This is a genomic window from Yoonia litorea, from assembly GCF_900114675.1.
GTDB classification, from domain to species: Bacteria; Pseudomonadota; Alphaproteobacteria; order Rhodobacterales; family Rhodobacteraceae; genus Yoonia; species Yoonia litorea.
On record NZ_FOZM01000001.1, the window covers coordinates 447227 to 1347594 of the forward strand.

At 57.7% G+C, this 900368-nt stretch carries 914 protein-coding genes, 13 tRNA genes, 2 other RNA genes, 1 pseudogene and 1 riboswitch (2 of these 931 running past the window's edge); of the genes and pseudogenes, 508 read left to right on the top strand and 422 right to left on the bottom strand.

What is annotated here, in order from left to right:
* The 4 genes from BM316_RS02380 to BM316_RS02395 form a co-directional block, all read right to left on the bottom strand.
* Positions 1 to 141: the 5' portion of a DUF2237 family protein gene (locus BM316_RS02380; RefSeq protein ID WP_090203510.1), read on the bottom strand. 240 nt of this gene lie to the left of the window's left edge; the window shows 141 of its 381 coding nt (coding positions 1–141); the start codon lies at positions 139 to 141; its stop codon lies off the left edge, out of view.
* A 40-nt stretch (positions 142 to 181) separates the two neighbouring features.
* Positions 182 to 1222 carry a DUF2332 domain-containing protein gene (locus tag BM316_RS02385; protein ID WP_090203512.1) on the bottom strand — a complete coding sequence of 347 codons (1041 nt, stop codon included), beginning with the start codon at positions 1220 to 1222 and terminating at the stop codon, positions 182 to 184.
* Entirely contained in the window at positions 1219 to 1902 is a 684-nt protein-coding gene (pth, locus tag BM316_RS02390) for an aminoacyl-tRNA hydrolase (RefSeq protein ID WP_090203515.1), read from the bottom strand. Before pth ends, BM316_RS02385 begins: the two co-directional genes overlap by 4 nt.
* Positions 1903 to 2062: 160 nt before the next feature.
* A complete protein-coding gene (locus BM316_RS02395; protein ID WP_090203518.1) occupies positions 2063 to 2710 on the bottom strand; it encodes a 50S ribosomal protein L25/general stress protein Ctc in 648 nt (215 codons plus the stop codon).
* Positions 2711 to 2866: 156 nt separating this feature from the next.
* Between BM316_RS02395 and BM316_RS02400 the strand changes: the two genes are divergently transcribed.
* Entirely contained in the window at positions 2867 to 4000 is a 1134-nt protein-coding gene (locus BM316_RS02400; RefSeq protein ID WP_090207397.1) for an MFS transporter, read from the top strand.
* Positions 4001 to 4060: 60 nt separating this feature from the next.
* Here BM316_RS02400 and BM316_RS02405 read toward each other — a convergent pair whose 3' ends face one another.
* The 4 genes from BM316_RS02405 to trpA all read right to left on the bottom strand — a co-directional run bounded on the left by BM316_RS02405 (position 4061) and on the right by trpA (position 6780).
* Complete coding sequence (locus BM316_RS02405; RefSeq protein WP_090203521.1) at positions 4061 to 4279, bottom strand: hypothetical protein; 219 nt, start codon at positions 4277 to 4279, stop codon at positions 4061 to 4063.
* A 144-nt stretch (positions 4280 to 4423) separates the two neighbouring features.
* Positions 4424 to 4642, bottom strand: coding sequence for a hypothetical protein (locus tag BM316_RS02410; protein WP_090203523.1), 219 nt, complete (start codon positions 4640 to 4642; stop codon positions 4424 to 4426).
* 26 nt (positions 4643 to 4668) lie between these two features.
* On the bottom strand, positions 4669 to 5832 hold the full coding sequence (locus tag BM316_RS02415; RefSeq protein ID WP_090203525.1) for an alpha-hydroxy acid oxidase: 1164 nt from the start codon (positions 5830 to 5832) through the stop codon (positions 4669 to 4671).
* 156 nt (positions 5833 to 5988) lie between these two features.
* Positions 5989 to 6780, bottom strand: coding sequence for a tryptophan synthase subunit alpha (gene trpA / locus BM316_RS02420; RefSeq protein ID WP_090207401.1), 792 nt, complete (start codon positions 6778 to 6780; stop codon positions 5989 to 5991).
* 147 nt (positions 6781 to 6927) lie between these two features.
* Between trpA and ychF the strand changes: the two genes are divergently transcribed.
* Entirely contained in the window at positions 6928 to 8025 is a 1098-nt protein-coding gene (ychF, locus tag BM316_RS02425) for a redox-regulated ATPase YchF (protein ID WP_090203528.1), read from the top strand.
* Between the two features lie 4 nt (positions 8026 to 8029).
* Here ychF and BM316_RS02430 read toward each other — a convergent pair whose 3' ends face one another.
* From BM316_RS02430 to BM316_RS02450, 5 genes and pseudogenes are all read right to left on the bottom strand, one after another.
* Entirely contained in the window at positions 8030 to 8878 is an 849-nt protein-coding gene (locus BM316_RS02430; protein ID WP_090203530.1) for an EamA family transporter, read from the bottom strand.
* Positions 8879 to 8966: 88 nt separating this feature from the next.
* Positions 8967 to 9779, bottom strand: a pseudogene (locus tag BM316_RS02435) (TIGR03915 family putative DNA repair protein); the annotation flags it as partial.
* A 2-nt stretch (positions 9780 to 9781) separates the two neighbouring features.
* Positions 9782 to 11017, bottom strand: coding sequence for a putative DNA modification/repair radical SAM protein (locus tag BM316_RS02440; RefSeq protein WP_090203536.1), 1236 nt, complete (start codon positions 11015 to 11017; stop codon positions 9782 to 9784).
* A 50-nt stretch (positions 11018 to 11067) separates the two neighbouring features.
* Positions 11068 to 11982, bottom strand: a complete 915-nt coding sequence (locus BM316_RS02445; protein WP_090203538.1) for a glycosyltransferase family 92 protein — start codon at positions 11980 to 11982, stop codon at positions 11068 to 11070.
* Positions 11979 to 13130, bottom strand: a complete 1152-nt coding sequence (locus tag BM316_RS02450; RefSeq protein ID WP_090203541.1) for a capsular polysaccharide export protein, LipB/KpsS family — start codon at positions 13128 to 13130, stop codon at positions 11979 to 11981. Before BM316_RS02450 ends, BM316_RS02445 begins: the two co-directional genes overlap by 4 nt.
* Positions 13131 to 13323: 193 nt before the next feature.
* Between BM316_RS02450 and BM316_RS02455 the strand changes: the two genes are divergently transcribed.
* Complete coding sequence (locus BM316_RS02455; protein ID WP_090203543.1) at positions 13324 to 14007, top strand: tyrosine-protein phosphatase; 684 nt, start codon at positions 13324 to 13326, stop codon at positions 14005 to 14007.
* Here the strand turns inward: BM316_RS02455 and BM316_RS02460 are convergent.
* Entirely contained in the window at positions 14004 to 14603 is a 600-nt protein-coding gene (locus BM316_RS02460) for a YdeI/OmpD-associated family protein (protein ID WP_090203545.1), read from the bottom strand. The two genes, BM316_RS02455 and BM316_RS02460, sit on opposite strands and share 4 nt — an antisense overlap.
* 3 nt (positions 14604 to 14606) lie before the next feature.
* Positions 14607 to 16319: a methionine--tRNA ligase gene (gene metG, locus BM316_RS02465; RefSeq protein ID WP_090203548.1), complete on the bottom strand. Its 1713-nt coding sequence runs from the start codon at positions 16317 to 16319 to the stop codon at positions 14607 to 14609.
* 139 nt (positions 16320 to 16458) lie between these two features.
* Between metG and BM316_RS02470 the strand changes: the two genes are divergently transcribed.
* The gene (locus BM316_RS02470; protein WP_090203550.1) at positions 16459 to 16923 is read left to right on the top strand and encodes a hypothetical protein; all 465 of its coding nucleotides are present in this window, start codon (positions 16459 to 16461) and stop codon (positions 16921 to 16923) included.
* Here the strand turns inward: BM316_RS02470 and BM316_RS02475 are convergent, their stop codons facing one another.
* Complete coding sequence (locus BM316_RS02475; protein WP_090203553.1) at positions 16924 to 18156, bottom strand: MFS transporter; 1233 nt, start codon at positions 18154 to 18156, stop codon at positions 16924 to 16926.
* Positions 18157 to 18290: 134 nt separating this feature from the next.
* Here BM316_RS02475 and BM316_RS02480 point away from each other — a divergent pair, with 134 nt between their 5' ends.
* Positions 18291 to 19334: an aldo/keto reductase gene (locus tag BM316_RS02480; protein ID WP_090203557.1), complete on the top strand. Its 1044-nt coding sequence runs from the start codon at positions 18291 to 18293 to the stop codon at positions 19332 to 19334.
* A gap of 47 nt (positions 19335 to 19381) precedes the next feature.
* Here BM316_RS02480 and BM316_RS02485 read toward each other — a convergent pair whose 3' ends face one another.
* Positions 19382 to 19843 (bottom strand): GNAT family N-acetyltransferase, encoded by a 462-nt coding sequence (locus BM316_RS02485; protein ID WP_090203560.1) that lies wholly within the window; start codon positions 19841 to 19843, stop codon positions 19382 to 19384.
* Positions 19844 to 20093: 250 nt separating this feature from the next.
* Here BM316_RS02485 and bcoG point away from each other — a divergent pair, with 250 nt between their 5' ends.
* From bcoG to BM316_RS02505, 4 genes are read left to right on the top strand one after another with little or no spacing between them, the layout of a single operon-like run.
* Positions 20094 to 21008, top strand: coding sequence for a 3-dehydrocarnitine:acetyl-CoA trimethylamine transferase BcoG (gene bcoG, locus BM316_RS02490; RefSeq protein WP_090203563.1), 915 nt, complete (start codon positions 20094 to 20096; stop codon positions 21006 to 21008).
* Positions 21005 to 21526 carry a lipocalin family protein gene (locus tag BM316_RS02495; RefSeq protein ID WP_090203566.1) on the top strand — a complete coding sequence of 174 codons (522 nt, stop codon included), beginning with the start codon at positions 21005 to 21007 and terminating at the stop codon, positions 21524 to 21526. The genes bcoG and BM316_RS02495 overlap by 4 nt, the downstream gene beginning before the upstream one ends.
* 56 nt (positions 21527 to 21582) lie before the next feature.
* Positions 21583 to 21789, top strand: a complete 207-nt coding sequence (locus BM316_RS02500; protein WP_090203568.1) for a hypothetical protein — start codon at positions 21583 to 21585, stop codon at positions 21787 to 21789.
* Between the two features lie 2 nt (positions 21790 to 21791).
* The gene (locus BM316_RS02505) at positions 21792 to 23252 is read left to right on the top strand and encodes a carnitine 3-dehydrogenase (RefSeq protein ID WP_090203571.1); all 1461 of its coding nucleotides are present in this window, start codon (positions 21792 to 21794) and stop codon (positions 23250 to 23252) included.
* Here the strand turns inward: BM316_RS02505 and BM316_RS02510 are convergent.
* On the bottom strand, positions 23249 to 24109 hold the full coding sequence (locus tag BM316_RS02510; RefSeq protein ID WP_090203574.1) for a helix-turn-helix domain-containing protein: 861 nt from the start codon (positions 24107 to 24109) through the stop codon (positions 23249 to 23251). The genes BM316_RS02505 and BM316_RS02510 overlap by 4 nt on opposite strands.
* Before the next feature lie 82 nt (positions 24110 to 24191).
* Here BM316_RS02510 and BM316_RS02515 point away from each other — a divergent pair, with 82 nt between their 5' ends.
* Positions 24192 to 25079 (top strand): fatty acid desaturase, encoded by an 888-nt coding sequence (locus tag BM316_RS02515; RefSeq protein ID WP_090203576.1) that lies wholly within the window; start codon positions 24192 to 24194, stop codon positions 25077 to 25079.
* A gap of 23 nt (positions 25080 to 25102) precedes the next feature.
* Positions 25103 to 26005 (top strand): DMT family transporter, encoded by a 903-nt coding sequence (locus BM316_RS02520; protein ID WP_090203579.1) that lies wholly within the window; start codon positions 25103 to 25105, stop codon positions 26003 to 26005.
* On the opposite strand, the gene BM316_RS02525 is transcribed toward BM316_RS02520, so the two are convergent.
* Positions 26002 to 26679, bottom strand: coding sequence for an NUDIX hydrolase (locus BM316_RS02525; protein WP_090203582.1), 678 nt, complete (start codon positions 26677 to 26679; stop codon positions 26002 to 26004). The two genes, BM316_RS02520 and BM316_RS02525, sit on opposite strands and share 4 nt — an antisense overlap.
* A gap of 10 nt (positions 26680 to 26689) precedes the next feature.
* Positions 26690 to 27082, bottom strand: a complete 393-nt coding sequence (locus BM316_RS02530; RefSeq protein WP_090207404.1) for a DUF983 domain-containing protein — start codon at positions 27080 to 27082, stop codon at positions 26690 to 26692.
* A 187-nt stretch (positions 27083 to 27269) separates the two neighbouring features.
* On the opposite strand from BM316_RS02530, the gene BM316_RS02535 reads away from it, so the two are divergent.
* The 4 genes from BM316_RS02535 (at position 27270) to BM316_RS02550 (ending at position 29235) form a co-directional block, all read left to right on the top strand.
* Positions 27270 to 27734 (top strand): EF-hand domain-containing protein, encoded by a 465-nt coding sequence (locus BM316_RS02535; protein ID WP_090203584.1) that lies wholly within the window; start codon positions 27270 to 27272, stop codon positions 27732 to 27734.
* An 83-nt stretch (positions 27735 to 27817) separates the two neighbouring features.
* Positions 27818 to 28402 (top strand): RNA polymerase sigma factor, encoded by a 585-nt coding sequence (locus BM316_RS02540; RefSeq protein WP_090207406.1) that lies wholly within the window; start codon positions 27818 to 27820, stop codon positions 28400 to 28402.
* Positions 28386 to 28751, top strand: a complete 366-nt coding sequence (locus tag BM316_RS02545; protein WP_242649715.1) for a hypothetical protein — start codon at positions 28386 to 28388, stop codon at positions 28749 to 28751. The genes BM316_RS02540 and BM316_RS02545 overlap by 17 nt, the downstream gene beginning before the upstream one ends.
* Positions 28744 to 29235 (top strand): periplasmic heavy metal sensor, encoded by a 492-nt coding sequence (locus tag BM316_RS02550; RefSeq protein ID WP_090203590.1) that lies wholly within the window; start codon positions 28744 to 28746, stop codon positions 29233 to 29235. Before BM316_RS02545 ends, BM316_RS02550 begins: the two co-directional genes overlap by 8 nt.
* On the opposite strand, the gene BM316_RS02555 is transcribed toward BM316_RS02550, so the two are convergent.
* Positions 29224 to 30612, bottom strand: a complete 1389-nt coding sequence (locus tag BM316_RS02555; protein ID WP_090207409.1) for a diguanylate cyclase — start codon at positions 30610 to 30612, stop codon at positions 29224 to 29226. The two genes, BM316_RS02550 and BM316_RS02555, sit on opposite strands and share 12 nt — an antisense overlap.
* 99 nt (positions 30613 to 30711) lie before the next feature.
* Here BM316_RS02555 and BM316_RS02560 point away from each other — a divergent pair, with 99 nt between their 5' ends.
* Positions 30712 to 30990, top strand: coding sequence for a DUF3572 domain-containing protein (locus BM316_RS02560; RefSeq protein WP_090203592.1), 279 nt, complete (start codon positions 30712 to 30714; stop codon positions 30988 to 30990).
* On the opposite strand, the gene BM316_RS02565 is transcribed toward BM316_RS02560, so the two are convergent.
* Positions 30987 to 34172, bottom strand: coding sequence for a reductive dehalogenase (locus tag BM316_RS02565; protein ID WP_090203595.1), 3186 nt, complete (start codon positions 34170 to 34172; stop codon positions 30987 to 30989). The genes BM316_RS02560 and BM316_RS02565 overlap by 4 nt on opposite strands.
* Positions 34173 to 34230: 58 nt before the next feature.
* Here BM316_RS02565 and BM316_RS02570 point away from each other — a divergent pair, with 58 nt between their 5' ends.
* Together BM316_RS02570 and BM316_RS02575 are read left to right on the top strand one after the other, a co-directional pair.
* Complete coding sequence (locus BM316_RS02570; RefSeq protein ID WP_090203597.1) at positions 34231 to 34935, top strand: HAD family hydrolase; 705 nt, start codon at positions 34231 to 34233, stop codon at positions 34933 to 34935.
* Positions 34936 to 35020: 85 nt separating this feature from the next.
* Positions 35021 to 36583 carry a trimethylamine methyltransferase family protein gene (locus tag BM316_RS02575; protein ID WP_207493653.1) on the top strand — a complete coding sequence of 521 codons (1563 nt, stop codon included), beginning with the start codon at positions 35021 to 35023 and terminating at the stop codon, positions 36581 to 36583.
* A gap of 3 nt (positions 36584 to 36586) precedes the next feature.
* Here the strand turns inward: BM316_RS02575 and BM316_RS02580 are convergent, their stop codons facing one another.
* Positions 36587 to 37642, bottom strand: a complete 1056-nt coding sequence (locus BM316_RS02580; protein ID WP_090203603.1) for a zinc ABC transporter substrate-binding protein — start codon at positions 37640 to 37642, stop codon at positions 36587 to 36589.
* Positions 37643 to 37711: 69 nt separating this feature from the next.
* Here BM316_RS02580 and BM316_RS02585 point away from each other — a divergent pair, with 69 nt between their 5' ends.
* From BM316_RS02585 to BM316_RS02600, 4 genes are all read left to right on the top strand, one after another.
* Positions 37712 to 38191 (top strand): Fur family transcriptional regulator, encoded by a 480-nt coding sequence (locus tag BM316_RS02585; protein WP_090203606.1) that lies wholly within the window; start codon positions 37712 to 37714, stop codon positions 38189 to 38191.
* Positions 38188 to 38934 carry an ATP-binding cassette domain-containing protein gene (locus BM316_RS02590; protein WP_090203610.1) on the top strand — a complete coding sequence of 249 codons (747 nt, stop codon included), beginning with the start codon at positions 38188 to 38190 and terminating at the stop codon, positions 38932 to 38934. Before BM316_RS02585 ends, BM316_RS02590 begins: the two co-directional genes overlap by 4 nt.
* Complete coding sequence (locus tag BM316_RS02595; RefSeq protein ID WP_090203612.1) at positions 38934 to 39731, top strand: metal ABC transporter permease; 798 nt, start codon at positions 38934 to 38936, stop codon at positions 39729 to 39731. The genes BM316_RS02590 and BM316_RS02595 overlap by 1 nt, the downstream gene beginning before the upstream one ends.
* Positions 39732 to 39819: 88 nt before the next feature.
* Positions 39820 to 40293 (top strand): CAP domain-containing protein, encoded by a 474-nt coding sequence (locus BM316_RS02600; protein ID WP_090203615.1) that lies wholly within the window; start codon positions 39820 to 39822, stop codon positions 40291 to 40293.
* 6 nt (positions 40294 to 40299) lie between these two features.
* Here the strand turns inward: BM316_RS02600 and dtd are convergent, their stop codons facing one another.
* From dtd to BM316_RS02650, 10 genes are all read right to left on the bottom strand, one after another.
* Positions 40300 to 40737 (bottom strand): D-aminoacyl-tRNA deacylase, encoded by a 438-nt coding sequence (gene dtd, locus BM316_RS02605; RefSeq protein ID WP_090203618.1) that lies wholly within the window; start codon positions 40735 to 40737, stop codon positions 40300 to 40302.
* Entirely contained in the window at positions 40734 to 41648 is a 915-nt protein-coding gene (locus BM316_RS02610) for a carbohydrate kinase family protein (protein WP_090203621.1), read from the bottom strand. Before BM316_RS02610 ends, dtd begins: the two co-directional genes overlap by 4 nt.
* A gap of 18 nt (positions 41649 to 41666) precedes the next feature.
* Entirely contained in the window at positions 41667 to 42770 is a 1104-nt protein-coding gene (locus BM316_RS02615; protein ID WP_090203623.1) for a TFIIB-type zinc finger domain-containing protein, read from the bottom strand.
* 2 nt (positions 42771 to 42772) lie between these two features.
* Positions 42773 to 43195 (bottom strand): hypothetical protein, encoded by a 423-nt coding sequence (locus tag BM316_RS02620; protein WP_090203626.1) that lies wholly within the window; start codon positions 43193 to 43195, stop codon positions 42773 to 42775.
* Positions 43196 to 43226: 31 nt separating this feature from the next.
* Entirely contained in the window at positions 43227 to 44336 is a 1110-nt protein-coding gene (locus tag BM316_RS02625) for an SPFH domain-containing protein (protein WP_090203628.1), read from the bottom strand.
* A 53-nt stretch (positions 44337 to 44389) separates the two neighbouring features.
* Positions 44390 to 45307 carry a DUF2927 domain-containing protein gene (locus tag BM316_RS02630; RefSeq protein WP_090207412.1) on the bottom strand — a complete coding sequence of 306 codons (918 nt, stop codon included), beginning with the start codon at positions 45305 to 45307 and terminating at the stop codon, positions 44390 to 44392.
* Between the two features lie 43 nt (positions 45308 to 45350).
* Positions 45351 to 46541 (bottom strand): toxic anion resistance protein, encoded by a 1191-nt coding sequence (locus tag BM316_RS02635; protein WP_090203631.1) that lies wholly within the window; start codon positions 46539 to 46541, stop codon positions 45351 to 45353.
* Positions 46542 to 46543: 2 nt separating this feature from the next.
* Positions 46544 to 47437 (bottom strand): 5-bromo-4-chloroindolyl phosphate hydrolysis family protein, encoded by an 894-nt coding sequence (locus tag BM316_RS02640; protein WP_090203634.1) that lies wholly within the window; start codon positions 47435 to 47437, stop codon positions 46544 to 46546.
* The gene (locus BM316_RS02645) at positions 47437 to 47640 is read right to left on the bottom strand and encodes a hypothetical protein (protein ID WP_090203637.1); all 204 of its coding nucleotides are present in this window, start codon (positions 47638 to 47640) and stop codon (positions 47437 to 47439) included. The genes BM316_RS02640 and BM316_RS02645 overlap by 1 nt, the downstream gene beginning before the upstream one ends.
* 175 nt (positions 47641 to 47815) lie before the next feature.
* On the bottom strand, positions 47816 to 48616 hold the full coding sequence (locus tag BM316_RS02650) for a pseudouridine synthase (protein WP_090203640.1): 801 nt from the start codon (positions 48614 to 48616) through the stop codon (positions 47816 to 47818).
* Between the two features lie 75 nt (positions 48617 to 48691).
* On the opposite strand from BM316_RS02650, the gene BM316_RS02655 reads away from it, so the two are divergent.
* On the top strand, positions 48692 to 49138 hold the full coding sequence (locus tag BM316_RS02655) for a nucleoside deaminase (RefSeq protein WP_090203642.1): 447 nt from the start codon (positions 48692 to 48694) through the stop codon (positions 49136 to 49138).
* 12 nt (positions 49139 to 49150) lie between these two features.
* Here BM316_RS02655 and BM316_RS02660 read toward each other — a convergent pair whose 3' ends face one another.
* A complete protein-coding gene (locus BM316_RS02660; RefSeq protein WP_090203644.1) occupies positions 49151 to 49843 on the bottom strand; it encodes a metal-dependent hydrolase in 693 nt (230 codons plus the stop codon).
* A gap of 52 nt (positions 49844 to 49895) precedes the next feature.
* Between BM316_RS02660 and BM316_RS02665 the strand changes: the two genes are divergently transcribed.
* The 7 genes from BM316_RS02665 to rpmG all read left to right on the top strand — a co-directional run bounded on the left by BM316_RS02665 (position 49896) and on the right by rpmG (position 54555).
* On the top strand, positions 49896 to 50549 hold the full coding sequence (locus BM316_RS02665) for a ceramidase domain-containing protein (protein ID WP_090203646.1): 654 nt from the start codon (positions 49896 to 49898) through the stop codon (positions 50547 to 50549).
* Between the two features lie 32 nt (positions 50550 to 50581).
* Positions 50582 to 50869, top strand: a complete 288-nt coding sequence (gene gatC, locus BM316_RS02670) for an Asp-tRNA(Asn)/Glu-tRNA(Gln) amidotransferase subunit GatC (RefSeq protein ID WP_090203649.1) — start codon at positions 50582 to 50584, stop codon at positions 50867 to 50869.
* A complete protein-coding gene (gene gatA, locus BM316_RS02675; RefSeq protein WP_090203652.1) occupies positions 50869 to 52356 on the top strand; it encodes an Asp-tRNA(Asn)/Glu-tRNA(Gln) amidotransferase subunit GatA in 1488 nt (495 codons plus the stop codon). The genes gatC and gatA overlap by 1 nt, the downstream gene beginning before the upstream one ends.
* A gap of 39 nt (positions 52357 to 52395) precedes the next feature.
* Positions 52396 to 53175, top strand: coding sequence for a hypothetical protein (locus BM316_RS02680; protein WP_090203654.1), 780 nt, complete (start codon positions 52396 to 52398; stop codon positions 53173 to 53175).
* On the top strand, positions 53136 to 53861 hold the full coding sequence (locus BM316_RS02685) for an N-acetylmuramoyl-L-alanine amidase (RefSeq protein WP_511256464.1): 726 nt from the start codon (positions 53136 to 53138) through the stop codon (positions 53859 to 53861). Before BM316_RS02680 ends, BM316_RS02685 begins: the two co-directional genes overlap by 40 nt.
* A 12-nt stretch (positions 53862 to 53873) precedes the next feature.
* Positions 53874 to 54270: RNase P RNA component class A (rnpB, locus tag BM316_RS02690), an RNA gene on the top strand.
* Between the two features lie 117 nt (positions 54271 to 54387).
* A complete protein-coding gene (rpmG, locus tag BM316_RS02695) occupies positions 54388 to 54555 on the top strand; it encodes a 50S ribosomal protein L33 (protein WP_045995705.1) in 168 nt (55 codons plus the stop codon).
* 133 nt (positions 54556 to 54688) lie between these two features.
* Here the strand turns inward: rpmG and BM316_RS02700 are convergent, their stop codons facing one another.
* The 3 genes from BM316_RS02700 to BM316_RS02710 form a co-directional block, all read right to left on the bottom strand.
* Positions 54689 to 55078 (bottom strand): MAPEG family protein, encoded by a 390-nt coding sequence (locus tag BM316_RS02700; protein ID WP_090203660.1) that lies wholly within the window; start codon positions 55076 to 55078, stop codon positions 54689 to 54691.
* A 77-nt stretch (positions 55079 to 55155) separates the two neighbouring features.
* Positions 55156 to 55893: a Bax inhibitor-1/YccA family protein gene (locus BM316_RS02705; RefSeq protein WP_090207414.1), complete on the bottom strand. Its 738-nt coding sequence runs from the start codon at positions 55891 to 55893 to the stop codon at positions 55156 to 55158.
* 150 nt (positions 55894 to 56043) lie between these two features.
* Positions 56044 to 56265, bottom strand: a complete 222-nt coding sequence (locus BM316_RS02710; RefSeq protein ID WP_090203663.1) for a DUF1127 domain-containing protein — start codon at positions 56263 to 56265, stop codon at positions 56044 to 56046.
* A 116-nt stretch (positions 56266 to 56381) separates the two neighbouring features.
* Between BM316_RS02710 and BM316_RS02715 the strand changes: the two genes are divergently transcribed.
* Positions 56382 to 57260 (top strand): LysR family transcriptional regulator, encoded by an 879-nt coding sequence (locus BM316_RS02715; protein WP_090207416.1) that lies wholly within the window; start codon positions 56382 to 56384, stop codon positions 57258 to 57260.
* On the opposite strand, the gene BM316_RS02720 is transcribed toward BM316_RS02715, so the two are convergent.
* Positions 57250 to 58209, bottom strand: a complete 960-nt coding sequence (locus BM316_RS02720; protein ID WP_090203666.1) for an NADPH:quinone oxidoreductase family protein — start codon at positions 58207 to 58209, stop codon at positions 57250 to 57252. The genes BM316_RS02715 and BM316_RS02720 overlap by 11 nt on opposite strands.
* 265 nt (positions 58210 to 58474) lie before the next feature.
* Here BM316_RS02720 and BM316_RS02725 point away from each other — a divergent pair, with 265 nt between their 5' ends.
* The 4 genes from BM316_RS02725 to BM316_RS02740 all read left to right on the top strand — a co-directional run bounded on the left by BM316_RS02725 (position 58475) and on the right by BM316_RS02740 (position 61639).
* Positions 58475 to 58846 (top strand): helix-turn-helix domain-containing protein, encoded by a 372-nt coding sequence (locus BM316_RS02725; RefSeq protein WP_090203669.1) that lies wholly within the window; start codon positions 58475 to 58477, stop codon positions 58844 to 58846.
* A gap of 84 nt (positions 58847 to 58930) precedes the next feature.
* Positions 58931 to 59740 carry a histidinol-phosphatase gene (gene hisN, locus BM316_RS02730; protein WP_090203670.1) on the top strand — a complete coding sequence of 270 codons (810 nt, stop codon included), beginning with the start codon at positions 58931 to 58933 and terminating at the stop codon, positions 59738 to 59740.
* A complete protein-coding gene (locus tag BM316_RS02735) occupies positions 59733 to 61073 on the top strand; it encodes an 8-oxoguanine deaminase (protein WP_090203673.1) in 1341 nt (446 codons plus the stop codon). The genes hisN and BM316_RS02735 overlap by 8 nt, the downstream gene beginning before the upstream one ends.
* Before the next feature lie 80 nt (positions 61074 to 61153).
* A complete protein-coding gene (locus BM316_RS02740) occupies positions 61154 to 61639 on the top strand; it encodes a CAP domain-containing protein (RefSeq protein ID WP_165606528.1) in 486 nt (161 codons plus the stop codon).
* Here the strand turns inward: BM316_RS02740 and guaD are convergent.
* Positions 61628 to 62923: a guanine deaminase gene (gene guaD, locus BM316_RS02745; RefSeq protein WP_090203678.1), complete on the bottom strand. Its 1296-nt coding sequence runs from the start codon at positions 62921 to 62923 to the stop codon at positions 61628 to 61630. The two genes, BM316_RS02740 and guaD, sit on opposite strands and share 12 nt — an antisense overlap.
* A gap of 101 nt (positions 62924 to 63024) precedes the next feature.
* Here guaD and mgtE point away from each other — a divergent pair, with 101 nt between their 5' ends.
* Together mgtE and BM316_RS02755 are read left to right on the top strand one after the other, a co-directional pair.
* Positions 63025 to 64398 carry a magnesium transporter gene (gene mgtE / locus BM316_RS02750; protein ID WP_090203681.1) on the top strand — a complete coding sequence of 458 codons (1374 nt, stop codon included), beginning with the start codon at positions 63025 to 63027 and terminating at the stop codon, positions 64396 to 64398.
* Positions 64395 to 64937: a 5-formyltetrahydrofolate cyclo-ligase gene (locus BM316_RS02755; RefSeq protein ID WP_090203684.1), complete on the top strand. Its 543-nt coding sequence runs from the start codon at positions 64395 to 64397 to the stop codon at positions 64935 to 64937. The genes mgtE and BM316_RS02755 overlap by 4 nt, the downstream gene beginning before the upstream one ends.
* A 61-nt stretch (positions 64938 to 64998) precedes the next feature.
* On the opposite strand, the gene BM316_RS02760 is transcribed toward BM316_RS02755, so the two are convergent.
* The 4 genes from BM316_RS02760 to BM316_RS02775 all read right to left on the bottom strand — a co-directional run bounded on the left by BM316_RS02760 (position 64999) and on the right by BM316_RS02775 (position 69333).
* Positions 64999 to 65751 carry a YebC/PmpR family DNA-binding transcriptional regulator gene (locus tag BM316_RS02760; protein ID WP_090203686.1) on the bottom strand — a complete coding sequence of 251 codons (753 nt, stop codon included), beginning with the start codon at positions 65749 to 65751 and terminating at the stop codon, positions 64999 to 65001.
* Between the two features lie 74 nt (positions 65752 to 65825).
* A complete protein-coding gene (locus BM316_RS02765; protein WP_090203689.1) occupies positions 65826 to 67607 on the bottom strand; it encodes an SLC13 family permease in 1782 nt (593 codons plus the stop codon).
* A gap of 5 nt (positions 67608 to 67612) precedes the next feature.
* A complete protein-coding gene (locus BM316_RS02770) occupies positions 67613 to 68521 on the bottom strand; it encodes a DMT family transporter (protein ID WP_090203692.1) in 909 nt (302 codons plus the stop codon).
* A complete protein-coding gene (locus BM316_RS02775; protein ID WP_090203695.1) occupies positions 68518 to 69333 on the bottom strand; it encodes a TIGR00282 family metallophosphoesterase in 816 nt (271 codons plus the stop codon). The genes BM316_RS02770 and BM316_RS02775 overlap by 4 nt, the downstream gene beginning before the upstream one ends.
* Positions 69334 to 69414: 81 nt before the next feature.
* On the opposite strand from BM316_RS02775, the gene BM316_RS02780 reads away from it, so the two are divergent.
* A complete protein-coding gene (locus tag BM316_RS02780) occupies positions 69415 to 70317 on the top strand; it encodes a DMT family transporter (protein WP_090203698.1) in 903 nt (300 codons plus the stop codon).
* 38 nt (positions 70318 to 70355) lie between these two features.
* On the opposite strand, the gene choV is transcribed toward BM316_RS02780, so the two are convergent.
* From choV to choX, 3 genes are read right to left on the bottom strand one after another with little or no spacing between them, the layout of a single operon-like run.
* Positions 70356 to 71372: a choline ABC transporter ATP-binding protein gene (gene choV, locus BM316_RS02785; RefSeq protein WP_090203701.1), complete on the bottom strand. Its 1017-nt coding sequence runs from the start codon at positions 71370 to 71372 to the stop codon at positions 70356 to 70358.
* Entirely contained in the window at positions 71369 to 72202 is an 834-nt protein-coding gene (gene choW, locus BM316_RS02790; protein WP_090203704.1) for a choline ABC transporter permease subunit, read from the bottom strand. Before choW ends, choV begins: the two co-directional genes overlap by 4 nt.
* A gap of 60 nt (positions 72203 to 72262) precedes the next feature.
* The gene (gene choX, locus BM316_RS02795) at positions 72263 to 73192 is read right to left on the bottom strand and encodes a choline ABC transporter substrate-binding protein (RefSeq protein ID WP_090203706.1); all 930 of its coding nucleotides are present in this window, start codon (positions 73190 to 73192) and stop codon (positions 72263 to 72265) included.
* A gap of 82 nt (positions 73193 to 73274) precedes the next feature.
* Here choX and betI point away from each other — a divergent pair, with 82 nt between their 5' ends.
* The 5 genes from betI to BM316_RS02820 all read left to right on the top strand — a co-directional run bounded on the left by betI (position 73275) and on the right by BM316_RS02820 (position 78851).
* A complete protein-coding gene (gene betI, locus BM316_RS02800; RefSeq protein WP_090203708.1) occupies positions 73275 to 73859 on the top strand; it encodes a choline-binding transcriptional repressor BetI in 585 nt (194 codons plus the stop codon).
* Entirely contained in the window at positions 73856 to 75364 is a 1509-nt protein-coding gene (betC, locus tag BM316_RS02805) for a choline-sulfatase (protein WP_090203711.1), read from the top strand. Before betI ends, betC begins: the two co-directional genes overlap by 4 nt.
* Positions 75365 to 75410: 46 nt before the next feature.
* Positions 75411 to 76862 (top strand): betaine-aldehyde dehydrogenase, encoded by a 1452-nt coding sequence (gene betB, locus BM316_RS02810; protein WP_090203713.1) that lies wholly within the window; start codon positions 75411 to 75413, stop codon positions 76860 to 76862.
* The gene (betA, locus tag BM316_RS02815) at positions 76862 to 78520 is read left to right on the top strand and encodes a choline dehydrogenase (protein WP_090203717.1); all 1659 of its coding nucleotides are present in this window, start codon (positions 76862 to 76864) and stop codon (positions 78518 to 78520) included. The genes betB and betA overlap by 1 nt, the downstream gene beginning before the upstream one ends.
* 91 nt (positions 78521 to 78611) lie before the next feature.
* On the top strand, positions 78612 to 78851 hold the full coding sequence (locus tag BM316_RS02820) for an HP1242/YdcH family protein (protein WP_090203720.1): 240 nt from the start codon (positions 78612 to 78614) through the stop codon (positions 78849 to 78851).
* Here BM316_RS02820 and BM316_RS02825 read toward each other — a convergent pair.
* The 3 genes from BM316_RS02825 to BM316_RS02835 are packed head-to-tail and all read right to left on the bottom strand — an operon-like array spanning position 78848 to position 82020.
* Positions 78848 to 79303: an SRPBCC family protein gene (locus tag BM316_RS02825; RefSeq protein WP_090203723.1), complete on the bottom strand. Its 456-nt coding sequence runs from the start codon at positions 79301 to 79303 to the stop codon at positions 78848 to 78850. The two genes, BM316_RS02820 and BM316_RS02825, sit on opposite strands and share 4 nt — an antisense overlap.
* Positions 79304 to 79354: 51 nt before the next feature.
* Positions 79355 to 80755: a helix-turn-helix domain-containing protein gene (locus BM316_RS02830; RefSeq protein ID WP_090203726.1), complete on the bottom strand. Its 1401-nt coding sequence runs from the start codon at positions 80753 to 80755 to the stop codon at positions 79355 to 79357.
* Positions 80756 to 80808: 53 nt separating this feature from the next.
* Positions 80809 to 82020, bottom strand: coding sequence for a multidrug effflux MFS transporter (locus BM316_RS02835; RefSeq protein WP_090203729.1), 1212 nt, complete (start codon positions 82018 to 82020; stop codon positions 80809 to 80811).
* Positions 82021 to 82207: 187 nt separating this feature from the next.
* On the opposite strand from BM316_RS02835, the gene BM316_RS02840 reads away from it, so the two are divergent.
* The 5 genes from BM316_RS02840 (at position 82208) to BM316_RS02860 (ending at position 87186) form a co-directional block, all read left to right on the top strand.
* On the top strand, positions 82208 to 83737 hold the full coding sequence (locus BM316_RS02840; protein WP_090203732.1) for an acyl-CoA carboxylase subunit beta: 1530 nt from the start codon (positions 82208 to 82210) through the stop codon (positions 83735 to 83737).
* Between the two features lie 30 nt (positions 83738 to 83767).
* The gene (locus BM316_RS02845) at positions 83768 to 84115 is read left to right on the top strand and encodes a hypothetical protein (RefSeq protein WP_207493655.1); all 348 of its coding nucleotides are present in this window, start codon (positions 83768 to 83770) and stop codon (positions 84113 to 84115) included.
* Between the two features lie 337 nt (positions 84116 to 84452).
* Entirely contained in the window at positions 84453 to 84659 is a 207-nt protein-coding gene (locus BM316_RS02850) for a hypothetical protein (RefSeq protein WP_090203736.1), read from the top strand.
* A 99-nt stretch (positions 84660 to 84758) separates the two neighbouring features.
* Positions 84759 to 86804 (top strand): acetyl-CoA carboxylase biotin carboxylase subunit, encoded by a 2046-nt coding sequence (locus tag BM316_RS02855; RefSeq protein ID WP_090203739.1) that lies wholly within the window; start codon positions 84759 to 84761, stop codon positions 86802 to 86804.
* Entirely contained in the window at positions 86779 to 87186 is a 408-nt protein-coding gene (locus tag BM316_RS02860; protein WP_131802534.1) for a hypothetical protein, read from the top strand. The genes BM316_RS02855 and BM316_RS02860 overlap by 26 nt, the downstream gene beginning before the upstream one ends.
* A 3-nt stretch (positions 87187 to 87189) precedes the next feature.
* Here BM316_RS02860 and BM316_RS02865 read toward each other — a convergent pair whose 3' ends face one another.
* Positions 87190 to 87699: a DUF4174 domain-containing protein gene (locus tag BM316_RS02865; protein ID WP_165606529.1), complete on the bottom strand. Its 510-nt coding sequence runs from the start codon at positions 87697 to 87699 to the stop codon at positions 87190 to 87192.
* 89 nt (positions 87700 to 87788) lie between these two features.
* Here BM316_RS02865 and scpA point away from each other — a divergent pair, with 89 nt between their 5' ends.
* The 6 genes from scpA to BM316_RS02895 all read left to right on the top strand — a co-directional run bounded on the left by scpA (position 87789) and on the right by BM316_RS02895 (position 93213).
* Positions 87789 to 89915, top strand: a complete 2127-nt coding sequence (gene scpA / locus BM316_RS02870; RefSeq protein WP_090203745.1) for a methylmalonyl-CoA mutase — start codon at positions 87789 to 87791, stop codon at positions 89913 to 89915.
* A 116-nt stretch (positions 89916 to 90031) separates the two neighbouring features.
* The gene (locus BM316_RS02875) at positions 90032 to 90640 is read left to right on the top strand and encodes a VOC family protein (RefSeq protein WP_090203748.1); all 609 of its coding nucleotides are present in this window, start codon (positions 90032 to 90034) and stop codon (positions 90638 to 90640) included.
* A complete protein-coding gene (locus tag BM316_RS02880; RefSeq protein WP_090203750.1) occupies positions 90637 to 91107 on the top strand; it encodes a GNAT family N-acetyltransferase in 471 nt (156 codons plus the stop codon). Before BM316_RS02875 ends, BM316_RS02880 begins: the two co-directional genes overlap by 4 nt.
* 12 nt (positions 91108 to 91119) lie before the next feature.
* Positions 91120 to 91803: a molecular chaperone DjiA gene (locus BM316_RS02885; protein WP_090203753.1), complete on the top strand. Its 684-nt coding sequence runs from the start codon at positions 91120 to 91122 to the stop codon at positions 91801 to 91803.
* Entirely contained in the window at positions 91800 to 92804 is a 1005-nt protein-coding gene (locus tag BM316_RS02890) for an endonuclease/exonuclease/phosphatase family protein (protein ID WP_090203756.1), read from the top strand. Before BM316_RS02885 ends, BM316_RS02890 begins: the two co-directional genes overlap by 4 nt.
* Positions 92805 to 92835: 31 nt before the next feature.
* Positions 92836 to 93213 (top strand): AAA+ family ATPase, encoded by a 378-nt coding sequence (locus BM316_RS02895; protein WP_090207421.1) that lies wholly within the window; start codon positions 92836 to 92838, stop codon positions 93211 to 93213.
* 6 nt (positions 93214 to 93219) lie between these two features.
* Here the strand turns inward: BM316_RS02895 and BM316_RS02900 are convergent, their stop codons facing one another.
* The 4 genes from BM316_RS02900 to BM316_RS02915 are packed head-to-tail and all read right to left on the bottom strand — an operon-like array spanning position 93220 to position 98789.
* The gene (locus BM316_RS02900; RefSeq protein ID WP_090203759.1) at positions 93220 to 94767 is read right to left on the bottom strand and encodes a Ppx/GppA family phosphatase; all 1548 of its coding nucleotides are present in this window, start codon (positions 94765 to 94767) and stop codon (positions 93220 to 93222) included.
* 40 nt (positions 94768 to 94807) lie between these two features.
* Entirely contained in the window at positions 94808 to 96976 is a 2169-nt protein-coding gene (locus BM316_RS02905; protein ID WP_090203761.1) for an RNA degradosome polyphosphate kinase, read from the bottom strand.
* Between the two features lie 50 nt (positions 96977 to 97026).
* Positions 97027 to 97686 (bottom strand): P-loop NTPase family protein, encoded by a 660-nt coding sequence (locus tag BM316_RS02910; protein WP_090203764.1) that lies wholly within the window; start codon positions 97684 to 97686, stop codon positions 97027 to 97029.
* A complete protein-coding gene (locus BM316_RS02915) occupies positions 97686 to 98789 on the bottom strand; it encodes an AI-2E family transporter (RefSeq protein ID WP_090203767.1) in 1104 nt (367 codons plus the stop codon). The genes BM316_RS02910 and BM316_RS02915 overlap by 1 nt, the downstream gene beginning before the upstream one ends.
* Positions 98790 to 98962: 173 nt before the next feature.
* Here BM316_RS02915 and proS point away from each other — a divergent pair, with 173 nt between their 5' ends.
* The 4 genes from proS to BM316_RS02935 all read left to right on the top strand — a co-directional run bounded on the left by proS (position 98963) and on the right by BM316_RS02935 (position 103348).
* Positions 98963 to 100303: a proline--tRNA ligase gene (proS, locus tag BM316_RS02920; protein WP_090207422.1), complete on the top strand. Its 1341-nt coding sequence runs from the start codon at positions 98963 to 98965 to the stop codon at positions 100301 to 100303.
* 132 nt (positions 100304 to 100435) lie between these two features.
* Complete coding sequence (locus BM316_RS02925; protein ID WP_090203769.1) at positions 100436 to 101701, top strand: ABC transporter permease; 1266 nt, start codon at positions 100436 to 100438, stop codon at positions 101699 to 101701.
* Entirely contained in the window at positions 101694 to 102377 is a 684-nt protein-coding gene (locus BM316_RS02930; RefSeq protein ID WP_090203772.1) for an ABC transporter ATP-binding protein, read from the top strand. Before BM316_RS02925 ends, BM316_RS02930 begins: the two co-directional genes overlap by 8 nt.
* A complete protein-coding gene (locus tag BM316_RS02935; RefSeq protein WP_090203775.1) occupies positions 102374 to 103348 on the top strand; it encodes an Ldh family oxidoreductase in 975 nt (324 codons plus the stop codon). Before BM316_RS02930 ends, BM316_RS02935 begins: the two co-directional genes overlap by 4 nt.
* On the opposite strand, the gene BM316_RS02940 is transcribed toward BM316_RS02935, so the two are convergent.
* The gene (locus BM316_RS02940; protein ID WP_375342235.1) at positions 103332 to 103745 is read right to left on the bottom strand and encodes a DMT family transporter; all 414 of its coding nucleotides are present in this window, start codon (positions 103743 to 103745) and stop codon (positions 103332 to 103334) included. The genes BM316_RS02935 and BM316_RS02940 overlap by 17 nt on opposite strands.
* Before the next feature lie 119 nt (positions 103746 to 103864).
* Here BM316_RS02940 and BM316_RS02945 point away from each other — a divergent pair, with 119 nt between their 5' ends.
* The 3 genes from BM316_RS02945 to BM316_RS02955 all read left to right on the top strand — a co-directional run bounded on the left by BM316_RS02945 (position 103865) and on the right by BM316_RS02955 (position 105448).
* Complete coding sequence (locus BM316_RS02945; protein ID WP_090203779.1) at positions 103865 to 104248, top strand: c-type cytochrome; 384 nt, start codon at positions 103865 to 103867, stop codon at positions 104246 to 104248.
* Between the two features lie 96 nt (positions 104249 to 104344).
* Positions 104345 to 104983 (top strand): DUF3047 domain-containing protein, encoded by a 639-nt coding sequence (locus BM316_RS02950; protein ID WP_090203782.1) that lies wholly within the window; start codon positions 104345 to 104347, stop codon positions 104981 to 104983.
* A 69-nt stretch (positions 104984 to 105052) separates the two neighbouring features.
* The gene (locus BM316_RS02955; protein WP_090203784.1) at positions 105053 to 105448 is read left to right on the top strand and encodes a c-type cytochrome; all 396 of its coding nucleotides are present in this window, start codon (positions 105053 to 105055) and stop codon (positions 105446 to 105448) included.
* Here BM316_RS02955 and BM316_RS02960 read toward each other — a convergent pair.
* From BM316_RS02960 to parE, 3 genes are all read right to left on the bottom strand, one after another.
* The gene (locus BM316_RS02960) at positions 105413 to 106135 is read right to left on the bottom strand and encodes a DUF1194 domain-containing protein (protein ID WP_090203787.1); all 723 of its coding nucleotides are present in this window, start codon (positions 106133 to 106135) and stop codon (positions 105413 to 105415) included. The genes BM316_RS02955 and BM316_RS02960 overlap by 36 nt on opposite strands.
* 574 nt (positions 106136 to 106709) lie before the next feature.
* Entirely contained in the window at positions 106710 to 107645 is a 936-nt protein-coding gene (locus BM316_RS02965; RefSeq protein ID WP_090203790.1) for a COG2958 family protein, read from the bottom strand.
* A 27-nt stretch (positions 107646 to 107672) separates the two neighbouring features.
* Positions 107673 to 109631 carry a DNA topoisomerase IV subunit B gene (gene parE / locus BM316_RS02970; protein ID WP_090203793.1) on the bottom strand — a complete coding sequence of 653 codons (1959 nt, stop codon included), beginning with the start codon at positions 109629 to 109631 and terminating at the stop codon, positions 107673 to 107675.
* Between the two features lie 126 nt (positions 109632 to 109757).
* On the opposite strand from parE, the gene BM316_RS02975 reads away from it, so the two are divergent.
* Together BM316_RS02975 and BM316_RS02980 are read left to right on the top strand one after the other, a co-directional pair.
* Positions 109758 to 110636 carry an NAD-dependent epimerase/dehydratase family protein gene (locus tag BM316_RS02975; protein WP_090203796.1) on the top strand — a complete coding sequence of 293 codons (879 nt, stop codon included), beginning with the start codon at positions 109758 to 109760 and terminating at the stop codon, positions 110634 to 110636.
* A gap of 130 nt (positions 110637 to 110766) precedes the next feature.
* Entirely contained in the window at positions 110767 to 111324 is a 558-nt protein-coding gene (locus BM316_RS02980) for a DUF4166 domain-containing protein (protein ID WP_131802535.1), read from the top strand.
* Here BM316_RS02980 and BM316_RS02985 read toward each other — a convergent pair.
* Entirely contained in the window at positions 111307 to 111954 is a 648-nt protein-coding gene (locus tag BM316_RS02985) for a TIGR02453 family protein (RefSeq protein ID WP_165606530.1), read from the bottom strand. The genes BM316_RS02980 and BM316_RS02985 overlap by 18 nt on opposite strands.
* Before the next feature lie 89 nt (positions 111955 to 112043).
* On the opposite strand from BM316_RS02985, the gene BM316_RS02990 reads away from it, so the two are divergent.
* The 3 genes from BM316_RS02990 to BM316_RS03000 are packed head-to-tail and all read left to right on the top strand — an operon-like array spanning position 112044 to position 114972.
* Complete coding sequence (locus tag BM316_RS02990; protein ID WP_090203806.1) at positions 112044 to 112688, top strand: DUF1007 family protein; 645 nt, start codon at positions 112044 to 112046, stop codon at positions 112686 to 112688.
* Positions 112673 to 113557: a nickel/cobalt transporter gene (locus BM316_RS02995; protein WP_090203808.1), complete on the top strand. Its 885-nt coding sequence runs from the start codon at positions 112673 to 112675 to the stop codon at positions 113555 to 113557. The genes BM316_RS02990 and BM316_RS02995 overlap by 16 nt, the downstream gene beginning before the upstream one ends.
* 41 nt (positions 113558 to 113598) lie before the next feature.
* Positions 113599 to 114972: an MATE family efflux transporter gene (locus BM316_RS03000; protein ID WP_090203811.1), complete on the top strand. Its 1374-nt coding sequence runs from the start codon at positions 113599 to 113601 to the stop codon at positions 114970 to 114972.
* Here BM316_RS03000 and BM316_RS03005 read toward each other — a convergent pair.
* The 4 genes from BM316_RS03005 to lgt all read right to left on the bottom strand — a co-directional run bounded on the left by BM316_RS03005 (position 114961) and on the right by lgt (position 119014).
* Entirely contained in the window at positions 114961 to 115578 is a 618-nt protein-coding gene (locus tag BM316_RS03005; protein WP_242649721.1) for a Hint domain-containing protein, read from the bottom strand. The genes BM316_RS03000 and BM316_RS03005 overlap by 12 nt on opposite strands.
* A 750-nt stretch (positions 115579 to 116328) precedes the next feature.
* Positions 116329 to 117084 carry a peptidoglycan editing factor PgeF gene (gene pgeF / locus BM316_RS03010; protein WP_090203815.1) on the bottom strand — a complete coding sequence of 252 codons (756 nt, stop codon included), beginning with the start codon at positions 117082 to 117084 and terminating at the stop codon, positions 116329 to 116331.
* On the bottom strand, positions 117081 to 118139 hold the full coding sequence (locus BM316_RS03015; protein WP_090203818.1) for a class I SAM-dependent methyltransferase: 1059 nt from the start codon (positions 118137 to 118139) through the stop codon (positions 117081 to 117083). The genes pgeF and BM316_RS03015 overlap by 4 nt, the downstream gene beginning before the upstream one ends.
* Positions 118136 to 119014: a prolipoprotein diacylglyceryl transferase gene (lgt, locus tag BM316_RS03020; RefSeq protein WP_090203820.1), complete on the bottom strand. Its 879-nt coding sequence runs from the start codon at positions 119012 to 119014 to the stop codon at positions 118136 to 118138. The genes BM316_RS03015 and lgt overlap by 4 nt, the downstream gene beginning before the upstream one ends.
* Positions 119015 to 119120: 106 nt before the next feature.
* Between lgt and BM316_RS03025 the strand changes: the two genes are divergently transcribed.
* Complete coding sequence (locus tag BM316_RS03025; protein ID WP_090203823.1) at positions 119121 to 119360, top strand: accessory factor UbiK family protein; 240 nt, start codon at positions 119121 to 119123, stop codon at positions 119358 to 119360.
* Between the two features lie 131 nt (positions 119361 to 119491).
* Positions 119492 to 120532 (top strand): sensor histidine kinase, encoded by a 1041-nt coding sequence (locus tag BM316_RS03030; protein WP_090203826.1) that lies wholly within the window; start codon positions 119492 to 119494, stop codon positions 120530 to 120532.
* A 39-nt stretch (positions 120533 to 120571) separates the two neighbouring features.
* Here the strand turns inward: BM316_RS03030 and BM316_RS03035 are convergent, their stop codons facing one another.
* Positions 120572 to 121603, bottom strand: coding sequence for a M42 family metallopeptidase (locus BM316_RS03035; RefSeq protein WP_090203829.1), 1032 nt, complete (start codon positions 121601 to 121603; stop codon positions 120572 to 120574).
* Between the two features lie 234 nt (positions 121604 to 121837).
* Between BM316_RS03035 and BM316_RS03040 the strand changes: the two genes are divergently transcribed.
* From BM316_RS03040 to BM316_RS03060, 5 genes are all read left to right on the top strand, one after another.
* A complete protein-coding gene (locus BM316_RS03040; protein ID WP_090203831.1) occupies positions 121838 to 122341 on the top strand; it encodes a type III secretion system chaperone family protein in 504 nt (167 codons plus the stop codon).
* A 79-nt stretch (positions 122342 to 122420) separates the two neighbouring features.
* Complete coding sequence (proC, locus tag BM316_RS03045) at positions 122421 to 123236, top strand: pyrroline-5-carboxylate reductase (protein WP_090203834.1); 816 nt, start codon at positions 122421 to 122423, stop codon at positions 123234 to 123236.
* A complete protein-coding gene (locus tag BM316_RS03050; protein WP_090203837.1) occupies positions 123229 to 123567 on the top strand; it encodes a tRNA-binding protein in 339 nt (112 codons plus the stop codon). Before proC ends, BM316_RS03050 begins: the two co-directional genes overlap by 8 nt.
* Positions 123564 to 124511, top strand: a complete 948-nt coding sequence (locus BM316_RS03055) for a 2-hydroxyacid dehydrogenase (protein WP_090203841.1) — start codon at positions 123564 to 123566, stop codon at positions 124509 to 124511. Before BM316_RS03050 ends, BM316_RS03055 begins: the two co-directional genes overlap by 4 nt.
* Before the next feature lie 95 nt (positions 124512 to 124606).
* Positions 124607 to 125086 carry a copper chaperone PCu(A)C gene (locus BM316_RS03060; protein WP_090207424.1) on the top strand — a complete coding sequence of 160 codons (480 nt, stop codon included), beginning with the start codon at positions 124607 to 124609 and terminating at the stop codon, positions 125084 to 125086.
* A 44-nt stretch (positions 125087 to 125130) separates the two neighbouring features.
* Here BM316_RS03060 and BM316_RS03065 read toward each other — a convergent pair whose 3' ends face one another.
* Both BM316_RS03065 and BM316_RS03070 read right to left on the bottom strand, forming a co-directional pair.
* Entirely contained in the window at positions 125131 to 125529 is a 399-nt protein-coding gene (locus BM316_RS03065) for a hypothetical protein (protein WP_090203843.1), read from the bottom strand.
* A complete protein-coding gene (locus tag BM316_RS03070; protein ID WP_090207427.1) occupies positions 125526 to 126728 on the bottom strand; it encodes a pyridoxal phosphate-dependent aminotransferase in 1203 nt (400 codons plus the stop codon). The genes BM316_RS03065 and BM316_RS03070 overlap by 4 nt, the downstream gene beginning before the upstream one ends.
* A gap of 80 nt (positions 126729 to 126808) precedes the next feature.
* Here BM316_RS03070 and BM316_RS03075 point away from each other — a divergent pair, with 80 nt between their 5' ends.
* From BM316_RS03075 to BM316_RS03085, 3 genes are all read left to right on the top strand, one after another.
* Positions 126809 to 127198, top strand: coding sequence for a helix-turn-helix domain-containing protein (locus BM316_RS03075; protein ID WP_090203845.1), 390 nt, complete (start codon positions 126809 to 126811; stop codon positions 127196 to 127198).
* Positions 127198 to 127482 (top strand): succinate dehydrogenase assembly factor 2, encoded by a 285-nt coding sequence (locus BM316_RS03080; protein ID WP_090203848.1) that lies wholly within the window; start codon positions 127198 to 127200, stop codon positions 127480 to 127482. Before BM316_RS03075 ends, BM316_RS03080 begins: the two co-directional genes overlap by 1 nt.
* Before the next feature lie 92 nt (positions 127483 to 127574).
* Entirely contained in the window at positions 127575 to 128072 is a 498-nt protein-coding gene (locus tag BM316_RS03085; protein WP_090207429.1) for a MarR family winged helix-turn-helix transcriptional regulator, read from the top strand.
* Positions 128073 to 128286: 214 nt separating this feature from the next.
* Here BM316_RS03085 and BM316_RS03090 read toward each other — a convergent pair whose 3' ends face one another.
* The 8 genes from BM316_RS03090 to BM316_RS03125 form a co-directional block, all read right to left on the bottom strand.
* Positions 128287 to 129018, bottom strand: coding sequence for a DUF1194 domain-containing protein (locus tag BM316_RS03090; protein WP_242649725.1), 732 nt, complete (start codon positions 129016 to 129018; stop codon positions 128287 to 128289).
* The gene (locus BM316_RS03095) at positions 129015 to 129680 is read right to left on the bottom strand and encodes a DUF1194 domain-containing protein (RefSeq protein WP_242649727.1); all 666 of its coding nucleotides are present in this window, start codon (positions 129678 to 129680) and stop codon (positions 129015 to 129017) included. Before BM316_RS03095 ends, BM316_RS03090 begins: the two co-directional genes overlap by 4 nt.
* Positions 129681 to 129694: 14 nt before the next feature.
* A complete protein-coding gene (locus BM316_RS03100; RefSeq protein WP_090203852.1) occupies positions 129695 to 130123 on the bottom strand; it encodes a VOC family protein in 429 nt (142 codons plus the stop codon).
* A gap of 155 nt (positions 130124 to 130278) precedes the next feature.
* Positions 130279 to 130353: transfer RNA gene (locus BM316_RS03105), tRNA-Glu, on the bottom strand.
* Between the two features lie 74 nt (positions 130354 to 130427).
* Positions 130428 to 132191 (bottom strand): single-stranded-DNA-specific exonuclease RecJ, encoded by a 1764-nt coding sequence (gene recJ, locus BM316_RS03110; RefSeq protein ID WP_090203855.1) that lies wholly within the window; start codon positions 132189 to 132191, stop codon positions 130428 to 130430.
* A 76-nt stretch (positions 132192 to 132267) separates the two neighbouring features.
* Positions 132268 to 133233 (bottom strand): class II fructose-bisphosphatase, encoded by a 966-nt coding sequence (gene glpX, locus BM316_RS03115; protein ID WP_090203857.1) that lies wholly within the window; start codon positions 133231 to 133233, stop codon positions 132268 to 132270.
* Between the two features lie 66 nt (positions 133234 to 133299).
* Positions 133300 to 134586, bottom strand: coding sequence for a homoserine dehydrogenase (locus BM316_RS03120; RefSeq protein WP_090203860.1), 1287 nt, complete (start codon positions 134584 to 134586; stop codon positions 133300 to 133302).
* Between the two features lie 55 nt (positions 134587 to 134641).
* The gene (locus BM316_RS03125) at positions 134642 to 134869 is read right to left on the bottom strand and encodes a hypothetical protein (RefSeq protein WP_090207435.1); all 228 of its coding nucleotides are present in this window, start codon (positions 134867 to 134869) and stop codon (positions 134642 to 134644) included.
* Between the two features lie 83 nt (positions 134870 to 134952).
* On the opposite strand from BM316_RS03125, the gene BM316_RS03130 reads away from it, so the two are divergent.
* The 15 genes from BM316_RS03130 to ribD all read left to right on the top strand — a co-directional run bounded on the left by BM316_RS03130 (position 134953) and on the right by ribD (position 151041).
* Positions 134953 to 135540, top strand: coding sequence for a TetR/AcrR family transcriptional regulator (locus tag BM316_RS03130; protein ID WP_090203862.1), 588 nt, complete (start codon positions 134953 to 134955; stop codon positions 135538 to 135540).
* A 48-nt stretch (positions 135541 to 135588) separates the two neighbouring features.
* The gene (locus BM316_RS03135; RefSeq protein ID WP_090203866.1) at positions 135589 to 136074 is read left to right on the top strand and encodes a hypothetical protein; all 486 of its coding nucleotides are present in this window, start codon (positions 135589 to 135591) and stop codon (positions 136072 to 136074) included.
* Between the two features lie 747 nt (positions 136075 to 136821).
* Entirely contained in the window at positions 136822 to 137229 is a 408-nt protein-coding gene (locus BM316_RS03140; RefSeq protein ID WP_090203869.1) for a TadE/TadG family type IV pilus assembly protein, read from the top strand.
* A gap of 71 nt (positions 137230 to 137300) precedes the next feature.
* Positions 137301 to 138872, top strand: a complete 1572-nt coding sequence (locus tag BM316_RS03145) for a Tad domain-containing protein (RefSeq protein ID WP_207493610.1) — start codon at positions 137301 to 137303, stop codon at positions 138870 to 138872.
* Positions 138873 to 139021: 149 nt separating this feature from the next.
* Positions 139022 to 140275: a sarcosine oxidase subunit beta family protein gene (locus BM316_RS03150; protein ID WP_090203875.1), complete on the top strand. Its 1254-nt coding sequence runs from the start codon at positions 139022 to 139024 to the stop codon at positions 140273 to 140275.
* 48 nt (positions 140276 to 140323) lie between these two features.
* Positions 140324 to 140587, top strand: coding sequence for a sarcosine oxidase subunit delta (locus tag BM316_RS03155; RefSeq protein WP_090203878.1), 264 nt, complete (start codon positions 140324 to 140326; stop codon positions 140585 to 140587).
* Positions 140584 to 143490 (top strand): sarcosine oxidase subunit alpha family protein, encoded by a 2907-nt coding sequence (locus tag BM316_RS03160; protein WP_090203881.1) that lies wholly within the window; start codon positions 140584 to 140586, stop codon positions 143488 to 143490. The genes BM316_RS03155 and BM316_RS03160 overlap by 4 nt, the downstream gene beginning before the upstream one ends.
* A complete protein-coding gene (locus BM316_RS03165; protein ID WP_090203884.1) occupies positions 143483 to 144004 on the top strand; it encodes a sarcosine oxidase subunit gamma in 522 nt (173 codons plus the stop codon). The genes BM316_RS03160 and BM316_RS03165 overlap by 8 nt, the downstream gene beginning before the upstream one ends.
* Before the next feature lie 36 nt (positions 144005 to 144040).
* A complete protein-coding gene (gene dnaG / locus BM316_RS03170) occupies positions 144041 to 146005 on the top strand; it encodes a DNA primase (protein ID WP_090203885.1) in 1965 nt (654 codons plus the stop codon).
* Between the two features lie 130 nt (positions 146006 to 146135).
* Positions 146136 to 148118, top strand: a complete 1983-nt coding sequence (rpoD, locus tag BM316_RS03175; protein ID WP_090203888.1) for an RNA polymerase sigma factor RpoD — start codon at positions 146136 to 146138, stop codon at positions 148116 to 148118.
* A gap of 8 nt (positions 148119 to 148126) precedes the next feature.
* Entirely contained in the window at positions 148127 to 148387 is a 261-nt protein-coding gene (locus BM316_RS03180; RefSeq protein ID WP_090203891.1) for an HlyU family transcriptional regulator, read from the top strand.
* A 112-nt stretch (positions 148388 to 148499) separates the two neighbouring features.
* Positions 148500 to 148766: a hypothetical protein gene (locus BM316_RS03185; protein WP_090203894.1), complete on the top strand. Its 267-nt coding sequence runs from the start codon at positions 148500 to 148502 to the stop codon at positions 148764 to 148766.
* Positions 148767 to 148807: 41 nt separating this feature from the next.
* Positions 148808 to 149221: a secondary thiamine-phosphate synthase enzyme YjbQ gene (locus BM316_RS03190; RefSeq protein ID WP_090203896.1), complete on the top strand. Its 414-nt coding sequence runs from the start codon at positions 148808 to 148810 to the stop codon at positions 149219 to 149221.
* Between the two features lie 252 nt (positions 149222 to 149473).
* Positions 149474 to 149947, top strand: a complete 474-nt coding sequence (gene nrdR / locus BM316_RS03195; protein ID WP_090203898.1) for a transcriptional regulator NrdR — start codon at positions 149474 to 149476, stop codon at positions 149945 to 149947.
* Between the two features lie 23 nt (positions 149948 to 149970).
* Entirely contained in the window at positions 149971 to 151041 is a 1071-nt protein-coding gene (ribD, locus tag BM316_RS03200) for a bifunctional diaminohydroxyphosphoribosylaminopyrimidine deaminase/5-amino-6-(5-phosphoribosylamino)uracil reductase RibD (protein ID WP_090207441.1), read from the top strand.
* Here ribD and BM316_RS03205 read toward each other — a convergent pair.
* Both BM316_RS03205 and BM316_RS03210 read right to left on the bottom strand, forming a co-directional pair.
* Positions 151027 to 153006: a capsule polysaccharide biogenesis protein gene (locus tag BM316_RS03205; protein ID WP_090203901.1), complete on the bottom strand. Its 1980-nt coding sequence runs from the start codon at positions 153004 to 153006 to the stop codon at positions 151027 to 151029. The genes ribD and BM316_RS03205 overlap by 15 nt on opposite strands.
* Positions 153007 to 153015: 9 nt before the next feature.
* A complete protein-coding gene (locus tag BM316_RS03210) occupies positions 153016 to 154359 on the bottom strand; it encodes a capsule polysaccharide biogenesis protein (RefSeq protein ID WP_446001688.1) in 1344 nt (447 codons plus the stop codon).
* 83 nt (positions 154360 to 154442) lie between these two features.
* On the opposite strand from BM316_RS03210, the gene BM316_RS03215 reads away from it, so the two are divergent.
* The 6 genes from BM316_RS03215 (at position 154443) to BM316_RS03240 (ending at position 158209) form a co-directional block, all read left to right on the top strand.
* On the top strand, positions 154443 to 155039 hold the full coding sequence (locus tag BM316_RS03215) for a riboflavin synthase (RefSeq protein WP_090203906.1): 597 nt from the start codon (positions 154443 to 154445) through the stop codon (positions 155037 to 155039).
* Positions 155039 to 155611, top strand: a complete 573-nt coding sequence (locus BM316_RS03220) for a hypothetical protein (RefSeq protein ID WP_090203909.1) — start codon at positions 155039 to 155041, stop codon at positions 155609 to 155611. Before BM316_RS03215 ends, BM316_RS03220 begins: the two co-directional genes overlap by 1 nt.
* A gap of 79 nt (positions 155612 to 155690) precedes the next feature.
* On the top strand, positions 155691 to 156821 hold the full coding sequence (gene ribB / locus BM316_RS03225) for a 3,4-dihydroxy-2-butanone-4-phosphate synthase (protein ID WP_090203913.1): 1131 nt from the start codon (positions 155691 to 155693) through the stop codon (positions 156819 to 156821).
* On the top strand, positions 156821 to 157360 hold the full coding sequence (locus BM316_RS03230) for a 6,7-dimethyl-8-ribityllumazine synthase (protein ID WP_090203916.1): 540 nt from the start codon (positions 156821 to 156823) through the stop codon (positions 157358 to 157360). Before ribB ends, BM316_RS03230 begins: the two co-directional genes overlap by 1 nt.
* Positions 157357 to 157824, top strand: coding sequence for a transcription antitermination factor NusB (nusB, locus tag BM316_RS03235; protein ID WP_090203919.1), 468 nt, complete (start codon positions 157357 to 157359; stop codon positions 157822 to 157824). The genes BM316_RS03230 and nusB overlap by 4 nt, the downstream gene beginning before the upstream one ends.
* 46 nt (positions 157825 to 157870) lie before the next feature.
* Positions 157871 to 158209 carry a hypothetical protein gene (locus tag BM316_RS03240; protein WP_090203921.1) on the top strand — a complete coding sequence of 113 codons (339 nt, stop codon included), beginning with the start codon at positions 157871 to 157873 and terminating at the stop codon, positions 158207 to 158209.
* 228 nt (positions 158210 to 158437) lie between these two features.
* Here BM316_RS03240 and BM316_RS16645 read toward each other — a convergent pair whose 3' ends face one another.
* Positions 158438 to 158584 (bottom strand): hypothetical protein, encoded by a 147-nt coding sequence (locus BM316_RS16645; protein WP_165606531.1) that lies wholly within the window; start codon positions 158582 to 158584, stop codon positions 158438 to 158440.
* Between the two features lie 316 nt (positions 158585 to 158900).
* Between BM316_RS16645 and BM316_RS03245 the strand changes: the two genes are divergently transcribed.
* A complete protein-coding gene (locus BM316_RS03245) occupies positions 158901 to 159359 on the top strand; it encodes an MmcB family DNA repair protein (protein ID WP_207493612.1) in 459 nt (152 codons plus the stop codon).
* Here the strand turns inward: BM316_RS03245 and BM316_RS03250 are convergent.
* The gene (locus tag BM316_RS03250; protein WP_090203927.1) at positions 159346 to 159537 is read right to left on the bottom strand and encodes a DUF6324 family protein; all 192 of its coding nucleotides are present in this window, start codon (positions 159535 to 159537) and stop codon (positions 159346 to 159348) included. The two genes, BM316_RS03245 and BM316_RS03250, sit on opposite strands and share 14 nt — an antisense overlap.
* Before the next feature lie 63 nt (positions 159538 to 159600).
* Here BM316_RS03250 and BM316_RS03255 point away from each other — a divergent pair, with 63 nt between their 5' ends.
* The 6 genes from BM316_RS03255 (at position 159601) to BM316_RS03280 (ending at position 163776) form a co-directional block, all read left to right on the top strand.
* Positions 159601 to 160095, top strand: coding sequence for a GNAT family N-acetyltransferase (locus tag BM316_RS03255; protein ID WP_311135655.1), 495 nt, complete (start codon positions 159601 to 159603; stop codon positions 160093 to 160095).
* Between the two features lie 43 nt (positions 160096 to 160138).
* Positions 160139 to 160215 (top strand) — tRNA-His (locus tag BM316_RS03260).
* 61 nt (positions 160216 to 160276) lie between these two features.
* On the top strand, positions 160277 to 161323 hold the full coding sequence (locus BM316_RS03265; protein WP_242649729.1) for an RluA family pseudouridine synthase: 1047 nt from the start codon (positions 160277 to 160279) through the stop codon (positions 161321 to 161323).
* Between the two features lie 158 nt (positions 161324 to 161481).
* Positions 161482 to 162378 carry an RNA polymerase sigma factor RpoH gene (gene rpoH / locus BM316_RS03270; RefSeq protein ID WP_090203933.1) on the top strand — a complete coding sequence of 299 codons (897 nt, stop codon included), beginning with the start codon at positions 161482 to 161484 and terminating at the stop codon, positions 162376 to 162378.
* A gap of 123 nt (positions 162379 to 162501) precedes the next feature.
* Positions 162502 to 163485 carry a Gfo/Idh/MocA family protein gene (locus BM316_RS03275; RefSeq protein WP_090207447.1) on the top strand — a complete coding sequence of 328 codons (984 nt, stop codon included), beginning with the start codon at positions 162502 to 162504 and terminating at the stop codon, positions 163483 to 163485.
* A gap of 9 nt (positions 163486 to 163494) precedes the next feature.
* Positions 163495 to 163776, top strand: a complete 282-nt coding sequence (locus BM316_RS03280; protein ID WP_090203936.1) for a DUF4389 domain-containing protein — start codon at positions 163495 to 163497, stop codon at positions 163774 to 163776.
* 116 nt (positions 163777 to 163892) lie between these two features.
* Here the strand turns inward: BM316_RS03280 and BM316_RS03285 are convergent, their stop codons facing one another.
* The 4 genes from BM316_RS03285 to BM316_RS03300 all read right to left on the bottom strand — a co-directional run bounded on the left by BM316_RS03285 (position 163893) and on the right by BM316_RS03300 (position 169207).
* Positions 163893 to 164549, bottom strand: a complete 657-nt coding sequence (locus BM316_RS03285) for a transglycosylase domain-containing protein (protein WP_090203939.1) — start codon at positions 164547 to 164549, stop codon at positions 163893 to 163895.
* 177 nt (positions 164550 to 164726) lie between these two features.
* Entirely contained in the window at positions 164727 to 166544 is a 1818-nt protein-coding gene (locus BM316_RS03290; RefSeq protein ID WP_090207450.1) for a M3 family oligoendopeptidase, read from the bottom strand.
* Between the two features lie 63 nt (positions 166545 to 166607).
* Entirely contained in the window at positions 166608 to 168197 is a 1590-nt protein-coding gene (locus tag BM316_RS03295; protein ID WP_090203942.1) for an ATP-dependent DNA ligase, read from the bottom strand.
* Positions 168194 to 169207 (bottom strand): ligase-associated DNA damage response exonuclease, encoded by a 1014-nt coding sequence (locus BM316_RS03300; RefSeq protein WP_090203945.1) that lies wholly within the window; start codon positions 169205 to 169207, stop codon positions 168194 to 168196. Before BM316_RS03300 ends, BM316_RS03295 begins: the two co-directional genes overlap by 4 nt.
* Before the next feature lie 75 nt (positions 169208 to 169282).
* Here BM316_RS03300 and BM316_RS03305 point away from each other — a divergent pair, with 75 nt between their 5' ends.
* Positions 169283 to 170497 (top strand): threonine ammonia-lyase, encoded by a 1215-nt coding sequence (locus BM316_RS03305; protein WP_090203947.1) that lies wholly within the window; start codon positions 169283 to 169285, stop codon positions 170495 to 170497.
* Here BM316_RS03305 and BM316_RS03310 read toward each other — a convergent pair.
* Both BM316_RS03310 and BM316_RS03315 read right to left on the bottom strand, forming a co-directional pair.
* Positions 170494 to 171429: an alpha/beta hydrolase gene (locus BM316_RS03310; protein ID WP_090203950.1), complete on the bottom strand. Its 936-nt coding sequence runs from the start codon at positions 171427 to 171429 to the stop codon at positions 170494 to 170496. The genes BM316_RS03305 and BM316_RS03310 overlap by 4 nt on opposite strands.
* Positions 171430 to 171434: 5 nt before the next feature.
* Positions 171435 to 171722, bottom strand: a complete 288-nt coding sequence (locus tag BM316_RS03315; protein ID WP_090203953.1) for an SCP2 sterol-binding domain-containing protein — start codon at positions 171720 to 171722, stop codon at positions 171435 to 171437.
* Between the two features lie 74 nt (positions 171723 to 171796).
* Here BM316_RS03315 and BM316_RS03320 point away from each other — a divergent pair, with 74 nt between their 5' ends.
* The 5 genes from BM316_RS03320 (at position 171797) to BM316_RS03340 (ending at position 176710) form a co-directional block, all read left to right on the top strand.
* On the top strand, positions 171797 to 172357 hold the full coding sequence (locus BM316_RS03320) for a tetratricopeptide repeat protein (RefSeq protein WP_090203955.1): 561 nt from the start codon (positions 171797 to 171799) through the stop codon (positions 172355 to 172357).
* Between the two features lie 31 nt (positions 172358 to 172388).
* Entirely contained in the window at positions 172389 to 175232 is a 2844-nt protein-coding gene (locus BM316_RS03325; protein ID WP_090203957.1) for a helicase-related protein, read from the top strand.
* Positions 175229 to 175615, top strand: a complete 387-nt coding sequence (locus tag BM316_RS03330; protein WP_090203960.1) for an Hsp15 family ribosome-associated heat shock protein — start codon at positions 175229 to 175231, stop codon at positions 175613 to 175615. The genes BM316_RS03325 and BM316_RS03330 overlap by 4 nt, the downstream gene beginning before the upstream one ends.
* A 47-nt stretch (positions 175616 to 175662) precedes the next feature.
* Positions 175663 to 175998, top strand: coding sequence for a ferredoxin FdxA (gene fdxA, locus BM316_RS03335; protein WP_090203963.1), 336 nt, complete (start codon positions 175663 to 175665; stop codon positions 175996 to 175998).
* Between the two features lie 205 nt (positions 175999 to 176203).
* Entirely contained in the window at positions 176204 to 176710 is a 507-nt protein-coding gene (locus BM316_RS03340) for a CarD family transcriptional regulator (protein WP_090207453.1), read from the top strand.
* Between the two features lie 95 nt (positions 176711 to 176805).
* Here BM316_RS03340 and purD read toward each other — a convergent pair whose 3' ends face one another.
* Positions 176806 to 178068 carry a phosphoribosylamine--glycine ligase gene (purD, locus tag BM316_RS03345; RefSeq protein WP_090203966.1) on the bottom strand — a complete coding sequence of 421 codons (1263 nt, stop codon included), beginning with the start codon at positions 178066 to 178068 and terminating at the stop codon, positions 176806 to 176808.
* A gap of 134 nt (positions 178069 to 178202) precedes the next feature.
* On the opposite strand from purD, the gene BM316_RS03350 reads away from it, so the two are divergent.
* Together BM316_RS03350 and xseA are read left to right on the top strand one after the other, a co-directional pair.
* Positions 178203 to 178802 carry a hypothetical protein gene (locus tag BM316_RS03350; RefSeq protein WP_131802536.1) on the top strand — a complete coding sequence of 200 codons (600 nt, stop codon included), beginning with the start codon at positions 178203 to 178205 and terminating at the stop codon, positions 178800 to 178802.
* 2 nt (positions 178803 to 178804) lie between these two features.
* A complete protein-coding gene (gene xseA / locus BM316_RS03355; RefSeq protein ID WP_090203971.1) occupies positions 178805 to 180304 on the top strand; it encodes an exodeoxyribonuclease VII large subunit in 1500 nt (499 codons plus the stop codon).
* Here the strand turns inward: xseA and BM316_RS03360 are convergent.
* Together BM316_RS03360 and BM316_RS03365 are read right to left on the bottom strand one after the other, a co-directional pair.
* Complete coding sequence (locus BM316_RS03360; protein WP_090203974.1) at positions 180301 to 180687, bottom strand: hypothetical protein; 387 nt, start codon at positions 180685 to 180687, stop codon at positions 180301 to 180303. The genes xseA and BM316_RS03360 overlap by 4 nt on opposite strands.
* The gene (locus BM316_RS03365; RefSeq protein ID WP_207493614.1) at positions 180680 to 181696 is read right to left on the bottom strand and encodes an alkane 1-monooxygenase; all 1017 of its coding nucleotides are present in this window, start codon (positions 181694 to 181696) and stop codon (positions 180680 to 180682) included. Before BM316_RS03365 ends, BM316_RS03360 begins: the two co-directional genes overlap by 8 nt.
* A 143-nt stretch (positions 181697 to 181839) precedes the next feature.
* On the opposite strand from BM316_RS03365, the gene BM316_RS03370 reads away from it, so the two are divergent.
* The 5 genes from BM316_RS03370 to BM316_RS03390 all read left to right on the top strand — a co-directional run bounded on the left by BM316_RS03370 (position 181840) and on the right by BM316_RS03390 (position 187116).
* Positions 181840 to 183525, top strand: a complete 1686-nt coding sequence (locus BM316_RS03370; RefSeq protein ID WP_090207458.1) for an NAD(P)H-dependent oxidoreductase subunit E — start codon at positions 181840 to 181842, stop codon at positions 183523 to 183525.
* On the top strand, positions 183522 to 184172 hold the full coding sequence (locus BM316_RS03375; RefSeq protein WP_090203976.1) for a lysoplasmalogenase family protein: 651 nt from the start codon (positions 183522 to 183524) through the stop codon (positions 184170 to 184172). The genes BM316_RS03370 and BM316_RS03375 overlap by 4 nt, the downstream gene beginning before the upstream one ends.
* Before the next feature lie 63 nt (positions 184173 to 184235).
* Positions 184236 to 185567 carry a signal recognition particle-docking protein FtsY gene (gene ftsY / locus BM316_RS03380; protein WP_090203979.1) on the top strand — a complete coding sequence of 444 codons (1332 nt, stop codon included), beginning with the start codon at positions 184236 to 184238 and terminating at the stop codon, positions 185565 to 185567.
* A gap of 21 nt (positions 185568 to 185588) precedes the next feature.
* The gene (locus BM316_RS03385) at positions 185589 to 186491 is read left to right on the top strand and encodes an EamA family transporter (RefSeq protein ID WP_090203982.1); all 903 of its coding nucleotides are present in this window, start codon (positions 185589 to 185591) and stop codon (positions 186489 to 186491) included.
* A 13-nt stretch (positions 186492 to 186504) separates the two neighbouring features.
* Entirely contained in the window at positions 186505 to 187116 is a 612-nt protein-coding gene (locus BM316_RS03390) for an inner membrane-spanning protein YciB (RefSeq protein WP_090203985.1), read from the top strand.
* Here BM316_RS03390 and BM316_RS03395 read toward each other — a convergent pair.
* Both BM316_RS03395 and BM316_RS03400 read right to left on the bottom strand, forming a co-directional pair.
* The gene (locus BM316_RS03395) at positions 187113 to 187382 is read right to left on the bottom strand and encodes a hypothetical protein (RefSeq protein ID WP_131802537.1); all 270 of its coding nucleotides are present in this window, start codon (positions 187380 to 187382) and stop codon (positions 187113 to 187115) included. The two genes, BM316_RS03390 and BM316_RS03395, sit on opposite strands and share 4 nt — an antisense overlap.
* A 124-nt stretch (positions 187383 to 187506) precedes the next feature.
* Entirely contained in the window at positions 187507 to 188208 is a 702-nt protein-coding gene (locus BM316_RS03400; protein ID WP_090203991.1) for a glutathione S-transferase N-terminal domain-containing protein, read from the bottom strand.
* A gap of 85 nt (positions 188209 to 188293) precedes the next feature.
* Positions 188294 to 188371: riboswitch (SAM riboswitch) on the top strand.
* Positions 188372 to 188433: 62 nt separating this feature from the next.
* On the opposite strand from BM316_RS03400, the gene metZ reads away from it, so the two are divergent.
* From metZ to BM316_RS03415, 3 genes are all read left to right on the top strand, one after another.
* The gene (gene metZ / locus BM316_RS03405; protein WP_090203994.1) at positions 188434 to 189609 is read left to right on the top strand and encodes an O-succinylhomoserine sulfhydrylase; all 1176 of its coding nucleotides are present in this window, start codon (positions 188434 to 188436) and stop codon (positions 189607 to 189609) included.
* A 188-nt stretch (positions 189610 to 189797) separates the two neighbouring features.
* Entirely contained in the window at positions 189798 to 190901 is a 1104-nt protein-coding gene (gene folE2, locus BM316_RS03410; RefSeq protein WP_207493657.1) for a GTP cyclohydrolase FolE2, read from the top strand.
* Between the two features lie 3 nt (positions 190902 to 190904).
* Positions 190905 to 192389 carry a fused MFS/spermidine synthase gene (locus BM316_RS03415; protein ID WP_242649731.1) on the top strand — a complete coding sequence of 495 codons (1485 nt, stop codon included), beginning with the start codon at positions 190905 to 190907 and terminating at the stop codon, positions 192387 to 192389.
* A 12-nt stretch (positions 192390 to 192401) separates the two neighbouring features.
* Here BM316_RS03415 and BM316_RS03420 read toward each other — a convergent pair whose 3' ends face one another.
* Both BM316_RS03420 and BM316_RS03425 read right to left on the bottom strand, forming a co-directional pair.
* On the bottom strand, positions 192402 to 192851 hold the full coding sequence (locus BM316_RS03420; RefSeq protein ID WP_090203997.1) for an SRPBCC domain-containing protein: 450 nt from the start codon (positions 192849 to 192851) through the stop codon (positions 192402 to 192404).
* Entirely contained in the window at positions 192848 to 193165 is a 318-nt protein-coding gene (locus BM316_RS03425; RefSeq protein ID WP_110577545.1) for an ArsR/SmtB family transcription factor, read from the bottom strand. The genes BM316_RS03420 and BM316_RS03425 overlap by 4 nt, the downstream gene beginning before the upstream one ends.
* A 133-nt stretch (positions 193166 to 193298) precedes the next feature.
* Here BM316_RS03425 and BM316_RS03430 point away from each other — a divergent pair, with 133 nt between their 5' ends.
* The 6 genes from BM316_RS03430 (at position 193299) to BM316_RS03455 (ending at position 197121) form a co-directional block, all read left to right on the top strand.
* Positions 193299 to 193919 (top strand): ATP-dependent Clp protease proteolytic subunit, encoded by a 621-nt coding sequence (locus BM316_RS03430; RefSeq protein ID WP_090204000.1) that lies wholly within the window; start codon positions 193299 to 193301, stop codon positions 193917 to 193919.
* Between the two features lie 209 nt (positions 193920 to 194128).
* Complete coding sequence (clpX, locus tag BM316_RS03435; RefSeq protein ID WP_090207466.1) at positions 194129 to 195394, top strand: ATP-dependent Clp protease ATP-binding subunit ClpX; 1266 nt, start codon at positions 194129 to 194131, stop codon at positions 195392 to 195394.
* A gap of 2 nt (positions 195395 to 195396) precedes the next feature.
* A complete protein-coding gene (locus tag BM316_RS03440) occupies positions 195397 to 195765 on the top strand; it encodes a glyoxalase superfamily protein (RefSeq protein WP_090204002.1) in 369 nt (122 codons plus the stop codon).
* Entirely contained in the window at positions 195762 to 196145 is a 384-nt protein-coding gene (locus BM316_RS03445; RefSeq protein ID WP_090204004.1) for a RidA family protein, read from the top strand. The genes BM316_RS03440 and BM316_RS03445 overlap by 4 nt, the downstream gene beginning before the upstream one ends.
* Positions 196146 to 196205: 60 nt before the next feature.
* A complete protein-coding gene (locus BM316_RS03450) occupies positions 196206 to 196589 on the top strand; it encodes an NADH:ubiquinone oxidoreductase subunit NDUFA12 (protein ID WP_090204007.1) in 384 nt (127 codons plus the stop codon).
* Positions 196590 to 196599: 10 nt separating this feature from the next.
* A complete protein-coding gene (locus BM316_RS03455; RefSeq protein WP_311135656.1) occupies positions 196600 to 197121 on the top strand; it encodes a DUF2155 domain-containing protein in 522 nt (173 codons plus the stop codon).
* Here BM316_RS03455 and aat read toward each other — a convergent pair.
* From aat to BM316_RS03500, 9 genes are all read right to left on the bottom strand, one after another.
* On the bottom strand, positions 197076 to 197732 hold the full coding sequence (aat, locus tag BM316_RS03460; protein ID WP_090207468.1) for a leucyl/phenylalanyl-tRNA--protein transferase: 657 nt from the start codon (positions 197730 to 197732) through the stop codon (positions 197076 to 197078). The two genes, BM316_RS03455 and aat, sit on opposite strands and share 46 nt — an antisense overlap.
* 125 nt (positions 197733 to 197857) lie before the next feature.
* Positions 197858 to 199204, bottom strand: coding sequence for an acetyl-CoA carboxylase biotin carboxylase subunit (gene accC / locus BM316_RS03465; RefSeq protein WP_090204009.1), 1347 nt, complete (start codon positions 199202 to 199204; stop codon positions 197858 to 197860).
* Positions 199205 to 199214: 10 nt separating this feature from the next.
* Positions 199215 to 199718 carry an acetyl-CoA carboxylase biotin carboxyl carrier protein gene (gene accB / locus BM316_RS03470; protein ID WP_090207474.1) on the bottom strand — a complete coding sequence of 168 codons (504 nt, stop codon included), beginning with the start codon at positions 199716 to 199718 and terminating at the stop codon, positions 199215 to 199217.
* Positions 199719 to 199841: 123 nt separating this feature from the next.
* Complete coding sequence (locus tag BM316_RS03475; RefSeq protein ID WP_090204012.1) at positions 199842 to 200171, bottom strand: hypothetical protein; 330 nt, start codon at positions 200169 to 200171, stop codon at positions 199842 to 199844.
* A 113-nt stretch (positions 200172 to 200284) separates the two neighbouring features.
* Positions 200285 to 201034 (bottom strand): ABC transporter ATP-binding protein, encoded by a 750-nt coding sequence (locus BM316_RS03480; protein ID WP_090204015.1) that lies wholly within the window; start codon positions 201032 to 201034, stop codon positions 200285 to 200287.
* 11 nt (positions 201035 to 201045) lie between these two features.
* Positions 201046 to 201804 (bottom strand): ABC transporter ATP-binding protein, encoded by a 759-nt coding sequence (locus tag BM316_RS03485; RefSeq protein ID WP_090204018.1) that lies wholly within the window; start codon positions 201802 to 201804, stop codon positions 201046 to 201048.
* A gap of 12 nt (positions 201805 to 201816) precedes the next feature.
* Positions 201817 to 203019: a branched-chain amino acid ABC transporter permease gene (locus BM316_RS03490; protein WP_090204021.1), complete on the bottom strand. Its 1203-nt coding sequence runs from the start codon at positions 203017 to 203019 to the stop codon at positions 201817 to 201819.
* Positions 203020 to 203022: 3 nt separating this feature from the next.
* Complete coding sequence (locus BM316_RS03495; protein WP_090204024.1) at positions 203023 to 204054, bottom strand: branched-chain amino acid ABC transporter permease; 1032 nt, start codon at positions 204052 to 204054, stop codon at positions 203023 to 203025.
* Positions 204055 to 204177: 123 nt separating this feature from the next.
* Positions 204178 to 205524: a substrate-binding protein gene (locus tag BM316_RS03500; protein ID WP_090204027.1), complete on the bottom strand. Its 1347-nt coding sequence runs from the start codon at positions 205522 to 205524 to the stop codon at positions 204178 to 204180.
* 218 nt (positions 205525 to 205742) lie between these two features.
* On the opposite strand from BM316_RS03500, the gene BM316_RS03505 reads away from it, so the two are divergent.
* The 5 genes from BM316_RS03505 to BM316_RS03525 all read left to right on the top strand — a co-directional run bounded on the left by BM316_RS03505 (position 205743) and on the right by BM316_RS03525 (position 211530).
* Positions 205743 to 207026 carry a helix-turn-helix transcriptional regulator gene (locus tag BM316_RS03505; RefSeq protein ID WP_090207477.1) on the top strand — a complete coding sequence of 428 codons (1284 nt, stop codon included), beginning with the start codon at positions 205743 to 205745 and terminating at the stop codon, positions 207024 to 207026.
* 92 nt (positions 207027 to 207118) lie between these two features.
* Positions 207119 to 207487, top strand: a complete 369-nt coding sequence (locus BM316_RS03510; protein ID WP_090204029.1) for a response regulator transcription factor — start codon at positions 207119 to 207121, stop codon at positions 207485 to 207487.
* Positions 207484 to 207759, top strand: a complete 276-nt coding sequence (locus BM316_RS03515) for a hypothetical protein (protein ID WP_090204032.1) — start codon at positions 207484 to 207486, stop codon at positions 207757 to 207759. The genes BM316_RS03510 and BM316_RS03515 overlap by 4 nt, the downstream gene beginning before the upstream one ends.
* Complete coding sequence (locus BM316_RS03520; protein WP_090204034.1) at positions 207756 to 210452, top strand: ATP-binding protein; 2697 nt, start codon at positions 207756 to 207758, stop codon at positions 210450 to 210452. The genes BM316_RS03515 and BM316_RS03520 overlap by 4 nt, the downstream gene beginning before the upstream one ends.
* Positions 210453 to 210540: 88 nt before the next feature.
* Positions 210541 to 211530: a FliM/FliN family flagellar motor switch protein gene (locus BM316_RS03525; protein WP_165606532.1), complete on the top strand. Its 990-nt coding sequence runs from the start codon at positions 210541 to 210543 to the stop codon at positions 211528 to 211530.
* Here the strand turns inward: BM316_RS03525 and BM316_RS03530 are convergent.
* The 4 genes from BM316_RS03530 to BM316_RS03545 are packed head-to-tail and all read right to left on the bottom strand — an operon-like array spanning position 211527 to position 213710.
* The gene (locus tag BM316_RS03530; protein WP_090204040.1) at positions 211527 to 211952 is read right to left on the bottom strand and encodes a protein tyrosine phosphatase family protein; all 426 of its coding nucleotides are present in this window, start codon (positions 211950 to 211952) and stop codon (positions 211527 to 211529) included. The genes BM316_RS03525 and BM316_RS03530 overlap by 4 nt on opposite strands.
* A 3-nt stretch (positions 211953 to 211955) precedes the next feature.
* Positions 211956 to 212393 (bottom strand): DUF6691 family protein, encoded by a 438-nt coding sequence (locus BM316_RS03535; protein WP_090204043.1) that lies wholly within the window; start codon positions 212391 to 212393, stop codon positions 211956 to 211958.
* Positions 212393 to 212818: a YeeE/YedE family protein gene (locus BM316_RS03540; protein WP_090204046.1), complete on the bottom strand. Its 426-nt coding sequence runs from the start codon at positions 212816 to 212818 to the stop codon at positions 212393 to 212395. Before BM316_RS03540 ends, BM316_RS03535 begins: the two co-directional genes overlap by 1 nt.
* 28 nt (positions 212819 to 212846) lie before the next feature.
* A complete protein-coding gene (locus tag BM316_RS03545) occupies positions 212847 to 213710 on the bottom strand; it encodes an MBL fold metallo-hydrolase (RefSeq protein ID WP_090204049.1) in 864 nt (287 codons plus the stop codon).
* Between the two features lie 80 nt (positions 213711 to 213790).
* Here BM316_RS03545 and BM316_RS03550 point away from each other — a divergent pair, with 80 nt between their 5' ends.
* A complete protein-coding gene (locus tag BM316_RS03550; protein WP_242649734.1) occupies positions 213791 to 214105 on the top strand; it encodes an ArsR/SmtB family transcription factor in 315 nt (104 codons plus the stop codon).
* Here the strand turns inward: BM316_RS03550 and BM316_RS03555 are convergent.
* The gene (locus BM316_RS03555; RefSeq protein WP_090204054.1) at positions 214081 to 215310 is read right to left on the bottom strand and encodes an acyl-CoA dehydrogenase family protein; all 1230 of its coding nucleotides are present in this window, start codon (positions 215308 to 215310) and stop codon (positions 214081 to 214083) included. The genes BM316_RS03550 and BM316_RS03555 overlap by 25 nt on opposite strands.
* A 96-nt stretch (positions 215311 to 215406) precedes the next feature.
* On the opposite strand from BM316_RS03555, the gene BM316_RS03560 reads away from it, so the two are divergent.
* Entirely contained in the window at positions 215407 to 216450 is a 1044-nt protein-coding gene (locus BM316_RS03560; protein WP_090204057.1) for a phosphotransferase family protein, read from the top strand.
* Positions 216451 to 216452: 2 nt separating this feature from the next.
* On the opposite strand, the gene BM316_RS03565 is transcribed toward BM316_RS03560, so the two are convergent.
* A complete protein-coding gene (locus BM316_RS03565) occupies positions 216453 to 216668 on the bottom strand; it encodes a hypothetical protein (protein WP_090204060.1) in 216 nt (71 codons plus the stop codon).
* A 109-nt stretch (positions 216669 to 216777) separates the two neighbouring features.
* Between BM316_RS03565 and BM316_RS03570 the strand changes: the two genes are divergently transcribed.
* A complete protein-coding gene (locus tag BM316_RS03570) occupies positions 216778 to 217035 on the top strand; it encodes a DUF2312 domain-containing protein (RefSeq protein WP_090204064.1) in 258 nt (85 codons plus the stop codon).
* 3 nt (positions 217036 to 217038) lie between these two features.
* Here BM316_RS03570 and BM316_RS03575 read toward each other — a convergent pair whose 3' ends face one another.
* Positions 217039 to 217920 (bottom strand): hypothetical protein, encoded by an 882-nt coding sequence (locus tag BM316_RS03575; RefSeq protein ID WP_090204067.1) that lies wholly within the window; start codon positions 217918 to 217920, stop codon positions 217039 to 217041.
* Between the two features lie 202 nt (positions 217921 to 218122).
* Here BM316_RS03575 and BM316_RS03580 point away from each other — a divergent pair.
* From BM316_RS03580 to BM316_RS03630, 12 genes are all read left to right on the top strand, one after another.
* A tRNA-Thr gene (locus tag BM316_RS03580) sits at positions 218123 to 218198 on the top strand.
* Positions 218199 to 218328: 130 nt separating this feature from the next.
* A complete protein-coding gene (locus BM316_RS03585) occupies positions 218329 to 220788 on the top strand; it encodes a GcvT family protein (protein WP_090204069.1) in 2460 nt (819 codons plus the stop codon).
* Positions 220789 to 220866: 78 nt separating this feature from the next.
* Positions 220867 to 221742, top strand: coding sequence for a LysR family transcriptional regulator (locus BM316_RS03590; RefSeq protein WP_090204072.1), 876 nt, complete (start codon positions 220867 to 220869; stop codon positions 221740 to 221742).
* Between the two features lie 86 nt (positions 221743 to 221828).
* Positions 221829 to 223280, top strand: a complete 1452-nt coding sequence (locus tag BM316_RS03595) for an aldehyde dehydrogenase family protein (RefSeq protein ID WP_090204074.1) — start codon at positions 221829 to 221831, stop codon at positions 223278 to 223280.
* A 2-nt stretch (positions 223281 to 223282) separates the two neighbouring features.
* A complete protein-coding gene (locus BM316_RS03600; protein ID WP_090204077.1) occupies positions 223283 to 224263 on the top strand; it encodes a membrane dipeptidase in 981 nt (326 codons plus the stop codon).
* A 367-nt stretch (positions 224264 to 224630) separates the two neighbouring features.
* On the top strand, positions 224631 to 226358 hold the full coding sequence (locus BM316_RS03605; RefSeq protein ID WP_090204078.1) for a bifunctional helix-turn-helix transcriptional regulator/alpha/beta hydrolase: 1728 nt from the start codon (positions 224631 to 224633) through the stop codon (positions 226356 to 226358).
* Positions 226359 to 226456: 98 nt separating this feature from the next.
* Positions 226457 to 227872 carry an alpha/beta fold hydrolase gene (locus BM316_RS03610; RefSeq protein ID WP_090204081.1) on the top strand — a complete coding sequence of 472 codons (1416 nt, stop codon included), beginning with the start codon at positions 226457 to 226459 and terminating at the stop codon, positions 227870 to 227872.
* 164 nt (positions 227873 to 228036) lie between these two features.
* Positions 228037 to 228213, top strand: coding sequence for a hypothetical protein (locus BM316_RS16650; RefSeq protein WP_165606533.1), 177 nt, complete (start codon positions 228037 to 228039; stop codon positions 228211 to 228213).
* Between the two features lie 187 nt (positions 228214 to 228400).
* Complete coding sequence (locus BM316_RS03615) at positions 228401 to 228598, top strand: CsbD family protein (protein WP_090204083.1); 198 nt, start codon at positions 228401 to 228403, stop codon at positions 228596 to 228598.
* 91 nt (positions 228599 to 228689) lie between these two features.
* Positions 228690 to 229301, top strand: a complete 612-nt coding sequence (locus BM316_RS03620) for a hypothetical protein (protein WP_131802538.1) — start codon at positions 228690 to 228692, stop codon at positions 229299 to 229301.
* 117 nt (positions 229302 to 229418) lie between these two features.
* On the top strand, positions 229419 to 229580 hold the full coding sequence (locus BM316_RS03625; RefSeq protein ID WP_090204087.1) for a DUF1328 domain-containing protein: 162 nt from the start codon (positions 229419 to 229421) through the stop codon (positions 229578 to 229580).
* A 27-nt stretch (positions 229581 to 229607) separates the two neighbouring features.
* Complete coding sequence (locus BM316_RS03630; RefSeq protein WP_090207480.1) at positions 229608 to 230105, top strand: Dps family protein; 498 nt, start codon at positions 229608 to 229610, stop codon at positions 230103 to 230105.
* 45 nt (positions 230106 to 230150) lie between these two features.
* Here the strand turns inward: BM316_RS03630 and BM316_RS03635 are convergent, their stop codons facing one another.
* Both BM316_RS03635 and BM316_RS03640 read right to left on the bottom strand, forming a co-directional pair.
* Complete coding sequence (locus tag BM316_RS03635) at positions 230151 to 230768, bottom strand: exopolysaccharide biosynthesis protein (protein WP_090204090.1); 618 nt, start codon at positions 230766 to 230768, stop codon at positions 230151 to 230153.
* A gap of 19 nt (positions 230769 to 230787) precedes the next feature.
* A complete protein-coding gene (locus BM316_RS03640; RefSeq protein ID WP_090204092.1) occupies positions 230788 to 231597 on the bottom strand; it encodes a response regulator in 810 nt (269 codons plus the stop codon).
* Positions 231598 to 231696: 99 nt separating this feature from the next.
* On the opposite strand from BM316_RS03640, the gene BM316_RS16655 reads away from it, so the two are divergent.
* The 4 genes from BM316_RS16655 (at position 231697) to BM316_RS16660 (ending at position 234372) form a co-directional block, all read left to right on the top strand.
* On the top strand, positions 231697 to 231861 hold the full coding sequence (locus BM316_RS16655) for a NepR family anti-sigma factor (RefSeq protein WP_165606534.1): 165 nt from the start codon (positions 231697 to 231699) through the stop codon (positions 231859 to 231861).
* Positions 231858 to 232412, top strand: a complete 555-nt coding sequence (locus tag BM316_RS03645; RefSeq protein WP_090204093.1) for an RNA polymerase sigma factor — start codon at positions 231858 to 231860, stop codon at positions 232410 to 232412. The genes BM316_RS16655 and BM316_RS03645 overlap by 4 nt, the downstream gene beginning before the upstream one ends.
* A complete protein-coding gene (locus BM316_RS03650; RefSeq protein ID WP_090204096.1) occupies positions 232412 to 234112 on the top strand; it encodes a sensor histidine kinase in 1701 nt (566 codons plus the stop codon). The genes BM316_RS03645 and BM316_RS03650 overlap by 1 nt, the downstream gene beginning before the upstream one ends.
* A gap of 83 nt (positions 234113 to 234195) precedes the next feature.
* Positions 234196 to 234372 carry a hypothetical protein gene (locus BM316_RS16660; protein ID WP_165606535.1) on the top strand — a complete coding sequence of 59 codons (177 nt, stop codon included), beginning with the start codon at positions 234196 to 234198 and terminating at the stop codon, positions 234370 to 234372.
* A 33-nt stretch (positions 234373 to 234405) separates the two neighbouring features.
* Here the strand turns inward: BM316_RS16660 and BM316_RS03655 are convergent, their stop codons facing one another.
* The 3 genes from BM316_RS03655 to BM316_RS03665 form a co-directional block, all read right to left on the bottom strand.
* Entirely contained in the window at positions 234406 to 234768 is a 363-nt protein-coding gene (locus tag BM316_RS03655) for a YidH family protein (RefSeq protein ID WP_090204098.1), read from the bottom strand.
* 68 nt (positions 234769 to 234836) lie between these two features.
* Positions 234837 to 235019: a PLDc N-terminal domain-containing protein gene (locus BM316_RS03660; RefSeq protein ID WP_090204102.1), complete on the bottom strand. Its 183-nt coding sequence runs from the start codon at positions 235017 to 235019 to the stop codon at positions 234837 to 234839.
* A gap of 67 nt (positions 235020 to 235086) precedes the next feature.
* Positions 235087 to 235902, bottom strand: coding sequence for a formate/nitrite transporter family protein (locus BM316_RS03665; protein WP_090204105.1), 816 nt, complete (start codon positions 235900 to 235902; stop codon positions 235087 to 235089).
* 97 nt (positions 235903 to 235999) lie between these two features.
* Between BM316_RS03665 and BM316_RS03670 the strand changes: the two genes are divergently transcribed.
* The gene (locus BM316_RS03670; protein WP_090204108.1) at positions 236000 to 237277 is read left to right on the top strand and encodes a DUF2254 domain-containing protein; all 1278 of its coding nucleotides are present in this window, start codon (positions 236000 to 236002) and stop codon (positions 237275 to 237277) included.
* Positions 237278 to 237370: 93 nt separating this feature from the next.
* Positions 237371 to 238738 (top strand): MATE family efflux transporter, encoded by a 1368-nt coding sequence (locus BM316_RS03675; RefSeq protein ID WP_242649736.1) that lies wholly within the window; start codon positions 237371 to 237373, stop codon positions 238736 to 238738.
* 3 nt (positions 238739 to 238741) lie between these two features.
* Here the strand turns inward: BM316_RS03675 and BM316_RS03680 are convergent, their stop codons facing one another.
* The 4 genes from BM316_RS03680 to BM316_RS03695 all read right to left on the bottom strand — a co-directional run bounded on the left by BM316_RS03680 (position 238742) and on the right by BM316_RS03695 (position 246494).
* A complete protein-coding gene (locus tag BM316_RS03680; RefSeq protein WP_090204111.1) occupies positions 238742 to 240247 on the bottom strand; it encodes an HlyD family type I secretion periplasmic adaptor subunit in 1506 nt (501 codons plus the stop codon).
* Positions 240248 to 240251: 4 nt separating this feature from the next.
* Positions 240252 to 241958 (bottom strand): type I secretion system permease/ATPase, encoded by a 1707-nt coding sequence (locus BM316_RS03685; RefSeq protein ID WP_090204114.1) that lies wholly within the window; start codon positions 241956 to 241958, stop codon positions 240252 to 240254.
* Positions 241959 to 242014: 56 nt separating this feature from the next.
* On the bottom strand, positions 242015 to 242755 hold the full coding sequence (locus BM316_RS03690; protein WP_090204117.1) for a SapC family protein: 741 nt from the start codon (positions 242753 to 242755) through the stop codon (positions 242015 to 242017).
* Positions 242756 to 242822: 67 nt separating this feature from the next.
* Positions 242823 to 246494, bottom strand: a complete 3672-nt coding sequence (locus tag BM316_RS03695) for an MSCRAMM family protein (protein ID WP_090204120.1) — start codon at positions 246492 to 246494, stop codon at positions 242823 to 242825.
* Between the two features lie 565 nt (positions 246495 to 247059).
* Here BM316_RS03695 and BM316_RS03700 point away from each other — a divergent pair.
* From BM316_RS03700 to BM316_RS03725, 6 genes are all read left to right on the top strand, one after another.
* The gene (locus BM316_RS03700; protein WP_090204123.1) at positions 247060 to 249168 is read left to right on the top strand and encodes a YjbH domain-containing protein; all 2109 of its coding nucleotides are present in this window, start codon (positions 247060 to 247062) and stop codon (positions 249166 to 249168) included.
* Positions 249165 to 249821, top strand: a complete 657-nt coding sequence (locus BM316_RS03705; RefSeq protein WP_090204126.1) for a YjbF family lipoprotein — start codon at positions 249165 to 249167, stop codon at positions 249819 to 249821. The genes BM316_RS03700 and BM316_RS03705 overlap by 4 nt, the downstream gene beginning before the upstream one ends.
* A 121-nt stretch (positions 249822 to 249942) precedes the next feature.
* Positions 249943 to 250164 (top strand): hypothetical protein, encoded by a 222-nt coding sequence (locus tag BM316_RS03710; RefSeq protein WP_242649739.1) that lies wholly within the window; start codon positions 249943 to 249945, stop codon positions 250162 to 250164.
* A 156-nt stretch (positions 250165 to 250320) separates the two neighbouring features.
* Positions 250321 to 251400, top strand: coding sequence for a polysaccharide biosynthesis/export family protein (locus tag BM316_RS03715; protein ID WP_090204132.1), 1080 nt, complete (start codon positions 250321 to 250323; stop codon positions 251398 to 251400).
* Between the two features lie 5 nt (positions 251401 to 251405).
* A complete protein-coding gene (locus BM316_RS03720) occupies positions 251406 to 251840 on the top strand; it encodes a low molecular weight protein-tyrosine-phosphatase (protein ID WP_090204135.1) in 435 nt (144 codons plus the stop codon).
* A gap of 9 nt (positions 251841 to 251849) precedes the next feature.
* Positions 251850 to 254030 (top strand): polysaccharide biosynthesis tyrosine autokinase, encoded by a 2181-nt coding sequence (locus tag BM316_RS03725; protein ID WP_090204137.1) that lies wholly within the window; start codon positions 251850 to 251852, stop codon positions 254028 to 254030.
* A gap of 12 nt (positions 254031 to 254042) precedes the next feature.
* Here the strand turns inward: BM316_RS03725 and BM316_RS03730 are convergent, their stop codons facing one another.
* On the bottom strand, positions 254043 to 254930 hold the full coding sequence (locus tag BM316_RS03730) for a UTP--glucose-1-phosphate uridylyltransferase (RefSeq protein ID WP_090204140.1): 888 nt from the start codon (positions 254928 to 254930) through the stop codon (positions 254043 to 254045).
* A gap of 320 nt (positions 254931 to 255250) precedes the next feature.
* Here BM316_RS03730 and BM316_RS03735 point away from each other — a divergent pair, with 320 nt between their 5' ends.
* The 3 genes from BM316_RS03735 to ggpS are packed head-to-tail and all read left to right on the top strand — an operon-like array spanning position 255251 to position 258665.
* Positions 255251 to 256393, top strand: coding sequence for an NAD(P)H-dependent glycerol-3-phosphate dehydrogenase (locus tag BM316_RS03735; RefSeq protein ID WP_090204143.1), 1143 nt, complete (start codon positions 255251 to 255253; stop codon positions 256391 to 256393).
* The gene (locus BM316_RS03740) at positions 256390 to 257166 is read left to right on the top strand and encodes an HAD-IIB family hydrolase (RefSeq protein WP_090204146.1); all 777 of its coding nucleotides are present in this window, start codon (positions 256390 to 256392) and stop codon (positions 257164 to 257166) included. Before BM316_RS03735 ends, BM316_RS03740 begins: the two co-directional genes overlap by 4 nt.
* Positions 257167 to 257177: 11 nt before the next feature.
* Complete coding sequence (gene ggpS, locus BM316_RS03745) at positions 257178 to 258665, top strand: glucosylglycerol-phosphate synthase (RefSeq protein ID WP_090204149.1); 1488 nt, start codon at positions 257178 to 257180, stop codon at positions 258663 to 258665.
* A 58-nt stretch (positions 258666 to 258723) separates the two neighbouring features.
* On the opposite strand, the gene BM316_RS03750 is transcribed toward ggpS, so the two are convergent.
* The 4 genes from BM316_RS03750 to BM316_RS03765 all read right to left on the bottom strand — a co-directional run bounded on the left by BM316_RS03750 (position 258724) and on the right by BM316_RS03765 (position 262976).
* On the bottom strand, positions 258724 to 259716 hold the full coding sequence (locus BM316_RS03750; RefSeq protein WP_090204151.1) for a nuclear transport factor 2 family protein: 993 nt from the start codon (positions 259714 to 259716) through the stop codon (positions 258724 to 258726).
* 39 nt (positions 259717 to 259755) lie between these two features.
* Entirely contained in the window at positions 259756 to 260637 is an 882-nt protein-coding gene (locus BM316_RS03755) for a carbohydrate ABC transporter permease (RefSeq protein ID WP_090204154.1), read from the bottom strand.
* A 12-nt stretch (positions 260638 to 260649) separates the two neighbouring features.
* Positions 260650 to 261678, bottom strand: coding sequence for a carbohydrate ABC transporter permease (locus BM316_RS03760; RefSeq protein WP_090204157.1), 1029 nt, complete (start codon positions 261676 to 261678; stop codon positions 260650 to 260652).
* A 65-nt stretch (positions 261679 to 261743) separates the two neighbouring features.
* Positions 261744 to 262976, bottom strand: a complete 1233-nt coding sequence (locus BM316_RS03765; RefSeq protein ID WP_090204159.1) for an ABC transporter substrate-binding protein — start codon at positions 262974 to 262976, stop codon at positions 261744 to 261746.
* Positions 262977 to 263253: 277 nt separating this feature from the next.
* Between BM316_RS03765 and BM316_RS03770 the strand changes: the two genes are divergently transcribed.
* From BM316_RS03770 to BM316_RS03815, 10 genes are all read left to right on the top strand, one after another.
* Complete coding sequence (locus BM316_RS03770; protein WP_090204162.1) at positions 263254 to 264306, top strand: ABC transporter ATP-binding protein; 1053 nt, start codon at positions 263254 to 263256, stop codon at positions 264304 to 264306.
* 117 nt (positions 264307 to 264423) lie between these two features.
* A complete protein-coding gene (hisD, locus tag BM316_RS03775) occupies positions 264424 to 265752 on the top strand; it encodes a histidinol dehydrogenase (RefSeq protein WP_090204166.1) in 1329 nt (442 codons plus the stop codon).
* A gap of 5 nt (positions 265753 to 265757) precedes the next feature.
* Complete coding sequence (locus BM316_RS03780; protein WP_090204168.1) at positions 265758 to 266798, top strand: ester cyclase; 1041 nt, start codon at positions 265758 to 265760, stop codon at positions 266796 to 266798.
* 88 nt (positions 266799 to 266886) lie between these two features.
* Positions 266887 to 267651 (top strand): SDR family NAD(P)-dependent oxidoreductase, encoded by a 765-nt coding sequence (locus BM316_RS03785; RefSeq protein ID WP_090204171.1) that lies wholly within the window; start codon positions 266887 to 266889, stop codon positions 267649 to 267651.
* Positions 267648 to 268667 (top strand): LacI family DNA-binding transcriptional regulator, encoded by a 1020-nt coding sequence (locus BM316_RS03790; RefSeq protein WP_090204173.1) that lies wholly within the window; start codon positions 267648 to 267650, stop codon positions 268665 to 268667. Before BM316_RS03785 ends, BM316_RS03790 begins: the two co-directional genes overlap by 4 nt.
* Positions 268664 to 269647, top strand: a complete 984-nt coding sequence (locus BM316_RS03795) for a nuclear transport factor 2 family protein (protein WP_090207485.1) — start codon at positions 268664 to 268666, stop codon at positions 269645 to 269647. The genes BM316_RS03790 and BM316_RS03795 overlap by 4 nt, the downstream gene beginning before the upstream one ends.
* A gap of 31 nt (positions 269648 to 269678) precedes the next feature.
* A complete protein-coding gene (locus BM316_RS03800) occupies positions 269679 to 270215 on the top strand; it encodes a DUF6653 family protein (RefSeq protein WP_090204176.1) in 537 nt (178 codons plus the stop codon).
* Positions 270212 to 271195, top strand: coding sequence for a cupin domain-containing protein (locus BM316_RS03805; RefSeq protein ID WP_090204179.1), 984 nt, complete (start codon positions 270212 to 270214; stop codon positions 271193 to 271195). The genes BM316_RS03800 and BM316_RS03805 overlap by 4 nt, the downstream gene beginning before the upstream one ends.
* A 78-nt stretch (positions 271196 to 271273) precedes the next feature.
* Entirely contained in the window at positions 271274 to 272398 is a 1125-nt protein-coding gene (locus tag BM316_RS03810) for a cobalamin-independent methionine synthase II family protein (RefSeq protein ID WP_090204181.1), read from the top strand.
* A 29-nt stretch (positions 272399 to 272427) separates the two neighbouring features.
* Entirely contained in the window at positions 272428 to 273102 is a 675-nt protein-coding gene (locus BM316_RS03815; protein ID WP_090207488.1) for an alpha/beta fold hydrolase, read from the top strand.
* A 46-nt stretch (positions 273103 to 273148) separates the two neighbouring features.
* Here BM316_RS03815 and BM316_RS03820 read toward each other — a convergent pair whose 3' ends face one another.
* The gene (locus BM316_RS03820) at positions 273149 to 274384 is read right to left on the bottom strand and encodes a urate hydroxylase PuuD (RefSeq protein ID WP_090204184.1); all 1236 of its coding nucleotides are present in this window, start codon (positions 274382 to 274384) and stop codon (positions 273149 to 273151) included.
* 101 nt (positions 274385 to 274485) lie between these two features.
* Between BM316_RS03820 and BM316_RS03825 the strand changes: the two genes are divergently transcribed.
* Complete coding sequence (locus tag BM316_RS03825) at positions 274486 to 275406, top strand: LysR family transcriptional regulator (RefSeq protein ID WP_090204186.1); 921 nt, start codon at positions 274486 to 274488, stop codon at positions 275404 to 275406.
* Here BM316_RS03825 and uraH read toward each other — a convergent pair.
* Positions 275403 to 275756 carry a hydroxyisourate hydrolase gene (gene uraH / locus BM316_RS03830; protein ID WP_090204189.1) on the bottom strand — a complete coding sequence of 118 codons (354 nt, stop codon included), beginning with the start codon at positions 275754 to 275756 and terminating at the stop codon, positions 275403 to 275405. The genes BM316_RS03825 and uraH overlap by 4 nt on opposite strands.
* Positions 275757 to 275910: 154 nt before the next feature.
* On the opposite strand from uraH, the gene puuE reads away from it, so the two are divergent.
* From puuE to BM316_RS03845, 3 genes are read left to right on the top strand one after another with little or no spacing between them, the layout of a single operon-like run.
* The gene (gene puuE / locus BM316_RS03835; protein ID WP_090207491.1) at positions 275911 to 277335 is read left to right on the top strand and encodes an allantoinase PuuE; all 1425 of its coding nucleotides are present in this window, start codon (positions 275911 to 275913) and stop codon (positions 277333 to 277335) included.
* Entirely contained in the window at positions 277335 to 277820 is a 486-nt protein-coding gene (locus BM316_RS03840; RefSeq protein WP_090204191.1) for an ureidoglycolate lyase, read from the top strand. Before puuE ends, BM316_RS03840 begins: the two co-directional genes overlap by 1 nt.
* A 59-nt stretch (positions 277821 to 277879) precedes the next feature.
* Entirely contained in the window at positions 277880 to 279316 is a 1437-nt protein-coding gene (locus tag BM316_RS03845) for a uracil-xanthine permease family protein (protein WP_090204194.1), read from the top strand.
* A gap of 113 nt (positions 279317 to 279429) precedes the next feature.
* On the opposite strand, the gene BM316_RS03850 is transcribed toward BM316_RS03845, so the two are convergent.
* The 3 genes from BM316_RS03850 to BM316_RS03860 form a co-directional block, all read right to left on the bottom strand.
* Positions 279430 to 280269, bottom strand: coding sequence for a bifunctional allantoicase/(S)-ureidoglycine aminohydrolase (locus tag BM316_RS03850; RefSeq protein WP_090204197.1), 840 nt, complete (start codon positions 280267 to 280269; stop codon positions 279430 to 279432).
* A gap of 308 nt (positions 280270 to 280577) precedes the next feature.
* Complete coding sequence (locus tag BM316_RS03855; RefSeq protein WP_090204198.1) at positions 280578 to 280865, bottom strand: DUF1330 domain-containing protein; 288 nt, start codon at positions 280863 to 280865, stop codon at positions 280578 to 280580.
* 79 nt (positions 280866 to 280944) lie between these two features.
* Positions 280945 to 281547, bottom strand: coding sequence for a TetR family transcriptional regulator C-terminal domain-containing protein (locus BM316_RS03860; RefSeq protein WP_090207494.1), 603 nt, complete (start codon positions 281545 to 281547; stop codon positions 280945 to 280947).
* A gap of 163 nt (positions 281548 to 281710) precedes the next feature.
* On the opposite strand from BM316_RS03860, the gene BM316_RS03865 reads away from it, so the two are divergent.
* The 7 genes from BM316_RS03865 (at position 281711) to BM316_RS03895 (ending at position 288561) form a co-directional block, all read left to right on the top strand.
* The gene (locus tag BM316_RS03865) at positions 281711 to 282961 is read left to right on the top strand and encodes a Zn-dependent hydrolase (protein WP_090204201.1); all 1251 of its coding nucleotides are present in this window, start codon (positions 281711 to 281713) and stop codon (positions 282959 to 282961) included.
* Between the two features lie 129 nt (positions 282962 to 283090).
* Positions 283091 to 283375: a GIY-YIG nuclease family protein gene (locus BM316_RS03870; protein ID WP_090204204.1), complete on the top strand. Its 285-nt coding sequence runs from the start codon at positions 283091 to 283093 to the stop codon at positions 283373 to 283375.
* 56 nt (positions 283376 to 283431) lie between these two features.
* A complete protein-coding gene (hydA, locus tag BM316_RS03875) occupies positions 283432 to 284886 on the top strand; it encodes a dihydropyrimidinase (protein ID WP_090204206.1) in 1455 nt (484 codons plus the stop codon).
* 43 nt (positions 284887 to 284929) lie between these two features.
* Complete coding sequence (locus tag BM316_RS03880) at positions 284930 to 285709, top strand: ABC transporter ATP-binding protein (RefSeq protein ID WP_090204209.1); 780 nt, start codon at positions 284930 to 284932, stop codon at positions 285707 to 285709.
* 45 nt (positions 285710 to 285754) lie between these two features.
* A complete protein-coding gene (locus tag BM316_RS03885) occupies positions 285755 to 286678 on the top strand; it encodes an ABC transporter permease (RefSeq protein ID WP_090204211.1) in 924 nt (307 codons plus the stop codon).
* On the top strand, positions 286675 to 287517 hold the full coding sequence (locus BM316_RS03890) for an ABC transporter permease (protein ID WP_090204214.1): 843 nt from the start codon (positions 286675 to 286677) through the stop codon (positions 287515 to 287517). Before BM316_RS03885 ends, BM316_RS03890 begins: the two co-directional genes overlap by 4 nt.
* A gap of 45 nt (positions 287518 to 287562) precedes the next feature.
* Positions 287563 to 288561, top strand: a complete 999-nt coding sequence (locus BM316_RS03895; protein ID WP_090204216.1) for an ABC transporter substrate-binding protein — start codon at positions 287563 to 287565, stop codon at positions 288559 to 288561.
* A gap of 78 nt (positions 288562 to 288639) precedes the next feature.
* Here the strand turns inward: BM316_RS03895 and BM316_RS03900 are convergent, their stop codons facing one another.
* Both BM316_RS03900 and BM316_RS03905 read right to left on the bottom strand, forming a co-directional pair.
* On the bottom strand, positions 288640 to 289737 hold the full coding sequence (locus BM316_RS03900; protein ID WP_090204218.1) for a tRNA-dihydrouridine synthase: 1098 nt from the start codon (positions 289735 to 289737) through the stop codon (positions 288640 to 288642).
* Between the two features lie 341 nt (positions 289738 to 290078).
* Positions 290079 to 290906: a LysR family transcriptional regulator gene (locus BM316_RS03905; protein WP_207493616.1), complete on the bottom strand. Its 828-nt coding sequence runs from the start codon at positions 290904 to 290906 to the stop codon at positions 290079 to 290081.
* A gap of 177 nt (positions 290907 to 291083) precedes the next feature.
* On the opposite strand from BM316_RS03905, the gene BM316_RS03910 reads away from it, so the two are divergent.
* The 3 genes from BM316_RS03910 (at position 291084) to BM316_RS03920 (ending at position 294321) form a co-directional block, all read left to right on the top strand.
* Positions 291084 to 292139, top strand: a complete 1056-nt coding sequence (locus BM316_RS03910; protein WP_207493618.1) for an aldo/keto reductase — start codon at positions 291084 to 291086, stop codon at positions 292137 to 292139.
* 173 nt (positions 292140 to 292312) lie between these two features.
* Positions 292313 to 292975: a potassium channel family protein gene (locus tag BM316_RS03915; protein WP_090204223.1), complete on the top strand. Its 663-nt coding sequence runs from the start codon at positions 292313 to 292315 to the stop codon at positions 292973 to 292975.
* 8 nt (positions 292976 to 292983) lie between these two features.
* The gene (locus tag BM316_RS03920) at positions 292984 to 294321 is read left to right on the top strand and encodes a TrkH family potassium uptake protein (RefSeq protein WP_090204226.1); all 1338 of its coding nucleotides are present in this window, start codon (positions 292984 to 292986) and stop codon (positions 294319 to 294321) included.
* Between the two features lie 252 nt (positions 294322 to 294573).
* On the opposite strand, the gene BM316_RS03925 is transcribed toward BM316_RS03920, so the two are convergent.
* Complete coding sequence (locus BM316_RS03925; protein WP_131802539.1) at positions 294574 to 295764, bottom strand: helix-turn-helix domain-containing protein; 1191 nt, start codon at positions 295762 to 295764, stop codon at positions 294574 to 294576.
* An 89-nt stretch (positions 295765 to 295853) separates the two neighbouring features.
* Between BM316_RS03925 and BM316_RS03930 the strand changes: the two genes are divergently transcribed.
* The 11 genes from BM316_RS03930 to cysG all read left to right on the top strand — a co-directional run bounded on the left by BM316_RS03930 (position 295854) and on the right by cysG (position 310719).
* Positions 295854 to 296540 carry a DUF2306 domain-containing protein gene (locus BM316_RS03930; RefSeq protein WP_090204231.1) on the top strand — a complete coding sequence of 229 codons (687 nt, stop codon included), beginning with the start codon at positions 295854 to 295856 and terminating at the stop codon, positions 296538 to 296540.
* 227 nt (positions 296541 to 296767) lie between these two features.
* On the top strand, positions 296768 to 297352 hold the full coding sequence (locus tag BM316_RS03935; protein WP_090204233.1) for an ANTAR domain-containing response regulator: 585 nt from the start codon (positions 296768 to 296770) through the stop codon (positions 297350 to 297352).
* The gene (locus BM316_RS03940; protein ID WP_090204236.1) at positions 297349 to 298518 is read left to right on the top strand and encodes an ABC transporter substrate-binding protein; all 1170 of its coding nucleotides are present in this window, start codon (positions 297349 to 297351) and stop codon (positions 298516 to 298518) included. The genes BM316_RS03935 and BM316_RS03940 overlap by 4 nt, the downstream gene beginning before the upstream one ends.
* Before the next feature lie 264 nt (positions 298519 to 298782).
* Positions 298783 to 300150, top strand: a complete 1368-nt coding sequence (locus BM316_RS03945; RefSeq protein ID WP_090207499.1) for a CmpA/NrtA family ABC transporter substrate-binding protein — start codon at positions 298783 to 298785, stop codon at positions 300148 to 300150.
* Between the two features lie 67 nt (positions 300151 to 300217).
* Entirely contained in the window at positions 300218 to 301294 is a 1077-nt protein-coding gene (locus BM316_RS03950) for an ABC transporter permease (RefSeq protein WP_090204237.1), read from the top strand.
* 5 nt (positions 301295 to 301299) lie between these two features.
* Positions 301300 to 302982: an ABC transporter ATP-binding protein gene (locus BM316_RS03955; RefSeq protein ID WP_090204240.1), complete on the top strand. Its 1683-nt coding sequence runs from the start codon at positions 301300 to 301302 to the stop codon at positions 302980 to 302982.
* A 5-nt stretch (positions 302983 to 302987) separates the two neighbouring features.
* Positions 302988 to 305420, top strand: coding sequence for a nitrite reductase large subunit NirB (gene nirB / locus BM316_RS03960; RefSeq protein ID WP_090204242.1), 2433 nt, complete (start codon positions 302988 to 302990; stop codon positions 305418 to 305420).
* Positions 305417 to 305746: a nitrite reductase small subunit NirD gene (gene nirD / locus BM316_RS03965; protein WP_090204245.1), complete on the top strand. Its 330-nt coding sequence runs from the start codon at positions 305417 to 305419 to the stop codon at positions 305744 to 305746. Before nirB ends, nirD begins: the two co-directional genes overlap by 4 nt.
* Positions 305746 to 308376 carry a nitrate reductase gene (locus BM316_RS03970; RefSeq protein ID WP_090204247.1) on the top strand — a complete coding sequence of 877 codons (2631 nt, stop codon included), beginning with the start codon at positions 305746 to 305748 and terminating at the stop codon, positions 308374 to 308376. Before nirD ends, BM316_RS03970 begins: the two co-directional genes overlap by 1 nt.
* Entirely contained in the window at positions 308373 to 309308 is a 936-nt protein-coding gene (locus BM316_RS03975) for a glycosyl transferase family protein (protein ID WP_090204250.1), read from the top strand. Before BM316_RS03970 ends, BM316_RS03975 begins: the two co-directional genes overlap by 4 nt.
* Before the next feature lie 10 nt (positions 309309 to 309318).
* Positions 309319 to 310719 (top strand): siroheme synthase CysG, encoded by a 1401-nt coding sequence (gene cysG, locus BM316_RS03980; RefSeq protein WP_165606537.1) that lies wholly within the window; start codon positions 309319 to 309321, stop codon positions 310717 to 310719.
* A gap of 211 nt (positions 310720 to 310930) precedes the next feature.
* On the opposite strand, the gene BM316_RS03985 is transcribed toward cysG, so the two are convergent.
* Positions 310931 to 311020 (bottom strand) — tRNA-Ser (locus BM316_RS03985).
* 233 nt (positions 311021 to 311253) lie between these two features.
* Here BM316_RS03985 and BM316_RS03990 point away from each other — a divergent pair.
* The 13 genes from BM316_RS03990 to BM316_RS04050 all read left to right on the top strand — a co-directional run bounded on the left by BM316_RS03990 (position 311254) and on the right by BM316_RS04050 (position 323741).
* Positions 311254 to 312270 carry an SPOR domain-containing protein gene (locus tag BM316_RS03990; RefSeq protein WP_090204256.1) on the top strand — a complete coding sequence of 339 codons (1017 nt, stop codon included), beginning with the start codon at positions 311254 to 311256 and terminating at the stop codon, positions 312268 to 312270.
* A 20-nt stretch (positions 312271 to 312290) separates the two neighbouring features.
* A complete protein-coding gene (locus BM316_RS03995) occupies positions 312291 to 313478 on the top strand; it encodes a D-alanyl-D-alanine carboxypeptidase family protein (RefSeq protein WP_090204259.1) in 1188 nt (395 codons plus the stop codon).
* The gene (gene tmk, locus BM316_RS04000) at positions 313475 to 314083 is read left to right on the top strand and encodes a dTMP kinase (RefSeq protein WP_090204261.1); all 609 of its coding nucleotides are present in this window, start codon (positions 313475 to 313477) and stop codon (positions 314081 to 314083) included. The genes BM316_RS03995 and tmk overlap by 4 nt, the downstream gene beginning before the upstream one ends.
* A complete protein-coding gene (locus BM316_RS04005) occupies positions 314080 to 315186 on the top strand; it encodes a DNA polymerase III subunit delta' (RefSeq protein WP_090204264.1) in 1107 nt (368 codons plus the stop codon). The genes tmk and BM316_RS04005 overlap by 4 nt, the downstream gene beginning before the upstream one ends.
* A gap of 10 nt (positions 315187 to 315196) precedes the next feature.
* On the top strand, positions 315197 to 315985 hold the full coding sequence (locus tag BM316_RS04010) for a TatD family hydrolase (RefSeq protein ID WP_090207502.1): 789 nt from the start codon (positions 315197 to 315199) through the stop codon (positions 315983 to 315985).
* Positions 315982 to 316785: an MBL fold metallo-hydrolase gene (locus BM316_RS04015; RefSeq protein WP_090204266.1), complete on the top strand. Its 804-nt coding sequence runs from the start codon at positions 315982 to 315984 to the stop codon at positions 316783 to 316785. The genes BM316_RS04010 and BM316_RS04015 overlap by 4 nt, the downstream gene beginning before the upstream one ends.
* A 69-nt stretch (positions 316786 to 316854) precedes the next feature.
* Entirely contained in the window at positions 316855 to 317784 is a 930-nt protein-coding gene (locus BM316_RS04020) for an AEC family transporter (RefSeq protein ID WP_090204268.1), read from the top strand.
* A gap of 203 nt (positions 317785 to 317987) precedes the next feature.
* Positions 317988 to 318872, top strand: a complete 885-nt coding sequence (locus BM316_RS04025) for a metal ABC transporter substrate-binding protein (protein WP_090207505.1) — start codon at positions 317988 to 317990, stop codon at positions 318870 to 318872.
* Positions 318869 to 319753: a manganese/iron ABC transporter ATP-binding protein gene (locus BM316_RS04030; protein WP_090204270.1), complete on the top strand. Its 885-nt coding sequence runs from the start codon at positions 318869 to 318871 to the stop codon at positions 319751 to 319753. Before BM316_RS04025 ends, BM316_RS04030 begins: the two co-directional genes overlap by 4 nt.
* 2 nt (positions 319754 to 319755) lie before the next feature.
* Complete coding sequence (locus tag BM316_RS04035; RefSeq protein WP_090204273.1) at positions 319756 to 320607, top strand: metal ABC transporter permease; 852 nt, start codon at positions 319756 to 319758, stop codon at positions 320605 to 320607.
* Positions 320604 to 321428, top strand: coding sequence for a metal ABC transporter permease (locus BM316_RS04040; protein ID WP_090204276.1), 825 nt, complete (start codon positions 320604 to 320606; stop codon positions 321426 to 321428). The genes BM316_RS04035 and BM316_RS04040 overlap by 4 nt, the downstream gene beginning before the upstream one ends.
* 74 nt (positions 321429 to 321502) lie before the next feature.
* Positions 321503 to 322555 (top strand): sugar phosphate isomerase/epimerase family protein, encoded by a 1053-nt coding sequence (locus BM316_RS04045; RefSeq protein ID WP_090204278.1) that lies wholly within the window; start codon positions 321503 to 321505, stop codon positions 322553 to 322555.
* A gap of 52 nt (positions 322556 to 322607) precedes the next feature.
* The gene (locus BM316_RS04050; protein ID WP_090204282.1) at positions 322608 to 323741 is read left to right on the top strand and encodes a Gfo/Idh/MocA family protein; all 1134 of its coding nucleotides are present in this window, start codon (positions 322608 to 322610) and stop codon (positions 323739 to 323741) included.
* Here BM316_RS04050 and BM316_RS04055 read toward each other — a convergent pair.
* From BM316_RS04055 to BM316_RS04070, 4 genes are read right to left on the bottom strand one after another with little or no spacing between them, the layout of a single operon-like run.
* Positions 323738 to 324295 carry a PqiC family protein gene (locus BM316_RS04055; RefSeq protein ID WP_090204285.1) on the bottom strand — a complete coding sequence of 186 codons (558 nt, stop codon included), beginning with the start codon at positions 324293 to 324295 and terminating at the stop codon, positions 323738 to 323740. The genes BM316_RS04050 and BM316_RS04055 overlap by 4 nt on opposite strands.
* 1 nt (position 324296) lies before the next feature.
* The gene (locus BM316_RS04060) at positions 324297 to 326390 is read right to left on the bottom strand and encodes a PqiB family protein (RefSeq protein ID WP_090204287.1); all 2094 of its coding nucleotides are present in this window, start codon (positions 326388 to 326390) and stop codon (positions 324297 to 324299) included.
* Positions 326387 to 326989, bottom strand: coding sequence for a paraquat-inducible protein A (locus BM316_RS04065; RefSeq protein ID WP_090204290.1), 603 nt, complete (start codon positions 326987 to 326989; stop codon positions 326387 to 326389). Before BM316_RS04065 ends, BM316_RS04060 begins: the two co-directional genes overlap by 4 nt.
* The gene (locus tag BM316_RS04070; RefSeq protein ID WP_090204293.1) at positions 326989 to 327618 is read right to left on the bottom strand and encodes a paraquat-inducible protein A; all 630 of its coding nucleotides are present in this window, start codon (positions 327616 to 327618) and stop codon (positions 326989 to 326991) included. Before BM316_RS04070 ends, BM316_RS04065 begins: the two co-directional genes overlap by 1 nt.
* 116 nt (positions 327619 to 327734) lie before the next feature.
* Here BM316_RS04070 and BM316_RS04075 point away from each other — a divergent pair, with 116 nt between their 5' ends.
* The 4 genes from BM316_RS04075 (at position 327735) to BM316_RS04090 (ending at position 331370) form a co-directional block, all read left to right on the top strand.
* Entirely contained in the window at positions 327735 to 328421 is a 687-nt protein-coding gene (locus BM316_RS04075) for a fumarylacetoacetate hydrolase family protein (protein ID WP_090204297.1), read from the top strand.
* 41 nt (positions 328422 to 328462) lie between these two features.
* Positions 328463 to 329494 (top strand): TRAP transporter substrate-binding protein, encoded by a 1032-nt coding sequence (locus tag BM316_RS04080; RefSeq protein ID WP_090204299.1) that lies wholly within the window; start codon positions 328463 to 328465, stop codon positions 329492 to 329494.
* A gap of 65 nt (positions 329495 to 329559) precedes the next feature.
* Complete coding sequence (locus tag BM316_RS04085; RefSeq protein WP_242649740.1) at positions 329560 to 330063, top strand: TRAP transporter small permease; 504 nt, start codon at positions 329560 to 329562, stop codon at positions 330061 to 330063.
* Positions 330060 to 331370, top strand: a complete 1311-nt coding sequence (locus BM316_RS04090; RefSeq protein WP_090204305.1) for a TRAP transporter large permease — start codon at positions 330060 to 330062, stop codon at positions 331368 to 331370. The genes BM316_RS04085 and BM316_RS04090 overlap by 4 nt, the downstream gene beginning before the upstream one ends.
* Positions 331371 to 331434: 64 nt before the next feature.
* Here the strand turns inward: BM316_RS04090 and BM316_RS04095 are convergent, their stop codons facing one another.
* Positions 331435 to 332076 carry a nucleoside/nucleotide kinase family protein gene (locus tag BM316_RS04095; protein WP_090204308.1) on the bottom strand — a complete coding sequence of 214 codons (642 nt, stop codon included), beginning with the start codon at positions 332074 to 332076 and terminating at the stop codon, positions 331435 to 331437.
* 152 nt (positions 332077 to 332228) lie between these two features.
* On the opposite strand from BM316_RS04095, the gene BM316_RS04100 reads away from it, so the two are divergent.
* The gene (locus tag BM316_RS04100; protein ID WP_090204310.1) at positions 332229 to 333083 is read left to right on the top strand and encodes a YihY/virulence factor BrkB family protein; all 855 of its coding nucleotides are present in this window, start codon (positions 332229 to 332231) and stop codon (positions 333081 to 333083) included.
* On the opposite strand, the gene kynU is transcribed toward BM316_RS04100, so the two are convergent.
* Together kynU and BM316_RS04110 are read right to left on the bottom strand one after the other, a co-directional pair.
* Positions 333080 to 334273 carry a kynureninase gene (kynU, locus tag BM316_RS04105; protein ID WP_090204313.1) on the bottom strand — a complete coding sequence of 398 codons (1194 nt, stop codon included), beginning with the start codon at positions 334271 to 334273 and terminating at the stop codon, positions 333080 to 333082. The two genes, BM316_RS04100 and kynU, sit on opposite strands and share 4 nt — an antisense overlap.
* Positions 334273 to 335031: an SDR family NAD(P)-dependent oxidoreductase gene (locus BM316_RS04110; RefSeq protein WP_090204317.1), complete on the bottom strand. Its 759-nt coding sequence runs from the start codon at positions 335029 to 335031 to the stop codon at positions 334273 to 334275. Before BM316_RS04110 ends, kynU begins: the two co-directional genes overlap by 1 nt.
* 78 nt (positions 335032 to 335109) lie before the next feature.
* Between BM316_RS04110 and BM316_RS04115 the strand changes: the two genes are divergently transcribed.
* The 5 genes from BM316_RS04115 (at position 335110) to BM316_RS04135 (ending at position 339801) form a co-directional block, all read left to right on the top strand.
* On the top strand, positions 335110 to 335559 hold the full coding sequence (locus tag BM316_RS04115) for a methyltransferase family protein (RefSeq protein ID WP_090207508.1): 450 nt from the start codon (positions 335110 to 335112) through the stop codon (positions 335557 to 335559).
* 124 nt (positions 335560 to 335683) lie between these two features.
* Positions 335684 to 337264, top strand: a complete 1581-nt coding sequence (locus tag BM316_RS04120; protein ID WP_090204321.1) for a Re/Si-specific NAD(P)(+) transhydrogenase subunit alpha — start codon at positions 335684 to 335686, stop codon at positions 337262 to 337264.
* A gap of 13 nt (positions 337265 to 337277) precedes the next feature.
* Entirely contained in the window at positions 337278 to 338795 is a 1518-nt protein-coding gene (locus BM316_RS04125) for an NAD(P)(+) transhydrogenase (Re/Si-specific) subunit beta (protein WP_090204323.1), read from the top strand.
* 115 nt (positions 338796 to 338910) lie between these two features.
* Positions 338911 to 339276 (top strand): hypothetical protein, encoded by a 366-nt coding sequence (locus BM316_RS04130; protein WP_242649741.1) that lies wholly within the window; start codon positions 338911 to 338913, stop codon positions 339274 to 339276.
* 54 nt (positions 339277 to 339330) lie between these two features.
* Positions 339331 to 339801: a Dps family protein gene (locus tag BM316_RS04135; protein WP_090207513.1), complete on the top strand. Its 471-nt coding sequence runs from the start codon at positions 339331 to 339333 to the stop codon at positions 339799 to 339801.
* 1 nt (position 339802) lies between these two features.
* Here BM316_RS04135 and BM316_RS04140 read toward each other — a convergent pair whose 3' ends face one another.
* From BM316_RS04140 to BM316_RS04165, 6 genes are all read right to left on the bottom strand, one after another.
* Positions 339803 to 340054 (bottom strand): DUF1289 domain-containing protein, encoded by a 252-nt coding sequence (locus BM316_RS04140; RefSeq protein WP_090204327.1) that lies wholly within the window; start codon positions 340052 to 340054, stop codon positions 339803 to 339805.
* 96 nt (positions 340055 to 340150) lie between these two features.
* Positions 340151 to 341131 (bottom strand): ABC transporter permease, encoded by a 981-nt coding sequence (locus BM316_RS04145; protein WP_090204329.1) that lies wholly within the window; start codon positions 341129 to 341131, stop codon positions 340151 to 340153.
* On the bottom strand, positions 341124 to 342131 hold the full coding sequence (locus BM316_RS04150) for an ABC transporter permease (RefSeq protein ID WP_090204331.1): 1008 nt from the start codon (positions 342129 to 342131) through the stop codon (positions 341124 to 341126). The genes BM316_RS04145 and BM316_RS04150 overlap by 8 nt, the downstream gene beginning before the upstream one ends.
* A 75-nt stretch (positions 342132 to 342206) precedes the next feature.
* Positions 342207 to 343931: a peptide ABC transporter substrate-binding protein gene (locus tag BM316_RS04155; RefSeq protein WP_090204333.1), complete on the bottom strand. Its 1725-nt coding sequence runs from the start codon at positions 343929 to 343931 to the stop codon at positions 342207 to 342209.
* Positions 343928 to 344986, bottom strand: coding sequence for an ABC transporter ATP-binding protein (locus BM316_RS04160; protein ID WP_090204336.1), 1059 nt, complete (start codon positions 344984 to 344986; stop codon positions 343928 to 343930). The genes BM316_RS04155 and BM316_RS04160 overlap by 4 nt, the downstream gene beginning before the upstream one ends.
* Positions 344979 to 345983, bottom strand: coding sequence for an ABC transporter ATP-binding protein (locus tag BM316_RS04165; RefSeq protein WP_090204339.1), 1005 nt, complete (start codon positions 345981 to 345983; stop codon positions 344979 to 344981). Before BM316_RS04165 ends, BM316_RS04160 begins: the two co-directional genes overlap by 8 nt.
* A gap of 213 nt (positions 345984 to 346196) precedes the next feature.
* Between BM316_RS04165 and argE the strand changes: the two genes are divergently transcribed.
* Together argE and BM316_RS04175 are read left to right on the top strand one after the other, a co-directional pair.
* Entirely contained in the window at positions 346197 to 347357 is a 1161-nt protein-coding gene (gene argE / locus BM316_RS04170) for an acetylornithine deacetylase (RefSeq protein ID WP_090204342.1), read from the top strand.
* Positions 347358 to 347390: 33 nt separating this feature from the next.
* A complete protein-coding gene (locus tag BM316_RS04175) occupies positions 347391 to 348554 on the top strand; it encodes a M20 aminoacylase family protein (protein WP_090204345.1) in 1164 nt (387 codons plus the stop codon).
* A 16-nt stretch (positions 348555 to 348570) separates the two neighbouring features.
* On the opposite strand, the gene moaA is transcribed toward BM316_RS04175, so the two are convergent.
* Positions 348571 to 349575 carry a GTP 3',8-cyclase MoaA gene (gene moaA / locus BM316_RS04180; protein WP_090204348.1) on the bottom strand — a complete coding sequence of 335 codons (1005 nt, stop codon included), beginning with the start codon at positions 349573 to 349575 and terminating at the stop codon, positions 348571 to 348573.
* Positions 349576 to 349660: 85 nt separating this feature from the next.
* Here moaA and BM316_RS04185 point away from each other — a divergent pair, with 85 nt between their 5' ends.
* Positions 349661 to 350134 carry a D-galactarate dehydratase gene (locus BM316_RS04185; protein ID WP_090204350.1) on the top strand — a complete coding sequence of 158 codons (474 nt, stop codon included), beginning with the start codon at positions 349661 to 349663 and terminating at the stop codon, positions 350132 to 350134.
* Positions 350135 to 350144: 10 nt separating this feature from the next.
* Here BM316_RS04185 and BM316_RS04190 read toward each other — a convergent pair whose 3' ends face one another.
* From BM316_RS04190 to glmU, 3 genes are read right to left on the bottom strand one after another with little or no spacing between them, the layout of a single operon-like run.
* Positions 350145 to 350828, bottom strand: a complete 684-nt coding sequence (locus BM316_RS04190) for a DNA alkylation repair protein (RefSeq protein ID WP_090204353.1) — start codon at positions 350826 to 350828, stop codon at positions 350145 to 350147.
* Positions 350825 to 352648 (bottom strand): glutamine--fructose-6-phosphate transaminase (isomerizing), encoded by a 1824-nt coding sequence (gene glmS / locus BM316_RS04195; RefSeq protein ID WP_090204356.1) that lies wholly within the window; start codon positions 352646 to 352648, stop codon positions 350825 to 350827. Before glmS ends, BM316_RS04190 begins: the two co-directional genes overlap by 4 nt.
* A 3-nt stretch (positions 352649 to 352651) precedes the next feature.
* Positions 352652 to 353995 carry a bifunctional UDP-N-acetylglucosamine diphosphorylase/glucosamine-1-phosphate N-acetyltransferase GlmU gene (gene glmU, locus BM316_RS04200; RefSeq protein ID WP_090204359.1) on the bottom strand — a complete coding sequence of 448 codons (1344 nt, stop codon included), beginning with the start codon at positions 353993 to 353995 and terminating at the stop codon, positions 352652 to 352654.
* A 125-nt stretch (positions 353996 to 354120) separates the two neighbouring features.
* Between glmU and BM316_RS04205 the strand changes: the two genes are divergently transcribed.
* From BM316_RS04205 to BM316_RS04400, 40 genes are all read left to right on the top strand, one after another.
* Positions 354121 to 354786, top strand: a complete 666-nt coding sequence (locus BM316_RS04205) for an HAD hydrolase-like protein (RefSeq protein ID WP_090204362.1) — start codon at positions 354121 to 354123, stop codon at positions 354784 to 354786.
* A 44-nt stretch (positions 354787 to 354830) separates the two neighbouring features.
* Entirely contained in the window at positions 354831 to 356036 is a 1206-nt protein-coding gene (locus tag BM316_RS04210; protein ID WP_090204365.1) for a DegT/DnrJ/EryC1/StrS family aminotransferase, read from the top strand.
* A gap of 84 nt (positions 356037 to 356120) precedes the next feature.
* Positions 356121 to 357284 carry an isovaleryl-CoA dehydrogenase gene (locus BM316_RS04215; protein ID WP_090204367.1) on the top strand — a complete coding sequence of 388 codons (1164 nt, stop codon included), beginning with the start codon at positions 356121 to 356123 and terminating at the stop codon, positions 357282 to 357284.
* Positions 357281 to 357766 (top strand): lysozyme inhibitor LprI family protein, encoded by a 486-nt coding sequence (locus BM316_RS04220; protein WP_090204370.1) that lies wholly within the window; start codon positions 357281 to 357283, stop codon positions 357764 to 357766. Before BM316_RS04215 ends, BM316_RS04220 begins: the two co-directional genes overlap by 4 nt.
* Before the next feature lie 11 nt (positions 357767 to 357777).
* Positions 357778 to 358326: a hypothetical protein gene (locus tag BM316_RS04225; RefSeq protein WP_090204373.1), complete on the top strand. Its 549-nt coding sequence runs from the start codon at positions 357778 to 357780 to the stop codon at positions 358324 to 358326.
* A complete protein-coding gene (locus BM316_RS04230) occupies positions 358326 to 358616 on the top strand; it encodes a hypothetical protein (RefSeq protein WP_242649742.1) in 291 nt (96 codons plus the stop codon). Before BM316_RS04225 ends, BM316_RS04230 begins: the two co-directional genes overlap by 1 nt.
* Positions 358613 to 360175, top strand: a complete 1563-nt coding sequence (locus tag BM316_RS04235; protein WP_090204379.1) for a carboxyl transferase domain-containing protein — start codon at positions 358613 to 358615, stop codon at positions 360173 to 360175. The genes BM316_RS04230 and BM316_RS04235 overlap by 4 nt, the downstream gene beginning before the upstream one ends.
* A gap of 87 nt (positions 360176 to 360262) precedes the next feature.
* Positions 360263 to 362173: an acetyl-CoA carboxylase biotin carboxylase subunit gene (locus BM316_RS04240; RefSeq protein WP_090204382.1), complete on the top strand. Its 1911-nt coding sequence runs from the start codon at positions 360263 to 360265 to the stop codon at positions 362171 to 362173.
* Positions 362170 to 363039: a hydroxymethylglutaryl-CoA lyase gene (locus BM316_RS04245; protein ID WP_090204384.1), complete on the top strand. Its 870-nt coding sequence runs from the start codon at positions 362170 to 362172 to the stop codon at positions 363037 to 363039. Before BM316_RS04240 ends, BM316_RS04245 begins: the two co-directional genes overlap by 4 nt.
* Positions 363036 to 363821, top strand: coding sequence for a crotonase/enoyl-CoA hydratase family protein (locus BM316_RS04250; RefSeq protein WP_090204386.1), 786 nt, complete (start codon positions 363036 to 363038; stop codon positions 363819 to 363821). The genes BM316_RS04245 and BM316_RS04250 overlap by 4 nt, the downstream gene beginning before the upstream one ends.
* Before the next feature lie 64 nt (positions 363822 to 363885).
* A complete protein-coding gene (locus BM316_RS04255) occupies positions 363886 to 364803 on the top strand; it encodes a hypothetical protein (protein ID WP_090207516.1) in 918 nt (305 codons plus the stop codon).
* Positions 364804 to 365174: 371 nt separating this feature from the next.
* Positions 365175 to 365540 (top strand): NADH-quinone oxidoreductase subunit A, encoded by a 366-nt coding sequence (locus BM316_RS04260; protein ID WP_090204388.1) that lies wholly within the window; start codon positions 365175 to 365177, stop codon positions 365538 to 365540.
* Positions 365531 to 366061 carry a NuoB/complex I 20 kDa subunit family protein gene (locus BM316_RS04265; protein ID WP_207493619.1) on the top strand — a complete coding sequence of 177 codons (531 nt, stop codon included), beginning with the start codon at positions 365531 to 365533 and terminating at the stop codon, positions 366059 to 366061. The genes BM316_RS04260 and BM316_RS04265 overlap by 10 nt, the downstream gene beginning before the upstream one ends.
* A gap of 18 nt (positions 366062 to 366079) precedes the next feature.
* Positions 366080 to 366691, top strand: coding sequence for an NADH-quinone oxidoreductase subunit C (locus BM316_RS04270; protein ID WP_090204390.1), 612 nt, complete (start codon positions 366080 to 366082; stop codon positions 366689 to 366691).
* Positions 366691 to 367584, top strand: coding sequence for a sulfotransferase (locus BM316_RS04275; protein ID WP_090204393.1), 894 nt, complete (start codon positions 366691 to 366693; stop codon positions 367582 to 367584). The genes BM316_RS04270 and BM316_RS04275 overlap by 1 nt, the downstream gene beginning before the upstream one ends.
* Before the next feature lie 3 nt (positions 367585 to 367587).
* A complete protein-coding gene (locus BM316_RS04280; protein ID WP_090204396.1) occupies positions 367588 to 368826 on the top strand; it encodes an NADH-quinone oxidoreductase subunit D in 1239 nt (412 codons plus the stop codon).
* Positions 368823 to 369020: a hypothetical protein gene (locus BM316_RS04285; RefSeq protein ID WP_090204399.1), complete on the top strand. Its 198-nt coding sequence runs from the start codon at positions 368823 to 368825 to the stop codon at positions 369018 to 369020. The genes BM316_RS04280 and BM316_RS04285 overlap by 4 nt, the downstream gene beginning before the upstream one ends.
* A 44-nt stretch (positions 369021 to 369064) precedes the next feature.
* On the top strand, positions 369065 to 369400 hold the full coding sequence (locus BM316_RS04290; protein ID WP_090204402.1) for a hypothetical protein: 336 nt from the start codon (positions 369065 to 369067) through the stop codon (positions 369398 to 369400).
* A gap of 117 nt (positions 369401 to 369517) precedes the next feature.
* Positions 369518 to 370609 (top strand): NADH-quinone oxidoreductase subunit E, encoded by a 1092-nt coding sequence (locus BM316_RS04295; RefSeq protein ID WP_090204405.1) that lies wholly within the window; start codon positions 369518 to 369520, stop codon positions 370607 to 370609.
* Between the two features lie 191 nt (positions 370610 to 370800).
* Positions 370801 to 371412, top strand: coding sequence for a helix-hairpin-helix domain-containing protein (locus tag BM316_RS04300; protein ID WP_090204408.1), 612 nt, complete (start codon positions 370801 to 370803; stop codon positions 371410 to 371412).
* 15 nt (positions 371413 to 371427) lie between these two features.
* On the top strand, positions 371428 to 371652 hold the full coding sequence (locus BM316_RS04305) for a DUF5337 domain-containing protein (RefSeq protein ID WP_090204413.1): 225 nt from the start codon (positions 371428 to 371430) through the stop codon (positions 371650 to 371652).
* A 35-nt stretch (positions 371653 to 371687) separates the two neighbouring features.
* Positions 371688 to 372974 (top strand): NADH-quinone oxidoreductase subunit NuoF, encoded by a 1287-nt coding sequence (gene nuoF, locus BM316_RS04310; protein ID WP_090204416.1) that lies wholly within the window; start codon positions 371688 to 371690, stop codon positions 372972 to 372974.
* Positions 372971 to 373375 (top strand): hypothetical protein, encoded by a 405-nt coding sequence (locus BM316_RS04315; RefSeq protein ID WP_090204419.1) that lies wholly within the window; start codon positions 372971 to 372973, stop codon positions 373373 to 373375. Before nuoF ends, BM316_RS04315 begins: the two co-directional genes overlap by 4 nt.
* 131 nt (positions 373376 to 373506) lie before the next feature.
* Positions 373507 to 373956, top strand: a complete 450-nt coding sequence (locus tag BM316_RS04320) for a DUF3291 domain-containing protein (RefSeq protein ID WP_090204421.1) — start codon at positions 373507 to 373509, stop codon at positions 373954 to 373956.
* Positions 373956 to 374420: a DUF3291 domain-containing protein gene (locus BM316_RS04325; protein WP_090204423.1), complete on the top strand. Its 465-nt coding sequence runs from the start codon at positions 373956 to 373958 to the stop codon at positions 374418 to 374420. The genes BM316_RS04320 and BM316_RS04325 overlap by 1 nt, the downstream gene beginning before the upstream one ends.
* A 103-nt stretch (positions 374421 to 374523) precedes the next feature.
* Positions 374524 to 374928, top strand: a complete 405-nt coding sequence (locus tag BM316_RS04330; RefSeq protein WP_090204427.1) for a DUF5333 domain-containing protein — start codon at positions 374524 to 374526, stop codon at positions 374926 to 374928.
* 139 nt (positions 374929 to 375067) lie between these two features.
* On the top strand, positions 375068 to 377083 hold the full coding sequence (nuoG, locus tag BM316_RS04335) for an NADH-quinone oxidoreductase subunit NuoG (RefSeq protein ID WP_090204430.1): 2016 nt from the start codon (positions 375068 to 375070) through the stop codon (positions 377081 to 377083).
* A gap of 12 nt (positions 377084 to 377095) precedes the next feature.
* Positions 377096 to 378136 (top strand): NADH-quinone oxidoreductase subunit NuoH, encoded by a 1041-nt coding sequence (nuoH, locus tag BM316_RS04340; RefSeq protein WP_090204432.1) that lies wholly within the window; start codon positions 377096 to 377098, stop codon positions 378134 to 378136.
* A gap of 3 nt (positions 378137 to 378139) precedes the next feature.
* Positions 378140 to 378634: an NADH-quinone oxidoreductase subunit NuoI gene (nuoI, locus tag BM316_RS04345; RefSeq protein WP_090204434.1), complete on the top strand. Its 495-nt coding sequence runs from the start codon at positions 378140 to 378142 to the stop codon at positions 378632 to 378634.
* Entirely contained in the window at positions 378631 to 379029 is a 399-nt protein-coding gene (locus tag BM316_RS04350; RefSeq protein ID WP_090204437.1) for a carboxymuconolactone decarboxylase family protein, read from the top strand. Before nuoI ends, BM316_RS04350 begins: the two co-directional genes overlap by 4 nt.
* Positions 379026 to 379631 carry an NADH-quinone oxidoreductase subunit J gene (locus BM316_RS04355; protein ID WP_090204440.1) on the top strand — a complete coding sequence of 202 codons (606 nt, stop codon included), beginning with the start codon at positions 379026 to 379028 and terminating at the stop codon, positions 379629 to 379631. The genes BM316_RS04350 and BM316_RS04355 overlap by 4 nt, the downstream gene beginning before the upstream one ends.
* A gap of 6 nt (positions 379632 to 379637) precedes the next feature.
* Positions 379638 to 380108: a hypothetical protein gene (locus BM316_RS04360; RefSeq protein ID WP_090204442.1), complete on the top strand. Its 471-nt coding sequence runs from the start codon at positions 379638 to 379640 to the stop codon at positions 380106 to 380108.
* 50 nt (positions 380109 to 380158) lie between these two features.
* Positions 380159 to 380464 carry an NADH-quinone oxidoreductase subunit NuoK gene (gene nuoK, locus BM316_RS04365; RefSeq protein WP_008235370.1) on the top strand — a complete coding sequence of 102 codons (306 nt, stop codon included), beginning with the start codon at positions 380159 to 380161 and terminating at the stop codon, positions 380462 to 380464.
* A 4-nt stretch (positions 380465 to 380468) separates the two neighbouring features.
* Positions 380469 to 382607, top strand: a complete 2139-nt coding sequence (gene nuoL / locus BM316_RS04370; RefSeq protein WP_090204445.1) for an NADH-quinone oxidoreductase subunit L — start codon at positions 380469 to 380471, stop codon at positions 382605 to 382607.
* Positions 382607 to 384148: an NADH-quinone oxidoreductase subunit M gene (locus tag BM316_RS04375; RefSeq protein WP_090204448.1), complete on the top strand. Its 1542-nt coding sequence runs from the start codon at positions 382607 to 382609 to the stop codon at positions 384146 to 384148. The genes nuoL and BM316_RS04375 overlap by 1 nt, the downstream gene beginning before the upstream one ends.
* A gap of 12 nt (positions 384149 to 384160) precedes the next feature.
* Positions 384161 to 385597: an NADH-quinone oxidoreductase subunit NuoN gene (nuoN, locus tag BM316_RS04380; RefSeq protein ID WP_207493620.1), complete on the top strand. Its 1437-nt coding sequence runs from the start codon at positions 384161 to 384163 to the stop codon at positions 385595 to 385597.
* Positions 385587 to 386357 carry a biotin--[acetyl-CoA-carboxylase] ligase gene (locus BM316_RS04385; protein WP_242649744.1) on the top strand — a complete coding sequence of 257 codons (771 nt, stop codon included), beginning with the start codon at positions 385587 to 385589 and terminating at the stop codon, positions 386355 to 386357. The genes nuoN and BM316_RS04385 overlap by 11 nt, the downstream gene beginning before the upstream one ends.
* 14 nt (positions 386358 to 386371) lie before the next feature.
* On the top strand, positions 386372 to 387145 hold the full coding sequence (locus BM316_RS04390) for a type III pantothenate kinase (RefSeq protein ID WP_090204453.1): 774 nt from the start codon (positions 386372 to 386374) through the stop codon (positions 387143 to 387145).
* The gene (locus BM316_RS04395) at positions 387142 to 388806 is read left to right on the top strand and encodes a ribonuclease J (RefSeq protein WP_090204456.1); all 1665 of its coding nucleotides are present in this window, start codon (positions 387142 to 387144) and stop codon (positions 388804 to 388806) included. Before BM316_RS04390 ends, BM316_RS04395 begins: the two co-directional genes overlap by 4 nt.
* An 87-nt stretch (positions 388807 to 388893) precedes the next feature.
* The gene (locus BM316_RS04400; protein ID WP_090204459.1) at positions 388894 to 389250 is read left to right on the top strand and encodes a hypothetical protein; all 357 of its coding nucleotides are present in this window, start codon (positions 388894 to 388896) and stop codon (positions 389248 to 389250) included.
* A gap of 42 nt (positions 389251 to 389292) precedes the next feature.
* Here the strand turns inward: BM316_RS04400 and BM316_RS04405 are convergent, their stop codons facing one another.
* The 3 genes from BM316_RS04405 to BM316_RS04415 form a co-directional block, all read right to left on the bottom strand.
* Entirely contained in the window at positions 389293 to 390750 is a 1458-nt protein-coding gene (locus BM316_RS04405) for a DEAD/DEAH box helicase (RefSeq protein WP_090204460.1), read from the bottom strand.
* A gap of 117 nt (positions 390751 to 390867) precedes the next feature.
* Positions 390868 to 391614 carry a hypothetical protein gene (locus BM316_RS04410; protein WP_090207523.1) on the bottom strand — a complete coding sequence of 249 codons (747 nt, stop codon included), beginning with the start codon at positions 391612 to 391614 and terminating at the stop codon, positions 390868 to 390870.
* Positions 391615 to 391742: 128 nt separating this feature from the next.
* Positions 391743 to 393338 (bottom strand): peptide chain release factor 3, encoded by a 1596-nt coding sequence (locus tag BM316_RS04415; protein ID WP_090207526.1) that lies wholly within the window; start codon positions 393336 to 393338, stop codon positions 391743 to 391745.
* Positions 393339 to 393425: 87 nt separating this feature from the next.
* Between BM316_RS04415 and BM316_RS04420 the strand changes: the two genes are divergently transcribed.
* On the top strand, positions 393426 to 394058 hold the full coding sequence (locus BM316_RS04420; protein WP_090204463.1) for a hypothetical protein: 633 nt from the start codon (positions 393426 to 393428) through the stop codon (positions 394056 to 394058).
* Here BM316_RS04420 and BM316_RS04425 read toward each other — a convergent pair.
* Positions 394055 to 395011 carry a Hint domain-containing protein gene (locus tag BM316_RS04425; protein ID WP_090204465.1) on the bottom strand — a complete coding sequence of 319 codons (957 nt, stop codon included), beginning with the start codon at positions 395009 to 395011 and terminating at the stop codon, positions 394055 to 394057. The two genes, BM316_RS04420 and BM316_RS04425, sit on opposite strands and share 4 nt — an antisense overlap.
* Positions 395012 to 395124: 113 nt before the next feature.
* Here BM316_RS04425 and BM316_RS04430 point away from each other — a divergent pair, with 113 nt between their 5' ends.
* From BM316_RS04430 to BM316_RS04440, 3 genes are all read left to right on the top strand, one after another.
* Entirely contained in the window at positions 395125 to 395904 is a 780-nt protein-coding gene (locus tag BM316_RS04430) for an SDR family oxidoreductase (RefSeq protein WP_090204468.1), read from the top strand.
* Entirely contained in the window at positions 395904 to 397022 is a 1119-nt protein-coding gene (locus tag BM316_RS04435; RefSeq protein ID WP_090204471.1) for a YhaZ family DNA alkylation repair protein, read from the top strand. Before BM316_RS04430 ends, BM316_RS04435 begins: the two co-directional genes overlap by 1 nt.
* A gap of 72 nt (positions 397023 to 397094) precedes the next feature.
* Positions 397095 to 398177 (top strand): ABC transporter ATP-binding protein, encoded by a 1083-nt coding sequence (locus BM316_RS04440; RefSeq protein WP_090204474.1) that lies wholly within the window; start codon positions 397095 to 397097, stop codon positions 398175 to 398177.
* On the opposite strand, the gene BM316_RS04445 is transcribed toward BM316_RS04440, so the two are convergent.
* From BM316_RS04445 to ccmI, 4 genes are all read right to left on the bottom strand, one after another.
* Positions 398174 to 398734, bottom strand: coding sequence for a PAS domain-containing protein (locus BM316_RS04445; RefSeq protein ID WP_090204477.1), 561 nt, complete (start codon positions 398732 to 398734; stop codon positions 398174 to 398176). The genes BM316_RS04440 and BM316_RS04445 overlap by 4 nt on opposite strands.
* Positions 398735 to 398806: 72 nt before the next feature.
* Complete coding sequence (locus BM316_RS04450) at positions 398807 to 399049, bottom strand: DUF1289 domain-containing protein (protein WP_090204479.1); 243 nt, start codon at positions 399047 to 399049, stop codon at positions 398807 to 398809.
* On the bottom strand, positions 399046 to 399522 hold the full coding sequence (gene ruvX / locus BM316_RS04455) for a Holliday junction resolvase RuvX (RefSeq protein WP_090204482.1): 477 nt from the start codon (positions 399520 to 399522) through the stop codon (positions 399046 to 399048). The genes BM316_RS04450 and ruvX overlap by 4 nt, the downstream gene beginning before the upstream one ends.
* Positions 399519 to 400748 carry a c-type cytochrome biogenesis protein CcmI gene (gene ccmI, locus BM316_RS04460; RefSeq protein ID WP_242649746.1) on the bottom strand — a complete coding sequence of 410 codons (1230 nt, stop codon included), beginning with the start codon at positions 400746 to 400748 and terminating at the stop codon, positions 399519 to 399521. Before ccmI ends, ruvX begins: the two co-directional genes overlap by 4 nt.
* A 172-nt stretch (positions 400749 to 400920) precedes the next feature.
* On the opposite strand from ccmI, the gene BM316_RS04465 reads away from it, so the two are divergent.
* The 7 genes from BM316_RS04465 (at position 400921) to BM316_RS04495 (ending at position 408697) form a co-directional block, all read left to right on the top strand.
* Positions 400921 to 402165 carry a sarcosine oxidase subunit beta family protein gene (locus BM316_RS04465; RefSeq protein WP_090204485.1) on the top strand — a complete coding sequence of 415 codons (1245 nt, stop codon included), beginning with the start codon at positions 400921 to 400923 and terminating at the stop codon, positions 402163 to 402165.
* A gap of 115 nt (positions 402166 to 402280) precedes the next feature.
* Entirely contained in the window at positions 402281 to 402610 is a 330-nt protein-coding gene (locus tag BM316_RS04470) for a sarcosine oxidase subunit delta (protein WP_090204488.1), read from the top strand.
* Positions 402607 to 405621, top strand: coding sequence for a sarcosine oxidase subunit alpha family protein (locus tag BM316_RS04475; protein ID WP_090204491.1), 3015 nt, complete (start codon positions 402607 to 402609; stop codon positions 405619 to 405621). The genes BM316_RS04470 and BM316_RS04475 overlap by 4 nt, the downstream gene beginning before the upstream one ends.
* A complete protein-coding gene (locus BM316_RS04480) occupies positions 405614 to 406180 on the top strand; it encodes a sarcosine oxidase subunit gamma (RefSeq protein WP_090204494.1) in 567 nt (188 codons plus the stop codon). The genes BM316_RS04475 and BM316_RS04480 overlap by 8 nt, the downstream gene beginning before the upstream one ends.
* A gap of 149 nt (positions 406181 to 406329) precedes the next feature.
* Positions 406330 to 406926 carry a hypothetical protein gene (locus BM316_RS04485; protein WP_090204496.1) on the top strand — a complete coding sequence of 199 codons (597 nt, stop codon included), beginning with the start codon at positions 406330 to 406332 and terminating at the stop codon, positions 406924 to 406926.
* Positions 406927 to 407048: 122 nt separating this feature from the next.
* Positions 407049 to 407648, top strand: coding sequence for a superoxide dismutase (locus BM316_RS04490; RefSeq protein ID WP_090204499.1), 600 nt, complete (start codon positions 407049 to 407051; stop codon positions 407646 to 407648).
* A gap of 71 nt (positions 407649 to 407719) precedes the next feature.
* Positions 407720 to 408697 carry a threonine ammonia-lyase gene (locus BM316_RS04495; RefSeq protein ID WP_090204502.1) on the top strand — a complete coding sequence of 326 codons (978 nt, stop codon included), beginning with the start codon at positions 407720 to 407722 and terminating at the stop codon, positions 408695 to 408697.
* On the opposite strand, the gene BM316_RS04500 is transcribed toward BM316_RS04495, so the two are convergent.
* Complete coding sequence (locus BM316_RS04500; RefSeq protein ID WP_242649747.1) at positions 408680 to 409276, bottom strand: LOG family protein; 597 nt, start codon at positions 409274 to 409276, stop codon at positions 408680 to 408682. The two genes, BM316_RS04495 and BM316_RS04500, sit on opposite strands and share 18 nt — an antisense overlap.
* Before the next feature lie 76 nt (positions 409277 to 409352).
* On the opposite strand from BM316_RS04500, the gene BM316_RS04505 reads away from it, so the two are divergent.
* Positions 409353 to 410657: a LysM peptidoglycan-binding domain-containing protein gene (locus BM316_RS04505; protein WP_090204504.1), complete on the top strand. Its 1305-nt coding sequence runs from the start codon at positions 409353 to 409355 to the stop codon at positions 410655 to 410657.
* 66 nt (positions 410658 to 410723) lie between these two features.
* Complete coding sequence (locus tag BM316_RS04510) at positions 410724 to 412547, top strand: ABCB family ABC transporter ATP-binding protein/permease (protein WP_090204507.1); 1824 nt, start codon at positions 410724 to 410726, stop codon at positions 412545 to 412547.
* Here BM316_RS04510 and BM316_RS04515 read toward each other — a convergent pair.
* The 3 genes from BM316_RS04515 to BM316_RS04525 all read right to left on the bottom strand — a co-directional run bounded on the left by BM316_RS04515 (position 412544) and on the right by BM316_RS04525 (position 418061).
* Complete coding sequence (locus BM316_RS04515) at positions 412544 to 413068, bottom strand: DUF421 domain-containing protein (protein ID WP_090204509.1); 525 nt, start codon at positions 413066 to 413068, stop codon at positions 412544 to 412546. The two genes, BM316_RS04510 and BM316_RS04515, sit on opposite strands and share 4 nt — an antisense overlap.
* Before the next feature lie 83 nt (positions 413069 to 413151).
* Entirely contained in the window at positions 413152 to 416832 is a 3681-nt protein-coding gene (locus BM316_RS04520) for an efflux RND transporter permease subunit (RefSeq protein ID WP_090204512.1), read from the bottom strand.
* The gene (locus BM316_RS04525) at positions 416829 to 418061 is read right to left on the bottom strand and encodes an efflux RND transporter periplasmic adaptor subunit (RefSeq protein WP_090207532.1); all 1233 of its coding nucleotides are present in this window, start codon (positions 418059 to 418061) and stop codon (positions 416829 to 416831) included. Before BM316_RS04525 ends, BM316_RS04520 begins: the two co-directional genes overlap by 4 nt.
* Positions 418062 to 418318: 257 nt before the next feature.
* On the opposite strand from BM316_RS04525, the gene BM316_RS04530 reads away from it, so the two are divergent.
* The 3 genes from BM316_RS04530 to der are packed head-to-tail and all read left to right on the top strand — an operon-like array spanning position 418319 to position 421800.
* Complete coding sequence (locus BM316_RS04530) at positions 418319 to 418975, top strand: tetratricopeptide repeat protein (RefSeq protein ID WP_090204514.1); 657 nt, start codon at positions 418319 to 418321, stop codon at positions 418973 to 418975.
* A 20-nt stretch (positions 418976 to 418995) separates the two neighbouring features.
* Complete coding sequence (locus BM316_RS04535) at positions 418996 to 420294, top strand: PQQ-like beta-propeller repeat protein (RefSeq protein WP_242649748.1); 1299 nt, start codon at positions 418996 to 418998, stop codon at positions 420292 to 420294.
* A 48-nt stretch (positions 420295 to 420342) separates the two neighbouring features.
* On the top strand, positions 420343 to 421800 hold the full coding sequence (der, locus tag BM316_RS04540) for a ribosome biogenesis GTPase Der (protein WP_090204517.1): 1458 nt from the start codon (positions 420343 to 420345) through the stop codon (positions 421798 to 421800).
* Here the strand turns inward: der and BM316_RS04545 are convergent.
* Positions 421775 to 422494, bottom strand: coding sequence for a TspO-related membrane protein (locus BM316_RS04545; protein WP_090204519.1), 720 nt, complete (start codon positions 422492 to 422494; stop codon positions 421775 to 421777). The two genes, der and BM316_RS04545, sit on opposite strands and share 26 nt — an antisense overlap.
* A gap of 97 nt (positions 422495 to 422591) precedes the next feature.
* Entirely contained in the window at positions 422592 to 423884 is a 1293-nt protein-coding gene (gene serS, locus BM316_RS04550; RefSeq protein WP_090204522.1) for a serine--tRNA ligase, read from the bottom strand.
* A 248-nt stretch (positions 423885 to 424132) separates the two neighbouring features.
* On the opposite strand from serS, the gene yajC reads away from it, so the two are divergent.
* Genes yajC through BM316_RS04595 form a run of 9 tightly spaced genes read left to right on the top strand, consistent with a single transcriptional unit; the run spans position 424133 to position 430138 of the window.
* Positions 424133 to 424414, top strand: coding sequence for a preprotein translocase subunit YajC (yajC, locus tag BM316_RS04555; RefSeq protein WP_090204524.1), 282 nt, complete (start codon positions 424133 to 424135; stop codon positions 424412 to 424414).
* A 24-nt stretch (positions 424415 to 424438) separates the two neighbouring features.
* Complete coding sequence (secD, locus tag BM316_RS04560; RefSeq protein WP_090204526.1) at positions 424439 to 426100, top strand: protein translocase subunit SecD; 1662 nt, start codon at positions 424439 to 424441, stop codon at positions 426098 to 426100.
* A 1-nt stretch (position 426101) separates the two neighbouring features.
* Entirely contained in the window at positions 426102 to 427070 is a 969-nt protein-coding gene (secF, locus tag BM316_RS04565) for a protein translocase subunit SecF (RefSeq protein ID WP_090204529.1), read from the top strand.
* Positions 427071 to 427080: 10 nt separating this feature from the next.
* Positions 427081 to 427434: an Mth938-like domain-containing protein gene (locus BM316_RS04570; protein WP_090204531.1), complete on the top strand. Its 354-nt coding sequence runs from the start codon at positions 427081 to 427083 to the stop codon at positions 427432 to 427434.
* Positions 427434 to 428048 (top strand): heme ABC exporter ATP-binding protein CcmA, encoded by a 615-nt coding sequence (gene ccmA, locus BM316_RS04575; RefSeq protein ID WP_090204534.1) that lies wholly within the window; start codon positions 427434 to 427436, stop codon positions 428046 to 428048. Before BM316_RS04570 ends, ccmA begins: the two co-directional genes overlap by 1 nt.
* The gene (gene ccmB / locus BM316_RS04580) at positions 428045 to 428701 is read left to right on the top strand and encodes a heme exporter protein CcmB (RefSeq protein ID WP_090204537.1); all 657 of its coding nucleotides are present in this window, start codon (positions 428045 to 428047) and stop codon (positions 428699 to 428701) included. The genes ccmA and ccmB overlap by 4 nt, the downstream gene beginning before the upstream one ends.
* 43 nt (positions 428702 to 428744) lie before the next feature.
* Entirely contained in the window at positions 428745 to 429473 is a 729-nt protein-coding gene (locus BM316_RS04585) for a heme ABC transporter permease (protein WP_165606538.1), read from the top strand.
* Positions 429466 to 429609 carry a heme exporter protein CcmD gene (gene ccmD, locus BM316_RS04590; protein ID WP_090204540.1) on the top strand — a complete coding sequence of 48 codons (144 nt, stop codon included), beginning with the start codon at positions 429466 to 429468 and terminating at the stop codon, positions 429607 to 429609. The genes BM316_RS04585 and ccmD overlap by 8 nt, the downstream gene beginning before the upstream one ends.
* A complete protein-coding gene (locus tag BM316_RS04595) occupies positions 429602 to 430138 on the top strand; it encodes a DsbE family thiol:disulfide interchange protein (RefSeq protein WP_090204542.1) in 537 nt (178 codons plus the stop codon). Before ccmD ends, BM316_RS04595 begins: the two co-directional genes overlap by 8 nt.
* A gap of 120 nt (positions 430139 to 430258) precedes the next feature.
* On the opposite strand, the gene acnA is transcribed toward BM316_RS04595, so the two are convergent.
* Positions 430259 to 433009, bottom strand: a complete 2751-nt coding sequence (gene acnA, locus BM316_RS04600) for an aconitate hydratase AcnA (RefSeq protein WP_090204545.1) — start codon at positions 433007 to 433009, stop codon at positions 430259 to 430261.
* A 201-nt stretch (positions 433010 to 433210) separates the two neighbouring features.
* On the opposite strand from acnA, the gene BM316_RS04610 reads away from it, so the two are divergent.
* The gene (locus BM316_RS04610; RefSeq protein WP_242649749.1) at positions 433211 to 433930 is read left to right on the top strand and encodes a DUF1223 domain-containing protein; all 720 of its coding nucleotides are present in this window, start codon (positions 433211 to 433213) and stop codon (positions 433928 to 433930) included.
* Here BM316_RS04610 and BM316_RS04615 read toward each other — a convergent pair.
* From BM316_RS04615 to BM316_RS04640, 6 genes are all read right to left on the bottom strand, one after another.
* On the bottom strand, positions 433927 to 434811 hold the full coding sequence (locus BM316_RS04615; RefSeq protein ID WP_242649750.1) for a lysophospholipid acyltransferase family protein: 885 nt from the start codon (positions 434809 to 434811) through the stop codon (positions 433927 to 433929). The genes BM316_RS04610 and BM316_RS04615 overlap by 4 nt on opposite strands.
* 5 nt (positions 434812 to 434816) lie before the next feature.
* Positions 434817 to 435452, bottom strand: coding sequence for a nitrile hydratase subunit alpha (nthA, locus tag BM316_RS04620; protein WP_090204551.1), 636 nt, complete (start codon positions 435450 to 435452; stop codon positions 434817 to 434819).
* Positions 435442 to 435744 (bottom strand): SH3-like domain-containing protein, encoded by a 303-nt coding sequence (locus BM316_RS16825; protein ID WP_090204554.1) that lies wholly within the window; start codon positions 435742 to 435744, stop codon positions 435442 to 435444. The genes nthA and BM316_RS16825 overlap by 11 nt, the downstream gene beginning before the upstream one ends.
* Positions 435722 to 436027, bottom strand: coding sequence for an SH3-like domain-containing protein (locus BM316_RS16830; RefSeq protein ID WP_090207545.1), 306 nt, complete (start codon positions 436025 to 436027; stop codon positions 435722 to 435724). The genes BM316_RS16825 and BM316_RS16830 overlap by 23 nt, the downstream gene beginning before the upstream one ends.
* Before the next feature lie 127 nt (positions 436028 to 436154).
* Positions 436155 to 437189, bottom strand: a complete 1035-nt coding sequence (locus tag BM316_RS04635) for a FliG C-terminal domain-containing protein (RefSeq protein WP_090204558.1) — start codon at positions 437187 to 437189, stop codon at positions 436155 to 436157.
* Between the two features lie 47 nt (positions 437190 to 437236).
* On the bottom strand, positions 437237 to 437725 hold the full coding sequence (locus BM316_RS04640) for an autoinducer binding domain-containing protein (protein ID WP_090204560.1): 489 nt from the start codon (positions 437723 to 437725) through the stop codon (positions 437237 to 437239).
* A gap of 141 nt (positions 437726 to 437866) precedes the next feature.
* Between BM316_RS04640 and BM316_RS04645 the strand changes: the two genes are divergently transcribed.
* Together BM316_RS04645 and BM316_RS04650 are read left to right on the top strand one after the other, a co-directional pair.
* The gene (locus BM316_RS04645) at positions 437867 to 438475 is read left to right on the top strand and encodes a helix-turn-helix transcriptional regulator (protein ID WP_090204563.1); all 609 of its coding nucleotides are present in this window, start codon (positions 437867 to 437869) and stop codon (positions 438473 to 438475) included.
* A gap of 123 nt (positions 438476 to 438598) precedes the next feature.
* Positions 438599 to 439255: an acyl-homoserine-lactone synthase gene (locus BM316_RS04650; protein ID WP_090204565.1), complete on the top strand. Its 657-nt coding sequence runs from the start codon at positions 438599 to 438601 to the stop codon at positions 439253 to 439255.
* A 57-nt stretch (positions 439256 to 439312) separates the two neighbouring features.
* On the opposite strand, the gene purB is transcribed toward BM316_RS04650, so the two are convergent.
* Positions 439313 to 440623 (bottom strand): adenylosuccinate lyase, encoded by a 1311-nt coding sequence (purB, locus tag BM316_RS04655; RefSeq protein ID WP_090204568.1) that lies wholly within the window; start codon positions 440621 to 440623, stop codon positions 439313 to 439315.
* A gap of 85 nt (positions 440624 to 440708) precedes the next feature.
* Here purB and BM316_RS04660 point away from each other — a divergent pair, with 85 nt between their 5' ends.
* The 3 genes from BM316_RS04660 (at position 440709) to BM316_RS04670 (ending at position 442129) form a co-directional block, all read left to right on the top strand.
* Positions 440709 to 441038 (top strand): hypothetical protein, encoded by a 330-nt coding sequence (locus tag BM316_RS04660; RefSeq protein ID WP_242649753.1) that lies wholly within the window; start codon positions 440709 to 440711, stop codon positions 441036 to 441038.
* The gene (locus BM316_RS04665; protein ID WP_090204570.1) at positions 441035 to 441451 is read left to right on the top strand and encodes a DUF6314 family protein; all 417 of its coding nucleotides are present in this window, start codon (positions 441035 to 441037) and stop codon (positions 441449 to 441451) included. The genes BM316_RS04660 and BM316_RS04665 overlap by 4 nt, the downstream gene beginning before the upstream one ends.
* Before the next feature lie 78 nt (positions 441452 to 441529).
* A complete protein-coding gene (locus BM316_RS04670) occupies positions 441530 to 442129 on the top strand; it encodes a biotin transporter BioY (RefSeq protein ID WP_090204573.1) in 600 nt (199 codons plus the stop codon).
* A 60-nt stretch (positions 442130 to 442189) separates the two neighbouring features.
* On the opposite strand, the gene BM316_RS04675 is transcribed toward BM316_RS04670, so the two are convergent.
* The 7 genes from BM316_RS04675 to BM316_RS04710 form a co-directional block, all read right to left on the bottom strand.
* On the bottom strand, positions 442190 to 442357 hold the full coding sequence (locus tag BM316_RS04675; protein ID WP_090204575.1) for a DUF1328 domain-containing protein: 168 nt from the start codon (positions 442355 to 442357) through the stop codon (positions 442190 to 442192).
* A gap of 77 nt (positions 442358 to 442434) precedes the next feature.
* Positions 442435 to 443649: a bifunctional alpha/beta hydrolase/OsmC family protein gene (locus BM316_RS04680; protein WP_090207551.1), complete on the bottom strand. Its 1215-nt coding sequence runs from the start codon at positions 443647 to 443649 to the stop codon at positions 442435 to 442437.
* A 193-nt stretch (positions 443650 to 443842) separates the two neighbouring features.
* A complete protein-coding gene (gene dddP / locus BM316_RS04685) occupies positions 443843 to 445183 on the bottom strand; it encodes a dimethylsulfonioproprionate lyase DddP (protein WP_090204578.1) in 1341 nt (446 codons plus the stop codon).
* A gap of 181 nt (positions 445184 to 445364) precedes the next feature.
* On the bottom strand, positions 445365 to 446039 hold the full coding sequence (locus BM316_RS04695) for a sulfotransferase family protein (RefSeq protein WP_090204583.1): 675 nt from the start codon (positions 446037 to 446039) through the stop codon (positions 445365 to 445367).
* A 189-nt stretch (positions 446040 to 446228) separates the two neighbouring features.
* The gene (locus tag BM316_RS04700) at positions 446229 to 446915 is read right to left on the bottom strand and encodes a sulfotransferase family 2 domain-containing protein (RefSeq protein ID WP_090204585.1); all 687 of its coding nucleotides are present in this window, start codon (positions 446913 to 446915) and stop codon (positions 446229 to 446231) included.
* A gap of 223 nt (positions 446916 to 447138) precedes the next feature.
* On the bottom strand, positions 447139 to 448545 hold the full coding sequence (gene glnA / locus BM316_RS04705; protein WP_090204588.1) for a type I glutamate--ammonia ligase: 1407 nt from the start codon (positions 448543 to 448545) through the stop codon (positions 447139 to 447141).
* 78 nt (positions 448546 to 448623) lie between these two features.
* Positions 448624 to 448962 (bottom strand): P-II family nitrogen regulator, encoded by a 339-nt coding sequence (locus BM316_RS04710; protein WP_090204591.1) that lies wholly within the window; start codon positions 448960 to 448962, stop codon positions 448624 to 448626.
* A 173-nt stretch (positions 448963 to 449135) separates the two neighbouring features.
* Here BM316_RS04710 and BM316_RS04715 point away from each other — a divergent pair, with 173 nt between their 5' ends.
* The 4 genes from BM316_RS04715 to BM316_RS04730 all read left to right on the top strand — a co-directional run bounded on the left by BM316_RS04715 (position 449136) and on the right by BM316_RS04730 (position 452873).
* Positions 449136 to 450698, top strand: a complete 1563-nt coding sequence (locus BM316_RS04715) for an NAD(P)H-hydrate dehydratase (RefSeq protein WP_090207554.1) — start codon at positions 449136 to 449138, stop codon at positions 450696 to 450698.
* Between the two features lie 88 nt (positions 450699 to 450786).
* Positions 450787 to 450871 (top strand) — tRNA-Leu (locus BM316_RS04720).
* Between the two features lie 22 nt (positions 450872 to 450893).
* Complete coding sequence (tig, locus tag BM316_RS04725) at positions 450894 to 452225, top strand: trigger factor (protein ID WP_090204594.1); 1332 nt, start codon at positions 450894 to 450896, stop codon at positions 452223 to 452225.
* A gap of 168 nt (positions 452226 to 452393) precedes the next feature.
* Positions 452394 to 452873 carry a hypothetical protein gene (locus BM316_RS04730; protein ID WP_165606539.1) on the top strand — a complete coding sequence of 160 codons (480 nt, stop codon included), beginning with the start codon at positions 452394 to 452396 and terminating at the stop codon, positions 452871 to 452873.
* Positions 452874 to 453050: 177 nt separating this feature from the next.
* On the opposite strand, the gene BM316_RS04735 is transcribed toward BM316_RS04730, so the two are convergent.
* From BM316_RS04735 to rpsF, 4 genes are all read right to left on the bottom strand, one after another.
* Complete coding sequence (locus BM316_RS04735) at positions 453051 to 453629, bottom strand: hypothetical protein (RefSeq protein ID WP_090204597.1); 579 nt, start codon at positions 453627 to 453629, stop codon at positions 453051 to 453053.
* Between the two features lie 122 nt (positions 453630 to 453751).
* On the bottom strand, positions 453752 to 454381 hold the full coding sequence (gene rplI, locus BM316_RS04740) for a 50S ribosomal protein L9 (protein ID WP_090204600.1): 630 nt from the start codon (positions 454379 to 454381) through the stop codon (positions 453752 to 453754).
* Between the two features lie 12 nt (positions 454382 to 454393).
* Positions 454394 to 454621, bottom strand: a complete 228-nt coding sequence (gene rpsR / locus BM316_RS04745) for a 30S ribosomal protein S18 (RefSeq protein WP_090204603.1) — start codon at positions 454619 to 454621, stop codon at positions 454394 to 454396.
* A gap of 27 nt (positions 454622 to 454648) precedes the next feature.
* On the bottom strand, positions 454649 to 455002 hold the full coding sequence (gene rpsF / locus BM316_RS04750) for a 30S ribosomal protein S6 (RefSeq protein ID WP_090204606.1): 354 nt from the start codon (positions 455000 to 455002) through the stop codon (positions 454649 to 454651).
* A gap of 260 nt (positions 455003 to 455262) precedes the next feature.
* Here rpsF and BM316_RS04755 point away from each other — a divergent pair, with 260 nt between their 5' ends.
* The 3 genes from BM316_RS04755 (at position 455263) to BM316_RS04765 (ending at position 457417) form a co-directional block, all read left to right on the top strand.
* On the top strand, positions 455263 to 455892 hold the full coding sequence (locus tag BM316_RS04755) for a hypothetical protein (protein WP_131802540.1): 630 nt from the start codon (positions 455263 to 455265) through the stop codon (positions 455890 to 455892).
* Between the two features lie 237 nt (positions 455893 to 456129).
* Positions 456130 to 456774 carry a hypothetical protein gene (locus tag BM316_RS04760; protein ID WP_131802541.1) on the top strand — a complete coding sequence of 215 codons (645 nt, stop codon included), beginning with the start codon at positions 456130 to 456132 and terminating at the stop codon, positions 456772 to 456774.
* Between the two features lie 64 nt (positions 456775 to 456838).
* The gene (locus BM316_RS04765; protein WP_090204613.1) at positions 456839 to 457417 is read left to right on the top strand and encodes a YceI family protein; all 579 of its coding nucleotides are present in this window, start codon (positions 456839 to 456841) and stop codon (positions 457415 to 457417) included.
* 77 nt (positions 457418 to 457494) lie between these two features.
* On the opposite strand, the gene BM316_RS04770 is transcribed toward BM316_RS04765, so the two are convergent.
* A complete protein-coding gene (locus tag BM316_RS04770) occupies positions 457495 to 458667 on the bottom strand; it encodes a cytochrome b/b6 domain-containing protein (protein ID WP_090204616.1) in 1173 nt (390 codons plus the stop codon).
* Positions 458668 to 458846: 179 nt separating this feature from the next.
* Here BM316_RS04770 and fabD point away from each other — a divergent pair, with 179 nt between their 5' ends.
* The 3 genes from fabD (at position 458847) to BM316_RS04785 (ending at position 460948) form a co-directional block, all read left to right on the top strand.
* The gene (gene fabD, locus BM316_RS04775; RefSeq protein ID WP_090204619.1) at positions 458847 to 459782 is read left to right on the top strand and encodes an ACP S-malonyltransferase; all 936 of its coding nucleotides are present in this window, start codon (positions 458847 to 458849) and stop codon (positions 459780 to 459782) included.
* A gap of 18 nt (positions 459783 to 459800) precedes the next feature.
* Positions 459801 to 460538 carry a 3-oxoacyl-[acyl-carrier-protein] reductase gene (fabG, locus tag BM316_RS04780; protein WP_090204621.1) on the top strand — a complete coding sequence of 246 codons (738 nt, stop codon included), beginning with the start codon at positions 459801 to 459803 and terminating at the stop codon, positions 460536 to 460538.
* A gap of 176 nt (positions 460539 to 460714) precedes the next feature.
* Positions 460715 to 460948: an acyl carrier protein gene (locus tag BM316_RS04785; protein ID WP_090204624.1), complete on the top strand. Its 234-nt coding sequence runs from the start codon at positions 460715 to 460717 to the stop codon at positions 460946 to 460948.
* A gap of 38 nt (positions 460949 to 460986) precedes the next feature.
* Here the strand turns inward: BM316_RS04785 and BM316_RS04790 are convergent, their stop codons facing one another.
* Entirely contained in the window at positions 460987 to 461937 is a 951-nt protein-coding gene (locus BM316_RS04790) for a PilZ domain-containing protein (protein ID WP_090204626.1), read from the bottom strand.
* 130 nt (positions 461938 to 462067) lie between these two features.
* Between BM316_RS04790 and fabF the strand changes: the two genes are divergently transcribed.
* From fabF to cysE, 21 genes are all read left to right on the top strand, one after another.
* A complete protein-coding gene (gene fabF / locus BM316_RS04795) occupies positions 462068 to 463327 on the top strand; it encodes a beta-ketoacyl-ACP synthase II (RefSeq protein WP_090204629.1) in 1260 nt (419 codons plus the stop codon).
* Positions 463327 to 464484, top strand: coding sequence for an endolytic transglycosylase MltG (gene mltG / locus BM316_RS04800; protein ID WP_090204632.1), 1158 nt, complete (start codon positions 463327 to 463329; stop codon positions 464482 to 464484). The genes fabF and mltG overlap by 1 nt, the downstream gene beginning before the upstream one ends.
* 152 nt (positions 464485 to 464636) lie before the next feature.
* On the top strand, positions 464637 to 465017 hold the full coding sequence (locus tag BM316_RS16800; RefSeq protein WP_242649754.1) for a hypothetical protein: 381 nt from the start codon (positions 464637 to 464639) through the stop codon (positions 465015 to 465017).
* A complete protein-coding gene (locus BM316_RS04805; RefSeq protein WP_242649757.1) occupies positions 464962 to 466248 on the top strand; it encodes a DNA-packaging protein in 1287 nt (428 codons plus the stop codon). Before BM316_RS16800 ends, BM316_RS04805 begins: the two co-directional genes overlap by 56 nt.
* Before the next feature lie 112 nt (positions 466249 to 466360).
* Positions 466361 to 467542: a phage portal protein gene (locus tag BM316_RS04810; RefSeq protein ID WP_090204638.1), complete on the top strand. Its 1182-nt coding sequence runs from the start codon at positions 466361 to 466363 to the stop codon at positions 467540 to 467542.
* A complete protein-coding gene (locus BM316_RS04815; protein WP_090204641.1) occupies positions 467532 to 467741 on the top strand; it encodes a hypothetical protein in 210 nt (69 codons plus the stop codon). Before BM316_RS04810 ends, BM316_RS04815 begins: the two co-directional genes overlap by 11 nt.
* The gene (locus tag BM316_RS04820) at positions 467738 to 468274 is read left to right on the top strand and encodes an HK97 family phage prohead protease (protein WP_090204642.1); all 537 of its coding nucleotides are present in this window, start codon (positions 467738 to 467740) and stop codon (positions 468272 to 468274) included. Before BM316_RS04815 ends, BM316_RS04820 begins: the two co-directional genes overlap by 4 nt.
* An 18-nt stretch (positions 468275 to 468292) precedes the next feature.
* A complete protein-coding gene (locus tag BM316_RS04825; RefSeq protein ID WP_090204645.1) occupies positions 468293 to 469474 on the top strand; it encodes a phage major capsid protein in 1182 nt (393 codons plus the stop codon).
* A 156-nt stretch (positions 469475 to 469630) separates the two neighbouring features.
* Positions 469631 to 470230, top strand: a complete 600-nt coding sequence (locus tag BM316_RS04830) for a head-tail connector protein (RefSeq protein WP_090204647.1) — start codon at positions 469631 to 469633, stop codon at positions 470228 to 470230.
* On the top strand, positions 470223 to 470561 hold the full coding sequence (locus BM316_RS04835; protein WP_090204648.1) for a head-tail adaptor protein: 339 nt from the start codon (positions 470223 to 470225) through the stop codon (positions 470559 to 470561). The genes BM316_RS04830 and BM316_RS04835 overlap by 8 nt, the downstream gene beginning before the upstream one ends.
* A complete protein-coding gene (locus BM316_RS04840) occupies positions 470558 to 470971 on the top strand; it encodes a DUF3168 domain-containing protein (RefSeq protein ID WP_090204651.1) in 414 nt (137 codons plus the stop codon). Before BM316_RS04835 ends, BM316_RS04840 begins: the two co-directional genes overlap by 4 nt.
* A 29-nt stretch (positions 470972 to 471000) precedes the next feature.
* Positions 471001 to 471417 carry a phage major tail protein, TP901-1 family gene (locus BM316_RS04845; protein ID WP_090204654.1) on the top strand — a complete coding sequence of 139 codons (417 nt, stop codon included), beginning with the start codon at positions 471001 to 471003 and terminating at the stop codon, positions 471415 to 471417.
* Positions 471417 to 471734 carry a gene transfer agent family protein gene (locus BM316_RS04850; RefSeq protein ID WP_090204656.1) on the top strand — a complete coding sequence of 106 codons (318 nt, stop codon included), beginning with the start codon at positions 471417 to 471419 and terminating at the stop codon, positions 471732 to 471734. Before BM316_RS04845 ends, BM316_RS04850 begins: the two co-directional genes overlap by 1 nt.
* Before the next feature lie 2 nt (positions 471735 to 471736).
* On the top strand, positions 471737 to 471931 hold the full coding sequence (locus BM316_RS04855; protein ID WP_090204659.1) for a rcc01693 family protein: 195 nt from the start codon (positions 471737 to 471739) through the stop codon (positions 471929 to 471931).
* Positions 471924 to 472583 carry an RcGTA-type gene transfer agent tail tape measure protein gene (locus BM316_RS04860; protein ID WP_090204662.1) on the top strand — a complete coding sequence of 220 codons (660 nt, stop codon included), beginning with the start codon at positions 471924 to 471926 and terminating at the stop codon, positions 472581 to 472583. The genes BM316_RS04855 and BM316_RS04860 overlap by 8 nt, the downstream gene beginning before the upstream one ends.
* An 8-nt stretch (positions 472584 to 472591) precedes the next feature.
* Entirely contained in the window at positions 472592 to 473224 is a 633-nt protein-coding gene (locus BM316_RS04865) for a DUF2460 domain-containing protein (protein WP_090204665.1), read from the top strand.
* Positions 473221 to 474102, top strand: a complete 882-nt coding sequence (locus tag BM316_RS04870) for a phage/gene transfer agent baseplate hub protein (RefSeq protein ID WP_090204668.1) — start codon at positions 473221 to 473223, stop codon at positions 474100 to 474102. The genes BM316_RS04865 and BM316_RS04870 overlap by 4 nt, the downstream gene beginning before the upstream one ends.
* Positions 474099 to 474530: a C40 family peptidase gene (locus BM316_RS04875; protein WP_090204671.1), complete on the top strand. Its 432-nt coding sequence runs from the start codon at positions 474099 to 474101 to the stop codon at positions 474528 to 474530. The genes BM316_RS04870 and BM316_RS04875 overlap by 4 nt, the downstream gene beginning before the upstream one ends.
* 3 nt (positions 474531 to 474533) lie before the next feature.
* Positions 474534 to 478382: a baseplate multidomain protein megatron gene (locus BM316_RS04880; protein WP_090204674.1), complete on the top strand. Its 3849-nt coding sequence runs from the start codon at positions 474534 to 474536 to the stop codon at positions 478380 to 478382.
* The gene (locus BM316_RS04885; RefSeq protein ID WP_090204677.1) at positions 478379 to 478678 is read left to right on the top strand and encodes a DUF7742 family protein; all 300 of its coding nucleotides are present in this window, start codon (positions 478379 to 478381) and stop codon (positions 478676 to 478678) included. Before BM316_RS04880 ends, BM316_RS04885 begins: the two co-directional genes overlap by 4 nt.
* 78 nt (positions 478679 to 478756) lie before the next feature.
* Positions 478757 to 479566 (top strand): serine O-acetyltransferase, encoded by an 810-nt coding sequence (cysE, locus tag BM316_RS04890; RefSeq protein WP_090204680.1) that lies wholly within the window; start codon positions 478757 to 478759, stop codon positions 479564 to 479566.
* Between the two features lie 173 nt (positions 479567 to 479739).
* Here cysE and BM316_RS04895 read toward each other — a convergent pair whose 3' ends face one another.
* The 4 genes from BM316_RS04895 to BM316_RS04910 all read right to left on the bottom strand — a co-directional run bounded on the left by BM316_RS04895 (position 479740) and on the right by BM316_RS04910 (position 483924).
* A complete protein-coding gene (locus tag BM316_RS04895) occupies positions 479740 to 481080 on the bottom strand; it encodes a pyruvate dehydrogenase complex dihydrolipoamide acetyltransferase (RefSeq protein WP_090204682.1) in 1341 nt (446 codons plus the stop codon).
* Positions 481081 to 481092: 12 nt separating this feature from the next.
* On the bottom strand, positions 481093 to 482469 hold the full coding sequence (locus BM316_RS04900; protein ID WP_090204685.1) for a pyruvate dehydrogenase complex E1 component subunit beta: 1377 nt from the start codon (positions 482467 to 482469) through the stop codon (positions 481093 to 481095).
* A 4-nt stretch (positions 482470 to 482473) separates the two neighbouring features.
* Positions 482474 to 483484, bottom strand: a complete 1011-nt coding sequence (gene pdhA / locus BM316_RS04905; RefSeq protein ID WP_090204688.1) for a pyruvate dehydrogenase (acetyl-transferring) E1 component subunit alpha — start codon at positions 483482 to 483484, stop codon at positions 482474 to 482476.
* Between the two features lie 140 nt (positions 483485 to 483624).
* Positions 483625 to 483924 (bottom strand): FtsB family cell division protein, encoded by a 300-nt coding sequence (locus BM316_RS04910; protein WP_207493621.1) that lies wholly within the window; start codon positions 483922 to 483924, stop codon positions 483625 to 483627.
* A 226-nt stretch (positions 483925 to 484150) separates the two neighbouring features.
* Here BM316_RS04910 and BM316_RS04915 point away from each other — a divergent pair, with 226 nt between their 5' ends.
* Positions 484151 to 484684, top strand: coding sequence for a GNAT family N-acetyltransferase (locus BM316_RS04915; RefSeq protein WP_090204691.1), 534 nt, complete (start codon positions 484151 to 484153; stop codon positions 484682 to 484684).
* A 4-nt stretch (positions 484685 to 484688) separates the two neighbouring features.
* Here the strand turns inward: BM316_RS04915 and BM316_RS04920 are convergent, their stop codons facing one another.
* Together BM316_RS04920 and BM316_RS04925 are read right to left on the bottom strand one after the other, a co-directional pair.
* The gene (locus BM316_RS04920) at positions 484689 to 485618 is read right to left on the bottom strand and encodes a class I fructose-bisphosphate aldolase (RefSeq protein WP_090204694.1); all 930 of its coding nucleotides are present in this window, start codon (positions 485616 to 485618) and stop codon (positions 484689 to 484691) included.
* Between the two features lie 204 nt (positions 485619 to 485822).
* The gene (locus tag BM316_RS04925; protein ID WP_090204697.1) at positions 485823 to 487001 is read right to left on the bottom strand and encodes a phosphoglycerate kinase; all 1179 of its coding nucleotides are present in this window, start codon (positions 486999 to 487001) and stop codon (positions 485823 to 485825) included.
* A gap of 131 nt (positions 487002 to 487132) precedes the next feature.
* Here BM316_RS04925 and BM316_RS04930 point away from each other — a divergent pair, with 131 nt between their 5' ends.
* The 4 genes from BM316_RS04930 to BM316_RS04945 all read left to right on the top strand — a co-directional run bounded on the left by BM316_RS04930 (position 487133) and on the right by BM316_RS04945 (position 490246).
* Positions 487133 to 487639 carry a peptidylprolyl isomerase gene (locus BM316_RS04930; protein WP_090204700.1) on the top strand — a complete coding sequence of 169 codons (507 nt, stop codon included), beginning with the start codon at positions 487133 to 487135 and terminating at the stop codon, positions 487637 to 487639.
* Positions 487632 to 488177 (top strand): peptidylprolyl isomerase, encoded by a 546-nt coding sequence (locus BM316_RS04935; RefSeq protein WP_090204703.1) that lies wholly within the window; start codon positions 487632 to 487634, stop codon positions 488175 to 488177. Before BM316_RS04930 ends, BM316_RS04935 begins: the two co-directional genes overlap by 8 nt.
* Before the next feature lie 93 nt (positions 488178 to 488270).
* The gene (locus BM316_RS04940; protein ID WP_090204705.1) at positions 488271 to 489236 is read left to right on the top strand and encodes a DUF3179 domain-containing protein; all 966 of its coding nucleotides are present in this window, start codon (positions 488271 to 488273) and stop codon (positions 489234 to 489236) included.
* A gap of 107 nt (positions 489237 to 489343) precedes the next feature.
* On the top strand, positions 489344 to 490246 hold the full coding sequence (locus BM316_RS04945) for a DMT family transporter (protein ID WP_090207563.1): 903 nt from the start codon (positions 489344 to 489346) through the stop codon (positions 490244 to 490246).
* On the opposite strand, the gene BM316_RS04950 is transcribed toward BM316_RS04945, so the two are convergent.
* From BM316_RS04950 to BM316_RS04965, 4 genes are read right to left on the bottom strand one after another with little or no spacing between them, the layout of a single operon-like run.
* Positions 490221 to 491630 (bottom strand): protein adenylyltransferase SelO, encoded by a 1410-nt coding sequence (locus BM316_RS04950; protein ID WP_090204708.1) that lies wholly within the window; start codon positions 491628 to 491630, stop codon positions 490221 to 490223. The two genes, BM316_RS04945 and BM316_RS04950, sit on opposite strands and share 26 nt — an antisense overlap.
* Entirely contained in the window at positions 491630 to 492571 is a 942-nt protein-coding gene (locus tag BM316_RS04955; protein WP_090204710.1) for a nucleoside hydrolase, read from the bottom strand. Before BM316_RS04955 ends, BM316_RS04950 begins: the two co-directional genes overlap by 1 nt.
* 58 nt (positions 492572 to 492629) lie before the next feature.
* A complete protein-coding gene (locus BM316_RS04960; RefSeq protein ID WP_090204713.1) occupies positions 492630 to 492839 on the bottom strand; it encodes a hypothetical protein in 210 nt (69 codons plus the stop codon).
* The gene (locus tag BM316_RS04965) at positions 492839 to 493990 is read right to left on the bottom strand and encodes an aromatic ring-hydroxylating oxygenase subunit alpha (RefSeq protein ID WP_090204716.1); all 1152 of its coding nucleotides are present in this window, start codon (positions 493988 to 493990) and stop codon (positions 492839 to 492841) included. Before BM316_RS04965 ends, BM316_RS04960 begins: the two co-directional genes overlap by 1 nt.
* Before the next feature lie 303 nt (positions 493991 to 494293).
* Between BM316_RS04965 and BM316_RS04970 the strand changes: the two genes are divergently transcribed.
* Complete coding sequence (locus tag BM316_RS04970) at positions 494294 to 494527, top strand: EF-hand domain-containing protein (RefSeq protein ID WP_090204719.1); 234 nt, start codon at positions 494294 to 494296, stop codon at positions 494525 to 494527.
* A gap of 40 nt (positions 494528 to 494567) precedes the next feature.
* Here BM316_RS04970 and ilvN read toward each other — a convergent pair whose 3' ends face one another.
* The 3 genes from ilvN to yghU all read right to left on the bottom strand — a co-directional run bounded on the left by ilvN (position 494568) and on the right by yghU (position 498077).
* Positions 494568 to 495134, bottom strand: coding sequence for an acetolactate synthase small subunit (gene ilvN / locus BM316_RS04975; protein ID WP_090204722.1), 567 nt, complete (start codon positions 495132 to 495134; stop codon positions 494568 to 494570).
* A 47-nt stretch (positions 495135 to 495181) separates the two neighbouring features.
* The gene (locus BM316_RS04980; protein ID WP_090204724.1) at positions 495182 to 496936 is read right to left on the bottom strand and encodes an acetolactate synthase 3 large subunit; all 1755 of its coding nucleotides are present in this window, start codon (positions 496934 to 496936) and stop codon (positions 495182 to 495184) included.
* 277 nt (positions 496937 to 497213) lie between these two features.
* Positions 497214 to 498077, bottom strand: a complete 864-nt coding sequence (gene yghU / locus BM316_RS04985) for a glutathione-dependent disulfide-bond oxidoreductase (protein WP_090204727.1) — start codon at positions 498075 to 498077, stop codon at positions 497214 to 497216.
* A gap of 596 nt (positions 498078 to 498673) precedes the next feature.
* Here yghU and BM316_RS04990 point away from each other — a divergent pair.
* From BM316_RS04990 to BM316_RS05005, 4 genes are all read left to right on the top strand, one after another.
* On the top strand, positions 498674 to 499699 hold the full coding sequence (locus tag BM316_RS04990) for a LysM peptidoglycan-binding domain-containing protein (RefSeq protein ID WP_242649759.1): 1026 nt from the start codon (positions 498674 to 498676) through the stop codon (positions 499697 to 499699).
* 316 nt (positions 499700 to 500015) lie between these two features.
* Positions 500016 to 501101 (top strand): TRAP transporter substrate-binding protein, encoded by a 1086-nt coding sequence (locus BM316_RS04995; protein ID WP_090204733.1) that lies wholly within the window; start codon positions 500016 to 500018, stop codon positions 501099 to 501101.
* Positions 501102 to 501208: 107 nt separating this feature from the next.
* Positions 501209 to 502153, top strand: coding sequence for a TRAP transporter small permease subunit (locus tag BM316_RS05000; RefSeq protein WP_090204736.1), 945 nt, complete (start codon positions 501209 to 501211; stop codon positions 502151 to 502153).
* A gap of 15 nt (positions 502154 to 502168) precedes the next feature.
* Entirely contained in the window at positions 502169 to 504523 is a 2355-nt protein-coding gene (locus BM316_RS05005) for a TRAP transporter large permease (protein ID WP_090204739.1), read from the top strand.
* A gap of 67 nt (positions 504524 to 504590) precedes the next feature.
* Here BM316_RS05005 and BM316_RS05010 read toward each other — a convergent pair whose 3' ends face one another.
* From BM316_RS05010 to BM316_RS05025, 4 genes are all read right to left on the bottom strand, one after another.
* Positions 504591 to 505397 carry an arginyltransferase gene (locus BM316_RS05010; RefSeq protein WP_090204742.1) on the bottom strand — a complete coding sequence of 269 codons (807 nt, stop codon included), beginning with the start codon at positions 505395 to 505397 and terminating at the stop codon, positions 504591 to 504593.
* A gap of 99 nt (positions 505398 to 505496) precedes the next feature.
* Positions 505497 to 505931, bottom strand: a complete 435-nt coding sequence (locus BM316_RS05015) for an RDD family protein (RefSeq protein WP_090204745.1) — start codon at positions 505929 to 505931, stop codon at positions 505497 to 505499.
* Between the two features lie 78 nt (positions 505932 to 506009).
* Positions 506010 to 506444, bottom strand: a complete 435-nt coding sequence (locus BM316_RS05020; protein ID WP_090204748.1) for a DUF2852 domain-containing protein — start codon at positions 506442 to 506444, stop codon at positions 506010 to 506012.
* A 114-nt stretch (positions 506445 to 506558) separates the two neighbouring features.
* Positions 506559 to 507029 (bottom strand): YbaK/EbsC family protein, encoded by a 471-nt coding sequence (locus BM316_RS05025; protein WP_090204751.1) that lies wholly within the window; start codon positions 507027 to 507029, stop codon positions 506559 to 506561.
* A gap of 69 nt (positions 507030 to 507098) precedes the next feature.
* Between BM316_RS05025 and glnE the strand changes: the two genes are divergently transcribed.
* Positions 507099 to 509861 (top strand): bifunctional [glutamate--ammonia ligase]-adenylyl-L-tyrosine phosphorylase/[glutamate--ammonia-ligase] adenylyltransferase, encoded by a 2763-nt coding sequence (gene glnE / locus BM316_RS05030; protein ID WP_090204754.1) that lies wholly within the window; start codon positions 507099 to 507101, stop codon positions 509859 to 509861.
* A gap of 372 nt (positions 509862 to 510233) precedes the next feature.
* Here the strand turns inward: glnE and BM316_RS05040 are convergent, their stop codons facing one another.
* From BM316_RS05040 to edd, 3 genes are all read right to left on the bottom strand, one after another.
* On the bottom strand, positions 510234 to 512435 hold the full coding sequence (locus tag BM316_RS05040) for a methyl-accepting chemotaxis protein (RefSeq protein ID WP_131802542.1): 2202 nt from the start codon (positions 512433 to 512435) through the stop codon (positions 510234 to 510236).
* Positions 512436 to 512505: 70 nt separating this feature from the next.
* Positions 512506 to 513147: a bifunctional 4-hydroxy-2-oxoglutarate aldolase/2-dehydro-3-deoxy-phosphogluconate aldolase gene (gene eda / locus BM316_RS05045; RefSeq protein ID WP_090204763.1), complete on the bottom strand. Its 642-nt coding sequence runs from the start codon at positions 513145 to 513147 to the stop codon at positions 512506 to 512508.
* A 78-nt stretch (positions 513148 to 513225) separates the two neighbouring features.
* Positions 513226 to 515031, bottom strand: a complete 1806-nt coding sequence (gene edd, locus BM316_RS05050) for a phosphogluconate dehydratase (protein ID WP_090204766.1) — start codon at positions 515029 to 515031, stop codon at positions 513226 to 513228.
* Between the two features lie 168 nt (positions 515032 to 515199).
* Between edd and BM316_RS05055 the strand changes: the two genes are divergently transcribed.
* The 3 genes from BM316_RS05055 to BM316_RS05065 are packed head-to-tail and all read left to right on the top strand — an operon-like array spanning position 515200 to position 517553.
* The gene (locus tag BM316_RS05055) at positions 515200 to 515757 is read left to right on the top strand and encodes a DUF6778 family protein (RefSeq protein WP_242649760.1); all 558 of its coding nucleotides are present in this window, start codon (positions 515200 to 515202) and stop codon (positions 515755 to 515757) included.
* Positions 515758 to 515802: 45 nt separating this feature from the next.
* Positions 515803 to 517008 (top strand): RSP_2647 family RNA methyltransferase, encoded by a 1206-nt coding sequence (locus BM316_RS05060; RefSeq protein WP_090204768.1) that lies wholly within the window; start codon positions 515803 to 515805, stop codon positions 517006 to 517008.
* Positions 517005 to 517553 (top strand): RSP_2648 family PIN domain-containing protein, encoded by a 549-nt coding sequence (locus BM316_RS05065; protein WP_090204771.1) that lies wholly within the window; start codon positions 517005 to 517007, stop codon positions 517551 to 517553. The genes BM316_RS05060 and BM316_RS05065 overlap by 4 nt, the downstream gene beginning before the upstream one ends.
* A 41-nt stretch (positions 517554 to 517594) precedes the next feature.
* Here the strand turns inward: BM316_RS05065 and BM316_RS05070 are convergent, their stop codons facing one another.
* The 9 genes from BM316_RS05070 to BM316_RS05110 all read right to left on the bottom strand — a co-directional run bounded on the left by BM316_RS05070 (position 517595) and on the right by BM316_RS05110 (position 523797).
* Positions 517595 to 518284 carry a M48 family metallopeptidase gene (locus tag BM316_RS05070; protein ID WP_090204774.1) on the bottom strand — a complete coding sequence of 230 codons (690 nt, stop codon included), beginning with the start codon at positions 518282 to 518284 and terminating at the stop codon, positions 517595 to 517597.
* A 143-nt stretch (positions 518285 to 518427) separates the two neighbouring features.
* Positions 518428 to 518655, bottom strand: a complete 228-nt coding sequence (locus BM316_RS05075; protein WP_090204777.1) for an MOSC domain-containing protein — start codon at positions 518653 to 518655, stop codon at positions 518428 to 518430.
* Positions 518652 to 519284, bottom strand: a complete 633-nt coding sequence (locus BM316_RS05080; protein ID WP_090204780.1) for a DedA family protein — start codon at positions 519282 to 519284, stop codon at positions 518652 to 518654. The genes BM316_RS05075 and BM316_RS05080 overlap by 4 nt, the downstream gene beginning before the upstream one ends.
* Positions 519281 to 519634, bottom strand: a complete 354-nt coding sequence (locus BM316_RS05085) for a hypothetical protein (RefSeq protein ID WP_242649762.1) — start codon at positions 519632 to 519634, stop codon at positions 519281 to 519283. The genes BM316_RS05080 and BM316_RS05085 overlap by 4 nt, the downstream gene beginning before the upstream one ends.
* A 59-nt stretch (positions 519635 to 519693) precedes the next feature.
* Positions 519694 to 520881: a vWA domain-containing protein gene (locus BM316_RS05090; protein ID WP_090204783.1), complete on the bottom strand. Its 1188-nt coding sequence runs from the start codon at positions 520879 to 520881 to the stop codon at positions 519694 to 519696.
* 3 nt (positions 520882 to 520884) lie between these two features.
* On the bottom strand, positions 520885 to 521055 hold the full coding sequence (locus BM316_RS16665) for a hypothetical protein (protein ID WP_090204786.1): 171 nt from the start codon (positions 521053 to 521055) through the stop codon (positions 520885 to 520887).
* A 13-nt stretch (positions 521056 to 521068) separates the two neighbouring features.
* Entirely contained in the window at positions 521069 to 522343 is a 1275-nt protein-coding gene (locus BM316_RS05100; RefSeq protein WP_311135657.1) for a DUF2927 domain-containing protein, read from the bottom strand.
* A gap of 80 nt (positions 522344 to 522423) precedes the next feature.
* Complete coding sequence (locus tag BM316_RS05105) at positions 522424 to 522879, bottom strand: GNAT family N-acetyltransferase (RefSeq protein ID WP_090204792.1); 456 nt, start codon at positions 522877 to 522879, stop codon at positions 522424 to 522426.
* A 78-nt stretch (positions 522880 to 522957) separates the two neighbouring features.
* Complete coding sequence (locus BM316_RS05110) at positions 522958 to 523797, bottom strand: AAA family ATPase (RefSeq protein WP_090207570.1); 840 nt, start codon at positions 523795 to 523797, stop codon at positions 522958 to 522960.
* Positions 523798 to 523974: 177 nt separating this feature from the next.
* On the opposite strand from BM316_RS05110, the gene dksA reads away from it, so the two are divergent.
* The 3 genes from dksA to BM316_RS05125 are packed head-to-tail and all read left to right on the top strand — an operon-like array spanning position 523975 to position 526209.
* A complete protein-coding gene (gene dksA / locus BM316_RS05115) occupies positions 523975 to 524397 on the top strand; it encodes an RNA polymerase-binding protein DksA (RefSeq protein WP_090204795.1) in 423 nt (140 codons plus the stop codon).
* Between the two features lies 1 nt (position 524398).
* Positions 524399 to 525547: an FAD-dependent monooxygenase gene (locus tag BM316_RS05120; protein WP_090204798.1), complete on the top strand. Its 1149-nt coding sequence runs from the start codon at positions 524399 to 524401 to the stop codon at positions 525545 to 525547.
* 29 nt (positions 525548 to 525576) lie between these two features.
* Positions 525577 to 526209, top strand: coding sequence for a hypothetical protein (locus tag BM316_RS05125; protein WP_090204801.1), 633 nt, complete (start codon positions 525577 to 525579; stop codon positions 526207 to 526209).
* A gap of 1 nt (position 526210) precedes the next feature.
* Here BM316_RS05125 and BM316_RS05130 read toward each other — a convergent pair whose 3' ends face one another.
* The 4 genes from BM316_RS05130 to BM316_RS05145 all read right to left on the bottom strand — a co-directional run bounded on the left by BM316_RS05130 (position 526211) and on the right by BM316_RS05145 (position 528194).
* Entirely contained in the window at positions 526211 to 526537 is a 327-nt protein-coding gene (locus BM316_RS05130) for a hypothetical protein (protein ID WP_090204804.1), read from the bottom strand.
* Positions 526538 to 526593: 56 nt separating this feature from the next.
* Entirely contained in the window at positions 526594 to 527394 is an 801-nt protein-coding gene (gene xth / locus BM316_RS05135) for an exodeoxyribonuclease III (RefSeq protein ID WP_090207572.1), read from the bottom strand.
* 61 nt (positions 527395 to 527455) lie between these two features.
* Entirely contained in the window at positions 527456 to 527842 is a 387-nt protein-coding gene (locus BM316_RS05140; RefSeq protein ID WP_090204807.1) for a DUF1801 domain-containing protein, read from the bottom strand.
* 25 nt (positions 527843 to 527867) lie between these two features.
* Positions 527868 to 528194 carry a HesB/IscA family protein gene (locus tag BM316_RS05145; RefSeq protein ID WP_090204809.1) on the bottom strand — a complete coding sequence of 109 codons (327 nt, stop codon included), beginning with the start codon at positions 528192 to 528194 and terminating at the stop codon, positions 527868 to 527870.
* A gap of 72 nt (positions 528195 to 528266) precedes the next feature.
* Between BM316_RS05145 and BM316_RS05150 the strand changes: the two genes are divergently transcribed.
* The 7 genes from BM316_RS05150 to BM316_RS05180 all read left to right on the top strand — a co-directional run bounded on the left by BM316_RS05150 (position 528267) and on the right by BM316_RS05180 (position 534916).
* Positions 528267 to 529439, top strand: coding sequence for a deoxyguanosinetriphosphate triphosphohydrolase (locus BM316_RS05150; protein WP_090204812.1), 1173 nt, complete (start codon positions 528267 to 528269; stop codon positions 529437 to 529439).
* A gap of 83 nt (positions 529440 to 529522) precedes the next feature.
* Positions 529523 to 531262: an arginine--tRNA ligase gene (argS, locus tag BM316_RS05155; protein WP_090204814.1), complete on the top strand. Its 1740-nt coding sequence runs from the start codon at positions 529523 to 529525 to the stop codon at positions 531260 to 531262.
* 77 nt (positions 531263 to 531339) lie between these two features.
* Entirely contained in the window at positions 531340 to 532236 is an 897-nt protein-coding gene (locus BM316_RS05160) for an SPOR domain-containing protein (RefSeq protein ID WP_090204817.1), read from the top strand.
* Positions 532237 to 533226 (top strand): glycoside hydrolase family 3 N-terminal domain-containing protein, encoded by a 990-nt coding sequence (locus BM316_RS05165; RefSeq protein ID WP_090204819.1) that lies wholly within the window; start codon positions 532237 to 532239, stop codon positions 533224 to 533226.
* A 6-nt stretch (positions 533227 to 533232) separates the two neighbouring features.
* A complete protein-coding gene (locus tag BM316_RS05170) occupies positions 533233 to 534027 on the top strand; it encodes a segregation and condensation protein A (RefSeq protein WP_090204822.1) in 795 nt (264 codons plus the stop codon).
* Positions 534020 to 534673: an SMC-Scp complex subunit ScpB gene (scpB, locus tag BM316_RS05175; protein WP_090204824.1), complete on the top strand. Its 654-nt coding sequence runs from the start codon at positions 534020 to 534022 to the stop codon at positions 534671 to 534673. Before BM316_RS05170 ends, scpB begins: the two co-directional genes overlap by 8 nt.
* A gap of 42 nt (positions 534674 to 534715) precedes the next feature.
* The gene (locus BM316_RS05180; RefSeq protein WP_090204828.1) at positions 534716 to 534916 is read left to right on the top strand and encodes a hypothetical protein; all 201 of its coding nucleotides are present in this window, start codon (positions 534716 to 534718) and stop codon (positions 534914 to 534916) included.
* Here BM316_RS05180 and BM316_RS05185 read toward each other — a convergent pair.
* From BM316_RS05185 to BM316_RS05220, 8 genes are all read right to left on the bottom strand, one after another.
* Positions 534913 to 535995, bottom strand: a complete 1083-nt coding sequence (locus tag BM316_RS05185) for a 2'-deoxycytidine 5'-triphosphate deaminase (protein ID WP_090204831.1) — start codon at positions 535993 to 535995, stop codon at positions 534913 to 534915. The two genes, BM316_RS05180 and BM316_RS05185, sit on opposite strands and share 4 nt — an antisense overlap.
* A 59-nt stretch (positions 535996 to 536054) precedes the next feature.
* Positions 536055 to 536131 (bottom strand) — tRNA-Pro (locus BM316_RS05190).
* A 57-nt stretch (positions 536132 to 536188) separates the two neighbouring features.
* A complete protein-coding gene (locus tag BM316_RS05195; protein WP_090204834.1) occupies positions 536189 to 536791 on the bottom strand; it encodes a MerR family transcriptional regulator in 603 nt (200 codons plus the stop codon).
* 3 nt (positions 536792 to 536794) lie between these two features.
* Complete coding sequence (gene ihfA, locus BM316_RS05200; RefSeq protein ID WP_090204837.1) at positions 536795 to 537097, bottom strand: integration host factor subunit alpha; 303 nt, start codon at positions 537095 to 537097, stop codon at positions 536795 to 536797.
* Positions 537098 to 537198: 101 nt separating this feature from the next.
* A complete protein-coding gene (locus BM316_RS05205) occupies positions 537199 to 538170 on the bottom strand; it encodes a beta-ketoacyl-ACP synthase III (RefSeq protein WP_090204840.1) in 972 nt (323 codons plus the stop codon).
* Between the two features lies 1 nt (position 538171).
* Positions 538172 to 539296 (bottom strand): phosphate acyltransferase PlsX, encoded by a 1125-nt coding sequence (plsX, locus tag BM316_RS05210; RefSeq protein WP_090204843.1) that lies wholly within the window; start codon positions 539294 to 539296, stop codon positions 538172 to 538174.
* Positions 539297 to 539317: 21 nt separating this feature from the next.
* Positions 539318 to 539524 (bottom strand): 50S ribosomal protein L32, encoded by a 207-nt coding sequence (gene rpmF, locus BM316_RS05215; RefSeq protein WP_090204846.1) that lies wholly within the window; start codon positions 539522 to 539524, stop codon positions 539318 to 539320.
* Between the two features lie 163 nt (positions 539525 to 539687).
* Positions 539688 to 540233 (bottom strand): YceD family protein, encoded by a 546-nt coding sequence (locus BM316_RS05220; protein WP_242649763.1) that lies wholly within the window; start codon positions 540231 to 540233, stop codon positions 539688 to 539690.
* Between the two features lie 84 nt (positions 540234 to 540317).
* Between BM316_RS05220 and BM316_RS05225 the strand changes: the two genes are divergently transcribed.
* Positions 540318 to 540794: an outer membrane protein assembly factor BamE gene (locus BM316_RS05225; protein WP_242649765.1), complete on the top strand. Its 477-nt coding sequence runs from the start codon at positions 540318 to 540320 to the stop codon at positions 540792 to 540794.
* 110 nt (positions 540795 to 540904) lie between these two features.
* On the top strand, positions 540905 to 541705 hold the full coding sequence (locus BM316_RS05230) for a glutathione S-transferase family protein (protein WP_090204849.1): 801 nt from the start codon (positions 540905 to 540907) through the stop codon (positions 541703 to 541705).
* Between the two features lie 47 nt (positions 541706 to 541752).
* Here the strand turns inward: BM316_RS05230 and msrB are convergent, their stop codons facing one another.
* Positions 541753 to 542145, bottom strand: coding sequence for a peptide-methionine (R)-S-oxide reductase MsrB (gene msrB, locus BM316_RS05235; RefSeq protein ID WP_090204851.1), 393 nt, complete (start codon positions 542143 to 542145; stop codon positions 541753 to 541755).
* A gap of 72 nt (positions 542146 to 542217) precedes the next feature.
* Here msrB and BM316_RS05240 point away from each other — a divergent pair, with 72 nt between their 5' ends.
* A complete protein-coding gene (locus tag BM316_RS05240) occupies positions 542218 to 542946 on the top strand; it encodes a GNAT family N-acetyltransferase (RefSeq protein ID WP_090204853.1) in 729 nt (242 codons plus the stop codon).
* Positions 542947 to 542955: 9 nt separating this feature from the next.
* Positions 542956 to 544770 (top strand): ABC-F family ATP-binding cassette domain-containing protein, encoded by a 1815-nt coding sequence (locus BM316_RS05245; protein ID WP_090204856.1) that lies wholly within the window; start codon positions 542956 to 542958, stop codon positions 544768 to 544770.
* Here the strand turns inward: BM316_RS05245 and BM316_RS05250 are convergent.
* Together BM316_RS05250 and mazG are read right to left on the bottom strand one after the other, a co-directional pair.
* On the bottom strand, positions 544767 to 545483 hold the full coding sequence (locus BM316_RS05250; RefSeq protein WP_090204859.1) for an SDR family NAD(P)-dependent oxidoreductase: 717 nt from the start codon (positions 545481 to 545483) through the stop codon (positions 544767 to 544769). The two genes, BM316_RS05245 and BM316_RS05250, sit on opposite strands and share 4 nt — an antisense overlap.
* A 1-nt stretch (position 545484) precedes the next feature.
* Positions 545485 to 546306: a nucleoside triphosphate pyrophosphohydrolase gene (mazG, locus tag BM316_RS05255; RefSeq protein ID WP_090204863.1), complete on the bottom strand. Its 822-nt coding sequence runs from the start codon at positions 546304 to 546306 to the stop codon at positions 545485 to 545487.
* A gap of 64 nt (positions 546307 to 546370) precedes the next feature.
* On the opposite strand from mazG, the gene BM316_RS05260 reads away from it, so the two are divergent.
* The 7 genes from BM316_RS05260 to BM316_RS05290 all read left to right on the top strand — a co-directional run bounded on the left by BM316_RS05260 (position 546371) and on the right by BM316_RS05290 (position 552733).
* A complete protein-coding gene (locus BM316_RS05260) occupies positions 546371 to 547531 on the top strand; it encodes a M20 aminoacylase family protein (protein WP_090204865.1) in 1161 nt (386 codons plus the stop codon).
* 77 nt (positions 547532 to 547608) lie between these two features.
* Positions 547609 to 548577, top strand: a complete 969-nt coding sequence (speB, locus tag BM316_RS05265; protein ID WP_090204867.1) for an agmatinase — start codon at positions 547609 to 547611, stop codon at positions 548575 to 548577.
* Positions 548577 to 549518 (top strand): agmatinase, encoded by a 942-nt coding sequence (gene speB, locus BM316_RS05270; RefSeq protein ID WP_090204870.1) that lies wholly within the window; start codon positions 548577 to 548579, stop codon positions 549516 to 549518. Before speB (BM316_RS05265) ends, speB (BM316_RS05270) begins: the two co-directional genes overlap by 1 nt.
* Positions 549519 to 549611: 93 nt before the next feature.
* Positions 549612 to 550043, top strand: coding sequence for a DUF1499 domain-containing protein (locus BM316_RS05275; RefSeq protein WP_165606541.1), 432 nt, complete (start codon positions 549612 to 549614; stop codon positions 550041 to 550043).
* 18 nt (positions 550044 to 550061) lie between these two features.
* Positions 550062 to 551117: a peptide chain release factor 1 gene (gene prfA / locus BM316_RS05280; protein WP_090204873.1), complete on the top strand. Its 1056-nt coding sequence runs from the start codon at positions 550062 to 550064 to the stop codon at positions 551115 to 551117.
* Positions 551118 to 551172: 55 nt separating this feature from the next.
* Positions 551173 to 551988, top strand: a complete 816-nt coding sequence (prmC, locus tag BM316_RS05285) for a peptide chain release factor N(5)-glutamine methyltransferase (protein ID WP_242649827.1) — start codon at positions 551173 to 551175, stop codon at positions 551986 to 551988.
* A 226-nt stretch (positions 551989 to 552214) separates the two neighbouring features.
* On the top strand, positions 552215 to 552733 hold the full coding sequence (locus BM316_RS05290; RefSeq protein WP_090204879.1) for a DUF4167 domain-containing protein: 519 nt from the start codon (positions 552215 to 552217) through the stop codon (positions 552731 to 552733).
* A 133-nt stretch (positions 552734 to 552866) separates the two neighbouring features.
* Here the strand turns inward: BM316_RS05290 and rsmA are convergent, their stop codons facing one another.
* The 6 genes from rsmA to lptF are packed head-to-tail and all read right to left on the bottom strand — an operon-like array spanning position 552867 to position 560214.
* Positions 552867 to 553712 carry a 16S rRNA (adenine(1518)-N(6)/adenine(1519)-N(6))-dimethyltransferase RsmA gene (gene rsmA / locus BM316_RS05295; RefSeq protein WP_090204881.1) on the bottom strand — a complete coding sequence of 282 codons (846 nt, stop codon included), beginning with the start codon at positions 553710 to 553712 and terminating at the stop codon, positions 552867 to 552869.
* Complete coding sequence (pdxA, locus tag BM316_RS05300; RefSeq protein WP_090204883.1) at positions 553709 to 554677, bottom strand: 4-hydroxythreonine-4-phosphate dehydrogenase PdxA; 969 nt, start codon at positions 554675 to 554677, stop codon at positions 553709 to 553711. The genes rsmA and pdxA overlap by 4 nt, the downstream gene beginning before the upstream one ends.
* Complete coding sequence (locus BM316_RS05305; protein ID WP_242649767.1) at positions 554677 to 555918, bottom strand: peptidylprolyl isomerase; 1242 nt, start codon at positions 555916 to 555918, stop codon at positions 554677 to 554679. The genes pdxA and BM316_RS05305 overlap by 1 nt, the downstream gene beginning before the upstream one ends.
* Entirely contained in the window at positions 555915 to 558014 is a 2100-nt protein-coding gene (locus BM316_RS05310) for an LPS-assembly protein LptD (protein ID WP_090204886.1), read from the bottom strand. The genes BM316_RS05305 and BM316_RS05310 overlap by 4 nt, the downstream gene beginning before the upstream one ends.
* Positions 558014 to 559108, bottom strand: a complete 1095-nt coding sequence (gene lptG / locus BM316_RS05315) for an LPS export ABC transporter permease LptG (protein WP_090204889.1) — start codon at positions 559106 to 559108, stop codon at positions 558014 to 558016. The genes BM316_RS05310 and lptG overlap by 1 nt, the downstream gene beginning before the upstream one ends.
* A complete protein-coding gene (lptF, locus tag BM316_RS05320; protein ID WP_090204892.1) occupies positions 559105 to 560214 on the bottom strand; it encodes an LPS export ABC transporter permease LptF in 1110 nt (369 codons plus the stop codon). Before lptF ends, lptG begins: the two co-directional genes overlap by 4 nt.
* A gap of 162 nt (positions 560215 to 560376) precedes the next feature.
* Between lptF and BM316_RS05325 the strand changes: the two genes are divergently transcribed.
* Both BM316_RS05325 and BM316_RS05330 read left to right on the top strand, forming a co-directional pair.
* Entirely contained in the window at positions 560377 to 561843 is a 1467-nt protein-coding gene (locus tag BM316_RS05325) for a leucyl aminopeptidase (RefSeq protein WP_090204894.1), read from the top strand.
* 67 nt (positions 561844 to 561910) lie between these two features.
* Positions 561911 to 562378, top strand: a complete 468-nt coding sequence (locus BM316_RS05330) for a DNA polymerase III subunit chi (protein ID WP_090204897.1) — start codon at positions 561911 to 561913, stop codon at positions 562376 to 562378.
* Here BM316_RS05330 and BM316_RS05335 read toward each other — a convergent pair.
* The 4 genes from BM316_RS05335 to BM316_RS05350 form a co-directional block, all read right to left on the bottom strand.
* A complete protein-coding gene (locus BM316_RS05335) occupies positions 562364 to 562459 on the bottom strand; it encodes a DNA polymerase III subunit chi (protein ID WP_090204900.1) in 96 nt (31 codons plus the stop codon). The genes BM316_RS05330 and BM316_RS05335 overlap by 15 nt on opposite strands.
* Positions 562456 to 563034 carry a retropepsin-like aspartic protease family protein gene (locus BM316_RS05340; RefSeq protein ID WP_090204902.1) on the bottom strand — a complete coding sequence of 193 codons (579 nt, stop codon included), beginning with the start codon at positions 563032 to 563034 and terminating at the stop codon, positions 562456 to 562458. Before BM316_RS05340 ends, BM316_RS05335 begins: the two co-directional genes overlap by 4 nt.
* 16 nt (positions 563035 to 563050) lie before the next feature.
* Positions 563051 to 563680 carry a MarC family protein gene (locus BM316_RS05345; RefSeq protein WP_090204905.1) on the bottom strand — a complete coding sequence of 210 codons (630 nt, stop codon included), beginning with the start codon at positions 563678 to 563680 and terminating at the stop codon, positions 563051 to 563053.
* A 78-nt stretch (positions 563681 to 563758) separates the two neighbouring features.
* Positions 563759 to 565612, bottom strand: coding sequence for an ABC-F family ATP-binding cassette domain-containing protein (locus BM316_RS05350; protein ID WP_090204908.1), 1854 nt, complete (start codon positions 565610 to 565612; stop codon positions 563759 to 563761).
* Between the two features lie 81 nt (positions 565613 to 565693).
* Here BM316_RS05350 and BM316_RS05355 point away from each other — a divergent pair, with 81 nt between their 5' ends.
* Positions 565694 to 566581, top strand: a complete 888-nt coding sequence (locus BM316_RS05355) for a DMT family transporter (RefSeq protein WP_090204911.1) — start codon at positions 565694 to 565696, stop codon at positions 566579 to 566581.
* Here BM316_RS05355 and BM316_RS05360 read toward each other — a convergent pair.
* Complete coding sequence (locus tag BM316_RS05360) at positions 566578 to 567888, bottom strand: MFS transporter (protein ID WP_090204914.1); 1311 nt, start codon at positions 567886 to 567888, stop codon at positions 566578 to 566580. The two genes, BM316_RS05355 and BM316_RS05360, sit on opposite strands and share 4 nt — an antisense overlap.
* 122 nt (positions 567889 to 568010) lie before the next feature.
* On the opposite strand from BM316_RS05360, the gene ndk reads away from it, so the two are divergent.
* Entirely contained in the window at positions 568011 to 568433 is a 423-nt protein-coding gene (gene ndk, locus BM316_RS05365; protein ID WP_090204917.1) for a nucleoside-diphosphate kinase, read from the top strand.
* 60 nt (positions 568434 to 568493) lie between these two features.
* Here ndk and BM316_RS05370 read toward each other — a convergent pair whose 3' ends face one another.
* The 5 genes from BM316_RS05370 to BM316_RS05390 all read right to left on the bottom strand — a co-directional run bounded on the left by BM316_RS05370 (position 568494) and on the right by BM316_RS05390 (position 573057).
* Positions 568494 to 568823, bottom strand: coding sequence for a TfoX/Sxy family protein (locus tag BM316_RS05370; RefSeq protein ID WP_090204919.1), 330 nt, complete (start codon positions 568821 to 568823; stop codon positions 568494 to 568496).
* A 374-nt stretch (positions 568824 to 569197) separates the two neighbouring features.
* Positions 569198 to 571228, bottom strand: coding sequence for a DEAD/DEAH box helicase (locus BM316_RS05375; protein ID WP_090207588.1), 2031 nt, complete (start codon positions 571226 to 571228; stop codon positions 569198 to 569200).
* A 234-nt stretch (positions 571229 to 571462) separates the two neighbouring features.
* The gene (locus tag BM316_RS05380) at positions 571463 to 572056 is read right to left on the bottom strand and encodes an HD domain-containing protein (RefSeq protein ID WP_090204922.1); all 594 of its coding nucleotides are present in this window, start codon (positions 572054 to 572056) and stop codon (positions 571463 to 571465) included.
* Positions 572053 to 572400: a hypothetical protein gene (locus BM316_RS16855; protein ID WP_311135658.1), complete on the bottom strand. Its 348-nt coding sequence runs from the start codon at positions 572398 to 572400 to the stop codon at positions 572053 to 572055. Before BM316_RS16855 ends, BM316_RS05380 begins: the two co-directional genes overlap by 4 nt.
* A 3-nt stretch (positions 572401 to 572403) precedes the next feature.
* A complete protein-coding gene (locus tag BM316_RS05390; RefSeq protein ID WP_090204924.1) occupies positions 572404 to 573057 on the bottom strand; it encodes an alpha/beta hydrolase in 654 nt (217 codons plus the stop codon).
* Positions 573058 to 573221: 164 nt separating this feature from the next.
* Between BM316_RS05390 and iscR the strand changes: the two genes are divergently transcribed.
* The 10 genes from iscR (at position 573222) to BM316_RS05440 (ending at position 581514) form a co-directional block, all read left to right on the top strand.
* Positions 573222 to 573680, top strand: coding sequence for a Fe-S cluster assembly transcriptional regulator IscR (gene iscR / locus BM316_RS05395; protein WP_090204927.1), 459 nt, complete (start codon positions 573222 to 573224; stop codon positions 573678 to 573680).
* Positions 573681 to 573733: 53 nt separating this feature from the next.
* On the top strand, positions 573734 to 574768 hold the full coding sequence (locus BM316_RS05400; RefSeq protein ID WP_207493622.1) for a cysteine desulfurase family protein: 1035 nt from the start codon (positions 573734 to 573736) through the stop codon (positions 574766 to 574768).
* Between the two features lie 11 nt (positions 574769 to 574779).
* Entirely contained in the window at positions 574780 to 576303 is a 1524-nt protein-coding gene (sufB, locus tag BM316_RS05405) for a Fe-S cluster assembly protein SufB (RefSeq protein ID WP_090204930.1), read from the top strand.
* A gap of 114 nt (positions 576304 to 576417) precedes the next feature.
* On the top strand, positions 576418 to 576936 hold the full coding sequence (locus BM316_RS05410; protein WP_090204933.1) for a hypothetical protein: 519 nt from the start codon (positions 576418 to 576420) through the stop codon (positions 576934 to 576936).
* A gap of 90 nt (positions 576937 to 577026) precedes the next feature.
* The gene (gene sufC, locus BM316_RS05415; protein WP_090204936.1) at positions 577027 to 577782 is read left to right on the top strand and encodes a Fe-S cluster assembly ATPase SufC; all 756 of its coding nucleotides are present in this window, start codon (positions 577027 to 577029) and stop codon (positions 577780 to 577782) included.
* Positions 577782 to 579068, top strand: coding sequence for a Fe-S cluster assembly protein SufD (gene sufD, locus BM316_RS05420; RefSeq protein ID WP_090204938.1), 1287 nt, complete (start codon positions 577782 to 577784; stop codon positions 579066 to 579068). The genes sufC and sufD overlap by 1 nt, the downstream gene beginning before the upstream one ends.
* Complete coding sequence (locus BM316_RS05425) at positions 579068 to 579571, top strand: Yip1 family protein (RefSeq protein ID WP_090204942.1); 504 nt, start codon at positions 579068 to 579070, stop codon at positions 579569 to 579571. The genes sufD and BM316_RS05425 overlap by 1 nt, the downstream gene beginning before the upstream one ends.
* Positions 579568 to 580161, top strand: coding sequence for a YIP1 family protein (locus BM316_RS05430; protein WP_090204945.1), 594 nt, complete (start codon positions 579568 to 579570; stop codon positions 580159 to 580161). Before BM316_RS05425 ends, BM316_RS05430 begins: the two co-directional genes overlap by 4 nt.
* Positions 580161 to 581384, top strand: coding sequence for a cysteine desulfurase (locus BM316_RS05435; protein ID WP_090204948.1), 1224 nt, complete (start codon positions 580161 to 580163; stop codon positions 581382 to 581384). Before BM316_RS05430 ends, BM316_RS05435 begins: the two co-directional genes overlap by 1 nt.
* Before the next feature lie 53 nt (positions 581385 to 581437).
* Positions 581438 to 581514, top strand: a tRNA-Arg gene (locus tag BM316_RS05440).
* A 2-nt stretch (positions 581515 to 581516) separates the two neighbouring features.
* On the opposite strand, the gene BM316_RS05445 is transcribed toward BM316_RS05440, so the two are convergent.
* From BM316_RS05445 to mbhE, 11 genes are read right to left on the bottom strand one after another with little or no spacing between them, the layout of a single operon-like run.
* Positions 581517 to 582434 carry a dihydrodipicolinate synthase family protein gene (locus tag BM316_RS05445; protein WP_090204950.1) on the bottom strand — a complete coding sequence of 306 codons (918 nt, stop codon included), beginning with the start codon at positions 582432 to 582434 and terminating at the stop codon, positions 581517 to 581519.
* Positions 582427 to 583107: an aspartate/glutamate racemase family protein gene (locus tag BM316_RS05450; RefSeq protein ID WP_090204953.1), complete on the bottom strand. Its 681-nt coding sequence runs from the start codon at positions 583105 to 583107 to the stop codon at positions 582427 to 582429. Before BM316_RS05450 ends, BM316_RS05445 begins: the two co-directional genes overlap by 8 nt.
* The gene (locus BM316_RS05455; protein ID WP_090204956.1) at positions 583104 to 583493 is read right to left on the bottom strand and encodes a VOC family protein; all 390 of its coding nucleotides are present in this window, start codon (positions 583491 to 583493) and stop codon (positions 583104 to 583106) included. The genes BM316_RS05450 and BM316_RS05455 overlap by 4 nt, the downstream gene beginning before the upstream one ends.
* A 2-nt stretch (positions 583494 to 583495) precedes the next feature.
* A complete protein-coding gene (gene hydA / locus BM316_RS05460; RefSeq protein ID WP_242649768.1) occupies positions 583496 to 584938 on the bottom strand; it encodes a dihydropyrimidinase in 1443 nt (480 codons plus the stop codon).
* A 20-nt stretch (positions 584939 to 584958) separates the two neighbouring features.
* Positions 584959 to 585267 (bottom strand): monovalent cation/H(+) antiporter subunit G, encoded by a 309-nt coding sequence (gene mnhG, locus BM316_RS05465; RefSeq protein ID WP_090204959.1) that lies wholly within the window; start codon positions 585265 to 585267, stop codon positions 584959 to 584961.
* Positions 585260 to 585562, bottom strand: a complete 303-nt coding sequence (locus BM316_RS05470) for an MrpF/PhaF family protein (RefSeq protein WP_090204962.1) — start codon at positions 585560 to 585562, stop codon at positions 585260 to 585262. Before BM316_RS05470 ends, mnhG begins: the two co-directional genes overlap by 8 nt.
* Positions 585562 to 586038 (bottom strand): Na+/H+ antiporter subunit E, encoded by a 477-nt coding sequence (locus BM316_RS05475; protein ID WP_090204966.1) that lies wholly within the window; start codon positions 586036 to 586038, stop codon positions 585562 to 585564. Before BM316_RS05475 ends, BM316_RS05470 begins: the two co-directional genes overlap by 1 nt.
* Positions 586035 to 587528, bottom strand: a complete 1494-nt coding sequence (locus tag BM316_RS05480) for a Na+/H+ antiporter subunit D (RefSeq protein ID WP_090204969.1) — start codon at positions 587526 to 587528, stop codon at positions 586035 to 586037. The genes BM316_RS05475 and BM316_RS05480 overlap by 4 nt, the downstream gene beginning before the upstream one ends.
* A complete protein-coding gene (locus BM316_RS05485; protein WP_090204972.1) occupies positions 587528 to 587887 on the bottom strand; it encodes a Na+/H+ antiporter subunit C in 360 nt (119 codons plus the stop codon). Before BM316_RS05485 ends, BM316_RS05480 begins: the two co-directional genes overlap by 1 nt.
* Positions 587887 to 588306: a Na+/H+ antiporter subunit B gene (locus tag BM316_RS05490; protein WP_090204975.1), complete on the bottom strand. Its 420-nt coding sequence runs from the start codon at positions 588304 to 588306 to the stop codon at positions 587887 to 587889. Before BM316_RS05490 ends, BM316_RS05485 begins: the two co-directional genes overlap by 1 nt.
* Positions 588303 to 590570 (bottom strand): hydrogen gas-evolving membrane-bound hydrogenase subunit E, encoded by a 2268-nt coding sequence (mbhE, locus tag BM316_RS05495; protein WP_242649770.1) that lies wholly within the window; start codon positions 590568 to 590570, stop codon positions 588303 to 588305. The genes BM316_RS05490 and mbhE overlap by 4 nt, the downstream gene beginning before the upstream one ends.
* 239 nt (positions 590571 to 590809) lie before the next feature.
* Here mbhE and BM316_RS05505 point away from each other — a divergent pair, with 239 nt between their 5' ends.
* Positions 590810 to 591748 carry a hydrogen peroxide-inducible genes activator gene (locus BM316_RS05505; protein ID WP_090204981.1) on the top strand — a complete coding sequence of 313 codons (939 nt, stop codon included), beginning with the start codon at positions 590810 to 590812 and terminating at the stop codon, positions 591746 to 591748.
* A gap of 37 nt (positions 591749 to 591785) precedes the next feature.
* Here BM316_RS05505 and mepK read toward each other — a convergent pair whose 3' ends face one another.
* The gene (mepK, locus tag BM316_RS05510; protein WP_090204984.1) at positions 591786 to 592355 is read right to left on the bottom strand and encodes a peptidoglycan L,D-endopeptidase MepK; all 570 of its coding nucleotides are present in this window, start codon (positions 592353 to 592355) and stop codon (positions 591786 to 591788) included.
* 338 nt (positions 592356 to 592693) lie between these two features.
* On the opposite strand from mepK, the gene BM316_RS05515 reads away from it, so the two are divergent.
* From BM316_RS05515 to BM316_RS05530, 4 genes are all read left to right on the top strand, one after another.
* Positions 592694 to 594304, top strand: a complete 1611-nt coding sequence (locus tag BM316_RS05515; RefSeq protein ID WP_090207601.1) for a L,D-transpeptidase family protein — start codon at positions 592694 to 592696, stop codon at positions 594302 to 594304.
* 30 nt (positions 594305 to 594334) lie between these two features.
* Positions 594335 to 595396, top strand: coding sequence for a UDP-3-O-(3-hydroxymyristoyl)glucosamine N-acyltransferase (locus BM316_RS05520; RefSeq protein ID WP_090204986.1), 1062 nt, complete (start codon positions 594335 to 594337; stop codon positions 595394 to 595396).
* A gap of 64 nt (positions 595397 to 595460) precedes the next feature.
* Positions 595461 to 595721: an acyl carrier protein gene (locus BM316_RS05525; RefSeq protein WP_090204989.1), complete on the top strand. Its 261-nt coding sequence runs from the start codon at positions 595461 to 595463 to the stop codon at positions 595719 to 595721.
* Positions 595721 to 596932: a beta-ketoacyl-[acyl-carrier-protein] synthase family protein gene (locus BM316_RS05530; RefSeq protein ID WP_090204991.1), complete on the top strand. Its 1212-nt coding sequence runs from the start codon at positions 595721 to 595723 to the stop codon at positions 596930 to 596932. Before BM316_RS05525 ends, BM316_RS05530 begins: the two co-directional genes overlap by 1 nt.
* 9 nt (positions 596933 to 596941) lie before the next feature.
* Here BM316_RS05530 and BM316_RS05535 read toward each other — a convergent pair whose 3' ends face one another.
* The gene (locus tag BM316_RS05535; RefSeq protein WP_090207604.1) at positions 596942 to 597526 is read right to left on the bottom strand and encodes an invasion associated locus B family protein; all 585 of its coding nucleotides are present in this window, start codon (positions 597524 to 597526) and stop codon (positions 596942 to 596944) included.
* A gap of 407 nt (positions 597527 to 597933) precedes the next feature.
* Here BM316_RS05535 and BM316_RS05540 point away from each other — a divergent pair, with 407 nt between their 5' ends.
* Entirely contained in the window at positions 597934 to 599469 is a 1536-nt protein-coding gene (locus BM316_RS05540; RefSeq protein WP_090204994.1) for a helicase HerA-like domain-containing protein, read from the top strand.
* Positions 599470 to 599587: 118 nt separating this feature from the next.
* Here BM316_RS05540 and BM316_RS05545 read toward each other — a convergent pair whose 3' ends face one another.
* From BM316_RS05545 to BM316_RS16670, 4 genes are read right to left on the bottom strand one after another with little or no spacing between them, the layout of a single operon-like run.
* Positions 599588 to 600886, bottom strand: a complete 1299-nt coding sequence (locus BM316_RS05545; RefSeq protein WP_090204997.1) for an HlyC/CorC family transporter — start codon at positions 600884 to 600886, stop codon at positions 599588 to 599590.
* Between the two features lie 51 nt (positions 600887 to 600937).
* Positions 600938 to 601858, bottom strand: coding sequence for a site-specific tyrosine recombinase XerD (locus tag BM316_RS05550; RefSeq protein WP_242649772.1), 921 nt, complete (start codon positions 601856 to 601858; stop codon positions 600938 to 600940).
* Between the two features lie 14 nt (positions 601859 to 601872).
* Positions 601873 to 603366, bottom strand: a complete 1494-nt coding sequence (locus BM316_RS05555) for a hypothetical protein (RefSeq protein WP_242649774.1) — start codon at positions 603364 to 603366, stop codon at positions 601873 to 601875.
* Between the two features lie 25 nt (positions 603367 to 603391).
* Complete coding sequence (locus BM316_RS16670) at positions 603392 to 603544, bottom strand: hypothetical protein (protein WP_090205003.1); 153 nt, start codon at positions 603542 to 603544, stop codon at positions 603392 to 603394.
* Between the two features lie 118 nt (positions 603545 to 603662).
* Here BM316_RS16670 and BM316_RS05565 point away from each other — a divergent pair, with 118 nt between their 5' ends.
* The gene (locus BM316_RS05565; RefSeq protein WP_242649775.1) at positions 603663 to 604253 is read left to right on the top strand and encodes a shikimate kinase; all 591 of its coding nucleotides are present in this window, start codon (positions 603663 to 603665) and stop codon (positions 604251 to 604253) included.
* Positions 604254 to 605363 (top strand): 3-dehydroquinate synthase, encoded by a 1110-nt coding sequence (gene aroB / locus BM316_RS05570; RefSeq protein ID WP_090205006.1) that lies wholly within the window; start codon positions 604254 to 604256, stop codon positions 605361 to 605363.
* 45 nt (positions 605364 to 605408) lie between these two features.
* Here aroB and BM316_RS05575 read toward each other — a convergent pair whose 3' ends face one another.
* The 10 genes from BM316_RS05575 to miaA all read right to left on the bottom strand — a co-directional run bounded on the left by BM316_RS05575 (position 605409) and on the right by miaA (position 616044).
* Complete coding sequence (locus BM316_RS05575; protein WP_090205009.1) at positions 605409 to 605861, bottom strand: GNAT family N-acetyltransferase; 453 nt, start codon at positions 605859 to 605861, stop codon at positions 605409 to 605411.
* Positions 605836 to 606156: a hypothetical protein gene (locus tag BM316_RS05580; RefSeq protein WP_090205012.1), complete on the bottom strand. Its 321-nt coding sequence runs from the start codon at positions 606154 to 606156 to the stop codon at positions 605836 to 605838. The genes BM316_RS05575 and BM316_RS05580 overlap by 26 nt, the downstream gene beginning before the upstream one ends.
* Positions 606157 to 606159: 3 nt before the next feature.
* The gene (gene ssb / locus BM316_RS05585) at positions 606160 to 606666 is read right to left on the bottom strand and encodes a single-stranded DNA-binding protein (RefSeq protein WP_090205016.1); all 507 of its coding nucleotides are present in this window, start codon (positions 606664 to 606666) and stop codon (positions 606160 to 606162) included.
* Between the two features lie 100 nt (positions 606667 to 606766).
* Positions 606767 to 607594 (bottom strand): DUF1206 domain-containing protein, encoded by an 828-nt coding sequence (locus BM316_RS05590; RefSeq protein WP_090205020.1) that lies wholly within the window; start codon positions 607592 to 607594, stop codon positions 606767 to 606769.
* Positions 607595 to 607647: 53 nt separating this feature from the next.
* Positions 607648 to 609720 (bottom strand): dipeptide ABC transporter ATP-binding protein, encoded by a 2073-nt coding sequence (locus BM316_RS05595; RefSeq protein ID WP_090205025.1) that lies wholly within the window; start codon positions 609718 to 609720, stop codon positions 607648 to 607650.
* Between the two features lie 3 nt (positions 609721 to 609723).
* A complete protein-coding gene (locus tag BM316_RS05600) occupies positions 609724 to 611169 on the bottom strand; it encodes an ABC transporter permease (RefSeq protein WP_090205029.1) in 1446 nt (481 codons plus the stop codon).
* A gap of 13 nt (positions 611170 to 611182) precedes the next feature.
* Positions 611183 to 612229: an ABC transporter permease gene (locus BM316_RS05605; RefSeq protein ID WP_090205032.1), complete on the bottom strand. Its 1047-nt coding sequence runs from the start codon at positions 612227 to 612229 to the stop codon at positions 611183 to 611185.
* Between the two features lie 125 nt (positions 612230 to 612354).
* The gene (locus BM316_RS05610) at positions 612355 to 614010 is read right to left on the bottom strand and encodes an ABC transporter substrate-binding protein (protein WP_090205035.1); all 1656 of its coding nucleotides are present in this window, start codon (positions 614008 to 614010) and stop codon (positions 612355 to 612357) included.
* Between the two features lie 242 nt (positions 614011 to 614252).
* Positions 614253 to 615020, bottom strand: a complete 768-nt coding sequence (locus tag BM316_RS05615; RefSeq protein ID WP_242649776.1) for a helix-turn-helix domain-containing protein — start codon at positions 615018 to 615020, stop codon at positions 614253 to 614255.
* Between the two features lie 100 nt (positions 615021 to 615120).
* Entirely contained in the window at positions 615121 to 616044 is a 924-nt protein-coding gene (gene miaA, locus BM316_RS05620; RefSeq protein WP_090205040.1) for a tRNA (adenosine(37)-N6)-dimethylallyltransferase MiaA, read from the bottom strand.
* 162 nt (positions 616045 to 616206) lie between these two features.
* On the opposite strand from miaA, the gene pyrH reads away from it, so the two are divergent.
* The 12 genes from pyrH (at position 616207) to lpxB (ending at position 627992) form a co-directional block, all read left to right on the top strand.
* The gene (gene pyrH, locus BM316_RS05625; RefSeq protein WP_090205043.1) at positions 616207 to 616932 is read left to right on the top strand and encodes a UMP kinase; all 726 of its coding nucleotides are present in this window, start codon (positions 616207 to 616209) and stop codon (positions 616930 to 616932) included.
* Between the two features lie 167 nt (positions 616933 to 617099).
* Complete coding sequence (gene frr / locus BM316_RS05630; protein ID WP_090205046.1) at positions 617100 to 617663, top strand: ribosome recycling factor; 564 nt, start codon at positions 617100 to 617102, stop codon at positions 617661 to 617663.
* Between the two features lie 28 nt (positions 617664 to 617691).
* Positions 617692 to 618417 (top strand): polyprenyl diphosphate synthase, encoded by a 726-nt coding sequence (gene uppS, locus BM316_RS05635; protein WP_090205050.1) that lies wholly within the window; start codon positions 617692 to 617694, stop codon positions 618415 to 618417.
* Between the two features lie 2 nt (positions 618418 to 618419).
* Positions 618420 to 619223 carry a phosphatidate cytidylyltransferase gene (locus BM316_RS05640; RefSeq protein WP_090205053.1) on the top strand — a complete coding sequence of 268 codons (804 nt, stop codon included), beginning with the start codon at positions 618420 to 618422 and terminating at the stop codon, positions 619221 to 619223.
* Positions 619220 to 620389, top strand: a complete 1170-nt coding sequence (dxr, locus tag BM316_RS05645) for a 1-deoxy-D-xylulose-5-phosphate reductoisomerase (protein ID WP_090205055.1) — start codon at positions 619220 to 619222, stop codon at positions 620387 to 620389. The genes BM316_RS05640 and dxr overlap by 4 nt, the downstream gene beginning before the upstream one ends.
* Positions 620390 to 620393: 4 nt before the next feature.
* On the top strand, positions 620394 to 621728 hold the full coding sequence (rseP, locus tag BM316_RS05650) for an RIP metalloprotease RseP (protein ID WP_090205058.1): 1335 nt from the start codon (positions 620394 to 620396) through the stop codon (positions 621726 to 621728).
* Positions 621729 to 621818: 90 nt separating this feature from the next.
* Positions 621819 to 624125: an outer membrane protein assembly factor BamA gene (gene bamA / locus BM316_RS05655; protein ID WP_090205061.1), complete on the top strand. Its 2307-nt coding sequence runs from the start codon at positions 621819 to 621821 to the stop codon at positions 624123 to 624125.
* Positions 624125 to 624652 carry an OmpH/Skp family outer membrane protein gene (locus BM316_RS05660; RefSeq protein WP_090205064.1) on the top strand — a complete coding sequence of 176 codons (528 nt, stop codon included), beginning with the start codon at positions 624125 to 624127 and terminating at the stop codon, positions 624650 to 624652. Before bamA ends, BM316_RS05660 begins: the two co-directional genes overlap by 1 nt.
* A gap of 82 nt (positions 624653 to 624734) precedes the next feature.
* Complete coding sequence (gene fabZ, locus BM316_RS05665) at positions 624735 to 625199, top strand: 3-hydroxyacyl-ACP dehydratase FabZ (RefSeq protein WP_090205067.1); 465 nt, start codon at positions 624735 to 624737, stop codon at positions 625197 to 625199.
* Positions 625196 to 625978, top strand: a complete 783-nt coding sequence (gene lpxA / locus BM316_RS05670; RefSeq protein ID WP_090205070.1) for an acyl-ACP--UDP-N-acetylglucosamine O-acyltransferase — start codon at positions 625196 to 625198, stop codon at positions 625976 to 625978. The genes fabZ and lpxA overlap by 4 nt, the downstream gene beginning before the upstream one ends.
* The gene (locus tag BM316_RS05675) at positions 625978 to 626859 is read left to right on the top strand and encodes an LpxI family protein (RefSeq protein ID WP_090205073.1); all 882 of its coding nucleotides are present in this window, start codon (positions 625978 to 625980) and stop codon (positions 626857 to 626859) included. The genes lpxA and BM316_RS05675 overlap by 1 nt, the downstream gene beginning before the upstream one ends.
* Entirely contained in the window at positions 626856 to 627992 is a 1137-nt protein-coding gene (gene lpxB / locus BM316_RS05680; protein WP_090205076.1) for a lipid-A-disaccharide synthase, read from the top strand. The genes BM316_RS05675 and lpxB overlap by 4 nt, the downstream gene beginning before the upstream one ends.
* Here lpxB and BM316_RS05685 read toward each other — a convergent pair.
* From BM316_RS05685 to BM316_RS05695, 3 genes are all read right to left on the bottom strand, one after another.
* On the bottom strand, positions 627933 to 628856 hold the full coding sequence (locus tag BM316_RS05685; protein WP_090205079.1) for a DMT family transporter: 924 nt from the start codon (positions 628854 to 628856) through the stop codon (positions 627933 to 627935). The genes lpxB and BM316_RS05685 overlap by 60 nt on opposite strands.
* A 112-nt stretch (positions 628857 to 628968) precedes the next feature.
* A complete protein-coding gene (locus tag BM316_RS05690; RefSeq protein ID WP_090205082.1) occupies positions 628969 to 630063 on the bottom strand; it encodes an outer membrane protein transport protein in 1095 nt (364 codons plus the stop codon).
* Positions 630064 to 630210: 147 nt separating this feature from the next.
* Positions 630211 to 631077: a DMT family transporter gene (locus tag BM316_RS05695; RefSeq protein WP_090207611.1), complete on the bottom strand. Its 867-nt coding sequence runs from the start codon at positions 631075 to 631077 to the stop codon at positions 630211 to 630213.
* A 71-nt stretch (positions 631078 to 631148) separates the two neighbouring features.
* On the opposite strand from BM316_RS05695, the gene BM316_RS05700 reads away from it, so the two are divergent.
* Positions 631149 to 631763: a hypothetical protein gene (locus BM316_RS05700; protein ID WP_090205085.1), complete on the top strand. Its 615-nt coding sequence runs from the start codon at positions 631149 to 631151 to the stop codon at positions 631761 to 631763.
* A gap of 4 nt (positions 631764 to 631767) precedes the next feature.
* On the opposite strand, the gene guaA is transcribed toward BM316_RS05700, so the two are convergent.
* Positions 631768 to 633327 (bottom strand): glutamine-hydrolyzing GMP synthase, encoded by a 1560-nt coding sequence (gene guaA / locus BM316_RS05705; RefSeq protein ID WP_090205087.1) that lies wholly within the window; start codon positions 633325 to 633327, stop codon positions 631768 to 631770.
* Between the two features lie 80 nt (positions 633328 to 633407).
* Complete coding sequence (locus BM316_RS05710; protein ID WP_090205089.1) at positions 633408 to 634067, bottom strand: outer membrane protein; 660 nt, start codon at positions 634065 to 634067, stop codon at positions 633408 to 633410.
* A 185-nt stretch (positions 634068 to 634252) separates the two neighbouring features.
* On the opposite strand from BM316_RS05710, the gene BM316_RS05715 reads away from it, so the two are divergent.
* Complete coding sequence (locus BM316_RS05715; RefSeq protein WP_090205091.1) at positions 634253 to 635803, top strand: trimethylamine methyltransferase family protein; 1551 nt, start codon at positions 634253 to 634255, stop codon at positions 635801 to 635803.
* Here BM316_RS05715 and BM316_RS05720 read toward each other — a convergent pair.
* Entirely contained in the window at positions 635800 to 636093 is a 294-nt protein-coding gene (locus BM316_RS05720) for a DUF6477 family protein (protein WP_090205094.1), read from the bottom strand. The genes BM316_RS05715 and BM316_RS05720 overlap by 4 nt on opposite strands.
* A 238-nt stretch (positions 636094 to 636331) precedes the next feature.
* On the opposite strand from BM316_RS05720, the gene BM316_RS05725 reads away from it, so the two are divergent.
* Positions 636332 to 637399, top strand: a complete 1068-nt coding sequence (locus BM316_RS05725; protein ID WP_090205097.1) for a DUF6456 domain-containing protein — start codon at positions 636332 to 636334, stop codon at positions 637397 to 637399.
* A gap of 106 nt (positions 637400 to 637505) precedes the next feature.
* Entirely contained in the window at positions 637506 to 638465 is a 960-nt protein-coding gene (gene lipA, locus BM316_RS05730) for a lipoyl synthase (protein ID WP_090205100.1), read from the top strand.
* Here the strand turns inward: lipA and BM316_RS05735 are convergent.
* The 3 genes from BM316_RS05735 to hpt form a co-directional block, all read right to left on the bottom strand.
* Positions 638462 to 639337: a c-type cytochrome gene (locus BM316_RS05735; protein WP_090205103.1), complete on the bottom strand. Its 876-nt coding sequence runs from the start codon at positions 639335 to 639337 to the stop codon at positions 638462 to 638464. The genes lipA and BM316_RS05735 overlap by 4 nt on opposite strands.
* A gap of 23 nt (positions 639338 to 639360) precedes the next feature.
* Positions 639361 to 639837 (bottom strand): c-type cytochrome, encoded by a 477-nt coding sequence (locus tag BM316_RS05740; RefSeq protein ID WP_090205106.1) that lies wholly within the window; start codon positions 639835 to 639837, stop codon positions 639361 to 639363.
* A 249-nt stretch (positions 639838 to 640086) separates the two neighbouring features.
* Entirely contained in the window at positions 640087 to 640638 is a 552-nt protein-coding gene (hpt, locus tag BM316_RS05745) for a hypoxanthine phosphoribosyltransferase (protein WP_090207614.1), read from the bottom strand.
* A 77-nt stretch (positions 640639 to 640715) separates the two neighbouring features.
* Here hpt and BM316_RS05750 point away from each other — a divergent pair, with 77 nt between their 5' ends.
* Positions 640716 to 641159 carry a type II toxin-antitoxin system RatA family toxin gene (locus tag BM316_RS05750; RefSeq protein ID WP_090205109.1) on the top strand — a complete coding sequence of 148 codons (444 nt, stop codon included), beginning with the start codon at positions 640716 to 640718 and terminating at the stop codon, positions 641157 to 641159.
* Between the two features lie 96 nt (positions 641160 to 641255).
* On the opposite strand, the gene BM316_RS05755 is transcribed toward BM316_RS05750, so the two are convergent.
* The 4 genes from BM316_RS05755 to BM316_RS05770 form a co-directional block, all read right to left on the bottom strand.
* A complete protein-coding gene (locus BM316_RS05755) occupies positions 641256 to 642437 on the bottom strand; it encodes an ammonium transporter (protein ID WP_090205111.1) in 1182 nt (393 codons plus the stop codon).
* 147 nt (positions 642438 to 642584) lie between these two features.
* Entirely contained in the window at positions 642585 to 643067 is a 483-nt protein-coding gene (locus BM316_RS05760) for a CinA family protein (protein WP_090205114.1), read from the bottom strand.
* Positions 643067 to 643567 (bottom strand): phosphatidylglycerophosphatase A family protein, encoded by a 501-nt coding sequence (locus BM316_RS05765; protein WP_090205117.1) that lies wholly within the window; start codon positions 643565 to 643567, stop codon positions 643067 to 643069. Before BM316_RS05765 ends, BM316_RS05760 begins: the two co-directional genes overlap by 1 nt.
* Complete coding sequence (locus BM316_RS05770; RefSeq protein WP_090205120.1) at positions 643564 to 644697, bottom strand: bifunctional 2-C-methyl-D-erythritol 4-phosphate cytidylyltransferase/2-C-methyl-D-erythritol 2,4-cyclodiphosphate synthase; 1134 nt, start codon at positions 644695 to 644697, stop codon at positions 643564 to 643566. Before BM316_RS05770 ends, BM316_RS05765 begins: the two co-directional genes overlap by 4 nt.
* Before the next feature lie 183 nt (positions 644698 to 644880).
* Between BM316_RS05770 and dusB the strand changes: the two genes are divergently transcribed.
* The 10 genes from dusB to BM316_RS05820 all read left to right on the top strand — a co-directional run bounded on the left by dusB (position 644881) and on the right by BM316_RS05820 (position 657356).
* Entirely contained in the window at positions 644881 to 645882 is a 1002-nt protein-coding gene (gene dusB, locus BM316_RS05775) for a tRNA dihydrouridine synthase DusB (RefSeq protein ID WP_090205123.1), read from the top strand.
* Positions 645879 to 646955: a two-component system sensor histidine kinase NtrB gene (locus BM316_RS05780; protein WP_090205126.1), complete on the top strand. Its 1077-nt coding sequence runs from the start codon at positions 645879 to 645881 to the stop codon at positions 646953 to 646955. Before dusB ends, BM316_RS05780 begins: the two co-directional genes overlap by 4 nt.
* Positions 646955 to 648328 carry a response regulator gene (locus tag BM316_RS05785; protein ID WP_165606542.1) on the top strand — a complete coding sequence of 458 codons (1374 nt, stop codon included), beginning with the start codon at positions 646955 to 646957 and terminating at the stop codon, positions 648326 to 648328. Before BM316_RS05780 ends, BM316_RS05785 begins: the two co-directional genes overlap by 1 nt.
* 101 nt (positions 648329 to 648429) lie before the next feature.
* Positions 648430 to 650679 carry a sensor histidine kinase NtrY-like gene (locus BM316_RS05790; protein ID WP_090207617.1) on the top strand — a complete coding sequence of 750 codons (2250 nt, stop codon included), beginning with the start codon at positions 648430 to 648432 and terminating at the stop codon, positions 650677 to 650679.
* Positions 650680 to 650687: 8 nt separating this feature from the next.
* Positions 650688 to 652091 carry a nitrogen assimilation response regulator NtrX gene (gene ntrX, locus BM316_RS05795; protein WP_090207620.1) on the top strand — a complete coding sequence of 468 codons (1404 nt, stop codon included), beginning with the start codon at positions 650688 to 650690 and terminating at the stop codon, positions 652089 to 652091.
* Positions 652088 to 653464, top strand: coding sequence for a Trk system potassium transporter TrkA (trkA, locus tag BM316_RS05800; protein WP_090205130.1), 1377 nt, complete (start codon positions 652088 to 652090; stop codon positions 653462 to 653464). Before ntrX ends, trkA begins: the two co-directional genes overlap by 4 nt.
* Positions 653464 to 654984 (top strand): TrkH family potassium uptake protein, encoded by a 1521-nt coding sequence (locus BM316_RS05805; protein WP_090205132.1) that lies wholly within the window; start codon positions 653464 to 653466, stop codon positions 654982 to 654984. The genes trkA and BM316_RS05805 overlap by 1 nt, the downstream gene beginning before the upstream one ends.
* A 117-nt stretch (positions 654985 to 655101) precedes the next feature.
* Entirely contained in the window at positions 655102 to 655335 is a 234-nt protein-coding gene (gene hfq / locus BM316_RS05810; protein WP_007204924.1) for an RNA chaperone Hfq, read from the top strand.
* Between the two features lie 2 nt (positions 655336 to 655337).
* The gene (gene hflX, locus BM316_RS05815) at positions 655338 to 656615 is read left to right on the top strand and encodes a GTPase HflX (RefSeq protein WP_090205135.1); all 1278 of its coding nucleotides are present in this window, start codon (positions 655338 to 655340) and stop codon (positions 656613 to 656615) included.
* Positions 656616 to 656702: 87 nt separating this feature from the next.
* Positions 656703 to 657356 (top strand): lysophospholipid acyltransferase family protein, encoded by a 654-nt coding sequence (locus BM316_RS05820; RefSeq protein ID WP_207493623.1) that lies wholly within the window; start codon positions 656703 to 656705, stop codon positions 657354 to 657356.
* On the opposite strand, the gene BM316_RS05825 is transcribed toward BM316_RS05820, so the two are convergent.
* The 10 genes from BM316_RS05825 to BM316_RS05865 all read right to left on the bottom strand — a co-directional run bounded on the left by BM316_RS05825 (position 657347) and on the right by BM316_RS05865 (position 667284).
* Complete coding sequence (locus BM316_RS05825; protein WP_090205141.1) at positions 657347 to 659812, bottom strand: penicillin acylase family protein; 2466 nt, start codon at positions 659810 to 659812, stop codon at positions 657347 to 657349. The two genes, BM316_RS05820 and BM316_RS05825, sit on opposite strands and share 10 nt — an antisense overlap.
* A gap of 8 nt (positions 659813 to 659820) precedes the next feature.
* Entirely contained in the window at positions 659821 to 661122 is a 1302-nt protein-coding gene (locus tag BM316_RS05830; RefSeq protein ID WP_090205143.1) for a branched-chain amino acid ABC transporter permease, read from the bottom strand.
* Positions 661119 to 662129, bottom strand: coding sequence for a branched-chain amino acid ABC transporter permease (locus BM316_RS05835; protein ID WP_090205145.1), 1011 nt, complete (start codon positions 662127 to 662129; stop codon positions 661119 to 661121). Before BM316_RS05835 ends, BM316_RS05830 begins: the two co-directional genes overlap by 4 nt.
* A 37-nt stretch (positions 662130 to 662166) precedes the next feature.
* Complete coding sequence (locus BM316_RS05840; protein WP_090205148.1) at positions 662167 to 662505, bottom strand: hypothetical protein; 339 nt, start codon at positions 662503 to 662505, stop codon at positions 662167 to 662169.
* A 2-nt stretch (positions 662506 to 662507) separates the two neighbouring features.
* The gene (locus BM316_RS05845) at positions 662508 to 663221 is read right to left on the bottom strand and encodes an ABC transporter ATP-binding protein (RefSeq protein ID WP_090205151.1); all 714 of its coding nucleotides are present in this window, start codon (positions 663219 to 663221) and stop codon (positions 662508 to 662510) included.
* Positions 663218 to 663376, bottom strand: coding sequence for a hypothetical protein (locus tag BM316_RS16675; protein ID WP_165606543.1), 159 nt, complete (start codon positions 663374 to 663376; stop codon positions 663218 to 663220). The genes BM316_RS05845 and BM316_RS16675 overlap by 4 nt, the downstream gene beginning before the upstream one ends.
* Positions 663377 to 663425: 49 nt before the next feature.
* Entirely contained in the window at positions 663426 to 664022 is a 597-nt protein-coding gene (locus BM316_RS05850) for a hypothetical protein (protein WP_090205154.1), read from the bottom strand.
* Positions 664022 to 664801 carry an ABC transporter ATP-binding protein gene (locus tag BM316_RS05855; protein WP_090205157.1) on the bottom strand — a complete coding sequence of 260 codons (780 nt, stop codon included), beginning with the start codon at positions 664799 to 664801 and terminating at the stop codon, positions 664022 to 664024. Before BM316_RS05855 ends, BM316_RS05850 begins: the two co-directional genes overlap by 1 nt.
* An 88-nt stretch (positions 664802 to 664889) precedes the next feature.
* Positions 664890 to 666083, bottom strand: a complete 1194-nt coding sequence (locus BM316_RS05860) for an ABC transporter substrate-binding protein (protein WP_090205160.1) — start codon at positions 666081 to 666083, stop codon at positions 664890 to 664892.
* A gap of 199 nt (positions 666084 to 666282) precedes the next feature.
* A complete protein-coding gene (locus BM316_RS05865) occupies positions 666283 to 667284 on the bottom strand; it encodes a GlxA family transcriptional regulator (RefSeq protein ID WP_090205163.1) in 1002 nt (333 codons plus the stop codon).
* A gap of 189 nt (positions 667285 to 667473) precedes the next feature.
* Here BM316_RS05865 and BM316_RS05870 point away from each other — a divergent pair, with 189 nt between their 5' ends.
* Positions 667474 to 668844 carry a class II 3-deoxy-7-phosphoheptulonate synthase gene (locus BM316_RS05870; RefSeq protein WP_090205165.1) on the top strand — a complete coding sequence of 457 codons (1371 nt, stop codon included), beginning with the start codon at positions 667474 to 667476 and terminating at the stop codon, positions 668842 to 668844.
* On the opposite strand, the gene BM316_RS05875 is transcribed toward BM316_RS05870, so the two are convergent.
* A complete protein-coding gene (locus BM316_RS05875) occupies positions 668845 to 669495 on the bottom strand; it encodes a PAS domain-containing protein (protein ID WP_090205168.1) in 651 nt (216 codons plus the stop codon).
* Between the two features lie 185 nt (positions 669496 to 669680).
* Between BM316_RS05875 and BM316_RS05880 the strand changes: the two genes are divergently transcribed.
* Genes BM316_RS05880 through BM316_RS05890 form a run of 3 tightly spaced genes read left to right on the top strand, consistent with a single transcriptional unit; the run spans position 669681 to position 671733 of the window.
* Positions 669681 to 670571, top strand: a complete 891-nt coding sequence (locus BM316_RS05880) for a YicC/YloC family endoribonuclease (RefSeq protein ID WP_090207622.1) — start codon at positions 669681 to 669683, stop codon at positions 670569 to 670571.
* 5 nt (positions 670572 to 670576) lie between these two features.
* Complete coding sequence (gene gmk / locus BM316_RS05885) at positions 670577 to 671215, top strand: guanylate kinase (RefSeq protein WP_090205171.1); 639 nt, start codon at positions 670577 to 670579, stop codon at positions 671213 to 671215.
* Positions 671212 to 671733: a gamma carbonic anhydrase family protein gene (locus tag BM316_RS05890; RefSeq protein WP_090205173.1), complete on the top strand. Its 522-nt coding sequence runs from the start codon at positions 671212 to 671214 to the stop codon at positions 671731 to 671733. Before gmk ends, BM316_RS05890 begins: the two co-directional genes overlap by 4 nt.
* On the opposite strand, the gene BM316_RS05895 is transcribed toward BM316_RS05890, so the two are convergent.
* Entirely contained in the window at positions 671726 to 672094 is a 369-nt protein-coding gene (locus BM316_RS05895; RefSeq protein ID WP_090205176.1) for a hypothetical protein, read from the bottom strand. The two genes, BM316_RS05890 and BM316_RS05895, sit on opposite strands and share 8 nt — an antisense overlap.
* A 153-nt stretch (positions 672095 to 672247) precedes the next feature.
* On the opposite strand from BM316_RS05895, the gene BM316_RS05900 reads away from it, so the two are divergent.
* The 7 genes from BM316_RS05900 (at position 672248) to phoB (ending at position 679549) form a co-directional block, all read left to right on the top strand.
* Positions 672248 to 673276, top strand: coding sequence for an ATP-binding protein (locus tag BM316_RS05900; RefSeq protein ID WP_090205179.1), 1029 nt, complete (start codon positions 672248 to 672250; stop codon positions 673274 to 673276).
* 113 nt (positions 673277 to 673389) lie between these two features.
* Entirely contained in the window at positions 673390 to 674418 is a 1029-nt protein-coding gene (locus BM316_RS05905) for a substrate-binding domain-containing protein (protein WP_090205181.1), read from the top strand.
* Between the two features lie 99 nt (positions 674419 to 674517).
* Positions 674518 to 675999, top strand: coding sequence for a phosphate ABC transporter permease subunit PstC (gene pstC, locus BM316_RS05910; protein ID WP_090205184.1), 1482 nt, complete (start codon positions 674518 to 674520; stop codon positions 675997 to 675999).
* Positions 675996 to 677327: a phosphate ABC transporter permease PstA gene (gene pstA / locus BM316_RS05915; RefSeq protein WP_090205187.1), complete on the top strand. Its 1332-nt coding sequence runs from the start codon at positions 675996 to 675998 to the stop codon at positions 677325 to 677327. Before pstC ends, pstA begins: the two co-directional genes overlap by 4 nt.
* Before the next feature lie 11 nt (positions 677328 to 677338).
* Entirely contained in the window at positions 677339 to 678139 is an 801-nt protein-coding gene (gene pstB, locus BM316_RS05920; RefSeq protein WP_090205190.1) for a phosphate ABC transporter ATP-binding protein PstB, read from the top strand.
* A gap of 12 nt (positions 678140 to 678151) precedes the next feature.
* Complete coding sequence (phoU, locus tag BM316_RS05925; protein WP_090205193.1) at positions 678152 to 678859, top strand: phosphate signaling complex protein PhoU; 708 nt, start codon at positions 678152 to 678154, stop codon at positions 678857 to 678859.
* Positions 678860 to 678862: 3 nt separating this feature from the next.
* On the top strand, positions 678863 to 679549 hold the full coding sequence (gene phoB / locus BM316_RS05930; protein ID WP_090205196.1) for a phosphate regulon transcriptional regulator PhoB: 687 nt from the start codon (positions 678863 to 678865) through the stop codon (positions 679547 to 679549).
* 4 nt (positions 679550 to 679553) lie between these two features.
* Here phoB and gnd read toward each other — a convergent pair whose 3' ends face one another.
* From gnd to BM316_RS05960, 6 genes are all read right to left on the bottom strand, one after another.
* A complete protein-coding gene (gene gnd / locus BM316_RS05935; protein WP_090205199.1) occupies positions 679554 to 680957 on the bottom strand; it encodes an NADP-dependent phosphogluconate dehydrogenase in 1404 nt (467 codons plus the stop codon).
* Positions 680958 to 681055: 98 nt separating this feature from the next.
* Entirely contained in the window at positions 681056 to 682030 is a 975-nt protein-coding gene (locus tag BM316_RS05940; protein ID WP_090205202.1) for a calcium/sodium antiporter, read from the bottom strand.
* 257 nt (positions 682031 to 682287) lie between these two features.
* Positions 682288 to 684510: a TRAP transporter permease gene (locus tag BM316_RS05945; RefSeq protein WP_090205204.1), complete on the bottom strand. Its 2223-nt coding sequence runs from the start codon at positions 684508 to 684510 to the stop codon at positions 682288 to 682290.
* A gap of 125 nt (positions 684511 to 684635) precedes the next feature.
* A complete protein-coding gene (locus BM316_RS05950; protein WP_090205206.1) occupies positions 684636 to 685622 on the bottom strand; it encodes a TAXI family TRAP transporter solute-binding subunit in 987 nt (328 codons plus the stop codon).
* 221 nt (positions 685623 to 685843) lie between these two features.
* Entirely contained in the window at positions 685844 to 687181 is a 1338-nt protein-coding gene (locus BM316_RS05955; RefSeq protein ID WP_090205209.1) for a sigma-54-dependent transcriptional regulator, read from the bottom strand.
* Entirely contained in the window at positions 687178 to 689007 is a 1830-nt protein-coding gene (locus BM316_RS05960) for a sensor histidine kinase (RefSeq protein ID WP_242649778.1), read from the bottom strand. The genes BM316_RS05955 and BM316_RS05960 overlap by 4 nt, the downstream gene beginning before the upstream one ends.
* Before the next feature lie 208 nt (positions 689008 to 689215).
* Between BM316_RS05960 and BM316_RS05965 the strand changes: the two genes are divergently transcribed.
* From BM316_RS05965 to BM316_RS05975, 3 genes are all read left to right on the top strand, one after another.
* Positions 689216 to 690301: a glycosyltransferase family 2 protein gene (locus BM316_RS05965; protein ID WP_090205214.1), complete on the top strand. Its 1086-nt coding sequence runs from the start codon at positions 689216 to 689218 to the stop codon at positions 690299 to 690301.
* A gap of 63 nt (positions 690302 to 690364) precedes the next feature.
* A complete protein-coding gene (aroQ, locus tag BM316_RS05970; protein ID WP_090205217.1) occupies positions 690365 to 690811 on the top strand; it encodes a type II 3-dehydroquinate dehydratase in 447 nt (148 codons plus the stop codon).
* A gap of 26 nt (positions 690812 to 690837) precedes the next feature.
* A complete protein-coding gene (locus BM316_RS05975) occupies positions 690838 to 691569 on the top strand; it encodes an autoinducer binding domain-containing protein (RefSeq protein ID WP_090207624.1) in 732 nt (243 codons plus the stop codon).
* 382 nt (positions 691570 to 691951) lie between these two features.
* Here BM316_RS05975 and tsf read toward each other — a convergent pair whose 3' ends face one another.
* The 3 genes from tsf to BM316_RS05995 all read right to left on the bottom strand — a co-directional run bounded on the left by tsf (position 691952) and on the right by BM316_RS05995 (position 695156).
* Positions 691952 to 692824 carry a translation elongation factor Ts gene (gene tsf / locus BM316_RS05985; RefSeq protein WP_090205223.1) on the bottom strand — a complete coding sequence of 291 codons (873 nt, stop codon included), beginning with the start codon at positions 692822 to 692824 and terminating at the stop codon, positions 691952 to 691954.
* Positions 692825 to 692898: 74 nt separating this feature from the next.
* On the bottom strand, positions 692899 to 693666 hold the full coding sequence (gene rpsB / locus BM316_RS05990; RefSeq protein ID WP_090207627.1) for a 30S ribosomal protein S2: 768 nt from the start codon (positions 693664 to 693666) through the stop codon (positions 692899 to 692901).
* A gap of 194 nt (positions 693667 to 693860) precedes the next feature.
* On the bottom strand, positions 693861 to 695156 hold the full coding sequence (locus BM316_RS05995; RefSeq protein ID WP_090205226.1) for a HupE/UreJ family protein: 1296 nt from the start codon (positions 695154 to 695156) through the stop codon (positions 693861 to 693863).
* A gap of 43 nt (positions 695157 to 695199) precedes the next feature.
* On the opposite strand from BM316_RS05995, the gene BM316_RS06000 reads away from it, so the two are divergent.
* The 5 genes from BM316_RS06000 (at position 695200) to BM316_RS06020 (ending at position 699252) form a co-directional block, all read left to right on the top strand.
* Positions 695200 to 696000 carry a DUF4198 domain-containing protein gene (locus BM316_RS06000; RefSeq protein WP_090207630.1) on the top strand — a complete coding sequence of 267 codons (801 nt, stop codon included), beginning with the start codon at positions 695200 to 695202 and terminating at the stop codon, positions 695998 to 696000.
* Between the two features lie 39 nt (positions 696001 to 696039).
* Positions 696040 to 696933 carry a PfkB family carbohydrate kinase gene (locus tag BM316_RS06005; protein WP_090205228.1) on the top strand — a complete coding sequence of 298 codons (894 nt, stop codon included), beginning with the start codon at positions 696040 to 696042 and terminating at the stop codon, positions 696931 to 696933.
* Positions 696930 to 697838 (top strand): pseudouridine-5'-phosphate glycosidase, encoded by a 909-nt coding sequence (locus tag BM316_RS06010; RefSeq protein ID WP_090205231.1) that lies wholly within the window; start codon positions 696930 to 696932, stop codon positions 697836 to 697838. The genes BM316_RS06005 and BM316_RS06010 overlap by 4 nt, the downstream gene beginning before the upstream one ends.
* A 76-nt stretch (positions 697839 to 697914) precedes the next feature.
* Positions 697915 to 698646, top strand: coding sequence for a DUF502 domain-containing protein (locus tag BM316_RS06015; RefSeq protein ID WP_090205234.1), 732 nt, complete (start codon positions 697915 to 697917; stop codon positions 698644 to 698646).
* A 3-nt stretch (positions 698647 to 698649) separates the two neighbouring features.
* The gene (locus BM316_RS06020; protein WP_090205237.1) at positions 698650 to 699252 is read left to right on the top strand and encodes a LysE/ArgO family amino acid transporter; all 603 of its coding nucleotides are present in this window, start codon (positions 698650 to 698652) and stop codon (positions 699250 to 699252) included.
* On the opposite strand, the gene BM316_RS06025 is transcribed toward BM316_RS06020, so the two are convergent.
* Complete coding sequence (locus BM316_RS06025; protein WP_090205239.1) at positions 699245 to 700279, bottom strand: patatin-like phospholipase family protein; 1035 nt, start codon at positions 700277 to 700279, stop codon at positions 699245 to 699247. The genes BM316_RS06020 and BM316_RS06025 overlap by 8 nt on opposite strands.
* Before the next feature lie 4 nt (positions 700280 to 700283).
* Complete coding sequence (locus BM316_RS06030; protein ID WP_090205242.1) at positions 700284 to 701057, bottom strand: 3-hydroxybutyrate dehydrogenase; 774 nt, start codon at positions 701055 to 701057, stop codon at positions 700284 to 700286.
* 373 nt (positions 701058 to 701430) lie between these two features.
* Here BM316_RS06030 and BM316_RS06035 point away from each other — a divergent pair, with 373 nt between their 5' ends.
* The 3 genes from BM316_RS06035 to BM316_RS06045 all read left to right on the top strand — a co-directional run bounded on the left by BM316_RS06035 (position 701431) and on the right by BM316_RS06045 (position 704339).
* Positions 701431 to 703146, top strand: coding sequence for an extracellular solute-binding protein (locus tag BM316_RS06035; protein WP_375342237.1), 1716 nt, complete (start codon positions 701431 to 701433; stop codon positions 703144 to 703146).
* Positions 703147 to 703213: 67 nt separating this feature from the next.
* Complete coding sequence (locus tag BM316_RS06040) at positions 703214 to 703705, top strand: arsenate reductase ArsC (protein WP_090205248.1); 492 nt, start codon at positions 703214 to 703216, stop codon at positions 703703 to 703705.
* Positions 703680 to 704339, top strand: coding sequence for an aquaporin (locus BM316_RS06045; protein WP_090205251.1), 660 nt, complete (start codon positions 703680 to 703682; stop codon positions 704337 to 704339). Before BM316_RS06040 ends, BM316_RS06045 begins: the two co-directional genes overlap by 26 nt.
* A 19-nt stretch (positions 704340 to 704358) precedes the next feature.
* Here BM316_RS06045 and BM316_RS06050 read toward each other — a convergent pair whose 3' ends face one another.
* Entirely contained in the window at positions 704359 to 704982 is a 624-nt protein-coding gene (locus BM316_RS06050; protein ID WP_090205254.1) for a helix-turn-helix domain-containing protein, read from the bottom strand.
* 64 nt (positions 704983 to 705046) lie between these two features.
* Here BM316_RS06050 and BM316_RS06055 point away from each other — a divergent pair, with 64 nt between their 5' ends.
* The 3 genes from BM316_RS06055 to BM316_RS06065 are packed head-to-tail and all read left to right on the top strand — an operon-like array spanning position 705047 to position 708388.
* The gene (locus BM316_RS06055; protein WP_090205257.1) at positions 705047 to 706549 is read left to right on the top strand and encodes a class I adenylate-forming enzyme family protein; all 1503 of its coding nucleotides are present in this window, start codon (positions 705047 to 705049) and stop codon (positions 706547 to 706549) included.
* Positions 706536 to 707180, top strand: a complete 645-nt coding sequence (locus BM316_RS06060; RefSeq protein WP_090205259.1) for a DsbA family oxidoreductase — start codon at positions 706536 to 706538, stop codon at positions 707178 to 707180. Before BM316_RS06055 ends, BM316_RS06060 begins: the two co-directional genes overlap by 14 nt.
* 47 nt (positions 707181 to 707227) lie before the next feature.
* Positions 707228 to 708388 carry a multidrug effflux MFS transporter gene (locus BM316_RS06065; protein WP_242649839.1) on the top strand — a complete coding sequence of 387 codons (1161 nt, stop codon included), beginning with the start codon at positions 707228 to 707230 and terminating at the stop codon, positions 708386 to 708388.
* Between the two features lie 47 nt (positions 708389 to 708435).
* Here BM316_RS06065 and mfd read toward each other — a convergent pair whose 3' ends face one another.
* Positions 708436 to 711882, bottom strand: coding sequence for a transcription-repair coupling factor (mfd, locus tag BM316_RS06070; RefSeq protein ID WP_090205265.1), 3447 nt, complete (start codon positions 711880 to 711882; stop codon positions 708436 to 708438).
* Between the two features lie 38 nt (positions 711883 to 711920).
* Positions 711921 to 712445, bottom strand: a complete 525-nt coding sequence (locus BM316_RS06075) for a hypothetical protein (RefSeq protein WP_090205268.1) — start codon at positions 712443 to 712445, stop codon at positions 711921 to 711923.
* A 124-nt stretch (positions 712446 to 712569) separates the two neighbouring features.
* Between BM316_RS06075 and hemB the strand changes: the two genes are divergently transcribed.
* Together hemB and BM316_RS06085 are read left to right on the top strand one after the other, a co-directional pair.
* On the top strand, positions 712570 to 713568 hold the full coding sequence (hemB, locus tag BM316_RS06080; protein ID WP_090205271.1) for a porphobilinogen synthase: 999 nt from the start codon (positions 712570 to 712572) through the stop codon (positions 713566 to 713568).
* Between the two features lie 175 nt (positions 713569 to 713743).
* Positions 713744 to 714298, top strand: coding sequence for a lipid-binding SYLF domain-containing protein (locus BM316_RS06085; RefSeq protein ID WP_090205274.1), 555 nt, complete (start codon positions 713744 to 713746; stop codon positions 714296 to 714298).
* A 33-nt stretch (positions 714299 to 714331) separates the two neighbouring features.
* Here BM316_RS06085 and BM316_RS06090 read toward each other — a convergent pair whose 3' ends face one another.
* Positions 714332 to 716743 carry a GcvT family protein gene (locus BM316_RS06090; RefSeq protein WP_090207632.1) on the bottom strand — a complete coding sequence of 804 codons (2412 nt, stop codon included), beginning with the start codon at positions 716741 to 716743 and terminating at the stop codon, positions 714332 to 714334.
* A gap of 150 nt (positions 716744 to 716893) precedes the next feature.
* Here BM316_RS06090 and BM316_RS06095 point away from each other — a divergent pair, with 150 nt between their 5' ends.
* Positions 716894 to 719302 (top strand): GcvT family protein, encoded by a 2409-nt coding sequence (locus tag BM316_RS06095; protein WP_090205277.1) that lies wholly within the window; start codon positions 716894 to 716896, stop codon positions 719300 to 719302.
* Positions 719299 to 719889 carry a nucleotidyltransferase family protein gene (locus BM316_RS06100; protein ID WP_090205280.1) on the top strand — a complete coding sequence of 197 codons (591 nt, stop codon included), beginning with the start codon at positions 719299 to 719301 and terminating at the stop codon, positions 719887 to 719889. Before BM316_RS06095 ends, BM316_RS06100 begins: the two co-directional genes overlap by 4 nt.
* On the opposite strand, the gene BM316_RS06105 is transcribed toward BM316_RS06100, so the two are convergent.
* The 3 genes from BM316_RS06105 to ypfJ form a co-directional block, all read right to left on the bottom strand.
* Complete coding sequence (locus BM316_RS06105; protein WP_090205283.1) at positions 719879 to 720667, bottom strand: Hint domain-containing protein; 789 nt, start codon at positions 720665 to 720667, stop codon at positions 719879 to 719881. The genes BM316_RS06100 and BM316_RS06105 overlap by 11 nt on opposite strands.
* A 275-nt stretch (positions 720668 to 720942) precedes the next feature.
* Positions 720943 to 721028, bottom strand: a tRNA-Leu gene (locus BM316_RS06110).
* 47 nt (positions 721029 to 721075) lie between these two features.
* Positions 721076 to 721924: a KPN_02809 family neutral zinc metallopeptidase gene (gene ypfJ / locus BM316_RS06115; RefSeq protein WP_090205286.1), complete on the bottom strand. Its 849-nt coding sequence runs from the start codon at positions 721922 to 721924 to the stop codon at positions 721076 to 721078.
* A gap of 105 nt (positions 721925 to 722029) precedes the next feature.
* Between ypfJ and BM316_RS06120 the strand changes: the two genes are divergently transcribed.
* Entirely contained in the window at positions 722030 to 722608 is a 579-nt protein-coding gene (locus BM316_RS06120) for a YqaA family protein (RefSeq protein WP_090205289.1), read from the top strand.
* Complete coding sequence (locus BM316_RS06125) at positions 722605 to 723066, top strand: disulfide bond formation protein B (RefSeq protein ID WP_090205291.1); 462 nt, start codon at positions 722605 to 722607, stop codon at positions 723064 to 723066. Before BM316_RS06120 ends, BM316_RS06125 begins: the two co-directional genes overlap by 4 nt.
* Here BM316_RS06125 and BM316_RS06130 read toward each other — a convergent pair.
* A complete protein-coding gene (locus BM316_RS06130; RefSeq protein ID WP_090205294.1) occupies positions 723052 to 723471 on the bottom strand; it encodes an Lrp/AsnC family transcriptional regulator in 420 nt (139 codons plus the stop codon). The genes BM316_RS06125 and BM316_RS06130 overlap by 15 nt on opposite strands.
* 86 nt (positions 723472 to 723557) lie before the next feature.
* Here BM316_RS06130 and rocF point away from each other — a divergent pair, with 86 nt between their 5' ends.
* Together rocF and ocd are read left to right on the top strand one after the other, a co-directional pair.
* Positions 723558 to 724487: an arginase gene (rocF, locus tag BM316_RS06135; RefSeq protein WP_090205297.1), complete on the top strand. Its 930-nt coding sequence runs from the start codon at positions 723558 to 723560 to the stop codon at positions 724485 to 724487.
* The gene (gene ocd, locus BM316_RS06140) at positions 724487 to 725530 is read left to right on the top strand and encodes an ornithine cyclodeaminase (protein ID WP_090205299.1); all 1044 of its coding nucleotides are present in this window, start codon (positions 724487 to 724489) and stop codon (positions 725528 to 725530) included. Before rocF ends, ocd begins: the two co-directional genes overlap by 1 nt.
* Before the next feature lie 3 nt (positions 725531 to 725533).
* Here the strand turns inward: ocd and BM316_RS06145 are convergent, their stop codons facing one another.
* Positions 725534 to 725800: an usg protein gene (locus BM316_RS06145; protein ID WP_090205301.1), complete on the bottom strand. Its 267-nt coding sequence runs from the start codon at positions 725798 to 725800 to the stop codon at positions 725534 to 725536.
* A 194-nt stretch (positions 725801 to 725994) separates the two neighbouring features.
* Here BM316_RS06145 and gyrA point away from each other — a divergent pair, with 194 nt between their 5' ends.
* The 4 genes from gyrA (at position 725995) to gluQRS (ending at position 731607) form a co-directional block, all read left to right on the top strand.
* The gene (gene gyrA, locus BM316_RS06150) at positions 725995 to 728733 is read left to right on the top strand and encodes a DNA gyrase subunit A (RefSeq protein WP_090205303.1); all 2739 of its coding nucleotides are present in this window, start codon (positions 725995 to 725997) and stop codon (positions 728731 to 728733) included.
* 61 nt (positions 728734 to 728794) lie between these two features.
* Positions 728795 to 730150: a methylenetetrahydrofolate--tRNA-(uracil(54)-C(5))-methyltransferase (FADH(2)-oxidizing) TrmFO gene (gene trmFO / locus BM316_RS06155; protein WP_090205306.1), complete on the top strand. Its 1356-nt coding sequence runs from the start codon at positions 728795 to 728797 to the stop codon at positions 730148 to 730150.
* 21 nt (positions 730151 to 730171) lie between these two features.
* The gene (locus BM316_RS06160) at positions 730172 to 730786 is read left to right on the top strand and encodes a class I SAM-dependent DNA methyltransferase (RefSeq protein WP_090205309.1); all 615 of its coding nucleotides are present in this window, start codon (positions 730172 to 730174) and stop codon (positions 730784 to 730786) included.
* Positions 730783 to 731607, top strand: coding sequence for a tRNA glutamyl-Q(34) synthetase GluQRS (gluQRS, locus tag BM316_RS06165; RefSeq protein ID WP_090205311.1), 825 nt, complete (start codon positions 730783 to 730785; stop codon positions 731605 to 731607). The genes BM316_RS06160 and gluQRS overlap by 4 nt, the downstream gene beginning before the upstream one ends.
* Here the strand turns inward: gluQRS and hisI are convergent.
* Positions 731600 to 731959 (bottom strand): phosphoribosyl-AMP cyclohydrolase, encoded by a 360-nt coding sequence (hisI, locus tag BM316_RS06170; protein ID WP_090205314.1) that lies wholly within the window; start codon positions 731957 to 731959, stop codon positions 731600 to 731602. The two genes, gluQRS and hisI, sit on opposite strands and share 8 nt — an antisense overlap.
* 66 nt (positions 731960 to 732025) lie before the next feature.
* Here hisI and BM316_RS06175 point away from each other — a divergent pair, with 66 nt between their 5' ends.
* A complete protein-coding gene (locus BM316_RS06175) occupies positions 732026 to 732472 on the top strand; it encodes an iron-sulfur cluster assembly scaffold protein (RefSeq protein WP_090205317.1) in 447 nt (148 codons plus the stop codon).
* A 173-nt stretch (positions 732473 to 732645) separates the two neighbouring features.
* Here BM316_RS06175 and BM316_RS16835 read toward each other — a convergent pair whose 3' ends face one another.
* The 5 genes from BM316_RS16835 to sciP form a co-directional block, all read right to left on the bottom strand.
* Positions 732646 to 732768, bottom strand: a complete 123-nt coding sequence (locus tag BM316_RS16835) for a hypothetical protein (RefSeq protein WP_278246873.1) — start codon at positions 732766 to 732768, stop codon at positions 732646 to 732648.
* A 103-nt stretch (positions 732769 to 732871) separates the two neighbouring features.
* Positions 732872 to 734962, bottom strand: coding sequence for an ATP-dependent DNA helicase RecG (gene recG, locus BM316_RS06185; RefSeq protein ID WP_090205322.1), 2091 nt, complete (start codon positions 734960 to 734962; stop codon positions 732872 to 732874).
* Positions 734959 to 737100, bottom strand: a complete 2142-nt coding sequence (ligA, locus tag BM316_RS06190; RefSeq protein ID WP_090205324.1) for an NAD-dependent DNA ligase LigA — start codon at positions 737098 to 737100, stop codon at positions 734959 to 734961. The genes recG and ligA overlap by 4 nt, the downstream gene beginning before the upstream one ends.
* A 123-nt stretch (positions 737101 to 737223) precedes the next feature.
* Positions 737224 to 737937, bottom strand: coding sequence for a response regulator transcription factor CtrA (gene ctrA, locus BM316_RS06195; protein WP_090205327.1), 714 nt, complete (start codon positions 737935 to 737937; stop codon positions 737224 to 737226).
* A 92-nt stretch (positions 737938 to 738029) separates the two neighbouring features.
* Positions 738030 to 738308 (bottom strand): CtrA inhibitor SciP, encoded by a 279-nt coding sequence (sciP, locus tag BM316_RS06200; RefSeq protein WP_090205329.1) that lies wholly within the window; start codon positions 738306 to 738308, stop codon positions 738030 to 738032.
* Positions 738309 to 738433: 125 nt separating this feature from the next.
* Here sciP and mnmA point away from each other — a divergent pair, with 125 nt between their 5' ends.
* The 9 genes from mnmA (at position 738434) to BM316_RS06245 (ending at position 745981) form a co-directional block, all read left to right on the top strand.
* The gene (gene mnmA / locus BM316_RS06205; RefSeq protein ID WP_090205332.1) at positions 738434 to 739573 is read left to right on the top strand and encodes a tRNA 2-thiouridine(34) synthase MnmA; all 1140 of its coding nucleotides are present in this window, start codon (positions 738434 to 738436) and stop codon (positions 739571 to 739573) included.
* A 146-nt stretch (positions 739574 to 739719) separates the two neighbouring features.
* Positions 739720 to 740178, top strand: coding sequence for a YHS domain-containing (seleno)protein (locus BM316_RS06210; protein ID WP_090205335.1), 459 nt, complete (start codon positions 739720 to 739722; stop codon positions 740176 to 740178).
* Positions 740179 to 740241: 63 nt separating this feature from the next.
* Positions 740242 to 740922 carry a DUF4336 domain-containing protein gene (locus BM316_RS06215; RefSeq protein ID WP_090205337.1) on the top strand — a complete coding sequence of 227 codons (681 nt, stop codon included), beginning with the start codon at positions 740242 to 740244 and terminating at the stop codon, positions 740920 to 740922.
* Positions 740923 to 740979: 57 nt separating this feature from the next.
* Positions 740980 to 741843 carry an ATPase gene (locus tag BM316_RS06220; protein WP_090205340.1) on the top strand — a complete coding sequence of 288 codons (864 nt, stop codon included), beginning with the start codon at positions 740980 to 740982 and terminating at the stop codon, positions 741841 to 741843.
* Between the two features lie 36 nt (positions 741844 to 741879).
* On the top strand, positions 741880 to 742797 hold the full coding sequence (metA, locus tag BM316_RS06225; protein ID WP_090205342.1) for a homoserine O-acetyltransferase MetA: 918 nt from the start codon (positions 741880 to 741882) through the stop codon (positions 742795 to 742797).
* Positions 742787 to 743779 carry an alpha/beta fold hydrolase gene (locus BM316_RS06230; protein WP_090205345.1) on the top strand — a complete coding sequence of 331 codons (993 nt, stop codon included), beginning with the start codon at positions 742787 to 742789 and terminating at the stop codon, positions 743777 to 743779. Before metA ends, BM316_RS06230 begins: the two co-directional genes overlap by 11 nt.
* Positions 743780 to 743980: 201 nt before the next feature.
* Complete coding sequence (gene ppk2 / locus BM316_RS06235) at positions 743981 to 744850, top strand: polyphosphate kinase 2 (protein WP_090205348.1); 870 nt, start codon at positions 743981 to 743983, stop codon at positions 744848 to 744850.
* Entirely contained in the window at positions 744843 to 745460 is a 618-nt protein-coding gene (locus BM316_RS06240) for a TetR/AcrR family transcriptional regulator (RefSeq protein WP_090205351.1), read from the top strand. Before ppk2 ends, BM316_RS06240 begins: the two co-directional genes overlap by 8 nt.
* Before the next feature lie 5 nt (positions 745461 to 745465).
* The gene (locus tag BM316_RS06245; RefSeq protein WP_090205353.1) at positions 745466 to 745981 is read left to right on the top strand and encodes an acyloxyacyl hydrolase; all 516 of its coding nucleotides are present in this window, start codon (positions 745466 to 745468) and stop codon (positions 745979 to 745981) included.
* Between the two features lie 53 nt (positions 745982 to 746034).
* On the opposite strand, the gene rpsI is transcribed toward BM316_RS06245, so the two are convergent.
* The 3 genes from rpsI to BM316_RS06260 all read right to left on the bottom strand — a co-directional run bounded on the left by rpsI (position 746035) and on the right by BM316_RS06260 (position 747627).
* Entirely contained in the window at positions 746035 to 746526 is a 492-nt protein-coding gene (gene rpsI / locus BM316_RS06250) for a 30S ribosomal protein S9 (RefSeq protein ID WP_090205356.1), read from the bottom strand.
* On the bottom strand, positions 746526 to 747023 hold the full coding sequence (rplM, locus tag BM316_RS06255; protein ID WP_090205359.1) for a 50S ribosomal protein L13: 498 nt from the start codon (positions 747021 to 747023) through the stop codon (positions 746526 to 746528). The genes rpsI and rplM overlap by 1 nt, the downstream gene beginning before the upstream one ends.
* A gap of 178 nt (positions 747024 to 747201) precedes the next feature.
* The gene (locus tag BM316_RS06260; RefSeq protein ID WP_090205361.1) at positions 747202 to 747627 is read right to left on the bottom strand and encodes a PaaI family thioesterase; all 426 of its coding nucleotides are present in this window, start codon (positions 747625 to 747627) and stop codon (positions 747202 to 747204) included.
* Here BM316_RS06260 and BM316_RS06265 point away from each other — a divergent pair.
* On the top strand, positions 747626 to 748471 hold the full coding sequence (locus BM316_RS06265) for an enoyl-CoA hydratase (protein ID WP_090205364.1): 846 nt from the start codon (positions 747626 to 747628) through the stop codon (positions 748469 to 748471). The two genes, BM316_RS06260 and BM316_RS06265, sit on opposite strands and share 2 nt — an antisense overlap.
* Positions 748472 to 748519: 48 nt before the next feature.
* Here the strand turns inward: BM316_RS06265 and BM316_RS06270 are convergent, their stop codons facing one another.
* The 3 genes from BM316_RS06270 to BM316_RS06280 form a co-directional block, all read right to left on the bottom strand.
* Positions 748520 to 749989, bottom strand: a complete 1470-nt coding sequence (locus BM316_RS06270) for a carboxypeptidase M32 (RefSeq protein ID WP_090205368.1) — start codon at positions 749987 to 749989, stop codon at positions 748520 to 748522.
* 2 nt (positions 749990 to 749991) lie between these two features.
* Positions 749992 to 751125, bottom strand: a complete 1134-nt coding sequence (gene ctaA, locus BM316_RS06275; RefSeq protein WP_090205371.1) for a heme A synthase — start codon at positions 751123 to 751125, stop codon at positions 749992 to 749994.
* 83 nt (positions 751126 to 751208) lie between these two features.
* The gene (locus tag BM316_RS06280; protein WP_090205373.1) at positions 751209 to 751949 is read right to left on the bottom strand and encodes an RNA methyltransferase; all 741 of its coding nucleotides are present in this window, start codon (positions 751947 to 751949) and stop codon (positions 751209 to 751211) included.
* Positions 751950 to 752087: 138 nt separating this feature from the next.
* On the opposite strand from BM316_RS06280, the gene BM316_RS06285 reads away from it, so the two are divergent.
* Positions 752088 to 752714, top strand: a complete 627-nt coding sequence (locus BM316_RS06285) for a thiamine phosphate synthase (RefSeq protein WP_090205376.1) — start codon at positions 752088 to 752090, stop codon at positions 752712 to 752714.
* Here the strand turns inward: BM316_RS06285 and olsA are convergent.
* From olsA to BM316_RS06300, 3 genes are all read right to left on the bottom strand, one after another.
* Positions 752691 to 753521, bottom strand: coding sequence for a lyso-ornithine lipid O-acyltransferase (olsA, locus tag BM316_RS06290; RefSeq protein WP_090205379.1), 831 nt, complete (start codon positions 753519 to 753521; stop codon positions 752691 to 752693). The genes BM316_RS06285 and olsA overlap by 24 nt on opposite strands.
* The gene (olsB, locus tag BM316_RS06295) at positions 753518 to 754309 is read right to left on the bottom strand and encodes an L-ornithine N(alpha)-acyltransferase (protein WP_242649783.1); all 792 of its coding nucleotides are present in this window, start codon (positions 754307 to 754309) and stop codon (positions 753518 to 753520) included. Before olsB ends, olsA begins: the two co-directional genes overlap by 4 nt.
* 96 nt (positions 754310 to 754405) lie before the next feature.
* Positions 754406 to 754585: a DUF3553 domain-containing protein gene (locus BM316_RS06300; protein WP_090205381.1), complete on the bottom strand. Its 180-nt coding sequence runs from the start codon at positions 754583 to 754585 to the stop codon at positions 754406 to 754408.
* 29 nt (positions 754586 to 754614) lie between these two features.
* On the opposite strand from BM316_RS06300, the gene BM316_RS06305 reads away from it, so the two are divergent.
* A complete protein-coding gene (locus BM316_RS06305) occupies positions 754615 to 755205 on the top strand; it encodes a histidine phosphotransferase family protein (protein WP_090205384.1) in 591 nt (196 codons plus the stop codon).
* Here the strand turns inward: BM316_RS06305 and BM316_RS06310 are convergent.
* The 8 genes from BM316_RS06310 to BM316_RS06345 all read right to left on the bottom strand — a co-directional run bounded on the left by BM316_RS06310 (position 755202) and on the right by BM316_RS06345 (position 761309).
* Positions 755202 to 756467, bottom strand: coding sequence for a glutamate-5-semialdehyde dehydrogenase (locus BM316_RS06310; protein WP_090207638.1), 1266 nt, complete (start codon positions 756465 to 756467; stop codon positions 755202 to 755204). The genes BM316_RS06305 and BM316_RS06310 overlap by 4 nt on opposite strands.
* Before the next feature lie 14 nt (positions 756468 to 756481).
* Positions 756482 to 757588, bottom strand: coding sequence for a glutamate 5-kinase (gene proB / locus BM316_RS06315; RefSeq protein WP_090205387.1), 1107 nt, complete (start codon positions 757586 to 757588; stop codon positions 756482 to 756484).
* Positions 757576 to 758625: a GTPase ObgE gene (gene obgE / locus BM316_RS06320; protein WP_090205390.1), complete on the bottom strand. Its 1050-nt coding sequence runs from the start codon at positions 758623 to 758625 to the stop codon at positions 757576 to 757578. Before obgE ends, proB begins: the two co-directional genes overlap by 13 nt.
* 39 nt (positions 758626 to 758664) lie before the next feature.
* Complete coding sequence (locus BM316_RS06325) at positions 758665 to 759165, bottom strand: GNAT family N-acetyltransferase (RefSeq protein ID WP_090205393.1); 501 nt, start codon at positions 759163 to 759165, stop codon at positions 758665 to 758667.
* On the bottom strand, positions 759158 to 759700 hold the full coding sequence (locus BM316_RS06330) for a GNAT family N-acetyltransferase (protein WP_090205396.1): 543 nt from the start codon (positions 759698 to 759700) through the stop codon (positions 759158 to 759160). The genes BM316_RS06325 and BM316_RS06330 overlap by 8 nt, the downstream gene beginning before the upstream one ends.
* The gene (locus BM316_RS06335; RefSeq protein WP_090205399.1) at positions 759670 to 760212 is read right to left on the bottom strand and encodes a GNAT family N-acetyltransferase; all 543 of its coding nucleotides are present in this window, start codon (positions 760210 to 760212) and stop codon (positions 759670 to 759672) included. Before BM316_RS06335 ends, BM316_RS06330 begins: the two co-directional genes overlap by 31 nt.
* A 122-nt stretch (positions 760213 to 760334) precedes the next feature.
* Positions 760335 to 760604, bottom strand: a complete 270-nt coding sequence (gene rpmA / locus BM316_RS06340; RefSeq protein ID WP_090205401.1) for a 50S ribosomal protein L27 — start codon at positions 760602 to 760604, stop codon at positions 760335 to 760337.
* Between the two features lie 12 nt (positions 760605 to 760616).
* Positions 760617 to 761309: a 50S ribosomal protein L21 gene (locus tag BM316_RS06345; protein ID WP_090205404.1), complete on the bottom strand. Its 693-nt coding sequence runs from the start codon at positions 761307 to 761309 to the stop codon at positions 760617 to 760619.
* 176 nt (positions 761310 to 761485) lie between these two features.
* Here BM316_RS06345 and BM316_RS06350 point away from each other — a divergent pair, with 176 nt between their 5' ends.
* The gene (locus BM316_RS06350; RefSeq protein WP_090205407.1) at positions 761486 to 761827 is read left to right on the top strand and encodes a hypothetical protein; all 342 of its coding nucleotides are present in this window, start codon (positions 761486 to 761488) and stop codon (positions 761825 to 761827) included.
* Here the strand turns inward: BM316_RS06350 and BM316_RS06355 are convergent.
* Together BM316_RS06355 and BM316_RS06360 are read right to left on the bottom strand one after the other, a co-directional pair.
* Complete coding sequence (locus BM316_RS06355) at positions 761824 to 762228, bottom strand: hypothetical protein (RefSeq protein ID WP_090205410.1); 405 nt, start codon at positions 762226 to 762228, stop codon at positions 761824 to 761826. The genes BM316_RS06350 and BM316_RS06355 overlap by 4 nt on opposite strands.
* A 46-nt stretch (positions 762229 to 762274) precedes the next feature.
* Positions 762275 to 763108, bottom strand: coding sequence for a DUF2059 domain-containing protein (locus BM316_RS06360; protein WP_090205413.1), 834 nt, complete (start codon positions 763106 to 763108; stop codon positions 762275 to 762277).
* Positions 763109 to 763249: 141 nt separating this feature from the next.
* On the opposite strand from BM316_RS06360, the gene BM316_RS06365 reads away from it, so the two are divergent.
* Positions 763250 to 763339, top strand: a tRNA-Ser gene (locus BM316_RS06365).
* Between the two features lie 58 nt (positions 763340 to 763397).
* Here BM316_RS06365 and gdhA read toward each other — a convergent pair.
* From gdhA to BM316_RS06395, 6 genes are all read right to left on the bottom strand, one after another.
* Positions 763398 to 764747, bottom strand: a complete 1350-nt coding sequence (gdhA, locus tag BM316_RS06370) for an NADP-specific glutamate dehydrogenase (RefSeq protein WP_090205416.1) — start codon at positions 764745 to 764747, stop codon at positions 763398 to 763400.
* Positions 764744 to 765229 (bottom strand): pyridoxamine 5'-phosphate oxidase family protein, encoded by a 486-nt coding sequence (locus BM316_RS06375; protein WP_090207640.1) that lies wholly within the window; start codon positions 765227 to 765229, stop codon positions 764744 to 764746. Before BM316_RS06375 ends, gdhA begins: the two co-directional genes overlap by 4 nt.
* A 68-nt stretch (positions 765230 to 765297) precedes the next feature.
* Positions 765298 to 766947, bottom strand: coding sequence for an acetolactate synthase large subunit (locus BM316_RS06380; RefSeq protein ID WP_090205421.1), 1650 nt, complete (start codon positions 766945 to 766947; stop codon positions 765298 to 765300).
* 166 nt (positions 766948 to 767113) lie between these two features.
* Positions 767114 to 768142, bottom strand: coding sequence for an ABC transporter substrate-binding protein (locus BM316_RS06385; RefSeq protein WP_090205425.1), 1029 nt, complete (start codon positions 768140 to 768142; stop codon positions 767114 to 767116).
* Positions 768112 to 769452, bottom strand: coding sequence for a sensor histidine kinase (locus tag BM316_RS06390; RefSeq protein ID WP_242649784.1), 1341 nt, complete (start codon positions 769450 to 769452; stop codon positions 768112 to 768114). The genes BM316_RS06385 and BM316_RS06390 overlap by 31 nt, the downstream gene beginning before the upstream one ends.
* A gap of 26 nt (positions 769453 to 769478) precedes the next feature.
* Positions 769479 to 770141, bottom strand: a complete 663-nt coding sequence (locus BM316_RS06395; RefSeq protein ID WP_090205430.1) for a response regulator transcription factor — start codon at positions 770139 to 770141, stop codon at positions 769479 to 769481.
* Positions 770142 to 770275: 134 nt separating this feature from the next.
* On the opposite strand from BM316_RS06395, the gene BM316_RS06400 reads away from it, so the two are divergent.
* From BM316_RS06400 to BM316_RS06430, 7 genes are all read left to right on the top strand, one after another.
* A complete protein-coding gene (locus BM316_RS06400; protein WP_090205433.1) occupies positions 770276 to 771262 on the top strand; it encodes a Bug family tripartite tricarboxylate transporter substrate binding protein in 987 nt (328 codons plus the stop codon).
* Between the two features lie 75 nt (positions 771263 to 771337).
* A complete protein-coding gene (locus BM316_RS06405) occupies positions 771338 to 771835 on the top strand; it encodes a tripartite tricarboxylate transporter TctB family protein (protein ID WP_090205435.1) in 498 nt (165 codons plus the stop codon).
* Between the two features lie 3 nt (positions 771836 to 771838).
* On the top strand, positions 771839 to 773362 hold the full coding sequence (locus BM316_RS06410; RefSeq protein WP_090205437.1) for a tripartite tricarboxylate transporter permease: 1524 nt from the start codon (positions 771839 to 771841) through the stop codon (positions 773360 to 773362).
* Positions 773352 to 774560, top strand: coding sequence for a CaiB/BaiF CoA transferase family protein (locus BM316_RS06415; protein WP_090207643.1), 1209 nt, complete (start codon positions 773352 to 773354; stop codon positions 774558 to 774560). Before BM316_RS06410 ends, BM316_RS06415 begins: the two co-directional genes overlap by 11 nt.
* Positions 774557 to 775348 carry a citryl-CoA lyase gene (locus BM316_RS06420; protein ID WP_090205439.1) on the top strand — a complete coding sequence of 264 codons (792 nt, stop codon included), beginning with the start codon at positions 774557 to 774559 and terminating at the stop codon, positions 775346 to 775348. The genes BM316_RS06415 and BM316_RS06420 overlap by 4 nt, the downstream gene beginning before the upstream one ends.
* A gap of 257 nt (positions 775349 to 775605) precedes the next feature.
* Positions 775606 to 778020, top strand: a complete 2415-nt coding sequence (locus BM316_RS06425; protein ID WP_090205441.1) for a GcvT family protein — start codon at positions 775606 to 775608, stop codon at positions 778018 to 778020.
* Positions 778017 to 779558 (top strand): trimethylamine methyltransferase family protein, encoded by a 1542-nt coding sequence (locus BM316_RS06430; RefSeq protein WP_090205443.1) that lies wholly within the window; start codon positions 778017 to 778019, stop codon positions 779556 to 779558. Before BM316_RS06425 ends, BM316_RS06430 begins: the two co-directional genes overlap by 4 nt.
* Positions 779559 to 779601: 43 nt before the next feature.
* Here the strand turns inward: BM316_RS06430 and BM316_RS06435 are convergent, their stop codons facing one another.
* The 5 genes from BM316_RS06435 to BM316_RS06455 all read right to left on the bottom strand — a co-directional run bounded on the left by BM316_RS06435 (position 779602) and on the right by BM316_RS06455 (position 784946).
* Complete coding sequence (locus BM316_RS06435; protein ID WP_090205446.1) at positions 779602 to 780333, bottom strand: proteasome-type protease; 732 nt, start codon at positions 780331 to 780333, stop codon at positions 779602 to 779604.
* Positions 780334 to 780365: 32 nt separating this feature from the next.
* Positions 780366 to 781163 (bottom strand): transglutaminase family protein, encoded by a 798-nt coding sequence (locus tag BM316_RS06440; protein WP_090205449.1) that lies wholly within the window; start codon positions 781161 to 781163, stop codon positions 780366 to 780368.
* The gene (locus tag BM316_RS06445; protein WP_090205452.1) at positions 781164 to 782105 is read right to left on the bottom strand and encodes an alpha-E domain-containing protein; all 942 of its coding nucleotides are present in this window, start codon (positions 782103 to 782105) and stop codon (positions 781164 to 781166) included.
* A gap of 1 nt (position 782106) precedes the next feature.
* Positions 782107 to 783519 (bottom strand): circularly permuted type 2 ATP-grasp protein, encoded by a 1413-nt coding sequence (locus BM316_RS06450; RefSeq protein ID WP_375342230.1) that lies wholly within the window; start codon positions 783517 to 783519, stop codon positions 782107 to 782109.
* A gap of 110 nt (positions 783520 to 783629) precedes the next feature.
* A complete protein-coding gene (locus BM316_RS06455) occupies positions 783630 to 784946 on the bottom strand; it encodes an ATP-binding protein (protein ID WP_090205458.1) in 1317 nt (438 codons plus the stop codon).
* 44 nt (positions 784947 to 784990) lie between these two features.
* Between BM316_RS06455 and BM316_RS06460 the strand changes: the two genes are divergently transcribed.
* Positions 784991 to 785887 carry an MBL fold metallo-hydrolase gene (locus tag BM316_RS06460; RefSeq protein WP_090205462.1) on the top strand — a complete coding sequence of 299 codons (897 nt, stop codon included), beginning with the start codon at positions 784991 to 784993 and terminating at the stop codon, positions 785885 to 785887.
* Positions 785888 to 785978: 91 nt separating this feature from the next.
* Positions 785979 to 786053 (top strand) — tRNA-Asn (locus BM316_RS06465).
* A 105-nt stretch (positions 786054 to 786158) separates the two neighbouring features.
* Here the strand turns inward: BM316_RS06465 and BM316_RS06470 are convergent.
* The 3 genes from BM316_RS06470 to BM316_RS06480 form a co-directional block, all read right to left on the bottom strand.
* Positions 786159 to 788441, bottom strand: coding sequence for a methyl-accepting chemotaxis protein (locus BM316_RS06470; protein ID WP_165606544.1), 2283 nt, complete (start codon positions 788439 to 788441; stop codon positions 786159 to 786161).
* 192 nt (positions 788442 to 788633) lie between these two features.
* Positions 788634 to 791192, bottom strand: coding sequence for a hybrid sensor histidine kinase/response regulator (locus BM316_RS06475; RefSeq protein ID WP_090205467.1), 2559 nt, complete (start codon positions 791190 to 791192; stop codon positions 788634 to 788636).
* Complete coding sequence (locus BM316_RS06480; RefSeq protein WP_242649785.1) at positions 791193 to 791705, bottom strand: putative pterin-binding protein; 513 nt, start codon at positions 791703 to 791705, stop codon at positions 791193 to 791195. It lies immediately after the preceding gene.
* A 239-nt stretch (positions 791706 to 791944) separates the two neighbouring features.
* Between BM316_RS06480 and BM316_RS06485 the strand changes: the two genes are divergently transcribed.
* A complete protein-coding gene (locus BM316_RS06485; RefSeq protein WP_090207648.1) occupies positions 791945 to 792547 on the top strand; it encodes a response regulator in 603 nt (200 codons plus the stop codon).
* A 43-nt stretch (positions 792548 to 792590) separates the two neighbouring features.
* Positions 792591 to 793961, top strand: a complete 1371-nt coding sequence (locus BM316_RS06490) for a phosphohexomutase domain-containing protein (RefSeq protein WP_090205470.1) — start codon at positions 792591 to 792593, stop codon at positions 793959 to 793961.
* A 29-nt stretch (positions 793962 to 793990) separates the two neighbouring features.
* Here the strand turns inward: BM316_RS06490 and BM316_RS06495 are convergent.
* The 16 genes from BM316_RS06495 to BM316_RS06570 all read right to left on the bottom strand — a co-directional run bounded on the left by BM316_RS06495 (position 793991) and on the right by BM316_RS06570 (position 810942).
* A tRNA-Ser gene (locus BM316_RS06495) sits at positions 793991 to 794080 on the bottom strand.
* A gap of 103 nt (positions 794081 to 794183) precedes the next feature.
* On the bottom strand, positions 794184 to 794834 hold the full coding sequence (locus BM316_RS06500; RefSeq protein ID WP_090205473.1) for a M35 family metalloendopeptidase: 651 nt from the start codon (positions 794832 to 794834) through the stop codon (positions 794184 to 794186).
* Between the two features lie 2 nt (positions 794835 to 794836).
* On the bottom strand, positions 794837 to 795553 hold the full coding sequence (locus tag BM316_RS06505) for an alanyl-tRNA editing protein (RefSeq protein WP_090205476.1): 717 nt from the start codon (positions 795551 to 795553) through the stop codon (positions 794837 to 794839).
* Between the two features lie 5 nt (positions 795554 to 795558).
* Entirely contained in the window at positions 795559 to 797937 is a 2379-nt protein-coding gene (locus BM316_RS06510) for a DUF3772 domain-containing protein (protein ID WP_090205479.1), read from the bottom strand.
* On the bottom strand, positions 797934 to 798962 hold the full coding sequence (locus BM316_RS06515) for a cysteine synthase A (RefSeq protein WP_090205481.1): 1029 nt from the start codon (positions 798960 to 798962) through the stop codon (positions 797934 to 797936). The genes BM316_RS06510 and BM316_RS06515 overlap by 4 nt, the downstream gene beginning before the upstream one ends.
* Positions 798963 to 799035: 73 nt before the next feature.
* Positions 799036 to 800157 (bottom strand): NUDIX domain-containing protein, encoded by a 1122-nt coding sequence (locus BM316_RS06520; RefSeq protein ID WP_090205483.1) that lies wholly within the window; start codon positions 800155 to 800157, stop codon positions 799036 to 799038.
* Between the two features lie 3 nt (positions 800158 to 800160).
* Entirely contained in the window at positions 800161 to 800601 is a 441-nt protein-coding gene (locus BM316_RS06525; RefSeq protein WP_090205486.1) for a TrgA family protein, read from the bottom strand.
* A 41-nt stretch (positions 800602 to 800642) separates the two neighbouring features.
* Positions 800643 to 801851 carry an SAM-dependent methyltransferase gene (locus BM316_RS06530; RefSeq protein WP_090205489.1) on the bottom strand — a complete coding sequence of 403 codons (1209 nt, stop codon included), beginning with the start codon at positions 801849 to 801851 and terminating at the stop codon, positions 800643 to 800645.
* 124 nt (positions 801852 to 801975) lie between these two features.
* Positions 801976 to 803394: a cryptochrome/photolyase family protein gene (locus tag BM316_RS06535; RefSeq protein ID WP_090205492.1), complete on the bottom strand. Its 1419-nt coding sequence runs from the start codon at positions 803392 to 803394 to the stop codon at positions 801976 to 801978.
* Between the two features lie 18 nt (positions 803395 to 803412).
* Positions 803413 to 804630, bottom strand: a complete 1218-nt coding sequence (locus BM316_RS06540; RefSeq protein ID WP_090205495.1) for an aminotransferase class V-fold PLP-dependent enzyme — start codon at positions 804628 to 804630, stop codon at positions 803413 to 803415.
* A 69-nt stretch (positions 804631 to 804699) separates the two neighbouring features.
* Positions 804700 to 806550, bottom strand: a complete 1851-nt coding sequence (locus BM316_RS06545; protein WP_090205498.1) for a BCCT family transporter — start codon at positions 806548 to 806550, stop codon at positions 804700 to 804702.
* A 203-nt stretch (positions 806551 to 806753) separates the two neighbouring features.
* Positions 806754 to 807737: an acryloyl-CoA reductase gene (gene acuI / locus BM316_RS06550; protein WP_090205501.1), complete on the bottom strand. Its 984-nt coding sequence runs from the start codon at positions 807735 to 807737 to the stop codon at positions 806754 to 806756.
* A 65-nt stretch (positions 807738 to 807802) separates the two neighbouring features.
* On the bottom strand, positions 807803 to 808903 hold the full coding sequence (locus BM316_RS06555; RefSeq protein ID WP_090205503.1) for a dimethylsulfoniopropionate demethylase: 1101 nt from the start codon (positions 808901 to 808903) through the stop codon (positions 807803 to 807805).
* A 5-nt stretch (positions 808904 to 808908) separates the two neighbouring features.
* A complete protein-coding gene (locus BM316_RS06560) occupies positions 808909 to 809409 on the bottom strand; it encodes a DinB family protein (protein ID WP_090205506.1) in 501 nt (166 codons plus the stop codon).
* The gene (locus BM316_RS06565; RefSeq protein WP_090205509.1) at positions 809406 to 810116 is read right to left on the bottom strand and encodes a DUF1326 domain-containing protein; all 711 of its coding nucleotides are present in this window, start codon (positions 810114 to 810116) and stop codon (positions 809406 to 809408) included. The genes BM316_RS06560 and BM316_RS06565 overlap by 4 nt, the downstream gene beginning before the upstream one ends.
* Positions 810117 to 810129: 13 nt before the next feature.
* Positions 810130 to 810942 (bottom strand): DUF2182 domain-containing protein, encoded by an 813-nt coding sequence (locus BM316_RS06570; RefSeq protein ID WP_207493625.1) that lies wholly within the window; start codon positions 810940 to 810942, stop codon positions 810130 to 810132.
* A gap of 31 nt (positions 810943 to 810973) precedes the next feature.
* On the opposite strand from BM316_RS06570, the gene BM316_RS06575 reads away from it, so the two are divergent.
* From BM316_RS06575 to BM316_RS06595, 5 genes are all read left to right on the top strand, one after another.
* A complete protein-coding gene (locus BM316_RS06575) occupies positions 810974 to 811711 on the top strand; it encodes a FadR/GntR family transcriptional regulator (RefSeq protein ID WP_090205516.1) in 738 nt (245 codons plus the stop codon).
* A gap of 85 nt (positions 811712 to 811796) precedes the next feature.
* On the top strand, positions 811797 to 812399 hold the full coding sequence (locus BM316_RS06580; protein WP_090205519.1) for an SCO family protein: 603 nt from the start codon (positions 811797 to 811799) through the stop codon (positions 812397 to 812399).
* Positions 812400 to 812462: 63 nt separating this feature from the next.
* A complete protein-coding gene (gene hemN / locus BM316_RS06585) occupies positions 812463 to 813812 on the top strand; it encodes an oxygen-independent coproporphyrinogen III oxidase (protein WP_090207651.1) in 1350 nt (449 codons plus the stop codon).
* Between the two features lie 64 nt (positions 813813 to 813876).
* Positions 813877 to 814224 (top strand): DUF4345 family protein, encoded by a 348-nt coding sequence (locus BM316_RS06590; RefSeq protein ID WP_090205521.1) that lies wholly within the window; start codon positions 813877 to 813879, stop codon positions 814222 to 814224.
* Between the two features lie 170 nt (positions 814225 to 814394).
* A complete protein-coding gene (locus BM316_RS06595; RefSeq protein WP_131802545.1) occupies positions 814395 to 814832 on the top strand; it encodes a COG4315 family predicted lipoprotein in 438 nt (145 codons plus the stop codon).
* 30 nt (positions 814833 to 814862) lie between these two features.
* On the opposite strand, the gene BM316_RS06600 is transcribed toward BM316_RS06595, so the two are convergent.
* Together BM316_RS06600 and BM316_RS06605 are read right to left on the bottom strand one after the other, a co-directional pair.
* Positions 814863 to 815228 (bottom strand): hypothetical protein, encoded by a 366-nt coding sequence (locus BM316_RS06600; RefSeq protein ID WP_090205527.1) that lies wholly within the window; start codon positions 815226 to 815228, stop codon positions 814863 to 814865.
* A gap of 17 nt (positions 815229 to 815245) precedes the next feature.
* Positions 815246 to 815884, bottom strand: coding sequence for an SOS response-associated peptidase (locus BM316_RS06605; RefSeq protein ID WP_090205530.1), 639 nt, complete (start codon positions 815882 to 815884; stop codon positions 815246 to 815248).
* An 87-nt stretch (positions 815885 to 815971) separates the two neighbouring features.
* On the opposite strand from BM316_RS06605, the gene ssrA reads away from it, so the two are divergent.
* From ssrA to BM316_RS06640, 7 genes are all read left to right on the top strand, one after another.
* Positions 815972 to 816319: a transfer-messenger RNA gene (ssrA, locus tag BM316_RS06610) on the top strand.
* Between the two features lie 71 nt (positions 816320 to 816390).
* Positions 816391 to 817047, top strand: a complete 657-nt coding sequence (locus BM316_RS06615) for a DUF1194 domain-containing protein (protein WP_090207654.1) — start codon at positions 816391 to 816393, stop codon at positions 817045 to 817047.
* Complete coding sequence (chrA, locus tag BM316_RS06620) at positions 817040 to 818299, top strand: chromate efflux transporter (protein ID WP_090205533.1); 1260 nt, start codon at positions 817040 to 817042, stop codon at positions 818297 to 818299. Before BM316_RS06615 ends, chrA begins: the two co-directional genes overlap by 8 nt.
* A 77-nt stretch (positions 818300 to 818376) precedes the next feature.
* Entirely contained in the window at positions 818377 to 818859 is a 483-nt protein-coding gene (locus tag BM316_RS06625; RefSeq protein ID WP_207493627.1) for an SspB family protein, read from the top strand.
* A 111-nt stretch (positions 818860 to 818970) separates the two neighbouring features.
* On the top strand, positions 818971 to 820362 hold the full coding sequence (gene fumC, locus BM316_RS06630; protein WP_090205536.1) for a class II fumarate hydratase: 1392 nt from the start codon (positions 818971 to 818973) through the stop codon (positions 820360 to 820362).
* Complete coding sequence (locus BM316_RS06635) at positions 820359 to 820535, top strand: DUF4169 family protein (protein ID WP_090205538.1); 177 nt, start codon at positions 820359 to 820361, stop codon at positions 820533 to 820535. The genes fumC and BM316_RS06635 overlap by 4 nt, the downstream gene beginning before the upstream one ends.
* Complete coding sequence (locus BM316_RS06640; protein WP_090205541.1) at positions 820532 to 820753, top strand: ribbon-helix-helix domain-containing protein; 222 nt, start codon at positions 820532 to 820534, stop codon at positions 820751 to 820753. Before BM316_RS06635 ends, BM316_RS06640 begins: the two co-directional genes overlap by 4 nt.
* Here the strand turns inward: BM316_RS06640 and BM316_RS06645 are convergent.
* The 4 genes from BM316_RS06645 to BM316_RS06660 form a co-directional block, all read right to left on the bottom strand.
* Positions 820750 to 820944, bottom strand: coding sequence for a hypothetical protein (locus BM316_RS06645; RefSeq protein ID WP_165606545.1), 195 nt, complete (start codon positions 820942 to 820944; stop codon positions 820750 to 820752). The two genes, BM316_RS06640 and BM316_RS06645, sit on opposite strands and share 4 nt — an antisense overlap.
* Positions 820945 to 821211: 267 nt before the next feature.
* Positions 821212 to 822597, bottom strand: a complete 1386-nt coding sequence (locus BM316_RS06650) for a cytochrome P450 (RefSeq protein WP_090205546.1) — start codon at positions 822595 to 822597, stop codon at positions 821212 to 821214.
* Entirely contained in the window at positions 822594 to 823841 is a 1248-nt protein-coding gene (locus tag BM316_RS06655; protein WP_090205548.1) for a hypothetical protein, read from the bottom strand. The genes BM316_RS06650 and BM316_RS06655 overlap by 4 nt, the downstream gene beginning before the upstream one ends.
* 55 nt (positions 823842 to 823896) lie before the next feature.
* Positions 823897 to 824652 carry a cytochrome c biogenesis CcdA family protein gene (locus tag BM316_RS06660; protein WP_090205551.1) on the bottom strand — a complete coding sequence of 252 codons (756 nt, stop codon included), beginning with the start codon at positions 824650 to 824652 and terminating at the stop codon, positions 823897 to 823899.
* Between the two features lie 105 nt (positions 824653 to 824757).
* Here BM316_RS06660 and BM316_RS06665 point away from each other — a divergent pair, with 105 nt between their 5' ends.
* Positions 824758 to 824985 carry a sulfurtransferase TusA family protein gene (locus BM316_RS06665; RefSeq protein ID WP_090205554.1) on the top strand — a complete coding sequence of 76 codons (228 nt, stop codon included), beginning with the start codon at positions 824758 to 824760 and terminating at the stop codon, positions 824983 to 824985.
* Here the strand turns inward: BM316_RS06665 and denD are convergent.
* From denD to purC, 7 genes are all read right to left on the bottom strand, one after another.
* Positions 824964 to 825947: a D-erythronate dehydrogenase gene (denD, locus tag BM316_RS06670; RefSeq protein ID WP_207493629.1), complete on the bottom strand. Its 984-nt coding sequence runs from the start codon at positions 825945 to 825947 to the stop codon at positions 824964 to 824966. The two genes, BM316_RS06665 and denD, sit on opposite strands and share 22 nt — an antisense overlap.
* Positions 825926 to 828652 (bottom strand): Rne/Rng family ribonuclease, encoded by a 2727-nt coding sequence (locus BM316_RS06675; protein ID WP_090205559.1) that lies wholly within the window; start codon positions 828650 to 828652, stop codon positions 825926 to 825928. The genes denD and BM316_RS06675 overlap by 22 nt, the downstream gene beginning before the upstream one ends.
* A gap of 385 nt (positions 828653 to 829037) precedes the next feature.
* Positions 829038 to 830369, bottom strand: coding sequence for a sigma-54-dependent transcriptional regulator (locus BM316_RS06680; protein ID WP_090205562.1), 1332 nt, complete (start codon positions 830367 to 830369; stop codon positions 829038 to 829040).
* Positions 830370 to 830380: 11 nt separating this feature from the next.
* Positions 830381 to 832135, bottom strand: coding sequence for a sensor histidine kinase (locus tag BM316_RS06685; protein WP_090205564.1), 1755 nt, complete (start codon positions 832133 to 832135; stop codon positions 830381 to 830383).
* 44 nt (positions 832136 to 832179) lie between these two features.
* Positions 832180 to 832848 (bottom strand): phosphoribosylformylglycinamidine synthase subunit PurQ, encoded by a 669-nt coding sequence (purQ, locus tag BM316_RS06690; RefSeq protein WP_090205567.1) that lies wholly within the window; start codon positions 832846 to 832848, stop codon positions 832180 to 832182.
* The gene (gene purS, locus BM316_RS06695; RefSeq protein ID WP_090205570.1) at positions 832848 to 833078 is read right to left on the bottom strand and encodes a phosphoribosylformylglycinamidine synthase subunit PurS; all 231 of its coding nucleotides are present in this window, start codon (positions 833076 to 833078) and stop codon (positions 832848 to 832850) included. The genes purQ and purS overlap by 1 nt, the downstream gene beginning before the upstream one ends.
* 24 nt (positions 833079 to 833102) lie before the next feature.
* Complete coding sequence (purC, locus tag BM316_RS06700; RefSeq protein ID WP_090205573.1) at positions 833103 to 833867, bottom strand: phosphoribosylaminoimidazolesuccinocarboxamide synthase; 765 nt, start codon at positions 833865 to 833867, stop codon at positions 833103 to 833105.
* Between the two features lie 136 nt (positions 833868 to 834003).
* Here purC and BM316_RS06705 point away from each other — a divergent pair, with 136 nt between their 5' ends.
* Together BM316_RS06705 and bmt are read left to right on the top strand one after the other, a co-directional pair.
* A complete protein-coding gene (locus BM316_RS06705; protein WP_090205576.1) occupies positions 834004 to 834318 on the top strand; it encodes a DUF1476 domain-containing protein in 315 nt (104 codons plus the stop codon).
* A gap of 147 nt (positions 834319 to 834465) precedes the next feature.
* The gene (gene bmt / locus BM316_RS06710) at positions 834466 to 835482 is read left to right on the top strand and encodes a betaine--homocysteine S-methyltransferase (RefSeq protein ID WP_090207660.1); all 1017 of its coding nucleotides are present in this window, start codon (positions 834466 to 834468) and stop codon (positions 835480 to 835482) included.
* Positions 835483 to 835607: 125 nt separating this feature from the next.
* Here the strand turns inward: bmt and BM316_RS06715 are convergent, their stop codons facing one another.
* Positions 835608 to 836690: a PA0069 family radical SAM protein gene (locus BM316_RS06715; RefSeq protein ID WP_090205579.1), complete on the bottom strand. Its 1083-nt coding sequence runs from the start codon at positions 836688 to 836690 to the stop codon at positions 835608 to 835610.
* 137 nt (positions 836691 to 836827) lie between these two features.
* Between BM316_RS06715 and BM316_RS06720 the strand changes: the two genes are divergently transcribed.
* From BM316_RS06720 to BM316_RS06730, 3 genes are read left to right on the top strand one after another with little or no spacing between them, the layout of a single operon-like run.
* The gene (locus BM316_RS06720; protein ID WP_090205582.1) at positions 836828 to 837535 is read left to right on the top strand and encodes a cobalamin B12-binding domain-containing protein; all 708 of its coding nucleotides are present in this window, start codon (positions 836828 to 836830) and stop codon (positions 837533 to 837535) included.
* 50 nt (positions 837536 to 837585) lie between these two features.
* Positions 837586 to 837786 (top strand): hypothetical protein, encoded by a 201-nt coding sequence (locus BM316_RS06725; protein WP_090205584.1) that lies wholly within the window; start codon positions 837586 to 837588, stop codon positions 837784 to 837786.
* Positions 837770 to 838405: a DUF1638 domain-containing protein gene (locus BM316_RS06730; protein WP_090205587.1), complete on the top strand. Its 636-nt coding sequence runs from the start codon at positions 837770 to 837772 to the stop codon at positions 838403 to 838405. The genes BM316_RS06725 and BM316_RS06730 overlap by 17 nt, the downstream gene beginning before the upstream one ends.
* Here BM316_RS06730 and BM316_RS06735 read toward each other — a convergent pair.
* The 4 genes from BM316_RS06735 to purM form a co-directional block, all read right to left on the bottom strand.
* On the bottom strand, positions 838402 to 838812 hold the full coding sequence (locus tag BM316_RS06735) for a SufE family protein (protein ID WP_090205590.1): 411 nt from the start codon (positions 838810 to 838812) through the stop codon (positions 838402 to 838404). The genes BM316_RS06730 and BM316_RS06735 overlap by 4 nt on opposite strands.
* A gap of 58 nt (positions 838813 to 838870) precedes the next feature.
* A complete protein-coding gene (rnd, locus tag BM316_RS06740; RefSeq protein WP_090205592.1) occupies positions 838871 to 840028 on the bottom strand; it encodes a ribonuclease D in 1158 nt (385 codons plus the stop codon).
* 81 nt (positions 840029 to 840109) lie between these two features.
* On the bottom strand, positions 840110 to 840700 hold the full coding sequence (purN, locus tag BM316_RS06745; protein ID WP_090205595.1) for a phosphoribosylglycinamide formyltransferase: 591 nt from the start codon (positions 840698 to 840700) through the stop codon (positions 840110 to 840112).
* A complete protein-coding gene (gene purM, locus BM316_RS06750) occupies positions 840697 to 841737 on the bottom strand; it encodes a phosphoribosylformylglycinamidine cyclo-ligase (RefSeq protein ID WP_090205598.1) in 1041 nt (346 codons plus the stop codon). Before purM ends, purN begins: the two co-directional genes overlap by 4 nt.
* 280 nt (positions 841738 to 842017) lie before the next feature.
* Here purM and BM316_RS06755 point away from each other — a divergent pair.
* A tRNA-Ile gene (locus BM316_RS06755) sits at positions 842018 to 842094 on the top strand.
* Positions 842095 to 842194: 100 nt separating this feature from the next.
* Positions 842195 to 843403, top strand: a complete 1209-nt coding sequence (locus tag BM316_RS06760) for an NADP-dependent isocitrate dehydrogenase (RefSeq protein ID WP_090205600.1) — start codon at positions 842195 to 842197, stop codon at positions 843401 to 843403.
* Between the two features lie 41 nt (positions 843404 to 843444).
* Here BM316_RS06760 and BM316_RS06765 read toward each other — a convergent pair whose 3' ends face one another.
* Positions 843445 to 844395 carry a transferrin-binding protein-like solute binding protein gene (locus BM316_RS06765; RefSeq protein ID WP_090205603.1) on the bottom strand — a complete coding sequence of 317 codons (951 nt, stop codon included), beginning with the start codon at positions 844393 to 844395 and terminating at the stop codon, positions 843445 to 843447.
* Positions 844396 to 844601: 206 nt separating this feature from the next.
* On the opposite strand from BM316_RS06765, the gene typA reads away from it, so the two are divergent.
* The gene (gene typA / locus BM316_RS06770; protein ID WP_090205606.1) at positions 844602 to 846419 is read left to right on the top strand and encodes a translational GTPase TypA; all 1818 of its coding nucleotides are present in this window, start codon (positions 844602 to 844604) and stop codon (positions 846417 to 846419) included.
* Positions 846420 to 846451: 32 nt separating this feature from the next.
* Here the strand turns inward: typA and BM316_RS06775 are convergent, their stop codons facing one another.
* The 4 genes from BM316_RS06775 to recA form a co-directional block, all read right to left on the bottom strand.
* Positions 846452 to 847459 carry a hypothetical protein gene (locus BM316_RS06775; protein WP_090205609.1) on the bottom strand — a complete coding sequence of 336 codons (1008 nt, stop codon included), beginning with the start codon at positions 847457 to 847459 and terminating at the stop codon, positions 846452 to 846454.
* Between the two features lie 22 nt (positions 847460 to 847481).
* Entirely contained in the window at positions 847482 to 847769 is a 288-nt protein-coding gene (locus BM316_RS06780; protein WP_090205611.1) for a DUF1330 domain-containing protein, read from the bottom strand.
* The gene (alaS, locus tag BM316_RS06785) at positions 847766 to 850420 is read right to left on the bottom strand and encodes an alanine--tRNA ligase (RefSeq protein WP_090205614.1); all 2655 of its coding nucleotides are present in this window, start codon (positions 850418 to 850420) and stop codon (positions 847766 to 847768) included. The genes BM316_RS06780 and alaS overlap by 4 nt, the downstream gene beginning before the upstream one ends.
* Before the next feature lie 246 nt (positions 850421 to 850666).
* A complete protein-coding gene (recA, locus tag BM316_RS06790) occupies positions 850667 to 851749 on the bottom strand; it encodes a recombinase RecA (protein WP_090205617.1) in 1083 nt (360 codons plus the stop codon).
* A 193-nt stretch (positions 851750 to 851942) separates the two neighbouring features.
* Here recA and BM316_RS06795 point away from each other — a divergent pair, with 193 nt between their 5' ends.
* Positions 851943 to 852539 (top strand): sulfotransferase family protein, encoded by a 597-nt coding sequence (locus tag BM316_RS06795; RefSeq protein WP_090205620.1) that lies wholly within the window; start codon positions 851943 to 851945, stop codon positions 852537 to 852539.
* A 12-nt stretch (positions 852540 to 852551) separates the two neighbouring features.
* Here BM316_RS06795 and glpK read toward each other — a convergent pair whose 3' ends face one another.
* Both glpK and glpD read right to left on the bottom strand, forming a co-directional pair.
* A complete protein-coding gene (gene glpK / locus BM316_RS06800; RefSeq protein ID WP_090205622.1) occupies positions 852552 to 854036 on the bottom strand; it encodes a glycerol kinase GlpK in 1485 nt (494 codons plus the stop codon).
* A 45-nt stretch (positions 854037 to 854081) separates the two neighbouring features.
* Entirely contained in the window at positions 854082 to 855623 is a 1542-nt protein-coding gene (gene glpD, locus BM316_RS06805) for a glycerol-3-phosphate dehydrogenase (protein WP_090205625.1), read from the bottom strand.
* A 174-nt stretch (positions 855624 to 855797) separates the two neighbouring features.
* Here glpD and BM316_RS06810 point away from each other — a divergent pair, with 174 nt between their 5' ends.
* Positions 855798 to 856556: a DeoR/GlpR family DNA-binding transcription regulator gene (locus BM316_RS06810; RefSeq protein WP_090205628.1), complete on the top strand. Its 759-nt coding sequence runs from the start codon at positions 855798 to 855800 to the stop codon at positions 856554 to 856556.
* A gap of 5 nt (positions 856557 to 856561) precedes the next feature.
* Here BM316_RS06810 and BM316_RS06815 read toward each other — a convergent pair whose 3' ends face one another.
* On the bottom strand, positions 856562 to 857296 hold the full coding sequence (locus BM316_RS06815) for an RlmE family RNA methyltransferase (protein ID WP_090205631.1): 735 nt from the start codon (positions 857294 to 857296) through the stop codon (positions 856562 to 856564).
* A 15-nt stretch (positions 857297 to 857311) separates the two neighbouring features.
* The gene (locus BM316_RS06820; RefSeq protein WP_090205634.1) at positions 857312 to 858424 is read right to left on the bottom strand and encodes a Ppx/GppA phosphatase family protein; all 1113 of its coding nucleotides are present in this window, start codon (positions 858422 to 858424) and stop codon (positions 857312 to 857314) included.
* A 249-nt stretch (positions 858425 to 858673) separates the two neighbouring features.
* On the opposite strand from BM316_RS06820, the gene BM316_RS06825 reads away from it, so the two are divergent.
* From BM316_RS06825 to BM316_RS06835, 3 genes are read left to right on the top strand one after another with little or no spacing between them, the layout of a single operon-like run.
* Positions 858674 to 858970 (top strand): virulence factor, encoded by a 297-nt coding sequence (locus BM316_RS06825; RefSeq protein ID WP_090205637.1) that lies wholly within the window; start codon positions 858674 to 858676, stop codon positions 858968 to 858970.
* Between the two features lie 41 nt (positions 858971 to 859011).
* Complete coding sequence (locus tag BM316_RS06830; RefSeq protein WP_090207663.1) at positions 859012 to 859941, top strand: methylenetetrahydrofolate reductase; 930 nt, start codon at positions 859012 to 859014, stop codon at positions 859939 to 859941.
* Between the two features lie 11 nt (positions 859942 to 859952).
* The gene (locus tag BM316_RS06835) at positions 859953 to 861020 is read left to right on the top strand and encodes a methyltetrahydrofolate cobalamin methyltransferase (protein ID WP_090205640.1); all 1068 of its coding nucleotides are present in this window, start codon (positions 859953 to 859955) and stop codon (positions 861018 to 861020) included.
* A gap of 86 nt (positions 861021 to 861106) precedes the next feature.
* Here BM316_RS06835 and BM316_RS06840 read toward each other — a convergent pair whose 3' ends face one another.
* From BM316_RS06840 to BM316_RS06860, 5 genes are all read right to left on the bottom strand, one after another.
* Positions 861107 to 862198 carry an ABC transporter ATP-binding protein gene (locus BM316_RS06840; protein WP_090205643.1) on the bottom strand — a complete coding sequence of 364 codons (1092 nt, stop codon included), beginning with the start codon at positions 862196 to 862198 and terminating at the stop codon, positions 861107 to 861109.
* A gap of 18 nt (positions 862199 to 862216) precedes the next feature.
* The gene (locus BM316_RS06845; protein ID WP_090207666.1) at positions 862217 to 863833 is read right to left on the bottom strand and encodes an alpha-amylase family glycosyl hydrolase; all 1617 of its coding nucleotides are present in this window, start codon (positions 863831 to 863833) and stop codon (positions 862217 to 862219) included.
* An 89-nt stretch (positions 863834 to 863922) separates the two neighbouring features.
* Positions 863923 to 865080, bottom strand: coding sequence for a carbohydrate ABC transporter permease (locus BM316_RS06850; RefSeq protein WP_090205645.1), 1158 nt, complete (start codon positions 865078 to 865080; stop codon positions 863923 to 863925).
* Complete coding sequence (locus tag BM316_RS06855; RefSeq protein WP_090205646.1) at positions 865080 to 866087, bottom strand: carbohydrate ABC transporter permease; 1008 nt, start codon at positions 866085 to 866087, stop codon at positions 865080 to 865082. The genes BM316_RS06850 and BM316_RS06855 overlap by 1 nt, the downstream gene beginning before the upstream one ends.
* A 110-nt stretch (positions 866088 to 866197) precedes the next feature.
* Positions 866198 to 867556 carry an ABC transporter substrate-binding protein gene (locus tag BM316_RS06860; protein WP_090207668.1) on the bottom strand — a complete coding sequence of 453 codons (1359 nt, stop codon included), beginning with the start codon at positions 867554 to 867556 and terminating at the stop codon, positions 866198 to 866200.
* Positions 867557 to 867827: 271 nt separating this feature from the next.
* Here BM316_RS06860 and BM316_RS06865 point away from each other — a divergent pair, with 271 nt between their 5' ends.
* Genes BM316_RS06865 through BM316_RS06875 form a run of 3 tightly spaced genes read left to right on the top strand, consistent with a single transcriptional unit; the run spans position 867828 to position 871171 of the window.
* Positions 867828 to 868859 (top strand): substrate-binding domain-containing protein, encoded by a 1032-nt coding sequence (locus tag BM316_RS06865; RefSeq protein ID WP_090205649.1) that lies wholly within the window; start codon positions 867828 to 867830, stop codon positions 868857 to 868859.
* A 2-nt stretch (positions 868860 to 868861) separates the two neighbouring features.
* A complete protein-coding gene (locus tag BM316_RS06870) occupies positions 868862 to 870184 on the top strand; it encodes a GH1 family beta-glucosidase (RefSeq protein ID WP_090205650.1) in 1323 nt (440 codons plus the stop codon).
* A 9-nt stretch (positions 870185 to 870193) separates the two neighbouring features.
* On the top strand, positions 870194 to 871171 hold the full coding sequence (locus tag BM316_RS06875) for a glucokinase (RefSeq protein ID WP_090205653.1): 978 nt from the start codon (positions 870194 to 870196) through the stop codon (positions 871169 to 871171).
* A 103-nt stretch (positions 871172 to 871274) separates the two neighbouring features.
* On the opposite strand, the gene BM316_RS06880 is transcribed toward BM316_RS06875, so the two are convergent.
* From BM316_RS06880 to BM316_RS06900, 5 genes are all read right to left on the bottom strand, one after another.
* Positions 871275 to 873443 carry an ATP-binding response regulator gene (locus BM316_RS06880; RefSeq protein ID WP_375342231.1) on the bottom strand — a complete coding sequence of 723 codons (2169 nt, stop codon included), beginning with the start codon at positions 873441 to 873443 and terminating at the stop codon, positions 871275 to 871277.
* 228 nt (positions 873444 to 873671) lie between these two features.
* The gene (locus BM316_RS06885) at positions 873672 to 874823 is read right to left on the bottom strand and encodes an RsmB/NOP family class I SAM-dependent RNA methyltransferase (protein WP_090205656.1); all 1152 of its coding nucleotides are present in this window, start codon (positions 874821 to 874823) and stop codon (positions 873672 to 873674) included.
* A gap of 4 nt (positions 874824 to 874827) precedes the next feature.
* Positions 874828 to 876276 carry an IMP dehydrogenase gene (guaB, locus tag BM316_RS06890; RefSeq protein ID WP_090205659.1) on the bottom strand — a complete coding sequence of 483 codons (1449 nt, stop codon included), beginning with the start codon at positions 876274 to 876276 and terminating at the stop codon, positions 874828 to 874830.
* An 88-nt stretch (positions 876277 to 876364) separates the two neighbouring features.
* Positions 876365 to 877657: a glycosyltransferase gene (locus BM316_RS06895; RefSeq protein WP_090205663.1), complete on the bottom strand. Its 1293-nt coding sequence runs from the start codon at positions 877655 to 877657 to the stop codon at positions 876365 to 876367.
* A complete protein-coding gene (locus BM316_RS06900; protein ID WP_165606546.1) occupies positions 877654 to 878268 on the bottom strand; it encodes a TetR/AcrR family transcriptional regulator in 615 nt (204 codons plus the stop codon). The genes BM316_RS06895 and BM316_RS06900 overlap by 4 nt, the downstream gene beginning before the upstream one ends.
* A gap of 164 nt (positions 878269 to 878432) precedes the next feature.
* Between BM316_RS06900 and BM316_RS06905 the strand changes: the two genes are divergently transcribed.
* The 3 genes from BM316_RS06905 (at position 878433) to BM316_RS06915 (ending at position 880997) form a co-directional block, all read left to right on the top strand.
* The gene (locus BM316_RS06905; protein WP_090205668.1) at positions 878433 to 880469 is read left to right on the top strand and encodes an ASKHA domain-containing protein; all 2037 of its coding nucleotides are present in this window, start codon (positions 878433 to 878435) and stop codon (positions 880467 to 880469) included.
* Positions 880470 to 880550: 81 nt separating this feature from the next.
* Positions 880551 to 880624: transfer RNA gene (locus BM316_RS06910), tRNA-Gly, on the top strand.
* Between the two features lie 22 nt (positions 880625 to 880646).
* A complete protein-coding gene (locus BM316_RS06915) occupies positions 880647 to 880997 on the top strand; it encodes a RidA family protein (RefSeq protein WP_090205670.1) in 351 nt (116 codons plus the stop codon).
* Between the two features lie 2 nt (positions 880998 to 880999).
* Here the strand turns inward: BM316_RS06915 and BM316_RS06920 are convergent, their stop codons facing one another.
* The 9 genes from BM316_RS06920 to BM316_RS06960 all read right to left on the bottom strand — a co-directional run bounded on the left by BM316_RS06920 (position 881000) and on the right by BM316_RS06960 (position 889266).
* A complete protein-coding gene (locus BM316_RS06920; protein WP_090205672.1) occupies positions 881000 to 881470 on the bottom strand; it encodes a prepilin peptidase in 471 nt (156 codons plus the stop codon).
* Positions 881471 to 881514: 44 nt separating this feature from the next.
* A complete protein-coding gene (pgi, locus tag BM316_RS06925) occupies positions 881515 to 883113 on the bottom strand; it encodes a glucose-6-phosphate isomerase (RefSeq protein ID WP_090205675.1) in 1599 nt (532 codons plus the stop codon).
* A 2-nt stretch (positions 883114 to 883115) separates the two neighbouring features.
* Positions 883116 to 883787, bottom strand: a complete 672-nt coding sequence (gene pgl, locus BM316_RS06930) for a 6-phosphogluconolactonase (protein ID WP_090205679.1) — start codon at positions 883785 to 883787, stop codon at positions 883116 to 883118.
* Between the two features lie 75 nt (positions 883788 to 883862).
* Positions 883863 to 885317, bottom strand: a complete 1455-nt coding sequence (gene zwf / locus BM316_RS06935) for a glucose-6-phosphate dehydrogenase (RefSeq protein ID WP_090205682.1) — start codon at positions 885315 to 885317, stop codon at positions 883863 to 883865.
* A 76-nt stretch (positions 885318 to 885393) separates the two neighbouring features.
* Positions 885394 to 885981 carry an HNH endonuclease gene (locus tag BM316_RS06940; protein WP_090205685.1) on the bottom strand — a complete coding sequence of 196 codons (588 nt, stop codon included), beginning with the start codon at positions 885979 to 885981 and terminating at the stop codon, positions 885394 to 885396.
* A gap of 225 nt (positions 885982 to 886206) precedes the next feature.
* Positions 886207 to 886875: an alpha/beta hydrolase gene (locus BM316_RS06945; RefSeq protein ID WP_090205688.1), complete on the bottom strand. Its 669-nt coding sequence runs from the start codon at positions 886873 to 886875 to the stop codon at positions 886207 to 886209.
* A complete protein-coding gene (locus BM316_RS06950; RefSeq protein WP_090205691.1) occupies positions 886872 to 887495 on the bottom strand; it encodes a DNA-3-methyladenine glycosylase family protein in 624 nt (207 codons plus the stop codon). Before BM316_RS06950 ends, BM316_RS06945 begins: the two co-directional genes overlap by 4 nt.
* Before the next feature lie 2 nt (positions 887496 to 887497).
* Positions 887498 to 888220 (bottom strand): cobalt-precorrin-6A reductase, encoded by a 723-nt coding sequence (locus tag BM316_RS06955; RefSeq protein ID WP_090205693.1) that lies wholly within the window; start codon positions 888218 to 888220, stop codon positions 887498 to 887500.
* The gene (locus BM316_RS06960) at positions 888217 to 889266 is read right to left on the bottom strand and encodes a cobalt-precorrin-5B (C(1))-methyltransferase (RefSeq protein WP_090207673.1); all 1050 of its coding nucleotides are present in this window, start codon (positions 889264 to 889266) and stop codon (positions 888217 to 888219) included. Before BM316_RS06960 ends, BM316_RS06955 begins: the two co-directional genes overlap by 4 nt.
* A gap of 97 nt (positions 889267 to 889363) precedes the next feature.
* Here BM316_RS06960 and cobA point away from each other — a divergent pair, with 97 nt between their 5' ends.
* From cobA to BM316_RS06975, 3 genes are all read left to right on the top strand, one after another.
* Positions 889364 to 890215 carry a uroporphyrinogen-III C-methyltransferase gene (gene cobA / locus BM316_RS06965; RefSeq protein ID WP_090205696.1) on the top strand — a complete coding sequence of 284 codons (852 nt, stop codon included), beginning with the start codon at positions 889364 to 889366 and terminating at the stop codon, positions 890213 to 890215.
* Between the two features lie 72 nt (positions 890216 to 890287).
* The gene (locus BM316_RS06970; protein WP_090205699.1) at positions 890288 to 891535 is read left to right on the top strand and encodes a cobyrinic acid a,c-diamide synthase CobB; all 1248 of its coding nucleotides are present in this window, start codon (positions 890288 to 890290) and stop codon (positions 891533 to 891535) included.
* A gap of 41 nt (positions 891536 to 891576) precedes the next feature.
* Positions 891577 to 892794: an MFS transporter gene (locus tag BM316_RS06975; protein ID WP_090205702.1), complete on the top strand. Its 1218-nt coding sequence runs from the start codon at positions 891577 to 891579 to the stop codon at positions 892792 to 892794.
* On the opposite strand, the gene BM316_RS06980 is transcribed toward BM316_RS06975, so the two are convergent.
* From BM316_RS06980 to BM316_RS16680, 5 genes are all read right to left on the bottom strand, one after another.
* Positions 892791 to 893558 carry a squalene/phytoene synthase family protein gene (locus BM316_RS06980; protein ID WP_090205704.1) on the bottom strand — a complete coding sequence of 256 codons (768 nt, stop codon included), beginning with the start codon at positions 893556 to 893558 and terminating at the stop codon, positions 892791 to 892793. The genes BM316_RS06975 and BM316_RS06980 overlap by 4 nt on opposite strands.
* Positions 893555 to 895180 carry a citramalate synthase gene (gene cimA, locus BM316_RS06985; RefSeq protein WP_090205707.1) on the bottom strand — a complete coding sequence of 542 codons (1626 nt, stop codon included), beginning with the start codon at positions 895178 to 895180 and terminating at the stop codon, positions 893555 to 893557. Before cimA ends, BM316_RS06980 begins: the two co-directional genes overlap by 4 nt.
* A complete protein-coding gene (gene cysS / locus BM316_RS06990) occupies positions 895180 to 896613 on the bottom strand; it encodes a cysteine--tRNA ligase (RefSeq protein WP_090205710.1) in 1434 nt (477 codons plus the stop codon). Before cysS ends, cimA begins: the two co-directional genes overlap by 1 nt.
* A gap of 456 nt (positions 896614 to 897069) precedes the next feature.
* Positions 897070 to 897459 carry a VOC family protein gene (locus BM316_RS06995; protein WP_090205713.1) on the bottom strand — a complete coding sequence of 130 codons (390 nt, stop codon included), beginning with the start codon at positions 897457 to 897459 and terminating at the stop codon, positions 897070 to 897072.
* A gap of 2 nt (positions 897460 to 897461) precedes the next feature.
* On the bottom strand, positions 897462 to 897638 hold the full coding sequence (locus tag BM316_RS16680; protein ID WP_165606547.1) for a hypothetical protein: 177 nt from the start codon (positions 897636 to 897638) through the stop codon (positions 897462 to 897464).
* Between the two features lie 76 nt (positions 897639 to 897714).
* On the opposite strand from BM316_RS16680, the gene soxR reads away from it, so the two are divergent.
* Positions 897715 to 898158, top strand: coding sequence for a redox-sensitive transcriptional activator SoxR (soxR, locus tag BM316_RS07005; RefSeq protein WP_090205718.1), 444 nt, complete (start codon positions 897715 to 897717; stop codon positions 898156 to 898158).
* Positions 898159 to 898191: 33 nt separating this feature from the next.
* The gene (locus tag BM316_RS07010) at positions 898192 to 899361 is read left to right on the top strand and encodes a pyridoxal phosphate-dependent aminotransferase (protein ID WP_090205721.1); all 1170 of its coding nucleotides are present in this window, start codon (positions 898192 to 898194) and stop codon (positions 899359 to 899361) included.
* A 95-nt stretch (positions 899362 to 899456) separates the two neighbouring features.
* Here BM316_RS07010 and BM316_RS07015 read toward each other — a convergent pair whose 3' ends face one another.
* Entirely contained in the window at positions 899457 to 900074 is a 618-nt protein-coding gene (locus BM316_RS07015) for an outer membrane protein (protein WP_090205724.1), read from the bottom strand.
* Between the two features lie 167 nt (positions 900075 to 900241).
* Positions 900242 to 900368 carry the 3' end of an anhydro-N-acetylmuramic acid kinase gene (locus tag BM316_RS07020; RefSeq protein WP_090205727.1) on the bottom strand. 1022 nt of this gene lie beyond the right edge of the window, so only the last 127 of its 1149 coding nucleotides appear in the window; its start codon lies off the right edge, out of view; it ends in the stop codon at positions 900242 to 900244.

The following is a 900368-nucleotide window of genomic DNA, read 5'->3' on the forward strand; positions in this document are numbered from 1 at the left end:
CATGACAGCACAGACGGTGTGGCTGCCGTGGTCAGCAGCGCAGGTATCGCAGGCGCCGTTTCGGAAAAACCCCGTCATCGGCGCCGTTGAACATGTCGCGAGCGGGCCACCGAGGACGTTGAATGACGGGTCTTTTTCCATGTTGGCGCTCCTCTCAGATCTCAGATTAGACCTAAGGCGATCAGACGGCTTGACCACCAGTCCAGTTGACCCAGCGCCCATGAAAGTCGGCACGGCCGAAATCGAGAGTAAGATTGCCCGGCCAAACCCGCAGCGTAAGAGCAGCACCTTTACCGCTTCCGTCATTTTCCATGCCGAACCAAGCCAGTGGGCTGCGGTCTGTAGCGTGCTCTCCTGCGGCTTCGATCATCTTCCTGCCGCGCTCTTGCGCGGCTCTGGGGAAATACTGCCAGGCGACAGTGCTGTAGATGAGGTGCGTTTCACCATCTTGATGGTCAAGCCGCCCTTCCAACCAGTCAATCGCATCCCCCTTGGTCACAGGCGTTTTTGCAGCGGCGATCGCTGCGCGGGTCAACGCCAATCGGTGCGGCTGGTCCGGCCACAGGTAGGCCTGCAGGCGCAAGGCATCGTCGGGATCCGCAGGGTTCAACGGGTTGAGGTCAACACCACCGCGACGCGTGATCTGCGGTGTTGATTGTGGGGGCAAGGGGCCGTCCCACTCCGGGGTGAGTGTCAGGACAGGCCCAGCAGGTCCGTAGAGCTCTCCCTCCAGCGCAAGCGCGTAGCTGTGCCAGTGCAGGTTCAGACCGCCGCTTGCCCCCAGTTCCGAGGTTCTGATGGGCAGACCGAAGCGTTCAGTCAGGACGTGACCAATCGGGATCAGCGTGACAGAGCGACGTACCTCATTTGTTTGAGGCACGCTGTCGAGCCACAGGTTCAGGTGGTTCACCTCGGTTGTCATGACGTCGCAGATAGCGGCCCAGAGTTCATCATCGTTCGCCCGTTCAGGCGGATAAACTGTTGCAAGCTGCGCGTGGCCTGTCAGGTGCAGCGCATGAAGCGCGCCTGCCAGCCGCAGCGGGACCGATTGCGCGGCCGGCCCAATTTCACCTTCCCAAGCGAAAATGCGGTCACGGATCGGACCTTCGGGCCACGTTCGCGTTGCACAAAGGCGCATCAACTGCCCCATGAAGGGAGAGTCGAGGTTTTCACAGGCCCGCGCCTGAACATGGAAGGCTTCGGCAACTTTTGAGGGGATCACTTGAACTTATCCACCAGCTTCTGTAGCGGCGATCTGTTGTCGGCCGATGGTGGCGTTTCTTTTTTCGATTTCGGCGCTGACTGCTTGGTTGTAGCTGACTTTGATGAGCGTGGCGGGTTGGTGCGCAGTGAGATGGCGTTCTGGAACTTGCCGCCGTCACCGTCTACGAGGTGTGCAACACCGTCCCCAATCCCTCGCAGGAGATCATCCAGCCATTCGGCATCTGCCTTGGGAAAGTCGCGCAGCACATATCCGGGAACGGCATCCTTGTGCCCCGGATGCCCGACGCCAAGTCTGACGCGGTCATATTCGGGGCCAATATGCGCATGAATCGAGCGCAGTCCGTTATGGCCCGCGTGACCACCACCGGTTTTCAGCCTGACTTTCCCCGGTGCGAGGTCAATCTCGTCATGAAAGACAATCACGTCCGCAGGTTCGAGCTTGAGATACCGCATCGCTTCGCCAACGGACTGCCCGGACAGGTTCATAAATGTTTCAGGCTTCAGCAGGGCAACTTTGCTTGTCCCCAGTCGGCCTTCGCTGATTTGCCCTTGGAACTTTGACTTCCAGCCAGAAAACCCGTGATCCGACGCGATCTGGTCCATCGCCATAAAGCCGATGTTGTGACGGTTGCGCGCGTATTTTGCGCCAGGATTGCCGAGGCCTACGAGAAGTTTCATGCTGCTAGTCTTACCCGCACAGACTGGCAGGTGCCAGTAACTACGAACGCCATATAGGTTTTGGGGCGTCCAAAGGCTTCGCTGCCACCGTCGATGTCATGCAAAGTAAAAAGGGCGCCCCAGCGGGGACGCCCTTCATCGTTCAGCGGTGTCGCTGAGCTTATTCTTCTGTCGCTTCTTCTGCGGCCTCTTCGCCGGAGTCTTCGCTTTCGTCGCCATCATCATCGTCGGCCAGAACCGAACGAGGTGCGGAGATGTTGGCGATGACGAAGTCGCGGTCGATTGTTGGCTTTGCGCCTTCTGGCAGTGTCACGCTGCTGATGGAGATCGTGTCACCCATCTCTGCGTTTGCCAGATCGACGACGATGCTTTCAGGGATTTCGCCTGCGAGAACTTCAAGCTCGACTTCAGGGCGTACCACGGCGAGAACGCCGCCTTTCTTGACGCCAGGTGCTGTATCTGCGTTGAGGAACTCAACAGGGATAAACAGCTTCACGCGGCTTGTACGCTTCAGGCGCATCAGGTCGATATGGACCGGCAGGTCCTTGACCACGTCACGCTGAACGCCACGGCAGATCACGCGCACATCGTCCTGACCTTCAATCTTGAGATTGAAAAGTGTGGACATGAAGCGGCCTTTGCGCAGCATGGTCAGCAGGTAGTTGAATGGGATGCTGATGGATTGGGGCTCTGCGCCACCACCATAAACAATGCCAGGTACGTCGCCATCACGGCGAGCTTGGCGGGCGGCCCCCTTGCCTGTCCCCGCGCGTACCTTGGCGTTCAGATCAGGGATCTTTCCAGCCATAGTATCTTTCCTTCGATGTAGGGGCCCGCCTCCAAGGGTGTCCGAGCCCGATGAAGCCTGCCCAATAGACGGATTGTGACGGATTGAAAAGAGGTTTTATCCCAGATTTCACTTTGGGAGTTGCTTTGGAAAATTTTGCGTTTCAACGATGCGCCTATGTCTGTTGTGAATGCGCTCAAGCTCTCTTATCGCCCCGCCGCCGCCTTTGTGATTATTGGCCTGTTTTGGGGTTGTTTCGCCGCCTATGTCCCCGTCATCAAGGCGCAGCTCGGGGCGTCAGATGCCTTGTTTGGAACGTTGTTGCTGGGATCGGCCCTAGGGCTTGTTTCAGCCATGTGGCTTGCGCCGCGCGCAGACCGCATTCTGGGTTCGCGCGCCATGCAGGTCGGCGCGTTTGTTCTTGCCTTTGCGTGGCTTTGGCCGGGACAAATGACAGCGCCGCTTCTGTTTGCTGCGGCAATGGGCTTTGTCGGGCTGGCCTCAGGTTTGCTTGACGTTGTGATGAACGCGCGGGTGAGCGAGCTTGAGGCCCGCCACGCAAAACCATTGATGAATGCAAATCACGCGATGTTTTCTGTGGCTTATGCGGTTGGGGCATTGGTGGTCGGCGTCACCCGAGAAGCAGGGATACCGCCAGCGCCTGTCTTTGCTGGCTTTGGTCTCGTGACTTTGGCTCTCTTGCCGCTCTTGCGTGTAGACGTGACTGTCGTTGAGGCAGAGGAAGGCTATTCCGGTGGCTACCCGTCGGGGATCATTCTTCTGTGCGGTGCGATTGTGCTGGTTGCCTTTATGTCAGAGGCGACGGTCGAGGCGTGGTCGGCCTTGCACATCGAGCGGACGTTGGGCGGCGGGGCCGCAGAAGGCGCACTGGGTCCTGCGATGCTGGGGCTTACGATGGCGATTGGACGCTTTTCAGGGCAAGCCGTGGCGGAGCGCTTCAAAGAGGTGAATGTGGTCCTGATCGCGGCGCTGCTGTCCGCTGTGGGTGCAGTCATCGCAGCCTTGGCGCCGTCCCCGGCTGTGGCTTACCTGGGATTCGGGATCCTTGGTTTGGGTGTTTCAGTGATCGGACCGATTGGGATTGCTTTAGCTGGCAAGCTGGTGGCCCCTCATTTGCGCACCGAAGCGATCAGCAAAGCTGCGGTGATCGGCTTTTCCGGATTCTTCCTCGCGCCGGTCGCAATGGGTGTCCTGTCTGAGGCCTTTGGACTCAGGGTCGCATTTCTGGGGGTCGCTGCTTTGTTGCTCAGCGCTGTCCCGCTTGCTTTGACTGTCAAACGGCGGCACTGAACGAAAAAGGGTGGCTGCTTTCGCAACCACCCCTCGAAACCTGCAACGCAAGTAACGTGTTTATTCGTCGTCCTCTTCGACAGATGCAGCCAGGAGCAGAGCTGCCAGGATGCCAACAACAACCAGAGTTGGGCTCAGGGAAGAACCGGCTGGCTCCATCATTGGCTCTTCGATAACAACTGGGGCTTCCATGACTTCTTCAGCCATGCCGCCAGCGAATGCAGTTGTCGAAAGAGCTGCGATTGAAGCTGCAGCTACGAGTGTTTTTGTGATGCGCATTTTATGCTCCTCATTGAACTTTTTTGGCCGCGCATCACCTCAAGATGTGCACGGAACATATTCGCAGATATCGCATTTTTCCGCTGCGTCAATCGGTTGCAGTCAAAACAGCATGTTTTTTGGTGACGATGTGGCCGAATTATCCTATCGGCGCTCCGATTCTTCTTTCTGCTCGACAGCGGCCCAGACGAGAAGCAAAGCCAGCACTGTGATCAGGATGTCCGGCGTTCCCAGCGATGAGGTGGGGCTGGCAAGAACGACATCTTCGGCGGCGGGCGGGGTCAGGTCCTCTGACAGAGCCGGGCCAGCGGTGCCAACAATCGTCGCCGCCAAAAGCAGTCCTTTGAAGGGATGTGCGAACATGACAGCTCCTTTTCTGGCCCGAAATGCTATGCCCAGCGGCCTTCAAAATCTTCAGGCACCATGAGGATGTCGCGATCAACGTTGTTGATGTCCCGGCGACCGCAGAGCGCCATCGTCGTGTCCAGTTCCTTATGGATAATCTCTAGCGCCTTGGTCACGCCCTTTTGCCCCATAGCACCCAACCCGTTGACGTAGGCCCGCCCGATGTAGGTGCCCTTGGCGCCCATGGCGATGGCCTTGAGCACGTCCTGGCCTGACCGGATGCCGCTATCAAGGTGCACTTCGACCTTGTCGCCAACGGCTTCCATGATGGCGGGCAGTGCGCGGATGGAGGAGACGGTGCCGTCGAGTTGGCGACCGCCGTGGTTTGAGACGACGATGGCGTCGGCGCCGAGTTCGGCTGCTTTGCGCGCGTCGTCGGCATCCATGATGCCTTTGAGGATTACCGGACCGCCCCACATCTTCATCAACTCTGCGACCCTTTCCCAATCAAGAGCGTGGTCGAAAGCCTCCGCTGTCCAGGACGCCAGAGAGGCGGGATTGGAGACGCCTTTTGCGTGTCCGACGATATTGCCAAAGAACCGCCGTTTGGTCTGAAGCATCTCGATCCCCCATGGCCATTTGGTGGCCAGATCAGCCATGCTGGCGAGGGTGAATTTCGGTGGCGCTGATAACCCGTTCTTGAGGTCCTTGTGCCGCTGTCCCATGATTTGCAGATCGAGCGTAATCACAACCGCTGAGCATCCAGCGGCTCTGGCACGGTCGAAAAGCCGTTTCATAAAATCATCGTCTTTGAGTGTATATACCTGAAACCAAAAGGGTTTTTCTGTTTTCGCGGCCACATCCTCGATTGAGCAGATCGACATCGTCGAAAGGCAGAACGGCACCCCGAACTTCTCGGCGGCCCGAGCGGCTTTGATTTCGCCATCAGCACTTTGCATCCCTGTCAGGCCTACGGGGGCAAGGGCGACGGGCATGGAGACCTCTTGCCCGATCATCGTAGTCGCGGTTGTGCGGTTGGTCATATCGACCGCCACACGCTGCCTGAATTTTATCTTGTCAAAGTCGGATGTGTTTTCGCGGAAGGTCTGTTCTGTCCAGCTGCCGCTTTCGGCGTAGTCATAGAACATCTTGGGTGTGCGGCGTTTGTGCATCCGCTTCAGATCTTCAATTGTGGTAATGGCAGCCATGACGGAAATCCTCGAATTGGTAATTATTTGTTACCGATTACGGGAAATTTAGCAAGCGCGTAGAATGCATGGCTGGTGCACAGGCTGTGCAGACCACGTACACAGGCTGTACACAACCTGTACACAGGCTGTGCATACAGTTTCGTAAAGAATGGGTTAACCCCGGTGTGCGCCGTCGGCCAGCGATTTGACAAAGGCGAGGACATCCGCCGTGCTTTCGCCAGCGCCAATCTTCTCAACGATGGCGGAGCCGACCACTGCACCGTCGGCGATGCTTGCGATGGCTTCGGCTGCGTCAGGTGTCTTGATCCCGAAACCGACGATGACAGGCAGGTCGGTCTGTGACTTGATCCGTGCAACCTCCGGCGCGACCTCGGCGGTCTGGGCCTCGGCTGTGCCGGTGATGCCAGTGACGGACACGTAGTAGACGAAACCGGATGTGTTCTGGAGCACTTTCGGCAGGCGTTTGTCATCCGTTGTCGGTGTTGCCAGACGGATGAAGTTGATCCCCTTTGCCTGAGCCGGGATGCAAAGCTCTTCATCCTCTTCAGGTGGCAGATCAACAACGATCAGCCCGTCAATGCCAGCGGCCACTGCATCATCAAGAAATGCGTCCACACCGCGTGAATAGATGGGGTTGTAGTAGCCCATCATCACAATCGGTGTCGTGTCATCCTCTTTGCGCAGTTCACGTGCATAGGCGAGGGTCTTTTCCAGATCCTGACCGGCCTCAAGCGCGCGCTGGCCTGCCAGCTGGATCGTGGTGCCGTCGGCCATCGGATCGGTGAACGGCATTCCGAGTTCGATGATATCGACGCCAGCCGCAGGCAGGCCTTTGACGATCTCCAGACCTTTGGCGTAATCGGGATCGCCTGCCATGACATAAGCAACAAAGGCTTTCTTCCCCTCGGCCTGTAAGGCGGCGAATTTCGCGTCGATTCTGCTCATGGTCGTCCCCGTCATTCAAACTTGGGATGGTTTGCTTGATGGGGCGGGGAAAATCAATGGTGTCTCACTGCTTTTCCCCACACCTGCCGCCTTGCGGGGCGGGCCATCTGCGCCTAGAAGCGCGGCAAGCTGCAAAGGAGTGCTGTCATGGGTTTCAAAATGGGCATCGTGGGTCTGCCGAACGTGGGCAAATCGACCCTGTTCAACGCATTGACCAAGACTGCGGCTGCGCAGGCGGCAAACTTCCCGTTCTGCACCATTGAGCCTAACGTGGGCGAGGTGGCGGTCCCTGATGCACGTCTCGATAAGCTGGCGGCGATTGCGCAATCCAAGCAGATCATTCCGACGCGGATGACCTTTGTGGACATCGCCGGTCTGGTGAAGGGCGCCAGCAAGGGCGAAGGTCTTGGGAACCAGTTTCTGGCCAACATCCGCGAGTGCGACGCGATTGCCCATGTGCTGCGTTGCTTTGAAGATGACGACATCACCCATGTCGATGGCCGCGTTGATCCGGTCGCTGATGCCGAGGTGATCGAAACCGAGCTGATGCTTGCAGACCTCGAAAGCATCGAAAAGCGGATGCAGAACCTGACCCGCAAGATCAAGGGTGGCGACAAGGACGCCGTGCAACAGATGCGTCTGCTCGAAATGGCGCAGGCCGCCATTGAAGACGGCAAGCCTGCCCGCGTGGTTGAGGTTGATGCCGAGGACGCGAAAGCGTGGAAAATGCTGCAACTGCTGACCACAAAGCCTGTGCTTTACGTCTGCAACGTCGAAGAAGAAAGCGCGGGCAGTGGCAACAGCCAATCAGCCCGTGTGGCCGAGATGGCCGCAGCGCAAGGCAACAGCCATGTTGTGATCTCTGCCCGTATTGAAGAAGAGATCAGCCAGCTTGAGGCGGATGAAGCCGAGATGTTCCTTGGCGAAATGGGTCTTGAGGAACCCGGCCTCGACCGTTTGATCCGTGCGGGCTACGCGCTTTTGCATTTGCAGACCTACTTTACCGTTGGTCCCAAAGAGGCCCGTGCCTGGACCATCAAGGAAGGCACCTCAGCCCCGCAAGCGGCAGGTGTCATTCACGGCGATTTTGAAAAGGGATTTATCCGCGCCGAGACGATTGCCTATGGCGACTTTGTTGCCTTGGGCGGTGAACAGCCTGCAAAAGAGGCAGGCAAGATGCGCGCAGAGGGCAAAGGCTACATCGTCAAGGATGGCGATGTGATGCATTTCCTGTTCAACACCTGATCCCTCAGGGGCGCGAAAGCCGCAAAAGCGCGGCCCCGATCAGGACGGTCATGGTCGAGACGACCTTCATCAGGTCGAGCCGTTCCTTGAGGAAGAAAACACCGATCAGAAGCGCGAAGATGATGCTGGTTTCGCGCAAGGCGGTGACAAGCGCGATGGGGGCTTGCGTGAACGCCCATGTGACGATGGCATAAGCCGCAAAGGACGCGCCGCCACCGATCCAGAAAAGCTTCTGCCCTTTGGTCCATAGCGATGTGTAGGTTTTCGGCGCACGCACCGCGACAATGGCGCCAAGTGCAATGGCGTTGAGCGCTGCCAGCCAGCCGAAATAGCCCAGCGCTGTGCCTGCGGCCCTTGCGCCAAGCCCGTCGACAATCGAGTAGGCCGCGATAAAGCATCCTGTCGCGAGTGCAAATCCAGCGGCCCGTCCATTGCGCAACCCGTCGCTGCGCCGCACCAGTGCCAGGCTCACAATGCCGCATCCGATGATCAGAACGGCCAGAAGTTCCGCGCCTTGCAGCGACACCCCCAGCACGGTGACCGAAATGGCGGCGACGATCAGTGGCGCTGACCCGCGTGCGATGGGATAGACCTGCGTCAGGTCACCGGCGCTATAGGCGTAAAGCAGGAAGAACTGGTAACCCAGGTGCAAAAGGACCCCGACCACCAGATAGGGGTAGGATGCAGGGTCCGGCATCGGTGAGACGACAATCGCGACAAGCGCAAACGGCACATGGCCAAGGATGACCGCCGTCAGCGACATCAGCTTGTCCGCGCCGCCTTTGACAAGTGCGTTCCATGCTGCGTGAAGGAAAGCCGCGCCAATCACGGCAAGAAAGACCAGCGTTGTCATGGCCGCGCTCCTGAGTTTGCTATGGGCGTAAGGTGGCGCGCGCTGCAGGTTCGCGCAAGCGCTATTCTTTGGCGGGTGGTTTGCGGTCAAGCTGGCGTTTGATCGCGGCGGCGCGTTGCGGCGGGAGGGTCGGCGCGGTGTCGCGCATTTCCTGCACCTTTGCTTCCGCCCCTGCAATGAGATCCGCGATATGCTGTGCCTCCGGCAGGTTCTTCCAGTATTTTTTGGGCATCTCGGACGTCATCGCCTGCACCTTGAGCCGTGCGGGATTGAAGATGTTGCAAAAATAGGTGCCCCAAAGATCCTCGGTCGCGTCGTCAGGTAGATCGGGCTTGGGCTGGCCAGGGTGGAAGCTGAGGTTGCCGTCCACGAATTGCGCGGTGACATCGGGTGTCGCGATCATCCAGTCCATGTCGGCAAAGCGGCGGGCAAAGAACGGGGCGGTGGGCTCGACCGTGTGGTGGGTCGGCTCGAACCATGCGGCAAAGCTGCGCCGCTCACCGCCCTGACGCAGATCGCGGAACCGAACAAAGGCCTTCATCTTGTGCTTGCAGCGATGCACGGCCTTTTCCATCTGGCGCAGCTTGGCAAGATCGCGGTCGGCGCGGTCCTGCATCAGCCCCGGCTGGTGCCGCAACCGCCAGAGCAGGGTGTAAAGTCGCGCAAAGCGTTGCGGGTCATTGTGCCAGACCACCGTATTCGCCAATTCGACAAAGCTTTGCGGCACTTTGATCCGACGCGTGACAGGGGGGAGCGGGGTCTGTGTCGCAAAGAGCCCTGAGGCTGTGCCGTCATCATCCCACAGGATGTCCTCCGGCGGTACGGCGGCACCGAGCAAACGTTTGGCCGCATCGCGCCACGCGACATCAGCACCGATACGGGGCAGGGGAACGGTATACATCGTCAAAAAAGGCTCAGTTGTTCAGGGGGCGGGGCAAAGCGGGCGCGCAGATCGGCGCTGTCGGTCAGCTCGCCCGGCGACCAGTCTTTGGCGGTGATAAAGGCTCGCGCCTTTTTGAGCGATGCGCCAAGCCTTTGCAGGTCCTCATACCGGAGCGTCCGGTGCCGCCGTGTTGACAGGATACGGCCCACACTGCGTGTCCCGAACCCCGGCACGCGCAGCAGCATCTCGCGGCTGGCGCGGTTCACATCCACCGGAAAAAGATGCCTGTTCTGCAAGGCCCAGGCGAGTTTGGGATCAACTTCCAGATCGAGATTGCCGTCCGGCCGCGCCGAGGTAATTTCATCAACGTCGAACCCGTAAAACCTGAGCAGCCAGTCGGCCTGATAAAGCCGATGTTCCCTGACAAGCGGTGGCTTGATCAAAGGCAGTTTGGCCGTTGCATCGGGGATCGGCGAAAATGCCGAATAATAGACCCGCTTGAGCTTGTAATCGCCATAGAGCCGCGTGGATTGCCCCAAAATGGTGGCATCGGTTGCGGCATCCGCGCCAACGATCATCTGGGTGGATTGGCCTGCAGGCGCGAACCTTTTGCCGCGCTTGCCGGTGTAGGAGCGTTCCTTGGCGACATCCTTGCGGGATTTCACATCGCCCATCGCCTTGCGGATTGTCTCGGGGTTCTTTTCCGGCGCGTAGGCTTTGACACTGTTGTCGGTTGGCAGCTCCACATTGATCGAGAGGCGATCGGCATAAAGCCCCGCCTGTTCGATCAGTTCGGGCGCGGCATCGGGGATCGTCTTGAGGTGGATATACCCGCGAAAATGCTCGTCCTCGCGGAGCCGTTTTGCGATCTGGACGATCATCTCCATCGTGTAATCAGGGCTGCGGATGATGCCTGACGACAGGAACAGACCTTCGATGTAGTTGCGCCTGTAGAATTCGATGGTGAGCTGGACGACCTCATCAACGGTGAACCGCGCCCGCGTTACGTTCGACGAGACGCGATTTATGCAGTAGGCGCAATCGTAGATGCAGAAATTCGTCATCAGAATTTTCAGCAGGCTGATGCAGCGCCCGTCAGGGGCATAGGCATGGCAGATGCCTGACCCTTCGGTCGAGCCTAATCCCTTGCCATCGCGGCTGTCGCGCCGCGTTGTGCCGCTTGAGGCACAGGAGGCATCATATCGCGCCGCGTCCGAGAGAATCGCGAGTTTATTCTGGAGTGAGAGACTTGCCATATGTTCATGTTATGTTCTCATTTTCCGCGAGGCAAGTGGGCGAGGTGAGACTATTTGACCGCGCGCAGGTCCGCGCTGTCCATGATCCCATGTCTTGCAAGGAATTGGCGTGCAGCGGTGTCCTTGATGGCATTACTTTCGATGAGTTTTGCCTTTTTCAGGATCGCCTCTTTGCGCTGCTCCCTTTTGGCGCCTGACACGGCGGGTCCGCTGAACTTCTGTTCCATCTCGGCAACCGACATCAGGTAGTAGTGATTGAGTTGCAGCCTGTCACGCGTAGCGAAGCGTGCATCGCGCGCTTTGTTGCGGCTCATCATGCCAGCCGTATTGACCGTGCTGTCCTGATGCCTGCGCGTTTCAAATCTGTGTGGATTGACCATGGTGACTTCACAGGGATCAACAATGCATTTGAAATTAAGCAGCGGTCGGGTGGTGTCTTTCGCGCGTTCCTCAAATGCAAAGGGTGCGGCGTCCTTTGGCGGGCTTTGATGGCCGTTGTGACCGAACATTGTCCAGGGCAGGGAGATGTTAGGGTGGTCCAGACCGTCAAGCGCATCCTGGATCGTGAGCGCATCTGTCGGGACGAGGTATTCATCTGTGTCGATAAAGGCCATGCGTGCAAACCCCGCGCCGCAGGTGCAGATCGCATGCGCATAGGCGAGCGATTGTTGATGAAACCGCATCTGACTTTTCGTCTCTGCTGCGTCAAGAACCCAAGGCACGACAACTGTCCTGATCATGGAGAATGATCTGGCGATCTCTACCGTGTCGTCGGTTGAACCATTGTCGTAAAGGATGAGGTGCCGCAAACCTGCCACGGCATGAAACGCCAGCCAGTCTCGCAAGCGTGCGCCCTCGTTGCGTGCGATCAGAACAATCGCGAAATCGGCTTGGTCCTTCCGAGGCTCTGGAGGGGTCACAGTGATGCGTGTGGCAAGGTCCGGGACGCGGCGAAACAGTTTCATGACGACGCGCTCTGTTGAAGTGGCCGTCCCCAAGCCATCGGGTCATCCGGTTCGCTGATCCGGTGACGGATGCTCGCGTTCCGGATGGTATCCTGATCCGATGATGTGTCGGGGTAATAAACCTCGGACAGAAACAGCATCACCGCGTCGCGGACCTCAGGGTCGTAGTGCCATTGGTCTGCGGCACTCAGAACCTCTGACAGGGTTTCTTTTGTGGCCCTTTGTGCCATGCCGTCGATGGCCCAAAAGCACTGGCCGCACGCCACGACGGGTTTGTCAAAGAACATCGATTCCAGTCCGACCGAGGAATTGATCGTCATCACGCCGCGGCTTGCGGCGACTTGCGCGAATGTATCTGTGGCATTGTCGAGGTGGATCGGGCCGCTGGCGTCTTGCAGCAAGGCGCGTGCGATCGGTGGTGTGCTGGGGTGCTCTTTGAGGCGCAGGTGCCAGCCAGTGGGCAGGGATTTGGCTGCGTCCTTGAGCGCCAGGACGAAGCTGTCTACCGTTTTGAAATCACCGCCAAAGAGGCGCAGTTGGCTGTCACCGGGGACTTGCAGCGGGATAAAGACAAATGGATCGGTCAGAGGTGGCAGGCCGTCGCCTGCCTCCGGCGGTGTCTCTGGCGGACGCTGCTTTACGTGCTTTTTGAGGTTGCGCCATGCGGCAGCGTCGTGTCCGGCGGCCTTGGCCCACGCCAGATATGGCGCGGGGTCACGCGGGAGAGCATTGGCGAAATTCACCCCGTGCGGATCGACAGTGACACGTCCGGGGAAGGGGCCGAGTTCAAAGAAAAGCGTGCGCACCCCGGCGTCCTTTGCGGCATCCATAAAAACCCGTCGCGATCCGTTGAGGCCGTTCCAGCCGACTGCGACAGCTTTCTTGTTGCTTTCGAAGAGTGCGCGACTGCCGTTGTATTGCAGCTTCAGCGTGCGGAGCCAAAGCGCGCGCTTCCAGCCTTTTGGTGGCACGTGTTTGCTTGCAAGAAGGGCCGTTTCGGCGCGTTTTGCCGTTTCGGGGAAGTTGCGCAGACGTACCGGTGGCAGACGCCGCCACGTCAATGTGCCAAGTGGTGACAACAGGGTCGTGATCTTGGCACGTTTGTCTTTGCGCGGATCAAGACAGATGAATTTGAAAGTCTCGTCCATGTCGCCCCGGATCGTCCTGCTGTTCGTGCAAGCGTAGTTTCGTGGCGTGCCAGTAGCAAGGTGGCGCGCCGCTGTTGCGGCCCTGTGACCTGCGTGCACCAGCGATGCAAAGCCTTGAAATATGGCCGCGCTTGCGACACATGACCCCTCAGCAATGAGATAAGGCCTGATCGTGCGCAAGTTTTTGCAGAAGATGGAACAGAAGGAACGCGACCTGCGGCTGTCGTTCGGGCAGGATATCACTGATCCTGTGGAGCGCCGGAAATCGGCAAGGCATGTGTTCTGGCTCGATCATGGTGTGCTGCGCAAGCTATGGAACAACTTTGCCGAAGTGGCCCCGGGGGTCTATCGGTCCAATCATCCTGATCACAAACGCTTTGCCCGCTACAAAGCGATGGGCATCAAGACGATCCTCAACTTGCGCGGCGTGCAGAAGCAGCCGCATTACCTTTTCACCGAAGAGAGCTGCAGGCTTTTGGGCCTTGATCTGGTGACGGTGAAATTTTCGGCGCGTCAGGCCCCGCATCGCGAGCGGTTGCTTGAGCTTTTCGAGGTCTTTGAAACCATTGAAAAGCCGTTTCTGATCCACTGCAAGTCAGGGGCAGACCGGACCGGGTTGGTTGCGGCCCTTTATCTGCTGGTTGTCGAAGGGGCGCCGCTGGAGGTCGCGATGCGCCAACTTTCGTTCCGGTATCTGCATATCCGGCGGACAGCGACAGGCATTCTTGACCATTTCTTTGAGGTGTACGCCTTGCGCAACGCCAAAGAGCCGATCGGGATCGTTGACTGGATCAAAACCGAATACGACCGCGATGCGCTCACAGAAAGTTTTGCAGCCAAGCAGGCCGGGCTGAAATGGTGGCAGGGCTGGCGCTAGGCCTTTGGCGACCACTGGAACGGGCGCCGGTTGGCGGCGCTGTCCTCGACGATCTGGGTGATCTTCTTGGCGCGCGTGGCCGGGCGCTTGGCATTGAGGAGTATTTCCAGTGCACCGCGTTTGACTGAGCGTGGAAAGGCGTGCCAGTTCTGCTCGGAGCCTGTCACCGCATCAAAGGCGACTTGCAGATCAGGCGGGATCACGAGGTTTTCGACGTCATCCAGTGCTGTCCAGCTTCCGTCCTTCTGGCTGCGGGCGATGACCGCCTCACCAGCGGGTGTCATCAAGCCGTCCTTGATCAGCCTTGCGACTTTTTCCTTGTTCACGCGGCTCCAGTTTGAGCCTGGTTTGCGCGGGCTGATGTAGAGCATGGTGCGTTCTTCATCCAGACCACGCACGAGGCTATCGACCCAACCGTATGACAGGCAGGCATCGACGATCTCGCCAGTCGAGATGTATTTGTCCGGCACCGCTTTCTTGTAGGTCACGGCCCAGATGCCAGCCTCTTGACTGTGGTTGGCTGCAAGCCAGTCGCGCAAGTCTGACAGGGCCTCGAATGTGACCAGAGACGCATCTGTCAGTGGCCGCTTTGCCATGGCCTAGTCCCGCTTGCCTGCAAAGCGTTCTGCCCATTCTGCGCGCTCCTCATCCGTGATCTTGCGGAAGAGGTTTTCCGGCACGGTAAAGGCATGGCCCGCGGGCAGGGTTTCCAGTGCGGCAGCGACATCTGTGGGCCAGCTGTCGTCGTCTGTCTGCATGGCTGCGATCATCGTTTTGGATGCATCTGGGATGAAAGCGGCAGAGAGGACCGCGTAGATGCGGATCAGGTTCAGGGCCAGACGCACCTGCATCGCTGCCGTCTCAGGATCGGTCTTGAAGGTGGTCCAAGGCGCGTTGGCTTGCAGGTATTCGTTGCCCAAAACCCAGATCGCGCGCAATTCGGCAGCCGCCTTGCGGACCTCGATCTTGTCCATGAAGCCTTCGTAAGCGCGGATGCGGGTGGTCAGGTCAGAAATCAGCTGTTCTTCGTCAGGGCCGTAGCTGCCGCCTTCGGGCACGGCTTCGCTGAATTTGGAGCGGCAGAATTTCGTGATCCGGCTGACAAAGTTACCGAGCACGTCGGCAAGGTCTTTGTTCACGTCGGTCTGGAAGTTATCCCATGTGAATTCCGCATCAGAGCTTTCGGGCGCATGGGACAGCAGCCACCAGCGCCAGTAATCGGCAGGCAGGATTTCAAGCGCCTGATCCATGAACACGCCGCGCCCGCGCGATGTGCTGAATTGCCCGCCATCGTAATTGAGGTAGTTGAACGACTTGATGTAATCGACCAGCTTCCACGGTTCCTGAGACCCGAGGATCGTGGCGGGGAAGCTGAGCGTGTGGAAAGGCACGTTATCCTTGCCCATGAACTGGGTATAGGTCACGTCGTCAGCACCTTTGTCGGTGCGCCACCAGCGTTCCCAATCGGTGCCTTTGCCAGCGTCTTGCCACTCCTGTGCACAGGCAATGTATTCGATGGGCGCGTCAAACCAGACGTAGAAAACCTTGCCTTCCATGCCGGGCCAATCTTCGTCACCTTTTTTGACAGGGATGCCCCAGTCTAGGTCGCGGGTGATGCCGCGATCCTGCAGCCCATCGCCGTCGTTGAGCCATTTTTTGGCAATGGATGTGGTCAGGACCGGCCAGTCCTTCTTGCTGTCGATCCATGCAGCCAGATCATCCTTTAGCGTGGATTGGCGCAGATAGAGGTGCTTGGTCTCGCGCACCTCCAGCTCGGTCGAGCCGGAGATCGTCGAATACGGGTTGATCAGGTCGGTCGGATCAAGCTGCTTGGTGCAGTTGTCGCATTGGTCGCCACGTGCGCTCTCGAAGCCGCAGTTGGGGCAAGTGCCTTCGATATAGCGGTCTGGCAGGAAGCGGCCATCGGCGACGGAATAGACCTGTTCCTCGGTCACTTCGCGGATCAGGCCCATGTCGGCCAGACGGCCTGCAAAGGCTTGGGTCAGCTTGTGGTTTTGCGGGCTGGACGATCTGCCGAAGTGATCAAAGGACAGACGGAAGCCATCGGCAATGTCAGACTGCACCGCGTGCATCTCGGCGCAGTATTCCGCAACGGGCTTGCCTGCCTTGGTCGCGGCGAGCTCAGCAGGGGTGCCGTGTTCGTCGGTGGCGCAAAGAAAGAGAACCTCGTGCCCGCGCTGGCGCAGGTAACGGGCATAAAGGTCGGCTGGCAGCTGGCTGCCGACGAGGTTGCCGAGGTGCTTGATCCCGTTGATGTAAGGAATCGCGGAAGTGATCAGGTGACGGGCCATGGACATGTCCTTGCAGGTTTGCCCCGCGTTCTAGCCGGGTCGCGTGACAGATGCCAGAGAATGCTTGCCACTGGCTTTTGCAGGTGTGCAGCGCTAGATTGAAAGCAAGGGGCCGGTTCACCCCCAAGGAGATGCTGATATGAAACGTCTGATCCCAATCGTGCTGGCTGCGTGTCTTGGCTCTGCGGCCACGGCGCAGGACCTCTATGTCGGTGGCGCGGTGGATTACCTCTTGCCGCATGATGGGGATACCCAGTTTGCCGGCACAGCCTTGGCCGGGATGGGCTTTGATGCGGGGCGGTTCGGTGTGGGTGCCGAGGGCGAATACGGGCTGCATCTGGGGGGCGACGCTGAATATGACATGGCCCGTGTCAGGGCGTGGGTCAGCTATGACTGGGGCCATTATACCGTGCGGGCCGGTGGTGGCATCACCGAATATTACTTTGATGACACCAACTATGGCGGGTTTCACGCCATGCTCGGCGCGGAGCGTGCGCTCAATGAGAGCCTGAGCCTGCGCGGTGAATTCATCAGAGACTTTGTCGATGACGCTTTTGATGCGGGCATTACGGCAACGCGCGTTGGCGTTGTCTTCAACTTCTGATCACGGCGCGCCCTTGTCGCGACTTTTGCCGAGCAATCTGCCAATCAGGAAGCTGGTGCGGGGCGCATAGACGTAGCGTGTGCGGTCCTCCGGTGCTGTCCGGACGCGCATGCGCAGCGCGGCAAAGACGATCAGCAGGATGTGTCCCAGCGAGATGAAGTAAAAGAGCGCTGCGGGTCCGAAGGCCTCGATCAGCGATGATGTGGTGAGCGGTGCGGCGATGGCGCCCACCGCATAGACAAACATCAGTGCAGCCGAAAGCTCGACCCGTTCATCGGAGGTGGCAAAGTCGTGTGCGTGCGCGGTGGCGACCGAATAGATCGGGAAGGTGGTCAGCCCGAAAAAGAAGGAGGCCGCAAAAACCGATGTGGCGCCGAGGCCAGCGGTGGCGACGGTTGCAGCACAAGCAACGACGGCGGCGACAGAAAGCCAGACCATCACCCAGCGCCGGTCGTATTTGTCGGCAAGCCAGCCGACAGGGTATTGCGCGATGGCCCCGCCAGCCACGAAAGCCGCAAGAAAAGACCCGATCTGGTTGGCAGACAGGCCCACCTCTTGCCCGTAAATCGGGCCGACCATGCGGAAGGATGCGCTGGAAAGTGCCGCGACAAGCACGGCCGCTACGGCCATGGGCGAACACCGCCAGGCCAGTTTCGGGCGCAGCCGCGTTGTTTTGGGTGTTTCTGGTTGCGGCAGTTTGGTCAATGTCAGAGGCAGCAGCGATGCACAGCACAGGATCGTCAGAAGATTGTAGGCAATATAGGTTTCGAGGTTTGCCAGCGCGCCGATCATGAACTGCGCGACGAAAGACGCGCCGATATCAACAATCCGGTAGCTGCCCATTGCGCGGCCACGCGTTTCGTTGGTGACTTTCGCCTGCAACCACGCCTCGATCACGGTGTAGCAGCCGGCGATGCAGATCCCCGATGCCACCCTGAAAAGAGCCCATGCAAGCGGATCAATGATCACAACATGCGCGGCAAGCCCGATTGCCCCCATGGCCGTAAAGGCGGCAAAAGCCCGGCTGTGGCCCACATCACCCATTAGCCGTGGTGCCCACCAGCACCCGATAAAGAACCCGACAAAATGCGCCGATCCCAGAAAGCCGACTTCGGATTGGGAAAACCCGCGGTCGAGCCCTGTCAGCGCATCAAGCGGGCCAACACCACCAGACGAAAGCTGGAGCAGCGTCACTGACATGAACAGGGCCGCAAATGAAATCATCATGCGCATAGGTTCGACCTATGCGCCTGTTGTGGCTGTGAAACTAGTGCCTTTTCGACAAAGTGGCGTCGCCTTTCGCCTCTTGCCCTTGGCGGTCACCGCATTAGGCTCTGTCCGGACTTGAAATCGGAAAGTGAAAACGGATGCAGAAACTCCCCCTTGGTCGCTCGGACATCATGGTGAGCGAATGGTGCCTTGGCACGATGACCTTTGGTAACCAGACACCTGAAGATGACGCGCACCGCCAGATTGATATGGCGCTGGATGCGGGGATCAATTTTCTCGATAGCGCAGAGATGTATCCGGTGAACCCGGTTCGCACCGAAACGGTTGGCGGCTCGGAAGAGATTATCGGCAACTGGATCGCAAAGAGCGGTCGGCGGGACGAGATCGTCGTTGCCACCAAAGTTTCGGGCGATAATCCCGGTTGGGTCCGCGATGGTCGTGGTTATGACGGCGATGTCATTCGTGAGGCCGTCGATGGGTCATTGAAACGTCTGCAGACCGATGTGATCGACCTTTACCAGATGCATTGGCCGATGCGCGGATCGTATATGTTCCGTCAGAACTGGACCTATGACCCCTCTGGCCAGAACAGGGCCGAGACCATGGATCATATGATGGATGTCCTTGAGGCCTTGGGCGAGGCTGTGAAGGCAGGCAAGATCCGTGCAATCGGCATGTCGAACGAAAGTGCCTGGGGCATGACCAAATGGATTGACCAGGCCGAGAAAGCAGGCCTGCCGCGTATGGCGAGTGTCCAGAATGAATACTCGCTGCTTTGCCGCCTCTATGACACCGACATGGCTGAAATGGCAGTCAACGAAGATGTGACGCTGTTGTCGTTCTCGCCATTGGCTTGCGGCGTGCTGACGGGCAAATACCAGAATGGACAAGTGCCTGACGGTAGCCGGATGGCGATCAACGGCAATCTGGGTGGCCGTGTGACCGATCGGCTCTGGCCGGCAGCGCAGGCATATCTTGATCTGGCGAAGAAGCGCGGCATTGACCCTGTCGCGATGGCAATGGCGTGGCAGCGGACACGTCCGTTCCCTGTGTCTGCAATCTTTGGTGCGACAACTGCTGCCCAGTTAGAGCACATTCTGGCCGGCAAGGACGTTGTGCTGAACGATGAAGTCATCTCGGAAATTGACGAGGTGCATAAAGCCCATCCGATGCCTTACTGATCGCGCGCCCGGCGTGGCCGCCGGGCAACGCGATTAAGGCACAATTCTTAGACTTCGGCCGCGATCCAGAAGCGCGGTCCAATATCAGTCAGCTCTTCGAGACCCATGGCGCGGTAGGCAGCCTGTGCGGAGGCATTGCGCGGGTCGGTGCCGATGGAGATGCCTTTCGCACCTGATGCGATAGCGTAGTCGCGGGCTGCCATGATCAGCGCCTTGCCGATCCCGCGATTGCGGCGGTTCTCGGCGATATAGAGATGCTGAATATCGAGCCGCGGCTTGCCACTGTGAATGACCGTCCAGCGCATGATGCCCGCGTAGCCGACCACTTCCTGCCCTGCGCGCGCGACAAAGGCTTTCCCTTGCGCCTGATCGCCGAAGAAAATCTGCTGCAACTGCTCCAGCGTGACTGCAGCCTCATCGCCGTGAAAGGCAGAGAGGTCGCGGATCAGGGCAAGGATGCGTGTCAGGTCGCGCGGGCTGGCAGGGGTGATGGTGATGTTCTCGGTCATGTTTGTCCCTCTTCTCGCCCGCGAAGGGACACCAACTCACCTGACCCTTGCGGGCAGCTGGTCGTTGATTTGTCAAAAGATATGCGCCAGCCGCCGTTATCTGCGGCTGGTAAAGTAGGCACCGAAATTTGCGATACGTCTTTGCATGTCGGGCAGATGACAGCGCAGGTCGGCCTGTGTCAAGAAAACTCGCTTGTGAGGGGGCAGAAATTCAGCAAGGTTGCGACGCGTAATTGATCGGGAGGATGCCATGCCGCTGCAAATGAACCGCGAGGTTTTCATCACCTGTGCTGTCACCGGATCTGGGTCGACACAAGACCGCAGCCCGCATGTGCCGCGTTCGCCAAAGCAGATTGCCGACAGTGCCATTGAAGCGGCCAAGGCAGGGGCCGCCGTGGTGCATTGCCATGTGCGCGAACCCGAGACTGGCACTCCCAGCCGTGATCTGGCGCTCTATCGTGAAGTCACGGACCGCATTCGCGATGCAGAGGTCGATGTTGTTCTGAACCTGACCGCCGGCATGGGCGGTGATATGGTTTTTGGTGGCGTCGAAGCCCCTTTGCCGACCGTTGCTGGGACCGACATGGTTGGCGCGACAGAACGCGTCGCTCATGTGGCCGAATGCCTGCCGGAAATCTGCACGCTCGACTGTGGCACGATGAATTTCGCCGAAGCCGATTACGTCATGACCAACACACCGGGCATGTTGCAGGCAATGGGACGGATGATGACCGATCTTGGTGTGAAGCCCGAGATCGAGGCCTTTGACACCGGCCATCTGTGGTACGCCAAGCAGTTGGTCAAGGACGGATTTCTGGATAGTCCTGCGTTGGTGCAGCTTTGCATGGGTGTGCCATGGGGTGCGCCTGATGACCTCAACACCTTCATGGCGATGGTGAACAATGTGCCGGATGACTGGACCTTCTCTGCCTTCGGGCTGGGGCGCAGCCAGATGCCTTATGTGGCAGCCTCGGTGCTGGCGGGTGGCAATGTGCGTGTCGGGCTTGAGGACAACCTGATGCTCGACAAGGGTGTCTTGGCGACGAATGCGCAACTGGTTGAACGCGCGGCTGGCATCATTGAAAACCTTGGCGCGCGCGTGATTGGTCCTGAGGAAGTGCGCGCCAAGCTTGGCCTTTCCAAACGTGCGCCGGTCGCAAAATGAGGGCGCTTGTTCTCGCCGCGTTTGTGTTTGTCACGGGTTGTGGTTTCTTCACGGTTTACCGCGATACGGACGTGCCAATCTCGTCAAAGGCGGTGTTCGATGTCGAGCAATACATGGGGCTTTGGTATGAAGTTGCGCGCTTTCCTGTGCCTTTCCAGCGCGGGTGTGTCGGCGTGACGGCTGAATATGCCCTCCGCGACGACGGGACTGTTTCGGTCCTCAACATCTGCCGTGATCCAGACGGCAATGAAAGCGCGCGGATATCCGGCACGGCAGAGGTCGTCGGGCCGGGGCGTTTGAAAGTACGGTTCGGGTCGGTTCCCTTTGTCGCTGGGGACTACTGGGTGCTTTGGACCGATGAGGATTATCAGACTGCCGTTGTCGGGTCGCCAAACGGGCGCTCCGGTTGGATCCTTAACCGGACACCGCAAATCCGTGCAGACCGCCTGCAGGCTGCGCGTGATATTCTGACCTTCAACGGCTATGACGTCAGCCAGCTCAAGGAGACAGCTCAGTGAGAAAGTTCATCTTTGGAAGTGTACTCGCGCTTGCCGCTTGTGAAGGAACAGGCGCCATGGCACCGACCGGTGCGCCTAACGGCGGTATGCAGGAATTTCTGGTGATCGGCGGGCGGATGACGTTCGAGCAATGTCGCGCGCGCGGTGGATTGATCATCCGCGACAGCAACACCAACATGATTGCTTGTGATCCATCTGTCAGGGGCGAGCCGGCACCGGTGGATGAATTCGACAATCCTGCCAACCTGAACGCCGGGGCCTAGGGATGACCGCGCGTCGGGCAGCCATCGTCGGCGGTGGCGTCATCGGTGGCGGCTGGGCCGCCCGTTTCTTGCTGATGGGCTGGGACGTTCGTATCTTTGATCCCGATCCTGAGGCCGCGCGCAAAATCGGCGAGGTTCTGGCCAATGCGCGCCGTTCGCTTCCCGGTTTGTCTGATGTCGCACTGCCACCTGAAGGTGCGCTGACATTTCACGAAACCATGTCCGAGGCTGTGGAAGGGGCTGAGTGGATACAGGAAAGCGTGCCTGAGCGCCTAGAGCTGAAACGCAAGGTCTATCAGACCTTGCAGGAACATTGCGACGCTGACGCCATCATCGGGTCATCCACAAGCGGTTTCAAACCGTCAGAACTCCAGGGGTGTGCCACGCGGCCGGGCCAGATCGTCGTGACCCATCCGTTCAATCCGGTTTACCTGCTCCCGCTGGTCGAGCTTGTGACGACAGACAAGAACGCTGGCGAGACTGTCGCGCGCGCCAAAGACATCCTGACCGGGATCGGGATGCATCCGCTGCACTTGCGGGCTGAAATTGATGCACATATCGCCGACCGCTTCCTTGAGGCTGTGTGGCGCGAGGCGCTCTGGCTGATCAAGGATGGCATCGCCACCACTGAGGAAATTGATGACGCGATCCGCTATGGCTTTGGTCTGCGCTGGGCGCAAATGGGGCTGTTCGAAACGTATCGCATCGCCGGTGGCGAAGCTGGCATGCGCCATTTCATCGAACAGTTCGGGCCCTGCCTGTCATGGCCGTGGACAAAGCTGATGGATGTACCGGAACTGACGGATGCGTTGATCGACCAGATTGCAGATCAATCCGACGCACAGTCAGGGCAGTTCTCGATCCGCGAGTTGGAACGCACCCGCGACAATAATCTTGTGACGATCCTGCGGGGCCTCAAGGCTCAGGATTGGGGTGCGGGCAAGTTGCTCAACGCGCAGGACCGGCGCGTGGCCGGAGTGCCGACACTGCCGGATGACATCAGCCAGCCAATTGTGACGGTCGAACGGGCCGTGCCACTCGACTGGACCGATTACAACGGACACATGAACGAAGCGCGCTATCTGCAGGTTTTTGGCGACGCAACTGACCGCATGATGATTTTGGTGGGCTGCGATGCCGATTACATCTCCACGGGAGGCAGTTACTTCACCGCCGAGACGCATATCCGTCATCTCGATGAGGTCCACGCCGGTGCCGTAATCCGTGTGGAAACGCAGGTTCTTTTGGGCGAAGGCAAGAAGATGCATCTCTTTCACCGGATGTTCGAAGGCGACCGTGAACTGGCAACCGGGGAGCATATGCTGATCCATGTCAGTCTTGAGACGCGTCGTGCCAGCGAACCTGCCCCGCATCTTGCAGAAACGCTTGATCGCGTTGCCGCTGCACACGTTGCGCTGCCACGCCCCGAAGGCGCTGGCAAGGCGGTCGGCGTAAAGGGTTAATTGATCTTGGAGATCAGGCCGTCGAGATAGGTCGACAGATCGCGCCTGCTAATGCTGGCGTCGCGCACCAACTGGTCAAAGTGAACGGTCAGCGCGGTGACGCGTTCGGTGTCTCTGAATACCAGATAGTTGCGCCCGATGTATATCGCGGCAAGCAGCGGGCCAAAGACCGTGATCGGCGCCGAAAAGAGCTTGCGGGGATCATAAAGGTGTAAGCGCAGCGTCGGGTAAAGCTGCGCATGTAGGTCGCGCAGGTGCGCAAGTTCCCTGCGCCGCAGTGCAGGCGCAATGCCGGCGTAGAATCCGCTGCCATTTGCGAAACTTTCCACCTCGCTCATCGGCAGGGCGATTTCGTAGTCCGAGCGGGCACTTCGCATCCAGTTCAGACGGTCTTGCGCCGCGCCGATGGCCTGATCAATTGTCCGGCCCAAGGATGGCGCATATTCCCAGCGCAGCATTGCTTCGGTCTTGAGCATGTCAGGAAGCCCTGCTGGAACATGGCGGATCTTGTATCCGGCTGCCTCTTGGTGCCAGGCGAAGATCTGGTCATCCACCATCGAGCGCGGGGCTTCTGTCATGGCAACAGCAGTGGCAAGCAACGCCGTCGCACTTTCAGGCCGGTCGGAAAGGCCAAGCAACCAGTCAGTGCTGACCCCAAGCACTGACGCGCATTCCGCAACAAGTTGCCCGTTCGGCAAGCGCGCGCCTTGGTCTTTCAAAAGCTGTGACAGTGTCGATCTGTCGACGCCCGTGGCTCTGGCAAGCGCGCTTTGGTTGACTTGCATTTCTTCCATGGCCTGCCGCAGCCGGTCACGAAACACAGTCGCGCGATCTCTTTTGTCTATTTTTATCACCATTGCCGACAAAATACACATTTGCCGGGTTTTGTGAACTACTCTCCAAATGGATCGTTCTTCCAAGCGCGGATAAATTCACCGCATGGAACAAAAGCAATCGACAAACCGCGGCGGAGTTGAGTGGCCGACCCTTGTTTTGATTACGGTTTGTTATGTCGCATGGGGCGCTGTGTTGTGGGTGCTTCCACTCACCATGGGCGTTGTTTTTGGCGGTGTCGTGATCGCGTTGCATGCTTCGTTGCAGCATGAGGTGATACACGGCCACCCCTTTCGGCGTCAGTGGCTGAATGATCTTTTGATCTGGCCGCCGCTGACGTTGATCGTTCCATATTCGAGATTCAAAGTCACACATCTTGCCCATCACCATGACGAGGTGCTGACCGACCCTTACGATGACCCGGAGAGCAATTTTCTGGATGAGGGCGTTTGGGAAAAGCTGCCTGTTTTGGTGCAAGGCATCTTACGTTTCAACAATACTGTCGCCGGACGCCTGACCATCGGACCATTGATCGGAACAATTTCCTTTCTTCTGTGCGAGTGGCGCTCGCGTGACAGGCAGGTCTTGCAGGACTGGGCGTGGCATCTGCCAGCTGTTGGCGGGGTGCTTTGGCTGGTGTCGGTTTCGCCGATGCCGATCTGGGCCTATTGCGCCTCAGCTTATCTGGCGATGTCGATCCTGAAACTGCGCACCTATCTGGAACATCAGGCCAGTGATCGTGCAAGCGGGCGGAGCGTGATTGTCGAACGTGGCGGTATCTTCGGGTTCTTGTTTCTGAACAATAATTTGCACGTGGTGCACCATATGCACCCAAAGGTCGCGTGGTATGATCTGCCCCGGCTGTACCGGTCGCGCAAAGACCACTACCTGCGCCGGAATGGCGGTTACTTTTACGCCTCATATGGTGATGTGTTCCGGCGCTACTTCTTGCGGGCAAAAGACCCTGTGGCCCATCCCCTCTGGCGGAGATGACAGAGTAAGGGCATAGGTGCCTGATGGAACTCTGGATCCCGATCACGATTGGCGCGGCGGTCGCCCAGACCTTTCGCTTTATGTTGCAGAAACGTCTGACGGGCATGGCGCTCTCGACGGCTGGTGCGACATTTGCGCGATTTATCTATTCTGCCCCGCTCGTGGCGGTCATCGCGGTGCTTTATGCGCTGATGTCGCGCCAGGGCGCGCCGAATGTGCCTGCTGCCTTCTGGCCTTACGCATTGGCTGGCGGGATGTCACAGATCCTTGCCACGATGTGCGTGGTCGCACTTTTCAGGCACCGTAACTTTGCCGTCGGTATCACCTTCAAGAAGACCGAAGTCCTGCTGAGTGCTTTGTTCGGGTTCATCATTCTAGGCGACGTCTTTACGACGTGGACCATCGTCGCGATGTGCATCGGCCTTGCCGGTGTGCTGCTGCTGTCTGATCCCCCCGATGGTGTCGGCCCCTGGCGCAAGCGAATTTTCAATCGCGCCACAGCATTGGGATTGGGAGCGGGTATTCTCTTTGGCATCTCAGGAAACGGTTATCGCGGCGCATCGTTGTCTTTGGCTGAGGGTGATGTTTTCTATCGCGCTATCGTCACTTTGGCGTTGGTGACAGCTTTTCAAACTATCACCATGGCGCTTTGGCTGATCTGGCGGGAGCGGGGCGAGATTACAAAAGTCCTGCGCGCGTGGCGTGTGGCTGCGCTTGTCGGTGTCACAAGTATGATCGGGTCAATCTGCTGGTTTACGGCGTTCACGTTGCAAAACGCAGCTTATGTCAACGCTGTCGGGCAGATTGAGCTTTTGTTTTCGGTCATCATCGGAGCCACGGTCTTCGGCGAGCGGATCACCGCAAGGGAATGGCAGGGTCTGGTGTTGCTGACGGGCAGCATCATCATGTTGGTTCTTTTGCTCTAAAGCGGAGACCGCCCGCCCAGCCGACTGACCAGATGTGCTTCGTCGTCGTTGCGAAAGAATGGGACAGTCACCAATTCATCGCCTGCGGTAATGTGGCGTGTGAGTTCGGCGAGGACGACCTGTGTGATGAATGGCAAGTCGAAACGCCGCGCTTCCGACAGGAGCACCCATTGCAAGTGGGCCAGTTCGTCTTCGGCATTCGCGAAGTCGTCAGGGTCCGTCGTAAGCGATGCCGCATCGCACAGAAAAAAACGTGCATCGAAACGGCGGGGCCGGCCTTGCGGTGTGACTGCACGGAAAAAGAACCTCAGCGCGCTGCCGTCAGGCACATGCCCTGATGCGGCAAAGCCGCGCCACCCTTGCGGAGCATCGGCCCAATGCCCCTTCTGGCCGATGATCTGTCCCGTTTCTTCCCAAAGCTCGCGTATTGCGGCCGCAGCCAACGCGGCGGGAGAAACGGTGCTTTCACTCTCAAGTCTCGTGTGGTCGCGCGGGTCAAGTGCGGTCAGCGGCACGGCGGCATCGTTGGGGTCAACAGCGCCACCGGGAAAGACAAACTTGCCGGGCATGAAGGCCGCCGATTTGCCCCTTTGGCCCATCAAGACCGCAGGGGTGGTTTCGCGATTCCGCAAAACAATGATTGTGGCGGCGTCGCGAACGGCAGTTTTGTCCATCTTGTCCCTGTTACTGGTCAGGACGGCCAAACCCGTGCATCCGACGCGCCCATTGAATGCCGACCACCATGCCTTTCATCCGTGGCAAAAGATAGAGTGAGAGGGCAATCGCGCCAACCGACAGGACTGTTGCCATGGTCATGGGTTCGGGGCGGAACTGGACCCACATGATGTGGATGACGAAGCCGAGGATATGGCCGACAAGCAGGATGGTCAGATAGGCAGGACCATCGTCGGCGCGATGATGGAAAAGCTCTTCATCACAGTGCGGGCAGGTATCGGCGACCTTGAGGTAACTGGCAAACATATGGCCTTCACCGCAATTGGGGCATTGCCGCTTCAGCCCGCGCAGGGCAGCGGCACCTGTTGGTCTTTCGAATTCTGCGGTCTCTGCATTTGTCATACTGAACTCCATCACCTTGCTGGACACATGGTGCATCCGGACGGTTTTGGAAAGGGGGTGGGCGGATTTGGCGCTGATTGACGACCGCCGCAAAAATTCTGCCCTGCATGCGACGGAAATCCGGGGTGCCACCGTTTGAGAGATATCAGGCAAGCAAAATGCCTGCTCTTGAAAGAAAGGTTACCCGATGAGGAAAGAGATTTCATTGACCGCCCTGTTGCTGGCGATGGTCGTGGCGGCAGGGGCCGCGCAGGCGCAGGGCCATGGCAATCGCCCAAGTTTTGATGCGCTCGATCTGAACAGTGACGGCACGCTGTCTCGCGCGGAGTTACAAGCGCAAGCGGGCCTCCGGTTTGAAACCGCGGATGCAAATGGCGACGGGGCACTCTCGGAAGATGAGTTGATCGCCGCGGCCTCGTCCCGTGCGCAAGATCGCATTGAACGCATGATGGAGCGGTTTGACACCAATGGCGATGGCCTGTTGCAGCAGGCCGAGCTACCGCGTCCCGGTGAAGGCAGAACCGCACGTATGTTTGAACGGGTGGATGCCAACAGAGACGGTCTGATCTCTGAAGACGAGTTTGAGGCGGCAAAAGCACGGATGCAGGACCGGAGAGACGGGCGTGGACTTCCTTTGCGGGATCGCGGTTAATGATTGGGGCCGGGGCCGTGCTGCCCCGGCTTTCACCCCCACGCCAGACGGCAAAAGGGCTGCATTTGTCACACGATCCGCCAATGAACGCAGACGATCAAGACAGCGATGGGCAGATGCTTCTGGCCTTTGCGGCAGGGGACACCTCAGCCGCGCGGGCGCTGACCGCGCGCCTATTGCCGCGTGTGTTGGGGCAGGCCACACGGATGCTGGGAAACGCATCCGAAGCAGAAGATGTCGCACAAGAGGCAATGTTGCGGCTTTGGAAGATCGCTGCCGAATGGCGCGAGGGCGAGGCGCAGGTGTCTACCTGGCTCTATCGGGTTGTCGCCAATCTTTGTACCGACAGTTTGCGGCGGCGGCGCCGGTCAGTGGCGCTTGATCAGGTTGCAGAACCGGCGGACCCGCATGGCGCGTCCGACCGTCGTTTGCAGGAGGTCCAGCGAGTTCAGGCCCTGTCTGATGGGTTGGCGCAGTTGCCTGAACGACAGGCTCAGGCTGTTGCGTTGCGCCACCTTGAAGGCCTCTCGAACCCCGAAATTTCACAGATCATGGACATCAGCGTGCGGTCCGTGGAAAGTCTCACAGCACGCGGAAAACGCGCTCTTGGTGAAATCCTGAGAGGGCGCAAGGAAGAGTTGGGATATCACGATGAAACGCCCGAATGACGACATGCTCGACGCCCTTTTCAGCGAGGCCCGACAACAGTCCCCCGATGTGCCGAATGACCTGATGGCACGGGTGTTGGCCGATGCACATCATGTTCAGACCAAAACGTCTGTTGTGGACAAGTGGCCGCAGAGACCGCAAAGGCTCCGCGACCAGCTCTATGACATGCTTGGGGGCTGGGTCGGTCTTGGCGGTCTGACTGTTGCAACGATCGCGGGGCTTTGGATCGGCGTCGCACCTCCTGCGGGGGTCGAAGATCTTGCTGTCGGGATGCTGGGCGAGGAAGTCAGCCTGTCCATCCTCCCTTCCGGTTTCGGGTTTGAGGCGGAGGTCTTGTTCGATGGATGATCAGAAAGCCGAAGGCCGTCAGCCACGCCGCTTGTGGCGCGTTTTGCTGGTCGTCTCACTCGCCCTCAATCTGGTGGTTGTCGGCATCATCGCAGGGGCGCTCTTCTCGGGTCGTTTCCATGACCGTCCGCCGCGCAGCTTTGATCTTGGTTTGGGGCCAATCGCGCGGGCCCTCACCGTTCAGGAGAGGCGCGATATCGGACGGAGTTTGCGTGAAATGAGGCCGCTCCGCGACCTGAACCGACAGGATCTGGCGGAGGATTTGGCCGCAGTCCTCCTGGCAGAGCCATTTGCGCCAGAGGCGCTGCGCCTGCTTCTTGCTGAACAATCTGATCAGGTTGCGCAGGTGCAAGTACGTGCGCGCGATGCTTTTATCGATGCCATCGTTGCAATGTCACCGGAGCGACGTGCCGCCTTTGCCGATGATCTATCGCGACAAATTCGCGAGGGCCGCCCAAGGCATGCAGTCCCATCAGGCGGCTGATGGGGCCATTGCGATGCGGTTTCTGCCGGCATTCTTGGCGCAATACAGGGCGGTGTCAGCACTTTTGCACAAGGCTCCCAGTCGGGGCTGCGCCACTGTTTGCGCGTCGCTCAGCGCGACACCAACCGAGGCCGAGATCGACACGAACTGATCTTCGCCGATCTGGAACGGGGTGTCACCGACGAGTTGGCGCAGGCGGTCTGCTGCGAGGCGTGCCTGTCTTTGCGACGTGCGGGGCATTGCGACGATGAATTCTTCGCCGCCCAAGCGGCCGACAAGGTCAATTGCCCGTAGATTTTCGCGAAGGCGTGCAGCGACGTCGCGCAGCACACTGTCACCAGCATCATGGCCATAGCGATCATTGATCGCTTTGAAGTGATCAATGTCCAGCATCATGACCGCGAAGTGCCGCCCGCTTGTCAATGCATCTTCGGCCAGCCTTGTCAGATGTGGCATGATGTACCGCCTGTTAAAAAGCCCCGTCAGCGGATCTGTCATCGCGGCATCGAGTCCGGCTCGGATACGCTGTCGTAACCGGTCGTGATGCCTTTTGCGTTCTGTAAGAAGGGTCATGCGGAGCTCAAGCTCCGCGCTCGCATACTGATCTATGACAACATCATCAGCGCCCAGATCAAAAAGAATTGCTGCGTCTTCTTTCTGGTTCTGATCGAGCAACACCATCGTGGCGGATAGCCGCGTGGCCTTCCTGGCGCGCAGATCGGCGAGCAGTTGTCGCGGGTCAATCGTTTGTTGCGTGCCCGCCCTGGCGTCTACGATCACAAGGTCGGGGTGTGGACCGTTTTGGCTGAGCGACAGCAGTTTCTTCGCCGAAATTGGCCGCAAGCGCAGACGTGCGCCCTGGCAGGCCTCCAGAAACGAGGCCGGAATCTGCGGGTCATCTTTTGATGCGAACACAACAGTGCTCAGGCGGTCGAAGGGACGCAAGACATCATCAAAACCAAACGCGCGGTCAGTGCTGTCGCGCATCTGAAGTTCCTGTGTCACGCTCTTGAGCCGCAACAGGCTGCGGATGCGGGCAAGCAGGAGAGCGTCATCGACCGGATGGGGAAAGACATCGTCGGCACCACCGTCCAAGGCAGCAAACCGCGCCTGCGCCGTATCGCTGACACCGTAGGCCACGACAACGATGCCGTCACGGCCCGCTGCGGCACGCAGTCGTTTAACATCATCGGCGAAGCTGTCGCCTAAAGCCTGAGGGCTGATCAATACCAGATCGGGTCTGACACGCTTGATCGCAGAGCTTGCGTCACTGATGCTGGCTGAGGCCGCCACGCGAAACTGCGCGGCCTTCATTTTCACCCGCATGAGGATGCGTTGTGTCGCCACGCTGTCGACGATCAGTATCTGCGCTGACATTGATTGCATCCCTTCTGGAGCCGCGTATTCTTCTCATCCGAATGTCACCGGTATTGGTTAAGAAATTCTTGCCTGCCGCATGTAAGGGGAGAGGCATCCATGCCGCCTGAACAAGCTGAGGTCATCGCGATACAGGCATTGGGCTGGTTGGCCGGGAATGACGAGCTTTGCCCTGTTTTCCTCGGCTCAACGGGCGGAACGGTCGAAGAATTGCGAAACCGCGCGACCGATCCGGCCTTTCTCGCATCCGTGCTTGAGTTTATCACGATGGACGACGCATGGGTCGTTGCTTTCTGTGATACAGTCGGACTTGCCTACGATTTGCCGCTACGCGCACGCTATGCCTTGCCAGGCGCGGAGCAGGTGAACTGGACCTAGAGATCGATTTTCACAACCCCGCCTGCGTCAGTCGCGCGACTCTGGCACAGGATCATTTCAGTTTGCCGCTGCGCCTTGGACAGAACGAAGTCGCGATGCTCGACCTTGCCTGACAGCACGCCACACTTGCAGACACCGCAAAGCCCGTCGCTGCATTTTACGTCCACATGGACGCCCGCGGCGATTAACGCATCAGAGGCAGACTGATCGGCAGGCACAGCGATCTGTCGCCCGTCGCGGAGTTCCAACGTAAAGGCGTGGTTTTCGTAGTCGGGCTGTTCGGGGACAGCGAAATATTCAAGGTGCCGTGCTTCCTCTGGAAAGCCGTTTAACTCTGCCGCCGTCATCACAGCGGCCATATAGGTATCGGGGCCGCAGGTGTAGATATGCGCGCCCTCGGTGTATCCGGTAAAAGTCGCAAGGTCGGCTCGGGTGCCTTCGTCAGAGATGTGCAGATGGACACGTTCAGCCCAAGGCATGGCGGCCAGATCATCAAGAAACCCCGCCTCGGCCCGCGTGCGCATGCTGTAGTGCAGGGCAAAGTCCGCACCGATGGCATGTAGACGGTGTGCCATAGCGATCATGGGTGTGATACCGATACCGCCCCCGAAAAGCAGTGTCTTTGTTGCGTCCTCGACCAGTGGGAAATGGTTGATCGGTTTCGAGATAAAGACCCGCCGCCCTTCGCTGAAGATCCGGTGCATCAGTTTGGACCCGCCGCGCCCCGCATCTTCGCGCAAAACGGCAATCTGGTATTTGCTCCGGTCCGCCGGGTCGCCAGAGAGGGAGTATTGCCGAAAGAACTCAGGTGTTACGACCACGTCGATATGTGCGCCTGCGGTCGCAGGAGGCAGGTCGCTGCCGTCGGGCAGCGCGAATTCGTATTTCGTCACCCCGTCGCTCATCTTTTCGGCTTTGGTGATGACCGCTGCGAGCATCGGTGCCTCGCCCTGATCGGCGGCATAGATATGCTCTGGCGGCTGACCTTGGGCGCGGCGCTTGCGGTGTTCCTCGGCGCTGATCATTCCCTCATAGGCCGCGATCCCCGCCTCGCGATCCATCGGCGCAGGCCAAGGGTAGGGCGGAGGTGCAAGTGGTGCGGGATAGACGGCGAGTGTCTGGTCTTCGAAGCGTAGATCGAGGTCAGTTTGCAGTTCACGTGCGTTCACCGGATGGCGGGACGGGCGGTAGGCACCATCGTCCTCCATCTCCAGATCCCACCACCATTTCTTGACCGGATTAATGCCGCCGTTGCCGAGTGCGTCATCAAGTTTCGCAAGCGCCTTGGCGGCCTGCGGGACGGTCATGGCGAGCTTGCGGAATGGCGCTTCGGCAAAGAGCCCCTCAAGGTTCCAGGGGCAGGTCTTCATACAACGCCCGCACATTGCGCCGTTCTTCTGGCTGACGCGGTAGGTGGTGCATTTCTGGCTATCTGACTTCCAGATTTCGTAGCCGTTGAACATCAGCTTGGGACCAGCGGTGATTGCCCCCGAAGGGCATTCTCGGGCGCATTTGTTGCAGGCGTCGCAGAATTTTTGCAGACCAAAGTCGATCGGCTTGTCATGCGTCATCGGCATGTTCGTGGTGACAACACCGGATTTCAGGCGGGGGCCGAGGAAGGGGTTAAGGATGACCTCACCGATCCGGCTCACCTCACCAATTCCCGAGAGCAGCAAAAGCGGCGGATGCAGCACCTCTTCATCCATCGCCGAATGCACGCGTGCCTCATAGCCGAGGTTGCGCAGGTGTTGGGCCAAAACGCCACCCAAGAGCGAGAACCGCAGATAGGCCCGCATGGATTGCGCGCAGGCGATCCAATCATCGCCCGAGGCGCCCTCCATCGTCTCATGGCCCTGATCGACGATCATCGAGATTGCATGGTCGTGGTATGGCGTGATCGGGTCGCCCTTGGCGTCGTGGCTGTAGTAGGCAAAGTCGGGGCAGGCGCTCAGGCCGACGGCATCCACACCAAGGAAGTAGAGAGCCGCCTTGATGTTGGCGGCATTGGTCTCTGGCGTTGTCTCGGCAGGGGTGCCTTTGGGTGCACCGTCCTGTAGCAGGACAAAAGCCCCCATCGTGGTGCGAAACGCAAAGGCCGAGGCGGACTTACGCACGAAGTTTCCGTTCTTGGTCGCGTCCTGTACGGTCTTGCCAAGATCTCCGAAAAGCCCGCGCGCAAACATATTCGCGCGTTTTGGAACGCGGGCCACATTGGCGCGGTCGATATAGGTGGTGGTGTCATCGACTCGCTTGAGCGTCTCGAAGGGATGCGGGCCAAGGTGGTAATCGCGACGCGCGAAAGGATCGCGGGTGCGCGCTGATTTTGCGTAGGTGCCGAGGCCCGTCTGATAGCTCATCGGTGGCCGCTGCCCCGGCACCAACGGGTCATCTGCGGTCATTTCCAAAGTCGTTGTGACAGCCGCCAGTCCATAGCGGTTACCCGTAAACGGGTTCAGCAGTTTGCCATCCTCAAGCGCAACCAACCCCGCCTGCGCGGCGAGCGCGCCCAGATGCACGTCGGAAGCTGCCATCGAATGAGCCCGCGCGTCATAGCCGAGCGTGCGTATGTAGCTGGCCAGCACCACAGCGGTTTCCATTCCGCGCAGGCAGGCACGGTGTGGGAGGGCGTCCTTGATCCAGTCGCTCCCGACCTCATCATCACGCGGTTCGCGAGGGTGGTCGTAAAGAAAGACAAGCGCGTGTCTGTGATGGCGGCAATCCTGTGGCGGCATCGCCATGCTTTCGCGCAGGTTGGCAAGGATCACGTCGATCCCTGCTGCAAGGGTCGAGGGCTGCATTGTGCGCAACTTTTCGGCCAGTCGGTCCACATCGGGATTAGTAAGCGGTTCGGCTAACCATCCGGCCTCCGGTATCTGGCAGACCCCCACCATGGCCGCATCACAATAGTAGCCGAAGGCCTTGAGATGATTGGCTCTTTCAGTCAGGTCATTCGGGATCTCAGCGACCTCGCGCTTGACCAGTCCGTCGCGCGTAGCATCAAGCATCGCCTGATATTCCTGCATTGCGCCCACGATACTTTGCGGATCATCGGAGCGGCGAAAGCTCAGGCCCGCCATTGGCGGCAAGTCGGTCAAATCGACGTGGGGCTGCCGCTGCAGTGCCTCCAGCGGGAAGGGGCCAAGGTGCATCGGGCGGGACTTGTAGGAGCGCAACTTTAACATCGGTTGACACCGTCCGCGCGTCGGGGTCCGGTGTCAATGCAAAGGCAGAGGGCAGCACATGATCAAGGGCATAATCTTCGACAAGGACGGCACGCTCTTCGACTTCAACGCGACATGGGGCACGTGGGCGCGCGGGATGCTGGAGGCCGAGACAGGTGGCGACCCGGTTCTCTTTGCGCGGTTGGCCGAGGCGCTGGGCTATGACACGAATGCCAACCGGTTTGCGGCGGGCAGCGTGGTGATTGCATCGACCGTGGGTGAGGTCGCTGATGTCATTCAACGTGTTCTTGGTCTGACTGATCGCTCGGCTCTGCTGGACCGGATGAACAGCGCCGCCTCTGAAGTCCAGCAGGTTGAGGCGGTGCCATTGCGCCCCTATTACGAAGACCTCCGCTCCGCAGGCTTCAAGCTTGGGATTGCCACTAACGATGCCGAAGCCCCGGCGCGGCGACATCTGGAACGGGCGGGCGTTGCTGAGCTTTTCGACTTTATCGCGGGATATGACAGCGGATTTGGTGCCAAACCTGAACCGGGTCAGCTGATCGGATTTTCCGAAATCGTGGCGCTGGACCCCGCAGAGTGCCTCATGGTTGGCGACAGCACCCACGACCTGCACGCCGGTCGCGCAGCGGGGATGCGCACTGTTGGTGTGCTGACAGGCCCAGCGCCACGCGAAGAACTTGCCCCCCATGCAGATGCTGTGCTGGCCCACATCGGGGAAATCCCTGACTGGTTGGCAGAAGAAAATCTGACCCCGCTCTAAAATCGACAGCTTATGTCGGTTTTCCGTCATCCGCCGGTCATGACCTCTGCAACTGTGATGAGTGAGACTGTCGAAAGGCTTCATGATGACGGATGCAGGCATAAAAACACGCAGACGTGGCGGCGGACGGGCGGGGGCCGCGAACCGGCGCGGCACGGCGACAATCGAACAGATGCCATGGCGTATCCCCGTCAACACCGATCGCCCGACCGAACCCTTGAACGAAGAAGGCGTGGCGGCGATCCATGATGGCGCCATGCGTATCCTTGAAGACATCGGGATCGAATTCCTGAACGAAGAGGCGCTGGAGCTTTTCAAAGAGGCTGGTTGCACCGTCAACGGCACCAATGTCCGTATGGGGCGCGACTGGGTGATGGAGATGCTTGGCCACGCGCCTGCGCAATTTGATATCACCCCGCGGAATCCCGACCGCAAAATCACGATTGGCGGCAATCATATCCTGTTCGGCAATGTCTCTTCCCCGCCGAATTACTTCGATCTGGAGATCGGCAAGAAGGTTTCCGGAAGCCGCGAGCAATGCGCAAACCTGCTGCGATTGACACAGTATTTCAACTGTATCCACTTTGCTGGTGGCTATCCGGTGGAACCGGTGGACGTCCACGCCTCGGTCCGGCACCTCGATGTTGTTTACGACAAAATGACCCTGACCGACAAAGTTGCCCATGCTTACTCTCTTGGCAAAGAGCGGGTCGAAGATGTGATGGAGATGGTCAAGATCGCTGGTGGTCTTAGCGAAGAGGAATTCTCCGCCGAGCCGCATATGTACACCAACATCAACTCCACCTCGCCACTCAAGCACGACATTCCCATGATTGACGGGTGCTTGCGCTGTGTGCGGCGCGGGCAGGCGGTGATCGTGACGCCATTTACTTTGGCAGGCGCAATGGCGCCCGTGACCATGGCAGGAGCCGTCACGCTTTCGATTGCCGAGGCGCTGAGTGCAATTGCACTGTTCCAGTACGTCCGCCCTGGCTCACCTTGCGTCATAGGGACCTTCACCAGCAACGTCGATATGAAGTCTGGCGCCCCCGCCTTTGGCACGCCGGAATACATGCGCGCGACACAGATCACTGGGCAGATGGCGCGTTTCTATGGCTTGCCCATGCGCGCCTCTGGCGTTTGTGCGGCGAACGTGCCTGACGGGCAGGCGATGTGGGAAACGTCGAACTCGCTTTGGTCAGCGGTACAGTCAGGGACGAATGTCGTCTATCACGCGGCTGGCTGGCTTGAGGGCGGGCTGATCGCAAGCCCCGAGAAATTCATCATGGATTGCGAGGTTATCCAGATGATCCAGCGCTATATGGAGCCGTCTGTCATCGACACCTCACCCGATGCCATTGCCGTTGATGCTATTGAGGAAGTCGGGCCGAATGGGCATTTCTTCGGCATCCAGCATACGCAGGACCGCTACGAAGAGGCGTTCTATCAGCCTTTCGTTTCCGATTGGCGCAACTTCGAGGCTTGGGAGGCTGCAGGGTCGGTCTGGACCGCCGAGCGGGCGCACCGTATCTTCAAAGAGATTATCTCAAATTTCGAAGCCCCGCCGATGGACGAGGACATCCGCGAGGAACTCGAAGCCTTCGTCGCGCGCCGCAAGGAAGAGGGCGGCGCACCGACTGATTTCTAGAGGTTACTTATCACCGCTAAGGCATGTGACGAACTGGTTTGCCAAGCGCATCATCATGTCACTGTATAGATCGGGACCCGCGTCGAGCCCGACGCCGACGGCGTCAATCTGAGCGGTACGGACCTCGGTCCCTTCGATGATCAGATTGGCCCAACGGTCACCGATTTCAGCATCGCTAAAGACGCAGACGACGTTGCTTTCGGATAGCTCTTCGCGGATTTCAGCGATCTGCGCAGGCCCTGGTGTGCGGGCGTCGCTCCCACTGATAGAGGCCTGAGCGGTCAGACCGTAGCGCACCTCGAAATACTGATAGCCGTCGTGCGGCAGGACGTAGGCGCGGTCAGACAGGCCTTCCATGCTTGCCGCGATCTCTGCATCCAAGGCAGCGAGGCCGGCGACAGCCGCCTTTGCGTTTTCTGCGTATGTTGCGGCGTTTTCAGGGTCGGCTGCGCTCAGCTCTGCTGCAATTGCGGCAAGCCAAATCTGTGCAACCTGTGGATCGGTCCATGCGTGCGGATCGAAATCACCGTGATCATGGGCGTGGCCATGTCCGTGATCATGCTTGTCGTCATCATGCCCATGGTCATCATGTGCGTGGTCGTCGTGCCCGTGGTCATTGTGCCCGTGATCATGGTTGTGACCATCATCATTTTGGTGCGCGTCATGATCGTGATCGTGGTCATCATGGCCGTGGTCGCCATGCCCATGCCCATGGTCTCCCGCCTCGCGAATATCGAGCTGTGTCCAGCCTTCAGTCTCAAGCAGGCTGATATGCGCTGCACTGCCAGCCAATGTCTCCAGCGGTTCAGCGAGCCAAGGTGTCAGTCCCTCGCCAACCCAGAATACAATATCCGCGTCACCGAGCGCTTGCGCATCACTGGGGCGCAGCGCGAAATCGTGAGGGTCGGCACCCGGCGGCAGCAGCACATCCGGTGTCCCCAGATCGCCCATGACTTGTGCTGTCAGACTGTGGATCGGGGCGATATCCGTCATGACGCGTGGCACGTCGGCAAGCGCGGGGAGTGGAAGAAGGCAAACAGGCAGGGCAAAACGAATCATCTGGCAGTCCTTGTTCTTGAAAATCGCGGATGCTATAAAGTGTATGTTATAACATCACAAGGGCAAGGGATGCCTCACGATACACTTGGTTTCGCAAGCCATGATCATGGGTCTTGCGTGAGGGCGGCTTTGGCTGAGGCCGAGGCTGCCAGTGCTGCGCGCAAGGTGCAGCTCACCCCTGTGCGCAGGCGCGTGCTCGAGATCCTGCTGGAAAGCCATGCGGCGATGGGCGCTTATGATGTGCTGGCACGTTTGGATGCCGAAGGGTTGGGATCAAAGCCACCCGTAGCCTATCGTGCGCTTTCGTTCCTTGTGGAACAGGGGTTTGTGCATCGGATCGAAAAGCTGAACGCGTTTGTCGCCTGTGCACGTCCGGGGTCGGAACACGATCCGGCGTTCATGATATGCCGTGCCTGCGGGAAGGTGGCCGAGGCGCAGGTCAGTGCAGCACTTGCACAGCCTGCCGCTGCCAGTGGATTCGTCGTCGAACGGACAGTCGTTGAAGCGGAGGGCCTGTGCCCCGCATGCCAACCGGAGGCCCGCACATGAGCCTGATTGATGCGCGCAATATCACCTTCGGTCATGGGGCTGCGCCAGTTTTGCAGAATGTCAGCCTTTCCCTGGAGCAGGGTGAAATCGTCACGATCGTTGGCCCGAACGGCTCTGGCAAGTCGACACTCTTGCGGGTGCTCATCGGTGCGCTGAAGGCACAAAAGGGTACGGTTCGCCAAAAGGCGGGGTTGAAAATCGGTTACGTTCCACAAAGGCTGCATATCGACCCGACTTTGCCGATTACAGTCAGGCGTTTTCTCAATCTTCCACTTGCTGTCAGCAAGACTGATGCCGATCAGGCGTTGATCACAGCAGGCGTGGCAGGCGTCGCAGAAAGACAGATGTCGGCGCTCTCGGGTGGGCAGTTCCAGCGGGTGCTGCTGGCGCGGGCAATCCTGTCGCGACCAGATATTTTGATGCTTGATGAGGCGACGCAAGGTCTCGACCAACCGGGATCTGCTTCTTTCTATCGTCAAATTGATGCGGTTCGTCGTGATCTTGGGTGTGCCGTTCTTATGGTCAGCCACGAATTGCATGTCGTGATGAGTGCCTCTGACCGGGTGATTTGTCTGAATGGCCACATTTGTTGTGAAGGCACACCGGAGGTGGTCTCTGCCGCGCCGGCATATCGCGAGTTGTTCGGCACAGGGACCGGTGGTGCGCTGGCCCTTTACAGACACGACCACGATCACGGGCATGACCATGATCACGATCACCACCACCATGAGGCAGCCGAATAATGCTGGATGATTTTCTGGTTCGTGCGGCGCTCGCAGGCGTCGGCACGGCGTTAGCCGCAGGTCTTCTGGGGTGCTTCGTTGTCTGGCGGCGTATGGCCTATTTCGGAGATGCCACAGCCCATGCAGCGGTTCTGGGCGTCGCGCTGGCGTTGCTATTCGGGTCTTCGATCACGCTGGGCGTGGCTGTTGTCGCATTCGCTATGGGCATCCTGATCCACGGGTTGAGCGGTCAGGGGGCTGCGGTTGATACGATGCTTGGGGTGCTCTCGCACGGGGCGCTGGCACTTGGTTTGGTCGCTGTCACACTGATCCCCGGCCAGCGCGTCGATCTCGACGCCTATCTTTTTGGCGATGTGCTTGCGGTGAACCGGATGGACCTTGCCGTCATCTGGGGCGGTGGTGCCATTGTCATCGCAACCCTGTGGTGGCACTGGTCCGCGCTTTTGACTGCCACCTTGAGCCCTGACCTCGCCCATGCAGCCGGTATCAATCCCAGACGAGAGCAGTTGGTCCTGACACTCCTGCTGGCCGCTGTTGTTGCGGTTGCCATCAAAGTTGTTGGTGCTTTGCTGATCACCGCCTTGTTGATCATTCCCGCCGCATCTGCCCGCAATTTTGCCTCGACGCCGGAGCGGATGGCGTTCCTGTCGATGGCGATTGGTGCGCTGTCGGCGGTTGCAGGATTGCGTTTGGCTGTGATTTTGGACGTTGCGGTCGGCCCTGCCATCATTTGCGTGGCAGCAGGGATTTTCGCTTTCAGCCTGATCGGCAAGAATTTGAGACGTCTCAGCAGCTAAATGCCCAGCTGTGGTCCCATCGGTGCCACAGCCTTGCCCCGATGTTTGGTCAAGCTCTGGAAGCAACGAAGCCTAGCCGGGGGACCACATGAAAGTTTTGCTGTCTGCTTTTGTCTTGCTTCTCGGCCTGTCGGCAGGAACGTCTGCCATGGCAAATTGCGCAACTCCGACAAACATCAACGCGATGGCAACAGAGATTGCCGCAGGTCTGAACGCCAGCCGTCGTGCCAATGGCGAAGCACCGTTGACGTTCAGCCGGGTCCTTAGCCGTGCCGCGATGCGCCACGCATGTGACATGGTGAACCATGGGTTTTTCGACCATCGCGGCAGTGACGGCAGCGACTCCAGCGCGCGGGTCAGAACGGTCGGCTACAAGGCGTGCATTGTCGCCGAAAACATCGCGTGGGGCTATCCACGGCCGGAGCAAATTATTGACGGGTGGATGAACTCACCGGGACACCGCCGTAACATGCTGCATCCACGGATTGAGGAATTCGGCGTCGGCATCAGTCAGGGACCGCGCGGACCATACTGGGTGCTTGTCGTCGGGAAAGAGTGCTGACGGGTCTTAGACGTCCATCCAGATCGTCACTGGCCCGTCATTTACGAGACTGACGGACATGTCTGCTCCGAACTCTCCGGTTGCTGTGGTGATGCCCAACGCCCCCAAATCCGAAACAAAGCTTTCGTAGAGCGCCTTGCCCTCATCAGGTTTTGCTGCAGCTGAAAATCCTGGCCGGTTCCCGCGCGAGGTATCAGCGGCAAGTGTGAACTGACTGACGATCAGGGCTTGACCGCCGACGTCGAGGAGCGAGCGGTTCATTTTCCCATCTGCATCTTTGAATATGCGTAGCTTGCTGATCTTGGCAGCAAGGGCCGCGCCCTTGGCGTCGTCATCTCCTTCCATGGCGCAAATCAGGATCAACATGCCGTGGTCGATCTCTCCGATGATTGCGCCATCGACAGCGACCGATGCGCCGGAGACCCGCTGGATGAGCGCTCTCATAACTCGTGTGCCCAAGGCGGGTTTGCACCTGCGCGGCTGACGGTGATGGCAGCGGTCTTGGCGCCCATGGAAAGGGCGGCGTGGATGGTCTCTTCATCGAGGGAAGCAACCGTGTCTTTGCTCAACGCACCAGCGCTATGCAGGCTGGCCAGCAATCCGGCATTGAAAGTATCGCCAGCACCCACCGTATCGACGACCTCTGCCTTCTCGGCAGCAACGAAGACCTCATGCTGAGAAGAGTAACCCGTGACACCCTTCGACCCTTCGGTGATGCAAAGCAATTTGACGCCGTTTGCAACCACCCGGCGCGCGGCTGTTTCGGTGTCGTCATCAGGATAGAACCACGCAAGGTCTTCGTCCGACATCTTCACAATCTCAGCATACCCCATCATGCGCGTGATCCTCTCCCGATAGGCGTCAGCGTTCTTGATGAAGCTAGGACGCACATTCGGGTCCATCATCACCACGGCGGTCGTGGCCGCTTTCGCGGCAAGTGCCTCATAAGCGTCCGCGCAAGGTTCGACCGCCAATGAGATGCCACCCACAAAGACCGCACCTGCGGTCACGTGTGGTAGATCGGAAACAGTGATCATGCGACCGGCGGTGTTCTCATCGTAAAAGGCGTACGAGGCGTGACCGTCGGTCAGTGTCACAAATGCCAGTGTCGTCGGGCGGTCAGAGACCGCGGCGGGGCTGCTATCGACGTTGGACGCCGCCAACTGATCCCGCAACACGTCGCCAAAAAGATCAGACGAGAGGCCGGAGAAGAACTGCACTGGCGTCCCAAGCCGGCCAAGTGCCACAGCCGTATTGAACACAGCACCCCCCGCGTGGGGCGCAAAGGCATCCTCGCCTGCCTTAGTCTGTCGGGGGAGCATATCGATCAGGGCTTCGCCAGCACATAGGATCATCACGACACCTTTCGCATGTTACTGGGTGTTAGCGATAACAAATCCTACGCCAAGTGCAACGATAAGTCCGGCAATAACCGCAAAGGCGATCTTCCAGGCAGAGTAGGGGCGTTCGCCTTGTACCCGACCGGTGCGGCCGTTGACGACAAAGCGGTAGGTCTGTCCGCGATACTTGTAGGCGGCCAGCCAGACCGGCAGCAGGATGTGTTTGAATGTGACGTCACTGACCTGTGTTTCGACCCGACTGATCCGTTGGTCATCGCCGCCGATGTCATACTTTACATCACGGCGGATCATCCGGTCCATGAAGGCGCGCGCTTCGGTAAATCCGTCAACCAGTTCAACCTGATACCCCTCGGCGCGGAAACCGGCGAGATAGGCCGGCTTATAGGGTTCCAGTGCAGAGAGGTCCCACGGCTCCAGCGCATCGGTATATTTCTTCGGGAGGGATTTTGACGCGAGAACGAGAACATCGTCAAAAAAGCGCGCAACACGACCCGAGACGTTCCGCCAGCGTGTCTTTCGCACCCGCACGGTTTGCCGTTTACCATCACGTATCACGGTGCGGTTTTCGTAATAGTGGGTGCCGCGTTGGCCTGTGTACTGGCTGCGGGTATCGGCATCAAACGTCCAGTAGGGGACATAAATGCCATTCATCTCGCGGCCCTTACGGGCGTATTCCGTCAAACCATTCGGGGCAAACCACAACGAGCCGAGCCAATCGGTCATGGCGTCTCGTGCCGCGGATTCGTCCAACTCGAACGGCAAAAGCCCGCGTGGTTTGATATGCCTGTGCGCGCCGGTATTGGTCACGACAGGCGTTGCACAAAACGGGCATTCGGCGGCGTGAACATCCGGGTCAAATTCAGTTTGCGCGCCGCAGTTCGGGCAATTGTTGACCCGTGTTTCTTCGATATCTTCAGATGAGAGCTGATTGCTGACAGCCTGCTGGAAATCCAACTCGCGGATGCTGCCCTGCCACGGGCCGCTCTGCGCGATAGGCTCAGTGTTTCCGCAATGGTCACAAATCAGTCGCTCGTCGCCGGGATCAAACCTCAAATCTGATCCGCAGTTATCGCAGGGAAAGCGGTGGTCTTCGGGTGTTATGGCGGTGTCACTCATGTCTAGAGGATCTTATGCATAAAACGTGGCATCATCACGCGTAATGCGCCATCAAAGAGCACGTTGTGGCGCCAGAAATGGAACAGCCCGTGCAGTGCGCCCAACGCGAGCAAAACCAACAGTGCGGTCCAGCCGGTATCATGCGGCAGGACGCCCATCAACGCCAATGCGTTCAAAGCAACCGTAATCCCGAGGACAGCATACATGCCGCGGTGTGCCCACGGGTACACCGCCCTCAGGGTGCCTTGTAACTTTGGTCCCGGCTTGCACATCATCCCTTTGATGGCTGCCATCGCAATCCAGACACTGCCGCCGATCACGAATGCCCATCGGAGAACGGGGGCTGACGTGCCGCCTTTCACCATCATCAGGATGAGCATCAAAATTGACCAGTGCAAAAGAATTGTGAGACGTCGTTGGGTCATAAGAGGTGAACTGGCGCGCGAGATCCCAGGATCAAGCCGGTGGCGGAGGCGGCGGCATGACCGTGAAGAGCTGCGCCAACTCCATCACATCTTCTGCCTTCATCCAGCCGTCCTGACCTTGGGTCCAGACCATGCTTTCGCGGGTCAGTGCACCTTCTGTCACCATACGCCCCAAGGCCGCCTTTGAATAAGGGCCCGTCACATTCCCATCCTTCGCAATATGCCAGACGTGCTCGACCGGTGGTGGAGGCGGGGGCGGGGCAGCATGTGCAGGCGCAGTGCCCCACGGCCCCTGGTTCATCATCTGGCCAGCCATCGCCATGCCCATCCCTGCGCCAAGGCCCGCGGCCATGCCGCCCCCTGCAGGGTTGTCCGCGGCTTTCGTCATCGCTTCTGCTGCGGAATATTGCGTGAACTTACCCAGATCGCCTGCAAGACCCATCGAAGTCCGTTTGTCCAACGCCTCTTCGACTGCTCGAGGAAGGCTTATGTTCTCAATATAGAGCTCAGGGATCGTCAGGCCGTATTGCTTCATCGTTGGATCAATGGCGCTGGCGATCAGCTTGCCGAGGTCTGCCGTATTCGCAGCCATATCGAGAACAGGAATGCCAGAAGCGGCGATGACGCGGCTGAATTCCTGCACGATGATGTTGCGGATCTGGTAGCTGACCTCGTCCATCGTGAATTCGCCGTCTGTGCCGACGATCTCGCGCATGAAAACGGCGGCATCAGCCACCTTCACTGTATAGGTGCCGAATGCGCGCAGGCGTGTCGGTCCAAATTCGGGATCGCGCACCATAATCGGGTTTTTCGTTCCCCACTTGAGGTTTGAAAAGCGCGTTGTGTTGACGAAGTAGATTTCCGATTTGAACGGGCTGCGGAAGCCGTGATCCCAGTGCTGCAAGGTTGTCATGATCGGCATGTTATTTGTCTCAAGCATATAGAGACCCGGGGTAAATACATCCGCCAACTGACCCTCATGCACGAAGACGGCCGCCTGACCTTCGCGGACCGTCAGCTTGGCGCCGTATTTGATCTCGTGCCCCTGCCGCTCAAATCGCCAGACCATCGTGTCCCGCGTGTCATCGGTCCAATGGATGACGTCGATAAATTGACCGCTTAAAAAATCGAAAATGCCCATTCGCTGTGGCCTCCGTTGGTAAATATGCGCGAGGTATCGTGTCTCATCAGGTGCTAACTTGCGCCTCCTGCCAGGTATTCACGTGCGAGTTGCCGCGCAATTGGCGCAGCCGTCGCAGCACTCATACCGGTTTGCAGACGCGCATCGTAAAGCATCCTGAGCAGAAGCTCGTCGTGTGTGGTGAGCCGCGCAAATTCCTCATCATCGTTAAAGATGGAGGGGCGCGCGGCGGGGCTGTCGTTGGCAAGTCCCATACCTTGTGCCAATTCTTCGTGAATACAGGCGGTCCGCATCAGGCTGGGATGTTCGGCCCTGATCAGCGCCACAGCCTTGGAATAGCGCGACTGGCCTGCAACGAATGTGCCGATCACAACACAAAGCTGCTCGCGCGGCAGATTCTCAAAGGTGCGTACTGTCGCCTCGGATATGCTGGGGATCAGGCGTCTGAGTTGCGCGCCATAGCCACGTCTTTCCTCTTCGTGCAGGAAGAGAACGCGGAAGTTGGGATTTGTATCGGTCAGGCTGATCGGGACACCGGTCAATCGCGACAGACGAGAGGCATAGTTTGCAACGCTGCTCAAGTCGCGGGCCCGCTGTTCTTCTGTCACGAGATCGCCGAATTCGACCGACATACGAATGGGCCCATCCCAGCGGCGCAGATTGGAGATCGTGGTCTGCGGTCGCTGAAAGTCGCTGTCGTCGCGGTATTCATTGAACAGCGCGATCCGGACGAAGTTTCGGGCCAGTTGGGTGTCCGTGAAAGGCGTGTCTGGCCCCCCGCCATCACCACGCAAGAGGCCTTGCGCCAGAAGATCCTGCTGCAAGCGTTCGTAGTACGCCGCAAGTGCAAGACTTTCGGCGCTGGGCGTTGTCACAACAGGCGGCTCAGCGGGTGGTTGCGGTGCGGCAACGGGTGTCTCAGATGTCTGATTTTGCAAAATGGCGTCGCACCCCATCAGCCCCGCCGTCATGGCGAGGCTCCCGATGATGGTTATGATGCGGCGCGCGCGCAATCTAGCGACCGGTTGACGTGCCGACGGTATCGCCCAAGCCGGTCTTGCGTGCTTTGGCAGAGGCAAGCGTTTCTTTGAGCTCGGCTTCCATCTTTTGCAGCTCGATTTCCGCTTCCGCACGCTTGCGCTTGCCTTCGTCGGCGATCTCAAGGCTTTCGTTGATCGTTGCGATCAGGTTGGCATTTGCCTCTTTCACCGCATTGATATCGAAGACACCGCGTTCCATTTCTTCGCGGATCGTCTTGTTCGCCTGACGCAAGTTTTCAGCATTCGCCTTGAGCAGTTCATTGGTCAGATCGTTTGCATCCCTGACAGCTTCGGCCGCCTCAGAGGAACGCTGGATCGTGACGGCTTGCGCCAATTGGGTTTCCCAAAGCGGCACGGTATTTACGAGGGTTGAGTTAATCTTGGTCACCAGCGACTTGTCGTTTTCCTGAACGAGTCGGATGGACGGTAGAGACTGCATCGTCACCTGCCGGGTCAGTTTGAGGTCATGGACCCGTCGCTCAAGATCATCGCGGGCTGCGCGAAGGTCACGCAGTTCCTGTGCTTTCATCACGGCCTGTTCCTCAGGAGCCGCCTGCACCTCCGCCTCTTTGGCTGGGATTGTGGTGGCATCGAGGTCTGCAATCTTGGCCTCTCCGGCTGCGATGTAGAGGCCCAACTCGTCATAGAAGGCGAGGGTTTTATCATAAAGCATGTCGAGGCTCTCGATATCCTTCAGCAGCACATGCTCGTGGCGCAAAAGATCATCAGTGATCTTGTCGATCTGTCCTTGGACTTCTTCGAAGCGGGCAACGAATTTGGCCATCGGTGCTGCACGCCCCAGCAGCCGTTCCCACCAGCTTTGCTTGCGCCGTACATCCAACTCAGAGATCGAAAACCCGCGGATCGTCGAGACGATATTGCGCAGAGAGTCACCTGCCGGTCCGACATCCTTGTTGCGCACACCTGCCAGCATGGATTGGCTGATTTGCTGCAACTCGGCTTGGGCCGATGAGCCAAATGATACGATCGAATTGGTATCGGCCATGTCAATTTCGGCCATGCGTTTCTCGATCTCGGCGGTGGTTGGCGGATCTGCCTGTTCGATTGTGATCAACTCACCTTTTGGCTCAGGCAAAACAACAGCGGTGACCTTCTCGACTTCGGCAAGAGTGGCCTCAGCCTGCTGGCGGACAGTCTCTGACATCTTTATTTTTCCTCTCTGTTGGACAGGTGCACACCCTCGCGTTTCAGGCGGTCACGTAAAACGTTGATTTCAATATCCATGTCGCTGCGATCATCGAGCATCATCCTCTCGGTGCGGGCAGCAAAGTTCTTTTCCAGATCGTCCAGAAGCGCCTCATAAGCGGCGCGCGCCTCTGCGTCCTTGTTGCGCCGGTATAGATCGACAAATTTGACTGTCGCGTCACGCGCACCCATGAGGTAAACGCCCAGATACTTGCGTGCCCCGGTCAGGTCGCGTGGGTCTTCCTCGACAGTGCGGATCATACGGCGGGCGATGGCCTGAAAGCTATCGACGCGGGCGTTAAGGCGCCTGTCGCCCAAAGTCTCGACCTGTCGTGACATTGCGCCAAGATGCGCTTCGGCTTCGTCGACAACGCGTGCAACACGGTCCTGCTGAAACGTGTCAACGCCTTCCATACGCTTGTTGGTCAGGGGGTCGATACCGAAAGTGACGACATGCAGTGCGAGCGCGGCAATGCCATAAAGGGCCGACCCCACAATCCCGCTATCGCCAGCGTAAGCTGCGATTGAAACGCCGATCCCGGTGAGGGCCGAGGCCAACATCTTGCGCGGCACGGCCGGGCGGCGCGCCACTTTGCGCTCGTTGTAGGCCGCTTCGGCTTCCAAGCCCTCTTGCAAGAGCCAGGCCGCGAGTGTCAGAACCGCACCGCCAACCAGCGCTGTCACCAGCGTGACAGGACCGCCGCCAAGTGACGTGACCACCAAAATCAGTCCAGGCAGGTAGAGCGGACGGGCCCGTGCACCGGCAGGTTTTCCGCGCGATTTGCGCGGCGCTTTTGGCTGCGGCGCATGCGCTGCGTTGTCGGGGCTATATTTTCCACCATATCGCTGAGCCATCAAGCAGCACCCAGCAGGCCTGATGTGACACCAAAGAGCAGGATCAGAAGGAGGATATAGGTTATCCGGCTAAATCGCGGCGATATCATGCGGTTTTCACTCCCTTGACCTGTTTGCGCCATCTCGCGTTCGCTTCGCAGTATTGCAGCCACCGTAAATGTGACGATGGCAACGAATGCTGCAAAAAGAACCAAGCGGATCATTCGGTCTTCCCAAATCCTCGTTCACTCTCAGATAAGCAGTCCGCCTCCATTTTCGAGAGACTGGACAAGCCGACTGACTGATTTTTGGGTGCAGCACACCTTTTTTGACCACCAAAACAGAACCAAGCCTGCCCCCGATCAATAGAATGCACGCAAGATCAGCCTGAACAAGGGGTCAATCTGCGCGACGTTTCCCCCTTGCGCCTTTGTTGGCGGGTTTGCGCTTGCGCTGCGGGGTGGGTTTGTCGGTGAGGCCAAGTTGATCCCTGACAACGCGGCCGCGCAATTCCTCGACCTGGCCAGCCTTGAGGTCACCAAGCTGGAAAGGGCCGTAGCTGACGCGGATCAGCCTGTTCACAGTCACGCCGATGGCTTGCATCGCGCGGCGGATTTCACGGTTCTTGCCTTCGCGCAAAGCTACTGTCAGCCAAGCGTTCGCGCCTTGTTGGCGGTCGAATGTGACTGTCATGGGTTGATATTTGATGCCTTCGACTTCGATCCCATTACGGAGAACATCGAGTTTTTCTTCGCTGACAGCCCCGTTGATCCGCACCCTATAACGGCGCAGCCAGCCGGTGCTTGGTAGTTCCAGCTTGCGCTTGATCTCACCGTCATTGGTCAAGAGCAGCAAACCCTCTGAATTCAGGTCGAGACGACCCACCGACATGACGCGGGGCATATCCTCAGGCAGGCTGGCAAAGACGGTGTCGCGGTCCTTCTCGTCCCGCTCTGTCGTCACAAGACCAGCAGGCTTGTGGTAAAGCCAAAGGCGCGGTGGATCAGGTTCACCTACTTGTTTGCCGTCCACGACGATTTTGTCGGCACTGGTGACATTCAATGCGGGCGAGGTGATAACCTTGCCATTGACGGAAACTCGGCCCGCCTCAATCATCCGCTCGGCTTCGCGACGGCTGGCGACGCCTGCGCGCGAGAGAACTTTGGCGATGCGGTCGCCGGTAGGGGTGTCATTGCTCATGTCTCACCCATAAGCAGGGGCGCGGTTCCTTGCAACGGCCTTGCGATGTGACGCGCGGGCGGGCATGAGAAAGCCATGGAATTTCGTAGCTATATGCATATCGCCATGGACGAGGCACACGCCGCCGCAGCGCGCGGCGAAGTGCCCGTGGGTGCAGTCATTGTCGGACCTGAGGGTGTCATCGCACAGGCAGGCAACCGCACGCGTGAGTTCAATGACCCGACGGCTCATGCCGAAATTCTGGCAATCCGGTCCGCCTGTGCGGCGTTAGATCAAGAGAGGCTTACGGGATGCGATCTCTATGTCACGCTTGAGCCGTGTCCGATGTGTGCAGCGGCGATCAGCAATGCCAGGATTGCGCGGCTCTATTATGGGGCGGCCGACCCGAAATCAGGCGGCGTCGCACAAGGGCCGAGGGTCTTCAACCATCCCCAATGCCACCATGCGCCAGAGGTCTATGACGGTCTTGATGCGGCAGCGTCAGAGGCGTTGCTGAAAGATTTCTTTGCACAAAAGCGGTGAAGCGGCCCGTTTTCAGATGGTAATTGTCTCCATCACGTCGGGCACCTTTACATCTACATCTGGCAAAGCATCGACTAACGGTTGGGCCGATTGTGCCAGGACCGGGAATGTCCTGTAGTGGCACGGGATCACGGTTTTGAAGTCGAAGTAGCGTTTTGCTGCATAGGCAGCGCCTTCCATGCCCATCGTAAAATGACCGCCGCAACACAGGATGCCAATATCGGGATTATAGAAGTCTCCCATCCAGTCCATATCGGCCATGATGTCTGTGTCACCCGTGAAATAGATCCGGTGCCCTTCGCCCGTGACCATGAAACCCGCTTCTGAGCCTGCCGCCTTGATCGTGCCATTGCCGTCAAGACTGGACGAATGGGAGGCATTGACCATCGACACTGACGCATTGCCGGTGGCGACGGTGCCGCCCTTACCGAAGCCAATGCATTCGATGCCGGACATGCCGCCCCAAATCTCGGCCAGTTCAAAGATGCAGAGAATCGGAATCCCCTGGTTTTTTGCAATCGTCAGCGCATCAGCTGCATGATCACCATGACCATGGGAAATCAGAAGATGGGTTGCGCCTTCCAGAACCTTGTCCCGCATGGTTTCGGGAAACGAAGGGTTACCCGACATCCAAGGATCAATGAGCAAAACAACATCCTCAATCTCGATCCGAAACCCTGAATGACCTAACCAAGTGATTTTCATAGCGTCCTCCCTCATTTCATGGTGAGGATAAGCCAGAACCACGGGGGCGCAAATGAATTGGTTTGAGCAAGTAGATCTTTATTGCGAGCGGACGGACTTTACTTATTGGTCTGAGCCTTTGAACGCGACGACCAATCTGGCCTTTATCATTGCAGCTATAATCTTCTGGCGGCGCAGCGCGGGATTGCCGATGGCGCGGGCATTGTCTGGCATTCTTTTCGTCATCGGTGTGGGCAGTTTCCTGTTTCACACCCATGCGACGAACTGGGCGATGATGGCGGATGTGCTCCCGATTGGCATTTTCATCCTGACTTATCTTTTTGTCGTAAACCGTGACATGGTGCCGATGGGCGGATGGCTGGCTGTTTTTGCGACAGCATTGTTCATCCCGTACGCGGCAATCGTGGTGCCAGTGCTGAACCGCATCCCGTTCATTGCGATATCGAACTTCTATTGGACCGTGCCGATCCTGCTGGTGCTCTACGCCGCCTTCTTGCGCAAACGACCCGGAATCGCGCAGGGCTTCCTGTTTGGTGCGGGGTTGCTCAGCCTCTCGATCGTGATCCGTTCTCTTGATCAAATTCTGTGCGACGTCTTCCCAATCGGCACACATTTTATGTGGCATGTCCTCAATGGGATCATGTTGGGTTGGATGATCCATGTTTACATCCGCCATATGCTTGCGACTGGTGCCGCAGGGCGCTAAACGCGTTGCGGAGTTTTACCGGAGAGACACCCATGTCGATCGACACAGAAACCGCCCGCCGGGTGGCCAAACTGGCCCGCATCAAGGTGGAAGACGACGCATTGCCTGCATTGGCATCCGAATTCAACGCGATCCTCGGCTTTATCGAGCAACTGAGCGAGGTCGATGTTGAAGGCGTGGAGCCGATGACGTCTGTCACCCCGCAGCGCCTTAAGCGCCGCGAGGACGTGGTCACAGATGGCAGCCAGCAAGAGGCCGTCCTCAAGAATGCTCCCGACGCCCGCGAGGGCTTTTTTGCAGTGCCGAAGGTGGTTGAATAATGTCTGATCTGACCAAACTGACCATCGCACAGGCCCGCGACGCCATGCGCAAAGGTGAGACCACCAGCGCCGAGATCACTTCCGCCTGTCTCTCCGCAATTGAGGGTGCCGACGCGCTGGGCGCTTTCGTGCACAACACGCCCGACATTGCGACCAAACAGGCAAAGGCCTCTGATGCGCGCATTAAGGCAGGCGACGCGCCCGCGATGTGCGGTATCCCGCTTGGGATCAAGGATTTGTTCTGCACCAAGGGTGTGCCATCTCAGGCCGCCAGCGGTATTCTGGATGGCTTCAAGCCGGAATACGAATCCACCGTGACCAGCCAGCTTTTCGATGCCGGAGCGGTCATGCTGGGCAAGCTCAACATGGACGAGTTCGCCATGGGATCGTCCAACGAAACTTCTGTCTACGGCAACGCAGTCAACCCGTGGCGGCGTGGCAACGATGACACCGCGCTGACACCCGGTGGTTCCTCTGGTGGTTCTGCCTCCGCGGTTGCGGCCGATCTCTGCCTTGCCGCGACAGGCACCGACACCGGCGGTTCAATTCGTCAGCCTGCGGCGTTCGTCGGTATCACGGGTCTGAAGCCGACCTATGGGCGTGTGTCCCGTTGGGGCATCGTGGCCTTTGCCTCGTCGCTTGATCAGGCCGGTCCAATGACCAAAGACGTGCGCGATGCCGCGATCATGTTGCAGGCGATGTGCGGCCACGATCCTAAAGACAGCACCAGCGCCGATTTGCCTGTACCCGATTTCGAAGCTGCTTTGACGGGCGATATCAAGGGCAAGACCATCGGTATTCCGAAAGAGTACCGCATGGACGGGATGCCTGAAGAGATTGAAAAGCTCTGGGCGGACGGCACAACCATGCTGAAGGATGCAGGTGCCAAGATCGTTGACATCAGCCTGCCGCACACGAAGTACGCGCTGCCAGCTTACTACGTGATTGCGCCGGCTGAAGCCTCATCCAACCTTGCCCGCTATGATGGTGTGCGCTTTGGACACCGTGCACAGCTGGCTCAGGGCGACGGCATCACCGAGATGTATGAAAAAACCCGCGCCGAAGGGTTCGGAGCAGAGGTCCAGCGCCGCGTGATGGTTGGGACCTATGTTCTGTCTGCGGGTTTCTACGATGCGTATTACAACCGCGCCCGCAAGGTGCGTGCCTTGATCAAACGTGACTTTGATGAGGTCTTTGCCGACGGGGTGGATGCGATCCTGACGCCCGCAACGCCATCGGCCGCCTTCGGGTTGGGTGAGATGGCCGATGCCGATCCGATCCAGATGTATCTCAATGATGTGTTCACGGTCACTGTGAACCTCGCCGGATTGCCGGGAATTTCGGTCCCGGCAGGTCTGGATAAACAAGGCTTGCCACTTGGTTTGCAGTTGATTGGCCGACCATGGGAAGAAGCGGACTTGCTGAATACAGCCTATGCTCTTGAGCAGGCCGCGGGCTTTGTAGCCAAGCCCAGCAAGTGGTGGTAATCTACGCCAAAATCTGAGGCGGTATCGTTGGTGCAAAAAATGAAACGCAGTTCCATCCTGGCCATTGCTATTCTCGGCGCGACTGCGTGCGCGCAGACGGTCGTTCCTCCAAACGAACGGGGGATCGGTTTTGACGATCCCACAGAGCGCGCCATCCGCGAAGCACAGCTTTCGTCGCCTCCGGGAACTTTTATTCCGCAAGCACAGGTCAACTCCATTCCCGGCAGTGGTCCGATTGTGATTGCGCAGTCACCGCAACAGCAGGCTGTCACGAGCGGGGAGCTTGCCGCAGCGGGCATCGGTCAGACAAGCGTTGCGCCTGCTGCCCCGATCGTCTCTGGCGCCCAGAATGTCGGATCTGACCCGCTACGCAGTCAGGGGCTAAACGCCAGCCCAAGCAACCCTGCGCCTCAACTCGCCGGGTCCAGTGGGCTGTCTGATGAACAGAGCTTTGAGGCAGTCTCAGAGCGGGAAACGATTGAAAGCGATGCAGAGCGCCGCGCGGCCCAAGCTGCTTTGCGCGAACAGGTAGCGCCAACGGCAGTCCCTGACCGACCATCAAACGTCGGGCCGAACATTGTCGAATACGCTCTCAACGCGCCAAATGCGAAAGGCCAAGAGTGGTATAGCCGGTCGTTGTTATCGAGCGACTCGCGCTTCCAGCGCAACTGCGCAGAATATCCAACCGACGACGAGGCACAGCGCGATTTCCTCGCGCGGGGCGGTCCGGAGCGTGACCGCCGCGGTCTTGACCCGGATGGTGATGGGTTCGCCTGTGGTTGGGATCCCGCACCCTTTATCGCAGCCTTCCGCAACTGAGACTGATCACGCACCCCTCGCCCAACTGTGGGCCAAGACGCGGCGGAGCCACGCCGGATCTTTTGGTGATCCACTACACGGCGATGCAATCAGCTGAGGCGGCAGCAAAAACGCTTTGTAACCCGGAAAACGAAGTCTCGGCGCATTATTTGATTTCGGAGGGCGGTGACGTGCTGTCACTGGTGCCGGAAGAACAACGCGCGTGGCACGCTGGTGCCGGAGCGTGGGGCCAAGTCACTGACGTCAACAGCCGCTCCATTGGGATCGAGTTGGCTAATTCGGGTTTTGCGCCTTTCACTGCTGCACAGATGGATTCATTAACCGAGCTGTTGAGCGATATTCGCAGCCGCTGGCAGATCCCGCCTGAACGCGTGATCGGGCATTCAGATATGGCACCAGGGCGGAAGATCGACCCGGGGGTGCGCTTTGACTGGCGCAGGCTGGCACTGGAAGGCCATGCGGTTTGGCCAGATAGCCGCGATGAAGCGGAGATATCCGACAATGATTTTGGCGCGTTGATGCGGCGCTTTGGCTATACGGCGACGGATGACCCTGAACTTCTTCTGAAGACACTTCGCCTGCGTTTCCGTCCGCGCCACGAGGGGCCACGTGATGCAACTGATGTGGCAATCATCACCGACCTTGCCAGACGCTTCCCCGTTGACGACAGCGCGCCGAGCGCCTAACTGCGGTCTCGCGCGGATGGCTGGATGGCCGCGGGCCTTGAGGTTCGAGGAAAGTCCGGACTCCGAAAAGCACGGTGCCGGGTAACGCCCGGCGGGGGTAACCCTAGGGATAGCGCCACAGAGAACAGACTACCTGTCCTGCGGGACAGGAAAAGGTGAAACGGTGGGGTAAGAGCCCACCGCGCGGGTGGCAACACCAGCGGCATGGCAAGCCCCACCGGGAGCAATGCCAAATAGGGACCACGCGTGGTGGTGATCCTGCTCGCAGGATATCAGCCACGGGCAGGCTTGAGGCTCATGTGGTTCGGGTTGGCAGCTAGAGGGCGTCTGGCAACAGACGCTCCAGATGAATGGTCATCCATCCGCCTTTGGCGGAGGACAGAATCCGGCTTATAGGCCGTCCGCGCATATTCGGCCTATTTGACGTGCGTTTGCGGTTGACTCGCAGGATGCCAAGGGTAAAAGGCAGCTTCAATCGAGATTCATGCGTCGTGCCGAAGTGGCCCGCAATCAGGAGAGATGAGACATGGCGAAGCCAACCACCATCAAGATCCGCCTGAACTCCACTGCGGGGACCGGGCATTTCTATGTGACAAAGAAGAACGCGCGTACAATGACCGAGAAAATGGTCATCAAGAAGTACGATCCCGTTGCGCGCAAGCACGTCGACTATAAAGAAGGCAAGATCAAGTAAGCGATCTGCCGTACTGGACAGTGAGAAGGCCGCACCTGAGTGCGGCCTTTTTCTTTGGCGCAAGAGAGAAGGGGCGCTGCCCCTCGCGGCCCATGGCCGCTCACCCCGGAGTATTTGGGCAAAGTGATAGGTGTCAGCTGAGCAGTGCAATCAGCAAAGACAGGATGAGCAAGACCTGCGCTGCGAAGGTCAGCCACATACCGTAGAAGCGCAGCTTCCAGTGCATGCCGTGAATGCCGAAGTAGGTGGCATGCATAGTCCGCCCAGCGATCAGCGCTGCTGCTGACAGCCACAACAACGCGGGTGGCGCGCCCTGAACTTCTGCGAGCCCCATGAGGATGAGCGCGATAGGCAACTGTTCTGTAGCGTTGGCGTGACCCCTGATCGCTTTTGCGAGGACCCGGTCCCCGTTATCGCCAAGCACAACCCCGTCCTTGCGCCTGAGCCTGATCACCTGCACCGTCAGGACCGTGATCAGAGCGGCCGCAAAGATGGCAGAGAGGGATGTGATTGGCAGTGACATTGGGACCTGTAGCCTTTGCGCAAAAGAAAAGGGGCTGATGTTTCCATCAGCCCCAAATCGTTCAGGTTCTTCAAGCGTTATTCGCGATTGCCGAACAGTTGCAGCAGGAAGATGAACATGTTGATGAAGTTCAGATACAGGTTCAACGCTCCCATGATTGCCGATTTCGCCAACCATTCCTGATCGCCGTGCTGTGCGTGTGCGACATACTCAGACTTGATCCGCTGCGTGTCATATGCGGTGAGGCCCGCAAAGATCAGCACACCAAGGACGGAGATTGCGAACATGATCGCTGGCGACTGCAGGAAGATGTTTACAATCATCGCAACGACCAGACCAATCACACCCATTACAAGGAATGTACCCCAGCCGGACAGGTCCTTCTTTGTGGTGTAACCGTAGAGGCTAAGACCAGCGAAGGCGATCGATGTGATCAAGAAGACGTTTGCAATCGACAGGCCGGTGAAGGCCACGAAGATCCACGACAACGACAGACCCATAACGGCAGCAAACACGTAAAAGAACGTCTGCGCTGCGGCCGCGGAGAAGCGGTTGATCATGGCACCGAAGCCAAAAACCATGGCCAACGGTGCAAACATCACAATCCAGCCGAGAATGTTTGGCTGCAGTGTCACAGGATCACGGAAGATGCCAAGCAGGGCTGGCGATGTACCAATCGCCCATGCAACAGCAAATGTGATCAGCATACCTACGGACATTGTTCCGTAGACTTTGTTCATGTGGGCGCGGAGCCCTTCGTCGATAGCGGCCGTGCGGACCCCGCCGACCGTTTTGACTGTCTCATATTGAGCCATAATGTCCTCCAAAATAAACAGCGGCGCCGCTTCCGGCATCCTTGGGAAGGATATTGGCAGCGACGTCCAGTTTTTCAAGGCTCTCATGTGCTCATTCGGTTAATTCTGATCGTTTTGGGCGGGAATGTCGCACTCCGCCTGTTTTTCGATCTAACCACGCCAGTAAGCAGGCACATCCCAAGGTGCGCGGGCTGCTTCTTTTGCGGCCTCGACCCGTGTCTTGCCGATGTCTTCAAGCAGATGATCGGGCAGTTCATCGAGAGCGCGGCGCTGTCTTGCCAACGCAAACATCTTGATGATTGCGCCAGGCAGCAAACGGGAGATGCCGCTCGCGGTTGATTTCTGGGTGGCGTGGTAAACTGAGATGCTCATCTGATATCTCCATTCGTGATCAATGCGGCAGTTCGTATTTCGATGCTTGATACATATGCAGGATGATGCCATAAGAAAAACGAATATGTTTGAAAGCAAGCATCAAGGAATTTGATATGCCGCGGAACCTCGATTTGACTGCACTCAGGTCATTTGTTGCCGTCGCCGAAAGTGGCGGTGTCACCAGAGCCGCTGGTGTTCTGAACCTCACGCAGTCGGCGGTGTCCATGCAGCTGAAACGACTTGAGGAGTCGCTTGACCAGAAGTTGCTGGACCGCACAGCACGATCTATTTCGGTCACTCCGGCGGGCGAGCAGCTTTTGGGTTATGCGCGCCGGTTGTTGGCCATCAATGATGAGGTCTACTCGCGGCTTACCGCCACCGAATACGAAGGTGAGCTTCGTTTGGGCGTGCCGCATGACGTGATCTATCCGGCGATCCCGAACGTGTTGAAGCGATTTGCCGCAGAATTTCCACGCATGAATGTGAGGCTGATCTCCGCACCAACGCGCAAGCTGCTTGATATGTTTTCGCGCGGAGAGGTGGACCTTATTGTGACGACAGAGGAAGCCTGCGGGCCTGGCGGAAAAGTGATGGTTGAACTGCCTCTGCTGTGGGCGGGCGCCAAGAACGGCACCGCATGGCGAAAGTCCCCCTTGCCAGTTGCCTTCTGCAGCAATTGTATCTTTCGCAGCGGTGTGTTGCGTGCGCTCAATGCAAACGGCAACGAGTGGTACATGGCCGTTGAGTCAGAGATGGATAATGCGGTCGAGGCTGCCGTCAGCGCCGATCTGGCAGTGCATGTCGCGCTCAAAGGCAGCTTGCCAACTCATACCGAGGTGATTGATCATGGTGGCATACTACCGCCGCTTAAGACGCAGAACATCAATCTTTACGTTCAGGAACCTGATGACCACCCAAGCGAGGTCATGGCCGATATTCTGGCACACGCCTACGCGACACCTTCGCTGAAGCCGCAGCTCGTTAAGGCGTGACGACCACCTTACCTGTCGATTTCCGCGTTCGAAGCAAGTCTAGCGCTTCGGCAGCATCCGTGAGCAGCAGTGTGTGACTGACGTGCGGTTTGAGTTTCCCTAAAGCGTGCCATTCCATGAGTTCTGCCAGGCTGTCGCTCAGCGCCTCTGCGTTGAATTTCAGATACCCGCCCCAATAGAAGCCGATGACGGTGATATTCTTGACCAGAAGAATGTTCGCCGGAATCTGCGGCACGTCACCGCTGGCAAAGCCAATGACGATCACGCGCGCTTCTCTGTTGCAGGCGCCCAGTGCCGCTTTGAACGCGTCACCCCCCACCGGATCGTAGACAACATCTGCGCCCCCGAGCGCCTTCACCGCGGCCTTGATATCGTCGGTGTCGCTGTCAATCAGATGATCAGCACCGGCTGCTTTGGCGACCTCGAGTTTGTCGGCGCCGCGCGCCACAGCGATCACCCGCGCGCCCAACGCCTTGCCCACCTCGATAGCTGTCAGGCCGACACCGCCGGCTGCACCGAGCACAAGCAGCGTCTCGCCTTCTTGCAACCTGGCGCGTCTGGTCAGCACAAGATGTGAGGTCCCGTAGGCGACCATGAAAGCCGCGGCAGATGTGTCGTCCATCGTGTCAGGAACCGGTCGGCATAGGGCTGCGGGAAAACACCCTTTTTCCGCGAGTCCGCCTTGACCGCCAAAGACGGCGACGCGCGTCCCGATTGCAGGCTCAGTGACGCCTTCACCCAACGCAGCCACCGTGCCGCAAACCTCCATGCCGAGCGTGAATGGCGGCTCAGGGGTGTCTTGGTAACGGCCGGTCGACATAAGCAAATCGGCGAAATTCAGGCCGCACGCGCTGATATCGAGCAGGACCTCGCCGGGTTTCGGCTCTGGATCGGGCAGCTCGACAACTTCAGGTGGAGCATCAAACGAAGTAACCTGAAAAGCGCGCATTCTGTTTTTCCTCATCATTGTTAGGGCTTCATTACGCTTATCGACTTAGACACGGTGGAAGTAAAATGGAGATTTTTCGGCGAAAACCTGCTAGGTTTAAGCAATAGCCTGTCTTTAAGGGTAGGAACCCACATGCAACCGTTGCGTGTTTGTTGGGGTCGGTTCATGCAAGACGGGCGAACAGTATGATGTTCAGGGGCAGTGTGTTGGTCTCTGGTGCCGGACGTACCGGTGAAGTCATGATCGTGAAGAGTAAGGAAGTGAAATGAAACACCCAGTAGACGTCCATGTCGGTAAGCGTATTCGCCATCGGCGCTGGATGAACGGAACGACCCAGCAACAACTTGCTGAGGCGGTTGGAATCAAATTCCAGCAAATTCAGAAATACGAAACCGGCATGAACCGGGTCAGCGCATCGCGCCTTTGGGATATCGCGAATGTCCTGAATGTTGATGTGGCCTTCTTTTTCGAAGGATTGAGCGAGGATCAGAAATCGGCTGGCAAGCCGAATGACCTGCCCGGTGATATTCTGACAGACAAGGAAGCGCTTGAGCTGTTGCGGTCCTATTACGCAATTCCGGAAAATCAGCGGCGCCGCCTGTTCGACCTGGCAAGGGTCCTGAGCGAGGCTGCCTGACGCCCGTCTGGCGACTGTGCTTGACCTTCCCGTGAGAGAAACGCTACCGGCTTTGGTGAGTGCGACACGGGAAGGGACACCAATATGACGCTGGAAAAGTCACTCCAGGATGAGCTTTTAGGCGTTGCCAATGCGTTGGCAGATGCTGCGCGCGAGGTGACCCTTCGACATTTCCGGCAGCCCAGCTTGCGTGCTGAAGACAAAAGTGGCGACCATTTCGATCCCGTGACAATCGCTGATCGTGACGCCGAGGCCGCGATGCGCGAGATTTTGTCCGCTCAAAGACCACAGGACGGCATACTGGGCGAGGAACACGGTGTCACTGAAGGCACGACAGGGCTCACATGGGTGCTGGACCCGATTGACGGGACACGCGGATTCATCAGCGGCACACCGACGTGGGGCGTCCTGATTGCCGTCGGCGATGCATCCGGGCCAGTGCTTGGCATCATTGATCAACCCTATATTGGCGAACGGTTTACCGGAGGGTTTGGCAAGGCGCGTGTCCGCGGCCCGCAGGGTGAGACTGCGCTTCAGACCCGTCCGCCTCGCGCCTTGAACGAAGCGACCGTGTTCACCACGTTTCCAGAGGTAGGCGAACCGGCTGAGCGCCGCGCATTCGAGAGCGTCGCGGGAAGGGCGCGGCTGACACGCTACGGGATGGATTGCTACGCCTATGCCCTTTTGGCCGCAGGGCAGATTGATCTGGTCATCGAGGCGGGGCTGAATGCTTACGATATTCAAGCCCCCATAGCCGTTATTGAGGCGGCGGGCGGCATGGTGACAGACTGGGAAGGCGGACCGGCCCACGCCGGTGGCCGTGCGCTTGCCGCTGCCAACCCCGAAATTCACACAGAGGCGATGTCACAACTGAAGGCAAGTCTTCGTGCCTGATTTATTGATCAAGGACGCACAGATCATCCTGACGATGGATGATCAAAGGCGGGAACTTCAAAATCAGGACGTGCTGATCAGCAAGGGCGTGATTGTCGACGTCGGGCCGGGACTTGAAACGGTCGGGGCCACGATCTTCGATGCCAGGGGCAAGCTTCTTACGCCGGGCCTCGTGAATACACACCATCACCTCTATCAAACACTGACCAGAGCTGTGCCAGGCGCGCAGGATGCGCTACTTTTCGGATGGCTGAAGACGCTTTATCCGATTTGGGCAAGGTTCGGTCCAGAGGAGATGTATATCTCGGCACAAATCGGTCTGGCGGAACTAGCGCTTTCGGGCTGTACGCTGACTTCTGATCATCTCTATCTCTACCCGAACGGTGCGCGTCTTGATGATACCATCGCCGCCGCAAATGATGTGGGTTTGCGCTTTCATGCGACAAGAGGCGCGATGAGCATCGGCGAAAGCGCCGGTGGATTGCCGCCGGACACGCTTGTCGAAAACGAAGCCGCCATTCTGGAGGACTGCATCAGGGTCATCGATGCGTTTCACGATCCCGCACCGGGCGCCATGGTGCGTGTCGGCGTTGCGCCTTGCAGCCCGTTTTCGGTGAGCCGTGACCTGATGCGTGACGCGGCAATTCTCGCCCGCGACAAGGGGGTGATGATGCATACGCATCTGGCGGAGAATGACGAAGATGTCGCCTACTCGCTTGCCACCTTTGGATCTAGGCCGGGGCAATATGCCGAAGATCTCGGGTGGACGGGCGATGACGTTTGGCATGCGCATTGCGTCAAACTCGATGGCCGCGAGATTGATCTGTTTGCACGCACAAAGACAGGCGTGGCGCATTGCCCCTGTTCGAACTGCAGATTGGGGTCAGGCATTGCACCTGTCAGGGCGATGAGAGACGCAGGCGTCCCAGTCAGCCTCGGAGTGGACGGTTCAGCAAGCAACGACATCGGCAATATCGCACTTGAAGCGCGACAGGCCATGCTGTTGCAGCGGGTGCAAAGCGGCGCTGACGCGATGTCGACGCGCGAGGCGCTTGAGATTGCCACCCGTGGAGGTGCGGCCGTTTTGGGCCGAACAGACTGTGGTCAGATTGCACCTGGCAAACGGGCTGATATCGCCGTTTGGGATCTGGACACGGTAGAGATGGCTGGTTCGTGGGACCCGGCAGCGTTTCTTCTTGCCGGCGGGTCGCGCGTGAATGCTCTTTTCGTTGAGGGCCGCCAGATCGTCTCTGAAGGGGAGGTCGTCTCGTTCGACTTGCCAAGTGCAATCACGCGACAGAACACTCTCGCGCAAATACTTGCTGACGGATAAACGGACGCTTTTCGTGCAGACAAACTGCGGCCACAAAGGTGGTGTGTCTTCGACGAAAAGCAGCCCAGCAGGAACCCGCAGTGAAGGTCATCTCAATTCTCGCCCTTTTCTTGGCATTGACGGCCTGTGTTGCTGCGGTGCCAATCTCGCCTTCGCGGGAAATTGGCCACGTTTCGCAAGCACCAGTCCGCGCCACTGATGACTTCACACGTGCGCTGAACGCTTTCAGAGCGGAAGCCGGACTTGGTTCTGTCCGACAAAGTGCGGTTTTGACAAGGTCGGCACAGGCTCACGCTGATGATATGCGCGCGCGCGGCTATTTTTCCCATCGTTCGCCAAACGGTCCGAATGGTGCAACGATGATGGCACGAATGGCCGCGTCAGGCTGTGACCTGCGGTTTGCGGCCGAAAACATCGCAATGGGTCAGAGATCCGAGGCTGAGGTTCTTGCAGATTGGGCTGCATCGCCGGGCCATCGCCGGAATATGCTTTCAGCAAGAATGACAGATTATGGCCTCGGGCGTGCAGGTGACATTTGGGTGCTCAATCTCGCGTCAGGCTGCTGACGCCCTTTCGCCAGCAATCCACACATCTTTGATTGCGCGGTCATCACCCATCATGATGGTCGGAAAGAGCGCATCCCAGATGTCATCGGCGCGCGCAGTGCGCTGCGCGATTGCATCTGTCGAGGCCAGATCCAAAACCGTGATATCCGCCATCGCGCCAGTGCCAAGGTGCCCGATCTGGCCGGACATATGCAGTGCCTCCGCCGAACCCTCCGTCGCGAGCCACATCAGTTGTGACGGATGTAATGCCGTGCCGCGCAACTGCCCGATCTCATAGGCTGTCGCCATTGTCCGTAACATCGAAAAAGAACTGCCGCCGCCAGTATCCGTGGCGAGACCAATACGCAGCCCCCGCTTTGCAAGACCGTTCGCGTCAAAAAGCCCTGACCCGATAAAGAGGTTCGACGTCGGGCAATGGACGACAGCGGCCCCAACCTCTGACAGACGGTCCACCTCGCGCGGCTCCAGATGGATCGCATGGCCGTAAAGGCCGTTTGGCCCCAGCAGACCGAACGCCTCATAGGTATCAAGATAGTCCCGTGCATCCGGAAAGAGGTCTTGCACCCAGGCGATTTCAGGATGCTGTTCGGAAAGATGTGTCTGCATCAGGCAGTCAGGGTGCTCTGACCAAAGCGCGCCCAGAGCCGCAAGTTGATCTGGCGTCGATGTTGGCGAGAACCTTGGTGTGATCGCGTAGTGTGCGCGCCCCTTGCCGTGCCATTCTGACAAAAGCCTTTTGCTATCGTCATAAGCGGATTGGGCCGAGTCACGCAGATTTTCGGGCGCATTGCGGTCCATGCAGGTTTTTCCGGCGACAACGGCCATCTTGCGTTCTGCTGCGGCGCTGAAGAAGGCCGAGACGCTTTCGGGATGGATTGTGCAAAAACTGGTGAGCGTCGTCGTGCCATGTGCAATCGCAAGATCGCATGTTCTGCGCGCAATCGTATCGGCGTAGGCTCGGTCGCCGAACCGCGCCTCCTCAGGGAAGGTGTAGGTATTCAACCAATCGATCAGTTGTTTGCCCCAACTCGCGATCATGCCAGTCTGCGGATAATGCATATGCGCATCCACAAACCCGGCTGTAATGAGGGCATCTCCATAATCCACCACCATCGCATCGGGATGGGCTGATTGCAGCTTTGCGGCACCGTCGACTGCTACGACACGTGACCCTTCAATCAAGACACCTCCGGCGCTGTCAAAGCGCACGCAGTCCTCCCAAGGTTGGCGGAGCGGATTGGCAGAAAAAGAGAGCGTCTGGCCCAAAAGCAGTCGTTTTGTCATGCGCGCAACATATGTCTGCCTCAGGCGCGCGTAAATCGCCGAAATCGCCGTTGTGCGACTGCGCGTTTGGATTAAGGTGCGGGCAAGCAGGGACAGAGAGCATGGCCGAAGAAGAATTGATCCCCGAAGATGAGGCATTCGGTATCACCGAACGCTTGCGTGCCGATGTGCTTGAGGCTGTCGAGGCAGAGGACGGGCCGGGCGTCGCGGGCCTGCTGGATCCATTGCACGCGGCAGACGTTGCACACCTGCTAGAACAAATCGACGCGAGACAGCGGCGCGAGCTTCTGACCGTCTGGCCGGGCGGACTTGAAGGCGAAGTGCTGTCTGAACTCGACGAGTCTTTGCGCGAAGAGGTGATCGAGCAACTCGCGCCTGCTGAGTTGGCAGATGCGGTGCGTGAGCTCGAAAGCGACGATGTCGTCGATCTCGTCGAATACCTTGATGAAGAACAGCAAGAGGCAGTGCTGGACGCGCTGGATGCCGGTGACCGCGTCTTGGTCGAACAGGCGCTCACATACCCCGAAGAGTCAGCCGGCCGCCATATGCAGTCAGAGCTGGTGCGTGCGCCTGAGGATTGGACGGTCGGTGATGCGATCGACTACTTGCGCTCTGACGTGATCCTCCCAGATCAGTTTTACCATATCATTCTTGTGGACCCGCGACTGAAGGCAACCGGTTACGTGACACTTGGCCGGATTCTCAGTCATCCACGCGCGACGCCGCTCAAAAGACTGACCGAAGACAGCTTCCGCACGTTCCATGTTGAGCAAGATGTCGAAGAGGTGGCGCAGGCCATTAACCACTATCACATGATCACGGCACCAGTGGTTGATGACGACGACCGGATCGTCGGTGTGATCACTATCGATGACGCCATGATGTTTCTCGAAGAGGAAGCCGAGGAAGATATCCTGCGATTGGCCGGTGTCGGTGAGGGGAGCCTTTCTGACCGCGTGATTGATACGACCAAACAGCGGTTTCCGTGGCTTGCGGTCAATCTGGTCACTGCCATTCTGGCTTCACTCGTCATTGCGCTGTTTGAAGAAACCATTGCCGGGCTTGTCGCGCTCGCCGTTTTGATGCCGATCGTCGCGTCCATGGGCGGGAATGCCGGGACGCAGTCACTGACAGTGGCTGTGCGTGCGTTGGCAACGCGCGACTTGACCACGGCAAACGTCTGGCGCGTGATCCGGCGCGAAGTTCTCGTGGGGTTGATCAACGGTGCGATCTTCGCCGTGGTGATGGGCGTGGTCGGCGTCGTGTGGTTCGGATCACCTATGCTCGGCGTCGTTATTGCTGTGGCAATGGTGATCAACCTCGTTGTCGCCGGGCTCGCAGGCACGGTCATCCCTGTCATTCTTGAGCGGCTTGGCGTCGACCCGGCCTTGGCTTCGGGCGCGTTTGTGACGACCGTGACGGACGTTGTCGGCTTTTTCGCTTTCCTCGGTCTTGCCGCAGTGTGGCTCTTGTGATCGACAAGTCATCCGCACGCACGGCGGCTTTTGTGCGGCGAAAGGCGGCCCATCGTCCCGGGGCTGCCTGTGCTGGTTACCTCAGCGAGGTGCTAGCTGGCTATCGCGGCGTGCCTTTGGCTGGCTATATGCCCATGCGAACCGAAATTGATCCCTTGCCAGCCATGCAAGAGGCTGCTGTACATGGACCAGTCGGCGTGCCCGTGATTATCGGCGCGGCGCAGCCGCTCAAATTTCGGATATGGGAACCGGATAGCGCGCTGGTCGAAGGAGAGTTCGGCGCGAAAATACCACAAACCGGTGACTGGATGACGCCGCAGATCCTTATCGTACCACTCGTGGCGTTTACGCGTGATGGCGGGCGGCTTGGTTACGGCGGCGGGTTCTATGACCGCACGCTTGAAGGGTTGCGGTCAAAGCAAGCGACGATGGCGATCGGTTTCGCCTATGCAGCGCAGGAAGACGCTGATCTCCCCCTTGAGGCCACTGACCAGCCGCTTGATTTGATCGTGACAGATCAGGGCATCATCACACCCTGATCCCCCGCGTTGTTTGGGATGAATTTCTGAAGTCGGCCGTAACGCGGCGAAAGCAGCGTGCTTAACCCTCGTCGGCGAAGGCTGCCATTACGTCGTCGGATGCTTCAAAGTTGGCCGTGACGCGCTGAACATCGTCGTCCTCTTCAAGCGTATCGAGGAGCTTCATCAGCTTTGTCAGCCCTTCAAGATCGACCTCGGTCGTCATGTTGGGTTTCCAGATCAGCTTTGTTGACTCGCTCTCGCCCAGATCTGCTTCCAGCGCGTTTGCGACGTCATTGAGGTCCGTGTCAGCGCAAATGATGACATGGTTGTCTTCATCGGACTGCACATCTTCCGCACCGGCTTCAATGGCCGCCATCATTACGGTATCCGCATCACCGACAGAGGCGGGATAGACAACTTCACCCTTGCGATCGAACATGAAGCCGACAGAGCCGGTCTCACCAAGGTTACCACCATTCTTCGAGAACGTTGATCGCACCGTCGACGCTGTGCGGTTGCGGTTATCGGTCATGGCTTCGACGATGACGGCGACACCACCGGGGCCGTAGCCCTCATAACGGATTTCGTCGTAGTTCTCAGCGTCGCCGCCTTGTGACTTCTTGATCGCCCGCTCGATCACGTCCTTCGGAACAGAGTTTGATTTGGCTTCCTTTACGGCAAGTCGCAGGCGCGGGTTCTTTTCAGGGTCGGGATCGCCCATCTTCGCGGCGACGGTGATTTCCTTGGCAAGCTTGGAAAAAAGCTTTGAACGCAGTTTATCCTGACGTCCCTTGCGGTGCTGGATGTTTGCCCATTTTGAATGGCCGGCCATGAAGAAACCTCATCTGATAATCGCGGAAAATCTGCGTCTCTATATGGCATCCCGTCGGGGACCCGCAACCCCGCCTAGAGCGGCCAGATAAAGGGGATGACGAAAGACACAATCGGGGCGAGCGACAGATTCAGCGGAATGCCGAATTTCAGGAAGTCAGCAAATTTGTAGCCTCCGGGGCCATAGACCAGTGTATTGGTTTGATAGCCGATTGGCGTGGCAAAACTTGCGCTTGCCGCAATCATGACCGCAACCACCAATGGCCGCGGATCGACACCCAAGGCACTGGCCAAGCCGATGGCAATGGGTGTCATGACGACAGCTACAGCGTTGTTCGAGACAAGCTCAGTCAGGATGCTTGAGAGCAGATAGACACAGAGCACAACGAAGAAGGGCGGCAGCACCATCATCACAGGCGAGAGCGTATCGGCAATCATCCCCACCGCTCCTGATGACTGCAACGCAGAACCGACGCCAAGCATGGCAAAGATCAGGGCCAGAAGACGGCCATCAATGAATGAAAACGCCTCGTCCGCATCAATGCAGCGGAACAGCAGCACCAAGGTGACGCCCAGAATAGCGAGCATCAGGATCGGCGCGACCCCCAATGCCGCCAATGTCACGACACCTAGCAACACGGCAACGGCCACGGGCGCGCGATTGCGGCGATAGGCGCGCTGCGAGGCTTCAGAGACATCACCAAGGTTCATGTCCTCAGCCAATCGCTGAATGTCTTCGGGTGCACCTTCCAAAAGGATCGTGTCTCCGACCCGGATGACGATCTCATCAATCTGGTTGCTGATGTTTGCATCACGCCGGTGAACGGCAAGCGGATAAACCGAATAGCGCCGCCGCAGGCGCATTGCACCCATTCTGCGACCGACCATCTTGCAGTTCGGGGTGATCAACACCTCAACAGTTTTGGTTTCGACCGCCGAGAGCTGATCAACACGTCTGAGTTCCTTGTTGCGTTGCAATGACAGCAATTCGGTCATTTCCGTCCGCAAGACGACACGATCGCCGACTTGCAGGGTCACATCCTTGAGGTTGCGACGGAGCGACTGGTCACCTCTGACAACGTCGATCAACCGAACACCGTCGCGCTTGAACAACTGCACATCGGTGACTTCGCGCCCGATCAGATTGCTGTCCGGCGGGATGATCGCTTCAGAGAAGAACTTCTTCTTGGAGCGGTCGGACAGCATTGTGGCCATGCTTTGCCGATCAGGCAGAAGGCGGGGTGCCATGAAATAGAGGTATGTGAATGTCCATGCGACGACGACCAGACCCACCGGCAGGATTTCCAGAATACCAAAAGGGCGTAGCCCCGAGGCGCGCGCGACACCGTCTACCAGCAGGTTTGTCGAAGTGCCGAGCAGGGTCATCGTGCCACCGACAATCGCAGCGTAGCTCAGAGGGATCAGCAGCTTTGAGGCCGATGTGCCAAGCGTCCTCGCGAGTTGGACAAAGACCGGGATCATGACGACCACGAGCGGTGTGTTGTTCATGATCGCACTGGCAAAGGCCACAAAGACCAATCCCCCGGCGATCGCGCGCGCTGGACTGATGCGTGCTTGACGCTCAGCAATCTCTGTCATTGCGCTAAGAGCTCCGGTCCGCACGAGTGCGCCGACGATCACAAACATGGCGGCGATGGTCCACGGCGCAGGATTTGACAGGACAGCCACAGCATCTTCGTAAGGCAAAACGCCGGTCGCCAGCAGCAAAGACATGCCACCCATGGCGATGACTTCTGTTGGGTAGCTTTCGCGCAAGAACATCGCAAACATACCGAGCACGACAACCATCGTCAGGATGGCGCCTTGCATTTGTGTCAGTGGAAAGAGCTGATCCATAGGTATTAAGTGTCCAAAACCGCTTGCTGCTCGGAAACTCTAGGCCGGACTTGCGAGATGCCAACCAACATTAATGCCAAAGCCGCCCAAACCCAAATGCTATAGCTTTCACTCAGAAGAATGATGGCCCACATCACACCTGATCCGGTCACGACATAGCTGACCTGTCCTGCAAAGACGGCTCCGGCACGTCCGATCAGCCAGACATACCCCGCATAGACAACGACATGGACGAATGAGCCCAGCACCAAGGTAAAGTCTGCCAAAATGAAAGGGGCTTGCGGCACGAAAAACTGGCCCGAGATCAGGGCAAGCGGCAGAGCGATCACGGCGCCCAAGGCCGAGGCGCCAAACAAGACTTGTATCGGGTCAAGACCCGCAGTGCCCCAGCGTGCGACAATATTGCCTTCAAGCGCATAACAAAACGGGGCCACAAGCGCCAAAGGCAGGAACGCGACCATCGCGCGTTCTGGCAAGCTGGCTTCTGGCAGGGCGATCAGGCCGACCCCGACCAACCCAAGCATCAGTCCGGCTAACCTGCGCCAGGAAAAATGGTCATTGCCGAGGGCGACGGCCATCGGGAATGCCATCAACGGGATGGTCGCAATGACGATCGACATCACACCAGAAGGCAGATGAAAGGCGGCGCGATAGCTTGAAGAGTTCGGAATGATCGTGCCGATCAATGCAATCACAAGCCAGACCAACAGCGTCATCGGGGTGAATGGTAGGCGTTTCAATCGGTGCCATTGAAAAACCCCGAGAATAATTGCGCCGATGAGGAGTTGCCAGAAGACAAGCCCCAGTGGCTGATAGCCAGCGCTGACGGTGATCTTGACCAAAGGCTGCGTCAACCCCCAACCACATCCCAAAAGCAGCAGAACCGCCGTCAACCGCATGCGGGATTCGCTCATGCGGGACCGGCCTGTTGCAAGCGTCCGCCTTGACGCACCATCTCGACCCTTGTGGCCTTGCCCGTCAGGTTATCCGTTTCCACATAGAGACCGGAAAGGGTGGCATCCTCCATCGCAGGTGTGAACCGTGACTTGGGCATTCCCGTTATGAACCGGCGAAGCGGTTCGGTTTTTTCCATCCCGATGACCGAGTTATAATCGCCGCACATGCCCGCGTCGGTGAGATAGGCAGTGCCGCCTGACAGGATCATCGCGTCAGAGGTTGGCACATGGGTATGGGTGCCCACGACAATACTTGCGCGGCCATCGCAGAAGTGCCCGGTCGCCATTTTTTCGGACGTCGCTTCGCAGTGGACATCAATCAGACTTGCTGCGACCTGACCGCCCATGGGGTATTGCCGCAACACCGCATCAAGTGCCGAGAACGGGTCATCAAAAGGGCGCTTCATGAAAACCTGCCCAAGAACCTGCGCCACAAGCACCTTGCGGCCGTTCGGGGCATTGTAGACCCGCGCCCCTACACCCGGCGCGGCCTTGGAGTAATTCATCGGGCGGATAATACGCTGTTCTTTTTCGATAAAGGCCAGCATGTCCTTTTGATCGAACGCATGGTCGCCCAAGGTAACCACGTCCGCACCTGCGTCGAGGAGTATCTTCGCATGCGCCTCTGAAAGGCCCATGCCGCCGGTTGCGTTTTCACCGTTCACGACAACGAAATCGAGTTTCCACGCATCGCGCAGGCGGGGCAGGTGGCTGGTGACAGCAGCGCGCCCCGCGCGGCCCATAACATCGCCAAGAAAGAGTATCTTCATGTGTCCTGTGTTACGGCCTCACGCGCGCGGCATCCAGCGATTTATGTTGCACCACCCACACCACGGTGCGACCCATAGCGCATGGAAACACAAAACCAGTCCAGACCTGTCCTCGGCGTCTTTTGGATGGTCGTTACGGGCTTGATGTTTGTCGGTGTGACAGCCGTGGTCAAACATGTAGGCAGCGACGTGCCCGCCGCTCAGGCCGCTTTTCTGCGCTACGTGTTGGGGCTGGTGTTTCTGCTGCCAATGATCAGGCCGATTCTGGCCGCACATCTGACCAGTCGGCAAAAGAAACTTTTCTGGGCGCGGGGCGCGATGCACACGCTTGCAGTGATCCTGTGGTTCTTTGCAATGGCACGCATCCCGATCGCGGAAGTAACGGCGATGAACTACCTCTCACCGGTCTATGTTTCGCTTGGCGCGGCACTGTTTCTGGGCGAGAGGCTGCCCCCACGCAGGCTTGCCGCAGTGATCATCGCGCTGATTGGTGCTGTGATTATCTTGCGTCCCGGTATGAAGGCTGTCGAGATCGGCCATATCGCGATGTTGGGCACGGCTATCTTTTTCGCGGCAGGCTATTTGATCGCCAAGCAACTGTCCGGCGAAGTCTCTGCGCCTGTGGTTGTTGGCATGTTGTCGATCACAGTCACAGTCGGCCTCGCACCCTTTGCGATTGCTGTGTGGGTGACGCCAACGCTGGAACAGCTGGCATGGCTTTTCCTTGTCGCGTGTTTCGCCACGGCGGGGCACTACACGATGACACTGGCCTTTGCTGCCGCGCCGCTGACAGTCACGCAACCGGTGACGTTCTTGCAACTCGTCTGGGCCGTCACACTGGGTGCGGTGGTCTTTGGCGAAGCAGTCGATGGCTGGGTCATTCTTGGCGGGGCCGTGATCATGGCCTCGGTCAGCTTTATCACATGGCGCGAGGCCGTAGCCCGACGCAAACTGACACCCGCTACGAACGCAACCAAAGTCTGAATTTGCCCGACTTTGCCTATGTGATGGGGCTGCGAGACCTAATCTGTCGGCGCAGGCGCGAGGCGGGCCAGAACCGAGGCTTGCGTAATATGCCCGATAGGGTGAGCGTTTTCGGTCACTTGCAACGTGCCACCCTTCAGAATCTGGATAATCTCTTGAACGGGCGTTTCGGCATCAACTGCAAGACCGTCAGCGCTTCCGGCGACCATCACATCACGGGCAGTCAGCACGCCGAGCGGATTCATATGCGCAACAAAGTCGGCCACATACTCATTCGCCGGATTGGTGAAGATATCGCGCGGCGTGCCACATTGCACGATGCGCCCACCTTCCATAATGGCGATGCGGTTCCCGATCTTGAAGGCTTCGTCCAGATCGTGGCTCACGAAGATAATTGTGCGCCCGCGCTGGCTTTGCAGCTCCAGCAGTTCATCCTGCAACCGCGTGCGGATCAGCGGATCGAGAGCAGAAAACGGTTCGTCCATCAGTAGGATCGGCGCATCGGTCGCAAAGGCACGGGCAAGGCCCACGCGCTGCTGCATCCCTCCTGACAATTCGCCCACAAGCGCATCGGCGCGGTCGGCGAGGCCCACCATCTCAAGCTCCTGATCGACGCGTTTCAGCCGTGCGGATTTTTCCATTCCGGCCAGTTCAAGGCCAAGCCCGACGTTGTCGCGGACCGAACGCCATGGCAGCAAGCCGAATTGTTGGAACACCATCGACACGCATTCGCGCCGGACCCGCCTCAGGTCGGCAGACGAGCAATTCACCACATCGCAGGACCAGTCCCCATCGTTGATCCTGACTGCCCCGCGGATCACGGGGTTCAACCCGTTGACCGACCGCAGCAGCGTCGATTTGCCAGAACCCGACAGGCCCATCAGCACGAGGATCTCGCCCGCCTCAACATTGAGTGAGCAGTTATGCACCCCCAAAATCTGGTTCGTGCGCTCGCGGATTTCGGGCCGTTCCAGCCCTTCGTCCATCAGGGGCAGGGCGGTGGCAGGTTTGTCTCCGAAAACGATGGAGACGTTATCAAACTCAACAGCATTCATTTCTGTTTCACCCGCAGCATCCGGTCCAGCATGATCGCGACCACCACAATCACAAAGCCGCTTTCAAAGCCGAGTGATGTATTTACCGTGTTCAGTGCGCGCACGACGGGCACGCCAAGTCCGCTTGCGCCGACCAAGGCCGCAATCACAACCATCGAGAGCGACAGCATGATGGTCTGGTTCAGGCCGGTCATGATCTGTGGCAGGGCGGATGGTAGCTCAACCTTGAAAAGGACCTGCCGCTTTGTCGCGCCAAACGCCTCTGCCGCTTCCAGAAGTGCCGTTGGCGTCGATGATATGCCTAGATGGGTCAATCTGATAGGCGCAGGCACAACGAAGATAACCGTCGCGATCAGCCCCGGCACCATGCCGATGCCGAAAAACACGATTGCCGGAATCAGATAAACGAAAGTTGGCAGTGTCTGCATCAGGTCGAGCACAGGCGCCATCGCCTGGTAAAGACGCGGCCGGTGCGCTGCGGCGATCCCGATGGGCACACCTATTCCCATGCAGACGACACAGGCCGACAGGACGAGCGTCAGCGACTCAAGCGTTTCTTCCCAGTAGTCCTGATTAAGAATGAAGAGAAATCCGAGCACGACGAAAAGCGGGGTTTTCCAATTGCGCTGTAATACCCATGTGAGGGTGGCAAAGGCAGCAATCACGATCAAAGGGTGCGGGGTCTCAAGCACCCACAAGATGCCGTCAATCAGCGCCTCCATGACCTCAGAGAGCCAGTCAAAGAAGAAACCAAGACTGTCATTGAGCCAGTCAAAGATCGTTTCGGCCCAATCCCCGATCGGTATCTTGTTTTCTGTCAACCAGTCCATGCCGCTCCCCTTTACGCATGAAAAAAGGCGAGGTCACCTGACCTCGCCTTCATTTCAGTTTTACATGTCCAAGGACGCTTTGACGGCCGCAACGGCATCACCGCCGTCTTTGGTCGTAACGCCATCAAGCCACGCCATATAGGCATCGGGGTTTGCCGAGAGCCATGCTGTTGCCGCATCCGCAGGGTCTTCGCCATCGTTGAGGATCGCGCCCATGATCTCGTTCTCCATGGCAAGCGAGAATTCAAGGTTGTTGAGAAGCGCGCCGACATTGGGGCAGCTTTCAGCAAAACCGGCTGTCGTATTGGTAAAGACCGTCGCGCCGCCAAGGTTTGGTCCGAACCAGTCGTCGCCGCCTTCAAGGTAGGTCATGTCAAAGTTGGCGTTCATCGGGTGCGGTTCCCAGCCAAGGAAGATGATCGGCTCATCGCGGCCTGTGGCACGGTCCACCTGCGCGAGCATACCCTGCTCAGAGCTTTCGACGACTTCGAAGTCCGCGCTGCCAAGTCCAAAGGCGTCTGCGGCGATCATATCCATAATCAGGCGGTTTCCGTCGTTGCCGGGCTCAATGCCGTAGATTTTGGCGTCAAGCTCATCGGCATTGGCGGCCAGATCGTCGAAGTTATCAATGCCCAGCGCCGCGCCTGCGGCGTTTGTGGCCAGCGTGTATTTCGCACCTTCAAGGTTGGCGCGCACGGTATCGACGGTGCCGGCCTCGCGGTAGGGCGCGATGTCAGCTTCCATCGTTGGCATCCAGTTGCCCAAGAAGACGTCAACGTCGCCTTCTGCAAGCGAGATATAGGTCACAGGAACCGAAAGGACCTTGATGTCAGTTTCATAGCCCAATGCTTCAAGCACGACGGTGGTTGCTGCCGTGGTCGCCGTAATGTCGGTCCAGCCGACGTCAGAGAATGTGATGGTTTCGCAGTCTGCAAATACAGGCGCTGCGGCGACGATCGCCATTGCCGATAAAGATGACTTCAGTTTCATTCGGGGTCTCCCTGGTTTTTCTTGATTGACGAGTCAATAAAGAACAATTTTAATGGCCTGCGTCAACTGATAAGGAAAACAGATGCCCAAGCTTGGCATGGAACCTATCCGCCGCGCGGCCCTCGTGAAAGCAACGATTGATGAAATCGGGGCGGTTGGCAACTTGGATGTGACGGTCAGCAATATCGCAAAGCGCGCCGGCATGTCCTCGGCGTTGGCGCATCACTACTTTGGCGGCAAGGATCAGATCTTTCTGGCGGCGATGCGCCATACGCTGGGCATCTATGCAAGCGAAGTCCGAACAGCACTTGAGCAATCCAGCGGCCACCGCGCACGGCTTGAGGCCATCATCCATGCAAGCTTTGGCTCGACGAACTTTCAACCGGCTGTCATCGCGGCATGGCTGAATTTCTATGTGCTGGCCCAGACCTCGCCTGAGGCGCACAGGCTTTTGCGGATCTACCAGCGCCGCCTGCGCAGCAACCTGATGCATGATCTTCGCCCTTTGATTGGGACAGCGGCAAAGGGTGCCGCGGAGCGCCTCGCAGGCCTGATCGACGGGCTTTATCTGCGGCAAGGTCTTGCGCGCAATGCACCTGATGACACCGATGCCGCAGCTCAGGTGCTGGCGCTGTTGCGGATGGAACTGGAAGGACGCCCCCAATGAGCAAACCGAATATCCTGATCATCATGGTCGACCAGTTGAACGGCACCTTCTTCCCGGACGGCCCTGCCGATTGGTTGCACGCGCCATACCTCAAGAAACTGGCGGCGCGGTCAACCCGCTTCCAGAACTGCTACACTGCGTCTCCTCTTTGCGCACCGGGCCGGGCGTCATTTATGTCGGGCCTTCTGCCATCGCGCACGGGTGTTTATGACAATGCGGCCGAATTTTCCTCCACCATCCCGACCTACGCGCACCACCTGCGGCGCGCGGGTTATCAGACCTGCTTGTCCGGCAAGATGCATTTCGTCGGTCCCGACCAGATGCACGGCTTTGAAGAACGTTTGACCACCGATATTTACCCCGCCGATTTCGGCTGGACGCCTGACTACCGCAAACCGGGCGAGCGGATTGACTGGTGGTATCACAACATGGGGTCGGTCACCGGCGCTGGCGTGGCCGAAATCACCAACCAGATGGAATACGACGACGAGGTGGCCTACAACGCGACCCGCAAACTCTATGACCTCGCACGCGGCCACGATGATCGCCCGTGGTGCCTGACTGTCAGTTTCACGCACCCGCACGACCCCTACGTTGCACGCAAGAAATACTGGGATCTTTACGAAAACTGCGACCATCTGATGCCAGAGGTCGGCCCGATTCCCTATGAGGAGCAGGACGCGCATTCGCAGCGCATCCTCGATGCCAACGACCGCGACAACTTCACGATCACAGACGACCACATCAAACGCGCCCGCCGCGCGTATTTCGCGAATATCTCCTATCTGGATGACAAGGTGGGCGAACTCCTCCAAACACTGGAGGACACGCGACAAGAGGCGACCATCCTCTTTGTCTCTGACCACGGCGACATGCTGGGCGAACGCGGCCTGTGGTTTAAAATGTCCTTCTTTGAGGGCTCCGCCCGCGTGCCTTTGATGATTGCCAGCCCCGATATGGCACCGGGCCTCAATGAAACCCCCGTCAGCAACATCGACGTAACACCCACCCTCTGTGATCTGGCCGGCATCGACATGTCCGAGGTTGAACCCTGGACGACTGGCGAAAGCCTTGTGCCCTTGGGGCAGGGCGGCAGCCGCGACACGCCGGTGGCGATGGAATACGCCGCCGAAGGCTCTTACGCACCGCTGGTCTGCCTGCGCTACGGGAAATGGAAATACACCAGATGCGCTCTGGACCCCGAACAACTGTTCGATCTTGAGGCCGACCCGCTTGAACTCAACAATGTCGCCGACGACCCAGCACACCAAGGCACGCTTACTCAGCTCCGCGCCAAATCCGAGGCGCGCTGGGATCTCGCCCAATTCGACGCAGCCGTGCGCCAGTCACAGGCTTGCCGCTGGGTGGTCTACGAGGCTTTGCGCAACGGGGCCTACTACCCGTGGGACTACCAGCCGCTGCAGAAGGCGTCCGAACGCTACATGCGCAACCACATGGACCTGAACATCCTCGAAGAAAGCCAGCGCTACCCGCGCGGCGAATAACCCTCATCATTTTGCCAGAAATACTCCCGCCGGAGGCATCCAGACTATGAAAACACAGCCCACCGCCAGCCATTTCATTGATGGCCAATACGTCGAAGACACATCGGGCGAAGAAATCCCCGTCATCTACCCTGCCACCGGCGAGGTGATCGCGACGGTCTATTCCGCGACGCCCGCAATCGTCGAACAGGCGCTTGCTGCTGCCCATGCCGCCGAAAAGGAATGGGCTGCCATGACGGGCACCGAGCGGGGCCGCATCCTGCGCCGTGCCGCCCAGATCATGCGTGAACGCAATCATGACCTGTCGGTGCTGGAAACTTACGACACCGGTAAACCCTATCAGGAAACGTCCGTGGTCGATGCAACCTCGGGGGCCGACAGTCTTGAATACTTCGGCGGGCTTGCCGCCGCGATTACAGGCGAGCATATCCAGCTGGGCGAGGACTTTGTCTACACCCGCCGCGAGCCGCTGGGCCTATGCGTCGGCATTGGCGCTTGGAACTACCCTACGCAAATCGCCTGCTGGAAAGGTGCGCCCGCGCTGGCTTGCGGCAACACGATGGTCTTCAAGCCTTCGGAAACCACACCGCTCTGCGCCCTGAAAGTCGCCGAGATCCTGCACGAGGCGGGCGCCCCGGCGGGCGTCTACAACGTCATCCAAGGCTACGGTCCCGTGGGTGCCTCTCTGATTACCGACAGCCGCGTCGACAAGGTCTCGCTCACCGGATCGGTGCCAACGGGCAAAAAGGTCTATGCGGCCGCCGCCGAAGGCATCCGCCATGTGACAATGGAGCTTGGGGGCAAATCCCCGCTGGTGATCTTCGACGATGCAGATATCGAAAACGCAGTCTCCGGCGCGATCCTCGGAAACTTCTACTCCTCCGGTCAGGTCTGCTCGAACGGCACGCGGGTCTTTGTGCAAAAGGGCATCAAGGAGGCTTTTCTCACCCGCCTCGCCGAACGTCTGCAGGGCGTCAAACTGGGCGATCCGCAAGACCCTGAGGTCAACTTCGGTCCGATGGTCTCGGAAAAGCAGCTCGGCATCGTGGAGGGCTACATCGCCAAAGGCATCGCAGAAGGTGCGCGCCTTGTCTGTGGCGGCAAACGTCCCGACATGGCGGGCTTCTTCCTAGAGCCGACCGTCTTTGCCGATGTGACCGACGATATGACCATCGCGCGTGAGGAAATCTTCGGCCCTGTCATGTCCGTCCTCGATTTCGACACCGAGGAAGAGGCGCTCGCCCGCGCCAATGACACCGAATTCGGCCTCTCGGCTGGCGTCTTTACCCGTGATCTCTCCCGCGCGCACCGCATGGCGGCAGGGTTCGAGGCAGGCACCTGCTATATCAACACCTACAATGACGCACCCGTCGAGGCCCCGTTCGGCGGCTCCAAACAGTCCGGCGTTGGCCGCGAGAACTCCAAAGCGGCGATCGAGCATTACAGCCAGATCAAAGGCGTCTACGTCCGCACTGGCGATCTGGAGGCGCCCTTCTGATGCAGGCCGATTATGTCATCGTGGGGGCAGGCTCGGCAGGCTGCGCCATCGCCTACCGTCTGGCCGAAGCGGGCAAGCAGGTGCTGGTCATTGAATACGGCGGCACCGACGTCGGACCCCTGATCCAGATGCCTGCCGCGCTGTCCTATCCGATGAACATGAAGCAGTACGACTGGGGTATGAAGTCGGAACCAGAGCCGCATCTGGGTGGTCGCCAGTTGGTCACGCCGCGCGGCAAGGTTATCGGCGGGTCGTCGTCAATCAACGGGATGATCTATGTGCGCGGTCATGCCTGCGATTTTGATCATTGGGCCGAAAGCGGGGCACATGGTTGGTCCTACGCCGATGTGCTGCCCTACTTCAAACGGATGGAGCATTGGCACGATAGCGGCCACGGCGGCGATCCGGAATGGCGCGGCAAGGACGGCCCGCTGCACGTCACACGCGGCCCCCGCAAGAACCCGCTGACCCGCGCCTTTGTCGAGGCAGGGCGGCAGGCAGGCTATCAGGTGACCGAGGACTACAATGGTGAAAAGCAGGAAGGCTTCGGCCCCTTCGATGCGACGATCTACAAAGGCTATCGCTGGTCTGCGGCCACCGCCTATCTGCGGCCTGCGCTGAAGCGGCCCAACTGTACCATCACGCGGGCGCTGGCCCGCCGCATCATCATCGAGGATGGTCGCGCCACAGGTGTCGAGGTCAGCCGCGGCAGCAAGATCGAGGTCGTCAAGGCCAACAAAGAGGTGATCATCGCCGCCTCATCGCTTAATTCGCCGAAACTGCTGATGCTATCCGGCATCGGGCCAGCCAAACACCTTGCCGAACACGGGGTCGAGGTTGTCGCCGACCGCCCGGGTGTCGGCCGGAACCTTCAGGACCACCTTGAGCTTTACATACAGCAGGCCGCAACCAAGCCTGTGACGCTCTTCCAATACTGGAACCTGCGTGGCAAGGCGCGGATCGGCGCGGAATGGCTGCTCTGGAAAACCGGTCTGGGCAGTTCCAACCAGTTCGAAAGCTGCGGCTTCATCCGCTCCAAGGCGGGGGTGAAGTATCCCGATATCCAGTTCCACTTCCTGCCCATCGCGGTCAGCTACGACGGCAAGGTTGCGCCCGACGGGCACGGTTTTCAGGCCCATGTCGGCCCGATGCGGTCGAAATCACGCGGGCAGGTTACGCTGCGCTCTGCCGACCCGACCGATCATCCGAAGATCGAATTCAATTACATGTCCCACCCCGAAGATTGGGAAGACTTCCGCACCTGCATCCGCCTGACCCGCGAAATCTTCGCGCAACCCGCCTTCGACGAATTCCGCGGTCGCGAAATTCAGCCGGGCGACGCGGCGCAGACAGACGACGAGCTTGACGCCTTCATCCGCGAACACGCCGAAAGCGCCTATCACCCCTGCGGCACCTGCAAGATGGGCGACCGGGATGACCCGATGGCCGTGGTCGATCCCGAATGCCGCGTCATCGGTGTCGAGGGGCTGCGCGTCGCCGATAGTTCGATCTTCCCGCGTGTGACCAATGGCAACACCAACGGACCGTCCCTCATGGTGGGCGAGAAGGCTGCAGATCACATCCTGCAAAGGAACCCGCTCCCTCCAGCCAATGACCAACCATGGATACATCCCGCGTGGGAAACTGAGCAGCGCTAGAAATTGCCACCCGCAATTTGATCCGCGTCAAAGCCTGCCGCCGACCGAGCGACTAGACTGGGCCTATCTAGAACAGGAAGGAACGCGAAGAATGTCCCACACCCCCCACGAACTGATCGAGGAATTTCCGGACATGGTCGATGCAATGCATGCGCTCAAGGAAAACGACGCGCATTTTGCACGGCTTTACGATGAGTATCATGTGATCAATCGCGCCATTCACCGCGCTGAAACGGATGTGGAGCCGACGGACGATCTGCATATGACAGAGATGCGCAAGCAGCGCATGCACCTGAAAGATCAGATCAGCGCCGCGTTGAACGCCACCTAGCTTTCGGGTGTGTTGCCCTCAACCCGGTTCTGGAAACGCTCGAAGAATTCGTCCGCCATCTTGCGGGCGAATCCGCCGATGATCCTGTTGCCAAGCTGCGCCAGCTTGCCGCCGACTTTGGCGTCAACCTGATAGGACAGCTCTGTCCCCTCTTCGACAGGGGTCAGCACGACATCGGCCCCGCCTTTGGCAAAGCCCGCCACACCGCCTTTGCCCTCACCGGTGATCGTGTAGCTTTTGCCGGGTACGATGTTTTCGAGTTGCACTTCACCTTTGAAAGTTGCTTTCACGGGGCCAACCTTCTGCTTGACGACGGCTGCAAATCCATCTTCTGGCGAACCCGTGAGTTCCTCACAGCCTGGGATGCAGACCTTGAGCGTTTCGGGGTCATTAAGGTGGGACCAGACGGTATCGACGTCTGCTGCGATTGTGCGTGTTCCGCTAAGTTCCATGATTGGTCGTCCTCCCCGCGCTGTCCCATCAGAGGACCCCGATTTGGCAATCTAGTCAAGCTGATAGGGCAATAGGCCGCGTGTATCAGGGTCAACGCGCAATTGCCGCTCAAGCGGGGGAACCGACCTTTGGTGGCAATTTCGCCGCTCGCAAATCCGGCAGGAAATTCCGATCGGGGCATAGGCCTCTGCTGAATGGATATCCATGTGGTCGGCATAGACCAGCGCGCCTGCGTGTCTTACCTCGCAGCCAAGCCCGATCGCATAGCGCCGCGTTGGCGTATGATAGGCACCACCTGACTTGCTGACGTCTCGTGCGAGGCAGAAATACCTTGCCCCGTCAGGCGTCTCGGCGAGCTGCCGCAAGAACTGTCCTGGCAATTCGAACGCCTGATGGACATTCCAGAGAGGGCAGGCACCGCCATATCGGGCGAATTGGAGTGTCGTTGCTGAGTGGCGTTTTGTGATCGTTCCCGCCTGATCGACACGCACAAAGAAGAAGGGAATGCCTTTCTCACCCGGGCGCTGCATGGTCGAAAGCCGATGGGCCACCTGTTCAAGAGAGGCACCGAATTGGCGGGACAAGACTTCGAGATCGTGCCGACAGTCCTGAGCCGCCTTCAGAAAGGCCTGATAGGGCATCAAGGCTGCCCCGGCAAAGTAGTTTGCCAGACCCACCTTGGCGATTGCGCGGGCTTCATCCGACTGGAAGCGGGCCAGATCGAGTGTCGCTTCCAGAAGCTGGTCCTGAATGATCAGTGCGACCTGCAAAAGTGTCTGGAAGGTCTGGGTCGCTTCGGTTGCGTGCTGGGAAATCGTCAGGGTTTTTTGTGCCGCATCGTAATGCCTGATGGCGTCGCCTTCGGCAAAGACGACCTTTACCCCGTCACCCGCGAGGGTCTGCCTTGCGTGTTCCATGATCGGCATGCCTGGCATACAGCGCTGGGCAAAACGTTCGGCGCTTCGGTCAACGGCGTCGATGTAGTTGTCGCAGTAGTGAAAGAAGTCGCGCACCTCCTCCCACGGGCTTGGCTGCAACCGCGCATCCTCGCGTCCAAGCGCTTCGTCAAGTGAGGCAAGCCTTTCATGGGTCTGCCGGTAACCGGCATGAAGATCGAGGAACGCCCGCGCCAGTGAGGGTGCATTGGCTGCGGCCAGTCGCAAATCGGCAAGAGCAGGAGCAGGGCCTGTGAAAATGGGGTCGGCAAGCGCCTCGCGCATATCACTGACGAGCCGAGCTTCGTCGCCGGTCTGCAACTCTGTCACGTCAAAACCGAATTCCTGCGCAAGCCCGAGAACGACCGCCGTTGAAACCGGGCGGTTGTTGTTTTCCATCTGATTGAGATAGGGCAGCGATATGCCGAGCTTATCAGCGAATGCTTTCTGTGTCAGTGAAAGCCGCCCGCGCAGTTCGCGCAGCTTGGCTCCGGCGTAAAGTTTTTGTACCGCCATGACGCGCCTTTGCAGTTTTGCAGTGCATCATTAGCCCTTGCAAATAACGCAGGTCAAGTGAGCCGTTTTTCCCGCCAGATCACAAACAGCACTGAAAGCAACGACAGGATGGATGTTGCAAACATGATGATCTGCAGTGGCAGTGTCCCAGTCTCAACAGTGAGAACCGCGCCAGCCAGCTGAGAGAGCGCTGCGCCACCGCCGATCATGATTGCACCACCAAGTCCGCTGGCTGTGCCAGCAAGATGAGGGCGCACAGAAATGGATCCGGCCATGACGTTCGGCAAAACAATTCCGTTGCCGGTGCCGAGGAACACGCAAAAGCCGAAAAACGCGAGAGGATGGCTCACACCCGAAAGCGTCAGCAGGAGCGAACTGCCCATCCCGAAAATCAGGACAAGACTGCCGACAATCGCCATGCGGTTGATCCCGTAGCGCACCGAAAACCGCCCCGAGAGGAAGTTTCCGAATGCATACCCGATAGCTGGTGTACCAAGGGCAATACCGCTCCAAAGGGGGCTTAAGCCAAAAATAGAATCCGCAACAAACGATGTGCCGCCCAACAAAGCGAAAAACCCACCAGAGGCGAAAGCCGAACACAGGACGTAGCCCCAGAACCGCGGAGAGCTCAGCAACTCAGGGTAGGTTTTAAACTGATCGCGGAAACTCGTCCCTTCGCCCTGAACGGTCTCGCCCAAATCAACAAACACCAGAGAGAGAGTCGCGAGGCCAGCCATTGCGAGGAATAGAAATGTCGCCTGCCAGCCAAATGCCTGCTCCAACCCGCCGCCGATCATCGGGCCAACCATCGGGACAATGGCCATGCCCATCGTGACATAGCCGATCATTGAGGCGGCTTCATCCTGTGGGACGATGTCGCGCACGATTGCGCGCCCCAGCGCCATGGAGGTGGCAACGGCTGCCTGTAGTATCCTGAAGAAAAGGAAAACCTCGATGGTCGTGGCAAGCATCGCGCCAAGCGTGGCCACCACGAAGATGGCGATAGACCCCAGAACCATAACCCTTCGCCCGTAGCGGTCGGAGATTGGTCCGATGAACACCTGAAGAATGGCAGTCGCTGCCAGATAGCCTGACAGCGCGATTTGCATAATCGCATAGTCCGTCTGGAAATAGTCTGTCATAGCCGTCAGCGACGGCAGGAAAATAGACATGCTCAGCGCAGACAACCCTGTGATCAACACAAGTGTCAGAATGTGCGGAGGTGTGGTGCGGTCCAGAAAGCGGACCATTGGGCGCGTAGTCATGGACCAGATTTAGTTTGAATTCCGCAGGCTGTCTATCGTGCTTGCGCGCACATTTGCCTCTCTCATTTGCAAGTTTGCAAATACTGCAGCCAGCAAATCCAATAGTTTGCAAATTTACGACTTCATCCTTTTGTTATGCCTCTCATCCGCGTAGGTGAAAGATAGCAAAGAACGAAGGTGTGATCTCATGGATGTATTGCAGGAACTTGAGGCGCGGCGCGAAGCGGCCCGTCTGGGTGGCGGGGAAAAGCGGATCGCAGCCCAGCACAGCAAAGGAAAGCTGACAGCGCGGGAGCGGATCGAGCTTTTGCTTGATGACGGCAGCTTCGAAGAATTCGACATGTTCGTCGCACACCGCAGCCATGATTTCGGTATGGAAAAGCACCGCCCCGCCGGTGACGGCGTCGTCACGGGATGGGGAACCATCAACGGCCGTCTGGTCTATGTGTTCTCACAGGATTTTACCGTCATGGGGGGTTCGGTGTCTGAAACCCATGGTCAGAAAATCTGCAAGATCATGGATATGGCTGTCCAGAACGGGGCACCGATTATCGGGATCAACGACTCAGGTGGTGCGCGGATTCAAGAAGGCGTGGCCAGCCTTGCGGCATACGGCGAGGTCTTCCAGCGCAATATCACCGCATCAGGTGTTGTCCCGCAGATCAGCCTGATCATGGGCCCGTGCGCGGGCGGTGCGGTTTATTCGCCTGCGATGACTGACTTTATCTTTATGGTCAAAGACAGCTCTTACATGTTCGTCACCGGTCCTGACGTGGTGAAGACGGTCACCAACGAACAGGTGACAGCAGAAGAACTGGGTGGTGCCTCGACCCACACCAAGAAATCATCTGTCGCAGACGCCGCCTTTGAAAATGATGTGGAGGCACTGGCTGAGGTTCGTCGCCTGATCGACTTCCTGCCGCTGAACAACCAGCAGAAGCCGCCCGTGCGCCCGTTCTTTGATGACGTGAACCGTGTGGAAGACAGTCTCGACACGCTCGTGCCGGACAATCCGAACACGCCATACGACATGAAAGAGCTGATCACCAAGATCGCGGACGAGGGTGACTTCTACGAAATTCAGGAGGAATTCGCCAAGAATATCCTCACAGGCTTTATCCGTCTGGAAGGGCAGACGGTTGGTGTCGTGGCCAACCAGCCGATGGTGCTGGCGGGCTGTCTCGACATCGACAGCTCACGCAAAGCGGCACGGTTCGTCCGTTTCTGCGATGCCTTCGAAATTCCGATCCTCTCGCTTGTGGATGTTCCGGGCTTCCTGCCGGGAACCAGCCAGGAATACGGTGGCGTCATCAAGCATGGTGCCAAGCTGCTTTATGCCTATGGCGAGGCGACGGTGCCAAAGGTCACTGTGATTACCCGCAAGGCCTATGGTGGTGCTTATGTGGTGATGGCCTCAAAGCACCTGCAGGGTGATTTCAACTATGCGTGGCCAACGTCCGAGATTGCGGTGATGGGTGCGAAAGGCGCAACCGAGATCATCCATCGCGCCGATCTTGGCGATCCAGACAAGATCGCAAGACATACAAAGGACTACGAGGACCGCTTCGCCAATCCGTTTGTCGCCGCTGAGAAGGGCGTCATTGATGAAGTGATTATGCCGCATTCAACACGCAAGCGCGTTTGCCGGGCCTTTGCATCGTTGCGCACCAAAAAGGTGCATGTGCCTTGGAAGAAGCACGACAACATCCCGCTTTAAGGACCGCCTGATATGGCAAACCTGCCTTACATGGAAAAGCATCGCGGCTTCCCAGGTCGGTTGCCCGGCACGGACTTCCAGTTCGTGCTGCGGCGCGCCAACAAGGATGGCGCGACAAAACTGACGGAGCGTGTGCGCTATCCTGACAGGCGGCCAGCAGATAAGCGGGCGGATGCTGGCTTTATGTTGGCGTTGTGGCAGCACTTCGGAGACGAACCATTCGTGCGCGGCAATCTTGACGCAGGCCGGTTGAGCTGGCTGTTCGGGCGTGAGGTCGTGCCCGCCGAAGACCCGTTTGATCCTGAAAGCTATGAGGCAATGCTGCAGATCGACGTTGACGTCGCATCGCGGAATTTTCCCGAGGTTTTCGAGCAATGATTGCAGTCGCGAACCATGGTCAGAACGCGTCTGCGGTTCAGCGGGATACCGCTTACGTTTATTTTGCGTTCAAAAAACTGTTGGCAAGTCATCAATATTACGCCAAGATGAATATCAAGGCAGATCGATCCAGCAAGCGATCAGCCCCAGACACTCTAAATCGTTACCCTTCCCTTGATCGGTCTGCTTGCTCACCAAGCAGACCGACCGCTCATTTGCGCGTAAATTCGCGCGTCGGTCTTCTTGCTATTGGATATCATCCCGAACGCGTTAGTGTTCTGCGCACAGGCAGCGCATTTGGGCGTGTGCCTTACGATACAACAATGGGCAGAGAAATATGCAGAAAACATCACTCATCATTGCGACAGTTGCCATCTTCGGTCTGGCCGGGTGCCTCGACAATGACACCGAACGCGCTGTCGCAGGCGCCGGTGCGGGCCTCGTCGCATCAGAGCTTCTGGGCACTGACCAGACTGGCTCCATGCTCGCCGGTGCTGCCGCAGGCGTCTTCTGTGACGACGCTGGCGTCCGCGCTTGCCAATAAACTAAGAAATCTCGCGCCTCGTCAGGGGCGCACAACATCTCGAAACCGTCGCCGGAGCTTTGCTTCGGGGGCGGTTTTTTGTTTTGGGGACGAAAGACCATGTTCAAGAAAATCCTGATCGCCAACCGTGGTGAAATTGCCTGCCGCGTCATTAAGACAGCGCGCAAGATGGGCATCCAGACGGTCGCGATCTATTCAGATGCCGACCGCAATGCGCTGCACGTGAAGATGGCCGATGAAGCCGTGCACATTGGCCCGTCCCCAGCAAACCAGTCCTATATCGTGATCGACAAGGTCATGCAGGCCATCAAGGACACCGGTGCGGAGGCTGTTCACCCCGGCTACGGCTTCCTGTCCGAGAACCCAAAATTTGCCGATGCGCTTGAGGCTGCTGGCGTAGCCTTCATCGGGCCACCAAAGGGTGCGATCGAGGCGATGGGCGACAAGATCACGTCCAAGAAAATCGCGCAGGACGCCAACGTGTCGACCGTCCCGGGCTACATGGGTCTGATCGAGGATGCCGATGAAGCTGTGAAAATCTCCAACGAGATCGGCTATCCGGTGATGATCAAGGCCTCTGCCGGTGGTGGCGGCAAAGGTATGCGGATTGCATGGAATGATGATGAGGCGCGCGAGGGCTTCCAGTCGTCCAAGAACGAGGCGGCCAATAGCTTTGGTGATGACCGTATCTTTATCGAGAAGTTCGTCACACAGCCGCGTCACATCGAAATTCAGGTGCTTTGCGACAGCCACGGCAATGCGGTTTACCTGCATGAACGTGAATGCTCGATCCAGCGCCGCAACCAGAAAGTCATTGAAGAGGCGCCGAGCCCCTTCCTCGACGAGGCCACACGTAAGGCGATGGGGGAACAGTCTTGCGCCTTGGCACAGGCCGTAGGCTACACCAGCGCCGGTACGGTCGAATTCATCGTCGATGGCGAGCGGAATTTCTACTTCCTTGAGATGAACACCCGTCTGCAGGTGGAACACCCTGTGACCGAACTGATCACGGGTGTCGATCTGGTCGAACAGATGATCCGCGTTGCGGCGGGGGAGAAGCTGCCGTTCGCGCAGTCTGACCTCAAGATCAACGGTTGGGCCATGGAAAGCCGCCTTTACGCCGAAGACCCATACCGCAACTTCCTGCCGTCAATCGGCCGTCTCACCCGCTATCGTCCGCCTGTCGAGATTGCTGCCGGGCCGCTGGCTGAGACCGGAAAGTGGCATGAAGCAGATGCGCCTGTCGGCCAGAACGCGGTGCGCAATGACACCGGCGTCTATGAGGGCGGCGAGATCAGCATGTATTACGACCCGATGATCGCCAAGCTTTGTACCTGGGCGCCTGACCGCGCCGCAGCCATTGAAGAAATGCGCTTGGCGCTTGACGGGTTCGAGTTGGAAGGCATCGGGCACAACCTGCCATTCCTGGCAGCCGTTTACGACCATGAGAAGTTCATCAATGGTGATATGACGACCGCCTTCATCGAAGAGGAATATCCCGAAGGTTTCGAAGGGGTCACGCTTGATGCAGCGGAGTGTGAACGGGTGGCGGCTGCTGCTGCGGCCATGCACCGCGTCGCCGAAATCCGCCGCACCCGGGTCTCGGGCCGCATGGACAACCACGAACGTCATGTCGGTGAAGATTGGGTGGTCACACTTCAAGGCGACAGTCACGATATCAAGATCAAGGCGGACCATAACGGGGCCGACGTCCATGTCGGTGATCGTGCACTGCGCGTTGAGGGTGATTGGGCGCCGGGCCAACCGCTTGCACGCATGACTGTGGATGGCTCGCCTTTGGTGATGAAGATCGGTAAGATCTCTGGCGGTTTCCGTGTGCGCTACCGTGGTGCAGACGTGAAGGTGCATGTGCGCACCCCGCGTCAAGCTGAACTGGCCGCTCTTATGCCGGAGAAACTGCCGCCTGATACCTCCAAGCAACTTCTTTGCCCGATGCCGGGTCTGATCGTGAAGATCGACGTGGCCGAAGGGGACGAAGTGCAGGAAGGTCAGGCGCTCTGCACCGTGGAAGCCATGAAAATGGAGAATATCCTGCGCGCTGAACGCAAGGGTGTCGTGAAAAAGATCAATGCAGGTCCCGGCGACAGCCTGGCGGTCGATGATGTTATCATGGAGTTCGAATAACTTGCGGGATTGGCTGACATATACCGGTGCATTCGTTTGTGGCCTGATCGTCGCTTATGCAGCTTACATAACAGCGTTCCAGTTCGTGATGTCGCGCGATTTGGCACTTTCGATGACCGGTTTTGTCGGCCTTGTGATCCTTCTGCCGATGCTTTTGGGCGCCTTTGTCTTCGGGGTGATCTATCCCCGTTTTTCAGGGGTGCAATTCACCGGTGGGGACTGGCTGAACGGTTTTGCTTTTACCTTCGCCATTACGATCATGTGCACGGGGTTGATCCTATCACGCGCAATGGCCCAACTACCCGCCACGCTGCTTCTTGTGGCGCTTCTGTTTATCGGAGCGCGTGTTTTGATAGCGCGCAAACGAGCATCCAATGAATAGGCGCTACGGTTGCACCATACGGCGGTCTGCGATTTCCTGCTGGCGTAACGGCATCTTGTCGATGGAGCGCGACAACTCGCGTACGCTCCAAGGTGAAGGCTTGCGCAACGCAACCCGTCCGTCCTTGGCCACAAGTGCCATCATGTATCCACGCGGGCGCAATTGTGTCCGCAAAGCAGAGGCGGCCGATGGGTCGGTGTCTGTGATCAGGATCACGTCGCGTTCGCCCAACTGGTCGATGTCTGCCATGAGCAGGTCCATCTGCTGGCGAAATCGTGGATCGTTTGGCGTGTCAGCAAAGACCACAAGTGGGCGCAGCACCCATTCCAACTCGACCGGATCGATTTCGGCCGCATCAAAAATAGTCGTCGGTGCGGCCTGCCAGCGTTCGAGCACGCTGAGCGTTTCGCCTTCGGCGACTTCGGTCGTGCCAAGGTGCTCCTCGGCTGAAAGGGGCGCGGCCCCGAATGCAAGAACGGCTGCGAACAGCCCGGAAATCATCAACGTCTTCATACCTGACGATATAGAGCCGCCCCGCACGAATGCTAAGGGGCAGTGCCATATCGTTGATAACTTTTTCATGTATCCCACCGGAGGTGCCAATGTCTGACAAGAAAACCTGGGAAGAGATTGCCAAGAAAGAACTGCGTGGCAAGCCGCTTGAGGCGCTGACATGGGATACGCTTGAGGGCATTCCGGTCCAGCCGCTTTATACCGCTGATGACACCGACGGGCTGCCGCATCTTGGTGGTATTCCGGGTGAGGCTCCTTACACGCGCGGTGTGAAGGCCACGATGTATGCGGGCCGTCCCTGGACAATCCGCCAGTATGCAGGGTTTTCGACAGCCGAAGAGTCCAACGCGTTTTATCGCAAGGCGCTTGCCGCAGGTCAGCAGGGCGTCTCGGTCGCTTTCGATCTGGCAACCCACCGCGGCTATGACAGTGATCACCCGCGCGTTGAAGGCGATGTGGGCAAGGCCGGTGTCGCGATTGACAGTGTCGAGGATATGAAAATTCTCTTTGACGGAATCCCGCTCGACAAAGTTTCGGTATCGATGACGATGAACGGGGCGGTTATTCCGATTCTCGCCAATTTCATTGTCGCGGGCGAGGAACAGGGTCACGACAAATCGGTCCTCTCAGGCACGATCCAGAACGACATCCTTAAAGAATTCATGGTGCGTAACACTTACGTCTATCCACCAGAACCTTCGATGCGGATCATTGCGGATATCATTGAATACACCAGCAACGAGATGCCGAAATTCAACTCGATCTCGATCTCCGGCTACCATATGCAAGAGGCTGGTGCGAACCTCGTACAAGAGCTGGCCTACACGTTGGCAGATGGCCGCGAATATGTCCGCACCGCGATCGCCCGTGGCATGGATGTCGACAAGTTCGCCGGACGGCTGAGTTTCTTTTTCGCCATCGGCATGAACTTCTTCATGGAAGCCGCCAAGCTGCGCGCCGCGCGCCTCTTGTGGTCGCGCATCATGGCGGAATTCGAGCCCAAGAACCCGAAATCTTCAATGCTGCGCACCCATTGTCAGACGTCTGGCGTGTCTTTGCAGGAACAGGACCCTTACAACAACGTCATCCGCACTGCCTATGAGGCGATGAGCGCAGTGCTTGGTGGCACGCAGTCGCTGCACACCAACGCGCTGGACGAAGCGATTGCGCTGCCGACCGAATTCAGCGCTCGTATCGCCCGCAACACGCAGTTGATCCTGCAAGAGGAAACGGGTGTCACCAATGTGGTCGATCCGCTGGCAGGGTCCTACTACGTCGAGAAGCTGACCCATGATCTGGCCGAGGCCGCATGGAAGCTGATTGAGGAAGTCGAGGAGATGGGTGGCATGACCAAGGCCGTCGCCTCTGGCATGCCAAAGCTCCGGATCGAGGAAACAGCCGCCCGTCGTCAGGCCGATATCGATCGTGGCACCGAAGTCATCGTCGGTGTGAACAAGTATCGCAAAGACAAGGAAGACCCGATCGATATCCTTGATATCGACAACGCGAAAGTGCGTGAGGCGCAGGTTGCCCGCATCGAACGCACGAAGGCTGAGCGTGACGAAGACGCATGTCAGGCCTCCCTCGCAGAACTCACCCGCCGCGCCAATGAAGGCGGCAATCTTTTGGAAGCCGCAGTCGAGGCGTCTCGCGCCCGTGCCACAGTCGGAGAGATCAGCATGGCCATGGAAAAATCATTCGGACGGCATCGCGCCGAAGTGAAAACTCTGGCAGGCGTCTATGGTGCGGCCTATGAGGGTGACGAGGGCTTCGCAGCCATCCAGCAATCGGTCGAGAAATTTGCCGAGGATGAAGGTCGCCGTCCGCGCATGCTGGTTGTGAAGATGGGGCAGGACGGCCACGACCGTGGTGCCAAGGTGATTGCGACCGCCTTTGCCGACATCGGGTTTGATGTCGATGTGGGGCCGCTGTTTCAGACACCAGACGAGGCCGCGCAGGATGCCATCGACAACGATGTGCATGTGATCGGGATTTCCTCTCAGGCTGCAGGGCACAAGACACTGGCGCCTAAACTGGTGCAGGCGCTGAAGGATGCCGGTGCAGAAGATATCATCGTGATCTGCGGTGGTGTCATTCCGCAGCAGGATTACCAATTCCTTTATGACAATGGGGTCAAGGCAATCTTTGGGCCGGGGACGAATATTCCCAAGGCCGCCGAAGATATCCTTGGACTCATCCGCGAGGCGCGCAGCTAAGCTGCCCCTTGTGATTGGCCGCGCCCACCGGGGAGGGTTGGGCGCGGCCATGGAATTGCGGTTGGTGCGATCTGATGTTTATTTGCGCGAAACCGTGCCAATGATTGGATCCCGTGATGCTGAAACTTGACCACGTCGCCATTGCCTGCACTGACCTTTCAGAAGGCACGGCTTGGGTCGAGGAACGCCTGAACGTAAAGCTGCAACCGGGCGGTCAGCATGCCCGCTACGGCACGCACAACACGTTGCTGGGATTGGCTGATGGTCTCTACCTTGAAGTGATTGCCATCGATCCGGAGGCGACACCGGAGGCGGGTCACTCATGGTTCGGCCTTGATCACTTCAGCGGGCCGCCGCGACTCGCAAACTGGATATGTCAGACGGACGATCTTGAAAGTGCTGTCGCCAAGGCGCCGCCTGAGGCGGGGTCCCCGCGTGCACTGACCCGTGGTGATCTGGAGTGGCAAATCACCGTACCTGATGATGGGGCGTTGCCCTTTCAGGGCGCGTTTCCGACGCTGATTGCTTGGGGGCAAGGTGTTGTGCACCCCTCTGACCAGTTGAGCGACAGCGGTTGCCGATTGGTCAGCCTCTCGGTGAAGCACCCTGAAATGGGGCGGCTGTCAGAAATGATGGATCTGGCTGATGAGCGGGTCACTCTGGAAGAAGGTGCGTTCGGGATGCGTGCCACGTTTGTTACACCGTCAGGACTGCGCACGCTATGACGATCCGATCCGCAACCCCCGAGGATGCAGCACAGATTGCCGACATCTGGAACGACGCGATCCGCAACACGACCATCACGTTCAATCCGGTCGAAAAATCAGTCAGCGAGGTGGCCGATCTCTGTGCAAAGCATTGTCTGGTCTGGAACGACGGGGGCAGGGTCCTCGGCTTTGCCCGTTTCTTTCAATTCCGTGGAGGAGAGGGCTATCGCCACACTGGTGAACACACGATTTTGCTGCACCCGGACGGGCGGGGCAGGGGCGGCGGGCGCGCATTGATGGGGGCCACTTGCGATGCGGCAAAGGCGGCGGGGTATCATTCGCTTTTTGCCGGATGCAGCGTCGAAAACCGCGGTGCAGTGGCCTTTCACGCCGCCTGCGGGTTCCGCACGGTTGCAACCTTGCCGGAAGTGGGGTTCAAATTCGGGCGTTGGATTGATCTGGTTTTGATGCAGAAAATGCTCTGAAGGGGCTGATTTATGTCGATTTGGTCGCGCATTGCAGAGGCAATTTCCGCCCTTGCGAGTGGCGAAAGCCTCTCGGAGGTGTTTGAGAGGCTACGTGGTGATCCCGACCGCTCGGTCGGCTTCACGATTGCCGTCATCGCGCTTGGGGCCAAGATGGCCAAAGCGGACGGCCGTGTGACCAAAGATGAGGTGGTGGCCTTTCGCGAGGTCTTCCTAATCCCGCCTGAAGAAGAGGCCAACGCCGCGCGGGTCTTCAACCTCGCACGGCAGGACGTTGCGGGTTTCGACATCTACGCCCGCAGGATCAAGGCGATGTATGGTGCAGATGACCGGCCACTTTGCGACCTGCTAGAAGGCCTTTTCCATATTGCACTTGCCGACGGGGTTTATCACCCGAAAGAGGATGACTTTCTTCACGAAGTGGCGCGGATTTTCGGCTTTGATGAACGTCGGTTTCGCAAGACACGCGCGTTGTTTGTGCAAGAGGCCGATCGCGACCCCTACGACGTTCTGGGCGTCGAACCTGATGCCCCGATGGATCAGGTCCGGCGCGCTTGGCGCCAGCTTGTGCGCGAAACCCATCCAGATCAGATGATGGCACGTGGTGTTCCCGAAGAGGCAGTGAAACTTGCGGAACGGCGCATGGTCGCCATCAACCGCGCCTGGGAGGAAATCCAGAGCGGTCGCGGCGCGTGAGGATCGCGACCTACAACGTCGAATGGTTCAACACGCTTTTTGACGATTCAGGCGCGCTGGTTTTTGACGACACATGGTCGTCCCGCTGGAATGTGACGAAGGCCATGCAGATCGAAGCGTTGGGTCTTGTTTTTGCCGCGATGAATGCTGACGCTGTGATGGTGATCGAGGCCCCCGATACCAGTCCCACGCGCAATGCCCGAACCGCGCTGACGAATTTCGCGGAAGCCTTTGATCTGCGAACAAAAGCGATCCTGACCGGCTTCGCCAACGACACGCAGCAGGAAATCGCGCTGATGTATGACCCCTTCGTCATGGAGGCCCGGCATGATCCGCAGGCGACAGCGGATGTTCCGCGCTTCGATCACGCATTCCCGATGGACGTGGATATAGACGCCAAACCCGAAGAGATCGTCTGGTCGAAACCCCCGCTTGAGGTCGCTGTCACGACGCCAGATGGCGCGCTGCGCCTGATCGGGGTTCATGCGAAATCCAAAGCACCACATGGGGCGGCAAATGCGAAAGAGGCGACACGCATTTCTATCGAAAACCGACGCAAGCAATTGGCCCAGTGCGTCTGGCTGCGCCGGCGCGTCAGCCAGCATCTTGATGATGGTGACGACCTGATTGTTCTGGGCGATTTCAACGATGGGCCCGGGCTTGATGAATACGAAAAGCTGTTTGGCCGGTCAGGGGTCGAAATTGTCTTGGGCGAAGGCGCGCAAAAGCGCCTTTATGATCCCCATGCTGATCTTGCTTTGAGCCGCCGATTGGGACCCACGCCGACGACGGCACGGTTCAAGCGCAAAGGATCGCCCTTTCTTGAGGTGCTGCTGGACTACATCATGGTGTCCCCAGGTCTGCGGGCGAAGGCCCCAGAATGGCATATCTGGCATCCCTACAACCACCCTGACTGCTACAATGCCCCGGACCTTCAAAAGGCGCTTCTGACCGCTTCTGACCACTTCCCGGTCATTCTCGATATTGACCTTGCGAATTGAAATGGGCGTGGGTGCTCCCTATCTGAAGGGCATGAAACAGATCGCAATCATACCACTGGTTATCGCTCTCACGGGTCAGCCTGCGCTGGCGCAGGAGCAAGACACAACCGACACCGAAGAAGGCTTCAGCCTGATGGAAGAGGGTGCGCGGCTTTTCATGCGGGGCATCATGTCCGAGATGGAACCGGCCCTTGATGAGATGCGCCAGAGCCTTGATGAGTTGGGTCCGGCATTTGCCGAATTCGCGCAAGCAGTCGGTCCCGCCTTTGCTGAGTTGCTTGATACGGTTGACGACATTCGCAACTACGACGCGCCTGAGATTTTGCCCAACGGCGATATCATCATCCGCAGATCGCCAGATGCCCCAATCTGGGAACCTGATCCGGACACCGGCGACGTCGAGCTCTAGCCTGCGCTAGTCCTTGAAATGGACGGTCCCGCTTGCATTCAGCGCAGTCGTCAGGGCCGCGAAGCGCGATTCTGCCACCTCACCGAAAAGCGGTCTGGCGTTCTTGCTCAGACGCAGGATCAATTCGCCTGACTTTGGCTTCCACTTGAGCGTTCCGGGGGTCTCTTCGGCAGTGAGCCAAAGCATCGCACCGAGGCGCATGGCTTTGCCGAGAACTTCGGCCTCTTTGATCTGCGCTTCGCTCAGCATGGCAAAGAGTGGGTCAAAGCGCGAGTTGCTGGTTTTGTTGGTGTAGCGGTTCATCAGCGCAAGACCCAGCATGACGCGTTCGGAGTGTTTAAGACCGCCGAGGTTTGCGCGTGTCGCGTTGTCAAATGTGACCTCTGCCCGGTAGTCGGGATGCGCCCGCCAACTGACGTCGTGCAGCAGGCAGGCCGCTTTGATGATCCGTTTCTTTTGCCAATTCGCGCGCGGGAAAAGTGGTTTGACGAAATCATACAGGATACGTCCGAACCCCGGCATCCGCGCATCTTTACTTTCGGCAAAGCGGCACGCTTCGACCAGCGGGTCGCGCTCACGCAATTCCCGTGGCATCTGCTCATACAGCATCCCTTCGCGAATACCGTAGGACGAGACGGCGACATCCTTGGGTTTGAAGGCCCGCATCAGTTCCTTGAGGACAATGGCCGCGTAAGGCACAAGCGACATCCGGCTGTCAGAGATGTTGCACCGCCCTCGCAGTTCTTGCAGATCGGACTTTCGGATGTATTCGGCCGTCTTGGTGATCTGGCGCGCGGTCATCCGGTACTCATGCAGAACGGTCAGCGGATAGCCACGCCGCTCCATGTCGACGCGTGCAATGGCGCGCCATGACCCGCCGACCAGAAACAGCCGCATGCCGGTTTCATTACCCATATCGTTGTGCAGCTCTGCCATGACCTCGCGGACATGCGCTTTGATGGCTTTGCGCCCACCTTTGATTTCGCGCAGCTTGAGCGGACCAAGCGCCGACGTAACGCGTTGGCCCACGCGGCCTTCGGCAAGGTCGGCCAACTCCATAGATGAACCGCCGATATCGCAGATCAGCCCGTAGCTCCCGGGCCAACCCAGCAGTACGCCTTGTGCGGAAAGTCGCGCCTCTTCCTTGCCGTCAATCACCCACAGCTTGATGCCGGTTTCGCGCAGAACTTCTTCTCGGAACTCCTGACCGTCGCTTGCCTCGCGCACTGCTGCGGTCGCCACGGCAGTCAGCGGGCTGATCCCCATGCCGTCGGCAAGTGCTGCGAAACGACGGATCGCTGAGAGCGCACGCACGCGCCCTTCGGGGTTGAGGTGTCCGGTTTGCGAAAGCCCCGCACCCAAGGCGCACATGATCTTTTCGTTGTAGAAATAAGCGGGCGACCGTGCGGCCCCGTCAAACACCACGAGACGCACGGAGTTCGAACCAACGTCAATGACTCCGACCCGGCTGAGCGCTTGGGCGGCGGCATCCTCAAACAGCGGGCGTCCAAACGGCCCCCAGTCAATGTTCTCCGCCACTTCCGTGTCTGCCATTCCTGTCCTCAAGGCCGTCGTGTTGCGTCAGTTGTATGTGTCAATCGTCGGTATGGGTCAACCGTGGCACATCGCCAGCACCTGCCGACCCGCGACCCGAGAGCGAGGGGTTTTCCATAAAGAACCGGTGACAGTTGAAGGCGAATGTGCCTTCTTCATAGGTGGCCCTGTCATAGCTGCCGTCTGCGTTCATCACCCAGCTTTGCGCAATATCGGCCATATTGGCAGCCATGATCTGGCTCACGATCTGTGCTTTCACGGTGTTGTTCTTGATTTCGACCAGAGTTTCGACGCGTCGGTTCAGGTTCCGCCCCATCCAGTCGGCGGAGCTGATAAAGACCTTGGCCTTTTTCGAGGGCAGCTCTTTGCCATCCGCAAAGCAGACGATCCGCGAATGTTCGAGAAAGCGGCCGACAACCGATTTGACACGGATGTTTTCCGACAGCCCCTTGACCCCCGGGCGCAAGCCGCAGATGCCACGCACGACCAGACTGATCTGCACGCCCGCCTGACTGGCCGCATAAAGTGCGTCGATCACGTCGCTTTCGATCAGCGAATTCATCTTGGCCCAGATCATCGCCGGTTTGCCCGCGCGGGCGTTCTCGGCCTCACTGGCGATGCGGTCCAGCAACGTGCGCTTGAGGGAGATTGGTGAAATGGACAGGTTCTCAAGTCCTTCTGGTTGCGCGTAACCCGACAGATAGTTGAAGACCTTCGTGGCATCGCGCCCCAGAGCGGCATCGCAGGTGAAAAGGCTCAGGTCGGTGTAGATGCGCGCCGTGATCGGATGGTAGTTACCGGTGCCAAAATGCGTATAAGTGACCAGCTTGTCCCCCTCGCGCCGGACCACTGTGCTGATCTTGGCGTGGGTCTTATATTGCAGAAATCCGTAGACCACATGTGCTCCTGCCCGTTCGAGCCTGCGCGACTGGCGGATGTTCGCGGCCTCATCGAAACGGGCTTTCAGTTCTACGAGCGCGGTAACGGATTTCCCATCTTCGGCAGCTTCGCACAGCGCCTCGACGATCGGCGAATTCTTTGAGGTGCGGTAAAGCGTTTGCTTGATCGCCACGACATCGGGATCGCGGGCGGCCTGTTTCAAAAAGCGCACCACCATGTCGAAGGTCTCGTACGGGTGATGCAGCAGCATGTCTTTCTGGCGGATCGCTGCGAACATATCGCCGTCGTGGTCCTGAACGCGCTCTGGTACGCGGGGTGCGAATGGCGGCCAAAGCAGGTCTGGCCGTTCATCAAGGACCAGTTCTCCCAAATCAGCGATCCCGATCAGGCCGTTGACCTCGACCACTGTGTCCTCTTTGACGTGGAGTTCATCCATGATGAGATCTTTGAGCGCTGCCGGGGCACCTGCTGAAATCTTGAGCCTGACAACCTCGCCACGCTTGCGGCGCTTTAGCGCCGTTTCGAATTCGCGCACGAGGTCCTCGGCTTCATCCTCGACTTCGAGGTCGCTGTCTCGCAGCACCTTGAAAGCGCAGTGACCCTTGACCTTGTAGCCGGGGAACAACCGGCTGATCTGGATCAGCAACAGTTCCTCGAGTGGGAGAAAACGATGACCGCTTTTTGCAGGAAGGGCGACGAACCGGGCAATCTGCGCAGGCACCGGCAGCAGAGAGCGCAGCTGGCGCTTGTCGGTTGGCCGTTCGAGTTGCAACGCCAGCGCGAAGCCCTCGTTTGGCAGGAACGGGAAGGGATGCGCAGGGTCAATCGCAAGTGGTGATAGAACGGGGAATACATGTTCCAGGAAAACATCTTCGAGAAAGGCAACGTCATCCGCGTTCAGATCGTCTTGGGTCAGGATATGGATGTCCTGATCAGCCATGGCGCATTGCAGATCGGTGAAGACCTCTTGCTGGCGCGCCATAAGGCGCCTTGCATCCTGATCGATCACGACAAGCTGTTCTGCCGGGGTGCGGCCATCCAGACCCGGTGTGGTGTTGCCCTCATTGGTCAACTCACGCAAACCAGCCACCCGAACGGTGTAGAATTCATCAAGGTTGGTCGCCGAGATCGACAAAAATCTCAGCCGCTCCAGCAATGGCACGCGCGGGTTTTCAGCCTCTTCCAGAACGCGCCAGTTGAACGACAGCCAGCTAAGCTCGCGATTCACAAAGCGGTCCGGCGTCTCGATATCAATGTCGAGCGCCGTCGGCGCGGGGTAGGCCCCTTCAAGAAAATTTGCGTCTGTCATAAGGTCTTATCCGCCACTTCGGTTGCGGTAGCAGCCCAAGTATTGCGGTGTCAGGCTTGCTTGTCCAGCAACTCCGCTGCAAGGGTCTTGTTGATCTTCCGCCCTTGGGCAAGGGCTGCGCGATCAAGCTCTGCGACGATGTGGGCCGCTGCTGCATGGGAACGCTCAAGCCGTGTTGCCAGATACCGCACAAGATCGGGCTTTGGACTGATCTGACGGTCAGCAAAAAGCTTCATGATCAGCGCTGACAAGAGCGCGTCGTCGGGATTATCGATCTCGATCACTGTGGTTGCCTGCATCCGGCTTGCAAGGTCAGGCAGCGCAATTGGCCAGCGTGACGGGGGCCGGTCGGAGGTCAGCAACAAAAGGCCGCCAGTGGCCCGTAGGTTGTTGTGCAGGTGGAAAAGTGTTTCTTCACGATCACTTGGCAGGCTTTCTGCATCTTCCACAACAACAGCCGCAGCTTCGGTCTGGTGTCCGACAGGCAGCGTTTCGGCGCTGAAAAGCTCCGCATTTCGGGCATTTCGGAAAATCCCGGCAAGGTGGCTTTTGCCTGCACCGGTCGGTCCTGTCAGAACGAGTTTGCGGTCAGGCCAGCTTTCTGGCGCGCTGATCATCGCAAAGGCCTTTGCATTGGCCTCTGATACGAAAAAGTCATCTGGCCCGCGGGCGACGCCGCTGGGCCATTCAAAGGCAAGCTGATCGGCCATCAATCGCCCTCGCTCGTCCCGCGATAAAGCAAGCTGCGCTTGTATTGATCAACGCCCCAGCGCGCCACGACGCCGATCATCGCAGCGATGGGCACGGCGACCAGCATTCCCACGAAACCGAAGAGAGACCCAAAGACAGACAGCGCAAAGAGCAGCCAGACGGGGTGCAGGCCAACAGAGCTTCCGACCAGCTTAGGTGTCAGGATGTTGCCTTCCATGAATTGTCCAAAGGCGAAAATCCCGGCCACGATGCCAATCCTGATCCAGTCGGTTCCTTGCGTCGTGAAATCGCCAGTCACGATTTCGACCGATCCCCAGAATTGGAAGAGAGCCAGACCAATTGCCAGCGCGCCACCAACCAAAGCACCGACATAGGGAATAAACGTGATCAGTCCGGCGATAAACCCGACGATCAGGCCGAAATTCAATCCCGCCAGCATCAGCGCGACGGCGTAATAGGTTCCGAGAATAAGGCAGACGGTACCTTGCCCGCGGATGAATGACGCCAGCGTCTTGTCGATATCGCGAGCCAGCATGCGCACTGTTTCGACATGGTCGCGCGGCAGAAGGCTATCGACTTTGGCAGTCATGTTGTCCCAGTCGAGCAGCATGTAGAACGCCACAACAGGCACCACAACCATCAGGATAATGATGTTGAGCAGCCCCAGTGCCGAGCTGAGGATACCGTTCACCAATTCGCCGCCCTTGGCTTGGATGGTCTCGCCAATCGCGGAAAGCTGCTGACTGATCGTGCTGTCCGCATCCATAAGCTGCGGGAAGCGCTCCAGGAGGCCACTTCGCAGCCGGTCAAACAACTCCGGCGCGGTGTTGATCAGCGATGAGGTCTGTTGGATCAGCGTCGGGATCACAAGCAGGAACAACAGTACAAAGATCAGGATTGTCGCGAGTGTGATCACCGCGACAGAGGCTGTTCTGCTTAACCCTGCACGTTCCAGCCGGTCTGCAATCGGATCAAGGCAGTAGGCAATCGCACCACCCAGCACAAATGGCAGGATCACGTCGCCCAAGAACCACAGCACGATCAGAAAGACCGCAGTCGCGATCCCCCAATACTTGAGCTGGTCTTTGATTGGCAGCGCCATCGGCAAACTCCATCTGCTTTGGCAATTAGATGCGACAAGCCTTGCCGTGGTGCAAGGGCAGAGCGGCAATTATCTCCCGATCCGGCTGCCGTAAAGAACGTCTGCGCTTGCGGGTCGTTGAAGGGAAGATTACACCCGAACGCGAATAATCCATGTCCAAAAAGGCCTTCCCGATGCGTCTTAGCCGCTATTTCCTTCCGGTCCTGAAAGAAACGCCACGCGAGGCGCAGATTGTGAGCCATCGCTACATGCTGCAGGCCGGCATGATCAAACAGGCCAGCGCAGGTATCTATTCCTGGCTACCGCTTGGCTTCAAAGTGCTGCGCAAGATCGAAGATATCGTCCATGAGGAACAGGCACGTGCCGGGCACATTGCCATCCAGATGCCAACGATACAGTCCGCAGACCTCTGGCGCGAGAGCGGCCGCTATGACGCCTACGGCGAGGAAATGCTGCGGATCAAGGATCGCGGCGGGCGTGACATGCTGTTCACACCGACCGCCGAGGAACTGGTCACGGATATCTTCCGCGCCCATGTGACCAGCTACAAGGACCTGCCGCTGACGCTTTACCAAATCCAGTGGAAGTTCCGCGACGAGGTGCGTCCTCGTTTTGGCGTCATGCGTGGCCGCGAATTCTACATGAAAGACGGCTACAACTTTGACCTGACCAAAGAAGACGCGCTGCACGCCTATAACCGCCACCTGGTGACATATCTGCGCACCTATGAGCGTATGGGCCTGCAGGCTATCCCGATGCGCGCCGATTCAGGTCCAATCGGTGGCGATGATACACATGAGTTTCTTGTTCTGGCCGATACCGGTGAATCCGAGGTCTTCTACGACAGCGAGATCACCGATCTGACCTTCGGCAACCGCGAGATCGACTTTGATGATCCGGCGGCCTGTCAGGCCGTGCTTGAGGAATTCACCTCACGCTATGCCCGTACGGATGAAACCCATGACGAGGCACTTTTCGATCAGATCCCCGAGGAACGCCGCCGCAGCGCGCGCGGCATCGAGGTCGGTCAGATTTTCTACTTCGGTACAAAGTATTCTGACGCCTTGGGCGCGACAGTCGATGACGGCAAAGGCAACAAGGTGCCAGTGCACATGGGGTCCCACGGGATCGGTGTTTCCCGTCTGGTGGGCGCAATCATCGAAGCCAGCCATGACGAGAAGGGCATCATCTGGCCAGAAGGTGTCACCCCGTTCCATTGCGGGATCGTCAACCTCAAGACGGGCGATGCAGAAGCTGACGCGGCTTGCGAGGCGCTTTACGCCTCACTGACGGCGCTGGGTCTGGAGCCGCTTTATGATGACCGCGAAGAGCGCGCAGGCGCAAAGTTCGGCACTATGGATATGATCGGCCTGCCATGGCGGATCACGGTTGGACCGCGCGGCCTCAAGAACGGTGTGGTCGAAGTCACCAGCCGCCGCACTGGCGAGAGCGAAGAAATGCCGCCAGAGCAGGCTGTGGCCAAGATCGCCGCCATCTACGAAGGGATCGCCTGAGAAGGCACCCCGGCACCTGTCGCGAGGGCAGGTGCCTCCGGCGGGAGTATTTGAGGCAAAATGATGGGGGGCGTTCCTTGACCATTGGTCTTGCGCACTCCACCTTGCGGCAGAGCAGCAAGAGACGACCTTATGGCCGACGTCAGACAGACCAAACCCTTTGCAGCCTTCGAATGGATGATCGCATGGCGCTATATTCGCGCCAAGCGGGCAGAAGGCGGTGTCAGCGTGATGACATGGATCAGTCTGGTCGGTGTCACACTCGCTGTTTTTGCACTGATTGCGACGCTTGCCGTGCGGTCGGGTTTCAGGGCTGAATTCATCGACACCATTGCCGGGGCCAACGCGCATGTCAGTGTTGTGATGCCGCGTGGCGTGATCGAGGACTTTGAAGGGACAGCAGAACGCATTGCCGCTATCGACGGGGTGCAATCGGTTGCGCCCCTCATTCGCGCGCAGGCGATGGCGTCGGGGAACGGCCGGATCGGTTTGGCGGATATCTACGGGATACGTCTTGACGACCTTAAGACGTCCGAGGCGATTGTCGATAGCGAGCGCACGGTCGGCAATATCGACGATCTACCCGGTGGTATTGCGATCGGGTCGGCTCTGGCCTCCAATCTGGGGTTGACGATCGGCGACCGGATCGAACTGACGACACGCTCGGGCGCATCGACGCCGATGGGGCAGGCCACCCGCCGCAATGCCTATGAGGTGGTCTATATCTTTTCGACGGGGCGTTTCCAGATTGACGAGGTGCGGGTCTATCTTCCTTTTGATGAAGCGCAACTGATCCTGAACCGTGATGGTGTTGCCGATGAGCTTGCCATCATTCTGGACGATCTGAACCAGTCAGAGGTTTTGAAGCAAGATATCGCGAATGCCGCAGGCCCCGGCATGTGGGCCTATAGCTGGCAGGACCGCGTGGGGCGGTTTCTGCGCGCACTGACGATCGAGGACAATGTGATGTTCATCATCCTGTCGATCCTCGTGCTTGTGGCCTCCATGAATATCATCAGCGGTTTGATCATGCTGGTCAAAAACAAGGGCCGTGACGTGGGCATCCTGCGCACGATGGGCCTGACCGAAGGCTCGATCCTGCGCATTTTCTTCATTTGTGGTGCCGGGATCGGCACGATTGGCACCGCTGTTGGTGTCGTGTTGGGATGCCTTTTTGCGATCTACATCGACACGATTTTCAGCTTCGTGAATTATGTGGCTGGCGGCGGTGTCTGGGACCCGTCGATCAGGGGGCTTTACGAAATTCCGGCTGAGTTGCGTCTGATAGACGTGATAAAGGCAGTTTCTTTGTCGCTGGGTCTGTCATGGATCATCACGATTTTTCCGGCCCGCCGTGCGGCACGTATGAACCCGGTGGAGGCGCTGCGCTATGAGTAAGCCGACGCTGTCACTGCGGGACCTTCACAAGGGCTATAACCTTGGCAAACCCAATGAGGTGCGCGTGCTGCAAGGTGCAAGCCTTGACGTCGCCCCGGGTGAGGTGGTGGCCCTTGTGGCGCCCTCGGGCGCGGGTAAATCCACGTTGCTCCATATCGCAGGGCTACTTGATACGCCTGATCAGGGCGAGGTCGTGATTGCGGGCGAGGCCATGAATGGCCTGTCGGATCGGCGGCGCACCGGTGTCCGGCGCGGGACGGTAGGTTTCATTTATCAGTTCCACCATCTGCTGCCGGAGTTCACGGCGCTTGAAAACATCATGCTGCCCCAGCTGGCCAACGGCGTGGCCCGTGCGCGGACCGAAGCGCAGGCAATGGCGCTATTGTCCCGCGTCGGTGTGGCAGAGCGTGCAACCCATCGCCCTGCGGCGCTATCGGGGGGCGAGCAGCAGCGCGTCGCGTTTTGCCGCGCGCTGGCCAATGCCCCTTCGCTTTTGCTGGCAGATGAGCCGACCGGCAATCTTGACCCTGAAACCTCTGAGCGTGTCTTTGGCGCGTTGATGGACCTCGTGCGTGACACCGGCCTTGCGGCTGTGATTGCGACACATAATCTTGAACTTGCAGCCAAGATGGACCGTCAGGTCCGTCTATCTGGCGGCGTATTGGAGCCTGCATGAAAATCACCGTCACCGAGATCAAAGAAAAATCGCGCAGCGCCCTGATCGCCCATGGTGCGGGCGAGATGCAGGCAGAAGCCGTGGCCAAGGCGGTTGCGCGCGCCGAAGCCTTGGGCAACGTCATTTGCGGGCTTTACTACCTTGAAAGCTACTGCACGCAGCTGCAATCGGGCCGCGTCAATGGCACGGTGATGCCAGAGGTCACGCGCCCCCGCCCTTCGGCCGTTTTGGCGGATGCAAAGCTCGGGTTTGCGCAACCCGCCTTTGCCGCCGGTCTGCCAGAGGCGGTGACGGCAGCGCTGGAAAATGGCGTTGCAACGCTGGCTGTGGCCCATGCCCATACCTGCACCTCGCTGGGGTATTTCACCGAACAGATTGCCGCGGCAGGGTTGATCGGGATCGGCTTTACCAATGCCTCACCGATTGTGGCGCCACCGGGCGGTAACAAGGCGGTGATCGGGACCAATCCGATTGCCATGACCGTACCGGGTGATGATGGCCCTGCGATGCATTTCGACTTTTCCACCTCTGCCGTGGCGCTGGGCAAGATCACCATGGCCAAGGCAGCAGGTGAGCCGATCCCGCTGGGCTGGGCAGTCGATGCTGACGGGCAACCGACGACTGATCCCGAGGCAGCGCTCAAAGGGGCGCTGGTCAGTGCGGGCGGCTATAAAGGTTGGGGTTTCGGCCTGATGGCCGAGATGCTGGCGGCGGGGATGACAGGCTCGGTCAACTCGCTTGATGTGTCGGGGCTGAAGGTCGCGGAAGGCAAGCCGCATGATCTGGGCCAGTTCTATATCCTGATGGACCCCGGCACCTACCACGACGGCTTTGCTGACCGCTTTGCCCGCGTAGCCGAAGCCGTTGCCGCGCAGGACGGTGCGCGGATTCCTGGTGCGGACCGGCGGGAAATGGATGAAGTCGAAGTGCCCGATGCGCTTTGGTCGTTGGTGCTCAAGCTTTCTGGGTAACAAACACGCCAAGTGCCATCAGCGCGATACCAGCCGCGCGGGTGCTGCTCAGGGTGGCTTGTTGCGCACCAAAGAGACCGAAGTGATCAATAGCTGCAGCAGAGATCAGCTGACCCAGCAGAACAAAAAACACCGCGTTGCCAACACCCATCGTTGGCGCGATCCATGTGATCGACAACACGTAAAAGGCCACAAGTGTTCCGGCCAGAAACAGGTGCTTGGGGGCTGATGCGAGCTTTGTGACCGCTTGCGGATGCGTGACAAGAGCGACCGCCGCTGCGCAGATAAATGCCACCACGAAAAGGACGGCCGCTGCAACAGCAGGCGATCCGATGAAGCGCCCCAGTGCAGCATTCAAGGCAGCAAGGACCGGAATGCCAATGCCGGCGGCAAGCATGATGATGATATGATGTGCCAATTTCGATGCGCCCTGTTGCTGATTGCTGACTTAGATCAAGACAGATGGGCAGGCATTTTGCTAGGCTCGATTCAAACACAAGAACAGGGAGCAGGGACATGCGTTTTCACTTTGCGATACTGCCGCTGGCATTGGCGGCCTGCGTTGATGAACCAATTGATGGGCGCACGGCCTATCTGGAAAATTGTGCGTCATGCCACGGTGCGGATGCCAAAGGGGATGGGCCTTTGGCGCGCGACCTGACCACCACCCCGCCAGACCTGACAACCATTGCCGCACGCAATGGTGGAGTTTTCCCGACCGATCAGGTGATGAGCACCATCGACGGGCTTGATCGTGGGGCGCACTTCAGCACGGCCATGCCAGAGTTCGGTGCAGGTGACATGGGGGCCACCGTGATCATCGAGGAAGACGGGCTTGGGACACCTGTGCCGATGCAGCTGCTTATGCTGACCGAGTATCTTGAGAGCATTCAGGAGTAACCCTTTCTGACATTCGCGTGAAAACGGCGCCTGAAGGCTGCGGGCGGCGCTGGTGTTGCTGTATCCATGTGCAAAATGACCCACAGGAGACATCCCATGCGCCTGACTGTTGCTGCCTTGTTGACCGCCCTTGCCCTGCCTGCTGCTGCCAATCAGGTCAGCTTTGCCAACGGGTGGCAGGAGCAGCGGTTGTCGCTTTTCAGCTCTAACGATTACAGTTTCGGCCAAAGCCTCGGACTTGTCTCCGAAGGGGCAGTCTCGATTGCGTGGACACGGGTGGGACGCGACAAATGGGGCACCTCTGGTGCGTCCTGGACCTGGAGCGTGGATCAGTCGGTGCCGCCGACAGACCTGAGCCTGAAGGGCGGAGATGATCGTAATATCTCCCTCTATTTTGTCTTTGTCCCCGAGGCGATGGCCCCCTCTTTGGAAGGGGCGAATATCCGCGCGCTTTTGGGCAATGAGGATGTGCGCATCATGCAGTATGCTTACGGCGGCAATCATGCGCGCGGTCAGGTTATTCGCTCGCCCTATGGCCCGCCGGGGCAGGGCGTGACAATCGCGCTGCGGCAGGCGGGGACCGGATCTTTCAATGAAAACGTGGACTTGGCCGCAGACTACGCCCGCGCCTTTGGTGGTGAGAAGGGGGCCCTGGTCGGGCTCGCTGTGTCTGGTGACAGCGATGATACGGGCAGCGTGATCCGTGCTGCCTTGGGCAACCTGACCTTGCGCTGATTGATGTGCATCAAGGCGGAGGTGCGCTGCCTGCGGTAGGCTTTCTCTATCAAGCATGGAGGTGGGCTGATGCGGACAATACCGTTTCTTTTGTCGATGATGCTGGCAGTGCCTGCGGTGGCGCAGGACACCCAGCAGGGCGAGGCGCTTTTCGGGTTTTACTGCGCGACCTGTCATGGTCGCAGTGCCGAAGGGAACGGGCCGATGTCGCCATCGCTTGTGGTGGCGCCTGCGGACCTGACGCGGCTTGCGGCCAGAAACGATGGCATCTTCCCGACGACCCGTGTGATCATGCGGATCGATGGCCGCGATCCTCTGGTCAGCCACGGCAGCATGATGCCGGTCTATGGCGACTTTTTTGAAGGAAATGAAGCTGTTACGAAGTCAGAGACAGGCCAGCCCGTGTTGACCTCGCAACCTATTGTCGACCTACTGGCCTATCTGGAGACCCTCCAGCAGGAGTGAGGCGTAATCCGTCTGCGGCACGGTGCCCGCAATCTCAAGGATCAACTTGCGGCGCACGGCATCCGTAAACTCTGATCCTTCGCCAGCGGGCATCACAAAGGCCATCGGCCCGCCGATGATATTGTCCTGATAAAGCTGCGGCAGGTCCATCGCCGCGGCGCGCCCGTCGCGTAGGATCGGCAGGGCGTTGATCGTGATATTATTAGCCACCACCTGATCGCGGGCGACGGTGATGGGAGGCCCGTAGCTGTTGCCAAGTGTGTCGCCGGAAAAGTCGATCACGCGGCGGAAGCCTCTGATATTGTTGGCTTCTATTGCCTCCATCCCGAAGAGAAGGGCGCTGCCAATCGCATTACGCCCGAAGGCCTGACGGGGCGGACCGATGAGCGCTTGGGCAAACCGCGTGGCGCTTTCCATATCGGCGATGACGGTCCACGGGACGACCGTGGCCTGATTCTGCGCCCATTCGACGTAAGTCACCGCGATGGAGCCATAGAGCGTGTTTTCTATAGCCGCGACCACTGCCGGATCGGTGATGGCGATGGCGTAGGACTGGCGCTGGAACAAGAGTTCGTCCTGATCGATGGAGCCTGAGGCATCGGCCAGCAGGACGAGTTCGAGGTCGGTCTCGATCTCTTGCGCGAGGGCCGGTGTGGCGAGGGTGAGGGCAAGGATGAGGTGGCGCATGGCGATCAGTTAGCACGAAAATGCGTCCCGAAAAGGCGCTGTGATTTGCGTACACCGGCTGTGCACAGGCTGTACACCGACTGTACACAGGCTGTGCATACAGACTGTCTTGCGGCACTTGCGGATGGGTGAGATGCCTCCGGCGGGAGTATTTTTTGGCAAAATGATGTGTTTGGGTCGGTAAGCGGCGTCCCGGAAACGATCCGGGGGACCGTTTCAGCCGCGCACGGGCGGAGTCTCGGGGAGGCGTCCCGGAAACGATCCGGGGGATCGCTTCAGCCGCGAACGGGCGGAGCCGCGGGGAGGTGGCGGCATGTCGGGGTGAACCCCGACCTACGGGAAATGACCCGGCCTATGTGCCGTAGGCCGGGGTTCACCCCGGCGACCTGGGAGAGGTGACAATGATCATCCGTTTCGCCCGGCTTCGTCACGGAGGGCGCTTCTGTGACGTGTCAATCGGTGGTGAGGACTAGGCGTTGGGCGGTGATTTGGCGTTGAGAGAGTGTAAACGACCCACTAGGTCGAGCGCTTCCCCTTTGGCTGAGGACATGTGAGCATCAAAACTCGTTACATGCTAATTCCACATGGAGGTAAGGCGGTCGCCGGTTTGGTAGAATTGTCTGACGAGTTTTACGTAGTCTTTAAAGTCAGGATTTTGCTGTGTTATTCGGTTGACTGTACCCCAATCAATTTCTGCCCGTTCCCGTGCCGGGATAAGTATCTCGCTGGAGGATTTGTCCTGAGGATCAAACTTGATTACGCCGATACCATGGAGGCCTGACAATAGCCTCAGCTCTCCAAGTGTTTCACTCCCCTGAAACTCAACGGCGACAAGATAGCCAAAGTTGGCCCATGAAGAATTGCTCACAGCTTGAAAAAAGGACTCTCGCAAGTTTGTTCCGTTGACCTTCAGCTTCAGTTCAAAAGACCAAAGCTTTGTCTTCTTGTCAGAATAGGCTTTTGCGGCTTCAATTACTTCGTGATCCCAAAACTCGCTGAGGTCTTCCATCCCGACGATATCCGGGAACAGCCAACGATTGCCTTGAACGCCTCTATTATTTGATGATCTCCGCTCGTCAATTCGTTTGCTAACAATCTTTAGTTCGTCTTTGAGGTAGTCTTTGAAGACGGGATAAAGGTCATGTTCCGAAAGATATTGCGTCGGCGCGTCGACGCTGTCGCCTGGTGGCAAAAGGGTAATTCCAATAAGTTCGTCTTCCTCTGTCTTGTCAGAGTAAAAGAAGCGTCTGGGCCTACCTTCAGTTGTCCTAATGCCGTGCCGTTGTTCCAAACTTGTTCGCTGGGCACCAATCTCAGAAATGATTTGTTGGAGCATCGCTTCATAGGTGTCCAAGGGCAGTTTGCGTGCATTGCTATTGAGCCTCTTTTGCTCGACCGCCTCTGGGTAAGTTTCCATGATCCAGATCGCGATTTCTCTGGCGGTAAATCGAGCTTCGGGGTTTAGCTTCAGAAACTTTGGAACGAATTTTGTGATGCTAAATTTGGTCATCGCATTCTGCTTTCAAAATTCGCCCCCTCAAACATCCAACTCCTCCACGAACCGCGCGTTCTCCTGAATATACTGGAACCGCAGTTCGGGCTTTTTGCCCATCAGACGCTCGACCAGATCGGCGGTGTCTCCGGGCTCGTCGTCATGCACGGTCACGCGGATGAGTTTCCGCGTCTTGGGGTCCATCGTGGTTTCTTTGAGGTCTTTGGCGTCCATCTCACCCAGGCCTTTGAAGCGTTGCACGTCGATCTTGCCTTTGCCGCCCAAGCCTTTGGCGAGCATCGCCTCTTTTTCGGCATCGTCGGCCACGTAGACGCGCCGCGCGCCTTGCGTCAGCCGGTAGAGCGGCGGGCAGGCGAGGTAGAGGTGGCCGTTGTCAATGAGCGGCCGCATCTGCGTGAAGAAGAAGGTCATCAGGAGTGATGCGATATGTGCGCCGTCCACATCGGCGTCTGTCATGATGATGATCTTGTCATAGCGCAGATCGTCGATGTTGAACTTGGTGCCCATGCCGACGCCGAGCGCTTCGCAAAGGTCGTTGATCTCGGCATTCGAAGTAAGTTTGTTGCTGGCCGCGCCAAGCACGTTCAGGATCTTGCCCTTGAGCGGCAGGAGCGCCTGATAGGTCCGGTCCCGTGCGCCTTTGCCAGAGCCACCAGCCGAGTCGCCCTCGACGATGAAAAGCTCGGTCCCTGCGCGGTCTTTGCTGGTGCAGTCGGTCAGCTTGCCGGGCAGGCGGAGTTTCTTGGTGGCGGATTTGCGGGCGGTTTCTTTTTCTTGGCGGCGCCGCATCCGCTCCTCGGCCCGCAGGACGAGAAAGTCGAGGATCGCGCCTGCGGATTTCGTGTCTGCCGCGAGCCAGTTGTCGAAATGGTCGCGCACCGCGCCTTCGGTCATTTTGGCGGCAGCCTCCGTCGAGAGGCGGTCCTTGGTCTGGCCCACGAAAGCCGGATCGCGGATGAAGCAGGACACCAGCGCGCACCCGCCCGAGATCAGGTCGTCGCGGGTGATCTGGCTGGCCTTCTTGTTGCCTGCGAGCTCGCCATAGGCCTTGATGCCTTTCAGGATCGCGGACCAGAAACCGGTGACGTGGGTGCCGCCTTCGGGGGTTGGCACGGTGTTACAGTAGGACTGGATGAAGCCGTCGCGGGCCGGGGTCCAGTTGATGGCCCATTCGACCTTGCCGGGTTCGCCGAATTTTTCCTGAAAATCGACGGTGCCTGCAAAGGGTTTATCGGCGTAGGTGCTGGCGGTGCCGAGCGTTTCTTTCAGGTAATCCGAGAGGCCGCCAGGGAAGTGGAATGTGGCCTCAAGCGGGGTTTCCTTGTCGTCGATCTCGGACTTCCAGCGGATCTCGACGCCCGAAAAGAGATAGGCCTTGGAGCGGATCGATTTGAAGAGCCGCGCAGGTTTGAACCGGTGACTGCCGAAGATCTCGGGGTCCGCGTGGAAGGTGACGGTGGTGCCGCGCCGGTTGGGGGCGCTGCCTACCTTTTCAACAGGCCCCAAAGGTACGCCGCGCGAGAACCGCTGTTCGAAGATTTCCTTGTTGCGCGCGACTTGCACGACCATGCTGTCGGAAAGCGCGTTGACCACCGATGCGCCCACCCCGTGCAAACCGCCTGAGGTCTGATAGGCCTTGCCACTGAATTTGCCCCCTGCGTGAAGGGTGCAGAGGATCACTTCAAGCGCGGATTTATCGGGGAACTTGGGGTGCGGATCGACAGGGATGCCGCGTCCGTTGTCGCGGATGGTGATGGAATAATCGGCGTGCAGTTCAACTTCGATCCGGTTGGCGAACCCTGCGACGGCCTCGTCCATGGAGTTGTCAAGCACCTCGGCCACCATGTGATGCAACGCGCGTTCGTCCGTGCCGCCGATATACATGCCGGGGCGTTTACGGACGGGTTCCAGCCCTTCGAGGACTTCGATGCTGGAGGCATCATAATCGCTAGAGGTCGCCCCTGAGAGAAGGTCGTTGGCCATGATTACCGCTCTTGTTCTTTTGATTTGCGGTCATAATGGCAGGGGCGCGGGCAGGGGGCAATCGGGGAATGCTTGCGGGCGGGGCGATGCAAGCTAGTCTGTGCAGCAAATAAGGGAGGGTAACTGATGCGCATTTTCTTCACAGGTGGCAGCGGTAAGGCTGGCAAACATGCAATTCAACATCTGCAGGCTCAAGGTCATCAGGTGACGAATGCCGATCTGGTACCATCAGGGCTCGATATTCCGGAACTGCTGGTTGACCTGACCGATGCAGGGCAGGTGATCGGGGCCATGTCACAGCTTTCCGATTGGCCCGACCTGGATACAGGTGTGCCAAAGTATGATGCGGTCGTGCATTTCGCGGCAGTGGCGCGCATCCTGATCGGGACCGACGGTGAGTGCTTTCGCCAGAACACAATCTCGACCTACAACGTGATGGAAGCGGCTGTGAAACTGGGTATTCCCAAGGTCATCTTTGCATCATCGGAAACCACCTACGGCATTTGCTTTGCCCATGGCGAAGTCAAACCGCAGTATGTGCCGATCGACGAAGATCACCCGACGATCCCGGAGGACAGCTATGCCATGTCGAAGGTCTGCAATGAAGCAACCGCGCGGTCATTTCAGGCGCGCACCGGCATGGATATCTATGGATTGCGGATCAACAACGTTTTCGAACCTGGGGACTATCCTGCGCTGTTTCCTGATTTTCTGGCCGATCCCGCCAGCCGCCGTCGCAACTTTTTTGCCTATATCGATGCGCGCGATCTGGGGCATATGGTCGATTGCTGCCTCAAGACTGACGGGTTGGGATATGAGGTCTTCAATGTCTCCAACGACGATATGTCTGTCGATATTTCCAGCGATGAGGTCATTGCGCGGTTCTATGAGGGTGTCGAGGTGCGGCGCGACATGAAACCTGATGAGACGTTTTATGCCAATGACAAGGCCAAACGCCTTGTCGGGTTCCGGCCCAAGCACAGTTGGCGCGACGCAATGGGCTAGCCTGCGAGACTTGCCTGAAATTCACGCGGGGGATGGGCCCATCGCATTTGTGACCTTGGGAAAGGGAGCACTGGCCATGGTGGGCAGTGTCGGGGCTTGATCCACGCCTTTGCGATCTATCTGTCCTGACGTGACTGACGTAATGCACTCCGACCTCTTTCCCCGATACCTCGGCGATGAGTTTCGCGCCTTGCCGGATGCCGTGCAGGCCGGTCATCGCGTGGGCGATGGCTTGTTGCTTGAAGGGGAAGGCAAGGTCACGCGTGGTTCCTCCCTTTGGGCGCGGCTGATTGCTGGCCTTTTCCGGTTTCCGCCCGCAACCGAGCGCACGCCGGTTTCTGTCAGGATGGTGCCGCGGCACGGTGGTGAGCTGTGGGAGCGGCAATTTGGAAAGCAGGTTTTCCGGTCCTACCTCAAAGTGGTCGATGGCCGGATGACCGAACGGTTCGGGCCGCTGACATTTACCCTTGGTCTGCATGTGGCAGAAGAACGATTGCATTTTCCTGTGCGCAGCGGTCGCAGCGGTCCGGTGCCTTTGCCGCGTTGGCTGCTGCCGATCAGCAACGCATCCGAATATCAAAAGGACGGGAAGTTTCATTTCGATGTGGCTTTGCACGCCCCGATCACCGGTGCGCTGATGGTCCATTACCAAGGGTGGCTTGAGCCGCGCTCAGGCTTCGGCAATTGAGATCAAAAGCGCGTTGAAGGGCCAGAGCGCTGTGAAGTGATCCATCAGGTCTGGCGCAAGCGTCGTGGTGGTGCCGATGTCCTTGCTGGCGACCGCGCTTTTCATCCGCAACAGGTCTGCGGCCTTGTGGTCTTGGGGGTAGGGTGACGGGACACGTTTGAGGTCGGGTTCGCGCAACGCAAAACCCTGATCCGTGATCCGGTCAATGATGCCTGTGATCCTGTCGGTATCGAGATCAACCATCTGTCGCCAGTTGGCCAGAACCTGTTTGTCAAACCCCATGATGCCGGCACCGGCCGTGACATAATCGCGCCCGATGCCAAAGAAAAAGACCGGGTCTTGCGGCGCATCAGAGATCACTTGCCACATCATGTGCAGATGCGTGTGATAGGGGGTCTTGTCTTTTGAAAAGCGCACGTCGCGGTGCGGTCTGAAAAGCTTTGGCTTGATCTCTGTCTGACACAGGTCAGCCAATCGGGGCGACAGATCTGCAAGCAGGGTTTCTGCAGGGGATTTGAGCGCCGCGTCGTAGTGCGCCTTGTTTTCGAGCCACCAGTCGCGCGTGTTGTTTTGCGCAAGCCTGTCCAGAAACGCGCGGGCATCTGAGATCAATGTGGTCTTGTCTGACATGGCGCACCTCATGCTTGCTTGTGGCAGGATACAGCGCACGGCTGCTCTGTCCATTGCCCCTGCTGGGCCAGATCACTAGATAGAGCGCCATGCGCAACCTGATTGCTTTTTTGACCTGCCTCGCTGTTCCCACAATGGGTGGCGCCCATCCGCATGTCTTTGTGAAGGCAGGCGTGAGTGTGGTGTTTGATAGGCAGGGCGATGTCGCGATCCATCTCGATTGGGAATATGACGAGTTCTTTTCACTGCTTGTCACCTCTGATCTGGGTCTGGATATGGACGGCGATCTGGTGCTGACTGATGATGAGCAGCGCCGCCTTGAGGAAGAGATTGCCGCTTGGCCGCCGGATTTTGCAGGCGACCTCGAAGTCATGCAGGCCGGTGAAGTGCTGCCACTCGGCGAGAAGTATGCCCATACGATGGTCTACGAAGAGGGCATCTTCATCGAGCGTCATGCCCGCCCTGTCGCGGCTGACCTGTCAGATGCGCCGTTGCGTATCCGCGTCTATGATCCCGCGTTCTACACCGCCTACGATCTGACCGGACCCGTCACCGTTACGGGACGTGACGATTGCACCGTCGAGATTTTCCGGGCGGATCTGGATGCGGCCTATGCATTGGCTGAAAGCCTTATGGATGGCGTGAGTTTCGAGGATCAGGGTCCTGACGATTACTTTCCCGAAATCGGGGACGCCTTCGCCGACACAATCGAGGTCACATGCGCCGCCCTTTGATCGTTATCCTGGGTTTGGGCGTGGTTGCCGTCTGGCTTTGGGGCTTTGGCGGGGCTGAGCAGATCGCGCGCATGGCGGCGACAGCACAGCGCGATGTGCAAAACGCGATGGCCGGTGCCTTGCGGGCGCTGCGCGCTGGTGAGACAGGGGCGCTCCTGTCCTTGTGGGGGCTGTGCTTTGCCTATGGTTTTGTACATGCCGCAGGCCCCGGTCACGGCAAGCTGGTCATCGGTGGCTATGGTGCAGGCACGCGCGTCGGAGCTGGCCGCTTGGCGGGGCTGGCTGTGATCTCGTCACTGGCGCAAGCGGCAAGCGCTGTGCTGCTGGTCTATGCGGCCGTCCTTGTTCTTGGCTGGGGGCGTGAGCAAATGACTGGCGTTGCCGACGATATTCTTGCTCCGTTGAGCTATGCGATGATCGCCGGTGTCGGCCTTTGGCTTGTCATCCGTGGCATCAGGAGCCTGCGGCCTGTCCATGATCATGCGCACACCGGCGATGGTGCGGTTTGCAGCACCTGTGGTCATGCCCATGGTCCCACCGCTGAACAGGCCGCTGCTGTGCATTCGTGGCGCGATGCGGTCATCCTGATCGGAAGCATCGCAATGCGGCCCTGCACGGGTGCGCTTTTCCTGCTTATCCTGACGTGGCGCTTCGGCATTGACTGGGTCGGCATCGTTGGTGCTTTCGTGATGGGCATTGGCACAGCCGCCATCACCGTCATGGTCGCTTTTGCCGCCGTGGGCTTTCGCGAGAGCGCCTTGCAGCTTGTCAGCAATGCCGCTTTCGGGCGGACATTGGGCTGGGTGCAGGTCATCGCGGGTGGCTTTGTGGCCACCCTCTCGTTGCAATTCGTCATAAGTAGCCTCTGAACTGGCTAGACCTGCCTAAATTTCAGGCATAAGCGGGTCTGATGACGAAAGAGACCCTGACTTATTCCCAACATGCCCGCGCGATCTGGAAGCTGGGCCTGCCTTTGATCCTGAGCAATGTGGCGCAGTTCGCGATCCACATGACCGATACCATTATGCTCGGGTGGTACGATGTGACCGCGCTGGCCGCTGTGACCATCGCCTCGACCATGTTCTTTGTCGTCTTCATCGTTGGCGCGGGCTTTAGTCAGGCTGTGACACCGCTGGTGGCTGAGGCAGCCGAGGAAAGTGACGAGACCCGCGCGAGACGGATCGGGCGGATGGGGATGTGGTTGTCGATCATCTATGCGCTGGCCGTCACCATCCCGTTCTTCTGGGCCGAGGATATTCTGGTCGCTATCGGTCAGGATCCTGTCGTCGCGGCAGAGGGCCATATCTACCTGCAGATCGTGATCTGGCAGATGGTCCCCGCTTTGCTCGTCTGGACGCTGAAGGCGTTTTTGGCAGCGCTTGAGCATACAGCCATCATTCTGTGGTCCACGGCGGGAACAGCCGTGTTGAACGCGTTTATCAATTATCTGCTGATTTTCGGAAACTGGGGCTTTCCTGAACTGGGCATCACCGGCGCTGCCATTGCTTCGCTCAGCGTCAATATCGCGACGTTTCTGATCCTCGTGGTCTATATCAACCGCAAGCTGCCGCAGTTCGAGTTGTTCCGTAACTTCTGGCGTAGCGATTCCGAAATCATGAAGCGGGTGTTCAAACTTGGCTGGCCCATCGGTCTGACATCGCTGGCCGAAGGCGGTCTGTTCAGCGCATCGGCGGTCATGATGGGGTGGATTGGAGCGTTGGAGCTTGCTGCTCATGGTATCGCAATCCAGTTGGCTGGTCTGACCTTCATGGTCCATATCGGGTTCAGCCAAGCTGCCACTGTGCGCGCCGGTCGTGCGTTGGGACGCCGGGATGAGGCACTGTTGCGCCGTGGCGGGATCACGGCCATCGGGATGTCGGCGGGCTATGCCCTGGTGACATCGGCGATTTTCCTGATGTTCCCTGCGTTTTTAGTGGGGCTTTTTGTCGATCCCAGCGACCCTGCAAGAGAGACGCTCATTGCTGTCGGTGCGTCGCTCATCATGGTGGCGGCGCTGTTCCAGCTTGTTGACGGGTTGCAGGTTCTGGCACTTGGTTTGCTGCGGGGGGTGCAGGACACCACCGTTCCGATGGTGATGGCAACGGTCAGCTATTGGGTCATCGGCTTGCCGACGAGCTATTTGCTGGCCTTTCCGATGGGGTTCGGGGCCACGGGATTGTGGTTCGGGCTGGTGATCGGGCTTGGCCTTGCGGCGGCATCCCTGCTGTGGCGTTTTTGGGGGCGATCCGTGAGGATCACCCCGACGCCGGCTTTAGCCGAGTAGATCGAGATCGCGGAGCCGCAGGCGCGGCACATGCAACATGCCGAAATCTTCAAACGATGTCTTGTGCGGGAACAACGCAAGGAAGGACCGCAACGAGTCGCCACGCAGGCCAAGGTTGAAGGCGCTGCCGGGATGCAGTGTTTCAACTGGCACGCCGTTGACCTCAAGGCTGCGCTGTCCATGAAAGCCGAACTGGAAGAGCGTCATGTTTGTGGCAGGACGCAGCGCGATCATCGTGTCGCCGTCGATAAAATCCGAAGCCGGAATAAAGGCAGCGTCGCTTCCGCTGACCCTGCGGATCCCTGCCGCGCGGTGCAGGATGCGTGCGCCATAGCCCAGCACAAGATCGGGTGAGGGGCGATTGTAGCCGAGCGCATCAGCGGTGATCCGTGTCAGCTCTGCGCTTGGTGCATTGGCAGCAATATCCTGCGGATTGATCGTGATCCCGCCGCGCCATTGCACAACTTCGAAGTTGCCGTCGCTCATCCGAAGCCTGTCGCCCGGATAGACGTCTTCGACGGACACAAGTCCATGCTCGCTTTGCACCAAGGACCCTTGTTTGATGACGCTGAACACCTGCTCAAATGCGGGGTGTGCGGCAGCCATCAGGCTTTGCTCACAGACGTGACCCGCGCGATCGAGATAAAGGATATCGAACTTGCGCTTGTCGAGCTTGTTTTGAGGTGTCTCGTTTTGTTGAGGGCGCGGTGAAGGGGGGCGCGCGGGTTTAAGATAGGAGTCAGAAAAAATTGAATTTCGTGAAGTTTCCATGCGAATGCCTATTTGCAGCTTCACATCATCGGTTGTCCCACCAACAACTTCAGAAGAAGTGACTGTTACTCATTACCGAACAAATGTCCGTTGCACCGAATGTGCCACTCTTGGCGAAACCCCGAACAAAAATTGGGGCACCGGTCAAAAGTGTCGTCTTGCTCTCTAGGCGACCTGTGCCTGCTTTGGCTTCAGGCGACGAATTCGGCTTGGATCCACAGGTTTTGCAACGCGGCGCGCGGTCATTTCCTTGCGAGCGTTCCCACGGGTCCACGGCAATTGAGTGTCATAGGTCGCAACGGCGGCTTCCAGTGATTTTTGCCAGCGGCTTTTCATCTTGATACCTCTTTATTTTTTAAGAGTGCCTCCTGCTTTTTGCGGAGACATTGCAGAAGACTATCGAAGACCAAACTGGCGAATTTTTGGCATTGGCGCGAAAATTTGCTTATGACCGAAAGTATAGCTGCCAATAGCCGTAAGGTTTTATTTTTTATAGAAAATTTTTTGGGGTCAGGTGCCATTCCATGAACATCTGTTCATGAAACTTTGGCGTCGGCTGCCTTAGTCTGTTCATCTAAGTCCGGCTTACAGACAGATTGCCGCGATGAGCCTGCCGTAATCGGCTTCTTGTTGGTGCACAGACCGCCTGTAACTGAAGAATCGGTCCGGCGCATTGTAGGTGCAGTGGCGCGTCCAATCTGCCTGACCGACGCCAATTGCCTTCAGCCTGTCGATACCGAAGGCAGGCAGATCAAACTGGAACCTGTCGCCGTGGCCTTGCAAAAAGAAACGCGCGTATCGCGGGTCTTCCGACAAGAAGCGGTCGCGGAATTCCGGTCCGACTTCGTAGTTGGCCTGACTGATCGTGGGGCCGATCACGGCGGTGATGTCCTTGCGGTTGGCCCCAAGGTTTTCCATCTGCGTCACCGTGGCATCAAGCACACCGTCAAGCGCGCCCTTCCATCCGGCATGGGCCGCGCCAATCACGCCTGCGGTTTTGTCTGCAAAAAGCACCGGCTGGCAGTCCGCTGTCAGAATGCCCAGGGCCAGCCCCTTGGTTGCTGTCGCCATCCCGTCCACCTGTGGCGGAGGGCTGACCGGCGCATCCAGCGTCACCGCCTTGGCGGAATGCACCTGATGCACCCCGGCGAGTTGGTCCAAAGCGACACCCATTTCAGTGGCAACGCGGCGGCGATTGATTGTCACAACGTCATGTTGGTCTGAACTGCCGTAGCCGCAATTCAACCCTGCAAACACACCCGAAGATGCCCCGCCGGCACGCCCGAAAAAGCCGTGCTTGATACCATCGAGATGCGGGCTTGTGATAATGTCGAGTGTCATTGGGACAATCCGGGAGGTGGGTTCGCTGACTTGTGGTAGAGACCGATCACCTTAAAAAGCCTGCCCATTTCGTCAGGGTGGGTCAAGCGCCGGTGTGCTGCGATATGTGACTTCAGCGCTTCGCCACCGAGGCCCCTTGCCAGATTTTGTGCCCGCTGCGTGATACCGAGCCGTTCAAGAAACATGCCTTGCGGCGTGACGCGCGAGAATTTTGCCGGAGCGGCGTGTCTCGCGATTTCGGCAAAATCGACATGGGCGGTCAGGTCCGCCTCGCCAGGGGCGGCAAGCGGGTCGCAGCTTTCATGGTCCTTCAGCGCCTGCAACGTATCGCCCAATGACGACCAGTCGCCGTAATCAATGATGAGTGCTGCGCCCCCGTTTGCGTCAATCAGGCGGCCGATCTCGGCGATGATCGGGCCAAGCCCGGAACATATTTCGACAAGGTCGCCGTCTTTGGTGTCCTCGAGACGGTGTTCCAATAGGGCGATTGGAGCCGCGGCAGACAGGCCAAGGACCAGTGCGTTGTCGTCTACACCAACAACACGTTCGCGCCATCCCTGGCCGTCCCGTGTGAACTGGCGGATCGGCAGCGCATCGAAGAATTCGTTCGCGACCAGAAACAAGGGCAGGTCCGGCAGGGATCCGATATCGCTGTGCCATTGCGCATCAGGGACGGCTTGGGCCTGAAGCTCGCGCAGGTGGGCCGATGCTTCGATGAAATGCACTTCCACGGCGGCGTGAAAGCCCGGAACAGCCTTCGTCGCCCGCAGCATGTCTGCCATCAGTGTCCCGCGACCGGGGCCAAGCTCTGCCAGTGCGAAAGGCGCGGGGCTGCCTTGGTGGATCCAAGCTTGAGCAAGGCAGAGGCCCAAAAGCTCGCCGAACATCTGGCTGATTTCTGGCGCGGTGATGAAGTCCCCTTTGCGGCCGAAGGGATCGCGTGTCGCGTAATAGCCCAGTGTCGGGTGCATCAGGCACTCAGCCATATAGTCGGCAACGGTGATCGGGCCGTGATTGGCAATTCTCGCTTTGAGAATGTCGGCGAGGTCGCTCATCGCTTTCGCGCGACCAACACAACAGCCAGCCCGACCAGGATCATCGGCAAGGTCAGAGTCTGCCCCATCGTCAGGCCGATGCCGTTGATGTGGTAGGCAAGTCCCAAGGGATTGCCTTCGGTTACAAATTGCGCGTCCGGTTGGCGCACGAATTCCACCAGAAACCGCGACAGACCGTAGCCGAGAAAGAAAACACCTGAGAGCAGCCAAGACTTTTTCAGAGCGCCGAAGCGGAATGCCAGCAGGATCAGGATCGTGCCAAGCAGCAATCCTTCGAGGCCTGCCTCGTAAAGCTGGGATGGATGACGCACGCAGGGTTCGCCCACTGTGGCGCAGGATTGTGCTGCGGCACCGGGGAATATGACGCCCCAAGGAAGGTCGGTCGGGCGGCCCCAAAGCTCGGCATTGATGAAGTTTGCAATCCGGACCAGCAGGATTGCCGGTGTAGCAGAGACGGCGGTGATGTCGGCAAGCGGTGCCAGTGCCACCTTATGGCGGTAGCTGAACAGAAGCACCGCCAGAACGACGCCCAGAAATCCGCCGTGGAACGACAGACCGCCTTCCCAAATCTTGAGGATATCAATGGGGTCGGCCAGAAACTCCGCGGGCTTGTAGAAGAAAACATACCCCAACCGTCCACCGGCGATCACACCGATCACGATATAGGTCAGCAGATCCTCAAGCTTGTCGGCGCCCATAGGCGGGCCGTTTTTCCACAGATGGGGCCGTTTCAGGGCCATCTTGATGATTTGCCACCCAAGCGCGATGCCCACGATATAGGCCATCGCATACCAGCGCAGAGCAAGCTCCATGCCAAAGAGGGTGACCGAAAAGATAATCGGCGAAATGTCAGGGAAAGGGATTGCAGCCAACATGATCTCTGATTGTCCTTGCCATGCGGCAAAGTCAACAGGCGTCGCTCAGTGCTTGAGAAGCGGGCCCGCAACGCCCATATAGTGATCAAGCAGATTGGAGTGACCCATGCAGACCAACAACAAAATTCTCGACGACCTGAGCCAGCTGATGACCAACGCGATGGGCGTCGCACAGGGCGCGAAAGACGAAGCGCAGACCGCTATGAAGTCGATGATCGACCGTTGGTTGGCCGAGAATGACTTTGTGACCCGCGAGGAATTCGACGCCGTGCGCGCAATGGCGCAAAAGGCGCGGGAAGAAAACGAAGCGTTGAAAGCCCGGATCGAGGCGCTGGAAGCGAAGTAAGGCCGCGGACACCTCATCTTCTCACCAGAGATGAAACACCGACCACTGCGCCAAGCGGCGCAGTTGGTTCTTGCCTTTGCGTCAAACCGTTTATCTTAGGTAAAGATAAGTTGGTTTCGTGGGGCGGTGTATTGAAACACGAGGGGCAAATTCAGGAACAGGACTGGCGTGAGGCGGCGACCATTCATGGCGATGCTGCCAGGTTCATCTGGTATATCGACACCGACACCTGTGAGATTGACGAAACGCTGCGCGAAATGACTGGCCTGAGCCATGCAGTTGGTCGCGTGTCCTCACAAGTATTTCTTGGCCAGATCAGTGAAGGCGACCTGTCGTTTGTGACACTTGCCGTCAAAGAGACTGTCGAAACCGGTCAGCCCTACCGAGCTGAGTTCCGTTTCGTGAGGCCGGATGGCGAAGTGATCTGGCTTGCGGGCCACGGTGAATTGACGGAAACGGAAAACGGCGAACGTGTGATCGTGGGGATTAACTACGACATCACGCAACTGCGCAAGGAACAGGAACGCGCCAATCTCGTCTCTTACGAGATGAACCACCGCATCAAGAACATCTTTACCATCGTATCCAGCCTGTTTCGGGCCAGTGCCCGCAAGACCGAGACGAAAGAGGAATTGGTTGATGCGTTTGAAAAGCGCCTGAATGCGTTGACCGCGTTGAATTCCGTCGTCATGGCAAACGGTAATATGGCGGCGTCGCTGACACGGGTTGTTGAAACCGTGCTTGCCCCATTCAACGAGGGGCGTATTCGCTACGCGATAGACGATCTGCAACTGAACAATACCACAGCGCAGACGATTGCCCTTGTGCTGAACGAGCTTGCCACCAATGCGATCAAATACGGTGGGCTGTCCCCGCAAGGCGGTGGCGTGGACCTGCGCGTGACAACCACGGATGAAACCTTCAGGCTCCAGTGGACCGAGGATGCCGGACGCAGGATTGAGCCGCCTGCAAAGGCAAATGGTTTTGGGATGTCAGTGCTGACCGGGATGACAGCTTCGACCTTTGCCGGAAAGCCCGAGATCGTCTGGCATGACACCGGTTTCGCGTTTTCGTGCACATGGCCCATTGCGAATGTCCGCGACGAGAGCACCATCGCCGGATATTTCGCGGATGCGGCGATTGCAGACCAAGGCGCTGCCGCGCCGCGATAGCCAGTTTGCCGCTGCGGCGCGATCGGGTGGCGCGCGGCGTTATTGCTCGCTGAGATAGGCCACAAGGATATCCAACGCTGCCTGAAGATCGCTTTTTTCGATCATTTCTGTGACGGTGTGGATGTATCGTGTCCCGACAGTAATGCCGACGGCACGCGCGCCTGCGGCCGCTTGTTGTGCGGCGGCACCGTCTTGCCCGCCAGCGGCAAGCATCGTGCGCTGGTAGGGAATGCCCTTCTTGATCGCGAGGTCTTCGATTTCACGCACAAGCGCCTTGTCAGCAATGAAAGAGCTGTCGCGGACATGCAGCCCGAACCCTCCGCCCTGTTGGGTTGTGGCATCCTTTTCGGGGATGCCGGGTGTGTCACAGGACAAGGTCACATCAATACCCAGGCCAATGTCAGGTTTGGTCCGGTAGGCTGATGTGCGTGCACCGCGCAAACCGACCTCTTCTTGAGTGGTGAAGGCAACATGGATCTCCGCACCACGGCCCTTGTCGCCAAGCGCGCGGATTGCCTCAATGCCAAGCCAGCAGGCGATGCGGTTATCGAGGGCCTTGGAGACAAACTTGTCTCCGATTTCGATGAAAGGCTCGTCCATCACAACGTAGTCGCCGACCTTCACTATATCGCGCGCCTTTTCGCCCATCCCCAGATCAACGAAGAACTCGCCCACTGCGGGAACCTTCTTGCGGTCTTCCGGCCCGGAGATATGGATGGGTTTACCGCCGGGATTCATCACACCTTTGAAATCGCCGTCGTCGGTGCACACAAGGACACGGCGCGAAAACAGGTTGCGCGGATCAAAGCCACCGACCGGCTGCAGGTAGAGAAAGCCCTTCTTGTCGATGTGGCTGACCAGAAAACCGATTTCGTCCATGTGGCAGAGCAGCATGATCCGTGTCGGATCAGCGCCCTTTGCGTCGCGGCGACACAAAAGGGAGCCCATCGGGTCGGTCTCGACCGAATCGAAAAGGTCGGAAACCTCGTTTTCGATGAGCGCGCGGACACGCTCTTCATGGCCTGGAACCCCTGGCATTTCACAAAGGCGCTTGAGTAGATCGATGTTCATTTGAGGCTCCGTTTTCTCAATGTAGATTGGGCTGGAGTGACACCATATGCAATGGTTATCCCCAACAAATAGTAGACCGCACTACTTTATCCCCAAGAAATTGCTTTACACATCGCCCCCCGACGGTCCACGATATTTGGTAGGGATATAAGGTAAAAATACCTCCCATTGAGCAGGCACCTAGCGCTTGGGCACTGCCATGCCCCTTGCGCCAAACAGAGTGAGGCCGAGCATATGGCATTATCCGAGCATTACCTCGAAGCGGACGATCTGCATCCGATTGATCTTGTGGAACACATCGCCGAACACCACGCTTGGGAGTTCGATCGCATCCACGATGATCAGATCGCGATGGCGGTCGAAGGGCAGTGGCGCACCTACTCAATCACGCTTGCGTGGTCGGCTTATGACGAAACGCTGCGCTTGATCTGCACCTATGACATGGAGCCACCGGCTGACCGTATGCCGGCCCTTTACGAAACGCTGAACACGATCAACGACAGATGCTGGGCTGGTGCCTTCACATGGTGGGAAGAGCAAAAGCTGATGGTCTATCGCTATGGGTTGATGCTCGCGGGTGATCAGGTGGCAGGTCCCGACCAGATCGACACGATGATCAATGCCGCGGTGGCCGCTTGTGAGCAATATTATCCTGCGATCCAATTGGTGACATGGGCCGACCGGACCGCACAAGAGGCGGTCGAGGTGGCAATCGGCGGGGCTTACGGCCGCGCTTGACACTTAAGAGTGTAAGGTGGGTTTTCACCCGCCGTGCACTGGCGTAACCTCTGCTTGGGTAGGTAAGAGGTTGCTTTCCATGAATATGAATGATGTCGCCGCACGCGGTCTGGTGATGCTGGGCTGCGGCAAGATGGGGTCGGCGATGCTGAGCGGCTGGTTGCGGTCCGGCCTGCCACCCAGCTCCGTATATGTCATTGATCCCTATCCCTCTGATTGGCTGAAAACGCAGGGCGTGCATATTGGCGCTGATCTGCCTGAGCACCCCGCAGTGGCTGTGATCGCCGTCAAGCCGCAGATGATGGCAGAGGCACTGCCGGATGTAGATGCGCTGGGCGACGGAGAAACGCTGGTCATTTCTGTGGCTGCAGGAACACCGATTGCGACGTTTGAAAACGTCTTGGGGTCTAAAACGCCGATCGTGCGGGCGATGCCGAACACGCCAGCCGCGATCGGTCGCGGGATCACCGCGCTTGTCGGCAATGGCAATGTCTCAGCCGGTGCGATGGACATGGCAGAGGCATTGCTTTTGTCGATCGGGCAATGTGTGCGTCTGGAAAGCGAAGACCAGATGGACGCGGTGACTGCCGTTTCAGGATCCGGCCCGGCTTACGTTTTTCATCTGATCGAGACATTGGCCGCAGCAGGTGAAGCAGAAGGTCTGCCGCCCGCACTCGCCATGGATCTGGCAAAGGCGACCGTGGGCGGCGCAGGTGAACTGGCCGAGACTGCGGACGATGATCCAACACAGTTGCGCATCAACGTCACATCACCCAACGGCACGACACAGGCGGCGCTGGACGTCCTCATGGACACCGAAACGGGGTTTCCGCGTTTGTTGCAACGCGCCGTCGCGGCCGCTGCTGCCCGCTCAAGGGAGTTGGCCAATGGCTGAGATTTCAATCGATGATTTCCTGAAGGTCGATATCCGCGTCGGCACTGTGCTGCGCGCAGAACCTTATCCAGAGGCCCGCAAACCGGCCATCAAACTCTGGATCGATTTTGGTGAAGAAATCGGGGAGCGAAAGACATCCGCCCAGATCACCGTGCACTATGCGCCCGAGGCGCTTGTTGGCCGTCAGGTCATGGCAGTGGTGAACTTCCCGCCGCGCCAGATCGGAAAGTTCATGTCTGAGGTCCTTGTCTTAGGCTTTTCAGATGCTGACGGCGCCATTGTTTTGGCATCACCGGACCACGCGGTTCCCAACGGAGGACGTATGCATTGAAAAAGCTGTTGATCACGCGCCTGCTGCCAGAGGCAAATCTCGCGGCGGCCAGAGCCCGCTTTGACGTTACCGTGCGCGACAGGGCGGATGGTCTGACCACTGCCGAAGCAGCGGAGGCGTTGCAGACCTATGATGCCATCCTGCCGACTTTGGGCGACCAGTTCTCGGAAGAGGCCTTCGTGGGTGATCTGCGCTGTGGTGTGCTGGCCAACTTCGGCGTCGGGTACAACCACATTGATACAAAAGCAGCCGCGCGTTGCGGTGTCCTTGTCTCGAACACGCCCGATGTCGTGACGGATGCAACGGCGGATATTGGTTTGACGCTCATTCTTGCGACTTGCAGGCGCGCCGGTGAGGGCGAACGCCTTGTCCGTGCCGACCGGTGGACCGGGTGGGGGCCGACGCAGATGCTTGGAACACATGTCACCGGCAAGACCGTTGGCATCGTCGGAATGGGCCGGATCGGGCAGGCAGTGGCGCGGCGCTGCCATTACGGCTTTGAAATGCCTGTTCTCTATTACAATCGTTCGCCCAAATCGGTCGACTTCCCGGCTGAACAGATAGACGACCTGCATGAGTTGATGGGGGCCGCAGATATTATTGTGGTCACCGTTCCAGGTGGTGGTGCCAACACCCATCTGATTGACGCAGCCGCATTGGCAGCGATGAAGCCGACGGGGATATTCGTCAATATCGCGCGCGGTGATGTGGTGGATGAACCTGCCTTGATCCTTGCCTTGCAGACAGGTGTCATTGCCGGTGCCGGTCTGGATGTGTTCGAACATGAGCCCCATGTGCCAGATGATTTTCGTGCGCTTGAAAACGTTGTTCTGCTGCCTCACCTTGGAACAGCGGCGCTCGAAGTGCGCGAGGCAATGGGCCAAATGGCCATCGACAACATCATCGCATGGGACGAAGGGCGGCCGCTGCCGCAGGGCGTATGACACACTGACGCAGCGCGACCTCTGGTGGTGAAAGCGCGCTCGTATTATATCCGGCGATGACAGGGCCCTCGCGTGCCGATCATTTGGATAAGACGATGCAACTGAAAACTTTTCTGGCCTCACTTTCTTTGGTTTTTGCGGCAAGCACGAGCGCTGCCCACGACTACGTAATTGGCGATTTGACCATCGCGCACCCTTACGTCTTTGAAACGACCGCAACCGCCCGCGCTGGCGGCGGCTATCTGGCCATCACCAATACGGGCGAGAGCGAAGATCGCCTGGTTGCTGTGGAAGCCGATTTTCCGCGTGTGATGCTGCATACGACGGAAACGGATGATGGCGTGGCAAGGATGGTACACCTTGAGGATGGCATCACGATTGGCGCAGGCGAGACTGTCACGCTGATGCCCGGTGAGATGCATGTGATGTTTATGGGGTTATCGGCGCCGTTCGTGCTGGATAGCGAAGTACCTGCCGTACTGGTTTTTGAAAATGCCGGCCGTGTCGATGTGACTTTCAAGGTTGAGGCGCGCGATGGTGGGCAGATGCACGATCACCATCACGCCGACGACTGATCCTCTTGAACTAAGCGCGCGTTCAGAGGACGAAGGCCCTCGGCTCAGCTTCTGCTGATCCGATCTGCTTTCTTGCGGAGCAGCACCGTGCGCAAATCATGCATGGCTTGCACAAGATCGTCAGTCACGCTGTCCAGTTGGCTGTCACTGGCCTTTGTCTGTGCCCATTGGGTCGCAAGGTTCAACTGGTCCACAAGCCGGGCGGCATCATCGCTTTCACGCTTTTGCAAAAGCGCAAGCCTGTCGTTGATCCAGCGTTGAATTTCCGTTTCTTCGGCAGGTGTGAGTTCATGGTCTCCATGCGCGCGGTAGTCACCGCGATTGGTATTGATCACAGCAATCTGGTCATAGGAAATGCGCAGGTCGCGGTTGTCTCCATCCAGCCTGAAGACCACCGCGCCGTTTTCACGAATGCGAAAGTAAAGTTCCGGCTCAGTGCTCATTTCAGTGCATTGCAGAAATCAATGATGCGCTGGCACGCCTCTTTGAGGGCCTCGTCAGAGGTGGCGTAGCTGACGCGGAAGTTTGGCGACAAGCCGAAGGCCGCGCCGAACACGACCGCAACGCCTTTTTCCTCCAGAAGCGCAGTCGCGAAAGCCTCGTCGTTCTCAATAAGGGCACCTCCGGCAGAGGTCTTGCCGATGCATTCGGCAATTGAGGGATAGACGTAGAACGCCCCTTCGGGCTTGGGGCAAACAATGCCAGGTGCCTGGTTGAGCATTTCGACGACCAAATCGCGCCGGCGCGTGAAGATTTCATTGTTGGGTGCAAGGAAGTCCTGTGTGCCATTCAGTGCCTCGACGGCGGCCCATTGGCTGACAGAACAGGGGTTTGAGGTTGATTGGGACTGCACTTTGCGCATGGCTTTGATCAACGCCTCTGGCCCTGCGGCGTAACCAATCCGCCAGCCCGTCATCGCATAGGCTTTCGAGACGCCGTTGACCGTTAAGGTGCGGTCATAAAGTTGTGGTTCGACTTGAGCGGGCGTGCAGAATGCAAAGTCGTCATAGGCCAAGTGCTCATACATATCATCGGTCATCACCCAGACATGCGGGTGGCGCAGCAAGACATCCGTCAGCGCCTTCAGTTCATCCCATGAATAGCCCGCACCTGTCGGATTGGAGGGGGAGTTGAACAAGAACCACTTGGTCTTTGGTGTGATCGCCGCCTCAAGTTGTTCGGCCGTGATTTTGAAATTCGCTTCGAGCGTGGCTTCTACGGTGACAGGGGTGCCGCCTGCCAGCAAAACCATGTCGGGGTAGCTGACCCAGTAGGGGGCAGGGATGATCACTTCATCGCTGGCGTTCAGCGTTGCCATAAAGGCATTGTAAAGAACCTGCTTGCCACCTGTGCCGACGCTGACCTGCGCCGGGGAATAGGTCAGCCCGTTATCGCGCGCGAACTTGGCACAGATCGCCTGCTTTAGTTCGGGGATACCGTCAACGGCGGTATATTTTGTTTTGCCTGCGTTGATTGCGGCAATTGCGGCGTCCTTGATGTTTTGGGGCGTGTCAAAGTCAGGCTCACCAGCGCCAAGCCCGATCACGTCTCGGCCTGCGGCCTTCAGCTCGGCAGCCTTGGTTGTCACGGCAATCGTGGGGGACGGTTTAACGCGGTCGAGTGTCGCAGAGAGAAAGGTCATCAGTTCATCCGGTGGTATCACAGCACTGTCTGTGACATAGAGCGCATGGACGTCTGATAGCAAGCCGCAAGGAGGCCGCGATGACCGACGATCAAGGATGGTTTAGCGAGGAAACCGCAACATTTGGCGACCGTCTGGCGGGAGCGCGTGAAGCGGCCGGGATGGATCAGGCTGCATTGGCTGCCAAGCTCGGCGTGCGGCGCAATGTGATCTCAAGCTGGGAGAACGACCTCAAGGAGCCTCGGGCAAATCGTTTGCAGATGCTGTCCGGCATCCTGGGTGTTTCAATCACCTGGTTGCTGACGGGCGATGGAGAAGGTCCGGCCGCGCCTGAGGATGAGGGTTACCTCGACGGTGATGTCGCTGATCTATTGGCCGAGTTGCGCGGGTTGCGCAGTGAGGTAAAGCTGACGTCCGAGAAAATGGCACGGGTTGAAAAACGCCTTCGGAAGGTATTGAAAGAGGCCTGATGGCTGAGACAAGAGAAACGATGATCAAACGACTGCGGATGCGGTCAATGCGGCGCGGCATCAAGGAGATGGATCTGATCCTTTCTGCCTATGCCGACACCCATCTTGACGATTTCTCTGACAATGCACTTGCGCTCTATGATCGCCTGCTGAACGAAAACGATCACGATCTTTATGGTTGGATTGGCGGGCAATTTGCTGTGCCTGAAGAATATCTGGACATGATCACGCATATTGCTGCCGGTGCCCATGGCGTAAGCAAACCCCAGACGTCAGCAGATTAAGCGGCGGCTTAACCAATTCTTCGCGCTTTGGGTCTAGTTCTGCGTTCCATGCAGAAATGGACACTCACATGACGATGCAGCGAAACGTCCCCATGGCGCAAACCGACAGTGCTGATGCCGCGCGCAGTGCGGCCTTCATGGACAGCTATCTTGACGCGCTCAATCTTGTCGAAAGGCTGCACCGGCTTTTGCTTGATGTGATCAAGGATGAATTTGAAAGGCTGGGATTGCTGGAACTCAATCCTGTCCAGGCGCTGTTGTTGTTTAACGTCGGGGACAATGAGGTCACGGCAGGCGAGTTGAAATCGCGTGGTTACTATCAAGGGTCAAATGTCTCTTACAACCTCAAGAAACTGGTTGAAGCAGGGTACATGCATCACGAACGCAGCATGGTTGATCGTAGATCTGTCAGGGTGCGGCTGACTGAAAAAGGGCGCGGGGTCCACATGGTCGTCTCGCGCTTGTTCCGCAAACATGCGGAAGGTCTGATCGCGCGGGACATTCTTGATCTTGATGGTGTTGAGGAAATTGCGACGGCTTTACGGCGTGTCGAACGGTATTGGACGGAACAAATTCGCTACATCTACTAAAGCGCTTTAAATGGCCTTCTTTTTGACGATATTTGGGTGTTTCCTATAGGAGAGTTTGGTTGTGTGAGTAACGATTGGTAACGGTTTCAGGCGGGTCGGTATGCTGGATATCGACCCGCTCTTCAATCAGTTGCCACTGGCCCATGACATTTGCGAAATAGGCCAATTTACGTCGCGAAGTGCCTTCACCCAAATTGCAATCGGTTCAGATGTGTCATTCAAGGACGTCGCGAGGCTTGTCCGTAATTAGCTGTCCGATCGCCAGACTCGAAAGCTCTCTGAGCAATTTGCGCTCCATTGCCGCGGCATAATCCTCGTACCCAAGCGCAACTTCCACAAAGGCTCCGGGCCCGCGAATGACATTGACGCGGTAGTAGGACGAGAGTTGTTTGATATCGCTAAATCGCTCGTCGTCACCGCGAAGATCACCCGCACCAATCACCAGCCCGTTTACTGTGACGCCAGAGGGGCGCTGGTCCTCAGTGATGTTCTGCGGCAAGGGTCCAGTGTTCGTTTCGCCGTCGCCGGACAAATCCAGCGTGCGCTTCCAGCAGTCGCTTTGAGTGGAAAGATAAGCGAACCCTTGAAGAATGGCTGAACCGATGGCGGTCGTTGGTGCCGCCGGCGTGCGGTCATGGTTGGCGAGGGTGGACGTCACTGAGGCAAGATCGGCAGGCGTGCGGATCGCCGTCCAAGGCACGATCTCGGTCTGATTGACCGGGCCGCTCCATTCAAAGACATGGATTCGGATCGGTGCGCCGGGTTGCAGAAAGAAAATCTCCTGAACCGCATCGGCATTCAGCGCGGCGGCGACGCCATCCAGCTGCAGCCTGTATTCAGCCGCGTCGACTGAACGCGATACATCGAGACCAAGTGATAAAGCCTGACGGCACACTGCCTGCGCCATTCCGGGAAGCAGCAACAACGTCACGAGCAGCCGGATCACCCGCGATCCGCCGTTATTTGGTCGGCACGCCCCAAAACCTGAGACGTCAGCTCGCGGACCAGTTTACGGCGCATCGCCGCCTCAAAATCGGAGAACCCCATCGCAGTTTCAACAAAGGACCCGGGGCCCCGGATCACGCTGTCAGTGAAATACTGCGTGGTATTGCCGTCCTCTGTTTCAACAGCCAAAGCATTCACGATGACGCTGTCGAATGCCATCGTGGCATAGGCCGTCTGTGGGCTGAACCCCTGATTATTGGCGCCATCCCCAACGATATCAATGGTTTGGAAGATGCAGTCTGGTGCCTCCTCCATTCGCTGCGCCGCATAGGCCAGCGCGAAACCCAAGGCGGTCTGTTGGGCGACCGCTCCGCGCGTGGATCGCTCGATCTCTGCGGCCACCGCGTCGAGCGTTGCAAGGTCGGTGATCAGCGTCCATGCGCTGAGGTCACGCTGCTGGTCGCGGTCGCTCCATTCGTAAACCAGCAACGCCACAGGATCAGGCGAGACGAGGAAGGCTTGCCTGACTTCATCGGCGCGCAGGGCATTTGCGAGGCCTTGACGTTGCAAGCGATCCTCATCGGCGTCGACCGATACCGACGTATCCAGTCCGATGGCAAGCGCGAGCCGGCATGCCTCAGCCGGTTGCGCGAATGCAGCCAATAGGGCCGCCAGTCTTACCAATGGCCTGTGTTCTCCATACTTGCCCAAGGTTCTTGCGGTGGCAGATCATCGCCGGCCTGTAACAACTCAATCGAGATGTTGTCGGGCGATCGCACGAAGGCCATGTGACCGTCGCGCGGTGGACGGTTGATCGTCACACCATTGTCCATCAGGTGCTGGCATACGGCATAGATGTCGTCGACACGATAGGCCAGATGCCCGAAGTGACGGCTGTCAGACGGCAGTTCGTCGTCACCATCCCAGTTATAGGTCAATTCGATGGGTGCTTCTTCCTGATCGGGAGGGGCCATAAAAACAAGCGTGAACCGGCCACCTTCGTTTTCAAAGCGCCGGGTTTCTTGCAGACCAAGCAACGCGTAAAAAGCGATGGATTTTTCGAGATCTTTGACACGGACCATCGTGTGCAGATAGCGAAGCGACATAAGTGAACCTCATTTTACATAAGTGGTTATGTCAGAGGTAGCAGGTCACGCAGAATCGTAAAGGTGGCTGCCTGCATCAACACAAATGAGAAGGCGCGCCGCAGACGCACGCAACTGCAGTGCTGCATAGATCAGAGAGATACGCGGAAGACCAATGGCAGTCCCTAGGGGAATCGAACCCCTCTTTCCAGGTTGAAAACCTGGCGTCCTAACCGATAGACGAAGGGACCGCTGTTGGTGCGCCGCTTTTAGGGAAACTGCGCGAGGCACGCAAGAGCCTTTTTGCGGTTTTTCGACGAAATTCTCAGTGGGCTTCGGCGGCATCCTCGAGCCGCAATTGAACTGACTGTCGTCCTTGCCAGGTGTTGATTTCGAGGCGGCCAGCCAAGTGAAAACGGGCACCATTGTGATTGCACAACCTTGCCCCCATCGGGCCGTCCATTGCGCCGAAAGCGATGGCGTCAATGCGCGATCCCAGACCGTCGCCAAAGCTGATTTTAAGGTGATTTGCGCCGACTTGTTTTGCGAAATGGATCTGGCAATCGGGGAATGCGAAGCGTGGGGCAGGGGCGCCGGCGCCGAATGGACCGGCGGTTTCCAAGGCCGCAACCAGGTCTGTCGTGGCCGCCTGTGGCATGAGCAACCCACTGACACGCAGATCGGCCGGTCCAAGCGCACCAGCACCTTGCTTTGCCAAAAGCTCACCAAGACGATCCATGGCCGCGTCTAGTTTTTCGCGCTCCACCGTCAGTCCCGCCGCCATCTTGTGGCCGCCGCCTTTGATCAACAGTCCTTCCTGTCCGAGCCGCTGAATGGAAGCTCCAAGATCAATCCCGCTGACGGATCTGCCGGACCCTTTGCCTTCATCGCCTTCAAGTCCGATCACAACCGCCGGTCGGTTTGTCGCCTCTTTCAAGCGAGCAGCGACAATCCCCACCACACCGGGGTGCCAGCCTTCGCCGGCGGCCCAGACAAGTGGGCCATCGAGCCCCCTTTCGGTTGCTTGCAGCAAAGCGGCGTCGCGGACGGCGTTCTCGACTTCGCGCCGTTCGGTATTCAACGCGTCAAGTCGCGCGGCGAGGCCGTCGGCTTCTTGTGCATTGTCGGTTGAGAGCAGCCTTGCACCGATATCGGCCTTCCCGATGCGTCCTCCGGCGTTGACTCGTGGCCCCAGAAGGTAGCCCAGATGGTAGCTTGTCGGGCTTTCATGCAGCCCTGCAACATCACAAAGGGCTGTCAGCCCGACGCGTTGCCGCCGTGCCATGACCGCCAGACCCTGACGCACAAAGGCGCGATTGATTCCAGTAAGCGGCGCAACATCAGCCACCGTTGCCAAGGCCACCAGATCGAGCATCGCCATGAGGTCAGGTCCAGTCTTGCCCTTTTCCCGCAAGAGGCGGTTTGCCTCGACAAGCATCAGAAAAACGACGGCTGCGGCACAGAGGTGGGAAAGCGTGCCGGACTCGTCCTGTCTGTTGGGGTTCACGACCGCGAGCGCCTCAGGCAATGTCTCGCCGCCAAGGTGATGGTCAAGGACGACCACATCTGCGCCAACCGCCGCCTTGATCGGTCCATGCGAAAGCGTGCCGCAATCAACGCAGATGATCAGATCGTGTTCTGCGGCCAAGCTCCGCATCGCCTTATCATTCGGGCCATACCCCTCGTCAATTCTGTCTGGCACGTAGAGGGTTGCGTCCTGACCCATCTGCCGCAGCCAGGTCAAAAGCAATGCAGCACTGCTGCCACCATCGACGTCATAGTCCGCAAAGACCGCAATCCGCTGGCGTTTCTCAACAGCCGCAAGAAACCTCTCGCTGGCAGCGTTCATGTCTTTCAGGCCGCGCGGATCTGGCAAAAGATCCTTGAGTTTGGGTGCAAGGAAACTGTCGACATCAGCGGCTTCGACGCCGCGCGAGGCCAGCACACGGCACAGCGCCGCTGGCAAGGATTTTTGCTGGGCCAAGGCCTCTGCAGCACGGTCCTGCGCGGCAGATGGTCCGATCCAGCGCCGACCTGTCAGCGAGGTTTCAACATTCAGGAATGCGGGGATTTCGGCAGCGTGATCCATCGCCCGCAAACTAGACGGTCAATCGTCAGAGCGCCACTTCATTTGACGCAAAAACACGTCTCGAAGGTGTCGCTGATCAGCTGACAGGATTGCGGTAAATCATGCGGCGCACTGAACCTGTTTTGGAGCGCATCAAAATGGTTTCAGCGGTGACAAAACCGACCTCGCGCTTGATGCCGGGGACAAGCGAACCATCGGTCACGCCGGTTGCGGCAAAGATCACATCGCCGGTCACCATGTCATCACGCGTGTAGACCCGATCAAAATTGGTGATCCCTGCCTTGCGTGCGCGATCGCGTTCGTCATCGTTACGGAATGTGAGGCGTCCGAAGATCTGTCCGCCCATGCATTTCAACGCTGCCGCCGCCAAAACGCCTTCAGGCGCGCCACCAGACCCCATGTACATATCAATACCGGTTTTTCCCCGCTCGGCGGTATGCATGACACCGGCAACGTCACCATCAGTGATCAGGCGGATCGCGGCACCGGTGCTGCGGATTTCGGCAATCATCTCTTCGTGGCGTGGGCGCTCAAGCACACAGACTGTGATATCATTGGTCGAGCACCCTTTTGCCGCAGCAAGGGCCGAGACCCGTTCGGACGGCGACATATCAAGTGTGACGACCCCTTGGCGGAAGCCCGGGCCGACCGCCAGCTTGTCCATATAGACGTCGGGTGCGTGCAGCATCGAGCCTCTTGGCCCCATCGCAATTACCGCCAAGGCGTTTGGCATATCCTTGGCCGTCAGCGTGGTGCCTTCCAAAGGATCGAGCGCAATATCAACGCCGGGGCCTGTGCCGGTGCCGACTTCCTCACCGATATAAAGCATCGGCGCTTCGTCGCGTTCGCCTTCACCAATGACGACAACGCCAGCGATATCCAGTTTGTTCAACTGCGTGCGCATCGCATCAACCGCAGCCTGATCTGCCGCTTTTTCGTCTCCGCGGCCAATCAGTGACGCACAGGCGATTGCGGCGGCTTCCGACACGCGAGCGAGACCGAGGGAAAGATTGCGGTCGTTGAAATCAGGTGTCTTTGGCATTGCCGGCTCCTTTAATGGTTATGCACCCTAAATCGCCTCTGACCTGCCGCGGCAAGACTGTTTGCGCTAAACAGCCTCGATCCTGATGGCGACAGGTGTTCCCGTGACGACGCCCGTGCTCTCAAAGCGGCTCAACGCTTCGTCCAATGCGGTACGGGTCGTTTTATGTGTGACGATCAGGACGGGCGCGTTGGTGTCTTCATGTCCGTATTGGCGCATGCGATCAATCGAGATGCCAGCCTCGCCCAATGCAGCGGCAACTTTGGCCAGCGCTCCCGGTTTGTCGACCAGTTGCATACGCAGGTAATAAGGCGCCGGGACGGCTGCACGTGCGGCGCGTGCATTCCGCAGCGTCTTGGCCGGTTGGCCAAATGTCGAAATGCGGACGCCTCGCGCGATATCCATCACATCGCCCATCACCGCGCTTGCGGTCGGACCTTCACCGGCACCGGGGCCACGCAAGACCACTTGCGTGACGGCATCGCCCTCAAGGACCACCATGTTTGTCCCACCCTGAAGTTGACCGAGAGGCGAGCGATCCGGGACAAGACAAGGCGACATGCGTTGTTCAAGGCCGCGTCCCGTCATTTGCGCAACACCAAGCAACTTGATCTTGTAGTCCATGTCAGCGGCCTGACGGATATCCTCGATCGTGATTGAGCCGATACCTTCAAGTTCGACCGCATCAAAATCAACCTGTGTGCCAAAAGCGATCGACGACAATAGCGCCAGCTTGTGACCGGCATCAATGCCGCCGACGTCAAGCTCGGGATCGGCTTCAAGATAGCCCAGGGCGTTGGCTTCGTCGAACACCTCCTGATAGCTGAGGCCTGCATCCTCCATCCGTGTCAGGATGTAGTTGCAGCTGCCATTCATCACGCCCATCACGCGTGTGATTTCATTCGCGGCAAGCCCTTCGGTCAACGCCTTGACCACAGGGATGCCGCCAGCGACGGCTGCCTCAAAGCGGATCACATGTCCTTTTTCTTCGGCCGCTTCCGCAAGGGCCTGGCCGTGTATGGCCAGAAGCGCCTTATTGGCGCTGACCACGTCTTTGCCGGCCGAGATCGCGGCTTCCGTTGCGTCCTTTGCAGGTCCTTCGTGCCCGCCCATGACCTCGACAAAGACGTCGATATCATCGCGCTTTGCCAAAGCGACAGGATCATCTTCCCATGCGTAGGCAGACAGGTCGATACCGCGGTCCTTCTCCTTGGAGCGGGCAGATACCGCGACTATTTCAATGGGACGGCCTGCGCGCGATTCCAAAAGCGCGCCGTTCTTCTGGATGATCCGGACAATGCCAACACCAACTGTGCCAAGCCCTGCAATTCCAAGCCGCAAAGGAGAAGTCATGTCGCTTTATCCATCCAAGAAAACTGTCGTCTGCGGGTCTAGCCAATTGCTGCGGTTACTGCAACGCGGCGATGTCGATCTGCCGAATGCGTGCAGCGCGCGCCTGCAATGCCGCAACACGCGCCTGCAGCGCGTCAGTTTCGTCCGGTGCGGCGATGCTCAGATCGGGCAGCGGTGTAAGCGTAGGGTAGGGGGCATCACGCGCCTCAGGACTGATCGTGCCCGCAAGTTCGGGAAACGGCGTGCAGGCCGTGAGCAAAGCAATGACGAGAATAGGTCGCATGTTGCCTTCATAGACAGGTCTGCTGCCAAGGAAAATGGCGATCAGTGCTTCCCAAATGAACAAGCGTTCAGTTAAATACGCGCATGGCGCGAAAACAGGGCTCTCATTCAGATATCACCGGCCCAAAAGTGCAGGCTGCAGCAGTGCGGCTGATTGCGCAGCACGGGTATGCAGCCGTTTCGATGCGCCAGATCGCAGCAGAGGTCGGTGTGCAGGCGGGTGCGCTCTATAACTACACACCTGATAAGCAGAGCCTGTTGTTTGATCTGATGCGCGATCATCTGGTCTCTTTGCTGTCCGCCTGGCAGTCAGAGCAGAAGCCTAGCGATGCAATTGCGCGGCTGGAGCATTTCACGCGTTTCCATATCCGCTTCCATCTTTCGCGGGCCGATCAGGTTTTTGTCGCCTACATGGAGTTGCGCAACCTTACCGCCGAAAACTTCTCCATTATCGAAGACCTTAGACGTGATTACGAAGATGCATTGGAAGCGATCCTGCGGGCAGGGATCACCGAGGGCGTTTTTGCCACGCAGGACACACGTGTCGCGACACGCGCGCTGATCGCGATGCTGACGGGGCTGAGCAACTGGTACCGAACAGACGGTGCACTTGAGACCGAGCGGATTGAAGCAATCTACCTTGATCTGGTGCGCAAAGCTGTCTCTGGCTAGGCATTTCCAATTTGCTGCGCTATTGGACCGCAACGCAGGGGATTGGCCATGTTTCAACCAGATAAAGACGGCATTTACGCAAGGGTGCAGGCATCTGCCGGCCGCCGTCTTTTTGCCTATGGCGTTCTTTTTAGTCTGGGTGCGCTTGTCATCTACACAACGCTTTCGCAGCCGCCAGCAATGCATTGGATGATATTCATGCTTGTCTTCGGAGTCGCCATGCTGTGGTTGGCCGAAAGGCTGCGACGCGCAACCCAGCTTGAGATCGTTTTGACGGAAGACAAAGTGACAGATAGTTCTGGTGCGCTCTTGGCGCATCTGGATGAAATTGTCAGTGTTTCGCGCGGCGCATTCGCATTGAAACCTTCAAACGGTTTCACGCTCGTCATGCGCTCTCGCGGGCCGCGCGCGTGGGTGCCCGGTCTTTGGTGGCGCATGGGGCGACGGGTCGGCGTTGGTGGTGTGACGTCAGCGGGTCAGTCGAAGTTCATGGCCGAGCAGATTGCCCTTCGGATCAAGCAGCGCGACGGTTGAGAGCAATTTAAGATACACTTGCTTAAGGGTCATCGCGTTTCTGTTTCGCCGTTCAGCGATCCCCGCTTAGAGCTGAAAACGCGAGTTGGACATCATTTGAATGATCTGCCCAGCCCGAAGAATTGGTTGGAGCAAGCGGCGTTTTAAGTGTGAAGAATGTGACCAAAAAGCGGGGTCTCGTGACGTCTATTTTAGATGTTGCGACGCCCTGTTTTTCCCTTTGGAAGATGAACAAATGTCGCTGCAAACTGTTTCTTTTGCGCGGACATTCGAATGAATTGAGTATAATTTAACAATAAAAGTAAACAATTAGGTTGGAGCCTGCTTGCTTGGGTGAACGGTAAGTGAGCGATCTGTTTAATTTGAAACCTCGCCGCTGAGCGCTGCTGTCCGCTCAATTTCACGAGTAGCGATCCAACATAGATTACGTTTTGACAAGATCAGCTTTCGACACTCGTCCGCAGGACCTGAGGTCGGTGCCTGGACCTGTCATGCTCTAAACGACCCAGTCAACGAGCGATTCGTTGAGGATTGGGAGACCATCGGGTGAGAGGGCTAAATAAGGCAAAATTGAGAAATATTCATATACTGTTAATATAAAGTTTAGAACAGATTTATCTTGCGACAATTATTCGCTCATTTTGTCAAATAACGCAGGAACGTGATGCCTTTGGCCCTCTATCTGCCTTAAAGTAACTTTATTGAAACCAAATGACGATTTTTGGAAAACGACGGGATTAGTCCGGAATGATGGTGAAAAGCATGATGCGCTTCGCGCGTGACGAGCGTGGTTCAGCGACGATTGAATCGCTGCTGTGGTTTCCATTATTTGTTTATCTGTTGGTGCTGATTACAGACGTGTCGTTCATTTTCTACGGCAAGGCTCAGGCGCTGCGGATCATCCAAGACGGCAATCGTGCGTACTCAATCCGCTATCCGGGTGTCACAAGTGAAGCACAGGCAGAAGCCATTATTAGAGCTAATCTTTTGCCATACGATCCCGACCCCGAAGTCGACACGACCTATTTTCCTGCGACGGGTTTGATTGAGACGACGGTGAGGCTCAATGCCGAAGAGCTTATGGCAATCGGCACTGTTCCATTTTTTGGTGACTTTGAATTTGAATTGGTCGCACAGCACTTCCAGGAGCAATAGATATGTCTGCAAAGAGTGTTTCTTCAAAAAGAGATTTCGCCAAACGGTTCGCGAAGGATCAAGATGGCAGCATGACGGTCTGGGGGCTGTTTGTCTGGTTTTGCTGCGGCATTCTTGGCGCACTTGCCCTTGATGTCACCTATCTGATCTCCGGGCGAACGCAGTTGCAGGTTGCCGCGGATCAGGTTGCGCATGCTGCAATCTATCAGCGCAATCTCGTCAACGAAGAAGGTGGCATTAAGATCGAACAAGTGAACGCGGTCAAAACGGTCGCGGCCGATCTGGTGCGTGAAACACTCCCGCAAGGGCGCTACGGTATCGTGCTTGAAGAGGCAGATATCAATTTTGGTACTTACGACACCGCGACCCAGACGTTCACGGTAAACGAACTGTCGAGCGATGCTGTCAGGGCAAGAACCTACTTTACGCGTTCGAACGGAAATGCCGCGATCAGCTTCCTGTTCCGATTGGTCGGGCGGGATGACTTTGACGTTGTCGCCGAAACTGTCTTCATCGCCTACGGCAAAAACTGCATTACCGAGGGTTATGTGGCGGAAGGTGTCGTCGATATTCAGTCGAACAATGGTTTTGGTGCTGATTTTTGCATCCACTCAAATGAATTCGTGTCCATCAACCAAAACAACTCTTTTGCGACAGATGATGAAGAGACGGGTGAAGGCGGCAGCATCGTCTCCATGCCTGATATCAGTAAGCTGGATATTCCCGGTGGCGTTGAATACGACGAAAACAACGAAATTATTCCCGATAATTTCAAACTGAACGATGGTCTGCTGGAGGCGCTCGCCCAATACACAATCGATTTGCAGCCGATGATGAACATGATGGACAACATCGTCTATAAGTATGAGAACCCACAGGCGTGGGCGGATGCTGTTGCGAATAACGATTACAGTGCCTTCCCTGTACCAATCTCTGCACCGATTACGCCGGATTGGCCAAGTTTTATTGATGTTGCTCAATATGCTGATGCGACCACACCACTTTCGCTGAATGCGACAGATATCTCTGGCAAAGGAAACACAACGTCGTTTACAACCGAAGAGTTAATGGCCGTTGGTGCAGATGTGGTTCCGGTCCTGAATGACGACGGATCAGCAGCAACCGATGAGAACGGTGATCCGATCTTTGACGTGCTCTCCGACGGGACGAACCGGACCTATTATATCGATTGTGTGAAGGGCGGTAACGAAAACCGCTCTGCCGGCGTGACAATCGATGCGAGCACCACGCCGCTGAAAGATATGATTATCATTTCACCTTGTGAGATCAGTTTTGCACAAGGCAGTGTTATCCAGAATTCCCGGATCGTTTCGACATCGACGTCTCCCGATGCGATCACAGGCGCACAAGGTGTCGTTTTGGGCGATCTCGACAATGTCTGCGACTCTGGCAGCCAGTTTATTTCAATGGGCGGTATTCAGTTTCCCTCCGAACTTACCTTGGCCGGCTCTCAGATGCTTGCAAAAGGTGATGTTAAGTTTGCTGCAGGTATCAACGGAATGATCGGTGGCTCAGTCATCGCCGGCGGCAGCATCGACGGAACGTCGAACGGAGACATGGAGGTGTGCGGTTCTGGTCTGCTTGACAATATCACCAAACGCTTCTTCCGCATGGCGCTGTAGTCGGAAATCCATTCAGGTGGAAAAGGCCGCGCATTTGCGCGGCCTTTTCCATTTGCGGCGTCGAGTTTGCGACAAGCCGTGTCGAAAAGAGGACATGCAATCCCCCACCTACATTGCTAGGCTCACGTCGGGCAGGCGAGGGATGCAGCATGGGCTACTCCGGATTTCGGGTCATCAAAGAGGGCCTCTTTGGTCAAAAGGGCTGGAAGCCCGTCTGGCGTGATCCTGAGCCCAAGCCCGAATATGATGCCGTGATCATTGGCGGTGGTGGCCACGGGCTTTCGACCGCCTATTACCTCGCTAAAGAACACGGCATGACGAATATCGCTGTGCTCGAGAAGGGCTATATTGGCGGCGGCAACGTCGGGCGGAATACCACGATTGTACGGGCCAACTACTTCCTGCCAGGCAACTCCGAATTCTATTCCCATTCATTAAAGCTTTGGGAAACGATGGAGCAGGACCTCAACTACAACGTCATGCATTCGCAACGCGGCCTGATTAACCTGTTTCATTCGGATGGCCAGCGCGATGCTTTTGCGCGCCGTGGCAACGCGATGATCAATCAGGGCGATGATGCGGTGCTGCTGGACCGCGAGGGCGTGCGGGAGTATCTGCCCTACCTAGATTTCGATAATGTGCGCTTTCCAATCTACGGCGGATTACTGCATCCGCGCGGTGGCACGGCGCGCCATGATGCGGTGGCCTGGGGCTATGCCCGCGGCGCCGATCAGCGCGGCGTGGATATCATCCAGAATTGTGAAGTGACCGGCATCGACATCGAGGGCGGCAAGGTCAAAGGCGTGCAGACCACGCGCGGCGTCATCCGCGCCAAGAAGGTCGGGATCGTCGTGGCTGGCCGTTCGGGGCAAGTCGCAGCCATGGCGGGCATGCGCCTGCCGATTGAAAGCCACGTGTTGCAGGCCTTTGTGACTGAGGGGCTCAAGCCCGTGATTGACCATGTGGTCAGCTTCGGCATGGGCCACTTCTATATCAGCCAATCGGACAAGGGCGGTTTGGTCTTTGGCGGCGACATTGATTTCTACAGCTCATATGCTGCGCGGGGGAACCTGCCGATGAAAGAGCACGTAATGGATGCAGCCATGACCCTGATGCCGATGATCGGCAAGGCCAAGGTGCTGCGCTCTTGGGGCGGGATCATGGATATGACGCCCGATGGCTCGCCCATCATCGACAAGACGGATACCGAAGGTCTCTTTATCGATTGCGGCTGGTGCTATGGCGGCTTCAAGGCAGTGCCCGGATCGGGTTTCAGCTTTGCCCATTTGATGGCGACGGGAAACCACCACGAACCGGCAGCGAAGTTCCGGCTGGACCGCTTCCGCACGGGCGTGGGCCTGATGGATGAAGAGGGTACGGGGTCGCAGCATAACCTGCACTGAAGGCGTCCGACGGAATTTGAGTATTTTTAGCAAAATGATGAGACAGCGATGCGCATAGACTGCCCCAACTGCGGCGAGAGGGACCGGCGCGAGTTCTATTATCAGGGCGACGCGGTCGTGCTGAATCGTCCTTCCGAGGATGCGGGCGCGCAGGCGTGGGATGACTACCTGCACAACCGTGCCAATCCCGCAGGCGAGACGCGCGATCTGTGGTTCCATGAGGGCGGTTGCCGCGCGTGGCTGGTGGTGGAACGCAATACGATGACCCATGCGGTGCATGCAGCGACATTGGCCGAAAAGGTGAAGCGATGAGGCTCGCGACACCGGAAAAGACAGTCACATTTACATTCGACGGCCAGCGCATCAAAGGCGTGCCCGGAGAGCCGGTGTCAGCCGCCTTGCTGGCCGCTGGCATCAAGCTGGTGGCGCGGTCCTTCAAGTACCACCGCCCGCGCGGGATCATGTCGGCAGGCTCCGAAGAGCAGAACGCATTGGTGACCGTGGGCCGCGGGACCGCGCAGGAGCCGAACGTCCGTGCGACGACGCTGGAAGTGTCAGAAGGGCTGGAGGTGTTCAGCCAGAACGCATGGCCCTCGCTCAAGCATGATGTGATGGCCGTGAATGATCTTGTGTCACCGTTTCTGGCGGCGGGCTTCTATTACAAGACCTTCATGTGGCCGCGCAGTTTTTGGGAAAAGCTTTATGAGCCGATCATCCGCCGCGCGGCAGGCCTTGGTGCGCTGTCGGGTGAGAGTAATCAGGATACCTACGAAAAGGCCTTTGCGTTCTGTGATGTGCTGGTGATCGGCGCGGGGCCTGCGGGCCTCATGGCGGCTTTGACTGCTGGGCGTGCCGGTGCAGATGTGGTTCTGGCGGATGAAGATACCGCCATGGGTGGCCGACTTTTGCGCGAGCGCGAGGATGTGGATGGCAAGCCTGCGGCGGACTGGGTGGTAGAGGCGCTAGCCGAGCTTGAAGCGATGCCCAACGTCCGTTTGATGACCCGCACCACAGTGACGGGGGCTTATGATCAGGGCACTTATGGCGCTTTGGGACGGATCGCGGGGGGGCGTGCAGCGGGCAAACCACTTGAGTGTTTCTGGCGGATCGTCGCCAAACGCGCGGTGCTTTGCGCCGGTGCGCTCGAACGCCCGATTGCCTTTCCGAACAATGACCGCCCCGGTGTCATGCTGGCCTCTGGTGTGCGGGCCTACGTGAACCGCTGGGGCGTCGCGCCCGGCAAGGCAGTGGCGGTTTTCGGCAATAATGACGATGCGCACCGGACCGCGCGAGACTTGGCGGCGGCGGGTGTGAAGGTTGCGGCGGTGATCGACAGCCGTGATGACGCGAAGGTCGAAGGGGATTTTCCTCTCTATACCGGCGCTGAGGTGATTGCGACCAAGGGTCGTCATGCGCTTGAGAGCATCACGATAAAGACAGGCAATGGCACGCGGGTCATCCGCTGTGATTGTCTTGCCGTCTCGGGCGGGTGGAACCCGACTGTGCATCTGACCTGCCATATGAACGGACGTCCGACGTGGGACGTGGGGATCGCCTCTTTTGTGCCGACGCCGGAGAGTATCCCCGGAATGGTCACGGCGGGGGCCTGCAATGGTGCCTTCAGCACGGCGGCCTGCCTGAATGAAGGAGCAGAGGTCGCGGCAGGTGTTGTGGCTGATCTGGGCCTTGCGGCTGAGATCAAGACGCCCTCCGCTGACGATGCGGCCTATGCGATCCAGCCGCTGTGGGCGGTCGAGGGCAAGGGCCGCAAGTGGATCGACTTCCAGAACGATGTCCATGTGAAGGACGTGCGGCTGGCAGCGCAGGAAAACTTCCGCTCGGTCGAGCATATGAAGCGCTACACCACCCAAGGCATGGCCCCCGATCAGGGGAAATCGTCGAACGTCGTGGCGCTTGCGGTGCTGGCTGATGCGACGGGGCGCGGTATTCCGGAAACCGGTACGACGACATTCCGCCCGCCTTATGTCCCTGTCTCGATTGCGGTGATGGGGGCAGGCAGTCAGGGCAAGGGCTTTGCGCCTGAGCGCTTCACCACCTCGCACAGCGCCAGCGTCGATCGTGGCGCGCCGATGATCGAAGCAGGGCTTTGGTATCGCCCTAGCTATTTCCCGAAGGAGGGCGAGAGCCATTGGCGCCAGTCCTGCGACCGTGAAGTCGGCTATGTGCGTGAGGCGGTCGGCATCTGCGATGTCTCGACGCTCGGCAAGATTGACATTCAGGGGCCGGATGCGGCGGCATTGCTGGATTTTGTCTACACCAATGGTTTCTCGACCCTGAAGGTCGGGCGCGTCCGCTACGGGCTGATGCTGCGCGAAGACGGGCATGTTATGGATGACGGCACGACCGCGCGGCTAGGCGAGACGCATTTCGTGATGACGACGACGACTGCTGCGGCGGGTCTGGTGATGCGCCACCTTGAGTATGTGCTGCAGGCGATCCGGCCCGATCTGGACGCACAGGTGATCTCGGTGACGGAGCAATGGGCGCAGTTCGCAGTGGCGGGGCCAAAGTCACGTGAGTTGCTGAATACGGTGCTGGACCAGCCGATCACCGACGAAGACTGGCCCTTCATGGCCTGCGGCGCGGTCAGCGTTGGCGGTGTTGCAGGTCGTCTCTTCCGTATCTCGTTCTCTGGCGAGCATGCCTATGAGGTCGCGGTGCCCTCGCGCTATGGCGAGAGCCTGTTCCGGCAATTGGTAGCACAGGCCGAGGTGATGGGCGGCGGACCTTACGGGATGGAGGCGCTGAACGTCTTGCGGATCGAGAAGGGCTTTATCACCCATGCGGAGATCCACGGGCGCACGACGGCCTTTGATATCGGCATGGAACGCATGGTCAGCGCCAAGAAGGACTGTATCGGCAAGGCGGCTGCGGCGCGACCGGGGTTGCTTGGCGAGAGCCGCCAGCAGCTGGTCGGGCTGAAGTCGAAAGGGGTGGATCATGCCCTGAGTGCGGGTGCGCATCTCTTTGACAAAGGAGCCAGCCATTCACGGGTGAATAGCAAAGGCTATGTCACCTCGGTTTGCTATTCACCGACGATTGGCACGCATCTGGGTCTTGGTTTTCTGGAAAACGGCCGCGCGCGGCATGGGGAGGTGATCGTGTTGCGCGACCACCTGCGCAACATCACCGAAGAGGTCGAGGTCTGCGATCCCGTCTTCTTTGATCAGGACGGAGGGCGCGCCCGTGGCTAGTCTGATTGCATTGACGCCCTGCGCGGGGCTTTTGCCGCTGACCATCGGCGCGATCACGGTGACCGAAGTAGTGCCGCAGGCGCTGACCTCGGTGGCGCCGTTCAAGGGACACAAGAAGGCGGTTTCCGAGGCGTTGAAGGCGAAGGTCGGCGCTGGATTGCCTGCCCTGAACCGCCGCAGCGGGGCGGTGACGTGGTTCGGCCATGGTGTCTGGATGGTGGCGGGGGCCGTCTCTGTCGAAGGTGCTGCCGTGACCGATCAATCGGATGCCTGGGCTGTGGTCGAGATCAAAGGGGCAGGGGTCGAGGATGTGCTGGCGCGGCTTGTGCCGGTTGATCTGCGTGCTTCGGTTTTCAAGAAAGGCCATGTCGCCAAGACGATGTTGGCGCATCTGTCCGTTACTGTTGTGCGCACCGGTGCGGACAGTTTTGAGATCACGACGATGCGGTCTATGTCGAAGACACTTTTGCATGATCTCGAAGTTGCGATGCGCGGGGTTGCCGCGCGCGGGTAGCTTCCCATTGCTGCGTGAATAGCGGATACTCACGCCATGAGCCTGCCACCCGGATTCTTGGATGAACTGCGCAATCGGCTGTCCCTTGGACAGGTCGTCGGGCGCAAGGTCATGTGGGATCAGCGCAAGTCCAATCAGGGCAAGGGTGATCTCTGGGCGCCATGCCCGTTCCATCAGGAAAAGACCGCCAGTTTCCACGTCGATGACCGCAAGGGTTTCTACTATTGCTTTGGCTGCCACGCCAAAGGCGATGCGATTTCCTTTGTCCGCGAGACCGAGAATGTGGACTTTATGGAGGCCGTGAAAATCCTCGCCGCCGAGGCAGGGATGCCCGTGCCCGAGCGTGATCCGCAGGCGCAGGAAAAGGCAGACCGCCGCACCCAATTGGTCGAGGTGATGGAGCAGGCGGTGAAATGGCATCGGATGCAGTTGCAAACGGCAGCGGCAGGCGAGGCGCGGGATTATCTGGCACGGCGTGGGTTGTCGCCTGAAGCGCAGGACCGCTGGGAGATTGGTTTTGCGCCAGCAAATGGCGGAGTCTTTGCGCATCTCACTGGCAAGGGTGTCGAGGCCCAACAGGTCATCGACGCAGGGCTGGCCGCTGAAAGCGACCGGGGCGGCGCGCCATATGACCGTTTCCGGGGCCGTATCATGTTCCCGATCCGCGATGCGCGGGGTCGTGCCATCGGCTTTGGCGGGCGCGCGATGGACCCCAATCATCCGGCGAAGTACTACAACTCTCCCGAAACAGCGCTGTTCGATAAAGGCCGCAGCCTTTTCAACCACGGCCCCGCGCGCGAGGTGGCAGGCAAGGGCAAGCCGCTGATTGTGGCCGAAGGCTATATGGACGTCATCGCCCTCTCCGAGGCGGGGTTCGGGGCGACGGTCGCGCCACTGGGAACTGCAATTACCGAAGATCAGCTGCGCTTGCTGTGGCGCATGGCGGATGAGCCGATCATTGCGCTTGACGGGGACACGGCGGGCCTGCGTGCCGCGATGCGGGTGATAGATATCGCGCTGCCGCTGCTGGAGGCGGGCAAGTCGCTTCGCTTTGCCCTGATGCCGGAGGGCCTTGACCCTGACGATCTGATCAAGGCGCAGGGCGCGGGGGCGATGCAAAAGCTGATCGATGCGGCCATCCCGATGGTGCAGCTGCTCTGGCAGCGCGAGATCGAGGGCAAGGTCTTTGACAGCCCCGAGCGCAAAGCGGCATTGGACAAAGCACTTCGTGAAAAGATTAGGCTGATCGCCGATCCGTCGATCCGCAGTCACTACGGTCAGGCGATCAAGGACCTGCGCTGGGCGCTCTTTTCCGCATCGGGCGCACCGAAATCATCCAACAAGCGGCCACGGCAGTGGTCGGCGGCCCGCGACCCTTGGAAGCGCGAGATCAGCCCGGTTGCGGCAGCGCGTGCCTCAGCTTTGGCGGCTGCTGCTGCCGATGAAGATCATTTACGCGAAGCCGTGATCCTGGCGGGGTTGATCGTTGCTCCTGCGCTGTCCGTCGAGTTCGAAGATGAACTTGAGCGGATGGAGTGCCGTGATCCCCTGCATCGGGATTTGCAGGCGTCCATCCTGCGTCATATCGGAGCGGAAGAGTTGCGCCATATCGTCGCTTCGGAATGTGGGGAGGCTGCCCTTGAAAAGCTCTTGTCGCAAAACCATGTTGCGATCAGCCCTGTTATGCGGCGTGTAGACGACGAAGAGGTCGCGCGGCTTTGTCTGGCGGAAGAATTTGCCAAGCTTACGGCGCGGCGCGGTCATCGCCGGGAAATCGAAGATGCCGTCGAAGACTTAAGTGGCGTTGCAGATGAAGGGCTTACATGGCGATTGGCACAAGCAAGCGCCGCATTGAATAACGCAGGACGCGGCAAGGATGAGGACAAGGTTGACTATGCCATCGGCAAAAATGGCGCACGTATGAAGAAAGACGAACAGTCTGCTTTTGATCAGCTTTTAGACAAAATCGATTTTGCCAAGGGCGCGAAACGTCCTAACTGACAAACAATGCAACACATCTGAAAAGCAGGGGCGACCTGCTTGCGAATCAGCAGAATGCGCGGTTGATTCGTTTTGAACCGAATCACCCGAATCACTTCGGGTAAGGGACCGCTTTGAAAGGGCGCTTTGCATGGCAGCGAAAGACACGGACGATCGCAAGGACAACGACCAGGACGGTGATATCAGCTTTGATATGAGTCAAGCGGCCGTCAAGAAGATGATCGCCGATGCCCGTGAACGTGGCTACATCACTTACGACCAACTCAACTCTGTCCTTCCACCTGATCAGGTTTCCTCTGATCAGATCGAAGACGTGATGTCGATGCTCTCGGAAATGGGCATCCAGGTCACTGAGGAAGAAGAAAGCGAAGAGACCGAGGAAACACAGGCCAACACCGCTGTTGCGACCGTCGGTGGTTCGCGTGACGTGGCCATCGGTTCTGCCGAAACAGAAAAGCTTGACCGCACCGATGATCCGGTGCGGATGTATCTGCGCGAGATGGGGTCCGTTGAGCTTCTCTCTCGTGAGGGTGAAATCGCGATTGCGAAACGGATCGAAGCCGGACGCAACACTATGATCCTCGGGCTTTGTGAAAGCCCGCTGACCTTTCAGGCGATCACCATCTGGCGTGATGAACTTCTGAACGAAGACATTCTGCTGCGTGACGTCATTGATCTGGAAACCACTTTTGGCAACCAGATGGGCGAAGACGGAGACGAGGAAAGCGTTGTTCCGGCCGCCGGCGCGGCTCCAGCCGAAAAGAAAGAAGCGACACAAGAACTCGACGCTGATGGCAATCCGATTGCCAAGGACGACGATGATGACGAAGACGATGCGGCGAACATGTCGCTCGCTGCGATGGAAAACGCTCTCAAGCCACGTGTGCTCGAAACGCTTGAGCTGATCGCAAGGGATTTCGCCCTTCTGTCCGAGATGCAGGACGCGCGTATGTCCGCGACTCTGAACGAGGACTCTTCGTTCTCCGATAAGGACGAAACAAAGTACCAGAAGCTGCGTTCGGAAATTGTTGAACTTGTGAACTCGCTTCACCTGCACAACAACCGTATCGAGGCGTTGATCGACCAGCTTTACGGGATTAACCGGCGCATCATGTCGATCGACAGCTCCATGGTGAAGCTGGCAGATCAGGCGCGTATCAACCGTCGGGAATTCATCGACGCCTACCGTGGCCGCGAGTTGGACCCGAACTGGCTTGATGAAATGTCAGAAAAGTCCGGTCGCGGCTGGCAGATGCTTATCGAACGCTCCACCGCCAAAATCGAGGATTTGCGGGCCGATATGGCGCAGGTCGGTCAGTATGTTGGCGTTGATATCACCGAATTCCGTCGCATCGTGCAGCAGGTCCAGAAGGGCGAGAAAGAAGCACGTCAGGCCAAGAAGGAAATGGTCGAAGCGAACCTGCGCCTCGTGATTTCGATTGCCAAGAAATATACCAATCGCGGTCTGCAGTTCCTTGACCTTATTCAGGAAGGCAACATCGGCCTGATGAAGGCTGTCGACAAGTTTGAATATCGCCGCGGCTACAAATTCTCGACCTATGCGACATGGTGGATCCGTCAGGCCATCACGCGTTCGATTGCGGATCAGGCTCGCACGATCCGTATTCCGGTCCATATGATCGAAACGATCAACAAGTTGGTGCGCACAGGCCGCCAGATGTTGCATGAAATTGGCCGCGAACCGACGCCAGAGGAATTGGCAGAAAAGCTGCAGATGCCTTTGGAGAAAGTGCGCAAGGTGATGAAGATCGCCAAAGAGCCTATCTCACTGGAAACGCCGATCGGCGACGAGGAAGACAGCCAGCTTGGCGATTTCATCGAGGACAAGAACGCAATTCTGCCGCTGGATTCTGCGATTCAGGAAAACCTGAAGGAAACCACGACGCGCGTGCTTGCATCGCTGACACCTCGCGAGGAGCGTGTTCTACGGATGCGCTTTGGCATCGGCATGAATACCGATCACACACTCGAAGAGGTGGGCCAGCAGTTCAGCGTGACCCGCGAACGTATCCGCCAGATCGAAGCCAAGGCGCTTCGTAAGCTCAAGCACCCAAGCCGGAGCCGCAAGCTGCGCTCCTTCCTTGATCAATAGGAGCAGGCATGGCGTGGCTCAGCAAACTCTTTGGTGGGAAAGAGGCCGCGTCTACTGCGGCCTCTGAAACCTACAAGGACTTCACAATCGCGCCTCAACCGCAGAAGGATTCGAGCGGTTGGCGGATTGCCGCTTTGATCGAAAAGGACGGGAAGACGCATTCTTTGATCCGGGCGGACGTGCTGAACGATCAGGATGCCGCAATCGCGGCGTCCGTGAGCAAAGCCAAGCAGGTCATTGACGAACAAGGCGACCGTATCTTCGACTAGCTTTCCCTGCGCGCCGGTTGCTTCTGTGCATTTTTCCATGACAGGGGCTGCGCGGACGTCAGCTTGAAAATGTGAGTTTGCGAGATAGATCATGTCGGGAAAGGAAGTCCCGATGTCATTTACAAAGTCCGCTGTTCTCACTGTTTCACTTACGTTTGCAGCCGCGACGGTCGCTAGCGCCTACAGCACCGAGCCGCAGCCAGGACGCCACTTTGTCGAGGTGATTACGCCAAAATCTGTACTGCCTGTGAGCGGATCTGACGCATGTGAAATGGCGATTGCCGAAGACCTCGTGGCACTCGTCGGGCCGGAAATGATCATTCAAGAAAGGGCGCAAGGGCCGCGATTGGAACCAGTCGCGTGTCTGTCTGAAGAGTAGCAGGACTTGCTCTTGCCCTGGCGTTTCGCGACGATGCTGCCATGCAAACGCAATTTGACATACGCACCAATGGTCCGGGTCTTTATGAGTTCACCGGTGAAGTCGGTCATTGGGTCAAGGGCAGCGGACTTCTGACGCTGTTCATTCAGCACACATCCGCAAGTCTCGTCATTCAGGAAAACGCCGATCCTGAAGTTCAGACCGATCTGCAAAACTTTTTCGCGCGCCTTGTGCCACCTTCGAACGATCCGCGCATGGCATATCTGACCCACACCTACGAAGGCCCGGATGATATGCCGGCGCATATCAAGGCAGCGCTTCTGCCGACGCATCTCAGCATTCCCGTCATCAATGGTAAAATGGCACTGGGCACATGGCAGGGCATTTATGTTTTTGAGCATCGCGATAGGCCCCATCACCGACGCGTGGTCGCGCATCTTCAGCCCCAATCTTAGGCGACTTGATCGGACGTCAGGAAAGCGCAACGCACCTGATGCAGACGCTTTGCCTCTTGGTCTGGCGTTCGAACACTCCGGACAAAGTTGGAATCTGATACAAGAGTGAGTCTTCTGCGCCACGATCCATGTCGGCCGACACCTGACCCGATTTGCACACTACCCAAACCTGATTGCCCTACATATAGTGGCTGTGGATAAGTCGGGTGGAGCAGGCAGCTTTGTCCGCAACAGGAAGTGTGAGGACCTGCCATGCGTTGCCCGTTTTGTGGAAATGTTGACACGCAAGTGAAAGACAGCCGCCCCGCCGAGGATCATGTGGCGATCCGTCGTCGCCGGTTTTGCCCGGCCTGTGGCGGGCGCTTTACAACATATGAACGGGTCCAGTTGCGTGACCTTGTCGTGATCAAGTCAAACGGTCGCCGTGAAGACTTCGACCGGCCGAAGCTCGAACGCTCAATTCGGATCGCCCTGCAAAAGCGCCCCGTCGAACCAGAGCGCATTGATCAGATGATCAGCGGCATTGTGCGTCGCCTGGAAAGCCTCGGTGACACAGATATTCCGTCAGGGACAATTGGCGAAATTGTGATGGAAAGTCTCGCGCGGATCGACACCGTGGCCTACGTCCGGTTTGCCAGCGTCTACAAGAATTTTCAGGCTGCTGACGATTTCGACAAGTTTGTCAGCGAGTTGCGTCCGCATGCGACGGGCGACGGGGAAGAGTGACCGCACAAACTGATGCGCGTTTCATGGCGCTGGCCTTGTCGCTGGGGCGACGAGGCTGGGGTCGTGTTTGGCCCAATCCCGCAGTCGGCTGTGTTATTGTCAAAGACGGCAAGATCATCGGACGTGGATGGACGGCCGATGGCGGCAGACCCCATGCAGAAACGCGCGCACTGGCGCAAGCGGGGGCTGCTGCGGAGGGTGCGACGGCCTATGTGACGCTAGAGCCATGCGCGCATCATGGGCAAACGCCGCCCTGCGCTCAAAGCCTGATTGATGCAAAAATCGCCCGTGTCGTGGTCGCGCTTAGTGATCCTGATCCGCGCGTGGACGGTGGTGGACTGAGGATGCTGCAGGACGCCGGTATTGATGTGACAGTCGGGGTTTGCGCTGATGCCGCCGCGCGCGATCATGCGGGGTTCTTGTTGCGGGTGCGAGAAGGCCGTCCATTCGTGACTTTAAAGCTTGCCGGTACTTTAGACGGGCGCATTGCTACCGCGACCGGTGAGAGCAAGTGGATCACGGGGAAAGCCGCTCGTCGTGCTGTCCACGCCATGCGCGCGCGACATGACGCCGTGATGGTTGGCGCGGGGACCGTCAGAGCTGATGATCCATCGTTGACGGTGCGCGACATGGGTATCACGCGTCAGCCGGTCCGTGTTGTCCTGTCGCGATCCATGAAAATCCCCGTGGGCAGCCAATTGGCGCGGACTGCAGCCAAGGTGCCAGTCTGGCTATGCCATGGGGCTGGCGCGAATGTTGCGTCATGGGTTGAAAACGGTGCGGTAAGCCTGCCTTGCGAAACTGTTTCCGGTCAGGTTGCACCGCTGTCTGCGCTAAAGATGCTTGCGGAGCGCGGGATCACCCGTGTCTTTTGCGAAGGCGGCGGGATGTTGGCGGCATCGCTACTTAATGCCGATCTGGTCGACGAGCTTGTGGTCTTTTCTGCCGGTGCCACGATCGGCGCAGAGGGCACTCCTATGCTTGCCGCCATGGGTGTGGACGGTTTGGCGCATGCGCCCCGGTTTACCTTGTCTTCGGTCGCAACGGTCGGCGGTGACATCTGTCACACATGGCGGCGCCTACCTGCGCCATAAAAAGGCATAGCTTGCGAATGCACCCTGTAATTTGGCCAGCGCGCGGTTTGCCGCTCCAGGCGGCGGAATGTCGTCATTTTCCAATCGATCCACGATGACTTCGGGCGGACAGGGCAAACGTGTCACAGGATCGAAGTACCGCGGGTAGGCGATGAGCGCGCCATGCACCAGTGCTGTCAGATCCAGCCGCGCTGTGCGTCTTGTGATCGGCATTGCGCGGTCATCGGTCAGGCCCCACCCCGCGTAGAAGGGCATCCCGAGGCAGGTGACTGGCGTGTCTCGTAAGAGGGCCTCAAACCCCAGCAGTGATGTAATCGTCCAGACTTCGTCAACGGCTTCAATAGCGGCGACCGAATGGACATTTTCCAAGACAACGTCCGCGATATGATCGGCATCGTCAACTTTACCCGGCCTTAACCCTGCCTCCACATCGGGATGCGGTTTGTAGATGATCTTTGCAGCAGGATTGGCCTTCCGCACGGCAGCGAGCAAATCCTTGTTTGTCTTGATATCGGTTGCGCCCAATCGGATTGAGGCGTCGTCCTCGACCTGTCCGGGGACCAGAATGCGGCGACCTTCTGGCAGATCGGGGACGACCGTCTGACCGTGATTATACTTGCTGAGGCCCGCGTCGGTGATCCGCGCGATCAGGGCGGCAGCGCGCCGCCGTTCGGCATCACTCAGACCATCGCTTTCGTTCAAGATAACTTCCAAGCGGCTCGGTCTGGTCGCGTCGTAGTATATTCCCAAGTCGTCGATCACGAGGCTGAGCGGTGCGATCAGATCCGCGCCAAGCCCGCGTGATCGCAAAAACCCATCTTCCACCAAGCAGGCTCCGTCGCCTCCTTTGGCGGCCCAGCGCATAACCCGTCTGTTGGTTTGACCTCGTGGTTTTCCGAACTTCAGTGGCTGCACACTGCCGAAAACCTGCTGCAAGGGTTTGCGCTTCCACAAGCGCATGTCCTCGGCCTGCCAGCCCTTGTGATCGTCGCGCCACGTTCTGGTGAGCGCGGCAAGTGTGGCAAGCGCTTCTTCGAAACTGCAAAGGCGGTCGTGATAGGGATCATACCATTTGGGATAGAGGATCATTGCCCCCGCAAAGAGTTGCGCGCGCGTCAGATTGCGCTGCCGCCTTTGCAGTGGCTTGCGGTCATCCGTGAGCCCCCAACCCACGTAAAACGGCTGCCCCAACACGACCGGCTTGTGTCCGGCGAGGATTGCCTCGAATCCCAGTTGCGAGCTCACCGTATAGACGGCGACGGCGCCCTCAAAAAGCGCCCAAGGTGATATGGGTGCGTCAACAATCGTGACACGCTCGTTTTCATCGTCCTTGTCGAAATAACCTTCTCGGTGGCCGGCTGATGTTTCGGGATGGGTCTTGATGATGATCCGGGCGCCAGGGTGCTCGGTGAGAGCGAAAAACAGCATCTCGCGAAAGGAATTGCTGTCACAACCGCTGGCTTTGATGGATGCATCCTTCCGCGTTTGGTCAATGACCAACACATACCCCGGTTTGGTCGCGGAAAGCGTTGGGTCGTGAAGGTTGTACTTCGAGAGCTGATGCTTGCGCATCAAATCAATCCCTGTTCGCGCACGGTCGAGAAGCGCTGTGTCATCAAGCGGGGTCTCCGCAAGGACCATCTCGAGGTCAGATCGCGTTTCGGGGTCGAAGTGCACGCCGTTGCGATCAATATTCAGGCCAATGGGCGGATCGCCATCACGGCCAAGTCCGACAGAGCGAAGGAAACTGTCTTCCACCCTGACGACGGAATTGCCTTTGCGCGCAGCGATGGTTTCGCCGCGGGGCGCTGTTGGACTGTGGCCCCAGACCCCAACCAGATCATCGCCATCGGGTGCGCCCAGCTTGATGTCATAGCCCGCGAGATCAAGGATACGCCTGACCCTGCCTTGCGTGAGAAAGCCACCATTATAGACATAAAGATTTTTGCGCGTGCCTTGCGTCATCGCCGCAGGTTAGTCGAGGCTTCCGCGACCGACAACGCGCATTGCAGGTGGTTTCTGTCGCGTAGGCACCAAGGCGTCATAGGGCGAGGCCTCTTGCAGCATCATGTCGACGACCATCCGGAGCAACTGGCGTCTGCCGGAGCTGGAATAGAAACCACCCGGCACTTGGCTCGTTTCGAGCAGAAACTGACGGTAGTCGCGATAAGCCGCCGCATCAGGGCGTTTGGGGTTGGCAAAGAATGCGGCAAGGGGCTGGTCCGAGATAAACTCTGGCTTGTTGTAAACGGCTGTTCCGAAGGCTTTCAGCGGTATGCCCCGCCAGAGGGCCTGTTGCCCAGCGGTGGAGTTCACCGTGACCGCCGACCGCGCCTCTGTCAGCACCTGTGCAAGTTTTCCGCCGCGCAGGTAGTGGACGCGGTTGCGGATACCATGCTTTTGGGCTTCTTGTTCGATCAGCCTGCGCAATGGCGCCCTGCCGTTTTCCAGCGGATGTGCCTTGAAGACAAGATGATGATGCGATGGTGCGCCATCAGCAAATCCGGCGACGACAAGCGAAATAAACTCCTGCATTGTCGCAAATGGCGAATGCGCCTGAAAGCTTGCGTCATGTTCAAGCTGTAGCAGGGCGATGTGGTAGGGATAGCCGCCTGCCTTGATGCGCCGCGTCCGCCATCTCCTTTCAAGCGCTAGAAATGGCATAAGCAGTAGCCGCTTGGTATAGAGTGCTGCTTCCTGCCGGACAGGAAGCGCGCGGTGCGTCTTGAACGAAGGATACCGATGGTTCCAGAACATGACGAACCAGTGATAGGCCGCGCCGTAGAAGATATGCTGTCGCATATCTCCCCATTGCGCAGGCGGGGTCGGCATGTCGATATCGGAACGGGCCAGCCTGTCGCGCATTTCGCCCACATCAATACGCATCAAAGCCGAATGGCCGTTTGATCCGTCACGCTCGTATGTGACCCAATAGGGCCTCATATATCCTTCCTCGAAAACGTGGATGCAGATGCCCATCGTTCTGGCAAGCTTTATAGCTTCCGCGTGAACGGGTCGCGTGTCTCCGTAAAGCACAATGTCGGTAATATGCTTTTCTTGAAGAAGTGCCTTGCATGTCTGGGGCCACTTACGAAGGTCATCCTGAAAAGCAAGATAACCTGGCGCACGTCCCCAAAAGGCTCGGTCCCCTGCATTGAAGCCGACACGCCAAACGTCCGCGCCAGTTTCACGGAGCATTCCAGCCAATTTGCGGAAAAACGGACCGTGCGGACCCTGAAGGAACAGGAACCGACGGCCAGAGTGGCCTTTCTGAAATCTGGTGACAGCAGAAGCCATAGCGATATCTCCTGACCGCATTTCTGACAGAAGGCAAGCTGTCTGGCTTGTCGTGGCAATGGGGAAGGTCTAGGTCTGTGGCGACACTATGAGGATCAGAAATCATGTTTACGGGCATCGTCACAGATATCGGTACAGTGCTTGAGCTTGAACAGCGCGGCGACCTGCGCGCGCGGATCGGGACCGGGTATGATGTCGATGGCATCGACATCGGTGCGTCCATTGCCTGCAACGGCGTGTGCCTGACGGTGGTTGCGCTAGGCCAAGACCCGCAAAATTGGTTTGATGTAGAGATCTCAGCAGAGAGCGTGGGGCTGACCAACATTGGTGATTGGAAAGTGGGCAGCCGTTTGAACCTTGAGCGTGCGCTGAAGGTTGGCGATGAACTCGGTGGTCACATCGTTTCGGGCCATGTTGATGGCGTCGCCGAAGTTGTCGCTATGGCAGACGAAGGTGATAGCACGCGCGTCACATTCCGTGCCCCCGACGCGCTGGCGCGATTTATCGCGCCCAAAGGATCGGTTGCTCTCAACGGCACATCGCTGACCGTGAATGAGGTTGACGGAACAGACTTCGGCATCAACTTTATTCCTCACACCAAGGTAGCAACGACTTGGGGAGATGTGAGTGTTGGCGACCGCATCAATTTGGAAATCGACACCATGGCGCGATATGTGGCCCGGCTGCGGGAATACGGATAATGGCTGGCATCGGACACAACTCCGGTCGAGTAGATGAACCCGGTAAGGCTTGGCGCAGCTTTGTCTGGAAGAAGGCCCGGAAGGATCTGGTAGGGGTGCTGCCGGTCGAAATCATCCGTCGCCGTGTGCGCCGCGCCGAAGAACTGGGTTTACCCTACAAGACCTATGCCGGGATCAGGGCGCATACAGGACATGACCTGATCGGCTTCCTGTTTTCAAACAATGCCCTTCGCATACTGCGCACGGGTGATGACCTGCCGCTGCAGCAGAAGGAAAAGCTGCGGCAAGTGACCGGTGCGCTGCGTCACGCCATTGTCCACAGACCCGTTTCTGTCGAGCGTGTTGCTGCGATGGAAGATTTTGATCGCGCATTTGCTGCACCTGCGTTCACCGATAGCTGGTCAGAGATGCGCACCAAGATCAAAGCAATCGCGACGACTGACGGCCAACCGGCAGATCGTTGGCTGATGATCGGCGACACTGCGTTCGAGCGGGAATGGGCCGAAGCGGGCCGCATGGCAGGCTACCTGACGGCTGATGACTTCTTCGGGGCGGGTCGCGCCGCCACCTGACGTCACAGGGACGTATCCAACCTTTCCAAAGGCCGTTTGCTCGGCTATCTGCGGGTCAGGATCGACTGCGGGAAAACAGATGAATACGAATTTCGAACAGCCAGGACCGGTAGAGCGTGATTGGTCTGATGCAATCAGTACCACAGAAGAAATCATCGAAGACGCTCGTAACGGCAGGATGTTCATCCTGGTCGACCACGAGGACCGCGAAAACGAGGGCGATCTGGTCATCCCGGCCCAGATGGCGACGCCGGATGCGATCAACTTCATGGCAACGCACGGTCGCGGATTGATTTGTCTGACTCTGCCGGGCGAGCGGATCGACGCCTTGGGACTGCCTTTGATGGCGTCTCATAACTCTTCTCGCCATGAAACCGCGTTTACGGTCAGCATCGAGGCGCGTGAGGGTGTGAGCACAGGTATCTCGGCCCACGACCGTGCCCGCACTGTCGCCACGGCGATTGATGCCGGCAAGGGTGCTGCCGATATCGCGACGCCAGGCCATGTCTTTCCACTGCGCGCCCGCGATGGCGGGGTGCTGGTCAGGGCAGGCCATACAGAAGCGGCGGTCGATATCTCGCGGCTTGCCGGTCTGAACCCTTCGGGCGTGATTTGCGAGATTATGAAGGAAGATGGTGAAATGGCGCGCCTTCCCGATCTGGTGGCCTTCGCGCAGTTGCATGGGCTGAAGATCGGCACGATCAGTGATCTCATTGCTTACCGCCGCCGCCACGACAATCTGGTGCGTGTCCGTGAAACCAGCACGATCCAGTCCGAATTCGGCGGTGAATGGGAACTGCGCATCTACACCGACGAAACCCAAGGTGCCGAGCACATCGCTTTGGTGAAAGGCGACATCACCACACCTGAACCTGTGTTGGTGCGTATGCATGCTCTTGATCCGATGCTTGACGTGGTTGGCGTCGGGCCAAAGGGCCGCCGTAATGAATTTGGTGACGCGATGAAGCTGATCGCTGACGAAGGACGCGGCGCGTTGGTGCTTTTGCGTGATGTGCACATGAAATTGCACGCAGACGAGGAAGCCTCGCCGCAGACACTCCGCCAGTATGGGCTGGGTGCGCAGATCCTGTCCTCTCTTGGTTTGCACGAAATCGAACTTCTCACCAATTCGCCGCAGCCGAAGGTCGTCGGTTTGGATGCCTACGGCTTGGAAATTGTCGGTACACGCAAAATTTCGGAGATTGGATAATGGCCGGAGCATCGCACTACATCATCCCGCTGCCGGAATTTGATCAGCCCGTAAAGATCCTGATCGTGGCCTCACCTTATTACAAGGATATCTCGGATCATCAGGTGGCGGGTGCCAAAGCCGAAATCGAAAAGGCAGGTGCAACATGGGAGATCGTCGAGGTGCCTGGTGCACTGGAGATTCCCACAGCGATCGGCATTGCAGAGCGGATGAGCAATTTTGACGGTTACGTTGCGCTGGGCTGCGTGATCCGTGGCGAGACGACGCATTATGACACTGTCTGCAATGACAGCAGCCGCGCGATCCAGCTTTTGGGACTTCAGGGGCTTTGCATCGGCAACGGCATCCTGACGGTCGAGACATACGAACAGGCCGCTGTCCGGGCTGATCCGGATCAGATGAACAAAGGTGGCGGCGCCGCAGCAGCGGCCTTGCACCTGATTGCGCTCGCCCGTAAGTGGGGCAAGGCCGAAAAGGGCGTCGGATTTACCCGCGATATCCTGATGGCCGGAAGCAGCGACAACGCGGACAAGGCATGACCCTCTCGAACAATCAGAAACGCAAAATGAAATCCGCCGCCCGCCTCTATGCGGTTCAGGCGCTTTTCCAGATGGAGGCCTCTGGCCAGACAGCAGATGCTGTGATGCGCGAGTTCGAGGATCACCGGTTTGGTGCGACCTATGACGAAGGCGAGATGGCGGAGGGAGATGTCGATCTTTTCCGTGGCCTGATGGACAAAGCAGTCGATGAGCAAGCCAAGATCGACCAGATGACAGACCGTGCTTTGGTGGCGAAGTGGCCCATCGCGCGGATCGACCCAACTTGGCGCGCACTTTTCCGCGCCGCAGGTGGTGAGCTGATCCTGAGAGATGCACCACCGAAGGTCGTTATCAGTGAATTTGTGGCGATTGCCGAAGCCTTTTCTTCTGACGGGAAAGAGCCGAAGTTCGTCAACGCTGTGTTGGACCATATGGCGCGCGAGGCACGGCCGGACGCTTTCTAGACGGAGGAAAGCTTGCCCTTTCGGGACGGTGGATTAGCTTTAGCCTATGTCAGACAATCGCAAACACCAGCCAGAACCGCGCCTCATGCGCCTCTATTTAAGGCACTGCGCGGTCGGGTTTGGCCTGTCGGCTGTCTTTGTCGCGTTGCTGCTTTACTATGACATTGCTGGACTCGGACATCTCATAGCAGGATCAGATGTTGGTCCGATGGCACTCTTCCTGTTGTGGTTTTTCAATGGCACGGTCTTCGGAAGCGTGCAATTTGCGATCGTGGTGATGTCGCAGGCAGAGCCTGATGACAGGCATGACAATGACCATAAGGGCGGCGGCACCGGCGCACCGGTCTTCGTTCCAGCGCGTCAGCAGAAGCGCTCTAAGTTTTAGTTATCATTTCGGATGTGACGGGAACCACGGCGACCGTAGAGGTAACTTATCCCGAGGACCTGTGATTACAGGTGGGCGCCGGGTAAACGAACCAGGGTCCGCACAGAGCCAGCTCCCTCGGATTTGCTTAAGGCCACTGGACATGTACCTATAGTATACGAGAAGCGCAGAACCCGTCGGACAGACAGGTAGGCCTCAAAGTCAGTCAGGACAAGGTAGAAGGGGCGATTATTCTTCGATTTCGCCGCGAAGGAGCCAGCCTTGGCGACCGACCATTGATGCGGGTGCGTAACCCAGAAGAACGCGCTCAGCAAAACCGACAAACAGCAGAGCCATTGTCACTTCGAAAAACGAAATACTGGTCAAGACGGACATCGGAACTTCCTTTCTAGCGGTTCTCTAAAGACTAAACGCGAAAGCAGACGAAAAGTTGTCGCTTGGGTGACGATTGCGCCTCTTGATGCGATTTGCTGGACCGGATTGCGTCACATTGATGGTGCAATTCGATGAACGGTTTCTTTTGAAAGGTGTGTAAGTCGTTGTTTGTAAATGTATTTATCAGATAACTACATTCATAAAACCAATGTGAACCGCTTGTTGCGATAAATTAGAACAAGCAAAGCGCGCTATGTGCTGTCCTGATTCTCATATGTGCCTTGTCAAATGTTCACGTAATGTTCAGTATGGTGTTATGAACGATACCGCTCTTCAGTCGTCTTTGTTGCCAGGTCAGCAATTGGCCCGCGGGGTCAGCCGTGCATTGCGAAGCCATGATTTCGTCGCCGTCGAAGAATTGGTGCCGACATCAGGCTTGCGGGTGGATGTCATGGGGCTGGGGCCGAAGGGTGAAATCTGGATCATCGAATGCAAGTCGAGCCGTGCCGATTTTGCGTCAGACAAAAAGTGGCAGGGCTATCTTGAATGGTGTGACCGGTTTTTTTGGGCTGTCGATTCTGACTTTCCGACTGAACTTCTGCCTTCAGAAACCGGTTTGATGATTGCCGACCCCTATGACGCCGAGATCATCCGGATGGGAGCCGAAAGCCGTCTGACTGCGCCACGCAGAAAAGTGATGGTTCAGAAATTTGCGCGTCATGCCGCCATTCGGGCACAGGCCGCAAGGGATCCCGGATTTATCAGCGCTTTTTGACAGCGCGGGCAGCCATAGCAGCCGCTTTGATTTCTTCGGCGATTTCGTCAGCTTCGTCGGGATCAAAATCCATTGGGACTTCCAGCCCATCGGCCTCAACAAAAAGCCGCACCATGCCGACATCTGTCGGGCCGATCTGCAGGTTGGCCTCAATGTCGCGTTCGCTGTTGATACCCATGCGTTCCTCTTGGTTTGATCTATGTGTCCTAGCAAAGCGTTGGCTTGATTGACAAGGCCGCGCGTGAGACGCTTTCGTATGGAAATTGGGATCAGGGACTTCAATGCCGGCGACGCGGACTGGCTGATTGCTGAACACGCAACGCATTACCGTGATGCTGAGGGTTTCGACGAGACCTTTGGACCGCTTGTTGCAGAGATCATCGGAGCATTCCTTGAGGACCACGATGCGTCATGCGAAAGGGGATGGATCGCGCATGATGGTGACAAGAGGCTAGGCTCGATCTTCTGCGTCGCTTCCGACGGCGGCATGGCGAAGCTACGTTTGTTCTATGTGGACAAAGAGGCGCGCGGGACCGGCGTTGCACAGGCGTTGCTGGATCGCTGTCTCACTTTCGCGCGGCAATCTGGCTATAGTGGGCTTACGCTTTGGACTCATGAAAGCCACCGTGCAGCGGGTGCGATTTACAAGCGCAACGGTTTCGCGCGTGTAGATGCGAAAGAGGTGCATTCTTTCGGTGTTGATCTTGTTGAAGAGACCTGGCGGATTCATTTCTGAAAGGCTTGCAATCGCAAAACAGAGAAGCTAAATCCGCCCCTGTGCCGCCTTAGCTCAGTTGGTTAGAGCGCTTGATTGTGGATCAAGAGGTCCCTGGTTCGAGACCAGGAGGTGGTACCACTTCCCCTCTTTATGTGCATTTGGCCTGTGCTGGAGCGTCCGGCGGGATTAGTTTGGGAAGATGGCGAGCGAAGTGAACATGATGTCCTTGGTTGAATTCACGATTGGCGCGGCACCGCCGCCGCGTTTGGACAAGGCGCTTGCGCGTGATGTACCGGATGAGGCGAATTTGAGCCGTTCCCGGCTGGGAAAACTTATCGCCGACGGGGCTGTCGCGGTCGATGGGGTCATGGTCGACAATCCGCGTTTTCGGGTCAGCGAAGGGGCTGAGATCGCAATTTCCGTACCGGAGTCGGTTGAAAGCCACATCGGGCCTGAGGCCATTCCTTTGGACATCGTATTCGAGGATGACGAACTTGTCGTCATCAACAAGCCGGCGGGCATGGTCGTGCATCCCGCACCGGGAAGTCCTAGTGGCACATTGGTAAATGCGCTCATCCACCATTGCGGTGACAGCCTTTCAGGTGTCGGAGGGCAGAAACGGCCCGGGATTGTGCATCGCATTGATAAGGAAACAAGCGGCCTTTTGGTTGTCGCCAAGACGGACCGGGCGCATCACGGCCTTGCCGAACAATTTGAAAAACACACGGTCGAACGGCACTATATGGCGGCTTGCTACGGCGTCCCCGACCAGAACGATCCACGCTTGCGCGGGATCAAGGGGGTCTCATTCGAGCCGGGCAATATCCTCAAGGTGCAAACACTTCTTGGCCGCCACAAAACCGATCGCCAAAAGCAAGCGGTGTCCTTCGCGTCAGGGCGCCACGCCGTAACGCGTGTCCGCGTGGTTGAGCCGTTTGGCACACCACCGGCGGCGGCGCTGGTTGATTGCTGGCTTGAGACGGGACGCACCCATCAGATCAGGGTGCATCTGGCCCATTGTGGGCACGCACTGATCGGTGATCCTGTCTACGGGGGCAAGCGGAAGCTTTCTCCCAAAGCGCTCGCAGCACAGGGCGTTGAAGCAGCACAGCAGTTTTCCCGCCAAGCACTGCATGCGGCGACACTAGGGTTTGTCCATCCGGTCACGGCAGATGTTTTGCGTTTTGAGGCTGATCTGCCGTCCGACATGCGGGAACTTTGCGCCAACCTTCGGCGTTCTGTCTGAAACATTGCATCCCATGTGCGTGAATGCACGGACTTGACCCTGTTCAATGGTTAGGCGTGTGCTCATATTGATGAAAGCAAATCGCGCATAGGCACTTGAATGCCGGGATGCGCGCAACCATATTGATGTTAAGCCTTGTTACATGGGGGGCATTGACAGTGAGCAACTACAAAAATTTACCAGCACCATCGCCTGAAGGTGGGCTGAACCGATATATGCAGGAAATCCGCAAGTTCCCGATGCTGGAACCTGAGGAAGAGTATATGTTGGCAAAGCGTTGGGTGGACCACGAGGACACCGAAGCGGCCCATAAGATGGTGACATCACACCTCCGCCTCGCGGCAAAGATTGCGATGGGCTATCGCGGCTACGGCTTGCCACAGGCCGAAGTGATCTCCGAAGCGAACGTTGGCCTTATGCAGGCGGTCAAACGGTTTGACCCTGAAAAGGGCTTCCGTCTCGCGACCTACGCGATGTGGTGGATCCGTGCCTCGATCCAGGAGTACATCCTGCGGTCCTGGTCCTTGGTGAAACTCGGCACGACCTCGGCCCAGAAGAAACTCTTCTTCAATCTGCGCAAAGCCAAAAACCGGATTGGCGCACTGGAGGACGGTGACTTGCGGCCTGAGAATGTGCAGCGCATCGCAAATGACCTTGGCGTAACCGAAGACGAGGTGATTTCGATGAACCGCCGCTTGTCAGGCGGTGATGCGTCACTCAACGCGACCATCAGCCAAGACGGTGAAGGTGCCGCGCAATGGCAGGACTGGCTTGAGGACGAAAGCGCCGATACGGCTGGAGATTACGAAGCGCATGACGAATTGGACGCCCGGCGTGAGCTATTGGCACAAGCCATGGAAGTGTTGAATGATCGCGAGAAGGACATTCTAGTCCAGCGCCGACTGTCGGAAGAGACAGCCACTTTGGAGGATTTGAGCGGCCAATATGACGTCAGCCGCGAACGGATCCGCCAAATTGAGGTGCGTGCATTCGAAAAGTTGCAGTCCAAGATGCAAGAACTTGCCCGCCAGAAAGGTATGCTGGCAGAGGCATAATGGTCCTCAAGGCAGTCACGAGTATCGCCCCGCTGGTTTCCAGCGGGGTTTTTTCGTGTCGCATCGAAAGCTTTGTTTCATCCGCCTTTTGTTGGCGCTAACACTGACAAAAAGGAGATTGAGATGAAGCCATTGCGTTGGGGCATTCTTGGGGCGTCGAATTTTGCTCGAAAGCATATGGCACCGGCAATTCACGCGGCCTCAGGTGCTGAGCTTGTTGCAATCGCAACGGCGAGCCCTGCGTCAGAAGGGAAGCTTGCGCCGTTTCAATCCCTAGCGCCTCAGATCGCAGTGTTTGAGAGCTATGAGAAACTGCTCGCAGCAGATGACATTGATGCAGTCTATATCCCGCTGCCCAATCATCTGCATGTCACATGGGTTCAACAGGCACTTTCGGCAGGCAAACACGCGTTATGCGAAAAACCGATCGCCTTGGACGCCGCGCAAATAGATGACCTGATTGCGGCACGCGATACAGCAGGGCGACTGGCGGCAGAGGCGTTTATGATCGTCCACCACCCGCAATTCATTCGCGCGCGCGCCTTGGTCCAGTCTGGGGCGATTGGAAAGCTCAGACACGTTGAATCGGCCTTTACCTATTTCAACGATGACGCAGCGAATATCCGCAACCGACCCGAGGCCGGTGGCGGGGGATTGCGGGATATTGGTGTCTACACCATGGGTGCCGCACGCTTTGTCACGGATGCCGAACCGCACATCATTACCAGTGCTAATCTTGAGTATGATAACGGCGTGGATGTCTTTGCCGAATTTGGCGCGCGGTTTGCCGATTTCGACTTTCACAGCGTGATTTCGATGCGAATGTTCCCGCGTCAGGGGATCACGTTCCACGGCGACAAGGGCGTGCTGACGTTGTCATGTCCGTTCAATGCAAATGTTTTTGATGTGGCCAAGCTGACATTGGAAACCGAAGGTCAGCGCGTCACCACTGAGCGGTGGCCTGCGGCAAATCATTATGTCCTGCAGGTAGAAAATTTCGTCCGGTCAGTGCAGGATGGTGTGGATTACCCTTGCCCGCTTGAATTCTCGCGCGGGACGCAGCACATGATGGATATGGTCTTCGCCAAGGGCGGCGCGACAGGATAGGAGAATACGATGTCCCATGACCCTGAAACCTCCGATGCCGAAAGCGATTTCGATAACATCTGGCTGAGGTTGATCAACGTCGTCATCATTGCCGTCTTGATGAGCTTTGCCAGCACTATTCTTGGCTTCCTGACTGTCGCACAGTTCCTGATCATGCTGTTCAACAAACGCCAGCCGAATGAGCAACTGGCAGAGATCGGCACGACGATGGGTGTCTGGATGGCCAAAGCCGCGCGGTATCAGACGGGTGCGAGTGAGGTGAAGCCCTGGCCGTGGACCGAGTTGGATTGAGGTTTGCAGGATAGGTCCGCTTTGCGGGACGGAGCGGACATTCGACGGCCCACGGCCAATGTCCGCTGTGCGCAATTGAAGTTCATGACAGGAGACTCGGTTTGGCGAACCAAAAGCTAAGTGCAGCCGTCGAGCCAAACGTCACTTTGGCTTTCTGGTGAGCAATCACCGGATGCTAGTCTGGCGATCCGCCAAGCCCGGTCGTCCAGGTCTGTATCGCTTTCAAGAAGCCGGAACCGGCCTGGAGCGATTAGCACAGCCAATAGACGATGATACTCATGATCGGTGAGTTCCGAGGGTGCTCGACCATAGATGTTCTCACTTGCAGTGAAGAAACCCGTCATCCATCCTTCAGGACCGCGCCCCATCTCAACGGTATCGAGCCAAAGCGCGAGTATCTGATTTTTGGTGAGTCTGCGTTCAAGACCAATCGCGAAACCTGTCTGCCGTATCTTCCCGACTCCAGGGCGAAACTCTTCAAAACCTAGCCTCTTGGCTAGGGATTGAGAGATCGTGGTGAGACCACCTCCGGCTGTGGAGAGATCAACGCCAGCATGGTCAAGGAAACCTGGGTCTTGAACCAAGATAAGCTGCCGAAGTTGTTCGATGCCCAGATCATTTGGTCCACGACCATCGGCGATCAGAGCGTCCGCACGGGTTGCGAAAGCATCTGCCTGACGAACGGCGTCCCGATATCCAATGGCTCCGTAGCCAATCGCTCCAGCAAAAACGAGGAACAAAAAACCAACTGCTATAAAACTGATCCGTCTCATGCTTCACTCAAACATCAAAGTATCCTGTCGCCTGAGGGTACTGACTTCGCAGGCAAGCTGAAATGCCAAATCCCCGCGAAGCGGCCCTTCGTGCATTGTGCAGCATCCGTCACTATGGGCTCAGAGCGGTCGTTGGACCGCCCCTTTAAACCCAGTTCACACATCACCCCGCCCGAGTCACCCCTCCATCGCCTCCAACTCGTCGATGAAGCCTTCAATCATCGACAGCCCCTTGTCCCAGAACGCGGGGTCCGAGGCGTCCAGCCCGAAGGGTGCCAGCAATTCCTTGTGGTGCTTCGACCCGCCGGCGCGCAACATATCGAAATATTTCTTGCGGAAGTCGGGGTCGCCTTCCTCATAGACGGCATAAAGCGCATTCACGAGGCCGTCGCCGAAGGCATAGGCATAGACGTAGAAGGGCGAATGGACGAAGTGGGGGATGTAGGACCAGAAGGTCTCGTACCCTTCGGCAAACTCGAACACCGGCCCGAGGCTTTCGGCCTGCACCGACATCCAGAGCGCGTTAATATCGTCTGGCGTCAACTCCCCTTCGGCGCGGGCGGCGTGCAGTTTGCATTCAAAATCGTAGAAGGCGATCTGACGGACGACCGTGTTGATCATGTCCTCGACTTTATTGGCCAGCAGAACCTTACGCTCTTCCTGGCTCTTGGCACCTTCCAGCATCTTGCGGAAGGTCAGCATCTCGCCAAAGACCGAGGCTGTTTCCGCCAGCGTCAGCGGGGTGGAGGACAAGAGCTCGCCCTGTTCGGCGGCCAGCACCTGATGCACGCCGTGGCCCAACTCATGCGCCAGCGTCATGACATCGCGGGGTTTGCCAAGATAGTTGAGCATCACATAAGGGTGCACCGACGTAACGGTCGGATGCGCAAAGGCGCCGGGGGCCTTGCCGGGCTTGACGGGGGCATCAATCCAGCCGTCGGTGAAGAACGGCTTAGCAATCTCTGCCATTTTGGGATCAAACCCAGCGTAGGCGTCCATGACGGTGTTCGTGGCCTCTTCCCAATCAACGATGCGGTCGCTTTCCATAGGCAACGGCGCGTTACGATCCCAGACCTGCATCTTGTCCAGTGCCAGCCATTTAGCCTTCAGCGCGTAATAGCGGTGCGACAGGCGCGGATAGGCGGCGACGACGGCATTGCGCAGCGCCTCGACCACTTCGGCCTCGACATGGTTTGACAGGTGACGCCCCGTCTGCGGCGTCGGCATGTTGCGCCAACGGTCCTCAATGGCCTTTTCCTTGGCTAGCGTGTTGTGGACACGGCTGAACAGCTTGATGTTTTCCTTAAACACCTTGGCGAGCGCGTGGTTCGCTGCTTCACGCTTGGCGCGGTCCTGTTCGGTCAGCAGGTTCAGCGTGGCTTCAAGACTTAGTGTCTCGCCGTTTACCTCGAATTCCAGTGCGGCCATGGTTTCGTCAAACAAACGGTTCCATGCGGCTGCGCCGACAGCGGACTGGTCGTGCAGAAACTTCTCCAATTCGTCCGACAACTGGTGCGGCTTCATCGCACGCATACGGTCAAACACGGGCTTGTAGCGGGCGAGGTCGGCATTTGCGTCCAAGAGACCCGCAAGGTGATCATCCTCCAGCCGGTTGAATTCCAGCCCGTAGAAGACCAGCGGCGTTGTGAAATCAGTGATCTTGTCCTGACAATCAGCCATGAATTTGGCACGGTCGCTGTCAGTGGTGATTTGATAGTAGCGCAAGCCAGCATAGGACATGATGCGACCGGCGATGATGTCGATTTCCTCATAGCGCTGGACAGCATTCAGCAACCCTTCAGCATCCAGGTCGGCCAGCTTGCCTTCATAGTCGGCAGCGAAGGAGGCACATTCCTTTTCCAGCCACACCATATCGCGTTTGAGTTCATCACTGTCAGGGGATGGATAAAGGTCTGTCAGGTCCCATTCAGGCAGATCGCCAAGGTTCTTGCCGCCAGAGGCATTGGCATCGAAAACAGGGGTCGGGAACTTCATGGGATCGCCTTTCATCATTGCTTGCAGAATAGATAGGCACAGGCCGCAGGAGTGGAAACCCCATCAGCCGTAAGTCGCCAACATCTCTTTCAGATCGTCCAGCGTATTCGCTTCATCCACCGGTTTGTCGCGCCGCCACCGCAGCATGCGCGGAAAGCGCAGGGCGACACCAGATTTGTGCCGAGGGCTTTCCTGAATGCCCTCGAAGGCGATCTCAAAGACATGGGTGGGCGGAACCTGCCGCACGGGGCCAAAGCGTTGCAGCGTGTTCTTGCGCACCCATGCAGTGATTTCGCGGAATTCGGCGTCGGTCAGGCCGGAATAGGCTTTGGTGAAGGGGACCAGCTCGTTTCCGTCGCGCACCGCAAAGGTATAGTCGGTAAAGAGGTTCGCGCGCCGTCCGTGACCGGCCTGTGCGTAGATCATCACCGCGTCGATGGTCAGCGGGTCGATCTTCCACTTCCACCAGTCGCCACGCTTTCGACCTGAAAGATAGGGGCTATCACAGCGTTTCAGCATCAGCCCTTCCGCACCTAAGTCACGGGACTGATCGCGGGCTGCGCTCAGCTCGTTCCACGTCGTAAAATCAACTGATTTAGACAGGCGCATCGGTGCTTCACTGGGAATATCTTTTATAAGCAATGACAATTGGTTGCGGCGCGCAGTGAATGTCTTACTTCGGATGTCGTTTCCGCCATGCTCAAGCAGGTCATAGGCCATCAGAACAACGGGCGCTTCGGTCAGTAGTTTCTTGGGGACCGTCTTGCGCCCGATGCGCTTTTGCAGGGCGTTGAAAGGCAATGGACGTTCATCGGAAAAGGCCAGCACTTCGCCATCAATCACAGTTCCATCGGGTAGGTAATCGCGAAGTTGCGCGAGTTCGGGGAAACGATCGGTCATCAGGTCTTCGCCGCGCGACCAGAGGTAATGTTCGCCTCCACGCACAATGAGCTGGCCCCGGATGCCATCCCATTTGCGTTCGGCGTTCCATTCCGCCGGGCTGCCCAGATCGTCGAAACTATCCAGTTGGTAGGCCAGATAGAAAGGATACGGTCTGGACAAATCCGCTGTCGGATCATCTGCCTCAATCAGCGTTTCCCAAGTCACCGTGTCAGGAGTCCAGTTGCCCATCAACTTGTGTGTGAGTTCCGCTTCTGGCTGTCCTGTGGCTTGTGACAGCGCACGCGTGATCAGTTTCGCGCTGACCCCGATACGAAAGCCGCCCGTCAGGAGTTTGGTGAAAAGAAAGCGTTCCGCCTGCGGCAAGCGCGACCATGCGTCAAGAATACCGGCCTTCCTGTCATCATCCTCCAGCGTCGAGAGATGCCGGACATAGGCAATCCATTCAGCAAGGGGCTTATCTTCGTCTCCCGCGCTTGGTGGCAAGACCAAGGCGATAGTCTCCGCCAGATCGCCGACCACATTGTAGGAGTCTTCAAAAAGCCAATCGGGCAGGCCAGCAACCTCGGCTGCCCATTCGCGCAGCCGCGTCGCCGTAGTCGTGCGCTTGGGTCGTCGTCCTGTAAAAAGCGCGATGGTCCAGAGTTTGTCTGCATCGCTGGCGGTCTGAAAGTAATCCACAAGAGCAGCGGTTTTGACGCTGGTCTTCGTGCTTTCGTCAACGCGGGTGACGAGGGTTGCAAAGTCCTTCATCCTTCGCCCTCGTCGTCTTTGTCAAAGCCTTCGCCCTGATAGTCGGTGCTGACAACATGAGCGTCATAGCCTTGATCAGTCAGCCAGCGGCGAAAGCTCGAGGTGTAGCCGTGCGTGACGAAGAGCTTATCGGCACCAGTCGCCTTGATCGCAGAATTGAGCCCGTCCCAATCGGCATGATCGGAAACGATGAAGCCTCGATCCGCCGCCCGCCTGCGGCGCACGCCGCGCAGCGCCATCCAACCAGAGGCAAAGGCCGTCGATGATGGCCCGAACCGGCGTGTCCATGAGGTGCCAAGCGCGCTCGGCGTTGCCAAAACAAGGGCGCCAGGATGAGTCTTATGCGTCGTGTCTGGTGTCACCCGGGTTGTGTCAGGCAGTGGGATACCCTGTCCGCGCAGGACGTCGTTGGTGTTTTCAATCGCACCATGTGTCAGGATCGGGCCAATTGATACGTCCACGGTGGTCAGTAGCCGCTGCGCTTTGCCCAGGGCATAGGCCCCGAGGATCGATGTTCGCCCGGCGGCAGCATTCGCTGCCCACCAATCGTTGATCTGGCGTGTCAGCACGTCTTCTGGTGTCCACTTGAACACCGGAAGACCAAATGTGCATTCGCTGATAAATGCATGGCAAGTGACCGGTTCAAAAGGTTCGGACATCCCGTCAGCCACGGTTTTGTAATCGCCCGAGACGACCCAGACCTGACCCCCGACCGCGACCCTGATCTGTGCAGAGCCGGGCACATGCCCTGCAGGATGGAATGAGACCTGTGCATCTCCGATCTCGATCTGTTGGCCGTAAGAAGCGGTTTGTAAGGTTATCTCGCCCAACCGGTGCCGCATCACCGGCGCGGTGCCCTCGGTCGCCAGATAGCGGCCCATGCCAGAGCGGGCGTGGTCACTGTGGCCATGCGTAATAAGCGCGCGGTCCACAGGCTGCCAAGGATCGATATAGAAATCTCCTGCCGCGCAATAGATCCCGCGATCCGTAAAAGTCAGAACGTCTGCCATAGGCTGACTATAGGGCGGTGGCGCTGCCCGCCAATGCCGCTTAGGTTGGCTTCGAGTACCAGAAAGGCCTCCGCGATGGCGCTGACCCCCGAACTGATCAATGAAACCTATGCGGCCATTGCTCCCGCCACGATGCGCACGCCGACGGTGCATGCCGCACGCTTGTCACTGCGCCTTGGATTTGACCTGTTCCTGAAGTTGGAAAACCTTCAGCATACCAACGCCTTCAAGGCGCGCGGCGCGCTCGCCAAACTACTGACCCTTTCTGAGAGAGAGCGTGCGTCAGGTGTCATCGCCTGTAGTGCCGGAAATCACGCACAGGGACTTGCCTATCATGCGCAACGGCTTGGCATACCTGCTGTCATCGTCATGCCGGAAGGGACACCGTTTAACAAAGTAAAGAAAACCAAAGACTTTGGGGCCGAGGTTGTTCTTCATGGCGCGGGATTTGATGAGAGCGTGCAATACACGCTGGACCTTGCTGCCGAACGGGGCATGACCTTTGTCCACCCGTTTGATGATCCTGTGGTTGCTGCAGGACAGGGGACGGTGGCGCTGGAAATGCTGGAGCAGGAACCGGACCTTGACGTCATCGTCGTGCCAATCGGAGGCGGGGGGCTGATTGCAGGGATGGCCGTTGTGGCCAAATCGGTGAAACCATCAGTTCAAGTGATTGGCGCGCAAGCTGCAAATTTTGATGCGGTGAAAGCACGCTTTGATGGTCACCCAACCAATTTTGGCGGTGCCACTTTGGCCGAAGGCATTGCTGTGAAGGAGCCGTCGGCTGCAAATCTGGACATCATCGGCAAATTCGTCGACCGCGTAGAGACCGCAACTGAAGCGGAAATTGAAAACGCCATTTTTGACCTTCTTTCGCAGGAGAAAATCGTTGCAGAAGGCGCACCTGGTGCCGGCCTCGCTGTGATCGAAAAACTGGCACCTGAACTGCAAGGCAAAAAAGTTGGGCTTGTTGTCTGTGGCGGCAACATCGATTCCCGACTGCTCTCGACCCTGATATTGCGCGGGCTAGTGCGTGACGGGCGAATTACGCGCCTCACGTTTGAGATCAGCGACACGCCAGGGCAACTTGCCAAAATATCTCACATTATCGGCGCAGCAGGTGCGAACGTGGTCGAGGTCATCCACCAAAGGATGATGCAGAGCGTCTCTCTGAAGCAGGCGGAGTTGGAAATCGTGATCGAAGCGCGCGACCAACAACATGTTGCCGACGTTTTGGGACAGCTGCGAGAGGCCGGGTTCCGCGTCAAGTCTGACAGCGAAATCGCTTAGGCGTTCGCCTCAAAGTGTGCGACTGTCTCGGCCATGATCATGTCGCGCAGCTCTGGTTTGTCCATGAGCATTTCATGCAAACCACCCTCGATCACACGTAGCTTTCCATCCTTCCAGCCAGCCATCCGATTTTTGATCCGGTCAGAGCTGACGATCAGTTCGCCTGTTCCCAGATAGGTCAGAGAGGGCACAGGGGGTGAGGGCAGGCGGCTCAGTCGCCGCATCTCAATCAAAGACAGGTTCACCCACCGCAGCGACGGGCCGCCGAGACCAAGATCAGGGTGCGCAATCAGTTGCTTTTTGAAAAGCTCCCACATCTGGGGATCATTGGTCAGCGTGTTGTTTTCGAACTCTTCGCGGAGCACGTAGCTTTCGGTGGACTGCCCCGGTGTCAGCTTTTCGTCAAAGCCCAGTTTCATGGCGAGACTCGACATGACCCATGCCGAGGGCCGGATCAGAGGTGCCATGGCGACACCCCACATCGGGGCTGAGAACATGACGGCCTTCACATCAAGGCCCTCGCGCAAGGCGCGCAATCCGATGCAGCCCCCCATGGAGTGGGCGATAAGAAAATACGGACGTGGCAGTCCAAGCGCCTCAGCATGGCGGATCGTGGCCCTGACGTCGTGTTGGTAGTCGGTGAACTTGCCGACATGGCCAATCATCCGATCATCAAGCAGCCGGTCCGCGATCCCCTGACCGCGCCAATCCACCGCGAGACTGGCGTATCCTGCGGCCTGCAACGTTTTGGCTGTCACACCGTATTTTTCGACAAACTCGGTGCGACCGGGAAAGATCAGGACAGTGCCTTTTGCATTTGAAAGGGGCCAATGGCCCACACGTATGCGCACGCCATCGTCAGTGGTCAGCCAATGGGCCGCCCCCCCATCGGGTCCGGCCGCAATTTCATCAAAGAGGGGGGCGGTTTCCATGACGATTAGGAGAGAACGCCGGACAGGCGCATCGCAGCACCCATGTCGCCATCAACGGCAAGCTTGCCGGTCATGAAAGCTGTGGTCGGGTTCATTTCGCCATCAAGAATGGCTTTGAAGGTTTCTGTCGAGGCTGTCAGCGTCACGTCAGCATCCTCATCACCTGCGTGGGCTCCATTCCCGTCGATGATGATGCTTCCCTCATCTTCGATGACGAATTTGGCAGTGCCATCAAAACCACCGTCCATCTTTGCGTTCAGGGCGTCTACGGCCTGGGCGACTACATCACTCATCTTGAATTCCTTTTGCTCATTGTTGTGAACACGCGCCTCTGGTGCAGGACGCGTGATGCGCTACATCGTCCCTTATGGGTATGCACATTGATCGCTTCAAATGTGTCGTTGCGGCACTTTTCCTGTCTTCAGGCATTTCTTTGCCTGCTTTGGCGCAGGAAACCGATTTGGATGAACTTCATCAACAGCTTTCCGAAGCGGACGCTGTTGAGGCAGAGCGACTGGCAGGCCAGATCATCAGTACCTGGGAACGCAGCGGATCACCTGCGATGGATTTGCTCTTGAGGCGCGGAAAAGAGGCGCTTGAGCAAGGTCAGCCGGACATCGCTGTCGAACACTTTTCCGCGTTGGTCGATCACGCCCCCTATTTCACCGAAGGCTATTTCGGTCGTGCATCCTCCTATTATCTGCTCGGCATGACCGGCCCGGCACTGGAAGATATCCAAACGGTGCTGCGACTGAACCCGCTGCATTTTGAGGCGATGACAGGGCTTGCCATTGTGCTTGAGGAACTTGGACGTTCACAAGATGCCCTTGAACTCTACCGGATGATCCTTGATATCCACCCGCACTCCGCACCGGCGCTTGAAGCGACGTCGCGGTTGGAATTGGAATTGGAAGGGCAGGCGCTCTAGGCGGCTGCACTCGCTGGCACGGATTGAAAAGATGGCATCGCGCATCACGGCCGTGCTTGGGCCCACGAACACCGGCAAAACGCACTATGCAATCCAGCGGATGCTGGCTTATCGCACCGGGATCATCGGCCTTCCGCTGAGACTGCTTGCAAGAGAGGTCTATGACCGCATCGTGGCTGAGCGCGGTCCGAGTGTTGTCGCGCTGATCACAGGTGAGGAGCGGATCGTCCCGTCACGTGCAGCTTATTGGGTCTGCACAGTCGAGGCCATGCCCGAAGGCATGGGAGCCGATTTTCTTGCGATAGATGAAATACAGCTTTGTGCCGATCCCGAGCGGGGCCATGTCTTTACGGACCGTCTGCTCCATGCGCGCGGTCTTCACGAAACCCTCTTCCTGGGTGCCGAGACGATGCGAGGTGCTATTGCTGCAATGGTACCTCAGGCGCAATTCATGCGGCGCGACCGTATGTCTGAATTATCCTACACAGGTTCGAAAAAGATAAGCCGGATGCCGTCTCGCTCCGCAATTGTCGGGTTTTCGGTTGAAAATGTATATGCGATTGCCGAGCTCTTGCGCCGGACAAAAGGTGGTGCTGCCGTGGTCATGGGCGCGCTTTCGCCGCGCACGCGCAATGCGCAGGTTGAAATGTATCAAAACGGCGATGTGGACTATCTCGTTGCGACGGACGCGATTGGCATGGGGCTCAACCTTGATATCAACCACGTTGCGTTCTCATCGCTGACGAAATTCGATGGGCGCCGGATGCGGCATCTCCAGCCTGAGGAATTGGGGCAGATTGCAGGCCGCGCCGGACGATATAAAGACAACGGAACATTCGGCGTCACTGGCGAAGCCCCACCGCTTGATGATGCATTGGCAGAAGCGATCTGTGAGCATCGCTTCCGGCCGGTGAAGAAACTGCAGTGGCGTAATAGCGATCTGCGTTTTTCTTCGGTGAAGCGACTGATAGCGAGCCTTGAAGAAAAAACAGAAGATCAATGGCTCACCAGAGTGCGAGAGAGCGATGATCTTGCTGCACTCAAGGCTCTTGCAGCCGATACCGAGGTCGCCGCACGCGCCACCGACGGGCCATCAATCAAACTGCTTTGGGACGTCTGTCGGATACCAGATTTCAGAGGCATCAGCCGCGGTGAGCACGCTGGTTTGTTGACACATATCTATAACGACCTGCACCAGCTGGGCCATGTTTCGTCCAATTGGTTCGGGCTGCAAGTCAGGCGGATTGATCGCACCGATGGTGACATCGACACCCTCTCAAAGCGTCTGGCCTACATCCGTACGTGGACCTACGTCGCCCAGCGTAAGGGGTGGTTGGTTGACGAATCTCGTTGGCGCGATGAAACCCGCGCGGTAGAAGATCGTTTATCTGATGCACTACACGGTGCATTAACGCAAAGATTTGTGGACCGGCGGACCAGTATCCTGCTCCGGCGGCTCAAACAGAAGGAGAGCCTTTTGGCCGACGTAAATGACAAGGGTGAAGTAACCGTCGAAGGTGAATTCGTTGGACGGTTGGAGGGGTTCCGCTTCCGGATGGACAAAGCTGGCAGCCCGGATGAGGCAAAGACCCTGCGACAGGCGTCGGTGAAAGCATTGGCCCCGCAGTTCAATTTGCTCGCTGACCGTTTCTACAATGCGCCCGATCCCGAAATCGACTTCACCGAACAGGGTGGTCTGATGTGGGGTGATGCGGCTGTCGGCAAATTGGTCGCCGGAAGCGACCCTTACAAGCCTGGCATAGAAGTGTTCGTCGATGATGAGGCAGGCGAAGACGTTGCCGCCAAGGTGCAAAGACGCCTCCAACACTTCATTGATCGCAAGATCGCGGCTGGATTCGAGCCGTTGATGTCGCTCAAGAACGACGAAACACTGACCGGCGCGGCGAAGGGCTTTGCTTTTCGCATGGCTGAAGGTTTCGGAGTTATTCCGCGCGGCGAAGTAGCGGAAGAGGTCAAAGCCCTTGATCAGGACGCGCGCGGGGCGCTGCGCAAGCATGGTGTGCGTTTTGGCCAATTCACGATCTTCATGCCACCACTGCTGAAGCCTGCGCCAACCCGTCTGCGTCTTGTTTTGTGGTCATTGTCTAAAGGTCTGTCCGAATTCCCCGAAAGCCCACCACCGGGGTTGGTGACCGTGCCGGCTGCGAAGGATGCGGTCATGGGCTACTATGCGATGGCAGGCTACCGTGCCGCCGGTGAACGCGCTATCCGCATCGACATGTTGGAAAGGCTTGCCGACATGCTGCGTGATCAGGACAGCCGTGGCGGGTTCGAAGCCTCCGCCGATATGCTGTCCATTACGGGTATGACGTTGGAACAATTTGCCGATCTGATGGAGGGTCTTGGCTACAAGGCGGAAAGGAGCGAGCGCGAAAAGGTGAAATCTGTCACCCAAGTCGTGCCCGGCGCTGCCAGCCGCACAGATGATACTCCCGTCATGGATCATGATGCCGCCGCTGCTGGTGCGATTGTCGCCACAGACGAGACACCATCTGCTGATATCGTGGATGATGGGGTAGCTCCTGTCGCCGAAACAGAAGTGCTCACGGAAGAGCCAGGTGGAATTCCTGACGAGCTTGAAGACAAAGACGTCACTGCTGAGCCTGCTGATGCCGCCGTTTCTGAAACTGAAATGGAGGTTTTTTATACCTTCACTTGGGGCGGACGCGGACAGAAGCAGAACCGTCCCCAAGGGGGCAAGCCTGCACGCGGTAAGGGCAAGCCCAAGGGCAAAGGGCGGTCCCAAGGCGATCGTAGCAAGCCGCAGAGCTTCTCGGCCAAACCAAAGCGCGAAAAGGCAATTGATCCGGATAATCCTTTCGCTGCGGCGCTGGCCGGGTTCAAAAAGGATTGACCGAAGCTCGTCCGACAATCCGTCTGGACAAATGGCTGTGGCAGGCGCGCTTCTTCAAGTCGCGCAGCCTTGCCGCTGGGGTTGTGACCGCCGGCAAAGTGCGTGTCGACAGCCAACCTGTGAGCAAGCCTTCAAGGACAGTAGGGCCGGGCGACGTTCTGACCTTCATTCAAGCAGAGCGCACGCGGGTGGTGCGTATCCTCGCTTGTGGTGAGCGTAGAGGCCCTGCGCCCGAGGCGCAGGCGCTCTACGAAGATATGTCGCCGGAAGTTGTCAAACGTCCTTACAACCCTGGCGGTGACCGTAAGGGTCGGCCAACTAAGAAGGACAGGCGTGATATCATGGCACACCGGGTGCAAGATGCACCATTCGACCTTGAATGACGCGGTCTCCTGATCTAGCTAGGCGCTGCTAGAGAACGGATGACCCCATGACTTACATCGTCAATGACAATTGTATCGCCTGCAAATACACCGACTGCGTTGAGGTTTGCCCAGTAGATTGCTTCTACGAAGGGGAGAACATGCTGGTGATTCATCCTGACGAATGCATCGATTGTGGTGTCTGCGAACCAGAATGCCCCGCAGACGCGATCCGACCCGATACTGAACCAGACATGGAAAAGTGGGTCGAGTTCAATCGCAAGTACTCTGAGATGTGGCCGGTCATCATCACTAAGAAAGACCCTCTGCCGAATGCTGACGAAATGGACGGCAAAGAAGGTAAGATGGAGCTCTTTTCCGAAGCCCCAGGTGAGGGTGGCTGATTCGGGCTTCGGCTGCTGCTAAGCCCTTTTGCAGAATAGGTTTTTTGATGCTGCGTTGCGGCGCTTCCTTGGGGCGTGATTTTGTGGTATACTCTGGGACAATGCTGCGAACACTTTAATCGATCAAAGCACTGAATTCCCCGACGGTGGCACTGCCTCCGCCGGTTTTTTGTTGTCCCTGAGGGGGCGCCGCGAAAGGATGATTATGAGCAAGAAGAAATACGCTTTCAGCCCGAATGACTTCGTCGTTTATCCCGCCCATGGTGTCGGCAAAATTGTTTCTATCGAAACGCAAGAAGTCGCCGGTTTTGAACTGGAGCTTTTCGTGATTGCCTTCGAGAAAGACAAGATGACGCTGCGGGTGCCGACCGACAAAGCCACTGATGTTGGTATGCGTGCTTTGGCAACACCTGATATCGTCAGCCACGCTATGAAGACACTGCGTGGCAAGGCGAAGGTCAAAAAGGCGATGTGGTCGCGTCGCGCTCAAGAATACGAGCAGAAGATCAACTCCGGCGATTTGATTGCGATTGCCGAGGTTGTCCGCGACCTGCACCGTCTCGATGATCAACGCGAACAGAGCTATTCCGAGCGTCAGCTTTATGAAGCAGCATTGGAACGGCTGACCCGTGAGATTGCGGCAGTTGCTGGCAATGATGAAAACGCAGCAGCAGCAGAAATCGACTCGGTGTTGATGAGCCGCGCTGCCTGATTGACTGCGTCAAAACGCGTTAACGGAAAGCCGCACCAAATGGTGCGGCTTTTGCTTTTGGTCGGTTTCAGAAGTGAAGGGGTGCGCGCAAGCGGCTAAAGCGCCCGCCAGCCGATGTCGGAACGATAAAAGCCCTCGGGCCAATCGACTGTCTGTGCCATCGCGTAAGCCTTTTCGTGCGCTTCGGCCAAACTCGTTCCGCGTCCCGTAACATTCAGCACCCGCCCGCCCGACGCTGTAATCGCATCGCCTGATTTCGCAGTTCCGGCATGAAAAACCATGTGGAAGCTGTCTTCAGGCAAGCTGTCGAGACCTTTGATTACAGTCCCTTTTTCATAGCTGCCCGGATATCCTTTGGCGGCCATGACAACTGTAAGTGCATGATCGTCGGCCCAGTTGACCTGCACTTCATTTAGCCGACCCTCGGCACATGCTTGTAGCAGATCCAGCACCTGCCCACCCAGTCGCATCATCAAGCACTGACATTCCGGATCGCCAAAGCGGACGTTGTATTCGACAAGCCGTGGTTGGCCATTCTTGATCATCAACCCGCAAAAGAGCACGCCTTGAAACGGGGTTCCTCGTTTCCGCATCTCATCCATCGTCGGATGAATGATTTCGTCGAGCGCCTTGTGTGTCACGTCTTCCGTCATCACAGGCGCAGGAGAGTATGCGCCCATGCCGCCTGTATTTGGGCCCGTATCCCCATCAAATGCGCGTTTGTGATCCTGTGCGGTGCCAACCGGCAGAACCGTTTCGCCGTCGCAAAGCACGAAGAAGGATGCCTCTTCTCCGTCCATGAATTCTTCGATGACGACTTCCGCGCCAGCGTCACCAAAGCTGCCGTCGAACATGTCATCAATGGCAGCAAGCGCCTCGTCTTCGGTCATTGCAACGATCACACCTTTGCCTGCTGCAAGCCCGTCAGCTTTGACAACGATCGGTGCGCCTTGCGCCTTGATATAGTCTTTGGCGGCACTGGCGTCGGTAAAGTGCGCGTAGGCCGCAGTCGGTGCGTTGGCAGCATCACAAATGGATTTGGTGAATGACTTTGACGCCTCAAGTCGTGCAGCGGCGGCACTGGGTCCGAACACTGATAATCCTGCGTCTCTCAGACGGTCGGCGACCCCTGCGGCAAGGGGAGCTTCTGGACCGACAATAACGAAATCAATCGCGTTTTCTTCGGCAAAGCTTGCGACGGCATCTCCGTCCAAAATGTTCACGTCAGCACAGTCCGCGATATCCGCGATACCGGCATTACCGGGCGCGACGATCAAACGGTCGCATTTCGGGTTCTGCTTCACTGCCCATGCAAGGCTATGTTCGCGTCCGCCGCTGCCCAAAATCAGGATATTCATAGCTGCCCCCGGTCGTTTGCTTTGTCGCGGTTCTAAGCGGCGATCCTGTGGACCACAAGGCGCTATGGGCTTGGCGCAGTCCTGCCCATGCAGTAGGCTCGGATTGAGGATGAGAACAGTCAAAGAGTAAGGCGATGAAGCCGACGAAATCCGACCGACGGCTGTGGCACAGGCTGGAGGGGTACAGCTTTCATGAAAGACCATTGACCCGATCTTTGGTTGACCGCCTCGTCGAAGAGACCGGGCATTCTGTCGATGTTTGCTATACTTTGGTCGAAGAATATCGCCGCTATATGTATCTTGCAGGCAGTTCATCTGAGCCGCTGTCACCCTCTCCAATTGTCGATCTGGTGTGGCGTATGCATGCCGAAGACAAGAAGGCGTATTACGACGATTTTTGCCCCAGAATCCTGGGCAGAACCCTGTATCGCCCAGAAGGTGAGGCAGCTCCTTTGCCGCTTCAGGATGATCCTGACTATGTGCGGACACTTGAATACTACGCGCAGGAATTCGGGCGACCACAGGTGCAGTATTGGCCTGACCCAGATTATACGCTTGAGCGATTGTCTCACTTTGTCTTCTGGATGATCGCCTTCGCAGCCTTTGTACTTGCGGCGGTATTCAGTTCGTTAATCTTTGCCGCCTTTGGGTTTGCAGTGGTGCTTTCTATCTTGTTCTTGCGGTGGAAGCTCTCTTCGTTGCCACTCAGCAACCAGTCATTCGAAGGAAAGTAAGCTTGGACCTTTTTGATGATCCCGCGGCGGACAACACGCCTGAATTCTCGGTCTCTGAGATTTCTGGTGCCGTCAAAAAGGCCATAGAGGGTGGTTTTGGTCATGTCCGTGTGAGGGGCGAGGTGGGGCGTGTGTCTTTGCCCCGCTCTGGTCATGTCTATCTGGACCTCAAGGACGATCGGTCGGTCTTGGCCGGGGTGATCTGGAAGGGCCGCGCACAGGCGTTGGCGCACCCTCCCGAAGAAGGGATGGAGGTGATCGCTACAGGCAAGCTGACCACCTTCCCCGGGCAGTCGAAGTACCAGATGGTGATCGAGGATATCGCGCCGGCGGGTGCCGGTGCCCTGATGGCGATGCTGGAAAAGCGCAAGGCGCAGCTTGCCGCTGAAGGTTTGTTTGCCGCAGAACGCAAAAAACCGTTGCCGTTCCTGCCGGAGATCATTGGCGTCGTGACGTCACCATCCGGTGCGGTCATCCGAGATATTTTGCACCGCTTGCGCGACCGCTTTCCGCGAAAGGTCTTGGTCTGGCCGGTTGCAGTGCAAGGCGCGAAGTGTGCGCCTGAGGTAGCAGCCGCGATCGAGGGCTTCAATCGCCTCACACCTGGTGGGGCACTGCCACGCCCCGATTTGCTGATCGTGGCACGCGGCGGCGGATCATTGGAGGATCTGTGGGGGTTCAACGAAGAAATAGTGGCACGTGCGGCCGCCGCATCGGATATCCCGCTGATCTCGGCGGTGGGCCACGAGACTGACACGACACTCATTGATTTTGTTTCAGATGTTCGTGCCCCGACACCCACGGCGGCAGCCGAACTCGCAGTGCCGGTCAGAATGGAACTTTTGGCATGGACGGATCAGCAAGGTGCCCGATTAAGCCGCGCACTGACAGCAGGGATCACGCAACGCCAGCAGCGGTTACGGGATCTGGGGCGGGCCTTGCCGCAGGTTGAAAGCCTTGTCGAAGGACCACGCCAGCGTCTCGATTATCTGGCTGAACGCCTGCCTGCCGCCTTGCGGAGCGCCGCAGCCAAGAAGCGTTTGCAGATGTCGGAGGCGGCTTTGCGGCCCGCGATCTTGACGCGGCGGCTGGCCGAAGACCGGCGCAGGCTGGATGCTCTTTCGCAACGACTCGTTCCGGCGCTGGAGCGACGCACAACAGATGCCCGTCGAAATCTCACTCAATCTGCGCGAGGATTACGGACGGAGACGCTGGCGACGCGTCTCGAGCGTCAGTCTGAACGAATGAATGTCGTATTGCAGCGGCTTTCTGATCGCGCGAGCCGTCAGCAAAGCGAACGTCGCGCGCGGCTGGATGCGCTTGAACGTCTGCGTGAGACTTTGGGCTACGTCGAAACTCTTAAGCGCGGTTATGCGGTTGTCCGCGGCGATGGTGCCGTGGTGACGGGCAAGGCAGAGGCGGCGCAAGCAAAGTCACTGGAGATTGAGTTTGCCGATGGCCGGTTGGCGCTTGACCGGGACCCTCAGGGCAAATTGTTCTAAGACGAAAGATCGTTGCAGATCAGCGGATCGTCCCGTTCGGGCAACTCGTAAATGACAGTTGTATTCGGACGCGTCGTGAATTCACCACGCATTCCATGAGGCGTGTCGAAGATCGCCCAGCATTTGTGCTCGGGGTCGCCATCGTACCGAAAACAGATATCGCCTTTGCTTTCAAACCAGACGCCGTAGGCGCACTGGCCGTTGAATGTAGACCATATCACACGGCGGCCCGGCAGGTAGCGCTCGACACCGAAGAGTTCGATGAAGTCGGTGCGAAAGGTAATCGTCCAGTCCGTGACGTATTTTTCAAACTCTTGGGCGCTCATGCGGTCGTCAGCGGCGACAGGACCGGCAAGTGTCAATAGTATCAGAAGCTTACGCATCTCTCCACCTTGCAACACGTGGGTCCATGATTCTGCGCCAGAGCGGTGGCACCAGCGCGATACTTGCCATCAGGGGGAGTGGACGTGGCAACATCGGTGCGTCTACGGGGATGCTGAGTTCTGGGTAGGGCCGGGCAGGGTGCGCGTGGTGGTCCGAGTGGCGTGTCGCGTTGAGCATCAGCGCGGACGAGAACCAATGCGGGCTGTTCCAGCTATGGCGGGCTGAGACTGGCTCGGGTTTGCCGTTCGCGTCCGTCTTGCGGGTCAGCCCGTAGTGCTGGACATAATCGGACATCAGCAGTTGCGACTGTGCATAGGCACAAAGTCCGACGTAGGCGATCAGTGCCTCTATGCCGCCGAGTGCCAGCGCGGCTGCCATGCAAACCACAGCGCCACCGACATAGAGGACATAGGGATTGCGCCAAACTGGGCGGCCGATACGGGCCAGCCGTGCTTTCTCGGCCCGATAGCCTTCGCGGAATGATCCGGTCCATGCCCTGATGATATACCGGTAAAGACTTTCCCCTTTGCGGGAGGTGTTGGGATCGTGCTTGGTGCCAACGTAACGGTGATGGACCAGCACATGTGCAGAGGTGTGATGCCCGAACAACATTGTGGTGTAGGCAAGCATGCCGAGCCGGTGCAGCGTCCTGCTGCCCCGATGGATCAGTTCGTGCGCGTTGGCGTTGCTGACTTGCCCCAGCCAAAGACCTGTCGCAAAGAAAAGTCCCGCTTTTGCCAGCGGGCCCAGGTGATCGCCGGTCAGCGCCCACACCGAAAGTGGAATGATAGCAAATTGGGCCAGTGCAATCACGACAGACAAGATGTCGTCACCATCGCTTTCGCCCGCGGCGCTTTCATGCGTGATCAGCCGATCCAGCAAACTGGTCATTGCCGTCAGATAAACGACCGCAGCCACGACCCATCCGCCACCCCACACTGCGCCGGCCGCGATCATGATCGCAGGAGCCAGTGTTGCAGCGCTGAAAAGCAGGATCGGTTTCTTCATGTTTCGGATAGTTACCACGCGTTTCCGCGAAGTAGAGTACAAATCGCAGTGATGCGCGTATTGGTCACTTTTGGTGTCGCTTTTGCGTGGTTTGGACAGACGTCGCGCAGTATTTTGGCGGCAATCAGGGCGAGGGATCAGCAATGGCATTGGACAACCGAGAGGGCGTTTGGAAATCCGGAAAGGGTAAGGGGCGCCATCGTCCCAAAGGCCGCCAGTTGGACGATCAGGCGTGGTCCGACGTGCAAGCGCTTTTGGCGGACCAACCGCGGCGTCGCGATCTTTTGATCGAGTTTTTGCATCTGATTCAGGATGCTTACGGCCATCTCTCTGCCCCACATCTCCGCGCATTGGCCGAAGAAATGCGCCTGTCTCAGGCCGAGGTCTATGAGGTTGCAACTTTCTATACCCATTTTGATGTGGTGAAAGAGGACGAAACCCCACCGCCTGCGCTGACAATCCGCGTCTGCGATTCGCTTTCCTGTGAATTGGCGGGGGCGCAGCAATTGAAAGCCGCACTTGAGGATGGTCTGGACCCAACGCAGGTTCGCGTGCTGCGTGCGCCGTGTATGGGGCGTTGCGATACGGCCCCCGTGCTGGAACTGGGGCACAACCACATTGACCATGCGACCGTCGAGAAGGTCGAGGCGGCGATTGCGGCGGGCGATACACACGCCCACCTGCCTGACTACCAAACCTATGACGCCTACATGGCTGATGGTGGTTATGTGCAGCTAGAAGCACTGCGCGATGGCGGCGATTGGGAGGCTGTGCAGGACAAGGTGCTGGCCTCAGGTCTGCGTGGGCTTGGTGGGGCCGGTTTCCCCTCGGGTAAGAAATGGGGTTTTGTGCGCGGCAACCCCGGCCCGCGCTATCTGGCCGTGAACGGGGACGAGGGCGAGCCGGGGACGTTCAAGGATCGTTTCTACCTCGAACGCACGCCGCATCTGTTCCTTGAGGGCATGTTGATTGCCGCATGGGCTGTCGAGGCAGAGACCTGCTATATCTACATGCGCGACGAATATCCGGCTGTGCTTGAGATTTTACGTCGTGAAATCAAAGCTTTGGAACAGGCCGGCGTGGTTGCGGAAGGCTACATCGACCTGCGACGAGGGGCAGGAGCCTACATTTGCGGCGAAGAATCTGCGATGATCGAAAGCATTGAGGGCAAGCGCGGCATGCCGCGTCATCGTCCGCCATTTGTGGCGCAAGTGGGGATCTTTGACCGCCCGACACTGGTGCATAATGTCGAGACGTTGCTCTGGGTCGCCCGCGTTGTCCGCGAAGGGCCGGAGGTTCTGAACGCGACCGAGAAGAACGGGCGCAAAGGGTTGCGGTCTTACTCAGTGTCAGGACGCGTCGCCAAACCGGGGGTTTATTTGCTGCCAGCGGGCTCCACGATCATAGACATCATCGACGCAGCGGGCGGAATGGCTGAAGGGCATGCCTTCAAGGCCTATCAGCCGGGTGGGCCGTCTTCGGGGTTACTGCCTGCCACGATCAATGATGTGCCGCTTGATTTTGACACACTGCAACCGCTGGGGACGTTCATTGGCTCTGCGGCTGTTGTCGTACTGTCCGATCAGGACAGTGCGCGCGGTGCGGCGCTCAATATGCTGCGCTTCTTTGAAGACGAAAGCTGCGGTCAATGTACCCCCTGCCGTGTCGGCTGCCAGAAGGCGGTCAAGCTGATGCAGGCGGATGCCTGGGATCAGGGGCTGCTCACCGAGCTTTGCACGGCGATGGCGGATGCCTCGATCTGCGGTCTGGGGCAGGCGGCACCGAACCCGATCAAGCTGGTGATGCAGCACTTTAAGGACGAAATTTGAACGTCATTATAACGGTTTGGGCGCTGATCGGCGGGTCGGCGCTACTGTCGGTGTGGTTCCTTCTGCGCTACTGCTGGCAGGGACCGAGCCTTGCCAAGACGGTGATCAAGACAGGATCAGTCGCGGGGCTGGCACTGGCGGCGCTACTTTTGGGCGGCGTCTCGTGGTTGTTTGCGGCGCTGGCGCTGGCGGCGCTGGGCGACTTCTTTCTGTCGCGCGCGGGCGACAGGGCGTTTTTGGCGGGGCTTGTGTCTTTTGCGCTGGCCCATCTGGCCTATGTCGCGTTGATGCTGGAAACGGGGGCGTCGATGGATGTGAACCTGTTCACCGTGCTGGTGGCGCTTGTTTCGGTCGCGATGGTCTTTGTCCTTTTCCCCCGCGCGGGCGCGTTGCGCTGGCCAGTGGCGGGCTATGTGGCCATCATTGCGGCCATGGGAATGATCGCGGTCAGCCTGCCGATGAGTTTTGTTGTCGCGATGTTTGCGGCCGCTTTGTTCATGGCCTCGGACATCGTTCTCGGACTGGAGCGGTTTGTCTGGCCACCCGCGCACCGCATGGCCCGGGTCGCCCCATTCTTTGTCTGGACCACCTACTGGGGCGCGCAACTGCTCTTTCTCTTCGCATTTGCGATTGAACGATCCCTCTGACCCTTTGCATCTGGCGGTCTTCGGGCTTAGGTGAGGGACAAGACCAGTTGAAAGGCCCGCGCGATGTCGTTTTTCAAGAAAATGAAAGACCGGATGTTCAAATCCTCGTCCAAGATAGACGAAGGATTGGACGCGATCGTGCAGGATGGTGGCGAGGAGGAAGAACTGCGCGAGGAAGAGCTTGCGCAGGCAGTCGCGCCGGTTGAGACCACTTCAGAGCCAGAGCCAGAGCCAGAGCCAGAGCCAGAGCCAGAGCCAGAGCCAGAGCCAGAGCCAGAGCCAGAGCCAGAGCCAGAGCCAGAGCCAGAGCCAACACCCGCTCCGCAGGAAGTGCCCGAACCTGCGCCTGTCGAGGTTCCTCAGCGTGTACCTCAGGAGGTGCCAGAGCCTGCGCCGGTCGAGGTGCCCGACGCTTCGCCAGTCGAGGAGCCTCCGCAGACGCCGGTCACCATGAATGTCGATCTGACCGCTCCGCTGACGGAAGAAACGCCAGCTGCCGAACCTCAGAAGAAGGGTATTTTGGGTCGCCTTTTCGGGGGTGGCGAGGCAAAGACCGTTGTCCGCCGCACGCTGGACGACGACATGCTGGAGCAGTTGGAAGAGCTACTGATCACTGCGGACATGGGCGTGGATACCGCCCTGCGCGTGACGGCGAACATGGCCGAGGGCAACTTTGGCAAGAAGCTGTCAGTGGCCGAGATCAAGGGGCTGATGGCCAAAGAAGTCTCTCGCATCATGGACCCTGTCGCCCGCCCTATGCCGCTTTACGCCAAGCGCCCGCAGGTGGTGCTGGTGGTGGGCGTGAACGGCTCGGGCAAGACGACGACCATCGGCAAGCTGGCAAGCCAGTTCAAAGCGGCGGGCAAATCGGTGGTGATTGCCGCCGGTGACACCTTCCGCGCGGCAGCCGTCGAACAATTGCAGGTCTGGGGAGATCGTGCAGGCGTGCCGGTGCTGACCGCGCCCGAAGGGTCGGACCCCGCGAGCCTTGCCTTTGACGCGATGACCAAGGCGCAAGCCGATGGGGCAGACCTGCTGATGATCGACACCGCAGGGCGGTTGCAGAACCGCGCTGATCTCATGGAGGAACTGGCCAAGATCGTCCGCGTGATCCGCAAGAAAGATCCGGACGCGCCACATAATACCCTGTTGGTTCTGGATGCGACGACGGGGCAGAATGCGGTCAGTCAGGTCAAAGAATTCCAGAAGCTTGCTGATGTCTCGGGCCTTGTGATGACCAAGCTTGATGGTACGGCCAAGGGCGGTGTCCTGGTGGCACTGGCCGACAAATTTGGCCTGCCTATCCACGCGATTGGCGTAGGCGAGCAGATTGACGATCTGGCCCCCTTCGATCCGGAAGAATTTGCCACTGCCCTCGTTGGTCTGGACCGGTAGGGCGCACCATGGCGGTCAGTTGTGGGTGAATGGCTTGTTTCGATTGCCGGCACCCCGCAGGGGGCGCAACTGGCGACTATCCTTGCACTGGTCTCGGCCTTGGCCCATGCGATTTTCGGCGCGCTTCAGAAGGGCCGTTATGACCCCTGGCTGACGCGCGGTGCGATTGACGGCTGGCTTGCGGTCTTGTCTGCCCCGATTGCACTGTTCGTCGTGCCGTGGCCTGATTTGGGCATGGCCTTGCTGCTCGTTGGCGCAATCGCTGTCCATTTTGCCTATAAAGTGACAATGGCACTGGCCTATGAGCGCGCGGCCTATACGGTGGTCTACCCTGTTGTGCGGGGAACGGGTCCACTCGTGACGGTGATCGCAGCGTCAGCTTTCTTCGGCGAGCATTTCACTGGGGTGCAGTGGATCGGGGTGGCGTGCCTTTCGGGGGGTATCCTGCTGCTTGCGGTGCGCAATATCAGTGAAGAGACGCTGGACCCACGCACCCTGAAGCTGGGGCTGATGTGGGCGGCGGTCGGCGGGCTACTGGTGGCGCTTTACACCACCTACGACGCCTATGCGATCCGGCAGTCGCCAGACCCGTTTACGTTTTTGGCGTGGTTTTTCTTTGTGACGGCAATTGATTTCACAGTTTTGGGAGTCGTGCGCTATCGCCGAATGGGGCAAGATCTGGAGCTTGGTCCGTTAATCAGAAAGGGGTTTATTGGCGCGCTGATCGCATGGGTCAGCTTTGGCGGTGTCCTGCTAGCCACCCGCCTCGACAGCGTCGGTGAGGCGGCTGTCTTGCGTGAAACCTCTGTCGTTTTTGCCGCCCTCATTGGATGGTTTATCTTAGGTGAAAAAGTTGGGCCGCGCCGACTGTTTCTGATGTGTCTGGTTGCGCTTGGCGCTGTGATCGTTGAAATGGGCGGGTAAGAGGAAGGCAGACATGGCAGACAAAACGGTCAATCCGGTACTGAAGCAAGTTCTTGAACTTGGGCCAACGCTGGCGTTTTTCCTTATTTATCTGCGCATCCGTGACGAAACTTATGTTTGGGGCGGGACGGAATATACAGGGTTTATCGTATCTGCCCTGATCTTTGTGCCAATCCTGTTGATCGCGATGGGCATCCTCTGGATGCTGACCGGCAAATTGAGCCGAATGCAGGTCTTCACAGCGTTTATGGTGATATTCTTCGGCGGTCTGACAGCCTGGTTCAACGATGAGCGGTTTTTCAAGATGAAGACCTCGATCGTCTATGGTGCAATGGGTGGGTTGCTCGCAATCGGCTTGCTGCGCGGTCAAAGCTATCTTCAGTATGTCATGGAAGAGTTTCTCCCGATGGAACGCGAAGGCTGGATGATCTTCACCAGACGCCTTTGCGCCATGTTCTTTGCGCTGGCGATCGCGAACGAGATCATCTGGCGCACGCAATCAACCGACCTTTGGGTCAAACTTGAGACCTTTGCCTTCCCGGCCGTCCTATTTGTCTTTCTTTGGGTCCAGATTATCGGTTTGCAAAAGTATCTGATTGACGATCCTGAGGCAGACAAAGGCTAGTGCATTTCAGGATAGGGGTGACCAAAACCTGCAGTTTCCTTGTTTTGCGGCCCGCAGTGACCTTGCCTCAATAGGGTCAGTATTCTTTCCGATAGAGCGGGTCTGAACGCGATCCCGATTTCACCTGAGGATGCCCACAGCGCAACGGCATCGACCGGATTTGACAGCACATCAAGCTGGAGTTTGTCGCCACGTTTAACATGGTCCAGTCCGCGAAGTCTGGCACCCGAGCGTGACACATTGACGACCGTTGCGCGTTTTCGCATGCCGCCTGCTTGCACAGGTATCTGGCTGTCAGTTGGATATCGAAACTGGCGATAGTGCATGGCGAACCTTTGCGTAACGGTGCGCCAGACAGACAATCACAAAGAGCCTAAGAATCGGTTAGCGTTATTTGCGAAACAGCTTGTCCTGGGCCGCCTTGTCTTTTCGAAAGTCGCCGCGCTTCTCTGCATGGACCGCACGCCCACGCTTCACGGCAGGTCGCGACCACATCAACTCCAGCCACCGCGCAAGATGTGGCTTATCATCGAGCGTTTGCTGTTGGCCCTCCCAAAGTGATGCCCAGCCCCAGCAGGCGATATCGGCGATCGAGAAGAAATCACCGGCAAGGTAAGCGTGCTGGGCCAACCGACGATCCATGACACCATAAAGCCGTGCTGTTTCGTTCCTGTAACGGTCCTTTGCGTAGGGCAAGTCGTTTGGGGGATCCATGGATGGCGCATATTTCAGAAAGTGGTGTGCTTGCCCCGCCATCGGTCCCAATCCACCCATTTGCCACATCAGCCACTCCTCGACCGCGATCCTTTCCCGCTCGTTTGAGCCATAGAGCTTGCCGGTTTTCCGTGCGAGGTATTGCAGAATGGCACCTGATTCAAAAACTGAGACAGGTTCCCCGTCCGGGCCGTCGTGATCGACGATCGCTGGCATCCGGTTGTTTGGTGAAATCGCCAGAAACTCCGGCTTAAACTGGTCGCCGGCACCGATATTCACCAGATGAACCTCGTAAGGCAGTGCGAGCTCTTCCAAGGCGATTGACGCTTTCCAACCGTTTGGGGTGGGCCAAAAATACAGGTCAATTGGTTTTGTCATCGCTTATCCTCCGCTTCTGCGCCTGACCTTCGCATCTTTTTGATCCTTGGCAAGCCAGCTTGACGAAACCGTGACGGCGGCGTATGCGGTTTGGCGTGGCGATTTGTTACCGGATTGCGGGCCACGTTAAAAATGCCGCTAAAGAGGGTTCAAGGCGATACGACCTCGATACCTTTGGCCGGTGTCGGGGTTTTTTTGTGCGCCAAGATGGCGTGAGGACTGAACATGAAGACGTGGAAGAAACGCACCAAAGCCGTACACGCAGGCATCCGCCGCAGCCAATACAATGAGGTGAGCGAGGCGATCTATCTCACTCAGGGCTTTGTGTACGACACGGCCGAGGACGCCGAAGCGCGGTTCATCAAATCTGGTGAAGATGAATTCATCTATGCCCGTTACGGAAACCCCACCATCGCGATGTTCGAGGACCGGATCGCTGCCCTAGAGGGTGCCGAAGATGGTTTCGCAACTGCTTCTGGTATGGCGGCCGTGAATGGTGCGCTGACGTCCATGCTGAAAGCGGGGGATCATGTTGTGTCGGCCCGCGCGCTCTTCGGGTCCTGTCTTTATATTCTGGAAGAGGTGCTGACGCGCTACGGCGTCGAGGTGACATTTGTCGACGGCACTGATCTGGCCGCGTGGGAGGCCGCAATCCGGCCTGATACCAAAGTTGTCTTTTTCGAAAGCATCTCGAACCCGACGCTTGAGGTTATCGACATCAAGGAAGTCTCGGAACTGGCCCATGCGGTTGGGGCGACGGTTGTCGTAGATAATGTCTTTGCGACACCTGTTTTCTCGGATGCACTGGCGCAGGGCGCAGATGTGGTTGTCTATTCAGCGACCAAGCACATCGACGGTCAGGGGCGCGCATTAGGTGGGGTGATCCTCGGCACGCGCGAATTTATCCGCGGGACAGTTGAGCCTTACATGAAGCATACTGGCGGTTCGATGTCACCGTTCACGGCTTGGATGATGCTGAAGGGACTGGAGACAATCGATTTGCGTGTCCGCGCGCAAGCCACCTCGGCGCAGGTGATCGCAGAAGGGTTGGAAGCTGATGAAACGCTGAAAAACGTGATCTATCCTGGCCTCGTCTCGCATCCGCAAAATGCGCTGGTGCAAGTTCAAATGGGGAAAGGGGGCACAGTTCTGGCCATTGATGCTGGCACGCAAGCGAAAGCATTCAAGTTGCTGAATGCCCTCGAAATCTGGACAATCTCAAATAATCTGGGCGACGCAAAATCGATCGCAACCCACCCTGCGACAACCACGCATCAACGCTTGTCTGACGAGACAAAGGCGACGCTCGGCATCACACCCGGATTGATCCGGTTGAGCGTCGGACTCGAGGACAGCGGCGATCTGCTGGAGGACCTCCGCACGGCGATTGCGTCTCTCTGAAGTCGCTTCCAAAGGGTGACGCAGGCTTCAAAAGCTGTTTAGCTGCGGGCGGCGCTGACGGATGGGAGGCCGCCTGCATGACTGATCCAAGGTCCGACCTAAAGCGTATCTATCAGGAAATCGTTGGAAAATCCGATGACGACCCCCATGTGATGGGGGTGCCTGATGGGAAAAAGGGGGGCGCTGCCTTGAATATCCACTCACCGGACATGAATCGTGAACCGACCCGTGCAGAAGCAGAAGCCGCGCTGGCCTTGCTGCGGCGTTGGGCACATGACGTCACCCCGGAAGAAGTCGCGACGCTTGATCCTCTCGTCTCCCGTTTGATCCCTGGGCAGGAAATTTCAAATTACCCCGCACTTGCCCGTGCTTACCCCGAGGATTTCGAGGTCGACGAGATTTACAAGGCCTCGATGCCCGATCTGCAGAACGGTCCGTCAAGCCTGATCCGTGGTGCGCAACAGCAAATCCAGCATGTCGGCATTTCAAACTTCCGTCTGCCGATCCGGTTTCACACGCGCGACAACGGCGATCTGACGCTTGAGACATCTGTCACTGGCACGGTCTCTCTTGAAGCAGAAAAAAAGGGCATCAACATGTCCCGCATCATGCGGACATTCTACAAACATGCTGAAGAGACTTTCAGTTTCGACGTCATCGAACGCGCGCTTGATGCCTATAAATCTGACCTCGAAAGCTTTGACGCACGCATTCAAATGCGCTTCAGCTTTCCGATGAAAGTTGAAAGCCTCCGGTCCGGTCTCTCAGGCTACCAATACTATGACATTGCGCTCGAATTGGTCGAGCGGGATGGGGTTCGCAAAAAGATCATCCATCTGGACTATGTCTATTCTTCAACGTGCCCGTGCTCGCTTGAATTGTCTGAACATGCCCGCCAATTCCGCGGTCAGTTGGCGACTCCGCATTCGCAGCGCTCCGTCGCGCGCATTTCGGTCTTGTTGGAAGATGGTGCAGACCTGCTCTGGTTTGAGGATTTGATCGACCGTGCGCGTGCTGCCGTTCCGACCGAAACGCAAGTGATGGTCAAACGCGAGGACGAACAGGCCTTTGCAGAGCTGAACGCCGCCAACCCGATCTTTGTCGAGGATGCGGCGCGTCTCTTCACAGAACAGTTGCAGCTGGACGAGCGGATTTCAGACTTCCGTGTGATCGCAAGCCATCAGGAAAGCCTGCACAGCCACGATGCGGTTTCGGTCCTGACCGAAGGCGAGACCTTTGCGTCCGAGAGCCTTGATCCGCGCCTGTTCCAGTCGCTCTTCCACGTGGGATAAGACATGCAAAAGCAGGTTGACGCGATGCCGCGCGGCCTGCGCTTTTCTGAGATCATCGTTCTGATCCTCGTGCTGTCAGCCGTCGGGCTAACCTACGAGATTGCTGCAGGCCGCGTGCTTGCGCCTTTTTTTGGCACCTCGCTCCTGACATGGACAACCGTCATTGCCGTGGTGCTTGCCGGATTCTCACTGGGCAGTGCGCTTGGCGGGCTGATTGCGGAAAAGCCTTATGCCGCCGCTCGCCGCGACGTCCGCAATGCGCTGATTGCATCAGCCGTTCTGATGACGGTGTCGCCGACCTTTCTGGGCGTTTTGGATGCCATTGGCCTGCGCGGCACAGGCGGTATGGTGGTGAGCGTCATTCTGGTCTTTTTCCCCGCTTCGGTCTGTATCACCCTGCCATCGCCATTTCTGGCAAAGCTCGCAGTGGAGGCACGACCGGGGCGTGAGGGATCGTCGCTCGGTCTTGTCCTTGCTGCAGGGTCGGTGGGTGCGATCTTCGGGGCCGTGCTGGCCGGATTTCTGCTGCTCCCCCTGATCGGGTCGACGGCGACATTTGCCGCATGTGGGTTGATTGCCCTCCTGTGCCTCTTGTTCCTGCGGCGTGGCGGCAATGAAGGTGACGCGCCGGAGACATCCGAAACTGTGATCAGCCTTGCAGCCGTCGGTCTGGTGGGGGTTGCCGGGTTCGCCGGGACGCCTGTGTGTCAATACGAGTCTGGCCTGTCCTGCCTGCATGTCGTCACCCGCGACGGTGCGGTGAGGCTGTATTCGGACGGGACAACACAGGCGGCCGAGGACGTCATACCAGATCCCGAAAGCCCGCTTGCCTTGTCATACACGCAGTGGATCTGGGACAGGTTGGACGCCGATCTCGGGGCCTCACCTGCGGTCTTGTTTGTCGGCGGTGGCGGGTACAGCCTGCCCACGCAACTTGTTGAGGCGCGCCCCGGTGCATCGGCTGTGGCGGTCGAAATCGACCCGCTGGTCACGCAGGTTGTGCGCGATAACCTGCCGCGCGCCTCCGCGACTTTGATGGAGGCGGTGTTTGAGACTGGCCTGGACCAAGACAATGGGCGCCTGAACGTCGTGCATGCTGATGGACGGGTCTACCTCAACGAAACCGACAAGCGCTTTGATGCAGCGGTGATGGACGCGTTTTCGTCAGGCTCTGTGCCCGCCCACCTTGCGACGCTCGAGACATATGAGCGGTTGCGCGAGATTGTTGCGGGGCCTGTCTATGTCAATCTGATTGACCGTCCCGACGGGTCGTTGGTGCGCGGCGTGCATGCGATCCTGACGTCGGTCTATCCGCATGTCATCGCGATCGAAGGACCGACCGGACGGAGCGGTCGGGCTAACGTGGTTCTTGCTGCATCGCCTGTGCCCTTCGTGGAAATGGACAAGCTGCCGGAAGGATATGGCACCACGACTGTGTCTGCCGCGCGCGCTTTTACCGATGACCGCGGGTGGGTCGGTCACCGCTAGCAGGAAACGGCGTCATGCCATTTCGGGGACCTTCGCCGCCGATGCGTAACAGCCGAGCACCAGATCCCAACCGTGCAGATAGCTTGTGCTGACCGCATCTGCGGTTGGCCCCAGTATCTCGAAACCGCCGTGAGTCAGATCGCAACGTGTTCCGGCCTCAGTCTGCGTGAATGTGACCTCGACCACCGTGGCTTCGCTTTCGTTTCGGCCAGGATACCATGAAAATGCCAGATATCTTCCGTGGTCGTACGCGATCAACTTGCCCCAAATGGCCATCTCGCCGTCTTCACCAGTTTCTGTGATTGGCTCGCCCTTATGTTTGGGAAAAGTCAGTTTCGATTTCGGCCCTTTGACGGAATGCGAAGACTTGGGCCACCAAGTGTCCATGTCTCTTGTAAAAAGCTCAAACGCTTCTGGCGCCGAGAGTGGTACGGTCAGTGATTTCTTGATGGGATCGTTCATTTAGATCCTCCTTTCGCTTTTTCGCGTGCCGCGCGCTCAAACGCCCCAAGAGCATCGTCCCAGAGCGTATCGAGGTAACGGCGAAGCTGATCTACGCCTTCTGGCGCAATGAAATAGAGACGACGGTTGCCTTGTGGTGTGACATTCAGCAGTCCGGCATCGGACAGCACGCGCAGGTGTTGGCTGACAGCGGGTCGACTGACTGCCATATCGGCGGCAATAGCCGAAACGGGCAGGGGGCCGCCGCGTAGGCGGTTGATGATTTCGCGCCGTGTCGGGTCGGCCAATGCCGTGATTGCATCTTCGTAATCCATGACTTACCGTAAGTCATCACTTACGATTCGTCAAAGGTTTCGTTGGTGCCCTTGAAGCCCCTGACGGCAAACCCTAAGACTCTGTCAGGATAAATGAAATAGGACGGTTCCGTCCGAAGCAGAGGCAGACAATATGCAAGATCCCGTCGAGACCTACATGAACCTTGTCCCAATGGTCGTTGAACAGACCGCACGGGGTGAACGCGCCTACGATATTTTCTCACGCCTCCTGAAAGAGCGGATCATTTTCGTGAATGGTCCTGTGCATGACGGGATGAGCCAGTTGATTGTGGCACAGCTGTTGCATCTGGAATCGGAGAATCCGAAGAAAGAGATCAGTATGTATATCAACAGCCCCGGTGGTGTCGTGACCTCCGGTCTGTCGATCTATGACACAATGCAATACATTCGCCCCAAGGTCAGCACGCTGGTGATCGGTCAGGCGGCCTCCATGGGTTCGCTCTTGCTGACAGCTGGCCATGAAGGAATGCGCTTCTCTCTGCCAAACAGCCGCGTGATGGTGCATCAGCCTTCTGGTGGTTATCAGGGGCAGGCAACGGACATCATGATCCATGCTGCCGAAACGCAGAAGCTCAAGACACGGTTGAACGAAATCTACGTCAAGCACACCGGCAACAGCCTCAAGAAGGTTGAGGCGGCTTTGGAGCGGGACAACTTCATGTCTCCTGAAGAGGCCAAGGAATGGGGTCTGATTGACGAGATCGTGGAAAACCGGACGAAAGCCGAAGATTGATCCTGCGACATAGTTTCTTGTTGAGCAAAGGCGGCCTTAATGCCGCCTTTGTCTTTTGATAGGTATCACGCGAAAACGGGCGTGCCTGATGGCCCTGTTTTTCGTGATGAACACAAGGTCATTTTGACATTGTGGACATTGGCGGGCTGTCCTACTGTTGGGATAGTCGAAAAGAGATGTTGATTGGACGCACGTCCGAGAGGTTTGAGATGGCGAATTCTGGCAGCGGCGACGGGAAAAATACCCTCTATTGCAGTTTCTGCGGTAAGAGCCAGCATGAGGTGCGTAAGCTGATTGCAGGGCCAACCGTATTCATTTGTGATGAGTGCGTCGAACTCTGCATGGACATTATCCGGGAAGAAACAAAAACCGCTGGCCTGAAAGCTGGCGATGGTGTTCCGACTCCGACAGAGATTTGCCAGGTGCTTGATGACTATGTGATCGGGCAGATGCATGCCAAACGAGTTCTCTCAGTGGCGGTGCACAACCATTACAAACGCCTCAACCATGCCGAAAAGTCCGATATCGAACTTGCGAAATCGAACATTATGCTGATCGGCCCGACCGGCTGCGGCAAGACTTTGCTGGCGCAAACGCTCGCACGGATTCTGGACGTCCCATTTACGATGGCGGATGCAACGACGCTGACAGAAGCGGGATATGTGGGGGAGGATGTCGAGAATATCATCCTCAAGCTGCTTCAGGCATCAGAGTATAATGTTGAGCGTGCGCAGCGCGGCATCGTCTATATCGACGAGGTCGACAAGATTACGCGCAAGTCAGACAATCCCTCCATCACCCGCGATGTCTCTGGCGAAGGTGTTCAGCAGGCATTGCTGAAAATCATGGAAGGCACTGTGGCGTCAGTTCCACCGCAGGGGGGGCGCAAGCACCCGCAGCAGGAATTCCTGCAAGTGGATACGACAAACATCCTCTTCATTTGCGGCGGTGCCTTCGCTGGTCTGGACAAGATCATCGCCCAGCGTGGCAAGGGTTCGGCCATGGGCTTTGGCGCTGACGTGCGCGAAGATGATGACCGTGGAATTGGTGAAATCTTCAAGGATCTTGAGCCTGAAGACCTGCTGAAGTTCGGCCTGATCCCAGAATTCGTCGGCCGTCTGCCAGTTATCGCGACACTGACAGATCTGGACGAAGATGCGCTCATCACCATCCTGACGCAGCCAAAGAACGCATTGGTCAAGCAATACCAACGCCTTTTCGAGCTTGAAAACACCAAGTTGACGTTCACCGAAGATGCGCTTGGCGCGATTGCGAAACGCGCGATCGAGCGCAAGACGGGCGCACGTGGTCTGCGGTCGATCATGGAAGATATCTTGCTGGATACGATGTTCGACCTGCCTGGTATGGATACTGTGACAGAGGTGGTTGTGAATGAAGAGGCGGTGACGTCTGACGTTGCGCCGCTGATGATCCACGACGAAGGCAAGAAGAAAGAGCCTGCAACCGCGAGCTAGTGATGAATTTGGGTCCCGCGACACCGATTTTTCGTATCTTTGACGAAGAACGGGCGCGGGATTTCTACATCCGCTGGCTGGGCTTCGATCTGCAATTCGAACATCGTTTTGGTCCAGACATGCCTCTCTATCTGGGGCTGGAACGCGACGATTTTGTGCTGCATCTGTCGGAGCATTATGGCGACACGACACCAGGCACGCGTGTCCGGGTGCGGTGTGAAGACCTTGCTGCGCTTCATGCGGCGCTTGCCGCACGCCCGCAAAAGAACCTGCGCCTTGGATCACCACAAGAGCAGCCTTGGGGTGATCTGCAGCTGACCGTGCTGGACCCCTTCGGTAACCGGCTCACGTTTTATCAGGAGGCCATATGACCGTCCGCCATATCTCCACTGGATCGCCATTCGAGGATCAAATCGGCTACAGTCGCGCTGTGGTCGCAGACGGTTGGGTCTTCGTCGCAGGCACCACAGGCTACGACTACACCACCATGACAATGCCTGAGACGATTGAAGAGCAGTGCCGCAATACGCTTGCAACAATCGGCAAGGCTTTAGAGGATGCCGGCAGCCATCTCGACCACGTGGTGCGGGTGAATTACATCTTGCCAGACAAATCGGAATGGCCGAAGTGTTGGCCAATCACTTCGGACGTTTTCGCTAGGGCCCGTCCAGCAGCAACGATGATATGCGCCGAACTTCAAAACGCGGAAATGAAGATCGAGATCGAAGTGACTGCGCGGCTTCCCGCCTGAGCCTACTGGACCTTTTGGCTCTCTTGGTGCATGAGTAGGCAACGAATTCGGAGACGCGCTATGAGCCTTGGCCATAACATCAAACGACTGTTCACCTGGTGGGATGGACAATCCTATGGGACCCAGCTTTGGACCAATCGCAATGGGACAAAAGTTGGCGAAGACGCCGAAGGCAATGTCTACTATCGCAATTCCGACGACAGCCGTCGTTGGGTGATTTACAATGGTGACAACGAAGCATCGCGCGTCAGCCCAGAATGGCATGGCTGGCTTCATCATACGTGGGATGAACCACCGACCGAGGCCAATCTGAAGCGCAAGACTTGGGAAAAACCGCATCAGGAGAATCTGACCGGAACCGTTGCGGCCTACGCGCCAGCCGGATCTTTGCGCCGCGTCGATCCAGCCGATCGTTCCGATTACGAGGCGTGGTCACCGGAATAGGGCCTCGCTCATGCTTAGATTTTCCGCCATGTCTATTGCGCTGATGCTGTTTGTCGCACCAGCGCAAGCGCAAGAGATTACAATCACGCCGCTTGATGATGCGCCATTGATCGAGATACCCCTCGATCAGCTTGACCTTGGCGATGATTTCAACCCGAACATCGGTGACGACGGGCAGCTCGACAATTTGCTCGAAGAGTTGACGGCCTCTCCTGTTGAGGCGCCGAGGGCCGAAGTGTCCTCGGGTCCCTCAGGCACGCTTCGCGTTCTCGATAAACTGACCGGCGAGGTCAATGACGTGACACTCATGGCAGGCCAGACACGCCGTTTGGGATTCCTGTCAGTGACTGTCGCTGAGTGTCGTTACCCCGTCGAAAACCCGTCCGGCGACGCTTTCATCTTTGTACGAGCGAGTGATCTACGGGAAGACGTTGATCTTTTCGCGGGCTGGATGATCGCATCGGCGCCGGCGCTGAACGCTTTGGATCACCCGCGATACGATATCTGGGCGTTGCGCTGCACAACGTCTTGAGGTGATGGCGCGGCGCTGCTGGCGTCAAATTGAGCCGAACCACGCAAAGCACTGTCCAGCAGCCGCTGATACTCCGCCCTTGGAATTTCTATTGCACCCAGGCTTGCCAGATGAGGTGTGATGAACTGCGTATCGAAAAGCTGATAGCCGCTTAACCTGAGACGGTCGATGAGGTAGGCGAGCGCAATTTTGGAGGCGTCAGTTCTACGGCTGAACATGCTTTCCCCAAAATAGGCGGCACCGATCGAGACACCGTATACTCCACCGACAAGTTCGTCGCCCGCCCAAACCTCTACCGAATGGGCAAAACCGCTTGCATAGAGATCACTGTAAAGGTCGAGAATTGTGTCGTTGATCCATGTTTCATTTCGGTCCGCGCAGCCGCGCATGACATCTTCAAAGGCTGTGTCAAACGTGATCTTGTAATCGGCTTTGCGAAGGCGCTTGGCCAAGCTGCGCGAAATCCTGAACCCATCTAACGGAAAGATACCGCGTAGTGTTGGATCAACCCAGAACACCTCTGGATCATCACGGCCCTCCGACATGGGAAAAAGGCCAACCTGATAGGCCTGCAAAAGCAGAGAAGGTGTGAGTGTGTGTTCGTCTTTCATCGCTTGTCGGACCATTCCGGTGCAAAGCTATAAGGCAGTGTTACCACAATCGAGGACAACAGACTTCCAAAATAGAAAATGCCGGGCTTATCCCGGCATTCGCACTTGTTCATCGCGTTGCTCGACTAGAGCAATCCTTTTTCGAGCCACTCTTCGAGCCAGTGAATGTTGTAGTCACCCGTCTGGATCGCCTCCTCGGCAAGAAGCGCATGGAATAGCGGCAGCGTGGTCTCCACGCCGTCCACAATCAGTTCCCCCAGTGCGCGATCAAGACGCGCAAGCGCTTCCTGTCTGTCACGCCCATGCACAATCAGTTTCCCGATCAGGCTGTCGTAGTAGGGAGGGATGTTGTAACCATCGTAAAGGGCGCTATCCATGCGCACCCCAAGCCCACCTGGCGCGTGATACTGTGTAATACGACCAGGGCGAGGTGCAAACTCAGGTAGTTTTTCTGCGTTGATCCGGACTTCGATGGCGTGGCCGTTGATTTTCAGATCGTCTTGCGAGAATGACATAGGCATTCCTGCCGCAACACGCAGCTGCTCGCGCACCAGATCGACGCCGAAGATTCCTTCGGTGACCGGATGCTCCACCTGCAGGCGTGTGTTCATCTCGATGAAGTAGAATTCGTCATTCTCGAAGAGAAACTCAATTGTGCCTGCACCGATGTAGTTGATCTTTGCAACAGCGTCAGCACAGACCTTGCCAATCCGGTCGCGAAGCTCGGGCGTGATGCAAGGGCCAGGTGCCTCTTCGAATACTTTCTGGTGGCGTCGCTGTAGCGAGCAATCCCGCTCGCCCAGATGGACAGCATTGCCTTTGCCGTCGCCAAACACCTGAATTTCTATGTGGCGCGGAGTCGTGAGGTATTTTTCGATATAGACTTCGTCGTTACCGAATGCCGCCTTCGCCTCAGCCCGTGCCGAATGGAATGCCTTTTCCATGTCTGCGGCGGTTTGGGCGACTTTCATCCCCCGGCCGCCACCGCCTGCCGTGGCCTTGATAATGACAGGATAGCCGATCTCGTCGCCAATTTTCTTGGCTTCTGCCAGCGTTGGTACTCCGCCGTCAGAGCCCGGTACACATGGCACACCGAGGGCTTTCATCGTGTCTTTTGCGGTGATCTTGTCGCCCATGACGCGGATGTGCTCCGCGGTAGGGCCGATGAACGTGATGTCGTGATCTTCAACCGCTTGCACGAAGGCTGCATTTTCAGACAGGAAGCCGTAGCCGGGATGGATCGCTTGCGCGCCTGTGATTTCGCACGCTGAAATGATCGCTGGGAAAGACAGATAACTTTGTGCCGATGAGGGCGGGCCGATGCAGATCGCCTCATCAGCCATGCGCACATGCATCGCATCGGCATCTGCGGTGGAGTGAACGGCGACGGATTTCACACCCATTTCGCGGCAGGCGCGCACGACCCGCAGGGCGATCTCGCCCCGGTTTGCAATCAGGATCTTGTCGAACATCGGTTGACCTTTATTCGATGATGACGAGTGGCGCGCCGAATTCGACGGGACCACCGTCTTCGACGAGGATACGTTTGACTGTGCCTGCGCGTGGGGCAGGAATGTGGTTCATGGTCTTCATCGCTTCGATGATCAAGAGCGTGTCGCCTTCGCTGACGGTCGCGCCAGTGCGGACAAACGGTGCCGCGCCAGGTTCTGGGGCCATGTAGACCGTGCCAACCATTGGAGATGTCACCGCGCCGGGATGGCTCGCTGGATCGTCGTTGCCAGTGGAGGCTGGGCTTGCAGGCGTCGCGGGGGTTGCTGGAGCCGCAGGCGCAGAAGGGGCGGCCGCGGGTGCTGGAGTAGTGGCCTGAACCACTGTTTGCGTTTGCCGGCTGACCCGCACGTTCAGACTGTCATTCTCGCCATAGTCGCGCTTCACCTGAAGTTCAGTCAGGTCATTTTCGCGCAAAAGTTCTGCCAGCGCCTTGATGAAGCTGACATCGCTATCGTGAGAAGATTTATTGCTCATGTTTCCCTCGGCCATTGCCCATATTCTTGATGCTTGCGCGACGTTGCGTCACGAAACCATCTTCACGCTTATAGGGCAAGCCTGCGGAGGTGGGAAGCGGTCCGGCGAAAACTGTCAGACCTTTCAGACCATGCTGGTCACCTCCTGCGACGCAGGACCTGATCCAGCCGTCATTTGATCCTCTTGGTCGCGGTCAAACGGGAGCATTGGAACGTCGTAGGGTCTGAGCGTCCGTTCAGGCGGAGCAATCTTGGAGGGGTTTTCGGGGAACACCGCGCCATCCAGTCGGGCATTGACGACCTGCGCGACAAACGGCCTGTCAGGGGGTGTCGCACTGCCACCATCCGCACGTTCAATTCTTGAGACTTTCGTTGTGTTGGCTCTTTCCTGGGTGGGTGATGGGACCGAAGCAACAGCCATTGTCGGCTGATTGAGATTCAAAGAGGTATCCATTTTCCTTCTCCGAAAAAAGAATTCGTGAACCTCAGGATCGTAGGAGCACCTTTCCAAAACGTTAAAGGAGGGCAGCGAGCTACCCTCCTTTTTAGATGAATTGGTAAACCGTGTCAGATTGCGAGGTATTGCTCACGCAGTTCCTTGTTCTCCAGAACCTCTTTTGCAGAACCGTCGAAGACGACCTTGCCGATATCGAGGATCACCGCGCGGTCAGCGAGCTTCAGCGCGGCTACGGCGTTCTGCTCCACGATCACTGTCGTGATGCCTTGATCGCGGATGTAGTCCAGCGTTTTCGCGATTTCCTGCACGATAACGGGGGCCAAACCTTCGTAAGGTTCGTCAAGCAAAAGAACCTTAATGTCTCTGGCCAAGGCCCGTGCGATGGATAGCATCTGTTGCTCACCACCTGAAAGCGTCACGCCTTCCTGCTTGCGGCGTTCACCGAGGCGCGGGAAAAGATCATAGATCCGCTCAAGTGACCAACCTTTCGGTGGCGCGATCTGTGCCAGTTGAAGGTTCTCCTCAACTGTGAGGCCAGGGATGATCCGCCGGTCTTCGGGCACCAGCGCGATGCCGTTGGCCGCAGCCTCATGGCTCTTCATTTCATGCAGCGGTTTGTGGTCGAGCCAGATTTCACCGTGACGCAGTTCCGGATCGTCGAGCCGCGCGATTGTGCGCAGGGTCGAGGTCTTGCCTGCACCGTTGCGGCCCAACAGCGCGAGGATTTCGCCCTCGTGAATGTTAAAGCTGACGTTCTGAACGATGTAGCTTTCGCCGTAATAAGCCTCGATCTCCCAGACGCTCAGAAAGGCCGGATGGGTTGCCGCGTTATTGGCGTGTTTGTTGAATGGTGCATTCATGGTCTGTCTCCTTAGACCTGCGCTTCGCCAAGATAGGCTTCGCGGACCTTGGGGTGGCCCTTGATTTTTTCGGGGATGTCTTCGACCAGCGGCGTACCTTGCGCCAGCACAGTAATCCGTTCAGCAAGCGAGAAGACGACGTTCATATCGTGTTCGATGATGGCCATCGTGATGCCGCGCTTTGCACGGATTTCCTTCAGAAGGGCGATGGTATTCTGGGTATCAGCCCGTGCCATGCCCGCTGTCGGCTCATCCAGTAGCAGGAGTTTTGGGTCTTGCACCAGACACATCGCCATTTCCAGACGCCGTTTGTCGCCACGCGACAGGCTGGATGCCAGCATGTTGCTTTTCTCGGTCATATTGACGTCGTCAAGGATGGCATCTGCCTGTTGCCGGATAGATTTTTCCGAAAAGATGCTTTCAATGGCATGCATCCGGAAGGCCCCATCACGTTTCGCAAAGCAAGGGATCATCACGTTTTCCATGACCGTCAGGTCCGCAAAAATCTCGGGCGTTTGAAAGACCCGGCTGATGCCCATCTGATTGATCTCGTGCGGTTTGCGACCCAGCACTGACTGTCCGTCAAACATAACCGAGCCGCTGTCAGGGATCAGCTTGCCCACCAGAACGTTGAGTAGGGTGGATTTACCGGCCCCGTTCGGGCCGATAATTGCGTGTGTGGTGTTCTCAGCGACGCTGAGGTTCACATCACCAAGCGCCTGCAGACCGCCGAACCGCTTGTTGATGCCTTTGACTTCAAGAATTCCCATCAGTCTGTCTCCTTATTCGGCCGGTTCAGTGGCGCTGGACTTGGTGTTGTCTTCGGCTTTCTTGCGGCTGAAGAGCCCCGCAAGTTTCTGGCCACCTTGCACCAGACCACCTGGCAGGAAGATGACAACAAGCATGAACATGATGCCCAAGGTCAGGTGCCAGCCTTTACCGATGAACGGGTAAATCATGGCCACCACGATGTCTTCCAGACCATCTGGAAGGAACGCGAACCAATCGTGCAGGATGGTGCTGTTGATTTTCGAGAAGATGTTCTCGAAATACTTGATCATACCAGCACCGAGCACTGGACCAATGAGCGTGCCCGCACCACCGAGGATCGTCATCAAGACCACCTCACCAGACGCAGTCCACTGCATTCGTTCGGCACCAGCAAGCGGGTCCATGGATGCCATCAGGCCGCCAGCTAGGCCAGCATACATGCCGGAAATCACGAACGCGGCGAGCGTGTAGGGCCGTGCGTTCAGGCCGGTGTAAGCCATACGTGTCTGGTTGGACTTGATCGCGCGCAGCATCATGCCGAATGGTGACCGGAAGATACGGATTGCCAGATAGAAGGCCACGATCATAAAGAATGCGGCGAGGTAGTAGCCGGCGTTGAACGTGAAGAGCCAGCCTCCCACATCCCACTCAAGACTTGAACGCATTTCCAGACCGAAGAGCGCGGGAACTGGAATGTTACCGGTAGCCGTCTGAGCTTCGCCGAAGATGCGCGGATCACTCAGCGCCAGCTGCAAACCGGTCTCACCACCTGTGATCGGTGTCAGGACTGAGTAGGCCAGTGCAAAGGACATTTGTGCGAAGGCGAGTGTCAGGATCGAGAAGTAGATCCCGGAACGCCGAAGCGAGACATACCCGATGATCAGTGAGAACAGTCCCGCAATGATCACACTCAGGAAGATCGCCGGAAGGACGTTCATGCTGAGAAGTTTGAACATCCAGACCGCCGCGTAGGACCCCACACCGAGGAAAGCCGCATGGCCGAAGGAGAGGTATCCGGTCAGACCGAATAGGATGTTAAACCCGATCGCAAAGATACCGAAGATCACGAAACGCTGCATCAAGTCAGGATAGCCTGCATTGAACTGCGCCAGTTCAGAGCCTTCAGGGAAGGGGTTCAAAAGGAAGGGCGCGAACAAGGTCAGCCCGATTACGATCAGCAGAAGCCGAAAGTCTTTCTTTTCAAGTCCGAGCATGGCTTATTCCTCCATCACGCCTTTGCGACCCATCAGGCCACGTGGACGTGTCAACAGAATGATAATTGCGACAAGGTAGATGATGATCTGGTTGATGCCTGGCAACAGGTCGATCACGGCCGACATGGATGCAAAGCTTTCCAGAATGCCCAAGAGAAATCCTGCAGCGACAGCACCGGGCAGGGAGCCCATGCCACCGACAACGACCACAACGAAGCTCAGAACAAGGAAGTCCATCCCCATGTGGTAGTTGGGCGAATTGATCGGAGCATACATGACACCCGCAAGGCCAGCTACGGCGGCAGCAATGCCGAACATCATTGTGAACCGCTTGTCGATGTCGATGCCGAGGATGCCGACAGTTTCACGGTCCGCCATGCCTGCCCGCACGACCATACCGAAGGTGGTGAATTGCAAGAAAGCAAATACACCGGCGATGATGATCATCGAGAAGAAGAAGTAAACGAGACGCCAGTAAGGGTAGATGATCGCATTCGGATCAAACCCGAGCAGCACACCGAAGTCGAAGCTGCCGACAAAAGCCTCAGGGGCAGGTGTCGGGATCGGGTTGGCACCGTAGAAATATTTGACGATTTCCTGAATGACGATGGCGAGGCCGAACGTCACCAGGATCTGGTCAGCGTGTGGGCGCTTGTAGAAGTGCTTGATCAGGCCGCGCTCCATGATGAAGCCGATGGCAATCATGATCGGAATGGCAGCCAGGATCGAAAGCGGTACGGACCAGTCTATTAGCAGGTCGCCGACCCCTTCTCCGAAGAAGTCATAAACGTAAGGCACGTCCACCTGCAGCGGATTGCCGAGAAAGTCGGTGCGGGTCTCGTCCACAACTTTGTGGCTCAATGTGAGAATTTTGCTCAGCGTAACTGCAACAAAGGCCCCCAACATAAAGAGGGCACCATGGGCAAAATTCACGACGCCCAATGTGCCGAAGATGAGGGTCAGGCCAAGCGCAATGAGCGCGTAGGCCGAGCCTTTATCCAGCCCGTTTAGAATTTGAAGGATGAACTGGTCCATGATGCGACCTCTGATCGTTGAAGGGGGAGCAAATGCTCAACATCCGTCCGCCGCCTCTTCGGGCGCGGAAAAGCGGTGTGGGGGTATCAGGCCGCCAGAGGAGCGGCGGCCTGACATTCAGGCTTAAGCGCCTGGGTTACATGTACCCAGTGCACCACCCTGGAACTGCGGGTGATCTGGGTCGTATGTGACCTGTTCGACAGGTGTGACTTCAACGATTTCGAGAAGGTCGAATTCGTTTTCTGGGTTCTCTTTACCACGCACAACCAGAACGTCTTTGAAGCACTGGTGGTCGGCGCCACGGTAAAGTGTTGGACCGTTGCCCAGACCGTCGAACTCGAAGTCTTCCAGAGCTTCGACAACCGCGCATGGGTTGAACGAACCGGCGCGTGTTACGGCATCTGCATAGAGCAGTGTCTGCACGTAGCATGTGTGTGCGGCCTGCGATGGTGGGAAGCCATACTTGGTTCCGAACGAACGTGTGAAGGCTTGCGAACCTGCGTCCTGCAGCGACCAGTGCCAGTTTGTTGAACCGAAGATGCCAGCAACTGATTCACCAGCACCACGCGCCATCAGACGCGAATAGAGCGGAACAACAATTTCGAAGTTCTTGCCGTTGGCTTGCGCTTCACGCAGACCAAACTGAACGGCGTTGGTCAGCGAGTTCACCATGTTACCGCCGTAGTGGTTCAGAACCAGAACGTCGGCGCCAGAGTTCAGAACTGGAGCGATGTAGGAGGAGAAGTCGGTCTGTGTCAGTGGTGTTTTCACTGCATTAACAGTTTCCCAACCCAACGCCTCGGTCGAAGAACGCACAGCTTCTTCGGTGGTGTAACCCCAGTTGTAGTCCGCGGTCAGGTGATAGGCCTTACGGTCGGTGCCGTAGTTGGCTGCAAGCACTGGCGCAAGCGCCGCGCCGGACATGTAGGAGTTGAAGAAGTGACGGAAGCCGTTGGCGCGCTTGTCCTTACCGGTCGTGTCGTTTGAGTGGGTCAGACCAGCCATGAAGATAATGCCGGCCTCTTGGCAAAGGGCCTGCACCGCAACAGCCACACCGGAGGACGAACCACCTGTGATCATGATCGCGCCATCTTTTTCAATCATCGAACGGGCGGATGCACGGGCGGCATCGGACTTTGTCTGAGTGTCACCAGTGACGTATTTGACTTCGCGGCCAAGGATACCCGTGCCATCAAGCGCCTTGGAAGAGAAGGTCGACAGCATGCCACCGTCGCCACCGCCGTTGAGATGCTCAACCGCCAACTCATAGGCGCGCAGTTCGTCTGCACCTTCGTCCGCATATGGACCGGTCTGCGGAACGTTGAAGCCCAGGATGACTTCGCTGTCGCCTGGCGCGTTTGTGAAGCCACTGTGGGCGTCAGCGCGCAAGTAGGTTGGCAGGGCGAGACCAGCACTGGCAACCATACCAGTCTTGAGCACGCCACGACGTGAGAAATTCGAATTGGACATAAATATCCTCCCTAGAGATTATTGCCTTTGGGCCTCCTCGCCCTCGGACACTCACTTTTCAGTGTGTTTTCATTCTGGAGGGGCGGACTCAATTCCGGCAACAAACCATTGAGAGGGCTAGACGAATTTGTAAATTTGTATACAGATAACTTGTCAATTCAGTAAATCCGTTTTCCTGCGCCCGCAGAAACTTACTGAAAATGCAGGGGGAAATTTTTATGGCGACCCAACGGCTCGCGGGCTCACGTATCAGGGAAAAACGGCTTGATCGCGGCCTCAGGCAGGCGACAGTGGCGGAAACTGTCGGCATTTCACCTTCATATCTCAATCTGATCGAGCACAACCGGCGCAGAATCGGGGGAAAGCTCCTGACTGATATCGCCCGCGTGCTTGAAGTTGATCCTGCGCTTTTGACTGACGGCGTTGATCGTGAGGTGCTTGATCAGATGCGCAATGCCGCCGCTGTCTTGAGTGCTGAGGTCGAACTTTCCCGCACGGAAGAGATGGCCGCACGCTATCCGGGGTGGAGCGCGCTGATTGCTGCGCAGGCGCGTCGCATCGAAGCCCTTCAGGCACAGGTGCAGGTGCTTTCCGATCGCATCTCCTTCGATCCACAACTTGCCCAGTCATTGCACGAGGTCATTTCCGCGGTGACCGCTATCAGGTCGTCCGCTTCCATTCTTGTGAGTCCCGAAAAACTTGATGAGGATTGGCAGCGGCGGTTTCATCAGAACATCCATGATGACAGCGTCCGCTTGGCAAGCAGCAGCGAAGCGCTAATCGCTTATCTGGAAGCACCACAGGATATTCTCGAGGGTGCGGGGACGGCTGTCGAACAGGTCGAAGCATTTTTGTCGCAAACCGGGTTTCATCTGGCGGCCCTGGAGCAATCGGCAAAGCCTGAAGCTGTGCTCGCATCTGCCGGTCTTGGCGAGGCTGCTGCAGGTGTTCTGCAAGACTATATGACACAATATATACGCGATGTCGCAGCTTTGCCGTTGGATGACTTCCAGACAGCCATTTCGCGGCACGGCTACGACCCAGCTGGCCTGGCGCAGAGTTTTGCAGTTCCGCTGGCAACTGTCCTTCGGCGTCTGGCGACATTGCCGCCTGAATCCGATCATCCGCCGATGGGTCTGGTGATTTGCGATGCCGCAGGCGCGATCAGGCTTATCAAGCAGGTGCCCGGTTTTGCGATGCCGCGAGCTGGGGGAGCATGCCCGCTTTGGCCGGTCTTTGCAGCCTTGGCCCGTCCAGAGCAGCCCTTGCGCTATGACGTCACCATGCCGGGGCAGGGCGGCACCCGCATGCTTTGCTATGCCATTGGCACAGCGCTGCCCGCAGCGAGATTTGATGTGCCGCCGACAATTCAGAGCACGATGCTTGTGATGACCGACCCTGACAGCCCATCGGCAGAGCCGGTGCCGGTCGGTGTCACATGCCGCATCTGCCCGCGAAACGATTGCAAAAGCCGCCGCGAGCCGGCGATGACCGGCGTATAAAAAGCTAAGGGTTTCTTTGACTTCGCACAAATATCAGGCGATATTGAAACTCTAGGTCGTTTAGGGACGCGGCCGACAGGGGAGGCGATAAGATGGGCAAGCGTGTCCTTCTCATCGAAGATGAGCCAAACATCATTGAGGCGATCAGTTTCATTTTGTCACGTGACGGTTGGACTGTGCACACCCACGAAGATGGGAGCACAGCGATGGACAAGATTGTCGCCATGCCGCCTGACATGATTATCCTTGATGTTATGCTACCGGGGCGTAGCGGTTTCGACATACTTCGCGACCTGCGCGCGCATGCGCAAACAAAGGAAATTCCGGTTATGATGCTCACGGCACGTGGTCAGGACAAGGATCGCGAGTTGGCAGAGCGTTTAGGCGTCAATCATTTCATGACCAAACCCTTCTCAAACACAGAGGTGCGCGACTACGTCCGCAGCTTCATGGAGGCATGAGCCGCAAATCCCCGCCGCCCATCTTCTTGCAACGGTCGAGCTATAGGCAACGCCGTCTGAGAGATGGTGCGCGATTGATGCCATTTGTCGGTGGTGTGCTCTGGGCCATTCCCTTGGCGTGGTCAGGGTCCTCGACGACGCAGGATGGTGGAACCTCCGGTTTGTTGTTCATTTTCGGCGTCTGGGTCTTTTTGATCGCCGTCACTGCACTATTGGCGAGCCGCATCAAAAGTGACACGCCAAGCGATGATGAAGGCGAAACATCACAATGATGCCTTTTAGCGCGCTGATCGCGATTGCGCTTCTTTATGTATCACTGCTTTTCATCGTCGCATTCTGGGCAGAAAGACATGCTGCGACGGGCAAGTCCAAGTGGTTACAGTCGCCTTGGATCTACACGCTTTCGCTCAGTGTCTATTGCACAGCTTGGACCTTTTACGGGGCGGTAGGCTATGCGGCACGATCAGGTCTGGAGTTTGTAACGATCTACCTTGGGCCTACGCTGGTGATGGTCGGCTGGTGGTGGATATTGCGCAGATTGGTGCGGATTGGACGGGCGCAGCGGATTACCTCGATTGCTGACCTTGTGTCATCGCGTTTCGGAAAATCCACCCAGATCGGGATGCTTGTCACGATTATTTCGATTATCGCAGGCACGCCTTACATCGCGCTGCAGTTGCAGTCGGTCACACTGTCATTTGCGGTCTTTGCGCAGGTTGATGGTTCATCATGGGAGCAGGCAGACTTCGCGCAGACCGCCGCTTGGGTGGCTGTCGGGTTGGCAGTTTTCACTGTTCTCTTTGGCACCAGAAACCTTGACGCCAATGAAAGGCATCATGGCATCGTCATGGCGATCGCGGTTGAGGCTGTGGTGAAGCTCTTTGCGTTGGTGGCGGTTGGCGTTTTCGTCGTTTGGGGGATTGCGGGCGGGCCTACCGAGATGCTCTCAAGGATTGAGACATCTGATATCGAATTATGGGACCAGGAAAGCGGCCGGTGGATCAGCCTGATCTTTCTCTCTGGGGCCGCTTTCCTTTGTTTGCCAAGAATGTTCCAGGTCTTGGTGGTCGAGAATTCCGATGAACGGCACCTGCCGTTCGCAAGCTGGGCGTTCCCACTCTATCTTTTTTTGATGAGCCTTTTCGTGGTTCCGATTGCGGTTGTGGGATTGGAGCTACTACCACCGGGTAGCAACCCTGATCTGTTTGTTCTGACCGTTCCGCTGTTCGAGGGACAAAACGGACTGGCGGTACTGTCATTTCTGGGTGGGCTGTCATCTGCGACATCAATGGTCATCGTGGCGACGATTGCGCTGGCGACGATGGTATCGAACCACATTGTCGTCCCGATCTGGCTGAGCCTCCAGGGCCAGCAGGGTGCCGTAATGTCCGGCGACGTCAGATACGTGATATTGCTGTCGCGACGGATATCGGTCGCGGCCGTTCTGACGCTCGGGTTCTTCTATTACCGACTGTCTGGTGGCGGCACGGCTCTGGCAGCCATCGGACTGATCTCCTTTGCGGGTGCAGTGCAGATTCTTCCGGCCATGCTCGGCGGTATTTTCTGGCGCGGCGCAAACAGAATAGGCGCAGCCTTGGGCTTGCTGTCGGGGCTGGGTATCTGGATGTGGACGCTCTTCCTGCCAAGCTTTGGTGTTGATGCGGTTATCAGCCAGTCTGTCATGGAAAATGGTCCTTGGGGTATCGCAATTTTGCGGCCTCAGGCGCTTTTCGGCGTAACAGGCATTGATCCTCTCGTTCACGGGGTTTTCTGGTCGATCCTGATCAATACAACGATATTTATACTGGGGTCGCTGGCGACCTTTCCACAGCCGCTCGAACGGTTGCAGGGTGCGCAGTTCGTCAATGTGTTCGATCATTCAGATGCCGCGCCGAGTTGGACAGGCGCAGCGGCTGGCGCCGAAGAGCTACTCATTATGTCGCAGCGGATTCTTGGCAGTTCAGAGGCGCAGGGAATCTTCGAGCGTGAAAGCGAAAGACAGGGCAGGGGTCGCGAATTCCCCGAGGTCACGCCCGCATTTGTCGACCGGCTTGAGCGTGAGTTGGCAGGATCTGTCGGGGCGGCAACCGCCCATGCGATGATAGGTCAGTTGATTGGTGGCAGCAGCGTGTCGGTTGAGGACCTGATCGCAGTTGCCGATGAAGCGGCCCAGATCCTCGAATATTCGAACCGACTTGAGGCAAAATCAGCCGAACAGGAAAGAACGGCCCGCGCTCTGCGCGATGCGAACGCAAAACTTACGGCACTTTCCATTCAGAAAGATGCGTTCCTGAGCCAGATCAGCCATGAATTGCGGACACCGATGACCTCAATCAGATCGTTTTCGGATATACTGCGAGAGGGCGATATGCCGCCTGATGCGCTCAGCCGCTACGCAGGAATCATCCACGACGAGGCTGTGCGGCTGACCCGTCTACTTGATGATCTTCTGGACCTCTCGGTCTTGGAAAATGGCCAAGTGGTCCTGCACGAACAAACCGGCAAGCTCAGTAGCTTGCTGGATCGCGCTATTGGCGCTGCAGGCGTCTTGGGAGGAAAGCTGGACATCAGACGCGATCGCAAGGATGAAGATTTGACACTCACAACCGACTTGGATCGGCTGGTTCAGGTGTTCATCAATCTGATCTCGAACGCGCAAAAGTATTGCGAAGCGCCGTCGCCTGTTCTGACCATCAAAGTGTCAGTGCAAGGCGACAAAACCATGGTCGACTTTATCGACAACGGCCACGGCATCGCATCAGAGAACCACGCCCTGATTTTTGAGAAGTTCTCGCGGGTGTCAGACGAAAGCAAAGCAGGCGGGGCTGGACTTGGTCTGGCCATCTGCCGCGAGATTATGCACAGATTGAATGGCGACATCACTTACCTCCCGCAACCGCGTGGGACCGGGTTCCGTGTCGTCTTGCCCAAGACGATGACATCGGCTGCATTAGAGAAAATGTAACCAACGTGGCCTAGACAAGCTGCAGATCAGCATTGGCAGGGCGATGACCAATAGTTCACATGTGAACATCTTGCGACGGAAAGCCCGTATGCAGGACAAAACGGATGCGGACAGCCCGCTGACGTCGTCTCGTGCTGTGCGCTTGGCGCTCGCGAAGGCTGCCCAAGACAGCATCAGCTTGCCTCTGACAGTTTCAAGCATTGCCGAAGAAGTTGATAGGCTCGATGCAATGCTGGGTGCCCTTCCTGATGGCCTGATGCTTGTGCGCCTGGAAAAGGGTGATGGCCTTGCCGGTTTGATTGCTGTTGATGCGGAAATGCGTGCAGCTGTGGTTGAAGTTGAAACAACTGGCGCGGTGTCATTGAGGGCGGCCGAACCCCGATTACCGACAGGGACCGACCGCTTCCTCTGCGATCCGGTTCTGAAAATGTTTTTGTCGGCCTTTCCGCAAGCGGTCAGCGGGACGGACTATGCAGGCTGGGCTGATGATGTCTCGGCGGGGACGTGTTTTGCCAACACGCGTCTTGCCGGATTGGAGCTTGCCGACGGGCGTTACCGCAGCTTGCAGATGACGGTTCAGATTGGTCAGACTGACCGACAAGGAATGCTGATCATGGCGCTGCCTTTGCCCGAGCCCGTCACGCGCCCATCGGCGGTCTCGAAGTCAAAGGAAAACTGGTCCGAGCAACTACACAAGGTTGTCGAAAGCGTCCCAGCCACCTTGATTGCAGAACTGCACCGGTTTTCAGTTTCCTTGGGCTATCTACAGGGGTTGAAGGTTGGCGATGTCATTCGCCTTGATGGGTGTTCGGTAAGTTCCATCAAACTGCGTGATGCCGAAGGTAAACCCGTTGCAACGGCGCGTCTTGGCCAAAGTATGGGGAAACGCGCCGTGCGGCTGGAGGCGCCACCACAGCTCGATTTGAAAGAGCTGCCGACGAACAGTCCGGTTCAAGAGAAACCAGCAGAGGCCTTTCTCGAGCCGGACTTAGCCATCGGGTCAATCGACGAGGCGTTGCCGCTTTCGCCCCAACAGCGAGAGCCGCCTACTTTCGACCCTACGGTTGATCTGGATTAGGCTTTTGCAATGGCTTGCAGCTGCCCACGCATTCCGCCCAGATCATAGCCTGCCGCGCTGGTTGCTGCGATAATTTCGTCGGCATCCATGTCTTTGGCTTGTGCAAAAGACCAGACGATCGAAGATCGTGTGCCTGACGCGCAATAGGCCAGGACAGGGCCATCGCTACTTTCCATCGCAGCCTTTTGATCGTCGATCATCCCCATATGCAGGCCCTGATGTGTGACAGGAATGGCTACAAACTTCAGTCCGGCATCTCGCGCTGCTGCCTCGATCGCGTCAGCCTGATGGCTCGGCGGCACCTCTGCGTCAGGGCGATTACAGATAATGGTTTTGTAACCCGCTTCAACGATCGCGGGGATATCCTCAACAGAAATCTGCGGAGAGACGGCGTAGGCGGGGCTGAGTGGGCGAATATCCATGTCTTATCCATAAACTGCGGCTGTGGGCTGGTCCAGACGTCTGCGGATTGGCGGAGCCAAGACCATGCCAACCAGCATTGCGGCCATAAAGATCAGACCGCCCGCGCCACCGAAAGAAAGCGATGCAACCGCTGGACCGGGGCATAGCCCTGAAAGACCCCAGCCCATGCCAAACATGGTGGATCCGATGACTAGTTTCCGTCCGATTTCTGGTTTCGGCGGCGTCGGAAAGCTTGCAGCTAGAACGGGTTTGCGGCCTTTGGTGAACAGCCACGCAAGAGCCATCGGGAGGATGGCACCTCCCATCACGAACGCGAGTGTGGGGTCCCAAGCTCCGAAGATATCAAGCCAGCCTTGCACTTTTGTCGTATCAGTCATGCCTGAGATCAAAAGGCCCAAGCCAAATAGGCCGCCCGCGATGAAGGAAATAAACGCACGCATCAAATGATCCCCCAGACATGCTTGAACAGTACGACAGTCAGGCCGCCCGCTGCGATGTAAAAGACCGTTGCCACGATCCCGCGGAGCGAAAGTCGTGAAATCCCACAGACGCCATGGCCAGATGTGCAACCGTTCGCAAGGCGCGTACCGATCCCGACCAGAAGTCCGGCTGCAATCAGCACAGCCCAATTTTCAGTAACATGTGTTTCCGAACCACCGACCGCAAACGCAGCAATCGCAGGAACCGCGAATAGCCCCGCAAGCAATGCGCCACGCTCTGCCCATTCATGCTTTGCTGAGCCATCGACAAGCCCGCCGATGATTCCCGATGCGCCCAGAATGCGCCCGCTGACAAGAAGATAGAGTGCTGCGGCCGTACCGATCAGCAGACCTCCGAAGAGGCCGAGGATCCAATCCATTGGCATAAGTCTGTCCTTGATTTACGCGTTGTCTTCAGAGGCTGTTGATCGGCACCTTGAAGTAACGTTGTCCATTGTCTTCGGGCTCGGGGAACTGTCCGGCCCGCATGTTTGTCTGAATCGATGGCAGGATGAGCTTGGGCATGCCAAGTTTGGCATCACGTTGCTCGCGCATCGAGACGAATTCTTCCATCGGGCGGCCTTCACCAACATGAATGTTGAGCGCCTTCTGCTCGCCAACTGTTGTCTCCCAGGCGAATTCATCGCGACCGGGAGCTTTGTAGTCATGGCCCACGAAAATGCGGGTTTCATCCGGCAGTGAGAGAATTTTGTGGATGGAATTATAGAGATCTTGCGCTGATCCGCCTGGGAAGTCGCAACGGGCTGTTCCGAAATCAGGCATGAAAAGCGTGTCACCAACAAAAGCGGCGTCACCAACCACATAGGTCAGGCAAGCAGGCGTGTGTCCGGGTGTGTGCATGACATCTGCCCGCATCTGTCCGATATGGAAACTATCGCCGTCAGCAAAGAGCGCATCAAACTGCGACCCGTCCCGTTCAAATTCGGTGCCCTCGTTAAAGACTTTGCCGAAAGTGTCTTGAACGACCGTAATGTTGGCGCCGATGCCAATCTTTCCGCCCAATGCCTCCTGCAGATAGGGGGCTGCTGAAAGGTGGTCCGCATGGACATGGCTTTCGAGAATCCATGCCACCTCCAGTTTGTTTTCTCTGACCCAAGCAATGATTTCGTCCGCAGATGCGGTATCAGTACGTCCAGCGGCTGCGTCATAGTCCAACACACTGTCGATGATTGCGCAGGTGCGGCCCTGTGGCTCCGAAACCACATAAGAGACCGTGTTTGTCGCGTCGTCGAAGAAAGCTTTCACATTCGGTGTCATTTCGCGCCTCCAGATGCTATTCAAAAGCATAGATAATACATTACAGATTGCTAATGTGTGTCCGGAGACCAGAAATGTCAATGAGCGAAGAAATGGACGTGATGGCCGCCCGCCTCGATGAGGCGGCCAATGATGCTGCAAACCTGATGAAGGCGCTAAGCAACCCAGGGCGTTTGCGGATTTTGTGTGCATTGGTCCCTGGAGACAAAACAGTCAGCGAAATCGAAGAGGCCGTGGGCGCCAGTCAGTCCTATGTCTCTGGGCAGCTTCTGCGGTTGCGCGCCGAAGGATTGGTCGAATGCACACGTGCAGGTCGCAGCATGCATTACCAGCTTGCAGACCCACGCGTTCGCCCGCTTCTTGAACGGGTCTACGAGCTTTTCTGCCCGGTCTGATATTTCGACAGTTCAGCACGTGCGACCTGCCGGCGATGGACTGCGTCAGGGCCGTCGGCGAGCCTGAGTGTTCGGAGATGCGTCCACTGCCGCGCAAGAGGGGTATCCTGCGAGACGCCCGCAGCGCCAAACATCTGGATTGCGTGATCGGTGACCTCAAGCGCGATCTGAGGAGCAACCACTTTGATCTGACTGATCCAAGGGGCTGCAGCTTTTGCGTCCCCCTGGTCCATCATCCAAGCGGCTTTCAGGCAAAGGAGCCGCGCTTGCTCAATCTGCATCCTTGATTTCGCGATAATGTCAAAGTTTTCCCCAAGGTGCGCCAGCGGCTTACCAAAAGCATCGCGAGACTGCGCGCGCTGGCACAGCAGTTCGAGTGCCTTTTCGGCCTGTCCGATGGCACGCATACAGTGGTGAATACGCCCTGGACCAAGTCGTCCCTGTGCTATCTCGAATCCGCGCCCCTCGCCCAAAAGCAGGTTTTCGACAGGGACGCGCACATCTGTAAAGCGGAAATGCATGTGGCCATGGGGGGCGTCGTCATGACCGAAGACTTCCATCGGCCGCAGCTTTTCGATGCCAGCCGTATCTGCAGGCACAACGATCATCCCGTGTTGCTGGTGTTTCCCGCCTTCGGTCGGTGTTCTCACCATTACGATATAGACCGCACAACGCGGATCTCCTGCACCGGTAGCCCACCACTTTTCGCCATTCAGAACATAGTGATCGCCATCTCGAACGCATGACATGGCGATATTCGTGGCATCCGAGCTTGCCACCTGCGGTTCTGTCATCAGGTAGGCAGACCGAATCTCACCCGCCATCAGTGGTTTGAGCCACCGTTCTTTCATCAACTCGGTGCCGTAGCGGGCAAAGACCTCCATATTCCCGGTATCCGGTGCGTTGCAGTTGAAGACCTCAGCAGCAAGATGACTTTTGCCCATCTCCTCGGCCAGATAGGCATATTCGACGGTGTTGAGCTGCGGCCCGTCGCGGAACGTGTCCCAGAAGTTCCAGAGCTCTGCTGCTTTCGCTTTCAACTTCAGGCCTTCCAGGATTTCGGTCTGACGTTTTGTGAATTGCCATCGGTCGCCTCGATCGACCTCGGCCAGAAATTCAGCATCCAAGGGGGCGATTTCGGTCTCAATCATACCTTTGACCGCACTCAGGATCGGCCTTAAGCGTTCGGTGATGCCAAGTTCCATGTCTCTCTCCCCTGATCTTGTCGACATGGTGCATTGCCGTAAGGTCGTGTCAATGAATGGGTTGCCTGACGACGCGGCAGGATGGCTAATGGCCAGATGACGGAAGCTGCAGAAAAACTGGGAATGTCCCGCGAGGAACTTGATCGCTATCTGGCAAGCCGGATTGCCGGTTTTGGTGGACTGCGCAAGGTAAGCAAGTTTGGCACTGGGCAGTCCAATCCCACCTATCGCCTTGATGCTGAGAGCGGGGCATATGTGCTGCGCAGCAAACCACCCGGCAAATTACTGCCGTCTGCCCACGCCGTTGATCGCGAGTTCAGAGTGATGACGGCGCTTGCCACCACGGCTGTCCCGGTCCCGAACACCTTGCATCTGGCGACTGCGGAAGACTCACCTAACGGGCGCGATTTCTTCGTGATGCGTTACGTAGAAGGTCGCATCTTCTGGGATCCATCACTGCCCGACTGCGCCTCTGAAGAAGCGGCGGCGATTTATGATGCGATGAACGCGACGCTGGCGGCATTGCACGAAGTTGATGTGGCTGAGATTGGTTTGGCCGATTTTGGCAAGGCTGGAAACTATTTCGCGCGCCAACTCGAACGGTGGCGTAGCCAGTACAGAGCGTCTGTCGACACGCCTTCGCAAGATATGCAGATCATTATGGATTGGCTCGAAAGGTCTCTGCCTGAGGATGATGGTCAAATCGCCTTGGTGCATGGTGACTGGCGTCTGGACAACATGATCTTTGCCCCAGACGCACCACGCGTTGCAGCCGTGCTGGATTGGGAACTGTCGACGCTTGGACACCCCATGGCTGATCTGGCCTATCAATGCATGCAGTGGCGACTTCCCAACCAAGGCGATATGCGTGGACTGTCCGGTGTTGACCGTGCTGCACGTGGTATCCCGACCGAGGCCGCCTATGTTGCCGCATATGCAAAGCGGCGCGGCCTTTACCAGATCGACAACTGGCCGTTTTATCTGGTCTTCGCCTTCTTCAGGCTCGGTGCAATCCTCGCAGGTGTCGCAGCACGGGCTGCGGCAGGGAATGCGTCAAATCCGGAAATGGCGAAAAAATATGGTGCAGCTGTTCCCGTGCTCTCTGGCATGGCAGTCGCGATCACACGCGACGGGGCATAGAGCTATCCAAGCATAACACCGATAATGACGGCCATCAGACCAATCATCGAAACGAACAAGGCCCCAAGGTTGATGGGAAGAATTCTTGAAACCCGCGCCCGCAGGTCCTCATCCGACAGCCCCGATCGCTTCGCTTTCGTAACGGCCACGATGGAATAGACAATACCGGTCAACCCAAGCACTGTCAGGGCGGCGCCGATCCAGATTACAACGTCCATAACATCCTCAGTCAGTTTTGCGCGGCTTACCGTGCGCCCAAGCGGTTCGCAAGGGTTGCAGCGCCGCAGGGGCTTGGTTACTCACAAGAACCATTTCAGGAGAGCAGCAATGAACGATTCCGTCACAGACACAGCCAGCACGGTCGCAGGGCAGGAGCTACGGCAATTTGTAGAACGCTACGAACGTCTGGAAGCGGAAAAGAAAGATATTGCGGACGCACAAAAAGAGGTCATGGCCGAAGCGAAAGGGCGCGGCTATGACGTGAAAGTCCTGCGCAAGATCGTGGCTTTGCGCAAACGCGATGCGAATGATCTTGCCGAAGAAGAAGCCGTCCTTGAAATGTACAAGGCCGCACTGGGCATGTGATCTTTATCGAAATGGGAGGATCAGTGTGACACCTTCCATTTCGTCCAGACGAGCAATGTCGGCGTCGTAGTTTTCGCTCATCGCGGCAACCAGTTTTTCACTGAGTTCAGGATAGGTCATTTCGTCATCCATCGCGTCTGGCTTCGCATGTGTCTCCAAGATTTGTGCAAGCACTTCATGGCGCGCAACGCGGGTCATTTGCGGCTCGGTCTTCACCTCTTTATGCAAAGCCGCCATTCCGTTTTTCGTAACGATCCTGCTGATCAGATCGTGGGCCCCTTCAACCTCCACGTGGTCCGACAGGCCAGATATCGCCCGGATCAGGTCTTCCCAGATCAGGGGTGTATCTTCGTTGCACCATGTCACAACGCGCGCATGAGGTGCAGTCTTGCGGATGCGACCGATTACATCCGACCAGCGCAACTCCATGGGTGAGAGAAGACCCAGAAAATCGCGCAGGCGCGCAATCTCTGCGCGGCGCGCGACTTCTTGCAGAAAACTTGCCGGATGCCGAATGCCGATGAAGAAAGTAATCTCATCTTCAGGGAACAATCGCGCCATGCCGCGCACTTTGCTTTCGACCTGCGGGTAAAAGATGCCGTGATCAAAAATACGTTTCGGGATTGCGATAAAGTTGTCGTTTGACAGGACAAGCCGACTCACATCGTCTTCGTCCACAATGGCATCTATCAGAATGTCACGTGTTCCGGCTTTGGGCGGACGCCCATCAAGGGTTTGAATCGTCTCGCGGATCAGCCTTCGGTATTTGCTGGGGCCCGGGACCACAGTTTGTTGCGCAAGCAGGGCCCCAGTATTTTTGAGAATTGACTTCAACAGCCGTTCTTCGTCAGTGCAATTTGCCCCGATGTGGTAGGCGATTTGCATGAGGTCTGCCCTTTATTCCCCGTCCCGGCATCATAGGTCGAAATGCAGGACAGAAAACCCGCATTCGCCAATGATGATACAACGGGCAAGGGCCCCGAAAATTTTCACGACACAGTTGCGAAAACCCCATTGCCAAGCGGCATTTTCTGCTGCTATACGCCGCCCACTCGCTGATGGCGAGCCTGCCAATCGGTAGACCAGTGCCCCTATAGCTCAGCTGGTAGAGCAACTGATTTGTAATCAGTAGGTCCGCGGTTCGAGTCCGTGTGGGGGCACCATTTCCGCTCAATAATACAATCGCACGTCCGAATGCCGCGCTATGCATGGCTGCGTACCTTGCGTCGCGATTTGACAATCCTTGCCGCAGACCGAAATCAAGCAAGATAGGTCAAAGAATTGGGGGCAGGCATGGACAATCGACAACCTGATCAAGCGCAATGTGTGATCATCGGCGGCGGTTCTATCGGCTGTAACATTGCCTATCACCTGACCAAGCTTGGGATGCAGGACGTCGTGGTTCTTGAACGTGACAAGCTGACGTCAGGCACCACGTGGCATGCGGCAGGCGAAATCGTCCCAGCGATCTTGGGCAGTGAATGGGAATGTGAACTCTACACTTATGGCCGTAACCTCATCGCCGGCCTCGAAGAAGAAACAGGCCTTGCGACAGGGTGGCGGCAGGACGGGTATATTCAGCCTGCTGATACGCCCGAGCGCTTGGAGGAGCTCCGACGGGGGGCTGCCTTTATGCGGCGTTTCGGCATAGAAATGCACGAGATCACGGCCGAGGAAGCAGCAGAGAAATTCCCTATTGGTGATTTCTCAAATACGATCGCTGCCTTTTGGTACCCGCTGGAAGGGCGCACAAACCCGGTTGATACAACCCAAGCCTTGGCGCGCGGTGCGCGGCGCGGCGGTGCGAAGATCGTCGAAGACACCAAGGTCTCCGAAATCCTCGTGGAGAACGGCACCGTGACCGGTGTGAGGACTGAAAAGGGTGTCATCAAGGCGGAGCATGTTGTCATCGCAGCAGGCATGTGGAGCAGACAGATCGGCGCAACCATCGGGCTGAACCTGCCACTGCAAGCTGCTGAGCATTATTACCTGATTACCGAGCAGCTTGAGGGCGTCACCCGCGACCTTCCATTGCTAGAAGACGCGCATACCTGGACGTATTTCCGTGAAGAGACTGGTGGACTGCTGATTGGTCTTTTTGAACCGGATGCCGCGCCTTGGCAGATTGACGCAATTCCGGAGAACTTCACATTTGGTGAAATCGAACCGGATCTCGATCGGGTTTTGCCGCACCTTGAAAAGTCATTTTCACGCGTCCCTTCCGCAGCGGAGGCAGGGGTGCGCAAACTCTTTTGTGGTCCCGAAAGCTTTACCCCCGATCTGGCGCCATTGGTCGGTGAAGCACCGCAGGTGCGCAACTGCTGGGTCGCGGCAGGTCTGAATTCTTTGGGCATTCTGAACGGTCCCGGCATTGGCATGGTGCTGGCGCATTGGATTGTGAACGGACACTGTCCTGTGGATCATACCGCATTCAACGTGGATCGTTTTGCAGACGGGTCGCAGAATACACCCGCGTTTCGCCGTGCACGGACACCTGAGCTACTGGCCAAGAGTTTCGGCGCGCATTTCCCCAATGACAGCTTCAAAACCGCGCGCAGGCTCAAACGATCTGCACTTTATGACAGGCTGAAAGCTGCTGGCGCATATTTTTCAGAAGGTAACGGATGGGAAGCACCTGACTGGTTCGCCCCGTCGCCCGAAGAGGCAAAGATCACGCAATATAGCTGGGGTCGTCAAAACTGGTGGGACTGGCATGCAGAAGAACACCGCGCAGCGCGCGAAGATGTCGTGCTCATGGATATGTCCTCGATGTCAAAGTTCTTGGTGCAAGGGCCCGACGCATGCACGCTGCTCAATCGCATCAGTTGCAACCACGTCGATGTTCCGGACGGGCGTGTGGTCTATACGGCATGGACCAACGAACTTGGTGGCTTTGAAGCGGATCTGACGGTGACGCGGCTGTCGCGCGAAAAGTACCTGGTGATTGTTGGGGAAAACTCCCATGGTCATACCGAGACATGGATGCGAAAGCACCTGCGGCCCGGTGAGTTCGTGACCATTACCGATATGACCAGTGGGATCACGCAGATCAACGTACACGGTCCGAAAGCGCGTGCCTTGATGGAACGGGTGAGCGACGCGGATCTCAGCAACGACGGCTTTCCGTTCATGACAGCACGCGAAATCGACGTCGGCTTCTTCATGGTGACTGCCCTACGCGTGACCTTTGTCGGCGAACTTGGTTGGGAACTTCACGTCCCGACAATTCATGCGGTCCAAGTCTATGATCTGCTGATGGCGGAGGGGCAGGAACTGGGTGTGCGCAATGCCGGGATGCAAACACTATCATCCTTGCGTCTAGAAAAGGCCTATCGCGATTTCGGCATAGACGTCGATAATACAGACAATCCAATCGAGGCCGGCTTGGGGTTTGCCGTCAAACTCGACAAACCAAGCGGCTTTATCGGTCGTGATGCCCTTGCAGGGATAAAGTCGCGGGGCACACCGCGGAACCGCATGTTGCAATTCCTGCTCAACGATCCCGAGCCGCTGATGCACGGAAACGAGGTCATCTATTGTGACGGGCAGCCGGTTGGGCACATTCAGGTCGGGGCATACGGACATACACTCGGCGGTGCTGTCGGGATCGGTTTTGCGGAGACGGACGATCCGCTCACCGCGCAAATCGTGTCGGAAAGCCAGTGGGAGATTGATATTGCCGGGGCAAGATACTCTGCCAAGGCCTCTCTGAAGCCGCTTTTTGACCCAGCAATGGACAAGATCAAATGTTGATCTTGGGTCAGTGTAGATAGACAGGTTTGCGTGAATTACGCTATCTGGCAGCAGCTACACGTTGTCGGAGCGCCTGAAATGTCTATCAAAATTGAAATGCTTCGCTGTTTTGCCGCCGTTGTCGAACATGGCCGGCTTGCAGATGCAGCATCGTCTTTGGACCGGACAACGTCAGCCGTTTCAATGATGCTGTCGCAATTTGAGGATCGTATCGGAAAGCCGCTCTTTGAGACCAGCCGGAAGTCGAAACTGACCCCCCTCGGGACACAGATCTACAACGAAGCACGGCGTGAGCTGGATCACTTTGATCGGACGATTTCCAACATCGAAGGTCTTGCCGTTGCGCAAATCGGTCGCGTGCGTCTTGCTGTAACACCGTCCGTCGGGTCTGTTTTGATGCCATCTGTCCTGCAGACATTCATGGCGCGCTATCCGGACGTCCGGGTCGAGATGCGTGATATGACCAGCGTCGGTGTGCAGCAGGCACTTTCTGCAGGTGAAGCCGATATCGGAATCGCAACACTTGGACCCTCACCGGGTCTGCGGTTGGAACGCCTTTTTACGGATGATTTCGGCGTTGTGTGCCGTAAAGACAATGTTCTTGCGCTGGCAAATGTTCCGGTCAGTTGGAGTGACTTGGGAAATCAGACCTTCATCGCCAACGGGCTCTGTTCGTTGGTGCATCACCCGGGCTTTCAGCCGACGTTGCAAAACGCGCCGCTGAATGTGCCCAACACCTCGTCGCTTTTGGCATTGGTGCGGGCAGGGGTCGGTGTCACGCTTTTGCCGAAACTTGCGCTTCTTCCGATGGCAGATGACCTGGCGTTCTTGCCACTCGCAGACGACCGCGTGCAGCGCGAGGTTTTTCTGGCGGCAGGTGAACCACATCTGATGTCGCCTGCGGCTAACGCGTTCGTTGCCACGATCAAAACCTCTGATTTTCACCATAGCTGAAGAAATCAGAAATTTCTTCTGTTTGACTTAATCTTTTGGGATGTGCTGTATAGCCCGAACGCTGGATATCGAAAGGGCTTGAGGACGTGTCAGACAGTTTCAAGAATTACATTGCCGGCGAGTGGGTTTCCGGCCCGACGGAGGTCGCGAATATCAATCCCTCCGATACGAGCGACGTCATCGGGCATTACGCGCAAGCCAGTGCGGAACAACTCGACGATGCGCTGGCCGCAGCGCGAATAGCGCAACGCGAATGGGCGAAATACGGTCTCGAGCGCAAACAGAATGCACTCAATGCGATTGGCCATGCACTGATGTCGCGTGCGGAGGAGCTTGGAAGACTGCTGAGCCGTGAAGAAGGCAAACCCTTTGCTGAAGGCAAAGGTGAGGTCTATCGCGCTGGGCAGTTCTTTACATACTACGCAGCCGAAGTCCTGCGTCAGATCGGCGACACCGCCGACAGCACGCGTGACGGGATCGAAGTCGATGTGCGCAGGGAGCCTGTCGGTGTCGTTGCAATCATCAGCCCGTGGAATTTTCCGACGGCCACGGCAAGCTGGAAGATCGCGCCGGCGCTCGCATTCGGCAATGCCGTGATCTGGAAACCAGCGAACCTCACACCTGCCTCTGCGGTCGCCTTGACCGAGATTATCGCCGCACAGGATATCCCCAAGGGTTTGTTCAATCTTGTGATGGGGGCAGGGCGCGACGTCGGTCAGCGCCTTGTCGAAAGCCAAAAGGTGGACGCGATCTCCTTCACGGGGTCCGTGCCGGTCGGGAAAGGCATTGCTGCTGCCGCAATCGGCAACCTGACCAAAGTCCAGATGGAGATGGGCTCAAAGAATGCCCTCGCTGTGATGGATGACTGTGAACTTGATCTTGCTGTAACCTTGGCGCTCGGAGGCGCGTTTGGCGGAACGGGGCAAAAATGTACGGCATCGTCCCGGCTTGTCGTGCATGAAGCCGTCCATGACGCGTTCGTCGAAAAACTGATTGCTGGTGCGGGCGCGATGAAAGTTGGTCACGCCTTGGCCGATGGGACGCAAATCGGACCTGTCGTGAGTGAAACGCAACTCAATGAAAACCTGCGCTATGTCGAATTGGGGCAGGGCGAGGGCGCTGAACTTGCATGCGGCGGTGAGCGCCTCCAACTGGAAACCGACGGTTATTTTATGTCGCCCGGTGTATTCATCAACACGACCAACCAGATGCAGATCAACCGCGAAGAGATGTTCGCGCCGTTGGCGTCCGTCATCAAGGTTGGTAGCTATGACGAGGCTTTGGAAACCGTCAACGATACCAATTTTGGTCTGACGTCCGGAATTGTGACAAAGAGCCTGGCGCGTGCGACGCATTTCCGGCGAAACGCAAAAACGGGTTGCGTCATGGTCAATCTGCCTACAGCAGGGACCGACTACCATGTTCCATTCGGTGGACGCGGCGATAGTTCATATGGACCACGGGAACAGGGTCAATATGCGGCCGAGTTCTACACAACCGTGAAGACCGCATACATCTCCTCTGGTCAGCCGGAGTAGTCATGTATCTTGTTGATGGCCTGCAGTATGCGAATTGGTCGGAAAAGATCTTCCGCCAGATGCGAGAAGGCGGTGTGGATGCGGTTCATGTGACAATCGCCTACCACGAGACCTTTCGCGAAACAGTTCTGAACATCGAACAGTGGAACCGTTGGTTTGAACAGTTCCCTGATCTGATCTTTCAGGGCCGAACGGCAGACGATATTGCGCGGGCAAAGCAAAGTGGACGCACAGCAATCTTTTTCGGGTTTCAAAATCCAAGCCCCATCGAAGACGACATCGGTTTGGTTGAGGTGCTTCACACGCTCGGCGCACGGTTTATGCAGCTCAGCTATAATAACCAGTCGCTGCTTGCGACAGGGTGCTACGAAAGCGAAGATCCCGGTATCACCCGCATGGGACGGCAGGTGATCAAGGAAATGAACAGGGTCGGCATGGTTGTCGATATGAGTCATTCAGCCGATCGTTCTACGATCGAAGCCGCCGAAATGTCGGAACGACCTATTGCGATTACCCATGCAAACCCCCATCGCTGGCACCCTGCTTTGCGCAACAAACGTGACGAGGTCATTAGGGCGGTTGTAGAGAATGGCGGGATGATGGGTTTTTCCTTATATCCTCACCACTTGCGCGGCAAATCTGATTGTTCGCTCGAAGACTTCTGCCGAATGGTCGCGGACATCGCCTCTGAATTTGGCACTTCCAATTTCGGGATCGGCTCTGACCTTTGTCAGGATCACCCTGACAGCGTCGTCACGTGGATGCGGACCGGACGTTGGACCAAGGATGTCGACTTTGGTGAAGGATCGGCCGAGCAGCCGGGCTTTCCTGAGATGCCAAACTGGTTTCAGGACAATCGGCATTTCGGGCAAATTGCCGAGGGATTGGCCAGGGTCGGCTTTGACGAGGCGGAAGTTGCAGGTTTGATGGGTGATAACTGGTATCGGTTTTTCGAAAGCAGTTTTTCTGCGCGCAAAGTCTGAACACAAACACTTTTGACGCAAGGTGATAAGGAGGCCAATGGCCTCCTTATCGGTGAGTGTGGTTGTTAGAGTAGTGCCAAGGCCGCCGTCTTTCTCAATGACCTACGAGGCATCTGGCTATGCGAAATACATACCCAAATCAGGATAAAACGTACGACCTGCAAACCCGCGCGCTGGAGTATCGGGAAATCAGCGGCATCGTTCGCAGGTTACGTAATCGTTTTAACCTGTGCCAAATATCGGTGATCCTCGAAATTCAAACCATACTACGCGCGTAGTATTTCAACGTCGGCGGGTAGAGTTTTCGGGTCGCTTATCTTTATTTCTGCTTGAGGACGCCCTAGCGTCACCTTTGTAAAGAGTCGACATGCTCCTGTCACAAATTGTGTTTATTTTTGATCTCAACGCGAAAGGCTTGGAGCCGAAATTGGCGGGTAAAACGACCAACCGATCTGAACTGTCCTCAATCGAAGAGCTCGAAGCGCTCATCGATATGGCGCACCGTGATCCGCAAAGGGCAGCAGCAAAACTCGAAAGTACGTCGAAGACCACAATGACCGCCGGGCGCTTTGGCGAAGAGGTCACGTTTTCCGAGTGGCAAACCAGTGGCCGGATCGAACATTTCATTCATAACCGTGCCGAAGCCTGCCTCTTAGTGTCTCCGACCGGTAGGATTTCGCGCCTGAATGCGAGTGCTCAGGTGAAACTCGCTGTGGAAGCAGGGCAGCAGATCGAAGAGCTTAACTTGACCTTGCCGGAGGGGGAAAGCTTTGCCGTCTTGGTAAAGGCAGTCTCATCGGCTCCATGGTCAGAACGGCGGTTTCAGACGGGACGCGCACAAATCGGTGGTAACGCGCAGACCACGTCATTTGTCATAGCCGCGCTTCCCGGCGATGGGTCGGATTTGCAATCTGGTGTTCTCATTCTTCTAAGCCTGAGGGAGGGCGTATCGGAGCGCTATGACCGGATCTATCGCGAACACGGGCTGTCCCCGAGTGAGGTCAAAGTTGTTGAGCAATTCATTGCGGGGATGTCACTTTCCGAAATTGCCGAACGTCGTGGTCGATCATTGGCAACAGTCCGCAAGCAATTCTACACGATATGCGAAAAGTTCGGGGTCGCGTCGCAAGCCGAACTGCTTCGCGCGATCCTGACGGATTCCAGTCTGGTTGAGGACATGCGTCCGATGCTTGATTTGTCGGAACACCCAGATCGTGTTGAGGCGAATATCCTGCGACCTGGCGGGCGTGTGGTTGAGGTCGTCATCGCCGGTGACCGTCAGGGGATTCCAATTATCGTTTGTCCTTCAACGGTCTTGCGCACTTTTCCGGCCTCGGCTGAACATGCCTTCAAGCAGGCGGGCATACAGGTCATATCGGTGATGGCGCCAGGTTTTGGCAAGACATCTCCGGAATGTCCCGGAGAGGATGACTTGCGCGTTGCGGCAGATGACATCCTGGCGGTGATGGATCAGCTTGGCCTTTCACAGGCGAAATTGCTGGTAACAAACTTCGGCATGCATGCGGCCTTGCACTTTGCGCGTTTTGCGCAAGGACGACTGGACGGCATTATTGGAGCGTCAATCAATTTACCCAAATCCATCGCGGCGAAGAGAAAGAGCAAGAATCGTGTGCTGGCTGGACTGCAGGATCGGCTTCAATCTAAGGGGGTGATCAGTGAAGTCGCCTTCCGTACGACGGCCCGCGCCTTATTGGCAACGCGGCCCGAAACAGCATTGAGGATGACTTATAAGGGGCACCAGAAGGCTATACTTCGTTTTCAAAGCGCTGAGATCATGCCTGAGACTACCGAAGCCTTCCAAAGTATCTTTGCACAAGGGCTCGACGCAGGAACACGCGCATTCAGTCGGGCTCATCTTGACTGGGAGCAACTCGTTAATGAGCAGCCAGCGAACATCACGATCCTAACTGGCTTAGACAGTGATCTTTACGATGCTGCAGCTATGCGGGCATTCGCTGACAGACACCCGGATAAGGTGGCGTTGTTGGATGTCAGCAAACACGATTTTGCGACACCGTTCGATACGGTCGATATGATTATCGAGTTGATGAAAACTAACCGCCATCGAGACTGACACTGCGCGACCCAAGAGCCATTTATTGGCATCCCACTCCAAAATTGTCTGGGCAATTGACCAAATAGCAGCCATCACCACATGATATTTTGGGGGCGATGATCGTGCGAAAACTCTTGGCTGCGTTCTTGGTGATTGTAAGCCTCTGGGCACTGGAAAGCACGCGCAGCGGTGTGTCGGTTACTTGGCGCGAGGTTGGGGCCACCCCGGTGATGGCATTCGAAGGGCAAGATGCGTCAGGTCCGGTTATTGTCATCGCCCACGGCTTTGCCGGATCGGCTCAAATGATGCAGGGATATGGGTTCCCGCTCGCTCGTGCCGGATACAGAGTTTTTGTTTTCGATTTTCTGGGCCACGGTCGCCATACGGTGCCTATGTCGGGAGATGTCACGGCGGTCGATGGAACGACACGATTACTGGTGGACCAGACACATGCGGTCATCGATGCCGTTAGCGCTGATGGGCGCCCCGTTGGTTTGCTGGGGCATTCCATGGCCAGCGATGTTCTGGTGCGCGTTGCGAACGAGCGGGACGATGTCGGAGCTATGGTCCTCCTGTCGGCCTTTTCGCAGGAAATCACTCCTCAGGCGCCGAACGATCTATTGCTTCTGGTAGGGGACTGGGAGCCTGGCCTGCGGGAGTTTGCCTTGGAGGCCGCAGCAATGGCGGCATCAGCACAAGATCTGAGGCGCGACACTGTCGTTTTGCCATACATCGAGCATGTTTCAATCTTGCAGAGCCGGCTTGGGCAAACAGAGGCACTCAAATGGTTCGAGCAGACTTTTGCGCGACAATCAGAATGCGGAATTGGATTTATGGGACCGGCAATTGTCGGGTTGCTGCTTGGTTTGGTCTTCGCCTCTGTTTCGTTGGCTGCCAGCCTGCCACTGAGGGCGATACCAGCGCTGGACCTGTCATCGCGGCATGTATTGCTGGTCCTCGGCTTACCAATGCTTGCGACACCCGTCTTCGCGGCGGGCCTTGAGACCAGCTTCATGCCCGTCCTCGTGGCTGACTATCTGGCAGTGCATCTGCTCATTTACGGAGGTCTGCAACTGTTAGTACTGGCGCTCTGGCGGGTGGCTTGGGGGCCGTTTTCTTGGGCCGGGTTTGGTTTGTTGCTTTTGGGCTGTGTTGTCTTTGGCGCGGCATTGAACCGCTACGCTGCGAATTATTGGCCCACAGGGGACAGGCTCTGGATCATCGGCATCATGTCCGTCGGGGCCGTCGTGTTCTTTCTGGCAGATGCGCGCCTGAGCCACGGGGCGACCCGGGCAAAGCGGATCTTGATCCGTGTAGCCTTTCTGATCTCTTTGTTGATCGCTGTTGCGCTGAACTTCTCGGAGCTCTTCTTCCTCGTGATGATCGCACCGGTGATCGTTCTGTTTTACCTTGTCTTTGGGACGATGGGACATGCGGTCAGCATTCGTGTTGGACCGCTCGCACCGGGGGTGGCGTTGGGCCTCATGCTGGCATGGTCGCTTGGGGTGACATTCCCGCTTTTCCAAAGCTGATTTTTGACGGCGTTGCATACGCTTCGCCGCAGGAACGCGTCATCGCGCAAGACCCTATCCGTCTTTTGTTTGTCAGGGCGGTAACTCCGATGAGATGTCTCGCTCTCGGAACCGCAAAGCGTGAAACCGCGTTGATAACGCAAATCGAATGAAAGGAGAATGCTATGGAAGGTGGATTTTTGATCCTCATGCTCGCGCTCTTCACGATGCTGGTCTTCGTGGTTGCCGCGATTGTCAGTAAGCGAAAGACAGAAGAGCGCATGGACGACCCGCAGTCGGAGAAATCGACACTTGCGAAAGACAAATCAAGTCACGGCAAGCCAGCTGACGTTTCATCCTAAGCTGAACGTGATTGTAAAAGGGGCGTGGAAGCGCCTCTTTTTTCTTTGAAACCGTAGTGGAACGAAACAGGTCTTGTGGACGTTCTTTACATAACCGGGCGCAATTGAGAGCGCCTGACCGGATGGAAGAGGAAACGTGCCCACTCCCATTCAGGAATTCCAAGGCACCGACGAAAGGAGACCCGTTATGAATTGGGACGAAATCAAAGGTAACTGGACGCAGACAAAAGGTAAGTTGCGTGAACAATACGGCGAACTGACCGACGACGAGATGGAGCAAGCGAAAGGCGAGCGTGAACAACTGGTCGGCCTGATTTCCGAGAAATACGGAAAGACGAAGGACGAGGTAGAGCACGAAATTGATCGTCTGCTGCGTGCGGCCTAAATATAATGGTGGGTGACCACCAACACTCTTGAATGGCGGAGCGAGTGGGTTCACTCGTTCCGCCTTCTTTGTTTTTGTAGGAGAAATGCCGATGGTGAATGCATCAGATTTGATTGGCCAGCATGTCGAACACGCAAGTGAGACGGCGATCACGGGAACAGTCCGGGATATTCTGTTCAGCGAAAATTTGCGCGACGTTCTATTCTTTCTTGTCGAAACAAAGAGCGAAGATGCAACTGCACCCCTCTTGTTTAGCCCTTCCATGCTGGATCGCCGTGAAAATGACGGCATGGTCACGGCCGCACATCCGGATGATTTGCGCCAGCAGGTGGCCGCAACAGCGCCCCGCGCAGCTTTGCCCCTTGATGTTAGTGATTTGCCATCCACGCTGATCGGCCCCTTTGGAAATACCATATCCCCGATGATGATGGCTGCGCTCTTCAACAGTCGTTCGAAGGCGGACCGCCCGCCGCTGCCTGGTGGTGAGGCCATGGGGTTATGGTTGACGGAGCTGAAAGATACACCGTTGCGGGCACATGTCGGTGAGGTCGGAAAGATCGTCGACGTGATCTTGTCTGATGCGATGGATATCGTCGAACAGCTTTCAATTGAGCGCGCTGGTGAAGACCCGGTGGTGTTACCCCACGGGGCGGTGCGGTCTTGGCGTTCAGCGGATGACCAGCTCCTTCTCGGGTTGAATTGATGTTGGATTTCCTCCGTGAGCCATCCATCTGCGATGTGTAAGGAACGACTCCTCAAGCGGTGCGTTACTTCATCGAGAACGCTGCCAGACTGGTAGCGAGAAGAGCAGGAGGAGAAAATGCTGTACTATGCGCTGGCGTTTCTGCTGGTTGCCATCATTTCGGCGGTGTTCGGATTTGGTGGCCTTGCGAGTGCGACTGCGGGGATCGCGCAGATCCTCTTCTTCGTATTCATTGCGCTTTCTGTAGCCTTGCTTTTGTTCCGCGCTCTTCGCGACTGAAATTAAAATTCGATGAAAGGAAAACACGTGGCACAATCACTTAACGTCGTTGCCGAACCGCAAGAAATCTCATCAGGTGTGAAAGCTCCGACAACCATCGCGGAAGCACTCGCTGATGTACTGGCTGATACATATATGCTCACATTCAAGACGCATGCGTATCACTGGAATGTAGAGGGTCCGCTCTTCTACTCGATCCACAACCTTACCGAAGGTCAGTACGAAGATATGTTTGCCGCCGCCGACGAATTGGCAGAGCGTATTCGCGCTGTTGGTCAGCTGGCACCCATGACAATGACCGACATTCGCGCCCGCGCCGTCATTGAAGACAGCGTTGATTCACCAACAGCAGGCGAGATGTGCGAAACCCTCGCCGCCGACCATGAGCGCGTCGCGCATCGCCTTCACGCACTGGTCAAAATTGCAGGTGAGAAGAATGATCCCGTCACTGAGGATCTGGCAACCGAACGCTCGGCCTTCCATGAGCAAGCTGCTTGGATGTTGAAAGCGCTTATTGCCAAGTAAAACGGTAACAGCAAAAGCCCCGCCTCGTGCGGGGCTTTTTCGTATTTAGGCGACACCCGTCGCGATTAAGTATCCTGCCAAGAAATACGGGGTAAGGCCAAACAACACGACCAATCCGTCACGCGCCATCATACCCAACGCCAGAATTGCGACCCCCGCGCCGAGGATTGAGGACGTGAAAGGCACGATCTCAAAAAGCGGCATCGCAGCGCCTGACAGCGCACACACAAGCTGCACGAGAAATATCATTGGGCGCCTGACGAGCACCGAAAGACGCTCGTTCGTTCGGCGGTCCAACCATCTTGCCACTGACCTCAGCGACCTGAAGGCCTTCTGAACGGTCTTTCCCTTCACCTGTCGCCGCAAAACCCAATCAGGCAGCCAGATGTGTTTGCGGCGAAAGAGCATCTGCATGGAAATGATAAAAATCGTCAATCCCATCAACGATGAGAACAAGGGGATGCCACTGAGAGGTGACGTGACCGCCAGTGCTGGCACAAGTAAAAGCGGGGCAAAACTTGCCCCGCCTACAGTGCCTAGTACGTCACGCACTGTTATCCTTTCAGCCTCCGCAGCCTTGCAGACCTGCGAGATAACCTCGGTCAGATCTGGCCGATGCGCGGAAGTGCCACCGTCGCGCGATCCGACCGTTTCATCTCGCATTGCCGCACCTACGCTTCCTTCAGGAACGCAGGGTCGCGGTCGATGCAAAGAACATCGCTTGACTGACCGCGGACTGAACCTGAGCTTCCTGAAACGGCTTTGAGATCAGGAACGCCGGTTCTGGACGTTCGCCAGTCAAAAGACGCTCTGGGAAGGCCGTAATGAAGATGACCGGCACGTCCATTTCTTTCAGCAGATCGTTGACTGCATCAATCCCAGATGAATTGTCCGCAAGCTGGATATCTGCCAAGATCAGATCAGGCGTCTGTTCCTTGCCAAGTGCCACGGCCTCTGTCCGGGTCCGGGCCACGCCGGTGACCTCATGGCCCAATTCGCTGACGATATCCGTCAGATCAGCAGCGATGATTGGTTCATCTTCGATGATCATGACACGGCCTTTGACGCTTTCGCTCAATTCATCATTTGCCGTACCGATCAAGCGGCGCACTTCCTCTTCGTCGACTTGCATGATTTCGGCGATGTTGGTGACGCTGAATTCCTCGATCGTGCGAAGCAAGAGGGCCTCACGTGAATTAGGAGTCAGTTTCGACAACAGGCCATGTGCGCGGCTCCGGAGTTCATCATCGGGGTCTGCAAACAACTGCCCGGTTGATGCCCAAATTGCATGGAAGCACTTGAATAGATTCACCTTGATCGGGAAGCCATTCTCGAACTCGCTGCGGTCTTTGAGAATTGCCTCAAGCGTTGCTACCGTGTACTTATCGCCCCGGTTTTGCGAACCGGTCAGCGCGCGTGCATAGCGGCGAAGATAGGGAAGTTCTGCCGCGATGAGATCAGAAAAGCTTGTTTCAGTCGCGCTGTCTTGCATGTCACATAACCTTTTTTGTGTATTTATTTGGAACCAACACCTTGTCGGTGCGTTAGTTCCAAGCAAATATGTATATCTGAAACGAGGCTGAGCAACCTAATGACAGATGAAAAAAGTGAAGAGCAGGAGCGGATCGATAATTTCATCGATGCGAACCTGAAAAAGGTATTTGCTGACCTCGAAAAGGACGACATTCCTGACGAGATCACGGATCTATTAACACTCTTGCGTGCTCAAGACGCCGAGCTGAAGAGCAAAGAATGAGTGATGTTGATCCAAGAGATGAGCTGGTGACGCATTTGCCGGCTTTGCGGGCATTCGCGCTCAGCTTGACGCGAAATCGCGCGACCGCGGACGACATGATGCAAGATGCTGTCCTCAAGGCTTGGTCGAACATGGATAAGTATCAGAAAGGGACAAACATGCGCGCGTGGTTGTTCACAATTCTGCGCAATAACTATTATTCATCGCGTCGGAAACTGAACCGCGAAGTTGCTGATGTCGACAACGCGTTTTCGGATTCCTTAGCCGTGAAGCCCGATCACGATGGCCGCCTGCAAATGATGGATTTCAAAGCCGCTTTTGCACAACTGGCCGACGAGCATCGCGAAGCTCTCATCCTCGTGGGCGCGAATGGTTTCTCGTACGACGACGCGGCTGAGATGTGCGGTGTTGCGACCGGCACCATGAAGAGCCGCGTTAATCGTGCGCGGCGTCGCTTGACCGAGTTGCTCGATCTCAAGAGCGACGATGTTCTCGAACTCACAGATCAAGCTACTATGGCGGTCGTCGGAAGTCCGAATTTGCCTGGGTAATGCAACTTTCCTGGATACGCAGCCTGAATGTGCAACTGATTGCACTTCTGACATTGGCCCTGTTTCCACTCGGGGCCATTGCTGTTTTTCAGACTGACCGCGTCTCGCGTGATGCACAAGAAAGCGTCAACACAGCGTTGCTGGGACTGACAGAGCGGGCCGCGCGTCGCGAGCAGGTTCTGATTGAGCGCGCCGTCGGCGTAGCACGGTTTTTTTCCAGCCTTGCTCCGGAGCTGGTGGAGCAGAACCGCGACTGCACACCTGTTCTGTCGCGCTTTGTCCAAGACAATAGTGAATTCAGCTTTATTGGCATCGTGCGGCCCAACGGTGTTGTCACATGCTCGTCTTCAGGTCTCGTGATCAACGTGGCCGGGACAAAAAGCTTCAATGCCGTCACGGGGTCAGGTGAAGCCAGTATCAACGTCGCTGAGACTGGCTTCATTTCGAGTGGATCGACTTTTGTTGTGTCCGAACCGCTTTTCACAGACGGCGAATTTGACGGCTATGTCGCGGTAGCCATCCCTCACAAGAAGATTCCGGACACCAGTGAAGAGATCGAAGAGTTGGGGCTGGTTGAACTGGTCACCTTTAATGAAAATGGCACCATATTGACCGCACGTTCTGACCGTAAAACGGCAGAAGGTTTTATGCCTTCAGATCGGACTTTGACGAGTCTATCGACGAACCGCTCCGATACATTCGTCGCGCAGAGTGTTAGCGGTGTAGACTTTCACTACAGCATCGTGACAATTGAGGGCAGCCCGGCCGCTGTCATAGCTGTTTGGGAATTGGGTGCATTCAGTTTGAATGAAGGCGTGGGGCGTTTCGTGCCGCTCTTGTTCCCATTGCTCATGTGGATCGCAAGCGTGGCTGTGGCCATGATGGCAATGCATTCTCTCGTGCTGCGCCATATCAATCGGTTGCGGCGCACCATGGATGAATTTGCCGATGATCGTCGCGTGACAGAAATTCAGGACAGGATTTCTTTCATTCCAAGCGAACTTGAAGAGTTAGATAAAAACTTCCTGAGGATGAGCGAAGAGATCATGGCGGACGAAGCGCTGCTGGAAGACTCTGTGCGGGAAAAGAACGTACTGGTTAAAGAAATCCATCACCGCGTTAAGAATAATCTGCAGCTCATATCTTCGATTATGAATATGCAAATCCGCAATGCGAAACATGGCGAAACCAAAAAGGCGCTCCGGACCGTTCAGGAGCGCGTTCTCAGCATGGCGACGATCCATCGCGATCTTTATCAAAGCCAGAATGGCGGACGGGTGAACGCCGGCTACCTTGTGTCGGAAATTGTCGAGAAATCAGTATCGAGTTTGAGCGAAGAAGGCCTCAATGTCCGTAGTGAAATCGAGGACATTCTGCTCTACCCCGATCAGGCGGTTCCGCTATCGTTGCTGGTTGCGGAGGCGATGACGAATGCGTTGAAGTTTCTTGATGTTGGGCAGGACGGAGAAAAACAGCTCGCAGTCAAACTGATGCGAAGTGATGACTCTTGTCAGTTCGAAGTTTCAAATTCAACCAAGCATTCCGCGGTCACCGAAATGAAAGGGCTCGGTTCAAAGCTGATGCAAGCCTTTGCGATGCAACTAGGCGCAAGTTTGCAGACAGATCAGAGCGAAGAAAAATACGTCCTGTCGGTGTCATTCAAGATCAATGATTTCGAACAAGTGACACCGGACTTCTAAACTGTTCAAATCATTGGTTTGCGGAAAGGAACTTCTGCACCGGTCAAACGTTTTCTTTCCGACACGAACGAAAAGGAGACATCATGTCTGCATCAGAGACAAATATCGAAAAGCAGAAAACCCGTCACCGTGGGCCGCTTGTCGGCTTCGCTTTCGCACTCTTCTGGGCTGGCGCTCTCTTTTTGGGGTTGCTCATCTGGACCGCTTATCAGTCCGACGAACCGACCGCAGAAAGTCCGGCACAGGTACTTTCTGACTGATCAAGAAAAGGGCCCGCTCAGGGCCCTTTTTTCTTACAACAGCCAAAGGATTGCGCCTGTCGCAATTGCACCCAAGGCCATCAAGGCGGCTGTCACAACCATGTTCTTATGAGACTGCGCCGAAGCATCGTGATCGTCGATCCGTTTTTGCGCAACGTAGCTGCGGCGGACCGCTGAAACGAAGATCAGCAAGGCCGTCAAGATAAAGAGTTCGGCCACCCCTTTGGCAATCAGCGGATAATCCGTCGCGCTAAAAACTGCACGCAAACCAAGCGCCACACCAATACACGCCATGCCGGTGCGCATCCAGGAGGCAAAGGTGCGCTCATTGGCCAGGATCGTCCGGTCTTCGGCCCAATCGGTCCTCTGTGCGGCTTTGTCGTTTTTATCAGTCATTCGAGGTCATAACCTATGGCAAAGGGCGCACGATTCAATCGCACGCCCTTTACTGAGCAATTCCGGACCTAGGCAGAGGCGCTTCTCGGGCCTGCGATCAGCCAGATGATGAAGCCGAGCAGCGGGAGCACCAAAACCAGTAGGGTCCAAATGACCTTTGCCCCGGTCGAGGCGGATGAGCCGATGATTGAAATGATGGCCCAAACATTCAGGACCAATAGGATGAAGCCGCCAATACCAGCGTATTCCATTGTGAGTCTCCATTTCTCTGCAGTTGCTTACGAAACGCGCTTCTTGATCAATCAGTTCCTCGCCGACCTAATCGTCGACCTTTAGTTCTCGCCTGACTTGCCCGAAGGCAAGCAGTGCAAAGATGGCCGTTCCACCAAGCACATTGCCAGCCAGCACCGGCAGGAAGAAACTGAATAGGGCATCACTCAACGGCAGAAGGCCCTGAACCAAAAGGAAGGCCATCTCGACGCTGCCCGCAATAATGTGGGTAAAGTCGCCTGCAGCGATCAACCAGGTAAAAGCAACGATAATGAAAAAGCCAAAGCCTTCGGTGTCGGGCATCATCCAGACAATTGCTGCGACCAGTACGCCGGCGGGGATCGCCCGTTGAAAGGCTTCAAAAGGCGGAAATCCGGTTGCGTGTTCTGATAGGGAGGTGATCGCGGGGATAAGCGCAGGCGGGATCATGCTTGTATAAGCCCAAGCAATTGCCACGGCAAAAGCACCGATGACGTTTGCCAGAAGCACAATGCCCCAAAGCGCCGCAGATCGTTTTAGAAGCTGCGCAGAGGGCTGGTGCATGACGGGCAGCACAGTCGTGATCGTGTTTTCTGTAAAGAGCTGCATCCGACCGAGTATCACCACCAGAAAGCCGAAGCTATAGCCGAGGTTTTCAACAAGATAGGACCATTCTGCATCCGGAAGGTAAGTCCTGAAAATCGCTTCGCCGAGGACAGAGAGCGAAATCAGCACGCCTGCAGCGATCCCAGACCACAGAAGAGACCCATTGGGGCGTTCAAGCTCTTCAACACCGTCCCGCCGGATGATCTCGAATATCTCTTTCGAGGTCAGCGTTTCCTGCTCTTCTACTTTTGCTTCGGAAGGCTTTTGCGCCTTTGACATAATCAGCTCCTGCCTGACAATGAAATATAACGCCGTGGGAACCTGGACGTTCCGCCAACGTTGTTAGGTTAACAGAGGGGTAGAATAAAGGCTCTGCATGAATACGCGACTTCAGTGGGAAATGGGCAAGCGCGCGTTTCTGTGGAAACTTCTGACGGATGTTCGGGCCAGCTATTGGTTCGTGCCAACGGTCCTTGTCTGGTTGGGGCTGGGATTAGCGTTTGGAGTCAGTTGGATAGACCGCAACCCTGATGTGCTTCCATTTGAACTGCCACCGGGGTGGACCGACACCCAAGCCGAAGGTGCACGCGCAACACTCAGCGTTGTAGCGCAAGCCATCATCGGCATTGCAGGCACGACGTTTTCGATGACTTTGGTCGCTGTTTCATTTGCCTCCGGCAAATTTGGGCCACGGCTTATTGGCAACTTCATGCGTGATCGCGGCAACCAGTGGAGCCTTGGCATCCTGATTGCCACTTTCGTTTATGCCTTGGTCATCCTCAGAACCGTGCAGGAAAGCGGGTCAGGCGACATTTCGCAGTACGTGCCGCAGCATGCGGTGCTCGTTGCGATGCTGTTGTCGCTGATCTGTGTTTTCACGCTGATCTACTTCATCCACCATGTGCCAGAGACGATCAACGTATCGCGAATTGCGGCGAGTATCAGCATCCGCCTTGATGATGAAATCCGCAGGCTGGTTGATGAACGCGCTGGCAACGAGAATGAGGAACTCCCGTCACCACCCGATCGCGATCCGGATCTGACGATCGAGGCCACCAACTCAGGCTATCTTCAGACCGTCAACTTTGAACGGTTGTCCAAAATCGCAGGAAAGCACGACGGTTTCATCAGGATTGTCTCGCCTGTCGGATCGTTTTTGACAGAACGATCCTGTGTTTTTGAGGTCTGGCACGACGGTGAAATCGACGACGACGACCTGGATGCGATCAGCGGCTGTTATGTCGCTGGCATGAGCCGAACCGAAAGCCAAAACCCTGTCTTCTTGGCGGAACAACTTGTCGAGATGATTGGGCGTGCGCTTTCGCCCGGCATCAATGACCCTTACACGGCCGTCGACTGTTTGAACCGCCTTGCTGCTGCTTTGACATTGGCAAGCACCTATAACGGAGGCTTGCAGCCGGCAAAGAAAGACCGTCTCAGCTTTCCTTACATGACCTTTGAGAAGCTCTTTGCGGCCAGTTTTCCGAACTGCTGGCAGTATATCAAGGACGACAAGATGACGGCATCGCACGCCGAAATGCTGCTCACCAATTTGCATGACGTTGCCCGCGACCAAGATCGCGCAACCATCGAGAAAGAACTGAAAGTGCTGCGGTCCACTGCCATTCTCGCTCGGCCCGAACCCGAAGAATAGGCGGTGCAAACATTTTAAGAGAAAGATTGTTGCATAGCTTGCAACGAAAGTGACGGCACCGCGTTCGATCAGCGGATGGCAACAGGAGACCTCGTGAGCAATTCCAGAGATTTGACCCAAGGCGCAGTATGGCGGAAGCTTTTGCAACTGGCCGGACCGATGATGTTCGGCATCATTGCGGTTATTTCCGTCAGTTTGGTTGATACCTATTACGTCGGCCGCTTGGGAACCGAGCAACTGACCGCGTTGTCGTTTACATTTCCTGTGACCATGACAGTTTCCAGCCTTGCGATCGGCTTGGGGGCAGGGGCTTCGTCGGTGGTCTCTAGGGCTGTTGGCTCTGATGATACAGATCATGCGCGCAGACTGGCCACAGACAGTCTGGCACTCGCCCTGATCATTGTGAGCCTCGTAGCCGTCGCAGGCTATTTCAGCATTGATTTTCTGTTCGGCCTTCTTGGCGCACAAGGTGAGATACTGGACCTGATCACGCGCTATATGCAGATCTGGTTTCTCGCGATCCCGTTTCTTGTCGTCCCCATAGTCGCAAACGCAATCGTTCGCGCAACAGGAGATGCCTTCTGGCCGAGCGTGGTAATGGTCGGGTCGGCGCTTACGAACATCGCCATCACACCGGTCTTTGTCTTTGGCCTTGGGCCTGTGCCAGCCTTCGGGATTGAGGGCGCGGCGATTGGCACGCTCGTCGCATGGCTGGTCACTGTCGTCGGCGCGTTCCTGCTGGTCGGATGGCGAGAGCAGATGATCGACATGTCCGTGCCCGAAATCGGCACCTTGATGACATCGTGGAAGCGTGTCCTCGGGGTCGGCATCCCGGCGGCAATCGGCAACGCATCGAACCCGGTTGGTATTGCGGTTGTCACGTCAATCCTCGCGGGGTTTGGCAGTGTCGTTGTCGCAGGCTTCGGTGTTGCAACACGTATCGAGTCACTCTCTGTGATCCCGATGCTTGCACTTTCATCCGCGATCGGCCCGTTCTCGGGGCAAAATTGGGGTGCTGGCAAGTGCGGGCGCGTGAAAGAAGCATTGCGCGTCAGTTATGCCGTCTGTGGCGTCTGGGCTGTGGTACTGGGGCTCTTTTTCTGGGTGGCGGCCGAACCGATCGTACGCATTTTCTCGCAGGAAACAGAGGTGGTTCAGGCCGCGGTCACCTATCTCACGATCGTTCCACTCAGCCTTTGGGGCTATGGCGCAGTGATCGTGACCGCCGGCGCGTTCAACGCGCTTGGCAGGTCGCACTACGGGCTTGGAATTTACATGGTCCGCATTGCCGCCCTTTACATTCCAGCGTCATACATCGCCTCGCTGTTTTTTGCGCAGTCGGATGGGGTCTTCTATGCGATTGCCGGCGCAAACGCGCTGGCAGGTGTCTGCGTGATGGCTTTTGCTTTGCATTGGCTTAGCGCAAACGATGACAAAGCAGGAGCCAAAGTGCCTGCCTGATCTCTAGTTCTCTCGAAACGATGCACCGAGGCTATCCGAGAACGGCTTGATGAGATAATCGAACATCGTTCGCTCGCCGGTGAGGATCATGACGTCAGCGGGCATGCCGGCAATCAGTTGCAAATCATCACCAAGTGCGTCGGTCTGGGCAGTATCCACATGGACTTTTGCAAGAAAATACGGCTCTCCGGTTCTTTCATCGACCAGGCGATCCGCTGAAATACTCTGAAGGGTGCCGAATATCCGCGGAAGGTTTCTCTGCGCGTAAGCGGTAAGCAATACTTGCGACGACATGCCAGGAACCACGGTATCGATATCACGCGGAGAGACACGCGCATCAACGATCAGAGCCGCATCGTCAGGTACAATATCAAGAATCTCGCCGCCCGGCCTCAGGATGCCGCCTGCTTCAGTTGTGACGCGGATGTTCAGAACTTGGCCAGCAATTGGAGCCGTGACGGTCGTTCTGCGCAACGCATCAATGCGCTCTGGAATAAGAGCTGTCACAGTTGATAACTCTGATCTCACACGGCTCAACTCTGCGCTGACTTCTTCCTGTGCTTGCTGTCCGATCGCAAACAACTGCAACTCGGTTTCACCGATTTGTTGGCCGAGGCGTGCAATTGAGGCGCGATTTGCCGCGCGGTTTGCCCGCAGGTCAGCCTCTTGTCGTTGTAGAGCCAGATAAGGTGAAAGTCGCTGTAGCCCCTGATCATAAAGCTGCTTGGCGGCATCTAGTTCTTGGGCGATTAACTCTAGCTGTGCATCTTGTGCAGCGATCACTTCACTCAGACCGTTGATTTCTTCGTTGAGTTGGTCGATGCGCTTGCCGAGAATGCGGGATCTGGCAAGTTGGGTTTCACGACGGCTCTCAAACACGCGTATCTGTCCGAAAACTGCTGTGTCGATCTGTTCTGACGCTTCCTCAATTAGTTCGTTTGGAAATTCAAAGCTGATTGTCTGGTGCCCGTTCGCCTCGGCTTCAAGGCGCGCTTGGCTTGCGAGCAGGAACACATGCTGTTCGCGAAGCTCCTGAAGTCTCGAAAGCGCTCTTACGCTTTCAAGCGTGACAAGCATTTCCCCTTCGGCGACGTGCTGCCCTTCGCGCACGTGTATCCGTTGGATAATTCCCCCTTCGAGGTGCTGAACCGTTTTCCTTGAGCCATCCGGACTGACCACCCCTGGTGCGACGGCGGCGCTTGCCAGCGGAGCATAGACAGTCCAGCCGCCAAATACGCCAAAGAAGATGACGACGACCACGAATCCAAGTATCCGCGCACTTCGCGTTTGGCTCTTCAATGGGACGCCCGATTGAAGCTGATGGCGAGGACGAAAGGCATTTATGACCAGGACAAGCGAGATCACTGCTGCCGCCCCAAGCAGCGCGAGCAAACCTATTTCCGCTGACGAAAGGCGATCCCAGCCGCCGCCTGTGGCTTTGGTCCATGCACTATCGAAAGTCGCAAAGATCGGAGAAACGTTTTGAGTCAGGGTGTCTAGAAAAGCCATCTTATTACTCCGCCGCCTGAGACGCTGATTTTGCTGTGACGTGGCGCCCCTTTGCCATCATGTCACGCATAATGTCGTCTCGATTGCCGAATGCTGCGACGGTGCCATCCTGAATGACGGCAATTTTGTCCATGTGGCGAAGCAGTGTCGGAACATGGCTGACGACGACAACCGTTTGACCAGCCTTCCGCATTTTGACCAGCGCCTGTTGGAGCGCCAACTCCCCCGTTCCATCGAGGTTTGAATTCGGCTCGTCGAGCACAACGAGACTTGGATCTTTGTATAATGCCCTTGCCAATCCGATCCGCTGTTTTTGTCCTCCGGAAAGCTGGTCTGCAAAATTGCCAACTTCAGTCTCGTATCCGTGTTCGAGCGCCAGGATCATCCCATGCGCACCGGCTTTCCGAGCCGCGGCAAGAACAGCGGCGTCATCGACTTCTCCCATACGGGCGATGTTCTGTGCGATTGTTCCATGAAAAAGTTCTGTCTGCTGTGGCAGATACCCAATGAACTTACCTCTTTCTGTGCTGTTCCAATCAGAAAGCGATGCACCGTCGAGCCGAACTTCACCGAAATTCGGCCGCCAGGCCCCGACCAAAAGTCGGCAAAGGCTGGACTTGCCGCTTCCTGACGGGCCTAGGACACCGCAAAGCGTACCGGGTGCAAGTTTCATGGAAACGGAGCGGATGATGGGTGCCTTGGTTTCTGGCGAAAAGTACCGAAGGTCGGTTACTTCAAGCTTGCCTTCCGGTTTTGGTAACGAGACCTGTGGCTGATCGTCCGCCGTCATCCGAAAAAGACGCTCCAGCCTGCCGGACGCTAGCCGATAGGAGCCGAATGCTTTCCAAGCAGAGATGGCCCGTTCAACGGGCGACAACGCGCGCGCGAGAATGATTGACGCCGCAATCATCCCGCCAGCAGTGAGTTCGGCACGCAACACCAGTGCGGCACCCGTACCAAGGATTGCAATCTGCAATGCGAGCCTCAGAGAGCGCGATAGATTGTAGAGCACACTAGACGTCTCTTCCGCTTGACTCCCATCAGCTTCGGCTTGCGCCCTGCTGCGTTTCCAGTTTGCCAAGACCGCTTCAACCATTCCCATACCGGCAAGCGTTTCAGCATTTTCCACGTAGGCCTGCGCGTCGTTGTTCACTTCGCGCATCTGCATGGCAGCGGTTGAAGCCCTGTGCCTTGTTAGGATGTCGTGTAAAACACCGATCGCAAAAAGCATGATCGCACCAGCCACTGCAATCATTCCAAGAAATGGATGCATCAGCCAAATAACAGTAATAAAGACGGGGGTCCAAGGTGCGTCAAGAAATGCCAGAATGGCATCGCCTGCGAGGAAATTGCGGACATCTTTGACGTCTCCAAGCCCTGCTGGTGACCGTCCATGCTCTAATCGAGCCGAGATCGTGCGTTTGATGACCGCTGGCGACAACTCGCTAGCGACCCACGCTCCTGTACGGTTCAAAATCTTGCGCCGTGCGAATTCAAGGAAGCCGTAGGTGATAATTGCAAATATGGCGATCACAGACAGCCAGATCAAAGTGTCCAGGGATCCACTGGCGAGAACTCTATCGAAGACCTGGAGCATATATATAGATGATGCCAATAAAAGAATGTTTGCCAGGAAACTGAGCACTAGAAGGCTGAAACGCTGACTTCGCGCAGTCCGCATAGTTGTTTGAAAAAGCGTCTTGCTTGCCATGTAAGCTGCCTTAATCTCTTTTGATCAAAATCAGTCTTTTGAAAACGCGGTGTTCTCTAAGCATCAAACACCGACGCTTCTGATTTTCTGATCCGGTTTGCGAGTGCCTGAAGATTGGCAATGCTCGCCAAGTGCGTGTGAATAGCCGCCAGAGCTCCGGATTGCTGCATGGTTTTGAGATCTTCGGCTGACAGCGCATCAACTGCTTTCTTGCTTGCTACATATAGCCCCTCGAGACCTCTCGTCTCACCTTCCGGCCCTTGCAAGATTGCTTTCAGCGGCACAAGCAAATCCCTGTCGCGCAGCATTCGTGCGAAGGATTCTGTCCTCTGAGCATCGGCAGATGTCTGAGAGACGAACTCGCGCGCTGACATGGTCAGCTTTGTTGGCTTGCCTTCCGCATCAAAAAGCGGTTGTCCTCGGCCTTCGTTATTTAATCCTTCAAACCCCGACGCTACGCAAAGAACCGCTTTGCTTTTTTCGCTCTGGTTATCGACTAGAGCTGCGAAAGGATATTGACGCAGCATTGCCGGAATGTAGCTGACAGCCCAACTGCCCTTCTGGTCGACATATAGATTTTCTTCAGCTTGAAGGCCCAAAACTGCGACCAATGCGATTTTATCATCAGCCTGCAAGAAGCCGGTTGCGTAGTCGCGCGACAAACTTTGCAATTCGCTCAGCAGCACCGGCACATGAGTCATTTTGTTCGAAAAACTGAAGCCCGCATCACGGGAGATGCTGGCATCTTTGTGCCTTTCAGATGAAAGCGGCACCATATCCTGCATCAAGCCCTGCATGCTCTGATCTCCATTGATTGTACGATGATCGCGGGCGCGACGTCACCGCCGCGCCGACTATGGGTGATCAAGCCACACCTTCGTACTGATCTTCGGCGCTGTAGTACGATTGTGCTGACACAGTGCCGCCGTTGTCGCCATCAAACGCAACATTGAAGGCATATAGGTCACCGGAATTGTTCCACCCGTCCAAGGCTGTGTGGATGTCAGACCCTGACTCGGTGAAGGCATCATCACTATCAATATCGCCATCGTTATCAGAGTCATAGCGCACACCAGACCCCCAAGCCGCTTTCTTGTCGCCGCGATCAGCCTCATTGAGGCCGTTGAGGTAATAGATCGCCTGATCGATCCAATACATCGCATCTTCACCGAGCGGGGTCGTCATGTTCGGATCGTTGCCAGCCATGACATTCAGCCAAGAGGCAACCAGATCTCTCTCGATCAGTTCGGTCTTGCCCCAGTCCTTGCCTCGGTTCTTTTCGCCATCAAGGCCATTACCCTGAAGTGCGTTGAGCGCTTCAACAAGTGTGATGCCAGCCCCATCGAGATACCACTCCTCGTCACCTTCCTGAACGGCACTCCAATCCCAGTCTCCGATCAACAGACGAAGCTCGCCGTCGCCTATCAAATCCCAGTAAGGCGGAATTTCGTCAGGGTTGGTGTTTTCGTCCGGTTGCTCTCCGTATCGCAAGACAATGACATCATCGTCTGCGAATTCATCGCCTGTTTTCTCGATGCCTCGGTCTTGGATGTCGCCGTCGTCGGCCGGGTCACCATTCCAGAACGTCTGACCCAGTTTGCTTTGCCAGAAGCCAGGTGTCCGCACGCCGGGCCCGTCAATCATGTCATTGCCGAAGAGCAGGAGGTCACCCGCCATGTCAGAGAGCACGACTTCGCCCGATGCTGAGATCTCCACTTTGAAGAAGCCGTCACCGAATGCGTCCGGTGTCGTCTGGACGTAGCCCGGTTGGAGCACCTCCTTGACAAAGTAGATACCCATTTCGAGATCGTCGAAAGACCAGAAGCCAGTCTCATCAGAGACAGTTGTGCGGATCGGTGTGATCTCGTTAAAGATTTCGTCGCCATCATCCTGATAGAGTTCAATCGTCCAGCCTTTGGCACCGGCTTCGCCACCTGCAAGGGCCACTTCTTCGTCATCACGGACACCATTATTGTTCGTGTCCTCGAAGTCCCATGTGCCACTGCGATCCATGTCCCAGAATTTGTACCCTTGGATCGTCCCAGCTTCATAGTTGAGGAAGTCGTTGGTGTCTGATGACTGTCCTGATGCGAGCGAAATGGTGCCTGTCTCTGTGATATCGTCGACGGCATAGTATGTCTTTGCGGTCTCGCCGGTGCCGACGGTGACGGAGGATGCGGTGCCATCATCGCTGTCGCCGAAAGTGTCGGTCTCCGAGACGATGTAGTCTCCCGGATCGAGATCAGTGAAGCTGTATTTGCCGTCGGCGCCAGTCACCGCTGTGAGCTGGTTGCCACCTGTCCCCAGGACGGGTGTGCCGTCTGCAAAGAAGAGATAGATTGTGACGCCGGCAAGCGGTGTCTGATCGTTTGTTGTCGCGGCATCTGCATCGCCGTCTTCGTATTTGATGCCCGAGATTGCGACCTTCTGGTAGTTGAGGAAGTCGTTGGTGTCTGATGACTGTCCTGATGCGAGCGAAATGGTGCCTGTCTCTGTGATATCGTCGACGGCATAGTATGTCTTTGCGGTCTCGCCGGTGCCGACGGTGACGGAGGATGCGGTGCCATCATCGCTGTCGCCGAAAGTGTCGGTCTCCGAGACGATGTAGTCTCCCGGATCGAGATCAGTGAAGCTGTATTTGCCGTCGGCGCCAGTCACCGCTGTGAGCTGGTTGCCACCTGTCCCCAGGACGGGTGTGCCGTCTGCAAAGAAGAGATAGATTGTGACGCCGGCAAGCGGTGTCTGATCGTTTGTTGTCGCGGCATCTGCATCGCCGTCTTCGTATTTGATGCCCGAGATTGCGACCTTCTGGTAGTTGAGGAAGCTTGTCGTCTCGCGTTCGGCATCCGTGTCACCGATGATATCGCCAGTTGTGACTGAAATCAGGTCGGAGTGGACAAACAGAACTTCTTCGTTCGTCAGTGGGTCAATGAAGGTTTTGGAGTTTTCATCAGAATTGAACCATCCTTCAAAGTTCTGCTCAACCAGCCAGTAGTCACCCACTGCGACACCGTCGAAGGAATAAGAACCCACAAGAGTGGCGTCGCCTCCAGCTGCTTCCAGTGTGAGAGTCTGTGACTGGCGGACAGGAGAGATTGGCGTGCCATCCACATTGTAGACGTCGTTAATTGTGAACTGGCCATCGCCGTTGGCATCTGCGTAGAGGTAAATGTGCCACCCGCTAATGCCGCTTTCATCGCCATTGAGGATGCCGTCGGCGTTATCGTCCTGGTATTTGTAGCCTTGGATTGCACCGAAAGGCTGCGCCTTGAGAACGGACCACTCTTCGAAGCCGTCACTGATACCCCAGTCCGCGGCCTGTGTCTGGCCGCTATTCGCATAGGTGTCATCCGCGTTGAGCTCAGGAGCCTCGCCGACACCTTCGGCGCCCATCGATGAGATCAGATAGACGTATGTGGTACTTGCAGTGCCGTCGAAAGTGCTGCCTGCATCGGTGTCATTCAGAAGGCTAATCGCGTCAGTGAAGTCGGACTGTTTGATGTAGAGGGCGATGTCGCCTACGCCGCTGCCTGCTTGCAGGTCGTAATTCAGGGCGACCCAATTATCATTGAGCGCATCAAGGTCATAGACGAGTGCCAACTGACTGGCATCAAGGCTATTCGTTGCCAGCAACTCGTTCGTCAAATCGGTACTCGACTTGTTATCAACAATATATCCAGAGCTGAGTGTCAGATTTGCCTCGGTTGAGACAAAGATCATGACCTCGTCCAGCGAAATGTACTGCTCACCCTTGGCATTGGAGTTTTCGTTGATGTCTAGCCGGAACTCGTAGAAATTGCCCGCGAAATCGTCGGTTGGGTCGTCCGGGTCGATGCCGTCAAGAACTTCGTTGTTCGAGGCATTGAAAAGGGCGACTTCGCTCAAAAGCAAGTCACGGGTGTATCCGTTGGCCTGTGCTTTTTCGTCATTGTTGATTTCGCCGGACGTATTGATGCCGTCTTGTGAACTGTCGTTGCCAGTGGCCTGGATGCGGACAAACGGCGAGATCACGCCGGTTCCGGCGCCGAAGATGTCGTTTGTCCAAACGGCGCCACTTTCGTCTTGGTAATCGGGGCTATCTAACGCTGTGAGATCTAAATCAGACTCGACTTGGCTAATGCCGATGGGGGCGGGGAGGCTATCAGTGAAACTCCAGTAGGCAACGTCTGTCTCACTGGTTGCGGCAAGTATGAAGGTTTCGTCGAGGCTGTCGTCGGGGTTGACATACCATTGCGTCGTGATCGACCCATTCTCAAGACCATCCAGGTCACCTTCACCACCGTCTGTGACGCTCCAACTCTCATGGCCATCACCCCCAAGATCGACGATCGTGTCATCAGCGGTGCCATAAATACCGTCTTCTCCGGGGCCACTGACATGGTCAATCTTGAAAGTAACTGTTCCACCAATATCAACGCCGCTGGCAAGTATTTCTGCGGTTGAACCTGGAGCGTAATCATCAAGATCGGTCGCTACAGCCAGACCATCATCTATAATTTCATCATCACTCAGAAGCACGTTAATTTGGTCAGTCATTGCAAATACCCCACCTTTGCAAAACGGCCTCAAGGTCGCCGGCATCTGCCAACGATGGATTCCTCGAACCGAATGATGTGCACCCTCGATTGGATGCACGCGAATGTCCTGCGGGTTTTCAACCCGTGCGCTACGTTGGTCTCGCTGCCTGTATTCTGCGCTCGTGACGCCAACTCACGGTCTGAGAGATTCAAGGCATTAATGGCCTGCCGGTGACGACGATCAGTCAGATCTATTGGTCTATGTATGTATACAATTGGCAAGAATGCTTGCGCAGTCCCGGCATTCTGTCAACAGTCAGCCTTATTTTTGCCTTATTAATAAACGGTTAATGACACAATTGACTGGAAACAGTGGGTTAGCGATTTCCGAGTAAAAAGGTAAACTAATTTAAGTTTATCCGCCAAACCGATCGAGGGCTCCTATCCCGCGACTCATTAGAAAAATGGCAGGTTTCAGTCATCGGGCCGGCTGACGTCGCCCAGTTGTCCGGTTGTCTCGCGCCAGGACTTCTGACAAAGATGCGATGTAGCGCGATGGGTTTGCGCCTGGTGGGGGCCGTTTCATGAAAGAAGCAATCTATTCGGGGTTTCTGATCTTTGTTGTCGGATCGCCTCTGGGGGCAGACACGATCTCTGGGAGCTTCTCGAATTTCGGCACCCCCGGTTTGGTCGAAATGCCCACGGCGGACGTCAGGGAAGATGCTGAACTGGGGATATCTTTCGGTGGATTTGAAAACCAGCAACGGATTACTCTGAATTTCCAGATCACGCCGCAGCTTAGCGGTGCGTTCCGCTATAGCAGGCTTGATGAATTCTCTGGTCCCGGGTTCGATCCAATTTTCGATCGGAGTTTCGACCTTCACTACCAGATTTTCCCGGAAGGAAGCTGGCGGCCAGCGCTTGCGGTCGGATTGCGCGACTTCATGGGGACAGGCATCTATACCGGCGAGTATGTCGTCGCGACCAAGACGGTAACGCCACGTATCAGAACAACGCTTGGCTTGGGGTGGGGAAGGCTCGCCACCGAAGGCGGATTTGAAAATCCGCTCGGTGCGGTATTTGACGAGCTGAAGATACGTCCCGCGCTCGATGTCGGTGAGGGAGGCGAGCCGTCATTCGATCAGTTTTTTCGCGGCGATGCTGCGCTCTTCGGCGGTGTCGAATGGAAAGTGTCTGAGGCCCTGACATTTACTGCGGAGTATTCGAGTGACGCTTATGCGCGCGAAGAGAATATCGGGATTGTTGAACGTGACACGCCGCTAAATTTCGGGCTCACGTTTTCTCCTTCAGATGACTTCTATCTCAGCGCACATTGGTTGGGCGGGGTTGATTTCGGCTTGGCCGCAACCATCGCCGCCACACCAAATGACAGGGTTGCGTCGAGCGGCTTCGAATCCGCGCCTCAGCCTGTGATAAGTCGCGGATCTGTTCAGGTAACGCCGTCCTCAACAGGATTGCCCGAAAGCAACGTTCAAGCGACCAAGACTGCTCTGGCGCGCGACGGCTTACGCCTGACGGCAATCACGCGGAGCCAACGGAGCGTCAGTGTTGCGTTTGAAAATGAAAGATATCGGGCTGAGGCACAGGCCGTCGGACGGGTCGCCCGGATTCTGACAGCGACAATGCCGCGCGATATCGACAGCTTTACGATCATCCCGACGAGAGATGGCATTCCGATATCAGCGGTGACAATCGCACGAAGCGATCTTGAGGCATTGGAAAATCAACCAGACGCTGCTGCATCGATGTTAGCGCGCTCAGAAATCGCTGAAGCGCCACTCGATATCGCAACAGGACTGACTGCGCGGGATGAGCGGCTCCTTTGGGGGATTTCGCCTTTCGTTGCGCTGCAGCTCTTTGACGGTCGCGATCCGTTGCGGACGGAATATGGGGTCCAGGCTGCGCTCTCATATGCGATCCAACCCAATTTGTTCCTCGAAGGCCGCGCGCGCTATCGCATTTCAGGTAACAGACAGGACGCGAGCATTGCGGCTTCTGATTTGCATCCCGTTCGCCGAAATGTCGGAAAGTACGGAGAAGTCGGAACGGTCGGTATCGAGAACCTGGCCTTGCACTGGTACGGCAGGCCTGGCGAAGCGCTTTATAGCCGTGCTTCGCTTGGTTATCTCGAGACCATGTTTGCCGGCGCGTCAACCGAATTGCTTTGGAAACCCGTCGACAGTCGTCTCGCCTTGGGGGCTGAGCTGAACTATGTCGTCCAGCGTGAATACGATCTTGGGTTCGGTGCGCAGTCCTTCGACGATATCGGGGGCACCTATGACGTGGTCACCGGGCATGCGTCTCTCTACTATGCATTTGAGAATGGTTTTCACGGCCAGGTCGATGTGGGCCGCTATCTTGCGGGCGATTGGGGTGCCACATTCCGGCTAGACCGGGAATTTGCCAACGGCTGGAAGGTCGGAGCATATGCGACCTTTACGGATGTCCCATTCGAGGAATTCGGTGAAGGATCTTTCGACAAAGGCTTCAGGATTACGGTCCCATTTGATTGGGCGCTCGGGAATGCCACACGCGATAGCGCGAACGTCAGCCTTGCATCGCTCAGTCGTGACGGAGGGGCGCGGTTGCGCGTTGACGGACGGCTTTACGAGCGCATTCGCGGCAGTCACGAAGTGGCACTTACTGACGGTTGGGGGCGTTTCTGGCGATGAGACTACTGGCGCTAATCACTTTGCTGGTCGGCATTTCTGCCTGCGGACCACTTCAGCAAACAACAATTCTCAGCACGTCTCTGGATCTGGCGACTGATCTTGCCGGGTTCGACACAGACGATACTTCACCGGATCCAAGATCCGGCCTGTCTCGCGAAATGATTGAAAATGCGCCACAGGACCTGATGCTTTTTGCGCCGGTGTCGGAAGATGACGCGTCATTGCTGGCGCGCGTTACCGAAAATAATGGCTATGTGACATGGGCTGAAGACAGAGGCATCGCCATTATTACGCAGAACGGGCTGGTTGCTGGCACAAGGGGATTGGGCAATGACCTGATGGGGGCAGACTTAAGCGTCGTCTACAATGCGCTTGTAAGCGGGCAAGGTCGTTATGCCCGTGTGCACGATTACATCGGTGGAAATGATGCGATTGTACGCGCCCGCTTTGAATGTCAGGTGCAAACGATCCGAGATGATGTGCTCGAGATTTACGGACAGCGCCGCAACGTGCGCTTGGTCGGCGAAGGATGCGCAGGCAGGGCAGGGCAGTTCAGTAATCTCTATTGGATCGCTTCAAGTGGCCAGATTTGGCAGTCTCGGCAATGGATTTCTGCCCCGGTAGGCGAAATCGACATTCAAATGCTGCGTTAATCACTTCTAACCCTTGAATATGTTTTCAGATTTGGTATCGAGATAGTGAGCGGATACTGCGGACGATTGCGGTGCCCTTACTGAAACCAGATGTCGAAAGGGATTTCGAATGAACATCAAAATGATTTCTACAGCTGCAATCGTAGCATTTGCAGCTTCTTCTGTAAACGCTGGCGGCCTGATGGGTGCGATCGTTGAAGAGCCAGTGGCTCCACCAGTGATCGTCGAGGAAGAAGACGGCAGCATCCCAGGCTGGGTTATCCCAGTAGCGATTCTCGCAGCACTTCTCGCAGCTAGCTCCAGCGACTCTGGTGGCGGCTCCGAGGACGACAGCGACAACTAAGTCAGTCTGCGATAACTACAGGTTTTCGCAAGTGTGATTTGAGTTATGACTGCACCGAGAGATTGGTGCAGTCATTTTTGTTTCAAGTGTTTGCCAAATCCGCGCCGGTAGATGATAAGCACTAGAACACAACGTAGCGGCGAGGGGGTCGAATAAGTGAACCAATTGAAGCGTTTGCTGCTTTTGTTGACCTGCCTGACATTGCTGGGCGCTTGTGCAGATGGCTTTAGCGAGTTTCCCGTGACCCGAGAGGCTCAAACCGAGCTTCCGCCCACAGTCACGGTCATCCAGCTTGACGCGCAGAACATCAGGCAATTCAACCCCGCTTCCTCGACTCCGGTACAAAGCGCCACGCTCGCAGGCCCCTCGGGGTGGAAATACCGGATTGGTCCTGGCGATGTTCTGAGTGTGCTTGTTTTCAATCACCCAGAACTTACGATGCCAGCGGGGCCACAGCGCAGCGCGGCCGAAAGCGGTTTCCGCGTCCAGTCTGACGGCACCTTCTTCTATCCTTTTGTAGGGCAAGTGCAGGCCGCGGGTCTCGCACCTGAAGACATTCGCACCGATCTGCGCCTGAGACTTGCAGAATATATTGCTGATCCGCAACTCGAAGTGCGGGTTGCTGCGTTCAACAGTCAGGCAATCAATGTCACCGGCGCGGTGGCGATGCCGTCGCGCCATTCATTGACGACTGTTCCGATGACTCTGGTGGACGCCATCAACGCTGCTGGTGGCCTCAAGGACAATGCCGATGCCGAACGCGTCACAATCCAGCGCAACAATCGGACCTATAATGTCGATCTTGATGCTTTTCTTTCGCGAGGTGTCGTTTCAAACAACCCCGTCCTTGGCGCTGGTGACGTCGTCTATGTGCCTGAGCGAGAGAGCGAAGAAGTCTTCATTCTTGGCGAGGTCAATCAATCCGCAAGCATCGACCTCGAAGGTGAAGAATTGTCGTTGACACAAGCGCTTGCCGGGCAGGGGGGGATCAATCAGATCCGGGCAGATGCACGCGGTGTGTTTGTTTTCCGCGGAACACCAGCCGCCATGCGTGTTTTCCAGCTGTCTGTGGCATCGCCGACCGGGTTTCTTCTGGGGACAGATTTCCTGCTGCAGCCCGGTGATGTCGTCTACGTGACCCGATCGCCGCGGCAACGGTGGAATGATACGATCCTTGGGTTGCTTCCGACCGTGGGCGCTGTCAATACAACCACAGATACACTCAACGGAATCTAGGGTTCATGCAGCGACTGCTTACTGTTTGTGTTGGTAACATTTGCCGCTCGCCTATTGCGGCGGCGCTCCTGCGTGCAGACTTGCCTCATTACACTGTATCTTCCGCAGGGATTGCTGCGGTGGTGGGGAACGATGTGGACGAGCACGCCCGCCGTGTTGCAGAGGATGCGGGGGTCGCTGTTGGTGAACACAGCGCGCGCCAATTCACAAAAGAGATTGCCGCCGAAAATGACCTTATTCTTGTTCTCGAAGGCGGACACCGCCGAGAAGTAGAAAAGATTGTTCCCGGGATTTCCGGGCGTGTGATGCGGCTCAGCCGGTGGACCGGTGATGGCGATATTCCGGACCCCTATCGCAGAAGCATCGAGTTCCACCAAGCGGTCTTTGCGCAAATTCAAGAAGCGACTCAGGCCTGGGCCGCACGTTTGGGCGGGCGGTAAAGACACGCTATGGCGAACGAGGGCGATCAGGTTCAGCAGACCAGCAATGATGACGAGATTGATCTTCTGGATCTCTTGAGCCGCCTTTGGGCTGGCAAATTCACAATCTTCGTCTTTATCGTCCTCGCGGGCCTTGCGGGGATTTTCTACATCCTGAACACGCCGCGCACCTATCAGGCTGATGGGCTGCTTCAGCTGGAAGAAAAGTCCAGTCAACTCGCACTTCCCAGCAGCCTAGCGGATCTGTCAGGCGATAGCCCTCGCGCTGTCACTGAGATCGAAATCATTAAGTCGCGTCTGGTTCTTGGCCGCGCCGTCTCGCGCCTCAACCTCGCTTGGATTGCAGAGCCTGTCGAAGCACCAATCGTCGGTCATTTACTTGCGACACAAAGTTTTTCCCTTCCGGATTGGGCGTTTCTATCGCCCTTCGCCCGCCAGGGGGATGAAATTGAATTGCAGCTTCTCGACGTACCGGCAGCATGGTTGGGAGAAGACATCCTTCTGGAGGCGGCCGGAACAGGCGCCTTCGACGTCTGGCTTCCGGACGGGCGAACTGTGCCGGGTCAGGTCGGTGACCTCCTTATTGATCCCGAGACAGGGTTTTCGCTGCGAGTCGGAGTTTTGGTAGGACAGACAGGGCGTCAGTATCGCCTCGTGCAACTTCCCGAAACAGAAGCTATCCAACGCGTTCGTGAACGCCTGACAGTCGCGGAACAAGGGCGCAATTCCGGCATCCTACGGCTTGAATATCGGTCACAGTCACCTGAACTTGCACGCCGAACACTGGATGCAATTGCCCAGGCCTATCTCGCGCAGAATGCCGAGCGCAGCGCGGCTGAGGCCGAAAGCAGTCTGGCGTTTATCGAAGGCCAGATCCCTGACGCCCGTCAAGCGGTTCAGGAGGCTGAAGCTGCACTGAACGCCTATCGGCAGGAACAACAGGCCATCAACCTCGGTGCAGAGGGCGAAGCACTTCTGACGCAAATCCGTGCTGTTGAGACCGAACTTCTTGAGCTAGACGCGCTTGAGGAAGAATTGGCCGAGCGATACACGCCAAACCATCCTGAATATCAGCGACTACTGGGTGCGCGTGGCCGTGCAGAGGCACGACTTGCAGAGCTTGAGGAAGAGGTACGGACACTTCCAGCAACGCAGCGGGAAGTCATCAATCTCACGCAAGACGTCGAACTGGCACAAGAGGTGTTCATCCAACTTCGCAACCGCGCGCAGGAGCTTGAAGTGTTGCGTGCTAGTACAATCGGCAATGTGCGGGTGATCGACAGCGCACGGACAGCAATCCGTCCCGTCGCGCCACGGACAATGGTTGTGCTGGCGCTATCGCTTATCCTTGGCACGGTTCTCGGGATGACTTGGGTGCTACTGCGCAGCTACCTGAGAAAGACGGTCGACGGCGCCGAAGATCTCGAAGCTCTTGGATTGCCGGTATTTGCGACGCTGAACAAGCATCCTGCCGCAGCGCGGTCCAAGAACAGCGCCCGGTCGCTGCCTCTTGTGGCAATTGAAACGCCAGACTCACTGTTTGTCGAAGGTTTGCGTTCACTGCGAACCAGCCTGCATTTCGCGATGCTTGATGCAAAGAACAAATCGCTGGTGCTGACCAGTACTGCGCCGGGGTCAGGCAAAAGCCTGATCAGTGCGAACCTTGCAGCAGTTGCTGCTGAGGCGGGCCAACGGGTTTGTCTGATGGATGCGGACATGCGCCGAGGGCAACAGCGCAAATACTTCGATATCCCGCGCGACAACCCCGGTCTGGCACAGGTCCTTGCTGGAGAGACGTCGTTTGAAGATGCAGTGCTGCAGAGTAAAGTCGACAGGCTCAGCGTTCTGCCGGCGGGGCCGTTTCCGCCAAATCCCGCAGAACTGCTCATGCGGCCTGATCTGGCGGCATTGCTCGCACGGCTGGATCAGGAATTCGATCTGACCATCATCGACGCACCACCGGTGCTGGCCGTGACCGACCCTGTTGTTCTGGGACGGGCTGCCGGCGCGGTCATTGCAGTCACCCGCTTTGCGCAAACACATCCGGGCGAGGTGCAAGCGATGCTCAAGGTGTTGGGCACGAGCGGCGTCAAGGTATCAGGTGCCATCCTGAACGATTTCGATCCTAAGAAAGCCAAAAGCCGCGGCGGTTACGGTTATGCCTATAACACGCGCTACAGCTACAAGTAGCGAGGCGGCTTTCTAGGCGGCCTCGGGCGCACTCTGACCCAAACCTGCTTCGATCAACACGTCTCGATACTCTTCGTCCTGCGCAGCGAGATGCAGAATGGCGCGCAACATCCCGGCTTTTGAACCGCAATCAAAGCGCGTACCGGAGAACCTGAAACCGTGAAGCCCGAGGCGTGCAAGTCCTGCATCAATCGCGTCGGTAAGCTGTATTTCGCCGCCAGCGCCGGGTTCTTGTCCGCTCAGATCAGCAAAGATCGACTCATCCAGAATATAGCGACCGACAACGGCCTCTCTTGACGGCGCGTTTTGTGGAGCCGGTTTCTCAACAATGCCATCCGCTGCAAACAGGCGACCATGGCGCGCGCCTGAGAGGATTCCGTATTTGTTGGTTTCTTCAAGTGCCACCTCCATCGTGGCCACCATATGACCCGCAGTGCTTGCAGCATAGGCATCTATCATCTCGGGCAGGCAGCTTTGGCCAAGGATCAGATCATCAGGAAGGATGACAGCAACAGGTCCAGGCAGCACGTGATCTTTGGCGCACAAGACAGCATGACCGAGGCCGAGGGGTTCGTGCTGCATGGTAAAGACGACATCGTCGCTTTCAGGGCAAAGGGCTGCGTCGCGCAGTTCATTTTCAAGGTCGCGTTTTCCTCGCGACCTGAGTTCAGCGCGAAGTTTTGCGTCGTCCATCACATGGCGTTCAATTGCCTGCTTGGAGGGATGACTGACAAACACCATGCGTTCGATGCCAGCCTCTTGTGCCTCGTCAATCGCATATTGGATCAGCGGTGTATCAATTACCGGCAGCAGTTCCTTTGGAGTTGCCTTTGTCGCCGGCAAAAAACGCGTGCCAAGACCTGCGACAGGGAAAATGGCTGTTCTGACCGGTTGCGACATTGATAATTGCTCCTGTGTTGCTGCACTGCAGAATGTATGTCGGCTGTGATGAGGGTCAAGAAACGACATCCGAGAGATTGTATGCGACGATTTGTTGCTTAATTTTTGGGCGTGTTTGCTGGAATGCCACGCATTTCATCAACAGAAACTGACATTCCGTGCCCCTGTTTCATAGATTTCAGCAGTTTTTTGCACCCGCAGCATTGACCGCAGCGTCACGGTTTCCATGTTGAGTGTATGCACATTCTGTAGCCCCTCCGTCACAGCCCCAGATCGCGTATCTGAACCAGCGCGCGAAACCCAGTCCCTGAGAGGTCCACATGAAGCATCAAGATTTGCCCACCGGCGGCACACCACATATCGCAGAGAAATACGCAAAAGTTGCCGTTGTTGGTGCAGGCTCCTGGGGCACCGCGCTGGCCGCTACGCTTGCCCGTTCCGGCGTTGCGACGTGGCTCTGGGGTCGGAATGCCGAGGTCATTGCAGACATCAATGAAAATCACCGCCATCAGGCGCTGCTGCCAGATGTTGATTTGCCTGAGGAACTGAAAGCAACCAGCGCATTGGATGAGGCGCTTTTGGGTGCAGAGGCGGTCCTGATCGTTGTCCCCTCAAGAAGTTTGCGCGAGGTTGCCCAGCAAATGCGGACTTTTATCCCGGAAGGAATCCCCGTCGCCGTTTGTGCAAAAGGCATCGAGGCAGGCACTGGTTTTCTGATGTCGCAGATTGTGGAAGAGGTCTTGCAAGGCCACCCCGTCGGTGCCGTCTCAGGGCCAACATTTGCCAAGGAGGTCGCCAAAGGCCACCCCACATCGGCCACCGTTGCATTTCCGTTTTCCCACAATGACCGGCTGCATCCCAACATGAGCCCGGCCGCGCGTCTGGCTGTTTCGCTCAGCACCGAAAGCTTCCGCGCCTATGTCTCCGATGATCTGATCGGCGTCGAGGTAGGCGGCGCGGTCAAGAACGTCATCGCGATTGCCTGCGGGATGATGACGGGGGCAGGGTTTGCGGAAAACACACGGGCTGCGCTGATCACGCGCGGTCTTGATGAAATGAAGGGACTTGCCGAAGCACTGGGCGGACGCCGCGAAACCGTCACCGGACTTTCAGGCATCGGCGACCTCTCCTTGACCTGCTCCAGCACAACCTCGCGCAATATGGCACCGGGACATCAGCTAGGACAGGGCATTGCCCGCTATGAATGCTTTGATGGCAAACCAATTGTTGTGGAGGGCGAGGCCAATGCGAGCTCTGTAACGGAACTTGCGCGCCGTTTGTGCGTTAGCATGCCAATATGCGAAACCGTCAACGCAATTCTCCACGACCAAGCAGACCTCGGACACGCCTTTGCTTCACTCTGGGCAAGGCCAATCGAGGCTGAACCGCGTGCGATGGGGCTGGCGTTGAACCACCCCGCAACAAAAGAAGACATAGCAACTCTTGCAGAAAGGATCTCATGACCCGTCACGAAACATTCCCCGAGACAGCAATCCGTGAAAAGGAACTGGTGCTCGCTACAGACCTGGATGGTACATTTCTGGGTGGAAGCGAAGAGGACCGGCAGAAATTCTACAGCTTTATCGAGGCAAACCGGCAGCGCATCGGTTTGATCTTTGTGACAGGACGCGATCCGAATTTTGTCCGCGAACTTACCCGCAAAAAAGGTGTACCCAAACCCGACTATGTGGTCGGTGATGTTGGCACCACCATTGCCTCCGTTGACCGGGATCACTTTCTCGTCCCGATTGCGCCGCTTGAAGAAGAAATCGAAAAGGCGTGGGCCAACGCCAATGGGCGCGTGCAGGCGGCACTGACCAAGATTGATGGTCTCCGCCTGCAATCCACCGGCTTCCGCCACCGTGTCAGCTATGACATGGACCCCGACACATTTGATCGTCGCGCTCTCGATATCGTAGCCGATATGGGCCTTGATGCCCTGATTTCGGATGATCGCTTTTTTGATGTTCTGCCAAAGGATGTCAGCAAAGGCCCATCACTATTGCGCCTTCTCGAACATCTGGAAATCGACAACCGCCGCACACTCGTTGCCGGTGACACGCTCAACGACCTTTCGATGCTCAAGCTTGGCTTGCCTGCGGTCGCTGTTGGCGGATCAGAAGACGCCCTGATCGATGCGGTTTCTGGACTGGAGCACGTCCATGTCGCCAAAGGCGTCGGCGTTGCAGGTATCGCAGAAGCAATCCTCACAAAAAACATGCTGGCGAAAGCCTAAGGAGTCCCCCCATGTCATCAGAACTCGTGATTGTTTATCACCGCCAGCCTTACGAAGAAGTCGAAGAGAACGGCAAAACCGTCCTGCGCGAGAATAAAAGCCCGAACGGGATTGTCCCGACGCTCAAAAGCTTCTTTGGCAGTGTCAATCACGGGTCGTGGGTGGCTTGGAAACTTGCCGACGATCTTGAAAATCCTGGCTTTGCGCAAAAAATCGAGATTGATGACGACTACGGGCAATATACCGTGTCGCGTCTTCCGCTGACATCCGCACAGGTCAAGGAATTCTACCATGTGACCTCGAAAGAGGCATTCTGGCCGATCCTGCATTCATTCAAGGAACGCTACAACTACGACCCTGTCGACTGGGCAAACTTTCGGGATGTGAACCGCCGTTTTGCAGAGGCGGCTGCGGCCGAAGCAGCAGAAGGTGCGCTGGTCTGGGTGCATGACTACAATCTCTGGCTTGTGCCAGGCTATCTGCGCAGTATGCGCCCAGATGTGCGTATCGCATTCTTTCACCATACGCCGTTCCCGTCAGCAGACGTTTTCAATGTGCTGCCGTGGCGCAAGGAAATTGTCGCGAGCCTCTTGGCCTGTGACGATGTGGGCTTTCACATCCCGCGGTTCGCAGCCAACTTTGTCTCCGTGGTCCAAAGCCTTTTCGATGCTGACATCGTGTCGCGCGAACGTGTTCCTGACAAATGGATCACTGATGGCACCGCATTGACGGAACGCTCTGTACCGACACGGATCAGCTATGACGGGCACGAGGTTTCGGTAAGCTACACACCACTTGGCGTGGACACCGATTTCATTGATGCGCGGGCGAACCAGCCTGAAGTGCATGAAGCAGCAAAGGCGATCCGGGACGAGATGGGGGATCAGCAGTTGATCCTGAGTGTCGGACGCACCGACTACACCAAAGGCGGTGTCGAGCAGCTTGCCAGCTTTGAACGGGTTCTTGAAGCCGAACCCGATCTGCATGGCAAGGTGCGCTTGATGCATGTGTCGGTCTCGGCCAACCGGAATATGCGCGCATATGAGGAAATTCAAAACGAGATTGAGCAAGCCGCAGGCCGGATCAATGGCCGCTTTGGCTCGTTCGAGTGGCAGCCGATCACGCTGATTTCGCGTGCGATCCCGTTTGCCGATCTGATTGCCTATTATCAGGCGGCCGACGTGGCTTGGATTACACCGCTGGCAGATGGCATGAACTTGGTCTGCAAGGAATTTGTTGCCTCGCGCGTCGATGATGACGGCGTGCTTGTGCTGTCAGAATTCGCCGGGGCAGCCGTTGAACTCGGAGACGCCGTCATTGCCAACCCGTTCTCGCATCGCGCGATGGATCACGCGATCCTGCAGGCGATCAGAATGCCAGGCGACGAGCGTCGCGGCCGCATGGCAAAGCTGCGCGAAGCCGTCAGATCAAATGACGTGCGGGCGTGGGGGCCTGGCAGACTGAAGGTCACAAACGTCAGGCCAATCGCGGCAGAGTAAGCGTCACTGGTGTACGGCAGCGTTCGTTCAGGTCGTCTAGCGCTGCACGGCGCAGGTGCTATTGCACACCTGTCGCGCGCTTGAGAATATCGACACCCTGCATCTTCCAGAAGTGAAGCAAGTCGATAAATATCCAGTTTTCCGACAGCTTGTCCCCGTCGCGGCGATACATGTCGATGACGCGCATATCCCCGAACTGGCCTGTTGCTGGCATCCCCATAAACCCGCCTTCATGGCGGAGTGACAGGTTAGGGCGTCCGAAAAAGCCGCCGTATGATCCTTCTGCGATTTTAGCAACGTGCCCGATGAATTTCCGGTCACGGAACGCCATGCGGAAGGGGCCTGCGTGTTGTTTGGCGTAACGCTCGATCGTGTATGTCGCGCCTATACCCGCAGGACCCCACCAGATCATGTCTTCGTTCCAGGTGCGTCTGAGTTCATCCTCAAGCCCCGAAATATCGCCGCCGGTCCATCCGGCGATATCGCTGATCATGGCGTTGATCGCTGCCATGGTCTTGGCGCCCTCGGCCGGATCGACGTCCTGAAAGTATAGTCCGTCATGGGTCAGTGGCCCCGGTTGCACAAGCGTTGCAGCCGTCTGCGGGCCGAACGGATTCTGTCCGGCCTGCTGCATGAGGTGCGGAATGTCGAAATACATCGCCTCGTGGGTTATCCGACCGTCTTCGACTTTGTGAAAGGCCGCATAGCGCAGCATCGCGATCTTGCGTGTAGGACGAATGCCCAGCCAAGCGCCATCAAACAACCCCATGAGGTGACCCATCGAGGCCACCCAGAGCGACGCGCCATCATCAATGAAGTTGCGCCCGGCGAAAAACAGGTCGAGCCGCCGCTGCATCGGCCTCAGTGCGGCCTGCAGCGGTTTCCAGAAGTGTGTTGCGACTTCTTGCGCATTGCTGAAATCGTCGAACGGGTGAAAGCCCTGCCACACCAGATCGGGCGCGCAATAGGTGCTCATCGCAGCTTCGGGGTCTTGTTTCAGCGCATCATAGTATGCGCGCACCAGGGATTTGGCGTCCTCAAACTCGCTCATCGGTCTTGCTCATCAGGTAGGTGGAAACGTTGGTCGTGTTTACCCTTTTACGGCACCTGCGGTCAGGCCACTCACGATCTGTCGCTGGAAGAACAACACCAGCACAAAGAGCGGCAGCATCGCTGATACAACGGCGGCAACCGCATACATCACATTGCCTGCATCAAAAGTTGACCCGAGGAATGACGCAATCTTTGGCACCATTGTCTGGTTCTCTCGGCTCAGAAGCATCGATGTCACCGCAAAGTCGTTATAGGCCAGCAGGAAGCTAAACAGCCCTGTCGTGATCACGCCAGGCCACATGACCGGAATGATCACATAGCGGAACGCCTGAAACCGTGTGCACCCATCCACCATCGCGCTTTCATCCATGTCTTTGGGGATGTTGAGAAAGAAGGAATGCAGCATCCACAATGTAAACGGCTGATTGATAGCCACGAGCACGATGATTGTCGTGGGTAGGTGGCCCCAGAGGTTCCACTGAAAGAACGGCAAAAGGTAACCTGATACCAGCGTGATATGCGGCATGGCCCGAAACACGAGGGCTGCCATCAGGATCCAGAACGCATAGCGATAACCCGACCGCGCCAGCGCATAGCCGCCCAAGGTTCCCAGCGTCAGCGAAATCACAACGACGCTGACAACGATGATCATTGTATTCATCACCGCGCGCCAGAATTCATTTGTGACCCAAGCGCCGTAATAACCATTGCCCGTAAAAGGCGCGCCGGTTTCAACTGTGGTTCGCACACCCGTCAGGGCATAGGTCCAATCCGCCTTTGAGAAGAAGTCGGCCTCGACTTTGAAAGAACCCCACATGGTCCAGACAAAGGGGAAGGCCGCAAGGATCAGCCATAGAATGACAAATCCGGTGGAGACGATGACAAGGCCTTTGGGGCGTCTTTGGGTTGCAGCAGACATGGTTGTCCTCTCCTAGGCGCGCTTGCGGTTAAAGTCGCGCCAGGTGCGCAGCAGCACTGGCGACAGAAGGATACAGACACCGACGATTGTCATCATCGAGGTCGCGGCAGCGGACCCGAAGAGCGCCGTGTCTCCGCGCAGATCATCGTAGATAAATGTACTGAGTGATGACGCATTCGCCTGCGCCGAGAAGGCCACGATCGGCTCGAACACCCTGAAGTTATCCATCAGCTGGATCAGGATCACGAACACAACCAGCGGCATCATATAGGGGATTGTGACATAGCGGATGCGCTGCCAGCGGTTTGCGCCGTCAATCTGCGCAGCCTCCAGCGTTTCGCTCGGCACGGTCTGCAGGCCCGCGTAGAAGACAACAAAGGCAAACGGGGCAGAGTGCCAGATGCCGTAAATGAACAGCATCAGCCACGTGAGTGGTGCGGAGGCTTTGACCGATAATCGCGGGTCATCAAAGATGTTTTGCAAGGCAGCACCCAGAATACCGTCAGCATCCACCATCCAGAACAGCACAAGGCCACCGATCAGCGGTGTCACGATCATCGGCAGCAGCGAGATAAAGATTGTCGGTCCCTTCACGATGCGCGGCAGTGAATTGACGCCAAGCGCAATCGCCAGACCAAGGACAATTACGAAAGGTGTCACGATCGCAGTATAGGACAGCGTGAATGCCAAGGCCCGATAGAAGGGCAGGTTCATCAGGAATGACCCGAATTCCGACCAGCTTTCAGTGGTATTCCAGGCTTCAGAAACTTCGGCAAAGGCCAGATGGTTGCGGTCAGTGTATGTGCCAAATCCGTTAAAGCGCCCAAGCGGGTCAGCTTCCTGCAACGCACGTGTCGCCTCGACATCGACCACGACTTCTTCCTGGCATCCGAAGGGGCCGCAGTTCTCGGTGACGATGGTCACCTGATCATGTTTGACGAAAAGCGACTGCGTCATGACAGAGCCAATCGGCAGTGCGATGAACAGGATCATCGCAAGGAGTGAGGGAAACATGAACCAGAAGAAAGTGCGATGTGGCATGTTCGAGCCTCCAATCCTTAGGAAAGACAGGGCGCGACGATGCGCGCCCTGTCAGCATGCTTAGATTACAGGAAGCCCTGTTCTCTTGCCGCAGCAGTGTAGGCTGCTTCGACATCGGACAGTGCCTGCTCGGCGCTTTCGTTGCCCTGCAGGAAGTCAGACAGTTCGTTGCCCAGTGCTGTGTGCAGAAGGCCCATGAACGGCAGCATCGGGTAGGGGCGTGCGCCGCTTTGCGCTGTCGCCGCGACACCTGCTGCTGCTGGACCAGGTTCGAAGCCGTCAAGCAGCCACACGGCCAGATCGTTGTTCTCCGCGACCATCTCTGGCGAGAGGCCGTGAACCAGTGCAGCGAAGGTTGCTTCTGCATCTTCATCAGAGATGTTGGCAGAGATCGTGAAGCCGTCCCACCACAGTGTCGATGCAGGTGTGTCGCCACCGCCAACAGTCGGCGCGCCTGTCAGGACAGTCGAAGACACGATTTCTTCGGTTGAGCCTTCGTCATCAAGGATTGGGCCGCCGCGCGAACCCCACATTGTGGCAAGCGCAAGGTTGCCGGATTCCCACTCAGCCGCTGTCGCGTTTGAGTCGAATGTCAGGAAGTCCGGGTCAGACAGGTCAACCAGCTGCTTGAGCATGTTGAGAGCGGCGACGCCTTGCTCGTTGTTGATCGAGACCTGTGCTGTGCCTGGCTCAAAGAACTGGCCGCCATGGCCCAGATACATGTTCACGAACTCTTCGCCGAGGTTCCAACCTGTCATGGTGTTCATTGCGAACGGGTTTTCCATGATGCCGGCGTCTCTGATGGCCTGTGCTGCGGCAACAACTTCTTCGTAGGTTGTTGGAACATCGAGACCGACCTGCTCAAGAACGTCGGAGCGGTAGTAAAGGTGCTGTGCGTTCGCCATGAAGGCAATCGCCATGACCTGGCCGTCAATCGTGATCAGCTGCTGCGGCTGCAGGTCTTGACCGTATTTAGCAACGAGGTCATCCAGCGGGCGGATCAGACCCTCGTTCATCAGCGGAACGATGGAGCTGTTTGCAACAACTGCGGATGTGTATTCCGCTGGGTTCGCTGTCAGCGCGGCAACCTGCAGGTCGCGATGCTCTGTAGTGGCGTTGTGTTCGATTGTGACGCTATCGGTCTCGCACTCGCGTGCCTTCTCGACCATGGCGTGCAGAGCGCCAAAGTCATTGGACAGAATGCGGATCGAGCCGGACTCAATGCCACAATCGGCATATGATGCCGTTGCTAGCAGTGTGGCCATGGTGCCAGCTGCGATGGTTTTCATAAATGACATGTCAGGTATCCTCCCTTTCGGACCCGATTTTGCGGACTTTGCCGCAGGTTAGCAGTGATTGAATCACCTTTTTTGCATTCGCATGCATTCAACTATGCGCAATTTTCTGATTGTAGCAAGAGAATTGTAAGGGGTAGACGCTGCCGAACTGTCTAATATTCATCGTTTTGTTGCGCGATGCCAAAGATGCGGGCTTATCGCCGAAAAAGTTTCGCTTGCCAAGATCAGCCAATGATGCAAATTTCTTGCATACGCACCCAAAACTGAAGGCGGAATCATGGCCGAAATCCAGCTCAAGAGTATTTCCAAGCGTTGGGGCAGCTTTGTCGGCGTCCAAAGTTTCGACCTGACGATCCCTGATCGCGAGTTTCTGGTGCTTCTTGGCCCGTCGGGGTGTGGCAAGACAACGACGATGCGCATGATTGCAGGGCTTGAGGGTATTACCGAAGGGGAAATCCTCGTTGATGGAAAGCGGGTCAACGACCTTGACCCCAAAGACCGCGATGTCGCCATGGTGTTCCAGAGCTACGCGCTCTATCCCAATATGTCGGTTTACGAAAACATCCGCTTTCCATTGAAGGTGCGCGGGATTGATCCCTCAACCCATAACGAGAAGGTCATGCGCGCGTCGGCGATGGTCGAACTCGATGATTTCCTTCACCGCAAGCCCGCGGAACTTTCAGGGGGCCAGCGTCAGCGCGTGGCGCTTGCGCGGGCGATTGTGCGGGAACCCAACGTCTTTTTGATGGATGAGCCGCTCTCCAACCTTGATGCAAAGCTGCGTGTCTCAACACGCGCGCAGATCAAGAACCTCAGCCACGAGCTGGCGGTCACGACAATCTACGTGACCCACGACCAGATCGAGGCCATGACGCTCGCTGACCGTGTGGTGGTGATGAACAAGGGTGTGGTCCAGCAGGTCGGCACACCCACCGATATCTACGACAACCCGGCGAATACCTTTGTCGCAAGCTTCATCGGCAGTCCGGCGATGAACCTGATCGACGGCACCGTCTCTGGCGGGACCTTCACCGCACCCAAGACATCCGTCGCCGGAACCGGATTGCCAGACGGTGATGTCACGCTTGGTTTCCGCGCCGAGGATGCGTCATTGGCCACCGCCGGTGAGGGTCAGATCACCGCCAACATCTACTCGCTTGAGCTTCTTGGTGACGCCACAATGATCACCGTGCGGATCGGTCCGTCACTCGTCAGCGTCAAAGCCGATAAATCCTTCCGTGCCGAGATCGGCGACCCTGTCAGCATCGCGATCCCGCATGATCAGTGCCATTTCTTTGACGCGGGCTCCGGCCAGAGACTTCAGAACTAGTCCGCTATGAAACAGATCACCACAACAGGCGAACCATGACCGCGCAACCGCAGGCTGGGAGGCCTGCGAGCGCGCCGCAATAGCGCCCCGAGAATCCCGAACTGTGAGGCACAGAAGATGGCAATCACCTTTCTTAAACGTTCCAAACCCGAATCCGAAAAAGCAGCCGAGGATGCAAAGGTCCGCGGCATTGTCGAAAGCGGCCTGAAAGATATTGAGGCCCGCGGCGATGCGGCCGTGCGCGAAATGTCGGAGAAGTTCGACAACTACAGCCCTGACAGCTTCCGCCTGACGGATGGTCAGATCGAGGGGCTCATGTCCAAGGTCTCCGCCCGCGACATGGAAGATATCAAATTCGCGCAAGAGCAGGTGCGCAACTTTGCGCAGGCCCAGCGGGACTCAATGCTGGATATCGAAGTCGAGACCCTGCCGGGTGTCGTTCTTGGCCATCGCAACATTCCTGTGCAGTCTGTCGGATGCTACGTGCCTGCGGGCAAGTTTCCAATGGTCGCCTCGGCGCATATGTCGGTCGCCACGGCAACAGTTGCGGGCGTGCCGCGCATTATTGCGGCCACAGCGCCGTTCCAGGGCGAGCCCAACCCGGCTGTCGTGGCCGCGATGCACCTTGGCGGCGCGCATGAGATTTATGCGCTTGGTGGCATTCAGGCCGTCGGCGCAATGGCCATCGGCACGGAATCCATCGAACCTGTGCATATGCTTGTCGGCCCCGGCAACGCCTTCGTGGCCGAAGCCAAGCGCCAGCTTTACGGTCGCGTCGGCATCGACCTTTTCGCAGGTCCGACCGAAACAATGGTCATCGCAGACGAGACCGTTGACGCTGAACTCTGTGCGACTGATCTCTTGGGGCAAGCGGAGCATGGCTACAACTCTCCGGCGTGCATGATCACCAATTCGCGCAAGCTGGCCGATGCGACGCTTGCAGAAATTGACCGGTTGCTGACCATCCTGCCAACGGCTGAAACCGCATCGGCGAGCTGGCGTGACTACGGCGATATGATTGTCTGCGACAGCCACGAAGAGATGCTGCAGGTCGCCAACGATATGGCCTATGAGCACGTGCAGATCATGACCGACCGTGATGATTGGTATCTCGACAACATGCACAGCTACGGCGCGTTGTTCCTTGGTCCACGCACGAACGTGGCGAACGGGGACAAGGTCATCGGCACCAATCACACGCTGCCCACCAAAAAGGCCGGTCGCTATACTGGTGGTCTTTGGGTCGGTAAGTTCCTGAAAACGCACAGCTACCAGCGGGTTCTGACGGACGAGGCTGCGACGATGATCGGTGAATACGGCTCACGTCTGTGTATGCTGGAAGGCTTTGTCGGTCATGCCGAGCAGTGCAACATCCGTGTGCGTCGCTACGGCGGGCGCAATGTGCCTTACGGTGCTGCGGTCATGCCACAGGAAGCTGCGGAATAATCCAGATGACGCCTGCGGAGCTCAAATCACTCTATGCGCCTTTCCAAAAGGCGGTGGCGGGTGCATCGGCAGACAAGATCCGTCACGCAGTGACGGCGCTCTTCGCTGATGACGCGGCCCTTCACCTCTGCCATCCATTCGGCGCACTGACAGGCGGTGCTGCATATCTCGACACCTGTCTGGTGCCACTGCGCGCGGCGATCCCTGATCTGGAACGCCGCGACATGATCCTTCTTGCGGGAACGACTGACGAGGGTCAGAACTGGATCGGTGCGATGGGAAATTACATGGGGACGTTTCTCGCCCCGCTCCTTGATATTCCGCCGACCGGAAACCTCGTGCATATGCGGTATCACGAATTCTTCCGCATCGAGGACGGCAAGATTGTCGAGATGCAGGCGATCTGGGACATTCCCGAACTGATGATGCAGGCGCGGGCGTGGCCAATGTCTCCGCAGTTGGGCGCATTCCTCTGCACACCGGCCCCGATGAGCGGTGACGGGCTGACCGCGTCAGGCGATGGTCAGGCAACCTATGAACATGTGGTGGCAATGCTCACCGACCTCTGCCGTTATCCCTCAGAAGGCGGGCCTGAGGTGATGAACCTGCAGAAATACTGGCACCCTCAAGTCAACTGGTACGGCCCGTCAGGGATCGGAACAGCGCGAGGGATTGACGGTTTCAGACATTGGCATCAGGCCCCGTTCCTGCGCGGTATGCCCGACCGCAAACTCGATGCGATGGGCGATCTGATGTCCCATTGGTTTGCCGAAGGTGCCTATGTCTGCGAAACTGGTTGGCCGAACATGCGCCTGACAATCACGGGCGACGGCTGGATGGGAATCCCTCCGGTCAACAAAGAGGTTCTGATGCGCAGTCTAGATTTCTGGCGGGTCGAGGATGGCCTTATCCGTGAGAACTGGGTGCTGGTCGATCTTCTGGATGTTTACCGCCAGATCGGCGTCGATGTTCTGGGCCGGATGCGTGAATTCAACAAGGCGCGCAACCTCGGGCCGATCAGCATTCCTCCGGGGGAGGCGGCATGAGGGGGCGTGCATATCAGGCGGCGACACTCGCCCAGAAGGGGCAGTCCGCGCCGTTCAAACATAACCAGCCAATCGCGGGGCAAAAGCGATGACATTGCCAGCAGTCCCTTCCTTCCGGCTTGATGGAAAACGTGCGCTGGTGACGGGCGCGTCCTCCGGTATTGGTGAGGCTTGCGCCGTGGCACTGGCCGCCGCCGGGGCAGAAGTGACACTTGCCGCACGGCGGGCCGACAAGCTGCGCACCCTCGAAGATGCCATCAAGGGGCAGGGCTGGCAGGCCCGGTCACTGGCCATGGACGTCACTGACATTTCCGAGACCACCGCAAAGATCGCCGAGGCTGGCCCGTTTGATATTCTCGTCAACTCCGCTGGGCTGGCGCGCCACTCTGCAGCACTTGAAACGCAGGAAGCGGACTTCGATGCGGTGTCGGATATCAACGTCAAAGCGGCCTATTTTCTCAGCGTTGCCGTCGCCAAAGGTCTGGTCGCGGCTGGCAAGGCTGGTAGTCTGATCAACATCTCCAGCCAGATGGGCCATGTCGGCGGCGTCGACCGTGCCGTCTACTGCGCCACCAAACACGCGGTCGAGGGCTTCACCAAAGCCATGGCGATCGAGTTCGGACCGCACAACATTCGCGTCAATACGATCTGCCCGACGTTTATACTGACGGACCTGACGCGCCCGACCTTTGGTGATCCGGTGAAACGCCAGTGGATCGAAGACAAGATCGCATTGCCGCGCGTGGGCGAGGTCGAGGATATCTCGGGCGCGGCTGTTTTCCTTGCTTCAGACGCCGCTGGCATGATCACCGGCAGTGCGCTCTTGATTGACGGAGGGTGGACAGCCGCATGAAGAGCCGCGTCACAGCCTTGGAGGTCGCAGAACGCGCAGGCGTCAGCCAGTCTGCCGTCAGCCGTGTCTTTACGCCGGGGGCATCCGCCTCTGAAAAGACCGCCGCCAAGGTCCGCCGCGCCGCAATGGAGCTTGGCTACAGGCCCAATATCCTCGCGCGCGCGATGGTGTCCGGGAAATCGCGGATGATCGGCCTGCTTGTGGCGTATCTGAACAACCAGTTCTATCCTGAGGTGCTGGAAAAACTGTCGAACGCGCTGCAGGCAAAAGGCTATCACGTCCTTGTCTTCATGGCGCCACAGATCGCCGGCGACATAGATCATGTCATTCAGGAAATCCTCGACTATCAGGTCGATGGCATCGTCGCGGCCTCCGTCGCGCTGTCCTCAGAACTGACAAACCGTTGCGAAGAAGCCGGCGTGCCGGTCGTGCTTTTCAACCGTGCGCAGTCTGGCGACAACTTCTCTGCGGTAACATCCGACAACGTCTCTGGCGGACGGAAACTGGCGGAATTTCTTGTCGCAGGCGGCCATGAAAAGATCGGCTACATCGCCGGATGGGAAGACGCCTCAACCCAGCGGGACCGCGAATTCGGCTTCCGTGCCGGCATCGAGATGGCAGGCCAGCAAATTGTGGCCCGCGAGGTTGGAAACTTCGCGCATCTGCAAGCGGCAGAGGCGGCGCGGCGGATGTTTGACCGCCCCGACCACCCTGATGCGGTCTTTGCCTGCAACGACCACATGGCCTTTGCGGTCATGGACGTGCTGCGCTTTGAACTGGGCCTCTCGGTGCCAGGCGATGTCTCTGTTGTGGGCTATGATGATGTGCCCAATGCCGCCTGGCCTGCCTACAACCTCACCACCGTCCGGCAATCGGCCAATCGCATGGTCGCCGAGACGGTCGCGATCCTCGTGGATCAGATCGAAAACCAGAATAAAGAACCTCGCCGCATCGCGCTTGACGGACCACTGAAGGTGCGCGGTTCGGCACGTATCCCGGAAGGATGGAAGACATGAAGGGCTTTTCAAACCGTTGGAAAGATTTCCCAGACTATATCATCGGCATCACCAAAGAAATCTGGGAGGACCGCGGCGTCGGGACCCTGAACCATTACTATGCGCCTGATATTCCTGTCCGTTCGCCAATGGGAATCCAGCGCGGTAATCAGGCCGTCATTGCCTCGACCATGGCGACCATCAATGAATTCCCCGACCGCGAGCTTCTGGGCGAAGATGTCATCTGGTCCGGTGATGAAGACACTGGCTTTTTGTCGTCACACCGCCTGTTGACCAAGGCCACCCATACCCGTGACGGACAATTCGGCGCTGCCAGCGGCAAGTCTTGGCAGATCTATGTCATTGCGGATTGTGCGGCCAAGGAAGACACGATCTACGACGAATGGCTGATCCGCGATTACGGCGGCATCGTCAGGCAACTGGGCATGGACCCGCGCGATTACGCATCTGCCCTGATCGCGCGCGAGGGCGGGCCGGACAAGTGCAGCAAACCTTTCACACCTGCGATGGACGTGGACGGCGGCTATCACGGCACCGGCAATGACAATGAATGGGGTCAGCGATACGCCGATACGCTGACCCGGATTATGAACCACGACTTCACCCATATCCGTGACAGCTATGACCGCGCCTGCATCGGTGAATACGCCGGGGCCAATCGCGCCGTCGGCTGGGAGCGTATTCTGGAATTCTGGGTCGGGTTGCGCGCGTCTTTCCCGCATGCGGAATTCAAGATCCACCATCAGATCGGGATGCAAGGCAACATGCTTTCCCCCCGCGCCGCTGTCCGCTGGTCACTCGATGGCAAGCATGACGGGTGGGGCGTCTTCGGCGAGCCCACAGGCGCGCATGTCCACGTCATGGGCATGTGCCACGCAGAGTTCGGACCCTACGGGCCTGATGGCATCGGCCTGCGCCGTGAATGGGCGCTTTATGATGAAGTCGCCATCTGGAAACAGATCCTGATGCAGCAAAGCTGACGAAAGGACGCCACCACGCAGGGTCGAAACCATGGATATCTACAGCGCCGCTGAAAAACTGATGAAGATGGATGACGCCACATGGCGGCGTCATGCCAATCCGCTCAGCGGCTGGACACGGTTTCTCTTCGGGATGGCGCCGCTCTTTCTGGCGATCTACGCAAGGGTCTGGATCGGATGGTGGACCGTGCCACTGGTCTTGCTCATCGTGCTGTGGATCTGGCTCAACCCGCGCCTTTTTGCCGAACCCAAGGATTTCGGGGCGTGGATGTCGCGCGGGGTTCTGGGCGAGCGTATCTGGTTGGCCCGCGATCGCTATGATGTGCCAGCGCACCATGTCCCCGTCGCGCACGCCACAACCGGCTTTGCTGCGTTCTTTGCGCTCTGCGCCATTTGGGGTGTGATCGTCCTCGATCCGTGGATCACGATCTTGGGCGTCGCTGGCACCATCATCTCAAAGGCATGGTTCGTGGACCGGATGGTCTGGCTCCATGTCGAACTGACTGACATTCCAATGGGTGCGGCGATGCCGGCACCGACCTTACCTCAACTGAAAGATCAACCATGACCCCGCAAGAGATGGAATCCCGCATTGTCCGCTATGGCGACCTGCAACCTTGCAAGACCGCCTTTATCGACGCGCATACACCCGGCTCTGACCAGAAAGAGAACTTCACCATCATCGGTGGCGGCGTTTCCGAAAGCCCAGATCAGCACGTCCATATCTCGATCCCGCATGGCTTCAACATCGGCGCTGCGGGTCAGCCGCCCAAATGCCGGAACTCTTTGCATGACCACCACACAGCCGAGGCTTTCTTTGTCCTCAAGGGCCGCTGGCGGTTTTTCTGGGGCCGCTACGGGACAGCCGGTGAGGTCGTGCTGGAAGAGGGGGACATTTTCAACATCCCGACCGGCATCTTCCGCGGTTTCGAAAACATCGGCACCGATTACGGGATGATCATGGCAATCCTCGGCGGTGACGACGCCGGTGGCGGCGTGATGTGGGCGCCGCAAGTGATCGAAGATGCCGCCGACCACGGTCTGATCCTTGGTGAGAACGGCAAACTCTACGACAGCAAAAAGGGCCAAAGCCTGCCCGAAGGTGTCGCGCCGATGCCGCTGATGTCGGATGCCGAATTGGCCAAACGGCCAGAGCCTTCAACACGCGACGTTCTGCCAAACCATGTGGCCCGCTACTGGGATATGATGGCCATGGCCGACAAGACCCCCGTGCAGGTGATCGGCGAGAACGGATTGCTGAAGGACAAGCCGGGATTTGAAGTCGGGTTCATGAACCGCAACTCGGCCTCCGAAGAGATGCACACCCATCGATATCCCTCAGTCCTTATGCCAATGCGCGGGCATTGGCGCGTCAACTGGGAGGCTGGAAATGGATATGAGGCCGGAAGCGCCACCCTCGCACCCGGTGACACCATGTCCGTTCCAGAGGATCTGCCCCACAACGCGGTTCCGTCGATGACAGGTGAGGCGAGCCTGTATCACGTCGTCGCAACCGGCGATCCCGCTGGTCCGACCTGGAAAGGTTAACAGAAAACCGTATGCACAGCCTGTGTACGTCCGGTGCACAGGTTGTGCACAGAAATCATACGCATCAGGAGAGGTTAGATGGCGAAAGTCTTAACAACGCACGTGGGGTCATTGCCGCGCACACAGGAGGTCGTGGACTACATTTTTGCCCGCGAGCGTAAAGAGGCTTACGACGCCGACGCCTTTGATGCGGCCATGACAGAAGCGGTCTCTGAGACTGTCAAAAAGCAGGTGGATGCAGGGATCGATATCGTCAGCGACGGCGAGACCTCGAAGATTTCCTATGCCACTTACGTCAAGGACCGCTACACCGGTTTTGACGGCGACAGTCCACGTAATGCACCCGCTGACCTCAAGCAATTTCCCAGCTTTCTCAAGCGCTTGGCTGATGACGGCGGTACACCTAAATACGCGCGCCCGATGTGTGTGGGCGAGGTCAAATCCAAAGGGCAGGGCGAGCTTGAGAAGGATATCGCCAACCTCAAAGCCGCCATGTCCACCCACGGGGCAGAGCGCGGCTTTATGAACGCCGCATCGCCCGGCGTGATCTCGCTTTTCCTGCAAAACGACTACTACAAAACCCGCGAAGCCTATCTCGCGGCTTTGGCCGATGCGATGAAGGCGGAATACGAAACCATCGTCGCCTCCGGACTGGACCTGCAACTCGATTGCCCAGACCTCGCGCTCTCAAGACATATGCTTTTCAATGACTTAAGCGATGATGAGTTCATCAAGATTGCGCAAAGCCACGTCGAGGCTCTGAACCACGCGCTCGCCGATGTGCCGGCCGAAAAGGTCCGTATCCACATCTGCTGGGGCAACTACGAAGGACCCCATGTCTGCGACATTCCGATGTCCAAAATGTTCGATACGCTGATGTCCGCCAAGGCCCGCTACGTCCTGTTCGAGACATCAAATCCCCGCCACGGACACGAGTGGACCGTTTTCCGCGACCGCAAGAATGAAATCCCTTCCGGCAAGGTGCTGGTGCCAGGTGTCGTTGATACAACAACCAACTTTGTCGAACACCCTGAACTCGTCGCGCAACGTATTGAAAGATTTACCGATATTGTTGGCGCAGAGCGTGTAATTGCTGGCTCCGACTGTGGCTTTGGCACGTTTGCAGGCTTTGGTGCTGTTGATCCTGAGATCGCCTACGCCAAGCTCGAAGCGCTCGTCGAAGGTGCCAAACTCACGTCGTGACCACACCCCTCGTTCTCCTGCCTGGCATGATGTGCGACGCGCGGCTCTTTGGACCGCAGGTTGCCGCTCTCGAAGACGCGCGCGACGTCCGCGTCATGCCAATCCACGCACACCAGACTGTTGCGGCATTGGCAAACGATATCCTGCAGGACGCGCCGGAAAGGTTCGCCATCGCCGGACTGTCGATGGGTGGGATCGTCGCGATGGAGGTGCTGCGCCAGGCACCAGATCGTATCGCAGGCCTTGCCTTGATGGATACCAATCCGCTGGCCGAGGCACCCGAGGTGGCAGCCCGTCGTGACGGCCAGATTGACAAGGTCGATAAGGGTGGTCTGGCCAGCGTCATGCGAGACGAGATGAAGCCGAACTATCTTGCGCAAACCTCTGATCGCGAAGCCATTCTCGATCTGTGCATGGCGATGGCGCTGGACCTTGGGCCGCAGGCATTTATCAACCAGTCGCGCGCCCTTGCCGCGCGCCCTGATCAGCAAGGGACACTGGCTGCCTATCGCGGTCCCGCGCTTGTTTTATGCGGGGCAGAGGACACGCTTTGCCCGATCCACCGACATGAACTGATGCACGCGCTGATGCCGCAAAGCCACCTTGAAATTATCCCGCAAGCAGGCCACCTGCCGACCCTCGAAGCGGCCGATCAAACCACAGCCGCGCTGAAACACTGGCTGGGCACAATACCAGATCACTAGAAGGGCTGGCCGGTCGGATCAAAAAAATCCATTTGAGATCAGACACTCACCCGCCATTGCGGACTTCACGCACCCAAGCGACCAGGACCTCACGGGCCTCGGGGTCCATTTGGATCGCATTGGGTGGTGGCATAGCGTGGCTCACGCCAGCCTGCAGGTAAATTTGGTCGGCGTGGCGCGCAACGTCGCCGGGAGCCTCAAGATAAACGCCTTTTGGCGCCCACTGCATATTGCCCCAGACCGGCTCGCGCGCATGGCACATGGAACAGTTGCCGATGACCGTGTTGTAGGCCTCATCAAAAAGGACGGCGTCAGCGTAGCGTTGTTCGTAGGGGGTCAGTTCGCGGGCCTCGGCCTCCTGCCAGGTCTCACCGGTGCGCACGGTCGAGAGCCACGCGATCACAAGCATCAACAGAACCGTCACAGCCCATGTCCAATGCGGCCCCTTGCCGGTCTTGTGCATCGTGTTGAAGTAATGCCGGATCGTCACGCCAGTGAGGAAAATCAGGCTCGCGATAATCCATGCATATTCCGTCGCAAAGGCCAGCGGGTAGTGGTTCGACAACATAAGGAACACAACCGGCAACGTCAGATAGTTGTTATGGGTCGAACGGACCTTGGCGATCTTGCCGTATTTGGCATCCGGTGTGCGCCCCGCTTTGAGGTCTTCAACCACAATGCGTTGGTTTGGCATGATCTGAAAAAAGACATTGGCGGTCATGATGGTCGCCGTGAAGGCACCCAGATGCAGCAGGGCAGCACGGCCAGTGAAAATCTGGTTATAGCCCCATGACATGATCACCAGCATGACAAACAGCAGCAGCATCAGCAGCGTTGGATTCTCACTCAGCTTGGATTTGCACATCTGGTCGTAGATCAACCAGCCGATCGTCAGTGACCCGCCAGAGATCAGGATGCCCTGCCACAGCGCTAGATCGACCTTGGTCGGGTCAAGCAGGAACAGCTCTCCGCCGACCCAGTAAACAATCATCAGCAGGGCCGCACCTGAGAGCCACGTCATGTAGCTTTGCCACTTATGCCAGGTCAGGTGCTCCGGCATTTCGGCAGGGGCAACAAGGTATTTGGTGGTGTGATAGAAACCACCGCCGTGAACTTCCCATTCTTCCCCGTATGCACCTTCGGGCATGTTCGGCGCAGGCTTCAGCATCAGATCAAGCGCGATGAAATAGAACGACGCGCCGATCCACGCCATGGCTGTGATGACATGCAACCAGCGCACTGAAAAAGCGATCCAGTCCCATAGAATTGCCAAATCATACATGCGGTGATCCTTCCTGAGCGCGAATTGGCACAAAACTATCGCAAAGCATATTGTTCTGGTATGCAGACGATAGGCCAAACAGTATCAAAAAATCCAAGTAAATGTCCTATCTCGAAAACATCCAGACCTTCGTGCGGGTCTATGAATTGGGCAGCATGTCTGCGGCGGCGCGCGATATGCGGATTTCTGCGGCCGTTACCTCGGCACGGATTTCCCAGCTTGAGCAACATCTTGGCGTGCGTCTTTTCCAAAGGACCACGCGCAGCCTGACAGCCACGGAGCAGGGCCGCGCCTTTTATGGCGGTGCTTGCGAGGTCCTTGAGGCGCTGGTGAATGCAGAGACACAGATTGCCGACATCACAGACAATCCCAAAGGCTCGCTATATGTCGCAGCGCCGCTTGGCGTTGGCAGGCGGTTGATTGCGCCGCATGTTCCGGCGTTTCTGGAGGCCTATCCTGAAATCAGTATGCGGCTGCGCCTGACGGACAGAAGGGTGGACCTGACGACCGAAGGTCTGGATCTGGCCTTTTTTCTGGGCCAGCCAGAAGACAGCAACCTGCGCATTCGCAAGATTGCAGACGTCCCGCGCATTCTTTGTGCCTCACCGGACTATATCAGCGCACGCGGCAATCCTGCAGACGGGGATGCATTGATCGCTGAAAAGCATGAATGCCTGAACCTGCGCTATCCGGGCGCGACCGAATTCCAATGGCGTCTGATCACACCAGATGGCCCAAAGCGGTTCCGTGTCAGCGGGCGCTGCGAATCCGATGATGGCGATGTTCTGACCGACTGGGCGCTGAGCGGGCAGGGGATTGCGCTCAAACCGCTTTTCGAAGTGGCCGATCACATCAGGGCAGGCCGCTTGGTGCCAGTGGCACAAGCAACGCCACCGGAGCCGATCCAGATGGCCTGTCTCTTTACCCATCGGCGGGGGCAGGACCCGAAGTCCCGCCTTTTCATGGAGTTCATCATCGAACGGATCAGTGCAATCGTGCGTGACGGAGATGTCTCAGGCTAGCTGCCGCGATAGGTCGAATAGCTGAATGGCGACAGTAAAAGCGGCACGTGATAATGCGACGGTTCGGACATGCCGAACCGGATGGGGATCATGTCGAGGAACCGCGGGCTTTCAGGCGGTGTGCCGGTCGCATCCAGATAGGCCCCAGCGTGAAATACCAGCTCATAGGTGCCAGTGGCGAATTGGTCAGCCGGCAGTATCTGTTCATCCGTGCGCCCGTCATCGTTGGTCACAAGCGTCTTGATGTGGGTCCGCGTCTCACCTTCGATGCGAAAAAGCGCGATTTTGAGGCCTTCAGCCGGGCATCCGCGCGCGGTGTCCAGGACGTGTGTTGTCAAATAGCCGCTCATTGTAAGTCTCCTGTCTCGGTCTGCACCGTTTTGCCAGAGCCGAGTGACTTCAGCAAAGCTTCGCATTCAAGATAGTCTTTTCGCTATTATTTGAAATTTAAATCCACTGAATTGGTTTAGAGAATAATGAATGACTGAAAAAGGATTCCGACCTGTGCAACGCTATCCACGTGATCTGACTGGTTATGGTGCAACCCCGCCTGCTGCGAATTGGCCAGATGGGGCCAAGATTGCCGTGCAGATTGTCCTCAACTTTGAGGAAGGCGGCGAGAATAACATCCTGCATGGTGATCCGGCCTCTGAGGCCTTCCTGTCCGAGATGACAGGTGCGGCACCCTGGCCGGGTCAGCGCCATTGGAACATGGAAACCATCTATGAATACGGTGCCCGTGCCGGGTTCTGGCGGGTTCACCGGTTACTTGGTGATACGCCTCTGACGGTCTACGGCGTTGCCACGGCACTTGCACGCGCCCCCGAGCAGGTAGCCGCGATGAAGGCCTCCGGTTGGGAAATCGCGAGCCACGGGCTCAAGTGGATCGAACATAAAGACATGTCCGAAGAGGAAGAGCGCGCCCAGATTGCCGAGGCGATCCGGCTCCATACTGAAGTGACCGGCACAGCGCCGCGTGGCTGGTATACGGGCCGCTGCTCGATGAACACGGTCAGACTGGCCGCAGAGACAGGGCAGTTCGCCTATGTCGCAGACAGCTATGCGGATGATTTGCCTTACTGGATGTCCTTTGACGGCACAGACCAGTTGATCGTGCCTTACACGATGGACTGCAACGACATGCGCTTTTCCATTCAGGCGGGCTTCACAACAGGCGATCAGTTTGAAAGCTACCTGCGTGACAGTTTCGATATTCTTTACGCCGAAGGGCAGGCTGGCGCGCCAAAGATGCTCTCGATCGGACTGCATTGCCGTCTGATCGGGCGTCCGGGCCGTGCCGCGGCGCTCAAGCGCGTGTTGGATCATATGAAAGCGCACGAAGGTGTCTGGTTCGCCACCCGTCTTGAGATTGCAGAGCACTGGGCCAAGGAGCATCCGGCCCAGTCCCAAACACGCGCGTCCCAAACACGCCCGTCACAAATGGATCGTGACACATTCGTTGCCACTTTTGGTGGCATTTTCGAGCACAGCCCGTGGATCGCCGAAGGTGCGCACGCCCTGGAACTGGGGCCGGCGCATGACACCGCCCAAGGGGTCCACAGCGCCCTGGCGCGGATCTTCCGGTCAGCAACCGAAGAACAGCGCCTTAACGTTCTCAAGGCGCACCCTGACCTGGCCGGCAAGCTGGCTGCAGCAGGCAAGCTGACTGCCGAAAGCACCGCAGAGCAGGCAGGTGCCGGGCTTGATCTTCTGACTGACGATGAGCGCGCGATGTTCCAACAACTCAATGCCGACTATGTTGCGCGCCACGGCTTTCCCTTCATCATCGCGGTGAAGGATAACGACAAAGCCTCGATCCTCGCAGCCTTCCACCGCCGGATCGGGAATGATCGCGACACCGAATTTGCAGAAGCCTGCAAACAGGTCGAACGCATCGCCGAACTGCGCCTGATCGAGAAGCTTGGCTGATGGGGGCGCAACTTCATCTTGAACCGCTGACGGCGGAGGCCTTTGCACCGTTTGGTGATGTGCTCGACGTGGCAGGTGATCCCGACAAGATCATCAATCAGGGCCTGTGTGGCCGCTACCATGACCGCGCGCGTATCGACATCGTTGACGGGCGGGCAGGGATAAGCCTTTTCAAGGCAGAGCCCCGCAGCTTGCCCATCGCGCTTGATATGGTCGAACGCCACCCTGACGGCAGTCAGGCGTTTCTGCCCATGAGCTTTGATCCGTTTGTGGTTGTTGTGGCCCCTGATGAGGGCGGCACACCCGGTCAACCACGCGCTTTCATCACAACCCCCGGTCAGGGGATCAACTTTGCACGCGGCACGTGGCACGGGGTGCTGACACCCCTGCATGCGCCCGGGCTTTTCGCTGTTGTGGATCGGATCGGGGAGGGTCCGAACCTACAGGAGCACTGGTTTGAAACACCCTACACAATCGTCGGGTGATCAGCTGACTGCCGGAAAAAAGAGGCCGGCACCAGATGTCCAAAGGGAGGGACAGGACAATGGCAAGTAACGCAATCGGGACCCCGGAGCAGCTCCGCGATCCCAACTACACACCGGCGCTGCACCGCGCCATCCCGCTGGGGATCCAGCATGTACTGGCGATGTTCGTCTCGAACGTCACACCGGCCATCATCGTGGCAGGTGCCGCAGGTTTCGGGTTTGGGTCAAATAGCCCCGACTTTCCAGAACTGCTCTACCTCATTCAGATGTCGATGCTTTTTGCGGGTGTTGCGACACTGCTCCAGACAATCACTCTGGGGCCGGTCGGCGCGGCGCTGCCGATCGTGCAGGGCACATCCTTTGCATTTATTCCAATCATGATTCCGCTGGTTGCAGGGAAAGGCGTTGATGGTCTGGCCGCTCTCTTTGGTGGTGTGATCATTGGTGGTCTGTTCCATGCGGTCTTGGGTCTTTTTATCGGCAAGATCCGCTTTGCCTTGCCGCCGCTTGTGACGGGGCTTGTGGTCACGATGATCGGTCTCGCGCTGGTCAAAGTCGGCATCCAGTATGCAGCCGGTGGCGTGCCTGCCATCGGAACACCTGAATACGGCAGTCTGCTGAACTGGTCTGCGGCTTTGGTCGTGATCTTTGTCACACTGGGGCTCAAGTTCTTCACATCCGGTATGCTCTCGATCTCTGCTGTTCTGATCGGTCTGATTGTCGGTTACTTCTACGCTCTGGGCGTTGGTATCCTCGATTGGGCTGCCGTCACCGGGTCATGGGAGCGGTCAGCCGCCTTCGCACTGCCGCAGCCATTCAAGTACGGCTTCGAGTTTTCGGCCGCTGCGGTTATCGGTTTCTGCCTGATGGCCTTTATCTCGGCGATTGAAACCGTGGGTGACGTCTCGGGGATCACCAAAGGCGGTGCGGGCCGCGAAGCAACAGAAAAGGAAATCGAAGGCGCGACATATGCTGACGGTTTCGGCACGGCGCTCGCCGGTGTCTTTGGCGGCTTCCCGAACACGTCCTTCAGCCAGAATGTCGGGCTGATCGCGATGACGGGCGTCATGTCACGTCATGTGGTCACTTGCGGTGCGATCTTCCTGATCGTCTGCGGCCTGATCCCCAAGGTGGGCGGCGTCATTCGCACTGTTCCTATCGAAGTGCTGGGAGGTGGCGTCATCGTCATGTTCGGCATGGTTGTCGCGGCTGGCATCTCGATGCTGTCGGACGTCAACTGGAACCGCCGGAACATGGTGATTTTCGCAATCTCGCTGTCCATCGGTCTGGGTCTGCAACTGGAGCCTGCCGCTGTTGCCGGTCTGCCTGACACAGCCCGCATCCTGATGACTTCGGGTCTGCTGCCAGCAGCATTCCTCGCGATCATCCTCAATCTGATCCTGCCAGAGGAACTGACTGAAGAGTCGACAGAGGAAGTGTCTGGCGGTCTGCATGGTCACGGCAAAGGCGCTCTGGCCGCAGACGACGGGCGTTAACAGACGCGCATAGAAAAAGTGAAAGGCCCGGTCGTTTGACCGGGCCTTTTGTTTGTTACAGAGCTTTTTGGCAGCGCAGCCGCTTTGTGCAAAATGTGCTGCGGATTTGTGTCTTAAGCCTTGGTGAGCGGCGCGTGACCAAGCGGCATATGCCGGTTTACATCCTTGTAAAGCAGATACCGGAATTTGCCGGGACCACCGGCGTAGCAGGCCTGCGGGCAGAACGCGCGCAACCACATAAAGTCACCGGCTTCCACTTCGACCCAGTCGTTGTTGAGCTTGTAGACAGCCTTGCCTTCCAAGACGTAAAGCCCGTGCTCCATCACGTGCGTTTCCAGAAACGGAATAACAGCTCCGGGTTCGAACGTGACGATGGTCACATGCATGTCGTGGCGCAAATCCGCCGGATCGACAAAGCGGGTCGTCGCCCATTTGCCGTCGGTATCAGGCATGACGGTCGGTGCGATATCCTGTTCGTTGGCAATGATGACCTCTGGCAGGCCAAGACCCGGAACGGCCTGATAGGCTTTGCGGATCCAGTGAAACCGCAGCATCGCATCAGAGGTATTGTGAAGCTGCCAGTCCGATCCCGCTGGCAGATATGCGTAGCCGCCTTCGGTCAAATGATGTGTTTCGCCTTCAGCGGTCAGCGTCGCGGTGCCTTCAACAACGAAAAGCACAGCTTGCGCACTTTTGTCTGTTTCCGGGCGCTCAGACCCGCCACCGGGGGCCACTTCCATGATGTATTGCGAGAAGGTCTCTGCAAAACCTGACATGGGGCGGGCGATGACCCACAGCCGTGTTTTCTCCCAAAAGGGGAGGAAGCTCGTCGTGATGTCCCGCATCGTGCCTTTGGGCAACACCGCGTATGCATCTGTGAAAATTGCCCTGTCAGTCAATAGCTGGGTTTGCGGTGGATGACCGCCGGTGGGCGCGAAGTATTTGCCGGACATGCTGAATCCTAAGATAAAATCCCGAACCGATTATGGAATTCGATCTTGCCCGACACCACCCGGCATTCCCCGACAAGACTTTTCGGTTAGTTTTGATAATGCACGGCATTGCGCGGAAAACCGAGACATAGCGCATCTCCCAGCAATGGGCTAATCATCAATGCCCTTGCGACAGAGCCTGATCCGCGTGGCGGTCAGATCCGGTGCACAACGAGGAAGGGACAACATGTCATCAGACCCGCAAAACAACGCGTTTCGTCATGCGACGCAGACCGCGCATCGTCGGACGGCCTCCCAGCCCGCTCGTTTCAGTCGACACCTTCAACAAACTTATAGTCCCGGTCCGAGGCGGGAAGCCCATAGCTCAGCGCCTCTTGGTATTCCTCGCCATGATAGAAGGCCTTGGCCGTTGCCATATCGGCAAAACGGATGATCACACAGCGCGGCTTTGTCGTGCCTTCCATGACTTCGACCTGCCCGCCGCGCACCAGAAACTCTCCACCGTATTTCGCGACAGCGGGGCCCGCCAATTCGGCATACTTCGCGTAAGCCTCTGAATCTTTTACGTCGACCTGGATAATGGCATAGACGGCCATGCTTGTTTTCCTCCCGCATACAGCAAACAGTTCGTGCGACCATGCAATCCTTTTCGCATGAAGAAAAGGCGCGGTTGCATCAAGGCGTCAGCAAACGCCGCAACAGGGTTTCCAGATAGTCGCCAGCGCTTTCAAAGGGGTCCTGATCGCCCATGATTGCGCGGACCTGCACGGCGAAATCTGCATAATGCTGCGTCAGCGCCCAGATCGTGAAGATCAGATGATAGGGATCGACAGGGCGGATCGCACCAGCCTCGACCCATTTGGTAATCACCTGATGCGTCTGATCGGTCAGGTCGCGCAGCTCTCCTTGCAGAACATTGTTGATATGTGGCGCACCTTGCAGGATTTCATTGGCAAAGAGGCGGCTTTCGCGCGGAAACCGTTTGGACATATCGAGCTTGCGATGGGCATAGGCCAAAAGCTCTTCCACCGGATCACCCGTCGGATCGAGGCGCTTGAGCGGATCAATCCACGTTTCCAACAACTGCGCCAGAAGAGCTGCATGGATCGCCTCTTTGGATGGGAAGTAATAAAGTAGGTTCGCCTTCGACAAACCGGCGGCTTCGCTGATCTGGTCAAGCGTCGAGCCGCGAAATCCGAACTGCGAAAAAACATCGAGACTCGCGCCGAGGATGATCGCCTCGTTGCGCAACTGAATCCGGGTTTTTGGTTTTTTCATGCCCGCCCTTTGCTGCATTTTTGGGCGTAGCGCTTCCGCGATATCAATGGTTTGCCCTTGTTCAACGCAAATGCCCGCTCTTTTGGCAGAGAACTTGACTGCCAATGGGCAACTGATAGCGTTGTTTTGACCAGTTGGTCAAACTACGACAAGGAGCCTCACCATGCCTGCACCCGGAGAAAACCTGCGCATCAATGGCTCGCGTCTATGGGACAGCCTGATGGAAATGGCCAAGATCGGCCCCGGTGTTGCAGGTGGCAACAACCGTCAGACGCTGACCGACGCCGACAGCGAAGGCCGCCATTTGTTCCAGAAATGGTGTGACGAGGCCGGTTGCACGATGGGTGTTGACGAAATCGGCAATATGTTCGCGCGTCGCGAAGGCACCGACCCTGATGCACTGCCGGTCTATGTGGGCAGCCACCTCGACACCCAGCCCACTGGCGGCAAATACGATGGGGTGCTGGGCGTGCTCGGCGGGTTGGAGATCATCCGCACAATGAACGATCTCGATATCAAGACAAAACACCCGATCGTGGTCACAAACTGGACCAACGAAGAGGGCACACGATTTGCACCTGCCATGCTGGCCTCTGGCGTATTTGCAGGCAAGCACACGCTAGAATGGGCGCGCGACCGCGTTGATGCCGACGGCAAGAAGTTCGGCGACGAACTCGACCGGATTGGCTGGAAAGGCGATGAAAAGGTCGGTGCGCGCAAGATGCACGCCTTCTTTGAATTGCACATTGAACAGGGACCGATCCTCGAGGCCGAAGGCAAGGATATCGGTGTCGTCACTCACGGACAGGGCCTGCGCTGGATCGAATGCACCGTGACCGGCAAGGAAAGCCATACCGGATCAACGCCAATGCATATGCGCAAGAACGCGGGCCGTGGTCTCGCGCTCGTGACCGAACTGGTCCATGAGATCGCAATGAAGAACCAGCCCAACGCCGTTGGTGCCATCGGCCACATCGACGTCTACCCCAACAGCCGCAACGTGATCCCCGGCAAGGTGGTCTTTACCGTCGATATGCGCACACACCTTTTGGACAAGCTGAACGCGATGGTCGCAGAATTTGAAGAACGCGCTCCAAAGCTCTGCGAAGAGATCGGTGTGTCGTTTTCCTGTGAAATCGTTGGCCAGTTCGACCCGCCCGCCTTTGACGAAGGCTGCGTAAAGGCAGTCCGCGACGCGGCCGAACGACTGGGTTACAGCCACATGGATATTGTTTCGGGTGCTGGGCATGACGCCTGCTGGATCAATGATCTCTATCCGACAGCGATGGTGATGTGCCCTTGCGTGGATGGGCTGAGCCACCATGAGGCCGAAGAAATCAGCCCTGAATGGGCGGCGGCGGGTGCAGATGTGCTGATGCATGCGGTGCTGGAAACAGCGGAGATTGTGGGGTGACAGTTTCGCTTCCATCAACCGCCCCGGACTTGATCCGGGGCCCCACTCTCTTTGCCAGAGGCCCCGGATCAAGTCTGGGGCGAGATCAGCGTAAACCTCGTCTTAACCATGCTGCGGGATCAGGGACCTATGCAGCATTTCGTCTACATCATGGCCTCGGGGCCGAGGGGCGCGATCTACATCGGACGTTCGCGGAACTTGCGTGCTCGGGTCGAGCAACATCGCGCGGGACTTTCCGTGCACACGTCCAGATACAAGATCAGATGGCTGGTCTGGTTCGAAGTGCAGGACGATTTTGCGACCAGCTTGCAGAGGGAGCGCGCGCTCAAGCGTTGGCGGCGCGACTGGAAAAACCAATTGATCGAAGCGACAAATCCACACTGGCAAGACATCACGGCCCACATCCCGATCTGATCCGGTGCGAGACCCCGGATCAAGTCCGGGGCGGGTGAAGACAGGGAGACAACAAAATGACCAAAGTCATCAAGAACGGCACCATCGTCACACATGATCTGACCTACAAGGCGGATGTCCTGATCGATGGCGGCAAGATCATCGAGATTGGCGCTGATCTCAAGGGCGACGAAGAACTCGACGCCACCGGTTGCTATGTCATGCCCGGTGGGATTGACCCCCATGTGCATCTGGAAATGCCGTTCATGGGCACCTATTCCAGCGATGATTTTGAAAGCGGGACGCGCGCCGCACTTGCGGGCGGGACAACGATGGTTGTGGACTTCTGCCTGCCCAACCAAGGCGAAAGCCTGCTGGACGCGATCAAGCGTTGGGACAACAAATCGACCCGTGCCAACTGCGACTATTCCTTCCATATGGCTGTGACATGGTGGGGCGAGCAGGTCTTCAACGACATGAAAACCGTGATCGAGGAGCGCGGCATCAACACATTCAAGCACTTCCTGGCCTACAAGGGCGCGTTGATGGTGAACGATGACGAACTCTTTTCTTCCTTCAACCGTCTCGCGGAATTGGGCGGGATTGCGATGGTCCATGCCGAAAATGGCGATGTTGTAGCAGAGCTTTCCGCCAAACTGCTGGCCGAAGGCAACACCGGGCCAGAGGCGCACGCCTATTCGCGGCCCAGCCAGGTTGAAGGCGAGGCCACCAACCGCGCGATCATGATCGCCGACATGGCCGGTGTGCCGCTCTATGTGGTGCATACATCCTGCGAGGAAGCGCATGAAGCCATCCGCCGCGCCCGACAGCAGGGCAAGCGCGTCTGGGGCGAGCCGCTGATCCAGCACCTGACGCTGGACGAAAGCGAATATTTCAACGCCGACTGGGACCATGCGGCACGCCGGGTCATGTCGCCCCCATTCCGCAACAAAAAGCATCAGGACAGCCTTTGGGCCGGTCTGCAGTCAGGCTCGCTTTCCGTTGTTGCCACGGACCATTGTGCATTCACAACCGAACAGAAGCGCTATGGCGTCGGTGATTTCACCAAGATTCCCAACGGCACCGGCGGGCTTGAGGACCGGATGCCGATGCTCTGGACGCATGGGGTGGCCACTGGCCGGCTGACGCCGAATGAATTCGTGGCCGTGACATCGACCAATATCGCCAAGATCCTGAATTGCTACCCGAAAAAAGGTGCGATCCTCGTGGGCGCAGACGCCGATCTGGTGGTCTGGGACCCTGAGAAGGAAAAGACGATCTCGGCCGGGGCGCAGCAATCGGCGATCGACTACAACGTCTTTGAAGGACAGAAGGTCAAAGGTCTGCCGCGCTTTACGCTGACCCGTGGCAAGGTCGCGATCCACGACGGCGAAGTCCGCACCGAAGAAGGCTACGGAAAATTCGTCAAGCGCCCCGGAAACGGTGTGACTAATCAGGCGCTCAGCACCTGGAAAGAATTGACCGCACCGCGCCCTGTTGAGCGGACAGGTATTCCTGCGACGGGGGTTTGATCTGCCAAGTCTTGATGTGCCAAGTATCCGTGACGAATACCCAATGACCGCACCCGTAATTTCCGCCAGTTCGCTGGATCTGACATTTCAGACCAATGACGGTCCCGTTCACGCATTGTCCGATGTGAACCTCGACATCGGAAAGGGTGACTTTGTCAGCTTCATCGGCCCTTCTGGCTGCGGCAAGACCACTTTCTTGCGCTGCATCGCGGGGCTTGAAACGCAGACCGGCGGCACGCTTTCGGTCAACGGCATGAGCCCTGATGCTGCACGCCGTGCACGCGCCTATGGCTATGTGTTTCAGGCCGCTGGTCTTTATCCATGGCGCACGCTTGAAGGCAACATCCGCCTGCCGCTTGAAATCATGGGCTTTTCTGAAGATGAGAAGAAGGCGCGCGTCAAACGCGTGCTTGAACTGGTCGAACTGGCAGGCTTTGAAAAGAAGTTTCCATGGCAGTTATCAGGCGGGATGCAGCAGCGGGCCTCAATCGCCCGCGCATTGGCATTTGATGCCGAAATCCTGTTGATGGACGAACCCTTCGGCGCACTTGACGAGATTGTCCGCGATCACTTGAACGAGCAACTGCTAGCCTTGTGGGCTCGCACCGGCAAAACGATTGCTTTTGTGACCCATTCCATCACCGAGGCGGTCTATCTTTCCACAAAGATTGTCGTGATGTCGCCGCGGCCCGGTCGGATCACCGACGTGATTGAGAGCCCCCTTCCAAAGGAACGGCCTCTCGATATCCGCGATGATCCAACGTTTATCGACATCGCGCATCGGGTCAGGGAAGGTCTGCGTCTGGGTCATGCTGATGACTGATCTGACGTGCCTGCGCATAAGTCGTGAGCGACTTGGGAGGGCGAATTGAGGTCTGCGCTCCCTATTGCGACGGTTGTCGTGGTGATTTTTGCAATATGGACGGCTGCTGTCGTACCGATGAACATTCATCTGACCGCTGATCTGGCCGGGCGGCAGGATATCGCCGTGACACCTGAGACGCCCAGAGAACGGCAAGAGGTCGGCGCAATCTCTCTGGCACTCCAGAACACCTCGATTTGGGGGATGACCTACACGCTGGATCGCCCGAACCTCCCATCCCCGCATCAGGTCGCAGCAGAGCTTTACAAGAGCGTCTTCACCGTCGCACCGACGTCACGGCGCAGCCTGATCTATCACGCATGGGTGACGCTCTCGGCAACGCTTCTTGGGTTTCTTATCGGGGCGGCCGCAGGCATACTTCTTGCGGTCGGCATCGTCTATAACAGGACCATGGACAAGGCCGTGATGCCTTGGGCGATCACGTCGCAAACGATCCCGATCCTTGCACTGGCCCCGATGGTGATCGTGATGCTGGGATCTATTGGCGTGCAGGGGCTTTTGCCAAAGGCGATTATTTCGGCCTATCTGAGCTTCTTTCCGGTGGTCGTCGGGATGGTGAAGGGGTTGCGCAGCCCCGATCACATGCAGCTTGATCTTTTGCATACATACAATGCAAGCGGGCCGCAGGCGTTCTGGAAGCTGCGCTTGCCCGGCTCGATGCCATATCTCTTTGCGTCGCTGAAAATCGGAATCTCAGCCTCTCTGGTGGGTGCAATTGTCGGAGAATTGCCAACGGGCGCCCGCGCCGGTTTCGGTGCGCGTATGCTGGTCGGCGACCAATACGGTCAACCCATCCTGACGTGGGCGGCCCTTTTCGGGGCGGCAATCACAGCCGCACTGCTTGTGGCCGCGATCAGCCTGATTGAGCGCAAGACCTTGGGCCGCATGGGCATGAGGATGGCAGCATGACGGCCTGGATCATCGCACTGGCCATCGGCGCTTTGGGGTGGTGGATCAACGCTCGCCTGGCGCATGGTGCATCTTCGGACAGCCGCACGGTTTCACTGGCGATCCCGGTGATCTTCGGCGTGACAATCATCGCCATGTGGCAGGTGCTGGTGACGATGCTTGACGTCAGCGCTGTGATCCTGCCAGCACCATCGGCCATCGCCTCAAGATTTGTAAATTCGATCCCGATCCTTTTCGCTGATTTCGTGCAGACCATCATCAAGGGGGCGCTCACCGGATTTATCATCGGCATGGTTGCGGCCTTCGTGGTGGCTGTGATCGCAGACCGCTCCCCGTTCCTGACCAAGGGGATTTTGCCTGTCGGCAGTTTCATGGCCGCACTTCCCATCGTCGGCACAGCCCCGATCTTTGTGAAGTGGTATGGCAGTGATTGGGAATCCAAAGCAGCCGTCGTGGCCGTGATGGTCTTTTTCCCGATCCTTGTGAATACGGTGGCCGGACTGCGAGACACCACGGCCATGCAACGCGACCTCATGCGCACCTATGCGGCCGACTACTGGACAACCCTTTTCAAACTCCGGCTGCCAGCGGCCCTGCCGTTCATCTTCAACGGGCTGAAGATCGCGACAACACTTGCCCTGATTGGCGCCATTGTTGCCGAATTTTTTGGCTCTCCGACGGTCGGGATGGGATTTCGGATATCAACATCTGTCGGACAGCTTGCGATGGATATGGTCTGGGCCGAGATTGTTGTGGCTGCCCTCGCGGGATCGAGCTTCTACGGGGCCATTGCCCTACTGGAGAAACGGGTGACCTTCTGGCACCCTTCGCAAAGATAAGAAGGTCATAAAGACCCAATAACAAACTGACTTGGAGGTCAAAGAATGAAAAACTTGTTGAAATGTGCGGCGGTCGCGGTTGGTCTTACGACAAGCGCCGGTGCCTATGCTGACGGGCACGCAAATGATGTGACGTTGCAGCTGCAGTGGGTCACACAAGCCCAGTTTGCCGGTTACTATGTCGCTCTGGACAAGGGCTATTACGAAGAAGAAGGCCTGAACGTCACCATCCTGCCGGGTGGACCCGATATCGCGCCGCCACAGGTTCTGGCCGGCGGCGGTGCTGACATCATGCTCAACTGGATGCCATCGGCGCTTGCGGCGCGTGAGCGTGGTCTGCCAGTGGTCAACATCGCGCAACCTTTCGTTTCGTCCGGTCTGATGCTCACATGCTGGAAGGACACTGGAATCGAAAGCGTCGAGGATTTCCGCGGCAAGACGATCGGTGTGTGGTTCTTCGGAAACGAATATCCGTTCCTCAGCTGGATGAGCCAGGCCGGTATCCCGACCGATGGCGGTGAGGACGGAGTGACCGTGCTCAAGCAGGGCTTCAACGTGGATCCGCTTCTCAACCGCGAAGCCGACTGTATCTCGACCATGACATACAACGAATACGGTCAGGTGCTTGATGCCGGTGTGGACCCCGATGACCTTGTGACCTTCAAGTATGAAGATCAGGGCGTCGCGACCCTCGAAGACGGCATCTACGCGCTGGAAGAAAACCTCGATGATCCGGTCTTTGTCGACAAGATGGTCCGCTTTGTGCGCGCCTCGATGAAGGGCTGGCGTTATGCTGAGGAAAACGTCGAAGAAGCGGCAGCAATCATCATGGAATATGATGAAACCGGTGCGCAATCCGAAGCCGCACAGGCACGCATGATGGGCGAGATCGCCAAACTGACGCAAGGCAGCACAGGCGCGCTTGATATCGCGGCTTATCAGCGGACTGTGGACACACTGCTTGCAGGTGGGTCAGATCCCGTCATCACCGCCGAACCTGTCGGCGCCTACACGACCGAGATCACTGACGCAGCGCTCAACTAAGACCGCCAAAATAAGAAGCCCCTCATCTGCATTCGCCAGATGAGGGGCTTTTTCATTTCTGAGAGCGTCGCAACGGACTTATGCCGATTTGGCGTAACCCCCGTTATAGGCATCGCTCTTCCGGCGGACCTGCGAATGCTCCACAATACGGTTGCGTGCGATCCCGCGGAATTCCTCAAGTGACGCATGACCCTTGCGAGACAGATAGTCCCCCAGATCTTCATTCAGTTCCTTGATCAGCTTCACCCCGACGCCGCCACTGCCTTTTTCTTCCATAGCGGCAGTGCACACCTGCAACGTGCCTGCGCCATGTGCGATAAAGTTGAAAGCCTCTCGGAACCCACGAATGCCGCCAATGCCAGAGATCGCCTTGTCAGGATAGGCCTTCGAGATATCGGAAACACGCTGCAGCGCCTGATGCAGGATAGCCAGACCGCCCAATCCACCTGATGTGACCAACCCGTCCACTTCGACCTCGAACTGCAAGGTTTCAGGATCCATCAGGGGCAGCGACGGGAATGTGTTGCAAAGCGAGATTGACGCGGCACCAGCCTCGTAGGCCGCACCTGCCGCATCGACAAGGGTCGAGGTCGCGGGTGTCAGCTTGACCCAGATCGGAACGCTCACTTCGTCAGTGACGGCTGCGAGGATGGACCGGATGATATCCTCATCATTGGCGATGTTCGCGCCCATATCCTTGCGGTCCATATGCGGACAGGAAAGATTCAGTTCCAGCGCATCACAGCCGACGTCCACGCAAGCGCGCGCCAGTTTGCGCCAGTTGTTCATCTCTGTTTCGCCGCCGGCACCAGCCATGATCGACGCAATCAACATACGATCCGGAAAGGTCGTTTTGATCTCTTCAAGGTCCGGCAACCAAAGCTCCAGCGCCTGATCCGAAATCAGCTCCCAGTTCCATGACGAATGCGAGACGGTATCGGGGCGCTTGTTGCGGGAGACATAGGGCTTCTGCTCGCTTGTGCGCTGGAAGATTGTCTTGGGCCCCGCGACGTTTTCAACAGGGTGCAAGCCGATAGTCTTGGTTACGACACCACCCCAACCTGACTCAAACGCTTTGAGAATCTTGCGTTTGCTTTCAGTCGGCGGGGCCGACGCCAAAATAAAGGGATTCACAAACTTGAGGCCGGTAAAGGTTGTTGAAAGGTCATATGCCATGGCAATTCTCCTGATCTGACTTCAAGTGAGCCCGAAATTTGACCAAAAAGTCAAGAATTCTGATGCGCGCCCGCAAGACCAATGGCCAAATGCCGGAGAATTTGCCGGGAATGACCGGAAAATAAGCAAAGAACGCTGGTCAGGGCTGCCTCGCAAGGGCGACACCCTTCACCTTGATATTGGTAAGGGCACGATCTGAAGGACATGCATCGCATCAGCTGGACACTGGATGGGGACGCGCGTGCGCCCACAAATGCCAAAGAACGCTGTGACCACAGGACCTGACCCGCGCCTGCAAGCCAGCAATACTGCGGATCCGTCACATATCCGCGCTGCAGCACCTAGCCGAAGATGTCAGCGATACGGTTCAGCGCCCGCCGGATTTCCGGCAGGTGGCGATCATCGTTGTGCGTGACAAGCCATTGATCGTGGGTCAGCTCTTCAATGATATCTCCGCTGCGCCCAAGTCCGGCCTGCGCATCGCCCACGAATGTCGGCAGCAAGGCACGTCCCGCGCCATTCAACGCCAAATCCAGTGCAAGACGGGGCGTGTCGGTCTCGACGGCAATCGCCGCACCACACCGCTCCGCGACCCACCGTGCCGATCGTGTGTCGGCGCGGACGACGATCCATGCATCAGGTGCATCCGCGCGCGCGTAGGGCGCAAATGTGACACGCCTCAACCGGCGCGCTGCAAGACCATCGCTGGTCGGACGCTTTGCGCGGAACCCGATTGAAGCTTCTCTGCGCGGGATGGAGAGAACATCTTCGCCTTGTAGCAAACGCAGGCGCAAGTCTGGCGACGCCCCTGTGATCCTTGTCAGATGATCCGTCAGCGCCAGCATTGTCCATGTTCCGGCAGCAATTCTGACAACTGGCAAGGCACCCTGCGGATCAGGTGCCGTGGCCCGCGCAATGACCGCCTCGGCCGGGGCAAGGTCCGCAAGCAGGCGCCTGCCATCGATCGTCAGGTCATACCCGTGGCTTTGCCGCACAAAAAGCTCGCGGTTGAGCTGTCGTTCCAACGCACGCATCCGCCGCCCGAGGGTGGCCGCGCTGGACCCGATTTCGCGTGCCGCCGCCGACAGGCCACCATGGCGCGCAATCGCCAGGAATGCGGCAATGTCGTTCCACTCCACCGGGTCATTGGACAGGGATGTGATGTTCACCGACGGCTCCTCACTTGTTTCATTGATGAAAAGAGACTGTCATTCTATTTCGTTTCGCCTCCGCCGCACAACCGTTAGGTTGCGGACAACCGAAGCGAACGGGGCGTCCGGTGCTTGCGACGACACTCGCACCGCGCCCGCAGAAACCACCAAACTCAGCACCAAAAAGGGGAACCCATGACATCCCGATCCAAACCTATCGCCGACATGCCACTGCGATCCCTCGGTCGCGCAGGGCCGATGGTGTCGCAGTTCGCCCTTGGCACGATGACCTTCGGCACCGAAACCGACGAAGCCACCGCCCATCACATGCTGGATCTCTTTGTTGCGCTTGGGGGCACCATGATCGACACGGCAGACGTCTATTCAAACGGCGTTTCCGAAGACATCATTGGCCGGTGGGGTGCCGCACGTGGCGATATGGATGACCTGATCATTGCCACCAAGTGCCGCTTCTTGCCGACGCCGGGCAGCCGCGGCGGATCGCGTCGCGCGATTTTCAAACGCGCCGAGGCCAGCCTGAAAAGACTGATGGTTGACGCGATTGATCTCTACCTGATCCATGGCTGGGACGATGAAACCGATGTTGCCGAGACCCTCGACGCGCTGGGCGATCTCCGGCGGGCAGGAAAAATCCACCATGTGGGCTGGTCCAACGTGACAGGCTGGCAGTTGGAGCGTATCTGCCGGACAGCCGAGGCGAACGGCCTGCCTATGCCATGCGCGCTCCAGCCGCAGTATTCCTTGCTTGATCGTGGCATCGAACTTGAGGTTTTGCCATGCGCGCTGGAAAACGGCATCGGCTTGACGCCGTGGTCCCCCTTGGGGGGCGGATGGCTCACTGGCAAATACTCTGCCGATGCGCGCCCACAGGGTGCAACACGTTTGGGCGAGGACCCCAACCGCGGGGTAGAGGCTTACGACACCCGTAACACCCCGCATACACACAATGTGCTGGGGGTCGCAGAGGCGCTGGCTGAAAAACACGGGCGTCCAATGTCACACATCGCGCTTGCATGGCTTGCGGCCCGGCCGGGCGTCGCGTCGATCCTGCTTGGTGCACGCAATACCGCCCAACTCTCGGACAATCTCGGCGCCGTTGACCTGAGACTGGATGACGCTGATCTGAAGGCGCTAACAGAGGTCTCTGCCACGCATCTGCCGGACTACCCTTACGGCTTTGTCCGGGACTGGTCTGCTGTCACACACTGGGATCGCCTCGGATATGCCTGACACGCCGCGAAAGCGCCGTCTGCTTTCAAACAGCAAGTTTGGCTTCTGGGACCTGGGAAAATAGCGCGCAAGCAGCCCGATCTTGAGAGTGCCCATACCAATGAAGGAGAGGCTTGGCAAATCACCGCATTGGGTTATCATCGCTCAACCGAAGCAATTCATTGAGATGCTAAATGTCTAACAAACAACAGGTTTTTGCGATCATCGGGCTAGGGACATTCGGCGCGACATTGGCCCGTGACCTTCAACGATTTGGCAACGAAGTTATCGGGATCGACAACAACGAACGGCTTGTCAGCGCCCATGCTGATGACCTGGCGCAATCCCTTGTCCTCGATGCGCGCGATGATATGGCCCTTAAGGAAGCGGGTGTCTCATCCGTCGATGTTGGCGTGGTCGCAATCGGCACAAACATCGAAGCCAGCGTTCTTGCCACGATAAACCTGAAAACCTTGGGCGTGGAGACGATCTGGGCCAAGGCGACATCAAAAAACCACCACCGCATTTTGTCCAAGCTGGGCGTGGACCGGGTCATCCACCCTGAGCGGGAAGTTGGCCAGCACATCGCCCAGGTCCTCAACAATCCTCTAGTGCGAGATTACGTCAGTTTGGGGAACGGGCAGCATGTGGTCAATTTTCGCGTCCCCGAAAGCCTTCAGGGAAAGTCGCTGTCAGAATTGAATCATCGGCAGGACCACAATCTTCGCTGTATCGGCGTCTTGCGTGGTACCGATTATGTGGGCCAGGACGCCGAATCTTGTACGTTGGAAAAAGATGATCTGTTGTTGTTACTGGGCGGGCGCCAGGACCTCCGCGAATTCGCCCGCGGACTTTAGGCAGTCTGATGTCTAGCCTCCATTTTTCAATCCGCAGACGGCGCTTTAGCCCACCTGCGGTTCTGGCAACCATCTATGCCGTTTTCATAGTCTTGGGTGCCATTGCGCTATGGCTGCCCTTCAGCAGTGCAGATCACGTGACGTTCAGCGACGCCTTCTTCACGGCGGCGTCTGCGGTGACCGTGACAGGTCTTGTCGTTGTGGATACGGGATCGGACTATACGCTGATCGGCCAGATTATTATCGCCTTCTTGATCCAGATCGGCGGGCTCGGTCTCATGACCTTTGCCGCACTTTTGTTTACAATGCTGGGGCTGACCATCGGAATGCCGCAGCGCCTCATCCTGCGCGACGAACTCGGCCAGACCGGGGTGAGCGAACTTCTCGCGCTGGTGCGCGTCGTGATCTTGGTCGCCTTCACTGCGGAGGCGATCGCGACAGCGATCCTGATGTTTGTCTTTGTGCCTGAATTCGGCTGGACGCACGGTTTTTGGCAAGCACTTTTCCACGCCATATCCGCATTCAATAACGCAGGGTTCTCGCTCTTTTCAGATAGCCTGTCGGGCTATGTCGCGGACCCCGTCGTCAATATCACGATCACGCTTCTGTTTATCCTGAGTGGTCTGGGATTTGTGGTGCTTGCAGACATCAACCGACAGCGCAACTGGCGCAAACTCACGCTGCACAGCAAGCTGATGTTGTCAGGCACGCTTGGTCTGATCCTGTTTGCATGGGTGATGTTTGCAATCTTGGAATGGTCAAATCCCGCCACGCTCGGCGGGCTGGAAAGCGATGCTGCGCGCATTCTGGCAAGTTGGTTTCAAGCCGTGACACCGCGGACGGCAGGTTTCAACACACTTGACTACGCCCAGATGGAGAACAGCACCACGGTGATGACGCTCTCCTTGATGCTTGTCGGAGGCGGGCCCTCTTCGACGGCTGGCGGCATCAAGGTGACAACGCTCATTGTGCTTGCGCTGGCAACACTTGCGTTTTTCCGCAGGCAGGAGCGGCTCAATATTTTTGGTCGCAGCCTTGGCATGTCAGAGGTCATGAAGGTGCTGGCCCTGACAGCCCTTTCGATTTTTCTTGTGGCAATCGGGCTCTTTCTTGCGTCGACCACGTATAAGGGTGACTTTCTTGACCTGCTTTTCGAGGTGTGCTCGGCATTCGGCACCGTTGGATTGTCGAGGGGGGCAACAGGTGAGCTTGATGAGTTCGGGCGCGCGGTGATTGTCCTCATTATGTTCGTCGGCCGCCTTGGCCCTCTGACCTTGGCGTTCTTTCTGGCGACGCAAAGCAAACCCAAAGTCGGATACCCGGAGGGAAAGGTGTTTCTGGGCTAGCCGGTCGTGGTCATTGCTGAGGCTGGTCCGGAACACATCTCTGTCCACCGTCATTAACCTGATCTCAACGCACTGCACCGTACGCGGCGTTCATCCTGTCAGATCTGACAAAACGTATGCACAGGTTGTGTACAGCCAGTGCACGGGCCGTGTACGCAAGTCATACGCTGTCATCTCGCTGAAAAACGGGCGTTAACCAGCAAATCCAATGCCGATTCGCGCGCTGCCGTGCCAGCGTGCCCAGCCCCGTTGCTAAGCGGCGTCTTGGCCCATGCGCCGATAGTCCTTCGGCGTCATTCCCGTTTCACGATTGAACGCCTTGTAGAAGGTCGAACGCGAGTTAAAACCGACCTCCAGCGCCACATCGAGGACGGAAAGTTCGCCTGCCGCGATCAGGGGTTTGGAGGCTTCGATCCGATGCCTCGCGACATAGTCAAAAAAGCTCGCCCCGATCTCCTGATTGAGGGTCTGTGACACCTGATTGGGCAACGCACCAACGTGCTGCGAAAGCTTCTGCAAAGACAGGCCGGGATCAAGGTAAAGCGCGTCTTTTTTCATCGCGGCCTCAATGCGTCCTGCCAGCTTTGCGGCATGGTCATCCGTCAGCGCAGAGCGCGCGTATTTGATGTCCGGTTCGGGCTCCGGAGCGGGTGCTCTCGCATCCACGATCTTCACAGGTGCAAAGATATTCAACACGAGCAATCCCGCGCCGATCAGCACCAGAAAAAGCTCCGCAACAAACAAGCGCCCATCCGCAAAATTCTCATCCGCAAGCGATCCAGCGCCTGTGATCCAGATCAGCACGATCAGCGCCATCAACACATCAACCCAACGCAGGTCGCGTTCGTCGGCGTCCGAATAAAGCTGCCGGATATGAGCGCGGTAGATCCTCAGACGCCTGAGGATCGCAACCACATAGGCCAACGAAACCGGAAGCCACAAAACAAGCAGGAAAAAGGTCAAAAGCGCCAGCGCGCCCGGCCAAAACCCCAGCGGCAGTTCCCCTTCCAGAAACATCATTTCCTTGGTCTGTGCCGGTAGGGTCCAATAGCCAATGCAGACCACTAAGCTTGCGGCTGGCATGATCAGATCACGCCACGGGACGGGCAGGGGGGCAGTCGGTGACGTCTTCGCCTGAATGTAATGGAAAAAGGCAGGTGGCAGCACCGACAGCAGCACCAGCAAGACAGGCATGTAATTCAAGAGCGCATCGCCAGCGAAGGTTCTGACAAGCGGAAGCGCCAGCATCCCGACAAATGCGAAGTAGACGGCACCGAGACCCAGCATCGCGCGCAGATACCTTTGGCGCGGCACAACGGTCAGCAGCCCGGACAGGGCCACGCCAAGAGAAATCCCTGAAAGGGTGAGAAGCGCCGCACTGTCCATACGCCCTAATAGACAGGTTTGGGCACTTTCATCAACGCGTCCCGATTTCAGGTTCAAATGAATGTCCTCGCCGTCACGCGCGGACGACAGGACAAATAGGTGGTGCGTAGATGCGGTCAAAACCGACCCATCTGAAAGGAAACGCAATGCCCACCCTCAATCTCATCACACTGTTTGCTCACGTCGCGCTGGGCACTCTGGCCGTCGTCGTTGGCGCCATCGTCCTCGGCGCGCGTAAGGGACAGAAAACCCATGTCAGCGCTGGCCGCGTCTTTGTTGTCAGTATGGGATTGGCCTCCCTTCTCGGAGCGATCCTCGGTGCCATCAGATACGAAACTTTCTGGATCACCTTTCATGCGGGCATTCTCGGGGCCACTTTGGTCACAAGCGGTGTCTTGGCCGTCCGCATCAAACAGGCCGGTGCCAAAAGGCTGTTCGCGGGTGTCGCTGCCGTAAATGCACTGAATACCGCCTCCTTGTTTGGCGCGGGCTGGTACGCGGCAACACTGCCTGACGCCCGTTTGTTCGGCTTTGCCGCTGGAGACTATTTCTTCCTGTTCGGTCTGGCGGCGATCGCCTTTCTCGGTGACGTTCTTGCGATAGTCGGACGTGAGGTCTCCAACCGGCATCGGGTCGCCCAACATCTGGTGCGCATGTGCGTCGGGTTTTTCATCGCTGCCGGTTCTGCATTTACCGGACCGGGGGCCTCGGCGTTTCCCGAAGCCGTGCGCAACTCGGGTCTGCTGTCACTGCCCGAACTGATGATAGCGCTGCTGATGGTGTATTGGCTTTGGAAGACATTGCGGCGTCAGCGTCCGGCAATGGCAACGTGACCCGCTTTGAGTGTCCAAGCTTGCCACGGACAATGAGCAGGCGCAGAAAACCCTTGTGCAATCAGGCCATAAGCGCGACGCGAGAGACGACAAAGGGGCGGTGCAGCGATCTGCCGAACGCCTCATTCCTAGGCACATCTTCCGTTTCTGGACATTTTGCTGGCAGCCGGCTCTGAGCTGATGATTCCGGACTTGTCTTATGTCCATGTTCCTTACACTTCGAAGGCATGACTAACGAACTCCGCATTGTTGTCGTCGAACAGGACCAGGATCGCGCACTGGCGATTGTCGATGCACTCAAAGACGCATGCGCCTGCGATGTTCTGGTCATTGCAAATGCAGACAGCCTTGCGCGGCGTGTTGCTGCGTTTCAGCCAGACATTGTCTTGATTGATATCGACAATCCCACGCGTGACATGCTTGAGGAAATGACGCTTGCCTCCGGTCCACTGGAAAGGCCGGTGGCGATGTTTGTTTCGTCTGAAGCCGGTGGACTGGCGCAGGCTGCAATCGAGGCAGGCGTGTCCGCGTACGTCGTTGACGGGTTGTCGCCTACGCGCGTCAAATCCGTGATGGATACGGCCATCGCGCGGTTTTCAATCGTGCGTCAGATGCGTGAGGAACTCGCCGAGACGCGTCGTGCCCTTGAAGAACGCAAAGTGATCGACCGCGCCAAGGGCATGTTGATGAAAGCAAAGGGGATTGATGAAGAGGCGGCTTATGCCTTGCTGCGAAAGACAGCGATGGATCGGGGGCGCCGTGTGGCCGATGTCGCCGAGGCCCTCGTCACAGCCGCCGGGCTATTGGGATGAAGCCTGTCGAAATCTCTGTGGCCTATATGCCCCTCGTCGATGCGGCCCCGCTGATCATCGCGCAGGAGATGGGGTTTGCGCAAAGTGAAGGTATTGCGCTGAACCTCATCGCGGCCCCGTCTTGGTCCTCTGTCAGGGATATGTTGGCCTTCGGGCGTGTGGATGCCGCGCACCTTTTGTCACCAGTGCCGATTGCGTCCGCGATGAGGATGGGTGGTGTCTCAACGCAGATTTCTGCCGTGTCGGTGTTGTCGGTCAATGGCAACGTGATCGGTGTCAGCCGCGCGTTGGAGGCAAAACTGCGCGACGCGGGCTACCCTTTCGACTTTGCTGATCCGGTCGCTGCATCAGCCGCTCTCGCGGCGGTGTCTGATGGTCCGCTTACCTTTGGTGTCCCCTTTCCGTTTTCAATGCATGTGGCCCTTCTGCGGTATTGGGCGGAGGGCACATCCCTTGGGCGGGACGGGATCAGGATCCGCACTGTGCCTCCACCACTGATGGCCAATGCCTTGGCCGCTGGCGATGTAGACGCCTTCTGCGTCGGCGAACCGTGGGGCTCGGTCGCTATGGAAACCGGGGCCGGTGCGCTGATCCTGCCTGGGCGGGCCATTTGGAATTTCGCCCCTGAAAAGGTTTTGTCAGTGCGAACCGACTGGGCCGAAACAGAACCTGATTTACTGGGACGCCTGATGCGCGCAGTCTGGCGTGCTGGGCGCTGGCTGTCTCATCCGGATGTGAAGGCGACGGCAAGTGACCTGCTGTCCCGAAAGGCCTATCTGGACGTCTCTGCGGAGCTGATTGATCGCGCGCTTTCTGGGCATCTGTCGATTACGCATCGCGGCGACCATCGTGCCGTTCCCGGTTTTCTTGAGTTCTATGCAGGCGCTGCGACCTTTCCTTGGCGCAGTCAGGCCAAATGGATCATGGAGCGCCTTGTGCAGGAGCATGGTGCAGAGCCACTTTCCGATGCGCAGATAGCGCGCGTGTTTCGGACCGATCTGCATCGCAGACACCTCGCATCCGTCGGCTGCGATCTTCCTGGCGCATCGTCAAAGGTCGAAGGCGCGATTCTTGCGCCGACAGCAGTCGCATCAGCGGCCGGTGAGATCACATTGCATCCGGATCGCTTTTTTGACGGCAAGGTTTTTGATCCTGACCGTCTGTAAGCGCCCAAAATTCAGGCAACCTGGGGATGATATGTCAAGATCAGTACAGTCTTGAGGATTGATTCTAGGAACATTCGCTGCGCTGCGGCATAAAACTCGTGTCGACCGCAATGGCGCGGACTTCACCGAATACGATCCCGATGTGCGGGATATTCTTGAGCAAGGTCGCTCACTTTTCGTCGGATTTCCGACGGTAAGTGGTCGGCCTTTTTTCTTTTCCCACGGTCATTCCCTCCCATGACCGGACACACGACGGGGTCCAATATGAAAAACCTACTTCTTTCACTTGCAGCTACAACTGCCCTGGCGTCGCCCGCCTTTGCCGATCTTTTGGATCTTGAAAAGGACGAGCTGACCTTCGGCTTTATCAAGCTGACCGATATGGCGCCTCTCGCGATTGCCTATGAGCAGGGCTACTTCCTTGATGAGGGGCTGTTCGTGACACTCGAAGCGCAAGCGAACTGGAAGGTGCTGCTTGATGGCGTCATCGACGGGCAACTGGACGGCGCGCATATGCTGGCCGGTCAGCCGTTGGCGGCGACAATCGGTTACGGCACCGAGGCGCATATCGTCACGCCATTCTCGATGGACCTGAACGGGAACGGGATTACCGTTTCAAACGAAGTCTGGGACCTGATGCGCCCACACATTCCATCAATGGATGACGGACGCCCGCAGCATCCGATCTCTGCCGAGGCGCTTGTTCCCGTCATCGAAGAATTCAACGCTAATGGCCGTCCATTCAACATGGGCATGGTCTTCCCTGTTTCGACCCATAACTACGAGTTGCGCTACTGGCTGGCCGCTGGCGGGATCGAACCCGGCTATTACAGCCCCGAGAATATCTCCGGTCAGATCGGTGCCGAGGCATTTTTGTCCGTTACTCCACCACCCCAGATGCCTGCGACCATGGAGGCCGGTACGATTGATGGCTACTGCGTCGGCGAACCCTGGAACCAGCAGGCTGTCTTCAAAGGGATCGGTGTCCCTGTGATCACCGACTACCAAATCTGGAAGAACAACCCCGAGAAAGTCTTTGGTCTGACTGCACAATTTGTTGAAGAGAACCCCAACACAACCAAGGCCGTTGTCCGCGCCCTGATCCGGGCTGCCATGTGGCTTGACGAAAACGACAATGCCAACCGTGAAGCGGCTGTCGAGGTTCTGAGCCGTCCTGAATACGTCGGTGCGGACTATGAGGTGATTGCAAACTCGATGACGGGCACCTTTGAATATGAACCGGGTGATGTGCGCGAAGTGCCTGATTTCAACGTGTTCTTCCGCTACAATGCGACCTATCCCTACTACTCTGATGCGATCTGGTATCTGACCCAGATGCGCCGTTGGGGGCAGATCGCAGAAGCCCAGACCGACGATTGGTACAAGGATGTCGCGGAAAGCGTCTATCGTCCGGACATCTATCTTGAGGCGGCCCAATCGCTGGTCGATGACGGCTTGGCCAATCCTGCTGACTTCCCATGGGACAGCGACGGCTACAAAGAGCCGACACCGGCAGCCGATATCATCGACGCTATCCCTTACGATGGCCGCTTCCCGAACGCCTATCTGGAATCGCTGCCGATCGGTCTGAAAGGTGACCAGACCGTCGTTGGCGAAGAGGTGCAGGGCTAGGCCCTGACCGGCGCGGGCCTTTTTCAGCCCACCGGCCCGCGCCCACTCACCCATAGGAGACAGGTAGATGACAACCGTAGACCCGAATTTCGACGCAGAGGCTGCACGCGAAGCGCGCAAGGAACGCCTCTTTACCCGTATCACCGCCGCCGACAAGTGGTTTCAAGTTGTCGGGCTAGCCTGGCTGACACCCATTCTGAAGGCAGCCGCAGGCGATAATCCCAAGGCCCAGATTTCCGAGATCTGGCGTCTGCTTGGTGTACCTCTCTTGGCCATTCTTTCATTCTTGCTGCTTTGGGGCACGCTTGCGCCGACGGTGCAAACGTCACTTGGTGCGATCCCCGGACCCGCCCAAGTCTGGGAAGAGGCGGTCAATCTGCATCAAGATGCGGCCGCCAAAGCTGAAAGTCGTGCCCGTTTTGAAGCACAGGTCGCGCAGTTGAACGAACGGCGCGCTGAGCAAGGGCAGGATCCCGTCGAACGGGCCTACACAGGCGCGCCGAGCTACTATGCACAGATCTGGACATCCATTCAGACGGTGTTCTTCGGCTTCTTTCTGGCGTCCATCGTTGCGATCCCACTGGGCATCGCGGCAGGGCTGTCGCCAATCGCCAATGCCGCCCTCAATCCGATCATTCAGATCTTCAAGCCTGTGTCGCCTTTGGCGTGGTTGCCGATCGTGACCATGGTCGTCTCTGCCGTCTACACCACGCAGGACGGATGGTTTGCCAAAAGCTTCCTGACGTCGGCGATCACTGTGACGCTGTGCTCGCTCTGGCCAACACTGATCAATACAGCATTGGGCGTCTCCAGCATCGACAAGGACCTCGTGAATGTCTCGAAGGTGCTGAAGATGAACACCTGGACCAAGATCACCAAATTGGTCCTGCCATCGGCGCTGCCGCTCATCTTCACCGGTCTGCGGCTGTCGCTGGGGGTCGGTTGGATGGTGTTGATCGCCGCCGAGATGCTGGCCCAGAACCCCGGCCTTGGGAAATTTGTCTGGGATGAATTCCAGAACGGTTCATCAAGCTCGCTGGCCAAGATCATGGTGGCTGTCTTTACCATCGGCATCATCGGCTTCCTGCTGGATCGCGTGATGTATGCGCTGCAGTCCCTTTTCACCTTCACAAATAACCGGTGATTGAGATGGGTTTTCTAAAGTTCGATAACGTCACCAAATCCTACGGTGAAGGTGCCTACCGGACAGATGTCCTGAACGGGATCAAACTGGAGGTGCAGGGAGGTGAGTTTCTTGTCATCCTCGGTTTCTCCGGCACCGGCAAAACAACGTTGATTAATCTGATGGCGGGGCTGGAAAGCCCCACCACAGGCAGCGTGACCTACCGTGACAAGCCAATCACCAGCCCCGGACCCGAGCGCGGTGTCATCTTTCAAAGCTACTCGCTCATGCCGTGGCTCACAGTGACGGGCAATGTCGGTCTTGCCGTGGACACGGTTTTCCCTGACCTGCCAAAGGCCGAGAAAGCCGCCAAAGTGGCACACTACGTCAAGATGGTTGGTCTCAGCCATGCGGCCAGCCGCCGTCCGGCGGAACTTTCAGGCGGTATGCGCCAACGGGTCAACGTTGCGCGCGCGCTTGCGATGAACCCCGAAATGCTGCTTTTGGATGAGCCTCTGTCGGCGCTTGATGCACTCACACGGGCCAACCTTGCTGATGAGATTGAACAGATCTGGCAGGCTGACAAGAAGACCTGCGTGCTGATCACAAACGACGTGGACGAAGCGATCATCCTGGCCGACCGGATCATTGCGCTGAACCCTGATGGCACCTTGGGGCAGGAATTCACGGTGTCCCTGCCTCGCCCGCGTGACCGGATGGAAATGAACAGCAACGACACCTTCAAGCGACTGCGCGCTGAGGTGACGAAATACCTCATGGATGTCGGGATCGAGGCCAAGGTCGAAGGCACGCGCGAGCTGCCCGATGTGACGCCGATCCATGGTGTGCCGGCTGCCGTCAAAGACGCGCAGGAAGGCATGATCGACAACCGCTTCCTCGACTTTTCGATGCTGCATAAGGTCTACCCAACACCGAAAGGCCCGCTGACCGTCGTTGAGGATTTCGATCTCAAGATCGACCGTGGGGAGTTCATTTCGCTCATCGGCCATTCTGGATGCGGCAAGTCTACTGTGCTGACCATGGCTGCTGGCCTGAACGAAATCTCGAAAGGGGCCATCAAGCTTGATGGTCGCCACGTCGAGGGTGCAGACCCCGAGCGCGCCGTTGTCTTTCAGTCGCCGAACCTCTTCCCGTGGCTGACTGCAAAAGAGAACGTCGCGGTCGGGGCTGACAAGGTTTATCCGCGTGCAAGTCAGGCCGAACGCCAGGATGTCGTGGAGTACTACCTTGAGCGTGTGGGTTTGGCTGATGCAATGGACAAGCCAGCAAGCGATCTTTCCAACGGGATGCAGCAACGTGTCGGTATCGCCCGCGCCTTTGCTCTGTCGCCCAAGCTGCTGTTGCTTGATGAGCCTTTCGGGATGCTCGACAGCCTGACCCGCTGGGAGTTGCAGGAAGTCCTGATGGAAGTCTGGAGCCGGACCAAAGTCACGGCAATCTGTGTGACCCACGACGTTGACGAAGCGATCCTGCTGGCCGACCGCGTGGTGATGATGACCAACGGTCCACAGGCGACAATCGGCAAGATCGTCAACGTCGATCTGCCCCGTCCGCGCACGCGCAAGGCGCTGCTCGAACATCCTGACTACTACAAATATCGCCAGGACGTGCTCGACTTCCTTGAGGAATACGAACACGGCGCAAAACCCAAATCCAAACCGGCCGTATCGGCCATAGCGGCGGAGTGAAAGCGATGAGGCAAAAACTTGTTATCATCGGTGCCGGCATGGCCTCTGGCCGTGTGATCGAACATCTGATCGAGGCGGCACCAGACGCCTTTGACATCACCCTGTTCAACGCAGAGCCGCGCGGCAACTACAACCGGATCATGCTCTCGCCAGTGCTGTCAGGAGAGAAAACCTACGAAGAAATCATCACACATGATGGTGCATGGTACGCCGAAAACGGTGTGACCTGTCGGTTCGGGGAAAAAGTTGTCGCCATCGACCGCCAGATGAAGGTTGTTGAAGGCGAGAACGGGCATGTGCCTTACGACAAACTAATCTTCGGCACAGGCTCCAATCCCTTCATGATCCCGCTTCCGGGTCACGATCTTGATGGCGTCATTGCCTATCGCGATCTGGAAGACACCGAACGGATGATGCAGATGGGCGAGGGCCGCCGCGTTGTGGTCATCGGCGGCGGTCTCTTGGGGCTGGAAGCGGCTGCCGGCATGGCCGCGCGCGGAGCCGATGTCACTGTCGTGCATATCATGGGCCACCTGATGGAGCGCCAGTTGGACGAGGCTGCAGGCTATCTGCTGAAAAAGTCGCTTGAGTCCAAAGGTATCACGATCCGGTTGCAGGCAAACTCGAAAGAGATCCTGGGCGAAAACGGTAAGGTCAAAGCCCTTTTGCTGGAGGATGGCACTGAACTGCCTTGTGACTTGCTGGTTATGGCCGTTGGTATCCGTCCGAATGTGGCACTTGCCCAAGAAGCTGGTCTTGCGGTGGGGAAGGGCATCCATGTCGATGATCAGCTTTGCACATCCGACGCCAATATCTTTGCCGTTGGCGAATGTGTCGAACATCAGGGCGCGATCTTCGGTCTTGTCGCCCCGCTTTATGATCAGGCAAAGGTGCTGGCCCTGACGCTCTTGGGTGAAGAGGCGGGGTTTGTGCAAAAGTCGCTCTCAACCAAGCTGAAAGTAACCGGGTGTGACTTGTTCAGCGCGGGCGACTTCGCTGACGGCGAGGGCCGCGAGGATATCGTTTTCCGCGATCCATCCCGCGGGGTCTACAAGCGCCTTGTCATCCAGGAGGACCGCCTGATCGGTGCCGTGATGTATGGTGATACCGCCGACGGCAGTTGGTTCTTCGGGTTGATCAAGGACGGCACTGACATCTCAGAGATGCGCGAAACGCTGATCTTTGGTCCGGCCTATCAGGGGGGCGATCACGCGGACCCGCTCTCAGCCGTTGCAGCATTGCCGCCTGAGGCAGAGATTTGCGGCTGCAACGGCATTTGTAAAAGCACAATCACCGACGCCATCGCAAACGGCGCAACCGATCTCGGCGCAATCCGCGCCACAACCAAGGCCAGCGCGTCTTGTGGCACATGCACCGGTTTGGTCGAGCAACTTCTACAGGTCAGCCTTGGCGATGATTTCGTCATGCCAACCGCACAACCCATCTGCGGTTGCTGTGATCTGACCCATGAAGACGTGCGCCGTCTCATCAAAAGCCAGGAACTCAAAAGTCAGGAGGCCGTCTGGCAGGAACTGGGATGGAAGACTCGCAACGGCTGTCACGTCTGTAGGCCTGCGGTGAATTTCTATCTGCTGGCGGATTGGCCGTTGGAATATCAGGACGATCCCCAAAGCCGCTTTGTCAATGAACGCAAGCACGCCAATATCCAGAAGGATGGCACGTTCAGCGTTGTCCCGCGCATGTGGGGCGGGATCACGAACCCGACCGAATTGCGTGCGATTGCGGATGCCGCTGACAAATACAACGTGCCGACCGTCAAGGTCACCGGCGGCCAGAGGATCGACCTGCTGGGCGTCAAGGGAGAGGACCTTCCCTACATCTGGGCCGATCTGAACAAGGCAGGTCTGGTTTCGGGGCACGCTTACTCCAAAGGTCTGCGCACTGTGAAAACCTGTGTTGGGACCGATCACTGTCGCTTTGGAACACAAGACAGCACGGGGTTGGGTATCAAGCTTGAACAGATGCTCTGGGGGTCATGGACACCGCATAAGGTCAAGCTGGCTGTATCGGGCTGCCCGCGCAACTGTGCCGAGGCGACCTGCAAGGACGTCGGCGTCATCTGTGTCGATAGCGGCTATCAAGTCGGTGTCGCCGGTGCGGCAGGTATGGATGTGAAAGAGACCGAACGTCTGGCCGATGTCGCAACAGAACAGGAGGCCATCGACCTGACAGTCGCCTTCATCCAGCTTTATCGCGAGAACGCCAAATACCTCGACCGGCCCTACAAATGGGTCGCCAAGGTCGGGCTTGATTGGGTCAAAGAACGCGTCGTCGATGATCTGGACGAACGTGCCCGCCTGATCGCAGCATTTGAACTTTCGCAAAGCATTTACCGCAAAGACCCATGGGCCGAACACGCCCAGCAGGCCGGGCGCTACCAACCGCTCGCCGATCTCACCTTGGAGGCTGCCGAATGAGCTGGATTGATATAGGCCACATCGACGATATCCCGCTACGCGGTGCGCGTAAGCTCAAGACCGCGCTGGGGTGCATCGCGGTATTCAGGACGGACCACGACGAAGTCTTTGCCGCCCTAGACCGTTGCCCCCACAAGGGCGGTCCCCTGTCTGAGGGCATCGTTCACGGTGCGTCTGTCACATGCCCGCTCCACAACTGGGTTTTTGACCTGAACACGGGGCAGGCAAAAGATGAGAATGCCCAGATCGCCACTTATCCAGTGCGGATCGAAGGCTCACGCATTCTGATCGACGGTGCAGGGATCGCCGCGCGGAGTGCCGCCTGATGGACGGCGCGGGCCTGCCAGAGACAAAGTCCACCTGTCCTTATTGCGGGGTCGGGTGCGGCGTTCTTTTGCGGCCAAGCGGCGAGGGCGGTTTGGACGTGCGTGGCGATCCGGACCATCCTGCCAATTTCGGGCGGCTCTGCTCGAAAGGGTCCGCACTCGGCCAGACAGTTGGTTTGGAACACCGCCTGCTGGCGCCGCAGATAGGCGGCGTCGAGACAGACTGGGACACCGCACTCGATCTGGTGGCGGAAAGGTTCAAGAGCGCAATCGCACAGCATGGGCCCGATAGCGTTGCATTCTATGTGTCCGGGCAATTGCTGACCGAAGACTACTATGTCGCCAACAAGCTGATGAAAGGCTTTATCGGCTCGGCCAATATTGACACGAACTCCCGCCTTTGCATGGCGTCATCCGTGGCAGGCCACAAACGGGCCTTTGGCAGTGATACCGTGCCAGGCACCTATGAAGATCTGGATCAAGCTGATCTGGTTGTTCTCGTCGGGTCCAATCTGGCCTGGTGCCATCCGGTTCTGCATCAGCGGCTTCTCCAGGCGCGAAAAACGCGAGGCACGAAGATTGTCGTGGTCGATCCGCGTCGGACCGCAAGCTGCGCCGATGCCGACCTGCATCTGGCGTTGCAGCCCGGTAGTGATGCGGCGCTCTTCAACGGATTGCTGACCCAGATCGCAGCGCGCGGGGCGGTTGATGCAGATTATGCCGCCAACCTCAGCGGGCTGGAGGCAGCAGTCGCTTCCGCCACGGCAGACGATCTGACCGCGACGGGTCTGCCTCATCATGAACTACGCGCATTCTTCGATCTTTGGATCAACACTCCGAAGGTGGTGACGATTTACAGTCAGGGCGTCAATCAATCGACAACAGGCACCGACAAGGTGAATGCAATCCTCAACTGTCACCTTGCTGCAGGCCGGATTGGTAAGCCCGGATGCGGCCCATTCTCGGTCACCGGGCAGCCGAATGCCATGGGCGGACGCGAGGTTGGTGGGCTGGCGAATATGTTGGCCTGCCATCTGGATTTGGAGAACGCCGATCACCGCGCTGCTGTGCGTCAGTTCTGGGGTGCAGACACCGTGCCTTCTGCTGCCGGTCTCAAGGCTGTGGACATGTTCAGTGCAGTTGCCAATGGGCGGATCAAAGCGCTCTGGATCATTCATACAAATCCAGCCGTTTCCATGCCGGATGCTGATGCGGTGCGTGATGCAATTGCCGCTTGCCCCTTCACCGTTGTCAGCGACATCACAGCCCAAACCGATACCGCACGCGTGGCGGATGTGCTGTTGCCCGCCACGGCTTGGGCCGAGAAGGAAGGCACAGTCACAAATTCCGATCGTACGATCAGCCGGCAGCGGCGCGTTTTGCCTGCGCCGGGTCTGGCACGAGATGACTGGGATATTCTGGCGGAGGTTGGTCGGCGGATGGGGTTCGATGATGCCTTCGACTACGCGAACCCCGCCGAGATTTTCCGCGAACACGCCACGCTCTCTGGCATCGCCGGGCAGTTCGGACGGGACTACGACATTTCTGCATTGGCTGACATTTCCGATGCAGCCTATGCCGCGCTTCAGCCAACACGGTGGCCGGTTACGAAAAACCGAATTGGTGGACGCTTTTTCGCTGACGGTCGTTTCTTTCACGCAGACGGCAAAGCTCGGATCATCGCGGTGACCTCAAGGCCTCCGGCAACCTCCCCGACGCCAGATTCTCCCTTTGTCCTCAACACCGGACGCTTGCGGGATCAGTGGCACACGATGACGCGGACCGCACTTTCGCCCCGGCTGTCGGGGCATCTGCCAGAGCCTTTCGTCGATATCCATCCAAAGGATGCCGCATCCCTTGGCATCTCCTCATCTGACCTTGTTAGCCTACGCAACGCGCATGGTCGGGCTATCCTGAGGGCGCGGATCACCAAAGACGTGCAGCAAGGACAGTTTTTTGCGCCAATCCATTGGACGGCAGAAACCGCGCGCTGCGCACGCATTGATGCACTGGTAGCCCCTGCAACGGACCCGATTTCCGGGCAACCCGAAAGCAAAGCAAGCACGGTGAGTGCGACGCGGTTTCAGGCTGCGTGGTATGGTTTTGCGGTCTCGAAAGCAGAGATTACCCTCGATTGTGATTACTGGGCAAAGGCCCGCGTCCCACAGGGGTTTCGTGCAGAGCTTGCGGGCAGGAACCGTGTCGACGATTGGGAGGCAGAGGCGCGGCGTATCTTTGCCGCGCCAAATGCGACTGCGGCCTGCGTTATTGACGCTGCTGGCGGCGCGGCGCGAGTTGTTCTGCGCGAAGGCGATGCTCTGGTTGCGGCCCTTTATATCGCGCGGCAACCCATCGCCGTCATGCGCGATTACCTCGCGACCCTTCCGGGGACAGTTGCCGCTGATCCGCTGTCCGGTCGCGTTCCTGCCTCCGTGCCGAACCCCGGACCGACGCTTTGTTCGTGTTTCGCGGTTGGCGTCAACACCATCGTCACCGCAATAGAGACAGAAGGCTTGCTCAGCGTCGAAGACATCGGTGCTGCGCTGGGCGCTGGGACAAACTGTGGGTCGTGCCGTCCCGAGATCGCCGATTTGCTCAGCCGCACACGCCTGAAGGAAGCAGCAGAATGAGCCTTGCTCCTTTCGTTCAGATTGTCGGACGCGGGCCCGGTCGGTCGCGATCTCTGACGATGGGCGAGGCGGCATCGGCGATGGACCTCATGCTGACACCGGAAGCAGCCCCCGAAGCGTTCGGTGCGCTCTTGATGCTGTTGCGGATGAAAGGCGAAACTGCGGAAGAAATCGCCGGATTTGCACAAGCCGCGCAAGCGGCATTGCCTTCGATGCCCGGGGCTGACCTTGACTGGCCAAGCTATGCCGCCGGACGCACACGTGGAGCGCCGTGGTTTCTGCTGTCAGCCCGGATCGTCGCGGATGCTGGCCACCGCGTGCTTTTGCATGGCTGGAACGGCACGGATCAGAAGGTCCGTGACGCGCTCTCACAAGCAGGTATCAGGACAGCGCGGACACCGGATGAGGCTTCTGCCATTCTCGACAGCGACAGCATTGCGTATCTGCCGCTCGAAAATTTCCATCCCGCTCTCTTTTCCTTGCTGCGGCTCCGAGATGTGCTGGGCCTGAGGTCATGTATCAACACAGTCTGCCGGATGCTGAATCCGGCTGCTGCCGCGTCCAGTGTGCAAGGCGTGTTTCACCCCTCCTATCGGTTGCTGCAGGCCGATGCCGCCAGTCTGCTGGGCTGGCAAAATCTGACGGTCATCAAGGGGGGAGGGGGTGAATTCGAACGTCATCCGGCAAAGGACATTGCTGCGTTCGGGTTGCGAAATGGGGCTCTTTGGGAGGGCACCTTCAACGCGTCAGTTGGCGTGACCCGCCGATTGGCCGAACACGGCGCAGCTTACGATCTGAATGACCCGACAGACTTTGATGAAAGTGTGATTGTCGGCACAGCGGCCGCGGCGCTCGAAACCCTTGGATGGCGTAACGCCACGAAGACGGCACACCGCCTTTGGCGTGCACGCACCCCTCGCAAAGCAGCGTAAGGAGACGACCATGAAAGCCTTTCCGATGTTCATCCGCACCTCAGGTCGCCGCGTGACTATTGTCGGCGGCGGCGAACAGGCGGCACAAAAGGCAAGGCTGATCGGTAAGACGGATGCCAAACTCGTTCTGGTGGCGCAGGATTTGGAGGACGAGTTGCAAGGACTGGTGCAGTCGGGGCGCGCTGAACACGTGAAAGTGTTGTCGTCTGCTGTCTTTGAGGATGCCGCATTCGCCTTTGTCGGGACCGGATGTCCCGGCTTTGATGCAGCAGCCCATGCGCTTGCCAAGGCGGCGCGTTGCCCGGTGAATGTTGTCGATCAGCCTGATCTGTGCGATCTGACGACGCCGGCCATCGTCGATCGCGATCCGATTGTCGTGGCAATCGGCAGCGAAGGAACGGCGCCGGTCCTGACGCGGGATATCAAGACAAAACTGGAAGCTCTCTTGCCCCAGAACCTCGGGGGATTGGCGGCGCTCGCGGGAAACCTGCGCCCGCGCGTCACGCAGAAAATTGCGCGTCACAAGCGGCGTGCTTTCTGGGCTTGGGTCTTCAAAGGTGCGGCAGGTGCCACATGGACCCGCGGGGCTCAGCGTGAGGCCGCAAGACTGATCAAGGAGGCCATCGCAGATGGTGGCGCGCCCAAGGAACGGGAAATTGGGCATATTGCGCTTGTCGGGGCAGGTCCGGGCGCGCGCGATCTGATGACCCTGCGCGCTGTCGAGCGGCTCCAAGAGGCCGATGTCATTTTCTATGACCGACTGGTTGATCCCGAAGTGCTTGAACTGGCACGCCGCGATGCCGAGCGTGTCTTTGTCGGTAAGGTGGTCGGCGCTCATGCATGGCCGCAAGAGAAGATCAGCGAAATGATCGTGGCCGAGGCGCGCAAAGGGCGCAGCGTTGTGCGGCTGAAATCCGGCGATCCCGCTATTTTCGGACGTGCAACCGAGGAGATCAGAGCGGCAAAGGCCACAGGTATCCCGGTGGAAATGGTGCCCGGTGTCACTGCCGCCTCCGCCGCAGCGGCATTTTTGGGGCGGAGCCTGACCGAACGGGGTGTCGCCGATACCTTTGTTATTGCGACAGGCACCGGTTGTGCGGATCATCCGCGTCCTGAATGCACACGTCTGGCGGGTCCTGGCACAACGACAGCACTTTATATGTCGGTTGGTCAGGCGTCGCGGATTGCGGCTGACATGATGCAACAGGGGTTGCCGTCACACAGCCGCGTTGATGTCTGCGTGGATGTTTCAAAGAAGACCGAGAGGCACATCCAGACGACGATTGGTCAGCTAGCAGAGGCGCTCCATACGCATGATGTCACAAGCTGCGCAATTATTTTGGTAACATGGCCGAGGGACACAGTCGTCGGTGATCAAGTGCACCGTCGTCGGTCTCTGGTCTGTGCGTGACATGAGTGGTCGCGGGGGCGACTGACACTGAAATTCTAGGGTCTAACCTAGCCGATCCAGAGCGAATGCTTCGAAAGTGGTAGACTGTGGAGCCCTGCCGCAACTCTCAAAGCAATGGCCTAGCCCGATGGGAGGAGTTGAAGGAAGTTCAAGCGGGACACAACCGTTGTGGGCCAAGTCGGCAGAAGCTTCGCAATCCAAATCAGTGATATGGCGGAGGAGGTGGGATTCGAACCCACGGTAGACTTTCACCTACGTCGGTTTTCAAGACCGGTGCATTCAACCACTCTGCCACTCCTCCGACATGCGCGTGTTAGCCCGTCCGATCTGATTCGGAAAGCGCCTTCACAACTGGGCGATTTCCGCCACCGGGTGGCGCTTGGTGCTTTCAAAACGCAAGGCGTGCCGTTATCGTCTCCGCGACCGCTTTTGCTGCTGGGAATTTCAGGCAGCCAAAGCGTCTGGGGTGCATCAAACCGCCACCAAAGGCGGAGCAGGCCTGTCAAGGCAAGGACAGAGCAAGAGGGGCTAGCAATGTCGAATTCCACTTTGAAGATATCGCACGCATGGCGTGCGGCGTTTCTCGTCGCGGGGCTGGGGGCGCTGGCCGCATGTGACGAGAATGGCCAATTCGCACTGGGTGCCCAGCAAGGGGCTGAAGCGACATCCGCACCGTTGCCTGCAAATGCGCCGGGGCAACGCACCCTTGAAGAGCGGGACGTCGAACGCCCCGACCTGTTTGAGGTGTCAGCGCGCGCGCTCTGGGATGGTCGCCCATCGCTTGGCGGTGTGTGGGTGGCGCATCCTGACGTTGATGCACCAGAACGCGTCCTGATCCGGAATACCGAAAATGGCGAGGTCATCATCGGTGCGCTTTTCCGCCGCGAGCGGTTGAACCCCGGGCCGGTCTTGCAGGTGTCGTCGGATGCGGCTGAGGCGCTTGGTATCCTCGCTGGCGCGCCCACTGACCTCTATGTCGTCGCTTTGAGACGCGAAGAGGTGCAAATCCTGACCGAGGCGACAGAAGACAATCCGGTTCTGGCCAGCCTCGAAGCTCCTGTAAACGTCGAAGCTGCGCCGTTAGCGCCAGCGCCGGTGGCAGAAGCTTCTGTCGAAGCCGCTGACGTGGTTGTTGATACGGCCGCCTCTGCAGTTGAAGCAGCACCTGTCGTTGTGCAGGAAAGCGCTGAGACGGTCACAGAAACTGCCGCCGCCACTTTCGCGGCTGCCGCAAGCCTTGCTGCAGCGGCCGATGCGCCCGCGACGGAACCGGAAGACACGGTTGACGTGTCAGCGGTCTTTGCTGCGCCAATTGCGCCGGCAGACGGTCCAATGGCTCAGATCGGTGTGTTCAGTAACGAACGCAATGCCAATGCTGCCGCCGATCAGATCCGGCAATCAGGGATCGCGGCGGAGGTCTTGGCAGAGAACATGGGCGGCCAGACAGTCTGGCGACTTGTCGCTGGGCCAATGGCCAGCGCAGCCGCGCTGACCACGATCCAGAATCTGGGATACGTGGACGCGTTCATCATCGAAGACGACACAGAATAACCTGACGAAAGGAACACCCAATGCGTTTCACCCGTCTTTCCCGCGCCGTTTTTGCGCTTCTTCTGGCGGTAACGCCACTTGCGGCGCAGGCTTTCGAGACCCGCGCGACCGCCGCATACGTGTATGACCAGACGACTGGCACTGTCCTTTTGTCGAAGAACGCACAAGAACCGCTGCCACCTGCGTCGATGTCCAAGCTGATGACGATCTATATGGCCTTCGAGGCGATTGCCGACGGGCGCCTTTTGCTGGATGAGGAACTTGCCGTTTCGTCCCATGCGGCGAGCTTTGGTGGTTCGTCCATGTTTCTGGACACCACCGACCGCGTCAGTGTCGAAGACCTCGTCAGAGGTGTGATCATTCAATCCGGCAACGATGCCAGTGTTGTTCTGGCCGAGGCGCTTTCACCCGACGGGACCGAAGCAGGCTTCGCGCGGTTGATGACCGAACGGGCACGGCAGATGGGGATGATGAATTCCAGTTTTGCCAACTCCAGCGGCTGGCCTGCATTGGGCCATCGCATGTCGATGGAAGACCTTGGCATTCTGGCCGATCGCCTGATCTCCGATTTTCCCACCTTCTATCCGCTGTTCGCAGAAGAGGAGTTTGCCTTTGACGGTCGCGTTCCATCTAACTCGCGCAACCGCAATCCGGTGCTGGCGATGGGACTTGGCGCAGACGGCCTCAAGACCGGCCACACGCAGGAGGCAGGATATGGCCTGGTTGGCTCAGCCAAACAAGGGGACCGCCGTATTGTCTGGGTGATCACCGGTCTTGATACACCGCAAGAACGGGCAGAAGAGTCAGTCAAGATCATCAACTGGGCCTTCCGGCAGTTTGCCGAACAACAGGTAGCGACCGCAGGCACCCAAATTGCCAGTGCAGATGTCTGGATGGGATCGGCATCAACTGTTGGTCTGACCGTCGCCGAAGACCTGAACCTGCTTGTGCCTGTCCTGAATCAGGACGGGGTCTCGGCCGAGGTCGTCTACACCGGACCGGTTGAAGCACCAATCGCCGCCGGCCAGCAACTTGGCGAGTTGGTCGTCAGGTTTGACGAATTGCCAGAGAAGCGTATTCCGCTGGTAGCAGATGCTGATGTGGCGCGCGGCGGTTTTGGCACGCGTCTGCGGACGGCCGCGATGGTACTTTGGCAGAAATTCGGTCCGGTTGACGGCGCAGATGCTGGAGCCGCAGAAGGCGCATGAGCCAAGGGCGCTTTATCACATTCGAAGGCATCGACGGGTCTGGCAAGTCAACGCAGGCGCGCAGATTTGCATCATATCTCGAAGGGCAGGGCCGTCAGGTCGTGCTGACGCGTGAACCCGGTGGTAGCCCTGGGGCCGAAGAGATCAGACAGCTCTTGCTGACAGGTGATACCGACCGGTGGTCGGCAGAAACGGAGATACTCCTTTTTACAGCGGCAAGACGTGATCATCTGGAGAAGACCATCCAGCCTGCGCTAGAGGCAGGACATACGGTGGTTTCTGATCGCTTCGCTGACAGCACACGCGTCTATCAAGGTGCCACGCGGGGTGATCTGCGCGGGATCGTCGATAAGCTGCACAGCTTGATGATCGCACGTGAGCCGGACCTGACCTTCATCATCGACATGGACCCCGAAACGGCGTTGAAGCGTGGATTGGCGCGGCGCTCGGGCGAGGACCGGTTCGAGGAATTCGGTCTCTCCTTTCAGGAAACACTCAGGCACGGGTTCCTTGCGCTTGCGCATGCACATCCCAAGCGCTGTGTACTGATTGACGGTAATCGCACCGAGGACCAGATCGCGAGTGAGATTGCGGCTTACGCATGACAGATGAAACCCTGCCAGAGCCAGACCGGATCGAGGGCGCGCCGCATCCGCGTGAAACAGAGATACTTTATGGGCAGGACGCGGCCCAGTCTGCCTTCCTTGACGCCTTTGCGACTGGGCGGCTTCACTCCGGCTGGTTGATCAAAGGTCCGAAGGGTGTTGGCAAAGCAACACTCGCGTGGAAGATCGCCACTTTCCTTCTATCAGGGCAGGAGGCGGGTCTGTTCGGCACGCCAAGCCTGCATGTTGACCGCGATCACCCCGACGCGCGACTGATACAGGCAGGTGCGCATCCACGCCTGTCACTGATCAGACGGCCTTGGGACGAAAAGACGAAGAAACTGAAAACAGAAATCACAGTCGATGCGGTCAGGGGCCTGAAGAACTTCTTTCATATGTCGGCGGCCGACGGCGGTCGGCGGGTTGTCATTGTTGATGCGGCAGATGAGCTTAACAGAAATGCCGCCAATGCGATCCTGAAGGAACTCGAAGAGCCGCCCGCCAACACAACCATGCTGCTGGTGACGCACCAGCCATCGCGGTTGTTGCCCACGATCAGGTCCCGCTGCCGCGAGCTGCGTTGCGAGCGGCTGCAAGCAGATGACCTGCAAAAGGCGCTTGAGCAAGCAGGCCATCATATTGATCATTCCGAAAGCCTCGCCACTTTGGCTGGCGGCTCCGCCGGAGATGCCATCAGGCTGCTGAACCATGACGGGCTGGCGCTTTACGGCGAACTGATCAAGCTCTTTGACAGATTGCCACGGATTGATCGACCAGCAGCGTTGCGCATTGCAGATGCCTGCGTCGGCAAGGCCGGTGAGACACGTTTCGGCATGACGCTTGACCTGATTGACCTCTTCTTGTCACGCGCCGCAAAAGCAGGGCTGCTCGGCGAGCCTCAGGCACAGGGTGCTGCGGGCGAAGCAAGGCTTTTGGCAAAAATCGCCCCTGACGACCGTGCCGCCCGTGCCTGGGCACAGTTACAGCAGGATCTGACGGACCGCTCGCGCCACGGGCGCGCAGTCAACCTTGACCCAGCGTCCCTGATCCTTGATATGATCTTCAAGATTGAAGAGACGGCGCAAGGTGTCGCCGCGGCCTGAAAGCAGCGTCATGACCGAAGCGACAATCGTCGATAGCCATTGCCATCTTGATTTCCCCGATTTCGATGAAGAACGCGACGAGGTCATCGCGCGCGCCATCGCAGCGGGCGTGACGCGGATGGTGACGATCTGCACCAAGCTGCGCCTTGAGCCGCAGGTGCGGGCCATCGCAGAGCGCTATGACGCGGTCTACTACGCTGCCGGAACGCACCCGATGAGCGCCGCTGATGAGCCGCTGGCAACTGTTGATGAACTCGTAGCACTTGCGCAGCATCCCAAATTCGTCGGGATCGGTGAAAGCGGCCTCGATTACCATTACACCGCTGACAGCGCCGCCATTCAGCAGGACTCGCTGCGGGTCCACATCGCTGCTGCGCGGGAAACCAAGCTGCCTTTGATCATTCATGCACGTGCTGCCGATGACGACATGGCGCAGATTTTATCTGATGAAATGAAGAATGGCAGCTATGCTTGTGTTATGCATTGCTTTTCCAGCGGGGCGGCACTGGCCAAGACCGCGCTTGATCTGGGTTTTTATCTGTCGATGTCAGGCATCGCGGCATTTCCCAAAAGCCATGAGTTGCGGGAAATTTTCGCAGCCGCACCAGTTGATCGTATCCTTGTGGAAACTGACAGCCCCTATCTTGCACCGCCGCCCTTTCGCGGCAAACGCAATGAACCAGCCTACACGGCGCATACGGCAAAGGTCGGTGCTGAGGTTTTTGGGCTGAGCTATGAGGAATTCGCGCGCCAGACTACCGCGAATTTTGACAGGCTCTTCTGGAAGGCCGCAGGATGACCGATACCCTGTCATTCCGCATTCTGGGGTGCGGTTCGTCCGGTGGTGTCCCCCGTCTTGGGGGGCAGTGGGGTGCCTGTGACCCGTCCAACCCCAAGAACGTGCGTAAACGATGCTCTTTGCTTGTGACCAGAACGGGCGCGGCCGGACAGACGCGGGTGCTGATCGACACATCCCCCGATATGCGACAGCAGCTGCTGGATGCTGATGTCGGGACGCTGGATGCGGTTGTCTATACGCATAGCCACGCCGATCACGTGCACGGGATCGATGACCTTCGTATGGTCGTTTTTAACAAGCGCGAACGCCTGCAGGTCTACGCCGATGGCGACACCACCAATGACCTGCTTGGTCGGTTCGGCTATGCCTTTGTGCAGCCGAAAGGATCGTCCTATCCGCCGATCCTGGAACTGAACCCGATTGATGGGCTATTCAAAATTGAAGGGGCAGGGGGCGAAATCCCGTTTCTGCCATTCAAAGTTAAACATGGCCGCATCGAAGCACTCGGCTTTCGCATAAACAACGTCGCCTATCTACCTGATGTTTCAGATATTCCTGACGAGGCATGGCCGGCTGTCGAAAACCTCGACACATGGATTGTGGACGCATTGCGCCGCGATCCACACCCGACACATGCCCATTTGGAAAAAACGCTTTCGTGGATCGAAAGGGTGGCGCCGCGTCAGGCGGTCTTGACCAATATGCACAATGATCTCGACTATGCGACGGTCGCGGCAGAAACGCCGGATCACATCCTTCCTGCTTATGACGGGATGACGATTACAGTTGCCGTACCGTAGCCGATCCTTTGCCACCAGGCTGCGAGTGCGGGTCAGGTCGGTCGCGCCAAATGCTGTGACCGCAAACTGATGGGCGCGTTGATTGACGTCATTCTGCCGGTGTTTCTGGTCATCGGCTTTGGCTATTTGGCCGTTTGGAAGGGCTACTTCAGCGACGCCGGTGTTGATGGCCTGATGAAGTTCACCCAAGGCTTCGCGATCCCCTGCCTTCTGTTTCGGGCGATTTCCTCGCTTGATCTGGGGCAGAGCTTTGATCTGGCCCTTTTGGCGAGCTTCTACATCGGGGCGTTGGCAGGCTTTGCCGCTGGACTATTCGGCGCGCGCTATCTTTTCGGGCGCGATTGGGAAGACAGCATTGCAATCGGTTTTTGCTGCCTGTTTTCCAATTCGCTGTTGCTTGGGCTGCCGATCACCGAGCGGGCTTACGGCGTCAGCGCGCTTGAGGCGAATTATGCCATTATCGCGATTCATTCGCCCTTTTGCTACGCGGTCGGGATCACCGCGATGGAGATTGCAAGAAACCGTGGTGAGCGCGTCACCGAACTTCCCGCCAAAGTGCTTAAGGCGATGTTCCAGAACGCACTCATCCTCGGCATCACATTGGGGTTGATCGTCAATATCAGCGGTTTGCCGATGCCTGGCGTTCTGACTGATGCAATCGACCTGATGGTCAGGGCGGCCTTGCCGGCAGCGCTTTTTGGATTGGGCGGGGTGTTGTATCGATATCGTCCCGAAGGGGATCTGCGCACTATCCTTTTTGTAGTGGCGATTTCACTTGTCCTGCATCCGGTCATTGTCTGGGTGCTGGCACAAGCCAATGATCTGTCGGATGCGGCCCTGCGCTCGGCCATCCTGACCGCCGCAATGGCGCCAGGCATCAACACCTACGTCTTTGCCAATATGTACGGACGGGCCAGACGTGTCGCTGCATCAGCCGTACTGATGGGCACGGGTCTGTCCATCGTGACGGTCTGGGTATGGTTGGCAGTTTTGCCGTGACCAGCGGTCCGCCTTGCGTCGGCGCAGCAAGCCTCAACATTCAAGAATAAATTCACATCGGCAAGCCGCCGACCCCTTGGCGGGTGTCGCGGGCAATCTATATCCCATCTATCAATAATGAGAACTATTCGCATTTGCATTTACGGCAGCGCGGAACTCTCATACACAAAAACTGTCCAACTGATGAAAGGATCAATTATATGATGCGTTCGGGTCTGCTCTTGAGCACCATTTGTGCCGGGCTGATGGCACTGCCTGCCTTTGCGGAAGACCGTTTCAAGGCTGTCACCACATTTACGGTCATCGCCGACATGGCGCAAAACGTGGCAGGGGATGCCGCTATCGTTGAAAGCATCACAAAGCCGGGGGCGGAAATCCATGGCTACCAGCCAACACCGCGTGACATCATCCGCGCGCAGGATGCGGACCTGATCTTGTGGAACGGGCTGAACCTCGAACTTTGGTTCGAGCAGTTTTTTGCAAACCTCGACGACGTGCCAAGTGCCATCCTGACCGAGGGCATCACACCGATGAGCATTTCGTCAGGCTCATATGACGGCAAACCAAACCCGCACGCCTGGATGAGCCTTGAGAGCGCGTTGATCTACGTCGACAATATTCGCGATGCTTTTATCGAACACGACCCTGACAACGCAGAAACCTATGCCGCGAACGCTGAAAGCTACAAAGCAGAGATTACTGCGGCCATTGCACCGCTGCGCGAACAGGTGCTTGCAGTTCCCGAAGATCAGCGGTGGCTGGTGTCATGCGAAGGCGCGTTCAGCTATCTGGCACGGGATTTCCAGATGAAAGAACTCTACCTCTGGCCGATCAACGCTGATGCGCAAGGCACACCGCAGCAGGTGCGCCGCGTGATTGATACCGTGCGCGAAAACAATATCCCTGCGGTTTTCTGTGAAAGCACCGTCAGCCAAGCGCCTGCCGAACAGGTCGCGCGCGAGACAGATGCCGAATATAAGGGCGTGCTCTATGTGGATAGCCTGACAGAGACGGATGGCCCTGTGCCGACCTATCTTGATCTGCTACGGGTGACGAGTGAAACGATTGCGGCTGGCCTGACGGAATGACGAAAACAACTGGCATCATTGCACAGCATGTGACCGTGACCTACCGGAACGGGCATACCGCGTTGCATGATGCCAGTTTTGAAATCCCGACCGGAACCATCACTGCGCTGGTGGGGGTGAACGGCGCCGGAAAGTCCACCTTGTTCAAGGCGATCATGGGGTTTGTCCCCGCAGCGCGGGGCGAGATTTCCGTCCTTGATATGCCCGTCAAGGAGGCGCTTCGCCGGAACATTGTCGCATACGTTCCGCAGGCCGAAGAGGTTGACTGGTCGTTTCCTGTTCTCGTCGAAGACGTCGTGATGATGGGGCGTTACGGCCACATGGGATTTTTCCGCAGACCAAAGGCAGCCGACCACAAAGCCGTGGCAGAGGCATTGGCACGGGTCAATATGACGGCGTTTCGTCAGCGCCAGATCGGCGAACTCTCTGGTGGTCAGCGCAAGCGGGTCTTTCTGGCCCGCGCGCTTGCGCAGGAAGGACAGGTCATTCTGCTGGATGAGCCTTTTACCGGCGTTGATGTGCAGACCGAAGACGCGATTATCGCACTTTTGCGCGATTTGCGTGATGAAGGGCGCGTGATCCTTGTTTCGACCCACAACCTTGGCTCTGTGCCAGAGTTCTGCGACCGGACGATCCTGGTGAAAGGTACTGTGTTGGCTTACGGGCTGACCGAGGACACCTTCACACACGACAACCTCGAAACCGCCTTCGGGGGTGTGCTGAGGCACTTTGTATTGGGTGGTGCCGACCTACATGATGACGATGACAGCCGCCAGATCAGGGTGATCACCGATGACGAACGCCCGTTCGTTGTCTACGGCGAAGAGACCCCGCCGGCTGTGGCAGACGAGAGTACCTCAAAAGATAAAGAAGAGGTCTGAGCATGGCCCTTCTGCTTGAGCCGTTCAGCTATGGCTACATGTTCAACGCGATGTGGGTCAGTACGTTGGTCGGTGGGATTTGCGCCTTTTTGTCGGCCTATCTGATGCTCAAGGGGTGGTCGCTGATCGGTGATGCCTTGAGCCATGCAATCGTGCCGGGGGTCGCCGGTGCCTATATCCTTGGTTTGCCATTCGCACTTGGCGCCTTCGCGGCGGGCGGGCTTGCTGCCGGCGCGATGCTTTTTCTCAATCAAAGGTCAGGTCTGAAGGAAGATACCATCATCGGTCTGATCTTTACGTCCTTCTTTGGTCTGGGCCTTTTCATGGTGTCGCTTAATCCCACGTCGGTCAGCGTTCAGACAATCACCATGGGAAATATCCTCGCGATTACGCCGACGGATACACTGCAGCTGGCAATCATCGGTTTTGTGACACTTGCGGTGCTTTTGGCGAAATGGAAGGACCTGATGGTTGCCTTCTTTGACGAGAACCACGCGCGCTCGATCGGGTTGCGGCCGGATGTTCTGCGGATCGTCTTTTTCACGTTGCTTTCGGCGTCCTGCGTCGCGGCGCTGCAAACGGTTGGTGCTTTCTTGGTGATTGCCATGGTCGTCACGCCCGGCGCGACAGCTTATCTGCTGACAGATCGTTTCCCGCGACTGCTGATCTTGAGCGTGAGTATAGGGGCAGGGACCAGCTTTGTCGGGGCCTATGCGAGCTATTTCCTCGATGGGGCGACAGGTGGCATCATTGTTTGCCTACAGACCGTAATCTTCCTCGCGGCATTCTTCTTTGCACCAAAGCACGGATACCTTGCTGCGCGTCGCCGGGCGGCGGAGGCATTACGGTCATGATCGAGACACTGCTGTTTCCCTTCCAGTTTGCCTTCATGAACAACGCTTTCATGATGATGGCGATCATTGCTGTGCCAACGAGCCTTCTGTCCTGTTTTCTGGTGCTGAAGGGCTGGTCGCTAATGGGTGATGCGATCAGCCACGCGGTGCTGCCGGGGATCGTCATTGCCTTTATCCTTGGTATTCCCTTGCTGATCGGCGCCTTTGTTGCGGGGATGATCTGTGCACTGAGCACCGGATTTCTTGCAGGCAACAGCCGGGTCAAACAGGATACCGTCATGGGCGTGGTCTTTTCAGGGATGTTTGGGTTTGGATTGGTGCTTTACACCCAGATCACCACCGACATGCACCTCGATCACATTCTCTTTGGCAATATGCTTGGTGTGAGCGTGCAAGACCTTTTGACGGCAGGTGGCATTGCCGCAGTGGTCGCTGTCATTATTCTGGCAAAGCGGCGTGAATTTATGCTGCACACCTTTGATCCGGTTCAGGCGCAGGCTGTTGGCCTTCAGGTTGGCTGGCTGCATTACGGGCTGCTTGCAATGATCTCGCTGACCATTGTGGCCACGCTTTCCGCTGTGGGCATCATTCTGGCAATCGGGCTTCTGATCGCGCCGGGGGCAATTGCTTTCCTGATCACGAAACGCTTTGCCTACATGCTGCCGATCGCCGTTGGTGTCACCGTTTTCGCGGGGCTGACAGGCGTCTACGCAAGCTTCTTTCTTGACAGTGCCCCGGCACCGACGGTGATCCTTGTCCTGACCATCATCTTTATCGCGGCATTTATCCGTGCCAATCTCAAGATGCGTCAGGCCGCGTGAAACCTATCCGAGAACAGGGGTGGTCTCGCGCCTCTAAATCGATATAGTTTGCGCTAACAAGCAGGGAGGCTGTCATGAAAACCATCAAGGGACCGGGACTGTTTCTGGCGCAATTTGCAGGTGATGACGCGCCGTTCAACACATGGGACGGGATCACCAAATGGGCGGCCGATTGCGGCTATGCCGGCGTGCAGGTTCCCAGTTGGGATGCGCGGTTCTTCGATCTGGAAAAGGCGGCGGAGAGCAAGACCTACTGTGACGCGTTCAAGGGCGAGGCCGAGACCAATGGTGTCACGGTGACGGAGCTCTCAACCCATCTGCAAGGACAGCTGGTTGCTGTGAACCCCGCCTATGACACAGCGTTTGACGCATTTGCCGCGCCTGAGGTGCAAGGCAATCCCAACGCACGTCAGGTCTGGGCGGTCGATCAGGTCAAAAAGGCGCTCAGCGCCTCGAAAAACCTTGGATTGACAGAGATGGCGACCTTTTCCGGCGCGCTGGCATGGCCATACGTTTATCCGTGGCCGCAGCGCCCGGCCGGACTGGTTGAGATGGCCTTTGACGAACTGGCGACCCGCTGGCGGCCCATTCTCGATCATGCAGAGGAATGTGGTGTCGATGTCTGCTACGAGATCCATCCTGGCGAGGATCTGCATGACGGCGTGACGTTTGAGATGTTCCTTGAACGCCTTGGCGGACATGCACGCTGCAACATGCTTTACGATCCGTCGCACTACGTTCTGCAATGCCTCGACTATCTCGACAATATCGACATCTACAAGGACCGCATCAAGATGTTCCATGTGAAGGACGCCGAGTTCAATCCCACCGGACGGCAGGGTGTTTACGGCGGCTACCAATCATGGGTCGATCGCGCAGGCCGCTTCCGTTCGCTCGGTGACGGGCAGGTGGACTTCGCGGCCATCTTTTCGAAAATGGCGGCCAATGATTTCGGGGGCTGGGCTGTTGTCGAGTGGGAATGTGCGCTCAAACACCCGGAGGACGGGGCGCGTGAGGGCGCGCAATTCGTCAAGGATCATATTATTCGTGTGACCGAACGCGCGTTTGACGATTTCGCCGGTGGCGATGTGGATGAGGCAACCAACCGCCGGATGCTTGGCATCTGACAGGTGCCTCCGGCGGGAGTATTTTGGGCAAAATGATGAGAAAGGTGAGGATATGAGACCGATCCGTTTGGGCATGGTTGGAGGCGGCAATGATGCCTTTATCGGTGGCGTCCACCGCATCGCTGCGCGGATTGACGGACGCTTCCAGTTGGTTGCGGGTGCCTTGTCTTCGACACCAGAGAAAGCGCAGGCCTCTGGCGCGGCGCTGGGTCTTGATCCTGCGCGCACCTACGATGATTTCAAAGCCATGGCGATCAGGGAGGCACGGCTGAAAGACGGGATTGAGGCCGTCGCGATCGTCACGCCGAACCATGTGCATTACGCGGCTGCGCGCGAATTCCTCAAACGTGGTATTCATGTAATCTGTGACAAGCCGCTCACATCTACCATGGCGGATGCCAGGAAGCTGGTGAAGGCCGCTGAGGAAAGCGATGCGCTATTTGTTCTGACCCATAACTACACAGGATACCCCCTGATGCGGCAGGCGCGGCAGATGGTGGCCGAAGGGCGTCTGGGCAAGATCAGGGTGGTGCAGGTTGAATATGCGCAGGATTGGCTCAGCAAGGCCGATGACAGCAAGCAGGCCGCATGGCGGACCGATCCGGAACGCTCAGGGATCGGCGGATCTACCGGTGATATCGGCACCCACGCCTTTAACCTTGCCAGCTTTGTCACGGGGCTGACGTTGGAAAGCCTGTCGGCGGATTTACAGGCTTTTGTCAGCGGGCGCGCGCTTGATGACAACGCCCATGTGATGATGCGGTTTGCAGGTGGCGCGCGGGGGATGCTGTGGTGTTCTCAAGTCGCACCCGGCAATGAGAACGGTCTGCGCCTGCGGGTTTTTGGTGAAAAAGCAGGCTTGGAGTGGGCGCAGGAAAACCCAAATCAGCTTTGGTTCAGCGAACTGGGGCAGCCCAAGCAGCTATTGACCCGTGGCGGGGCAGGCAGCACCTCTGATGCCGCCCGCGTCACGCGTATCCCCGGCGGGCATCCTGAGGGATATCTTGAGGGTTTCGCCACAATCTATCGTGAGGCGGCCGAGGCCATTGAGGCCCACCGTGACGGACACAAGGTGGCAGATGACGTCATCTATCCGACAGTGCAGGACGGGTTGAAGGGCATGCAGTTTGTTGACGCCTGTGTCCGCTCGTCCAAGCGTGACGGTGCTTGGGTCACGCTTGCCTAGCGCCCCAATTTACCAGCGATCAACTCGGACAGTTCGACAAGGGCTGCTGACTGCGCGGCACTGATGCTCGCCAGTGATTGATCGACCATCGGGACCACAATCGCGAATGTGTCGGCGCTGTTGCGGAAATTGATGCCGTCACCGCCCACGTAGACCTGTCCGGTCAGTCGGAACGTGCCATCTGCGCCAGCGATCATCTGGGCCACCTGCACATCAGTGGACACATCCGGCAGCCCGACAAATGGCCACGGCTCCGGACCGACCGTTGTGTTGAGGATGTCAGCGAGGCTTTGCGTCAGGAACAGTGTCACCGCACGTTCGGGGTCGTCAGCCCAAAGGATGTCCTCTGAGGTTGCGATCAGCCCACCCGCCTGTTCCACGGCGATTTCCTCGGCAGCGGCATAGGTTGGCAGCGAGACCGTGCGCACCATTGCCGAGCCGACCAGCGGTCGCAATTCAAGCGCTGAGGGCTGCGGAGTGAGCGCAATCCGCTCGATCGGGGCAGAGCAGGCTGCGAGCAGTGCGGTCAAGGCAAGGGGCAGGGCAGATTTCATCTTAGCGTCCTGTCAGCAAGGAATTGGGATTGCGCTGGATTTGTCGTGAGAGCGTCGTCACAGAGTCAGCCGCGTCCTGGATGTCTCGCAGCGTTTGCAGGGTTTCGGCCCCGAAGCGGGAGCGTTGGCTGTAGCTTTCGATCACTTCTTCGGTCTGGGCCACGAGGCGGTTTGCCCGCGCAGCCAGTGCCGGCAGGTCTTGCACGGACGCCTCTATCGCGCGCGCGGCCTGATTGGCGGCTTCCAGCGCGGCTGTGACATTCTCGATAGCGCCGCCTTCCCGGACTTCGGCGAGGAATGTGCGCATCTCATCGAGTGCACCGTTCAGTGACGCAGGCAGGGCTATGGCCGCATCGGTGCTGATCAGCGTGTCGATGGCTCTGAGCGTGTCACTGGCCGATGTGATCAACACCTCGAACTCCAGCTCTGTGGCGCGTTGGGTCAGTGCTTCGATATCTGCCGTGATCTGCGGCAGGTTACGTGTCGCCAATTCGATATTGTCGGCCGCTTGCGTAACGGATGCCAGGGCGACATCCAGATCGGCGATTAGGCCGGACTCGTTTGCGTCCCCGATCAGTTGTTCGATTTCAGCCAACATCACACGCATCTCGCTCGGGATAGATTGCACATCCTGCGAGGTGACCAGCGATCTGGTTTCGTCAAGCAGGGCCACCAGCGCCTCTGGTGTCGCGCGGGTCGCGTCGTCATTGACGAGCCGCTCAACGCTGCCCATCAGGCTGATCGCGCTGTCGAGAAGCTCTTCGACAGGCAGGGCATTGACCCGTGCCAAGAGACCCTCTGCAGTCGCGGCCACGTCGGATATCTGCGACTCGGTCGTCGGGATGACCGGGAATTCACCCGAGGTCAGATTGATGATTGCTGGCAAGGCGTCCGGCACCTGCACCAATTCGATATCAAGTGTGCCTGCAAGGATATTGCCTGTCACCATGCGGGCGCGCAGGCCGCGGGCCACCAGATCAGACAACAGGATCAGCGCGGTGTCGGCATTTGCCGTACCTTCCATGCCCAAACGGGACGGCTCGATATCAAGGACGGCCTGCAAACGGACCTGTGCCCGCTCGCCTTCGCCCACGACGATTGCATTGAGGTCGCTGACTTCGCCAACGCGGATACCCTGCAACCTGACCTCGGCGCCAGATGTCAAACCGCTGACGGTTTCCTCAAAGAGGACGGCGATGCGCAGGACTTCTTCGTTGGGGTCGGAGAACAGACTTTCGCGGGCGGCCTGACGGTCGTCGTAGATATCGAAGCGATGCCCTTCGTTGATCGGACTGCCGCCAGAGACCAGTGTGTCAAACGCGATACCGCCTTCGATCAACGACGCAAGTGAATTGACGTTGAGCGAAACACCGTTCGCCCCGAATGATACACTGAAACCTGATGTGTCCCAAAAGCGCGTGGCGGTCGTCAGGCGACGGTCATAGGGGCTTTCGATAAAGGCACTGACGACGACCTGACGGCCATCGAACGACAGTTCCGGTTCTTCTAAATAGCCGACCTCGATCCCCTTATGCAGAACCGGTGCGCCTGCCGCGATGCTGCCACCGTCGTCGGCCCTCAGAACCACGCTGGTGCCGCGCTGCGACGCGCGGGTCAGGTTGGGTGTTTCAAGGCCGGTGAATTCATATTGCTGCACATCAGCTTCGGTGTCCCAGTTCCCTTCGATGAAAACGCCTGAAAGCACGGTTTCGAGGCCTGTAATCCCGCGGACAGAGACATCGGGGCGCACAACCCAGAACTCCGCATCGTCATCAAGGAAAGGTGCGACAGTCTTGTCTATTCTGGCGTGTACCAGAACATCCGAGAGACCATCGGAGAATTCCACACGCTCGACCTCGCCCACATCGACGTCGCGGTATTTGATCTTTGTCTCGCCTGCAACGACGCCAGAAGCGTTCTCGAAGCTGATCGTGATCAGTGTGCCCCGGTCGACGTAGCTCTGCCACGCCGCCCAAAGCGAAACAGCCAGCGCAATCAGCGGGACAAGCCAGACGATCGACAGCCGCGTGGTAGGGCGCGACCTGCCTTCTCGGATGTCCAGTGGCGCTGGGCCAGATGGCGGAGTGTCTGTCATGTCGTCGTCCTGTCGGCGTCCCAAATCAGACGCGAGTCAAAAGCTTGCGCGGCCAGCATAGTAAAGATCACCGAAAGGGCGAAACTCACTGCGGCAATACCGGGGTTGATCGTAGCAATAGTTTCCAGTTGCACCAGTGCTGAAAGGATCGCAACGACAAAGACGTCGATCATTGACCAGCGCCCGATGAATTCGACCACTTCGTAGGCGCGGTGCCGCTGATGTTGCCTGTCGTTCCAACCGTACTGGATGCTCAGCGCCAGATATCCAACGGCGACAAACTTGCCGATGGGGATCATCACAGATGCGATAAAGACAATCGCGGCCACACCATAGGAGCCATAGTCGACCAGTTCGACGACGCCGCCAATGATTGTGCTCTCGGAGCGTTCGATCAGTGTTGATGTCAGCAGCATCGGATAGACGTTGGCCGGGATGTAGGCGATGATCCCCGCGATCAGCCATGCCCAGACCTTTTGCAGGCTTTGCTCGTCGCGACTTTGCAGCGGACCGCCACAGCGTTTGCATACGGTCGATCCGAGCTGGTGCACCTGCCCGCAGCTGCGGCACGCCACCAGCCCCGCCTTGCGCGCGGACATCAGGCCTCGGCTTTGTCCAGCATTTCCCAAATCGAATACCTACAAATCATTTGATCCTTGAGAACAGTTATGACCACGACGCCGGCGAAAGCCCAGAAGGCCGGACCGATGGTCACGGCCGCGAGACCAGCTACTTTGATCAAGGCAACTGTGACCCCGACGATGAAAATTTCAGCCATACTCCAGGGTCTGAGGCGTTCGGCCAGCGTAAATGCGGCCCTTGCGTAGCTGCGCGGCGCGGCGTTGCGGACCAACGGACCCAGTGCATAGATCAGCGCGCTCAACCGCATCAGCGGGATCACGATGATAAAGAAAGCAACGGCCACGGCCAGCGGGAATGCCAGTCCGTCGCGGAAGGCCAGAACCGCATCAATGACCGAGGTGGCATTGGTCAATCCACCTGCATCAAGCGACAAGAACGGAAAGCTGACGGCTGCGATCATCAGAATGAACGCAGTTATTGCCAACGCAAGAATGCGCGCGACAGCCTCTGGTTTCGAGGTCATCAAAAGGACACCACAGCGCGAACAATGCGCCTTTGATCCGGGTGGCAAATCCTGTGCTTGGTGCAACGTGTCACACTGCGGGCAGGCAATCAGATCATCCAGTGGTGGAAGTGATGCGGTCATGCGTGCGGCGTGCTCCCTAAGGTGCGGGGCTTGCCCCGCTCTTTTGGCGAGGTTATCGCCTTTGGCACAGATATGCTAAGCCCTGACTTGCTTCAATAACCCAACAAGAGGCTGATATGACCGATTTGCTTTTCCCAGCGCGACCAAACCCTGTCCTCCCCGTCGAAGGAGAGGCGGATTTTCCGATCGGGCGTATCTTTTGCGTCGGACGCAATTACGCCGATCACGCCAAGGAAATGGGACATGAGGTCGACCGCGAAGCACCGTTTTACTTTACCAAATCAGCACATGCCGTCCTGCTGTCAGGCCACGATATGCCATACCCGCCTCGCACGAGCGATCTGCACCACGAGATGGAGTTGGTAGTAGCCTTGAAACAGGGTGGCAAGAACATCGCCGAGGCAGATGCGATGTCCCATGTCTTTGGCTACGGTTGCGGGCTTGATATGACACGGCGCGACTTGCAGGCAGCCGCCAAGGAAAAGCGCCGCCCATGGGATACAGGCAAGGATTTCGACAATGCTGCGATCCTCGGACCGCTCATACCTGCTGAAGAAGACATGCCTGTCGAGGATCTCGTGATTCAGCTTGAGGTCAACGGCATCGTCCGGCAGCAAGCCACGCTTGGCGATATGGTGTGGTCAATCTCGGAACTCATTGCAGATCTTTCAACGCTTTACACATTGCATCCCGGTGATCTGATCATGACCGGCACGCCTGCCGGTGTTGGCCCGGTGGTGAAGGGTGACGTTTTACGCGGCACGATTGGCGATTTTGCCCCTGTTGAGACGCGGATTATCTGATTAAGTCGCCGCAAACGCATTTCTCGGACGGAGACACCGCCATGACCACTACGCGCCGCACATTGCTCGGCTTTCTGGCCGCCACCACATTTGCCACAACTGCTATGGCACAGGAGGTAACGCTTCGCCTGCATCAGTTCCTGCCCGCGCAATCGACTGTGCCTGCGCAGATCCTCGACGTCTGGGCTGACAGCGTGGAGGCGGACAGCGATGGCCGGATCAAGGTCGAGCGCTACCCGTCGATGCAATTGGGCGGCACACCGCCGCAACTGATCGATCAGGTCATTGATGGTGTGGCAGATATCGTCTGGACGGTGGCAGGCTACACACCGGGCCGATTTCCGCAGTTGGAGGTCTTTGAGCTGCCCTTCATCTCACCGGATGCCGAAGCCACCAGCCGCGCTTACTGGCAACTGGCCGAAGAGCGCATGATGGATACCGACTTTGCCGATTTCAAGCCGCTTGGCCTGTGGGTGCATGGTCCTGGCGTGATCCACGCCAATCGGCCGATTACCGAGGTTTCGGACCTGCGCGGGCTGAAACTGCGTGCGCCGTCGCGGACCACGACAACGCTTTTCACCAATCTTGGTGCGACCTCTGTCGGAATGCCGGTGCCTGCTGTGCCTGAATCGCTGTCACGCGGTGTCATCGAAAGTGCCGTGATTCCATGGGAGGTCATGCCTTCGCTCAAGGTTGAGGAACTGGTCGAGAACCATACCGAATTCACCGGGAACGCGCTTTATACACTGGCTTTTATCTTCGCGATGAACAAGGACAGCTATGCGGCCCTTCCCGATGATCTGAAGGCTGTGATTGACAGCAACTCCGGTCTTGAGTTTTCCGCCTTTGCCGGCCGCACGCAGCAAGCCGCAGATAGGCCAGCGCGCTCCATCGCCGAGGCGCGTGGCAACACCATCATCACGCTGGATGCCGATCAGACGGCAGCATGGGCAGAGGCCGCCGCACCAACCATTGACGCCTGGATTGCAGAGGCTGATGCCGCAGGCATCGACGGCACAGGCCTTTACCGCGATGCTGTCGCATTGATTGAGGCCAACAACACAGGTAACTGACCCCCCGAGACATCGGGTAGGGCAGGGACGTGCTGCACAAGCTGATAGAAAAACTTGCGCAGGGCATGGCCCTGCTGGGCGGCATCGTGCTCTGCGCTTTGGTGCTGATGGTCTGTGTCAGTGTGGCAGGCCGCGAGTTAGCCGATGCGTCACACGGTGGTTGGCTTGGTGGTGTTGGTGACTGGCTGTTGGGTCTCGGTGTGGGACCGATCCTCGGTGACTTCGAACTGGTCGAGGCCGGTATGGCCTTCACCATCTTTGCCTTTCTGCCGTTGACCCAACTGTCAGGCGCGCACGCCAAGGTGGACGTCTTCACCAGCGGTATGAGGCCGGGCCTCAACCGCGCTCTTGGCACTTTCTGGAGCTTGGTCATGGCCGTGATCATCGTTCTGATCACATGGCGGCTTTATGCAGGCCTGCAGGACAAGCTGCGTTATGGCGAGACGACTTATCTGATCCAGTTCCCGATCTGGTGGGCCTATGCGGCGAGCCTGTTTGCGGCGATTGTCGCCGCAGTCGTCAGCCTCTACTGCGCGGCAATGCGCCTGACGGGGCAGCGCGAGACATGAGCGACCTGGCCCTTGGATACCTGTCCTTTCCGGTTCTTCTGGCGCTGATTTTCCTGCGCGCGCCGATTGGTCTTGCGATGCTCCTCTGCGGGATCGGGGGGCTGTGGCTGGCGACGGATGGCACAACGGTTTTCATGGCGCGGCTGAAATCCGAAGTCTATTCGACCTTCAGCAATTACAGCCTGTCAATTATCCCGATGTTTTTGCTGATGGGGCAATTCGCAACCCACTCGGGCATGTCGCGGGCGCTGTTCAAAGCGGCAGAGGCGTGGCTGGGGCACCGCAAAGGCGGGATGGCAATGGCAGCCGTGGGGGCTTGCGCGGGTTTCGGGGCGATTTGCGGATCGTCACTCGCCACCGCCGCCACGATGAGCCGCGTAGCCCTGCCGGAGTTGCGCAAATACGGCTATTCGGGCGGGTTTTCCACGGCGACTTTGGCCGCAGGAGGCACGCTCGGTATCCTGATCCCGCCGTCAGTGATCCTTGTGATCTATGCGATCCTGACCGAACAGAATATCGCCAAGCTCTTTGCCGCCGCGATCATTCCCGGCATTCTCGCAGCCCTTGGTTACATGATCACGATTGCGATCTATGTGCGGCTTTATCCTGACCAGGCGGGCATAAAAGAGCGGATGCCCTATGGCGCACGGATGAAAGCATTTGCCGCCGTCTGGCCCGTGTTGCTGGTATTCGGACTTGTTGTGGGCGGTATCTACAACGGCTGGTTCACCCCCACGGAAGGGGCGGCCGTGGGCGCGCTGGGCACAGGACTGATCGCGCTTTTTTCGGGCACGCTGAACCTCGGCGTCCTCAGGGACAGTATCTACGAGACCGCCACCGGCACCGGCATGATCTTTTTCATCGTGTTGGGCGCAGCCTTTTACAATGGTTTCCTCGCGCTGACGCAGGTGCCGCAGGAACTCTCGGCCTGGGTCACAGCGCAAGGCTTCTCGCCATGGACAGTCATGGTGATGATCCTTGTCTTTTACCTGATCCTTGGCTGTCTGATGGACAGCCTGTCGATGATCCTGCTGACTGTGCCGATCTTCTGGCCGGTGATCCAAGGGCTCGACTTCGGCATGACGACCGAGGAACTGGCGATCTGGTTCGGGATCATGGTCCTGATCGTGGTCGAGGTGGGGCTGATCACACCGCCTGTGGGAATGAACCTTTTCATCATCAACAGCATGGACCGTGAGACGCCAATGACCGCGACCTACAAGTCTGTGCTGTTCTTTGTCGGGTCCGATGTGGTGCGGGTGGTAATCCTGCTGATGTTTCCCGCGATCACATTGGTCCTGATCTAGCGCCTCTGGCCGATGCCGGAGCCTCCGGCGGGAGTTTTTTTGCCAAGATGAAGACGCTGGCGCGTCAGGATCGCGGGGCAGGCTGGCCGTTCAACGTGACATCACAGGTGAGCGCCTGTTCCATGACCCGCTGCGCATTGGGGATATCGTTGCCTTCGGCACGGCGCGTGGCGACAGCGGACGAGTAATTCAGGCTCAGCCAGCGCTGGATGAGGCGCGCGCGCAATTCAGGCAGGGGCACGTCCACACGCACCGAAAGATCCCAAAGCGGCGCCAGTTTTCGCCAAGGGTCTTCATCGAACATCAGGTAGTTGCCTTCAACAATCACAACCTTGGCCGAAGACGGCACCGCCACCGCACCCGCAATCGACAGATCACGCGGGCGATCAAACTCAGGCGCGAATACCTCATCACCGGTCTTGAGGGCCGTCACCATGCGCAAAAATCCGGGCGCGTCAAAGGTTTCAGGCGCACCTTTGCGCGGGCGCAGGCCACGTGCATCAAGGATCTTGTTGTCCAGATGAAAGCCATCCATCGGCACCACAACCGACTTGCGTCCCTGCGCATTCAGACGGCGGGCCAGCTCAGAGGCCAAAGTCGATTTCCCGCTCGCAGGTGCGCCAGCAATGCCGACAAGAAATCGCGGGCTATCTTGTTCCAAAACACGCTCTGCAAGCGTGTTGACGTGGTTCGTCAACGTGTTCACGGGTATGCCTGTCCCTTGCTGGAGTTGTTCACTCTCTTGCGGCCATCATAGGATCATGTTTGCGGCAATGTGAACGGTTTTCTGGTGGTTGATTGGCAAATCGTTGCAATGCGCTCTAGTTTCTATCAGAGCAATCGGAGGCCCAACCGCCCATGATCAGAGAAATCTGGCGCATACTTGTGCAGGTCTGGACGACCGCCGCAGACAAACATATCGGTCTGATTGCTGCCGGTGTGGCATTCTTTGGCATGTTCGGCATCTTTCCGGCCATTGCTGCTGTCATCGCGATCTTTGGCATCGTTGCGGACCCCGCGATCATTGCTGAGCAGCTCCGTCTGATGGAAGGGATCATTCCGGAAGATGCCTATCGGCTTTTGGCAATTCAGGTAAACCGCCTGTTGCTCACGCCTGAGGATGCATTGGGCTGGGCTACGGTTTTCTCGATCCTTCTGGCGCTCTGGTCGGCGCGCGCAGGTGTCGGGGCCTTGATCGGTGGTCTAAACGCAATTGCAGGCGAGCGGACACGCAGCGGTCTGCGGCAGGTTCTTGTCGCGCTGATCCTGACGGTTGTTCTGGTGGCATTGGCCATTGTGGCCTTGACCGTGGTCGTGATCGTTCCGGTGATCCTCGCCTTCATCCCGCTTACAAATTCGACGGCCTGGTTGCTGGAAGGCCTGCGTTGGTTGATCGCGCTGGGTGTCCTTTTGATCGGGATTAGCCTGCTTTATCGTTTCGGCCCGACGCGGACGGGCTATCGTGGGCGATGGATAACAATCGGTGCGGTTCTGGTCATTGTGCTCTGGATAGCGGCATCGGTCGGCCTCTCGGTCTATCTGACCAACTTTGCCAGCTACAATGAGGTGTATGGCTCCATCGGGGCCGTGATTGGCCTTTTGCTTTGGCTCTATGTCAGCGCCTATCTGATCCTGTTGGGCGCGGCCCTGAATGCGGCGGTCCACACATACGGACCGCCGAAACCGGAAGAGGTTGCGGCTGAAACGGCCTAGGTGACACGCGCTTTCCGCTGGTAGGCGGGTTCATCCCAAAGACGCTTTTGCATGACCTCGGCAATGATCGCGACGGCGGCATCGACGTCGCCTTCATCAATGAACAGAGGCGTAAACCCGAAGCGCATGATGTCGGGGGCGCGGAAATCTCCGACAACTCCCCGCGCGATGCAGGCCTGCATGGCCGCATAACCTTGGGCAAACCGGAACGACACCTGACTGCCGCGCTGTTCCGGATCGCGGGGGCTGGCAAGTTCCAGGTCCGGGCAGGCCGCTTCGACCCCGACGATGAACTGCTCGGTCAATGCGATGCTTTGCTGACGCAACGCCGACATATCAACTTCGTCCCAAATCGTCAGCGCCGCATCCAAAGCCGCCAGTTGCAACACGGGCGGTGTGCCAACGCGCATCCGTTCGATCCCCGCTCCGGGACGGTAATCGAGATCGAATGCAAATGGCGCCTCATGCCCAAGCCAGCCTGAAAGCGCAGGGCGCACCGTAGCGGCGTGGCGCGGAGAGACATAGATGAAGGCAGGGGCACCGGGACCGGCGTTGAGATACTTGTAGGTGCAGCCGACGGCAAAATCGGCGTCGCAGCCTGCCAGATCAACCTCCAGCGCTCCGGCGGAGTGTGCCAGATCCCACATCGCGATTGCGCCAGCCGAATGGGCGCGTTGCGTCAGATCGGCCATGTCATGCATTCGGCCCGTGCGGTAGTCCACTTGGGTCAGCATCAGCACAGCCAAGTCATCGTCGATATGCGCAGCAACATCTTCCGGCGCAACGACGCGTAGCTCATGTCCACGGCTAAGTGACTTGATCAAGCCTTCTGCCATGTAGATGTCGGACGGGAAATTGCCGCTGTCCGTCAGGATCACCTTGCGGTCAGGCACCAGATCAATGGCTGAGGCCAGCGCCTGATAGACCTTGATCGAGAGCGTATCACCGACCACCACATGACCCGGTGCCGCACCGATCAGCCGCCCGATCCGGTCACCCATGGTAGAGGGCTGCGCCATCCACTCGGCCCGGTTCCAACCGGTGATGACCATCTCACCCCATTCATCGGTGACAGTACGGGCAATCCGTGCGGCAGCCGTTTTCGGCAAGGGGCCAAGCGAATTGCCATCGAGGTAAATCATGCCCTCCGGCAAATGGAACATGTCTTTGGTTTTGCTGAAATCCGTCATCAAACCTGACCGCCTGAAATCTGTATCGTTTGCCCGTTGATGCTTCTTGCACCGTCAGAGCAGAGCCACATCGCCGCTGACGTGGTTTCATCGACCTCCAGCAGTTTGCGGTGGCGATTGCCCTTGGCGATGATCTCTACTGCGCCCGCCTCATCCACACCAAAGCGGCGCATCAGACCTGGCAGCTGGTTCTGGACAATGGCCGTATCGACGTACCCGGGGCAAAGGGCGTTGAAGGTGATGGGGCGGCGCATGTATTCCTCTGATAGGCCGCGGATCAGACCAATCACACCGTGTTTGGTCACAGTATAGGGAATGGCGTTTTTCAGGCCGCGCACGCCTGCAATCGAACTGACGACGATCATGCGGGCGGGTGTGTCATGTTCAAGCGTGGCAAGGGCCGACTGAAATGTCAGAAACACACCATCGAGGTTGATGCGCATGGTGCGATGCCAGTCGGCAAGCGTGGTGGTTTCGAAGGGGCCGCCCTCTGCGATTCCGGCGTTCGCGACACAAATCTGGACCGGCCCGCGCCCTGCCGCCGCGGCGGCAATCCCGTCTCTGACCGAAGTTTCATCAGCGACGTCCATGACCTGAGCATGGATGCGTGGATGGCCTGCTGCGACCTCATCGAGCTTGTCAGCACGTCGTCCCGTGATCGTCACCTCTGCGCCGGCCTCGGCGAGAGCAAGCGCAATCCCTTTTCCAATCCCCGTGCCGCCACCAGTGACAATGGCATGTTTGCCAGAATGTTCCATCCATGTCCTCCCATTTGGCGGCATGCTAGCTGAGGGCGCGGCATGGACAAGGCCAAAGCGGAGGTTACACTGCGGCAGATGAAATGGATTGATCTCCCTCCTGTCTGGCTTGCCGCGTCACTTTTGATCACGTGGTGGATCGGCCGCCTGCAACCGCTGTCATGGCGTGTGGGTCATCCCGCGCTTGATCTTCTGGGGGGCCTACTCGTTGGGGGCGGTCTTGTGCTGATCCTTCTTGCCGCCTACGAAATGCGCAGGCGGCGCACGACGATCATCCCCCATCGGGAACCTGATGCGCTTGTCACAACTGGCATTTTCAAACGCAGCCGCAATCCGATCTACCTTGGCGATACCCTGATCCTCGCTGGGCTGGCATTGCGGTGGGAGGCACCCGTGGCACTGTTGCTGGTTCCGCTTTTTATGTTCACCATCCAAGAGCGTTTCATCATTCCCGAAGAAGGCCGCCTGCGCCGCAAGTTTCGCGCTGATTTTGCCCGCTATTGCCAGAAAACGCGCCGTTGGGTGTGAAACGCCGCGTCAAAGCGGCACTGTTAGCGTATGACATTATATGTCATAGCAGCCATTCACTTGTGAAATAATCTGTCGCGGGATAATGCATCCTGACTGCAAGAAATGAGATGGGGGACGCTCCGTGAAAATCGGCACACCAAAAGAGATCATCGAGGGTGAAGATCGCGTCGCAATGACGCCAGCTTCAGCCAAAGATTTGCAAAAACTTGGCTATGATTGCGTTATTGAAACCGGCGCGGGACTTGCCGCAGGTTTTTCTGACGAGGCGTATCAGGAGGCTGGCGTCGAAGTCGTCAAGACTGCTGCAGCACTCTACAAGGCTGCTGATATCGTTGCCAAAGTGCGTCCACCAGAGGATGTCGAGATCAAGCGCCTGCGCGAAGGTCAAACGCTGATCTCCTTCTTCTATCCGGCACAGAACAAAGAGCTGATGGAAGCGGCCAACGCCAAGGGCGCAACCGTCATTGCAATGGACATGGTGCCACGAATTTCGCGCGCGCAAAAGATGGATGCGCTGTCGTCCATGGCCAATATCGCGGGCTACCGCGCTGTGATCGAGGCCGGCAACAACTTTGGCCGGTTCTTTACCGGTCAGGTCACAGCCGCTGGCAAGGTGCCACCTGCAAAGGTGCTCGTGGTCGGCGCCGGTGTGGCCGGATTGGCAGCAATCGGCACGGCGACGTCACTGGGTGCCATCACTTATGCTTTCGACGTGCGCCCCGAAGTGGCCGAGCAGGTTGAATCGATGGGTGCCGAGTTTGTTTTCCTCGATTTTGAGGAAGAACAGCAGGACGGCTCTGCGACAGGTGGATATGCATCCGTTTCATCACCGGAATTCGCCGCGGCACAGCTTGCCAAATTCCGCGAAATCGCTCCGGATATGGACATCGTCATCACAACGGCGCTGATCCCTGGCCGCGACGCGCCAGAGCTTTGGACCAAGGACATGGTCGAAAGCATGAAGCCCGGTTCGGTCATCGTTGACCTTGCCGCTGAACGCGGCGGCAACTGCAAGCTGACCGTCAAGGACGAAAAGATTGTCACCGACAACGGCGTGACAATCGTGGGCTACACCGACTTCCCAAGCCGCATGGCCGCGCAGTCTTCGACGCTCTACGCCACAAACATCCGTCACATGATGACCGACCTGACACCTGAAAAGGATGGTCAGCCAAATCACAACATGGACGATGACGTCATCCGTGGTGCAACCGCGACACACAAGGGTGAAATCACCTTCCCGCCGCCGCCGCCGAAAGTGGCTGCGATTGCAGCGGCACCCAAGAAGGAAAAGCCGAAAGAGCTGACCGCAGAAGAAAAGCGGGCACAGGAAGTTGCACAATTCAAACAGCAGACGCGCAATCAGGTCGGGCTGTTGGCGATTGGTGCGGCGCTGATCCTCGGCATCGGCCTGATCCCCGGAATGCCTGCCAGCTTCATGCAGCACTTCATCGTTTTCGTTCTGTCTGTCTTCATCGGCTTCCAGGTCATCTGGAACGTGGCACACTCGCTGCACACACCGCTGATGGCGGTGACGAACGCGATTTCCTCGATCATCATCCTCGGGGCGCTGATCCAAGTGGGGTCAACAAGCATGTTGATCACGCTCTTGGCCGCACTCGGTATTTTCATGGCTGCCGTCAATATCTTCGGCGGTTTCCTCGTGACACGGCGCATGCTCGCCATGTTCCAGAAGTCTTAAAGGAGCAGGGCAAATGGAAAACGCATTTACTACAGCGGCTTATGTCGTCGCAGGTGTTCTCTTCATCCTGTCGCTCGGCGGTCTGTCCGGACAGGAAAGCGCCAAGCGGGCCGTCTGGTACGGCATCGTCGGTATGGGCATCGCTGTCTTTGCGACCCTGATCGGTCCGGGAGCAGGGCTCTGGTTGTTCTCGCTTCTGCTGATCGCAGGTGGCGGCTATGTGGGCTACCAACTGGCCACAAAGGTCGAAATGACCCAAATGCCGGAACTGGTTGCGATCATGCACTCGCTTGTCGGTTTGGCGGCGGTGTTCGTCGGCTTCAACGCGGACCTGATGATCAACTACATCTCGGACATCTACGCTGCCAACGGGCAGGTTCTGGGCGCAGTCGGACCAGATGGCTACACCGCCATCGGTTTGCCGAAGGACGTCTACGAAGGCCTCAGCAGCTTTGGCCAGTTGATTGCCAAGAAGTCCTCGGTTGAAATCGGTATTCTGCGGGTCGAACTGGTCTTGGGTATCTGGATCGGTGCAGTCACCTTTACCGGCTCGGTCATTGCCTATGCCAAGCTGGCTGGCAATTCCTCGAAGCTGCCATTCCAGGTTGATACAAGTGCCAAGAAACTGCCTGGCGGTCACCTGCTAAATGCCGGTGCGGCTATTCTGTCGGTTGTTCTGTTGGTCATGTATCTGTCCGGCAGCGGGTCTTGGGCCTTGGTGCTGCTGACATTGGCGGGCCTCTTTATCGGCTACCACCTGATCATGGGCATCGGTGGCGCGGACATGCCGGTCGTTGTGTCGATGCTCAACAGCTACTCAGGCTGGGCCGCAGCGGCGATTGGTTTCTCGCTGGGCAACGACCTTCTGATCGTTGTTGGTGCGCTTGTCGGCTCGTCAGGTGCGATCCTTTCCTACATCATGTGTAAGGCGATGAACCGGTCGTTTGTCAGCGTGATCCTTGGCGGCTTTGGCGGTCCTGCGGGTGAGCAGATGGCCGTTGAAGGCGAACAGGTGGCAATCGACGCTGACGGCGTCGCAACCGCGCTGAACGAAGCTGACAGCATCATCATCATTCCGGGCTACGGTATGGCGGTTGCACAGGCACAGAACGCGGTCAGCGAGTTGGTCAAGAAGCTGCGCGCCAAAGGCAAGAATGTGCGCTTCGCAATCCACCCTGTCGCGGGACGCTTGCCGGGCCACATGAACGTTCTGCTGGCAGAGGCCAAAGTGCCCTATGACATCGTGATGGAGATGGACGAAATCAATGACGATTTCCCTGATACAGATGTGGCAATCGTCATCGGCTCCAACGACATCGTGAATCCTGCAGCTCAGGATGACCCGAACAGCCCGATTGCAGGGATGCCGGTTCTGGAGTGCTGGAAAGCCAAGCAGGTCTTTGTCTCCAAGCGCGGTCAGGGTACCGGATACTCGGGCATCGAGAACCCGCTGTTCTTCAAGGACAACACCCGGATGTTCTACGGCGACGCCAAGGCATCGCTTGATGCCTTGCTGCCAAAGATCGACTAAGCGTCAGATCCAATCTGAAATTTGAAGGGGCGGTGCGGTAAAGCGCCGCCCTTTTTGCTGTGGCATTTGCAGCCGCAGAGAAACCAACTATATTTGTCGGGAATAGGAGTGAGTCGTGTCTAATCCCGCTATCAGCTATCTGCCCGCCGAAACCGAGATCGCACCTGTAAAGCGTCCGATGCCGGAAGGTATGCGCGCGACTGGACGCAAGTTGCGGCTGTCCGGGGTCACATCCGGTGACCCGATGGGAGAGCTTCTGGCGGCATTGCCAGATGCGCTCGGCCGCCGGATGCGGTTCTTTGAACCCACTGCAGAAGAGCAGAGCTTCGATGAACTCTGGCTTGCAAATGCGCTTGATGCGGTCCGTGCAGGTGACGAACCGCGTTACCGGTTTGCGATGCTCAGCCGCATGTCCAAAGCGCGTGCCGCAAGTTTACACTTTTTGATGTGTAGGGCGGCTTACAGTCTGGACATAGTTTAGAATAAGTCTAAACTTTCGTCCATTACTCCGATGACGTTACAAGGACTGGACGATATGACCCAAACTGCCTCAGACCTGAGCCCCTCCGCACAAGCTGCGATTGCAGACGCGCTGAACCAGTGTGTCGCTGAAACAGCGGTGACAACGATGTTGGCCCAGAATTTCCATTGGAATGTAAAAGGGATGGCGTTTGGTCCGCTGCATGACCTTTTCCAGAAGATCTATGAGGATCACTTTGTTGCTCAAGATGATCTGGCAGAGCGGGTGCGCGCACTTGATGCCCACGCCGAAGGTATGCTTGCCGGGATGCTGAAGCGTTCAAAGATCGGTGAGCACGATGGCCACGCATCGGATCAGGAAATGATCAAGATGATGCAGGAAGCCCAGGAAACGCTGGCTGCGACTTTGGCCGCTGCAGGTGAACTGGCCGCCGAGCACGGCGATACCTTGACCGAGGATCTTTGCATCGCGCGCGGACAGACCCACGAGAAATTCGCGTGGTTCCTGCGGTCTCACCTGGCCTAGCTTAAGCTGCGATATCCTTAGGAAGAGATGCGCCTTTTTTGGCGCATTTCTTTTTATAGGCTTTGCGCCAATGCTCATACTTCCCCATCGCATCCTGCTGGGTCATGAGCATCTCCACAAAGGCCTCTTTGTGGGTCGATTTTTTCAATGATTTGAAAAGTGACTTCTGCGCCTTGGTCATACCGCAGCCAATACAATGACCTTTGCGCTTGTACTTGCATACATCGATACAAGGTGAGGGCGTCTTGCTCATACTCAGTTTGATCCCGCAAACAAAAAGGGTGACGTCGTCTCGCCACCCTTACTTGATCGTTTTAGTCGGAATAATCAAGTGCCAGCTTGTCGCAGATCACATGCCCCTGATCCGTGGGTCAAGCGCATCGCGCAGCCCGTCACCGATGTAATTCACAGCCAGCACTGTCAGCGAGATTGCAAGGCCGGGCCACAGCACGCGCTCTGGGAAAGCGACCATCCGGTCGACGCTGTCAAACAGGATCTTGCCCCAAGTCGGGAAATCGGAAGGGAAGCCCAGTCCAAGGAAGGACAGCGCGCTTTCCGTGATGATCGCGGTCGCCAGTCCCAAAGTTGCTGACACCATGATCGGAGACAGCACATTGGGCAGAACATGCCGCGTGATCATCCGGCGGGGTGGGGTGCCGATGGACCGTGCGGCCAATACGAACTCGCGTTCCTTCAGCGCCATCACGTCGCCGCGCACGATCCGCGCGGTCTGCATCCATGACGTAATCCCGATACCGGTCACGATCAGAATAAAGATCCCCGTCTCGGGGCCGAACGCCGCCCGCAGCGGATCACGGAATAGCAGCATCATCACGAGCAGCAGTGGCAGGATAGGAAGCGACAGAACCAGATCGGTAAAGCGCATCAGACCCCAGTCCAACCGCCGGAAATAGCCCGCCAGAACACCCACGAGGGTGCCGATCAGAATAGCAAGCACCATCGCGGTCCAGCCAACGGCGAGTGAAATGCGACCTCCCTGCATCAGGTTGGCCATGATATCGCGGCCAAGGTGGTCGGTGCCCATCGGCCGCGCCCAGGACACCTTGGCATCACCATCCCACAGCACTGTGTAGATCGGGCGAACATCCTTGTTGCGGATGTCCAGTTTGCCTGGATCAACGTCCCAGATGAGCGGCCCGAATGCGCAGAAAAGCGTGATAAAGATCAGGAAGATCAGGCCGGCCATAGCACCTTTGTGTGACCGGAACTGGTCCCAGACATCGAGCCACTGGTTGCGCGGCTTTTCGGTAAGGGCCGCTGGCTCCACCGGATCAAGGGGCGGCTGAATTTGCTGGGACACATCAGTCATAGCGGATCCTTGGATCAAGCACGCCGTAGAGGATGTCGGCGATCAGGTTCATCAACACGATCAAAACAGCCAGAAGAAACGTGATGGTCATCACCATCGGAATGTCTGCGCCCTGCAAGGCAAGGATCAGAAGCTGCCCCAGACCGTTCACCTTGAAAACCTGTTCGGTGATGATCGCACCGCCGAAGATCGAAGGAATGCCCAGTGCGATGACTGTGACGACTGGGATCATCGAGTTGCGCAGGACGTGACGCATCACAACAACGCTTTCGCTCATGCCTTTGGCGCGGGCCGTGCGAACGTAGTCCTGCCCGAGATTATCCAGCATCGAGGCACGCATGTAGCGGCTGACCTGCGCAGTTGTCTGCAGGGCAAGAACCATGACTGGCATGATCATCTGCTGCAGCTGGAACTTGAAGGTTTCCCAATCGACGACTTGATGTGTCGTGTCATAGATCGAGGGCAGCCAACCCAGTTGCACCGAGAAAATCACGATCACCAGCACGCCGGAGAAAAAGGGCGGCACGGAAAAGCCGATCATGCTGACAAATGTGCCGGCCTGATCAAAAACGGAGTATTGCTTGTAGGCGCTGATAATGCCGATGGGCAGGGCAATGGCGACGCCGACGACATAGGACATACCAACCACCCACAAGGTCTGTGGCAGACGCTCTGCGATCGTATCAAAGACAGGGCTGCGTGACTGGAAGCTGATGATGCGCTGCGCGCCGTCGGCAAAGTTTGTGCCAAAGATACCGTCGATCCAGTACTGCGGCTCGACGATGAAGAATTGATAGAGCCAAAGGTAGAACCGCGTGTACCAGGGCTCTCCCAGCCCCAGTGCCTCGCGCATCCGCTGTTTGACGTCATCAGGGATCGTCAGTGGCATCTGGCCCATCGGATCGCCCGGGGCCAATTCAAGCAACAGGAAGATCACCAGAGCAATAAACAAAAGCGTCGGGATCGACAGGACCAATCTACGGATCGTGTAGTTGAGCATGTAAGGCGCCTTAGGTCATGGTTCTGGAATAGGGAGGTGTAGGGCGGGGTGACCCGCCCTACATCAGATCATTGATTAGCGGTTGTCGCCGGTCCGGTACCAGTCAGCGATGTTCCAAAGCTCACTGTCCCAAACGTTCAGGTCGATACCGCCGAGGCTGTTGGCATGTGCCGACAGACGACCACGGTGCACCAGTGGGATCATACCACCGTTTTCGACCATCATGTCGTTGAGCTGACGGGCGATGGAAGCGCGCTCGTCTGCATCCGCTGTTGTGGTCAGCTGTGCGTGCAGCGCATCATACTCTTCCATGCAGAAGCGGCTGATGTTCTCACCCTGCCACTGCGTGGCCGGGCTTGGTGCCTTGTCGCACAGGCCGTTGCCCAGATATGTCTGCGGGTCGGTGCCGTTGAAGGTGTTGGCGTACATTTCAACGTCAGCGTAGAACTTCTGGAAGGTGTCAGGCGAACCTGGGTCACCACCGAAGAACACGGAAGCGTCGATGTTGCGCAGCTCGGTTTCGATACCGATCATGCTCCACCACTCTTTGATCAGCGCCTGGAAGTCCTGACGGACAGCGTTGGTCGATGTCTGGTAAAGGATCGACATTGGCACACCATCAGGTGTTTCACGCACGCCGTCACCATCGGTGTCGAGGTAGCCAGCTTCATCGAGCATCGCATTCGCGCCGTCGATGTCCTGAACGTCACATGTGAACGTGTCGGAGTTCACTGCAGCCGGTGCAGGAACCCAGTTACAGGTGACTTTACCAGCCTGACCGTAGCCGATTTCAACCAGCAGCGGACGGTCGATCGCCATGGACATGGCTTTGTAAACAGCCGGATCGCCAAGGAACGGGTGCGGACGGATCACCGAACGCTCTTCGTCGCTCAGGGATGGGTCGGGGTTGGTGTTGTTGAGCATGATGCGCTCAACCAGCGGGCCGAAGCCAGCAACCGGCATGCCCAAGCCGCCTTCCTGCATCTGCGCGATCACGTCAGGTGCAAGCTGGAGGTTCCAAGCGTAGTCGAATTCGCCGGTTTCCATGACGGCACGGCCAGCAGCGGTTGCATCACCACCACCTTTGAATGTGACAGACGCAAACGCAGGTTTGTTCGGATCACGGTAGTTTTCGTTGGCAACCATCTGGATCACGTCGTTTGTGCGGAATTCAGTCACAACAAATGGGCCAGTGCCGATTGGGCCGAAGTTTTCGTCAGTACACTCAGGTGCTTTTGCACCCATGCAGTCTGCAAACTGAGCGGCTTGCAGGATCGGGCTTTCACCACCGACAAATGGGCCATAAGGGAATGGCGTTGGCTGACCGAAGTTCACGACAACCGTCAGATCATCAGGCGTTTCGACCGAGGTCACACCGTCAAACTTTGTCAGCTGCGCACAGCCGGACTCCGGGTCGGTGCAGTACTCATATGTGAACTTCACATCGGCAGATGTGAAAGGTGTGCCATCGGACCAGACGATGCCTGGTGTGATGTTCCATGTGATCGAGGTCAGGTCTTCGGACACGCCACCGTTGGAGACGGTTGGGACTTCGTCAACCAGCCAAGGTGTCAGCTCGCCCGAAGCATTGTAGCGGGCCAGAGGCTCCAGCATCAGCGAGGCTGATTCAATGTCCTTGGTGCCGCCCGAAAGATACGGGTTCAGGATGGATGGGGCCTGCCAATAAATGATCTTGACCTCGCCATCGCGACCGCGTTCGCCTTCGTGCGCATCGGCATAGGCCATCTGCGCTACGGCTACAGTCGCAACAGCACCCATCAGGGCTGTTTTGAGTTTCATAGTGTTTTCTCCTTGTTGGTGCTCTTTTTATCCTCGGTCCCTGCCATTTGGCTGGCAGTGTCGTTGATCTCGTTAAAAAGGTGGCAGGCGACAAAACGGCCCGGCTTCACCTCTCTGTAATCGGGTTCCACCTCTTTGCAGATGTCCATCACAGACGGGCATCGGGTGCAGAAGTTGCACCCCTTTGGTGGATTGGAAGGGGACGGCACGTCGCCTTGCAGAATGATCCGCTCGCTCTTGCGGGCAAGACTTGGATCAGGCTCCGGCACGGCTGACAGCAGCGCGTTGGTGTAGGGATGCAGCGGGTCGGCATAAAGCCCCTCGCGCGGGGCCAGTTCGACCACTTTCCCCAAATACATGACCGCAACACGCGTGGCGATGTGGCGGACCATGGACAAATCGTGGCTGATGAAAAGATAGGTCAGGCCGAACTGCTCTTGCAGGTCTTCCAGAAGGTTCACGACCTGCGCCTGAATCGACACATCAAGCGCAGCAATCGGCTCGTCACAGACAATGAACTTGGGGTTCAATGCCAGCGCGCGCGCAATGCCGATCCGTTGCCGCTGGCCGCCAGAAAAGGCGTGCGGATAACGTTTGGCAAACTTGCGGTTCAAACCGACCGCATCCATCAACTCGCCGACCTTTTCGCGCTTTTCGGCGTCCGTCAGCGTCGTATGCTCATCAAGCGGTTCCTTGATGATATCCTCTACCGTCATGCGCGGGTTCAACGAGGCCTGCGGGTCCTGAAAGACCATTTGCATGGTCGGTCGCATCGGACGCAGGTCGGGTTGTGGTGTCTGCCCGATTTCCCTGCCTTCAATCGTGATCGACCCATCCGTGATGTCGTAAAGGCGCAGCACAGCCCGCCCGCAGGTGGATTTGCCGCAGCCTGATTCACCAACCAGACCAAGCGTTTCACCTTCAAAGACGTCAAAGCTGACACCGTCGACGGCCTTGACCTCGCCCACGCGGCGACGGAACAGCCCCGCATAGATCGGAAAGTGCATCTTGAGGTCACGCACGGACACAAGGGGTTTCCTGGCAGCATCAAGCATCGCGTGGCGCTCCGGTCCTGGCATCAAAGAAACATGCTGTGTCGTGCCCATGGCCGACATCATAGCGGGGCGGATTTTCGTGTGCGCAACGCTCAAACGCCACATCGCAGCGGTCGCGGAACGGGCAAGCGCTTGGTGCTGCACCCATGATCGGCGGCTGGCCCTCGATAATCGTCAGGCGCGCGGCGCGCTCACCGGCAATCGACGGGATCGTTTTCAAAAGGGCGCGGGTATAGGGGTGCTGCGGATTGCCGAAAAGTTCCTTGACGGGGGCATGCTCGACGACTTGGCCTGCATACATCACCATTACACGATCAGCGATCCCGGCAATCACGCCCAGATCATGGGTGATCCAGATCACCGCCATGCCAAGCTTGTCACGCAGCTCTTTCATCAATTCCAGAATTTGCGCCTGAATGGTCACATCAAGCGCGGTCGTTGGCTCATCAGCAATCAGGACTTTCGGATCACAGGCCAGCGCAATCGCAATCATCACGCGCTGGCGCATACCGCCTGAAAACTGGTGCGGGTAGTCGTCAAGGCGACGCCTTGCATCGGGAATACCGACCAGTTCCAGCAACTCCTGCGCCCGTTTGGCCGCTTGCCGCTTGTTCATGCCCATGTGCTTGCGCAGCGGCTCCATCAGCTGGAACCCGACCGTGTAGACAGGGTTCAGCGATGTCATCGGGTCCTGAAAAACAAAACCGATTTCGCCACCGCGGACGGCGCGCAACTCATCCATGGAAACTTTCAACAGGTCCTTGCCGCCGAACATGACCTGTCCGTCACGCACGTCCGCTGGCGGTGATGGCAGCAGGCCGAGAAGGGACATCATCGTAACCGATTTGCCCGAACCGCTTTCCCCGACCACACCAAGTAATTCGCCAGGACGAAGTGCGAAGCTGACATCGTTTACGGCATGGACTTCACCGCCACGTGTTTGGAAAACAGTCTTGAGGTCCCGGACATCCAGGACGGGCATGGCCCCATCGGGCATACAGGAACCTCCCAAGTGGTTCTTATTATTGTTGTTTTGCGCGTCTCTCTGTCGGAGAACGTCCTAACAGGTGAAACGGTATCACCAAAATCCCGCTTCGCAAGCCGATTCCTGTTTGCGTTAGCAGGTTTGTTTGCGCAGTCTTTGCCGTGCCAAGCATTTGGGCGCATCTGCCCCGATAGCAGCCGATTTCGCCATTTCGAAAGGACGACGATGCCATTGACCGCCAGACAACTGATGGAGCGCCTTGTGGCCTTTCCAACTGTGAGCCGAGATAGCAATCTGGAATTGATTGATTTTGTTGAGGAATACCTCGACGGTTATGGGGTGCAATCGGTGCGCGTGCCGAACGAGGACGGCACGAAGGCCGCGCTTTATGCCCACATCGGCCCAGAGGTCGATGGCGGCGTTGTGCTGTCTGGCCATACCGACGTCGTGCCGGTCGATGGGCAAAACTGGGACACTGACCCTTTCGAGGTGACCGAACGTCAAGGAAAACTGTTCGGTCGCGGTACCTGCGATATGAAGGGGTTTGACGCTCTGGCATTGTCGGCTGTGCCTTTGGCATTGGAGCGCGGCATCAAACGACCGCTGCAAATTGCACTCTCTTACGACGAAGAGGTGGGCTGCACAGGCGCGCCGCCGATGATTGACCACATGGTCAGCCATGGCCTGCCGCGTGCTGATACCGTGATCGTGGGCGAACCCTCCATGATGAAGGTCGTGACGGGCCATAAGGGCAGTATCGGCTACAAGATGCATTTCCGTGGGTTCGAGGTGCATTCATCGCTTGCACCAACAGGTGTGAGCGCGATCATGATGGCCGCAAAGCTCATCAATTGGGCCAATGAGGTCAATGCGGAGAATGCCGCAAAACCGGTCACGGAAATCGCCGCCGACTTTGTCCCGCCCTATACGACGCTCCATATTGGGACGATCAGTGGCGGCACGGCGCACAACATCACCGCCAAGGACTGCCACTTCGGCTTTGATTTCCGTATTGTGCCAGGCGAGGATATCGCTGCTTGGCAAGAGCGTTTCGCAGCGAAACTCGCCGAAATCGAAGCTGAGATGAAAGCGATCCGCCCCGAAGCCGGAATCTCGGCCGAGCAATATTTCCACGTTCCGGGGCTGGTGCCTGAAGATGCCGGGAGGGCGGAAGCTCTCGTGCGCCAGCTGACAGGTGAAAACGCGCGCCATGTGGTCAGCTACGGCACCGAGGCCGGGCAATTTCAGGAGCGGGGCTATTCCGCCGTGATTTGCGGCCCAGGGGATATTGCGCAGGCTCACCAGCCGAACGAGTTCATCACCGTTGACCAGTTCCGCCAAGGCGAGGCGTTTATTGCCAGACTGGTGGAAAATCTGGCTGCGTGACCCAATATCCTCCCCAAGAATGGAGAGGACCCAATGCCTGTAAAGAATCGTTTCGCCGAATTGTTGCCAGAGATCAAAGCCTGGCGGCATGACCTGCACGAAAACCCCGAAATCCTGTTCGATACGCACCGCACATCAGCGATTGTCGAAGAGAAACTCAAGGCGTTCGGATGCGACGAGGTTGTCACCGGATTGGGACGCACAGGCGTTGTCGGGGTGATCAAGGGCAAATCGAATAAATCTGGCAAAGTCATCGGTTTGCGGGCCGATATGGATGCGCTCCCGATCCTTGAACAGGCAGATGTCCCTTACAAATCCAAGGTCGATGGCGCGATGCATGCCTGCGGCCATGACGGACACACATCCATGTTGCTTGGCGCAGCCAAGTATCTGTCAGAGACCCGCAATTTTGACGGCACCGTCGTCCTGATTTTCCAGCCTGCCGAAGAGGGCGGCGGCGGTGGCCGCGAGATGTGCGAAGACGGGTTGATGGAGCGTTGGGGCATTCAGGAGGTCTACGGGATGCACAACTGGCCCGGTCTGCCGACAGGGCAGTTTGCGATCCGCTCCGGCCCGTTCTTTGCCTCGGCTGATCAGTTCGACATCGTGGTCGAGGGCAAGGGCGGTCACGCTGCAAAGCCTTATCTGACGATTGATACAACTGTCGTTGCGAGCCAGATTGTGGTTGCGCTTCAGACAATCGCGTCTCGCAATGTCAAACCGATCGATAAGATCGTGGTGTCGATCACCAGCTTTGAAACATCCTCAAAAGCCTACAACGTCATCCCGCAAACCGTGCACCTGCGCGGTACCATGCGCGCCATGTCCGAGGAGACGCGCCAGCTTGCCATGCGCCGCTTGCATGAGATTGCCGAAGGAACTGCAGCGGCCTATGGCGCGACCGCAGATGTTGATTTCCGTGACGGTTATCCGGTGATGGTCAATAGTGACGAACAGACCGAGTTTGCAGCGAAGGTAGCCACGTCTGTTGCCGGTGACTGCGCTGAGGCCGAGATGACCATGGGCGGCGAGGATTTCGCGTTCATGTCAAACGAACGTCCCGGCGCCTATATTCTGGTGGGCAACGGTGACAGTGCCGATGTGCACCATCCCGAGTATGTCTTTGATGACGAAGCCATGCCCGCGGGCTGTAGCTGGTGGGCCGAAATCGTCGAGCAGCGTATGCCAGCTGCTTAAATCTTTGTGAAACGTTTCAGCCGCCTGTGTGTGACATATGGCGGCTGACTTGCCCGTCCACGGTCTGGCGCGAGTAGTCGAAATCGTGGCCCTTCGGCTTCAGCGAAATTGCAGCCCGAATGGCGTCTTCCAGTTGCGCATCTGATTCCGAGGCCCGCAGTGGCGCACGCAGATCGGAATGGCCCTCTTGGCCAAGGCAGGTATAGATCTCGCCGGTGCAGGTGATCCGCACACGATTACAGCTTTCACAGAAGTTGTGTGACAGCGGTGTGATGAACCCGATTTTCTGTCCGGTGTTCTCGACACGCACATAGCGGGCCGGTCCGCCGGTCCGCTCTGGCAGGTCAACCAGAGGCGAGCGCGTTTCAAGCCGGGCGCGCAGGTCCTTCAACGACCAGTACTGCCCGAGCCTGTCTTCATTGCCCAGATCGCCCATCGGCATGACCTCGATAAATGTCAGGTCCATGTCGCGCGACGCACACCAGTCGCTCAGCGTCTCCAGCTCGTCCTCGTTGAAGCCCTTCAGGGCAACCGTGTTGATCTTGACCCGCAAACCAGCCTTTTGGGCCGCATCAATGCCCTTGAGCACCTGTGGCAGGCGGCCCCAACGGGTGATCTGCGCAAACTTTGCCTCATCGAGCGTATCAAGCGAGATATTCACGCGGCGGACGCCTGCTGCCTTCAAATCATCAGCGAATTTGACCAGTTGGCTGCCGTTTGTCGTTAGCGTCAGTTCTTTCAAAGCGCCGCTCTCAAGATGTCGCGACATGGCTTGGAAGAACGTCATGATCCCGCGCCGTACCAAGGGTTCCCCGCCGGTGATCCGCAGCTTCTGAACACCGAGACGGACAAAGGCCGAACACATGCGGTCCAGCTCTTCGAGCGACAAAAGTTCCTTTTTGGGCAGGAACGTCATGTTTTCCGACATGCAATAAACACAGCGGAAATCGCAGCGGTCCGTGACCGACACACGCAGATACTCAATGGCCCGCTGGAAGGGATCTATCAAAGGCGCTTTCATGGGCGGCAGGGTATCACGGGCGAAACCCTGCGCAAGCGTATTAGGGGCCATTGCCACTGCGCAAAGTGACGCTACCCTTGGGGTTATGCGTATCTCATTCCTTCTTCCGATTGCCCTTGTCGCCGGTTGTTCCTCGACCGCGATTGAGGATTTGTTTGCAACTCCCGAACCTGTCGTCGAAACACCTGTGGCAACACTTGATCCCACACCGCCGCCACCGCCCGCAGAGACTGCGCGCACAGTGGATGAGTTTGACACCACAACAGCAGCAGATCGTGAGGCGGCCGTCACGCTGGCATCTGCGGTTGATGCCAGCTTGGGGACGACGCTTGCAACGCTGGGATCCCCGACCGAGCCTGGCATATGGCTCAAGACGCCGCTAGTCAGCGCGCTTCAGTCAGGACGCGTGACGTACCAAGGCAACACAATCAACGTGGAACTGCGCCCCTCTGGCGGTGTCAGCGGATCTGGTAGTCAGATCAGCCTCGCGGCCATGCGGCTTCTGAATGCGCCACTGACCGAAATCATCGAAGTCTCGGTGGCGGCCACAGACAGTTAAGGCGCAGCCGTCAGGGCAGTTTTCTTGCGGCTTCCTTGCGGGCGAAGGGTTTCAGCCTTTCGCCATACGTATCAAGAAAAGCGCGAACGCGGTCTGGGTCGTGTTTGGACAGTTCACGGAGCCACCAAGCGATGGCTTTCTGGATAAACCATTCCTGATCCTCCACATACCCCGCAGCCCATCCCAAAACACGCTCGCGAATGGCGATGTCGTCGGCTTTGGGGTGGTTTTGCTTGGTCCATGGCAGGGTCATCACAAGTGCTGCGCGCCGCGTCCACATATGATCCGAGGTGGTCCAGCCTTCCACGGTCTCAAGGCGTGAGGGATCGGCCACCAGCCGTTTCTGCCCTGCGATGCTGGCATGATCAGCGATGGCCCAGGCATCAAATTCTGGCACCCATGACACGATCAACGCCCAAGCGGCATGATCCTCCGGTCTGATCCGCGCTTGTGTCAGCAGTTTGGCCGCAGCAATGCGTCCTTCGTGCGTATTTCCCTTCCAGAGGGATTTCGCCAAGGCAATCCGCTCGTCAAGCGAAACCTCATTGCGCCAACGTTTGACACATTCATCAATCACAGGATTGGCAACGCCAAGATAGGGACGATCCACCTTATGATAGCGGTGCATTTCGGCGGCCTTCGTCGCGTCACCCAAGGCGCGCAAATCGGCGATGGCCTGCTTGCCCGTGATCATTCAACCGTCACGGATTTGGCCAGATTGCGCGGCTGGTCCACATCTGTGCCTTTTGCGACCGCCGTGTGATAGGCCAGAAGCTGCGCCGGAACAGCATAGAGGATCGGCGCCAAAAACGGATCAATCTCGGGCATGGTGATCGTATCCCAGACACCTTCGCCAGCTTCCTTTGCGCCGGTCTTATCAGTGATCAAAAGAACCTTGCCGCCGCGGGCCATGACTTCCTGCATGTTGGACACTGTCTTGTCGAAAAGCGCATCGCGTGGGGCCATCACAATGACGGGCACATGTTTATCGACCAAAGCGATGGGACCGTGCTTGAGTTCTCCAGACGCGTAAGCTTCGGCGTGTATGTAGCTGATTTCTTTCAGTTTCAATGCGCCTTCAAGGGCGAGGGGATACATCGCTCCGCGTCCCAGAAACAGAATGTCTCGGGCCTCCACGAGTTTGCGGCTGATCTTGCGTGACTTTTCCTCTATGCCAAGCGCCTGGCTGATCAATCCCGGCAGGCCGGTCAGGGCCGCAAGCTTGGCTGACAGATCCTCTTGCGACAGATGCCCGCGTGCGTGCGCAGCGTTAAGCGCAAGAAGGGCAAGCGTGGTTAACTGACAGGTAAAGGCCTTGGTGGAAGCCACACCGATTTCTGTGCCAGCCAGGATCGGCAGCGGCAGGTCGCTCTCGCGTGCGATGCTGCTTTCGGGCACGTTGACGACAGAGACGATCTTGTCGGCCTTGCCGTCCATATAGCGCAAGGCGGCAAGCGTATCGGCTGTTTCGCCGGACTGGCTGACAAAGAGGGCAACCGTGCCTGGCGTCACCGGTGGTTCGCGGTAGCGGAACTCGGATGCGACATCGACTTCGACCGGAATCTGGGCCACCTGTTCAAACCAGTATTTGGCCACAAGGCAGGCATAAAACGCGGTGCCGCAGGCGACCATCGTCATGCGCTCGACTTTCGTAAAGTCGATGCCAGGATCAGGCAGCGTGACGCCGGTGCCATCTGCAGTGATGTAATGTGACAGGGCACCTTGCAGCACCACGGGCTGCTCGGCGATTTCTTTGGCCATAAAATGCTTGAAACCGGCTTTATCGACGCGGGCATTATCAATCTGGATCGTTTTGATCTTGCGCGTGACCGGCGCGCCTGAGGCATCGAAGATCTCTACCGACGAGCGGGTCACAACGGCCCAGTCACCTTCTTCAAGATAGCTGATCTGGTCGGTCATAGGGGCAAGTGCGATCGCGTCAGACCCTACAAACATTTCCCCGTCACCATAGCCAATCGCCAAAGGAGAGCCCTTTCTGGCGGCAATCATCAGATCGGGTTCTCCATCAAAGAGAAAGCAAAGCGCGTAGGCGCCTTCAAGCCGCGAAATCGTCTCCTGGGCGGCATCAACCGGGGACAGGCCTTGGTCGAGGTAATGGTTTGCCAGCAGCGCGACGGTTTCGGTATCGGTCTCTGTCTCGAACCCGATCCCTTGCGCCGCAAGGTCCTCACGCAGTTCACGGAAGTTTTCGATAATGCCGTTATGGACCACCGCAACACGTCCTGCGCGGTGCGGGTGGGCGTTGCCTTCATTGGGCGCACCATGCGTCGCCCAACGGGTGTGGCCGATACCTGACTTGCCAGCCAACGGATTGTGGACCAGCGCATCGGACAGGTTCACCAACTTGCCAACAGCACGGCGACGGTCAAGTTTGCCTTCGTGGATCGTCGCAATGCCTGCGCTGTCGTATCCGCGGTATTCCAAGCGTTTGAGCGCCTCAACCAGCAGCGGGGCGGCCTCGTGATTGCCCAGGACACCGATAATTCCACACATGGCTTAAGCCCCTTTGTTCTTCATGGCGCGCAGCTTGGCAAAAAGTCTGGTCGCAAAGCCTGCCTTGTTTTCCTGACGCGCGCGCGCCACGGCCAGATCACCGGCGGGCACATCGCGTGTAATGACAGAACCGCTGCCGGTCATGGCACCGTCCCCGAGCGTGACCGGGGCGACCAGCATCGTGTTCGATCCGACAAAGACATCGGCACCAATTGTGGTTTTGTGCTTGAACACGCCGTCATAGTTGCAAGTGATCGTGCCAGCACCAATGTTGCTGGATGCGCCGATTGTCGCGTCCCCGATATAGGACAGGTGATTGACCTTTGCGCCTTCATCCAGCACCGCGTTCTTGATCTCGACGAAGTTGCCGACTTTCACGTTTTCGGACAGTTCGGCGCCGGGGCGCAGACGGGCATATGGCCCGACGACCGCGCCGCGCGACACATGGCACCCTTCAAGATGTGAAAAGGCACGGATGGTTGCGCCGCTTTCGACAGTCACACCGGGGCCGAAAACAACGTTTGGTTCAATCAGCGTGTCCCTCCCGACCACGGTGTCAAAGGCGAAATAGACAGTCTCTGGCGCTGTGAGGGTCACACCATCCGCCATCGCCGCCTCGCGCGCCGCCGCTTGGAAAAGTGCCTCTGCGCCAGCTAGTTCAGCACGGGAATTGACGCCAAGCGTTTCGGCTTCCTCGCAGGTGACGACAGTCGCCGATAGCCCGCGTGTATTTGCGATCCCCACAATGTCGGTCAGGTAATATTCGCCCGAAGCGTTTTCGTTGCCCACAGTGTCAATCAGGTCAAAGAGCGTTTTTGCATCAGCGGCGACCACACCACTGTTGCACAAGGTCACGGCGCGCTCCGTTTTGGTCGCGTCTTTGTATTCGACAATGCGCGAGAGCGTGTCGCCAGAGGTGATCAGACGACCATAGCGCCCCGGATCGGCCGCCTCGAAGCCGAGGACAACCACATCGTGATCAGCACGCGCCGCGATCATGGCTTCAAGCGTTTCCGGCCGGATAAAGGGTGTGTCACCATAAAGAACAATGGCGTCCCCGTCGAACCCCGCCAGAGCGTCCTTTGCCTGCGCAACAGCATGGGCTGTGCCAAGTTGTTCGGTCTGAAGTGCGACCGTAGCATCAGGGTCAAAGGCCTTGGCGGCCTTTTCCACCGCCTCGGCCCCGTGGCCTGCAACGACAATGGTCTGCTCGGGTGCCAATGCCGCGCCGGACCGCATTGCATGCACCAGCATCGGTGCGCCTGCAATCGGATGCAGCACCTTTGGCAGGTCGGAATTCATGCGGGTGCCCATACCGGCCCCAAGAATGATCAGTGCGGTTGCCATTGCTGCCTCGTTATGCGTTCTTGCCCTGACTTCTACTGTGGTTTTGCGCGATCACAAGAGCGAGGGGCTTCACATCAGTTTACAGCCCGTTACATCCATCCCAAAGGGTTAGCAAAGAGGCAGCGATGAAACCGGCAGTGATATTCGATTTGGACGGCACTTTGGCCGACACCAGCGGCGACCTGATCGCCGCAGCCAACCACTGCTTTCGCGGGTTGGGGTTGGGTGATCTTCTGGACCCCGCGCAAGATGCGGCAACCGCGTTGAAGGGCGGGCGCGCGATGCTGACCTTGGGTTTCTCCCGTGTGGAAGGCTTCGGGAAGGAAGAGGTGGATCGTCAGTATCCTGTCTTGCTTGCCGCCTATGCGCAGGCCATCGACACCCACACAGTGCTTTACCCCGGTGCAATGGCCGCGGTGGAGCGGCTTTTGTCAGGGGGTTACGCGGTGGGTATTGCCACCAATAAACCAGAGGGTTTGGCCGAGCAGTTGATGACCAGCCTTGGCGTGCGCGACGCCTTTGCCTCGCTCATCGGGGCGGATACGCTGCCCGTGCGCAAGCCTGACCCTGAACATCACTTTGAGGCGGTTCGCCGCGCCGGAGGCGATATCGGACGGTCCTTGCTGGTCGGTGATACGGCGACGGATAGAAATACCTCGCGCAATGCCGGTGTGCCATCGGTGCTGGTGACATTCGGGCCGGGGCGCGATGAAGTTCTAGGGTTGGAGGCAGAGGCCACCATCGACAGCTACGACGAACTGGACTCAGTCGTGGCCCGATTGATCGGCTGATCTGGCCCTATGCTCTGGCCTGAAGTTACGCGCAAATTGGACCTATGACAGAGCGATTCACAGGCAGCTTTACCCAGCAAGAGCCGATCCCAGACGAAGGGATCGCAGCGGCCAACCGCGTCATGCAGACCGGCCGCCTGCACCGCTACAACACCAGTGGCGACGAAATCGCCGAGACCGCCTTGCTTGAGGAAGAGTTTGCCGCCGCGACCGGCGCGAAATACTGCCTCGCCGTGGCCTCGGGTGGCTATGCGATGACGACGGCGCTGCGGGCCTCTGGTGTGAAACACGGCGACAAGGTGCTGACCAATGCCTTTACGCTGGCACCTGTGCCGGGGGCGATTGCGGCGGTGGGTGGTGTGCCGGTCTTTGTCGGTGTGACCGAAGATCTGGTGATCGACCTTGATGACCTCGCCGCCAAGCTGGATCAGGCCAGCGTTTTGCTGCTGTCCCATATGCGTGGGCATATCTGCGACATGGAACGACTGATGGCGATGTGTGATGCCGCCGGTGTCGATGTGATCGAGGATTGCGCACACACCATGGGGGCTGCGTGGAATGGTGTCCCCTCGGGCCGCTGGGGGCGGTTCGGCTGCTATTCGACCCAGACCTACAAGCACATCAACTCCGGCGAAGGCGGGTTCCTGATCTGTGACGGGGCCGAGGATATGGCCCGTGCGATTATGCTTTCCGGGAGCTACATGCTCTTCGAGGCGCACCGCGCCGCGCCGCCGGTCGCGACGTTCGCGAAGATCAAATACGAAACGCCGAATATCTCAGGCCGCATGGACAACCTGAGGGCGGCGATCCTGCGGCCGCAATTGCGCAAGCTGAAAGAGCAGGGCGTGCGCTGGAACGCACGCTACCGCGTGCTTGAGGAAGGACTGGCCGGTACCCCCGGTCTGCGCCTGATACCGCGTCCCGAGAGAGAACAGTTCGTTGCCTCATCGTTCCAGTTTCTGCTGCTGGACTGGGATAAAGAGGCGGTAAATGCTGTGGTCGACCGCTGCGCCGCGTGCGGTGTCGAACTCAAGTGGTTCGGCGGGGCGGAGCCCAAGGGCTTCACCTCGCGCTATGACAGTTGGCGCTATGCGCAGTCGGAACCGATGCCAGCCTCTGACCGCATCCTTGCGGGCATCATTGATATGCGTTTGCCATTGACCTTCAGCGTTGAAGATTGCGCGCTGATCGCGCGGATCATCCGTGCCGAGGTCGGCGCCGTCTATCAGTCGCAGGTCGCCGCGCAGTAACCTCGCACTGCGCAAAAATGACTCGACAGGTGTCATGCATCACGCCTATTATTGAACAAGCGTTCAATTAATGCGAGGCCGTTGATGTTTCACGCATCCATGCAGTTCGATCTTGGTGAGGACGTGAACGCCTTGCGCGACATGGTGCATGACTGGGCGCAGACCCGTGTCAAACCAATGGCGGCCGACATTGACCGCGAGAACCTGTTTCCAAGCGCGCTCTGGCCCGAAATGGGCGAGTTGGGCTTGCTGGGCGTCACCGTCGATGACGCATACGGCGGCGCAGGTATGAGCTATCTTGCCCATACCGTTGCGATCGAGGAAATCGCGCGTGCCAGCGCCTCTGTCGCGCTGTCCTACGGCGCGCATTCGAACCTGTGCGTCAATCAGATCAAGCTGAACGGCACTGACGCGCAGAAGGCAAAATACCTGCCACGCCTGATCTCTGGCGAGCACGTCGGCGCGCTGGCTATGTCCGAGGCAGGGGCAGGGTCTGACGTGGTGTCGATGACACTGCGTGCCGAAAAGCGGAATGATCACTACCGGCTGAACGGGAATAAATACTGGATCACGAATGGGCCGGATGCCGATACGCTGGTGGTCTATGCCAAGACCGACCCCGATGCCGGGTCTAAGGGGATCACGGCCTTCCTGATCGAAAAGGAAATGACAGGTTTCAGCACCTCGCCGCATTTCGACAAACTGGGCATGCGCGGGTCGAACACTGCAGAGCTGATCTTTGACGATGTTCAGGTGCCCTTCGAGAATGTGCTGGGAGAAGAGGGCAAGGGCGTGCGCGTCCTGATGTCGGGTCTTGATTACGAACGTGTGGTGTTGGCGGGCATCGGTCTGGGGATCATGGCCGCCTGTCTGGACGAGGTGATGCCCTACATCTCAAGCCGCAAGCAATTCGGCGAACCCATCGGCAATTTCCAACTGATGCAAGGCAAGATCGCCGATATGTATACGGCGATGAATTCGGCGAGGGCCTACGTCTATGAGGTCGCGCGCGCCTGTGACCGCGGAACGGTGACGCGTCAGGATGCGGCGGCCTGCTGCCTCTATGCCTCCGAAGAAGCAATGAAACAGGCGCATCAGGCCGTGCAGGCGATGGGTGGTGCTGGGTTCCTGAACGATGCGCCCGTGGCGCGGATTTTTCGCGATGCAAAGTTGATGGAGATCGGGGCTGGCACCTCGGAAATCCGCCGGATGCTGGTCGGACGTGAGATGATGGGAGCGATGGGATGATCCGCGTCCTTACCTTTCTGGTCTTGGCCGCCCCAGCCGCCGCGCAGGAGTTTACAGTGGATGCGCACATTATCGACCGCTGCCGCGCTATTCAGGAAGATCCGATGGTCTGCGTTGGGCGCGAGGCGGACCGCTGCACACAAGAACATGGCGGGGGCGCGGATATGATGCTCGCGGCCTGCACCTTCGCCGAGGCCGAGGCTTGGGACGACTCGCTCAACGCTGCCTACCGCGAATTGCAGCGACTTGCCCGAGAAAGAGAAGATTGGGATGTTGGATACGAGTCCGGTGCCTTGCTGATCGGCCTGCGGGATATGCAACGGGCCTGGATCACCTATCGCGATGCGGTTTGCGCAAATGCTGTAGCGCTCGCCAAACCCTTCGGATCAGCGGCAGGTGTGGCCGAGGCCGAGTGCCTGCTTGAAGAGACAGCGCAGCAGTTCATCAAGCTCAACCAGATGCGCTGGGACTATACGCAATGAGGTGGAAAGGCATGATGCGTCAACTGATCTTTGCAGTGGTCCTGCCGGTCGCGGTGCAAGCGCAGGACTTCGGGCCTCTGCCCACGTTCACGTTGGATGGCGTCGTGGCTTCGGCTGACGAGGTGCACGCCTGTATCGAAGAACAAGCCGCGCTGGGTGCCAATGCGCTGGTGGGCCGCAACGCGCGGGACTGCATCGGACGTGAGGTCGACCTTTGCACCGCAGCACGCGAGGCCTGTGCGGCATTGGAGCAATCCTACTGGGAATGGCGGATCGCCCGGACGTATGACGGTTTACAGGCTTGGGTCGATGATCGTCCTGACGTGGCAGCCTCAGTGCAAACGGCGGTCGCCAATCCGGCAGCGGCAACGGCAAACGTGCCGCTTGAGTGTCAGTTGCGGATTGCCGAAGGGCAGGGCGATGAAGCCGCACCCTCTGCCATGGCAACCTGCATGATGCGTGAAACCGCATTGATTGCAGTGGAGCTGGAATTCTCCGTCAGAGAGGCCTGCGAGACTGCAGAAACAGGTGCATTCGCCGCCTATTGCGGGCGCAATTGATGCGGTGGTTCTATTTCCTGCCGGTGGCCGTTCTGGTTGCCTATGCGGCCTATCTGGGCTGGCAGCGCGGACAGCTGCCAAGCGAAACCGAAATCATCAACCGCTATGCGGCGCTCTATCTTGAAATGGCACCGGAAGGGGCTGCACTGACGGACTGCGCCGCCGCCCCGCATCCGAATGCAGGCGTGCGTATGGTGATCACCTGCAGCCATGCCTCTGGACTGGTCACGACCTATTTCGTCGGCCCGCGCGGTGAGGCGCTGCCGGAACCTCAGGGGCCAACAGCATGACCGACCGTGCCAAACACGAAGCGGCTTTGGCCGAAGTCTCTGATGCGGCGGCGCTGGCGGCGGCTGGCGGAGGTGAGGCCGTGCGCGACCGCCATTTGGCGCGCGGCAAGATGCTGCCACGCGACCGTGTGGCAGGCTTGCTGGACCCCGGCAGCCCGTTTCTTGAGATCGGGGCTACGGCTGCGCACGGGATGTATGGTGGTGCAGCCCCCTGTGCCGGTGTGGTCGCAGGCGTTGGGCGGGTGCATGGCCAGCAGGTGATGGTCGTGTGCAATGATGCCACCGTGAAAGGCGGCACCTATTATCCGATGACCGTCAAGAAACATCTGCGCGCGCAGGAAATTGCGGCGCAGTGTCATCTGCCGTGCGTCTATCTGGTGGATAGCGGCGGGGCGAACCTGCCCAATCAGGACGAGGTATTCCCTGACCGCGATCACTTTGGTCGCATTTTCTACAATCAGGCGCAGATGTCGGCGGCGGGGATTGCGCAGATTGCCGTGGTTATGGGCTCATGCACGGCGGGCGGGGCCTATGTACCGGCGATGGCCGATGTGTCGATCATCGTCAAAGAACAAGGCACGATCTTTCTTGCGGGGCCCCCGTTGGTGAAAGCGGCAACGGGCGAGGTCGTCTCTGCCGAGGCGCTGGGCGGCGGTGACGTGCATACGCGTCTGTCCGGCGTGGCCGATTATCTGGCCGAAGACGATGCCCATGCATTGGCATTGGCGCGGCAAGCGGTCGCCTCATGTGCGATAGAAAAACCTATTTCAGTCAAACGGTTACCTTCTGAACCTCCTGCAATTGATCCGGCGACGCTGTTTGATGTGGTGCCAGCAGATTTGCGCACGCCTTACGATATTCGCGACGTGATCAGGCGTATCACGGATGGGTCAAGATTTGATGAATTCAAGGCGCGGTTTGGCGAAACGCTGGTGTGTGGCTTCGCCCATATCGACGGCTGGCCTTGTGGGATTGTCGCCAACAACGGGGTGCTGTTTTCGGAGAGTGCCCAGAAGGGGGCGCATTTCGTTGAACTGTGCAGTCAGCGCAAGATTCCGCTGGTTTTCCTGCAGAATATCACCGGCTTCATGGTGGGCCAGAAATACGAGAACGAAGGCATCGCGCGGCACGGGGCCAAGATGGTGACTGCGGTCGCCACAACCAAGGTGCCGAAGATCACGATGGTTGTTGGCGGCTCTTTCGGCGCTGGAAATTATGGCATGGCAGGAAGGGCTTACAGTCCGCAGTTCATGTGGTCATGGCCGACCTCGCGCATCTCTGTCATGGGCGGCGAGCAGGCCGCGGGCGTGCTGGCGACTGTCAAGCGCGACGCGATTGAGCGCAAAGGCGGGGCGTGGTCGGACGCGGAAGAAACGGCCTTCAAACAGCCAACGATTGATATGTTCAACACGCAATCACACCCGCTTTATGCCTCTGCGCGACTTTGGGATGACGGCATTATTGACCCGCGCAAATCGCGTGAGGTGCTGGCCTTGTCACTGGCTGCAGCCCTGAACGCACCCATTGAGGAGACACGCTTCGGCGTGTTCCGGATGTGATGGAAGTGGCATACACAGCACGTACACAAGCTGTACACAGGCTGTACACCGACTGTGCAGACACCTGTGCAGACATGGAGGTGGTCCATGTTTGACACAATCCTCATTGCCAACCGTGGCGAGATCGCCTGCCGGGTGATCAAAACGGCGCGGGCGATGGGTGTGCGCACGGTGGCGGTCTATTCGGATGCAGATGCGCAGGCCTTGCATGTCGCGATGGCGGATGAGGCTGTCCATCTTGGCCCTGCACCAGTGGCAGAGAGTTATCTGCGCGGCGATCTGATCATTGAAGCTGCGCGTCTCACCGGCGCGGAGGCGATTCATCCGGGCTATGGCTTTCTGTCGGAAAACCCGGACTTCGTTGAGGCCGTCGAAGCGGCGGGATTGGTCTTTATCGGACCATCGGCCAAGGCGATCCGTGCCATGGGGCTGAAGGATGCGGCCAAGGCGCTCATGGCCGAGGCGGGTGTGCCTGTCGTGCCGGGATATCACGGCGCAGAGCAGGACCCTGCCTTTCTGGCGGACCGTGCTGCCGAGATCGGCTATCCGGTCCTGATCAAGGCGGTCGCTGGCGGCGGCGGCAAGGGGATGCGCCTTGTGGAAGCGGCATCGGATTTTGAAGAAAACCTGAGTGCGGCGCAGGCTGAAGCCAAGACAGCGTTCGGCAATCCGGCTGTGTTGATCGAGAAATACATCCAGAGCCCACGCCATATCGAAGTGCAGGTCTTTGGCGATGGCACCCAAGCCGTGCATCTGTTCGAGCGGGACTGCTCGCTTCAGCGTCGCCACCAGAAGGTCATCGAGGAAGCGCCTGCGCCCGGGATGACTGACGCGGTGCGCGCGGCCATGGGGGAGGCAGCCGTCAGGGCCGCCGAAGCGATCGGCTATGCCGGTGCTGGCACGGTTGAATTTATTGTCGACGGGGCGAACGGGCTGCGCACCGACGGTTTCTGGTTCATGGAGATGAACACCCGTTTGCAGGTCGAGCATCCCGTGACCGAGGCGATCACGGGTGTTGATCTGGTGGAATGGCAGTTGCGGGTCGCGGCGGGCGAAGATTTGCCAGCGTCTCAGGATGATCTGAAAATCACAGGTCATGCTTTCGAGGCTCGGCTTTATGCCGAGGATGTCCCGGCGGGCTTCCTGCCTGCCACCGGGCGGATTGATCACCTGTCGTTCCCTGACCTTGCGCGGATTGATAGCGGGGTGCGGGCAGGGGATGAGATTTCCCCTTGGTATGATCCGATGATTGCCAAGGTGACGGTGCAGGGCCCTGATCGGGGCAGCGCGTTGCGCAAACTGCGCGCGGCGCTCGACCGGACAGAAGTGGCGGGCACAGTCACGAACATTGATTTTTTGCGCAAGCTCGCACGCGATGACGGGTTTGCCGCTGCTGCGTTTGATACCGGACTGATCGCTGCGCGCGGTGCCGGGCTAAGCAATGCGGTTCTGCCGACCGCACGCGAGGTCGCTGTGGCGGCGGTGACAGCCGCAGGCATCACGCCTGAGCCTTTGCAGGGCTTTTCGCTATGGGCGCCGTTGCGGTGGCGTATCACGCTGGATTGCGCAGGTCGGACCTATGCGCCACAGATCGAGATGCTGGCACCGGACCGTTGCCGCGTAACACTGGAGGATGCGCACGACACCTTAGCGTGGTGGGGCGGGACGTGGGGATTGCCTGCTTTGCGTCACGGCGGTTACGTCACCGTCTTTGGTGCGGCCACCCACAGCTTTGCGATTGTCGATCCGCTGGCGCGGGATACCGCGGCTGAAGGGGGTGATACAGTCATGGCTCCGATGCCGGGGCTGGTGACGGCTGTCGTGGTCAAGGCAGGGCAGGCGGTCACGGCTGGTGACAGGCTCGTTGTGCTAGAGGCGATGAAGATGGAGCATGTGCTACGCGCACCGCGCGACGGTGTCCTGGCCGAAGTGGCTGTCGCCCAAGGCCAGCAGGTGGCAGCGGGCGATCTGGTTGCAGCACTGGAGCCAGAGGCATGAGTGGCGCCGCGCCCGAATTTGTGCGCATTCACGAGGTTGGCCCCCGTGACGGGTTGCAGAACGAGCCACGCGTGATCCCACTGGGCGAAAAGCTGGCGCTGATTGATCTGCTGGCCCGATCGGGGCTGCACGAGATTGAGGTGGGCAGTTTTGTGCACCCCAAGCGGGTGCCGCAGATGGCAGAGAGTGACGCGCTTTTGCAGGCCTTGCCGGTGGCGGACGTGCGCTATGCGGTGCTGGTGCCCAATATGCGCGGGTGGGACCGCTTCGTGGCTGCACGACAGGATGGGGTGGCCTATTCGGTTGCGGTTTTCATTTCAGCTTCGGAAGGGTTTTCGCAAAGCAATCTGGGCTGCACGATCAATCAGTCGATTGACCTTTTGCGCCCCGTCGCAGAGGCGGCTGGCGCGGCGGGTGTACATCTGCGGGGCTATGTCTCTTGCGTGACGGATTGCCCGTTCGACGGACCGGTGTCGCCCGATCAGGTGGCCGATGTGGTTGGGCGCTTGCGTGAGGTGGCGGCAATGCCCGTGTCGTTGGGCGACACCATTGGCAAGGGAACACCGGGGCGCGTGGCCCGCATGATCGAGGCGGTGCGCGCCGTTGTGCCGGTGGATGATCTTGCGGGACACTTCCACGATACCGCAGGACAGGCGCTTGGGAATATTGAGGCGGCCCTTGATCTGGGGTTGCGTGCCTTTGATGCGGCGGTGGGCGGTTTGGGGGGATGTCCCTATGCGCCCGGTGCACCGGGCAATGTGGCGACGGAGGCTGTGCTCGATCTGATGGCTGAGCGCGGGTTTGAAACCGGGGTTGATCGGGACCTGATCGGGCAGGCCGCCGAGATGGCGAGGGCAATGCGATGATTGATCTGACAGTTGATGCGCGCGGTGTCGCGACGCTCACCCTCAACCGCGCTGACAAGCACAACGCACTGTCGCAGGCGATGATCGACGGGCTGGCGGATGCCGCGAAAGACATCGCGGCGAGAGACGATATCCGTGTGGTCGTGCTGACAGGAGCGGGGGCCTCTTTCTGTGCTGGCGGCGATCTTGGCTGGATGCAGGACCAGATGCGGGGCGACGACAGCGTGAAACGCGCAGCGGCGACGTCGCTGGCGCAGATGCTATTTGCGCTCAATACCTTGCCGCAACCGGTGATCGGTCGGGTGCAGGGCAATGCCTTTGGTGGCGGCGTGGGGCTGGCATGTGTCTGTGATCAGGTGATTGCGGATGCGCAAGCGCGCTTCGGGCTGACAGAGGTGCGGCTTGGCCTGATCCCGGCCACGATCGGGCCATATGTGCTGGCGCGCATGGGTGAAGCGAAGGCGCGGCAGGTCTTCATGTCTGGGCGGATTTTTGATGCCGCTGAGGCGCAGTCGCTGGGGATCGTGAGCACTTGTGTTGCCGCTGAAAATCTGGATGCGGCGGTGGCAGCGGCGGTGGCGCCCTACCTCAGGGCCGCGCCGCAGGCTGTGGCCGCGGCGAAGGCATTTGCCCGAAAACTGGGCCCTGTTATCAATCAGGAGACGATCACGGCGTCGGTTGACGCATTGATCACGCAATGGAAATCGGAGACTGCAGAAGAAGGCATTTCCGCCTTTTTTGAACGCAGACGGCCCCGATGGGACGCTGAATCTGACGGGTAATGCCCGATTTCCGTCTCACTTATGAACACTTTGCTAAGCATTTTGACCCTAGATGGAGTTCAAGATGCATATTCAATGGCCCTCATTTGACCAGATGACCTATCGCGTGATGCGGTTGCGCCGCTTGCTTGCGGTGGCAATGATGATCCCGCTGATCGGGCTGCTGTCAGTGTCATGGGCCTATCCGGATGTCCTGTCTGCGGCCCATGCCAGCATCGCGGCCTGCGGGCTTGCGCTTTTGCTGGTGGCACATGTGGTGATCTTCCCCAATGTGACGCTTGAAACCCTCGCACTGGCATTTGCCGCAACGGGGCTTGTCGTCATCATGCCGTTGATCAAGGCACTTGCTGTCTGGGCACCGGTCGAGCAACAATCGGGCGCGCTTCTTTTGCTGGTGGCCTTTGCGGTTGCCCTTTGCGGTGTCGTGATGATCCTGTGCCAGATCCTGCTTGGCGGGATCATTTATGCCGGTCCAACGGTCAAGCGTGTGATGGTGGCCAGTCAGACTGTTGAGTGCAGTGCAAAGTTCGCGCTGCAGCAACTCTCGCTTGCGCCCAATTCGCGCCGCGGACGCCTGCTGGCAGGTGAGGTTGACGACAACGGCTTCTTTGATGTGGCCGTGGCGACCATGGGCCATGATGGCACGCCTGAATGCATCCGTGTCGATGCCAAAGTGCTTGAGTCAAATTCCGACCAGCATGACGTCATGCTGATCAGCCGCTCTGGTGCTGTGACTGTGACCTCTTTGAGAGTGACCCCTGTGGCAGGCGGTGCCTCGGTTGAGGTGCGCGATATGCCGGGTGACTTTACGCTGGGCATGTATCTGCTTTTCTGGCTGACCGATCAGCAGGCCGACACCCTGACCGAAATGACCGATCTGATGGCCGGTCGCGAAGGGCGGGCAAACGGGTTGTCACATCACATCTCGCTCACATCGGTGGCGGGGGCGCTCTTGTCGCCGCGCGCGCCAATGATCGACTAGACGCGCAGCCCGCGCCTTTCCGCAACCTTCTGTCTCATTCTTACCTGCCATGTCATGCGGCCTTGAATGGCCGTTGGGGCCTGTCGGATGGATGGGTGATGGCTGTCGCCGATGCGGCAAATGCTTGCAAAACTGTCGTTGCGTGGTGGTATGGGCAGGGTGCAGCGGGCTTATGGTGACATTGGGACGGACACCTGAGCGGAGGCTATAAATGGCTGGTCTGGCTTGAACGCGCCGCAGCATCTGTCGTTTTTCGGAAATTTGAACATCTGCGACACCGCGCTTGGTTGACCCTTGGCAGGTGCAAGGCTATTCAGCGGGCAGCCAACACCGGCGTGCCTTTGTGCGCGCTGAGCCGAAAGGAACACCCCTTGCAGGAAATGCTTGCAGAATACCTGCCGATCTTGATTTTCCTGGGCCTTGCGATTGCTCTGGGCCTGATCCTGATCCTGGCAGCAGCTATCGTCGCCGTCCGCAACCCCGACCCTGAAAAGGTCTCTGCCTACGAATGCGGGTTCAACGCCTTCGACGACGCGCGGATGAAATTCGATGTGCGCTTCTACCTCGTTGCGATCCTTTTCATCATCTTTGACCTCGAAGTGGCCTTTCTCTTCCCTTGGGCGGTGGCCTTCCAGGAAGTGAGCATGGTCGGTTTCTGGTCGATGATGGTTTTCCTCGGGGTCCTCACCATCGGCTTTGCCTATGAGTGGAAGAAAGGAGCGCTGGAATGGGAGTGATGACAGGCACATCTGTCGGCGCCGACAAAGAACATGGCGCGCAGCTGATCAATTCGGAACTGCAGGACAAGGGTTTCCTTGTCACTTCGACCGCTGACATCATCAACTGGGCGCGGACAGGCAGCCTGCACTGGATGACATTCGGTCTGGCCTGCTGTGCGGTCGAGATGATGCACACCTCGATGCCGCGTTACGACCTTGAGCGATTTGGCACAGCGCCGCGTGCCTCCCCCCGCCAGTCAGACCTGATGATCGTTGCGGGCACTTTGACCAACAAGATGGCCCCTGCGCTGCGCAAGGTTTACGACCAGATGCCGGAGCCGCGCTATGTGATCTCGATGGGGTCATGTGCTAACGGTGGCGGTTATTATCACTACAGCTATTCGGTGGTGCGCGGGTGTGACCGTATCGTGCCAGTCGATGTCTATGTCCCCGGCTGTCCGCCAACCGCAGAGGCGCTGCTTTACGGCATCCTGCAATTGCAGCGCAAGATGCGCCGGACCGGAACGATCGTGCGCTAAGCGCCAGAGGATTTTGTTATGACTGAAGCCCTGCAAGAACTCGGCACCCATCTGGAGCTGAAGCGCACCGACTGCGTGCTGTCATGGGATGTTGCCAATGACGAGCTGACGGTCAACGTCGCGCCGTCCTCTCTGGTCAGCTTTGTCGAGTTTCTGAAAACCGATGCGACCTGCAAGTTTTCATCGCTGATCGACATCACTGCCGTTGACTACCCCAGCCGTGCGAAGCGGTTTGACGTGGTCTACCATTTCTTGTCGATGTATCAGAACCAGCGCATCCGCCTGCGTGTCCAGATCCGTGAAGAAGATATGGTGCCGTCGATCATGTCGGTGCACCCTTCGGCCAACTGGTTCGAGCGTGAAGTCTTCGATATGTTTGGCATTCTGTTCACCGGTCACCCTGATCTGCGTCGCATCCTGACTGACTATGGTTTCCGTGGCTTCCCGCTGCGCAAGGATTTCCCGACAACGGGCTATACCGAGGTGCGCTATGACGAGGTGCAAAAACGCGTTGTCTATGAACCGGTGAAGCTGGTGCAGGAATACCGCCAGTTCGACTTTATGTCGCCATGGGAGGGTGCCGAATACATCCTGCCTGGTGATGAAAAGAAAGAAGAGAAGGCCGGCTGATGGCCGCGCCGACGCTTCTTTTCGGGGTGGGTGCGACCAAGGCGGGGACGACCTGGCTTTATCGCTACCTCCACGATCATCCCGATTGCGGGATGCCTGCGGTGAAAGAAGCGCATTACTGGGACACATTCGCCGCGGACGGGCGTGAGAAACAGCTGACCGCCTTCCGGGTGCGCCTGCGCGAGATGCGGGCGCAAAAGCGCGATGCAGCAGCGCTGGGCCGTGGCTGGCAGGTCGATAATCTTGACCGCCGGATCAATGAGATGAAGGCGCTTGTCGCTGTCCTTGAAGAGGATCGGACGGGTGATGCGGGCTATCTTGCTTGGATGCAGGACGGGCGCGGAACGGCTGCTGTGGTGGCAGACATGACTCCCAACTATGCCACGCTGGACGACGAGACACTCGCGCGGATGCGTGATGCCGCACCGGGCGCGAAGTTCGTGTTCTTGATCCGTGATCCGCTGGACCGGCTGTGGTCCCATATCCGGATGCAGGCACGCCGCCAGCGTCAGGACCACGAGAAATACGAGAAGAAGTCGAACAATATCCTTTACCGGATTCTGAACCGCGGGCAGGAGACTCACATCCTTGAGCGTGGCGATTACCCTAAGATCATCCGCAAGCTGCGCCGTGTGATCCCTGAAGGGCGGTTGTTGATCCAGTTTTTCGAGGATTTGTTCACCGAAACGGGGTTGGCCCGCGTCTGTGCATTTCTGGGCATTACGCCCGTCAAGGCCCAGGTCGCAAAACCGGTCCATGAGGGCCCGGAAGTGGTGATGCTGGACAAGCTGCGTCCGCGCGCACTGGGCCTTTTGAATGAACATTATGAATGGGTGGCCCGCAACGTCGGGCCCCTGCCACAGCGGTGGCAAGACAATCTAGCGAGGGTTTAAGCCATGATGGACGGCGATATCCGTGTAAATACATATGACGACGGCTCGACCGATGCCGCAACGGATGAACAGCAGATCCGGAACTTCAACATCAACTTTGGTCCCCAGCACCCTGCGGCCCACGGTGTGTTGCGTCTGGTGCTGGAACTTGACGGCGAGATCGTAGAGCGCTGCGATCCCCACATTGGCTTGCTGCACCGTGGCACGGAAAAGCTGATGGAAAGCCGGACCTATCTGCAAAACCTGCCGTATTTCGACCGGCTGGATTATGTGGCCCCAATGAACCAGGAACACGCCTGGTGTCTGGCCATTGAAAAGCTGACTGGCACCGAAGTGCCACGTCGCGCAAGCCTGATCCGGGTGCTTTATTCCGAGATTGGCCGTGTATTGAACCACCTGCTGAACGTGACCACTCAGGCGATGGACGTGGGTGCGCTGACGCCGCCGCTTTGGGGCTTTGAAGAGCGCGAGAAGCTGATGGTGTTTTACGAGCGCGCCTGTGGTGCGCGCCTGCACGCAGCCTATTTCCGCCCCGGCGGTGTCCATCAGGACCTGCCTGACGAGCTGATTGAGGATATCGACGCCTGGGCCGTGGAATTCCCGAAGGTGCTGGACGACATCGACGGTCTGTTGACTGAGAACCGGATCTTCAAGCAGCGCAACGCCGATATCGGTATTGTCACAGAAGAGGACATTCAGGAGTGGGGCTATTCGGGCGTGATGGTCCGTGGCTCTGGCCTGGCGTGGGATTTGCGCCGTGCACAGCCTTATGAGTGCTACGACGAGTTCGAGTTCCAGATCCCTGTCGGCAAGAACGGTGACTGTTATGACCGCTACCTCTGCCGCATGGAAGAGATGCGCCAGTCGACCCACATCATCCGTCAGGCCTGCGAAAAGCTGCGCCACGAAAAGGGTGATGTGATGGCCCGTGGCAAAATGACCCCGCCGACTCGCGGTGAGATGAAGACCTCGATGGAGGCGCTGATCCACCACTTCAAACTCTATACCGAAGGGTTCCACGTGCCAGAAGGCGAAGTCTACGCGGCCGTCGAGGCGCCAAAGGGTGAATTCGGTGTCTATCTGGTGGCTGACGGAACCAATAAGCCATATCGTGCCAAGCTGCGCGCACCGGGCTATCTTCACCTGCAGTCGATGGATTACATCTGCAAGGGTCACCAGTTGGCTGACGTCAGTGCGATTATCGGCACCATGGATGTGGTGTTCGGAGAGATCGACCGTTGACCGTCGGGGATATCCTGCTTGGCCTGTTGATCGCCTGCGGCTTTTTCCTGTCAGCGGCGGTCAGCCGGATGTTTCGGCGGCGGATGTCGGGGATTGTCTTTGGTGGCGTGATCGGCATCGCCTTTTCGGTCACGGTGCTGATTTACGGATTGAACAACGTCTTTGCGATCGCTGAGACGGAGCTTGCAAATTAAGCCGGTTCCTCAAGGGGCCGCGTTGAACAAATGGAGAGACTGACATGCGTTACGCCCTGATCCCCTTGTCATTCGTGGCCCTTTCGGCCTGTTCGCTGGAAATCCCTGATTTTCGCAATGGCATGGAAGCCGCGCCTGCAGCCGTCGAGGTGCCAGAGGTGCCGGTTGCGCCACAGTCGGCAAAAGAACGGTTTGTCAGCGCAGCGGTTGCCAATGGCTGCGTCGTTGATGAGACGAACTCTGCCACGATCCTCGCAGGAGCAACGCTGACGGTTGAGGATTTGGCGCGGATCATGACCGAGCTGAAGAACGAAGGACGCGGCGAAATCGCTGCAGACGGTCAGTCTTTCCGGGTAATCTCGGACGGTTGCACCGCATGACATTAGACTTGCCCGAGACCGCTCTTGTGGTATCGGGTGCGCAGAACTGAGCGGGTGACAGCCTGCTGAAAGCCAGGTGGCCCGGAACGCCACCGAAAAGGGAACCGGAACGACACAATGCTACGCCGCCTTTATCACGAACAGCCTGACACGTTTGCTTTCACACCTGACAACCTCAAGTGGGCCGAAGCACAGATCAAGAAGTTTCCCGAAGGCCGTCAGGCATCGGCGATCATTCCGCTGTTGTGGCGCGCCCAAGAGCAAGAGGGTTGGCTGAGCCGCCCGGCGATCGAGTATGTCGCAAACATGCTCGATATGGCATTCATCCGCGCCTTCGAGGTGGCTTCGTTCTATTTCATGTTCCAGTTGCAGCCTGTCGGCTCGATTGCGCATGTGCAGGTTTGCGGCACGCTTTCATGCATGATCTGCGGCGCAGAAGACCTGATCGGTGTTTGCAAGGAAAAGATCGCGTCAGAGCCGCACACGCTTTCGGCTGATGGCAAGTTCTCTTGGGAAGAGGTCGAATGCCTGGGCTCATGCGCCAACGCGCCGATGGTCCAGATCGGCAAGGATTACTATGAAGATCTGACAGCCGAGCGTTTTGCCGAGATCATTGATGAATTGGCAGCAGGGCAGGTGCCCGTGCCGGGGCCACAGAATGGCCGCTATGCGGCTGAGCCGCTTAAAGGTCTGACCTCGTTGAAGGAATATGACAGCGGCAAGACCAAGTATAACGCCAGCGTGCAGCTTGCCACGGACATCGGTGACACCGTAAAGCGGATTGATGGCACCGAGGTGCCTTTGCTGACACCTTGGGTGAAACCTGTCACCGCGGATGCCGATAAGGTCGAAGAACCCAAACCTGCCAAGAATAAGCCCGTTGATGAAACAGGCATCACCAAGCAGCAGGCCGTGGCTGAATCTGCGGCGAAGCCTGTCGGCAAGTCGAACCCCGAAACCACTATCGAGAAAGAGCCTGAGCTTCTGTCAGGGCCGCGCGATGGCGGTGCAGATGATCTCAAGAAGATCAGCGGTGTCGGGCCGAAACTGGAAGGCGTGCTGAACGAGCTTGGTTTCTACCACTACGACCAGATTGCAGCCTGGACCGAGGAAGAAATTGCCTGGGTCGATAGCCGTCTGAAGTTCAAGGGCCGCATCGCGCGTGATGGCTGGATTGAGCAGGCGCAGGAGTTGGCCAAAGCAAAATAACCGCCCGATCTTTGGGCAGTGTCACCTTTGACGTGTATCGAGAGCATGTATCTGAACACGGAATTTCTTTACCCAAAGGCCGAAACTCGGTTAGAGGTGGAACAGGCGCGGACCTGGGTCGATTTGACGCAGGTCCTTTGGCGTTTTGTTCATAAGGCCGTTCCGGCCGCCACCTGAGGGAGAAATTTCACATGAAAGATACTGCACCAATCAGTGAAGGCATTATCGCAGTTGCGGCGTTGTTCGCCATTATCGCGACTGGCGTTGCCTTTGTTCTCTACGATTTTTCATTTTTTGCTGCAGCCTGCATTGGCGGTGGTGTCGGTCTGGTGGCAGCTATTGTTCTGGCTTTGGGCTGGCGTGAGCCTGCGCCGGGCCCGCAAGGTGTTGCGACACGCGAGGTCGCGCCTGCACCGACATCCGTTCCTGACCCTGTGGCTGTTCCTGAGCCCGCAGCGGCTGAGCCTGCGCCAGCGGTTGCCACACCTGCACCCGCTGCCCCTGTGACGGCGGCTGCCGAAAAGCCCGAATTCATGTCAGAGGCGCGCGAGGGCGGGCCTGATGATCTCAAGCAGATCAAGGGCGTCGGGCCGAAGCTTGAAAACACATTGCACGGGATGGGCGTCTACCATTTCGACCAGATTGCATCATGGGGTCCGGCAGAGGTTGCCTGGATGGATGACAATCTTGAAGGCTTCAAAGGCCGCGTCTCCCGTGACAACTGGATTGATCAGGCCAAAGTTCTGGCCGGAGGCGGCGAGACTGCGTTCTCCAAGAAGGTGGAGGATGGTGACGTCTACTAAGACGTCGCGAGGTCTATGGCGCAAAAACACGGAGACACCAACCAAGCCAAAGCCGGACAACGGGTCGCGTTGCTTATGGCGGGTGTTGGTGTTTTGTGGATACTGGTGACGCTGATCGGGTCGGAATATGGGTGGTCCAACAGGACTCGTGCCCTTTTTGACCTTGCAGCGCTCGCCGGTTTCGGGTTTGCCCTGTGGCAAACGTATCGACTGTGGCGGATGCGCCAAAAAGATGACTGACCGCGCCCAAGCGCGCACGACAAGGGCCAAGACTGATGCTCAAAGACGAGAACCGGATTTTCACGAACCTCTACGGGATGCACGAGCGGACCCTCAAGGGTGCGCAGGCGCGCGGCCACTGGGATGGCACCGCCGATATCATCAAGAAAGGCCGTGACTGGATCATCAATGAGATGAAAGCCTCTGGCCTGCGTGGCCGTGGAGGTGCGGGGTTCCCGACGGGTCTGAAATGGTCCTTCATGCCCAAGGAAAGCGACGGTCGTCCGGCCTATCTGGTGGTAAACGCTGACGAATCCGAGCCGGGCACATGCAAAGACCGCGAGATCATGCGCCACGACCCCCACACGCTGGTGGAAGGCTGCCTGATCGCCTCTTTCGCGATGAACGCGCACGCCTGCTACATCTACATCCGTGGCGAATACATCCGCGAGAAAGAGGCGCTGCAAGCTGCCATTGATGAAGCCTACGAGGCGGGTCTGGTCGGCAAGAATGCAGCAGGGTCCGGTTGGGATTTCGACATTTACCTGACCCATGGTGCCGGTGCCTATATCTGTGGTGAGGAAACCGCCCTGATCGAAAGCCTTGAAGGCAAAAAGGGTATGCCGCGCATGAAGCCGCCATTCCCTGCGGGGGCTGGTCTTTATGGGTGCCCGACCACTGTAAACAACGTGGAATCGATCGCCGTGGTGCCGACCATCCTGCGCCGTGGCGGTGACTGGTTTGCCTCTATGGGGCGTCCGAACAATGCGGGCACAAAGCTCTTTGCGATTTCGGGCCATGTGAACAATCCATGTGTCGTCGAAGAAGAGATGTCGATCTCGTTCGAGGAACTGATTGAAAAGCACTGCGGCGGCATTCGCGGCGGTTGGAGCAACCTCAAGGCCGTGATCCCCGGTGGGTCATCGGTGCCATGTGTACGCGGCGAGAACATGCGCGATGCAATCATGGATTTTGATGCGCTGAAGGAAAAAGGCTCCAGCCTTGGCACAGCGGCGGTCATCGTGATGGATAACTCCACCGATATGATCAAGGCGATCTGGCGTCTGTCCAAATTCTACAAGCACGAAAGCTGCGGCCAGTGCACACCATGCCGCGAAGGCACCGGCTGGATGATGCGCGTGATGAAGCGCTTGGTTGAAGGTAACGCAAGCGTGGAGGAAATCGACATGCTGCTTGACGTGACAAAGCAGGTCGAAGGTCATACGATTTGTGCATTGGGCGATGCGGCAGCTTGGCCGATCCAAGGGTTGATCAAGAACTTCCGCGACGAAATCGAAGATCGTATCGCCAGCAAACGGGCAGCGGGGATTGCAGCGCAATGATGAAACAGGGTCTGGCTTTGGTCGCGGCTTTGGGCTTGGCGGCGTGTGAAACAGGGACGTCGCGGTCGTTTGATGATCCGGCCGTGCAGCAGCTCTACACGATGTCGGTGCCGGAATATTATGCTGCGCTGACATTGGCACAGCGTGTCGCGCAGGGCTGTGACCGTTATGTTTATGACTCAGCACTGGATGCCGACCTGAACGATGCGCGCAACGAGATGGGGCGCGGATCACTATCGGCGCTGGGTTTGCGCAACGCCATCGAACTGGAGACAGACGTGGCCCGCCGCAGTTTCGAGGTGAAGCACAACGTCAATGTGCGCACCGACAACCTCTGCAACGCAGGCGATGCCGAAACACTGGAGGGCACAGCCCTATCGGCGATGCTGGTCCCCGTCTAGGTCGGCAGACTGAACCGAGACATGATGGGCCGCGCCAAATGGTGCGGCTTTTTCATTTGTGCTGTGGCTTTGCCTGATGGTCTTGTGCCATTGTCACGCAACCGCGTAACGATCATCCGGACGGGGCAGGTATGCATCTGGCAGAATTGAACATCGGGCGTCTTTTGGCCCCCACCGACGACCCGCAAGTGGCCGAGTTTATGGAAAACCTTGATCGTATCAACGGTCTTGGCAAGCGGATGCCGGGATTTGTCTGGATGATGGAAGGTTCGGGGGAGCCCGGCACGGGCAACACCGAAAACAGCATCGACGGTGATCCGCAGTTCGTTTCAAACCTGACCGTATGGGAGACCCCGGCGCAGTTGCAGACCTTTGTCTTTGAGACGCTTCACGCCCGTTTCATGGATCGCAAAGCCGAGTGGTTCGAACGTCTTGTGCGGATGCATTTCGTGATGTGGTGGATTGAGGAAGGGCATCGCCCGACCCTTGACGAGGCGCTTGAGAAACTCGCCTTGCGCGAAGAGCAGGGTGATAGCACAGAGGCTTTCGGCTGGGACTGGCTCAGGGCGAAGTATCTGTGATGCAGCGCCACCTTGCAGAGTTCAATTTCGGGACCTTGGCCTATCCGTGGGATGATCCGCGGATTGCGGGGTTTCAAAATGCGATTGCGCAGGTGAATGCGATTGCCGAACGCAGCCCAGGGTTTGTCTGGCGTCTGTCCGACGACGATATGGAGGCAACGCAGGAAGACCCCGCCGGTCCGCTTGCCGACCGGCCCAACACGGCCTCCACCTTGTCGGTCTGGGAAGACGCAGGTTCGCTTTATCGCTTTGTCACCAAGACTTTACACGCCCGCATCATGCGCGGTGCACCGGATTGGTTTGTTCCCGGCGACAGCGGATTTCTGGTGTGTTGGTGGGTGCCTGCTGGCACACGCCCCACGGTGGCAGAAGGCATGGCACGCTGGCAGTCCTTGCAGCGCGACGGTGACACCGAGGATTGTTTCGGCGGGCGACGGCTCAAATCGCTTTCTTTGGCGGTTTAGACGGAACGGGGCGTCAATTTTCCGGTTTGATATTGTATAACGGCCTTTGATTACCGATGTCGGGGCGAGACGAATTGCCACCCTCTGGCAACGGAGAAAACCGATGCAAAAACACGCAAAGATGATGTTGCTCGCAGCCCTGATCGGATTTGGCGCTGCACCTGTTGGCGCGCAGACCCCGCTTAAGGACGTTGCACATGTGCGCGACGGCATTATCCACGTCGGCATGGCCTATGAGATTTCAGAGAAATGCCCTGAGATCAGCGCACGTCTGTTTCGGGGCATCGGGTTCCTTAACTCATTGAAAAGACACGCACGTTCGCTCGGATATACCGAGGCGGAAATTGATGCCTACGTCAATGACGACGCCGAGAAAGATCGGCTGGAAGCGATAGCGCGCGAGAGCCTGGCCGCACTTGGCGTGGTTGAGGGTGAAGAAGCGACCTATTGCGCGGCTGGCCGCGCCGAGATGGAAGCGAACACGCGTGTCGGCTGGCTGCTACGTTGATCTGTTGAAAATGGATCGAAAATTGGTCGTTTTTTTCCCAATCTGACTAGCGTCTCAGGGCGTGTCACGTTAGAACGCGGCCAACGCGGCGCCGTCGTTTCCGAGGGTTCCCGCGAAAGGGAACATATAAGGCACGCCAATGTCTAATCTGCGCAAAGTCGTCATTGATGGGAATGAGGTCGAAGTCGACGGGTCTATGACCCTGATACAGGCCTGTGAGGAAGCCGGAATCGAGATCCCGCGTTTCTGCTATCACGAGCGGCTTTCGATTGCTGGTAACTGCCGGATGTGTCTGGTCGAGGTCGTCGGCGGCCCGCCAAAGCCCGCCGCTTCCTGTGCGATGCAGGTCAAGGATCTGCGCCCCGGACCAGAAGGTCAGCCACCTGTTGTGAAAACCAACTCGCCCATGGTCAAAAAGGCCCGTGAAGGTGTGATGGAGTTCTTGCTGATCAACCACCCGCTCGACTGCCCGATCTGCGATCAGGGCGGCGAATGTGACTTGCAGGATCAGGCGATGGCCTACGGCGTGGATTTCAGCCGTTTCCGTGAGCCCAAGCGTGCCGTTGACGATCTGGACCTTGGTCCATTGGTCGAAACCCACATGACCCGCTGCATTTCCTGCACCCGCTGCGTGCGCTTCACGACAGAGGTCGCCGGGATTCACCAGATGGGCCAGACGGGTCGTGGCGAGGATGCCGAGATCACCAGCTACTTGGGCGAAACACTCGACAGCAACATGCAAGGCAACATCATTGATCTCTGCCCAGTTGGTGCGCTGGTCTCCAAGCCTTACGCCTTTACCGCCCGTCCGTGGGAGCTGACCAAGACTGAGTCCATCGACGTGATGGACGCGCTGGGGTCAAACATCCGCGTGGACACCAAAGGCCGCGAAGTCATGCGCTTCCTGCCGCGCAACCATGACGGCGTGAACGAAGAATGGATTTCCGACAAAACGCGTTTCGTTTGGGACGGTCTGCGCCGCCAGCGTCTGGATACCCCTTACATCCGCGAGAACGGCAAGCTGCGCAAAGCCAGTTGGGGCGAGGCGCTGAGCGCTGCCGCAGCCGCGATGAAGGGGAAAAAGGTTGCCGGTCTGGTGGGTGATCTTGCCCCCGTTGAGGCTGCCTTTGCCCTAAAGCAAATGATCGAAGGGCAGGGTGGCGTTGTGGAATGCCGCACCGATGGTGCGAAACTGCCGGCGGGTAACCGTTCGGCCTATGTGGGCAATGCGACGGTCGAGGATATCGATGACGCAGAGATGATCCTGCTGATCGGGACCAACCCGCGCGAAGAGGCACCAGTGCTCAATGCCCGTATCCGCAAGGCTTGGCTGAAGGGTGCCAAGGTTGCTGTCATCGGTGAAGCTGCTGATCTGACCTACGACTATATGCACATCGGCACCGATCGCGCCGCGCTGGAATCGCTGTCGAAGATGGATCATTCCGATAAGGACGGCGTCCGTGGTGTGATGATTGTCGGGCAGGGCGCGCTGAACGAAGCTGACGGTGCCGCTGTACTCGGCACCGCAATGCAGACCGCTCAGGCCGGATCGTCGAAGTTTATGGTCCTGCACACTGCCGCTGGCCGTGTCGGTGCGCTGGATGTAGGTGCGGTTGCGCCAAACGGGATGGCCGACGTGAACGACGCCGAGGTGATCTACAATCTTGGTGCTGACGAGGTTGATATCGCTGCCGGTGCTTTCGTGATCTATCAGGGCAGCCATGGTGACCGCGGTGCACATCGTGCCGACATCATCCTGCCGAGTGCAGCCTACACCGAAGAAAACGGCCTTTTCGTGAACACCGAAGGTCGCCCGCAACTGGCCCTGCGTGCCAGCTTCCCGCCGGGTGAGGCCAAGGAAAACTGGGCCATCCTGCGTGCCCTTTCGGCAGAACTGGATGCGACCTTACCATTTGACAGCATGGCGCAGCTGCGTCAGGCGCTGGTCAAAGAGGTGCCGCATCTGGCTTATGTGGATGATGTGCCTGAAAACGCATGGCAGCCTCTGCCCGCAGGCAAGCTGGGCGATGCGGATTTCCGCAATGCCATCACCGATTTCTATCTGACGAACCCGATTGCCCGTGCGTCGAGCCTCATGGCCGAACTGAGCGCGAACGCGAAGGCGCGGAAATCCGCGCCGATGGCAGCGGAATAAGGACAATAACACATGGTTGAATTCTTCACACAAACCAACCTTGGCATTGTCCTGTTGATCCTTGGGCAGTGTCTGTTGGTTCTGATCCCGCTGCTACTGGCGCTGGCCTTCCTGATGTATGCTGACCGCAAGGTCTGGGCAGCCGTGCAGATGCGCAAGGGACCAAACGTGGTTGGTGCCTTTGGTTTGCTGCAATCATTTGCGGACTTTCTGAAATACATCGTCAAGGAAATCGTCGTTCCTGCTGGCGCGGATAAATTTGTCTTCTTCCTCGCCCCGATGATTGCCTTTGTGCTGGCCGTCATTTCCTGGGCGGTGATCCCGTTTAACGAAGGCTGGGTGCTCGCGGATATCAACGTTGCCATTCTTTACATCTTCGCCATTGGCTCACTCGAGGTTTATGGCGTGATTATGGGTGGTTGGGCGTCGAACTCGAAGTATCCGTTCCTTGGTTCGCTGCGCTCTGCCGCGCAGATGATTTCTTATGAAGTGTCTATCGGTTTGATCATCATTGGTGTGATTATCTCGACCGGCTCAATGAACCTGTCTGACATCGTGGCCGCACAAGACGGCAACGCGGGTCTTTTCAACTGGTATTGGGTCGCACACTTCCCGATGCTGTTCCTTTTCCTGATTTCGGCGCTGGCGGAAACCAACCGTCCGCCGTTCGACCTGCCCGAAGCGGAATCGGAACTGGTTGCCGGTTATCAGGTGGAATATTCCTCAACGCCGTTCCTGCTTTTCATGATTGGCGAATTGATGGCCGTGGTGCTGATGTGCGCCCTGATCAGCCTCCTGTTCTTCGGCGGCTGGCTGTCACCGGTGCCGTTCCTGCCTGATGGCGTGTTCTGGATGATCCTGAAAATGGCAGGCTGTTTCTTCATCTTCTCGATGGTGAAGGCGATCACACCGCGTTACCGCTACGACCAGCTGATGCGGATCGGCTGGAAGGTTTTCCTGCCAATGTCACTGGCATGGGTGGTGATCGTGTCTTTCCTTGCAAAATTCGAAGTCATGGGCGGCTTTTGGGCCCGCTGGACGATGGGGGGTTAATCAATGACTCAGATCGACTACAACCGCGCGGCCAAATACTTCCTGCTTCAGGATTTCTGGGTCGGCTTCAAACTGGGCATGAAGTATTTCTTCTCGCCCAAAGCGACGGTGAACTACCCGCACGAGAAGGGGCCACTCAGCCCCCGTTTTCGTGGTGAGCACGCGCTGCGCCGTTATCCAAATGGCGAAGAGCGCTGCATTGCTTGCAAACTCTGCGAGGCTGTTTGCCCGGCACAGGCCATTACAATTGATGCCGAACCCCGCGATGACGGCAGCCGCCGTACCACGCGCTACGACATTGATATGACCAAATGCATCTACTGCGGTTTCTGTCAGGAAGCCTGCCCGGTTGATGCGATTGTCGAAGGCCCGAACTTCGAGTTTTCAACAGAGACCCGTGAAGAGCTTTACTACAACAAGGAAAAGCTCTTGGAAAACGGCGACCGTTGGGAAACCGAGATCGCACGTAACCTCGAACTGGACGCGCCTTACAGATGACCGACCAGAACCCCTTTGAAAGCATGATGAAGATGGGCCAGGACTGGGCCAAGGCGATGAATGTCGACCTTGATGCCTTTACGCCAAAGGGGTTTGAAAACCTCTGGCCGACTATGTCCAAAGAGGCGATGGAAATGTGGTTCGGCAACACCATGAACCCTGGTGGGCTGGACGCCAAAACACGGTTGCTGCTGACGCTTTCAGGGCTGACCATTCTGGGCGCGCAAGCCGAGGCGCAGATCCGCCTGACCGTGCGCCATCTGGTCGAGGCCGGGGCCACCAAACAAGAGATTGCCGAAGCGATAGCCCAGACAGGTATGTTCGCCGGCGCGCCAGCCATGACCAAGACCATGGAACTGGCGAATGAAGTATTGGAAAAGGACGAAAGCGCATGACCGTCTTCGCGTTCATATTTTACCTCTTCGCGGTGGCCACGATCACTGGCGGGTTGATGACAGTCGTCAGCCGGAACCCCGTCCATTCGGTGCTTTGGCTTATTCTTGCGTTTCTGTCGTCTGCAGGGCTTTTTGTCACTTTGGGCGCTGAGTTTGTCGCGCTGTTGCTTGTCATTGTTTACGTCGGTGCAGTTGCGGTCCTGTTCCTGTTTGTCGTTATGATGCTGGACGTCGATTTTGCCGAACTGAAGGCCGAGATGACAAAATACCTGCCGTTGGCCTTGCTGATCGGCGTGGTGATCTTGATGCAGCTGGCCTTGGCATTTGGTGTCTGGGGCTTTGACAGCGGTGCTGCGGACCGGATCGCGGCACCATCGGCGGATGTCGACAACACCCGTGCCTTGGGGCTGCTGATCTATGATGACTATATCCTGCTGTTCCAACTGGCGGGTCTGATCCTGCTGGTCGCCATGATCGGTGCGATTGTTCTGACATTGCGCCACCGTGTGGACATCAAGCGCCAGAACGTGCTGGCGCAGATGTATCGTGATCCAGCCAAGGCGATGGAGCTCAAAGACGTCAAGCCGGGGCAGGGTCTGTAAGAACTGATGCGCCGCCTCGCCATCATATCCGCAGCCGCCACGCTGATCGCCACCGAAGGGGTTGCCCTGACGCTGGCTGATTGCAAGCGCGTGACGCACCCCAGCCATGGCGGCGAAATCCGCCATATGGATCTGGGCGAGGGGCGTGTGATCTGGCTGGACTGGTGGAGTCAGGAAGGCACGGCAAAGGGGTTCAGCCTTGTCGAATGCGAAAGCGGCAAGATGTTGAAGTTCCGCACCGCCGAAACAAACATGGGTCGCCGGTCCGACTTTGACCGCACGGATGATGCCATCGCCGTGCTGGAGCGTCACCAGTCGGGCGCGCGGGTCTTTGCCACGTTTGAGCGGATCGCGGCAGACCTTGAATTCATCGCCCGCGATATCGCGATCACGACCGAAACGACAGAAAACTGCGCTTGCGCGGCTGCTTATCCGGCGCTGCGTGGCGACAAAACAGAATTTACGCTGGCCGGATAGGTCAGCAAAGCCAAGAAGACGGGGTGCCAAGCCCCAAAGGGAACGAACGTATGATCGGACTTGAACACTATCTCACAGTGGCGGCGGCCCTGTTTGTCATTGGCATCTTCGGATTGTTCCTCAACCGCAAGAACGTGATCATCCTGCTGATGAGCATCGAATTGATGCTTCTGGCGGTGAACATCAACCTCGTGGCCTTCTCAAGCTATCTCGGCGATCTGGTCGGGCAGGTCTTTACCCTGTTCGTTCTGACCGTCGCCGCCGCAGAGGCTGCGATCGGCCTTGCGATCCTTGTGTGTTTCTTCCGCAACCGCGGAACCATCGACGTTGAAGACGTCAACGTGATGAAGGGCTAAACTCATGGAAACGATCATCCTTTTTGCCCCGCTCGTTGGCGCGATTATCTGTGGTTTCGGTTGGAAGCTGATCGGTGAAACAGCCGCGCAGTGGACAGCGACCGGCCTGCTTTTCGTCTCGGCGTTCTTTTCGTGGATCATCTTCCTGACCTTTGATCCTGCCGCGCATGACAATGCGGTTTACACGGTCAACATCCTGCGCTGGATCGAAAGCGGCACGTTGAGCACGGATTGGGCGATCCGCATGGACCGTCTGACGGCGATCATGTTGATCGTCATCACGACCGTCTCAGCGCTGGTGCACCTGTATTCCTTTGGCTACATGGCCCACGACGACCACTTCCGCGAAGGCGAAAGCTACCGTCCGCGCTTCTTTGCGTATCTGTCGTTCTTTACCTTTGCCATGCTGATGCTGGTAACCGCTGATAACCTTGTGCAGATGTTCTTCGGCTGGGAAGGCGTGGGTGTCGCATCCTACCTGCTGATTGGCTTTTACTACCGTAAGCCTTCAGCCGGTGCCGCGGCGATCAAGGCTTTTGTGGTTAACCGTGTCGGTGATTTCGGTTTCGCGCTGGGTATCTTCGCCCTCTACTATGTGACCGACAGCATCAACTTCAGCGATATTTTCGCGGCGATCCCTGATCTGCAGGGTCAGACCATCACCTTCATGTGGCGCGAGTGGGACACGCTGAACCTGATTGCCTTCCTGCTGTTCATCGGTGCGATGGGTAAATCGGCGCAGCTCTTCCTGCACACATGGTTGCCCGACGCGATGGAAGGCCCGACACCTGTGTCGGCTCTGATCCACGCCGCGACCATGGTGACCGCCGGTGTCTTCCTTGTCTGCCGCATGTCGCCGCTGATGGAATACGCCGAAGCAACGACAAGCTTTATCGTGTTCCTGGGTGCGACGACGGCGTTCTTTGCCGCGACCGTGGGTCTGGTGCAGAACGACATCAAGCGCGTGATTGCTTATTCGACCTGTTCGCAGCTTGGCTATATGTTCGTCGCTGCCGGTCTGGGCGTCTATTCGGTCGCCATGTTCCACCTGCTGACACACGCGTTCTTCAAGGCGATGCTGTTCCTCGGGGCCGGTTCGGTGATCCATGCGATGCATCACGAGCAGGATATGCGGAACTATGGCGGCCTGCGCCATAAGATCCCCAAGACCTTCTGGATGATGATGATCGGTACACTGGCGATCACCGGTGTGGGTATTCCGCTGCTCTATCTCGGCTTCCCTGTCGGCTTCGCGGGCTTCGTGTCCAAAGACGCCATCATCGAAAGCGCCTACGCAGGCACGATGGGCGGCTATGCCTTCTGGATGCTGGTCATCGCTGCGCTGATGACAAGCTTCTATAGCTGGCGTCTGATGTTCCTGACCTTCTACGGCAAGCCACGTGGCGACAAGCACACGCATGAGCATGCCCATGAAAGCCCGACTGTCATGCTGGCACCGCTCTACGTGCTGGCTATCGGTGCGGTGCTGTCCGGCATGGTGTTCTACAAGCCATTCTTTGGCAGCGACGAAAGCGTCGGCAAATACTTCGGTGCCATTGTCTCTGAAGAGAAGGCAGAGGATCACGCCAACCTTGGTTTCACCCTGATCGCGCCGGCCTATGCCGCAGCGAGCGGTGACGACGGCCATGGTGGTGACGACCACGGCAAAGCCGCTTGGCCGGAAGTGCCGGGGCAGGGTGCGATCTTCAAGCATCCCGACAACCACGTCCTGCATGAGGCGCACCTCGTTCCAGTCTGGGTCAAGGTCGCACCGTTCATCGCAATGCTTCTTGGATTGGGACTGGCCTACCAGATGTATATTCGTCGGCCTGACTGGCCTGCGAAACTGGCCGAGCAGCAAGCGCCGCTTTACCAGTTCCTGCTCAACAAATGGTACTTTGACGAAATCTACGACTTCCTCTTTGTCCGTCCGTCCATGGCCCTTGGCCGCATCCTGTGGAAGCGGGGTGATACGGATACCATCGACGGAGGCATCAACGGCGTCGCTATGGGCATCATTCCATTCTTTACCAAGCTCGCGGGCCGCGCGCAGTCGGGCTACATCTTCAGCTATGCCTTCGCGATGGTCCTTGGCCTTGCGGTGCTGCTGACCTGGGTCACGCTGTTCGGGGGAGCAAACTAATGGGCAACGTTCTTTCCCTGACGACTTTCCTGCCGCTGATCGGGGCGCTGATCCTTGCGATCTTCTTGCGCGGCGATGACGAAGCCGCACAGCGCAACGCCAAATGGGTGGCGCTGGTCACAACGGTTGTGACCTTCGTGGTCTCGCTCTTTATCCTCGGCAACTTCAACCCTGCCGATACCGGCTTCCAGATGGTGGAGGAGCGCGAATGGCTCTTGGGTCTGCAATACAAGATGGGCGTCGATGGTATTTCGATCCTTTTTGTGATGCTGACCACGTTCCTGATGCCGTTGGTGATCGCCTCCTGCTGGGAGGTGAAAACCCGGGTCAAGGAATACATGATCGCCTTCCTGATCCTCGAGACGCTGATGCTGGGCGTGTTCCTCGCGCTTGATCTGGTGCTGTTCTATCTGTTCTTCGAAGCAGGTCTGATCCCGATGTTCCTGATCATCGGTATATGGGGCGGCGTGAACCGTATTTACGCGAGCTTCAAGTTCTTCCTTTATACCTTCCTCGGCTCGGTCTTGATGCTGGTGGCGATGGTGGCGATGTTTGCGGATGCAGGCACGACCGATATCCCGACACTGATGAACCATTCGTTCGGCACCGAAAGCTTCAGCTTGCTTGGTGTGCAGATCGTGGGCGGTATGCAGACGCTTTTGTGGCTGGCGTTCTTTGCCAGCTTCGCGGTCAAGATGCCGATGTGGCCCGTCCACACCTGGTTGCCTGACGCGCACGTGCAGGCCCCGACGGCCGGTTCTGTGGTTCTGGCGGCGATCCTGCTCAAGATGGGGGGCTACGGCTTCCTGCGGTTCAGCTTGCCGATGTTCCCTGTCGGCTCAGAGGTGATGGGTCCGCTGGTGCTGACACTGTCGGCCATCGCGATTGTCTACACGTCACTGGTCGCACTGGTGCAGGAAGACATGAAAAAGCTGATTGCCTATTCTTCGGTCGCGCACATGGGTTACGTGACCATGGGCATCTTTGCGGTGAACCAGCAAGGCATCGACGGTGCGATCTTCCAGATGATCAGCCACGGCTTTATCTCCGGCGCGCTCTTCCTTTGTGTCGGCGTCATCTATGACCGGATGCACACTCGCGAGATCGACGCCTATGGCGGTCTGGTGAACCGGATGCCAGCCTATGCGCTGATCTTCATGTTCTTCACGATGGCCAACGTCGGTCTGCCAGGCACGTCTGGTTTTGTGGGTGAATTCCTGACGCTGATGGGTGTCTTCCAGGTCAACACGTGGATTGCGGTCTTTGCGACCTCCGGTGTGATCCTCTCGGCGGCCTATGCGCTGTGGCTCTACCGCCGCGTCGTCTTTGGCGATCTGATCAAGGAAAGCCTCAAGACCATCACCGACATGGGCCGGCGCGAGCGGGTGATCTTTGCTCCGCTTGTAGCGATGACACTCTTGCTGGGCGTCTATCCCGCGCTCGTTCTCGACATTATCGGACCAAGCGTGTCTGCGCTGGTCGGCAACTACGAAACCGCGCTTGCGACCTTTGAGGCCGCAACGCAGTTCGCTTCGAATTAAGGAAGGCCCGTCATGATTGGTGCTGATATCCAAATCCTGATGCCCGAAATCATCCTGTCGGTCTATGCGATGGGTGCGCTGTTGCTGGCGGTCTATACCACCAAAGACGCTATGGCGCCGCTGCTGACATGGGTCACGTCTGGCCTCTTTGTCTTGCTGGCGATCTGGATCGGGATCAACGGGCAGGGGACGAATACCGCCTTTGGCGGAATGTTCGTTGATGACGGGTTCGCCCGCTTTGCGAAAGTTGTGATGCTGCTGTCGGCAGCTGCGGTTCTGTTGATGTCAGAAGCCTATATGCAGCGCCGCGGATTGCTGAAATTCGAATACCCGTTGCTGGTGGCACTCGCTGTTGTCGGCATGATGGTCATGGTTTCCGCTGGCGATCTGATGGCGCTTTACATGGGCCTCGAACTGCAATCGCTGTCGCTTTATGTTGTGGCCTCGCTGCGCCGCGATAGTGTGAAGTCGACCGAAGCAGGGTTGAAGTATTTTGTACTTGGCGCGCTGTCGTCGGGTCTGCTGCTTTATGGCGCGTCACTGACCTACGGTTACACAGGCACGACGCTCTTCTCCGGCATTATCGAGGCCACGTCCGATGGCGCGTCGCTGGGTCTGCTGTTCGGTCTGGTCTTTCTGCTGGCAGGTTTCGCTTTCAAAGTGTCTGCAGCGCCTTTCCACATGTGGACGCCAGACGTCTACGAAGGCTCGCCTACACCTGTCACAGCCTTTTTTGCGACAGCACCAAAGGTTGCAGCGATGGCGCTTTTCGCGCGTGTGGTCCATGACGCCTTCGGCGGGATCGTCGGCGACTGGCAGCAGATCGTAGCCTTCCTGTCTGTCGTCTCCATGTTCCTTGGTGCGGTGGCCGCAATCGGGCAACGCGACATCAAGCGTCTGATGGCATACTCGTCTATCGCCCACATGGGCTTTGCTCTGATGGGTCTGGCCGCTGGCACCGCCTTTGGCGTGCAGGCGATGCTGATTTACATGGCGATCTATGTGACCATGAACATCGGCACCTTTGCCTTCATCCTGTCGATGGAGCGTGATGGCCGCCCTGTCACCGACATCAACGCACTGCGGATGTATTCTAAACGGCAACCGCTCCGGGCGCTTGCAATGCTGGTCCTATTGTTCAGCCTTGCCGGTGTGCCGCCGATGGTTGGCTTCTTTGGCAAGCTCTACGTGCTGCGTGCTGCCTATGACGGTGGTCTTGCATGGCTCGCAGTGGCTGGTGTGATCGCGTCAGTGATCGGTGCGTTCTACTATTTGCGGATCGTCTATTTCATGTACTTCGGCGAAGAGGGCGAGCAGCTTGATACCAACCGCAATCCCGTGCTTTGGGGGATGCTGATGGTGTCAGCCGGTGTCATGGTGATCGGCGTCGTCAACCTCTTCGGGGTTGAGCCGATTGCAGCAGCCGCGGCGGCAACGCTTGTCAACTAACGACAGCGCGACCCACGATCACGGGCCGTGGCCTGAGGGCTACGGCTGTGTCGTTCTGGAAAGTGTCGACAGCACGATGGCAGAGGCCGCACGCCGCGCGCCCGAGATCGAGCGCCCGACATGGATCATTGCCAAAACGCAGACCGCCGCTCGCGGCAGGCGGGGACGGGCATGGATTGCACCGCCCGGAAACCTGAACGCGACGCTCATCTTCCGACCGGAAGCCACTGCGCCAGAGGCGGCAAAGCGGTCCTTCCTTGCGGCCAACGCGCTTTATCAGGCCCTGTCAATCTTCATCCCTGTCGAGAAACTGAGCCTCAAGTGGCCCAATGATGTCTTGCTGTCGGGTGGCAAGGTCGCCGGTATCCTGCTTGAGACAAGCGGAAGCGGGCCGTTTGTCGATTGGTTGTCAGTTGGGATTGGGGTGAACCTCAAGCATACGCCCGACGGCGTCACTGATGCCGCGTTTCCGCCGACCTCTGTCATGGAGGCCACCGGGATCGAGATCACACCGCTTGATTTTCTGGCAACCCTTGCTGATGCCTATGCCACGCAGGAGGCAAAGCTCCTGCGTTTGGGTTTTGACCGCATCCGCGATGACTGGCTGGCCAATGCCGCACGCTTGGGCGAGGTGATCACCGCCCGGACAGGGCGCGAAGAGATCACAGGGATCTTTGACAGCATCGACCGCGACGGCAATCTTGTCCTGATCACCGGAACAGGACCGCGCGCCATACCTGCAGCGGACGTGTATTTCTAAGAAGGAGGCGGCCCATGCTTTTGGCCATCGACTGCGGCAACACCAATACGGTGTTTTCGATCTGGGACGGTGAGAGCTTTATCGCCACATGGCGCACAAGCACCGAGTGGCAGCGCACAGCGGACCAATACTATGTCTGGCTGTCAACTTTGATGCGGTTTCAGGACATCGACGTTGTCTTTGACGAGGTGATCATCAGCTCGACCGTGCCACGCGTTGTGTTCAATCTGCGTGTGTTTGCTGACAGGTATTATGGCGTCCGGCCTTTGGTTGTGGGCAAGCCTGAGTGCCTGTTGCCTGCGGCTCCGCGTGTTGATGCAGGAACGCAGGTTGGCCCTGACCGTCTGGTCAACACTGCGGGCGCATTCGATCGCCATGGCGGCAATCTGATCGTCGTCGATTTCGGGACGGCCACCACATTTGACGTGGTGGCAGAGGATGGCGCTTATGTGGGTGGGGTGATCTCACCGGGTGTGAACCTCTCGCTTGAGGCATTGCACAATGCGGCCGCTGCCTTGCCGCATGTCGATATCACCAAACCTCAGGCAGTCATTGGCACAAATACCGTGGCCTGTATGCAGTCTGGCGTCTTTTGGGGTTACATCGGATTGGTCCGTGAGATATGCGCCCGCATCAAGGCCGAGCGTGGTCTGCCGATGAAAGTCGTCTCGACAGGTGGCCTTGCGCCGCTATTTCAGCAGGCAGAAGACCTCTTTGACGCATTCGAAGATGATCTGACCATGCACGGGCTGACCGTCATTCACAGGTTCAATAAGGAAAACGCATGAGCGACCGCCTGATCTATCTACCTCTCGGAGGTGCCGGAGAAATCGGCATGAATGCCTATGTCTATGGCTACGGCAAAGAGGGGCAGGAGCGGCTGATTGTCGTGGACCTTGGTGTGACCTTCCCCGATATGGATGGCACGCCGGGTGTTGACCTGATCCTGCCTGACATTGCCTGGTTGGAAGAGCACAAGGCGCAAATCGAAGGCATCTTCATCACTCATGCCCACGAGGATCACGTCGGGGCCATTGGTCACTATTGGGAACGCCTCGGTGCGCCTGTCTATGCCCGTCGCTTTACTGCCAATATCGCGCGGCGCAAACTGGGCGAACATGGGCACCCTGAAAGCGTGGTGAAGGTCGTTGACCCTTATCCGCACATGATCAAATGCGGACCGCTGACCGTGTCCTACCTGCCAATCAGCCACTCGATCCCTGAAAGCGCAGGGCTGTTGATCGACAGCCCCGAAGGGCGCGTGCTGCATTCCGGTGACTTCAAAATTGATGAAACGCCTGTTGTGGGCGATCCATGGAATGCGGCCCTGTGGGAAGAGGTCTCAAAGGATGGGGTGAAGGCACTGGTCTGCGACAGCACCAATGTCTTTTCCGCGGCACCTGGACGGTCTGAAGCCTCGATCGCCGATCCCGTGGCTGATCTGATGAAAGAGGCCAAAGGCATGGTTGTCGCGACCACCTTTGCCAGCAACATCGCGCGCCTGAAAACACTGGCAACGGCGGCGCAAAAGGCAGACCGCTCTGTCGTGCTGCTGGGCCGGGCAATGCGGCGCATGGTCGAAGCCGCCGTGGAAGAAGGCATCCTGACAGGCTTTCCCAGCACAGTATCTCCTGAAGATGCGCAGAACATCCCACGCGAAAACCTGATGCTGCTCGTGACCGGATCACAAGGCGAACGCCGGGCCGCGTCTGCCCAGCTTGCGCAGGGCAACTACATGGGGATCAAGTTGAAAGAGGGCGATACGTTTCTCTTTTCGTCCAAAACCATCCCCGGCAATGAACGCGGTGTCATCCGCATCATGAACCAGCTTTCCGAACTGGGTGTCGATGTCGTCGATGATGCCGGTGGCAAGTATCACGTCTCTGGCCACGCCAATCGCCCTGATCTGGAACAACTGCACAAGATCGTCCAGCCGCAAATCCTCATCCCGATGCACGGTGAGCATCGTCACCTGCGCGAACATGTGAAACTGGGCAACCAGGGTGGGATCACAGGGATCGTGGCGGTGAACGGGATGATGATTGATCTGTCAGGAAACGCACCAACCGTCGCTGAATACATCGACACCGGGCGCACCTATCTGGACGGGTCGGTGCAGGTCGGCGCGCTCGATGGCATCGTGCGCAACCGCATCCGCATGGCGCTCAACGGGCAGATGGTTGTGACGCTGATCGTTGATGAAAACGACGAACCCTTGGGCGAGCCTTGGGTGGAGACAAATGGCCTGCCAGAAATCGGCTCGTCAGGAGCACCGCTGGTTGAAGTGGTCGAAGAAGACTTGGGTCAGTTCGTCATGCGCGCCAACGCCAAGACCTTGCGCGATGATGACAAGCTTGAGAAAGAGCTCAAAAGCATCGCGCGCCGGACCGCCCAGACAGAGATCGGCAAGAAGCCGGAAGTTATGGTGATCATCTCCCGTTTGGGCTAGCAGGCGGCCTGCGGCTTGATCACTGCTTTGTGAACCTGTTAGCATTCTGGCATGTAGCGATTTTGCCATGCCAGAAAAGGAGTTCACGTGTTTCATTTCAAGTCTATTCTCGCCGCAGGCGCGGCTGCCGTCGCGCTTTCTGCATGTGTTGATACATCGACAGCAACACCTGTCAGTGCCGTCGCCGCAGACCGGAACGTGATCATCACCAATGCAACAGGCCGGACAATCTGGCGCTTCTATGGCTCCCGCGTGACCACGTCATCCTGGGAAGAGGATATTCTTGGATCATCGATCCTGCCGAACGGCGACTCCGTCAACATCAACTTTGATGACGGCACCGGCTCTTGCAACTTTGATATGAAAGCGGAATTCCGCGACGGGACCAGCATCGTGCAGCCCAACATCAACGTCTGCACCGTTTCGCGCGTGACCTTCCGGTAAATGCATTTTGCGGGCACGCGGTTGGCGCGTGCCCGTAGACAATTACTTGTCCTTTGCGCGTTCGGCGAAGCTTTTTGCCAGAAACGCGGGCACATCATCACCTAGACCGACGACATCACGGTCGTTTCTGCCACGATTGCGGCCACGGTTCCCACGATCCTGCTTCGGCTTGTCGTCGTGCTGCGGTTTAGCGGCTGCTTTCGGCTTGTCCTGCGCCGGCGCATCCTCTGCGGCGGGGGATGATGCTGCCTCTTTGGCCGGCGCATCGTCCTGCTTGCGACGGCCACGGCTGCGCTTTGGTTTCTCATCAGACTTCGCACTGTCGTCAGAGTGCGGCGCAGCCTTTTCCTGTTTCAACGGATTGTCCATCCGCGGGATCGTCTGTTTGACGAGGTCCTCCACCGCCTCAAGATACTTATCATCGCGCGGGATCGCGATCATCACAGCGGTGCCTTTGCGACCGGCGCGACCGGTGCGCCCGATCCGGTGGACATAGTCTTCGGCGTGGCTTGGCACGTCGAAGTTAAAGACATGGCTCACGTTCGGGATATCAAGCCCACGGGCCGCCACATCTGAGGCCACAAGAAAGCGCAAGTCACCATCCCTGAACTTGTCGAGCGTTCTGGTCCGGTGGCTCTGGTCCAGATCACCATGGATGGGTGCGGCCTGATAGCCGTATTTGTTCAGCGATTTGGCAACGATATCGACGTCTGACTTGCGATTGCAGAAGATGATCGCATTGGTGCAGGCTTCGCCTTCCTGATCAATCAGCGCACGCAAGAGGGCGCGCTTTTGCGAGGCCTCTTTGCGCCGGTCAGCAGCTTTGAAAACAACAACGCCCTGCTTGATGTTGTCGTTCGTTGTGGCCGCCCGCGCCACCTCGATCTTTGCCGGGTTCGACAGAAAAGTGTTGGTGATCCGCTCGATCTCGGGGGCCATTGTCGCCGAGAAGAACAAGGTCTGTCGTGTGAATGGCGTGCGTTTGAAGATTTCCTCGATATCGGGAATGAACCCCATGTCGAGCATCCGGTCAGCCTCATCCACCACCATGACCTTGACGTCCGTCAGAATGAGTTTGCCCCGCTCCAGATGGTCGAGCAGGCGGCCCGGCGTCGCAATCAGGACATCGACACCTTTGTCGATGATGGCATCCTGATCCTTGAAGCTGGTGCCACCGATCAGAAGCGCGCGGCTCAGTTTGGTATATTTGGCATAGGCGTCAAAGTTCTCGGCCACCTGCGCGGCCAATTCACGGGTCGGGGCCAGAACAAGGCTCCGTGGCATCCGTGCACGGGCGCGTCCACGCCCCAGAAGGGTGATCATTGGCAGCGTAAAACTGGCGGTCTTGCCTGTGCCGGTCTGGGCAATGCCCAGAACATCGCGGCCTTCAAGCGCTGGCGGGATCGCACCTGCCTGAATAGGGGTCGGGGTTTCGTAGCCGGTCTCTGCTACAGCTTTGAGAACCTTAGGGGCAAGGTTCAAGTCGGAAAACTTGGTCATTTACGTCCTGTGTATGCGGGTCGGTCCGCAATGATGATATAGGACGCATTTCCTCCGCGTCCGGCGTCTGGTGGATGTGGGCTATCCCATATGCTGCAGTGCGTCAAGGAAGGTCCCCTAGACCTTGCCTTTGCGTGACTTTTCCGCCGCGTTGCGCATCAACGCAAGCCGGCGGAAAACCGTCCCGTCGTCCGTGTTTAACCGCTCCAGCAGGTGCCGCACCAGATTGCCGATGGCAGGCGCTTGGCCCGCATCGCGCCAGAGCGGGGCCAGAAGATGGGCCTCAAGATCGCCCTGCAGCACCGAAAAATCCTTCATCCCCATCGGCAGCGGGGATGTATTGCGATCCTTCACCTTGAACGCCTTCTGCGGTGGCAGGCCGGAAAAACAGCGTTCGGCCTCATAGATCTTCATCAGCGAAAAGAACATGCCCATCCGCGCAGCCAGCGTGCGGTCCGCTTCGCTTTGCCCATGCTCTGCAAAGGTGATCACAGCCGAGATCAGCCAACGCGTGGGCAGGGTTTCCAACAGCCAGTCTTCCTCTTCCTTCCAAAGGCGCAGGAAAAGGGCTGGCGCGCCATCGGGGTAGGTATGTTTGCGCAAATGTGCGATCAGCAACCCATGCAACAGTGCCAGCTCGCTATGGCCATGCAATTCACCCAAAAGCGCATGGCGTTTTTTTTGCGTGCGGCTCAAGCCTTCGGGGCGGGGGTTTTGCTGGGGTGGCAAAGGTTGCGACTTCAGCACCGCAAAATCAACGTCGTGCGGTGGCAAAGCCTCGCCGGTCAGAAGGGCACGCCGTTTTTGGTAGGCTGGCATCAGGCTGCCGATCCCGCCTTCAAATGTTTCGCCTGTCTTGTCCAAGCCCGCCTCCTGTCTCGCGCTGCCAGAAAACACAGCCGCCACGCAGAAGACAAGCGCGAGGCAGCTCTTCATCTTGGCCAAAAAACTCTGGGGGAGACGCCCCGCAGGGGCGGCGGGGGCAAAGCCCCCTAGACCATCATCTCTTTTGTCGCCGTCAGCTTCACGTCCGGATAGTCACGGACAACCCGGTCGATATCCCATTGCAATCGCGTCAGAAACACCGTGTCGCCGTCATTGTCCGTCGCGATGTGCTGCTTGTTTGCGGCGACGAACTTGTCGACTGCATCCTTCTCGCCGGCCACCCAGCGGGCAGAGGTGAACTGCGAGCCTTCGAAGCGGACCGGCAGTCCGTATTCCAACTCGATCCGGCTGGCCAGAACCTCGAACTGCAGCGCGCCGACAACACCCACAATAAAGCCCGAACCGAATGTCGGCTTGAAGACCTTGGCGGCCCCTTCTTCGGCAAACTGCATCAGCGCCTTTTCCAGATGCTTGGCCTTCATCGGATCGCCAGCCCGGCAGGATTGCAGCAATTCCGGCGCGAACGACGGGATACCGGTCACACGGATTGCCTCGCCTTCGGTCAGCGTATCGCCAATGCGCAACTGCCCGTGGTTCGGAATGCCGATGATATCGCCAGCCCAGGCCTCTTCCGCCAATTCGCGGTCAGAGGCGAGGAAAAGCACAGGGTTCGTAATCGCCATTTGCTTTTTGGAACGCACGTGGGTCAGCTTCATCCCACGTTCAAAATGGCCGGAGGCAAGGCGCACAAAGGCGACGCGGTCGCGGTGCTTGGGGTCCATATTGGCCTGCACCTTGAAGACAAAACCCGCCACCTTGCTTTCCTCAGGGGCGATATTGCGCGGTTCGGCGCTCTGGACCTGCGGCTCTGGGCCGTAGGTCGCCAGACCGTCCATCAGTTCTTTGACGCCAAAGCTGTTCATGGCCGAGCCGAACCAGATCGGTGTCATCGACCCGTTGAGCACCGAAGCCGGATCGAGTGTCGGCAAAAGCTCCTTTGCCATCTCGATTTCTTCAAGGAACTTTTCCAGCAGATGCGCAGGCACATGCTCGGCCAGCTTCGGGTCGTCGATGCCGTTAAATTCAATGCTTTCGGCGATCTTGTTGCGGTCGGCGCGGTCCATCAGTTCCAACCGGTCGCGCAGGATGTCATAGCAGCCGATGAACTCGCGCCCGACACCGATGGGCCAGCTTGCGGGTGTGACATCAATGGCAAGGTTTTCCTGAATCTCGTCAATGATCTCGAAGGTATCACGGCTTTCGCGGTCCATCTTGTTACAGAAGGTCAGGATCGGCAGGTCCCGCAGGCGGCACACTTCGAACAGTTTTTGCGTCTGACTTTCGACACCCTTGGCACCGTCGATCACCATCACGGCCGCATCCACGGCTGTCAGCGTGCGGTAGGTATCTTCTGAAAAGTCCGAGTGGCCGGGCGTGTCGACAAGGTTGTAGCGGTATTTGCCAAAGTCGAACGACATGGCCGAGGCCGAAACGGAAATCCCGCGGTCCTTTTCCATCTGCATGAAGTCGGAGCGCGTACGCCGCGCCTCGCCCTTGGCGCGGACCTGTCCAGCCATCTGGATCGCGCCGCCATAAAGCAGGAATTTTTCTGTCAGCGTCGTCTTGCCAGCGTCAGGGTGCGAAATGATCGCAAAGGTCCGGCGGCGCGCGATTTCTGGGGGAAGTTCAGGGCGATTTGTCATGCGCATTCCTTATGCAATGCCGTGCAGAAGGGCAATTGCTCTGCGTGCCTTAACCAAGAATTTGGGTTCTCATCATAAATGCGGCCTATGTGTTGTCGCTCTCTTTCCAGCGTTGTTGCCCTGCTGGGGCTGACCGCCTGCGGCGGCGGGGGAAGCAGTGGCGGCAACAGTGGGATCGATCCGCGCTTGGCACGGCTCGATGTCTATGAGGCGCAGCAACTGCGGCTCTTTGGCAATCCGCAAACCGGTGCCATCGGCATGGCGATCACGCAGGATCCGGCAATCCCTGCGGCTGGCACGCTGAACTTTGAAGGGGCCGCCGCCATCCAGATCGAACACAGCAGCAAAACGCTCGCGCTTTACGGCGATGCGGTGCTCGCCCTCGATTTCGAGGCGGCAACTGCGGCAGGCTCGGTTTCCAATGTCTTTGGGCAGGCATTGACCGGCAAGGTTGCCGATTACACAGGTGAGCTTTCACTTGCAGGTGACGGGCTGGAGGGTGCTGAATTTCAGATCACCTATGCGGGCCGGCTGACCACTGATGCAACTGACTACGGTTTTGCAGGCACGCTGGAAACAATGCTTCTGGGCGATCAGGTTGCCGGTGTCGCCGGCATCGACCTTGATGCCGATATCGCGCATGGGGCAGGGGTGCTCACTGGCAGCGTCATCGTTTTTGGTGAGGTGGCGGCGACGCAAGATACGCCCGTTGCACCTTAACCCCCCGATGCTTTGCGTAAAAGGGCTGCAGCCTGTTTCAGCGGGATCAGGTTATCTTTCACCTCATAGTCGTGATAGCCATGCAGACTGTGAGGCGTGTTCTGATCCGTCTGGTCGGTATGGGTGCGCGGATCGACCAGGTGAGATTCCGCAGCAATGCCTTCGGCAAAAATGATGTGATGGGCGTCAAAGATCAGTTGATAATAATCGACAAATCCGCCCTTGCGCCGTGTGATCGACTGGCCATCGACAAGATGCCTTGCCTTGACAAGCACCTCGGCCCGTCCAGAGCCAAGCCTGTCGTCACGCTGGTAAATGAACAACCGGTGGTCAGGGCGCAACAACAGATCACCTTCGTTGTTGAGCGCGCCGGACGGGATCACCACCGGCGCAAAGCTGCCTGTGGCGCGTAAGGTCGCATGGCCGATCGATTTTATAGGTTGCGGGCCTGCGTCGCGGGTCAGCACCTCATCTCCGGGGGAAAGCGCCTCCACAGGGCACATCCGGCCATCGCGCAGCGTGATCCGTGTGCCCTTTGCAAATGATCCGCTGGCGGCCTCTGCAAAACGTTTTGTCGCCAGATGACGCGCGATGCCGACAAGGCGGTAGTCCACCAGCGGCACCATTTCTCCAAGCGAGAGAACAAACACCTCTGCCGCCATGTCATCCTCGACCTCGACAAGGATCAGGACCTCATGGGTCGTACCGTCAGTGTCCATCAGGGTCAGGCAGCTATCGAGATGCACAAGATTTCCCGAGGCGTCGTCGCGCCGTAACGCGCCACGTTCAGAGATCAGCGTCAAAGGGCGCTGGCGCGCGCCTTGTATGATCTGGAAGGAATCGTCGAGCACAAGTTCATCAGCAAAAGAGATGAATTCCCCTTTCATGACACCGTCACTGGTGACCACATCGCTGGCGCAATACACATCCAATGTCAGAAGGCGATCCTGCATGGGTCACGTCTATCCCAGCAGCATCGGCTCTCCAAGGTGCAATGACATTTGCCGAACATCAATTGCAGTGCTACCTCGGCTGGTGAGGACAATAGCAAAAAGGGACGAGTGAGATGGATCTTGGGATCAAAGGAAAGCGCGCGCTGGTATGTGCGTCGTCAAAAGGCTTGGGTCGCGGCTGCGCCGAGGCCCTCGCGGCAGCCGGTGTCGATCTGGTTCTGAACGCACGTGGGGCCGAGGCGCTGGAAGAAACCGCACAGCACATCCGCGACACCTACGGCGTCAACGTCACAGCCGTTGCGGCTGATGTCGCCACCGAAGAGGGACGCAAGGCACTGCTTGATGCCGCAGGTCAGGTCGACATTCTGGTCAACAACGCAGGCGGCCCACCTCCGGGGCTGTGGTCCGACTGGGATCGCGACGATTTCATTCAGGCCTTGGATGCCAACATGCTGGCGCCGATTGCTCTGATGAAGGCGATATTGCCAGGTATGATCGAGCAGGGCTGGGGACGTGTGGTGAATATCACCTCCGGTTCGGTCAAGGCCCCGGTCCCGCTACTGGGTCTTTCCAATTCCGCGCGTGCAGGTCTGACAGGCTACGTCGCAGGGACAGCCCGTCAGGTGGCGCAACACGGCGTGAACATCAACAACATGCTGCCAGGCATCCACGCTACGGACCGTGCCGTCAGCCTCGACACGGGCGTGGCGAACGCCCAAGGCATCTCGATGGAGGAAGCCAAGGCGCAGCGCGAGGCGACCATTCCGGCCCGCCGCTACGGCACATCGGCAGAGTTCGGCGCGATGTGTGCGTTCCTTTGCTCGCAGCACGCCGGCTTCATCGTCGGGCAAAACATCGTGCTAGACGGCGGAGCGATCAACGCAACGATCTGATGGCGCAGGGTTTCAGCCTGAAGGACGAGCTGTTCAACGCCGAAACGGTGACGCAGCTTGCAAACCACTTCGAGGAGGCGGGCGTCTTTGCGTCCGCCCCTTTTGTGAACGACGTGCTGGCAGAGATGCCACCGCTGGAATTGAAAGCGCGGATCAATCTGATCGCAGATGTCCTTGAGCGGTATCTGCCGGAAGATTTCGAAGAGGCCGCGGATGCCATCCTCCGCGCCTTGCCACCACCCCTTGATCCGACCCGCAGTGACGACGATTTCGGGCATTTCATCTACGCGCCACTGGGTGTCTTTGTCGAAAGACACGCGCTGGAAAACCACTCTGCGCTGGGGCTTGATCTGCTGGAGGCCCTGACACAGCGGTTTTCAATGGAATTTTCGCTGCGTGCGTTCCTCAATCGCTGGCCAGAGCAAACACTGGCGAAAGTGATGAGCTGGACGTTACACCCGCACTATCACGTGCGCCGCCTTGCCAGCGAAGGGACACGCCCGCGCCTGCCATGGGGCCAGAATGTTGCGCTCACCACCGACCAGACGCTTCCCATCCTTGACCGGCTTTATGCCGACCCCACGCGTTTTGTGACCCGTTCGGTCGCCAACCACCTCAATGATATCACAAAGAAAAATGCGTCAGCGGTGATTGAGCGACTGGCCCTTTGGCAAAAAGAGGGCAAACAAAACGAGAAAGAACTTCTCTGGATGCGCAAGCACGCGCTGCGCGGGTTGATCAAGGCGGGCGACAAAGCTGCGATGGCGCATCTGGGCTATGATGCAAACGTCGCCCTTACGGATGCGAAGATCGAAATTTCACCGCAATCCTTTGCGCGCGGCTCACGCGCCGAGATCGCCGTCAATCTGTCGACAAGGGATGATGCCCCCTTGATTGTCGACTACGCGATCGACTTTGTGACAGCCAAGGCGGGCGTCACACGCAAGGTCTTCAAGCTCAAGATTGTTGATGCGCGGGCTGGCAAACCGCAGTCACTGCGCAAGGTTCACCATTTCAAAGACAACGCGACCACATTCACGCTTTATCCCGGAGACCACGTGATTTCGCTTCAGGTCAATGGCCGCGTGGTCGCGTCGCAGCCCTTCACGCTTGGCTAGTCTTGTCCTTATCGGCCTCAGTTGTTAGGTCGGACATACCCAATTATTTTCGTCAGGGATTCCTTCGCCCCTATGCCTACACCCCGACTAGAGGTTTCCCACATCGTCAAGGAATTTGGCGGACGCCGGGTGGTGGATGATGTCAGCTTGCTGGTTATGCCGGGGCAGGTGACGTGTCTGCTAGGGCCGTCAGGCTGCGGTAAGTCAACGACATTGCGCATGATCGCCGGTGTCGAATCTCTGGATCGCGGTGCAATCGTGGTCGACGGAGAGCTTGTCTGTGATGGCCGCCAGCAACTCCCCCCGGAAGAGCGCAATATCGGCCTGATGTTTCAGGACTTTGCCCTGTTTCCGCACCTGACCGTCGCGCAAAACGTGGCCTTTGGCCTCAAAGGGCGCAAGGTCACGGATCGTGTCCATGATCTCTTGGCCAAAGTCGGGATGACAGCCCACACCAATGACTACCCCCATCAACTGTCGGGCGGAGAACAGCAACGTGTTGCACTGGCACGCGCACTTGCCCCCAAACCGCGCATCATGTTGATGGATGAGCCGTTTTCAGGTCTTGATGATCGCCTGCGCGACGATATCCGCGACGAGACCCTCGCAGTGCTCAAGGATGAAGGCACAGCTGTCCTGCTCGTCACGCACGAACCGGCCGAGGCGATGCGGATGGCGGATGAGATCGCTTTGATGCGCGACGGTAAGATCGTTCAGCGCGGCGCTCCCTACAACATCTATAACGCTCCGGTTGATATCGACGCTGCCGCATTCTTCAGTGATATCAACGTGATCCAAGGCGAAGTTCGCGGCGCATTGACAGAAACCCCGTTCGGTCAGTTCCTTGCCCCTGGTGTGCCTGACGGGACGGCTGTGGATATCGTCATCAGGCCGCAGCACATCAAGATCGACTTTGATCGTGGCGGGCGCGGACCGCACCCGACACCCGAAGATGGCACGGCCGCGCGCGGCGTTGTGAAGCGCGCACGTTTCATGGGGTCGTCGAGCCTTGTGGAGTTCCGGATGGACTACGACGGGTCTATACTCAAAGCGGTTGTACCGTCGGTCTTTTTGCCCAAACCCGATATGCCGCTCTGGCTGATGATCCGCCGCGACCGCTGTTTTGTGTTTCCGCGAAAAGCAGCCGCAGCCTAGCCGTCGGTCAACTCGTAATGCGCGATGCGCGCAAGCGACTGATCGAGCGCGATAAAGGGCGGTACGAAGGACCAGCCCTCTGCGGTAAGGGCAGAATTCATCTTTGCGACGTCTTCCTGCAAGGTTTCGCTGAAATGTGCCAATTGCGCGGTAGTCTGCGTCGTGATGTCGAACTGTGATCCCAGAAACAGCGGTGACCTGCCGGGGAATGTCAGTTTCGACAGATAAAGGAGGTTGAGAAACCGCGACCCGTCTTTGCGGCAGTTTGGCAAAATGAAGTCTGCCTGCAGTCGCGTGTCATCGTCGAGGAACTTCCGCATCCGCGTGCGAATGGTGTCCATCCCTTGGGGGGGCTGCAAGATCCGGCAGTTCTGACCGATCATGTCCTCGCGCGCGTGGCCTGTCATGTCGCAGAAAGCGTCGTTGATGACCACCAGCGGCATGTCGTTCAGGGCGGCATCTGCAATGACCATCGGAACGGCGCTTTGCATGACGCATGCGTCAAGGTCTTTGGGGCGAGGTTGCACGTTTGGATTGTAGAGTGGACCATCCTGCATATCACGACGATACGTGCAGTGGTCCGCAAATCAAACGTATTTCGGGGCCTCTATGCGAAAGGTTATGCGCCTTTACGTGACACGCCCTGCGCGTCCGCCACGGCGCTTGGTGATCTGACCGGCCCTTGACGGCAGCTCTGCCATGACCGTCTTTCGGGCCTCAGGCGACATGCGCGACCATGCTGTAATCTCGTCAATGGAGCGCAGACAGCCGGTGCACAGCCGGCTTTCGGGATGGATGACGCAGATCTTGATGCAAGGGCTGTCGATTTCGGCGCGCGACCAGATGTGGTCGGTGTTTTCAGGTTTGCTCACAATGTGCCCCTCATATGCGCCAGTCGGTCCAGCAGTCCTTGCAAGATATACCCTGCGGCCACGTGATCAATCACCTCTGCGCGACGTTTTCGTGTCGTATCCGCCTCAAGCAAGGCTCTTTCGGCGGCCACAGTCGACAGGCGCTCGTCCCAGAAGGTGATCGGCAGCGGGGTGAGTCGTTCCAGATTGCGGGCAAAGGCGCGTGTCGCCTGACAGCGCGGCCCTTCCGAGCCGTCCATATTCATCGGCAGCCCAAGCACGATGCCGGTGACCATCCGGTGCGTTGTCAGCTCAAGAAGTTTTGCCGCGTCCACGCCGAATTTCTTGCGCTTGATGGTCTCGATGGGGGTCGCCACGGAACGCATCACATCAGAAATCGCCACACCGATCGTCACAGTGCCAAGGTCCAACCCGGCAATCGCCCCCATCGGAGGGATCGCTTGCGCAAATTCCTCTGGAGTCTGACAGATCATTCGTCAAGCACGCCGGCATCACGCGCGGCATTGGTCAGGATCTCCATGCCGCGCATGGAACTGACGAAAACCTGCTGCGCCTCGTTCCAGACGGTCCGTGCGGACTCCAGATCACCAAGCACGCCATAGGCGCGGATCAGACGGGCCCAATCCTGCGCGGGCCCTCCTTCTGTGGCGAGCCGGTCGGCCAAGCCTGCGACCATGCCGCCAATCATGGCCTGCTGATCCTCTGGCGACATCTCCTGCGCTTGCTCCATCTGCTCGAATGTCGGTCCGCGTGTTTCGGGCAGCGCATATTCGACACCCGCCCGGAACGCCGCGTCAGAGGCCTGCGCCCGTGCGCTGGCCACATGGAAATTCTGCGGATCGCCCCCTTCAATGATCGTCCGCCAGAGCCGCAGGGCAATATCGGGTCGGTCAGTCTGGTTATAGAGCGCGCCGAGGTAATAGCGTGCGGCAATGTTGCCGTCGTCGCGCACAAGGATTTCCCTGATAAGCTCTTCGGCTTCGGGTGAGACAAGACCACCGGCAGCCACGACCTTCAGATCCAGAAGACGCTGGTAGTCTGTCAGCAACGCCTCATCCCCTTTGATCGCGATGACCTGCTGTTGGGCATCGACAGCCGCCGCATAGTTGCGCATTTCGACTTCGTGGAAGGCCAGCCGTTCCCATGCCTCCAGATCATCGGGTCGTGTCGGGGCAATCTCGCGCAGTTGCTCGATCGCAGCGACGTAATCGGCTGGCAGGTCATTCTGCGGCGGGGTGGGGGCGACAGCCTCAAGCGCGGCCTGATCAGGCCGGTTCGCCCGCATCTCGTCACTTGCGGCCAAACGCGCCTGCAACGGCAGATCGCCATAACCCGGTGCACCGCTGGTCCAATAGACCCCGAAGGTCACGGCAAGAAGCGTCAGGCCGATGACAAGTGACAGGCCCTTGGTCGGCCCACCTTGCCCTGCTTGCGGCGAGGCTTCCTTGTTGGCGGCGATCAGACGGCGGGCGACCTCGGCTCTGGCCCGTTCGGCCTCATCTGCTTCCAAAAGACCGCGTTCGAGGTCCTTGTCGATTTCGTCAAGCTGGGCGCGATAGATGGCCACATCAGGGTTTTCGTCTGGCACGTCCTGCGGACGCAGCAGCGGTGTGACGATCATCGCCGTGACGGCCACTGCCAATAGCGCACAAACTGTCCAGAAAACCATGGTATCCCCGTCCTTTTCACCGGCTGACATAACGGTCTCGCCCTGCGCTGAAAAGGCCCTGCGACCTTTGGGCAATTCACGTCACCGCGCGCATGTCGTAAATAGCGGGTTACACGCCGCTCAGAGTATCCTCTTGCGCCGCGTCGCGGTCCAGATAAGAGGCAGGCGGACCACCTGCACGCTGCGAGGGATTCTTTTATCAATGAGACGCTATTCTGCTTTTGCCATCGCCAAAGAGGCTATGCGCAACCACACCGGTTGGGACCGCGCGTGGGCAAAATCTGCACCTAAAAAGAAATACGATGTGATCATCGTTGGCGCTGGCGGGCACGGTCTGGCAACGGCCTATTATCTTGGCAAGAACTTCGGCATCACCAATGTCGCAATTCTGGAAAAAGGCTGGCTTGGTGGCGGCAATACGGGGCGCAACACCACAATCATCCGCTCCAACTATCTGCAGGACCCTTCGGCCGCGATCTATGAAAAATCGCGCAGCCTTTATGAGACGATGTCTCAGGACCTGAACTACAACGTGATGTTCTCGCCGCGCGGCGTGATCATGCTGGCCCAGACCCAGCATGAGGTCCGCGGCTACAAACGCACAGCCCATGCAAACGCGCTGCAAGGTGTGCAGACTGAATGGATCGGGCCTGAGCGCGTAAAAGAGCTTTGCCCGATTATGAACATTGACGGACCACGGTATCCGGTTCTGGGCGGCCTTTGGCAGGCCAGAGGCGGCACCGCACGCCATGACGCTGTTGCTTGGGGCTATGCGCGGGCCTGCTCTGACATGGGCATGGATATCATCCAGAAATGCGAAGTGACCGGCGTGCGTCAGGAAAACGGCAAGGTGATCGGTGTCGATACCTCACAAGGGCCGATTGACTGCGACAAGCTGGGGATGGTCGTGGCCGGACACTCTGGCGTTCTGGCGCAGATGGCCGGTTTCCGCCTGCCGATCGAATCCGTCGCGCTTCAGGCGCTGGTGTCGGAACCGATCAAGCCCTGCATGGATGTGGTCGTCATGGCCAACACAGTGCACGGCTACATGAGCCAGTCCGACAAAGGCGAGATGGTCATCGGCGGCGGCACCGACGGCTACAACAACTACACCCAGCGCGGATCATTCCATCACATCGAGGAAACCGTCCGCGCGCTGGTCGAGACCTTCCCGATGATCAGCCGCCTCAAGATGCTGCGCCAGTGGGGCGGCATCGTTGATGTGACCGGCGACCGCTCGCCGATCCTGTCGAAAACGCCGGTAGAGGGTGTCTTCGTAAACTGCGGCTGGGGCACTGGCGGCTTCAAGGCGATCCCAGGGTCAGGGTGGGCCATGGCTGAACTGATGGCCAAGGGGCAGTCACCGCTGACCGAAGAGTTCAGCATGTTCCGCTTCCGCGAAGGCAAATTCATCGACGAAAGCGTCGCAGCAGGGGTGGCGCACTGATGAAGAACGCCGTTTTCCCTGTGCAGACACCGTATGTACGGCCAGTGTACAGCCTGTGTACAGCCGGTGCACACCCGGTGCACAGCACTTTTCACAAAATTTCAAAGGGTTACCCATGCTGATCCTGCATTGCCCCTATTGCGGCGTCGACGCCGACGAAACCGATCTGCACGCCGGTGGCGAAGCGCATCTCAAGCGTGAGGGACCGGGGTCGACAGATGATGATTTCGAGGATTATCTGTTCCTCCGCGAGAACCCCAAGGGGGTGCATTTTGAGCGCTGGCGCCATGTCTACGGCTGCGGCAAGTGGTTCCTCGCGGCGCGCTGCACCAACACGCTTGAGGTCTTTGGTACGTACTCGGCCCAGACGACAGAGCCGCCGCAGGAAATCAAGGATATCATCTCCGAAAAACGATCCGGCTGGTCGTGGGGGAACTTGTCATGAGCACACGTCTGGCTAAACAGGGTCGCCTGATCAATCGCGGCGCAGCAGTCTCTTTTTCGTTTAATGGCAAGCACTTGCGTGGATATGAAGGTGACACGCTCGCCTCTGCCTTGCTAGCCAATGACCAGATGCTTGTCGGGCGTTCGTTCAAATATCACCGCCCGCGTGGCGTTGTGGCCTCCGGCGCGGAAGAGCCGAACGGTCTGGTGAATCTGGGCAAGGGCGGCAAGTTTGAACCCAACCAGCGCGTGACAACGACAGAACTTTTTGAGGGGCTGTCGGCCACTTCGCAGAACCACTGGCCAAGCCTTGAATTCGACGTGGGCGCCATCAACACCCATCTGTCACGGTTCTTGCCTGCCGGGTTCTACTACAAGATGTTCATGTTCCCACGTCCGTTCTGGAAGCATGTCTATGAACCCTTCATCCGCAAATCTGCCGGTCTGGGAAAGGCCCCGAAAGACCGTGACGCCGATACCTATGAGCACTTTCACTGCGCCGTGGATGTCCTTGTTATCGGTGGAGGAATCGCCGGTCTCGCCGCTGCGAAGGCGGCAGGGGAACGTGGCGCCCGCGTGCTGCTGGTCGAGCAATCCGCCTACTGGGGTGGTCGTGCCGTTGTCGATACGCCGCAGATCGACGGGATGCAGGCCGAGAAGTGGGTCGACCAGACCGTCGCTCTGCTGCAAGAGATGCCCAACGTGGACCTGCGTCTGCGCTGCATGGGTGCGGGTGTCTATGACCACGGCTATGCGCTCGCCTATGAGCGGCTGACTGATCACGCCCCAAGCGAGGAAGGCCCGCGCCACCGTCTCTGGCGTGTGCGTGCAAAGCAGATCGTGACAGCGACAGGTGCAATCGAGCGGCCATTGTCGTTCGCGGCCAATGACTTGCCGGGCGTTCTTCTGGCATCTGCCGTGCGTGATTACGTGGTGAACTACGGTGTCTCCGTCGGTGACCGCACCGTGGTTGTCACCAACAACGACGACGCCTACCGCACAGCGATTGTCCTCAAAGAGGCCGGTCTTGAGGTGCCGGTGATCGTTGACGCGCGCGACGCAGCCGAGGGTGATCTGATTGATCAGGCCAAGGCATTGGGCATCCGCATTGCATTCGGCAAGGGCATTGCCAAGGTCAAAGGCGGCAAGCGCGTCACCGGCGTGGCGCTTTGCAATCAGGCAGGTGAAGGCGGGGTGGTCGAAGAGATCGACTGCGACTGCGTTGCTATGTCCGGCGGCTGGTCGCCTGTTGTGCATCTCTGGTCCCATTGTGGCGGCAAGCTGATTTGGGACGCGGAACAGGCCATGTTCCGCCCCGATCCAGAGAAAGCGCCAACAGGTGACAAAGGGCAGCCATTCGTGACAACCGCAGGTATTGCCAACGGGCATCTGTTCACGGCAGAGGTTGTTAGTGACGGTTGGGCTGCAGGCCGTGCCGCCGCCAAAGCCGCCGGCCACACCAAGAAGGGCGCGCAGGCCCCCGAAGGTGTCGACGCTGTCGAGGGGCCATTGTCACCTGTCTGGCTGATGCCGCAGGGGGCCAAGTATGAGCTGCGCGCCAAAGCGTGGCTCGACTTCCAGAACGACGTGAAGGTGTCAGACGTGCAGCTTGCCGCGCGCGAAGGCTTTGAAAGCGTCGAACATACCAAACGCTACACAACGCTCGGCATGGCGACCGATCAGGGGAAGCTCAGTAATATCAATGGTCTGGCGATCCTTTCTAAATCGCTTAACGCTGATATCCCGAATGTTGGCACAACCACGTTCCGCCCGCCTTACACGCCGATCTCCATGGGTGCGATCACGGGTGTCGCGCGGGACGAGTTGTTCCAGCCTGTCCGCAAGACACCTGTTTCCGATTGGTCCAACGGCAATGGTGCCGACAACGAACCCGTCGGCCAGTGGCGCCGTCCTTACGCCTATGTGCGCAGCGGCGAGAGCGTCCACGATGCGGTCAACCGGGAAGTGAAGAACGCGCGCGAGAAACTTGGCCTGCTCGATGCTTCGACCCTTGGCAAGCTGATTGTCAAAGGGCCGGACGCGGGCAAGTTCCTCGACATGATGTACACCAACATGATGTCGAACCTTGCGGTTGGCAAATGCCGCTACGGTCTGATGTGCACCGAGAACGGCTTTCTGATGGACGACGGCGTGGTTGCGCGGATGTCAGAGGACACATGGCTCTGCCACACGACCACCGGCGGTGCCGAGCGCATTCACGGCCATATGGAAGACTGGCTGCAGTGCGAATGGTGGGACTGGAAAGTCTACGTCGCCAATGTGACAGAGCAATACGCACAGGTCGCCGTCGTCGGCCCCAATGCCCGCAAGGTGCTGCGCAAGCTGGGCGGCGATATGGACCTCTCTGCCGAGGCGCTGCCGTTCATGCAATGGGCGACAGGCAAGATCGGGGATTTTGACGCGCGGGTCTTCCGAATCTCGTTCTCCGGTGAACTGTCTTACGAAGTCGCCGTGCCCGCGGGGCAGGGACGCGCTTTCTGGGATGCGCTGATGGAGGCTGGTGAAGAGTTTGGCGTCATGCCTTACGGCACTGAGGCTTTGCACATCATGCGGGCCGAGAAGGGCTTTATCATGATCGGTGATGAAACCGATGGCACGGTTATTCCGCAGGACCTGAACCTGCAATGGGCGCTGTCCAAGAAGAAAGAGGATTACCTCGGCAAGCGCGCGCATGAACGCAGCCATATGGCCGACCCGAACCGCTGGAAGCTGGTGGGACTGGAAACTGTCGACGGGTCTGTCCTGCCTGACGGGGCCTATGCGATCGCAGAAGGCACCAACGACAACGGGCAGCGCAATACCCAAGGCCGTGTCACCTCGACTTACTACTCGCCAACGCTGGAGCGCGGGATCGCCATGGGGCTGGTCCTGCACGGACCTGACCGCATGGGCGAGGTGATCGAATTCAATAAGGTCGACGGCGGCACGGTTGCCGCAAAGATCGTCGATCCTGTCTTCTACGACAAGGAAGGGGAGAAGCAGAATGTCTGATGCTGTGAGTGCCCTGAACGGCAAGGTTGCCGCTGGCGAAGTGACCGTCCGCGATAGCGGCCTGCAAGGGATGATCATCCTGCGCGGTGATCTGGCCGACAAGAAACTGCGGTCTGCCTGTAAGGCTGTGACAGGTCTGGCTGTGCCTGAACGCGGCAAGGCTGTGGTCGAAGGCAAATCCGGCCTCTGCTGGATGTCACCTGACGAATTGCTGGTGCTTGTGCCCTACGAACAGGCAGGTGAGGCGGTGGCCAAGATCGACGAGGCACTAAGCGGAACACACTATCTGGCCGAGAATGTCTCCGACGCCCGCGCTCTGATTCTTGTGGAAGGCGAGTTCGGGCGCGAGGTGATCGCGAAGCTGGCCCCGGTGGATCTGCATCCTGACAGTTTTGGGGTCGGCGACTTCCGCCGGACCCATCTGGGGCAGGTGGCTGCCGCCTTCTGGATGGTGGACGAGGATACCTTTGCAGTGATCTGCTTCCGCTCGGTGGCCGAGTATACTTTCAACCTGCTTGCCGCCAGCGCCAAGGCTGGGCGCGTGGGGCATTTGGTTTAATGGCGCTTTTCGGGCGCGCGTGGCGCGCAATGGACTGCGTGGGGGCAAAGCATATTTAAAATGAGCATGGTCTTCAGTGCGCCATAATAAGGTCAAAGTGTTCCCGATAAGAATGTGTTAAGCTTCTATTTTATCGAGAGAATTCACTCATGCTTTCCACACGTCCGATCAAACAATCCTTGCTCGTCATCAGCGCACTCGTGCTTTCAGCCTGCGGGGGAAGTGGCGGCGGCGGTGCTGGTGGCGCATCGCTTGCGGACTTTGCAAGTGACTTTGCGGCATTGAGTGCAGATCCAAATATCAACAGTGCAACGCCACAAACGACGGTGAACGCGCTTCGCGGATCGACGCGCTATAATGGTGTGATCAACATCGGCGTTCCCCAGTCATCGACCAGTTCTTTGGACACGAAGAACTATTACGGAAACATCGCAATGACTGTTGATTTCGTCAGCGGTGCAGATGCCGTGTCCGGAACCGCCGATAACTTCGTCCTCTACAACTCTTTTGTCGCCTCTCCTGACGTAGGGTCCAGAGTTTCCGGCAGTCTCAGCTTTTCTGGTGCGACCACGCAAGACAATGAATCAATCGGCGATGGCATCGAAGGCACCATGACTGGCGCGATTGAGGGCGTGGACAGCAGCGGCACATTTTCAGGCAGTATCACAGGATTGACCGGAAACGGGATGCGATTGTTCCTGGACGGTCCTGACCTTGGCGGTGGCGTGGCAATTCTGGTCGATTGATCAGCAAAAGACCCAAACTCAGTGTTGCCTCATCACTCAGTTCGCATTGTCTGCCCCTTGACCTTGCGGCCTCATGTGACATCTATCGCTGTAAATGTAACCAACCCACATGAGGTCTGACTATGGCTTTCTCGCTTCCCGATCTTCCTTACGCACATGACGCGCTTGCCTCGAAGGGCATGTCGGCTGAAACACTCGAATACCACCACGACCTGCACCACAACGCCTATGTGACAAACGGCAACAAGGCGATTGAAGGCACAGAGTGGGAAGGCAAATCCCTCGAAGAGATCATCGTCGGCACCTACGACAAGAACGCAGTTGCCCAAAACGGGATCTTCAACAACATCAGCCAGCTCTGGAACCACAACCAGTTCTGGGAAATGATGGGGCCTGGCGACAACAAGATGCCAAGCGAGCTTGAATCAGCGCTGGTTGAAAACTTCGGCTCCGTCGACGACTTCAAAGAAAAATTCTCCGCCGCAGGTGCAGGCCAGTTCGGTTCGGGCTGGGCATGGCTGGTGAAGAACAGCGACGGGTCTTTGGCCGTGACCAAGACCGAGAACGGCGTGAACCCGCTCTGCTTCGGTCAGACCGCTCTGCTGGGTTGCGATGTATGGGAGCACTCCTATTACATCGACTTCCGCAACAAGCGCCCGGCTTATCTGACCAACTTCCTCGACAATCTGGTCAACTGGGAAAACGTCGCAAGCCGCATGTAAACGCGCGGATTTCTGGACATTCACAAAGGCCCGTGGGACACCTCCTGCGGGCCTTTGCTTTGGAGGGATGCATGACCGGACCGGACATCAAACAGATTGAAAGCGCCCGCCGGGAGATCGCAGCGCATGTGATTGAAACACCTATCCTGCCGCTCTCGTCGGCGCGTTGGAACGGTATCCTTCCCGATTGCGCGAGTATGAGCCTCAAGCTCGAGCTGTTTCAGCAAGCAGGATCATTCAAGGCGCGCGGGGCCTATCTGGGAATTTCGCGTTTGTCCGATGCGGACCGTGCCGCGGGCGTCGTGGCGGCAAGTGGTGGCAATCACGCTTTGGCCGTATCGTGGGCGGCGCAAGCGGCAGGCGTAGATGCCTTAATCTGCATGCCCAAAGCCACAGATCCGGCACGGATCGCAGGCTGTGAAGCCTTGGGTGCGACCGTGACTTTGCATGATGACATGGCCGGTGCTTTCGGCGCGATGAACAAGGCCGCTGACGCGGGCAGGGCGCTGATGCACCCGTTCGAGGCCGAACATATGATCCTTGGCGCGGCGACCTGCGGGGCAGAATATGCAGAGCAGGCCGCGGACATCGACACATTTGTCGTGCCGATCGGCGGGGGCGGCCTTGTCAGTGGTATGGCTTGCGCGATCAAGCAGTTGCGCCCTGATGCGCAGGTGATCGGTGTGGAACCCTTCGGCGCAGATAGTATGTCGGCTAGTTTTGCGGCAGGAGAACCTGTCGCAATCGAGAAAGTGGATACAATTGCCGACAGCCTCGGCGCTCCGCTGGCGATGCCGTTGAGCTATGCTGTGGCGCGCGCACATGTGGACCGGATCGTTCTGATTTCAGATCAGGAGATGCTGCGGGCAATGGACATTTATCAGAATGTCCTGCGCATCACCGCAGAGCCTGCCTGTGCGGCGTCTTTGGCCGCAGTTCTAGGCCCCCTCAAAGACGAGCTCAAAGGACGCCACGTCGGTCTGATTGCGTGCGGGTCAAATATTTCGCTGACGCGCTACAGCGCGCTTATGTCATCGCGCGAAAGCTGACCCAAGCAGTGCTTCGAGTTCAGTGACGTCAGCGGCCAGTTGCACGAAACTGAGAATATCATCGCCAGCAAATCCGCGCTCGACGATGTGCTCAAGAAGCGAAACGAGCGGATTCCAGAAGCCGCCGACATTCAGCAGGATGATCGGCTTACCGTGAAGCTTAAGCTGGCGCCACGTCAGGGCTTCAAAAAATTCGTCAAGCGACCCTGCACCGCCAGGCAAGACGACAACCGCGTCTGCGTTCATGAACATCACCTTTTTGCGTTCATGCATTGTCTCAGTGACGATGAAGCTGTCCAGATCGCGCTTGCCGACCTCCCAATCCATCAGATGCGTGGGGATAACGCCAAAGGTTGCGCCGCCTGCCTCTTGGACGGCATTGGCCACGCGCCCCATCAACCCGACGTCGCCGGCCCCGTAAACCAGACGCCAGGCGTTGTCCGCCAGCATCTTGCCAACGTCCTCGGCAGCCTGTGCATAGGCCTCATCGCGCCCGTCACGTGAGCCACAATAGACACACACCGATCTCAGATTTTCGGTCATCACGGCCCTTTCGCCTCTGGTTGCTTTACTGGTCATAACGGCGTTGCTAACGTGCCTCAACCAAATGCGGTGGGGGACGGCCCGATCGGGGGCGCTGCAATAGGGGCAAGGTGTGACAGACGACGTAAAATCAGGGGTGAGCCCGTTACTCCTGGGCGGTGGCTTTGCTGCCGTTTTGATCATCGGGGCATTGGCCTTTTTACCTGCACCGGAACCTGAAATTGTTGAGACGGTGCCGATTGCGCCGCAGCCAGCCAGCACAGCAACACCGCCCATCGTTGAAGAGATCGTTCCGCCTGAACCAGCCGAGAGCGAAACCGAAACGGCTGACACCACGCCGGAAAACACCGAAGCTGCAGAGCCAGGTCCGGAAGTCGTCGCGGAATCGCCGGCCGTGCCAGCCCCCCGTGCGCCCGAGTTTGACACGTTCCGCGTGGACCCGGACGGCAGTATGGTCATTGCGGGACGGGCCGAGGCCGGACAGACCGTCGATGTCATGCTGTCTGGCACGCGCATCGACCGTGTTGAGGCGGACAGTTCGGGATCATTCGTGGCTTTGCCGTTGGCCAGCCCTTCAAGTGACCCGCGCCGCCTGACGTTGATTGCTGATCCAGAAGGGGCTGCGATTGAGTCACTGACAAGCTATATCGTGGCACCGATTGCGGCACCGCTCATTGTGGCCGAAGAAGATCTGACACCGGTCGAAGAACCCGCGATCCCGCAAGAAGATCTTGCCGATGTTGCTGCCGTCGCGGACACAGCCACGCAAGACGAGGCGGTCATTGCACAAACCGCCCCGAGCCTTGACGAAACACCAGCCGCAGAGGCGGTGGACGCGCCTGAGGTTGCCACGGACACCGCGCCTGTGCCCACGGTCTTGCAGACTGACGAGGACGGGGTGCGGATCGTGCAGGGGGAACAGACCGCAGAGACCGATAACGTGGCCCTTGATGCGATCACCTACGACCCGGAGGGCGACGTGCAGCTTTCTGGCCGCGCGAGCACTGACGAAGGCGCGGTACAGGTCTATCTCGACAACCAACCGCTGGCTGCCGCCCCGATCGACAACGAGGGATCGTGGCAGTTGGACCTGCCAGAGATCGACACTGGGGTCTATACGTTGCGCGTCGATGAGGTCGATGCAGAAGGCACTGTTGTTTCGCGCGTCGAAACACCGTTCAAGCGTGAAGAACCCGAAGATGTTGCCGCTGTTCTGGCAGAGGAAACTGCACAAGAGGGGTTCGAGGTTGCGGTCAGAACCGTTCAGCCAGGATCAAGCCTTTGGGCGATTGCCGAGGAGACATGGGGCGACGGTATTCTTTATGTCGAAGTGTTTGAGGCCAACCGTGACCTGATCCGCGATCCCGACCTCATCTACCCCGGCCAGATCTTCCGAATTCCTGCACTCTCTGATTAATCCTGCCTGACACTGGTCATTGAGATCGCCGGTCACTATCTATGGAGGCCGCAGACTGGAGACCCCATGCGCCGCCTCGCCAAAACCGACAACAATCTCAATGATGCCCAAATCCAAGGCTGGGGGGTCATTCAAAAGGTCATTCCCTATCTCTGGCCAGAAGGTCAGCCATGGGTCAAACGCCGTGTGGTGATCGCGCTTCTGGTGCTGCTTCTCTCCAAGGTGATCGCGGTCACCACGCCGATTTTCTACAAGCAAGCCGTCGATGCGCTGGCCCCCGAGGGTGCCGCAGCCGCGACAATCCTGGGGTTAGGCGCTGTTGGTCTGACCTTGGCCTACGGGATGGCGCGCCTGATGACGGTTGGCTTTCAGCAATTGCGCGACGTGGTTTTCACCCGTGTGGGTCAGCGGGCCTTGCGGCAGCTCGCGCTTGAGACCTTTACCCATATCCATCGTTTGTCGCTGCGCTATCACATCACACGCAAAACCGGTGGTCTGTCGCGGATTATCGAACGCGGCGTGAAGGGCGTCGACTTTTTGTTGCGGTTCCTGCTTTTCAGCATGGGACCACTCGTTCTTGAGTTGCTGATGATCTCGGTGATCCTGTTTTTCCTCTTTGATGTCTGGTACCTGGCTGTCGTCGTTCTGACGATCGCGCTCTACGTCTGGTTCACGTTCAAGGTGACAGAGTGGCGTGTCCGCATCCGCAAAGAGATGAACGATCAGGATACGGACGCAAACCAGAAAGCCATCGACAGTCTGCTGAACTTTGAAACCGTCAAGTATTTTGGTGCCGAGCAGTGGGAGGCCGACCGCTACGATGTGGCGATGTCGCAATATGAAAACGCGGCCATCCGGACCAATTATTCGCTCGCCTTCCTCAATTTCGGCCAGTCCTTGCTGATCACAGGTGGTCTGGTTGCGGTCATGGTCATGGCGGCTGTCGGGGTTCAGCGTGGCGACCTCACTGTGGGCGACTTCGTGATGGTCAACGCCTATATGATCCAGATCACCATGCCTCTGAACTTCTTGGGCACGGTCTATCGCGAAATCCGGCAGGCGCTGATCGACATGGGCGATATGTTCGATCTGCTGGGTCAGCCTGCGGAGGTGAAAGACAAGCCTGATGCAAAACCGCTGAAGGTTGATGGTGGGCGGGTTACCCTCAAGAACGTCTCGTTCGGCTATGAGGCGGCACGCCCGATCCTGAAGGGGATCGACCTTGATGTGGCACCCGGACAGACAGTGGCCATCGTCGGCTCCTCAGGGTCAGGCAAATCGACAATCGGCCGGCTGCTTTTCCGGTTCTACGACGTGGGTGAGGGGGCTTTGCTGATTGACGGTCAGGATGTCAGGGATGTCACCCAAGACAGCCTTCATGCCGAAATCGGCGTTGTGCCGCAGGACACTGTCCTTTTTAACGATACAGTGCGCTACAATATCGCCTATGGACGCCCGGGCGCATCCGAGGAAGAGATCATCAGTGCAGCCAAAGCGGCGAAAATTCACGATTTCATCTCCGCTCTCCCCGAGGGCTACGACACGACCGTTGGTGAACGCGGGCTCAAGCTCTCAGGTGGTGAGAAGCAGCGTGTTGGCATTGCCAGAACGCTTTTGAAGAACCCGCCGATCTTGTTGTTGGATGAGGCAACCTCCGCGCTGGACACCGATACCGAGATGGAGATTCAGGCCGAGCTGAAAGCGATGGGCGAGGGGCGCACGGTGATCACAATCGCGCACCGTCTGTCGACGATTGCAGATGCAGACCGGATCGTGGTTCTTGAAAACGGCCATATCGTTGAGGAAGGCAAACACGAGGAGTTGCTCGAAGCCAATGGCCGCTACGCGCATCTTTGGAACCGCCAGCAATCAGAAGAAGAGCCTGCCTAGGAGTGTCTGGATACGTGGCTCAGCATTCGGTCATCGAAGTCTGTGTCTGACGCGCGATGCAGCACAGAGATATCGCCCGTTGCTTCCATCACCACGGCCACAACCTGATCGTAGTGCAGCACATTTGCCTCGCGCAATTTCGCGATCAGATCAGCCTCGCTGACATGAGCGGCGGACAGGTTGTCATGCAGGATTTGCGGACCGTCCATCAGCAACAGCGGCGTGTTGCTGATTGTTGACTGCACAGAATCATGTCGCGCGGCGAGCCGCGTCGCTATCCATTGCAAGGTGAAAAGCACAGCAATCGCCATCAGTGGCACAGACAGGGGTGTGGAATTCGCCATCGCGGCACCGGCCAGAACAGAGCCGATTGCGACTGTTACCGCGAAGTCATGCGGCGCCATTTTGGCAAAGCTGCGCAACCCCATCAGTCTAACAGCGAAGATGATTGCGACATAGGCAAGGATGCCCCCAAAGGCCGCCTGCCAGAGCTCTGTCAGGTCATCTGGAAAAAACTGCATCGCCGCGCCTTTCTTGTTGGATCACTCTATCTCAACATGGGGCGGCTGGTTGAAAGTCGAGAACCGGGGCTTGTGGGCGGCGCTTACTCGGCCGCCTGCACGCCCGGCTTAAAGACCAGCGGTTTTGATGCAGCGTCATCGTCTTCGTGCCAGATGAGCTCAGGTGCCTTGATCCGTTTGGCCTGCCTGCGCAGCGCCCAATCATGTGCCGCGCGGCTGCTGCGGCCCAAAGGCAGGCGCGCAATCCAATGCGCGTAAGTAACGATCCAGACCCTGACCGCCAGCATCGAGGGCGTAAAGACGAGCGTCAGCATCGTTGCGATCCCGAGGCCGAAGACAACGGCAGTTGCAAGCTGCTTCCACCAAAGGGCAGTCGGACTGTCGATGGAATAGCCGCCGTTCATGAAATCAAGGCTCAACCCGAACATCATCGGCGCAAGGCCTGCCATTGTCGTGATGGTCGTCAGCAAAACGGGGCGGATGCGGGCCTCGGCCGTTCTGATGATCGCCTCGATCCTTGGCATGTAGCGGCTGTATTCCTGATAGGTGTCGATCAGAATGATGTTGTTGTTCACAACGATCCCTGCCAGCGCGACGATCCCGGTGCCGGTCATGATGATCGAGAATGGCTGGTCCATGACCAGCATGCCGACAAGGGTGCCTGCCGTGGACATGACGACGGCCATCAGAACAAGCACAGAATTGTAGATGCTGTTGAACTGCGCCAAGAGGATGATGAACATCAGACCCAGCGCGCCGGAGAATGCTACCTGCAGGAAGGCCGCCGATTCAGCCTGTTCTTCCTGATCGCCTGTCCATTCCCATGCAATTGATGCAGGCAGGGGGTCTGTCTCCAGCCAGGTTGTCAGCGCTGCAATGCGTTCGTTCGGATTGACTGGGGTTTCACTGACGTCTCCGACGGAAACGCGTGCGGCCAAGTCTTCAAATCTGGTTTCGCCCTCAAGGGTTTCGACGGCATAGCGGTCCATGCCGCTTGCCTCTTCGTCCGTGATGCGAACGACGGCGAGTGGCTGGCCGTCTGCTGTCAGTCTGGTCAGACCTGCGGCCACATCAGCCTTTACATCGAAAAAGCGGCGTTGATCGACACGGTCGATTTGCGCAAGTTTCGCGACGGGCGTGCGTGTGATGAAGTTAGAAAGTGGCACCAGCCCCTGATTGGTGCGCACTTTCAAGGTGTCCAATGTCGATAGGACGCGGTCCTCTTCTGGCAGGCGGACTCGGATTTCGATTTCCTCGTCGGATGTGTCGACCCGCATGGTATCAAGGAGAATGCCGCGCGTGACCATTTGCACCATGCCGCCAACCGTGGCGACATCTGCGCCATACCGACCCGCCTTTTCGACATCGACGTTGATCTGCCAGTCGATCCCGGGCAGCGGCAGGCTGTCCTCGATGGTGATCAATCCCGGCGTTGTCTCGAACTGGTTGCGGACCCGCAGGGCGGCAGCGGTGAGGTCTTCCCAGTTGTCCCCGCGCAGTCGCAGGTGCACGGGTTTGCCCGACGCCGGCCCGCGTGATTGGGCGAGGATTTCCGTCTCTATGCCGGGGATCTGGCTGAGCGCGTCCTGCAGCTCCTGAAGAACAATATCACCGTCGAGTTCTGCAATGCCTGCGCGGTCTTCCCATGGGATCGTTTCAAGCTGCACTTGTCCGATGCTGTCTGGCGGTGTGCCTGCACCGCTTGCGTCGGTATTCAAACCACCGTCACCGGCAAAAGAGAATGCCGTGATGACACCGGGATGGGCCAGAACCACGTCTTCGGCCTGTCTGACGAGCGCATCTTTTTCAGCCAGAGAAAGGTTGCCGCGCGCGCGGACAAAGACGATGGCCTGCTCGGGCTCGGATTCCACAAAGAATTCCGTGCCGTTGTTGTTGGCCCCGTAGTAGCCGAAGATGGAAATGACGGTGAAACCAACCGCGGCGACTGTCACCAATGGCATGATCGGATTACCGGTGATGAAAGCCATGACGTGTCCGAAAGCTGTCCGCCGGTAACCTGCCTTGATGGTTTTGGGCGCCCGCTCGATCTTTGCCGCACCCATTGTGATCGAGAGAATGAAAGCGCCAGCCAGAAACAGGGCCATGCCGGGCAAGCTGTCGGCCAAACCAGCGCTTTGGACGGCGTTTCCGCTCAGGTAGCCAGGATTGAGGGTCAGCATTGCGCCGGTGAAGACCACCATAATGGCCGGAAAAACCAGAAGGGCTCTGACGACCCATGGCAAACGTGCTTTCAGCCAGTCAGACGCCCCACCAAAGGCGCGGCTTAGCCGGCCGGTCACACCGCCCATGACAGGCAGGTAAATCAGTGCCACGACCAGCGATGCTGACAGCACAAAGATCAGTGTTACCGGCAGCATCCCCATGAACTGCCCCGGCACACCCGGCCAGAACAGCATAGGAAGGAAGGCGCATAGCGTCGTCGCTGTAGACGAGATGATCGGCCAGAACATGCGCTTGGCTGCTTCGACATAGGCATGCATCGGGCCTGTGCCCTCGCGGATGCGTTTGTCGGCGTATTCGACCACGACAATCGCCCCGTCGACGAGCATCCCCACGGCAAGAATCAGACCAAACATCACGATGTTAGAAATCGTGACTTCCATCACGGCCAGAAGCGCAAAGCACAAAAGAAACGAGGTCGGGATCGCGAAGCCAACCAACAAGGCGGGTCGCGTGCCCAGAGCTGCCAGAACGACGATCATGACCAATGCAATGGCTGTCAGCACGGACCCTTCCAACTGGCTGACCATTGAGGCCACGTTGCGCGACTGGTCGTTGGAGGTGCCAACCTCGATCGCCTGTTGCAATTCAGGCGACCAGCTGAGCCGCTCTTCTTCGACGATATCTTTGACCAGTGCGGTTGTGTCGATCAGGTTGAAGCCTTTGCGTTTGACCACCTGTAGCGCGACCGTGTTGACACCGTTAAAGCGGGCAGTGCCGATGCGGTCTTCGAATGTCAGGCGGATTTCGGCAAGATCGCCAAGGGTGATCACACGGTCGCCGTTGGTCTTGACCGGCAGATTATAGATGTCTTGCGGTTCGTCGAATGACGACGGAATCTTGACAGCGAAACTGCCCTGATCGGTTTCGATTTCACCCGCCGCAACAAGCAGGTTGTTGTTGGTCACGACCCCGATCAATTCGCCAGCCGTCACGTTGTAGGCTTCCAGCCTGAGGGGGTCGATGATGACTTCGACCATTTCGTCACGCTGTCCGGCCAGACCGGCCTCCAACACGGCATCAAGACCTTCGATGCGCTCTTGCAGACGTTTGGCCACTTGCAGAAGCGTCCGTTCGGGCACTTGGCCTGTCAGGTTGACGATGACAATTGGAAATTCCGAGAAGTTGAATTCGTCGATCGTGTAGCTGTCTGCGCCGCTTGGAAATCGCGCTTCGGCACGGTTCATGGCTGCGCGCACATCAGCGAGCACTTGGGTCTTGTTCCAGCCGAAGTCGAATTCCAATACGACAATGGCAAAGCCTTCGGCAGCGGTGGAGGACATCGTGTCGAGCCCGTCGAGGTCGGCAAGCTCTGCCTCCATCGGTTTCACCAGTAGCGATTCTGAATCCTCTGCCGATATGCCTGGGAAGGGGACCGAGACGAAGACGGCGGGGATCTCGATGTCAGGCTCGCCTTCTTTCGGCAGCCCGATGTAGGCCGATCCGCCTGCGATCAAAGACAGAAAGATAAAAGCAAGCACCATCCGCGCACGGGCGGCGGCCCAATCGACAATGCCTGTCATCCTTCGGCCTCCGCAAATGTGGGCCTGACCGGCACACCGTCGGTTACGAATTCCTGCCCGACCGTGATAATGGCCACCGGATCGGGCAAGTCAGTGACCCAGACACCCTGAGACGTGTCGCGCAGCAATGTGACGGACATAAATTGCGCCACGTTGCCGTCTGCAACAATCCTGACGCCGAGTGTCCCTTCATCGTTGAGTGTGAGCGCTGAAGCAGGGATCAGATGCGCCGTGCGCCCTGCCGCTGCAATGAGAATTTCTGCCGTTTGCCCGTCACTGATCACAAGATCGCTGTTGGGAACAGTCACCTCGACCCGAAAGGTGCGGGTAAGCTCATCTGCACTGCGAGACAGGAACGTGACCTGACCGCGCACCTCTTGCCCGCTGGCAAGGCGTGCACCCGCCATCGCACCGACTGAAACTTGCGCCACTTCGGTTTCGGGCACAAAGCCGACCAGCTTGATCTGGGACAGATCAATAATCGTACCACAAGGGGTGCCGGTCTGCATCAGGCTGCCCAATTCGGCTGTGTCCGTCTCAAGCAGGCCGGAAAACGGTGCCGTGATCGTCAGATTGTCAATTTCCCGTTCAGCAAAGGCAACGGCAGCAGAGGCTGATTCAATCCCTGCTTCTGCCGAGGCCACGGCGGAACTTGCCCGTCTCAGCCCGGCGGTCGCAGCCTCCATCGCGGCTTGGGCGCTCACCAGACGGGTCTCTGAGGCAAAGCCATCCTGTGACAGTCTTTGTGCCGCGTTGAGATTGATTTCCGCCTCGCGCACCCGTGCTTCGGCTTCGATCACGCCGGCCTGCGCTTCGGGGACGCGACCCTGTGCTTCGGCCAGACGCGCGCGCGCTTCGGCCAGCGATGCTTCACGAATACCCGGATCAAGCTGGCAGAGCGTGTCGCCTTCACTGACGGATGTGCCTTTCCGCAACGGATCCGAAATCACAAGACCAGAGGTCTGTGCCGCGACGGTCACTTGACGCGCCGCCTCGGTTTCGCCGCGCAGGATCACTGCGCTATCAATGGTTTGTGCTGTGGAGTTCATCGCGACAACCGCGACGGCATCACTGACGGGCACGACCTCAGGCTCGGAGATTTGCGCGTCAGTCATGTCAGCGGGTTGGGGGTTGCCTTGCGCAAAGCCCATGACCCGATCACGCTCGAACACCATAAGATAGAGTGCGGCCGAAACGAGAACGGCTGTCAGCAGGGGAATCAATCTCATGTTGTGATCCTTAAGGCGTGCCGATCCATCAGCATCAAAGAGGGTGTAACTTTGCAGCGCCTCCGAAAAAGAGTGTCGCTGCGCAATCTGAACTATTCGGTTTAGTTTACGCAGCGTTTTACCATCGGGCAAGCGAACAATTCTGCGCGAACCTGTGATCAAGACTGGCGGGAAGGCTGCTCTGCTCTTGTTCATCGCGTTGGCTTCACGATATGTACGCGCAAGGACAATGATCCTGCACCTGAGGAGGACGACCGGTGAGCGAGACCGACAGCTTTATCAATGAAGTCAACGAAGAGGTTCGCCGCGAAAAGCTCTACGGCTATCTGCGTCGCTACGGTTGGATCGCCATTGCCGCAGTCTTGTTGCTTGTGGGCGGGGCCGCTTTTGTCGAATACCGCGCGGCGCAGGAACGTGCAGCAGCGCAAGCCACAGGCGATGCGCTTTTGGCTGCGCTGGAGGTGAATGATCCAGCAGCGCGCGCAGATGCCATGGCAGGTATCAGCAGTGATGGATCATCAGCAGCTGTGACCCTTCTGTTGCAGGCCGCCACTTTGGAAGAGGCGGGCAACTACGATGCGGCTGCCGATGCCTTGAACAGACTTGCTGTCAACGGTGAAGCCCCTGAGATGTACCGCGATCTGGCAGCGTTCAAAGCCGCCATGCTGCCAACTGATGATCTGGACGCGCGTAAGGCCGCGCTCGACACGCTTGCCGCCCCGGGCCGTCCGTTTAGCCTTTTGGCACGCGAACAGCGCGCTTATCTGGCGCTCGCCGAAGGAAATCAGGACGAGGCGATGGAGCTTTTGCGCCAGATTGTTGAAGATGCTGGTGCAACGCGCGGCTTGCGCGAGCGGGTTCAGAGCCTCATGGTAGCGCTGGGCGAACCACTGCCTGAACTTGTGAACCAGTAATCGGATAGGAAGTGCCCGCCGTGACCATCAAAAGCCTTCTTGCCGGAGTGTGCAGCCTGATGGTGCTGGCCGCCTGTGGTGACGATGACTTCATTCTGCCGGGCGAACGGTTCGATATCAGACCCCAAACAGCGACGCTGAACGAGGCGGTGGCGGTTTCGCTCCCTGCACAGCGGGTCAACAGCACATGGACCCACCGCAACGGATCACCTTCACACGCGATCACACACCCCGCACTGGGTGCGGACCTCACACCGGTTTTCGTGGCAAATGTCGGTGAGGGTGACAGTGACCGAGCGCGTATCACCGCCCATCCCGTTGTTGCTGGTGGATTGATCTTCACGCTTGATGCGCGGGCGCGCGTCACCGCCTTTGCGCAGGACGGCACACCCGTCTGGACGCGCGATCTGACGCCACGCACCGACACTGACGATGACGCCTCTGGCGGCGGCCTGACGTTTGCTGACGGCACACTTTACGTCACAACCGGCTTTGGCGAGATCACCGCTCTTGATGCCGCCAGTGGTCAGACACGCTGGGTGCAGGATCTTGATGCGCCAGCCATGTCACCAGCAACTGTGCGGGGCAATCTTGTTTATCTTGTTGCAAGAGACAGCACGGCCTGGGCGCTGGAGAGCAGCAATGGCCGGATCGCCTGGCAGCAGGCTGGCGCGCCTTCGGTGGCCAACTTCGGCGGCGGTGCAGCGCCTGCGACCCAAGGTGAATACGTTGTCTTTCCATTCCCGTCCGGCGAAGTGCAGGCCACATATCCGCTTGGCGGTATTCCGCGCTGGTCCGCATTCGTTGCCGGTGAGCGGCTTGGCAGTGCTGCCGGTCTGATCACCGATATTGCGGGCGATCCGGTCATCTCCGGTAACCGCGTCTACATCGGCAATTTCGGCGGGCGGACGGTCGCGATTGATCTGCAAAGCGGAGAGCGTCTCTGGACTGCGGGTGAGGGGGCGATCAGCCCTGTCTGGCCGGTCGGAAATGCGGTCTACCTGATCAATGATATCAACGAGCTTGTCCGGCTTGATGCACGCACCGGCGCGCCAATCTGGCGGACGGCCTTGCCGCGCTTCGAGGACCCTGAGGACACACGTCGTCAAAACAGGGTTTTCGGGCACTATGGGCCAGTGCTGGCTGGTGGCCGTCTGATCGTCACGTCGTCCGATGGTGTGATCCGGTCGTTCGATCCGGCATCTGGTGCGCTGGTTGCACAAACCGCGCTTCCGGGTGGCGCCGCGACCGGAGCGGTTGTGGCAAACCAGACGCTTTACGTTGTCAGCAAAGACGGGCAACTCCACGCTTTTCGTTGACAACAAATTGGTGTATCGGCGCGGGTCTAACGCGTCAGGAGCCGGAAAATGAGCTTTACCCTTGCCATCGTGGGACGCCCCAATGTGGGCAAATCCACCTTGTTCAACCGTCTGGTTGGCAAGAAGCTGGCGCTTGTCGATGATCAGCCCGGCGTGACGCGTGATTTGCGTGAAGGCGAAGGTCGGATTGCCGACCTGCGCTTTACCGTGATCGACAGTGCGGGTCTGGAAGAAGCCACTGATGATAGCCTTCAGGGCCGGATGCGTCGTTTGACCGAACGCGCGGTCGAAATGGCCGACGTTTGCCTTTTCATGATTGACGCTCGCGCGGGACTTTTGCCCGCCGATGAGGTCTTTGCAGATATCCTGCGCAAGAAGAATGCCAATGTGATCCTTGCGGCCAACAAGGCCGAAGGAAAGGCGGCTGATGCCACCATTCTGGAGGCCTATGCACTGGGTCTGGGCGAGCCGATCCGCTTGTCGGCAGAACATGGCGAAGGCCTGCTTGATCTTTACAACGCCCTGACACCAATCGCTGAGGCGCGTGCCGAACAGGCCGAAGCCGACTTGCCTGAGACAGACGTTGATGTCGGAGATGATGACGAAGATGCAGCGCGTATTCCAACGAAGGCGCGGCCCTTGCAGATTGCAGTGGTCGGTCGTCCGAACGCTGGCAAATCGACGCTGATCAACAAGATCATCGGGGAAGAGCGCCTCTTAACCGGTCCCGAGGCTGGCATCACGCGCGACGCGATCTCGGTCCAGCAGGACTGGGGCGGTGTGCCAATGCGGATTTTTGACACCGCAGGGATGCGCAAAAAGGCGAAGGTCCAAGAAAAGATCGAAAAGCTCTCCGTGTCTGATGGCTTGCGCGCCGTCAAATTCGCAGAAGTCGTGGTCGTCTTGCTGGATGTCGAAATCCCGTTTGAGCAACAGGATTTGCGTATTGCTGATCTTGCCGAACGCGAAGGGCGAGCCGTCGTCGTTGCTGTGAACAAATGGGACACCGAAGACGACAAGCAGGACAAACTGCGCGATTTGAAAGAAAGCTTTGAGCGTCTGTTGCCGCAACTGCGTGGTGCACCGCTGGTGACAGTCTCAGCCAAGACCGGAAAAGGGCTGGATCGTCTGCAGCAGGCGATCATGCGTGCACATGATGTCTGGAACCGGCGTGTGACAACGGCGAACCTGAACCGCTGGCTGACGGGAATGCTGGAACAGCACCCGCCACCGGCGCCAGGCGGGCGACGGATCAAGATGCGCTACATGACGCAAGTGAAGACCCGACCACCGGCGTTTGTCGTGATGACATCTTTCCCCGATATGGTCCCGGACAGCTATAAACGCTATCTGATCAACGGTTTACGGCTTGATTTTGATATGCCCGGTACGCCGATCAGGCTCTACCTGCGTGATCAGGGCGACAAGAACCCGTACAAGGACAAGAAGTCTTCGCAACCCTCGCGTCTGTCAAAGCATCTCAAGAAGAAGCCGACAGACCGCTAGGCCGACGCATTGCGACAAGCGCAAGCATGATCGCGATACCGACCGCAGCCATCGCTGATACGGTCCAGAGGTCAAGTTGGTTGGCAACGATGATTGCCACCAAGGCCCAGACGACCGTCAGACCGTAGGATGGTGCCTTGCTGAACCATTGCACCGGTGCGGCGACCAAAAGCGCACCGGCAATTCCAAGATAAGCCCAGCCTGTCTGGTCTGTAATGAGGCCGTAGCCAGCGGCAGTGCTGCCAAGCGACACGAATGAGGCGGCTGTCAGCCAGCCTGCGTAAATTCCGACGGGGACGCGGAACAGCCAGATGTCGCGTTCCGGCGTCCGCAGAAGTGCAACGATTGCGCCTGCCGCCATGATGAAAATCGTGATCGAGGCCCAAACTGCGCTATTGTTCGCTATCGCGAGCCAAGGCGTGCCGACAGCCAGGCTGACAATCAACGGCCAGCGCGCGCGGTGCCAATCAGCGGCCTCCGGTCGTTTGACAACGCCGTAAAGTGCTGAAACCGCAAGCCATGTGTAGATCAGTCCCCAGATCGCAAAGGCATAGCCCGCAGGCTGAACGGGCGGTTCGACTTGCGGGATAGGAAGTTGATCGGCGCGAAATCCGCTGAACGGATTTGCAACAAGCGGAGACAGCACGAAGGTCGCTGTCAGTACGAGTGTGATATAGGCGGCTAATTTTTTCATATCGGGCAAACGCCGCGTTGCAGCAGTTGGTTCCAATACCCAGACCCTTGAAAGAGGCGAGGCGGATTGCGCAACCCGCCTCGGTCCAAAAGAGTAATCAGACGAGCTGACCCTCTGCGGTGATCCGCGTGCCACCGCGCAGGTAGGGGTGCAGGACCTCTGGCAGATCAACGGAGCCATCGGCTTGCTGACCGTTTTCGATGACCGCGATCAACGTGCGGCCGACGGCGAGGCCCGAACCGTTGAGCGTGTGGACAAACTGGGGTTTGCCGCCCTCTGCCGGTTTGTAGCGGGCATTCATCCGCCGCGCCTGATAATCACCTGCGATCGAAACAGAACTGATCTCGCGGTAGGCATTCTGCCCGGGTAGCCAGACTTCGATATCGTGGGTCTTGCGCATTCCGGCACCCAAATCGCCTGTGCAAAGCACGACAGTCCGGTAGGGCAGGCCGAGTTTCTCAAGGATCGTTTGGGCCTGTTGCGTCATGCGGTCATGTTCCGCGGCGCTGTCCTCTGGGCGCGTGATGCTGACCATTTCGACTTTTTCAAACTGGTGCTGGCGCAGCATGCCGGATGTGTCGCGGCCCGCGCTGCCGGCCTCTGACCGGAAACACTGGGTGTGCGCGACATAGCGCCGTGGCAGATAGTTTTCCTCAATCGTCATCCCGTTGACGATATTGGTCAAAGTCACTTCTGCCGTCGGGATCAGCCACCAGCCGTTTGTGGTCTGATAGCTGTCCTCGCCGAATTTGGGCAATTGTCCTGTGCCATACATCATGTCTTCCCGGACCAGCACCGGTGTGATGGTTTCGGTTAGTCCATGTTCTTCGACGTGCACATCAAGCATGAATTGCGCCAAGGCACGATGGAGCCGTGCCACTGCGCCCGAAAGAAGAACAAAACGGCTGCCTGAGAGCTTGGCGGCTGTTTCAAAATCCATGCCGGGGCGGATTGCTGGCACCTCGTAGTGTTCGACGGGTTGAAAGTCGAAGGTGCGCGGCTCGCCCCAGCGGTGGATTTCAACATTGTCGTCCTCGTCCTCGCCGTCGGGGATGCTTTCGTCCGGCAGGTTCGGGATACCCATCAAGAGGTCATTCAGTTTGGCATCTTCTGCCTTTGCTTCCTCGTTCAGGGCGGCGATTTCAGCTTTCTTGTCAGCCATAAGCGTGCGCAGGCGCTGGAATTCTTCCTCATCGCCACGTGCTTTTGCGGCGCCAACCTCTTTGGCCGCTTTATTGGCCTCGGCCTGCGCGGTCTCTGCGGCAAGGATTTTGGCGCGGCGCGCTTCGTCGATGGCGAGGATCTTGGAGGATACGGGCGACATCCCACGACGAGACAGGGCGGCATCAAATGCAGCCGGGTTGTCACGGATAATGCGAATATCATGCATGGTATCGTCCTCGGTGATTGATTGAAGTGCGCGTCATATGCCTGATTGCGCAAGTCAAGGAAACTGCCAATTTTGCCTGTCCTTTCCTGCCGTCATCTGAAAGGTCGTTTGCTTTCTCGCAGACCGCACCCCATATCGAAAACCAAGCGTGAAATAGAAGGCAATCGCGGTTGCCAATCGAGTGGTCGGGACATAATGTGCCGCGACTTCGATAAGCGGCTGTGCTGCGCCTATAAAAGGGATGGGAAATGAGACCTGAAGACCTGATTATGCTCCTTTTGATCTTTGTGATCATGTATTTCCTGCTGATCCGTCCGCAGCAGAAAAAAGTGAAAGAGCATACTGCAATGCTTGAGGCCCTGCGCCGTGGCGATCAGATCATCACGCAAGGCGGCGTTGTTGGCAAAATCGTCAAAGTCAAAGACGACGCCAATGAGGTTGAAGTCGAGATTGCAGACGGTGTCAAAGTTCGCGTGGTGAAGTCCACGATCGCAACCGTGATGAACAAGACCGAACCGGCAAAGTCGTAAACTCTGCCGCAAAAGGCGCTGCTGATGCTCAATATTTCGTTCCCCAAGCTTGTGATGATCTGGCTTACGGTCGTCGTTGGCTTGGTTTTCGCCATGCCCAATGCGTTTTACTCGCGCGTCGAGACCCACAATGACGCCATGGCGATCATTGAAACGGGGCAAACCAACGCCGCATTGCAAGAGGATGCGAGCCTCTGGCCGGAATTCCTGCCGTCCGGTCTGGTCAATCTTGGGCTTGATTTGCGTGGTGGCGCGCATCTTCTGGTCGAGGTGCAGGTTGAGGATGTGCACGCGTCGTTTCTCGAAGGGTTCTGGCCAACGGTGCGCGACGCGCTTGCCGCCGAGCGCAACTCAGTCGGTTTTGTGACCCGCGAGGACAGCCCGCCAACCGAATTACGCGTTCGCATCTCTGAAGAGGCTGGCGCAACTGAGGCGTTTCAAATCGTGCGTGGCCTGGCCACGCCAGTTGCCTCTTTCACAGGGGCGGCTGCCACAAACATTGATGTCTCGATTGACGGCACGCTCCTGACGATCACCTTGTCGGAGGCAGAAATCGTGGCGATGAACGAGCGCACGATCCTGCAAACGCTCGAAATCATCAGACGCCGGATCGACGAGGTCGGCACGCGTGAGCCCACGATCCAGCGACAAGGGTCTGACCGGATTTTGGTGCAAGTGCCGGGTGTCGGGTCCGCCAATGAGATTATCGAACTTCTGGGAACGACGGCACAGCTGACGTTCAATCCCGTTGTCGGGCGCACGGCCGAAGCAGATGCGTCTGCGGGAACCGGCAATATCGTTGTGCCGGCCCTCGATGAGCCGAATGTCTTTTACATTATCGAACGCCGTCCGGTGGTGACTGGCGAAGATCTGGAAAACGCTCAGCTTGATTTTGACCAGAATGGCCGTCCTGCTGTCGGCTTCCGGTTCAACACGTCAGCGGCGCGCGAGTTTGGCGATTACACGCTTGAGAACATCGGGAGCCCCTTCGCGATTGTTCTCGACAACGAAGTCATTTCGGCGCCGACCATCCAGAGCCATATTCCAGGGGGCTCAGGCATTATCACCGGCAACTTCACCGTCGAAGAAGCAACCAACCTCGCTGTTTTGCTAAGAGCGGGTGCGCTGCCGGCGGAACTTGAGTTTCTTGAAGAACGCACCATTGGCCCTGAACTGGGTGCTGACAGCATTGCGGCCGGGCAGGTGGCCTGTATCGTCGCCGGGATCGCGATCCTTGTTTACATGATGTTGAGCTACGGTCTTTTCGGGCTTTTCGCCAATATCGCGCTTGTGATCAACGTCGGGCTGATCTTCGGGCTGTTGAGCATCGTCGGGGCAACGCTGACGCTGCCGGGTATTGCGGGGATCGTGCTGACGATTGGTATGGCCGTGGATGCCAATGTCATCGTCTTCGAGCGGATCCGTGAAGAACTCAAGACAGCCAAGGGGCCTGCACGCGCAATCGAGCTTGGTTATGAAAAGGCCCTGTCGTCCATCATTGACGCCAACATCACCACGTTCATTACTGCTGTGATCCTTTTCACCATGGGGTCAGGCCCCGTCAGTGGTTTCGCCGTGACCTTGGGTTTTGGCATCATCACATCCGTTTTCACCGCGATTTTCGTCACACGGTCCCTGATCGTGATCTGGTTCTCGCGCACCCGCCCAAAGACAATCGAGGTCTGATATGCGTCTGAGACTGGTTCGCGAAAACACCTCCATCGACTTTTTCAGCCGCGCCCGCATCTGGCTTGGCATTTCCATGGTTGCGATGGTGATCGCTTTCGCATCATTCCTGATCCAAGGGCTGAATTACGGGATCGACTTTCAGGGTGGGACGAGCATCAGAACCCAATCAGAGCAGCCTGTTGATGTGGCTGCTTACCGCGCTGTTCTGGAACCGCTTGAGCTTGGTGATGTTTCAATCGCCGAAGTCTTCGATCCAACCTTTGAAGAAAACCAATTCGTCGCGATGGTGCGCATTCAGGCGCAAGAAGGCGATGAACGGATTGCATCAGAAACGATCGAGGCGATCCAAGCTGCGCTTAGGACGCTTGACCCCGACATGCTTTTCCCATCGGTAGAATCTGTTGGGCCAAAGGTGTCTGGCGAATTGATCCAGACTGCGATTATCGCTGTCGCTTTGGCGGTTGTCGCGATCCTGCTCTACATCTGGCTGCGGTTTGAATGGCAGTTTGCCATCGGTGCTGTTTTGGCGCTCAGTCACGATGTGATCCTGACGATTGGTATCTTCAGTGAGCTTCAGATCAAATTCGATTTGGCGATCATCGCAGCCCTGCTGACAATCGTCGGCTATTCGATCAACGACACTGTGGTTGTCTTTGACCGCGTCCGCGAGAACCTGCGCAAGTACAAGAAAAAAGACCTCAAGGAGGTTTTGAACCTCTCGATCAATGAAACGCTTAGCCGGACATTGATGACCTCGGTCACGACACTTCTGGCGCTCATTTCGCTTTTTGTGCTCGGCGGTGACGTGATCCGCGGTTTCGTCTTTGCGATGATCTGGGGCGTGATTATCGGCACCTATTCGTCGATCTTCGTTGCGTCGGCGATCCTCTTGGTCTTGGGCGTAAAACGCGACTGGTCCAAGAAGGACCCAAGCGCGGGCACCCGCTACGGTCACATCGACACCTGAAGGAGCAGCCATGCGCCTTAACGAAATCAGCTACAATGACGCGGTGCCAATCGATGGCTACGGGCCGGGCTTTTTCCGGATTGGTGGCCAAAAACACGACGGACCGGTTGTTGTGCTGCCATCAGGCGTGAAAACCTGGGGCGGGTTTGACGACGTCGACACTGTGCTTGGTGTGGTTGGCGACATCGACGTCCTCTTTGTCGGAACAGGTGCTGAAATCGCGCATCCCCCAAAAACCTTTCGCGAAACCCTCGAGGACGCAGGTATCGGGGTAGAGGCCATGGCGTCACCGGCGGCGTGCCGCACCTACAATGTGCTTTTGTCAGAGGGGCGCCGCGTGGCGGTCGCCTTGCTGCCGGTCTGATGCTGACTGTCTCTGGCGTGACCTGCGCCCGAGGCGGCGTGCCAGTCCTCGCTGATGTCAGCTTCTCTGTCGAGGCAGGCCATGCGCTTATTCTGCGCGGGCCAAACGGTATCGGGAAAACCACGCTCTTGCGGACCCTTGCCGGTCTGCAGCCCGCGATTGAAGGCGAAGTGAGCTACCCTGAGGATGAAGGCGCCTACGCAAGCCATGCTGACGGCATCAAGACCGCGCTCACGGTGACCGAGAACCTCAAGTTCTGGGCCGATGTGCACGGTGCGACACTCCCTGGTGACATTCTGGAAACCTTCGATTTGGCCGATCTGAAAAACCGTATGGGCGGGACCTTGTCAGCCGGACAAAAGCGGCGTCTGGGACTGGCACGGTTGGGCGTGATTGGCCGCAAGGTGCTTTTTCTGGACGAACCGACTGTGTCGCTCGACGGCTTCTCCGTGAGGCTTTTTGCAAGTTGGTTGCAGGACAAGCATCTGGCCTCGGGCGGCGTGGCCGTTATTGCAACGCATATCGACCTTGGCATCGCGGCGCCAGAGCTCGATCTGACACCGTTTAAAGCAGCACCTGATGCCGAAGGCGGCGCGGATGAGGCCTTCCTGTGATTGCGCTTTTGTGGCGTGACCTGCGGCTGGCGATCAGGGCAGGTGGGGGCTTTGGTCTGGGGCTTGCCTTCTTTCTCATTGTGGTTGTGCTTGTGCCGTTCGGCGTCGGACCAGAGACTGCGCTTCTGTCGCGAATCGCGCCTGGTATCCTTTGGGTGGCTTCGCTGCTTGCTGCCTTGCTGTCGCTCGACCGGATTTTCGCGCTTGACTACGAGGATGGATCGCTGGCGCTGCTTGCGACCTCTCCGCTTCCTATGGAGGGCGTCGCGATGACAAAGGCGCTGGCGCATTGGATCACGACAGGCCTGCCACTGACCTTTGCGGCACCTGTCCTCGGGTTCCTGCTCAGCCTTGCACCTGAGGCATATTTCTACCTTCTGCTCTCGCTTCTGATCGGCACGCCTGCCTTGTCGATGATTGGTACCTTTGGTGCGGCGCTGACCGTGGGGTTGCGCCGCGGCGGGCTGCTCTTGTCGCTCTTGGTTCTTCCACTTTATGTCCCGACCCTGATCTTCGGGGCCGAGGCTGTGCGCCGTGGCGCAGAAGGCCTCGACCCGACTGGGGCACTGATGTTGATGGGCGGGATCACAGCAGGCTGTTTTGCATTGCTCCCTTTCGCAACTGCGGCGACGTTGCGCATCAATCTGCGGTGAAGGGGGATTGTTGGGCACTATGAGGAAGGCTAGATAACCGGTCATGTCGATGTGGGAATATGCCAATCCGAAGAAGTTCATGGGCTGGACCCGTCCGGTGTTGCCATGGACATTTGCCCTGGCTGGCATATGCCTGGTCGTGGGGCTGATTTGGGGCTTCTTCTTTACGCCTGATGACTTCCGGCAAGGCTCGACCGTCAAGATCATCTACCTGCATGTGCCTTCGGCACTGATGGCCATCAACGCCTGGATCATGATGCTGGTCGCCTCACTGATCTGGGTCGTCAGACGGCATCACGTGTCCGCCCTTGCGGCCCGTGCGGCAGCGCCTGTGGGGGTGGTCTTTACCCTGATTGCGCTCTTTACCGGCGGCATCTGGGGGCAGCCGATGTGGGGCACCTACTGGGCGTGGGATCCCAGGCTGACGTCGTTTTTGATCCTGTTTCTCTTTTATCTTGGCTATATCGCCCTGTGGGAAGCGATTGAGGATCCCGATACGGCGGCTGATCTGACCAGCGTGCTTTGCATGGTGGGATCGGTCTTTGCGATCCTGTCGCGGTATGCTGTGCTCTTCTGGAATCAGGGACTGCATCAGGGGGCATCGCTGTCACTCGACAAGGAAGAGAACATCTCGGATGTATTCTGGTTTCCTTTGCTCGTCTGCATTGCAGGCTTTGTGCTGCTCTTCATCGCTCTGGTGCTGATGCGCACCCGTACCGAAATCCGCGCACGCCGGATGCGCGCCTTGGAAGCGAGGGCGCGCCGTGCCTGATCTTGGAGCTTATGCCGCAGAAGTCCTGTCAGCCTATGCGGTGAGCATTGCGCTGCTGGTGGCCCTCATCTGGATGAGCTATCGCCGCTACATCAAAGTGCGTGCCGCCTTGGAGGATGTCGAAAGAAATGGCTAAGATCTCGCCACTTATGATCCTGCCGCCGGCCATATTTGCAGCCTTCGCCGGTTTGGCGATTGCCGGGATGTTGCGTGACAACCCTGACGAGCTTCCTTCGACGTTTATCGGCAACCCCGCGCCACCTGTGCCGTCAGAGGCGGTGAACGGCACCACACAGATTACGGATGCGGATTTGCGGACCGGCGACATTACCATCGTCAATTTCTGGGCAAGCTGGTGTCCGCCATGCCGCGCAGAGCATCCCAACCTGCTCGACCTCGAGGCGCAGGGCTACCGGATTGCTGGTCTCAATTTTCGCGACCAGCAGGAACAGGCCTCGCAATATCTGATCGACTACGAAGACCCGTTCTTTGCCACCGGGTTTGACCTGCGCGGACGTGTTGCAATTGACTGGGGCGTCACCGCACCGCCTGAGACATTTATTGTCGACGGGGATGGGACTGTGCTTTTCCGGTTTGTCGGCCCGCTGGTCGGCTCTGACTATGAACAGCGGTTTTTGCCTGAACTCGCGAAAGCGATGGAATAAGGGCCAAGCGCCCTTCATCATTTTGCCAAAAATACTCCCGCCGGAGGCTCCGGCGATTGCACCAATGCAAAAGGCCCGGGATTGTTACCCCCGGGCCTTTCAATGTGTTTGTTGTGGCGCTTAGGCTGCCTTGGCGAGATTGCGCAGAACGTAGTGCAGCACACCACCGCTCTGGATGTATTCAATCTCGACGGCCGTATCGATACGACACTTAAGTGTCACCTCTTTGACCGAACCGTCGGCCATCTCGATCTTGGCTGTGACGTCCTGCAAAGGCTTCACGGTCTCAAGTCCCTCAATGGTCACGGTTTCCTCGCCGGTCAGACCGAGCGACTTGCGTGTATCACCGCCGGTGAACTCGAACGGGACAACGCCCATACCAACCAGGTTAGACCGGTGGATACGTTCAAATGATTCCGCGATGACGGCCTTGACGCCCAGCAGGGATGTGCCTTTGGCTGCCCAGTCGCGCGATGAACCCGCACCATACTGCTCGCCACCGAAGATAACGAGTGGTGTGCCGTTGGCCTGATGCGCCATTGAGGCTTCAAAGATCGACGTCTGTTCGCCGTCAGGTCCTTTGGTGTAGCCACCTTCGACACCGTCGAGCATCTCGTTCTTGATGCGGATGTTGGCAAATGTGCCGCGCATCATGATCTCGTGGTTACCACGGCGCGATCCGTAGCTGTTGAACTCGCGCACAGGCACCTGACGTTCGATCAGATACTGACCTGCTGGTGTGCTTTCCTTGAACGAGCCTGCAGGGGAGATGTGGTCGGTTGTAACCATGTCACCAAGAACCGCCAGAACCTTGGCATCAACAACGTCGTTGATAGAGCCTGCGTCCTTCGACATACCCTGGAAGTAAGGCGGGTTCTGGACATAGGTTGATGTCGCCGGCCAATCGTAGGTCTCGCCAGTGGAGGTTTCGACAGCCTGCCACTTTTCATCACCCTTGAAGACGTCAGCGTATTTCTTCTGGAAGGCTTCGCGTGTGACGGTTTTCTCGACCAGTTCATTGATCTCGGCAGAGGTCGGCCAGATGTCCTTGAGGTAGACATCATTGCCGTCCTTGTCCTGACCCAGCGGGTCATTCGTGAGGTCAATATTCATATCGCCAGCCAGCGCGTAAGCCACGACAAGCGGCGGCGAGGCAAGGTAGTTGGCGCGCACATCAGGCGAGATCCGGCCTTCGAAGTTGCGGTTGCCTGACAGCACGGAGGTTGCGATCAGATCGCCTTCGGCGATGGCCTCTGACAGCTCTTTCTGGATCGGACCGGAGTTACCGATACAGGTCGTGCACCCGTAACCCACAAGGTTGAAACCGATCGCATCAAGGTCTTCCTGCAGGCCAGCGGCTTCGAGGTATTCCGATACAACCTGCGAACCCGGTGCGAGAGATGTCTTGACCCAAGGTTTGCGGTTCAGGCCCAGTTCGCGGGCCTTGCGCGCGACCAGACCTGCGCCGATCATCACGTAAGGGTTCGATGTGTTCGTGCAGGACGTAATCGAGGCGATCACAACCGAGCCGTCGCGCAATTCGTATTCCTCACCAGCGACAGGTTGGCTCTTGCGCGGGTCCATTGGCTCTTTGGGGGCAGGGCCCTCGGATGCCATCTTGTCAGCGGCATCGCTGCTGTCGATGCCGCGATATTCGTTGACCACGTCCATGAAGGCAGAAGATGCCTGATCAAGCGGCGTGTAATCCTGCGGACGCTTCGGACCAGAGATCGCAGGCACGATGGTGCCCATGTCGAGGTGCAAAGTGTCCGAATAGATCGGCGCGTAGTTTTCATCACGCCAGAACCCGTTTTCCTTGGCATAGGCTTCGACCAAGGCAATGCGGTCTTCGTCGCGACCGGTGTTGCGCAGGTAGCGGAGCGTTTCGCCGTCAATCGGGAAGAAACCACAGGTCGCACCGTATTCAGGCGCCATGTTTGCGATTGTCGCACGGTCGGCCAGTGGCAGACGGTCAAGACCTTCGCCATAGAACTCGACGAATTTGCCAACAACGCCAAGCTCACGCAGCATTTCCACGACCTTCAGAACGAGGTCGGTGCCTGTTGTGCCTTCGACCATCTCGCCTGTCAGCTCGAAACCCACGACTTCAGGGATCAGCATCGAGACCGGCTGGCCCAGCATGGCGGCTTCGGCTTCGATCCCGCCAACGCCCCAGCCCAGGACGGCCAGACCGTTGACCATTGTGGTGTGGCTGTCTGTACCGACGAGGGTGTCAGGATAAGCGACTGTTTCGCCATTCTGGTCTTCGTCTGTCCAGACGGTCTGCGCCAGATACTCAAGGTTCACCTGATGGCAGATGCCGGTGCCTGGCGGCACAACGCGGAAGTTGTTGAACGCGCCCTGACCCCATTTCAGGAACTGGTAACGTTCCATGTTGCGCTCATACTCGCGATCCACGTTCATCTGGAAGGCACGCGGGTTGCCGAATTCGTCGATCATAACCGAGTGGTCGATGACCAGATCGACAGGGTTCAGCGGGTTGATCTGCTGCGCATCGCCACCCAGTGCCACGATGCCGTCGCGCATGGCGGCAAGGTCAACAACCGCAGGCACGCCGGTGAAGTCCTGCATCAGAACGCGGGCAGGGCGGTAGGCGATTTCACGCGGGTTCTTACCACCTTTGTCGGCCCATTCCGAGAACGCCTTGATATCGTCGACGGAAACCGAAAAGCCGCCATCTTCAAAACGCAGCAGGTTTTCGAGAACCACCTTCAAGGCCGCAGGCAGTTTGGAGAAGTCACCAAGACCCGCAGCCTCGGCAGCGGGGATCGAATAATAAGCGACTGACTGATCGCCGACCGTCATGGTCTTGCGGGTTTGTGCGGTATCCTTGCCGACTGTAATTGGCATGCGTTTCCCTTCCGTGGCTAAAGCATTGCAGGCATTTCTGATCGATGTGGGCCAAAAAGCACGCATCGCGAATCCTGCGATTTCGCGCGCTGTATACTATTGCACACAATCAAGATCAACAGCCTTGATGTTTGAAATAATCTTAACGCTACACTCGCAATTCGTTGATTGGTCATTTCAGCGCAAGGCCTCTAAACCTGAATGAAATCACTCAACCAAAGGCCCGTCATGCGCGTTCTCTTCGCAGTTCTGTCATTTCTCGGTTTTTTCAGCGCGCAGCACGCCGTCGCTGAGGATGGTCCGGTGGTGGTTGAGCTTTACACCTCGCAAGGGTGCAGCTCTTGTCCGCCTGCAGATGCGCTCTTGCATGATCTGGCCGCGCGAGAGGACGTGATCGCGCTCGCACTTCACGTCGACTATTGGGATTACATCGGTTGGAAAGACATTTTTGGCCGGCCCGAAAACACCCAACGCCAGCACGGTTATGCAAGGGCGGCCAATGAACGGATCGTTTATACCCCTCAAATGGTGATCAACGGGCAGGACCATCTTGTCGGGTCGCGCACCGGCGAGGTCATGGGCGCAGTGGAGCGTCATCTGGCCTTGGGTCAGGTCTTTGACGTGTCAGTCGTGCGTCAGGGCAACACAGTGACAATCGGTGCTGATCCCGGCCCGCGCGGCCAGTATGAGGTGCAGATCGTCCGCTACTTGCCAAAAGCCACCGTCGACATTCGGCGCGGCGAAAACGCGGGTCGCACCATAAGCTATGCCAATATCGTTACGGCGTGGGATGCGGTCGCGCAGTGGGACGGACGTCAGGCGTTGCGGTTACGTGCGACAATCAGTGGTGACGAACCGGTTGTGGTGTTGCTTCAGTCTGTTGGTCATGGACCCATCGTTGGCGCAGCACAGCTTCGCTAGGGCTGACCGCCATCCTTCCACCGCCGATGCACCCAGAACCATTGTGACGGATGACGCGCAATCTGCGCCTCAAGCCGCGCATTGAGCGCGAGGATCATCTCAACGGGTGTAGTGTGCGGAATTGGCGCTTCGACCTCGATCTGGAATGAAACACCGTCGTCTTGGCGGATGCCAAAGACTGGGATCACAATCGCATCAACCCGTAATGCAATTTCGGCAAGCGAGATGGCCGTCTTTGCCTTATGACCCAGAAAAGGCAGGCGCTCGTGACCGGCTGAGACGTCAAAGTAGAGCGTTGCCATCCCGCCGCGCTTCAGGTGTTTGACAAAAGCCATTGTGCCTTGACGGCCTTGGGCAAAGCAGGGCGCGCCGAGCGATTCAAGCGCGCCGACGTAAAGCTCGTTGAAATAGGGGTTGGTCATGGGCCGGTAGAGACTGCCAATCTCGTAGCCAAGTGCGGAAAGGGCGTGCCTTGGGGCTTCAGGGTTGCCGAAGTGCGCACCGGCAAGGATCACGGGCCGTTTCGCCGCTGCTGCCTCTGCCAGAACCGGCAGTCCCGGTCCGACCGGGGGCAGGGCTGCCGCGTGATCGGTGAACTCACGAAATGACTGGAATTCCATAAAGCTGCGACCGAAGTTGTCGCAGACGGCGTCTGCAAGCGCACGGCGTTCGGTGGCCGACATTTCAGGATAGATCCGCGCCAGATTATTTTCGGCACGCTTGGTATAGCCAGAGAGTGGCCCAATTGCCTTTGCTGTGATGCGTCCAAAACGGGCGATGCGCTCCGCATAAGGGCGACGCCTCAGCGCGGCAATCATCGCACGTAACATACGGTCGGTCACCCAATCGGCGGCCTTTGAGCTTGAGGTTGTCTTTGCCACGGGCGTTAGGGTGCCTTTGCCAGTCCGGTGCCGATCATGCTGTCTCTGGTGACGAGTGCGGCAAGCGCCTCCTCATCAAGCCCTTCTGTCCCTTCAGGGCGCATCGGGATCACCACGTAGCGCATATCGGCAGTGCTGTCGTGCACCCGGACCGTCGTGCCATCGGGCAGATCGACGCCAAACTCCGCAAGCACCTTGCGCGGTTCCTTGACGGTGCGGGCGCGATAGGCGCGGGATTTGTACCAGTCCGGCGGCAATCCCAAAAGATTGCGCGGATAGCACGAACACAAGGTGCAGACGACGACGTTATGGACCTCTGCTGTATTCTCAAGCGCAATCAGGCGCATGGGCCCGATATCAAAACCCATCTCGCGCGTTGCCGCACTGGCGTCGGCAAACAACGCCTCGCGAAAGGCAGGGTCGGTCCACGCGCGCGCCACGACTTTTGCGCCATCAGTAGGGGATCGCGCATCCATAGCGTCAATTTGGGCGCTGATCTCTGCGGCTGTGGTCACACCCTTTTCGATCAGCAACTCGCGCACCGCGATTTCCATTTGCTGCCAATAGGTAAGCGGGTGATCGTTATCCGGCCGATAGGGGTGACCTGATGGTGACAGGTGGTCATGGTGATCATGTGGCATGGGGTGCCTCCGCAGGCGCAAGCCAGTGGGCGTAGATTTCAGCATCGAGCGTGTCTTGCGGATTCTCTGCCGCATCGCCCCATACCTCCGCCATCGAAAACCGGACCCGCAGCAATGGTGTCGGGGTTCCGGCGTGGCGATAGGCGAGTTCTTCGGGATTAGGAAAGGATCCAAGCTCGCGTTCGATCCATCCTGTTTTGCCGCGCAAGTAGGCAGGCGTTCTCACGTGGCCCGGCGGCATATCCTCACGGACCCGCAGATATGTGCGTTCAGTCACTTGCGGCCTCCCCATATGTCGGGCCGCGTGCGGCGACCTCGGTCATTTTGGTGGCAAGTTCGGCAGTCGTATAAACACCGGCTTCGATCAGGTTCTGATTGACCGAGGAAATCCAGCGTTCGTAGTATGACATGGTTTCAAACGCTTCTTCCCCCATATCTTCAAGGACGCGTCGCAGACCATCGACCGTGAAATGACCTTCTGAAGACGCTATCACCAGCAGGGCGTCAACGCGTTTTTCCCAAAGTGCGAAATCATGTGAGGCGTCAGGTACAGGCCCGGCGGCTGTTCCGCCCATGTCGTGCCAGCGCCGCCCGTCGAAGGATTTGGATGTTGTGCTCATGCTTGTGAGCGTAACGCAAATCCGAAACAGGGTGAATCATATTTTCAGGGCAGGGGTGGCTAAGGCCGCAATCGACATAAGATCAATCTGGAGCGAGTTCATCGTCAGGGTCTTTGAGGGTGATCAGTCCAGCCTCGACCATTTCCCTAATGGCTGCCGTGACCTCTGCCATGGCTGCTTCTGCCTTGTCTTTCTGCACCTTGCCGCGCTCGTCGATTTCATCGCGAAGCTGCGAGGCCATCCTTTGGGAAAGGCTGGAAAGGATAAACTCTGCCGATTTTACATGTGCATCATCACTCGCGCTGGCCGCAGCTAGGGCGGTGCTGAGTGCTGTGTTATCCACGTTGCGGATCACGTTCGGGATATCGGTGGCCTGAACACGCGGTGCGATATCCTTGAACGTGAAGATCGCCTTTCGGACATCACTGGCAAAGGGCCGATCCTGGGCATCAAGATGTTCCAGCACATCTTCGCGGGTCTCTGATGGTGTCGCATTCAAAACAGCACCCAGCCGCTGCACGGGAGGCTTATCAAAGGCGCGCGGGCTGGGTCGCGCGTAATCCTGTGCCAGTGCTGCCCCGATCCTGCGGACTGCATCGGGTTTGACGTCTGCTGTCTTTGACATTGCATATGTGATGGCGCGGGCGTGCGGCCCCTCAAGCTTGGACAGAACGGCGGCAGCTTTGCTGACTTGGGTTTTGGACAGCACGATTGCGGAAACCTCAATGCTTTCGTTTTGCATGATCTTGACGATCTCCGCCTCTGGCAGGTCCACTACCAGCGGCCAGTGATCGCCTTCCCGCACGGATGTCAGCTGTTGGCGCAGGCTTTCGGCCAAGGGTGGGCTTAAATGCGCTGAGAGTGCCTCAATCGCGCCGTCCCGTGAGCCTGGCGCAGTCAGGCCGATGCTTTCGATTTCCGCGGTAAACTCGGCCACAATCGCATCGAGATCCTGCCTGCTGATCCGTCTGATGTCCCCCAAAGCATCCGTCAGCGCGCTTTGTGTCGATTCGGGCAGTTTCGCCAGTTCGATCCCATCGCCCGTTTCAATCATGAGTTGAACGACAGCGGCGGCTTTTTGTCGCTGGGTGAGTGGATATGTGTTGGGTGTCTCCATCAGACTGCCTTAGCCTGAAGGAGGTAAAGAATTCGTCTAGCCTAACGCTACGATCCGGGGTGGGTCACCATGACTGCCATCTTCTTGAGATGCGCAAGCGTCGCCTCGTTCAGTTCGGAGGTATCTGCGGTCGCATCGTGGATCAGTTTCATGTCCTTGAAGATCAGTTCAATCTCTTCATCTGTCAGTTCGCGATCCGATCGCGCCAAGCCGCCCAAACTGCGGCTTCCATTGGTGTTCACGGCAACAACCGCACCAAACTTCATGCCGTATTCAGACGCGAGTTTCATCACGCCGGAGCTGTCATCAAGGTTCGACCAGCGCTCTGTTCCTTCGTTCGAGAAACCCCATGCAACCATCGGATCAACCATCAACAATCCGTTGCTGGAATAGTGGTCCAGCCATGCCTTCGGGTAGGTCTGAAAGACAAACTTGGGCGCCATCAGCTCGATATGAAACCCGAGTGCATATCCAGCGGGACTCAACTTATGGAGACGTCCGAGGGCTTCACTAACTATGGTTTCATTCGTCGACATGTTGTACTCAACTTGGGGTAGGTGGGCAGATGATACACAATTTGGTGTTATCCAAATGCTAACGCCCCTATTCTAGTCGCATTAGCGTTGATGCCACAAACACTTTGTTTTATGCCGGTCGGGGACCTTTGAGGTAGAAATATGTCAGATCTTCTCGGCCTTGACGAGATTGGACAGCTAGCGCCGGCAGGTTACTACATTGCTTTGCGGATCGGCTTTGCGTTCCCGATGGAAGAGGTGAACGAGCTTCCTGACGATTGGGTCCGTCACTATACCGTCAACGGTTTTGGGCTGTTTGATCCTGTCCTGAGGTGGGCCTATGCCAATGTCGGGACATGCCGCTGGTCCGACCTGAAAATCGACGATCCCCGCAATATCATGTCACAGGCGCAAAGCTTTGGCCTGCGTTACGGGCTTGTGGTGTCGGTCTTCGATTCCGGCGCAAATGCACAGCGGTCCTTTGCATCTTTTGCGCGATCTGACCGTGAATTTACAGAGCTTGAGTCAAAGCTGCTGCTGGCCTACCTGCGGCGCCGTCATCACGAGGCAGCACCACCCACCAACCTGACCAAAGCAGAGCTTGAAGCACTGGGTATGGTGAAGGACGGATTGCGACTGAAAGAAATCGCCTACAGGTTGAATGTGAGCGAGGGTGCGGTCAAGCAAAGGCTCAAGAACGCCAAAAAGAAACTTGGTGCAAAAACGGGCTCGCAAGCTGCCGCATTAGCCAACCAGTTCGGTCTAATCTAGTCAGAACGCCCGGTTTTTTTTCACTTAGCGAAGAATTAACGCTAACCTTAGGTTGTCGGCAAGTCGCCGGCGCGGATGAATGTGGGGTCATCTGGGACAAAGGCTACAACCTGAGGGAAGCACATGCAAAACATTACTTTTAACCTGACAGAGCTGCACAAGCACGGAACGGCGTTCTTCGAATACCTCGCACTTCGCAAGCAATTCTTCGTCGATCAACTGGGCTGGGACATCCCACATGACGAGGATGTCGAGATGGATCAATACGACAACCCTAAGGCGTTTTACTCGCTCGCCGTCAAAGATGGGAAAGTTGTCGGCGGCATGCGAACGATGGCGACAACCGCGCAGTGGGGTTCGCATACCTACATGCTGCGTGACGCCGTTGATGGAAAGCTGATCGGCATCCCGCAAGATATTCTGCCTGAGGCCGAAGTGACACCTTCAGTCTGGGAGGCGACGCGCATCGTAATTGCGGATGAGGTTGGGACCCACAAGGAACGGTCACAGTGCCTGGGGCTGTTGCTTGATGGTGTGTGCCGTCAGGCAGAAGAGCATGGCGCCACCGAAATCATGGCACTTTGCCCGCCGGTTTTTGCACGGACCATGCGCACGATTGGTTATCCGGTCTACCCGATTGGCGAACCATATGTGAATGAGCATGACAACCGGAAGTATGTGGCCATGAAAGGCAAGCTGGCAGGGATCACTGCCAAGCGGCAGCCCCATGATGTCAATGTGCTGCGTCCTGACTTCTTAGGTCAAACGACAGCCGCATAATGGCTTAGTCAGACTTTACCGGTCCCGCCTTAGGTGGCGGGACCGTGCAGAAGGCCGTTAGGCCGAGGTGCCAAAGACGCGGGCAAAAATCGTGTCTACATGTTTGGTATGGTAGCCGAGGTCGAACTTCTCTTCGATCTCTTCGGCAGACAGTGCCGCCAGCACATCGTCATCGCCGAGAAGCTCGGTTTTAAAGTCCTTGCCTTCTTCCCAGACCTTCATCGCATTACGCTGCACGAGGCGATAGGCGTCCTCGCGGCTGACACCGGCTTGGGTCAGGGCAAGCAAGACGCGCTGAGACATGACCAACCCGCGGAATTTATTCATATTGGCCAGCATATTGTCAGGGTAGATCACAAGCTTCTCGATCACACCGGCTAGACGGTTAAGTGCGAAATCCAGCGTAACGGTCGTGTCGGGGCCGATGGCGCGCTCAACGGATGAATGGCTGATATCACGCTCATGCCAGAGCGTGACGTTCTCCATTGCAGGCACAACGGACATGCGTACCAGACGGGCAAGGCCGGTGAGGTTCTCTGTCAGGACAGGGTTGCGTTTGTGCGGCATCGCCGAAGACCCCTTCTGCCCCTTTGAGAAGAATTCTTCGGCTTCCAGAACTTCGGTGCGCTGCATGTGGCGGATTTCGGTTGCGATGTTTTCAATGCTCGATGCGATGACACCAAGCGTGGCGAAGAACATTGCGTGACGGTCGCGCGGGATCACTTGTGTGCTGATGGGTTCAGGTTTCAGGCCCAGTTGCGCGCAGACGTGTTCCTCAACAAACGGGTCGATATTGGCGAATGTGCCAACCGCACCGGAAATCGCGCCGGTTGCGATTTCTTCGCGTGCATTGACAAGACGGGCACGGCCACGATCCATTTCGGCATAAAAGCGGGCAAAGGTCAGACCCATTGTCGTGGGTTCGGCGTGGATACCGTGGCTGCGTCCGATCCGGACCGTGTCCTTGTGCTCATGGGCGCGGTCTTTTAGCGCCGCCAGCACGCGGTCCATGTCAGCGATCAGGATATCGGCGGCACGGACAAGCTGCACGTTGAGTGTCGTGTCCAACACATCTGAAGAGGTCATGCCCTGATGGACAAAACGCGCGTCCTCGGACCCGATGTGTTCGGCAAGATGTGTCAGAAAGGCAATAACGTCGTGCTTGGTGACAGCCTCGATCTCATCGATCCGCGCCACGTCGAACTCCACATCCTTTGCTTTCCAGACAGCCTCGGCGTTTTCCTTCGGGATCACACCCAGCTCTGCCTGAGCGTCACAGGCATGCGCCTCGATTTCATACCAAATGCGGAACTTGGTTGCTGGCTCCCAAATGGCAGTCATTTCCGGGCGGGAATAGCGGGGGATCATGGCAAGGCACCTTTTTTCGAGGGTAGGCAGTGGTTTCGCCTCGCGTCATAAGGGGGCTGGCACAAAGCCTCAAGGGAGAGAACACGTGACCCGCGTCCTGATCGCAGTATTGATGCTTGCAGTCCCAGCACAGGCTGACGGATGGAGGGTCATGTCGGGGGCAGAAATCACACGGGCTCTGACTGACCGGACCTTGATTTACAGTGCTGCGACACAACGCTTCTACGCGTCAGGGCGCACGCTTTACGATGCAGGACGTGAAAGTTGGGGGTACTGGGCGGTACGCGGTGATCAGTACTGCAGCCAGTGGCCACCTTCGGACGGTTGGGACTTCTACGACATGGCGACAGACGGGACGCAATTGCGGTTCATCGCTTCTGACGGCAGCACGACTGACGGGGCGTTTGCCGAATGATGCTAACAGCGGAAGACTTTCTCGGGGACTGGCAGATATCGCGCGAGATTTCCGATTTTCGCCTCAAGCAAACAGGGACGCTTGAGGGCAGGGCGCGCTTTGTTCAAGAAAACGGGTGTGTGCATTACGCAGAGGCCGGCACATTGCGCTTTGCCGGTGGCGCACCATTGACGGCGGAACGTCGCTATCTTTGGACGTTTACAGACGGCGAGGTGCTGGTCGCCTATGATGATGGTGCCCCGTTTCACAGTTTTGCCATTGCCGAAACGGTGCAAGCAACCCCGCATCTGTGTGGCGAGGATATGTACCACGGGACCTATCTGTTCGGCAGCTTTCCCGACTGGGAGGTCCTCTGGTCTGTCAAAGGTCCGCGCAAGGATTATCGGTCCGTGACGCGCTATCGCCGCGCTTGATAGCGCCAACGCGCTTGCGCCGCGTCGCGGCATCGGGCAGAAAGCTCTCAATGTAGTCGACGAAAAGGGGAGGCATCTATGGCCCTTGCAATGAATGATAAAGTTTTGACTGAGGCCTTTGGCCCCTCCGAAGGCACCGCGCTGCGCATCAAGCAAGTTGCAATGGTGGCTTTGGGGATCATGGTTCTGGCAATCGCTGCCAAGATCAAAATTCCGATGTGGCCAGTGCCCATCACGATGGGAACGTTCGCAGTCCTCACAATTGGCGCGGCTTATGGCCCGACACTGGGTCTGACAACTATTCTTGGCTATATGATCATCGGGGCGCTTGGTTTTGACGTCTTCGCAGGATCATCTGCAGAAGCTTACGGCCTGACCTACATGATGGGTGACACAGGTGGCTATCTGGTGGGGTATGTCCTTGCAACGCTGGCGCTTGGTTTTCTGGCACGCGCTGGATGGGATCGCTCTATGGGCAAAATGGCGCTGGCGATGCTGGCCGGCAATGCACTGATCTACATCCCGGGTCTGGCGTGGCTGGGTGTCCTTTACGGATGGGACCAGCCGATTTTGCAGTGGGGTCTGACACCATTCCTCATCGGTGACGCCCTGAAGCTGGGACTTGCCGCGCTGCTTCTGCCTGCTGTTTGGAAAATGATTGGTGACGCGCGCAAGTAAGCGCTGAACACCTTGAAAAGAAAAAAGGCGCTGCAATCCGCAGCGCCTTTTTTTATTGCGTTACTTCGCGCTTCGTGCGCCGCGTGCGATCAACGAGATCACGAACAGGACGAGGAATACGAAGAACAGAATTTGCGCGATACCAGCAGATGCGCCAGCGATGCCGCCAAAGCCCAGGACTGCTGCGATAAGTGCGATTACGAGGAAGGTGATTGCCCAACCCAACATAGTAAACTCCTTTCATTAAGGCGACGCTTGGCGCCGCGATCTGAAGGAGTAACGTATAGTTGGGGAAAATGGTTCCGCTAACGGTCCGAGGCCAGCACAGTCGCAACCGTCGAAGACCTCTCTAACGTCTTGTGAACAGGGCATTTATCCGCGATTTCGAGAAGCCGTTCACGTTGTTCATCTGACAGGCCACCTTGCAGGTGAATCGTCCTTTCGAAGTGGTCAACCTTCGCACCGGGATCGCCTGCATCAGCGGCATGTTCTTTGGCGTGCGTGATGTCCACGCTCACCCCCGACAGGGGCCAGCCTTTACGGCGTGCATACATTCTGATGGTCATTGATGTGCACGCCCCAAGTCCAGCAGCGACGAAACCATAAGGGGTCAGCCCCTTGTTGGTGCCTCCGAACTTCGCGGGCTCATCTGCCAATACGTGATGAGGACCAGACTGCACATCTTGCAGAAATCCATTCTCGTCCGCCTCTGTCACACGCAAGACGCCTTCGGGAACTTCTGTGGTTTTCTCGGGGTCTGGCAAACTCAGATACCGTTTCGACCAGGCCGCGATGACGTCGGCTGCATACTCCGCATCTGCCGGATTGGTGATCAGGTGATCCGCGTCATCCAGTGTCACAAAGCTCTTGGGATGTTTGGCGGCAAGAAAGATATCTGACGCGTTCTCAATACCCACAGTCGCGTCGCGCGGTGCGTGCAGGACCAGAAGTGCGGCACGCAGATTGGCAACGGCCTCTTTGAGCGATGCGTTGCTGACATCCTCAACAAAGCCTTTCCCGATCCGGAATGGCCGCCCACCCAATGTGACTTCAGCAACGCCTTGATCCACGATTTCAGGGATTGCCGTGGCAAAGTTGTGGGTCACGTGGCTGGGATCAAAGGGTGCGCCGATGGTCACAACGGCCTTGATGCTTTCAATCTGGCTTGCGGCTTTCAAGACCGCGGCCCCACCAAGCGAATGGCCGATCATCAAGGCAGGGCCCATCCCGCGCGACGTGAGTGCCTGTGCTGCATGCACAAGATCGGTCACGTTTGACGTAAAGCTAGTGTTCTCAAACTCACCTTCTGAGTGCCCCAGACCAGTGAAATCAAACCGAAGCACAGCGATGCCCATCGCCGCCAGTCTCGCCGCAATCCGCCGCGCCGCCGTCAGATCCTTTGAGCATGTAAAGCAATGCGCAAAAAGCGCCGTCGCCAGATGCGGACCATTCGGCATATCGAGGCGAGCCGCCAGTTGGTCTCCCGCGTGGCCGGTGAATGTAAGCTTTTCGGTCGGCATGGCGTGACCTTTCTGTGTTGTCTTGCGTGGTACTGGCCAAGACATGGGCCGCTGCCGGACGTCACACAATGTTTAATGCAGGCAGTCGCGGCAAGGTGAGAGATGTTACCACACGGCGAACTCCTCAGATCCTGCGCTTGATGAGAGCCAATCGTGCGAGCTTCGGGGACGGTCTGACCCCAAGCGAAACTGTTCATTCACCCATTAGCGCAGGATCAAACGGGTATTTCGTCAGGTTCTCAAATCCATCTTCGGTGATCAGGACCTGATCCTCCAGCTTGATAGAAAAGTCGCCGTCCTCGGGGCTGATAAGCGCCTCAACGCATAAGGTCATGCCGGCCTGTAACTCATAATCGAACGCGCCTTCGACCATCTGGTCAGGATAGGCGACAAGGGGCCATTCATCACACAGCCCCACGCCGTGCATGAGACAACCATACTTCAGTTTCTGATATTTTTCGGGGAGGACATGCGTGTTGCGGCTCAGATCCTGGATATTCACACCGGTTTTGAGCATCTCCATGTTGGTCTGGATATGGTCTACGCCGATCTGCATCGCTTCGATCATGTCAGGCCGTGGCTTGCGGTCCCCGACCCACCATGTGCGGCTGATATCGACGCAGATGCCATAGGCACCGATCAGATCGGTGTCGAAGGCCACGATTTCGTTGTTTTGGACAATCCGCCCGCCGCATTCCTGAAACCACGGGTTTGTGCGCGGGCCAGAGGTCAGAAGGCGCGTTTCGATCCATTCGCCGCCGCGCTTGATGTTTTCGGCATGCAACACGGCCCATATGTCATCCTCTGACATATTGCCCTGTGGCACCCCTGTGCGGGCCGCTTTCTCCATCTCGTAGCAGGCAACCTCACAAGCGTGGCTTGCACAGCGCATGGCAAGAATTTCATCCGGACCTTTGATGCTGCGTGCCTTCTCCGTCAATTCTTCGCCAGGAAAAACCTCAAAACCGATTGCCTCAAGCGCGCGCAGTCCGTGAAGCATCGGTTTGTCCACGCCAAGACGCATATTGCCACCACCGTGCTCTGCGATTAGATCGCGGACCTCAGCTGCAAAGGTTCTTGCTGCAGCATTCAACCCATCGCCACGGTCAAAGTAAAAGAGATCAGCCCCGGACCGCTGTTCGACGACAAGCGGGTTGAACTTTGATAGGAACATCGCGTTTTTGTAGTCCCAGACAACCATATAGCCATCCGCACAGACCAGACAGGCGCGGAAGGGGTTATGGGTGTTCCACAACTGCATGTTGGTGCTGTCGGTGGCATAGCGGATGTTGAGCGGGTCAAACATCAGAATGCCGCCATAGTCTCGCGTGTTGACAGCATCACGCAGACGCGCAAGGCGGTATGCGCGCATGGACGGTAAATGCGGCAAGGTCAGTCCGGCGGCCTGCCACTCCGAAAAGGCAAGTTGCGTCGGGCCGATCTCAACCCTGTCCTGATTGTTTGGTGTCCCGTCGGCAAGCAAGTCACCACGGCTGGGGTCTATCTTGCGGGTGTCGCGGTAGTGGGTATTCATGCTGCGCGCCTCCGGTCGCCTGAAGAAAGTATGGAAGCGTCGAAGGTGTGGAATATTGTCCGGAATCGACATGCAAGGCGCAGAATATGGCGGAAACGTTCCGGTATTTGGGAAGAGCCGCATCGCTTGCGGGACTTGCTTGGCTTTGAAAGTGAAGGGGCAGAACGGATCGGTTGCCTGATTATGACCCGTAGCCGAAACGTGTCATGTCCTGAGCATAGGCGCGACCGATAAAATCCAACTCTTCGGTCGTGAGCGTGATTTCAAAATCTCTGGCCTTGTTCACACGCGGAAAACGGGTCGCGTCTATCCCGTATCGTTCGGCAAGACTTGCGGTGAAACCGTCTTCAAGTTTGAAAATATGGGTGTCCGGACCGACAAAGTCGGATTGGGGTGCAAAGTGACCATCAAAGTGCCTGCGTCGTGCGTGGACACCACGTTTGAGCAGAGCAAGCGTGTTTGCGCGAAAAACCTCGAATTCAATTTTGCCACGGGTGCGCCCGAAATACTGGTACCTCAGCGCGGACAAATAGCGCGTTCTTGGGTTTCGGACGATTGCAAAACTTTCCTCAAACGGACCCCAGTGCTGCCAGACGGAATAGGGCGCATGTTGGATTGAGCGACGCCCCAGTTTTGACGCATCACCGATGATCTGGAATTCGGAGATCGAAAATCGCTTGAAAACCTTCGGCCCGAGACCTGCTTTTGGCATCAGCCTAACGTTTTGAATTTGCCAGTCTGCATCCAGAAACGCGATGTAAAGGCTTGAACCGGCGCTTTTGGGGATGTGCGCGAAATAGATGCGTCGCTTGCGCAATTTGCCGTCCAGAACTTCGTTTCGTGTGAGAATAGCCATGTGCGCTTGCTTGGGGTCCCGGGACGGTGGCGGTGTAAAGGGCTTGGATTTTCGACGTCCTACCTGATTGCGGTTCAACTACGATGGCTTATTGCAAAAGGAAAGCGCGGCGAGCCTGCAAGGCGGTTTCACTCTTGAATCTCTCAATCTTGCCACCCCTTAAGGTGCTACTGACATCTGGTGTTTCATCTACTCGGGCGGCGTATACCCGAATGTCTCGAAATCTTCGGCATAAACTGCACGGATCAGATCCAATTCTTCTTGCGTCAGCGTAATTGCCTCCGGAGGAGCCTCATTGACCGATGGAAACGTCCCATCGGCAAATCCGAAATCATCCGAAATCTGCTGGGCAAAATCCTCTTCAAAGCGGTAGAGATTCGTTTCGGGGCCGACAAACTGAACCTGCGGCGCAAAATGCCCGTCGAAACGCCGCTTGCGCGACCATGACCCGCGTCGGACTGCGTTGATGACGCGCCGTCTTGAATCGTCAAGGTCAGCGCCCCCGGTATTGCCGTGGCGATGATGATATTTCAACGCTGAGACGTATCGGTCGACCGGATGGCGCACAATTGCAAAGCTTTGCTCAAATGGTCCCCACTGATGCCAGATATCGTATGGCGCGTGCTGAATGCTGCGCACCATGCGGCGCAAGTTGCCGGTCGTGCCGTATTGCTGGAATTTCTTGATTCCGAATTCGTTGATCACGGCACGGTCGCCTTCGGCCTGGTTGCCTAAACGGACGTTCTCGATCATCCAGCCGTCGCGCAGGAAGGCCAGATAGAGGCTGGACCCGGCAGTTTTGGGGATATGCGCAAAGTAGAGGCGTCGATGCGCAATCGCGCCGTCTTTCACATAGGCCTTGGTCAGGATTGCCACGTTTACCGCTCACTTGTGGTTTGCGCACAGGAGTAGCCACAGGGCTTGCGGAAAACAACCGGTTGTCGCGCGTTTAGGCTTCTTGGCTGTCGAGCGTCGCGCGTTCATCAAATCGTTTCCAGCGAGCATCACGACTTGGCCGTCTGTTAAAGATGATCTGCTCCACAAGAAAAGCCCTGCAGGATCTCTCCTGCAGGGCTCTCTATCACATCACTGCGCGGAATTAGCAGCTGTAGTACAGCTTGTATTCCATTGGGTGAGGTGTGTGCTCGTAGGCGTAAACCTCTTCCCACTTCAGTTCCATGTAGCCTTCAAGCTGGTCTTTGGTGAAGACGTCGCCGGCCAGCAGGAACTCGTGATCGGCTTCCAACGCTTCCAGCGCTTCGCGCAGCGAACCACAGACTGTTGGGATCGATGCCAGCTCTTCTGGTGGCAGATCGTAAAGGTCTTTGTCGGAGGACGGACCTGGGTCGATCTTGTTCTTGATACCGTCAAGGCCAGCCATCAGCAGGGCTGCAAAGCAGAGGTATGGGTTTGCTGCCGGATCTGGGAAGCGCGCTTCAACACGCTTGGCCTTCGGGCTTTCGGCCCAAGGAATACGGACACAACCCGAACGGTTACGCGCAGAATAAGCGCGCAGAACAGGGGCTTCGAAGCCAGGGATCAGACGCTTGTAGCTGTTTGTCGATGGGTTGGTGATCGCGTTCAGCGCTTTGGCGTGCTTCAGGATACCACCGATGAAGTAGAGCGCTTCCTGAGACAGATCAGCGTATTTGTCACCTGCAAAGAGCGGCTTGCCGTCTTTCCAGATCGACATGTTCACGTGCATACCTGTGCCGTTATCGCCTGCGATCGGCTTTGGCATGAAGGTTGCCGACTTGCCGTAGGCCTGTGCCACGTTGTGGATAACGTACTTGTACTTCTGCAGCTCGTCTGCCTGATGTGTCAGTGATCCAAAGATCAGACCAAGCTCGTGCTGGCAGGAGGCAACCTCGTGGTGGTGCTTGTCGACCTTCATGCCCATCCGCTTCATGGTGGACAGCATTTCGGAGCGCATTTCCTGACCGTCGTCGATCGGGTTGACTGGGAAGTAACCACCTTTGACGCCCGGACGATGGCCTGTGTTGCCCATTTCGTATTCGGTGTCTGTGTTCCATGCGCCGTCGATGGCGTCGACTTCGTAGGACACCTTGTTCATCGAAATGTTGAAGCGCACATCATCAAAGACGAAGAATTCAGCTTCAGGGCCGAAATAGGCCGCATCACCGATACCGGAAGACTTCAGATACTCTTCGGCTTTGACGGCGGTTGAACGTGGGTCACGCTCGTAGGCTTCCATCGTGTCAGGTTCGACGATGTTACAGTTAATGCAAACTGTCTTTTCTGCGTAGAAGGGGTCGACATAAGCGGTCGATGCCTGTGGCATCAGCTTCATGTCGGACTGGTCGATGGACTTCCAGCCGGCGATAGAGGAACCGTCAAACATGAAGCCTTCTTCAAGGAAGTCTTCATCCACCAGATCGGCGACCACTGTCACGTGCTGCAGCTTGCCGCGTGGGTCAGTGAAGCGGATGTCGACGTAGTCGGCTTCCTCGTCCTTGATCAGTTTCAGAACGTCTTTGTTGTCCATCAGGTATTACCTTTCTGTCCGTGGGTTTGTTTCGCCCGCTGCACATCGGCTGTGCCGCAGGATGTTGGTTGAATTTGTTTAGAGTGCGTCGTCGCCGGCTTCGCCGGTCCGGATACGGATGGCCTGTTCGATTGACGACACAAAGATCTTGCCGTCACCAATCTTGTCAGTCTTTGCCGCGCCGATGATGGCTTCAATGGCGCTGTCCACCTGATCATCTGCAAGAACGACCTCGATCTTCACCTTCGGCAGGAAGTCGACGACGTATTCAGCGCCGCGATAAAGTTCGGTGTGGCCCTTCTGGCGCCCAAAACCTTTGACCTCCACCACAGAGAGGCCCTGAACGCCAACCTCTTGCAGTGCCTCTTTGACTTCATCAAGTTTGAACGGCTTGATGATCGCTTCGATTTTCTTCATCGGCCCGCGACTCCCTTTCCCTATTCGAGGTAGGTCAGATCATTTCTCTTGCGAAGGAACAATTCGTGGCGGATTTTCAGCATGGAGGGTCAGATGGAAACGAAGGGTGTTGCCTAATTTTTGTGCAATCTGCCCGCTGATAGTGCGGTTTGGAAAGTGGAGTTGCTGAAAAGATGACTGAATTGCTGACGTCTGCCCAAATGCGCGCCATTGAAGCCGATGCAATCGCCACAGGTCATGTCAGTGGTTTGGAAATGATGGAAGCCGCAGGAAGTGGTGTTGTCGCGGCCATTTTGGCGTGGCGCGATGGCCGAGACGGTCCGCTGTCGCTTCATGGCAAGCTGCCTCGGTTTTTCGGGCAAACTGTGGAAACGGGTGCATCGGCGGTCGTGCTTTGCGGCCCTGGCAATAACGGCGGCGACGGCTTTGTGATCGGCAGACTGTTGCACCGCGCGGGCTGGGCAGTTGAGGTGTTCTTGCTTGGCGATCCTGAGGCCCTGCGGGGCGATGCCCGCACCAATTATGAGCACTGGCTGGAAATTGGTGACGTCAGACCACTTTCGGACTGCACATCAGACCGCTGGATTAAGCAGACTTTGGTCGTTGATGCGCTTTTCGGCACCGGCCTGACCCGTCATCTGCCAGACGTGGTCGAAAACGTCCTTATGGCCACGGCCAACTGTCCGCGCGTGGCCGTGGATGTTCCAAGCGGTCTCTGCGCTGACCGTGGTGTGGTGTTGAGCGAAAGAAGTCTGCCAGCGGCCCATCTGACAGTCACCTTCCACCGCCCGAAGTTGGGGCATCTTCTTGCCGATGGGCCGACCCAATGCGGCGCCTTGGCGGTGGCCGACATTGGCCTTGCCGCGCGAGGCATTGCGCCGTTCAAGCATGATCAGGTGGTCAGCGAAGCTGTGCCATCTGACCTGCGAAAGCAACAAGGTCACAAGTATAGTCACGGCCATGCCCTGGTCTTGTCTGGTGGCGTCGGACGCGGGGGTGCTGCGAGGCTGGCCGCAAGGGCGGCCTTGCGGGTCGGGGCAGGGGCCGTCACGATCGGATGTCCGCCAGCCGCCATGATCGAGAATGCGGCACAACTAAATGCCATCATGCTGCAGGCTGTGGGCGATGTCGGCGCTCTGGATGCGATCCTTGACGATAGTCGGATCAATGCACTTTGTGTGGGTCCCGGTTTTGGATTGTCAGAAGATCGCGCTGACAAGCTGCACGCTTTGCTGAAAAGCGGACGTGCAGCAGTCATCGACGCGGACGCTCTGACACTGCTTTCCAAGGATGCCGATTTACGCGGGGCACTGCATGGCAAATGTGTCCTGACGCCACATGCAGGGGAATTTGCGCGGCTCTTTCCCGATTTGGCCGATGCAATGGACAGCACACCGGACCGAAACAAAACGGAAATCGTGCGTATGGCGGCGGCGGATGTGGGGTGCGTTGTCGTGTTCAAAGGCGCAGATACAGTCATCGCTGACCCAACTGGCACGTGCTGTGTCAACGCATCAGCCTATCATCGGGCAGCGCCCTGGTTGGCGACTGCCGGTTCCGGCGATGTGCTGGCGGGGTTGATCGCAGGGTTGATGGCCCGCGGCGTGACCCCATGGGACGCCGCGCAAACCGGCGCATGGCTGCACACCGAATCCGCAGTTTCATTCGGTCCCGGCCTCATTGCCGAGGACCTGCCAGAAGAACTGCCGAACGTCCTGCAAAACATCGCTTCTTGACGCGATTTTCCTCTCGCATCCCGCTTTGACCTTTGCTAGACACCGCGCAACTCTGGGGCAGGCCCAAAAACCTGCCCCTTTTGATCATGCGGGTGTGGCGAAATTGGTAGACGCACCAGATTTAGGTTCTGGCGCCGCAAGGCGTGGGGGTTCAAGTCCCTCCACCCGCACCATAGTTGAAAAGAAGGACAGCACATGCAGGTCACCGAGACCCTGAACGAAGGCCTCAAGCGCGAATACGCGATCACAGTGACGGCCGCCGAACTGGATGCAAAGGTTGAGGAAAAGCTGAAAGAAGCGCAGCCCACAATCGAAATGAAGGGTTTCCGCAAGGGCAAAGTGCCAATGGCACTGCTCCGCAAGCAGTTTGGCCAGCGTCTGCTTGGTGAATCGATGCAGGAAGCCATCGACGGCGCGCTGACTTCACACCTTGAGGAAACCGGTGATCGGCCTGCGGCACAGCCACAGATGAAGATGACCAACGAGGACTGGAAAGAAGGCGACGACGTCAACGTCGAGGTCTCTTACGAGAAGCTGCCAGAGATCGAGGAAGTCGATTTCTCCAAGATCAAGCTTGAGCGCATGGTCGTGAAGGCCGACGACGAGGCTGTCAAGGAAGCGCTCGACAATCTGGCTGAAAGCCCACAGGCGGTCACTTACGAACCAAAGAAAACCCAAGCCAAAGATGGCGATCAGGTCGTGATGGATTTCGTCGGCAAGATCGACGGCGAAGCCTTTGAAGGCGGATCGGCCGAGGATTACCCGCTGGTGCTGGGGTCCAACTCTTTCATCCCCGGTTTCGAAGACGGTCTGCTGAAGGTCAAAGCCGGTCAGGAAAAAGACGTCGAGGTCACTTTCCCTGAGGATTATCAGGCGGAGAACCTCGCCGGAAAAACAGCTGTCTTTACCTGCACCATCAAAGAAGTGAAGGGTCCGAAGAAGCCAAAGATCGACGACGAGCTGGCGACGAAGTTCGGTGCCGAAGACCTTGATGCGCTGAAGGCACAAATCACAGATCGTCTTGAGGCAGAATACACCGGCGCATCGCGTGCCGTTGCCAAGCGTGCCCTGTTGGATGCGCTGGACAAGAAGGTGAAGTTCGATCTGCCTCAGTCGCTTGTCGACGCCGAGGCCGGTCAGATCGCCCACCAACTGTGGCATGAGGAAAACCCTGATGTGCAGGGCCACGATCACGAAAAGATCGAGCCAACCAAAGAGCACATCAAGCTGGCCGAGCGTCGTGTGAAGCTGGGTCTGCTGTTGGCAGACATCGGCCAGAAGGCCGACGTAAAAGTCACCGATCAGGAAATGACGCAAGCCATCATGAATCAGGCGCGTCAGTATCCGGGTCAGGAACGCCAGTTCTTTGAATTCGTGCAGCAGAACGCACAGTTCCGTCAGCAGCTTCAAGCGCCACTTTTCGAAGATAAGGTTGTCGATCACATCTTCGAGCAAGCCTCTGTGAAGGAAAAAGAGGTCAGCAAGGACGATCTGCAAAAGGCCGTTGAGAAACTCGAAGAAGAATAAGACGACCTCGGTCTACGAAATGAGAATTGAAAAAGGCGCCCTTTGCGGCGCCTTTTTTGCTGCTGGCGCGCGGGTTGCGCCGAAATCACCGCGAATTCGTCACAGTTTGCCCATCCTGTTTTTGGGATTGCCTGCTAAGCTTCCGACACGACAGTGAAGGAAAACGATATGTTCAAATCCATTTTGGTCGCGATCGCGGCTTTATTCGCAATGACCACTGCGGCGGTTGCCTGCCCTGATTTCAACCTTTCGCCGCAAGCGGCCTATCAGGCAAGTGGTCAGCAGCTTTATCAAAAGCGCGGGTTCGATGTCGTTGCCGGTGGCAACCATTACATCTGGGATTGCCCCAGCATCCGCCCCGGCACTGACACGGGGGCAGGGTATTTTCCTGCGGCACCTGATTTTTCGTTCCAGCTCTCTGGCATGTCACGCTACCAACTCGTCTTGAGCGTGGTCAGCGAATGTGACGCTGCGCTTTTGATCAATACAGCTTCCGCCAACTGGTATTATGACGATGATGACAACGGCAATCTTGACCCGCGGATCGTGCTGACGCGGCCGATTGACGGGCGCATTGATATCTGGATTGGCACATATGATCGCGACTTCTGCAATGCGCAGCTACAGTTGGAAACTTTCGACCGCTGACGCATTTGGCACACGCCTTCGAGGCTAATGACAAGCTCTGATGACCCGCCGGCGGATGTTTGGCGGGTCATTCATTTGGTGCCACATCACGCAAAACCAACGTGGATTATTCAGCCACTTCACTGGTGTCAGGTATCAGTGTGCCTGTGTCGAGAAAGCTCTGCCCTTGGCGTGCAATTAGCCTGCGGCCATCGTCAGTTCCGTCAGGCTGACGCCTACTGTCAGGGCACCAACAGCCTGTCCTGTCGTGGGATCAGTGATGGTGACCGAAATCTGGCCCTGCACCTCTTGCGTGGATGCGTCCAATTCTACATCGCCCAGGTGGGTTGCATCAGGGCCGATAGGATAAGTTTGGGTGAATTTCGCCTCATCCCCTTGCCAGTAGTCCGACGTTGGTTCGGAGGCGGCAACGTTCAGCCCCTTGGCATCCATCACGAAGGCTTCGGTCATGACGCCGCCCGAGGCGGAAACCCGTTCGCGTAGAAATGCAGCAGCAGGATTGTCGATGACAGCCGTGATAATCGGGGCGTCATCCATGCCTGCATAGGCGCGCCACGTTTCGTCAAGCGTATCGATTTCAGCCTGATCATATCCGGCTGTGACCGCGTTCTGATCCTTTATGGCTGAAACAAGCACCGGATCGTTCATCCAGGCCCGCATCTCGGTTTCCAGGTAGTCCTGCATTGCTGCGTTGAAATCATCTGCATGGGCTGTCCCTGCAAAGAAAGCCAACGCAGCAGCCATAATATGTTTCATCGTCACCTCCGTTCATTGTGAGGAGACGTTTGAATGAGTATTCCTAAGAATTATTGAAGCAACAAAGAAAAAAGGCCGCCAGAAACGGCGGCCTTTTCGGAATTTGTGAGGTGACGCGACGCTTAGTTGTCGTCGCTTTTGTCCTCTTCCTCTGTTTCGACGCCGGCAGTTTCAGCCAACTCTTCGTCATCGGATGCAGCGGCACCGATGTCATCGAAGAGTTCCTGAATTTCAAATTCAGCAGCGGCTTCTTCTTCGGCGGCCAGTTCAGCGATGGACTTGCCTGCTTCCTGCAGCTCGGCCTCTTCAGCGGAACGGGCAACGTTCAGCGTGATTGTGGCTTCGACTTCGGGGTGCAGGATGACATCGACTTCATGCAGACCGAGTTCTTTGATGGCGCCCTTCAGCACCACCTGCTTTTTGTCGACCGAGAAACCGGCTTCGGTAGCAGCATCGGCTGCGTCACGTGTTGTGACGGACCCGTAAAGCGCACCACCGTCGGAGGCGGAACGGATCACGATGAACTTCTGACCGTCCAGCTTTTCGGCCAGTGCCTGTGCTTCTTTCTTGGTTTCGAGGTTGCGCGCTTCCATCTGGGCTTTTTCAGCCTCAAAGCGAGCGAGGTTGGCTTCGTTGGCGCGCAGTGCCTTGCCTTGTGGCAGCAGGTAGTTGCGTGCATAGCCTTCCTTTACGGAGACGACTTCACCCATCTGGCCCAGCTTTGCGACGCGCTCAAGGAGAATGATATCCATGGGATGTTATCCTTATTTTACGGCGTAAGGCAGCAGTGCCAGGAAACGCGCGCGCTTGATCGCACGGGCGAGGGCACGCTGGTTCTTTGCGCCAACAGCGGTGATACGGGCAGGCACGATCTTGCCACGCTCTGAGATGTAGCGCTGCAGTGTGCGGGTGTCTTTGTAGTCGATCTTAGGGGCGTTTTCGCCTTCAAACGGATCGGACTTACGACGGCGGAAAAATGGTTTGGTTGCCATGATGTCTATTCCTTATCTGATCAACAATTAGCGGCGCTCGCGGCGGTCGCCACGTTCTTCGCGCTTTTGCATCTGCACCGATGGGCCTTCTTCGTGCTCGTCGACCTTGATGGTCAGAACACGCATGACGTCGTCATGCAGGCGCATCAGACGTTCCATTTCCTGCACAGCAGGGGCAGGGGCGTCGGTGCGCAGCAGGGCGTAGTGGCCCTTGCGGTTCTTGTTGATCTTGTAGGCCATTGTCTTCACGCCCCAATACTCGTTCGAGACGAGCTTGCCGCCGTTGTCGGCGAGGACGGTTCCGAAATGTTCGATAAGGCCTTCAGCTTGCGTGTTGGACAGATCCTGACGCGCAATCATGACATGCTCATAAAGCGGCATGCTAACTCCAGTTCTATATCGGCGCATTTCAAAGGAGGGGCGGTTAACTTGCTGCGGCCCATCCACGAGAGTCTGCGCAGTTCATAACGTCTTGCAGCAAGGATGCGGCCTTATACAGAGTGCTGCTTAAGGTGCAAGACCTGTCAGTTCGGAAACAGTTTTTTTCGCGTTTGGGAAACGGTTCCGCAACCCTGCCCAGACCACGCCTCTTTCTCGCCCTCATTGGCTTTCAATCATGAGGTGAGAAACGGGAGAATATGATGTCCGATATCGATACCTTGGCCCTGTCCACCTACCGCCAAAACCTGCGCGGCACCAAATTGTCGGTGGATGCCAAAGACTGGGGCTATGTGATCCGTGCCGGACATACCGCGCCAATGGATGTTCTGATCGGGCAGATCCTCGCGTTTTTCTTTGGCGTCTGCTTTGTGACTGCTGGTCTTGGCCTTTTGCTGTTGCCGGGTCTTTTCGTTGCTGATGAGGCGGGGCCGATGCGTCTTGGTGCTGCTGGGCTCTTTGGTGCTGGGGCGGCTTACCTTTTGTGGTTTGCCAGCCGTGGTAGCCAAACGGAGGTCCACATCAATCTTGAAAGCCGTGAAATGACTGAAGTGATCGGCAACAGAGTTGGCAAACCGACACTTCTGGACCGTTTCGCCTTTGACGACATCGGTGGCGTCTTTGTCGAGGCCAGCGCCGGACGATCGCCTGCCCAGCTTGTGGTCGGTTATCGCGGCAGCATGGTGCTGGTCGCTGAAGGCACTGTCGAAGAACTCACGCCGCTTCGCGCGCAGCTTGCACGCGACTTGATGGGCCCTGTCGATATGACAAGACCGGTCGCAAGAATTGCCAAAAAATCGCGCCGGCCCAGTGCTGATAGCGCAGCCGCGTAGCGAAACCCGAATCTCGCAGCCGCTCAGTGCCCAGTTTTTTGGCCTGTTGCGGCTGATTGTACGCTCCACCTCAACAAACACGTGACAGCATGATCACTGGTTCCGGCCCCGCATCGTTTTCGGGGCCGTTCACCTTGCGTTGCAGATCACGTCCTATTGTCAGCTTCATTGACGAGTGACCCGCCTTTTTTTCGGGTGATGTGTGTGAGTGTTTTTGTGATTGTGACGAGTGATTTTATGAAGAAAAAGATCGGTCCCGCCACGTTTGGCGATGCCCAATTGAGCCGACCACCTCTGACTTTGGATGAACAAGAGTCGGGGTATATCCTGAATTCTCCTGGATTGTCGCGCGGGCGTTTCACAGCCACGCAAAGAGTGTGGGTGTTCGTGGCGGGGCTTCTTCTCGCTTCTGTATTTGTTGGTATGATGCCGGCGTTCACCGGTCGGACACCGGTGGTGAATGCGTTGCACCTTGGCTTTATCGTTGCAGTTTTTGCGACGGCTCTGCTGCTTCTTTGGTATGCCACCCGCGGGAGGCGCGCCTACATTTACGTCGATCTTGATGATGATGAGATGCGTGAGGTCGTACCCAATATTGTTGGCGCGCCGACGGTCCTGAAGCGGATGCCATTCGCTGAAATTGATGGTGTGCGGCTTGATCACGGGGCCGAGGCAGACCTGGCGGCCCTGTATCTGCGACAGCAAGATGGTGAGTGGGAAGCCTTGGCGCAGTTTGAAGGAAGCCGACACCAACTATCGTTCCTGCGCGAACGGCTGGCGTGCGACGTGTTCCGCCCGCAGACACCAAGCGCAAGCCGTCCGGCCGCGAATGACAGATTGCAATCTATCGGAAATCGAACAGACTCTGTTCATCCGTGCTGAATTGCGCGCGCTCTACAGGGGCTATCTAACAGAGACGCACATGTTACTCTGATGGAGACCCCCAATGAAGAACCTTATTGCAACGACGGCGATTGCCGCAGCCACCTTTGCCGCACCTGCTTTCGCAACATCGCAAAGCTACGTGCTGGATTCCAGCCACAGCCAGATCGTCTTTTCATACGACCACCTCGGCTACTCGACCACCTACGGTATGTTCTCCGGTTTCGAAGGCACGATCGACTTCAACCAGGAAGACCCTGCAGCCTCCAGCGTGTCTGTTTCTTTCCCGGTCCGCTCTATGCTGACAGGCTGGGAAGCCCGCTTTGAGCATTTCATGTCCGGCGATTTCTTTGACGCCGCTGACGACGAGATGGTGACATTCACTTCAACCGCAATCGAAGTCACCGGTGAAGACACAGCCCTGATCACCGGCGATCTGACACTGAACGGCATCACCCAACCGGTCACTCTCGACGCCAAACTGAACCAGGTTGGTGATCATCCGATGGAAGGTAAGCCTTGGGCAGGTTTTGATGCGACAACATCGATTCTGCGTTCAGACTTTGAAGTTGGCGCATTTGCACCATTTGTCAGCGACGAAGTCGATATCGTGATCTCGATCGAAGCAATGCAGGCTGGCTAAGCCGCAATAAAACCAAAAAACCAAAAAAGGCCGCATCATCTGATGCGGCCTTTTTCGTTTGGGTGAACGGGGCGCGGTTACTCGGCCCGGCTTGCCGTCAACGTAATTGCGACGTCGACACCGAAGGCGAGGTTCGTTTCGTCATTCATGCTGTTGCCGATCTGGAAGTCACGCCGGTCAAGGCTGACAGCCCCCTGCATCGTCGCGATATCGCCGTTGATTGTCAGATCGAATGGCAGCACCACAGGGACAGAGGCTTCTTTGATTGTCAGTGTCCCGTCGGCCACATAGCCTGTTTCGCCTCTGACAATCTCGGCTGTAAACGTCGCCGTTGGAAAGCGTGCCGCATCGAAGAAATCCGTCTCAAGCGCCTGGTTGGTGACCGAGCCAAGGGTCAGTGAGCCGATGGCGATTGTCGTCGTAACCTCACCGATGTCGTCCGTCGCGGTTTCATCAAACCGAATCGCAGCGGTCCAATCCTCGAAGCGTCCTGTCACTGGGGCGTTGAATTGCGTGATCGTCAGCGCGATCTCACCATCCTGCACGGCCCAGTCTGACGAGACTGCGGCCAGTGCGACGCGCTCGACGGTCGGCTTCGCCGTGTAGAGACCTGCCGCCGCCCCGGCGACTGTCACAACCAGATAGATACCGATAGCTGCTAGAGGCGCCGTCAAGGAACTGCGGTGGACCGCCGTTTCTCCGGTTTTTGCGCCGAACCACATCCGCTTGAGTGTCGCGTCTTTGTCGACAAGGTGATGTTTGAGAGCACCGGCAAGATGCAGCAAGATCGCGCCGACCATGATCTTGCTCCATGCCCAGTGCAGCCCGGCAAAGAGTTTAGCGACGCCCTCATCTTTTGGCACAAGCGGGAGGTCCTGACTGATTGGCAACCAGATCGGCGCAAAGCCCGTGGTCGCTGCGTGATGGATCCACCCCGTCAGTGGCACCGCGACCAGCGAGATATAGAGCGTCCAATGCATCAGATCGGCAAGGAAGGTTTCCAGCTTGCGTTCAGGATGCAGCCCGCTGGGCTTTTTCTGTGTCAGCGCCCAGAGGATCCGCGCCAGCGCGACCACAAAGACGATAACGCCCAGCGTTTTGTGGAGCGAGAACATCTGCGCTTTGAAAGCCAATTCAGCGTTGGTTTCATAGGGCAGGCGGTTTGCAATCGCGCCAAGAGGGATCACGGTCAGGATCAATAAGGCGGTCAGCCAGTGAAAGACCTTGGTTACGGTGCCGTAGGTGGTCATGGGGTTCTCCGATCTGTCTATCTCCTGATGTAGCGCGCACAGAAACGCCTTCACAGAGGAAGAATTGTGCATCTGCGCTTTGATACTGTGCGCCAGAGGGCGGTGATGGGATTGCTTGTGTCGTCAGGCGCAGCAAGGTAAGCCTTTGGGAAAAATCGGGAACAAGAGAGGGGCTGCACATGCGTGCGTTTGTTTTTCCGGGGCAGGGTGCCCAGACCATCGGCATGGGCAAGGCGCTGGCCGATGCATATCCGGCTGCAAAGGAAGTCTTCGACGAAGTTGATGAAGCCCTTGGCGAACCTCTGTCAAAACTGATCTGGGAAGGCGAGATCGAAGAATTGACGCTGACGGCCAACGCGCAACCGGCGCTCATGGCGACTTCGATGGCGGCGATGCGCGCCTTGGAAGCAGAAGGCGTCAGCATTGATGCCGCGTCATACGTGGCGGGCCATTCACTGGGCGAGTATTCGGCGCTTGCGGCGTCAGGTGCCCTGACGGTGACAGATACCGCGCGCCTGCTGCGGACACGCGGTCGCGCGATGCAAGACGCCGTGCCCGTCGGCGAAGGCGCGATGGCCGCCATCCTTGGGCTGGACTTCGCCACAGTTCAGGATGTCGCCGCAGAGGCGGCCTCTGAAGGGATCTGTCAGGCTGCGAATGACAACGATCCCGCACAGGTTGTAGTCTCTGGCAGTCGCGTAGCAGTCGAAAGGGCCGTTGATATCGCCAAGGAAAAGGGCGCAAAGCGCGCTTTGTTGCTGCCGGTTTCGGCACCGTTCCATTGCGCGCTGATGGCGCCTGCCGCCGCAGTCATGGCCGAAGCGTTGTCTGAAGTGACAATCAACGCACCTGCGGTGCCTGTGGTGGCCAACGTTGTGGCGGAAGCTGTGACCGAGCCTGCGCAAATCCGTGCGCTTCTGGTCGATCAGGTCACAGGGTCAGTGCGCTGGCGCGAAAGCGTGATGTGGATGGCAGCACAGGGCGTGACAGAGGTTTACGAAATCGGTGCCGGTAAGGCGCTGTCGGGAATGATCAAGCGGATTGATCGTGGCATCGCGACACAAGCTGTCGGGTCGCCTGACGATGTTGCGGCGGCTGTCGCGGCGTTGAAATAAATAAAGAAGGGTTTTGAAATGTTTGATCTGAATGGAAAAAATGCCTTGATCACTGGTGCCTCTGGCGGGATCGGCGGCGCAATCGCGAAAGCCCTCTACGATGCTGGCGCAACAGTCGCTTTGTCCGGCACGCGGGTGGCACCACTTGAGGAGCTTGCGGCAAACCTTGGCGAGCGGGCCCATGTGCTGCCTTGCAACCTTTCAGACGCTGATGCTGTCAATGCGCTGCCAAAGCAGGCTGCGGAGGCGATGGGCTCTGTGGACATTCTGGTCAACAATGCCGGCATCACCCGCGACAACATCTTCATGCGGATGTCCGATGAAGAATGGGCCAGCGTTCTGGAGGTCAACCTGACCTCAACAATGCGGCTGTGCAAAGGTGTGATCCGCGGCATGATGAAGTCACGCTGGGGCCGCATCGTGAATATCTCTTCGGTCGTGGGGGCGACAGGCAATCCCGGACAGGCGAATTATGCGGCCTCGAAAGCGGGAATGGTCGGCATGTCCAAATCCATCGCCTACGAAGTGGCAAGCCGTGGCATCACCGTCAATTGCGTGGCGCCGGGTTTCATCACAACGGCCATGACCGACAAGCTGACCGACGATCAGAAAGCCGGAATTCTGGGACAGGTGCCTGCGGGCCGGATGGGTGACGCAGAAGAGATTGCGGCGGCAGTTCTGTATCTCGCAAGCCCCGAAGCGGGCTACACCACTGGCACGACCTTGCACGTCAACGGCGGTATGGCCATGTTGTGACGCATCTGAACTGGGATGGCTGAAAGCGTTTGCCTATGAAAGAATCTCTGCTATAGGCCTCGCAGATTTGCAAATAGCGCTTCGTGACCTTACGTCACTTCGCAGTTTGTGAAGAAACGTTGGGCGCAAGCCCAGGGAACAACGGGCGTCAGCCCAGAAAGATATGAGGATTTGATATGAGCGACGTAGCAGACCGCGTACGCAAGATCGTTGTAGAGCATCTTGGTGTTGAAGAAGACAAAGTGACGGAATCTGCGTCCTTTATTGACGATCTGGGCGCAGACAGCCTCGACACCGTTGAGCTGGTCATGGCTTTTGAAGAAGAATTCGGCATCGAAATTCCTGACGATGCAGCAGAGACAATCCAGACTTTCGGCGATGCCGTAAAGTTTATCGAGGGCGCGAAGTAAGCGACCCGCGACCGGTTTCAAAACGGCGTCCTGATCCTTCAGGGCGCCGTTTTTCTTTTGCGGCTTGTGACACTTGCAGCAATGATGGCGGACACCTCAACCAGTCCGATCGCGCGACTGAATTGCAGACCGCTGTAGTGTTGATTGCTCCAGACAACCTGTGATGCGGTCCACTGGTCATCTATCGTGATCTCGATGCTGTCGCCGACGTTCAGCATGTGGTCCTTTGCCCGTTCAAGCTTTGCCCCGAAGCAATTGATGTCGAGAATGCGCCCCTCAAAGGTGCTCTTCTCATCGCGGTAGGTGGTCCCGTAATAGGTGTTGTGGCGTTTGGCCCGCCTGCGCCTGAGCACAAGCCAGCGTCTGACCAGGGGGGTGCCCAAGGCGACTGCGGCGATAACGGCGATAAGGATCAGGATATTGCGGGGCGCGATCACCTCTGCGCCGATGTTGCGCAGGTTCTCGGCCACTTCTGCCATGTCCTCTTCGTCCGTGTTGGTGGTGTGCTGTGATGTGGACCTTGCGGCGGTGCGTGCGGCGCTATCAATGCTGATTTGCGCGTCAGTGCAGCGCAAGTCCCGCAGATGTGTTTCCATCTTGCCAAGGGTGCGCCGTGCCGCACTGTCGAAGTAGCGCCTGACGCTGTTGGGATCATCAAGGCTGACGCCTGTCAGCATCGTGCGTGTTTGCGCCAGAAAGCGCCTGACATCCGCGCCGCGCCCGGCAAGCGTTGATCCGCCGACTGCTGTCTGAACCTCGCTGGGGGTCAAACGGTGCGTCATCGCGCGCAACTGCCGGATGTCGGTCGCAAAGAGGCCTGTGTCAGGGTTTGCAGCAAGCCTTGTCTGGATTGTGTGCAGCTTGTCGAGCTGGTCGATGATCGCACAATCTGCCACTGCCTTGGGGGCGGCCCAAACAAGGCTGAGGCCAAAGAGACCGATCAAGAATTTTTGCCACATCAGAACGTTGCCTTGCATGTCGGCTGACATTTAGGCCCACGCGCTTAACGCGAGGTGAAAACTCTTGCCGAGTTGCGGGGACAATGGTTGGCCGCTCTTGCCCCTTGTGGTCTGGCTGGGCTATCAGTGCGTCAAATTTGCCAAGAGGTGAGGGCTGGATATGCGGCGTGTGGTTGTAACGGGATTGGGGCTGGTCACGCCTCTTGCTGACGGTGTTGAGGAAAGCTGGTCGCGGATACTGGACGGCCAGTCCGGGGCTGGTCCGATCGCCGGCTTCGATGCCAGCAAACTGACCACACAATATGCCTGCGAAGTGCCTTTGGGAGATGGCACTGACGGCACATTCAACGCCGACAAATATATGGACGCCAAGGAGCGGCGCAAAGTCGATACATTCATCCTTTTTGGTATGGCCGCAGCACAGCAGGCGATCGAGGATGCAGGCTGGCAGCCCGAGGAAACCGAAGCGCTTGAGCGCACCGGCGTCCTGATCGGGTCCGGCATCGGCGGTCTGAACTCGATTTCCAATACAGCCGTGATGATGGCCGAGAAGGGCCCGCGCCGCGTGTCGCCGTTCTTTGTTCCGGGGGCGTTGATCAACCTGATTTCGGGTCAGGTGTCGATCAGATACGGGTTTAAAGGGCCGAACCACTCGGTCGTTACAGCCTGTTCCACCGGCGCGCATGCAATCGGCGATGCGTCGCGTCTGATCCAGTATGGTGATGCGGATGTGATGATCGCAGGCGGAGCAGAAGCCGCGATCTGCGAGCTTGGCATTGCGGGCTTTAACGCATGCAAGGCGCTCAGCACACAACACAACGACAATCCCTCAATTGCCAGCCGTCCATGGGACGAAGACCGCGATGGTTTCGTTATGGGTGAGGGTGCTGGCATTGTCGTTCTTGAGGAATACGAGCACGCCAAGGCGCGTGGTGCGAAGATTTATGCCGAAGTGTTGGGCTATGGGTTGAGTGGCGATGCACACCACATCACTGCGCCGCCGCCAGACCATGAAGGCGCAGAGCGCGCGATGCGGAACGCTTGCCGGAACGCAAAGATTACGCCGGATCAGATCAATTACGTGAACGCCCATGGCACATCGACCATGGCTGACACCATCGAACTGGGTGCGGTCGAGCGTCTGGTTGGGGATGCGGCCTCAAAGTTGAAGATGTCTTCGACCAAATCGGCAACAGGGCATCTTCTGGGGGCCGCTGGTGCGATTGAGGCGATCTTCTCGATCCTTGCGATCCGCGATCAGGTCGCGCCACCGACGATCAACCTTGATAAGCCAGCCGTTGAGACTGCGGTTGATCTTTGCGCCAATGAAAAGCGTCCTGCCGAGATCAATATCGCACTTTCCAACTCCTTCGGCTTTGGCGGGACGAACGCCAGTGTGATCTTCGGGAAAGTCACCTGATGTGGCGGCATATCGCGGCGAATGCACTGACATTACTGACGCTTGGCCTTTTCCTTCTGGGTGGGCTGATTGCGTGGGGCTCGCGTGAGTATCGCGCGCCGGGACCTTTGGCGGAGGCGATCTGCCTTGAGGTTCCGATGGGTGGCAGCATGTCCGGTGTGGCCAATGATCTGATGGATCAGGGGGCGATCGGGTCGACCTTTATCTTTGAAGTCGGCGCAGATTACGAAGAAAAATCCTCAGAGCTGAAATTCGGCCGTTACCGCGTGCCGGAAGCGGCATCGATGCAGGAGATCGTCGATATCGTGACCCGCGGTGGTCGCAGCACCTGCGGGGCAGAAGTGATTTACCGCGTCGGTATCAATCGCACGATTGTCGATGTGCGTGAACTGGATCCGGCGACCAACCGCTTTGAGGAAATTGCATCGTTCATCATCAATGAGGAAGACGCGCCGTCAGAATATGTTGCCTTGAAAGAGGAGGGCACGGCGTCGTTCCGTCTGGTGATTGCCGAAGGTGCTACAAGTTGGCAAATCGCCAATGCCTTGGGTCAGCTTGATATTCTGCAGGCTGACGTGCGTGATGCGCCGCCAGAAGGGTCGTTGGCCCCGCGCGATTATGACGTTGAGGTCGGGGACACAGTGTCATCCGTGCTGAGACGGATGGCCGAGGTGCAGGAAGAGATCCTTGATGCCGCCTGGCAGAACCGGGCCGATGATCTGCCGATTGAGACACCAGAAGAAGCGCTGATTCTGGCATCCATCATTGAAAAGGAAACCAGCGTTCCGGAAGAGCGCCGTCAGGTCGCCAGTGTCTTTGTGAACCGTTTGAACCGCGGCATGCGCCTGCAAACCGACCCCACGGTGATCTATGGCATCACCGAAGGTGAGGGCGTTCTGGGGCGCGGCTTACGGCAAAGTGAGCTTCGCGCTGCAACCCCTTGGAATACATATGTGATCGAGGGTTTGCCACCGACACCAATTGCGAACCCGGGACAGGCGGCCATTGAGGCTGCGGTTAATCCTGACACCACGGACTACATCTTCTTTGTGGCTGATGGCACAGGTGGCCATGCGTTTGCGACCAATCTTGAAGATCACAACCGCAACGTGGCGCGCTGGCGCGAGATTGAGGCCCAGCAAAACGACGACGGCTGAGACGAAAACGTAAACAGTCTGTGAAAGGCCCGCACGGTGAGAACCGGCGGGCCTTTGACTTTTGCGTTGTTTTTCAGTATGTTGGATGGGCTAGATTTCGGGATGTCCTGAAACTCACCTGTGGGCGGAAGACCCCTAACAGGCAGACTACCATGACAGAGAAAGACAGAAGCGCAGCACCGGCTGCGCAGGATGCGGCCATGCGTTTGGCCGAAATCAACAAGCTGTTTCACGCAATCAGGCAAACCCTTGAAGAGATGCTGGAACAACTGCGCGCAGGTGAGGGCACCAAGCCTGCGGACGTTTTGAAAAAGATCGGAGAACTACAGACAGCGCACATCAAAGTCCTTGAACAGGAGAAGGCCTATCATGACTCACTTGGACAAAAAGATGGGCCTGAGGCCCTCGACTTTGACGCCATCCGTGCTGAGATCGGGCGCAGGCTTGATCGCATCCGTGCCGTGCAAGACGCGGACGATGTTTCTGGAGAAATTGCATTCCGATCACACCGCAGCCCTCCCGTATCTTTTTGATTTCTGGGGGCTGGAGCATCAGCATCCGCCGGTAGGTGATTGGCGGACCTGGGTGATCCTGGGCGGGCGCGGGGCAGGCAAGACCCGTGCCGGGGCCGAGTGGGTCCGCACCATGGTTGAAGGGGCCACACCCCATGCCGCAGGTCGGGCGCGCCGTTTGGGACTGGTGGGCGAGACGATGGATCAGGCGCGCGAGGTGATGGTCTTTGGCGAGAGCGGACTTCTGGCGCTTTGTCCACCTGACCGCAAACCGGAGTGGATCGCGGGGCGGCGGTTGCTTGTCTGGCCCAACGGGGCTGAGGCGCAACTTTTGTCCGCCCATGATCCTGAGGCCTTGCGGGGCCGTCAGTTTGATGCGCTTTGGGCTGATGAGCTGGCGAAGTGGAAGCGCGCGCAGGAGGCGTGGGATATGCTGCAATTCGGGCTACGGCTCGGTGATGATCCGCGGGCCTGTGTGACGACCACCCCGCGCCGCCTGTCACTGCTTGAGAGCCTGCTTGCGCAACCTTCGACGGCGTGCACCCATGCGCCGACGCAAGCCAATCGGGCCAATCTTGCCGACAGTTTCCTGCACGAGATCGAGGCCCGCTATGGTGGCACGACGCTGGGCCGTCAGGAGATTGCAGGAGAACTGCTGGGTGAGGTCGAGGGCGCTTTGTGGTCACGCGCCGCCTTGGATGCGCTACGGGTGGGAGCGCCGCCTGCGCTTGACAGGATCGTGGTCGCCGTCGATCCGCCGGGTGGGTCGAGCGGCGATGCCTGCGGGATCATCGTGGCAGGTGTTACCATGCATGGGTCTGTGCAGGACTGGCGCGCCTTTGTGCTGGAGGATGCCACTGTCAGCGGCCTTGGTCCAAACGGTTGGGCGCAGGCGGCGGTGGCGGCTTTTCATCGGCATGGGGCCGACCGTCTGGTTGCCGAGGTCAATCAGGGCGGTGACATGGTGGAGGCTGTCTTGCGACAAGTGGACCCGCTTGTGCCCTATCGTGCCGTTCATGCCGCCCGTGGCAAGGCTGCAAGGGCAGAGCCGATTGCGGCACTTTACGAGCAATCCCGCGTGTTCCACTTGGGTGGCCTCGACCAACTGGAGGACCAGATGGTGCAGATGTCGGCTGGCGGTTTTGCGGGTCGTGGATCGCCTGACAGGGTGGATGCGCTTGTCTGGGCTTTGCACGACCTGATGGTTGCGCCTGCGGCCAGCTGGCGTCACCCACAGATTCGCACGCTTTAGCGGTGTTGCGTGCCACCCCGCACGGTGGGGTGGCAATTTCCTCAGACCTTGGTGGCAGATTGTTTTGCGAGAACAGCAGACACATCAGCCGACCGGCAATGAGGAGATTTGAATGTTTGGATGGACGATCCGCAGGCAAGCGCAAGATGCCCCGCCTGCTGTCAAAGCCTCAGCTGCTGGCCGCGTTGCGGCCTTGGGCGCTGCAGGGCGTGTGGTCTGGAGCCCGCGTGATGTGGCCTCACTGACCAAGGCAGGCTTTACGGGTAACCCCATCGGGTTTCGCGCCGTCAAGCTGATCGCAGAGGCCGCAGCGGCCATGCCTGTCATCGTGCAGGATACGAACCAGCGGTTTGATGTGCATCCCGTGCAGGCGCTTTTGCAGCGCCCCAATGTGGCGCAGGGCCGGGCGGAACTTTTTGAGGCGCTGATCGGTCAGATCCTGCTGACCGGCAATGGGTATGTCGAGGCGGCTGGCGCAGAGGGCTTTCCTGATGAGTTGCATGTGCTGCGCTCCGACCGGATGTCGGTCGTGCCAGGAACGGATGGTTGGCCGGTTGCCTTTGACTATGCCGTGGGTGGGCGCAAGCATCGGTTTGCGGTGGTTGAGGCGCAAAGCCCGGTTTGTCACATCAAGAGCTTCCATCCTCAAGATGATCACTATGGCATGACCGCGCTGACGGCGGCTGCTGCCGCAATAGACGTGCATAACGCGGCATCGCGCTGGTCGAAGGCTTTGCTGGACAATGCTGCGCGGCCCTCCGGGGCGATTGTTTATGGCGGGTCTGACGGGCAGTCGTCCCTCACCCCAGACCAGTATGATCGTCTGCTGATGGAAATGGAGACGCAGCACCAAGGTGCGCGGAATGCAGGCCGGCCCATGTTGCTGGAAGGCGGGCTGGACTGGAAGCCGATGGGCTTTTCACCGTCTGATATGGAATTTCAGAAAACGAAGGAAGCCGCCGCGCGCGAGATTGCAGTCGCCTTTGGCGTGCCGCCGATGATTCTCGGTATTCCGGGGGATGCAACCTACGCCAATTATCAGGAGGCGAACCGCGCCTTCTATCGCCTGACGGTGCTGCCGCTGATTTCGCGGGTGCTTGGATCGCTGGGTGCGTGGCTTTCGGAATTTGCAGGAGAGGAGATTTTCCTGCGCCCCGATCTGGATCAGGTGCCGGCGCTGTCTGCAGAGCGCGATGCCCAGTGGCGGCGTGTGTCCGATGCGGCCTTCCTCAGTGACGCGGAAAAGCGGCACTTGCTTGGCTTGCCAGCGATGGAGGTCGGCCATGGATCCTAAGGTGATTGATATCTCCGGGCGGCCGCACCCCGTTGCGCCACCAGTGCCCGATTTCTGGTTTGCGCAGGTGGATCACAGGCTGGGCCGGATCGAGGCCATGGTTGGCCGATTGGAGCGCGCGATCTGGACTGTCGTCTGCGCCAGCGCAGGGTTGTTGATCCTGGAAATTGTGAAAGTGCTAAGCGAGGGACGTCTATGAAACTGGAACACAAGTTTTGCACCAGCGGCGGCGAGATTGCCGTCACAGATGGCACAACGATCAGCGGCTATGCTTCGCTTTTCGGGGCGATTGATCAGGGTGGCGATATCGTTGAGCGCGGAGCTTATGCGGGGTCACTCGCCAAGGGGCATGGGGTCAAGATGCTTTGGCAGCACGATCCGGCCCAGCCAATCGGCGTCTGGGACGAGGTGCGCGAGGATGCCAAGGGTCTGTGGGTCAAGGGGCGTTTGCTGACCGACGTGGCCAAAGGGCGCGAAGCGGCATCACTGATCGCTGCGGGCGCAATTGACGGGCTGTCGATTGGATACCGGACATTGCGCGCCACAAAGGACCAAAGCGGGCAACGCCATCTGACCGAACTTGAATTGTGGGAAGTTTCGCTGGTGACGTTTCCGATGCTGTCTGAGGCCCGTGTCGGTGCCAAGGCCGATGAGACCGAGGTCAGTTCGATGGCGCTGCTGACCGAAGCCTTTGCGGCGGCGCGCGCCAGCCTCAACCATCCTCAAGAGTAATCCAAGAAGGACAATCAGATGACAAAGACCGAGACCAAGTCCCGGGCCGGGGAAGATTTGTCCCCAGCCCAAGAACTCACCGCGGCCATGACCGGCTTCGTGACTGATTTCAAAGCGTTTTCCCAAGACGTGAAATCCCAACTTCAAGAGCAGGATAAACGAATGACCAAGCTTGACCGAAAGACGATGATGACCGCACGCCCTGCGTTGGCGCAGGCTGCAGTGGCAGAAGCGCCGCACCAGAAGGCCTTTGCCGCCTATTTGCGCTCTGGTGATGACGATGCGCTGCGCGGCCTTGAGATCGAGGGCAAGGCGATGAGCACTGCCGTTGCCGCAGACGGCGGGTATCTTGTTGATCCGCAGACAGCAGCGACGATCCAGAGCACGCTTTCCTCGACCGCCTCGATCCGGTCGATTGCGAATGTCGTGAACGTCGATGCCACGTCGTTTGACGTGCTGGTCGATCATTCCGAGATGGGTGCTGGATGGGCCACAGAAACTGCTGCGACGGCTGAGACCGATACCCCGCAGATCGAGCGGATCACTATTCCGCTGCATGAGCTGTCGGCCTTGCCCAAAGCCTCGCAACGGCTGCTGGATGACAGTGCGTTTGATATCGAAGGGTGGCTTGCTGGCCGGATTGCGGACAAGTTCGCCCGGTCAGAGGCTGCGGCCTTCATCAATGGTGATGGTGTGGATAAGCCGATGGGTTTCCTCTCCCATGCAAAGGTCGCCGAGAACGCGTGGACCTGGGGCAGTCTGGGGTATGTGCCCTCAGAGACGGCGGGCAGCATCACACGCGCCGATCCGATCATTGATCTGGTGTATGCGCTTGGTGCCAATTACCGCGCCAATGCGACTTTCGTGATGAACTCCAAAACTGCGGGCCATGTGCGCAAGCTGAAAGACAATGATGGCCGCTTTGTCTGGGCGGACGGTCTGGCGCTGGGCGAACCTGCACGCTTGCTGGGGTATCCGGTTCTGATTGCCGAAGACATGCCGGATATCGCCGACAATGCCATGGCCATTGCCTTTGGTGATTTTACGGCAGGCTACACGGTGGCTGAACGTCCTGACTTGCGTGTCTTGCGCGACCCGTTTTCTGCCAAACCGCATGTCCTGTTCTATGCCACCAAGCGCGTTGGCGGCGCGGTGAGCGACTTTGCAGCGATCAAGCTGATGAAATTCGCGGCCATCTGAGGGTGATCTGCGAACAGGCAAGGGCGTTGGTCCTTGCCGCCCCTCCGGGCACGCAAGGCAATCCTTCGCATTGTCTAGCATTCCCTTCCGTCCGAGCAGTGCGAGGGGCAGTGCCCGGAGGTTTCTTTCAAGGCCCTGTGATGTCGGAGCAATTCCATGATGTTAATCGAAGTGACCCATGTGAGCCAGGCGGCTTTGCCGGTCGAGCAGTTCAAAGAGCATTTGCGCCTGGGCAAGGGGTTTGCCGATGATGCCACGCAAGACGGGTTGCTTGAGACGCATTTGCGTGCGGCGCTGGCCGCGATCGAGGCACGAACCGGCAAGATCCTGATTGCGCGTGAGTTTTCATGGGTGCTGCACCAGTGGCGCGATCCAGCAGGGCAGGTTCTGCCCGTTTCGCCGGTGACAGATGTGGCGTCTGTCGTGCTGATTGACAGACATGGTGCGGAACGCACGGTTGATCCAGACAGCTGGTTTCTGGAGCCCGATCAGCACCGTCCCACGGTGCGTCCGCTTGGCGGTGACCTTCCGCTTGTTCCGCAAGGCGGGCAAGTGCGTGTCGTGATGACCGCAGGCTACGGGCCTGACTGGACCGACCTGCCGCGTGATCTTGCCCAAGCGGTGATCATTCTGGCCGGACACTACTATGACAATCGCTTTGCCGCTGCGACCGCTGTTGCGATGCCGGAAATGGTGCGCGCGCTGATCGAGAGCTACCGCCACTTGCGCCTATTCATGGGGGGTGCGCATGGCTGATCCGTTGATGAACCGTTCTCTAATCCTCGAAGCACCACAGCGCGTCGCCGATGGCGCAGGCGGGTTTAGCCGGACCTGGGAGCCTTTGGGCGTCTTGTGGGCCGAGGTCAAAGCTGGCCGTGGTCGGGAGATGGCGCAAGGTCAGGCAGTGCTGTCGCGGGTGCCGCTGAGGATCACAGTCAGGGCCGCCCCTGTTGGGGCCGTATCGCGTCCCAAGGCCGGACAGCGGTTCGTCGAAGGCACGCGCGTTTTCAGCATTCATGCTGTTTCCGACGCGGGATCGCACGGGCAATTCCTGACCTGTCATGCGCTAGAGGAGGTGGCCCCATGAGTTATGGGATGGCCGCAGCTTTGCAATCCGCCGTTTATGCGCGTCTAGGTGCAGACCCTTCCTTGGCCGCAGTCGTCGGCGAGGCGATTTACGATGCCTTGCCGGAAGGCGCGTTGCCAGCCCTTTACGTGGTCCTGGGTGCCGAGGAGGTGCGGGATGCCTCTGATCAGACAGGCCAAGGCGCAGAGCACCGCTTCGTCATTTCTGTTGTGAGCGATCATGCCGGTTTCGCTGCCGCGAAAGCAGCGGCGGCGGCCATCAGTGATGCCCTCGTCGATGCGTCTCTTCCGCTCGATCGGGGGCGGCTTGTGGCCCTGAATTTTGCAAAGGCGCGTGCCTTGCGTGTGGGGACCGGCGCGCAGCGGCAGATCAACCTGACCTTTCATGCGCGCGTTTCTGACGACACCTGAACAACCACTTCATTGAAGGAGAAAGCGGCATGGCTGCACAAAACGGCAAGGACCTTTTGGTCAAGATCGACATGACGGGCGGCGGATCGTTTCAAACGGTCGCGGGGCTGCGGGCGACGCGCCTGAGCCTGAATGCAGAGCCGGTTGATGTGACATCACTGGAGAGCACCGGAGGGTGGCGTGAGCTTCTGGGTGGGGCCGGGATGAAAACGGCGGCGATCTCTGGTGCCGGTGTGTTCAAGGACGCGGCCACTGACGAACGTGCGCGGCAGATCTTCTTTGATGGTGAAACACCGGAGTTTCAGGTGATCGTTCCCGATTTTGGCACGATAGAGGGCCGGTTCCAGATCACCGCGATTGAATATGCCGGATCGCACAACGGCGAGGCGACATATGAAATCTCGCTCGCGTCAGCAGGGCCGCTGTCCTTCGTGGCGATCCTGTGATGGCCAATCCTTATGCCGGAGAAGTGCAGGTCGTGATTGATGGTGCGTCTTACGACTGCAAGCTGACGCTTGGTGCTTTGGCCGAGCTTGAGGCGGGGCTTGCTGCGGGATCGTTGGTCGATCTGGTGCGCCGTTTCGAGGAAGGGGCCTTTGCCAGTGCCGATGTGCTGGCGGTGATCGTTGCAGGGCTCCGCGGTGGCGGTTGGGCAGGGCAGGCGGCTGATTTGCTGCAGGCCGAGATCGCTGGCGGGCCGATAGGTGCGGCACGTGCAGCGGCTATGCTTCTGGCGCGCGCCTTTGCCACCCCCGAGGACTAAGCATGGACTGGCGGGGCTTAATGGAAGCAGGGCTGCACCGGTTGCAGCTCACGCCCGATGTGTTCTGGTCACTGACCCCCTGTGAACTGCAGCTGATGCTGGGACTTGCCGATGGTTCTGCGCCCATGCTGCGTGCCCGGTTTGATGATTTGATTGCCGCCTTCCCTGACCTTGAAAAGGATGAGTTTGATGGATGAAATTGATGCGCTCGATGTCTTGGAAAGCGATGTCTCCGCACTGGAACGTGCGCTTGGCGATACCTCGGCTATGACAGCCGCGTTTGAGGGGCAGTTGCGCGATGTTCAATCGACCTTGGGTGCTACGACACGCGATCTTGGCAATCTTGAGCGCGGCTTTTCAGCGGGTCTGCGTCAGGCTTTTGACGGTGTTGTGCTGGGGGGGCGGAGTCTGACCGACGTCCTCGGCGGATTGGCAGAAAAGATGTCTGCCACGGTCTATCGCGCGGCGGTAACGCCTGTGACCGATCACTTTGGTGGTTTGCTGGCTGATGGGTTGAATTCGGGGGTTGCCGGTCTGATGCCCTTTGCTGATGGAGGCACGTTCCACCAAGGGCGGGTCATGCCATTTGCGAAAGGTGGTGTCGTCAGCACCCCAACGGTCTTTCCGATGCGCGGAGGTACCGGACTGATGGGTGAAGCCGGACCGGAAGCGATCATGCCTCTTGCCCGCGGGCCAGACGGATCTCTGGGCGTGCGCGGCGGCGGAGCGGGCCACATCACAGTCAATATGAATATCTCGACGCCTGATGTGGCGGGTTTCCAGCGTAGCTCGTCACAGGTTGCCGCCCGTCTGTCGCGGGCTTTGTCGCGCAGCCGACGCCATCTTTAGGAGCCACAATGACCTTCCATGAAATCAGATTTCCCGCGTCGCTTAGCTTGGGCGCATTGGGCGGGCCGGAGCGACGCACCGAGATTGTGACCCTTTCCAACGGGTTTGAAGAACGGAACACGCCCTGGGCGCATTCACGCCGAAGATACGATGCCGGGCTGGGGCTGCGGTCCATGGATGATGTGGCTGACCTGATCGCGTTCTTTGAGGCGCGGCAAGGGCAGCTGATCGGGTTTCGGTGGAAGGACTGGAGTGACCACAAGTCGTGCCTGCCCTCAAAGGACATTGCAGCGGATGATCAGTTGCTGGGGCTGGGCGACGAACACCAGACTGTGTTTCAGCTGTTGAAAACCTACCGCTCAGGGGATCAGGTTTATCAGCGCCCGATTGCGAAGCCTGTGGCGGGGTCCGTGCAGGTATCTGTTGGCGGCGTTCCGATGGTTGAGGGCAGTGATTACGCGCTCGACTTCACCGATGGTCTGATCACCTTTTCATCACCGCCTGATCTTGGCGCGGAGGTTCGCGCCGGGTTTGCCTTTGATGTGCCTGTCCGTTTTGACACTGACCGCATCCAGATCGCGGCGTCACGCTTTGCCGCCGGTGAGATCCCCGACATTCCCGTTGTGGAGATCAGGTTATGAGCCGAAAAGCATTGCATACGCATCTGGCAACAGGTGTCACCCATAGCTGTCGCGCCTGGGCTGTGAAACGCAAGGACGGGGTCCGCTTCGCCTTCACCGACCATGATCGGCCTTTGCAGTTCGGGGGATATACGTTTTCCCCGCAGGGCGGGCTTTCTACCCGCGCAATGGTGCGGAGCACAGGCCTGTCCGTTGATAACACGGCGGCCATGGGTGTTCTGTCTGATGACCGGATTACCGACACCGATATTGTCGCGGGGCGTTTCGATGGTGCCGAAGTGACAATCTGGCTGGTTCAATGGGATCAGGTCGCGGCGCGAGAGATCCTGTTTCGCGGGGCGATTGGTGAAATCTCTCGCAGCGATGGGGCGTTCGAGGCCGAGTTGGTGGGGCTTGCCGCGCCACTCAACCAGCCGGTGGGACGGACTTACATGCGGACATGCGATGCAGGTCTGGGTGATGCGGCCTGCGGCATTGCGCTGACAGGACCAGAATTTATGACCGACCAGACGCTTGTCGACGATCTGGCTTCTGTGGTCTTTCCGCTGGAAGCGGATGGATTTGCGGAAGGCTGGTTCTCACAAGGGATCTGTGAGGTGTTGAGTGGCCCTGCAAAAGGCCTCAGGCAAGCAATTCTGGCTGATGAAACCGTGTCCGGGACGCGGCTGATCTCACTTTGGGCACCGTTTGAAATTGTGCCTCAAACGGGTGATCAACTCAGGCTGACCGCTGGGTGTGACAAGCGTGCAGAAACCTGTCGTGACAAGTTCGCAAACTTTCTCAATTTCCGCGGGTTTCCTGATATGCCCGGAGATGACTGGTTGATGTCAGTGCCGCGCACCGGTGCCAGCAACACTGGCCGGAGCCTCGTGCGATGAATGATGCTGTTGTGACAGAGGCGCGGCGCTGGCTGGGGACGCCATATCTGCATCAGGCCTCGGTTGCCGGTGTGGGGTGTGATTGTCTGGGTCTGTTGCGTGGCATTTGGCGTGCACTTTACGGTGCTGAACCCGAAGTGATCCCTGCCTACACGAGCGATTGGTCAGAACCACAGGGTGATGAGCAGCTTTACCGCGCAGCCATGCGCCATTTGCGGCGCACAGATGGTGCATGGCAGGAAGGGCAGGTTCTGCTTTTCAGGATGCGCCGCGGTGCGGTTGCGAAACACCTCGGTGTGCTGAGTGCAACTGGGCCAGCACCGTCTTTTATCCATGCCTATAGCGGACACGGGGTCGTTGAGAGCCCGCTGTCTGAGCCCTGGCGTCGTCGTGTCAGCGCGCGATTTGAATTTCCTCTGAAAGGTTAGAATATGGCTACCATTGCACTTTCGGCAGCAGGTATGGCGCTGGGCGGGTCCGTTGGTGGGTCCGTTCTGGGACTGTCGATGGCAACTATTGGCCGGGCAGCGGGTGCCGCATTGGGTCAAAGAATTGACCAGCAGCTCTTAGGGCAGGGCAGTGCGGCGGTCGAGACCGGACGGCTCGACGGGTTGCGCCTGACAGGTGCTGCCGAGGGTGCAGATGTTCAGCGCATCTACGGCCGTATGCGTGTTGCAGGACAGGTCATATGGGCGTCCGAGTTCCGGGAAGAGACGACGACTACCGGCGGTGGTGGCAAAGGGAGCAAACCGGCACCTGTCACGACGAGTTACCGCTATACCGTGAGCCTTGCCATCGCATTGTGCGAGGGCGTCCTGTCTCGCGTTGGTCGGGTCTGGGCTGACGGCACCGAGATTTCACCGCAGCAGCTGAATATGCGGCTCTATCAAGGCACATCTGATCAATTGCCTGATCCCCTCATCGCGGCGATCGAAGGTGACGCATTTGCGCCAGCTTATCGCGGCACCGCCTACGTCGTGCTGGAAGACCTGCCTCTCGGTCAGTTCGGGAACCGCATTCCGCATCTGACATTCGAGGTAATGCGCAGTGCTGCGGACGAGGTCTGGGGTGACCTGCGCGGTGTCGTCCTTGGCGAAGGAACCGGGGAATACGCGCTTGCCACCAGCCAGCTTCACGGGTGGGGTGCTGACAGCGTCCAATATGCGCTGAACACACACTCCCCCTTGGGTGGAAGTGATTTTGCCGTATCTGTGGACGCATTGGAGGGCGACCTGCCAGCAGTCGACTCGGTTGTCCTACCTGTGGTCTGGTTTGGCGACGATCTGCGCTGCGCTGTCTGTCAGATTGCGCCGATGGTTGCGGAAGATCTGATCGAGGCCACGGCAATGCCTTGGCGGGTCAGCGGAGTGGAGCGCGCGGCTGCGAATGTCTTGCCATCCGGAACGGCTGGCACCCCCTCTGACGCGGCAGTGATCGAAGCCATCGCCGATCTAACCCAGCGGGGAAAGCGTGTGGTGTTGCAACCGCTTCTGAAAATGCGCCAGCAGACCGGCAATGGCCTTCCAGACCCGTGGGGTGAAGACGAGCAGGCTCCAGCGCCTTGGGTTGGCCGCGTCACCTTGTCAAAAGCGCGTAGTCGGGATGGCACATCTGACAGGTCCCAAATTGCCGCTGATGAGATTGACGCGTTTTTCGGCGACGCTGAAGCTGATGACTTTGCCGTCTCAGGGCAGTCGGTCAGTTACACCGGACCTGCGACGGGGGGTTACCGGCAATTGGTTCTGCACTACGCCTTTCTTGCAAGCCAAGCGGGGGGCGTCGACAGTTTTCTGATTGGGACTGATCTGGCCGGGCTGACACCGGTCCGTGATGATCAGGGTGCCTTTCCAGCGGTGGAGGCGTTGCAACGCCTTGCCCAAGATGTGCGGCTTATTCTTGGACCAGATTGCCTGATTGGCTATGCCGCTGACGGCGACGAGGCGCTGGGCGACACGCCACCTGGCACAGAAGATCGGTTTTTTCCGTTGGACCAGCTTTGGGCAGACAATGAGATCGACTTTGTCGGGATCAATCTGCGTATCCCTTTGGCAGACTGGCGAGAGGGGACAGACCATGCCGATGCGCATGCGGGTGTCATCCATAATCCGGCGTATCTGAAAGACAATGTTGCCGGTGGCGAAGGTTATGACTGGATCTATCCCACGCCTGAGGCGCGTGCCGCGCAACGCAGGGTTCCGGTCATCGACCCCGATGGAGAACACTGGGTTTGGCGCAAGAAAGATTTGCGCGGCTGGTGGGAAAGCGCGCATCACCCGCGCGTGGGTGGCGTGCGCAAGACTACGCCAACCGTCTGGACACCACAGGGAAAGCCTTTGTGGTTTACCGCCTACGGCTGTGAAGCGGTCGCGCTTGGGGCAAACCACCCCGATCCTGTGCGGGACGGCATTGACTTGCCGCAAGGGTCAAACGGGCAGCGCGATGATCTGATGCAGATGCAGTACCTACGGGCCGTCCGCGACCACTTCTGCGATGCAAACAACAACCCCGTTTCTGACGTCTATGGGGCGCGGATGATTGATCTGGCGCGGTGCCACGCGCGGCATTGGGATGTGCGCCCGTTCCCGTTTTTTCCAAATGACCGGAATAGCTGGGCGGATGGCGCGAGTTACGAAACCTCAGCTACGTTGAACGGTCGCGCCAGCAGCCGCAGTCTTGCCTCTGTGGTTGCGGAAATTTGTACGCGTTCCGGTGTGTCCCATTTTGACGTCTCCGCGCTTTATGGCGTCGTGCGCGGATGCCAAGCGCGCGGGGTGGAGACCGGTCGGGCAGGGTTGCAACCTCTGATGTTGGCCTACGGCTTTGACGCATTCGAGAAGAATGGCGTTCTGGTGTTCCAAAGCCAGTATGATCGCGCCGGTTTGGTGCTCGATCCTGAAAGGCTCGCAAGAGACCCTGAGACCGATCAGGCACTGCGATCAGTCCGAAATGGAGAGGCAGAGAGAACAGGGCGGTTACAGATCGGGTTTTTCGATGCTGATGGGGATTATGCGCCGGTCGCCCGCGAAGCCGCCTTGCCGGACGAGACGGACCCGCGCGTTGAGCGAAGCGTCCTGCCGCTGGCGCTGACCGGTGCCGAGGGCGCGCGCTGTGTGCAGCGGTGGTTGCAGGAAGCACGCGTTCAGCGGGAACATATCGCATTTGCATTGCCGCCATCGGCGCAGGGACTTGGTGCAGGTGATCTGGTGCAGCTTGGCGATGCGCATTATCGCATTTCGCGGATAGAAGATGCTAGCACGCGTTCGGTCGAGGCAGAGCGGGTCATACCGCAGATGCGTGCTATGCATTCAGGTCCCGAGATGTCATCGGGTCTTCGTGCCTCCTATACAGGCCCGGTGCCGGCTAATGTTCTGCTGATGGACCTGCCTCTTTTGACAGGGGACGAAATTCCGCATGCGCCGCATGTGGCGGCCTACGGTGCACCCTGGCCCGGAACCGTGGCACTTTATACGGCAGCGCAGGATAGCGACTATCAGCTTGAGGGTCTTTATGATCAGCCAGCGATGGTTGGCGTCACCGAAACCGCGCTGCCTTCTGCAGCTGTCGGCCTGTGGCAGCGGGTGAGTTTGCGGGTGCGCTTTGCGCAAGGCTCTTTGAGTTCGGCCACAGCAGAAGCCCTTCTCGGCGGCGCCAACACTATCGCGATTGGGAACGGTCAAACTGATGGCTGGGAAGTGATGCAATTTCTTAATGCGACGCCTGCGCCTGGTGGATTTGTGCTGTCGGGGTTCTTGCGAGGCCTGAAGGGCACGGGGTTGCAGATACCGTCAAGCTGGCCGGTTGGAACGCATGTGGTTGTGATTAACGGGGCTCTGCGCCAACTCGATTTGCCGAGCGCAGCGAGAGGGACCGCACGGCACTTCAGGTTTGGTCCGGCGACGCAACCCATGACGGACGCGAGTTATCGGTACGTCGCCAACACTTTTGCTGGTGTCGGCCTAAGGCCATACCCGGTTGTGCATCTACGGGCGCGCGAGATCGCTGGCGATGTGCTTTTGACTTGGGTCAGGTGTACGCGGGTGGATGGTGATCAATGGGACGGGATTGATGTGCCGCTGGGTGAAGACATCGAATCCTATCTGGTGCGTGTCCGGCAAGGCAATACAATCATCCGCGAAACGACCGTCCCGGACCCAAGTTGGGCTTATACTGCCGCTATGCGGGCGGCTGACGGCATCGTTGGAAGCTGTGAACTGGGCGTGGCACAGATATCGGCACGCTTTGGGGCCGGTCCGATGAATTATGTCAGCACTGATCTATGAGACCTGTGACACTGGCTGATCTGGAAGTTGCGGTGCGGGCGATTGTGCGTCACCCGCAGGAGGACCGGGAGGCGTTTGCGGTCAAGCTGCTGGGTGATGCCGCAATCGCGGACAGCTTTCGCGCAAAGACAGGCAAGTTGCATCCGTCTTTTGGCGCGGGGACCCTGATGTCAGCGGCTATGCAGCACCCGCTTGCTGCTAGGCCAGAATGGGCTAAGCCGGAAACTCTGGCGGCATTAGGCTTCGTTTTGAAGGGTTTAGACGCAAAATACGGTCAATCACAAAATGTGAAATAGCAGATCACAGGTTTATTCTTGGCTTGCAGCCCCTATGTGCATTACACCAAAGGCCCAAAGTGATGCGAGGAGCGCGCCATGCCACAAGTCCAGCCGAACCTGACCCAGCTTGACCCTGTCTGGCACCGGATTTGTGCCGAGGCAGAGGAAGCCGTGGCGAAAGAGCCGCTGATGGGTGGTTTGATCCACGCGGGGATTTTGCATCATAAATCACTTGAAGGGGCATTGGCCTACCGGATTTCGATGAAACTGGGATCGCCGGAAATGTCGGAGCAAATCCTGCGCGAGATTGCTGATGAGGCCTATCGTACCTCACCTGAACTCGTCGAGGCCGCGAGGGCCGATTTGGTTGCGACTTACGACCGCGATCCTGCCTGCCACCGGTTGATGAAACCACTCTTGTTCTTCAAAGGGTATCAGGCCGTGCAGTCTTACCGTCTGGCGCATTGGCTCTACCAGCGGGATCGTAAGGATATGGCCTATTTCATCCAGATGCGGACGTCGGAAATGTTCGGTGTTGATATCCATCCGGCGGCACGGATTGGTAAAGGTATCATGATCGACCACGCCCACTCAATCGTTGTCGGCGAGACAGCGGTTGTCGGTGATAATGTGTCGATGCTGCATTCCGTGACGCTTGGCGGAACGGGCAAAGAGGACGATGACCGTCATCCCAAGATCGGGAACGGTGTCCTCATTGGTGCCGGTGCCCATGTGCTTGGCAACATCAAGATCGGTGATTGCAGCCGCATCGCGGCAGGATCCGTCGTGCTGGAGGCCGTACCGGCCAAAAAGACCGTCGCCGGTGTTCCAGCGAAGATCGTCGGCGAAGCAGGCTGTTCGCAGCCGTCTCTGACCATGGACCAGATCCTGAAAACGGTGATGTAGGCCTGCCGTTCTGATCGCGGTGGCGCACCTCTTTGAGAGGGAAGATGCCTCCGGCGGGGATATTTTGGGGCCGGTATTAAAGTTAGACGCGGCAAGCCTCATCGCACTGACCGCCAGTCGTAGAAACAAAAACGCCGGCTCGAAGGCCGGCGTTTTCTTTCTATTTTCATGCTTTAGGCGAGCATGGTCATCGGGTTTTCAAGGTTGTCCTTGATCGCCTGCAACAGATTCGCGCCAAGCGCACCGTCGATCACACGGTGATCGACCGAGAGCGTCGTTGACATGACCGTGCCGACCGTCAATTCGCCATCGGCACCCACAATCGGCTTTTTCACACCCGCACCGACGGCGAGGATGGCCGCATGTGGCGGGTTGATGATCGCATCAAAGTTATCGATACCGAACATGCCGAGGTTCGAAATCGCAAAGCTGCCGCCCTGATATTCATGCGGGGCCAGTTTGCGGTCGCGAGCACGCGAGGCGAGGTCCTTCATCTCTGCCGACAGGGCGGAGAGGGACTTCATTTCTGCGTCCTTCAGGACCGGCGTGAACAGGCCGCCTTCGATCGCGACAGCGACAGCAACGTCGGATTTTTCAAACTTCAACGTGCGGTCGCCCGCCCAGACGGCATTCGCCTCAGGCACCTGCTGGAGGGCCAACGCGCAGGCTTTGATGATGAAGTCGTTGACCGACAGCTTTACGCCGCGCGGTTCGAGCTGTTTGTTTAGCTGGCTGCGGAACTTCAACAGATCGTCCAGCATGATATCGCGGCGCAGATAGAAGTGCGGCACGGATTGCTTGGCCTCGGTCAGGCGGGCGGCGATGGTTTTGCGCATGCCGTCGAGTTTGACCTCTTCGAAGGGGCGGCCGTCGTACATCTTGACCACTGCGTCTGTCGACGGGCCCGCTGCCATTGCAGCCCCAGCAGGTGTCGCCGCGGCAGGCGCATCGGCCTTTGCAGCCGGTTCAGCCGCTGTCTTCGCGCCAGGTTTCGCGTTCTCGACATCGGCCTTGATGATGCGCCCGTGCGGGCCGGAGCCTTTGATGTCTTTCAGATCAAGGCCCTTGTCGGCTGCAATACGGCGGGCGAGTGGTGTTGCAAAAATCCGCTCACCATCTTTCGAGGGTGCCGAAGGTGCAGGGGTCGCGTCTGTCTCGCCGCGGCCGTAGCCCTTCTCGGGTGCGGTCTTGTCGCTTGCTTCTGCCGGGGCAGCATTGGAAGAGGCATCATCGGATTTGCTCGGCGTTTCGCCGATATCATCCGCGCTCTCGCCGTCCTCAAGCAGAATGGCGATCACATCGTTGACCTTCACGCCTTCGGTGCCTTCGGCCACGATAATCTTGCCGATTGTGCCTTCGTCGACGGCCTCGAACTCCATGGTGGCCTTATCGGTCTCAATCTCGGCCATGACATCGCCGGACGATACGGTGTCACCTTCTTTGACGAGCCATTTGGCCAGCGTGCCTTCCTCCATTGTGGGGGACAGGGCGGGCATCAGGATTTCTGTTGGCATTGCTCTGGCTCCTTAACGGTAGGTGACTTGTTTCACGGCGTCGATGACTTCGGCGGTCGTGACAAGCGCGTGCTTTTCAAGGTTTGCGGCATAAGGCATTGGCACATCCTTGCCGGTGCAGTTGATCACGGGTGCGTCTAGGTAGTCGAATGCCTCTTGCATGATCACGCTGGAGATGTAGTTGCCAACGCTGCCCTGCGGCCAGCCTTCTTCGACTGTGACGCAGCGGTTTGTCTTGCGCACAGAGTTCAGGATCGTCGCGGTGTCCATCGGGCGCAGCGAGCGCAGGTTGATGACCTCGGCGTTGATGCCGTCCTCGGCAAGTTTCTCTGCCGCTTCCAGCGCGTAGGTCATGCCGATACCGAAGCTGACGATGGTCACGTCATCACCGGCGCGTTCGATCTTGGCCTTGCCGAAGGGAATGGTGAAATCATCCATGACCGGCACGTCAAAAGATTTGCCGTAGAGGATTTCGTTTTCGAGGAAGATCACAGGGTTCGGGTCGCGGATTGCGGTCTTCATCAGACCTTTCGCGTCAGCAGCTGAGTAGGGCATCACGACCTTAAGGCCCGGCACCTGCATATACCATGCGGCGTAGTCCTGAGAGTGCTGCGCACCCACGCGGGCAGCAGCACCGTTCGGGCCACGGAAGACCATCGGAGCACCCATCTGACCACCTGACATGTAGAGTGTCTTGGCGGCAGAGTTGATAATGTGGTCAATGGCTTGCATGGCGAAGTTGAAAGTCATGAATTCGACAATCGGCTTCAGGCCGCCAAAGGCCGCACCCACACCGATCCCGGCAAATCCATGCTCTGTGATGGGGGTGTCGATCACGCGCTTGGCGCCGAATTCGTCCAGCAAACCTTGGGAAATCTTGTAGGCGCCTTGGTACTCGGCCACTTCCTCACCCATGAGGAACACGTCCTCGTCGCGGCGCATTTCCTCGGCCATGGCATCACGGAGCGCCTCGCGCACGGTCGTTTGCTTGACCTCGACATCCGCATCCCAGTCAGGGGTCGTGTCGGCCATTGGTGCGGCAGGAATTGTTGAGGCCGGCGCCTCGGCATGTTCGGCTTCGGGCGCTTCTGCTTCGGCCTCATCCTCTTTCGCAGCAGGGGACGCGCCTTCGGCAGGAACGTCTTCGCCTTCTTCTACAAGGATTGCGATCGGTGTATTCACCTTCACGCCTTCGGTGCCTTCGGCGATCAGAATTTTGCCGACGATCCCTTCATCGACAGCTTCGAATTCCATCGTGGCCTTGTCGGTTTCGATTTCAGCCATGATATCGCCGGAAGAGACGGTGTCGCCTTCTTTCACGAGCCATTTGGCCAATGTGCCTTCTTCCATCGTGGGCGAAAGGGCGGGCATAAGAATTTCGGTTGCCATGTCTTTAGGCCTCTTGCGGAATTTCGGTTGCGTAGATGTCGGTCCAAAGCTCATCCAGATGCGGCTCGGGGCTCTCTTTCGAGAACTCGGCAGCGTCATTGACGATTGCCTTGATTTCCTTGTCGATGGCCTTGAGGTCATCATCTGTCGCGTGTTTGCCGGTCAGCAGCATATCGCGGACCTGTTCGATCGGGTCGCGCTCGTCACGCATTTTCTGCACTTCTTCGCGGGTCCGGTATTTTGCAGGGTCCGACATGGAATGGCCGCGATAGCGGTATGTCTTGACCTCAAGAATGTAGGGGCCTTTGCCGGAGCGGCAGTGGGCCACCGCGCGTTCGCCAGCTTCTTTCACAGCGAGGACGTTCATGCCGTCGACTTCTTCACCTTTGATGCCGTAGGCGGCTCCGCGTTCCCACAATGAAGGGGATTTGGTGGAGCGTTTGACGGATGTCCCCATGGCGTACTGGTTGTTCTCAATTACGAAAACGACCGGCAAATCCCACAGTTGCGCCATGTTGTATGTCTCATAGACCTGACCCTGGTTGGCAGCACCGTCACCAAAGTAGGTGAAGGTCACGCGGTCATTGCCTTTGTATTTGTCAGAAAACGCCAGTCCTGCACCCAGTGGCACCTGTGCTGCGACGATCCCGTGACCGCCGTAAAAGTGCTTCTCTTTCGAGAACATGTGCATCGAGCCACCCTTACCTTTAGAGTAGCCCCCTTCGCGGCCGGTCAATTCGGCCATCACACCTTTGGGGTCCATGCCGCAGGCGAGCATATGCCCGTGGTCACGGTAGGATGTAACGCGCTTGTCGCCTTCTTCGGCGGCAGCTTCCAGTCCGACGACGACCGCTTCCTGACCGATGTAGAGGTGGCAGAAACCACCGATAAGCCCCATGCCGTAAAGCTGGCCTGCCTTTTCTTCAAAGCGCCGGATGAGCAGCATTTCTCGATAATGTCCGAGCAGTTCCTCTGCCGAGACGTTGGGTTTTGCGGCGGCCTTCTTTGGCGGCATGTGCATTCCTCCAGCGAAATCTCAAATAGTTTAGTATTAAACCATTCCTTATCCTATGCGTTCCAAAAATGCGAGTGGCAATGTGACGTCCGGTCACAAGTCAGCGGAATAGCCGTGTTGCGTCTGGTGACTGACTGGAATTAGCGGATGACGATTTCGTCGGCGCGGATCAAGCCAAGGACATTGCGCGCCTGTTGATCCAAAAGGTCCAGATCGAGAAAACGATCCGACAGCCGTGCTGTCAGGTTTTCCATTTCGGCGACCTCTGATTGCAGCGCGGCGAGTTCCTGGCGCAGCGCATCGCCTTCGGCATTGACCTCGATCCGCTTGAACAGGCCGTAGTCCCCTTGCACAGCGGCAAAGGTGAAATACACCCCCAGCATGATCATGCCGAGATAGTAAAATAGCGCGCCTAGCTGGGTGCCACTGCGTCGGATCATCGGTCTGCCTCTTGTGTCGCCTCTGACGGGCAACTGGAAAGAGAATCGCATATTTGAATCGCAAAGGGAATCCCTTGTGCAGAAAAAACTAGGCCAGCGGGCCATATTATATTGACCGAACCGGACGCGACAGATCACGATAAGAGTCAGGCTTGATGGAAGAGCGTTATCGTTGCTGACCGGCCATTCAGCGCAAGATCGCGCATTGTCCGACGGAGAGAGTGAAATGCCCAAGGAAATCACCGTTACGGTTTGCGACACACTGCCCGAGAAGGCGGACCTCAACGACGTCCTGTCCCAGTATTACACGCTCATCGTCAAGCGCATGACTGACATGGGATTTGCAATCGATCCTTCGGCCCCCGAGAGCGCCTTGGCGGAGTTCTGGGCGAATGTTGATGACTATATGCCACCAAAGGGATGCCTTGTGATTGCCCGCGACGCGCAGGGCATCACGGTCGGATGCGGTATGCTCAAGACACTCGACGACGAAACCGGCGAGCTCAAGCGGGTCTTTGTGACCGAGGCCGCGCGTGGCACAGGGACAGGCCGCAAGATCATTGAACTGCGGGAGGCCGTGGCACGGCAAATGGGTCTAAAGCGCCTTGTTGCCGATACGCTGACCCCGAATGTCGAAATGCGAAACCTCTATCCCAAACTGGGATTTCGTGAGGTCTTAGAACCGATAGAAACGACGACCTACCGCGATCAGCATATGCTGCGCGACCATCTCCATTACTTCGTCAAAGATCTGACCTGAGGCTTCAGGCCTTGCCGCGATAGATATCGACAAGCTTGCCCAGCATGGCCAGCGCATCCGCCCTGTCGCGCTGGAAGCTGTTGCGCCCGATGATTGACCCGTTGCCGCCACCATCGCGGATCGCGCGCGCATCGTCATAGACCGCATCGGCACCCTTAGCCGCACCACCGGAGAAGACCATCAGACGCCGACCGTCGAAGGCGGATTGGACACAATGGCGAACGCGCTCTGCCTGTGTGGCAATGTCGATCTTTTCGTTTTCATAGACCTTGCGGGCTTCACCGAGGCTGAGGTGGTCGGTGGAAAGTTTGATCTTGATGATATGTGCGCCAAGCAGCGCCGCGATCTGGGCGGCATAGGCCGCAATATCGATGGCTGTTTCGCCGTCTTTGTCCAAGGCTTCGCCACGTGGATAGGACCAGATCACTGTCGCAATCCCCTTCGCAGCAGCTTCGCGGCGCATTTCTGCGATATCGCTGAACATGTTCAGGGCCGCTGACGAACCCGGATAGACGGTAAATCCGATGGCCGAGCATCCCAGACGCAGTGCATCATCAACCGAGGCCGTGATTGCCTGGGTTTTTGGGGCAGCCGACGGGATCAGCGAATTGGCGGAGTTCACCTTGAGGATTGTCGGAATCTGTCCGGCAAAGGTGTCTGCGCCTGCTTCCAGCATCCCCAAGGGCGCGGCATAGGCATTCAGACCAGCGTCGATTGCCAGCTGATAGTGATAGTGTGGATCATAGGCAGGCGGGTTTGGCGCAAAGGAACGGGCAGGGCCATGCTCAAACCCCTGATCGACTGGCAGGATGATCATCTTGCCGGTGCCGCCCAGTTTTCCTGTCATCATGATCCGGGCAAGGTTTGCTTTCACACCTGGAGTTTCGCCTTCGTAGTTGGACAGGATTTTCTGAACGATACGTGTGGTCTTCATGGCGTGGCCCCCGGGGTTAGCTTGGTATTTCCACACCGATAGGCAGCGCGTGGCAGACTTGCAAATGTGTTAGCGCAACCGCTTGCGATGTTATCGCAAACGTCCGCTTTTGACCGCGTTCAGTACCGTTAGGGCGTCTCAAGAGACCCCCGGACCCTTTGCGCATAGCGGCCTAAGCAGGCCGCCAGAAACGACCGTTAAGGCTCAGGCGTTCAATGCCGCCACACCGGGAAGTTCTTTGCCTTCCATCCATTCCAGAAAGGCACCACCGGCTGTCGAGATATAAGTGAACTCACTGGCCGCACCCGCTTTGTTGAGGGCTGCGACCGTATCACCACCACCGGCCACCGAAACAAGTTTGCCGGCTTTGGACAGGGCTGCTGCGCGCGCGGCCGCGGCGTTGGTAGCGGCGTCAAACGGTTCGATCTCGAACGCACCAAGAGGGCCGTTCCACACGAGTGTTTTCGACCGCTCAAGCACCTGCACGATATGGGCGACGCTGTCTGGCCCGGCATCAAGGATCATGGCGTCAGCAGGACAATCCTCAACCTTGACGGTTTCGTTTTCGGCACCGGCCTTGAATTCACGCGCGACCACCACATCGCGCGGCAGCAGGATTTCGCACCCAGCTTTCGCAGCCTTTCCAGCGATCTCTCGGGCGGTGTCTGCCAGATCATGCTCGCAAAGCGATTTACCGACATCAATGCCTTGCGCCGCAAGAAACGTATTGGCCATCCCGCCACCGATCACCAAGGCATCCACTTTGGTGACGAGGTTGCCCAAAAGGTCGAGCTTCGTCGAAACCTTCGCACCGCCCACGACCGCGACGACGGGCCGGTCTGGCGTGCCGAGCGCCTTTTCCAATGCACCCAACTCTTCGGCCATCAGGCGGCCAGCGCATGACGGCAACAGGCGGGCAATCGCCTCGGTGCTGGCGTGGGCGCGATGGGCCGCAGAGAAAGCGTCATTCACATAGATATCGCCAAGGCTGGCAAGACGTTTGGCGAATTCTGCGTCGTTCTTTTCCTCACCGGGATTGAAACGCAGGTTTTCCAGCAAAAGCACTTCGTCGCCGTCCATCTCCTTGACCGCTTCACGGTAGTCGGAGTTGGCCCATGTCACTGGCAGGCCAAGCACATCTGCAACGGCAGGGGCGATAATCTCAAGTGACATCTCAGGGACCACTTTGCCCTTTGGCCGTCCGAAATGGGCCATCAGGATCACTTTTCCGCCTTTGTCCTGAATGTCATAAACCGTGTCACAGATACGCTCGATCCGCGTCTTGTCAGTGACTTCGCCGTTCTCGACCGGCACGTTGATATCCACACGCACCAGCGCGCGCTTGCCGTTGAAATCCATGTCGTCGAGAGTTTTCCAGGCCATGCGCTGCTCCTTGGGGTTGGTCGGTTTGCCATGTGTTGCGTCAATCCGCTTGTGGCGTCAACCGCCGCGGCTTGGCAATCGTTCCGCAGCACCATATGTCTTGGCGCAAGAAAACATAGCAGGAGGGCCCCATGGCCGAGATCAAAGATCCAGAGAATACCATCATCATGACGCTCAAGGATGGCGACGTTGTAATTGCATTGATGCCAGATGTGGCCCCACAGCATTCGGAGCGCATGAAAGAACTCGCCCGTGCAGGCAAATATGACAACGTCTGCTTTCACCGCGTGATTGATGGATTCATGGCGCAGACCGGCGATGTGGCCCATGGCAATATGGAAAATGACTTCAACCTTGGCCGCGCAGGCACAGGCGGGTCGGACTTGCCAGACCTGCCAGCCGAATTCAGCCGCATCCCGCATGCGCGTGGCACTTTGGGTGCAGCACGTTCTGCAAATCCCAACTCTGCCAACAGCCAGTTCTTTATCAACTTCAAGGACAATGACTTCCTCAACGGCCAATACACCGTCTACGGGCAAGTGATTTCCGGTATGGAACATGTCGATGCGATTACACGTGGTGAGCCGCCAATGAACCCTGACCGGATGATCAGCGTGAAGGTGGCCGCCGATGTATAAGCTCGCTGCCGCATTTGCGTTGCTGGCCAGCCCCGCGCTTGCCACCGGTCTGGAAATTGATGTTGAGGGCGAGGCAAACGGCACCATTGTGATCGACCTCTTCGAGGACGTCGCGCCTCTGCACGTCGAGCAAATCGCCAAGATTGCCAACGACGGCAGCTATGACGGCGTGGTCTTTCACCGTGTCATCGACGGATTCATGGCCCAGACCGGTGATGTGGAAAACGGCGTGATGGGCATGGACATGACCCGCGCTGGCACTGGTGGTTCGGAATATGGCAATATCCCTGCCGAATTCTCTGACGTGCCGTTCGAGCGCGGTGTGGTGGGCATGGCACGTGCGCAGAACCCCAATTCTGCCAACAGCCAGTTCTTTATCATGTTCGAGCCGGGATACTTCCTGAACGGTCAATATACTGTCGTCGGTGAGGTGGTCGAAGGCATGGACATCGTTGACGCAATCAAGCGCGGGACCGGCGCAAACGGCGCGGTCATCGGGCGCCCTGACATGATGGCTGCGGTTCGCGTGACCGAGTAACAAAAATCGCTGGTCCCCTCACAACCGCGTGTGGGGGCTATGCAAACCCGGTTTGCATGCGACACCCTGTCATTGTCCAAGACGGAGTGTCTCATGCGCCTGATTTCTTTCATCACAGCAGTCTTCCTGTCGGCGTCTATGGCGCTTGCAAGCCCCGAATTCTGGAAGTTCGAGTGGCCCGATACTGATTTCGAGAACACCAGTGTCGAACGCTGGGTGGAGATCATTTCAGGCGGGCCACCGAAAGATGGCATTCCGGCGATTGACGACCCAAGCTTCGAGCCTGCCGCGGGCAAGGTTGGTCTTGACCCTCTGGAACCCGTGATCACCTTGGAAATTGAAGGCGAGACACCACGGGCCTATCCGATCCGCTACCTGACATGGCATGAGATCGTGAACGATCAGGTGGGCGATATTCCGGTCGCCGTTACGTTTTGTCCCTTATGCAATTCAGGCATCACGTTTGACCGGCGGATTCCGCAGGGCACCTTGTCTTTTGGTGTCTCTGGCAAGCTGCGCAATTCGGATATGATCATGTATGACCGGCAAACCGAAAGCTGGTGGCAGCAGGCGATTGGGGAAGCCATTGTGGGCGATCTCAACGGGACCGAGCTCGACACATTGCCAAGCTGGATGGAAAGCTGGCAGGTCTTTCTTGCGCGCAACCCGGATGGTCTGGTGATGCAGGAGCCAAATTTCCCGCGCCGTTATGGGGCAAATCCTTATGTCCGCTATGACACATCGAGCCGCCCCTTTCTTTATTCAGGGGAAAATCCGCCGCATCATATTCCACCGCTGGTCCGTGTCGTGCGTGTCGGTGATGCCGCCTGGCCGCTGACCCGACTGGCTGAGGCAGGTGAACTAACAGAAAAAGGGATCACATTTACTTGGACGGCGGGGCAGGCGTCAGCGCTTGATACCCAGCGGATCGGAGATGGCCGCGACGTGGGCAATGTGCGTGTCAGAGATGCCGAAGGAAACGATCTGCCCCATGATGTCATGTTCGCCTTTGCTTTTCATGCTTTCTGGCCTGAAGGCGATTGGATGCTCGGCAACTGAGGCCGCCCGACCCATGGCCAATGCTGGTGCCTCCGGCGGGAGTTTTTTGGCCAAGATGAAGGGCGGAGCGCTTGACAGGGCGGGCCGCCGCGCTTCTTGTCGCGCGGATGGAAAAGAAATCCCAGATCGATCTTTTTGGTGCGGTGGCGTTGTCAGGTTTTGCCCTGTTGCTTGCCTTCAATCAGGTCGTCATCAAAGTCACGAATGACGGATTACAGCCGGTATTTTTCGCGGGTGTCCGGTCGGCCGGTGCGGTGCTGTGCATCTGGCTCTGGCTGCGCTGGCGGGGCATTCCTTTGCAGTTTGCCAAGGGCACACGCGCCGCAGGATTTGCGATGGGGGCAATTTTCGCCTTCGAGTTTTTGTGCCTGTTCGTGGCGCTTGATCTGACAGCGGTGAGCCGCGCGAGCGTGATCTTCTATTCCATGCCGGTCTGGCTGGCGGTCATGGCGCATTTCATCATGCCAGATGATCGGGTGACACCGCTCAAGGCTGCGGGGCTTGCACTGGCATTGGCCGGTGTCGCGGTGGCCATCCTGACACGCAGCGATGAGACGGCAGGAAGTTTTTGGGGTGATCTTGCCGCCGTCGGGGCCGCTGTCGGATGGGCTGCGACGGCGATGCTGGCCAAGGCATCTTCGCTGCGAACGGTACGACCGGAAATCCAGTTGATGTGGCAAGTCGGCGTATCTGCACCGATCCTGCTGCTCGCAGCTTTCTTTTTCGGTCCGTTCATCCGAGATCTCGCACCGATCCATCTTGCAGGTCTGGCGTTCCAGATCGTCGTTGTCGTCAGCGCGGGCTTTATTTTCTGGCTTTGGCTTTTGTCGATCTACCCGGCCTCTGGCGTGGCATCGTTCAGCTTTCTGTCGCCCGTTCTGGCGGTGGGTCTTGGGTGGTTGTTGCTGGGCGAGGAGGTGGGCCCGAGCCTTTTACTTGCGCTGTGTTTGGTGACGGCAGGGATCGTGCTGATCAACCGCCCTGTCAGGTCCCGCAAAACGTCCGGGTGACGCGCTCGTCTTTGGCTGGCGCGCGCACGAATGCCGCGTTCGTTTCCGTCAGCGGGGCGTAGGGCTGGGTCACGGCCGCCAAAAGCGCATGAAACGGGCCGAAGTCGCCTGTACGACCGGCGCTGATGGCCTCTTCGACACGGTGGTTGCGTGGGATGATCTGAGGGTTTGTGCGCTTCATCAGTTCCGCATCTGGTGCGCGGGCCTGCCAGCGTTCTTCCCAATCATCGAAGTTTTTGCGACTGAGGAACTGATCGCGTGCGGACGCTTTGCCCAAGTTGGCGAAGGTTTGCGTGAAATCGGCACCGTCATGTGCCATCAGATCAAGCAGGTCAGTGATCAGCTTTTGATCATCTGGCAGAGGCTCTTGCAGCCCCAGCTTGCCCGCAAAGACCTTCAGCCAGGCCGCCTGATAAAGGTCAGGGAAACGGTGCACTGCCGCCGTAAAATCGGTGATTGCCTGATCGCGGTCCGCCATCAGCGGAATCAGCGCGGTGGCGAATTGCGCCATGTTCCACGCGCCGATATTGGGCTGGTTGGCGTAGGAATACCTGCCGAACTGGTCGATCGCCGAAAAGACCGTATCAGGGTGGTAAACATCCATGAAGGCGCAGGGACCATAATCGATCGTCTCGCCTGCAATCGAGACATTATCCGTGTTCATCACGCCGTGGATGAACCCAAGCCCCATCCAGCGCGCGATCAGATTGGCATAGCGAGCGATGACCATATCAAGCAGGTCGGCAGGGCCCCTGGCCTGCGGGTAGTGGCGGGTGATCACATGGTCGGTCAGCGCCTGCAGTGCCTCCAGATCGCCACGCGCGGCAAGCACCTGAAACGTCCCAACGCGGATGTGGCTTTGTGCGACGCGCGTGATGACGGCGCCCGGCAGGACCTCTTCGCGGTAGACCTCTTCGCCTGTCGTGACAGCGGCAAGCGCACGTGTTGTGGGCACGCCAAGCGCGTTCATCGCTTCGCTCACCAGATATTCGCGCATCACAGGCCCAAGCCACGCGCGTCCGTCGCCACCGCGCGAATAGGGCGTGCGGCCTGAACCCTTTAGCTGGATGTCGCGGCGGATGCCGTCGGTCCCGATAACCTCTCCCAACAGGATTGCGCGGCCATCACCGAGTTGCGGATTCCAGTTGCCGAATTGATGTCCGGCATAAAGTTGTGCAATCGGCATGGCCCCGTCGGGGATCTGGTTGCCTGCAAAGACCTGTGTGGCCTCTGCTGTCGTCATCTCGGCGGGGTCGATGCCGAGCAGTGCAGCGAGGTCTGCATTTGTCGCGATGATGTCTGGCGCGCGTACCGGGGTCGGGCGTTGCGGTGTAAACATGCGCGCGGGCAGTCGCGCGTAGGTGTTATCAAAAGGTATCTGCATCAGAGCCGTGCCAGACGGTCAGCAAGCAAGGCATAAAAGCCTTCGGCGTCGATATCCCCGATAAAGAGCGCATTGGGTTCGCGCCCTGACACGCGCCACCAGTCGGCGACCGTCATGCCAAGGGTCAACTCGCTCGTGGTCTCGATCTCCACATTGATGTGCCGCCCAGAGAACAGGTCGGGGTTGATCAGATAGGCGATCGTGCAGGGGTCATGCAGGGGCGCCCCCTCTGATCCGTATTTCTCCATATCGAAGCGCTCGAAAAAGTCGGTCCATGCCGCGACCATTTCGCCGACCTTGGTGCCCATTCCGCGGAAGGCGTCGATGCGGGCCTTGGTCGTGAGTGCCTTATGGGTCATGTCAAGCGGCATCACGACCAGCGGCACACCAGACTTGAAGACGATCTCGGCGGCCTCTGGGTCCACATAGATGTTGAACTCAGCAGCCGGGGTGATGTTGCCCACCTCGAAATAGGCCCCACCCATCAAGACGATTTCCTGAATGCGCTCTACAATGTCGGGCGCACGCTCAAAGGCTGTGGCAACATTGGTCAGCGGGCCAATCGGGCAAAGGGTCACTGTCCCACTGGGTTCGTTGCGCAGGGTTTCGATGATGAAATCGACAGCATGCTGATCCTGCAGCGGCATTGTCGGATCATCCATCGGCGGGCCGTCGAGACCGGTCTTGCCGTGCACATGCTCTGCTGTCACCAGTTTGCGCTTGAGCGGCGCCTCGCAGCCCGCAAAAACGCGTGTCTGAGGCTTGCCGGCCAGTTCGCAAACGATCCTTGCATTCTTTTCTGTCAGTGGCAGCGGAACGTTTCCTGCCACAGCGGTGATCCCCAAAAGCTCGACATCTTCGGGTGAGGCCAGCGCCAGCAAGATCGCCACGGCGTCGTCCTGGCCGGGGTCAGTGTCGATGATGATCTTGCGCGGTGCCATGGTGAGTCCTCTCCTGCCTTGGTGCTAAGGTGGGCCGTTCGAGGGGCAGGGGCAAGGGTCAGACGCGGCCTTCTTTCGACAAACGCGCATGAAGTGTTGGCACGGCGGGGTGATTGGATTCCAAGCCAAAGATATAGGCCTGCGTGAGGTAGAAGCAGGCCGCATCGAGACTGGCTGCCGCATCTGCAGCCTCGGTATAGAGGTCGACCAGACCGATCCTGTCATCGCGCGCATGCGCGGCAAGCAGTCTGTCGTCCAGCGGGCGCATTACTTTGCCAGATGATCTGCCAGTTTACCGGCAACCCAGTCGTGAAAGCAGTGTGTCGGTCCGTCCATCGCAGGGCTGAAGCGACCGCCATCGAACCCCGGCGCGTGCCGCCCTTGCTGCATGCCTTCGACCACAAACACGTCTTCTTCGAAAACACCTTTCCATTGGGTGGAATTCTTTTGGCGCAAGGCCTCATCGACCTGTTCAGCGGCATAGAAGATATGCACGTGTTCATCGGTATGGGTGTGATCTTTGGGTTCAAGGATGATTACAAAGGCATGGTCCCGCTGCACACCTAAAAGCACATTGGGGTAAACCGTCACATATTCGCCGCCTTCCTCCCACTTGGCGCTTAGTCCGGCGAAATCGGGGAAGGTAATATCATCCATGCCCTTGAGCTGACGATAGACCAACGTGCCTTGGCCGGAGTATTTACCCATCTCGGTGATGTTGTAGTGGTCCTCGAGCCTTGAATAGCTGTTCAGGCCGGGATGGACCCACGGCAGATGGTAGCTTTCGCAGTAATTCTCGACCGCCAGTTTCCAGTTCGTTTTGACCTCTAAGGTGAAGCTGCTGTCGAAGCCCCCGTGATACATCGGCTGATCAAACTCGGCCCAGCGGGCAAGCAGGTCTGCGTGGACCTCCTCAAAGGGTGCGGCGTTGCCGTCGATATTGATAAAGACCGTGTTGAACCAGATGTGGCTGCGGACCTCGATCAGGCCAAGGTCTTCTTTGACAATCGCGTCGTGGGTGTTGTGGCCCGGGCCGCCGACGTGCGGGGTGCTGACCAAACGGCCATCGGTGCCGTAACACCACGAATGATAGGGGCAGCGGATCGCGCCTTCGATTTTGCGCGGTTCTGCGACAAGGATCATGCCGCGGTGCCGGCAGATATTCTGAAACACGCGGACCTGATTAGTGCGATCTCGTACTAACAGAAGCGGAATACCAAGAAAGGTGACAGGTTTTGCGTCACCGATTTCGGGCACGTCTGATGTGACGGCAAGGCCAGACCAACTGGCAAAGAGGACCGCCTGCCGTTCCAGATCGAAAACCTCCGGATCGATGTAGTGCGCGTTAGGCAATCCGTTTGCGGTTTCGACCGGTTGTCTGACGGCATCAAGCGTCTGAGAGGGGATATCCTTGGCCATGTGCGCACCTCCTGTAGATACCACAGCCTAGCACCTGAAACCTTTTTCCCTACGTCTGCACGCGACGCGCAGTTTTCTCACAGCGACAACGGCAAACCTTGCCGAACGGTCCAGAAAGGACGTGCGGGTTTGTGCCGAGAAAACGCCATCGGCCAAGCCTCGCGCACCTGCGTTCTTGAATTCGGCGCGGCTATGCCACATCTCTCAGTCATCGGTCGCGATGCTGGAATGTTCTCATGAAACAGCCTCACTGTTTCTTTGGGTGCAACAATATCCTCAATTCGCCCCGATAGGAGAGAAAAAATGAGCAAGAATAAATTGACGTCTGTCGCGCTGATTTTGGCTGCAACGCCAATGTTCGCACAGAATGCCGACATCGATATCAATGGCGACGGAATGTACAGCTATCCGGAGCTTCAGGCTTTCATGCCGGAAATGACCGAAGATACCTTCGCCGAGCTTGATATATCCGGTGATGGGCTTCTTGATGCTGAAGAGATCGCAGCCGGCGTCGCGGCAGGGGTCCTGCCGTCATAAATGGTTTGCGCCGGTGCCTTCAGGCTCCGGCGCAAAACGCTTAGGCAACGGCGCCACGCGACAGTGCAGCCACGCCGGTTCTGGCAATTTCCTGCAGACCAAGCGGGCGCATCAGATCGGCGAAAGCGTCGATTTTTTCGGGCGTGCCCGTGATCTCGAAAACAAATGATTCCAACGTGCTATCGACCACACTTGCACGAAAGATATCAGCCAGACGGATCGCCTCAATCCGGTCGTTGCCGGTCCCGGACACTTTAAACAATGCCAGTTCGCGTTCGACTGACGGGCCTTCGACGGTCAGATCGTTGACCTTATGCACATCGACGATCCGACCTAGCTGCGCCTTGATCTGGGTGATGATCTGCGGTGTGCCGCGCGTGACAATGGTGATGCGCGAGCGGTGGCCCAGATGATCGACCTCGGCCACGGTCAGGCTGTCGATGTTGTAACCACGACCCGAGAACAGACCGATCACGCGGGCGAGGACGCCCGGTTCGTTTTCGACCAGGACGGCAAGTGTGTGGCTTTCTTCCTTGTCCGAGAAAGTGGGCCGTAGGTCATAGGCGGAATGGCTGGTTGAGCCTTTTTTGATTTTGAGCGGGGACATGCGTGTCTCTTTCTTCTGAATGTGTGTGAAGCCGGAGGGGTGAGGTCTTAGACCATCACCGCCCCGTCCGCCTTGATCGCGTTGGCTGTGTCGGCGTTCTCGCCCAGCAGCATTTCATTGTGCGGCTTGCCTGACGGGATCATCGGGAAGCAGTTTTCGTGCTTTTCCACCAGACAATCGAACAGAACCGGCCCGTCGTGGTTCAGCATCTCCATGATCGCATCGTCCAGATCGGCCGGATCAGAACAGAGGATGCCTTTGGCACCAAAAGCTTCGGCCAGTTTCACGAAATCGGGCAGGCTTTCGGACCAGCTCGACGAATAGCGCTCGCCATGTAGCAATTCTTGCCACTGGCGCACCATGCCGAGGCGTTCATTGTTCAGGATGAACTGCTTGACGGGCAGGTTGTACTGCATCGCCGTGCCCAACTCCTGCATGTTCATCAGCCAAGAGGCTTCACCGGCGACGTTGATGACCAGTGCCTCTGGATTGCCCATCTGAACACCGATGGAGGCCGGGAAGCCGTAGCCCATGGTGCCAAGCCCGCCTGATGTCATCCACCGGTTGGGATCTTCAAAACCAAGATACTGCGCGGCCCACATCTGGTGCTGTCCGACTTCGGTGCAGATATAGCGATCCATGCCCTTTGTCAGCGCCTCAAGCCGTGCCAGCGCGTGCTGTGGTTTGATCACTTTGCCGGTCTGGTTGAAGGCCAGACAATCGACCTTCTTCCAGTCGTTGATCTGGTGCCACCACTTCTGGACGGCCTCTTTGTTGGTCTTGCGGCCACGGGCCTTCCAGACGTTCAACAGGTCTTCCAGAACATGCGCCACATCACCGAGGATCGGGATATCGACCTTGATCACCTTGTTGATGCTTGAGGCATCAATATCAATGTGGGCTTTCTTTGAATGAGGGCTGAACGCATCCAGTCGCCCGGTGATCCGGTCGTCAAACCGCGCGCCGATGTTGATCATCAGATCGCAGTCGTGCATCGCCATGTTGGCCTCATAGAGGCCGTGCATCCCCAGCATACCGATCCAGTTGTCGCCGGAGGCAGGGTAGGCACCCAGACCCATCAGTGTGGAGGTGATCGGAAACCCCGTCGCAGCAACCAGTTCGCGCAACAATTGGCTCGCCGCTGGGCCAGAGTTGATGACGCCGCCGCCGGTGTAGAAGATCGGACGCTTGGCCTTCTCCATCGCAGCGGCCAGTTCGGTGATCATTTCCATGTCACCTTTGACCTGCGGGTTGTAGTGTGTCTCGACCTGACGTGCTTCGGTGTATTTGCCGGTGGCAAATTGCACGTCCTTGGGGATGTCGATCACAACGGGGCCGGGGCGACCGGATGTGGCGATGTGGAATGCCTCGTGCAGGACAGAGGACAGCTTGTCAGTCTCTTTCACCAGCCAGTTGTGCTTCGTGCAGGGGCGGGTGATCCCGACGGTGTCACATTCCTGAAACGCGTCAGAACCGATCATAAAGGTCGGGACCTGACCCGTCAGGACCACAATCGGAATGGAGTCCATCAGCGCATCGGTCAGACCGGTGACCGCATTCGTCGCACCCGGGCCAGAGGTCACCAGCGCAACACCGGGTTTACCGGTGGAGCGGGCATAGCCTTCGGCTGCGTGAACAGCACCCTGTTCATGGCGTACCAGAACGTGCTTGATGCTGTTTTGCTGAAAGATCTCGTCATAGATCGGTAGGACGGCACCACCGGGGTATCCAAAGACCGTGTCCACGCCCTGATCAATCAGTGCTTGAACCACCATTTTTGCGCCCGTCATGGCCTTGCTCATTGTTCTCGCGTCCTATCGCAAACAGTTGTCATTTTTCACAAAAAAACCCCCGATTTTGTCGGGGGCGCATGGGATCGTTATGGTCTTACCGTTACCGGCCCATGCGCGCATTTCTCACCACTAGTACGACGATTTTCATCAAGGGGTCCTTTCGTGTGCGGCGACATTAGTGCGGGCGAAAAGGGGGGTCAACCGCAGAAGTGGAGAAAATGTCGCCAAAAGGTGCAAATTCGTAATTTTCTTTCAACTGGCGAATTTGCTGGTCGTTCACCCGTGCCTAGCTTTCGTCACCGATTTTATCCCAGGTCTTGTTTTCAAAGTCACTGGCCGCGTGGCGTTCACGCAGCTGTTCTGCGGGGTCACCCCACCCACGGTTGACCATGCGGCCGCGTTTGTAAGCAGGGCGGTCCATCACCTGATCAGCCCAGCGGTTGACGTGTTCGTATGAAGCGACGTCCAGAAACTCTGCAGCATTATAGACAAGGCCCTTGACCAAAGCCCCATACCACGGAGCCGTCGCCATATCGGCGATGGTATATGTATCGCCGCCCAGATATTCACAGTCTTCCAACCTTTGATCGAGGACATCCAACTGTCTTTTGGCCTCCATCGCGAAACGGTTGATGGAGTATTCGTACTTCTCGGGCGCATAGGCGTAGAAATGCCCAAAGCCGCCCCCAAGGTAAGGCGCTGACCCTTGCAGCCAGAACAGCCAGTTGAGGGTTTCTGTGCGGCCTTCGATATCCTTTGGCAGGAAGGCTCCGAATTTTTCAGCGAGATAGAGCAGGATTGCGCCACTCTCAAACACCCGCACGCCGGTTGATTTGTCGAAGAGGGCAGGGATCTTTGAATTGGGGTTTACGTCGACAAAGCCGCTGCTGAATTGCTCGCCCTCATTGATGTTGATCAGCCATGCGTCATATTCCGCATCATGTCCTGCCGCGAGCAGTTCTTCGAGCATGACCGTCACTTTGATACCGTTCGGCGTGGCGAGGGAGTGAAGCTGCAAGGGGTGTTGGCCCACCGGCAAGTCCTTGTCATGGGTCGGGCCAGCGATGGGGCGGTTGATGCTCGCGAATTTACCGCCGCTCGACTTGTCCCATGTCCATACCTTTGGCGGTGTGTAGCTTTTGTCCGACATTGTGCGCCTCTCCCCGGTCTTCTTTGGTGACTAGGTGGGGCGGATTGCAGCGCAAGCAACCAGAAGGATGAAACTTTTCAGCAAAAAGGCGCGCCCGAGGGAATGGCGCGCCTTTAAGACTGAGTGGACGGGCTGGGCTGACCCGGATTTTGCTGCTCTTTCGTTTCTGATCGCATCGCCCTGAGGATGTGATGCGACCTTGCCTTGAAGTTGCCTTCGCCTTGGGAGTGAACAGGCGTCATGCAGCTGTTTTATTAATGTTCTGTAAACACTATGGCGGAGACTTGTGGCAGGAATTAGGCGCTGAAAGCATCATTTTATGTTCAATAATGCCCTCTGACAAAGATTGGGTCGGCAGCCCGAACAATCGCGTATTTTCGCCGATCTGATGTGAAAAAATCGTGTGACAGCATTTACCTCTCTTTGGTCAACATTTCGCCGCTTTGTTTCCGATAGTCGCTGGAGAGGAAACCAAGGATAAGAGGAAACATTTTATGACTTTTCGTTCGAAAGATCGCACGTGTGTTCTGGGTAATGAGTCGATTTTTAAGAGTGCGACAAGTCTTGCTGCCGTTGTGGTAGCGTCCGCCGGCTTTTTGGCCGTTTCTGTAGATGAGGCGCAGGCGCAAGAGGCCTGTAGTGTCTATTCGGTCGTCTCCGGCGATACACTGAGCCAGATCGCGTCGCGCGCCGAAGTGCGTGGCGGGTTCCAGCGCCTGTTTGATGCCAACCGTGATGTGCTTTCCAGCCCGAACCGGATTGAGATCGGCCAGCAGCTCAAGATTCCATGCGCCGATGGCTCACTGCCAAGCTCTGGCGCATCTGCTGCCGTCGTTGAGGCACCAGCGGAGCCAGCCCCTGTGACATCTGCACCATCCCGCCCGCTGCGTATTGCGACGGCGACAGGCTACGCTCCCTTCACCGATGAGGATTTGCCTGGTGGCGGCATGATTACCCGCATGGTTGATCGGTCAATGGAGTTGGGCAATCCCGATCAGGAGTATGACCTGATCTTCATCAACGATTGGGGCTCGCACCTTGAGACATTGCTGCCAGTTGGCGCGATCGACATGGCGTTCCCGTGGTTCAAGCCCGACTGTGACCGTGTCGAGAACCTCGGACCGTCAAGCGCCTACCGCTGCACGGACTTCAACCACTCGGATGCGTTCTATGAAATCTTCGTTGATTTCTACACTCTCAATGGCAGTGAGTACGCAAACGCCCAATCAGCGTCCGATCTCTTTGGTGCACGGATTTGCCGCCCTGAAGCGTGGTTTGTCTTTGACCTTGAGGCGTTGGAGCTTGTCGAGCCGAACATAACTTACGTGACAACAGTGTCTCAGCAAGGCTGCATTGAGCTGCTCAAGAATGGCGAAGTTGATGTGATGACATATGACGCACTTCCTGCGGAAGAAGACATCCGCGAAGCGGGCATGGTTGATCAGGTCGCCACGATTGAACCTCTGCGCGGGACAGTGACGTCGCATATCTTTGTGTCGAAGAACAACGCCTTCGCAAACGAGGCCCTGCCAATCATCAACGCAGGCCTTGAACAACTGCGTCTGTCTGGTGAGTGGTTCAACATCGTTCGTGAAAGCATTCAGGAAACGGTCGAGAACTAAAACGCCCAACACCAAGTGCGAAACATGCGCCCGGCATCATTGCGATAGCCGGGCGTTTTTTATGGGATGCCCGACCGTTTTCCGCGCTTTTGTGGCAGACGGCTAACCCCCATGATTCGGACGCAAATTTTCAATAATTTGCCGGTTTTGAAATGTTAGCGTCTAAACTCCCGCCCGGATTGGTAAGAAAAGTGAACAATTCACGCCAATACGGTCATCAATGCGCTTTATCTTTTCAAAGCTGGCGCTAGGATGCCCCTCACTTGAGAGGCCGTTCTGGGAGGACGGCCATTAAACCAATCGGGAGAATAACTCTATGGATCGTCGTTCCTTTCTAAAGAATTCGGCTCTTGGCGGCACGGCCGCTGCAGCTGCGACGCTTGCTGCGCCTGCTATCGCTCAGGGTCGCCGCACGCTGACCATGGTGACTTCGGTGCCAGATGGCTTTGCGGTTTTTGACGACGCTGCTGTCAAGTTCGTCGACCTTGTCAACGCAATGTCCGACGGCCAGATCACCATCGAAAAGCGGGCTGCTGGCCAGCTTGTTGGTGCATTCGAAGTTTTCGACGCGGTTTCTTCGGGACAGGCTGACGTCTATCACTCTGCTGACTACTACTTTGGCGGCCAGCACCCAGGTTACTACTTCTTCACGGCTGTTCCATTCGGTGCAACCGGTGGCGAAATGATCGCTTGGTACCAGCACGGCGGCGGTAAAGAGCTGCATGACGAACTGGGCGAAATCTTCAACCTCAAGTCCTTCTTCTGCGGCAACACCGGCCACCAGCCAGGTGGTTGGTTCAACAAGGAAATCAACTCCGCGGCTGACCTGCAGGGCCTGAAGTTCCGTATGCCTGGCCTTGGTGGTCTGGCTCTGGGCCGCACTGGTGCATCTGTTCAGAACATTCCAGGTGGTGAGATCTATCAGGCGCTGGCATCCGGTGCGATCGACGGTGCTGAGTGGATTGGTCCATTTGCTGACGAACGCCTTGGCTTCCAGGAAATCTGTGAGTTCTACTACACCTCCGGTATGCACGAGCCAGGTTCGGTTCTGACCGCTGCATTCAACCGCGATGTCTGGAACGAAATGACACCTGCACAGCAGGCCATCTGTGAAACAGCCGCAGGCATGACACACCACTGGTCGCTGTCGCAGTCCAACTACAACAACGGTGCTGCTTTGGCCCGCCTGCAGGCGCAGGGCGTTAAAGTCATGCAGTTCCCAGATGACGTTTGGGATGCATTCGGCACAGCTGCGTCCGAAGCTCTGGACGAGTTCATGGGTGACGAGCTCTTCGCACGCATCCGCGCGAGCCAGGAAGAGGCAGCGGCCTCTGTCTACAGCTGGACAAGCATCTCTGACGGCGTCTTCGCCGATCAGCGCGCGCGCTTCAACGCAGGTTAAGCGAGTTGCGCCGGCCCATGACGGGTCGATGACACAAATTGGAGGGCCCCGCCGCTGGTGGGGCCCTGCACATACGAACAGACACTGTATCCAACCGGGGGTCATCCATGGGATTGGTTGAATCATGGGGCGGTAACGCGATTGGCTGGTTCTTTGCCCACCTGATCGAAGCGTTCTACAACTTCTTTTACGCAATCTTTAACCCCGGTCTCTGGCTCTCTTGGGTGCCGACGATCAACGGCCCGATGGAGACCGAGCAGAAAGAAGCGCTGATGCGCTTTATCTATTACGGCGCCTCAGTCGAGCTTTTCTTTGTCGTCCTTGTTGCCTTTCTGATCGTCACAACGATTGGTGTGATCAACAACCGCTTCATGTGGGGCTGTGTGCGGGGGCTGGAAGGTTTTGCCAATGTGGTTGGCCGTGTGGCCGCCTGGGCCGGCCTTTTGATGGTTCTGCAACAGATCGTCATCATCTTCATGCAACGCGTCTTTGCAGTGGCCGAGATCAGCATCGGTTTCGGTGCGACCTTCAGCAAGGACGTCAGCTGGTGGTCAGAAGAGCTCAAGTTCTACAACGCCATGATCGTATGCCTGTGTGCCGCCTACACCTTTGTTCAAGGTGGTCATGTTCGCGTTGACCTTGTCTATTCCGCTATCAGCTTCCGCGCGAAGCGTGTCATCGACATGCTTGGTTCGATGATCTTCATGGTGCCAGGCGCGCTGGTGATCTGGCTTTACGGCTGGTTCTTCATGTGGCGCCACCTCGTTGTGCCGAACCCATCAGCCTCTGACACGCTGGACCGGCTGCTGACCAAAGCGCGGGCCTTGCGCTGGAATATCGAAACCATTGGTTTCTCACCCAATGGGTTCAACGCCTACTTCCTCTTCAAGGTTCTGTTGGTCGTCTTCACACTGATGATCCTCTTGCAGGCCGTCGCGTTCTTCTATCGCTCTTACCTGGAGTGGAACGAGGGGCCAGAGAGCGAAGGCAAATATCTCGACAAAGACGTCCTTGGCGATCCGACCGCCGAAACCGTCGCCAAAATTCACTAAGGTAGGGCAGTTACAATGCTATTCGGATTAGACGGCATCGAAGTCGGTATCATCATCGTCTTCCTGACCCTTTTCGCCGGTATCCTTTCAGGCTTCCCGGTGGCGTTCGCCATCTCAGGCTCGGCGGTTATTTCATTCGCGATCATCGCGGCACTCGACAGTTCGGGCCTCCTTCTGCACGCGGCTGTCGATACAACGACGGCCGAATACCGCGAACTCGTCAATTCCGGCGTGAGGCCGGAGGCGATCTCGGTCTTCCGATACCCTGAACTTCCGCGATATGAGGACGTCCTGTTCCCGAGCGGCTGGGAAGTGGCACTCGACCGGAATATCGGCTTTATGGTCAACCGGATGAACGAACGTGTTCTTGCAGGTCAGTCGATCGAGACGCTGCTTGCGGTTCTGATGTTCGTGATGATGGGGATCGTGCTTGAGCGTTCGCGCATCGCTGACGAACTGCTGACCACAATGGCCAAGGTCTTTGGCCCGTTGCCGGGCGGTCTGGCCGTATCCATCGTGATCGTGGGCGCATTCCTTGCTGCATCGACCGGTATTGTGGGTGCGACTGTTGTGACCATGGGGCTGTTGGCGCTGCCGACCATGTTGAAGAACGGGTATTCGCCGCAACTCTCGACCGGTGTGATTGCCGCCTCAGGGACCCTTGGGCAGATCATCCCTCCGTCGATCGTGATCGTTCTGCTGGGGACGCTGGCGGGTGATATCTACTCTGCGGCTCAGGAAACACGTGCGCAGTTGGCAGGCTGTACGGACGCGCTGACATACCTTGGTTCGCCAGCGGTGCTGTCGGTGGGTACCCTGTTCCAGGCCGCGCTTCTGCCGGGTATCCTGCTTGCGGGTCTTTATGCCGGTTATGCTTTCGTCTTTGCACTGATCAACCCGTCCAAAGCGCCGCCAGTGCAGCTTGGCGATACTGCCGGGCGGGAAGTGATCACCCGTAACGAGGCCTTCACCTGGTTCCTGGCTGTTCCGGTCGGCATCATCGGCCTTGCGATTGGTCTGAGCCAGACGAACATCATGGGATCACAAAGCATTCTGGTGGATTCCTACACGGATTCCAGCGAGGCTGCTTCGTTGCGGACCCGCGTCAGCGATGACTGCCGCGAAGCGATGATCGAATTGCACGGGCAGGAGGCTTGGGATCAAGCTGTGGCCGAGCAATCTGCCATCGACGACTCCGGTGGCGCCACTGAATCGCGCCAGCTCACGCCCGAAGAGCGTGAAGACCTCGTACAGCAGGCGATTGCAGCTGCCGCACCAATCGGCACTGGTATTGGTATCCTTGCCGTGCTCTTGGGGCTGGTCTTCGCCATCGCGCGTGGTGTGTCACCAACCGGAGATCACAGGCCGATCTGGATCGGTGTTGCGGGGATCGGTTTGATGTTGCTCGCCGACATTCTGTTCATCAGTGCGGCGACATCGCCGGGAACAGCGACGCTGATCCTGCTTATCCCGTTTGTGGTCATCTACATCGGGTTGCGGCCAGCGGTGCAACTGCTGGGGCAGAACGATATCCTGCGCGTTGTGTTCCCGCCGCTTGTTCTGATCGTCGCTGTGCTGGGGTCGATCCTTGGTGGTATCACCAACCCGACGCCCGCAGCGGCGCTTGGTGCCGGTGGTGCTATCCTGCTTGCCGCTTACCGCAAGCGCAAGGATCAGGGTAAATCCGGCAAGATCGTGATCTATTCCGCCCTCACCATCGTTTTGATGCTGGTCATCGGGGCTAACTTCGATCTGAGAATGGGGCAGGAGGTTGTGACCTTTGAAAACCGTCTGGCCTATATCATCGCTTTCGGCTGCTTCCTTTTCTCGATGTTCGGCCTTTTGTGGTCTTGCTGGGTGTTGATCGCCGGTGGCGTGCTCGCGCCTGTGGTCAGAGAGACGGCCAAGGTGACATCGATGGTCTTTACGATCCTCATCGGCTCGCAGCTTTTGAACTTGGTACTGATCTCCTTTGGCGGAGAGCACTACATCCAGCAGTTCCTGCGGTCATTCGACAATGAATGGCAGGTGTTCTTGCTGGTCATGCTGGTTCTATTCGTGCTGGGCTTCGTGCTCGACTTCCTGGAGATCATCTACATCGTGATCCCGATTGTGGGGCCGGTTATCTATGGTGGCACGTTCGATCCGAAATGGGTGACGATCATGATTGCGGTGAACCTGCAGACCTCGTTCCTGACACCGCCATTTGGCTTTGCGTTGTTCTACCTGCGTGGTGTTGCCCCGAAGTCCATTACCACCGGTGAGATCTACAAGGGCGTGATGCCGTTCATCCTGATCCAGGTTGTTGGTTTGCTCTTGCTGGCTTTCTTCCCGGGCGTTGTGACGATCATTCCAAACCTGCTCAACTGATCAGGTTTGCAACGAAAAAGAAAGGCGGCGCGAGATGCGCCGCCTTTTTTGTTTCAGCAAGTTCTGTTTAGGTGAGGCCTGCCGGCAGGTTGATGCGCGCCACCTGTTCGGCTATCGGATCAGTTGACAGCGGATGCACGTCAACGCTGTAATCTGACGGATCACCAAGGGGTTGCCATTGTCCGGCCCGATAGATCTCCAGTCCGGAGAACTTCGCCTTGTAGTCCATCTTGGGGCTCCCTGGCACCCAGTATCCCAGATAGACGTAAGGAAGACCCAACTCGCGGGCCACGTTGATATGATCAAGGATCACATAGGTTCCCAGTGACAGCCGATGCGCCTCCGGGTCGAAGAACGAATAAACCATGGACAGCCCGTCATCGAGGATGTCTGTCAGGCAGACGGCGCTCAATCGGCGGCCGTCATTGTATTCAAAGAGTCGCGATTTGATCGGGGTTTCCTCGACCATCGCTGCGAATTCGAAGATGTCCATGTCCGCCATTCCGCCGGTAGCGTGCCGATCATCGAGGTATTGCCGGAAAAGGTCGTATTGCTCCTCAGTCGCCCATGGCGATGTGGCGCGCCGATCCAGATGTGAGGCACGGCGCAGAATGCGCCGCTGGCTTTTGCTTGGCTTGAACGCGGCGACATTGATCCGTGCTGACATACAGGCGGCACATTCAGCACAGGACGGACGATAAAGGACGTTTTGTGACCGGCGGAAGCCTTGCTTGGAAAGGGCATCATTCAAATCAGATGCCCGGTCACCCTGCAAAGCGGTAAACAGCTTCCGCTCCATGCGGTTGGGCAGGTACGGACACGGCTGAGGCGCCGTGACGTAGAATTGCGGTGTAAATGGCAGCGTATGCTTCATCGGTCACTTTCGAGACGTTCGGCATAAACTCTAACACGGTTTTTCGCGCCGCCAAGAGTCGGATTGACGCAACCCTGCTGCGCCAATCCATGGTATAAATCAGCCGTTAATGGCTTCTGTGCCCAAGACCATATCGGTCAGGCCCTGACCTCGCGGCGTTGTCAGCATCAGGATGATGGAGACCAACTGCAAAGGCGGCATTGCCACGCTGATCGAGTAGCCAAGCGTATGCGCAAAAGCGAGGCCACCGGTCAGGTCATAACCTTCACGATCCCGCAGGCGCACCCCTGTCAACCACATCCCCCAGGTTGCCGAGCCGGAGGCAATGGTCCACCAGCGATAAAAGAATCCGACCACCATCATCAGGAAGGGGAAGAAGAAAAGCCCTGTGAAGGCTGTGAACGGAACAATGATCGCAGCAATAATTCCGATAAAGACCATGTCGATGATCCACGCCAGACCACGACGAAGCGGAACGCCAGCATAAAGTTCTGGCTGGTGATCGGTATCAAATGTGTCTCGAGAAGTGCTCATCTGTGATGGACCTTTATCGTTGGAAAGTGGGGAGGCGGCCAGTCGGGGAGGGCTGGCCGCCAGTGACACGCACCTTACTTAGGCACTCGCAGGGCTCGTGTCATCGTCACGCGTGTCGTTTGCACGAGCGCGATCATTCATGAACTGGTCGAACTCGGCCTTGTCCTTGGCGTCACGCAGACGCTTGAGGAAGGCTTCGAAGTTGTCCTGTTCTTCTTCGAGGCGACGAAGCGTTTCGGCTTTGTAGGCATCGAATGCGCTGTTGCCAGAGGTGCGGCCCATATGGCGGCTACGGGCACGTGTCATGGATTTGCAGGACGAATTGAACATGCGTTTACTCCAGATCATGTAAGCAAGAAGGGCGAGGCCGATTGGCCAGAAGAAGATGAAAAGGACAACCATGGCGGCGATCCATGCGCCTTTGCCACGCTCGTCAAGCCAAGACTCGGCACGGGCGAAGAACCCGGGGCGGTGATCCAACGCCATTGGTGTCTGCGAAGTGGCGGTGTTCATGGTTGGCTCCTTTTGTGTCTGTTGAACAATGTGAATGTCTTTCACATCACAGATATCGGGAGTCAGGCGTGCCTATTCAAGAGAAAATGTGAATGTTTTTTACATTTACATTTATTATGTCGTAAAATCAGATGCTTGTGCCCCTGAAATTCTCAAGAGAACAGACGGAGAAATCGGAAAAATATGGCGCGGCGTGCCCGCTGCGGCGTAGATTCTGTCAAATTCCAGCAGGCGGAGATCAAAGAATGCGGTGATGGGGTGCAAATGGCCGACAGGTGCGACACCGCCGATTGCAAAGCCTGTCTGATTGCGGATCAGGGCAGCATCTGCTTTGCCAAGTGGCTCCTGTGCCAACGCGCTGGCCTTGTCCGTATCGACCTGGTTTCCACCCGCGGTGATGAACAGCACGGCTTTTCCGGAACTTTGGCCGGCAAAAATGACGGACTTCGCAATCTGGTCAAGCGCGCAGCCCGCAGCATCTGCGGCTTGCTGTGCGGTGCGTGTTTCCGGTCCGAGCTCCAATGGGCTCACATCGAGCCCTGCGTCGGCGAGTGCTGCGATAACACGTTTGAGGCTCTTGCTCATTCTTCTGGTCTTTCATCGTTTTGCCACTTGATGCATTGACGCGGCAGGGGGGCGCAATACTCTGAAGCCATGAATTTCGCTGATCGGATCACAAGGACGCCCATTGCCCATGACCCGGAGCGTGGGGCGGATGCTCTATCGCTTTTTGCGGACCTTCCGACAGCGTTGGCCGATGTGATCGCAGGCACGGCTGGATGCAGCCCTTATCTGGCTGATCTGATGCGGCGTGAGACTGAGTGGATCACAGAAGCCTTCGATCATCCCGAGGGGGCGCTTGCGGATCTGTTATCAGCTATTCCCGACGTCGGGCTGAGTGACCTGCCAGTCGCGTTGCGTGAGGCAAAGCGGCGTGTCGCCTTGCTGACGGCGCTTGCTGATCTGGCGGGTGTTTGGCCGCTCGAAACTGTGACGCGTGCACTGACGGACTTTGCCGATGCCGCAGTGCAGGCCAGCGTGGTCAGGCTGGTTGAGGCTGAAGTTGCACGCGGCAAACTGCCGGCTGGCGACGATCCGGCAAAGGCGGGCGGAATGGTTGTGCTTGCGATGGGAAAGATGGGGGCGGGTGAGCTTAACTATTCTTCCGATATCGACCTGATTTGCCTGTTCGACGAGACGCGCTTTAACCCTGACAATTACCATGAGGTCCGCGCGGCCTTTATCCGGGTCACCCGCAAGATGACCGCGATCCTGTCTGACGTGCGTGACGGAGGCTACGTCTTTCGGACAGACCTGCGCTTGCGGCCGGATGCCTCTGTCACGCCCGTTTGTCTGTCAATGGAGGCAGCGGAGCGGTACTACGAGAGCGTTGGAAGAACGTGGGAACGCGCGGCCTACATCAAGGCGCGCGTTTGTGCGGGGGACCATGAGGCAGGCGCGCGGTTTCTCAAGACACTTGGTCCTTTCGTCTGGCGCAAACATCTTGATTTCGCGGCCATTCAGGACGCCCACGATATGCGGCTGAAGATCCGCGACCATAAGGGGCTTCACGGTCCGCTGATTCTGGAAGGGCATAACGTCAAATTGGGGCGTGGTGGCATTCGCGAGATCGAATTTTTCACCCAGACGCGCCAGCTGATTGCAGGAGGACGCGATCCTGACCTGCGAGAGCGCGGCACAAAAGAAGGTCTCGAAAAGCTGGCGTCGGCCGGATGGGTGCCTCCAGAGACTGCGTCGCGACTTTATGATCATTATCGGTTCCACCGCGAAATCGAACATCGTTTGCAGATGATCAATGATGCGCAAACGCAAACCCTGCCGCAGGATGCGGAAGGGTTTGCAAGGCTTGCAGCCTTCACCGGTCAGTCAGCCGATGCACTGCGCACAGAGCTGACAGAGCGTTTCGACGATGTGCATGAGCTGATCGAAGGTTTCTTTGCGCCAGAACCGACCGATCAGGCGGCCACCCCGGACTGGGGCGCCGAAACGGTTGCGAGATGGCACAGCTATCCCGCCCTCCGCTCAGCCCGGGCTGTTGAGATTTTCAACAGGTTGCGACCTGAAATCCTTGAATGTCTTCAGGATGCGGCCAAACCAGAAGAAGCGCTTGTGCAGTTTGACGGATTTCTGCGGGGCTTGCCTGCGGGGGTCCAACTGTTCGCCTTGTTCGATGCAAACCCGCAGTTGACGCGGTTGATTGTGGACATCTGTGCGACAGCTCCGGCGCTCGCGCAGTATCTGTCACGCAACGCCGGCGTCTTTGACGCTGTCATAGGCGGGTCTTTCTTCAGCCCTTGGCCAAGGGCCAGCAAGCTGCGCAAGGAGTTGGAAGAACAGCTCTCCGTCGCAGGCGACTATGAGGCGCAGTTGCTGACGGCACGTCGGTGGGCCAAGGAATGGCATTTCCGGATCGGGGTGCATTTTTTGCGTGGCCTCATCTCGGCCGAGGATGCTGGCGCGCAATATACCGATCTTGCCGATGCGGTTCTGCAAGGCATTTGGCCGGTTGTTGTCGCTGAATTCGCGTCAAAGCATGGAAATCCTCCTGGTCGTGGCGGCGCATTGGTCGCGATGGGATCACTGGGGGTGCGGCGGCTGACGGCGCATTCGGACCTTGACCTCATCATGATCTATGACCCGCAGGATATGGACGCATCCGAAGGGCGGCGACCGTTGCCGGCTAGAACCTATTTTGCAAGGCTGACGCAGTCACTGGTGACGGCGTTGACGGCACCCATGGCCGAAGGGCGGTTGTATGAGGTTGATATGCGTCTCAGGCCGTCTGGCAAGCAGGGTCCTGTCGCCACATCGTTGGCGTCTTTTGCGACGTACCAGCGTCAGGACGCCTGGACATGGGAGCATCTGGCCTTGACGCGCGCCAGACCACTTGTCGGTGCACCTGATCTATTGGCTGACATTGAAAGCATCCGCTGCGCGGTCATTGCAGAAAAATCCACCAATCCCGAGATTGTGGCGGACGTGAAAGACATGCGACGTCGCTTGGCCGAGGCGCAGCGTGCGACGGGCTCAATTGATGCCAAGGCAGGTGAGGGCCGTTTGCAGGACATTGAGCTCTTTGCACAATCATTGGCGCTCCGTGCAGGATCAGATGCGGCGCGGCTGTCAGAGCAACTCGCCGCGGGTGTCGCAACAGACAATCTTGATGCCGCTGATGCGGATGCGCTTTTAAAGGCGGCGGGGCTTTTCTGGCAATTACAGATGTCACTGCGGCTTCTGACCGGCGAAGCTGTCGATTTCGACGCTTTGGGGGAAGGGGCAAAGCGGTTTATCTTGCGCGAGACAGGGGCCGCCTCGATTACTGACCTCGAAGGGCGACTGGAGCGCGCAGCGGTTGCGGCAGATAAGATCATCTCAAACGGACTGGAAAGTGAATGACGATCGAGAAAGACCCTGATCCCAGAGGTTTGATCCGGGAAGCCTTTAGGATGGATGGAATCAGGGAAGCAGAATGTCGGAGCATCTTTCTTGATTGGGCTTTGGGGCTGCCGATGGCTGTGGATAATCACGCAGCGATCAGGTCCCTCATTGCCACTTATCAAGGAACGGTCCCCGCAGATCACCCGATGTTGCAAGTGTTGACAGCGGCACTAGAGGGCGAAGCGACGCCGCGACGTCGCGGGGGGCGTCGCGCGCGGCTGGTCTGATCCGCTGGTAAGGCTGAGAGGTTTGCTCAACGAGTGCTCGCTTTTCTGTCGACCGGACAGAAGCAAAGAGCCAGCACCATTGCCAAACGTTAAACAGCCAGGCCTAGAACTCCTCCCATATGGCAGCATCGTCAGTGCCAGTCGCTTTGCCGGTCTGGGGTGATCGATATTCTTCGTCACCGTCCGTTGCCGTTTGCGCTATGGCCTTTGACAGGCCGTCGATGTGTAGGGGGACGATCGTATCGGTGTCACTGTCAGACACCCGAAAGCGGCTGATCTTGTCGAGCAGATTGTCAGTCTCCTGCAGCAGGTCATCGCTCCGTGTGAGTGATTCTTGCACCATGGCGGCATTCTGTTGGGTCACCTGATCAAGCTGGTTCACGCCGATGTTGATTTCCGACAGTCCGATGGACTGTTCTTCCGCGCTTGTCGCGATCTGACTTGTCATATGCGAGATGTCGTTGACCTGCGAAATGATCTCGTTCAGTGCCTCGCCGGCATTCCCCACCAGCGTGGTGCCTTGGGCCACATGGCGTGAGCTGTTGCCGATCAGCGCCGAGATCTCTTTGGCGGCGTCTGCAGAGCGTTGTGCCAGAGCGCGCACTTCTGATGCGACAACGGCAAAACCACGTCCGGATTCGCCAGCGCGCGCGGCTTCGACACCGGCGTTCAGGGCCAAGAGGTTTGTCTGAAACGCGATGTCATCAATCACCCCGATCACCCGCGCAATCTGGCTGGATGAGTTTTCAATCTCCGCCATGGCGGCAACGGCCTGTGCGACAACTTCGCCATTCTCGGTCGCTTCACGACGCGCCTTGGCCACCGAGGCATCGACTGACTTCGCATGCTCTGCGGCGGATTTTACCGACGCTGTCAGTTCATCGAGCGCCGCTGCGGTTTCTTCAAGCGTCGCGGCCTGGTTTTCAGTGCGTTGAGACAGATCGTTGGTCGCAGCGGTGCCAGCCTGGGTCGAGGACCCGATCCGTCGTGCTGCGGCTGCAACCTCCCCAATTGTGCTTTCCAAGGCTTCTAGCGCGTCGTTGAAGTTGATCCGCAGTTCTTCGTACTCCGGTGCGAAGTGATCGGTAATCTGCGACTGCAGATCCCCTTTGGCCAGACTGGCAAGCTTTCCTTTCATTTCCTGCACGACGCGATCCTGTTCCTGACGCAGCTTGGCGCGTTCTTCTGAGGCTTGCGCCCGCTCGATTTGGGCATCCTTGAAGATGGCGAGGGAGCGGGCCATGCGTCCAAGTTCGTGGCGATGTTCCTGGCCCCGGATCTCGATCGCATTGTCACCGCCAGCCAGCGCCTCGGTTGTGTCTGCGAGACCCTTCACTGACTTTGTGATCCATCGACCGATGCCAAATGCTGCCATGATTGCGATCAGGCAAGAAAGCAGCCCAACAGACGGGATAATCAGCAAAAGCGATGCGACAATGCCTGCGCCCTCAGGTCCGAGAACGTTTTGCCGACTGACGATGCTATCACTGAGTTGATCCAAGGTCGCTTCGATCCGTGGGCCGATTTGATCGAGGGCGTCGCGCTGAATCTGATCGGCTTCGCGGGTGCTGCGGTCAAAATTTTCAAGCAACGCAGGAAAGTCGCCAAGTTCGCGCTGCAGGCTGCTAATCAGCCCCGCGATGTTCGTCTGCTGGTTTAAGGCGTCGAGCCGCCTGAGTGCTGTTTCCGTGTCCCCGAATTGCGCAAGCGCGGCATTGAGATCACTTGCATCGGTGCTTTCAAAGAATTTTCCGACCGAAACCAGACTGCCTAGTCCAAGCTGCAGCACGCGCCCGGCAGCGGTGATCGTGGCTGTGCTGCCGGTCTGGACCGTTTGGGTGAAGATATCGTTGACCAGCGTTTGGATACCTTCCGCCTTAACCCCGGCGTCCTGCTTCCCAGCGGCCGCTTCGCCCAGAAGGGCAGAGACCTGCATGAACTCAGTCTGATAGGCGCTGGCATCACGGCGCACCTGTTCGATTGTTGCCAGCCGTGACGGATCTCCTTCGAATGCGGCAACCAGCTGCGTATCGTCAGTCACTTCTGCGATGTTGCTGAGGACTGCTGCGCGATCTGCCGCATTGGGCGCACTGCGATAGCGAAATGCCGCAATACGCGCTTCGAACACGTCTTCCATGTATGCGGCGGCGGCGACGGATTGTGCAGAGATATTCCGGTATTCGAGGTAGCCCGATCCCAACGCACCCACGGCGCGATAGGAAAACAGGGCCAGACCTGCGACCATCAGGATCATTATTACAAAGCCCGCGCCAATGCGGCGCGAAATTGACCAGGATTCAAGCATTTCCACCCCTCCATCTCAGGATGGGGGTGGTGTTAGCCGTGAAATACTAACTTTCGGTCAAGGACACCGATTAGCGCGCCAAGCCTGCCGCTTCTGCCGCAAGTGCTGTGATTGCGTCCCAATCACGTGCAAGGATGTGGTCCTTGGGCGCGACCCAGGACCCACCTACGCAAAAGGTATTCGACAAATTGAGATAGTCGGGTGCATTGGACAAGCTCACCCCGCCTGTCGGGCAAAACTTGACCTGCGGGATTGGTGCGCCAATCGCCTTGAGTGCCGCAGCACCGCCATTGGCCTCTGCCGGGAAAAACTTTTGCACACGGTATCCGCGTTCCAGGAGACGCATCGCCTCGCTTGACGTCGCCGCACCTGGTAGCAGCGGTAGCTCGTTGGCTTCGCAGGCCTCAAGAAGTTTGTCAGTTGCACCTGGTGAGACACCAAAAGTCGCGCCAGCATCCTTTGCATTCTCGACATCCTTCGGTGTCAGGAGCGTCCCTGCACCGACAACGCCACCCGCGACCTTTGCCATCTCACGGATTGCATCAAGTGCCGCCGGTGTGCGCAACGTGACTTCCAATGCAGGCAAGCCGCCTGCAACCAGCGCGGTGGCAAGATCAGCGGCAATGTCAGCATCCTCAATGACGAGAACGGGCACGACCGGTGCAAGTTTGCAGACTTTTTCAGTGGCTTCCGAGGCTTGTTGCGGTGTCATTCTTGTTTCCTTGGATCGGGGCCACGGCCCGTTTGATAGGGCTGCGGCACGTGTTGTTTTCGCGCATTTGGCGCATCGTTAAACGGCGACGCCGGCGCCTTCTGTGACCAGTCCGACGTTACGACGGAAAACTTCAAAGAGCTCGCGTCCGACGCCGTTGCCATTGCCTGTCAGATCAGCAGTTGCTGCTGTGCGGCTGTCGAGATCAACGCCCAAGACCTCGATCGTTCCGGTGGTTGCATCCAGACGGATTACGTCGCCATCCTGCACTTTTGCAATCGGTCCCTGATCGGCCGCCTCTGGGCAGACGTGGATTGCGCTGGGGACTTTTCCTGACGCGCCAGACATGCGGCCATCGGTGACCAGAGCAACCTTCAGCCCACGATCCTGCAGAACAGCCAGAGTGGGTGTCAGACCGTGAAGTTCCGGCATGCCGTTCGACTTCGGTCCTTGAAAGCGGACGACAATCACCGTGTCAGATGTGAATTCACCAGCCTTGAAAGCCTCTTTGACAGAGGCTTGATCGTGAAACACGCGGGCAGGGGCCTCGATGATATGGCGTTCTGATGCCACAGCAGATGTCTTGATCACGCCGCGTCCCAGATTGCCTTCAAGCTGGGTCAAACCGCCGCTTGCCTGAAACGGATCAGTGGCGGGCCGCAGAATCTTGTCGTTCTGGCTTTTGCCCGCACCGGGTTCGTAACTGACCCGACCGTCGCTCAGTTTGGGTTCTTGGGTGTAGAGGTTCAGTCCGTCACCAGCGACGGTCTTGACGTCGCCATGAAGCAACCCCGCATTCAAGAGCTCGGAGATCATAAAGCTCAGACCACCTGCTGCGTGGAAGTGATTCACGTCGGCCAGACCGTTCGGATAGACCTTCGCCATCAGCGGGGTCACTTCTGACAGATCACTGAAGTCCTCAAGATCAAGTATGACGCCTGCGGCCTTCGCCATGGCTGGCAAGTGGATGACAAGGTTTGTCGATCCGCCTGTTGCCATCAGCCCCACGATGCCGTTCACGAATGCACGCTCATCGAGAATTTCGTAAACGGGTCGGAAATCATTGCCGAGCGCGGTGATCTGCAAAGCACGTTCGGTTGCAGCGTCGGTCAGCGCCTCGCGCAAAGGTGTGCCTGGATTGACGAAAGACGCGCCTGGCAGGTGCAGACCCATAAATTCCATCAGCATCTGGTTGGTATTGGCTGTGCCGTAGAACGTGCATGTGCCGGGGCCGTGATAGCTTTCCATCTCGGCTTTCATCAACTCTGCACGGCCGATATTGCCCTTGGCGAATTCCTGACGGACGCGGGATTTTTCATCATTTGGCAGCCCTGACACCATCGGTCCCGCTGGCACAAAAATGCCTGGGATATAGCCAAAGGTCGCCGCCGCCATGACCAGACCCGGCACGATCTTATCACAGACACCGAGATAGAGTGCGGAATCGAAAACATTGTGCGACAGACCAACCGCTGCGGACAGTGCGATCACATCACGCGAAAAGAGCGACAGCTCCATCCCGGTCTGGCCTTGGGTGACACCGTCACACATTGCCGGCACGCCACCTGCGACCTGCGCGGTGCCACCAGCGCGACGGGCTGCATCCTTGATCTTCTGCGGGAAGGTTTCGAAAGGTTGATGTGCTGACAGCATATCATTGTAGGCAGTAATAATGCCGATGTTCGGAGATTTCTCTGCGACCAGACTGTCTTTGTCGCCGCCCATTGCCGCGTAGGCATGGGCCTGATTGCCACAGGTCAGATGGGCGCGTCGCGGCCCTTCAGCGGCAGCCCGTGCCATCGTATCGAGATAGGTTTTGCGCGGCCCTTCGGAGCGCGCGCGAATACGGTCGGTGACCGCTGCAATCTTTGGGTGAAGCGACATATCATCCTCACAATTCGGTTTCGCCCGCGCTATAGCAAATCGTGTTAGCGCTAACAAGGGGTCGAGCGGAAACAACTTGCATTCAAGGGGCGAAAGGTCAGAGAAAAATCATACTTTTGCCGCGAAAGTCGGGTTAGTCTGGGCAAAACGAAATAGAGGCACATCAGCATGTTACGTCGGGCTTTTCTTGCAACGTCAATCCTTTCTCTCACCGCAGCTTGCGGGGCAGGGAGTGTCGCACAGTGGACCGATCCCAGACCTGTGATGCAGCGGTCCTATGACCTGCAGGGTCTGCGATTTGCAGCGCGTCAGGGCATCGTGGTTTCTGAGGCAGGGAATTTCTATCCGCAGGCCGATGTTGTCTGGCGCGGTGATCCCCTCGGTCCCCGCATTCCCCAGATCGAAGCGATCTTCGAAGAAGCGGTGAGGCGTAACCAGTCGGTGCTCAACGGATCGACGCCCGTTATTCTTGAGGTCGGATTGATCCGCTTTCACGGTGTCACCGAAGCAACCCGCGCCACGGTCGGCGGTGTTTACAACATCATTTTCGAACTCACGGTGCGTCATGCAAGAACCGGCGAAGTGATCGAGGGACCACGACGTGTCATCGGAAACCTCAGCGCACCTGGCGGGTCACGTGGCAGATCACTTGATGCGGCAGGACAAACCGAAAAAGTACGCGTGACCGATTTCCTGACAGGGTTCCTCAGACAACAGCTTTCGTAAGGCGCGGGGTTTTCAGATCAGGACCGTCAGGATAGAGGGCAGGTTATGACTGATCAGAACACAACCAGCCGCCCCACCGTTCGCCTGACACCGAAAGCCGAAGCCCGTGCTATCCGGCATGGATTTCCTTGGGTCTATGCCAATGAACTTGTGACGGACCGGCGCACGCGCAGTCTGACCCCTGGCAGTATTGCACGGCTTGAAGACGCCAGCCGTACTGGTCTTGGCGTTGTCGCGGTCAATCCGCAATCGAAGATCATTTGCCGTATGTTGGACCGCGATCCGGAGGCAGTGATTGATCAGGACTGGTTTGCATCCAGACTAAAGCGCGCGCTCGCCCACCGTGACCGTCTCTATGACGCGCCCGTTTATCGGCTCGTCCATGCAGAGGCAGACGGCCTGCCAGGCGTGGTCATCGACCGGTTTGGCGATGTTGCGGTCGTGCAACCCAATGCGGCTTGGGCGGATACTTTGATTGAACCGCTTTCAGCCGCGCTTAAAGACATCACAGGCGTTGCGACAATCATCATGAACGGGTCCGGTCGCGCGCGCGCACTCGAAGGATTGGAGGACCGCACCGAGGTGCTGCTCGGCACAGCACCCGACGCACCAATCCCAGTCCCGATGAACGGGGCGATTTACATGGCCGATGTGATGGGCGGACAGAAGACGGGGCTCTTTTTTGACCAAAGGCCCAATCATGCGACGGCCGCTTCACTTTCTCGCGGTGCGCGTGTTCTGGATGTGTTTTCGCATGTCGGCGGCTTTGGCCTTGCCGCGCTCGCAGGTGGTGCGACCTCGGCCCTTGCTGTTGACGGCTCCGAGCCTGCACTTGCGCTGGCCAGCCAAGGGGCGGCTGAGATGGGAAAGACCTCGCAGTTTGAAACCCGCAAAGGCGATGCCTTCGACGTTCTGGCCGCCTTGGCCGAGGAGGGGCAAAGCTTTGACGTGGTCGTTTGTGATCCGCCAGCCTTTGCGCCGTTTAAGAACGCATTGGATGCCGGTCTGCGCGCCTATGAACGCGTGGCACGTTTGGCGGCACCACTGGTGGCAGATGGCGGGTATCTGGTGCTTTGCTCATGTTCCCACGCCGCAGACCTCACAAAGTTCCGCAATGCAAGTTCGCGTGGTATCGGGCGGGCAGGGCGGCGCGGTCAGATCATACACACCGGTTTCGCCGGACCAGACCATCCCCTGATGCCACATCTTGCCGAAAGCGGATATCTCAAGGCCGTCTTTTACCGCCTATGAGGGTGATGCTGGACGCATGCGTGCTTTACCCGACCGTGATGCGCGAGATGCTGTTGGGCTGCGCAGACGCGGGATTGTTCGAGGCGCGGTGGTCGCCGCGCATTCTCGAAGAGTGGGCAAGGGCTGCAGGAAAACTCGGACCTGCTGAGGAAGTCTGGGCACGCGGCGAGATCGCCACGCTCAACGCAAAAATGCCTGCTTCAGAGGTCAGATACGATGAAAGTTTCGCCAGAAAGTTCTGGTTGCCCGATCCGGCCGATGTTCACGTCTTGGCTGCCGCTGTTGCGGGGTCTTGCGACGGGATCGTGACGATGAACAGTAAGGACTTCCCAAGGAATATCCTTGGCGAAGAAGCCCTGCTGCGTTGGGACCCTGATGCATTCGTGATGATTTTGCATAAGGATGCGCCGCAGGTGGTGTCCGCTGTTGCCGACCGCGTCTTGGCAGAAGCCAACCGCCTGTCGGATCGCCCTTGGACGATGCGTGCCTTGATGAAAAAAGCGCGATTGCCGAAGATCGGCAAGACGCTGGAAAAGAAGGTTTGAACCAGTTTTTCACGCAGGCGGAACCGTGAGCCTCAACCCCGCTAGGTGCCGCTGCTCCACTTGCTTTCATTGGCTTCAATCGCCGCTATGCGCTGCGGTGTTTTGGGATGGCTCATCATCCACGCAGGCGTTGCCGCGCCGCGCGCGCCAGTCAGCTTTTCAAGCTTCTGGAAAAGGCTCTTTTGCGGCGCCGTGCCGATTCCGGCTTTGACCAGCAGTGCCGAAGCATAGGCATCTGCCTCAAACTCATCACTGCGTGACAGCCGCGCGGCCAAGAGGCTGGTCAAAGCGCCAGCGATCCACGGCCCGACCCAAGGGATGAACCGCCCCAAAATCATGGCAAGTGCCGTTCGCATCGCGTTCTGACCGGAAAAGTCGATCATGCGGCGGCGCGAATGGCCCAAGGCGACATGGCCCAGTTCATGCGCAATCACTGATGCCATCTCCTCGGACGTGACCTCACCTGACCGGTACTTGTTGAAAAAGCCACGCGTGATGAAGATGCGCCCGTCGGGGGCGGCCAGTCCGTTGACGGGCTCGATCTCGTAGATGTGCACCTTGATCCGTTCGATATCCAGCGCCTTTGCCATCCGGTCCATGAGAACCTTCAGGATCGGGTCAGCCAGTTCCGTCGAATTCTGGTCAAGCTCCCGTTTTGTCCGCCAAACGGAAAATCGGTACATCACAAGACCGTAAAGCACGGCGAGCAGGATCGGGGTCAGTTTGATCATGGTTCAGATATGGGCGTGGCGGCAGGTTTCTCAAGATGCGCCAAGGACAGCTTTGGCATGAGCAACGCGTTTGTGATGGGCCGGCGTCTTGAGGACCGTTTGAAGGAAGTCGCGATCGGCATTGCGTTGCAAGCAATGACCCATCAGGAGCTGCGACCCATTTCTTCGGACCACCATGCACGGTCCTGATCGCCAAACAGATAGACAGCCTGATTGCGTCCACCGTGGTTTTCGGTATCAACAATATGATCACTGACCACGCCGGTTGTCGCGATCACAGCCGAATCCACAGGCTTCTTGAAGTGGCCCGTCATCCCGCTTTTTACGGGGGTTGGCTCAGGTTTGCCGATGAGGACACTGAGAAGCTTCATCTTTTCCCCGACCCCTTGCCTGTGTTTTGCCTCTTGGCTTCGCGCTGTTTGCTTGCACGGATAAGCCAAAGGGACAGCCCACCTGCCACGACCGATGCTGCCAACAGACCAGAAATGTTACCGAGCAGAGCCGAAACAGCGGCGATGTTATCGGCAAAGACATATCCCAGACCAATGTAACTTGTGACCCAGACCAGTTCACCTGCGGCACTCCAAGCGGCGAAACGCGACCAGCGAAAGCCGGCCAGCCCGCTGGCGTAGTTCACATAGGGGCCCAGAGGTGCTACGAGCCAGCGCGAGAAGAACACGCTCATCCCGCCCCAACGGTCCATGTACTCCGCCGCGCGTTTCTTAAGTGCCGCGCGTTTCGGGCGTCCGGTCAACCAGCGTTCAAGCCGCCCACCAAAGCGATGCGCGAGGTAATAGCCTGTATTGTCTCCAAGGACTGCGCCCGCAAAAGCTGCCACGGCCGCCATCACGATGGAGATATCGCCTGTCGCAGCAAATCCGCCTGATGCCAACATCAAAAGTGACGACGGTACCGGCAAGGCCAGACAGCTTAGAAACGTCACCACGAAAAGCAGCGGCACGCCATAGTCGGCGGCAAAGGCGAGAACCAGATCGTTCATGAACGATCCGCGCGGTATGACGCAACCGCAGCGTCAACGCGCATTTGCATCTGCTCTAGCGTAAGGCCCGTTTCGAGCGCGAGCGTTTCAAGCGATGCCCGTCTGGGAACACCCCCGCCTGTAAGCCCGAGAGCTTCAAGAACCACTGCTGGCGGGACCTCATAGGAGCGGGCCACATAGCGCGGTGTCATCCAGTCCTGCAAAGGCTGTTCGAGTTTTGCCGGATTGGACCAATAGATAATCTGGCTGGCAGTGCGGACACCAAAGACACCCGTCAGGCACAAAACGCAGATCAGCACGACCACACCAAGTTTGTGGTGCGCCCAGATGTCAGAAATTCGATGCCACATGAACATTCACCTTATTGCGGTGATTGCAGCCTGCGCTTCGTCTCCGCAAGGCTCAAGCCCTAACGGCCCAAAACCCGCATTCCCGCATCAATCCCCGATAGTGTCATCGGCACCATGCGGTCTGGCCCGAAAATGTCCTGGATCATGCTGATGGACTGCGTGTATGGCCAGTAGCGTTCCTGCAGCGGATTGATCCAGAGGTTGTCGGGCCATTGATCGCGCGCGCGTTCCAGCCAGACCTGCCCTGCTTCCTCGTTCCAGTGCTCATTGGCTCCACCGGCAAATGCGATCTCGTAAGGAGACATGCTGGCGTCGCCCACGAAGATACACTTGTAGTCTGATCCAAACGTGCGCAGCACATCCCATGTCGGGGTTTGCGCGTTCCAGCGGCGACGGTTGTCTTTCCAGACTCCCTCGTAAAGGCAGTTGTGAAAGTAGAAATGTTCGAAGTGCTTGAACTCTGACTTCGCGGCGCTGAACAGCTCTTGCACCACCTTGATATGCGGGTCCATCGAGCCGCCAACATCAAGAAACAGCAAGACTTTGACCGCGTTGCGCCGTTCGGGGCGGGTTTTGACGTCCAAATAACCATGCTCAGCCGTTGCGCGGATGGTGCCGTTGAGGTCCAACTCGTCATGCGCACCGTCGCGCGCCCAACGGCGCAGCCGCTTGAGTGCTACCTTGATGTTCCGCGTTCCCAGTTCAACATTATCGTCAAGGTTGCGAAATTCGCGCTTGTCCCAGACTTTGACCGCGCGTTGATGGCGACTTTCCTTCTGGCCGATCCGCACACCTCCGGGGTTGTAGCCATAGGCACCGAAGGGCGAGGTGCCAGCAGTCCCGATCCATTTGTTGCCACCTTGATGGCGTCCTTTTTGTTCGGCGAGCCGCTCTTTGAGCGTTTCCATCAGTTTGTCAAAGCCGCCCAATGCTTCGATTTCTGCTTTCTCTTCGGCGCTCAGGTGCTTTTCAGCCAGTTTTTCCAGCCAATCCGCCGGAATGTCGACGGCGTTGAGCACCTCTTCGGCTGAAATGTTTTCGAGCCCTTCAAAACTGGCGGCAAACGCGCGGTCGAATTTATCGAGATGCCGCTCGTCCTTGACCATAATGGCACGGCCCAAGAAGTAGAAGGCCTCGATATCGTAGGTTGCGAGACCCGCTTTCATGCCCTCCAGAAACGATAGGAATTCGCGCAGCGAGACCGGCACACCGGCTTTGCGCAAATTGTCGAAGAACGGCAGGAACATGGATCAGATATAAGCCCGTTCGATGAAAATCAGCATAAACAAACCGACAAGCCCAAAGATGATCGCAAAGACCGCCGCCCACTGGGCCATATCCTTGCCCTTGCCACCTTTGGATTTGGCACGCCAAGCGCCAAAAATTGCACCAAAAAGCATACCTGCGAGCGGAAAAATCATCCCGATTACCCTGTTACATCTGTGGTTGTTGCGGTGGCAGCGACGCGATTTCGTTCAGACGTGCGACCACCTCGTCGCGCGAGCCGAAGCCATAGAGCCCATATCCCAGACTGTCCAGCCGCAGCGCCATTCCGGCCGCCCTGTTGCCCTGCAAATCCAGCGCCTCTGCCTGGAACATCATCAGAAGGGACAACAGCGCCGCATTCTCGTGTCTGCGTGCAAGCGGGATCGCAGCTTTGGTAACCGCAATCGTTGCTTCGGCGTTGCCTGATATGAGCGTGTAGGCGGCAATCTGAAGTGCCACGAAGGCGCGGTGTATCCGTGTTTCGGGATCAGCGCGATAGGTGGCCATTGCGGCATTGAAGGACGCGAGCGCACGCGACGGATCGTTGTCGATTTGCAAGCGGCCGTTGGCGTAATGCGCAAATCCCAGACGTGGGCCGTCCCACCCCAGTTGTTCTGCGATCTCAACGGCGCGCTGCGCGGCAATCCTGCGTTGACGGTCAGAGCGGCCTTCAGACAGCGCCCGTTCCACCTGCGACTTCCACAAAGGCGTGGTCGGCGGCGGGAAGCGGGCAGGGATGCCTTCACCGCGCGGATTGAGACGCCTCAAGATGGCCGGCAGCCGTGCAGCGACCTGATCGCGAGTCATGCCGCTTTGCAGTTCCGGTGCATAAAATGCCCGCAACATCAGCATGTCAAAACCGGTCAGGACCGTATTGATGTTGTCGTCGTTGAACACGCTGTCGGGCAGGCGGTAGAGATCGTTGAGCGGCCCAAGCGCCTGCGCCAGTTCTTCATGCAGGCAATCACGGACTTCCTGTGGCGTGACATCTGATGGCAAAAAGATCGCAGCGCGGTCCCGTCGGGGGAGGGTGCCCCAGTCAAGCGCCCCTGTGCCTCGCGCAGCCTGCAATTCTGTCCAGCTCTGGACGCGCGGCACGACAAAGCAGGCGGCGTTGGGTGCAAGGCGCTTTAAGGCTGCGTTAGGGACCGATTCAATGACGATGTTGGCCGTGGGACCTGCCACCATGCTGATGTTGATGCCTGCCTCGCGGCGCAATCGAAGTATTAGCCGGTCCAGATCGCGACGGGTCAGCGCTGTTGTTCTACCGCGCAGCGCCACCGTTATCGGGCCTTCAAATCGTGTAAGCACAGGCAACGGTCGCCCGCTTTCCATTTGAAACGCCAGATCCAGAAAGTCCCGCGCCATATCGATATTGGCCCGCGTCGCAGGGCCAGGGCTGTCACCTGCAAACGCCTGAACCGACGGAAAACTTAACCTCATCGGCTCTTGCCGGGGTGCGTTTGGGACTGGCGGTGGAGCGCAAGCGGCGAGAAACGCCAACAAAGGAAGGATCAAGAACTTCATGCAGGGCGTTGATATTTGATGAAATTCGTCTTCTTGGCCACACGGTCATAAAGCTGCTGTGCCGTGTAGTTGTCATCCTGCGTCAGCCAATAGACCGCAGGTGCACCGCCAGCATCTGCAGCCGCATAGACAGCCTCAATCAGTTTGCGCCCGATGCCCATTCCGCGGACTGACGGATCAGCAAAGAGGTCTTGCAGGTAGCAGACGTTTTCGATGCGCCAACAGTGTCTGTGAAAAAGGAAATGCACAAGCCCGACAAGACGGCCATCCATTTCCGCAACGAACGCGGAAAAGTCTTGCGGATCGTCCCCCAGCAGTCTTGCAAAAGTCGTGACATAAACGTCGTCTGGCACTTCGCTGTCATAAAAGGCCAGGTAATCCTTCCACAACGCACGCCATTCAGTTTCGTCGCTCTGTCGCACGGCGCGAATGGTAATATCAGATTGCGCCATCGACGGCCTCCAAGCGGTTTCCTGCAAGACTAGCGGTTCTGTCGGGGCGGGCCAGTCACTTCACTGTGGGGTGATCACTCACCGGCCGTTACGGGCCATGAATGCAAGACGCTCGAACAGATGCACGTCCTGTTCGTTCTTGAGCAGCGCACCATGAAGCTTCGGCAGGGCATTGGCGCCGTCACGCTTGAGGTCTTCAGCAGTCAAGTCTTCTGCCAGCAAAAGCTTGAGCCAGTCGAGCACTTCCGACGTTGACGGCTTTTTCTTCAACCCAGCCGTCTCGCGCACCTCGTAGAACTGGGTCAGGGCGGTTGTCAGTAGGGAATCCTTGATGCCGGGATGATGCACCTCGACGATCTGGCGCATCGTGTCGATATCCGGGAACCGGATGTAGTGAAAGAAACAGCGCCGCAGAAACGCATCCGGCAGTTCTTTTTCGTTATTGGAGGTGATGATCACGATAGGGCGATTCACGGCCTTGATCGTTTCGCCGGTCTCGTAAACGTGAAATTCCATCCGGTCGAGTTCTTGCAGCAGATCGTTCGGAAACTCGATGTCGGCTTTGTCGATTTCGTCGATCAGCAGGACGACTTTGCCCTCTGCTGCAAAAGCCTGCCAAAGCTTGCCTTTCTTGATGTAGTTCGCGACGTCATGGACTTTTTCGTCGCCCAACTGACTGTCGCGCAGGCGGCTGACCGCATCGTATTCGTAAAGCCCCTGTTGGGCCTTAGTTGTTGATTTTATGTGCCATTCGATCATCGGCAGGCCGAGTGCAGCACTCACCTGTCGTGCCAGTTCGGTCTTTCCGGTGCCGGGTTCACCCTTGACCAGAAGCGGACGCTCCAAGGTGACCGCAGCATTGACGGCCATCGTCAGGTCGTCGGTGGAGATGTAACTGTCAGTCCCTCTGAATTGCATATCCTGCCCTTTCATTTGCGTGGAACTTAGCAGGCGGTTTGCGATCATCAACCGCAACGTGGCGGCGCTTTTGGGGGTGACTCTGCCCCTGCGGAAGCGTAAACTCAGGTTTACAGTTGGGGTATCGCCAAACAACAGGAATAAGTCTGAATGCGGCGAGAGCAAAAGGGTGTAGAAATGAAGGTCGAGGTATTCCTCGCGGACGATTATCGTCCGGCTGATGACGAACCATTTATGAATGACAAACAGACAGAATACTTCCGCAGGAAGCTTCTGAACTGGAAATCAGAAATTCTTGAAGATAGCCGCGACACCGTTGCTGGCATGAAAGATTCCACAAGAAATATTCCCGATATCGCAGATCGCGCATCCGAAGAGACAGATCGTGCGCTTGAACTGCGGACACGCGACCGCCAGCGCAAACTGGTCAGCAAGATCGACGCCGCGCTGCGCCGCATCGACGAAGGTGAATACGGCTACTGTGAAATCACAGGCGAGCCGATCTCGCTCAAGCGTCTGGACGCGCGGCCCATCGCAACAATGAGCCTTGAGGCGCAAGAGCGTCACGAGCGCCGCGAGAAAGTCCACCGCGACGACTAGGATGCGGTTTAACACCGATCGCAATGTCGCCATCATCGGTGGCGGCATTGGCGGGCTCACGGCTGCCCTTGCCTTTGCCCAAAGCGGTGCATCAGTCACCGTTTATGAACAGGCGCCTGCACTGACAGAAGTGGGGGCGGGCCTGCAAATCACACCAAATGGAATGCGCGCACTGGACAAGCTTGGCTTAGGCAAAGCGCTGGCTGCGTCAGGTATCGCGGCGGACGCTGTTGTGCCGACAGACGCGCATAGCGGCAAGCCGATCACGAGATTTGACCTGACAGCGCAATCGCCGCGATACCGGTTTTTTCACCGTGCGGTGCTGATCGATATTCTGGGGCGCGGCTGCGAAGCGGCTGGTGTGCGGGTAGAGCTTGGCGCGCGCATCGGTGAGGTACGCCCTGACGGGTCTTTCCAGCATGGGGCAGACCGTGTGAAGCCTGATTTGACGGTCGGCGCAGACGGCCTGCATTCGACGCTCAGACCGCTGATGAACAAGGCTGACAAACCGTTCTTTACGGGACAGGTCGCATGGCGCGCCCTGACCAAGGTCAATGCGGTGCCGCCAGTTGCGCGCATCTGGATGGCGAAGGGGCGACATCTGGTGACGTACCCCATCGGGAACAACTGGCTGAATATTGTCGCTGTGCAGGAACGCGGCCAATGGGCAAAAGAGGGGTGGCATCATCCGGACGACCCCGGAAACCTGCGCAAGGCCTTTGCCGATTGTTCGTGGGAGGTGAAGTCAATCCTGGCTGAGGTCACGCATGTGAACCTTTGGGGGCTTTTCAGACATCCTGTTGCACAGCGCTGGCATACAGGCTCGATTGCGCTTCTGGGCGATGCGGCGCATCCGACACTGCCATTCCTGGCGCAAGGAGCGAACCTCGCCATTGAGGATGCTTATGTGCTGGCACGCACCTGTGACGAGACCGCAGACCTTCAGGCAGCTTTGCCGTCATACCAGAGCAAGCGCAGACCCCGCGTGGTTCGCGCGATTGAGGCGGCCAACAGCAATGCGCGGAATTACCATCTTGGTGGTGTAAAACGGCGCGTCGCGCATTTGGGTCTCAAGACCCTCGGAACCGTCGCACCAAATGCGTTTCTCAACAGGCTTGGTTGGCTCTACGATCATGATGTGACGGCCTGAGCGGAGGCCCAAGTCAGCGAGGTGAAAAGATGCGTGCCCCAACCAGTGTCGTGACCCTTGACAAGCTGGGGCGTGTGCGGCTTTCGCAGAACTTCTGGATGCGGGAGTTTCTCTACTCAGAGGTCGCAAACTTTCACGGCATCCCCAATATGCCTGACGATCCCGATCTGGCGATCGCAGCCGGAACCCAGCTTTGTGAAAACCTGCTGGAACCACTGCACCGGACTTTCGGCAAGGTCCTCGTGCGTTCTGCTTATCGGTCACCGACGGTCAACAAGTTTTGCAATGACCAGCAACGCGCCGGCAAGGCGGGCTATCCGTGTGCGGCCAATCCGGCGAACTACGCCGGACATATCTGGGACATCAGGGATTCAGAAGGGTGCATCGGGGCGACGGCAACAATCGTCTTGCCATGGTTTGCCGACCGTTACGAAAAAGGTGCTGACTGGCGTTCACTGGCGTGGTGGATACATGATCATCTGCCTTATGACAGCATGTATTTCTTTCCCAAGCTTGCAGGTTTCAACCTCACTTGGCACGAAAAACCAAAGCGTCGGATCGACAGTTATGTGACGCCCAAAGGATGTCTGACCAAGGCGGGTATGGCGAATAATTCGGGTGATCACGCGGAATGGTATCGCGATTTCCCTCAGCTTGCCTGATCTACCTGGCGCGCCAGTTGCGGCCCGCCTGATGGGTGACTTTCTCAAGCACAGTATGAGAGCGCCAATCGACGCGGTAAATCTCATCCTCAATCTGCATGTAGACCCAGCCATCCCGGACCAGCGGCAGCCCGTAATATCCGGCGTTCATCAAGAGTTGGTGTTCGCCACGCTTGAGGACCTCACCGATCTCGACCGGGTCCGGTTCAGGTGTTTCGGGTTGGGGGATGGACACACAGGCCGTTCCGGCAACGGCAATGCGACATTGCGCCTGTCCCGCAACGGGCAGGGCTGCCAATAGACCGACCATCAAAACAAAACTGCGCATGCGCTTTTCTCCGCTTCTAAGACTAAGCGTTGAAAGACGATTTAGTTTCCGCAAAATCAGGCAGCAAGGTCAACCCAGACAGGGACATGGTCGGACGGCTTTTCACCTGCACGCATGTCCTTTTCGATCCAGCAGGATTTCAGGAGGTCGGCGCATTGCGGTGTCAAAAGAAAATGGTCGATGCGAATGCCGTCATTCCGGTCCCAAGCGCCAGCCTGATAATCCCAGAAGGAATAATGCCCGTCACCGGCCTCAACAGCGCGAAAAGCCTCAGTGTAGCCAAGGTGTAAGATACGTCTGAACGCTTCGCGTGTTTCAGGCAAGAATAACGCATCCTTGCGCCAAGCGTCGGGGCGGGCTGCGTCTTCTGCCTGTGGGATCACGTTATAGTCGCCCGTAATGAGCGCGCATTCCTCGGTTGCGATCAATTCTGCCGCCCGTGCCTTCAGGCGCGCCATCCAGCGCAACTTGTAATCATATTTGGGACCAGGGGCTGGGTTCCCGTTCGGCAGATAGAGGCCACAGATCCGCACCGCCTTTTCACCGACGACAGTTGCTTCGATGTAGCGGGCCTCTTCATCATCGACGCCTTCGCGTCCCGCACCTTCGGCACCCGGTAGTCCGCGCGTCACATCCTCAAGCGGGAGTTTGGACAGCAGCGCGACACCGTTAAAGCTTTTCTGACCGTGGGTTTCGACATTATACCCTTTTTCTTCAATCAGATCGCGGGGGAAGTTCTCGTCAATAGACTTGATTTCCTGCAAGACCACGACGTCAGGCTGGGCATCGTCAAGCCAGTTCAAAAGCGTCTCAATCCGCGCCTTGACGCCGTTGATGTTGAATGTCGCGATCTTCATAAGCGCCCCCTGCATCCGGTCTTCTGTTTGTGCAGAAGCCAGCGGTGATTGGCAACAGGGGTCAAACCAGCCGTTCTAACCGGCCCTTGCGCTTCTGGACGTTCTTGTAGTCCCACTGGATGGTGCGCGCCTCAGCCAGCCACGCCTTGAGCCGTGTATCGTCGATTTCGTCGGCCGTTTTGTAGATGATAGAGGCGTCCTTGAACTTGCCTGTGCCGGCGACAAGTCCTGGCGTTTCGAAACTCGCGCCGCTCCAGAACATTAGCCTGATGCCCGCTTTCAGCTTGCTATACCCCACAATGGGGTTCTCGTTGAGAAACCACACCGGATGCCGGTGCCAGATCCTTGCCTCCGCTTCAGGCAGTTCGGCGTCGATGCGCGCGCCTAGGTGTGCACAGATTGTCTGCTCATCGGGATCCAGTTCTGCGTGGTATGCCTCAATCGTCATGGTGAGAGCCTACCACAGATCTTGCTCACATCGAAAACGATGTGCCACACCCGCATGACGACGTTGCATTGGGGTTGTTGATCACAAAGCGGGCGCCGATCAGTTCTTCGCTGAAATCAATCGTTGCATCGGCAAGAAACGGCAGGGACACGCTATCGATGACAACGGTTTCACCTTTCTCCGACAACACCAGATCGTCGTCTTTCGGCTCATCTAGTTCGATTTCGTACTGAAATCCCGAACATCCGCCGCCTTCGACCGCGACGCGCAGGGCCTTGCCTTGCGCTGCAGCACCAATTTCGGAGAGCCGTTCAAAGGCGCGGGGGGTGACTTTGGGGGGGACGGTGAACATCGCTGGCCCTATCAGTTTGGTTTCATTTCCAATATAGGAAAGGCAGGCAAAACCGACAAGACAGGCAAATCAATGGCAGCGCCCTATGCGACCGACCCCGCAAACCCGCGGGGGCGGCTTTACCCCGAGGAAGAAAGCTTCTTCCGCTCGCCCTTTCAGCGTGACCGGGACAGGATCATCCACGCGAGCGCCTTTCGGCGGCTCAAGCATAAGACGCAAGTCTTCATCGAACACGAGGGTGACTATTTTCGCACCCGCCTGACCCATTCGATCGAGGTGGCGCAGGTCGCACGCACCGTCGCTGCGGCGCTTGATCTGAACGTGGAACTGACCGAAGCCGTGGCGCTGGCTCATGATCTTGGGCATACACCATTCGGCCATACCGGAGAGGAGGCGCTGGATGCGCTGATGCAGCCTTATGGCGGTTTCGATCACAATGCGCAGGCCCTACATATCGTGACGTCGCTCGAACGGCATTATGCCGAATGGGACGGACTGAACCTGACTTGGGAAACGCTTGAGGGGATTGCCAAGCACAATGGCCCTGTCACAGGCGACATTCCTTATGCGCTTGCGGCCTACAACGCGCGGCACGATCTGGAACTCGACACACACGCCAGTGCCGAGGCGCAGGCAGCCGCCCTGGCCGATGATATCGCCTACAACAATCACGACCTGCATGACGGGCTACGGGCCGAGCTCTTTAGCACCGACGAACTGGCGGAACTGCCGATCCTGCGCGAGTGCTTTGCGCGTGTGGATGCAAAATATCCCGGCCTTAACTACTATCGCCGGCGGCACGAGGCTTTGCGCCGCTTTTTCGGTGTTCTGGTCGAGGATGTGATCACCGTCAGTCGTCGCAATCTGGCCGAGTACGCGCCCGCGACTGTGCATGATATCCGCCATGCAGGGCGGATGATGATCCAGTTTTCGCCCGAACTTTGGACCGACCTGAAGGTGATCCGCCAATTCCTGTTCGAACGCATGTATCGCGCGCCTGCGGTCGTCGAAATGCGGGTAGTTGTCACGCAAATGATCAACGATCTGTTCCCGTTCTTTCTTGAAAATACAGGCGAGTTGCCAAAACAGTGGCGCAAAGATGTTGAGGAGGCGCCGGATCAAACCACGCTTGCACGGATTGTTGCGGATTACATCGCGGGGATGACGGACCGTTTCGCCATTCAGGAACACAAGCGTCTGATTGGTGGCGCCGAAGTGCCATCAGGCGTGATCGACGGCAACTAGCGCCGGCGGTCGCGCGCAAGACTCTGCTTGCCCCCTTCGCCGATGGTGGTAAACCGCAGCAAACCCCAAGCTGGAAAAGACAAATGAACCTCTTTGCCGATATCCGTTCCCGTGTGCTGACCTGCCTTGACGCGCTCGTGGCCGAAGGCATTCTGCCCGAAGGTCTCGACTTTGCGAATGCCGCGGTCGAGCCGCCGCGCGATGCTGCACATGGGGATATGGCAACCAATGCCGCAATGGTTCTGGCAAAGCCTGCCAAGATGAACCCCCGCGCCATCGCCGAGGCGCTGGCCGCCAAACTGCAAGAGGACGCCGATATTGTCGTGGCCGAGGTCGCTGGCCCCGGCTTTCTGAACATGCGTCTGGCGCCTTCTGTCTGGCATGGTGTCGTGAAGGCTGCTTTGGGCGATCCGTCCTACGGACAATCAACGATGGGGCAGGGCATCAAGACGATGGTCGAATATGTCTCCGCCAATCCAACCGGCCCCTTGCACGTCGGCCATACCCGCGGCGCGGTTTTTGGTGATGCGCTGGCACGGCTGCTGGACTACGCGGGCTATGACGTCACCAAGGAATACTACATCAACGACGGCGGCGCGCAGGTCGATGTGCTCGCCCGGTCGGTTTATCTGCGGTATCTTGAGGCGCACGGGCAAGACGTTGCCTTTGAGGATGGCACATATCCCGGCGATTATCTGATCCCAGTTGGTGAGGCGCTGAAAGGCAAAGTCGGCGATGCCTATGTCGGTGAGGGCGAGGACGTCTGGCTTGTCGATGTGCGTGAATTCGCCACCGAAAAGATGATGGACCTGATCCGGGCCGATCTGGCGGCACTTGGTGTCACGATGGACAGCTTCTTTAGTGAAAAGTCGCTTTATGGCACGGGTCTGATCGAGGATGCGATTGCGGATCTTGATGCCAAAGGCTTGATCTATCGTGGCGTGCTTGAGCCGCCTAAGGGCAAAATGCCCGAGGATTGGGAGCCGCGCGAGCAGACGCTCTTCAAATCTACAGCACACGGCGACGATGTGGATCGGCCCGTTCAGAAATCCGACGGGTCATGGACCTATTTTGCGCCGGATATCGCGTATCATTACGACAAGGTAAAACGCGGCTATGACCAATTGATTGATGTCTTTGGCGCGGATCATGGTGGCTACGTCAAGCGGATGAAGGCCGCAGTGTCGGCGCTGTCCGATGGCAACGTGCCGCTTGATATCAAGCTGACGCAATTGGTGAAGCTCTATAAGGACGGTGAGCCGTTCAAGATGTCCAAGCGGGCAGGGACCTTCGTGACCCTGCGCGATGTGGTTGATCAGGTCGGTGCGAATGTCACGCGCTTCCATATGCTGACACGCAAAAACGATGCGCCGCTCGATTTTGACTTCGACAAGGTGCTGGAGCAATCCAAGGACAACCCTGTCTTTTATGTCAATTATGCCTACGCACGGGTGAACTCGGCTGTCGGTAAGGCGTCGGCGTTTGCAGATGTTTCTGATGCCACGCTTGCGGGTGTCGATGTCTCTGGCCTGACACATGACGCGGAACTGGCGCTGATCAAGAAACTGGCCGAATGGCCGCGTCTGGTCGAAATTGCCGCCAAAGGCCAGGAGCCACACCGGATTGCGTTCTACTTGTATGACCTCGCCTCCGAATTCCACGGTCTTTACCATCAGGGAAACAGCGACGAGAGCCTGCGGTTCGTGCAAGACGGTGACTCAGAAACCACACAATCGAAAATTGCCCTGATTCGGGCAGTAGCGATTGTTATTTCACACGGTTTGGGTATTCTTGGGGTCACTCCGGCAGAAGAGATGCGCTAACGCACAGGTTGCCGGACCTGACAAACGAACGACCCCGCCAAAGCCGAGAACGGCATGGGGCGCGAAGTGAGGCAGAGATGGCAGTATATGATGAGGGGTTCGCCCCGACCGCGGACGAATCCCGCTTTTCAAATGTGATGAACTACGCAGGGGCGGCTTTGTCGCTGGCCTTGATCGTGGGTGTTGGTTTCTGGGGCTACAAGCTCGTCGTGCGCGACGTCAGTGGCATCCCTGTTGTGCGCGCCATGGAAGGCGACATGCGTGTCCTGCCCGATAATCCCGGCGGTGCGGTGGCCTTGCATACCGGTTTGGCCGTCAATGAGGTCGCTGCCTCTGGCGAGGCTGCCGGACCTGAGGATGTGCTCTACCTAGCGCCAGCCGAAAGCGGTCTTGCTGCCGAAGACCTAGAGGTTCAACTGGCACCAGCTGCCTCTGAAATTCTTGAGGCAGTGGCCGAAGCAGACGCTACAGCCGGTATCGAAGAGACCGTTACAGCAGTTGCCGCCGCGACTGAGGAAGTCGATGAAATTGCCTTGTTGGCCCAGATGTTGGCGACAGGAACAGCGACACCTCCGCCAGCGGCAGGCCTTGTTGATGCGTCAGTGCCGGGTCTGCGGAACTCTCTGCGCCCGATGATCCGCCCTGCGGCGTTGACTGTGACCCGGGCGGCTCCGGCCCAGACTGGCGGCAGTGAAGTCGCTGTGACCACGGTCGCATTCCCACCAGGCACGCACCTTGTGCATCTCGGTGCTTATCCGTCACCTGCTGAGGCTGCTGCGGCTTGGGATCGGCTTTCGGCGCGTTTGAGCCAGTATCTGTCTGGTTATGATCGTGTCATCCAGATCAGCAATCAAAGCGGCGGGACGTGGTATCGCCTGCGTGCAAGCGGATTTGCTGATCGGGCAGAGGCGCGACGTCTGTGCGCCGTCCTGCAGGCCGAATTTGCCGAGTGCATTGCGGTTGTGACCGATTAAGTGGCTGACACGGCTGCGATTTTCGGTGTTGAGGGAACAGCTCTGACAGATTGGGAGCATGATTTCTTTCGTCACGCCCCGCCTTTCGGCTTTATCGTTTTTGCGCGGAACATCGAAACGCCTGATCAGGTCAGGCGCCTGACCGATGATCTGCGCGAGATCACGACAGAAACGACCCCCATCCTGATTGATCAGGAAGGTGGCCGCGTGCAGCGGATGCGCGCCCCCCATTGGCGCGAGTATTTGCCTGCGCTTGATCAGATGGCGCGGGCTCGCGACCCGATGCGCGCGCAATGGATCAGAAACCGTCTGATCGCAGCCGAGCTGATGGATATCGGCATCACGGCAAACTGCGCACCATTGGGCGATATCGCGACACCGCACACCCATCCTGTTCTGCGCAACCGCCTTTATGGTGATGACGCAGAAACAGTGACCGAGGCAGCGCGCGCCTGCGCTGATGCGCATCTGCACGGCGGCGTTCTGCCGGTTCTAAAGCATATCCCCGGACATGGACGTGCCACGATCGACAGTCATCTGGACCTGCCGCGTGTGACAGCCGACCGGGCCACGTTGTCCGCACAGGACTTTGCAACTTTTCGTGCACTCAATGATCTGCCAATGGGGATGACAGCGCATCTGGTGTTCGAGGATATTGATCCAAGCGGGCCTGCGACGACTTCTTTGCGGATGATAGACCTGATCAGGAACGATATCGGGTTTGATGGGCTGTTGATGACTGACGACCTCTCGATGGAGGCGCTGTCCGGCACCGTCGCTGAAAGGTCGCGCGCCAGTATTGCAGCAGGGTGCGATGTCATTTTACACTGTAATGGCGAAGCCGCCGAAATAGAGGCCGTCACCGAGGCCGCCGGTCAATTGTCGCCCCAAGCCCAGATCCGCGCGCAGCGTGCGCTTGCTTGCGCAAAGCCCCCTCAGCACATTGACATCCCCGAGCTAGAAGCCGAACTTGAGGCGCTACTAGGCTAGGGGCACATGCAAGGCGACGAGTTTCAGGAAGACACGATCAGTGTCAGCGAGCGTATGGCCGCCGAAGCCCTCATCGTGGATGTCGGGGCGTTTGAAGGGCCGCTTGATCTGCTGCTGACTCTGTCGCGCACCCAGAAAGTCGATCTGCGGCAGATTTCCATTCTTGCTCTGGCCGAACAGTATCTGGCCTTTGTCGAGAAAGCCAAACAACTGCGGTTGGAACTTGCGGCGGATTACCTCGTTATGGCCGCCTGGCTTGCCTTCCTCAAATCTCGGCTGCTGCTGCCGCCTGACCCCAGCGAAGAGGGGCCAACCGGCGAAGAACTTGCAGCACATCTTGCCTTCCAGTTGGAGCGTCTGCAGGCGATGCGCGAATCTGCGGCAAAACTGATGGCGCGAGACCAGTTGGGTCGCGATTTCTTTGCGCGTGGCATCACCGAAGACGTGCAGCGCGTCCGGCGTGTGACCTATACCGCCACGCTGCTTGACCTGATGCAGGGCTACGCCCGTATCCGCACCCGCGACGATTTCCGCCCGTTTGTTTTTGATCGCCAGCATGTGATGACGATGGAGCAGGCGCTTGAGCGGATGCGAGGCTTGATCGGTTTCGCAGGCAACTGGACCGATATTTCGCAGTATCTGCCGGACGGTTGGGATAGTGACAGCCAGCGTGTGCGCTCCACCACCGCAGCCACTTTTGCTGCGTCGCTGGAACTTGCCAAGGAAGGCAAAATCGAAATCCGACAGGGCGAGACGTTTGCCCCCATTCAAATTCGCAGGAAAGTGCCGCGTGATGAATAAGGACACAGCCCCACAGAACGACAGCCTGTTCGAGGCACCTCCAATGGGCGAACAGGAGCGCATGGTTGAAGCGATCCTCTTTGCGACAGCCGATCCTGTCTCGGTCAACGAACTGCTTGGCCGGATGCCGCATGGCTGTGATCCGGCGGAGGCGCTCGCCAACTTGCGCAAGCGCTACGAAGGGCGTGGAGTAAACATCGTCAAAGTGGGTGATGGGTGGGCGATCCGTACCGCGCCTGATCTGGGTTTTCTGATGCAAAAGGAAACGGTTGAGACACGCAAACTCAGCCGCGCGGCGATCGAAACCTTAGCGATTGTGGCCTATCACCAGCCCGTGACGCGGGCCGAAATCGAGGAAATCCGTGGTGTCAGTGTCAGCCGTGGCACGATTGATCAGCTTATCGAACTGGAATGGATCCGTTTCGGCCGCCGACGCATGACGCCAGGGCGGCCAGTGACATTTGTCGTGACACAAAGCTTTCTCGACCACTTCGGTCTGGAGAGCGCGCGCGATCTTCCCGGCCTCAAGGAACTGCGCTCGGCTGGCCTTCTGGAAAGCCGCCCACCTCCCGGATTGGGAACGCCGGGCGAGGGTGATGATGCCGAAGAGGACGATGATAATCAGGCTGAGATGTTTGAAGATTGAGATGCACAGCATATCTATGCTGCGTGAGGATGGAGATCGCCCATGAACATGAACAGACTGATAAACAGGGGCCTGCGGATGCTGATGAACAAAGGCATCAACAAGGGCGTCCAGATGGCATCGCATAAGGGCAAGAAGCCCGAAGATATGACACCTGAGGAACGCGCCGCCGCACGTCAGGCGCAGCAGAATGCGCAAAAAGCGCGGCGCGGTTTGGGGCTTGCCAGACGGTTTTTGCGCTAAGTCGCGCGGAAGTGCTTGGACAGTTTCAACCCCTGTCCTTGGTAGTTCGACTTGATTTCTCGGCCGTAAAGCGCGTCTGGCATTGCGGCCATATGTTCGTAGACCAATCGTCCGACGACCTGCCCATGTTCCAGCACAAACGGTGCTTCGTGGCAGCGCACCTCAAGGACACCGCGTGATCCTGCACCGCCTGCCTCTGCGTAGCCGAAACCGGGGTCGAAGAAACCCGCGTAATGCACGCGAAACTCGCCGACCATTGCCAGATAGGGGGCCATTTCGGCGGCCTGCATGGGCGGAATGACAATCGCCTCGCGGCTGACCAGAATGTAGAACGCACCAGGATCGAGAATGATCCAGCCGTCATCAGTATGCACAGGTTCCCAGAAGTCAGCAGGATCGTAGTGGTTGAGCTTTGACAGATCGACGACGCCGGTATGCGGTTTGGCGCGATACCCCACGAGGTTCCCCTCAGCCGGTTTCAGATCAACCGAGAAACCCAGACCATCGGAAATCACCGGCTCGCCAGAGACAATTGGTGTCTTTGCGTGCAGAGCGCGCAGATCATCATCTGACATGAATGTCTTGCCTTGGCGGAAAATGATCTGGTTCAGCAGTTGCCCGGGTTGCGCCACAACCGAGAACGAGCGCGGGCAGATTTCGACGTAAAGCGGCCCGTCATATCCGTCAGGCACACGGTCGAACTCGACCCCGTGATCGGTGATGATCCGCGTCAAAAGGTCGAGGCGCCCGATTGATGACTTTGCACTGGCGACGGCGGTCATGCCTTTGGGCAAAGACAGGCTTTCCATCAGGGGCACGACATAGACACAACCCTTTTCAAGCACAGCGCCACCATCAAGGTCGATTACATGCATCTGAAAGTCAGAAAGCCGATCCTTGACCGTCCGGGTGCGTCCGGCAAGAAACGAGGCGCGGACACGGTAGGCTGTCTTGCCCAGCCGCAAATCAAGCGAGGCAGGCTGGATCTGACCAGCGTCGATAGTGGCTTCTGCCGTGATCCGGCCCTGGGCGATCATGTCCTTGATTTGATGGTCGGCCAACACGCCAGCACTGATCATTCTATCCCTCCAGATACCAAAACGCCCGCTGCGCATCTGCACAAGCGGGCGGTTATGATTGGTCGGGCTAGCAGGACTTGAACCTGCGACCTTCCGTCCCCCAGACGGACGCGCTACCAGGCTGCGCTATAGCCCGACTGAGGCCGTTCTTACCGGATTCCGCTCTGGGAACAAGTGCGAAAAACACGCCGTCCTATCCCGCCAGTTTTGCGCGCAGTGCAGCGAGACGCTCAAGCAATGGTGCGATTTCCGCAGCGTGATTTCTGATTCTGCTGTCGTCAGCGGGCAAAGCGGCAAGCAACCGTCCCGGCACATCCGCGTCACCATCTGGGGGCGGTGGCGGCAGCTCAAGGGTAGGGGGTGCTGCCGCAGGTGGATCGAAGGGCAGCATGTCCTGCACGGGGTTCGACGCAGCGACAACGGCCTGTGGCGCGGGTTCCTGAGGCGCAGGCGCGGCGGTTTGCGTTGTATCGGGTTCTGGCGGGGTCGCTTTGGAGGCTTCGGTGGGGGCAGGTTTGTCTTCGAGCGTCTGACCGAGCGTGGCGACGTATCTGACGCCCTTTTCCCGCAACAGCTTTTGGGTGCCTTTGATGGTCAGTCCGTCTTCGTGTAAAAGCTGTTTGATGCCGCCAAGCAGTTCCATGTCAGTGGGTCTGTAATAGCGTCGCCCGCCCGCGCCCTTGACCGGTTTGATCTGGCTGAACTTGCTTTCCCAGAAGCGCAGCACATGCGTAGGCGTATCAAGCCATTCTGCGACTTCACTGATCGTTCGGAAAGCGTCTTTGGCCTTGGCCATCTTTTAACGCTTGTTTCCCGCAGCCACGCGATCCTTCATCAGATGTGATGGGCGGAACGTCAGGACACGGCGGGGGTGGATCGGCACCTCTTCGCCTGTCTTGGGATTGCGTCCAACGCGTGCCGCTTTGTCACGCACCGAGAATGTACCGAATGAGGAGATTTTGACTGTCTCGCCCGACACCAGACTGTCAGAGACATGAGACAGAACACTTTCCACGAGGTCTGCACTGTCATTGCGTGAAAGTCCAACCTGGTTATGCACCGCTTCAGCCAGGTCCATGCGTGTCAGCGTTTTATCAGTCATTCACTAGCCCTCACCTATTTGGCTGCGAGCATAGGCGCGGGCCAGATTTAGAGTCAATAACAACAGTTTACCGGAGGCTATGTGAGCAATGGATGAACGGCTTACCAGCGGATTACGACGGCACCCCAGGCCAGACCACCACCAATGGCTTCGGTCACGACAAGATCGCCTTGCTTGATCTGGCCATTGGCCACACCAACCGAAAGCGCCAGCGGGATGGATGCAGCAGAGGTATTGCCGTGATCCTGCACCGTCACCACGACACGCTCCATTTCCACGCCGAGTTTCTTGGCAGTGGACTGAATGATGCGGATGTTCGCCTGATGCGGCACGACCCAGTCAACATCAGCAGGCCCGAGCCCCACTTTTTCCAACGCAGTATCGGCGGTCTGTGCAAGTTTCTCGACCGCGTGGCGGAACACTTCCTTGCCTTCCATGCGCAGTCGTCCCGTCGATTGGGTGGATACACCCCCGTCGACATAAAGCAGATCCTTGTAGCGCCCGTCAGAGTTCAGATCGGTTGAGAGTATGCCACGGTCCGTATTCGCGCCTTCACCCTCTTCTGCTTCCAGAACAAGGGCACCGGCCCCATCACCGAACAAGACGCAGGTTGTCCGATCCGACCAGTCCATAATCCGGCTGAATGTCTCGGCCCCGATGACCAGCACACGGTCAGCCTGACCGGACACGATCAACGCATTGGCGTTGGAAAGGGCAAAAACGAATCCCGCACAAACCGCTTGCACATCAAAGGCGTAGCCGGTGGTGTTGCCGATCGCACGTTGCACCATCGTGGCCGCTGACGGAAACGTCAGATCCGCCGTCGAGGTCGCAACGACGATGGCGTCGATATCCTCTGCCGCGATACCAGCCATCTTCAGGGCTGCTGTAGCGGCATGTGCAGCCAGTTCAGAGGTTGTCTGTCCTTCGGCTGCGAAATGACGCCGCTCGATCCCGGACCGCGCCTTGATCCATTCGTCAGTTGTATCGAGGCTTTCTTCGAATTCTGCGTTTGTGACCACTCTTTCGGGAAGGTAATGCCCAACCCCTTTGACCACTGCGCGACGCATCATTCTACTTGTCCGTACCTATGCCGAGACTGCCTGTCTCATCATGTATGGCGGCATCTTGGGCAAGTGATGCTGCAGATGCAACCCGTGCCGCAAGTTTATCGGAAAATCCAATCTTTGCCAGACGATAGGCAAGGTGAAGAGCCGCTGCGACGCCGGTTTCGTCTGCTGATCCATGGCTTTTGATGACGGTCTGGTTCAACCCCAGAAAGACACCGCCATTGACGCGGCGCGGATCAATACGTTTCCGCAAGCGACCAAGCGATCCGCGCGCCAGTGCGGCACCCAGCATCGACATCGGGTTGCTCAGAAGCGACTTGCGCAAAAGCTCGCTGATCAGGGTGGCCGTCCCTTCGCCGGTCTTGAGGGCGACGTTTCCGGTAAAGCCGTCGGTCACGATCACATCCACATTGTCGGATGGCAGATCGCCACCTTCGACAAAGCCAACGTAGTCGAAATCGCCAATCTGGGCGGCATTTCCGATCAGTTCATGGGCGACCTTGAGTTCGGCCCGTCCTTTGTGTTCTTCAGTGCCAACATTTAGCAGCCCGACGCGCGGACGCGTGATGTCCAGACCGTTGCGTGCATAGGATGCGCCCATCAGCGCATAGGTCAGCAGATCATCCTGATCGGCGCGAATGTCAGCGCCCGCATCAAGCATCACGTTGAAGCCCGCAGGATTGCGCGACGGCCAGAGGCAGGCAATAGCAGGGCGGTTCACGCCTTCGGCCTTGCGCAGCCTGAGCATCGACATCGCCATCAGACCGCCGGTGTTCCCGCAGCTGACTGCAACCGCAGCTTCCTTTGAGCGGACGGCCTCGATCGCTGACCACATGGAGGTATTCTTGCCATGCCGCAGGACGTGGCTTGGCTTGTCGGTCATCTTCACCACGTCCGATGTATCATGCACCGTCACCCGGTCGGCAATCCCGTGCTTTGTAACAAGCGCGTCCATGTCGGACTTGGGGCCATGCAGAATGGCGTGGGCGTCGGGCTTGTCTTTCAAGAACATCGAAAGGCCCGCAACAACCGTTGCAGGCCCTTTATCGCCACCCATGGCGTCAACCGAAAGCACGTGACGGGCTGCATGTCCCTGCGTCGGATCGGTGTCCGTCTGCGCTGGTGTCATGCGAAAGCCCTTTACGCGACTTTATGCAGCGTCGTCGTCGAGATCGATCTCAGTTGTGTCTGCAATCACTTCGCGAGAGGCATAGTGACCGCAGGATGGGCACACGTGATGCGGACGCTTGAGCTCGCCGCAGTTTTCGCACTCGTTAGGATTTGCCGCGACCAATGCGTCATGCGCACGCCGGTTGTTGCGGCGGGATTTGGATACTTTGTTCTGCTGGACAGCCATGTCTCAACCCTATGATTTAAGGGCCGCGGGCCCTGATTTCGTTCTCGTCTGCGGGGTCCTACGCGATTGCGGTAGCCCTGTCGAGACGCGATGTAAAAGAGGCCGCGAACATACTGCGATTCCGCATATGTGCAAGCCTTTTTCCGACCTCATTTACGCGCCGCTATTTGCCTTTCTTTTCAAGGCTTTCGCGCAGTTCGGCGAGCCCGGCAAACGGCTTGGTGTCTTCGTCACGTAGCGGCGTTACGCCAGTTTGTGCAAAAACCGCTTCGCCCAATTCAGCACCCTCTGCACGTGGATAGGCGGGCAGGGCGAGCGACAAGGCCTCAATCATCACGGCGGCGAGGTCCAGCGACTCAGGCAAGGCCTCTTGCGTGTCGTCTTCAGGCATCTCGACCTCACCAGACAGAACCTCTGGCAGGTCAGAAAGGTAGCTGCGGGACACGTCCTCATCAATACGGGTTGAGACCGGCTCAAGCGTGACAACGCAGCTTTGCACGACCGTTGCACCCAATTCAGCATCAAGCCGCCAGTCGCGTTTGCCAATCGGGCTCAGCTTGCCTGAGAACCGCAACTTCCTGATGGCGATGATATCGAGGGCCTCTGCAATTGCGGCACGTTCGTCCGCAGTTGGCTCGACAAGGAAATCCGTTGCCCGCCGGTTGGGCAGGTCTGCAATACGCAGGTGTGAACGCGGGAGTTTGGTCAAAGCGATGATCGTTTCTTGAACAGGATTGGCAGGTGTTATAGTCGAGATAGAAGGCCATCAGGGCCAAGGCAAGAGGGTGCGTTGATGGGTGGAAAGCCGGTTTTCTTTGGCAAGTTGCGTGGGATGGCCGCGGGGCTGACCTTAACAGCCCTCATCGCAGGCTGCGCACCGATTGAAACCTATCATGGGTTCATTCCACCTCAGGAAGAAGTCGCAGCCCTTCAGATCGGCGTCAGCACCAAGGCCGATGTGATTGGCTTGCTTGGTCAACCGATTGCCGAACGCGCGCTTCAGAACAATGCGATCTACTATGCCTCCAGCAAGTTCGAACAGTTCGGGCCCTTTGCGCCCAACGAAGTTGACCGGCAGGTGCTGGAGCTTGATTTTGATAGCAGCGACCGGTTGCGCAATGTCACCAGTTACACGCTTGAGGATGGACGTGTCGTGATCCTTGATCGCCGCGTCACCGAAGACGGCATTGCTGATGTGACGTTCCTTGGTCAGCTGCTTGCTTCTTTCGGGCGTCTGGATGCCGGCGCGCTGCTTGGGCCGACACAGTAATCCACATCCGGCCTGTCGGAAAAAATTTACCGAACCTGCCATGGGCTTGCGCGATGCGTTGCCGAACGGCACAGTGCTGTCCTGGGTGACAGCAGCTGAAAGGATGTGCCGTGGCTGAGAAATATATCGTCTACCATATTCCCGTGTGTCCCTTTTCCCAAAGGCTCGAGATCATGCTGGCACTGCGAGGTCAGGAGGACGCGATAGAATTCCGCGTTGTCGATATCACCAAACCGCGTGATCCGGAGCTTCTGAAAAAGACACGCGGCACAACTGCTTTGCCCGTTCTCGAAACGCCTGACGGCCAGATCATCAAGGAAAGTCTCGTGATCCTGCGCTTTCTAGATGAGGTGCTGCCGGGCGGCGCGATCCGCCGCTCTGATCCGGCTGAACATGCAATTGAGTCGATGATGGTCGCCAAAGAAGGCGCATTCACCATGGCCGGATACATCTACGTGATGAATCAGGACACGGACGCGCGCGAAGGCCTGTGCGACAAGCTACTTGCCTGTTATCGGGACCTTGATGATTTTCTGCAGGCTCACAGTCCCGACGGCACCTATCTTTTCGAGGATTTCGGGCTGGCCGAGGCCGTCTTTACTCCGATGTTCAAGCGGTTCTGGTTCCTTGATTACTACGAAGGTTTTGCGCTGCCTGATACAGATGACTATGCCCGTGTCAGGAAATGGCATGACGCCTGTATTGCGCATCCTGCAACACAGCAGGTGACGAAAGAAGAAATCGTCAAACTTTATTACGATTACGCGCTCGGTGCTGGCAATGGCGCCTTGCTGGAGGGCCGCACGAAGTCGAGCTTCGTCTTTAAACCCGACTGGCGGGAGCGCCCATGGCCGCCGCGTGACAAATACGCCGGAACTGCCAGTGACGCGGAACTTGGTCTGGTGGCCTGACGAAAAAGGCGCGCCGCTGGTGGCGCGCCTTTCCTTGTTTTCCGGATTTATTCCTCTGGCTCAAAGTCCAGTGCGACACCGTTGATGCAGTAGCGCAATCCGGTCGGCTGCGGGCCATCGGGAAAGACGTGACCCAGATGCGCTTCACAGCGGTTGCAATGCACTTCCGTGCGCTTCATGAAAAAGCTGCGATCAACACTTTCGCCGATCATTTCATCATCAAGCGGTTGATAAAACGAAGGCCAACCCGTGCCACTTTCAAACTTGTGCTTTTGGTCAAAGAGGGGCGCGCCGCAGCAGGTGCACATAAATGTGCCGGCCTCTTTGGGGAAATTGTCATGTGTGCCAGCCCGCTCTGTGCCGTGTTTGCGGGTGACCTTATAGGCCAGATCGGAAAGCTGTTCGCGCCATTCTGCATCTGATTTGACGATCTTTTCCATCGGGAGCCCTTTCTTCCATTGTCTCGACAGGTAACGTAGGTCTGGTTGAGCCGTTCTCCAAGATGAGGTCAGATGACAATCCCGTTCCCGCAAAACCGCCTCAACGTCCGACTGGCGCGGAATGCGGATGACCTGCAGGCCTGTCTTGATCTGCGTGCGCGATGCTTCCGGCGGTCAGAATGCGACGACACTGATGCGTTTGACGCACACTGCCGGCACTTGATGGTTTGCGACGGAAATGCGCGCGTGATGGCAACAGCGCGCTTCAGAGTTTTACAGGACGACGCAGACGTCTGCGCGAGCTATACAGCGCAACACTATGACCTTAATGCATTTTTAACGTTGGATGATCCAATGCTTGAGATCGGGCGTTTCTGTCTGGCGCCCGGATCAGCGGATACCGATGTGCTGCGGATTGCTTGGGCTGCGCTGACGCGGATCGTTGATGACGCGCAAGTCCGCTTCCTTTTTGGCTGCACAAGTTTCCAAGGCACTGAACCCGAACTCTATGGGCAGGCTCTGCAAACGCTCGCACAAAAGCATCTCGGGCCTGAAACATTGCGCCCCAAAGCTGTTACAGAACATGCGATTCCACTGCAATCTATCGCGCCTGTGGGCCAGACGCCGATGCCGAACCTGCTGCGGGCCTATCTGACGATGGGGGGATGGGTTGGCGACACGCTGACAGTCGATCACCAGATGCGGACCATGCACATCTTTACCTGTCTCGACGTCGCAACAGTGCCACCGGCGCGCGCCCGTGCGCTGCGTGCCCTTGCAGATGGCATCGACCTGGCCTAGCAGGCGGGTATGGCCAGACCACCGCTTCTTCAACTCACTGACATCAGCCTCACTTTCGGGGGTGATCCTGTTTTCACCGACCTTTCGCTTGTGGTTCAACCGGGCGACCGCGTGGCGCTTGTCGGGCGCAATGGGTCTGGCAAATCCACTTTGATGAAGGTGATGGCAGGGTTGGTCCTGCCCGATACTGGCACGCGTGTTGCCACGCCGGGGGTCCAGGTCGGCTATATGGAGCAGGACCCGGCCATGGCGGGCTGCGCGACCTTGGGTGATTACGCCGCCAGCGGACTGCCGCCTGAAGAAGCCTACAAGGTTGAGATGGTCGCCGAAGGTCTGAAATTCGATCCTGCCGGAGATGTCGCAACCGCATCAGGTGGCGAGCGGCGCCGTGCAGCATTGGCCAAACTGATGGCTGAAGCGCCAGAATTGATGCTGCTGGACGAGCCGACAAACCACCTTGATATCGAAGCCATTGCCTGGCTGGAAAACGAACTCAAACAGACCCGCGCCGCCTTCGTGCTGATCAGCCACGACCGCGCCTTCCTGCGCAACCTCACGCGCGCCACGCTTTGGATCGACCGTGGCGAGGTGCGCCGTGCCGAACAGGGTTTCGAGCATTTCGAGAATTGGCGTGACAAGATCTGGGAAGAAGAGGATCAGCAGCGGCACAAGCTGAACCGCAAGATCAAGGCAGAAGCCCGTTGGGCGGTCGAAGGGATCTCGGCCCGCCGCAAACGCAACATGGGCCGTGTGCGTGCATTGCAAGACCTGCGGGCAGAACGTGCAGCCCAGATCAAACGGCAAGGCACAGCGGCGATGGCGTTTGAAGGCGGCGTTGTCTCTGGCAAGAAGGTGATTGAGGCGTCCGGGCTTACAAAGTCCTTTGACGGCAAGCAGATTGTCAAAGGGTTCGATTTGACGGTGCAGCGCGGCGACAGGATCGCGCTCGTCGGGCCAAACGGCGTTGGCAAGACCACGCTGGTCAAGATGCTGTTGGGACAGTTGGAACCCGATGCGGGCACCGTAAAACTTGGCACCAACCTTGATATCGCTGTCTTTGATCAGGCGCGCGCCGCGCTTAATCCTGACATGTCGCTTTGGGAAAACCTTGCCAACGATCCAGAGCTTGGCGTCTCAGGCAAGTCCGATCAGGTCATGGTGCGGGGCAATCCGCGCCATGTGGTAGGCTATCTTAAGGATTTTCTTTTTGATGAAACGCAGGCGCGTGCGCCGGTGCGGGCACTGTCGGGCGGCGAAAAAGCGCGATTGCTTCTGGCCCGTCTGATGGCGCGGGAAAGCAACCTGCTGGTGCTGGACGAGCCGACAAACGACCTCGACATCGAAACGCTGGATCTCTTGCAGGATATCTTGGGCGATTACGACGGAACGGCGATCATTGTCAGCCACGACCGCGACTTTCTTGACCGTGTTGCCACGACCACCATCGCGATGGAAGGCGACGGGCGCGCCACCGCCTATGCCGGTGGATGGAGTGACTATCAGGCGCAGCGCGGTCCGCAGGCCAGATCGCCGGTAAAAGACACGCCAAAGCCTGCGCCAAAGACAGATAAGCCAGCGACGGCAAAGCCCGCAAAATCGGGGCTTTCCTTTACCGAGAAACACCGGCTTGAAGAGCTCCCATCAGTCATTGACCGCCTGACTGCCGAGATCACCAAGCTCGAAGGTCTTCTTGCCGATCCCGAGCTTTTCACCCGCGAACCTGTAAAATTCAAAAAGGCCACAGAGGCTTTGGTCCAGCGCCAAGAGGCCCTCTCGGCGGCTGAGGACGAGTGGCTCACGCTTGAAGAAAAAGCAGGTGGCTAGGGCATCCTCAGCGCGCCATCCAACCGGATTGTCGTGCCGTTGAGATACTCGCATTCGACGATGAACCGCGCGAGGGCCGCAAATTCGGTCGGATCGCCCAGTCGGGCAGGGTGGACCACGTCCTTGGCGAGCCCCGCCATGATCTCTTCGCCCAGGCTTTCCAGCATCGGGGTGCGGAAGATACCCGGTGCAATCGCCATGACCCTGATGCCCGCACGCGCAAGATCACGGGCCATGGGCAAGGACAGCCCGGCGATGCCTGCTTTTGATGCGGCATAGGCCGCCTGACCTTTCTGGCCCTCGAAGGCCGCGACGGATGCGGTGTTGATGATCACGCCGCCATCCTTCATCCGCGCGGCGGCAAGGCGGGCCACGTTGAAAGTGCCTGCCAGATTGATGTCGAGAGTGCGCTCAAACAGACCCTGATCATGAGGCCCTTCGCGGCCCAATGTCTTTTCGGCGGTTGCAATCCCTGCGCAGTTGACCGCGACATTGATGGCTCCCGCTTGACCAAGTCCGGCCTCAACGCTTGCGGCATCAGTGACATCGACGACTGCGAAACCAGCGCCGATCTTTTCCGCGAAACCGGCACCTGCAGGATCACGATCAAAAATGGTCACACGCGCCCCGCTTTCCACGAAATGCCGTGCGGTCGCTGCACCAAGGCCAGACGCGCCGCCTGTAATCACGGCCACAACGTTGTTCATTTGCATGTTACGACTGCCCCTTTTCCTTCAGCTTTGCCGCATCCCAAAGCGCATCCATTTCCTCCAGATTGCTTTCTGCCGGTGTTTTGCCACGCGCACCCAATGCATCCTCAATGGCGGCAAAACGGCGCGTGAATTTGCCGTTTGCAGCGCGGAGTGCTTCTTCCGGGTCAATATCAAGGTGGCGGGCGAGGTTGGCGACAACAAAGAGCAGATCCCCGAATTCCTCGGTGATCTCTGTGTGGCTGAGGGTCTCGCGCGCCTCGACCAACTCGCCTGCTTCCTCAACAATCTTGTCGATGACATGCGAGGTATCAGGCCAGTCGAACTCCACGCGTGCCGCGCGTTTCTGGAGCTTCACGGCACGGGTCAGCGCGGGCAGGCCGATCGCCACCCCATCCAATGTGCGGGTCTGGGCTTTCTTCGCACGTTCGGCGGCTTTGATCTTTTCCCAGTCCTGCACCTGTTGTTCCGCAGATTTATCGCGGGATTCGTCGCCAAAGACATGCGGGTGCCGCGCGACCATCTTGTCTGAGATGTTTTTCACGACACTGTCGAATGTGAAATGGCCCGCCTCGCTGCCCATCTGCGTATGGTAGACCGTTTGCAGCAAAAGATCGCCCAATTCACCCTCCAGTTCTGCCCAGTCCTTACGGGCGATGGCATCGGCAACTTCGTAAGCCTCTTCAATGGTGTAGGGCGCGATGGTGTCGAAATCCTGTTCGATATCCCATGGGCAACCCGTTGCGGGGTCGCGCAAGCGGCGCATGATTTCCAGAAGACGCGGCATCCCGCCGTTTTCATCGTGGATCAGCGCGTCATCAGCCATTGCATGCCCTCTGGTTTTTCGTGTTCACTGGCACCCTAAGCCGACCCTTGCCGGAGTGCCAGTGATGCCCGTCATCAACCGTATCGCAGAATTTGCCACCGACATGACGGCCTGGCGCAGGCATCTGCACCAGCATCCCGAAATCGGTTTTGCCTGCCATGAAACGGCGGCTTTTGTGGTCGAGCGCCTGCGCACATTCGGGGTTGATGAAATCCACGAAGGGATCGCGACCTCTGGCGTTGTGGCCATCGTCAACGGGCAGGGTGAGGGGCCAACTGTGGGCTTGCGCGCCGATATGGATGCGCTGCCCATGCAGGAAACCACAGGCCTCGACTATGCCTCAACCACCAAGGGCAAGATGCATGCCTGCGGCCACGACGGGCATACGACGATGCTTTTAGGGGCCGCGCGCTATCTGGCCGAGACCCGCAATTTCGCTGGCCGCGTCGCGCTGATCTTCCAGCCCGCCGAAGAGGCCGGCGGTGGCGGCGGCGTGATGGTCGAAGAAGGCATCATGGACCGTTTTGGCATCCGCGAGGTCTATGCCCTGCATTGTGCGCCTGATGCACCCGTTGGAAGCTTTTACACGACACCGGGCCCGATCATGGCGGCAGTCGATACGTTTCATATCCACATCAAGGGCAAGGGCGGCCATGGTGCCTTCCCGCACGAGACCGCTGATCCTGTGGTTGCGGCGGTCGGTATGGTCAATGCGATCCAGACGATCGTCAGCCGGAACAACTTTGCCGAGGATGCGCTGGTGGTGTCTGTCACACAAATCCACACAGGCTCGGCCGACAATATCATCCCTGAGACCGCCTATATCAACGGCACCGTCCGCACCTTTGATCCCAAGGTGCAGGCACTGGTCCAGCGGCGTCTGCAAGGCATCGTTGCAGGGCAGGCGGCGGCCTATGATGTAACTGCCGAGCTTGACTATGAAATCGGCTATCCCGCGACAATCAATGATCCGGCCAAGACGGCCTTCGCGACAGATGTGGCGCGTGAGGTATCCGCAGACGTCACTGGTGATGCGATGCGCGAGATGGGGGCCGAGGATTTTTCCTATATGTTGCAGGAACGGCCAGGGGCTTACCTTTTTGTGGGCAATGGGCCAAGCGCGCCTTGGCATCACCCCGATTTTGACTTTGCCGATGAGGCGGCACCAGCAGGAGCTAGCTTCTTTGCGCGTGTCGTTGAGCGCGCCTTGCCGCTGGGTGGATAGATAGGGAGCCTCCGGCGGGAGTTTTTTTGCCAAGATGAAAAGAGAGCCGTCCGGGTGCGGCCGAAAGGAAGTGTGAGATGACTTTGGACAAAGCCAAAGAGCAGGTCGATCTGGCAGTGACAACGTCCCATTACCGGGGCTTGTCGCATGAGAATGTGTTCAGCGGGGCACCTTCGTTCCTGCGGCGCAGCTACAGCAAGGACCTTGCGGGCTATGACCTTGCGGTCACAGGTGTCCCTTTTGATCAGGCTGTCACCCATCGGCCGGGAACGCGGTTCGGCCCGCGTGCCATCCGTGAGGTTTCGGGGTTGCAGCCGTGTGACAGGCCCTTTGGATGGGACGGCTTTGACCCCTGGACTGATTTTGCGATCGCTGACTATGGCGATATGCCTTTTGATTATGCCAACGTGGCCGGTGTACCAAAGCTGATTGAGGCCCATATCAGCGGCATTCTGGATCAGGGTATCGGATCAATTACGCTGGGTGGGGATCATTTCATTACCTTACCCATCCTGAAGGCTTACGCGTCAAGATACGGTCCGATGTCGGTCGTTCAGTTTGACGCACACTCCGACCTTTGGCCCGATGATGATATGGACCGGATTGACCATGGGACGTTCATGTATAAAGCCGTCAAGCTGGGGCTTGTGGATGTGACGCGGTCGGTGCAGGTGGGCATCCGGACGGACTGCGAAGACTATTGCGGTATGCCTTTCATTGACGCGCGCACTGCGCATGAAAAAGGGGCCGCCTGGGTCACCAAAGAGATCAAGGCCAAGGTCGGTGACCATCCCACATATGTGACCTTTGATATCGACGCGCTTGATCCGGCCTTCGCGCCCGGAACGGGGACACCTGTCTGGGGTGGGCTTGCGACATGGCAGGTGGCCGCGATCCTGCGCGATCTTGCTGGGATCAATATGGTTGGCGGCGATGTGGTTGAGGTGTCGCCGCCCTATGACACCACCGGAGCGACAGCGATTGCAGGTGCCCATGTCGCGGCAGAGCTGTGTTGCCTTGCGCTTTGGAATAAAAGGAAAAAGTGATGCCGAACCAACCGATTTCAGGGAATGATCTTGCGCGGTTTTCGGGGCCGCAGACCTTTATGCGGTTGCCGGAGGCCGCGACCGCCGAAGGCCTCGACGTCGGGTTTCTGGGCATTCCCATGGATATCGGGACCAGTTGGCGCTCCGGCACCCGCATGGGCCCCAAGCAATTGCGCGAACAATCCGCCATGATCCGGCCCTATAATATCCAGACAGGCGCTGCGCCTTTTGATGCTTTGCAGTGTGCCGACCTTGGTGATGTGCCGATCAACACGTTTTCGCTGAGCGACACTATTTCCATTATTACAAAGACTTATGCCGCACACCTGAAGCATGATTTCATCCCAATGACGCTGGGTGGGGATCATACGTTGACGTTGCCGGTGCTCAGGGCTGTGGCGGCGAAGCATGGGGCTTTGGCTTTGGTGCATGTCGATGCCCATGCGGATGTCAACGACGAGATGTTTGGCGAGCGCGAGACCCATGGCACGGTTTTCCGCCGCGCCTATGAAGAAGGGATCATCACGCCTGACAAGGTTTTCCAGATCGGTTTGCGCGGTACCGGCTATACCGCTGATGACTTCAACGAGGCGGCGGGCTGGGGGTTCAACCAGTATCTTGCACCATCGCTCTGGCATAAGTCGCTGACGCCTTTAGCCGCTGAAATAAAAGAGAAAATAGGCGATCAGCCGTGTTACATCACCTATGATATCGACAGTCTCGATCCTGCCTATGCGCCCGGAACCGGCACGCCGGAAATCGGCGGATTGACAACCCCTCAGGCAATGGAACTGATCCGTGGACTACGGGGGCTGAACATTGTGGGCTGCGATCTGGTCGAGGTGTCTCCGCCTTATGATCCCTCTGGCAATACCGCGCTGACGGGGGCAAATCTGATGTTCGAAATGCTCTCGATTTTGCCAGGGGTGCCCTACCGTTAAGGGTGCACTGGGCGTACACAGTGCGTACACCAGCTGTACACAGGCCGTACACAACCCGTCTGCACAGGTTATTTCACCCAAAGAGAGGCGCAAATGCGCATTTTGATCATCGTCTTGGTCCTGATAGCGGGGCCGATGCTTTATATCCGGCTCGCGCCGACCAGTGTTGATCGCTGGCACAACCGTCCCACAGCGACAGAGCCATCAGACCAGCAGGATGAAGGCGGCTTTACCGCTGTGCGCCGGATCACGGCACCGGCTGTGGAGGTTCTTGCCGCCTTCGAGCAACGCGCGCTGGCAACGCCGCGCACAACCTTGCTGGCAGGGAGCGTCGCCGAGCGGCTTTTGACGTTCGAAACACGGTCGCTGATCTGGGGCTTTCCTGACTACACCACCGTCACGGTCGAGAATGATCTGTTGATCGTCTATGGCCGCTTGCGTTTCGGTCGGTCTGACATGGGTGTGAACAAGGCGCGTATCCAAGGCTGGCTCGACAGTCTTGGCCCCTTGACCGAACCGCTTTGATCGGCCACTTCAGTCGCCATGATCGCAGCAGATAAAATCGAAACCCTGATCGACCGTTTCCAGTTTCTGGAGGCGAAAATGGCCGACGGCAGTGCTGGCAGTGATATTGCCAAGCTGGGCAAGGAATATGCCGAGCTGCGTCCAGTAGTCGAAACGGTGACGGCCTATAAGGATCTGCTGCAGGAAATCGCCGATGCCGAGGCGATGCTGAAAGACCCTGAAATGCGTGAACTGGCAGAGATGGAACTGCCGGAATTGCGCGAACGGCTTGAAGCGTCAGAGCATGACGTGCAACTGGCCCTTTTGCCAAAGGATGCAGCCGACGGACGGCCTGCCTTGTTGGAAATCCGTCCCGGGACAGGTGGCGATGAGGCATCGCTGTTCGCGGGTGATCTTTTGCGAATGTATCAGCGCTATGCCGAAGGGCAGGGCTGGAAGTTTGAAATCCTTGAACAAAGCGAAACCGAGGTCGGCGGGATCAAGGAAGTTGTCGCGCGGATCGCGGGCGAGGGTGTGTTTGCGCGTTTGAAATATGAAAGCGGCGTACACCGTGTGCAGCGCGTGCCTGAGACCGAAAGCGGCGGGCGCATTCATACATCGGCTGCGACGGTGGCTGTGCTGCCAGAGGCGGAGGATGTGGACATTCACATCGACCCGTCAGATATCCGTGTCGATACAATGCGCGCGTCAGGATCGGGCGGCCAGCACGTGAACACAACCGATTCAGCCGTGCGCATCCTGCATGTACCGACAGGGATCATCGTTGTCAGTTCAGAGAAGTCGCAGCACCGCAACCGCGAGATTGCGATGCAGGTTCTGAAGACACGTCTTTTCGATCTGGAGCGCCAGCGGATCGACAGTGAACGGTCTGCCGACCGGAAATCTCAGGTCGGGTCCGGGGACCGCTCTGAGCGGATTCGCACGTACAACTTCCCGCAGGGGCGCATGACGGACCACCGTATCAACCTGACGCTCTATTCGCTTGGGCAGGTGATGCAGGGCGATCTTGGTGAAGTCATCGACGCCTTGCAGGCGGATGCACAGGCGACCCTTCTGGCCGAGATGGGGGCTTAGCCCTAGGGTGTCTGACGCGACAGTCCAGCAAACCATTGCGCAGCTTGTCGCGTTTCTGAAAGGCGGCCCTGACGCAGTGCCGGCAGTTGCGCCCGTTGAAAACCCCGCGCGCGAGGCGCGGTTGCTTTTGGCACATGCGATGGGGGTGCCCGTGCAGCGATTGAGCCTGCATGCACAGGATGAGATCACCGCCGATTGCGTGGATCAGGCTTTTGTCTACGCAGGACGCCGCCGTCAGGGTGAGCCTGTGAGCCATATCCTTGGGTATCGCGAATTCTTTGGCCGTCGCTTTGAGGTGGACAGCCGCGTGCTTGATCCGCGCCCCGAAACCGAAGTGCTGGTGGCAGAGGCGCTGAAGATGCCCTTTGTTGATGTGCTGGATTTGGGGGCCGGATCGGGGGCGATCATCCTGACATTGCTGGCCGAGCGGCCAGAGGCAACCGGCGTGGCGACCGATCTGTCGCCTGCAGCCCTGCAGGTTGCGGCAAGCAATGCAGCTGCTTTGGGCGTGGACACCCGCGTGCATTTTGAGGTTTCAAATTGGTTTGAGGCTATCGGCGGTGAATACGATCTGATCGTGTCGAACCCGCCCTATATCGCAGCTGACGAAATGGACGCGCTGCAACCTGAAGTCAGGCTTTTTGAGCCGCGCATGGCGCTGACGGATGAAGCTGACGGATTGAGCGCTTATGCGCGGATTATTGCAGCAACACCGGATCACCTGCGCAAGGGCGGGCGTCTACTGGTCGAGATCGGGATGACGCAAGGGAAGGCAGTTGCGGCCATGATGCGGGACGCCGGGCTTGCAGAGGTCGAAGTGATTCCTGATCTGGATGGCCGTGATCGGGTCGTGATCGGCAAAAAGCAGTAAATTACCGGATTTTAGGCGCAAATTTAGGCTCAAATGCTTAAAAGTGGGGTTTTGGGCTTGTCTTGAGGGGGGCTGCATGCTTATTCCTTAGGTATCGGCAGGGACGCGGCTCGCCACCGAACCCCCCTCCGATCAGTCGCCAAAACATCGCAGGGCCACAGTAAACCGCGCAGATGATCTGCGTAACATGGCCAAAGCAATGACAGCCAAAGGCTTTTAAAAACGCATGAGATCATCGAAGTCACGGTCGCGGAATAAAAACCGCAACAACCGTCCGTCGGGCGGGAATATCATCAATCGGGTATTCGACAGCTCCGGCCCGGATGGGAAGGTGCGCGGCACGCCGCAGCAGATTATCGAGAAATACAACCAGCTTCATCGTGATGCCGTTTTGTCAGGCGACCGGGTTGATGCCGAGAACTATGCCCAGCACGCAGAGCATTACACGCGGATGCTGGCCGAGGCGCAGCGCGAGGTCGAGGCCAAGCGCGAAGAGCAGGAAGAACAGAACCGCCAGCGTCAGGCAGAACGTGACCGCGAACGCGCAGAGCGTCTGAAAGCGCAGGAAGCGGCTGCCAATGATCCCGGCAGCATGGAACAGCCCGACGTGTCTGACAGCGACAGCGGCCTTGTCGATACGCCGGAAGAAAAGCCCAAGCGCGAGCGCAAGCCGCGCGCGCCGCGCAAGCCCAAACCCCAGCAGGCCGAACAGCCCACGCCTGACGCGCCGGAAGCCGCAGAATAACAGATCAGCCCTCCGGTTTCGGGGGGTGAGTGGTGTCTTGGAAACGAGTGGACCGCTTCAGCCACGAACGGGCGGCGCGCTGTGGCAGATGCCGGATGCCTCCGGCGGGAGTTTTTCTGCCAAGATGAAGGGGCTAGCCTGCCGCGTCGAGCGCGCGCGCGAGGGCGCAGAAGGCCTCAAGTCCAACCTGCTCGGCCCGTTCGGTGGGTTTGATGCCTGCGGATTGCAGGATGTCCTCGATGTCGGGGTGCAGTGATTTCAGCGCAGAGCGCAGCATCTTGCGCCGCTGGTTGAAAGCCGTGCTGACCACGCGGTTGAGCGTTGCGGGGTCGGCAGGGTAGCGCGGGGCGGGCAGGGCTGTCAGGTGGACCACGGCAGAGTTGACCTTGGGAGGCGGGCTGAACGCCTCCGGCGGTAGTTCCAGTACAATTCGAGGGTCACTGCGCCATTGCGCCAGAAGTGCCAGACGTCCGTAGGCCTTGCTGCCGGGGGTCGCGGTGATGCGCAGCGCTACTTCACGTTGGAACATCAGCGTCAGCGTGTCCCAGAAGGGGGGCCATTGCGGTGGTGTGAGCCAGCGGACCAAAAGTTCCGTGCCCACGTTATAGGGCAGGTTGGCCGCGATCTTGATGGGGGGTGTGAGATGGGCCAGCGGATCGACCTCAAGCGCGTCACCGCCGATCACCTCAAGACGGTCGGGGTAGGCAGCGCTGATCTCGGCCAAGGCGGGTAGGCAGCGGGGGTCTTTCTCGATCGCCAGAACACGTCTTGCGCCTTCGGCAAGTAGCCCGCGCGTCAGGCCACCCGGACCGGGGCCAACTTCGAGCACATCCGCGGTCTTCACGTCGCCCGCAAGTCGCGCAATCTTCGCCGTCAGATTGAGGTCGAGCAGGAAGTTCTGCCCCAATGATTTCTTTGCGGCCAACCCATGCGTGGCGATCACCTCGCGCAAGGGGGGCAGATTGTCGATGCCGCTCACTTTGCGGCACCTTCGCGTGCATCGGCCATGCCCGCTGCCATGCGGATTGCGGCGATCATCGAGGTCGCATCCGCAATCCCCTTGCCCGCGATGTCAAAGGCAGTGCCATGATCGGGAGACGTGCGAATGAAAGGCAACCCGAGGGTCACATTCACCCCGCCCGAGAAATCCAGCGTCTTGATAGGGATCAATGCCTGATCGTGATACATGCAGACCGCCGCATCATATGCGCTGCGTGCGCCTGCGTGGAACATGGTGTCAGCCGACATCGGCCCCGCAATGTCGAAGCCTTCATTGCGCAGCGCGTCCAGCACCGGCGTGATCATCTCGCGCTCTTCAAGGCCGATCTTGCCGTCCTCACCTGCATGGGGGTTCAGTCCGGCAACGGCAATGCGCGGCGCAGCGATCCCGAAATCGCGCTTGAGGGCGCCATGGGTGATCAGGATCGTGTCGGTCAGGAGGCTTGCGGTCAGGTTCTGCGGCACATCGGCAAGCGGGATATGGATGGTGGTCGGCACAACGCGAAGCATGTCACAGGCAAGCATCATCACGACCTGGCTGGTGCCTGCCAGAGCCGCCAGAAACTCGGTATGGCCCGGATAGGCAAAGCCTGCACCATCAATCAGTGCGGCCTTGTGGATGGGCGCGGTACAGAGGGCGCGGGCGGTGCCGTCCTGCACCAGCCGGACGCTGTCTGCGATGGCGTCGATCACCCCTTGCGCATGCGCCGGGTTAGCTTGCCCTGCGACAGCCGCAGGGCCGAAGTCGCGCGGCAGCACCGAGAGTTTGCCGGGCCGTTGATCTTGCGGATCATCGGTTTCATGGATCGGGGTATCTTTTGGCAGATGCCGCGGGTCCCCCAGCCAGACAAGCGGGATATCAGCGCCGAGCGCCTGCCATGCGGTCGCCGCAATTTCAGGTCCGATCCCTGCCGGTTCCCCGCAACTGATCGCAATTGGACGCATCAGCGGATATCGGCTGCCGCACGCAGGTCGGCGATCAAAGCATCTGCCAGCGCCGTGAGCCGTTGACCGCGGATCTGGTTGCCGATTGCTTCGCGGTCCGTGGTGGCCCCGGCGATCTGGTTGCGCGCGCAAAGCATCAGGAACACCAGTGTCTGACCGTTGTTTGCCGTCAGGTTTGTCGAAATCTCGCCCGGATCAAGCTGTGCGAGTTCCAATGCGATATCGCCAGGGATTTCGGATGGCGCGCGGGTTTCGCGATCAAGCACTTCGCGCGGCTGATCCTTGGCGATCCCGTAAAGATCATCACAGACATCGACTTGCGCGGCAACATTTGCGGCGATCTGCTGTGCGGCTGCGCTTTGCCCGCCAGGGATGTAATAGGCTGCGTAGTCGATGCTCGCAGGCGGTGTGACCGGTCTGCGCGCCTCGCGTTGGCCGCGCTTTTGGAAGAGCGCAATCGCGTTTGGCAATTCAATCGGCTCGGTGACCTCTCCGACCGACAGATCAAGAAGCGTCGTGGCGATCTGGGGCGGATAGTTGGATGCAGGGACCCAGTCGATACGCCCGCCGTTTTCGCGTGATGGCAGTGCAGAGGCCTGACTTGCAGCGCGCGAGAATTCGTCAAAACTCCTGATCTGGGCAATGCGACCGGCAACCTCGCGGGCGCGGGTTTCGTTTTGCGGTGTGATCGGGATGATGATTTCCGACAGGAGCAATTCGATTTGTGTGGGTGCCGCACCTTGCCGCGCAATCGCACGATCAATATCCGCCTCTGTCACGGTGACTTCGCGGTTGAACCGGCTGCGGACGAAGTTGCGCCAGAGCACACCGGTTGCCACGTAGTCACGCAGCGTTGCCGGGTCGATGCCGCGCTGTCCCAGCACATTCAGAAACTGGTCCAGCGTGAGATTGGCGCGGCTGGCAAAGGCTTCGAGTTCTTCGTCCAGCGTCTCTGGCGGCAGGCTGACACCGAAGCGGGAAAGTTCCTGCTGTTTCAGGCGATCCTCGATCAGTGTTTCGCGTGCCTGTTGTGTCAGGTCGCCTGGGGTGTTGAAGGCATCCAGCAAAAGCCGCCTTTGGGTCAGCTCATACTGTGTGATGACCCTGTCGTTGACGCTGATGACCGGTGTCAGTTGTCCTTGCGCCGAGGCTGGCAAGACCATCGAACAGCCAAAAATTACAGCAAGACAGACAGCTTTCACATTCGTCAAACGCATCATCATACTCTTGATTGTCTTCAATTTCCGCATCCTGTCGTCAGCCCGCCCGCAGCGCGCCCTGTGGAAAAGCCGCCGATACTGCCGCTGATCCCAAATGTTGTTGTTGGCGCGATTGTATCTGAGGACGCAAAGCGGCGCGAGGCCGAAACGTCGATGGTCACGCATTCGTTGCGCCACTCCAGTCCGATGCCGGCACTGACAGGGCGGTCTGCGGCGATGTCGTAGCGGGCATCCAGATCGACCGTCCACGCGTCGCTGAGCGCAAAGGCGGAATCGACAGTCCATTCCGAGATCGTATCGGGGCGGTTTTCAGAGGCATCGGGGCCTTGCCAGATGTAATTTGCGCCCAGCGTGATCCAGTCGTTTCGCCATGTGATCCGGCTGTCGGCCACGTTCAGCCCGTCATCGTCATCCCAAAGGCTGCGGGCGTCGAAAAGGAAGCCTCCTTCGGCAACGATCTGGCCTGCGATCAGCCAGTCGGATTGGGCCTCTTCCAGTCCTGACGACGGTGTGAAGCGGTCATCGGCCTCTTGCCGCAGAATGCGCCCTACCGTGAGCGTGGTGTCGAGTCCTTTGGCCCCGTAGCGGCTCCAGACCAGACCGGCCGCGGCCTGAACGCCGGTCTGGACGGCGTCCTCGCCTGCAAATCGCGACAGCGCCAGAAGATTTGCGCGGTCAAGTTCCGTGCGGGTGCTGTCTTCGTTCGGGGGGCGGTCACCGAAGCTTTCGGCCCAGGCCAGTTGTGCGACGGGTTCGATGATCTGGACGGTGCCGCCAGCACTGTTCTGGATCAAGGGCCAGCGCAGGGTCAGGTTCGCCGATGGGACAAAGCGCAGGGCCACGCTTTCAAAGGCCGGATCGTCGGCCACGGCAAAGACATCTGCTCTTGCGCCGGTCGTGGCGGTGATGAGCATTCCGTTGCGCAGCACCCAGTCTTTTTGCCAGCCTGCGTAGCCGCCTGCTCTGAGAAGGTCGCGGCCTGCATCGCCTGCGACATTGCTGGTGCGGTAGGCTGCATCAAGACCGGCTTCATAGACGAATACGCTGCCGTCAGGGCCTGCTTTGCGGCCTGTGTAGCTCAGATCAGCGACGATGGGTGGCAGTGAGGCGCGGGACTCGTCATCGCGCAGTGTTTCAAAGAACGTCAGGCGCGTCTGGAACAGTTGGTCGTCGGTGACCTTTGTCAGGCTGATTGCGCTGTCGAGGCGGTCTTTCTCGGAATAGTTATACGCACTGAGATAACCTGCATCGCTGGTGCTTTCGATATCGAAGGCCAGTTGGTAGCCGCCCGACAGGGCAAAATCGCCTTCGGCAAAAAGATAGGCGCGGGTGCCGTCAAAAAGCGTGTCATCGCTGAAAGCCCCTTCGGCACGCAGGAAACCGTTGCGGAAGGCTTGCCGGTAGCGCCATTCCAGCGTGCGTGTTTCTGGTGAAATGTAAGGTGTCAGTGTCAGGTCGCGGCTGTCACCCAGGGTGATGAAATACGGCAGTTTCAGTCCAAAGCCGAGACGGTTGGTGTTGCGTTGCTGTGGGACCAAAAGGCCTGTCGCCCGTGACAGTGTGGGATCTGGCAGGCGCATCCGTGGCAACCAGATGACAGGCACGCCTCTGATCAGGAAACTGGCGTTCTGGAAATACAGTTGCCGGGAGATATCGTCGTGGATCACCCGTTCGGCCCTGATTTCCCAAAGCGGGGGGCGGTCGCCGCAGACGCGGCATGAGGTCGCCGATGTTTTATAGAGTTGCGAAAACCGCCCCTCCTGGCGGTCAAGCTGGTTGGCCACGATCTGCAGCTGCTGGTCGAGCACGATACGTGCACCCTGCAGGATGCCGTTTTCCAACGTCGGATCAATATCGGCCTGGTTGGCTGTCAGGATTGTCCCGTCTTCGGCCCTGATCACAATTGGCCCGTCCAGTCGCAGCCTGTCGGTCTCAGGATCATAGACCACGCGGCTGGCGGTGAGACGGGTGTCGCCGTAAAACGCCTCGACGTTGCCTTCGGCCACAAGGCGGCCATCTGCTGTCAGTCTGACGCTGTCGGCAATCAGGTTAGCGGCGGATTGACTGAACCCGAAGGTAGGCCAGATCAGCACGATCAGGAACGCGAGCCACCGCATCAACCGTCCTCACTGTGCAAAAGCGCGCCCAACGACAGCCCAATCGCTGCAAGTGGTGGAGCCCATGCTGCCAGTACGGCTGGCAGTTGGCCGTTTTCACCAAGGACCAAGGCAAAGTTGCGGATGAAATAGATGATAAAGGCCAGAATAACCGCAAACAGAACCATCAGACCCGTCCGTCCGCCGCGCTGGTGGCGCAACGTGAAGCTCGCCCCGATGAGGACCATCGACAAAAGAAAGATGGGTAGGGCTAGTTCGGTGTGAAACCAGACCAGGTGGCGCTGTGCCGAAAACCCGGCTGCCCGCAGTCGATCAATAAAGGCGGGAAGTTCCCAGATCGGGATAGAGGAGGGGGTCCCGAAGCTGTCGCGGATCTGATCCGCTGTCAGTGTCGAAGCGATCGAGAGCGCACCGGATGTGCTGGCTGCGGCCTCTGGAATTGCCGTGTCAGACAGCGGCCAGATCTTTGCATCTGTGAGTGACCAGACACCCGGCAGGAGGGCGGCAGTGCGTGCCTCGACACGCCGCAATGGCGTGCCATCCGGCAGGAAGGTCAGAAAGGTCACATCACGCAATGCAGTGCCGTCGAGATTGGCGCTTTCTGCGCGGATCACGGTTTGCCCATCGGCATTGCCTTGCCGCAACCAAAGGCCAGAGGATCCGATCGACAGGACAGAGTCGTTGCCGCGCAGTGCGTCACCTCTGGCCTCAGATTGTTTGGATGTTGCGGCCACAATGGGATTGAAAACCGCAACGCAGATGACACCGATCCCAAGTGCGACGACCAAAGGTGCGATCAATGCTTTCAGTGCAGACCGACCGGAGGCGCGTGTGACGACCATTTCCGAGGATCGCGCAAGGCTGAGAAACAGCGCGATACTGGAAAGAATGATGATCAACGGCATGATGCGATAGACGGCCTCTGGCACGTTGAGAAGGCTGAGCACAAGAATGTCGGTAAAGCCAGCATCCGCGCTGCTGAAGCGCCGCAACTGGTCCACCAGATCGACAAAAAGGATGATCAGAAAGAAAATCCCCGCGATCCCCAAGAATGTTTTGAGAAACCGTTTCGCGAAATACTGGTGGAGGATCATGTGCGCGCCTCCAACCGTGGTTTGCGCGTAAGAAACGCAGGCTTGCTTGCCCAGACCAGCAGGATGCCGACAATCACAAAACCAACCGCATTCGAAAGGTAAGTTGCAAACCAGAGGGCGGGATCACTGCGTGCGGTGTTCAGCCCGACTGTTTCGACCGCTTTGACCAGAATGATCAGGAAAATTGCGGCTGTGATCTGTTTCCACACACCAAAACGGCTGTAGCCGCCGACCATGAGGGTCGAAAACCCCAAAAGTGCGGCAACAGTGCCAAGGATCGACTGGCTGAAACGGTCATGGCCCCGCGCGATCAGTTCCGCCGCCGTGCGCCGTGTGGCTTCTTCCAGTTCCGGTGTAGGGTTCAGCAAGGCCAACGTGCTGAGATGCGAGTCGCGCAGACGCACCGCGCTTGGTGCCTCAATCAGGTTGCCGATATTGTAGGCGAAGTCCTCAAACCGTGTGGTGAAAAGCCGCTGGTCCGATTTTCGTAGGGTCTGGACCATGCCGCCGATCATCACCAACTGCGTTTCGCGCACATCCCGCACAAGAAACGCGCTGGAGGCGGTGTAGGTGACTTCTTCCTCTGGTGCACGCAGATCAGACAGGAAGATATCTTTCAGTTCGCCTTCCGGTGTGATTTCGCGGATGTAGAAGGTCACACCGTCAACGGGTTCGATAAACTGGCCCTCGGTCAGAAGGCGTGCGGTCAGATTCTGTGCGATCTCGGCCTCTCGCTCGGCCAGTCGTGCACTGCTGAGAGGCACAAGAACATGCATCAGAACCGACATCATCACCGCCACGATGACCCCGAAGTAAAGCACTGGCCTTGCCAGCCGAAACGGCGAATAGCCTGTCGCCTGAACGACCGTGAGCTCTGATTCCGTTGACATGCGGTTTGTGACATAGACGGCTGCTGCAAAGGCTGCGAGCGGCAAGGCAAGACGGATGACAGCGGGCAGCGAAAGGGCGGTGAATTCAAGAAAAACGCCAGCGGACTGACCGTCAGCGATCAGCTGATCGAAAAGGATTACAGCGCGGTTGATCCAGTAGATCAGGATCAGGACAAGGCTGAAGAACCCGAAGAGCACGAGGAGTTGGGACAGCATATATCTGTCGAAACGTGCCACCCTCTTTTCCCTTTTCAGTCAGTGCTTAATCTTAGGCAAACTATCGCAAGCCTGCGGCGTATTGAACTGCTATCTGGTCATTATCAGGGGGGCAAGCTAGCTTGGCCCGCAAGCCAGGCGAGATTTGAACAAGGAGCAACCATGACCACCCCCGCAGAGATCACTTTTGACGAGATCAACCTCGACGGCATGGCCGACCGCACTGGCCGTGTGATCGTCTTTGCAGGGATGGACGGCAAGCTCGACAAAAGCGCCCGCAAGCTCAACGCGCTGACACGCAAGTCTGTCGCCAGGTTCGTCGAAAGCGACGCCTTTGAGAAAATGGCTGCCGGTGATTTGCGGGTGCTGGCCTATCCGACGGGCCTTGCGGCAGAGGCGCTTTGCGTGGTGAAGCTGGGTCGCAGACCATCGTTGGAAGAGGCGCGCAAGGCAGGCGCGCAGATCGCCAAATCACGCGGCGAGGGTGATTTGCTTGTTCTGGCTGGCGGGATCGGGCGCGCCGAAGAAATCGCCTTGGGGCTGGCGTTGCGCGACTACAAGTTTGATGCCCATAAAACGGCCGACCCAAAAGCCAAGGGCAAAGTCTGCTTTATGGTGGCAAAGCCCGAAGAAGTCGCCAAGGCTGCTGGCCCGTTGGCGGCGATTGCTGAGGGTGTGTTCTTTACCCGCGACCTGATCAACGAGCCTGCGAATGTCCTGACCACAGATGATTTTGCGGCCCGTCTTGCCGCGATGCAGGAGATCGGGCTGGACGTGGAGATCCTTGAGGAAGATGACCTCAAGAAGCTGGGGATGCGCACATTGCTTAGCGTGGGGCAGGGGTCAGAGAGCCCCTCGAAGGTAGTTGTGATGTCGTGGAATGGCGGTGGCGATGAAGCGCCATTCGCTTTTGTCGGCAAGGGTGTTGTCTTTGACACGGGCGGGATCAGCCTCAAGCCTGCGGGCGGTATGGAAGACATGACGATGGACATGGGCGGGGCCGGTGTGGTCGCCGGTGTGATGCGCGCGCTAGCTTTGCGCAAGGCCAAGGCCAATGTCGTGGGGCTGGTCGGGCTGGTCGAAAACATGCCTTCCGGCACGGCCACACGTCCCGGCGACGTCGTCAAATCCATGAAGGGTGATACCGTCGAGATCATCAACACCGATGCCGAGGGCCGTTTGGTGCTGGCTGATGTGCTCTGGTATGCGCAAGAGCGGTTCAAACCTGTGGGGATGATCAATCTCGCGACGCTCACAGGCGCCGTGATCATCGCGCTTGGACATGAGAATGCGGGTGTCTTTTCCAATTCCGACGAGCTGAGCGGCAAGTTCCTGAAAGCGGCGCAAGCCGAGGGTGAGGGCGCATGGCGTCTGCCACTGTCGAAAGCCTATGACGAACAGCTCAAATCGCGCATTGCGGATATGAAGAACGTGGGCGGACGTCCCGCCGGATCAATCACAGCCGCGCAGTTCCTGCAGCGATTTGTCAAAGATGATGTGCCGTGGGCGCACCTTGATATCGCAGGCACGGCCTCGGTCAAGAAAGAGACCGCCCTTGCGCCTGCCGGTGCGACCGGCTGGGGTGTTCTTGCGCTGAATAGGTTGATTGCTGACAACTACGAAAGTTAAGGACGCCGGGGGCGAAGGCGCGCGTCTTAGGCCCGGCGATCCTGAATAACATGAGAAGTGAAGCTGCGTGGGCGCTGTCTATTTCTACCATCTGACCGAAACACCGCTTGAGGTGACCTTGCCCATGCTTTTGGGCAAGGCGCGTGATGTGGGCTGGCGGGTCTTGGTGCGCGGCACTGATCAGGCGCTGCTGGAACGGTTGGACGCGGTTCTGTGGGAACGACCCGAGGACAGTTTTCTGCCCCATGGCATTGCAGGCGGTCCTCATGATGCCGACCAGCCGATTTTGCTCGGAGACGTGCCGAGTGACGGGTTCTCTTGTGTGATGGCCGTCGCGGGTGCCGATGTTTCAGCCGCCGAGGTCAAGAGTTGCGAACGGGTCTGTGTGCTGTTTGACGGTCAGGACGGTGATGCGGTGCAGAACGCCCGTGGACAGTGGAAAACGCTGACCAGTGCCGGTTGTCAGGCCCAGTATTGGGCGCAAGACGGCGGACGCTGGGTCAAGAAGGCGGAAACAACCTCAGAAAGCGAATGACGCGTCAAAATCCTCTGGCAGTGCGTCCGGTTGCGGGGCACAGGCGGCCAGAAGGATCATGAGAAAAAGCGCACGGATCATCTTTGTAGCACCAATTGATTGTCAGCGATTTCAATGCGGTCCCAAAGCCGCAGATAGCTCATTCCCAGAAGCGAGCTATCCATGGCCCCTCCGTTGACAACGGCCTGAACACCGCGGTCAGTGATGCCTTCGAGACTGACCTCACTGAGGATGACGGGAGCTGTCCGCACCTCGCCGTTGGCGGTAAACGCGCGCCCGACATAATCCAGACTGGCCGGATCAAGCCCGATCCTTGCCGCGTCACGTTGTGAAAGCACCATCTGCGTGGCTCCGGTATCGACCACAAAGCGGACCGGTTCGCCATTGATGTCGAGCGTCAGATGGTAGTGCCCGTCAGGGCTGCGCGGAACGCCGATAGTCCCGCCTTCGATCACGGCCTGACGCGGGGCGACGTCATTGCGCACATCGTCCCAGAGCCCGTAAGCGGCGATCACGCCCACAAAGATCAGCGCCCAGACGACCGCCTGCTGCGCCATCTTACCAAGATTGTTGCGTCCGGCGACAATAGCCGAGCCAGCAATCGCGAGCCCCAGCAGCACCAGATAGGTCAGTTGCATGAATTGATCGGTTTCCATGACCTACATATAGGTCTTATCCGCCGATACCAAAGCCCCTCAGCCCGTCGAGGACGAATTGAACGGCGAGGGCTGCCAGCAGCATACCCAGAACACGCGTTACGATGTTCAGGCCTGTTTTGCCCAAAATCCGTTCGATCGCAGGGGCGGCAAGAAAGGCAAGAAAAACAATCACGAGAACCGAAAGCACCACCGCAGCAACAGCGAAGAGATCGGCAGCGCCTTCGGACTGGCCAGCAAGCAGAATAACTGTCGTGATCGCCCCTGGCCCCACGATGAGAGGCAGCGCCAGCGGGAAGACCGATGGATCATCATGGTGTTCTGCTTGACCTTCCGCCGCGCTTTCTTCGCGCCGTGCCTGCCGTTTCTGAAACAGCATATCGAGTGCGGTCAGAAACAGCAGGATGCCACCGGCGATCCGGAACGCATCCATCGAAATACCGATGAATTCCAAGACCGCTTCGCCAGTGAACAAAAACAGCATCATCAGGGCCGCGGCCACAAGAAAGGCACGCAGAGCAATGGCGCGCCGCTGTGCTGCACTCATGCCTTGCGTCAGCGCGATAAAGACCGGCGCAAGGCCAGGTGGATCAATGATGATGAAAAGGGTGGTAAAGGCTGTGATCAGCGCGGCAAGTTCAGTCATGGAACGAGAGTGTCAGAGGTTGGTGCCTTTGGCGAGCGTTGGATGCCTCCGGCGGGAGTATTTTTGGCAAGGTGATGATCAGGCGCTTTCGGCCTTTTCGAGTTTTTCAAGGGCGGCCATCCAGAGCGCCTCTGCCCGTTCAAGCCCGTCCATGACTTCGGCGTATTTCTTGTTCCATGTCTCAAGTTCGCCAGCCTTCCCGTCTTCATAGAGGGCGGGGTCGGCAAGTTTCTTGGCAAGTTTGTCGCGCATCTCGTTGATTTTATTGACCCGTTCTTCACATTTGCGCACATCCGAGCGCAGCGCCATGATCGCCTCGCGACTGGGTTTGGCGGTTTTTGGTGTCGCCGGTTTGGGTTTGTCCGCAGGCTTGTCGACCGAGAGGAGCATTTTGCGGTAAGCCTGCAGGTCTTCCTCATAGGGTTTCACATGCCCGTCTTTGACCAGCCAGAGGCGGTCAGCGACCATCGACAGAAGATGCATGTCGTGGCTGACGAGGATCACCGCACCCGAATAGGCGGTCAGCGCCTCGACCAGTGCTTCGCGGCTTTCGATATCGAGGTGGTTGGTCGGTTCGTCGAGAATCAACAGATGTGGCGCTGGCAAGGTCGCCAGCAGCAAAGACAGGCGGGCCTTTTGGCCGCCTGAGAGGCGGCCGACCTCGGTTTCGGCTTGATCTGCCCCAAGACCGAAGCCTGCCAGACGTGCGCGCAGTTTGGCCTGACCCTCAGCGGGGCGTTCGCGCAGCAGGTGTTGCAGCGGTGTTTCCTCGACCCTCAGTTCATCCACCTGATGCTGGGCGAAAAAGCCGATGCGCAGCTTGTTGGAGCGCACCATCTTGCCGCGCGCGACGGGCAGGCGGTCTGAAAGCATCTTTGAGAGCGTGGATTTGCCTTCGCCGTTGCGTCCCAGAAGCGCGATCCGGTCGTCCTGATCAATCCGCAGATTGAGGTCTTGCAAGACGATATGGTTGCCGTAGCCCACGGCCGCGCCTTCGGTGGCGATGATGGGGGGCGAAAGCTCTTCGGGTTCGGGGAAGGTGAAGACGGTGCGCGCGGCATCTTCGGGCGCACGGATCGTTTCCATCTTTTCCAGCATCTTCACGCGCGATTGCGCCTGTTTCGCCTTTGAAGCCTTGGCTTTGAAACGGTCTACAAAGGCCTGCAGATGTTCGCGCTGCGCCTGCTGTTTCTTGGCCGCCGCCGCCTGCACCGCGCGGTTGGCCGCGCGCTGTTTGGCGAATGTATCGTAGGGGCCGGTGTAGTAGATCAGGTTCTTGTCTTCGAGGTGCAGGATGCCGCCCACGGAGCGGTTGAGAAGCTCGCGGTCGTGGCTGACGATGAGCACTGTATGCGGGTATTTGACGAGGTAGGCCTCTAGCCAGAGCGCGCCTTCAAGGTCGAGGTAGTTGGTCGGTTCGTCCAGCAGCAGCAAATCCGGTTCGGAAAAGAGCACGGCGGCAAGGGCCACGCGCATGCGCCAGCCGCCTGAGAAGGCCGAGCAGGGCATCAGTTGCTCTTCGGGAGTGAAGCCGAGACCGCGCAGGATGGTGGCAGCGCGGGCCTCTGCCGACCAGGCGTCGATATCGGCAAGTCGCGTCTGCACTTCGGCGATACGGGTGGGATCGGTGGCAGTTTCGGCCTCTGCCAAGAGGGCGGCGCGTTCGGTGTCGGCGTCGAGCACCGTGTTGATCAGGCTCACCTCGTTGCCGGGAACTTCCTGACTGACACCGCCGATCTTCCAGCCCTTGGGCAGGCTGACATTGCCGGTATCGAGCACCATTTCCCCGCGGATCACCTTGAACAGCGTTGTCTTGCCAGAGCCGTTGCGCCCCACAAGACCCACCTTATGGCCGGTGGGGATCGTCACAGTGGCGTTCTCGACCAATGTGCGGCCTTCGACGGAATAGGTGATGTCGGAAATCTTGAGCATGAGTGGCGCTATGATGGATCACTGATGCGCGGTCAATGGGGAGGGATGGCGTTCTTTTCCGCCTCCCGCTAGAGGTCGGGCATGGATATGTCGCGCGCCGTCTTGCTTTCCTCTTTGATCGTGCTGGTCTCGGGAGTTTTCTGGGGGCTTTACTGGATGCCGGTGCGCGAGATCGAAGACCTCGGGCTGCGCGGCGCTTGGGGGAGTGTGGCGGCTGGCCTGGCCGGAACACTTGTGCTTGCACCCTTCGGCTGGAAAGCACGGCGGACATTGCTGGCCGCTGACCGGCTGGCGCTGGCATCGACCGCGTTGGGCGGCTTTGCGTTTCTTCTTTACTCTGTCAGCTATGTTTACGGACAGGTCGCGGTTGTGGTGATCCTGTTCTTTCTCGCACCGGTCTGGGCGACACTGCTGGGGCGCTGGTGGATGGGCTGGCCGATCACGCCGATGCGCGTTCTGGTTCTTATCTGTGGTCTGGCAGGCCTGGCGGTCATGTTGGGCGGCGAGGGAAACCTGCCGATCCCGCGGGCCATTGGCGAATGGTTGGGGCTGCTTGCAGGGCTGTGCTGGGCTGTTGCGAGCATAGGCATCCGTGTGCGTCCGCCGTTGCCGCCTGTGGGTGGCGGGTTTGTCTTTGTCGGCGGGGCCTTTCTCGGGGGCTTGTGTCTTGCGCCCCTACTGAGCGGTCCGCCGGACGTCGCAGACATTGCCGCGCCGGTTTCACTCATGGCCGTGGTCTTCGCGACAGGCGCATTCTGGTGGGCCTGCCTGCTGATCGGGATCATGTGGGCCACACCGCGCCTTGATCCGGCACGGACCAGTATTCTGCTGATGGTCGAGGTGCCGGTCGCGGCCGTCTCGGCGGCGGTTCTGATCGGTGAACACCTGACAACGCCGCAGTTGATCGGGGGCATTCTGGTCGTGGCCGCGGGCGTTCTGGAAGTGGTTCCGGCCAGACGCCGCAGCTAGCGCCGGTTCGGCCAGTTGTGATGTTCGTCGTCGATGATCAGCGCGTGACGGTGGGTATGGCCCTGACCGTGCAGATGCGGGTGATCATCAGGAAGGTCATCATGGGTGTGGGTGACCTCGTCCGGGTCGCCCTTGGGCCAAAAGTAGAAGGCGAGCAAAAGCCCCGCAATTGCAACGAGACCCAGAACCGCCAATGCAGGACGCATACCCCAAGCGGTCATCGTCGCCCCGGCGATGGGATATGTAATGAGCCAACAGATGTGCGACAGCGCAAATTGCGCGGTAAAGACCGCTTGCTGGTCATCGTGGTGGGCCGAGCGGCGCAAAAGCCGCCCTTGCGGGGTGACGACGGCTGCATAGGCCAGCCCGATCAGAGACCAGAAGACCAGAAACATGATCCAGCCGGGCTCAAAGATCACAAGAAGCCCCATCAGCGCGGTCATCATCACGGCACCGCCGACCATCACGGGCCGGTCTGACAGCCTGCGCAGCAGACCGGGCAGGGCGAAGGCCGCGACCATTGATCCACCGCCAAAGACAGCAAGCGCCAACGCCACATCGGACTCACTGCCGCTATAGCCGTTGCGCACAACAACGACGGTGTTGACGATGACAAAGGCGCTGGCAGCGGCCGCGGTCAGCGTCAGAGACCACAAGCCGCGCAAACGTGGCGTGGCAAGATAGATGCGGACACCTCTGGTCAGGCGTTCGCGGAACGGGCGTTGCTTGCGTACCCCACGACCCGGCACCGCTGTCATCGCAATCACAGCGGAGGACACCAGAAAACCAATAACCGTGCCGCCAAAGAGCCAGTGATAACTCATCACCAGCAACAGAAGACCCGCGATGGCCGGGCTCAACAGATTTTCCAGATCATACGCCAGACGCGACAGCGACAGCGCCTTGGCATAATCGTCATCATCCTCAAGGACGTCGGGGATCGTGGCCTGAAAGGTTGGCGTAAAGACGGCGCTTGCGGTTTGCAGCAGGAAAATCGCCAGATAAATCTGCCAGATGTCCGTGATGAAGGGCAGGGCGAGCGCTACCACACCGCGTGCGGCATCGGCAACGATCAGCACCCATTTGCGTGGCAGGTTAGAGACGATGGCCCCGGCAATCGGGGACAGGCCGACATAGGCCACCATCTTGATGGTGTAGGCCGTGGCCAAAACGCCACCAGCGGCTGCCCCGGCAAGATCAAATGCCAGAAGCCCCAACGCCACGGTGAGCAGGCCTGTTCCCACAAGCGCCAGCACCTGTGCTGCGAAAAGTTTGCCAAAAACAGGGTGGAGCATGAGCGCGAACATGACCTCAGGCTAGCGGACGGTTTTGGCTTGCGCAATTTGGGTTTTCAACAACTTTGGGCCGTGATAGGGCGCTGCCATTCTTATGACGGGCGCTATGCCCCACCGCTGAAAAGAGGCTCTCAATGGCTATTCAACGCACTTTCTCGATCATCAAACCAGACGCAACTAAGCGCAATCTGACCGGTCAGATCATCGCCAAATTCGAAGAGGCAGGCCTGCGCGTCGTGGCCTCCAAGCGTATCCAGCTGACACTGGCCCAAGCACAGCAGTTTTACGGTGTCCACAAGGACCGTCCGTTCTTTGACGAGCTTTGCGAATTCATGATCTCGGAGCCAATCGTTGTACAGGTTCTTGAAGGCGAAGACGCGATTGCCAAAAACCGCGAAGTCATGGGTGCGACAAACCCTGCAGACGCAGCGCCCGGCACAATCCGCAAGGAATTTGCCCTGTCGATCGGTGAAAACTCTGTGCACGGGTCTGACGCACCTGAAACCGCTGCAGAAGAAATCGCGTTCTTCTTCTCCGGTCTCGAACTGGTCGGCTAATCTGCCAGACACCACCTACAAAGCCGTCCGCATCTGTTGGTGCGGGCGGCTTTTTTGTGGCTATTTCGGTGTTTCGATCACGCCGATCTGGTCCAGAATGCGCTCCAGCTCCGATCGCTCCGCATCGAAGCTTTGCGATTTGATCTTGTCGAACTGTTTGCGCAGCGCCTTCTTTTCTTCGCCTTTGCAGTCATTCCATGGTCGGCCCTGCAGCGCCATGTGCAGCACATAATATCCGATGAAATGTGGTTTCGATCCGCCCTGCAACAGGCGTGTATAGGCGGCATCGGCACCCATCTCGCGCAGTTGCTCTGCGGATGTGATGCCGACAGATTTCAGCGAGGACTCAAACGCCGGGCCGATATTCTTGATGGATGTCAGGGCCGTCATGGGTGCAAAGCTAGCGGCTTTGCAAAAAAGAGGCCAGTGAGGGCAGACGCAGCACTGGGAGGAGGCGCTGGCATCTATCGGGCCTCACCGGCCTGAAGGCATGTGTTCTCAAATACTCGCGTAATCGGTAAAAACAGTTGGTTTCGGCTCTTTGGAGGGTGCAGGTTGCCGTGACCCTGCGGCGTGCGACGCAACCGTTTGTTGTTGCGGTGCCTGCGGCTCTTGTGCAGCAGGCGATGGTTTTGCTGTGGCCATTTTCTGGTCCTTTCGCGTGCTCGTAAGATCAGGCTAAGCGGCGAAAAGGTCATCTGGCGAGTGGGCACACATTATTTTGCACGCGCAGCGTGACAAAAATGTAACCGCCTGACGGCCCGCTAGGACCGTCCGCGCCGCGGCGCTGCATTTCCACCTTTGCCTAAGCCCTTGCGTGGCTTCGCTTTTCCGCCCGGCGGGGTGAACCGTTTTGAGGTATCTTTGGCATTGCCCTTGGCCGCTGCCGGTGGCTTGCCACCCTCTTTACGGGGCGGTTTGCCGTCCTTGCGCTGACCTGATTTCGATTTGAAATCGCGATCCTTGCTCTCGTGACGGGGTTTTCCCTTCGCCTTTTCATATGGCTTTTTGGACGGTGCGGCCGGTTTGTCGCCCTGTGACTTCTGACGCGGTTTGCGGGGCTTGACGGCCTCGGGGTCATGCTGTCGGGGCGGTGTGTCTGCGCGTTTGCGTGGCGCATCGCCTTGCTTGCGTGTGTCGCCGGATCTGGCCTCGCGCGGTTGATCATAATCGCGTTTGGTTTTGCGCGGCCCGCGCGCGCCAAGCTGTGGCGGGCCGTCGAGTTCGCTGAGTTTGGCTTGGTTCTCAAGCGACATGGCTGGGCCGATGCTGCGCAGGAATCCGGGGACGGCGGGCTCCGAGATTTCGACAAAGGTCTCATTCGGTTGAATACGGATCGCCCCGATTTCTTTCTTGGTGATCCCGCCAGCCTTGCAGAGCATCGGCAACAACCAACGCGCTTCGGCCTTGCCTTCGCGGCCGATATCAATGCGGAACCAGCGCGAAGGGCCGAATGTCTGCACGTCACGCGTTTTGCGCTCTTTGGCCGGTTGGGTCTCGATATCCGCCGACAGTTCTTCTGGTGCCGACGCCGCACCGGTATAAAGCCGCAGATAGGCCGCCGCGATGGTTTCGGGTGCATACCGCTCCAGAAGTTTCGCCGCGAAACCTGTTTCAGCCTCGGTAAAGCTTTCGGTCCAGACAGGATCGTTCAGCAGGCGGTCCTCATCCTTGGCGGTGATTTCCTCGGCTGTTGGCGGAACCGTCCAAGTCGCCGTGAGCTTCCCCCATTTCAGCAGGTTTTCGGCACGCTTGCGCATTTTGGCAGGCACCACCATCGCCGAAATACCCTTGCGACCCGCGCGCCCCGTGCGACCCGAGCGGTGCAGGAGGGTTTCAGCATTGGTGGGCAGTTCGGCATGGATCACCAGATCGAGGTTCGGCAGGTCAATGCCGCGCGCGGCCACATCTGTCGCCACGCAAACCTTGGCGCGTCCGTCCCGCATCGCTTGCAGGGCGTTCGAGCGCTCAGATTGCGTGAGCTCTCCTGAGAGGGCGACAACGGCAAACCCACGGTTCGACAAACGCGTGGTCAGCCGTGTGACCATTGCACGTGTGTTGGCAAAAACGATGGCATTCGGCGCGTCATAGAATCGCAATGTGTTGATGATCGCCGCGTCGATATCGTGGTTGGCAACGCGCAGCGCGCGATACTCGATATCGGCATGCTGGCTTTCCCGCGATGTCGTCACGACCCGTGCGGCATCCTTCTGGTACGATTTCGCCAGGGTCGCGATCATCGGTGGCACGGTGGCTGAAAAAAGCAGCGTGCGACGGGTCTCTGGCGCCGCTTCGAGGATGAATTCCAGATCCTCGCGAAAGCCAAGATCAAGCATCTCGTCGGCTTCATCAAGAACAACCGCACGGACCCCCGACAGATCAATCGATCCGCGCATGATATGATCGCGCAAACGCCCCGGCGTTGCGACGACGATATGGGCGCCGCGCTCAAGCGACCGGCGTTCATCGCGGTAATCCATGCCGCCCACGCAGGAGGCAAGATGTGCACCGGCAGGCCGGTAGAGCCATGTCAGCTCGCGCTTTACCTGCATCGCAAGCTCGCGTGTTGGTGCGATAATCAGCGCGAGCGGCGCGCCGGCTTGATCCAATTGTCCATCCTCAGGCAGGATTGTCGGACCAATCGCCAATCCAAACCCAACCGTCTTGCCAGAGCCGGTTTGAGCCGAAACCAGCAAGTCGCGGTTTGATAGCGCATCGTCGGTCACAGCCTCCTGCACTGGGGTGAGGTCGGTGTAGCCCTGATCTTGGAGGGCTTGGGCAAGTGTCGGGATCATCATAGCGGCTTTCTTGAGCGTCAGACCCGCGCCCTACGCCCACCGCAGCGGATTGTATAGGGGCATATTCGCCGCATTGGTCTGCGCGCATTGCATATATCACAGCCAACACGTCGGATGACTGGTAGCCTGACCAGAGGTCACGCAGAACCACACGGCCCTATTATCGGCCCCGAAATATCCTCGCGGGGAGCGTCAGCGGGGGGCAGACAGCCCCCCATCGGCGATGCAACATCAGGATGCTGTTGTATGTTCGGCGAACCAACGGTCGATCCGCGCCTTCAGGGCCTCCCAGATCGCGGGCGCACCTTTTTGCACCTTGACCCCAACACGGGTCTGCAACTGCTCGGCGGTGACATTGTATTCAGGCCATGACCCGCCATCTGTCGCTAGATTGGATACAACCGGCTGCACGCGATCAATGGATTTGGCAAAGATGGCGTCGTCGGTCTCTGCGGCTTCGAACTCTTCCCAGAGGGTGCGGAACGCTTTGCGTTGATCCTCTGGCAAAAGGCCGAAAATCCGGTCAGCGGCCTTTTCTTCGATGCGCGCCATTTCGACAGGGTCGTGGTTGCCGTGGATGGGATTATCGCCAGCGTCAATTTCCACAATGTCGTGGATCAACAGCATTTTGATCACGCGGTCGATATTGACAGGCCGGTTGGCATGTTCGGCCATCACAAGCGCATAAAGCGCGATGTGCCAGCTGTGTTCGCCCGAGTTTTCCTTGCGCGAACCGTCACAAAGCGTCGTGCCGCGCACCACAGACTTAAGCTTGTCCACTTCGGTCAGAAACGCGAGTTGGGCATTGATCCGTGTGTTGCTCACCGTGTGATGCGCCGTGGTGCGTTGATACCTTTGAGCCTGAGCGTCTCTTGCATATCAGCGGTCTCTTCGGCCTGCGCATCATCGCTTTCGTCGTCGGCGCCCTCCTCATCGGGGGTGATGTCCATATAGCCGTTGGCGCGACGCTCATCCAAAAGCTTGCGTGCTCTGGCTTCAGCGCGCCTGACGCGCACGGCCGTCAGAAACGCCTCTTCCAGCGTTTGTGACGAAGCCCCAAGAACGCCTGCGACGGTTTCGACAATGCCGATATCGCCGGACGCCTCTTGATCGGCGAGGGCGAGATCGGCGAGCTCGCCAGCAACTTGTTCAAGATAGCTGTCTGCCATGGCCTAGCGCGTGTTTTCGGTCAGACGACGGCGCACATAGGTTCTGACGTGGTCGATCATCGGGTCCATATGCGGATCCTCGAAGAAGTGACCGGCACCATCCATGACCTCATGGGTGATTGTGATGCCTTTTTGTTCGTGCAGCTTGTTCACCAGATTGACGGTATCCGCAGGCGGCGCGACGCGGTCGTTGGTCCCGTTGATGATCAGGCCGGATGACGGGCAGGGTGCAAGGAAGCTGAAATCATACATATTGGCAGGCGGGCTGACCGAGATGAAACCGGTAATCTCCGGACGGCGCATCAACAGCTGCATGCCAATCCAGGCCCCAAAAGAGAAACCAGCGACCCAGCAATGTTTGGAATTGCTGTTCATCGACTGCAGGTAGTCCAGCGCGGAGGCTGCATCAGAGAGCTCTCCGACGCCCTGATCGTATTCGCCCTGACTGCGCCCGACACCGCGGAAATTGAACCGCAACACGGTGAAGCCCATGTTGTAGAACGCATAGTGCAGGTTGTAGACGACACGGTTGTTCATGGTGCCGCCGAATTGCGGGTGGGGATGCAGGACAATGGCAATCGGCGCATCGCGGTCTTTTTGTGGGTGGTAGCGGCCTTCGAGGCGGCCTTCTGGTCCTGGAAAAATGACTTCGGGCATTCTGTGTCCGTTATTCTGGCCTGAAACGTTAATCTTGACGGAAACGCTCAGGCACTTTAGAAGGATTCTAAACTGAGCCGTGGCCCATGGGTATCACGGTTCGAAGTAAAGTCGCGCAGGCGCGGCGTCAATGCCGTTGCCACCGGTGAAGTCAGGGGAGAGAGATGAAACTCAGCACCAAAGGCCGTTATGCGATGGTCGCGCTTGCTGATCTGGCGCTGCAGGATGGTGATGTCCTTGTCAATCTGACCGAGATTTCCAAACGGCAGGATATCTCATTGCCCTATCTGGAACAGCTTTTCGTCAAGCTGCGCCGCGCAGGGTTGGTCGATTCCGTCCGTGGGCCGGGTGGCGGCTACCGACTGGCGCGTCCAGCCTCGGATATTCGTGTCTCTGAAATTCTTGGCGCCGTGGATGAAACGGTCTCGGCGATGCACAAGGGTGCAGGCGCCTCTGGCGCGGCATCTGGCAGCCGGGCGCAATCGATGACCAACCGGCTTTGGGAAGGGTTGTCGGCGCATGTCTATGTTTTTCTGCACCAGGCGCGCCTCTCTGATGTTGTGGGCAATGAGCTTGCGCCATGTCCGGCCGTTCCGGCGCTCTTTGAAGTGGTTGATGAATAGGGGGCGCTGCCCCCGTCGCCAGAAGGCGACTCCCCCGAAGTATTTTTGGCAAAATGATGAGAACCTATCTGGATCATAACGCGACGACACCGCTGCGCCCCGAGGCGCGGCAGGCTATGCTGGCGGCGATGGATGTGGTCGGCAATCCGTCATCGGTCCACGCCGAGGGTCGTGCCGCGAAAGCATTGGTCGAGAAAGCCCGTGCGCAGGTCGCCGAGGCTGTGGGGGCATCAAATGCGGATGTTGTCTTCGTTTCTGGCGCGACCGAGGCCGCGGCACTTGCCCTTGCCGGACGCGGTCTGAAGGCTGCACCCATAGAGCATGATGCGGTTCACGCCTGGATTGATCCTGTTCTGCCTGTTGTGAATGGTGCGGTACAGGTGGCCGTGCCTGAAAGCGCTGTTGTGCAGCTTGCCAATTCTGAAACTGGTATTGTGCAGGAGCTGCCGCCGGGCCTTGCTGTGAGTGATATCACCCAAGGTTTCGGCCGGTTGCCCTTCGCCTTTTCCTGGGCCGGTGTCGGGATGGTGTTCCTGTCTGCCCACAAATTTGGTGGTCCGAAAGGCGTGGGCGCGCTGGTGTTTCCGCAAGGAACGGATATTGCTGCGCAAATCAAGGGCGGCGGGCAGGAAATGGGCCGACGCTCCGGCACGGAGAACATCATCGGTATTGCCGGGATGGGGGCTGCAGCGGTTGCCGCACAGGCCGATCTTGCGGCGGGAAAATGGGACCGGATCGAAAAACTTAGAAATATTCTAGAAAACGCCATTGAGGCGCAGGAAAAGAATACTATTTTTGTCGGGAAAGATGTTAGGCGCCTTCCCAATACCTCGTGTTTTGTCACCCCGGACTGGAAGGGTGAAACGCAGGTGATGGCGATGGATCTTGCAGGTTTTGCGGTTTCGGCAGGCTCTGCCTGTTCAAGCGGAAAGGTAAAAACCAGCAGGGTTCTCAAGGCGTTAGGGCTGGATGATGACCTTGCGGCATGTGCGCTGCGCGTGTCTTTGGGGCTTGAAACAACTGAAGACGAGGTTCTGCGGTTTGCAGAGGCTTGGGGAAAGAAAATGGCGCGGCGCCGGGCCGCTTGAGAGGAAAGACAATGACAGCTTTGGATACAGTCGAGGTCAAAGAGGGTGTTGATCAAGAGACCGTGGATGCGGTCAAGGAGCTCTCGGGCAATTATAAATACGGGTGGGAAACCGAAATCGAGATGGAATTCGCGCCCAAGGGCGTGAACCCCGATATCGTTCGGCTGATTTCGCAAAAGAATAACGAACCTGAGTGGATGACCGAATGGCGGCTGTCGGCGTTCGAGCGTTGGGAAAAGATGGAAGAGCCCACTTGGGCGATGGTCAACTATCCTGACATCGATTTTCAGGACATCTATTACTACGCCCGCCCCAAAAGCATGGAAGAAAAGCCCAAGTCTCTGGACGAGGTCGATCCCAAGCTGCTGGCAACCTATGAAAAGCTCGGCATCCCTTTGAAAGAGCAGATGATCCTTGCTGGCGTCGAGGGTGCTGAGGATGCGCCTGCCGAAGGGCGTAAAGTAGCTGTAGATGCGGTCTTTGACTCCGTCTCTGTCGGCACGACCTTCCAGAAAGAGTTGGAGAAGGCAGGGGTTATTTTCTGCTCGATCTCCGAGGCCATCGAAAAGCATCCCGAGCTGGTAAAGAAATATCTGGGGTCTGTCGTTCCGCCGTCAGACAATTTCTATGCAACGCTGAACTCGGCTGTCTTTTCGGACGGATCGTTTGTCTACATCCCGCCGGGTGTGCGCTGCCCGATGGAGCTGTCCACCTATTTCCGGATCAACGCTGAAAACACGGGCCAGTTCGAGCGGACACTGATCATTGCCGACAAGGGATCATACGTGTCGTATCTTGAGGGGTGTACTGCGCCCAAGCGCGACACGGCGCAGCTTCATGCGGCTGTGGTCGAAATCATCGTAGAGGAAGATGCCGAGGTCAAATACTCCACCGTGCAAAACTGGTTCCCCGGTGATGAAGACGGCAAGGGCGGCATCTACAACTTTGTGACGAAACGCGCTGATTGTCGTGGTGACCGGGCAAAGGTGATGTGGACCCAGGTCGAGACCGGCTCGGCCGTCACATGGAAATACCCAAGCTGCATCCTGCGCGGCAATGACAGCCAGGGTGAATTCTACTCCATCGCGATTGCCAATAACATGCAGCAGGCCGATACCGGCACGAAAATGGTGCATCTGGGAAAGAACACAAAGTCGCGGATCGTCTCCAAGGGGATCAGCGCCGGGAAAGCGCAGAACACCTATCGCGGGCTGGTCTCCATGCACCCGAAAGCCAAGGAATCGCGCAACTACACGCAGTGCGACAGCTTGCTGATCGGTGACAAATGCGGCGCGCATACGGTGCCCTACATCGAGGTGAAGAACAATTCCTCGCGGGTTGAGCACGAAGCAACTACATCCAAGGTCGATGACGACCAGCTTTTCTATTGCCGCAGCCGCGGCATGGACGAGGAAGAGGCCGTGGCGCTTGTGGTCAACGGGTTCTGCAAGGAAGTGTTGCAGGCCCTGCCGATGGAATTTGCGATGGAAGCTCAGGCACTTGTCGCAATCTCGCTCGAAGGGTCCGTTGGCTGATCATGTCGCAAGCATGTGTCAATAATTGTCGCGCCGCCGTCACGCTGCGGCCCCGATCTTGCCCAAATGTGCGGGCAAGATTGGGCCGTTGGCGATTTGATGGGGTAATTCGGCATGGCGCATCGCAAGCAGGATATCAACGATTTCAACGCGCGGGTGAAGCGCATCAACAGTCCGCGGAACAAGTCATACTTCGACCCGGATCTGGGGATGCATGTTCCCAAGCGGGTGCCGCGCGACAAAATCAAGAAAGCCAAGGTGCGCGAAGAGTCATCTTTTCTGGCGCTTTTCATCGTCTCAGCCGTGCTGGGCGCCTTCGGGTACTTCGCCGCACAGGTCATCCGTGTCCGCTACATTCCAGAGGTCGATACAGCCATGATGGCGTTGACCGTCGATCTGCTTGTAGCGCTCTGGGTTGTGGCGATGGTCACAGCGCTGACCAACAAACGCAGCCTTTTCGATCGCTTGTCCCAAGCAGTCGGGATCTATGCCATGGTGGTCGCTGGCCACAATCTGATCTGGCGCTGGCCGGAGCAGATGGCAATGATCTACACACCGGAACATGTGCAATACGTCATGGCGACGACGACAGAAATGTCGGTGATCGTGGGCGCAAGCACCTACACCTTCTAAATCACACAAACGTCCACGCAACACACCGGACAGGCCATCGGTCTGTGCGGTCGATTTGCGTGCCCATATCTGTATCCTGAGGAGACAATCATGCTCGAGATCAAAGGCCTAGAGGTCAAACTTGAAGAAGAAGACAAGCAGATTCTGAAGGGCGTGGACCTGTCCATCGCACCCGGCACCGTGCATGCCATCATGGGGCCGAACGGATCTGGCAAATCAACGCTGTCCTATGTGCTGTCCGGCAAGGACGGCTATGACGTCATCGGCGGTGAGGCCACACTTGATGGTGAGGACCTGCTGGAGCTTGAGCCGGAAGAACGCGCTGCGATGGGTCTTTTCCTTGCGTTTCAATATCCGGTTGAAATCCCCGGCGTCGGCAACATGACATTCCTGCGCACAGCCGTGAACGCGCAGCGCAAGGCGCGTGGCGAAGACGAACTGAGCGCCGGCGATTTTCTGAAGGTTGTCCGTGAGAAGGCCAAGAGCCTCAAGATTGATGCGGATATGCTCAAGCGCCCTGTGAATATGGGCTTCTCTGGCGGTGAAAAGAAGCGCAACGAGATTCTGCAGATGGCGATGCTTGAGCCCAAGATGTGCGTGCTGGACGAAACGGATTCCGGTCTTGATGTTGATGCGATGAAACTGGTCGCAGACGGTGTCAACGCGTTGCGCTCCGAAGGGCGGTCTTTCCTTGTGATCACCCACTACCAGCGTCTGCTCGACCACATCAAACCAGACATCGTGCATATCATGGCGGATGGCCGGATCGTGAAGTCTGGCGGCCCTGAGCTTGCCCTTGAGGTGGAAAACAACGGCTACGCCGATATTCTTTCTGAGGTGGCCTGATGGCACTGGCAAAACTGAAACAGGACGTCACTGATGCCCGCCTTGCAGCGGTCAGCCTGCCTGAGGGGGCCGCATGGATCAACGCGGCTCGCAACGATGCACTGACACGCGTTGCAGCCATGGGCCTGCCGACACGACGTGACGAATACTGGAAATATACCGACCCGAGTTCCATCACAGCAGTTGATGCACCGCAGGCGGCGATTTTGGACAACGACGAAGGTCCGCTTTTTGCGGATGTCGATCGGGTCAAGATCGTCTTCGTGGATGGTGTGTTCGACGAAGATGCCTCTGACGATCTTACCGCTGAAGGTGTCACGATTGAACGTCTTGCCGATGTGGCCGCAAGCGATATCCATTGGGCAAAGGATCTCTATGGCGTGCTTGAAGCGCGTGGGCAGAAGCCTGTGGCACGTCCTCTGGCTGCTTTAAACACCGCGACAGCCACAGACGGTGTGGTGATCCGCGTGACCGCCAAGGCCGAAAAGCCGATCAATCTGATTTACCTGCACAACGATGCATCGTCCGATGCGGTCCTGCATAACCTCGTCAAGGTTGAGGCCGGAGCAGAGGTGACATTGCTTGAAACCGGGCCAGCGGCCTCGCGGTTTTCCAAATTGCTGGAAGTTGACGTGGCAGAGGGTGCAGCCTTTCACCATGTCCGCGCGCAAGGGCGCGATCACGAGCGACGCGCTGTCACGCATTGCTTTGCGCGGATTGAAAAGGAAGCGACCTTCAAGTCCTTCACGTTGACGTTCAATGGCGTTTTGACCCGCAATGAATGTGTGCTTGAGATAATCGGCGATGATGCAAGCGCGCATGTCGCCGGGGCATGTGTCGGTGATGGCAAGGATTTCCATCACGACGATACGGTTTTCATCACCCACGATGCAGTGAATTGCGAAAGCCGTCAGGTCTTCAAGAAGGTCCTGCGCAATGGGGCAACTGGTGTGTTTCAGGGCAAGATCCTCGTGAAAGAAGGGGCTCAGAAAACTGACGGCTACCAGATCAGTCAATCGCTGCTGCTGGATGATGACAGTCAGTTTCTGGCCAAGCCGGAGTTGGAAATCTACGCCGATGACGTCGCCTGTTCGCATGGTTCGACATCTGGCGCGATTGACGAGGACGCGCTGTTCTATCTTCGCTCGCGTGGCGTCCCTGAAAAGATCGCCCGCAATATGCTGACATTGTCCTTCCTTGCTGAGGCTCTGGAAGAAATTGCAGACGAAGGCTTGGCAGAAGAACTGCGCGACCGTCTCGAATCCTGGTTGAACCGACACAGCTGATGTCCGTTTCGACCGATATTGTGCGCACCTGGCGCAGGCCGCGGTCAGTGATCCGCGACCTGCTGGATCAAGGACGACGTGAGGACCGCGCGATTGTCTTTCTGATGATCAGCTGTTTCCTGATCTTTGTCGCGCAGTGGCCACGTCTGCGCCGGGTTTCAGAAGGCTATGAGACCTCACCGTTTCCGCCCGAGATGAATTTCGAAGGCATGATGACCTATACTTTTTTCGGCACCGTGATCGTGTTGCCGTTGATGATGTATGGCATCGCTGCGTTCTCGCATCTCGTCGCAAAGCTTTTCGGCGGGAAGGGGTCATGGTTTGGCGCACGGCTGGCGCTTTTCTGGACGTTGCTTGCAACCTCGCCACTGTTTCTGTTCTACGGTCTTGTGCGCGGGTTGATCGGTCCAGGCACGCAGGCACAGGTTGTCGGCTGGATTGGCGCGCTTATCTTTGTGTACATCTGGGTGCAATCTTTGCGCGAGGCGGAATCCGGCACATGACATTTACTTTCGAAAGCTGGATGCGCGCCGTCTGGAACAGCATCATGGAGCCCAGCGAAACCGCGCGTGGCGTCATCGGACTGAACATCCCGCGAAATGCGCTTTGGACAGCGCTGGCGCTTGTTGCCGTGATCAATGTGATCCTGCTGGGGCTTTTGCAGCTTTTCTCACCGTCAGTCATGGCAACTGATGGTTCAACCTTTGCAATGTCACCGTTTGGCTATGCGGCCATCATCGGGATCTTTCTGGTGCTGTTTGTCCTTGGCACCCACTACGTTGGCCAGTTTTTCGGTGGCGCTGGGACGATAGAGGCGACTTTGGCTATCGTCGTCTGGTTTCAATCGGTCAGTCTGACGCTTGAGGCCGTACAACTGGTGCTGGTCCTGATCAGCCCTGCAATTGGGTCGATGTTCGGATTGTTGTCGCTTGGTGCGCTGATCTGGGTATTCATTAACTTCGTCAATGTCTTACACGGCTACAATAGTCTGGCTAAGGCGGTCCTGACGATCATTTTGTCGCTGATGTCGACGGCGCTTTGTGCGGGTATTCTGTTGGCTGTTCTGGGGATCGGACCCACCGGAGGTTTGTGATGAGTTACGATGTCACCAAAATCAGGGCGGATTTTCCGATCCTGTCACGCACGGTCAACAACAAGCCTCTGGTGTATCTCGACAACGGCGCATCTGCGCAGAAGCCTCAGGTTGTGATTGATGCGATCACCCAAGCCTATGCGCAGGAATATTCAAACGTGCACCGTGGTCTGCATTACCTGTCCAACCTCGCGACCGAAAAGTACGAAAGTGTGCGCGGGACGATTGCGCGGTTCCTGAACGCAGGCAGGGAAGACGATATCATCATGAACTCCGGCACGACCGAAGGGATCAACATGGTTGCCTATGGCTGGGCCATGCCCCGTCTGCAGGCGGGTGATGAGATTGTCCTGTCGATCATGGAACACCATGCCAATATCGTGCCGTGGCACTTCTTGCGTGAACGTCAGGGTGTCGTGATCAAATGGGTGGATGTGGACGCCAATGGCGACCTTGATCCGCAAAAGGTGATCGATGCCATCGGGCCCAAGACAAAACTCGTCGCGATCACCCATATGTCGAACGTGCTGGGCACAGTCGTTGACGTAAAAACGATCACCGCTGGCGCACATGCCAAAGGTGTGCCCGTGCTTGTCGACGGGTCGCAGGCAGCGGTGCATATGCCCGTGGACGTCCAGGACCTCGATTGCGATTTTTATGCGATCACAGGGCACAAGCTTTACGGCCCCTCTGGGTCCGGCGCGATCTACGTCAAGAAGGAGCGTATGGCCGAGATGCGGCCCTTCATGGGCGGGGGCGACATGATCCGTGAAGTAAGCCGCGATACGGTGACATGGAATGACCCGCCGATGAAGTTCGAGGCAGGCACCCCAGGCATTGTCCAGATGATCGGTCTTGGTGTGGCGCTTGATTACATGATGGGTGTCGGGATGGAGGCGATTGCCACCCACGAGCGCGGATTGCGCGATTACGCCCGCGAACGTCTGAACGGCTTGAACTGGCTGAATGTGCAGGGGCAATCCGCAACCAAAGGGGCGATTTTCTCCTTCCGGATGGAGGGTGCCGCACACGCGCATGATATTTCGACCGTGCTCGACAAAAAGGGTGTTGCTGTCAGGGCAGGGACGCACTGTGCGATGCCGTTGATGGAGCACATGGGCGTGGGCGCGACCTGTCGCGCGTCATTCGGAATGTACAACACCGTGGAAGAGGTCGACGCGCTGGTTGATGCGTTGGAGCTTTGCCACGAACTCTTTGCCTGACGCCGGTTTTCGGCGTTGCGAGGGGGCGATCACCCCGCTATAGACGCTGACAGGCACCCGTAGCTCAGCTGGATAGAGCGCTGCCCTCCGAAGGCAGAGGCCAGAGGTTCGAATCCTCTCGGGTGCGCCAGCCTACAGCCCCAGTTCTTTGAGTTTATCAGCTTGCCGTGCGGCGAGTGCGTTCACCTCTGACTTGGTTGCGGCACTCAGCATGCCACCCGGTTTGCGCACGGTATCATGTGCAATCACACCACGTTGCGCGAGGGTGTACTTTCGGATCGCAAGCCCCAGTCCCGGCTGCGCCTCGTAGCGCACCATCGGCATGTAGGCGTCAAAGATGTCTCTTGCACGGTCAGTGTCGCCTGCGCCGTGCGCCTCAACCACTTGCGCCATCATTTCAGGGTAGGCAAAGCCGGTCATCGCCCCGTCAGCACCGCGGAGCATTTCTTCCAGCAGGTAGAGACCGCCATTGCCACAGAGGATTGAAATGCGCCGCGCGCCCTTGTCCGAGGCGGCCCGCAGCGCACTGATCTTGTCGAGGCCGGGCCAGTCCTCGTGTTTGAGCATCACGCAGGTCGGACAATCTTCGACCACCTGCAAGATCACCGACGTGGGCACGACCACATTTGTGACCAGCGGGAAGTCCTGCAAAACGAAAGGCGCGTCGCCCAAAACCTCGGCTGTGTTGTGATAGTAGGTCAGAATCTGTCCGTCAGTCTTGAGGCTGGATGGCGGTGCAACCATCACGCCAGCCGCACCGATGTCCATCGCGGCGTCAGAAAGGGCCTTCATCGCCGCAAAACCGGGGGCGGATACGCCAACGACAATCGGGACCGAGCTGCGTGCTACCACCCGTTTGACGATCCCCACGGATTCTTCTGCCGTCAGCTTGCCTGCTTCGCCCATCATCCCCAGGATCGTGAGACCCGTGGCACCTGCTTCGATGTAGAAATCGACCATACGGTCGACGCTTTCCCAATCCACGTCGCCGTTTGGTTTGAACGGTGTCACGGCGATGGTGAAGACACCTTTGGCGGTCTCATCAAGCATGGCGGGCTCCTTTGTGGCTTTGTTTAAGGGCAATATGAGACAGGGCGAGCGCAGCACCCGCCTGACTGGGTTCAACCACAGGCAGGCCGGTTTCAGTCTCAAGCGTCGCGCGGTAATGCGCCATGCCAGCGCAGCCCATGATCAGAACGTCGGCACCATCTTCGTCGCGCAGGCGTTTGCCAGTGGCGATCATTGCCGCAAGGCTTTTGTCGGGATCGGCAAGATCGGCGACGCCAAGACCCAGCGCGCGGTCGCCTGCCAGACGGCCCAAGACACCCATTGCACCAAAGGCACGCAAGTGGCGCGGGATCGAGGCGGGCAAGATTGCGATCACGCCGAAACGTTGGCCCAGCGTCAGCGCCGACATCACGGCGGCTTCCTGTATGCCCACGACGGGGAGGGTGGTTTGATCTCGCAAGGCATTGAGCCCGGGGTCCCCAAAACAGGCAATCACGTAGCCTGCAGCATCTTTTTGCGCAGCAGCCAGTTTCAACATCGGTGCAATGGTCAGGTCGGCCTGCTTCTGGCTTTCGATGCCCGGCGGTCCCTCAGCCAAGGTCAGGCAGCGGATCGGAATACCAAGGCGCCGCAGGGGATCAACGGCGCGGTCAATCCCCGCAGTCACCGCATCCGAGGAATTGGGGTTGATGATGATGAGGGTGTCGCCGCTCATGCGCCGGGCCGCGTCGCGGACTGGATTTCGATCTGGTAGCCTTCGGGATCGTTGAAGACGAAGGCGCGGATGCCGATGTCATCATTGACAAAAAGCTCAGACAGGTTGTCGAGGCTTTCTTCCTGCGCATAGGCATACCACGCGTCCACATCGGGTACACGGATGCAAAGCTGGACGCACTTCTCTGGCAACCATTTGTTCATGCCCTTTGTTTCGTCCACCAGCCCGACATGCGCGCCCTCGGCGATCCGGTAGATTTTGCACCAGCCCTGATCGATCGCAAGGGATAGTCCAAGCACGTTCTCATAGAACCGCATCGCGGCAGGAAGATCGCGGTAGTAGAAAAATGTGATGGCGAGTTTGTTTGCGGTTTCGGGGCGGGGCATTGCTATCCTTTCATTTGCGGGCGCTGGGGGCGATCAATCCATTTGCCAGAGCCCGGCATGGCGTCAAATGTACCATTCACCACGATGTTTCTGCCGCGCAGCCAGACATCTGTGGGCCAACCTTTGATGTTACGACCCGCCCATGGGTTATAGCCCACGTTGTCATGCAAATCGTTCCCTGTGTAGGTCACCGATGCGTCGGGGTCCCAAATGGTGATGTCGGCATCCATGCCAACGGCAAGGCGGCCCTTTTTCTCTAGTCCATAGATTTCGGCAGCGCGGGTCGATGTGATGTGCGCAAAGGCCTCTGGCCCGCCCTTGCCTTTGCTCACCATGGCGTCGAACATCAGCGGCAGACGCGTCTCTAATCCGGGTAACCCATTCGCGATCTGGTCAAACCGCGCATCAGGCCCCGCTGAGAGCTTTCCGGTCTCGTCATAGCGGTAAGGGGCATGGTCCGAGGACACCAGTTGCAATGTGCCATCTGCCAAGGCTTCCCAAAGTGCTGCCTGATCGTCCTCTGTCCGTTGCGGCGGGGAGCACATGAACTTGGCGCCTTCCAGACCATCCTGATGCAGGATGTCTTCGGTCATGAAGAGGTAATGCGGGCATGTTTCGGCCCAGACCGGCGCGCCGCGCTTTCGCGCAGCGCGGATCGCCTCGGCCCCTTCGCGCGTGGAGATGTGAAAAACCATCACAGGTGTCTCTAGGTATTCGGCAAAGCGGCAAATGCGATCGACCGCCTCGATCTCTGCCATGCGCGGGTGTGAGGCGGCGTGGTGGTGGGGCGCAGTTTTTCCAGCAGCGATGAGCGCGGCCTTGGCATCAGCAATGATGGCGTCGTTTTCTGCATGAACGCAGACCAGTGCACCGGCCGCACGCGCCTGTCTCAACGTGTGTAAAATCTGCGCGTCGGTTAGTTTGATATTGTAAGTCGTGAAAACCTTGATCGACCGATGGCCTGCCGTGATCGCCGTTGTGATATCGTGATCAAAGTTGGGCACGTCCGTTTCGCGCACGATCATATGGAATGCGTGGTCAATCATCGCCCCGCGTGCAGCACGCGCCGAGTAATCGATCAGGGCATCACTGATTCTTTGGGCCTCGGCTTGTGCGGCAAAGCTGATCAATGACGTGGTGCCACCCATCGCGGCAGACCGTGTCGCGGTCTCGAATGTGTCGGCATTCATCAGACCCATGCCGGACATCTGTTCGATATGGGCGTGTGGGTCGACCCCGCCAGGCACCACAAATTTGCCTGTCGCATCAAATTCAACGCGCCCGGAAAGCGCCGGTCCGATTTCGGCGATGGTTTCACCAATGACGCCAAGATCGCCTATCACCACACCTTGCGGCGTGACGATGCGGCCGTTTTTCACAACAAGATCATACGATTGGGACATGACGGCAAGTTCCTGAATATTCAGGGCAATGTTGCCGCGCATCCGCGCCGATACGCAAGCCCTTAGCGGCCTGATTCAGCGCTGTCGTTCTTGCTGGAAAGATCTTTGACAGATGCGCGCCCGATCATGTGCGCGCCGATCGGCGACGTCAGCATCAGAAAGAGGATGATGGCGACCACACGGACCGTGATTTCGGTCTCAGACAGGTAGATTGCACCGCCTATCAAAATCAGGCTTGATCCAAGGATGCCGGCCTTTGTGGATGCGTGCATCCGCATAAGAACATCAGGCAGCCGCAGAACACCAATGGCCGCGATCAGAGCAAAAAAGCCACCAATCAGAAGAAACAGCCCGATCAGAATATCAGTCATTGGTTAACTCCTTTCGCCGCGCATCTGCGCGTTCGGCGTATCGTGCAAGAGCCACGGTTGCGAGAAAACCAACCAAAGCCAGCACCAGTGCCACGTCCAACAGCGCATAAACGCCCGTTGCCACAGCAGCGACACCGCACACGGCGATAATTGACACTGTCATCATATCCAGCGCCACGACGCGGTCTGCCAGAGTGGGGCCTTTTGCAAGGCGGATGAAGGCAACTGCGAGCGACAGCATCACCATCACGAAGCTGATTGAGATTGCCCAATCGAGGAAAACGTAGGTCGCCATTATTCGAATACCTCCCGCACCATGCGCTCCATCCCGTTTTTCAGGCTTTGCACCACTTCATCAGGATCATCCGCGAACATTGCGTGCACGATCAGTGTTTTACGATCTGGCGTGACATCAAGGCTCAGGGTGCCAGGGGTCAGCGAAATCAGGTTCGTCACCAAAAGGATTTCGATGTCTGATTTCACGTCCAGCGGCATTTCCAAGATCTTGGGGTTTGAGTGATCTGTGGGTGTCAGCACGTCATATGCCACCCGCAGGCTCGACATCAGCAGATCGTAGATGAAGAACAGGATCAGGCGCACGATCCGATAGGCGCGTAAGTAGTAAGATCCCGGACCACCAAGCAGTGGTTGCAGCATCCACAAGACCAGAAACCCGAGGATAAAACCGACGGTCAGTTGGAAAAGCGTGAAACTACCCCAAAGTGCGGCCCAGACGACAGCCGCCAGCAGGTTCAGCAGAAACAGGTTCATTGCGCATCCCCCAAGACAGCCGTGATGTAATCTGACGGATCAAGCAGTTGCGCGGCTGAACGTTCTGCAAACTGGACGAAGGGTTCAGGGTTCATGCCAATAAACACTGTCAGGACCGCAAGCCCGGCAATTGGCAAAAGTTGCGCCCACTTGTTGCTGAGCTTCTCCATGCGCGGCTCGATCCCGTCCGGATGGTTCTTCCAGAAGGCCTCTGCCCAGATCTTGGTCATGGAATAGATTGTCATCAGCCCCACCGCCAATGCGATAAAGGCGACAAACCACATCTCAATGTCCAAAGTTGCCTTGACGATGATGTATTTCGCCCAGAAACCCGAAAGCGGTGGAAAGCCTGCCAGAGAAAACGCAGGCACAAGAAACAGAACGCCAAGGAAAGGCGCATATTTGTAAAGACCGCCGATCTGGTACACTTCCGTGCCTCCTGTCAGGCGCTTGGCGACGCCAGCAATCAGGAACAGGTTTGCCTTCACGATGATGTGGTGCACGAGATAGAAAACCGCACCGACAATGGCCAACGGTGTCATCAGTGCCAGCCCCAAAATCATATAGCCGATCTGGCTGATGATGTGGAACGACAGGATCTTGCGGAAGTCTGACTGCGCTGCTGCCCCCAGAACGCCGACAACCATGGTCAAGCAAGCAACCCACAACAGGATTGTATGCGTGAAGGCGATATCGTGGTCAAAAACGAGCGTAAAACAACGGATCAATGCATAGACACCGACCTTTGTCAGAAGCCCTGCAAAAATCGCTGAAACCGAAAAGCTTGGCGTATGATAGGCGGCGGGAAGCCAGAAGAAGAGGGGGAAGACTGCAGCTTTGACCCCGAAGGCGACCATGAACATCATGGCCACGACCGTCAGCAACCCTTGATTTTCGATCTCTTCGACTTTCAGGGCCAGATCGGCAAAGTTCAATGTGCCGGTCAGACCATAGAGCAGGCCAATGCCGGTCAGGAAGAAGATCGTCGAGATCAGATTGAGTGCAACGTATTTGACACCGCCGTCGAGTTGCTCTTTCCCGCCCATCAGGACCAAGAGGCCGAAGGATGCGATCAGCATAACCTCAAACCAGACGTAGAGGTTGAACAGGTCGCCGGTCAGGAAGGCCCCCGTCACACCGGCCAACAGCACCTGAAACAATCCGTGATACCCAAGCCGTTCCTGTGCCTCTGTCACATCGCCCATCGCATAGATTGCAACAGCGAAGCCGGTGATGGCTGTGATGAGCACCATCACGGCCGACAAAAGGTCAGCGACGAGCGTAATGCCGAAAGGGGCGGCCCACTGGCCCATTTGGGCGGCGACAACGCCTTTATCAAGGACAATGGCCATCAGTGCAATGGATGCGACCAGACCAAGGGCCGACCCGGCGACCGACACCCATTTGCCAGAGGCTGAATGGCGCAGAAGATATGCTGCAATCGCCGTCAGAAACGGGATGATCAGCGGAAGGGATAGAAACCAGCTCATTATTTTTGTTCTTTTGGTTCGGCGACGCGCATTTCGTCGGTATGGAGGGTGCCAAGCGATTGGTAGGCACGGAACGCAAGCACCAGTGCGAAGGCAAACAGCCCGAAACCAATCACGATTGCCGTCAGAACGAGGGCTTGGGGCAGGGCGTTTGCCACCTCGCTCACCGGGGCATCAACCCCATCGGGGATCAGCGGCGGTGCACCTGGCGTGAGGCGACCGGCCACAAAGATGGTCAGGTTCGCCGCGTTCGACAAAAGGATCAGTCCGAACAGAAAGCGCAGCAGGTTCCGCGCCAGCATCAGATAGACAGATGCAGCCACCAACACGCCAATCAAAAGTGAAAGCAGTTGTTCCATTAGACGCTTTCCTCCAGCGCGAAGGTGATCGACAGCACGGCCCCGAGGACGACCAGATAAACGCCAATGTCGAAAACAAGGACGGTCGAAAGCGGGATGCCCTTGTCGTCCTCGGTTTCGTTGATGAAAAGCCACTGACCGGTGAAGAAATTGTCGCCAAAGATTGCGGCAATGATCCCCGCCAGAAGGGCAATGCCAAGTCCGGCGCCTGCGATGCTTCCCGGGTCGAACCGCAGCGCGCGCCGCGCGTCCTCGGTCCCGCAGGCAATCGCGAAAACAACAAATCCTGTGGCCGCGATCAGGCCGCCTATAAAGCCGCCTCCGGGCGCATTATGGCCACGCAGCAGCATGTAGATCGAAAAGATGACGAGGAGCAAAGCCAGCAAGCGTGCGCCAGCCCTGAGGATGACGGAGTTCATGGTTGATCCTCCTCTGCCTGAGGCTCCGGTTTGGCACGCAGCAGGGCGAAGATACTGATCGCCGCGATTAGGACGACGGCAATCTCGCCGAACGTATCAAGCGCACGGAAGTCCACCAGAATGACATTCACGATGTTTTGGCCGAATGCCTCAGGCCAGCTTGCCGTTTCAAAGAATGTGGTCAGCTCGCGGTCAATGGGTCCGGTTGTCACCTTCATCAGGATGATGGTCGTCACAACACCAAAACCCAAGGCCAGCAGCGCATCAAACGGCCGCTTTCCAAAGCTGTCCTTGTCGAGTTCAGGCAGTTTGAGGGCTGCCGCGGCAAAGAGGACAACAACAAGTGTTTCCACCAGAAGCTGGGTAATTGCCACATCAGGCGCAGAGAACAGAATGAATATCATCGCCATCCCGATCCCCACAACGCCGAGCCCCGCAATCGCGGTGATCCGGGAGTTGGTCACAACCGTCAGCCATGTTCCCAAGAGAACCAGGAGGAAAACAAGCCAATCCCAAAGCGCAATCTGCGGCCAGGACACCGACGGAATGCCGCTTGTTTGCGTGAACAGGGTAAAGGCGAGCGCCACCAGCGCGGTCGCGAAGGTCACATACATATAGTGCTTGAGCACACCTGTCTGGATACCACGGGTCAGTGCCTTCGATCCCGCCGCGACCCCGGCCATCAGACGGTCCCAACCATTGTCAAAACTAGGAGCGCGTGTGGTGATCCCGATCAGCCAGTCACGCAACTGCACTTTGTAAGCATAGAGCAGGAAACCAAGCACGAATGTCGCAATACTCAGGAACAGTGGCAGGTTGACGCCAGCCCAGAGGCGCAGTTCTTTTGCAGGCTCCGCATTGCCGACGATCGCCGCAACGGTTGGGGTAACAATCGACTGGAGTGTTTCCGGGAAGATCCCGAAAATCGCACCCAGAAGTGCAAGGATGATCGGGCCAACCAGCATTGGCCAGGGGGCCTCTTTCACGTCAGGGATCGGCGTGCCCGACTTGCTCCAGAACGGACGGAACGAGACGATCCCGGCAATCGCCACCATCAGGGCGCTGGAGATCAGCACCGCACCAGCAACCAGAATTGGTTCGGACGCCACAGCAAGCGCACCGGCGTACTTGAGCTCCTTGCCGATGAACCCCAGAAATGGCGGGAAGCCCGCCATTGAGAGCGCTGCAATCCCGGCGGCCATGGCGGTAATTGGCATCGCCCGCGCCATCCCGAAAAGCTGGCGCGCGTCTCGCGTGCCCGTTTGTGCATCAAGAATGCCGACCACCAGAAACAGGGCCGCCTTGTATAGCGAGTGCACAACAAGGAACGTGGCCGCCGCTGTGATGGTATAACCGCTCTCATTGCCCAAAAGCAGCGTCAGCGCACCAAGGGCCATCAAGGTCGTGTAAGCCAGCGCTAGTTTCAGATCTGTCTGGCGCAGCGCCATGACCGAAGCGAAAACCATTGTCACAGCGCCTGCAATGGTCAGGGTCCAGAGCCACACGTCTGTTCCGGCAAAAGAGGGGTGGACGCGTGCCAAAAGATAGACGCCAGCCTTCACCATCGTTGCTGAGTGCAGATAGGCACTGACCGGCGTCGGTGCTGCCATCGCGTTCGGCAACCAGAAATGCAGCGGGAATTGCGCAGACTTGGTAAAGGCACCTGCAAGCACGAGCAAAAGAATTGGCAGATACATGACACTGCCCGTCAGTACACCCGGCATTGCGTTGATTTCTGACATCTCAAAGGTGCCGGCGGTTGTTCCGATCAGGATGATGCCAGCCAGAAGTGCGAGCCCACCGACGCCTGTCATCAACAGCGCTTGCAAGGCCGACCGGCGTGATTTGGTGGCGTCATGGTTAAAGCCGATCAGCAAATAGGACGTGATCGTCGTGAGTTCCCAAAAAACGAACAAAGCCAACAGGTTGTCAGATGTCACAAGACCAATCATCGCCAGCATGAAGCTGGTGAGGTAGAACGAAAACCTTGCCTGATGCACGTGTCCGGCCAGATACCGCGCCGAATACAGCATCACGAGCGCACCGATGCCGGTGATCAGCAATGCAAAGGTCAGGCTCAGTCCGTCGATGTAGAAACTGACATTGACGCCAAGGCTCGGCACCCATTCCCAGACAAAGCGAAGGGTGTCGCCCGCCGTAATCGTCGGGATCATCTGGGCGAACAAGACGAAGAGGGATGCGGCGATAAAAACTGGAAGAAGGCCAGCAGGCGTGATCCAGCGAGAGGGCGTCGAGCTATCCAATGGGAATTCCGATGTCAAAATGTCGCACTACAAGGCAGATAGGGCCGTTGGCGATCGTGGCAATTAGGTCAGGCGGGTTTTCATGCGCAGATCTGGCGGCGCTTTCGCTTCGGTCTTTTGCATCTGTCCCACCGTGCAGCTCGTTTTGGTTACTGCGACGTGATGTAGCAGCATTGTCAAACATATAAAGGCAATGATACAGAAAGAAATGATAGGAAAAACCTATCAAAGAGGACCCGATGGATCAACTACCAAGCTTGCGCCAATTGCGTTATCTCGTTGCCCTGTCCGAGGCGCGTCATTTCCGCAAGGCGGCGGAGGCGATGGGGATCAGTCAACCATCCCTCAGCCTGCAAATCAGCAACTTGGAAGAAATGCTCGGCGCGCAGCTGGTCGAAAGGGGGCGCGGGCCGGTGACGCTGACGCCTGAAGGGCGCGAAGTTCTTGTCCGGGCTGCCAGAGTCGTCGACGAAGTGCGCGGCATCATGGATCTGACCGCTGCCTTGAAAACCGGCATGGCTGGAACAATCCGGTTGGGAACAACGCCCACGATCGGCCCATATCTGATGCCTTTTGTGGTTGCCCGGCTCCATGCCCGCTATCCGGACTTGCGGCTATATATCCGCGAGGTCGCCCCGCGAGACCTCAGAGGGGCGCTTTTGGCAGGCAGTCTCGACGTGATCCTGACGCAACTGCCCGAAGGCGGAGCGGATCTTGTGACCCGCCGTTTGTTTCGCGAACCTTTGTTGTTGGCGATGCCCGATGACCATCCGCTCGCTGATCGGGATGAAGTGACGGAGGCTGACCTCAAGGATCTGAATGTTCTGTCGATCGGGCCGGATTACGCCCTTCACGCGCAAATTGCTGCAATCTGCCATGAGCATGGCGCTGTCATTGCTCGCGACTACGAAGGGACAAGCCTCGATGCAATCAGGCAGATGGTCGGCATGGGCATGGGGGTTGCGTTTCTGCCGCGCCTTTATGCCCGCTCGGAGATTGACGGTCGCGAGAGCAACGTCTTGGTCAAACCCTTCAAACGTAGCACTGTGATGCGGTCAATCGGTGTTGTCTGGCGCAGCGCAGCCGGTGCAACGATGTATGAAAAACTCTGGGAAGTGGCGCGAGAGGCGGCAACACAGCATTTTCAGGGCGGCGTTGCGCCACTCATTCTGGACTAGGCAAGAAAAAAGCGCCCTTGGGGCGCTTGTGAAAAGGTCAGCCGCGCCAACTGCGCACTGGACCACAATCCATGTGGACGAAGTTTGATCGCCCGTATCGTCCAACACCTCCGGCGCGACATGCCAGTGCAGCATTGGCCATCTGGGTGGTTGAGCGTGACGTCAACCGCAGATCGGCTGCCTGACCCCGCATGTGCAGAGAGTTGCGGGCCACCCCGCGATTGCTTGACCGCAGCATCGTGTTCGTCTGCGGTGAACGATAACCCGACAGGAGCAGATATGGTTCGTCTGTTTCCATCAGGTTGCGCGCAGCGGACATGATATCAATCGTCCGCAAGTCCATTTGCACCGCTTCGCCGGTGCGCCAGTCACGCATATGCAAGTTGATCTCGCGAATGGCCTCGCCGATATACTCGCCTTCAATCCAGTAGATTGTGTCGAGACGTTCGCCCGTGCGGCCTGAGTGCATTGCGATCCGTCTGATGTCACCTGCGCCACGCAGGAAGCCTGCTGCATTTGAATAGGTCGGTGCGGCTGCTACCGCGGTTGCCGCGAACGCGCCCAAGAGGCCACGCCGGGTAAACCCAGAAGTGTTCTTGCTGTCCATTTAAAACGCCTGTCCCGTGCTCGTATACGCTGCTATCCAGCAGCTTGTTTGCCATCATCTCCCCAGATGCATGGCGGTTATGGCATATTTCGAATCAATGACCAAGACCATTTGCCCATTTTTCAGTTAATATAGGTCAAATGCGCGGGATCTTGCGCAAATCGACTGCACTGAAGAAATGGCTGGCGGGTCGAAAGGTGCCATCCGAGCAACACTCCTTGACGAGGGCGCGGTCTCTTCGCGATTGTCGATGAAGAGTTTTGTTTGTGGCTTTAGAAACCAGAATGACGGTGCGCATTTCCGGCACTGTCGGGTGGGAACGAATTATGGACACACTGATGATTTCTACGAAACAGTCTTTCCGGTTTGGGCTTAAGCGCATTTTCGCAGTCTTGTCTGTCGTCTCGATGGCCGCACTGCCGCTGCAGGCGCAGAATGCGATCAGTCCTTTTCAACAAGCCGTCGCCCAAGCGGCAGCGGGCGATGAAACACTCGCCACTTTTTACCGTGAGCGCGGCTACCAAGGCATCTGGAGCACCCGTGGCGACGCTGATCGCCGGAACGCGCTCCTGGCTGCGTTTGCCTCCGCTGCCGATCATGGTTTGCCACAGGCCCGCTACGATGCGGATGCCTTGATGGCGCAGCTTGCTGCCGCCGATACCCCGCAAGAGCAGGGTGCGCTGGAAGTGGCAATTAGCCGTCAGTTCCTCGATTATGCGCGCGACATTCAAACAGGAATGCTGGTGCCGTCCCGTATTGACGAGGCCATTCACCGCCAGGTTCCGCTGCGCTCGCCACTCAGCACTTTGCGGGCATTCTCACAATCGACACCCGCTGCTTTCTTGCGTGCTTTACCGCCAGCGTCACCGGAATACACCCGCCTTCTTGCAGAAAAGATGCGCTTTGAGCGACTGATCGGCAGTGGTGGATGGGGCCCGACAGTCCCAGGCCGCAAGTATGAGCGCGGCGATAGCGGCGCGGGCGTGGTCGCATTGCGCAATCGCCTGATTGCGATGGGCTTTCTTGAACCGATAACCACGCAGGTTTTTGATGACGCAATTTTCGCGGCTGTGCAGCAGTTCCAGCTTGCCCATGGTCTGGCCACCGATGGGACCGCAGGGCAGGGCACGCTTGAGCAACTGAACGTGTCGCCTGAACAGCGTCTGCAGTCCATCATTGTTGCGATGGAACGCGAGCGCTGGATCAATCGCCCGCGTGGGGAGCGTCACATCTGGGTTAACATCACAGACTTTACTGCCAAAATCATCGACCGCGGCGAAGAAACCTTTTCGACCCGTTCTGTCGTGGGCGCGCGCTATGACGAACGCGCCACGCCTGAATTCTCGGACGTCATGGAATTTATGGTGATCAACCCGAGTTGGTATGTTCCGCGCTCGATCATCACCAAGGAGTTTCTGCCTCAGTTGCAGCAAAACCCGCGCGCCGTCAGCAATCTAATCATCACGGACAGGTCTGGCCGCGTGGTTGATCGCGCATCGGCTGATTTTTCTGCCTACACCGCAGAAAATTTCCCTTATTCCTTCCGCGAGCCGCCCAGCCAGGGAAATGCGCTGGGTCTGGTAAAGTTCATGTTCCCGAACCGCTACAATATCTATCTGCACGACACACCGGCCAAGAGCCTGTTCGGTCGTGAGGTGCGCGCGTTCAGCCATGGCTGTGTGCGTCTCGCTGATCCGTTTGATTTCGCCTATGCCTTGCTGGCGCGTCAGGTCAGCAACCCGCAAGAGGTCTTTCAGGCCCATCTGGCGACGGGTCGGGAACGGCGTGTCGATCTTGAACAGCCCGTGCCGGTGCATCTGATTTACCGGACAGCCTATACGCAGGCAGGCGGACGCACACAGTTCCGCCGTGATGTCTACGGGCGCGACCAGCGCATCTGGAACGCTCTGGCGCGGCAGGGGGTGGCTCTTCGGGCATTCGCCAGCTAAATCTATCCTTCGTGAATATGCGAGGGCCGGATGTCACAGACTGTGAAAGAAATAGCAGCGGCGCTGGGGGCGGAGGCTCACGGCGCCGTTGATCTTTTGGTGACTGGTGCTGCGGAACCAGCAACTGCCGGGCCAGATGACCTCGCGCTTGCCATGACGCCAGCCTACGGTGAGGCTTTGCAGCATGGCAATGCGCGCGCGGCCATTGTCTGGCAAGGGGCAGATTGGCAGGCACTCGGGCTTGAGGCTGCGATCATCGCGCCCCGCGCCCGTCTGGCGATGGCAGGGCTGACACAGATGCTTGATGCCCCGTTGCCGGGCGAGGGCATTCATCCGACCGCTCATATCGACCCGACTTCCACTTTAGGTGAAGGTGTTTCCATCGGTGCGTTTTCAGTCGTGGGGGCTGGGGCCAAGATCGGAAAAGGCTGCTGGATTGGCGCTCAGGCGAGCATAGCAGAAAACGTTGTCGTCGGTGATGACTGCCAGATCCATGAAGGCGTGCGACTACAGCGGCGCACCCGCATCGGGGACCGTGTGATCCTGCAACCCAACGTGGTGATCGGTGGTGACGGGTTTTCGTTTGTGACGGCAGAACCCGCGAACGTCGAAAAAGCGCGCGAAACGCTCGGCGAGGCGGCGACCGAGATTCCAGCCGACCCACGCTGGCATCGCATCCATTCGCTTGGTGGTGTCGAGATTGCGAATGATGTCGAGATTGGCGCCAATTCCTGCGTCGATGCCGGAACGATCCGCCCCACCAAGATTGGCGTTGGCACGAAGGTCGATAGCCTCGTGCAAGTTGGGCACAATGTCATCGTGGGGGACCACTGCCTTCTTTGCGCGCAGGCGGGCGTCGCTGGCTCAACGGTCATCGGTGACAGGGTCGTCGTCGGCGGGAAAGCCGGTGTCGCAGACAACCTCAAGGTCGGTGACGATGTTGTCTTGGGTGGCGGCACCATCGTTCTGTCAAATGTGCCAGCGGGGCGTGTGATGATGGGCTATCCGGCGACAAAAATGCAGACGCACATCGAAAGCTACAAGGCGCTGCGTCGCCTTCCGCGTTTACTGCAGACACTGACGAAACGCTAAGAGGCATTCCCAAAGCCGCTTTGAAGCATTACATGGCCTGCAAGACAACTGCAGGCGCACCCGGATGAATACCAAAGATCAGGTCATCGCAATCATCGCAGAACAGGCAATGCTTGAGCCGTCCGATGTAAAGATGGAGCATACGCTGGAAGATCTTGGCATCGACAGCCTTGGACTTGTCGAAAGCATCTTCGCGATTGAAGAGACTTTTGACATCTCAGTGCCATTCAATGCCAATGATCCACAGGCGAGCGCGTTCGATATTTCCTCTGTGGCGGCCATCGTCGCGGCGGTCACACAACTCAAGTCAGAGCAGCACGGCTGATGCACCGCGTCGTCATCACAGGGGCGGGGTCGATCAACCCGCTCGGTGCGAATGTCCCGCAGACACTTGAGGCCATGCGCGAGGGGCGTTGCGGCATTGGCCCGCTGGACATCCGCGACGCTGACAGGCTTTCGATCCAGATCGGTGGCCAGATCAAGGGCTATGACGAGGCCGCGCACTTCAACCGTCAGCAGATAGCGCTTTATGATCGGTTTACCCAGTTCACCCTTCTGGCCGCGCGAGAGGCGATTGGCCAATCGGGTCTGACGTTCTCTGGTGATCTTGCGGACTACTCAGGGGTGGTGCTTGGGACCTCAGGTGGCGGCCTGAATACGCAGGACGAAAACTATCGTGCCGTCTATGAAGAAGGGAAGAACCGCGTGCATCCCTTCATCGTGCCGAAGCTGATGAACAATGCGGCTGCCAGCCATGTTTCGATGGAATGGAAATTGCGGGGGCCGTCTTTCACGGTGGCCACGGCTTGCGCCTCGTCCAATCACGCGATGGGGCAGGCCTTCAGTATGATCCGCTCGGGCATGGCAAAGGTCATGGTGACAGGCGGCAGCGAAGCCATGCTTTGCTTTGGTGGGATCAAGGCCTGGGAGGGATTGCGGGTGATGTCGAAAGACGGGTGCCGCCCGTTCTCGGCCACGCGCAATGGCATGGTGCAGGGCGAAGGCGCAGGCGTCTTTGTCTTTGAGGAATACGAACACGCGAAAGCGCGCGGTGCAGAGATCCTGTGTGAAGTGGCCGGGTTTGCCATGTCGTCTGACGCGTCAGATATCGTGATGCCATCAAAGCAAGGTGCGGCACGTGCAATCTCGGGCGCAATGAAGGATGCCAAGATCGATCCGCGCGATGTGGGCTACATCAACGCGCATGGCACCGGAACGGCGGCCAATGACAAAACCGAATGTGCGGCGGTTGCAGATGTTTTCGGTGCGCATGCCGATCGATTGATGATCTCGTCCACAAAATCCATGCACGGGCATCTGATCGGCGGAACAGGCGCAGTCGAGCTCCTCGCCTGTATTATGGCTGTCAGGGACGGCGTGATCGCCCCGACCATCGGATACGAGGAGCCCGATCCGGAGTGTGCCTTGGACGTTGTCCCCAACGAAGCGCGGGACGCGACTGTCGACGTGGTCTTGTCCAACGCCTTTGCGTTTGGTGGGCTGAACGCGGTCATCGCGCTCAAGCGCCACCAGTAGCCGGTTCCGTTATTCCACGATTGGCGGGGTGAGCGAGTCAAACGCCGCCGTGAAACCGCTCAAAGAGATATCCAGAATAACCTCTGTGTCATTTGCTGCGGCGGGAACAATCCGCAGGCTGCCGTTGGCGCCGGCTTTGAATTCGTCGATCTCTGACTGCACAAAGCCGATGCGCGCGACACAACCGGCCCGGTTACAGAACCGGTAGGGGTAGCGGCGGACATTCTGACCATCCACCGCCAGTGTCAGCGCCTCCGGCAGGAAGGTCTCAAGCGGCACGACGAACGTCGCACCTGCAACAATCTGGCTGCCCTCAGGCAGAAGGAAGACGTTGAATTCGGCGACTGACACACCCTCATCATTCAGCAAAAGCTGATAGAGGTTGCACGGGTCTTGCTGGCCTTCCGGGGCGACGACGCAGCGAACGTCCCAATCGCCAAAGGTCTCGCGAATGTATGTATCACCGACAGCGGGATCCAATGACTGACCGATGTCGAAATCACCATTATCCTCTACTGCGGCCTCTTGTGCGGTTGCGGCGACCGGCCAGGCCAGCGCCAGAACCAGAAGTGCGGATGAAAGAATACTGCGCATGTTTATCCTCATTGTTTTGGCGGGCTCTACCATGTTGCACCGCCAGCCAACAGGGCCGGAAAGAGTAATCGGGCAATCCTCCGCTCACATTTTCGCGTGCCGGAGGTGACCCCAAAAACGAAGAAGGGCCCCCCGAAAAGGACCCGTCTCCATGTTCTCCCTGCCGGACTTACCCGACTAATTGCCAGCACGCTACGCAAAGGAAATATGGGCGTCAACAGGGAAAACATGACTTATTGGTGATAATTTCGGTATGCAAATGTGCACAAAAAAGCCGTGCCCGAAGGCACGGCAGTCTGACAGGGAGGAACGCAAAATCGCAGCGCATCGGCGCGGTTTTGCACCCTTTAGACTGGCACGAAGGTGTTAAGAATGTATCTTCACTTAAAAGGAAATTGGGGGCAGGGATGTCGGAAACAATCTTTATCGGTGGTGGTGGTGAGGGGTATGGCGAACCGCAGTATCTCAGGCTTGATAAAGCTAATCGTCACGGTCTGATTGCCGGGGCGACGGGGACCGGCAAAACCGTCACCTTGCAAATCATGGCAGAGGCTTTCTCTGCTGCGGGCGTTCCTGTCTTCTTGTCAGATGTCAAAGGCGACCTTTCGGGGTTGGCTGTCAGCGGCTCGGCTGACTTCAAGTTGCATGCACCTTTCATGGCGCGGGCGCAGACAATCGGGCTCGATCTAGCGTATGACAGTTATCCGGTCACGTTCTGGGACCTGTTTGGCAAGCAGGGCCACCCGATCCGCGCGACCGTGGCCGAGATGGGACCGTTGCTGCTGGCGCGTCTGATGGACCTGACTGACGCGCAAGAAGGTGTGCTGAACGTCGCCTTCCGCGTCGCTGACGAAGACGGCCTGCCGCTGCTTGATCTCAAAGACCTGCAAGCGCTGCTGGTTTGGGTGGGACAGAACAGCAAGGAGCTTTCGCTGCGCTACGGAAATGTTGCCGCGTCATCTGTTGGCGCGATACAGCGGGCGTTGTTGGTTCTGGAAAATCAGGGTGGTTCAGCGCTCTTCGGGGAGCCCGCACTTGATCTGGCTGATATGATGCGGACACGTGACGGGCGTGGCGAAATCAATATTCTTGCCGCTGATCAACTGATGGGCAGTCCGCGGCTTTACGCCACTTTCCTCCTATGGCTGTTGTCTGAACTCTTTGAAGAACTGCCGGAGGTCGGAAACCCCGACAAACCGAAACTGGTATTCTTTTTCGATGAGGCGCATCTGTTGTTCGATGACGCGCCGAAGGCGCTGGTCGATAAGGTCGAGCAGGTCGCACGCTTGATCCGGTCCAAAGGCGTTGGCGTCTATTTCGTGACGCAAAATCCGGCGGATATTCCGGACGATGTTCTGGGCCAGCTTGGCAATCGCGTCCAGCACGCGCTGCGGGCCTTCACCGCCAAAGACCGCAAAGAACTCAAGACCGCTGCGGAGACCTACCGTGATAACCCGGCCTTTGATACCGCGGAGGCCATTCAGGAGGTTGGGACCGGCGAAGCCGTGACATCTTTTCTGGACCGCAAGGGCATCCCTGAGATCGTCCAGCGGACATTGATCCGTCCGCCATCCTCGCAGCTTGGCCCAATCGACGCGGCCACCCGTAAGTTTCTGATGGCCGAAAACATGATGGCCGGAAAATACGATGATCCGCTTGATCGGGACAGCGCGTTCGAGATCTTGCAAAAGCGCGCCGAGGCTGCCGCGAAAGCCGCAGAAGAGGCCGAGGCCGAAGAGGCGCGTCTGGAAGAGCAAGAACGCGAATTCAAAGCCGCGCGGCGCTACAACGGTGAACGTGTCGGCCGGTCCACATCGCGCCGGTCGTCTTCAACCGATAGCTTCGGTGGCGCGTTGGCCTCTGCTGTCGTGAAGGAACTGAAGGGAACCACGGGCCGCAGGATCGTCAGGGGGATCTTGGGCGGGTTGTTCAAAGGCAGGTAGCGACTGGCCGAAAGCAAACGCCGAGAGGGCCACATACGGTCTTGGACAGGAAACCTCGAAGTCCTTGGGCTTGCGAGGACTGGCCTTGCGCAAACGGTCAGCACCTTTCACGCAGAAGCTAAAGCTTTCTGATCTTGAGCGTTGCCAGCCGGTTCTCTTCTTTCGTCAGCACTTCGAACCGGAAGCCGTGGAATGAGAAAACCTGCCCTTCAATCGGGATCATCTGTGCTTCGTGGATCACCAGACCGGCGACAGTATTGGCTTCATCGTCAGGCAGGTTCCAGTCGTGCGCACGGTTGAGGTCACGGATGGTCATGGCGCCATCGACGATATAAGCGCCGTCAGAGGTCACCTCGATCTGGTCTTCTTCGGGGTCGTCAAATTCATCGGCAATCTCACCGACGATTTCCTCAAGGATGTCCTCAAGCGTGATCAGACCTTGCAGCGCACCATATTCATCGACCACCAAGGCAAAATGCGTCTTCCGCTTGAGGAAGTTGCGCATCTGGTCGTCAAGCGTTGTTGTTTCGGGCACGAAATAGGGCGGCATCGCCACCTTCATGATGTCAAACGCGGCAAGCCCTTCGGCATCCTCGCCACCATCAAGCAACTTGTGCATGGCGCGCAGTAGGTCCTTGGCGTGCACCATGCCGACGATATTCTCAGGCTCTTCCCGGAAGACCGGCAAGCGTGTGTAGGGGCTTTGCAAAATCTGGGACAGAATTTCCTGCGGCGGGGAGGCCACGTCAATCATCTCAATGCCGGAGCGATGCAACATGATTTCTTCAACAGTGCGTTCGTTCAGATCCAGCGCACCAAGGATGCGGTCGCGGTCTTCCTTTTCGACGATCCCTTCGGAATGCCCCAGCGACAACGCACCAGCGATTTCTTCACGGACAGCAAGGATGTTGCTGTCAGGATCGGTGCGGACGCCAAAAATAAAAAGAACGCCGCGCACAAAATAGCGCACCGCCCCGACCACGGGTGAAAAGATCAAAACAACCAGACCGATCGGACGGGCAACGCGGCTTGCCACTGCCTCGGGATAAGTGATTGCAAGGGTTTTTGGCAGCACTTCAGCGAAGATCAGGACAAGTCCAGTCATCACCAGTGTTGCCACGGCGACGCCATTCTGGCCGAACAACCGTGTCAGAACCGCAGTTGCCAGCGATGTGGCCAGAATATTGACCACATTATTGCCAAGCAGGACCGATCCGATCAGACGTTCATTGTCTTCGGTGACTTCCAACGCGCGCTCTGCACCTTTGCTGCCTTTGTCAGCAGCCGAGCGCAGCTTGCCGCGTGACGCCGCCGTCAACGCCGTTTCGGAACCGGAGAAGAAAGCAGAGCCGACCAGAAGCAGGGCAATTGCACCACTGGTGATCCAGAAGGCAGCATCAAGTGTAGCGGGGTCCATCAGAGGCTTTCGTGCTGTGTTTGAGCAATATGTAGGGTCAAAAGGGCTGCTTCAAGACTTGGTTGGCTTTGCCAGAGGATGATGTTGCAACACAAGGTCTTTGAGCCGCGCGTCAAGCACATGGGTGTAAATCTCTGTCGTTGCAACGTCCGCATGGCCAAGCATGGTCTGGATTGCGCGCAAGTCGGCTCCGCCTTCCAGCAGATGCGTTGCAAAGGCGTGCCGCAACGTGTGGGGTGTGACCTTGGCGGGTGAAACGCCGCCCCTGACGGCAAATTCCTTGATCAGACCGAAAAAACGATGGCGGGTCAGGTGCCCAAGCTTGCCGCGAGACGGAAAAAGAAACTTTGAGGCGGGTGCACCTGACTTTCGGGCCAGCTCCTCGTCTTTGTCCCGCTGTACCAGATAGGCAGCAAGCGCATCACGCGCCGGTGGCGACAATGGCACCAGTCGTTCCTTGCCACCTTTGCCGCGCACGAGCAGCATCCTTGGGTCGCCGCGTGCTGCTGTGACCGGCAGGCTGACAAGTTCCGTCACGCGCATCCCTGTGGCATAGAGCAGTTCCATCAGGCAGGTGTTGCGCAGCGTTTCTTTGGGGGACTGGCGTGCGGCGTCGAGCAGCCGGTCCACTTCTTCGTGGGAAAGCGTCTTGGGCAGGCGTTTCGCGCGACCCGGGCCCTTGATCTGAATGGCGGGATTGTCGGTGCGCCAGCCTTCCTCGAAAGCAAAGCGGTAAAGCTGTTTGATGGCTGACAACCGGCGCGCGCGCGTTGACTTTGCCAGCCCTTCAAGCTCGCAGCCTATCAGGTAATCCTCGATGTCCGTCTGCTGGGCATCACCGAACGTCTTGTCTTTGTCGCCGAGCCAATCTGCAAAAATCTGCAGGTCGCGCGCGTAGGCCAGTTGCGTATTTGTGGCTGCGTCCTGTTCGGCGGCTTGAGCCTCAAGAAAGGCTTGCACCCAACGTGCCATATGAGCAGGCGCGCTCATAAACCGCGATAAAGCAAAAGATGTTGTAGCGCGGCCCTGCGCGCCACATCGTCCAGACCGACCTCGCGCAAGACGCTCAGCGCTTCTGTCAAGGCACGCAAGTCCCCTTCAGCCCCGGCATCAAAGCGCTGCAGCGTCACCAGCAGCGCCTCCCCAAGTTTGTCTTCGTCCAGCATCCTTTGGATGTTCTGGGGGATCATTGGTTGGGTGAAGGCTGCGGCAATGGCGTCTTCGCGCTGCGTTTCAGCGAGAGCCGGATCAGGCGCACCAAGGGCGACACCAGTCAGAAACGGATCGAATGCGGAACCAGCCTGCCGCGCTGCAAGCGCAACGCGCTCGTAAGCAGGTGAAAGAAGTGCGATCTCGAACGCCAAAGACGCCGCCTCAGGTGTGAGCGGCATATCCTGTAGGGCAGCGCCATAGAGTTTGGCAAACTGGATTTCAGCACGGGCCTCTTTCATGGCCTCCCAAGCCGGGCCGATGGTCTCAGAGACACCAGCCACGTCGCCTGCAAGCATGGCAACGTCAAACCGCTGCATTGCTGCCGCACGATCCCACAGCCCACCTGATGCGGCAGGGGTGCGCGAGGTATAGTGCCGCAAAAGCACGTTCTCTGACACAGCGCCGTGACGTGCGAGCCTCTCTGCCGCCTCAAGCTGTGCCCGCCAAGGTGCCGTAAAGCGCAGATCGGCATGGGCAAACGCCAAAGGCAGCGTTCCCGTCGCGAGCGGTTCGCCGATTGCTTCGTGCATTCTGAACGTCAACGGGCTGACGCGTGCAGGCGCATCAAGTGCCGGTTCACCTTCAAAGAGTTCAGGATCAAGGAAACGCGACAGCAAGGCTTCTTCTGCCGGTGTGATATCTCCCAGAACGCGGTGCGTGTTCAATGTCAGTGCTGCCAGTGACCAGTCGCCGTTACGAGCCTGGCAAAAAATGCGGGCAGGGTAGGTCGGCGCGATTTCCGGGGTTTCCTTCAGAACCGCGCACGCATCATCTTCGGTGCCGGTAAGTAGTCCGACATCGAACCATCTGCGGAAAAGCTCCGGCGTATCAGGGGTTGCCTGTTCCAGCAGCGACTTCGCCTGCTCAAGCGCACCCATATCAAGAAGCTTGTCAACCCGCGCCAGAAACAGGGCGTCATCAGAACCGGCATCTTTTGGCGGCTGCGCCTCAGCAAGTAGCAGGACCTTCAGCAGATCCTGCATCGCTGGCAACATATCAATCCGCTCTGCCTGAAGCCTGCGCACGAGGTCCGCCTCGTTGCTGTTGACCCAGATATCCGGCGGCAGTCCCGTCACGCGGCTTGGCAAAAGACCAATCGGGTCCTTTGACGGCTGCGACAGGGGTGTGGTTGTCACATCAGGTGCCGTGGCATTGCCTGCAGTCGGAGGCTCGGCCATGGCGGGTTCCTCGACGCTGCGCGACAACCACTCAATCGCTGAGAGCGGTTCGTCCAGCGTTGCGTTCTGTGCGAGTGTCGGCGCAGCCAAAAGGCTGAGCGCGGCTGCAATCGGCTTAATTTGTGTCCAGCGTGACAGGGCGCGTGACCTCTTCAGCGGGGGCTGCAAAATCGGCAGGGAAAAATAGTGGCCCGACGTACGCATAAGCCACCAATGCGATTGCCCCGATCACGAGCAAAAAGAATATCGCTTTGATCAATCGCCACATGGACTGCCTCGTCTCTTTCTATGCCTGCCTGGTATATGTGGGTTCTTTCCCATCTGTTGAAGGGAGTATATATCCCCTTTGAGCCAAGATCACGGCCTACATTGATTAATTTTCAGCCATGGCAAACCTTCGCCGTGCCACCGGAGGCCAGATGAACGCCCATGCCCCTTACAAACTGAATCGCACGGTGGTGCTCGTGGGGATGATGGGATCAGGAAAGACGGCTATCGGGCGGGCGCTTGCTGCAGAACTGGACGTGCCATTTGTCGATAGCGATGCTGCAATCGAACAGGCGGCTGCTGCGACGATCTCTGAAATCTTCGCGCGTGATGGTGAGGCATTCTTTCGCAAGCGCGAGGCAGAGGTCCTGCGACGTCTGTTGTCGGGACCTCCCGGGATCGTTTCCACGGGGGGTGGTGCCTTTCTTGCGGAAGGCAATCGTGCCGCAATCGCCGAGATGGGTGTGGCCGTCTGGCTGAACGCTGATCTGGAAACGCTTTGGGAACGTGTCCGCCACAAGGACACACGGCCTTTGTTGCGGACGGAAAATCCGAAAAAGACCCTGACAGAAATTTATCAGGCGCGGACGCCGGTTTATTCCCTTGCGGGACTGCATGTCGCGATTGACGGCGATGCCACGATCCCCGAAACCACGCAAACTGTGATTGCCACCCTCAGCACACGCCCCGAAATTCTGGAGACCCTCTGAATGTCAGCCACCGTTCCAGTGAATTTGCCCGGCCGGGCCTATGACATCATCATCGGGCCAGGCGTTCTGGACAGTGCTGGCGAACGGATTGCCGCGATGGGTGGGCGCAAGCACATTTGCATCCTGACAGATGCAAATGTTGCGAAGCTCCATCTGCAAACTCTGCAAACTGCCTTGACCGCAACGGGGCTGACCTCCGATGCGCTGATCCTGCCAGCAGGCGAAAGCACGAAGTGCTGGGCGGAACTGGAGCGTTCTGTTGAATGGCTCTTGTCGCATAAGGTTGAACGCGACGATGTCGTTGTGGCCTTTGGTGGCGGGGTCATCGGCGATCTGGCGGGCTTCGCCTGCGCAGTCTTGCGCCGCGGTGTGCGTTTCGTGCAGATACCGACGTCTCTCTTGGCGCAGGTTGACAGTTCGGTCGGTGGCAAGACCGGGATCAATTCACCAAGCGGCAAGAACCTGATCGGCGCGTTCCACCAACCCAGTCTTGTTATTGCCGATACTGCACTTCTTGGCACGCTCACGCCGAGAGACTTTCTGGCAGGCTACGGTGAGGTCGTGAAATACGGGCTCTTGGGCGATGCTGACTTCTTTGATTGGCTGGAGGCCGAAGGGCCCAAGCTTGCCGCCGGCGACATGGCCGCGCGGGTGCGCGCGGTGGAGCGGTCCTGCCAGATGAAGGCCGATATTGTAGAACGTGACGAGACAGAGCAGGGCGACCGTGCCTTGCTCAATCTGGGTCACACCTTCTGTCATGCCCTTGAGGCGGCGACGGGCTATTCCGACAGACTGTTGCATGGCGAAGGCGTTGCGATCGGCTGTGCGCTGGCCTTTGAGCTTTCGGCAAAACTCGGGTTGTGCAGTCAAGAGGACCCAAGCCGCGTCCGTGCGCATCTGCGCGATATGGGAATGAAGGTCGATATCAGCGATATTCCTGGCGCATTGCCGGATGCCGACGGGCTGCTTGCGCTCATGGGGCAGGACAAAAAGGTGAAGGACGGCAAACTTCGTTTCATTCTCGCCAGAGGGATCGGTGAAGCCTTTATCACCTCCGATGTGCCGCGCGATGCTGTGCACGCCGTCTTGCGCGACGCGCTGCGCGCCTGACGCCATAGCCGAAAGTCTTTTGAACAACAAAACACCCGTCGCGCGCTAGGGTCGGCGCAGCACCATCGCTGTCTTGTCTTCTGACGAAAAGCCAGCGGCACAGTAGAAATCTTCCACTCCGCGCTTGGCCCCTGTCAGCAGCATGATCTTGTAGCAGTTCGCAGCCCACGCGCGTTCAGCCGCCGCATCAAGCAAACGTCGTCCTATGCCCTGCCGCCTGTGAGAGGCGGTTGTGACGACGTTTTCAATCAACGCATAGGGCCGCGCGTCCATCGTGACGTTAGGCAACAGATGAAGGGTGACCATCGCAACGAGGGTATCCTGTGCGAAGGCACCCAGAACGGAGGTGCCCGGGTGGTTTATGACCCGAGCGAAGGCGGAAAGGTCATTGGCCGGAGGCCCGAAGGTCAGTTCGGTATAAAGGCGCAGGGCATTCTCGCCGTCGTTGACGGTGAGATGGCGAATAATCGCCTCAGTCATGCTGGTCAGGACCGCCATCCAATGGAATACCGTGTTTTTTGGCAAACCACAGGAAAACGGGCACCTCCATCACGAACAGTGTGACGAGGGTGAAGACGACCCAATTGGCCTCAAACAAGAGCAACGAAAAGCCAACGCTGGTCCCCATAAACCAGCCCCCTGCAACCAACAGCGCAAGGCCCGTCAGGAGCAGGTCAATGACCATGATCTTGTTGAGGGTCTTTTCCTGCAACGTCGGATAGATCCCGAGGTAGGCCACCCCGAGGATCACAGCGTTCAGGATAAGGATTTGCAGTTCAGGGGCGACCTGCATGGATTAGAACGGAATTTCGTCATCCATGTCACCGCCGCCACCGGCTGGTGCGCCACCGCCGTAAGAGCCGCCACCGCTGCCGCCTCCATAAGAGCCGCCGCTGCTGTAGCCACCACCTTGGCCGCCGCCATAGCCGCCACCGCCGCCCTGATTGTCGCCGCGACCATCAAGCATGGTCAGTTCGCTGCGATAGGGGCGCAAAACAACCTCTGTGGAGTAGCGGTCCTGACCGTTCTGGTCCTGCCATTTCCGTGTTTCCAACTGGCCCTCGATGTAAACTTTGGAGCCTTTGCGCAGATATTGTTCAGCCACGCGTGCAAGCGGTTCTGAAAAAATAGCCACGGAATGCCATTCTGTTTTCTCGCGCCGTTCACCGGTATTGCGATCCTTCCAGTTTTCGGACGTCGCAATGCGCAGGTTGCACACCTTGCCGCCGTTCTGGAATGTCCGCACTTCGGGGTCAGCACCCAGATTGCCGATGAGAATGACTTTGTTCACTGATCCGGCCATGGTGGCGCCTCCCTCGATTCTTGTTGTCTGCTTTTGTGACAGACCACGGTTGCGGCAACAAGATTAAGGGAGGGTTTACCATGGCGAATTGATCAAACCATTAGCTCATCGCGTCAGCGAGGTTGGTCACATCAGGATCAGAGATGCGTGGCACAATGCGATGTGCTGCATTCACGAAGAGAAATACCGCAAACCCCAAAAGGCCAAGGCAAAGAGCCGTCACCAGTACCTGACCGTAAAGCTGCTGGGACAGCCAGTCGAAGGTCTGTCCAAGCCCGCCAGCCTGTGCGGGATCAGTTGTCCAAGCTGCATAGGTCAAGAACACACCGATGATCGTGACAACGACACCTTGGGCAAAGACGCCTGCGCGCAGTGCGGTGTTCCAATTGCGCGTAAAATGGTTTGCGTGCAGTTTTTGCATGTAAGACTGGGTGTAGGCTTTGTGCAGATAGTAGATGCCTGCACCGATCGTTGCGATCCCTGCGATGCCGACCAGCCAGATGCCGAACGGCACGGACATGACGGCCTGAACTGCGTTCGCGATCTGTGATCCGCCTTGATCACCGTTCGATCCGAACGCGATGCTGAGTGCTGCGATCCCGATGGCTGCGTGGACAAGCCCGGTCACGATCATTCCAACGCGCGCTACGAAGCCTTTGATGTCGTCGCCTTCGTCCTCAAGATCAAAGAAGCCGTCAATGACACGCCACAGGGTATAGCACAGAAGGCCGACACCAATGGCCACAAGCAGGACAGTCCCGAAAGGCGAGGTCTCAACGGTGCGGAGCGCGTCTCCGGTCCCTTGCGCCTGCCCGCCTTGCCAGATCGTCCAAAGCGAGATTGCAGCGATCACAACGTAGGTGATCCCCCGTCCGGTATAGCCAGCGCGCATCACCGGCATTGCCCAATCAAGTTTTTCCTGTGCCATTGAAGCCTCCTTTACCCATAGTAAAGAAATGCAAAATGGCGTTATTGGTTCCGCTATTCGGCGGCGACCTGGATCACTGGCTCCATTTCGGCAAGCTGGTCATCGTTCAGGTGACACTTGATCTGATGCCCGTCGCCGAGTTGTCGCGTGGGTGGAACTTCTTTCTCGCAAAGGCCGCCTGCGACCTTTGATTTCCAACGGCAACGGGTCTGGAACGGGCATCCCGGTGGCGGGCTCATTGCCGACGGAATGTCACCTTCCAGAACAATATGCTTCTTCTCGACTTTGGTGTCTGCAATCGGCACAGCCGACAGAAGCGCCTCCGTGTAAGGATGATACGGCGGGGCAAAGACCTGATCGGTTGTGCCAAGTTCAACCACGTGGCCCAGATACATCACCATCACGCGGTCGCTGAGATAGCGCACAATCGAGAGGTCATGGCTGATGAAGAGCAGCGTGGTTTTGTGCTCGCGCTGGATTTCCATCAGAAGATCCGTGACAGCAGCCTGCACTGACACATCGAGCGCGGAGACAGGTTCGTCGGCCACAACGATGCGCGCATCACCCGCAAAGGCACGCGCGATCCCGACACGTTGCTTTTGACCGCCCGACAATTGTCGTGGCATCCGGTCTGCAAAGGCACGCGGCAGTTTCACGAGGTCCAACAGGCGCAACATGCGTTCTCGGCGGTCGGCGTCGTTTTCACCGACACCGAAGATCTCAAGCGCGCGCATGATCTGCCGCCCCACGGTCATGGATGGGTTCAGCGTATCGAAGGGGTTCTGGAACACCATCTGTACATCAGCGATCGTTTTCGTGTCGCGGTTCTCAATCGGCGTGTACCCGATCGAATTGTTGTCCAACAGGATTTGCCCTTCGGTCGCGGTCTCAAGGCCCATCAGCACCTTGGCGAATGTGGATTTGCCGCAGCCGGATTCGCCCACAATCGCAAGCGTCTCGCTTTCGCGGGCTTCAAAGCTGAGGGTTTCGTTCGCTTTTACAACCCGCTTTTCGCCACCACCAAAGAGGGCATTCGCGGCGACCTCATAATATTTCTTGAGGTTGTCCATTTTGAGAACCACATTCCCGGGTTCCGGTTTGGGCGGTTTCGCCTCGACTTGTGGCGGGGCGGACCAGTCGATTTCCTTGAACCGCAGGCAGCGGGTCTGGTGGCGGTCGTTGCCTTCAACCTGTTCCATCGGAATAAAGCCCTGATCGCAGCGGCCGGCCTCGAAGTAATCGCAGCGCGGACCAAAGTTGCAGCCTTGCGGGCGTTCATGGGGCAGGGGGAAGTTTCCCGGGATCGCCACCAGCGGGCGTGCGTTCTTGTCAGCGCCTGGAAGCGGGATCGAACGGAAAAGCGCTTGTGTGTATGGGTGCTGCATCTCGTCAAACACGTCTTTGATGCTGCCACGTTCGACGGCTTCTCCGGAGTACATCACGCAGATACGGTCGCAGGTTTCCAGCACAAGCCCGAGGTTGTGACTGATGAAGAGCATCGAGGTGCCGTATTTCTTGCCAAGGTCCTTGACCAGTTCGACCACGGCGGCCTCGACCGTCACGTCCAGCGCGGTTGTCGGCTCATCAAGGATCAGAAGCGCCGGTTTCGACATCAGCGCCATGGCGATCACGATGCGCTGCTGCTGACCACCTGAAAGCTGGTGCGGGTAACTGCGCAGCATCCGTTCAGGGTCGGGCAGTTTCACGTCGGTTACGACTTCAAGCGCGCGCTTGTAGGCCTCTTCCTCGGAGACGCCCTCGTGGATCATGGGCACTTCCATGAGCTGCTTGCCGATCCGCATGGCAGGGTTCAGCGACGCCATCGGCTCTTGATAGATCATGGCGATCTCTGAACCACGGATGTCGCGCAGGCGTTCTGGCGACATGGTGTTCATCTCTTCGCCCTTGAACTTGATCGAACCGCCGACGATGCGGCCATTGACCCCGAGGTCCTGCATCACACCCAATGCCACGGTGGATTTGCCGCAACCGGACTCGCCCACAAGGCCAAGCGCCTCACCTGGCATGACAGTTGCGGAGAAGTCCATCACAGCGGGGATTTCGCGCAGTCGGGTGAAGAAGGAAATCGAAAGCTTGTCGATCTCAAGAATGGGTTGATCGGTCATTTCTTAGTCCTTCAAGCTTTCTTCACGCAGGCCGTCGGCCAGCAGGTTGAGACCCAGCACAAGGCTCAGCAGCGCAATCGCGGGTGGCAGGGCAGGGTGGGCGAAGATCAACAGAAGCTTGCGCCCCTCGTTGATGGTCGACCCCCAGTCAGGGCTTTCTGACGAAAGACCCAGTCCGAAGAAGCCCAAGGTGCCAAGAAGGATCGTGGTGTAGCCGATCCGCAGGCAGAAATCGACGATCAGCGGACCACGCGCATTTGGCAGGATTTCCCAGAGCATGATGTACCATGCACCCTCGCCACGGGTTTGGGCCGCCGCCACATAGTCACGTGTGCGCAAATCCAGCGTCAGGCCACGCACAATACGGAAGACGGTTGGTGCGTTGACGAAGACCACAGACACAAAGACCACGAGGATCGAAATGTCGAAGAGGTCAAACCACGCAGGCAGGAAGTCGATGACGGTGCCCGGCTGGTTGATGACCGACAGATACAGCCATCCAAGCACGCCCAGCACGGGGAAAAGGATCAGGTTCCGTTTCTTTGGCTGCGTGTAGTAGCGCGAGTTCAGCAAGACGCCGAAGAAGATCAGTGGAAAGACAAACAGGAAGGCCGCCATATAGGACGGGATGCCTGTCAGCACGATCTCAGGCGTCACCAGAAGATAGAACAGCAGGATTACAGGGAAGGCGAGGATCAGGTTTGCCAGGAAAGACAGAACCGTGTCGAGCTTGCCGCCATAGAAGCCGGCTGGCAGTCCCAGGGTGATCCCGACCATGAAGGCAAAGATTGTTGCAAGTGGTGCGATCGCAATGACAAAGACCGATCCCTGCACCACACGACTGAAGATATCGCGGGCGAGGTTATCGCCACCCAGAAGGTAGTGCGGAATGTCACCTGCCGTGCCGTCCGGTACCGGAACACCCGGTCCTTTGTTCTTCAGGCCTGAAACCTGAGTGAGATAATCATGGGTTGCGATCATGTCGAATAGTCCGACGAAGATCGCGGTAAAGACCCAGAACATCACCAACCCAAAGCCGATCATGCCGACGGTGCTGTCAAAGAGCTTGCCGTAAAGACCAAGCTTGCGCTTGTAATAGATCGAGACGGCGAAGAGCGCGATGAGGGCGATCCAGACCGGCAAGAACCGTTTTGACATCTCGCCCACAATGCCTGCACTGCCATATGGCATCACCAATGGCACGACGATGTAAGCCACGATCAGGGCGACCACTGCGAGAAACAGCCATTTGACGGCGTTCTCGAAGAAACCAAGTGCACCGCCACGCGACTGCAGCGTGCCATCGGGGTTGGATTGCAGGGTGACTGCCGGGGCAAAGAACCCCAGCACGATTTGGGCCACAATGGCGACGGCCAGCAGGCCGACCAGAACCATCAGAACCGGATTGAGAATTGCACCGAGGCTACCTGTCCAAGTGAGAGCTTCCATGTTCTGACCCCCCTTAAGAAATGCGAATGCGTGGGTTCAGGAACACATAGCCGATGTCTGAGATCAGCTGTGTGACAAGCACCACGAAAACGGAAACGATGGAAACACCCAGCAAAAGCTCGATGTCGTTATTGCCTGCGGCTTGCACCAGCACCCACCCAAAGCCTTTGTAGTTGAAGAGCGTCTCAACGATAACGACGCCGTTCAAGAGCCAAGGGAACTGCAGCATGATCACTGTGAACGGTGCAATCAGCGCATTGCGCAGTGCGTGTTTCAGCACGATTTTCGGAAAGCTCACACCTTTCAGTCGTGCGGTGCGGATGTATTGCGCTGTCATCACCTCAGTCATCGAGGCGCGGGTCATGCGGGCGATATAGCCCATGCCGTAAAGTGCAATGGTAATCACCGGCAAGAAGAAGTTCTCGAAATTGGCGTCATCCATCGCGCCTGTCGCGGTGCCTTTAAACCACTGCATCCCGAAGGTTGCTGTTGCAAAGACCGAGATGAAGACAACACCGGAGACGTATTCTGGCGTCGCAGTGGTCACAATCGAAACTGTCGAAAGACTCCGGTCGGTCCGCGATCCTTCCCGCATACCAGCCAGAACGCCGATGATCAGCGCACCTGGCACCATCACCATCATCACCCAGAACATCAGTTTGCCTGTCAGACCAAGGCGGGTTGCGATGATTTCGCCAACATCTTCCTTGAAGACCGTGGAGTAGCCCCAATCACCCTGCAGGATGCCACAGAAGGTCGAAATCTCTTCCATCGGCTGCCCCGGTTCCTGACATCTGGCGCGCGTTTCCCCGTCGGTGCCCTCAATCACGTAACCTGGCAGGACGCCAAGCCATTGACCGTATTTGATTGGCAGAGGTTGCGAATATCCCCGGTTATCAAGCCATGTCACAACAGCTTCGTCCGACATGCGGGCGTTGCCTTGCGTCTTGGCCAGTTTTTCGAGGTTTGGTCCGAGGTTGGTAAGCCAGAACACGATAAATGTCAGGCATAAAGCCGTGAGGATCATGACCCCAAGGCGGCGCAGAATAAACAGTCCCATAAAGGCCCCTGTTGGTGAGCTACGTCAGAGCGTTGTCTGACACGTGATATTGTGGCCCCGTTTGCCGGTGTTCCACCTTGATCTGAAAAGGGCCGCCCGATCTGCGGGCGGCCCTGTTCGTTCGTTTAGCCCGCGATTGCGACCTTATACATCTGCGGCAGGTATGCGATGTGCATGTCCCAACCCACAAATCCGGGCTTGGCGTGGCGGTAGACTTGACGCCAGTATGGCTGGATGGTCACACCTTCGTCTGTCATGATCGCCTGCAGTTTGGCCATCACTTCGCGGCGTGCATCTGCATCTGCGATCGCGTTGGCTTCTGCCAGAAGGGCGTCGAACTCGGCATTGGAGAAACCGGCTTCGTTCCATGCTTCACCTGAACGATAGGCCAGACCGAGGATCTGGGTATCAAGCGGACGGTGGTTCCAGTTCGTGGACGAGAACGGATACTTGGTCCAGTCGTTCCAGAAGGTCGAACCAGGGATGATTGTCCGCTTGACGTTGAAGCCTGCGTCACGCAACTGCGCTGCAACTGCGTCAGTGGTGTTTTTGCGCCAGTCATCGTCGATGGAAATGATTTCGAACTCGAAGTCAGCCATGCCGGCTTCTTCCAGAAGCTCCATCGCGCGGGCTGGATTGTATTCCAGAGCCGGAACGTCCGCCCATGCAGGGTGCATCGGACCAACGTGCTGGTTGCGCGCAACGGTACCGAGGTTCGAATAGCCCAGCTCGAGGCAGACTGCGTTGTCGACCGCATGTGCAATCGCCTGACGGACGCGCTTGTCTGCGTATGGCTGCATGCCGTCAACTTCGGCCAACTGGTTTGGACGGATCACGATGGTCGCAGCAGATGCGATTTCGGACCGCTCCCAGCCGATACCTTCGACGATTTCCACGAAGTCACCGACGGTTTCGTAGAACATGTCCACTTCGTCAGCAGCCGCAGCGGCAACCCAAGCGGATGGGTCGGTACCGTAGTCGATGTATTCGATCCGGTCGAGGTAGGCGCCTTTGCCAGCCTCATAGCCCCACCATTCGAAACCTTCGTTGCGCACGAGAGATGCTTTCACACCCACTTCGTACTCGTCAGGCAGGTAAGGGCCAGTGCCGACAGGGTTGCCGACCATGTTTTCTGGATCAAACCCGGCAGGCACGATTGCCGCAGGGTAGTCAGACATACCTGCGATCAGTGTAATGTCGGAACCTGGCAGGTTCAGACGGACGGTGTGGCTGTCAACAACCTCGATACCGCCATCAACGGCCATGCCAGTGGCTTCGTCGATCAGGATCGCAAAACGACCGGCCATCGAGTTGCCTTCAACGTTCTTGTCGCACCAGCCGGCAATGTTGCGTGCAACATCTTCTGCGGTGAAGTCGGAACCGTCGTTCCACTTGACGCCCTGACGGACATTCAATGTGTAGACAGTCGCATCATCGTTGACGTCCCAGCTTTCCAGCAGCATTGGCGCAAAGGAACCATCGTTGTTGTATTCAACGAGGTACTCAAGCCAGCCGTGCGAGAAGAACGCAATCTGTGTCCAGTCGTAAGTGCGCGGATCTTTCAGTGCGCGCACTTCCATTTGCATGCGCACGGTACCACCTTGCTGATGGCCTGCGGCCATTGCTGGTTGGGCCGCGCCGATCAGCCCATAGGCTGCCGCTGCTGAAACACCAAGGGCTGTCGTACGTGCGAGGAATTCACGGCGGCTGAGTTTGCCTGCCTTTTCCTCTTCAGCATACATCAGCGCGGCTGGATGAATTTTTGTCGTTTCATGCGTCATTCGTTTCTCCCTGTGACACAGTTCTTATTTTGTCGAAGCAACAGACGATCAACACTGGCCCGCCCAGATCACGCATTCGCTCCGCCGATCTTCATTCCGCACTTTTTTAGGTGCGAGGTCAACAAATCCTTTGTTCAAAGAAAAGTCATTTGCGACATATTGGGTGTTGAAAAGCGACATGAGGGTCAAGCCCATTCAAACCGCTTTGGCGAGAAATCCAAAAAACGGAAAAATTGAAAAACCTATCGTTGTTTTTCGACTCGTCTGAACTCTGTCGGCGTTTTCCCCGCTTTTTCCTGAAATCTGCGGGTAAAATAAGCCGGTGATTGGAAGCCTAGATCTGCTGCAATCTGCTGAACAGGCGTCGCTGTTTCCTTAAGCATAATGCAGGCTTCGTAGTGTATGCGATCGTTCAAGAGCGACAGTGCCGAGCGCCCGCAGGTCTTCTGGCAGCAGCGTGTCAGATGGGTCGTCGTGACACCCAAGGCCGCGGCATAGTCCACGACACCGCGGTTCGATCCATATTGCCGCGCGATCATCGCGGTATAGCGTTCCACCAACTTAGCGGCAGCGCTGGATCGCCTTGTGTCAAGGTTCGTTGCGTCTTGTGCCGCCAACTGACGTTCGACGAAAATCGAAAGCAGACCAAAGTGACAGGCGGCCGCTCTCGGATCACCAGTTGGCCGCAGTTCGCGCTCAATGGCTTCATAATGTGCGACGACTTCCTTTTGCCTCTCGACGTCCCGCAGCCGCAGATGAAAAGCGTGCGCCGGCCAGAAGGGCGGGGCGTCAAACGCCAAAACCTGACCAAAGACGGTTTGGCCAACCTCGATGCCATACATCGTGTGTGGCGGGATATAGATCAGGTTGTTTGGTCCATACCCATTCGTCAGTCCCGCAACGGTAATCCGGCCCTGACCGCGCGTGATCAGGACAAGCCGCGCAGATGAATGACTGCGCATCGCCTCGTTACGCCAGCGCCCCTGTGGCCCACCATGTGTCAGCGTCATCAGACGCAAGTCTGATGGAAGAGAGAGAAAGCTGTCCTGCATCGCCCCAGCACTTGTTTTTCTTTTGCGGTATTGAGCGGAGGATACAGCGCAAAATCAATCATTTCTCGCCAGCGTCGAAGCGAAGTGTTGCAGATAAGTCGGGCAGGTCAGCGGATATGTGCCGCCATGCCTTGTGGCGTGACCGGAACCAGGTGCGCTGACGTTTTGCGTATTGGCGCGTCGCGACAATGGCTGCGTCGCGCGCGTCCTCCAACGTCATTTCACCACGCAGATATGCTATCAACTCAGGCGCTCCGATCGCTTTTGATGACAGGTGGCTCGGGTCCCAAAGAGGCAGCATCTGCCTTGCTTCGTCCAACGCACCCCCATCGAGCATCTGATCAAATCGTCGCGCAATCCGATCATTCAACCAGTCTTTTGGTGCATCAAGCGTGATGGCTGTGACCGCCCGAAGTGGCAAAAGTGGAGGAGGCGTGGCGTCCTGCCAGTCCGCCAGCCCGCGTCCGGTTGTTTCAAGGACTTCCCATGCTCGCTGCACTCTGGCGCGGTTTGCAAGGTCGATGCGCGATCTGGTGACGGGATCAAGGGCCGCAATCATCGCTTCTCTTGTCATCGCGTTGCCAGCGTCACGGATGGATTGAGGTGTGGGTGGGATCTCTGCCAGCCCTTGGGTCAGCGCGTGGAAATTCAGCCCCGTGCCGCCAACGATGATCGGACGCTCACCACCGGCCAGCAAGGGCTTCACATCGCGTAGCCATTGCCCCGTTGAATAGTCTGCATCGAATGGAATGTGACCATAAAGCCTATGTGGGGCGGCTGCGAGGTCAGCGTCATCCGGTCTTGCTGTCAAAACACGCCAGCCCTGAAAAACCTGCAACGCATCGGCATTGACGATCACGCCGCCTTGCTGGCGTGCGATCTCCAGCGCCAAGGCTGACTTGCCGCTCGCCGTCGGTCCTGCAATCAGAACCGGACGGGAAGGGATGATGCGGATCGTTTCAGGCAAGGATTTGGCTCTCACATTCGGTGACCTCTGCGCTTAACAGATAAGCGCTATCGGGCAAAGACGATGGTTTTCGCCACGTGAACTCTGAACATGCATATTTGCGCCTTGCGGCACATTGAACCTTGGCGCGATTTCCGACAGTTTAGCGCCAATTTGGAATCCATGTGGGGGTGCGCCATGAGCGAGAGTGAGAAGACGGCTTACAAACGGGTCATGCTCAAAATCTCGGGGGAGGCGCTGATGGGTGATACTTCCTTCGGTTTGCACCCGCCGACGGTTCAGCGCGTCGCGCGTGAGGTAAAGTCGGTCCACGATATGGGTGTCGAGATCTGCATGGTGATCGGAGGTGGCAACATCTTCCGCGGCCTGCAAGGTTCTGCACAAGGGATGGAGCGTACCACAGCGGATTACATGGGGATGTTGGCGACAGTTATGAATGCGCTGGCCATGCAGTCTGCATTGGAAGAGTTGGGCATCCATACCCGCGTGATCTCGGCAATCACGATGAACGAGGTGGCAGAGCCCTATATCCGTCGCCGCGCCGTGCGCCACTTGGAGAAAAAGCGGGTGTGCATCTTCGCAGCGGGCACGGGAAACCCTTACTTCACGACCGATACTGCAGCCACGCTGCGCGCCAATGAGATGAATTGCGAGGCAATCTTCAAGGGCACAAAGGTTGATGGTGTCTACGACAAAGATCCAGCCAAGCACAGCGATGCCAAACGCTATGAAGAAGTGAGCTACGACGAGGTGCTGCAACAGCACCTTGGCGTCATGGATGCCAGTGCGATTGCGCTGGCGCGGGACAATGACCTGCCCATCATCGTGTTCTCGCTGGATGAACCTGGTGGATTTAGGGGCATTCTGGCCGGCGAGGGGACTTACACAATCGTCCAGGATTGATGGTTGCGCGGCTTTGAGGATGGAAACGGTCCGCGCTCGTCAAAGTCATGCTGGAAATTCCAAGCGCTTCACTGATATGTCCGCAGCGCACAATGCTATACAACACCGGCAGTTTCGCCTAAACCTATGAAAACGGCGCGAATTGCGCCTTTGGAAGAGCAGAAGATATGTCTGAAGAGTTTGAACTGGATACCGATGATCTGGCCCGCCGCATGAAGGGTGCGATCAGCAACTTGCGGACCGAACTTGCATCGCTGCGGACGGGTCGTGCCTCAGGCTCGATGCTGGAACCGGTGATGGTCGAGGCTTACGGGGCGATGACACCGATCAACCAGGTAGGCACTGTTAACGTGCCGGAACCGCGGATGGTGACCATCAACGTCTGGGACAAGGGTCTGGTCGGTAAAGTGGAAAAAGCCATCCGGGAGAGTGGCTTGGGCATCAATCCTCAACTTAACGGTACGATCATCATGCTGCCGATCCCTGAGTTGAACGAAGAGCGTCGCAGGGAGCTGACAAAAGTTGCTGGCCAATATGCAGAAAGCGCGCGCGTCTCGATCCGCAATTTGCGCCGCGACGGCATGGACCAGATCAAGAAAGCCAAGGCCGACGGCATGTCGGAAGATGATCAGAAATTCTGGGAATCGGCCGTGCAGGAAGTGACTGACGAGTACATTAAGATTGTCGATGAAACGCTTGAAACAAAACAGGCAGAAATCATGCAGGTTTAAACCTGCATAGATAGATAAGGGGGCACCTATGCCCAAAGATGCTGAAGTAAAGCAGACACCGTCACATGTGGCGATCATCATGGACGGAAATGGTCGCTGGGCCCAACAACGCGGCCGGCCAAGGCTCTTTGGACATCATGCCGGTGCACGCCGCGTCAGAGAAATCGTGAAATCCTGCCCTGATCTGGGTGTGAAGTATCTGACGATATTCGCTTTTTCGACCGAGAACTGGAAACGGACCCAGACCGAGGTCGCTGGCCTTATGGGGCTTTTCCGCAAATACCTTGAGCGCGAAGCGGATGAGCTTTTTGCCAGCGGCGTCTGCGTTCGCTTCATCGGTGACCGGATCCGTCTCGATCCGAAACTTGTCAGCCTGATGGATGATCTTGAGTTACGGACAGCAGGCAATGACCGTGTCAATCTAACGGTGGCGCTTAACTACGGTGGGCGCGATGAGGTGACCCGCGCTGCCAAGCGTCTTGCGTATGAGATCGAACAGGGCAGGCTGACCCACAAAGACGTCGATGCCGAAACGCTGGCACGGTTCCTTGATACGCATGTGCTCCCTGATCCTGATCTGGTGATCCGGACAAGCGGCGAAGCGCGCATTTCGAACTTTTTGTTGTGGCAATCGGCTTATGCCGAATACGAGTTTGTCGACACGCTTTGGCCGGACTTCTCGACTGCAGAATTTGCCAAAGTGCTGGGTCAGTTTGGCAAGCGCGATAGACGTTTCGGAGCTGTCCGAGCCTAAGTATGACGACCCCGCCGCCAATACCTGCCAAATGGGATGACCTGACAGTCCGGCTGACATCAAGCGCCGCGATGGTCGTTGTTGGTGCTGCCGGCGTGATCATGGGCGGGATATGGTTCCAGATGCTTGTCGTCTTTGTGACGGCGGTCATGGTCTGGGAATTGTGGATGATGATCCGCCCCAAGGAACCGACAAAGGGGATGTTGCTGGCCGCATTGGTTGCCTCGATCATGTCGGGCCAGCTTGTTGAGAACAGCCCATGGGGCATGTTGCTGTTTTTGATTGTCCCCGTGATCGGTGTCACGCAGCTTAATACCGAGAAGAAGACGTTTTTTATTTTTGCGTTGGGGATTCAGGTCGCCGGATGGGGCCTTGTGCATTTCCGCGAGGATTTCGGCTTTTTCTGGCTCCTGTGGCTTATGTCAGTCGTGATCGTGACGGATATCTTTGGGTATTTTGCAGGGAAGGCTTTTGGAGGGCCGAAGTTCTGGCCAGCAATCAGCCCCAAGAAAACCTGGAGCGGAACAGTCGCCGGTTGGATCGGTGCCGCAATCGTCGGGTTTCTTTTCACCATTTTCACCAATGCGGGCCTTTGGGTCATTCTGATCTCTGTGATCCTCAGCTTTGCTGGTCAAATGGGGGACATCGCGGAAAGCTCACTCAAGCGGCGGATGGGGGTCAAGGACAGCTCGACGCTGATCCCCGGTCATGGTGGCCTGTTTGACCGTTTCGACGCGCTTTTGGGGGCCTCGCTTTTCCTGATTGTCGTGGCCGATGTCTTTGATGTGCCGGGGGTCGTCTTTTGAGGCGCATCACTTTTTTCGGCGCAACAGGGTCAATCGGTCAAAGTGCGTTGGACCTCGTCGCGCGTGATCTGGATCACTATGACGTTGTAGCCCTGACTGGCGGTCGCAATGTCGCGCAACTGGCAAAGGATGCGCGGGCGCTCAATGCCGATCTTGCCGTGACCTGCTATCCTGAATGCTACGCAGAACTGAAGGACTTGCTGGCCGATACAAATGTCGAAGTGGCCGCTGGCGGTGAGGCGATTGTTGAGGCCGCATCGCGCCCTGTTGATTGGGCGCTTTCGGCGATTGTCGGTGCTGCCGGTCTTGTCCCCGGGCTAGAGGCCTTGGCACATGGCACGACCCTTGCACTTGCCAATAAGGAATCGCTCGTGACTGCCGGGCCGCTTCTGTTGGGCCGTGCCAAGGCGCATGGCGCGACAGTCTTGCCTGTCGATAGCGAGCATTCAGCCGTTTTTCAGGCGCTCGTCGGGGAGCATATGGCCGCGGTTGAGCGCGTGATCATCACCGCCTCCGGTGGCGCGTTCCGTGACTGGCCGATTGAAAAGCTGGCAACTGCAACGCTGGCAGAAGCGTCAAGCCATCCGAATTGGGATATGGGGCAGCGGATCACCATCGACAGCGCTTCAATGTTTAATAAAGCGATGGAGCTGATTGAAACCAAAGAATTCTTTGGTGTTCCGCCTGAAATGATCGAGGTGCTGGTTCATCGCGAAAGCCTGATCCATGCTTTGGTCGGCTTTAACGATGGGGCGCTCATGGCGCATGTGGGGCCGCCGGATATGCGTCACGCTATCGGATATGCGCTCCATTGGCCGGAACGGCAGCACCTGCCCGTGGAAAGGCTTGATCTTGGCAAGATCGGGCAACTGACATTCGAGGCACCGGATCAGGCGCGCTACCCCGCACTTGGTATTGCCAAAGATGTGATGGCCACAGGCGGTCTGTCTGGTGCGGTCTTTAATGCCGCCAAAGAACAGGCACTCGACGGTTTCATCGCGGGTGACATCGGATTTTTGGACATGTCGACAGTTGTCGCAAAGACGCTTGAGAAAATGTCATCAGGTGATGGGCTGCAATCTCAGGCGATCACCCTAGATAGCGTGTTAGAGACAGACCGGCTGGCACGAATCTATGCCGCTGAAGCTATGAAGAATTTGGGATAAACCTTTGGACCTGATGCAGTTTCTGCCCCAGTTTGGCAATTTCGCATTCATGATCGTCGCCTTTGTCGTGGCGCTCTCGGTGATTGTCGCAATCCACGAATACGGACATTACATCGTAGGGCGCTGGTGTGGCATCCATGCTGAAGTGTTTTCGCTGGGCTTTGGTCCGGTGCTTTACAGCCGGACAGACAAACGCGGCACCCAATGGCAAATCGCGGCGCTGCCTCTAGGTGGCTACGTCCGATTTATGGGTGATGCGAATGCCGCAAGTGTCGGCAGTGACGGGCAGGTCGCCCCGTCCGAGATGCGACGCACCATGCTTGGCGCACCGCTCTGGGCGCGGACGTTGACTGTTGCGGCGGGTCCCGCCTTCAACTTTATTCTGGCGATTGCCATCTTTGCAGGCTCGATCATGTATCAGGGGCGCTCTGTGACGCCTTTGACCTTTGATGACCTCAGACCGCTTCCCGCAAGTTATCAAAGTGACTTGCGCTCAGGTGATGTGCTGATTGCCGTGGAGGGGCAGCGTTTCGACGATGTGACCGCAACGACCAGCCTTACAGACCGTGTTCCGGTGCAAGAGACGCTCACCTACACAATTGAGCGCGATGGCCGCGTGATGGATGTCGAAGGACCGTACTATTTTCCGCCCGCAGTTCTGAGCGTGACGCCTCGATCAGCGGCAGATGACGCGGACATCAAGATCAATGACGTGATCACGACAATTAACGGCGAACCGGTCTTTGCGTTTTCCCAAGTGCAGGACATTGTGCTGGCGGCTGATGGTGCACCGCTTGATTTCACGGTCTGGCGCGATGGTGAGACGCTGACAAAAACCATCGCCCCCCGGCGGGTTGATCTGCCTCTTCCCGAGGGCGGCTTTGAGACGCGGTGGCTGATCGGGATCAGCGGGACAATCTTTTTCGAGGAACTCAGAGAAGGTGTCGGCCTATTTGAGTCTGTCTCACTGGGCGCGCAGGGGTTGTGGAATACGCTCACCACATCATTGTCTGCGCTGCAGCACATCATCGTCGGACAAATTTCGACCTGTAACCTCTCTGGCCCCGTCGGCATTGCCGAGACCAGCGGATCGATGGCAGAGCAGGGTGCGCAGAGCTTTATCTGGTTCATCGGCGCGCTTTCAGCAGCGGTTGGTTTGATCAATCTGTTTCCGATCCCGGTCCTCGATGGCGGGCATCTTGTCTTTTATGCCTATGAGGCAGTGACGCGCCGCAAGCCGAGTGATCGGGCCGTGCAGGTGTTCATGTTCATGGGGCTTGCTTTGATCCTGTCGATGATGACTTTCACCATTCTCAACGACACCATTTTGTGCCCGTAAAAACGTGCTCGAGACGTTGCTCGCGTTTTGACATCGCTGGGCTTTGTCGCTACTCCAAATGCATAAGTAAAATTGCGAGGGGCGGTCGAGATGATGGTTTTGGGTGGGCGCAGTCTGGCGCGCTACTGGTCTGGCGCTAAGACACTGTTTTTTGCAGGCGCATTGGTGACGATGGGTGCCGTTTCCGCCGTCGCACAAAGCTTCTCATTCAGTAGTTTTGCCGTCGAAGGCAATCAGCGTGTCGGCGATGCAACGATCCTGAATATTGCAGGGCTGCAAGCAGGTGTTCCGCTTTCGACAGCTGGTCTGAACGATGCAGGCCAAAGCTTGCGCGAGAGCGGCCTGTTTTCCTCGGTTGACCTGACACCGCGTGGCAGTCAGCTTGTGATTGAGGTTGCGGAAAACCCGACGATCAACCGCATCAATATCGAAGGAAACAGCCGCATCAGTGATGCAGACCTGCTGCCCTTGATCCAGTCTCAGCCACGCCGCGTCTTTACCCCCGCGCAAGCAGAAGCTGATACGGCCGCTATTTCAGAAGCTTACGCACGGCAGGGACGGATCAACGCCACCGTCACCCCGCGGATCATCCCGCGCTCTGAAAACCGTGTCGATCTGGTTTTTGAAGTCATCGAATCTGCGGTGACTGAAATTGGCCGGATCAGCTTTGTCGGCAACAGAAGCTTCTCTGAAAATCGTCTGCGGCGCGTACTGGAATCCAAGGAGGCTGGTGTTTTCCGCATTCTTGTGGCCCGCGACACGTTCTCGCCCGAGCGCGTGGCAGAGGACCGTCAGGTTCTGACCGATTTCTACCAGTCGCGCGGCTTTGCCGACTTTGTCATCCAGAACATCGACGTGACGCTGACGCGAGAACGCGATGCCTATCTGATCACCTACAATATCCAGGAAGGTCAACGGTTCTCGATCGGGTCCGTGTCAGTGTCGAGCGCTATTAACGGCGTTGATGCTGCCAACTTCGAAGACGAGGTGCGTCTGCGCTCTGGTGCGACCTATTCACCGGTCCCCATCGCTGATGACATCACGCGTCTGGAACGCTTGGCTGTGGACCGTGGATTGCGATTTGTTCAGGTGGAACCTCAGATCACAAGAAACCCGCGCGATCTGACGCTTGACGTCAATTACGTGCTGACATCCGCCCCGCGTGTCTTTGTCGAGCGGATTGATATCGAAGGGAACAGCACCACGCTTGATCGGGTCATTCGGGGGCAGTTCCGCACTGTTGAAGGTGATCCTTTGAACCCCCGCGAAATTCAGGAAAGCGCGCGCCGCATCCGTGCGCTTGGCTTTTTTGAAAATGTCACGGTTAACACACGTCCCGGTTCCAGCCCGTCCCAGCGGGTGATTGACGTTGATGTGGTCGAGGGCCCGACTGGTACGCTGACATTCGGTGCCAACTTTAACAGTGATACCGGCGCAAGCCTGATAGCGACCTATCGGCAGGCGAACTTCCAAGGCCGTGGCCAGCGCCTGAACGTGGATATCTCGACAGCCGAGAGCAATCGCCGGTTCAATTTTGGTTTCACTGAACCGCAATTGTTGGGCCGTGATCTGCGTGGATCGTTTGACCTCAACTATGCGACGACGGACAATGAGAACGCGCTTTACGACACTGAGACCTTCCGGATTTCTCCGCAACTGAGCTTTCCGATCAGCGATGAAAGCCGTCTGACAGTTTACTACGCGTTGGAATATAATGACCTCACCGATGTTTCGGATGATGCCAGCGAGATTATCGCCGCAGAAGCCGAAGAGGGTGGCATTTGGACCAATTCGGTCGGTTACGCATTCTCCTATGACAACCGGCGCACTGGTTTGAACCCGAACGCGGGTGTCGTGCTGCGGTTCGGTCAGGAATTCGGTTTCGGCGACAAGCAGTTCATCAAAACCACCGCTTTGGCAGGTGCTGAGACACGCATCTGGAACGAAGAAGTCACCTTGCGGGCAACGCTTGAGGGCGGGCTTCTGACGTATCAGGAGGGCCGCAGCCGTGTGACAGACCGTTTCTTCCTTGGAAGCCGTATCATGCGCGGTTTTGAACCCGGCGGGATCGGCCCAAGAGATGCACTGACAGATGATGCCCTTGGCGGTAACGCGTTCTCGGTGCTGCGTCTTGAGACGGAATTTCCCCTTGGTCTGCCAAGCGAGTACAACCTCTCCGGTGGTGCGTTCATCGACTACGGCTCGGTTTGGGACGTTGGCGATGTCGATACATCCAATGTGATCTATAATGACTTTACAGGGCGTGCCATCGCTGGCCTGTCATTGTTCTGGACCACACCAATCGGACCTCTGCGTTTCAACTTTACCGAGCCACTTGATGTGCAGCCTGAGGACAACACCCGGAACTTTGAAATCACGATCTCGACGAGCTTCTGATGTGGTTTCTGCGCGCGGCTTTGGTTTGGTTTGCGCTGACAGTGTCAGCGCAGGCGCAAGAGCTGCGTCCCCAGGTCCTCATCATCGACAGTGATCGGCTCTATCTGGAAAGTGATTTCGGTCGGCGGGTCGCAGCTGATCTGGCGGAACAGGCCGCAGAGATACAGGCGGAGAACGACCGGATCGTTGAATCGCTGACACAAGAGGAGCGCAGTCTGACGCTCAGAAGGCCTGAGATGACGCCGGAAGCTTTTCGCGCGGAATCAGAGGCTTTTGATGCCAAGGTGCAGGAAGTCCGCCGTGTCCGTGATGCCAAGAACGTCGAGTTCCAGCGCGCAAACGCCGAAGCGCGGGTCGAGTTTGAAGAACGCATTCAGGGAATTGTGGCCGGTATCATGCTTGAGCGAGGAGCCACACTGGTGATGGAACAGCGCAATGTCGTTCTTTCAATCAGATCGGCCAATATCACCGACGAAGCAATCGCGCGTGTAAATGCCCAGCTTGGCGATGGCACTGACGAACCCTGAGCTTGCCGCCATTTACCGGCCTTGCTAGTGATGAAGTAATGCTCGCCACCGCTGCTGCCGAGCGCACAAGATAGGGACACCCATGACTGACGCTGTCACGACCGCCGATATTCACCTGATCCAAAAAATTCTACCGCACCGCTATCCGTTTTTGCTGGTCGACAAAGTGCATAGCATTGACGGGATCAAAACGGCCGTGGGTGTCAAGAACGTCACGATGAACGAGCCGCATTTTCAGGGGCACTTTCCGGCGAATCCAATCATGCCAGGCGTCACCATTGTCGAGGCGATGGCGCAAACCACAGCCGTGATGGTGGGCGCGTCCTTGGGTCTGACGGACGGCAATTTGCTGGTGTACTTCATGGGGATCGACAACTGCAAATTCCGTCGCAAGGTTGTGCCCGGTGACGTGCTTGAGATGTATGTCGAAACCACACGTGGAAAGCCCGGCGGCAAGGTCTGGAAATTCAAGGGCGTGGCGAAAGTCGATGGCGAACTTGCAGCCGAAGCCGAGTTCACCGCCATGATGGATATGCAGAACGCATGACGGGCATCCACCCTTCTGCCGTTGTCGAAGAGGGCGCAACCATCGGTGCCGACTGCACGATTGGCCCGTTTTGCGTCATTGGTGCAGATGTCGTTCTGGGTGACCGCGTGACGCTGAAGAGCCATGTGGTGGTGCAAGGCGATACGCAAATAGGTGACGAAACGGTTGTCTTTCCCTTTGCCGTGCTGGGCGAGATCCCACAGGACCTCAAGTATGACGGGGAGCCAGCCAAACTGCGTATTGGCAAACGTAACCGCATCAGAGAGCACGTCACGATGAATATCGGGACAACCCATGGCGGCGGATTGACCAAAGTGGGGGATGACGGGCTTTTCATGGCAGGGTGTCACATCGCGCATGATGCTCAGGTCGGTGACCGAGTGATTGTCGTGAATTCGTCAGCCGTTGCAGGTCACTGCATTATCGAGGACGACGTGATCATTGGGGGCCTTTCAGGTGTGCACCAGTGGGTGCGCATTGGTAAGGGGGCCATTATCGGCGCTGTGTCGATGGTGACAAAGGACGTGGTGCCGCATGGCCTCGTCCAAGGTCCGCGCGGCGCGCTTGATGGTCTCAATCTGGTTGGTCTCAAGCGCAAGGGCGTTGACCGCGCGGATATCACCGCGCTACGGGCCGCGTTCCAGATGCTCAAAGACGGCGAAGGCACATTCCATGACCGTGCCCGCAGACTGGCTGATGAAAGCGACAGCGCCTATGTTCAGGAAATGGTCGCATTCATCCTTGGTGATACCGACCGCAACTTTCTGACCCCCGGCTGATGCTGGCGCTGATTGCAGGGACAGGGGAGCTTCCGCCAGCGTTGATCGCGCGGTTGGACACGCGGCCATTGGTGTGCGCCCTTTCAGGGTTTCGGCCGGCGGTTACTCCGGACATCACCTTTCGGATCGAACACCTGGGCCGGTTTCTCTCCGAACTGTCGGACCGGGGCGTGACCGAGATTTGCATGGCCGGCGCGGTCAGGCGGCCAAAGATCGACCGGTCAGAGATCGACGCGAAAACCATGCCCCTTGTCCCGCGGATACAGGCGGCGATCGCGTCGGGCGATGACGGAGCCTTGAGGGCGATCATCGCGATATTTGAAGACCATGGCTTCACCGTCAGGGCGGCGCATGAGATTGCACCGGATTTGTTACCAGCAGCAGGTGTGCACTCGCGTGCTGTTGTGACAATCGACCACAAAAACGATGCTGTGGCGGCCGAACAGACGCTGGCTGAAATGGGTCGCGCAGACCAAGGTCAGGCTTGTCTTGTCCGCAAGGGTAGGGTGCTCGCCAAAGAGGGTCAGGACGGGACCGACGCGATGTTCGCGCGATTTGCCCCGGCAGAGGATCCGCTTTGGGGGGCTGTTGATCTGATGGGCGATGTGCTTGGCAGCGCCTCTGAGTGGTTGAGCGGCGCTGATGGTGATCCAAGTGACCTGCGAGGCGCAATTCTCTTCAAAGGGCCGAAGCCAGATCAGGACCGCCGCGCCGATCTTCCGGTCATCGGGCCCCAGACGGCAGCACATGCCATTCGGGCTGGATTGGCCGGAATTGTGATCGAAGCGGGCGGCGTCATGGTGCTTGAGTTCGATCGCGTCTTGAACGAGCTGGACCGTGCTGGGCTGTTCTTCTGGGTGCGGCCCAAGGGGGGCGCATGAGGGTCTTTCTGATCGCTGGTGAAGCCTCAGGTGACAAACTGGGTGCGGCGCTGATGGCGGGGTTGAAAGCGTTGCGCGACGACGTGACCTTCGACGGTGTTGGTGGCCCGTTGATGCAGGCTCAAGGCCTGCAAAGCCGCTTTCCGATGGACGAACTGTCAGTCATGGGGTTGGCGGAAATTCTGCCAAAGTATCGGGCGCTCAAGGCGCGTATCCGGCAAATGGCGGATGCGGTTCTTGCAACCCAACCCGACGTCCTGATCACGATTGACAGCCCTGACTTCTGCCTGCGTGTTGCGCGATTGGTGAAGGCAGCGGGCAAAACACCAACCGTCCACTATGTTGCGCCGACGGTCTGGGCGTGGCGTCCCAAACGGGCAGAAAAGATGTCGGGTTTCATCGATCATGTTCTGGCGCTTTTTCCGTTTGAGCCACCTCTGATGGAAACTGCCGGGATGCGATGCGACTTTGTCGGGCATCCTGTCGTGGCCGAACCCGTCGCGAGTGATGCGGAGGCCGCGGCACTTGGTGACGGCACGGTGATCCTTGTTCTACCGGGCAGCCGACGGGGTGAGGTGATACGGCTGGCTGATCGCTTCGGCGACGTCGTTGCGAAGATGGCGGCAGAGATACCGGACGCGCGGTTTGTCATACCCACAACGCAGAACGTGCACGGCTTGGTGCAGGACAAAGTCAGTCATTGGAAGACGCCGGTCACGGTCCTGTCTCCGGCGGATGCGCAAAAGGCGGCTTGGTTCAAGCGCGCTGATGTGGCCTTGGCAGCCTCCGGCACGGTGTCTCTGGAATTGGCTGCAAGCAATACGCCCATGGTGATTGCTTACGATATGGCGTGGCTCAGCCGCCAGATCATCAGTCGGATGCTGATGGTTGATACGGTCACGCTGGTGAACCTTGTATCGGAAACCCGCGCGGTGCCCGAATTCATTGGCGACAAATGCCAGCCAGCGCCGATTGCAGAGGCAATGCTCGCCGTCCTGAAAAATCCGAACGCACAGCGGGAGGCGATGGCGCTCACCATGGAACGTCTGGGGCAGGGCGGTCAACCACCGGGTCTACGCGCGGCGCACGCGGTGCTGGCCGGACTTGAAAAGGCGCCCGTCAAGGATCAGTAGCCCAAGCGCAAGGATGCCAAAGCCAAGATAGGCGCGCGCAGGCAATTCCTCTCCTAGTGCGACGGCACCAAGGACAATGGCTACGGGTGCGACGAGCAAGGTGACCAACATCAGGTTTCCACTGCCCGCAACTGCAAGAACGCGGTAGTAAAGCAGATAAGCCAGAGCAGTTGCGACAAGCGCATAATAGGCGATGGCTGCCCATGTCGCTCCGGCGAGATTGAGTGTGATCGGCCCCTCAACGAACCACGCGGTCGGTATGCTGATCAGGCTTGCACCGGTCAACATGCCAGCGGCGGCCACTTGCGGGGAAAGACCCGACAGCGTTTTTCTGGCCCAGACGCCTGCCAAAGCATAGCTTATCGTGCCTGCAATCACGGCAAGTTGCCCCATCGAGCGGATGTCGAAACTCCGGAACGACTCCAGACCGATTGCTGTCGCGACGCCGAAAAAGCCAAGGATCACGCCGATCCCCTTTCGCAGCGTTAAACGCTCGTCTGCAAAGAAAATTGCTGCAACAATGACACCGAATATAGCCGTCGCTGCGTTGAGGATGGACGTTAGTCCGGTTTCAATATGCAACTGGCCCCATGCCATAAGGCTGAACGGGATCATGTTGTTGAGCAAGCCCATCACAAGAAAAGCCCCCCAGATCCGACGACCTGTCGGCAGAGGTAACCCTTTGTAAAGGATATAAGCCCACAGAACCAACATGGCCCATCCCGTACGGTGTGCGACAGCCGTCAACGGCCCGATTTCATTCAGCGCAATTCTGATTGAAAAAAACGATGCGCCCCAAATAAGGGCGAGCGTGAAAAGCTGTGCCCATGCCGCTGGCGAGATTGATTTCTGTGCTTGATCCATGCGGTTGATCTGGCAGGGAAACCGACGATTGGACAACCCGTTTCTTGCGCTATGGCAAAAGAAAAGCCCCGCTGGCTGGCGGGGCTTTGAAATTGTGTTCCCGTTGTCGGTCTTAGAAAGAGTATGTCACCCGCAGACCAGCACCAATTGCGCTGTTGTCTTCGAAGAAAGCACCATCGGTGTCAGGAGCAAGCGGGTTCTCGACGACAGCATCGCCGATCATCACGTAGGTGATACCGCCGGTCAGTTTCAGGTTCTCCTGAACCTGATATGTCCCGCCCAGACCCACGCTTGTGAAACCATCGGTTGGCCCGAGGTTGCCGGAATACCCACCAGTTGCCGCTTCATAGCCAACTGTTGCAAAGCCCGAGAAGACATCGCTGAAGCGACGGCCAACGCCAAGCGTATAGGTCACCGTATCATCATCGTAGGACAGCAGAGACGCACCTGCGTTCGCGCCCGCATAGCCTGCCGGTGTGAATGCAAACGACGACCACTCGGCCCAGCGGATTGTACCGAAGACGAGCGTATCTTCAGCGACACCAGACTGGAAATCGAGGTTCACCGACTGTGGCGAGCTGAAAGATGTTGTTGTCGCAAGAACGCCGTTCTCGAGTGTTTCCTGCTCGTGATCGATCGCGCTGTTGTAAGTCAGGGCGACGCGGAATGCGATCTCAGGGATCTCGTAAGCCGCACCGACGACATAACCTGTGCCGGTGGTGCTTTCTGTTTCAAGCTCATAGGGACCGGCTGGAATTTCGACTGCGGATTTGATGGACTGATAACGCAGACCGCCATACACGCTTGCATTTTCGTTCAGCTGGTACTTCACCAGACCTGTAACTGCGAAGCTGTCAACGCTGGCAGTTGCGCCTTGGGCGAAATAGTTTGTGCCAACTGGGTAATCAACATCGCCGCCAAATGGCTGATCAATGATGACTGCGATCGAGGTCGTGTCTGACAGCTCGTTCTTGTAGCCGAAGCCGAGGTTGAAATAGCTTGGCGACATATCTTCGGAGTCAAAGCCGCCCAGCAGTGGAATGGCTGTGCCGGATACAGTCGGGCTTGCCCCACCAAAGGAAAGCTGGATCACATCGCCATCTTCCCACAAGATACCTACGCCTTGGCCGGAACGATCCAGGCCGCCCGCAGTTGCAATACTCGTTGTCAGCAGCAGGGCCGCGCCCGCTGTCAGTACGTTCTTCATGTCCTCATCCCTGTCATGAATAAAAAGTGTGCGGCGACACTACGGATTGCCTAAGCTTTAGGTCAATTATTGACGCCACGGCATTTGCAAAGTTGAGTCGTAGCGTCACAAAAACGCTATATCTCAACCAATTGGACGTTTTGTCTGTCAGGCAGACTTCTGCCGCATGGCGAATGTGATGTTGAGGTAGTTTGCCGCGAAGATCAGTGCCGCGCCCACAAATACCAGAACTTCCAACGGCTCATCGTAAAGCAACATACCGACCACCGCGATCGTCGGAAGCCGCACGAAATCAATCGGCATGACAACACTGGCGGGCGCGATCTTGAGAGCATTGGTCAGACAGAAATGCGCCATTAATCCCGCGAAGCCGATCAGGATCACCCACGGTGCATTTGCAAGCGATGGCACGGCGATGTCGCCGTCATAGCCAGCACAGATCAGGCCAAAGACGGCTTGCATGGTGGTGAGGTAGAACAGAATCGTCGTGATCGTCTCGGTCCGGGTCAGAAGCCTTGTGAAGATCGCAGTGATTGCAAAAAATACCGCGCAGCTTGCCGCCGCGATCAACCCGATATTGATGTTCGCAGGATCTGGCCGTGTGACAATCAGAATGCCGAGAAACCCGATCAAAGCGCTGATCAGCCCGACAGCAGTCAACCGTTCCTTCAGGATCAGCGGCGACAGCAGGATCACCCAGATCGGCGTTGTGAACTCCAGCGCGAAAACCTGAGCAAGCGGGATCATCGTGATTGCGTAAAACCACAGGTTCTGTCCTGCAAAATGACAGATGTTGCGCGTGGCGTGCAGCCCAAGTCGGTTGCGCCCGACCTCCTTCAATGTGCCCATATACCAGGCAACCGCGACCACAACCACGATGCCAGTCAGGCTGCGAAAGAGCATGATTTCGAACGTATCAAGCTCGATACTGACTGTGCGGCCTGCGATGGCCATCAGGGTGAAAGAAGTGATCGCGCCCACCATCCAGAGGGCGGCTTGCAAAGTGGTGTTCATGAGGGCAGTTGCCACCGCCTCAACCTGTTTGGCAAGCACATTCGCGCTAGGTCGATGAGCGGAGGTGTAACATGAGACTTCTTTATGTGTTGATCATCGTTGTTTTGGGTGGGCCAGCGACTGCTGACGTGGCACAGCGGGTGGCGGCAGTTGCCGATGCATCATTTGCGCGTATGCCTCAACAGGTCACGGCAGATCGCATCGCAGGTCAGTGCGGCGCTGATGAAACGGTGCACCCCACAGTCGCATACTGCACCAGCCAGAACCGGATTTATGTTTCAGCAGGATCGGTCGAGCCGCCGTTCCTGAGCTACCTCGTGGCACATGTTTACGGACATGCAGTGCAGGTTCAGCATGGGGTTGCCGATGTTGCCTTGCGCACAATTCGCGCGCGCCCCGAAGATGAAGCAATGTTACGTGGGTGGGTCGAGCGTCAGGTAGATTGCATTGCGGGATTCGTCTTGGCGCAGGCCGACCTGCCACTTCCCGATCTGACAACCTATGTCACAGATGATCCATTCGACCGTCCGCACTGGGGGCGCAGCCCATTGTCGCGCGGGCCGCATTTGCCCATCCCTGTGTCGGACCGGATGCGATGGTTGAAAACGGGTTATGAACGGGGTCTAAGTGCTTGCGCTGTCGGTGAATTTGACGCCTCGCTCCTGCTGGCTGCGCAGCGCAACTAGCGTCCTATTCCCACTCAATCGTTCCGGGCGGCTTGCTGGTGATGTCGTAAGTGACACGGTTGATCCCCTGCACCTCATTGATGATCCGCGTCGCGGTTTCGCCAAGGAATTCGTGTGTGAAAGGATAGTAATCGGCGGTCATGCCATCCACGGATGTCACCGCGCGCAACGCACAGGCGTAGTCATATGTCCGGCCATCGCCCATCACACCGACGGTTCGCACAGGCAGGATCGCCACGAAAGCTTGCCAGATATCGTCATAAAGGCCGTGTCTGCGGATCTGATCAATGTAGACCGCGTCAGCTTTGCGCAGGATCTCCAGCTTCTCGCGTGTGATTTCACCAGGGCAGCGAATGGCGAGGCCAGGTCCGGGGAACGGGTGGCGTCCGATGAAGGATTTCGGCAAGCCCAGTTCAACACCAAGCGCGCGTACCTCGTCTTTGAAAAGTTCGCGCAAAGGCTCAACCAGTTTGAGCCCCATCTTTTCCGGCAGACCGCCAACATTGTGGTGGCTTTTGATCGTGACCGAAGGACCGCCGGAAAAACTGACGCTTTCAATGACGTCAGGGTAGAGCGTGCCCTGCGCCAGATATTCGGCGCCTTCGATGCCATTGGCGTATTTCTGAAACACATCAATGAACAGGCGGCCGATGATCTTGCGCTTTGTCTCGGGGTCACTGACGCCTTCGAGTTCGCCTAGGAAGAGCTCGGATTCGTCGGCGTGGATCACCTTGAGGTTCATGTGATCGCGGAACATGCCAACGACCTCTTCTGCCTCATTGAGGCGCAGCAAACCGTGATCGACAAAGACGCAGGTCAACTGATCGCCAATCGCCTCATGCAAAAGTGCCGCCGCAACGGAGCTATCGACCCCACCTGACAGAGCGCAAATGACATGGGCGTCACCGACTTGTTCCTTGATCGCCGCAATTGCCTGCTCGCGATAGGCACCCATCGTCCAATCGCCAGAGAAACCGGCGATGCGCACGAAGTTTTCATAGAGCTTCAGACCGTTTGGCGTGTGGTGGACTTCGGGGTGAAACTGGACGGCATAAAAATTCCTCGCAACGTCAGCCGTCACCGCAAAAGGTGCATTTGGCGATGTTCCGTAAACCTCAAAACCCGGAGCAATTTCAGAGACATGGTCGCCATGGCTCATCCAGACTTGTTCTCGGTCTGTTGCGAACCAGCCCTCCAGAAGTGACAGCTTGCCTTTTGGCGTCACATAAGCCCGCCCGAACTCTGCCGTGCCTTCACCGCTGACGACCTTGCCACCCAATTGCGTCATCATCGTCTGCTGGCCATAGCAGATGCCCAGGACAGGCACGCCCATGTCCCAAAGTGTCTCGGGTGCGCGGGGTGATCCTTCGCGGGTGACGCTGTCAGGGCCACCAGACAGGATCACGGCCCGCGGGGCAAAGTCCGCCAGAAAGCCGTCAGTCACGTTCTGATAGGGGTGAATTTCACAGTAGACATTCAGCTCGCGCAGGCGGCGGGCGATGAGTTGCGTGACCTGACTTCCGAAGTCGATGATCAGCAGGCGTTCATGCGTGTTCTGTTCCATGCCGCACCCGTAAAGCGCAGTGGGTTTAAGCGCAAGAGGTCGGTCGCATTGCGACTGACGCGCATCGACCTGATGGAAATTCAGAAGTTGATATTCACCCCAAGGCGCACGGCCAGAAAATCGCCGTCGGCCTGAAAATCAGCCGTCTCTTCGTCGTTTGTACCAAAGGTCAAAGCCCCGAGATCGTAGAACCCGACCTCGCCGAAAATGGTCGTGGACGGGCTTGTGATACGTTCTGCGCCGATGGCGTAAGTCAAGCCGCTTGCGGTGGAGCTGCCTTCCTGAGGGCTGTTCTCGATGCCGCCTTCGACCGCGGCGAGGGCCAAGCCGCCAGCCCCGTAAACCATTGTGCGCGTGTCAACGAGGTATCCGAATTTTGCGCGCAGCGTTGCCATTGCCGTAATGGCGACGGTGCAATCTCCTGTGGTGCATTCCCACGTCGCGCCAGTCGTACCTTGATCGGTGGCACCGCTTGGGCCTGTCGTGATAGCTGCATCAACACCAACGACGGTCTGACCGTTTTGTATCTGAAAACCAGCATGACCGCCAAAGATCAGACCGCCTACGTCGACGTCGAGCCCGGGCTGGTCGAGGTCAGGCACGCCTTGGGTGTAGGTGCCAATTCCCACACCAGCGGAAGCACCATAGTAGGCACCATCCCAATTCTGTGCAGCGGCGCCTTGCGCCACGATGCACGCCAGAGCGGTCGCAGCCGCGCTCAATAGATTTTGTCCCGACATGGTGTGTTCCCCCTTCACCCACGTTTGTGTTGGTCGCACGCTAACCCTCTGCCGTGCTGGGGGAAAGCAAATTTCATCAATGTCGTTTTCGCGCCTGAAGGGACGCAAACTCTGCACGGCGGTATCATGCTGGGGTGTATCACTTGCCTCAAAATTAGGGACGCCTCGAAAAACAGGAGTTTGGCATGTCTGACACAGCAGTACGCACAGGGCGTCGCGCGCGGGGCGGAGGTGGCGCAGCACGCCGCGCAGAGCGAACAGCGGTCAGTGTCGAAACTGCGAAGTATATCGAACGCAATGTGCCGAACTTCGAAGTGCTCACCGAAGAAGCGTTGGATATCATTGAAGCGAATGCCGAAACGGTGTTGGCCGAAATCGGTGTCAATTTCGTTGACAATCCTGACGCCTTGGCGCTTTGGAAAGACGCCGGCGCTGTAATCGAAGGGGAGCGAGTGCGTATTCCGCGTGGGCTTGCGCGCAAGCTTTGTTCAACCGCCCCTTCGGAATACACCCAACATGCACGCAATCCCGAGCGGTCGGTTGTCGTGGGTGGCAAGAACCTTGTTCTGGCCCCTGTCTATGGACCGCCCTTTGTACGGGACGCAGAAGGCGGACGCCGCTATGCGACGATGGCGGATTTCGAGAAATTCGTAAAGCTGGGCTATATGTCAAAGTGGTTGCATCACTCAGGTGGGACAGTTTGCGAACCAACAGATGTGCCTGTGAACAAGCGACATCTGGATATGTTGCTGACGCATATGATCTATTCCGACAAACCTTTTATGGGGTCAGTGACCGAGCCAAGCCGCGCGCAAGACAGTATCGAGATGTGTGAAATCCTGTTCGGCAAGGAATTTGTCCAGGAAAACACCGTCATGACCTCGCTGATCAACATCAACTCTCCATTGACGTTCGACAGCATCATGATGGGCGCGCTTGAGGTCTATGCACGCAATAATCAGGCGTCAATCATCAGTCCGTTTATCGTTGGCGGTGCGATGGCACCTGTGTCAGTGGCCGGGACCTTGACGCAAGTGATGGCTGAGGTGCTGGCTGGCGTCGCGTACAGCCAGCTCATCCGCCCGGGTGCGCCTGTGATTTTCGGAACATTTGTCACATCCATTGATATGAACTCTGGTGCGCCGACTTTCGGTACGCCAGAGGCGTCACACATCACCTACGGGGCAGGGCAGCTTGCCCGCCGTCTGGGCCTGCCATATCGGTCGGCTGGATCGTTCTGCGGCTCGAAGCTTCCTGACGCACAGGCCGCTTATGAGACGGCCAACAGCCTGCAGATGGGTTTGCTTTCGGGTGTGAACTTCATGCTGCACAGCTGCGGCTGGCTTGAAGGCGGGCTTGTCGCCTCCTTTGAAAAGTTTGTCATGGATGCCGATCAGCTTGGCACCTTGCACCACTTTGCCAAAGGTGTGGACCTGTCTGAAAACGGGCAAGCCATGGGTGCGATTGCAGAGGTCGGACCGGGTGGTCACTATCTTGGCTGTGAGCACACACAGGCGAATTTCAAAACAGCCTTCTGGCGGTCTGATCTGTTCGACTACAAGCCGTTTGAGACTTGGGATGAAGAAGGCGCGCGCGATACGCAGGTGCTGGCATCGGCACGGGTCAAGAAATTGTTGGACACATACCAGCAACCGCCTCTCGATCCTGAAATCGAGGCACGGTTGCGGGCGTATGTGGCTGAGAAGAAAGCCAGCATGCCGGATGCATTCACCTAAAGTCTGTTCTGCGCAGCCCGCATGATGCGGACTTCTCCCAAGAGGGCGATCAGGACGTCAACGTGGTGGGCGGGCCGGTAGTGGCCCGCCTTTTCTTTGCGGTGGGCTTCGAGTTCGGCTTCTTTTCCTAAGAGCGCCATGACTGCGGCGGCTGGCCGTGGCAGGTCCATCTGACCCAAGATTCGTGGCAGATGACTATCGCGGCGATAGCTATCCACGCCAAATCGCGCCGCTTGCGCCAGCAGCTTTGGGCGTTCAAGCAATTTCAATTGTGTCTCCAGGTCAAGCATTCCTACGGTCCTCCATCGGGGTTACCTATGGAACAGTGACACAAGCTAGGCGTGTGTTGCGCCAAGCGTGACAGGTCAGAACGCTCTGCTCACTGTTGTTTAGGTTTTGGAAAGAATGGTTGACGGGTCAAAGACCTCATTAACCCTTAGGTAACGATACACGCTCAGGTAGAGTTAATCCTTTGTGAATGGGACATGGCATGGACAAAGGCTGAGAGTAACTGAGAGGGAACAACACATGACTTGCTTGGGAAACACAACGGGGTCGCAAGGATTGCCGGGTTGGGTGCCCGAAGCAGCGTGCAATTATCTCGCGCACACAGAAGGCGGGATCTCAATCCGGGCCGTTGCCCGGCAGCGCGATGTGCATCCGTCTACCGTGTTGCGACAGGTGCGCCGGTTTGAAAGTCGCCGGGATGATCCGCTCGTTGACGCAGCACTGCAGGATTTGTCTGCGCAGGTTGCGAGAAACGCGCGGGCCTTGCGTGCGAAGGCAGATCAGGTCACCGAGCGGCACGTCACCCAAGAAGCCAAGCGCGTTTTGCGCCGCTTGGCTGAACCACATGCCGTTTTGGCTGTCGCACTTGAAATGGAGACGGCTGTCGTTGTGCGTCAGTCCGATGATGGCGGGCAAGTGCGCACGGCTACGGTGACGCGCGACATTGCACAGGCTTTGGCGCTCAAAGAATGGATCACCTGTGCAGAGCCTGATGCGCGCATCGTCCGTTACACGATCACGAACGCAGGGCGTGCCGAATTCCGGCGTCTCATGGCGATGGATGAAAACCGCGCCGCTGCCCAAGGCGCAGGTGAGGCGCTGGCGGAAGAAGATTGGGATACAATCGATTTGGCTTCGGTCGGTCGGTCCATGGCGCGCCAATGCGCATCAGAAAGCCCGCTCGTCGCGCTGTCACGTCGTCGCTCAAGCAGCGGTGACCCGTTTCTGACGCGTGAACTGGTTGCGGTAGGGGAGCGGTTGCGCGAGGACTTTGAACTTGTGGATTTGGGGCGGCACGGCCTGCAAGAGTGGCAAGCCCTTCTGTCAGGTGCGCCGACCAAGTTGGAAAGTGTCTCGCAAGGGGCGCAAGCGGCGCTCGACCGTGTGAAAGCCGCTCTGCAGGACCTCGGGCCGGGGCTTGGCGATGTTGCCCTGCGGTGCTGCTGTTTTCTGGAAGGGCTGGAACACACAGAGAAGGCGATGGGCTGGTCAGCCAGATCCGGCAAGATCGTTCTGCGGATCGCACTTGAGCGGCTCAAGCGGCACTATGCGCAGACCTACGGCCAATTTGGTCCGATGATCGGCTAGCAGGATGCGGCATGCATCCATTGCAGTCCCGTCATGCGCGGCAACCAGTCCATTGGACAAGCCTCATGTGAAACGTTAGGTAAGCTGCAACAACTCGGAGCAGATCATGCCGACACGCGACCTGAAAATTCCTGCGCAGCGTCACCCCGAAAAGCAGCGCCGTCCGGATGCACCGCAACCCAAGAAACCAGATTGGATTCGCGTCAAAGCGCCTGTCTCAGAGGGTTACAAGGAAACGCATAAGATCATGCGTGAGAACAAGCTGGTCACCGTCTGCGAAGAGGCCGGCTGTCCGAACGTTGGCGAATGCTGGTCACAAGGCCATGCCACCATGATGATCATGGGCGAGGTGTGCACGCGTGCCTGCACCTTCTGCAATATCGCAACTGGTAAGCCGCCAGAGGCTCTCGACGTTTTTGAACCCGGTCGCGTTGCCGATGCGGTGAAGAAGCTTGGCCTGAACCACGTCGTCATTACGTCTGTTGATCGTGACGATATCGAGGATGGCGGTGCAGAGCATTTTGCGCAAACCATTAGAGCCATTCGCCGCCAGTCGCCATCGACCACAATCGAAATCCTGACACCCGATTTTATCCGGTGTGACCCGTCGGTTCTGGAAGTGGTCGTGAAGGCGAAACCTGATGTGTTCAATCACAACCTCGAAACAGTGCCCGGTCTTTATCCGCAGGTCCGTCCGGGTGCGCGCTACTTCCACTCCTTGCGTCTTTTGCAGCGTGTGAAAGAGATCGACCCATCGATGTTTACGAAATCGGGTATCATGGTGGGCTTGGGTGAAGACAAGCAGGCTGTCGTTCAGGTCATGGAAGATATGCGGGCGGCCGATATCGATTTCCTGACAATCGGGCAGTATCTGCAGCCAACTCCGAAACACCACAAGGTGGACCGGTTCGTGACGCCGGAAGAATTCAAGACCTACGAAAAAACAGCCTACAACAAAGGGTTCCTGATGGTTTCAGCTACGCCGTTGACCCGCTCGTCATACCACGCCGGTGATGACTTTGCGCGGCTCCGCGCTGCCCGTCAGGAAAAGCTGGGTCAGGGTTAATTTTCAACCTGTGGTACGGCTTTGAGGTAGACGGCAATCGCTTCGCGGTCTTCGTCGCTCAATCGGCTTGTGTTGCGAATGACGGCAGCCATTGAGCCGCCCGCAACATCAAAGGCCGGGGTGAAACCGCTCAGAAGATATTCCGAGATTTCCCCGACACTCCAGGTCAAGGCGGCTGGCGTGATATTGGGGATCTGCCCTTCGCCGGAGGGGTTTGGCGCGCCGGCCATCCAACGGGCGTGATCGAGGGCACCCAGGGCATTGCGCGGTGTGTGGCACTCCGCACAGTGGCCAAGCGCCTCGACCAGATAACGACCGCGCTCCATCTGCACGCTATCTGCAGCCAGCACCCAATCTTCGTTCAGGTAAAGCAGCTTCCACGCGCCAATGCCTGCACGCAGGTTGTAGGGGAAACTGAGCCTGTGGGCCTCTGATGGACGGTCGGAACCGGGCAGGGTGCGCATGTAGGTGATAAGATCAAGAACATCCTGCGGCGCCGCCTTGTTATAGGCGGTGTAGGGAAACGCAGGGTAGAGGTGACGGGTGTCTTTTCCGACACCGGCCATGATCGCTGATGCAAGCTCAAGGTCAGACCACCTGCCAACACCGTGTTCAGGGTCGTTCGAGATGTTTGGAGCAAAAAACGTCCCGTAAGGCGTGTCAAAGGCCCTGCCACCTGCAACAAGGGACGACGGATCATTCGGGTCTGCATGACACGATGCGCAGCCGGCAGCGGCGAATATAGTCTCACCAGCATCAGGATTCCCGATGAGCCCTGCAAAGCGATCTGGGTCGATCGGCTGCGGGCGGGTGAAAAACCAGCCTGCAGCCGCCCCAATCAGGACAAGAGCTATGATCGGGAAGACACGCATTGTTCCGTGAGTGAAGCGCGTGTTTAGTTACGCGGAGCGCGGTAGGCTTCGTGGCATGATCCGCAGCTTTGACCGACAGCGCCAAATGCCGCCCGCATCGCATCGAGACCGTCACCTGCCACAGATGCAAGCGCAACAGTCGCCGTGGCAAGCCCCTGCATCTCAGCATCAAACCCATCCGGATCGGACCAGATTTCGGCTTTGGCACGATTGCCGCCAACACCCGTGTCTGTTCCTTCCAGCCAGTAACGGTCCTGCGACATGCTCGCCAGGGCAGCAAGGTTTGCCGCCGCGGCCGCTGCAACGTCTGCATCATATGGCAACCGTTCCTGCGCCATCGCGCCCAATGGCCCGAGGTTGAATCCAAGCAATCCCATATGCGACTGACGGGCCGCGATTGCGCGTTCCTGATCCTGAGACAAATGTCCGTCTGCAAAAGCAGGTGTCACCATCGCGATGATCATGCTGCAAACGGCTGGAGTAAAAATCTTCTTCTTCATCGAAATATCCTTTCGCAAAGCCAAGCCCTGCTTGGATATTAGCGCGAAAAGAGGTGCGGTCAAATGACGCAGGCGTCAGTTATCGTCTGGCGTTCACGCGCTCTGGCGTGAGCCAGTCCGGCCAGCCCCAGACGGCTTCGATGCCGGCAAGAAGGAGGCAAAAAGCAACGATTCCGAACACAAGTTTGATTTTCGCATGCGAGGGCGGGTTTTGCGCCCATCGCTTCATCATCACGAACCATCGCGGGCTCAGCACGAATTGTCATCCGTAAACCGGACGTTGCCGATGAAAGGCAGGTTGCGGTTGCGTTGCGCAAAGTCGATGCCGTAGCCCACCACAAATTCGTCAGGGATTTCAAATCCTGTCCAGTCTGCCTTGAAATCGACTTCGCGTCTGGCGGGCTTATCAAGAAGCGCAATCGACTTGAGCCTCGCAGGCTTACGGTTCAGCAGAAACTTTGTGACATGCGCAAGGGTGTGGCCTGTATCGACGATATCCTCGACCACCAGAACATCGCGCCCTTCGATCTGGCCGCGCAGGTCTTTCAGGATGCGGACCTCGCGGCTGCTTTCCATGCCGTCGCCGTAGGATGAAGCCTCCAGAAAATCGACCTCAACTGGCAGATCCAACTCGCGCACCAGATCGGCGATAAAGACAAATGATCCGCGCAACAGACCCACGACGACCAGTTTGTTGGTGTCTGAGAACTCCGACCCGATTTCTGTCGCGAGGTCTTCGATCCGGGCGGCAATCGCCTTTGCGCTGATCATGGTGTCAATGACATAGGGGCGGTGCGACATCGGAGCCTCGGCAATGGGTTGATTTCTTGAGCGCATTCTACGACATGAGGCAGTGAAGTCACCCGTGAAAGGCCCCAATGCCAAGCCATTCCGAAACCAAGTTCCTGCCTTACACTGCGCAACAGATGTTTGATCTGGTCGCAGATGTCGGCAGTTACCCGCAGTTCCTGCCTTGGACGGCCGCCGCGCGCGTGCGCAGCGTTACTGACAAAGGTGACCACGATGAGATGCTCGCGGATCTTGTGATTTCATTCAAAGTCTTCAGAGAACGGTTTGGCAGCCGTGTCTTGCTGTGGCACGAGAAAAAGCAGATCGATACGGCATATCTTGATGGTCCTGTCCGGCATCTGGAAAGTCAGTGGAACTTCCGCGATGTCGACGGCGGATGTGAGGTCTCATTCGAAGTCGACTTCGAGTTCAAAAGCAGACTGTTGCAAGGTGCAGCCGGTATGTTTTTCAACGAAGCGATGCAGCGTGTCGTGCGATCATTCGAGCGTCGCGCGGCAGAGCTTTACGGCTGACTGAGCGCCTTTTGCTATCGTCGGAGCCTCCGGCGGGAGTATTTTTGGCAAAATGATGGGCGGGGCCGCGCATTGGCCGCCCCGCTGAAACCAACCTTAGCTGTTCATTTCGTAGGCGCGTTCGCCATGGACGCTGAGGTCAAGACCGGTGGCCTCGGTTTCATCATCCACGCGCAAAGGGGTGATCGCCTTTACGATAAAGATCAGTACCGTCGTCACGACGATTGTGTAGATGCCGACAATCGCAAGGCTGCCGAGTTGTGCCGCCCATGCGCCAGCGCCGAAGACGGCAATCATGATGGTTCCGAAGATCCCGCCGACACCGTGAACTGCAAAGACGTCAAGCGTGTCATCGACCCGTGCTTTGTTGCGGATGAGGTTCACAGCTTCCTGACAGAGGATGCCCGCGACGCTGCCGATGATCAGCGCCTCGACCGGACCCACAAAGCCCGACGCGGGCGTAATCGATGCGAGACCTGCAATCGTGCCTGTGACCATCCCGACAAGCGAGGCCTTCCCGAATTTGATGCGTTCCCAAAGCGCCCATGTCAGGGATGCGGCAGCCGCAGAGATATGTGTCACTGTCAGCGCCATTGCAGCACCACCGTCAGCGGCAAGTTGCGAGCCACCGTTAAAGCCGAACCAGCCGACCCAGAGCATTGCGGCCCCGATCATCACCATGCCCGGATTGTGCGGCGGTTTGCTGTTGTCACGACGGGCGCCAAGAAAGATCGCGAGGATCAACGCCGCAAGCCCGGCAGTTTCGTGCACCACAATACCGCCTGCGAAATCGCGGACACCGACCTCGCCAAAGATCCCACCGTCGGCGAGCATCCCGCCGCCCCAGACCCAATGCACAACCGGTGCGTAGCAAAGCAGCATCCAGAGGGCGGAGAAGAGCAGAACAAATCCGAATCCGATCCGCTCAACATAGGCGCCCACGATCAGCGCGGGCGTGATGATCGCAAATGTCATCTGAAAGGCAAAGAACAGCACTTCAGGCAATGTGCCAGACAGGGTGTCGGCTGTGACGCCAGCAAGGAACATCTTGTCCAGTCCGCCCCAAAGTCCGCTCTCACCGCTGCCGAAGGCAATTGAGTAGCCAACGGCGAACCACAGAACGCTCATCAAACAGGCAATTGCATAGCAATGCATAAAGACGCTCAGCACATTGCGTGCGCGGACGAGCCCCCCATAGAAAAGTGCCAGCCCCGGCAATGTCATAAACAGCACAAGTGCCGTTGCCACGATGATCCAGGCGGTATCCGCTCCGTTCATGTCGCGTCCTTTCGTCTTCAGATTTGCATTGCAGGCTTAAGGCCGGATTCGCCGCGCTGTTAAAACGCGCAAAAGCAGGCAACACCTGCTGAAATGCTAGGCGCTCGTGAATTTGATGAAAAAATGTGCGCTACTGGGCGTATTTGCTTAAGTGATGGGCGAAAACTGAAGGGTGGCTTTGAGGAGAAGTTTGATGGCGTGGTGGGTCGTCGCTTGTCTGACTTCTGCCCGCCCGATAGCACCAAATTCGATGGTTTCGGTGCGCACGCCAGCATCTGTGGCCAGACCGAAGCAGACCCGCCCCTCTGGTTTGTGCTCTGATCCGCCTGGCCCGGCGATGCCCGTCACGGAAACTGCGATCTGCGCATCTGACCCCGCCAGCGCGCCTCGCGCCATTTCTGCCGCGACCTTCTCTGAGACAGCGCCATGCGCCTCAAGTGTCGCCGGTTTGACGCCAAGCATCTCCATCTTGGCGGCGTTGGTGTAGGTAATGAAGCTGCGGTCAAAAATGGCAGAGCTGCCTGCCACATCGGTAATCGCTGCGCTGATCATGCCGCCCGTGCAGCTTTCAGCCGTGCAGACCCTCACACCGCGTGCGCGTGCCGCATCAAAAAGGTCCGTGACGCTCATCAGACGGCAACCGCCCCGAGGCCCACATGCGCCAGCCAAGCAAGGATCATCACGCCGATCGCGGCCATGATCCCTGCGAAGACATCGTCGAGCATGACGCCGGTTGGCCCGTCCATGCGGTCAGCCCAGCCAACCGGACCCCATTTGGTGATGTCAAAAAGCCGGAAAAGCAGAAACGCCGCGATCCAGCCGGGCCAGAGAGCGGTTATTGTGACACCTGCCTGCGCTGCGCCGAATGCGACGGGCAAAAGCGCAATCCATTGGCCGCAGACCTCATCGATCACGATCTCTGACGGATCATGGTTGTCTTTGCCGCGTGTCTCGACGGACGTCGCCCAAAGGCCAAGCGCGTAGGACAACAGCACGCCCGCCAAAAGCCCCCAAGGCCCCGCGACGATATAGATGATCCAGGCCGCCGGCAGGGCCGCCAGCGACCCCCATGTGCCGGGGGCAGGGCGTAGATGCCCGCTGTAGAAGAATGTAGCGATAAGATGTGTCATGTCTTGATAAGCGTCGCTGTTGCGATCGCCGCGATGCCCTCTTCGCGTCCGGTGAATCCAAGCCTTTCGGATGTGGTGGCTTTGACGCTGATGCGGCTGCTATCGAGTTTCATAAACGCCCCCATAACGGCTTTCATCGCATCCTGATGTGGGCCAATCTTGGGGTATTCGCAGACAAGCGTGCAGTCCACATTGCTGATTTCAAACCCATTTTCTGTCGCCAGTGCGACGGCGTGCTGCAGGAAGATATGACTGGCAGCACCTTTCCATTGCGGATCAGATGGCGGGAAGTGCTGGCCGATATCGCCCATGCCCAGCGCGCCGTAGATCGCATCGGTCACCGCATGCATCCCGACATCCGCATCCGAATGTCCCATCAGGCTGCGTGTGTGGGGGATCTGCACCCCGCAGAGCCAAACATGGTCGCCATCGCCAAAGCGATGCACGTCGTAGCCATTGCCGCAGCGGATATCCATCGTCGTCCTCATTGCTCGTGCAACACGGGCGAAATCGCCCGGTCCCGTAATCTTAATGTTGTCTTCGTCACCTTCAACGATTGCGACATCAAGACCCGCCGCGCGCGCAACGGCGACATCGTCCGTCTCTTCACCTGTGCCTGCGTCATGCGCCGCGCGCAACGGGGCCAGATGAAAACCTTGGGGGGTTTGCGCGCGATAGAGGCCGGTCCGGTCCTGAACGCCCGTCACCAAAGAACCCTCGCCATGCCACAACGTATCCGTAACCTGAACCGCAGGCGCTGCCCCCTGATGGGTTTCAAGCGCGCCCAAGACCCGGTCGATCAGATCGGGCGTGATCAAAGGACGTGCGGCATCATGGATCAAGACTTTCTGGGTGCCGCTTGGCACAGCCGCAAGTCCTGCCTTCACCGACTCCGCACGTGTTGCACCACCCGTCACAACGATCAGGTTTTGAGCTTCAGCCCAGCGTGCGTTCGCCGCATCGTCTGGATGCACGACAAGCACCAGACTGTCGATGCCCGGGTGCTGCACAAAGCAGTCGATGGCATAAGCCACGACCGGACGCCCTTTCAGCATTTGCCATTGTTTGGGTATATCGCCGCCTGCACGAGTCCCGCGCCCTGCTGCCACGATGATTGCTGTGACTGTCATCTGTACCTGATCCTGTTTGCCATGGTGTAGGGCGCGCGCTGGATCAGTGCAATTCGACAGTTTTCACGGCAAAATGCCCAATAATTAAGCATACGCCACTTTTGCAGGATGATCTGCAGCGACTTTCGTTGAGAATTCGACCATTTCGCTCTAATTGAAGGCCATTGCATAGACAGTAGGCGAATGATCGTTCCTTTGGCACTTCCCGAATCTCTTAACCTGAAGGCGGTGAAACTTTCGCCGCCCGTTGCGCTTGCGCCTTTGGCGGGGATTACTGATCTGCCGTTCAGGCAGCTTGTTTCTTCATTCGGGGCTGGCTGGGTCGTGAGCGAGATGGTCGCAAGTCAGGAAATGGTGCAAGCCAAACCGGGGGTCCGCGAACGGGCAGAGCTTGGCTATGATCAGGCGAATACTGCAGTGCAGATCGCCGGACGCGAAGCCTATTGGATGGCTGAGGCTGCACGCATGATCGAAGCGAACGGGGCCGCCTTTATCGACATCAACATGGGTTGCCCGGCCAAGAAGGTGATCAGTGGTTATTCGGGCTCTGCGCTTCTGAAGACACCTGACCATGCGCTGTCCCTGATTGAGGCGGTCGTGGCGGCTGTCAAAATTCCTGTCACACTCAAAACACGCCTCGGATGGGACGATCAATTGCGCAACGCACCGCAAGTGGCAAAGCGCGCCGAAGAGGCAGGCATTGCTATGGTGACGATCCACGGGCGGACGCGTTGTCAGTTCTACAAAGGCAGTGCGGACTGGGAAGCGATTGCCGAGGTCAAGCAGGCTGTGAATGTTCCTGTGATTGCCAACGGCGATATCTTGGATGCCACAACGGCCAAGACAGCATTGAAGCAATCAGGTGCTGATGGCGTGATGGTCGGGCGGGGCGCACAAGGCAAGCCATGGCAGTTGGCGGAAATTGCCGCTGCGATCTACGGCACCCCGAAGCCTGAGGTTCCGGGTGGTGCCCGCTTTGCGGCGATGGTCAGCGCCCACTACCAGGCCATGCTGTCTTTCTATGGCAAGGCCCTCGGCAGCAAGGTCGCACGCAAACATCTCGGTTGGTATATGGATGAAGCTGGGACACCTTCCGACTTGCGCAAATCCATTCTGACCGAAGCCAACCCTGATGCCGTGCTCAAGGCGTTGCCTGACGCGCTGCACCATCGGGTGGCAGCATGATCCTTGGCGCGGCTCTCTGGGCGTCGTTGCCGGTGCCGTCTTTGATGATCAATGGCGATGATCTGATCACGATGAGCAACCCGGCAGCGGAAAGCTTCCTCAATATGTCGGCCAAAGCGTTGGAGGGGCAGCGTTTCTGGGACAAGGTGATGATTGACGCAGCGCTGGAAGGCCCCTTCACACGGGCGCGGCGCAACCGGACGTCATTGTTTGTTAACGATGTTGACGTTGGCAGTGGCGAGCGCCCGCCGCTTTTGTGCAACGTGCAGTTCGCCCCTCTACAGGGGAGCGAGGACCAGATGATCGTCATGATCAGCCCTCGCGAAATTGCCAGCCGTGTGTCGCACAACAACTACTCCGGCAAGGCTGCAAAATCGGCCATCGGCATGGCCGAAATGCTGGCACATGAGATCAAGAATCCTCTCGCAGGCATCACCGGTGCCGCACAACTTTTGTCTATGGGCCTCTCCCCTGAAGATCAGGAGATGACGGACCTGATCGTCGCCGAAAGCCGCCGGATCGTGAAGTTGCTGGAGCAGGTCGAACAGTTCGGCAATCTGCGCCCGCCAAAACTTGCACCGCTGAACATTCACGATGTGCTTGACCGCGCAAGGCAGTCGGCAGCGGTAGGTTTCGGGGCGCATATGCTTTTTGTTGAGGAATATGATCCTTCGCTACCGCCGACGCTCGCGGATGCTGATCAACTGCTGCAGGTCTTCCTCAACCTTCTGAAGAACGCTTCCGAAGCGTCAAAGGACGCAGGCACGATCAGGTTGCGGACCTTCTATGACACATCGTTACGGGTGCGTCGTTCGGATGGAACACAGGCACGTTTGCCGCTTCAGGTTGAAATCATTGACGACGGACCGGGCCTGCCGCCTGAAATTGCCGATGACATCTTTGAGCCCTTTGTGTCCGGCAAGGAAAACGGCACCGGACTTGGGCTCGCGCTGGTGTCAAAGTTGCTGGTTGACGCCGGTGGTTGGATATCGGTCGACAGTGTCCCCGGTCGCACGCTTTTCCGGATTTCGCTGCCTATCGCCCCGAAAGAATTACTGACAGGAGATGAATAATGGACGGAACCGTTCTCGTTGCCGACGACGACCGCACGATCCGCACTGTTTTGACTCAGGCACTTACGCGGGCTGGCTGCAAAGTGCACGCAACATCGTCTCTTGTGACGCTGATGCGGTGGGTCGAAGAGGGGAAGGGCGATCTGGTCATCTCTGATGTTGTGATGCCTGACGGAAACGGGTTGGAGCAACTGCCGCTTATTGCTGATGCAAGACCGGGGCTGCCTGTCATTGTGATTTCGGCGCAGAACACAATCATGACCGCCATTCAGGCGGCAGAGGCTGATGCCTACGATTACCTGCCAAAACCCTTCGATTTGCCCGATTTGATGAAGCGGGCGGCGCGTGCCCTCGAAATCAAGCGTCGCGCGCCCACAGCCCGCAGCGCTGGCATGGCAGCGACCGAACAGGGGGGTGACCTGCCGCTTGTTGGCCGCACACCTGTCATGCAAGAGCTCTACCGGCTGGTTGCCCGAGTGATGAACACCCAGCTCCCTGTCTTGATCACTGGTGAGAGCGGCACAGGCAAAAGCCTGATCGCGCGCGCGGTGCATGACTTCTCCGACCGTCGCAGCCTGCCGTTTGTCGTGGTCTCGGCCTCTGATCTTGAAGGGATGGACGGTCCGTCTACCGTGCTGAGCCGTGCAAAAGGTGGGTCGATCCTTTTCGATGAGGTCAGCGACCTGAGCGAACATGCGCAAGCGCGCATCGTGCGGATGCTCGACACACTTGGCGATAACGCCCCACGCATTATGGCCACGTCGCAATCGAACCTGATGGCGCGCATGGAGGAGGGGCATTTCCGCGAGGATCTTTTCTATCGTCTGGGCGGTGTGACCGTCGCGGTGCCGTCGCTGCGTGAACGGGTCGATGATATTCCGCTTCTCGCCGAACATTTCTTGGCCCGTGCCGAACGGGACGGCGCGCCGATCAGGCGATTTGGTGAAGCCGCCATTGATCTGGTGCGCGCCTACAGTTGGCCGGGCAATGTGCGCCAGTTGGAAAATGCAGTGCGCAGGCTCGTCTTTACCTCTGCTGAAGAAGAGATCACCAGATCAGAGGTTGAAACAGTCCTCGGCAATCAGCCAGCCATTGAACCGCTTCGTTCGGGTGGAGAGGGTGAGAAACTTTCTGCCAGTGTTGCCAAACACTTGCGCCGCTACTTTGATCTTCACGGTGGGGTGCTGCCGCCGCCGGGCCTTTACAATCGGATTCTGAAAGAGGTCGAAGCCCCGCTGATCGAGATTGCACTTGATGCCACCGGTGGCAATCAGGCGAAATGCGCGGACCTCCTGGGCATCAATCGCAATACCCTGCGAAAGAAGATCACTGACCTCGATATCCGCGTGACACGCCGCCGCAAATTGATGTAAAACCGCAACATAAGCGTGGCATTCCTGCGTCAACGCAGGATAGACCATAAAACAAAGCGGTATCGTGAGGCTTGCCTCGCGCACAAAACAGGGCATTGCGCGTGAAGCGTTCCCTTAACGGCCTGAATTTGACGAGGCTCAGCCGATGGCTGCGCCAAAGACGTGTGCAAAATGCGGTCACGACTGTGTTGATTGTGGCTGCACCCGTTCTTGCGGCGATGACCTATATCGTTGTTGGCCCGCTTGATCGGGGGCCGTCGTCAAACACACTGCGCGCGGTCTTGCTATTGGATCTTACCTACGTGCTGGTTGTTGCCGCACTTGTCTTGCGGCAGGTGGCGCGGATCGTGTCGGCGCGCCGTGCGCGGTCGGCAGGCTCGCAGCTTGCGGTGCGTCTGACGGGTGTCTTTGCGCTATCAGCGCTTGTTCCCATCGTAATGGTGGCTGTTTTTTCGGTCACGCTGATCTCAATCGCGATTGACGGTCTGTTTTCCGAGCCCGTTGGCAACGTCCTGCGGACCTCGCTCACGACCGCGCAAGCTTACGAGCAGGAACACAGGCGCGAAATCGCCCGCGACGGACAGGCCCTTGCCGCTTATCTGAACCGTGAGCGCCAGCAGAACCTGTTTATGGACGATGGCGAGGTGCGTATCGCCTTGGGCGAGGTGCAGGCTCAGATCGAACGTGGTCTTTCAGAGGCGTTCGTGATCGACGGTCTTGGGACGATCCGCGCCCGTGGTGCCCGAAGCTACGAGTTTCATTATGAGCGCCCCGATGCTGAAACCTTTGACCGCGCGCAGGCCGAGGGGATCGCCTTGGTGCAGGACTTCCCCAATAACGAATTTCGCGCGCTGATCCCGCTTTCGGCGTTCCGCGATCGGTATCTCTACGTCACGCGCGAGGTGGATGGTCAGGTGCTGTCGCTGCTGGATGACACAACCGAAACCGTTGCCCAATACGAAGAGCTTTCCAACGAGCGTGGCCAGCTTCTGTTTCAGTTTGGGCTGCTTTACCTGGGTTTTGCTGTGATCCTGATCCTTGGTGCCATTCTTGGCGGGCTATGGTTCGCTGAACGACTTTCGCGCCCGGTGGGGCGGCTGGTCTCTGCATCACAGCGGGTCGGTGCGGGCGACCTCGACGTCCGTGTTCTTGAAGATGATGGTCAGGACGAAATCTCGCAGCTCGGGACCTATTTCAACCAGATGACCGCGCAGCTAAAAGAACAGCGCGAAGAATTGCTGCAAACAAACGAAACCACGGAGCGCCGGCGTCGCCTTTTCGACAGCGTTCTCAGCTCTGTCACATCCGGCGTGCTCGGGCTTGATCCTGAAGGGCGCGTTGCCTTTGTGAACCCCTCCGCGCGCAGACTTCTTTCGGTCGATGACGCCAGCGAAGAAATGGCTTTGTCGGTCGCTGTCCCAGAATTCGGAGCCCTGTTCGATGATATCCGCGACACCGAGCGGGAAAGCGTCCAGAATCAGGTGAACCTGATCCGCAATAGCCAGCAGGAAACCCTACTGGTGCGCATGTCAGAGCGTCGGAACGAGGCAGGTGATCTTGAGGGTTATGTTGTGGCCTTCGATGATGTAACCGACCTTGTCAGTGCCCAGCGCATGGCGGCTTGGGGCGATGTTGCGAGACGGATCGCCCACGAGATCAAGAACCCGCTCACGCCGATCCAGCTTTCAGCAGAGCGGATCAAGCGAAAGTTCCACAATCAGGTCGGTGAGGATTCCGACAAGCTGGAACAGATGACCGATGTGATCGTCAGGCAAACCAATGACTTGCGGCGGATCGTTGACGAATTTTCCAAATTCGCGCGCATGCCGCAGCCGCAACTGCAGCAAAGTGATCTGACCGATCTGGTGCGCGACGCGTTGTCATTGCAAATGGCGGGCCAGCCCGAAGTTGATTTCAGCCACACCCTGCCTGACGAAACAATTGTCGTTGATATGGACGGCACGATGATCGGTCAGGCGCTGACCAATCTGCTCAAGAATGCTGGTGAGGCCACCGAAACCTATCGCGAGACCCATCCTCAGGCAGACTACCGTCCGCGGATCGCACTTGATATGAAAACCGACGGCCAAACCGTGACAATCCGCATCTCCGACAATGGGATCGGACTGCCTGAAAACCGTGCGCGTCTGTTTGAGCCTTACGTGACCACGCGCGACAAAGGCACCGGACTTGGTCTGCCGATTGTCAAAAAGATTATCGAAGAACACGGCGGATCACTCATTCTGACGGACGCTGAAACCTTCGACGGCGATGCCCATGCGGGGGCTTGCGCCATCATACAATTACCTGTTGTCTCGACCCCCGAACGGGTCGCAAAAGTTCCAGCATGAGGGAAATCATGGGCGATATTCTGATTACCGACGACGAACGCGATATCCGTGAACTGATCTCGGAAATCCTGCAAGACGAGGGCTTTACCACGCGACTCGCCGGCACATCCGATGAATGCATGGCCCAGATCGCGGCTGAAGTGCCGGCATTGATGATCCTCGATATCTGGCTGAAAGACAGCAATATGGACGGGATCGATATCCTGAAATCGGTGAAGCGCGATCACCCCGAAGTGCCGATTGTGATCATCTCCGGCCACGGCAACATCGAAATTGCCGTCGCTGCGATCAAGCAAGGGGCCTATGACTTCATCGAAAAACCCTTCAACATCGACCAGTTGCTTGTGGTGATCCGTCGCGCGATGGAGACGTCCCGTCTGCGCCGAGAAAACACCGAGTTGAAGCGTGGCGAGACCCATAGCGCAGAACTGCTTGGCGACAGTGCCGCGTTCCGTGCGCTGAAATCGCAACTCGACAAGGTCACGAAATCGAACGGGCGTGTAATGCTGACCGGGCCTGCCGGTAGCGGGAAGGAAATCGCCGCCCGATACATTCACGCAAATTCCAATCGGGCCTCAGCCCCGTTTGTGACCGTCAGTTCGGCCTCAATCGAACCTGAGCGGATGGAGGAGGTCCTTTTTGGCCGTGAAGTCGCCGGGCGCGGCATCGAACAGGGGCTGTTGGAAGAGGCGAATGGTGGGGTCATCTATTTCGACGAAATTGCCGATATGCCACTTGGAACCCAATCAAAGATCTTGCGTGTGCTTGTAGACCAACGCTTCCAGCGGGTTGGTGGAACCGACAAGGTGCAGGTTGATCTTCGGGTGATCACCAGCACGAACCGCGATCTGGAGGCAGCGATCGAAGCAGGCACCTTCCGTGAGGAGCTTTACCACCGCCTCAACGTCGTGCCGATTGCGGTTCCGTCGCTTGAGGAACGCCGCGAGGATATTCCGCTGCTGGCGGAACACTTCATCTCTGTCTTCAACCGTGCGCAGGGTCTGCCATTGCGGAAACTGGCCGAAGACGCCCGTGCGCTTTTGCAGACAATGCTGTGGCCAGGCAACGTTCGCCAGTTGAAGAACGTGATCGAACGCGTTCTGATTCTTGGTGAAAACGGCGGCGACATCACAGCAAAGGAACTGCCATCAAGCGAAGACGGCGGTGGCGAGGAGGGCCGCGTCGTCTTGTCAGGCGGCCTTGCGACCTTGCCGCTGCGCGAAGCGCGGGAGCTGTTCGAACGTGAATACCTGCTGACCCAGATCAACCGCTTTGGCGGGAACATCAGCCGGACTGCCTCGTTTGTCGGGATGGAACGTTCGGCCTTGCACCGAAAGCTCAAGTCGCTCGGTGTTGTGACCACAAACAAAGCCGGTGGCCGCGTGGCCTACATAGAAGGCGATGACGCATGAAAGTAATCATCTGCGGCGCAGGTCAGGTCGGCTGGCAAATCGCAAGGCACCTGTCTGGCGAGAATAACGACGTGACAGTTGTTGATAGCAACCCCGACCTGGTGCGTCGCGCGACAGATACACTTGATGTGCAGGGTGTATCCGGGTTTGCCAGCTACCCGGATGTGCTTGATCGGGCAGGGGCCACCGACGCGGACATGATCATCGCTGCAACCTATTCGGATGAGGTCAATATGGTCACCTGTCAGGTGGCCCACTCCGTCTTTTCGGTTCAGCGCAAGATCGCGCGCCTGCGCGCCCAGAATTATCTCGATCCGCGCTATTCGGACCTCTACCGCCGCAATCACCTGCCTATCGATGTGGTCATCTCGCCCGAGCGTGAGGTCGCAGAGGCCGCATTGCAGCGTCTTGCAGCACCCGCTGCCTTTGACACAGAAAGCTTTCTGGAAGGCCGCGCACAGCTTTTGGGGATCACGATTGATGAAGATTGTCCCGTCATCAACACGCCGTTGCGCCAGTTGACGGATCTTTTTTCGACACTGCGTGCCGTCGTGGTCGGAATCAGGCGCGACGGTGTTCTCTTTGCACCATCGGCGGGGGATCAGATTTTCCCCGATGACGAAGTCTATGTATTTACCGACACCGAGGACATGACCCGCACGCTGGAAATCTTCGGCAAGACCCAGCAAAAGCAAGAGCGCATCGTCATCATCGGTGGCGGTAACGTCGGGCTTGGTGTGGCGCAGGCTCTTGAGGCGCGCACGGAACGCATCCGGGTCAAGATCATCGAAAAAGACAGGGAAGTGGCTGAAAAGGCCGCAGACCTGCTAGACCGGACAATCGTCCTGAATGGTGACGGTCTGGTAAGTGCGCTTTTGGAAGAGGCCAACATTACATCTGCGGATGCCGTGCTGGCTGTCACCGACGATGATAAAACAAACCTCCTGGCCTCTGTGCGGTCCAAGGAAATGGGCTGTAAAATGGCCATTTCACTGATCAACGATCCGACGCTTGTGCCCTTGATGGGGCCATTGGACATTGATGCCTACATCAATCCGCGGGCGACGACGGTCAGTTCGATCCTGCGCCATATCCGTCATGGCCGTGTCCGGGGCGTCTATTCCATCGGCGATGCCGAAGCCGAAGTCATCGAGGCGCAGGTCCTTGGGACCTCGCCGATTGCCGGCCAGCGGGTCCGAGATGTGTCCTTCCCTGAAGGAACATTGATCGGCGCAATCATGAAGTCGAAAAAGATTGTCCGACCCACTGGTGACACGCGGATCGAAGAGGGTGATGTCATTGCCATTTTCGCCATGAGTGAAGATGTCCGCGAGGTGGAACGGCTCCTGCAGGTGTCGATCGACTTCTTCTGATGCAGTGGATTATTCGCTTGCCGTTTTTTGTCGTCCTGATGGGCCTTGGCGCTGTGGCGATGCTGGTGCCCGCCATCCACGCGGTCATCATGGAAGACTTCCAGACAATGCGGGTCTTCTTTTACGGCTTCATCCTCTTCTCGATCCTCACGCTGACAATTGGTCTGGCAACGGCAGGCTATGAGCCACCCAATGTGGCGCGCAGCCAGCTTATTGCGCTCTTGGCGGCGTTCAGTGTCCTGCCAATCATGTTCGCCATCCCTTTCTACGCAGCGGTCGGCAATACCACCTTGCTCAATGCGTGGTTCGAGATGGTCTCAAGTTTCACCACCACCGGCGCGACAGTCTATGACACCGCTGGCAGACTGACACCGTCGCAGCATCTTTGGCGTGGAACGGTAGGCTGGATGGGTGGCTTGCTTATCTGGATCACGGCGGTCTCCATTTTTGCGCCTATGAATCTCGGCGGATTTGAGGTGCGCGCGAAAGGTGGTGTCGGGAAAGGTGCGATGAGCGATTTTGCCCAGATTGGCCGGATTGCCGACCCCTCGGAACGGCTGATCCGCTACACGCTTGCTTTGGCACCGATCTATATCGGTCTGACTGTGGTTCTTTGGATCGGGCTCGTGATCGCTGGCGAGTTTCCTTATGTCGCCCTGATCCACGCGATGTCGACGCTTTCGACGTCAGGCATCACACCGATCGGCGGTTTGTATTTCGCGGCATCAAAGTTCTGGGGCGAACTGCTGATCTTCTGCTTTTTTATCTTCGCGCTCTCACGTCTGACATTCAGCCGGGGGTTGTCCGTCGAAGATGATCAGGGTTTGCGGCGCGACCCTGAGTTTCTCTTGGCGCTGGTGCTGATCTGCACTGTGACGTTTGTGCTCTTTGCACGACATTTCATCGGAGCGTCAGAATCCGAAAGTGGCGCAACAGTTGCACAGATGGCCAGCGCGCTCTGGGGTGCGCTTTTTACGGTTGCTGCATTTCTCACGACGACAGGGTTTGAATCGACCTACTGGGGGCAGGCATCGCTCTGGTCCGGCCTTAGCACACCGGGTCTCTTCCTGATCGGAATGGCGCTGATCGGTGGTGGGGTTGCGACCACGGCTGGCGGGGTCAAGCTGTTGCGCATTTACGCGCTTTATCGCCATGGCGAGCGCGAGCAAGAGCGCCTCCTGCATCCGTCGTCAGTTGGGGGCGGCGGACGCGATGCGCGGCGCATTCGTAAACAAGGTGCCTATATTTCGTGGGTCTTTTTCATGCTCTTTGCGCTAAGTATCGCAGCCGTAATGCTGATGCTTTCGCTGACAGGTGTGCAGTTTGAAACGTCGATGGTGCTGGCCGTCTCGGCACTTTCAACGACCGGACCGCTCGCCAGCGTCGCAGCAGAGACACCAATTGCTTACTCAGGCATCCCCGATGCTGCGAAAGTCATCCTTGCCGGAGCGATGGTTTTGGGGCGTCTGGAAACCCTCGCGATCATTGCACTTTTCAACCCTGAGATTTGGCAGCGCTAAGCCTTTCAATTATTTTGCATTTTTGGGGTGGAATGTCTGAAAAACTGAATCCATACTGTTTTTCTGGGAGAGACGGGCAGAAATGCCCCAATGAATGATAAACGAGGGAAGGCCAAAATGGCTGCCGACAAAGCAAATCTGCAAGACGCATTCCTGAATCATGTCCGAAAAACGAAGGTCCCCGTGACGATCTTCTTGGTCAATGGCGTCAAACTTCAGGGTGTCATTACGTGGTTCGATAGCTTCTGTGTTCTGCTGCGCCGTGACGGACAATCCCAACTCGTTTACAAAAGCGCGATCTCGACGATCATGCCAGCACAGCCGATCTCGCTCTATGAAGGTGAAGAGTAACCTTGCTCACCCATGATAAGCCCGTCACGCGGGCTTGGGTTCTGCACCCAGATCTGAAATCGGACCCGGCCCGCCGCGCCCCTGAACCAGCGCTTGAGGAAGCTGTCGCTTTGGCGGCTGCGCTGCCTGATCTGGATGTGGTCGGCAGTGACGTCGTGCGCTTGCCCAAAATCCAGCCGGGTATGCTTTTCGGGTCGGGCAAGATTGATGAACTCAAAACCGTGTTTCACGACAACGAGGTCGAGCTTGTCCTGATCGACGGTCCTGTCACACCGGTGCAGCAACGCAATCTGGAAAAGAAATGGGGCGTCAAGCTTCTCGACCGGACCGGCCTCATTCTTGAAATCTTCAGTGATCGCGCGCGGACCTCCGAAGGTGTCCTCCAGGTTGAAATGGCCGCGTTGAGCTATCAGCGCACGCGTCTGGTGCGGGCGTGGACCCACCTTGAACGTCAGCGCGGCGGATTGGGCTTCGTGGGTGGTCCCGGTGAAACCCAGATCGAAGCTGACCGGCGCGCGATCGACGAACAGTTGAACCGTCTGCGCAAGCAGCTTGCGAAAGTCGTCAAGACACGTGAACTGCACCGCGCCAGCCGCGCCAAGGTGCCGTTCCCGATTGTCGCCCTTGTGGGCTACACAAACGCAGGCAAATCGACCCTCTTCAACCGGCTGACCGGGGCAGAGGTGTTTGCCAAGGACATGCTCTTTGCCACGCTTGATCCGACGATGCGCAAGATCATCCTGCCCACCGGCGACGAAGTGATCATGTCGGACACCGTCGGTTTCATCAGCGATCTGCCAACACAGCTTGTCGCGGCTTTTCGTGCCACACTGGAAGAAGTCCTTGATGCGGATCTGATTGTTCATGTGCGTGACATCAGCCACCCGCAAACCGAAGAACAATCGCAGGACGTAATGACGATCCTGCATGATCTGGGTGTCGCCGAAGAGGCGCCACTGATCGAAGTCTGGAACAAGACTGATCTGCTTGAGGGCGAAGAGCGCGACGCCATTCTCAATCAAGCAGCACGGATGGATGATCTTTACGCCATTTCGGCGGTCTCCGGTGAAGGGATGGATGCGCTGCTGGCCGCCATCGCAGAAAAGGTCAAAGACCCGCGAAGTGAGGAAACACTGTCGCTCGGTTTTGCCGATGGCAAGAAACGGGCCTGGCTTTTTGATCAGGGCATCGTCACCGAAGAAAGGCCGTCTGATGACGGCTATGACGTCGATGTGTTGTGGACCAACCTGCAGAAAGAACGTTTTTCGCGTTTGGAGTAAGGTGCAATGGGAGCGGTGAGCGAAACAGCGAAGGGTGCCTATGCCTCAGCGCTCTGTCTTGCCGGGTTTCCATGGCTGGCGTATCGCATGGCACGCCACGCGGATGGATGTGCACCCGCGCGGCAGATGATGGCCGATCATGCGCGACGGTTTCTTGACCGCTGCGACGTCGCGATCGAAATGGAAGGTCAACCACTCCCCAAGGGTTTCGGATGTGTGGTGTCCTATAACGAGCCTTCGTTTATTGACGTTGCCGCATTCGCTGCGGTGATGTGGCCTTACGTTGATCGCGCGGCTGCGGCTGAGTTTTACGGCTATTTTCCTTTTGCGAAAGAGGCGCTTGCGAACGCACAAATCGGGCTGGTGACGCGCGGCAAGCGTGCGGGGACGGACGGCCTTCTGACTGAAATGGTGTCTCATGCCCGATCTGGCGCGCGGATCGCATGGGGTGGAGAAGGGCGTATCGCAGGGTTTGACGGGATTGGTCACTACAAGATCGGCGGCAGTCTGCTGGCCATCCGTGCGCAAGTCCCGGTGGTTCCTGTCGCTTTCTACGGTGGTCATCAGGTTATGCCGTTTCGCACGATCCGCGCGCGTCCCGGAACTGTGCGGATCCTGTTTGGCGATCCCATTCAGACTGAAGGTTTGTCAGAGAGTGACGCCCGTGCCTTGGCTGATCGGGTCAAGGCCGTGATGGTTGAAATGTATGCCGGCCTCAAGGCGCGCGCAGGTCAGTTCTGAACCGGCTCCAGCACGGTGACCCCGACCGCCGCTGCGCGCGCGAGCGCAGGATCAAGGGACATGGGGATATACTCACCGCGCCGCCACAGCTCGCCCAGATTGTCGTAATGACGAGAGAGCGGATGCCCCGACTGTCCTGTCGAGATAATAAAGACTGAGCTGTCGGGATCGGCAAAGTCATAGACGCCGCGATAAGCGCCGGCGTGGACATTGCGGAAAGGGTGGGGGTCTTCGCCTGATGTGCGTGCACGGTTCAACGTGTGATCACCACCGCTGGTAGACTGGCGAATATTCACAACCCATTCCAGAAAAGGTGTGTTGCCAAGGACCGGATGGTCATGTGTCGCCTCATGGGCATCGCCCCAGCGCACCGCCTCGATGGCTTCACCATGGTTTTCCGTGATCCAGATCAGGGCATCATCAAGAGCCTGTCGGGCAACGTCGGTACAAGTCTCGACCGGTGCAGACTGTATGACGTCACACCAGATGCCTGCACCGTCGATGTCGCGCAGCACACGTTCGATAAAGACAGGCTCGACATGGGTAAACTCGCTGGCAAGCGGCCCCAACTCGTCGCGGATCAGGCGATCCTGAAAGGCGCGCGCCCAGGCAGCATAGATCAGCGGCTCTGGCAGATGCTCGTTCATTTCGCCATTCCATGCAGCGAGCAACTGCAAGGCATCCTGTCTGCGCCGCTCTGGCGTGCCGGCCGGCGCAGGATCGCCGGTAAACCACAGATCAGCGCCCATCAGCGTCGAGAGCGTCCTTGCGGCATAGCTGACAGTATCTAACTGCGCCTCGATGAAGCTGTCGCGGGTGTGAACCTCCCGCGCCTGCATCAGGCCACGCCAACGGTGGATGCGTTGTGTGTCTCCCCAGAGGTGGGTGATGTGATAGGGAAACGGACGGTCGGTCGTCTTGTTGTTGGTATTGCCGATGATCCCGCCGATCGGATCGAGCACCAGCGGATTTTCGTCATAGGCAAACCGCCCCTGCCACCGGTTTTCAGGCAGATATCCGAAGGCTGGCAGGCGACCGCGACTCTGGTGATTGGGGTCGCGCGCAGGCAGTGCACCGATGACTTTCATTCCGATGCGGTTGCGATCGGCCAGTGTCAGGTTCATGGCTGGTGCAATAAAACGCTCACCGGCGGCTATCGCTTCTTCGACCGAGCGGGCGTGATTAATCGCAATCGCCGACGACATGGAGGTGTCGCGGTTAGACAGTGCTGTCCACGAAATCGCGGCGACATGACCCGGTGGCGTGATGGTCCCCAGATCGTAAATGCTGCGGGGCATGACGGGCCCGTTGGACGTCGCACGCAACCGCAGTGTGACAGCAGGTGCATCCTTGACGGTAATGATGGAGTCGCGTGTCTCGAACTCTGCCCAGCCATCAGGGGTGCGGTACTGCTCCGGATTGTCGGGATTGACCTCTTCGATCATCACATCGACATCGTCGACATAGGCGCTTGTCAGACCCCAGCCCAGAATATCACTGCGACCGGTCAGGATGACAGGCAGCCCCGGGATCGTACCACCGATGATCCCACCGGTTTCAAGCTCCAACCGCGCAAGATACCAGATCGACGGGGCAGTCAGGCCCAGATGTGGATCATTCGCAAGCAGTGTTGATCCGGTAGCCGAGCGTTCCGCTGTTGCAGCCCATGCATTTGAAGCCCCTCTCAGCGCAGGCGACCCAAATGGTGACAGCGGATCGGCCGCCAGCCGCATGTTCGGCGTGAAGGCCGGAACGCCGGGGACCAGCGCCGCGTATTCGGGCAACGCAATCACCGCATCGGTCGGATCATCCGGCAGGATATCTGACAAACGCTCATTGCTCAGAAGAAGCGACACCCGCGCGCGCAAAACCTCGTCTTCCAGATTTGAGGTCAGGTCGAGGGCCATCAGTTTGAGAATGGCAATCGAGTCCGCAGGCCGCCACGGCGCAATGGCATGATTGAAAAGCCACATCTCGGGTGCGCCGCGCCCGCGTGCACCGGCGTTGACCTCTTCCAGCCATGCGTTCACCCCGCCGGCGTAGGCCTCAAGCGCGGCTGTGGTTCTTTCATCCTGCACGGCAACTGACGCGACCGCCGCGCGGTAAAGGTCATACCTGCGCAGTACCTCGTCGATGCGGACCGTGCGTTCACCAAACAGTTCCGACAGGCGACCCTGGACAGTCCGGCGCAGCATCGTCATCTGCCACAGACGGTCCTGCGCATGGGCGTAACCAAGCGCGAAGTAGATGTCCTCGTCGGTCTCGCCAAAGATATGCGGCACGTTGGCATTGTCGCGGACGATCTCGACAGGCGCTGAAATCCCCGCAACGGACCGTGTGCCGTCATACTCCGGCAGTGACCGCGACGCAAAGTAGTAGACAAGCGCCAGCACTGCCACGACCAGTACGATCAAAGCAGTGGTCAGTCGGACAAGCCAACGAAAGACGCGTGCCATGTATTCCTCTAGCGTTCGGGGATCAGTCCGCGTGGGCTAAACCGCAACACAAGCAAGAGCACAAGACCCATCGTCAAAAGACGCATGTGAGCGGCGGATTCGATCAGGCGTTCCTTCAACGGGCTGCCGTCTTCGAGACCGGCGCTGACGATGTTCATCAGACCCAGCCCAAGAGGTTCGACCTGCACCCAAAGCCACCAGATCAGCATCCCGCCAAGGATCGCACCGAAGTTGTTACCTGACCCGCCCACGATCACCATCACCCAGACAAGGAAGGTAAAGCGCAGCGGCTGGTAAGACGCCGGCGTCAACTGACCATCAAGCGTGGTCATCATGGCACCTGCAACTCCGCAGACAGCAGAGCCGAGAACGAAGATTTGCAAATGCCGTGCGGTCACGTCCTTGCCCATGGCTTCTGCGGCTGTTTCATTGTCACGGATCGCGCGCATCATGCGCCCCCACGGGCTTTTGAGGGCCATCTGTGCCAACCACAGGATAATCAGCAGCACGATCGTAAAGAGGATTGCATAGCCCATTTTCGTGTAGAGGTTGGAGGCCGTCACCGGATCAAGGCCGAAACCTGCGGCCCGTTCGACAAATGTCGGATCGTTTTGCAGGTCGATTTCATAAGGCACCGGCCGGTCCAGACCGATCACGTTCTTCACGCCGCGCGCCAGCCAGTCTTCGTTTTTCATGATTGCGATGATGATCTCGGCAATCCCGAGGGTCGCAATCGCAAGATAGTCAGACCGCAGACCAAGGGCAGTTTTCCCGATGACCCAAGCCGCACCGGCAGCCAGCAGGCCGCCGACGGGCCAGCTCAGCAGGATCGGCAGGTTCAGACCACCAAGGTTACCCTGAAGGGCGGGGTTCACCGCTTCTACAGCGATCTTGCCGGGATCAAAGATCGCGCGGTAAAGAAAGAAACCACCGACAAGGATGACCAGTGTCACAATCGTCTTCCGGCGACCTTCGAGGTTCTTTTGTGCCACGACAGCGGCAACAACTGTCGCCGCGCCGAAGACCAGTCCTGCAATGATCCGCAAACCACCGGCTGACCAGGCCTCAGGCACCGGTTCGGTCGAGATCAGCACAGCCGCCAGACCGCCCAGGGCGACAAAGCCCATGACACCGATGTTGAACAGCCCCGCAAAACCCCATTGCAGGTTCACACCCAGCGCCATGATGGCGGATATCAGGCCCATGTTCAGGATCAGAAGGGCCGAGTTCCAGCCCTGCACAATGCCAGTGCCGATCAGCAGAATGGCAACCACCCCAAAGAGGGCGGTATCTCTTACTGTAGTGCTCATACGGATTGCCCCTTGAATAGGCCGGTCGGCTTGAACAACAGCACGATAATCAGGATCGCAAAGCTGACCGCGAATTTGTAGTCGGTGGAGAGAAGCTGGACGAGACCATCAGGTTCGAGGCTTTCTGGCAGCAGATAGGTCAAGACCTTTTTCCATGCGTAGGTGATTGTCACCTCTGAGAAGGCGATGACAAAACCACCGGCAATCGCGCCAATCGGGTTGCCCAGACCGCCGACAATCGCCGCCGCAAAGATCGGCAACAAAAGCTGGAAGTAGGTGAAAGCCTTGAACGATTTATCAAGGCCGTAAAGAACGCCCGCCGTTGTCGCCAGCGCCGCCACGATCATCCATGTGACCTTGACTACCCAGTCGGGGTTGATGCCCGAGAGCAGAGCCAGATCCTCGTTATCGGAAAAGGCGCGCATGGATTTGCCAGTGCGTGTTTTGTTCAAAAACCAGAAGAGCAGGGCCACAACAATCACAGCCACAACAACTGTCAGCGCCTGCGTCGTCTTGATGGCCAGACCTTCGTCCAGCCCTGTGGCCTCGCGAAAGCCGCGTGCTGTTACGATAAAACGCTCACCATCCGCAAACCTGATATCCCGCACCCCGATGACAAAGCGGACGATGCCGTTCATCACAAACATCACGCCCATCGACACGATGACGAGAATAACGGGCGAGGCCTTCTGTTGGCGGTAGAATTTGTAAACGCCCCAGTCGATGGCCAGCACCAGCAGGATCGTCACCGCGATGCCGACAGGCAAGGCAAGAAGGGCAGTTGGCAACGGTCCGAAACTGAGCCCCATGCCGACAAAGGCTGTCGTCACAATGATCGTAATCGCCGTGCCGAACGCCATCGTGTCGCCATGGGCAAAGTTGGAAAAGCGCAGGATGCCGTAAATCAGCGTGACACCCAGCGCACCAATGGCAAGCTGCGCCCCGTAAGCCAGCCCCGGCACAATCACAAAGTTCGCCAAGGCGACGATTGCGTTAAGAAAATCCATTACAGGTCACCCTTTGTCATTGGGGAGAGGTCGTATGTCATTGCAGCACCTCGCAGGTGCCAGTCAGGCGCGCGCCTGCTTGCGGATCGGCATAAACGGCGGTCCCGTCAGCATTCACAACCAGCATTGTCTCCGCACCAACACTGTCTTTGGTCCAAAATCCGACAGTGTCACCAAGCCGGAACGGTTCGGCAGCGAATGCTGTGTCGCCCATTGTCACGTGTGTCACGCGGCGGCGCGGCGGTTCGCCGGCATTCTGTGCCGGTGCAAACTGTGCGGCATCAATGGCAAAACTGACCGGCACACCCGCAAGGTCGCAAGTGACCACTGCCGCCGTGGCCGGCGATGCGAGACTTGCACAGAGAAACATCGGCATTCTCATCCGCCCAAGAAACTCCGCCGGACTTCAGGATCGGCAAGAAGCTCCTTACCGGTCCCTGTGTGTGCATTGCGCCCCTGAACAAGCACATAGGCTTTATCTGCAATCTCAAGGGCTTGCCGTGCGTTCTGTTCAACCATCAGAATCGGGATGCCCGTGCGGGCCACTTCGATAATCCGGTCGAAAAGCTCGTCCATCACGATCGGTGAGACACCCGCCGTCGGCTCATCAAGCATCAAGACCTTCGGCTTCGTCATCAAGGCGCGCCCCACAGCAACCTGCTGGCGCTGTCCGCCAGAAAGTTCGCCTGCTGGTTGGTTCCGCTTTTCCTTGAGGATCGGAAACAGGTCATAGACCTGTGTCATCGTATCGCGGAAATCGTCGCGGCGGATGAATGCCCCCATCTCGAGGTTTTCTTCGACCGTCATTGACGTGAAGATATTGCGCACCTGTGGCACGAACCCCATGCCCTTGACGACGCGCTCTTGGGGGGAAAGTCCGGTGATATCCTCGCCATCAAGGCGCACGGACCCTTGGTTGAGGTTCAACATGCCAAAGACCGCTTTCATCGCCGTGGATTTGCCAGCCCCGTTCGGGCCGACGATCACGGCAATCTCGCCCCGTTCGGCAGCGATGGTGCAGGAATGAAGGATGTCCGGCCCTTTGCCATAACCACCGGTCATAGCATCGCCGATCAGGAATGGATCGCTCACGGGGTAATGTACTCTTCCAGGAAGGGCAGATAGGTCAACAGCGTCTCGCGCATCAGTGCTTGCTCGCCGCTATCTGCATGGTTGACGTAGATGTAGTAAAAGGTTGCCGCAGATCCCAGAATGGCACCTAGCAAGACGGTCAGAAGAAACTTCATTTGTCTTTTTCCCTTTCAGTTTGCCACGGCAGCGCCGTAGCGGTTGCGATTACTTCACGATTGCGATGTGAGACAGAAACGCCGCGTGCAAGTCGCGGTGCCTGTCGGTGTATTGGGTCCCGATGGAAAAGGTCATAAGCTGCATGGTCCGGTTCGCCGAGGTCCGGATGCCATTGGCGTAGACCACATCAAGCCCGTCTATTTCGAACGCATAAACGATGGTTCTGATCGACTGGTTGGAGACACGCGTCCAATATGTCTCCATCACCTCGATATCCGCACGGCTGCCGCCGATCACGAGGGCCGCATTCTCGATGACGGTGTTCAGCATCATGTCTTCGGTCAGACCATCCTTGATGCCCAGCTCCTCAATGATCATCTGCCCGTAGTGCCGGTCATCATAGCGATAGGTCGCGGCCACATCCGCATTCGGGGGCAGGGTGCTTTCCCACCCAAGCCCCTCGCCGCAAAATTCGACATTTCGGGCGACCGTCTGACAATTGCCGCTCGCCTCTTGCGAATATTCCCACGTCCCATCGGCATAGAGAACAGCCGCGCGACCATCGACAGATGTCTCTGCCACGACTTCCTGCGCGAGCGCCTGCCAGGGCAGGGCTGAAAGAATGACGGCAAACGCCAGCCGCATCAGCCAACCATCTCTTTGTTTTTCAGACCGGTGCCAAGGTAGGCCTCGATCACCTGCTCGTTGGCCTTGATTTCGTCCAACGTGCCCTCTGCAAGCACGCGCCCTTCAGCCATACAGATGACAGGGTCACACAAACGCCCGATGAAATCCATGTCGTGTTCGATCACGACGAAGGTGTAATTGCGTTCCTGATTGAGGCGCAGGATCGCATCGCCAATCGTATTCAGAAGTGTGCGGTTCACACCTGCGCCAACCTCGTCAAGAAAGACGATCCGCGCGTCCACCATCATCGTGCGGCCAAGCTCCAGCAGCTTCTTCTGCCCGCCAGAGAGGTTTCCTGCCTTTTCTTCTTTCAGGTGCTCGATTGTTAGGAACTCGATCACCTCATCGGCTTTCGCCAAGAGTGCGCGTTCCTCATCAGCGATCCGCTTACGGCCGAACCAAGTGTTCCAAAGCGTCTCACCCGATTGACCGCCTGGCACCATCATCAGGTTTTCACGCACGGTCATGGACGAAAACTCATGCGCGATCTGGAAAGTGCGCAGCAGCCCCTTGTGAAACAACTCATGTGGCGGCAAGCCGGTGATATCTTCGCCCGCCATCATCACCTTGCCGGAGGAAGGTTTAAGAACGCCTGCGATCACATTGAAAAGTGTCGTTTTTCCCGCGCCATTCGGTCCGATCAATCCGGTGATTGATCCCTCCTGAATAGTCAGCGTCGCCCCGTCGACGGCACGAAACCCGCCAAATTGCTTGACCACGTTGTCCACGACAATCATGCCACTATCCCCTTACGCGCAGTCTGTCTGCGTCTTTTTAGCAAAACGGCGCGAGTGTCCCCGCGCCGTTTGATCTTGTTCGTGCCGCTTAGCGGTAGTTGATGGTCGAGTAGACGCCGTCGGCGAACTCGATTTCCTGATAGTTACCAGCGGATTCACCTGGTCCGATCAGCTCAACAGCAGATGCACCAACATAGTCGATGTCTTCGCCAGCAGCGATCAGCTCAAGGCCACGGGCCAGTTCGCCAGGCAGGATTTCGATACCAGGTGCGTTTGCAACGTCAAAGACATGATCCTTGAACTCGGCAGGGTCCTTGGAACCAGCAGCCTGCATTGCCAGCATGATCAGCGCAGCGGCGTCATAGCTTTCTGGTGCAAATGCGCTTGTGCCGTCGAAACCGGCTTCTGCGGCCAGATCAACAAACATGGATGCACCAGCGTTGTCTGTTCCTGGATATGCACCGAACGATCCGTTCAGTTCAGCACCGAAGTTTTCGTTCAGAACCGCACCGACCATACCGTCTGGCAGGTAGAACGTGTCGAACGCACCGGTGTCGAGTGCGGAACGGATGATACCGGAACCACCTTGGTCAACGTAACCGGCAACAACCAGCACTTCACCACCGGCAGAGGCCAGGGCACCAACTTCAGCAGAGTAGTCAGCCTTGCCGTCTTCGTGTGCAGCAGAGATTGTGACTGTGCCGCCAGCAGCTTCGAAAGCTGCCTGGAACGCATCTGCCAGACCCTTGCCGTAGTCGTTGTTGGTGTAGGTCAACGCAACTTCGCTCACATCACGGTCCTGCAGGATTTCTGTGATGATGACACCCTGACGGGCGTCGGACGGGGCTGTGCGGAAGAACAGACCGTCATCTTCGGCTGTCGAAAGACCTGGCGATGTCGCGGATGGCGAGATCATGACAACGCCGTTGGCGCGTGCCACGTTCTGCAAGATCGCACCGGTAACACCAGAACAGTCAGCGCCCATGATTGCGTCAACATTGTCGGATGTGACCAGACGCTCGGCTGCAGCAGTTGCAGCACCGGCATCGATACATGTGGAGTCACCGCGCACGGACGTCACAGTCGCACCGCCCAGCAGTGCGCCTGATTCGGTCACTTCTGCCATAGCAAGCTCAGCGCCGGCGCCCATTGCGGGCGTGATGGATTCCAGTGGACCAGTGAAGCCGAGGATCACACCGATCTTGACTTCGCTGTGGCCACCAGCCTGAACACCGCCAGCCATCATCGCGACCGCTGAGGTCGCCAAAAGTAGGTTCTTCATATTTTTCTCCCAAGTTGGATATTTTTATCCTGAGCGCAAATCTATCAGTCAGTTTCCAAAAGGAAAGTGCGTTTGCCACGACAAATGACCTGAAAGGCCCGTGCAAACAGGGAAATTTCCTTTCCCTAGGGGCAATCCGCAGAGAAAACCGTCGTCGTGCCGGAAATGGCGAACACGAGTGTTTTGCAGGTGAGACGCCTCAAACGGACAGACGTGCGCCATGACTGCCGCGTTCGCGATAGGGTGTCGTGTCATAGTGCGACCGGTAGCATTTGGAGAAATGCGACGGTGACGCAAAGCCACAGGCAAGGGCCACATTGATGACGGTCATATCGGTCTGCATCAGCAGGTTGCGCGCCTTCTGAAGCCGCAATTCCATATAGTACCGTTTCGGACTACGCGACAGATAGCGCCTGAACAGCCGCTCAAGCTGGCGCGTGGACATGCCCACTTCTTTGGCAAGGATCGCAGGGCTGATCGGCTCCTCGATGTTCTGTTCCATCATCTGGATCACACGGCTGAGCTTTGGATGGCGCACACCGATCCGCGTCGGGATCGAAAGGCGCTGTGTGTCCTGATCGGTGCGGATTGCGGAATAGATCAACTGGTCCGCCACAGCATTCGCAAGCTCTTCACCGTGATCGTCCGCGATCAGTTTGATCATCAGATCGAGCGAGGCGGTACCGCCTGCGGTGGTGATGCGATTGCCATCGACGACAAAGACCGACTTTGTGAGTGTGACTTCCGGAAATTCCTCTGCAAAACTGTCCTGGTTTTCCCAGTGGATCGTGGCGCGCTTGTTGTCCAACAGGCCCGCCTTCGCCAGCGAATACCCGGCGGTGCAAAGCCCACCCATCGACGCTCCGCGACGGGCCTCGCGGCGGACCCAGTTGAGGATGCGCTTGGTCGTTGCGGCCTGAATGTCGATCCCGCCACATAGAATGATCGTGTCATCACGCTCGAGTTCAACCAGATCGCTATCCACCTTGAAGGCACAGCCGTTCGAGCAGACAGCCTCTTCACCACCCTCAGAGATGATCGTCCAGCGGTAGATCTGTTTGCCTGCGGTGCGGTTGGCAATCCTCAGGCTCTCAATGGCCGCTGCAAAGCACAGCATGGTGAAATTCTCCATCAGGAGAAAAACAAAGCGGCGCGGTTTTCCGGTGTGTTTGACATCGACGATGCTGGATTCTTGGGACATGGGCGAGACTTTAAAACGTATTGCCGAAAGACCTCAGCAGGTTTGTTTGACACCTGCAAGACAGAATGTCGTTTTCGGGATAGTTTTCTGAGGCCGCAGCAGAGGCGTTTTTGCCATTGGCCCCGGACTGGCAGCGCGGTATACGCAAGGCCTGATAACGCTAACCACATCCTGATATGGAGCAAGACGATGACTGACTGGCAAAAATCTGACTGGCGCAAAAAGCCACGGGTTCAGATGCCTGAGTATACCGACGCAGCCGCACTGAACGCTGTCGAGGCCCGTCTTGCCAGCTATCCACCGCTGGTTTTTGCAGGCGAGGCCCGCAACCTCAAAGCGGAACTTGCCGCAGTCAGCCGCGGGGAAGCCTTCCTATTGCAAGGTGGTGATTGCGCCGAAAGCTTCGCTGAGTTTTCAGCCGACAGCATCCGCGACACCTTCAAGGTGATGCTGCAAATGGCGATGGTCCTGACCTACGGTGCCAAAGTGCCAGTGGTCAAAGTGGGCCGGATGGCGGGCCAGATGGCCAAGCCGCGCTCTGCGCCGACAGAGACAGTGGATGGCGTGGAACTGCCAAGCTATCGCGGTGACATCATCAACGGTTTCGACTTCACCGAAGCAAGCCGCGTCCCTGATCCCGAGCGGATGCTGCAGGCCTACCTGCAGGCGGCTGCAACGCTGAACCTGTTGCGTGCTTTCTCCACAGGTGGTTTCGCCAATGTGCATGAGGTCCACAAATGGACCCTTGGCTTTACCGATCAGAACGAGGTGAAGAAATACTCCGACATGGCGGCCCGCATCAGCGACACGCTGGATTTCATGGAAGCCGCCGGTCTGACAACCGACACCAATCACGAATTGCAGACGGTTGATTTCTACACCAGCCACGAAGCGCTTTTGCTGGAATACGAAGAGGCGCTCTGCCGTCTGGATTCGACATCCGGCAAATGGTTGGCAGGTTCCGGTCACATGATCTGGATCGGTGACCGCACACGCCAGCCTGACGGTGCGCATGTCGAGTTCTGCAAAGGTGTTCAGAACCCCATCGGGCTCAAGTGTGGTCCATCGATGACCTCAGGCCACCTGAAGTCGCTGATGGCGTCTCTCAACCCCAACAACGAGGCTGGCCGTCTGACGCTCATCGCGCGCTTCGGGGCAGGGTCCGTGGGCGAGCATCTGCCGCGCCTGATCAAGGCTGTCGAGGAAGAAGGTGCAAAAGTTGTCTGGACCTGCGACGCGATGCACGGGAACACGATCAAGTCCTCCTCCGGTTATAAGACACGGCCTTTCGAAAGCGTGCTGCGTGAGGTGAAGGAATTCTTCGCCATCCACAATGCCGAAGGCACGATCCCTGGCGGCGTCCACTTCGAGATGACCGGCAAGGACGTCACCGAATGCACCGGTGGTGTGCGGGCTGTAACGGATGAGGATCTTTCTGATCGCTACCACACGGCCTGTGATCCGCGCCTCAATGCGTCTCAGTCGCTTGAACTGGCTTTCCTTGTCGCCGAGGAACTCTCGGCGCGCCGCAGCGCAATGGCGCAGGCCAAGGCGGGCTGATCAGCCGTTATTGACCACTAGTTTGAGGGCCGGACGCGATGGCGTGTCCGGCCCTTTTTCGATGCGGTCCGGCGGGGTGTTCAGCAGTGTCATCACAGGACGCTTGGGCCCAAGCGGGTCAACCCGCGTTGCCTGATCCAAAGCGATCCGGAACCGCCGCGGTCTGCGCGAGGCATGATCGCCGGTGACAAATGCGCCGAGCAGACGTGTCGTTTCGCCTGCCGTATCCCGCATCGGTAAAAGAAGCAGCGCGCCAGACAGACCGGGTCGCAAAACACCGCCATCCGACACCAGCGGCAAGCCGACTATCGCCGGGTCGGCGAATGCGGCCTCCGTCAGTTCACGCAAGTCGTCATGGGTCTGCTGCTGAAAAAGGGTTGAGAATGGCATCCCGCGCGGGTCCATTTTCAACAGATCATGGATGCGCTGGCCCGCCACTCGGAACCGGGCGGTTCCCGCGGCAACCCTTTGCAGGATGAAAGCGTGCGGCAAGACGCTCTCGATTGCGGAAGGATTCATGGCGATGCGCTGCGGGACGGTTTCGGTTTTCCGCAAGCTCTGCCAATAACGCTCCAGCGCCACAAGATGCGGGTGATCCAATGGGATCGCTTCCGGTGCTGGTTTTTGCGTCGTTTCGTCATTGCTCTGCATGTCGTCATCTCCTCCGGCCAATGCCTTCCGGCAATCAGCACAATTTTCGCGTTAGGAGTTTTTTAACATCTCTTAGAGCGCCATTCATTTAACAAAGCGTTAAATGGTTAATGCCACACCGCGCCCTTGCCCCCCCTGATGGTTTTCCAGTAGGTGCAGACGAGGCTGCAAATACAGAGGTGCCGATGACCCATTCCATGACCGCTTTCGCCAGCAAAACCGGCCATCTGGGATCGGTGTCATGGGTCTGGGAAATGCGCGGGGTCAATGCGCGGGGGCTGGATCTGCGTTTGCGTTTGCCTGACAGCATTGAGGGGCTGGAACCTGCGTTGCGCAAGGCGCTCACGGCGCAACTGTCGCGGGGGAATGTGACGGTGAACCTGCGTCTGACACGCACCGAAGAAGCGCAGCCGCTCAGCCTTGATGCCGCACAGCTTGATACGGTGTTGCAGGCGCTCGATCAGATACAGGAACGGGCGTTCGCGATGGGCGTGACACTCGGCCAACCCACAGCAGCCGATGTGTTGTCACAGCGCGGTGTCCTCGTGGCTGCCCGCAACGACGACCAGACCGAGGCTTTGGCTCAGGCCCTCATGGCCGAGATTGCGCCGCTTGTCGCCGAGTTTGTCGCGATGCGGGCGACGGAAGGTGCCGCGCTCGCAGAGATCATCTCGCGCCAGCTTGATGAGATTGAAAGGTTGACCCACGCCGCAGATGCCGCCGCCCAAGCCCGCGCGCCACAGACCAAAGCCGCACTGACAACAGCGATGCAGCGCGTCCTCGAAGAAGTCGCTGACTTGGACGAAGCGCGTCTGGCGCAGGAACTGGCCGTGCTGGCCGTGAAGTCGGATGTGACCGAAGAAATCGACCGCCTTAAGGCCCATGTCGCAGCAGCACGCGATCTTTTGGCACAGGACAAACCGGCGGGGCGCAAGCTTGATTTTCTGGCACAGGAATTCAATCGTGAGGCCAATACACTGTGTTCAAAAGCGCAAGCAACAGACCTCACGGCAATTGGTCTTGATCTGAAAGCCGTGATCGACCAGATGCGCGAGCAAATCCAGAACGTGGAGTGACCCAGATGAGCCGACGCGGGCTATTGATCATTCTTTCATCGCCAAGTGGCGCTGGAAAATCGACCCTGGCCAAACGGCTCAGGCAATGGGACGACACCTTGCGCTTTTCGGTCTCGGCCACAACGCGTCTGCCGCGGGCAGGCGAGACTGACGGCAAAGACTACTATTTTGTGTCGCAAGACGAATTTGCCGGCATGGTGGCGCGCGGTGACATGCTGGAACATGCGCAGGTTTTCGGAAACGCTTACGGTTCGCCGCGCGGGCCGGTGCAGGCAGCGATCGAAAGCGGTCGAGATGTCTTGTTCGATATCGACTGGCAGGGCGCGCAGCAGATCAACAATTCAAGCCTTGCCGACAACGTCCTGTCGATCTTCATTCTGCCTCCATCACTGACAGAGTTGCACCGGCGTCTGGTATCGCGCGGACAGGACACGGCAGAGGTGATCGCTGGTCGGATGCAGAAAAGCATCGAAGAAATCCGGCACTGGGCAGAATACGACTATGTGCTGGTCAACGACGATCTTGACCGGACGTCGCAGGATCTGATCACGATCATCAGCGCCGAACGCCTGCGCAGACAGCGCCAGCCGCATCTGGTGGAGCTGACCCGCACACTCGAACAGCAATTCGGAGAATTGACATGAGCCTTTATGCCCTTGGCGAGATGACACCGCAGATTGCCGATGACGCCTGGGTCGCGCCGGGGTGCTATGTGATCGGTGATATTGCCGTCGAAGCACGCGCCTCGATCTGGTTCGGCTCAACCTTGCGCGGCGACAATGAACGCATCACCGTCGGTGAGGGCAGCAACGTGCAGGAAAACTGCGTGTTGCACACGGATATCGGCTTTCCGCTGACGATTGGTGCGGGATGTACCATCGGGCACAAAGCGATGCTGCACGGCTGCACGATTGGCGAAAACTCCCTGATCGGGATGGGGGCGACGGTGCTGAACGGTGCGAAGATCGGCAAGAACTGCCTGATCGGGGCAGGGGCCCTGATCACCGAGGGCAAGGAAATCCCTGACGGATCACTTGTGATGGGTGCCCCCGGCAAGGTTGTGCGGATGCTTGATGAAGCGGCGTTTGAAGGGCTGCGGCAGTCAGCGATCCATTATCAGGACAATGCCGTCCGCTTTGCAAAAGACTTGCGCGCTATTTGACCACCAGAATGTCAAAGTCCAGACCGGGGGCGGCGTTGGCAACCTCCTGCGTCACCAGTTTGGAGGCAGAGTTTGCATCTGCGATCACCCGGTATTGACCCTGAAAGTCGAACTGTTCGAGTTTCGCCGCGATATCGAGAACATCATACTGGTCTCCAACAAGTGGTGACAGGATGATCTGCGGTTTGCGTTCGTCCAAAATCCGCGCTGTCAACGCGTCATAGGTGCAATAACTGATGTCGGTCGTCGCGATCAGGTCACGGCCTTCGGTGCGCCACCTGGGCAAATCGCCGACAATCAGGGTTCTGAGTTTCAGGCCGTCTGGAGCGATGGCGGCGGATGGTTGGACTTGGTTTCCCACCCCGATGCTCTCCTAGTAAATCTTGAGTTGTGCTAACATGTTGGGCTACCCGCATGAAAGGGGCGATCACAAGTAAAACGTCACGTTTGTTCTTTTAATTTTGCGCGTTTTCCCGCAGGGATGAATGCAATGTGAAAACACCCTGTGGTTGCTATGTCATATTCCAGAATCGCTGCCCTGATCGACGCCCTGCCGATGCCGGTCTTGCTTGTTGGCGCTGACGACAGGGTGCTGGCGGCAAATCCGGCGGTAAAAGACATTCTTGGTGCCTATGTGCTGGGGCAGCATTTCATCACGGCGATCCGGCAACCCTCTGTCGTTGCTGCAATCGGCGAGGTGCGCAGCAGCGGTGCTGCACGTCATGCCGAATATATGGGGCGCGATGGCGCACGCGATACGCGCTACCGCGTGTCTGTCGCCCCTGCTGAAGCTGATATCGTGCTAACCTTCGAGGATCAGACAGCAACGCAAGAGGCCGGTCAGATGCGCCGTGACTTCGTGGCAAATGTGAGCCATGAACTCAGAACACCGCTGACGGCGCTCCTGGGCTTTATCGAAACGCTCGGCGGTGCCGCCCGCGATGATGCCGTCGCAAGAGATAGGTTCCTCGGCATCATGTCGCGTGAGGCCACGCGCATGACACGCCTTGTCGATGACCTTTTGTCTTTAAGCCGCGTCGAGGAGGACGAGCGCTTGAGGCCGAAAGACCAGGTCGATCTGGAAACGCTGTTGTCGTCTGTGATCAAAGGGCTGGAGCCGCAAGCTCAGAGCGCAGATGTGACCGTCACGCTGGATGTACAGTCACAGATGGGGCCGATCACAGGGGATGCCGGCCAGCTTGCACAGGTTTTTACCAACTTGATTGAAAACGCGATCAAATACGGTGCCTCAGGCAAGGCCGTGACGGTTTCGCTTTTGCCACCGCAGATGAACACACGGCTACGGAGCGAGGCTGTGGAAGTCACTGTCACAGATCAGGGTGACGGCATCGAATCACATCACATCGCGCGCCTGACCGAGCGGTTCTACAGGGTCGATAACCACCGTTCGCGTGAAGTGGGCGGCACCGGGCTTGGGCTTGCGATTGTCAAACACATCGTGAATCGCCACAGGGGGCGGTTGGTGATCGAAAGCTCGCTTGGAAAAGGGACGAAAGTCTCTGTTTTCCTGCCTTTGAGCTGACTGTCATAAAACTTTTACACAACTGTCACAAAAGCTTCGACGACGGCCCTTAGACCGCCCCTCGAAGATGGCGCGGTTCGCGTGCCATCCAAGTTGACTGACAGGAGCTTTTGATGTCGATCTTGAAACTGACTGCGACCACCGCAGTTATCGCCCTTACCGCAACAACAGTCGCAGCGCGCGACAATGTTCAGATTGCAGGGTCTTCGACTGTCCTTCCCTATGCATCCATCGTTGCCGAGGCTTTCGGCGAAAACTTTGACTTCCCCGCGCCGGTTGTTGAATCGGGCGGCTCATCAGCCGGTCTGCGCCGCTTCTGTGAAGGTGTTGGTGAAAACACCATCGACATTGCAAACGCGTCGCGCGCCATTCGTGAAAACGAAGTCGCAGCCTGTGCCGAAGCAGGTGTGACCGACATCATCGAGGTGCGTATCGGCTATGACGGGATCGTATTTGCCTCGCAAATCGACGGTCCGGCATTCACGGCGTTCGAGCCTGCCGACATCTTCAACGCACTGGCACCTCAGGTGATGGTTGACGGTGAACTGGTCGACAACCCGCATACACGCTGGTCCGATTTCAACGCCGATCTGCCTGATGCGGAAATTCTGGCGTTCATTCCCGGCACAAAGCACGGCACACGTGAAGTCTTCGAAGAAAAGGTGATTGCGGCCGGCTGTGAGGCAACGGGTGCTTTTGACGCGATGATGGCCGCTGGCATGTCTGAAGATGATGCAGAGGATGCCTGCCTTGCGGTGCGCACCGATGGACGGTCTGTCGATATCGACGGTGACTACACCGAAACGCTGGCCCGTCTTGATGCCAACGCAAATGCCATCGGTGTGTTTGGTCTGTCGTTCTATGAAAACAACACCGACAAGCTGAAAGTTGCTGAGATTTCCGGTGTTGCACCAAGCACAGAGACTGTCGCCTCCGGTGAATATCCAGTTTCGCGTCCGCTTTACTTCTACATCAAGGCCGCCCACCTCGGCGTGATCCCCGGCTTGCAGGAGTTCGCATCGTTCTTTGTCGCTGACGAAGTTGCTGGTCCTGGCGGTCCTTTGGCGACCTACGGTCTGGTGTCTGATCCCGAGCTTGCAGAGACACAGAACATCGTCGCAAACGCGATCACGATGAACTGATGAACACATGGGGACCGGCCCTTTGACGGGCCGGTCCGTATCTACCTTCATGCTGGCCCGCATCGACCGGCAAAAATTCAGAGGGCCCCAGGCGAAGATATGTCAAATATGCTGATCATGCTGATCCTCCTTGGTTTGGGAGTGGTCGGTTTTTTTCTTGGACGGGGGCGGGCGCTTCAGGTGGCTGGCGGGGATCGTCGCGAGCTGCATTCGCTGCCGGTCTACTACGGCGCGCACGTTGGTCTGAATGCGGTTGTGCCAGCGGCGATGTTGCTTTTCGTCTGGCTGATTGTGCAACCCTTCGTGGTCAATAACGCAGCCTCCGATCTGATCGCCGCAGAAAGTGCCTCTGAGGCCGGTGATCTGAGCCTGATCATGTCAGATGTCCGGCGCGTGGCCGAAGGGCTTGATTTGCTTGCCAGCACAGAAGGTATGAGCGACGCGGCCATCGCCGCGTTGAGTGTTGATGACGGCAACCTGCGCGAGAGACTTGCAGGCGTCGGTGTGGCATTGGGTGCTGACGTGCAAGCCGACACGCTTGAGGCTGCAAAACGGTACCGCGCTGTTGATGCGACCGGTGACATGTTGCGCACGATCACGGTGATTCTCGTGGCTTTGGCCGGTCTGGCGCTCTCATGGCGGCTGATCACTCCGGCGTTTCGCGCGCGAAACACCGTCGAAAAAGGTATACTTGCCGTACTGATAGCCGCTGCGACCATCGCGATCCTGACCACTGTCGGCATCGTTTTGTCCCTGATTTTCAATACTTATGAGTTTTTTAAGCTTTATCCGATCGGGGAATTCTTTTTCGGGCTTTCCTGGTCGCCGAGCTTCTCGGGGCGCGGCGGATCGTCAGAGCTTGGCATCATCCCCTTGCTTTGGGGCACCTTCTACATCTCGATCATCGCGCTTTTGGTGGCTGTGCCGATTGGTCTGTTTTCGGCGATCTATCTGTCTGAATATGCCTCACGGCGCGTGCGCAGCATTGCCAAGCCGCTTTTGGAAGTTCTGGCCGGTATCCCGACAATCGTTTACGGGCTTTTCGCCTTGCTGACGGTGGGTCCGTTGCTGGTCGATGTCTTCGGGCAGGATGGCGCGTTGGGCGTCAACTGGATGCAGGGCGGCACGGCAGTTATCACGGCGGGGCTTGTCATGGGCATCATGCTGATCCCCTTCGTTAGTTCCTTGTCAGACGACATCATCAATGCGGTGCCGCAGGCTATGCGCGACGGATCGCTCGGCCTTGGGGCCACCCATTCCGAAACCGTGCGTCAGGTGATCATTCCGGCGGCGCTGCCGGGGATCGTCGGGGCCATCCTGCTGGCAGCCTCACGTGCAATCGGCGAGACCATGATCGTTGTTTTGGGGGCAGGGGCTGCGGCACGGCTGTCGCTCAACCCATTTGACGCCATGACAACAGTCACCGCCAAGATCGTCAGCCAGCTAACAGGTGACAGCGACTTTGCCTCGCCAGAGGCGCTGGTGGCCTTTGCGCTGGGGATCACACTGTTTGTGGTCACATTGGCGCTGAATGTCTTTGCCCTCTACATCGTGCGCAAATATCGGGAGCAGTACGAATGACCGACGCAACCTCAAACGCCCCCGCGATCAAAGGCACAGCCTCCAGCCTACTGACCGAAAGCCCGCTGATGAAAAAGCGGAACGCGGCCGAAGCGCGCTTTCGCATGTATGGCGTGATTGCGCTATGTATCGGCCTTGGCTTTCTGGTGTTCCTCGCGGTGTCCATTCTGCGCAATGGCATCCCGGCGTTCACGCAGACTGTTGTCAGCGTCGAGTTCACACTGACTCAAGAGCAGTTCGACGAGGCCGAAAGCAAGATGCTGAAAACGGCGGCCTATACCGAAATTTTCGTCAATGGCGTGACAGCCCAACTGCAAGAGCGCGGATTGGATGTGCCATTTGATGGCGGCACCATTGAGCGTCTGATGGGGAAGGTCGGCGGTGATCTGCGGTCATTTTATCGCGACAACCCCGAGGCCATCGGTGTTCCGACGACATTTGAACTGCCAGCCGCCAGTCGTGTGGAGCGTTACCTGCAAGGCAATCTGACCCGCGAGATGGTCGTTGACGGACGGTTCCTCGAAGCAGCCGACCTTGATGTGGTGGATGCACTGGCCGAGGCAGGCATTATCACATCTGCCTTTGACTGGAACTTCATCACAGGTGCCGACACCGGCGTGGACAACCCCGGCGGTGCGGGGATCGGTGTCTCTGTCATCGGGTCGTTCTTTATGATGCTGGTGGTGCTGGTCCTGTCCTTGCCGATTGGCGTCGCGGCCTCGATCTATCTTGAGGAATTCGCGCCCCGAAACCGGTTCACGGATCTGATCGAGGTGAATATCTCAAACCTTGCCGCTGTGCCCTCGATTGTATTCGGTATCCTTGGCCTTGCCGTCTTTATCCAGTTTGCACATTTGCCGCAGTCAGCGCCGCTTGTGGGTGGGCTTGTGCTGACGCTGATGACCCTGCCGACGATTGTGATTTCGACACGCGCGGCGCTGAAGGCTGTGCCACCCTCTATCAGGGATGCAGCACTTGGTGTGGGGGCGTCAAAGATGCAGGCCGTCTTCCACCATGTCCTGCCACTGGCAATGCCTGGCATCCTGACGGGAACAATTATCGGCCTCGCGCAGGCTTTGGGTGAAACTGCGCCGCTCTTGCTGATCGGCATGGTGGGCTACGTGGCGCGCGAATATCCCGATGGGTTTGCCTCCGGTCTGCTGGACCCGAACTCTGCCATGCCGGCGCAGATCTACACTTGGGCTGCGCGGTCTGACGAGGCCTTCTTTGAAAAAGCATGGGGTGGCATCATCGTGTTGCTGCTGTTCCTGCTGACCATGAACCTGATTGCCATCCTGTTGCGCCGCAAGTTTGAGCGTCGGTGGTAGGAGCGTTACACATGAATGACATGACACCAGTGAATCGAAAGTTGGGTACGATGCAAGACCTCAAGATCAGCGCCCGCGGCGTGCAAGTCTATTACGGTGACAACCACGCGATCAAAGATGTGAGCGTCGATATTGCCCATAAGACCGTGACGGCCTTTATCGGCCCGTCCGGGTGCGGCAAGTCCACTTTCCTGCGTTGTATCAACCGCATGAACGACACCATTGATGTCGCGCGTGTGGAAGGCGATATCCTGATCGACGGTGAGGATATCTATGATCCCAAGGTCGATCCGGTGCAGTTGCGAGCAAAGGTGGGCATGGTGTTCCAGAAGCCCAACCCGTTTCCGAAGTCGATCTATGACAATGTGGCTTACGGCCCGAAAATCCACGGCTTGGCCCGCAACAAGGCGGAACTGGACGAAATCGTCGAGAAATCACTGCGCAAGGCGGCACTCTGGAACGAGGCAAAGGACCGCCTGAACGCCCCCGGCACCGGATTGTCAGGCGGGCAGCAGCAACGCCTTTGCATTGCCCGCGCGATTGCAACGGCACCTGAGGTCTTGCTGATGGATGAGCCGTGTTCTGCGCTGGACCCGATTGCGACCGCGCAGGTCGAAGAGTTGATTGACGAGTTGCGGCAGAGTTTTTCCGTCGTCATCGTCACGCACTCCATGCAGCAGGCCGCGCGCGTCAGCCAGAAGACCGCCTTCTTCCACCTTGGAAACCTTGTGGAATATGACGACACCGACAAGATCTTCACCAACCCGCAGGACAGCCGCACCGAAAGCTACATTTCGGGCCGGATCGGGTAAGGAGCAAAACAAATGAACGAGCATATCTCCTCTGCCTACGACCGCGATCTGGAAGGGATCACCACGCTGATCGTGAAGATGGGTGGCCTTGTCGAAGATGCCATTCGCAAGGCTGCAACCTCTTTGTCGGAACGGGATCTGGAACTGGCCGACCAGGTGCGCAAGGCCGATAAGGCGATTGACGCGCTTGAGGTGCAAATCAACGAAGAAGCCGCACGGGTCATTGCCTTACGTGCGCCAGTGTCAAAGGACCTGCGCGCAGTGCTGACCGTGTTGCGCTTGGCCGCTTCGCTTGAGCGGATCGGTGACTACGCCAAGAACATCGCAAAGCGGACCAGCGTTATTGTCGAAATGAGCCCTGTGAACGGCTCTGACGGTGCGCTGCGCCGAATGGCGCGCGAGGTGGAACAGATGCTCCAGCAGACGCTGGATGCCTATGTGCGCAGCGATGTGGGGCTGGCCGAAGACGTGCGTCAACGCGACCATGAGGTCGATCAGATGTACAACGCGCTGTTCCGCGAGTTTTTGACCTTCATGATGGAAGACCCACGCAACATCACCGCCTGCATGCATCTGCATTTCATGGCCAAGAACATTGAACGTATCGGTGATCTGACCACAAACATGGCCGAACAGGTGATCTACCTTGTGACCGGTGAAATGCCTGACGATGCGCGCCCCAAGGGCGATAAGACATCGTATGTTTCGGACCCGGCTTAAACAATGTCACAGCAGCCTCACGTTCTGATTGTCGAAGACGAGGACGCGCAGCGTGAGGTGCTGGCCTATAACCTTGAGGCCGAAGGCTTCCGCGTCTCGAAAGCCGAAAACGGCGAAGAGGCGCTCTTGATCGTAGATGAGGATGCGCCAGACGTGATCGTCCTTGACTGGATGATGCCCCATCTTTCCGGCATTGAAGTCTGCCGGCGTCTGAAAATCAGGCCGGAGACCAACAAGATACCGATCATCATGCTTTCGGCGCGGTCAGAGGAAATCGACAAGGTGCGCGGTCTGGAAACCGGCGCTGATGATTATGTGGTCAAGCCATACTCGGTTTCAGAACTGATGGCGCGGGTACGGGCGCAGCTGCGTCGCGTGCGGCCAGCGACCGTGGGGCAGGTGCTGACCTATGACGATATCGTTCTCGATGCCGAAAGCCACCGCGTGACACGTGCGGACCAGCCACTCAAGCTTGGTCCAACAGAATTCAGGCTCTTGAGCACTTTTATGGAAAAACCCGGCCGGGTCTGGTCGCGCGATATGTTGCTGGATCGGGTCTGGGGGCGTGATGTCTATGTCGATACGCGCACCGTGGATGTCCATGTGGGACGCTTGCGCAAGGTCTTGACCGAACACGGTGGCAGCGACCCGCTGCGCACTGTCAGAGGCGCGGGCTACGCACTCGGCTAGTGCCTCAATCGCTGTGCCAGGGGCCGTGGGTTCCGTCGCCGCCATCCATCCGTTCAAATCCATGTGCGCCGAAGAAATCGCGCTGACCCTGGATCATGTTTGCGGTGCCGCGCGCGGTGCGCATTGCATCGAAATAGGCAAGCCCTGAGGACAAGGCCGGCACGGCGATCCCGTGCAAGGCGGCCTGCGCCACGACGTGACGCAGGGATTTGTGTGTTTTCTTCAGGATATCAGCAAAGTAGGGCGCCATCATCAGGTTGCGGTCTTCATCCTCTCGCAGGGCGTTTGCCATATCATCGAGCATGGCCGAGCGGATGATGCAGCCTTCGCGCCAGACCTCGGCAATGGCGGGCAGGGGAAGTGTCCAGCCGAAGGCGTCAGAGGCTTTGGCGATCATCTGAAACCCTTGCGCATAACAAAGGATTTTGCCAGCGATCAGGGCTTCTTCGATGCTGTCCTTTGACAGCGTATCGTGGGGAATATGATGCGGGGCCGCGCCGAACAGTGCCTCGCCCTCGGCACGGGCCTGCCGCTGCGATGACAGGTTGCGGGCGACCACGGCGGCTTCGATGGCGGGGATGGCTGCAGCAAGGTGCTGTGCCTCGATCACGGTCCAACGACCGGTGCCTTTCTGCCCGGCGGCATCGACGATCATCTCAAGCATGGGTTTGCCCGAGACCGGATCGGTGGCAGCTGCGACCTTGCCGGAGATTTCAATCAGGTAGCTCCGCAATGCACCTTTGTCCCAGGCAGCGAAAGTATCAGCCACCTTTTGATGATCATATCCCAAGCCGTCACGCATGATGCCGTAGGTTTCGGCAATCATCTGCATGTCGGCATATTCGATCCCGTTGTGGACGGCCTTGACGAAATGGCCAGCGCCAGCCTCACCCATCCATGTCGCACAAGGTTGGCCTTCGTGTTTGGCTGCGATGGCTTTGAGGATATGTGACACGCGATCCCAATATTCGGCCTTGCCGCCGCCCATGATTGAAGGCCCGAACCGTGCGCCTTCTTCGCCTCCAGAGACACCGATCCCGATGAAGGCCAGATCGCCAGCCTCTTTCACGCGGCGGTTGGTGTCGTGGAAGTTGGCGTTGCCTGCGTCGATGATCAGGTCTTCGGGATCAAGCAAGGGACGCAAGGCGGCGATCTGGTCATCGACGGCTTGTCCTGCTGGCACCATCAGGATGATCGCCCGTGGCGAGGCGATTGCGGCGACCAGTTCGCTCAACTCTTCGGTTGGGGTAATTCTTGCGGCCAGATCGCCGGCCTTGTCGTGGAAATCCTTGGTCTTGCTGGTCGTCCGGTTCCAGACGGCAATATCAAAGCCATTGTCTGCGATGTTAAGGGCAAGGGCTGCGCCCATGGTGCCGAGGCCGATCAAGCCAATGTCCGATTTCCGCATCTGTTATCCTGACGTCTTTGGGGTGATGGGGTTGTATCCTCTGGGGCCGGTGATGAAAACGGCAGTGTCATCACGGTGCATGTGCGCAAGTGCAGAGATCAGTTGATCACGTATTGGATGCCGACAAAGCCCACGTAGGCCACCATCATTGCCGTGCCGATGGGGCGGGTCAGCTTGCCGACGACGACCATCCATGCCGCAAAGATGACGGTGACGGCGACCGTGGCCCAAATCTCCATCCCGCCCAGAAGCACCGGATCAACCGAGAGCGGTTTGACCATAGCTGTCAGTCCGATGATCGAGAGAATGTTGAAGGTGTTGGACCCGATGATGTTGCCAAGGATCAGTCCCACAGACTGCCGCCGCGCTGCTGCAATACAGGTTGCCAGTTCAGGCAGCGAAGTCCCGAAGGCGACAACGGTCAGGCCGATCACCGCCTCTGGCACGCCGATTGCGGAGCCGGTCTGCACGGCCCCCTGCACCAGCAGTTCCGACCCGACTGCCAGCGCGACAAGGCCGCCCAGCAGGATCAGGCCTGCCTGCTTCATAGAGGTGATTGCAGGCGCTTCGCACAGGTCGTCTTCATCATCTTCGATCATCAGGCTGTCGGTGCGATACTGATAGAAGACAAAGGCGACCAGAATGGCGAACATGCCCAGACCAAAGAGGCGGGTGAAGCCGTCACTGAGCATCCCGACAACGAGGATGGCTGTCGCCAGCAGCATCATCCCGAGGTCTTTGTAGAGGTGCTTTGCATCCGCAGTGACTTTGAAGACAAAGGCCGTTGCGCCCAGCACAAGCAGGATATTGGCGACGTTCGATCCCAGCACATTACCCAGCGAAATACCGGGATAGCCGGAAAGGTTGGCGTTGATCGAGGCAAAAAGCTCAGGCACGGACGTACCGAAAGAAATGATCGTCGCCCCGATAAAGAGCGGCGAAAGCCCTGTGCGTTCTGCGACGAAGACGGCTGCATCAACCGTCCAGTCACCACCCTTGATCAAAAGAAAAATGCCGAAGGCCATCGCGCCTGCGGCAAGAACGAAAAGATCGTAGCCTGACACCTCAAACACGTGGCGCGTCCTCAGCGGTGCTGGTTTTCATGCAATAGGACGTCATCGTGACGGACGTCGCAAAAGATCGTGCAGGGCAGGGTGGTTGCGTGAGGGTCGCGTTGTCGTGATGCGTCGGTACTGCGGGCATCCTGTCCTCGTTCTTTTGGTCTTGGGCTTGATGTAGGTGTGAATGACCGTCTTTAAAGGTCGGGCGGCAAAAGAAAAAGAGCGGCCCCAACGAGCCGCTCTTGTTGATGCGTCTGAAGTTCTGTCGCTTAGCTTGCAGCGACCTTGGGTCGTGTCATTTGCGCGATGAAATAGAGCGCGATTGCACCACCCACGCCGATAAGATCGGAGACCAGCCCGCCTTCGATCATAAAGAGCGCAACAACGATCAGCATGATACGGATAGGCCACGCGGCGCGATCACCGACCCACCAACCTTGGACACCCGACGACAACATGAAGACGCCAAAGACCGCAGTTGCGCCCGCACGGGTGACTTCGAACCATGTGCCGTCCATCAGGATCGCACTGTTGTAGAAGAACATGAAGGGCACGATGAAGGCCGAAATCCCGATCTTGAACGATGCGACAGAGGTCGCCATTGGGTTGGCCCCTGAAATCCCCGCAGCCGCATAACTGGCCAGCGCCACCGGCGGCGTAATGGCCGAGACCACCGCAAAGTAGAACACAAAGAAATGCGCGGTCAGCATCGGGATGCCAAGTTGCACAAGGCCAGGCGCCACGACCGAAGCGGCAACAGCGTAGGCTGCCGTTGTCGGCATTCCCATGCCCAACAGGATCGCGATACACATCGCAAAGAAGAGCGCCAGCAGTTGGTTGGCTTCGGCGATGTTGAGCAGCACAGATGAGAAGCGTGCGCCAACTCCTGTCAGAGAGATCACACCGACGATGATACCTGCGCAGGCACAGACCGCGATGATCTGGATCGACATGATGCCTGCCAGCTCAAAGGCCTTTGTGACCGAACGAATGCCCATCCGGTAGGGTGTGAACCAGCTCACCACAGCCGCAGAGGCCGTTGCCAGCGTGCCGGCCCGGATCACGGAGTATCCCATGAAGAGTGCGCCGATCAGGATGATGATGGGCAGGAACAAGAACACACGCCGTGCCATGTCGCGGAACTTGGGCAGTTCATCTTCACGCATCCCGCGCATCCCCAGTTTCGCAGCTTCGAAATCCACCATGAAGTAGATCGAGACGAAGTAGAGGATCGCCGGAATGATCGCGGCGATGGCGATATCGGTGTAAGGAATGCCCGTGATCTCGGCCATGATGAAGGCACCAGCCCCCATGATCGGCGGCATGATCTGACCACCGGTCGAAGCCGCAGCCTCCACCGCGCCTGAGGTCGTGGGTTTATAGCCCACGCGTTTCATCAGCGGGATCGTCAGCGACCCTGTAGCAACAACGTTCCCTGCCGATGTGCCATTGATCATCCCCATCAGGCCGGAGGCGAAGATCGCCACTTTGGCAGGACCACCACGGGCGCGACCGGCGGCGGCGAAGGCGAAGTTCACAAAGTAATCGCCAACTTTAGACGCCTGAAGGAAGGCTGCAAAGATGATGAAGAGGATAATATAGGTTGATGACACGGCTGTGGTCGGGCCGAGGATACCGGCGTCAGTATAGACTTGGCTAAAGAAACGCTGCCACGCGATGTCCGGTGCGTTCAGGAAGCCGGGGAGCAGGTCTCCGACGAAGACATAGACCAGAAACACACCTGCGATGATGATCAGGGCCATGCCTGCAACGCGGCGTGTCAGTTCCATGATCAGCATCGTGCCGGCAACAGCCGCGAGGCTCATCCCGATTGGCGCAAATGGTGTCCCTGTGGAGTTGCGCATCAACGTCCCGAAGATCGTGATCAGGTAGATCGCAACGCCGACACCGCAGACACCCAAAAGAATGTCAGCAGGGGCAATTGATCCGCGCACGCGCGGGCGCATCCAGCCGATGACAATCCCGATGATCGTCGCAGCAATCAGGGGATACCCGTAGTGCAGCGTTTCGGCTGTTCTGATCCCTTCGTCGATGCCGTTCCACATCACGCCACCGGCGATCTGGTTGGCAAAACCGATGGCCGTCCAACAGGCATAAAGGGCAGGGAGCATGGCCGCCCATGCGACAAGATCAAGCGGGTGTTTGCCGCCCTTGTCAGTGTCAGGGAATGCGCGGGCAGAATAGAGCAGGAACCCAAGAATCAAGGCACCTGCGATGTGCACGATGCGGAAATTCCAGGTTTCCATAGGGAAAACCGGAAGCAAGGGAATATCGATGCCAGTCCAGCCTTTGATGGACCAGCCATTGAGTGCGGCCATGTGAAACAAAGCATAGAACGCAGAGAACCCTGCAATCAGGTAATAGGCTGTGCCTTCGAAGATGCGGCGGTTATGCTCGACCGGTTCGTCATCTACGCCATCGGCAATCACTGGACCTTCGGTCTGGTCGTCTTTTTGTGTGTCGGTCGTCATCTTTCGTCCTCGCATGCGGCTAGAATACCCTGACGGGCGCAAAGCGTGGTTTCACTTTAGCGGAAAAATTCGGTGCTGTGGGGGCCGCGACGTTTTCGCGCGGCCCCTGCAGTTTGACTCAGGGCTTAGTTGCCATGGATCTGGTCGGCAGGAATGTCAGCACCGGCGTTTTCAACGAACCACTGGGCTGCACCTGGGTGCCATGGCAGAACGCCTGCGTTCTTTGTCCAGTTCTCAGGCAGTGTGGAGCGGGCTGCACGGTGGATGTTCACCATACGCTCGTTGTCGGACATGACGACATCCACGACAGCGTTCACGAAGGAAGCTGGCAGATCGCAGTTGGCGATTGCAAAGTTCCACATGGACACAGACCGTGCATCGCTTTCCAGCGTTGTGTAGGTGTCAGCCGCGATGTCAAATTCCGAAACAGGGAAGGCTGCCATGATCTGGGCCTGCTCTTCTTCGGTGAATTCGATGATGTTCACGTCTGTCTGCACCTCAAGCTGGGAAACAGCAGGCACAGGGACACCGGCCGCAAATGCGATCACGTCAAGCAGTCCATCCTGAAGCTGGCCGCCAAGGTCGGACCAACCGCCGTTGCGGCGCTCGTAGTTCACGCCAAGCTCGTCCATCATACGTGGGAAGTATGTGTCAGATGTCGAACCTGCAGGGCCGAAGCCGATGCGTGCGCCATCAGGGATGTCGGCAATGCTTTCGATGCCGGATGATGCCAGTGCTGTCACCGAGAATGGTGTCTGATACATCGGGAACATCGCACAGGCGTTTGTCATCTGCAGGCCCGGTGCGATCGGGTTGGTGCCGGCGATGGATTCAGCTGCCGGACCCATTGTTGTCATGCCGAACTGCGCATCGCCTGTATGCACAAGCGCCATGTTCTGCATTGGGCCGCCGGTGACTTCGCCGCCGCCTGTCAGGCCGAGCTCTTCGGCGACAAGGTTGGCCCAGCCGGAGCCATAGGCGAAGTATGTGCCACCTTGGGATGCTGTCCCGACGGTGAAACTTTCAGGCCAGCCGGTGCGATCTACATGGCCGTCTGCGAAAGCTGTGGTTGCTGTGAGAGCTGTCGTCGCGATAAACGCTGCGAGTTTCATATGTGGTCCCTCCACTAGAGTTGTCCGATCCCTCCCGGATCGGTGTGTGATCCAGTCACGCTACGTAATCTGGATCGGATGCGCTGTTGGTCCATGATTGGGCCGTGCAAAAACAACAGGCTTTCGCGATTGTTTGCGTTAACAGCTTCAAAAGAATTTCCGGGATGGGTGGAAAAGGGGACAAAGCGGAAATCTGATGTGTCGAAAAGGGAACGTTGACGTCACGCCTCTTCGTCTTGCGCCTTGCTCAGCCCGTATTTCTGCATCTTTTCGTAGAGCGATTTACGCGACAGGCCGAGCGCCTCGTAGGTCTTTTTCAAGCTGCCGCCCTGTGCGGTGAGTGCCGCAGTGATCAGTGATTTTTCATGCTCTGCCATGCGTTCGGCCAGTGTCTGACCGCCGGACTGGGCCGCGTCCGCGGTGTCTGTCGGATCAAGCCCAAGAACAAAACGGTCGGCGGCATTGCGAAGCTCACGGACATTTCCCGGCCAGCTTCGGGTGGCCATGTGGGACAGCACATCCGCTGGCACCTCCGGAAGCGGCTTTGAATAGCGTGCAGCGGCTTGTGCCGCGAGATTGAGAAAGAGCGAAGGAATATCGTCGCGACGTGCTGAAAGCGGTGGCACAGCGACTGTCACCACATTCAGACGATAAAGCAGGTCGGCACGGAAACTGCCTTCTGCCACGGCGTTCTCCAGATCGGTTTTGGCCGCAGCTACGATGCGAATATCGAGGTCCACCGGATCATTGGCCCCAAGTCGGGTGATCTTGCGCTCCTGTATGGCGTGCAGGAGTTTTGCCTGAACGCTGACAGGCAGGCTGTCGATTTCATCGAGGAACACTGTCCCTTGTCTGGCGAATTCGAATTTTCCAAAGCGCGCACGCATGGCACCCGGAAAAGCGCCGGCCTCGTGGCCGAAAAGCTCTGATTCAACCAGATCAACGGGCAGGGCGGCGCAATTGATATGCACGAACGGGTAGGGCGCTCTGGCAGAGAGATCATGCAGCGCCCGTGCTGTCAGGTCCTTGCCAGCGCCGGTCGGGCCAGTGATCAGAACATCGGCATCGGTCGCCGCGATGGCCCTGACTGATTTGCGCAGGCCCACCATCGCATCAGAGCGCCCGATCAGGCGGGCCTCCAGCTTGTCGCGGTTGCCGACCTCGCGTTTCAGGGCGCGGTTCTCGATGGTCAGCCTGCGCTTGTCCAATGCACGTTGGATCGTGCTGACAAGACGTGAGGGGGCGAAGGGCTTTTCGATAAAGTCGTAGGCCCCGTCGCGCATGGACTGGACCGCGAGGTTCACGTCGCCATGACCCGTCACAAGAATGACGGGAAATTCGGGGTCGATCTCAAGCGCTTTGCGCATCAACCAAAGCCCGTCGCGGTCTGGCATCCGGATATCTGTGACAAGCACGCCATCAAAGCCGCGCGCGATTCTTGCGAGGGCCGCCTCGGCGTGATCGAAAATCTCGGCATTGAGGTCGGCAAGCATCAGAGTTTGCGCCGTGGCAAGGCGCAGTTCCTCTTCGTCATCTACAAAAAGGACAGTCTGGGTCATTGTGCGGCGACTTGTTTTGGTTCGGCCGGTCGCAGCACAACCGAGAAGACAGCGCCACCCTCTGGATGGTTTTCAGCGGTGAGCGTTCCACCAAAATCGGAGACAATATTGTAGGAAATGGAGAGCCCAAGACCGAGGCCTTTGCCGGGGGCTTTGGTTGTAAAGAAAGGGTCAAAGATCTGTGTGCTGTGCTCGGCATCGATTCCCGGTCCGGTATCGCGGACCCGCACTGTGGTGCCGGTCACGGTTAAGGTCACATCACGCGTCTTGTGGCCTTCCATCGCATCAAAGGCATTGTTGATCAGATTGACGATGACCTGTTGCAGCCTGACATGGCCGCCTGTGACCCAGATTTCATGCTCTGGCGGCGTGTAGATAATGCGGCCACCCTCAGAGGCCAATCGCATTTCAATCACGCCGAGCGCATCCTGGATCACGGCATTCAGCAGCAGCGGACCCGTTGCCAGCTGTGGTCTGCGGGCAAAGTTGCGCAGATGAGCCGAGATTGTCGCCATGCGGTCAGCCATCTTTGAGATGCGCGCAATGTTATCGCGCGCCTCATCCAGACGGTCCCGATCAAGAAAAGCATTGGCATTGTCAGCATATGATTTGACGGCGGCAAGCGGTTGGTTAAACTCATGGCTTAGGGCGGCAGACATCTGACCAAGGCCGGACAGTTTTCCAGCCTGGATAAGATCGGTCTGTGTCTGCTTGAGGTCGGAGAGGGCGGTTTGCAGGTCTCTTGTCCGTTCCTCGACAGCGGTCTCAAGGCGTCGCTTTGCTTCCTGTTCCTTGGCCCAAGCCTCTGTCTGTCTGGCCTGCCTCAGCAAGAAGGCCAGCAAACCAACCAACCCCAGAACGACGATCAAACCAGCAATGACGAGCGTGTTGAGGGCTTGCAGTGTGACTGGCAAACGTGGTGTCAGCGAGGCCATTGTCCAGTCAAGATCGCTCAGGCGCTGAGAGGTGAGAACATAGCTGCCGTTGGTGTCGCCCTCGAATTCAATCAGTTGCGCATCTTCACCAAGGCGCGTGGTTGTGATCGGCAAAAGATCAATGCGATCAATGGGATACTGCAGGTTCTGCGCGATGACGCGGCGCGTGGCTTCGCTCAGTGGGCGGATGGCCCGGAAGTGCCAGTCAGGACGCGATGACATAAAAACGAAGTCATTGCGGTCCCAGACCATGATTTCACTGTCAGTGCCGCGCCAGATGCTTTCAAACGCTGAAATATTGAATTTAATCGCCAGCACGCCGACGATGCGCTCGCCATCTTCCACGGGTGCCGCGTAGAAATACCCACGCTCACCGGTGGTCGTGCCGTACACCGAGAAGCTGGACAAAAAGCCGTTCAGGGCTTGGGTAAAATAGCTTTGATAGCTGAAATTACGCCCGAGAAAGCTGGCAGGCTCGCGGTAACTTGCCGCGGCGATCGTCCGACCGGTGATGTCCATCAGGTAAACGTCAGAGGCCCTGACGGTTGCCGCTGTCTGACGCAGATCCTCGTTCACAGCGTCTGCAAGGCGCGCGTTCTCAGGCTGCGAAAGCAGTTCCACCAGCGCAGGGCGTTCGGCAATCAGCGCGGGCAGGGGTGCATAACGGTCAAGCGTGGCGCGCAGGCTTTCAACCGCAAGTTTGAGCGGAACCGCGTCACGCTCGGCTTGCTGGCGCATATAGTGCCGTTCAAGTGCGGGAAACGCAGCCGCCGCGACAAGCGCCGACACAGTCGCGAGCGTCGCAATGAGCGCGATGATATGCTTTCGCTTGAACGTCATGGCGCGACTATGCGTGATCGCGGGAATGTTGCACAGTCGAAATTTATCCAAGGCAGCGCTGCAATAGGTTTCGATCTGTCACGTGGGGCGTCGCTGCATTGGCTGAATGTTGCGTCATTTCAGGTTGGTAGGGCGTGGACCGCACCTAAGGCAATTTCGCTAACACGTTTCGTATAATCAGTATTATGTAATATATATGCTGGCTGAACCGCAGATCGTTTGACCTTGATTGACGTCTCTTTTACGACTTTCACAACTGATGACAAAGGCAGCTATGCGCGTTCTTCTGATTTCCACCATGCGCAACGAGGCGCCTTTCATCCTTGAATGGCTGGCCTATCACCAGCACATCGGCGTCACAGATTTCCTGATCTACAGCAATGATTGCGACGACGGCACTGATCTGATGCTGGATCGATTGCAAGCCTTGGGTCATCTTACGCATGAGCGCAATCACTCCGGCGGCAAGAAGTCGGTCCAGTGGCGCGCCTTGACCAAAGCGTTTCGTCATCCGCTCAGACGATCCGCAGATTGGATCTATGTCGCTGATGTGGATGAGTTTCTCAATATTCATGCCGGTGACGGTCAGATTAGCGATCTGATGGCGGCTTGTCCCGACGCCGACGGATTTGCAATTTCATGGCGGATGTTTGGAAACGCTGGCGTGCGCGGGTTCGAAGATCGACCAATCATGGCGCAATTTACCCAAGCGGCACCAGAGACGCTGGTGTGGCCATGGCGCAGTGTGCAGTATAAGTCATTGTTTAAGAACCAGAATGTCTATGAGCGTCTCGGCGTTCATCGCCCGAAACTGGCCGATGGCGAGACAAGTCCGCATTGGGTTGATGGCAATGGCGATATTGATCGCTCCGCTGCGAGCACCTACCAGTTCAGCCAGTCACCCCGATATGGTCTGGCGCAGATCAATCACTACGCCCTTGGGTCCATCGAAAGCTTTCTTGTCAAACAAGCGCGCGGGAAACCGAACCACGACACCGATCCGATTGACCTGAGCTACTGGATCGAGAGAAATTTTGCCTCTGAGGTGGATATGCGTATTTTGCGGCACGGCGCAGCTGTCGATGCGCGTCGTAGCAAACTGATGTCTGATCCGGAGGTTGCCGAACTGCATGACGCCAGTGTCAGGTGGCGTATCAGAAAGGCATCGGAACTGATTGAAAAACAAGAGAGTTTCGACCTGTATTCAACGCTGTTGCAAACACCATCGACACGCCCCCTGCCCCTTGCAGATCAGGAAGCCTTGCTCAATCAACTTGTGATGTTGCGGCGCAAGGCACGGCGAGACAAAGCCCGCGAAAGTGGCAAAACTGCCAATGGCGCGTGACAACTTCAGAAACGCTGACAAAAAGGCGTTTTCTCACCGACCATGCAGTGGTAGCTAAGCGCCATGACGCGCAAGATACTGATCCTCAACGGTCCGAACCTCAACCTGCTGGGCACGCGCCAGCCGGAGGTCTATGGCCGTACGACACTTGCCGATATTGAAGCCATGTGCGCGGCCAAAGCTGCGGATATGGGCGTTGAGGTGACGTGCTATCAGAGCAACCACGAAGGTGCGCTGATTGATCAGATCCATGCTGCACGTGAAGTTTATGACGGGATCGTTCTGAACGCGGGGGCCTATACGCATACCTCTGTGGCCTTAATGGACGCAATCGTGAGCGCGTCGCTACCTGTCGTTGAGTTGCATCTGTCCAATATTCATGCGCGCGAGGCATTCCGGCACAAATCCTTCATCGCTCCGGTTGCCGTCGGTCAGATCTGCGGGTTTGGCGCCGCGGGGTACCCGCTGGCGATGGAGGCATTGGTTTCACATCTTGAGGGGACATCTTGAGCGATCTGGTCACACACCTCAACGCGATGGCGACCGCAAAGACTGTGGAGGCGCTCTGGGCCCTGCACACTGAAAAGATGGCGACTTACGGGTTTGACCGTCTGATTTACGGATTTACCCGAAACGGGACTTCCTCGACTTTCGGCAAACCACAAGATCAGTTGATCCTGTCAACGCAGACCCCCGAATACATGCGTCGCTTCGTGCAGGAAGGCCTTTACTACAATGCGCCGATGTTGCGTTGGGCGCTTGAAAACCAAGGGGCCTGCAGCTGGCGGTGGATGATGGACATGGAACGTGTCGACAATCTGACTGCCGCCGAAAAGAAGGTCTTGGCCTTTAACAAATCAATGGGTGTGACAGCAGGCTACACCATTAGTTTCCTGTCACTGGCCCAACGCATAAAAGGTGCGATTGCGCTGACAGCAAAGGCTGGACTGTCTCAGGACGAGGTTGATGCGATTTGGGGCACGCATGGTGAAGAAATCCTGCTGATGAACAATATCATGCACCTGAAAGTCCTTACCCTGCCCTATGCCGGCGAGCGTCGTCTGACAAAGCGCCAGCGCGAGGTTTTGCAGTGGGTGGGCGACGGCAAGACCACCCAGGACATCGCGATATTGTTGGGACTGACGCCCGCGACTGTTGAAAAGCACCTTCGGCTTGCGCGTGAAGCGTTGGACGTTGATACGACCGCGCAGGCCATCCTGAAAGCGGCTTTGCACAATCAGATGTATGTGGTTGACGCCGACAACTGACCGGTCAGTTGCCCACAAAAAGTTTCCCCAAAATGCAAGAAATTGCAAAATGGTCAGGAATCCCATACTTTCTTGACCCTACGTTATGTGCGAAAGTATAGGTGTTCCGTGAGTGTGGGCTTTAAGCCTTGGAGCGTGGGTACATAACCTTGTGATTGCTGGGCTCTGTGTTGCTCTTCCGGTTTACCGGTGGCCTGGTGCCTTGAAGTTTGCTTCAAGCACCGGCCGACTGGCCATCATCCCCGTCCCGAAAATTGGGGTGCTGGCTTTCTGGCCAGCGTTGTTATTGTCCATAACGGCGCTGGTCGCATTCTCCCTCGAATGAAAAAGGGCGGCTCGCTTTTCGCGAACCGCCCTTAATTCGTTCATCAAGCGTTGACGCTTAGCTGTTCATCTTTGCAACTTCGGCAGCGAAGTCTTCTTCTGCCTTTTCAATGCCTTCGCCAACGGCAAGGCGGGCATAGCCGGTGATTGTGACGCCAGCTTCCTTGGCGGCTTCGCCAACGGTCAGGTCAGGGTTCACAACGAACTGCTGGCTCAGAAGTGTGATTTCGGCCATGTATTTCTTCATACGACCGACGATCATCTTCTCGATGACAGCCTCTGGCTTGCCGCTTTCGCGGGCGATGTCCATCTGGACCTGCTTTTCCTTTTCGACGACTGCCGGGTCGAGGTCATCTTCGGAAAGTGCAGCAGGGTTGGCAGCGGCGATGTGCATCGCAACCTGGCGGCCGAATGCTTCGTTGTCGCCAGACAGTGCGACCAGCACACCGATGTTGCCCATACCGTCAGCAGCAGCGTTGTGGACGTAAGTGACGACCTGCTCGCCTTCGATTGCGGTCATGCGGCGGACCGACATGTTCTCACCGATGACAGCCACGGCGTCTGTGACAGTCTGCTCAACAGTCTTGCCGTTCATCTCAGCGGCCTTCAGACCTTCAAGATCGTTTGTGCCCAGCGCTGTTTGCGCGATACCGGCAACCATTTTCTGGAAGTCGGCATTTTTCGCAACGAAGTCAGTTTCGGAGTTCACTTCAACAGCGATGCCCTTGCCGCCTTCGACAGCAACCGCGACCAGACCTTCTGCGGCCGTGCGGCCGGATTTCTTGGCGGCCTTTGCCAGACCTTTGGTGCGCAGCCAGTCAACTGCAGCTTCCATGTCGCCATCGTTTTCGGTCAATGCCTTTTTGGCATCCATCATGCCTGCGCCTGTGCTGTCGCGCAGTTCTTTCACCATTGCAGCGGTGATTGCCATCGTACTTCTCCTTAAGAGGAATTCATCCAAAGCGGGCGGGGCCGTGACCCCTGCCCTGTCAGATCGGGTTGCGCTTACTGAGCGGCCGCTTCTTCAGCGACGACTTCTTCAGCGAGCTCTTCCATAGCGCCCATGTCGACACCGGCAGCACCAAGCTGTGCTGTCATACCGTCGAGAGCAGCGCGTGCGGCCAGATCGGTATAAAGCGCGATCGCGCGTGCCGCGTCGTCGTTGCCCGGGATCACATAGTCCACACCCTCTGGCGAGCAGTTGGTATCGACAACAGCAACAACCGGAATGCCCAGCTTGTTCGCTTCGGCAATGGCGAGGTCTTCTTTGTTGACGTCGATGACGAACAGAAGATCAGGCACGCCACCCATTTCACGGATCCCGCCAAGAGACGCTTGCAGTTTGCCCTGCTCGCGTTCCATGCCCAGACGCTCTTTCTTGGTCAGGCCTGTGAAGCCGGTTTCTGCAGCCTCGTCGATTGCCTTGAGGCGGTTGATCGACTGGGAAACAGTCTGCCAGTTGGTCAGCGTGCCGCCGAGCCAGCGGTGATTCATGTAGAACTGCGCGGATTTCTCAGCCGCTTCCATGATCGGCTTGGACGCCTGACGCTTTGTGCCGACGAACAGAACACGGCCGCCTTTGGCGACGGTGTCACGGATGACCTGCAGCGCCTGATCCAGCATTGGAACAGTCTGTGTGAGGTCCATGATGTGGATGCCGTTGCGCGAACCGTAGATGTACTTGTCCATCTTCGGGTTCCAGCGGGCGGTCTGGTGACCGAAGTGTACGCCTGCTTCGAGCAGCTGACGCATGGTGAACTCGGGAAGAGCCATGTCGTTTTCCTTTTCCGGTTTCAAGCCTCAGCGGGGGATCAGCATTTGCCAACCGGTGGATCCTTTGGGATGTCTCCCCATCGGACCCGCCCCCGCCTGCGGGATTAAGTGCGCGCCTCTTAGCGGGCGTGACCGCCGGTTGCAAGCCTCAGGATGCCTCCGGCGGGAGTTTTTTGGCCAAGATGAAGGATGGCTCAGAGAAAGACGCGCTCGACAAACCAGTAGGCCCCGACAAAGGCGATTGCCAGTGACGCGGGCACTGCCACGATCCGGCGGTAGGCATCCACCTGATCGCGCATCTGGATGGCCACCATGCAAAGCGCAAAGAGCGCGGCCAAAGGCGCACCGAAGACCCAGACCGGGTTTTCGAGAACCTGCACCAGACCGGCGGGATTGAGAACGCTGAGCGCAATCGCGCTGACGAGCAAAAAGAGGTAGATCGCAAACCCGCGGCCAACCTCGTTTTCACCGCGGTCAATCCGCAGTGCCTGCCAGACGCAGAGGAAGACGATTGCGATGACAAAGAGTTGGCCGACTTCGACGCCAACATTAAAGCCTATGAGCGCAGGAATGAACGACCCTTCCGGCAAGCCGAACTCACCCAGCACCGAGGCAAAGCCCAGACCGTGCAGCAACCCGAAGCCAAAAATGATGAAGGGCCGCCATCTGCTGATGCTGTCAGCCCAGAGATTTTCGACGGCGACAAAGACAATCGAAGCCGCGATCAGGGGTTCAACGATGTTCCCGGGCAAGTTCACATAGCCAAGGGCTGCCAGTGCCAGCGTGATCGTGTGTGCGACCGTGAAAAGCGAGATTTGCAGGATCAGTGGCCGCGCCCTTGCTGCAAGGAAAAAGAGGGCCAGCACAAAGAGGATATGATCAAGCCCCTTCGGAACGATGTGATCAAAACCGACAGGGATGTAGTTGAGAAAGCTTTCCATGGCTGAGGCCTGCCCACCGCCTGCCAGATCAATCGGATCGGACAAGGCGCCACCTTCCAGATACCCGTCATAGGGGGCTGGCACGTCCATCTGGCGCAAGACCAGCACGCCATATGCAGGTGTCCAGCCCATCTGGAGCGTCTCACTGCCCGCAGGCAGATCGGCGGTGAAGGTGAATGTGGATGTGCGGACTAGCTCTACATCGCCCACGGCAGGCACCGACACTGTTTGCAGGACCGGTGTCAGCGGTTCACCGTCCACCAGAAGCGTGATGTTGTCTGCCATATCCGGCCAGAAGGCGCGAAACTGCGCGGCAAGCGCATCCGGCGAGAGCGCGCGCAGGTCGTCGTAGGTGGCCGCCTGCGGGCTTTCATTCGTGTCAGAGGTTTCGGCAAGATCGACACCGGCGACAAAGCTTTCCAGACTGGACCGGATTTCAAACGTGACCTGATCGGGTGTGCTTGTCATATCTGCAATGGCTGGCAGGACCTCATGCGCCTGAGCCATTGACGCCAGCGTGATCCATGCCAGCAGAATGCTTGACAACATCCTTGTGCATGACACTTTGGCCGTATTCAGAAAGGAATGTCCCATGCGTTTTCTCGCCCTCGTCTTGTCACTTCTGGCGACCCCTGCTCTTGCTCACGAGTTCTGGATCGAGCCGGTGGACTACCAAATTCCGGCGGACGGTACGCTTGAGGCGCATCTTGTCAATGGCGAAGAATTCTTCGGCAGCAAGATTCCATTCCTGCCGCAGCGCTTTGCCAATTTTGTGCTGTTTGCTGGCGATGAGGCCGTGCGCGTGCGAGGCCGTCCTGGCGACTCGCCCGCGATGGCGATGGAACCGCTGAACGAGGGTCTGCATATTGCAGCCTACGAATCCAACAACGCGACCGTCGACTACGAGAACTGGGAAAAGTTCCAGCGGTTCGTCGATCACAAGGACTTCGGTGATATACTGAGTGTGCACCAAGCGCGCGGTCTTCCGCTTGAGAATTTCGGCGAGCTTTACTCACGTTATGCCAAGGCCCTGTTTGCGGTTGGTGATGGCGCTGGCGCTGACCGGCGGGTCGGACTTGAAACCGAAATCGTGGCCCTGACCAATCCCTACATTGATGATCTGACCGACGGGATGGTGGTGCAGGTCTATTACCGCAACGACGTCAGGGCCGATGTACAGCTTGAAGTCTTCGAAAAGGACGCAAATGGCGGGGTGACGATCAGTCTTTACCGGACGGATGCTGACGGGATCGGGTCGTTTCCCGTCAAGCCGGGCCACCGTTATATGGTTGACGCGGTCGTCCTGCGCGAGCCTGCAGCGCAAGCGGCTGAGGCCACAGGAACCGTTTGGGAAACCCTTTGGGCAAACCTGACATTTGCTGTCCCAGAGTAAAGGTTGCCTTGTAGCGCGCCTTGCGCCAAGAGCCGTTCCATGACGACATCACCTGACATCCTTTGCATCGGCTCGGTTCTGTGGGACATCATCGGGCGCACGGCCAGCCATATGCGCGTGGGCTCAGATGTCCCTGGCCGCATTACGCGCCTGCCCGGTGGTGTCGCGATGAACATCGCCATGACACTGCGCCGCTTTGACATGACCCCTGCCCTGCTGACCGCGATCGGGCGCGACGCCGAAGGCGAAGAGCTGATCAGCGAAGCGGAACGGATGGGCATGCATTGCGCGGGCATCTACCGCTCGGACGATTTGCCGACTGACGTCTATATGGCGGTCGAAGGGGCAAATGGCCTGATTGCCGCTATCGCTGACGCGCATTCGCTTGAGGCGGCTGGCGAAAAAATCCTGCGGCCGCTGGCTGACGGGCGACTGGGCAGCGAGGACACCCCATATCAGGGCCTCATTGCGCTTGACGGAAACTTGACCGAGGAGCTTTTGCAGAAGATCGCTGGATCGCCGCTCTTTCGTGCGGCGGATTTGCGCGTGGCGCCTGCCTCCCCCGGTAAGGCCGAACGCTTGCTGGCGCTTCTGGGGCATCCTTCTGCGACGCTTTATGTGAACCTCGAAGAGGCCGGACTGCTCTGTCAGCAACAGTTCGACGCAGCACCTGATGCCGCGGAAGCCTTGGTCGCCAGAGGTGCGCATCGTGTGCTGGTCACAGATGGTGGTCGGCTCGCGGCAGAATGCACCGCAGGTGATCTGATCACAGCGACACCGCCCGAAGTGATGGTGACGCGTATCACCGGAGCCGGTGACACGTTCATGGCCGCCCATATCGCGTCAGAGGCGCAAGGGTTGGCCCGGCAAGAGGCACTGGTCCGCGCACTCCGCGCGGCCGCGACATATGTATCCGGAGAGACCCCGTTTTGATCCCACTCCACTTCAGCAGCGAGGTCGCGAAAGCACGCGAAACAGGCACGGCGATCATCGCCCTTGAAAGCACGATCATCACGCATGGGATGCCGTTTCCGCAGAATGTCGAAACGGCACGGCTTGTCGAAGCGGACGTACGTGCGTCTGGTGCTGTTCCCGCCACAATTGCCGTGATGGACGGCAAGCTGCATATCGGGCTAGAGGACGCGGAACTCGACATGCTGGGACAGGCCGAAGGTGTCGCCAAGCTATCACGCGCAGATATTGCGGCGTGTATTGCCAGTGGCCGCACCGGTGCAACGACGGTGGCCGCAACAATGATCGCAGCACATCTTGCGGGGATCTCTGTCTTTGCGACGGGCGGGATCGGTGGCGTGCATCGCGGCGCTGAAACGAGTTTCGATATTTCGGCGGACTTGCATGAACTGGCCCAAACACCCGTCACAGTCGTTGCCGCAGGGGCGAAAGCCATTCTTGATTTGCCAAAGACCTTTGAGGTTCTTGAGACCTTGGGTGTGCCAGTGATCGCGTTCGGGCAGGACATGTTGCCTGCCTTCTGGTCAGCCACCTCTGACCTGCCTGCGCCTTTGCGGATGGATGATGCAGAGGACATCGCCAAGGCGTTCCGGACCCGTCAGGCGATGGGTCTGCAAGGCGGGCAACTGGTCACTAACCCGATCCCGAAAAACGCGGAAATTCCCTCAGATGTTCTGGCCCCGATCATCGCGCAGGCCCTGCAAGAGGCCGATGATGCAAAGATCAGCGCAAAAGCGGTGACGCCTTTTCTTCTGGGGCGCATTTTCGAATTGACCGAGGGCCGGTCCTTGGATGCCAATATCGCATTGGTGCGCAATAATGCGCGTCTGGCGGCGCAAATCGCTGTTGCTTTAAGCAAATCATAGGGTTGAGGTCTGGCTTTGTCTTGCCGATCACTTGGCAAGCGCATAGATACGTCAGGACGACGATTGGACTATCCCCATGACAAAGCAGCCCGCAGACGACCATAAACCGCGCAAGCCGGGCATTCTGTCACGTTTGCGGAGCAACTTCCTTGCCGGATTGATCATCGTCGCGCCTATCGGGCTGACGGTCTGGCTGATCTGGACCGTTGTGGGTTGGGTCGATAGCTGGGTCTGGCCATTTGTCCCGCAAGCCTATCACCCTGAAGAACTGATCAACCGCTTGCTTGGGCGTGAACCGGGGAACGAAATTACGGTCAACGTCCGTGGCGTCGGTGTCTTTGTTTTCCTGTTCTTTACCGTGGTTGTGGGTTGGATGGGCAAAGGGCTGATTGGCCGCTCGTTTCTGGCCTGGGGCGAACGCTGGGTGGATCGCACCCCTGTTGTCCGGTCGGTCTATAATGCTGTCAAACAGATCGCAGAGACAGTCTTTTCCCAGCGGGAGACATCATTCGACAAGGCGTGTCTTGTTGAATACCCCCGACGCGGCATCTGGGCGATTGCCTTTATCTCGACCAATGCCAAAGGCGAGATAGATGCGAAGCTGAACGACGGTGAACCGGTGGTGACCGTGTTCCTGCCCACGACACCTAACCCCACATCGGGGTTTCTTCTGTTCTTGCCTGCGCGGGACGTCAAACCGCTTGATATGACGGTTGAGGATGCCGCAAAGCTCGTGATCTCTGCCGGGTTGGTCTATCCAAATGGCAAAGACAAAAACGGTGTTACCGTCACCAATCCCGCTGGCTGATCCATGCTGATCCCTGCCCTCACGGGGTTCGCAACAAGTGCGGCCTTCATTCTTGCAATCGGACCTCAGAACACCTTCATCCTGCGACAAGGGCTGGCGCGGTCCCATGTGTTCTGGCTGTGCCTTTTCTGCTCGGTTTCTGATTTTATCCTGATTGCGGCCGGGGTCGCAGGCTTTGGCATCATGGTGGAGCAGTTTCCGTCACTGCCGCTGATCATGACACTTGCAGGTGCGGCGTTTCTGGTGGCCTACGGTGCAATGCGGTTCGTTGCGGCTTACAGAAACGACTATGAAATGGAGCTGACCGGCGCACCGGTGGGCCTATGGACAGCCATCGCCACCTGTGCTGCCTTCACTTGGCTGAACCCGCATGTCTATCTGGATACCCTTGTCCTTATGGGGGCCATTTCAACAGAATATGCAGGCATTGCCGCCAAGACCGCCTTTGCCCTTGGCGCAAGTGCGGCCTCGTTTCTGTTCTTTTTCAGTCTGGGGTATGGCGCGCGCCTTCTTGCCCCGATCATGCAATCTGCAAGGGCGTGGCGGAATCTGGATATCCTTATCGGCCTGACCATGTGGGCGCTGGCCGCGAAGCTGATCAGTTAAACATATCCGTCAGGTTCACGGTGCTGCGCTTGCCGAGGTCTGATTTGTGATTGGCAAGGAAAGTATCCGCGGCCTCATACCCTGCGGCCTTCAGCCGCGCGATCACAAGCGGCGTAGGAATGGTTTTGGTTGCCACATTCAGTGCATTCATCAAAGGATCATCCGCGATCATGTGAACCAGGACATCCTTCATGGAACCGCGTTGGATTTTCCCATCCGCAATCAGACGTTTGACAAACTCAATCGCCCGCAGTTCACGCAGGAGCGAGCTGTTGAAGCTGATTTCGTTCACACGGTTGGCGATTGACTGGCTGTCAGTCGGCACATCCTCGCGATAGAGCGGATTGATATTCACGATAAGAATGTCGTCAGGCAGTTCGCTCGCAAAAAGCGGGAAAAGCGCAGGGTTGCCGGTATACCCACCATCCCAGAACGCCTCGCGCTTGCCAGTACGGGGGTCTTCGAATTCGACGGCCTGAAAAAGGCTCGGCAGGCAAGCGGACGCCAGAATGACGTTCGGCTGGATTTCGTCGCCTGTGAAAACGCGGATCTTGCCGCTGCGGACATTCGTGGCACAGATATGCAGGTCCGGGCCGCCGGTGGCACAGACGGAGTCGTAGTGAAAGCGGGCCACGATCTTTTCCAGCGGGTTCTTCATGGCCGGACCATAGACGTAAGGTGAGAACATCCGCGTCATCATCTCAAAGCCGGTATAGGCTGGCGAATACTTCATCGCCTTTGCCAGAAAATCCGCCGTTGGGGATGCCGCATCGAGCCAGGCAGACAAGGACGGGTCGGTGATTGCGCCGACCTGCTCCCAAAGCCATCTGAGGTTTTCAATTGCGCCCTCTCGACCGCCTTCGACCCAGCCAGACTTCAGCGCCGCCGCATTCAGGGCCCCAGCAGAGGTCCCCGAAATCGCGGCGAAACTGATATCCTCGTCCTGCAACAGACGTTCGAGCACGCCCCATGTAAAGGCCCCATGTGCGCCGCCGCCCTGTAGTGCCAGATTGATCTGCTTTTTCATGCGATTAAAGGGCGGTCCATCCACCATCTACACTGATTGTCGTTCCGGTGACCTGCGCGGCCGCCTCTGAGCAAAGGTAAACGGCTGTCCCGCCCAATTGTTCCACGGTCGCGAATTCTTTTGAGGGCTGGCGCTGCAGCATCACCTGCTCGATCACGTCCTCACGGGACATGTTGTATTCTTTCATGGTGTCTGGGATCTGGGATTCTACCAGCGGTGTCAGGACATATCCGGGGCAGATCGCATTGCAGGTGATGGGATCACGTGCCGTTTCAAGGCCGATTGTCTTGGTCAGCCCAACGATGCCATGTTTCGCAGCCACATAAGCCGATTTGTAGGGCGAGGCCGTCAGGCCATGTGCAGATGCGATATTGATGATCCTGCCGTAGCCGCGCTCACGCATCCCAGAGACCGACGCGGCAATCGTGTGGAACGCCGATGTCAGGTTAATTGCGATGATGGCGTCCCACTTCTCGGTAGGAAAATCCTGCACTGGTGCGACATGCTGGATGCCTGCGTTGTTGATCAGGATATCGCAAACGCCTGCTTCTTCGATCAGGCGGCGGCAGTCTTCGCCTTTTGACATATCCGCCTGCACGTATTTCGCATCAACACCCGTCTCTTTTGCGATTTCGGCGGCGATGGCGTGATCCTCTTCGCGGTCGGTGAAAGAGTTCAGGACCACATTTGCTCCGGCTTTTGCCAATTCTCGCGCAACACCAAGCCCGATGCCTGAGTTTGATCCGGTAACTACTGCGGTTTTCCCTGCTAACGTCATTCTGTCATGCTCCGATTCGCTTGCTTTGGTGACAACTTATATGCTGCACCTGCAAAAGCCACCGCACCCAAGAAAAACACGAAAAAAAACGCCCGCACGAAGCGGGCGTAAAGTTATTGAGGCAGGTTTCATACAGGCAAGAAACCTATCGAGCAGTGCCTTCTTTATAAGCAATTGGTTGCCAGCCTCCAAGCTAAAAGTTTGAAATGGTTGAAAACCCTCTTTAGTCTGCGTTCATAAATGACAAAAAACTGAGCGGGGAAATCGGGAAATGGCACCACTATTACGTGAAAAACTGACGGGCATCGCACTTGGCGTGTCCTTGGGTATTCTGGGAACTGTCGCTGCTGCAGAGCCGCAACATGGCATAGCTATGTATGGTGATCCCGCACTTCCACCTGATTTTGTGTCCCTGCCCTACGCCAATCCCGATGCACCCCAAGGTGGACAGATCGTCACAGCCAATGTCGGCACCTACGACAGCCTCAATCCGTTCATCCGCAAAGGCCGTGTTCCGTGGCAATTGAGATTTTTCCTCGGAGAGAGCCTGATGGGCCGTTCTCTGGACGAACCTTTCTCGCTTTATGGTGTCTTGGCCGAATCGATTGAGACCGGCCCGAACCGGGAATGGGTTGAATTCACGCTTAGACCGGAGGCGCGGTTCTCTGACGGAAGCCCCGTCACGGTCGAGGACGTCATGTGGTCCTACGAGACGCTCGGGACCGTCGGACACCCCCGGTATCGCGGTTTCTGGGACAAGATCGAAAGCATGGAACAAACCGGACCATTGTCGGTGCGCTTTACCTTCAACACGGAAGACAGGGAGCTTGCGCTGCTGGCAGGTATGCGCCCGATCCTCAAGAAGGCGCAATGGGAAGGTGTTGATTTCGCGGAAAGCACGACTGAGGTGGTGCCAATCACTTCATCGCCCTATGTGATTGATGATTTCGAGCCAGGACGGTTCCTGTCGTTGCGCCGTAACCCCGATTACTGGGGCAGTGACATTCCATTCCGACGTGGCACAAACAATATCGACGAAGTGCGCCTCGAGTTCTTTGGCGATGAAACCGCCGCCTTTGAGGCGTTCAAGGTTGGTGAGGTAAACTCCAACCGCGAATTCAACGTGGCGCGTTGGGAACAGCAATATGACTTCCCCGCCATCCAGAGCGGTGATGTGGTCAAGTCGGTCTTGCCCCATGCACGCCCGTCGGGAATGACCGGCTTTGTGATGAACACGAGGCGGGATGTCTTTGAGGATTGGCGCGTGCGCGATGCCATGATGCACATCTTCAATTTTGAATTCATCAACGAGGCCATGACCGGCTCGGCGCAGCCGCGCATCACGTCATATTGGTCAAACTCTCCGCTAGGGATGTCCGACGGCCCGGCAGAGGGGCGCGTGCGCGAATTCCTTGAACCGTTCGCCGCGGAACTCATCCCCGGCACGCTTGAAGGCTACACACTGCCTGTCTCAGACGGTTCCGAACGAAACCGCGCTGGGACTGCGGCGGCTCTTGCGCAGATGGAGGCTGCTGGCTGGACCGTTCAGGACGGGGTCATGTCCAACGCAGAGGGCGAGCCCTTCACCTTCGATATTCTGCTGCAAACCGGCGCGTCTGAAAATCAGGCGATTGTCGATATGTTTGTGGAATCGCTTGGTCGGATTGGCGTGACACCGACAATTTCGGTCGTCGATGGTGCCCAGTTCAAAGAACGCACCGACGTCTATGACTTTGACATGACCTACTATCGTCGCGGTGTGTCGCTGTCCCCCGGCAACGAACAATACGGCTATTATGGCGCTGAGTCTGCTGATGTGACCGGCGGACGTAACCTGATGGGTGTCCGCTCGGCGGCTGTTGATGCGATGATCGGGCGTCTTTTGACCTCTGAAAGCCAGGATGACTTCGTCGCTGCCGTCAAAGCGTTGGATCGCGCTCTCACTGCAGGTCGCTATGTCATTCCGATCTATCAGTGGAATATCAGCCGCATCGCCCACGCCAAGGAGCTCCGCTATCCTGAGTATATCCCCATCTTTGGTGACTGGCCCGGATGGCAGCCAGATGTATGGTGGTACGAAAGTGAATAGGCGTCATACGCCTGTCACAAAGCGCCACTAGCTGCATCACAAACACTGAGCGAAGGCGGGGACCGACATGAACATTCTGGTGCTGTGTACGGGTAATTCCGCTCGCTCGATCTTGCTGGAATCGATCTTGAACCACCGATCTGGTGGGCGCATGCGGGCGTGGTCCGCCGGTTCGCGCCCTGCTGGACGGGTCCATCCTCAATCGCTTGTGTTGCTGGAAGAACTTGGTTTCCCGACAGACAACCTGTCATCGCAAAGCTGGGATGACTATGCCAAAGACGATGCGCCGCGCATGGATGCGGTGATTACGGTTTGCGGATCTGCGGCAGGCGAGGAATGTCCCTACTGGCCTGGCGCCCCGCTCAGGGCGCATTGGGGTGTGGCCGACCCGGCCGCTGCCCCTGCCGAGGATCAGCCAGAGGCCTTTCGCGAGGCTTTTGCGCAACTCGAAACGCGGGCCATGCGCCTCATTGACTTGCCATTTGAGGAAATGTCGCCAGAAGACCTGCAAACGGTTTTGGATGCGATTGGACGTGAGAATGCAAAAGCTGCTGGCTGAAGGACTAGGAACCGCGTTCCTGCTGATTGCTGTTGTCGGGTCAGGCATCATGGGTGCCGCACTCTCTGACGGGAATGTTGCCGTGGCCCTCTTGGCCAATGCCATCGCCACGGGATGTATGCTCTATGCGATCATCACCACCCTCGGCCCGATTTCCGGTGCCCATTTCAACCCTGCCGTCACGCTGGCGTTCTGGCTGCGCGGCGAGATTGATAGCTTACTTGCGTTAAAATACGTGGCTGTCCAGATTTTTGGTGGGATTTTAGGTGTTTGGGCGGCGCACCTGATGTTTGATCTGAATATCTTGCAGCTTTCCACGACAGGCCGCAGCGGCGTGTCCCAATGGTTTTCGGAAGGATTGGCGACATTCGGGTTGCTTTTTGTGATCTTCGGCGGACTGCGGTCGCGGCCAGAGGCCGTGCCAGCGCTTGTCGCGCTTTACATCACGGGGGCCTATTGGTTCACCTCATCGACCAGCTTTGCCAATCCTGCCGTGACGATCGCGCGTGGCTTCAGTGATACCTTTGCTGGCATCATGCCATCGCACGTGCCGATGTTCATCGTCATGCAAATCGTCGGCGTGGGCGTGGCGGCACTGGTCCTGCCAAGGCTGTTTGCCAAGGGGCCGACTTGAAGCCCTTGTGACGCAATCGTCAGGCCAGCGATGTTACCCACAGAATAGTCGCATCCTCAGCACTCACTGACACGACATTGTGCCCCATTGAGGCGTCGTAATACGCACTGTCACCACGTCTGAGCGAAACAGGTTCATAGAATTCAGTGTAAAGCCGGACTTCTCCTGTCAGGACGTATAGAAATTCTTCGCCATCATGCCTGACCCAACCGTCGAAATCCTCAAGCGCGCGGGCCCTGATGCGGGCGCGATATGGCAACATCTTCTTGGTTGTCAGGCTTTCTGCCAGCAGCGCATGTTCGTAGGTGGTTGTGACCTTGTTCGTTTCTTCGCCGCTTTTGGTCACGGCCATACGCCCATTCACCTGCCCCTTGGAGGGTGGCGTGAAGAGCTGCGGAACAGAAATCTGCAGCCCAACGGCGAGTTTCTTCAACGCATCATAGGTCGGCGACATCTGGCCGTTTTCGATCTTCGACAGCGTCGACCGCGCCAGCCCCGCCCGCTGGGCTGCCTGTTCAAGCGTCCAGTCGTGCGCCTTGCGCAACTCACGCACACGCGCACCCAGATCAAGCGGTTGTGCTGTGCCATCTTCGCCGTCCTCATGCGAGATACGGATCAGGTTTTTGGGATCAGTGTCAGCCATGGGTTTTCAATAAGCAGCCGCTGACAGTCTTGCAACACCTGCATCTGCAAGCTAGCCCTCGCTCATGCCTGCTGCTTTGCCCGACATAGATCACAAGAGCTTCAATCTTGCTGAATACGTGCTGCAACAAGCCGCGCATTCCCCGGACAAGACCGCACTTGCCGTGTTGGGCAATGAGCAAACAACACTGACCTACGCGGCACTCGACGCTGCGGTGCGCGGCACGGCAACAGGTTTGCAGCTGATGGGACTGCACCCAGGTGCGCGGGTTCTGTTGCAGTTGGGCAATTCCGTTGATTTTCCAATCGCCTATCTGGGGGCGATTGCCGCTGGTTTGGTGCCTGTGCCGCTCTCGTCGCAACTGACCGCACCTGAGGTCGCAGAAATCCAGACGCGGATCGCACCAGCGCTGACAATCATCGCGCCTGGCATGGCCGAATGCACGGCACCGCAACTCCCACTGACAGAGCTCAGAACTTTTCGCGATTTTGCGCCCGCAGACTATCACCGCGGCGATGCGGAACGGCCCGCCTATATCCTCTTCACCTCAGGCACATCCGGTCGTCCGCAAGCAGTTGTGCATGCCCACCGCGCCATTCTTGCGCGGCGGATGATGTGGCGTGATTGGTATGACCTGCAACAGGACGATCGGATGCTGCACGCAGGTGCCTTCAACTGGAGTTTTACTTTGGGCACCGGACTGCTTGATCCCTGGACAATCGGGGCTACCGCATTGGTTCCGGCAGAAGGGACAGAGATCACCGATCTGGGTGGTCTGATCAAGAAACATGAGGCGACAGTGTTTGCCGCAGCCCCCGGGGTCTACCGACGCCTTTTGCGGTCTGACATACCGCGCCTCCCCTCGCTCCGTCACGGGCTTTGCGCTGGCGAAAGCCTCCCCCCTGACTTGCGGCTGAAATGGCGGCAGGCAACAGGCACGGATGTGCATGAGGCCTTTGGCATGTCTGAATGCTCGACCTTCCTGTCTGGATCACCGCATCGCCCTGCCCCTTCCAGCAGTCTCGGCTATGCGCAAAAGGGGCGTCGTGTCACGATCTGGGGCGCGGATGGTCCGTTGGCTGACGGAGAATGCGGGACAATCGCGGTTCACCGCAGCGATCCGGGATTGATGCTGGGATACCTTGATGATCCAGCAGCCACCGCCTCGCGGTTTCAGGGCGACTGGTTTTTGACAGGTGATCTTGCGGTCAGGCAGCATGACGGCGCGTTTCTCTATCAGGGGCGTGCCGATGACATGATGAATGCCGGTGGCTACCGTGTCAGCCCCATCGAGGTTGAGGTCGCCCTCTCGCAGCATCCGCTTATCCGCGACGCTGCAGTATGTGCTGTGCAGCCACGCAAGGATGTTTTTGTCATTGCCGCCTTTTATGTCGCGTCAGACGTGATAGACGACGAGGAACTCCATCGCTTTTGTGCGGCTCGGCTGGCGGGATACAAACGACCGCGGCTTTTTGTGGCGCGCGATACACTGCCCCGCGGGGCAAACAATAAACTACTTCGGCGCGCTTTGCGCGACTCATGGGAGGCCGAACATGGTCAAGCTTGATATCATCTCCGATCCGATCTGCCCTTGGTGCTACATCGGGAAGACAAACCTTGATAAGGCGCTGGCTGAGGTCCCTGATCATCCCTTCACCATTGAATGGCATCCCTTCCAGCTGAACCCCGAGATGCCGGCCGAAGGCATGGATCGTCGCACTTATCTTGAAGGAAAGTTCGGTGGCAAGGACGGCGCCCTGCGCGCCTATGCGCCGGTTGTGGAACATGCCGAACGCGCGGGGGCTGTGATCAACCTTGATAAGATTGCACGCACACCCAACACCGTTGATGCACACCGTCTGATCCATTGGGCCGGCATTGAACAGCGGCAGAGCTTTGTCGTCGATTTGTTGTTCAAAGCCTATTTTGTCGACGGCCGTGATATCTCGGACCATGAGGTTCTGGCCGATGTTGCAGACAGCGCGGAAATGGACGCGGCAATGGTGACCAAGCTTCTTGCCTCGGAGGCTGACACCGATGACATTCGCGCGCGCGATGCCCACAGCCGCAAGATGGGCGTGAACTCTGTCCCGACGTTCATTGTGGCGCATAAGCATGCTGTCCCCGGTGCGCAGCCGCCTGAGATGTGGGCAGGCGTGATCAAAGAGATCATGGAACAGATCGACGCCGCTGAATGAAGGCACGCGTGACGCGCCCGCTCGGGCAAGGTGAATTTATTGCATTGATGGCGATGGTCGCAGCGACTGTCGCCTTTTCGATTGATGCGATGCTGCCTGCTTTGCCGGAAATGGGCGCAGCACTTTCACCCGATGATTTGAACCGCGCCCAGTTGATCGTGACGAGCTTCATGCTTGGCATGGGCTTTGGGACGTTCTTCACAGGTCCCTTGTCTGACGCCTTTGGCCGCAAACCGGTGATGATTGGCGGGGCGATCGTCTATATCGCGTCCTGCGTTGTGGCGTGGCAGGCCCAATCGCTTGAGGTCATGCTGGCGGCGCGGGTCGTGCAAGGCATCGGTGCTGCCGGACCACGGGTGGTGGCGATGGCATTGATCAGGGATCTTTACTCAGGTCCGCAAATGGCGCGTATCCTGTCATTTGTGATGATCGTCTTTGCGCTGGTTCCCGCATTGGCCCCCACATTGGGCCACTACATTGTGCTCTTGGCAGGTTGGGAAGCAATCTTTGTGGCCTTCATCCTGTTTTCTCTCTCAACGACGATCTGGTTGCTCATCCGCCAGCCGGAAACACTGACGCCGGAAAACCGCCGTCCCTTGAGCTTCAGGGCTCTGGGCGATGCCGTGGCAGAAATGTTCCGCCACCGCACGGCCAGATTGTCTATCATCGTGCAGACGCTGACCTTCGGGATGCTGCTGACGATGCTGTCATCAACCCAGCAGGTCTTTGACCAGTCCTTTGGCCAAGGTGAAACATTTCACCTTTGGTTCGGCGGAATTGCCATTGTCGCGGCGTCGTCGGGTTTCGTGAATGCGCGACTGGTTGTCAGGCTCGGAATGCGTGCGATGATCAAGGGGATGTATACCGCACAGATCATCATCACGCTTGCGATGATCATCGTGACGCTGGCAACCGACACCTACTGGCTGGCTTTTGGCGCCTATGTGCTTTGGGTCCTGTCGAATTTCTTTCAGGCAGGGCTGACCATCGGCAACCTCAATGCGCTCGGCATGGAAGAGATGGGCCATATCGCGGGGTTGGCAGCCTCTGTCATCGCCTCGGTCTCGACCGTCGGGGCTGTGCTGATTGCCGTGCCAATTGCCATCCAGTTTGATGGGACGCCGCTGCCCATGGCCTTCGGGACGCTGGTGCTCGCCAGTCTGGCCTTGTGGTTCACCACAATGATCAAACGTCCCGGCGAGGCGTAGCCGCCACCATTATCGGCCCCGAAATATCCCCGCCGGAGGCAAGAAAATCAGGCGGGCTTGCCCGCCTCTTCTTTCAGCTTCTGCGCCAGATCGCGCGCAATATTGAATGCGCCCTGAATCTTGTCCTTTTCTTTCGACCAGTCGCGGCGCACGACAATCTTGTTGTCCTTCACCTTTGCCAGACCGCGTTGGGCTTCGATGAATTCCACCAACCCCTTCGGAGAGGCGAACTTGTCATTGTGGAACCGGATCGTTGCGCCTTTGGGTCCTGCATCCAGATGACTGATCCCCGCCCTTTTGCACATGGCCTTGATCCGCACCACAAGCATCAGTGAATTCACTTCTTTTGGCAGTTTGCCGAAGCGGTCAATCAGTTCTGCTGCAAACCCTTCAAGCTCGACCTTTGTCGAAAGCTCTGACAGGCGGCGGTAAAGGCCAAGCCGGACGTCAAGATCAGGGACATAATCCTCCGGGATCAGCACAGGCACGCCCAGATTGATTTGCGGTGCCCATTGTCCGTCATCAACGATGCCTTCGGCCTGACCGGATTTGATTGCAGCGATCTGGTCTTCGAGCATCTGCTGGTAAAGCTCGTAACCCACCTCGCGCATCTGTCCGGATTGTTCCTCGCCAAGCAGGTTCCCTGCCCCGCGAATATCAAGGTCCTGACTGGCCAGTGTGAAGCCCGCGCCAAGTGTATCGATCGACCCAAGAACCCGCAGACGTTTCTGCGCCGTGTCGGTCAGTTTCTGTCGCGGTTTGGTCGTGAGGTAGGCATAAGCGCGTGTTTTTGAGCGCCCCACACGTCCCCTGATCTGGTAAAGCTGGCTGAGGCCGAACATATCCGCGCGCCAGACAATCATGGTGTTCGCTGTCGGAATATCGAGACCGCTTTCAACGATTGTCGTCGCCAAGAGAACATCATATTTTCCGTCGTAAAAGGCGTTCATCCGGTCATCGAGCTCGCCAGCCGCCATCTGCCCGGTTGCCGTGATATAGCTCACCTCAGGCACTTGGGTTTTCAGGAACTCTTCCATCTCAGGCATGTCGGAAATGCGTGGCACAACGATAAACGACTGCCCGCCGCGGTAATGCTCGCGCAACAGCGCTTCGCGCACGGTGATGCTGTCAAACTCGCTGACATAGGTTCGGATGGCCAAACGGTCGATGGGAGGCGTTCCGATGATCGACAAATCGCGGACACCAGAGAGCGACAGTTGCAGCGTGCGCGGGATCGGTGTCGCCGTCAGTGTCAGGACGTGGACATCAGTGCGCAACTGCTTGAGGCGTTCCTTGTGCTGCACGCCGAATTTCTGCTCCTCATCAATCACCAGCAAACCGAGGTTCTTGAACCGCACCCCCTTTGCCAGCAACGCATGGGTTCCCACAACAATATCGACGGTCCCTTTTGCGAGCCCTTCCCGCGTGAGGTTGGCATCCTTGGCCGAGACAAAACGCGACAAGGGGCGCACATTGACAGGAAAGCCGCGGAACCGTTCTGCGAAATTCTGATAATGCTGACGGGCCAGAAGTGTCGTTGGCGCGATAATGGCAACCTGCACACCCGAGAGCGCCGCAATGAAGGCCGCCCGGATCGCAACTTCGGTTTTTCCGAAACCGACATCGCCACAGATCAACCGATCCATCGGACGACCGGAGGCCAGGTCCTCCAGCACGTCTGCGATAGCCGCAAGCTGATCATCGGTTTCAGCGTAAGGGAAGCGGGCGAGAAACTGGTCCCAAAGCCCCTCTGGCGGGTCCAGCACTGGCGCTGTGCGCAACTCGCGCTCTGCGGCGACCCTGATCAGACGTTCGGCAATCTGCCTGATCCGTTCCTTCAGTTTGGCTTTCTTTGCCTGCCACGCCCCGCCGCCTAGCTTGTCGAGCAACCCGGTTTCGTGACCGTATTTGGACAGAAGCTCGATATTTTCGACTGGCAGGTAAAGCTTGGAGTCTTCGGCGTATTCCAGCAAGAGGCACTCATGTGCGGCACCAAGCGCTGTTACGACCTCCATCCCTTTGAAACGCCCGACGCCGTGATCGACATGGACTACCAGATCACCCGGTGAAAGGCTGTTGGCTTCTGACAGGAAGTTTTCAGCCCGCCGTTTCCGTTTGCTCTGGCGGATCAAACGGTCACCGAGGACGTCCTGTTCAGAGATAACCGTCAGTTCAGGTGTCTCGAACCCGTGATCAAGCGCCCAGACAGCAAGGTGCACCCCGGCTTTTCCGACGCGGCTGAAGTCGCTGACTGTGACGGCCGTGGCAAGATCCTCATCTTCCAGCAGGCCTTCAAGGCGTTCCCGCGCCCCTTCCGAATAGCTGGCAATGACAACCGGACCATCCTCCATTTTCGCGCGGATATGATCGGCAAGTGCGCCGAACAGGCTGATCTGCTCTTGTTGACGCTCAGGGGCAAAATTACGCCCGATGCGCCCGCCTGCATCCGTGACGCCCAAACCTGTCGCTTGTTTGAGTGGCGAGAACTGCAAGACCCGATGGTCCGCCGTCGCTTTTTGCCAGGCATCATCGTCAAGATAGAGCAACTCAGGTGGTGCGGGCTTGTAGACCGTGTCCATCCGTCCCTTTTGGGACAACGCGTGCATCCGCGTGCCGTATTGATCCTTGATGCTGTCCCAGCGCGCGATGCGCATGGGCGTCATCTGATCATCAAGCGTCACTGTCGCATCGGGCAGGTAATCGAAAAGCGTTTCCAGATCGTCTTGAAAAAAGCCCAGCCAGTGTTCAACGCCCGCATGTTTGCGCCCCGCACTGACGGCCTCATAAAGCGGATCGTCGGTGCCTGCTGCCCCGAATTCCAACCTGTAGTTTTGCCGGAAGCGGGTGATTGCCGCTTCATCAAGGATGACCTCGGAAACGGGTGCCAACTCGACTTCGGTCAGTTTCTCGACGGTGCGCTGTGTCGCGGGGTCAAAGCGCCGTGCCCCATCCAGAACATCGCCGAAGAGATCCAGTCTGACCGGGCCACTTTGTCCCGGCGGGAAAATGTCGATGATTCCACCGCGAATGGCATAGTCACCGGGTTCCATCACTGTCGGGCTTTGCGTGAAACCCATGCGGACCAGAAACGTCCGCAGCGCTTCTTCATCAATGCGGTTTCCGACGGCGGCGGTGAAAGCCGTCTCGCGCAGCAACGTCCGCGCAGGCACGCGTTGGGTTGCGGCTGAAAGTGTCGTGAGCAGAACAAACGCACCCGGCATTCCGTGCGTGAGTGCTGCAAGCGTGGCCATTCGTGCAGCCGAGATATCAGTATTGGGTGACACCCTGTCGTAGGGCAGACAGTCCCATGCGGGAAACACAAAAACCGGCACGTCAGGCGCAAAGAAGGCCAAGGCGGCTTGCATTGCGGCCAGCCGCTTGTCGTCCCTTGCAACATGCAACACAGGTTGACCCTTGCGCAACTCTGCAAGCACGAGCTGGGCGTCATAACCCTCCGGCGCACCGCTGACAGTAATATGGTTCTTTTCGGACATCCCGCTCACCTACCCTTGTCGGGTGCGGTGTCAACTCCTCAAAAGAAATTCGAGGACGAGACGTTATGCGCCATGCCGAAAACAGAAATCATAAAAAGCGATGCAGCAGCGGCAACCTGTGTCCACAGCCGCACGCGGTAGAGCCGCGCGACCAATTCCTGCCCGCGCAGTGGTGTTTGATGCAGCGACATTGCGAGTTGCAGGTTCATGGCTGCAATTGCGACAAGCGGTCCGGCGAGGACGAAGACACCGATCGCAAACTCGAACCGGTAACCGAAGGCAAGCAATGCGGTACCGGCAAGAAAAAACGCGGTCAGACCTGCAAAGCCTGCGCCCGCCACCCTTTGAAACCACATGATCCGGCGCACATTGATATCGACAAGTGCTTCGAGATCGGCCATTTCCTGCGCGCTGCCGCGTCGCGCGCGTAGCAGCATATCGAAAGGCACACCGATCAACCACTGACAGGCGACCGACCACGACACAATGACGGCTGCCCAGAACCAGACATTGTCGAATGTATCCAGAGCGATGAAACGGGCGATGGCCTCTGTCAGGTCCACGAATAACGTCCAATACCAAATAACTTTCTAGGGAACCTAGCGTTGCCTTGATGCCTTGCCCAGTCTTGTCGTGCATGGAAATCCATGCGACCAACGGTCAAGTTCACGAAAAGGCCCTGTCCAGATGAAACCGACCGTCGCACCCTTCCCCGCTACGCGCCTTCGCAGGATGCGCAAATCACCCGCCATGCGCGCGCTGGCCCGCCAGAATACGCTGACGTCAGATGATCTGATCTGGCCGATTTTCGTGATGGACGGAAAAGACGATGAAACACCAGTTGCATCAATGCCGGGTGTTGTGCGGCGCACGGTTGATCGTGTGGCGATTGCTGCAAAAGAAGCACAGGACCTCGGCATTCCGGCGATCTGCATTTTTCCCTACACAGGAATGGACGCCCGGACCGAAGACTGCGCCATGGCGTGGGACCCCGACAACCTGACCAATCAGGCGATCCGCGCCATCAAGGATGCCGCACCCGATATCGCCGTCATGACCGACATCGCGCTCGATCCCTACAACATCAACGGCCATGACGGTTACGTTGAAAACGGCGAGATTGTGAACGATCGCACGGTTGAGGCTTTGGTGAAAATGGGCCTCGCGCAGGCTGAGGCCGGGGCAGATATCCTGGGCCCCTCCGATATGATGGACGGGCGGATCGGCGCGATCCGTGCGGCGCTTGAGGCAGAAGGCCATCAGAACGTCTGTATTCTGAGTTATGCCGCGAAATATGCCTCAAGCTTCTACGGCCCATTCCGCGATGCCGTTGGCGCGTCGTCGGCACTGACGGGCGACAAGAACACCTACCAGATGGACCCTGCCAACAGTGATGAGGCGCTGCGTCTGATCGAACGTGACCTGATGGAAGGCGCAGATATGGTCATGGTGAAACCTGGGATGCCCTACCTCGATATTTGCCGTCGCGTGAAAGACAGCTTCGGTGTGCCCACCTACGCCTATCAGGTCAGCGGTGAATACGCGATGCTGCAGGCAGCGTCGCAGAATGGCTGGCTTGATGGTGAAAAAGTGATGTTGGAAAGCCTGCTTTCGTTCAAACGGGCTGGCTGCGACGGTATCCTCACCTATTTCGCGCCAGCCGTCGCAAGGCTGCTGCAGGACTGAAGTCGCGATCACGCGCGTTAAACACCCCATGCCTGTCACGCTTTATTGCCGGACGCCGCCGAAACCTGCCAATTCCCGGCAAGTCCTTCTTGCGTGACACCATTGCAGCTTTTGCCTATATTGTTTCCATAACGGGCGAAAAACGCCCTCACACAGGCATATAGGCGGACAGCAGATGACCGAATTTTCACGACGCGTTTTTGCGCTTGGAGCAGTGGCGACCACCCTCGCGGCATGTGGTAACGGAATTGGCAGCGCAGGTGCGGCGACGATTGACGCGCGTGTCGATTCAACATTGAACGCAATGTATCAACAATATCCCGGCACCCAACAGCTAGCCTCTCAGGCGGCAGGTATTCTGGTGATGCCGCTCGTGACAGAAGTGGGCCTTGGCCTTGGTGGATCTTACGGGCGCGGTGCGTTGCGTGTCGGACAATCCACGGTGGATTACTATGCGGCTGCCTCAGGCAGCGCTGGCCTTCAGATCGGAGCGCAACAGTTCAGTCACGTTCTGTTCTTTATGACCCAAGAAGCGCTGCAGGACTTCCGCTCCTCCCAAGGCTGGGCGGCTGGTGCGGATGTGGAATACGCATTCTCGAACCAGGCAGAGATGCTGCGGGCGGAAACGACAACGTCGCTTTCCCCAGTCATTGCTGCTGTCTTCGGTCAGACCGGCCTGCGTGTCGGTGCCACGCTTGAAGGCACGAAATACACGCGCATTATCCCGTAAACGGCATCGGGCGGACAGCGTGCCGCCCCGCTATCATGCGCGCAGCCGCTCGCCCTTTGGATCAAACGGTGGTTCGGCAAGAACGACGCCGCGATGTGGCTTGCCCAAGATCATCACATCAACCGCGTCGCCTGCGGACACACCTTTGAGGTATCCAAGCGCCAAGGATTTGCCGACGGTATAGCCGTAGGCGCCAGACGTCACGCGCCCGACAGGTGTCCCGTCCGGCAGAAAGATGGGCTCACCACCTGTTGCATCTGCATGATCGACGTCCAGCACTTCGACTAGTGAGAGTTGTTCACGGGCCGGATTATCTTTTATGCGCAAGTAGCTGTCTTTGTTCAGAAACTCTTTCTCAAGCTTGATCAGGCGATCGAGCCCTACCTCTTGCGGCCAGTATTCAGGCGAGTATTCGCGGCTCCAACTGCCGTAGCCTTTCTCGATCCGCAGCGACATCAAGGCGCGCGACCCGACGGGTCCGGCCCCGAAGTCCTTTCCTGCCGTCAGCAACGCGTCGTAAAGCTTGGATTGGTCCGCCTGATCACAGTGAAGCTCCCATCCCAAATCACCGGTGAACGAGACCCGCAGGGCGATGACATCCACACCCGCAACTGTGATCTGCTGACTGCGCATGAACGGAAACGCAGGCGTCGAGAGATCGGCATTCGTCAATCGGCCCAGCAGATCACGGGACAGCGGCCCGGCGACATTGAACCCGCACATCGTATCCGTGCGGCTTTCAAAAGTTGTGCCTGTTGGCAGCGGGATTTCTTTCCAGAAACGTTGGTGATAGCGTTCAGCGGCACCGCCGCCGATGATCATGAATTCGTCCTCGGCAAGCCGCGTGACCGTGAAGTCACCCGCAATGCCGCCATTCACGCCAATCAGCGGCGTCAGACAAGAGCGGCCGACAACCTTCGGCATATTATTGGCGAAGACCGCATTGAGCCAGCTTTCTGCGTCAGGGCCAGTGACGACGTATTTGGCAAAGTTGGAGATATCGATGATGCCCGCGCGGTCCCGTAGCATCCGGCACTCTGCACCGACGGGTTCAAACCAGTTCTGACGGGTAAAGCCGTTGGTGTCTTTGACCCCCGGTGCATCTGCAAACCAAAGCGGGTGCTCCCATCCGTAGTTGAGGCCAAAAACAGCGCCCATCTGTTTCTGTGTCTCATAGACGGGTCGGGTGCGGACGGGACGCCCCGCTTCGCGTTCTTCATTCGGAAAATGGATGCTGAAGCGCTTGGCGTATTGATCGCCAACACGCGCCTTGGTGAATTTGGCATCCGCCCATTTGCCAAACCGTGCGACATCCCACGCAAACATGTCATACTGGCTTTCGCCGTTGATGATCCATTGCGCCGCCATCAGGCCCATCCCGCCCGATTGGCTAAAGCCCGGGATGATCCCGTTGCAGCAGAAATAGTTGGAAAGGTCAGGGTGCGGGCCATAAAGGACGTTGCTGTCCGGTGACCAAATCATCGGGCCGTTGATCACGCGTTTGATGCCGGCTTCGCCCACGGCAGGCACACGTGCGATTGCGCGCATCATGTTATCTTCGATCCGTTCCAGATCATCGGCGAAAAGCTCATGGCCAAACCCCTGCGGCGTGCCATCCTCCGCCCAGAAACGCACATCCTTTTCGTAAGCGCCGACAAGCAGGCCTTTGCCCTCTTGCCGGAGGTAGTATTCGCCGTCGCGGTCAGCGACAGACGGTAAGCGCCGGTCCATCGCAGCGATTTCAGCAATGGTTTCTGTCACGAAATACTGGTGTTCGGTGGGCAAGAGCGGCAATTCAATGCCTGCGAGCTTGGCGACCTCCCTGCCCCACAGACCCGCCGCGTTGATCACCCATTCGGTCCTGATTTCGCCCTTTGGTGTCTCAACGATCCATGTGCTGTCTGGCTGCTGCCTTGTTGCGGTGACGGGGGTAAAGCGATGGATCTCTGCGCCGCGCTGACGCGCGCCGACCGCATAGGCATTGGTGACACCGGAGGGATCGACATTGCCGCCGTCGGGTTCGTACATGATGCAACGGATGCCGTCGAAATCGACCAACGGGTGCAGCCGCTCAGCTTCATCGCGGCCGACCTCATGGAAGTTCATCTTGTAAAACTTTGCCTTCGCCGCCTGTAGGCGCAGCTGATGCTCGCGCGCCTCGGTCTGAGCGAGATAGAGCGATCCGGGCTGGAACACCCCACAACTCTGGCCGGTTTCCTCTTCCAGAGACTTGTAGAGGTTCATCGTGTAGTGCTGGATGCGGCTGATGTTGGTGCTGTCGTGCAAACCGTGGATATTTGCCGCCGCATGCCAAGTTGAGCCGCTCGTCAGCTCGTTACGCTCAAGTAGTACGATATCGGACCAACCAAGCTTTGCCAGATGATAAAGAATGGAGCAGCCAATGACGCCGCCTCCGATCACGACGGCTTGGGCATGGGTGCGCATCAGTGCCAACCTTTCACTTGAAGACAGCCCCACCGTCCGCAATGCTCCGCCCAAGAGATAGCCTTTCGGCGACATCCAATGTCGTTATCAGTGCCGCCCGTTACGAATTGGCAGGCATAGTGCACAAAACACTAAACGGAGCCCCTGACGATGAAATCGACAACAAGATGCGTGATTATTGGTGGCGGTGTTGTCGGTTGCTCGGTCTTGTATCACCTGACCAAACTCGGTTGGTCCGATGTCGTACTACTTGAGCGGTCAGAACTGACCAGTGGCTCGACGTGGCACGCGGCTGGCGGATTTCATACCTTGAATGGTGATACCAATATGGCTGCCTTGCAGGGCTATACGATCAAGCTTTATCGGGAACTCGAAGCGATTACGGGGATGTCCTGTGGCCTGCACCATGTCGGTGGCGTGACGCTGGCTGACAATCAGGACCGCTTCGATATGCTGGTCGCCGAGCGTGCGAAGCACCGCTACATGGGGCTGGAAACAGAGATCGTCGGCCCCGAAGAGATCGCCAAAATTGCGCCCATCACCAACCTTGATGGGATCATCGGCGGCCTCTACGACCCGCTGGACGGGCATCTTGACCCATCGGGCACCACACACGCCTACGCCAAGGCAGCCCGCATGGGCGGGGCCACGATTGAACTGCACACCAAAGTCATTGAAACAAACCCGCGTGCCGACGGCACCTGGGACGTGGTGACGAACAAAGGCACGATCCATGCCGAGCATGTTGTCAATGCGGCCGGTCTTTGGGCGCGCGAAGTTGCGGCAATGGCCGGAAGCTATGTGCCTCTGCACCCGATGGAGCACCAGTATATCGTCACCGATGATCTTCCGGAGGTTTTTGAGCGCGACACGGAGCATCCCCATGTGATGGACCCTGCCGGCGAAAGCTATCTGCGACAGGAAGGGCGCGGGCTTTGCATCGGCTTCTATGAACAGCCCTGCAAGCCGTGGGCCGTTGACGGCACACCTTGGGATTTCGGGCATGAGTTGCTGCCCGATAACCTCGACAAAATCGAGGAATCGATCGCGTTTGCCTACAAACGGTTTCCCGTGCTTGAGCATGCGGGTGTCAAATCAGTCATCCACGGCCCATTCACCTTTGCGCCTGATGGCAACCCACTCGTCGGCCCCGTGCCGGGCCTGCGCAACTACTGGTCCGCCTGCGGGGTCATGGCAGGTTTCAGTCAGGGCGGCGGCGTGGGTCTCATGCTGGCGCAATGGATGGTCGAGGGCGAATGCGAACGCGACGTGACTGCCATGGACATCGGGCGCTACGGCAAGTGGATCACGCCGGGCTATACCCGCCCGAAGGTCATCGAAAATTACCAGCGCCGGTTCTCGGTTAGTTATCCCAATGAGGAACTGCCTGCTGCGCGACCCCATCGAACCACGCCGATGTATGACATTTTCAGCGATCTGGGGGCGGTCTGGGGGCATCAGTTTGGTTTGGAAGTGGCCAACTACTTCGCGCAAGAGGGTGAACCGACATTTGAGACACCGACCTTCCGCCGCTCCGATGCTTTTGCCGCTACAAAGCGCGAGGTGCTGGCCGTGCGCAGCGCAGTTGGCATTAACGAGGTGCAGAACTTTGGCAAGTTTAGCGTCACCGGAACAGGTGCCCGCGCGTGGCTCGACAAGATCATGGCGGGCCGCATCCCGCAACCGGGACGGATGTCACTAACGCCCATGTTGTCACCCAAAGGCAGGCTCTGGGGTGATTTCACCGTGTCCTGCTTCTCAGAGACAGAATTCCAGATCACAGCCAGCTACGGCGCACAGGAGATCCATCACCGCTGGTTCCTGCAGAATATCGCTGATGACGTGCGGGTCGAGAACATCTCTGACAAGCGCACGGGGTTTCAGATTGCAGGGCCAAAGGCACGCGATCTGCTTGCCGCTTGCACCCGCGATGATGTGGGCAGCATCAAGTTCATGGACGTGCGTGAAATGGTTGTCGGGCAAGTCGACTGTATCGTGCAACGTGTCAGCTATACCGGTGACCTCGGCTATGAAATCTATTGCGATCCGATGGACCAGCGACAACTTTGGTGGACCCTTTGGGACGCAGGTCAACCGATGGGGATCACACCTTTCGGGATGCGGGCGATGATGTCGCTGCGGCTGGATCGGTTCTTCGGCTCTTGGCTGTCGGAAATCTCGCCGGATTACACCGCCGCAGAAACAGGTATGGACCGCTTTATCAGCTTCAAAAAGAACGTTGATTTCATCGGACGGGCCGCAGCAGAGGCGGAACGCGCCGATCCCACTGCCCGCACCTTGGTTACATTCGAGGTCGATGCGGATGATGCGGACGTTGTCGGCTATGAGCCTGTGTTCATTGACGGCGAGGTCATGGGGTTCTGCACGTCTGGCGGCTATTCCCACTATGCCGAGAAATCCATCGCCATGGCGCTGGTCCCGCGCGATAAAGCAACCGAAGATATGACCGTAGAGATCGAGATTATGGGTCAGCGCCGCAAGGCGCACCGGATCACGACGCCGCTTTTTGATCCTGAAGGCGAGGTCATGCGCGGATGATCCCCGTGCTGATCCTTGCCGCCGGTCAATCCTCACGGATGCGGGGCCACGACAAGTTGCTTGAGGACGTCGGGGGCGAGCCGCTTTTGGCGCGGCAAATCCGTCTGGCAACTTCGCTGGGCGGACCGGTCTTCGTGGCGGTCGCACCTGAACAGGCGCAACGTCGCGACATCGTGGCCAAAGCGGGCGCGCGCGTCCTTGAGGTTCCTGACGCCGACGAGGGCATGTCAGGCTCGATGCGAAATGCTGTTTCACAGCTGCCTGAGTGCGACGCCTTTATGCTGTTGCTCGGGGATCTTGTCGCCCTTGAAGCCCATGACCTCTGCCACGTCTATGAGGCCTACACCAACAATCCGGAATATCTGATCTGGCGCGGTGCGACGTCGGCCGGAAAGCCTGGACATCCGGTCATTTTCTCAGCACAGTTGCGACCAAGGTTTGAAATGCTTTCAGGTGACAGTGGCGGCGAAGAATTGGTCAGTCCGCTTAAAGAGCAGACCCTGCTTGTCAGGCTAGAGGATGACCGTGCCCGGCTTGACCTCGACACACCCGAAGACTGGGCGGCTTGGCGCGAAACTAACCGCTGAACAGGAGAGTTGCTTCACCTGATGAAAGGCTCCGCCGCGCGGCGCGATAGGTCTTGACCCCTTCATGGGATTTTAGGTCAGGGAAAAGTGCAAAAAGCTCTTCTCTTTGGGCATCATCCAACCCTTTGAGTGAAATATCACCGGGCTGAAAACTCTCGCTCCATGCGCCATCGGACAGGACGATCTCGTGGTTGTCACACAGGAAGTGCACATAGGTGACATAGGGAACATCTGCGAGCTCGACACCGTCCAGTTGCAGCAGCTCCTTGGCGGGCACCAGCACTTCGCTTTGATCGAAGTATTTTTGCGCCAGTTTCGAGACGACAAGCATCCGGTGCATCGGAGACACGGACATATCGCGTTCGGGCTTACCATCCCCCAAAGCCCCGGCCTTGATCAAAACAGGGCGGAGTTGTTTGAGCATCTTGAGTTGCAAATGGTCGAGCTTCTTATGCCCGACCCAGTTGATCGTGCGAATGCCGTTGTCGCGCGTGAGCACGCGGTCACCGACCTTTAGTCTTTCAACGCTGACTTCGCCTTTTGGTGTGGCGATTTTCGTGCCGGGTGTGAAACAGGGGATAAGTTGATCAATCTGCGTGATCGGCAGCACGGTGCCGTCAAACAGATGAACCTCTGCAATGTTTCCACTTGCCGCAAAGGCGAGATCGCTGATCCCGAGGTGACGCAGGTCGGCATCCTCTGACTCACACGTATGCCCATCATGCAGATCAGACACGTTGGATGCATGTGCATCTATGTTTTCTGAATTCAGCGTCATCCTGTTCGTGCGCAAAACCTACGCAACCCTTACTCGATCAATCATCAGCAGCGCTTTTCGCGCCATATCTGTCTGTGCCTCAACGCAGGGAAGCTCACCTGCGTCACTTGAAAGTCAGTTCGTTTACAAAAGTTGCAACTGTTTTGACCCCAAACCCCGACCAAAAGAAAGCCTAAATAGGAAATTGCCCGGAAATTTGACACAAACGCATATCCAGCAGACAAATTTGGTAAGTTGAGCCTGCCTATAGATCTCGTCTGATTGGTGTCTGATTTTGGTGCCGATGGAGAGACTCGAACTCTCACGATGTTGCCATCGGGGGATTTTGAATCCCCTGCGTCTACCATTCCGCCACATCGGCCCGAGGGTTGTCCTAAAGCGGTGCCGAAGGCGCGTCAATCGGGATTTCTACAGGTTATCAGTCGCAAAGGTGTCACAGCTTGCCAGGCTGCCTGTTTCATACCCCCGCTGGAACCACCGCTGGCGCTGTGCGCTCGTTCCATGGGTAAATGTATGCGGGCGCACGACCTGTCTGGCGTTGCGCTGCAGCGTATCATCGCCGATTTGTGCCGCGGCATTCATCGCCTCTTCGATATCGCCGGGCTCAAGGCTGCCAAACCTGTTTTGCGCGGCCCGCGCCCAAAGGCCCGAAAAACAGTCGGCCTGCAGTTCGAGCCTTACAGAAAGCTCATTCGATTCGCGCTCGCTGACGCGGGAGCGCACCTGATTGACCTGCCCCAGGATACCCAGTTCGTTCTGAACATGGTGGGCGACTTCATGGGCCACGACATAGGCCGCAGCGAAATCACCTGATGCGCCCAAACGCCGATCCAGCGTGACGAAAAAATCCGTGTCGAGATAGGCTTTTTCTTCGGGCGGGCAGTAGAACGGACCGGTTGCCGCCGACGCGCCGCCGCAGGCTGAACGGGTGGCACCTTTGAACAGGACCAGAACGGGCGGGTCGTATCGTTGGCCAAGCTCTCTGGCAAAGATATCGGTCCAGACCTCTTCTGTGTCGGCAAGCGTGACGGATACGAAGGCGGCTGCGCGTTCGTCGGCTTCAGTAATTTCGACCTGTTGTGGTGAACCGATGGAATCATCAAAATCGACAAACTGGCTTGTATCGATCCCGAAATACCAACCCGCCAGAAGCAAAAGAACACCGGCAATACCGCCGATGCCACCTGCCGCGCGGCGTCCTCCGCTGCGTCTGCGATCTTCGATGTTTCTGCTTCCGCGACGTCCACGCCATCTCATTTTGATGATTCCCTCACTGTGCCTCAGCAATCATACCCATAAACGCGTGATGCGACTTGACCGTTCCCGATCTGCATGGCCTAAGCGGTCAAAACGAGGCCGAGCATGCTACGCAGACTGTACGATTGGACAATCTCATTGGCGCAATCGCCCCATGCGCTTTGGGCGCTGGCGATTGTCAGTTTTGTCGAGTCGTCGTTCTTCCCGATCCCGCCGGATGTACTGATGATTCCGATGATTATTGCGCGGCCGTCGCGCGCGTTTCTGATCGCGCTGATTGCGACCGTCGCGTCGGTTGCGGGTGGTCTTTTCGGCTATTTCATCGGCGCGCAACTGATGGAAACAGTGGGACGCCCAATTCTGGAGTTTTACGGCAAAGACGCCAGCTTCGCGGAAATGGCTGCGGTCTTTAACCAATACGGTGCCTGGGCGGTTGTTGTGGCGGGCGTCACCTTCCTGCCTTTCAAGGTGATCACGATCGCGTCTGGCGTCACGGGGCTGTCGATCCCGGTCTTCATTGTCTCATCCATCTTTGCACGCGCGCTGCGGTTCTTTCTTGTCGCAACGCTGCTTTACTATTTCGGTGCACCAATTCGTGACTTCATTGAGCGCCGCCTTGGTCTTGTCTTTGTGATCTTCTGCGTCTTATTGATTGGCGGTTTCGCACTATTGGGCCTGCTATGACACGTCACATCTGGATCATGTTTTCAGCTGGTGGATCAGCCGCCTTGCTGGCTGGAGCCTATGTGTTTCAGGCGCTCGGCTATCCGCCATGTGCGATGTGCTATTGGCAACGTTGGCCACATATGGCTGCGATCCTGATCGGCCTCCTTGCACTGCGATTTCGCGGTGTGCTCTTGCCGGTGCTGGGTGCTTTGGCTGCACTGACGACCGCCGTGATTGGTGTCTTTCATACCGGCGTGGAACGCGGCTGGTGGGAAGGCCCGAGCAGTTGCACCGGTGGTGGATCGCTTGACGGGCTGAGTGGCATGGACCTGCTCGCTGTTGAGGGTCCGCGGGTCATCATGTGCGATCAGGTCAGTTGGGAATTCCTGACGCTGTCGATGCCGTCGTGGAATGCCTTGTTTTCCTTCGTGCTGGTTGTCGGCTGGGTTATGGCCGCGCGTCTATCGGCGCGTTGACAAAAGCAGGTTTGTCTCTGACCGTGTCACGCTGTCGAGGCGGCGAATTGTGGTGAGCACCTGATCGAAATGTTCGAGCGTATCTGTGCCAATTTCCGCGATCAGATCCCAGGTTCCGTTGGTCGAATGGATCGCCCGCACCTCTGGCAAGCGCTGGAGGAATTTCATCACCTTATCAGCCCCGCGTCCGGCAATCTCCAGCATCATCAAGCCGCGCACGGCATCCGGCCTCACGTCAGAGCGCGTCAGGACCGTGAACCCCGCGATTTCGCCAGAGTTCTGCAGCTTTTCAAGGCGCACTCGCACTGTGCTTCGTGTCACGCCGAGAATCCCTGCCAAATCTGAAAGAGAGGCGCGCGCATTTCGCTTGAGTGCGGCAATCAGGCGGCTATCCAATTCGTCCATCAGCTCTGCTCGTTTTGGTCAGTCTCTGCTCATATTGCACAATTTGTCTGGTTCATCCAACAACGCTTTCGGGCAATGCTCTGCCTATGACACAAAAACACTGCATCCTTATTGGCGCTCCTGTTGACTGCGGCAAACGTCGCCGCGGTTGTCTGATGGGACCTGACGCCTACCGCACCGCCGGCATTGCTGAGGCCATCACCGAGTTAGGCCACACCGTCGAAGACCTGGGCAATCTTGCCCCCCGCCAGGTCGATGTCCCTGCCCCGAAGAATGACAAGGTTCATAAGCTGGCCGAGAACGTCGGGTGGACCCTGACGTTGATGGAGGCGGCACAAGAGGCGGCGCCGCGCGGTATGCCCATCTTCATGGGGGGTGATCATGCGCTCGCCTCTGGCACGGTCGCTGGTATGGCGGCCCACGCCGCCAAGGAAGGACGCCCCTTCTTTGCGCTGTGGCTGGATGCGCATAGTGACATTCACACGCCCGATACGACCGATAGCGGCAATTTGCATGGCACACCTGTCGGTTACGTCACGGGGCGTGACGGCTTCGATGCCTACCCGCCGCTGCCGGCCAAGGTGGAAAGCCGGAATATCTGCATGGTTGGTCTGCGGTCCGTTGATGCACCAGAACATGCCATCCTGGTTGATGGCGATGTGGAACTGGTGGATATGCGCCGGATCGACGAAGAAGGTATCAGCGCGCCGTTGCAGGCCTTTCTCGACCGTGTCGAGGCGGAAAACGGGATGCTCCATGTCTCGCTTGATGTTGATTTCCTTGACCCCTCGATTGCACCCGCCGTCGGAACCACCGTTCCCGGTGGTGCGACCGTGCGCGAAGGGCATCTCGTGATGGAAATCCTGTCAGACAGTGGTCTGGTGACGTCACTCGATCTGGTTGAGCTTAACCCCTTCCTTGATGATCGCGGGAAAACCGCAAACCTGATGGTCGATCTGACCGCGTCCCTACTGGGCCGCCGCGTCTTTGACCGCCCTACCCGGAGCAAGAAATAATGCTGAAAGCCTCACCTCTGGCGATGGTGCCATTCGTCAGCGTCGATAACATGATGCGGCTCGTTCATCATATCGGGATCGAGACCTTCATGTCTGATCTTGCTGGTGAAATCGAACACGATTTTGCGCGCTGGGAGTTGTTCGACAAGACACCACGTGTGGGCAGCCACTCCGATGTTGGGGTGATTGAACTGATGCCGACGTCCGATGGAGAGCAATACGCTTTCAAATACGTGAACGGCCATCCGAAGAACATGAAAGAAGGCCTGCAGACGGTCACGGCATTCGGCGTGCTGGCTGACGTTTACAGCGGTTATCCCAAGCTCTTTTCCGAAATGACGATCCTGACAGCCTTGCGCACTGGTGCAATGTCAGCCGTGGCGACCAAGCATCTTGCGCCCAAGGGGGCCAAGACCATGGCCATGATTGGCAATGGTGCGCAGTCCGAATTCCAATGTCTTGCGATCAAGGCCGTCTGCGGGATCGACAACATCCGCCTTTACGATATTGATCCCCTCGCCACCGAGAAATGCGCAAAGAACCTTGACGGTCTGGGTTTCCAGATCACCAAATGCACATCGCCAGAAGAGGCCATCGAAGGCGTCGAGGTCATCACCGTCGCCACGGCGGACAAGGACATGCAGACCATTCTGACCGACAACATGGTTGGCAGCGGTGTGCACATCAACGCCATCGGCGGTGATTGCCCCGGCAAGACCGAACTGCACCGCGATATCGTGGCGCGGTCCACTGTTTTTGTTGAATATCCGCCGCAAACCCGCATTGAAGGCGAAATCCAGCAGATGCCAGAGGACCACCCTGTCACGCAACTGTGGCAAGTGATCAACGGGACCGCAGGTGGTCGCGCGTCTGCGCATGAAGTCACCCTCTTTGATGGCGTGGGCTTTGCTATCGAGGACTTCAGCGCCTTGCGGTATGTCCACAAGAAGATCCAGGACACACCGTTTTATATCGACTTTGACCTGATCGCCGATCCAGACGATCCCCGCGACCTCTTCGGGATGATCAAACGGGCGGGCTGACGGCTAGTGGTATGTGAACTCACCCGTGACATGCCGCCATTCGCCGGGGCTGATCATCTTGCGATGCACAAATCGCACTGAGTGCAGCGGCCCGTCGATTTCATCGTGCCAATAACTGATGAAATTGAGCAGTTTGTTGTGGTCCGGGGCGAGGTCATAATCCTGCCAAATAAAGGTATTGAGCACATGCGGATGGTCCGGCATGTGGTAAAACATTTCTGCTGTCGTCAGCCCGTATCCCTTCAGCATCAATTCCGTTTCTTTTGTCATCGTTGTTTCCGTCTTGTTGGCTCTCCTTATATTTGAGCGCAAACACAATTAATCTGTCAAATAAAACAATATGTTATCAGTCTTGCACCATTGCTGCCAAAGGCAGGTGTGATCGGTCATTGCGCCCAATATCAAGTGTCTGTTAGACTGCGGGCAACCAAATATAGCAGTAATCCAAGCAACAGGCAGATCACGTGAACGACACGCCAGAAACACCTGAAAACGAAGACGAAAATCGGCCAGAGCGCTCGGCCTATGACGGCCCTTCGGTGACGATCGAGCACGAACTCAAGACAAGCTATCTCGACTACGCGATGAGCGTCATCGTCAGCCGCGCGATCCCTGATCTGCGTGACGGTTTGAAACCTGTGCACCGGCGCATTCTTTATGCCATGCACGGGACCAATAACACGCCCGACAAACCCTACCGCAAATCCTCTCGCCCTGTGGCGGAAGCCATGGGTAAATACCACCCGCACGGTGATGGGGCGATCTATGACGCGCTGGTGCGGATGGCGCAGGACTTTTCGATGTCACTGCCCTTGCTTGATGGTCAGGGCAACTTTGGCTCGATGGACGGCGATAAGGCCGCAGCTTACCGCTATACCGAAGTGCGTATGGATCACCCTGCGGTCTATCTGCTTGCTGACATCGACAAAGAGACGGTTGATTTTCAGGACAACTACGATGGCAAGGATCGCGAGCCGACCGTTTTGCCGGCGCGTTTCCCCAATATGCTGGTCAATGGTGCCGGCGGCATCGCTGTGGGGATGGCAACGAATATTCCACCACACAATCTTGGCGAAGTTGTCGATGCGACACTGGCGCTGATCGACAACCCTGACCTCACGTCTGAGGAAATGATCGAATTTATCCCCGGTCCCGATTTTCCGACCGGCGGTATCATTCTCGGCCGTTCAGGTGCGCGCAAGGCCTACCTTGAAGGTCGCGGCTCGGTAATCGTTCGCGCGAAAACCTCCGTCGAGGAAATCCGCAAGGATCGCTTTGCGATTATCATCGAAGAGATTCCTTATCAGGTGAACAAGGCCGCAATGATCGACCGGATCGCCGAGGCCGCACGCGACAAGCGGATTGAAGGCATTGCACATGTTCAGGACGAATCCGATCGCTCCGGTGTGCGTGTCGTTATTGAACTGAAGCGCGACGCCACAGCGGAAGTCGTGCTGAACCAGTTGTTCCGTTTCACGCCGATGCAGACGCACTTCGGGTGCAACATGCTGGCCTTGAACGGTGGCAAGCCAGAGCAACTGACACTGCGCGGGTTCCTGACGGCATTTGTTGATTTCCGCGAAGACGTAGTTGTCCGCAGGACCGCCTTCGATCTGCGTAAGGCGCGTGACCGGGCGCATATTCTCTGCGGTCTGGCTGTTGCGGTCACCAATATCGACGAAGTTGTGCAGACGATCCGGTCCTCGGCAGATGCCGCGACAGCGCGCGAAAAGCTGATGACACGCCGCTGGCCCGCCGAGAGCATTCTTGAATACATCAAGCTGATCGATGATCCGACCCATACCGCCAATGAGGACGGAACATATAACCTGTCGGAGACACAGGCCCGCGCAATTCTTGAATTGCGCCTGCAGCGTCTGACCCAGATTGGCGTCAAGGAAGTCACCGACGAATTGCAGGAACTGGCCGCGAAGATCCGCGAGTATTTGGAAATTCTGGGCAGCCGTGAACGGATCATGCAGATCATCCGCGACGAGTTGAACGAGGTGAAAGACCTCTTTGCGGTTCCGCGTCGCACGGAGATCGTCGACTGGTCCGGCGATATGGAAGACGAGGACCTGATCGAGAAAGAGGACATGGTCGTCACCGTGACCTCTGGCGGCTACATCAAGCGGACCGCCCTCGCCGATTTCCGCGCGCAGCGCCGTGGCGGCAAAGGTCTGTCGTCGATGCAAACCAAAGAAGAGGACGTGGTCACCACCCTCTTTGTGGCCAATACGCACACACAACTTCTGTTCTTCACGACCGATGGCATGGTCTATAAGCTCAAGACATGGCGTTTGCCATTGGGCAGCCGCACGGCCAAAGGCAAAGCCATCGTCAACATCCTGCCAATTCCGCAAGGTGTGTCGATCGCAGCCATTATGCCGGTGGACCGACCAGAGGAAGAATGGGACGACTTGCAGGTGGTCTTTGCAACCTCGGCTGGCACTGTGCGCCGCAACAAGCTGTCCGACTTCACCAATGTCATGCGCAACGGCAAGATCGCGATGAAGTTCGAGGACGAACACGCAGATACCACGCTGATCAATGCGCGCATCGCGTCAAATGATGATGATGTGATGCTGGTGACAGACTCAGGCCGCGCGATCCGGTTCCCTGCAACTGACGTGCGTGTCTTCAACTCCCGCTCGTCGGTGGGTGTTCGCGGGATCAAACTGCAGGGCGACGACAAGGTGGTCTCGATGTCAATCATCCGCCATTTCGAGGCTGATCCGGCTGAGCGTGCTGCTTATCTGAAAATGCGCCGCGCGATGGCAGGACTGGCCGATGATGCCGAAGTGGACGACGAAGAAAACGCCACACCGGGTGAACTGCCGCAGGAGCGTTATGCTGAAATGTCTGCTGCTGAAAACCTGATCCTGACGATCACAGCAAAAGGGTCTGGCAAGCTTTCTTCCAGCCATGACTATCCCGTCCGCGGGCGTGGCGGCATGGGCGTTGCGGCGATGGACAAAGCCATGCGTGGCGGGCCATTGGTGACATCCTTCCCTGTCGATCTGTCAGACCAGATCATGCTTGTGACCTCGACAGGCCAGTCGATCAGGGTGCCTGTTGACGGGATTTCCTTCCGGTCGCGCGGGGCTGGCGGCGTCAAAGTCTTTGATACCGGTAAAGGCGAAACCGTGGTTAGCGTCGCATGGATCGCTGATCAGGGCGAAGAAGACGTCACCGAAGACTAAGCAAGGGGCCCCGCCATCGCGGGGCCTTTTCTTTTGAGCGCACCGCCTCTAGATCAAGCCCATGGAAAAGACACTCAATATCATCGGCGGCGGCATGGCCGGTTCTGAAGCCGCTTGGCAGGCCGCAAACGCTGGCGTGAAAGTGGTGATCCACGAAATGCGCCCGAAGGTGGAAACTTTCGCCCACCGCACCGGAAATCTGGGAGAAATGGTTTGTTCCAACTCTTTCCGTTCGGACGACCATGAGCAGAATGCCGTGGGGCTCTTGCACTGGGAAATGCTGCAAGCTGGCGGGTTGATCATGCAGACCGCTTATAAACACCGTCTGCCGGCGGGTGGTGCATTGGCGGTCGACCGTGATCCGTTTGCCGAAAGCGTGACGGCGGCGCTCAAAGCGCATCCGAATATTTCCGTTTCTTATGACGAGATTACAGAGCTTCCTGAAGATGGACTGTGGATCGTCGCGACAGGTCCGCTGACGTCAGGTGCCTTAGCAGAAGCGATCCAGAAAGAAACCGGTGCCGAAGCACTCGCTTTCTTCGATGCCATTGCACCGATTGTCTACAAGGACAGCATCAATATGGACGTCGCATGGATGCAGTCACGCTATGACAAAGGCGAGACCGAGGAAGAGCGCACGGCCTACCTCAACTGTCCGATGACCAAGGACCAGTATGAGGCGTTCATTGACGCCCTTCTTGCAGCCGACAAGACCGAATTCAAAGAGGGTGAGACCGCAGGTTATTTCGACGGATGCCTGCCAATTGAGGTTATGGCCGAACGCGGACGTGAGACGTTACGCTTCGGGCCAATGAAGCCGGTTGGCCTCACCAATGCAAACGATCCTGAAAACAAACCCTACGCGGTCGTCCAGTTGCGCCGCGATAACGCGCTTGGGACGCTCTACAATATCGTAGGCTTCCAGACCAAGATGAAATACGGGGCGCAAAATACTGTTTTCAAAATGATACCTGGCCTTGAGGAGGCTGAGTTTGCGCGCCTTGGCGGTATTCACCGCAACACGTTTATCAATTCGCCCACGCTTCTGGACGCGCAGATGCGCCTGCGATCCCGTCCCAATATCCGCTTTGCCGGCCAGATCACTGGCGTCGAGGGCTATGTGGAAAGCGCTGCAATGGGCCTGCTTGCCGGTCGTATGGCGGTCGCGGAACTGAATGGTGAGGTTCTGCCCCCAGTCCCCAACACAACTGCGATGGGCGCACTTGTCACGCACATCACAGGCGGTGCCGAGGCTAAGACATTCCAACCGATGAACGTCAATTTTGGCCTGTTCCCGCCGCTTGAAGGCGTGAAAGGCGGGCGGCGTGGTCGAAAAGACCGCTACAAGGCCTATACCGAACGGGCAAAGGCAGATTGGCAGCATTGGCTGGGACAAACAGCACTGGACGCCGCGTAGTCTCTGCTCCTAGATAGTGCAATGAGTGACAAAAAGGTCTTGCGTCCGGAGTTGTGGACCCCTCGCCCAGTGGCAGAAACCATTGCGGTCTATGCGGATTGGGCGGATACTTATGAGGCGGAAGTCACTGCGCGTGGTTATCGGACGCCAGAGCGTCTGGCACATGCGCTCTCCGGTTTTGCAAGTGCCGATACCGCAATACTCGATTTCGGCTGTGGCACAGGGATTGGTGGCGCGGCTTTGCGGGCGGCAGGATTTACCTGCATTGATGGCACGGACATCACCGAAGAAATGCTGATGAAGGCCGCCGATCGCGGAATCTACCGCAACACCTGGGTGTCATCATCAGATGACATGGGATTTGAGGCCGGCACCTACGATGTGATTGTCGCTGTGGGCGTGGTCAGTCTGGGCGCTGCACCGCCAGAAACCTTGCACCCCCTGCTTGCGAAATTGCCTGTGCAGGGTTTGCTTGCCCTTTCCTTTAACGACCCCACGCTTGCTGACGCACGCTACCAAGACGCATTGGAGGCCGCTTGCACCTCGCTGTCTGCAACAACCGTCTTCCGCGAGCATGGCCCCCATCTCGAAGATGTCGGCATGGGTTCTGACGTCATAATCCTGCAACGCCAGTGAAAACACGGTTCGCTCCCTCACCCACAGGACCTTTGCACCTTGGTCATGCGTTCTCGGCTCTGACAGTGTGGTCGCATGCGCAAAGCCTTGGCGGTGTGGCGCTCTTGCGGATCGAAGACACCGATAGCACCCGCTGCAAACCAGAGTTTGAGGCTGCCATCTTTGACGATCTCAAGTGGCTGGGGCTGAAGTGGCCTGAGCCTGTCTTGCGCCAGTCAGAACATGATGACGAGTATATCGCCGTGCTTGGCAAGCTTGCCGCGAAAGGCCTGCTTTACCCCTGTAGCTGCTCCCGCAAGGACATCATTGCCGCTGGCGCGCGCCCGGGCGAGGATGGATTCGTCTATCCTGGCACCTGCCGCAAGCGCCCGCTTGGTCAACGAAAGCCAGGCGATGCGATCAGATTGAATGTGGCCAAGGCGTTGTCACGTATTGATGACGAAATGCGCTACGAAGAAACAGGCGCAAAGGCGGGTCTGTATAGAGCCTCAGTGAACATGTTGACCAAGCGGATTGGTGATCCGGTCCTGCAACGCAAAGAGACCGGGGACCCTGCTTATCATCTGGCTTGTGTGCATGACGACATGCGACAGGAGATCACGCATGTAGTGCGCGGAACTGATCTGCAAGCCTTCACGCCCTTGCATGTCCTTTTGCAAACACTGCTCGGGTATCGCACCCCGATCTATCACCATCATGGTCTGATACTGGACGAAGACGGCAGGCGCCTTGCCAAGATTGATAAATCGAAGGCGATTTCAAAGTATCGGGCCGAAGGGTTCAGCCGCTCCGACATCCGAACAATGATTGGTTTCAGGTGATGGGCTTGGCCAGTTCGACCTCTTCCCCGTTCTGTACGCTTGTGAAAAAGCAGTTTCGACGTCCGGTATGGCAGGCAGCACCAGTCTGATTGACCAGAACCAGCAGGCAATCACGGTCGCAATCAATCCGGAAGTCCACCAATTCCTGCGTGTGGCCGCTCGTCTCGCCTTTGATCCAGAACCACTGGCGGGATCGCGACCAATAGGTCACGCGGCGCGTCTCTAGTGTGCGCTGGATCGCCTCTTTATTCATCCACGCCATCATCAGCACGTCACCAGTTTCGGCGTCCTGTGCAATCGCGGGGATGAGCCCTGCGTCGTTATAGGTCAGGGTGTCGGGGTCAAATGACATGGGAAAGGCCTTTGCAAGACTGGTGCTGGGGACTATCTACGGAGGACGCAAGTAAAGGGCAACGCCATGTCGGCTGAAACCGATCTGATCAAACTCTACTCTGGCCGCATTCTGGCGCTCGCGGCAGATATGCCGCGCACAACACGTCTGGAAAATCCCACAGCAACAGCCAAGAAACGCGCGCCGCTTTGCGGCTCTACTGTTACGGTAGACGTCGCTGTCACGGATGGGGTTATCACCGACTATGCTCAGGACGTGAAGGCCTGTGCCCTTGGTCAAGCTGCAGCAGCCATCGTTGGTGCAAATGTTGTGGGCCTGAGCGTTGCCGAGATCGAAGAAGGCCGTAACGCGCTTTATGCAATGCTGAAAGAGGATGGCCCTGTGCCGCCCGCACCCTTTTCCGATCTTGAGGTGTTGCAACCGGCAAAGGACTACAAGAACCGCCATGCCTCGATCATGCTGGCCTTCGATGCGACCCTTGACGCTTTGAGCGAAGCGCAGGCCGCCGGATAAAAAAACCGCCGCATCCCGGGACAAGGGAGCGGCGGCAGGAATGAAACGGTCAAATCCGGTCCGATATCAATCGAGGAGAGGCAAAACCCCGCGTTTGAATTGGACAGGCAGGTCACCACATCGCATTCTTGGGACAGGCAATGTGTGGGACCGGATCTGAGCCGTCAGGCAAATCAAATCAACCCGGGCAAGGTCAATCCGACAATCAGCAAAACCATCAAGGCAACAACGCCCAGAGCATCAGCGACGATCGTTTCACGCGAGCGTGTCAGGACCAGTTTAATCTCTTCTGCCATGGCTGTGTTCCTTGAATGTTCTGTTGCCACTTTGTTCTCATAACCTACCGTCAGTGTAAAGAACTTTTTAAGAACATTCGTGAACATTCCGCGCAGTTTGGGGCTAACCTACTGAAATCAAACGGATGGCCTTGTCCTGTTCCATCAGCCACAACAGCGTTCTGGCCGCCTTTCCGCGTTCAGTGGTCAGCGTCGGATCATCGCTCAGCAGTTTACGGGCATCGCTCTGCGCGGTTGCCATTTGTCCCGCGTGACGTTCCAGATCAGCAATGCGAAAGCGTGGAATGCCAGACTGTGCGGTGCCGATGACATCGCCCGCTCCGCGCATCGCGAGGTCCTCTTCCGAGATGCGAAAACCGTCCTCGGTCTCTCTGAGAATTTCCAACCGTCGCTTGCCGCTTTCGCTCAGAGGCGTCTGATAGAGCAACAGACAGGTTGAGGCCGCAGCACCGCGCCCGACCCTGCCCCGCAACTGATGCAGTTGGGCAAGCCCGAAGCGTTCGGCATGTTCGATCACCATAATTGATGCATTGGGAACATCGACGCCTACTTCGATCACAGTTGTCGCCACAAGGACCTTGGTTTCGCCAACCACAAACCGTGCCATCGCTGCGTCCTTATCGGATGGCGGCATTTGTCCATGCACCAGTCCGACCACGCCCTCGCCAAGGGCAGCGCGCAACCTTTTGAAACGTTCCTCTGCGGCGGTCACCTCAAGCACTTCGCTTTCTTCAACCAACGGGCAAACCCAATAGGCCTGACGTCCGTCATTGACAGCACGGCGCAGCTTTTCAACCACCTCATCCATACGGGTCGCTGACACCAGCGCCGTTTGCACAGGTGTGCGTCCGGGCGGCTTTTCATCGAGGATTGACACATCCATGTCGCCATATTGTGCCAAAGCCAAGGATCGCGGGATCGGTGTCGCGGTCATCACCAGCACGTCAACCGCGCGGCCCTTTGTGCCAAGTTCCATCCGTTGCGCCACACCGAAACGGTGTTGTTCATCAATCACTGCCAACCGCAAATCGTGAAAATGCACATCGGCTTGGAACACCGCATGGGTGCCAACAAGGATATTGATCCGGCCTTCGGCAAGGGCGTCCAGCTTTTCGCGGCGCAGCTTTCCCTTGTCGCGCCCAGTCAGAACCTCGATCCGCAGTCCAGCCGCTTCTGCCAGCGGTTTGAGACCCTCCAGATGCTGGCGCGCCAGTATTTCGGTCGGGGCCATCATCACCCCCTGCCCGCCTGCCTCGACCACGGTCAGAAGCGCCATCAAAGCGACCAGCGTCTTGCCTGCACCCACGTCTCCTTGCAACAGGCGGTTCATCCGGAACGGCGAGGCAAGATCGTCACGGATTTCCGCAACCGCCCTGAGCTGGGCACCGGTGGGTTCATAAGGCAGCTGAGCCAGAACCTTGGCCGCCAGAACGCCGGTGTCCTGCGATGCGATCCCCTTTGACCGCCGCGTGGCCGCGCGCGCCAGCGCCAACGTCAATTGATGGGCCAGTAACTCATCATAGGCGAGCCGCTCGCGCGACTTGGCAAAAGGCGAAATATCCTGACTGGACTGTGGGTTATGCGCTGCTTCCAACGCACCCTTCCAATCGGGCCAACCCTCTCGGGCTTTCAGCGCGGGATCAATCCATTCAGCCAGATCAGGGGCAAATGCAAGCGCCGATCTGGTCGCCTTCCACATCGCTTTTTGCGTGATGCCTGCGTGGAGCGGGTAGACAGGCTCGAATGCCGGTATATCGGCGGCTGCCTCCGGCGGCACGACATGATCGGGGTGGACCATCTGGGCAACCCCATCAAAGACTTCGACCTTGCCAGAAACGAGACGCCGTTCTCCGACAGGCAAGAGCCGCTGCAGATAGTCGGGACGCGCATGAAAAAAGACGAGTTGGAAACTGCTCTGCGCGTCATCGACAAACACGCGGTACGGACGGCCACGGTTGCGCGGTGGTTGATGGGCACCAACGGTGACCTCGACTGTCGCTGTCGCAGGCGGCACGACGTCAGTCAAACTGTTGCGGCGGCTGCGATCAATCCCCGATGCCGGAAGGGTGAAAAGTAGGTCCCGCGGGTGGGAAACACCTGCACCCGTCAGCACCTGCGCCGACTTTGGGCCAATCCCGTCAAGGCGAGTGAGGTCCGCGAAAAGCGGAAAGAGGATTTCTGGCCGCCCGCTCATGCGTCGCCGATAAGTGCAAGCCAGGTGTCTTCGTCGATAGTTTCAACGCCAAGGTCAGCCGCTTTCTTGGCCTTAGATCCCGCACCGGGACCGGCAATCAAGATATCTGTCTTGGCGCTGACCGAACCCGACACCTTGGCACCCAGGGCTTCGGCACGTGCTTTCGCTTCGGCCCGTGTCATCCTCTCCAATGTGCCGGTGAAGACGACGGTCTTGCCAGCAACCGGACTATCAGTTGCGACCTTGGCTGCGTCTTCGATGGTCAGCTCTGCCACCAAGGCATCAATGGACGCACGCTCTGCCTCTTGGTGAAACGTTGTGATCACCGAAGTTGCCATGACGCTGCCGACTCCGTCGATGCCAACCAACTCCTCCCATGCGGCACCCTGCCCGACTTCAGCCGATGTCATCGCTGTCTCGAAGGCGTCCCACGATCCATAATGATTGGCGAGCAAATTTGCCGCGTTTTCACCGACGTGGCGGATTCCAAGCGAGAAAATCACCCGCGCCAGCGCAATCTCGCGACGGTCGTCGATTGCATCAAAGAGCTTGGTTGCACTCTTTTCGCCCCAGCCTTCGCGATTTTTGAGTTGCTGAATGCCCTGCCCATACCGCGCGCGCAATTTGAAGATATCGGCAGGCGTTGCAATCCAGCCATCAAGATAGAATTGCTCAACCTGTTTGGCTCCCATGCCGTCGATGTCGAACGCAGCGCGTGAGACGAAGTGCTTGAGCTTCACGACCGCCTGCGCGGGACAGATCAACCCGCCAGTGCAACGGCGCACGGCGTCGCCCTCTTCGCGGATAGCCTTGGATTCACATTCCGGACATGCCTGCGGAAATTCATAGGGCTTGGCGTCTTCAGGGCGGCGCGCAAGATCAACATCCGCGATTTTCGGGATCACATCGCCCGCGCGATAGACCTGAACCCAGTCGCCGACACGCACGTCGTTACCGCCACGGATTGGTGCCCCGTTCCCGTCTTTTCCGGCGATGTAGTCCTCATTGTGCAGCGTCGCGTTGGAGACCACGACCCCACCCACCGTGACAGGTCTCAGCCGCGCCACAGGGGACAAGGCACCGGTGCGGCCAACCTGAATGTCGATCGCTTCAAGCACTGTCCAGGCCAACTCAGCAGGGAATTTATGTGCAATCGCCCACCGCGGCGTTGTCGACCGAAACCCCAGACGAGACTGCAAGGCAAGGTCGTCAACCTTGTAGACCACCCCGTCGATGTCATAGCCAAGCGTGGCGCGCTGCGCCTCGATTTTCTTGTAATGGGCGATAGCAGCTTCAGGGCCTTCGCAAGTTACGGTCAACGGGTTTGTCACAAAACCAAAGTCGGACAGCCGCGCGATTGCGCCCATCTGCGTCTCTGCAATCGGTGCTGAAACCTCACCCCAGGCATAGGCAAAGAACCTGAGTGGCCGAGCGCGCGTGACTTCGGGGTCAAGCTGCCTGAGCGACCCTGCCGCGGCATTTCTGGGATTCGCAAATGTCTTTGCACCTGCTGCTTGCTGGCGCGCATTCAGCGCCTCAAAGTCAGCATGGCTCATATACACCTCACCGCGGACCTCCAGCACTTCCGGGGCATTGTCGATCCGCTGCGGAATATCTCCGATGGTGCGGGCATTGGCGGTAACGTTTTCACCCACCGCGCCGTCCCCGCGCGTGGCGGCCTGTGTCAAATCGCCGTTTTCGTATCTCAGCGAGAGCGAGAGCCCGTCAATCTTGGGTTCTGCGGTATATGTCAGCGGGGCGTCATCATCGCGGCCCAGATAACGCCTGATCCGCGCATCAAAATCGTGGACGTCTTCATCTTCAAACGCATTTCCAAGTGAAAGCATGCGCACTGCGTGTTGGACCTTGCCGAACCCTTCGGCGATTGGCGCGCCGACCTGATCGCTTGGGCTGTCTTCGCGTTTGAGGTCGGGAAACGCCGCTTCGATAGCCAGATTACGTTTCTTGAGCCGGTCGTATTCGGCGTCTGAGAGGTCCGGGGCGTCGTGCGTGTGATAAGCTTCGTTGGCCGCTTGCAGGGCCTGTGCGAGCGATGCCAATTCACGCTTTGCCTGCTCCGGCGTCAAAGTCGAAACCGGCGTTTCTGCCGTCTCGGCTGCATCCCCGTTGTCCGCCATGCCGCCCCCCCTTCATGCAAGTGTTCTGCATGGCTATAATTAGGGGGACCGACGATCAGCGTCCAGCGATCATCGGCCGTCTTGTTGTTTTCACACCCTGTCCGTCGGGCGCATGGACGACGCCTAGGCGCCGATCGCAAGTGGTTGGTGTTGGGCGACAGGTTCAGGGTCGCGCAAGACATAGCCGCGCCCCCAGACAGTCTCGATGTAATTTGCGCCTGCGGTCGCTTCGCTGAGTTTCTTACGCAGCTTGCAGATGAAGACGTCAATGATCTTCAATTCCGGTTCATCCATGCCGCCGTAAAGATGATTGAGGAACATTTCCTTTGTCAGTGTAGTCCCCTTGCGCAGCGAAAGCAGCTCAAGCATTTGGTATTCCTTGCCGGTCAGGTGAACGGTGTTGCCTTCCACATCGACGGTTTTCGCGTCCAGATTGACGGCGATCTGACCGGTTTTGATGATGGATTGTGCATGCCCCTTGGACCGCCGGATGATTGCATGAATCCGCGCGACCAGTTCTTCACGGTGGAACGGTTTGGTCAGGTAATCGTCTGCACCGAAGCCAAACCCTTTGATCTTGCTTTCGGTATCGTCGTCGCCGGACAGGATCAGGATCGGCGTTTCGATCTTGCTCAAACGCAGTTGCCGTAACACTTCATGCCCGGTCATGTCGGGCAAATTGATATCGAGCAAGATGATGTCGTAGTCATATAACTTTGCCAGATCGATGCCCTCTTCACCAAGATCGGTGGCATAAACATTCAGGTTGGCATGGGTCAGCATCAATTCGATGCTTTTCGAGGTCGTTGGATCGTCTTCTACTAGCAAAACGCGCATGCGAGCTCTCCACTCCGGTATGTGATAATCCTAACTAACCGCTAAAAGTTTAACCACACGTTACCATACGCATCGTAAATTCCATATACCCGTTAGGGTTGTCTAAACTTTTGCAGTGCTGTCGCCTTGAGTGCCGCTTCGCCATGCATGGTGATGGCTGTTTCCCATTCAGAGAATTCTTCATCAGAGAGAGCGTAGCGTTCCAATGCAGATGATCTGGTAATGAGGCCATAGGCAACTGCACGAACGACCGCAGCCTTGCGAGACGCCACCCAGCGTGTTGTACCCTTATCGGGCAGATCAGCCCGCGTCATGATGGTGCCGTCGGGCAATGTGACCGAGCGTGGTCCTGAGACCTTGCGAAGATACATAACCAACCTCTTCTTTTCATGTCGCTGACAGGTTATGCAGCGCAAGCCTTAAGGTCGGGTAACGCCTCGTCTTGAGAGTGTGTCGCATTTTCCTATATTTCGACCAAACCCCAAAGGATATCGAGATGCCGCTGGAATCGCCTCTGAACTCATTGGGCTTTGCAAAAGCCCCCGCCGAGACACGTGTCGTCGTCGCCATGTCCGGTGGTGTCGACAGCTCTGTCGTTGCAGCAATGCTGGCAGATGAAGGATATGACGTCGTCGGTGTCACACTCCAGCTTTACGATCACGGGGCGGCACTGGCCAAGAAAGGAGCCTGTTGCGCTGGCCGTGATATTCACGACGCCCGCCGTGTTGCCGAAGAAAAAGGGTTTCCACACTACGTTCTGGATTATGAAAACACGTTCCGCGAAGCCGTGATGGACGAGTTCGCCGACAGCTATCTGGGCGGCGCGACGCCGGTGCCCTGCATCCGCTGCAACGAACGGGTGAAGTTCAAGGATTTGTTGGAAACAGCCAAGGACCTCGATGCCGACTGTATGGCCACAGGTCACTACATCCAGCGCAAGATGGGTCTGGAGGGTGCAGAGCTACACGTCGCGGCTGATCCAACAAAGGACCAAAGCTATTTTCTGTTCTCGACCACGCAAGAGCAGCTCGATTATCTGCGTTTCCCGCTGGGACATCACAAATCCAAAGAGGAAACGCGCGCCCTGGCGGCCAAATACGGACTGAGTGTTGCCGACAAACCTGACAGCCAGGATATCTGCTTTGTCCCCAACGGCGATTACGCGGCCGTCATCGAAAAACTGCGCCCAGGTGCGGCCGAACCGGGCGAGATTGTCGATGTCGATGGGCACGTCCTTGGCACGCATAAGGGCGTCATTCATTACACGATCGGTCAACGGCGCGGGTTGGGGATCGGTGGTCTTGCGGACCCGCTTTACGTGGTCAAACTCGATGTGGACAACAAACAGGTTGTCGTCGGACCCAAAGAGATGCTTGCCACCCGCCGCGTGCCGGTGCGAGAGATCAACTGGATCGGTGAAGGCAATCTGATGGACAAAGCCGAGCATCACATTGCCGTGCGTGTCCGGTCCACCCGCCCGCCGACCGATGCAATCCTGCGGCCGATGTCGGAAACAGAAGCCGAGGTGGAATTGCTGGTCGCCGAACAGGGTGTGTCACCGGGACAAGCCTGTGTTTTCTATGATCCTGATAGCACGCGCGTGCTCGGTGGTGGATGGATTTGGCGCGGCAACTAGAGGCTCTGGCAGAGCTGTTTCGCGGCTGACCGCCTTGTAACAAACGGTTTGCAACATCGCCTCACATGTCTGTGTCAGCACTAGCTTTGCGCATCTGAATGGTCCCATCTAATTCGCAAGAGACGCAATCTTGTGGAGGATTTCCCATGACACTGACCCGCCGCCATTTGCTTGGGCTTGCTTTGACAGCACCCGTCGCAGGCATCATCGCGACGCGCTCAATGGCGCAGACCGCGCAAATCTATACCGAAGGTGGTATCGCCATCGATGGATCTGATACGGTTGCCTATTTTGATGGCAATGGCCCTGTCGCCGGTGACCCCAGCATCACCACCGACTACATGGGGGCCACATGGCAGTTCGCGTCGGAGGAAAACCGCGCGAAATTCGAGGCCGACCCGATGGCCTACGCACCCCAATACGGCGGGTATTGTGCTTACGCTGTCAGTCAGGGCTACACCGCCTCAACGGTGCCTGAGGCCTGGAGCATCGTTGACGGGAAACTCTACCTCAACTTTTCAACCGGCGTCCGTCGCCGTTGGGAGCGCGACATTCCCGGACATATCGCAGCCGCGAATGCCAACTGGCCTGCGGTTCTGGGTTAAGTTCGAGGTTGCATCGCGGTCTTTGCTGACGTCAGATCGCTCTGTTGTGGCAGGGTGATTTTGATGGATGCATTCGGAGAAGAAATCTGGTTGATTGACGGCGGATCGGTCATGTCCTACGGGTTTGAATATCCGACCCGCTCAGCCATCTTCCGCTTGTCTGACGGCAGTTTGGTTGTCTGGTCGCCGGTCGGTCTGACAGAGGCGATCCGCACTGGGGTCGCCACACTTGGCACTGTCGCCTATTTGATCGCGCCAAACACGCTGCACCATCTGGCAATAGCAGACTGGTCAGCAGCGTTTCCCGACGCGGCCATCTGGGCACCACGTGCGCTTGCCAGCAAACGCCCTGACCTCACATTCGCGGGGTTCCTCGATAATGGCGCACCGGCGTCTTGGGGTGGCGAGTTGGATTATCACATCGTCCCGCACAAGATCACGACAGAAGCCGTCTTCTTTCACAGACCGTCCAAAACGGTACTTTTCACGGACCTGATCCAGCAATTTCCGCCAGGGTTCCACAAAGGATGGCAAGGCATCGTAGCGCGTTTGGACCTGATGACAGGGGACCGCCCGAATGTTCCGCGCAAGTTCCGGCTCGGCTTCGGGAGCAAACCCAAGGCACGTGCGCTGGTGAAACCAATTCTGGACTGGCCCGCAGACAAAGTCGTGATGGCGCATGGCGCACCTGTCACCTCCAATGGGCAGGCACAACTGCGCCAAACCTTTGACTGGCTGTTCTAGCCTGACGGCGTCAGAAAACACTGGAAGAAGGCAAGGCTAAAGGTTACGCAAAGCGCCATGATTTACGCTTCTGCATCTGAATGGCGCAACGCCCCGCAAAAACGCGTCCTGCTTTTTGCGATGTCAGGATTGGGAAAGACCTATCTTTCGACCATGCTGCGCGGGACAGGTGACTGGTTTCATTATTCGATCGATTATCGGATCGGAACCCGCTACATGGGCGAAAAGATCGCTGACAACGCAAAACGCGAAGCGATGAAAGTGCCCTTCCTGCGCGATTTGTTACGCTCCAACTCGATCTATATCGGATCGAACATCTCGTTTGATGATCTCAAACCGATGTCATCCTATCTCGGCAAACCTGGTGATGCCTCAAAAGGCGGGTTGCCTTGGGACGAATACACACGCCGTCAGGACGAGTTTCAGGCGGCTGAGGTGTCTGCCTTGCTTGACACAGGCTATTTCATCGACCGCTCGGTTGATCTTTACCAGTATCCGCATTTCGTCTGTGACACCGGCGGGTCGATTTGTGAATGGGTCGATGCCGACAATCCCGACGATCCGATCCTGACAAACCTTGCCGCGCGCACTTTGATGGTCTGGATCAAAGGAACCGAGGCACATACCGCCGAACTGATCCGCCGGTTCGACAAAGAGCCGAAACCGATGTCATATGATCCTGCATTCCTATTGCAGACATGGCAGGCCTATCTGGCGGAATTCGACGTCGCACCTGAGAAAGTTGATCCGGATGATTTCATCCGCTGGGCCTTTGCCAAAGCCTTGGCTCACCGCCAGCCGCGGTATCAGGCCATGGCTGAGAAATGGGGCCTGACGGTCGAGCAACAGGCAGTCGAACAGGTCAAGGATACGGAGGGCTTTGTCAGCATGATCGCTGACGCTCTTGAGATGCGCGGGTAGCCGCCCTATCTCTGCCCTCCAATCAGGATCATTCCCATGCCGATCAAACTGCCTTCCGCCCTGCCCGCCTATAACGTCCTTTCACAAGAAGGCGTTATGGTTCTCGACGAAGCGACCGCCTCGCGTCAGGATATCCGCCCTTTGCGGATTGCCCTGCTGAACCTGATGCCAAAGAAGATCCAGACAGAGAACCAGTTCGCGCGTCTGATCGGGGCCACGCCTTTGCAGATCGAGCTTTCGCTGATCCGCATGACCGAACATCAGACCAAGAACACCGCCGCCGAACATATGGAGGAATTCTATCGCCCCTTCAGCGATGTTCACGATGAAAAGTTCGACGGTCTCATCATCACCGGTGCACCCATCGAGCATCTCCCGTTTGAAGAGGTGACCTATTGGGATGAGCTGACGCAGGTCTTTGACTGGACACAGACCAATGTGCATTCGACCTTCGGCGTGTGCTGGGGCGGTATGGCGATGATCAACTATTTTCACGGCGTGAAGAAGCACATGCTGGATCACAAGGCCTTCGGCTGCTTCCGCCACCAGAACACAGCGCCTGCATCACCTTATCTGCGCGGCTTCTCTGATGACTGTGTCATTCCTGTCAGCCGCTGGACCGAGATGCGTCAGGATGAAATTGATGCAGCGGACGGGCTGAAGACGCTCATCACCAGCGAAGACGCCGGCCCCTGTCTGGTTGAGGATCAGGCACATCGCGCGCTCTATATCTTCAACCACTTCGAATATGACAGTGGCACCCTGAAGCAGGAATATGATCGTGATATTGCCAACGGCACGCCCATCAACGTGCCGATGAACTATTATCCTGACGATGACCCGACGAAAGTCCCCCAGAATAGGTGGAGAAGCCACGCGCATCTCCTATATGGAAACTGGATCAACGAAATTTACCAGACCACCTATTTTGATATGGACCTGATTGGCACTTAAAGCACTGACATATACAGCCATCGCGATCGGCATCGGCGCGGCCCTGACAGCCGCCGTTGCCGGATATCGCGCCTCTGCGGCAGAGCAGGAATATCCTGCGCTTGGCAAGACCGTCGAGGTTGACGGTGTGCCTGTGCATTACGTGCAAGAAGGCTCTGGCCCACATGTGGTTCTGCTGCATGGTGCAGGTGGCAATGTCCGCGACTTTACCTTCGACCTGATGGGGCGCCTGACGGACCGGTATACCGTCACGGCCTTCGATAGGCCCGGCCTTGGCTATACAGGCCGTGTGCCTGAGGTACCAAAGGGACTTCTTGAGACGGCGGGTGACGCGCCAATCAATCAGGCCAAACTACTCCGCGACGCGGCAGAGGCGATTGGCATCACTGACCCGATCCTTGTGGGGCATAGTTTCGGCGGGATCGTGTCGCTGGCGTGGGCGATTGCAGCATTGGACAGTGAAAGCCCCGCCAATCCGGCGGCCATCGTGTCTCTCGCAGGTGTCGCGATGCCTTGGCCGGGTGATCTTGGTGCCTACTACACTGTCAACGGCAGCCTCATTGGCGGCGCGACAACGATTCCGATCATATCCGCCTACACGCCACAATCCATCGTCGAGGACCGGATAGAAGGCACATTTGCGCCTCAGACCGCCCCTGAAGGCTACGGCCATTACATAGGTGCGGGTTTGACGCTCCGCCCTGAAAGTATGCGGGCGAATATCCGTCAGGTGAATACGCTGCGCCCCCATGTCGTCGAAATGGAGAAGCGCTACCCTGAACTGACATTGCCCATCGAGATCATCCATGGGCTTGAGGATACGACGGTACCAATCGAAATCCATTCCGAGCGCATTGCCGAGATTATCCCGCAGGTCAATCTGATCCGGCTCGAAGGGGTTGGACACATGCCGCATCACGCTGACCCCGCTGAAACCATCGCGGCCATTGACCGCGCAGCAGAACGCGCAGCGATCAATTGATAGGTTCGCCCATGTCGGACCCACTCCGGAGCTCTGACGTAAAGGCAGGAAATCATTCCTACGGGTTTTCAACTGTCAATAAGGCACTCCTGTCAGGCTGACATCAGGTAACATGCTGTCTTGCTGCCTGATCCTGTCCCATTGAATTGCGCTTTCAGTCCTTTCCCCCCATATATAACAGACCGGTTTGGGAGAGTTTTCATGGATTTACCATTCGATGGCGCGATCAGCCGCTTCTATCAGGAAGGTGCGCCTGAAGATGTGCGCGCCAGCATCGCTGGTGCCAAGAAGAACGATATCGTGAATCCTGACTATCCTTACCAGAAGCGTTGGGACAAAGACGCCTACAACACAGCACTTGAGGCGTTACAGATCGAATTGGTCAGAATGCAGACTTGGGTGCGCGAAACCGGCCAGCGGGTCGCTATTGTTTTCGAGGGCCGCGATGCGGCCGGCAAAGGCGGCACAATCAAGCGCTTCACTGAAAACCTCAATCCGCGATATGCAAAGGTCGTCGCGCTTTCAAAACCGACCGATGTCGAAGCAGATCAGTGGTATTTCCAAAGGTATATCAAACACCTGCCAGCCAAAGGTGAAGTCGTCCTTTTTGACCGAAGCTGGTACAACCGCGGCGTGGTAGAAGACGTCTTCGACTTTTGCACCGAAGAACAACGCGAGCGCTGGTTCCAGCAGGTGCCCGAAGTCGAGCAAATGATCGCGCATGAAGGAATCAAGCTTATCAAGGTCTGGCTCAACGTCGGGCGTGCGACGCAGTTGAAGCGCTTTCTGGACCGCGAGAAAGATCCGCTCAAGCAATGGAAGCTGAGCTGGATTGATGTCGAAGGGCTCAATCGCTGGGACGCCTACACCAATGCCATCGGCGAAACGCTTGAGCGCACGCACAAGCCTTTTGCACCGTGGACAGTCGCAAGGTCCGATGACAAGCGGCGCGTCCGCGTGCAGGTCATTCGTCATATTCTGAGCCAGCTTGACTATACCGGAAAGAACACCTCCGCCCTCACCCCAATCGACGACGCAGTTATCGGAGGCCCGGACCTCTGCCATGGCTAAACGCGGCTATCATCACGGCAATCTGCGTGAGGCACTCATCAAAGGCTGTCTCACTCTGATCGAAAAGCGGGGGCCGACAGGGTTTACCTTGTCAGAGGCCGCGCGCGAGGCTGGCGTCACGCCAGCCGCAGTCTATCGTCATTTCGAAGGCCGCGAGGACCTGATCGCTGCCGCTGCCCTGCAAGGGTATGAGATGTTCGGCGATCTGATGGAACACGCCTATGGCGACGGCCAACCATCAGCACTTGCAGCCTTTGAGGCAACAGGCCGCGCCTATCTGGCATTCGCCAGAAAATTTCCCGGCTATTACATCGCCATGTTTGAAAGCGGGATTTCGATCAATCGCTCGCCCGAATTGAATAAGGTCGCCACCCGCGCCATGGGCGTGCTCGAAAAGGCCGCGACAGAGCTGAGCCAACATATTCCGGCAGAAAAGCGTCCCCCCCCGCAAATGTTCAGCGCGCATATCTGGGCAATGAGCCATGGCGTTGTCGAACTTTTCGCCAGATCAAACCCCGGAACACAAAGCCCCTTTCCGCCAGAGGATTTGCTTGAATCAGGCATCGGCATCTACCTGCGCGGCTTGGGCCTGATCCCGCAGGACGAATAAGCAACATGGACAGCCGTTTCGCCGTATTCTTTTTCATCATGGGCGGGCTCGACGGCTACCTGAACGAATGTCCGACTGATTGCTTCGGTGAAAGTACGGCGCCAGAGCGCTGGCATCTGCAATATGGTGAGACCTATTTTCAGGAAGAGATCACCGGAGACGAGTTTTATCTCAGCTACGATCTGCCGCACTATATAAGTGCGGTGCAGCCAACAATCGGGGCAAGCGTCACCGATACTTCTGACATCTGGATCGGTGCAGGGGCGAAATGGTCAACTGAACGGATCAGCGATGGCCCAGTCTATCTGGAGCTTTCCCTGATGCCGGGGCTCTACCTGCAAGGCGACGGCGAAGACCTTGGTTTTCCGATGCAATTTCGTGGCTCTCTGTCCGCAGGTTATCATTTCGACAACGGCGCAAGCCTCTCTGTCGTCTTCGATCACCGATCCAACGCCAATACCAGCTCGCTCAATCCCGGTCTGGAGACACTTGGCCTCAGGCTGAGTTGGCAGACACAGTAATAAAAAGGGCGACCCGATAGGCCGCCCCTGATGCAAATTCTGTATGTACCAGCTTAACGCTTGGAGAACTGGAAGCTACGACGTGCTTTGCGCTTACCGTACTTCTTACGCTCAACCACGCGGCTGTCGCGTGTCAGGAAGCCGGCAGCCTTCAGCGCACCGCGCAAGGATGGATCGTAAAGCTGCAGTGCTTTGGAAACACCGTGCTTTACAGCGCCAGCCTGACCGGACAGACCACCGCCAGAGACAGTCGCCATCACGTCGAACTGATCGACAACGCCAGCAACCTGGAATGGCTGACGCAGGATCATCTGCAGCACTGGGCGGGCGAAATACTGGGTCATTTCCTTGCCGTTCACAGTGACCTTGCCGGAACCCGGCTTGATCCAGACGCGTGCGACGGCGTCCTTACGCTTGCCGGTCGCATAAGACCGACCAAGCTCGTCACGGACAGGCTCACGAGGAGCGGCAGTTTCGACAACAGCTTCGGCAGCGCCTTCGGCAACCTGACCGAGCTCTTCGAGCGAGTTGATTTGATCAGCCATTATGCGCTCCCCGGTGTGCCGGTCTTGTCGGCTTCGTGCTGCGTGCGTGTGTTTTTCTTGTTCATGGACTTCACGTCCAGAACTTCGGGCTTCTGGGCTTCCATGCCGTGCTCAGCACCTGCGAAGACGCGCAGATGCGTCATTTGCTTGCGGCTCAGCTTGCCGCCGGGCAGCATGCGCTGAACGGCCTTCATGACGACCCGCTCAGGATGTGCGCCCTCAAGAATTTCGGCTTTTGTCTTGGACTTGATGCCGCCTGGATGGCCAGTGTGCCAGTAGTAACGCTCTTCGCGCTTACGGCCTGTCAGCTGGACTTTGTCGGCGTTGATCACGATCACATTGTCGCCCATGTCCATGTGCGGTGTGAAAGATGGCTTATGCTTGCCGCGCAAGCGCATTGCGACGATCGACGCAAGACGGCCCAGAACAACGCCCTCGGCGTCGATCAGGATCCATTTCTTGTCGATATCCGCAGGAGTTGCGGTAAAGGTTTTCATATCTCACCAAAAGGTTAAGGTGGCATCGCGCCACGGGGTCATTCGATTGCGGCGTTATAAACGCGCGCAGGCCGTAGTCAATCGCTCTTTGTGCGATAAAATTTCGCTTTCTCAATACCTTATAAAATAGGTATCAATTTACCCCAAGAAAAATCACTCAATTCAGCCGCCAGAACCGCTAGGCCTGCGCCGGCGGGATTGCATAGGTCATATTCGCACGCGCCACCGCACCCGCCTGCCCTTCGCTCAGGATCAATGCATCGCAGATCGCCAGACGCTTCCCGATCTTCAAGACGCGTACCTCGCAAAGCAAATCGACACCGGCCAGAGGTTTGCGCAGGAAATCCATGGCACAGCTTGTCGTGACCGTCAGCGCCTGTGGTCCAATACGCGCGAGGATAGAAAGATAGATCGCCACGTCAGCCAGCATGAACATCGCTGGCCCTGAAACGGTCCCACCGGGCCGCAAATGGTTGTCATCAACGCAAAGCCGGACCCGCAACCCGTCCTCTAGGATCGCCTCAACCAGCAGACTGTCGCGGACCTGCGGAAATTCCTCCTTTAAAAAGTGGTTCAGGGCTGGGACATCCATTTGCAGTTTCATGCAGGTTTCACTTCTACTAGGGTGCGATCGACGTGTGGCAGAAAATGACAAAGAGGCCAGAATGACAATCCTGCATCGTGATGACGCTGATCATATCGCAACGCTGACGATGGATGCGCCGGAACGGCTTAACGCGCTGTCACACGCCATGCTCGCCGCTTTGCAGGCAAACCTCGATGCGATCAAAGATGATGCCTCGGTCAGGGCGGTTATCTTGCGCGGGACAGGCAAGGCCTTTTGCGCCGGCCATGATCTGAAAGAAATGCAGTCAGGCCGGCAGTCCGAAGATGCAGGGGCCGCCTACTTCGCTGATCTGTTTGATCGCTGTGCCACGATGATGCAGACGATCCAGTCAATTCCCCAACCGGTGATCGCGCAGGTTCATGGGATCGCCACCGCCGCAGGGTGCCAGCTTGTTGCCACCTGTGATCTGGCCATCGCAGACGACACCACCCGCTTTGGCGTCAATGGCGTGAACATTGGCCTTTTCTGTTCAACACCGATGGTTGCGCTGACACGCAATATCCACCGCAAGGCAGCCTTCGAGATGCTGACCACCGGCAAATTTCTGACCGCCTCAGAGGCGGCCGATCTGGGACTGATCAACCGTGCTGTGCCTGCTGACGCTCTGGCCGATGAGACACGCGCCTTGGCCGCAACGATCGCAGGCAAGCTTCCAGCCGCCGTCAAGACAGGCAAATCGGCGTTTTACGAGCAGGCCGCGATGACCACGGCTGAGGCCTACGCCTATACCGGTGACGTGATGGTCCAGAATATGCTGCGCGATGACACCAACGAAGGGATCAGCGCCTTTCTCGACAAGCGAAAGCCGAACTGGGACTGACTTTCGTCATTATCGGCCCCCAAATATCCCCGCCGGAGGCTCCGGCGGTTACAGCTGGTAAATCCGCCCGAATTTCTCTTCCAGATACTGCAAGAGCGGCTCTTCGCTTGGCAGGCTGCCAGTCGCATGGGCGATGGTATCCATAGGCGTGCGCAGTCCGCCAAATTGCTGCACGTTCTCGCGCAACCAGCCCGTCGCCCGCGAGGTGTCGCCCCGCGCAAGATCGTCGTCGAGACCGCTCAGCTCTGCCCGCATCGCGCTATTGAGGCAGCCTGCATAGACGTTGCCAAGGCTGTAGGTCGGGAAATACCCGAACAGTCCCTCAGACCAGTGAACATCCTGCAAGACGCCATTTGACGGCTTATCGACGGCATATCCGAAATCTGACTTGAACCGGTCATTCCAGGCCGCCTCAAGATCACGCACCAGCAAATCACCGGAGATCAGCGCACGCTCAAGATCGAACCGCAGCATGATATGCAGATTATACTGCACCTCATCGGCCTCGGTTCTGATGAACCCGTCACTGACGCGGTTGACGGTGGCGTAAAACGCATCTGCATCCGCGATGCCGAAGTCACCGAAAGTGTCCTTCATGCGCTCAAAGAGCCACCCTGTAAACGCACGTCCCCGCCCCAGCTGGTTTTCATAGATGCGGCTTTGGCTTTCATGCACGCCCATGGACACACCGCTGCCCAGTGGTGTCAGCAAATGCGCCCGATCGATTCCCTGTTCGTAGGCTGCATGACCGACTTCGTGGATCGTCGAATAGAAGCAGTTGAAAGGATCTGTCAGACTGGTGCGTGTCGTGATCCGCACATCCAGCCCTGAACCGGAGCTGAAGGGATGCACAGCCTTGTCGATACGCCCATGCGCGGTGTCATAGCCGAAGGCCCTGGCAAGTTCCTCTGACAGACGCAACTGGCCGTCTTCGTCGAATGTGCCCGACAATGCAGAGGGCGCGGGTTTTTCGAGGATGGCCTGTCGCAGCGCCACCAGACGCGGACGCATTCTGTCAAAAATGGCAGCAATTCCTGCCCCAGACGCCTCGGGTTCGTAGTCATCCAGAAGTGCATCATATGGATCGGCATCACCGGCCACGGCTTGCGCTTCGGCGATGCGCAAGGCCACAACTTCCTCCAGCAGCGGCAAGAAGGCTGCGACATCCTCATCCGCGCGGGCTTGCGCCCAGACACGGTGTGCCAATGATGTTGTCTTGGCCAGTGCCGCGGCGAGGTCTGCGGGCACTTTGGAATTACGCTCAAAGCTGCGCCTGATGTGGCGCAGATTGGCTGCGGCGACCGGATCTTTTGCCTCGGCCACAGCCAGCCATTCGCCAACACGCGGGTCGATATGCCGTGCATGCAGCACTTTGGCCATGGCAGCATGTTCTTCTGCACGCTGCGGCGTTGCACCTTCTGGCATCATCGTTTCCTGATCCCAGCCCAAACGGCCAGCCACCTCGCCAAGCGCCTGAGTTTCGCGCGCGAAACTCAGCAATTCGGTATATGCGTCCATATCTAGCCCCTGACAGATTGTGAAAGCGGGTATTGCGCGAGGAACCGCGCCCGCAGGATCAAGGCCCAGAGTATGACCGCGCCAAGCTGGTGCACGATGGCAATCTGCCAAGGTGCCGAATAGATCACCGTCACGATGCCAAGCACCATTTGCAGCAACATCACCGCCATCATGGCATTGAAGGCATAACGCGTCTGACCATTGGCCGATTGCCGTGCCCGCCACCAGACGAACAGACCGAAAAGGAACAATCCGTAGCCTGCCATCCGGTGCATGAATTGCACCAGCCCTGCATCTTCAAAGAAATTGCGCCACATAGGCTGCAAATCGAAAGGTTGCGGCGGCAAGAACCCTCCGGCCATCAACGGCCAGTCCGGGAACGCACGTCCGGCATCAATCCCGGCGACAAGCGCGCCCAAGATGATCTGCAGAAATGCAAAACCGACAAGCACGCTGCCAAGGCGCATCAGCCGCGGGTCCGAGCCGCGTCTGGCCTGCATCAGATCAGCCTGACTTCGCCCCAGCAGATACACATACCAGGCAATAAACCCGAAGATCACGAAGGCAAGTCCAAGGTGTGTCGCAAGCCGGTAGGAGGCCACGTCGAGCATCCCTTCCTCAAGACCTGAGGAGACCATCCACCAGCCAATCGCCCCCTGCACACCTCCCAGGGCACCGATAAACAGAAGCCTGCCTGTCCAACCGGTCGGCATCTTGCGGGTGGCAAGAAAAAAGACAAATCCGGCCGCCCAGACCAGACCGATAAAACGGCCAAGCTGGCGATGCCCCCATTCCCACCAATAGATCACCTTGAATTCCGACATGCTCATGCCGCGGTTCTGAAGCTGGTATTCGGGGATCGCGCGGTATTTGTCGAATTCGTCCTGCCACGCAGCCTCTGACATCGGTGGCAATGCCCCGGTCACAGGTTTCCATTCAGTGATCGACAGCCCGCTGTCTGTCAGGCGGGTCAGGCCACCAACGACGATCATCACCACCACAAGGCCAAACAGAACCATCAACCATCCGCGGATCAGCGCGCGTGCGCCCTGCCCGCCTTTGTCGATGCCGCCAGGAGCGGCTGTTTGTTTGGGGGTGTCGCCAACGTCTTCAAAAATCGAACGTTTCGTCGCCATTGTGGTCTCCGGTTGATCTTTGTGCGCAACCTAGGTCCGGTCAGGGATGCATACAAGCGTCAGTCTGCCGCAAGAAGGCGGGATTAGCCACGCTCTTTCCAGCGGACCATCTGGCGCATGATCCCATGCAACATCTGCACATCAGCGCGTGTCAGCGGCATACGTGACCACAGGTTGCGCAGGTTCATTTTCATGTTCTCGGCCTTGGCTTCAGGATAAAAGAAGCCAGCGTCAGCCAACCGGCCTTCGTAATGGTCGGCCAGTTTTTCAATCTCGATGTTTTCAGCCCAATCCTCGACCGCATCAACGCGCTCAGGCGGTGTCGGGATTGTCTCGCGCTGCCATTCATATCCTGTCAGCAAGACACATTGCGCCAGATTGAGTGACGGAAATGCCGGATTAACCGGCACCGAGATGATGGCATTGGCCCGTGCGATATCTACGTTTTCCATGCCAGAGCGCTCAGGACCGAACATCACGGCGACTTTCTGGCCTTCGGAAATGCGGCGGCGCGCATCCTGCATGGCAGCCTCCGGCGTCAGGACAAGCTTGGTTAGCCCACGCGGTCGCGCTGTCGTGGCATAAACGTAATCACAATCGGCAATCGCTTCCGGTGTATCGTCAAAAAGCTGGGCTTCGTCCAAGAGACGCCCCGCCCCGCTGGCCATGGCGACAGCCTTCTGGTTGGGCCAGCCATCACGCGGGTCCACAATGCGCATCCGGTCAAGCCCGAAATTCCACATCCCCCGTGCAGCCGCGCCGATATTCTCGCCCATTTGCGGGCGGATCAGAACAAAGGCCGGTTGGGGATCAGGGCTTGGCATGAGGTCCTCTCAGATAAGGTCGGCAGGTCATACTCCCGCGATCAAATCAAGGCAAGTCGGCCCATCATTGCCCCATAGCCAAGCTTGCGTTTCCCCGCTAAAAGCGGCGGACCAAAGACAAATTCAGGACCGCTCATCATGTCGGACGCGCAGGATCACCCACAGATTTATCTGATCAGCCCCCCGGACTTTGATCTTCTGACGTTCCCGGACCAATTGGCAGCCTGCCTTGACAGCACCGAGGTCGGCTGCGTCCGTCTTGCCCTTGCCACCAAGGACGAAAGCCGCATTGCAAAGGCAGCCGATGCCTTGCGCGAGGTCACTCACGAGCGCGACGTGGCCCTGGTCATCGAAAGCCACATGATGATGGTTCAGCGCCTCGGGCTTGACGGGGTGCATCTGACAGATGGCGCGCGCAGCGTGCGTAAAACCCGCAAAGAGCTTGGTGATGACGCCATTGTCGGCAGTTTCTGCACCAATTCCCGCCATGACGGTATGACCGCTGGCGAACTGGGTGCTGACTACGTCAGTTTCGGCCCTGTCGGTCAGACGCCGCTCGGCGACGGACGTCAGGCAGAGGCGGAGCTTTTTGAATGGTGGTCCATGATGATCGAAGTGCCGGTGGTGGCTGAAGGCGCACTTGATGCCGATCTGATCCGCAAACTTGCACCGCACACCGATTTTTTCGGCATTGGCGAGGAAATCTGGTCGCAGGACACACCTGCCAAAGCCTTGACGGCGCTACGCGCTGCGATGCTCGGCTAGTCCGCTCCGCACTTTTGCTTCCATTGCTTTTGCCAGTTGCTTGCGGTCGGCATAGTCGGCGACACGCACTGGCGCGTGGTAGATAACCGTGACGGCGCCCTGCTTGCGCGCGGCGAGCGTCGTCAGAAGGTGCGGCCCAAAAGCCATGTCCCCCCACCAGCCGTAGAAACGGGCGTCTTCGCCATCTGGCGCGTGGTATTGCACCGTGACCGGCTGTATCTGCAAATTCTCCCGCAGTTGGGGGTCGAAGAACGCCGCGAAAAGCGTTGGTTTGAATGGCAAAACCTGCAATCCATCGGTCGAAGTGCCTTCGGGAAAGAACAAAAGCTTGTGACCTGCGGCCAGTCTTTCGCGAAAGACCGCAATCTGCGCCCCGACATCGCGGCGGTCGCGCTTAATAAAGACCGTTCCGGTGGCCCGCGCCAGCCAACCGATGCCAGGCCAGCCTGCGACTTCTGATTTTGACACGAAATAGATGCGCTTGCGCGCGTTCAATGCAAAAATATCAAGCCAGGACGCATGATTTGCCACGACAGCCCCCGGCCCCGACATGGGCTGACCGATGCTTTTGAAGGTGATCCCGAGCAACACAAAGGCATTCCGACAGACAAACTGGGTGATGAAGGGTGTCACGGGGCGGCGCGCGCCGTTGAGTGGTCGTTCGATCAGACGCACCAAAAGCAGAATGACCAGACCGCCAAAGACGAGCACGATCAGCGGGATCGCGCGGGCTATGGCCCGCAGGTATCCCGCGGTCGTGAGTTTCTGATGTTGGGGTTCCGGCTCACCGTACCATGTGTCGGTCATCGTTGGCCCCGCCCTGCGTAGAGCGTCTTTTGCAGGCCACGGATGGCCGATTTTTCCAGGATCAGGCAGACGTCGATTGTATTGAATGCGTGATCGACAAATGCCCCGTTCCCGACGGTTCCGCCCAAGCGCAGGTAGCCTTTGATCAACGCCGGAAGCTGCTTGACCGCTTGAAGCCGGTCAAACGCATCAGGTGTCACCTGCGACAGAGGTATCGCCGTCGCACCTTTGGCGCTGACACGTAGGTGCGCGGGCGCAAGGTGCCGGTCATGCAGGAGGCTCAGACCTTGCGCGCAAGTTTCAAGGTTGGTGCCGTGGAATGATGCAACGCCAAACATCACATCAATTTCGTGGCGTTCGACATAGTCGCCAAGCGCCGTCCACAGGTGCGTCATCCCCAGCCCGCCGCGATACGCAGGATGCAGACATGACCGGCCAAGCTCTAGCAGCTTGTGATCGCTTTCAAGCAGCGGGGTCAGATCATACTCGTCAGCGCAATAAAACTGGCCCGCTGCCGATGCATGATCTTGCGTCATCAATCGGTAAACGCCGACCACCTGATCACCTTGTGGTCGTGCCTCATCAATCAAAAGCAGATGATCCGCGAAGCGGTCAAAACGATCTTTCTCCAGCCGGTTGCCGTGATCGACGTAGGGTCCACTGCCACCCAATTCCGTGACAAAAACATCGTAGCGCAGGCGCTGTGCCGCTTTGATGTCGTCCGGCGTGCGCGCAAGCCTGACGACCAGTTGTGATGCCTCACCGTGATATGCATCATCATGTGCCACGCCTGCGACCGCCTTCGTTAAGACTTCTGAAACCAATTCAGCGTTCTTCTAGCGAGAGTTTTCATTGCAGCAAACACAATACTACCATAGGTTGTATCAGAGATAGACGATCTCAAGCATCACAGCGGAGCCATCAATGACCACCTTGCCTTCTTCACGAAAATTCACGGTGATCTTGCCGCTGATATTCGACTGGACCTGTCCGACGCCCCACTCGGGTTTTGTCGGGTTGCGCACCAGCATCCCCGGTTCCAGCAATGCATTGAGTTCTTGCATCTCTTTTTCCTCTGACCGCCGCGCGTCCTATGCAGCCTGATCTCGCTACACTTGTCGGTTCGCGGATCTGCCACGACCTTATCAGTCCAATTGGGGCGATCAGCAACGGTGTCGAGCTTTTGGGGCTTATGGACGGTGCCGCAAGCGCGGAAATGGACCTGATCCGCCAAAGCGTCGAAAGTGCCGCGGCGCGCATCAAATTCTTTCGTATATGCTATGGGGCAACAAAGAGCCAACAAAGCATCAGCCAAGCCGAGATCGAGACAATCCTGAGGGCTGTGTCTGGCGGTGGCAGGCTGGACTATCACTGGCAGGCCCAAGGCGACCAGCCCCGCGACCTGATGCGGTGCATCTTTCTGATTCTGCAGGCGATCGAGACAGCCTTGCCGCTTGGCGGCAGCATCAGGATCACAGAAACCGACGGAGACTGGCAGCTTATGGCGACAGGCGAACGGTTGAGCGTCGATGAAAACCTTTGGCGGACGATCAGTGACCGCAGCCCGCTCTTTGGTCACAACGCAGCACAGGTACAGTTTGCCCTGCTCAACCCCCTGTTGGTGCGTGCGGAACGTCAACTGTCATGGGAACAGCACGGTGAGGTGCTGACGGTACGCCTTTAAGGGCGCACCGTGCCATCGCCGGTGACAAGGTATTTGAAACTCGTGAGTTGCACGGCCCCGACCGGGCCGCGTGCATGGAGTTTGCCGGTCGCGATGCCAATCTCTGCGCCCATCCCGAATTCGCCGCCATCGGCAAACTGGGTCGATGCGTTTCGCATCAGGATGGCACTGTCGAGATACTGAAAGAAATGCGCAGCAGTGGCGTCATTCTCCGTGATGATCGCATCGGTGTGGTTTGATCCGTACTGCCGGATATGGGCAACAGCTTCCTTGACGCCATCGACCATTTTTGCCGCAATGATCATATCGAGAAATTCCTTGCCGAAATCGTCATCCGAGGCAGCAACGGTTCCGTCAGTCTCACCCAGACGGCCAGCCGCCCGTACCTCAACCCCGGCATCAATAAGGTCCCGCGTCAGGATATCGCCGTGCTTGTCGAAAAAGCCTTTATCGACAAGCACAGTTTCGGCGGACCCGCAAATCCCTGTCCGCCGCGTCTTGGCGTTCAACAGGACACGGCGCGCCTTTTCCAGATCGGCGTCAGCATCGACATAGACGTGACAAATCCCTTCCAGATGCGCAAAGACAGGCACACGCGCCTCGCGCTGGACCAATCCAACCAGCCCCTTGCCACCGCGCGGAATAATCACGTCAACATGGTCTGTCGCCTGCAACAGCGCAGAGACCGCCGCACGGTCACGGGTCGGGATCAACTGGATTGCATCGGCTGGCAGCCCCGCTGACGTCAGGCCTTCGACGAGGCACTCATGGATCGCGGTGCTGGAGTGAAAACTCTCAGAGCCACCGCGCAGGATCACGGCATTGCCGGACTTCAGACAAAGCGCGCCTGCATCGGCGGTGACATTCGGACGGCTTTCGTAGATCACGCCAACAACACCGATCGGAGTGCGCACGCGCTGGATATGCAGCCCGCTTGGCTGCGTCCATTCTTCCACAACGGCGCCGACCGGATCATCCTGTCCAGCCACGGCCCGAAGGCCATCGACGATGCCCTGAATACGCTCTTCGTTCAGCATGAGGCGATCCATCATCGCCGGTGAGAGGCCCTTGCCAGCACCAAAGGCCATGTCTTTCTTGTTGGCCGCAATGATGTCTGCACGGTTGGACCAAACAGCATCGGCACCGGCATTGATGGCTTTGGCTTTGACTGCTGCCGGGGCGGTGGCAAGCTCTGTCGCGGCGGCACGGGCGTTTGCGCCGATCTGTGCCATCATCGGTCCGATTGCATCGTGATCATTCATCACTTCATCCTTTGTCAAAGCACCATGTCATCGCGGTGGATCAAAGCCGCACGGCCTTCATAGCCGAGGATCGTGGCAATGTCAGCGGACTGCTGTCCCATGATCTGCCGCGCCTCGGCGCTAGTGTATCTTGTCAGGCCCTGTCCCAACTGCGCCCCAGTGGGATCTGTGATCGCAACGACCTCCCCGCGGCCGAATGTTCCGCTGATCCCTGTCACACCGGCAGGCAGGAGGCTCTTGCCTTGTCCAAGCGCGCGGGCGGCACCGGCATCGACGACGATCCCGCCTTTCGGCTTCATTGCGGCAATCCAGCGCTTCCGTGCCGCTTGCGGGTCAATCTGGGCGGCAAACCATGTGGCTCTTGCCCCCTCTTCAAGGCGCTTCAAGGGATGGTTTTCGCTGCCGTGTGTAATGGCCATGGCACAGCCGCCTTCGGTCGCCATCCGCGCAGCCATCACTTTGGTGATCATCCCGCCCTTGGAGAGGCCCGAACCTGCGTCACCGGCCATGCCTTCAATCTCCGGTGTGATCTTTTCGATCAATGGCAGATGCTGTGCAGCGGGATTTAGCTTGGGGTTCGCGGTGTAAAGCCCGTCCACGTCAGAAAGCAGCACCAACTGATCCGCACCGATAGTGACAGCGACCTGTGCTGCAAGCCGGTCATTGTCGCCATAGCGGATTTCATCGGTCGCGACGGTGTCGTTTTCATTGACGATGGGCGTCACACCGAGGCTCAGCATCGTCTCCATCGTAGCGCGGCTATTGAGATAGCGGCGGCGGTCGTGGGAATCCTCAAGCGTGACCAGCACCTGTCCGGCTATGATGCCGTGGGGGCGCAAGGCTTCTTCATAGGCGCGGGCCAAACGGATCTGGCCGACGGCAGCAGCAGCCTGAGACTGTTCCAGCGGCAGCGCGGCGCGCGGTAACCCAAGGATACCCCGCCCCAAGGCAATCGACCCCGATGAGACAAGAATAACGTCAGTGCCGCGCTTGCGAATACGGGCGACGTCTGCGGCAAGCGAGATCAGCCAGTCTTCGCGCAATGCGCCGGTTTCGCTGTCCACCAAAAGCGCCGAGCCGATCTTGACCACCAGACGCTTGGCATCGCTCAGGGTTGCCATGGCGTGTCCTCGCCATCGGCCTCCTCTGCGGCTTTGCGGTGCCGTAGGCGGTCTTCATCAATCTTTTCACGCAAAGCGCGCAACACCTCAGGGATGCCTTCACGGCTGACACCTGACATCTGCATCACAGGCCCCTCGGCGACGGCTGCAATCTCTTCGGTCAGGAAAGCACGTTCTTCGGCGTCCAGCGTATCGATCTTGTTCAGAACCGTGATCCGCGGTTTTTCGGCCAGATCACCACCATAGGCTTCAATCTCGCCGATAATTTTTGTCAGGTCACCTGCGGGATCGCCGGACGTGCCGTCGATGAGATGCAACAGGACCGCGCAGCGTTCCACATGGCCGAGGAACATATCGCCAAGGCCTTTGCCTTCGCTTGCCCCCTCGATAAGGCCGGGAATGTCAGCGACGACAAATTCGACGTCATCAATGCCGACAACACCCAGGTTTGGGACCAGTGTCGTAAACGGGTAATCGGCCACCTTTGGCCGCGCATTTGATGTGGCCGCCAGAAACGTGGATTTTCCCGCGTTCGGCATTCCCAACAGGCCCACGTCAGCGATCAGCTTCAGGCGGAGCCAAATTGTCCGCTCGATAGCTTCCTGACCGGGGTTCGCGCGGCGGGGTGCCTGATTGGTAGCGGTCTTGAAGCGCAGGTTACCCCAGCCACCGTTGCCCCCTTTGGCAATGACGATCCGTTGCCCGACCTCAGTCAGGTCTGCAATGACGGTTTCTTCATCTTCGTCGAGGATTTCGGTGCCAACCGGCACACGCAGGATTTTGTCTTCGCCATCCTTGCCTGTGCGCTGGCTGCCCATGCCGTGCTGGCCGTTGCCTGCGTAAAAGTGCTGCTGATAGCGGAAGTCGATGAGCGTGTTCAGACTGTCCACCGCCTCGACGATCACATCGCCGCCCCGCCCACCGTCACCGCCGTCAGGCCCACCGTATTCGATGAACTTCTCGCGCCGGAACGAGATACAGCCCGCGCCACCAGCGCCTGAGCGGATATAGACCTTTGCAAGATCGAGGAATTTCATTGGTCTGGCTTTCTTAAAGCGGGTTGTGGTGGCGATAAACTACTGTGACTGGCTTCTCAAGCGGTCCCAGTCAGCACGCTCCAGCCGCTGATTGAAAACCAGTGTCGGTCGCCCACGGGCTTTCGCGTGGATATAGCGGGTTTGCCAATGCCGAAACCCCAGTTTTTGCAAAACACGGTATGACGCCTGATTGTCAAACCATGTCGATCCGGTCAGATGCGAACGATCGGTTGTGGCAAAGGCATGAGCAACGGCATCACGCGCAGCCTTTGAGATAATGCCGCGCCCGTGGTGCCGCGGATCAAGGACATACCCCATATCACCGTTTGTGACGCCGACAGTTCCGATCAGACGGTCATTCAGCGCAATCCCCCAGACAAAGCCATCACCCTCATAGGGTCTACACCGTGACCGCGCAAAATCAGGATCGGCCGGCCACGGCCAGCCACCCAATTGGCGCACGACATCCCAATCGGTCATCATTTCGTGCAACGCATCAAAATCGTCGTCGCGGATATCGCGATATGTCAGGCTAGTCATCGGGCAATGCCGCCCATCTATCGCGGGTCAGTAGCATCTGCTGCGCATCGACGTCTCTGCCTTGCGCAACAGAGTGCTGCCGGGCGATTCCCGTCGGCACGAAGCCCAATTTTTCCAATACCTTGCGGGAGCCTTCGTTACCCAAGAAGTAGCACGTCTCTTGGTCCTCCGCCTCACCCTCTAGAAAGTGATAGTCGATCACGGCTTTGGCGGCTTCGGTCGCATAGCCTTGGCCCCAAGCATCTTCCGCCAACCAATATCCGAGGCCATCGTCCAGTCCGATCGTGCCTACAAAGCGGTCTCGCGCCCAAATGTGCCAGACGGTGAAATTGCCCTGAACGCATTGGTCGATAAACCACTCAGCATTTGCCAATGCATAGGGATGGGGCACGACTGCCAACCAGCGGCTGACGTTGAAGTTGTTGATCGCCTCGGTCACAACTGCCGCATCCTGTGGGCGTGGCGCACGCAGGATCAACCTGTCAGTCGTCAGTGTGGGAACCGTTACCCGGTCATTTTGCGTGTGTAAGTCCATGTTGGCACCGTCGCATTGCGCGAGACGGAAAACGCCTCGGCATCGCCCAAATAATCAAATTCGCAGTTTGTCAGCACACGGGCCGAGCCCGGGTTGTCCTGAAAGACTTCTGCAAAGATACGATCGGACTGATGCGGGTTGGCGGCAATCAGGGCGCGCAGTGCCTCTGTCGCGAAACCGGTGTTCCAGAAGGCTGGCGCAATCCAGTAGAGCACCTCTGACTGGTGGCGGTCCATCTTCTCAAGACTGATCAAGCCAAGGGCTTCTGCATGGCCGTGGCCTGATCCGTCGATCACCCAGATATCCTCGGTGCGGTCGGGCTGACTTGCGCGGTCGATCATGGCTTCAACAGCACCTGGGGGCAGAGGATGCGGCAATGCGCGGGTGCCGCGGGCCACGCGGTCATCATTGGCATACATGCTGATCAGACCCGCATCGGATTTACGGCAAGGGCGAAGCACGAACCGTGCAGCCTCAATCGTGTCCTGGATCGTGATATCTTCGTGCCGCATTGCTTCCCTCCTCGAAAACAATTTCGGTGCCACCCTCACGCCTCATATGGGGCGGAACCGTGAAAAAATAAGGGGACCGGTTGTCACCGATCCCCCCAAATGCGTTACCTGAGATTTTCGGCTTATTCAGCGGCCTCCGCCACCGGGAGAACCGAAATAAAGGTACGGCCCTTGAGGCCCTTGTGGAATTTCACAGCGCCATCGACAGTTGCAAAAATCGTGTGATCTTTGCCCATGCCAACGCCGGTGCCTGGCCACATCTTTGTGCCACGCTGACGCATGATGATGTTGCCGGGAACCACGGCTTCGCCGCCGAATTTCTTGACGCCAAGACGACGACCAGCTGAGTCGCGTCCGTTACGGGATGAACCGCCTGCTTTTTTATGTGCCATTGGTGTCTCTCCTTAGCCTTTTGCCAGCTCAGCCGCTTGGGCGATCCAGCCTTCACGTTCGATGCGGCCTTTGAACGACAGTTTTTCGTCCATCGCAGCAACATCTTCTTCTGTCCAAGCTGCAATCTGGGCGAAAGTTGTTACGCCAGCGTCATGCAGTTTCTTTTCAAGTGCCGGGCCGACGCCTGACAGCTTTTTCAGGTCATCGCCACCTTCAGCGGCTTTTGTCTTCTTTGGTGCCTTCGCCTTTGTCTCGGCTGGCTTTTCGTTGGCTTCGCCTTCGGCGACGCGGCGATCCATTTCACGCTGCTCTGTCTTGTTGTCGGCGTAACGACCGTCGGAGACGACATGTGCCAGACCGGCGCCGGAAACAGCCGCCATAACACCAGACTTGTCCGCACCCTTTTCAAGAATGTCAGAAATGCGCACCAGTGTCAGTTGCTGGCGGTGACCCTTCTTACGCTGCGAGCCGTGCTTACGACGACGCTTGACGAAGTTAATTGTCTTTTCGCCTTTGATCTGGTCGATCACTTCGGCCTGGACGCCAGCGCCCTCAACCAAAGGTGTCCCCACAGTGGAGCCGACCATCAGAATCTCGTTGAACTGGACTTTGTCGCCAGCATTTGCTGCCAGCTTTTCGACACGCAGAACGTCGCCAGCTGCGACTTTATACTGCTTGCCGCCGGTTTTCAGAACCGCAAACATATTGTTTTCCTTCAGTTTCCGCGTCTCTGAGGCCCCGGTTTCATCCGGCGTTTGGTACCTGTGGACAGCGCGCCCGTGGGCGAATTTAAGCTTATACCCCTGCGAGTGCTATGCAGAGATGGCGGCTTATGTGACCATCGGCCTGACAAGTCAAGCAAAAATAAGAGCAAATCATCATGTTGAGGCATCTCAGTTTTCTCGTCGCACTTAGCGCCTGCACGACCCAAGCCCCGCTGCAGAATATTGCATTCTTCGGTGGCACAGCGGAAGGCGGCACCCCCGCCCATCAGACGGCAAGCAACGGCGGCACGCTAGAGGTCTTTGTCAAAACAAACCATCCAACGCTGGTCTCGCAAATCGCCGCCGGTGGCGGCACTGAGCTGATGGCTGCGATGGACCTCGCTCTAATCCCAGAAAGCGACAGGGCCGCCAGATTGATCCAACTTCAATCCGATTTGGCACTCTACAGAGCGGCACCGGGCGCATTGGTCACAGCGCTTCGCCTTTACGGGCGCTAGAGACCTGCAAGAATGCTATCGCGGCGCGCGACGAGATCCCAGAACGCCTTGGAACGAACAACGTCGTCGGCCAGATCGTCAGGCACGCCGCGCGCTCTGATCCGCGCGTCCAGTGCTGTGGGAAAGCCTGACATCATAGGCGGTGGGCTGACCATGGGTGTAATATCAACCGCTGCTTCGCTTGCATTAGCGGGGCAGCCACGCGTCAGACCGGATGATGCGGTCCGACCTTGCGCTTGTAGTGCATCGCGGGCAGCGAAGTAGATTGCACATTCTTGAAACGTCAGCTCGATCTGTCTGGGATCATCAGCCGCGAGGTTTAAACCCTCATCAACCGGTGACATCGGGCTGCAGGCAGCAAGGACAATTGGTGCGAAAACCAGAGCACGCAACAGTTTCAAATCTCTCTCCTGTTCATGGTTGCAAGAAAGAAATGTTCCTCAGGCGCTAAAGTTCCTGACTGATCATGAAACGTGACGAGGCCAGACCAAGCGCCCGCGAAATATCCTCGAACATCCCGTCAAAGGCCTGAAAGAGAGCATCGTTCAAATCCTGACCGGCATCGGTTTCCGAAAACGCCAGATACGCGGACAGGTCTTCATCCGAGAGCGGTTCGTAGGCCATCAACAAGAACGAATAGACCCATTCGGTCGTATTGTTGCGGATATCCGCCTCCTGCGCCCAAACATCCTGCAAGGCGGTCTCTGCTGTGATGCCCTGAGGCATGACTCCGCCGTCGATCAAGCCAAGGTAGAAGGCATAGCTTGAGTTCAACGCGCCAACGACATTCGATTCAATCAGGTCGTTGGTCTCGACAAACTCCTGAATGGCCAGAAAACGCGGGGTTTCATCGGCCATCTGTAAGGCGGCGGCTTCTTTGCTCGCCTCTTCGACAGCCTCATCCAGCAAGGCGCGTCGTGCCGAAACCTCTAGTGCGATGATTTGCTCGCCGCGCGCGGACGTGAAGAAATCAAGCATCTGATCCACATCATCCCCAACGAGGGCTTGTGCGAATGCCACCCGCACTTCTTCGTCCATGATCTGCGGATCATAGATTGCATTCACCGCTGTTTGCCAATCTGCGCCGCCACCGTCGGGTAACATCTCTGCCCCGAGCTCTGCGCCGTAGGCCACGCCCTCTTCGCGCATGATGTCGATGATCTCCGGCATCCCCAATGCCTCGTAAAGCGCGTCGATCTGTGCCTGATCAGCGGTCTGCGCCAAAAGAGGCTGCGCAAACAGGGTGACAGAGAGGCTGGCGGCAAAGGCAGTGCGGATCATGATTATTCCTCTGTGAAATCTCACAAGGAAAGGTAGGTCTCTGATGTGAGCAATCCAAGTCTTGCCCACGCAATTGTCAGCCGGCTGCATTTGGGTCTTGCGTCGGTCTGGTTGGCAAAGTAACTCCCCACAGACCCCCGCGGAGAGGTGCCGGAGTGGTCGAACGGGGCGGTCTCGAAAACCGTTGTGGGTGCAAGCCCACCCAGGGTTCGAATCCCTGTCTCTCCGCCATTATCCCGCAAGGTAAAGGTACAGGCGCTGCGGCCGGATGTGTCGGCGGACACGTGCCCTACCCCACACCCTGTGCCGTCATAGCATCAGCAACCTTCCTGAAACCTGCGATGTTTGCACCCTTGGCGTAATCTACCGTGCCGTCGCGTGTTCCTTCGGTGACGCAGGCATCATGGATGCGCGACATGATCGCCTTGAGCGCCTTGTCGATTTCTTCTGCTTCATCGGAAAGTCGCTTGCGGTTTTGTGTGATCTCCAGACCTGAAACAGCAACACCACCCGCATTTGCCGCCTTGCCGGGCGCAAAGAGAACATCTGCCTTGGCAAAAACGTCTTTCGCCTTTGCTGTTGTCGGCATGTTTGCACCCTCAATGACGGCTTTCACACCGTTCTCGACCAGCTTTTTCGCATCGTCTTCCAGCAGTTCGTTCTGCGTCGCACACGGGGCCGCGATATCGACAGGCACTGACCATGGCGTTTCGCCTTCGGTCCAGCTGCCGCCAAATTCATCCACATAGGGCGCAAGCGTTGTCCCACTTTGCGCCTTATGTTCGCGCACCCAAGCGATCTTTGCAGGTGTCAGCCCGTCTTCGTCGTAGATAAATCCACTGCTGTCAGACAGGGTCACAACCTTTGCCCCCATTTCAGCGGCCTTTTCGGCAGCATAGGTCGCGACATTTCCAGCACCTGAGATTGCGATTGTCTTGCCCTCAATATCTGCATCATGGGCTTTCAGCATCTCTTGCAGAAAGTACATCACGCCATAGCCTGTCGCTTCAGTCCGCATCGCGCTGCCACCGTAGGATTCTTCCTTTCCGGTGATCACGCCTTCGAACTGTCCCGAAATGCGACGGTAGCTCCCAAAAAGGTAACCGATCTCGCGCGGGCCAACGTTGATGTCACCAGCCGGTACATCCACAGCCGCCCCGATGTGGCGGTGCAGCTCTTGCATGAATGCAGCGCAGAACCGCATGATTTCCGCGTCAGAGCGACCTGAGGGGTCAAAGTCCGAACCGCCCTTACCACCGCCCATCGGTAGCCCGGTGAGCGCGTTCTTGAAGGTCTGCTCAAACGCGAGGAATTTCAGAACGGACGGATTGACCGTAGGGTGAAACCGTAACCCACCCTTGTAAGGCCCAATGGCACCGTTGAACTGCACGCGGTAGCCGCGGTTCACTTCCACCTGACCTGAATCGTTCTGCCATGCGACCTGAAACGAAATCATCCGTTCCGGCTCGATCATCCGCTTGAAGATATTCGCATCCTTATAGGCCTGCGATTGGTCGATAATCGGTTTGATATCTTCCATCACCTCAATCACGGCCTGATGGAATTCAGGTTCGTGCGGAGCGTGTTGTTCAAGAAAGGCGGTGAGGCTGTCGTGGTCTGCGTCGAGAGAAAAGCTCATGCGACGTCACTAAGCTTTGCATTGTCACCCAGGTTCGGCCCGCCTTCAGAGAAATAGGCGCGTCCCATCTCAAGAGCTAGTGAGATATAGCCCTTTTGGTTATCCCAGAATTCCGCCTGAACAGGTGTCACCTTGACAATAGCGACGTCAGCCTTTTCGGGGTCATTTCCGAAAAACACTTCGGCATATGGCCCCCAGAGTTCTGCGATAAGCGCCTGATCGCGGCTTACCTCGCCATAACCGGACACAGAGGCAAACAGCATTTTTCCGGTATCAGCGAATGAAAGGGCAATGTCCTCATCCGCGTCCAGTTCAAAGACTTTTGCGCTGTCGCTGTCGGTCATAAACTGGATTGTCCGCGCCTCAGTGTCGATGTAGGGCGCCATTGGTCGCGAGCGGATCACGTCGCCGTCCTTGGTTGTCACCATACAGACACCGATCTTTGCGATGATGTCCCAGAAGTGTTGCTTGTCGTCTGCCATATTCCATCTCTTTTTGCTTTCGCGTTCCTGACTGAACGTGTTTGGGTCAACCAAGTTCCGTCAGAAGGCTAGAACGTCTCGTCAATTGAACCGAGGCGGCGCGTCAGTTCCATGTTCTCGCGGTAGTCAATCGGGATCACCACCATTGCCGGGCCTTTGTGGGCAAGCGCGTTGCGTAGGCACTCTTTCAGGTCAGACGCATTCTGACACGCCTGATGATGCCAGCCCATTGACTGACAAAGTGCTGCCCAATCAGGATTGTTAAACGACAGATCCGTATGTGAGCCGAAATCCTGCTCCTGTTTCCAAGCGATCAGACCGTAAGCCTTGTCCTCCCAGACCAGTACAGTGATATCGGACCCCAGCCGCGACGCTGTCTCCATCTCCTGGACGTTCATCATGATGTCGCCGTCGCCGACAATTGCCATGATCTGCGCATCAGGGTGGGCTTGCTTTGCAGCGATCGCCCCGGGCAGTGGCAATCCCATCGAACAAAAACCATTCGAGATCAGGCAGGTGTTCGGCTCATGCGCCTGAAAATGTCTTGCCACCCACATCTTATGCGCGCCAACGCCAGAGAGCAGGATATCATTGGCCTCAAGCACATCGCGTACATCCGCGATTGCCTTTTGCGGTCTGATAGAGCCTTCGGTCTGATCGTCTGTATGTGCCGCAAATTCGTCTTGCATCGTCTTGCGCAATTTTGCCTGCGCGGCAAAGTCGTAATCGGGCGCGCCGTCACGCGCGACGAGGGCGTTCAGCGTGGCGAGCCCGTGCGCAATGTCACCGACCACTTCGATTGTGGGCTGATAGAATTTATCACTTTCCGCCGGATCGAAGTCGAGGTGGATGATCTCCTTTTCACATTCGGCGTTCCATTTTGCAGGGCCGTACTCGACCGGATCGTAGCCAATCGTCACGATCACATCGGCTGCATTGATGGCAAGCTGTGGAAAGTCGCGCTGCCCCATGCCGACCGTGAAAAGGCATCTGGGATCATCAAGATCGAGCGCGCCTTTGGCCATGAAGGTCATCAGCGCGCCGATCCCTGTCTTGGCACAGAACGCGCGCAATTCGCGGCTGGCGCGGGCCCTGATTGCGCCGTTGCCAGCGATGATCAGCGGCGATTTGGCTGTTTTGAGCCTGTCCCAGACCTCTTCAATGATGCGGGTGTCGGGAACCGGACGATAAAGCCGGGTGGCATTCAGCGGTGTCTCTTCTGTCTCCATGGCCGCAACATCTTCAGCCAGTTCGATGTGACAGGCCCCGGGTTTTTCGGCCACGGCGAGTTTAATGGCCTTGTGCACGATTTCGGGGATGTTGTCGGGGTGATTGACGGCACAGCTCCATTTTGTGACAGGGCGATACATCTCCACGACGTTCATCACCTGATGGCTTTCCTTGTGCTGGCGTGTGAGCGCCCCCTGCCCCGTGATGACAAGAACCGGCGCGTTATCCATGTCGGCATCTGCCACACCGGTGATCAGGTTTGTGGCACCCGGCCCCAACGTGCCAAGGCAAACCCCGATCTTACCTGTCAGACGGCCATAGACGCCCGCCATGAAGGCTGCGCCCTGTTCATGCCGCGTCAAAATGAACTCGATCGAAGAATTTTCGAGCGACTGCATGAAGTCGGCATTTTCCTCACCTGGCACACCATAGATGCGCTCAACGCCCTCAGCCTCGAGACAACGCACAAAGAGATCCGATGCCTTCATGCCGACACCACCACGGCAGGTTCAATTTCAGTCGTCCGCATCTTTCAATCCTCTTCTTCAACTTGAAAAGGCAGCTAGCCTGATCACGGCATCCGTCGAGGTGGGATGAGAGGCGCTGGTGGCTCAGGCAGACATGAAAGCCAACTCGGGTGCGTTTAAAGTGGTACTATTCCTGCTCCATCGCGTCTTCCCAACTGGACAGGAAGGCGCGGCGTGTCAGCGGGTCAAGATGCACCATCAGGGCTGGTCCAAGCCGGATCGGGCCGAATTCCGGCGTCCCTTGTCGCGCGTGAGGTTGGAGCGGCGGGAACGCCCATGTTTGCTCCTCGGCCAGCCCTGCAAGGATCAGCGCATCAAGAAAGGCGCCAGCCCCCGTCACATTCTCTGCTGTCCGCGGGATGAGCGCTGTTCGCAACATGTTGTTACCAAAATCCTCAAGCTGAAGGATTTCCATCCGGTCCCCACCTTCCTGAGTGCGACGGCGTTCGGCATAGCTGCCGAGTACGTTATAGGCGATGGCCAGTTCACCGCTGATCACGTCGTCGATCATCTGGGCCGAGCAGCAATAAAGGCGCGGCTGCAAGCGGCCAATCACTTCGGACAAGCGCCAGAACACATCAGAGTTTCGTGCTTCCTGCGTGGCGAATAGATAGCCTAAACCGCTGGTCCTGACGTCATAGGTGCCAACCGATTGGTCAAACCGTTCTGGATAGTCTCTGAGAATCGAAATCAGTTCCTGCCGCGTCGCCGGAAGATCAATACCGCTGAAGCGTTCGCGCGAAATCACGGCAACAGCGGGTTCAGAGGTGAACGCAAAAACCAGATCACGCCACTGTGCCCAGTCCGGCAATCGGGCCGTCGCATCAGATCCATAGGCCTGTGCATACCCGTCATTGGCCAGTTGGAACTGCAGATCCATCGCAGAAGATAGTACGATATCGAACTTCATGCCTTCGGTGATGGCGGCATATATCTCTGTGCTAGAGGCGACTGTATAATCGACCCCGATTGCAGGCTGGTCTTGCTGGAACTGCCGGATGAACGGTTCGAACACGTCGAGATCTGCGGTGGACAGGACGGAAATCATCGCGCCCCCCTCTCCGGGATAAGATTTGCGATCTTCGACTTCCAATGCCGGTAAGGCAGAGGCCCAAACGGCGAGGATCAAGCCTTTGGCAATGTCAGAATAGCGCATGCGCCCTGTCCTTTCGGGTTGTCGGCCAATTCAATGCCTCCGCCATGGGCCTGCAAGACCTCGCTTGCAATCGTGAGCCCGAGGCCTGAGCCTACAACATCAGTGACTGTCGCACCTCTGGCGAAACGCTTTGTCAGATCGGTGGTTGATTGGCCTGCCAGACCCGGCCCCTGATCGCAAATCCGCAAACACGCCATGTCGCCCTGTTGGTCAACGGTGAGGCTGATTTGTGTCTCGTCAGGTGAATATTTGATGGCGTTGTCCAAAACATTACGCAGCGCGCTTTCAAGCAGAACTTTGTCGCCCAGTGTTGCCACATCAGACGTCTCCAGTCTGATCTCGATGTCCTTGAGGCCCGCCGTCGGTTCCAGTGCTGCCGCAACCGAGGCTGCAAGCTCAGCAAGGTTGATTGTGTCGCGCGACAAATCTTCAATCCGGTAAGCAACAGTCGCATGATCAAGCAACTGCCCCGCAGACCGCGAGCTTTCATCAATCGCTCTGATCATTTGGCGAAGCCGCTGCTTGTCGTCATGCGATTGCGCACCATGAAGCGCCACTTCGGCCTGCGCGCGCACGGTTGCCAGCGGTGTCCTGACGCGGTGCGCCGCCTCAGCTATAAACTCCTCTGAACGGCGCAATGATCCCGCCAGTCTTTCCATGAAGCGGTTCAGCGACCCGATGAGCGGGGTGAGCTCACTTGGCGCCTGCCGCCTGACGGGGCGCAAATCGGTCGGACCTCGCCGCGCGACAGCCTGTGCCAGCTCGTTGAGTGGACGCAAGGACAGTTGTGCGACGAACCCGGTCAGCGCGACGGCCAAAACGAAAAACGCCACCGACAAAGCCGCCGCAGTTTCGGAAAGATCGCCTGCGATCGTCCCGATACCATTCCGTGTCTGGGCCAGCGAGACCGTGACAGGCACGGCCTCCTCTCCGGCCAGAACAGTGCGTGTCATACGCACCATACGCAAAGGCACATCAAGATATTCGGTCGTCTCGAACCGGACTTCACCGGCGGCAGGTGCGATGCTTCCGGTCGTGAGATCTTCATAGCCCGTCAAGATCTCACCTGCTGTCTCAATCTGGTAAAAGACACGGTCCTCGCTTACGGCACCGAGCATTGCAAAGGCGGCGTAAGGCAGTTCCAGCCGCACCTCGCCACCTTCACTGCGAATTGCCTCGGCGATGATCGTCGCTGAGGCGGCCAGAATATTGTCTTGCGTCCGCTCAGCCGCCTGACGGGCAAAGCTTGCAACCATCGACCATGACAGCAGCGACAAGAGCGCTGCGACGAGCGCCAGCGAAATCGTCATCCGACGGCGGATTGATCCCGTCGGGTTCATGCAATTTCAACCCTGTATCCAAGACCGCGCACGGTTTCGATCCGCACAGATGTTGCCGCCAGTTTTTTGCGCAAGCGGGCGACGTAAACTTCGATTGCGTTTTCTGTGACGTCGCTATCGTAAGAAAACAGACGATCCATCAGCTGCGCCTTGGAAAGGATCTGTCCGGGCCTGCGGGCAAAAACCTCTAGCAAGCGCAGTTCCCGGTTGCGGAATTCAATCGTCATGTCGCGTTCGCGAAGCTGCCCTGACGTCAGATCAAAGACAGCCTTTCCCAATGCGATTTCATTGCGGGCCGACCCACCGCGCCGACGGATCACCGCGCGGCAGCGCGCCTCCAGCTCGGCAAAATCAAAGGGTTTGGTGATGTAGTCGTCGGCCCCCTGATCAAGCGCACCGACGCGGTCGCTGACCTGACTGCGCGCTGTCAGCATGATGACAGGCGTTGCGATCCGGTCCCGGCTTGCTGCAAGAAATTCCCGTCCGTCGCCATCAGGCAACATCACGTCAAGCAAGATCAGATCATATTCTGCCGCCGACAGGCAGGCGCTCGCCGTTGCAAGATCTGGTGCGTGATCAACTGCGTGGCCGTCAATTTCCAGACGCTGCACAACAGCTCCGGCCAGTTCTGCGTGATCTTCGACCAGTAAATATCGCATATATGTCAGCGCCTTAGGATGCCAAAGCTGATTTCTTGCCGGATTGCAGTGCCGTGTCAGGCCTGTGTCAGCTTGCTGTGTTGACCTTCATTCATGGGCAGCGGAGGGCTGCCTGTCAAATGGGAGGAATTCACATGAGCACCTTTGGGTGGACCCGTCGCACCGTCATGGCTGCGGCAACAGCAACATTCGCACTCGGCAGCATGGCCCACGCAGGTGGCCACCAGGTTCTGGAGGAAGTGCACTTTCTGATCCCCGGCGGTGCCGGCGGTGGCTGGGACGGTACAGCACGCGGCACAGGCGAAGCCTTGACCGAGTCCGGTCTGGTCGGCTCGGCGTCTTATGAAAACATGTCCGGCGGTGGCGGCGGTGTGGCGATTGCCCACCTGATCGAAAACGCAGACTCGCTTGGCAACACCATGATGGTGAACTCGACACCGATCGTGATCCGCTCACTGACCGGCGTTTTCCCGCAAAGCTTCCGTGATCTGACGTTGGTCGCAGGCACGATCGGTGACTACGCCGCGCTTGTGGTGAGCGCAGACAGCGACATCGACAACATGGAAGAGCTGCTTGCGGCATACCGTGAAGACGGCATGTCATTTGCCATCGGGGGCGGCTCCGTCCCAGGCGGTATGGACCACCTTGTTGCCGCTATGGCGATGCAGGCCGCTGGCGAAGATCCCACAGCCTTCAACTACATTCCCTATGACGCAGGTGGTGCAGCGATGGCCGGCCTCTTGTCCGGCGAAATTCAGGCGCTTTCCACAGGCTTCTCTGAAGCTGTTGCACTTGCACAGCAAGGTGAGGTCAAAATCCTCGGTGTGACAGCGCCAGAGCGTGTTGACGCCTTTGCCGATGCGCCAACCATGATGGAACAGGGTCTGGACACCACCTTCGTCAACTGGCGCGGCTTCTTTGCAGCACCTGGCATCTCAGACGAACAGCTTGGCAAGTTCCAGGACGCTCTGACCAAGATGTACGACACACCAGAGTGGGAAGAAGTGCGCGCCCGTAACGGTTGGGTGAACATCCACAACAACGGCGACGAGTTCCGCGCTTTCCTGGAAGAACAGGAACAGGTCATCGGTGATCTGATGCGCACGCTCGGCTTCCTCTAGGACGCATCTGACAAACGCCGCTCCGCGACACGCGGGGCGGCAACCTAATTCATCTGTTTTGGGGAGGGACAGACCATGGCGCTTGATCGCTGGATCGCGCTGATCTTCGTGACATTCTGCTGCATCTACGGTTATGCCGCATTCTTTACGATGGACCAGCTTTTACCACCGTTTATGCAACGCAATCCTGTCTGGCCTTCAACCTTTCCCAAGGTGCTGTCCGTTCTTGGCATTATCGTTGGTCTGATCGTCCTTTTCGGTATTGAAAAAGCTGATGATGAGGCTGCGACGCCAAGCGCATCGGACATCAATTATCGTCGCTTGCATGAATACAAGCTCGGACAGGCCATCGCCCTTTTGCTGTTGATGGTCGTCTATGCGCTGACGCTGCGCGGTGCGGGGTTCCTGCTTGCAACGACCGTCTTTCTTGTTGCGGGCAGTGCGATACTGGGGGAACGCAAGTTCCACATCATGATCCCTGTCTCAGCGGGCGCGACGCTCTTTGTTTGGTATCTGGTGCAAGAGGTGCTTGGCATCTTCCTGCGTCCCTGGCCATTCTTCATGGGGAACTAGGACATGATCGAAGGTATCCTGATCGGCCTTGAGGCCGCATTCTCTATCCAGAACATCCTGATGGTCGTCGCTGGCTGTCTGATTGGCACATTCATCGGAATGCTGCCCGGTCTCGGGCCGATGTCGATCATCGCCATCATGATCCCAGTTGCCATCACGCTGGGCGATCCGGCAGCCGCGCTGATCCTGCTGGCGGGTGTCTATTACGGTGCGATCTTCGGCGGATCGACGTCTTCGATCCTGCTCAATGCACCAGGTGTCGCAGGAACGGTTGCCACCAGCTTTGACGGCTATCCCATGGCCCGCAAAGGCCAGGCAGGCAAGGCATTGACTATCGCTGCCGTCGCCAGCTTCGCAGGCGGCACAATCGGCGCAATCCTTTTGATGATCTTTGCCCCTGCCCTGTCGTCAGTGGCACTTCTCTTTCATTCCGCCGAGTATTTCGCGCTGATGGTGGTTGGACTGTCAGCGATCGCGGCATTCGCTGGCACCGGACAGGTTGCAAAGGCACTGATGATGACCGTCCTTGGCTTGATCCTTGCCACGGTCGGCGAAGGCGCGCTTTTCAATATGCCGCGCTTCACCATGGGGTTGATGGACCTGCAATCGGGGATCAGCTTCATCACACTCGCAATGGCGATGTTTGCATTGCCAGAGGCGTTGTTTCTCGTCCTGAACCCCGCGCGCGGAGCAAGCGGTGCCGAAGGTGGGTCGAACAAGATCACTAATCTGCGGTTTAGCCGCGAAGAAGGCAAATCAATGATCCCTGTCATTGGCCGTCAATCGGTGCAGGGCTTCTTTATCGGGGTCTTGCCCGGCGCAGGTGCAACGATTGCGTCATTCCTTGGCTACGCGGTCGAGCGCAACATCGCCAAGGGCGACGAACAAGCCGAATTCGGCAAAGGGTCTGTCAAAGGCCTTGCAGCACCTGAAACGGCCAACAACGCGGCGTGCACGGGGTCGTTCGTTCCGCTGCTGACCCTCGGCATTCCCGGATCCGGAACCACGGCCATTCTTTTGGGGGCCCTGATCGCACTCAATGTGACACCCGGGCCGCGCTTGATGGTCGACACACCCGAGATCTTCTGGGCTGTCATCATCTCGATGTTTATCGGCAATCTGGTGCTGTTGATCCTGAACCTCCCGTTGATCCCCTACATTGCCAAAATCCTCGCGATCCCGCGCAATTACCTGATCCCTTTCATCCTCTTCTTCACGTTGATGGGTGCCTATATCGGGCAGAACAATGCAACAGAGTTGCTGCTTTTGGTGGGTCTTGGGGTCATGGCGACGATCCTGCGCTTTGCGGATTACCCGCTCGCCCCTCTGTTGATCGGCTTTATTCTAGGGACCATGCTTGAGGATAACTTCGCACGCTCCATGCAGCTTTATCGCGGTCTCGATTTCATTATCGAACGCCCGATGACACTGGGGCTTCTGGTGCTGGCTGTGCTTCTGGTGCTCTTGCCGAGTTATCGTGCCAGACGTGCCCGTGCACGCGCAAAAGGCGTCGCTGATGGCGACTGAGACCAAAGACGCACCCCTGTCCGGGGTGCGTGTCCTCGACCTGACAAACGTGCTTGCCGGTCCGTTTGCATGTCACCAATTGGCCCATCTCGGGGCGGAGGTGATCAAGGTTGAGGCAGTCGGGCGCGGCGATCTGGCGCGCAATCTGGGTGCTGACCCCACTCTCTCAGCCAAAGGGATGGGGATCAGTTTTCTGGCCCAGAACGCAGGCAAGCAATCCATGACACTGAACCTGAAGGACACGCGTGGCAAAGAGGCGCTGCGACGCTTGGTCAAGACGGCTGACGTCTTGGTCGAAAACTTCAGACCCGGTGTGATGGATCGTCTCGGACTTGGACCCGATACGCTGCGTGCCGATAACCCGCGCCTCATTTATTGCGCGATCTCAGGGTTTGGCCAGGACGGGCCATGGGCGAAACGCCCTGCCTATGACCAGATCATCCAAGGGGCCTCTGGTGTCATGGCCGCGACAGGCGATGATAACACGGGCCCCCTGCGCGTCGGATACCCGATTGCCGACACTGTCGGAGGTCTGACTGCGGCAATGGCCATCTCTGCTGCGTTGAATGCCAAAGATCGGGGCTGTGTCATCGACGTATCCATGCTGGACTCAGTCCTCGCGACAATGGGTTGGGTGGTGTCGAATTATCTCATTGGCGGGGCGGTCCCGCAGCGCAATGGGAATGAAAACCCCACTTCAGCGCCATCAGGTGCGTTTCAATGTGCGGATGGGCTGGTCAATATTGCTGCAAACAAAGACGAACAATGGGCCTTGCTGGCCAATCATCTGGAACGCGCGGATTTGCTGGACGATCCGCTCTACCGGACCCGTGAAGATCGCAAATCAAACCGCCTGCGCCTGAAAGCCGAGCTGGAAACTGTTCTGACAACCCGCCCTGCCCGTGACTGGGCGCGAGAACTGAACGCCATTGGTGTACCCGCAGGTGCTGTGCTGGATGTGCCAGAGGTCCTCGCACACCCCCAAATCACCGGACGCGATTTCCTTGCGCTATTTGACATGGTGCCGGGCTTGGACAGAGACATCACACTGGCACGGATCGGTGCGATGTTCGATGGCAAGCGGCCGTCGGTCGATGCCCCGCCCCCCGTTCTTGGACAGGACACCGAGACGATACTAGGCGCCATCGGTTATAGTGAGGACGACATGACCGCGATGCGCGAAGAGGGTGTGATATGACCGAAGGCAGCGATGTCTCTGACTGGTGGCGTACCAGTATTATCGACATGGAACCCGGACGGATTGATATCCGCGGGACCCCGATTCAGGACCTGATTGGCAACCTCAGCTTTCCTGAAATGATCTGGCTGATGGTCATGGGAACCCCACTTGGGCCGGTTCAGGCCAAGCTTTTCGAGGCGGCACTGGTCTCTGCCGTTGACCACGGGCCCCAGGCCCCGTCAATTGCCGCGGCCCGCATGGCAGCGACCTGCGGGATCGGTCTGCAAAGTGCGATGGCGACAGGTCTCAATATGCTTGGCGATGTTCATGGCGGTGCAGGCGAACAGGCCATCGCGCTCTATCATCATCTTGAAAAGGCGGGCCCGGACGGCCTGGAGAGCGGATTGTCAGAGTGGCGCGAGGCCCACGGGCGTTACCTGCCCGGTTTTGGTCACCGGTTTCATAAACCAACTGACCCGCGCGCACCCCGCCTGCTGGCTCTTGTTGATGAGGCGGCAGAGGCCGGCGCTGTATCTGGCGCCTATGCCGCAATTGGCCGGATGATCGAAGAAAAGCTGGCCCGTGACCGGGGCGCGCCTGTGCCGATGAACATCGACGGCGCAACAGCGGTGATCTATGCCGAACTTGGTTGCCCCGGACCAGTCGCACGCGGTTTCTTCGGCCTTTCTCGCTCCGTCGGTATCCTTGCCCACGCGTGGGAACAAACCCTGCAAGGTGGCCGGAACAAAGGCCCCACACCCCCGCATTACCGTTGGCGGTATACCGGTGACGGCCACTCAAACTGAGACGGTGCAGGCAATCAGTCACGGTCATCTTCAACGTCAACGTCGACGAACCGTTAAGTGACAAGCTCGAGCACCATGGCTCACAGAATGTGCTTGTTGGCCGTCTCGGCCTCCCCTTACGTTGCCAACCTAATGGTCTAAAAACGACGTTTCCCTTCGCTACTGGACCTAGACAGTCTGGCCCCACCGCCTGAGGCTGGTCGTGAAAGTTTTCCGCGCCGCGCGGACATTTGCCATTTGAGAAGAGGACGTCGTTCATGAAATCGCATTATCGGGCAGTTGTGATCGGGGGCGGCGTTGTGGGGACGTCAGTGCTTTATCATCTGGCCAAGTACGGCTGGAAAGACGTGCTGCTGATCGAGCGCAAGGTTCTGACTGCGGGGTCAAGCTGGCACGCGGCGGGGGGCATCCACGCGCTGAACGCCGACCCCAATATCGCGGCGTTGCAGGCCTATACCATCGACCTGCTGTCCGAGATCGAAAAGGAAAGCGGTCAGTCCATCGGCCTGCATATGACGGGCGGCATCACACTTGCAGGCACACCGGATCGTTGGGAGTGGTTGCAATCGGCCTATCGCACATTCCAATCCATCGGGATTGAAGACTGCCGCCTGATCACACCGGATGAAGCCAAGGAACTCTGCCCGATCATGTCCACGGACGGTATTCTGGGCGGCATGTGGGCCGACCGTGAAGGCTATGTCGACACCACCGGCACCGTGCACGCCTATGCCGGGGCGGCAAAGAAGCACGGGGCCGAGATCGTTGAAAACAACCGCGTGTTGGAGCTGAACCAGACCGCCGATGGCTGGGAGGTCGTGACCGAAAAAGGCACGATCCAGACCGAGCATGTGGTCAATGCCGCAGGGCTTTGGGCCAAGCAGGTCGGCCGTATGGCGGGCATCGAGCTGCCGGTCTCGCCGCTCAACCACCACTACCTGATTTCCGATACGATCCCCGAATTGGAACAACTCGACTTCGAAGTTCCCATGACCGTGGATCTTGAAGGGTTCACCTATATGCGGCAGGACCAGAAAGGTATCCTACTGGGCATCTATGAGATCGACCACGATCACTGGAACATGGACGGCGCGCCGTGGGATTACGGGTTCGAGTTGCAACAGGAAGACCTCGACCGCATCGAGAAAGAGCTGATCCTCGGATTTGAACGTTATCCGGCCCTTCAAGAGGTGGGTGTCAAGACATGGGTCAACGGAGCCTTCACCTTCTCGCCCGACGGCAACCCGCTGGTGGGCCCTGTGCGCGGCAAGCCGGGCTACTGGTGCGCCTGTGCAGTCATGGCAGGCTTCTTGCAGGGGGGCGGAGTTGGTAAGTCATTGGCAGAGTGGATGATCCACGGCGAACCGGAGGCAGACGTCTTCGGCATGGATGTGGCCCGCTACGGCGACTACGCGCAGAACAAGCGCTTCATCAAGGAAACGACAGGTCAGTTTTATTCCCGTCGTTTCGTGATGACCTACCCCAACGAACAACTGCCCGCCGGTCGCCCTCTCAAGATGGCATCGGCCTACGCGGATATGACAGCGGCGGGCTGCCGCTGGGGTGTCAGTTACGGGCTGGAAACGCCGCTCTATTTCGCGCCCTCTGACGACTTCGTTGAGAAACCAACGCTGAAACGCTCGAACGCGCATGAGATCGTCGGGGCAGAATGCCGAAATGTGCGCGAAAACGTGGGGCTACTCGATATTTCGGGCTTCTCGCGTTTCGAAGTGACTGGCGCAGAGGCCGAAGGATGGTTGGACCATGTGATGGCCAGCAAGCTGCCCTCACCCGGACGTGCGCGCCTCGCGCCGATGCTGTCCTCCGAAGGCAAGATGAAGGGCGATCTGACCGTCTTTAACTGGGGCGACGGCACGTGGTGGATCATGGGCTCCTATTATCTGCGCGACTGGCATATGCGCTGGTTCACCGACCACATGGAGGGGTTTGGCGATGTGGCGGTTAAAGATATCTCCGACGCCACTGTCGGGTTCTCACTGTCGGGTCCGAACAGCCGCAAAGTGATCGAAAAACTGACAGACGACGATATTGGCGCCCTGCCTTTCATGGGATGCGGATCGTTCGATATCGGACTATATCGCTGCAAGGTGGGCCGTCTCTCGGTCGCGGGTGAATTGGGCTATGAAATCCACTGTGTAGCAGCCGAGCATGCAGGCCTGCGAAAGGAGTTGCTGGCCGCTGGCGCTGAATTCGGTATCGGTGAATACGGGTTCAACGCTTTGCTTTCGCTGCGACTGGAAAAGAGCTTCGGCATCTGGAGCGCCGAATTCACCCAAGCCTATACCGCTGTGCAAACCGGCATGGACCGCTGGATTGCTTGGGACAAGGGTGACTTTGTCGGCAAGGCCGCAGCCATAGCAGAGCGTGACGGAAACGGCCCTGCCCAGCGTTTGGTGACCTTACAGATCGAAGCAGACGGCGCAGACGCCAGCGGCTACGAGCCGATCTGGAAAGACGGCAAACGCGTGGGCTTTGTCACCTCGGGCGGCTATGGGCACACAACCGGTCTGTCGCTCGCAATGGCCATGGTCGATAGCGATCTTACGGCAGAAGGGACTGACCTCTCTGTCCATGTCGTTGGCGTGGAACGCAGCGCCAAAGTCATTGCGCCGTCACCCTACGACCGCAAAGGTCAGGCCATGCGCGGATGACCTCAACGCCCGTCAGGCCACGTCGCAGACGGGGGCGGCCAGACGGCCCGCCTCCATCGCAACGCACACCGAACTATCGCCAGCTGCGCAACCCGTTTCCGACGATGGATGTCTTTTCGGGCGACGAGATCGCCAACATGCACGAGACGGCCCTGCGCACGCTGGAGGACTTGGGGCTGCGCGTATTACTGCCGGAAGCGCGTCGCATCTTTGCGCAAGCTGGCGCACGTGTCGATGACGCGACCGAGATGGTTTATCTGGGTCGCGATATCGTCGCTGCCGCACTTACGACGGCCCCGCGCAAGTTTGAGTGCATCGCAGGTGCGCCCCATCGCGACATCCACATGGCGCTTGGCGCGTTGACGTTCCAACCGGGGGCTGGTGCGCCAAATTGCACCGACCTCAAGCGCGGACGTCGCCCGGGATCAGGGCGCGATTTTCGCGAATTAATCCAACTGACCCAGCATTTCGACGTCTTTCAAATGGTCTCGCCACTGGTGGAGCCACAGGACATTCCGACCCATCTGCGCCACTATTTCACGGTAGAAGCGCAACTGACCCTAACCGACAAGTTTCCCTTCTTCTTTTCGCGTGGCACACCGCAGGCGATGGACAGCTTCGAGATGCTCAAGGATTTCCGTGGGTTGTCAGACGATGCATTTGCGCAAAACCCGCATTGCTACACGATCATCAACACCAACAGCCCGCGCACGCTCGATATTCCTATGGCGCAGGGTCTGATTGACTTCGCCCGCGCGCGGCAGTTGTCGATCATCACGCCGTTCACACTGATGGGCGCAATGGCCCCGATCACGGTCGCCGGAGCGATTACGCTTAGTCATGCCGAGGTTCTGGGTGCGCTCACCCTCACCCAGCTTGCACAACCCGGTGCACCAGTCTGCTACGGCACCTTCACAAGCAACGTCGATATGAAATCAGGTGCTCCTGCCTTTGGCACGCCTGCGCATTTTCAGGCTTCGCTTGCTGCGGGCCAGATGGCGCGGTTTCTGGGCCTGCCGTGGCGTAGTGCTGCCGGATCCGCGTCCAATCTCAACGACGTTCAGGCCGCGAATGAAAACCAGATGGGGCTTTGGGGCTGTCTGCTCGCAGGAGCGTCGGTTGTCATTCACTCTGCCGGTTGGCTTGAGGGAGGCCTGTCGGTGTCATACGAAAAGCTGATCACTGATGTGGAAGTCCTCAACATGATCGCCGAGCTATGCGCCGGCGCTAATGCAGGGCCTGCGGAAATCGGCTTTGATGCTCTGGCAGAGGTTGCCCCATCAGGGCACTTTTTTGCCACTGCGCAGACAATGGCGCGCTACAACACCGAATTCTATGAACCCATCGTCCATGACTACACCAATTTCGGGACATGGACCGAACGAGGCAGCGTCGATGCCACCCACCGCGCCACAGCGGTTTGGCAGGCCATTCTTGATGCGGATGAACGGCCAGAAGTTGACCCTGCCAAGGTTGAAGCCTTGCAAGGCTTTATCTCAAAGCGCACCAAAGAAGGTGGCGCGCCGCCCGAGAGTTAATCCCGCGGGCTGCTATGATCAGGTGTCCGGATCTCGTGGGTGGTCAGAGCTTGTAAGACGGCAGGTGTTGGAACGCGTCTTTCAGCGCATCGCCCCAACCCTCAGATATCGCCTGATAAATCTTGTCGTTCTCATCAATGCGCCGGGTGGTTCCCATGGCGAAACTGTCAGCCTCATAGACTTGAAAGTCGAACGGTAAACCTACGGAAAGATTTGATTTTACCGTAGAATCAAAAGATACCAACAAGAGTTTGATCGCGTCAGCAAAACTCATATCCGGGTCATAGGCCCGTACCAGAATCGGCTTGCCGTATTTCGTTTCACCAATCTGAAAGAATGGCGTGTCCTGCGTGATCTCAATGAAATTGCCTTGTGGATAGACCAGAAAGACAGTTGGTTTTCCGCCCTTGATCTGACCACCCACAATGATCGAGGCAGAGAACTGATCCTGCTTGAGTTGACCTTCGTTTGTGGTCTCGTCGATCACCTCTCGCAGCGTTGCGCCAACCAAGCGGGCCACCTGAAACATGGTGCCTTCGCGCAAGATACTTGGATCACGTTCTTCGAGCGTTTTTGAACGCTCCTCCAGAAGACTGATCACGGCCTGTGTGGTGGCCAGATTTCCCGCCGTCATCAGCGTGATCATCCGTTCACCCGGCACAGACCACGTAAACATCTTCTTGCTGGTGGCAAAGTTATCGACGCCCGCGCTTGTGCGCGTGTCAGACATGAACACAAGTCCATGATTGAGCCTGAGGCCGATACAGTATGTCATGGGGGAGCCTTTAGGTGATCGTCGGCTTTGTCTTACTGCTGAACCTGCAAGGATACAATCATCTGTTCCTGCGCCTGACCCACCAAAAGACCCTCTATTGGCGCAGCGTCACGTGCATCGCGCCCTATGGCAATCCGGACATAACGTTCATCCGGGCTCGTTCCGTTCGAGACGTCAAATCCGACCCAGCCCAGCCCGTTGACGTGCACTTCGGCCCATGCATGTGTCGCGTCCTGATCAACGCGATCGTTCATCATCAAGTAACCGCTGATATACCGCGCAGGCAAACCTTCGGCCCGTGCAGCCGCAATGAAGACCTGTGCATGGTCCTGACAGACACCCGCGCCGAGGGCCAGGGCCTCTTGCGCGGTGGTTTTGGGGTTCGTGGCGCCGATTTCGTAAGGAATACGATCAAGGATCTTGGCTGAAAGTTCGTGTAGAGCCGCGATCTGGTCACTCGCCGATCGCAACCCGTTGGCAAGGCCCGCAATGTTCTCGCAAGGGGTCGTTGCCTTTGTGTGTTGCTGGAAATGCCAAAGCGGGGCGCGGCCATAAACCATTCCGAAGACACCGGCATTATCGCTGGTTTCAACCTCTCCGGCGGCCGTAATCGTGACTTCTTGCGCATCACGGTCAACGTTTACCAGATCAACATGATTGCCATATTGATCTGCATAATGTGCTTCGATCTGACCACCGGAAATCTGGATTTCCCACTGGTTGACCGCTTGAAACGGGTTCTCAAGCGGGCGCAGACGCACTTTTTGCAAAGCGTAAACGACGGGCTGGTCATAGCGATACGTGGTTGTGTGACGGATTTTGAGCAGCATTTAGCTATTAAACCTGTAGTCTTGTTCGATTTGCAGGCCGATCTGTGCATTGTCGTTGATAACGCTCGTCAAGAATTCGTGCAGCCCCTCATCAAAGATCGACCCGATATCGCGGTTGCGCAGTCGCTCTGACAGGCGCCGCGCAAGGATCAGCGATTCTTTGGGTTCGTCATCATCCGCGCCCAGATATTCAAGGTTGGCCAAGAGCTTCCCAACGCAGAAGCGCAGTGACCGCGGCATCCGCCCGTCAAGAATGAGGAAGTTCGCAATCGCAGGTGCAGTGAAATCCTCGTCCACGGCCCACCGGAACGACCGGTGCGCGGAAACCGACCTCAGGATCGTCTCCCATTGGACATTATCGAGACGGCTGCCAACAAAAGAGGATGCCGGAAGAAGCGCGAAGTATTTCACATCCATGATGCGCGCAGTGCTGTCCATACGCTCGACGAAGGTGCCCAGACGACAGAAGTCATAGATATCGTTGCGCAGCATTGTCCCATGCAATGCACCGCGCACCACAGCCGATTGCTGTCGGATGCTGGCAAGCACTGCTGGCAATTCGGTTTGCGGAATTGGCTCTTTGAGAAGTTTGGTCAGCACCATCCACGTCTCATTGACACTGGTCCACACCTCTGTCGTCAAAGCAGTTCTGACCAGACGCGCATTGTCGCGCGCTGATTTGATCACCGACAAGACCGAGCTTGGGTTTTCGGGATCGCGCAAAAGAAAATCGACAACCTGTTCGCTGTCATAGGCGTCATAACGCGCTTCGAAGGCGGCTTGTGCGGCAGAGGTTGCAATGACCGAGCGCCATTCCGACTCCGCACTGTTTGAGCGTGTCAGCGCGATACGAAACCCGGCATCCACCAATCGTGCCGTATTTTCGGCCCGCTCAAGAGTGCGGAACATCCAATAAAGACCGCCTGCGGTTTTTCCCAGCATATTAGTCTTCCAGTATCCAAGTGTCTTTTGTGCCGCCGCCCTGGCTTGAGTTCACCACAAGGCTGCCTTCGGTCAGTGCAACGCGGGTCAATCCGCCGGGTGTGATGTTCACACCTTCCGGCGAGACAAGCGCGAAGGGGCGCAGGTCAACGTGACGCGGCGCCAGACCGCTTTCGGTAAAGATCGGCACGGTTGATAGCGAAAGCGTAGGTTGCGCGATGTAGTTCGCAGCATGCGCTTTCAGCTTGTCGGCGAATTCTGCCAGCTCCTTTTTGCTCGCGGCCGGTCCGACAAGCATCCCGTAGCCACCGGAGCCATGGACCTCTTTGACGACAAGCTCTGACAGATTATCCAAAACGTAAGCCAGTGTATCCGACTCGGAGCAGCGGAACGTCTGCACATTCTTCAGGATCGCCTTTTCCCCGGTGTAAAACTGCACAATATCAGGGATATAGCTGTAGATCGCCTTATCATCGGCAATCCCTGTGCCCGGCGCATTTGCAATGGTGATGTTGCCGGCGCGATAGACGTCCATGATACCCGGAACACCCAGCATCGACTGCGGGTTGAAGGTCAAAGGATCAAGAAAATCATCGTCGACGCGGCGGTAGATGACATCAATGCGCTTGTATCCGCGGGTTGTCCGCATCGCGATATGCCCGTCAACGACACGCAGATCGTGCCCCTCAACCAGTTCGACCCCCATTTGATCAGCAAGGAAGCTATGCTCGTAGTAGGCCGAGTTATGAATGCCAGGGGTGAGTACGGCGACGGTTGGTTTTCCCTCGCAAGACCGCGGCGCACATGCCGCAAGCGAGCGTCTGAGGGATTTGGGGTAATCGCTGACCCGCTGCACTTTGATCTTGCTGAAAAGCTCAGGGAACATTTGCAGCATCGTTTCACGGTTCTCAAGCATATAGCTGACGCCTGAGGGTGTCCGTGCATTGTCTTCGAGGACGTAAAAATCATCAGGTCCGGTGCGCACGATATCCGTGCCGACGATATGCGTATAGACATCCCCGGGCGGGATAAATCCGATCATCTGAGGCAGAAACGCATCATTCTGCTGGATCAGTTCAATCGGTAAAATGCCGGCTTTCAGGATTTCCTGACGATTGTAGATGTCATGCAGAAACGCATTGATCGCACGGACACGTTGCTCGATCCCTTTGGCAAGCTTTGTCCATTCATAGTTTGATAAGATGCGTGGCACCAAATCAAACGGGATCAGGCGTTCTTCCGCGTCAGCCTGACCGTAGACATTGAATGTGATCCCGGTTCGGCGAAAGAAAGCCTCGGCCTCTTGAGCTTTACTCTGCAGGCGCGTTGCATCCTGCGCACGGAACCATTGATCATAGTCCCCGTAAGGACCGCGAGCGATGCCATCTTCAGACATCTCATCAAAAAAGCGCATGTCTTTTATCATGACTGAAAGGTAAATCAGATTTCAGTAAGTGCAACGCGATTGATATAAATCACAACGTTTAGTTGAGCATCAGTGGCCAAATGCCTAAAAACGCGGCATTATTTTGCAAGGACCAATTCGGCTTTCAATCCGCCCAAGCTCGCGCTTTCCCCTAAACGCAACACACCGCCATGACTTCGCGCGATATCGGCGACGATTGAAAGGCCAAGCCCGACGCCACTTCCCTTGTCCTGATTTCGCGCGGGATCAAGCCTGACGAAGGGACTAAGAGCCTCTTCGTAACGGTCAGGGGGAATCCCGGGTCCGTTGTCCTCAACTGTGAACCTGACGGCGCGGTCGGTCACGCTGATACCGATCTGGGCTTTTGTGCCATAGCGCAGAGCGTTGCCAATCAGGTTATCCAATGCGCGGCGGACCGCCAGCGGACGCATGCTGACAGGATCATCGGGGCCTTGCATCGGCAGCAGTGTGACGTCCTGATCCATCCGCAAGGCATCCGCCAAGACCAAATCCGCGATCTCACTGGGGCGGACTTTCTCGGCGACGTTGCCTGCATCACTGCGCGCAAAATCCAGAAACGCGTTCAGGAGCCGTTCCATGTCATCAACATCCCTGAGCAATGGCGCGGCCTCCTTTTCGTCAATCATCGAAAGCCCAAGGCGCATTCGGGTGAGGGGTGACCGCAGATCATGGCTCACGCCTGAAAGCATCATCGTGCGCGACTGCGCCTGCCGCTCCAACCTGTTGCGCATATCAAGGAAGGCCGTTCCAGCCGCCCTGACCTCAACTGCCCCTGTCGGTGTGAACGGGGTGATCCGGCCCTTGCCGTAGTCTGTGGCGGCACGGGCCATGCGCTTGATCGGGCGCAATTGGTTGCGCAAAAAGAAATACGCAACTGCAGTCATGATCCCGCCGAGAACTACCATGATCACGAGCAGCTGATGCGGGTTGGAGGCCGACACCCGCTGTCTGCGAAAGGAAATCTCCATCGGACCATGCCGTGTTTCGGCCCAAAGCAGGACGCGCCGTCTGTCAGCAAGGCTCACCGTGATCAATGATGGCACGCCCTCTCGCAGGGTTTCGATCACCATGCTTCCGGTCAGGTCCTCAAAGGGTTTGATGTCCGCGTCGAGCACCTGATCTGCTGGTAACTCTGTCTCAATCTCAAGAGGATCGCCGAGCTGTCTGACAGCCAGCAAAGCGGCGTCTGCTGTTTCTGCGGCGTTTGCAGTGTCGATCAGAAAACGCAATTCGATATTCATCGCGCTTGTCATCAGGCGCGTCACACCATCAAAGTGGCGCTGAATAAACACAACAGAGACAAGCAATTGCAGAAACACGATCGGCATCACGAGAATAAGCGCAGCACGGGCATAAATCCCGCGCGGCATATAATTCTTGAGCCATCCAAACATAGCGCCAAGCTAACCTCAGCGTCTGACAAGCGAAAGAGCCTGCGATGACAGATGCCGTTGTCTATGGGGAACCGACAAGCGTTGCGTCGGGCGTTGCGCGGATCATTGCGCCCAACCCCTCCCCCATGACCCACTGGGGCACAAATACGTTTCTGGTCGGGACCGATGCGCTGGTTGTGATCGACCCGGGCCCGATGCTGGAAGCGCACCATACCGCGATCACAAAAGCTGTATCCGGCAGACCGGTGACGCATATTCTGGTCACGCATAGTCACTTGGACCATTCACCGCTCGCCAAGCGGCTCTCGGACGATCTTCGCGCACCAATCTGTGCCTTCGGTCCAAGCGGCACGGGGCGGCGCCCCATTATGCAGGAACTGGCTGATGGTGGGATGATTGGTGGTGGCGAGGGCGTTGATCCTGATTTCGCACCACATGTGCTTTTGCGGGATCGTGACACGATCGAGACTGGCGCGGGGCAAATCACGGCAATCCATACGCCGGGTCACTATGGAAACCACATGAGCTTCCAGTGGCGTGACCTTGTTTTTTGTGGGGATCACGTGATGGGATGGGCGAGTTCGTTGGTGTCACCACCGGATGGCGACCTTTCGGATTTTCTTGCATCCTGCGACACGCTGGCCAGGTGCGACGCAACTCGTTTTCTTTCAGGGCATGGTGATGCGATCCTCGACCCGGTCGCGCGTCTGGATTGGCTTGTTCAACACCGTCAGTCCCGGACGGATGCAATCATGCACCTCCTTCAGGGCGGACCGGCCTCTGCCGCTGATCTCACCATCAAGATCTATCATGACACCCCCGCCGCGTTGTTGCCTGCGGCGGAGCGGAACGTCCTCGCCCATCTGATTTATTTGACCGAGCAAGACCGCATCAGGCCAATCGCAGATCTTCATGCAGGGGGATCGTTTCGCCTGAATTGACGGGAGCCGATGTCGCAAAAAATTCTTTCGCGAAAACGTCGCAAAAGGCTCTGGACGAGGTGGAATCGCATTGCTATACGACGCCTCGTGTTCCGACGTAGCTCAGCGGTAGAGCAGTTGACTGTTAATCAATTGGTCGTAGGTTCGATCCCTACCGTCGGAGCCAAAATCACCCTTGAGAGATTTGGCGATCAGGCTTCAAGCCCACACACGGCGTGCTGTTGCTCTGGCGGCTGGCACCTTTCAATTCCGCGACATCCCTGAGCGGTGATCAGAACTCTTCCCAGAATGACTCATCCCGTTTTAAGGCGGCCTGACCTGATACAGCGGTTTGACCTGCTGGTCTTTGCGGTATTGCGTCGGTATCGCTTCTGTGCGCTGCCGCATTCAACTCCTCAGCCGTATCTTGTGCGAATGCGTTAAGGGTTTTCGTCCCGCCTTCCAGTTTGAAGCCACGGACCAGATCGATTAGCTCTCGCGAGTCGCCGTTGAGAGCGTGGCTTGAGGCGGTCTGTTCCTCCACCATCGCCGCGTTTTGCTGTGTGACTTTATCTAACTGGGTCACACCGATGTTGATCTCGCCAAGGCCGATGGATTGTTCCTCGGCACCAGAGGCGATGTCACCGATCAGTTCCGATATGTGATCAATATGGCTTGCGATCCGTGTCAGGACCTGCCCTGCTTCACCAACCAGTTCGACACCATCGGTCACCTGATGCGCACTTTGACTGATTAGCGCCTTGATCTGTTTGGCCGCCTCTGACGATCGTTGCGCCAATGCGCGCACCTCAGATGCGACAACGGCAAATCCACGCCCTGCCTCACCGGCTCTGGCAGCTTCGACGCCTGCATTTAGCGCCAGCAGATTTGTCTGAAAGGCAATGTCGTCAATCACGCCGATAATCTTGGAGATTTCCTCGGATGAAGCCGCGATATCGTTCATGGCCTGAACTGCGCTCTGTACGACGGGCTTGCTGTCTTCTGCGTCTTTACTTGCATCGGTCACTCGTGATGCGACCTCTTTTGCGCCGCTGGCAGCCGATCTGACGCTTGCGGTCATTTCGTCAAGTGCAGCAGCGGTTTCTTCAAGCGTTGCGGCCTGATTTTCTGTGCGCCTTGAAAGATCGTCGGAGGCCTGGCTCATGCTTTCTGCGCGGCTTCTGACATCGCCTGCACGATCAACCAGAGACCCAAGGGTCGCGTTCAGAGTGTCGACGGTCTCGTTGAAATCCTGCCTGAGTTGATCGTAATCCCCGTCAAACCTCGTCGTGATGCGATGCGTGAGATCGCCATCAGAGAGGTGTTTGAGTGCCTCGCTCAAACGGTCGACGATCTTTCTCTGGGCATTTTGCAGCGCCAGCCGTTCATCCTCTGCCGCATCGGAGGCGCGAAGCTTGTCGCGAAAATCAAGCAAGGCATTGGAGAGAACGCCGATTTCATCTTTGCGGTCTTTTTCGTCCAAAGTGATTTCGTAGTCCTTTTCAGAGACTTTGCGCATCGCAAGGCTCAACCGGCTTAATGGTGTGACAAACGCCCGCGCCGCCAGCCAGCCGACAAAAATACTAACCCCTGCCGCTAAAAGCGTAACGATGATCATCTTGTTTCTGACGGCGGCAATGGGTGCGTTGACCTCTTCAACGGTCATTTCGCTGATAAGCCCCCATTGCCTGTCGAATACGTCCACGAGACGTGAAAGTGTATAGACGGTTTCACCAGACAGGTTTTCCGAACGGGTCATCGCAAGCGTATCCGGGCGCAACGCTGCATCAGCGTGCCTCAGATCGCTCACATCAGCCAACGTCTGAAAACCATCCGGAAATCGCGACGCGCTGCGTGTCAGAAGGTCGGGACCAATCAGATAAACCTCACCCGTCTCGCCAAGCCCAAGTGGGTTCGCGACGATCCGCGCGATGAGTTCAATTGGGATCTGGACGGCCACAACGCCAAGTGTCGCGCCGGTTTCATCGACAACAGGTGTCGCGACAAAGCCTGCAGGCGCGTTCAGACTTGGCGCATAAGGAGTGAAATCGGCGAAATAAACCTGACCTTGCAGCCCATCGCGCGCGCGCACAAAAACCTCGGCCAGTCCCGATGATGCAAAAGGCCCGTTAACAAAATTCGTGGCGTAATCGCTTTCCTTGTAAACTGAATAGATCAGATCCCCCTGCCCGTTGAACAAGAAGAAATCATAAAACCCAGAAGAATCCTTAATATCGCGAAAGTGCGGGTGAAAGCGGGCGTGTTGAAAATGGTATGGGATCGGCTCCGGCGCCTGATCATAGAGATCTTTTGCACCCGCGGGATTTGGGTTTTCGTTAATATAGGCCGCTTGCAAACCATCTGGATCGATCATGAGGCCGTAAGCGCTGTCGAATGCAGAAACAGCGGCCACAACAGTCGGGTCCGATCCATAACTGGCCACCTGCCTGCCAAGGTTGTCGAACCAAACCTCCAATCCTTCGGCACGGCTTTCGCTGATCACGCGAAACGCCCGCGATGTTTCTGCCTGAATATTGTCTTCGAAATCTTCATAGCTGATGAAAGCAATGCTCAAGCTCGACGCAAGACACAGCAAAACAATCATTGCAGGGAGTTTTCGCGCGATTGGGAGTTTGGAGAGAAATTGCATACCAGCCTCGAACAACGGTTTCCGGCGGCAGGATTAGACGCAATGGTCTTAAAATCGGTTTAAACGAGGGGTCGAATTTGAGTGGTGCGCAATTTGCCTTGCGACATGCGGGAAGTGCTACTCGACAGGTGTCTGGGTGCTTTCTTCGCTTTGGCTCAAGATGCTCTGGGCCTTTGCTATGTGGCTCTGCATCAATGCGACATCTGCGTCACGCGCCGCAGATTGCGCCTTCAAAAGAGTTGCGCGCAGATCAGAGAGTCCCACCACGGCGGCAATACCGACAAGCTGATGCAGGTGTTCGGCATTGGTGCACTCACGGTCACTTGTTTTCTCAGTATTGAGTTTTTCAAGACCACGCTTGATTTCCATCCGTGCCCTGCGCGTCAGTTGGGTCGCTGCGTCTTCACCGATCATCGCGACCAGCTCCTTGCGTGTGTCTGCAAGTGTTTCAGCTTGGGCATCCTCGCCCACATCAACCTCTGAGAGGCGTGGGATCTGCTCGATCAGGACCTGACGCAATCGCGCTTTGCTGATTGGTTTGACGATCACGTCCGCCATGCCGGCTTCACGGAAATGCGCGATATCTTCAGGCAAAGTATGCGCCGTCATAGCCACAATCGGTGTCTGGCTATTGAGCCCGGCATTGGCGCGGATTTCGGCAGCCGCTTCCAAACCGCTCAGGCCCGGCATGCTGATATCCATGAAGATGACATCAAAAGCCTTTGCCTTCGTCCAGTCGACGCCAGCGCGGCCGCTGACCGCCTCAATCACGTTGCACCCGAGGGTTTTCAACATTTCAAAAGCGACGAGCCTGTTGATTTGATTGTCTTCAACCAACAGCACATCACAGAGTATTTCTGACACGCCGCCATCCAAGGCATGATCGGCAAATTGCCGTGATTTGCTTTGAGGCAGTGGAAGGCGCACCCAGAAAAGAGACCCCTCGCCTTCCTCGCTTTCAACGCCAACTTCGCCACCCATAATGGTACAGAGGCGTCTGACAATCGCGAGGCCCAGACCGGTTCCTTCGACGGCGCGATCATAGCTGGCGTCAAGCGTGACAAAGTCTTCAAAGACGCGGTCCAGATCGTCGGATGCAATCCCCAGCCCCGTGTCAATCACTCTGATTTCGACGATATCGCTGCCCGGCAGTCTTTCCATTTCAACAAAAACACTGCCGTTTTCAGTGAATTTGATCGCGTTTCCGATCAGGTTCAGCATCACCTGTTCGATCCGTTCGGGATCACCCGTACAAGCGCCAACGTCATCGGTCAGCACTTTGAAATTCAGATCATTCCCGCGCGCGACGGCTTGCCCCTGAAGCGACCGCACAACGTTTGCAATCGTTTCGGCCGGAAGAAAATCGTCTTTCAGCGCCACATCATCGCCCGCATCGATACGGGAGATATCCAGCACCGAATTCACATGCCTGAGCAGCATCCGGCTTGAACTCTGCATGGCGCTGATGAAACGGCGCTGTTCGCTATTCAGATTAGAATCCGATAGCACTTCCAAGCTGCCGACGATCCCGTTGATCGGTGTCCGCATCTCATGGCTCATGACGGCCAAAAGATCGGCCTTCGCTTTCTCGCCGGCAAGTGCGTCGTCCCTTGCGGTGCGCAATGCCTCTTCAGAGGCTACGCGGTCCGAAATGTCCCTGACAAATGACACGAAAATTTCGCCTTGCGTGCTGACGGCTGAGGATGTCGCGACTTCTGCGGGAAAAATATCGCCCAGTTTCCGGCGTGCCTGAACCTGTCTGATACCGGAATTCGAAAACCAATTGACGGATTTCTTGGAAAACTTGGCGCCAGACGATTGGCCTTGCGGTGCCAAGAACAAAGCGCGCATACGCCGACCGATTGCCTCAGACTTGGTATAGCCGAATATCTGTTCTGCCGCGCCGTTGTAGTCCAGGATCACGCCATGCCGGTCCGTCACGACAACGGCATCAAGCGCAGTCTCAACGACCGCGCGAAGCCGATCCTCTGCGGCGGACAGTTCTGCAGTCGACCGCCTGATCTGGACGAGCTGCAAGAGAAGTGCCGCCAGAATGACCAAAACAAGCCCGATGAGCGATGATGCGATAAGCGCCAATTCGAACATGACCGCTGACACACGCTGCCGACGGTCAAGCGCCAGTTGTGAGTATTCCTGAATGCCTTCCAGCGAGATAAAGCGCAGTGCCGCGCTAAAATCCCTGACCTCATCGTGCAGCAATGCCACGCTACGGGCCAATTGGTCATCTGGTCCGTCAATAATCGGCAGTATGCCGTCAAGGCCATCACTGACAGTCCGGATCGCGTTGGCCACTTCTGGTCTGTCACGCATGCTTTGAAAGACAGATCCAGATGACAGTATGCTGATACGGGCATAGAAAATATCAAACTGCCGTCTGATCACTGCAGTATCGATGGATGATTGATCGTTTCGTGCATCGTTCAGCGTCACCAAAAGCTTGAGCGCTTCGACCTCGGACTGGGCCAATGCCCACTGGCTGCTTTCAGCATTGGCGATTGCCAGTCTTTCGATTTCTCTCGTCGCGTCATTGCCAACGCGCCACAGACCGAACATCGACGTGATCAAAGCGGCAGCCACGACAAGATTGACCAGAACCCTGAAGTTGGTCGTAGTCCTCGGACCCTTAAAAAGTAGCGATTTGCTCAGACCGACCAATCATTGGCCCTTTTCAAACCGGATGCGTTCGAGTTGCCAGATGCTCCGCGAATGTGCGACCTCTGTCTGAAAGTCCTCAGAGGAATCATAGGGATAGACGATCCAGAGCGGGCCCTTGTCGCGCAGTTTCATAAACGCACCATTGCGCTCAAAAGCGATGATGGGCCCGTCCTGACTGGCTTCATCAACGGGAATGGACACGGAATAATCATTCACAGCAGTTGCGACCATGGTTCCGCTTTCCACGCCAAGATGGTCAAGAAAGTCCGGCAAGGGCACACCACGGAACTGCTGCAAACCATCGGTCCAGATGGTCGTCGTTTCGAATGAAACCGTACCAATTTCATCAAGATCTTCGATACTGAACGAAAGCGGCACACCCAAGCCGTCAACGGTCAAGACAACTGTTTTCTGCTCACCCGCAGAGGCCGCAGACCCGGCCAGGATCGCCAAACTGAGCACAAACGCTGAAACTACCGAATTCAAGAGGCCGAACACAGGCGTCCCTTTCACGTGATACGTCTTCCCAACAAGGCCTTGATCAAACGAAGGTGTCGTCCAAGTCAACCGCCTGAAGGTCAGTTTAGCATAATTCGTCGAAAGTCGCAGTGATCTTTGGGATATACGGCTACCACCCCTTAGCGCGTGGCGGTTCTTGCACCTTGCGTTTATGCCAAATTGGTCCGACTATGGTGGTAAGGGCAATTTGGTGCTGTCTGCACCTGAACAAAAACAACAAAAAGCATAGACGCATGCATATACTTCTTGCTGACGACCATGATCTTGTGCGCGACACGCTGGCGATGTTTATCAGTGCAGAAGACGGATCAGAGGTGACAGCAGTCAGTTCGGTCAATGAAGCGATCGACGCCCTTGCCAATATCAACAACTGCGATCTCGTTCTGCTTGATTACAACATGCCCGGGACCGATGGGCTGGCCGGGCTGAACGCCGTGCTGGAAGCATCAGGCGATGTGCCTGTGGCGCTGCTTTCGGGTGATGCGACACCAGCCATTGTTGATCAGGCGATTGCATCAGGCGCCGCTGGCTTTGTCCCCAAGACCTTGGGCGCAAAGTCAATGATGACCGCGATCAAGTTCATGGTGGCTGGCGAAATCTATGTGCCGTTTGACTATACTCAGCAGGCCGCAACACCTGCCATCGAAGGTCTGACAGCGCGCGAGACGCAAGTTCTCAAAGGGTTGTCCAAAGGTCAGTCGAACAAGGAAATCGCCCGTGATCTCGATCTGCAGGAAGTGACGATCAAACTTCATGTGAAAACACTCTCGCGAAAGCTTGGTGCAAAGAATCGCACACACGCAGCGATGATCGCGCGCGACCGCAACCTGCTCTGATTAAGAGCAACCAGCGCACCTCCCCCATCTGACGGATAGCCAAATGATTAACCTGACCTGCTTTAAGGCCTATGATGTACGTGGCAAAATCGGCGTCGATCTTGATGAAACGATCGCCCGCGCCATTGGCTATGCTTTTGCAACTGTGTTGCGCCCAAGGACAGTTGTCCTGGGACACGACTGCAGACCTACCAGCGCGAACTTGCGCGACGCACTTGCCGCGGGTCTTACGGCGCAGGGCGTCAAGGTGCTTGATATCGGTCTTGCCGGTACCGAAGAGGTCTATTTCGCGACCAGCCATCTTGAAGCCGACGGCGGGATTGAGGTCACAGCCTCGCATAATCCCATTGGTGACAACGGCATGAAATTTGTCGGCTGTGAAAGCCGCCCTTTGAGCGAAGACCAGTTTGATGCGCTGAAAGTCGCGACAGCAAAAGCCATGCAATCCGAAATCAGCACGTCAGTTAACAGTGAGTCTGTTTCTGTCCGTGATGTCTTCGCCGACCATCTTGTCTCGCTTGTTGACCCGAAACATCTGCCTGAACTCAAGATCGTAGCGAACGCCGGGAATGGCGTTGCCGGGCCGGCCTTCGATGCCATCATCGACCGGCTGCAGTCTCAAGGTGCCAAGCTGGAGGTCATCCGCGTCAACCACGCGCCGGACCCAAGCTTTCCAAATGGTATCCCGAACCCGCTACTTCCTGAGAACCGCTCAGCCACGGCCTCTGTCGTGACGGCAGAAAATGCGGACCTCGGCATTGCTTGGGATGGTGATTTCGACAGATGTTTCTTCTTTGACCACACCGGCGCATTTGTTGATGGCGAATATATCGTGGGCCTGTTGGCCTCGGCGTTTCTTGCGACCCTGCCCGGAGAGACGATCGTCCATGACCCGCGCGTGATCTGGAACACCCAAGACCAGATTGAAAGACATGGTGGTGTGGCCCAAGTGTCGCGCACCGGCCATGCACACATCAAGCGGACTATGCGTGAGGTCAATGCTGTCTACGGCGGCGAAATGTCAGCCCATCACTATTTCAGGGATTTCATGTTCTGCGACAGTGGCATGCTGCCGTGGCTCAAGGTGATCGCGCTGATGGGGCAGACAGGCAAAAGCCTCGCAGCACTTGTCAGCGAAATGCAGGCCCGTTTCCCGTCTTCTGGCGAGATTAACTTCACCATTCCCAATCCAGCCGGAGCCATCGCGAAGGTCGAGGCCGCATTTGAAGACGAGGCGCTCAAAGTCGAACATTTCGACGGCCTCAGCATGGCGTTCGACAACTGGCGGTTCAACTTGCGCAGCTCATCAACAGAACCGCTCGTCAGGCTTAACGTCGAGACGCGTGGTGATGCCGCGCTCCTCAAAGAACGCACAGAGGCTTTGTCCGAAATGCTACGCGACGCATCAGCCTAGTCGAGACTTACGAAATCAAAGGAAGGAAGTGGCGGACAGACAGGGATTCGAACCCTGGAGACGGTCTCCCGCCTACACACTTTCCAGGCGTGCGCCTTCGACCACTCGGCCACCTGTCCGTGGGCGCGGTTTAGCCTTTTCCGCGCGTGAAGTGCAAGACCCTCTTCGGACAAATTTCACTAGACCAAGACTGTATCAAACCCGCCTTTCCGGCCTTGGCCCCTATCTGCGAGGACGCGGTGCCGGTGGGGGTTTGTCCGCGACAGGCTGGCGTGCGTAAAACGTAATATCCTCAGCGTAATACTGATAGCTGTCGGCGTTCTCGATAGCGAGATTGGGATCGTCCAGCGCCATGATCCGGCATTCGCTGCGCGAGTAACAATGGTCCTCTGTCCGCGCGACCGTCACGAAATGCGAGATTTCGTGAATGAGCGTGCCTTCCTGCGTGCCGAAGTCACTCCGCCGACTGCCCGGCCTCAGTTGTGCCATACGCGGCAGATCAAAAAATGATGGGCAAAGATGCATCCTGTAGGGCTGATCCGAATAGACGAAAGCATATTCACCAACCCCGCATCCGTCAGGTGAAATCTGATCGCATTGCGCTGTCACACGTCCACGACGCAGGGCAGCGACAATGGATTTGAGGCTTGCGCGGACATGTTCGGCCCGACGCTCCGAATAGGCGCCAAACCATCTTTGGTAGTCGTCGTCGTCGCGCACAGAAGCACCTGCTTTGACGACCATCTGTTTTGCTGCGTTCAACGACATTTCAATCGCTGTCGTTTCAGCCGGTGTGCAGCCGCGGAAAGTATCTGCAACTGCCGGTGATGCCGAGAGACCAATCAGAAGAGCAAGGACAAGACCGACGCGCATATCTATTCCAGATGCAAATAGACCCGCCGGTTCTGGCGGCCCTTCTTTTCGATCTTGCCAAGGCGCACGGTCCCGATCTCTGAGGTATTGGCGACATGTGTCCCGCCACAAGGCTGCAGGTCTGCCGTCTCTGACCCCACACCAATGCGGATCAACCGGATTTTGCCTGATCCACGCGGCGGCTGAACCGACATTGTTTTCACCAGGTCAGGTTGGGCATCGAGCTCTTCCTCGGTGATCCACTCTTCCGATACATCCATATTGCAAGCAATCAGGCGGTTCAGATCATCTTCGAGCGCGCCCTTGTCTTCGGGTGCCTCAGGCATGTCAAAGTCAAGCCGACCTTTTTCCGGCGCAATCGAGCCGCCTGATACGGGCAAGGGGATCACCACCGACAACAGATGCAGGGCCGTATGAACGCGCATGTGCCGGTAACGGCGGTCCCAATTGATGATCTGTTTCACCTCTTGTCCGACAGGCGGAAGCCCTGCCGGTTCTGCCGGGATCAGAATGATCGCATCCCCCTCGCCTTTCACGGCTGTCGCGATGGCGATCTCGCGGGTCCCCCAATGCAGTGTTCCGCTATCACCCGGCTGCCCACCGGAGGTTGGATAGAACAGTGAGCCATCAAGTATGATGCCGCCCTCTTCGGTGATCGCTGTGACCTTGCCAAAGGCCTCGCGCGCATAGGCATCCTTACGAAACAGCAGTTCGGTCATCAGGGTTACTCTTTCAGCACTTCGGGATTGCGCAGCCAGATATCGCGCTGCGCAAATGGGATTTCGATCCCAGCTTCGGCGAACTTCTTGGCGATTTCATGGTTCATCTCGGATTTCGCCGCCAGGACATAATTGACGTCGCGCAGGATGGCACGGATTTCAAAATCAAGGGAATCCGCACCAAAGCCTTGGAACAGGATTGCCGGCGGCGGATCGGCAACGACAAGCGGATGCGCCTCTGCCACGTCTTGCAGGATTTTCGTCACCTTCTCGGTGTCGGTGCCGTAGGCAACACCCACCGGAACAATCACGCGCCCGACAAGGTTGCCACGCGTCCAGTTCGTCACCTGTCCGCTGACCAGATCAGCATTCGGAATAATCACGTCACGTCTGTCAAATGTCTCGATCCGTGTGGAGCGGACCGAAATTGCACGCACGTATCCCATCTGGCCGCCAACTTCGATCCAGTCGCCTTCTGAAACAGGACGCTCGATCAGCAGGATGATCCCCGACACAAAGTTCGACACAATATTCTGCAAGCCAAAGCCGATCCCCACAGACAACGCGCCCGCGACAATCGCAAGGTTGCTAAGGTCAAGCCCTGCACTTGTGATGGCAAAGATCGCGGCAAGCACAATCCCCACATAGCCAAAGCCAGCGACCACCGCGTTTTGCGCGCCAAGATCAAGACGGGTGCGCGGCAGGACGGACCTGCGCAACATGCCTTGAATGAAACGCGTCAGCAGGTAGCCAAAGACAAATACGAAGGCAAAAAGCAGGAAGTCCGTCGGCGAAAGCCTTGTTTCACCAATCGAAAATCCTTCCTGAAACCGTGCCCAAAGCTCAAGCAGGTCATCGACCCGTGCACCCCAGATCAATGCAAAAAGCGGAAGGCTCAGCATATAAAGAGTGAATGTCACGAAAACCGGCAGCAGCGCATAAAGCCCGCGGTCTTCTTCATCTTCAGGTGGCTTTTCGAGCAGATCATGGCTGATCCGCTGAATCAGAAACACCACAGCAATCAGACCAAGCGACAGGATTGACGCCGACATCAGATTGACGGCGGCAAAATTGAAACCGATGGCCCCGATGGCGGGCGACAGGATCGCGACCACTGTGCAATACCGCCCGATCAGTCCGCGCGACCGGCCTGCAGCGGGCACACCGTCATCGTTGCTTTCAGGAGGTGTCTGGATGACACGACCCAGCAGCCAAAGCAGGATGCCCAGGATCACCAATACGGGCCACTCAGATGCTGCTGTCGCTGCCTCCGACATCTCCATGGTCCGCAGACCAGCAGACACCAGAACCGAAATCGCAAGAACCCATGCGATCGTCAGCGTATAGCGGCGACCAGCGGCACGCGTGGCTTCATCGTAGCTGAGATAGCCCCCCTGCGCGCCCAGCGGAAAAACATGGCGCGACACCCACCACCCGAAAACAGCACAGAAACCGGCCGCCGGGATTGCATCCACCATGTCAGCGCCACGCAGGCCGAAAATGCCCAGTTGCTCAAGACCTTCAGTCAGGGCAACCAGCCCCAGAAGAGGCACCGCAATCTGCACGAATGACACGGTAAAGCGCATCAAAGGCACCCAGCGTCCCTGCCGGGCCGAGAGTGAGTTGCGCCAGCGCGTCATGTAATTGCGCCCGACTGAAACAAGCAGCAGGCCGCCAATGAAATAAAGTGCTGCACGCGGCAGGACCTTGATCAGATTGCCAGTGTCCAGACCAACGCCAATACCAACAGCAAGCTCTGTGCCCACCACAGCGAACAGGTTCACAACCGCTCCAACAGCTTCAGCAATCGCCGTCGGCTGCAAAGGTGTTGGCCCGCGTTCTGTCAGCTCTTCTGTTTCGCGTTGCAGGACGCGCGCATCGAATTCCCTGATCAACCCGTCAGCGCGCGCATGTGCTTCTTCGGCCAAAAGACGGGGCGCAATGATATTCTGCCGTTGTTCTTCAAGTTCGGCCCGGCGGTCTGCAACAGACGGGGCTTCCTCGCCGCTTTCGGGAACCGGGCCAAGTGCCGCGATCTGTGCATCAACCGTGGCAAGCCGACCTTGATTGGCATCGGCCTCCGACAAAAAGAAATCCCGCCAGAACACCAGCTCTGCCCGCAACCGGCTGATGGCAAAGAGCGACGCATCCTCGTTGGACGCCAACGCTTCGGCACGTTCGGCAAGCTGCGCAAATTCATCGGGCTGGACCTCGCCACCCTCTGTTGGTGTCGCATCCTCTGGGATTGCTACCTGAGGCGCGGCCTCGTCAGATGTTTGGGCCGTTTCTGTCGTTTCTTCCGGTGCGTTCTGGGCAACGGCACTCACTGGCGCACCAGCAAGAAACAGGAGCACCCAAAGAACGCGAAGGCAGCGCGCGATCATACGTCCTCAAAAACAGTGGGGACGTTCACGTCCCTTTCCAGCCAAGCCGGAACAGGCAGATCCTTGCTGCGCAGAAATTCTGGATTGAAGATCTTGGATTGATAGCGCGTGCCATAGTCACAAAGGATCGTCACAATCGTATGTCCCGGCCCCATATCGCGCGCAAGACGCATGGCCCCGGCGATGTTGATCCCGGTCGACCCACCCATGCAAAGCCCTTCGTTCTCAAGAAGGTCAAAGATAATCGGCAGCGCTTCTGCGTCAGGAATTTTGTAAGCAAAATCAGGCGTAAAGCCTTCAAGGTTCGCCGTGATCCGGCCTTGTCCGATACCTTCTGTGATGCTGTCTCCAGACGGTGGAACCTCGCCGGTGAAAAGCTTGTAGAGACCGGAGCCGTCAGGATCGGACAAACCGACCTTCACCCCTTTGGGCTGCAGATACGCACCCACACCAGCCAGCGTGCCGCCGGATCCGCAGGCACAGGTGAAGCCGTCAACCTTGCCGCCTGTCTGTTCCCAGATTTCTGGTGCCGTTGTTTCGATATGGGCCTGCCGGTTTGCGACATTGTCGAACTGGTTGGCCCAGATCGCGCCATTGGGTTCGGTCTTGTTAAGCTCGGCTGCAAGGCGCGCTGAGTATTTCACATAGTTATTCGGATTGGCATAGGGCACCGCGGGAACTTCGACCAATTGCGCACCTGCGACGCGGATCATGTCCTTCTTTTCCTGACTTTGCGTCTCAGGAATAACGATGACGGTCTTGAACCCCATGGATGCACCGACAAGCGCCAGTCCGATGCCGGTATTTCCCGCTGTCCCTTCGACAATTGTTCCACCAGGCTTCAAGTCGCCTCGCGCAATGGCATCCTTGATCATAAAGAGCGCCGCGCGATCCTTGACGGATTGACCGGGGTTGAGGAATTCCGCCTTGCCAAGAATGGTGCAACCTGTCGCCTCCGAGGCGGCACGCAGCTTGATCAATGGCGTGTTGCCGACTGCATCGGCCAAATCGTTACGAATGGTCATCTCTCGCCCCTAAACTCTCCGCTTACAGGTGTAGGCGTCGCGCCAGCAAGGATCAAGGTGCGCCCCCGCGCAATCAGCCTGCGTGGTCCCGAAACCGATCACGGTTGCGTTCCAACCAGTAAATCAGGTGCAATGCGGGTGCTGTCGCAATCTCGCCGGTATCTGCCAGTCGCAGCGCTTCGGCGTAATCGACGGGGTGCAAACGCAAGTCTTCGGCTTCCGAATCCAACCCGCCCAGATAGGGCGTCTGATGAGGTAAATCGCAGAGCCCCAGAAACGTGTAGAAATAGTCGGTCACGTTTCCCGGTGAGATATAAAAGTTGCCGGCAGGATGCAGAGTGACATCTGTCAGACCGGCTTCCTCCTCAGCTTCCCGCAGTGCTGCTCCTTCAGGGGTTTCTCTGGCATCAATGATGCCTGCAATCGGCTCCAGCATCCAAGGGTTCGGATCCTGCCTCAGCGCAGGGCCAATGCGGGTCTGTTCCACCAAAAGCACGCGATCCCGCTTCGGGTCATAGGGCAGCACGAATGTGGCATCGATCCCCCAGAAGGCCTCCCGCCGCAGGTCATCGGCCCGCGTGCCATCAAAGCGCCGGTGCGACATGTTGAAACTCTGGTAGCGAAAGAACTGCCCATGCGGCGGTGAAAGTGGCTGAAGCTGCAAGTCTCCGGTTTCGGGCTCATATCTGCGCGTTGCCGGTGCGGCGGACGCTCTGAATTTTGCCCACGCCCGGGCCTCGATCATTGGCCACATTGTTCGCAGCATGCCCTGATCGGGCAGAGGATCATGCGCGAAAAGCTCTTGCGCGGCCAGAACACCAGGCACTAGATGCCCCGCCTCCCAGCTGGTCAGTGACCAGGCGCCATCACCGGCCACCAAATCATCAGGCGGCATATAGACCAGGACGTCAACTGGACCGTCCTCGGTTGTGACCGTGACTGGCTCTGTCCGGTAGCCAAAAGCCCCTTCGTAAAGATCAAGCCGCGCGATCTGCTGATGCGTCAGGTTGCGCCAGATGACACCTTCTGCGCGTTGCCCATCAGATGCGGCACGGATGAATGGGACGACATTGCCCTTCAGCGGAAAGACGGCAAAACCCTCAAGATATGCGGTGACTGGATCAAGTGGTCCGTCTCCTGCCACAGCCGCCATCAGCGCAGTGGAGCGCAACGTCCCGTAAACAAAAAGGTCCATGCTCTAGGGAAACCGCTGGCCGACAAATTCGGTCATCCAGGCGCAAATCATGCCGCCCACAATAACCGTGACGATCAGTGAGACGCTGTAAAATTGCACAGCATATTCGGCCATAAGGTTGAACGTGTCGATAATCGCCTCCGTCGGCCCGCTGTAGCGCAGGCGCATGGAGTTCTTGATCATCTGCTCAAAGGCAAGCGCGAAGACCAGACAAAACGCAATAGCGGCCCCTGCAGTCAGGCCAATCCCCGTGGCCGCGTTATAACCCCTGCCCGCCCGCGTGCCGCAGATACGCCAGCCGATAAAGATGCTGATGAGCAAAGCCGAAGGGAACCAGAAATCCGGTGGTCGGGACTCAGGAAAGAACGGGACCGCGAGTGTGGCGATATACCAGCCGAATAGTCCGAATATAACGGCTCCGGCGAGGCGTCCTGCTGTGGGCATCGGTTTACGTCCTCCGTCTGCCCCGCACGCGCCCCTTTGCCTTAGGCCGGACGCGTCACGGTGATCTGCGTTACGTCGCAGTTTCGGCTATCAAATGTCGCGGCACAAGAGGTCAGATAAAAATCCCACATCCGCTTGAAGCGTTCATCAAATCCCAAAGCGGCAACCTGATCCCACTTTTCGTTGAAAGTATCGTGCCACCGCCGCAGGGTCAGCGCATAGCTTTTGCCGAATTCTATCGACCCTTGCACGTCCATACCGGCCTGCTCAACCTGTTTGCGCAGGACAGACGGGCTCGGCAACATGCCCCCTGGAAAAATATATTTCTGAATGAAATCAACAGTTTTCCGGTAGCTTTCAAAGCGTTCATCCTTGACCGTGATGATCTGCAAGGTGGCATTCTTGCCAGGTTTCAGGCAGTCATGCACGGTCTTGAAATATGTGGGCCAGTATTGCTCGCCCACGGCCTCGAACATCTCGATGCTGGCGATGCCGTCATAGCGGCCCGTTTCATCGCGGTAGTCCTGCATCTTGATCTCGACCATATCGGACAAGCCCGCTTTGGCCATGCGCGCAACCGCGTAGTCATGTTGTTCACGGCTGATGGTCAGCCCCGTGACCTTAATCCCGCGTTCCTTCGCGGCATATTCCGCAAAGCCACCCCAGCCGCAGCCGATTTCCAGAACATGATCACCCGCTTTCGCACCCATCTGATCAATCATGCTGGCATATTTGGCCGTCTGCGCAGCTTCCGTGCTTTCCTGACCGGTCGTAAAGATGGCCGATGAATAGGTCATCGTGTCGTCAAGCCAGAGACTGTAGAAATCATTTCCAAGGTCATAGTGATAGCTGATGTTCTTGCGGGCCTGTGCTTTGGAGTTGCGCTGCATCCAGAACCGCAGACGCTCGTAGAACTGCACCAGCTTCTGTCCCGGAAACCCGTCATAGATATGTTCGGCCTCGTCGTGCATGAAATCCATCAGGGCCATCAGGTCCGGTGTCGTCCACCAGCCATCAAGATAGGCATCGGAAAACCCAAGATCGCCTTCGCGCACAGTGCGAGCAAAGACATCAGGGTTGTGCACATGGATTTCGGCCACATATCCGGGCTGTGATCCTTCGGCGCGGAAATGACGACCGTCCGGAAGGATCACATCAATCCGCCCTTTCTTGAGGTCTTTGGCTTGATCAAAGACCCGTGCAAAATAACGGGGCAGACCTGACTGGCCTTCGGTACTGGTCAAAATCATAGGCGTTCCTGTCGTCATCTTGATAGCGGTCAACCCATGCCGCGTTTACTCACTGTCAACCTAACTTGTCATACGGCGAAGTCACGGTAAACGTTCAAAAATATTCCGGCAAGGCAGGGTCCCGCTAGAAATCGCGGTTCTCATATGCGTCAAGCGCCTGCTGGCGGCCTTCGTCCGGACCGACAATCGGATCGGGATAGGCATCATCCGCAGCCATCTTCCAGCGCTGCGGGATCATCTCGAAATAGGCGCGCGCGGTCTCACTCGGATCAGACTGGCCTTCTGCGATCCAGCGATTTGTATAGGTGCGGTCCTTGTCAAATTTATCCAGCTGCGTCACCGGATTGAAGACCCGGAAATAGGGCGTCGCATCAGGACCAGACCCCGCAGACCACTGCCAGCCCATCGCGTTGCTGCACGGGTCCCAGTCGATCAGGCAGTCGGCAAACCAGTTCAATCCGATCTTCCAATGACACATCAGATGTTTCGTCAGATATGAGGCCACAATCATGCGCCCACGATTGTGCATTGTGCCGGTGACATACATCTCGCGCATGGCTGCATCGACAAACTTGATGCCTGTGCGCCCCTGCTTCCAGGCTTTGACCTCTGACAGGCGTTCATCGGTTTTCCAGGGAAAGCTGTCCCAGTCCTCGCGCCAGTTATCGGTCGTGATGCGCGGTGTGTGATAGGCCAGATGGTAGGCAAATTCGCGCCAGACAAGCTCTTTGAGAAACACCTCCGCATCGGATTTGCCGTCATGCAAGGCCCGCATCCCCGCATGCCAACAGCGGCGCGGACTGATCTCGCCATAGGTCAGGTTCTCTGACAACCCGGACGTCCCATCAACGGCTGGCAGATCGCGGTTCTTGGCGTAATCGGCAATGCGATGGGCCACGAATGCGCCCAAACGGTCCGACGCGGCCTCTTCGCCCACAGTGCAGTAGCTGGTCAGGATTTCGGCACCGCGTTGCATAGGGCCCGCCATGTCCCAAGTCGCAAGGTCATCGCTATCGGGCCAGTTTTCAGGTCCATCAATCTTTGACGGTGCGGAAAGATCATTCGGCACATCGCGGTCACGCACCGATTTCCACATCGGCGTATAGACCTTGTAAAAGCCACCAGTCTTTGTCTCGACAGTCCACGGCTCGAACAGCACATGTCCGCCAAAACTTTCGACCGAAATCCCATCATCTTTCAATGCAGACTTCAGGCTTGTGTCACGTTCCCGCGTCTCCGGATCATAGAGCCGCGACCAATAGACCGTCTCGGCGCCTGTTTCGCTGATCAAGTCACGCAACACGTCAATCGCCTTGCCCCGGCGCAAAACCAGGCGCGCACCCTTTTCAGAGATGCGTTTGCCCAGATCAGAAACCGACAGGCCAAGCCGCATCTTCGGGGCGGCCCCCAAGGACTCGACGATTTCGTCGTGGATAAAGACTGGAATGACCGGATGCCCCGACCGACAGGCCGCCGTCAGCGCCTCATGGTCGCCCAGTCGCAAATCACGTCTGAACCACATCAGGATCGGGGATTTTGGCATCAGGTCCTCCGCAAGACGTTACAGAACCTGATCTAGCGCCTCCATCAATGCGTCAACCTCGGCTGCCTGTGTGTAGTGAACAAAACTCAGCCGCAGCACACCCTTGTCGAGGTCCACACCCATCGCCTCCAACGGGCGCTGTGCATAGAAATCTCCCCCACCGGCCATAATGCCGTAAGGCGCAAGTTTAGCCGCCAGCCTTTCGGCATTCTCTTCCACGGCAAGCGCGACAGTTGGTGCACGCCGGTCAGCATCCGACGGACCAATCAGGCGGACGGAATTCTTGGCCGATACGTAGTCAAGCAATGGCTGCAGTACGGCCACTTCCTGTGCCCGCATCAGATCATGCGACCGCCGCGCAGCCTCTGCACCTGCGCCGCCACCGTGATGGGCTGACATCGCCTCGAAATAGTCCGCCATCCCGGCAGAGGCCGCGACTTGCGCGTGATCAGGTCCCGCTGGGGTAAACCGTTTGTAAAGGCCGTCACCATTGAAATGGTGCCCTTGGTTCGGCAACTCAAAGCCCCAATCCTCGCGGATCACCATGATACCTTGATGGGGCCCGTATGTCTTATACGCGCTGAAAAGATAAACGTCGCACCCCAAAGCCCCGACATCCACAAGCCCGTGCGGCGCGTAAGACACGCCATCCACACACACCCGCGCACCTGCAGCCTTGGCCTTGGCCGTGATCGCAGCCACATCGTTGATTTCACCCACCACATTCGAGCAATGCGGAAAACACACCAATGCCACGTCTTGCGCCAGCAATTCATCGAGCGCCTCCAGCGGCAAATGGCCTGTTTCCGGGTCAATCTGCCATTCCAGAACCGAGACGCCTTCATCTGCCAACCGCCGCCACGGGCCAGAGTTTGCCTCATGGTCCTGATTGGTCACCACGATGCTTTGACCGGGTTTGATCCAACGCCTGACAGCCTGTGCCAGAACATATGTGTTCTGTGTTGTGGACGGACCAAAGGACAGCTCATGTGTCGCCACCCCCAGCATTTCCGCCAAGCGCCGCCGTGCCTCATCCATTTCCGCGCCTGCGATTTCAGAGACGGCATAAGGCGCATAGGGCTGCACTTTGCGCTCGGTGTAAAACCGGTGCAGCCGGTCAATCACCTGGCGGCAGGTGTAAGAGCCTCCGGCGTTCTCAAAGAAAGCCTGCCCGTCCAGCGAGGCTTGGGAAAAAGCGGGAAACTGGGCCCGCACCCATGCAATATCGAGTTCCATGCCACATCGATACGAAAACGGCCCCGATGCGCAAGCACCGGGGCCGTCTTTTCTGACCTGACGTGCGGATTACTCCGCAGGTGTTGTCGCGCCTTCCGGCACCGTTGAGGCCACACCGGCCGCCTCACGGCGGCTGTCGCGCCAGATGCCCTTGATCAGGGCGAGGCCCATCAGCACCATGACAACACTGAATGGCAGCGCGCCAATCACCATCGCCGTCTGGATCGCGCCCAGACCGCCAGCGATGATCAGACCGCCCACGACCAAGGCCAGCGCTGCACCCCAGAACAGGATGTGTGGACGCGCCTTTGGTCCCTCGTCGCCGGCTGCGTTGATCGTATTGATGATCAACACCGCCGAGTCAGCGGATGTCACAAGATAGGTCAGCAACAGCACAACCACGATGATCGACATGATCCACGCCAGCGCGTCCGACAAGATTACCGCGAGCATCGCAAAGAGCTGATCCGACTGCCCTGCCCCTGCGATTGCACCATCGGCGACACCGGAAAGCTCCAGATCAATTGCTGTGCCACCGACAATCGCAAACCACACAAAGCACATCAGCGCAGGAATGATCAGTGCACCCAGCACATACTCCCGCACGGTCCGGCCCCGCGAAATACGCGCAAGGAAGACGCCGACAAATGGTGCAAATGCGATCCACCATGCCCAATAGAAGATGGTCCATGCGCCCTGCCAACCAGACTGCCGCCCTTCGGTCGCAGCCGCATAGGCCGCCGCAATATCCTCAGGTGGCAGGCTTGCAGCCGCCGCAGGCAATCCGTCCTGAAAGGCCTGCAATGTGCCCCAAGGGCTTGTGGCCGAACTGTGCACCGCCGCCAGTTCATCGGCAGGCAATGCCGCAACCGTGGCTGGCACAGCTTCGGTGAAGGCGTCCAGCGGTACCGGTTGATAGACCGCAAAAAGATTGCCGGGGATCGAGACGATATAGTCCCAGATGCCAACAAACAGCGCCTGCAGACCAAAGAAGGTCGATCCGAAAATCAGGAAGAACGCCAGCAGAAAGAAGCTCAGGCCCATATTGATATTGGACAGCCACTTGATCCCTTTGCCAACACCAGAGAGCGCCGAAAGGGTCGAGGCCCCCATGATCACGACCAGAGCAACCACGATACCGGCCGTTGAAGCGCTGACCGATCCGTCGGCTGCTGTCGTCTGCAACCAGTCACCAACACCGATCCTGACCAGACCAGAAATGAACTGCTCCACGCCGAAACCCAGTGTTTGCGACACGCCAAGCACCGTGGCAACGACAGCCACCACATCAACGACATGGCCAACTGGGCCAGACAACGACTTGCCAAAGATCGGCGTCAGCGCCGAACGGATCGTCAAAGGCAGACCGCGCCGGTATGAAAAATACCCCAGCGCCAGACCAACCACCGCATAAGAGGCCCAGGCCGCCAGTCCCCAATGTGTGAAGGACCAGACGTAGGCTTCACGGACATTGCCTGCGGTGCTGCCCACGGTTTCGCCTGCGATGGTCGCAGGGTTTGCACCCCAGTGATACATCGGCTCAGCAGTCGCAAAGGTCAGCATCCCGATCCCGATACCGGCACCGAACATCATGGAAAACCACGAGAAATTCGAAAACTCGGGCTTGTCATCAGGCATACCCAGCTTCAGACGCCCCGACGCGGGCCAAAGCGCAAGCGCCAGACACAGGATGACGAAAAACGCCATGGCATAAACATACCACGTGCTGAAAGACGCCAGAATGATCGAATTGATTGAACCCAGAACGGCGCCTGCCTGATCTGGAAATGCGACCGCCCAGATGATCAGGGCGCCCACGAGTATCTTTGCGGTGATCGTCACGTCTTTGGTAAAGCCGCGATAAAAACCACTGTCTGCCGTCTTGATCGGCAGATCCATAAGTGGTGGTTTAAGTGCCATAGTCTGTTCCCCGTTGCTTATTTCTTTGTGCGTCAAGACTAGCGCAGAATCGCAATTCGGAGAAGCATTTTACGTCGAAGCTGTCTCAAAAACGACATCGCCGCTCTTTCCTGACATGCCGAAAACCACATATTTCAAAGCAAAAGCCGCCGAAAACATACGTTCCGGCGGCCAGACTTGTCTATTTGCGACACGGGGCAGTGTCAGGCGTTCACGTCCACCACAACACGGCCTTTGACCTGACCTTTCAGAATGCCGCGACCCAGTTCAGGCAGATCGGCCAGGACGGCAGGTTGGATCATGGCCTCAAGCTTGTTCATCGGCAGGTCCTTGGCGATCCGCTCCCATGCGCGCAGGCGGTTCTCGTAAGGTTGCATGACACTGTCGATGCCCAGAAGGTTCACACCGCGCAGCAGAAACGGGATGACAGTGGCCGGCAAACCTGCCCCGCCAGCAAGGCCCACAGCAGCGACAGAAGCACCATATTGCATCTGGCCCAGAACCCGCGCCAGCATATCACCGCCGACCGCATCAACGCAGCCGCCCCAGGTCTCTGCCTCAAGCGGCCGCTTTGTGGTCTCGTTGATCTCCTCGCGCGCAACGATCTGGGTTGCGCCGAGATCCTTGAGATAGTCAGAGGTTTCCGGTCGTCCCGTGACTGCGGCAACCTCGTGACCGAGGTTTGAAAGAATGGCCGTTGCAACGGACCCCACGCCGCCCGCAGCACCTGTCACCAGCACGGGCCCGTCCTTGATGCCGTGATCCTCAAGTGCCATGACAGCCAGCATCGCTGTAAACCCTGCCGTGCCAACAGCCATCGCCTGCCGCGTATCAAGACCGTCCGGCAGCGGCACCAGCCAATCGGCCTTCACCCGCGCCTTCTGGGCATAGCCCCCCCAATGGACCTCTCCGACACGCCAACCGGTCAGGACGACCTTGTCACCGGGCTTGTAGCGCTCATCGTCAGACGCCTCGACCGTGCCTGCGAAATCGATCCCGGGCACATGCGGATACTGCCGGACCAAACCACCGCCCGGCCCGATGCAAAGCCCGTCCTTGTAGTTCACGGTCGAATATTCAACGGCAACTGTGACCTCGGCGGGTGGCAGTTGATCCTCGCTGATCTGCTGCACTGACGCGCTGGTTTTTCCGTCTTCGTTCTTTTCCACAACAATTGCGTTGAACATGCCGTCTCTCCTCATCACCTTGCCAAAAATACTCCCGCCGGAGGCTCCGGCGGCAGCCTCATCGTCTATATCCAGAATGTCTCGTTCACCGTGGCCGCACGCACCCCGTCTGGCGTGTGGACCTCAAGCGCGGTGTCCTGATCCCAGTGGGTCATGCGCACCATGCCGATTGCGACGTTGGTGCCATAGTCTGGCGATTTCGCCGCCGACGTGACCTGCCCCACCTTCTTGTCCCCAGCCATCAGCGGCCAAGGGCGGTCGCAAGCCGGTATATCGCCATCAATCGCGATGGCCCTGATCTGTTTGATCGGCCCTTCGCTGGCGACCCGCAAAAGCGCATCACGTCCCACACATCCGATTGCGGTCTGGGTATTGCAGAACCGTCCAAGGCCGCATTCATGCGGTGTGTTTTCGCGTGTCATGTCGTTGCCATAAGACAGCAGACCGCCCTCGATCCTTTCGATCAGATTGGGGCACCCGGCATGTACATCAAGATCCTTGCCCGCCTCGAACAGCGCGTTCCACAGCGGCATTCCGTTCTGTGTGCCGTCGACATAAATCTCGAAGCCACCCTGTTTGGAATAGCCGGACCGGGCTACAGCCATGCTGACACCGTTGAAGTCAAACCAGCCAAAGCGGAAGAACTTGATCGCGCGGACAGCATCCCCAAAGACCCGCGCCATCAGATCATCGGCCTGCGGCCCCTGCACCGCCAAAGGCGAGATATCAGGCTCATCAACCAGTACATCCAGTCGATACCCGTAGGCCAGCCCCTTGACCCAGAACAGCAGGTCACTGTCGGCAATCGAAATCCACCACCGGTCCTCGGAAAGCTTCAGCGCCACCGGATCGTTCAGCATCCCTCCCGTCTCATCGACGATGGGGACGTAAAAACACTGCCCCGGCAACATGCCGCGCAGATCGCGCGGCGTCAGCATCTGCATCAGACGCGCCGCATCAGGTCCGCGCAATTCCACCTGACGCTCACAGGCCACATCCCAGACCTGAACAGCCGATTTGAGGTGGTGATAATCCTCGACCACACTGCGGAACACTGTCGGCAGCAGCATATGGTTGTAGACGGTATAGCCCTTGACCCCAGCGGCCTCGACACCGTCAGAGAATGGCGTGCGCCGCACGCGGCGCGAAGGAGCGATAACTGCCAATTGTTCTACTCCGGCATGAAGGGCAAATCAGTGTCATTCGGCTTGAGGCCCAATGACGTCAGCATCTGGTGGACTTGACCACGGTGGTGGGTCTGGTGATTGAACATTTGTATCACGCAGAGCGCTTTGGGTTTTGACATCTGCTTGCCCATCGCGCCTGAAAACCAAGAGGTGTCACCGACAAGATCGAGCGCACTGATGCTTTCAGCCCAAAGCGTGATGCGGGCATCCATCCGAAACCGCTGCGCGGCCCATTCCGCCGGCGTTGGTAGAAAGCTTGCACTGTCAGCAAGGGCCACATCCGTCTGCGCACCGCCATCAAAGCGACTGATCCAGATGTGGTCACCCCAAAGCGCGTGGTTCAACGTCCCCATGATCGAGCCCCAGAACGCGCCACGATCTTCGGTCAAGACGCCTTTCTCCATCCCACCGATCATCGCGCGCAGACCGTCGTTCTGCCACGCGTTGTAGCGCGCCATGGTGCGGCAATATTCGGGTGTGATCATCGGCGACCGGGCCCTGACCAGTGGACCGGAATGATATCACCGGACTTGCCTTCAAAATCCCAGACGCGCCCGTAGTCCATCACCTTTGATTTCAACCCGACCGCCGGGTAGATCACAGGTCCCATCCAATACTGCGTATTTTGCATCGAAACCGGTGTGTCTGGATCTTTGCCAGGGATCATCTCGATTTCACCACGGATTTTACGGCCCACGGTGATCTTGCGACGGCGACCGTCTTTTTCGATGATCACCTTTTCGCGCTCAGCCCCGAGAATTTCGGAAACAAGAAAGTTGAACACGCCTGTGTTCCCCCCAGCCTGTCCCGAAAGGATTTGCAGCAAGCCGTTGTAAGCCTTCCCGCTGGCACTTTCGTCAACATAGGCCGCGACCTTCCAGTTGCCTTCAGCCATCCTCCCGGGAATGTCGATCAAAAGTGCCACGTTCAGCCCAGCAAGGCTCTCGCCTTCGAAGTGTCCATCGTCGATCTGCATGGCAAACCATGTCTGACAGTACCCATAGGTTGGCGGGTGTTTGCCAAGCGAGATGCCGCACGGACAGACCACCTCGCACGAACAGTTCATGAAGAGCTCGCCTTTGATCTCCCATTCGGTTGGTCGCATCTTGCGGCGCTTGGGATTTTCCATCCGCTGATCAATCCGCTGCGAAATCGGCAAACGGTCCGCCGGTGGTCTCTTCTTGTCAGCCATCTCGCGTCTCTCCCTAGATAATTGCCAGTGCCACACCGGCCGCGATCAAAACCGCGCCGGTGGGTCTGATCACATAGTGCCCGATGTCAGGCAGTTTTTCCAAAATCATCAACAGCGTGGCGAGGCCCATCCACAAAAGGCTCATCGTGCCGCCGACAAAGCCAAGCGCCATATAGCCCCAGCAACACCCCACACAAAAAGCGCCCAGCCCCAGACCCATGCGCAAACCACCACCAAAACCGGTGCGCCATTGGCCAAGGAAATAGGTCATCGGGGCGTGACAGACGCCGTGGCAGGTCTCTTTCGCCTTGGTGAACTGAAACGCACCAACCGCGATCAGCAAAACAACCGAGAACCATTTGACCCCGATCCCCAGCATGTTGATCACACCACCAAAGAGCAGCGCCAGTTGGACACCCGCAATCACTGCGGCAAAGGCGACCCACACCACGAAGTAGCCCAGCAGCACACCCAGCCAACCGGCCCGCGTGCCGTCAGCACTGATCATAAGCTGCTCATAGGTGGTCAGCGTCGGCACCATGGTCGGCAGCATCATCGCCGCCATCATCACAGCCCACATCGCAAAGAGCGGGCCGAACTCTGCCATCGGCATCGACATTGGCATCCGCGGGTCCATATCGGACATGGCCTGCGCCATCGGTCCGGGGCGGCCAATCAGATCGAGGTCCATGTCGATGGCCATCATATAAAGCATCGCCCACGACAGCAGGATGATGCCAAAGAACGACAACCACAAAGATGCGCGGATAATCTGCGGCAAGGACGGCCTCCCAACCTTTCCTCGTGACGACTCAACTCTTGCCATATCATATGTCAGACGTTTAATTGTCTGACAAATGAAAATTGATCCCAAGAATCCCGCCGACCTCTCGGCCCAGATTGCCAAGGCAATCAAGGATGCCATCATCTCCGGCGACCTGCCTGTCGATGAACGGCTGCCGTCAGAGGCCGAAATGGCCGAGCAATTTGCCGTCTCCCGCCCCACGGTGCGCGAGGCCCTCAAACGGCTTGGCGCACAGTCCCTGATCCGCACGCAGCGCGGCGCAACAGGCGGCGCTTTCGTCAACCGGTTGCGGTTTGAGGACGCCTACGGACAGCAGATCACCACCTCGACGCTTCTGCTGTCCATGAACGAGGTCAGCTTCGCGACAGCCTGCGAGGCGCGCTACGCGCTGGAACGGGCCTGCGCGCCCCTGTCGGCGGAACGGCGGACCGCCGATCATCTCGCCACCATGCGGGCCGAAGCGCACAGGCAATCCCAGCCGGGCCTGACGGATGAGGCATTCTGCGCCTCAGATGTTGCCTTCCACCGTGCGCTTGTCGATGCCGCCTGCAATCCGGTGCTGTCCTATCAACTGGCCGGGGCTGTCGAGGCGATGCAGCCCTTGATGAACATGATCACCTTTTCCGCGCGTTCTCGTGAAAAGATCATCGGCTATCACAGCGCCATCGCCGACGCGCTTGAGGCACAGGATGCCGCCGGGGCTGACGCCCAACTGGCAGCGCTTGCCGCCTACACGCAAGAGTTGGCGCAGGATGTCTTCGCGCAACGCGATGCCGCCAGAAACGGCTGATCTGAAAGTTTTGTGAACCCGTGCCGCATGGTCAAAGGGTTGCGAATCTGCGACTGACACCGCGCAATCAGCCAAGGGATACGTGATGAAAGCCGCAATCTTTGGAACCGTCACTCTCGCTGCTGCGGCAGGTCTGGGGGTCTACACATGGCAAGCGATGCAGACACCGGCACCTTGCGGCGATACCGCCGTTGCGGGTGCAGCCATCGGCGGACCATTCGAGCTTGTCTCTGAAACCGGTGAAACGGTCACAGAGGCCGAGGTGATCACCAAGCCCACGCTGATCTACTTTGGTTATACATTCTGCCCCGACGTCTGCCCGCTGGATGCGATGCGCAACGCACAGGCGGCCTATATTCTTGAAGACGAAGGGATCGACATCGGCACCGCCTTCATCACCGTCGATCCCGCACGCGACACCGTCGAGGTGGTGCGCGAGTTCACCGACAACTTTCACGATGACATGATCGGCCTGACAGGATCACCCGAACAGATCCGCGCCGCCAGTCAGGCCTATCGCACCTACTACCGTGTACAGGATGACGACCCCGAGTTCTACCTCGTCGATCACTCCACCCAGACCTATCTGATGTTCCCCGAGACCGGCTTTGCGACCTTCTTTCGCAATGACACCCCGCCAGAGCGTGTCGCCGAAGTCTCTGCCTGCTTTATCGACCAGCGCAGCTAGGATTTTTGCAAGGACTTGATCTGGCGCAAATACGGCGCTGCGGCATCCTGTCATGACAGTGCCATGACAAACCTTGATGATATGCGCCGATTGGGCCTCTTTGACGCCCGCGTGCCCCGTTACACCAGTTATCCGCCAGCAACTGCGTTCTCCCCGCAGACGGATCAGGCGTTTCAGACGGCATCGCTTCAGGCGCTCGACCCCGCCGTCCCGGTCTCTGTCTATGTCCACATCCCCTTCTGCGAACGCCTGTGCTGGTTCTGTGCCTGCCGCACACAAGGCACCACAACGCTCAAACCTGTAGCCAACTACCTGCAAGTGGTCCTCAAGGAACTCGCCCTGCTTCGCGACACCCTCCCGCAAGGGGTGCGGATGGGACAGATGCACTGGGGCGGCGGAACGCCGACGATCCTCCCGCCAGAGATGATCAGAACGCTGGCAAAAGCCGTCAAGGACGTCATCCCGCCTGCGGAAAACTTCAGCTTCTCGGTCGAGATCGACCCGACACTTGTCGACGAAGCCAAGATTGCAGCGCTGGCCGAAATGGGCATGACCCGCGCCAGCATCGGCATTCAGGACTTCGCAACCGACGTGCAAGAAGCGATCGGGCGCAAGCAGAGCTTTGCCCAGACCCGCGCTTGCGTTGAAACATTGCGCGCCGCCGGGATTACTTCTTTGAACGCTGATCTGGTCTACGGCCTGCCATACCAGACACCGGGCAAGCTGGCCGATACCATCGCCAAGGTCTCTGCCCTTGACCCCGACCGGATCGCGCTTTTCGGCTACGCCCATGTCCCGACGTTTTCAAAGCGCCAGAAGCTGATCCCTGACGACGCGCTGCCAAAAGAGGAAGAGCGCTACCACCTTGCTCGGCAGGCCGCGAATGCCTTTACCGGATCGGGCTATACCGCCATCGGGATCGATCACTTTGGCAAACCCGAAGACAGCCTGACACGTGCCGCCAAATCCGGCCACTTGCGGCGCAACTTCCAAGGCTACACCGATGATACCTGCCCGACCCTGATCGGGATCGGCGCATCATCGATCTCGCAATTTGCCGAAGGCTACATCCAGAACGCTGCCGCAACAGCCGCCTACATCGAACGGATCGAGGCGGGACAGCTTGCCGGCCACCGCGGCTATGCCATGACAGAGACCGACCGGCTTCATGCACAGGCGATCAACATGCTGATGTGCGACTTTGAAATCGACCTGACGGCCCTTGCCAGCCACCCTCAGGCCGCAACACTCACCTCAATCCACGAGGCCCTGCTGAAAGACTTCGCGGGCTATGTGACAAGGTCTGGCGACAAGATCAGCATCACACCGCAAGGGCGCGCCCTGACGCGGATTATCGCACAGCGCTATGACGGATTCAGCAGCATCGCAGCGCAATACTCGCAAGCCTCTTGAACGGTTGAAACCAAACCGTTCCGCTCCACGTTAAGGCCTCGTAGATCATCGCAGGAGCGGCCCAATGGACATTCTCAACATTCTCTTTGCCCTCGCCAGTATCGGTCTAGGCGTCTTTGGCTGGCTTGCACCGAAATACACCATGGGACAGCTGGATATGTCCGGCGGCGACTCGACCATGGCCTTGTCAGAGGTCCGCGCCTCAGCCGGGGCGCTTTTCGTGGGCATGGGGGTCGGTGCACTTTTGATCGGCACACCGACCGCCTACGCAATGCTCGGGTTTTGCTGGTGTGGTGCCGCAGTGGGGCGGGCAACCTCGCTGGTCATTGACGGACGTTTCAAAAAGAAATGGATCTATTTCATCGTCGAGGCCGCCGTGGGCGTGCCAGCGGTATTTCTCAACCTCGCATAGTCAATCGCCCGTCGCAGCAGGGATCATCGGACAACTGAGGACTCGCACGCGCACCCCTCACCTGCGCAGGATGGTCCTTTGTCGCAGTCGCATGCCTCAGGCGGAACGATCGTTGCGCCGCGCCGTTTGATCGCGGAACGCAAATGCAAGAGGACCAAATGAAAAAGAAGATGAGCATGATCACTCTGGCCGCAACACTTTGCGCCAGCACCGCATTGGCGACCGACGGCACAAGCCTGCAAGTGGCCATCAGCGATGAACACGGACCCTACGTCGAAGCAGGCAACGGCCTGCCGGTCTATATGTTCGACACCCGCATCGGCGCAGGCGACGGGCAGACACCACTTGATTCCTGCAACGCCCGCTGCCTTGGCGAATGGCCCCTTGTCACCGTGGACGGTGATCTGGTTGTGGATGATGAAATGGACAGCCAACTCGCTGCCACTGTGATGTGGGAAGGCGAGGAAGTCGCGATCTACAATTCAAATGCCTTGTTCTATTTCTACCGCGACACCGCCGAGGGCGAACCGATTGGCCACGGAATCCGCAGCTTTGGCGGACGCTGGTATCTGATTGCGCCGGATGGCACGGCGATTTCTACCGATTGAGGCCCCAAGGGACACCCGCAGTACAGATAGCTAGTTGTCTGCGATATCATAGCCGGGCAGCCAGGCATTCATCTGCGGGTTCCACAACCCGCACCCGTAGCGCCGCATGGGCGTTGAAACCTTCAAAAGCACGCTGCGCGCCGCACCAAAGTTCATACTCAGCGCCAAAAGCTTGTCGCCGGTCTGCGCCGACATCCTGTGCTGAGGCGAGGTCCAATAGATCTCGCCCTCGCGGGTCCAGCCTTTCAGCACAGTACCCAGCGTAGCGACCATCGCGGCGGTGTCGATCTGCTGAACAGCAGCTACATCCTCGCCGTCCAACAGCGCAGCATAGACCGCTACATGATCCTCTTCAGCACCTTCGTGATAGCGCCAGAAACCGATATCAAAACTCATTTCTTGCTCCCTCACATCTAAACCGCCTCATCCACCACTCCCAGCCCGTCATCTGGAAAGGGCCTTTGCAGCCGCAGGGCCTCTTCGGTGGGCGCTGACAACCAGTGATCGACAGCTTCAGCGCTGCGCAGGATGACGGGCATCGCTTTGGGGTGGATTGGTGCAACGACGGCATTCGGCTCTACGGTCAGAAAGGCAAAGATGTCCGCCGTCACCTCGCCCTCCTTGAGCTTTCTCACAGACGTCCAGTTGGTCCAGATGCCAGCAAAAAAGAGCGTCTTCTGTTCCCCTGTTGGGGCGAACCAGACCACCTCGGGCCGCCCACCCTTCACGGCCTTGTACTCTGAAAAGCTGGTAAAGGGGACGACGCAGCGATGTGCAGGCCCCAACCACCGCCGCCAGTGCGGCGATTTGGTGTTACGGACGTTCGTGACACCCTTGTCGGTCTTTTTGCCTTTCAATGCGAAAGCAGGCGACGGCATGCCCCACCGCATCATCCGCATCACGCGGCCATCATCCTCGTGGGTGACGACCGGGGCCGGGTAGTCTGGATAGATTGCCGGCAAAGACGGCAGATTGCCCGTATCATCGCGCCACAGATTGACCAGATCGGCAATCGCCGATTGGGTCGAGGTCAGAGAATAAAGGTTGCACATGGCCTGATGCCCCCGCTGCACAGTGTATGCACAGCCGGTGTACGGGCTGTGTACAGCCTGTGTACAGCATGTGTACGGTAATTTCAGGCCCTTGCAGCACCCCGCCCCCCGCCTTATCTATAGGATGTCCTTCGGGACTATGGACATAAACGCGCTCGTAATAAGCGGATCGGACCCGGGGGCGGTACCCGGCGGCTCCACCAAAATCCTTCATTTGGGGATCATGGGGCCGAAACAGGATCGACGAACGTCTAAAGGGGTTTGCTTTGTCTCGGTGAGATACCACCGTTATCGGTTCACATAAGCTAGTTGCAAATGACAACAAAGCACCGATGGCACTCGCAGCCTAAGCTGCGCGTAATATCGAAATCTAACTCCTGAGGTTTTGCGACCTCAGGCGGGGTTCGCAGGTACCTGGCAACAGAAACCTGCATTTCACACAGTATTGTTGGGCTGGCCATCGTTTCGCACTTGAAATCAGGCGTCCGCGTGTCACCTTCTGCGCCATGAATTTGAAGTCTTCTGCCTTTGCTTGCGCGCTTGCCCTTGCCCCTGCGACCACATACGCCTGCGACACTGCGTTGATCCTGACAATAGACGTCTCAAACTCGGTCGATGTTGCCGAATATCGCCTCCAGATCGACGGTCTGGCGGATGCCCTGCAGGACCCCGAAATCCGCGACACCATGGTCCAGACCGGAACAACAGTTGCTGTTGTGCAGTGGTCAGGTGAAGATAAACAAGAAATTTCAATACCTTGGACAGAGGTCAAAACCGTGTTTGATGTTGAGCGGCTCTCCCAGCAGGCCCGCGCACTTGAACGTGCATTTGTCTTGTCGGACACCGCCCCGGCTGAGGCGATCTATTTTTCGCTGCGGATGTTTGATGATGTCCCACAGTGCAACAGGCGCGTCATCGACATCTCAGGCGATGGCACCCCCAACGGCGGTTCAGACGTCAGGGTCGCGCGCAACGCAGCTGAAAGGGCCGGTGTCACCATCAACGGCATCGCGATTGAGTCTCTCGGTGTCGCGATCACCAATTTCTACCAGTCATCCGTCATCACCCGAAACGGTTTCGTGATGACAGCCAGAACACACAGAGAATACCCCGCCACCCTTCGCGCGAAGATCCTACGCGAGATCAGCAGGATCTTTGGCTAGTTCCTCACCCAGCTTTGCCGATCTTTGCCGTGTGTTCGGACGGATCGGTATCCTGTCTTTCGGTGGACCTGCCGCGCAGATTGCGCTGATGCACAAATCGCTCGTCGAAGAGCAGAAATGGCTGACTGAGGCAGATTTCCTCAAAGCCCTGTCTTTCTGCATGCTTCTGCCCGGTCCCGAGGCAATGCAGCTTGCGACCTACGCAGGCTGGAAACAGCGCGGTGTTGCCGGCGGGTTGATCGGCGGCGGCCTGTTTGTCCTGCCGGGTGCGATTGTTATCTCTATTCTTGCATATCTCTACTTGAGCTTTGGCGCACTGCCCGTTGTTCAGGCTGTGTTTTTAGGCATTCAAGCTGCAGTCGTGGTGATTGTCATTGAAGCCTTGATCAAACTGGCGCGCCGCGCACTCATCAGTATCAGGCACCGGATCATCGCAATCGCGGCCTTCGTCGCGTTATACGTCTTTGCCGTCCCGTTTCCGCTTGTGATTGCGGTTGCGGCAGTGGTTGCCGCGCTTGGGTCCGGAACCGCGCAGCCAGCGCAGACGGTGGCACCCGTTTCGCTGCGCAAATCGGCGCTGATCCTGCTGGTCGGCCTGATCATCTGGGCCATGCCTTTGGTCGTTCTCTGGCTGCAGGACAGCACCTTTCTCGTCTCGCTTGGCCTTTTCTTTTCAAAGCTTGCGGTCGTGACATTCGGTGGTGCTTACGCGGTTCTGGCATACATGACGCAAGAGGTCGTCGTGAATCTGGAATGGCTGACGACGGAACAAATGATCGACGCTTTGGGGCTTGCCGAAACAACGCCAGGGCCGTTGATCCTTGTCACACAGTTTGTCGGTATGTTGGCTGGTGCGGCGCAAGGTGGTGCGCAAATGGCCTTCGTTGCAGGGGCATTAACGCTCTGGGTGACATTCGTGCCCTGTTTCATCTGGATCTTTGCCGGCGCCCCGCTGATTGATTGGCTTGACGGTCAACCGCGCCTGCGAAAGGCATTGGCGGGCGTCATGGCTGCTGTGGTTGGCGTGATTGCCAGCCTGTCGCTTTGGTTTGCGTTTCATGTCTTCTTCGGAACGGTCACCCAGTTCAACGCCGGGCCAGTGACGACCTTTATTCCCGATGTGTCTGACATCCACCTCAAAGCCGTGGCCCTGTCATTGGTCGCCGCTTATCTGATATTTCGCCGCCAGATGCCTCTTCCTGCGACACTGGCGATCTGCGCTATCCTGGGTGCGTTCGCGGGTACGCTTTAGGCGGTTGACGCAGCTTCCCCTTTTCACTCCCATCGAATCCCTTATGCTGAGTTTCAAGCAGAGGAGAGATCGGTCCCGTGTCCAAGACAATCGACTATGGCAATCTGATGCATCGCGCGATGCGCAGCTTGATCCAGCAGGTGCTCTCTGATGTGCAGCAGGACGGGCTTCCCGGGCAGCATCATTTCTTCATCACCTTCGACACGATGCATCCTGATGTCGAAATCGCCGACTGGCTGTCTGACCGCTATCCTGGCGAAATGACGATTGTCATCCAGCACTGGTTTGCCAACCTCGACGTCACAGACGAAGGTTTCGCGATCACGCTGAATTTCGGCGACAACCCTGAACCGCTTTATATTCCCTACGATGCGATCAAGACTTTCGTAGATCCATCCGTCGAATTCGGATTGCGTTTTGAAACGCAGGACGATGACGAGGCTGACGCGCCGCGCGACGTGGCAGAGGCTCCGATGGAAGAAATGGTCGAACCGGACGATACATCTGACGATGCTCCCCGCGAGGCAGAAGTCGTCAGCCTCGACAAGTTCCGGAAATAGCCCGCGAGAACGCCGTTTTGCGCTAACAAAACGCCGCAAGCGTCGCGTGCTTATTGCCCTGCGAAGTCTGCCTGCCTATAGGTCAGGGGAACGACAGCCAAGGGGAACACCATGACCGCCACACGTACTGAATCCGATAGCTTCGGCCCACTTGAGGTCCCTGCAGATCGCTACTGGGGGGCACAGACCCAGCGGTCCATCATGAACTTCCCCATCGGCTGGGAAAAGCAGCCTGTCGCGATCGTGCGCGCGCTTGGTGTGATCAAGCAGGCCTGTGCCATGGCCAACAAAGAACGCGGAAAACTTGACGCTGAACGCGCTGACGCCATCATCGAAGCCGCTTCAGAGGTAGTTGCCGGCAAACTCGATGATCACTTCCCGCTGGTGGTCTGGCAGACCGGATCCGGCACCCAGTCCAACATGAACGCAAATGAGGTCATCTCGAACCGCGCGATTGAAATTCTGGGCGGCGAAATCGGCTCCAAGGACCCTGTCCACCCGAATGATCACTGCAACATGGGTCAGTCATCAAATGACACCTTCCCGACTGCGATGCATATCGCTGTTGCAATGACCGCCCGCGATGTCTTGCTGCCGGGACTGGAAAAACTGCATGCGGCGCTTGCGGAAAAACAGGCTGAGTTTGACCACATCATCAAGATCGGCCGCACGCATACAATGGATGCAACGCCGCTGACGCTGGGTCAGGAATTCTCTGGCTATGTGCATCAGGTCGCGATGGGCATCCGTCGGATCAAAGGCGCCCTGCCCGCGATCTACGAATTGGCGCAAGGCGGCACCGCCGTCGGCACCGGCCTGAACACGCCAAAAGGTTGGGGCGAGACTGTTGCTGCGAACATGGCCGAGATCACCGGCCTGCCCTTTGTCACTGCCCCGAATAAATTCGAAGCCTTGGCCACGCATGATGCATTGGTCGAGATGTCAGGCGCGCTGAAAACAGTCGCTGCGAGCCTTTACAAGATCGCTTGCGATATCCGCTTCCTCGGCTCGGGCCCGCGTTGTGGACTTGGCGAGTTGATGCTGCCCGAGAACGAGCCAGGGTCTTCGATCATGCCCGGCAAGGTGAACCCCACGCAGGTTGAAGCCATCACACAGGTCTGCGCGCACGTCATGGGCAATGACGCTGCCGTTGGCTTTGCCGGTTCCCAAGGACACTTCGAACTGAACGTGATGAAGCCGATGATGGCCTACAATGTGTTGCAGTCGATGCAACTGATCGGCGATGCCTGCAGCGCATTCACCGATAACTGCGTCGTCGGGATCAAGGCGGACGAGCGTCGCATCGACCAGTTGATGCGTGAATCGCTGATGCTGGTAACTGCGCTTGCCCCGACAATCGGCTATGACAACGCCACGACCGTCGCAAAGACAGCGCACAAGAACGGCACAACCCTCAAGGAAGAGGCGATCAAGCTTGGCTTTGTCGATGAAGAGACCTTCGAGCGTGTGGTCCGCCCTGAAGAGATGATCGGCCCCAAATGAAGCCGGTGAACCTCAACAAGGTTCGCAAGGCAAAGGCCCGCGCTGCGGCCAAATCACAAGCGGATGAAAACGCTGTGCGGTTTGGCCGTACAAAGGCACAAAAGGATCTGGACAAGGCGCGAGCGGCTCAGGCGGTCGCGCGCCTTGACCAACACAAACGGGACACCGAATGACCGATCACCGCCGTCCGGTAAAGCGCTCTCTGACGCTCAAAGGTCACCGGACGAGTGTCTCGCTGGAAGATATTTTCTGGAAAGAGTTCAAGCGCATCGCTGATGCGCAGGGAGACACCATCAACGGGCTTGCCGCAGAGATTGACGCCGCGCGCGGCGACATCGGCCTCGCGTCAGCGATCAGGATATTTGTTCTCGAACGCGCTTTGGAAAACTAGCGTTTCCGCTTGTAAAGTGCACCGCGCAGACTGGACAGCGCGTCGCGTTCCTTGATTTCGTGGGCATTGAGTTTAGCAGGCCGATACTCCTTCGGCTCTTCAACACCCTTCTGGAACAACTTGGCAACCTGAGCTGCCTCCAGCTGCTTTTGTGCAGCGGGTTTGATGTTCTGAGTCTTCTTCTGTCCCAACAGCCCAGCAAGACCGCGTTTCTTGGAACCTGGCAGCGAAATAGTCATACCTTACCCCAACAACGAAAAATTACTTGATAAATAAGTCACCTGTTAGTTGTGGCACAAAGGCGGCATATGCGCCAATCACAATTCGTCTTTTCTTTGCCTTAGTTTGAACACATTTCGGCAACCAGCGTGAAAAGAGCGGAAATTTGCCAATGATTTGAGCGGTTAAGGCGAAGACAGGTTTACCCCGTTCATCTACTGTTATTTTTTGTCTCAAAATCAACCGTTTACCTTTTCGAAACAAGAATCACTTCGCGGATGAATTGTCAGCCAAATCCCGCCACGCGATCTGACGGTCAGATGCGCAACCGGCACAGGTGGGCGCGGGGTGCTGATCTCAAACTCAAACGCGCGAAGCAGGGTCGCCAGAAGAACGACGCCTTCAATCATGGCAAACCCTGCCCCGCTGCAGACCCGCGGACCTGCCGAGAATGGCATATAGGCCTTGCGCGCCGCTTCCTTCGCGTCTTCGGTCGACCAGCGTCCAGGATCAAAACCGTCAGGGTTTTGCCAAAGCCGTTCATGGCGATGCAGGTGCCAGGGCGATAACACGATTTGTGCGCCGTGCGGGACGTCTCGATTGCGAAATCTCTCTGGTCGGGCGGCTTCGCGCACCATCATCGGCACCGGCGGATAAAGGCGTAGGGTTTCGCGGAACACATCCTTCGTCAGCTTCAGCCCCGATAGGCCGGCAAAAGAACCATCATAGGCCCGTGCTTCCTCTGCCAGCTTTCTCTGCCATTCAGGATAAAGCGCCAAAAGATAAAGCGCCCAGGACAGCGCCGATGCACTCGTTTCGTGACCGGCGAGGAAAAAGATCGCGACCTGGTCGATCATTTCATCACGAGAGAATGTCTCGCCAGTTTCAGAATCAACTGTCGTCAGGATTTTGGTGGCCAGATCATCAGGGGCGTCACCCGCCGCGATCAACGCCAAACGCTGCTCTGTGAGCTGCGCAATCAACTGGCGGATTTCCTTCGCAGTGCGCCGTGTCTGTGATTTGAAAAAGCGTGGCATCCAGCGCGGGCCATTGATGAACGCAGCAAGGTTCAAGATGGGTTGCGTGCGCTGATACGCCTGAAACGCCAAAAAGACCTTCTGCGCCGTTTCATCCTCAATGGGGATCGAAAAGAGCGTCCTGAAGATCACGTCAGCGGCGATATGGCTCGCCACTGCTTCGATTTCCTGCGCGCCATCACCAGATGCCTTCAGCCGCACCACACCAGCGTCAGCCGCGCCTTTGATCCCGTCAAATGTATCCTTCAGACGCCCCCCTGCAAAAGCTGGGTCGATAATGCGCCTTTGCCGCTTCCAAACATCGCCGTTTGTCAAAAAGACGCTTTCACCCAAAAGCGGGCGCAACCCCGCACCAATCCTGTCCGACTTCGGAAAATCATCTGGGCGTTCTTTCAAAACCACATCTAGCAGGGCCGGATCATTGACGAGAAAGCTTCTGAAGAAGGGGGTTCTAAATTCCGCCATCCACGCCCGATAGAGTTTCGCCGGCTGCGCTGACAGGATGTCCTTGCGGAAAAGACGCATGTAGCGCCAAAGCGAGACACGCTCAGGCCGGGACTCCGGTTTGGGTGGCTGCGGGTCACTCATGCAACGGACCGGTATTTCGAGATCGCTTGTGCGAAACGCGAGCGCGAGTGGCCTCGCCCTGCGAAACGGTCCCTCAACGTCATCGGTCCCGCTGTGATCTGAAAGTAGTCGTACCCCTGCGGCTGATCGAAGGCGCAAAGATATTGGAAGTGGAGCCGGAAGAACCGCCAGCGTAATTGCCGCCACCTGCTTGCTGAGAGTGTCTTGGTGAAGGCAGCCGAAAGGACCAGTGGCCACTTTTGCGATTGCCCTGCGACACCAGAGACGGCCACAGGGTCGCAAAGCGCAAAACAGCAACCATCACCAGGTGCTGTGACATCCACCCAAGCCAAGGCGTCATTTTCGCTGAGGTATTTCAGATCTGCCCTCAGCCGGTCAGCTTTCGGCAGGAATGACACCATGGGAACCACCTGTCCCAAGGTCAGCAGCGAAAGGGTTGGACCGTTCCGGGGCACACGGCCATCACGCAGAAGATCCGCCACGATCGAGATTGCAAGATGCGCGCCAGACGAATGCCCGACAACGAGCACCTCATCCGTTGTCTCTTGAAGGGCCGCAGCAATTTGATCCGCAAACTGGTCCAGACGGGCCTCAAGCCTTTCGGGATATGCGCCATTCGCGTTTGCCGAGAACGCGTAGTCATGCGTGAGGTAGTAGGCAAAGACACGGTTGTCCAACGACTTGAACCAGCGCAGGATCACGGTTGCGACAAGCCCGAGGACAAACCATTGTGCCGTCAGCGCAAGCCAGGCCGCAAACGCACCTTCGCCTGTTCCAGCACCGACAATCTGCGCAGCAGCCCCTCCCAAAAGCCAGCCAGCGCCAACGGCAATGCCAAGCTGGGCAAGCAGGAACACAACAGGATAGAGCGCTGCTATGATGGGGCCCTTGCGCAGACGCATCAATCGAAAGAGAGCGCCAGTTCCGATGTACGTCCAAGCGGTTTTGAGAAGTTGCAGATACGTTGCCGGGATCGACTGCGCCATGCTGTCTCTGACGATGTCCGACCACATCAACACATCGATCCGGGATTTCACCGTCGCTTTCGCGAATTCACCGGTAACGTCCCAGCAAAAGCTGTCTTGAGAGGATGCCGCTTGCACGCGGATGCGGTAGCCAGAAATCGCCGCCTGTGCGGCCCCTTCTGTGCGGTAAAGTTCACGATAGCGGCGCGGGTGCATAGGATCATAGCCGGGGATGTGGAACACCCGCCTGCGCCTGACCTGCTTTGCGTTTTTTGCCATACCCGCCTGATCCTGACCGTTCCGCGTCTTTCTCGCGTCAGATCAGCATAGTGGTTTAGCCCACCAATGCGAGAGCGGGAAAGGTCTCGAGCAGCCAAAAACTGAATGCTGCGAATTGCCCGGTGATCATCATCAGACCAACGGTCCAGAGCAAGAGCCCCGATATCCGCTCGATCCTGTCCATATGGCGCTTCATCCAGGCCATGACGCCTTTCAGGCGCGGAAAGAATGCAGCAACGAGCAGGAAGGGAATTCCAAGGCCAAGTGCGTAGATTGCCAGCAAGGTTGCACCGCGTGTCACGTCTGCCTCTGATGCCGCAAGGCTCAATATCGCGCCAAGGATTGGCCCAAGGCAGGGCGTCCAACCGAATGCAAATGCCAACCCAAGCAAATAGGCACCGAAGGCCGATCCACCCCGATCGCCCGCATCAACCCGCATTTCGCGGTCCAGAAACCCGATCCTGAAGACGCCAATGAAATGCGCGCCAAGTACCATGATCAACAAACCAGCGCCAATCAGCATCGCATCCTGCCACGCCAGCAGCATCCGACCCATGGCCGAGAATGCCATCCCGAGCAAAAGAAACACGGTGGAAAGACCCAGCACGAAGAAAACAGATGCCACAAAAACGCGTCTGCGTGCCTGCCGTGCTTCTTCCATTTCGCTGACAGAGACACCGCCCATATAGGCCAGATAAGGCGGCACGACCGGCAGAACGCAGGGGCTCAGGAACGACAGAACGCCCGCTGCCATAGCGACCAGCATGGCAGGCAAGAGAGCCGCGTCGAAGATCAGCGCTGTATCGAGCATGGGTATCCTTTCGCCCTCCTACCTAAGCCAGCCATCGGCCAAGGTCACGTGCGAAGCTGTCACATCTTGGTGGACAAAATGAAACATCGGCCTTACCTCCAGCCTATGGATTTTGATGCTGAGTTGGATGCCAAGGGGCTGCTTTGCCCCCTGCCCGTGTTAAAAGCCCGAAAGCGGCTGATGGCCCTACAATCAGGCCAGATCTTGCGTGTCGAGGCCGATGATCCTGCCGCTGTCATCGATATCCCGCATTTCTGCCAAGAGGCCGGCCACACCCTGTTGGCGTCAGACGATCTGGGCGCGTCGCAGGTCTATTTCATCGCCAGAGCTTGAGTCAGAATCGCATCAAGGTCTGCGTCTCCTGCAAACCCCAGGCGCTGAGCAAGCGAGGTGTCAAAAAGCGTGGGCCATGTGCCAACGATTGCGGCTATCCGTTCGTCCGGTTCCATCCTGATCAGGTCAGCCGCAGTATCTCCTGCGTGGTGGCGTAGGGCCGCAATCATTTCACTGACAGTGACGCGCAACCCCGGAACATTGACGGCCCCGAAGGCGGGCCAGTCCTCTGACGCGACCGACGAGGCATGCCAAAGTGCTGCGACAGCGGCATCCGGCGAAGCGACCCACATCGCCAGCCCGGGATCGACAGGGCAGATTGCCTCTTCGCCTTTCAAAGGCTCGCGGATGATTGAGGAAGCGAATGATGAAGCCGCAGCATTCGGTTTCCCCGGTCTCACGGTCACAGTCGGCAATCTCAACGTGCGGGCATCCACCCAGCCACGGCGGCGGTAGTCCGCCATCACAAGTTCCGCCATAGCTTTCGTGACGCCATAGGTATTCTGTGGCTGGATTTGTGTTGCTTCGGTCAGCGGCTCGGAAGGTCGACCGCCATAGACGGCCAATGACGACGTCCCGATCAGCGGAATGTTGTCGCCCGCAGCACGTGTCGCGGCCAGAATGGCATTGGTCCCGCCCAGATTGACGCGCATCGCGAGGTCATAATCAGCTTCGGCCTGCCCGCTCACAACGGCAGCGAGATGATACACAAGAACCACGTCATCGGGCATGGCTGCAGACACAGCCTGAGGGTCAGAAATATCGACGGCCGCAAATGTCGTGCCGTCCAGATCAGGGGCAATCGCGTCCGGCCTGTCCCACAGCGCAATGCGCGGTTCAATGTGGCGGCCATCTGGCAGCGTCACACCGCGTGTCGCTATCAAACGCGCGAGGGCTGCGCCTAAAAAGCCGCAGCCCCCTGTGATCACGACCGTGCCGTTCATGAACGACCGATGTTCCACCAGCCCTTACGCTTGGGCTTGTCTTCAGCCGCCGGTTCGGAGGTCACTGTCTCGACCGTTGCTTCTGACACCACTTCGACCTGTGGCGCAGGTTCCGGGTCAGGCGCTTGTGTGTCCTGCTGAGGCTGCTCAGGCTCGGATGCGGCAACCTGCGGTGCTTCCTCTGCCTTTGGCGCGTCCTCTGCCTTAGGCGCGTCCTCTGATTTTGGTTCGGCCTTCTTGCGGCGGGTGCGCTTGGGTTTGGGCTTTTCTTCGGCCTCAGGGGTTGCCTCTGCTTCGGCAGCGGCCGGAGTACCCCCCTCCTCAGCGCTGGAGTCAGCTTTCTTGCGCCGCGTCCGCTTTTTCGGTGCCGGTTTCTCTTCAGCATCGGTTTCGGATTTGGCGTCAGCAGCAGAAGCCTCTGCCTCAGGTGCAGTCACCTCTTCCGAGGTCTCTGTGTCGGCGTCACTTTTCTTGCGGCGGCTACGCGTGCGCTTTGGCTTCTCGGCAGGTGCCTCTTCCGGCGTCTTTGCCTCTACAGGTTCTGCCGAAGGGGCATCCTCAGAAGGCGTATCGGATTCGGTCCCGCTCTCGTCCTGAGTTTGCGTCTGGTTTTCACCGTCCTTGTTGCCCCCACCGCGGCGGCGACGCCGGCGACGGCGTTTGCGCTTTGGCTTGTCTTCGGATGCCTGTTCCTCAGGGGTGTTATCATCATCGTCATCGTCAATGATAATGCCAGCATCATCATCGCTTTGCTCTTCCATAACGACGGCCGCGCTCACCACCTGCGCAGGTTCCGGAACAACACGCGTGGCAGTCTTGAACTTTTCAATCGCATAGTCCGGCGAGACGAGCGCAGGATCACATTCGATCCGGACCGACATCCCGTAACGGGTTTCAATGTCGGCGATATGCTCGCGCTTTCCGTTCATCAGGAAGTTCGCAATCGAGATCGGTGCCTTGACGAGAACTTCTTTCGAACGTCCCCGCACGCCTTCTTCCTCAAGGGCGCGCAGGATTGCGAGTGCAACGTTATCGTCAGAGCGAAGCAATCCTGTGCCGTGGCAGTGCGGGCACATCTGTGTGGTCGCTTCCAACATGCCGGGACGCAGACGCTGGCGCGACATTTCGAGCAGCCCAAATCCGGAGATCCGGCCAACCTGAATGCGTGCACGGTCCGTTTTGAGGCGGTCTTTGAACCGCTTTTCAACCGCATTGTTGTTTTTGCGCTCGTCCATATCGATGAAGTCGATAACAATAAGACCGGCAAGGTCGCGCAGGCGCAGTTGCCGCGCGACTTCGTCAGCAGCCTCAAGGTTTGTCTTGAGCGCAGTCTGCTCAATCGACCCTTCCTTGGTGGCACGTCCTGAGTTCACGTCAATAGCCACCAAAGCCTCGGTGATGCCAATCACGATGTAGCCACCCGACGGAAGCTGCACGGTCGGATTGAACATACCGTTTAGGTAGCCTTCCACCTGATAGCGTGCAAAAAGCGGGAGCTGATCAGTGTAGTTTTTCACGTTCTTGGCATGGGACGGCATGATCATTTTCATGAAGTCTTTCGCCGTCCGGTACCCCGGTTCGCCGGCGACGATCACCTCGTCAATCTCTTTTGAGTAGAGATCACGGATCGACCGCTTGATCAGGTCGCCCTCTTCGTAGATCTTTGCAGGCGCAGAGGATTTCAGAGTCAGATCGCGGATCTGTTCCCACATCCGCTGCAGGTATTCATAGTCGCGCTTGATCTCGGCCTTTGTCCGCTGCGCACCGGCAGTGCGGATGATCAGTCCAGCGCCATCGGGCACCGTCAAAGAGCTTGCGATATCCTTCAGCTTTTTGCGGTCAGCCGCGTTCGTGATCTTGCGGCTGATCCCGCCACCGCGTGCGGTGTTTGGCATCAGCACACAGTAGCGACCCGCCAACGACAGATAGGTCGTCAGCGCAGCGCCCTTGTTGCCGCGTTCTTCCTTGACGACCTGAATCAGCAGGATTTGGCGAACCTTGATAACTTCCTGAATTTTGTACCGCTTTGGGCGCGGCTTGCGCACAGGGCGGACTTCATCGGTGTCATCTTCTTCAGCGACGCTTTCGATCTCTTCGTCCTTTGCAGACGGATCGGAGTCTTCATCATCGCCTTCGGCATCAGCTGCATCGTCATCGTCTTCGTCGTCCTCATCGTTGGACGGCGTCTCGACCGGAGTTTCACCGACCAATTCCATAGGTGAACTGCCCTCGTCACTATCGCCGAGGTCAATCGTTTCCATACCGGCGATATCGCCAGAGGTTTCCTCTTCGGGCGTTTCGACCTCTTCTGTGACGATTGCATCGCCATTGGCAACGTCTGCTGCTTTTGTCCGGCGGCGGCGACGCTTCGGTTTCGGCTTGTCGTCCTTTGCCTTCTCAGCCTCTGCTTCAGCCTCTGCCTTCATCGCTTCGGCATAGGCCTTTTCTTCAGCGATCAGCGCTTCGCGGTCAGCGACAGGGATCTGATAGTAATCGGGGTGAATTTCCGAAAACGCGAGAAAACCATGGCGGTTGCCGCCGTAATCCACGAAGGCCGCCTGAAGCGATGGTTCTACACGTGTTACCTTTGCAAGGTAGATATTCCCAGCAAGCTGACGCTTGAACTGGCTTTCAAAATCAAATTCTTCGACTTTGTTTCCGTCGACCACAACAACGCGGGTTTCTTCCGCGTGCGTGGCATCGATGAGCATTTTCTTTGGCATTTTGTCCGTTCACAAATAACCCCGGCGGCGCCCCAGGGGGTGCCGTAGTCCGTGTTACATGTTTGATGTTGGCGATTTGCGCGCGGGCTGTGCCAGCGTCCCTCAGGACGGCTGCATCATGCCTCAAAATCAGCGCGCTTTGCATCGCGTTTCTCTCCGACCTCCAATGAGGCCCGTTCATGGCCCGGTCGGCGGTGTCGCACGACCTGCGGCGTTCTCCTGACCTGTAAAGGTCAAATCAGCTGCGTCGCTTGAAAATCTGATTTCCCGCGTTGCAGAGAATTCCGATCGGATATCACCGCAAAACCATCTCGCGGGCACCCGTACTGTCTACATAAGGGAGATTTGCCACCTTGCACAAGTGTCCGTGTGCATCACTGCACCATCAAAGGTAATCTGACCGTTGCAGACCGTATTTTGCCATCTTTTCGTTCAAGGTCCGGCGCGGCAGGCACAGCTCTTCCATCACCGAAACAATCGACCCACGATGGCGCCGCATGGTGTTGTCGATCAGCATCCGCTCAAAGGCTTCGACGAACTCCTTGAGTGGTTTGCCCTCGGTTGTCATCGCCGGTTTGGTCTCTTCGACATCGGCCATCAAGAGCGATGCGATCGACCCAGACCCGCGGCGGTTCTGCAAAACCGCCCTTTCGGCCACATTGATCAGTTGGCGCACATTGCCCGGCCATGGTGCCTGCAATAGCTGTGCAGCCTCTTGCGCCGTCACCTCTGGCGCGTCGCAGCCGTATTCGTCGGCAAACTGTTCGCCAAGACGCGTGAACAGCGTCAGGATGTCTTCGCCACGTTGACGCAATGGCGGCACGACAACGCGCAAAGCGGCCAGCCTGTAGAACAAATCAGGCCGCAACACATCCTCGAGCGTCTTGTTCTGTTCTTGCAAGTTGCAAATCGCAATGATGCGTGTTTCGGCAGGTGTCCCCTGGTCATTGATCGCCGTCAGCAGCCGCGACTGCAGTTGAGAGCTCAGCGCCTCGATATCCTCAAGCACCAGCGTGCCGCCGCGCGCTTCCTCAATGGCCGGTATGTTCTCATCAGAACGCGCAGGCCCGAAGATCCGGCGTGTCAGTGTTTCTTCATCATAGGCCGCACAACTGATGAGGACGAATTTCTTGTTGGCACGCGCTCCGACCGCATGAAGTGCGTGGGCCACCAGCGTCTTGCCCGTCCCTGTCTCACCTTCGATCAGCACATGGCCGTCAGCCTGACCGAGATCCAGAATATCCTCTTTCAGGCGCTCCATTGCGGGCGATTGTCCGATCAGTTTCTTGATCAAGGCAGAGCCGTCAGAAAGCTCCTTGCGTAGTGCACGATTGTCGAGGATCAGCCTGCGCGCCTGGGTTGCCCGCTTGGCAAGCTCTGTCATGCGGTCAGGGTTGAATGGTTTTTCCAGAAAATCGAATGCACCGACGCGCATCGCCTCGACCGCCATGGGCACATCGCCATGACCCGTGATCATGATGACTGGAAGCGAGCTATCGACGCCCTTGAGCTTTTTGAGGAACTGCATCCCGTCCATGCCGGGCATCTTGATGTCGCTGACCACAATGCCGGGATAATCCGAACCGAGTGATTTCAGCGCCTCTTCGGCAGACGCAAAGGTTTCTGTATCAAACCCCGACAAAGCCAACCATTGGGATATGGACTGGCGCATATCCTTTTCATCATCGACGATTGCGACCTTCATGGCTTTCGTCATGCCTGCATTCCTTATTCTGCCGCGGCGACCCCCTGTTTGATGGCAGGCAGTTGCACCTCGAAAATAGCCCCGCCATCAGCCGCATTGCGAGCTGTCAGGCGCCCACCCAAATCGTTCACAATGCCAGAGGAAATAGCAAGCCCCAGCCCCACCCCGTCACCGGGTTGCTTGGTGGTGTAGAAAGGCTCGAAAAGCTCATCAAGGTTTTCGATCCCCGGACCATTGTCACGAATCGTCAGGCTCACAATGTCACCCTTCGCTAATAATATCTCAACCGTCGGGTTTTGTGAGGACTTCGTCGCGTCAAGCGCGTTGCGCAGCAGATTGATAATCACCTGTTCCAGACGCAAACGATCGCCCAGCACCATGACTGGTTCGTCCGGGATAATCCGCACGATGTTTACCGCGCGCGCTTTCAACTGCGGCTCCATCAACGACAGCGCGGTCGAAACGGCAGCCCCTGTATCTACAGGTTCAAAGGCATCCGTTCCCTTGCGGGCGTATGATTTGAGTTGGCGCGTCAAGGCACCCATGCGTTCAAGAAGGTCGTCGATGCGCTGGAACGATGACAGCGCCTCGTCGGGGCGCTCCCTTTGCAGCAAAAGCTTTGCGCCGGCTAGGTAGGTCTTCATTGCCGCCAAGGGCTGGTTAAGCTCATGGCTGACGGCGGCCGACATCTCACCGAGTGCTGCAAGCTTTGAAGACTGGGCGATTGTCTGCTCCGCGACTTCCAGTGTCTTTTCCACCTTCTCCCGCTCGGCGATTTCCCGCTGCAAGCGGCGGTTCAATGCGCGAAGCTGCGCTGACTCGCGCTGAAAGAACACCAGACGCGATGCCGTCTTTCGCGACAGTGACCAAAAGAGGAATGCCAGCAGAATCGCAAAACCCATCGCCTCTAAGGCAAGGATGCCGTTCACACGATCACGCACAGAAGCATAGGTCGTGAAACTGACCATGCGCCACCCCTGATGGGGAACGCGCATTTCGCGCCGCAAAACGGCCTCTCCGCTGACGTAGGCGTCAGGTGGCAGCGCGGCCCACCCCCGTGTCACACGGATGGCCCGCTCAATGGCGGACGGTGCTGATTGTCGCGCAAGCGCCTCTGCTTCGGTAAAGCCGCGCCAGCGCGGCTCTGTGGCGAGGATGATCGTGCCTTCGCTGTCGGTGACGAAGACAGCATCCGACACCCCGACCCAGCCGCTTTCGACACGTGGCGCATTGACCTCGACCATCACGACGCCTGCAAGATTGCCGTCTGCCTCGACTTTGCGCGAATAGATGAAGTCGAACTGCCCTTCGGAATCCTGATATGTGGTGAAAACTGTTTGGTTTGAGCGTGTTGCGTCGACAAATTGCCCGGAGCTGCGCAGGTTTTCCCCAATCCGTGACCGGTCCGTTGCGGCAACCACCCGCCCTTCACGATCAAGCAACGTCAAAGACGCCGCCCCAATTTCATCGACAAAGGACAGAAGCCGCGCTGTCGTCTGGGAATAATCATTATCAGACAGTGCTTCGATCAGATCAGGGTCACGCGCCAACAATTGTGGGACCACAGCATTCCGCTGCAATTCATTCATCAGGTTTGACACATGAAGCGCCAGCCGCACTTCGGCGCGATTGGCAATCGTTTCTGTGAACCGTTGCGTCAGAAACTGGTTGGACACATAGATGACCACCACGGCAAACATGCAGATGACGAAAATTGCAAAGCGCAGATACCAGCGCCCGCGCGCACGTGTTGCTGTGGCGTTACCCAATCCAAACATGCTCGCAGTCTAAGGGGAGTGACACCAAACGGGCAAGAAACCTGTCAGGCGTTGGCGAATTGTCCGACAAGCCCACGAAAGAGCGCCTGCCCGTCTGTCCCACCATGTCCGGCATCAACTGCCCGCTCAGGATGCGGCATCATGCCCAGAACGCGGCGGTTCTCTGACAGAACACCTGCAATATCCGCGACTGACCCGTTCGGGTTCTCAGCGTAAGTGAAGGCAATGCGATCCTGATCTTGCAAGGCGGTCAGTGTATCTGGGTCGACAGTGTAATTTCCATCGTGGTGTGCGATGGGATAAGCAACAGTATCGCCGGCGCTGTAGCCATCGGTAAATGCGCTTTCCGAAGTTTCCACTTTAAGATCAACGGTTTTGCACAAGAACTTCAACTGCGCGTTGCGCATCAGCGCACCTGGAAGCAGCCCGGTTTCAGTCAGTACCTGAAACCCATTGCAGACGCCCAAAACATAACCACCGCGCTCTGCATGGTTCACAACGGCCTTGCAGATCGGTGATTTCGCTGCAATCGCCCCGCAGCGCAGATAGTCACCGAATGAAAAGCCACCCGGAATCGCAACGAGGTCAACATTGTCGGGCAGGCTGGCGTCCTTATGCCAGACCATGCTGACATCAGCGCCTGCAGCCTTCAGTGCCACCGCCATGTCGCGGTCACAGTTGGACCCTGGAAAAACAATGACCGCCGCGCGCATCAGAGAACCTCGACCCGGTAGCTTTCGATCACCGTATTCGCGAGCAGCTTTTCACACATCTCGTTGATAGTGTCTTCGGTCGTTCCGTCTGCCAGATCAAGCTCGATCACCTTGCCCTGCCGTACGCCTTCGACGCCGTCGAAACCCAGTGACCCCAATGCGTGCCTGACAGCCTCTCCTTGTGGGTCGAGCACTCCGTTTTTCAACATCACATGGACACGGGCTTTCATCGGCTGATCCTTTTTGCAGCGGTGTTAGTTGATCAATGTGGGCTTGCTTGGCGGGTGGGTCACGTTTGTGGGCATGACACCAAGCCTGCGTGCGACTTCGGTATAGGCGTCACGCAGGTTGCCCAAATCGCGGCGGAAGACATCCTTGTCCAGCTTCTGACCCGTCTCCATATCCCAAAGACGGCAGCTGTCCGGGCTGATCTCATCGGCGACGATCAGGCGCGCAAAGTCACCTTCCCACACACGACCAATCTCGATTTTGAAGTCGATCAGCTTGATCCCGACGCCATACATGACGCCGGACATCCAGTCATTCACCCGCAGGGCCATGCTGACGATATCGTCCAGTTCCTGCTGCGATGCCCAGCCAAACGCGATGATGTATTCTTCCGGAACCAGAGGATCACCGAGGCTATCATCCTTGTAGGAAAATTCAACAATCGGGCGAGGCAGTGCCGTCCCCTCTTCCATGCCGAGGCGCTTGGCCATTGTGCCTGCAGCAAAGTTGCGCACAATCACCTCAAGTGGCACGATCTCGACCTGTCGGATCAACTGCTCGCGCATGTTCAGACGCTTGAGAAAATGGTTCGGAATGCCGATTTGCGTCAGGCCGGTCATGAAGAACTCTGACAAACGGTTGTTCAGGACACCTTTGCCTTCGATCACGTCTTTCTTTTCGGCGTTGAAGGCCGTCGCATCGTCCTTGAAATACTGGACAAGCGTGCCCGGCTCCGGACCTTCGTAAAGGACTTTTGCCTTGCCTTCGTAAAGCTTCTTGCGGCGTGCCATTTTAGACCCTCAAGCTCGCGTGCGTCACCGGTTCGGGACGCATCATGGCCGCGTCATAGTGCAAGCCCCCCTTGCGGGCAAGCACCTGCATAGGCATATCTGTATTAACACTGTCGCAAATCACGAGGGGTCCACCATGAGCACATTTGACGATCGCGAACACGCCTTTGAAAACAAGTTCGCGCATGACGCAGAAATGCAGTTCAAAGCCGAAGCACGCCGCAACAAGCTGCTTGGCCTCTGGGCAGCGGGTTTGATGGGAAAATCCGGCGACGAGGCCGCCGAATATGCCAAGGAAGTCGTCAAAGCCGATTTTGAAGAAGCTGGGCACGAAGACGTTTATCGCAAAGTATCTGGTGATCTTGGCGACCGCGCCGACGAGCAGACCATCCGCGCTAAGATGGCTGAGTTTCTGGTTGAGGCCAAAGCCCAGATCATGAGCGAAATCTAAGCGCCCGTATCAATTCGGAGCATTATTGAAAGCCGCGCCCGCTGCGCGGCTTTCTGTCTTTTGCGCATAATGAATATGCAGCTTTTGCATTTGCACCGACGGGCTGATCATGGCACGCGTGCGCTATCCAAACCCCCGGAGCTTTTTATGACGAACCCACTGTCCGCCCTGCTGTCCACGCGTGATTGGCTGATGGCAGATGGCGCCACCGGCACCAATCTTTTCAATATGGGATTGATGTCTGGCGATGCGCCTGAACTCTGGAATGTGACGGAAACCGCGAAGATCATTGCCCTCTACAAAGGTGCTGCAGACGCGGGCAGCGATATCTTTCTGACCAACAGCTTTGGCGCCAACGCCTCGCGCCTCAAGCTTCATGGGGCCGAAGGGCGCGTGCACGAGTTGAACAAAGCTGCTGCCGAACTGGGACGTGAGGTTGCAGATCAAGCAGACCACAAGGTTATTGTCGCAGGATCTGTTGGACCAACGGGTGAAATCATGGCCCCGATGGGCAGCCTGACACATGAGACCGCCGTGGAGATGTTCCATGAGCAGGCAGAGGGCCTCAAGGACGGTGGCGCCGATGTGCTGTGGGTTGAGACAATCAGCGCGCCCGAAGAATTCGCCGCCGCAGCAGAAGCCTTTGCCAAGGCAGAAATGCCATGGTGTGGCACAATGAGTTTCGACACCGCCGGACGGACGATGATGGGTCTGACCTCTGCCGATATGGTGAAGAAAGTTGGTAAACTTGCCCATCAGCCGGTCGCTTTCGGGGCCAACTGCGGTGTTGGTGCATCTGATTTGCTGCGCACCGTTCTGGGCTTCGCCGCCGCTGGTCCGGCGCTGCCGATCATCGCAAAGGGGAACGCAGGTATCCCCAAGTATCACGACGGACATATCCACTACGATGGCACACCCGCGCTGATGGCTGACTATGCGGTTCTGGCACGCGACTGCGGTGCGACCATCATCGGCGGTTGCTGCGGGACGACACCGGAACATCTGCGTGCCATGCGCGAAGCACTTGAGACCCGACCGAAATCGGACGCGCCGAGCCTCGAAGTCATCACCGAAAAGCTCGGCGCATTCTCGTCCGTGTCCGACGGCACTGATGGCGCTGGACCGGCTGCAACCCCGCGCAGAGGACGTCGACGCCGGTCTTGACGCTGCGGTGACAATGGCGCTACACCCGCAACGCCTGACACGCGAGAAGCCATATTCCGCAAGGCAGTTCCCATTTCTTATGACGTCTCTGCGTATCAATGGTTCGCAAGCGTCAGGAAGGCCGCCTAGAAAAGCGCCATCTGGTCGCCGGCTTGCGGTGGCACGGCAAAGAGATCGGTCCGCAATGGCGGTAGCCGCCTGTCCAGACCGTAGCGGGCGCTTGCCTGTTTGAAACGTTGGTGCTGCAGTTCAGCCCAGACGCCCTGCCCCGTCATCCGCTTCCCGAAAGTGGGATCGTAGTCTTTTCCGCCATGGAGCTCTCTGACGCGATTCATGATCCTTGCCGCGCGGTCAGGATAATGCGTTGCCAACCAGTCGCGGAACAAGGGCGCCACCTCGCGCGGCAGCCGCAAAAGGATTGACGAGGCAGCGACAGCACCTGCGTCCTTTGCCGCCGCGACAATTGCCTCAACCTCATGGTCCGTCAGCGCAGGAATCACAGGTGAGATCATGACGCGGACAGGTATTCCGGCGTCACTGAGCGCACGTATGACCCGCAAACGTGCAGCCGGATTCGGCACACGGGGTTCAAGCTTGCGCGACACCTCAGGATCAAGGGTTGTCACACTGATCCCGACCCTCAGCAGTCCTTTCGCCGCCATCGGCGCAAGCAGGTCAATGTCGCGCCCGATCAATGTGCCTTTCGTGACAATCGCAAGTGGGTGATTGAAGTCTGACAGCACGCCCAGAATCTCGCGCATGATCTCACGCGTCTTTTCAATCGGCTGGTATGGGTCGGTGTTTGTCCCGATTGCGATCGTTTTGGGCGTGTAGCGCGGGTTGCGCAGTGCCTTTTCCAGTAGCATCGCGGCATTTGGCTTGACCGTGAGTTGGGTTTCGAAATCCAAACCCGGCGAGAGCCCGAGAAATGCATGGCTTGGTCGCGCAAAACAGTAGATGCAACCGTGTTCGCACCCCCTGTAAGGATTGATAGATTGATCGAACGACAAGTCAGGCGAGCGGTTTGTGCTGATGATGGTTTTTGCCGACTCTTCACGGACTTGCGTGCGCAACACCGGCAAATCCTCGACCATATCCCATCCGTCATCGAAACTGGCACGGGAAACCCGATCGAACCGGATATCGGGGTTGTAGCCGGCACCGCGTCCCCGCGCTGTCGCCTGCTTGGTTTGGTTCGGTTTATGCATGATGTTTATTAGAACATTTCAAGAACACACACAATGGAAAGTCGGTCTCGACTATGCGAATGTCGGAAAAATGCAGGTGTCAAAAGACATTTCCGCGCAGTAAGGTTTCAGGCAACATCTTACAAAGGGTCTCCCCCATGTCCGACGAAGAAGACGACATCATCCTTTCTGAACTCAACGACGAAGATCTCGTCGCACAAATGTTCGACGACCTGTACGACGGGATGAAGGAGGAGATCGAAGAAGGCGTGAACATTCTGCTTGAGCGCGGATGGGAGCCTTACAAGATCCTGACAGAGGCGCTGGTGGGCGGCATGACCATCGTCGGCCACGATTTTCGTGACGGTATCCTGTTCGTTCCAGAAGTGCTTTTGGCGGCAAACGCCATGAAAGGCGGAATGTCGATCCTGAAGCCGCTCTTGGCAGAAACTGGAGCACCGCGCGTTGGCAAGATGGTCATCGGTACGGTGAAAGGTGACATCCATGACATCGGCAAGAACCTTGTATCAATGATGATGGAAGGTGCCGGTTTCGAGGTAGTCGATCTGGGGATCAACAACGCTGTCGAGGCATATGTCGAAGCATTGGAAAACGAACAGCCAGATATCCTCGGCATGTCTGCACTGCTGACCACGACAATGCCTTACATGAAGGTCGTGATCGACACGATGGTCGAGAAAGGCATGCGGGACGACTACATCGTCCTCGTGGGTGGCGCACCACTGAACGAGGAATTCGGCAAAGCGATCGGTGCTGATGCCTATTGCCGGGATGCAGCGGTCGCGGTCGAGACGGCCAAAAGCTTCATGGCGCGCAAGCACAACCAAGGCGCTGTTGCGAGCTGACCTTTTGCAGAGGGCGTGGCGTTCCTATCTTTCAGACAAGGAGAAACGCCATGCCACTGAACCGTCTGATCTTTATTCTTGTGACTGTAATCGCCCTCGCGGGCGGCACCATCGCCCTTTTCACCACATTTGTTGGCACAGCCGGCAGCGCGTCGCTGACGCAAATCATCCTGCTCGCGCTGGCCGTTGCGGCACTGGCGCTCGGGGTTCGCTATTTCGCCCCACGTCCGCGCGATGACCAATCTGAGTGATCACGCTCTGACCCGTCAGGGGTTGCCTGCCTCAGGCCGGGGTCAGATCTTGCTTCTGGCTTGCGGCGCTCTTGCGCGGGAAATTCTGGCAATCAAGGCTGCCAACGGGTTGGATCATCTTGATCTACAATGCCTTCCGGCCATCCTGCACAACACGCCTGACAAAATCGTCCCTGCTGTGCGTGCGGCCGTCGCCAAACATCGTGACGATTACGATGGCATCTTTGTTGTCTATGCTGATTGCGGGACCGGGGGATTGTTGCAGACCGCCTGCGAAGAACTCGGTGTCGAGATGGTCGCCGGTCCGCATTGCTATGCCTTTTTTGAAGGTGTTGAGAGTTTCGCCTCACGCGAGGAGGTCACAGCATTCTATCTGACAGATTTCCTCGTCAGGCAATTTGATGCCTTTGTGTGGGAGCCGCTCGGCCTCGCCAAGCACCCCGAATTGCGAGACATGTATTTCGGAAATTACGAGAAACTGGTCTATCAGGCACAAACGCAGGATGCGGCGCTGACAGCTAAGGCAGAGGCCTGTGCCGAAAGGCTCGGGCTGGCCTTTGAGAGGCGCTATACTGGGTACGGCGACCTCGACGGTGTATTGAAGACTTTGAATGTCTAAGCTGATGCAGCGGCTGTTTCGCGAATACGTTCGACCATAGCGCGCAATCCGTTGGAGCGTTGCGCTGACAAGTGATCATTCAGACCTAACCGTCCCAACTCAGCGCCGGCATCAATGGCAAGAACATCCTTCACGGGCTGTTCATTGTAAAGCGTCCGCAAAACCGCGATGAGGCCGCGCACGATCATCGCGTCGCTCTCGCCGCGGAACGTGAAGATACCATCATTGATCTGCGGCACCAGCCACACCTGGCTTGCGCATCCATCAACTTTGGTGGCGGGCACGCGCAGCGCCTCTTCCAGCGGTGGCATCGCCTTTCCCATGTCGATCACATGGCGATAGCGGTCCTCCCAATCGTCAAGAAACTCGAAGGTATCAACCAGATCTTCAAAGTCCGGATTTGCCATTTTCACTCTCTTTTTAGATGTGGTGTGGAACTAGTGCGTCGTCAGCCCTGCGTCCAGATCAGAGGCTGACTGTCACGACTTTCTGGCCCTTGACCGCAAGCCCCACTTCACCATCACACAAGCGCAAGGCGTCATTGCCAAACACCTCTTTTCGCCACCCCTTGAGCGCCTGCACATCACGTTCACCGGCTGCCAGCGCGTCAAGATCGGCGGCGGCCGCAATCAGTTTCGGGGCCACGTCAAATTCATCTGTCTTCGCCTTGAGCAAGACACGCAACATATCGGCAAGTGCCGGGTTCACCTGCAGTTTGGTGCGGGCATTGGCGATCTTAGGCATATCGTCAGGTGCCACTGACAAACCTGCCTTGATGCTTTTCAAGATGCCTTCGGCAATGTCGCCACGGCGCGCCTCACGTAGCAACAGACGTGACCGTCCGAGGTCTTTCTCGTTTTGCGGCTTGGTCGAGGCAAGCTCGATCAGAGCATCATCCTTGAACACGCGGTTGCGCGGAACATTGCGCTCTTGGGCGTAGGCTTCACGAAAGCGCGCAAGCTCTCTGACGATTGCTAGAAACTTGCCAGAGTTCGTGCGCGTCTTGACCCGCCGCCATGCCTCGTCTGGATCAACACGATAGGTCTCTGGATCGTTGAGCACGGCCATCTCCTCGGCCACCCATTTGCTGCGCCCTGTTTTTTGCAGACGGGCAGAGAGGTATTCGTAAATGTCGCGCAGGTGCGTCACATCAGCGAGCGCATATTTCGCCTGCGCGTCGGTCAGTGGACGACGGGACCAGTCTGTAAAGCGCGACGACTTATCAAGATCAGCCTTTGCGATCTTGCGTACCAGTGTTTCATAGCCCGCCTGTTCACCAAAACCGCAGACCATCGCGGCAACTTGGGTATCGAACAGCGGCGCTGGAATCACGCCGGCGTCCACAAAGAAAATTTCCAGATCCTGCCGTGCCGCGTGGAAGACTTTCACACAGCCCTCATCACGGAAGAGGTCGTAAAGCGGCGCGAGCGACAGATCGTCAACCAGCGGGTCAACGAGGACAGCGTCCTCACCGTTTTCGTCACGGTACGCCAACTGAATCAGGCACAGCTTGGAGTAATACGTTCTTTCGCGCAGAAACTCTGTATCGACGGTGACATAGTGCCGTTTCGCCGCGTCTTGGCAAAAAGACGCAAGTTCATCGGTTGTCGTGATTGTTCTCATCTTTTTCCAGCCGATCCAGAATCTCGAAGTCAATTCAACCCTGATAGGCGAAAGCCTGCTGGATGAAAAGAAGAAGCACGGTCAGATAAACACTGGCGTCTTGTCGCCTTCTGCAAACCGCCGGAGCACCGCAGGATAAAGCCGGTGCTCAAGAGGCAGCAACCGTGCGGCCAGCCGATCTGGCGTATCATCTGCATTGATCGTCAAACGCGCCTGACCAAGGATCGGCCCGTCATCAAGGGCCGCCGTCACCTCATGGACGGTGCACCCGTGTTCGGTATCGCCAGCCTCAAGCGCGCGTGCGTGCGTGTGCAAACCTTTGTATTTCGGCAGCAAAGACGGGTGGATATTCAGCATCCGACCTTCCCACTGACGGGTGAACTCAGGCGTCAGTATCCGCATGAATCCGGCCAGACAAACGATGTCGGGGGATGCCTTTTGCAGCGCGCTATCCAGTGCTGCCTCGAACGCAGCACGGTCCTTGCCGAAAGGTCGGTGATCGACAGATGCGGTAGCAATTCCCATGTCATGCGCTTTGGCGAGACCGCCAGCCTTCGGGTCGTTTGACAATACCAGAACAGGCTTTGCAGGATGGGCGCCTTCCATCGACCTGGCCAGTGCGACCATATTCGAGCCGCCACCGGAAATAAGGATGGCAACGCGTTTGGTCACAAAAGGGATCCCGAATAGGTGACACCCTCACCCGGTGTCACCGCGCCGAGCCGATAGACCGTTTCACCCGCATCACTCAACAGCGCGGAGATCTGCTCCGCCGCGTCGGCATCAACAACAAGCACCATGCCGACGCCCGCGTTGAAGGTCTTGAGCAACTCGGCTTCGGCCATACCGCCCGTTTCAGTCAACCAGCGAAAGACCGGCGGCAGGTCCCATGATGACAGGTCAATCGCGGCACCAAGGCCGTCTGGCAGGACACGTGGCAAGTTTTCTGTCAGCCCGCCGCCAGTGATATGGGCCAGTCCGTGCACGCCCCCTGCCCGCACGGCGGCCAGTGCCTGTTTGACATAAAGCCGTGTTGGCGCCAGCAGAGCCGCCCCCAATGAACCATCGGCGAATGGAGCGTCATCATCCCAAGAGAGCCCAGACACCTCGACCACGCGCCGCACCAGCGAATACCCATTTGAGTGCACACCGTCAGAGGCAAGTCCCAAGAGCACGTCGCCTTCCTTCACACCGGCGGGCAGATCAGCGCCACGTTCCATTGCGCCAACAGCAAAACCGGCCAAATCGAAATCACCGGCTTCATACATTCCGGGCATCTCGGCGGTTTCGCCACCGATCAGGGCGCACCCCGATGCCTCGCAACCCGCTGCGATCCCTTCGATGATGCGCGTCGCACTCTCAAGATCGAGTTTACCTGTCGCGAAGTAGTCGAGAAAGAACAATGGCTCCGCCCCTTGGCAGACCAGATCGTTCACGCACATCGCAACCAGGTCAATCCCGATGGTGTCGACGTTACCTGTATCAATTGCAATCCGCAGCTTGGTGCCCACACCGTCAGTTGCTGCGACGAGGATTGGATCTTCGTAACCTGCGCCTTTGAGATCAAAGAGCGCGCCAAACCCGCCCAACCCGGCCATGACACCCGGCCTGCTGGTCCGCTTGGCGGCGGGTTTGATCCGCTCAACCAGCGAATTCCCAGCGTCGATATCCACGCCTGCATCAGCATAGGTGAGACCGTTTTTCATCATCTGGCAACTCCGTTCAGCTTTGGCGCGTCGTTAGCCTATCGGGGATTGGAAGGAAACAGATTATGACAGGTGGCATAGCATTTGCTGGCAAGCCGCAACTGTCCGAAACCGGGCGCGGTTCAACAGCAACCACGCAATCTGGTAGATCGCAATCACGCAACGATGATCGAATGCCTTTCGCATTTCTGATTTGACCACAGCAAACTCAGGCTCATTGGATACTGTTTTTCCGGTCCACTGCTTGACCCGCCCGATGCTTCTGCTACTCCAAGTGCCGTGTGGGCCTGTAGCTCAATTGGTTAGAGCAGAGCGCTCATAACGCTTTGGTTGCGGGTTCAAGTCCTGCCGGGCCTACCACACAGACAGCAGCAACAGTATACAAATGCATACAGCACTTCACGCCCCGTGTGATCTGCGTTAAGAACGCTTCAAGGATTCCTGCGCCACGGAGAGAGACATGTCGAAAATCAAGGTAGAGAACCCCATCGTCGAACTTGATGGCGATGAAATGACCCGCATCATGTGGGACTTCATCAAGCAAAAGCTGATCCTGCCCTATCTCGACGTCGATCTGCTCTACTACGACCTCGCGATGGAAGTGCGCGATGAAACCAACGACCAGATCACCATTGATGCGGCAGAGAAAATCAAAGAGATCGGCGTCGGTGTGAAATGCGCGACGATTACACCTGACGAACAGCGGGTCGAGGAATTCGGCCTGAAAAAGATGTGGCGCAGTCCCAACGGCACGATCCGCAATATCCTCGGCGGTGTGGTTTTCCGCGCACCGATCATCTGCAAGAATGTCCCCCGCCTCGTGCCTGGCTGGACCGACCCGATCGTCATCGGACGCCATGCCTTTGGCGACCAGTACAAAGCAACCGACTTCCTGATGCCCGGCCCCGGCAAGCTGACGATGAAATTCGTGGGCGAAGACGGCACCGTGATCGAGAAAGAGGTGTTCGACAGCCCCTCTGCGGGTGTTGCGATGGGGATGTATAACCTTGACGCGTCAATCTACGATTTTGCCCGCGCATCATTCAATTACGGCCTGAACCTCGGCTGGCCGGTCTATCTGTCGACAAAGAACACGATCCTGAAAGCCTATGATGGCCGCTTCAAGGACATCTTCCAAGAGGTGTACGAAAACGAATTTCAGGAGAAATTCGAAGAGCTGGGCATCGAATATCAGCATCGCCTGATCGATGATATGGTTGCTTCGGCCATGAAATGGTCAGGCAAATTCGTCTGGGCCTGCAAGAACTACGACGGCGACGTGCAGTCCGACACCGTGGCGCAAGGCTTCGGTTCTCTTGGCCTGATGACCAGCCAGTTGATGACGCCAGATGGCAAGATCGTTGAAGCAGAGGCCGCGCATGGCACTGTGACACGCCATTATCGCCAGCATCAGGCAGGGCAAGCGACCTCAACGAACTCGATCGCTTCGATCTTTGCCTGGACTGGCGGGCTCAAGCACCGCGCCAAGCTTGATGAGAACGCGGAACTGATGACATTCGCCGAAACGCTAGAGAAGGTTGTCGTCGATACGGTCGAAAGTGGCTTCATGACCAAAGACCTCGCACTGCTTGTGGGTCCCGATCAGGGTTGGCTGACCACAACGGGGTTCTTGGAAAAAATCGACGAGAACCTGAACAAAGCGATGTGACGTGACGGGCGGCTCAGGCCGCCCAAAGCATAATCGTGGGGTTAGCGTTCCGCGATGAACCCGCCCACGCCAATCACTTGCTGAGTCCCGGCAGCGTTGGTCACATCTAGCGCAAGAATACCGCCCAGTTCCTCGGCGTTGGCACCAAAGAACGCACCACCAACAAGGCTTTCCGAGGTACAGCCGCCGCAGTTCTGCAGGGTTGACGCATCCGTGCTGAAACCGTTGCCAGCGATGTCTGTCTCAGTGAGAACCAAAACATCGTCGAGATACGTCAACGCAAGACCAGTCGCCTGCGTATCAACACTTCCGCCGACACGTCCATCAGCAAAGCGGACAGCGATTGCAGCGTCCCCCGTCAAAAGCACTTCCTGCTCAATCAGGTTGCCATTTTGATCAACAACGTTGGCAAACCCGAGCAACGTGCCTGTGTAATCCGTTGTTCCAGCAAACGTCGGAAGCGATGAGGGATCGGTCTCAAACCCAGCAGCAAAGGTCCCTTCGCTATCAAATCCATCGTCAGGAGGATCTTCATAGGTAAACACATTGATCAGGCTGACAAACTGGCCGGAGGCGTTGATGTAGGCACCCAATTCCTGCCCGTTCGAGAGACTGCCAAAGCTCTCATCCTCGGCGCTATCATATACAAGCGTCACAGTTGCACCTTCGATTTCGACATCCGCGTTGAGAAGGTTACTGCCTGCTGCTTTGGTGTAGGTTTCGGTGCTGACGATCAGTCTAGTCTGCCCGCTTGCGTGATCAGTCTCAAACCTTGCAAGCCTGATGGTCAGTGGTGTGTTTGCCGGAATGCTTTGAGCCGTCCCATCCGCAAAAGGCAAACCTGTCTGCGCCGCGACACCGCTTGTGCTGCCAATATTGAGCGCAGTGATTTCGACCACATCGGGTTCTGTCGACCCACCGCCGCCGCCGCCCCCACCACAGGCCGCAAGAGATATCCCGATTGCAGTGAAGACGATTGAATTTCTAAACATGACTTTGCCTTCCGGCTCTAAAACACGGGTTATGGGACACCGGAAATCAAATTGTGTCAAGAATGTGGCCCTTTGGCCGTTCGACACGCCAGAATTGTTGGGTCTCTTGCAAACGCGCCATGCTGTCACGTCACGCGCAATTCAGGGCTGGCCTTTGCTGCATTTGCACGCTATCGCCCCCGCAACTTACCCAAAAGGCTGATCTGATGGATATCCGCAATATCGCGATCATCGCGCACGTTGACCACGGCAAGACGACTCTGGTTGATGAACTGTTGAAGCAATCCGGTGTTTACCGCGAAAACGAAGCCATCACCGAACGGGCGATGGACAGCAACGACATCGAACGCGAGCGCGGGATTACCATTCTGGCAAAGTGTACCTCAGTCGAATGGAAAGGCACACGCATCAACATCGTCGACACGCCCGGCCACGCCGACTTTGGTGGTGAAGTCGAGCGTATCCTGTCGATGGTGGACGGTGTGGTCCTGTTGGTCGATGCCGCCGAAGGTCCGATGCCGCAGACAAAATTCGTGACCTCCAAGGCGCTGGCCCTTGGCCTGCGCCCCATCGTGGTCGTCAACAAGGTGGACAAACCCGATGGCGAACCAGACCGCGCGATTGACGAAGTGTTTGATCTTTTCGCGGCCCTTGAAGCCACCGACGAACAGCTCGACTTTCCGGCGATGTATGCCTCTGGTCGCGCTGGCTGGTGTGATGCAGAACTCGACGGGCCCCGCGAGAACCTAGACGCGCTCTTTGACCTGATCGTCGATCACGTCCCGACACCTGCGCAAGTCACGCGCAAGGACGAGCCTTTCCAGATGCTGGCCACCACGCTGTCTGCCGACCCCTTTATTGGTCGTATCCTGACGGGCCGGGTCGAGTCCGGCACACTGAAGGCTGGCGAAACGATCAAGGCGCTTTCCCGCACCGGTGAGCGGATCGAACAATTCCGCGTTTCAAAGATCCTCGCGTTCCGCGGCCTGATGCAACAGCCAATCGACGTGGCCGAAGCAGGCGATATCGTCACAATCGCAGGCATGACCAAGGCAACCGTGGCTGACACGCTCTGCGATGTCTCAATTGATACGCCTATCCCCGCACAACCCATTGATCCCCCGACCATCACGGTCACTTTTGGCATCAACGACAGCCCGCTGGCCGGCCGTGACGGCAAGAAGGTCCAGTCGCGCGTCATCCGTGAACGCCTTTTGAAAGAGGCTGAAGTCAACGTCGCAATTAAGATCCAGGACACGCCTGGCGGTGATGCCTTCGAAGTCTCGGGCCGTGGTGAACTTCAGATGGGTGTTCTCATTGAAAACATGCGCCGCGAAGGTTTCGAGCTGTCGATCTCACGCCCGCAGGTCATCTTCCGCGAAGAAGATGGTCAGCGCATGGAACCTGTCGAAGAAGTCACCATCGACGTAGATGACGAATACACAGGCTCTGTCGTTGAAAAGCTGACCGGCCCACGCAAAGGCGAATTGGTCGAGATGAAGCCCGCCGGTGCAGGCAAGACCCGGATCATTGCTCATGTGCCATCGCGTGGCCTGATCGGCTACCACGGGGAATTCCTGACCGATACGCGCGGCTCTGGCGTGCTGAACCGCATCTTCCACGGCTGGACGCCATTCAAAGGCAAGATCGAAGGCCGCCGTCAGGGCGTGCTGATCTCAATGGAAAACGGCACGTCTGTCGCATTCGCGCTGTGGAACCTCGAAGATCGCGGCAAGATGTTCATCGGTGCGCAGGAACCTGTTTACACCGGTATGATCATCGGCGAACACAGCCGCGACAACGATCTGGAAGTGAACCCGCTCAAAGGTAAAAAGCTGACCAACGTCCGTGCCTCCGGCACCGACGAAGCTGTCCGCCTCACGCCGCCAGTGATCATGTCACTCGAACAGGCCATTGCCTATATCGACGATGACGAGCTGGTCGAGGTCACTCCAAACGCTGTTCGTCTGCGCAAACGCTATCTGGACCCGCATGAGCGCAAGCGGCAGGCCCGCGCAAGCTAGCGTCGCCAAATTCCGGAACCTGCTGCAAAGACTTACTTGTCAAACAGGTCTTTGAGCAGGTTCGTGAAGGCTTCGGACTGTTGTTCGGGGTCAGATTGACGCTCTTGATAGCCCGAAGTCACAGCGTCCGGCGACCAACGGCTTGCGATGAAGTCTTTGCCTTCTTCGGATACACTGTCATGTTGCAGAAGTTCCCCGATTTCCGCCTGCGATCGCGCATAGACAACTGAGATATCATCCTTCGGCGCGCGCCAGGACGGACCCTTCATATGTTTCTCAAACGCTTTGCGAACAGCGGCAGGGCGTTTGGCCCCGCTTTCGGAATACGCGCGGTTCAACGCCACAAGCTGTTCCACGCCTTGCTGAGAGATAGAAACGTTGCGCCGCGGCGCGGCCTTAGCCGGACTATCGAGGCCGAGAAATTCGCAAAATTGCGTCACCGCGTCAGTGCGCACGACGTCGATCCTGACGGCTTTATCCCCGAAAATGGAAAGCCAAGGAGCGAGGTCAGTCAGAAACAAACCTCTGTCCAATTGATCGTCCCTGTAGGCCTCCCACGGCTGCGTGCCGCCCATTTTGACATATTGAACGTAATTGCTTGAAAGCCACGAAAATGGCTCGCGGATCATGCAGTAGATTTTGACGGTCTCAAAACGTCTTCTGAAGGCTTCCGCGAGGTTGGCGACCTTATCTTCCCCGTCAAAGTTGGAAAGCCCCTCTTCGGAAAATATCGCCGTTTCGGCCTCTGCTGCCCGCGCAAGTTCGCGGTCAAGTTGCCTCCAATATTTGCTGGCATAGCGTCTGCGCGCGTTCCTGCTATCCAGACCGTAGGAATGCATCAAACGGCTGGCCGGGGCTTCTGCCGGATGGCAGGCAAAGCTGAGCCCCATGTTGCGCTCGCGATCTTTCCACCACAACACACGCCCTGTGCGCGGAAGCATCACCTTCCGTTCCGACAAGGCCTTGAGATTGCCAGAAAGGTAACTCTGGATCGAGGAGGTGCCCGTCTTTGGCAGGCCAATGTGGACGACGGCCTTCAACGGTCATCCCCTTTGGTCGGCATCAAGAGATCTCTTCGACGATCGAGAGTTCTCTGACCGAGGCGTCGCGCGCAAATGACAGCGCCTCCTGATAGGCATCCGAGTTGTAGCAGGCTTCAGCGGCATCAAGCGACGGAAACCGCGCCACCACATTCCTCGGGCGATCAGGACCTTCCATCTGGCGGTATTCACCGCCTCGCGCCAGAAACACACCGCCATGATCGGCTATGGCAACCGTGGCGCGCTTTGCATATTCCGCATAGCGCTCAGGATCGGTCACCAGCACATGGCTGACCCAAAGGGCGCTCATTTCAGGCCTTCCAGCACGGCCTTTGCTGCCGCTATCGCCGCTTCGGCATTGTCGGCAGACGCGCCGCCACCCTGTGCCATGTCAGGACGGCCTCCGCCGCCTTTGCCACCCAGTTCCGGTGTCACGGCCCGCAAGATATCAACGGCCGAGACACGGTCAGTCATATCGGCGGTCACGCCAACCGCGACTGCGGCCTTACCGCCCGTATCCGCAATCAGAAGGATTGCACCGCTGCCCATGCTGTCTTTCATGTCATCGATAAGCGAAGGCAGGTCCTTGCCGGTGACGCCCTGCAAGACCTGCGCTTGAAAGGCGACACCATTGATCACTTCGGACGGCGCTGCTTCCTTGGCACCGCCACCCATGGCCAGCTCACGCCGGAGCTGCGCCACCTCGTTGGCAAGCGCCTTGCGCTCATCCATCAGGGCCTTCACACGATCGGCCAGTTCGGATGCAGGGGCTTTCAGGACCAATGCAGCTTGCGCAAGGCGATGGTCCTGCTGGCGCAGATAATCAAGCGCCGCCTGCCCTGTCAGGGCCTCGATACGGCGCACGCCAGCACTTGATGCGCTGTCGCCCAATGTCACGAAAGCACCAATTTCACCCAGTTGCCCGACATGCGTGCCGCCGCAAAGCTCCAACGAATAGGTGTTACCAGAGGTGCCTTTGCCGGACCCCGGTTTTTCGCCCATGGAGACCACACGGACCTCATCACCGTATTTTTCCCCAAAGAGCGCCTGCGCTCCCATCGCGCGCGCGTCATCGGGCGTCATAATACGCGTTTCGACCTTGCCGTTCTGCCGGATAAGGGTGTTGACGTCCCGCTCGATCTGCTCAAGTTCCTCAAGGCTCAGCGCCTTGTTATGGCTGAAGTCAAAGCGGAGGCGGTCAGGTGCGTTCAACGACCCGCGCTGTGCGATATGATCACCAAGCAGTTCACGCAGCGCCTCGTTCAGTAGGTGCGTGGCCGAGTGGTTTGCCTGAATTGCGGACCGCCGTGCAGGATCGACTGAAAGCTCTGCCCCCTGCCCTTTAACGATCTTGCCTTCGGTGACCTTTGCAAAATGGATATAGACCCCAGCGACTTTCTTGGTGTCAGAAATCTCCGCGGCACCAGTTTCGGTGCGGATCATACCGGCATCGCCGACCTGACCACCTGCCTCGGCATAGAATGGGGACTGGTTTAGGACAATCTGCACCTCGCCATCAGCCTCGTCCACAGTGCCGCCGTCGGCGACAAGTGCCATGATCTGGCCTTCGGCGTTCAGCGTGTCGTAGCCCAGAAAATCCGTGCTGCCGCTAGCATCGGCAATATCGAACCAAATCGCACTATCTGCCGCTTCGCCTGTCCCTGCCCAGGCCGCGCGCGCCTTGGCTTTCTGTTCTGCCATGGCGGCATCAAAGCCATCGGTATCGACCGACACGCCCTTCTCACGCAATGCATCTTGCGTCAGATCGAGTGGGAACCCGTAAGTGTCATAAAGCTTGAAGGCGGCATCTCCTGGCAAGGCCGCACCCTCTGGCAATGCTGACAGTTCATCGTCGAGCAGTTTCAGACCACGGTCGAGTGTTTGCTTGAAGCGCTCTTCCTCGTTCTTCAGCGTCTCCTCGATCAACCGCTGGCCTTGGCCCAATTCAGGATAGGCGGCCCCCATCTTCTGCACCAAGGCAGGCACCAGTCGGTGCATAACAGGATCTTTTGCACCCAAGAGATGCGCATGACGCATGGCCCGGCGCATGATCCGGCGCAGGACGTATCCGCGGCCCTCATTGGACGGCAGGACACCTTCGGCAATCAGGAAAGACGTCGAGCGCAGGTGATCAGCAATCACACGGTGATGCACATTGCCGTCGCCGTCGGGGTCGGTCGATGTCGCGTTGGCCGATGCCTCAATCAAGGCACGCATAAGGTCCGTATCGTAGTTGTCGTGCTTGCCCTGCAGCAACGCGCCGATCCGCTCCAGCCCCATGCCGGTGTCAATTGACTGCATTTCCAGCGGGCGCATGGAACCGTCTTCGAACTGCTCGTTCTGCATGAAAACGATGTTCCAGATTTCGATGAAACGGTCGCCATCCTCTTCAGCCGATCCCGGAGGGCCGCCCCAGATGTGATCGCCGTGATCATAGAAGATTTCGGTGCAAGGGCCGCATGGGCCTGTCGGCCCCATCCGCCAGAAGTTGTCATCGGTTGGAATGCGGATGATCCTGTCTTCGGGGACGCCAATCTTCTTCCAGATTTCAAAGGCTTCATCGTCTGTATGGTAAACTGTGGTCAGCAGACGCGTCTTGTCGATGCCGAAATCCTTGGTCAGCAATTCCCACGCAAACGGGATCGCGTCAGCTTTGAAATAGTCGCCAAAGCTGAAGTTGCCCAGCATCTCAAAGAATGTGTGATGGCGCGCGGTATAGCCGACGTTGTCGAGGTCGTTATGTTTTCCGCCCGCCCGCACACATTTCTGGCTTGTGGTTGCGCGGACGTAATCGCGTGTCTCCACACCGGTAAAGAGGTTTTTGAACTGCACCATACCGGAGTTGGTGAACATCAGCGTCGGGTCGTTGCGCGGCACCAAGGGGCTGGACGCGACGATCTCGTGGTCCTGCTTTCCAAAGTAGTTCAGAAAGGTGGAGCGGATGTCAGCAAGGCTGGTCATGGCGGGCTCTCGGCATTTGGTTACGTTGAGGGCGAGAAATAGCCCTCTGCTCCCATACTGTCCACATGCAAACAGGGTCTGCACCGAAGTGCTGCCACTTTCCGCAAAACCATGTCCTTCAACTTGCAAGGACGCCACGCAACCCTCTGCAAAAAACAAATGGACCGCCGCAAATGCGACGGTCCTTTCAAGATTTTTCAAACGGCAACCGTATCAGAGGGTGTCACCCGAACACGGTCAGTATTTTTACATTTCGACCAGATCGTCGTCGCTATCGTTCATCGCGCCGCCGGGCAAATCGAAATCAAGCCCATGCGCGGCCCTGATCTTGTCTTCGATTTCCAACGCGACCGAGGGGTTTTCTTTCAGGAACTGCTTGGAGTTTTCACGCCCCTGTCCGATCCGTTCATCCCCGTAAGAGAACCACGCGCCCGATTTCTCGACCACGCCGGCCTTGACGCCGAGGTCGAGGAGTTCGCCCATCTTGGAGATGCCTTCGCCATACATGATGTCGAATTCAACCTGCTTGAACGGTGGCGCCACCTTGTTTTTGACCACTTTGACACGTGTTGCATTGCCCACAACCTCATCACGGTCCTTCAATGCGCCGATGCGGCGGATATCGAGACGTACAGAGGCGTAGAATTTTAGCGCGTTGCCGCCGGTCGTCGTTTCAGGCGAGCCAAACATGACGCCAATCTTCATCCGGATCTGGTTAATGAAGATGACCATACACCCCGAACGGTTGATGGAGCCTGTCAGTTTGCGCATTGCCTGGCTCATCAGTCGGGCATGAACGCCGACAGAGCTGTCACCCATGTCACCTTCAAGCTCTGATTTGGGTGTCAGGGCGGCAACGGAATCCACGATCACCATGCTCACCGCGCCGGAGCGCACGAGTGTATCGACGATTTCCAACGCTTGTTCACCGGTATCGGGTTGCGAAATCAGTAGCTCGTCAAGGTTCACGCCAAGCTTTTTGGCGTAGGCCGGATCAAGCGCGTGTTCGGCGTCGACAAATGCACAAACGCCACCTTTTTTCTGCTCTTCCGCAATCGCGTGCAGCGTCAACGTGGTTTTACCAGAGGACTCAGGGCCGTAAATTTCGATGATGCGGCCCTTGGGCAGGCCGCCAATGCCAAGCGCGATATCCAGCCCCAGCGAGCCGGTCGATGTTGCCTCGATATCGGCCATCTTGTTCTCGCCGCCGAGCTTCATAATCGAGCCCTTACCGAACTGGCGTTCGATCTGCGCAAGCGCGCTTTCCAGCGCCTTTTCCTTGTCTGCCGTTTTCTTGTCTTTCATTTTCAGAAGTTCTGCCGTTGCCATGTATCCTGTCCTTATTTCATGCGACCCAGCGGGCAGCAATCACTGCTTTTGTTCTCATTGTGTTCTCATTCTTAATGAGATCAAAAGAAGAACATTGCAACAAAAATCTTGGCGAAAAGCTTGGATCAATGGTGGTTAAAGAAGTGTTTATTGCCTAGAACGAAGAGGTCGTTTTCAATGGGGTCAGTCTCAAATGCTTGTTTTCTGGAAAGAAAATCTTGTGCTGCTTGCCATCCCCAAGACCGGCTCGACCGCGCTGGAAGGTGCGCTTGCGCCAAGGGCGTCGTTGGTGCTGCGCGATCCGCCGGAGATCAAACATGCGCCATGCTATCGCTACAAGCGATTCCTTAAGCCACTTTTCAAGCAGGTCGGCGACAAAGACCCCGAGCTGATGGCCGTGGTCCGCAATCCGATTGACTGGCTTGGCAGTTGGTATCGCTACCGCACACGCGATGACCTCATCGGACAGCCGAACAGCACCCGTGACGTCAGTTTTGACGATTTCGTGCTGGAATACTGCAAAGGCACGCCTGCGCCGTTCGCCAATGTCGGATCGCAGGCACGGTTCCTTACGATCAACGATGGCGAGATCGGCGCACAACATTTATTCCAATATGAACAATGGCATAAGGTCATCGCCTATCTGGAAAATCGGCTCGATGTGACGATCACTTTGAAAGAGAAAAACGTCTCTCCGAAGATGGACCTGATCCTGTCGCCAGAGGTCGAAGCGAAACTGCGCGAAAAACGCGCAGCCGAATTTCACGTCTGGGAAATGGCGTATCGTTAAGACACGGCGACGTCAGGACAACGTCCGCTTCACCGCGTCCTTCCACCCCGCGTACCGTCTGTCGCGCGTTGCCTCATCCATCTTGGGCTCAAACCGCTGGTCCAAAGCCCAGTTTGCTGCAAACTCTTCCTGATTGGGGTAGACACCCGCCCGCATCCCCGCGAGCCACGCCACGCCGAGGGCTGTTGTTTCCAGCACTGTCGGACGGTCAACAGGTGCTCCGATAATGTCGGAGAGGAATTGCATCGACCAATCCGATGCGCTCATCCCGCCGTCCACGCGCAAAACGCCAGCGTTATCATGGCCTTCCCAGTCGCTCTTCATCGCTTCAAGGAGGTCGCGGGTCTGGAAACCGACGCTTTCTAGAGCCGCTTTTGCAAACTCGGCCGGACCAGAATTGCGTGTCAGCCCGTAAATCGCGCCGCGCGCCTCGGCATCCCAATATGGTGCCCCGAGGCCCGTAAATGCTGGCACAAGATACAGCTCCTGCCCTGCATCGGCGGTTTCGGCCAATGGCTGGGTCTCTTTTGCCTCACGAATGATCTTCAACCCGTCACGTAGCCATTGAACAACAGCACCGGCGATAAAAATGGACCCTTCAAGCGCGTAGGTGGGTTTGCCATCAAACTGATAAGCAATCGTTCCGAGCAGGCGATTCTGGCTTTCGACCAGCTCCGATCCGGTGTTCAGAAGCGCAAAACATCCCGTTCCGTAGGTGGACTTCAGCATCCCCGGCGCAAAACAGGCTTGTCCGATTGTGGCGGCCTGCTGGTCACCCGCAACCCCCAGAATGGGCAGTTCATGGCCGAATAAATCAGCGCGTGTCGTTCCGAAATCTGCTGCACAATCAAGAACTTCCGGCAGCATCTTCATCGGAATGCCGAAACGTTCGCAAATCGTCGTGCTCCAGCGGCCTTTGCTGATGTCGTAAAGCATCGTCCGTGCGGCGTTGGTGGCATCCGTTACGTGGCGTTTACCACCTGTTAGCTTCCAGATGAGATAACTATCGACAGTCCCGAAAAGCAGATCGCCCGCCTCTGCCCGGTCTCGGGCTCCGTCCACCGTATCAAGGATGTATTTGACCTTGGTGCCGGAAAAATAGGGATCGGCCAGCAGGCCGGTCTTCTTCGTAATCGTCGTTTCAAAACCTTCATTGCGCAGCTCTTCGCAGAAAGGTGACGTGCGGCGATCTTGCCAGACGATGGCGTTGTGCACGGCCTCACCCGTGTTCTTGTCCCATACCAGCGTCGTCTCGCGCTGGTTGGTGATGCCGATGGCCGCGACATCCGCGGCTGTGATGCCAGCCTTTTCAATGGCGCCGCGGCACGTCGATGCAACCGAGGCCCAAATATCGGAAGGATCATGTTCGACCCAACCTGACTTGGGAAATTGTTGTGTGAATTCTTCTTGCGCGATGGCTTTCACACGCATTTCACCGTCAAAGACGATCGCGCGGCTGGATGTCGTGCCTTGGTCAATGGCCAGAATGTAGGTCATTTTTCCCCCCGGTTTTTTGTCAGACTACTGCCACAGACAGCAGGCTCAAGCATTCATGTAGGCGTCGAGTGCCGCGATCTGGTCCTTGGTCAGGCGAAGCCCCAGTTTTGAGCGCCGCCAGACAATGTCATCGGCATGACGCGCATATTCCTTGGCCATCAGCCATTTGACTTCTGCTTCGGTGAGCGTCGCACCGAAATCTTGCCCCAAGTCCGCGGCTGTTGCCGCCTCCCCCAATATCTTGCGGGCATCGGTGCCATACCCTTTGATCAGTCGCAGCGCCCAACGGTCGTCAAGGAACGGGTAATCGCGCGCAAGATCGGCAACCAGTTTGTCCCGATCTGCAACAGCAAAATCGCCACCAGGAAGCGGCGCCTTATCTGTCCAAGTGCCGCCACCGCCAACAAGCGGTGTCAGCTTCTTCATCGCGTTCTCGGCAAGCTTGCGGTAGGTGGTGATCTTGCCGCCAAAAATGTTCAGAAGCGGTGCGCCGTTATCGTCCAAAGACAGAACATAGTCGCGCGTCGCGGCCGTCGCAGACTTTGCCCCATCATCATAGAGCGGGCGCACGCCGGAATACGTCCAGACCACATCGTCGCGCGTCACTGGCTTATCGAAGTATTGCGACGCAAATGCACAGAGGTAGTCCTGTTCTTCATCAGTGGCGAACGGCTTTTCCGACAGGTTCTCGTGTTCCTTGTCAGTGGTGCCAATCAGGGTGAAATCCATCTCGTATGGAATTGCGAAAATGATCCGTCCGTCTTCGCCTTGAAAAAAGTAGCTTTTGTCATGGTCAAACAGCTTCTTGGTCACGATGTGGCTGCCACGGACCAAACGCACCCCTTCTGAGGTATTCTGGCGCGCGACCTCCCTCACGACATTCTCAACCCACGGCCCACCGGCATTGACCAGCGCGCGCGCCGTATGGCGTGCCTCGACGCCATCGCTTTCGGTCACGATTTCCCAGTGATCTTCGACGCGTGTGGCGCTAATGACCTTTGTGCGGGTCATGATCTTTGCGCCACGCTCTTCTGCGTCGCGCGCATTCAGCACTACAAGGCGCGAATCCTCCACCCAGCAGTCTGAATATTCGTAGGCGCGCTTGAACTTTTCCTTGATCGGTTTGCCAGCAGGATCAGAGGTCAGATCGACTGTCTTGGTGCCTGGCAGGATCTCGCGTCCGCCGAGATTGTCGTAGAGAAACAATCCAAGCCGGATCAGCCAGGACGGGCGGCGCCCTTTCATCCACGGCATGAAAACAGTCAAAAGCTTGGATGTTGGCGTGTCCCCTTCAAAACGCATGTCGGGATGGTACGGCAGCACAAAACGCATGGGCCAACTGATGTGCGGCATGTTCTTCAACAAAACCTCGCGCTCAACGAGTGCTTTCTTGACCAGCCCAAATTCAAAGAATTCCAGATAGCGCAGACCACCGTGAAAGAGCTTCGTCGAGGCCGAAGACGTCGCAGAGGCCAGATCGTTCATTTCGGCCAGCCCGACCTGAAGCCCCCGACCCTGCGCATCCCGCGCAATGCCTGTGCCATTGATCCCGCCGCCAATGATGAAAATGTCAAAATCCGGTTTCATAAACTGCCCTTGGTTCCCTTTTCCTATCGTTTGAAACAAGTGATTGCCGGCTGCAAGCCAACCACCTTTCAATGTTCGCGCCTTCACCCACGAACATGATACGAAACACGCTTTCGTCAATGCGTCATAGGGCAACAGCTTGCTTTGTGTTCGCTTTATTCATAAAGCGAACATATGGACACATCTCAACGCCATAGCTACCTTCACGATGTCGCAGCGCGCGAAGGAAAGGTCCTTGCAACAAACGCCGCAGAGGCGCTTGGCGTTGCGGTACAGACAATTCGCAGGGATATCCGGCAGCTTTGTGCGGCAGGGCTGTTAGAACGCATCCACGGTGGGGCGGTGCCGCCATCGGGGGTGAGCAATATCGGCTATGGCGACAGGCGTGCGCTCAATCGCGAGGTCAAGTTGCGGATTGCACGACGGGCGGCCAGCCTGATCCCTGACAACGCTTCACTATTTCTTAATATCGGCACGACAACCGAAGCGGTGGCCCATGCCTTACACGGACATCGCAACCTGATGGTCCTGACAAACAACCTCAATGTCGCCAATATTCTTGCCAACAACCCGACCTGCGATGTGGTGGTTGCTGGCGGCAGCTTGCGGCGCGCGGATGGTGGGCTTGTTGGTGACCTTGCTGCAATTGCGATTGACCGCTTCAAGGTTGATTTTGCCATCATCGGGACCTCGGCGATTGACCTGTCCGGGGATATTCTGGACTTCGACCCAGAAGAGGTGCGCGTCAGTCAGGCGGTGATCAAGGCGGCGCGGTCTTGTGTCCTTGTCGCCGACAGCAGCAAGTTCACGCGAAAGGCTCCGGTCAAGATTGCGTCGCTGGCACAGATGCAGCACTTCGTCACTGACCGCATCCTGTCAGAAGCACTGATCAACAAATGTGCTGACTGGAACACCCGCATCCTGCGGGCTTGAGCGACCTATTCAGAGGCTTCGGGTGACCCTTTGAAGCCGGTCGCGACAACAAATTTTTCCGAGCTGTCAGAGCGCGACGCCGGTGGTTTGACGTTCGCGACTTTCTGGAACCGGGATTTGAGGATTTTCTGCAGGTCGCCTTCTGCGCCCCCAGCAAGGACCTTTGCGACAAACGTGCCGCCCTCCTCAAGCACATCGAAGGCAAAATAGACCGCAGCTTCGCAAAGCGCGATAATGCGCAGGTGGTCTGTCTGTTTGTGACCGGACGATGCGGCGGCCATATCGGACATCACCACGTCAGCCGGACCACCAAGCCAGTCACGCACCTTGAGGTCAGCATCATCTTCCAGAAAGTCGAGCTGATGAATTTCGGCCCCTGCGATTGGTTCAACCTCTTGCAGATCGACGCCCAGTACGAAGCCTTGCGCCTTGCCTTTGCGCTCACCCAAGGCATTGACCCGCGTGACCGCCACTTGGCACCACCCGCCGGGGGCACAGCCGAGATCGACAACCCGTGCGCCAGGCACGAGGAAGCGGTATTTGTCGTCCAGCTCAAGGATTTTGTAAGCCGCCCTACCGCGATACCCTTCGGCCTGCGCGCGTTTGACGTATGGATCGTTCAACTGACGCTGAAGCCATTTGGTCGAACTCAGCTTACGCCCACGCGCCGTCTTGACCTTGACCGTCAGATCGCGCTGCCCACGTCCTGAGCTGTTTCTTTTGTTGCCACGTTTTTGCATCCGCGCCGCTTACCCCTAAAACGGTGTGTCTTCCAAGACCCCATCTGCCGACATCTGCGCATAGAGCAGCCCTTCGCGCAGGCCCCGATCCGCAACAGAGAGCCGATCGGTCGGCCACAACCGCATCAGCGCCTGCAAGATCGCGGACCCAGACATGATCAGTGCCTGTCTGTCTTTGCCAATACGCGGGTCCTTGCGGCGACCCTCTGGCCCGAGTGACAGGTAATCGCGGATCACCGTGTCAATCTGGTCAGACGACATGCGCAAACCATCCACTTTTGTGCGGTCATAGCGGCGCAAGCCAAGGTGGCTTGCCGCAACGGTTGTGACGGTGCCACTGGTGCCGATGATCTGGAACCCTTCCCGGGCCTGCGCCGCGGCATAAGGCGCAAATTCTTCAAGGTTTTCTTCAAAAAACCAGCTCATGAGGGCAAATCGGGCAGCGTCATCTTCAACATCTGCAAATTGATCACGCAGTGTTGCCACCCCGAGCGGGACACTGATCCAATCCACGACCCGTGCAGCAGCAAATGGCCCCGGATCGGATTTGAAACCGGCATGCAATCGCATGATCGCCCGGGGACGTTCCCGCTTGGGGACGTGGGTCAGGTCAATCCAGACAAGCTCGGTCGAGCCGCCACCGATATCGACGACCAGCAGCTGTTCTGTGTTGACGCTGACCAGCGGCGCACAGGAGATCACGGCCAGTCGTGCTTCTTCCTCAGGTTTGATGACCTCAAGGTTCAAGCCGGTTTCGCGACGCACTTGCGAAATAAAGTTCTGACCGTTGAGCGCGCGCCGGCAAGCTTCGGTCGCCACAAGGCGCATGCGTTTGACACCATGCCGGTGCAGCTTTTCACGGCAGATGCGCATGGCTGCAATCGTGCGGTTCATCGAGGCACGCGACAGTCTGCCAGTGCTTTCAAGGCCGTGGCCCAATTGCACTGACTTCGAGAAGCTGTCCACAACATGAAACTGACTGCCCTTTGGTTGGGCAATCAACATACGACAGCTATTTGTGCCCAAATCCAAGGCGGCATAAAGCGACGCCGGATCAGGCGGGGTTGGCGCGGGGGTTACAACCGCTTTAGGGAACGCGCCCGCACCTTTGGGACGCTTGGGCGCCATACTTTACGCCCTCCATTTCAAGTTACCTCCAAGCTAAGGCCGCATCGCGATTTGCACAAGAGTTGTGATCGACAGATGCAAATCGCACATTATCGACATGAATATTTTGACAATACCCCCCTCTGCCGCCTTGCGAGGCAATGGTTTAGCTATTGGGCACGGTCGCCAACCGCTTCCGTCATGTCGAAATCCGACATCGTGTGCCGAAAGCGGGTGATAGAAGTTGGCAAGGTTAATGGGGAGAATCAGATGGCAGATGTGACCATCGTTTACTGGCGCGACATGCCCGCACAGGTCATCGTTGGCCGCGGTCGCCGTGGCACCAAGCTGCCCTTGCCGGAACGGTTCGAACAGGCCATTGACCGGGCCGCCATGAAATCCGGGGCTGCTGAGTCCGATGATTATATGGCTGGCTTCCGCAAGGCCGACCCGATCCCAGTCGATGGCACCGATCAGGAAGCCGCTGCGACGACAGTCAGCAGGATCGATACTGAATATGATCAAGAGCGTCTCAAGACGCTGATCGCAAATGATGGTTGGGCGTGAAAGCGCCCGCCCCTTTTTCCAAGCGCCTGTCGGAGGTCGTGATGTCCCTGCTTTCTTTCCGTAAACCCAAGGAAACCGCCGCCCCCGGCGTGAACCCGCAGCTTGAGGCCTTTCTCAAAGATTACTCGATCGAGGTGATGCCGCGCACTGCCGAGAAGGTCGAGAACTTTCGCGATCTGCTGCCAGAAGGCACGCGCGTGTATATCGCACATATCGAAGGCACCCCGATTGAGGACATGGTCGCAACGGCCAAACGTCTTGCTGCGGATGGCTATAAGGTGATGCCGCACTTCCCTGCCAGGATCATCAAGGACGAGGCCACACTGGCCGACTGGATCGCCCGCTATCAGGGCGAAGCCGATGTTGATCAGGCGCTTTTGTTGGCCGGCGGTGTTGCCCAGCCTCATGGCGACTTCCATTCGTCCATGCAGCTTCTGGAAACAGGACTTTTCGGCAAGGCGGGCTTCAAGCGGTTGCATGTGGCGGGCCATCCCGAAGGAAACCGCGACATTGATCCCGATGGAACAGACACCAATGTCGCGGATGCGTTGCGCTGGAAACAAGCGTTCAGTGAAACCTGTGATGCGGAAATGGCATTGGCGACACAGTTTGCATTTGACGCCAAGCCGATCATTGCTTGGGCTGACAGCCTCAAAGAAGCCGGGATCACGTTGCCTATCCATATCGGGATCGCTGGTCCGGCCAAATTGCAGACGCTGATCAAATTCGCGATTGCCTGCGGCGTCGGGCCTTCTCTCAAAGTACTGCAGAAGCGCGCCATGGACGTCAGCAAACTGCTGCTGCCCTACGAGCCGACGGAAGTACTGACCGAACTGGCCGCACACAAGGCCGCTAATCCCGACTTCAACATCACCCATGTGCATTTCTTCCCGCTTGGTGGAATCAAGACCAATGCCAACTGGGCCATCGAAAACGGCGGCAGCTCTGCCGTCCCTGCATCGCAAAGCTAAGGACCTCCCTAATGACACGCACGATTGTCGAATCCAAAACCAAGACTGCCATTATCGGGTTCGACCAGCCCTTTTGCGTGATTGGTGAACGCATCAACCCGACCGGACGCAAGATCCTCGCGGCCGAACTTGAGGCGGGTGACTTTTCGCGCGTCGAAGCTGATGCGATTGCTCAGGTCGCCGCAGGCGCAAACATCCTCGATATCAATTCCGGCGCTGTTTTTTCAAACAAGATGGCCGAAGACCCACGTTATGCCGACAACAACTTTGTCGAGCCGCCATTGATGAAGGAAATGGTCGAGCGTGTGCAGGCCATCACTGACGTCCCGCTTTGTATTGATAGCTCGGTCCCCGGCGCGTTGGAAAACGGTCTGGCGGCGGCTGAGGGGCGGCCTCTGCTGAACTCGGTGACGGGCGAGGAAGAGCGTCTGGAACTCGTGCTGCCACTGGTCAAGAAATACAATGTGCCAGTTGTGGCGATTTCCAATGATGATACCGGCATCAGCGAGGACCCCGACGTGCGCTTTGCGGTAGCAAAGAAGATCGTCGAACGTGCTGCTGACTTTGGCATCCCAGCCCATGATATCGTCGTCGACCCTTTGGTGATGCCAATCGGTGCGATGGGTACAGCCGGACTTCAGGTCTTTACGCTGGTGCGCCGTCTGCGCGAAGAACTCGGCGTCAACACCACTTGCGGTGCGTCCAACATCAGCTTTGGCCTGCCGAACCGTCACGGCATCAACAATGCTTTCCTGCCTATGGCGATGACGGCGGGCATGACCTCGGCCATTATGAACCCAGTTGCGCTGCCCATCGGCCCCAAGAAGATTGCCGAAAAGAAAGCTGAGATCGAAGCTGCTGGCATCATCCTGCCCGCTGACATGGACGATGAGACCTTCGTAACGCTTTTCGGCATGGGCTCCACAAAGCCGAAAGCCGGCAAGGAGATGGAAGCGATCCGCGCGGCCAACTTCCTGACCAACAACGACGACGGCGGGGCGGAATGGATCAGGTTCAACCGCGTCCCACCAAAAGAGGGCGAAGGCCGCGAACGTCGCGGACGCCGCCGCCGGGCGTAACGCCATCGCGATACCGTAGTCGCCAACGCTGAACAAAAAAACGCCGCTCAAAAGAGCGGCGTTTTTCCTTCGGGAGGAACGACGCTTTACCGATAATAAAGCGACTGCCCGTTGTGAAAGATTTGGACCTTTTCGGGCTTTGCCGCCATGCGCACGCTTTTGCCGCGCAGGTCAGCATGAATGCCGGGAAGCTTGCCGATGACGGCATCGTTGTCACCGACCTTGTCAAAGTAGAGCAAGGTCACTTCGCCCAAAGCCTCTGTGATATTCACCTTGCCCTCAAAGGCGTATTCACCGCCGTCTGTTTCGACCATATCCTCAGGACGAATACCGACATTCACCTTCAGGCCCATGTCACCCTCGTTTGTCGGCACCGCCGAACGCACCGTGCCGCCACCGTCGAGCTTTACGGTCGTTTCAGCACCTGTTCCAACAATCTCGCCAGACAGGAGGTTCATGGCAGGAGATCCGATGAACTGTGCGACGAACTCGTTTTCCGGGCGTTCGTAAAGCTCAAGCGGGCTGCCCACCTGCGCGATCCCCTTGTTGGCAAGAACCACGATGCGGCTGGCCAATGTCATCGCCTCAACCTGGTCGTGGGTCACGTAGATCATCGTGCTTTCAGGCATCGATTCCTTGAGCTGTGCAATCTCGATCCGCGTCGCTACACGCAGTGCTGCGTCGAGGTTGGAGAGCGGCTCGTCAAAGAGATAGACTTTCGGATCGCGCACAATGGAACGGCCAATCGCAACCCGCTGACGCTGACCACCTGAGAGCGCCTTCGGCAAACGGTCGAGGTATTGATCAAGCTGCAGGATTTTGGCGGCGCGTTCGACGGCTGCGTCGATTTCGGACTGAGACTTCTTCGCAAGTTTCAGGGCAAATGACATGTTGTCCCGCACTGTCATATGCGGATAGAGCGCGTATGACTGGAACACCATCGCGATGCCACGTTGCGCCGGTGGCACGTCGTTCACCACTGTCCCGTCGATTTCCAGTGTGCCGCCGGAAATCTTTTCCAGACCGGCAATCATCCGCAGCAAAGTCGATTTGCCGCAGCCAGAGGGACCAACAAAAACGATCAATTCGCCCTGTTTGATGTCCAGATTGATGTTTTTGAGAACATCAACTGTGCCCCCGTATGTCTTGGCGACGTCCGTTAATTTCAGATCAGCCATGTCTCACTCCCCTTAGAATTATGTTTTGAGCGCGAGGCATACTTGCCACGGCCCAAAGTGCAGTCTCCCGTCTGCAGATTGATGTGCGCTGCCTAATTCGGCACCGATGATGGTCCAATTGCCGTCAGGCAAATCGAAATCTGATGGTGTCTCGCTGACATTGAAGGCGCAGAAGATCGTCTGCTGCCCTTCAGTGCGAGTGAAGTAGACGACATCGCCGTCCGCTTTCATTCCGTCGTGGCTGCCAACCGCAAGAGCAGGATGGCTATGACGGAACGCAATCGCTTTGCGATAATGATGCAGAAGCGCGCCTGGCTCTTCTTCCTGAAGCGCCGCCGCCATGTGCAGGTGCTCAGACGCGACAGGCAACCATGGTTTTGCGGTTGAGAAGCCGCCATTCTGGTTGCTGGCTTCCCATACCATTGGTGTCCGGCACCCGTCACGGCCCTTGTACTCTGGCCAGAATTCGATGCCGTAAGGGTCCTGTAAGTCCTCGAACGCAACGTCCGCTTCGGGCAGACCCAACTCCTCGCCCTGATAGAGGCACACTGATCCGCGTAGACACATGATCAGCGTGGCGAACATCCGCTGTGCCGCAGGTGGAAGGTTCCAGCGCGTCGCGTGGCGCGTCACATCGTGGTTCGAGAAAGCCCAACAGGCCCATCCTTCGGAGGCAACCTCATCAACCTGCCGCATCACCTCGACGATCCGGGACGCGGTCGGTTGATCTTGTGCCAGAAACTCGAAGGCATAGCACATCTGCATCAGATCATCGCCGGCGGTATACTGGCCCATAATCTCAAGCCCGCGCTGGGCATCGCCCACCTCACCAACAGCGGCGGCACCATAAGGCTCCATGACCGCACGCAATTTGCGCAGAAAATCAAGGTTCTCTGGTTGGTTCTTCGAGTAGATATGTTCCTGGTGGTTATACGGGTTCACTGACGGGGCGATCGTTGCGTTCCGCTTTTCCTTCGGCAAAGGCGGATTGTCCCGAAGCTCTTTGTCGTGAATATAGAAATTGATCGTATCCAGACGGAAACCGTCACATCCGCGGTTCAGCCAGAAACGGGCCACGTCCAGCAGCGCCTCTTGCACCGCAGGTTCGTGGAAGTTCAGATCCGGCTGGGAAACAAGGAAATTGTGCAGGTAGTACTGTTCGCGCCGCGCATCCCACTGCCAGCCTGACCCGCCAAAAATGGAAAGCCAATTATTCGGCGGTGTGCCATCCGGCTTTGGATCAGCCCAAACGTACCAATTGGCCTTGTCGTTATCACGGTTGCTCCGGCTTTCGACGAACCAAGGGTGCTGATCACTGGTATGGCTCAGCACGAGGTCGATCATCACACGAATGCCGAGGCGGTGCGCCGTTTCGACGACGGCATCAAAGTCCGCCAATGACCCGAACATGGGATCGACATCGCAGTAGTCGCTGACGTCGTAGCCAAAGTCTTTCATGGGTGACATGAAGAATGGCGATATCCAGATCGCATCGACACCAAGCGACGCGATGTAAGGCAGACGCTGCACGATCCCCAAGAGATCGCCGACACCATCACCGTTGCTGTCCTGAAAGCTGCGCGGATAGATCTGATAGATCACCGCACCGCGCCACCAGTCCTTGTCGATGGCCATGTCAGGCGTGTTGGCCAGAGCCGTACTCATGTTTTCTTCCTAATCAAGCTCTGCCGACGGTGCGCAAGGCACCGTCGGCACCTGTTCACTTACTTCACCGAGCCAGCCAGCAGGCCGCGGACAAGGTACTTCTGCATCGCGAAGAAGACGGCCAGCGGCACCGCAATCGACACGAAGGCAGAGGTTGCGAGGATTTCCCAATCGCCACCGCGTGTCCCCAGAAGCTCCACGATCTGCTTGGTCATGACAGTTGTCTGACCTGATGCGTCGATCAGGAATACGAGCGCCACAAGCAGGTCGTTCCAAGTCCAGAGGAACTGGAAGATCGCGAAGGAGGCCAAGGCAGGGAATGACAGCGGCAGAATGATCTTGGTGAAGATCTGGAAGTCTGACGCACCGTCCACTTTTGCATTCTCGATAATGTCACGCGGCAGGCCAACCATATAGTTGCGCAGCAGATAGATCGCGAGCGGCAAACCAAAGCCGGTATGTGCAAGCCACACCCCGAGATACCCCTTGCCGATACCGACTGCGTTATGCAGTGACAGCAGCGGGATCAGCGCCAATTGCAGTGGCACAACCAAGAGCCCGACGACCGCCGCAATCAGCAATGCGCGTCCCGGGAAATCCATCCAAGCCAGCGCATAGGCCGCAAAGGCCGCGATCAGGATCGGGATGATCGTCGCAGGAATAACCACGGTAAGCGTGTTGAAGAACGCTTTTGCCATGCCCTCGGAGTTGTCTTCGTCAAACAGAACGAAATTGTAGTTCTGCAGTGTGAAGTCCGGTGGCGTCACAACGTCCATAAAGACACGCTGCGCCCGTCCTGAGATCTGATCGTCGTTACCCTCCCACACGTAGGCACCATCGGCCTGAAGTGTGAAGGTTTCACCGTCGCCAAGATCGGCTGTCTCACCTGGCTGGAACGCACTTAGATCACGGCTGGACGTTGCCCACGCCTCAAGCGTTCCTTCGAACTCCTGCCCATCAAAGATGTTGCCTTCGACCATGAAGCGACCATTGCCGAGATCAACGCGGCTATCGTCGGGGTCGGCGGCACGGATCTGAATCGTCTGTTCTGCAGGGAACATTGATGACCACCAGCCCGAAGCCGTGATCTGGTCACCTGTCCGGAAGGAGGACACAAACAGACCAAGCGTTGGAAACAGCCACAGCAAGACCAAAAGGACGACGGAGATATTAAGCGCCCAGACAACTGCGGGCTTCTGTCCTGAAATGCCATCCATTAGCGCATCTCCTTCCGAGCATTATAGACGTTCCAGACAAGGATTGGTGTCACCATCAGCATGATAATCATGGCGGATGCGGACCCCATGCCCCAGTCGTTTGCACGGAACAGTTTGTCGTACATGTAATTGGCCAAAACCTGCGTTTCCCACTGACCGTTCGTCATCGCAAAAACGATATCGAAAACTTTGAGCGTCGCGATAGTAATGGTCGTCCAGACCACAACGATCGTGGACATGATTTGCGGCACCTTGATCTTGAAGAAGATTTGGAAGGGGTTGGCGCCATCGATAATGGCCGCCTCGACTGTCTCTTCAGGAATGCCACGCAAGGCGGCAGACAAGATCACCATCGCAAAACCGGTTTGAATCCAGATCAGAACAGCCATCAGGAAGAAGTTGTTCCAGAAGGGGATTTGCAACCACTGCTGCGGTTCAGTGCCACCAAATGTCAAGTAGAGGTGATTGAGGATACCGATCTGCGCCACGTCTTCAGGACGAGCTTCGTAGATCAGTTTAAAGATAACCGCCGCACCAACAAACGAGATCGCCATTGGCATAAAGACGATTGATTTTGCAATGTTGCCCCAGCTGAGGCGGTCCGTCAGCTGCGCCGCCAAAAGACCGAAACCGGTCGCAGCGGCAGGCACGGTGATCAGCCAAAGCACGTTGTTCCACATCGCTTCGCGGAACTTCGGCTCGGCAAACATCTGGGTGTAATTTTCAAGTCCGACGAAATCCAGACGACCACCCGGACCGCGCTCCATAAAGCTCAGGTGCAGGGTCGCAAAAACCGGATACGCCAGATAAAGGCCAAGAGCCAGGATCGCAGGCAGTAGAAACAGCCACGGGCGGATCATGTTGGCGCGGTTGATGTTCCGCCCCGCATTCGGCCCGGTGGGCTTAAACAGCACCTTATCGAGCAGCAAGTTCGATCCGTAGAAGTAGGCGAGACAACCCCCTACCCCGATAATGATCGTGAAAAGTCCAAGAATTGCTGGATGCATGGCTCCCTCCCCGTAGCGATCCATCTCATTGAGCAGCGTGAGGGCTGCTGGTGAGTTCGGGCAGATTAGCCGCCCGAACCCTTATTTTTGTGACCTAAAGTCGGTCGCGATTACTTGATCGCGTCCCAGCTTTCCTGGATGGAGTTGGCAACATCTTCTGCGGACGCACCACCAACATAGTCAACCATGCCGGTCCAGAATGTGCCTGCACCGATGGCGCCTGGCATCAGGTCGGAACCGTCAAAGCGGAATGTTGTGGAGTTCAACAGGATTTCGCCCTGACCGCGCAGTGTTGCGTCGGCATATGCGTCCAGGTTCACACCGGAGTGTGGTGTCAGGAAGCCTGTCTGCGCCATCATGACTTCGTGTGCGAGTGGCTGCTGGAGGAACTCCATGAAGGCCATTGTCGCGTCGGAAGCTTCGGTCACAGCCATCAGTGTGCCGCCGCCAAGAACCGGGTTACCCAGATCTTCGCCTGCGAAGGATGGGAAGTAGAAGAAGTCAGCATCTTCACCGATCACAACGTCTTCTGGCATGAATGCCGGAATGAACGATGCCTGCTTGTGCATGTAGCACTGAGCTGGCGAAGTGAAGAGACCTGCAGGGCTGTCGCGGAAGTCGGTCGAACCAACAGCAGCGGAGCCACCTGCAACCATGTCGTCATTCTTGGCAAACATGCCGAATGTTTCGATGGCGTTGATCACTTCTGGCGAGTTGAACGGCAGTTCGTTGGTCACCCATGCGTCATAAGTCTCTGGGGACTGTGTACGCAGCATGATGTCCTCGACCCAGTCGGTTGCTGGCCAACCTGTTGCAGGACCGGAACCCAGACCGATGCACCAAGGTGTCTCACCGTCAGCAATCATCTGCTCAGACAGTGCGATCAGGTCTTCCATTGTCTCAGGCACTTCGTAGCCTGCATCCTCGAAGTTCTCTGGCACATACCAGACAAGCGACTTGACGTTGACGTTGTAGAAGAAGCCGTAGAACTGATCGTCGCCGTTTGCGTCGGCATATGTGCCGAGATCAACCCAGGACTGACCAGCGGCGTAGTTGTCGCCAACCCAAGCTGCCATGTCGTCGCCAAGTGGATCAAGCAGACCCTGTGCTGCCATTGTCGCGGCCAGACCTGGCTGCGGGAAAACGGCGATGTTTGGCGGGCTGCCTGCTTCTGCGTCGATTACGATCTGCTGCTCGAAGCCGTCAGAGCCTGTGTAAGTCACGTTGGCGCCAGTGGCGTCTGTGAAGTAAGCAATCGCAGAGCGGAAGATGTCATCTTCTGGGCTCAACCATGGTCCGAAGATTGTAACGTCCTGACCGGAAAGATCAGGTGCGCTTTCGGCCCATGCGCTGTACTCGTCCCAGCTGAAGTCGCCTTCGCCGGGTGTAAATACAAGGTGACCACCGGCATTGACGGAACCAGCCGTCAAAGCAACCGCTGCCGCACTGGCATACAGTTTCATTTTCATAAATTGTCCTCCCAAGGCGCCGAACCGGCGCATACTTTCGATACCCAGATGCTTCTCGCACCATGCAGCGCAAAGGAATCGCTTCCCAAAGCGCTTTGGATTTGGCAACATTCTGAAAAATGTTAGCGCCTGTCAACACTCCTGTGCCGCGGCAAAAAATCACTTGGTTTTCCGCGCGAATGTGTTACTGAAACGATTACGTCGGGACTTTTGCGCTGAAAACTGCGGTCATCGGCACTGTTAAAAGCGCTTTGGACGATTTGGCGTAACTATGAACTTAAAAGAGCTTTCGAAGAATTTGGGGTTGAGCCAAACGACGGTGAGCCGCGCACTCAACGGTTACCCCGAAGTGAGCGACGCGACACGTCTGCGCGTACAAGAAGCCGCCAAGGCGCATAACTACAGCCCAAGTAATCGTGCAAAAGGCCTCGCGACAGGACGGGCTTTGGCGATCGGTCATGTGATCCCCGTCTCGAACCGGCACGAGATGGTGAACCCGATCTTCGGGGATTTCATCGCCGGCGCTGGCGAGACCTATTCTCGGCGCGGATACGAAATGGTCCTGTCCGTGGTCGACGATGAAAACGAGCACAAGGTCTATGAGAGCCTGAGCAGCAGACGCGCGGTTGACGGCGTCGTCGTTCACGGCCCAAGGATGGGTGATAGCCGCATTGCCCATCTGCAAAAGATCGGCCTGCCCTTCGCGGTGCATGGTCGCGCTTCGGGATTGGATTCCACCTACACGTGGCTCGACGTCAATAACCGCCGTGCCTTCGAACGGGCGACGAATTTCCTGATTGATCTCGGGCACCGGCGGATTGCGATCATCAACGGGCTGGAGGTTATGGATTTTGCCTACCGCAGGCGCGAAGGCTACAAATCCGCTCTGGGCGCCAATGACCTCCCCATTGATCCCAAAATTATGCGATCCGGCGAGATGACCGAGGTCTTTGGCTACGAATCCGCGCGTGACATGCTTGACGATGACGATGCGCCGACGGCGTTTGTCTGCTCCTCGCTGGTCTGCGCCCTTGGTGCACGGCGTGCCATTGAAGAACGTGGCCTTGTGATGGGGAAGGATGTGTCCATCGTGACCCACGACGATGCGCTGTCATATCTGCAGAACGGACGTGATGTCCCGATCTTTACTGCGACACGATCATCTGTCCGCGAGGCCGGCCGCCGCCTTGCGCAAATGCTACTGGACCAAATCGCAAACCCGCAAAGCCCGCCGCAGCAAGAATTGCTTGAGGCTGAATTGATGGTGGGGAGCTCTACCGGCCCTGCCCCGCGAAAGGACTGACAATGGATTTCAGACGATCCGACTTCCCCGATGACTTCATTTTCGGGGCAGCAACCGCTGCTTATCAAATCGAAGGCCACTCTTTTGGCGGTGCAGGTCCGACCCATTGGGACACATTCGCGGCCGGTCCGGGCAATGTTGTGCGTGCAGAGGATGGTGCAGTCGCTTGCGATCATTACCACCGCTACGAAGAAGACCTCGACATTCTGAAGAACGGCAATTTTGACGCCTACCGGTTTTCAACCTCATGGGCGCGTGTGATGCCGGATGGCCGTACCGTGAATCCAGAAGGCCTTGATTACTATGATCGTCTGGTTGACGCGATGCTTGCGCGGGGTCTGAAGCCTTTTCAGACGCTCTATCATTGGGAGCTACCTTCGGCACTTGCCGACAATGGCGGCTGGATGAACCGCGACACCTGCCAATATTTCGGTGACTTCACAGATGTCATCACCGCACGGATCGGGGATCGTGTCGACGCGATTGCGACGATCAACGAACCTTGGTGCGTTTCATACCTTTCGCATTTTCTGGGCCACCATGCGCCGGGATTGCGCGACATTCGCGCTGCTGCACGGGCGATGCATCATATCAATCTTGCCCATGGCGTCGGTCTTTCGCGTTTGCGCAGTCACGGTATGAAGAATTGCGGTGTCGTGCTGAACTTCGCCCATACAGAGCCAAAAGACGACAGTGCGGCGGCCGCACGCGCAGCGGCGGTCGGTGACGCGATTGCAAACAGGTGGTTTATTGAAGCGATTGCCAAGGGCTCCTATCCGCAAGAGGCGCTAGAAGGTCTTGAGCCCCATATGCCGGACGGGTGGCAGGACGATATGGCCGAGATCAGCCAGCCGATGGATTTTCTGGGCATCAATTACTACACGCGCAATCTGGTTCATGCGGATCCTGACGCCGTCTGGCCGCATGTGGCCGCCGAAGATGGCCCGGGAGACAAAACCCAGATGGGTTGGGAGATCTTTCCCCAAGGCTTGCACGGCTTCCTGACGCGGATGTCGCGCGACTATGTGGGCGATATGCCAATTTATGTCACTGAAAACGGGATGGCTTGGGATGATCACGTCGAAAACGGATCTGTCTACGATCCCGTGCGCATGAAATTCGTCTCAGATCACATTCTCGCAGCAAAAGATGCGATTGCTGATGGTGTCAATGTGAAGGGCTTTTTCTATTGGTCGTTGCTCGACAATTACGAATGGGCGTTTGGCTATGAAAAGCGCTTCGGCATGGTCCATGTCGATTTTGAGACCTTGAAGCGCACGCCGAAAGCATCTTATGAGGCGATTAAATCAGCCATTTCGCGCTAAGAGGTCACCATGGCACACCCGCAGAACACCTACTCGCTTGTCGCCGATATTGGCGGAACAAATACACGCGTCGCGCTGGCTGACGGGCGCGAGATCGTCGACGGGACCATCCGTCGTTACAGCAATGCGGAGTTTCCGGGGCTTGAATCTGTTTTGCGCCGGTACATCGAGGATGAGGGCGGTGTGGACCCGATCGCCGCTTGTATTGCAGTCGCCGGACCCGTGCGTGATGGGCGTGCGACCATGACCAATCTCGACTGGACGATGGACAAAGACACCCTCGCCCGTGCGACCAAAGCCGAAACAGTCGCGATCCTGAACGATCTGCAAGCGCAGGGTCATGCGCTCGGCTATATCGACGAGGCTAACATTCGCACGATCCTTGACGGGCCAGCAGACAAGGCCACAGCCGCAAAGCTTGTCGTCGGCGTCGGAACAGGGTTCAACGCTGCACCGGTTTTCGACGTTGAACACGGGCGGATTGTAACACCATCGGAAAGCGGTCATGCCAACCTGCCCATCCGCGACGAGATGGAGTTGCGCCTGTGTCAGTTCGTGTCCACGGCGCATGGTTTCCCGGCTGTTGAAGATGTTCTTTCGGGCCGCGGACTGGAACGGGTCTATGCGTTCCTGGGTCAAGAAGCGAATGACCACAAGGAAATGGCCGCCAAAGATATTATGGCCGCCTGCGCCTCAGGTAGTGATGACCGTGCAGTTGCCGCGGCAAGGTTGTTTACGCGGATGCTGGGGACCGTTTGCGGAAACCTTTCGTTGATCCAACTGCCGTTCGGCGGTGTCTACCTTGCAGGTGGTGTGGCCCGCGCATTCGCGCCGCACCTGAACCAGTTCGGATTTGGCGAAGCGTTCCGCGACAAGGGCCGTTTTGCAGGTTTCATGGGCAACTTCGCAGTGCGTGTGATCGAAGACGATTATGCCGCCCTGACAGGATCGGCTGCTCACCTTGTCGCGCTGACGGGGCGTGGATAGAGGCTGGCATAAGTTGAGGTTCGTGGCGTAAGCCTCTGAAATTTTGCACGATAAATATCTCATTGCTTCGGCGCCACCCGATGTCGGATTTTGCTTACATCATCTAAGCCGGTTCTAGTTCGCCTTGCAGCTGTCCTTGCACGGCTTGCGTGAGCGCTGTCAGAGAAAACGGCTTTGGCAGGAACACCGCATTCGGAATCGGGGCCTCTCCGTCCTCGAAGGCGTCTTCCGGATAACCTGACACAAAGACCACTTGCGTCTCAGGGCGTGTCTTGAGTGCTTGCCTGACCCATGTTGGCCCATCGAGCCCGGGCATGATCACGTCAGTCACAAAGACATCAACCTTCAGTTCAGGGTCTTCAAGCATTTTGAGCGCCGCCTCAGCGCATGCCGCTTCAAGGACAGAAAAACCTTTCAGACTGAGTGCCCGTGAGGCGAAGGCACGTACTGGCGATTCGTCCTCGACCAATAGGACGACCCCTTCGGCCTTCCCCCCAAGCTGCGGTGTTTCGGGCGGGCGCGGGACGGCGACGACCTCATCTGAGCGTGCATCATGCTTTGGAAAAAGCAGCGAAAAAGTCGTCCCTTTTGCGACCTCGCTTTCGGCAAAAATGTAGCCACCCGTCTGCTTTACAATGCCATAGACCGTTGAGAGCCCCAGCCCGGTGCCCTCTCCTGTGCGTTTGGTTGTAAAGAACGGCTCAAAGATCTTTGGCAGCTTCTCTGGCGTAATTCCGCTCCCTTCATCAACGACATTGACGACGACATATTCGCCGGGGGGGACGACGACGCGATCTTTGCGCATTTGGGCATCAAGCGTCAGATTATGGGTCACAACACGGATTTTGCCGCCCTTCTGCATCGCATCGCGGGCGTTTACCACGAGGTTCATCAGCACTTGTTCAAGCTGCCGCCGGTCTGCCCTGATCGGGGCAAGCCCATCTTCATGTTCGAGCATGAGCGTTATCTTTTCACCGACCAAACGGTTCAAAAGGTGTGTGAGGTCGGACAAGGTATCTCTCAGATCGATGGTCTCGAACTGCAGGTTCTGCTTTCGCGAGAATGCCAGAAGTTGGCCCACGAGGCTCGCTGCACGATTTGTATTCTGATGAATCTGGATCAGATCGGCGTAGTTCTGATGGCCTTCGTCATGCCTGAGCAAAAGCAGATCACAGTGACCCGAAATCGCCGTCAAAAGGTTATTGAAGTCATGCGCTACACCGCCCGCCAACTGTCCAATCGCCTGCATTTTCTGGCTTTGCACGAACTGCGCCTCGAGCGTTTTAAGTTCAGTCACGTCGTTCAGAACCGCAATAAGATGCAGCCCGTCACCTGACCCGGCAGTGCTGAGTGTGACCTGAACGAACGTGTCGCGGTGCTCGCCCCGGCCCCTGAGAAATTCCGAGACATGCGCGCCAGCCCCATTCATGGCCTGCGCCAACCAATCATTGATCGGCCTGCCGGGGCCATCAAGCACGTCCGACAAGCGCCGGCCTTGCGTCGATGCAATGCCCAGCAATTGGCGCGCCTCGCGGTTGGATGCAAGCAGCTTGCCTTCATGGCTAACCTTCAAAAGCGGAACGGGCAGATCCTCAATCGCGGCCCAGTCTGCCTCAACGTTTGGGGAGGCTTCCGCCACAGCAGGGAAAAACATGATTTGTGTCAGGTTTTCGCTGAGCGACGACACGCCCAGACGATAGTTCTGATCACCGTCTAGAGTCTCAATTCGACACCTGTCACCGTTCGACAGCGGCCAAGCTTCGATAATTTCTGTCACGTCTTTCAGAGGATTTTGAAACCAATCTCGGACCGCTCCGCCAGCAAAGCGTATTTCGCCAGTCTGGCCCACGATGATACTCGGCAGATCGGTGTCCAAATCTGCTTTGCTGAATTCCTGAATTGTCCAGATCATGCCGACACCAGCCATTCGCTTTGCAGAAAACTCTGTCAGGCCGGTCTGTGTCTGGGCAACATGATAGGCGCGGTCAGCCACTTTGAGTTGCCGTTCAAGGTCTAGCCGCACGTCTCTGTCAGTCGCGACCCAAAGTCCCAACAGATGCTCTATGGTTTCTCCATGAAACCCTGGCAGCCTGTCCCGCATTGCTTTGTTGAGATGGACGATCCTGTTGCGATCGCCGATGATGATGCTCGGTTCCCCAGACAGTTCGCAAAGCTGCTTCGCAAGCGTGAGCCGCGTCCCAGTCAATTGTGAGCGGAATGCTTGCAGCCCTGCTGCTGTCACCAGACAGGTGGCGAGAACAGCTAATGCCAATCTCACCCCTTTGTCCGGGTCGAAGGCAATAACAAACCAAAACACTACAAAAATTGAGGACGCGGCGAGGACATGGGGCAAGAACCACAATTGACCTCCCAGTCGTCTCAGTTCCCCGTCTTTCACCTGTTTGCCTCACTCTCACCAAGAAAACGCAGCAAACGCCAGAAAGGTTAAGCCAACCTTAAGTAAGCATAGACCACAGCCATAAACAACCTTTAGTTGTTTTTACTGTTTTGCCAACACAGCCATGAAAAAACCATCGCCATCAGCGTCTGGAATGCGTTGCAGCGAAGTTTCAACGCGCCAGCCAGGAAACCTCGCCGTAAACCTTTGTACGGCAGCATGATTTTCGGCTGAAAGCACAGAACATGTGGCATAGACCAACAGACCGTCGTCCGACACAAGAGGCGCTGCCGCCTCCAGAACTTCGCCTTGGGATTGTATCAAATCATCAAGGCGCGTCTGATCGAGCCGCCATTTTGCATCGGGTGTCCGCCGCCACGTGCCGGACCCACTGCAAGGGGCATCGCAGAAGACGATATCGAACGGGGCGTGGTCTTTCAGTTGGTTCGTTGCGACTTGTGTGACGATGACCCCAGCCCTCTCTGCCCGCGCGGGAAGGTCAACGAGGCGCTGTGGCGCGATGTCGTGGGCATAGATCTCGGCAATTGTCAGATCGGCAAAGGCGAGCGCCTTGCCTCCGCCGCCAGCGCAAAAATCGAGTATGCGGGTGGCCGAGTTGAACGGAACCTGTGCGACAGCCCACTGCGACGCGGCATCCTGCAATTCAACGACGCCATCGCGAAATGCGTTCGATTGCTTTACCTGTCTTGGATTGTCGGTCACCTGAAGGCATGTCGCAACGAAGGGATGCACTTTGGTTCCAATCCCGTCCGAAGCCAGTGCTGCGGCAGCCTCATCGCGGCTTGCACGCCTCAAGTTGACCCTCAGAAACACACTTGCGCGATTTTGCTGCGCTATTGCAGCGGCCTTTGCCTTGTCGCCCAAGCTTTCAACCCATAGTGGCCAAAGCCATTCCGGTACGTCACAGCGCGCAGCCTCAGTGGTCGGAGCAAAAGCGTGCCGTTCGTGAGCCTCGACCGCTGCAGGCGCATGCCCTTCGCCGTTAAACAGCGCATCAACATCCCATCCCTCACGTAACGCGAGCTGCACCATCAGTGATCGCCCGTCGCCGTCCCCTAAAGAACGCTTCGCACGCAGCGCATCGAAAACATGATCCCGAATGGCCGCCCTATCTTTCGATCCGGCAAACCGCGCGTTCCGCGCCCAAGTCGTTAATGCGCGCTCTGCTGGCGCCCCCTGCGCGATGATGTCTAGTATCTCAATTGCAGCAGCAATCCGCGCACCCGGTGTCATGGTGTCAGCCTACCCGGTAGTTCGGGCTTTCGCGTGTGATCTGCACGTCATGGACGTGGCTTTCCTTCAGGCCGGCACCTGTGATTTTCACGAACTGGCAGTTGCGGCGCATTTCATCCACGGTTGCACAGCCTGTATAGCCCATCGCTGCCCGCAACCCCCCGACAAGCTGGTGCACAACGGCGTGTGCTGATCCTTTGTAGGGGACCTGCCCTTCGATCCCTTCCGGAACCAGCTTGTCGCTGGCTGCCTCTTTTTGGAAGTACCGATCCGCAGAGCCGCTCGCCATCGCGCCGAGCGAACCCATACCTCGGTAGGATTTGAATGACCGCCCTTGATACAGGATCACCTCACCCGGAGATTCGTCGGTGCCTGCAATCATACTGCCAACCATCGCACATGAGGCACCGGCAGCGATTGCCTTGGCAAAGTCGCCGGAGAACTTGATCCCGCCATCGGCAATGACAGGTGTGTCGCCCGCACCAGATGCACAGTCCATGATTGCGGTCAGCTGCGGCACGCCGACGCCAGCAACCATACGTGTCGTGCAAATGGATCCGGGGCCAATCCCCACCTTCACCGCATCAGCACCTGATCCAATCAGCGCCCGCGCCGCCTCTGCCGTTGCGATATTGCCAGCCACGATCTGCACCTCGTTGGACAGCTTTTTGACCCGCTCGACGGTTTTGGCCACACCTTCCGAATGCCCATGCGCTGTATCGACGACAAGCATGTCCACACCAGCATCAATGAGTGCCTCGGACCGCTTAAAGCCCGCATCACCGACACCGGTTGCAGCAGCCACGCGCAGACGGCCCAGCTTATCCTTGCAGGCCATCGGGTTCAGCACCGCCTGCTCACTGTCTTTCAGGGTCAGAAGCCCTGTCAGCTTGCCTTGTGCATCGGTAATCAAAAGCTTCTCGATCCGGCGTGCTTGCATCAATGAGCGCGCCTCATCCAGATCTGCGGGCTCTTGCAACATGGCGAGATTATCGGTGGTCATCATGACGCTGACGGGTGTGGTGTCATCCTGCGCAAAGCGCATGTCGCGGTTTGTCACAATCCCGACGATCCGCCCGTCTTCTGACACAACCGGAAAGCCGGTGATCCGATAACGGTCCATCAGTGCCTTGGCGTCAGCAAGCGTTTGATCCGGGCGCAGCGTAACGGGGTTATAAACGGTGCCAGACACGAAGCGTTTGACGCGGCGGATTTCTTCGGCCTGCTGGTCGACGCTCAGGTTCTTGTGCACCACCCCGATGCCTCCGGCTTGCGCCATGGCAATTGCCATACGCCGCTCGGTCACCGTGTCCATTGCGCTTGAGAGCAATGGAATGTTCATCCGGATCGATTTGGTCACGAAGGTTGATGTGTCTGCCGTGGATGGCAGGACGCTCGACGCCCCTGGCACAAGCAACACATCGTCAAAGGTAAGTGCCTCGCGAATCTCCATCAACCTATCTCCGTTGTCGTGGGTGCGTTGGCACGTCCCTATTGCATGGATGCGACAAGGGGGAAAGCCTTAAGTGGATGCAGCCCCGCTAGGCGGCGCGTTCACGTAAGGTCGGCAGGCTTTCGAGTTCGGCAATATCGCGGTTGTTTGCGGCGTCAGCGCGTATCTTGGGCGCTATGGCTTTTGCGGCATTGGTGTACTTTTCATCACCAAGGACACGTGTCAGCACCTTCGCAATGTTGCCGGCAGTGGGCTTTGCCCGTAGACCCAGACCGCGTGCCACGATCCTTGCTGCGGTATCATCCTGGTCACGCCCCATCGGAAGCGCCACAAGTGGAACACCACACGACAGCGCCTTCATCACCGAGCCATGACCGCAGTGTGTCACGAACGCATCGGCATGCGGCAGCAGCAGCCCGTGAGGCGCATATGGCACCAGTCTGACGTTCTCAGGCGGATCAAAGTCAGAGAGGCGCATAGCAGGTCCGGTTGTCACGATACCCTTTACCCGCTGTCCTGTGGCGGTGCGGAGGCGACCGAGCGCCTTGATCACCTGTTCCAGATGCCCCGCCTGATTCTGGAACGTCGTGGACAAGCTGGCCAGCACAAGCGGTTGTCCTGCGTCTCTCTCTAGCAACTCTGCATCAAGGTCCGTTCCTATCGCGGTTGTGTCACCAAGATGCGGCCCGACGTAAACGAGGTTCTGCGGTGCTGGCGTCATCAAGAAATCGAAGTGTTCGCTGGTCTGGACAAGTATCCGGTCGGCCCTTGCGAACTGATCAAAGGCGCGCGCCAATGGTGCAAGTCCATAGGCCTGCCTTGCTGCGTTCAGCGTCGGTAGAAAGCCATTGCCGATGCGATGCATGAAGCCATTGACCGCCTGATCGCGCAATCGTCCCAATGGTCCTTTTGCCGGTCGCATTCCAGCGGTGGGTTTGCCTGGGCCAGGCAGCATATTCACACAGTGCACAAGGATCGCCGAACTGATCCCGCGCGCCTCTGCCGGAATGATCGCAGACGGTAGCAACCAATCCGCAACCACAACGTTAGGCCGCACTTCGGCCACAACTTCGTCGGTCTGTTCGGCAATTGCCAAACTCGGACCGAAAAGCAGCGTTCGCATTGTGTCTTTCAATGCCGCCGGTGGGGAGCTCTGCCGCCAGTCCTGCAACAGAACCTCATCGGCGCTCTCACGCGTCAATACACGCTGGAACGCGCGAAATTCAGCACCGATTGCCAGAATACGGGCACGCATGCAGGGTTCTGCGAGGATGACGACCCGGTGACCGCGCTTGACCAGTTTTTCTGCAACGCCAAGAACAGGTGGAACGTTGCCGCCGCCCTCCCACGTCACGAAGAGGTAGGTTCGAGGATCGATCATGGCTCATCCCTTTCGTTCGACACCTCGTTGATGATGCCAGTGACAAGTCTCGTCATCGTAGCAGCGACGGCATCTGCAGGGCGTTCGAGGTCGCGCCGCAGAAGCTTCCAGACCAACAAATCGGTGGCCGCAACAACAGCATCCAGTTCAAGTTGCGTGACCTCGTCCACAGTGGCACCGGAATAGAGCGCCAATAATTCGTGGCACCATTGCCGATGAAAAGCCTGACCATGCGCCACGACCTTTGCCGCGGCTGGGCTTGTATGAATGACGGCCAAGGTCCGCAGGACTGCTTCACCATCCGCATCGTAGTGGGCGACCAAGGTATCTATCTGCGTGCGCAGATCTGCATCTGCATCCAGCTGCCGCGCGTCCTCAATCCCAGAAGCGCGGTCCGCAATGACTTTATCGAGCAATCCCTCTTTTGAGCCGAAATGCCGGATAATGGTCTGCACAGTGACACCTGACTGATCTGCGATCGCTTGCAGCGTCACCTTATCCAGATCCTCCTGTCGCCACAGATCGACAAAAGCCTTCATTACAGCGCGCTGTGTTTTCACCACAGCGGCGGCGCGGTTTGTCTGTTGATAACGACGTTTTTCAAATTTCATGTTAGTTATACTAACACGAATTATCTGATTTTGGCCAGAGCTTTGTCGGCAGGCACATTCTGACCACCACACCATGCCGCTCCCCATAATCATTATGACGGATATGAGCCTTCAACTTGGGCCACCGACAGCTAAATTCTGCGCAAGAGTTATGGGTGCGCAGCATGTCGAATGATCCACTGGTTATCTTTACCCCGTCGGGCAAGCGCGGGCATTTTCCGGTGGGCACGCCTGTCTTGACGGCAGCACGCCAGCTCGGTGTCGATCTTGACTCGGTCTGCGGCGGCCGCGGCATTTGCTCGAAATGTCAGATTACCCCGTCGTATGGCGAGTTTCCGAAGCATGGCGTCACTGTCGCAGAAGATGCGCTGTCCCCTTGGAATGCCGTAGAGCAGCGATATGACGACAAGCGCGGGCTGAAAGCAGGGCGTCGTCTGGGATGTCAGGCGACCGTGCAAGGGGACATCGTGATTGATGTGCCCGCAGAAAGCCAAGTCCATAAACAAGTCGTGCGCAAGCGTGCAGAAGCCCGTGACATCGTTATGAACCCATCGACGCGCCTCTATTATGTGGAGGTGGCCGAGCCAGACATGCACGATCCATCTGGCGATCTGGAGCGTCTGGTCACAGCCTTGCAAAACGACTGGGATCTGCCTGCACTTGAGGCTGATCTTTCGGTGCTCCGCTCTATGCAATCCGCTTTGCGAAAAGGCGGATGGAAGGTCACGGTCGCGGTGCATCTGGGCGACGCCGTCTTTAGTCCGAGGATCATCCACATCTGGCCCGGTTTCTACGAAGGCACGATCTATGGTCTGGCCGTTGATCTTGGGTCCACGACAATCGCGGGCCACCTCTGCGATCTGCAAACCGGCGAAGTTGTCGCCTCATCTGGCATCATGAATCCTCAGATCCGCTTTGGCGAAGATCTGATGAGTCGCGTGAGTTATGGGATGATGAACCCCACAGGCTCTGACGAAATGACCCGCGCTGTCCGCGAAGGCATGAATGCCTTGTTCGTCCAGATCGCGACAGAGGCAGGGATCGACCGCAGCCTGATCATGGACGCGGTGTTTGTTTGCAACCCTGTCATGCATCATCTGTTTCTTGGGATTGACGCCTATGAACTGGGTCAGGCCCCGTTTGCATTGGCCACATCCGAGGCAATCTCGCTGCGGGCAAACGAGCTTGATCTGAACCTGCACTCGGCCGCGCGCGTCTATATCCTGCCCTGCATTGCCGGTCACGTTGGCGCCGATGCAGCGGCAGTCGCGCTGTCAGAAGCGCCAGACAAATCCGACGATCTGGTCCTGATTGTCGATGTCGGCACAAACGCCGAAATCATTCTGGGAAATACCGAAAAGGTTCTTGCCTGTTCCTCACCCACCGGACCGGCCTTTGAGGGTGCGCAGATCAGCTCAGGTCAGCGCGCAGCCCCCGGCGCCATCGAACATGTCCAGATTGATCCTGTCACGAAGTTGCCGCGCTTTCAGGTCATCGGCAGTGAGCTTTGGTCTGATGAAGAAGGATTTGAGGCAGCGATTGCGCAAACCGGTGTCACCGGCATTTGTGGGTCCGGCATCATCGAAGTGATCGCAGAGATGCGACTTGCAGGTATTGTCGATGGACCCGGACTGATCGGATCGGCAGAACAGACAGGATCGCCGAACTGCTTTCAGGATGGGCGCACCAACTCGTATCTTCTCTATGATGGAACGGCCAACGGCGGGCCGATGATCACGGTAACAAACACCGACATTCGCCAGATCCAGATGGCCAAGGCCGCTCTTTACTCCGGTGCACGGCTTTTGATGGATAAGTTCGATGTCGATAAGGTGGATCGCGTTGTTCTGGCGGGGGCCTTCGGGGCACACATCAGTCCCAAACATGCGATGGTTCTGGGCATGATCCCTGATGCGCCGCTCGACAAAGTGACCAGCGCTGGCAACGCTGCCGGAACCGGCGCGCGAATTGCCTTGCTCAACACACAGGCGCGACGCGAAATCGAAGCGACCGTGCACAAAATTCACAAGGTTGAAACAGCGATCGAGCCGCGCTTCCAGGAGCATTTCGTGAACGCCTCTGCGATCCCCAATGCGGTCGAGCCGTTCCCAATACTGGAAACGGTCGTCACACTTCCGGAGGTAAACCACAACACGGGCGGTGGTGGTGAAGGTGGCAGAAGACGCCGCCGCGCAAGATAGGCTGACAATGGCATAGGGTGTCTTTGCCGCCCCCAATCACTCTTGACGACGCCTCTTGCGCAGCTTACGCCATCAAGCTGCGCGGGTATGGTGAAAAGGTATCACGAAAGCTTCCCAAGCTTCAGTTACGGGTTCGATTCCCGTTACCCGCTCCATCCATTTCCTGATGAGGCCGCTATGCCAGAGATTGTTCGCAAGTATACCACCGCGCGTATGTCGCAATTGGTGATCCACAACGGCATTGCCTATCTTGCCGGACAGGTCGGCGCGGAGGGGAAAAGCGTCACCGTACAAACCGAAGCGGTGCTCGAAAAGATCGACGCACTTCTGCAAGAAGCGGGCACGAACAAGTCAAACCTGCTCACAGCGCAGATCTGGCTTTCAGACATTACGACCCAGTTTGCCGATATGAACACGGTCTGGGATGCATGGGTGCCAGAAGGCAGCGCGCCTGCAAGATGGACCGGCGAGGCCAAGCTTGCGACCCCCGACTACCACGTCGAGATCATCGTGACGGCGGCAATCTAGGGTTAGAGATAAAAGAGCGCCGTCAAACCTGCCAGTCCAATAGGAAGGCTGAGTGGGATCACTTGCTTTGCCATGACATGCCATTTGCTGTCCTCCGATCCTGCCAACTTGCGGATCTGGATGACGACGAAGGCGCAGATAAAGAAGTAGGCAAGAAACGCCAAAAACGTGAAAAACGCCTTACTGAGCGGGACAAACAGCACCGTGCCACCCAACAGCTTGACGGCGCCCGCTCCCATGCCGCCGACAGCAAAGAGCGCAAGCCCACCGACAAAAACAGCGACAGCCAATCCGATCTGCCAGTAAAGCGCAGTGCGATCCGGCGTGATGAAGGCCAAGACCACAAACAAAAGAAGTGGCGTCGCGGCGATCCAGTTCGGGATGCGTCCTGTTCTAAGCTCGATCAGCATTGCTGCGATCAGCACCGCAGCCATCGCGTAGTTTACCAATTCAGGGGCCATCATCTGCCTCATGCCTCATCTGTTTTGCGGCAAACGAAAGCACAGACGGACCTGATTTACACCCCGTGTTTTTGCAGAAACGCGACAAGTGCGGCAGTTGAGCCATCCTTGCCACTGGCATCCTCTTCGCCTTCAACAACAGGCTGGAGAGCCGTCGCGAGTTCCTTGCCCAATTCAACGCCCCATTGGTCATAGGAGTTGATCCCAAGGACCGCGCCTTCGACAAAAACACGGTGCTCATAGAGTGCAATGATTTGGCCCAGCACCTCTGGGGTCAATTGCGGATAGGCCAGCGTGATCGAAGGACGGTTGCCTTCAAAGACCCGGTGGCGCGCCTGACGTTCAAGCTCATCACCAGAGAATTTACCCGCAACCTTTGATCTGGCTTCATCCAGATCGCGACCACGCATGAGGGCCTCTGACTGGGCAAGGCAGTTTGCAACCAACAATTGGTGCTGGTGGTGCAGGTCCTCTTCGTGGCTGCGGGCTGCGATCAGGAACTCGCAAGGGATCACGCGTGTCCCTTGGTGAATCAGTTGATAGAAGGCGTGCTGACCGTTTGTTCCCGGCTCACCCCAAACGACCGGGCCGCTGTCATATGGCAGCTTTGCGCCGTCCATGCTGACACCTTTGCCGTTACTCTCCATCTCAAGCTGCTGAAGGTAGGCAGGCAATCTGGCCAGAAGATTGTCATAAGGAAGCACGGCACGCGTGGCATAGCCACAAATCTGGTTGTGCCAGATCCCGACCAGAGCCAGCATGGCAGGTAAGTTCTCTTTCCAAGGGGCCGCCTGAAAGTGGCGATCCATCGCCTGCCCGCCCCGCAAAAAGGCGCGAAATGCATCTGGACCGATTGCGATCATGAGAGACAGACCGATTGGCCCCCACATCGAATACCGGCCGCCAACCCAATCCGCAAAACCGAAAACCCGCGTTGGCGCGATGCCAAACGCCGCGGTCTTGTCCTCAGCGGTCGACAGCGCCGCAAACTGTGCGCCGGTATCCGCAACACTTTCCGACATCCAGGCCTGCGCGGTGCGGGCGTTGGTCATTGTCTCGATGGTAGTGAACGTCTTGGACGCCACAATGACCAAAGTGGTCTTTGGATCGCATTGACGCAGAACACCAGCGATATCGGCTCCGTCAACGTTGCTGACAAAATGGCAGCGCGGCCCGTCATGGTAGGGCGCCAAAGCTTTGACCGCCATTGCAGGGCCGAGGTCCGATCCGCCGATGCCGATATTGATGACATCGGTGATGGCACCACCCTGCCCTTTAAAATCGCCCGAACGGACTTCCTTCGCAAAGCGTTCCATACGTTCCAGCGTTGCCAGAACCTCAGGCATCACATCTTGACCGTCAACATAGACCCGCCCACCTTCGAGGTTCCGAAGCGCCGTATGCAAGACTGCACGGCCTTCGGTTTCGTTGATGGGTTCGCCGGCGAACATCGCATCCCGTTTCGCGGCGACACCAGTCCGGTCCAGCAGATCAATCAAAAGGTCTCTGCCAGCGCCATCAATATTGGTCTTGGAATAATCGAGGCGCATGTCCCCGTTCTCTGCCGAAAATTCGGCAGCCCGGGTGTCATTGACCATCGTTTCAAAGCGCCTATCGGCAACGGATGCGTGATGTGCTTTGAGCTCTTCGAACATCGTTATCTCTCCGCCCAGTGAACTGTTGTTCCGTTGAGGATGGCCGCGACAGGTGCCTCATCCGGAGATAAATGACGTGCTTTTTCCAGAGCGGCACGTTTTTCGGCACCAACGATCACCAAATGGCGGCTCATCGCTGATTTCAAGACGTTTGCTGACAAGGTAATGCGCGGCTCTGGGGCACCCGGTGCACGCATTGCGACGAGACGATCACTGCCGTGCAAGGCGTGCTCTAACTGATCCGCTCCGGGAAAGATTGACGCCGTATGCATATCAGCGCCCATGCCAAGCAACATCACAGAGATAGGCAGTTCAGGCGTCAATGCCTCGGACAGTTCCGGCAGTTTTTCTTCAGGCGTTTCAGCTTCGGCATAGAGCGGCACGTAAACCGCCTCAGCTGCGCGATCGACCAACAACCTTTCCTTAAGAAGGCGCGTGTTGGAGCGCTCGGAGGTTTCAGGCACCCAGCGTTCGTCGGTCAGCATCACGTGGACACGGCTCCAGTCCAGATCGACGCCGCAGAGGCTGTCAAAGATCGGACCCGGCGTTGTGCCGCCAGGCACGGCAAAAGATGCGTGATCGTGCACCAACAGACAGTTCTTGAGTTCGCTGGCGAGGATATTCGCCAGATCCATCATCATCATTTCGGCATCAGGATATTCGACGAGTTCCATCAGTGTCGTCCCCTCTTGGTCGAGCAAAGCCGCCGCATGCAGCGGTCGCCCTGTTTTGCAGATATTCGCGGGCTCTCAGCCCTTGATATCGCGCCATTTACGTCCGTCACGATGCAAAAGCATCATCGCATCTTCCGGACCAGCAGAACCTGGCTCGTAAAGCTTCGGCACATCGTTGCGTGCTTCCCAGCCTTCGATCAGCGGATCGGTCCAGCGCCACGCCGCCTCAACCTCATCACCGCGCATGAACAGTGTCTGATTGCCACGAATAACGTCCATAATCAGGCGCTCATAGGCGTCTGGCACCTCTTCTGCATCATCGCCAAGGGCATCAGCGAAGGTCATATCAAGCGGAACATCAATCAGACGCATCCCGCCGGGACCGGGTTCCTTGATTGTCACCTGCAAGTCGATCCCTTCATTCGGCTGGAGCCGGATCGACAGGATGTTCCTGTGCCGGGCCTCATCGCCTTCAAAAATCGTATGTCCAAGGTCTTTGAAGACCACAGCAATTTCCGAGGATCGCGCCTTCATCTTTTTGCCGGTCCGCAGGTAGAACGGCACCCCGGCCCACCGCCAGTTCGCAATATGGCAGCGCATCGCGATAAAGCTTTCCGTAAAGCTGCGCGGGTTTTCCACATCTTCACGGTAACTTTGAGAGTCCGGTCCAGCGTCATACTGACCGCGAACAATGTGATGATTATCAATCGGTTGTAACGCGCGGATCACCTTGAGTTTCTCATCGCGCACTGCGTCGGCCTCGAATTCTCCGGGCGGTTCCATCGCGATGAGACACAAGAGCTGCATGAGGTGATTCTGCACCATATCACGCATTGCGCCGGAACGATCGTAGTAGGCCCCGCGCCCCGTCACACCGACGGTTTCTGAGACCGTAATCTGGATGTGATCAACGTAGTGATTGTTCCAAAGCGGCTCGAACAGAACGTTCCCGAACCGGATCGCCATCAGGTTCTGGACAGTTTCCTTCCCCAGGTAGTGATCGATGCGGTAGATTTGCTTCTCGTCAAAATGCTCAGCAAGCGTAGCATTGAGCGCATGGGCACTTGCCAGATCCCGCCCGAACGGCTTTTCCACGACAATGCGGCTGTGTTCAGTCGCAATCCCGTTGGTATGCAATCTTTCGGCCAGATCACCAAAGAGCGATGGTGCCACTGAAAAATAGAAGGCTTGGATCACATCGGGGCGCACGAGCTTTGCAAGGTCAGCCCAGCCGCCGTCGCCTTTGGCGTCGATCGCCACATAGTCGAGCCTCTCAAGAAAGGTCTGTAACGCTTTGGTGTTGCTCGATTCTTCACCGCCGAATTCAGCTACCGCATCAGCAATCATCTTGCGGTAGCCGTCTGCATCAAGCTCTGATCTGGCGGCGCCAATGATGCGCGAGGACTCAGGCATCTGGCCTGCGAGGAAGCGACGGAAAAGACCCGGCAAAATCTTGCGGCGGGCCAAGTCGCCTGTGCCACCGAAAATGACCAAGTCAAAAGTTTCGACCGGAATGACGCGAGAAACCATAGTAAACTCCCCTACGGGCATGCGTTAGCGCTAACGCGGCCTTCCTAGCGTGATGACCAGAGCAAGTCTAGGGCGTTTAGGCCTCCAATTCCGCATCCCAGTAAAGGAAATCCATCCAGCTCTCGTGCAGGTGATTTGGTGGAAATTTACGGCCCACGTTGTGGAGTTGTTCGGGCACCGGGCGACGTGGCGGCTTGCGCAAACTCATGCCGGAACTTTTGAGCGAACGTGATCCTTTGCGCAGGTTGCACGGCGCGCAAGCAGCGACGACGTTTTCCCAACTTGTGATCCCGCCGCTTGCCCGAGGGACGACGTGATCAAACGTCAGATCACCTTTGGCCCCGCAATACTGGCAACAGAATTCGTCGCGCAGAAACAGGTTAAAACGGGTGAAGGCGACCTGCTTTTGCGGCTTCACATAGTCCTTCAGCACCACAACAGAAGGGATGCGAATGACAGTCGATGGGCTGCGGACGACCTCTTCGTATTCGCTGACGATATCAACCCGGTCAAGCCAGGCCGCTTTCACAGCCTCCTGCCATGGCCAGAGCGAAAGCGGATAGTAAGAAAGCGGGCGATAATCAGCGTTTAAGACCAATGCGGGAAAATGCTTGAGCGTGGCAGGCGCCCTCACGAAATCAGTCCGAAACTCTGCTTGTACCATATGTCGCTCACCCCAAGTGATCAGGTGCGGGCGCAGTCCAAGCGGCAAGCCCGCTGTTCTTAAAACTGACTATATATGGCGTCCGCTATGTGGCAACCCTCATCATGTGCGACAAAGCGGTTGGTCTGAAAACCGCGGGAGTGACACCTGGCAAATTCACCAGCAGCTTGCGTTGGCGAGACGTCAATCGCGGTGGAACGTGCGCGATCAATCCAAGGTTTCCAATCAGCCCAAACCCAGTCGGTCACGCATGAATGCCAATGCGACTGACAAGCCATCGGGCGCAATCCCGTGACCGGTCCCTTTCATCACGTGCGCATAAACTTCTGTCCATCCGGCCCCTTGCAATGCCTCAGCAGCCAGCGGCAAAGACTGCGGCGGCACAACATCATCCTGATCGCCATGAATGAGCAGAACTGGCGGTCTGCTTTGCGCCTCATCCGCAAGAAGTTCAGGTTCCAGCAAACGGCCAGAAAACGCGACAATCCCCGCAATCGCATCTTCGCGACGTGGCACCACGTGAAGGGCCATCATTGTGCCTTGCGAGAAGCCCAGCACCATGACCTGCTCGGGCAACAGATCCTCATCAACCATCACACCATCAAGAAACGCATCAAGATCGGCTGCGGCACGTTCCAACCCTGCGCGGCTTTCTTCTTCACTGGAGCCGTCAATCCAAGGGATCGGGAACCATTGGCGGCCCATAGGAGCGGCGATACATTCCTCCGGCGCATCTGGCGAAATAAAGAGCGTATCCGGCATGTGCTCGGCCAGCGGATCAGCCAAGCCGATCAGATCCGCAGCATTCGCCCCGTAACCGTGCAAGAAGATTACTGCCGAACGGGTCTCTCCGGAAATTGGCTCGCGCCGTTGTGCGTCCAAAGCTCGTGTCATCTGATGCCTTCCCGTTGTTTTGCCTGCTTGTAGTAGGCCCACATGATCCGCGCTGCAACCGACCGCCAAGGCGACCAAGGCGCGGCCAGTCCGCGCAGCTCCTTTTCGGTTGGCCTCTCCGGCAGGTCAAAGATCAGTCTTGCGGCTTCCTGCAGGGCCAGATCGCCCGCTGCAAATGCGTCAGCCCGTCCGAGCGAGAATTTGACATAGATCTCCGCTGTCCAGCGTCCGATGCCCGGAACGGCGGTCAGCACCGTGACGACCTCATCGTCAGGCAACGCGCGCAGGGCCGCATAGTCGATATTGGAGGCAGCCAGCGCCTTCGCGTAACGGGCCTTTGGCCGGCTGAGTCCGAGTTGCCGAAGCCCTTCTTCCGGACTTGCGTTCACGGCAGTGACGGAGGTCATGCCTGCCGCGTCAAGCCGGTTCCAGATTGCTGCCGCCGATGAGACGCTGACTTGCTGGCTGACAATGGCGTTGAGTAGCGCAGAGAAACCATCAGGCTTCAGTCGCAATGGAATCTCGCCTGCCGTGTCAACGGCAGTTGCAAAGCGCGGCTCATGGGCGACAAGCCAGTTCACCCCTTCTGCGACGCATGCCGGCGACCTGATTTGCCGCATCGTCAATGTGAAGCCACCCAAGCGAGTGCGTCCTTGACTGAGGTCACAATGGGCCAGTCACCGCGCGGTGGACGTGCGATCATCAAGACAGGGATGCCAAACTGGCGTGCCGCCGTCAGTTTTGTTGCGCTCAACGCCCCCCCGGCGTTTTTCACGATCAACCAATCGACACCCAACTTTGAGAAAAGGTCGACCTCGTCTTTAACGCTGAACGGCGGCCGACCGACCAGATATGCACCGCCCTCGAACGGAAAAGGCGCCTCAGGCGGATCGATTTGCCTGCAGATCACCTTGCGCCCTGACAGGTTTGCAAATCGGGCAAGCGTTTGTCGGCCTGTGCCCAGGAAGACTGTCGCACCCATTGGAATGTGCGACGCGGCCTCCTCCTCGGTTTTGATCTCCGTCCAGCGATCCCCTTCGACAGGTGTCCACTCCGGTCGGAGCAGTTGGCAGAATGGCACGCCCACAGACGCACAGACCCGCGCCGAACGCGGCGTGATTTGCTGCGCAAACGGGTGCGTGGCGTCAAGGACAGCAGAAATCGCATTTTGTTTCAGAAAGCGCAGAAAGCCCTCCTTGCCACCAAACCCACCAACGCGCGTTGTCAGCGGCTGTGAAAGCGGATCACGTGTGGCGCCCGCCAACGACATAATGGCGTCCTGACCTTTCAAGGCCTCAGCGACCTGGCGCGCTTCTCCTGTACCACCAAGAATGAGAAGCGTCATGGCCCTGCTCTGGCGATGATAGCCCCCGCGCGATCAACAACCACGACATCGTAAGTGATTGCCTGATGCGCAAAGCGGCGGCGCACTTCTGCGAGTGCGGTGTCGGCGACCTTTTGCGCCAGGGCTGGTCCAACCATTTTAAAGGCGTCCAAAGCTGTGTTGGCATCACGGACCTGCGGGTCGCCAACCATCTGGGCCAGTGTGTCAAAATCAACCTGCGACCGCGCTGAATGCAGATCGACCGCGCCTTGGGCCAGCTTGGTCATCTTTCCGATACCGCCTCCGATGGTGACGCGGTCCACCGGATGCTTACCGAGGTATTTCAACATCCCGCCAGCAAAGTCCCCCATGTCCAGCATTGCGTGATCCGGCAAACTGTAGAGCGATTGGACGGTGGCTTCTGAAGTCGCGCCGGTGCACCCCGCCACATGGGTCAGGCCATCTGCCCGCGCGACATCTATTCCACGGTGGATCGATGCGATCCACGCCGCACAACTGAAAGGCCTGACAATGCCGGTGGTCCCGAGGATTGAAAGCCCTCCGACAATACCAAGGCGCGGGTTCCACGTCTTTTCGGCAAGTGCTCTGCCGCCGGGCACACTGATCTCAATCGCGATATCTGGAGCCTGCCCCATGGAATCTGCGACTTCGCGCACGACGTTTTCCATCATCTGCCGCGGAACCGGATTAATCGCAGGCTCACCGACGCCAATCGGCAGTCCAGGTTTCGTGACGGTGCCGACCCCGTCACCGGCTTTAAAGTGAACACCGCCTGTTGAGGCCGAGACCTTGGCGATAATCAACGCGCCATGGGTGACGTCTGGATCGTCGCCTGCGTCTTTCGTCACACCAGCCAAGGCCCAGCCATCGCCCTGCTCGTGCACCGCGACCGGAAAAACGGGAATTTCGCCTTTTGGCAGCACTATTGTGACTTCTTTCACAGACACGCCTCCCCAAAAAGCCATGAGCGCTGCTTTGGTTGCAGCGGTCGCACAGGCACCTGTGGTCCAGCCACGGCGCAGTTCTTTTTGGGGGGCGTCAGTCATCATTGCGACGATAGCAGGCACAAGTGTGACGGCAATCTACATTGTGAGGTCGTTTGTCATCTTTCCAACATCATCGGCACACGGCATAACACCAGATATGACGACGACGATCCCCCTTCCTGAGCATCATTGGCCCATCCTGTCGCCCGGCTGGGTCTGGCTTTGTGGCGCTGGTCCCGGCGATGCCGGGCTTTTGACATTGCATGCCGTCAATGGTCTGCGTCAGGCAGATGTCGTGATTTATGACGCCCTCGTGCAAGAAGACATCCTGTCCTGGGCGCCTCAAGCCGAGCATATCTATGCGGGCAAACGCGGCGGGAAGCCTTCGGCAAAACAACGTGATATCTCGCTGAGGTTGGTCGATCTCGCCAGAGCCGGCAAGCGTGTATTGCGTCTTAAAGGCGGTGATCCGTTTGTCTTTGGCCGTGGCGGCGAAGAGGCCCAGACACTGGTTCAGCATAATGTGCCGATCAGAATTATCCCGGGCATTTCGGCAGGCATTGGTGGATTGGCCTATGCCGGCATTCCGGTCACCCACCGCGATGTGAACCAGTCGGTCACATTTGTCACCGGCCATGATCAGTCCGGCAACACGCCAGGGTCGCTTGATTGGGCCAGTATCGCAAAGGGAAGTCAGGTCATCGTAATCTACATGGGCATGAAGCACATCGCGCAGATTGCTGGCCAACTGATGCAAGCTGGCCGTTCTGCTGACGAACCGGTGGCCGTCGTGACCACCGCAACTACGGATCAGCAACAGGTCCTTGAAACATCGCTTGGCCGCGTTGTTGACGATATCGCCACAAGCGGGATGGAGCCACCGGCCATCATCTGCGTTGGACGTTCGGTCCTGATGCGGCAGGTGCTGGACTGGCAAAGCATGGCCGCTGGTCAGGCCCCTCGCAACCTCGATCCGTTGGGCCGAGGTCGGCCCGCTGAGTCTGCCTGATCCGGTGAACGCACAGCATGTCATCGCTGCACGACCAAGCCTGCCGCAGGAGGCAGCAATGTCTGATGCAACATGAGCTTTTTGATTAGCGCACCCGCCTCTGGCAGCGGAAAAACGACCATCACTTTGGGTCTGCTACGCGCCCTGCAAAGCACTGGCGTTGCAGTCAGGGCGGCAAAGTCGGGGCCAGATTATATCGACCCACGGTTTCACGAGGCGGCCTGCGGCGCGCCGTGCCTTAACCTTGATGCATGGGCCATGACCCCGGACCGGATCAAATCACTTGCCTCTGGGCACGTGCCTTTGATTGTTGAAGGGGCGATGGGCCTCTTTGACGGCGCACCTCCTGACAGCAAGGGGTCCAGTGCTGACCTTGCGCGGATACTTGGTCTGCCGGTGATCCTTGTCATTGATGCAGGCAAGATGGCGGGTTCCGTTGGCGCTATTGCTCACGGATTTCGCACCTATGACCCATCAATCACAGTCGCAGGGGTCATCCTCAACAACGTCGGTTCACCGCGACATGAAACCATGTTGCGCCGCGCGTTGACTGACATCCCTGTTTTCGGCGCTTTACCACGTCAGTCCGGCCTGTCCCAACCTTCACGCCACCTCGGTCTGGTGCAGGCGCAGGAACGAGACGATCTGGAAGCGTTTCTCGACCATGCGGCCGGTCTTGTCGCAAAGCACTGTGATCTGGCCGCGCTGCGTGCGCTTCTTGCGCCGCTGCCGTCCCACAAGCGGCAACCGATGGCACCACCAGCCCAGAGGATCGCGATTGCCCATGACGCCGCCTTCTCGTTCAGCTACCCGCATATGCTGGAGGACTGGCGTCGTAATGGTGCCGAAATTGCGATGTTTTCACCACTTGCAAACGAAGCCGCACCAGACGCGGATCTGGTTTTCCTGCCGGGGGGCTATCCGGAGCTTCATGCCGGGCGGTTGGCATCCAATGAAGCCTTTCTCGACAGCTTGCGGCACAGCAAAGCGCATATCTATGGTGAATGCGGCGGATACATGGTCTTGGGTGACACACTGACCGATGCGGCGGGAGTGACGCACAGGATGGCTGGCCTTCTGTCCCTTGAGACATCCTTCGCAGAACGCAAACTCCATCTTGGGTATCGCGATTTGCACGCGGCGACAGAGCCGTTTTCCGGAAGTTGGAAAGGACACGAGTTCCATTACGCCACAACGCGCAAGGCAGAGGGGCAAGCTTTGTTTACCGCTACTGACGCTGAGGGTCACAGCCTTGCTCCGATGGGTCTGGTGAACGGCAAAGTCATGGGCAGCTTTGCCCATCTTATCGACCGTGCCTGACGCCTCTTGCCAGCATCTGTTTAGAGATCTAAGCCTGACGCATGACCGCAATCACCGATGATAGACGCGCCAAGCGCAACGTAGCTGTTCTTGTCATGGCTCAGGCCATCCTTGGTGCGCAGCTGCCGATGATTTTTGTCGTTGGCGGCTTGGCAGGCGTGCAGCTTGCATCAAACATCTGTTTTGCCACATTGCCCATCAGCTTCATTATATTTGGCTCAATGACAACTGCACCTTGGATCAGTCCGCTGATGCAGCGCAACGGACGCAGGTTCGGGTTCATGGTTGGTGCCATTGCCGGAGCAGGGGGTGCTGCGGTTTCAGCCTACGGATTGTATGTTGGGTCCTTCTTCATTTTGCTTTGCGGGTCATACCTGACTGGCGTCTATATGTCGGCGCAGGGTTTTTATCGCTTTGCGGCAACCGACACAGCCTCTGATGATTTCAGACCCAAAGCGATTTCCTATGTCATGGCGGGTGGACTTTTGTCTGCAATCGTGGGTCCTCAGCTTAACAAGCTTGTGCAAGATGCATATGTCGTGCCGTTTCTTGGTACCTACCTTGCTATTATCGCGCTGAATCTCTTCGGGATGCTTTTGTTTTTGGCGCTTGATCTACCCAAAGGCACGCGCGCAGAACCGGAAATAACTCCAGCTATCGGCCGGAGTCGGATGGAGCTTTTGCGGGACCCACGAATCCTCGTTTCGATGATTTGCGCGATGGTGTCTTATTCACTGATGAATCTTGTGATGACATCAACTCCACTGGCTGTTGTCGGCTGTGGGTTCACGACAAATAACGCCAATGACATCGTTTCGGCACACGTGCTGGCGATGTTTGCTCCGAGCTTTTTTACCGGCCACTTGATCGCCCGTTTTGGCGTCGAAAAGATCATGGCAACCGGCCTCGCTATTCTAGCTCTGGCAGGTGTTGTCGGGCTGGCTGGCGTCGAACTCACGAATTTCTATCTTGCGCTCGTGTTGCTGGGCATTGGCTGGAACTTCGGTTTCATCGGGGCGACCACGATGTTGGCCGGTGCACATCGCCCCGAAGAGCGCGGTGCGGTGCAGGGCATGAACGATATGATCGTGTTTGGTATGGTGACGATTGCGTCGCTTGCTTCTGGCGGTCTGATGAACTGCTCTGGCGGCACCCCAGTCGAAGGCTGGACAGCCGTCAACCTTGCGATGGTACCGTTTCTGGCACTGGCAGGCGGATCGCTGATCTGGCTGGTGCGTCAGCCCAAGATGGCCGTCTAGCGCCACCACCCCCGCAGGCTGACGTTCAGGAACCGCAGACTATCCTTGGCAGGGTTCACGTCCAACGCATCATCTGCTACCCGCGACGGCGTTGCCTCAACGGCGCGCAAGACAGGGCGTGCGTGATAGCCAGCCACCAAAGCTGGAGCGGCGTCTCGGGACACAGAGCGGTGGTCCTTGGCCGCGCGATCCATGCGTTCGCGGGCTGTCCGCGCAAGTGTCGCAACCCCATCTGTCGAACCATCAACAAGCGGCTTTCGGCCTTGTGCCTCAAGCGCTGGGATCGCTTGGAACATATTGGCGACCCCGACACCATAAGCGTGGTCGCGAACGACAGCTTCATCTGCCTCGCCCAGCAAACGCGCCCCCGTCCACATCAGATTGCCTGACGTTGCATCAATGTATTCTTCAAAATGCGACTGATCCTCGAAGGCGTCTTTGTAGATGTCCCAACGCCGCGCCGCGACCAGACCGTCAAGGCAAGCAGCCCCTTCTGCATCCAATACCCCAGCGAGCGCATCAACGACTTCGTGCCTGCGCACCGTGCCGCCCTGCCCGATTTCCTCCAAGGCATCCCGCCACCATTGGAGCCGCATTTCGGCAATCATCGCTTCTTGCGTGACCCATGGGGCGCGGGCCACTTCGACATTGAAAGCATAAAGCGGAAAGAGAATCTGACGCGCTGGCACCGGTGCCGCCATGGCCACGCGAAAGCGGAGTGGATCAGCCTTTTCGACGAGAGCAGCGCATGCCTCAAAACTCATGGTGAAGCCTGCGCCCCGTCTCGGATCAATTTCCAATTGATCGCATCGACCAACGCCTCGAATGACGCATCAACAATGTTGGCGCTGACGCCGCAAGTCGACCAGCGCCGCCCCTGCCCGTCTTCGCTGTCAATGATGACACGCGTCACCGCCTCGGTGCCGCCATTTGTGATACGCACCTTGAAGTCCACCAGTTGCATATCCTCGATCATGTCCTGATATGGTCCGAGGTCCTTGGACAGCGCGCGGGACAAGGCGTTCACTGGGCCTTGGTCCGAACCATCAGGCCCGATACTTTCGCTGACGTTGAGCATTTTCTTGCCATGGACCTTGGTCACGACGACAGCTTCGGACAGCGATACCATCTTGTTGCGTTTGTTCTTGCGACGCTCGACCGTGACGCGATAGCGCTTGACCTCGAAAAACTCGGGCAAGGTGCCGAGTTCCTTACGGGCAAGCAGCTCAAAACTGGCCTGTGCGGTATCATAGGAATACCCTTGTGCCTCGCGTTCTTTGATCCTCTCGACAATACGGGCAAGCGCCGGGTCGCCTGCTTCGACGTCCAGTCCTGCCTCAAGCAGTCGCGCTCGCAGGTTGGACTGCCCGGCCTGATTTGACATGGGAACGATCCGGCTGTTGCCGACAGCCGCCGGATCCACATGTTCATAGGTACTTGGGTCCTTGGCGATGGCACTCGCGTGCAGACCGGATTTGTGGGCAAAGGCAGAGGCGCCCACATAGGGCGCCTGTTTCGCAGGTACGCGGTTCAGAATATCGTCCAAGAGGCGTGACGCCCGCCGCAAACCCATAAGTGCCTCTGACGTGACGCCTGTCTCAAACCTGCTGGCGAAAGGCTCTTTCAGCATCAGTGTCGGGATCAGAGTTGTGAGGTTGGCATTGCCGCAACGCTCTCCCAGACCGTTCAGCGTGCCTTGCACCTGCCGCGCCCCCGCCATGACAGCCGCCAGCGTATTGGCGACTGCGTTTTCGGTGTCATTGTGGGTGTGGATGCCAAGGTGATCACCGGGGATACCGCTGGCGATAACGGCACCGACAATCTCCGTCACTTCATGTGGCAAGACACCACCGTTGGTATCGCAAAGTACGATCCAGCGCGCGCCTGCTTCATAGGCCGCATGGATTGCCTCAAGGGCATAGTCCGGATTGGCCTTGTAGCCGTCAAAGAAATGCTCGGCGTCAAACAGACCTTCGCGGCCTTGCGCCTTGAGATGGGCAAAGCTCGCACTGATGTTCTCGGTGTTTTCTTCAAGACTGATGCCGAGCGCGGTTGTGACGTGGAAGTCATGGGATTTACCCACCAGACAGACCGCAGACGTCCCTGCATTCATCACAGCCGACAGCACATCGTCATTCTCCGCTGACCGCCCTGCCCGTTTGGTCATGCCGAAGGCGGTGAATGTGGCCTTTGTTTGAGGGGGGCTTGCAAAGAATTCGGTATCGGTCGGGTTTGCACCGGGCCAACCGCCTTCGATGTAGTCGATGCCCAGACTATCCAGCACCGCAGCGATCTGATGCTTTTCCGCAGACGAGAACTGCACGCCTTGGGTTTGCGCCCCGTCGCGCAGAGTGGTGTCAAAAAGGTAGAGGCGTTCCTTGGTCATCAGAACTCCCCCAGCTTGGCCGCGTCGAAATCAGGTCCGGCAGTCCATGTTGCCTGTCCGCCGACGTCCGTCACCTGGACACCTGCTGCATTCAGGATATCGCGAACCTGATCTGACCGACTCCAGTCCTTGGCGGCGCGGGCCGCAGCGCGTTCGGCGAGCAGCGCATCCACGCGCGCTGCGATTTCGGCGGTCACATCTTCGCCCGCCTCTCCGCCATCAAACATCGGAATGTCTGTCCAGTCCGCCACCAATCCCAGCATTTCAAGCCCGTGTGCGAAGCCGGCCAGTGCCGCAGGTGTTTTGCCTTTCGACAACACGTGCAGACGCGCCAGCGCGCCCGGCGTATTCAGGTCATTGGCCAGCACGCCGAGGAATTCAGGATCAGCCTCCCATTTTCCATCGGCTTTGAGTGCGCTGATCATCGCAGGGCCGAAGCCATGGCCGTGCAGGATGCCATACCATTTGCGCAAGGTCAGTTCCGCCTCGGCACGGCGCGTTTCAGTCCAGTCCATTGTCTTGCCGTAATGCGTGCCCAGCATGACCAGACGGATCACTTCGCCAGGTATGCCTTGATCCAGAAGGTCGCGGATGGTGAAGAAATTGCCCAAGGACTTGGACATCTTCTTGCCCTCGACCTGCAGCATTTCGTTGTGCAGCCAATAGCGTGCGAAATCACCATGCGGATGCGTGCAGGCGGATTGTGCGATCTCGTTTTCGTGGTGCGGAAATTGCAGGTCGTTGCCGCCGCCGTGGATGTCAAAGCTTTCACCCAAAAGTTCCAGCGACATCGCCGAGCATTCGATATGCCAGCCCGGACGGCCATAGCCCCAAGGGCTGCTCCACCCCGGCACGCCATCACCTGAGGGTTTCCAGAGCACAAAGTCCATCGGATTGCGCTTGTAAGGAGCGACTTCAACCCGTGCGCCTGCAATCATATCGTCGATGGACCGACCAGAGAGCGCGCCGTAGTTCTCGTAGCTATCGACCGCAAAAAGGACATGGCCCTCGGCCTCGTAAGCATGGCCTCGGTCGATCAATGTCTCGATCATCGCGATCATCTGCGGGATATGGGCCGTCGCGCGCGGTTCGTGGCTGGGGCGCAGAAGGCCCACGGCATCCAGATCATCGTGATACCACTGGATCGTCTCGGCGGTAATATCGCCAATAGCCCGCCCTGTCTCCGCAGCGCGCGCATTGATTTTGTCATCTACGTCGGTGAAGTTGCGCACATAAGTCACGTGGTCTTCGCCATAGACATGGCGCAGCAATCGGAACAGCACGTCAAAGACCAACGAAGGCCGCAGGTTCCCGATGTGGGCGCGATCATAGACCGTCGGTCCACAGAGGTAGAGCCGCACATTTTGTGGATCAATCGGAACAAAGTCCTCGCGCTTGCGGGTCTTTGTGTTCTGCAGCCGGATCTTGGTCATGTCGCCTCACGCGTGTTGTCGCCGCGGGGCTTAGCAATTTCGGTTTTGAATGGAAACGTGAAAGAGCGACCCGCGGACTGATGTCAGCAGATAATAATGCAGCAGGTAATGATGCAGATGCTCTTCATGAGGTAACGCATAGCAAGCCAAACGGGATCGGTCCAGTCAGCAATTCAATCGTTGCGGGGAGTAGGAGGAAGGACAACAGACACACTCGTCACACAAACGCGGCACTGGGACCGCAACTCCCTTCCTCCCCATCCGGCAAATCCCAGGTGGATTTGGTGAGCTTTCGCCAAGCTAGGACGACAGATGCCGTGGTCAAAGTTCCCGCATGGATAGATGGAATACCCAAACGGATAGAGCCCACATCTTTAACGGGAAATATGACGGTTTCGAGATGTTTCTGCCCGTAATCCAACTTGATGCTTGCTTCGCTGCGGTCTCTGCGTTGCGTCATTGGTAGCTGACAACTTCCACTTCGACGCCATCGTGATCGTGAAAATAGAAACGGCGGCCAGGCTCATAGTTCGCATGACTGTGCGGCGTAAATCCAAGCGCTTTGACTTTCGCCTCAACCGCATCAAGGTCCGCGACGACGACACCGATGTGGTTCATGCCTCCGCGCGTCTGATAGCTGGCGTCCGCCTTGGGGACAGTTTGATCAGGACGCGAGCCTGAGTAGACCGCCAGATAGGTTTCATCGGTTCCGATATGCACGGTGTATCCTGCGCCGCCCATTGCAGCCCCTTCCCAGCGGATCGTCCAACCGAAGAGTTCGGCCAGCATCCGTGCTGTCATTTGAGGATCGGAGACGGTGATATTGACGTGTTCGAGTTGTGCCATGTTCAATCTTCTCTCTTTAACTTCTTCAGAACGCGCGTGATCAGGCCGCTTTGCCGGATCTGATCGGCGGTGTGGAAACACCCACACTCCACATCATGCCCCCAGCCCAGACCGTCACGCTTCATCGCCGAGATCGCGTCCGGATCGGCGCAATAGCGGTTTGAATGTTGTCGTGTCATGGTGATTCTCCTCTGTTCAATCGCCTTGACATCTGTTTTCATTTCTCAAGTTAACTTGAGATCAAGAGGAAATGTCATGCCACAGGGCCTAACCATCGGCGATCTTGCCGCCCGCACCGGCTTGGCCGTCTCTGCAATCAGGTTTTACGAAACCCACGACATCGTCAAACCTGTGCGCAATCAGGGCGGGCACCGCCGCTATGGAAAGTCCGATATCAGGCGGCTGTCATTTGTGATGGCCGCACAGAAACTGGGATTTTCGCTGGCAGAGATTGCGCCGCATCTCAAAGGCCTGCCCGATCACAAAGCGCCAACGAAGGCCGATTGGACCCGCATCAGCACGCAATTCCGCAAAGACATTGCCGCCCGCATCGCAGGACTGGAGGAGTTGCGTGACAAATTGGACGGTTGCATCGGCTGCGGCTGTCTGAGCCTGAAAAGCTGCGCCCTTTACAATCCAGAAGACGCTCTCGGAACGGAAGGGACTGGCCCGCGAAATCTCAAGTCCTTCGCCCCTTGACTCTCGCTGTCTCAGCCCGTTCCTCTGCCGGTCATGGAACTATCTCAGCGCATCACAAACATCACCGGCGGAGGCTCAGACGGCTGGGATGTCTTTCTCAAGGCCAGGGCGATGATTGCCGCTGGCACACCCGTCATTGAACTCACGATTGGCGAACATGACATTCGCACCGATCCCGAAATCCTCAATGCGATGCACCGGTCTGCACTGGCGGGTCACACCGGCTACGCGATGGTGCCAGGGACGGATGAACTCCGCGATCAAGTCGCGAAGCGAATTGAAGATCGGACCGGCGTCGCGACCGAGCGCGAAAACATTTTGATCACTCCGGGTGGGCAAGCCGCCCTTTTCGCAGCACATATGGCTATTTGCGACGCTGGCGACGACGCGGCCTTCATTGATCCTTACTATGCGACCTACCCTGGAACGATCAGAGGCGCAGGCGCACGGCCTAGACGGATCGTGACCTCCCCGCAGAACGGATTTCAGCCGACTGTTGATGAACTTGCCGTAGGAACCGCAGGCGCCCGTAGCCTTTTGGTCAACACGCCCAACAACCCGACCGGTGCCGTCTATTCCGCAGAAACACTTGGCGCGATTGCCGATGTGTCGAAAGACAATGACCTCTGGCTGATCTCTGACGAGGTTTACGACACGCAGGTCTGGGACGGACGCCATGTCAGCCCGCGCAGCCTAACTGGCATGAAGGAACGCACGCTTGTCATCGGTTCCATGTCGAAAAGCCATGCCATGACGGGAAGTCGGATCGGTTGGATTTGCGCACCTGCGCCGGTGATTTCGCATTTGATCACGCTCGCCACACATACGACCTATGGGGTGGCAGGTTTCATTCAGGACGCGGCAGCCTTTGCACTGTCGCAGGGTCCTGAGGTTGAAGAGCAGGTCGCAGCACCGTTTCGGCGCCGTCGCGCGCTAGCGATGGAGGCGCTTGCAGCCCAGAATGTCGTGCGCGCCATTCCCGCTGATGGTGCGATGTATGTGATGCTAGATATTCGCGCGACAGGCATGAGCGGTGACGCTTTTGCAGATGCCCTTCTTGAGCAAGAACACATCGCTGTGATGCCTGGCGAAAGCTTTGGACGCGCGGCTGCCGGACATTTGCGCGTCGCCATGACCGTTGACGACGATACATTCGTTGATGCGCTGTCGCGTTTGATCGCCTTTGCGAAACGCTTAGCGTAAGTGCCCGCCCTTTTTGCGAAAGGCGGGCTGATCAAGGTCGGACCGGTTATGTCGGGGAAGGGGCTGACCGGCCCTAACCTTGTCTTTTCAGTGGATTAGAATTCAAACGACACGCGCAGTGCTGCCGTCGTGGCGTCGATATCAAAATCGTTGTTGTCAAACTCAGGGAAGCTGTGTTGCAGAACTTCCGCACCGACGCGAATTGAATCGCTGACCCGATAATCGAGACCCAAGCCCCCGAACGCACCAGTGTCAGAGGCATCAAGTGCACCGGATGTGGTGGCAGAGGCAACACCGGCGGTCAGATAAGGCAACCAGTCTCCGGCGTCATAGCCGACACGCACTTTTCCGCGCAGCACGCTATCCAGTGCGACATCATCGCCCTCTTCTTCGATATCCGAGATGTCATAGTCGATTTCACCGCCAACGACCCAGGTACCCAGATCATAGAGGTATCCGGCGTGCACACCATACATCAGCCCGTCGGGATCAGTCGACAGACCGTCAGACTTCAGTTGGCCGTAGCCAAGTTGCGCACCGGCATAGAAGCCTGTCCAATCGCTGCCAGTCGGGAGCGGTGCCGCGACTGGCACAGCAACGGGTTCAGGAACGACCACGGGTTCGGCCATGCCGCCAGCACTTGCCACTGAAGCAGATAAGACGAGCGGGATTGCCAGCCGTGCAGGTTTTGTCGTGAAGCTCGATAGAAACATCTTATTCTCCGTTTACGCGTTTCGATACGAAGAACATTTGTATTGAAATGGCTCGCAACAACATCTAGCGGCCCCGATAATCGCAATGAGCAAAGGTCCGCGATATAGCCTCAAACAGCAGGCCAATTTTTGCTGAATAAGGAAACATTCGATCCGGCAGGGCTTGATTAGCCACCGATCCGGCCCAATGGCACTGTTAAAACACCAAAGTACGGCGATTTTGCGGCAGGATGCACCAAACGTCCGCCCTGCAGCGGCGCATCAACTCCCGACGTACCTGGTGCCGAAATGGGC

What these genes read in the sequence shown, in the direction of transcription:
- BM316_RS06830 (WP_090207663.1), top strand. Translation starts at nt 859,012, where the DNA reads ATGTCCCTGCTTTCTTTCCGTAAACCCAAGGAAACCGCCGCCCCCGGC.
- gdhA (WP_090205416.1), bottom strand. Translation starts at nt 764,747, where the DNA reads ATGAGCTTTTCTCTCGACGCAGACCACGACAGCCTCACCGCCTTTCTT.
- dnaG (WP_090203885.1), top strand. Translation starts at nt 144,041, where the DNA reads ATGAGCCTGCCACCCGGATTCTTGGATGAACTGCGCAATCGGCTGTCC.
- BM316_RS05290 (WP_090204879.1), top strand. Translation starts at nt 552,215, where the DNA reads ATGAGATCATCGAAGTCACGGTCGCGGAATAAAAACCGCAACAACCGT.
- BM316_RS05240 (WP_090204853.1), top strand. Translation starts at nt 542,218, where the DNA reads ATGACAATCCCGTTCCCGCAAAACCGCCTCAACGTCCGACTGGCGCGG.
- BM316_RS04935 (WP_090204703.1), top strand. Translation starts at nt 487,632, where the DNA reads ATGTATAAGCTCGCTGCCGCATTTGCGTTGCTGGCCAGCCCCGCGCTT.
- BM316_RS05170 (WP_090204822.1), top strand. Translation starts at nt 533,233, where the DNA reads ATGCAAGGCGACGAGTTTCAGGAAGACACGATCAGTGTCAGCGAGCGT.
- BM316_RS05975 (WP_090207624.1), top strand. Translation starts at nt 690,838, where the DNA reads ATGGCGACCGCAAAGACTGTGGAGGCGCTCTGGGCCCTGCACACTGAA.
- uppS (WP_090205050.1), top strand. Translation starts at nt 617,692, where the DNA reads ATGCCCAAAGATGCTGAAGTAAAGCAGACACCGTCACATGTGGCGATC.
- BM316_RS05690 (WP_090205082.1), bottom strand. Translation starts at nt 630,063, where the DNA reads ATGAAGAACGTACTGACAGCGGGCGCGGCCCTGCTGCTGACAACGAGT.
- fabG (WP_090204621.1), top strand. Translation starts at nt 459,801, where the DNA reads ATGTTTGATCTGAATGGAAAAAATGCCTTGATCACTGGTGCCTCTGGC.
- BM316_RS06385 (WP_090205425.1), bottom strand. Translation starts at nt 768,142, where the DNA reads ATGCGCTATTCTGACATTGCCAAAGGCTTGATCCTCGCCGTTTGGGCC.
- BM316_RS04910 (WP_207493621.1), bottom strand. Translation starts at nt 483,924, where the DNA reads ATGATCCGACGCAGTGGCACCCAGCTAGGCGCGCTATTTTACTATCTC.
- purM (WP_090205598.1), bottom strand. Translation starts at nt 841,737, where the DNA reads ATGATGAAAAACGGTCTCACCTATGCTGATGCAGGCGTGGATATCGAC.
- BM316_RS06285 (WP_090205376.1), top strand. Translation starts at nt 752,088, where the DNA reads ATGTCGGACGCGCAGGATCACCCACAGATTTATCTGATCAGCCCCCCG.
- BM316_RS03430 (WP_090204000.1), top strand. Translation starts at nt 193,299, where the DNA reads ATGCAAGATCCCGTCGAGACCTACATGAACCTTGTCCCAATGGTCGTT.
- phoU (WP_090205193.1), top strand. Translation starts at nt 678,152, where the DNA reads ATGAACGAGCATATCTCCTCTGCCTACGACCGCGATCTGGAAGGGATC.
- BM316_RS04440 (WP_090204474.1), top strand. Translation starts at nt 397,095, where the DNA reads ATGCCTACACCCCGACTAGAGGTTTCCCACATCGTCAAGGAATTTGGC.
- BM316_RS02570 (WP_090203597.1), top strand. Translation starts at nt 34,231, where the DNA reads ATGATCAAGGGCATAATCTTCGACAAGGACGGCACGCTCTTCGACTTC.
- BM316_RS07010 (WP_090205721.1), top strand. Translation starts at nt 898,192, where the DNA reads ATGGAACTATCTCAGCGCATCACAAACATCACCGGCGGAGGCTCAGAC.
- BM316_RS05545 (WP_090204997.1), bottom strand. Translation starts at nt 600,886, where the DNA reads ATGGACCCCGCTACACTTGATGCTGCCTTCTGGATCACCAGTGGTGCA.
- BM316_RS03850 (WP_090204197.1), bottom strand. Translation starts at nt 280,269, where the DNA reads ATGTCCGGCAAATACTTCGCGCCCACCGGCGGTCATCCACCGCAAACC.
- BM316_RS03790 (WP_090204173.1), top strand. Translation starts at nt 267,648, where the DNA reads ATGAAGAGCCGCGTCACAGCCTTGGAGGTCGCAGAACGCGCAGGCGTC.
- BM316_RS05470 (WP_090204962.1), bottom strand. Translation starts at nt 585,562, where the DNA reads ATGGCGACCTACGTTTTCCTCGATTGGGCAATCTCAATCAGCTTCGTG.
- BM316_RS04210 (WP_090204365.1), top strand. Translation starts at nt 354,831, where the DNA reads ATGACAGAGCGATTCACAGGCAGCTTTACCCAGCAAGAGCCGATCCCA.
- BM316_RS06705 (WP_090205576.1), top strand. Translation starts at nt 834,004, where the DNA reads ATGAGCACATTTGACGATCGCGAACACGCCTTTGAAAACAAGTTCGCG.
- BM316_RS04240 (WP_090204382.1), top strand. Translation starts at nt 360,263, where the DNA reads ATGTTTGACACAATCCTCATTGCCAACCGTGGCGAGATCGCCTGCCGG.
- BM316_RS06865 (WP_090205649.1), top strand. Translation starts at nt 867,828, where the DNA reads ATGAACTTAAAAGAGCTTTCGAAGAATTTGGGGTTGAGCCAAACGACG.
- BM316_RS03720 (WP_090204135.1), top strand. Translation starts at nt 251,406, where the DNA reads ATGCAGCGACTGCTTACTGTTTGTGTTGGTAACATTTGCCGCTCGCCT.
- BM316_RS05820 (WP_207493623.1), top strand. Translation starts at nt 656,703, where the DNA reads ATGGCACGCCACGCGGATGGATGTGCACCCGCGCGGCAGATGATGGCC.
- BM316_RS05610 (WP_090205035.1), bottom strand. Translation starts at nt 614,010, where the DNA reads ATGACGCATGAAACGACAAAAATTCATCCAGCCGCGCTGATGTATGCT.
- BM316_RS05090 (WP_090204783.1), bottom strand. Translation starts at nt 520,881, where the DNA reads ATGTTCCTGCCGTTCTTCGACAATTTGCGCAAAGCCGGTGTGCCGGTC.
- BM316_RS04430 (WP_090204468.1), top strand. Translation starts at nt 395,125, where the DNA reads ATGGATCTTGGGATCAAAGGAAAGCGCGCGCTGGTATGTGCGTCGTCA.
- BM316_RS05015 (WP_090204745.1), bottom strand. Translation starts at nt 505,931, where the DNA reads ATGAGCACTTCTCGAGACACATTTGATACCGATCACCAGCCAGAACTT.
- BM316_RS03415 (WP_242649731.1), top strand. Translation starts at nt 190,905, where the DNA reads ATGCAAAAGCAGGTTGACGCGATGCCGCGCGGCCTGCGCTTTTCTGAG.
- BM316_RS06400 (WP_090205433.1), top strand. Translation starts at nt 770,276, where the DNA reads ATGAGCACCTTTGGGTGGACCCGTCGCACCGTCATGGCTGCGGCAACA.
- BM316_RS03325 (WP_090203957.1), top strand. Translation starts at nt 172,389, where the DNA reads ATGGCATCGCGCATCACGGCCGTGCTTGGGCCCACGAACACCGGCAAA.
- BM316_RS03370 (WP_090207458.1), top strand. Translation starts at nt 181,840, where the DNA reads ATGGCATTGGACAACCGAGAGGGCGTTTGGAAATCCGGAAAGGGTAAG.
- speB (WP_090204867.1), top strand. Translation starts at nt 547,609, where the DNA reads ATGACTTTGGACAAAGCCAAAGAGCAGGTCGATCTGGCAGTGACAACG.
- BM316_RS04045 (WP_090204278.1), top strand. Translation starts at nt 321,503, where the DNA reads ATGAAAACCATCAAGGGACCGGGACTGTTTCTGGCGCAATTTGCAGGT.
- BM316_RS04145 (WP_090204329.1), bottom strand. Translation starts at nt 341,131, where the DNA reads ATGACTGATGTGTCCCAGCAAATTCAGCCGCCCCTTGATCCGGTGGAG.
- BM316_RS06825 (WP_090205637.1), top strand. Translation starts at nt 858,674, where the DNA reads ATGGCAGATGTGACCATCGTTTACTGGCGCGACATGCCCGCACAGGTC.
- fabF (WP_090204629.1), top strand. Translation starts at nt 462,068, where the DNA reads ATGCGGCGTGTGGTTGTAACGGGATTGGGGCTGGTCACGCCTCTTGCT.
- BM316_RS02865 (WP_165606529.1), bottom strand. Translation starts at nt 87,699, where the DNA reads ATGAAGACGTTGATGATTTCCGGGCTGTTCGCAGCCGTTCTTGCATTC.
- frr (WP_090205046.1), top strand. Translation starts at nt 617,100, where the DNA reads ATGTCTGAAGAGTTTGAACTGGATACCGATGATCTGGCCCGCCGCATG.
- BM316_RS03150 (WP_090203875.1), top strand. Translation starts at nt 139,022, where the DNA reads ATGGGCTACTCCGGATTTCGGGTCATCAAAGAGGGCCTCTTTGGTCAA.
- BM316_RS05530 (WP_090204991.1), top strand. Translation starts at nt 595,721, where the DNA reads ATGCACCGCGTCGTCATCACAGGGGCGGGGTCGATCAACCCGCTCGGT.
- BM316_RS03455 (WP_311135656.1), top strand. Translation starts at nt 196,600, where the DNA reads ATGCTTAGATTTTCCGCCATGTCTATTGCGCTGATGCTGTTTGTCGCA.
- BM316_RS04930 (WP_090204700.1), top strand. Translation starts at nt 487,133, where the DNA reads ATGGCCGAGATCAAAGATCCAGAGAATACCATCATCATGACGCTCAAG.
- ihfA (WP_090204837.1), bottom strand. Translation starts at nt 537,097, where the DNA reads ATGACTGATAAAACGCTGACACGCATGGACCTGGCTGAAGCGGTGCAT.
- BM316_RS02540 (WP_090207406.1), top strand. Translation starts at nt 27,818, where the DNA reads ATGAACGCAGACGATCAAGACAGCGATGGGCAGATGCTTCTGGCCTTT.
- BM316_RS04215 (WP_090204367.1), top strand. Translation starts at nt 356,121, where the DNA reads ATGTTTCACGCATCCATGCAGTTCGATCTTGGTGAGGACGTGAACGCC.
- BM316_RS06895 (WP_090205663.1), bottom strand. Translation starts at nt 877,657, where the DNA reads ATGATCGATCCTCGAACCTACCTCTTCGTGACGTGGGAGGGCGGCGGC.
- BM316_RS04055 (WP_090204285.1), bottom strand. Translation starts at nt 324,295, where the DNA reads ATGAAATCTGCCCTGCCCCTTGCCTTGACCGCACTGCTCGCAGCCTGC.
- BM316_RS02580 (WP_090203603.1), bottom strand. Translation starts at nt 37,642, where the DNA reads ATGATTCGTTTTGCCCTGCCTGTTTGCCTTCTTCCACTCCCCGCGCTT.
- BM316_RS04040 (WP_090204276.1), top strand. Translation starts at nt 320,604, where the DNA reads ATGATCGAGACACTGCTGTTTCCCTTCCAGTTTGCCTTCATGAACAAC.
- BM316_RS06995 (WP_090205713.1), bottom strand. Translation starts at nt 897,459, where the DNA reads ATGGCACAACTCGAACACGTCAATATCACCGTCTCCGATCCTCAAATG.
- BM316_RS06505 (WP_090205476.1), bottom strand. Translation starts at nt 795,553, where the DNA reads ATGACCGAACTGCTGTTTCGTAAGGATGCCTATGCGCGCGAGGCCTTT.
- BM316_RS16825 (WP_090204554.1), bottom strand. Translation starts at nt 435,744, where the DNA reads ATGGGGAGGCCGCAAGTGACTGAACGCACATATCTGCGGGTCCGTGAG.
- BM316_RS02565 (WP_090203595.1), bottom strand. Translation starts at nt 34,172, where the DNA reads ATGTTAAAGTTGCGCTCCTACAAGTCCCGCCCGATGCACCTTGGCCCC.
- BM316_RS05430 (WP_090204945.1), top strand. Translation starts at nt 579,568, where the DNA reads ATGACATTTACTTTCGAAAGCTGGATGCGCGCCGTCTGGAACAGCATC.
- lptG (WP_090204889.1), bottom strand. Translation starts at nt 559,108, where the DNA reads ATGATCCTCCACCAGTATTTCGCGAAACGGTTTCTCAAAACATTCTTG.
- BM316_RS04965 (WP_090204716.1), bottom strand. Translation starts at nt 493,990, where the DNA reads ATGGCCAAGGATATCCCCTCTCAGACGCTTGATGCCGTCAGACAACCG.
- BM316_RS06300 (WP_090205381.1), bottom strand. Translation starts at nt 754,585, where the DNA reads ATGCAAGAACTCAATGCATTGCTGGAACCGGGGATGCTGGTGCGCAAC.
- clpX (WP_090207466.1), top strand. Translation starts at nt 194,129, where the DNA reads ATGGCGAATTCTGGCAGCGGCGACGGGAAAAATACCCTCTATTGCAGT.
- proC (WP_090203834.1), top strand. Translation starts at nt 122,421, where the DNA reads ATGAATATGAATGATGTCGCCGCACGCGGTCTGGTGATGCTGGGCTGC.
- BM316_RS03140 (WP_090203869.1), top strand. Translation starts at nt 136,822, where the DNA reads ATGATGGTGAAAAGCATGATGCGCTTCGCGCGTGACGAGCGTGGTTCA.
- BM316_RS03395 (WP_131802537.1), bottom strand. Translation starts at nt 187,382, where the DNA reads ATGCGAAAACGCGCAACGGTCGTCAATGTGTCACGCTCGGGTGCCAGA.
- BM316_RS03710 (WP_242649739.1), top strand. Translation starts at nt 249,943, where the DNA reads ATGATTTCTACAGCTGCAATCGTAGCATTTGCAGCTTCTTCTGTAAAC.
- BM316_RS03590 (WP_090204072.1), top strand. Translation starts at nt 220,867, where the DNA reads ATGTCTATCAAAATTGAAATGCTTCGCTGTTTTGCCGCCGTTGTCGAA.
- BM316_RS03910 (WP_207493618.1), top strand. Translation starts at nt 291,084, where the DNA reads ATGACATCCCGATCCAAACCTATCGCCGACATGCCACTGCGATCCCTC.
- BM316_RS03750 (WP_090204151.1), bottom strand. Translation starts at nt 259,716, where the DNA reads ATGAGCGAGTTTGAGGACGCCAAATCCCTGGTGCGCGCATACTATGAT.
- cobA (WP_090205696.1), top strand. Translation starts at nt 889,364, where the DNA reads ATGACGACGACGATCCCCCTTCCTGAGCATCATTGGCCCATCCTGTCG.
- BM316_RS06885 (WP_090205656.1), bottom strand. Translation starts at nt 874,823, where the DNA reads ATGACACCGGGTGCGCGGATTGCTGCTGCAATTGAGATACTAGACATC.
- rpoD (WP_090203888.1), top strand. Translation starts at nt 146,136, where the DNA reads ATGGCAGCGAAAGACACGGACGATCGCAAGGACAACGACCAGGACGGT.
- BM316_RS06240 (WP_090205351.1), top strand. Translation starts at nt 744,843, where the DNA reads ATGGCTAAACGCGGCTATCATCACGGCAATCTGCGTGAGGCACTCATC.
- BM316_RS05350 (WP_090204908.1), bottom strand. Translation starts at nt 565,612, where the DNA reads ATGCTCAAGATTTCCGACATCACCTATTCCGTCGAAGGCCGCACATTG.
- BM316_RS02405 (WP_090203521.1), bottom strand. Translation starts at nt 4,279, where the DNA reads ATGCGCATCACAAAAACACTCGTAGCTGCAGCTTCAATCGCAGCTCTT.
- speB (WP_090204870.1), top strand. Translation starts at nt 548,577, where the DNA reads ATGCCGAACCAACCGATTTCAGGGAATGATCTTGCGCGGTTTTCGGGG.
- BM316_RS05760 (WP_090205114.1), bottom strand. Translation starts at nt 643,067, where the DNA reads ATGAGCGTCACGGACCTTTTTGATGCGGCACGCGCACGCGGTGTGAGG.
- BM316_RS04295 (WP_090204405.1), top strand. Translation starts at nt 369,518, where the DNA reads ATGCTACGCCGCCTTTATCACGAACAGCCTGACACGTTTGCTTTCACA.
- BM316_RS05070 (WP_090204774.1), bottom strand. Translation starts at nt 518,284, where the DNA reads ATGATCAAACTGACCCCGATCCTGCTCGCCGTGCTTTACGGTCTTGTG.
- BM316_RS04525 (WP_090207532.1), bottom strand. Translation starts at nt 418,061, where the DNA reads ATGAGATTGATTCCCCTGCTGACAGCCGTTCTCGTTTCGGCCGCACTC.
- BM316_RS04475 (WP_090204491.1), top strand. Translation starts at nt 402,607, where the DNA reads ATGAGCACACGTCTGGCTAAACAGGGTCGCCTGATCAATCGCGGCGCA.
- BM316_RS04090 (WP_090204305.1), top strand. Translation starts at nt 330,060, where the DNA reads ATGAGCGACCTGGCCCTTGGATACCTGTCCTTTCCGGTTCTTCTGGCG.
- tsf (WP_090205223.1), bottom strand. Translation starts at nt 692,824, where the DNA reads ATGGCAATCACCGCTGCAATGGTGAAAGAACTGCGCGACAGCACAGGC.
- BM316_RS06025 (WP_090205239.1), bottom strand. Translation starts at nt 700,279, where the DNA reads ATGAAAAAGCAGATCAATCTGGCACTACAGGGCGGCGGCGCACATGGG.
- BM316_RS06305 (WP_090205384.1), top strand. Translation starts at nt 754,615, where the DNA reads ATGCAGCCTGATCTCGCTACACTTGTCGGTTCGCGGATCTGCCACGAC.
- BM316_RS06780 (WP_090205611.1), bottom strand. Translation starts at nt 847,769, where the DNA reads ATGAGCGCCCTTTGGGTCAGCCATGTGCTGGTGACCGATCCTGAGCGC.
- BM316_RS03340 (WP_090207453.1), top strand. Translation starts at nt 176,204, where the DNA reads ATGAGCAAGAAGAAATACGCTTTCAGCCCGAATGACTTCGTCGTTTAT.
- BM316_RS05640 (WP_090205053.1), top strand. Translation starts at nt 618,420, where the DNA reads ATGACGACCCCGCCGCCAATACCTGCCAAATGGGATGACCTGACAGTC.
- BM316_RS02915 (WP_090203767.1), bottom strand. Translation starts at nt 98,789, where the DNA reads ATGGCGCTGCCAATCAAAGACCAGCTCAAGTATTGGGGGATCGCGACT.
- lipA (WP_090205100.1), top strand. Translation starts at nt 637,506, where the DNA reads ATGCCGACACGCGACCTGAAAATTCCTGCGCAGCGTCACCCCGAAAAG.
- BM316_RS02445 (WP_090203538.1), bottom strand. Translation starts at nt 11,982, where the DNA reads ATGAAACTGTTTCGCCGCGTCCCGGACCTTGCCACACGCATCACTGTG.
- recG (WP_090205322.1), bottom strand. Translation starts at nt 734,962, where the DNA reads ATGAGCGGGCGGCCAGAAATCCTCTTTCCGCTTTTCGCGGACCTCACT.
- BM316_RS02450 (WP_090203541.1), bottom strand. Translation starts at nt 13,130, where the DNA reads ATGGACGAGACTTTCAAATTCATCTGTCTTGATCCGCGCAAAGACAAA.
- BM316_RS06040 (WP_090205248.1), top strand. Translation starts at nt 703,214, where the DNA reads ATGAACATTCTGGTGCTGTGTACGGGTAATTCCGCTCGCTCGATCTTG.
- BM316_RS06810 (WP_090205628.1), top strand. Translation starts at nt 855,798, where the DNA reads ATGGACACATCTCAACGCCATAGCTACCTTCACGATGTCGCAGCGCGC.
- BM316_RS02715 (WP_090207416.1), top strand. Translation starts at nt 56,382, where the DNA reads ATGCCGCGGAACCTCGATTTGACTGCACTCAGGTCATTTGTTGCCGTC.
- BM316_RS05075 (WP_090204777.1), bottom strand. Translation starts at nt 518,655, where the DNA reads ATGAAGCTTCTCAGTGTCCTCATCGGCAAACCTGAGCCAACCCCCGTA.
- BM316_RS05040 (WP_131802542.1), bottom strand. Translation starts at nt 512,435, where the DNA reads ATGCTTGAATCCTGGTCAATTTCGCGCCGCATTGGCGCGGGCTTTGTA.
- BM316_RS06350 (WP_090205407.1), top strand. Translation starts at nt 761,486, where the DNA reads ATGTTGAGGCATCTCAGTTTTCTCGTCGCACTTAGCGCCTGCACGACC.
- BM316_RS03755 (WP_090204154.1), bottom strand. Translation starts at nt 260,637, where the DNA reads ATGTCTGCTGCAACCCAAAGACGCCCCAAAGGCCTTGTCATCGTCTCC.
- purC (WP_090205573.1), bottom strand. Translation starts at nt 833,867, where the DNA reads ATGGCACGCCGCAAGAAGCTTTACGAAGGCAAGGCAAAAGTCCTTTAC.
- mnmA (WP_090205332.1), top strand. Translation starts at nt 738,434, where the DNA reads ATGCCGCTGGAATCGCCTCTGAACTCATTGGGCTTTGCAAAAGCCCCC.
- edd (WP_090204766.1), bottom strand. Translation starts at nt 515,031, where the DNA reads ATGTCGCTTCACCCAAAGATTGCAGCGGTCACCGACCGTATTCGCGCG.
- BM316_RS02660 (WP_090203644.1), bottom strand. Translation starts at nt 49,843, where the DNA reads ATGAAAATCACTTGGTTAGGTCATTCAGGGTTTCGGATCGAGATTGAG.
- BM316_RS05450 (WP_090204953.1), bottom strand. Translation starts at nt 583,107, where the DNA reads ATGAGCGGCGACACCCTCATCATCATCAACCCCAATTCCTCGGATGCG.
- BM316_RS05515 (WP_090207601.1), top strand. Translation starts at nt 592,694, where the DNA reads ATGATTTCTACGAAACAGTCTTTCCGGTTTGGGCTTAAGCGCATTTTC.
- BM316_RS05250 (WP_090204859.1), bottom strand. Translation starts at nt 545,483, where the DNA reads ATGCAAATGAACAACGTTGTGGCCGTGATTACAGGCGGCGCGTCTGGC.
- BM316_RS04495 (WP_090204502.1), top strand. Translation starts at nt 407,720, where the DNA reads ATGACCGGACCGGACATCAAACAGATTGAAAGCGCCCGCCGGGAGATC.
- BM316_RS04255 (WP_090207516.1), top strand. Translation starts at nt 363,886, where the DNA reads ATGCATATTCAATGGCCCTCATTTGACCAGATGACCTATCGCGTGATG.
- cysG (WP_165606537.1), top strand. Translation starts at nt 309,319, where the DNA reads ATGAAAGCCTTTCCGATGTTCATCCGCACCTCAGGTCGCCGCGTGACT.
- BM316_RS03230 (WP_090203916.1), top strand. Translation starts at nt 156,821, where the DNA reads ATGGCCGGAGCATCGCACTACATCATCCCGCTGCCGGAATTTGATCAG.
- BM316_RS06520 (WP_090205483.1), bottom strand. Translation starts at nt 800,157, where the DNA reads ATGGACCTTTTTGTTTACGGGACGTTGCGCTCCACTGCGCTGATGGCG.
- purQ (WP_090205567.1), bottom strand. Translation starts at nt 832,848, where the DNA reads ATGCGCGCGGCGGTCATTGTTTTTCCAGGGTCCAACTGTGACCGCGAC.
- BM316_RS04860 (WP_090204662.1), top strand. Translation starts at nt 471,924, where the DNA reads ATGGATGAAATTGATGCGCTCGATGTCTTGGAAAGCGATGTCTCCGCA.
- rpsF (WP_090204606.1), bottom strand. Translation starts at nt 455,002, where the DNA reads ATGCCGCTTTATGAGCATGTCATGATTGCGCGTCAGGATCTGTCCAAC.
- BM316_RS04980 (WP_090204724.1), bottom strand. Translation starts at nt 496,936, where the DNA reads ATGAGCAAGGCCATGACGGGCGCAAAAATGGTGGTTCAAGCACTGATT.
- trkA (WP_090205130.1), top strand. Translation starts at nt 652,088, where the DNA reads ATGAAAGTAATCATCTGCGGCGCAGGTCAGGTCGGCTGGCAAATCGCA.
- BM316_RS03825 (WP_090204186.1), top strand. Translation starts at nt 274,486, where the DNA reads ATGTCCTATCTCGAAAACATCCAGACCTTCGTGCGGGTCTATGAATTG.
- BM316_RS04230 (WP_242649742.1), top strand. Translation starts at nt 358,326, where the DNA reads ATGCGGTGGTTCTATTTCCTGCCGGTGGCCGTTCTGGTTGCCTATGCG.
- BM316_RS03510 (WP_090204029.1), top strand. Translation starts at nt 207,119, where the DNA reads ATGGGCAAGCGTGTCCTTCTCATCGAAGATGAGCCAAACATCATTGAG.
- BM316_RS04865 (WP_090204665.1), top strand. Translation starts at nt 472,592, where the DNA reads ATGACCTTCCATGAAATCAGATTTCCCGCGTCGCTTAGCTTGGGCGCA.
- BM316_RS03445 (WP_090204004.1), top strand. Translation starts at nt 195,762, where the DNA reads ATGACCGTCCGCCATATCTCCACTGGATCGCCATTCGAGGATCAAATC.
- iscR (WP_090204927.1), top strand. Translation starts at nt 573,222, where the DNA reads ATGAAACTCAGCACCAAAGGCCGTTATGCGATGGTCGCGCTTGCTGAT.
- BM316_RS04135 (WP_090207513.1), top strand. Translation starts at nt 339,331, where the DNA reads ATGACCCAAACTGCCTCAGACCTGAGCCCCTCCGCACAAGCTGCGATT.
- BM316_RS05085 (WP_242649762.1), bottom strand. Translation starts at nt 519,634, where the DNA reads ATGTGGCATCGAATTTCTGACATCTGGGCGCACCACAAACTTGGTGTG.
- rpsB (WP_090207627.1), bottom strand. Translation starts at nt 693,666, where the DNA reads ATGGCTCTTCCCGAGTTCACCATGCGTCAGCTGCTCGAAGCAGGCGTA.
- BM316_RS03585 (WP_090204069.1), top strand. Translation starts at nt 218,329, where the DNA reads ATGGACAATCGACAACCTGATCAAGCGCAATGTGTGATCATCGGCGGC.
- BM316_RS05765 (WP_090205117.1), bottom strand. Translation starts at nt 643,567, where the DNA reads ATGACACATCTTATCGCTACATTCTTCTACAGCGGGCATCTACGCCCT.
- BM316_RS06760 (WP_090205600.1), top strand. Translation starts at nt 842,195, where the DNA reads ATGTCGAAAATCAAGGTAGAGAACCCCATCGTCGAACTTGATGGCGAT.
- BM316_RS02860 (WP_131802534.1), top strand. Translation starts at nt 86,779, where the DNA reads ATGATGTTATCATGGAGTTCGAATAACTTGCGGGATTGGCTGACATAT.
- uraH (WP_090204189.1), bottom strand. Translation starts at nt 275,756, where the DNA reads ATGAGCGGCTATTTGACAACACACGTCCTGGACACCGCGCGCGGATGC.
- BM316_RS06485 (WP_090207648.1), top strand. Translation starts at nt 791,945, where the DNA reads ATGCATATACTTCTTGCTGACGACCATGATCTTGTGCGCGACACGCTG.
- BM316_RS06100 (WP_090205280.1), top strand. Translation starts at nt 719,299, where the DNA reads ATGATCCCCGTGCTGATCCTTGCCGCCGGTCAATCCTCACGGATGCGG.
- ligA (WP_090205324.1), bottom strand. Translation starts at nt 737,100, where the DNA reads ATGGCGGACAACGGGGATGCAGCCGAGACGGCAGAAACGCCGGTTTCG.
- BM316_RS04275 (WP_090204393.1), top strand. Translation starts at nt 366,691, where the DNA reads ATGGCCGCGCCGACGCTTCTTTTCGGGGTGGGTGCGACCAAGGCGGGG.
- BM316_RS05360 (WP_090204914.1), bottom strand. Translation starts at nt 567,888, where the DNA reads ATGTTCGCGCTCATGCTCCACCCTGTTTTTGGCAAACTTTTCGCAGCA.
- BM316_RS02830 (WP_090203726.1), bottom strand. Translation starts at nt 80,755, where the DNA reads ATGGCGGTACAAAAACTTTACGCCGGAGCCAAGCTGCGCGAACTGCGC.
- metZ (WP_090203994.1), top strand. Translation starts at nt 188,434, where the DNA reads ATGAAGACGTGGAAGAAACGCACCAAAGCCGTACACGCAGGCATCCGC.
- BM316_RS05520 (WP_090204986.1), top strand. Translation starts at nt 594,335, where the DNA reads ATGTCACAGACTGTGAAAGAAATAGCAGCGGCGCTGGGGGCGGAGGCT.
- BM316_RS04265 (WP_207493619.1), top strand. Translation starts at nt 365,531, where the DNA reads ATGGGAGTGATGACAGGCACATCTGTCGGCGCCGACAAAGAACATGGC.
- tig (WP_090204594.1), top strand. Translation starts at nt 450,894, where the DNA reads ATGCAGGTCACCGAGACCCTGAACGAAGGCCTCAAGCGCGAATACGCG.
- glnA (WP_090204588.1), bottom strand. Translation starts at nt 448,545, where the DNA reads ATGGACAACAAAGACGTTCTGAAACTGATCAAGGACGAGGAAGCCGAC.
- BM316_RS06390 (WP_242649784.1), bottom strand. Translation starts at nt 769,452, where the DNA reads ATGACGATTTCGCTGGCGCTCGTCGCAGCGCTCTTGTCGCTGCTGTCA.
- BM316_RS16835 (WP_278246873.1), bottom strand. Translation starts at nt 732,768, where the DNA reads ATGGCAGAAGAGATTAAACTGGTCCTGACACGCTCGCGTGAAACGATC.
- BM316_RS03695 (WP_090204120.1), bottom strand. Translation starts at nt 246,494, where the DNA reads ATGACTGACCAAATTAACGTGCTTCTGAGTGATGATGAAATTATAGAT.
- recJ (WP_090203855.1), bottom strand. Translation starts at nt 132,191, where the DNA reads ATGGATCACGCTGCCGAAATCCCCGCATTCCTGAATGTTGAAACCTCG.
- BM316_RS05605 (WP_090205032.1), bottom strand. Translation starts at nt 612,229, where the DNA reads ATGGGACTGTTTATTCTGCGCCGCCTTGGGGTCATGATCCTCACGGCT.
- BM316_RS02770 (WP_090203692.1), bottom strand. Translation starts at nt 68,521, where the DNA reads ATGAGCGAATCCCGCATGCGGTTGACGGCGGTTCTGCTGCTTTTGGGA.
- BM316_RS06970 (WP_090205699.1), top strand. Translation starts at nt 890,288, where the DNA reads ATGAGCTTTTTGATTAGCGCACCCGCCTCTGGCAGCGGAAAAACGACC.
- BM316_RS05340 (WP_090204902.1), bottom strand. Translation starts at nt 563,034, where the DNA reads ATGGAAACCGATCAATTCATGCAACTGACCTATCTGGTGCTGCTGGGG.
- parE (WP_090203793.1), bottom strand. Translation starts at nt 109,631, where the DNA reads ATGGCCAACGACCTTCTCTCAGGGGCGACCTCTAGCGATTATGATGCC.
- BM316_RS06655 (WP_090205548.1), bottom strand. Translation starts at nt 823,841, where the DNA reads ATGGCAAAAAACGCAAAGCAGGTCAGGCGCAGGCGGGTGTTCCACATC.
- BM316_RS05475 (WP_090204966.1), bottom strand. Translation starts at nt 586,038, where the DNA reads ATGAACCTGTTTCTGCTGAACCTGCTGGCGGCTGTCGTCTGGGCCGCA.
- BM316_RS03315 (WP_090203953.1), bottom strand. Translation starts at nt 171,722, where the DNA reads ATGAGTGATGTAGTCGCCCAGGCCGTAGACGCCCTGAACGCAAAGATG.
- BM316_RS03650 (WP_090204096.1), top strand. Translation starts at nt 232,412, where the DNA reads ATGCAACTTTCCTGGATACGCAGCCTGAATGTGCAACTGATTGCACTT.
- BM316_RS04115 (WP_090207508.1), top strand. Translation starts at nt 335,110, where the DNA reads ATGAAATGGATTGATCTCCCTCCTGTCTGGCTTGCCGCGTCACTTTTG.
- BM316_RS02885 (WP_090203753.1), top strand. Translation starts at nt 91,120, where the DNA reads ATGTCGATTTGGTCGCGCATTGCAGAGGCAATTTCCGCCCTTGCGAGT.
- soxR (WP_090205718.1), top strand. Translation starts at nt 897,715, where the DNA reads ATGCCACAGGGCCTAACCATCGGCGATCTTGCCGCCCGCACCGGCTTG.
- BM316_RS05400 (WP_207493622.1), top strand. Translation starts at nt 573,734, where the DNA reads ATGATGAGAACCTATCTGGATCATAACGCGACGACACCGCTGCGCCCC.
- BM316_RS05055 (WP_242649760.1), top strand. Translation starts at nt 515,200, where the DNA reads ATGTTACGTCGGGCTTTTCTTGCAACGTCAATCCTTTCTCTCACCGCA.
- BM316_RS06085 (WP_090205274.1), top strand. Translation starts at nt 713,744, where the DNA reads ATGACCGAATTTTCACGACGCGTTTTTGCGCTTGGAGCAGTGGCGACC.
- dtd (WP_090203618.1), bottom strand. Translation starts at nt 40,737, where the DNA reads ATGAGAGCGCTCATCCAGCGGGTCTCCGGCGCATCGGTCGCTGTCGAT.
- BM316_RS06030 (WP_090205242.1), bottom strand. Translation starts at nt 701,057, where the DNA reads ATGACGTTAGCAGGGAAAACCGCAGTAGTTACCGGATCAAACTCAGGC.
- BM316_RS03145 (WP_207493610.1), top strand. Translation starts at nt 137,301, where the DNA reads ATGACGGTCTGGGGGCTGTTTGTCTGGTTTTGCTGCGGCATTCTTGGC.
- alaS (WP_090205614.1), bottom strand. Translation starts at nt 850,420, where the DNA reads ATGACCAGCCTTGCTGACATCCGCTCCACCTTTCTGAACTACTTTGGA.
- BM316_RS03665 (WP_090204105.1), bottom strand. Translation starts at nt 235,902, where the DNA reads ATGTCAAAGGCGCAAAAGCCTTCCGAAGCAAAAGTAGAAGAGCAGGAA.
- BM316_RS05080 (WP_090204780.1), bottom strand. Translation starts at nt 519,284, where the DNA reads ATGAACGATCTGGTTCTCGCCTTTGCCGCCGACTATGGCGTGCCGCTG.
- BM316_RS06720 (WP_090205582.1), top strand. Translation starts at nt 836,828, where the DNA reads ATGTCCGACGAAGAAGACGACATCATCCTTTCTGAACTCAACGACGAA.
- BM316_RS03865 (WP_090204201.1), top strand. Translation starts at nt 281,711, where the DNA reads ATGCCTGCACCCGGAGAAAACCTGCGCATCAATGGCTCGCGTCTATGG.
- BM316_RS02610 (WP_090203621.1), bottom strand. Translation starts at nt 41,648, where the DNA reads ATGATCCTATGTGCTGGCGAAGCCCTGATCGATATGCTCCCCCGACAG.
- BM316_RS02935 (WP_090203775.1), top strand. Translation starts at nt 102,374, where the DNA reads ATGAAAATCACCGTCACCGAGATCAAAGAAAAATCGCGCAGCGCCCTG.
- BM316_RS06575 (WP_090205516.1), top strand. Translation starts at nt 810,974, where the DNA reads ATGAAAATTGATCCCAAGAATCCCGCCGACCTCTCGGCCCAGATTGCC.
- ntrX (WP_090207620.1), top strand. Translation starts at nt 650,688, where the DNA reads ATGGGCGATATTCTGATTACCGACGACGAACGCGATATCCGTGAACTG.
- BM316_RS02415 (WP_090203525.1), bottom strand. Translation starts at nt 5,832, where the DNA reads ATGGCTGCCATTACCACAATTGAAGATCTGAAGCGGATGCACAAACGC.
- recA (WP_090205617.1), bottom strand. Translation starts at nt 851,749, where the DNA reads ATGGCAACGGCAGAACTTCTGAAAATGAAAGACAAGAAAACGGCAGAC.
- BM316_RS03080 (WP_090203848.1), top strand. Translation starts at nt 127,198, where the DNA reads ATGGCTGAGACAAGAGAAACGATGATCAAACGACTGCGGATGCGGTCA.
- BM316_RS06325 (WP_090205393.1), bottom strand. Translation starts at nt 759,165, where the DNA reads ATGACTAGCCTGACATATCGCGATATCCGCGACGACGATTTTGATGCG.
- BM316_RS06870 (WP_090205650.1), top strand. Translation starts at nt 868,862, where the DNA reads ATGGATTTCAGACGATCCGACTTCCCCGATGACTTCATTTTCGGGGCA.
- secD (WP_090204526.1), top strand. Translation starts at nt 424,439, where the DNA reads ATGCTCAATATTTCGTTCCCCAAGCTTGTGATGATCTGGCTTACGGTC.
- BM316_RS04235 (WP_090204379.1), top strand. Translation starts at nt 358,613, where the DNA reads ATGACCGACCGTGCCAAACACGAAGCGGCTTTGGCCGAAGTCTCTGAT.
- choV (WP_090203701.1), bottom strand. Translation starts at nt 71,372, where the DNA reads ATGAATGCTGTTGAGTTTGATAACGTCTCCATCGTTTTCGGAGACAAA.
- BM316_RS02495 (WP_090203566.1), top strand. Translation starts at nt 21,005, where the DNA reads ATGAGGGCGCTTGTTCTCGCCGCGTTTGTGTTTGTCACGGGTTGTGGT.
- BM316_RS05310 (WP_090204886.1), bottom strand. Translation starts at nt 558,014, where the DNA reads ATGCGGTGGCTCGCGTTCCTGATCGTGCTGATCTGGCCTACCTTCGGG.
- BM316_RS06490 (WP_090205470.1), top strand. Translation starts at nt 792,591, where the DNA reads ATGATTAACCTGACCTGCTTTAAGGCCTATGATGTACGTGGCAAAATC.
- prfA (WP_090204873.1), top strand. Translation starts at nt 550,062, where the DNA reads ATGATCGCAGCAGATAAAATCGAAACCCTGATCGACCGTTTCCAGTTT.
- scpA (WP_090203745.1), top strand. Translation starts at nt 87,789, where the DNA reads ATGTCTGACAAGAAAACCTGGGAAGAGATTGCCAAGAAAGAACTGCGT.
- BM316_RS06815 (WP_090205631.1), bottom strand. Translation starts at nt 857,296, where the DNA reads ATGCAAAAACGTGGCAACAAAAGAAACAGCTCAGGACGTGGGCAGCGC.
- BM316_RS06715 (WP_090205579.1), bottom strand. Translation starts at nt 836,690, where the DNA reads ATGCATAAACCGAACCAAACCAAGCAGGCGACAGCGCGGGGACGCGGT.
- BM316_RS04065 (WP_090204290.1), bottom strand. Translation starts at nt 326,989, where the DNA reads ATGTCCGCGCGCAAGGCGGGGCTGGTGGCGTGCCGCAGCTGCGGGCAG.
- BM316_RS04080 (WP_090204299.1), top strand. Translation starts at nt 328,463, where the DNA reads ATGACCACTACGCGCCGCACATTGCTCGGCTTTCTGGCCGCCACCACA.
- BM316_RS02880 (WP_090203750.1), top strand. Translation starts at nt 90,637, where the DNA reads ATGACGATCCGATCCGCAACCCCCGAGGATGCAGCACAGATTGCCGAC.
- nuoL (WP_090204445.1), top strand. Translation starts at nt 380,469, where the DNA reads ATGGAAACGATCATCCTTTTTGCCCCGCTCGTTGGCGCGATTATCTGT.
- BM316_RS03800 (WP_090204176.1), top strand. Translation starts at nt 269,679, where the DNA reads ATGGATATCTACAGCGCCGCTGAAAAACTGATGAAGATGGATGACGCC.
- BM316_RS03770 (WP_090204162.1), top strand. Translation starts at nt 263,254, where the DNA reads ATGGCCGAAATCCAGCTCAAGAGTATTTCCAAGCGTTGGGGCAGCTTT.
- BM316_RS04190 (WP_090204353.1), bottom strand. Translation starts at nt 350,828, where the DNA reads ATGATCACGGGCAAGCAGGCCATCGCCGATTTGCGCGCCTTGGGTGAC.
- BM316_RS06210 (WP_090205335.1), top strand. Translation starts at nt 739,720, where the DNA reads ATGACACTGACCCGCCGCCATTTGCTTGGGCTTGCTTTGACAGCACCC.
- BM316_RS06730 (WP_090205587.1), top strand. Translation starts at nt 837,770, where the DNA reads ATGACCAATCTGAGTGATCACGCTCTGACCCGTCAGGGGTTGCCTGCC.
- BM316_RS06035 (WP_375342237.1), top strand. Translation starts at nt 701,431, where the DNA reads ATGTATGGTGATCCCGCACTTCCACCTGATTTTGTGTCCCTGCCCTAC.
- BM316_RS05485 (WP_090204972.1), bottom strand. Translation starts at nt 587,887, where the DNA reads ATGGAACAACTGCTTTCACTTTTGATTGGCGTGTTGGTGGCTGCATCT.
- sufB (WP_090204930.1), top strand. Translation starts at nt 574,780, where the DNA reads ATGACAGCTTTGGATACAGTCGAGGTCAAAGAGGGTGTTGATCAAGAG.
- BM316_RS05955 (WP_090205209.1), bottom strand. Translation starts at nt 687,181, where the DNA reads ATGACCCAGACTGTCCTTTTTGTAGATGACGAAGAGGAACTGCGCCTT.
- ctaA (WP_090205371.1), bottom strand. Translation starts at nt 751,125, where the DNA reads ATGGCGACGAAACGTTCGATTTTTGAAGACGTTGGCGACACCCCCAAA.
- BM316_RS04995 (WP_090204733.1), top strand. Translation starts at nt 500,016, where the DNA reads ATGGATCGTCGTTCCTTTCTAAAGAATTCGGCTCTTGGCGGCACGGCC.
- BM316_RS04435 (WP_090204471.1), top strand. Translation starts at nt 395,904, where the DNA reads ATGGCGCAGGGTTTCAGCCTGAAGGACGAGCTGTTCAACGCCGAAACG.
- BM316_RS06840 (WP_090205643.1), bottom strand. Translation starts at nt 862,198, where the DNA reads ATGGCTGATCTGAAATTAACGGACGTCGCCAAGACATACGGGGGCACA.
- BM316_RS02500 (WP_090203568.1), top strand. Translation starts at nt 21,583, where the DNA reads ATGGCACCGACCGGTGCGCCTAACGGCGGTATGCAGGAATTTCTGGTG.
- BM316_RS05130 (WP_090204804.1), bottom strand. Translation starts at nt 526,537, where the DNA reads ATGCGCAGTTTTGTTTTGATGGTCGGTCTATTGGCAGCCCTGCCCGTT.
- BM316_RS02985 (WP_165606530.1), bottom strand. Translation starts at nt 111,954, where the DNA reads ATGTCAGACAAGACCACATTGATCTCAGATGCCCGCGCGTTTCTGGAC.
- BM316_RS02680 (WP_090203654.1), top strand. Translation starts at nt 52,396, where the DNA reads ATGAAACGCAGTTCCATCCTGGCCATTGCTATTCTCGGCGCGACTGCG.
- BM316_RS03120 (WP_090203860.1), bottom strand. Translation starts at nt 134,586, where the DNA reads ATGACTTCTCCTTTGCGGCTTGGAATTGCAGGGCTTGGCACAGTTGGT.
- BM316_RS02545 (WP_242649715.1), top strand. Translation starts at nt 28,386, where the DNA reads ATGAAACGCCCGAATGACGACATGCTCGACGCCCTTTTCAGCGAGGCC.
- BM316_RS03515 (WP_090204032.1), top strand. Translation starts at nt 207,484, where the DNA reads ATGAGCCGCAAATCCCCGCCGCCCATCTTCTTGCAACGGTCGAGCTAT.
- nuoK (WP_008235370.1), top strand. Translation starts at nt 380,159, where the DNA reads ATGATCGGACTTGAACACTATCTCACAGTGGCGGCGGCCCTGTTTGTC.
- BM316_RS05945 (WP_090205204.1), bottom strand. Translation starts at nt 684,510, where the DNA reads ATGACGACCGACACACAAAAAGACGACCAGACCGAAGGTCCAGTGATT.
- BM316_RS03820 (WP_090204184.1), bottom strand. Translation starts at nt 274,384, where the DNA reads ATGTATGATTTGGCAATTCTATGGGACTGGATCGCTTTTTCAGTGCGC.
- BM316_RS06055 (WP_090205257.1), top strand. Translation starts at nt 705,047, where the DNA reads ATGCCTGCTGCTTTGCCCGACATAGATCACAAGAGCTTCAATCTTGCT.
- hemB (WP_090205271.1), top strand. Translation starts at nt 712,570, where the DNA reads ATGAAACCGACCGTCGCACCCTTCCCCGCTACGCGCCTTCGCAGGATG.
- BM316_RS04845 (WP_090204654.1), top strand. Translation starts at nt 471,001, where the DNA reads ATGGCTGCACAAAACGGCAAGGACCTTTTGGTCAAGATCGACATGACG.
- BM316_RS06015 (WP_090205234.1), top strand. Translation starts at nt 697,915, where the DNA reads ATGACAAAGCAGCCCGCAGACGACCATAAACCGCGCAAGCCGGGCATT.
- BM316_RS03285 (WP_090203939.1), bottom strand. Translation starts at nt 164,549, where the DNA reads ATGAGACGGATCAGTTTTATAGCAGTTGGTTTTTTGTTCCTCGTTTTT.
- BM316_RS06535 (WP_090205492.1), bottom strand. Translation starts at nt 803,394, where the DNA reads ATGCCAAAATCCCCGATCCTGATGTGGTTCAGACGTGATTTGCGACTG.
- BM316_RS04870 (WP_090204668.1), top strand. Translation starts at nt 473,221, where the DNA reads ATGAGCCGAAAAGCATTGCATACGCATCTGGCAACAGGTGTCACCCAT.
- BM316_RS03765 (WP_090204159.1), bottom strand. Translation starts at nt 262,976, where the DNA reads ATGTCATTTATGAAAACCATCGCAGCTGGCACCATGGCCACACTGCTA.
- BM316_RS02945 (WP_090203779.1), top strand. Translation starts at nt 103,865, where the DNA reads ATGCGTTTTCACTTTGCGATACTGCCGCTGGCATTGGCGGCCTGCGTT.
- BM316_RS04300 (WP_090204408.1), top strand. Translation starts at nt 370,801, where the DNA reads ATGAAAGATACTGCACCAATCAGTGAAGGCATTATCGCAGTTGCGGCG.
- BM316_RS02705 (WP_090207414.1), bottom strand. Translation starts at nt 55,893, where the DNA reads ATGGCTCAATATGAGACAGTCAAAACGGTCGGCGGGGTCCGCACGGCC.
- BM316_RS05805 (WP_090205132.1), top strand. Translation starts at nt 653,464, where the DNA reads ATGCAGTGGATTATTCGCTTGCCGTTTTTTGTCGTCCTGATGGGCCTT.
- BM316_RS04250 (WP_090204386.1), top strand. Translation starts at nt 363,036, where the DNA reads ATGATTGATCTGACAGTTGATGCGCGCGGTGTCGCGACGCTCACCCTC.
- BM316_RS03635 (WP_090204090.1), bottom strand. Translation starts at nt 230,768, where the DNA reads ATGCGAGATGAAACGGTCGGATCGCGCGACGGTGGCACTTCCGCGCAT.
- BM316_RS05065 (WP_090204771.1), top strand. Translation starts at nt 517,005, where the DNA reads ATGAGGGTGATGCTGGACGCATGCGTGCTTTACCCGACCGTGATGCGC.
- mfd (WP_090205265.1), bottom strand. Translation starts at nt 711,882, where the DNA reads ATGTCCGAAAAGAACCATATTACTGTCAGCGGTGCGCCGGAGGGTTAT.
- BM316_RS03890 (WP_090204214.1), top strand. Translation starts at nt 286,675, where the DNA reads ATGACGGCCTGGATCATCGCACTGGCCATCGGCGCTTTGGGGTGGTGG.
- BM316_RS06540 (WP_090205495.1), bottom strand. Translation starts at nt 804,630, where the DNA reads ATGGAACTCGATATTGCATGGGTGCGGGCCCAGTTTCCCGCTTTTTCC.
- BM316_RS03840 (WP_090204191.1), top strand. Translation starts at nt 277,335, where the DNA reads ATGGGGGCGCAACTTCATCTTGAACCGCTGACGGCGGAGGCCTTTGCA.
- BM316_RS16660 (WP_165606535.1), top strand. Translation starts at nt 234,196, where the DNA reads ATGTCTGCATCAGAGACAAATATCGAAAAGCAGAAAACCCGTCACCGT.
- BM316_RS04755 (WP_131802540.1), top strand. Translation starts at nt 455,263, where the DNA reads ATGTCCGATATCGATACCTTGGCCCTGTCCACCTACCGCCAAAACCTG.
- argS (WP_090204814.1), top strand. Translation starts at nt 529,523, where the DNA reads ATGAACCTCTTTGCCGATATCCGTTCCCGTGTGCTGACCTGCCTTGAC.
- BM316_RS03000 (WP_090203811.1), top strand. Translation starts at nt 113,599, where the DNA reads ATGACGAAAGAGACCCTGACTTATTCCCAACATGCCCGCGCGATCTGG.
- BM316_RS04730 (WP_165606539.1), top strand. Translation starts at nt 452,394, where the DNA reads ATGTTCAAATCCATTTTGGTCGCGATCGCGGCTTTATTCGCAATGACC.
- BM316_RS06960 (WP_090207673.1), bottom strand. Translation starts at nt 889,266, where the DNA reads ATGACTGACGCCCCCCAAAAAGAACTGCGCCGTGGCTGGACCACAGGT.
- BM316_RS02640 (WP_090203634.1), bottom strand. Translation starts at nt 47,437, where the DNA reads ATGGCTCAGCGATATGGTGGAAAATATAGCCCCGACAACGCAGCGCAT.
- pstB (WP_090205190.1), top strand. Translation starts at nt 677,339, where the DNA reads ATGAATGACATGACACCAGTGAATCGAAAGTTGGGTACGATGCAAGAC.
- BM316_RS06635 (WP_090205538.1), top strand. Translation starts at nt 820,359, where the DNA reads ATGAAGCCGGTGAACCTCAACAAGGTTCGCAAGGCAAAGGCCCGCGCT.
- BM316_RS06310 (WP_090207638.1), bottom strand. Translation starts at nt 756,467, where the DNA reads ATGAATGATCACGATGCAATCGGACCGATGATGGCACAGATCGGCGCA.
- BM316_RS06580 (WP_090205519.1), top strand. Translation starts at nt 811,797, where the DNA reads ATGAAAGCCGCAATCTTTGGAACCGTCACTCTCGCTGCTGCGGCAGGT.
- BM316_RS04585 (WP_165606538.1), top strand. Translation starts at nt 428,745, where the DNA reads ATGTCGATGTGGGAATATGCCAATCCGAAGAAGTTCATGGGCTGGACC.
- BM316_RS05275 (WP_165606541.1), top strand. Translation starts at nt 549,612, where the DNA reads ATGCGCATTTTGATCATCGTCTTGGTCCTGATAGCGGGGCCGATGCTT.
- BM316_RS03780 (WP_090204168.1), top strand. Translation starts at nt 265,758, where the DNA reads ATGACGCCTGCGGAGCTCAAATCACTCTATGCGCCTTTCCAAAAGGCG.
- BM316_RS03480 (WP_090204015.1), bottom strand. Translation starts at nt 201,034, where the DNA reads ATGAATGCACCATTCAACAAACACGCCAATAACGCGGCAACCCATCCG.
- BM316_RS02515 (WP_090203576.1), top strand. Translation starts at nt 24,192, where the DNA reads ATGGAACAAAAGCAATCGACAAACCGCGGCGGAGTTGAGTGGCCGACC.
- BM316_RS03135 (WP_090203866.1), top strand. Translation starts at nt 135,589, where the DNA reads ATGTTTCAACCAGATAAAGACGGCATTTACGCAAGGGTGCAGGCATCT.
- BM316_RS02625 (WP_090203628.1), bottom strand. Translation starts at nt 44,336, where the DNA reads ATGGGCATTTTCGATTTTTTAAGCGGTCAATTTATCGACGTCATCCAT.
- BM316_RS02700 (WP_090203660.1), bottom strand. Translation starts at nt 55,078, where the DNA reads ATGTCACTGCCAATCACATCCCTCTCTGCCATCTTTGCGGCCGCTCTG.
- BM316_RS04015 (WP_090204266.1), top strand. Translation starts at nt 315,982, where the DNA reads ATGACCGATACCCTGTCATTCCGCATTCTGGGGTGCGGTTCGTCCGGT.
- BM316_RS03935 (WP_090204233.1), top strand. Translation starts at nt 296,768, where the DNA reads ATGACTAACGAACTCCGCATTGTTGTCGTCGAACAGGACCAGGATCGC.
- BM316_RS04880 (WP_090204674.1), top strand. Translation starts at nt 474,534, where the DNA reads ATGGCTACCATTGCACTTTCGGCAGCAGGTATGGCGCTGGGCGGGTCC.
- BM316_RS06765 (WP_090205603.1), bottom strand. Translation starts at nt 844,395, where the DNA reads ATGTTTAGAAATTCAATCGTCTTCACTGCAATCGGGATATCTCTTGCG.
- BM316_RS16650 (WP_165606533.1), top strand. Translation starts at nt 228,037, where the DNA reads ATGGAAGGTGGATTTTTGATCCTCATGCTCGCGCTCTTCACGATGCTG.
- BM316_RS02520 (WP_090203579.1), top strand. Translation starts at nt 25,103, where the DNA reads ATGGAACTCTGGATCCCGATCACGATTGGCGCGGCGGTCGCCCAGACC.
- BM316_RS05700 (WP_090205085.1), top strand. Translation starts at nt 631,149, where the DNA reads ATGAGACTTCTTTATGTGTTGATCATCGTTGTTTTGGGTGGGCCAGCG.
- BM316_RS04545 (WP_090204519.1), bottom strand. Translation starts at nt 422,494, where the DNA reads ATGAAAAAATTAGCCGCCTATATCACACTCGTACTGACAGCGACCTTC.
- rnd (WP_090205592.1), bottom strand. Translation starts at nt 840,028, where the DNA reads ATGAGAACAATCACGACAACCGATGAACTTGCGTCTTTTTGCCAAGAC.
- nuoG (WP_090204430.1), top strand. Translation starts at nt 375,068, where the DNA reads ATGTCTAATCTGCGCAAAGTCGTCATTGATGGGAATGAGGTCGAAGTC.
- BM316_RS06515 (WP_090205481.1), bottom strand. Translation starts at nt 798,962, where the DNA reads ATGACCATTCGTAACGATTTGGCCGATGCAGTCGGCAACACGCCATTG.
- BM316_RS03265 (WP_242649729.1), top strand. Translation starts at nt 160,277, where the DNA reads ATGGCGAGCGAAGTGAACATGATGTCCTTGGTTGAATTCACGATTGGC.
- BM316_RS04465 (WP_090204485.1), top strand. Translation starts at nt 400,921, where the DNA reads ATGAGACGCTATTCTGCTTTTGCCATCGCCAAAGAGGCTATGCGCAAC.
- pgeF (WP_090203815.1), bottom strand. Translation starts at nt 117,084, where the DNA reads ATGACACTCGACATTATCACAAGCCCGCATCTCGATGGTATCAAGCAC.
- BM316_RS02645 (WP_090203637.1), bottom strand. Translation starts at nt 47,640, where the DNA reads ATGATCCGCTTGGTTCTTTTTGCAGCATTCGTTGCCATCGTCACATTT.
- nusB (WP_090203919.1), top strand. Translation starts at nt 157,357, where the DNA reads ATGACCCTCTCGAACAATCAGAAACGCAAAATGAAATCCGCCGCCCGC.
- BM316_RS02460 (WP_090203545.1), bottom strand. Translation starts at nt 14,603, where the DNA reads ATGGCAAAGCGGCCACTGACAGATGCGTCTCTGGTCACATTCGAGGCC.
- ssb (WP_090205016.1), bottom strand. Translation starts at nt 606,666, where the DNA reads ATGGCCGGATCAGTGAACAAAGTCATTCTCATCGGCAATCTGGGTGCT.
- bcoG (WP_090203563.1), top strand. Translation starts at nt 20,094, where the DNA reads ATGCCGCTGCAAATGAACCGCGAGGTTTTCATCACCTGTGCTGTCACC.
- BM316_RS02590 (WP_090203610.1), top strand. Translation starts at nt 38,188, where the DNA reads ATGAGCCTGATTGATGCGCGCAATATCACCTTCGGTCATGGGGCTGCG.
- BM316_RS04900 (WP_090204685.1), bottom strand. Translation starts at nt 482,469, where the DNA reads ATGGCAACCGAAATTCTTATGCCCGCCCTTTCGCCCACGATGGAAGAA.
- BM316_RS05830 (WP_090205143.1), bottom strand. Translation starts at nt 661,122, where the DNA reads ATGAGCACTACAGTAAGAGATACCGCCCTCTTTGGGGTGGTTGCCATT.
- BM316_RS06455 (WP_090205458.1), bottom strand. Translation starts at nt 784,946, where the DNA reads ATGTTTGGATGGCTCAAGAATTATATGCCGCGCGGGATTTATGCCCGT.
- proS (WP_090207422.1), top strand. Translation starts at nt 98,963, where the DNA reads ATGCGTCTTAGCCGCTATTTCCTTCCGGTCCTGAAAGAAACGCCACGC.
- BM316_RS04500 (WP_242649747.1), bottom strand. Translation starts at nt 409,276, where the DNA reads ATGACCAGTAAAGCAACCAGAGGCGAAAGGGCCGTGATGACCGAAAAT.
- sufC (WP_090204936.1), top strand. Translation starts at nt 577,027, where the DNA reads ATGCTCGAGATCAAAGGCCTAGAGGTCAAACTTGAAGAAGAAGACAAG.
- betC (WP_090203711.1), top strand. Translation starts at nt 73,856, where the DNA reads ATGAGCAAACCGAATATCCTGATCATCATGGTCGACCAGTTGAACGGC.
- BM316_RS04050 (WP_090204282.1), top strand. Translation starts at nt 322,608, where the DNA reads ATGAGACCGATCCGTTTGGGCATGGTTGGAGGCGGCAATGATGCCTTT.
- BM316_RS02910 (WP_090203764.1), bottom strand. Translation starts at nt 97,686, where the DNA reads ATGGCCGATCAGCTTGCCTTTGAATGGCCCAGCGGCGTCGCCCGCGGG.
- BM316_RS06500 (WP_090205473.1), bottom strand. Translation starts at nt 794,834, where the DNA reads ATGCGCGTCGGTCTTGTCCTTGCTCTTCTGATTGGTCTCTCGGCATCA.
- BM316_RS02820 (WP_090203720.1), top strand. Translation starts at nt 78,612, where the DNA reads ATGTCCCACACCCCCCACGAACTGATCGAGGAATTTCCGGACATGGTC.
- BM316_RS02900 (WP_090203759.1), bottom strand. Translation starts at nt 94,767, where the DNA reads ATGGCAGACACGGAAGTGGCGGAGAACATTGACTGGGGGCCGTTTGGA.
- BM316_RS05600 (WP_090205029.1), bottom strand. Translation starts at nt 611,169, where the DNA reads ATGGAAGCTCTCACTTGGACAGGTAGCCTCGGTGCAATTCTCAATCCG.
- BM316_RS04855 (WP_090204659.1), top strand. Translation starts at nt 471,737, where the DNA reads ATGGACTGGCGGGGCTTAATGGAAGCAGGGCTGCACCGGTTGCAGCTC.
- BM316_RS06565 (WP_090205509.1), bottom strand. Translation starts at nt 810,116, where the DNA reads ATGGCTGACAAGAAGAGACCACCGGCGGACCGTTTGCCGATTTCGCAG.
- metG (WP_090203548.1), bottom strand. Translation starts at nt 16,319, where the DNA reads ATGGCCCGTCACCTGATCACTTCCGCGATTCCTTACATCAACGGGATC.
- BM316_RS05590 (WP_090205020.1), bottom strand. Translation starts at nt 607,594, where the DNA reads ATGGCACAGGAAAAACTTGATTGGGCAATGCCGGTGATGCGCGCTGGC.
- BM316_RS05425 (WP_090204942.1), top strand. Translation starts at nt 579,068, where the DNA reads ATGTCCGTTTCGACCGATATTGTGCGCACCTGGCGCAGGCCGCGGTCA.
- tmk (WP_090204261.1), top strand. Translation starts at nt 313,475, where the DNA reads ATGAGCCAAGGGCGCTTTATCACATTCGAAGGCATCGACGGGTCTGGC.
- nirD (WP_090204245.1), top strand. Translation starts at nt 305,417, where the DNA reads ATGAGCTGGATTGATATAGGCCACATCGACGATATCCCGCTACGCGGT.
- gatA (WP_090203652.1), top strand. Translation starts at nt 50,869, where the DNA reads ATGTCTGATCTGACCAAACTGACCATCGCACAGGCCCGCGACGCCATG.
- BM316_RS04420 (WP_090204463.1), top strand. Translation starts at nt 393,426, where the DNA reads ATGTGTTGTCGCTCTCTTTCCAGCGTTGTTGCCCTGCTGGGGCTGACC.
- BM316_RS06105 (WP_090205283.1), bottom strand. Translation starts at nt 720,667, where the DNA reads ATGACGCTGAATTCAGAAAACATAGATGCACATGCATCCAACGTGTCT.
- BM316_RS03565 (WP_090204060.1), bottom strand. Translation starts at nt 216,668, where the DNA reads ATGGACGTTGTAATCTGGATCGGCGCCGCCCTGACAGTGCTTGGGTTG.
- BM316_RS06450 (WP_375342230.1), bottom strand. Translation starts at nt 783,519, where the DNA reads ATGCGCTTTTTTGATGAGATGTCTGAAGATGGCATCGCTCGCGGTCCT.
- BM316_RS05505 (WP_090204981.1), top strand. Translation starts at nt 590,810, where the DNA reads ATGGATCAACTACCAAGCTTGCGCCAATTGCGTTATCTCGTTGCCCTG.
- BM316_RS04125 (WP_090204323.1), top strand. Translation starts at nt 337,278, where the DNA reads ATGGAAAACGCATTTACTACAGCGGCTTATGTCGTCGCAGGTGTTCTC.
- cysE (WP_090204680.1), top strand. Translation starts at nt 478,757, where the DNA reads ATGCCACAAGTCCAGCCGAACCTGACCCAGCTTGACCCTGTCTGGCAC.
- ribB (WP_090203913.1), top strand. Translation starts at nt 155,691, where the DNA reads ATGAATACGAATTTCGAACAGCCAGGACCGGTAGAGCGTGATTGGTCT.
- gatC (WP_090203649.1), top strand. Translation starts at nt 50,582, where the DNA reads ATGTCGATCGACACAGAAACCGCCCGCCGGGTGGCCAAACTGGCCCGC.
- BM316_RS04290 (WP_090204402.1), top strand. Translation starts at nt 369,065, where the DNA reads ATGCGTTACGCCCTGATCCCCTTGTCATTCGTGGCCCTTTCGGCCTGT.
- glmS (WP_090204356.1), bottom strand. Translation starts at nt 352,648, where the DNA reads ATGTGTGGAATTATCGGTGTCCTGGGCAATCACGAGGCCGCCCCGCTG.
- BM316_RS04925 (WP_090204697.1), bottom strand. Translation starts at nt 487,001, where the DNA reads ATGGCCTGGAAAACTCTCGACGACATGGATTTCAACGGCAAGCGCGCG.
- eda (WP_090204763.1), bottom strand. Translation starts at nt 513,147, where the DNA reads ATGACACCGCAACAAGCCTCGGAAGCCACTGAAAAAGTCTGCAAACTT.
- BM316_RS03670 (WP_090204108.1), top strand. Translation starts at nt 236,000, where the DNA reads ATGAATACGCGACTTCAGTGGGAAATGGGCAAGCGCGCGTTTCTGTGG.
- BM316_RS03155 (WP_090203878.1), top strand. Translation starts at nt 140,324, where the DNA reads ATGCGCATAGACTGCCCCAACTGCGGCGAGAGGGACCGGCGCGAGTTC.
- BM316_RS04415 (WP_090207526.1), bottom strand. Translation starts at nt 393,338, where the DNA reads ATGACAAATCGCCCTGAACTTCCCCCAGAAATCGCGCGCCGCCGGACC.
- sciP (WP_090205329.1), bottom strand. Translation starts at nt 738,308, where the DNA reads ATGTATCTTCGCAAGGTCTCAGGACCACGCTCGGTCACATTGCCCGAC.
- BM316_RS02555 (WP_090207409.1), bottom strand. Translation starts at nt 30,612, where the DNA reads ATGTCAGCGCAGATACTGATCGTCGACAGCGTGGCGACACAACGCATC.
- BM316_RS03640 (WP_090204092.1), bottom strand. Translation starts at nt 231,597, where the DNA reads ATGCAAGACAGCGCGACTGAAACAAGCTTTTCTGATCTCATCGCGGCA.
- BM316_RS06005 (WP_090205228.1), top strand. Translation starts at nt 696,040, where the DNA reads ATGACGACATCACCTGACATCCTTTGCATCGGCTCGGTTCTGTGGGAC.
- BM316_RS04375 (WP_090204448.1), top strand. Translation starts at nt 382,607, where the DNA reads ATGGGCAACGTTCTTTCCCTGACGACTTTCCTGCCGCTGATCGGGGCG.
- BM316_RS03485 (WP_090204018.1), bottom strand. Translation starts at nt 201,804, where the DNA reads ATGGGAATTCTTGAAGTCAAAGGCATCAACAAGCGGTTCGGCGGTCTG.
- BM316_RS04765 (WP_090204613.1), top strand. Translation starts at nt 456,839, where the DNA reads ATGAAGAACCTTATTGCAACGACGGCGATTGCCGCAGCCACCTTTGCC.
- BM316_RS04150 (WP_090204331.1), bottom strand. Translation starts at nt 342,131, where the DNA reads ATGCTCAACTACACGATCCGTAGATTGGTCCTGTCGATCCCGACGCTT.
- BM316_RS02480 (WP_090203557.1), top strand. Translation starts at nt 18,291, where the DNA reads ATGCAGAAACTCCCCCTTGGTCGCTCGGACATCATGGTGAGCGAATGG.
- BM316_RS03535 (WP_090204043.1), bottom strand. Translation starts at nt 212,393, where the DNA reads ATGCGTGCGTTTATTTCCTTCATCGCGGGCGGCCTATTTGGCTTGGGC.
- BM316_RS05580 (WP_090205012.1), bottom strand. Translation starts at nt 606,156, where the DNA reads ATGCAGGTCGCCCCTGAACTGCAAATCCTTATCCTGAACGCTGTGATC.
- pyrH (WP_090205043.1), top strand. Translation starts at nt 616,207, where the DNA reads ATGAGCGAGAGTGAGAAGACGGCTTACAAACGGGTCATGCTCAAAATC.
- BM316_RS03995 (WP_090204259.1), top strand. Translation starts at nt 312,291, where the DNA reads ATGCGTTTCACCCGTCTTTCCCGCGCCGTTTTTGCGCTTCTTCTGGCG.
- BM316_RS05110 (WP_090207570.1), bottom strand. Translation starts at nt 523,797, where the DNA reads ATGCAATTCAGAGGGACTGACAGTTACATCTCCACCGACGACCTGACG.
- BM316_RS04955 (WP_090204710.1), bottom strand. Translation starts at nt 492,571, where the DNA reads ATGGCACCGCGCAAGATCATCATCGACACTGACCCCGGCCAGGACGAC.
- fabZ (WP_090205067.1), top strand. Translation starts at nt 624,735, where the DNA reads ATGACTGACGCTGTCACGACCGCCGATATTCACCTGATCCAAAAAATT.
- BM316_RS05025 (WP_090204751.1), bottom strand. Translation starts at nt 507,029, where the DNA reads ATGAGCAAGAGCCTCAAACGTGTTATCGCAGCACTCGCCGACGCAGGG.
- BM316_RS06095 (WP_090205277.1), top strand. Translation starts at nt 716,894, where the DNA reads ATGAAATCGACAACAAGATGCGTGATTATTGGTGGCGGTGTTGTCGGT.
- BM316_RS03205 (WP_090203901.1), bottom strand. Translation starts at nt 153,006, where the DNA reads ATGACGCAAGGCACGCGCAAAAATCTTTATGTCTATAATGGTGGCTTT.
- BM316_RS04515 (WP_090204509.1), bottom strand. Translation starts at nt 413,068, where the DNA reads ATGCAGTTTTTTCCAGATGACCTGACAGAGCTCTGGCAGGCGGCCTTT.
- mltG (WP_090204632.1), top strand. Translation starts at nt 463,327, where the DNA reads ATGTGGCGGCATATCGCGGCGAATGCACTGACATTACTGACGCTTGGC.
- BM316_RS03475 (WP_090204012.1), bottom strand. Translation starts at nt 200,171, where the DNA reads ATGGATACCTCTTTGAATCTCAATCAGCCGACAATGGCTGTTGCTTCG.
- BM316_RS05180 (WP_090204828.1), top strand. Translation starts at nt 534,716, where the DNA reads ATGAACATGAACAGACTGATAAACAGGGGCCTGCGGATGCTGATGAAC.
- BM316_RS06260 (WP_090205361.1), bottom strand. Translation starts at nt 747,627, where the DNA reads ATGAAACTGCAAATGGATGTCCCAGCCCTGAACCACTTTTTAAAGGAG.
- glnE (WP_090204754.1), top strand. Translation starts at nt 507,099, where the DNA reads ATGAATTTCGCTGATCGGATCACAAGGACGCCCATTGCCCATGACCCG.
- BM316_RS03290 (WP_090207450.1), bottom strand. Translation starts at nt 166,544, where the DNA reads ATGAAGTTCCCGACCCCTGTTTTCGATGCCAATGCCTCTGGCGGCAAG.
- nuoI (WP_090204434.1), top strand. Translation starts at nt 378,140, where the DNA reads ATGACTCAGATCGACTACAACCGCGCGGCCAAATACTTCCTGCTTCAG.
- BM316_RS02925 (WP_090203769.1), top strand. Translation starts at nt 100,436, where the DNA reads ATGGCCGACGTCAGACAGACCAAACCCTTTGCAGCCTTCGAATGGATG.
- olsA (WP_090205379.1), bottom strand. Translation starts at nt 753,521, where the DNA reads ATGACCGACACATGGTACGGTGAGCCGGAACCCCAACATCAGAAACTC.
- BM316_RS05850 (WP_090205154.1), bottom strand. Translation starts at nt 664,022, where the DNA reads ATGCGGCTGGCGTTTGCCGTCATTCTTTCAGCCCTGCCCTGGCAGGCG.
- BM316_RS03440 (WP_090204002.1), top strand. Translation starts at nt 195,397, where the DNA reads ATGAATTTGGGTCCCGCGACACCGATTTTTCGTATCTTTGACGAAGAA.
- rpmF (WP_090204846.1), bottom strand. Translation starts at nt 539,524, where the DNA reads ATGGCTGTCCAGCAGAACAAAGTATCCAAATCCCGCCGCAACAACCGG.
- BM316_RS02905 (WP_090203761.1), bottom strand. Translation starts at nt 96,976, where the DNA reads ATGACAGACGCAAATTTTCTTGAAGGGGCCTACCCCGCGCCGACGGCG.
- BM316_RS02655 (WP_090203642.1), top strand. Translation starts at nt 48,692, where the DNA reads ATGGAATTTCGTAGCTATATGCATATCGCCATGGACGAGGCACACGCC.
- BM316_RS03955 (WP_090204240.1), top strand. Translation starts at nt 301,300, where the DNA reads ATGGGTTTTCTAAAGTTCGATAACGTCACCAAATCCTACGGTGAAGGT.
- BM316_RS02760 (WP_090203686.1), bottom strand. Translation starts at nt 65,751, where the DNA reads ATGGCCGGCCATTCAAAATGGGCAAACATCCAGCACCGCAAGGGACGT.
- BM316_RS02960 (WP_090203787.1), bottom strand. Translation starts at nt 106,135, where the DNA reads ATGCGCCACCTCATCCTTGCCCTCACCCTCGCCACACCGGCCCTCGCG.
- BM316_RS06525 (WP_090205486.1), bottom strand. Translation starts at nt 800,601, where the DNA reads ATGCCCACAGCAGGACGCCTCGCCGGAGCCGTTATATTCGGACTATTC.
- BM316_RS03930 (WP_090204231.1), top strand. Translation starts at nt 295,854, where the DNA reads ATGCCCACCCTCAATCTCATCACACTGTTTGCTCACGTCGCGCTGGGC.
- BM316_RS03160 (WP_090203881.1), top strand. Translation starts at nt 140,584, where the DNA reads ATGAGGCTCGCGACACCGGAAAAGACAGTCACATTTACATTCGACGGC.
- BM316_RS03700 (WP_090204123.1), top strand. Translation starts at nt 247,060, where the DNA reads ATGAAAGAAGCAATCTATTCGGGGTTTCTGATCTTTGTTGTCGGATCG.
- BM316_RS04635 (WP_090204558.1), bottom strand. Translation starts at nt 437,189, where the DNA reads ATGGAGACACCCAACACATATCCACTCACCCAGCGACAAAAAGCCGCC.
- BM316_RS03005 (WP_242649721.1), bottom strand. Translation starts at nt 115,578, where the DNA reads ATGGCTGCCGCACACCCCGCATTTGAGCAGGTGTTCAGCGTCATCAAA.
- BM316_RS02505 (WP_090203571.1), top strand. Translation starts at nt 21,792, where the DNA reads ATGACCGCGCGTCGGGCAGCCATCGTCGGCGGTGGCGTCATCGGTGGC.
- BM316_RS06725 (WP_090205584.1), top strand. Translation starts at nt 837,586, where the DNA reads ATGCCACTGAACCGTCTGATCTTTATTCTTGTGACTGTAATCGCCCTC.
- ndk (WP_090204917.1), top strand. Translation starts at nt 568,011, where the DNA reads ATGGCTATTCAACGCACTTTCTCGATCATCAAACCAGACGCAACTAAG.
- BM316_RS05755 (WP_090205111.1), bottom strand. Translation starts at nt 642,437, where the DNA reads ATGAACGGAGCGGATACCGCCTGGATCATCGTGGCAACGGCACTTGTG.
- BM316_RS04840 (WP_090204651.1), top strand. Translation starts at nt 470,558, where the DNA reads ATGAGTTATGGGATGGCCGCAGCTTTGCAATCCGCCGTTTATGCGCGT.
- BM316_RS03740 (WP_090204146.1), top strand. Translation starts at nt 256,390, where the DNA reads ATGACCCGTCACGAAACATTCCCCGAGACAGCAATCCGTGAAAAGGAA.
- BM316_RS03100 (WP_090203852.1), bottom strand. Translation starts at nt 130,123, where the DNA reads ATGTCGCTTCGCTATCTGCACACGATGGTCCGTGTCAAAGATCTCGAA.
- choX (WP_090203706.1), bottom strand. Translation starts at nt 73,192, where the DNA reads ATGAAACTGAAGTCATCTTTATCGGCAATGGCGATCGTCGCCGCAGCG.
- BM316_RS03305 (WP_090203947.1), top strand. Translation starts at nt 169,283, where the DNA reads ATGGCGCTGACCCCCGAACTGATCAATGAAACCTATGCGGCCATTGCT.
- BM316_RS06120 (WP_090205289.1), top strand. Translation starts at nt 722,030, where the DNA reads ATGCTACGCAGACTGTACGATTGGACAATCTCATTGGCGCAATCGCCC.
- BM316_RS05840 (WP_090205148.1), bottom strand. Translation starts at nt 662,505, where the DNA reads ATGCCGATGTTTCTCTGTGCAAGTCTCGCATCGCCGGCCACGGCGGCA.
- BM316_RS03810 (WP_090204181.1), top strand. Translation starts at nt 271,274, where the DNA reads ATGGCGAAAGTCTTAACAACGCACGTGGGGTCATTGCCGCGCACACAG.
- hfq (WP_007204924.1), top strand. Translation starts at nt 655,102, where the DNA reads ATGGCTGCCGACAAAGCAAATCTGCAAGACGCATTCCTGAATCATGTC.
- BM316_RS04670 (WP_090204573.1), top strand. Translation starts at nt 441,530, where the DNA reads ATGGCCCTTGCAATGAATGATAAAGTTTTGACTGAGGCCTTTGGCCCC.
- pgi (WP_090205675.1), bottom strand. Translation starts at nt 883,113, where the DNA reads ATGTTCGAAGAGCTCAAAGCACATCACGCATCCGTTGCCGATAGGCGC.
- BM316_RS04675 (WP_090204575.1), bottom strand. Translation starts at nt 442,357, where the DNA reads ATGTTGGGTTGGGCAATCACCTTCCTCGTAATCGCACTTATCGCAGCA.
- BM316_RS04885 (WP_090204677.1), top strand. Translation starts at nt 478,379, where the DNA reads ATGAGACCTGTGACACTGGCTGATCTGGAAGTTGCGGTGCGGGCGATT.
- BM316_RS05780 (WP_090205126.1), top strand. Translation starts at nt 645,879, where the DNA reads ATGATCCTTGGCGCGGCTCTCTGGGCGTCGTTGCCGGTGCCGTCTTTG.
- BM316_RS02615 (WP_090203623.1), bottom strand. Translation starts at nt 42,770, where the DNA reads ATGAGTGACACCGCCATAACACCCGAAGACCACCGCTTTCCCTGCGAT.
- BM316_RS03530 (WP_090204040.1), bottom strand. Translation starts at nt 211,952, where the DNA reads ATGGATATTCGCCCACTCAGCCCCGCCTACGCCGTCTCTCCGCAGATT.
- BM316_RS03785 (WP_090204171.1), top strand. Translation starts at nt 266,887, where the DNA reads ATGACATTGCCAGCAGTCCCTTCCTTCCGGCTTGATGGAAAACGTGCG.
- BM316_RS06615 (WP_090207654.1), top strand. Translation starts at nt 816,391, where the DNA reads ATGAATTTGAAGTCTTCTGCCTTTGCTTGCGCGCTTGCCCTTGCCCCT.
- ilvN (WP_090204722.1), bottom strand. Translation starts at nt 495,134, where the DNA reads ATGTCCCCGCTCAAAATCAAAAAAGGCTCAACCAGCCATTCCGCCTAT.
- BM316_RS05660 (WP_090205064.1), top strand. Translation starts at nt 624,125, where the DNA reads ATGTGGTTTCTGCGCGCGGCTTTGGTTTGGTTTGCGCTGACAGTGTCA.
- obgE (WP_090205390.1), bottom strand. Translation starts at nt 758,625, where the DNA reads ATGAAATTCCTCGATCTTGCAAAGGTCTATATCCGCTCAGGCGCTGGT.
- BM316_RS04405 (WP_090204460.1), bottom strand. Translation starts at nt 390,750, where the DNA reads ATGACCAAGTTTTCCGACTTGAACCTTGCCCCTAAGGTTCTCAAAGCT.
- BM316_RS03275 (WP_090207447.1), top strand. Translation starts at nt 162,502, where the DNA reads ATGAAGCCATTGCGTTGGGGCATTCTTGGGGCGTCGAATTTTGCTCGA.
- BM316_RS06330 (WP_090205396.1), bottom strand. Translation starts at nt 759,700, where the DNA reads ATGGACTTACACACGCAAAATGACCGGGTAACGGTTCCCACACTGACG.
- BM316_RS04085 (WP_242649740.1), top strand. Translation starts at nt 329,560, where the DNA reads ATGGCCCTGCTGGGCGGCATCGTGCTCTGCGCTTTGGTGCTGATGGTC.
- BM316_RS02825 (WP_090203723.1), bottom strand. Translation starts at nt 79,303, where the DNA reads ATGGAACTTAGCGGAACACGCACAATCGCAGCAGACGTCGATACCGTC.
- trmFO (WP_090205306.1), top strand. Translation starts at nt 728,795, where the DNA reads ATGGAAAAGACACTCAATATCATCGGCGGCGGCATGGCCGGTTCTGAA.
- BM316_RS02975 (WP_090203796.1), top strand. Translation starts at nt 109,758, where the DNA reads ATGCGCATTTTCTTCACAGGTGGCAGCGGTAAGGCTGGCAAACATGCA.
- BM316_RS03645 (WP_090204093.1), top strand. Translation starts at nt 231,858, where the DNA reads ATGAGTGATGTTGATCCAAGAGATGAGCTGGTGACGCATTTGCCGGCT.
- BM316_RS06425 (WP_090205441.1), top strand. Translation starts at nt 775,606, where the DNA reads ATGAAATCGCATTATCGGGCAGTTGTGATCGGGGGCGGCGTTGTGGGG.
- ychF (WP_090203528.1), top strand. Translation starts at nt 6,928, where the DNA reads ATGGGTTTCAAAATGGGCATCGTGGGTCTGCCGAACGTGGGCAAATCG.
- BM316_RS02840 (WP_090203732.1), top strand. Translation starts at nt 82,208, where the DNA reads ATGGATGTATTGCAGGAACTTGAGGCGCGGCGCGAAGCGGCCCGTCTG.
- nuoH (WP_090204432.1), top strand. Translation starts at nt 377,096, where the DNA reads ATGGTTGAATTCTTCACACAAACCAACCTTGGCATTGTCCTGTTGATC.
- BM316_RS05390 (WP_090204924.1), bottom strand. Translation starts at nt 573,057, where the DNA reads ATGCCCGAAGTCATTTTTCCAGGACCAGAAGGCCGCCTCGAAGGCCGC.
- BM316_RS05010 (WP_090204742.1), bottom strand. Translation starts at nt 505,397, where the DNA reads ATGAAGCATACGCTGCCATTTACACCGCAATTCTACGTCACGGCGCCT.
- BM316_RS05715 (WP_090205091.1), top strand. Translation starts at nt 634,253, where the DNA reads ATGTCTGACACAGCAGTACGCACAGGGCGTCGCGCGCGGGGCGGAGGT.
- phoB (WP_090205196.1), top strand. Translation starts at nt 678,863, where the DNA reads ATGTCACAGCAGCCTCACGTTCTGATTGTCGAAGACGAGGACGCGCAG.
- BM316_RS16645 (WP_165606531.1), bottom strand. Translation starts at nt 158,584, where the DNA reads ATGTCCGTCTTGACCAGTATTTCGTTTTTCGAAGTGACAATGGCTCTG.
- BM316_RS04070 (WP_090204293.1), bottom strand. Translation starts at nt 327,618, where the DNA reads ATGACCGCATCACTTCCACCACTGGATGATCTGATTGCCTGCCCGCAG.
- hemN (WP_090207651.1), top strand. Translation starts at nt 812,463, where the DNA reads ATGACAAACCTTGATGATATGCGCCGATTGGGCCTCTTTGACGCCCGC.
- BM316_RS03490 (WP_090204021.1), bottom strand. Translation starts at nt 203,019, where the DNA reads ATGCTCGGACTTGAAAAGAAAGACTTTCGGCTTCTGCTGATCGTAATC.
- BM316_RS06570 (WP_207493625.1), bottom strand. Translation starts at nt 810,942, where the DNA reads ATGGCAAGAGTTGAGTCGTCACGAGGAAAGGTTGGGAGGCCGTCCTTG.
- BM316_RS06220 (WP_090205340.1), top strand. Translation starts at nt 740,980, where the DNA reads ATGATTTACGCTTCTGCATCTGAATGGCGCAACGCCCCGCAAAAACGC.
- BM316_RS02585 (WP_090203606.1), top strand. Translation starts at nt 37,712, where the DNA reads ATGCCTCACGATACACTTGGTTTCGCAAGCCATGATCATGGGTCTTGC.
- BM316_RS06160 (WP_090205309.1), top strand. Translation starts at nt 730,172, where the DNA reads ATGAGTGACAAAAAGGTCTTGCGTCCGGAGTTGTGGACCCCTCGCCCA.
- BM316_RS03920 (WP_090204226.1), top strand. Translation starts at nt 292,984, where the DNA reads ATGTCTAGCCTCCATTTTTCAATCCGCAGACGGCGCTTTAGCCCACCT.
- BM316_RS05675 (WP_090205073.1), top strand. Translation starts at nt 625,978, where the DNA reads ATGCTGGCGCTGATTGCAGGGACAGGGGAGCTTCCGCCAGCGTTGATC.
- BM316_RS04770 (WP_090204616.1), bottom strand. Translation starts at nt 458,667, where the DNA reads ATGACCACCTACGGCACCGTAACCAAGGTCTTTCACTGGCTGACCGCC.
- hpt (WP_090207614.1), bottom strand. Translation starts at nt 640,638, where the DNA reads ATGTCGCACCGCCCCTATGTCATTGACACCATGATCAGCGCAAAGGCG.
- BM316_RS06360 (WP_090205413.1), bottom strand. Translation starts at nt 763,108, where the DNA reads ATGATCCGCACTGCCTTTGCCGCCAGCCTCTCTGTCACCCTGTTTGCG.
- BM316_RS02620 (WP_090203626.1), bottom strand. Translation starts at nt 43,195, where the DNA reads ATGACCCAACGACGTCTCACAATTCTTTTGCACTGGTCAATTTTGATG.
- BM316_RS04020 (WP_090204268.1), top strand. Translation starts at nt 316,855, where the DNA reads ATGGGCGCGTTGATTGACGTCATTCTGCCGGTGTTTCTGGTCATCGGC.
- dddP (WP_090204578.1), bottom strand. Translation starts at nt 445,183, where the DNA reads ATGAATACCCACTACCGCGACACCCGCAAGATAGACCCCAGCCGTGGT.
- ribD (WP_090207441.1), top strand. Translation starts at nt 149,971, where the DNA reads ATGGCGCTGGCCTTGTCGCTGGGGCGACGAGGCTGGGGTCGTGTTTGG.
- BM316_RS03360 (WP_090203974.1), bottom strand. Translation starts at nt 180,687, where the DNA reads ATGCGTAAGCTTCTGATACTATTGACACTTGCCGGTCCTGTCGCCGCT.
- BM316_RS05595 (WP_090205025.1), bottom strand. Translation starts at nt 609,720, where the DNA reads ATGACCGATCAACCCATTCTTGAGATCGACAAGCTTTCGATTTCCTTC.
- BM316_RS03730 (WP_090204140.1), bottom strand. Translation starts at nt 254,930, where the DNA reads ATGTCGCAACCGGTCAGAACAGCCATTTTCCCTGTCGCAGGTCTTGGC.
- BM316_RS02560 (WP_090203592.1), top strand. Translation starts at nt 30,712, where the DNA reads ATGCCGCCTGAACAAGCTGAGGTCATCGCGATACAGGCATTGGGCTGG.
- BM316_RS05860 (WP_090205160.1), bottom strand. Translation starts at nt 666,083, where the DNA reads ATGAAGAACCTACTTTTGGCGACCTCAGCGGTCGCGATGATGGCTGGC.
- BM316_RS06215 (WP_090205337.1), top strand. Translation starts at nt 740,242, where the DNA reads ATGGATGCATTCGGAGAAGAAATCTGGTTGATTGACGGCGGATCGGTC.
- der (WP_090204517.1), top strand. Translation starts at nt 420,343, where the DNA reads ATGAGCTTTACCCTTGCCATCGTGGGACGCCCCAATGTGGGCAAATCC.
- BM316_RS16675 (WP_165606543.1), bottom strand. Translation starts at nt 663,376, where the DNA reads ATGAAGTTTCTTCTGACCGTCTTGCTAGGTGCCATTCTGGGATCTGCG.
- BM316_RS05345 (WP_090204905.1), bottom strand. Translation starts at nt 563,680, where the DNA reads ATGACTGAACTTGCCGCGCTGATCACAGCCTTTACCACCCTTTTCATC.
- BM316_RS02955 (WP_090203784.1), top strand. Translation starts at nt 105,053, where the DNA reads ATGCGGACAATACCGTTTCTTTTGTCGATGATGCTGGCAGTGCCTGCG.
- BM316_RS04205 (WP_090204362.1), top strand. Translation starts at nt 354,121, where the DNA reads ATGAAACCGGCAGTGATATTCGATTTGGACGGCACTTTGGCCGACACC.
- metA (WP_090205342.1), top strand. Translation starts at nt 741,880, where the DNA reads ATGCCGATCAAACTGCCTTCCGCCCTGCCCGCCTATAACGTCCTTTCA.
- BM316_RS03990 (WP_090204256.1), top strand. Translation starts at nt 311,254, where the DNA reads ATGTCGAATTCCACTTTGAAGATATCGCACGCATGGCGTGCGGCGTTT.
- BM316_RS05325 (WP_090204894.1), top strand. Translation starts at nt 560,377, where the DNA reads ATGACCACCCCCGCAGAGATCACTTTTGACGAGATCAACCTCGACGGC.
- ocd (WP_090205299.1), top strand. Translation starts at nt 724,487, where the DNA reads ATGCTGAAAGCCTCACCTCTGGCGATGGTGCCATTCGTCAGCGTCGAT.
- BM316_RS06530 (WP_090205489.1), bottom strand. Translation starts at nt 801,851, where the DNA reads ATGATTTTGACCAGTACCGAAGGCCAGTCAGGTCTGCCCCGTTATTTT.
- BM316_RS03015 (WP_090203818.1), bottom strand. Translation starts at nt 118,139, where the DNA reads ATGAGCGACCTCGCCGACATTCTCAAAGCGAGAATTGCCAATCACGGC.
- BM316_RS06345 (WP_090205404.1), bottom strand. Translation starts at nt 761,309, where the DNA reads ATGTTTGCGGTTCTGAAAACCGGCGGCAAGCAGTATAAAGTCGCAGCT.
- betA (WP_090203717.1), top strand. Translation starts at nt 76,862, where the DNA reads ATGCAGGCCGATTATGTCATCGTGGGGGCAGGCTCGGCAGGCTGCGCC.
- BM316_RS03545 (WP_090204049.1), bottom strand. Translation starts at nt 213,710, where the DNA reads ATGACACCGAATGTGAAAGCTTTCTTCGACGACGCGACAAACACGGTC.
- BM316_RS05695 (WP_090207611.1), bottom strand. Translation starts at nt 631,077, where the DNA reads ATGAACACCACTTTGCAAGCCGCCCTCTGGATGGTGGGCGCGATCACT.
- BM316_RS02835 (WP_090203729.1), bottom strand. Translation starts at nt 82,020, where the DNA reads ATGACTACGCGCCCAATGGTCCGCTTTCTGGACCGCACCACACCTCCG.
- BM316_RS03970 (WP_090204247.1), top strand. Translation starts at nt 305,746, where the DNA reads ATGGACGGCGCGGGCCTGCCAGAGACAAAGTCCACCTGTCCTTATTGC.
- BM316_RS05160 (WP_090204817.1), top strand. Translation starts at nt 531,340, where the DNA reads ATGGCAGTATATGATGAGGGGTTCGCCCCGACCGCGGACGAATCCCGC.
- BM316_RS16670 (WP_090205003.1), bottom strand. Translation starts at nt 603,544, where the DNA reads ATGTGGCGATTGATCAAAGCGATATTCTTTTTGCTCGTGATCGGGGCA.
- BM316_RS04270 (WP_090204390.1), top strand. Translation starts at nt 366,080, where the DNA reads ATGACTGAAGCCCTGCAAGAACTCGGCACCCATCTGGAGCTGAAGCGC.
- typA (WP_090205606.1), top strand. Translation starts at nt 844,602, where the DNA reads ATGGATATCCGCAATATCGCGATCATCGCGCACGTTGACCACGGCAAG.
- BM316_RS03060 (WP_090207424.1), top strand. Translation starts at nt 124,607, where the DNA reads ATGCAACTGAAAACTTTTCTGGCCTCACTTTCTTTGGTTTTTGCGGCA.
- BM316_RS06855 (WP_090205646.1), bottom strand. Translation starts at nt 866,087, where the DNA reads ATGCATCCAGCAATTCTTGGACTTTTCACGATCATTATCGGGGTAGGG.
- trpA (WP_090207401.1), bottom strand. Translation starts at nt 6,780, where the DNA reads ATGAGCAGAATCGACGCGAAATTCGCCGCCTTACAGGCCGAGGGGAAG.
- BM316_RS06950 (WP_090205691.1), bottom strand. Translation starts at nt 887,495, where the DNA reads ATGCGGCAAATCAGGTCGCCGGCATGCGTCGCAGAAGGGGTGAACTGG.
- BM316_RS04850 (WP_090204656.1), top strand. Translation starts at nt 471,417, where the DNA reads ATGGCCAATCCTTATGCCGGAGAAGTGCAGGTCGTGATTGATGGTGCG.
- BM316_RS05875 (WP_090205168.1), bottom strand. Translation starts at nt 669,495, where the DNA reads ATGCAGAGCAATGACGAAACGACGCAAAAACCAGCACCGGAAGCGATC.
- fdxA (WP_090203963.1), top strand. Translation starts at nt 175,663, where the DNA reads ATGACTTACATCGTCAATGACAATTGTATCGCCTGCAAATACACCGAC.
- yajC (WP_090204524.1), top strand. Translation starts at nt 424,133, where the DNA reads ATGAGACCTGAAGACCTGATTATGCTCCTTTTGATCTTTGTGATCATG.
- BM316_RS03860 (WP_090207494.1), bottom strand. Translation starts at nt 281,547, where the DNA reads ATGAAAAAACCAAAAACCCGGATTCAGTTGCGCAACGAGGCGATCATC.
- yghU (WP_090204727.1), bottom strand. Translation starts at nt 498,077, where the DNA reads ATGTCGGACAAAAGCTACACACCGCCAAAGGTATGGACATGGGACAAG.
- BM316_RS04490 (WP_090204499.1), top strand. Translation starts at nt 407,049, where the DNA reads ATGGCTTTCTCGCTTCCCGATCTTCCTTACGCACATGACGCGCTTGCC.
- BM316_RS02765 (WP_090203689.1), bottom strand. Translation starts at nt 67,607, where the DNA reads ATGGATCAGCTCTTTCCACTGACACAAATGCAAGGCGCCATCCTGACG.
- BM316_RS02600 (WP_090203615.1), top strand. Translation starts at nt 39,820, where the DNA reads ATGAAAGTTTTGCTGTCTGCTTTTGTCTTGCTTCTCGGCCTGTCGGCA.
- BM316_RS02470 (WP_090203550.1), top strand. Translation starts at nt 16,459, where the DNA reads ATGAAACGTCTGATCCCAATCGTGCTGGCTGCGTGTCTTGGCTCTGCG.
- BM316_RS03615 (WP_090204083.1), top strand. Translation starts at nt 228,401, where the DNA reads ATGAATTGGGACGAAATCAAAGGTAACTGGACGCAGACAAAAGGTAAG.
- BM316_RS03550 (WP_242649734.1), top strand. Translation starts at nt 213,791, where the DNA reads ATGAGCGAAGAAATGGACGTGATGGCCGCCCGCCTCGATGAGGCGGCC.
- BM316_RS06445 (WP_090205452.1), bottom strand. Translation starts at nt 782,105, where the DNA reads ATGCTGGGAAAAACCGCAGGCGGTCTTTATTGGATGTTCCGCACTCTT.
- BM316_RS05410 (WP_090204933.1), top strand. Translation starts at nt 576,418, where the DNA reads ATGGCGCATCGCAAGCAGGATATCAACGATTTCAACGCGCGGGTGAAG.
- BM316_RS06940 (WP_090205685.1), bottom strand. Translation starts at nt 885,981, where the DNA reads ATGGTACAAGCAGAGTTTCGGACTGATTTCGTGAGGGCGCCTGCCACG.
- guaD (WP_090203678.1), bottom strand. Translation starts at nt 62,923, where the DNA reads ATGACAAAACGACTGCTTTTGGGCCAGACGCTCTCTTTTTCTGCCAAT.
- BM316_RS04030 (WP_090204270.1), top strand. Translation starts at nt 318,869, where the DNA reads ATGACGAAAACAACTGGCATCATTGCACAGCATGTGACCGTGACCTAC.
- BM316_RS05785 (WP_165606542.1), top strand. Translation starts at nt 646,955, where the DNA reads ATGGACGGAACCGTTCTCGTTGCCGACGACGACCGCACGATCCGCACT.
- BM316_RS03560 (WP_090204057.1), top strand. Translation starts at nt 215,407, where the DNA reads ATGACGGAAGCTGCAGAAAAACTGGGAATGTCCCGCGAGGAACTTGAT.
- BM316_RS03760 (WP_090204157.1), bottom strand. Translation starts at nt 261,678, where the DNA reads ATGCCACATCGCACTTTCTTCTGGTTCATGTTTCCCTCACTCCTTGCG.
- BM316_RS03250 (WP_090203927.1), bottom strand. Translation starts at nt 159,537, where the DNA reads ATGGGTATCAACAGCGAACGCGACATTGAGGCCAACCTGCAGATCGGC.
- BM316_RS05195 (WP_090204834.1), bottom strand. Translation starts at nt 536,791, where the DNA reads ATGGCCAAGGCCAAAGACGCTTTCCGAACGATCAGTGAAGTCGCAGAA.
- BM316_RS05480 (WP_090204969.1), bottom strand. Translation starts at nt 587,528, where the DNA reads ATGAGCTGGTTTCTATCCCTTCCGCTGATCATCCCGTTTCTGACGGCG.
- BM316_RS03880 (WP_090204209.1), top strand. Translation starts at nt 284,930, where the DNA reads ATGACCGCACCCGTAATTTCCGCCAGTTCGCTGGATCTGACATTTCAG.
- aroB (WP_090205006.1), top strand. Translation starts at nt 604,254, where the DNA reads ATGTCAGCCACCGTTCCAGTGAATTTGCCCGGCCGGGCCTATGACATC.
- BM316_RS05435 (WP_090204948.1), top strand. Translation starts at nt 580,161, where the DNA reads ATGAGTTACGATGTCACCAAAATCAGGGCGGATTTTCCGATCCTGTCA.
- BM316_RS05825 (WP_090205141.1), bottom strand. Translation starts at nt 659,812, where the DNA reads ATGGCACGCGTCTTTCGTTGGCTTGTCCGACTGACCACTGCTTTGATC.
- BM316_RS06665 (WP_090205554.1), top strand. Translation starts at nt 824,758, where the DNA reads ATGGATTTTGATGCTGAGTTGGATGCCAAGGGGCTGCTTTGCCCCCTG.
- BM316_RS04390 (WP_090204453.1), top strand. Translation starts at nt 386,372, where the DNA reads ATGCTTTTGGCCATCGACTGCGGCAACACCAATACGGTGTTTTCGATC.
- BM316_RS06795 (WP_090205620.1), top strand. Translation starts at nt 851,943, where the DNA reads ATGCTTGTTTTCTGGAAAGAAAATCTTGTGCTGCTTGCCATCCCCAAG.
- lpxB (WP_090205076.1), top strand. Translation starts at nt 626,856, where the DNA reads ATGAGGGTCTTTCTGATCGCTGGTGAAGCCTCAGGTGACAAACTGGGT.
- BM316_RS05615 (WP_242649776.1), bottom strand. Translation starts at nt 615,020, where the DNA reads ATGACGCTGACACATGGTGGGCCACAGGGGCGCTGGCGTAACGAGGCG.
- ppk2 (WP_090205348.1), top strand. Translation starts at nt 743,981, where the DNA reads ATGGATTTACCATTCGATGGCGCGATCAGCCGCTTCTATCAGGAAGGT.
- BM316_RS04820 (WP_090204642.1), top strand. Translation starts at nt 467,738, where the DNA reads ATGAAACTGGAACACAAGTTTTGCACCAGCGGCGGCGAGATTGCCGTC.
- BM316_RS04830 (WP_090204647.1), top strand. Translation starts at nt 469,631, where the DNA reads ATGATGTTAATCGAAGTGACCCATGTGAGCCAGGCGGCTTTGCCGGTC.
- BM316_RS02535 (WP_090203584.1), top strand. Translation starts at nt 27,270, where the DNA reads ATGAGGAAAGAGATTTCATTGACCGCCCTGTTGCTGGCGATGGTCGTG.
- BM316_RS05725 (WP_090205097.1), top strand. Translation starts at nt 636,332, where the DNA reads ATGACTTGCTTGGGAAACACAACGGGGTCGCAAGGATTGCCGGGTTGG.
- BM316_RS02595 (WP_090203612.1), top strand. Translation starts at nt 38,934, where the DNA reads ATGCTGGATGATTTTCTGGTTCGTGCGGCGCTCGCAGGCGTCGGCACG.
- ccmI (WP_242649746.1), bottom strand. Translation starts at nt 400,748, where the DNA reads ATGTCAGCCGGTGAAAAGGACGGGGATACCATGGTTTTCTGGACAGTT.
- BM316_RS06595 (WP_131802545.1), top strand. Translation starts at nt 814,395, where the DNA reads ATGAGCATGATCACTCTGGCCGCAACACTTTGCGCCAGCACCGCATTG.
- guaB (WP_090205659.1), bottom strand. Translation starts at nt 876,276, where the DNA reads ATGGAGATTCGCGAGGCACTTACCTTTGACGATGTGTTGCTTGTGCCA.
- BM316_RS02725 (WP_090203669.1), top strand. Translation starts at nt 58,475, where the DNA reads ATGAAACACCCAGTAGACGTCCATGTCGGTAAGCGTATTCGCCATCGG.
- glmU (WP_090204359.1), bottom strand. Translation starts at nt 353,995, where the DNA reads ATGGCAACCGCACTGATCATTCTTGGGGCCGGTATGGGCACCCGCATG.
- BM316_RS05855 (WP_090205157.1), bottom strand. Translation starts at nt 664,801, where the DNA reads ATGATTGTCGTGGACAACGTGGTCAAGCAATTTGGCGGGTTTCGTGCC.
- BM316_RS06650 (WP_090205546.1), bottom strand. Translation starts at nt 822,597, where the DNA reads ATGAGTGACCCGCAGCCACCCAAACCGGAGTCCCGGCCTGAGCGTGTC.
- BM316_RS04035 (WP_090204273.1), top strand. Translation starts at nt 319,756, where the DNA reads ATGGCCCTTCTGCTTGAGCCGTTCAGCTATGGCTACATGTTCAACGCG.
- BM316_RS04305 (WP_090204413.1), top strand. Translation starts at nt 371,428, where the DNA reads ATGGCGCAAAAACACGGAGACACCAACCAAGCCAAAGCCGGACAACGG.
- BM316_RS06920 (WP_090205672.1), bottom strand. Translation starts at nt 881,470, where the DNA reads ATGAGGCAGATGATGGCCCCTGAATTGGTAAACTACGCGATGGCTGCG.
- BM316_RS03575 (WP_090204067.1), bottom strand. Translation starts at nt 217,920, where the DNA reads ATGCAAATCGCCTACCACATCGGGGCAAATTGCACTGACGAAGAACGG.
- BM316_RS06270 (WP_090205368.1), bottom strand. Translation starts at nt 749,989, where the DNA reads ATGGACGCATATACCGAATTGCTGAGTTTCGCGCGCGAAACTCAGGCG.
- BM316_RS05710 (WP_090205089.1), bottom strand. Translation starts at nt 634,067, where the DNA reads ATGTCGGGACAAAATCTATTGAGCGCGGCTGCGACCGCTCTGGCGTGC.
- zwf (WP_090205682.1), bottom strand. Translation starts at nt 885,317, where the DNA reads ATGGTTTCTCGCGTCATTCCGGTCGAAACTTTTGACTTGGTCATTTTC.
- BM316_RS04220 (WP_090204370.1), top strand. Translation starts at nt 357,281, where the DNA reads ATGATCCGCGTCCTTACCTTTCTGGTCTTGGCCGCCCCAGCCGCCGCG.
- BM316_RS03040 (WP_090203831.1), top strand. Translation starts at nt 121,838, where the DNA reads ATGGCATTATCCGAGCATTACCTCGAAGCGGACGATCTGCATCCGATT.
- BM316_RS04920 (WP_090204694.1), bottom strand. Translation starts at nt 485,618, where the DNA reads ATGAAGACCACACGTATCGTTCAGAAAATCCTGTCCAACTACGAAGGC.
- BM316_RS05375 (WP_090207588.1), bottom strand. Translation starts at nt 571,228, where the DNA reads ATGATCCCGACACTTGCCCAAGCCCTCCAAGATCAGGGCTACACCGAC.
- BM316_RS06335 (WP_090205399.1), bottom strand. Translation starts at nt 760,212, where the DNA reads ATGCGGCACGAAGATATCACGATCCAGGACACGATTGAGGCTGCACGG.
- BM316_RS02650 (WP_090203640.1), bottom strand. Translation starts at nt 48,616, where the DNA reads ATGAGCAATGACACCCCTACCGGCGACCGCATCGCCAAAGTTCTCTCG.
- BM316_RS06395 (WP_090205430.1), bottom strand. Translation starts at nt 770,141, where the DNA reads ATGCGATATTTACTGGTCGAAGATCACGCAGAACTGGCCGGAGCTGTT.
- kynU (WP_090204313.1), bottom strand. Translation starts at nt 334,273, where the DNA reads ATGACGGATTTCAGCAAAACCAAAGACATGTTCCATTTGCCGGAGGGC.
- BM316_RS05750 (WP_090205109.1), top strand. Translation starts at nt 640,716, where the DNA reads ATGCCAAGCCATTCCGAAACCAAGTTCCTGCCTTACACTGCGCAACAG.
- BM316_RS05355 (WP_090204911.1), top strand. Translation starts at nt 565,694, where the DNA reads ATGGATATGTCGCGCGCCGTCTTGCTTTCCTCTTTGATCGTGCTGGTC.
- lpxA (WP_090205070.1), top strand. Translation starts at nt 625,196, where the DNA reads ATGACGGGCATCCACCCTTCTGCCGTTGTCGAAGAGGGCGCAACCATC.
- argE (WP_090204342.1), top strand. Translation starts at nt 346,197, where the DNA reads ATGCCATTGACCGCCAGACAACTGATGGAGCGCCTTGTGGCCTTTCCA.
- BM316_RS03420 (WP_090203997.1), bottom strand. Translation starts at nt 192,851, where the DNA reads ATGAACGATCCCATCAAGAAATCACTGACCGTACCACTCTCGGCGCCA.
- BM316_RS03660 (WP_090204102.1), bottom strand. Translation starts at nt 235,019, where the DNA reads ATGGAATACGCTGGTATTGGCGGCTTCATCCTATTGGTCCTGAATGTT.
- bmt (WP_090207660.1), top strand. Translation starts at nt 834,466, where the DNA reads ATGACGAACCCACTGTCCGCCCTGCTGTCCACGCGTGATTGGCTGATG.
- BM316_RS02855 (WP_090203739.1), top strand. Translation starts at nt 84,759, where the DNA reads ATGTTCAAGAAAATCCTGATCGCCAACCGTGGTGAAATTGCCTGCCGC.
- BM316_RS04330 (WP_090204427.1), top strand. Translation starts at nt 374,524, where the DNA reads ATGCAAAAACACGCAAAGATGATGTTGCTCGCAGCCCTGATCGGATTT.
- hisN (WP_090203670.1), top strand. Translation starts at nt 58,931, where the DNA reads ATGACGCTGGAAAAGTCACTCCAGGATGAGCTTTTAGGCGTTGCCAAT.
- BM316_RS05225 (WP_242649765.1), top strand. Translation starts at nt 540,318, where the DNA reads ATGGGTGGAAAGCCGGTTTTCTTTGGCAAGTTGCGTGGGATGGCCGCG.
- BM316_RS04320 (WP_090204421.1), top strand. Translation starts at nt 373,507, where the DNA reads ATGCATCTGGCAGAATTGAACATCGGGCGTCTTTTGGCCCCCACCGAC.
- cimA (WP_090205707.1), bottom strand. Translation starts at nt 895,180, where the DNA reads ATGACCAAGGAACGCCTCTACCTTTTTGACACCACTCTGCGCGACGGG.
- rplM (WP_090205359.1), bottom strand. Translation starts at nt 747,023, where the DNA reads ATGAAAACCTTTACCGCAACTCCTGCGGATATCGACAAGAAATGGATC.
- sufD (WP_090204938.1), top strand. Translation starts at nt 577,782, where the DNA reads ATGGCACTGGCAAAACTGAAACAGGACGTCACTGATGCCCGCCTTGCA.
- BM316_RS03855 (WP_090204198.1), bottom strand. Translation starts at nt 280,865, where the DNA reads ATGGCCGTCTATGCCATTATCCAGGTCGACGTAAAAGATTCAGAGGCT.
- BM316_RS06410 (WP_090205437.1), top strand. Translation starts at nt 771,839, where the DNA reads ATGATCGAAGGTATCCTGATCGGCCTTGAGGCCGCATTCTCTATCCAG.
- BM316_RS06680 (WP_090205562.1), bottom strand. Translation starts at nt 830,369, where the DNA reads ATGACGAAAGCCATGAAGGTCGCAATCGTCGATGATGAAAAGGATATG.
- BM316_RS05565 (WP_242649775.1), top strand. Translation starts at nt 603,663, where the DNA reads ATGGCAAACCTTCGCCGTGCCACCGGAGGCCAGATGAACGCCCATGCC.
- BM316_RS04245 (WP_090204384.1), top strand. Translation starts at nt 362,170, where the DNA reads ATGAGTGGCGCCGCGCCCGAATTTGTGCGCATTCACGAGGTTGGCCCC.
- BM316_RS06380 (WP_090205421.1), bottom strand. Translation starts at nt 766,947, where the DNA reads ATGAAGGCATCGGATCTCTTTGTGCGTTGTCTCGAGGCTGAGGGCGTT.
- nrdR (WP_090203898.1), top strand. Translation starts at nt 149,474, where the DNA reads ATGCGTTGCCCGTTTTGTGGAAATGTTGACACGCAAGTGAAAGACAGC.
- BM316_RS04610 (WP_242649749.1), top strand. Translation starts at nt 433,211, where the DNA reads ATGAAATCACTCAACCAAAGGCCCGTCATGCGCGTTCTCTTCGCAGTT.
- moaA (WP_090204348.1), bottom strand. Translation starts at nt 349,575, where the DNA reads ATGAAAGCGCCTTTGATAGATCCCTTCCAGCGGGCCATTGAGTATCTG.
- BM316_RS04665 (WP_090204570.1), top strand. Translation starts at nt 441,035, where the DNA reads ATGATGCTAACAGCGGAAGACTTTCTCGGGGACTGGCAGATATCGCGC.
- BM316_RS03220 (WP_090203909.1), top strand. Translation starts at nt 155,039, where the DNA reads ATGGCTGGCATCGGACACAACTCCGGTCGAGTAGATGAACCCGGTAAG.
- BM316_RS04315 (WP_090204419.1), top strand. Translation starts at nt 372,971, where the DNA reads ATGATGAAACAGGGTCTGGCTTTGGTCGCGGCTTTGGGCTTGGCGGCG.
- serS (WP_090204522.1), bottom strand. Translation starts at nt 423,884, where the DNA reads ATGCATGATATTCGCATTATCCGTGACAACCCGGCTGCATTTGATGCC.
- glpD (WP_090205625.1), bottom strand. Translation starts at nt 855,623, where the DNA reads ATGAAACCGGATTTTGACATTTTCATCATTGGCGGCGGGATCAATGGC.
- BM316_RS06060 (WP_090205259.1), top strand. Translation starts at nt 706,536, where the DNA reads ATGGTCAAGCTTGATATCATCTCCGATCCGATCTGCCCTTGGTGCTAC.
- BM316_RS04645 (WP_090204563.1), top strand. Translation starts at nt 437,867, where the DNA reads ATGTCAGATCTTCTCGGCCTTGACGAGATTGGACAGCTAGCGCCGGCA.
- BM316_RS03600 (WP_090204077.1), top strand. Translation starts at nt 223,283, where the DNA reads ATGTATCTTGTTGATGGCCTGCAGTATGCGAATTGGTCGGAAAAGATC.
- BM316_RS05205 (WP_090204840.1), bottom strand. Translation starts at nt 538,170, where the DNA reads ATGATGCGTCGCGCAGTGGTCAAAGGGGTTGGGCATTACCTTCCCGAA.
- BM316_RS03620 (WP_131802538.1), top strand. Translation starts at nt 228,690, where the DNA reads ATGGTGAATGCATCAGATTTGATTGGCCAGCATGTCGAACACGCAAGT.
- BM316_RS03505 (WP_090207477.1), top strand. Translation starts at nt 205,743, where the DNA reads ATGGCGACCCAACGGCTCGCGGGCTCACGTATCAGGGAAAAACGGCTT.
- BM316_RS05835 (WP_090205145.1), bottom strand. Translation starts at nt 662,129, where the DNA reads ATGGATTTTCTTAACGCAATCGTCGCCTTGGCGAACTTTGTGATTGTG.
- BM316_RS03945 (WP_090207499.1), top strand. Translation starts at nt 298,783, where the DNA reads ATGAAAAACCTACTTCTTTCACTTGCAGCTACAACTGCCCTGGCGTCG.
- BM316_RS02950 (WP_090203782.1), top strand. Translation starts at nt 104,345, where the DNA reads ATGCGCCTGACTGTTGCTGCCTTGTTGACCGCCCTTGCCCTGCCTGCT.
- nuoN (WP_207493620.1), top strand. Translation starts at nt 384,161, where the DNA reads ATGATTGGTGCTGATATCCAAATCCTGATGCCCGAAATCATCCTGTCG.
- BM316_RS04060 (WP_090204287.1), bottom strand. Translation starts at nt 326,390, where the DNA reads ATGACAGACACTCCGCCATCTGGCCCAGCGCCACTGGACATCCGAGAA.
- BM316_RS03400 (WP_090203991.1), bottom strand. Translation starts at nt 188,208, where the DNA reads ATGACAAAACCAATTGACCTGTATTTTTGGCCCACCCCAAACGGTTGG.
- BM316_RS06050 (WP_090205254.1), bottom strand. Translation starts at nt 704,982, where the DNA reads ATGGCTGACACTGATCCCAAAAACCTGATCCGTATCTCGCATGAGGAC.
- BM316_RS04100 (WP_090204310.1), top strand. Translation starts at nt 332,229, where the DNA reads ATGATCAGAGAAATCTGGCGCATACTTGTGCAGGTCTGGACGACCGCC.
- BM316_RS02475 (WP_090203553.1), bottom strand. Translation starts at nt 18,156, where the DNA reads ATGCGCATGATGATTTCATTTGCGGCCCTGTTCATGTCAGTGACGCTG.
- BM316_RS05455 (WP_090204956.1), bottom strand. Translation starts at nt 583,493, where the DNA reads ATGCCCCGCCCCGAAACCGCAAACAAACTCGCCATCACATTTTTCTAC.
- BM316_RS03805 (WP_090204179.1), top strand. Translation starts at nt 270,212, where the DNA reads ATGACCCCGCAAGAGATGGAATCCCGCATTGTCCGCTATGGCGACCTG.
- BM316_RS05770 (WP_090205120.1), bottom strand. Translation starts at nt 644,697, where the DNA reads ATGACAGTCACAGCAATCATCGTGGCAGCAGGGCGCGGGACTCGTGCA.
- BM316_RS16855 (WP_311135658.1), bottom strand. Translation starts at nt 572,400, where the DNA reads ATGGCAGACAGCTATCTTGAACAAGTTGCTGGCGAGCTCGCCGATCTC.
- BM316_RS04470 (WP_090204488.1), top strand. Translation starts at nt 402,281, where the DNA reads ATGCTGATCCTGCATTGCCCCTATTGCGGCGTCGACGCCGACGAAACC.
- pdhA (WP_090204688.1), bottom strand. Translation starts at nt 483,484, where the DNA reads ATGCCGCCAAAGAAGGCCGCCGCAAAACCCAACGTCTCGGCAGAGGAA.
- BM316_RS05140 (WP_090204807.1), bottom strand. Translation starts at nt 527,842, where the DNA reads ATGACGATTGAGGCATACCACGCAGAACTGGATCCCGATGAGCAGACA.
- BM316_RS03900 (WP_090204218.1), bottom strand. Translation starts at nt 289,737, where the DNA reads ATGGCATATGACCTTTCAACAACCTTTACCGGCCTCAAGTTTGTGAAT.
- BM316_RS06955 (WP_090205693.1), bottom strand. Translation starts at nt 888,220, where the DNA reads ATGACGCTTCTCATTCTTGGTGGTACAGGAGAAGCGCGCCAGGTCGCT.
- BM316_RS02575 (WP_207493653.1), top strand. Translation starts at nt 35,021, where the DNA reads ATGACGGATGCAGGCATAAAAACACGCAGACGTGGCGGCGGACGGGCG.
- BM316_RS04010 (WP_090207502.1), top strand. Translation starts at nt 315,197, where the DNA reads ATGACCGAAGCGACAATCGTCGATAGCCATTGCCATCTTGATTTCCCC.
- BM316_RS04355 (WP_090204440.1), top strand. Translation starts at nt 379,026, where the DNA reads ATGACCGTCTTCGCGTTCATATTTTACCTCTTCGCGGTGGCCACGATC.
- BM316_RS04005 (WP_090204264.1), top strand. Translation starts at nt 314,080, where the DNA reads ATGACAGATGAAACCCTGCCAGAGCCAGACCGGATCGAGGGCGCGCCG.
- BM316_RS05185 (WP_090204831.1), bottom strand. Translation starts at nt 535,995, where the DNA reads ATGATCAGTGCTGGCGTGTTGGCCGACCATCAAATCAAGGACATGATC.
- aat (WP_090207468.1), bottom strand. Translation starts at nt 197,732, where the DNA reads ATGAAAGACGAACACACACTCACACCTTCTCTGCTTTTGCAGGCCTAT.
- BM316_RS03450 (WP_090204007.1), top strand. Translation starts at nt 196,206, where the DNA reads ATGAGCCTTGGCCATAACATCAAACGACTGTTCACCTGGTGGGATGGA.
- BM316_RS03310 (WP_090203950.1), bottom strand. Translation starts at nt 171,429, where the DNA reads ATGGAAACCGCCCCCCTCTTTGATGAAATTGCGGCCGGACCCGATGGG.
- fabD (WP_090204619.1), top strand. Translation starts at nt 458,847, where the DNA reads ATGCGTGCGTTTGTTTTTCCGGGGCAGGGTGCCCAGACCATCGGCATG.
- BM316_RS06850 (WP_090205645.1), bottom strand. Translation starts at nt 865,080, where the DNA reads ATGGATGGCATTTCAGGACAGAAGCCCGCAGTTGTCTGGGCGCTTAAT.
- cysS (WP_090205710.1), bottom strand. Translation starts at nt 896,613, where the DNA reads ATGACCAAGATCCGGCTGCAGAACACAAAGACCCGCAAGCGCGAGGAC.
- mgtE (WP_090203681.1), top strand. Translation starts at nt 63,025, where the DNA reads ATGGCCGAAGAAGAATTGATCCCCGAAGATGAGGCATTCGGTATCACC.
- mazG (WP_090204863.1), bottom strand. Translation starts at nt 546,306, where the DNA reads ATGGCTGATGACGCGCTGATCCACGATGAAAACGGCGGGATGCCGCGT.
- BM316_RS04445 (WP_090204477.1), bottom strand. Translation starts at nt 398,734, where the DNA reads ATGCAGGATGGTCCACTCTACAATCCAAACGTGCAACCTCGCCCCAAA.
- BM316_RS05890 (WP_090205173.1), top strand. Translation starts at nt 671,212, where the DNA reads ATGAGCCTTTATGCCCTTGGCGAGATGACACCGCAGATTGCCGATGAC.
- BM316_RS05905 (WP_090205181.1), top strand. Translation starts at nt 673,390, where the DNA reads ATGTCGATCTTGAAACTGACTGCGACCACCGCAGTTATCGCCCTTACC.
- BM316_RS06820 (WP_090205634.1), bottom strand. Translation starts at nt 858,424, where the DNA reads ATGGCGCCCAAGCGTCCCAAAGGTGCGGGCGCGTTCCCTAAAGCGGTT.
- BM316_RS02990 (WP_090203806.1), top strand. Translation starts at nt 112,044, where the DNA reads ATGCGCAACCTGATTGCTTTTTTGACCTGCCTCGCTGTTCCCACAATG.
- choW (WP_090203704.1), bottom strand. Translation starts at nt 72,202, where the DNA reads ATGGACTGGTTGACAGAAAACAAGATACCGATCGGGGATTGGGCCGAA.
- BM316_RS03210 (WP_446001688.1), bottom strand. Translation starts at nt 154,359, where the DNA reads ATGCGGTCAGGAGATATCGCTATGGCTTCTGCTGTCACCAGATTTCAG.
- BM316_RS05150 (WP_090204812.1), top strand. Translation starts at nt 528,267, where the DNA reads ATGGCAGCGCCCTATGCGACCGACCCCGCAAACCCGCGGGGGCGGCTT.
- nirB (WP_090204242.1), top strand. Translation starts at nt 302,988, where the DNA reads ATGAGGCAAAAACTTGTTATCATCGGTGCCGGCATGGCCTCTGGCCGT.
- BM316_RS06000 (WP_090207630.1), top strand. Translation starts at nt 695,200, where the DNA reads ATGCGTTTTCTCGCCCTCGTCTTGTCACTTCTGGCGACCCCTGCTCTT.
- BM316_RS05120 (WP_090204798.1), top strand. Translation starts at nt 524,399, where the DNA reads ATGCGGTTTAACACCGATCGCAATGTCGCCATCATCGGTGGCGGCATT.
- BM316_RS02530 (WP_090207404.1), bottom strand. Translation starts at nt 27,082, where the DNA reads ATGACAAATGCAGAGACCGCAGAATTCGAAAGACCAACAGGTGCCGCT.
- mepK (WP_090204984.1), bottom strand. Translation starts at nt 592,355, where the DNA reads ATGGACAGCAAGAACACTTCTGGGTTTACCCGGCGTGGCCTCTTGGGC.
- BM316_RS03815 (WP_090207488.1), top strand. Translation starts at nt 272,428, where the DNA reads ATGTGCGACGCGCGGCTCTTTGGACCGCAGGTTGCCGCTCTCGAAGAC.
- BM316_RS03125 (WP_090207435.1), bottom strand. Translation starts at nt 134,869, where the DNA reads ATGCGACCTATTCTCGTCATTGCTTTGCTCACGGCCTGCACGCCGTTT.
- BM316_RS06605 (WP_090205530.1), bottom strand. Translation starts at nt 815,884, where the DNA reads ATGTGCAACCTTTATTCTCTGACCTCGACCCAATCGGCGATTGCCGAT.
- BM316_RS03075 (WP_090203845.1), top strand. Translation starts at nt 126,809, where the DNA reads ATGACCGACGATCAAGGATGGTTTAGCGAGGAAACCGCAACATTTGGC.
- BM316_RS03245 (WP_207493612.1), top strand. Translation starts at nt 158,901, where the DNA reads ATGAACGATACCGCTCTTCAGTCGTCTTTGTTGCCAGGTCAGCAATTG.
- BM316_RS04570 (WP_090204531.1), top strand. Translation starts at nt 427,081, where the DNA reads ATGCGCCTTAACGAAATCAGCTACAATGACGCGGTGCCAATCGATGGC.
- purS (WP_090205570.1), bottom strand. Translation starts at nt 833,078, where the DNA reads ATGAAAGCCCGTGTCCATGTGATGTTGAAAAACGGAGTGCTCGACCCA.
- BM316_RS02635 (WP_090203631.1), bottom strand. Translation starts at nt 46,541, where the DNA reads ATGTCAGAGACTGTCCGCCAGCAGGCTGAGGCCACTCTTGCCGAAGTC.
- BM316_RS02720 (WP_090203666.1), bottom strand. Translation starts at nt 58,209, where the DNA reads ATGCGCGCTTTTCAGGTTACTTCGTTTGATGCTCCACCTGAAGTTGTC.
- BM316_RS05245 (WP_090204856.1), top strand. Translation starts at nt 542,956, where the DNA reads ATGGCCAGACCACCGCTTCTTCAACTCACTGACATCAGCCTCACTTTC.
- BM316_RS03950 (WP_090204237.1), top strand. Translation starts at nt 300,218, where the DNA reads ATGACAACCGTAGACCCGAATTTCGACGCAGAGGCTGCACGCGAAGCG.
- BM316_RS06020 (WP_090205237.1), top strand. Translation starts at nt 698,650, where the DNA reads ATGCTGATCCCTGCCCTCACGGGGTTCGCAACAAGTGCGGCCTTCATT.
- BM316_RS05370 (WP_090204919.1), bottom strand. Translation starts at nt 568,823, where the DNA reads ATGACGGCCCTGACATCCATCAAGAATATCGGCCCGGCGTTTGAGTCC.
- BM316_RS04640 (WP_090204560.1), bottom strand. Translation starts at nt 437,725, where the DNA reads ATGTCGACGAATGAAACCATAGTTAGTGAAGCCCTCGGACGTCTCCAT.
- BM316_RS04360 (WP_090204442.1), top strand. Translation starts at nt 379,638, where the DNA reads ATGCGCCGCCTCGCCATCATATCCGCAGCCGCCACGCTGATCGCCACC.
- BM316_RS05260 (WP_090204865.1), top strand. Translation starts at nt 546,371, where the DNA reads ATGCCCGTCATCAACCGTATCGCAGAATTTGCCACCGACATGACGGCC.
- BM316_RS04695 (WP_090204583.1), bottom strand. Translation starts at nt 446,039, where the DNA reads ATGGCTATTCTCACACGAAACGAAGTTCTGGACGGCAAATTGCGCAAG.
- nuoF (WP_090204416.1), top strand. Translation starts at nt 371,688, where the DNA reads ATGCTCAAAGACGAGAACCGGATTTTCACGAACCTCTACGGGATGCAC.
- BM316_RS04595 (WP_090204542.1), top strand. Translation starts at nt 429,602, where the DNA reads ATGGCTAAGATCTCGCCACTTATGATCCTGCCGCCGGCCATATTTGCA.
- BM316_RS02965 (WP_090203790.1), bottom strand. Translation starts at nt 107,645, where the DNA reads ATGACCAAATTTAGCATCACAAAATTCGTTCCAAAGTTTCTGAAGCTA.
- BM316_RS04915 (WP_090204691.1), top strand. Translation starts at nt 484,151, where the DNA reads ATGCCCAAGGAAATCACCGTTACGGTTTGCGACACACTGCCCGAGAAG.
- BM316_RS02550 (WP_090203590.1), top strand. Translation starts at nt 28,744, where the DNA reads ATGGATGATCAGAAAGCCGAAGGCCGTCAGCCACGCCGCTTGTGGCGC.
- rpmG (WP_045995705.1), top strand. Translation starts at nt 54,388, where the DNA reads ATGGCGAAGCCAACCACCATCAAGATCCGCCTGAACTCCACTGCGGGG.
- BM316_RS02410 (WP_090203523.1), bottom strand. Translation starts at nt 4,642, where the DNA reads ATGTTCGCACATCCCTTCAAAGGACTGCTTTTGGCGGCGACGATTGTT.
- BM316_RS16830 (WP_090207545.1), bottom strand. Translation starts at nt 436,027, where the DNA reads ATGGGCGGAACAGCCGCCGGGCCTGTACCTGACGCCTCACATGATTTC.
- BM316_RS05125 (WP_090204801.1), top strand. Translation starts at nt 525,577, where the DNA reads ATGCGTGCCCCAACCAGTGTCGTGACCCTTGACAAGCTGGGGCGTGTG.
- BM316_RS04735 (WP_090204597.1), bottom strand. Translation starts at nt 453,629, where the DNA reads ATGAAACATATTATGGCTGCTGCGTTGGCTTTCTTTGCAGGGACAGCC.
- BM316_RS05950 (WP_090205206.1), bottom strand. Translation starts at nt 685,622, where the DNA reads ATGAAACTCGCAGCGTTTATCGCGACGACAGCTCTCACAGCAACCACA.
- BM316_RS04325 (WP_090204423.1), top strand. Translation starts at nt 373,956, where the DNA reads ATGCAGCGCCACCTTGCAGAGTTCAATTTCGGGACCTTGGCCTATCCG.
- BM316_RS04225 (WP_090204373.1), top strand. Translation starts at nt 357,778, where the DNA reads ATGATGCGTCAACTGATCTTTGCAGTGGTCCTGCCGGTCGCGGTGCAA.
- BM316_RS02440 (WP_090203536.1), bottom strand. Translation starts at nt 11,017, where the DNA reads ATGGCAAGTCTCTCACTCCAGAATAAACTCGCGATTCTCTCGGACGCG.
- BM316_RS05575 (WP_090205009.1), bottom strand. Translation starts at nt 605,861, where the DNA reads ATGGCGGTCCTGACCAGCATGACTGAGGCGATTATTCGCCATCTCACC.
- BM316_RS04835 (WP_090204648.1), top strand. Translation starts at nt 470,223, where the DNA reads ATGGCTGATCCGTTGATGAACCGTTCTCTAATCCTCGAAGCACCACAG.
- BM316_RS03190 (WP_090203896.1), top strand. Translation starts at nt 148,808, where the DNA reads ATGCAAACGCAATTTGACATACGCACCAATGGTCCGGGTCTTTATGAG.
- BM316_RS03795 (WP_090207485.1), top strand. Translation starts at nt 268,664, where the DNA reads ATGAAGGGCTTTTCAAACCGTTGGAAAGATTTCCCAGACTATATCATC.
- BM316_RS03365 (WP_207493614.1), bottom strand. Translation starts at nt 181,696, where the DNA reads ATGAAGAAACCGATCCTGCTTTTCAGCGCTGCAACACTGGCTCCTGCG.
- rocF (WP_090205297.1), top strand. Translation starts at nt 723,558, where the DNA reads ATGACACAAAAACACTGCATCCTTATTGGCGCTCCTGTTGACTGCGGC.
- BM316_RS04960 (WP_090204713.1), bottom strand. Translation starts at nt 492,839, where the DNA reads ATGCGCCCGCTGGACGACAGACTGCTTGCCGCGCATGCGCGCGATGAC.
- BM316_RS03085 (WP_090207429.1), top strand. Translation starts at nt 127,575, where the DNA reads ATGGCGCAAACCGACAGTGCTGATGCCGCGCGCAGTGCGGCCTTCATG.
- BM316_RS05720 (WP_090205094.1), bottom strand. Translation starts at nt 636,093, where the DNA reads ATGCTTGACCTGGAGACACAATTGAAATTGCTTGAACGCCCAAAGCTG.
- BM316_RS05445 (WP_090204950.1), bottom strand. Translation starts at nt 582,434, where the DNA reads ATGCTTGATGAGACCGCCAAAGGTGTCTTCACCATCGCCGTGACACCG.
- BM316_RS03070 (WP_090207427.1), bottom strand. Translation starts at nt 126,728, where the DNA reads ATGACCTTTCTCTCTGCGACACTCGACCGCGTTAAACCGTCCCCCACG.
- ypfJ (WP_090205286.1), bottom strand. Translation starts at nt 721,924, where the DNA reads ATGAGATGGCGTGGACGTCGCGGAAGCAGAAACATCGAAGATCGCAGA.
- BM316_RS05105 (WP_090204792.1), bottom strand. Translation starts at nt 522,879, where the DNA reads ATGGCGCAATCTGATATTACCATTCGCGCCGTGCGACAGAGCGACGAA.
- BM316_RS04790 (WP_090204626.1), bottom strand. Translation starts at nt 461,937, where the DNA reads ATGTCAGCCGACATGCAAGGCAACGTTCTGATGTGGCAAAAATTCTTG.
- BM316_RS06430 (WP_090205443.1), top strand. Translation starts at nt 778,017, where the DNA reads ATGACCTCAACGCCCGTCAGGCCACGTCGCAGACGGGGGCGGCCAGAC.
- BM316_RS06415 (WP_090207643.1), top strand. Translation starts at nt 773,352, where the DNA reads ATGGCGACTGAGACCAAAGACGCACCCCTGTCCGGGGTGCGTGTCCTC.
- BM316_RS06945 (WP_090205688.1), bottom strand. Translation starts at nt 886,875, where the DNA reads ATGACACGAGCTTTGGACGCACAACGGCGCGAGCCAATTTCCGGAGAG.
- BM316_RS03425 (WP_110577545.1), bottom strand. Translation starts at nt 193,165, where the DNA reads ATGGATTACGAAGATGCAATCACGGCATTGGCCGACCCGACACGGCGC.
- gmk (WP_090205171.1), top strand. Translation starts at nt 670,577, where the DNA reads ATGAGCCGACGCGGGCTATTGATCATTCTTTCATCGCCAAGTGGCGCT.
- BM316_RS06835 (WP_090205640.1), top strand. Translation starts at nt 859,953, where the DNA reads ATGACACGCACGATTGTCGAATCCAAAACCAAGACTGCCATTATCGGG.
- BM316_RS04350 (WP_090204437.1), top strand. Translation starts at nt 378,631, where the DNA reads ATGACCGACCAGAACCCCTTTGAAAGCATGATGAAGATGGGCCAGGAC.
- rpsR (WP_090204603.1), bottom strand. Translation starts at nt 454,621, where the DNA reads ATGGCAACCAAACCATTTTTCCGCCGTCGTAAGTCCGATCCGTTTGAA.
- BM316_RS03180 (WP_090203891.1), top strand. Translation starts at nt 148,127, where the DNA reads ATGGCGTGGCTCAGCAAACTCTTTGGTGGGAAAGAGGCCGCGTCTACT.
- BM316_RS06600 (WP_090205527.1), bottom strand. Translation starts at nt 815,228, where the DNA reads ATGAGTTTTGATATCGGTTTCTGGCGCTATCACGAAGGTGCTGAAGAG.
- BM316_RS03500 (WP_090204027.1), bottom strand. Translation starts at nt 205,524, where the DNA reads ATGTCCAATTCGAATTTCTCACGTCGTGGCGTGCTCAAGACTGGTATG.
- BM316_RS03540 (WP_090204046.1), bottom strand. Translation starts at nt 212,818, where the DNA reads ATGCCAATGGATTGGATCCTCGGCCTCTTCGGAGGTCTGCTGATCGGT.
- BM316_RS04940 (WP_090204705.1), top strand. Translation starts at nt 488,271, where the DNA reads ATGCGCCTGATTTCTTTCATCACAGCAGTCTTCCTGTCGGCGTCTATG.
- ccmA (WP_090204534.1), top strand. Translation starts at nt 427,434, where the DNA reads ATGCTGACTGTCTCTGGCGTGACCTGCGCCCGAGGCGGCGTGCCAGTC.
- BM316_RS03610 (WP_090204081.1), top strand. Translation starts at nt 226,457, where the DNA reads ATGATCGTGCGAAAACTCTTGGCTGCGTTCTTGGTGATTGTAAGCCTC.
- BM316_RS06975 (WP_090205702.1), top strand. Translation starts at nt 891,577, where the DNA reads ATGACCGCAATCACCGATGATAGACGCGCCAAGCGCAACGTAGCTGTT.
- BM316_RS03525 (WP_165606532.1), top strand. Translation starts at nt 210,541, where the DNA reads ATGCAGGACAAAACGGATGCGGACAGCCCGCTGACGTCGTCTCGTGCT.
- BM316_RS05995 (WP_090205226.1), bottom strand. Translation starts at nt 695,156, where the DNA reads ATGTTGTCAAGCATTCTGCTGGCATGGATCACGCTGGCGTCAATGGCT.
- BM316_RS06420 (WP_090205439.1), top strand. Translation starts at nt 774,557, where the DNA reads ATGACCGAAGGCAGCGATGTCTCTGACTGGTGGCGTACCAGTATTATC.
- BM316_RS05020 (WP_090204748.1), bottom strand. Translation starts at nt 506,444, where the DNA reads ATGAACACCGCCACTTCGCAGACACCAATGGCGTTGGATCACCGCCCC.
- acuI (WP_090205501.1), bottom strand. Translation starts at nt 807,737, where the DNA reads ATGTTCAACGCAATTGTTGTGGAAAAGAACGAAGACGGAAAAACCAGC.
- BM316_RS04025 (WP_090207505.1), top strand. Translation starts at nt 317,988, where the DNA reads ATGCGTTCGGGTCTGCTCTTGAGCACCATTTGTGCCGGGCTGATGGCA.
- BM316_RS04895 (WP_090204682.1), bottom strand. Translation starts at nt 481,080, where the DNA reads ATGCCAACAGAAATCCTGATGCCCGCCCTGTCCCCCACAATGGAGGAA.
- BM316_RS04810 (WP_090204638.1), top strand. Translation starts at nt 466,361, where the DNA reads ATGTTTGGATGGACGATCCGCAGGCAAGCGCAAGATGCCCCGCCTGCT.
- BM316_RS06545 (WP_090205498.1), bottom strand. Translation starts at nt 806,550, where the DNA reads ATGGCACTTAAACCACCACTTATGGATCTGCCGATCAAGACGGCAGAC.
- BM316_RS16665 (WP_090204786.1), bottom strand. Translation starts at nt 521,055, where the DNA reads ATGATTTTTCCGCTCGCAGGTATGCTTTTTGGTGCAATTTTTGGCGCT.
- proB (WP_090205387.1), bottom strand. Translation starts at nt 757,588, where the DNA reads ATGGCAACCCTGAGCGATGCCAAGCGTCTGGTGGTCAAGATCGGCTCG.
- BM316_RS04760 (WP_131802541.1), top strand. Translation starts at nt 456,130, where the DNA reads ATGAAGAAAAAGATCGGTCCCGCCACGTTTGGCGATGCCCAATTGAGC.
- BM316_RS05060 (WP_090204768.1), top strand. Translation starts at nt 515,803, where the DNA reads ATGACTGATCAGAACACAACCAGCCGCCCCACCGTTCGCCTGACACCG.
- guaA (WP_090205087.1), bottom strand. Translation starts at nt 633,327, where the DNA reads ATGGAACAGAACACGCATGAACGCCTGCTGATCATCGACTTCGGAAGT.
- BM316_RS06245 (WP_090205353.1), top strand. Translation starts at nt 745,466, where the DNA reads ATGGACAGCCGTTTCGCCGTATTCTTTTTCATCATGGGCGGGCTCGAC.
- purB (WP_090204568.1), bottom strand. Translation starts at nt 440,623, where the DNA reads ATGATCCCCCGCTATTCCCGCCCGGAAATGACTGCCATTTGGGAGCCA.
- BM316_RS02850 (WP_090203736.1), top strand. Translation starts at nt 84,453, where the DNA reads ATGCAGAAAACATCACTCATCATTGCGACAGTTGCCATCTTCGGTCTG.
- BM316_RS02525 (WP_090203582.1), bottom strand. Translation starts at nt 26,679, where the DNA reads ATGGACAAAACTGCCGTTCGCGACGCCGCCACAATCATTGTTTTGCGG.
- BM316_RS03870 (WP_090204204.1), top strand. Translation starts at nt 283,091, where the DNA reads ATGCAGCATTTCGTCTACATCATGGCCTCGGGGCCGAGGGGCGCGATC.
- BM316_RS06090 (WP_090207632.1), bottom strand. Translation starts at nt 716,743, where the DNA reads ATGCGCACCCATGCCCAAGCCGTCGTGATCGGAGGCGGCGTCATTGGC.
- BM316_RS03605 (WP_090204078.1), top strand. Translation starts at nt 224,631, where the DNA reads ATGCTCCTGTCACAAATTGTGTTTATTTTTGATCTCAACGCGAAAGGC.
- BM316_RS04395 (WP_090204456.1), top strand. Translation starts at nt 387,142, where the DNA reads ATGAGCGACCGCCTGATCTATCTACCTCTCGGAGGTGCCGGAGAAATC.
- BM316_RS02400 (WP_090207397.1), top strand. Translation starts at nt 2,867, where the DNA reads ATGTCTGTTGTGAATGCGCTCAAGCTCTCTTATCGCCCCGCCGCCGCC.
- BM316_RS03845 (WP_090204194.1), top strand. Translation starts at nt 277,880, where the DNA reads ATGGCAAGTAACGCAATCGGGACCCCGGAGCAGCTCCGCGATCCCAAC.
- BM316_RS03295 (WP_090203942.1), bottom strand. Translation starts at nt 168,197, where the DNA reads ATGAAGGACTTTGCAACCCTCGTCACCCGCGTTGACGAAAGCACGAAG.
- gnd (WP_090205199.1), bottom strand. Translation starts at nt 680,957, where the DNA reads ATGCGGAAATCGGACATTGGCTTGATCGGCCTCGGCACCATGGGCGCA.
- acnA (WP_090204545.1), bottom strand. Translation starts at nt 433,009, where the DNA reads ATGCCAATTACAGTCGGCAAGGATACCGCACAAACCCGCAAGACCATG.
- BM316_RS04480 (WP_090204494.1), top strand. Translation starts at nt 405,614, where the DNA reads ATGTCTGATGCTGTGAGTGCCCTGAACGGCAAGGTTGCCGCTGGCGAA.
- BM316_RS05100 (WP_311135657.1), bottom strand. Translation starts at nt 522,343, where the DNA reads ATGAGGTTAAGTTTTCCGTCGGTTCAGGCGTTTGCAGGTGACAGCCCT.
- rplI (WP_090204600.1), bottom strand. Translation starts at nt 454,381, where the DNA reads ATGGATATCATTCTCCTTGAGCGCGTCGCAAAGCTGGGCCAGATGGGT.
- BM316_RS06735 (WP_090205590.1), bottom strand. Translation starts at nt 838,812, where the DNA reads ATGGCAAATCCGGACTTTGAAGATCTGGTTGATACCTTCGAGTTTCTT.
- ggpS (WP_090204149.1), top strand. Translation starts at nt 257,178, where the DNA reads ATGTCATCAGAACTCGTGATTGTTTATCACCGCCAGCCTTACGAAGAA.
- aroQ (WP_090205217.1), top strand. Translation starts at nt 690,365, where the DNA reads ATGACGCGCAAGATACTGATCCTCAACGGTCCGAACCTCAACCTGCTG.
- BM316_RS02930 (WP_090203772.1), top strand. Translation starts at nt 101,694, where the DNA reads ATGAGTAAGCCGACGCTGTCACTGCGGGACCTTCACAAGGGCTATAAC.
- BM316_RS06375 (WP_090207640.1), bottom strand. Translation starts at nt 765,229, where the DNA reads ATGGCAGACGACAAGCAACACTTCTGGGACATCATCGCAAAGATCGGT.
- BM316_RS06460 (WP_090205462.1), top strand. Translation starts at nt 784,991, where the DNA reads ATGACAGATGCCGTTGTCTATGGGGAACCGACAAGCGTTGCGTCGGGC.
- BM316_RS03215 (WP_090203906.1), top strand. Translation starts at nt 154,443, where the DNA reads ATGTTTACGGGCATCGTCACAGATATCGGTACAGTGCTTGAGCTTGAA.
- BM316_RS06640 (WP_090205541.1), top strand. Translation starts at nt 820,532, where the DNA reads ATGACCGATCACCGCCGTCCGGTAAAGCGCTCTCTGACGCTCAAAGGT.
- dksA (WP_090204795.1), top strand. Translation starts at nt 523,975, where the DNA reads ATGAAGGTCGAGGTATTCCTCGCGGACGATTATCGTCCGGCTGATGAC.
- BM316_RS06980 (WP_090205704.1), bottom strand. Translation starts at nt 893,558, where the DNA reads ATGAGTTTTGAGGCATGCGCTGCTCTCGTCGAAAAGGCTGATCCACTC.
- BM316_RS03655 (WP_090204098.1), bottom strand. Translation starts at nt 234,768, where the DNA reads ATGACTGATAAAAACGACAAAGCCGCACAGAGGACCGATTGGGCCGAA.
- BM316_RS04510 (WP_090204507.1), top strand. Translation starts at nt 410,724, where the DNA reads ATGCGCCGCCTCGCCAAAACCGACAACAATCTCAATGATGCCCAAATC.
- BM316_RS05865 (WP_090205163.1), bottom strand. Translation starts at nt 667,284, where the DNA reads ATGTCCCAAGAATCCAGCATCGTCGATGTCAAACACACCGGAAAACCG.
- lptF (WP_090204892.1), bottom strand. Translation starts at nt 560,214, where the DNA reads ATGCTGTCCCAACTCCTCGTGCTCTTCGGGTTCTTCAGCCTTGTCCTG.
- purD (WP_090203966.1), bottom strand. Translation starts at nt 178,068, where the DNA reads ATGAATATCCTGATTTTGGGCAGCGGCGGACGCGAACATAGCCTTGCA.
- BM316_RS04680 (WP_090207551.1), bottom strand. Translation starts at nt 443,649, where the DNA reads ATGCCGACCGAAAAGCTTACATTCACCGGCCACGCGGGAGACCAACTG.
- BM316_RS06510 (WP_090205479.1), bottom strand. Translation starts at nt 797,937, where the DNA reads ATGATCGCGCGCTGCCTTCGCGTTCTTTGGGTGCTCCTGTTTCTTGCT.
- BM316_RS05335 (WP_090204900.1), bottom strand. Translation starts at nt 562,459, where the DNA reads ATGATCCGTGCGCTTTTTCTCATGATCCTTCTGGCCGCCTGTGCCCCG.
- BM316_RS04175 (WP_090204345.1), top strand. Translation starts at nt 347,391, where the DNA reads ATGCCTGTAAAGAATCGTTTCGCCGAATTGTTGCCAGAGATCAAAGCC.
- BM316_RS06675 (WP_090205559.1), bottom strand. Translation starts at nt 828,652, where the DNA reads ATGCCAAAGAAAATGCTCATCGATGCCACGCACGCGGAAGAAACCCGC.
- fumC (WP_090205536.1), top strand. Translation starts at nt 818,971, where the DNA reads ATGACCGCCACACGTACTGAATCCGATAGCTTCGGCCCACTTGAGGTC.
- BM316_RS05900 (WP_090205179.1), top strand. Translation starts at nt 672,248, where the DNA reads ATGTCATATTCCAGAATCGCTGCCCTGATCGACGCCCTGCCGATGCCG.
- BM316_RS02780 (WP_090203698.1), top strand. Translation starts at nt 69,415, where the DNA reads ATGGAAACACAAAACCAGTCCAGACCTGTCCTCGGCGTCTTTTGGATG.
- BM316_RS03035 (WP_090203829.1), bottom strand. Translation starts at nt 121,603, where the DNA reads ATGAACATCGATCTACTCAAGCGCCTTTGTGAAATGCCAGGGGTTCCA.
- BM316_RS04485 (WP_090204496.1), top strand. Translation starts at nt 406,330, where the DNA reads ATGCTTTCCACACGTCCGATCAAACAATCCTTGCTCGTCATCAGCGCA.
- BM316_RS03185 (WP_090203894.1), top strand. Translation starts at nt 148,500, where the DNA reads ATGTCATTTACAAAGTCCGCTGTTCTCACTGTTTCACTTACGTTTGCA.
- BM316_RS04970 (WP_090204719.1), top strand. Translation starts at nt 494,294, where the DNA reads ATGAGCAAGAATAAATTGACGTCTGTCGCGCTGATTTTGGCTGCAACG.
- pstC (WP_090205184.1), top strand. Translation starts at nt 674,518, where the DNA reads ATGTCAAATATGCTGATCATGCTGATCCTCCTTGGTTTGGGAGTGGTC.
- BM316_RS04650 (WP_090204565.1), top strand. Translation starts at nt 438,599, where the DNA reads ATGCAAAACATTACTTTTAACCTGACAGAGCTGCACAAGCACGGAACG.
- BM316_RS04075 (WP_090204297.1), top strand. Translation starts at nt 327,735, where the DNA reads ATGACCGATTTGCTTTTCCCAGCGCGACCAAACCCTGTCCTCCCCGTC.
- BM316_RS05685 (WP_090205079.1), bottom strand. Translation starts at nt 628,856, where the DNA reads ATGGATCAAGCACAGAAATCAATCTCGCCAGCGGCATGGGCACAGCTT.
- BM316_RS04715 (WP_090207554.1), top strand. Translation starts at nt 449,136, where the DNA reads ATGACTGAATTGCTGACGTCTGCCCAAATGCGCGCCATTGAAGCCGAT.
- dusB (WP_090205123.1), top strand. Translation starts at nt 644,881, where the DNA reads ATGATCGTTCCTTTGGCACTTCCCGAATCTCTTAACCTGAAGGCGGTG.
- BM316_RS04160 (WP_090204336.1), bottom strand. Translation starts at nt 344,986, where the DNA reads ATGCTTGATGCTGCCAGGAAACCCCTTGTGTCCGTGCGTGACCTCAAG.
- BM316_RS03555 (WP_090204054.1), bottom strand. Translation starts at nt 215,310, where the DNA reads ATGGAACTTGGCATCACCGAACGCTTAAGGCCGATCCTGAGTGCGGTC.
- BM316_RS05740 (WP_090205106.1), bottom strand. Translation starts at nt 639,837, where the DNA reads ATGAAGAAGAAGATTTTTACTCCAGCCGTTTGCAGCATGATCATCGCG.
- BM316_RS05535 (WP_090207604.1), bottom strand. Translation starts at nt 597,526, where the DNA reads ATGCGCAGTATTCTTTCATCCGCACTTCTGGTTCTGGCGCTGGCCTGG.
- BM316_RS03300 (WP_090203945.1), bottom strand. Translation starts at nt 169,207, where the DNA reads ATGGCAGACGTTCTGACTTTTACGGATCGCGGGATCTATTGCGCGGCA.
- BM316_RS03240 (WP_090203921.1), top strand. Translation starts at nt 157,871, where the DNA reads ATGTCAGACAATCGCAAACACCAGCCAGAACCGCGCCTCATGCGCCTC.
- hydA (WP_242649768.1), bottom strand. Translation starts at nt 584,938, where the DNA reads ATGCGCGGCAACATTGCCCTGAATATTCAGGAACTTGCCGTCATGTCC.
- BM316_RS03390 (WP_090203985.1), top strand. Translation starts at nt 186,505, where the DNA reads ATGGCAGACAAAACGGTCAATCCGGTACTGAAGCAAGTTCTTGAACTT.
- pgl (WP_090205679.1), bottom strand. Translation starts at nt 883,787, where the DNA reads ATGGAACTCGTCGAATATCCTGATGCCGAAATGATGATGATGGATCTG.
- BM316_RS06660 (WP_090205551.1), bottom strand. Translation starts at nt 824,652, where the DNA reads ATGCTCGATACAGCGCTGATCTTCGACGCGGCTCTCTTGCCTGCCATG.
- BM316_RS03065 (WP_090203843.1), bottom strand. Translation starts at nt 125,529, where the DNA reads ATGAGCACTGAGCCGGAACTTTACTTTCGCATTCGTGAAAACGGCGCG.
- BM316_RS04280 (WP_090204396.1), top strand. Translation starts at nt 367,588, where the DNA reads ATGATGGACGGCGATATCCGTGTAAATACATATGACGACGGCTCGACC.
- BM316_RS06125 (WP_090205291.1), top strand. Translation starts at nt 722,605, where the DNA reads ATGACACGTCACATCTGGATCATGTTTTCAGCTGGTGGATCAGCCGCC.
- BM316_RS06560 (WP_090205506.1), bottom strand. Translation starts at nt 809,409, where the DNA reads ATGATCACACCCGAATATTGCCGCACCATGGCGCGCTACAACGCGTGG.
- BM316_RS05550 (WP_242649772.1), bottom strand. Translation starts at nt 601,858, where the DNA reads ATGGCACGTTGGGTGCAAGCCTTTCTTGAGGCTCAAGCCGCCGAACAG.
- BM316_RS06280 (WP_090205373.1), bottom strand. Translation starts at nt 751,949, where the DNA reads ATGCCAAGCCCTGATCCCCAACCGGCCTTTGTTCTGATCCGCCCGCAA.
- BM316_RS03130 (WP_090203862.1), top strand. Translation starts at nt 134,953, where the DNA reads ATGGCGCGAAAACAGGGCTCTCATTCAGATATCACCGGCCCAAAAGTG.
- BM316_RS03280 (WP_090203936.1), top strand. Translation starts at nt 163,495, where the DNA reads ATGTCCCATGACCCTGAAACCTCCGATGCCGAAAGCGATTTCGATAAC.
- BM316_RS02430 (WP_090203530.1), bottom strand. Translation starts at nt 8,878, where the DNA reads ATGACAACGCTGGTCTTTCTTGCCGTGATTGGCGCGGCTTTCCTTCAC.
- BM316_RS03735 (WP_090204143.1), top strand. Translation starts at nt 255,251, where the DNA reads ATGAAGCATCAAGATTTGCCCACCGGCGGCACACCACATATCGCAGAG.
- BM316_RS03625 (WP_090204087.1), top strand. Translation starts at nt 229,419, where the DNA reads ATGCTGTACTATGCGCTGGCGTTTCTGCTGGTTGCCATCATTTCGGCG.
- BM316_RS06590 (WP_090205521.1), top strand. Translation starts at nt 813,877, where the DNA reads ATGGACATTCTCAACATTCTCTTTGCCCTCGCCAGTATCGGTCTAGGC.
- BM316_RS03705 (WP_090204126.1), top strand. Translation starts at nt 249,165, where the DNA reads ATGAGACTACTGGCGCTAATCACTTTGCTGGTCGGCATTTCTGCCTGC.
- betB (WP_090203713.1), top strand. Translation starts at nt 75,411, where the DNA reads ATGAAAACACAGCCCACCGCCAGCCATTTCATTGATGGCCAATACGTC.
- BM316_RS03895 (WP_090204216.1), top strand. Translation starts at nt 287,563, where the DNA reads ATGAAAAACTTGTTGAAATGTGCGGCGGTCGCGGTTGGTCTTACGACA.
- BM316_RS16655 (WP_165606534.1), top strand. Translation starts at nt 231,697, where the DNA reads ATGACAGATGAAAAAAGTGAAGAGCAGGAGCGGATCGATAATTTCATC.
- rpmA (WP_090205401.1), bottom strand. Translation starts at nt 760,604, where the DNA reads ATGGCACATAAAAAAGCAGGCGGTTCATCCCGTAACGGACGCGACTCA.
- BM316_RS02710 (WP_090203663.1), bottom strand. Translation starts at nt 56,265, where the DNA reads ATGAGCATCTCAGTTTACCACGCCACCCAGAAATCAACCGCGAGCGGC.
- BM316_RS05540 (WP_090204994.1), top strand. Translation starts at nt 597,934, where the DNA reads ATGTCGGAAACAATCTTTATCGGTGGTGGTGGTGAGGGGTATGGCGAA.
- BM316_RS03320 (WP_090203955.1), top strand. Translation starts at nt 171,797, where the DNA reads ATGGGTATGCACATTGATCGCTTCAAATGTGTCGTTGCGGCACTTTTC.
- secF (WP_090204529.1), top strand. Translation starts at nt 426,102, where the DNA reads ATGCGTCTGAGACTGGTTCGCGAAAACACCTCCATCGACTTTTTCAGC.
- accC (WP_090204009.1), bottom strand. Translation starts at nt 199,204, where the DNA reads ATGTTCGACAAGATCCTGATTGCAAACCGGGGCGAGATCGCCCTGCGG.
- BM316_RS02845 (WP_207493655.1), top strand. Translation starts at nt 83,768, where the DNA reads ATGGAAAAGCATCGCGGCTTCCCAGGTCGGTTGCCCGGCACGGACTTC.
- BM316_RS05005 (WP_090204739.1), top strand. Translation starts at nt 502,169, where the DNA reads ATGCTATTCGGATTAGACGGCATCGAAGTCGGTATCATCATCGTCTTC.
- ctrA (WP_090205327.1), bottom strand. Translation starts at nt 737,937, where the DNA reads ATGCGCGTTTTGCTAGTAGAAGACGATCCAACGACCTCGAAAAGCATC.
- BM316_RS06900 (WP_165606546.1), bottom strand. Translation starts at nt 878,268, where the DNA reads ATGAAATTTGAAAAACGTCGTTATCAACAGACAAACCGCGCCGCCGCT.
- BM316_RS04945 (WP_090207563.1), top strand. Translation starts at nt 489,344, where the DNA reads ATGGAAAAGAAATCCCAGATCGATCTTTTTGGTGCGGTGGCGTTGTCA.
- BM316_RS02630 (WP_090207412.1), bottom strand. Translation starts at nt 45,307, where the DNA reads ATGACGGCGGGGCTGATGGGGTGCGACGCCATTTTGCAAAATCAGACA.
- pth (WP_090203515.1), bottom strand. Translation starts at nt 1,902, where the DNA reads ATGAAACTTCTCGTAGGCCTCGGCAATCCTGGCGCAAAATACGCGCGC.
- BM316_RS03050 (WP_090203837.1), top strand. Translation starts at nt 123,229, where the DNA reads ATGGCTGAGATTTCAATCGATGATTTCCTGAAGGTCGATATCCGCGTC.
- BM316_RS06685 (WP_090205564.1), bottom strand. Translation starts at nt 832,135, where the DNA reads ATGTTTGGATTGGGTAACGCCACAGCAACACGTGCGCGCGGGCGCTGG.
- BM316_RS06845 (WP_090207666.1), bottom strand. Translation starts at nt 863,833, where the DNA reads ATGGCCATCGACAAGGACTGGTGGCGCGGTGCGGTGATCTATCAGATC.
- BM316_RS05880 (WP_090207622.1), top strand. Translation starts at nt 669,681, where the DNA reads ATGACCCATTCCATGACCGCTTTCGCCAGCAAAACCGGCCATCTGGGA.
- BM316_RS02665 (WP_090203646.1), top strand. Translation starts at nt 49,896, where the DNA reads ATGAATTGGTTTGAGCAAGTAGATCTTTATTGCGAGCGGACGGACTTT.
- scpB (WP_090204824.1), top strand. Translation starts at nt 534,020, where the DNA reads ATGAATAAGGACACAGCCCCACAGAACGACAGCCTGTTCGAGGCACCT.
- BM316_RS03495 (WP_090204024.1), bottom strand. Translation starts at nt 204,054, where the DNA reads ATGGACCAGTTCATCCTTCAAATTCTAAACGGGCTGGATAAAGGCTCG.
- rpsI (WP_090205356.1), bottom strand. Translation starts at nt 746,526, where the DNA reads ATGGCTGATCAAATCAACTCGCTCGAAGAGCTCGGTCAGGTTGCCGAA.
- ftsY (WP_090203979.1), top strand. Translation starts at nt 184,236, where the DNA reads ATGTCGTTTTTCAAGAAAATGAAAGACCGGATGTTCAAATCCTCGTCC.
- BM316_RS04165 (WP_090204339.1), bottom strand. Translation starts at nt 345,983, where the DNA reads ATGCCCGATGGGGCCATGCCCGTCCTGGATGTCCGGGACCTCAAGACT.
- msrB (WP_090204851.1), bottom strand. Translation starts at nt 542,145, where the DNA reads ATGGAAAAGATCGTCAAATCAGATGCAGAATGGCGCGAACAGCTTTCC.
- BM316_RS02940 (WP_375342235.1), bottom strand. Translation starts at nt 103,745, where the DNA reads ATGCTTGCCGCCGGCATTGGCATTCCGGTCCTTGCTGCCTTGAATGCT.
- BM316_RS04140 (WP_090204327.1), bottom strand. Translation starts at nt 340,054, where the DNA reads ATGAGCAAGACGCCCTCACCTTGTATCGATGTATGCAAGTACAAGCGC.
- BM316_RS04875 (WP_090204671.1), top strand. Translation starts at nt 474,099, where the DNA reads ATGAATGATGCTGTTGTGACAGAGGCGCGGCGCTGGCTGGGGACGCCA.
- BM316_RS04520 (WP_090204512.1), bottom strand. Translation starts at nt 416,832, where the DNA reads ATGACAGGCATTGTCGATTGGGCCGCCGCCCGTGCGCGGATGGTGCTT.
- BM316_RS02485 (WP_090203560.1), bottom strand. Translation starts at nt 19,843, where the DNA reads ATGACCGAGAACATCACCATCACCCCTGCCAGCCCGCGCGACCTGACA.
- BM316_RS04185 (WP_090204350.1), top strand. Translation starts at nt 349,661, where the DNA reads ATGCGTATCTCATTCCTTCTTCCGATTGCCCTTGTCGCCGGTTGTTCC.
- BM316_RS02875 (WP_090203748.1), top strand. Translation starts at nt 90,032, where the DNA reads ATGCTGAAACTTGACCACGTCGCCATTGCCTGCACTGACCTTTCAGAA.
- BM316_RS04825 (WP_090204645.1), top strand. Translation starts at nt 468,293, where the DNA reads ATGACAAAGACCGAGACCAAGTCCCGGGCCGGGGAAGATTTGTCCCCA.
- accB (WP_090207474.1), bottom strand. Translation starts at nt 199,718, where the DNA reads ATGAGCAATAAATCTTCTCACGATAGCGATGTCAGCTTCATCAAGGCG.
- BM316_RS05525 (WP_090204989.1), top strand. Translation starts at nt 595,461, where the DNA reads ATGAATACCAAAGATCAGGTCATCGCAATCATCGCAGAACAGGCAATG.
- BM316_RS06130 (WP_090205294.1), bottom strand. Translation starts at nt 723,471, where the DNA reads ATGGACGAATTGGATAGCCGCCTGATTGCCGCACTCAAGCGAAATGCG.
- BM316_RS06875 (WP_090205653.1), top strand. Translation starts at nt 870,194, where the DNA reads ATGGCACACCCGCAGAACACCTACTCGCTTGTCGCCGATATTGGCGGA.
- BM316_RS05870 (WP_090205165.1), top strand. Translation starts at nt 667,474, where the DNA reads ATGACTGACTGGCAAAAATCTGACTGGCGCAAAAAGCCACGGGTTCAG.
- BM316_RS04950 (WP_090204708.1), bottom strand. Translation starts at nt 491,630, where the DNA reads ATGCAGATACCTTTTGATAACACCTACGCGCGACTGCCCGCGCGCATG.
- BM316_RS04785 (WP_090204624.1), top strand. Translation starts at nt 460,715, where the DNA reads ATGAGCGACGTAGCAGACCGCGTACGCAAGATCGTTGTAGAGCATCTT.
- pdxA (WP_090204883.1), bottom strand. Translation starts at nt 554,677, where the DNA reads ATGCGTCCAATTGCGATCAGTTGCGGGGAACCGGCAGGGATCGGACCT.
- BM316_RS06265 (WP_090205364.1), top strand. Translation starts at nt 747,626, where the DNA reads ATGCAGGTTTCACTTCTACTAGGGTGCGATCGACGTGTGGCAGAAAAT.
- BM316_RS04110 (WP_090204317.1), bottom strand. Translation starts at nt 335,031, where the DNA reads ATGGAACATTCTGGCAAACATGCCATTGTCACTGGTGGCGGCACGGGG.
- BM316_RS06405 (WP_090205435.1), top strand. Translation starts at nt 771,338, where the DNA reads ATGGCGCTTGATCGCTGGATCGCGCTGATCTTCGTGACATTCTGCTGC.
- mnhG (WP_090204959.1), bottom strand. Translation starts at nt 585,267, where the DNA reads ATGACTGATATTCTGATCGGGCTGTTTCTTCTGATTGGTGGCTTTTTT.
- BM316_RS06440 (WP_090205449.1), bottom strand. Translation starts at nt 781,163, where the DNA reads ATGCTGCTCAAAATCCGTCACACAACCACGTATCGCTATGACCAGCCC.
- hisI (WP_090205314.1), bottom strand. Translation starts at nt 731,959, where the DNA reads ATGTCATTTGACCCCGACACCCTGACCTATAACGACGCAGGGCTCATC.
- BM316_RS05490 (WP_090204975.1), bottom strand. Translation starts at nt 588,306, where the DNA reads ATGAACTCCGTCATCCTCAGGGCTGGCGCACGCTTGCTGGCTTTGCTC.
- BM316_RS04155 (WP_090204333.1), bottom strand. Translation starts at nt 343,931, where the DNA reads ATGAAACTCAAAACAGCCCTGATGGGTGCTGTTGCGACTGTAGCCGTA.
- BM316_RS06915 (WP_090205670.1), top strand. Translation starts at nt 880,647, where the DNA reads ATGCCAGAGATTGTTCGCAAGTATACCACCGCGCGTATGTCGCAATTG.
- hydA (WP_090204206.1), top strand. Translation starts at nt 283,432, where the DNA reads ATGACCAAAGTCATCAAGAACGGCACCATCGTCACACATGATCTGACC.
- BM316_RS04815 (WP_090204641.1), top strand. Translation starts at nt 467,532, where the DNA reads ATGGATCCTAAGGTGATTGATATCTCCGGGCGGCCGCACCCCGTTGCG.
- ruvX (WP_090204482.1), bottom strand. Translation starts at nt 399,522, where the DNA reads ATGATCTGTCAGACTCCAGAGGAATTTGCGCAAGCGATCCCTCCGATG.
- BM316_RS03025 (WP_090203823.1), top strand. Translation starts at nt 119,121, where the DNA reads ATGCAGACCAACAACAAAATTCTCGACGACCTGAGCCAGCTGATGACC.
- BM316_RS05145 (WP_090204809.1), bottom strand. Translation starts at nt 528,194, where the DNA reads ATGTTCACCGTCCCCCCCAAAGTCACCCCCCGCGCCTTTGAACGGCTC.
- plsX (WP_090204843.1), bottom strand. Translation starts at nt 539,296, where the DNA reads ATGACACCAGCGCAGACGGACACCGATCCGACGCAGGGACATGCAGCC.
- BM316_RS03915 (WP_090204223.1), top strand. Translation starts at nt 292,313, where the DNA reads ATGTCTAACAAACAACAGGTTTTTGCGATCATCGGGCTAGGGACATTC.
- lgt (WP_090203820.1), bottom strand. Translation starts at nt 119,014, where the DNA reads ATGTTGGCTGCAATCCCTTTCCCTGACATTTCGCCGATTATCTTTTCG.
- BM316_RS07015 (WP_090205724.1), bottom strand. Translation starts at nt 900,074, where the DNA reads ATGTTTCTATCGAGCTTCACGACAAAACCTGCACGGCTGGCAATCCCG.
- BM316_RS02895 (WP_090207421.1), top strand. Translation starts at nt 92,836, where the DNA reads ATGAAACAGATCGCAATCATACCACTGGTTATCGCTCTCACGGGTCAG.
- BM316_RS03520 (WP_090204034.1), top strand. Translation starts at nt 207,756, where the DNA reads ATGATGCCTTTTAGCGCGCTGATCGCGATTGCGCTTCTTTATGTATCA.
- BM316_RS02995 (WP_090203808.1), top strand. Translation starts at nt 112,673, where the DNA reads ATGCGCCGCCCTTTGATCGTTATCCTGGGTTTGGGCGTGGTTGCCGTC.
- BM316_RS04425 (WP_090204465.1), bottom strand. Translation starts at nt 395,011, where the DNA reads ATGCAGGATCGCCTTCTGACATTGGATGTGTATTGCGCCAGCGATGTG.
- BM316_RS06065 (WP_242649839.1), top strand. Translation starts at nt 707,228, where the DNA reads ATGGCGATGGTCGCAGCGACTGTCGCCTTTTCGATTGATGCGATGCTG.
- BM316_RS06145 (WP_090205301.1), bottom strand. Translation starts at nt 725,800, where the DNA reads ATGACAAAAGAAACGGAATTGATGCTGAAGGGATACGGGCTGACGACA.
- BM316_RS03685 (WP_090204114.1), bottom strand. Translation starts at nt 241,958, where the DNA reads ATGGCAAGCAAGACGCTTTTTCAAACAACTATGCGGACTGCGCGAAGT.
- bamA (WP_090205061.1), top strand. Translation starts at nt 621,819, where the DNA reads ATGATGGTTTTGGGTGGGCGCAGTCTGGCGCGCTACTGGTCTGGCGCT.
- glpX (WP_090203857.1), bottom strand. Translation starts at nt 133,233, where the DNA reads ATGCCAAAGACACCTGATTTCAACGACCGCAATCTTTCCCTCGGTCTC.
- BM316_RS04710 (WP_090204591.1), bottom strand. Translation starts at nt 448,962, where the DNA reads ATGAAGAAAATCGAAGCGATCATCAAGCCGTTCAAACTTGATGAAGTC.
- BM316_RS16800 (WP_242649754.1), top strand. Translation starts at nt 464,637, where the DNA reads ATGACAGAGAAAGACAGAAGCGCAGCACCGGCTGCGCAGGATGCGGCC.
- BM316_RS06175 (WP_090205317.1), top strand. Translation starts at nt 732,026, where the DNA reads ATGTCGGCTGAAACCGATCTGATCAAACTCTACTCTGGCCGCATTCTG.
- pstA (WP_090205187.1), top strand. Translation starts at nt 675,996, where the DNA reads ATGACCGACGCAACCTCAAACGCCCCCGCGATCAAAGGCACAGCCTCC.
- BM316_RS05735 (WP_090205103.1), bottom strand. Translation starts at nt 639,337, where the DNA reads ATGCGTGTCTTCCCGATCATAGCTCTTGTCCTGATTGGGGCGGCTGCA.
- hisD (WP_090204166.1), top strand. Translation starts at nt 264,424, where the DNA reads ATGGCAATCACCTTTCTTAAACGTTCCAAACCCGAATCCGAAAAAGCA.
- BM316_RS02455 (WP_090203543.1), top strand. Translation starts at nt 13,324, where the DNA reads ATGGAACAGAAGGAACGCGACCTGCGGCTGTCGTTCGGGCAGGATATC.
- BM316_RS02775 (WP_090203695.1), bottom strand. Translation starts at nt 69,333, where the DNA reads ATGAAGATACTCTTTCTTGGCGATGTTATGGGCCGCGCGGGGCGCGCT.
- BM316_RS03975 (WP_090204250.1), top strand. Translation starts at nt 308,373, where the DNA reads ATGAGCCTTGCTCCTTTCGTTCAGATTGTCGGACGCGGGCCCGGTCGG.
- BM316_RS16680 (WP_165606547.1), bottom strand. Translation starts at nt 897,638, where the DNA reads ATGACACGACAACATTCAAACCGCTATTGCGCCGATCCGGACGCGATC.
- nthA (WP_090204551.1), bottom strand. Translation starts at nt 435,452, where the DNA reads ATGCCACATGATCACCATGACCACCTGTCACCATCAGGTCACCCCTAT.
- BM316_RS04805 (WP_242649757.1), top strand. Translation starts at nt 464,962, where the DNA reads ATGTTTCTGGAGAAATTGCATTCCGATCACACCGCAGCCCTCCCGTAT.
- BM316_RS02510 (WP_090203574.1), bottom strand. Translation starts at nt 24,109, where the DNA reads ATGGTGATAAAAATAGACAAAAGAGATCGCGCGACTGTGTTTCGTGAC.
- betI (WP_090203708.1), top strand. Translation starts at nt 73,275, where the DNA reads ATGCCCAAGCTTGGCATGGAACCTATCCGCCGCGCGGCCCTCGTGAAA.
- BM316_RS03680 (WP_090204111.1), bottom strand. Translation starts at nt 240,247, where the DNA reads ATGGCTTTTCTAGACACCCTGACTCAAAACGTTTCTCCGATCTTTGCG.
- BM316_RS03940 (WP_090204236.1), top strand. Translation starts at nt 297,349, where the DNA reads ATGAAGCCTGTCGAAATCTCTGTGGCCTATATGCCCCTCGTCGATGCG.
- BM316_RS05000 (WP_090204736.1), top strand. Translation starts at nt 501,209, where the DNA reads ATGGGATTGGTTGAATCATGGGGCGGTAACGCGATTGGCTGGTTCTTT.
- BM316_RS03570 (WP_090204064.1), top strand. Translation starts at nt 216,778, where the DNA reads ATGAACGATTCCGTCACAGACACAGCCAGCACGGTCGCAGGGCAGGAG.
- BM316_RS06860 (WP_090207668.1), bottom strand. Translation starts at nt 867,556, where the DNA reads ATGAAAATGAAACTGTATGCCAGTGCGGCAGCGGTTGCTTTGACGGCT.
- xth (WP_090207572.1), bottom strand. Translation starts at nt 527,394, where the DNA reads ATGAAGATCGCGACATTCAACATCAACGGCGTCAAGGCGCGGATTGAG.
- BM316_RS02395 (WP_090203518.1), bottom strand. Translation starts at nt 2,710, where the DNA reads ATGGCTGGAAAGATCCCTGATCTGAACGCCAAGGTACGCGCGGGGACA.
- BM316_RS03350 (WP_131802536.1), top strand. Translation starts at nt 178,203, where the DNA reads ATGAAGCCGACGAAATCCGACCGACGGCTGTGGCACAGGCTGGAGGGG.
- BM316_RS06435 (WP_090205446.1), bottom strand. Translation starts at nt 780,333, where the DNA reads ATGACATACTGTATCGGCCTCAGGCTCAATCATGGACTTGTGTTCATG.
- BM316_RS03690 (WP_090204117.1), bottom strand. Translation starts at nt 242,755, where the DNA reads ATGCAGGGCTTGATGCAGGATATGGTGCCGCTTTCATCTGAAAGGCAC.
- BM316_RS03725 (WP_090204137.1), top strand. Translation starts at nt 251,850, where the DNA reads ATGGCGAACGAGGGCGATCAGGTTCAGCAGACCAGCAATGATGACGAG.
- glpK (WP_090205622.1), bottom strand. Translation starts at nt 854,036, where the DNA reads ATGACCTACATTCTGGCCATTGACCAAGGCACGACATCCAGCCGCGCG.
- BM316_RS05965 (WP_090205214.1), top strand. Translation starts at nt 689,216, where the DNA reads ATGACAAAGGCAGCTATGCGCGTTCTTCTGATTTCCACCATGCGCAAC.
- BM316_RS06905 (WP_090205668.1), top strand. Translation starts at nt 878,433, where the DNA reads ATGTCGAATGATCCACTGGTTATCTTTACCCCGTCGGGCAAGCGCGGG.